Origin of the sequence: Streptomyces sp. NBC_00386 (genome assembly GCF_036063235.1) — a bacterium.
In the GTDB taxonomy this organism is placed as follows: Bacteria; Actinomycetota; Actinomycetes; order Streptomycetales; family Streptomycetaceae; genus Streptomyces.
Genome location: NZ_CP107950.1, coordinates 9,374,742 through 10,193,344, shown reverse-complemented (window position 1 = coordinate 10,193,344; position 818,603 = coordinate 9,374,742). Strand labels below are relative to the sequence as shown.

The 818,603-nt window shown below is 69.5% G+C and carries 619 protein-coding genes, 3 tRNA genes, 64 pseudogenes, 2 CRISPR repeat arrays and 3 riboswitches (1 of these 691 only partly in view); of the genes and pseudogenes, 344 read left to right on the top strand and 342 right to left on the bottom strand.

The window, feature by feature from the left end; genetic code table 11:
• Positions 1–522: 522 nt before the first annotated feature.
• The gene (locus tag OG780_RS44455; RefSeq protein ID WP_328443331.1) at positions 523–684 is read right to left on the bottom strand and encodes a hypothetical protein; all 162 of its coding nucleotides are present in this window, start codon (positions 682–684) and stop codon (positions 523–525) included.
• 187 nt (positions 685–871) lie between these two features.
• Here OG780_RS44455 and OG780_RS44450 point away from each other — a divergent pair, with 187 nt between their 5' ends.
• A complete protein-coding gene (locus tag OG780_RS44450; RefSeq protein ID WP_328443333.1) occupies positions 872–1,777 on the top strand; it encodes a hypothetical protein in 906 nt (301 codons plus the stop codon).
• Here the strand turns inward: OG780_RS44450 and OG780_RS44445 are convergent.
• The 6 genes from OG780_RS44445 to OG780_RS44420 all read right to left on the bottom strand — a co-directional run bounded on the left by OG780_RS44445 (position 1,735) and on the right by OG780_RS44420 (position 10,373).
• Positions 1,735–2,523 carry a hypothetical protein gene (locus OG780_RS44445; protein ID WP_328443335.1) on the bottom strand — a complete coding sequence of 263 codons (789 nt, stop codon included), beginning with the start codon at positions 2,521–2,523 and terminating at the stop codon, positions 1,735–1,737. The two genes, OG780_RS44450 and OG780_RS44445, sit on opposite strands and share 43 nt — an antisense overlap.
• A gap of 280 nt (positions 2,524–2,803) precedes the next feature.
• A complete protein-coding gene (locus OG780_RS44440; protein WP_328443337.1) occupies positions 2,804–4,792 on the bottom strand; it encodes a pentapeptide repeat-containing protein in 1,989 nt (662 codons plus the stop codon).
• 112 nt (positions 4,793–4,904) lie between these two features.
• On the bottom strand, positions 4,905–7,184 hold the full coding sequence (locus OG780_RS44435; RefSeq protein WP_328443339.1) for a protein kinase domain-containing protein: 2,280 nt from the start codon (positions 7,182–7,184) through the stop codon (positions 4,905–4,907).
• 166 nt (positions 7,185–7,350) lie between these two features.
• Positions 7,351–7,599 (bottom strand): hypothetical protein, encoded by a 249-nt coding sequence (locus OG780_RS44430; RefSeq protein WP_328443341.1) that lies wholly within the window; start codon positions 7,597–7,599, stop codon positions 7,351–7,353.
• Entirely contained in the window at positions 7,596–7,853 is a 258-nt protein-coding gene (locus tag OG780_RS44425) for a toxin-antitoxin system HicB family antitoxin (RefSeq protein WP_328443343.1), read from the bottom strand. Before OG780_RS44425 ends, OG780_RS44430 begins: the two co-directional genes overlap by 4 nt.
• A 63-nt stretch (positions 7,854–7,916) precedes the next feature.
• Positions 7,917–10,373, bottom strand: a complete 2,457-nt coding sequence (locus tag OG780_RS44420; RefSeq protein WP_328443345.1) for a DEAD/DEAH box helicase — start codon at positions 10,371–10,373, stop codon at positions 7,917–7,919.
• Between the two features lie 190 nt (positions 10,374–10,563).
• Here OG780_RS44420 and tap (OG780_RS44415) point away from each other — a divergent pair, with 190 nt between their 5' ends.
• The 9 genes and pseudogenes from tap (OG780_RS44415) to OG780_RS44370 all read left to right on the top strand — a co-directional run.
• Positions 10,564–12,795: a telomere-associated protein Tap gene (gene tap / locus OG780_RS44415; protein WP_328443347.1), complete on the top strand. Its 2,232-nt coding sequence runs from the start codon at positions 10,564–10,566 to the stop codon at positions 12,793–12,795.
• A gap of 11 nt (positions 12,796–12,806) precedes the next feature.
• Positions 12,807–13,364 (top strand): telomere-protecting terminal protein Tpg, encoded by a 558-nt coding sequence (tpg, locus tag OG780_RS44410; RefSeq protein WP_328443349.1) that lies wholly within the window; start codon positions 12,807–12,809, stop codon positions 13,362–13,364.
• Between the two features lie 145 nt (positions 13,365–13,509).
• Entirely contained in the window at positions 13,510–14,895 is a 1,386-nt protein-coding gene (locus OG780_RS44405) for a TniQ family protein (RefSeq protein WP_328443351.1), read from the top strand.
• 353 nt (positions 14,896–15,248) lie between these two features.
• A pseudogene (locus OG780_RS44400) lies at positions 15,249–16,089 on the top strand (TnsA-like heteromeric transposase endonuclease subunit).
• Between the two features lie 41 nt (positions 16,090–16,130).
• Positions 16,131–18,080: a transposase gene (locus OG780_RS44390; protein ID WP_328443353.1), complete on the top strand. Its 1,950-nt coding sequence runs from the start codon at positions 16,131–16,133 to the stop codon at positions 18,078–18,080.
• A 26-nt stretch (positions 18,081–18,106) separates the two neighbouring features.
• Positions 18,107–20,197 (top strand): transposase, encoded by a 2,091-nt coding sequence (locus OG780_RS44385; RefSeq protein WP_328443355.1) that lies wholly within the window; start codon positions 18,107–18,109, stop codon positions 20,195–20,197.
• Positions 20,194–21,225 (top strand): TniB family NTP-binding protein, encoded by a 1,032-nt coding sequence (locus OG780_RS44380; protein WP_328443357.1) that lies wholly within the window; start codon positions 20,194–20,196, stop codon positions 21,223–21,225. The genes OG780_RS44385 and OG780_RS44380 overlap by 4 nt, the downstream gene beginning before the upstream one ends.
• A complete protein-coding gene (locus OG780_RS44375) occupies positions 21,222–22,136 on the top strand; it encodes a TniQ family protein (RefSeq protein ID WP_328443359.1) in 915 nt (304 codons plus the stop codon). Before OG780_RS44380 ends, OG780_RS44375 begins: the two co-directional genes overlap by 4 nt.
• Positions 22,137–22,405: 269 nt before the next feature.
• A pseudogene (locus OG780_RS44370) lies at positions 22,406–22,660 on the top strand (tyrosine-type recombinase/integrase); the annotation flags it as partial.
• A gap of 155 nt (positions 22,661–22,815) precedes the next feature.
• Here the strand turns inward: OG780_RS44370 and OG780_RS44365 are convergent.
• The 6 genes from OG780_RS44365 to OG780_RS44340 form a co-directional block, all read right to left on the bottom strand.
• Complete coding sequence (locus OG780_RS44365) at positions 22,816–23,385, bottom strand: hypothetical protein (RefSeq protein WP_328443361.1); 570 nt, start codon at positions 23,383–23,385, stop codon at positions 22,816–22,818.
• A 2-nt stretch (positions 23,386–23,387) separates the two neighbouring features.
• On the bottom strand, positions 23,388–30,485 hold the full coding sequence (locus OG780_RS44360) for an RHS repeat-associated core domain-containing protein (RefSeq protein WP_328443363.1): 7,098 nt from the start codon (positions 30,483–30,485) through the stop codon (positions 23,388–23,390).
• 872 nt (positions 30,486–31,357) lie between these two features.
• Positions 31,358–31,915 (bottom strand): hypothetical protein, encoded by a 558-nt coding sequence (locus OG780_RS44355; protein ID WP_328443365.1) that lies wholly within the window; start codon positions 31,913–31,915, stop codon positions 31,358–31,360.
• Positions 31,916–32,123: 208 nt separating this feature from the next.
• A complete protein-coding gene (locus tag OG780_RS44350) occupies positions 32,124–33,686 on the bottom strand; it encodes an ISL3 family transposase (protein WP_328443367.1) in 1,563 nt (520 codons plus the stop codon).
• A 342-nt stretch (positions 33,687–34,028) separates the two neighbouring features.
• The gene (locus OG780_RS44345; protein ID WP_328443369.1) at positions 34,029–34,265 is read right to left on the bottom strand and encodes a hypothetical protein; all 237 of its coding nucleotides are present in this window, start codon (positions 34,263–34,265) and stop codon (positions 34,029–34,031) included.
• A gap of 990 nt (positions 34,266–35,255) precedes the next feature.
• Positions 35,256–35,450 (bottom strand): hypothetical protein, encoded by a 195-nt coding sequence (locus tag OG780_RS44340; RefSeq protein ID WP_328443371.1) that lies wholly within the window; start codon positions 35,448–35,450, stop codon positions 35,256–35,258.
• Between the two features lie 509 nt (positions 35,451–35,959).
• Here OG780_RS44340 and OG780_RS44335 point away from each other — a divergent pair.
• Positions 35,960–36,160 carry a hypothetical protein gene (locus OG780_RS44335; protein WP_328443373.1) on the top strand — a complete coding sequence of 67 codons (201 nt, stop codon included), beginning with the start codon at positions 35,960–35,962 and terminating at the stop codon, positions 36,158–36,160.
• Between the two features lie 14 nt (positions 36,161–36,174).
• On the opposite strand, the gene OG780_RS44330 is transcribed toward OG780_RS44335, so the two are convergent.
• Positions 36,175–36,513, bottom strand: a complete 339-nt coding sequence (locus OG780_RS44330) for a MerR family transcriptional regulator (RefSeq protein WP_328443375.1) — start codon at positions 36,511–36,513, stop codon at positions 36,175–36,177.
• A gap of 1,414 nt (positions 36,514–37,927) precedes the next feature.
• Here OG780_RS44330 and OG780_RS44325 point away from each other — a divergent pair.
• Positions 37,928–38,539, top strand: coding sequence for a response regulator transcription factor (locus OG780_RS44325; RefSeq protein ID WP_328443377.1), 612 nt, complete (start codon positions 37,928–37,930; stop codon positions 38,537–38,539).
• On the opposite strand, the gene OG780_RS44320 is transcribed toward OG780_RS44325, so the two are convergent.
• The 4 genes from OG780_RS44320 to lanKC form a co-directional block, all read right to left on the bottom strand.
• Positions 38,514–40,481, bottom strand: a complete 1,968-nt coding sequence (locus OG780_RS44320; RefSeq protein ID WP_328443379.1) for an ABC transporter ATP-binding protein — start codon at positions 40,479–40,481, stop codon at positions 38,514–38,516. The genes OG780_RS44325 and OG780_RS44320 overlap by 26 nt on opposite strands.
• 128 nt (positions 40,482–40,609) lie before the next feature.
• Positions 40,610–42,469: an ABC transporter ATP-binding protein gene (locus OG780_RS44315; protein ID WP_328443381.1), complete on the bottom strand. Its 1,860-nt coding sequence runs from the start codon at positions 42,467–42,469 to the stop codon at positions 40,610–40,612.
• A gap of 134 nt (positions 42,470–42,603) precedes the next feature.
• Positions 42,604–42,732 (bottom strand): mycelium formation morphogenetic lantipeptide SapB, encoded by a 129-nt coding sequence (ramS, locus tag OG780_RS44310; protein ID WP_058940762.1) that lies wholly within the window; start codon positions 42,730–42,732, stop codon positions 42,604–42,606.
• Between the two features lie 58 nt (positions 42,733–42,790).
• Entirely contained in the window at positions 42,791–45,376 is a 2,586-nt protein-coding gene (lanKC, locus tag OG780_RS44305; RefSeq protein ID WP_328443382.1) for a class III lanthionine synthetase LanKC, read from the bottom strand.
• 692 nt (positions 45,377–46,068) lie between these two features.
• On the opposite strand from lanKC, the gene OG780_RS44300 reads away from it, so the two are divergent.
• Positions 46,069–46,197 (top strand): TerD family protein, encoded by a 129-nt coding sequence (locus OG780_RS44300; protein ID WP_328443383.1) that lies wholly within the window; start codon positions 46,069–46,071, stop codon positions 46,195–46,197.
• A gap of 79 nt (positions 46,198–46,276) precedes the next feature.
• Here OG780_RS44300 and OG780_RS44295 read toward each other — a convergent pair whose 3' ends face one another.
• Genes OG780_RS44295 through OG780_RS44285 form a run of 3 tightly spaced genes read right to left on the bottom strand, consistent with a single transcriptional unit; the run spans position 46,277 to position 47,919 of the window.
• On the bottom strand, positions 46,277–47,128 hold the full coding sequence (locus tag OG780_RS44295; RefSeq protein WP_328443384.1) for a helix-turn-helix domain-containing protein: 852 nt from the start codon (positions 47,126–47,128) through the stop codon (positions 46,277–46,279).
• A gap of 25 nt (positions 47,129–47,153) precedes the next feature.
• A complete protein-coding gene (locus OG780_RS44290) occupies positions 47,154–47,687 on the bottom strand; it encodes a DUF6879 family protein (RefSeq protein ID WP_328443385.1) in 534 nt (177 codons plus the stop codon).
• Positions 47,662–47,919, bottom strand: coding sequence for a hypothetical protein (locus tag OG780_RS44285; protein ID WP_328443387.1), 258 nt, complete (start codon positions 47,917–47,919; stop codon positions 47,662–47,664). Before OG780_RS44285 ends, OG780_RS44290 begins: the two co-directional genes overlap by 26 nt.
• A gap of 225 nt (positions 47,920–48,144) precedes the next feature.
• On the opposite strand from OG780_RS44285, the gene OG780_RS44280 reads away from it, so the two are divergent.
• Positions 48,145–48,342 carry a hypothetical protein gene (locus tag OG780_RS44280; RefSeq protein ID WP_328443389.1) on the top strand — a complete coding sequence of 66 codons (198 nt, stop codon included), beginning with the start codon at positions 48,145–48,147 and terminating at the stop codon, positions 48,340–48,342.
• Between the two features lie 182 nt (positions 48,343–48,524).
• On the opposite strand, the pseudogene OG780_RS44275 reads toward OG780_RS44280, so the two are convergent.
• Positions 48,525–48,797 (bottom strand): annotated as a pseudogene (locus OG780_RS44275) (hypothetical protein); the annotation flags it as partial.
• Positions 48,798–48,953: 156 nt separating this feature from the next.
• On the opposite strand from OG780_RS44275, the gene OG780_RS44270 reads away from it, so the two are divergent.
• The 6 genes and pseudogenes from OG780_RS44270 to OG780_RS44245 all read left to right on the top strand — a co-directional run bounded on the left by OG780_RS44270 (position 48,954) and on the right by OG780_RS44245 (position 52,578).
• Positions 48,954–49,382: a hypothetical protein gene (locus tag OG780_RS44270; protein ID WP_328443391.1), complete on the top strand. Its 429-nt coding sequence runs from the start codon at positions 48,954–48,956 to the stop codon at positions 49,380–49,382.
• A gap of 8 nt (positions 49,383–49,390) precedes the next feature.
• Complete coding sequence (locus tag OG780_RS44265) at positions 49,391–49,792, top strand: ATP-binding protein (protein ID WP_328443393.1); 402 nt, start codon at positions 49,391–49,393, stop codon at positions 49,790–49,792.
• Entirely contained in the window at positions 49,789–50,232 is a 444-nt protein-coding gene (locus OG780_RS44260; RefSeq protein WP_328443395.1) for a hypothetical protein, read from the top strand. The genes OG780_RS44265 and OG780_RS44260 overlap by 4 nt, the downstream gene beginning before the upstream one ends.
• Before the next feature lie 53 nt (positions 50,233–50,285).
• Positions 50,286–51,407 carry an adenosylhomocysteinase gene (locus OG780_RS44255; RefSeq protein ID WP_328443397.1) on the top strand — a complete coding sequence of 374 codons (1,122 nt, stop codon included), beginning with the start codon at positions 50,286–50,288 and terminating at the stop codon, positions 51,405–51,407.
• Positions 51,408–51,412: 5 nt separating this feature from the next.
• The gene (locus OG780_RS44250) at positions 51,413–51,955 is read left to right on the top strand and encodes an NUDIX hydrolase (protein WP_328443399.1); all 543 of its coding nucleotides are present in this window, start codon (positions 51,413–51,415) and stop codon (positions 51,953–51,955) included.
• A 123-nt stretch (positions 51,956–52,078) separates the two neighbouring features.
• A pseudogene (locus tag OG780_RS44245) lies at positions 52,079–52,578 on the top strand (NUDIX domain-containing protein).
• Positions 52,579–52,927: 349 nt separating this feature from the next.
• On the opposite strand, the gene OG780_RS44240 reads toward OG780_RS44245, so the two are convergent.
• Positions 52,928–53,530, bottom strand: coding sequence for a hypothetical protein (locus OG780_RS44240; protein ID WP_328443402.1), 603 nt, complete (start codon positions 53,528–53,530; stop codon positions 52,928–52,930).
• Positions 53,531–54,434: 904 nt separating this feature from the next.
• Entirely contained in the window at positions 54,435–54,563 is a 129-nt protein-coding gene (locus OG780_RS44235; protein ID WP_328443403.1) for a hypothetical protein, read from the bottom strand.
• On the opposite strand from OG780_RS44235, the gene OG780_RS44230 reads away from it, so the two are divergent.
• Together OG780_RS44230 and OG780_RS44225 are read left to right on the top strand one after the other, a co-directional pair.
• Positions 54,549–56,069 (top strand): TerD family protein, encoded by a 1,521-nt coding sequence (locus OG780_RS44230; RefSeq protein WP_328443405.1) that lies wholly within the window; start codon positions 54,549–54,551, stop codon positions 56,067–56,069. The genes OG780_RS44235 and OG780_RS44230 overlap by 15 nt on opposite strands.
• A 168-nt stretch (positions 56,070–56,237) precedes the next feature.
• Positions 56,238–56,681: a hypothetical protein gene (locus tag OG780_RS44225; RefSeq protein WP_328458770.1), complete on the top strand. Its 444-nt coding sequence runs from the start codon at positions 56,238–56,240 to the stop codon at positions 56,679–56,681.
• 346 nt (positions 56,682–57,027) lie between these two features.
• On the opposite strand, the gene OG780_RS44220 is transcribed toward OG780_RS44225, so the two are convergent.
• From OG780_RS44220 to OG780_RS44200, 5 genes are all read right to left on the bottom strand, one after another.
• On the bottom strand, positions 57,028–57,624 hold the full coding sequence (locus OG780_RS44220; RefSeq protein WP_328443407.1) for a hypothetical protein: 597 nt from the start codon (positions 57,622–57,624) through the stop codon (positions 57,028–57,030).
• An 11-nt stretch (positions 57,625–57,635) separates the two neighbouring features.
• On the bottom strand, positions 57,636–58,874 hold the full coding sequence (locus OG780_RS44215; protein WP_328443409.1) for a helix-turn-helix domain-containing protein: 1,239 nt from the start codon (positions 58,872–58,874) through the stop codon (positions 57,636–57,638).
• A gap of 1,114 nt (positions 58,875–59,988) precedes the next feature.
• Positions 59,989–60,336, bottom strand: coding sequence for a helix-turn-helix domain-containing protein (locus OG780_RS44210; protein WP_328443411.1), 348 nt, complete (start codon positions 60,334–60,336; stop codon positions 59,989–59,991).
• Between the two features lie 193 nt (positions 60,337–60,529).
• A complete protein-coding gene (locus OG780_RS44205; protein WP_328443413.1) occupies positions 60,530–60,853 on the bottom strand; it encodes a PadR family transcriptional regulator in 324 nt (107 codons plus the stop codon).
• A 92-nt stretch (positions 60,854–60,945) separates the two neighbouring features.
• The gene (locus OG780_RS44200; protein WP_328443415.1) at positions 60,946–63,234 is read right to left on the bottom strand and encodes an ATP/GTP-binding protein; all 2,289 of its coding nucleotides are present in this window, start codon (positions 63,232–63,234) and stop codon (positions 60,946–60,948) included.
• A 587-nt stretch (positions 63,235–63,821) separates the two neighbouring features.
• Between OG780_RS44200 and OG780_RS44195 the strand changes: the two genes are divergently transcribed.
• Positions 63,822–64,046, top strand: a complete 225-nt coding sequence (locus OG780_RS44195) for a hypothetical protein (protein ID WP_328443416.1) — start codon at positions 63,822–63,824, stop codon at positions 64,044–64,046.
• Between the two features lie 16 nt (positions 64,047–64,062).
• Here the strand turns inward: OG780_RS44195 and OG780_RS44190 are convergent, their stop codons facing one another.
• From OG780_RS44190 to OG780_RS44180, 3 genes are all read right to left on the bottom strand, one after another.
• Positions 64,063–64,992, bottom strand: coding sequence for a zeta toxin family protein (locus OG780_RS44190; protein ID WP_328443418.1), 930 nt, complete (start codon positions 64,990–64,992; stop codon positions 64,063–64,065).
• Positions 64,989–65,648 carry a hypothetical protein gene (locus OG780_RS44185; protein WP_328443420.1) on the bottom strand — a complete coding sequence of 220 codons (660 nt, stop codon included), beginning with the start codon at positions 65,646–65,648 and terminating at the stop codon, positions 64,989–64,991. The genes OG780_RS44190 and OG780_RS44185 overlap by 4 nt, the downstream gene beginning before the upstream one ends.
• 1,957 nt (positions 65,649–67,605) lie before the next feature.
• Positions 67,606–68,703, bottom strand: a complete 1,098-nt coding sequence (locus tag OG780_RS44180; protein WP_328443422.1) for a DUF3800 domain-containing protein — start codon at positions 68,701–68,703, stop codon at positions 67,606–67,608.
• Positions 68,704–68,931: 228 nt separating this feature from the next.
• Here OG780_RS44180 and OG780_RS44175 point away from each other — a divergent pair, with 228 nt between their 5' ends.
• From OG780_RS44175 to OG780_RS44165, 3 genes are all read left to right on the top strand, one after another.
• On the top strand, positions 68,932–69,714 hold the full coding sequence (locus OG780_RS44175; protein ID WP_328443424.1) for an AAA domain-containing protein: 783 nt from the start codon (positions 68,932–68,934) through the stop codon (positions 69,712–69,714).
• Positions 69,715–69,896: 182 nt separating this feature from the next.
• Positions 69,897–71,240, top strand: a complete 1,344-nt coding sequence (locus tag OG780_RS44170; RefSeq protein WP_328443426.1) for an AAA family ATPase — start codon at positions 69,897–69,899, stop codon at positions 71,238–71,240.
• Positions 71,237–71,950, top strand: coding sequence for a hypothetical protein (locus tag OG780_RS44165; RefSeq protein WP_328443428.1), 714 nt, complete (start codon positions 71,237–71,239; stop codon positions 71,948–71,950). The genes OG780_RS44170 and OG780_RS44165 overlap by 4 nt, the downstream gene beginning before the upstream one ends.
• Positions 71,951–72,096: 146 nt before the next feature.
• Here OG780_RS44165 and OG780_RS44160 read toward each other — a convergent pair whose 3' ends face one another.
• From OG780_RS44160 to tap (OG780_RS44140), 5 genes are all read right to left on the bottom strand, one after another.
• The gene (locus tag OG780_RS44160; protein WP_328443430.1) at positions 72,097–72,306 is read right to left on the bottom strand and encodes a hypothetical protein; all 210 of its coding nucleotides are present in this window, start codon (positions 72,304–72,306) and stop codon (positions 72,097–72,099) included.
• Between the two features lie 309 nt (positions 72,307–72,615).
• Positions 72,616–73,356 carry a restriction endonuclease gene (locus OG780_RS44155; protein WP_328443431.1) on the bottom strand — a complete coding sequence of 247 codons (741 nt, stop codon included), beginning with the start codon at positions 73,354–73,356 and terminating at the stop codon, positions 72,616–72,618.
• A complete protein-coding gene (locus OG780_RS44150) occupies positions 73,353–73,703 on the bottom strand; it encodes a hypothetical protein (protein ID WP_328443433.1) in 351 nt (116 codons plus the stop codon). The genes OG780_RS44155 and OG780_RS44150 overlap by 4 nt, the downstream gene beginning before the upstream one ends.
• Before the next feature lie 479 nt (positions 73,704–74,182).
• On the bottom strand, positions 74,183–74,740 hold the full coding sequence (gene tpg, locus OG780_RS44145) for a telomere-protecting terminal protein Tpg (RefSeq protein ID WP_328443434.1): 558 nt from the start codon (positions 74,738–74,740) through the stop codon (positions 74,183–74,185).
• Positions 74,741–74,744: 4 nt separating this feature from the next.
• Positions 74,745–76,880, bottom strand: a complete 2,136-nt coding sequence (gene tap / locus OG780_RS44140; protein WP_328443435.1) for a telomere-associated protein Tap — start codon at positions 76,878–76,880, stop codon at positions 74,745–74,747.
• 472 nt (positions 76,881–77,352) lie between these two features.
• Between tap (OG780_RS44140) and OG780_RS44135 the strand changes: the two genes are divergently transcribed.
• Together OG780_RS44135 and OG780_RS44130 are read left to right on the top strand one after the other, a co-directional pair.
• Positions 77,353–78,291 carry a hypothetical protein gene (locus tag OG780_RS44135; protein ID WP_328443436.1) on the top strand — a complete coding sequence of 313 codons (939 nt, stop codon included), beginning with the start codon at positions 77,353–77,355 and terminating at the stop codon, positions 78,289–78,291.
• Between the two features lie 860 nt (positions 78,292–79,151).
• Positions 79,152–80,891, top strand: a complete 1,740-nt coding sequence (locus tag OG780_RS44130; RefSeq protein WP_328443438.1) for a hypothetical protein — start codon at positions 79,152–79,154, stop codon at positions 80,889–80,891.
• 291 nt (positions 80,892–81,182) lie between these two features.
• On the opposite strand, the pseudogene OG780_RS44125 reads toward OG780_RS44130, so the two are convergent.
• The 5 genes and pseudogenes from OG780_RS44125 to OG780_RS44105 all read right to left on the bottom strand — a co-directional run.
• Positions 81,183–81,551 (bottom strand): annotated as a pseudogene (locus OG780_RS44125) (TerD family protein); the annotation flags it as partial.
• Between the two features lie 71 nt (positions 81,552–81,622).
• Positions 81,623–82,897 carry a DUF2399 domain-containing protein gene (locus OG780_RS44120; RefSeq protein WP_328443440.1) on the bottom strand — a complete coding sequence of 425 codons (1,275 nt, stop codon included), beginning with the start codon at positions 82,895–82,897 and terminating at the stop codon, positions 81,623–81,625.
• On the bottom strand, positions 82,897–87,900 hold the full coding sequence (locus OG780_RS44115) for an SbcC/MukB-like Walker B domain-containing protein (protein WP_328443442.1): 5,004 nt from the start codon (positions 87,898–87,900) through the stop codon (positions 82,897–82,899). The genes OG780_RS44120 and OG780_RS44115 overlap by 1 nt, the downstream gene beginning before the upstream one ends.
• Positions 87,897–89,243: a DUF2398 family protein gene (locus tag OG780_RS44110; RefSeq protein ID WP_328443444.1), complete on the bottom strand. Its 1,347-nt coding sequence runs from the start codon at positions 89,241–89,243 to the stop codon at positions 87,897–87,899. Before OG780_RS44110 ends, OG780_RS44115 begins: the two co-directional genes overlap by 4 nt.
• Complete coding sequence (locus OG780_RS44105; RefSeq protein ID WP_328443446.1) at positions 89,240–90,802, bottom strand: DUF2397 family protein; 1,563 nt, start codon at positions 90,800–90,802, stop codon at positions 89,240–89,242. Before OG780_RS44105 ends, OG780_RS44110 begins: the two co-directional genes overlap by 4 nt.
• Before the next feature lie 837 nt (positions 90,803–91,639).
• On the opposite strand from OG780_RS44105, the gene OG780_RS44100 reads away from it, so the two are divergent.
• Complete coding sequence (locus OG780_RS44100) at positions 91,640–92,062, top strand: DUF6221 family protein (protein WP_328443447.1); 423 nt, start codon at positions 91,640–91,642, stop codon at positions 92,060–92,062.
• Between the two features lie 529 nt (positions 92,063–92,591).
• On the opposite strand, the gene OG780_RS44095 is transcribed toward OG780_RS44100, so the two are convergent.
• Positions 92,592–93,488, bottom strand: coding sequence for a hypothetical protein (locus OG780_RS44095; protein WP_328457802.1), 897 nt, complete (start codon positions 93,486–93,488; stop codon positions 92,592–92,594).
• 990 nt (positions 93,489–94,478) lie between these two features.
• On the opposite strand from OG780_RS44095, the gene OG780_RS44090 reads away from it, so the two are divergent.
• Genes OG780_RS44090 through OG780_RS44075 form a run of 4 tightly spaced genes read left to right on the top strand, consistent with a single transcriptional unit; the run spans position 94,479 to position 106,180 of the window.
• Positions 94,479–99,185 carry a DEAD/DEAH box helicase gene (locus OG780_RS44090; protein ID WP_328443451.1) on the top strand — a complete coding sequence of 1,569 codons (4,707 nt, stop codon included), beginning with the start codon at positions 94,479–94,481 and terminating at the stop codon, positions 99,183–99,185.
• 8 nt (positions 99,186–99,193) lie between these two features.
• Positions 99,194–101,092, top strand: coding sequence for an ATP-dependent helicase (locus OG780_RS44085; RefSeq protein ID WP_328443453.1), 1,899 nt, complete (start codon positions 99,194–99,196; stop codon positions 101,090–101,092).
• Positions 101,089–104,340 carry a DNA helicase gene (locus tag OG780_RS44080; protein ID WP_328443455.1) on the top strand — a complete coding sequence of 1,084 codons (3,252 nt, stop codon included), beginning with the start codon at positions 101,089–101,091 and terminating at the stop codon, positions 104,338–104,340. The genes OG780_RS44085 and OG780_RS44080 overlap by 4 nt, the downstream gene beginning before the upstream one ends.
• 1 nt (position 104,341) lies before the next feature.
• A complete protein-coding gene (locus OG780_RS44075) occupies positions 104,342–106,180 on the top strand; it encodes a DUF1998 domain-containing protein (RefSeq protein ID WP_328443457.1) in 1,839 nt (612 codons plus the stop codon).
• A gap of 346 nt (positions 106,181–106,526) precedes the next feature.
• Here OG780_RS44075 and OG780_RS44070 read toward each other — a convergent pair whose 3' ends face one another.
• The gene (locus OG780_RS44070; protein ID WP_328443459.1) at positions 106,527–108,998 is read right to left on the bottom strand and encodes a P-loop NTPase fold protein; all 2,472 of its coding nucleotides are present in this window, start codon (positions 108,996–108,998) and stop codon (positions 106,527–106,529) included.
• A 6-nt stretch (positions 108,999–109,004) separates the two neighbouring features.
• A complete protein-coding gene (locus tag OG780_RS44065; protein WP_328443461.1) occupies positions 109,005–109,361 on the bottom strand; it encodes a nucleotide pyrophosphohydrolase in 357 nt (118 codons plus the stop codon).
• Positions 109,362–109,487: 126 nt separating this feature from the next.
• Here OG780_RS44065 and OG780_RS44060 point away from each other — a divergent pair.
• Positions 109,488–109,763 (top strand): annotated as a pseudogene (locus tag OG780_RS44060) (tyrosine-type recombinase/integrase); the annotation flags it as partial.
• A gap of 161 nt (positions 109,764–109,924) precedes the next feature.
• On the opposite strand, the gene OG780_RS44055 reads toward OG780_RS44060, so the two are convergent.
• Positions 109,925–110,263 carry a hypothetical protein gene (locus OG780_RS44055; RefSeq protein WP_328443463.1) on the bottom strand — a complete coding sequence of 113 codons (339 nt, stop codon included), beginning with the start codon at positions 110,261–110,263 and terminating at the stop codon, positions 109,925–109,927.
• Complete coding sequence (locus OG780_RS44050; RefSeq protein ID WP_328443465.1) at positions 110,253–110,471, bottom strand: DUF7489 domain-containing protein; 219 nt, start codon at positions 110,469–110,471, stop codon at positions 110,253–110,255. The genes OG780_RS44055 and OG780_RS44050 overlap by 11 nt, the downstream gene beginning before the upstream one ends.
• Before the next feature lie 558 nt (positions 110,472–111,029).
• On the opposite strand from OG780_RS44050, the gene OG780_RS44045 reads away from it, so the two are divergent.
• Positions 111,030–111,281: a hypothetical protein gene (locus tag OG780_RS44045; RefSeq protein WP_328443467.1), complete on the top strand. Its 252-nt coding sequence runs from the start codon at positions 111,030–111,032 to the stop codon at positions 111,279–111,281.
• Positions 111,282–111,371: 90 nt separating this feature from the next.
• On the opposite strand, the gene OG780_RS44840 is transcribed toward OG780_RS44045, so the two are convergent.
• Together OG780_RS44840 and OG780_RS44035 are read right to left on the bottom strand one after the other, a co-directional pair.
• Positions 111,372–111,881 carry a hypothetical protein gene (locus OG780_RS44840; RefSeq protein ID WP_443062084.1) on the bottom strand — a complete coding sequence of 170 codons (510 nt, stop codon included), beginning with the start codon at positions 111,879–111,881 and terminating at the stop codon, positions 111,372–111,374.
• 131 nt (positions 111,882–112,012) lie between these two features.
• Positions 112,013–112,195: a peptidoglycan-binding domain-containing protein gene (locus tag OG780_RS44035; RefSeq protein WP_328443469.1), complete on the bottom strand. Its 183-nt coding sequence runs from the start codon at positions 112,193–112,195 to the stop codon at positions 112,013–112,015.
• 340 nt (positions 112,196–112,535) lie between these two features.
• On the opposite strand from OG780_RS44035, the gene OG780_RS44030 reads away from it, so the two are divergent.
• Positions 112,536–112,985 carry a spore-associated protein gene (locus OG780_RS44030; protein WP_328443471.1) on the top strand — a complete coding sequence of 150 codons (450 nt, stop codon included), beginning with the start codon at positions 112,536–112,538 and terminating at the stop codon, positions 112,983–112,985.
• Between the two features lie 317 nt (positions 112,986–113,302).
• Here the strand turns inward: OG780_RS44030 and OG780_RS44025 are convergent, their stop codons facing one another.
• The gene (locus OG780_RS44025; RefSeq protein WP_328443473.1) at positions 113,303–113,725 is read right to left on the bottom strand and encodes a hypothetical protein; all 423 of its coding nucleotides are present in this window, start codon (positions 113,723–113,725) and stop codon (positions 113,303–113,305) included.
• A 780-nt stretch (positions 113,726–114,505) separates the two neighbouring features.
• A complete protein-coding gene (locus tag OG780_RS44020) occupies positions 114,506–115,510 on the bottom strand; it encodes a hypothetical protein (RefSeq protein ID WP_328443475.1) in 1,005 nt (334 codons plus the stop codon).
• On the opposite strand from OG780_RS44020, the gene OG780_RS44015 reads away from it, so the two are divergent.
• The 4 genes from OG780_RS44015 to OG780_RS44000 all read left to right on the top strand — a co-directional run bounded on the left by OG780_RS44015 (position 115,497) and on the right by OG780_RS44000 (position 120,978).
• Complete coding sequence (locus tag OG780_RS44015) at positions 115,497–115,772, top strand: hypothetical protein (protein WP_328443477.1); 276 nt, start codon at positions 115,497–115,499, stop codon at positions 115,770–115,772. The genes OG780_RS44020 and OG780_RS44015 overlap by 14 nt on opposite strands.
• Positions 115,773–115,884: 112 nt before the next feature.
• Positions 115,885–117,645: a PqqD family peptide modification chaperone gene (locus OG780_RS44010; RefSeq protein WP_328443479.1), complete on the top strand. Its 1,761-nt coding sequence runs from the start codon at positions 115,885–115,887 to the stop codon at positions 117,643–117,645.
• The gene (locus OG780_RS44005; protein ID WP_328443482.1) at positions 117,642–119,204 is read left to right on the top strand and encodes a serine/threonine-protein kinase; all 1,563 of its coding nucleotides are present in this window, start codon (positions 117,642–117,644) and stop codon (positions 119,202–119,204) included. Before OG780_RS44010 ends, OG780_RS44005 begins: the two co-directional genes overlap by 4 nt.
• A gap of 34 nt (positions 119,205–119,238) precedes the next feature.
• Positions 119,239–120,978: a hypothetical protein gene (locus OG780_RS44000; protein WP_328443484.1), complete on the top strand. Its 1,740-nt coding sequence runs from the start codon at positions 119,239–119,241 to the stop codon at positions 120,976–120,978.
• 89 nt (positions 120,979–121,067) lie between these two features.
• On the opposite strand, the gene OG780_RS44835 is transcribed toward OG780_RS44000, so the two are convergent.
• Entirely contained in the window at positions 121,068–121,283 is a 216-nt protein-coding gene (locus OG780_RS44835; protein ID WP_443062085.1) for a DUF2071 domain-containing protein, read from the bottom strand.
• A gap of 136 nt (positions 121,284–121,419) precedes the next feature.
• On the bottom strand, positions 121,420–123,390 hold the full coding sequence (locus OG780_RS43990; protein ID WP_328443486.1) for an Ig-like domain repeat protein: 1,971 nt from the start codon (positions 123,388–123,390) through the stop codon (positions 121,420–121,422).
• Between the two features lie 273 nt (positions 123,391–123,663).
• Between OG780_RS43990 and OG780_RS43985 the strand changes: the two genes are divergently transcribed.
• Positions 123,664–124,065, top strand: a complete 402-nt coding sequence (locus OG780_RS43985) for a hypothetical protein (protein ID WP_328443488.1) — start codon at positions 123,664–123,666, stop codon at positions 124,063–124,065.
• A gap of 198 nt (positions 124,066–124,263) precedes the next feature.
• Here the strand turns inward: OG780_RS43985 and OG780_RS43980 are convergent, their stop codons facing one another.
• Positions 124,264–124,776: a DinB family protein gene (locus OG780_RS43980; RefSeq protein WP_443062287.1), complete on the bottom strand. Its 513-nt coding sequence runs from the start codon at positions 124,774–124,776 to the stop codon at positions 124,264–124,266.
• A 337-nt stretch (positions 124,777–125,113) separates the two neighbouring features.
• On the opposite strand from OG780_RS43980, the gene OG780_RS43975 reads away from it, so the two are divergent.
• Entirely contained in the window at positions 125,114–125,845 is a 732-nt protein-coding gene (locus OG780_RS43975; protein ID WP_328443492.1) for a DsbA family protein, read from the top strand.
• A 281-nt stretch (positions 125,846–126,126) separates the two neighbouring features.
• On the opposite strand, the gene OG780_RS43970 is transcribed toward OG780_RS43975, so the two are convergent.
• Both OG780_RS43970 and OG780_RS43965 read right to left on the bottom strand, forming a co-directional pair.
• A complete protein-coding gene (locus OG780_RS43970) occupies positions 126,127–127,191 on the bottom strand; it encodes a CU044_5270 family protein (RefSeq protein WP_328443494.1) in 1,065 nt (354 codons plus the stop codon).
• Positions 127,188–127,805 (bottom strand): RNA polymerase sigma factor, encoded by a 618-nt coding sequence (locus OG780_RS43965; protein ID WP_328443496.1) that lies wholly within the window; start codon positions 127,803–127,805, stop codon positions 127,188–127,190. The genes OG780_RS43970 and OG780_RS43965 overlap by 4 nt, the downstream gene beginning before the upstream one ends.
• A 420-nt stretch (positions 127,806–128,225) precedes the next feature.
• Here OG780_RS43965 and OG780_RS43960 point away from each other — a divergent pair, with 420 nt between their 5' ends.
• From OG780_RS43960 to OG780_RS43940, 5 genes are all read left to right on the top strand, one after another.
• The gene (locus OG780_RS43960) at positions 128,226–128,471 is read left to right on the top strand and encodes a helix-turn-helix domain-containing protein (RefSeq protein ID WP_328443498.1); all 246 of its coding nucleotides are present in this window, start codon (positions 128,226–128,228) and stop codon (positions 128,469–128,471) included.
• Between the two features lie 120 nt (positions 128,472–128,591).
• Positions 128,592–130,037: an NF041680 family putative transposase gene (locus tag OG780_RS43955; RefSeq protein ID WP_328443500.1), complete on the top strand. Its 1,446-nt coding sequence runs from the start codon at positions 128,592–128,594 to the stop codon at positions 130,035–130,037.
• Positions 130,038–130,124: 87 nt separating this feature from the next.
• On the top strand, positions 130,125–131,360 hold the full coding sequence (locus OG780_RS43950) for an RNA-guided endonuclease InsQ/TnpB family protein (protein WP_328457800.1): 1,236 nt from the start codon (positions 130,125–130,127) through the stop codon (positions 131,358–131,360).
• Positions 131,361–131,370: 10 nt separating this feature from the next.
• Positions 131,371–132,354, top strand: coding sequence for a hypothetical protein (locus OG780_RS43945; RefSeq protein WP_328457798.1), 984 nt, complete (start codon positions 131,371–131,373; stop codon positions 132,352–132,354).
• Between the two features lie 228 nt (positions 132,355–132,582).
• Entirely contained in the window at positions 132,583–133,068 is a 486-nt protein-coding gene (locus OG780_RS43940; RefSeq protein ID WP_328443506.1) for an ATP-binding protein, read from the top strand.
• A gap of 157 nt (positions 133,069–133,225) precedes the next feature.
• Here OG780_RS43940 and OG780_RS43935 read toward each other — a convergent pair whose 3' ends face one another.
• The 5 genes from OG780_RS43935 to OG780_RS43915 all read right to left on the bottom strand — a co-directional run bounded on the left by OG780_RS43935 (position 133,226) and on the right by OG780_RS43915 (position 138,938).
• Positions 133,226–135,250: a hypothetical protein gene (locus OG780_RS43935; protein WP_328443508.1), complete on the bottom strand. Its 2,025-nt coding sequence runs from the start codon at positions 135,248–135,250 to the stop codon at positions 133,226–133,228.
• Positions 135,250–135,507, bottom strand: a complete 258-nt coding sequence (locus tag OG780_RS43930; protein ID WP_328443510.1) for a hypothetical protein — start codon at positions 135,505–135,507, stop codon at positions 135,250–135,252. The genes OG780_RS43935 and OG780_RS43930 overlap by 1 nt, the downstream gene beginning before the upstream one ends.
• Positions 135,508–136,358: 851 nt before the next feature.
• Positions 136,359–136,865 (bottom strand): hypothetical protein, encoded by a 507-nt coding sequence (locus OG780_RS43925; RefSeq protein WP_328443512.1) that lies wholly within the window; start codon positions 136,863–136,865, stop codon positions 136,359–136,361.
• A gap of 134 nt (positions 136,866–136,999) precedes the next feature.
• Positions 137,000–137,914 (bottom strand): IS982 family transposase, encoded by a 915-nt coding sequence (locus tag OG780_RS43920; protein WP_328443514.1) that lies wholly within the window; start codon positions 137,912–137,914, stop codon positions 137,000–137,002.
• 85 nt (positions 137,915–137,999) lie between these two features.
• Positions 138,000–138,938: a helix-turn-helix domain-containing protein gene (locus OG780_RS43915; RefSeq protein WP_328443516.1), complete on the bottom strand. Its 939-nt coding sequence runs from the start codon at positions 138,936–138,938 to the stop codon at positions 138,000–138,002.
• 651 nt (positions 138,939–139,589) lie between these two features.
• Here OG780_RS43915 and OG780_RS43910 point away from each other — a divergent pair.
• The 8 genes and pseudogenes from OG780_RS43910 to OG780_RS43875 all read left to right on the top strand — a co-directional run bounded on the left by OG780_RS43910 (position 139,590) and on the right by OG780_RS43875 (position 145,699).
• Positions 139,590–140,489 (top strand): PIG-L deacetylase family protein, encoded by a 900-nt coding sequence (locus OG780_RS43910; RefSeq protein ID WP_328443518.1) that lies wholly within the window; start codon positions 139,590–139,592, stop codon positions 140,487–140,489.
• An 83-nt stretch (positions 140,490–140,572) separates the two neighbouring features.
• Positions 140,573–141,265 (top strand): DUF4232 domain-containing protein, encoded by a 693-nt coding sequence (locus OG780_RS43905; protein WP_328443520.1) that lies wholly within the window; start codon positions 140,573–140,575, stop codon positions 141,263–141,265.
• 175 nt (positions 141,266–141,440) lie between these two features.
• Positions 141,441–141,687, top strand: a pseudogene (locus OG780_RS43900) (transposase); the annotation flags it as partial.
• A gap of 455 nt (positions 141,688–142,142) precedes the next feature.
• Positions 142,143–142,607, top strand: a complete 465-nt coding sequence (locus OG780_RS43895; protein WP_328443522.1) for an SRPBCC domain-containing protein — start codon at positions 142,143–142,145, stop codon at positions 142,605–142,607.
• Positions 142,604–142,948, top strand: a complete 345-nt coding sequence (locus tag OG780_RS43890) for an ArsR/SmtB family transcription factor (protein WP_328443524.1) — start codon at positions 142,604–142,606, stop codon at positions 142,946–142,948. Before OG780_RS43895 ends, OG780_RS43890 begins: the two co-directional genes overlap by 4 nt.
• Positions 142,949–142,982: 34 nt before the next feature.
• The gene (locus OG780_RS43885; RefSeq protein ID WP_328443526.1) at positions 142,983–143,420 is read left to right on the top strand and encodes an SRPBCC family protein; all 438 of its coding nucleotides are present in this window, start codon (positions 142,983–142,985) and stop codon (positions 143,418–143,420) included.
• A gap of 411 nt (positions 143,421–143,831) precedes the next feature.
• Positions 143,832–145,478, top strand: a complete 1,647-nt coding sequence (gene abc-f / locus OG780_RS43880) for a ribosomal protection-like ABC-F family protein (RefSeq protein ID WP_328443528.1) — start codon at positions 143,832–143,834, stop codon at positions 145,476–145,478.
• Positions 145,479–145,576: 98 nt separating this feature from the next.
• Positions 145,577–145,699, top strand: coding sequence for a hypothetical protein (locus OG780_RS43875; protein WP_328443530.1), 123 nt, complete (start codon positions 145,577–145,579; stop codon positions 145,697–145,699).
• A gap of 380 nt (positions 145,700–146,079) precedes the next feature.
• Here the strand turns inward: OG780_RS43875 and OG780_RS43870 are convergent, their stop codons facing one another.
• Complete coding sequence (locus OG780_RS43870; protein ID WP_328443532.1) at positions 146,080–147,162, bottom strand: protein kinase family protein; 1,083 nt, start codon at positions 147,160–147,162, stop codon at positions 146,080–146,082.
• A 784-nt stretch (positions 147,163–147,946) separates the two neighbouring features.
• On the bottom strand, positions 147,947–148,474 hold the full coding sequence (locus OG780_RS43865) for an STM3941 family protein (RefSeq protein ID WP_328443534.1): 528 nt from the start codon (positions 148,472–148,474) through the stop codon (positions 147,947–147,949).
• 605 nt (positions 148,475–149,079) lie between these two features.
• Between OG780_RS43865 and OG780_RS43860 the strand changes: the two genes are divergently transcribed.
• Entirely contained in the window at positions 149,080–150,324 is a 1,245-nt protein-coding gene (locus OG780_RS43860; RefSeq protein WP_328443535.1) for an RNA-guided endonuclease InsQ/TnpB family protein, read from the top strand.
• Positions 150,325–150,469: 145 nt separating this feature from the next.
• Here OG780_RS43860 and OG780_RS43855 read toward each other — a convergent pair whose 3' ends face one another.
• From OG780_RS43855 to OG780_RS43845, 3 genes are all read right to left on the bottom strand, one after another.
• Positions 150,470–150,910 carry a DoxX family protein gene (locus tag OG780_RS43855; RefSeq protein ID WP_328443536.1) on the bottom strand — a complete coding sequence of 147 codons (441 nt, stop codon included), beginning with the start codon at positions 150,908–150,910 and terminating at the stop codon, positions 150,470–150,472.
• A 170-nt stretch (positions 150,911–151,080) separates the two neighbouring features.
• Positions 151,081–151,857, bottom strand: coding sequence for an endonuclease/exonuclease/phosphatase family protein (locus tag OG780_RS43850; RefSeq protein ID WP_328443537.1), 777 nt, complete (start codon positions 151,855–151,857; stop codon positions 151,081–151,083).
• 286 nt (positions 151,858–152,143) lie between these two features.
• Positions 152,144–153,091: a M28 family metallopeptidase gene (locus OG780_RS43845; RefSeq protein WP_328443538.1), complete on the bottom strand. Its 948-nt coding sequence runs from the start codon at positions 153,089–153,091 to the stop codon at positions 152,144–152,146.
• A gap of 479 nt (positions 153,092–153,570) precedes the next feature.
• Between OG780_RS43845 and OG780_RS43840 the strand changes: the two genes are divergently transcribed.
• On the top strand, positions 153,571–154,296 hold the full coding sequence (locus OG780_RS43840; RefSeq protein ID WP_328443539.1) for a dienelactone hydrolase family protein: 726 nt from the start codon (positions 153,571–153,573) through the stop codon (positions 154,294–154,296).
• Positions 154,297–154,309: 13 nt separating this feature from the next.
• Here OG780_RS43840 and OG780_RS43835 read toward each other — a convergent pair whose 3' ends face one another.
• Positions 154,310–155,557 carry an RNA-guided endonuclease InsQ/TnpB family protein gene (locus tag OG780_RS43835; protein ID WP_328443540.1) on the bottom strand — a complete coding sequence of 416 codons (1,248 nt, stop codon included), beginning with the start codon at positions 155,555–155,557 and terminating at the stop codon, positions 154,310–154,312.
• A 22-nt stretch (positions 155,558–155,579) separates the two neighbouring features.
• Between OG780_RS43835 and tnpA (OG780_RS43830) the strand changes: the two genes are divergently transcribed.
• Together tnpA (OG780_RS43830) and OG780_RS43825 are read left to right on the top strand one after the other, a co-directional pair.
• A complete protein-coding gene (gene tnpA / locus OG780_RS43830) occupies positions 155,580–156,008 on the top strand; it encodes an IS200/IS605 family transposase (protein ID WP_328457808.1) in 429 nt (142 codons plus the stop codon).
• A 160-nt stretch (positions 156,009–156,168) separates the two neighbouring features.
• Positions 156,169–157,293 carry an LLM class flavin-dependent oxidoreductase gene (locus tag OG780_RS43825; protein ID WP_328443541.1) on the top strand — a complete coding sequence of 375 codons (1,125 nt, stop codon included), beginning with the start codon at positions 156,169–156,171 and terminating at the stop codon, positions 157,291–157,293.
• A 261-nt stretch (positions 157,294–157,554) separates the two neighbouring features.
• Here OG780_RS43825 and OG780_RS43820 read toward each other — a convergent pair whose 3' ends face one another.
• On the bottom strand, positions 157,555–158,247 hold the full coding sequence (locus OG780_RS43820; protein WP_328443543.1) for a metal-dependent transcriptional regulator: 693 nt from the start codon (positions 158,245–158,247) through the stop codon (positions 157,555–157,557).
• 8 nt (positions 158,248–158,255) lie between these two features.
• The gene (locus OG780_RS43815; protein ID WP_328443545.1) at positions 158,256–158,789 is read right to left on the bottom strand and encodes a YbhB/YbcL family Raf kinase inhibitor-like protein; all 534 of its coding nucleotides are present in this window, start codon (positions 158,787–158,789) and stop codon (positions 158,256–158,258) included.
• A gap of 155 nt (positions 158,790–158,944) precedes the next feature.
• On the opposite strand from OG780_RS43815, the gene OG780_RS43810 reads away from it, so the two are divergent.
• Positions 158,945–159,643: a GntR family transcriptional regulator gene (locus OG780_RS43810; protein ID WP_328443547.1), complete on the top strand. Its 699-nt coding sequence runs from the start codon at positions 158,945–158,947 to the stop codon at positions 159,641–159,643.
• A 156-nt stretch (positions 159,644–159,799) separates the two neighbouring features.
• Here the strand turns inward: OG780_RS43810 and OG780_RS43805 are convergent, their stop codons facing one another.
• Positions 159,800–160,195: a MerR family transcriptional regulator gene (locus tag OG780_RS43805; protein WP_328443549.1), complete on the bottom strand. Its 396-nt coding sequence runs from the start codon at positions 160,193–160,195 to the stop codon at positions 159,800–159,802.
• A gap of 69 nt (positions 160,196–160,264) precedes the next feature.
• Here OG780_RS43805 and OG780_RS43800 point away from each other — a divergent pair, with 69 nt between their 5' ends.
• The 3 genes from OG780_RS43800 (at position 160,265) to OG780_RS43790 (ending at position 162,921) form a co-directional block, all read left to right on the top strand.
• Positions 160,265–161,479: an MFS transporter gene (locus OG780_RS43800; protein WP_328443551.1), complete on the top strand. Its 1,215-nt coding sequence runs from the start codon at positions 160,265–160,267 to the stop codon at positions 161,477–161,479.
• A gap of 267 nt (positions 161,480–161,746) precedes the next feature.
• Positions 161,747–162,208 (top strand): SRPBCC family protein, encoded by a 462-nt coding sequence (locus OG780_RS43795; protein WP_328443553.1) that lies wholly within the window; start codon positions 161,747–161,749, stop codon positions 162,206–162,208.
• A 125-nt stretch (positions 162,209–162,333) separates the two neighbouring features.
• Positions 162,334–162,921: a DUF4383 domain-containing protein gene (locus OG780_RS43790; protein WP_328443555.1), complete on the top strand. Its 588-nt coding sequence runs from the start codon at positions 162,334–162,336 to the stop codon at positions 162,919–162,921.
• A 39-nt stretch (positions 162,922–162,960) separates the two neighbouring features.
• On the opposite strand, the gene OG780_RS43785 is transcribed toward OG780_RS43790, so the two are convergent.
• Entirely contained in the window at positions 162,961–163,869 is a 909-nt protein-coding gene (locus OG780_RS43785) for a helix-turn-helix transcriptional regulator (RefSeq protein WP_328443557.1), read from the bottom strand.
• 440 nt (positions 163,870–164,309) lie between these two features.
• Here OG780_RS43785 and OG780_RS43780 point away from each other — a divergent pair, with 440 nt between their 5' ends.
• From OG780_RS43780 to OG780_RS43770, 3 genes are all read left to right on the top strand, one after another.
• Positions 164,310–165,338 carry an alcohol dehydrogenase catalytic domain-containing protein gene (locus OG780_RS43780; RefSeq protein ID WP_328443559.1) on the top strand — a complete coding sequence of 343 codons (1,029 nt, stop codon included), beginning with the start codon at positions 164,310–164,312 and terminating at the stop codon, positions 165,336–165,338.
• A gap of 39 nt (positions 165,339–165,377) precedes the next feature.
• Positions 165,378–166,229, top strand: a complete 852-nt coding sequence (locus OG780_RS43775; RefSeq protein ID WP_328443561.1) for an aldo/keto reductase — start codon at positions 165,378–165,380, stop codon at positions 166,227–166,229.
• A 317-nt stretch (positions 166,230–166,546) separates the two neighbouring features.
• Complete coding sequence (locus tag OG780_RS43770) at positions 166,547–167,779, top strand: M20 metallopeptidase family protein (RefSeq protein WP_328457810.1); 1,233 nt, start codon at positions 166,547–166,549, stop codon at positions 167,777–167,779.
• Positions 167,780–167,943: 164 nt separating this feature from the next.
• Here OG780_RS43770 and cimA read toward each other — a convergent pair whose 3' ends face one another.
• Both cimA and OG780_RS43760 read right to left on the bottom strand, forming a co-directional pair.
• Positions 167,944–169,575, bottom strand: a complete 1,632-nt coding sequence (gene cimA, locus OG780_RS43765) for a citramalate synthase (RefSeq protein ID WP_328443563.1) — start codon at positions 169,573–169,575, stop codon at positions 167,944–167,946.
• A 476-nt stretch (positions 169,576–170,051) separates the two neighbouring features.
• On the bottom strand, positions 170,052–171,629 hold the full coding sequence (locus OG780_RS43760) for an acyl-CoA carboxylase subunit beta (protein WP_328443565.1): 1,578 nt from the start codon (positions 171,627–171,629) through the stop codon (positions 170,052–170,054).
• Positions 171,630–172,168: 539 nt separating this feature from the next.
• Between OG780_RS43760 and OG780_RS43755 the strand changes: the two genes are divergently transcribed.
• From OG780_RS43755 to OG780_RS43745, 3 genes are all read left to right on the top strand, one after another.
• Positions 172,169–172,576: a hypothetical protein gene (locus OG780_RS43755; protein WP_328443567.1), complete on the top strand. Its 408-nt coding sequence runs from the start codon at positions 172,169–172,171 to the stop codon at positions 172,574–172,576.
• Between the two features lie 288 nt (positions 172,577–172,864).
• Positions 172,865–174,382: an FAD-dependent monooxygenase gene (locus OG780_RS43750; protein ID WP_328443569.1), complete on the top strand. Its 1,518-nt coding sequence runs from the start codon at positions 172,865–172,867 to the stop codon at positions 174,380–174,382.
• 144 nt (positions 174,383–174,526) lie between these two features.
• Positions 174,527–175,225 carry a thioesterase II family protein gene (locus OG780_RS43745; RefSeq protein WP_328443571.1) on the top strand — a complete coding sequence of 233 codons (699 nt, stop codon included), beginning with the start codon at positions 174,527–174,529 and terminating at the stop codon, positions 175,223–175,225.
• A gap of 80 nt (positions 175,226–175,305) precedes the next feature.
• Here the strand turns inward: OG780_RS43745 and OG780_RS43740 are convergent, their stop codons facing one another.
• From OG780_RS43740 to OG780_RS43680, 12 genes and pseudogenes are all read right to left on the bottom strand, one after another.
• Complete coding sequence (locus OG780_RS43740; RefSeq protein ID WP_328443574.1) at positions 175,306–176,163, bottom strand: bifunctional 5,10-methylenetetrahydrofolate dehydrogenase/5,10-methenyltetrahydrofolate cyclohydrolase; 858 nt, start codon at positions 176,161–176,163, stop codon at positions 175,306–175,308.
• Between the two features lie 21 nt (positions 176,164–176,184).
• Positions 176,185–176,271: riboswitch (ZMP/ZTP riboswitch) on the bottom strand.
• Positions 176,272–176,322: 51 nt separating this feature from the next.
• On the bottom strand, positions 176,323–177,207 hold the full coding sequence (locus tag OG780_RS43735; protein ID WP_328443576.1) for a 3-hydroxybutyryl-CoA dehydrogenase: 885 nt from the start codon (positions 177,205–177,207) through the stop codon (positions 176,323–176,325).
• On the bottom strand, positions 177,204–178,193 hold the full coding sequence (locus tag OG780_RS43730; protein ID WP_328443578.1) for a 3-oxoacyl-ACP synthase III family protein: 990 nt from the start codon (positions 178,191–178,193) through the stop codon (positions 177,204–177,206). The genes OG780_RS43735 and OG780_RS43730 overlap by 4 nt, the downstream gene beginning before the upstream one ends.
• Position 178,194: 1 nt before the next feature.
• Positions 178,195–179,553: a crotonyl-CoA carboxylase/reductase gene (ccrA, locus tag OG780_RS43725; protein ID WP_328443580.1), complete on the bottom strand. Its 1,359-nt coding sequence runs from the start codon at positions 179,551–179,553 to the stop codon at positions 178,195–178,197.
• A gap of 52 nt (positions 179,554–179,605) precedes the next feature.
• Entirely contained in the window at positions 179,606–182,818 is a 3,213-nt protein-coding gene (locus tag OG780_RS43720) for a non-ribosomal peptide synthetase (RefSeq protein WP_328457795.1), read from the bottom strand.
• A gap of 243 nt (positions 182,819–183,061) precedes the next feature.
• Positions 183,062–186,202 carry a type I polyketide synthase gene (locus tag OG780_RS43715; protein ID WP_328443584.1) on the bottom strand — a complete coding sequence of 1,047 codons (3,141 nt, stop codon included), beginning with the start codon at positions 186,200–186,202 and terminating at the stop codon, positions 183,062–183,064.
• 5 nt (positions 186,203–186,207) lie between these two features.
• On the bottom strand, positions 186,208–192,771 hold the full coding sequence (locus OG780_RS43710; protein WP_328457793.1) for a type I polyketide synthase: 6,564 nt from the start codon (positions 192,769–192,771) through the stop codon (positions 186,208–186,210).
• Positions 192,772–192,780: 9 nt separating this feature from the next.
• Positions 192,781–198,314: pseudogene (locus OG780_RS43700) on the bottom strand (type I polyketide synthase); the annotation flags it as partial.
• Between the two features lie 62 nt (positions 198,315–198,376).
• Positions 198,377–201,481 carry a type I polyketide synthase gene (locus OG780_RS43695; RefSeq protein WP_328443587.1) on the bottom strand — a complete coding sequence of 1,035 codons (3,105 nt, stop codon included), beginning with the start codon at positions 201,479–201,481 and terminating at the stop codon, positions 198,377–198,379.
• A gap of 82 nt (positions 201,482–201,563) precedes the next feature.
• Positions 201,564–202,298, bottom strand: a complete 735-nt coding sequence (locus tag OG780_RS43690; RefSeq protein ID WP_328443588.1) for a thioesterase II family protein — start codon at positions 202,296–202,298, stop codon at positions 201,564–201,566.
• On the bottom strand, positions 202,295–203,545 hold the full coding sequence (locus OG780_RS43685) for a cytochrome P450 (protein ID WP_328443589.1): 1,251 nt from the start codon (positions 203,543–203,545) through the stop codon (positions 202,295–202,297). Before OG780_RS43685 ends, OG780_RS43690 begins: the two co-directional genes overlap by 4 nt.
• Complete coding sequence (locus OG780_RS43680; protein ID WP_328443590.1) at positions 203,542–203,856, bottom strand: phosphopantetheine-binding protein; 315 nt, start codon at positions 203,854–203,856, stop codon at positions 203,542–203,544. Before OG780_RS43680 ends, OG780_RS43685 begins: the two co-directional genes overlap by 4 nt.
• A gap of 404 nt (positions 203,857–204,260) precedes the next feature.
• Between OG780_RS43680 and OG780_RS43675 the strand changes: the two genes are divergently transcribed.
• Positions 204,261–205,097 carry a putative nonproteinogenic amino acid hydroxylase gene (locus tag OG780_RS43675; protein ID WP_328443592.1) on the top strand — a complete coding sequence of 279 codons (837 nt, stop codon included), beginning with the start codon at positions 204,261–204,263 and terminating at the stop codon, positions 205,095–205,097.
• Between the two features lie 251 nt (positions 205,098–205,348).
• Here the strand turns inward: OG780_RS43675 and OG780_RS43670 are convergent, their stop codons facing one another.
• A complete protein-coding gene (locus OG780_RS43670) occupies positions 205,349–206,275 on the bottom strand; it encodes a phytanoyl-CoA dioxygenase family protein (protein WP_328443594.1) in 927 nt (308 codons plus the stop codon).
• A 586-nt stretch (positions 206,276–206,861) separates the two neighbouring features.
• Between OG780_RS43670 and OG780_RS43665 the strand changes: the two genes are divergently transcribed.
• Positions 206,862–208,247, top strand: a complete 1,386-nt coding sequence (locus OG780_RS43665; protein WP_328443596.1) for an aminotransferase-like domain-containing protein — start codon at positions 206,862–206,864, stop codon at positions 208,245–208,247.
• An 18-nt stretch (positions 208,248–208,265) separates the two neighbouring features.
• On the opposite strand, the gene coaD (OG780_RS43660) is transcribed toward OG780_RS43665, so the two are convergent.
• From coaD (OG780_RS43660) to OG780_RS43600, 13 genes are all read right to left on the bottom strand, one after another.
• Positions 208,266–208,712 carry a pantetheine-phosphate adenylyltransferase gene (gene coaD, locus OG780_RS43660; RefSeq protein WP_328443598.1) on the bottom strand — a complete coding sequence of 149 codons (447 nt, stop codon included), beginning with the start codon at positions 208,710–208,712 and terminating at the stop codon, positions 208,266–208,268.
• Between the two features lie 2 nt (positions 208,713–208,714).
• The gene (locus OG780_RS43655) at positions 208,715–209,296 is read right to left on the bottom strand and encodes a DUF6817 domain-containing protein (RefSeq protein WP_328443600.1); all 582 of its coding nucleotides are present in this window, start codon (positions 209,294–209,296) and stop codon (positions 208,715–208,717) included.
• Positions 209,297–209,468: 172 nt separating this feature from the next.
• A complete protein-coding gene (locus OG780_RS43650; protein WP_328443601.1) occupies positions 209,469–210,230 on the bottom strand; it encodes an ABC transporter permease in 762 nt (253 codons plus the stop codon).
• Positions 210,227–211,201 (bottom strand): ATP-binding cassette domain-containing protein, encoded by a 975-nt coding sequence (locus tag OG780_RS43645; RefSeq protein ID WP_328443603.1) that lies wholly within the window; start codon positions 211,199–211,201, stop codon positions 210,227–210,229. Before OG780_RS43645 ends, OG780_RS43650 begins: the two co-directional genes overlap by 4 nt.
• Before the next feature lie 198 nt (positions 211,202–211,399).
• Positions 211,400–212,119 (bottom strand): thioesterase II family protein, encoded by a 720-nt coding sequence (locus tag OG780_RS43640; RefSeq protein ID WP_328443605.1) that lies wholly within the window; start codon positions 212,117–212,119, stop codon positions 211,400–211,402.
• A 59-nt stretch (positions 212,120–212,178) separates the two neighbouring features.
• A complete protein-coding gene (locus OG780_RS43635) occupies positions 212,179–217,164 on the bottom strand; it encodes a non-ribosomal peptide synthetase (protein WP_328443607.1) in 4,986 nt (1,661 codons plus the stop codon).
• A gap of 5 nt (positions 217,165–217,169) precedes the next feature.
• A complete protein-coding gene (locus OG780_RS43630) occupies positions 217,170–224,936 on the bottom strand; it encodes a non-ribosomal peptide synthetase (RefSeq protein WP_328443609.1) in 7,767 nt (2,588 codons plus the stop codon).
• A gap of 10 nt (positions 224,937–224,946) precedes the next feature.
• Complete coding sequence (locus tag OG780_RS43625) at positions 224,947–232,713, bottom strand: non-ribosomal peptide synthetase (RefSeq protein ID WP_328443611.1); 7,767 nt, start codon at positions 232,711–232,713, stop codon at positions 224,947–224,949.
• 45 nt (positions 232,714–232,758) lie between these two features.
• Entirely contained in the window at positions 232,759–233,946 is a 1,188-nt protein-coding gene (locus tag OG780_RS43620) for an NAD(P)/FAD-dependent oxidoreductase (RefSeq protein WP_328443613.1), read from the bottom strand.
• A 77-nt stretch (positions 233,947–234,023) separates the two neighbouring features.
• Positions 234,024–234,251 (bottom strand): phosphopantetheine-binding protein, encoded by a 228-nt coding sequence (locus tag OG780_RS43615; protein ID WP_328443615.1) that lies wholly within the window; start codon positions 234,249–234,251, stop codon positions 234,024–234,026.
• Positions 234,251–235,819, bottom strand: coding sequence for an amino acid adenylation domain-containing protein (locus tag OG780_RS43610; RefSeq protein WP_328443617.1), 1,569 nt, complete (start codon positions 235,817–235,819; stop codon positions 234,251–234,253). Before OG780_RS43610 ends, OG780_RS43615 begins: the two co-directional genes overlap by 1 nt.
• 138 nt (positions 235,820–235,957) lie before the next feature.
• A complete protein-coding gene (locus OG780_RS43605; protein ID WP_328443619.1) occupies positions 235,958–236,659 on the bottom strand; it encodes an LmbU family transcriptional regulator in 702 nt (233 codons plus the stop codon).
• Positions 236,660–236,800: 141 nt separating this feature from the next.
• Entirely contained in the window at positions 236,801–237,016 is a 216-nt protein-coding gene (locus tag OG780_RS43600) for an MbtH family protein (RefSeq protein ID WP_328443621.1), read from the bottom strand.
• Positions 237,017–237,883: 867 nt separating this feature from the next.
• Between OG780_RS43600 and OG780_RS43595 the strand changes: the two genes are divergently transcribed.
• From OG780_RS43595 to argJ, 3 genes are read left to right on the top strand one after another with little or no spacing between them, the layout of a single operon-like run.
• Complete coding sequence (locus OG780_RS43595) at positions 237,884–239,059, top strand: serine hydrolase domain-containing protein (protein WP_328443623.1); 1,176 nt, start codon at positions 237,884–237,886, stop codon at positions 239,057–239,059.
• Positions 239,060–239,099: 40 nt separating this feature from the next.
• Positions 239,100–240,128 carry an N-acetyl-gamma-glutamyl-phosphate reductase gene (gene argC / locus OG780_RS43590; protein WP_328443625.1) on the top strand — a complete coding sequence of 343 codons (1,029 nt, stop codon included), beginning with the start codon at positions 239,100–239,102 and terminating at the stop codon, positions 240,126–240,128.
• 55 nt (positions 240,129–240,183) lie between these two features.
• On the top strand, positions 240,184–241,335 hold the full coding sequence (gene argJ / locus OG780_RS43585; RefSeq protein ID WP_328443627.1) for a bifunctional glutamate N-acetyltransferase/amino-acid acetyltransferase ArgJ: 1,152 nt from the start codon (positions 240,184–240,186) through the stop codon (positions 241,333–241,335).
• 13 nt (positions 241,336–241,348) lie between these two features.
• Here argJ and OG780_RS43580 read toward each other — a convergent pair whose 3' ends face one another.
• Positions 241,349–242,590, bottom strand: a complete 1,242-nt coding sequence (locus OG780_RS43580) for an RNA-guided endonuclease InsQ/TnpB family protein (protein WP_328443629.1) — start codon at positions 242,588–242,590, stop codon at positions 241,349–241,351.
• 275 nt (positions 242,591–242,865) lie between these two features.
• On the opposite strand from OG780_RS43580, the gene OG780_RS43575 reads away from it, so the two are divergent.
• The 5 genes from OG780_RS43575 to OG780_RS43555 all read left to right on the top strand — a co-directional run bounded on the left by OG780_RS43575 (position 242,866) and on the right by OG780_RS43555 (position 247,813).
• The gene (locus OG780_RS43575; RefSeq protein ID WP_443062289.1) at positions 242,866–244,083 is read left to right on the top strand and encodes an acetylornithine transaminase; all 1,218 of its coding nucleotides are present in this window, start codon (positions 242,866–242,868) and stop codon (positions 244,081–244,083) included.
• A 157-nt stretch (positions 244,084–244,240) separates the two neighbouring features.
• Entirely contained in the window at positions 244,241–244,927 is a 687-nt protein-coding gene (locus OG780_RS43570; RefSeq protein WP_328443633.1) for a hypothetical protein, read from the top strand.
• A 29-nt stretch (positions 244,928–244,956) separates the two neighbouring features.
• Positions 244,957–245,919, top strand: coding sequence for an ATP-binding cassette domain-containing protein (locus OG780_RS43565; protein WP_328443635.1), 963 nt, complete (start codon positions 244,957–244,959; stop codon positions 245,917–245,919).
• The gene (locus tag OG780_RS43560) at positions 245,916–246,692 is read left to right on the top strand and encodes an ABC transporter permease (protein WP_328443637.1); all 777 of its coding nucleotides are present in this window, start codon (positions 245,916–245,918) and stop codon (positions 246,690–246,692) included. The genes OG780_RS43565 and OG780_RS43560 overlap by 4 nt, the downstream gene beginning before the upstream one ends.
• A 341-nt stretch (positions 246,693–247,033) precedes the next feature.
• Positions 247,034–247,813 carry an LmbU family transcriptional regulator gene (locus OG780_RS43555; protein ID WP_328443639.1) on the top strand — a complete coding sequence of 260 codons (780 nt, stop codon included), beginning with the start codon at positions 247,034–247,036 and terminating at the stop codon, positions 247,811–247,813.
• Positions 247,814–247,841: 28 nt separating this feature from the next.
• On the opposite strand, the gene OG780_RS43550 is transcribed toward OG780_RS43555, so the two are convergent.
• A complete protein-coding gene (locus OG780_RS43550; RefSeq protein ID WP_328443641.1) occupies positions 247,842–248,486 on the bottom strand; it encodes an FMN-binding negative transcriptional regulator in 645 nt (214 codons plus the stop codon).
• A 450-nt stretch (positions 248,487–248,936) separates the two neighbouring features.
• On the opposite strand from OG780_RS43550, the gene OG780_RS43545 reads away from it, so the two are divergent.
• The 3 genes from OG780_RS43545 to OG780_RS43535 all read left to right on the top strand — a co-directional run bounded on the left by OG780_RS43545 (position 248,937) and on the right by OG780_RS43535 (position 252,205).
• Positions 248,937–250,289: a lysine N(6)-hydroxylase/L-ornithine N(5)-oxygenase family protein gene (locus OG780_RS43545; protein WP_328443643.1), complete on the top strand. Its 1,353-nt coding sequence runs from the start codon at positions 248,937–248,939 to the stop codon at positions 250,287–250,289.
• A gap of 276 nt (positions 250,290–250,565) precedes the next feature.
• Positions 250,566–251,474, top strand: coding sequence for an acetylglutamate kinase (gene argB / locus OG780_RS43540; RefSeq protein WP_328443645.1), 909 nt, complete (start codon positions 250,566–250,568; stop codon positions 251,472–251,474).
• Entirely contained in the window at positions 251,471–252,205 is a 735-nt protein-coding gene (locus OG780_RS43535) for a hypothetical protein (RefSeq protein WP_328443647.1), read from the top strand. The genes argB and OG780_RS43535 overlap by 4 nt, the downstream gene beginning before the upstream one ends.
• 54 nt (positions 252,206–252,259) lie before the next feature.
• Here the strand turns inward: OG780_RS43535 and OG780_RS43530 are convergent, their stop codons facing one another.
• The 5 genes from OG780_RS43530 to OG780_RS43510 all read right to left on the bottom strand — a co-directional run bounded on the left by OG780_RS43530 (position 252,260) and on the right by OG780_RS43510 (position 256,629).
• Entirely contained in the window at positions 252,260–253,213 is a 954-nt protein-coding gene (locus OG780_RS43530) for an AfsR/SARP family transcriptional regulator (protein ID WP_328443649.1), read from the bottom strand.
• Positions 253,210–253,965: a thioesterase II family protein gene (locus OG780_RS43525; protein WP_328443651.1), complete on the bottom strand. Its 756-nt coding sequence runs from the start codon at positions 253,963–253,965 to the stop codon at positions 253,210–253,212. Before OG780_RS43525 ends, OG780_RS43530 begins: the two co-directional genes overlap by 4 nt.
• A 303-nt stretch (positions 253,966–254,268) precedes the next feature.
• On the bottom strand, positions 254,269–254,736 hold the full coding sequence (locus OG780_RS43520) for a nuclear transport factor 2 family protein (protein WP_328443653.1): 468 nt from the start codon (positions 254,734–254,736) through the stop codon (positions 254,269–254,271).
• A gap of 156 nt (positions 254,737–254,892) precedes the next feature.
• Positions 254,893–255,039 carry a hypothetical protein gene (locus tag OG780_RS43515; protein ID WP_328443655.1) on the bottom strand — a complete coding sequence of 49 codons (147 nt, stop codon included), beginning with the start codon at positions 255,037–255,039 and terminating at the stop codon, positions 254,893–254,895.
• A 336-nt stretch (positions 255,040–255,375) separates the two neighbouring features.
• On the bottom strand, positions 255,376–256,629 hold the full coding sequence (locus OG780_RS43510; protein ID WP_328443657.1) for an aminotransferase class V-fold PLP-dependent enzyme: 1,254 nt from the start codon (positions 256,627–256,629) through the stop codon (positions 255,376–255,378).
• Positions 256,630–257,030: 401 nt separating this feature from the next.
• On the opposite strand from OG780_RS43510, the gene OG780_RS43505 reads away from it, so the two are divergent.
• Complete coding sequence (locus OG780_RS43505) at positions 257,031–257,411, top strand: hypothetical protein (protein ID WP_328443659.1); 381 nt, start codon at positions 257,031–257,033, stop codon at positions 257,409–257,411.
• A 301-nt stretch (positions 257,412–257,712) separates the two neighbouring features.
• Positions 257,713–262,437 carry an AMP-binding protein gene (locus OG780_RS43500; protein WP_328443661.1) on the top strand — a complete coding sequence of 1,575 codons (4,725 nt, stop codon included), beginning with the start codon at positions 257,713–257,715 and terminating at the stop codon, positions 262,435–262,437.
• A 22-nt stretch (positions 262,438–262,459) separates the two neighbouring features.
• On the opposite strand, the gene OG780_RS43495 is transcribed toward OG780_RS43500, so the two are convergent.
• The 17 genes from OG780_RS43495 to OG780_RS43415 form a co-directional block, all read right to left on the bottom strand.
• Positions 262,460–263,695, bottom strand: a complete 1,236-nt coding sequence (locus OG780_RS43495) for a helix-turn-helix domain-containing protein (protein ID WP_328443662.1) — start codon at positions 263,693–263,695, stop codon at positions 262,460–262,462.
• A gap of 499 nt (positions 263,696–264,194) precedes the next feature.
• Positions 264,195–266,285, bottom strand: coding sequence for a condensation domain-containing protein (locus OG780_RS43490; RefSeq protein ID WP_328443664.1), 2,091 nt, complete (start codon positions 266,283–266,285; stop codon positions 264,195–264,197).
• A 435-nt stretch (positions 266,286–266,720) separates the two neighbouring features.
• A complete protein-coding gene (locus OG780_RS43485) occupies positions 266,721–267,080 on the bottom strand; it encodes a hypothetical protein (protein ID WP_328443666.1) in 360 nt (119 codons plus the stop codon).
• 314 nt (positions 267,081–267,394) lie between these two features.
• Entirely contained in the window at positions 267,395–268,216 is an 822-nt protein-coding gene (locus tag OG780_RS43480) for an AfsR/SARP family transcriptional regulator (RefSeq protein WP_328443668.1), read from the bottom strand.
• Positions 268,217–268,548: 332 nt separating this feature from the next.
• Positions 268,549–269,421, bottom strand: a complete 873-nt coding sequence (locus tag OG780_RS43475) for a 4'-phosphopantetheinyl transferase family protein (RefSeq protein WP_328443669.1) — start codon at positions 269,419–269,421, stop codon at positions 268,549–268,551.
• Positions 269,422–269,542: 121 nt separating this feature from the next.
• Positions 269,543–270,286 (bottom strand): phosphopantetheine-binding protein, encoded by a 744-nt coding sequence (locus OG780_RS43470; RefSeq protein ID WP_328443670.1) that lies wholly within the window; start codon positions 270,284–270,286, stop codon positions 269,543–269,545.
• A 124-nt stretch (positions 270,287–270,410) separates the two neighbouring features.
• Positions 270,411–271,268, bottom strand: coding sequence for an AfsR/SARP family transcriptional regulator (locus tag OG780_RS43465; RefSeq protein ID WP_328457812.1), 858 nt, complete (start codon positions 271,266–271,268; stop codon positions 270,411–270,413).
• A gap of 312 nt (positions 271,269–271,580) precedes the next feature.
• Positions 271,581–271,769, bottom strand: a complete 189-nt coding sequence (locus OG780_RS43460; protein ID WP_328443672.1) for an acyl-CoA carboxylase epsilon subunit — start codon at positions 271,767–271,769, stop codon at positions 271,581–271,583.
• An 82-nt stretch (positions 271,770–271,851) separates the two neighbouring features.
• The gene (locus OG780_RS43455; protein ID WP_328457789.1) at positions 271,852–273,597 is read right to left on the bottom strand and encodes a condensation domain-containing protein; all 1,746 of its coding nucleotides are present in this window, start codon (positions 273,595–273,597) and stop codon (positions 271,852–271,854) included.
• Positions 273,594–273,917 carry a hypothetical protein gene (locus tag OG780_RS43450; RefSeq protein WP_328457787.1) on the bottom strand — a complete coding sequence of 108 codons (324 nt, stop codon included), beginning with the start codon at positions 273,915–273,917 and terminating at the stop codon, positions 273,594–273,596. Before OG780_RS43450 ends, OG780_RS43455 begins: the two co-directional genes overlap by 4 nt.
• A gap of 120 nt (positions 273,918–274,037) precedes the next feature.
• On the bottom strand, positions 274,038–274,883 hold the full coding sequence (locus tag OG780_RS43445; RefSeq protein WP_328443676.1) for a 4'-phosphopantetheinyl transferase family protein: 846 nt from the start codon (positions 274,881–274,883) through the stop codon (positions 274,038–274,040).
• Between the two features lie 71 nt (positions 274,884–274,954).
• Positions 274,955–276,442 carry a hypothetical protein gene (locus OG780_RS43440; protein WP_328443678.1) on the bottom strand — a complete coding sequence of 496 codons (1,488 nt, stop codon included), beginning with the start codon at positions 276,440–276,442 and terminating at the stop codon, positions 274,955–274,957.
• A 56-nt stretch (positions 276,443–276,498) separates the two neighbouring features.
• Positions 276,499–277,437: an SRPBCC family protein gene (locus OG780_RS43435; protein ID WP_328443680.1), complete on the bottom strand. Its 939-nt coding sequence runs from the start codon at positions 277,435–277,437 to the stop codon at positions 276,499–276,501.
• Between the two features lie 97 nt (positions 277,438–277,534).
• Positions 277,535–278,377 (bottom strand): AfsR/SARP family transcriptional regulator, encoded by an 843-nt coding sequence (locus OG780_RS43430; RefSeq protein WP_328443682.1) that lies wholly within the window; start codon positions 278,375–278,377, stop codon positions 277,535–277,537.
• 516 nt (positions 278,378–278,893) lie between these two features.
• On the bottom strand, positions 278,894–279,508 hold the full coding sequence (locus tag OG780_RS43425; RefSeq protein WP_328443684.1) for a ScbR family autoregulator-binding transcription factor: 615 nt from the start codon (positions 279,506–279,508) through the stop codon (positions 278,894–278,896).
• 245 nt (positions 279,509–279,753) lie between these two features.
• Positions 279,754–280,989: a cytochrome P450 family protein gene (locus OG780_RS43420; protein ID WP_328443686.1), complete on the bottom strand. Its 1,236-nt coding sequence runs from the start codon at positions 280,987–280,989 to the stop codon at positions 279,754–279,756.
• Positions 280,990–281,263: 274 nt separating this feature from the next.
• Positions 281,264–281,947, bottom strand: coding sequence for a ScbR family autoregulator-binding transcription factor (locus OG780_RS43415; RefSeq protein ID WP_328443688.1), 684 nt, complete (start codon positions 281,945–281,947; stop codon positions 281,264–281,266).
• Between the two features lie 373 nt (positions 281,948–282,320).
• Here OG780_RS43415 and OG780_RS43410 point away from each other — a divergent pair, with 373 nt between their 5' ends.
• A complete protein-coding gene (locus OG780_RS43410; RefSeq protein WP_328457785.1) occupies positions 282,321–284,273 on the top strand; it encodes an acyl-CoA dehydrogenase family protein in 1,953 nt (650 codons plus the stop codon).
• A gap of 137 nt (positions 284,274–284,410) precedes the next feature.
• The gene (locus OG780_RS43405; RefSeq protein WP_328443500.1) at positions 284,411–285,856 is read left to right on the top strand and encodes an NF041680 family putative transposase; all 1,446 of its coding nucleotides are present in this window, start codon (positions 284,411–284,413) and stop codon (positions 285,854–285,856) included.
• Between the two features lie 260 nt (positions 285,857–286,116).
• Here OG780_RS43405 and OG780_RS43400 read toward each other — a convergent pair.
• A pseudogene (locus OG780_RS43400) lies at positions 286,117–286,881 on the bottom strand (ATP-binding protein); the annotation flags it as partial.
• Between OG780_RS43400 and OG780_RS43395 the strand changes: the two are divergent.
• Positions 286,799–287,278, top strand: a pseudogene (locus OG780_RS43395) (primase-like DNA-binding domain-containing protein); the annotation flags it as partial. The pseudogenes OG780_RS43400 and OG780_RS43395 sit on opposite strands and share 83 nt — an antisense overlap.
• A complete protein-coding gene (locus OG780_RS43390; protein WP_328457783.1) occupies positions 287,275–287,676 on the top strand; it encodes a DUF6009 family protein in 402 nt (133 codons plus the stop codon). The pseudogene OG780_RS43395 and the gene OG780_RS43390, both read left to right, overlap by 4 nt.
• 113 nt (positions 287,677–287,789) lie before the next feature.
• On the opposite strand, the gene OG780_RS43385 is transcribed toward OG780_RS43390, so the two are convergent.
• Positions 287,790–297,818, bottom strand: coding sequence for a hypothetical protein (locus OG780_RS43385; protein ID WP_328457780.1), 10,029 nt, complete (start codon positions 297,816–297,818; stop codon positions 287,790–287,792).
• Between the two features lie 54 nt (positions 297,819–297,872).
• Complete coding sequence (locus tag OG780_RS43380) at positions 297,873–305,111, bottom strand: SpvB/TcaC N-terminal domain-containing protein (protein WP_328457778.1); 7,239 nt, start codon at positions 305,109–305,111, stop codon at positions 297,873–297,875.
• A 1,124-nt stretch (positions 305,112–306,235) separates the two neighbouring features.
• On the opposite strand from OG780_RS43380, the pseudogene OG780_RS43375 reads away from it, so the two are divergent.
• Positions 306,236–306,988 (top strand): annotated as a pseudogene (locus OG780_RS43375) (UvrD-helicase domain-containing protein); the annotation flags it as partial.
• Positions 306,989–307,489: 501 nt separating this feature from the next.
• Here OG780_RS43375 and OG780_RS43370 read toward each other — a convergent pair.
• From OG780_RS43370 to OG780_RS43360, 3 genes and pseudogenes are all read right to left on the bottom strand, one after another.
• Positions 307,490–308,312 (bottom strand): annotated as a pseudogene (locus OG780_RS43370) (IS5 family transposase); the annotation flags it as partial.
• A 238-nt stretch (positions 308,313–308,550) separates the two neighbouring features.
• Positions 308,551–309,996 carry an NF041680 family putative transposase gene (locus OG780_RS43365; protein WP_328443500.1) on the bottom strand — a complete coding sequence of 482 codons (1,446 nt, stop codon included), beginning with the start codon at positions 309,994–309,996 and terminating at the stop codon, positions 308,551–308,553.
• A 287-nt stretch (positions 309,997–310,283) separates the two neighbouring features.
• Positions 310,284–310,994, bottom strand: a complete 711-nt coding sequence (locus OG780_RS43360; protein ID WP_328457776.1) for a DUF4232 domain-containing protein — start codon at positions 310,992–310,994, stop codon at positions 310,284–310,286.
• 335 nt (positions 310,995–311,329) lie between these two features.
• Here OG780_RS43360 and OG780_RS43355 point away from each other — a divergent pair, with 335 nt between their 5' ends.
• The 4 genes and pseudogenes from OG780_RS43355 to OG780_RS43340 all read left to right on the top strand — a co-directional run bounded on the left by OG780_RS43355 (position 311,330) and on the right by OG780_RS43340 (position 314,572).
• Positions 311,330–311,539 (top strand): hypothetical protein, encoded by a 210-nt coding sequence (locus OG780_RS43355; protein ID WP_328457774.1) that lies wholly within the window; start codon positions 311,330–311,332, stop codon positions 311,537–311,539.
• Positions 311,540–311,574: 35 nt separating this feature from the next.
• Positions 311,575–311,861, top strand: a pseudogene (locus tag OG780_RS43350) (transposase); the annotation flags it as partial.
• A gap of 357 nt (positions 311,862–312,218) precedes the next feature.
• The gene (locus OG780_RS43345) at positions 312,219–313,289 is read left to right on the top strand and encodes an IS110 family transposase (protein WP_328457772.1); all 1,071 of its coding nucleotides are present in this window, start codon (positions 312,219–312,221) and stop codon (positions 313,287–313,289) included.
• Positions 313,290–313,474: 185 nt separating this feature from the next.
• Positions 313,475–314,572, top strand: coding sequence for an IS110 family transposase (locus OG780_RS43340; protein ID WP_328457770.1), 1,098 nt, complete (start codon positions 313,475–313,477; stop codon positions 314,570–314,572).
• 209 nt (positions 314,573–314,781) lie between these two features.
• Here OG780_RS43340 and OG780_RS43335 read toward each other — a convergent pair whose 3' ends face one another.
• The gene (locus tag OG780_RS43335; RefSeq protein WP_328448233.1) at positions 314,782–316,032 is read right to left on the bottom strand and encodes an IS701 family transposase; all 1,251 of its coding nucleotides are present in this window, start codon (positions 316,030–316,032) and stop codon (positions 314,782–314,784) included.
• 475 nt (positions 316,033–316,507) lie between these two features.
• Here OG780_RS43335 and OG780_RS43330 point away from each other — a divergent pair, with 475 nt between their 5' ends.
• The 3 genes and pseudogenes from OG780_RS43330 to OG780_RS43320 form a co-directional block, all read left to right on the top strand.
• Positions 316,508–317,587 (top strand): hypothetical protein, encoded by a 1,080-nt coding sequence (locus OG780_RS43330; protein ID WP_328457768.1) that lies wholly within the window; start codon positions 316,508–316,510, stop codon positions 317,585–317,587.
• Between the two features lie 583 nt (positions 317,588–318,170).
• A protein-coding gene (locus OG780_RS43325) for an IS5 family transposase (RefSeq protein ID WP_328456333.1) occupies positions 318,171–318,988 on the top strand; the annotation gives its coding sequence in 2 pieces (ribosomal slippage) (positions 318,171–318,519 and positions 318,519–318,988; 819 coding nt in all).
• Positions 318,989–318,998: 10 nt separating this feature from the next.
• A pseudogene (locus tag OG780_RS43320) lies at positions 318,999–319,208 on the top strand (threonine dehydratase); the annotation flags it as partial.
• 82 nt (positions 319,209–319,290) lie between these two features.
• Here the strand turns inward: OG780_RS43320 and OG780_RS43315 are convergent.
• The 4 genes and pseudogenes from OG780_RS43315 to OG780_RS43300 form a co-directional block, all read right to left on the bottom strand.
• Entirely contained in the window at positions 319,291–320,046 is a 756-nt protein-coding gene (locus OG780_RS43315; RefSeq protein WP_328457766.1) for an isocitrate lyase/PEP mutase family protein, read from the bottom strand.
• A 7-nt stretch (positions 320,047–320,053) separates the two neighbouring features.
• A complete protein-coding gene (locus OG780_RS43310) occupies positions 320,054–320,866 on the bottom strand; it encodes an SDR family NAD(P)-dependent oxidoreductase (protein WP_328457764.1) in 813 nt (270 codons plus the stop codon).
• A 132-nt stretch (positions 320,867–320,998) separates the two neighbouring features.
• Positions 320,999–321,328: pseudogene (locus OG780_RS43305) on the bottom strand (ArsR/SmtB family transcription factor); the annotation flags it as partial.
• Positions 321,325–321,759 (bottom strand): SRPBCC domain-containing protein, encoded by a 435-nt coding sequence (locus OG780_RS43300; protein ID WP_328457761.1) that lies wholly within the window; start codon positions 321,757–321,759, stop codon positions 321,325–321,327. The pseudogene OG780_RS43305 and the gene OG780_RS43300, both read right to left, overlap by 4 nt.
• Before the next feature lie 357 nt (positions 321,760–322,116).
• On the opposite strand from OG780_RS43300, the pseudogene OG780_RS43295 reads away from it, so the two are divergent.
• The 3 genes and pseudogenes from OG780_RS43295 to OG780_RS43285 form a co-directional block, all read left to right on the top strand.
• Positions 322,117–322,434, top strand: a pseudogene (locus tag OG780_RS43295) (SMI1/KNR4 family protein); the annotation flags it as partial.
• A gap of 205 nt (positions 322,435–322,639) precedes the next feature.
• Positions 322,640–322,984 (top strand): hypothetical protein, encoded by a 345-nt coding sequence (locus OG780_RS43290; protein ID WP_328458795.1) that lies wholly within the window; start codon positions 322,640–322,642, stop codon positions 322,982–322,984.
• 250 nt (positions 322,985–323,234) lie between these two features.
• Entirely contained in the window at positions 323,235–325,817 is a 2,583-nt protein-coding gene (locus OG780_RS43285) for a hypothetical protein (protein ID WP_328457759.1), read from the top strand.
• A 166-nt stretch (positions 325,818–325,983) separates the two neighbouring features.
• On the opposite strand, the gene OG780_RS43280 is transcribed toward OG780_RS43285, so the two are convergent.
• Together OG780_RS43280 and OG780_RS43275 are read right to left on the bottom strand one after the other, a co-directional pair.
• Positions 325,984–326,190: a DUF6417 family protein gene (locus OG780_RS43280; protein ID WP_328457757.1), complete on the bottom strand. Its 207-nt coding sequence runs from the start codon at positions 326,188–326,190 to the stop codon at positions 325,984–325,986.
• 246 nt (positions 326,191–326,436) lie between these two features.
• Entirely contained in the window at positions 326,437–327,870 is a 1,434-nt protein-coding gene (locus tag OG780_RS43275; RefSeq protein ID WP_328457755.1) for a tetratricopeptide repeat protein, read from the bottom strand.
• Positions 327,871–328,233: 363 nt separating this feature from the next.
• Here OG780_RS43275 and OG780_RS43270 point away from each other — a divergent pair, with 363 nt between their 5' ends.
• Positions 328,234–330,387 carry a hypothetical protein gene (locus OG780_RS43270; protein WP_328457753.1) on the top strand — a complete coding sequence of 718 codons (2,154 nt, stop codon included), beginning with the start codon at positions 328,234–328,236 and terminating at the stop codon, positions 330,385–330,387.
• A gap of 273 nt (positions 330,388–330,660) precedes the next feature.
• Complete coding sequence (locus OG780_RS43265) at positions 330,661–331,431, top strand: hypothetical protein (protein ID WP_328457751.1); 771 nt, start codon at positions 330,661–330,663, stop codon at positions 331,429–331,431.
• 20 nt (positions 331,432–331,451) lie between these two features.
• Here the strand turns inward: OG780_RS43265 and OG780_RS43260 are convergent.
• A pseudogene (locus tag OG780_RS43260) lies at positions 331,452–332,023 on the bottom strand (IS5 family transposase); the annotation flags it as partial.
• A 1,137-nt stretch (positions 332,024–333,160) separates the two neighbouring features.
• On the opposite strand from OG780_RS43260, the gene OG780_RS43255 reads away from it, so the two are divergent.
• The gene (locus OG780_RS43255; RefSeq protein WP_328457749.1) at positions 333,161–333,388 is read left to right on the top strand and encodes a hypothetical protein; all 228 of its coding nucleotides are present in this window, start codon (positions 333,161–333,163) and stop codon (positions 333,386–333,388) included.
• 188 nt (positions 333,389–333,576) lie between these two features.
• Complete coding sequence (locus tag OG780_RS43250; protein ID WP_328457747.1) at positions 333,577–333,807, top strand: hypothetical protein; 231 nt, start codon at positions 333,577–333,579, stop codon at positions 333,805–333,807.
• Between the two features lie 324 nt (positions 333,808–334,131).
• Here the strand turns inward: OG780_RS43250 and OG780_RS43245 are convergent.
• A tRNA-Trp gene (locus OG780_RS43245) sits at positions 334,132–334,206 on the bottom strand.
• 328 nt (positions 334,207–334,534) lie between these two features.
• Between OG780_RS43245 and OG780_RS43240 the strand changes: the two genes are divergently transcribed.
• The 3 genes from OG780_RS43240 (at position 334,535) to OG780_RS43230 (ending at position 336,796) form a co-directional block, all read left to right on the top strand.
• On the top strand, positions 334,535–335,749 hold the full coding sequence (locus OG780_RS43240) for an IS110 family transposase (protein ID WP_328457745.1): 1,215 nt from the start codon (positions 334,535–334,537) through the stop codon (positions 335,747–335,749).
• 24 nt (positions 335,750–335,773) lie between these two features.
• Positions 335,774–336,073: a hypothetical protein gene (locus OG780_RS43235; protein WP_328447268.1), complete on the top strand. Its 300-nt coding sequence runs from the start codon at positions 335,774–335,776 to the stop codon at positions 336,071–336,073.
• A 237-nt stretch (positions 336,074–336,310) separates the two neighbouring features.
• Positions 336,311–336,796, top strand: a complete 486-nt coding sequence (locus OG780_RS43230) for a DUF5959 family protein (protein ID WP_328457743.1) — start codon at positions 336,311–336,313, stop codon at positions 336,794–336,796.
• Positions 336,797–337,172: 376 nt separating this feature from the next.
• On the opposite strand, the gene OG780_RS43225 is transcribed toward OG780_RS43230, so the two are convergent.
• Positions 337,173–337,343 carry a hypothetical protein gene (locus OG780_RS43225; RefSeq protein ID WP_328457741.1) on the bottom strand — a complete coding sequence of 57 codons (171 nt, stop codon included), beginning with the start codon at positions 337,341–337,343 and terminating at the stop codon, positions 337,173–337,175.
• 626 nt (positions 337,344–337,969) lie between these two features.
• Between OG780_RS43225 and OG780_RS43220 the strand changes: the two genes are divergently transcribed.
• A complete protein-coding gene (locus tag OG780_RS43220; protein WP_328457739.1) occupies positions 337,970–339,589 on the top strand; it encodes an endo-1,4-beta-xylanase in 1,620 nt (539 codons plus the stop codon).
• Positions 339,590–340,074: 485 nt separating this feature from the next.
• On the opposite strand, the gene OG780_RS43215 is transcribed toward OG780_RS43220, so the two are convergent.
• A complete protein-coding gene (locus OG780_RS43215; protein ID WP_328457737.1) occupies positions 340,075–340,695 on the bottom strand; it encodes a TetR/AcrR family transcriptional regulator in 621 nt (206 codons plus the stop codon).
• 36 nt (positions 340,696–340,731) lie between these two features.
• On the opposite strand from OG780_RS43215, the gene OG780_RS43210 reads away from it, so the two are divergent.
• From OG780_RS43210 to OG780_RS43190, 5 genes and pseudogenes are all read left to right on the top strand, one after another.
• Positions 340,732–341,529: an alpha/beta fold hydrolase gene (locus tag OG780_RS43210; protein ID WP_328457735.1), complete on the top strand. Its 798-nt coding sequence runs from the start codon at positions 340,732–340,734 to the stop codon at positions 341,527–341,529.
• Positions 341,529–342,068 (top strand): annotated as a pseudogene (locus tag OG780_RS43205) (helix-turn-helix domain-containing protein); the annotation flags it as partial. The gene OG780_RS43210 and the pseudogene OG780_RS43205, both read left to right, overlap by 1 nt.
• A gap of 27 nt (positions 342,069–342,095) precedes the next feature.
• A pseudogene (locus tag OG780_RS43200) lies at positions 342,096–342,338 on the top strand (ISL3 family transposase); the annotation flags it as partial.
• Positions 342,339–342,381: 43 nt separating this feature from the next.
• Positions 342,382–342,828: a hypothetical protein gene (locus OG780_RS43195; RefSeq protein ID WP_328458793.1), complete on the top strand. Its 447-nt coding sequence runs from the start codon at positions 342,382–342,384 to the stop codon at positions 342,826–342,828.
• Positions 342,829–343,194 (top strand): transposase, encoded by a 366-nt coding sequence (locus OG780_RS43190; RefSeq protein WP_328458766.1) that lies wholly within the window; start codon positions 342,829–342,831, stop codon positions 343,192–343,194.
• A gap of 22 nt (positions 343,195–343,216) precedes the next feature.
• Here OG780_RS43190 and OG780_RS43185 read toward each other — a convergent pair whose 3' ends face one another.
• From OG780_RS43185 to OG780_RS43165, 5 genes are all read right to left on the bottom strand, one after another.
• Positions 343,217–343,708: an SUKH-3 domain-containing protein gene (locus OG780_RS43185; protein ID WP_328457733.1), complete on the bottom strand. Its 492-nt coding sequence runs from the start codon at positions 343,706–343,708 to the stop codon at positions 343,217–343,219.
• A gap of 146 nt (positions 343,709–343,854) precedes the next feature.
• Positions 343,855–344,847 carry a GNAT family N-acetyltransferase gene (locus OG780_RS43180; RefSeq protein WP_328457731.1) on the bottom strand — a complete coding sequence of 331 codons (993 nt, stop codon included), beginning with the start codon at positions 344,845–344,847 and terminating at the stop codon, positions 343,855–343,857.
• A 115-nt stretch (positions 344,848–344,962) separates the two neighbouring features.
• Entirely contained in the window at positions 344,963–345,310 is a 348-nt protein-coding gene (locus OG780_RS43175) for a YciI family protein (protein ID WP_143940799.1), read from the bottom strand.
• On the bottom strand, positions 345,307–346,233 hold the full coding sequence (locus OG780_RS43170; RefSeq protein ID WP_328457726.1) for a virginiamycin B lyase family protein: 927 nt from the start codon (positions 346,231–346,233) through the stop codon (positions 345,307–345,309). Before OG780_RS43170 ends, OG780_RS43175 begins: the two co-directional genes overlap by 4 nt.
• The gene (locus tag OG780_RS43165) at positions 346,230–346,907 is read right to left on the bottom strand and encodes a CatB-related O-acetyltransferase (RefSeq protein ID WP_328457724.1); all 678 of its coding nucleotides are present in this window, start codon (positions 346,905–346,907) and stop codon (positions 346,230–346,232) included. The genes OG780_RS43170 and OG780_RS43165 overlap by 4 nt, the downstream gene beginning before the upstream one ends.
• A gap of 293 nt (positions 346,908–347,200) precedes the next feature.
• Between OG780_RS43165 and OG780_RS43160 the strand changes: the two genes are divergently transcribed.
• Together OG780_RS43160 and OG780_RS43155 are read left to right on the top strand one after the other, a co-directional pair.
• Positions 347,201–348,094 carry a LysR family transcriptional regulator gene (locus OG780_RS43160; RefSeq protein WP_328457722.1) on the top strand — a complete coding sequence of 298 codons (894 nt, stop codon included), beginning with the start codon at positions 347,201–347,203 and terminating at the stop codon, positions 348,092–348,094.
• 150 nt (positions 348,095–348,244) lie between these two features.
• Positions 348,245–349,404: pseudogene (locus OG780_RS43155) on the top strand (IS3 family transposase).
• Positions 349,405–349,657: 253 nt separating this feature from the next.
• On the opposite strand, the gene OG780_RS43150 reads toward OG780_RS43155, so the two are convergent.
• On the bottom strand, positions 349,658–352,684 hold the full coding sequence (locus tag OG780_RS43150) for a tetratricopeptide repeat protein (protein WP_328457720.1): 3,027 nt from the start codon (positions 352,682–352,684) through the stop codon (positions 349,658–349,660).
• 122 nt (positions 352,685–352,806) lie between these two features.
• Here OG780_RS43150 and OG780_RS43145 point away from each other — a divergent pair, with 122 nt between their 5' ends.
• From OG780_RS43145 to tnpA (OG780_RS43130), 4 genes are all read left to right on the top strand, one after another.
• The gene (locus tag OG780_RS43145; protein ID WP_328457718.1) at positions 352,807–353,004 is read left to right on the top strand and encodes a hypothetical protein; all 198 of its coding nucleotides are present in this window, start codon (positions 352,807–352,809) and stop codon (positions 353,002–353,004) included.
• 314 nt (positions 353,005–353,318) lie between these two features.
• Positions 353,319–354,218, top strand: a complete 900-nt coding sequence (locus OG780_RS43140) for a PIG-L deacetylase family protein (RefSeq protein ID WP_328457716.1) — start codon at positions 353,319–353,321, stop codon at positions 354,216–354,218.
• Between the two features lie 61 nt (positions 354,219–354,279).
• Positions 354,280–354,450: a hypothetical protein gene (locus OG780_RS43135; protein WP_328457713.1), complete on the top strand. Its 171-nt coding sequence runs from the start codon at positions 354,280–354,282 to the stop codon at positions 354,448–354,450.
• 99 nt (positions 354,451–354,549) lie between these two features.
• On the top strand, positions 354,550–354,978 hold the full coding sequence (gene tnpA, locus OG780_RS43130; protein ID WP_328457711.1) for an IS200/IS605 family transposase: 429 nt from the start codon (positions 354,550–354,552) through the stop codon (positions 354,976–354,978).
• On the opposite strand, the gene OG780_RS43125 is transcribed toward tnpA (OG780_RS43130), so the two are convergent.
• Positions 354,948–355,337 carry a hypothetical protein gene (locus tag OG780_RS43125; RefSeq protein ID WP_328457709.1) on the bottom strand — a complete coding sequence of 130 codons (390 nt, stop codon included), beginning with the start codon at positions 355,335–355,337 and terminating at the stop codon, positions 354,948–354,950. The two genes, tnpA (OG780_RS43130) and OG780_RS43125, sit on opposite strands and share 31 nt — an antisense overlap.
• A 387-nt stretch (positions 355,338–355,724) precedes the next feature.
• On the opposite strand from OG780_RS43125, the gene OG780_RS43120 reads away from it, so the two are divergent.
• On the top strand, positions 355,725–357,038 hold the full coding sequence (locus OG780_RS43120) for a M28 family peptidase (protein WP_328457707.1): 1,314 nt from the start codon (positions 355,725–355,727) through the stop codon (positions 357,036–357,038).
• Between the two features lie 81 nt (positions 357,039–357,119).
• Here OG780_RS43120 and OG780_RS43115 read toward each other — a convergent pair whose 3' ends face one another.
• A complete protein-coding gene (locus OG780_RS43115) occupies positions 357,120–357,644 on the bottom strand; it encodes a hypothetical protein (RefSeq protein WP_328457705.1) in 525 nt (174 codons plus the stop codon).
• A 77-nt stretch (positions 357,645–357,721) separates the two neighbouring features.
• The gene (locus OG780_RS43110) at positions 357,722–358,147 is read right to left on the bottom strand and encodes a pyridoxamine 5'-phosphate oxidase family protein (protein ID WP_328457703.1); all 426 of its coding nucleotides are present in this window, start codon (positions 358,145–358,147) and stop codon (positions 357,722–357,724) included.
• A 256-nt stretch (positions 358,148–358,403) separates the two neighbouring features.
• Between OG780_RS43110 and OG780_RS43105 the strand changes: the two are divergent.
• Positions 358,404–358,904 (top strand): annotated as a pseudogene (locus OG780_RS43105) (hypothetical protein); the annotation flags it as partial.
• Between the two features lie 410 nt (positions 358,905–359,314).
• Here OG780_RS43105 and OG780_RS43100 read toward each other — a convergent pair.
• Positions 359,315–359,611 (bottom strand): hypothetical protein, encoded by a 297-nt coding sequence (locus OG780_RS43100; RefSeq protein ID WP_328458791.1) that lies wholly within the window; start codon positions 359,609–359,611, stop codon positions 359,315–359,317.
• Positions 359,612–360,157: 546 nt separating this feature from the next.
• Between OG780_RS43100 and OG780_RS43095 the strand changes: the two are divergent.
• The 3 pseudogenes from OG780_RS43095 to OG780_RS44830 all read left to right on the top strand — a co-directional run.
• Positions 360,158–360,735 (top strand): annotated as a pseudogene (locus OG780_RS43095) (DUF1062 domain-containing protein).
• Between the two features lie 216 nt (positions 360,736–360,951).
• Positions 360,952–361,260: pseudogene (locus tag OG780_RS43090) on the top strand (transposase); the annotation flags it as partial.
• Between the two features lie 62 nt (positions 361,261–361,322).
• Positions 361,323–362,380, top strand: a pseudogene (locus tag OG780_RS44830) (IS630 family transposase); the annotation flags it as partial.
• A 525-nt stretch (positions 362,381–362,905) separates the two neighbouring features.
• Here the strand turns inward: OG780_RS44830 and OG780_RS43070 are convergent.
• From OG780_RS43070 to OG780_RS43060, 3 genes are all read right to left on the bottom strand, one after another.
• Positions 362,906–363,271, bottom strand: a complete 366-nt coding sequence (locus OG780_RS43070) for a S24 family peptidase (protein ID WP_328457699.1) — start codon at positions 363,269–363,271, stop codon at positions 362,906–362,908.
• Positions 363,272–363,376: 105 nt separating this feature from the next.
• Positions 363,377–364,861 (bottom strand): hypothetical protein, encoded by a 1,485-nt coding sequence (locus OG780_RS43065; protein ID WP_328457697.1) that lies wholly within the window; start codon positions 364,859–364,861, stop codon positions 363,377–363,379.
• 604 nt (positions 364,862–365,465) lie between these two features.
• A tRNA-Met gene (locus OG780_RS43060) sits at positions 365,466–365,539 on the bottom strand.
• A 605-nt stretch (positions 365,540–366,144) separates the two neighbouring features.
• Here OG780_RS43060 and OG780_RS43055 point away from each other — a divergent pair.
• The 4 genes and pseudogenes from OG780_RS43055 to OG780_RS43040 all read left to right on the top strand — a co-directional run.
• Positions 366,145–366,390, top strand: coding sequence for a DUF3761 domain-containing protein (locus OG780_RS43055; RefSeq protein ID WP_328457694.1), 246 nt, complete (start codon positions 366,145–366,147; stop codon positions 366,388–366,390).
• Between the two features lie 274 nt (positions 366,391–366,664).
• Positions 366,665–366,855: pseudogene (locus tag OG780_RS44825) on the top strand (IS5/IS1182 family transposase); the annotation flags it as partial.
• Between the two features lie 165 nt (positions 366,856–367,020).
• Positions 367,021–367,224, top strand: coding sequence for a hypothetical protein (locus tag OG780_RS43045; RefSeq protein WP_328457690.1), 204 nt, complete (start codon positions 367,021–367,023; stop codon positions 367,222–367,224).
• Positions 367,225–367,251: 27 nt separating this feature from the next.
• A pseudogene (locus tag OG780_RS43040) lies at positions 367,252–367,488 on the top strand (helix-turn-helix domain-containing protein); the annotation flags it as partial.
• Between the two features lie 36 nt (positions 367,489–367,524).
• Here the strand turns inward: OG780_RS43040 and OG780_RS43035 are convergent.
• Complete coding sequence (locus tag OG780_RS43035) at positions 367,525–368,928, bottom strand: IS701 family transposase (protein ID WP_328457688.1); 1,404 nt, start codon at positions 368,926–368,928, stop codon at positions 367,525–367,527.
• Positions 368,929–369,090: 162 nt separating this feature from the next.
• On the opposite strand from OG780_RS43035, the gene OG780_RS44820 reads away from it, so the two are divergent.
• From OG780_RS44820 to OG780_RS43015, 3 genes and pseudogenes are all read left to right on the top strand, one after another.
• A protein-coding gene (locus OG780_RS44820; RefSeq protein ID WP_443062286.1) for an IS630 family transposase occupies positions 369,091–370,184 on the top strand; the annotation gives its coding sequence in 2 pieces (ribosomal slippage) (positions 369,091–369,547 and positions 369,547–370,184; 1,095 coding nt in all).
• A 467-nt stretch (positions 370,185–370,651) separates the two neighbouring features.
• Positions 370,652–371,878 (top strand): IS110 family transposase, encoded by a 1,227-nt coding sequence (locus OG780_RS43020; protein WP_328445778.1) that lies wholly within the window; start codon positions 370,652–370,654, stop codon positions 371,876–371,878.
• Positions 371,879–371,899: 21 nt separating this feature from the next.
• A pseudogene (locus OG780_RS43015) lies at positions 371,900–372,025 on the top strand (IS630 family transposase); the annotation flags it as partial.
• Positions 372,026–372,029: 4 nt separating this feature from the next.
• Here OG780_RS43015 and OG780_RS43010 read toward each other — a convergent pair.
• Both OG780_RS43010 and OG780_RS43005 read right to left on the bottom strand, forming a co-directional pair.
• Positions 372,030–372,497 (bottom strand): hypothetical protein, encoded by a 468-nt coding sequence (locus OG780_RS43010; protein ID WP_328457686.1) that lies wholly within the window; start codon positions 372,495–372,497, stop codon positions 372,030–372,032.
• Positions 372,498–372,998: 501 nt separating this feature from the next.
• A complete protein-coding gene (locus tag OG780_RS43005) occupies positions 372,999–373,988 on the bottom strand; it encodes an ankyrin repeat domain-containing protein (protein WP_328457684.1) in 990 nt (329 codons plus the stop codon).
• 250 nt (positions 373,989–374,238) lie between these two features.
• On the opposite strand from OG780_RS43005, the gene OG780_RS43000 reads away from it, so the two are divergent.
• Positions 374,239–374,640 (top strand): GNAT family N-acetyltransferase, encoded by a 402-nt coding sequence (locus OG780_RS43000; protein ID WP_328457682.1) that lies wholly within the window; start codon positions 374,239–374,241, stop codon positions 374,638–374,640.
• Between the two features lie 103 nt (positions 374,641–374,743).
• On the opposite strand, the gene OG780_RS42995 is transcribed toward OG780_RS43000, so the two are convergent.
• Positions 374,744–375,523: a hypothetical protein gene (locus OG780_RS42995; RefSeq protein ID WP_328457680.1), complete on the bottom strand. Its 780-nt coding sequence runs from the start codon at positions 375,521–375,523 to the stop codon at positions 374,744–374,746.
• 724 nt (positions 375,524–376,247) lie between these two features.
• Between OG780_RS42995 and OG780_RS42990 the strand changes: the two genes are divergently transcribed.
• Positions 376,248–376,748, top strand: a complete 501-nt coding sequence (locus tag OG780_RS42990) for a hypothetical protein (protein ID WP_328457678.1) — start codon at positions 376,248–376,250, stop codon at positions 376,746–376,748.
• A 1,063-nt stretch (positions 376,749–377,811) separates the two neighbouring features.
• Here the strand turns inward: OG780_RS42990 and OG780_RS42985 are convergent.
• On the bottom strand, positions 377,812–381,114 hold the full coding sequence (locus OG780_RS42985) for a CHAT domain-containing protein (RefSeq protein ID WP_328457676.1): 3,303 nt from the start codon (positions 381,112–381,114) through the stop codon (positions 377,812–377,814).
• Between the two features lie 1,086 nt (positions 381,115–382,200).
• On the opposite strand from OG780_RS42985, the gene OG780_RS42980 reads away from it, so the two are divergent.
• The 6 genes from OG780_RS42980 to OG780_RS42955 all read left to right on the top strand — a co-directional run bounded on the left by OG780_RS42980 (position 382,201) and on the right by OG780_RS42955 (position 390,793).
• Positions 382,201–384,339, top strand: coding sequence for a CHAT domain-containing protein (locus tag OG780_RS42980; RefSeq protein WP_328457674.1), 2,139 nt, complete (start codon positions 382,201–382,203; stop codon positions 384,337–384,339).
• 2 nt (positions 384,340–384,341) lie between these two features.
• Positions 384,342–384,698 (top strand): hypothetical protein, encoded by a 357-nt coding sequence (locus OG780_RS42975; RefSeq protein ID WP_328457672.1) that lies wholly within the window; start codon positions 384,342–384,344, stop codon positions 384,696–384,698.
• A gap of 143 nt (positions 384,699–384,841) precedes the next feature.
• Positions 384,842–385,655, top strand: a protein-coding gene (locus tag OG780_RS42970) for an IS5 family transposase (RefSeq protein WP_328457670.1) whose coding sequence is annotated in 2 segments (ribosomal slippage) — positions 384,842–385,191 and positions 385,190–385,655 — 816 coding nt in all. Because the reading frame shifts where the segments join, the coding sequence is not laid out codon by codon here.
• Positions 385,656–385,817: 162 nt separating this feature from the next.
• Positions 385,818–387,986 carry a methyltransferase, FxLD system gene (fxlM, locus tag OG780_RS42965; protein WP_328457668.1) on the top strand — a complete coding sequence of 723 codons (2,169 nt, stop codon included), beginning with the start codon at positions 385,818–385,820 and terminating at the stop codon, positions 387,984–387,986.
• Between the two features lie 60 nt (positions 387,987–388,046).
• On the top strand, positions 388,047–389,543 hold the full coding sequence (locus OG780_RS42960; RefSeq protein WP_328457666.1) for a methyltransferase domain-containing protein: 1,497 nt from the start codon (positions 388,047–388,049) through the stop codon (positions 389,541–389,543).
• A 26-nt stretch (positions 389,544–389,569) separates the two neighbouring features.
• Positions 389,570–390,793: a bifunctional class I SAM-dependent methyltransferase/NUDIX hydrolase gene (locus OG780_RS42955; protein ID WP_328457664.1), complete on the top strand. Its 1,224-nt coding sequence runs from the start codon at positions 389,570–389,572 to the stop codon at positions 390,791–390,793.
• On the opposite strand, the pseudogene OG780_RS42950 reads toward OG780_RS42955, so the two are convergent.
• Positions 390,674–391,180, bottom strand: a pseudogene (locus OG780_RS42950) (hypothetical protein); the annotation flags it as partial. The gene OG780_RS42955 and the pseudogene OG780_RS42950 sit on opposite strands and share 120 nt — an antisense overlap.
• A 298-nt stretch (positions 391,181–391,478) precedes the next feature.
• Between OG780_RS42950 and OG780_RS42945 the strand changes: the two are divergent.
• Positions 391,479–392,135 carry an acyl-CoA thioester hydrolase/BAAT C-terminal domain-containing protein gene (locus tag OG780_RS42945; protein ID WP_328457662.1) on the top strand — a complete coding sequence of 219 codons (657 nt, stop codon included), beginning with the start codon at positions 391,479–391,481 and terminating at the stop codon, positions 392,133–392,135.
• Between the two features lie 170 nt (positions 392,136–392,305).
• On the opposite strand, the gene OG780_RS42940 is transcribed toward OG780_RS42945, so the two are convergent.
• The gene (locus OG780_RS42940) at positions 392,306–392,701 is read right to left on the bottom strand and encodes a hypothetical protein (protein ID WP_328457660.1); all 396 of its coding nucleotides are present in this window, start codon (positions 392,699–392,701) and stop codon (positions 392,306–392,308) included.
• Between the two features lie 492 nt (positions 392,702–393,193).
• Here OG780_RS42940 and OG780_RS44815 point away from each other — a divergent pair.
• Positions 393,194–393,301 (top strand): annotated as a pseudogene (locus OG780_RS44815) (IS630 family transposase); the annotation flags it as partial.
• Positions 393,302–393,329: 28 nt separating this feature from the next.
• Here OG780_RS44815 and OG780_RS42935 read toward each other — a convergent pair.
• Entirely contained in the window at positions 393,330–394,295 is a 966-nt protein-coding gene (locus tag OG780_RS42935) for a protein NO VEIN domain-containing protein (RefSeq protein ID WP_328457658.1), read from the bottom strand.
• A gap of 319 nt (positions 394,296–394,614) precedes the next feature.
• Here OG780_RS42935 and OG780_RS42930 point away from each other — a divergent pair, with 319 nt between their 5' ends.
• On the top strand, positions 394,615–396,528 hold the full coding sequence (locus OG780_RS42930; protein ID WP_328457656.1) for a DNA/RNA helicase domain-containing protein: 1,914 nt from the start codon (positions 394,615–394,617) through the stop codon (positions 396,526–396,528).
• 50 nt (positions 396,529–396,578) lie between these two features.
• Here the strand turns inward: OG780_RS42930 and OG780_RS42925 are convergent, their stop codons facing one another.
• The 3 genes and pseudogenes from OG780_RS42925 to OG780_RS42915 form a co-directional block, all read right to left on the bottom strand.
• Positions 396,579–397,217 (bottom strand): hypothetical protein, encoded by a 639-nt coding sequence (locus OG780_RS42925; RefSeq protein WP_328457654.1) that lies wholly within the window; start codon positions 397,215–397,217, stop codon positions 396,579–396,581.
• A gap of 143 nt (positions 397,218–397,360) precedes the next feature.
• Positions 397,361–398,132: pseudogene (locus tag OG780_RS42920) on the bottom strand (transposase).
• A 107-nt stretch (positions 398,133–398,239) separates the two neighbouring features.
• Positions 398,240–398,680 (bottom strand): hydrolase, encoded by a 441-nt coding sequence (locus OG780_RS42915; protein ID WP_328457652.1) that lies wholly within the window; start codon positions 398,678–398,680, stop codon positions 398,240–398,242.
• A 966-nt stretch (positions 398,681–399,646) separates the two neighbouring features.
• Between OG780_RS42915 and OG780_RS42910 the strand changes: the two genes are divergently transcribed.
• From OG780_RS42910 to OG780_RS42860, 11 genes are all read left to right on the top strand, one after another.
• On the top strand, positions 399,647–399,910 hold the full coding sequence (locus OG780_RS42910; RefSeq protein WP_328457650.1) for a hypothetical protein: 264 nt from the start codon (positions 399,647–399,649) through the stop codon (positions 399,908–399,910).
• A 14-nt stretch (positions 399,911–399,924) separates the two neighbouring features.
• Positions 399,925–400,488, top strand: a complete 564-nt coding sequence (locus OG780_RS42905; protein WP_328457648.1) for a hypothetical protein — start codon at positions 399,925–399,927, stop codon at positions 400,486–400,488.
• A 5-nt stretch (positions 400,489–400,493) separates the two neighbouring features.
• The gene (locus OG780_RS42900) at positions 400,494–401,225 is read left to right on the top strand and encodes a hypothetical protein (protein ID WP_328457646.1); all 732 of its coding nucleotides are present in this window, start codon (positions 400,494–400,496) and stop codon (positions 401,223–401,225) included.
• Positions 401,218–402,204, top strand: coding sequence for a prenyltransferase/squalene oxidase repeat-containing protein (locus tag OG780_RS42895; protein WP_328457644.1), 987 nt, complete (start codon positions 401,218–401,220; stop codon positions 402,202–402,204). The genes OG780_RS42900 and OG780_RS42895 overlap by 8 nt, the downstream gene beginning before the upstream one ends.
• A 212-nt stretch (positions 402,205–402,416) precedes the next feature.
• Entirely contained in the window at positions 402,417–402,626 is a 210-nt protein-coding gene (locus tag OG780_RS42890; RefSeq protein WP_328457642.1) for a DUF1877 family protein, read from the top strand.
• A gap of 5 nt (positions 402,627–402,631) precedes the next feature.
• A complete protein-coding gene (locus tag OG780_RS42885; protein ID WP_328457640.1) occupies positions 402,632–402,904 on the top strand; it encodes a DUF1877 family protein in 273 nt (90 codons plus the stop codon).
• A gap of 272 nt (positions 402,905–403,176) precedes the next feature.
• Positions 403,177–403,437: a transposase family protein gene (locus OG780_RS42880; protein WP_328457638.1), complete on the top strand. Its 261-nt coding sequence runs from the start codon at positions 403,177–403,179 to the stop codon at positions 403,435–403,437.
• Positions 403,438–403,509: 72 nt separating this feature from the next.
• The gene (locus OG780_RS42875; protein ID WP_328457636.1) at positions 403,510–403,896 is read left to right on the top strand and encodes an ISAs1 family transposase; all 387 of its coding nucleotides are present in this window, start codon (positions 403,510–403,512) and stop codon (positions 403,894–403,896) included.
• Complete coding sequence (locus OG780_RS42870) at positions 403,893–404,273, top strand: hypothetical protein (protein WP_328457634.1); 381 nt, start codon at positions 403,893–403,895, stop codon at positions 404,271–404,273. Before OG780_RS42875 ends, OG780_RS42870 begins: the two co-directional genes overlap by 4 nt.
• Before the next feature lie 28 nt (positions 404,274–404,301).
• On the top strand, positions 404,302–405,195 hold the full coding sequence (ku, locus tag OG780_RS42865) for a non-homologous end joining protein Ku (protein ID WP_328458760.1): 894 nt from the start codon (positions 404,302–404,304) through the stop codon (positions 405,193–405,195).
• Between the two features lie 143 nt (positions 405,196–405,338).
• Positions 405,339–405,827 (top strand): hypothetical protein, encoded by a 489-nt coding sequence (locus tag OG780_RS42860; RefSeq protein ID WP_328457632.1) that lies wholly within the window; start codon positions 405,339–405,341, stop codon positions 405,825–405,827.
• Here the strand turns inward: OG780_RS42860 and OG780_RS42855 are convergent.
• The 8 genes from OG780_RS42855 to OG780_RS42820 all read right to left on the bottom strand — a co-directional run bounded on the left by OG780_RS42855 (position 405,820) and on the right by OG780_RS42820 (position 411,879).
• The gene (locus tag OG780_RS42855) at positions 405,820–407,049 is read right to left on the bottom strand and encodes an IS110 family transposase (protein WP_328457630.1); all 1,230 of its coding nucleotides are present in this window, start codon (positions 407,047–407,049) and stop codon (positions 405,820–405,822) included. The two genes, OG780_RS42860 and OG780_RS42855, sit on opposite strands and share 8 nt — an antisense overlap.
• Positions 407,050–407,309: 260 nt before the next feature.
• Positions 407,310–407,615: a DUF6087 family protein gene (locus tag OG780_RS42850; RefSeq protein ID WP_328457628.1), complete on the bottom strand. Its 306-nt coding sequence runs from the start codon at positions 407,613–407,615 to the stop codon at positions 407,310–407,312.
• An 82-nt stretch (positions 407,616–407,697) separates the two neighbouring features.
• Entirely contained in the window at positions 407,698–408,864 is a 1,167-nt protein-coding gene (tgmC, locus tag OG780_RS42845) for an ATP-grasp peptide maturase system methyltransferase (RefSeq protein WP_328457626.1), read from the bottom strand.
• Positions 408,861–409,823 (bottom strand): ATP-grasp ribosomal peptide maturase, encoded by a 963-nt coding sequence (gene tgmB, locus OG780_RS42840; protein WP_328457624.1) that lies wholly within the window; start codon positions 409,821–409,823, stop codon positions 408,861–408,863. Before tgmB ends, tgmC begins: the two co-directional genes overlap by 4 nt.
• 5 nt (positions 409,824–409,828) lie before the next feature.
• Positions 409,829–410,089 (bottom strand): putative ATP-grasp-modified RiPP, encoded by a 261-nt coding sequence (gene tgmA / locus OG780_RS42835; protein WP_328457622.1) that lies wholly within the window; start codon positions 410,087–410,089, stop codon positions 409,829–409,831.
• Between the two features lie 157 nt (positions 410,090–410,246).
• Positions 410,247–410,915, bottom strand: a complete 669-nt coding sequence (locus OG780_RS42830; RefSeq protein ID WP_328457620.1) for a hypothetical protein — start codon at positions 410,913–410,915, stop codon at positions 410,247–410,249.
• Between the two features lie 59 nt (positions 410,916–410,974).
• Positions 410,975–411,328 (bottom strand): DUF6415 family natural product biosynthesis protein, encoded by a 354-nt coding sequence (locus OG780_RS42825; protein ID WP_328457618.1) that lies wholly within the window; start codon positions 411,326–411,328, stop codon positions 410,975–410,977.
• 68 nt (positions 411,329–411,396) lie between these two features.
• Positions 411,397–411,879: an ATP-binding protein gene (locus OG780_RS42820; RefSeq protein WP_328458758.1), complete on the bottom strand. Its 483-nt coding sequence runs from the start codon at positions 411,877–411,879 to the stop codon at positions 411,397–411,399.
• Between the two features lie 208 nt (positions 411,880–412,087).
• Here OG780_RS42820 and OG780_RS42815 point away from each other — a divergent pair, with 208 nt between their 5' ends.
• The 23 genes and pseudogenes from OG780_RS42815 to OG780_RS42705 all read left to right on the top strand — a co-directional run bounded on the left by OG780_RS42815 (position 412,088) and on the right by OG780_RS42705 (position 447,306).
• On the top strand, positions 412,088–413,341 hold the full coding sequence (locus tag OG780_RS42815) for a helix-turn-helix transcriptional regulator (RefSeq protein ID WP_328457616.1): 1,254 nt from the start codon (positions 412,088–412,090) through the stop codon (positions 413,339–413,341).
• Positions 413,338–413,862, top strand: a complete 525-nt coding sequence (locus OG780_RS42810; RefSeq protein WP_328457614.1) for a GNAT family N-acetyltransferase — start codon at positions 413,338–413,340, stop codon at positions 413,860–413,862. The genes OG780_RS42815 and OG780_RS42810 overlap by 4 nt, the downstream gene beginning before the upstream one ends.
• Positions 413,863–414,086: 224 nt before the next feature.
• A pseudogene (locus OG780_RS42805) lies at positions 414,087–414,421 on the top strand (HD domain-containing protein); the annotation flags it as partial.
• Positions 414,422–414,574: 153 nt separating this feature from the next.
• Positions 414,575–418,081: a CRISPR direct-repeat array (repeat unit 29 nt; unit sequence GGGACCATCCCCGCGGGTGCGGGGAGCAG).
• Between the two features lie 455 nt (positions 418,082–418,536).
• Positions 418,537–421,446 carry a CRISPR-associated helicase Cas3' gene (cas3, locus tag OG780_RS42800; protein ID WP_328457612.1) on the top strand — a complete coding sequence of 970 codons (2,910 nt, stop codon included), beginning with the start codon at positions 418,537–418,539 and terminating at the stop codon, positions 421,444–421,446.
• A 652-nt stretch (positions 421,447–422,098) separates the two neighbouring features.
• The gene (gene casA / locus OG780_RS42795; protein ID WP_328457610.1) at positions 422,099–423,817 is read left to right on the top strand and encodes a type I-E CRISPR-associated protein Cse1/CasA; all 1,719 of its coding nucleotides are present in this window, start codon (positions 422,099–422,101) and stop codon (positions 423,815–423,817) included.
• Entirely contained in the window at positions 423,814–424,500 is a 687-nt protein-coding gene (gene casB / locus OG780_RS42790; RefSeq protein ID WP_328457608.1) for a type I-E CRISPR-associated protein Cse2/CasB, read from the top strand. The genes casA and casB overlap by 4 nt, the downstream gene beginning before the upstream one ends.
• Entirely contained in the window at positions 424,497–425,690 is a 1,194-nt protein-coding gene (gene cas7e, locus OG780_RS42785) for a type I-E CRISPR-associated protein Cas7/Cse4/CasC (RefSeq protein ID WP_328457606.1), read from the top strand. Before casB ends, cas7e begins: the two co-directional genes overlap by 4 nt.
• A complete protein-coding gene (cas5e, locus tag OG780_RS42780; protein WP_328457604.1) occupies positions 425,687–426,436 on the top strand; it encodes a type I-E CRISPR-associated protein Cas5/CasD in 750 nt (249 codons plus the stop codon). The genes cas7e and cas5e overlap by 4 nt, the downstream gene beginning before the upstream one ends.
• The gene (gene cas6e, locus OG780_RS42775; protein WP_328457602.1) at positions 426,436–427,227 is read left to right on the top strand and encodes a type I-E CRISPR-associated protein Cas6/Cse3/CasE; all 792 of its coding nucleotides are present in this window, start codon (positions 426,436–426,438) and stop codon (positions 427,225–427,227) included. Before cas5e ends, cas6e begins: the two co-directional genes overlap by 1 nt.
• Positions 427,224–428,189 carry a type I-E CRISPR-associated endonuclease Cas1e gene (gene cas1e, locus OG780_RS42770; RefSeq protein WP_328457600.1) on the top strand — a complete coding sequence of 322 codons (966 nt, stop codon included), beginning with the start codon at positions 427,224–427,226 and terminating at the stop codon, positions 428,187–428,189. The genes cas6e and cas1e overlap by 4 nt, the downstream gene beginning before the upstream one ends.
• Positions 428,186–428,551 carry a type I-E CRISPR-associated endoribonuclease Cas2e gene (gene cas2e, locus OG780_RS42765; RefSeq protein ID WP_328457598.1) on the top strand — a complete coding sequence of 122 codons (366 nt, stop codon included), beginning with the start codon at positions 428,186–428,188 and terminating at the stop codon, positions 428,549–428,551. The genes cas1e and cas2e overlap by 4 nt, the downstream gene beginning before the upstream one ends.
• 249 nt (positions 428,552–428,800) lie before the next feature.
• Positions 428,801–431,085: a CRISPR direct-repeat array (repeat unit 29 nt; unit sequence GGGACCATCCCCGCGGGTGCGGGGAGCAG).
• 637 nt (positions 431,086–431,722) lie between these two features.
• Positions 431,723–432,664 (top strand): conjugal transfer protein, encoded by a 942-nt coding sequence (locus OG780_RS42760; RefSeq protein WP_328457597.1) that lies wholly within the window; start codon positions 431,723–431,725, stop codon positions 432,662–432,664.
• Positions 432,661–433,002: a hypothetical protein gene (locus OG780_RS42755; protein WP_328457595.1), complete on the top strand. Its 342-nt coding sequence runs from the start codon at positions 432,661–432,663 to the stop codon at positions 433,000–433,002. Before OG780_RS42760 ends, OG780_RS42755 begins: the two co-directional genes overlap by 4 nt.
• Positions 432,999–433,571: a hypothetical protein gene (locus OG780_RS42750; RefSeq protein ID WP_328457593.1), complete on the top strand. Its 573-nt coding sequence runs from the start codon at positions 432,999–433,001 to the stop codon at positions 433,569–433,571. The genes OG780_RS42755 and OG780_RS42750 overlap by 4 nt, the downstream gene beginning before the upstream one ends.
• Complete coding sequence (locus OG780_RS42745; protein WP_328457591.1) at positions 433,568–436,246, top strand: ATP-binding protein; 2,679 nt, start codon at positions 433,568–433,570, stop codon at positions 436,244–436,246. Before OG780_RS42750 ends, OG780_RS42745 begins: the two co-directional genes overlap by 4 nt.
• A gap of 357 nt (positions 436,247–436,603) precedes the next feature.
• Positions 436,604–439,342, top strand: a complete 2,739-nt coding sequence (locus OG780_RS42740; RefSeq protein ID WP_328457589.1) for a hypothetical protein — start codon at positions 436,604–436,606, stop codon at positions 439,340–439,342.
• Positions 439,343–439,377: 35 nt separating this feature from the next.
• Positions 439,378–440,490, top strand: coding sequence for a C40 family peptidase (locus OG780_RS42735; protein WP_328457587.1), 1,113 nt, complete (start codon positions 439,378–439,380; stop codon positions 440,488–440,490).
• Positions 440,491–440,519: 29 nt separating this feature from the next.
• A complete protein-coding gene (locus tag OG780_RS42730) occupies positions 440,520–441,140 on the top strand; it encodes a hypothetical protein (protein WP_328457585.1) in 621 nt (206 codons plus the stop codon).
• Positions 441,116–443,719 (top strand): ATP/GTP-binding protein, encoded by a 2,604-nt coding sequence (locus OG780_RS42725; RefSeq protein WP_328457583.1) that lies wholly within the window; start codon positions 441,116–441,118, stop codon positions 443,717–443,719. The genes OG780_RS42730 and OG780_RS42725 overlap by 25 nt, the downstream gene beginning before the upstream one ends.
• Positions 443,716–444,627 (top strand): replication-relaxation family protein, encoded by a 912-nt coding sequence (locus OG780_RS42720; RefSeq protein WP_328457581.1) that lies wholly within the window; start codon positions 443,716–443,718, stop codon positions 444,625–444,627. The genes OG780_RS42725 and OG780_RS42720 overlap by 4 nt, the downstream gene beginning before the upstream one ends.
• A gap of 645 nt (positions 444,628–445,272) precedes the next feature.
• Positions 445,273–445,872 (top strand): hypothetical protein, encoded by a 600-nt coding sequence (locus OG780_RS42715; protein WP_328457579.1) that lies wholly within the window; start codon positions 445,273–445,275, stop codon positions 445,870–445,872.
• 44 nt (positions 445,873–445,916) lie between these two features.
• Positions 445,917–446,708 carry an ATP/GTP-binding protein gene (locus OG780_RS42710; RefSeq protein ID WP_328457577.1) on the top strand — a complete coding sequence of 264 codons (792 nt, stop codon included), beginning with the start codon at positions 445,917–445,919 and terminating at the stop codon, positions 446,706–446,708.
• Positions 446,709–446,730: 22 nt separating this feature from the next.
• On the top strand, positions 446,731–447,306 hold the full coding sequence (locus OG780_RS42705; protein WP_328457576.1) for an SAF domain-containing protein: 576 nt from the start codon (positions 446,731–446,733) through the stop codon (positions 447,304–447,306).
• Here the strand turns inward: OG780_RS42705 and OG780_RS42700 are convergent.
• Positions 447,277–448,518, bottom strand: a complete 1,242-nt coding sequence (locus OG780_RS42700; RefSeq protein ID WP_328444927.1) for an IS110 family transposase — start codon at positions 448,516–448,518, stop codon at positions 447,277–447,279. The genes OG780_RS42705 and OG780_RS42700 overlap by 30 nt on opposite strands.
• A 523-nt stretch (positions 448,519–449,041) precedes the next feature.
• Here OG780_RS42700 and OG780_RS42695 point away from each other — a divergent pair.
• The 11 genes and pseudogenes from OG780_RS42695 to OG780_RS42645 all read left to right on the top strand — a co-directional run.
• The gene (locus OG780_RS42695) at positions 449,042–449,863 is read left to right on the top strand and encodes a hypothetical protein (protein WP_328457574.1); all 822 of its coding nucleotides are present in this window, start codon (positions 449,042–449,044) and stop codon (positions 449,861–449,863) included.
• Entirely contained in the window at positions 449,853–451,328 is a 1,476-nt protein-coding gene (locus OG780_RS42690; RefSeq protein ID WP_328458756.1) for a CpaF family protein, read from the top strand. Before OG780_RS42695 ends, OG780_RS42690 begins: the two co-directional genes overlap by 11 nt.
• The gene (locus OG780_RS42685; RefSeq protein ID WP_328457572.1) at positions 451,325–452,278 is read left to right on the top strand and encodes a type II secretion system F family protein; all 954 of its coding nucleotides are present in this window, start codon (positions 451,325–451,327) and stop codon (positions 452,276–452,278) included. Before OG780_RS42690 ends, OG780_RS42685 begins: the two co-directional genes overlap by 4 nt.
• Complete coding sequence (locus OG780_RS42680; RefSeq protein ID WP_328457570.1) at positions 452,275–453,159, top strand: type II secretion system F family protein; 885 nt, start codon at positions 452,275–452,277, stop codon at positions 453,157–453,159. Before OG780_RS42685 ends, OG780_RS42680 begins: the two co-directional genes overlap by 4 nt.
• A gap of 42 nt (positions 453,160–453,201) precedes the next feature.
• Entirely contained in the window at positions 453,202–453,417 is a 216-nt protein-coding gene (locus OG780_RS42675) for a hypothetical protein (RefSeq protein ID WP_328457568.1), read from the top strand.
• The gene (locus tag OG780_RS42670) at positions 453,417–453,842 is read left to right on the top strand and encodes a TadE family protein (protein ID WP_443062285.1); all 426 of its coding nucleotides are present in this window, start codon (positions 453,417–453,419) and stop codon (positions 453,840–453,842) included. Before OG780_RS42675 ends, OG780_RS42670 begins: the two co-directional genes overlap by 1 nt.
• A 5-nt stretch (positions 453,843–453,847) precedes the next feature.
• Positions 453,848–454,297, top strand: a complete 450-nt coding sequence (locus OG780_RS42665; RefSeq protein ID WP_328457564.1) for a TadE family protein — start codon at positions 453,848–453,850, stop codon at positions 454,295–454,297.
• Positions 454,297–454,746 carry a pilus assembly protein TadG-related protein gene (locus tag OG780_RS42660; RefSeq protein ID WP_328457562.1) on the top strand — a complete coding sequence of 150 codons (450 nt, stop codon included), beginning with the start codon at positions 454,297–454,299 and terminating at the stop codon, positions 454,744–454,746. The genes OG780_RS42665 and OG780_RS42660 overlap by 1 nt, the downstream gene beginning before the upstream one ends.
• Positions 454,746–458,060 (top strand): hypothetical protein, encoded by a 3,315-nt coding sequence (locus tag OG780_RS42655; protein ID WP_328457560.1) that lies wholly within the window; start codon positions 454,746–454,748, stop codon positions 458,058–458,060. The genes OG780_RS42660 and OG780_RS42655 overlap by 1 nt, the downstream gene beginning before the upstream one ends.
• A 121-nt stretch (positions 458,061–458,181) precedes the next feature.
• A pseudogene (locus tag OG780_RS42650) lies at positions 458,182–459,033 on the top strand (DUF2637 domain-containing protein); the annotation flags it as partial.
• Between the two features lie 1,231 nt (positions 459,034–460,264).
• Positions 460,265–460,591, top strand: a pseudogene (locus OG780_RS42645) (integrase core domain-containing protein); the annotation flags it as partial.
• Between the two features lie 504 nt (positions 460,592–461,095).
• Here OG780_RS42645 and OG780_RS42640 read toward each other — a convergent pair.
• From OG780_RS42640 to OG780_RS42630, 3 genes are all read right to left on the bottom strand, one after another.
• Complete coding sequence (locus OG780_RS42640; RefSeq protein ID WP_328457558.1) at positions 461,096–461,281, bottom strand: hypothetical protein; 186 nt, start codon at positions 461,279–461,281, stop codon at positions 461,096–461,098.
• Between the two features lie 536 nt (positions 461,282–461,817).
• Positions 461,818–462,228: a hypothetical protein gene (locus OG780_RS42635; protein WP_328457557.1), complete on the bottom strand. Its 411-nt coding sequence runs from the start codon at positions 462,226–462,228 to the stop codon at positions 461,818–461,820.
• 417 nt (positions 462,229–462,645) lie between these two features.
• Positions 462,646–465,024 carry a UvrD-helicase domain-containing protein gene (locus OG780_RS42630; RefSeq protein WP_328458754.1) on the bottom strand — a complete coding sequence of 793 codons (2,379 nt, stop codon included), beginning with the start codon at positions 465,022–465,024 and terminating at the stop codon, positions 462,646–462,648.
• A gap of 115 nt (positions 465,025–465,139) precedes the next feature.
• Between OG780_RS42630 and OG780_RS42625 the strand changes: the two genes are divergently transcribed.
• The gene (locus tag OG780_RS42625) at positions 465,140–465,940 is read left to right on the top strand and encodes a DCL family protein (protein ID WP_328457555.1); all 801 of its coding nucleotides are present in this window, start codon (positions 465,140–465,142) and stop codon (positions 465,938–465,940) included.
• Between the two features lie 249 nt (positions 465,941–466,189).
• Positions 466,190–466,375 (top strand): hypothetical protein, encoded by a 186-nt coding sequence (locus tag OG780_RS42620; protein WP_328457553.1) that lies wholly within the window; start codon positions 466,190–466,192, stop codon positions 466,373–466,375.
• Between the two features lie 72 nt (positions 466,376–466,447).
• Here OG780_RS42620 and OG780_RS42615 read toward each other — a convergent pair whose 3' ends face one another.
• From OG780_RS42615 to OG780_RS42600, 4 genes are all read right to left on the bottom strand, one after another.
• Positions 466,448–466,573, bottom strand: coding sequence for a hypothetical protein (locus OG780_RS42615; protein ID WP_328457551.1), 126 nt, complete (start codon positions 466,571–466,573; stop codon positions 466,448–466,450).
• A gap of 976 nt (positions 466,574–467,549) precedes the next feature.
• The gene (locus tag OG780_RS42610; RefSeq protein ID WP_328457549.1) at positions 467,550–468,170 is read right to left on the bottom strand and encodes a hypothetical protein; all 621 of its coding nucleotides are present in this window, start codon (positions 468,168–468,170) and stop codon (positions 467,550–467,552) included.
• A gap of 121 nt (positions 468,171–468,291) precedes the next feature.
• Positions 468,292–468,603 (bottom strand): hypothetical protein, encoded by a 312-nt coding sequence (locus tag OG780_RS42605; protein WP_328457547.1) that lies wholly within the window; start codon positions 468,601–468,603, stop codon positions 468,292–468,294.
• On the bottom strand, positions 468,600–468,941 hold the full coding sequence (locus OG780_RS42600; protein WP_328457545.1) for a hypothetical protein: 342 nt from the start codon (positions 468,939–468,941) through the stop codon (positions 468,600–468,602). The genes OG780_RS42605 and OG780_RS42600 overlap by 4 nt, the downstream gene beginning before the upstream one ends.
• A gap of 398 nt (positions 468,942–469,339) precedes the next feature.
• On the opposite strand from OG780_RS42600, the gene OG780_RS42595 reads away from it, so the two are divergent.
• Both OG780_RS42595 and OG780_RS42590 read left to right on the top strand, forming a co-directional pair.
• Positions 469,340–471,205 (top strand): ATP-dependent nuclease, encoded by a 1,866-nt coding sequence (locus tag OG780_RS42595; protein WP_328457544.1) that lies wholly within the window; start codon positions 469,340–469,342, stop codon positions 471,203–471,205.
• 439 nt (positions 471,206–471,644) lie between these two features.
• Positions 471,645–473,639 carry a serine/threonine protein kinase gene (locus OG780_RS42590; RefSeq protein WP_443062284.1) on the top strand — a complete coding sequence of 665 codons (1,995 nt, stop codon included), beginning with the start codon at positions 471,645–471,647 and terminating at the stop codon, positions 473,637–473,639.
• Positions 473,640–473,860: 221 nt separating this feature from the next.
• Here OG780_RS42590 and OG780_RS42585 read toward each other — a convergent pair whose 3' ends face one another.
• From OG780_RS42585 to OG780_RS42565, 5 genes and pseudogenes are all read right to left on the bottom strand, one after another.
• Positions 473,861–475,084, bottom strand: a complete 1,224-nt coding sequence (locus OG780_RS42585) for an MFS transporter (RefSeq protein ID WP_328457540.1) — start codon at positions 475,082–475,084, stop codon at positions 473,861–473,863.
• 5 nt (positions 475,085–475,089) lie between these two features.
• Positions 475,090–475,722, bottom strand: a complete 633-nt coding sequence (locus OG780_RS42580; protein ID WP_443062283.1) for an ArsR/SmtB family transcription factor — start codon at positions 475,720–475,722, stop codon at positions 475,090–475,092.
• Between the two features lie 321 nt (positions 475,723–476,043).
• Positions 476,044–476,160: pseudogene (locus OG780_RS42575) on the bottom strand (HNH endonuclease); the annotation flags it as partial.
• 132 nt (positions 476,161–476,292) lie between these two features.
• Positions 476,293–477,156, bottom strand: coding sequence for a hypothetical protein (locus OG780_RS42570; protein ID WP_328457536.1), 864 nt, complete (start codon positions 477,154–477,156; stop codon positions 476,293–476,295).
• Between the two features lie 330 nt (positions 477,157–477,486).
• Positions 477,487–478,344, bottom strand: a complete 858-nt coding sequence (locus OG780_RS42565; protein WP_328457534.1) for a hypothetical protein — start codon at positions 478,342–478,344, stop codon at positions 477,487–477,489.
• Positions 478,345–478,792: 448 nt separating this feature from the next.
• On the opposite strand from OG780_RS42565, the gene OG780_RS42560 reads away from it, so the two are divergent.
• Positions 478,793–481,783, top strand: a complete 2,991-nt coding sequence (locus OG780_RS42560) for a CHAT domain-containing protein (protein ID WP_328457532.1) — start codon at positions 478,793–478,795, stop codon at positions 481,781–481,783.
• Between the two features lie 234 nt (positions 481,784–482,017).
• Here OG780_RS42560 and OG780_RS42555 read toward each other — a convergent pair whose 3' ends face one another.
• The 3 genes from OG780_RS42555 to OG780_RS42545 all read right to left on the bottom strand — a co-directional run bounded on the left by OG780_RS42555 (position 482,018) and on the right by OG780_RS42545 (position 482,979).
• On the bottom strand, positions 482,018–482,293 hold the full coding sequence (locus tag OG780_RS42555; RefSeq protein WP_328457530.1) for a hypothetical protein: 276 nt from the start codon (positions 482,291–482,293) through the stop codon (positions 482,018–482,020).
• An 84-nt stretch (positions 482,294–482,377) separates the two neighbouring features.
• Positions 482,378–482,578 (bottom strand): hypothetical protein, encoded by a 201-nt coding sequence (locus OG780_RS42550; RefSeq protein ID WP_328457528.1) that lies wholly within the window; start codon positions 482,576–482,578, stop codon positions 482,378–482,380.
• Between the two features lie 89 nt (positions 482,579–482,667).
• On the bottom strand, positions 482,668–482,979 hold the full coding sequence (locus OG780_RS42545; protein ID WP_328457526.1) for a cold-shock protein: 312 nt from the start codon (positions 482,977–482,979) through the stop codon (positions 482,668–482,670).
• 587 nt (positions 482,980–483,566) lie between these two features.
• Between OG780_RS42545 and OG780_RS42540 the strand changes: the two genes are divergently transcribed.
• The gene (locus OG780_RS42540; protein WP_328457521.1) at positions 483,567–484,358 is read left to right on the top strand and encodes a hypothetical protein; all 792 of its coding nucleotides are present in this window, start codon (positions 483,567–483,569) and stop codon (positions 484,356–484,358) included.
• 714 nt (positions 484,359–485,072) lie between these two features.
• On the opposite strand, the gene OG780_RS42535 is transcribed toward OG780_RS42540, so the two are convergent.
• Positions 485,073–485,279, bottom strand: coding sequence for a DUF6417 family protein (locus OG780_RS42535; protein ID WP_328457519.1), 207 nt, complete (start codon positions 485,277–485,279; stop codon positions 485,073–485,075).
• 155 nt (positions 485,280–485,434) lie between these two features.
• On the opposite strand from OG780_RS42535, the gene OG780_RS42530 reads away from it, so the two are divergent.
• A complete protein-coding gene (locus OG780_RS42530; protein WP_328457517.1) occupies positions 485,435–485,980 on the top strand; it encodes an SMI1/KNR4 family protein in 546 nt (181 codons plus the stop codon).
• 139 nt (positions 485,981–486,119) lie between these two features.
• On the opposite strand, the gene OG780_RS42525 is transcribed toward OG780_RS42530, so the two are convergent.
• The 3 genes from OG780_RS42525 to OG780_RS42515 form a co-directional block, all read right to left on the bottom strand.
• Positions 486,120–486,779, bottom strand: a complete 660-nt coding sequence (locus tag OG780_RS42525; protein WP_328457516.1) for an HNH endonuclease family protein — start codon at positions 486,777–486,779, stop codon at positions 486,120–486,122.
• A gap of 358 nt (positions 486,780–487,137) precedes the next feature.
• The gene (locus tag OG780_RS42520; protein WP_328458752.1) at positions 487,138–487,434 is read right to left on the bottom strand and encodes a hypothetical protein; all 297 of its coding nucleotides are present in this window, start codon (positions 487,432–487,434) and stop codon (positions 487,138–487,140) included.
• 443 nt (positions 487,435–487,877) lie between these two features.
• Positions 487,878–488,351, bottom strand: a complete 474-nt coding sequence (locus OG780_RS42515; RefSeq protein WP_328458750.1) for a lamin tail domain-containing protein — start codon at positions 488,349–488,351, stop codon at positions 487,878–487,880.
• A 735-nt stretch (positions 488,352–489,086) separates the two neighbouring features.
• Here OG780_RS42515 and OG780_RS42510 point away from each other — a divergent pair.
• From OG780_RS42510 to OG780_RS42495, 4 genes are all read left to right on the top strand, one after another.
• Positions 489,087–490,421: a hypothetical protein gene (locus tag OG780_RS42510; RefSeq protein ID WP_328457514.1), complete on the top strand. Its 1,335-nt coding sequence runs from the start codon at positions 489,087–489,089 to the stop codon at positions 490,419–490,421.
• A 426-nt stretch (positions 490,422–490,847) separates the two neighbouring features.
• Positions 490,848–492,647 carry a S8 family peptidase gene (locus OG780_RS42505; RefSeq protein ID WP_328457512.1) on the top strand — a complete coding sequence of 600 codons (1,800 nt, stop codon included), beginning with the start codon at positions 490,848–490,850 and terminating at the stop codon, positions 492,645–492,647.
• 745 nt (positions 492,648–493,392) lie between these two features.
• Positions 493,393–495,540: a DUF4139 domain-containing protein gene (locus tag OG780_RS42500; protein ID WP_328457510.1), complete on the top strand. Its 2,148-nt coding sequence runs from the start codon at positions 493,393–493,395 to the stop codon at positions 495,538–495,540.
• A gap of 8 nt (positions 495,541–495,548) precedes the next feature.
• Positions 495,549–497,108, top strand: a complete 1,560-nt coding sequence (locus OG780_RS42495; protein WP_328457508.1) for a mucoidy inhibitor MuiA family protein — start codon at positions 495,549–495,551, stop codon at positions 497,106–497,108.
• Between the two features lie 686 nt (positions 497,109–497,794).
• Here OG780_RS42495 and OG780_RS42490 read toward each other — a convergent pair.
• From OG780_RS42490 to OG780_RS42480, 3 genes are all read right to left on the bottom strand, one after another.
• On the bottom strand, positions 497,795–498,328 hold the full coding sequence (locus OG780_RS42490) for an ATP-binding protein (RefSeq protein WP_328457506.1): 534 nt from the start codon (positions 498,326–498,328) through the stop codon (positions 497,795–497,797).
• 267 nt (positions 498,329–498,595) lie between these two features.
• Complete coding sequence (locus OG780_RS42485; protein WP_328457504.1) at positions 498,596–499,285, bottom strand: hypothetical protein; 690 nt, start codon at positions 499,283–499,285, stop codon at positions 498,596–498,598.
• Positions 499,286–499,699: 414 nt separating this feature from the next.
• Positions 499,700–500,599: a LysR substrate-binding domain-containing protein gene (locus tag OG780_RS42480; protein ID WP_328457502.1), complete on the bottom strand. Its 900-nt coding sequence runs from the start codon at positions 500,597–500,599 to the stop codon at positions 499,700–499,702.
• 140 nt (positions 500,600–500,739) lie between these two features.
• Here OG780_RS42480 and OG780_RS42475 point away from each other — a divergent pair, with 140 nt between their 5' ends.
• From OG780_RS42475 to OG780_RS42465, 3 genes are read left to right on the top strand one after another with little or no spacing between them, the layout of a single operon-like run.
• Complete coding sequence (locus tag OG780_RS42475; RefSeq protein WP_328457500.1) at positions 500,740–501,750, top strand: aldo/keto reductase; 1,011 nt, start codon at positions 500,740–500,742, stop codon at positions 501,748–501,750.
• Between the two features lie 46 nt (positions 501,751–501,796).
• Positions 501,797–502,228: an SRPBCC family protein gene (locus tag OG780_RS42470; protein WP_328457498.1), complete on the top strand. Its 432-nt coding sequence runs from the start codon at positions 501,797–501,799 to the stop codon at positions 502,226–502,228.
• A gap of 19 nt (positions 502,229–502,247) precedes the next feature.
• On the top strand, positions 502,248–503,111 hold the full coding sequence (locus OG780_RS42465) for an IS5 family transposase (RefSeq protein ID WP_328458748.1): 864 nt from the start codon (positions 502,248–502,250) through the stop codon (positions 503,109–503,111).
• A 68-nt stretch (positions 503,112–503,179) separates the two neighbouring features.
• Here OG780_RS42465 and OG780_RS44810 read toward each other — a convergent pair whose 3' ends face one another.
• Complete coding sequence (locus OG780_RS44810; RefSeq protein ID WP_442814030.1) at positions 503,180–503,308, bottom strand: DNA-binding protein; 129 nt, start codon at positions 503,306–503,308, stop codon at positions 503,180–503,182.
• Between the two features lie 105 nt (positions 503,309–503,413).
• Here OG780_RS44810 and OG780_RS42455 point away from each other — a divergent pair, with 105 nt between their 5' ends.
• Entirely contained in the window at positions 503,414–503,605 is a 192-nt protein-coding gene (locus tag OG780_RS42455) for a hypothetical protein (protein ID WP_326791140.1), read from the top strand.
• Between the two features lie 43 nt (positions 503,606–503,648).
• On the opposite strand, the gene OG780_RS42450 is transcribed toward OG780_RS42455, so the two are convergent.
• A complete protein-coding gene (locus OG780_RS42450; protein WP_326786577.1) occupies positions 503,649–504,500 on the bottom strand; it encodes an ArsR/SmtB family transcription factor in 852 nt (283 codons plus the stop codon).
• A gap of 405 nt (positions 504,501–504,905) precedes the next feature.
• Here OG780_RS42450 and OG780_RS42445 point away from each other — a divergent pair, with 405 nt between their 5' ends.
• The 3 genes from OG780_RS42445 (at position 504,906) to OG780_RS42435 (ending at position 507,572) form a co-directional block, all read left to right on the top strand.
• Complete coding sequence (locus OG780_RS42445; protein ID WP_328457496.1) at positions 504,906–505,370, top strand: peptidoglycan-binding domain-containing protein; 465 nt, start codon at positions 504,906–504,908, stop codon at positions 505,368–505,370.
• A 91-nt stretch (positions 505,371–505,461) separates the two neighbouring features.
• A protein-coding gene (locus OG780_RS42440) for an IS5 family transposase (RefSeq protein ID WP_443062356.1) occupies positions 505,462–506,324 on the top strand; the annotation gives its coding sequence in 2 pieces (ribosomal slippage) (positions 505,462–505,822 and positions 505,822–506,324; 864 coding nt in all).
• Positions 506,325–507,233: 909 nt separating this feature from the next.
• Entirely contained in the window at positions 507,234–507,572 is a 339-nt protein-coding gene (locus OG780_RS42435; RefSeq protein WP_328457495.1) for a MerR family transcriptional regulator, read from the top strand.
• Between the two features lie 525 nt (positions 507,573–508,097).
• Here OG780_RS42435 and OG780_RS42430 read toward each other — a convergent pair.
• Positions 508,098–509,399: a diaminopimelate decarboxylase gene (locus OG780_RS42430; protein WP_328457494.1), complete on the bottom strand. Its 1,302-nt coding sequence runs from the start codon at positions 509,397–509,399 to the stop codon at positions 508,098–508,100.
• A 212-nt stretch (positions 509,400–509,611) separates the two neighbouring features.
• The gene (locus OG780_RS42425) at positions 509,612–511,255 is read right to left on the bottom strand and encodes a PucR family transcriptional regulator (RefSeq protein WP_328457493.1); all 1,644 of its coding nucleotides are present in this window, start codon (positions 511,253–511,255) and stop codon (positions 509,612–509,614) included.
• 102 nt (positions 511,256–511,357) lie between these two features.
• On the opposite strand from OG780_RS42425, the gene OG780_RS44805 reads away from it, so the two are divergent.
• Both OG780_RS44805 and OG780_RS42420 read left to right on the top strand, forming a co-directional pair.
• The gene (locus OG780_RS44805; protein ID WP_443062282.1) at positions 511,358–511,744 is read left to right on the top strand and encodes an IS3 family transposase; all 387 of its coding nucleotides are present in this window, start codon (positions 511,358–511,360) and stop codon (positions 511,742–511,744) included.
• 55 nt (positions 511,745–511,799) lie between these two features.
• Positions 511,800–511,925: a hypothetical protein gene (locus OG780_RS42420; RefSeq protein WP_328457492.1), complete on the top strand. Its 126-nt coding sequence runs from the start codon at positions 511,800–511,802 to the stop codon at positions 511,923–511,925.
• Between the two features lie 4 nt (positions 511,926–511,929).
• On the opposite strand, the gene OG780_RS42415 is transcribed toward OG780_RS42420, so the two are convergent.
• Positions 511,930–512,691, bottom strand: coding sequence for a maleylpyruvate isomerase family mycothiol-dependent enzyme (locus OG780_RS42415; RefSeq protein WP_328457491.1), 762 nt, complete (start codon positions 512,689–512,691; stop codon positions 511,930–511,932).
• Between the two features lie 159 nt (positions 512,692–512,850).
• On the opposite strand from OG780_RS42415, the gene OG780_RS42410 reads away from it, so the two are divergent.
• On the top strand, positions 512,851–513,423 hold the full coding sequence (locus tag OG780_RS42410; protein ID WP_328457490.1) for an IS5 family transposase: 573 nt from the start codon (positions 512,851–512,853) through the stop codon (positions 513,421–513,423).
• 262 nt (positions 513,424–513,685) lie between these two features.
• Positions 513,686–515,386, top strand: coding sequence for an alpha/beta fold hydrolase (locus tag OG780_RS42405; protein WP_328457489.1), 1,701 nt, complete (start codon positions 513,686–513,688; stop codon positions 515,384–515,386).
• A gap of 116 nt (positions 515,387–515,502) precedes the next feature.
• Here OG780_RS42405 and OG780_RS42400 read toward each other — a convergent pair whose 3' ends face one another.
• Entirely contained in the window at positions 515,503–515,790 is a 288-nt protein-coding gene (locus OG780_RS42400) for a TnsA-like heteromeric transposase endonuclease subunit (RefSeq protein ID WP_443062355.1), read from the bottom strand.
• Positions 515,791–516,341: 551 nt separating this feature from the next.
• On the opposite strand from OG780_RS42400, the gene OG780_RS42395 reads away from it, so the two are divergent.
• Entirely contained in the window at positions 516,342–516,770 is a 429-nt protein-coding gene (locus tag OG780_RS42395; RefSeq protein ID WP_328457488.1) for a hypothetical protein, read from the top strand.
• 41 nt (positions 516,771–516,811) lie between these two features.
• A complete protein-coding gene (locus OG780_RS42390) occupies positions 516,812–517,225 on the top strand; it encodes a hypothetical protein (protein WP_328457487.1) in 414 nt (137 codons plus the stop codon).
• 130 nt (positions 517,226–517,355) lie between these two features.
• On the opposite strand, the gene OG780_RS42385 is transcribed toward OG780_RS42390, so the two are convergent.
• The 4 genes and pseudogenes from OG780_RS42385 to OG780_RS42370 all read right to left on the bottom strand — a co-directional run bounded on the left by OG780_RS42385 (position 517,356) and on the right by OG780_RS42370 (position 519,125).
• Positions 517,356–517,748, bottom strand: a complete 393-nt coding sequence (locus tag OG780_RS42385; RefSeq protein WP_328457486.1) for a VOC family protein — start codon at positions 517,746–517,748, stop codon at positions 517,356–517,358.
• Positions 517,745–518,047 carry an ArsR/SmtB family transcription factor gene (locus OG780_RS42380; protein WP_328457485.1) on the bottom strand — a complete coding sequence of 101 codons (303 nt, stop codon included), beginning with the start codon at positions 518,045–518,047 and terminating at the stop codon, positions 517,745–517,747. The genes OG780_RS42385 and OG780_RS42380 overlap by 4 nt, the downstream gene beginning before the upstream one ends.
• Positions 518,048–518,210: 163 nt before the next feature.
• Positions 518,211–518,560, bottom strand: a pseudogene (locus OG780_RS42375) (IS5/IS1182 family transposase); the annotation flags it as partial.
• Between the two features lie 7 nt (positions 518,561–518,567).
• On the bottom strand, positions 518,568–519,125 hold the full coding sequence (locus tag OG780_RS42370) for a DUF3291 domain-containing protein (protein WP_328457483.1): 558 nt from the start codon (positions 519,123–519,125) through the stop codon (positions 518,568–518,570).
• A gap of 470 nt (positions 519,126–519,595) precedes the next feature.
• Here OG780_RS42370 and OG780_RS42365 point away from each other — a divergent pair, with 470 nt between their 5' ends.
• From OG780_RS42365 to OG780_RS42355, 3 genes and pseudogenes are all read left to right on the top strand, one after another.
• Entirely contained in the window at positions 519,596–519,844 is a 249-nt protein-coding gene (locus OG780_RS42365) for a hypothetical protein (RefSeq protein WP_328457481.1), read from the top strand.
• Positions 519,845–519,925: 81 nt separating this feature from the next.
• Positions 519,926–522,301, top strand: coding sequence for an ADP-ribosyltransferase domain-containing protein (locus tag OG780_RS42360; protein ID WP_328457479.1), 2,376 nt, complete (start codon positions 519,926–519,928; stop codon positions 522,299–522,301).
• Between the two features lie 248 nt (positions 522,302–522,549).
• Positions 522,550–522,993 (top strand): annotated as a pseudogene (locus OG780_RS42355) (IS5 family transposase); the annotation flags it as partial.
• A 182-nt stretch (positions 522,994–523,175) separates the two neighbouring features.
• On the opposite strand, the gene OG780_RS42350 reads toward OG780_RS42355, so the two are convergent.
• On the bottom strand, positions 523,176–523,817 hold the full coding sequence (locus OG780_RS42350) for a TetR/AcrR family transcriptional regulator (protein ID WP_328457475.1): 642 nt from the start codon (positions 523,815–523,817) through the stop codon (positions 523,176–523,178).
• Between the two features lie 84 nt (positions 523,818–523,901).
• On the opposite strand from OG780_RS42350, the gene OG780_RS42345 reads away from it, so the two are divergent.
• Positions 523,902–524,639, top strand: a complete 738-nt coding sequence (locus OG780_RS42345) for an SDR family NAD(P)-dependent oxidoreductase (RefSeq protein ID WP_328457473.1) — start codon at positions 523,902–523,904, stop codon at positions 524,637–524,639.
• Positions 524,640–524,683: 44 nt separating this feature from the next.
• A pseudogene (locus OG780_RS42340) lies at positions 524,684–524,905 on the top strand (mycothiol transferase); the annotation flags it as partial.
• A gap of 17 nt (positions 524,906–524,922) precedes the next feature.
• On the opposite strand, the gene OG780_RS42335 reads toward OG780_RS42340, so the two are convergent.
• Entirely contained in the window at positions 524,923–525,438 is a 516-nt protein-coding gene (locus tag OG780_RS42335; protein ID WP_328457470.1) for a YceI family protein, read from the bottom strand.
• 149 nt (positions 525,439–525,587) lie between these two features.
• Here OG780_RS42335 and OG780_RS42330 point away from each other — a divergent pair, with 149 nt between their 5' ends.
• Positions 525,588–526,103 (top strand): MarR family winged helix-turn-helix transcriptional regulator, encoded by a 516-nt coding sequence (locus OG780_RS42330; protein ID WP_328457468.1) that lies wholly within the window; start codon positions 525,588–525,590, stop codon positions 526,101–526,103.
• Positions 526,104–526,183: 80 nt separating this feature from the next.
• On the opposite strand, the pseudogene OG780_RS42325 reads toward OG780_RS42330, so the two are convergent.
• Positions 526,184–526,516, bottom strand: a pseudogene (locus OG780_RS42325) (helix-turn-helix domain-containing protein); the annotation flags it as partial.
• Between OG780_RS42325 and OG780_RS42320 the strand changes: the two are divergent.
• Both OG780_RS42320 and OG780_RS42315 read left to right on the top strand, forming a co-directional pair.
• Complete coding sequence (locus OG780_RS42320) at positions 526,449–526,934, top strand: Imm49 family immunity protein (protein ID WP_328457466.1); 486 nt, start codon at positions 526,449–526,451, stop codon at positions 526,932–526,934. The pseudogene OG780_RS42325 and the gene OG780_RS42320 sit on opposite strands and share 68 nt — an antisense overlap.
• Positions 526,935–527,285: 351 nt before the next feature.
• A complete protein-coding gene (locus OG780_RS42315; RefSeq protein ID WP_328457464.1) occupies positions 527,286–531,992 on the top strand; it encodes a HEAT repeat domain-containing protein in 4,707 nt (1,568 codons plus the stop codon).
• A gap of 415 nt (positions 531,993–532,407) precedes the next feature.
• On the opposite strand, the gene OG780_RS42310 is transcribed toward OG780_RS42315, so the two are convergent.
• A complete protein-coding gene (locus OG780_RS42310) occupies positions 532,408–533,124 on the bottom strand; it encodes a TetR/AcrR family transcriptional regulator (RefSeq protein ID WP_328457462.1) in 717 nt (238 codons plus the stop codon).
• 87 nt (positions 533,125–533,211) lie between these two features.
• On the opposite strand from OG780_RS42310, the gene OG780_RS42305 reads away from it, so the two are divergent.
• Positions 533,212–534,072: an SDR family oxidoreductase gene (locus tag OG780_RS42305; RefSeq protein WP_328457460.1), complete on the top strand. Its 861-nt coding sequence runs from the start codon at positions 533,212–533,214 to the stop codon at positions 534,070–534,072.
• Between the two features lie 240 nt (positions 534,073–534,312).
• Positions 534,313–535,487 (top strand): annotated as a pseudogene (locus OG780_RS42300) (IS3 family transposase).
• 33 nt (positions 535,488–535,520) lie between these two features.
• Here OG780_RS42300 and pqqE read toward each other — a convergent pair.
• From pqqE to OG780_RS42250, 10 genes are all read right to left on the bottom strand, one after another.
• Positions 535,521–536,636: a pyrroloquinoline quinone biosynthesis protein PqqE gene (pqqE, locus tag OG780_RS42295; protein WP_328457458.1), complete on the bottom strand. Its 1,116-nt coding sequence runs from the start codon at positions 536,634–536,636 to the stop codon at positions 535,521–535,523.
• On the bottom strand, positions 536,633–536,899 hold the full coding sequence (pqqD, locus tag OG780_RS42290; RefSeq protein ID WP_328457456.1) for a pyrroloquinoline quinone biosynthesis peptide chaperone PqqD: 267 nt from the start codon (positions 536,897–536,899) through the stop codon (positions 536,633–536,635). The genes pqqE and pqqD overlap by 4 nt, the downstream gene beginning before the upstream one ends.
• Positions 536,892–537,656 carry a pyrroloquinoline-quinone synthase PqqC gene (gene pqqC / locus OG780_RS42285; RefSeq protein WP_328457454.1) on the bottom strand — a complete coding sequence of 255 codons (765 nt, stop codon included), beginning with the start codon at positions 537,654–537,656 and terminating at the stop codon, positions 536,892–536,894. The genes pqqD and pqqC overlap by 8 nt, the downstream gene beginning before the upstream one ends.
• Entirely contained in the window at positions 537,653–538,552 is a 900-nt protein-coding gene (gene pqqB, locus OG780_RS42280; RefSeq protein ID WP_328457452.1) for a pyrroloquinoline quinone biosynthesis protein PqqB, read from the bottom strand. Before pqqB ends, pqqC begins: the two co-directional genes overlap by 4 nt.
• 12 nt (positions 538,553–538,564) lie before the next feature.
• The gene (pqqA, locus tag OG780_RS42275) at positions 538,565–538,696 is read right to left on the bottom strand and encodes a pyrroloquinoline quinone precursor peptide PqqA (RefSeq protein WP_328457450.1); all 132 of its coding nucleotides are present in this window, start codon (positions 538,694–538,696) and stop codon (positions 538,565–538,567) included.
• An 80-nt stretch (positions 538,697–538,776) separates the two neighbouring features.
• Positions 538,777–539,757, bottom strand: a complete 981-nt coding sequence (locus tag OG780_RS42270) for a ThuA domain-containing protein (protein ID WP_328457448.1) — start codon at positions 539,755–539,757, stop codon at positions 538,777–538,779.
• Positions 539,758–539,888: 131 nt separating this feature from the next.
• Positions 539,889–542,036 carry an outer membrane protein assembly factor BamB family protein gene (locus OG780_RS42265; RefSeq protein WP_328457446.1) on the bottom strand — a complete coding sequence of 716 codons (2,148 nt, stop codon included), beginning with the start codon at positions 542,034–542,036 and terminating at the stop codon, positions 539,889–539,891.
• Between the two features lie 194 nt (positions 542,037–542,230).
• Positions 542,231–543,052, bottom strand: coding sequence for a citryl-CoA lyase (locus OG780_RS42260; RefSeq protein ID WP_328457444.1), 822 nt, complete (start codon positions 543,050–543,052; stop codon positions 542,231–542,233).
• Positions 543,049–544,257: a CaiB/BaiF CoA transferase family protein gene (locus tag OG780_RS42255; RefSeq protein ID WP_328457440.1), complete on the bottom strand. Its 1,209-nt coding sequence runs from the start codon at positions 544,255–544,257 to the stop codon at positions 543,049–543,051. Before OG780_RS42255 ends, OG780_RS42260 begins: the two co-directional genes overlap by 4 nt.
• A gap of 49 nt (positions 544,258–544,306) precedes the next feature.
• Complete coding sequence (locus OG780_RS42250) at positions 544,307–545,074, bottom strand: IclR family transcriptional regulator (protein WP_328457438.1); 768 nt, start codon at positions 545,072–545,074, stop codon at positions 544,307–544,309.
• Between the two features lie 211 nt (positions 545,075–545,285).
• Here OG780_RS42250 and OG780_RS42245 point away from each other — a divergent pair, with 211 nt between their 5' ends.
• The 8 genes and pseudogenes from OG780_RS42245 to OG780_RS42210 all read left to right on the top strand — a co-directional run bounded on the left by OG780_RS42245 (position 545,286) and on the right by OG780_RS42210 (position 555,112).
• Complete coding sequence (locus OG780_RS42245; protein WP_328457436.1) at positions 545,286–546,788, top strand: aldehyde dehydrogenase family protein; 1,503 nt, start codon at positions 545,286–545,288, stop codon at positions 546,786–546,788.
• Positions 546,785–548,536, top strand: coding sequence for a thiamine pyrophosphate-binding protein (locus OG780_RS42240; protein ID WP_328457434.1), 1,752 nt, complete (start codon positions 546,785–546,787; stop codon positions 548,534–548,536). Before OG780_RS42245 ends, OG780_RS42240 begins: the two co-directional genes overlap by 4 nt.
• 108 nt (positions 548,537–548,644) lie before the next feature.
• Positions 548,645–549,805, top strand: a complete 1,161-nt coding sequence (locus OG780_RS42235; RefSeq protein WP_328457432.1) for an ABC transporter substrate-binding protein — start codon at positions 548,645–548,647, stop codon at positions 549,803–549,805.
• A 7-nt stretch (positions 549,806–549,812) separates the two neighbouring features.
• Positions 549,813–550,682: a branched-chain amino acid ABC transporter permease gene (locus tag OG780_RS42230; RefSeq protein WP_328457430.1), complete on the top strand. Its 870-nt coding sequence runs from the start codon at positions 549,813–549,815 to the stop codon at positions 550,680–550,682.
• The gene (locus OG780_RS42225) at positions 550,679–552,511 is read left to right on the top strand and encodes a branched-chain amino acid ABC transporter ATP-binding protein/permease (protein ID WP_328457428.1); all 1,833 of its coding nucleotides are present in this window, start codon (positions 550,679–550,681) and stop codon (positions 552,509–552,511) included. Before OG780_RS42230 ends, OG780_RS42225 begins: the two co-directional genes overlap by 4 nt.
• Positions 552,508–553,242, top strand: coding sequence for an ABC transporter ATP-binding protein (locus tag OG780_RS42220; RefSeq protein WP_328457426.1), 735 nt, complete (start codon positions 552,508–552,510; stop codon positions 553,240–553,242). The genes OG780_RS42225 and OG780_RS42220 overlap by 4 nt, the downstream gene beginning before the upstream one ends.
• 124 nt (positions 553,243–553,366) lie before the next feature.
• Positions 553,367–554,245, top strand: a pseudogene (locus tag OG780_RS42215) (NADH:flavin oxidoreductase); the annotation flags it as partial.
• A gap of 90 nt (positions 554,246–554,335) precedes the next feature.
• Positions 554,336–555,112 (top strand): FAD-dependent oxidoreductase, encoded by a 777-nt coding sequence (locus OG780_RS42210; protein WP_328458746.1) that lies wholly within the window; start codon positions 554,336–554,338, stop codon positions 555,110–555,112.
• A gap of 81 nt (positions 555,113–555,193) precedes the next feature.
• Here OG780_RS42210 and OG780_RS42205 read toward each other — a convergent pair whose 3' ends face one another.
• A complete protein-coding gene (locus OG780_RS42205; protein WP_328457424.1) occupies positions 555,194–555,877 on the bottom strand; it encodes a TetR/AcrR family transcriptional regulator in 684 nt (227 codons plus the stop codon).
• 138 nt (positions 555,878–556,015) lie between these two features.
• On the opposite strand from OG780_RS42205, the gene OG780_RS42200 reads away from it, so the two are divergent.
• The 4 genes and pseudogenes from OG780_RS42200 (at position 556,016) to OG780_RS42190 (ending at position 558,074) form a co-directional block, all read left to right on the top strand.
• Positions 556,016–556,876, top strand: a complete 861-nt coding sequence (locus OG780_RS42200; RefSeq protein ID WP_328457422.1) for a shikimate dehydrogenase — start codon at positions 556,016–556,018, stop codon at positions 556,874–556,876.
• Positions 556,877–557,147: 271 nt separating this feature from the next.
• Positions 557,148–557,531, top strand: a complete 384-nt coding sequence (locus OG780_RS42195) for a hypothetical protein (protein ID WP_328457420.1) — start codon at positions 557,148–557,150, stop codon at positions 557,529–557,531.
• Between the two features lie 64 nt (positions 557,532–557,595).
• Positions 557,596–557,673, top strand: a pseudogene (locus OG780_RS44800) (helix-turn-helix domain-containing protein); the annotation flags it as partial.
• A gap of 89 nt (positions 557,674–557,762) precedes the next feature.
• Positions 557,763–558,074 carry a hypothetical protein gene (locus OG780_RS42190; RefSeq protein ID WP_328457418.1) on the top strand — a complete coding sequence of 104 codons (312 nt, stop codon included), beginning with the start codon at positions 557,763–557,765 and terminating at the stop codon, positions 558,072–558,074.
• A 111-nt stretch (positions 558,075–558,185) separates the two neighbouring features.
• Here the strand turns inward: OG780_RS42190 and OG780_RS42185 are convergent, their stop codons facing one another.
• The 4 genes and pseudogenes from OG780_RS42185 to OG780_RS42170 form a co-directional block, all read right to left on the bottom strand.
• Positions 558,186–558,434 (bottom strand): ATP-dependent DNA ligase, encoded by a 249-nt coding sequence (locus OG780_RS42185; RefSeq protein WP_328457416.1) that lies wholly within the window; start codon positions 558,432–558,434, stop codon positions 558,186–558,188.
• A gap of 374 nt (positions 558,435–558,808) precedes the next feature.
• Positions 558,809–559,537, bottom strand: coding sequence for an SDR family oxidoreductase (locus tag OG780_RS42180; protein WP_328457414.1), 729 nt, complete (start codon positions 559,535–559,537; stop codon positions 558,809–558,811).
• Positions 559,538–559,870: 333 nt separating this feature from the next.
• Positions 559,871–560,146: pseudogene (locus OG780_RS42175) on the bottom strand (SOS response-associated peptidase family protein); the annotation flags it as partial.
• A gap of 464 nt (positions 560,147–560,610) precedes the next feature.
• Positions 560,611–561,516 (bottom strand): LysR family transcriptional regulator, encoded by a 906-nt coding sequence (locus OG780_RS42170; RefSeq protein ID WP_328457412.1) that lies wholly within the window; start codon positions 561,514–561,516, stop codon positions 560,611–560,613.
• Between the two features lie 137 nt (positions 561,517–561,653).
• Here OG780_RS42170 and OG780_RS42165 point away from each other — a divergent pair, with 137 nt between their 5' ends.
• The 3 genes from OG780_RS42165 to OG780_RS42155 all read left to right on the top strand — a co-directional run bounded on the left by OG780_RS42165 (position 561,654) and on the right by OG780_RS42155 (position 563,815).
• Positions 561,654–562,472, top strand: coding sequence for a 3'(2'),5'-bisphosphate nucleotidase CysQ (locus tag OG780_RS42165; protein WP_328457410.1), 819 nt, complete (start codon positions 561,654–561,656; stop codon positions 562,470–562,472).
• A gap of 41 nt (positions 562,473–562,513) precedes the next feature.
• Positions 562,514–563,110 carry an NADPH-dependent F420 reductase gene (locus OG780_RS42160; RefSeq protein WP_328457408.1) on the top strand — a complete coding sequence of 199 codons (597 nt, stop codon included), beginning with the start codon at positions 562,514–562,516 and terminating at the stop codon, positions 563,108–563,110.
• Between the two features lie 270 nt (positions 563,111–563,380).
• A complete protein-coding gene (locus OG780_RS42155; protein ID WP_328458744.1) occupies positions 563,381–563,815 on the top strand; it encodes a hypothetical protein in 435 nt (144 codons plus the stop codon).
• Here OG780_RS42155 and OG780_RS42150 read toward each other — a convergent pair.
• Both OG780_RS42150 and OG780_RS42145 read right to left on the bottom strand, forming a co-directional pair.
• Entirely contained in the window at positions 563,763–564,557 is a 795-nt protein-coding gene (locus OG780_RS42150; protein WP_328458743.1) for an IS5 family transposase, read from the bottom strand. The two genes, OG780_RS42155 and OG780_RS42150, sit on opposite strands and share 53 nt — an antisense overlap.
• A gap of 271 nt (positions 564,558–564,828) precedes the next feature.
• Positions 564,829–565,332 (bottom strand): GNAT family N-acetyltransferase, encoded by a 504-nt coding sequence (locus OG780_RS42145; protein WP_073492597.1) that lies wholly within the window; start codon positions 565,330–565,332, stop codon positions 564,829–564,831.
• Between the two features lie 743 nt (positions 565,333–566,075).
• Here OG780_RS42145 and OG780_RS42140 point away from each other — a divergent pair.
• Positions 566,076–566,834, top strand: coding sequence for a hypothetical protein (locus OG780_RS42140; RefSeq protein ID WP_328457406.1), 759 nt, complete (start codon positions 566,076–566,078; stop codon positions 566,832–566,834).
• A 138-nt stretch (positions 566,835–566,972) separates the two neighbouring features.
• On the opposite strand, the gene OG780_RS42135 is transcribed toward OG780_RS42140, so the two are convergent.
• The 4 genes from OG780_RS42135 to OG780_RS42120 form a co-directional block, all read right to left on the bottom strand.
• Complete coding sequence (locus tag OG780_RS42135) at positions 566,973–567,290, bottom strand: hypothetical protein (protein WP_328457404.1); 318 nt, start codon at positions 567,288–567,290, stop codon at positions 566,973–566,975.
• Positions 567,287–567,571: a hypothetical protein gene (locus OG780_RS42130; RefSeq protein ID WP_328457402.1), complete on the bottom strand. Its 285-nt coding sequence runs from the start codon at positions 567,569–567,571 to the stop codon at positions 567,287–567,289. The genes OG780_RS42135 and OG780_RS42130 overlap by 4 nt, the downstream gene beginning before the upstream one ends.
• A 231-nt stretch (positions 567,572–567,802) precedes the next feature.
• Positions 567,803–568,792, bottom strand: a complete 990-nt coding sequence (locus OG780_RS42125) for a CU044_5270 family protein (protein WP_328457400.1) — start codon at positions 568,790–568,792, stop codon at positions 567,803–567,805.
• On the bottom strand, positions 568,785–569,402 hold the full coding sequence (locus OG780_RS42120; RefSeq protein WP_328457398.1) for an RNA polymerase sigma factor: 618 nt from the start codon (positions 569,400–569,402) through the stop codon (positions 568,785–568,787). The genes OG780_RS42125 and OG780_RS42120 overlap by 8 nt, the downstream gene beginning before the upstream one ends.
• A 370-nt stretch (positions 569,403–569,772) precedes the next feature.
• Here OG780_RS42120 and OG780_RS42115 point away from each other — a divergent pair, with 370 nt between their 5' ends.
• Complete coding sequence (locus OG780_RS42115; protein ID WP_443062281.1) at positions 569,773–570,054, top strand: hypothetical protein; 282 nt, start codon at positions 569,773–569,775, stop codon at positions 570,052–570,054.
• 42 nt (positions 570,055–570,096) lie between these two features.
• Here OG780_RS42115 and OG780_RS42110 read toward each other — a convergent pair whose 3' ends face one another.
• Positions 570,097–570,930, bottom strand: coding sequence for an alpha/beta fold hydrolase (locus OG780_RS42110; RefSeq protein ID WP_328457396.1), 834 nt, complete (start codon positions 570,928–570,930; stop codon positions 570,097–570,099).
• Between the two features lie 171 nt (positions 570,931–571,101).
• Between OG780_RS42110 and OG780_RS42105 the strand changes: the two genes are divergently transcribed.
• Both OG780_RS42105 and OG780_RS42100 read left to right on the top strand, forming a co-directional pair.
• Positions 571,102–571,545, top strand: a complete 444-nt coding sequence (locus OG780_RS42105) for a MarR family winged helix-turn-helix transcriptional regulator (protein WP_328458742.1) — start codon at positions 571,102–571,104, stop codon at positions 571,543–571,545.
• Between the two features lie 123 nt (positions 571,546–571,668).
• Positions 571,669–572,232, top strand: coding sequence for a hypothetical protein (locus OG780_RS42100; protein WP_328457394.1), 564 nt, complete (start codon positions 571,669–571,671; stop codon positions 572,230–572,232).
• Positions 572,233–572,303: 71 nt separating this feature from the next.
• On the opposite strand, the gene OG780_RS42095 is transcribed toward OG780_RS42100, so the two are convergent.
• From OG780_RS42095 to OG780_RS42080, 4 genes are all read right to left on the bottom strand, one after another.
• Positions 572,304–573,893 (bottom strand): hypothetical protein, encoded by a 1,590-nt coding sequence (locus OG780_RS42095; RefSeq protein WP_328457392.1) that lies wholly within the window; start codon positions 573,891–573,893, stop codon positions 572,304–572,306.
• Between the two features lie 40 nt (positions 573,894–573,933).
• The gene (locus tag OG780_RS42090; protein WP_328457390.1) at positions 573,934–574,236 is read right to left on the bottom strand and encodes a protealysin inhibitor emfourin; all 303 of its coding nucleotides are present in this window, start codon (positions 574,234–574,236) and stop codon (positions 573,934–573,936) included.
• Positions 574,237–574,307: 71 nt separating this feature from the next.
• Positions 574,308–575,519: a M4 family metallopeptidase gene (locus OG780_RS42085; protein ID WP_328457389.1), complete on the bottom strand. Its 1,212-nt coding sequence runs from the start codon at positions 575,517–575,519 to the stop codon at positions 574,308–574,310.
• 753 nt (positions 575,520–576,272) lie between these two features.
• Positions 576,273–577,049 carry an HAD family hydrolase gene (locus OG780_RS42080; RefSeq protein ID WP_328457387.1) on the bottom strand — a complete coding sequence of 259 codons (777 nt, stop codon included), beginning with the start codon at positions 577,047–577,049 and terminating at the stop codon, positions 576,273–576,275.
• Positions 577,050–577,352: 303 nt separating this feature from the next.
• On the opposite strand from OG780_RS42080, the pseudogene OG780_RS42075 reads away from it, so the two are divergent.
• Positions 577,353–577,751, top strand: a pseudogene (locus OG780_RS42075) (GNAT family N-acetyltransferase); the annotation flags it as partial.
• A 2-nt stretch (positions 577,752–577,753) separates the two neighbouring features.
• Here the strand turns inward: OG780_RS42075 and OG780_RS42070 are convergent.
• Both OG780_RS42070 and OG780_RS42065 read right to left on the bottom strand, forming a co-directional pair.
• Positions 577,754–578,108: pseudogene (locus OG780_RS42070) on the bottom strand (ATP-binding protein); the annotation flags it as partial.
• A 176-nt stretch (positions 578,109–578,284) separates the two neighbouring features.
• The gene (locus OG780_RS42065; protein ID WP_328457385.1) at positions 578,285–579,166 is read right to left on the bottom strand and encodes an AraC family transcriptional regulator; all 882 of its coding nucleotides are present in this window, start codon (positions 579,164–579,166) and stop codon (positions 578,285–578,287) included.
• A 234-nt stretch (positions 579,167–579,400) separates the two neighbouring features.
• Between OG780_RS42065 and OG780_RS42060 the strand changes: the two genes are divergently transcribed.
• The 4 genes from OG780_RS42060 (at position 579,401) to OG780_RS42045 (ending at position 586,221) form a co-directional block, all read left to right on the top strand.
• A complete protein-coding gene (locus OG780_RS42060) occupies positions 579,401–580,516 on the top strand; it encodes a serine hydrolase domain-containing protein (protein WP_328457383.1) in 1,116 nt (371 codons plus the stop codon).
• Positions 580,517–581,105: 589 nt separating this feature from the next.
• Complete coding sequence (locus OG780_RS42055) at positions 581,106–581,717, top strand: hypothetical protein (RefSeq protein ID WP_328457381.1); 612 nt, start codon at positions 581,106–581,108, stop codon at positions 581,715–581,717.
• Complete coding sequence (locus tag OG780_RS42050; RefSeq protein WP_328457379.1) at positions 581,717–583,993, top strand: bifunctional serine/threonine-protein kinase/ABC transporter substrate-binding protein; 2,277 nt, start codon at positions 581,717–581,719, stop codon at positions 583,991–583,993. Before OG780_RS42055 ends, OG780_RS42050 begins: the two co-directional genes overlap by 1 nt.
• A complete protein-coding gene (locus OG780_RS42045) occupies positions 583,993–586,221 on the top strand; it encodes a bifunctional serine/threonine-protein kinase/ABC transporter substrate-binding protein (protein WP_328457377.1) in 2,229 nt (742 codons plus the stop codon). The genes OG780_RS42050 and OG780_RS42045 overlap by 1 nt, the downstream gene beginning before the upstream one ends.
• A 146-nt stretch (positions 586,222–586,367) precedes the next feature.
• Here the strand turns inward: OG780_RS42045 and OG780_RS42040 are convergent, their stop codons facing one another.
• Both OG780_RS42040 and OG780_RS42035 read right to left on the bottom strand, forming a co-directional pair.
• A complete protein-coding gene (locus OG780_RS42040) occupies positions 586,368–586,841 on the bottom strand; it encodes a nuclear transport factor 2 family protein (RefSeq protein WP_328458741.1) in 474 nt (157 codons plus the stop codon).
• A 64-nt stretch (positions 586,842–586,905) separates the two neighbouring features.
• The gene (locus tag OG780_RS42035; RefSeq protein WP_328457375.1) at positions 586,906–587,139 is read right to left on the bottom strand and encodes a hypothetical protein; all 234 of its coding nucleotides are present in this window, start codon (positions 587,137–587,139) and stop codon (positions 586,906–586,908) included.
• Between the two features lie 303 nt (positions 587,140–587,442).
• On the opposite strand from OG780_RS42035, the gene OG780_RS42030 reads away from it, so the two are divergent.
• The 3 genes from OG780_RS42030 (at position 587,443) to OG780_RS42020 (ending at position 590,224) form a co-directional block, all read left to right on the top strand.
• The gene (locus OG780_RS42030; RefSeq protein ID WP_328457373.1) at positions 587,443–588,102 is read left to right on the top strand and encodes an MSMEG_1061 family FMN-dependent PPOX-type flavoprotein; all 660 of its coding nucleotides are present in this window, start codon (positions 587,443–587,445) and stop codon (positions 588,100–588,102) included.
• A 203-nt stretch (positions 588,103–588,305) separates the two neighbouring features.
• On the top strand, positions 588,306–589,070 hold the full coding sequence (locus tag OG780_RS42025) for a hypothetical protein (protein ID WP_328457371.1): 765 nt from the start codon (positions 588,306–588,308) through the stop codon (positions 589,068–589,070).
• Positions 589,071–589,429: 359 nt separating this feature from the next.
• The gene (locus tag OG780_RS42020; protein ID WP_328457369.1) at positions 589,430–590,224 is read left to right on the top strand and encodes an ArsR/SmtB family transcription factor; all 795 of its coding nucleotides are present in this window, start codon (positions 589,430–589,432) and stop codon (positions 590,222–590,224) included.
• A 33-nt stretch (positions 590,225–590,257) separates the two neighbouring features.
• Here OG780_RS42020 and OG780_RS42015 read toward each other — a convergent pair whose 3' ends face one another.
• The 3 genes and pseudogenes from OG780_RS42015 to OG780_RS42005 form a co-directional block, all read right to left on the bottom strand.
• Positions 590,258–590,413, bottom strand: coding sequence for a hypothetical protein (locus OG780_RS42015; protein ID WP_328457367.1), 156 nt, complete (start codon positions 590,411–590,413; stop codon positions 590,258–590,260).
• Positions 590,410–590,877 (bottom strand): (2Fe-2S) ferredoxin domain-containing protein, encoded by a 468-nt coding sequence (locus tag OG780_RS42010; RefSeq protein ID WP_443062354.1) that lies wholly within the window; start codon positions 590,875–590,877, stop codon positions 590,410–590,412. Before OG780_RS42010 ends, OG780_RS42015 begins: the two co-directional genes overlap by 4 nt.
• Positions 590,878–590,930: 53 nt before the next feature.
• Positions 590,931–591,121: riboswitch (cobalamin riboswitch) on the bottom strand.
• Positions 591,105–591,308: pseudogene (locus tag OG780_RS42005) on the bottom strand (short-chain fatty acyl-CoA regulator family protein); the annotation flags it as partial. Its footprint overlaps the riboswitch before it by 17 nt.
• 706 nt (positions 591,309–592,014) lie before the next feature.
• On the opposite strand from OG780_RS42005, the gene OG780_RS42000 reads away from it, so the two are divergent.
• Positions 592,015–593,571 (top strand): hypothetical protein, encoded by a 1,557-nt coding sequence (locus tag OG780_RS42000; protein WP_328457363.1) that lies wholly within the window; start codon positions 592,015–592,017, stop codon positions 593,569–593,571.
• Here the strand turns inward: OG780_RS42000 and OG780_RS41995 are convergent.
• Positions 593,558–594,319, bottom strand: a complete 762-nt coding sequence (locus tag OG780_RS41995; RefSeq protein ID WP_328457361.1) for a DeoR/GlpR family DNA-binding transcription regulator — start codon at positions 594,317–594,319, stop codon at positions 593,558–593,560. The two genes, OG780_RS42000 and OG780_RS41995, sit on opposite strands and share 14 nt — an antisense overlap.
• Positions 594,320–594,409: 90 nt before the next feature.
• Here OG780_RS41995 and OG780_RS41990 point away from each other — a divergent pair, with 90 nt between their 5' ends.
• Positions 594,410–595,618 carry an MFS transporter gene (locus OG780_RS41990; protein ID WP_328457359.1) on the top strand — a complete coding sequence of 403 codons (1,209 nt, stop codon included), beginning with the start codon at positions 594,410–594,412 and terminating at the stop codon, positions 595,616–595,618.
• A 58-nt stretch (positions 595,619–595,676) separates the two neighbouring features.
• Here OG780_RS41990 and OG780_RS41985 read toward each other — a convergent pair whose 3' ends face one another.
• Together OG780_RS41985 and OG780_RS41980 are read right to left on the bottom strand one after the other, a co-directional pair.
• Positions 595,677–596,489: an MBL fold metallo-hydrolase gene (locus OG780_RS41985; protein ID WP_328457357.1), complete on the bottom strand. Its 813-nt coding sequence runs from the start codon at positions 596,487–596,489 to the stop codon at positions 595,677–595,679.
• Between the two features lie 61 nt (positions 596,490–596,550).
• A pseudogene (locus OG780_RS41980) lies at positions 596,551–596,816 on the bottom strand (transposase); the annotation flags it as partial.
• A gap of 148 nt (positions 596,817–596,964) precedes the next feature.
• On the opposite strand from OG780_RS41980, the gene OG780_RS41975 reads away from it, so the two are divergent.
• The gene (locus OG780_RS41975; RefSeq protein ID WP_328457355.1) at positions 596,965–597,513 is read left to right on the top strand and encodes a hypothetical protein; all 549 of its coding nucleotides are present in this window, start codon (positions 596,965–596,967) and stop codon (positions 597,511–597,513) included.
• Between the two features lie 35 nt (positions 597,514–597,548).
• On the opposite strand, the gene OG780_RS41970 is transcribed toward OG780_RS41975, so the two are convergent.
• On the bottom strand, positions 597,549–598,313 hold the full coding sequence (locus tag OG780_RS41970; protein WP_328457353.1) for a nucleotidyltransferase domain-containing protein: 765 nt from the start codon (positions 598,311–598,313) through the stop codon (positions 597,549–597,551).
• Between the two features lie 294 nt (positions 598,314–598,607).
• On the bottom strand, positions 598,608–601,043 hold the full coding sequence (locus OG780_RS41965) for a SpoIIE family protein phosphatase (RefSeq protein ID WP_328457351.1): 2,436 nt from the start codon (positions 601,041–601,043) through the stop codon (positions 598,608–598,610).
• A 672-nt stretch (positions 601,044–601,715) separates the two neighbouring features.
• Here OG780_RS41965 and OG780_RS41960 point away from each other — a divergent pair.
• Positions 601,716–602,351: a hypothetical protein gene (locus tag OG780_RS41960; protein ID WP_328457349.1), complete on the top strand. Its 636-nt coding sequence runs from the start codon at positions 601,716–601,718 to the stop codon at positions 602,349–602,351.
• Here OG780_RS41960 and OG780_RS41955 read toward each other — a convergent pair.
• A pseudogene (locus tag OG780_RS41955) lies at positions 602,257–602,916 on the bottom strand (DUF4291 family protein). The gene OG780_RS41960 and the pseudogene OG780_RS41955 sit on opposite strands and share 95 nt — an antisense overlap.
• Before the next feature lie 45 nt (positions 602,917–602,961).
• Here OG780_RS41955 and OG780_RS41950 point away from each other — a divergent pair.
• From OG780_RS41950 to OG780_RS41940, 3 genes are all read left to right on the top strand, one after another.
• Positions 602,962–604,356 (top strand): hypothetical protein, encoded by a 1,395-nt coding sequence (locus tag OG780_RS41950; RefSeq protein ID WP_328457347.1) that lies wholly within the window; start codon positions 602,962–602,964, stop codon positions 604,354–604,356.
• A gap of 305 nt (positions 604,357–604,661) precedes the next feature.
• Complete coding sequence (locus tag OG780_RS41945) at positions 604,662–605,285, top strand: hypothetical protein (RefSeq protein ID WP_328457345.1); 624 nt, start codon at positions 604,662–604,664, stop codon at positions 605,283–605,285.
• Positions 605,286–605,661: 376 nt separating this feature from the next.
• Complete coding sequence (locus tag OG780_RS41940) at positions 605,662–606,702, top strand: WD40 repeat domain-containing protein (protein ID WP_443062280.1); 1,041 nt, start codon at positions 605,662–605,664, stop codon at positions 606,700–606,702.
• A 510-nt stretch (positions 606,703–607,212) separates the two neighbouring features.
• Here OG780_RS41940 and OG780_RS41935 read toward each other — a convergent pair.
• The 4 genes from OG780_RS41935 to OG780_RS41920 form a co-directional block, all read right to left on the bottom strand.
• Positions 607,213–607,905, bottom strand: coding sequence for a response regulator transcription factor (locus OG780_RS41935; protein ID WP_328457341.1), 693 nt, complete (start codon positions 607,903–607,905; stop codon positions 607,213–607,215).
• Positions 607,906–607,909: 4 nt separating this feature from the next.
• Complete coding sequence (locus tag OG780_RS41930; protein ID WP_328457339.1) at positions 607,910–609,139, bottom strand: sensor histidine kinase; 1,230 nt, start codon at positions 609,137–609,139, stop codon at positions 607,910–607,912.
• A gap of 28 nt (positions 609,140–609,167) precedes the next feature.
• The gene (locus OG780_RS41925) at positions 609,168–610,046 is read right to left on the bottom strand and encodes a CPBP family intramembrane glutamic endopeptidase (protein ID WP_328457337.1); all 879 of its coding nucleotides are present in this window, start codon (positions 610,044–610,046) and stop codon (positions 609,168–609,170) included.
• Positions 610,047–610,476: 430 nt separating this feature from the next.
• The gene (locus OG780_RS41920) at positions 610,477–610,893 is read right to left on the bottom strand and encodes a hypothetical protein (protein WP_328457335.1); all 417 of its coding nucleotides are present in this window, start codon (positions 610,891–610,893) and stop codon (positions 610,477–610,479) included.
• Positions 610,894–611,210: 317 nt separating this feature from the next.
• Here OG780_RS41920 and OG780_RS41915 point away from each other — a divergent pair, with 317 nt between their 5' ends.
• From OG780_RS41915 to OG780_RS41900, 4 genes are all read left to right on the top strand, one after another.
• Entirely contained in the window at positions 611,211–611,768 is a 558-nt protein-coding gene (locus OG780_RS41915; protein WP_328457333.1) for a TetR/AcrR family transcriptional regulator, read from the top strand.
• Entirely contained in the window at positions 611,765–612,658 is an 894-nt protein-coding gene (locus OG780_RS41910) for an aldo/keto reductase (RefSeq protein WP_328457331.1), read from the top strand. Before OG780_RS41915 ends, OG780_RS41910 begins: the two co-directional genes overlap by 4 nt.
• Before the next feature lie 90 nt (positions 612,659–612,748).
• Entirely contained in the window at positions 612,749–613,768 is a 1,020-nt protein-coding gene (locus OG780_RS41905) for an NADPH:quinone reductase (protein ID WP_328457329.1), read from the top strand.
• A gap of 429 nt (positions 613,769–614,197) precedes the next feature.
• A complete protein-coding gene (locus OG780_RS41900) occupies positions 614,198–614,479 on the top strand; it encodes a hypothetical protein (protein WP_328458740.1) in 282 nt (93 codons plus the stop codon).
• 339 nt (positions 614,480–614,818) lie between these two features.
• On the opposite strand, the gene OG780_RS41895 is transcribed toward OG780_RS41900, so the two are convergent.
• Positions 614,819–615,319, bottom strand: coding sequence for an SRPBCC family protein (locus OG780_RS41895; protein ID WP_328457327.1), 501 nt, complete (start codon positions 615,317–615,319; stop codon positions 614,819–614,821).
• 143 nt (positions 615,320–615,462) lie between these two features.
• On the opposite strand from OG780_RS41895, the gene OG780_RS41890 reads away from it, so the two are divergent.
• From OG780_RS41890 to OG780_RS41880, 3 genes are all read left to right on the top strand, one after another.
• Complete coding sequence (locus OG780_RS41890; protein ID WP_328457325.1) at positions 615,463–616,362, top strand: helix-turn-helix domain-containing protein; 900 nt, start codon at positions 615,463–615,465, stop codon at positions 616,360–616,362.
• 181 nt (positions 616,363–616,543) lie between these two features.
• On the top strand, positions 616,544–617,509 hold the full coding sequence (locus OG780_RS41885) for an SMP-30/gluconolactonase/LRE family protein (RefSeq protein ID WP_328457323.1): 966 nt from the start codon (positions 616,544–616,546) through the stop codon (positions 617,507–617,509).
• Between the two features lie 39 nt (positions 617,510–617,548).
• On the top strand, positions 617,549–617,893 hold the full coding sequence (locus OG780_RS41880; RefSeq protein WP_328457321.1) for a hypothetical protein: 345 nt from the start codon (positions 617,549–617,551) through the stop codon (positions 617,891–617,893).
• A gap of 13 nt (positions 617,894–617,906) precedes the next feature.
• On the opposite strand, the pseudogene OG780_RS41875 reads toward OG780_RS41880, so the two are convergent.
• Both OG780_RS41875 and OG780_RS41870 read right to left on the bottom strand, forming a co-directional pair.
• Positions 617,907–618,804, bottom strand: a pseudogene (locus OG780_RS41875) (IS5 family transposase).
• A 280-nt stretch (positions 618,805–619,084) separates the two neighbouring features.
• Positions 619,085–619,378 (bottom strand): annotated as a pseudogene (locus OG780_RS41870) (hypothetical protein); the annotation flags it as partial.
• Positions 619,379–619,491: 113 nt separating this feature from the next.
• Here OG780_RS41870 and OG780_RS41865 point away from each other — a divergent pair.
• Positions 619,492–619,605: pseudogene (locus OG780_RS41865) on the top strand (peptide-methionine (S)-S-oxide reductase MsrA); the annotation flags it as partial.
• A gap of 107 nt (positions 619,606–619,712) precedes the next feature.
• Positions 619,713–620,201 (top strand): DUF3885 domain-containing protein, encoded by a 489-nt coding sequence (locus OG780_RS41860; RefSeq protein WP_328457319.1) that lies wholly within the window; start codon positions 619,713–619,715, stop codon positions 620,199–620,201.
• Positions 620,202–620,339: 138 nt separating this feature from the next.
• Here the strand turns inward: OG780_RS41860 and OG780_RS41855 are convergent, their stop codons facing one another.
• A complete protein-coding gene (locus tag OG780_RS41855) occupies positions 620,340–620,882 on the bottom strand; it encodes a hypothetical protein (RefSeq protein ID WP_328457317.1) in 543 nt (180 codons plus the stop codon).
• A gap of 275 nt (positions 620,883–621,157) precedes the next feature.
• Between OG780_RS41855 and OG780_RS41850 the strand changes: the two genes are divergently transcribed.
• On the top strand, positions 621,158–621,751 hold the full coding sequence (locus OG780_RS41850; RefSeq protein WP_328457315.1) for a DUF4291 domain-containing protein: 594 nt from the start codon (positions 621,158–621,160) through the stop codon (positions 621,749–621,751).
• A gap of 240 nt (positions 621,752–621,991) precedes the next feature.
• On the opposite strand, the gene OG780_RS41845 is transcribed toward OG780_RS41850, so the two are convergent.
• Complete coding sequence (locus OG780_RS41845; RefSeq protein WP_328457313.1) at positions 621,992–623,128, bottom strand: alkaline phosphatase family protein; 1,137 nt, start codon at positions 623,126–623,128, stop codon at positions 621,992–621,994.
• A gap of 15 nt (positions 623,129–623,143) precedes the next feature.
• Positions 623,144–623,572 carry a hypothetical protein gene (locus OG780_RS41840; RefSeq protein ID WP_328457311.1) on the bottom strand — a complete coding sequence of 143 codons (429 nt, stop codon included), beginning with the start codon at positions 623,570–623,572 and terminating at the stop codon, positions 623,144–623,146.
• Positions 623,573–624,088: 516 nt separating this feature from the next.
• Between OG780_RS41840 and OG780_RS41835 the strand changes: the two genes are divergently transcribed.
• From OG780_RS41835 to OG780_RS41825, 3 genes are all read left to right on the top strand, one after another.
• Positions 624,089–624,487 carry a nuclear transport factor 2 family protein gene (locus OG780_RS41835; RefSeq protein WP_328457309.1) on the top strand — a complete coding sequence of 133 codons (399 nt, stop codon included), beginning with the start codon at positions 624,089–624,091 and terminating at the stop codon, positions 624,485–624,487.
• Between the two features lie 499 nt (positions 624,488–624,986).
• Entirely contained in the window at positions 624,987–625,622 is a 636-nt protein-coding gene (locus OG780_RS41830) for a TetR/AcrR family transcriptional regulator (protein WP_328457307.1), read from the top strand.
• A gap of 174 nt (positions 625,623–625,796) precedes the next feature.
• A complete protein-coding gene (locus tag OG780_RS41825; RefSeq protein ID WP_328457305.1) occupies positions 625,797–626,114 on the top strand; it encodes a hypothetical protein in 318 nt (105 codons plus the stop codon).
• Between the two features lie 85 nt (positions 626,115–626,199).
• Here the strand turns inward: OG780_RS41825 and OG780_RS41820 are convergent, their stop codons facing one another.
• The 10 genes from OG780_RS41820 to OG780_RS41775 all read right to left on the bottom strand — a co-directional run bounded on the left by OG780_RS41820 (position 626,200) and on the right by OG780_RS41775 (position 637,527).
• Positions 626,200–627,396 carry an NAD(P)/FAD-dependent oxidoreductase gene (locus tag OG780_RS41820; RefSeq protein WP_328457303.1) on the bottom strand — a complete coding sequence of 399 codons (1,197 nt, stop codon included), beginning with the start codon at positions 627,394–627,396 and terminating at the stop codon, positions 626,200–626,202.
• A 112-nt stretch (positions 627,397–627,508) separates the two neighbouring features.
• The gene (sigJ, locus tag OG780_RS41815; protein ID WP_328457301.1) at positions 627,509–628,453 is read right to left on the bottom strand and encodes an RNA polymerase sigma factor SigJ; all 945 of its coding nucleotides are present in this window, start codon (positions 628,451–628,453) and stop codon (positions 627,509–627,511) included.
• A gap of 344 nt (positions 628,454–628,797) precedes the next feature.
• The gene (locus tag OG780_RS41810; RefSeq protein ID WP_328457299.1) at positions 628,798–629,391 is read right to left on the bottom strand and encodes a VOC family protein; all 594 of its coding nucleotides are present in this window, start codon (positions 629,389–629,391) and stop codon (positions 628,798–628,800) included.
• Positions 629,392–629,418: 27 nt separating this feature from the next.
• Positions 629,419–630,150 carry an HAD family hydrolase gene (locus OG780_RS41805; RefSeq protein WP_328457297.1) on the bottom strand — a complete coding sequence of 244 codons (732 nt, stop codon included), beginning with the start codon at positions 630,148–630,150 and terminating at the stop codon, positions 629,419–629,421.
• Positions 630,151–630,598: 448 nt separating this feature from the next.
• A complete protein-coding gene (locus OG780_RS41800; RefSeq protein WP_328457295.1) occupies positions 630,599–631,648 on the bottom strand; it encodes a hypothetical protein in 1,050 nt (349 codons plus the stop codon).
• Between the two features lie 268 nt (positions 631,649–631,916).
• A complete protein-coding gene (locus OG780_RS41795) occupies positions 631,917–633,074 on the bottom strand; it encodes a vWA domain-containing protein (protein ID WP_328457293.1) in 1,158 nt (385 codons plus the stop codon).
• A gap of 41 nt (positions 633,075–633,115) precedes the next feature.
• Positions 633,116–634,327 (bottom strand): AAA family ATPase, encoded by a 1,212-nt coding sequence (locus OG780_RS41790; protein WP_328457291.1) that lies wholly within the window; start codon positions 634,325–634,327, stop codon positions 633,116–633,118.
• Positions 634,324–636,213 (bottom strand): ankyrin repeat domain-containing protein, encoded by a 1,890-nt coding sequence (locus tag OG780_RS41785; protein WP_328457289.1) that lies wholly within the window; start codon positions 636,211–636,213, stop codon positions 634,324–634,326. Before OG780_RS41785 ends, OG780_RS41790 begins: the two co-directional genes overlap by 4 nt.
• Positions 636,210–637,343: a gala protein gene (locus OG780_RS41780; RefSeq protein WP_328457287.1), complete on the bottom strand. Its 1,134-nt coding sequence runs from the start codon at positions 637,341–637,343 to the stop codon at positions 636,210–636,212. The genes OG780_RS41785 and OG780_RS41780 overlap by 4 nt, the downstream gene beginning before the upstream one ends.
• Before the next feature lie 108 nt (positions 637,344–637,451).
• Positions 637,452–637,527 (bottom strand) — tRNA-Arg (locus OG780_RS41775).
• 275 nt (positions 637,528–637,802) lie between these two features.
• On the opposite strand from OG780_RS41775, the gene OG780_RS41770 reads away from it, so the two are divergent.
• The 4 genes from OG780_RS41770 to OG780_RS41755 all read left to right on the top strand — a co-directional run bounded on the left by OG780_RS41770 (position 637,803) and on the right by OG780_RS41755 (position 641,198).
• A complete protein-coding gene (locus OG780_RS41770; protein WP_328457285.1) occupies positions 637,803–638,195 on the top strand; it encodes a hypothetical protein in 393 nt (130 codons plus the stop codon).
• A gap of 346 nt (positions 638,196–638,541) precedes the next feature.
• A complete protein-coding gene (locus OG780_RS41765; RefSeq protein WP_328457283.1) occupies positions 638,542–639,699 on the top strand; it encodes an MFS transporter in 1,158 nt (385 codons plus the stop codon).
• An 86-nt stretch (positions 639,700–639,785) separates the two neighbouring features.
• Positions 639,786–640,622, top strand: a complete 837-nt coding sequence (locus OG780_RS41760; protein ID WP_328457281.1) for an LLM class flavin-dependent oxidoreductase — start codon at positions 639,786–639,788, stop codon at positions 640,620–640,622.
• Between the two features lie 27 nt (positions 640,623–640,649).
• Positions 640,650–641,198 (top strand): nucleoside deaminase, encoded by a 549-nt coding sequence (locus OG780_RS41755; protein ID WP_328457279.1) that lies wholly within the window; start codon positions 640,650–640,652, stop codon positions 641,196–641,198.
• Between the two features lie 72 nt (positions 641,199–641,270).
• On the opposite strand, the gene OG780_RS41750 is transcribed toward OG780_RS41755, so the two are convergent.
• The 7 genes and pseudogenes from OG780_RS41750 to OG780_RS41720 all read right to left on the bottom strand — a co-directional run bounded on the left by OG780_RS41750 (position 641,271) and on the right by OG780_RS41720 (position 652,729).
• The gene (locus OG780_RS41750; protein WP_067238279.1) at positions 641,271–641,723 is read right to left on the bottom strand and encodes a cupin domain-containing protein; all 453 of its coding nucleotides are present in this window, start codon (positions 641,721–641,723) and stop codon (positions 641,271–641,273) included.
• 62 nt (positions 641,724–641,785) lie between these two features.
• The gene (locus tag OG780_RS41745; protein WP_328457259.1) at positions 641,786–643,051 is read right to left on the bottom strand and encodes an MFS transporter; all 1,266 of its coding nucleotides are present in this window, start codon (positions 643,049–643,051) and stop codon (positions 641,786–641,788) included.
• Positions 643,052–643,059: 8 nt separating this feature from the next.
• Positions 643,060–645,663 carry an ATP-grasp domain-containing protein gene (locus tag OG780_RS41740; RefSeq protein WP_328457257.1) on the bottom strand — a complete coding sequence of 868 codons (2,604 nt, stop codon included), beginning with the start codon at positions 645,661–645,663 and terminating at the stop codon, positions 643,060–643,062.
• Complete coding sequence (locus tag OG780_RS41735) at positions 645,660–646,919, bottom strand: cysteine synthase (protein ID WP_328458739.1); 1,260 nt, start codon at positions 646,917–646,919, stop codon at positions 645,660–645,662. The genes OG780_RS41740 and OG780_RS41735 overlap by 4 nt, the downstream gene beginning before the upstream one ends.
• A gap of 27 nt (positions 646,920–646,946) precedes the next feature.
• A pseudogene (locus OG780_RS41730) lies at positions 646,947–647,543 on the bottom strand (ATP-grasp domain-containing protein); the annotation flags it as partial.
• Between the two features lie 489 nt (positions 647,544–648,032).
• Entirely contained in the window at positions 648,033–648,641 is a 609-nt protein-coding gene (epsC, locus tag OG780_RS41725; RefSeq protein ID WP_328457255.1) for a serine O-acetyltransferase EpsC, read from the bottom strand.
• A 62-nt stretch (positions 648,642–648,703) separates the two neighbouring features.
• Entirely contained in the window at positions 648,704–652,729 is a 4,026-nt protein-coding gene (locus OG780_RS41720; RefSeq protein ID WP_328457253.1) for an amino acid adenylation domain-containing protein, read from the bottom strand.
• 190 nt (positions 652,730–652,919) lie between these two features.
• On the opposite strand from OG780_RS41720, the gene OG780_RS41715 reads away from it, so the two are divergent.
• The 7 genes from OG780_RS41715 (at position 652,920) to OG780_RS41685 (ending at position 658,734) form a co-directional block, all read left to right on the top strand.
• Entirely contained in the window at positions 652,920–653,294 is a 375-nt protein-coding gene (locus tag OG780_RS41715) for a hypothetical protein (protein ID WP_328457251.1), read from the top strand.
• Positions 653,295–653,939: 645 nt separating this feature from the next.
• Positions 653,940–654,476, top strand: a complete 537-nt coding sequence (locus tag OG780_RS41710) for a winged helix-turn-helix domain-containing protein (protein ID WP_328457249.1) — start codon at positions 653,940–653,942, stop codon at positions 654,474–654,476.
• A gap of 76 nt (positions 654,477–654,552) precedes the next feature.
• The gene (locus OG780_RS41705) at positions 654,553–655,011 is read left to right on the top strand and encodes an RrF2 family transcriptional regulator (RefSeq protein WP_326790259.1); all 459 of its coding nucleotides are present in this window, start codon (positions 654,553–654,555) and stop codon (positions 655,009–655,011) included.
• A 140-nt stretch (positions 655,012–655,151) separates the two neighbouring features.
• Positions 655,152–655,253, top strand: coding sequence for a putative leader peptide (locus OG780_RS44795; RefSeq protein WP_389149401.1), 102 nt, complete (start codon positions 655,152–655,154; stop codon positions 655,251–655,253).
• 229 nt (positions 655,254–655,482) lie between these two features.
• Positions 655,483–656,589 (top strand): aliphatic sulfonate ABC transporter substrate-binding protein, encoded by a 1,107-nt coding sequence (locus OG780_RS41700; RefSeq protein WP_328457243.1) that lies wholly within the window; start codon positions 655,483–655,485, stop codon positions 656,587–656,589.
• 313 nt (positions 656,590–656,902) lie between these two features.
• The gene (locus OG780_RS41690; RefSeq protein WP_328457241.1) at positions 656,903–657,826 is read left to right on the top strand and encodes an LLM class F420-dependent oxidoreductase; all 924 of its coding nucleotides are present in this window, start codon (positions 656,903–656,905) and stop codon (positions 657,824–657,826) included.
• A gap of 83 nt (positions 657,827–657,909) precedes the next feature.
• The gene (locus OG780_RS41685) at positions 657,910–658,734 is read left to right on the top strand and encodes a DUF1684 domain-containing protein (RefSeq protein WP_328457239.1); all 825 of its coding nucleotides are present in this window, start codon (positions 657,910–657,912) and stop codon (positions 658,732–658,734) included.
• A 46-nt stretch (positions 658,735–658,780) separates the two neighbouring features.
• Here the strand turns inward: OG780_RS41685 and OG780_RS41680 are convergent, their stop codons facing one another.
• From OG780_RS41680 to OG780_RS41655, 6 genes are all read right to left on the bottom strand, one after another.
• Positions 658,781–659,560 carry an alpha/beta fold hydrolase gene (locus tag OG780_RS41680; RefSeq protein WP_328457237.1) on the bottom strand — a complete coding sequence of 260 codons (780 nt, stop codon included), beginning with the start codon at positions 659,558–659,560 and terminating at the stop codon, positions 658,781–658,783.
• Between the two features lie 64 nt (positions 659,561–659,624).
• Entirely contained in the window at positions 659,625–660,761 is a 1,137-nt protein-coding gene (locus tag OG780_RS41675; RefSeq protein ID WP_328457235.1) for an alpha/beta hydrolase, read from the bottom strand.
• Positions 660,758–663,478: a thioester reductase domain-containing protein gene (locus tag OG780_RS41670; RefSeq protein WP_328457233.1), complete on the bottom strand. Its 2,721-nt coding sequence runs from the start codon at positions 663,476–663,478 to the stop codon at positions 660,758–660,760. The genes OG780_RS41675 and OG780_RS41670 overlap by 4 nt, the downstream gene beginning before the upstream one ends.
• Before the next feature lie 64 nt (positions 663,479–663,542).
• Positions 663,543–677,750: an SDR family NAD(P)-dependent oxidoreductase gene (locus OG780_RS41665; protein WP_328457231.1), complete on the bottom strand. Its 14,208-nt coding sequence runs from the start codon at positions 677,748–677,750 to the stop codon at positions 663,543–663,545.
• Between the two features lie 349 nt (positions 677,751–678,099).
• Positions 678,100–679,866: a fatty acyl-AMP ligase gene (locus OG780_RS41660; RefSeq protein ID WP_328457229.1), complete on the bottom strand. Its 1,767-nt coding sequence runs from the start codon at positions 679,864–679,866 to the stop codon at positions 678,100–678,102.
• A 606-nt stretch (positions 679,867–680,472) separates the two neighbouring features.
• Complete coding sequence (locus OG780_RS41655) at positions 680,473–681,318, bottom strand: LAETG motif-containing sortase-dependent surface protein (RefSeq protein ID WP_328457227.1); 846 nt, start codon at positions 681,316–681,318, stop codon at positions 680,473–680,475.
• A gap of 651 nt (positions 681,319–681,969) precedes the next feature.
• On the opposite strand from OG780_RS41655, the gene OG780_RS41650 reads away from it, so the two are divergent.
• The 3 genes and pseudogenes from OG780_RS41650 to OG780_RS41640 all read left to right on the top strand — a co-directional run.
• The gene (locus OG780_RS41650) at positions 681,970–682,548 is read left to right on the top strand and encodes a hypothetical protein (protein ID WP_328457225.1); all 579 of its coding nucleotides are present in this window, start codon (positions 681,970–681,972) and stop codon (positions 682,546–682,548) included.
• A 679-nt stretch (positions 682,549–683,227) separates the two neighbouring features.
• A complete protein-coding gene (locus tag OG780_RS41645) occupies positions 683,228–684,730 on the top strand; it encodes an FG-GAP repeat protein (RefSeq protein WP_328457222.1) in 1,503 nt (500 codons plus the stop codon).
• 119 nt (positions 684,731–684,849) lie between these two features.
• Positions 684,850–684,981: pseudogene (locus OG780_RS41640) on the top strand (class I SAM-dependent methyltransferase); the annotation flags it as partial.
• 738 nt (positions 684,982–685,719) lie between these two features.
• On the opposite strand, the gene OG780_RS41635 reads toward OG780_RS41640, so the two are convergent.
• Positions 685,720–686,211 carry a VOC family protein gene (locus tag OG780_RS41635; protein ID WP_328458737.1) on the bottom strand — a complete coding sequence of 164 codons (492 nt, stop codon included), beginning with the start codon at positions 686,209–686,211 and terminating at the stop codon, positions 685,720–685,722.
• A 71-nt stretch (positions 686,212–686,282) separates the two neighbouring features.
• Positions 686,283–686,867 (bottom strand): dihydrofolate reductase family protein, encoded by a 585-nt coding sequence (locus tag OG780_RS41630; protein ID WP_328457220.1) that lies wholly within the window; start codon positions 686,865–686,867, stop codon positions 686,283–686,285.
• A gap of 113 nt (positions 686,868–686,980) precedes the next feature.
• Here OG780_RS41630 and OG780_RS41625 point away from each other — a divergent pair, with 113 nt between their 5' ends.
• Positions 686,981–687,610, top strand: a complete 630-nt coding sequence (locus tag OG780_RS41625; RefSeq protein WP_328458735.1) for a TetR/AcrR family transcriptional regulator — start codon at positions 686,981–686,983, stop codon at positions 687,608–687,610.
• Positions 687,611–687,719: 109 nt separating this feature from the next.
• Here OG780_RS41625 and OG780_RS41620 read toward each other — a convergent pair.
• The 4 genes and pseudogenes from OG780_RS41620 to OG780_RS41605 form a co-directional block, all read right to left on the bottom strand.
• Positions 687,720–688,001, bottom strand: a pseudogene (locus tag OG780_RS41620) (serine/threonine-protein kinase); the annotation flags it as partial.
• A 166-nt stretch (positions 688,002–688,167) separates the two neighbouring features.
• Positions 688,168–690,663: an FtsX-like permease family protein gene (locus OG780_RS41615; RefSeq protein WP_328457218.1), complete on the bottom strand. Its 2,496-nt coding sequence runs from the start codon at positions 690,661–690,663 to the stop codon at positions 688,168–688,170.
• Positions 690,660–691,475 (bottom strand): ABC transporter ATP-binding protein, encoded by an 816-nt coding sequence (locus tag OG780_RS41610; RefSeq protein WP_328457216.1) that lies wholly within the window; start codon positions 691,473–691,475, stop codon positions 690,660–690,662. Before OG780_RS41610 ends, OG780_RS41615 begins: the two co-directional genes overlap by 4 nt.
• A gap of 271 nt (positions 691,476–691,746) precedes the next feature.
• Complete coding sequence (locus tag OG780_RS41605) at positions 691,747–692,565, bottom strand: SAM-dependent methyltransferase (protein WP_328457214.1); 819 nt, start codon at positions 692,563–692,565, stop codon at positions 691,747–691,749.
• A 285-nt stretch (positions 692,566–692,850) separates the two neighbouring features.
• Between OG780_RS41605 and OG780_RS41600 the strand changes: the two genes are divergently transcribed.
• Positions 692,851–693,654, top strand: coding sequence for an aminoglycoside 3'-phosphotransferase (locus OG780_RS41600; protein ID WP_328457212.1), 804 nt, complete (start codon positions 692,851–692,853; stop codon positions 693,652–693,654).
• A 114-nt stretch (positions 693,655–693,768) separates the two neighbouring features.
• Here the strand turns inward: OG780_RS41600 and OG780_RS44790 are convergent, their stop codons facing one another.
• From OG780_RS44790 to OG780_RS41575, 6 genes are read right to left on the bottom strand one after another with little or no spacing between them, the layout of a single operon-like run.
• The gene (locus tag OG780_RS44790; RefSeq protein WP_443062279.1) at positions 693,769–693,876 is read right to left on the bottom strand and encodes a DAPG hydrolase family protein; all 108 of its coding nucleotides are present in this window, start codon (positions 693,874–693,876) and stop codon (positions 693,769–693,771) included.
• Positions 693,876–694,514, bottom strand: a complete 639-nt coding sequence (locus tag OG780_RS41595) for a DAPG hydrolase family protein (RefSeq protein ID WP_328457210.1) — start codon at positions 694,512–694,514, stop codon at positions 693,876–693,878. Before OG780_RS41595 ends, OG780_RS44790 begins: the two co-directional genes overlap by 1 nt.
• A 60-nt stretch (positions 694,515–694,574) precedes the next feature.
• Complete coding sequence (locus OG780_RS41590) at positions 694,575–696,551, bottom strand: acetoacetate--CoA ligase (protein WP_328457208.1); 1,977 nt, start codon at positions 696,549–696,551, stop codon at positions 694,575–694,577.
• Entirely contained in the window at positions 696,548–698,146 is a 1,599-nt protein-coding gene (gene mhpA / locus OG780_RS41585; RefSeq protein ID WP_328457206.1) for a bifunctional 3-(3-hydroxy-phenyl)propionate/3-hydroxycinnamic acid hydroxylase MhpA, read from the bottom strand. Before mhpA ends, OG780_RS41590 begins: the two co-directional genes overlap by 4 nt.
• 32 nt (positions 698,147–698,178) lie before the next feature.
• Complete coding sequence (locus tag OG780_RS41580; RefSeq protein WP_328457204.1) at positions 698,179–699,117, bottom strand: fumarylacetoacetate hydrolase family protein; 939 nt, start codon at positions 699,115–699,117, stop codon at positions 698,179–698,181.
• Between the two features lie 26 nt (positions 699,118–699,143).
• The gene (locus OG780_RS41575) at positions 699,144–700,289 is read right to left on the bottom strand and encodes a VOC family protein (RefSeq protein ID WP_328457202.1); all 1,146 of its coding nucleotides are present in this window, start codon (positions 700,287–700,289) and stop codon (positions 699,144–699,146) included.
• Between the two features lie 135 nt (positions 700,290–700,424).
• Between OG780_RS41575 and OG780_RS41570 the strand changes: the two genes are divergently transcribed.
• The 8 genes from OG780_RS41570 (at position 700,425) to OG780_RS41535 (ending at position 709,004) form a co-directional block, all read left to right on the top strand.
• Positions 700,425–701,072, top strand: a complete 648-nt coding sequence (locus OG780_RS41570; protein ID WP_328457200.1) for a TetR/AcrR family transcriptional regulator — start codon at positions 700,425–700,427, stop codon at positions 701,070–701,072.
• Between the two features lie 254 nt (positions 701,073–701,326).
• Positions 701,327–701,746 carry a hypothetical protein gene (locus tag OG780_RS41565; protein WP_328457198.1) on the top strand — a complete coding sequence of 140 codons (420 nt, stop codon included), beginning with the start codon at positions 701,327–701,329 and terminating at the stop codon, positions 701,744–701,746.
• Between the two features lie 143 nt (positions 701,747–701,889).
• On the top strand, positions 701,890–702,315 hold the full coding sequence (gene coaD / locus OG780_RS41560) for a pantetheine-phosphate adenylyltransferase (RefSeq protein ID WP_328457196.1): 426 nt from the start codon (positions 701,890–701,892) through the stop codon (positions 702,313–702,315).
• A gap of 192 nt (positions 702,316–702,507) precedes the next feature.
• Positions 702,508–705,282, top strand: coding sequence for a helix-turn-helix transcriptional regulator (locus tag OG780_RS41555; protein WP_328457194.1), 2,775 nt, complete (start codon positions 702,508–702,510; stop codon positions 705,280–705,282).
• A 211-nt stretch (positions 705,283–705,493) separates the two neighbouring features.
• Entirely contained in the window at positions 705,494–706,318 is an 825-nt protein-coding gene (locus OG780_RS41550; protein WP_328457192.1) for an alpha/beta fold hydrolase, read from the top strand.
• Between the two features lie 314 nt (positions 706,319–706,632).
• Positions 706,633–707,466, top strand: coding sequence for an alpha/beta fold hydrolase (locus tag OG780_RS41545; RefSeq protein WP_328457190.1), 834 nt, complete (start codon positions 706,633–706,635; stop codon positions 707,464–707,466).
• A gap of 29 nt (positions 707,467–707,495) precedes the next feature.
• Positions 707,496–708,299 carry an alpha/beta hydrolase gene (locus OG780_RS41540; RefSeq protein WP_328457188.1) on the top strand — a complete coding sequence of 268 codons (804 nt, stop codon included), beginning with the start codon at positions 707,496–707,498 and terminating at the stop codon, positions 708,297–708,299.
• Between the two features lie 216 nt (positions 708,300–708,515).
• On the top strand, positions 708,516–709,004 hold the full coding sequence (locus OG780_RS41535; protein WP_328457186.1) for an MBL fold metallo-hydrolase: 489 nt from the start codon (positions 708,516–708,518) through the stop codon (positions 709,002–709,004).
• Positions 709,005–709,157: 153 nt separating this feature from the next.
• On the opposite strand, the gene OG780_RS41530 is transcribed toward OG780_RS41535, so the two are convergent.
• Positions 709,158–709,403 (bottom strand): DUF2283 domain-containing protein, encoded by a 246-nt coding sequence (locus OG780_RS41530; protein WP_328457184.1) that lies wholly within the window; start codon positions 709,401–709,403, stop codon positions 709,158–709,160.
• Positions 709,404–709,471: 68 nt separating this feature from the next.
• A pseudogene (locus tag OG780_RS41525) lies at positions 709,472–709,864 on the bottom strand (transposase family protein); the annotation flags it as partial.
• A gap of 123 nt (positions 709,865–709,987) precedes the next feature.
• Between OG780_RS41525 and OG780_RS41520 the strand changes: the two are divergent.
• The 3 genes and pseudogenes from OG780_RS41520 to OG780_RS41510 all read left to right on the top strand — a co-directional run.
• Positions 709,988–710,436: pseudogene (locus OG780_RS41520) on the top strand (IS256 family transposase); the annotation flags it as partial.
• Complete coding sequence (locus tag OG780_RS41515; RefSeq protein ID WP_328457182.1) at positions 710,433–710,969, top strand: GNAT family N-acetyltransferase; 537 nt, start codon at positions 710,433–710,435, stop codon at positions 710,967–710,969. The pseudogene OG780_RS41520 and the gene OG780_RS41515, both read left to right, overlap by 4 nt.
• 78 nt (positions 710,970–711,047) lie before the next feature.
• A complete protein-coding gene (locus tag OG780_RS41510) occupies positions 711,048–711,488 on the top strand; it encodes a zinc ribbon domain-containing protein (protein ID WP_443062278.1) in 441 nt (146 codons plus the stop codon).
• On the opposite strand, the gene OG780_RS41505 is transcribed toward OG780_RS41510, so the two are convergent.
• Entirely contained in the window at positions 711,411–711,668 is a 258-nt protein-coding gene (locus OG780_RS41505) for a hypothetical protein (RefSeq protein WP_328457180.1), read from the bottom strand. The genes OG780_RS41510 and OG780_RS41505 overlap by 78 nt on opposite strands.
• A 23-nt stretch (positions 711,669–711,691) precedes the next feature.
• Here OG780_RS41505 and OG780_RS41500 point away from each other — a divergent pair, with 23 nt between their 5' ends.
• Positions 711,692–712,000, top strand: coding sequence for a hypothetical protein (locus OG780_RS41500; protein WP_328457178.1), 309 nt, complete (start codon positions 711,692–711,694; stop codon positions 711,998–712,000).
• A 183-nt stretch (positions 712,001–712,183) separates the two neighbouring features.
• Here OG780_RS41500 and OG780_RS41495 read toward each other — a convergent pair whose 3' ends face one another.
• Positions 712,184–712,792, bottom strand: coding sequence for a TetR/AcrR family transcriptional regulator (locus OG780_RS41495; RefSeq protein WP_328457176.1), 609 nt, complete (start codon positions 712,790–712,792; stop codon positions 712,184–712,186).
• A 57-nt stretch (positions 712,793–712,849) separates the two neighbouring features.
• Here OG780_RS41495 and OG780_RS41490 point away from each other — a divergent pair, with 57 nt between their 5' ends.
• Positions 712,850–713,749 carry an alpha/beta fold hydrolase gene (locus tag OG780_RS41490; protein WP_328457174.1) on the top strand — a complete coding sequence of 300 codons (900 nt, stop codon included), beginning with the start codon at positions 712,850–712,852 and terminating at the stop codon, positions 713,747–713,749.
• A 242-nt stretch (positions 713,750–713,991) separates the two neighbouring features.
• On the opposite strand, the gene OG780_RS41485 is transcribed toward OG780_RS41490, so the two are convergent.
• Positions 713,992–714,843, bottom strand: a complete 852-nt coding sequence (locus OG780_RS41485; RefSeq protein WP_328457172.1) for an IS5 family transposase — start codon at positions 714,841–714,843, stop codon at positions 713,992–713,994.
• A 77-nt stretch (positions 714,844–714,920) separates the two neighbouring features.
• Here OG780_RS41485 and OG780_RS41480 point away from each other — a divergent pair.
• A pseudogene (locus OG780_RS41480) lies at positions 714,921–715,013 on the top strand (IS21-like element helper ATPase IstB); the annotation flags it as partial.
• A 290-nt stretch (positions 715,014–715,303) separates the two neighbouring features.
• Here the strand turns inward: OG780_RS41480 and OG780_RS41475 are convergent.
• Both OG780_RS41475 and OG780_RS41470 read right to left on the bottom strand, forming a co-directional pair.
• Positions 715,304–716,164, bottom strand: a pseudogene (locus tag OG780_RS41475) (IS5 family transposase).
• Between the two features lie 88 nt (positions 716,165–716,252).
• Positions 716,253–719,087: an AfsR/SARP family transcriptional regulator gene (locus OG780_RS41470; RefSeq protein WP_328457170.1), complete on the bottom strand. Its 2,835-nt coding sequence runs from the start codon at positions 719,085–719,087 to the stop codon at positions 716,253–716,255.
• 70 nt (positions 719,088–719,157) lie between these two features.
• Between OG780_RS41470 and OG780_RS41465 the strand changes: the two genes are divergently transcribed.
• Positions 719,158–719,334, top strand: a complete 177-nt coding sequence (locus OG780_RS41465) for a hypothetical protein (protein WP_328457168.1) — start codon at positions 719,158–719,160, stop codon at positions 719,332–719,334.
• Positions 719,335–719,777: 443 nt separating this feature from the next.
• On the opposite strand, the gene OG780_RS41460 is transcribed toward OG780_RS41465, so the two are convergent.
• The 4 genes from OG780_RS41460 to OG780_RS41445 all read right to left on the bottom strand — a co-directional run bounded on the left by OG780_RS41460 (position 719,778) and on the right by OG780_RS41445 (position 722,063).
• Complete coding sequence (locus tag OG780_RS41460; protein ID WP_328457167.1) at positions 719,778–719,945, bottom strand: hypothetical protein; 168 nt, start codon at positions 719,943–719,945, stop codon at positions 719,778–719,780.
• 350 nt (positions 719,946–720,295) lie between these two features.
• Complete coding sequence (locus tag OG780_RS41455; protein WP_328457165.1) at positions 720,296–720,643, bottom strand: hypothetical protein; 348 nt, start codon at positions 720,641–720,643, stop codon at positions 720,296–720,298.
• Positions 720,644–721,038: 395 nt separating this feature from the next.
• Entirely contained in the window at positions 721,039–721,353 is a 315-nt protein-coding gene (locus OG780_RS41450; RefSeq protein WP_328457163.1) for a hypothetical protein, read from the bottom strand.
• A gap of 188 nt (positions 721,354–721,541) precedes the next feature.
• Positions 721,542–722,063 carry a hypothetical protein gene (locus OG780_RS41445; RefSeq protein ID WP_328457161.1) on the bottom strand — a complete coding sequence of 174 codons (522 nt, stop codon included), beginning with the start codon at positions 722,061–722,063 and terminating at the stop codon, positions 721,542–721,544.
• Positions 722,064–722,236: 173 nt separating this feature from the next.
• Here OG780_RS41445 and OG780_RS41440 point away from each other — a divergent pair, with 173 nt between their 5' ends.
• Both OG780_RS41440 and OG780_RS41435 read left to right on the top strand, forming a co-directional pair.
• Positions 722,237–722,560 carry an antibiotic biosynthesis monooxygenase gene (locus OG780_RS41440; protein WP_328457160.1) on the top strand — a complete coding sequence of 108 codons (324 nt, stop codon included), beginning with the start codon at positions 722,237–722,239 and terminating at the stop codon, positions 722,558–722,560.
• Positions 722,561–723,290: 730 nt separating this feature from the next.
• Positions 723,291–723,797 (top strand): RICIN domain-containing protein, encoded by a 507-nt coding sequence (locus tag OG780_RS41435; protein WP_328457158.1) that lies wholly within the window; start codon positions 723,291–723,293, stop codon positions 723,795–723,797.
• A 162-nt stretch (positions 723,798–723,959) separates the two neighbouring features.
• Here the strand turns inward: OG780_RS41435 and OG780_RS41430 are convergent.
• The 3 genes and pseudogenes from OG780_RS41430 to OG780_RS41420 form a co-directional block, all read right to left on the bottom strand.
• Positions 723,960–724,457 (bottom strand): annotated as a pseudogene (locus tag OG780_RS41430) (transposase); the annotation flags it as partial.
• 280 nt (positions 724,458–724,737) lie between these two features.
• Complete coding sequence (locus OG780_RS41425) at positions 724,738–724,863, bottom strand: hypothetical protein (RefSeq protein WP_328457156.1); 126 nt, start codon at positions 724,861–724,863, stop codon at positions 724,738–724,740.
• Positions 724,851–725,927, bottom strand: coding sequence for an ISAs1 family transposase (locus OG780_RS41420; protein ID WP_328457154.1), 1,077 nt, complete (start codon positions 725,925–725,927; stop codon positions 724,851–724,853). The genes OG780_RS41425 and OG780_RS41420 overlap by 13 nt, the downstream gene beginning before the upstream one ends.
• A gap of 666 nt (positions 725,928–726,593) precedes the next feature.
• On the opposite strand from OG780_RS41420, the gene fxsT reads away from it, so the two are divergent.
• The gene (gene fxsT, locus OG780_RS41415; RefSeq protein ID WP_328457152.1) at positions 726,594–729,011 is read left to right on the top strand and encodes an FxSxx-COOH system tetratricopeptide repeat protein; all 2,418 of its coding nucleotides are present in this window, start codon (positions 726,594–726,596) and stop codon (positions 729,009–729,011) included.
• A 65-nt stretch (positions 729,012–729,076) separates the two neighbouring features.
• Here the strand turns inward: fxsT and OG780_RS41410 are convergent, their stop codons facing one another.
• Entirely contained in the window at positions 729,077–729,430 is a 354-nt protein-coding gene (locus OG780_RS41410) for a hypothetical protein (RefSeq protein ID WP_328457150.1), read from the bottom strand.
• 400 nt (positions 729,431–729,830) lie between these two features.
• Here OG780_RS41410 and OG780_RS41405 point away from each other — a divergent pair, with 400 nt between their 5' ends.
• On the top strand, positions 729,831–730,181 hold the full coding sequence (locus OG780_RS41405; RefSeq protein ID WP_328457149.1) for a hypothetical protein: 351 nt from the start codon (positions 729,831–729,833) through the stop codon (positions 730,179–730,181).
• Between the two features lie 7 nt (positions 730,182–730,188).
• On the opposite strand, the gene OG780_RS41400 is transcribed toward OG780_RS41405, so the two are convergent.
• From OG780_RS41400 to OG780_RS41380, 5 genes and pseudogenes are all read right to left on the bottom strand, one after another.
• Positions 730,189–730,701 (bottom strand): ISAs1 family transposase, encoded by a 513-nt coding sequence (locus OG780_RS41400; RefSeq protein WP_328457147.1) that lies wholly within the window; start codon positions 730,699–730,701, stop codon positions 730,189–730,191.
• 95 nt (positions 730,702–730,796) lie between these two features.
• Positions 730,797–732,569: a reverse transcriptase/maturase family protein gene (locus tag OG780_RS41395; RefSeq protein ID WP_328457145.1), complete on the bottom strand. Its 1,773-nt coding sequence runs from the start codon at positions 732,567–732,569 to the stop codon at positions 730,797–730,799.
• A gap of 117 nt (positions 732,570–732,686) precedes the next feature.
• The gene (locus OG780_RS41390; RefSeq protein WP_328457143.1) at positions 732,687–733,751 is read right to left on the bottom strand and encodes an ISAs1 family transposase; all 1,065 of its coding nucleotides are present in this window, start codon (positions 733,749–733,751) and stop codon (positions 732,687–732,689) included.
• Positions 733,752–733,901: 150 nt separating this feature from the next.
• Positions 733,902–734,471, bottom strand: a pseudogene (locus OG780_RS41385) (transposase); the annotation flags it as partial.
• Positions 734,472–734,652: 181 nt separating this feature from the next.
• Positions 734,653–735,300: pseudogene (locus OG780_RS41380) on the bottom strand (LysR family substrate-binding domain-containing protein); the annotation flags it as partial.
• 71 nt (positions 735,301–735,371) lie between these two features.
• Here OG780_RS41380 and OG780_RS41375 point away from each other — a divergent pair.
• Positions 735,372–736,511 (top strand): annotated as a pseudogene (locus OG780_RS41375) (IS630 family transposase).
• On the opposite strand, the gene OG780_RS41370 reads toward OG780_RS41375, so the two are convergent.
• Positions 736,492–736,995 carry an AAA family ATPase gene (locus OG780_RS41370; protein WP_328457141.1) on the bottom strand — a complete coding sequence of 168 codons (504 nt, stop codon included), beginning with the start codon at positions 736,993–736,995 and terminating at the stop codon, positions 736,492–736,494. The pseudogene OG780_RS41375 and the gene OG780_RS41370 overlap by 20 nt on opposite strands.
• Before the next feature lie 646 nt (positions 736,996–737,641).
• The gene (locus tag OG780_RS41365; RefSeq protein ID WP_328457139.1) at positions 737,642–738,154 is read right to left on the bottom strand and encodes a PadR family transcriptional regulator; all 513 of its coding nucleotides are present in this window, start codon (positions 738,152–738,154) and stop codon (positions 737,642–737,644) included.
• 93 nt (positions 738,155–738,247) lie between these two features.
• On the opposite strand from OG780_RS41365, the gene OG780_RS41360 reads away from it, so the two are divergent.
• From OG780_RS41360 to OG780_RS41340, 5 genes are all read left to right on the top strand, one after another.
• Positions 738,248–738,799, top strand: a complete 552-nt coding sequence (locus OG780_RS41360) for a hypothetical protein (protein ID WP_328457137.1) — start codon at positions 738,248–738,250, stop codon at positions 738,797–738,799.
• Positions 738,800–739,610: 811 nt separating this feature from the next.
• Positions 739,611–741,125, top strand: a complete 1,515-nt coding sequence (locus tag OG780_RS41355) for an FG-GAP-like repeat-containing protein (protein WP_328457135.1) — start codon at positions 739,611–739,613, stop codon at positions 741,123–741,125.
• Positions 741,126–741,467: 342 nt separating this feature from the next.
• Positions 741,468–742,808 (top strand): serine hydrolase domain-containing protein, encoded by a 1,341-nt coding sequence (locus tag OG780_RS41350; protein WP_328457133.1) that lies wholly within the window; start codon positions 741,468–741,470, stop codon positions 742,806–742,808.
• 465 nt (positions 742,809–743,273) lie between these two features.
• Positions 743,274–743,633 carry a hypothetical protein gene (locus tag OG780_RS41345; protein ID WP_328457131.1) on the top strand — a complete coding sequence of 120 codons (360 nt, stop codon included), beginning with the start codon at positions 743,274–743,276 and terminating at the stop codon, positions 743,631–743,633.
• Positions 743,630–744,244 (top strand): hypothetical protein, encoded by a 615-nt coding sequence (locus OG780_RS41340; protein ID WP_328457129.1) that lies wholly within the window; start codon positions 743,630–743,632, stop codon positions 744,242–744,244. Before OG780_RS41345 ends, OG780_RS41340 begins: the two co-directional genes overlap by 4 nt.
• 560 nt (positions 744,245–744,804) lie before the next feature.
• On the opposite strand, the gene OG780_RS41335 is transcribed toward OG780_RS41340, so the two are convergent.
• A complete protein-coding gene (locus tag OG780_RS41335; RefSeq protein WP_328457127.1) occupies positions 744,805–745,122 on the bottom strand; it encodes a hypothetical protein in 318 nt (105 codons plus the stop codon).
• Between the two features lie 85 nt (positions 745,123–745,207).
• Positions 745,208–746,419: an IS110 family transposase gene (locus OG780_RS41330; RefSeq protein ID WP_328445394.1), complete on the bottom strand. Its 1,212-nt coding sequence runs from the start codon at positions 746,417–746,419 to the stop codon at positions 745,208–745,210.
• 281 nt (positions 746,420–746,700) lie between these two features.
• Here OG780_RS41330 and OG780_RS44785 point away from each other — a divergent pair.
• A protein-coding gene (locus OG780_RS44785) for an IS630 family transposase (protein ID WP_443062277.1) occupies positions 746,701–747,794 on the top strand; the annotation gives its coding sequence in 2 pieces (ribosomal slippage) (positions 746,701–747,157 and positions 747,157–747,794; 1,095 coding nt in all).
• Positions 747,795–747,955: 161 nt separating this feature from the next.
• A pseudogene (locus OG780_RS41315) lies at positions 747,956–748,816 on the top strand (IS5 family transposase).
• A 21-nt stretch (positions 748,817–748,837) separates the two neighbouring features.
• On the opposite strand, the pseudogene OG780_RS41310 reads toward OG780_RS41315, so the two are convergent.
• The 5 genes and pseudogenes from OG780_RS41310 to OG780_RS41290 form a co-directional block, all read right to left on the bottom strand.
• Positions 748,838–749,335: pseudogene (locus OG780_RS41310) on the bottom strand (carbohydrate binding domain-containing protein); the annotation flags it as partial.
• Between the two features lie 501 nt (positions 749,336–749,836).
• Entirely contained in the window at positions 749,837–750,664 is an 828-nt protein-coding gene (locus OG780_RS41305; RefSeq protein ID WP_328457123.1) for a class I SAM-dependent methyltransferase, read from the bottom strand.
• A gap of 100 nt (positions 750,665–750,764) precedes the next feature.
• On the bottom strand, positions 750,765–751,127 hold the full coding sequence (locus OG780_RS41300) for a DUF1330 domain-containing protein (protein WP_328457121.1): 363 nt from the start codon (positions 751,125–751,127) through the stop codon (positions 750,765–750,767).
• A gap of 173 nt (positions 751,128–751,300) precedes the next feature.
• Positions 751,301–751,972: a transcriptional repressor LexA gene (lexA, locus tag OG780_RS41295; protein ID WP_328457119.1), complete on the bottom strand. Its 672-nt coding sequence runs from the start codon at positions 751,970–751,972 to the stop codon at positions 751,301–751,303.
• Between the two features lie 223 nt (positions 751,973–752,195).
• Positions 752,196–752,384, bottom strand: coding sequence for a hypothetical protein (locus OG780_RS41290; protein ID WP_328457117.1), 189 nt, complete (start codon positions 752,382–752,384; stop codon positions 752,196–752,198).
• Between the two features lie 98 nt (positions 752,385–752,482).
• On the opposite strand from OG780_RS41290, the gene OG780_RS41285 reads away from it, so the two are divergent.
• Positions 752,483–753,544: a helix-turn-helix transcriptional regulator gene (locus tag OG780_RS41285; protein WP_328457115.1), complete on the top strand. Its 1,062-nt coding sequence runs from the start codon at positions 752,483–752,485 to the stop codon at positions 753,542–753,544.
• Positions 753,545–753,877: 333 nt separating this feature from the next.
• Here OG780_RS41285 and OG780_RS41280 read toward each other — a convergent pair whose 3' ends face one another.
• Positions 753,878–755,773 (bottom strand): AfsR/SARP family transcriptional regulator, encoded by a 1,896-nt coding sequence (locus tag OG780_RS41280; protein WP_328457113.1) that lies wholly within the window; start codon positions 755,771–755,773, stop codon positions 753,878–753,880.
• 409 nt (positions 755,774–756,182) lie between these two features.
• On the opposite strand from OG780_RS41280, the gene OG780_RS41275 reads away from it, so the two are divergent.
• From OG780_RS41275 to OG780_RS41255, 5 genes are all read left to right on the top strand, one after another.
• A complete protein-coding gene (locus OG780_RS41275) occupies positions 756,183–757,250 on the top strand; it encodes a radical SAM/SPASM domain-containing protein (RefSeq protein WP_328458731.1) in 1,068 nt (355 codons plus the stop codon).
• Positions 757,247–757,939 (top strand): iron-containing redox enzyme family protein, encoded by a 693-nt coding sequence (locus OG780_RS41270; protein ID WP_328457111.1) that lies wholly within the window; start codon positions 757,247–757,249, stop codon positions 757,937–757,939. The genes OG780_RS41275 and OG780_RS41270 overlap by 4 nt, the downstream gene beginning before the upstream one ends.
• Positions 757,932–758,141 carry an aroma-sacti cluster domain-containing protein gene (locus OG780_RS41265; protein ID WP_037623557.1) on the top strand — a complete coding sequence of 70 codons (210 nt, stop codon included), beginning with the start codon at positions 757,932–757,934 and terminating at the stop codon, positions 758,139–758,141. The genes OG780_RS41270 and OG780_RS41265 overlap by 8 nt, the downstream gene beginning before the upstream one ends.
• Before the next feature lie 101 nt (positions 758,142–758,242).
• Positions 758,243–761,317: an AAA family ATPase gene (locus tag OG780_RS41260; protein WP_328457108.1), complete on the top strand. Its 3,075-nt coding sequence runs from the start codon at positions 758,243–758,245 to the stop codon at positions 761,315–761,317.
• Positions 761,314–762,174 (top strand): S8 family peptidase, encoded by an 861-nt coding sequence (locus OG780_RS41255; RefSeq protein WP_328457106.1) that lies wholly within the window; start codon positions 761,314–761,316, stop codon positions 762,172–762,174. The genes OG780_RS41260 and OG780_RS41255 overlap by 4 nt, the downstream gene beginning before the upstream one ends.
• 30 nt (positions 762,175–762,204) lie before the next feature.
• On the opposite strand, the gene OG780_RS41250 is transcribed toward OG780_RS41255, so the two are convergent.
• Positions 762,205–763,401 carry an RNA-guided endonuclease InsQ/TnpB family protein gene (locus tag OG780_RS41250; RefSeq protein WP_328457104.1) on the bottom strand — a complete coding sequence of 399 codons (1,197 nt, stop codon included), beginning with the start codon at positions 763,399–763,401 and terminating at the stop codon, positions 762,205–762,207.
• A 158-nt stretch (positions 763,402–763,559) separates the two neighbouring features.
• Here OG780_RS41250 and OG780_RS41245 point away from each other — a divergent pair, with 158 nt between their 5' ends.
• Positions 763,560–764,171 carry a GAF domain-containing protein gene (locus OG780_RS41245; protein ID WP_328457102.1) on the top strand — a complete coding sequence of 204 codons (612 nt, stop codon included), beginning with the start codon at positions 763,560–763,562 and terminating at the stop codon, positions 764,169–764,171.
• 23 nt (positions 764,172–764,194) lie between these two features.
• Here OG780_RS41245 and OG780_RS41240 read toward each other — a convergent pair.
• The 7 genes and pseudogenes from OG780_RS41240 to OG780_RS41210 form a co-directional block, all read right to left on the bottom strand.
• A pseudogene (locus OG780_RS41240) lies at positions 764,195–764,368 on the bottom strand (IS5/IS1182 family transposase); the annotation flags it as partial.
• 165 nt (positions 764,369–764,533) lie between these two features.
• Positions 764,534–766,417, bottom strand: coding sequence for an SMI1/KNR4 family protein (locus OG780_RS41235; protein ID WP_328457100.1), 1,884 nt, complete (start codon positions 766,415–766,417; stop codon positions 764,534–764,536).
• A gap of 166 nt (positions 766,418–766,583) precedes the next feature.
• On the bottom strand, positions 766,584–767,705 hold the full coding sequence (locus OG780_RS41230; protein WP_328457098.1) for a glycosyltransferase: 1,122 nt from the start codon (positions 767,703–767,705) through the stop codon (positions 766,584–766,586).
• Between the two features lies 1 nt (position 767,706).
• The gene (locus OG780_RS41225; protein WP_328457096.1) at positions 767,707–769,836 is read right to left on the bottom strand and encodes a prolyl oligopeptidase family serine peptidase; all 2,130 of its coding nucleotides are present in this window, start codon (positions 769,834–769,836) and stop codon (positions 767,707–767,709) included.
• 52 nt (positions 769,837–769,888) lie between these two features.
• Positions 769,889–771,424, bottom strand: a complete 1,536-nt coding sequence (locus OG780_RS41220; RefSeq protein WP_328457094.1) for an MFS transporter — start codon at positions 771,422–771,424, stop codon at positions 769,889–769,891.
• Positions 771,421–772,620 (bottom strand): radical SAM protein, encoded by a 1,200-nt coding sequence (locus OG780_RS41215; protein ID WP_328457092.1) that lies wholly within the window; start codon positions 772,618–772,620, stop codon positions 771,421–771,423. The genes OG780_RS41220 and OG780_RS41215 overlap by 4 nt, the downstream gene beginning before the upstream one ends.
• A 104-nt stretch (positions 772,621–772,724) precedes the next feature.
• Positions 772,725–773,000, bottom strand: coding sequence for a hypothetical protein (locus OG780_RS41210; RefSeq protein ID WP_328457090.1), 276 nt, complete (start codon positions 772,998–773,000; stop codon positions 772,725–772,727).
• Positions 773,001–773,371: 371 nt separating this feature from the next.
• On the opposite strand from OG780_RS41210, the gene OG780_RS41205 reads away from it, so the two are divergent.
• Positions 773,372–774,628, top strand: a complete 1,257-nt coding sequence (locus OG780_RS41205; RefSeq protein WP_328457088.1) for a cytochrome P450 — start codon at positions 773,372–773,374, stop codon at positions 774,626–774,628.
• A gap of 22 nt (positions 774,629–774,650) precedes the next feature.
• Here OG780_RS41205 and OG780_RS41200 read toward each other — a convergent pair whose 3' ends face one another.
• Positions 774,651–775,925 (bottom strand): sulfite oxidase, encoded by a 1,275-nt coding sequence (locus OG780_RS41200; protein ID WP_328457086.1) that lies wholly within the window; start codon positions 775,923–775,925, stop codon positions 774,651–774,653.
• A 550-nt stretch (positions 775,926–776,475) separates the two neighbouring features.
• A riboswitch (SAM riboswitch) is annotated at positions 776,476–776,589 on the top strand.
• 410 nt (positions 776,590–776,999) lie between these two features.
• On the opposite strand from OG780_RS41200, the gene OG780_RS41195 reads away from it, so the two are divergent.
• Genes OG780_RS41195 through OG780_RS41175 form a run of 5 tightly spaced genes read left to right on the top strand, consistent with a single transcriptional unit; the run spans position 777,000 to position 783,241 of the window.
• Positions 777,000–778,619: an ABC transporter substrate-binding protein gene (locus tag OG780_RS41195; protein ID WP_328457084.1), complete on the top strand. Its 1,620-nt coding sequence runs from the start codon at positions 777,000–777,002 to the stop codon at positions 778,617–778,619.
• A 3-nt stretch (positions 778,620–778,622) separates the two neighbouring features.
• The gene (locus OG780_RS41190; protein ID WP_328457082.1) at positions 778,623–779,582 is read left to right on the top strand and encodes an ABC transporter permease; all 960 of its coding nucleotides are present in this window, start codon (positions 778,623–778,625) and stop codon (positions 779,580–779,582) included.
• Entirely contained in the window at positions 779,579–780,502 is a 924-nt protein-coding gene (locus OG780_RS41185; RefSeq protein WP_328457080.1) for an ABC transporter permease, read from the top strand. Before OG780_RS41190 ends, OG780_RS41185 begins: the two co-directional genes overlap by 4 nt.
• Entirely contained in the window at positions 780,484–782,178 is a 1,695-nt protein-coding gene (locus OG780_RS41180) for a dipeptide ABC transporter ATP-binding protein (protein WP_443062276.1), read from the top strand. Before OG780_RS41185 ends, OG780_RS41180 begins: the two co-directional genes overlap by 19 nt.
• Before the next feature lie 13 nt (positions 782,179–782,191).
• Positions 782,192–783,241: an LLM class flavin-dependent oxidoreductase gene (locus tag OG780_RS41175; protein WP_328457076.1), complete on the top strand. Its 1,050-nt coding sequence runs from the start codon at positions 782,192–782,194 to the stop codon at positions 783,239–783,241.
• 207 nt (positions 783,242–783,448) lie between these two features.
• Here the strand turns inward: OG780_RS41175 and OG780_RS41170 are convergent, their stop codons facing one another.
• Entirely contained in the window at positions 783,449–784,585 is a 1,137-nt protein-coding gene (locus OG780_RS41170) for an LLM class flavin-dependent oxidoreductase (protein ID WP_328457074.1), read from the bottom strand.
• A gap of 852 nt (positions 784,586–785,437) precedes the next feature.
• Between OG780_RS41170 and OG780_RS41165 the strand changes: the two genes are divergently transcribed.
• From OG780_RS41165 to OG780_RS41095, 15 genes are all read left to right on the top strand, one after another.
• A complete protein-coding gene (locus OG780_RS41165; protein WP_328457072.1) occupies positions 785,438–786,697 on the top strand; it encodes an acyl-CoA dehydrogenase family protein in 1,260 nt (419 codons plus the stop codon).
• 428 nt (positions 786,698–787,125) lie between these two features.
• Positions 787,126–787,914, top strand: coding sequence for a GntR family transcriptional regulator (locus tag OG780_RS41160; protein ID WP_328457070.1), 789 nt, complete (start codon positions 787,126–787,128; stop codon positions 787,912–787,914).
• A 40-nt stretch (positions 787,915–787,954) separates the two neighbouring features.
• Positions 787,955–788,182: a 4Fe-4S dicluster domain-containing protein gene (locus tag OG780_RS41155; protein ID WP_326790156.1), complete on the top strand. Its 228-nt coding sequence runs from the start codon at positions 787,955–787,957 to the stop codon at positions 788,180–788,182.
• Positions 788,183–788,198: 16 nt separating this feature from the next.
• Positions 788,199–789,542, top strand: coding sequence for an ABC transporter substrate-binding protein (locus tag OG780_RS41150; RefSeq protein WP_328457067.1), 1,344 nt, complete (start codon positions 788,199–788,201; stop codon positions 789,540–789,542).
• A gap of 8 nt (positions 789,543–789,550) precedes the next feature.
• The gene (locus OG780_RS41145; protein ID WP_328457065.1) at positions 789,551–790,456 is read left to right on the top strand and encodes an ABC transporter permease; all 906 of its coding nucleotides are present in this window, start codon (positions 789,551–789,553) and stop codon (positions 790,454–790,456) included.
• On the top strand, positions 790,440–791,207 hold the full coding sequence (locus OG780_RS41140) for an ABC transporter ATP-binding protein (protein WP_328457063.1): 768 nt from the start codon (positions 790,440–790,442) through the stop codon (positions 791,205–791,207). The genes OG780_RS41145 and OG780_RS41140 overlap by 17 nt, the downstream gene beginning before the upstream one ends.
• 11 nt (positions 791,208–791,218) lie before the next feature.
• Positions 791,219–794,020 carry a fumarate reductase/succinate dehydrogenase flavoprotein subunit gene (locus OG780_RS41135; protein WP_443062275.1) on the top strand — a complete coding sequence of 934 codons (2,802 nt, stop codon included), beginning with the start codon at positions 791,219–791,221 and terminating at the stop codon, positions 794,018–794,020.
• Between the two features lie 273 nt (positions 794,021–794,293).
• The gene (locus OG780_RS41130) at positions 794,294–795,277 is read left to right on the top strand and encodes an ABC transporter permease (protein ID WP_328457061.1); all 984 of its coding nucleotides are present in this window, start codon (positions 794,294–794,296) and stop codon (positions 795,275–795,277) included.
• A 1-nt stretch (position 795,278) separates the two neighbouring features.
• Positions 795,279–796,235 (top strand): ABC transporter permease, encoded by a 957-nt coding sequence (locus OG780_RS41125; RefSeq protein ID WP_328457059.1) that lies wholly within the window; start codon positions 795,279–795,281, stop codon positions 796,233–796,235.
• Positions 796,232–798,316 (top strand): ABC transporter ATP-binding protein, encoded by a 2,085-nt coding sequence (locus OG780_RS41120; RefSeq protein ID WP_328457057.1) that lies wholly within the window; start codon positions 796,232–796,234, stop codon positions 798,314–798,316. Before OG780_RS41125 ends, OG780_RS41120 begins: the two co-directional genes overlap by 4 nt.
• A 113-nt stretch (positions 798,317–798,429) precedes the next feature.
• Positions 798,430–800,112 carry an ABC transporter family substrate-binding protein gene (locus tag OG780_RS41115; protein WP_328457055.1) on the top strand — a complete coding sequence of 561 codons (1,683 nt, stop codon included), beginning with the start codon at positions 798,430–798,432 and terminating at the stop codon, positions 800,110–800,112.
• Positions 800,113–800,335: 223 nt separating this feature from the next.
• Complete coding sequence (locus OG780_RS41110) at positions 800,336–800,812, top strand: Asp23/Gls24 family envelope stress response protein (RefSeq protein WP_328457053.1); 477 nt, start codon at positions 800,336–800,338, stop codon at positions 800,810–800,812.
• A gap of 70 nt (positions 800,813–800,882) precedes the next feature.
• Complete coding sequence (locus OG780_RS41105) at positions 800,883–801,194, top strand: DUF3040 domain-containing protein (protein ID WP_328457052.1); 312 nt, start codon at positions 800,883–800,885, stop codon at positions 801,192–801,194.
• A 180-nt stretch (positions 801,195–801,374) separates the two neighbouring features.
• Positions 801,375–801,980, top strand: coding sequence for a PadR family transcriptional regulator (locus OG780_RS41100; protein ID WP_328457050.1), 606 nt, complete (start codon positions 801,375–801,377; stop codon positions 801,978–801,980).
• Positions 801,981–802,050: 70 nt separating this feature from the next.
• Positions 802,051–803,772 carry an acyl-CoA dehydrogenase family protein gene (locus tag OG780_RS41095; protein ID WP_328457048.1) on the top strand — a complete coding sequence of 574 codons (1,722 nt, stop codon included), beginning with the start codon at positions 802,051–802,053 and terminating at the stop codon, positions 803,770–803,772.
• Positions 803,773–803,818: 46 nt separating this feature from the next.
• On the opposite strand, the gene OG780_RS41090 is transcribed toward OG780_RS41095, so the two are convergent.
• From OG780_RS41090 to OG780_RS41080, 3 genes are all read right to left on the bottom strand, one after another.
• Positions 803,819–804,118, bottom strand: coding sequence for a DUF6000 family protein (locus tag OG780_RS41090; protein WP_328458727.1), 300 nt, complete (start codon positions 804,116–804,118; stop codon positions 803,819–803,821).
• Positions 804,119–804,254: 136 nt separating this feature from the next.
• On the bottom strand, positions 804,255–804,632 hold the full coding sequence (locus OG780_RS41085; RefSeq protein WP_328457046.1) for a fic family toxin-antitoxin system, toxin component: 378 nt from the start codon (positions 804,630–804,632) through the stop codon (positions 804,255–804,257).
• Positions 804,632–804,871 (bottom strand): hypothetical protein, encoded by a 240-nt coding sequence (locus OG780_RS41080; RefSeq protein ID WP_328457044.1) that lies wholly within the window; start codon positions 804,869–804,871, stop codon positions 804,632–804,634. The genes OG780_RS41085 and OG780_RS41080 overlap by 1 nt, the downstream gene beginning before the upstream one ends.
• Before the next feature lie 161 nt (positions 804,872–805,032).
• Between OG780_RS41080 and OG780_RS41075 the strand changes: the two genes are divergently transcribed.
• Positions 805,033–805,908: a hypothetical protein gene (locus tag OG780_RS41075; protein ID WP_328457042.1), complete on the top strand. Its 876-nt coding sequence runs from the start codon at positions 805,033–805,035 to the stop codon at positions 805,906–805,908.
• A gap of 69 nt (positions 805,909–805,977) precedes the next feature.
• Here OG780_RS41075 and OG780_RS41070 read toward each other — a convergent pair whose 3' ends face one another.
• Positions 805,978–810,252 (bottom strand): discoidin domain-containing protein, encoded by a 4,275-nt coding sequence (locus OG780_RS41070; RefSeq protein WP_328457040.1) that lies wholly within the window; start codon positions 810,250–810,252, stop codon positions 805,978–805,980.
• A gap of 451 nt (positions 810,253–810,703) precedes the next feature.
• Here OG780_RS41070 and OG780_RS41065 point away from each other — a divergent pair, with 451 nt between their 5' ends.
• Positions 810,704–811,330, top strand: coding sequence for an HD domain-containing protein (locus OG780_RS41065; RefSeq protein WP_328457038.1), 627 nt, complete (start codon positions 810,704–810,706; stop codon positions 811,328–811,330).
• A gap of 218 nt (positions 811,331–811,548) precedes the next feature.
• On the opposite strand, the gene OG780_RS41060 is transcribed toward OG780_RS41065, so the two are convergent.
• The 4 genes from OG780_RS41060 to OG780_RS41045 form a co-directional block, all read right to left on the bottom strand.
• On the bottom strand, positions 811,549–812,211 hold the full coding sequence (locus OG780_RS41060; protein ID WP_328457035.1) for a fasciclin domain-containing protein: 663 nt from the start codon (positions 812,209–812,211) through the stop codon (positions 811,549–811,551).
• Positions 812,212–812,337: 126 nt separating this feature from the next.
• On the bottom strand, positions 812,338–813,963 hold the full coding sequence (locus OG780_RS41055; RefSeq protein ID WP_328457033.1) for a sulfite oxidase: 1,626 nt from the start codon (positions 813,961–813,963) through the stop codon (positions 812,338–812,340).
• 145 nt (positions 813,964–814,108) lie between these two features.
• Positions 814,109–814,285, bottom strand: coding sequence for a hypothetical protein (locus OG780_RS41050; RefSeq protein ID WP_328457032.1), 177 nt, complete (start codon positions 814,283–814,285; stop codon positions 814,109–814,111).
• A 162-nt stretch (positions 814,286–814,447) separates the two neighbouring features.
• Entirely contained in the window at positions 814,448–815,473 is a 1,026-nt protein-coding gene (locus OG780_RS41045) for an alcohol dehydrogenase (RefSeq protein WP_328457030.1), read from the bottom strand.
• A gap of 213 nt (positions 815,474–815,686) precedes the next feature.
• Here OG780_RS41045 and OG780_RS41040 point away from each other — a divergent pair, with 213 nt between their 5' ends.
• The 4 genes from OG780_RS41040 to OG780_RS41025 all read left to right on the top strand — a co-directional run bounded on the left by OG780_RS41040 (position 815,687) and on the right by OG780_RS41025 (position 818,415).
• Entirely contained in the window at positions 815,687–816,235 is a 549-nt protein-coding gene (locus OG780_RS41040) for a hypothetical protein (protein ID WP_328457028.1), read from the top strand.
• A gap of 139 nt (positions 816,236–816,374) precedes the next feature.
• Positions 816,375–816,992, top strand: a complete 618-nt coding sequence (locus tag OG780_RS41035) for a VOC family protein (protein ID WP_328457026.1) — start codon at positions 816,375–816,377, stop codon at positions 816,990–816,992.
• A gap of 319 nt (positions 816,993–817,311) precedes the next feature.
• Positions 817,312–817,734 carry a hypothetical protein gene (locus tag OG780_RS41030; protein WP_328457024.1) on the top strand — a complete coding sequence of 141 codons (423 nt, stop codon included), beginning with the start codon at positions 817,312–817,314 and terminating at the stop codon, positions 817,732–817,734.
• A gap of 81 nt (positions 817,735–817,815) precedes the next feature.
• Positions 817,816–818,415, top strand: coding sequence for a GOLPH3/VPS74 family protein (locus OG780_RS41025; protein ID WP_328457022.1), 600 nt, complete (start codon positions 817,816–817,818; stop codon positions 818,413–818,415).
• 110 nt (positions 818,416–818,525) lie between these two features.
• Here the strand turns inward: OG780_RS41025 and OG780_RS41020 are convergent, their stop codons facing one another.
• On the bottom strand, positions 818,526–818,603 hold the 3' portion of the coding sequence (locus OG780_RS41020) for a GNAT family N-acetyltransferase (RefSeq protein WP_328457020.1). Its footprint extends 975 nt past the window's final position; only the last 78 of its 1,053 coding nucleotides appear in the window; the start codon falls outside the window, past its right edge — the gene reads right to left on this strand; its stop codon occupies positions 818,526–818,528.

Here is an 818,603-nt window from a genome sequence, read left to right as displayed (position 1 = left end):
AAGAACCTGCTTCGCAGGTTCTAGGGAATCCTCGCGCTGCGCGCGGGAGTTGAAGCGGAGCCCCGCGCTGCGCGCGGGTGACGGAGCGAACTCCTCGCGGTGCGAGGAGTTGGGCTCTGCGCTGCGCTTCGAGCCAGTGTTTCCTTCCGTCAGAAGTTTCGGTGAATCCGGAGGTTGGGCTGGTGCCCTTCCGGCTCTCCGCTTACGCTCCGAGCCGGCGGCTCCTCGTCGCTGCGCTCCTGGAGGAGCCTGGGGGTCCGTCCGCTGCGCTCCCGGACCCGGCCCGCGTTCCGCGGGCGGCTGGCTACGGAGGCACGGGGCGGGTGGTCGGTGAGCTGTTTCCTTTGCTGTAGAACTTTTGGTGAATCCGGGTTCGGGGTGGGTGCCCCTGAGTTGGAGTTGCGGGCGGTGCTCGGCGGTGTGTCTCGCTGAGGTGGGAGCGCGGAGGACTCAATGGGTGTGTAGCCGGGCTGTCCTGACATCACCTCAGCAGGCGTGTGTCAGGCGAGGTGTGGTGGAGTGTCAGTCGTGCTGCCACCAGGTGACTGCGAGGCCGGCCAGAAGGCCGCCGATGTGGCGGGCGGCTCCGGTGAGGAGTGCTGCGGAGACGAGGCGCCGCCAGGAGGCGGTGGCTGCGTGGTCCTGGTGCGCGGTGGTGGAGGGGGTGCGGTTCTTCTTCGGCATGACGGGTGTCCTTCGTTCGGGCAGGGCGCGGCCGCGCGCCCTTGCGGGGTGTGGGTAGTGCAGCGAGGCGGTCCGCCGGGGGTCGGCAGGGTTGTTGTGCTGCTGAACTGATCGTGGCAGCCGGGTGGTGGGCGCTGCATCCTCAACAGGGGTCTGGTTGGCGGGAGAACGATGTAATTTCCACCCCGTGTACACGTGGGAGAGCATCACCGGGCCCGGCAGCATCGAGGACCTCGTCGCGGACGCGCATGCGGCCGGTCATCCGGACATGACCGTGCGGCGGGTCCACGACTGGATCGCCAAGGGGTTGCTGGACCAGCCGCAGCTGCGTACCCGGCACCGCGGTTCGGACAAGGCCGAGCACAGCGTCAACCAGCGCCGGCTGCTGCTGCTCCTGCTCGACAAGCGGCAGCAGGTAGCGCACCTGAGTGCGCTGGCGCAGGTGCCGCTGGCGATGTGGCTGTGGTGGGACGGCTACGTCTCCACCCGGCAGGCGCAGCGGGCATGGGTGACCTGGGTGGGGCGCGGTAGGCGCAGCCAGGAGGTGGCGCGCGAGGGTGCTGTGGGTCTGCTGGAGCAGGTCGGGCATCCATTGGCCGGCGGGACCGCGCGGGCCCGGTTCGTGCGGACCATCACCGCACTGGGCAACGGCAAGGCCCTGACGGTGCGCGGGCGAGCCGAGCTGCTGGACGCCGTGCGGGATGTGATGGAGCCGGAGTCGGTGTTCGCCGCCAGCGGCCTCGTCCGCGCGCTCGGCCCCGTGCAGACACCGATGACCGTCGAGGCGGTCGTGAGCCACGTCGAGGCCCTCAGCGCCGCGCTGGGCCGCACCCTGGACCAGGCGGTGGACGGTGCGCTGCTGGAGCGGGCCCGCGCCATCCACCGTGTCTCCATGGCCGACTACCTCGCCCAGCGCGGTGACCTCGCCGCCGGTGCCGGAGAGCTGGCCGGCCTCTTTCGCGAGCCCACCCTCCAGGAGCAGTTCGACCAGACCGGGAAGCAGCTCCTGCTCGTCCTGGGGATGGAACTGCTCCGCCGCCCCCGCCCGGCTCAGCGCACCGTGGCGGCGTCTCGCGGGACGAACCGCGTGTAAGGGTGGGCGGGGTCAGGGCGAGGCTCGCCCGGCGGCAGCACGGGAGCCAGCGCCTCGAACACCCGCTCCATCACCTGGTCCGTGTACCCGTCCATCGTGGCCGATGCCTGGAGCAGCACACCCCCCGCCCGCAGCGGAAACACCCGGTGAAACGCGCCCGAGTCCTCCAGCACCGCGGCGCCGCCCAGCCGCGTCACAAGTTCCGCCGGGCAGACCGTCACCCAGGCGTAGCCGCGCAGGAACTGCCGGCCTTCGCGCAGGGACGTGCGCCGCCTGCGGCGCAGCACGGTATCGAGGTTGGTGAGTTCGTCGAAGTTGTCCCACTCGATGTGGCCGTAGAGGGGGCTGCTCCCATCCAGCGCGGCGTACAGGAAGTCCACCACCGCAGTGCAGGATGCGGCGTCATCTGGGGAATTGACCTTGGCCAAAGCCGATGCCCGCCAGATGGAACCGTCACTCAGGACGTGGTAGGAGCTCGCCCGTCCCAGGTCGTCCAGTTCCCCGCCCTCCGTGAGAAACACGAGTTGGGCTCCCCAAGGGAACGCGGCGAGCTCCTCCTCGAACTGCGGCCACGTCTTCCCGATACGGGGGAAGCGGCGCACCAAGTCGTCGATGTCCGGGACGATCTGCGCCTCGGAGACGACCCCTCCCCCGCTCCCGGCCTCCGCCTCCACCAGGCCGCTGTACAGCCCGGTGCGGACGGCACGAAACCACCGGACCAGCGATGCCCCACGACTGCCCGGCACAGCCGCATCGAACGAGGCTTCAACGCATACCTTCATCCCGCGCACCCTACTGGTGCCCGGCAACAGGAAATCCTGCGACGATCACCACATTCCGAAGCGATCACTGAACTCGCACTTCAGGAGCCTCTCTGGCTCCTCAACCTCTGCCGAAACCCCAGCTCAGGTCGACACATCACAACAACCAGAAATCCTGCAACGATCACTAGACCAACAGCTCAGCGCATCGATCACGCAGTGATCCTTAGCGGATTTGTCACAGGTCTGGCGGCGGCCGGGCCAGTCAGCGTTTGATGCGCCCGCGGACCGCGAGGACACCGAGGGCCAGAAGGGTGGGTTCGAGGAGACGGGAGATCATCTCGATGTAGGTGCCGGCCGTGGTGAGGTTCTGCCCGGAAGAGCGGAAGACCACCGAGTTGATGGCAACGCGGGTGGCCTTCTCCGCACGGGCCCAGGTCATGCGCTGCGGCCATCCGCCGTGTAGTGCCGGGTCGGGGGTGGAGGTGTTCAGGCTGATTCGGCTGCCGTTCAGGGTGCCGGTGGTGGCAGGGTCCGGATCGTGGGTGGGCAGGCCGATGCCTATCAGGAGCAGCACGGTAAGAGACATGGCGGCGAGCAGCCAGGTGAAGGCGCGGGAGGCGCGCAGGCCGTAGCCGGACAGCAGCCAGTATCCCCACAGCAGACGGCGTTCGCCCTTGGGGGTGCCGGTCCGGTCGTGGCGGCGCATCTCGCATTCGCCGTAGTAGAAGTCGGCGGCGCCGGGTTCGTTCTTGCCGTCCTCGAACGCTTTGCGCAGCTGCCGGTACAGCGCGGCGACGCTTTCCGGGGCCGGGCCCGGGGTGCGGGCGATGTCGGGGTGATGCGGTCCGGGACGCCTCCACCGGTGGGGGTCAGGGGCCTCGCTCACGGCAGGGCCGAGCTGGTCGGCAGAGCGAGCGCGCCAGTGGTGTTCCTCTGCGAGGACACGGCGGCGGGTGAAGTACACCGGCCAGATGTATCGGCGGTGCCAGCCTGTGGGGGCGGAGGCGAAGGTGGTGCGGCCTTCCAGGCGGATCTGGTCGAGGTGGAAGGCTCCGGAGAACAGGCAGTCGCTCAGGTCGGTGTCGGTGAGCACCAGGTGCGCGGCGTCCACGCCCTGCACCGAGACGATGCGCGCCCGTTCGGGGTTGCGCTGCTGCGGGCCGGGGCCGGTCAGCAGATCCTCCTCGACCGTGTCGACGCCGTGGGTGAAGCGGGCGGGGTGGGTGATGACCGCTGCGGGGGCGGTCAGGACCGCGTGGCTGAGGTCCACCGCGGCGTACCGCACCCGTATGGTGGCAGTCGACTCCCACCGCGTCCTTACACAGCGCACTTCACGCGCCGCGATCTCCAGCGTCACCGGTACCTCGAACACCGCACCGGACAACACCACCGCTCCCGCGCACACGAAGGGCCCCAGTTCGGAGGCCACCTCGAACCGGGCCCCGTCGAACCGGACGTCACTGGCGAACCGGGTCCCGTCGAACCGGGCATTGCCGGAGAACTGCGCCTCACCGAACCTTGCGTCGCCGGTGAACTGGGCCGCGTCAAATCCGGCGTCACGGGCGAACTGCGCCCCGCCGAACCCGGCCGTGCCAAAGAACTGTGCACCACCGAAGGCGGCGTAGCGGTCGAACTGCGCCCCACCGAACCCGGCGCCGTCGGCGAACTGGGCATCGAAAAATGAGACCGTACCGTTGAACTGCGCCTTTCTGAACACGACGGTGCCAGTGAACCGCGCGTTCGCGAATCCAGCGTCGCGGGCGAACCGCGCCCCAGTGAACCCGGCGATGTTGGAGAACTGGGCTTCACCGAACACGGCGTGGCCGGTGAACTGGGCTTCACCGAACCCGGTGTCGCCAGTGAAGTGCGCCCTATGGAACGAGGCGTCATCGGTGAACTGGGCCCTGTCGAAACTGGCATTGCCGGTGAACCGGGTCCCGTCGAACCGGGCGTTGCCGGTGAACCTCGCCTCGTTGAACAGGGCCTGGCCTATCTGAGGTGTTCCGGTGGCGGGATCGTGGAGCGCAGTGAGGAGCTGGCGCAGTGAGTCGTTGGTGAAGGCGGTGCCGCGGTGGTCGATGTCGGCGCCGGGTGCGAGGCCGGCCAGGTAGGCGGTGCGGGCGGTGTCCGTGAGGTGGGCCAGGCACGCGGTGTGGCCGGGCACGTGGATGCCGCGGCAGCCGATCGGGTCGGTGTCCGGGTCCGCGCCGTGCCGGCAGTGTGGCCAGGGGGGCGGTGCGGGTGTGCTCATGGTGCGGTGACTCCAAAGAGCGTGGTCGGGTTGCTGGCAGGCATGCCGAGGGGCGGGCCGGTTCAGCGGCCCCCGCGAGCGCAGCGCTGCAGGGAGCCAAGGGCGCGCGGCTTTACGGTGCGGTGCTCGAGCGGACGGATGCGCGGATGCGCGGATCGGCGGTGCGGTCGTCGGCCAGATTGCTGAAGTGCTGTGCGGATTCCGGGTGGTCGCGCAGGACGGAGGCCATGACGGCTGCGGCATCCCCCGTCAGGGACACCAGCCAGGGCCGGATCCTGTCCCGGGCGTCCCACTGGTCCCAGGCGCCGTCCCAGATGCACATCGTGAGAGCCGCCTCCTCCAGCAGATCCCAGTCGGATCGGTGGGCGGCGTGGGCGCAGACGCCCTGGAGCCAGGTCACGATCACCGCGGCCTCGGCGAACTGCACGATGTGGGTGTCGTCCCCGCCCACGTGCTCGGCCAAGGCGTGCAGGAGGGCTTGTGCCTGCGCCAGATCCCGTTGCAGGGCCGGTCCCGCGTGCACGGCGGCCAGGTCCGGGAGGACGCCGACGAGCAGTTCGTAGTCCTGGGGGTGGTCGCCGGCCAGGGCCAGCAGCGCGTCGGCTGCGGCCGGGTCGCCGGTGTTGGCGGCCTCGAGATGCAGGCGGGCTGCCTGGAGGGGGTCTTCGGGGTAGTCCACGTGCTCTCGGTCGATCAGGGCAAGCAGGTCGGCGACGCTCTGGGGCCGGCGTTGCGGGTCCGGGTGGGTGGTGGCACGGACGATGCTGCGCCAGGGGCCCGGAGGAGGCAGCAGCGGCAGGTTGGTCTTGGGCAGGTCGCCGGTGAGGGCCCAGGCGATGACTCTGCCGATGCTGTAGATGTCACTGGACGCGGTCGCCTCGTGGGGTGCCTGGAACAGCTCCGGGGCAGCGAAGCCCTCGGTGCCGATGTAGAGGCCGGTCCGGCCGGCCTTGGTGGTCTGGCCCCGCGGCCGGCGCACGATGCCCCAGTCGGCCAGGGTCCAGCAGCCGTCGAGGCAGAGGATGTTCGACGGCTTGATGTCGCGGTGCAGCCACCCCTCGGCGTGAGCGGGGGCGAGCACCGATGCCAGGGCGGTCACCAGGACGCGCAGCTGGCCGGGCTGCTGCAGCTGCTCCCGGCTCTCTTCGGCGGTCGCCTCGGCCCAGGGCATGACGAACCAGGTGTGCTCGGCGCCGAAATCCAGGACCGGCATCGCGTGGGCATGGCCGTTCAGGAACTGGCCGACCTCGATCTCGCGCCGCATCCGTGCCACCGGGCGTTCGGCCGGGTACTTCTGATGCAGCTTCTTCAGGGCGACGATCATGCCGGTGGGCTTGTGCGTCGCCCTGAAGACGTCCGCCTGACCGCCGGGGACGGGCTTGGGCGGGCAGTTGTAGTCCTTGCGCTCGCCGCGCGCGGCGCGGCGGACCATCTCGTAGGCGCTGTGGCCGGACGGTGCCGGCTGCGCGGCAGCCGTGTGGAGAGCGGGCGCAGGAGCCAGGGCTGCCGGGATCTGGCGGGCCTCGTAGACCGGGTAGCCGTTGACGGTGGAGGCCGGGACGAGGCGATAGCCGTCGGGGGCGAGCGCGCCGTTGATCAGAGCCAGCAGCTGCTCGGTCTCACTGGTGTCCGTCCGGACGGCGGGGTGGACCATCTCGGCCAGGAAGCGGAGCAGGACCTCGTCGGGGCCGCTGGCAAGACCGAAGCGGGAATCGCCGAAGACCCAGTCCTCGTCCCAGTCACCGGGGTTGTTGTAGCGGTGCTGGATGATGTCGCCCTCGACGGTCGCGAACCGCGGATCGAAGCTTTCCAGGCGGTCCAGGTCGTAGAGCCTGCGCAGGAAGGTGACCTCGTCGAGACTGCCCGACCAACCCGCCCCGCTGGTGCGCAGCGCGTCGAACAGATGTCGGCGGGTGACATCGGTGATGGCCGCCGACGGCCCTGCGGGTATGACAGTGCTCCGGAACCGGCCGGTGACGGTGCCAGGGGCTACGGACCGCAGCAGGGAGGTGCCCATCACGCTCTGGTCGCGGGCGCGGGAGAAGAGGTCCAGGTCGAAGGCGACGTCGTTCAGAGCCTGCAGCACGGTGCGCTGCACATCGGGGCCCAGTTCGGCAAGCCGTTCGTAGTAGGCGTCGTTCTGTCCGAGTGAGAAGGAGGCCCCGTCCAGGGTCTCGAAGGCGTCCGGCACGGATGTCTGGGCCGGTGCCGTCATGCCGAACTGTCCGATCTTGACCTGCCCGATGCTCCTGACCTCTCCGCGGTCATCGGCACAGAGCAGTTCGAAGGTGGTCTTGAAGTGGTAGTCGTCCCAGTTGTCCCGGACCAGGAACGCCTGCCCCGGGAGCGGGGAGACGGGCCGCGCGCGAACGGGCAGGACGGTGAACTGCACGGTTCCTCCGGAGTACGCCCCGGCCTGCGGGCCGGGCATGTCAGTGCAAAGGGGTCTTCCACCGCGCCTTGCGGCAGGCGGCCTGCTCCCGCCGCCCGGACCTGACGAGGGGAACGAGTTCCTGAGGTGCTTCGCGAGCCCTCGCTTGGCGCACCGGTGTACGAAGTCAGACCGTGATGGCGAAGACCCACAGGTGGGGGTTCGGGCCGGGGATGATCACGTAGTGGACGATGACGGTGCGGGTCGTGATGACGCGTACCGCCTCATCCATGTCGTGCTTGTCGGCCTGCGGCCAGGACCAGGGGTCGGCGCAGGCGCGGATCACCGCGTCGTGGAGCTCTTCCTTGGCCGGGCCGGGCAGGTTTTTGATGGTCTCGCCGATGTGCGCGGCGAACCGGGCGGGGATTGCCGTCACGCGCCGAAGACCTCGTCCATGGTCATGGAGCCGGTTTCGGGCCGGCCGCTGGCGATCCACTTCTGGTAGGCGACGCGGGCGTGCATGCGCGCGCGGGCTTCCCGCAGGTCGTCGGGGCCGTCCGCGGCGGCCTGGTCGGCTTCGAGGACGCCGGTGACGTAGTCGTTGAGGGACATTCCGGCGCGCTGCGCCGAGGCGCGCACCTTGTCGGCCAGCTCCTGGTCGACGCGAGTGTTGAGCTGTGCGATTCCCATGACAGCGATGTTAGCGATTTGCTAGCAGGCGGGGAAGGGGGTCTGTCGGGCGACAAGGGCTGTCTACGCCACGGCGGCCGGGACGGCGCCCTCGGTCGTCCAGTCGCCGTCGAAGAGCGTGGCGACCAGGCGGGCGTGAGCCTCGGGGAGCCGGCCGTCGCGGTGTTTGGTGCGGGCTTTGGCGAGCCAGGCGCCGAGCTTGACGGTGTCACCGTCGACGACGATCTCTTCCCGGGAGGCGGGGGCGCGGCCCTCGCGGTGGAGGAAGAGTTCCAGGAGCTGGACCGTCTGTTCAAAGGTGCGGCGGGTGCGGCGGGCGGGGGTGAGCGGGTTGGTGTCGGGGGTGAGGCCGAGGGCAGTCATCATCTGCTGCTGGCCGGGGGTGAGGGTGGGCCAGGTGGTGAGCTGACGGTTCAGCCAGGAGCCGATCTTCACCCCCGCCAGGACCGTGTCCGGGGTGAGGGTGGCCGGGTCGGCGCCGGTGGCGAGGTGGGTGCGCAGCAGGTGGTATTTGCGGTGCCAGTCCGCGCCGTGGGGCAGGCGCCAGTCGGGGGCGAGGGTGGTCAGATCCTGCGCGCGGGCCGCGTCGAGCCGGTCGTGGGCGGCGAGGTGGCGTTGTTCGGCGAGCCAGGCGCCGACGGGGGTGGTGGCGGGGGCGGCGAGGTGGCCGTGGGCGCGCAGGTGGTCGGCGGCCGCGGTGAGGCGGGCGCGCCAGGCGGCGTGGTGCTTGTCCCAGATCATGCCGAGCGCGTCGAGTTCGGCGGTCCAGTCGGCTTCGAGGCGGCCGGCTGTCCGGGCGTCGCGCATGGTGGTGATGAAGGTGCCGAGGGTGTAGCCGGTGGGGTCGGTGTAGTCGGCGGGGACGTCGAGGTGGCCCATCTCGGCGCGGTAGTTCTGGGCGGCCGCGAGGCCGAGGCGGCGGCTGCGGGAGACGGGCTGGTCGCGGGGGTCGAAGGAGACCAGGTCCATCGCCTGGGCGATGCGCTCGGGGTGGACGGTGAAGTCGAAACTCCAGCGGCGCGCGATGACCTGGCTGGTCTCGCGGGGCAGGCGGTTGGCCTTGTCCGGCAGGCGCTCCATGATGCGGTGGTCGTGGCCGGCCAGCGCGGTGGCGATCGCCCACACCGGCTCGTAGGCGGTGCCCAGGATGTTCTCGCTGTCGGCGCCGGGCGGGATGTAGACGGGGACGATCAGGGAAGCGGTCTTGCCGGAGACGTCCAGGCGCAGGGCGCGACCCAGAGCCTGGACGCAGCGGACGACGCTGCGGGTGGGGTCGGCGAAGACGATCGCGTCCACGCTGGGGATGTCGACGCCCTCGGCGATCAGGCGGGAGTTCGCCAGGATCGCACAGTCGGCGGTAGCGAAGCCGGTGAAGCTGTCGCCCCGCTCGGCGGGAGTGTTATCCCCGTGCGCGAAGAACATCTGCGGGGTGATGGCGGGGACGAGGCTCGGGTCGGTTCTGGCCAGCAGGCGCAGGGTGTGCGGGAGTTCGCGGGCGAAGCGGCGGGCGTCGGCGACCAGGTTGAAGTAGACCAGCACCTTCTTCAGACCGTGCTCGGTCATCGCGCGCAGGACGGACAGGTGCAGGGCGGTGGTGCGCAGCGCACCGTCATCCTCCTCGCCGGAATCGCGGCCGCCGGCAGAGTCCGGGGCCGTGCCCACGGTGCCCGGGGCGGGCATGTTCAGGCGGCGGCGCAGGTCGGCGTCGGTCAGCGTGGGCACCACGATGCGGTAGTCCGCGGCGCGCCCGTCCTCCACCGCCTGTGCGAGCGGATATTCGAAAATTTTCTTGCCGTAGACCTGCTCGTTTTCCATCGAGTTGGCGGACACGTCGACGTCGGGAGCGGGTGCGGGGGCGCGGCGGCGCGGGCGGGTGACGTCGGCGGACTCGGCCAGTTCCGGAGCGGCGAAGATCCGGGGGGTGGCGGTCATGTAGAGGCGGCGGTCCGCATGGATGCGCTTCGCGTCGTTGACGATGGCCCACTTCTTGTCCGCGCGCCCGGCGATGCGGTGGGCCTCGTCCATGACCGCGAGATCGAACGCCGGAACCGCGTACCGGGTCTTACGGGTCTTCTCGATCTTGTCCAGGGAGTCGTAGGTACAGATCACCGTCAGCGCCGGGATCTGGTCCTCCTCGTCGCCGACCACGGACATCAGCGCGGCCAGGGTGCGCGGGTCGGTCGCCGACATGACGTGCGCGGCCACCAGGTCGCTACGGCCCTCCACGTCCATCGAGGAGACGATCACCATGTGCTCGAGGTGACCGTCGCGCCGCCACGCCAGCGCCGTCTGCGCGGCCAGGTCCAGGGTGGGCACGACGAACAGGACGAGCCGCGCGTCGAGTTCGTCCGCCAGCCGGATCGACACCAGCGTCTTGCCTGTACCCGTCGCCGACACGTACAGGGCGCGCGTCCCGGGCCGCCGCAGATGACGCGCCAACCGCGAGAGGGCCTCGGCCTGGTCGGCGAACAGCCGCCGCTCCTTCGGCTGGTCTGGAGTGAACACAGCGGCCACGGTCATGCGAGCTTCCTCAATCCGAGAACGGGGCGGCAGCCACAGGGCTACCACGGTCGGGGAGGGCGGCGAGACCCCATTGAAGCCCCACCAACCGAGCACCCTACCAGCCCGCACATCATTCGTACGCGAAAAGTACGGTATCCGTACGCGCAATGTGCGATCCATGGGATAGGGTCGGTACTGGAGGTGTCCCATGTCCGAGCTCTTCGACGCGGTCGACGCGCTGATCGCGTCCCGGTCCCCGCTGCCGCCGCCGGCCGAACGCAGGCGACTGCGCCAAGCGCACGCCCTGACCCTGGACGAGGTGGCCGCGGCCCTCGACGTCCGGCGGGCGACGATCGGCGGCTGGGAGTCGGGCAAGGCCGAGCCGAGACCTCCGCAGAGGGAGGCGTACGCGCGCCTGCTCGCCCAACTCGCTCTCCTCTACCCGGCCATGGAGACCGCCGCAGCCCCGCAGCCCGAGGCTCCAGCACCGGAGGCATCGGGCGCGGCGGAACCGCGGCCCGCGAAGGCGGCGAGCACGCCCGCCCCCTCCCCCGCTCTCTCGCCCGTTCCGGCCTCCGAGGCCGGTGCCGCCGCTCGGGCGCCGCATCCGACGCCTGCTGCCGCGCCGCCCCGCCCGTCCTCGCGCCGTCCGGGCGCGCCGAAGGCCGCTGTCCGTACGGCCGATGCCGGGCCCGCGCACGGGCAGCACGGACACGGTCCGCTGCTCGTCCTGGACGCCGACGCGGACGGGCAGGTGACCGGCTACGGCGTCGGCGGTCTGCTCCTGGACGTGCCCGCCAAGTCCCTGCCCGCTCTGGTCGAGTGGGCGCTGAGCGAGGCACAGTTGGGGGCGGAGCGGCTGCACGGTTCGGGCAAGGACGCCGATCCGCTGCTGGTGCTGACCGGGGCGGCGTGTGAGCGCTACGGTCTGCCCGCCCAGCTGCCGGAGGAGGCCAGGCTCGCCGGGCGGCTCCCGGAGGGGCACAAGGTGCTGGGCCAGCTCGAGCGTGCCGAGTGGCAGCTCACGAAGCGGGGATTCGGGCCATGGGCGCGGATCTACCGCCCCGCGCAGGGAGGCCGGCGCAGTTGCGTGCAGCTGTGCATCCCCTCCTGGCACGCCCTGGACGACCGTGCCTGGGGACATGCCGCATGCCTTGCTCCGGCGGAGCTTGCCCGGGTGCTGGGCGTGTACGCGCAGCGGGTCGTCACCCCGGTGGGCACCACCGCGGTGACGGGGCTTCACCTGATGACGGCGCTCAACCCGCCGACCCGCGCGAGCGAGCCGGACCAGGACGGCAGGCGGCACCGCGAGCTGCGGCCCGGATCGCTGGGAACCGAAGCTTTGGATCCGGCGCCGTGCGAGGCGACCGACGGCCACCCCGTGCTCGCGGACCTGCCCCGCTTCCACGTGCGCGGGCCCGAGGAGAAGCTGATGGAGGAGGCGTACGACTGGGCGCGGGAGATGACGGACGCCGAGTGCATGCAGCGCCACCTGGTGGGCATCGATGTGAACCTGGCGTTCGGCGCGGCCGCCAACGGCGCGGTCGTCGGCCTGTCCACTCCCCCGGTGCACGTCGTGCGTCCGACGTTCGATGCGGCGGTGCCCGGCTCCTGGCTGGTCGACCTCTCCCACGTCGACCCGTCCCGGGTGAAGATCGGCAAGCAGTGGCGCGACCTCGACGGCGACCTGCTGCCCAGCGCGTTCACGCCCACCGGGGAACGACCCACCGGTCCGGCCTGGTACGCCACCCCGACGGTGGCCTACGCCGTCGAACTCGGTTATGAAGTCGCCCCTCTCGAGGGCTGGCTGCGCCACGACAGCGGCCGGTACCTGGACAGTTGGTACAAGCGGCTGCGCGACGCCTACGTCGCCACCATGGCCGATCTCGGCGTGGGCGAGAAACTGGGCCCGCGCGAGTTCCTCGATGCGATGGACGGCTACAAGCAGCGCGATGCGGAACTGGCAATCGTCCTGGACGCCGTCAAAATGACCATCAAGGGCGGCATCGGCAAGCTGCAGGAGAAGGCGCGCGGCCAAGGCTGGAAGCCGGGCCACGCCTGGCCCGCGCTGGCCCGCCCGACCTGGCGCCCCGACATCCGCGCCGCCGTCATCTCCCGCGCCCGGATCAACATGCACCGCAAGATGCTCAACCTCGCCGCGGCCACCGGCCGCTACCCCATCGCGGTCCTCTCCGACTGCGCCGTGTACGCCGCCGACGGACCCAGCCCGCTGGACGTACTGCCCTACGGAGCCGACGGCAAGACCGTGGCGGGCAGCTTCCGGCTCGGCGTGTCCCCGGGGATGGTCAAGCACGAGGGCACCCAGAGCGTGCTGTGGGGGGCGGAGAAGTACGAGGAGCTCGGCGGCGACGGCCACGTCGCCAACCTCGCCCGCTACATCAAGACCGGCCGGGCCGACGGCCCGGACACCGGGAAATAGAGGGGGACAGCGTGGTCACCGTCGCGGAAGAACTCGAGCGGGCTGTGCAGGGCGCGTTCACACGGCCGCTGCCCAAGTCCGCCGGGGCGCAGATGCGTTACCTGGTCCGACAGCACCAGCACAGCACCCGGCAGGTGGCCGAACTCCTCGGCATCAGCCAGCGCACCGTCGAGCGGTACGTGAACAACCAGATCAAAAAGCCGCGCCCGCAGCTCGCCGACCGGCTGCACCGCGAGACACTCGCCCGCTGGCAGCCGCAGATCAGGGCCCGGGCCAAGCAGGCCGCTGCCACCAGCGGCGGCATCATGATCGACGTCCAGGGCCGGTTCGGCTACACCGCCGCCGGCGGCAGCACCGACCAGTCCCGGGTCCGCCACCTCACCCTCCCCCTTCCGCCCCACCACGCCGCCCGCCTCCTCCAGGCCCAGCAGGACGGCGTCGACGAGGACGACCTGCGCCAGATCGCCGCCGAAGCCCTCGGCGAGGTCTACTTCCGCGACGGCGGCCGCCGCGCCCACGGCCTCGAAGTGAAACTCACCGACCTCGTCGACCTCCGGTTCGAGCTGTAGGCAAGGCAGTCCGGTGTAGACGGACGGAGACCGGGAGGAGACCAGGTGCCCTGCCCGACGTGCGGGTGAGTTCCTGGCGATCGGGCGTGCCGGCCTCGCCGGGCGTGCCACATTGCTCTGGTCGGGGAGCGGACGAGGGGTGTCGGTGAGGGCTGTGGAAGCAGGGGCGTTGCGGACCGTGCCGCTGGCTGGGGAGCTGACCTCGTCGCTGATCGCCCGGGCCGCGGCCCGCTACGGTCTGGCGGCCGCCGACGTGGTGCGGCTGTGGTCGTGCCGCAACTCCCCCGCACGGCACGAGGGCGGCGGTGTGCGGGCCGATGCCGAGCTGGTACTCAACGAGGCCGGGCGGCGTGTGCTCGCCGGGCTGTGCGGGGTTGAGCCGGCGGTGCTGGCGCGCGCGTTGCCGACGTTCACCATGGACGACCCCGGGACCGGCAGCGCTGTCCAGGCGCAGGCGCGGTGGCGGGCGGCGTCCGCGGTGGCGGGACCGGCCGCGTTCGGGTGCCGTTTGTGCACCGCGCGGCGCACCGGGCAGGCGGTGCGGGCGGTGCGGTTCGTGCCGCCCTGGCAGCGGGTCTGCATCCGGCACGGGCGCTGGCTGCTGGACGCGGACGCCGACCAGCCGCTGGAACACCTGGATGTGCGCGGCGTTGCGGAGGTGGCGGTCGCGCAGCGGCGGTGGGCGCGGGTGGCCAGACGTGGGTTGCGGGCCGGGGTGGAGCCGGAGCAGGTTTTCGCTCTGTCGCATGCGGTGGTGGCCCAGTGGTGGGAGCAGGCCCTGTCCTGGGATCGGGAGGAGATCTGGCCGCGCCGTCTGCACCGGCTGGCGGGCGGCGACGCGGCGGCGGAGCTGGCGTGGTGGCGGATCGTGGGCCGGGACGCGGCGATCTTCCCCGAAGCCGTGGCGGTTGCGGGGTTGCTGCTGGATCCGGCGTCGGCCGACCTGCTCTGGAAGTCGAGCGGGGGGACGCGGCCCCGGGCGCGGCGTGAGGACGATCCGTTCTGCCGGCGGCTGGGCGAGCGGGTGGGCCGGGCCTGGCTGGGGCCGCTGCTCGCGACCGATCACGGCAGTGCGCTGCACGACTGGACGGGCGCGGTCGTACGCGCCCGCCGTTGGAGCAGTGCGCCGGGACAGCGGGACGATCCGTGGCATGTGAGGAGGAAGCAGCAGCCCGCGACCCTGGCCGGGCAGCTGCGCGTCCTGGCGGCCGAGCAGCGCTCGGGCGGCTCCGGCACCCGGTGGGGGGCCACCGTGTCCGCCGAACACCGCTTCCACATCACCCAGTTGGTCAAGGAGGCCGGCGAGCAGCTGGTGGAGCTGCGCGGCGTGCACAGCGGCACCACCGCCGAGGTGGCCCGCACTCTGCTGGAGCACCTCGGTCGCAGCGCCGAGCTGGTCGAGGAGGCTCTGGCGCACACGGCCGTCGCGGCCGTCACCGCCGGGGTGACACTGGAGGAGGTCGCCGCGTGGGCCCGCCTGCCCGCCCACGAACTGGCGGAGATCGTGGCCGCGGGCGAGGACCACGGCTGACGTGCTCGGCACCCCGGGCGGCATCATGCGGCTCCTGGACGAGTACGACGTCGAGCTCGCGGGCCGCACGCCTCGACACGCTCGCGCGCGGTGCGGCGATGCCGTCTGGCGCCCTGATCCGGCTCGGTTCGGACGAGGACGACTCGGGATGGGTGCTGTCGTCTCTGGGATAGCGGCGATCCCACCTGCCCACACACCCCGCGGCCCGAGGACGGGAAAGTGCAGGGGTGTGCACTGACAGCGGCGCGTGCGGGTGTCATTCTGACCCCGCGCAAACCCCGATGGACCTGCGGTGCAGCGTAGTTGGGGTTACCGGCCGGTTCGCCTGCGCGGCGTGACCGGTAGGGCGTTATGTGGAGTATGTGATCACTGAAAGCAGTCAGGGCGGCCCGCAGGACGGCTTACCCGCCCGCGCGGACGGCGCCTGGCGGGTGCCGGAAGGCGCCGCGGTGGAGGCGGAGTTCGCCGGGGCGGACGGCCGGCTGGTGCAGCGCCGCTGGGTGGAGGCTGCGGTCGCGGAGCCCTTCGAGCGGCTGGCGCCGGTGGCGGCGTTCCCGGTGGTGCCGGGGCGGCGGTGGGCGCCGGGCTGGTGGTGGTCGGCCACCACCGGCCGGCATGTGACGCACGGTTCGCAGGCGATGTGTATGCAGCTGATGCTGCTGGACCGCGATCCGTGCGTGGTGGCGCTGGCGGCGCGGCCGGTGCGGCTGATCTGGCGGGACCCGGACAGCAGGCGGACGCTGAGCTGGGTGCCCCAGCTGTTCGCCCGCTACGGCGACAAAAGCGCCCTGCTCGCCGACTGCCCCGCCACCGCAGAACCGGCTGCGCGCCGGGCCGCGCGCGGCCGCCGTGCTTCAGGCGGCGTGTGCGGCGGTGGGGTTCACCTACCGGCGCCTGATGCCGCCGGATGCGGTGGTGGCGGCGAACGTGCGCTGGCTGGCCGGCTACCGCCATCCCCGCCACCGCGACGCCGGCGGGCTTGAGCAGGCGGTGCTTCAGGCGTTCACCACCGCGCGGCCGTTGATGGCCGGGGCCGCGGCGGCGGGCGAGACCCTCTCGGCGCTCCCGGTGCTCTACCACGCGCTGTGGCGCGGGCGGCTGGTGGCGGACCTGGAGCGGCCGCTGGGCGAGCACACCCTTGTGGCGCCCGGCCCGGCCGCAGGCGACGGGGAGCAGGAGCAGCACGGCAGGTGAGCAGGCACGAGGTAACCGCCCCCGGCGGGCGGTGTGTTGGAGTGGGCGCTCAGGTCACGTTCGAGGACCGCACGTGGCAGGTGACCGGCGTGGTCGACGGGCGGGTGTATCTGGCCGCCGAGGACGGGGCCACCGGGTGCGTGCTGGCCGCTCGCCTGGTGGCCGCCGACGGCTTCGAGGTCCTCGGCCAGGGCGCCCCGCAGATTCCGGCCGCCGCCGCGTGGGCGGATGTGCCGTTGCCTGCCCGGGAGCGGGCGATGGCCTGGCTGCGGCACATCCGGGAGGTCGAGACCGGGTTGCCCGGCGGCCCCGGCAGCGGCGGGGTGCCGAGGCCTGAGTACAACCCGCACGCCTTCACACTCGCCGAGCGGGAGCACGCCAAGGCGAAGGAGCTTGCGGGGCTGGGATGGACGAAGGTCAGCCGGCCCACGGTGCAGCGGATGCGGCTGGCCTACCAGCGCCAGGGGCTGCTGGGGCTGGTGGACAAGAGGTCCCTGCGCGCCTCCTCCCCCACCGGGCGTACGGACGAGCGGGTGGTGGCCGCCGTGCTGGAGGCGCTGCGCATACGTCGCGGCCGCAGGGCGACCACCGTCAAGCAGGTCATCGACCTGGCCGAACAGATCGTGGCGCAGACCCACGGGAAGGGCCGGGTGACGCTGCCGGCCAGGTCGTCGCTGTACCGGCTGGTGAGGATGCTGGCGGACCCGGCCGAGCCGGTGGGCAGCCCGGCGCGCACCGCCACCGGTCCGGACGGGGCAGGCGGCGGGCCGCCTGCGCTGCGGCCCGCCGAGCGGGTCCATGTCGCCACCGCCCGCCTGGGCATCGAGGCGGTGGGCGAGGACGGCCGTGTGGTGGCGGTGTCGGTCACCTGCGCGCTGGACGGGGCCACGGGCTGTGTGCTGGCCGCCGTGCTGCACCCGCAGCAGGCCGCGCCGGTCGAACTGTCCGTGCTGCTGGCCGAGATGGCAGTCCCCCGCACGGCGCGGCCCGGGTGGCGGGAGATGCTGCAGGCAGCCCACGAGGGGTTGCCCGAGCGGCTGATGCCCCTGGACGCGCGTCTTGAGGCGATCGTGGCGCGTCCGGCCGCCCTGCCCCAGACGCTGGTCTTCGACCCGGCGGCGGCCGCCGTCACGCCCTGGTTCCTGACCGTGTGCGAGAGCCTCGGCGTGAGCCTGGAAGCCGTCCCCGCACGGCGCTGCGGCCTGCACAGTGTCGCCGGGGACACGGTGAAGACGCTCGCCGCGGTGTTCACCCGGCACGCCGCCGACCTGGCCACCGCGCTGGGTGCTGTGCACCCGCCGGACAGCGCGGGACGGCAGGCGGAGGCGTTCTTCGGTCTGCCGCACCTGCACGATGTGCTGGACGAGTGGATCACCGCCCGCTGGCACACCCGCCCCCAACAGGCTCTGCGGCAACCGCTGCTGCCCAAGGCGGCCCTGAGTCCGCAGGAGATGTGGCGGGTGCTGCTGGGCGTCACCGGGTCGCTGCCGGTGCCGCTGAGCGGGCAGGACTTCGCCGAGTTGCTGCCGGTGCAGCACCATGCGGTCACCGAGTCCGGGATCCGCCTGGGCAGGCGCCGCTACGACCATCAGTGCCTGGATGAGCACCGCGGCCGGGCCCGGCCCACCACGGACGACGGCCGGTGGGAAGTGCACCACCACCCCTACGACGTACGGCACATCTACATCCGGCTGCCCGACGGGCGCCTGCACGAGATCCCCTGGACCGATCGCGCGTACGCGCTTCGCCCGTTCGACGACGCCGTTTGGCGCCGCACCGGGCAGATCCTCGCCGACCGCAATGGCCCGCCCGGGCAGCGGGCACCAGCGGGCGAGGGGCCGGGGCAAAAGGCCGGTGTGCCGGTGCCCGGCCAGGGCGTGGTGGACAAGCCGGCACCGGGCGGGGGCGCCGTGGCACCGGTCCCGGACGGGCCCGGGCCTGCGGGTGCCTTCGGAGTGTGGGACGCGTGGGCGGAGGCCGAGCAGTGGTGAGCGCACACGCCCGTCGGGGGCGCCGCGTGGCCGCTGCGAGCGGCCGGCAGGTGAAGCTGGGCGCGTATGTGACGTTCCAGGGCTGTACCTGGCAGGTGGCCGCGGTGGCCGGTGCGTCGGTGACGCTGGTCGGCGAGGACGGGCAGACGGCGTCGGTGCTGGCCTCGCTGCTGTTCGCCGACCCGGGTTTCACCGTGGTGGGCTCCCCCAGTGCGGGAGTGCGGCAGTGGGGGCTGTTGGAGTCGGTGCCCGCCCGGGAGCGGGAGCGGGCTCTGGCCTGGCAGCGGCACATCCGCGAGATCGAGACCGGGCTGCCCGACGGCCTGGGCAGTGCCGGGATGCCGCGGCCCGAGTACGACCCGCAGCGCACATCGATGGCCGAGCGGGAGCAGGCCAAGGCCGACGAACTCACCAGACTGGGCTGGCCGCGGGTCAGCCGGGCCACCGTGCGCCGCATGCGCGCCCGCTACCACGGCCAGGGGTTGTGGGGTCTGATCCCGCGCCGCAAACCCTCCAGTGCGACCGGGCAGGCCGATGAGCGGGTGGTGGCCGCGGTGCTGGAGGCACTGCGCCGCCAGCGCGGCCGCTCCAAGGGCACGCTGAAGGGGCTGCGGGAGCTGACCGGGCACATCCTGGCCGACACCCACGGGCCGGGCACGGTGGCACTGCCCGCGCCGTCGACGTTCAACCGGCTGGCGCGGGTACTGGCCGACCCGCTGGAGCATCCCGGACGGCCGGCCCGCACCGCAACGGCCGCGCCGGTGCGGCCCTTCACGCCGACGGTGGCGCTGCGGCCGGGCGAGCTGGTGCAGATCGACACCACCCGCCTCGATGTGATGGCCATCGGCGAGGACGGCCGTGCGGTGCGCCCGGAACTCACGATCGCTCTCGACGTGGCGACCAGGTCGGTGGTGGCGGCCGTGCTGCGCGAGGAGGGCACCAAGGCCGTGGACGCCGCCCTGCTGCTGGCGGAGATGGCCGTACCGCACCCGGTGCGGCCCGGCTGGGGCGAGCAGCTGCGCCTGGCGCACGCCGCCGTCCCCTACGACCGGCTCCTCGCCCTGGATGGACGGCTTCAGTCGGCGGCGGCGCGGCCGGTGGTGGTGCCGGAGACGATCGTCATCGACCGCGGGGCCATCTTCGTCTCCGCCGCGTTCCTGGCCGCCTGCGAGACCCTGGGGGTGAGCGTGCAGCCCGCGCCGCCGCGCTCCCCGGCCGCCAAGGGCGCGGTGGAAAGGACGTTCAAAAGCATCAACTCGTTGTTCGCGCAGCACGTTGCCGGCTACACCGGCCCCCACGTCCTGGCGCGCGGCGAGGCGGTGCAGGACGAAGCCCGGTTCACGGTGGCGCAGTTGCAGGAGCTGCTGGACGAATGGATCACCGCGTGCTGGCAGCACCGCCCGCACGACGGGCTGCGCCACCCCCTGCTGCCGAAGAAGGCGCTGGCCCCCAACGAGATGTGGGGCGCGCTGCTGGGCGCGTGCGGGTACGTGCCGTGGCCGCTGGGCGGCACCGACTACCTGGAACTGCTGCCGGTGCGCTTCCATCCCGTCACCGGCCGCGGCATCCGCATCAACCACCGCACCTACGACCACGCCGTGCTCAACGAGCACCGCGGACGGCCCTGCCCCGCCTCCCCCGGCGGCAGGTGGGAGATCCACCTCAACCCGCACGACGTACGGCAGATCTACATCCGGCTGCCCGACGGGCACCTGCACGAGATCCCGTGGATCCACCGCGACCACGTCCACGCCCCCATGGGCGAGACCGCCTGGCGCCACATCCGCGCCGCCCTCGGCCGGCGCACAGACCGCGAGAAGCACGAAGTGGCCCTCGCGGAGGCCGCCGACCAGGTCCTGCGCCGCGCCCGTCCCCTGCCCGGCCCCGGCGCACCCGCCGCAGCAACCGGCCGCCAGGTGCCGGCGGCAGGCGGGGCGGGCCCGCAGACAGCAGGTGACGACGCACAGACCGGGGGCAGGGAGGACGCCGAGGACAGTCTCGACGCCGTCGACGCCCGCACCCATGTCGATGACGACAGCCAAACCGGCGGCGATGAGCCCCCGGCGCCGGCCCGATTCGCGCTGTACGACGCCTTCGAGGAGGCCGAGCACTGGTGACCAGCCCCGACACCACGCCCCCCGTCGAGGAAACATCCGCGCAGGCAGTCACCACCTTCGATGCCTTCGCCCGCTTCGCCCACGCCGCCCCGCCCGCGCCGCCGCAGCCCGGCCAGACACCGCGCTCGCTGGAGGAACGCCTGGCCTACCACTCGCGGTTCGTCACCGTGCGCACCCCGGCCATCGAGACCCTGGCACGCCAGGTACGCACACTGATGATCCTCGGACGGCACCAGCACATCACCGCCCGGCCATCACTGATCGTCACCGGGCCGGCCACCACCGGCAAGACCACCGCGCTGCTGCAGGTCGGCCGGACCTGCCACCTCGCCCACACCCGCCGTGCCGCCCCGGGCGACGACAGTGTGCCGGTGGCCTATGTGCTGGTGCCGCCCGGCGCCACCGCCAAGACACTGGCCGGGGAGTTCGCCCGCTACCTCGGCATCCCCGTCACCACGCGCATGACCACCGCGCAGATCACCACAGCCGTCTGCCACACCTACACCGCGGCCGGGGTCAAGCTCGTGCTGATCGACGAGATCCACCGCCTCAACCCGCGCACCTCCACCGGCGCCGAGGCCGCCGACTGGCTCAAAGACCTCACCGAACGCGTCCCCGCCACGTTCGTCTACGCGGGCATCGACGTCACCGCCAGCGCAGTATTCTCCGGGGTGCGCGGGGCGCAACTGGCTGGGCGGGCCTCCCTGATCGACTGCGGGGCGCTGCCCGCGCGGGCCGGCGAGCGCGAACCGTTCCGCGAGCTGATCGCCGCTCTGGAAGCTGCCCTTGACCTGAGCGCGCACCGGCCGGGCAGCCTGCCCAGGCTGGCTCCCTACCTGCACGAGCGGACCGCCGGACGGATCGGCAGCCTGGCCCCCCTGATCCGCCAGGCCGCCATCGAAGCCATCCTGGCCGGCAGCGAGCACATCACCAGAACACTGCTGGACTCCATTGCGCTGGACCACCTCGCCGAGGAGCACTACCGGCCCCGCACCCCCGCCCGCCGCGCCCGGCCCACCGACCGGTGACCACCCCCACCGCGCCCCGCCCCGCCGTGCGAGCCGCAACCATGTGGCCCACCCCGCCCGGCGCACTGCGCGTGAGACCGCTGCCCCGCGAGGCCACCGCCTCCTACCTCACCCGCCTCGCAGCCGCCTACCACCTCAGTGCCGCCCAGCTCCTGGACGGCCTGCACATCACCACCACCGGCACCCCCGCCGCCCCGCCCGCCACCGAAATCCACCTCAGCAACGAAGCCGCCCGCCGCCTGTCCGGCTTCACCCGCATCCCGCCCGCACACCTCGCCCGCGCCCTGGCCCGCCGGCCCCCGCCCGCCGCCATCGGCACGGCCCGCGCCGCCACCGCCCGCTGGCAGCCCGCCCAGCCCGCGATGCAGCCGCTGCCTGCGTGCACCGCCTGCACCGCTCACCGCAGCCCGCACAAAGCCGTCCCCGCATGGATCCACCCGGCACCGGGCCTGCCCCGGGCTCTCATCTGCACCCGCCACCAGCAAGCCTCAAGCGACCCCAGACAGCGCACCCCCCTCAAGATCCGTGCTGTCCCCGAACTCACCCGTGCCCGACTCACCACCCGCCGCCCGCCCACGGCGGCCTCCCTGAGCTGGGCATCGACGATCACCACACGCTGGTACGACCACCACCAACACCTCCACCAGCGCTGGCACACCCGCCTGCACCGGCTCACCACCACCAACCCCCACCTCGCCCCAGGCCCGGCCTCACCCGCCCTGACCTGCCGGAACCTGATCATCTACCCCGAAACCCTCACCCTCGCCACAGCCCTCGACCGCCTGCCCCCACACCCCCTGACACCCACCCAGCAGACCGCCTTCCTCCACGACCTCGCCAGCCGCCTCCAACTGCCCCGCCTCGCACCCGCCGACCACGACCTGCTCCACCAACGCCTCACCGCCCGCTGAACGGCCCACACCCCTTGCCGCCCCGACCCTCACACAACCGGCCGGCACCGGTACCTACAGGCGCGCCAACCACACTGAGCAACAACCGCCGCCCCACCCAGCTCACTGCGCAACACCAAACAGCCAGCTCAGCCCACGAATCCCCCGGCGCCGGACACGCGACTCCACGTAAACCCCACCGGACGGAACAGACCCACCGCTCAGCACAACTGAACAACGCCAGGCCACAACCAAGATCAATAAGCAAACGCGTCAGCTACGCCACAAGCGCCGGACTCCGGACCATCCGCTTCCACGATCTCAGCCACTCCACCGCCACCCTGCTCCTGGAACAGGGCGTCGACCTCGTCGTCATCAAGGAACTCCTCGGCCACGCCCACATCGGCGTCTACGCTCACGTACGCCTCCGCCTCCAGCGCCAGGCCATCGACACCCTCGGCAACGCCCTCAACCCGACCGCCCCCCCCCCCCCCCCCCCCCCCCCCCCCCCCGACGACCCGCCCGCCGCTGCCGCCGTCCGCTGACGTTGCCGTCAAACGGCGACAGGGGCCCCACCGGAGATCACTCCGGTGGGGCCCCTGTCCATTCGCCTTCATTCCCTAGAAATTGCACCGACCAGGAATTGATAGAGGCGAACACGTGAAGCCTGGATGCATCGAATGAGGTACCACGATTCGATCTATCCGCACGAAGATGTGGCGCTCGCTGGAATCTTGTATGCAGCCGCAAGGGCCTTATCGAAGATCACGAGCAGAGCGTCAGGCATATACGTGAATCCCGCACCATCAGCCTCACCGAGTGCAATTACCACGTTCGACTCATTGGCGAATCTGAAGTTGTAGGCCCAAGGCATCTCTGGGCATCCGTCGTTAGGGATGTGCCAAGCAATACCGATGCCCGCGATCGATACACCCAAGAAACCCTCCCAATCGACGTGGTCGCTCACGTCGACGGGATCCCCGGGCAGGCTTGCGCTCGTATCTCCGGGATTCCTGAGTTCGATTGCCATCCCTTCGTTGACCCCATCCATCGCCCAGGACAGAACAAGCGCAGATCCGCTTTCCATGCCCAGCTCAACGGCCACATCGACTTCGTGAGCGCGATCTTCCCTGTGCCCTTCGGGCCATCCTTCCCCCCGCAACGCCACGTAGCGAACCGTTCTCACGGCCTCGCCCACGACAGCCTCCCGGAGTTCAGCAAGCCCCGCACCGCCATGAGCCAGGGCGGCCCACGGATTGATCACTGCCATGCCTAATACCGCCCGAAGTATTGGAACTGCCCATTTGCATCGAAGGTCGCGCCGATCCCGCGCCCACCAGCGGGGTCCGGCATGATGTACCGCGTCCCGCCAGCGAAGTTTCCAGAATTAACAGGAGACTTAGCGGTCTTCGGGTTGGTCAGAATATCGTCCAACAGATCCTGGCCAGCGGATTTTAGCTGCTTACCTGGAACCACGGGGAGATCCCCACGGTTCATATGCTTCTGATATTCGCGTCCCGCATGAGTCATATTCCCCTTAGCCGGACGCATCCCGCTCTGCGAAAGAGCATCCAAGTCGGGGCATCCACCAGAATTGTGAACGAGGACCGGTGTCTTGCCCGCCAGCACATAGTACGTGTGAAGGCCGTCGACCGTGAGGTTGTAGGTACGAGCTTGCCCGATGTAGCTGCGGTTACCGGTGATGATGACCGTGTCGCCGTCGTCGGTGAGCAGGGTCATCCCCGATTTGAGCTTGCCAGCCGGGGTCCATTTCCCTTCGGATGGGGACCAGAACGGGTGTCCGGACGTTGCCGTAAGTTTCTCAACGCCGTCGGCTGTGGCGATAGACAACTCGTTGAAGCTCTTGTCATCGTCGGTGACGATCAGTTGGGTCACCTTGCGGCGGCCCGTTTTACCCGACTCGGGGTCGGTCGCGACTACTTCATCGCCTACCTTGACATCCTCGATGTCCTTTGTTTTTCCGCCTGCCATGAGGACGTCTGTGCCAGCCAGGAAGCACTTGCAGTCCGAAAGGGCGAGCTTCCCCATCTTCGACAGCTTCGCCAGTCGTAGCACCTTCAGAACCGGGAGGTTCATCGTGATCTGGGCAGTGCAGCTCCAGGTCAGATCTTTGGCGCACTGTCCCGCCTGACTGAAGTCAAAGACGAAGAAATTGAAGAGTTCCTTACCCTGCTTGAATCTGCGGTTCTCTCCCTGCGGAAGGACCCCTAGGAATGTGGCCCCGCCTTCCAGCATGGTTTCTTTGAAAACCATTTGCGTCGAACCCGACGAGATAGTGATTGTGGTGACGGTCGACCCGTCATCACCTATGGGATCTCTTTTTTCCTCATACGCGTTCCAGGTGCCGTCGTCGTTCTGGGTGAAATTCTCCCTGGTGCCGTCCGAACAGAGGCCGGCGGTTCCGCATTGGCCGACTGGCTTGAGTCCGCTGGGGTCGGAGTAGTTGATGGGGTCGTTGTTGCTGTAGCTGTAAGCGGAAAGGTTTTGCGGGTCATACGGGACGCTGAGGGGGTCTGGGCTGAGGAAGCGTCCCAGGTTGGGGTCGTAGGCGCGGGCTCCGAGGAGGGACAGGCCGGTGCTGGTGTCTTCGGTTTTGCCCAGGAAGCCGTTGCTGGTGCCAGTGGGCAGGCTGCCGCTGCGTTCGTCGCCGAAGGGGGTGTAACGGCGGCGGGTTGCAGTGCCGCTGATGGCGTCGACCGTGAGTTGGGTGGAGGCCTGGTTGTCGGCCATCAGGTAGGTGACTTTGCCGTCGGCGCTCGTGTTGCCGGTGGTGGTGCGCATGGCGACGGTGGCTCCGTCGATGCTGTAGTACCGGGTGGCGCTGACCTGGGAGCCGTCGTTGCGCAGTTCCATGCCGCCGATGTAGGCGACGGTTTCTGTGGGGGTGGTGCGGACGGCGAGGTCACCGGTGGCGTCGTAGACGTAGCGGGTCAGGGTGCTGCCGCCGGTCGTGGGGGTTGCCTTGACGGTGGAGAGCTGGCCCAGCTTGGTCCAGGTGTAGTCGGTGGTGACGTTCGGTTCGATGCGCTTGAGCATCGTGCCGTCGTAGTCGTAGGTGAGGGTGTCGGTGCCGGTGGTGGTGCTGACGTCGTTGCTGGTGGTGATGTGGTTGATCTTGCGAATGCCGTGGGGCTGGTCGGCGTTGGCGGTGGTCCAGGTACCGGAGTCGTTGTATCCGGGGTAGAGGTAGTCGCGGGTGGTGTCCGTGCCGCTGTGGTCGGTGTCCTTGACGGACTGCAGGTTCCCAAGGCGGTCGTAGCTGTACGCGGTCTGGTACGGGGACGTTCCGGTGAAGTCCGAGTACGACGGCCATATGCAGCTGCCGGCGCGAGTGTAGGCGTCGGTGAGACGGGCCTGATCGTCATAGTTGAAGCACTGGGACTGGACGGGCTGTCCGTCGGCTTCTTCCTTCAGACTTGTGATCTTGCCGCTGCGGTCGTAGCCGTAGGTGTCCTTCTGTGATTCGGTGACGAGCTGGTTGGCAGTGGTGGTGGTGGAGATGCCCTGCAGCCAGCGGGTGCCGGTGGTGTCCTGGTAGCTGTACGAGCGCTTGGTGGTGACAGCGTCACCGGGGCCATCGATGGGGTTGGTCGGCTTGCCGTAGAAGCGGTCGAGCAGGCGGCTGTACGGGTCGTAGGCGGTGGCGCTGACGTAGGTCTGCTGGCTGGAGGTGAGGCTGTCGGGCTGTCCGTAGGAGTTGTAGCTGGTGGTGACGGTCTCCGCGTCCATCCCGCTGGCTGCGGGGCCCTCGGGGTATTTCACCGAGGTGACGTGGTCTGCGGCGTCGTAGGTGAGGGCGGTTGTGTAGTCGCCGGCGAGCCCGGTGACGTTGGCCGGGATGGTGACGGTCGTGCTGGTCGGGCGGCCGCGGCCGTCGAAGTTGTTGATCTTGGTGGTGTAGGTGTTGCCGCTTGTATCGCGGCTGACGGCCGAGGTGATCTGCCCCTTGCCGCCGGGGATGGTCGGCCCGTCCCAGCTCCACGCGGCCAGTTCATCGGCCCCGCTGGTCACAGACATCTTGCGGCCCAGGGTGTCGTAGTCGTAGGTGAGAACCGTCTTCGGGGTGCCGAGAGTGCCGCCGCTGTCGGCTGTCGGGTAGTTGCTGCTTGTTTTGGTGATCTGCCCGGCTTTGTTGTACTCGGCGGTGGATACGCCAGCGTCTGGGTCGTCGGTTTTGATGCGCTGGCCGGCCCAGTCGTAGGTGTAAATGGTGTTGTTGCCGAGCGGGTCGCTGATCTGCTTCAGCTGACCGGTGTCGGTGTAGGTGTACTGCGTGGTGAACGCGGAAGTTCCGTTGTGCTCGACGACCTTCGAGGTCTGCCCGTCCACGTTGGTGTAGGTGTCCGTGGGACCGCCGACCGAAGGGATGAAGGTGTTGTAGTCGCCGTAATAAGCGGCTGTGCTCGACCCGTACATCGATTCAACGGAGTCGGTGCCGTTGCCTACCATGATTCTGGAGGCGGTGGTGCGCCCGGCCCAGTCGATGGTGACGTCCGTATAGGACGGCAGGTCCTTCACCGCAGGGTTGGCGGGCCCACCGCCGACGCCGAAGCTCAGAACCCCGCCGTTGAGGAAGACCGCGGAGGTGCCGGTGACGTTGCCAGCTGTGTCGTAGCGGGTGACGGCCACCTGGCGGTGGCCGGTGTCGTGCTCGTCAGGCACCGGCGCTTGTGACTCCAGGGCGCGGCCCAGGCCATCGACGTAGGAGTACGTGGGCAGGTAGCTGCTCCCGGACTGAAGGGTCTGGGCGCTCACACCCGAATAGCCGTCAACGGAGTCCGGAACCCCGCTAATCGTGGAGGTCGGGATGCTGTAGCTGAACTTCAGCGACGGTGAACTGCCGGTCTCGGTGGGCTTCCACACCTCGAGGGTGCGTCCCGCGGCATCCAGCGTGTATGTGGTGATCTTCCCGTTGACATCCTCGGTTTTCGTCGGCACACCCCAGAAGCGGGAAAGGTAGACCTTGGTGGTCAGCGGAACGAGCGGGAAGGTCGGGCCGTCGGGGTCGGGTGTGGTGGTGATGATCCCGTTGACCGGCCAGTTGTCGTTCGGGCTGTAGGTGGTGGTGGTGCGGTTCTCCCTGCCGTCCTCGCTCCACACCACCCGGCCGCCGCTGTCGTAGCGGGCCTTCGTCTGCAGGAAGTCGGTCGATCCTGACGAGGCAAAGGTGTGGGTCTCGGTCGGGTTGCCGTCGACGGGGTTGTTGGCGGCGACGGAGGTGGCGCTGTCGTAGAAGGTTTCGGTGAAGCCGTCCTGGTTGGCGCCTGTGTTGCCGGCTGCGACTCGTCCATCGCACCCGGAGCCGGCGGTGTTGTAGTGCCTGGTCTCGTCGACGACGACCAGCCAGCGCTGGATGCTGGAGCCGTCGAAGAGATCGTCGTTGTAGGCGCGGCCGAAGGTGGTGCAGCGGTTGTCCGAGACGCCCTTTTCGCCCTGGTCGTCGACGCGAGAGGGCAGGCCGTACGTGTTGGCAGTGGCGACGTCGTCGAACTCGTTCTGGACGACGTGATCACGCCAGCCGGTGGAGATCTTGGTCGACGTGGTGGTTTCCGTCTCCCGGACGAAACGGGCGTCGGGCAACCCGACGTAGGTCGCGGTGGTGTGGACCCAGTACTTGTGGAACACCCGCTCGTGGGAGCTGCCAGTGTCGTCCCGCTGCGACGTCTCGATCGTGTTGCCCTGCAGCCAGGGCGAGTCGGTGTAGGAGGTGCCTTCACCGTCGGTGACGCTGACCGAGCGGGTTTTGGAGGAGTCGTCCTTGTCGGTGCGGTCGCCGTCCAGGCCGCGGTAGAGCCAGTGGAAGGTGGAGTGCTTGACGGTGCCGGTGCCAGTGGTGACTTCGACCTTCTGGTAGCCGCGCCAGTCCGACCAGGTCTCGTCGCTGTCCTTGGTGAGAGGGTCGTTGGTGAAGCGCCAGCCGGCCCCGCCCTGGTAGTCGTAGGTGGTCGTCATCTCCGGGTCGCCGTCCTGGTTGCTGGTCACCGTCGGGTCGACGGTGACCTTGGTGACCAGGAACTTCTTGAACCAGCCGGTGGTGGAATCAGTGGCGCCCTCGGGGGTCCACTTCTGCCAGTAGCAGTCCTGGGCGTTAGACGACTGCGTGGGATAGGCGTCGGAACTGCACGCGTTGGGCGAGCCGTAGGTGACGGTGGTGGTCGCGCCGAGGTCGCCGTGGATCGACTCGATACGGCGGAAGTTCAGCTCCTTGGTGCCGACCTGGTTGTCGAGGTCGATGCCGTTGAAGTTGATGACCGGCAGAACGATGTTCGTGCCGGTGCCGTACGCCTTGCGCTGTACGTAGTCCAGCCACAGCGTCTTGCCGATCGAGCCGCTCGGGTTGGGCAGGCCGTGCTTGGTCTGGTACTGCTGCACCACATCCCAGCCGTTGGCAGACGTGTTCAGGACAGAGGTCTTGATGTCCCACAGCATGTCCTTGGTGAAGAACGTGGGGAAGTACGTCTTGCCCGCGCAGTAGTAGTCCGTCGAGCTTCCATCGCACATCAGATCGATGGGCACGTCCGGATACGACGATGGATTTCCAGAGATCGACGGACAGGGCTTCGGCTCGCTGCGCAGCGGGTCCGCATCCGCCATCCGCTCCACGCAGCGGCCCACATGGGTCAGTTCGACCCGGCCGGTCGGCTTGGAGCCGGGGATCTGGGTCGCCCACCCGTACTGGATGTCGCGCAGGTAGCCGCCGGCGGTGTAGGAGCGGGCTTTGTCGGTCTGTTCGGCGATGGACCGGTAGTAGTTGGTTTCCTTGTCGTAGAAGTAGACGGCCTCGACCTCGTTGGCGTCTACGACACGGTCCAGGTTCCACCGCCAGGCCTGCGTGCACGGCACCGGGAACTTGTCACGGCAGGGCTCGCCGGTGTTGTTGCCCACCACCGGAACGGTGAAGACCGAGGCTGTCGCGCTGCCGGTGCGCTCGGAGCGGCCCCAGCCGAAGTAGTAGCGCTGACCGGTCTGGGGGGAGATCACCCAGTACTCGTCGTCCGCACCGTGCCCGCCGGTCAGGTGCTGCACCCGCCAGCCCGGGTCGTCTTGCACGTGGTAGGAGCCGGTGCCGGTGCCGTCCTGGATGAGCTTGGAAGAGACGCCGTTGAGGTTGATGACGTAGACGGCGCCGTCCGGCTCTGTCGCGGTGTTCGGCGAGTCCCAGCACAGGTCGCCGATGCCCGTGCCGTCCTGGCTGCAGTTGCGGTAGCGGCGCTCGATGAACCCGACGCTCAGGTCCCAGCCCATACCAACCCAGGAGGCCTGGTTGTTGGTGGCCGAGGTGCGGCCGTCCACCGACTGCGAGTTGTACGTCATCGCCAGCGACGGCGCCGACCCCATGACCGGCTTGGGCAGGTCCACCGGCAGGCTGTAGGCGAAGGCACCCGACCCAGTCGAAACATCCCAGGAGCCGGTCGGCGACAACGTCGAGGCCCGGTAGTCGCCCGCATCCGAAGACGAGCTGCTGGTGACCGCGTACACGCTGGCCGAACCGCTCCCCAGCTGCGAGGACAGGCCGCTGCTGTCGGGCTCTGCGACCACGGTCGCGGTCAGCGTGCCCTTGGCGGTGTCGTTGTCGACGGGGACGAATTCGCGGCTGGTGCAGCCGTCGGCGTCGGGGGTCTCCAACGCGCAGGCTGGCAGCTTCACCAGCCGCAGCCGGGAGGCGAAGTCGCCACCGTAGGCGTACTTGAAGCCGGAGTAGTCGATCCTGACCTGTACGTGCCCGGGCTCAGCCACTCCGTCGGAGCGGGTGACCTGGAGACCGAGTCCAACACCTCCGGCCGGCGCGATGTCCTCGCGGTCCAGTACCCGCACGTCGACCTGCTCGGGAGACACGGGGTCGTCGGCAGGCTCGGTCGAAGCAGAAACCGAAGGAGAGACTGAGTCCGATGCGGAGTCGGAGGGCTCGGGTTCGGAGGTCACGCTCGCTTCCGGCACGGGTGACGTGCTGGCCTCTTCGGGGCTGTCCGAGGGGACGGGGTCCGTGGACGGTGAGGCGTCATCGTCCGTGAGGCGTGCCGAGCCCAGCTGGGAGGCCGGCCCTTCCTCCTCGGGCACGGGTGCCACCTCGACGACGTCCGCGACCTCGGTCGCGTCCTGGCCCTGCGACGGCGAGGCGGACGGACTCGGTGTCACTGTGCCAGGATCGCCGGGGTCCGCCTGCGACAGATCCACTGTCGCCTCGGCCGCCGTCGGCCAGTCCGGCTTCGGCAGAGCCTTGCCGACCTCTTCCGCCTGCTGGTCTGGCACCGTGCCCAGCGACTGTGACGGCACGACTGGTATCGCATCCTCCGCAGCCGCCGCCTGGCCCGGCGACACCACCGACATCGTCGACAGCAAGCCAGCCATCACAGCGCCGGCTAGCCCAACCGATAGGAAACGCGAGCGCCTTACGGCCACCCGACCCCCCTCACACATGCCACCTGCAGCTCGTGCAAGGGCAGTCCAATGAATCCTCTGCCGCCCTCCGGACATGCCGAATACGCCCATCAGCACGGTGGGCTCGGCGTGGCCCGGAATTTGATCAGTGAACCGGGACAGTAGTTCTTGTGAATCAGGTGTGAAAAGAGGATTCGATCATGGGTTGCCCCAAGAGGCTGTGATCTTGTCCACAACCAGACAGCCTGCAAGTGCAGGCCCCTGACCTGCACTTCAGGCACAAGCACCAGTCCGCTTGTCGGTCGTGTGCGGCATGAGGTTCGTGCTCCGGATGCCTCCGGGCGGCAGCCGTGGAGGAATGCCTGCACGGACACCGAGAATCGCGTGTTGAGGGACCGGGCGTTCGTCGGTCTGGTCGCCGTGCTCTACCCGAGCCTCGTGCCGGCGCTCGGACTCGCTGTGGCCGCGTTCATGGCCCTGGCGTTCTTCCTGAAGCTGTGACTGCCATGGCGCGGCCCGGCTCAACACCGGGCCGCGCTGGCCGCTATAGCCGGACCTGGGACGGCGCACAGCAATACGTGTTCACCACTGACCTGTTCCGCTGCTCGCAGTGCCGGGTACGAGGTGGTGGCCCGGGACGCGGACGGCCCGAAGGTGCCGCCGACCGGCGGTTGTACATGACCGCCACACCCCGCGCCAGCCACGCACCCATCGGCGGCGCGCGATGCTTGCCCGGTCCGCCCGGTCAGGTGGCGCCGGAGCTACTGCGCTGGGCGGGGCCTGTGCCGCTCATGAGCGTACTCGTGGGGTTGCGTTGGGGTGGCGTTCGCGCTGGCACCGACTCATGGCGACGGCCACGGAGGTCTTGATGGCGTATGGCATTCCTTTTTGCCCCCCGGCTTGGACGGGGCGTCACAGATCCACAGGTCACGTGCCGCCATGTCACGATTCCAGTCGGCCACCGTGAACGTCCGGCTGGACACGGTGAGCACTTGGTCTTGGACGGTGCTCTCTGGGACCTCGACTCCGGCACGGAGCTGCTGGAGAACCTCGGAGCGGCTGCGATGCGCACCGGTCTTGCCGACCGCTGTGGCCGTCGTGAGGAACGCGTCGCGGCCTGTGGCCTCGTCGCTGTTGCCCGTCGCCGAGAACGCGACGTAGCTCAGCTTCACCCCCTCATACGCGCCCGGGTAGGTCTGCGCATCGATGCTGTGTTCTCGACGACTGTGTTGATGTCCGCGGCCAGCACGGGTGGCTTCGTAACTGAGAGCGGGGTTCTGGCACACATTCCGTGAGAGCGGTGGACGAGTCTCTTCTGATCGGCAGACTGGAGCGATGCGGATAGAGAGCGTCGCCAGGATCCAGGCAGTCAGGCTCGCCGTGACGGTCGGTGCAGTCATTGCCGCTCCAGTCCTGTTTGTGGCTGGGACTCTGTTGCGCCGCCGCATGTTGCGTCGCTACTACCGCGAGGACGGTTCGGGCCTTATGAGCAAAGAGGACGGTTGGGTGAGCCCGGGGTACTTCGTCGTCACCAACATGGTTGTTCGAGCCCTCTGCTGGCCGTCGGAGTACGTACTCCGACGGCTTCGTCCTGCCTGACCAGGGCAGTCATCGGGCGGCGGCGGTGAGAAGTACCCGTTTACGGAGGAGCGGGAGCTTGGCGCGGCCGAACATCTGGCGCTTGACCATCTTGATGTGGTTGACCCGGCCTTCGACGGGACCGGAGTTCCAGTGACTCGTCAGGCCCTGGACGACGGCGCCCCAGTCCTTCTCCAGGCCGGTGGCGAAAGAGTGGAGGCCCGGAAGCTCCTCGGCTCGCGCGCTGACGACCCATTCCTTCAGATGCTGGCCGGTGCGAGTGGTGAGGATGGCAGCGAAGCTGCGGACAAGGCGGTGGGCCGCCGCGAGCTCCGGGCAACGGGTAAGGACTTCGGTCAGCTGTTTTCCCTCACTCTCCGAGAGCCGGTCGGGGTGACGCATGATCCACCCAGTGACTTGTCGGAGTCCTGGTGGCGCGGGCCCGACGACGCGGATACGGCGTCGGCGTCGTGGCCGTAGATAGTCGCTGATGATCTGGTAGCTGCCGCGGTAGCCGAGGTCCTGGAGCTCGGAGTGGAGCTGGATCGCGTTGATGCCCCCTTCTGCCCAGCGTTTGTCCAGGTGGGACTTGTAGGGGTCGAGCTGGCTTGGCCGAGGTTGCTGTCGGCCGCCGAGTAACTCCTCAGGAGTTGCCGCGCGGGCGCATCGGCGGACCGTGTTTCCACCCATGTGTAACTCGCGAGCGATCTCTCGAATGCCATGGCCCTGGTGGAGGAGCGCGTGGACGATGGCGTGACGTTCACGGATACGGGCTTCGATCGGCGACATCTCCCTTGCCGACGGCGGTTCAATATCCGGCAGTTCACCCAGGCCGGAGCCGGGTGACCGCAGGCAGACGGTGTGCCGGCGCACGCATTGTTCCACCGCGGTGCCAAGGTTCTGCCACAGGTGAAAGCGGTCAACGACCTGGACTGCCTGTGGGGCCCCAACGCGGGCGCCCTCAGCGTAGGAGCCGGCACGATCCCGGCAGATCACCTCGATCCCAGGATGCTCACGCAGCCACGTGGCCAGCGTCCCCGCGTCCCGTCCTGGCAGCAGGGCGAGCGGTTTGCGGGTCTCGCAGTCGATGAGCACGGTCCCGTAGTGCTGCCCACGGCGGGTGGCAAAATTATCGACCCCGAGCACCTTGGGCGCTTCCCAGTAGGGATCAGGAAGGGCCATCAGCAGCCGCAGCAGCGTCGTCCGGCTGACCGCACTGTGCAGTGTTACGGCCAGCCGGGCGCCAGCGCGGCCTGCGAGCGCGACGGCCAGGGCCTCCAGAACCCGGCGCGAAGCAGGCGTCCGTCTCCCGTACCGGAAGGTCAGCCCCGCGACCTGCTCGACGAACGTACGACGCCCGCACAGGCCGTTGCCGCAGTACAAGCGCCGCACGGTCAACTCGATCAGCACCGGCTGGTCGCCGATCGGACTATCGGCCAGGCGACGCTCGTAGCAGCTGTGCACACGATTCGACGGAAGTTCACAGTCCGGGCACGGAGCAGCGCCATCGAGGGTTCTCACAACGATGTGCACCACACCGCACTCCGTGAACACCCGCTCCACCAGAACCGCTTTGAAGTGCGGAAACAGCACCGCTATGAGGTCATCACACCGCACCACGGTCTCAGATGACGGTACGTCACCGTGGCAGAACCCCGGTGATCGTCCTCACGGAATGTGTGCCAGAACCCAGGACTCACCGATAAAGCCAGTCCGGCCAGTGCGGCGGCCGTGGGCCGCTCTTCCGGGGATTTGGCCAGTGCGGACGTCACCAGGGTCAGGAGGTCGTCGGAGATCCCGGCGAGGTCGGGGCCGGCGGAGATCACTCGGGCGGCGACCGCGTCCGGTGCGCCGGTGCCGAACGGGAGGCCCCCAGGGGCGAACCGAAGGACGCTCGAGTACTAGGCGGGAGTTCGAGGCCCGGGTTCGTGTCGGTCATCGGGACGCAGGGGCCGACGAAGCGGGAGGCGCGGAAGGCTCACTTCCGTTCTCCGGCGCCGACGGACCGTTTCCTGCCCCGAACAGGAACGCCAGCAGCGTGACAACAACGAGCACGGTCCCGATTGCCGCGACCGGGTCGCCCTTCGTCTCCAGCCCAGGCTGGCTGTTCTTGGAATGGCGGTAGATGGCATAGCCGACGAGGCAGCCGACTACGAAGATCAGACCGTTCACCGGAGAGATGTACAGGTTCACCGAAGCCCTCAGAGGTTCCCGGGGCCTGCTACAGGCCCCACAACGATTGGGAAAGACCCCTCAGGGCGGTGCACGATGACACGACGGTCAAATCCGACATTCGCGTCTACCTAGCCACAAACTGAGGGGCTTTTTTTTAAGGGCCCCGGCCCTGCTGGAGAGGGAGTCAGCGTGCGGCCTGACGAACCTGCAGTGTGCCTGCGCTGAGCACACCCAGTGAACGGAGTATAGGGCGGGCACCTCCTGGAGGCGGTCGGTTCCCGGGAGTTGAACGCCTCCAGGGTCAGCTGCCTGACACCCCCGGACTGCCCTAATCAGCGGCATCGCAATGTACGTGACCTATCAGCACCCCGCCCTCGCGCAGCCGCTGAGTGTGGCCGCGGGCGTCGCAGCGGTGCTCCTGACGGCCGTCGGACTCATCGTCACTCGGCGCTGACCCCGGTCTGCTTCCTCCGGGGTGTGCGGCTACCGCCGAGACGAGTAGCACCAGAGCAGGCGCCTATTGCGGTTGGACATGGTTTCCCGGGCGGTCGCCTCGGCAAGGGGACGACCGCCCGGTCCTGCCGGAGCTGACCACAGCGGCAGAGCATCGCCTCACGTGGGGGTGAGAGGTGACGTGACACCCAGATCATCCTGCTGCCCTCTGCCCTCGAGGCGACGACTCGCCCGTCGCCGGCCGTGCTCGACGAAACTCACTCGTCCGCCTGCGGAAGGAGATGCTGTGCCGTGTCGCTCCCGGCAGGATGTCGTTAAGCCGATCGGTGCGCGGGATATCAGCGCTCTTGAGACTGCGCGCCGACCGAGGGCCCGAAGCCCAAGAGATCCGCTTCGGGCCCTCATCCCTGTGCGGTGCCCGCGTGGCGCCGGTTCTCCTGCTGTTGCAGGGTGAGGTTGCGGCGGCCCGGTGCCGACTCACCCTTCGCGGCCGGGCCGCCCCACGACTTTCCCGAACCACAGCCGTGCACCGCATCATGTCCAGGACCGGGGCGATCTCGGGTACTCGCCCGTGAGCGGGTGCAGGAGCAGCAAGCCGGCGAGGGTGTCGTCCAGCAGGCCTCGCAACGCAAGCCGGGCTTGAAGGCTGTTGTACGGCGACAGGCAGACCCTGAGGGGGGCGTGGGCTCCGCTGTCGTCACGGCTGTTCGATACGTCCTGCATCGTCATGCCATGAACAACGAGACGCGCCCGGAAGTCCGCGTGAGCCGAACGGGTACCGCGGGTGCGGCACACGAGCAGCCCGCCGTGGACCGCGCTTGCCGCTCCGACCCCGCCTCCCGTGCCCCACGTCCGGTCCTTCCTCGCGCCGGGCTCGTGGCCGGGGCGAGCGGGGAGGGCCGCCGCCCGACGCCCGACAGCCACCAGGCCGGGCCCGAGCTCTTTCCCGAACCCACCGTGCTTCTCGTGTCTGCGCCCCACCATCACCCACCACGGCCAAGGGCCTAGCCAGGAACGAAGGAGAGGGAAAAGGGTTGTCGGCACCGCGGGTCGGAGCTGTTCAAGGGGCCTGAATTGCACACAAACCCTGAACGTGCCGTCAGGGCTGGCGGTAGGGGACCTGGTAGAAAAACCGGTAGGGCGAGCGGTAGGGGGATTGGCCGTGCTGCCACACGCCGACCGCGGCGGCCGAAACCACACCCAGTGCGTGTCCGCAGGCGATGGAAATCGTTAAGCAGGTGTCGTCCCGGCCCTCCTTCCCCGGCCGGGACGCCCAGGACGCGGCGGAGATCACCCCGCTACGGGCGCGGGAAGTCGAACTCGCCACGCCGGTCGTCACGCACGCGTACTGGAACAGCCTCGCACGGGCCGACGTCCTCGCGGCCCGTAACGCGCTCAAGCACCACCACGAGCAGCAGAGGGCTGACGCCTCCAGCTAGCCGCAGACCGCTCCTTAAACAGCGGTCGTCGAGTCTGCCGTTTCGGTCTCGCGTCGGTATGCGGCGTTCAGCTGCTGGGCCTCTTCGAGCTGGTCCTCGAGGATGACGATGCGGCACGCGGCCTCGATCGGCATGCCCTGGTCGACAAGTTCGCGGGCGCGGGCTGCGATGCGCAGCTGGTAGCGGGAGTAGCGCCGATGGCCGCCCGCGGAGCGCAGCGGGGTGATCAGGCGGGCTTCGCCGATCGCGCGGAGGAAGCCCTGGGTGGTGCCGAGTATCTCGGCGGCCCGGCCCATCGTGTAGGCGGGGTAGTCGTCGTCGTCGAGCCGGCCGTAGGAGTCGTCTGCTGTCATTGCACCTCTCTCGTGGAACGCGTGGAGGGGCCCTGGCACCATGTGTGCCAGGGCCCCGAAGGAACTGCTACACCATCTGCCGGCCCTGATACTGCACCGGCCTACTGTTTCCGCACGAGCTCACGGGGGGTGAGAGCGTGTGCGGGGATCGCGGTTGCTCGACCGGAGACCACCTCACTATCGATGTCCTGCGGTACCCGGGCTCAGCCATTCCGCCCGGGCGATCCTGATGGCGCCTCGCTCCTCCGTTCTTTCCCTCTTGATCCAGCGCCTTCGAGGGGCGCTGTCTATTGCTGGTACTGCGCACTGCTCTGTACTACGGGTGATGCGAACTGCTTGGTGACCTGAGGAAGCGTCACTCTTCGGCAGCCAGCCCCGTCGCCCGTCCTGCGTCTGCTCTGGCTTAGAACCCCACTGCCGAACCTCCCGGTGCGCGCGCCCGCAGCCGACGCCTTCACCGAGGAACCACTCACATACCTTCACTGCTGGATACCGCTAACTGCACTAACGGGTACTGCAACTTCAACTGCGGTCCTGCTCACGGCGGCCCCTGATCACTGCGAGCCACCCGGTCCGATCGTCAGCCCCGTCGCCGACCTGCAACAACCCTGGCTTCGGAACTCCACCACCGCACCGTCCTGCACATTCCAACTACATGTACTGCTACCTGGCAGTTCGTGTCTGCCGGGCCCTGCTGATCTCGACTACAAGAGAAACCATAGCCAGACGATCACCCAATGTCTACTCCAGCCAACACAGATTTTCGTGCCCCCTGCGAGGAACAAGTCGGTCCCGAACAGGAACGGTGAAGGACCCGCCGGAAGGGTTGGCGGGCTAGGTCCAGAGCACAAGCACGACGCCCGCACCGGGCAGTAGGCGCAAGGCGTGGGGGACCCTGAAGGGACACGATGAGTGGCTCCAAGGCGGGAAGCCGGCCGAGGTCGTGTCCGTCAGCTCCGAAGATCACTCGATGATCTTTGAAGACGGACCCTAGCTGCCTCATCGGTCGAAGCTTCGTCCGACTGCCTCCGCCCGGCAGAGCACGCGAACCTCGGCCGAGTGCCGAAGCCCTCATCCTCCGTCGGTCGGCGTGGACGCCGAACCTGCATGGATCACGCCTTTCTTGGCCGCCTGCCCTGGCGGACAACACGACCGTCACGGTCCGCCCGCGGCCGACGGACGGTCGCTGCCGCGGACAGCGCCGCCCCGTCATGAGGGCGTATGCGTCCGGACGCGATCGACGGGCGACTGTCCGGCTGATATCCGGAAGGATCAGGGCGCGCGACACGGCATGGAAGTGAGCCACCGTCGAAAACCATTCGGGGTTCCGTCCCGGCCTCTCGGGAAGCCGGAGGGACGACAAGACGGATGCCTGGTGTGTGCATGCCGGGTGAAGGATCGAGAGGCGCCAACCATGACCACGGTGCTCGTACTGCACAGCGTCAGCCTGATGCGCTCCGCGCTGACGGCACTCCTTCAGACTGAACCCACGTTCGACGTGGATGCGGCGGGCTGGATATCCGCCCGTGAGAACGCAAGCGCGCTGCACCCCGATGTGTGCCTGGTCGACCTCGACTGTCCCGGCGCGACCTCCTTATTAGAGGGCGGCGCCGGGAACACGGCCGAGCGGGTGCCGGTGCCGCGCGCCGGGCTCGTCGTCTTGGCGTCGGCTGGACGACCCGGAGCGCTGCGCAGAGCGTTCGATGCCCAAGCACTGGGATTCGTGGACAAACACAGCTCCGCACAACGGTTGATCAAGGGCATCACGGAAGTGGCCGCGGGTCAGCGGTTCGTGGACGCGTCACTGGCTTGTGGGTTCCTCGAGGCTTCCCAAATGCCGCTGACCAGACGGGAACTGAGCGTGCTGGCGCGGGCCGCCGAAGGTGAGACGGTGGCGGAGATCGCCCGTCGACTCCATCTGACCAGCGGAACGGTACGGAACTACATGGCCGCGGCGACCCGCAAGGTCGGCGCCCGCAACCGCATCGACGCCATCCGCATCACGCAGGGCGCCGGCTGGGTCTGACGTCGCGGTCGCAGGCCGGGCCGACCGCTGTGACCGCACCCTTCGACGCCGTGGGGTCCTCATCACGAAGCCTGGGCAGGGGTGCCCTCACACCGCGGCCCTCCGACTCCTCCGTGCGCGCGGCGCTCCGATGCGCTTGTCGATCACGCTCCTGCCCAGCGGATTCGGAGTCGTGGTACCAACGGCCAACCAGGTCGCGGTAGAGCTCCGACTCGGCCAGAAGGGCGTCGTGCGGTGCACAAAGGGCTCGGTCGCCGTCCAGGACCAGGACTCGGTCGGCCCGCAGAGCGGAGCTGATCCGGTGGGCGACGAGCACGAGAGTGCCGGGGCGCGCGGCGAGGACACGCTCGGTCCGCTCCTCGGTCTCCGGGTCGAGGTGACAGGTGGCCTCGTCCAGCAACAACAGAGGGGCCGGGGACACATAGGCGCGCCCGAGGGCCAGTTGCTGGCACTCCCCCAACGAGAGGCGACGCGGGTCGACCCTCCCGTGCAGGCCGCCGAGCCGCCGCATCAGGTCTTCCAAACGGAGGAGGCGCGTGGCACGTTCGAGGTCGGCACGGGAGGCGTCGGGCCGAAAGTACGCGAGGTTCTCACCAACCGTCCCGCTGAAAACATACGCCCGCTGCGGCAGGAGTGCTCGGCGCAGCTGCGGATGCGCCGGTCCGTCGGGACCTGCCGCGGCTCCCGCCACCCGCACCGAACCGGCATCCGGCGTGAGCATCCCGGCGAGCAGAGATGTGAGGGTGGACTTGCCGATGCCGCTCGGCCCTACGACCACGAGGTGCTCGCCGTCCTCAAGGGTCAGGTCCAGCTCCCGCAGCACAGGGCGAGCTCCAGTGCCGTACGCGAAGGTCACGCCTCGAAGCTCGGCCGCGGGTATCCGTCCGGAGCGGCCTGACCTCGCGGGCCGCGCAGGTCGGGGGTCATCGGCAGGTATCCGTCCGGACGTATGCGCAGGAGATTCGACCAGAGGCTGGGCAGTCGGGATTGCCGGGGCAGGGTAGTCGGGTTGGCCGGTGAACCGCTCCAGCACGACCAGGAGGCGGGTGCCGGCCGTTCCGGCGGCGGTCATCAGGGCGTGCAGAGCGGGCAGGAGTGCCTGGACCAGGTAGGTCAGCGCTCCCAGCAGGGCGCCCGCGGTCAGTCCGCCCTTGAGGAGAAGGGGGGTCGCGGCGAGAAGTGCCACCAGGGGAAGTCGGCCGGCGACGCCGAGCGCGAACGATCGTACGGCCGCCCAGCGGGCCAGCCTCCGCGACAGCCGTGCCTCGACTGCGATCAGTCTGCCGACCTCGGCAGCGATCCGGGTTCTGGCTCCGCACGCCGCCACGTCGCGCAGGCCGGCGGCCACCTGCCCGGACAGCGCGGACAATGCCTCGTCGGCGTCCAAATAGGCACGCTGTGCCGCCGCCATGGAAGGAAAGGTGGACAGGAAGAGGATGAGTCCGACCAGCAGCGGCGGCAGGACGACGATCAGCAGCGCCGGGTCGAGCGAGGCCATGCCGAGCAGCGCGCCTGCCGTGGTGAAGACGAACGAGCGGGCGGTCAGGACCAGGCCGGCGAAGCTGTCGCGGGCGATCTCGGTCTGATGCGTGAGTCGGGACACGGCCGCGGTCGGGTCGGCTCGTGCCGGCTCGGCGAGCGCGGCGCGGAGCGCCTGGTCCACCGCCCGGCGCATCAGACCGTCGCGGAACGGTTCGACCAGGTCGGCCAGTCCTCTGAAGACCTGGCGGACGGCAAAGCCGCCGAGCAACGTGGCGCCGGCCGCGACGCAGAGCCAGAGCAGGCCGGTGCTGGTACGGCCGGCGAGGAAGCCGTCATCGAGCGAGCGGGCGACGCCGTAGCCGCCGAGGAATGTCTGGCCGCTCTCCAGGAGGGACCATCCGGACAGTGCGATCAGGACAGGTCGGTGTCGGCGCAGGAACCGTCGACCGTCTGGCAACACCCCTCTCAGGGAGCCACGTTCATCGTTCCTGATCCATCTCGGGTCATCCGGGGCTCGCCGTGTCGAAGGTCCGGCCTTGTGCCAGGGCGAGGAGCCGTCGGTGGCTGCAGCGAGGCGGGCGTCGTTCATCAGGCCTTCTCCCCCGCTGCCTGGTGTCCGGAGATGGCACCGGGCGGCGAACCGATGTCGGGGGCCGTTCGAGAGTTGCTTGGACGGTCGGGTCCGGCGTCCGTGGCGGTGAAGACGGCGCGGTAGTCCGGCATCCGCCACAGCACGTCGTGCGGGCCCACCCCGCGGATGCGGCCCTTCTCCAGCCAGAGGACCAGATCGGCGCCGGCCGCGGTCGACAGTCGATGGGCGACCAGCAGTCGGGTGCCGGCACGGACGTCATGGGCGAGCGCGCGCTCCACCTCCCGCTGGGTGACGGTGTCCAGGCCGGACATCGCGTCGTCCAGCACGAGCAGTCGTCCGGCGTGCGCGAACGCCCGGGCCAGCCCCAGGCGCTGGCGCTCACCTCCGGACAACGGTGCGTACGTGAGCGGGGTGTCGTATCCCTGCGGAAGACGCGTCACGAAGGTGTCCGCTCCAGCTGCACGGGCGGCGGCGCGTACGGCCGCGGGGGGCGGTGCGACGGCGCCGAACGCGATGGCGTCGGCGACCGTGGTTCCGAAGAGGGCGGGCTGTGCGAAGGCGTGAACCACCTCCGTGCGCAGGTCCTCTTCGGTGAGCCGGTCAAGCGGGACGCCGTCCAGACGCACGCAGCCCTCCTCGGGGTCGGTCAGTCGGCCCGCCACCGCGGCGAGGGCGGACTTGCCCGAACCGGAGCGGCCCACGACGGCCACCGTGGTCCCGCCGGGCACGGTGACGGTGACGTCGTGGAGGACGTGGGCGCCATCGCGCACGACACCGACACCGCGCAGCTCCAACGTCCCCGGTCCGCCTGCCGGCAGAGCCGACGGACCGTGCGCGACCGGGGACAGGAGTGCCGGTTCGACCGTGCGTCGAGCGGCCGCCCTTCCCTTCACGAGGGAACCGACCACCCCGGCCACTGCCCCGGCGCCCGCTGCCAGCGCCGCGTACCGGGAGGCGGCGACCAGGTCACCGACGCTCAGGTGTCCGGCGGCGAGCCGCAGGCCTCCCACACCGAGAACGAGACAGACGAGCAGCGGCATCAGCACTGCGCTGTGCGCGACGGCACGCCCGTAGACCCGCCACATGGCACGGCCTTCGGTGCCGAGGCGTGGCAGGTCCGCGAGCACGCGGCGTCGTTCCCGGCGTGCGGTGCCTGCGGCGACGACGGTCTGGGCTCCGCCCAGCACCTCGGCGAGCCGATCGGCGATCTCCGCCTGGACCCGCTGATACCGGCCGACCGCCACGGACGAGGAGCGGGCGAACGTCCGAAGGAGCAGCACCAGCAAAGGGACCCCCAGCAGAAAGGCCGCGGCGGTCCACACGTCGATGACGGCCAGCGCGACAAGGGCACCGAGAGGCGGGAGCAGAGCCGCCAACACTCCCGCCGAAGCGGCCGGAACGGTGCCCGCCTCGGTGGCGTTGGCGGTGAGCCGGGTGGCCAGATCCCCGGGCGCGAAGGAGGCGGTGGCGCGGTCCGGCTCCGCGCGCAGGAGCCGGTCGAGTGTCCGGGTACGCAGCCAGGCGGTGGAGCGGGCGTTGACGGTTCCGACGAGCAGGGCGTCCACGGAGTCGAGCAAGATCTCCGCAACGACGAGCGCGGCGCACGCGAGGGTCCATGGGGTGGCGCCCGGCGACTGGGAGAGGAGCAGGTCCAGAGCGTGCCCGAGGACCGCGGGTTCAGCCAGCGAGACGAGCACGGAGGTGACGGAGCAGAAGAGGATCGCGAGGCTGTGTCCGCTGCTGTGCCGGAGTGCCTGGCGCAGTACGCCGTCACTGACGGCACGGACTTCCGAGTCTTCCTCAGCGTCGCTCCCGGCGACGGACAAAGCGACCGGGAGGCCCGGGCCGGATGTCATGGCGGAGGTCTCCTCCCCGGGAACGGCTGAAATGCGTGGTGTGGAGGGCCGGCGTCGCACTCCGGTCGATGAGCTGTCTTCGTCGGGCTAACACCTCGGCGTGAGCGTCGTCGGGCCGGTGACCGGCCGGTGTGTCAGTTGCAGGTCGTGACGGACAAGCTGCTGTCGCCGCAGAGCAACAGGCTCGCGCGGCTGCCGGTGGCGACGTCGCCGGTGGCCTCTTCCTTCGGGGTCTCCATCGACTGCAGGTCGAGAAGCGTCATCGTCTTTCCTTTCAATCGGGAACTGTGAGCGGTTCGTACGTCCTGCGGGTGGTGCACTTCACGATCCCTGTACGGGACCGGCTTGTGGGTTCCGCCGGGGCGGCGAGAGGAAGGGCAGATGCACGTCTCCGCCGGAGGCGGCGCTGCCGAGGGCGAGGAGGCAACCGGCGGTGCCGGTGGCGAGGTCCATGGACAGCCGCATCATCTGCTCGCCGGGGAAGGCCAGATGGCCTTTGTAGGGGACGGCGTGCCGGGTCAGGGCGTCGATCTGTCGGCGGACGTCCCCCGGCGCGGTGCCGGGGCCGGGCGCGGTGGTCCGGCTGAGGTGCAGCACCATGCCGGCGGCGCCACGGAACAGTCCAGGTTGGGCGTAGAAGGTGGCCTGTGCGGCCTGTACGATCTCGCGACGCGCTCCTTCGAGGTCCTCGTCAGCCCGGTGGGCGAGGTAGTCGTCGAGCACCATGCCGATGCCGACGCTGCCGGCGCCCAGGTACGGCATGGTCCGCCAGCCCTCGTCGACCTGGAGCGTTCCAGAGGCGCTGCGGACACACCGGGCGAGGTCTTGCCGGAGTGCGTCGCCTGCCCGGTCGAGCAGCGTGGTATCACCGGTGCGTTCGTAGAGTCGGACGAAGAGCAGGGCCGGTCCGGACGCCCCGTACAGGAGCCCGGCGCGGGTGATGCCCGGAACGGCCTCGGCGACCAGTTCGGCGCAGCGCCAAGCCGCGTCGTGCAGGGCCGGTGTTCCGGTCGTGGTCGCGAGGGAGTCCAGGGCGAGTCCGGCGCCGGCGAGGCCCCCGTGGAGATCGGGGGCGATGCCCTCCCAGGGCCGAGCTTGCGCCGACTCGACGAGTTCCAGGGCCCGTTCGGGGTGGCCGAGGCGGTCCAGTGTCCAGGCGATGCCGGTCAGTCCGTCGTAGAAACCGATCGGTGTGCCGGACTCCGGTACCTTGGTGTGGCGCAGAAGCCACTCCTCCGCCTCGGTGTGGGGGTCCGAGCCGGTCTCGGCGAGGGCGTACAGGACACCGGCAGTGCCGTACCCGAAGGTCGCTCCGCCGCCGGTGGTGGCGAACTGGGCGATGTCGCCGGGGAAGAATCGGTCGTCGCGCTCGGGGGTGGCGGAGGCCAGTACGGCGCGGACCATCGAGTTGCGGCTGCGTGGCCAGTCGCCTGGCTCGACGGGCAGGTAGGGTCCGGCAGCGGGTCGCTTGGTGCCGCGGGTGATCTCCTCGACCGCCTCGTCCAGGAAGCTTCTGTCGACGGGGAACTGCTCGGCGGCGATGTCCGCCAGGTGTCGGGCTTTGGCCCTGTCGAGGGGAAGCAGACTGGTGAGCGGCAGGAACAGGGCGAGCTGCAGGCAGGCCAGGGCGTACCGGTCCACGTCGTGTCCTCGCCGGTCGGCGGGGGCGACGAAGCCGGGGTTGGCAACGGTCTGGCGTCGGCCCTCGTCGATGTGGGCTGCGGCCTCGAAGTCGATGAGTGTCACGGACTGTTCGTCCTCGGAGACCATGATGTTGAAGAGATGAAGGTCGTTGAAAACGACTCCGCGAGCGTGCACCGCGTGCACCGCGTCCTCGACCAGCCGGTGGATACGCAGGGCCCAGGCGGTGTATTCGGCGAGCGCCTCGGGGCCGGGGCCGGACTCGATGAGGGGGTGACGGCGCGCGAAGAAGGTGTTGAGCGGTTTGCCCTCCACGAACTCCATCGCCAGGAACTGGTGGTCTCCGACGGAGAACGTCCCCCGTACCTCCGGGGTGCAGCCGAGTCCGGAGAGCCGCTCCAGGGCTTCTTGTTCGCGGCGCAGTCGGGCAACTGCGTCGGCGCCGTCGGCGGCCAGTCCTGCGTGCGGCCGGGCCTCTTTCAGGACGACCTTCTCACCGGTGGCACGGTCGCGGCCGACGTAGACCCCGCCTCCGTTGGAGAAGTGCAGGGCGCTCTCGATGGCGTAGGGAAGTTCGCCGACGGTGAGCGCGGCCCGGGCTTCGATGTGCGGCACGAGGAAGGCCGGCGGCTCGATCCAGTCGGGTATCCGGAAGGCGGGCCCGCGCAGATCGGGGACGAGGCGTCCGTCGGGGCGCCGAACCGCGGGCCGTAGTTCCCCCTCCTCGTCGTAACAATGGCGGCGGGTGAAGCTGCCGTAGCGGAGGTGAACCGGTCCGGATCCCCAGCGTAGGTCGCTGAGAATGTAGGGCGCAGGCTCGCCGTCGAGGAGAACGGCGAGGTCTTCGGCGACGCGGTGGCACCGCCCGTCGTCGGACGGGTACACAGTGATGAATTTGCCGCTCGCAGCCCGATCCGCGTACTTGGCGTTGCGATGGTGCAGCAGATAGCGGCTGGGCACGAACTTGTAGGCGAGACGCTGCTCTTGGCAGTAGGTGGAGACCCGCGCGAGTACGGACTCGGCGTTGCCGAGGCACGCGGACACATGGATCTTCCATCCCTGCTCGGGGAGTTGGCAGTCTGCCGGCCGCAAGGCCAGCCAGTCGCCGACGCGGTGACGCTGCCAGCCCTCAGGGACCGGTGCGAGGGCCACGGCGTACTGCTCTCCCCTGCGGTCGGCTCCGCCGGTCGGACCGGTGTTCAACCGGTGCGGAGCGTCATAGAAGTGCGGGTCCGCGTCACAGAAGGCGGCGTAGCCCTTGATCACGTCCACTCCCTCGGTCCGCGGTACCGGCTCCGTGTCGGCCTGACAGGAAGAACGGTGTCATCCGGCGAAGGGGCGCCAATAGTCACACACGTCAGCAACTGACCGTGCGAAACGCATGGGTAACCCCGGCCTTGGGGAAGGGTTGCCTGCACTATCCAAGCCCAGGCCGAGGCCGCCCTGCTGGACGCGCTCACCGATCCGGCGCAACTTCGCGCCGCCACCGACAACGGCCTGTTGCACGGCTTCGCCGGGCTCGTCCACATCACCGCGCGCGCCGCCGCCCCGGCCTCCGCCGGACAGCTCCGCGCCCTTCTCACCGTGCTGGTCCGCCCGGCGTCGCCCCTGACGACGCCGCCGCCCGGCTCTTGGAGGACGCGGCGGGCGCCGGACTCCTCGACGGAGCCGCCGGAACCGCGCTGGGACTGCTCACCGGGACAGCGCGGAGCCACCCCGCACCGCCTGGGACGCCTGCCTGCTCACCGCCTGAACCCGACCCAAGGACTTCCTGATGCACCCCGACCACTGGCAGCAGCACAACATCACCTTCCGTGACCGGGACACCGGGCGGCATGCCGTCACCGAACGCCTCGCCCCCGTACTTCTGGCCGCCGAGGTTGTCTCGATGCCGATCTTCCGGGGGTTCAGGAAATCTGAAGACCTTCAGCCCACCCGCAGACCCGGAGATCCGCGCCATGGTCATCGCCGAGCTGTACCGGCACAACGTCAACGGCGAGCCCGTGTGGAAACTCCGCACCATCGGTCAGGGATGGGCAGAGGGACTCGACGGACTCGCCCGAGCCGACGGCGTAAACGTCGAATAGAGGACGTCTGAAAAGCCTGTCAGCGGGCACGTTGGCCCGTCTCTCCACGCGGAGGGGTAAACACATCGGCATGTCCGGGTCAGCGCAGAGCTTCGATGGCTTTCACGACCAGGGCGCGCGCTTCGGCCCCGTAAACGGCCATGCTGCGCAGCTCTTCGAACGCGGCCAGGTACAAGGCGATCTCACCGGGTTGCGTGATGTTGACCTGCGCGGACAGCAACTCGACGGAGACGAGAGTGTCGTCGTAGACGTGGAACAGCTCCTGCGGCCACAGGATCCGCTGCGGGGTGGCGTCGGGGATGATGCCGAGCGACACCGATGGGAGCGCACCAGCCGTGAGCAGGTAGCCGAGCTGGGCCGCCATCGTGTCCTGATCCCCGAGCTGGTAGCGCAGTACGCCCTCTTCGATGACGAGGACGAACCGGTGCCCTGGCTCGTGGATGACCTTTGACCGCTCGACGCGTGCGGCTGCGGCGCTCTCGGCGTCGTCTGGGATGTCGAGCAGGCGGGCGTTGCTGCTGAGCACGACGCGGCTGTAGCCCTCCGTCTGAAGGAGTCCCGGCACGAGGGTCGGCGAGTAGATCCTGAACAGTGCGGTGGAGCGGAACAGTTGCATGTAGCTGTCCTGGAGCTGCCGCAGGCCCATGCGGGTGCGCCGTCGCCATTCGGTGTACAGGGACTCTGCGTTGAGGGACGCGGCCACCAGGTCGTCGGCGCGTGTCTCGGCTCGGCAGGTCGCGCACCAGCGGCGGATGTCGGTCGGTGACGGCGGGGTCTTGGCATTCTCGATGCGCGACGTTTTGGCATGGTGCCAGCCGCACAGGCTGGCCAGCTCTGCGACCGTCAGGTCGGCGTCCTTGCGGATGGCGCGCAGCTGGGCGGCTACGCTTTCGCGCGCGGCCTGGGCCGAGGACGACGGTGAGAGGGGCATGAGCCGGCCTGTCTGTTGCTTGCTGTCAGTGGATCTCGTACTGGTCGTGCGGGGTGGCGCGTTCCCATACGGCATCGAAGGCGTCGGTGCACTGCTTGACGATGCCGGGCTCGGTGCGGAGTTCGAGCGGGGGATCAGCCCAGTCGCCGTCGCCGGTGAAGTGGTTGAACAGCACGCGGGCTCCGTCGAAGATCCACAGGTCGCAGCCTGGCAGCAGCAGGTCGACGGCCTGGCGGCGGGGCAGCCAGCGGACCTGTTCGCCCGCGTGCGCGTTGACGCCGGCGCCTGCGTGCTCGTACCGGATGTAGTCGGTGACCGGTTCGGAGACGACACGGGCGCGCCGGACGGTGACGCCGCGGGCGGTGGCTTGCTGGATCAGGTCAACCCACGGCGCCCAGTAGGCGGAGCCGGGGTCGGCGTCGCGCCGGCCTGTCTCCTTCCACTGCTGGTAGTCGTCCGCCTCGTCGCCGACACCGTAGGAGTCGCGCATCTCCAGGTGCACGGCGGAGTGTTGGGCGGCTTCGAGGAGATCGTTAAAGCGCAGCTCGTTCTGCGGCATCGCAGGCCTCCCTCAGCAGCGGGACGAGGTGGACGGGGATTCGGATGACGGTCTCATGGTCGGGGATGCCCTTGTCGTGTCCGGGCGCGGTGTTCTCCTGGCACAGGTCTCGGGTCTTGGCATCCGCGGTGTAGCTCTGGAGCACGACGTCGGCGGTCTCGGTGTCGACCCACGCGGTGGGCGACCCGCTCTGTCCCGTCTCCGGGTCGATGCCGATGAACAGTAAGGCCATTGCTTTCCTCCCCTGATGGTGCGTGCACTGATGTGCACCAACGTCACCCGTGCGAGCCGCTGGGTCAAGGCCGCAAACCAGCCTTATCCCCTGGCTGATCATTCAGGCGCACAACGGTGCACAAGCCTGGCAGCGGTACACATCACGTCTCTAGCGTCAGGAGGCACAACAACGCCCAGCGACCGCGCGAACGGTCCCGGGGACGGCCGACTGGTTGGAGTCGACATGCCGCAGCCTACGCACACCGCGAGCACCACCGACAGTCCGCAGCATCACCGCTGGTGCCATTGGCACAAAGGCCCGTCGGAGACCGCGATCCTGGTGGACGCGATCGAGCGCAACAGCGCCCCGCCCATCGCCCTGTACGCGTGCGCGCCCTGCCGGGAACAGCGTGGTCTGGTTCCGTTCACCGACCGGCCATGATCTGGACGCCGAAGCCGCCACCCGCGCGCGGATTGAACGCGGCTCAGTACTCGGGACACGCCTGCTGCTGGTGCAACACCCGGCTCACGCGCGGCGCCCGGTCAGCCGGTCGCGCCGCCGGGATGAGTGGCGCCCACGACCTGAGCATCGAGGTGTACGAGTGCGGGCCCGACTGCCCGGGACGCTCGGGGCCCGGAGGTGGTGACGCGGCGCCGGGCGATGGACGCGGCGCTGGTCATCTCGGACAGGAGCGTCTCGAAGCGCAGGTGGACGGCGGCGTCCGCGCGGCCGAGCGCGGTGTCGGGTCTGGGCTCGGTGTCGGCGAGCTTGGACTCCCACTTGGAGACGGTCGCGACCGCCAGGCCGAGGTCCTGGGCGAAGGCCCGCACGCTCAGTCGCAGGACAAACCGCAGGGCCTTGGCCTCCAGGCCGGTCCAGTGGTGCACGGTCGCCACGCGTCTCTCCCTTCCACCGGTCATCGAAGCACGGTCCGTGCAGTCGGCGGGACGGAAGTGGAACGGAAGTAGAACAGGCGGTGATTGGGCGGGAGTTGGGCAGCGGCCACGCTCAAGGGGTCATCACTTGTCGAGCCTTTTTGGACGGTCTTGAGCATGGAACCCCTCACGGAGCATCGCCCGGTCAGCGGCCCGGTTGTTTACGGATTCCTGCGGCTGGTGAAGGTGCCTACGGCCCGGCAGGCGGCACTGACCGTCTCGCTCGCCGAGTACTGCCGCAGCCACGAACTGCAGCTGTCCGGCGTCTTCACCGACCGTGACGTGAGTCCCGGACCCGACTCCGCGGCGTTCACCGGGCTGCTGAACGTGCTGGCCCTGCCGAACATCTATGGCGTGATCGCCCCGGCCATGTCGCATATAGGGCCGAAGGCCATAGCCGCTGAGCGCGGGCGCCGGATCGAGGCGGCCGGCTCCCGGCTGCTGCTGGTCCGCCGACCCCGCACCGCACACCCGCCCATCTCCCACAGCGGCCCCGTCCGCCGCCGCAGCCCGGGAACCACCCGCGTCCTGGACGCCGAATCATGAGGGCGACGATGACCGAAACGATCCAGCGGTTCTTCGACGCCCGGCTCGAATCCATCGGCCAGGCACGGAAGTTCACCACGGACGCCCTGGCCGCGTGGGGCTTTCAGGCCCGCGCCGAGGACATCCGGCTCTGTGTCTCCGAGCTCGCCACCAATGCCCTGGTCCACGGCACCGTCGCCGACCACGGCTTCCTGGTCAAGCTGGATGCCAATAAAGAAGTCGTACGCCTGGAAGTGCACGACAGCCGCCGCCGGCAACCCGAGGCCCGCCAGGCCGCCGACACGGACATCTCCGGACGCGGCCTGACGCTGGTGAGCGTGCTCGCCGACGGCTGGGGAGTTCAGGACCGCACCCCGTTCGGAAAGATCGTCTGGTCCTGCTTCAAGGTCACGGGAGGGACGGCGTCATGACCGTCATCCTCACCCCACCGGCGCCGGAACTGCGACTGCTGGCCTCGCTCGCGTCCTGGACCTGGCCGGGCACCGGCCCGAACGGCCGCGAGGTCGCGCACATCCTGATCACCCACGCCCAGGCCCTGACCGGCGACACCGTCGAGGCCCGCCTGAGGCGGCTGTCGGACAGCCTCGGTTCCCTGGCCGGCCCCCGGGAGGTCGTCCCGGAGCTCAACCGGTGTCTGCAGATCGTCGACGACCAGGTGCTGGTGCACTTCCCCGGCGCCTCCCGCAAGCGGCGGCTGCCCACCCAGAGGTCCTGGACCAAGCTGGTCGCCCGCAACCTGCTCGGCCTGGACCCGCTGCCGCAGACCGCCGACACCGCCCGCGTCGACGCCTACCTGAACGCCGCGCTCGCAGCCGAGCGACTGCTGTTCGGACGCGCCCGCACCCGCTGACCCCTGGGAACTTCCCGCACGGCCCCGGACGGAACGGATGAGAGGGAACTGCCATGGAAACCTTCGAACGCGCCCGGCTGGAAGCCTACTTCGCCCGGATCGCCACCCAGTTCACCCCGGATGAGCAGACCGCCTCGTTCCTGATCACGCACCTGCTGCCGGAGCGACCCGCGTTCGTCCAGGCCGTCGCCGCGATGACCCGTCTCACTGCGGTGCTGCCCAAGCCGAAGTCCATCCACCCGGACGCGAAGCGCGAGGTCGAGCAGACCGTCCCCGTCGACACCCTTACCCGCGACCTGTTCACCGAGGCCGACGACGCCCTGGACTACCTCGAATCCCGGGCCGCAGGCGAGACGATCTGTCTCCTTGACGTCGGCGGCTACTTCGCCCACACCCTCGCCGAGGTCCACAGCCGGTTCACCGGACGGATCGCCGGGGTGATCGAGGACACCGAGAACGGGCACCGCCGTTACGAAGACCTCGACAAACTGCCCTGCCCCGTCATCTCCGTCGCCCGGTCCCCGCTGAAAGACCCCGAGGACTTCCTCGTCGGCCAGTCCGTGGTCTTCTCCACCGAGGCTGTCATGCGCGGCCGCGGCGACATCCTCCACGGCCGCCCCGCCCTCGTGATCGGCTTCGGCAAGCTCGGCTCCTCCATCGCCCGCCTCCTGCAGGCCAAGGGAGTCCAGGTAACCGTCTTCGACCTCGACCCCGTCCGCCGCACCCAGGCCCTGTCCCAGGGCTTCACCGTCGCCCGTGACCGCGAGACCGCCCTGACCGGCGCCGGGCTGGTGCTCTGTGCGACCGGCGCGATATCCCTGCGCGGCGAGGACTTCTCCCACCTGCGCAACGGCGCCTACGTCGCCACCGTCACCTCCAGCGAGGACGAACTCGACCTCGCCGGACTCCCGGACGTCTACACCCGCACCGTCGTCGGCGACCACGTCACCCGCTACCGGACGACCGGCCACTACTTCTATCTGGTGAACGGCGGCAACGCCGTCAACTTCATCCACGGCGCCAGCGTTGGGCCGTTCATCTTCCTGGTCCAGGCCGAGATCCTCGCCGCGATCAGGATGCTCACCCGCGGCGACCTCGCCCCCGGCATCCATGAGGTCCCCGTACCCAACCGCGAAGCCATCGCGACAACCTGGCTCTCCTACTTCAACAGGTGATCACCATGCCCATCACGGCAGGCCACATCCGCACCACCATCGCCGCCTACCTCGACCAGTACCCCGAGGACAAGCGCGAACTCGGCGTCGTCCTCGGCCTGATCGACGACGGCGACGACCTCACCGGCCGCAAAACCCTGCCCGGCCACGTCACCGCCGGCGCGATCCTCGTCGGCCACGACGGCCGCGTCCTACACATTCTCCACAACGTGACCCAGAAGTGGCTCTTGCCTGGGGGACACCTGGAGCCCTCAGACAACACGCTCCTGCAGGCCGCCAGCCGCGAACTCGCCGAGGAGACCGGTATCCCACTCCACGTCGTCACCCCGCACGGCGAGACCCCGCTGCACATCGACATCCACCCCATCGACGCCAACCCTGCCAAGGGCGAACCGGCCCACCAGCACTTCGACTTCCGCTTCCTGTTCCGCACCATCGCCGACATCGGCGAACTGCAGACCGAAGAGGTCTCCGACGCTGCCTGGCGAACGGTCGGCGCTCTTCACGATGAGAAGTTGAGGCAGCGCGTCGCTCAAGCACTGAGCTGACGGCAAGACCGGCCGCCCCCAGCTCCTCCCTCCCGACGCGCGTGGGGCGGCCCCTCAGGCCATCCGGAGTAACCTTCGTCACCTGACACGGTGACCTCTGCCATGGAAAGCGACACGATGGACGTGGCTCAGCCGCAGACCGACGACCAGCCAAAGCCCTGCCGCCTGCCCTCGCATCCATGACTCTGCTGGTCACCGCCGTCATCGTCCACGACAAGGCCGCCAACCGGATCGTCCTCCTCCAGCGCAGCCAGAACGCCAAGTTCGCCCAGGGCATGTGGGACCTGCCGGTCGGCAAAAGCGAGCCCGGCGAGCCCATCACCGACACCGCCGTACGCGAGCTGTACGAGGAGACCGGCCTGACCGTGAAGCCGGAGTCACTCAAGGTCGCCCACATCATCCACGGCGCCTGGGGCGTGGAGGCCCCCAACGGCTTCCTCACCGTCGTCTTCACCGCCGACAAGTGGACCGGCGAACCCGAAAACCGCGAACCGCGCAAGCACGCCCAGGTCCGCTGGGTCGATGCCGACGCCATCCCCACGGAGTTCGTGGACACCACCGCCAGTGCCCTCCACCGATACCTGGCAGGTGGTCCGGAAGTCTCCCTCGACGGCTGGCGATAGGAACGCCGACACCCCCTCATGAACCGACTGTCGCCGACGGTCCATCGGAAAGTACACCGAGACTGCCAAGGCTCCGAAGCGTTCCCGAAGCCATCTGGATGCCAGCTGGCGGTCTGCTGATCATGGATCATGTCTGACTTGAACCGGCATGGCGAGGACACGACCTGGACGGCCCGCCGGGCAAGCTGCCGGAGCTCGGAGCGCGCCACCAGCACCCCCGAGGGCAGGGTCTCTCGTTAGGGGTGCCACCACGCCGCGACCGTGACGGTCCGAACCGCTCCGCGGCGGCACCGGGCGGGCGAAGCTCCTTCGCGCAACGGGGGCAGTCCTAGCGGAGTTCCGTGGTCGTTCACGCCGGTTCGCAGCCAGACAGTTTCCGGACTGCAGGTTCTCCCAGGTCCACCATGGGGACGCCCTTGAGGCGTGTCACCTTCATCTGTTTTTGGACCGACAGCCCCCCATCAACGCGCTGCCATCTGATGCCGGCCCGGTCGGTGAACGAGAGCTTCTCAACGAACAGGGCAGTGGCCGGCGTGGAGTTGTAGTCGGGCAACGGGTCGCCGTTCAGCGCATGGAACTTGGCTTCGTCGTAGACGAGTTCTGTGCAGGGGCCGAGGTCTCCGTCCATCGTGACAGCCCACATGACCGGGGAAGTAACCTTGTCCACCACCACGAGCCGCGTTTCGAATATCACCGAGTACACAGGGTCCCGAGACCGGTTCATGATGTGCAGGCGCCGTTTCCCATGGGCCTCACCTTGTTCCGTCCAAGATGACACAAGCCGTGCCTGTTCCTGAACTTCATGCTCCGCGTCGTCGCGTGACTGGCTGAGCTGGTCCTTCGCCGTCTCCTGACTCCAGTACGTAGCAACGGCCTGAGCCCACAGCCCTCCGATCGCCGCAACCGCCGCAAGCGCTGTGCCACCCACTGTGACCACGTGCGCCCACTTCACCCGACGTAGGCGATTCCCGAGTCTCCGCAACCGGGATGCTTCCGGAGCAGGATCGGGCTCAGGATCAGGCGCACAGGGCGCTGGAACTCGCGCCCGGATCCCGTGGATCGCGGCTCGCCGGCGTGCCAGGCGTATCCGCTCTCTCCGCTGCGCCTGATCGCTCACCGACCCCCCTCGTTCAACGCCGTACACGCTCGCACAACTCACCATGGCAGGTCGCACACTTACTGATCTTCTCTCCCGTAAAGTCGCCGCTCGGAAACGAATACCCTGGCGACGACTTCGGCCGTCCCGCGCCCCGAGATGCCTCGGTGAGGCCTTCGTTTGGGCCCTCTCGCTTGGCCACCCTGGACAGTCCGTCCCGCTCCTGCAATGGGTCGGCTGTCGGCGACCCTCCCCCTGCGGGTTCGTCAGCAGGTCAGGTGCCGAATGGTCGGGGAGATCCACTGAGCCCGCGCGAGGTCACGCCTGAGCAAGGGGTGGTCGGCTTTGACCCGCGCCATCGGCCGAGGCGAGGGCATTCGCGCTTCTCGTGGCAGGTCTGCGCAACGCGGCTTCGGCTGCTCGGGGAACGCCCGGAATGTCCTCCTGGACGACGGGCAGCAGCACCGGCAGGGGCCGCGATGAGAGGGATGGCCACTCGCTGCCCGGGCCGGTGCCACACTGTGTCCCCAAGCGAGAGGGGTGGGCCGTGGGATTCGGGTTTCGTGTTGGTGTTCCGGGCATGAGCGTGCGTGTCTCGACACGTGGGGTAAGGACCTCCGTCGGGCCGCGGGCGGCGAGGATCAGTGTGGGCAGCGGCGGTGCCCGGATGTCGACGGGACTCGGCCCCTTCTACGCCTCGAGTTCCCTCCGAGGCAGCCGGCGGACCACGACCAGCACCCGCCGGACCACGCAGTCCCGGTCAGTCGCCCCTTCCGCCGCGCAGCTGGAGCGCGCTCGCCGGCAGGCAGAGAGGGCGCAGCAGGAGGCTGATCGGGATGCGGCCATCGCGCAGTTGCGGGAGTTGAGGCGGCAGATGACCGGCGTCCATCTGCAGTCCTTTCCCCGCGCGCATCCGCCGGTGATCGGGGATGCTCCGCAGCTGGGTCTGCCCTGGGCGCTGGCCGAGGCGCAGGCGTTTCACTTGCAGGGTGTGGGGTGGTTGGCCCGTGCGGAGCGGGCCAGCGCCAAACAGCGGGCGGAGCTCGATGCTCCCGCGTATCTGGCGGCCGAGTCGGCACGCCTGAGCATGGTGCGTGAACAGTTGACAGGTGACGCCGGGCACTGGTGGCAGGCGCTGCTCGCCAACGACGAGGACACCGTTTGCGAAGCGGTGAATGCCGCGTTCTCGGACAACCCTGCGGCCGGTTGTGCGCTCGGAGTGGACGGTTCGGTCCTGTCCGTTCTGATGCGTCACCAGGACTTGGACTCGATGCCGACGCAGACCCCCGGGCTCACCTCGAGTGGTCGCCCGACTCTGAAGAATTTGACGAAACGCGACCGGCTTCTGTGGTGGTTGACCGCCCTGGGTTCCAACGTGGTCGCCACCCTCAAGGAGGGCTTCGCCACCGCACCTGGTATCACCGCCATCGACCTGGCCGTGTTGACCCGCCTGCCCGACACCCAGCGGCTCGGATTCGTCGCCTACGGCCGGTGGACCCGCGAGGCGATCGAGACCACCCCATGGCGCGAGCCCGAGGACGCGCTGCGTTTCCTGGACATCGGACAGGACGTCGCCTGCTCGGTCACCACCACCGCCTCCGGCAACCTCTCCAGCACGTTCAAGCCACTGGACACCGCCCGCGTCCCGGGCCTGCAAGAACTCCTGGACCACGCGCACGACGAACCGGAGTCCGGCGAGCCCTCCCTCGCCGGCCTCGACAGCACTCTGAGCGGCAACACCCCACCCGACGACCGGGCAGTGACCGCCGACCCGTACCGGATCAGGCCGTTTGCCGAATGGAAGCACAGCCACCTGGCCGAGCCGCCGCCCGCTCCCCCGCTGCCGCCCGCCGCGGTGTCTCCCCTCGTGGCCGGGCAGACGCTCGCTCTGCCCGAAGAAGCCTGGCAGGGGCTGAACATCACCTTCACCTTCGCCGGTGCGGACGCGGACCTCACCCTCTTCCTCACCGGCACCGACGGCAGGGTGGCCGGTGACGAGGACTTCGTCTTCTACAACCAGCCCTCCACCGCCGACGGCGCCGCACGACTCCTGGGCAAGCACGTGCAAGGCACGCACAGCGTCGAACGCGCCGTCGTCCATCTGTCCGCCCTGCCCGACCGGGTGCGGCGTGTCGCCGTCGCCATCAACATGGACGTCGACACCGGCCTGACCTGCGGATCACTCACCCACGCGGCCCTGTCCATGGAATGCGTGAACGGCACCGGATGGAGCTTCAGCCCACCTGCGGACCCGGACATCCGGGCCATGGTCATCGCCGAGCTGTACCGGCACAACATCAACGGCGAGCTCGTGTGGAAACTCCGCGCCATTGGCCAGGGCTGGGCAGAGGGACTCGACGGACTCGCCCGAGCCCACGGCGTCAACGTCGAATAGCGGCTGTGGCGGGCAAGCTACCGCGTGCGGTGCCCCGCCCGGCCCGTCTCGGATGCGCTCCTGGCAAGCTCAGCAGTCACGGCCGCTGGCAGGGGCGGCATCGCAGTGAATCCCGGTAGCAGTCCGCTCTACACGTCTTCGGCGCCAGATCCGGGGGAATGGTGTTCAGTGCTTGACGCGGTTGCGAACAGCCAGGACGGCAAGACCCAAAAGGACGGGCTCGGTCACCCGGGATCCCATCTCGATGTAGGTGCCGGCAGTTGTCAGATCCTGCTCGGCCGAGCAGAACACGACCGAGTTCAACGTGATGTTCAGCGCCTTCTCGAAACGGCCCCCGGTGAACAGGCATTCCGACAGATCGACGTCTGCCAGAACCAGGTGAGCGGCATCGACACCGCGCAACAAGGCTATGCGCACGGTGGCGTCCGTCGGGGTGCCAAAGGCGTCCTCCGCGACCTGGTTTCCGTTGACGAGTACGAACGCGGCGATCTCGAAGCGGGCGTGCCCGGTAACAAGATCTCGGAGTGCGGTGAGAAGCGCCTGGAGCAGGGTTCGGTGAAGGAAGTGCCGCGGTGGTCCACGTCGACGCCGGGGGCCAAGCCGCTGAAGTAGATGTCGCGGTCGGTGCTGGCCAAGTGGGCCAGACATACGGTGTGACCGGGAAGTTGAACGCCGCGGCAGCCAACCGAATCCTGTGGGGTCGCGCCGTTGCCACAGTGCGGCCAGGCCAGCAGAGACCGAGACGGTTCAGTCATCGGCAGGAACATACCCGAAAGACGACCGTGTACCTCCCGCCGGTTGCCTTTCTCCAGCAATACATCTGATCCACGGACGGCCGTGCCCTCTCTCCAGCGCGCCACCAGGTGCAGGACCCGATCACCGGCGGGTAGGCCAGCACGTGCGCCGGCTCCATCCGCCGTGGACCGGCGAAGCCTGCAGGGACGACGGGCGTTACGTCTCAGGGATGTCCGACGCGTCCCAGCCAGCCAGAGGTGAACTCTTCGGCGGTGTAGTCCTTGCCACGGTCGGAAGCCATGAGGGCATCTGCGAATGCGGCCGCGCGCTCGGGGAGGAGGGTACGAGCACGAACCATGCGGGACAAGAGCTTGTGGACGCTGAACGGATTGCAACCGTGGTGGCGGGATTCGACGCGGGCGTTGTAGTCCTCAGAGAGCAGGTACGGGGTTGTCTGCTGCAGCCTGTCCGCCATACACATGATCACCGACTCGGCCCAGTGCTCGAAGGGATGCTGCAAGGCGCGGCCGCTGCGTAGCACGTCCTGGATTTCCAGTACGCGCAAGGAGTCGACCTTGTCGCTGGTGTCCACAGGTGTGCCGAGCCAGTCGAGCTGGCCCAGTGCAGCACCCGCCAGGCTCTTGATGTTCGGTCGTCCTTCGTCGGCCAGACGTTCCAACTCGTCGCACACCACGTCCAAGAGCACGCGATGCTGAGTTTGGATTTCGTCCTGAACTGCCTTGCGCAGGCCGTCGTCCGCTGCCAGGGAGATCAGCGAGGAGGTGTCGACGAACCAGACGGCAGGCTTTTCCTTTCCCACCTCGGCCGCGCTCAGACGAGCACCTCTGATTCGGGCTGCATTACGTCCTCCCACAGCGCTTCATCATCTTCACGCTGCAGGAGCGTAGCAACCACGGCCAGACCGATGCGTTCGTTTCGGGCGGCTTCCACTGCGGCGCCCAGGAGCCGTTCAGGGGCGCGCACCGTTTTCAGTGCGCTGATCCCTGCGCCGGTGGGCGCTACCGAGACGTGGCGCTCCACGAGCTGTTGCACCGCCAGCTTTTTCAGTTGCCCGCTCTGGTCGGGGGTGATCAGGCCGATGTCGCGCAGTTGGATCAGGAGTGCCGAGAAGGACACACCGAACTGTTCCATGAGCGCCACCAGACTCCGTTCGGTGACGCGGCTGGCACTCAGCCATGCCAGGGTTTCGCGGATGCCGTCTTCCGGCATCAGCAGATGACCGGCGAACGCGTTGACCCGTCTCTCCGTCAGGTCGTCGGCGTACATGTCGTGTTCGCCTTCGTCGATGACGTCTCGGGGATCCTTCAACAAGTGATGCCCGAGCTCATGGGTCAGCGTGAAGCGCACGTGGCCTTGGGAGAAGTCGGTCGATGCGACGATGAGCGCCACGTCGTCGTCGTGCACGCACAGCCCGTCCGCCCTGTCGCCCAGTGGGGACAGGGCTACGTCAACTCCGAAATGCCGCTCGATCAAACCCGGTAGGTCGCCCAGTTCGTACGATCCCAGGCCCAGTTCGTTACGCGTGAATTCAGCCAGCCGCTTGCCCTGGCGTTGCGCCTCGGACCGGTTGCGGGGAGTCGACAGCTCATTGCGCGCGAAATCGAGCACACACCGCCCGGACCGGGTCACGACAGACGGCCACGTCTGCGCGCGCTGGGCCAGGATGTCCTCGACCTCCAGCAGTTCCAGCGCGCGGCGTTTGGCGTTGTTGTCCTCTCCCGGCCCGCCGTCGCCTGCCAGACGGTGGGCCATTGCCAGAGTCGGCCGGGAGGGCTGGCCGAGCAGAGAAGCGACCGTCACGCCCAGCGCGTGTGCGAACTTCGGCAGCTCACGAACGCTGACCCTGCGCCGCCCGTTCTCGATCTTCGAGATTTGATCCTTGCCCAGGCCCACGAGGCTTCCGAGTGCCTCTCCGGTCAATGCCCGACGCTGACGCGCCTGACCGACCCGCCGCCCGACATCGGCAGGGTCTGCAGCAGCATCTGCGGCTGCAGAATCGACGGGCAGCAGTGGTCCCAGGGCTTCGACACCGGTCAGTCGGTCTCCCATCGCGCCTCCTCTCGTGGGCAACTCGATTGAACTTCTTTGGACAGGATCTCAGCCCAGCACCCGTGATCGCAACTTTTTCTACAACATGGTTGCTAGATCTTTTGTGGATCGCGGCACGCCCGGAAAATCACGCAAATCTGCCTGTCGGACGAAAGCAGGCCCTCGCCCCGGGCGACTGGGCGGAGGGCCCGGAAACGGCAACCTCGACAACCTGCCCGACGACAAGGGTGAACCGTGTCAGACCCCGCCCACAGCGAGCTCTTCCCGACCTCACACTACGAGCGGCGGGGCCCCCGCCATCCTCCTTCCTACAGCCACTGCCCAGGCAGGCCGTGGCTGCCGCGGGCGCCATATGGTGCAGGCCCGATCACGGACGAGCAGGGATACGCCGGCAGGTGCGCCGGTTCCATCCGTCGCGAACCAGGCACCACACCTCTCCGCATCGCGGAGGCGGTAGGCCACCGATCCCTTGCTGCGCAATCCCCTCTCCAGCGCCGATTCCCGCCACGGTCAGTCCTCGCCAGGCGGATCATGCGCCGGATCTGTTGCTCCGGCACGGCCAGCTGCGCAGGCCGTGCCGGTTCCACACCGTGCACGTGACCGAGCAGGCTTGACTGCGCAGCTCCGCTCACGCCGCCGACCCACGGCCAGGACGGACTCGAGCAGAACGGATCCCGGCGCAATTGGGGAAACAGCCTCAGCGAACGACGACGCAGCTCTCCTGACGGTTGGAACACTGTGCAGCTTCTTTGTGCAGTGTTCCAACCGGAAGGGGCTGCACACTGCAGGGTCAAATCCTGTTCACGACGCAACGTCACCTGCGCACTGCGAAGCACGACTCCCCACAAACGCTGATCCGACCGGACGACGCCAGGTCCGAGGCCAGCCGGAACCTGTCTGCCGACAGTGGCGCCAGATCCGACACGACCACGGAATGCTCGGGCATCCCCCCGAGGGCGTGCCCATCGGCTTTACAGCATGGACACGGCCACCCGACCAACCGACCACTCAAACCCCGACCAGGCAAGGGGCTTGCCCCTTCGGGCCAGCTTTCCTCGTGGGCTGCGTCGGTGACTTGGTGCGCGGTTGCTGAGCCGGCCGTCGGGAGAAGCGGCTATACCTCAAACTCGGCTTTGAGTCGCAGGCGAGCGCCCAGCGCGCGTAGGTATCTGGCGAGTGTGCCGACCTCGGTCGCTTCGAGGGTTCCGGTTTCGATGGCAGACACGCGCGACTGGGAGACATTCATCCGCTTGGCGACGGCTTGCTGTGTGAGCCCGCGGCGTTTGCGTTCCATGCGCAGTGCTGCCATCAGGAGTTGCATGTCGTCGGACATGGCCTCGTCGGCGGCGGGGAGGTCTTCTCTGACGTCTTCCCAGTTTCGCCCGCTGATTCCGTTTTCGGATTCGCAGTACACGCTGACCACTCGCAGCGGCCGGTGCTGGCCCTTCGGCTCTGCAGTCATTTCAGATCCCCGGTTGCTGTGCGCCAAGCCGGGCCTGGGTGCAGGTGGCTGCTGAGCGGTCGGCGATGTGTGGCTTTGTGGACGAATGAGTGATGCCTGCCGGTGCTCGTCCACCACAGAGGGATGAGTGCAGCAGCCAAAAGCGTGAGGCAGATGAAGAGTTGGCCGATGGCAAGGGCGATGGGAACGTGGTTCATGTGCTGGCTCCTCCGTTGAGATCGGGCCGCAGCACGTACGAGAGGGCCCCTCGCCTGGAGACCATGCGGGTGATGGCCCGCGGGGCCTGCACAGCACCGTCGGAGCTGAGGCGGTAGTAGCGGCGACGCGGTCGTCCTTCGTAGCGGGGGTCGACGTCCTCCCAGCGGGATTCGACCCATCCTGCTTGTTCCAGGCGCGTGAGGATCGGGTGCACGGTCCCGGACTTCAGTTCCAGTTCTCTGGTGATCTGGAGTCCGTAGATCTCTTCCTCCGGTGTTTTCAGGAAGATCTCCAGGACCCGGCAGGTCGGGAGCGTCATCCTAAAAGGGCAGGGAGGTGGCCCCTCGGTCGTCGTCACCATGGCGTAACTCTACCAAGCCCTAGGTAGAGTTAGAAACCGATCTTCCCTAATCACTCCAGTCCAAGCCAAAGTTGACGCTGGGCGACCAGACCTCGCCAGCGTGCGTGCACGTCCGGTGCACCGCCGATCCACCGCGCACCGGACGCTTCTCCCGGAGCCGTCCGACGTCCCGCCATGAAGTGGGCGATGTCGACGTAGTAGGCGTATCCGCCGGTTGTGGTGAGTTCACGCAGTCGGGCGATCTCACTGTCCACACCCGCTTGATCTCGCAGGACGGCCCGGTGGAAGGACACAACGAGGCAGAGAGACGCCTGCATGGAGACGAAGCCTGCTCTGTTCAGGTCCTCTCGCAGCGCCTGGACGCGGCCTGCGATGTCTGCCGACGTGCCGGCGTCACGCAGCAGCGAGGCGAGTTCGACGTTGATACGCGAGGCGCGCAGGTCGAGCGGGCGCAGCAGGCAGCGGGCAAGTTCGATCTCGTCGTCGGCGATCTCGGGATCGGTGAAGGCGAGTGCAAAGCACCGCATGGACTGTGAGGTTGCCGCTTCGCCCAGGACGGCGTGTTCCTCGGCCTCGGTGCGGGCGTTCTTGTAGTTCTCCGCGGCGAACTCGGCTCGCCCGTGCGGCCACCACAGGTCTCCGAGAACTCGATGGTGCCGGCCGCGCCATCCCAGGCCGCGTGCGGTGTCGAGCGTCGTGGGGAAGTCGCCCGCCAGGCGTGACAGATGGGCCAGACCCCGTCTGGCGGGGAAGGCGAAGCGGCCTCCCCCGGCTACGACTTCGCTCATGCCCTGGCGCGAGAGGTCGCTCAGGCCCAGGTCCCGATGGGCTTTGGCGAGGTAGTAGACGGCCAGGTCGCGCAACTCGGGCGTCAGGAGGTCGGAGCGGATGACGGCGGTGAGTCGTTCGGCCGTGCGCTGTCGGTGCTCGTGCTGACGTCGGGCCAGTGTGCTGAGGGTTTCCGCGAGCGCTTCGGCCGCGGTGGTGGGCGGGGTCGCCGGTGCGCTGCTCGGGGGTGCGACCGGTTCCCAGACCGAGTCGGACACGTAGTCGAAGGCGGCCCGGGCGAGCCAGTCCAGTTCGAGACGGAAGTCTCGCGCGAGCGAGAGGCCTTGACGGAGGCAGGCGACCACGGTGGCCCGGTCTCGTCGGGGACTGGTGGCCAGGTGGTTGCCGACCGCGTCGAAGGCGCGTTGGCCTGCCTGCTGCCAGTCCTGGGATGACCAGCGGTCGTCACTGCTGTCGTCGGCGCTGCGGATGCTGGATCGGATGACTTGGTGCAGGTGGTAGGGCCAGGAGGCGGCCGGCTCGTACTGGATGAAGGGTCTGTCCAGCAGGCGCGTGAGAGGGGCTTGGTGCTGCTGGCCTGCTGCCTGCATGGCCAGAGGTATCGACCAGGCGTCCAGGAGGCTGACCGCGCGCAGTGCCTGGCGTTCGGGTGGGGTGAGGTCGCGCAGGGTGCGGGCGATGAGTGCGGGAAAGTCCTGCTCGAAGTCTGCGGGGCGCGGATCCCTGCCCTGGCGCCTCAGTTCCAGGTAGCGGCCGGCTGCCAGGTCGAGGTGGAGGGGCAGTCCGTGCGAGCGTGCTGCGATGGTGTGCCGGATCGCTTGGTCGATCAGTGGCTGTCCGTTGGAACGGAGGCGGTGGACGAGGTAGTCCTCGCAGTCCTGTGCGGAGAAGTCGCCCACGAGTATCTGCCGGGATCCGATGTGGGGATTGCCCAGTCGGGGCCATGCGCTCTGGCCTGTCCAGTCCAGTTGTCCTTGCAGACCGGCATCCGCCCATTGGAGTCGGTTGCGGCCGGTGATGACGAACAAGGCGTTGGGCATCAGCCATACGACGCGTTGGATCAGGCGCTCGAGGTCGCGGTGTGTGCGGTCGCCGACGTCTTCGAACGTGTCCAGCAGGACGACCAGGAGGGCCTTCTTCTTCCGGGGCATCCGGGCCAGGTCCCACGCCAGAAGATGGGGGGTGAAGGACAGCATTTCGGTGTCGGGTTCCGCCTCCAGCACATCGGCCAGGCGTGCGCAGTCGGCCAGGGCCCGTAGCGAACTGCGCCGTTCGCGCAGGGCGGTGACGACTGCGCCGGTGATCTGTCCTGCGACCCCACCCACGGTTCCGGGCAGGAGCAGTGCCTGTGCGATGTCGCCGAGTGCCGACTGTACTTGTTCGGGCAGGGCGGCCGAATTGCTGAAGCGGACGAAGGCGGATCCGGTCCGGCGTAAGTGTTCTTCGAGAGTCTGGCCGGGATGGTTGTGTTCCCAATAGCGGCTCAGGGCGAGGTCGAAGGCCGGCATGGGGCGACCGAGAGCGGCGACGGCGAGCCGTATGGACAGCACGATCTTTTCGAAGTCTGTTCCGACAGAGCGTGCGAGGTCGATGCGTACGGGAATGACGCGTGTCGAGGCGGGGAAAGGCTGCCATTGTGCGGGACGGCGGCTGTGGTCGGTCAGGGTTGCTTCGATTTTTCGGGAAAGGGTTGTTTTCCCGATGCCGCCCACACCGTGAAACATCAGTACGTTGCGCCGGGGACACTCGACGTTTTCCGGATCGAAACTCGCGGCAGATATCTCTTGGAGATGCTCTGCCAGAGCGTTCATAACGGCCTGCCATTGGTCCTGCCGGTTGGTGAAGGCCTCGGCAGCGGCCAGGCCTGCGTCGTTCGACCCGAACACCGTGCGAAGATCTCGAACCATTCGGCCTCCCCCTGGCCTTGGTGGATTACCACACACTGCGGCATACGCGGTGCCGGTAAACAGTTGTGACCCTATGCTCTCGTGTGCGGGGCCGTTGTTGTAGGCCGCGTGCACCAGCACGCGCTCGCGACGCAGCTCCGAAGGAGGTCCCGGTGCCCAATACCTCACACTCGCCAGACGCTCATCTCTCGATGCATGGTGCGGACTCACCGCCGCGCCATGCGGGGTACGTGCATGCGCTGGAGCGGGTGCAGATGGTGGCGTCCTGGTACACGGGCCGGATCGAGCAGGAACACGGTGCGCCTCTGCCGGACCAGGAACTCCTCGAGGAGCTCCTGGACGGGCTGCGCCGGTGTTTAGCCGATCAGCGGGTACTTCCGTCGGCGGACCCGGCCGAGGTGGCACGGATCGCTGCGGACTACGCGGCCTTGTACCGAGAACTGCGCAGTCGGTGACCTGGCGCCCCGGTGTTCAGATGCTCGGCTTCATGACCTGCGGCAACAGGGGGGCGGCCAGCCTGTCGATCTCCTCGACCTCGTCCCGGTGGGCGGGGAGCTGGTCCCACAGCCATTCCTGAGTCCGCATGAAACAGACGGCTTCCTCGAGCTCGTAGGGCCGGTTGCGCTGCTCGGCGAGCACCTGCGAGGCACTGAGCCCGTTCGGACGCCTGGAGCTCCACAGGGGCTTCCCCTGGCGGTCCACGAGCATGATCCTGTCGACCGACTCGGCGTCCTCGGCCTGCCGCAGGGTGTCCTCGCTCGCCCGGAAGCACGTGTGGTGACCACTGCGGGTGGTGAACCGTGCCGGCATGTCGGGCGTCCGGGTGGTGGCATAGCGATAGGCGACGCTCTGGAAGCTGTCGGCCGCACGGACGGCGAGGGTGATCAACTTGATCTGGTAGCCCTGGCGACTCAGCGCACCGGCGCTGCGGAGAAACTCCTCGGGCCTGTCGGGCGAGATCTCGATCACGACATGCGCACGGTGGTGGACCGCGAAGCGCATGATCTGCCGCATCCACACCTTGAGGTCCTTGCGCAGGCGGAAGCCGGCCGTCCGGGAGTTGTGCCACATCAGCGGCTCATGGAAGCGGTGGAACTGCTTGAGGTCGTCCGCACAGATCCGCACGGCCTCGTTCACCTCCTGCGCCTGCACGATCCGCTGGGTGATCGTGGTCTTGCCCGCGCCGGGCTGCCCCATGATGTAGAGGGCGACGGGACGTTCCTGGGAGACGGCGGTGCCCCCCAGGTACAGGGGAACGATCCGGTCGTCGAAGATCTGGCGCAGGCGCTGCAGGGAGAGCAGGGGCAGCGACCGGCAGTCGCAGGTTGTCCTGCAGGCCCACTGTGCGAAATCAGCGGCCACCACGTTCTTGGTCTCGTCATCTGACCTGCAGATGTTCACCAGTTGTCTCCGCTGATGCGGGCGCGGCGCCTGAGGATCAGGCTCAGCGCGATGCCGTTGAGGATCAGTGCGGCCGCGTAGCTCCACTGACGTCGGCGTGAGAGACCTTCGTCGGCGAGATCGAGCAGTTCGGCGGCGAACTCCTCCGCGTACCGCGCGCGCTCCTCGGAGGGGATCGGGGCGACGGCCAGGGACAGGAGCTTGTGGGCCAGGACCGAGGTGCGCTTCTCCGTGTTCTCAGGGGCCTGTCGGTCCGTCATGGTGACCTGGTAGTCGATGTGTTCGATCTTGTGGACCGACGCGCCCGTGGCGCTGAGCCGCTGCACCCAGGCGGTTCTGCTGGAGGTGGCGACCGCGCAGTCCATCCGCAGGATCCGCGGCTCCACGTCCGGCGGCGTCTGCTCCGTCTCGCCCGCGCCGACGTCGATCGTGTATTCGAAACGAAGAACCCGCGGCTCCAAGTCGGATGACCGCGGGTCCGCCTCGACGACGAGGCCGCTGGGGGGGCTCTCCAGCAGGAGCGCCTCCTCGCCGTACCGGGCGAGTGTTTCGATGGCCACGCGGGCCCAGTGCGCCGCCCGGGGGTCGGAAGTGTCGGCCTGCTCGAGCCAGACTTCAGCCTCGCGCTGGATCACGACACGCCAGGGATTGTTCACGATCGACACCGTACACCACACCTGGGTGGCGTTCAGAACGCAGGGGTTCTATATCGATTACCGTACGGACCGATCGTGAACTCTCAGTAGTTTCACCTGGTCTGACTTCCCCTCGGACGTCAACCGTGCCGGCCGTGCCCGGCCTCTGGGCCCCCACCCACCTGTCCGTCCCGCCAACTGCCCCTCCGGGCACCGGATCCCACCATGCGACCGCGCGTCGCCCCCGGGATCCGGGCGCGAGGAACCATCAGTTGACGGTGCGCCGGGCACGCCGGCCGGTCTCGACGAGCCTCTTGATCTGCACACCCCTGGTCCGTTCGCCGGTGAGGACGCAGCGCCGGCCCTGCCGTTCGCCCGTGTTCAAGGCCTCGGCCCGAAAGCGGTGTTGTGCTCCGCCGCGCTCGACCGGTCGCGCCTCAGGACCTGTTCAGAGCCGGTGCGGCCGGTGGAGCGGTACCGCCGCGCAGACTGCTGGCGTGCGGGGTTTGTCCTCCGGGAGGGGAATGTGCGGCGCATCGTCCAGGCAGTCGTCCCCCGCGACGTACGGCATGCCGGACAGAAAGGAGGGCCGGCCGGCGACGAGGCGAGCGTCATCGCGGGCTCCGCAGCCGCCGTACCGCCGCTCTCCATGGGCCCGGGCAGGTACCGCGGCGGGGCCAGAAGCAGTCGCGGTGGCCGGACATCTCCTCCTGCGGGGCCGCGCTCACCACAGACGGAACCGGTCGTCACGCCCGCCGCGTTCACAGTGCCGGGTGACCTCCTCGACGCTGCCGAGGAGGTCACCCGGCGCCGTCGACGACTCTCCCCACCGACCGTCCCGGCGGGCATCTTCGCCACCGGGTTCGGACCGTCGACGCCCGCGGGCAAGCCCTTCGTCCCGATGGTCACCGTCGCGCCGCCGGGGACGATCGGCTCCAGCCCGACGGTCCGTGCGGGGCGTCGATCTCCGCAATCAGGGAGCACGACATCTCTCCGGAATAGGGACAGGGGCTCGACGCCCACCAGTTCACCCGATCACCCGTCGAGGTACACCTCACCGAGGAGAGGAACACCCCTCGGCGCACGGCAAGCGGCGGGCTGGCCTTCCATCGGTCCCGAGAAAGTCCCGAGACCGAAACCCCCGCGATCTCGCCCGATGATGCGATTCCTGCGCTCACTTCACCCAGCCCGAACGCGTTCCCTCCAGAGCGGCAAATCATGATCGGAACCTTAAGGAGCTACTCTTCCCTTTCAGCGATGTGATCTCACATGGCGCCGATCCCTGGAATTCGCCAGGCCGTCCTCTCGTGTTCCGGACAACGGCCCGGCCTGGAACCGACGGATCAAAGCACATCACGGATTCCACCACGACCCTGTACGTCCTTTCCATCTGTTCCTTGGTCCATCGATCTCGATTCCTCAAATGGACCGGAAAAGCGCGGCTGAGGTGAACACTGGCATGCGGATCCACCTACAGCTGTTTGCACAGGACCTTGATCCAGCCTGCATGCGCTGAGCCCGAGCCGCGCAACTGCTTCATTGCACGCCAGGTCGTAGGAGTCGGGTTTGACCAGCGGTCGGGTACGCACTGCGACCATGAGGGCGCGCCGCCGACGCCGACGCGGCGGTCTCCCGGTACAGGTGCCACCTCGGGCGTACGAACGGGTTCACACGGGGTGTTTGACATCCACGAGGAGGACGGCGAGGTCCTCCGGGCCTCTCAAGGCCGATGAACTCAGGCACGTGCATAGGTTTCTTCGAACCGAAGTTCGCGAGCAGCTCGCGCGGCACGGCCGCCGTGCCTTCGTCCACGGTGAGATTGTTCAGCTGGCCAAATTCACCAGCGCCGGTGACGCGGTCACCCTGGACGACGAAGCGGTCCGTGCCAGCGATCACGTACAGGATGGGGCACCCGTCGTTGCCAACCGACAAGCTCGCCGTATTGGCGGTTCTCGGCCTGGAGCGGGTGATGTGACGATCACTTCCTGCTGGTGTCGCTGAGGAAGGGATCCGGATCGTCAGTGGGCAGGAGCGACGTCGGTTCGATCAGCGGCAGGATGATCGGACGCAGCATCGCGCCGGTCTCGTTGGGGTTGTCGGCGCTGTGCTTCGCCGTGGCTCCCGCAGCCCCGGCGAGCAGATCGGCAAGTTGGATCGATGCATGGTCGTGGGAGCTCCCGCGGGCCATGCGACGGATGCGAAGACGCCGATGCATGACAGAGGGAGTGGCCCCTGCTCCGATCTGTAGAATTTTCGCGGTCGTTTCGAGTCGGGAATCCGTCAGCTCTCGATGCTCGTCCGCCAGGACACTGATCGCTCCAAGTCGCTCGCTCCAAGCCCTGGTAAGGGTTGCTAGCGCTGTATCCAGCAGTTCTAGGTGCGGAGGATGCTGACGCCCAGCGCCGTCGTGGAGCGCGTCAGCGTGTGCGCGCGTGGCCCGAAGCAGTCCCAGGGCCTCAGTGACGTTGCGACGACTCGATGCCGTCCAGGCGTCTTCTACTTCGTCGTAAAACGTCTGGATGACTGCCTGCCGGTCACCAGGGTCCCTGCGACGTGCGAAGGCAACGAAGGCCCTCTCCAACCGCTCGTACCGGTCGTCCTTCAGCGCGCGCCGGCCATCGCAGGCGAGGGCTCGGGCCAACTTCCTGGCCCGCCCGTTCACGTGCAGGTCGACACCACGCTTGTACGCCTCTTCCTCGACCAAAAGATCGATGATCTTGCTCATGAGCCCGTACCGCTTGTCGACCACGTACACCGAACAGCGGCCGTGCAGCGCACCGCCGGGCTGCCATAGCCGGCTGAGCCTATCCAGTCGGTCTCCGCGCTGGAAGTGTCTGAACTTCAGGTCACGCACGGTCGGCTGAATGCAGGTCTTTCTACGCAGCTCACTCACGATGAGCTCGGCCTCCGCGTCGTCAACGGCGACTCCGGCGAGCATCAGGTAACGGCCGTCGCTCAACAGGTCCTCGCCGTCGTAGCCCGACTCGTCACAAGCAATCCACCGGCCGTCGGTCTCGTTGTCGCGCGTCGGCGTGGCCTGCGTGAGCCGCTGGTGCTCAGGTCCTGTCAGAGGCATGACCACATTGTCCCGAGTGCGAACCGGCCGCGCCTAGGAATTTCTCAGGCAAGTGCCGCCCGCCCACGACCCCGTCCACCACCGGACGTCAGCGCTCTGACGAACACAACCGTCGGCCGCACCCCGGCCGACCTCGCCGGCTGCCGGATCATCGTCGGCACCGCCGCCAAGTGGGCCACCGTACGCGACGGCACGTCCGGCTGGGCGATCCTGGACGAGTCCTACCAGATGCGTTCGGACATGCTGCTGCAGATCGTCGAACGCTTCGACCGAGGCCTGTTCGTCGGCGACCCGGGCCAGCTGGACCCGTTCACGATCGTCGGCACCGAGCGCTGGATCGGACTGCCGCACGACCCGACGCAAAACGGGGTCAGCGTGATGCTGGAGCACAACCAGGGGATCCCCGTGCACCGGCTGCCGGTGTCCTGGCGTCTGCCGTCATCGGCCGCACCGACCATCGCCCAGGCGTTCTACCGTTCACCCGCTTTCACCGCCGGAATCGGCGAAGGCGTGCGTTTCCGCACCGCCGGGTTCGGCAACACCTACCTGGACGAGACACTCGCAAAGGCGTTCACCACCGGCTGGGCCCTGCACGAACTGCCACGCCGCCACGTCCCGCGTACCGACACCGAGACCCTCCAGACCGCCGCCGACCTCGCCGGCCGGCTGCTGCACCGCGGAGCGGTCGCCACATGCGAGCGCCACCAGGGCGGCCGGCCCCTGGAACCCGGCGACATCGCCATCGGCGTCGCCCACCGCGACCAGGCCGACCTGGTACGGACGGCCCTCGCCCGGACGGGCAGACCCGGCGCGCCAGGTGTGGCGGTGGGCACCGCGAACCGGCTGCAGGGCCGCGAGTTCGAAGTCGTCATCGTCGTGCACCCGCTGTCCGGCCGCCGGGATGCCACCGCCTTCCATCTGGAGGCCGGGCGGCTGTGCGTGCTCGCTTCCCGTCACCGGCAGGCGTGCATCGTCGTCGCCCGCGAGGGCATCGCCGATTTCAGTAGTTGAGGCTGCCGTCTCAGCTCGAACAGACAGGCTGCGGGCAATCTGACCGAGACGACGCAGGTGGGCGCTCATGCCATTGCGGGGGATTGACTTGCGAGGGCCGTGAGACGCTAAGGCGCGGTGCCCGTAGCGATGTTTGCTCGTGTCGAGGGCAGTACGACGGTCGGAGAGAAGACGGGGCGCAGGTGTACGTCAAGAGGGTCCAGCTTAGAAATATCAAGGGTTTCAGCGGCAGGCGCGCGGTCGACCTGTCTCTGCCCGGGCGTAGCGGCTGGACGGTGCTTGCCGGACGCAACAGTTCCGGGAAGTCGACCGTGCTCCAGGCGATCGCACTGGCGTTGGGCGGGCCGGCTGTCGCGCGCGCGTTGGTGGCGGACTTCACCGGCTGGATCACCCACGGTGCCAGGAAAGGTGATGTGGAGGTCCGCGTCACCGGCCAGGCCGGGCTTGACGGCTTTGTGGGCCCGGGGAACACACCGCAGGATGAGATCTCCCTGGGGCTGCAGTGGACGCGCCCGTCCGAGCAGGACCATGTCCAGCGGCCGGTCATGGACGCGCTGGCCGGCAAGGGCAAGAGCGGCCCCCGCGGTCCGTGGACCGAGAACCCGATCGGCTGGTTCTGCGCAGGTTACGGCCCATTCCGGCGGCTGACCGGTGGATCCAGTGAGGCCCAACGCCTCATGGTGAACCAGGGGCCGAGTGGTCGCCTGGCCACTCTCTTCCATGAGGACGCGTCGCTGGCCGAGGGCGTGGCGTGGCTGGTCGATCTGCGACTGCGATCGTTCGAGGAGGATACGCAGCGTGGCGTAGCTGGCCCCTTGCTGAGCACGGTTCTGGCGCTGTTGCAGGATGGGCTGTTGCCTGACCGGTATCAGATCAAGAGAGTGACGGCGGACGGTCTGTGGGTGGTGGAGGACGGGCTCAAGGGGCCGGGGTTTCCGCTGAAGGAGATGAGCGACGGCTATCGGACGGTGGCTGCTCTGGTGCTGGACATCGTCCGGCAGATCCACGGCGTCTACGGGCGCCTGGATATCGCTCGGGCTGCCAGCGGTGGCGTGGCGGTCATGCAGCCGGGTGTGGTGCTGATCGACGAGGTGGACGCGCATCTGCACGTGACGTGGCAGCGCAAGATCGGCGGCTGGCTGCAGGAGCACTTCCCCAACATTCAGTTCATCGTCTCCAGTCATAGTCCCTACATCTGCCAGGCCGCGGATGAGGGCGGGCTGATCCGGCTTCCCGGAATCGATGAGCAGCAGGCCCCGGAGGTGGTGGCCGAGGATCTCTACCGGCGGGTCGTCTACGGCAGCGGGGACGATGCCGTGTTGTCGGAGCTCTTCGGACTGGAGACGCCCTACTCCGGTCGCGCCGAGCAGCATCGTCAGCGTCTTGTGGCACTTGAGCGCAAGGTGTATGCCGAGAGGGCCACTGCCGAAGAAGTTGCCGAGTATCAGGAGCTGGGCAACTTGCTGACGAGCTCTCTGGAGAGCAGGGTCGCCGAGGTGTCGGCCCGGCTGGAGCACGAACGGTGATCCCGCTTCAACGCGTCGCTCTCTCCTCGCACGGGCAAGGCTTGCTGACGCGGTGGACGAAGAAGGTCGAGGCCGCTGCAGGAACCGTTGAGGCCGCGCGCGAGCTCTGGGGTGATGCGACAGCTCCGAAGAAGCATGTGCGCGCGGCGCTGGAGACCGTGGCGCATGGCGCTGTCCGGTGTATGTACTGCGATGACAGCCGCGCCACGGACATCGATCACTTCCAGCCTCTGGCAAAGGCGCCGCTGCGGGTTTTCGTGTGGGTCAACCATCTTCTGGCCTGTTCCCACTGCAACAGCAATGTGAAGAGGGACCAGTACCCAGTGGATGCAGACGGTGTCTGCCTGCTGGTGGACCCCACGGCAGAGGATCCTGCCGCGCACCTGGTGCTGCTGCTAACCGCCGGCACCTACGATCCGTTGTCCGCCAAGGGGGAAGAGACGATCAAGGTATTCGGTCTCAACCGTCCTGACCTCGTCAAAGGACGGCTGGACGCCTTCGTTCGGGCACGATCCAACCTGCGTGACTGGCACAGGCTGCACCAGGATGCCGACCCTGAGGCCGACCAGGTGACGCAGGCCCTGCTGGACTCGCCTTTCATCGATGTCGTGCACGCCATGACCCGTCTCAAACCGGGCGTCGCAGCAATTGTCGTCGGGCAGCAGACCGTCGGAGCCCTTGATGCCTGGCGTGCTGTTCACGGTTTCTGAGTGGGCCTTCACCCGGAATCTTGGCCACGGGCTATGCGGCTGGGGCCAGGCTAGTTGATGTTGCGGCGGGTGCCTTCTCGTAGGCGATGGGACTGCGTTCTCCGAGTCGGGAGGGATGCCGCCGGGTGTTGTAGCAATGAAGAGTGTCAGCGGCCTGACTGAGTGATCCCTTCAGCGACCTGCCCGACCACGTCGACGACCCCGTGACCGAAGGCCGTCGGGGCGACCAGCACCCCGAACACCAGCACGATGAGCACCGTCAACTGCTCATCGGACCGCTTCCGCGCCTCCGTACGGCGCTGGAGCCGCACGACAATGACGATCGCCAGGAGCACCGCCACATTGATCGTCAGCACCGTAAGCCCCCTCCAATGAAATGCACCTCGTACAGATGTAGCGAGCACAGACGGCCCTGGACGCGGCAAATGCTGGTGGATGGCAACAAAACACGTACACATCGGCCAGATTCTCAGGCTTGCCGACACCGACTCCGAGTGCCTGCGAAACGTGCTGCAGGAAAGGAAGGCACCCCTCTACGGCCACGATCCCGCTCCCCCGAGATGACGAGTCAGCCACCGGACTATTGCGAGGTCGACAGAGCCCAGACCCGACTGACGATCATGGAACGTGTGCGCCTGCTGCCTCCTCGCTTTCCCGTGATCTCGTCAGGCGCGCTCGGGTCGGCCGGGCGCGCCTGTGTCCTGGGAGAGCGGTGAGGGCCTGCGGAGTGTGGGGAGCGCGGGCAGGAGTTCCCACAAGGGCCGGGATCCGGCGGCCCAGGAGCCGAGCAGGTGGCGGTCGACGAGGTGCAGTCGCTGCTGGCGGGCGAAGATGCGGCCGGGCTGGGTGATCCTGCCGTTGGTCACCATCACCACGACATCCCCCTTGTGGACCGGTCGGCCCGTTCCGTTGAGAACCTGCAGTTCCGGGGTGCCCACCGCGGCGCCGCGTTCACCGTGCCGGCGGTGCTTGCACTGGATCACCCAGCGGCGTCCCAGCGGATCGGTGGCCTTCACGTCCGCTCCGAGATCGCCCTGCCCTCCGACCTGGACGGCGTCGGTGCAGCCGTCCCGGTGCATCAGGTCGCGCACCGCGTACTCGAACTGTTGGTGGGAGAGCCCATCCAGCTGGGCCAGTCCGTAGCGCAGAGCGCGTGAGCGGGCCTGCTCCCACTGCATGCGCTGCCTCCGCTGCTGCCACCATCCGAAGCCGCCCAGGGCGGCGAGGACACCTGCGATGAGCAGGAACCACCAGTGTGCGAGCAGCCAGTTGACCACCATGACGACGAGAGCGGCCGCTGCGACGGCGGCCACGGCCGGCGCGGTGACGGATGTGTCGTGTCGGCTGCCCCGGCGGCTGGGGCGCCGACCGGTGGTCCGCCGCCTGGCGGGCGGACGCCGGGTCATCGCCCGCCTCCCAGGGCTGCGAGGTCGATCGGGTACGACACGCTGGGTGCGGGCGCCGCCTTGCGCGGTGCGGGGGTGTCGAACGTGATCGGATACGACACCGTCGGGTGCGGGACGGCCACCCGCGGGGCGTTGTGGGGGATGTCATCGAAGCGGATCGGGTAGGTCACCGACGGTGTGGGCGACACACTGCCGGGTCTCTCTGTGGCCGAGGTGTGTCCGAAGCCGAGTACGGCCGGGCCGAAGACTGCGAAGACGGTCATCTCCCGGCGGGCGCCGGGCGCCCAGCGGGAGTGTCCGCGTACCGGCGTTCCGTCGGAGCGCATGTACGGACGGACGAAAGGCATGGGTCCCCCAGGTGATCGTGGCTCGGCTGCGTCACGGTCATGCTGGCGGGAGGCACTGACAGTGGATCACCTGATGAGGTACAACTACCGTGTTTTGAGGGCTAGTTCAGGACATGAGGTATTCGCTCGTGCGTTCTTCGCCGTGTTCTTCCCGGGGCAGGAGAAGCAGGCGGTCCCAGCCGGTGAGCGGCTGCGGTCTGCCTCGGAAGGCTGATTCACCTGCGGCGCAGGCATGCGAGATGCGGCCGGGGCTCTGCCGTGGCGGTGCGGGTCGTCAGACCGGAGGCGCCCCCGCGGATCCAGCCGTTTCCGGGAGTTGCGGCCGCTGGGCAACGGATGGGGAGTGAGGGGCTGTTGTGAGGTGCTCGGGGCAAGGAGCGGTCAGGACCGAGCAGAACGTCATGCCTGGCGAACTCGTCCAGAGGGCTACGCCAGATGTCCCAGATCATGGCCGAGCGCCCGGCATTCTCGCGATCTGCTCAGAAATCCAGGTCGAGGTAGTCGATGTCGTTGATGGCCACGTCCGAAATTCCCGTGGCGCGGCTTCCGCCGTCCTGGAAGTAGATGTCTTTGAATCCTTCGGCGATGATCTGGCGCAGTTCCTGGTCGTCGGCGCCGGCGTCGCGGGCGTCGAACAGGCGTTGTGCGTAGGTCGCGGGGAGGTGGACGGTGAGGCGGCGGAAGCGGCCGTCGTCGGTGGTGCCGATGGGTGCGGTGTAGCCGAAGCGGGCTCGGGTCTCCACAGTGATGCCGCCTGCGGAGGCGGCCTGCGTGCGTCGGCGTTTGCGGATCCGCGGTTGCCAGCGGGATCGCACCGCGGCGTCGATCTTCGTGGTGATGTCCTTGGGCGGGTGTTTCCTGGCTCCACGCCGGTAGCGGTTCACCGAGTCGGCGGTGACGCCCAGTTCCGCTGCGACGGCCTTCGCGCTTCCCAGCTGTTTGAGCAGGTAGTTGATGCGGGCCGGGAGGGTCTTGGGCGGTTCGCGGGTGAACGCTTCCCGGTCGGCGCGTTCGATCGCCTCGTCGATCTCTCCCACGTTTCTACTCTCCGTCGTCCAGGACGGCGTCGCCGCCCTTGATGTGGCGGGCGGGGTTGAGGCCCTGTTCCATCAGGTCGACGGCCCAGGCCAGGTCCTGGACGCCTTCGAGTTTGGCCAGGCCGGGGGTGGGGCCGAGGCGGAAGCCGCCGGGCTGGGGCTTGCCGGAGGCACTGTAGGGCAGGAAGTCCAGCGGGCTGCGGCCGGGTGAGGGGTACACGACGCAGTCGGACAGCACCGCAAGCGGGTACACGCCCGTCATCTTGACCATGTTGTTCAGCTTGCGGTGCATGTTCACACGCGCCTTGGAGATGACCGCGGCGCGGATGTCGGGGCGCCAGGTCGGGCGCTCCAGCGCGGGCCATCGTTCGCCCTGCCGGTAGTGGCGGCCCTGCGGACGCTCGCGGAGCTTGCCGACGCCGCCCTTGACGGTTGCCTTGATCGCGGCGAGAACCGCGGCCAGAGCCGGGTCGGCGTCCTTGTGCCGCTCCATCGCCGCGAGGAATTCGGTGTCGGTGAGGTCTTTGGTGACGCCGAGGTCGGCGAGGGTGTCGACATAGGCGGTCTTGAGCCGGTCGTGCCACGGGTCCAGATAGGCGCCCGTCTCGCGGCGCAGATACGCCTCGATCGGAGCGACGTTGTGGCCGAGTTCCTGGGCGTAGGCGACGGTGTGTGTCTGGTACCAGGCCGGGCCCTGGGGGCGGCTCCCGGACGGGGTGAACGGCGAGGGCAGGCGCGGGTCCGTCTCGATGCGGCTGAGGTCGACCAGCCAGGAGCCGGGGATCTTCGGGTTGAACGTGGGGGTGTGGAAGTGGTCCGGGGCGGACAGGCCCACGGTGAGGCGGGCCGAGGCCGCGAGGAACGCGGTGTTCAGGTCCAGGCCCACCGCCCACGGCAGGGACGCTTCCTCGCCCGTGAGCAGGTCCACGTCGCGGACCCACTGGTAGGCCTCTTCGTCCAGGAAGCCGCCGCTCCAGCCGGAGTTCACGACCACGGGATGCTCGGCAGTGGCCTCCGGCGGCGCCGGATCCATCGGTTCGGTGCCCAGGGAACCCGGGTTGTGGCCGGACACCCAGTTCCCGGTCTCCTTGTCCTGCAGGGCCCGGGTGGGCGGACGCAGCGCGGTCATCAGCTCCAGTCCGCAGACGGCCGTGCTGCCGCGCGGGGTGATGACCCGCGTCGCGTAGATGCCCAGGACGCGGGCGATGTCGGCGGGCTCCATCTGTGCGACGCCCGGCCAGGAACGCTCGTCGAGGGCGTCCCAGGACAGGACGGCGAGCTGGACGCACTGGCGTCGGCCCGACTGTGCGGGACGGTAGATGCGCGCCCATGGGCCGAAGCCGCGCTGGGTGAGGTTCCATTTCGCCTTCGCCACCTGCTTGACCACCGGGTGGTCGGCGGGCAGGCGCAGGGAGCGGCGTTGCTCGTGGCCCTCGAGGTGCTCGGGGAGGCCGAGTTTCATCGCGGCGCTTGCGGTGAGGATGATCAGGGGATCGGCGTCCTTGCCGTTGCGGTGCAGTTTGGCTGCGCCGAGGCCGGATTCCTTGAGCGTCCATTCCACGAGTTCCGGGATGGTGGCGGCGGGGCAGTCGAGCACGGTGCCAGCTGCCGCGTAGGCGGAGCCGTCGCCGTCCAGGACGGCGAGGGGGCCGTGGGGAAAGCGCAGGTCGGCGTCGAGGGGTTGGGCAGCCCGGTTCCTGGCCGGCGGGTGCGGCGGGGCGGTGGGGCGGAGCGGCGGGTGTCCTTGGGGTGCCGGGGTGTCGGGGTGCTGTACCGGCGCGGTGGCGTCCGCTTCGTGGAGCGCGGGTGCGGGGGCCGTGAACGCCGGGGACGCCGTCCGCTGTTGGGACGAGGCAGGAAGCGGGGCTGGCACCGTCACGGGCGTGCCGTGTGCGGGGTATTTCGCGGCCCAGCCGTTCAGCAGGCGCTGATATGCCTCCAGGCGGGGCGACTTCGGTTCGCTCCGGCCGTTCTCCCAGTTCTTGACGGACTGAGTTGTGGTCTTCAGTGCGGTCGCCAGTCGGGCCTGGGTGATACCGGCGGCCTCACGCAGTCGGGCGCGCTCTGCGGGATGAGGGAGCTGCGGCTCCGCCTCCAGCAGTGCGTCGACCGACGCGAACAGCTCTTCCTCGGATGCCACAGGTCGCTACCTCCGCTCGGGACCTTACCAAGCCCCACTCCCCCATTTAACCCTTTTCTTTAACCCTTTCATGGAATATTCGAGGTGTCGCGCCAGGTCCTCCCACGACCGTTCGCCCGGCCTGGTCCCGGATCACCGAGCCTGGCGACAGCGCTGCAGGACGCGCCGGTTCCGCCCTCCCGGACGAACACGCGACCCACGCCGACTACGCCCCTGCACGGACCGGCCCCGCAGCCGCCGACACGGCGCGATCCACCCGGAGCGGACGCCCGGTCGGACGCAGCCCGGGCTCTCGGGGGTGATGACAGCGGATCGTTTCAGCACGTGGGAGCTGCATCGCATTGTCCCTCCTGCGGCCCCCTTGCGAACGAGGTTGTCCAGAGCTCGCCCTCACCGACAGCGACGCCCCCTAACTTCAGCACCCGGTGATCTCGGAGGTACGGAGGTTGTGATGGCTTGTGACCTGCGCAAGGTGGCCGATGCGCTGCCTGGAGCGGCTTCTCGGCACGGGCTGCAGCTGATCTCGGCATCGGTCGGCGGGGATGCCGGGCTGCGGGCCGTTCTCAGCCCGGACCGATACGACACCGAAGCCGTCGCACAGTTGGCTGCCGCCTGCGGGGCCCGCGTCCTGTACGGGGACCTCGACCACTTCGACGCCGATGAGTTCGACGTCCTTCCCGCCGACGACGAGGACGAGGACGAGCTGGCGCTGCTGATGGGTGATGGGGCAGACGGCGGCGTACCTGCTGCACTGCGCGAGAGGGCGGACAGGCTGCTGACCGCCGCGCGGCGTCGTGCGGGTGCGCTGGACGCCGTGCGGATCACCTTTGTCGTGGAGGGCGTGGTGCATGAGTGGGAGATGTCCGCGGCTTGGGCCGACGCCCTCGACGCCCAGCGCGAAGTGCTCATGGACGATCTGCAGGAGGCACGTTTCGAGCGTCCCGAGGCGGATGAGCCCGATCCCCTCGACGTCGAGCGCATCGCCGGCCTCCTCCAGAAGATGCCAGCCGTCATCTCGGCCGGCACCCACAGCCAGCGACGTGACGCTGCCACCGAGGCGTTCCCCGCCCCGAACGGCGACGACGACTGGTGCCACCACCGCCTGATCCAACAGGCCCTCGCCCTTGCCCAGCAGGCCATCGCACAGGACGCGGCCGACCTCTACCGCACCATCGAGAACACCCTCGACGACACCGCCACCCGTCTGATCGGCCAAGGCGTCCTGGACGACGTCCACGATGCTCCAGCACGCCGGATCGTCACCACGGACTTCCTCACCGAACTGACCGGTGGGCACCGGCCCAAACCGCGCACCGTGACCCTGCTGTTGGGCCAGCCCGCCGTCAAAGACTTCCTCGCCGCGCAGAAGGCAGCCGCCAAAGTCCAAGCCCAACAGGCCTTGCCACTCTGACGCATCCGACAGCAACGAGCAGGCTGGCCAAGCCACTGGCGGCTGCGGAAACGGCTCATTCGAATCGGAAGTCTGCCTCCGAGTCTGCGCCGGGCCCGGACGACGAGGCCCAGCATGCCTCGGTGCGGTACGCCGTTCCCCGCGCGATCGTGGCGCTGCATCACGACCTGCCGAGGCGGGCTCAAACAGAAATCTTCCGACCGCATCTCTTGAGGAGACCGCAGTGACGCGTTCCCGGAGCAACCGAAGACCTGCTCCTGTGGCTCCGGAGAACTCGCACGACCTGGCTCCCGTCGCCTCGAACCGCAGATTTCCCCGCCCCCGGCTGGGACCACGGCGGTTCCAACCAGCCCGCACCGGACGAGAACAGGATTCGACGGCGGGTCAGGGGACGAGGCCTGTCCGCAGATTCCAGATCACCCTGAGCACGTATCGCCCGCGTGTGGGAAACGATGCCCGACAAGGCACAGCAGCCCACAAGGCCCGCCGTCCATCGGGCCGAGTACGGCAGCGTCCTCGAGGTCATCGCCGACGTCGGCCGAGTGCCCATTCCCCGGCCGGGTTCACTGCGCGGGTGCGTGCGGAGTCGATGTCAGTGCCGTACGGCATCATGCCGGGCAAGCAGCCCGACAAGCCTTGATGGAGAACCATTCGTGACCGGCCAGGACCCCGCCGCTGTGCTTCCCTGCGACTTCCTCCTCACAGCGATGGCCGGCAGCGGCTCGGACGACCCCGTGGTGCAGTTGGCGGCGCGACAGGTTCGGACCGCTCAATCTCACCGTGAACGCTCGGCACTCGCTGAGGCCCTTTTGTCCGGGCCTCATGCACGGCAGGCGCCGCAGTGGCTTCTGGAGGCGGCCGTGGCGGATCTGGAGGCCGAGAAGGAGACGTACCACCTCGAGGACGGCATACCCCTTGTCGCGCTCGCGCTCGGACATCCGTCGTGTCCGGCATCGCTGCAGGAGACGACGCTGAAGCGGTGCACTCTCAAGCAGTTGGCTGTGCTCGGAAGCCCGCGAGCCAGTGAACAGCTCGCCGGTGCGATCGCCGAGGAGTTGCGTATTCGCGGGGCTGCGACCCCACCCATGACGCCCCAGCTGCTCGAGATACCGACACCCGCCCAGGTCGTGCTGCGGCGAGGCCCACTGCACGACCTGGTCTTCGCGGCCGCCCGCGACACCCTTCCTGCCGCACCGGACCCCGACGAGCTGGACGCAGACGGCGACACGAAGGAATGGCTGAGGCGATACAAAGGCGCACGCGCGGCATGGGAGAACATGTGGCGCCAGATCCTCGAACGGCATCCAGAGCGGCATCGGGAACTCGTCCGGTGGGCCGATGGCACCGACGCCAAATGGACGGTCCGCAACGAGTTGCTCGGCAGCCTGCCCTGGGCGGTTGAGCCGGGATTGCTGGCCGAGCTCGCCGCAGCAGATCTCGAGCGGTTCCCGCGCGAGATCCTGGTGGCCGAGGCCTGCCGTATGCGCCGCGCCGGATCGGACGAACAACAGGTCCTTGCTCACTTTGCCAAGGAGTTGTCCGCCCTGACGGACGAGGAGCAGATCGACCTCTCTGTCGCCCTGGGCCGGAGCAGCACCACACTGCTCAACCGGCGGTGTCACGCCCCGGTGACCTGGGTGCAACGCGCCGCTTCGGAAACCTGGCGTCACCTGCTCAACCCGACACAGGCCAAGGACGGCTACCAGCAGGCCCACTGGCGTGCTCCTGCAGCCGAACTCTCCAGCCTCGCGACCATGTTCGCCGAGACCGCCGCACGCGCCCTTCCCTTCTGGGAGCCCAAGCAACGCTACTCGACCATCAACCCGAGCGAGGTGGCCTGGGTGCGCGAGCTCGTGGTACACCTCCCGACGGTCACCGACGACGTGAAAGCCGGAATCCGCCCGATCGTCCATGACGCGCGCGGGCGGCTGCGCCATCACCATCCAGCCTTCCCACCGCGTCAGGATCACCGGCGTGAACTCGAGGAGATCCTCGACACGATCGAGCGGGTCCTCGCCGGTCCTCCGCCGTCCGTCGGTGGAGATCGCCGCAGTGCCGCTCTCGGCGCCCCGGACAAGGTGACCGTGCGCGAACTGGCAGGCGTCCCGGCACAAGCACTGAGCAACTACCTGGACCGGCACACCGGCAACGACTCCCTCGTGGAAAAGGCTCTCCTCGCCTGCGCCGCGAGCGGACACAGGTCCAAGGACGACTTCGAGAAGGTGCTGCGACGTCACGCATGTCCGGACACCGTGCTGCTCCCTCTCACCGAGAGCCTGCGCCAGAACCTCGGCGGCGCACCGACATGGCGCGAAGCCTGGACCCGCCTGGTCCTGGCCAGGACGGAAACCCAGCAGGCCCTCGTACGCGCTCTGCCGGCCTGGTCGGCGCTGCGCGCCCGGGGGGATCGCTACGGGAGCGCGCATCCGTCGGTGGTCGCCGCGGTACGCGAGGCCCTGGGTACCGACCAGGATGCGTGGAACCGGTTCGCGACCTGCCCGGCGACCAACTCCGGACCCGGTGCCTGGCTGCGCCTGGGTGACCTCCTGGACGCGGCTGTCACGAGAGCACCCTGGCCGAAGCCGCCGGGCAGCCGATAGGCCCGGGGCTTCTCCCGGTTCGTGCCTCCGGCGAACGCAGGGGCAGGGGCAAGTCGCGGGCGCCGCCCGGTCGCGGCGGCGCAGTGGAAGGGCGAGGGCCGCAACCGTGTCGAGGGCGCCGCGGACCGCGGCGCGGTCGGTGTGTCGGGAAGGGCGGACGCGCTGAATGCTCGCGAGTAGTGAGCAGGGCGTGGCGGGGATCGATGCCGAGGCCCGGTTGTCCCGCGGGATCTCGGCACGGTGGGCCCGATGTCGTGCAGGGCTCTGTTCGGCGGAGGGTGGGTGGGAGGGTCAGTCGACGATGTCGACGCCGAAGCCGCGGGCCAAGGCGGCCAGTTGGTGGTCGTATCCCTGGCCGACCGCGCGGACGCGCCATCCCGGGCCACGCCGGTAGATCTCGGCGAGCAGCAGCGTTCGTTCGGTGGTCGCGGCGTCCAGGGTGGCCTGGGCCACGGCTCGGGTGCCGGTTCCTCGGGCGACGGTGATCTCGATGGCCCCGGCGTGGGCGAACGTCGCGGGTCCGTCGATGGCGGCGGCGACGACGATTTTGCGGACGGCGTCGGGAAGAGGGGTCAGGTCCACTGTGACGGCTTGTTCGCTGGGGCCGTCGGTGGTCAGGCGCACGGTCGCGTCGGGGCGTTCGGGTGCCCCGTAGATGAGGGTCAATCCTGGTTCCTTTCGCGGGGAGTTCGATCCGCTGGCGCGAGGTGTGGTGTGCTCCTCGCCCTCGATCAACGGTCTGCGTCGTGCGCCGGAGCATGTGCCTTCGAGGTCGTGACGCTCGCGTCCTGCGTGGCGAGGAGGCGGTCGAGGACTGCGTCGTGTTCCTGGTAGACGATGCGGCCATCTGCTTGCAGGGCTTGGCCCAGCTCTGTGCTGCTGTGGGCAGGTGGAAGTGCGCCGATGGGGACGGCTGAGGGTGTGCTTCGCGTCGTGTGGACGATGGTGGCGTCCATGGCCACGAGTTCGGCGCCGTAGAGCTGGTGCACTGTGGCGGCGATCTGGAGGCCTGCGGTGTCGAGGTCGCCTGCGTAGCGCAGGGGGACCCCTTGGTCCACGGCGAGTTGGAGGAGGGCGTGGTCGACGGCGCGTAACTGGCCGCTGGTGCAGGCCAGGGGCAGGGTGCTGGCGCGGGCGAGGGCTTCTTCCAGGATCGAGGGGTTTTCCACCACCGTGAGGGGTGTGGGTGCCAGGCTCGGTGGCGAGAGGGTGAGGTCGAGGAGGGTCAGGGCCACGGGGGCGGTCGCTTCGCGAAGGCGCCGGTCGATGGGGCCGTCGCCGGTGGGGCGGACCTGGTGGAGCAGGACGGTGGCGGAGAGTCGGTCGGCGATGATGCCGGATTCGGCGAGCAGGGCGCGGATGTGGTCGGGGCGGGTGGGTTCGGGTCGTCCGGCGAGTTCGGCCACTGCGGAGACCAAGCGTTGTCCTGGCAAGGTGGCGAGGTCGAAGTAGTGCGGGTCGCCTGCGTGGTCGTGGGCGAGTTTGGCCAGGGTGCGGGGGCGTTGGTGGGGCAGTTCGCGGGTCAGGGCGTACAGGGCGTCGACGAGTCGGCGTATCTGTGGGGCGGCGTCGTTCTCGATTCCGGTGGCCTTGAGGCGGGCCAGCAGCAGGGGCAGGTGCGGAAGTCGGGTTGCGGCGTGGTCCCAAAGTTCCTGGCGCAGCAGGGCGGATTCGAGCCGGTCGTTCTTGCGGTTGACGACCTTGCGGCCGATGGCGCGTTCGACGAGGGGTTGTAGTTGTTCCGCCGTCAGGTGGAGGGCGGTAAGGAGGGGGTGTAGCGGCACCTTGTGGCCGTGGGGGGTGTGCGGGACCGAGGTGCGGCCGCGGCGGCGCTGGGCAGGGGTGTCGAGCCAGGATCGTAGGGCGGCCACTGCGCTCGGGGAGAGGGCGGGCACGGTGATGGTGGCGATGTCGGACGGGGTCTTGCCGGTGCTGAGGCGGTCGTGGACGGCCTGCCACAGCGGGGCGAGGTCGGGGTCGGTGGCGATGACGTCCAGATCGGCCATCAGGGTGTGTCCTGGGGCTGGGTGGTGGTCAGGTCGAGGCTGAGGGGCTGGGGTTCGCCGTGGCCCTGCCAGAGCCAGGGCACGGTGACGCGGTGGCGTCCGGTGGTGACGACCTGGTGGATCATGGCGCGCCGGGTCTCCTTCTTGATCAGGGGGGTCATGAAGGGTGCGGTGGCCAGGACGTCGAAGTTCCAGGAGCGCAGCAGGGCGAGGATCTGGCGGAGGTTGGGGTCGTCGAAGGCTGCGTCGATCTCGTCGATGGACAGCAGGCGGGGGCCTCGGTAGTGGTCGGCCGAGTACATCGACCAGGCGGCGGCGAGCAGCGGGAGCATGGTGGCCAGGCGTCGTTCGCCGGTGGAGAGGGCTTCCAGCGGGTTGGAGCGGGCGGTGACTTCGCGGAATTTCTCTTTGCCTGCGGCTTCGAAGGAGGCGTGGGTGACGGAGATCTTCCAGGTGTGCCAGGCGCGGTAGTCGAAGGTGTGGGCGACGCGGTCGGGCCACGGTTCGCCGGCCTTTTCGTTCATGCGTTGGCGCAGCACGTCATACATCTGCTCGAAGGTGTCGTCGGAGGGCGGCTGTTCGATGAGATGCACCATGCGCTGGGCGTCGGGGTCGTCGCGGACGCCCCATTGGACCTGGACTCCGACGTCGGCGACGCCGGTGCGGACGTCGTCGAGGGTGGTGCGGATCTTGGCGACGAGGTCCCAGGCTGCTTCCCGACGTAGTTGGATGTCGCGCTGCAGGCGGGTGAACAGGCTTGTTTTGAGGGTCTGTTTGACGTCGGCGCGCAGGTCGTCCTCGAGCTGGGCGGCGGTGGCGTTGAGGGCGTGGACGGTGGTGTGGACGTCTTCGCCTCGTACGGCGGCGGGGTCGGCGACGACTGCGCGCCGCCAAGCGGTGTCTTCGATGCTGACGAGGGTGACCTGCCGGTCGAAGCGGGCCAGGGCGGTGCTGGCGGTGCGGGCGCTGGTTTCCAGTGCGGTGAGGTGGCGGTCGCGCAGTCGGGTCAGGGCGGCGAGGCGGTCGGGGCCGCCGGCGGCGTCGGCGAGCAGGCGCCTGGCCCAGGTGAGTCCGGCGGTGAGATGGGCGGGGCGGCCGGCGGGGTCGGTGGGCACGTCGTCGGGCACGGTGGCCAGGTGTTCGTCGACCAGTCGGCCGAGCCTGCGCAGGTGGGCATCGCGTGTGTTCTCGGCGTCCTGGCGCAGCGGGGTGATGGCTTCCAGGGTGGCGCGGGCGGCGCTGGCTGCTTGGCCGGCGGTCTGCTGTCGGTTGTGCAGGACCTCGGCGTGTGCTTCGGCCTCCTGGAGTGCCTGGGCGGTGGTGTCCCGGTGTGCGCGGAGTTCTTGGTACTCGGCTCCGTACAGGGTGCGCATCTCGGCGACGGAGGCGGCTTCCTCGCGCGCGGACTGCAATGCTTTGTCGGCCTCTTGTCGGGCCAGGGTGCGACGTTGGTGGAGGGTGTGGGCCTGTTGCCTGTCGGTGTCGGCCCGTGTGAAGAGGTCGGTGACACGGCCCGCCGCGTGGTCCCATGCCTGGATGTGCCCGGTCAGCTGGTTGACGGCCGCCTGGTGCGTCTGCAGGCGTTGCGGCTCGGTGGGCAGAAGGCTGCCATCGGGCAGGGTTGCTGCCCGGTTGAGCGCGCGCAGTGCGTCGCTGACGGCTTTGCCGGCTTCCTGGTGGCGATGGGTGGCTTTGAGGGCGTCCGAGCGGGCCTGGGTCAGTTCCCCTTCGGCACCGTCCTCGTCGTGCTGGGCAGTGTTGACCGTGTGAATTGTCTGGTGGGGGAAGTCTGCTTGTTCGGCGTCGGCCTCTTTTTGGGCGGCGGCGGCCTGCGCTCGTATCTGTTCGCTGTGTCGGGCGGTGGCGGTCTGTCGCGTGGCGAGATCCTGTGCGTCCTTGGCTGCGGTGGCGGCCTGGTTCTCGGTCTCCTGGGCGTGCTGGTGTTCGCGTGCGGCGACCGCCACACGCGTGGTGCGTTCGGCCGCTGCAGTGTCCAGGACGGCCAGGGTGCGGTGAAGGGTGAGGCGGGCGTCGGCCAGGAGTTGTGCGGTGCGGCGCTCGGCGTCGTCGGCGGCCCGTCGCCGGCGGGCGAGGTCGGCGCGGGCGTCGAGGAGTCGGGTGGCGGGCGGGAAGCTGTCGCGCTCGACGTCCGCGTCGGCGATGTCCTGGCGGCGACGGGTCAGTTCGTCCTGTGCGTCGCTCTGGAGGTCGAGTGCTGCTGCCAGGTCTTGTTCGAGGCGAGCCACTTGTTGTCGGCGGACCCGTTCCCGGGTGGTGCGGCCGATGAAGGCCGCCTGGTAGCCGTCGGGGGCGCCGGCGGTGAGGACCCCGTGGGCCAGCTGTCCCGCGGCCAGGTCGCGGCCCGGGGTGTCTATGGCGATGGCGGCGAGGACGTCGCGGACCCGGTCGGCGTCGAGGGCGGGATCTGTTTCGACGACCAGCAGATCGGCCAGCGTGCGCCCCGGCGCAGGCGCGGCGGCGGTGAAGGTGAGGTCTCCACCGACGAGGCGTCCGTCGGAGGTGACCAGAGCGTCGAGGAGACCGGCCACGAGAAGGGCACCCTCGAGACGGTCCGCTTCACGGGTGGGCAGGCCGGGGATGAAGTCGACCAGGGCCCACAGGGGGACGCCGTCCTGGGGGCTGCGCGTGCGCCAGGCGGGTGCCGGAGGCGTCGGTGCGGCCTGACGGCTTTGTTCCAGGTCGCTCTCGACGGCGGCGACCTGCTCGGTCGCGGCCTCCACCTGTCGGCCGGCGGCATCCGCCCGGCGTTGCAGACGCACGGTGGCCCGGGTGTGCGCGCGGGCAGCGGTGAGTTCGAGGTCGGCGGGCTGCAGGGTTTCGAGCTGCGCGGCCGGCGTCGACGAGGCGGGCAGGGGAATGTCGGTGGCGGCCAGGTGCGTCAGTCGGCTGCGCCAGGAGTGGATCTCACCGACCCAGTCGGCCGCCTCTCGGGCAGCTGCGGATTCGGCGTCGTTTCGGGCACGGTCGAGCGCATCGAGCTCGGCCCGGGCATCGTTTTGGGTCTGTTGGTGAGCGTGGTGGGCGTCCGCGCGCCGGCGTTCGTCTGCTGCGCTCTCGTCGTCCGCCCGCTGCTGAGCGGTTTCGTGCGCGTCGGCGGCCTCGGCCGTGGCGTGCTGTGCGGCGGTGTGATCCGCGTGGGCCTCTTCGGCCCGACGGGCCTCGGACCGGGCCAGAGCGGCGTCGGTGGCCGCGGTCAGCTGATGCCCGGCCAGGTCGATCCGGGACCGGGTTGCGGCAGCTGCGCAGGCCAGCCAGTCGGTGAGCCTGCCGGTGTCCATACGGTCCGTCGCGTCTTCGCCGAGGGTGATCAGATCGGCCGCCACGGGGCCGATCTGGGGCGCGTCCTGCTGCCAGGCCTCGAGGCGAGCGGCCAGGTCTTCCTCGGTCTGGCGCCGGCGGGCGCTCGCCCCGCGCGCCGCTTCACGACGGATGTCTTCCTGGTCCTGCGCACTGCGCCGCTCGGCTGCCGCATCGCTCTCCGCGCTCTGCGTGTGCTGGTGCTTGACCAGGGCGCGGTCGACGGACTGGATCTGGCGGATGCGGTCGTCCGTCCAGGACAGGGGATGGCTGCACAGCCGCTGGGTGTCCAGGGCCGTCTCGGCGCCGGAGCGGGCCGCGGTCAGGACTGCGGAGGCGGCGAGGAGGTGCTCGAAGGCGGCTTCGGCTCCCAGGTCGGTGACGCCGGCGCGCAGGTCGCTTGCGAGCCCTGTGAGGTGCTGCTGCGCGGCCCGGGCGGCGTCGGAGCTGTGGTCGGCCTTCTGGAGGGCTTCGTCGGCGTCGGCGTCGGCCGTCTCGGCCCGGTCGGTGGCGGCCGCGGCCACGGTCGCAAGGTCGCGGGCGCGTTCCTCCTTGTGGGGCAATTCAGCACCGGCATGGTCGCGCAGCAGCAGCTCGTCCCCGTCCAGGCGGCCTTTGAGCTCGGAGATCTCGGTCCGGGTCTGCGCCTGCTGTCGTTCGGCGTCCCCATAGGTCTTCTCGGCGGCCTCGAGGTCGTCGGTGGCCTTCTTGGTGCGGCGGGCCTGGTTGTCGAAGTCGGTGTTGGCTGCGGTCAGGGCGGCGGCCTCGACCTGGGCGACGGTGCGCAGGTAGCGGTGGTAGTTGCGGTCGGTGTCCTCCAGGAGTTTGGCTTCCTGGCGGGTGCGCTGCAGTTTGCTCTCGAGTTCGGCGATTCGCTCCATCGCCTCGGCGATCAGGGTGAGGTTCTCGGTGTCGAGAGCGGGCAGGGCGTCGGTGAGGACCTGGCGCATGCGGGTGGGGGAAATGGCTTCGGCGGTGCGCAGACTGCGCAGGCTGCGCAGGACGGCGAGCAGTGCTTCGAACTGGACCTCGTTGAGCGGGGTGAACAGGCGGGTGCGGATGGCCTGTCGGTAGGAGCGCTCGTCCTGGAGGGTGAGCCGGGTGGGCAGGCCGCGCAGGGCCCTGGAGTCGGCGAACAGCTCGCCGTGGCAGTCGGCCAGCTGCCCGGCAAGAGCTTCCAGGCGTACGGGTTCGCGGTCCCTTTCCAGGGTGAGTTCGCTTCCCACCCGTCCGGGTGCGATGAAGAACGCCCGGTGCAGGTGCCCTCCGGTGGCCCTCAGCCACAGTCCGGTGGTCAGGAACTGGGTGTGTCCGGCGGCTGCGTCGCGCAGCCCGTACTCGAGCCACCAGATGCCGGTGCGGTCTTCCCGGTCGTTCCAGTCGGTGTGTCGGCTGGTGAGGGTTCCTGCGGCCTTCCCGGACACCGACAGGGCGGTCTGGGAGGTGTCGGCGTCCAGCAGGACAGTGACCAGCATGGAGGCGGTGAGGGACTTTCCGGATCCGTTGGGGCCGACCAGGGCGAGCCAGCCGTCGGAGAACCAGAGTTGCTCGTCGGCCCAGGCCCATGAGTTGACGATGCCGGCGCGGGTGGGCTGCCAGCGGTCGTCCGCTCCGGGCAGGCCCAGTGCCAGTTCGCTGGCGGCGGCCGGGCCCAGGTGCCGGGCGGGATGTTCCGTGATGCTCATCCTTCGTCTCCTTGCCGGTCGGCGGGCGCACGGTCTGCCTCTGCTGCGGGTTCGGCCAGGAGCTGTTGCTCGAACCGCGGAGGGGTGGCGGGCGATGCGTGGGGACGGATCGCGGCCGGGAGGCTCTGGTGGACGCGGACGCGCCACAGGTGCACGCCGGGGGTGGGTTGCCACCGGTCGGGGATCTCGGGGTCGGGGATGAGCAGGGCGACGCCGACCAGTTCGGCGGCCGCGGCGCGGGCCAGTGCGGGCATGCGGTCGTAGGAGGCGGCCCAGCGGGGCTGGTTGTCGCGCACACGGGTGAACAGATCGGTGACTTCGGTGAGCGTCAGTGCAGCGGTGGGATCGTCGCGGTCGGGGAGGGTGGCCAGCAGGGCCAGAGCTGCCTGGCGTTCCATGCGGCGGCCGTTGGGGAAGTCGATGCCGCTGGCCTGGCCGGTGGGATCGGTGGTCTGCCACCAGTCGCGGCGCACGGTGGTGGCAAGGCCCAGGGCGGCACTGACGTTGAGGGCGCGTTCGCGTCCGGTCAGGGTGTGCAGGTAGGTGGTGGTGTCGGTGTGGTCGTCGAGCGGGTCGGTGGCCGGGTCGTCGACCAGCCGGCGGATGACCTTCAGGCGCCGCTGTTCCAGCGTGGGTGGTGCGTCCGTTCCTTCGAGGGTGTGGTCCATGAGGGATTCGGCGGACAGCGCTGCGGCGTGCTGTTGGGGCGGCAGGTCGTTCAGTTCCAGCAGGGTGGGTGACAGGGAGGAGAACTTGGCGGCGAGGCGGTCGCGGGAGGCGGTGACGACGAGGTCGCCGTCGTCGTCTGCCAGGGCGCGGTCCAGATCGGCGTCGACGCTGACGGTGCCTTCGGCGACGAGGAGTTTGAGGGCATCGGCCAGGCTCTGCCGGTGCTCGCGGGCCTCCTTCTTGCTCACCTCCTGCGAGGCCACGACGGGAAAACGGGGCAGCCGCCCCTGCAAGGCCTCGGTGGCGCAGACCTGGGCGATGGCTTGCAGGAGTTCGCGCAGGCTCATGCGCGGGCGACGCCACAGCTGCTCGCACGCCAGACAGACCAGGATCATCACGGTGGCGGAGGCCAGCGGACGCCGCTCGCGGGACAGCAGCGGGCCGCGGTCGGCGGGAACGTCGCTGCGGCGCTTGTGGAGTCGGACAAGACCTGCAACCTCGTGGACCTCCAGGACCCAGTTCAGTTCGGTGCGGAAGAACTCCGCCAGTGCCTGGTGGCCCTTGAGCGCCGCCCGGTATTCCTCGGGATCGCTCTCCTCCCTCAGACGCCCGGTCGCGATGAGCCGGCGGGCGCTCTCGCGCAGGTCGGCCGGGAGCAGAAGCGCCTCGTTCATGCCACGCTCCAGGTCTGCGCGGTCCGGGCCGCGGGCACGGTGTGCACGGCGGTGCTCTGGCCCAGCGGGGTGACGGAGATCCTCAGGTCGGGTCCGGACAGCCGGCCTTCGGCGAGAGCGACCGTGACGGTGGTCTGCGGCCGCCCGGGCCGCACGGTCACCTGCAGGCCTGCGTCGTCGACCTCGGCCCGCCCGCAGCCGGCCTTGGGGTCGTACTGGCTCAGCGCGACCTCGACGGCATTGAGCAGGACGACGGCCGCATCCGAGGGCAGAGCGGCGAAGTGTCCGAGATCGACCTCGCCGTCGGTGGCCAGCAGCCCGGTCAGATGACGGCGGCGCCTTGCGGCGGATTGTGCCTCGGCCTGGGCGGCGGCCCGACTGACGGTGGTGTCGGGCACCTTGCGGGGTCGGCCCGTGGAAGGTCCGTGCCGTTCGTGTTCGCGCAAAGTCACCTCGACGTGATGGCGGCTGGTGCCCGCCCGGGCCGCCGTGCCGTGAGCGACGTCCTCCTCACCCGCGCGGATGACGGCGTGCCAGGCAGGCCAGTCCCCGAACGCCGCCGCGTACACCCGGCGCGCGGCCGTGTCGTCCGGCTGGCGGTGCAGGCTGTAGGCCAGCGCCCGGAAATCGACTCCCAGGTCGCTGCCGCGCCGGCGGGCCATGTAGCGGCGGTCGATGGCGACCAGCAGTGTGTGGACCGCGCCGCTGGCCGAGCTGATCAGCCGGTGCACGGTGCCGTCCGCCTTGAACCAGGCCTCCAGGTCGGCCAGCCGGCGGACCCGCTCGTCGATCCAGTGCTGCTGATCGGCGGCATCCACCAGCCCGGCGTGCTCGGACGCCGCCTCCACCGCACGGGAGAAGCCGGCCTCACGCAGCTCGGCCAGTGCAGTCTCCACCCGCGGCAGGCCCCGACCGTATTCGCGGGGAAACTGGCGCAGCGCCTCGACGACCCGGTCCCGGTTCTCGCCGAACACCTCGTTGTCGGTGACGTCGGACTGCACCATCCTCGCCAGCGCCGCGTAGAAGTCGGCGGTGACCCGCTGCAGTTCGTCGATGCGGGTGCGGACGTCCTCGAGATCACCGGGCAGCAGACCGTGATCACCGTCCAGGTGCTCGAGGATGTCGCGCAGCGTGCGCCCCACCCCGTCGAGCAGACGGCTGGGCAGCTGAAGTGCGCGCACCACATCGACCACCGCTGCACGCACCGCAGCAACGACCCCCCGCCCCCGGCGCGTCAGCGCCCACGCCTCCTGCCGCACGACCAGTCCCTGGAAGCTGCGCACCGGAGCCGCGTAGTCACGAAACGGCTCGGCAAAACCCCACTTGGCCAGTTGGTCCAGCGAGTTGCGCAACTCGGGCTCGGGCAGCGGGTCGTGGTAGCCGACGGTCTTGACCTGCGCGGCGATGTCGGACAGCGTCGACATCGGCCCACGGGTGGACAACTCCTCCAAAGCGGCCAGCAGCGCGAGATAGCGCTCGCGCACCAGGTCATCGGGCATCCCGAACACGTACCAGTCCCCCGGTACGACCTCCTGCCACCACATCCGCGGCCTCGACACGCCTACCCCCTCACGCCGACACCCGCCCGCGGGCGGGGTCTCCCCCAAGTGCGAACTCCGGCGCTCATTTCGTCGACTGGAGCTCGGACAACAATGCATTTGAAGTTATCCACTGCCACTGACAACGGCACCGGAACCTGACGCACGCAGAGCCTCTTGAAGACCCGTCGCCTGTCTGAATGCAATGCGTTCTTCCCGTCACGACCGGTGGGAGCCCCCAGAGACCCACAGGATGCGTTGACGCTTCAACACGACCGCAGCTTCAATGTGATGACCTGGGAATTTTCACGGATCGGCAGATCCGGCACCCCTAGTGAGGTCTCCGACCCAGGAAGGAACAGGTCCCTCGGACGCGGGTTCAGAACCCATGAAGGGCTTCTGAACAAGCCATTAATTTCAGCATCCACGAGAATGGGAACTTCAGTTCTAATTCTTCGATGCGCCTCGACCGCGCACGAAGACGAAGGAGATCGAGCAGAGCGTCGGCCGTGCCGGGCCTGTCCGGTAGGAAGCCTGCCCGCAGGGCGCCGGGCGGACGTCGTAACGCAGGGCAGTCCACTGAGCCGCTCGGCGTCTCCGCCCGTCACCGCGCCAGGAGCCCACGGTGACCCAACTGGCCGCCCCTCCACCCGCTCGGAGATCGCGGACGTGGACTGCTCGCGGACAGGACAGTCCCAGCCCGAGGCATTCGCGCGATGGAGGGGCATCTTGGCACATCCGTGACCGGCTGATCCCGAGATTCCACAGAGATCCCGTCACCGCCACGCAGGAGGGCGGACTCCTTCCATCCGTGGTGAATGATGGCCCCAAAGCGGTTGCCGACAAGGGGGAAAGGCGATGAGACCAGACGACTTCGCGGTCATGATGGAGTTCTTCCGGGCCCGTCTTCGCGACGATGAAAATACTGCTCACGCAGTGAAGCCCGGCAAGGACGAGGGCACGGCACGGTTGCAGGCCCGGGTCCTCGCCGACGTTGCCACGAAACGCCAGATCATGCACTGGGTTGAGGGGCATGACTGGAAGGCTTGGAAAGAAGAGGGCGGAAACCTCACCATCTGGCAGAGCGTGGCTGCGGACTTGGTCGCCAGCATCCCGCTGTATCTCCGCAGGCCGGTGATCTACAAACTCGTTGCGGCATACGCCGACCACCCCGACTTCCGGCCCGAGTGGCTGCCGCTCGAGGACAAGCGAGAGCATGACGAGAAATACGAGCCCGGCATGCACCAGAACAGCACCCGCAGGCGCCATCGCACCGGCTGACCCGCAGAGGTACAACGGCCCGTCACTGAGCGCTTCCACGTCGGCACCGATCGGGTGACGCCGGTGTGATGAGGCGAGGGCCGCAACGCACGAGGCTTCGTCCCGCTGAGGGAGGCGTTCGACGCCTCACCCCATCGGCACAGGAGCGTTCAGATCGAGCCCCCTCAGGCCTGCGCGCCCCACCGTCCCCGCCTTCCAGGGACTGAAAGGGATCAGAGTCGCCGGGCTTTCGGCCATCCGGCGTCGCTGTCCGGTCCATCGGATGATGCCCCTGCTCGGCTCCTCACCGATGGACGGCAGGCGTCCCACCTGGTCTCCGCGTGCCGTTCCTTGACTCGCGCCTGGTCGTGCGGGGCGGGGCGAAACCTGATGTCCGCCCCGCACTTGGGGCGGACATCAGTCGTGCTGGCGTTGCTGCCACAGCGGCATCATGCTCGCCCGCGTCTCCTGCGGTGCCGGCATGCGTTCGAAGGTCATCGGGTCCGTGCGGTGGACGCAGTCGACGCCGTAGCGGTGCAGCAGTTCCAGATCACGGTCGGCGGGGCGCTCCGGGAAGAGCGCCGACAGCCGTATCGCCGGTTGGGGTGTGGGGGGCGTAGTCCAACAGCTGTGCCAGGGCTTCCCGGACGAACCGGCGGCTGCTGGCGCGTTTGGCCTCCACGACCTCGCTGCCGTCCGGCAGGGCCAGATGCAGGTCGGTGATCCCGGCGGGGGTGCGCAGTCGCTGCGGCCGGTCGACGCCCAGAAAGCCGACGTACTCCTGTACCAGGAACGCCTCCGTGCGGTGGACGATCAGCTCGCGCTCCTCGAGGCGGTAGCGGGTGCTCGGGGTGCGCAGGACCTCGCCGTCGACGATGTCGGTGTGGGTGCGCAGGGCGCGGGCGACGGGTTCTTGACGGCTGTCGTCGTCGCGGGCCTCGGTCTGTGTCTCGATGCCCAGGCCGTCCAGGACGGTGGCGGCCTTCTCGGGGTCCAGGATGCGAAGGCCCATGAAGTTGTCGCCGGCGTTGAATCCGGGGAGTGCCCAGATCTCGGTGTAGGGGATCTCGACAGGGGTGAACGACAGAAGGCTGTAGACGTTGTGCCAGCTGCCGTTGTCCTCGTCGGCGCCCCACATGCTGTCCGCGAAGGCCGCGTTGCGAAAGAGCGCGCCGATCTCGCCGATGCCGCGCACATGGTTCAGGCCGGTGAACAGGACGACGTCTCCCGGGCTCAGGCGCTCCATCTTCCGGTCCTGACGGCCCGTCGCCCCCCAGAACCGGGCGGATCCACCGGGGTGGAACCCCTGCAGTTGCTCGCGCTGCGAGGGGGTCAGAAGAGGTGCGCGCACGGTGTGGGTGAAGTCGACGACGTGGTCGAGCGTGTCGCGCCAGTGCCGGCGGGCTGCAGGGTTGCCGTAGGACGGCTGGATGACAACGAGCGGCACGCGAACCTCCGGTACATGACGGCGTATCCGATCAAGGATGTCATCCGGCGTCGAGAGGCGCCCGCGTGGTCGTCGGGTCTTGCCGACACCTGTCCCCGGCCGATGGTTCCCGGATGGGGGTATTTGGCGTGTGGGTGTTGCCGACGGCGCCGTCGGGGACACCGAATCGCGACTCGGTCCGGGCCTCCTGGCCCGATTCGTCGTCCGGTCGGGGAGCGCGTGAGGGTGTCGGCCTCCGGATCTCGCGGTGCCTGCGGGTGCAGCGCCAGGCACCGGGGAGCGGTCGCCCGCAGTTCGGCAGGTGCGCAGCCGCTCACGTCGCGGGCTCCGTCCGACCCGCTCGAACACATTCGGCGCCGACCCCGGATGAATTGCAGCATGCCCGGTCGGATCTGTCGGCGATCGGAGAACTCTTCGGTCGGCTTCTTCCGGATCCCGTCAATCCACCTTCCTGGCACCGCAGTTCAAGGGATTCCAAGAATGCTCGGTGAACTTCGAATTTTGTGATCGCGGTTACGAAGTCCGTCTCGATATGCAAATTTGCGACCGGTCGGAGAGGTCCGCGTCGACGTGAGCGAGTGCATCCCGGTGAAGGCAAAAGTGTACGAACTTCGCGATATCCGCACATCGCCCGAGTTCTCCATCAACGGGAAATAGTACTCAACTGCGGGCCAATACTGACTGTCCGTCACAAGGCCGCCCATCAGGGTCGATTGAACCCCTTCCAAAGGTCCCGTCTGACGTCGATGACCGTTGTCAAGGGTCCTTGCTCGGATCGAATCGCATGGTTAGGGTGTGCTCCGATGGGAAACCAGCCACTTCACGGCCGGTTCCGTAAGCCCGGGGGGGCCGTCGCACACATAGAGCCGCGCTGCGCTTTTCTGTCGCCGTGTCAGCGATAGGGAACGCCTTTCGAGTCGAGCCTTCCGACGGGTTATCACGTCCGGCATCGAAGGCTGTCTTTCCCATGCGATCGGGGTATTTTCTTTCATGTCTGATTTCGAGCCCGAGGCGGACGGCGTCGTCAAGGTCGTCGAGGAACTGTCGCAACGGGTTCTCAACGTCTACCGGGCCGATCCCGGCCACGTCCTGGAGCACGCGAACAACGAGCGGCGCATCACCCAGGGCGGCTACGGCGAACGCCAGATCTACGAGCTCGTCCAGAACGGCGCGGACGAGAACATGGAGCGCCAGCCCGGCGTCGTGGGCACGATCCATGTCCTTCTCACCGCCACACACCTGTACTGCGCCAACACCGGCACACCGATGACCCCGGGCGGCGCCGACACGATCCTGCGCATGGCCGTGTCGCGGAAGCGGACCGGGAAGATCGGACGCTTCGGGGTCGGCGTCAAGTCGGTGCTGAGCGTGTCGGACACCCCTCGCTTCTACAGTGCGTCCGGCTCGTTCGGCTTCGACAAGGACTGGTCGGCCCGTGTCATCCGGGAGACGGTCCCCGACCTCTCCGGGCTGGATCCCACCCCGGTGCTGCGAATGGCGCAGCCGCTGGACCTGGATGCGGAGCGTCGGCGTGACGAGCGGCTCGACGAGCTGATGACGTGGGCGTCGACGACGGTGGTGCTTCCGCTGCACGAGGGGGCCGCGGACCGGTTGGGGCGGGACATCGTCAACTTCCCCGCGCATTTCATGCTTTTCTCGCCCCACGTGGACCGCCTGGTCCTGGAGGACGCTCGCGGCGGCCACGAGGTGTGCCGGGAGATCACACAGGAGACGCAGGGGGTGGAGCACCGTGTCGTGGAGCAGCGCGACGGTGCTCCACGCAGCAACGAGCGCTGGTTCGTCTTCAGCATCGACCACGAACCCAGTGCGAGCGCCGCACGGACGGCGGGAGAGCTGCACGATCGGCCTGTCGTCACCATCTCGTGGGCGGTCCCCGACAAGGGTGTCCCGCAGCGCGCGAAGCGCGGGACGTTCTGGGCCTACTTCCCGACCAACTACGACACGACTTTGACCGGCCTTCTCAACGCGCCGTGGAAGACCCCCGAGGATCGCCAGAATCTGACCAAGAGCGATTTCAACGAGGAGTTGGTGACCAGGGCCGCGCAGCTCGTGGTCGACTCGATCCCCGATCTGTACGAGGAGAAGGACCCGGGGGCCTTCTTGACCCTGCTCACGGCGCGTGGTCGTGAAGCCTCCCAGTGGGGCGACGAGATGCTCAGCCAAAAGGTGCTGCGGGCGGCCGCCCGTCGCCCCTCCCTGCCGGACCAGGACGGGATTCTGCGGCTCCCGGAAAAGCTGCGGCTGCATCCGGAGAATCTCGCGCCGGCATGGCTCGAACGATGGGCATCCCACCCGGGGCGTCCCAAGAACTGGTGCCATCACAGTGTGGAGGGGCGCGACCGACGATCGAGGGCCAGGGACATCCTCGACCAGGGCGGCGTCGTCGCGTCCCCGCTGCGCAACTGGCTGGAGGCACTGGTCTCGGATCGCAGTGTGGAAGGCGTCAGGTGCGCGCTGACGCTGGCGGCCTCCATCGTCAAGACCGGCAATGCGGCTCAGGCGACCGAGGCGCGAAGCGCGAAGATCCTGCTCACCGAGGGCGGCGTCTTTCGTTCCCCGTCCGAGGGCACGGTGTTTCGTCGGCACGACGACGTGCGGCTCGCCCACGAGACGACGCAGTACCTGCACGACGCCGTCGGGCAGGACCCCGAGACGGTCAACGCGTTGCGGATCCTGGGGGTGGAGGAGGCCAACGCGGCCGGACGTCTGCGGGCTGCCGTCACAGCGGGCTTCGACCGGTACCGGAACAACGACTGGGAGGACTTCTGGACGCTGACACGCGCCGTCGAGCGCGACGAGGTGGTCGAGGTCGTCAAGAAGCGCCACCCGGCACCGCAGGGGGTGCTCAAGGTGCGCACCGCCGCCGGCCAGTTCCGCTTCGTGCGCGACTGCATCCTGCCGGGACCCGTCGTGCCCGAGGACGGAATGCGCGATGCCGCGGTTCTGATCGACCCGGCCTTCCACGCGCCCGACACGGACGTGCTCGAGGCGCTCGGCGCGGTGGATCGTCCGGTACCCCGGATGAACCCTCGCTCGGATTCCTGGTTCGACGACTACAGCGCGGTCATGTACAACCAGTTCTGCGCTGCTCTTCCGCCCCACGGTTCCCGTCCTCGGCCGTCCTCCGTGAGCCTGATGGGTCAAGACCCCGCCGGTCCCCTGCACCTCCTGACGGAGCTGTCCGCGGAAGGCAAGGCCGCCTTCGTGCGCGAGCTGCCCGACCCCGGGCTCGTGCCCGATTGGCGATGCTCGCGAACCACCGGTCAGGGCGGCGAACTGCGCGTCGAGTCGCCTCTGATCTGGATGCTCCGCGAGCAGGGCATGCTGGCCACCTCGTTGGGCGTGAGGCGGCCGAATGCCGCGGTGAGTCCCGAGCTGGACGTGGACGCCACGCTTCTGCCCGTCGCCGAGGTCGCCGTCGCCCACGCACGTGCGCTGCGGCTGCCCTCCACGGTCCAGAACGTGCCCGCCGCCTTGTGGAGCGAACTGGCTCTGCGCGCGGATGCGGGCACCGACATCGGATTCGTCGGAAGCGCCTACGCGTTTCTCGCGGGTTCGGGCCCCTTGGACAACCTCGGGGACGAGACACGCCTGTTCCGGTGCAAGGTGGGCGAGGACTGGGCATCGAAGCCGCGCGAGAGCATCGCCGTCACCTTCGAGCAGGACCAGTTCGAGGTGCTGCTGCGTGAGCGTGTACCGGCGCTCCTCGTCCCCGGCGAGGCCGACGCCCAACTTCTCATCGACCGGTTCCGTTTCCGCAACCCGTCCGATCTTCTGGTGGAGGAGATCCACTGGGTGCCGCTCACCGAACCGGTGTCCCTGACGGACGCCTTTCCTCGGCTGCGTCAGGTGCTTCCTCGAGGAACGGCCTGGAAACTGGCGCACTGCTCCGAGCTGGTCAGGATCGTCCGTGGCCCCGAGGGCAGACGGGAGCACGCGCTGACCGAGACGCTCGACGGATACACGGTGCTGCTGTGCGGCGAGCGTGACGACGAGTCGACCCTGGGGGCCGTCGATCGCCTCCTGGGACTGCGGTTGGGAGCCGAGGGGTGTCGGGATCTCCTGCGCCAGCAGGCGCGGGACCGGGACGACAAGAAGTTGGTGATGGTCCGCCAGGAGACCGATCCGATCAGAAAGCTGTTGCTGGCCATCGGCGAGGACCGGCTGACGGCCGAGCTGCCGCCAGGACTGGCGTCGGCGGACGCGCAACTGCGCGGGATTCCGGTCGACGGTCTGCGAGCGGCCGAGCTGCTGATCGCCGCTCACGGGGATGACATCCTGCGTTTCCTGGCACCTGCGCTCGCCGACGTGGGCTTCGATGTGCCGCGGATCTGGAGGAGCGGTTCGGCGGCACAACGTTTCGTGCGCACCTACGGCTTCCCGCAGGCGTGGGCCGGCGACCCGCAGACCCCCAGCAGCCCCGAGCCGTACGAGACGGTCCCGGGCCCGCGCAAGCCGCTGAAGCTGCACCCGTACCAGGAAGCGCTCGTGCAGCGCATGTACGAGCACCTCGCCCAGGGCGAGGAGAAGCGGGCCATGCTGCAGATCCCCACCGGGTCGGGCAAGACCCGGATCGCCGCCGAGGCCGGTGTCCGCGCGCTGCGCGAGGGCCTGCTCGACGGCCCGATCCTGTGGATCTCCCAGAGCCAGGAGCTGGCCGAGCAGGCCATCGAGACCTGGGCCTACGTCTGGCAGACCGTGGGAACGGACCAGCCGCTGCGCATCACCCGTCTGTGGGGCGGCATCCCGGACGCCGTTCCCGTCGTCGACGGGCCGCAGGTGGTCGTCGCCATCGACGACACGGCCGTCAAGCGGCTCCCCAAGGAGGACTACGCCTGGCTGCGTGAGTGCGCCCTCGTCATCGTCGACGAGGCTCACTTCGCCGTGCCGAAGACCTACACACGGATCCTGGACGCCCTGGGCATCGACCAGTACCGGACCTCGCGCCACCTGATCGGTCTGACGGCCACCGCCTTTCGCGGGGACAACGACGACGAGACACGGACGCTGGTCTCCCGTTTCGGCCGCAAGCGCCTGGACTACGGGGTGTTCGACAACGACGACGCCTACGGACACCTGCAAGCCTTGAAGGTCCTGGCCAAGGTCGAGCACGAGGAACTCCTCGGCGGCTCCTACACGCTGACGGCCCAGCAGGTGGCCGAGACGCGCAGCACGAACGCGATGACGCTGCCGGCCGAGGTCGTCACCCGCCTCGCCCAGGACGTCGAACGCACCCGGCGCATCGTCGACAGGATCGGGGAACTGCCCCCCGACTGGCCGATCCTGGTCTTCGCCACCTCGGTGGAGCACGCCCAGGTTCTTGCCGCACTGCTGCAGGATCGCGGCATCACGGCGGCCTCGATCGACGGGGGGACGCCGCCGAGCATCAGGCGGCGCCGCATCGCCGCGTTCAAGGACAAGAGGATCAGGGTCCTGACCAACTACCGGGTGCTGACGCAGGGGTTCGACGCCCCTGCCGTGCGGGCCGTCGTGGTCGCCCGCCCCACGTTCAGCCCCAACACCTACATCCAGATGATCGGCCGGGGGCTGCGCGGCGAGCTCAACGGGGGCAAGGAGTCCTGCCGGATCCTCAACGTGGCCGACAACATCGAGAACTTCGGTCGTGGACTTGCCTACACCCGCATGGAGCACCTGTGGCGTAGGGCGGACCGGTGACCGGATCCATGACCGACAGGGTGGAACTCACCGACGCTCAGCGTCACGTCGTCCAGGAGCCTGCGCACTGCAAGGCGCTGGTCACCGCGGGCGCCGGAACCGGCAAGACCTTCACGCTGGTCAGGCGGATCGAGCACCTGGTCTCGGAAGGTCTCGCGGGTGGGGACCTCCTCGTGCTGACCTTCTCGCGCGCCGCCTCGGCCGAGGTCCGCGATCGCCTGCACCTGTTGGGCGGCAGGTCCCGGCACGTGCGCGTGTCGACGTTCGACGCCTGGGCTCTGAGTCTGCTGCGTGAGGCCGCGCACGACGAGAACTGGCACGCCCGCTCCTTCGACGACCGCATCCATGCAGCCATCGAACTCGTCGAGGACGAGAGCCGCGCACCGCAGTCGCTCGACACGGTCCGGCACGTCGTCGTCGACGAGGTCCAGGACCTGGTCGGTGATCGACGACGACTCGTGCAGGCCTTCCTGGAGGCCTACGAGTGCGGATTCACCGTGGTCGGCGACCCCGCCCAGGCCATCTACGGATTCCAGGTCAAGGATCCCGAGGAACGGGCGGGCGAGACGGGCAGGTTCTTCTCCTGGCTGCGCGGGCGGTTCGCGGGCGAACTCGTGGAATGCACTCTCGAGGAGAATTTCCGAGCCGCTTCCGACGAGGCCGCCTGTGCCCGCCCCTACGAGGCCGCGGTGCGTACCTGCTCCACGCGTGCGCAGGCCGACGCGGTGCACGAGCAGCTGCGCACGGAGTTGGCCTCGAGGCTGGACTTCGGCGACCTGCAGGTTCCCTACCTGCGCGCCTCGCTGTGCGAGGCAGAGGTCAGCACCGGCGTCCTGTGCGCCACCAACGGCGACGCGCTGCTGATCTCGCGATGGTTGGCGGATCTGGGCATCGATCACCGTGTCCGCAGAGGTGCAGAGGATCATGCCGTGCCCGGGTGGGTGGCCCAGGTCGTGTCCCACCTGCCCGATACCGTTTCGATCTCTCAGGACCGGTTCGTCGAAGCGTGGCAGTCTCTGGCGCACGCGCCCGATCCCGACCAGGGCCGCAGCGCGTGGCAGCTGCTCCTGCGGGCGGCGGGCGACCGCAACGGGCGGGTCGTGGAGCCGGGGCGGCTGCGTGAAGCCGTCGCCCGCGGGAATCTGCCGGACGCCCTGGTGGCACCGCGCGAGGGCGGGCTGGTCGTCTCCACGTTCCATCGGGCCAAGGGGCTGGAGTTCGATCGGGTGCTCGTCGTCGACCCGGGCCCGTTGGAGGACGAGCACGAGCGGGTGGACGCCGACCGCTGCGACGCCGCCCGGGCCCTCTACGTCGCGATGACCCGTGCCCGCCACGAGCTGTATCGCCTGCAGCCGCCCGAGGAGCACCTCGCCCGTCGTCGCGGTTTCCGGCTGGTACGCAAGGTCAAGGGCACGCAGCGATGGGGACGCTACGGCTACAAGCCGAGCCGGCGATTGGGGCTCTCGTTGCTGGGTGGGGACGTCCATCGTGGCCATCCCGCAGGACTCGAACAGCTCGCCTGCGACCCGCGGCGGATTCAGGAGTACCTGGCGGCCGAGGTCCTTCCTGGTGACGAGGTGGTCTGGACGCGGCTGGACGACGTGCCCGCTGCCCACGAGAACCGAACGGCGCCCGGTTACGCCCTTGTGCACGACGAGCAGATCGTCGCTGTCGCCTCCGAAGCCTTTCGCCGCGACCTCTACCGCTTCATGCAGCAATGGCCCGCGCATCGGCCGACGGCCTGGCCCGGCCGCATCACCGGAACGCGGATCGACCTCGTCGAGACCGTCGCCGGCGAGGACGCGGCGGCCGTCCGCGCCGGTCTGGGCCCCTGCGGGCTCTGGCTCGCGCCGCGGCCGATGGGAATCGGCCGGTTCCACTACGACCGCAAGGACGACGACGCATGACGGACGATCACACGCAGCACTACCGGCTGCGTGGTCAGTTGACCCAGCAACTGAAGTCGGACCTGCTGGGCCCCCACGGCGAGCACCAACAGGACGTCGAGATCCTCGACGACTGGCCCGTCACCACCTACTCCACGGGGGTTCTGTTTCCCCGTGTCGTGGACCCGGCGCAGCAGGAGCACCCCGAACCGGATCCGGACGCCGCGGTGCAGGACCTCGACGACGCCGACTCCACCGTGACGGTGGACGAGACCCCCGACGGGGGCATCGTGCTCGCAAGGGTCGCCCGCCCCTCGGCGACCGGTCTCACCTTCGCCGTCGACCCCGCGCGCAGCCCTCACGTCCTGGTGCACGCGTTCGCCGCCGTGTACGACCCGGTGGACGCCGCGGGCGAACCGGCCGTGCCCGAGCGAGCCGAACAGCGCAGCACCCGGCAGCCCGACGTGCGCTGGCGCCGCCGTCCCCTGCAGCTCACCGTCACGCCGGTGGATGTCTTGGACCCGCCCGGCAAGGCTGTGGAACTCGCCAAGGGCCTGTTCCTGCATCTGCGGGTCCGTCCCCCTCGCGGACCCCACGGCACGATCTCCGTGACCGCCACCTTGATGAACACCCACACCGTGGAGCAGCAGGAGATCAAGGACCCCTGGTGCTTCTTCCAGGTGGGGCTGCGGATCACGGTCCCGGACGGGGTCCCGGCTCTCGTCGAGCGGCCCGCGGTCCGCGATCTCGACGACGAGAGCCGGCTCTCGCTGCTCCTGCATCGTCATGCACCGACCTTCGCCGTCGGTCACGGCTGTGCCGCGGACTGGTCCTGGTCCCCCTCACCGGTCGATCGGCCCGAGCGGCACACCGCGCCCGCGGGAGTGGCCTGCGTGTGGACGGAGCACGTCCCCGTGAGCGAGGTCCTTCTGTCCGACTCGAACTCCTCCGTCCCCGTGGAACTGCTGGGGATGCAGCACCTCGCCGAGGCACCGAAGCACGAGTTGATCGGTTCTCTTCGCAGCTTCGTCGCCCTGTACGGGGAGTGGATCGAGGAGCGGAGCGCGGACGCGGACCTTCTGCGCGAGGGGATCTACGGCGATCCCGCCTACCTGCGCCTTGCGGAGGAGCAGCTGGAGCACTGCCGCACCGCACAGCGGCGCATGAGCGCGGGAGTCGACCTCCTGGAACGCGATACCGATGCGTTGGAGGCGTTTCGGCTGGCCAACCGTGTCATGGCGGTGCAGCGCGGCAGGGGCCAGTGGATCAAACGGGAGCGGGCCGGTGTGCCCTCGCCCGAAGGCGCGTGGAGGCCGTTCCAGCTCGGGTTCGTGCTGCTGTGCCTGAACGGCACCGTGGACGCGGCCCACCCCGACCGGGACGTCGCCGACCTGCTGTGGTTCCCCACCGGTGGTGGCAAGACGGAGGCCTACCTCGGGTTGATCGCCTTCACGGTCTTCCATCGCCGTCTGCGCCACGGCGCGGCCGGGGCAGGGGTGAGTGTGCTCATGCGCTACACCCTGCGTCTGCTGACCCTGCAGCAGTTCGAACGTGCGGCCCTGCTGATCTGCGCGATGGAGCGCGTGCGGGCCCAGCAACCCGAGCGGCTGGGGCAGGAGCAGATCTCCATCGGCATGTGGGTGGGCAAGGCCGCAACGCCCAACAGGCTCAAGAACGCCGACAAGGCGCTGAAGAAGCTGGCGGGAGGCGGGAAGCTCCAGGAGGAGAACCCCGTCCAGCTCAAGAACTGCCCCTGGTGCGGCACTCCTTTGCTGGTCCGCAACCATAGGGTCGACCTGGCCGCAAAGCGCATGGTCATCCAGTGCGACGATCGGGCATGCGACTTCTCCGCCGGGCTGCCGGTGCACGTCGTGGACACGGAGCTCTACCGGGTGCGGCCCACGCTCGTGATCGCCACTGCCGACAAGTTCGCCCGCATCGCCTGGCGCGAGGATGTCGCGGCCCTCTTCAACCGGGACGAGGACCGGCTCTGGCTGAAGACTCCCCCGCCCGAGCTCGTCATCCAGGACGAACTGCACCTGATCTCCGGCCCGCTGGGAACCCTTGCCGGTCTCTACGAGGCGGCCGTGGACATCGCGTGCGCCCAACCGAAGATCATCGCCTCCACCGCGACGATCCGCCGCGCCCAGGAACAAGGACAGGCCCTTTTCGGCAGAGGCGTGGCGCAGTTCCCGCCGTCCGGCCTGGACGCCCGCGATTCGTGGTTCGCCGTCCAGGCACCCGCGGCGAGCAGGCCCTCACGCCTCTACGTCGGCCTTCTCGCGCCCGGGCTCTCCCAGGCGACCCTCCTCATCCGCGCCTACGCATCCCTGCTCCACAACGCCCGGCACCTGCCGTGCCCGGACGAGGAGGTACGAGACGCCTACTGGACGCTGGTGGGGTACTTCAACAGCCTGCGCCTGCTCGGCGCCGCCGAGCTGCAGGTCAACGCCGACGTCAACGAACGGCTGCGGACGCTCGCCGCACGTGACGGGGTGGAGCCCCGGGAGGTCCTGCCGACCGAGATCACCAGCCGCGTTCCCTCCAGCGACCTTCCCACACTGCTCGGCGCCCTGGGGCGATCCCTGCGAACCGGGTCGGCGTTGGACGTGCCGCTGGCGACCAACATCATCTCCGTCGGTGTCGACTTCGACCGCCTGGGCCTGATGGCCGTGACGGGGCAGCCGCAGACCACGGCCGAGTACATCCAGGCCACCAGTCGTGTCGGTCGTGCCCACCCCGGTCTCGTCGTCACCCTGTTCAACGCGGCACGATCCAGGGACCTCTCCCACTACGAGAACTTCGTCAGCTACCACTCGGCCCTCTACCGGCAGGTCGAGTCGACCAGCGTGACGCCGTTCGCCGCCCGCGCCCGCGACAAGGCCCTGCATGCCGCCTTCCTCGGACTCGCCCGCCTCCTGCATCCGAAGATCCGGGACAACACGGACGCCAAAGATGTGAACGAATTCGCCTCCCAACTGGACTCGACCCGAGAGCAGTTGGTCAAGCGCATCCGCCGCGTCTCGCCTGCCGAGGCCGACCACGCGGATGCGGAGATCCGCGTCTTCGTCGACCAGTGGCGTCAACTCGTGGAGACCAACGAAAAGCTGGAGTACGAGGCCGCCTTCACGTTCAAGGCCAACCCCCGCCGCCGGCCGGACCTCGCCCTGCTGCGCACCCACGAGGACCACGACCTCACCAAGGCCCGTCCCACCCTGTGGAGCCTGCGCGACGTCGATGTCGAGTCCCACCTGTACCTGGAGAGCTGACATGCCTCGCAGAAGCACCCCCGGCACCACTCCCCCCGACGACGAGCGCAAGCGCCCCTCCGTGGGCTCTGTCCGGCGGGCCCAACAGATCACGACGTACGGCGTGGGTGGCCTGCTCGCCGTGGCCGACCAGTCCTACATCGTCAGCGGCCTGGACACCTGGGACGTCACGGGCGAACCCGACCTGCGAGACCAGCGCCTGGAACCGATGCTGCACGTCAACGGATTCAGAAGGCCGCCCGCGGCGCGCGTCGCCACCGGGCGTGGCGTGCGCGTGCGTCGTTTCCCCGACACCTACGCGTGCCCCCAATGCAAGGCGCTCAAGGCGTTCCGCGACCTGAGCGCGGCAGAGGGCGACAACCGTTGCGCGCACTGCGCGGCCCTGCTGACGCCGTCTCGCTTCATGGTGGCCTGCGAGGACGGGCATCTCGACGAGTTCCCCTACGAGGCCTGGGTCCACGCCGACCCGGAACACAAGGACGCCCACCCCCGTACGTGCTCGCAGGCCGCCAGTGAGCTGACGTTGGAGACCGACGGTCGCACCGCCAGTCTCCGCAGCATCGTCATCAGCTGCAGCTGCGGGGAGAAGGCCTCGATGGAGGGTGCCTTCGGCAAGGCGGCTCTGCGCCGCCTGGGCCTAATGTGCCAAGGCACCCGCCCGTGGCTGGGCCGCGGCGCCACGGAGCGCGGATGCAAGCGTCCCTTGCAGACCCTCCAACGCGGTTCCTCGGCAGCCTGGTTCGCCGACCTGCGCTCCGCCCTGTCGATCCCGCCGTGGCACACGGAACTGATGGAACTCGTCGAGGCGCACCGCAGACACCTCGTCGGCAAGAGCGACGAGCGCATCGCGGAGTTCGCACAGGACGAAGGCTGGCTGACACCCGGCGGCTACTCCGCCTCCCAGGTACTGCGCACCGTCCGCACCCTGGAGAACGCAGTCCATCCCGAGCCCACGGAGGACGACGAGGACGAGATCCGGTTCGCCGCCGGCGAGCCCCTCCGGCGGGAGGAGTACGAGCAGCTTTCCAAGGTCACCGAGGACACCCCCGAGAACAAGCACTTCGTGTGCGAGCCACCGAAGGACGCGCAGCGATCCGATGTCCCGGGCGTCGACCGGGTGATGTTGGTCAAACGTCTCCGCGAGGTTCGGGTCCTCACCGGCTTCACCCGCATCCGCCCTCCGCAAGGCTCGAAGGCCGATCGTGATCGCATCGGTCGCCTGAGCCGGAACACGGACCTCGGCTGGCTCCCGGCCGTCGACGTCGTCGGCGAGGGAGTCTTCCTCACCCTGAACCAGGAGCGACTCCGCCGGTGGGAGTCGGCGGTGCGCGGTATCGACTCCAACCGGACCGACCGCATGCGAGCCGCGCACGCGGACCTGCTCCGGGAACAGGAGTGGGAGAATCCGCGCTCGCCGCTGACGTCACGCTTCGTCCTCCTGCACACCCTGGCGCACGCACTGATCAACGAATGGAGCCTGGACTGCGGCTACCCCGCGGCGTCCCTGCGGGAACGGCTCTACGTCGACGACGACATGTGCGGGGTCCTCCTCTACACCGCGACCAGCGACTCCGCAGGAAGCCTGGGCGGCATCGTCGCGCGAGGAGAGGTCACGGAGCTGTCGAGGAGCCTGTCGTTCGCCGTGGAACGTGCCACCTGGTGCTCCTGCGACCCTCTGTGCATGGAGGCCGACGCCAACGGTGTCGGTGGACTCAACATGGCCGCCTGCCACGCATGCCTCCTGCTGCCCGAGACAAGCTGCGAAATGAACAACACATTCCTCGATCGTGCGCACCTCGTCGGAACACCTTCCAGAAACTTCCCCGGCTATTTCGCTTGAGCTGTCCCAACACGGTGTGCTCCCGGACGGACACTGCCTGCGGGGTACGCGATGTCCCATCGGTCATGGCGTCGGCGAACGCGACGTCGGACCGGTGGGACTGGCCAGGCTCGCCATGGCCCGACTCGATCTTCGCGGGCCTCACTCGAACGCCACGCTCCAGACGGATTCCGGTGCCCAGCAGAGCGCGGACGTGTCGATCGGATACGCATGGACCGAACGTGACCGGGCCGAACTTGTGGCCCCGGGGCCCTCGAGCACGTCTGCGAGCATGCTGCGCCTGGCCCAGCCACCGAGGACGACTGCAGGTCGCCGAGCGTCCCGGGGCTGGGGCGCGGCTGCCGGGTCAGCCGGTGAGGTTGCGCGTGTAGAAGGAGAAGCGAGCCAGTTTGGGGCACCACTGCTGGTACACGGCGGTATCCATGATCACGGGCCGGCTGGTGGTCATCTGCTCGATCAGGTCGGCCGCTTGGGCTCCTGCAGGAACATCGGCGGAAAGATCGCGCAACGCTTCGGTGATCTTGCTGGTGGAGGGTGCCTCCAGGATGTGCCGGAAGACGGTGGCGGCCTGGTCCGGGCTGCCCACGAGCAGGGCCAGCAGAATCTGCACAGCCTGGTGCTCTCCTGGGGTCGCTTCCGTTCCCACGAAGGCTGCCAGGTCCCCCGGATCGACCCCGATGCGTGCCAGCCGGTAGAGGTTGACCAGCTTCTTGGCCGCCCTGGGGGTGCGAGTCAGGCCACCCATCTGGGACAAGAACGCGATCTCCGCCTCCTTGAGCTGCAGTTGGACGGGGGTGGGGTCCGGGCCTGGCGTCAGATCGACGGTCGGCTCCGGTTCGGGTGCAGAGGCAGAGGCAGTCGACGGTGCCGGTCCTTCTGGCTCTTCCTCATCCGGCAGGCCCCCGGAGTCCGCGGGCTGCACCGAGCCTTCGGGGCCGGGAGCGTCGGGGGTGGTCAGCAGAGCGCGGATAAGGCGTGCGGCCTTCTCCTGGGTGGTCGGCGGGACCGCGAAGGGGATCTGGAAGATCTTGTCCAGGTAGTCGAGCGGGGTGGCGCTGTCCTGTGCGTCGGCCCAGCCGGGCGTGCTGTCGTGCGAGGCGAACAGATCCCGGTAGTGGTGCTCGAGGGATGTGAGAAGCCAGCGCGGGTCGACCGCCACGACCACGACGAACAGCGGCAGCGCGAGCATCAGGTGCACGGCGGCCAGCACTTCCACCACGCGTGCGGGCGGGCACCGGTCGAGGTCGTCGATGTAGAGGACGATGCGTTCCAGGGGCGGCGGCTGCCGGGAGTGGGCGCCGGCCCATTCGGCGCGGGCCTCGCGCAGTCGCTCGTCGAGCTGGACCAGGTCGTGGTGGACCGTGCCCAGCAGTCCCCGGTAGTGCTGGTAGGTCTCGGGAGCACTGCGTTCGGTGAGGAAGTCGGCCAGCCGGACGGCGGCATCCGCCTCGGCCAGCCGGGCACGCGCCGCGCTGACATTCTCGGCCAGGGCGCGCTGGTGCTTCTCCAGCAGGACGCGAAGTCTGCCGGTGAGGGACGTGTGCTGCGTGTGCGAGGCCCTCAGGGCCCGCAGCAGGGCCAGCACCGGGGTGGCAATACCGGCGACGGCGCCGAGGAGCAGGGGCAGCCAGCTGGACAGCCACAGCCCGACCGCGCAGGTTCCCGCGAGGACTGCCAACCAGACAGCCAGGACCAGCCAGCCGTACCGGAGGTCGCGCAGCACGAGCCGGCCGGCCGTGCACAGCAGCCGGGGCCCCTCCAGAGCGGAGCCCGCGAAGGACAAGAATCCGATCGGCCGGTCCTGAGCGGTGCGGGTGAGCCGGGTGTCGAGTTGCTGCTGGTCGTGCTCCAGCCGTGCCAGGTGTGCGGCTCGCCGCCGGCGTTCCTCGGCAGTCGCTTCGGCGGAGAGGGTCGGCGTCTGCGGTTCGGGGGTGGGTGCCAGGGCACGGAAGAGATGGTCGACCAGGCCCGACCACACCTGCTCGTCGCTGTAGTGCCAGGCATTGAAGTGGACTTGGCGGACGGTAGCGGTGAATGCACTGTGGGCGGGGTCCTCGGCGGCGAGCGTGGCGAGTTGATCGACTCGGCTGCTCATCTGACGAATGAAGCTCGACTTGCCGGCTCCCCATTCGCCCAGCAGCGCGACCGCCAGGGGCGGGGCGGTGACGGTGGCGGCCGCCAGTTGCGCGAGCATCTCCACGTCCGCCTCGTTGCTCAGGAGGTCCTCGCCGCTGGCGGTGTCGCTGTGCACGCCCGCCAACACCGGCGGCTGCACGACAAGGCCGTCCCCGACCAACGGCTGCGGGGCATAGGGCTCCAGGGAGAAGTGCCGCTCCAGCAGGTCAGCCTCGATGGAGTTGAAGGCCTGGAAGCGCATGATGTTGCGGTTCGCCTTCCAGCCCAGCAGGTCGCGCAGCTCCTCGACGGGAGTGTCGAAGTCGCGCAGGCCGGCCAGCGCGTACATGTACTCCCACGTGCCGCTGTCGGGATCGGTGCCCCAGAGCCGTTCGGCGAGTTGCGGGCTGCGCCAGGTCGCGGCGATGGTGGCGCCCAGGTACAGGCGCTTGTCGCCGCTGAAGAACACCCAGGCTCCGGGTTCCATCTTGCGGATCTCGGGAAGATTGGCGCCGTTCTTGCCCGGCATCACGCCCCACATCGCTGCGCTGCCGCCGGGAAAGAGTCGCCGCAGTTCCTGCAGAGTGGCGGGGTCCAGGAGGTCGGCGTGGTCGTCGAAGACGACCGGGCGCACGATGGTGTCCTGGTAGTGCCGCTCGACGGTGCGATCCGAACGCCGGGCGGGCTGCATGAAGATCCGCATGATCCGCTACTCCCCCAGCTTCGTGTACTTCTCGGCGCGCCCGTAGGCCAGTTCGACGGGGTAGCGGTGTCGGTTCAGCTCGATCTTCTCGGCCAGCGCCTCCTCGAGGTCGATGCCGGTCACGTCCGCCAGGCGCAGCAGGTAGGCGAAGACGTCGGCCAGCTCCTGGCGCAGAGCCTTGGCCTCGTCGGGCCGGCTGGTGAGGGCGTTGGACTGTTCGGGGGTGAGCCACTGGAAGAGTTCCAGGACTTCACCGGCCTCGCCGGAGAGGGCCATGGCGAGGTTCTTCGGGGTGTGGAACTGGTCCCAGTCGCGCTCGCGGGCGAACTGCGCCAGCGTGTCCTGGAGATCGCGGATCGTCATGCCCCATCCCTATCAGCCGCCTCGGACATGAGCCGGCCCAGGCCGTCGGGCGAACTGCCGTGCGGGTGCTGTCCGTTGGGGCTGCTTTGACATCCTCTCCGTCCTTTAGGGCGGAGAGGATGTCAAGTCTGCACACGACCTGACGGACACCTGATCGAACCCGCCACCCTCACCAAGCAGTTCAACGCACTGCTCCGCAACGCCCACCTACGACCGATCCGGTTCCACGACCTCCGCCACTCAACGGCAACCCTCCTCCTGGAACAAGGCGTTGAACTCGTCGTCATCAAGGAACTGTTGGGCCACGCCCACATCGGCGTCACCGCCACCGTGTATGCCCATGTCCGCCTCCGCCTCCGCCTTCAGTGCCAGGCCATCGACCTCCTCGGCCATGCCCTCGGTAACTTCTCGCGCCTGCGTCCGAGACCGAGGACGGCGACGACCCACCGCTCTGTACAGCGCCTGTCCGCTGACGTTGCCGTCAACTACTGCCGTCAGACACCACGGAGGCCCCGGCGGAATGCCATTACGCCGGGGCCTCTATCCGCTTCCAGACCTCTCGGTCAAGAAATGATGGACTCCGCCTGTGGGTCGAAGCAAACAAGACCGTGCTTACGCGCCAGAGCAGCAAGAGCTCGCGCCATCACCTGCTGCCTAGACCAAGAAATACTCGCCACAACGAAAGCGTCACTGAAATAGAGCGGACTCATCCAAGGAGAGCCATCCATGTTCTCCTCGGTCAGATCCGGGAAGACCTTTACGACGTCAGCCAAAAAATCGCTGACCGCCACATTCGGCGCTGCAGCCTCAGGGACCTCGTCGAGAATCGCCCGGTAAGTTCCAAGCGCACTCGTACCATCGACCGGATCCACTGAGTACCAGAACGCGAGATCAAAGCTCATCACTCGACTCCTTGACGATGCGATCGCCGACCTCGATCGACTTCCACAGCCGGCGGTCGATGCGTACCTTCATGGACTGGCCGTCCGTACGCCTCACCTCGATGAAGTGGTACATGTTCGCGCCGTCGAGCATGCCCCGCGACTTGTCCTCGACGATGCCTTCCAGGCGTCGTCCGGTCCTGGTTTGTGAGATGTGAACATGACGCAAGGCTACGAAGGTCGACAGGCGTGGTGCAGGGGCAAGAGGCACACATACCGCAGTACGGGTGTCGCACAAGGAGCCCTACAAATGTCCTGAGCAGCATAACGACGACAGGCTGCATGGGCAGTTCCGTACGGGCAGTTCCGTAGGACTCGGCCGAGGCCGTGATGATCACGTTGTCACCTCACGGCGGCCGGTTCCGGATCTCCGCCCGCTGGTAGCCTCTGCACGCGCTGACCAGCGCGGCCGTCCTGGAATCGATCCTGCGGCTCCGTTCTTCGAAAGAGTGACGTGATCAAGCGGGTGCACATGACCGCCGGAGTGGTTTTGGCGGCAGTCATAGCGTTGTCCGGATGCGGTGCCACGAAGTCGGGCACAGCGAAGTCCGCTCCGCAGCCCGGCACAACGGCAAGGTCCGGCAGCGTGACTGACGCACCCAGTGCCGACTCCGGGCCGAGTACCGGTGAGAGCGGCGGCACGCAGCGTTCGCGGCCGACCGGGAGTTCCACCCCCACAGCGTCCCCCTCCGTCGCTGCCCCCCGGCCTCTGAAGGACGGCGCCGTCGTGCTCACACACTGCGCGGACACGGACGACCCGGACGCGATCGTCGAGGTCAGGAATCCGAACGGGCGCGAGGGCCTCTTCGGCGTGAAAATCGGCTACAAGGACGCACACGGCTTCACCATGAGCGAGACCTACGACCAGGTGCTGGTGCCTGCGAAGGGCAAAGCGAAGCTCCGGGTGGCCGTTGTCAGTGCACCCGTGGACGAGATCGATCGCTGTGAGGTCAATCCCCGGGCCACTGCCGTACGGTGACAGCCCGCGGAGCCCACCTGGACCTTGTGCTTCTTGCGCTTCGACGGTCGTGGACGGTGATCGTCGCCGACACCGTCTCACTGACTGAGGTCACGGCCGGAGGTGACGCCAGGCACTGGCCGGCGCCCCGTACCGGTGCCGCTGGGCCGTCAGCTGTTCTGCAGGGGGCTGCAGCGGTCCTGGTCGGGGAGGCGCAGGAGCGCCGCACCGACCGGGGTCAGGGTGGGCAGGACGGTGTTCGCGTGCCGGTGGCTGGCGGTGAGTCCCGAGTCGCGCAGGACCGTGGTAGCCGATGTCGCCGTAGCCCTTGCCGACCGTGTCGTTGCGGTAGATCGCCTGGACCACCGCGGCCGGGTCGGGATCGCTGCTCCCGTCGTCGGTGTGGTGCACGGTGAGGGTCTGGACCGGGTAGTACTCGGGCGGCCAGATCTCCGTACCGTCCGCGTACCGGAGTGTCCCGTCCGCGCCCCACGCGGCTCGGGACAGCAGCGTGTACACGGCCACGGCCGAGGCCGCCGCTGAGGGCGGGTGGGGCACCACGCTCAACGCGGCGGCTCCGAGCGCGCCGAGGATCACGCGTCGGGGTACTGGGGACGGCATGGGGTCTGACCTCGGGGGCCTGCGGAATGCGGGTCCGTGTCCGTCATCGCGTGATCCTCCTGTGCGGTGTTCGCGGCCGGCCCGCCCCCGCCTCGGAAGACGGAGGCGGGCGGTGGAACGGGAGGTCGCTTCTACAGGGCGCAGGCGGGCTTGGGGGTGTAGAGGCGGGACCATGTGCTGGGGCCCACGATGCCGCCGGTGGTGCCGTTGCATGTCTGCACCCAGTAGACGCCCCGCAGGGTCGCCTGGCCGTAGTCCCCATCGACGTCGAGCCAGTCCGCGTACTTGCTGTAGAAGTCGATGAGGCACTGCACCTGCTTGACCGCACTGCTGTTGTCGCCGGGGTGGTCGTGATGAAAGTAAGCGTGCGTGTGAACACGGCCACCGTCCACGAGATTCGACTGCGCCGAAAACAGGCAGCTCAGGCATCGTGGGGCGGGTGTGAGGCACCCGTCGCCGGGCAGGGCAGGCGCGTTCGGCCCGGCAAGCGGGGGCGGGGGCGGTAAGTACGGTCCCGGAGCCGGTGGTTCGGTCGGAGGGACCGGGAACTTCGTTCGGCGGACCGGGAGTTTGCGGCCGATGCACAACCGTTCCGGCGTCCCGCGAGTCGCATAAGGCAGGAGCAAACATCTCCAAAGATCACAAGGGGGAAATATGCGATTCAACCGTTCCGTTCTGACGGCGGCCGCTTTCGCCACCCTGGCGCTGGGGGCCACGACCGCTCTGGCGGCGCCCGCCTCGGCCGCACCCAACACCACGCCGCAGAAGGTCTGCGGAAGCGCCTACAAGACCGTGAACTCCGCTCCCGTCGGCTCCCTGGGCACTGTCTACCTGACGTACAACGCGTCGAACGGCAAGAACTGCGTCGCGACCATCCGTCAGAACCCGGGCACCGCCGTGGACATGTCGACATGGATCTACGTCCCCGACACCGACGAGGGCGCCCAGGACTACGGGCGGTACACCTCGTACGCGGGGCCGGCCTATGTGTACGGCAAGGGCCACTGCGTCGACTGGGGCGGCCAGATCAACAACGTGTACGTCCAGGTGACCGGCTCCAACTGCGCCGCCTTCAAGGAGCACCGGGTCACCTTCACCCGCTGACCCGCCACTCCTCCCGGCCGCCACGCTCCAGCGCCGCCCTCTCCCCTGACCCGGGTACGGAGGGCCGGCGGTGATCGGGCAGGCACCCCGCAGCCCGGTCACCGCGCGGGAACGCACTCGGCCCGGCTCGCTCCGGCAGACTCACCGAGTCCTGCCGGGGCGAGCAGGTGTCCCAGCCCGTGCCACAGGAGCCAGGTCCTGTCTGCCGACCGGGGCTGTCCGATCGACGGCGGCCTCATCTGCCTGGGCGCCACCGGAACCAGCGGTCGAGCCCTCACGACCAGACGGAAACGGAAAGCGAGCGGCCCGATGCCTGGTCAGGCGGAGGCGAAAGCCTCCTCGGGGACGTCGTCGAGGACGAATCCGTTGTCGAGCCGGACGCGGACCGTGACGCGGAGCATCTGCCGCTGGTAGGCGGCCCACTGCTCTTCCAGGGCCCCCACCTGCTCCTCCAGCTGCTTTCTGCTCACCGGCGGCATCTGGTGGCCGAAGTCGTCGAGGAGCGACTTGAGACGCAGGTACTCACGGACCTCGTGGCTCTGCTGCCGGTGGTGCTCGTCCACACGCTCGACAGTGCCTTCGATGCCTGCTGCCAGGGCCAGCGAGGCGGCGAAGGCACCCGTCTCCTCCGGGGGCTCCCCGGCCGGGGTCACCGGCCCGGCCAGCCGGAGGTCCGCCGCCAGCCGCACCCGTTGGCCCACGTTCAGCGTCATCGGTCCTTCGTCTTCCTCGTCGGTCACCGGCGATCCGGCGGACGTGGCGTCGCCATGCGTACCGGAGAGGACAGGATCATCCCACCCTCACCCGGCGGGCGGCGGGATGCTGCGGTTCGGCTCTGCTCGTGAGGTGAAGTGCGTCGTGCGTCGTCGAGCGTGTTCGGCTTGTCCGAGCCGGACGAATCGGCCCGGATCTCCACCTTGCAGTTCTTGTACTTGACATCCTCCCCCTCTTAAAAGAGGGGGATTCCAACCCGGCTGGGTTGGGGTTCACGGACGCTCGACCGCTGTTCGGGCGGTGTCGCCCCTCCGGCACCGGCTGATCGCCGGGAGCGGGGAATCCCGCCCCGTCCTGCCGCAACGTGGAGGCAGGGAAGCAGGGCAGTTCAGGCGGCCTCACAGGTGGCTGTATTCGATCGGTGCTCGGTCCGAAGTGACCGCCTCTTTCCGGAGGCATATTCGGCGGGGTGCACTGCTCCCAGCCTTGCGCGGGCCATGCCATGCCCCTTATAACCGTCCGTACAGGCATCGGTGGGGATGGCCGGAAATAGCAGGTGCCTTCGGCCAGGGGGATCCTCGACTCCGCCGGGATCATCAGCAGCGTACGCAGACCCACGGAGACCCGAGGACATGACCGACAACGCCTTTCGCGATGCCATGACCCGCCTTGCCGTCGACCCGGCCTTCAGGGCCGAGCTCGACGGTGACACCGAGGAGGTGGCCCGAAGACTGGGCCTGACACCCGCGCAGGTCGGCGAACTCCGCGCCCTGCGCGTCGAGTCCGGCACCGCCGGAGGACCGGCCTCACTCGACCCGCGCCTGTCCAAGTCGTCCCTGTTCTTCGGGAGCGCGGCACACGCGTTGGCACACCACGACGTTCCGGATGTTCCCACCGACCATGTGTCGGGGGATCCTGCCTCCGTCGACCACACGCCCGACCTGTCCCTTTCCGTCGACGGCCACGAGGGCGCCGGCGGCTTCGACGTCTCTGCCACCGGCGCCCAGAGCCTGCTCGGCGGGGGGCTCGGCCAGGAGTCGCCGGTCGATGTGGGCGTCGGGTTCGGTGAGTTCGGTGACCGCGGAGGGTTCGAGAACGAGGCCGGGACGGACCTCGGCGGGCTCGGGGGGCATGTCGGTGGGGGTTCCGATGGCGGCATGGGTGACTTCGGCGGATTCGGTACTGGCGGTGCCGGTGGCGGGTTCGGTGACGGCGGTACCGGCGGATTCGGCGGCGGCGGGTTCGGGGGCGGTGGTGCCGACGGCGGATTCGGTGACGGCGGCTTCGGAGGCGGCGGTGCCGACGGCGGATTCGGTGACGGCGGCTTCGGAGGCGGCGGTGCCGACGGCGGATTCGGTGACGGCGGCTTCGGAGGCGGCGGTGCCGACGGCGGATTCGGTGACGGCGGCTTCGGAGGCGGCGGTGCCGACGGCGGATTCGGTGACGGCGGCTTCGGAGGCGGCGGCGGGTTCGGTGACTTCGGGGGTCACGGGGGTGGCTTCGGTGGTGAGGGTGGCAGCGACGCTGGCCACTTCGGGCACGGCGGCATCTACGACCGCGGAGACGGCGGAGACGGCGGCAGCGGCGGCGGAGACAGCGGCGAGGGCGGCGGCGGAGACAGCGGCGGCAGTGGCGGTGGCGACCAGGAGAACACCGGACGTCGGCCAGGCGGCGGCGAAGGCGGCGGCAGTGGCGGCGGCGAAGGCGGCGGCAGTGGCGGCGGCGAAGGCGGCGGCAGTGGCGGCGGCGAAGGCGGCGGCAGTGGCGGCGGCGAAGGCGGCGGCGGAACCGGTGACGGTGGCTCCGGTCACGGGGGTTCCGGTGGTGGCGGCGGGGGCGGCGAAGGCGGCGGCGAGGGCGGCAGCGGGGGTGGCGGTGGCGACCAGGAGAACACCGGTCGGCGGCCCGGTGGCGGTGGTGGAGAACCCGGTGGCGGTGACGGCAGTGGTGGCGGCAGTCAGGAGAACACCGGGCGCCGGCCCGGTGGCGGCGGGGAACCCGGCGGGGGCGGCGAAGGCGGCGGGGGCCGCGCGGGCATCCTCGGTGGTGCCGAGCGCGTACGCGGCGGTGTGAGCGCCCCCGGCCTCGACGGCATCTCCACCCGCCTCTCGCCCTCCGCGCCCGACACCGACGGCGGCTTCTCCGGCGGAACGTCGCTCAGCGGCTCCGCGGGCTGAGCCGGCGCATGCTCTGCCACGCCTGCCGCGTCCACGTGCGGCGCGACTTCCCGTACTGCCTGCACTGCGGCACCCTGCGCCGCGGCACGGCACCGACGTCGTACGCCGCGCCGCACCTGCGGGGTCTCGACGACCCCGCCCTGCTCGTCCCGCTCACCGGCCCGGTCACCACGCTGGGCCGGGGCGCGGACAGCGATGTCGTTCTGGCCGACGCCAGCGTGTCGCGCCGCCACGCCCGGATCGTCCGCGCTGAGTCGGGCTTCCGCATCGAGGACCTGGACTCGTTCAACGGCACGGCCGTCGCGGGCGTCGACCTGCACGGCGGTGCCGCCCACCTCGCCGACGGCACCGAGCTGTCCGTCGGCGACGTACGTCTGGTGTTCGAACAGCCCCGCGAGGCCCACATCGGCCAGCGCACCCAGGTCGTCGGCACCCAGTTCACCCAACTCCCCACCGCCGCGCAGGAGGAGGCGGCACCAGAGGCGAACGGCCCGCTCACCGCGCGCCCGCGCCGCCGCTCCGGCTGGGCGCTCAAGCAGCTGCCCGCCGACCGCGGCGAGGCCCGCTGGGTGCTGAACAACACCCGCACCGGCAGGTACTTGGAGCTGGACGAGCGCGAGGTCTTCCTCTGGAACGCCGTCGACGGCGAGAACACCGTACGGGACCTGCTGTTCGCCTACGCCGACCGCTACGGCGAACTCGCCCTCCCGCGCATCGAGGCGGCGCTCGCCGCGTTCGCGGACGCGGGACTGCTGCGCGGCCTGCCCGGCCGTCCCGAGGAAACGGAGCGGACGGGCTGGCGGCGCGCGGGACACGCCGTGTACCGGGCGCTGCTGAAGCTGGAGATCTCCGTCCCCGGCCTCGACCGGGCCGTCACCCGCCTCTACCAGGCCTTCGGCTGGCGGCTGTTCACCCGGACCGGCGTGACGCTGGTCTGGCTGTCGGTGGCCGGCGGGCCGGTCGCCTTCTTCGCCGCGCAGGGCCGACAGCATCTGCTGGACTTCGGCGGGGCGGGTGTGTGGGGCCCGGTGCTCCTGGCCGCCGGCTACGTGTCCGCCCTGGTCGTCCACGAGCTGACACACGCGCTGGCCGTGGCGTCGTACGGCCGCAAGGTCCGGCGCGGCGGGTTCCTGCTCATGATGGGCATGCCGTTCGCGTTCGTGGACACCAGCGACATGTGGTTCGGCACCCGCTGGTCGCGCGTGGTCGTCGCGCTGTCCGGGCCGCTGTCGACGGCGGCGCTGGCGGGCTGGTGTGCGGCCGGCGCGGCCTTCCTGCCCGCAGGAGCGGCCTCGGCCGTCCTGTTCCAACTCGCCTTCGGGCTCTACCTGAACACGCTCTACAACTTCAACCCCCTGATGCCGCTGGACGGTTACCAGGCCCTGACCGACGCGCTGCGGGTGCCGCGGCTGCGTGAGGAGGCGAGCGCGTACTTCCGCACGGGCCTGTGGCAGGACCTGCGCGCGGGCAGCCGGCCCGGCCCGCGGCAGGCGGGTATGGCCGCGTACGGCCTCGCGGTCGTCGTCGGCACGTACGGCTTCCTCGTCCTGGCCCTGCTGGCCTGGCGCTCCCGGATCGGCGGCCTGCTGGAGGGGTGGCTGTCCCCGGCGTGGACCACGGTCGTCGAGGTCGTCGTGGTCGCTTTGGTGGCCTTCCCGGTGTGGTCCGCGCCGGTGCGGTGGCTGGCCCGCCGGGTGCGGCGCCGGCGTGACGCACGGGGTGCGGCACCGGCCCCGGCGATGGGCGCGGCCATGGAGGGAACGGCGTGAGCGAGGACACCGGCGGACCCGGCCCGTGGGCCGTGTCCGGTTACGAAGAGGTGCGTACGCTCGGCGAGGGGGCCGGCGGGCGGGTCGTCCTGGCCCGGCACACCGCGACCGGGGTGCCGGTGGCGGTCAAGTACCTCGGTGAACGCCTGCGCGGCGACCGGGAGTTCCTCGCCCGCTTTCGCGCGGAGGCCCGGCTGCTGGGCGAGCTGCGGCACCCGTGCGTGGTGCGGCTGTACGAGTACGTCGAGGCGCGCGGCGGTGCCGCGATCGTGATGGAGGTGGTGGACGGCGTCAGCCTGCGCCAACTGCTGCGCCGGCACGGGGCGACCGGCCCCGAGGCCGCCCTGGTCCTGCTCAAGGGCTCGCTGCTGGGCCTCGGCGCGGCCCACGCTGCCGGGGTGGTCCACCGCGACTACAAGCCGGAGAACGTGCTGGTCCGCGCCGACGGCACGAGTGCGCTCGCCGACTTCGGGATCGCCGTACGCACGGGACGCGCGACCGAGGCCGTCGGCACGCCCGCCTACATGGCGCCCGAGCAGTGGCAGGGCGAACCGGCGGGACCGGCCGGCGATGTGTACGCCGCGGCGGCGGTGTTCCACGAGTGCCTGACCGGGCGCCGCCCGTTCACCGGCGACGACGTGGCCGCGCTGCGTCTGCAGCACCTGCGGGCCCCCGTCCCGCTGGAGGACGTACCCGCTCCCGTACGCGGTCTGCTGCGCCGGGGGCTGTCCAAGGAGCCGGCCCAGCGTCCGGGCATCGAGGCCTTTCTGGCCGATCTGGAGCGGTCCGCCGTCGAGGGGTACGGCGCCGGCTGGGAGGAGCGCGGGCGCCGCCGGCTCGCCGAACTCACCGCGCTGCTGGCCCTGTTGTTCCCGTTCACCGCGACGGCGAGCCTCGAAGCTCCGGCTCAGGCCCTGACGCTGCTCGGCCGGGTGAAGCGGAGCGGATGGAAGGCCGCCGTCGGGGCGGCCGCGCTGGCGTTCGTGGCGGGCGGGGTGACGTCCGTGGCGGCCCGTCCGCACGACACGTCGACGACGGTGGCCAGTTCGGTTCCCTCGGGCGTCAACTCGCCCACTCTGAAAGCCTCTTCACCGTCCGTGTCCGCGACCGGCGCCTCCCCCACGGCCGACACCACCCCGACCACCACCCCCTCGGGCAGCCCGGCGCTCTCCCCCGCCCCCACGGTGAGCGCCGCCCCGCCGGCGAAGTCCCCCACGCCGACGGCCGCGAGCCCGGCCGCTCCCGCACCTGGCACGGTCACGATCAGCATCGGCTCCTGGCAGCGGGGGCAGACCCCCGGCACGCTGGTCGCCGCCGTCACCGTCGACACGATGGGCACCGGGCCCGTGAGCGTCACGGCCGACTACTACGTGGACACGCCCGCCGATCCCTACGGCCATCAGACCCAGGAGCTGTCCGGCAGCACGCACTACCCCGTGACCTTCGTGGCCGACTTCGCCAACCACCCGTGCCGGGGCACCTGGACGGTCACGCTCACCAGCACTCCGGCGGCCGCGAACGGACCGCAGACGGCCACCCTGGACGCGCCGCCGTGCTGAGCGCCGTACCGGGCGAGAACGAGAACGGATCGAGATGACGACAGCCACCACCGTCGCCGGGCGGACCCTGTCGGGCTGGTCGCGCGACGCCCGCCACGGCACCTGGCACGCGCTGCTCCCGGTCGAGTCCGGTGGGCCGGTGCTCGGCGCGCTGCGTATCGACCGTGCCCTGCTCGCGCCGCAGGGCACGCGCGAGCGGCTCGCGGCGGCCGTACTCGCTGTGGGCAGGCTCCGGTTGCCCGGGGTGCTCGGCACGGTCGACCTCGTCGCGGAGTCCGGGGAGGTGTGGCTGATCACCGCCCGGCCACCGGCTCCCACCCTTGCGGACCTGCTGACCGGCGGGGCGGGCCCCGACGCGGGCAGCGCGGCCAGTGTCCTGAACGAGACCGCGCAGACTCTGCTCGCCCTGCATGCGGCCGGTCTCGTCCACGGGACGCTGGACGCGGACACCGTCGTCCTTGCCCCGGACGGCGTCGCCCTGCTCGCCGAGGCCGCGCTGGGCACCGTGCTGGGCGACACGCTGGGCGGCGTGGCGGATTCCGCGCGCCGTGCGGCGGACGTCGCGGCCTGGGCAGGTCTGGCCCGCACCCTCGGCGAGGCGTGGGTGGCTCCCGGCACCCCCGCGGCCGCTGTGTTCGCGCGCTGTTGCGCCGCCGCCGGTTCCGAGGGGCTTGCGGCGGCCCGGGCGGCACTGGTCGCCGGGCGCGCGGCGCTTCCGGAGGGTTTTCTGCGGCGTACGGAGCTGCGTGCGGCGGTGGCCGCGGCGGCTTCGGGGGGCACCGCGGCAGCGACGGCGGCGGATGGGACGGGGGTGGGCGTCCAGCGCGTGCGCCCCTGGGAGGGGGGAAGCGAAGTCCCCGGTTCCGACGTCGCCGGTTCCCGAGCCGCCGGTTCCGACGTTGTCGGCCTTGAAGCCGCGGGGTCCGAGGGCGCGGAGTCCAAGAGCGCAAGGTCCGGAGGTGCGGATGCCCGGGACGCAGGTGCCGGAAGCACGAGTGCCGAAGATATGGGCCCCGGGGCCCAGAGCATGGTCCTGGAAGGGGACAGGTCCAGGCACACCGTGCCGGACGAGCGGCTCACTCTGCCCGGCCGCACCCGCTCGGCCCCGCATCAGCCCCGCTCCACCGCCGCCTCTGACGACCAGGCCACCCTCCTCGGCAAACGCAACCGCACCCCCGCCGGAACCCCCACAGCGACACCCGCCGGGCCCCTGGCAGCAGCACCCGCCGAGGCAACGACGCCACCCCCGACCGGCGAAGGCGAAGACGACGGCGAGATCCTCCTGCGCTTCGGCCCCGGCATCCCCCTGGAGGACCAGGACGTCCTGCGCGCCCAGTGGCGTACCGCGCCCGTACCGCCTGACCGTCGCCCCCGCCGTCGCAGACGGCGGGCCTGGATCGCCACGACGGCCTTCCTGACCGCCGCGGCCGTCCTCCTGTGGCTGCTGCTGCGCCCCTCCCCCGCTCCGACGGTCACCGCCGTCGAAGTCCGGGCGCCCGTCGGGCGGTTGCACTGCGGACAGACCGCCGATCTGGTCGGCGTCGTGACCACAAACGGCCGTGGCGGCCCGGTGACCTACCACTGGCTGCGCAGCGACGGCCACGACTCCGGCGAGCTGGTCCGCACGGCCCGCCGGGGCGAGCGCAGAGTCACCGTGCACCTGCGCTGGACGGTCCGCGGCCCCGGCAGCTTCCGAGGAACGGCCCGCCTGCGGATCGTGCACCAGCCCGGGCCGGCCGAGGCGGAGGCGACGTTCAGCTACGCCTGCTCCTGACGGTCCGGAAGCCTCTCCCCCACCCCGAGGCGCCCGTGGTCCGGCCGGGGTCAGGGCTCCTTCGGTTCCGGAGAAGGCGTTGTGCACGCCTAGCGGGCCGAGAGGAAATACTCCGGCTCTGCCGGCTCCGGGACGGTCGGCCGACCTCTGACGACGATGCGGCTCCGCGGGACCAACCGGTACGGGAGCCGGAAGCCGAGGTGTCCCAGGAGCACCGGCACGAGCCGCGAGACGTCCATGGACCGGAAGACGACCCCGCGGCGGCCGTGCGTGTCGACCGAGCAGAGGCACACGTTGGTGATCATCCCACCGGACCCCGGCACCCGCGCCCGCCGGACTGCGGGCATGGACACCAGGGCACACCGGGGCACCGGGGTGCCCTGGGTCATGTGCGCCGGCATCTGGCCGGTTGCAGACGCTGCGGCTCGCGCCGCATTCCGCTCAGCTCGTGAAGGTGAAGTACTTCCACGCGCCGTACGTCGTCGAGTTCACGGTGTCGCCCGACGAGGAGTTGACGTACGAGGAGCGGACGCGCGTGCGCCAGCCCGTGTCGTGCGCGCCGGTCAGCTCCACCTTGGACACGCCCGCGGAGCTCAGCGTGAAGTACTTCGAACCGTTGTCGTACCAGGTGCCGTTGTAGTAGATCTGGAACTGGAGGCGCTGCTTGCGGCCCGGGTAGGCCGTCATCGTGTTGGTGAACAGCGGGTTCTTGGTCTTCTTGAAGTAGTAGTAGGTGTGGCCCCACGTGTATGACGTCTTGTAGTGGCCGCTCACCGACGTCGACACCTTGACCTGGGCACCGACCGTGCTGGTCACCGTCTTGGGCGCGTAGCGGGCGTCGCCCAGGAACTTCGCCGTGACCTTGGTGTCCCGCTTCAGGTCCAGCACGGCGGACAGGTTCCCGCTGGAGTTGACCGTGCCGGACTTCACCAGCGTGTTCGGCTTGTCCGAGCCGAACGGGTCGGCCCAGATCTCCACCTTGCGGTTCTTGTACGTGGTGCCGAGGTGCGCGGTGAACGTCGCGTCGGCGCCGTACGCGTAGACCTTGCCGTTGTTGTTCAGCGTCAGGGCCGTCGTGGCGCGCGAGACCTCGACGGTGTCGGAGGTGTGGCCGGAAGTGTGGCCGGTGTCGCCCGCGTACTTCAGCGTGTACGTGACCTTGCCGCCCGCGGGCGGGGTGTCCGCGAAGGAGTAGGTGCCGTCCGCCTTGACGGTCACCGGGGTCAGCGCCTTGCCGCTCGGCGACTCCAGGTCGGTGCGGGTCGCCGTCAGCTTGATGCCGGCGGGCAGCGCGACCTTGGAGGAGACCTTGCCCTTGACGGTGAGCTGCTTGGCGCGGGTCGCGGTGGCCGGGGCGTCCACGGTGATCGAGGTGGTCGGCGTGGTGGGCGCCTCCAGGACCCGCAGGGAGTACACCCCGGAGTCGTTGGAGGTCACCGCGAACAGCCGGGAGCCGTCCGGCGCCCAGGCCAGGCCCGCGGCGGCGAGTTCGTCGGCGCCGGTGACGCTGGGGTCGGTGTCCGGGAAGTCGTACTCCCGGACGGATGCGGTGCCGCCCGGCCGGTAAACGTACACGTCGGGCTCGTGCGCCCCGGAGATGCCTGCCGCGACCGCGCCGTCCGGGGCGATGGCGACCGCGTTGGGGTAGGCGTCGCTGGCGTAGGAGCCGTCCGCGGTGAGGTCGGACGTCCGGAACACCTGGTGGCGGTAGGGCGCGCCGCTGGCCACGACGACGTCCTGGCCGTCCGGGGTGACCTGGAGGTCCCCGAGGCTGCTGCCGGTGCCGCTGGTGTACGCGGTGCGGGTGAGCGTGCCCGAGGAGACGTCATAGGACGCCAGGCTCACCGGGCTCTGCCCGATCGCGCCCGCGATCAGGGTGCTGGAGCCGGGTGCGGCGTCCAGCATCGGGGCGAAGTACCAGAGGACGCCCTCCTGGGCGAGGGTGACCACGGGCTGCTCGCCGGAGAAGTCGACCGAGCCGATGTTGCCCTCGCCGGACGCGCCGTAGCCGAACCACAGTTTGCCGCCCGCCAGGGCGACGCTCAGCGGGCTGTCGCCCACCGTGTAGCGGGCGGTCTCGGTGCCGGTCGCGGTGTCGAACGCGACGATCGCGCCGGCGTCCCGCACGGCCGCATACAGCGTGCCGGAGTCGGCGGACAGTTCCAGGCCCACGACGCCCGGCAGGTTCGTCAGCTGACGGACCACCGTCCCCGCGTAGTCGGTGACGACGATCTTGCCGTTGCTCGGGTCGCTGACGAAGACCCGCTGGTGGACGCCGTCCACCACGATGTCGACGGGCTGCTTCACCGGCAGGCTCGCGGTGGTGTCCGCGGTCGCGGGCGTGGCGGTGAGGACCGCCGAACTGAAAAGGACCGCCAGTGTGGTGGCGGCCGTGAGGGTGCGCATACGCACGGCTGGTTCGAACTCCCCGGAACGAATGAGAATGCCGACGCGCCCGGAGATGTGCGGGAACTGTGGGGCGTGTGTGGCCAGTGAGCGAAGGGTAGATCATGGCACCGGCGAAGCCGGCAGGGCCCCGTCCGTCCGGTCCACGCATGCGCGATCAAGCCTTCTGCCTGCGGATTCGTCGAAGCGGGGGTTTGATCGTTGTTAGTCTCCGGCAGATCGTCGCATCGATATGTCGATGCGTCTTGAGCTGGGGGCAAGGTGCGGAAGAAGTACAGGGTGGGGCCGGCCGCCGCTGCGGTGATTCTCGTGGCGGTGCCCGGCGGGCTGGTGGTGAAGCACCAAGCCGCGGCCGCCGAGCGGAAGTCTCTCGAGCAGGCCGCCGAGGAGGTCTTCCAGCGGAGCGCGGATGCGCCCGATGCCTTCTGGCGGAAGTACGCCCCGCCCCGGGGCAAGGTCTGGAACCAGGCCGACGCCCGAGCCCAGGTGACCGAGGTGGAGAGGAAGGGCGCGCAATTCACGGTGGACGTCACTGAGACCACCACTCCGTATCTGTCCGACACGCATGGCGGTGGGCTGGAGGCGACTCCGCCTTATATGGGTGACCACCGGTTCGTCTTCGAGCGGGAGGGTGGCGACTGGCGTCTCGTCAAGGACCTGACGGAACAGCTGTCGAAGTAGCGGCACCTGCCTGCGTGTCCGTCTGGATGTTCGGCTGTTGCAGGCGGTCCGGGACCAAGCCGGTCCGCGGAGCGCGCTGGGCTTCGGCGGGGGTCTGGCGTCCATGGGTGAGGATGACGTAGTGCCAGGTGTCCCTCGGCCGCGGACCTGCCGGCCGCCGAGCGCTAAGGAACGCGCCCGCATCCGCTGGGCGGTCGGCTACTCGCCGGTGGCGCCGTCGATGCCCTCACGGAGGAGATCCGCATGGCCGACGTGGCGGGCGTACTCCTCGATCACGTGCTCAAGGACGAACCGCACATCGGTGTCTCCGAATTCAGGGTTCGGCACGATGCGCGCGATGTCGGCGGTCACCTTCGCGAATATCTGCCGCGACTCCTCGCACGCCTTGAGGTAGTCCTCGTAGACGTCCCTGGCCGGCGTAGCGTCCGACTCGTCGTACCACTCGCCGCCATCAGCGGTGACGTAGGTCCGATAGGGAAAGAAGCGCGGCGACGTGCCGGCCAACGTCCGCTGGAACCAGGCACGCTCAACCCCCTGCAGATGGCGCATGAGCCCCAGCAGGCTCAACGCCGACGACCGCACAGGACGCAGCCGCAGCTGTTCATCCGAGAGGCCCTCGCACTTCCACAGGAAGGTCGCCCGGTGGTAATCGAGATTCGAGGCGATCACCTCCAGCCACGAGCCCGATACTGCGCGCTCAGGCCGGACGATCTTCTGGACCACGATGTCGCTCACGCTGGAGCCTCCTCACCGGTCATCGAACTTGGCCGCCGCCCAAGAAGACCTCTCTTCGTGTCGCAACTTATCGCTCGATGCCGCCTCGGGAGTGGCCCTCCAGGCTGCGAGTCACCGGGTGGCCTGGACGCAACCCGGCGAAGCTGTGCGGTCGCAGCACCGGACGCGCACAAGCCGGCACCACGAACGCGGTCCTGCCCAGGGACCGCTCGGCGAGAGACACGCCTCAACGCGGTCCCCCGGACGAAATGAACTGTGCGCATGTCGCACAGATGATCTAAGGTCGCGCTGATCTTCGGGGAGGGGATGGCGCATGGTGCGTGGGGGGCGGTGGGCTGTGCTGTGCGCGGCCACAGTGCTGACACTGACAGGGTGCGGGCACCGATGGGCCGAAGACAAACCCGCGTTCGAGAGCGCGGAGAAGCTGCCGGAGAAGCTCGCAAAGGACGGCACCACCATCCTGGTGGGCGATCCGGACGCGAAGGTGACCGTGCACCTGTACGAGGATCCGCGCTGCCCGGTCTGTGAGGAGTTCGAAACCACCGGCGGTTCCCCGCAGCTGCGGGAAGCGACGCTCGACCGCCGGACAGTCACCGAGTACACCCTGGCCTCCTTCCTGGACGACCGGCTCGGCGGCAGCGGCTCGAAGAAGGCGGTCAACGCACTGCGGGCCGCACTGGAGGAGGGCAAATTCGCGGAGTACCACGAAGTGCTCTACGCCAACCAGCCCGAGGAGAGCGTCGACGGGTACACCGATGCCCGTCTACTGGAACTGGCCGGTCAGGTAGAGGGGTTGCGCGGCCCGGAGTTCAACGCGGCCGTCAAGAGCATGAAATACCGCTCCTTCGTCACCGCCTCCGAGAAGGCGTACGAGCGGGCCGGGGGTGCAAAGGATCCCGACGGGCCGGGGACGCCCACCGCCGTGATCAACGACAGGCGGATCCCGACGGAGTACAACGGCCTGCTCTTCGACGGCGATACCTTCGCCGAGTTGCTGCAGGAGATCCACGCCAGGCCCTGGGAGTGGGAACAGACCGCCTTGTAATCCACGTCACCGCCGAGGTGCGGCTGAGAGACGGCGTGCTCCCCACCGGCAAGAGGCCGCTCCGGGGCAACTGCCGGGCCGTGGAAGCGAGTCTGATCCCTCGCCTTCCCGACAGGCGTCCTCGCGGAATTGCGCCTGACCCCGTTTTCCCGAGCGAAGCCAGGCAAGACTGCACGAGCATCCCGGCAAACCGGCCGGCGGCCTGCTCGCCCCTCGCGAACCCCGGCAAGCCGGGGGCGAACTCGGGGGCCGGCAGGGCCCGCAAGTTCGCCCCCTGTTGATCAGCTGTCGGCCCCCGCGGACTCCTCGCCGTGCCGGTCGACGACGGCGCGCCGCAGCACGGCTGTGCTGCCCATCAGCGTGTCGGTCGTGATGCCCTTCTGCTGGTCGTGGGTGATGAAGCCGCGCGCGCCGAGGAACGCGAGACTGCGCTTGTCGAAGATCCATTCGTCACGCGTGGCGGAGGAGGCGTCCTCGCGTGTGATGGCGATCCCGTGCCGCCCGGCCACGTCGACGGCGTCCGGGATCTGCTCGACGCCCGGTATCCTCGCGGCCGCCTTGTACAGCGCGGCGGTGTTCCGCGGTGGCATGAGCGTCTGGCTCAGCAGGTCGCCGATCAGGGAGAAGACGGCCTGTTCCCTGGACTCTCCGTCGGACACGCGGACGTCGCGGCGCAGCCGGGTGAGCAGGGCGTCGGGGTCTGTCGGCAGCGAGGACAGCCAGGTGTAGGTGGGGTGGTCGATGCCTGCCGGGACAGCGTCGGTGGACTCGATGGGGATCGTCTCGTCGGGCATCACGGCGTCCTTGCCGGACTCGCGTATCCAGCCGGTGGTCTTGAGGGGCCGGGGGTCCTGCGAGGTCCATGTCTCCACCGTGTGCGGGGCGCCGAGTTCCACGGGCCCTTCGAACGTTCCCTTGTTCGACACGGTCAGGCTCCTGACGTACACGAACTGGTCGTCCCTGACCCGCGTGGCGTCACTGGCCATGGCGGCGACGGCGATCCGGTTCAGGGTGAGCGAGGCGCTCTGGGCGCGGGCGCTGCCGGTGGCTGCCCGGTCCGTCGGCGCGGGGACGGGGCCGCCTGTGCCGCTGAGGGTGAGGACCAGCGCTCCGGCCAGCACCGCCGAGGCGAGGGGCACCAGGATGGCCGGACGCGTCAGCCGGCGGCGCGGGGACGGGACCGCGGCGGGAACGGGAGCGGCGGCGGGAGTGTGGCCGAGGTCTTGGTCGATCTGCTGCATCAGGACGTCCTTGTAGTGGAGGTGCCGCTCCGGCGGGAGGTCCCATTCGGCTGGCGCGGACAGCAACTCCAGCGCGTCCTCGGTCCGTCGACCGTCGGCGTTCATCGGGTCTCCTCCTGCAGGAACAGGGCCGCGAACGCGGCCTCACTCTCCATCTCTCCACGGGGGCCGGGGGGTTCCGTCCTCGCGCTGTCCTGCCCGGAACTGAGCCGGGCGAGCCGGGCCCGGGCTCGCGAGAGCCTCGACCGTACGGTGCCGACGGGGACACCGAGCGTCTGCGCGGCCTGCCGGTAGTCGAGCCCGGCCGACACGCACAGCGCGAACACCTCACGCTCCTGGCGGCGCAGCCGGCCCAGCGCCTGGTGGACCAGCGCGAGCCGGCGGGCGTCGTCGATCCTCCCCGCCGTCTCCTCCGCGAAGTCCTCCACGGGACGCGGCTGCGGGCTGCGCGCGAGGAAGGCGAGCCGCCGGCGCAGGCTCCGGTTGGCGTTGCGCGCCTTGTGGGTGGCGATACCGAGCAGCCAGGGCCCCAGCGATTCGCCCTCCGGCTCGACCCGCTCCCGGCCGCGCCAGGCGGCAAGGAACGTCTCGGACATGACCTCCTCGGCCTGTGACCAGTTGCCGGTCAGCCGCAGGGCTTGGTTGTAGACCGCCCGCGCGTACTGGTCGTAGAGCTCGGCGAACGCCGCCCGGTCCCCCGCCCGTATGCGTGTGCGCATGGACTCCGCTGGTTCTTTTTGACTCACACTCGGTACTCTCCGTGGCTCGCCCGAAGTTCCTGTGGCGCGCGTCACGCCCCAGAGGTGACGGACGTTCGCGACGAACAGGGCCGTCGGCGTTCAGCTGTCTCTATCTGCCACCTCGTCTCCTTGCAGGGTGCCCCGGTCTTCGGGCCGGGGGTGAATGCGAGCCCCTGCGGAGCAGGGCATGGGCAGAGGAATCGCCGTCAGGGCGATTCGTCGTCGCTTTGACGGTGTCGAGGGCGATCTCGAGCGGGTGCAGGATCTCGGCGTCGAGGGGCGGCCGGTCGGCGACCGGTTGAGCTGAGCGGTGGGCCGGGTGTGGGGTTCTTCGGGAATGCGGAGCGTGAATGTGAGCATTCCGCTGTTATGGCGTTATTGCGCCGTTACAGTGACGGCGTGGCGAAGTTCCGTATGTACCCCACGTGCGCGCAGGAGCGGCAGATGTTGCTGCACTGTGCGCATGCCCGGTACGTGTGGAACCTGGCGGTCGAGCAGCATGCGCATTGGCGCAGGTGGCGTAGGTCGGCGCCCGGTTTTGCCGAGCAGTGCCGTCAGCTCACCGAGGCCCGGCGCGACAACGAGTGGCTCGGCAGTGGGAACGCGGACGTTCAGCAACAGGCGCTGAACTTGTTCTTTATCTAGCGGTGTCGAAATGCGCCTCGAACTAGGCTGTTCACCTGGGCATTTGCCAGACATGACAACAGCCTTCGCTTGATCCTGTGCTCCGTCACAGAGATACGGGATCAACCGAAGGCTGTTGTCATGAGTGTGCTGCATCGCCGTGTCCGGCGGGAAGCGTTCGTGGAAGCGTCATGCTTCCGGGCCGACTTCTACGAGTGTTTGACCGCGCGGGGCGATGAACTGTTCGAACTGACCGACGCGGTGCTGTGTGTCGATGGGCCGGTTGTCTCGCCGGTGGACCTGACGCTGGTGCCCGAGCATCGCCGTGGGCACGGAGCGATGTACGGAGCCCTCAACCGCGGCCGCATCGATGTTGAGCGGCTGCGAACTGTGCTGGCCGGGCTGCGGTTGCCCCGGTTCGAAGCGAGGCGTCTGGTGCTGGCGGTTGATGTGTCGCCCTGGCTGCGGTCGGATGCGCCATGCTCGGCGGACAGGCTGTTCTGTCACGTCTATGGGCGGGCGAAGTCGGCGTCACAGTTCATCCCGGGCTGGCCGTACTCCTTCGTCGCCGTCCTGGAACCCGGGGCCACGTCATGGACCGCGATCCTGGACGTGGTCCGGCTCGGCCCCGCCGATGATGCGACCGCAGTCACCGCCGCCCAGTTGAAAGCCGTGGTCGAGCGGCTCGTCGCGGCAGGCCAGTGGCAGACCGGAGACCCGGACATCACGATCGTCATGGACGCCGGCTACGACGTCACCCGTCTGGCCTGGGTGCTGCGGGACCTGCCCGTCGAGCTGGTCGGCCGGATCCGCAGTGACCGGGTGATGCGCCTGCCGAAACCGCCCCGTGTCTATGCCCCGAGGGGCGGGCGCCCGCCCAAGCACGGGCCCGAGTTCCGCTTCACCCAGCCCGAGACCTGGCCCGAACCGGCCGTCGTGACGGCCACCGACACCATCAACTACGGCAAGGCAGAGGCCCAGGCCTGGGATCGGGTCCACCCACGGCTGACTCACCGTTCGGCCTGGCTGGAGCACGACGGTGAACTCCCCGTCGTTGAGGGCACCTTGGTCCGCCTCAAGGTCGAGCACCTATCCAAGGACCGCCAGGCTCCGCCGGTGTGGTTGTGGTCCTCGAAGACCGGCGCCGTCCCGGAGGACGTGGACCTGTGGTGGCAGGTGTTCCTCAGGAGATTCGATCTGGAGCACACCTTCAGGTTCGGAAAGCAGACACTCGGATGGACCACCCCGAAGGTCCGTACTCCCCAAGCCGCGGACCGCTGGACCTGGCTCCTGGTCGTCGCCCACACCCAGCTCCGCCTCGCCCGACCTCTCGCCATCGAACTCCGCCGGCCCTGGGAAAAACCGGCCAAGCCCGAACACCTCACCCCAGCCCGGGTCCGCCGGGGGTTCAGGAACATCCGCGCACACCTGCACTGCCCCGCCCATGTTCCTCAACCAACCGGAACCGGACCCGGACGCCCTCCCGGCTCGAAGAACCGGCGGCCCGCCACCCGCTACGACGTCGGCAAAACCGCCAAACGTCCCGAGACTCTCAAGGCCATCGGCAAACCTGGAAGATCTTGGTAGATAAAGAACAAGCTGAAGGACTTCGCCCAGGCCAGGAACGCCCGCTTCACGTCCGGGTTCGGTGAGCCGACCTGGCGCAAGAAGTTCGTGCATGAGGGCTTTCGTGTCATCGGCACCGACCGCGTCCCGGAGCTGACCGAGGACGGTTCGCCGAAGCTGAACGCGAAGACCGGCAGGCAGGTCATGGCCCGTTCCGTGGTGGTGCACAGGCTCAACCGCCGGTGGGCTCGGGTCAAGGTGCCCGGCTGCGGCTGGGTCCGCTTCCGCCTCACCCGGACCGCACTGCCCGCCGCGAAGACGTTCCGCGTCACCTACCGCAACGGCCGGTGGCACATCGCCTTCGCGGTCATCCCCGCACCGGTCGCCGCGCCTGGCACGGGCGAGGTCATCGGTATCGACCGGGGCGTGAATATTACGGCCGCCCTCTCCGATGGGCGGAAGCTGAACTGCCCGCAGCTCACCGTGAAGGAACGAGCGCAGGTCCGTAAACACCAGCGGCGCGCCGCTCGCGCCCCGAAGGCAAGCGAGCACAAGAGTGCCGAGTACGCCAAGGTGGCCAGGCTCAAAGCGCGTGAGGCCGACCGGCGCAAGGACTGGTGCGAGAAGACCAGCACGATGCTGGCCCGTACCTATGGCCTGGTGCGGTTCGAGAAGCTGAACATCAAGAACATGACCCGCTCGGCCAGGGGAACCGCCGAGCAGCCCGGCAAGCAGGTCAGGCAGAAGGCCGGGCTGAACCGGGTCATCCTGGCCCAGGGCTGGGGCCTGCTCCGCCGGCGCACCGGGCACAAGGCCCCGGGCCGGGTCGAGGACGTCCCCGCCCCCTACACCAGTCTGCGCTGCAGTGCCTGCGGTTGGATCGACAAGAACTCGCGCAAGAGCCAAGCCGAGTTCGTCTGCTCCTCCTGCGGTTTCACCTGCAACGCCGACACCAACGCAGCAGTCAACGTCGCGGCAGGACAGGGCGGGATCCCCCGCCCCCGGCGCTCAGCCGGTGCCGGAGGGACGACACCGCCCGAACAGCGGTCGAGCGTCCGTGAACCTCAACCCAGCCGGGTTGGAATCCCCCTCTTTAAGAGGGGGAGGATGTCAACTTGCCCTGGATGCCGATCGGCGCGGTGCCCAGCGCCCGGGGTTTCGTCCGGCTTCGGCGTCGGAAGCAGCAAGGCGGGCGAGCCAAGTCGGCAAGGTGCGGAAACTGCGTGGCATCGCGTGAACGGCCTCGGCCATGATGTGCGGCGGTGTTGTTCACACAGAGGCGGTTGCCACGTTGACGCTGTTCCCGGCCACGCAGGCCATACTCGACCGATGCGCCAGCGATGACGCCCCGGGGGTGGCGTGGCAGTGGGAGTCCATGGCCGCCGAGGCCGTGCTCCGGCACGGCGGCTCAGCCGATGCGGAGGCGCTCCTGCCGCTGTTTTTGTCGGCGCCCGCCGCGCACAGTGCGCTGGTGCCGGTCTTTGCCCGTCACGGCGACCGGCGGCTGGCCGCGCGCCTGCTGGAGGCGACGGTCGTCGGGGGCCGGCTGCGTGAGAGTGTGCCGTCCGGCGTGCTTCACGCCGTGGGCCGTCTGGGGTACGCCTCGGCCACGTCCCTGCTGTGGGAGCACGTCGACGGCTCGTACGACGTGTCGAAGGACGCGTGCCTTGGCCTGCTGCATCTGCCGTGCGAGGAGCTGCGGGGCGTAATCGCCGAGTCGCTGGAGAAGTACGAAGGGGCCGCGCTGTTCCCCGAGTTCCTGCCCGTCCTCGCCCCGAAGACCGATGACCCGGCGTGGCTGGAGCGGCTCGTCACGTGGGGCGAGAACCACGCCTCGGTCGACTGCAACGGCGGTCTGATCCTGGGGATCTCCCTGCACGGCGGCCAGGCGCGCGCCGCTTTTGCTCGTCTGCTGTGGGACGCCCGCTGGGAGGCCTGCGGCTCCGGCACCGGATCGGCGCTGTGGACGTACGCGGGTACACGCGTGCTGGGCCTGGGCCTGCCGCAGTTGTATGCCGACCTGCGGGCACGGTTGCACGCCAGCGCGGACCCGGACGTCCAGTGGGAGGTCCTGCGGTCGTTCATCACGCTGCTGCAGCTTCGGTGCGCGGATGTCTGGACCGGTGTAGGGGCGGACGAGGCCCAGCCCGAGAGCTGCGACGCGCTGTACAGCGTGCTGTTCACCCCGACATCCGACGACGGTGACACGCTCACCGGGCTCGCCGACCGTGTCTTCGGCAGTGATGATCCTCTGTCGGACGAGGTCCGTCACCTGGAGACGGCTCTTCGTACCGCGGCGGCACACGAGTGGGCGTTGCGGGCGGCCGCCTCGCGCTGACGGGCACCGGAGGGTGCGGCGGTTCCTCTAAGTGCATGGCAGTTTTGACGTGATCGTCGAAGTGCACGGCGGTCCTCGCGGGAACCGATGTGCCCTGCACAGTGGCGGCCCGGGCTGCTTTCAGCCGCTCTGGCCCAACAGCGTCGTTTCTCGCGCCATCCAGGACGGCTACGGCTCCGGATCACTGACAGAGCCACAACACGCCCCTCCGGAGAGGAGGCACCGGCCATGCCCGTCACCACAGCGGCTCCGGCACCCCTAACTGATCCAACCCGCAGCCCCAGCCCCGTTGCCGACCATCAGCTGACCGTCGCCCTGCCCTACGGGCTACGCACCCCGCAGGTGGCGCGGCAGATCACCGCCCGATGGCTGGCCGCGTACGTGGCTCCGGCTTCGCGCATGTGCAATGTGGTGCTCATCGTCTCCGAACTGGTCACCAATGCCATCCGGCACACACGCGAGCCCTGCACCCTCAAGCTCACGTTGCACGGAAGCCGTCTGGACGTCGCCGTCGCCGACCACGGCGAGACGCTGCCGGAGACGTCCAGCACTCCGGGCGAGCACGGTGGATTCGGGCTCCCCCTCATCGAGGGCCTCGGAGGAAGGATCACGACAGTTCCCGCGCTCGGCGGCAAGACGGTGCACGCGACTCTGACCGTCACCCCGTTCAGCGGCCCGCATCGTGCACCGCCGACGACTGCCTCGGTTCGGTAACCCGTAGCTGTCCCGCCCCCCTTACGCGGGCCGGCAGGGGGCGGCTCACGAACTCGGCCCCGGCCGGCGGGTGCCGGGTTCCGTGGAGCAGTTGCCGGGGCACGACGGTGGGGGCAGACCTGGGTCGGTCTGCCCCCACCATGGGATCAAGTGCGATCTAGCTGTTGTTCTGGGTTGCCGTGGGCAGAGGGCGGCCGAGTTGGTGGACGGTGACGACGCTGCTGGTGTCGGTGCGGTTTCCGTTCTTGTCGATGCCGAAGTGACCGGTTGCGCCGGCTACGGCGTCGTTGCGCAGGGCGAAGAGTTCGTTCCCGACGGCGTAGCGGTTGGGCAGGCTGGTCGGGCTGTCGCCGTTTGCTGCGGCTCGGTGCAGGGCGGTCGCGGCGGTGAGGACGGCGTCGTGGGCGACGAGGGACCAGTAGGTGTCGGTGAGGTGGTCCGCATCGAATTGCTGTCCGTGGTGGCGTGCGGTGAAGTCGCGTGCGAAGGCCTCGTAGAGGTTGCGGGCGGGGTTGGCCGGGCCGCGGAGTTGCGCCGCGCTGCGGAAGGACGCGTACAGGACCGTGATCGGCGCGTCGCTGACGTGGAGAGATTTCGTCCTGGGGTCGAAGCCTGCCGTGTCGGATCCGGTGATGACGGTGATGGGCTGGGTGTGGCAGCTTCTGCCGGCCAGGGCGTCGAGGAAGTCGGGCAGGTACTTGACGCGGCCGGCGTAGTAGACGGTGTCGATCTTCTTGCCGGTGTGGCAGAGGTCCTCGCTGATGCTGGACATGCTGGTGCCGGGGCCGCCGCGGGGGTCGAAGTGGAAATCGGAAGCTTCGTCGAGGTGTTTCTCGAGACCTTCGATGCCGCGGAAGCCGTGGTTGAGGGATTCGGTGTAGAGGTCCTTGCTCCCGTTGGGCGTCAGGCCCGTCCTGACCAGGGCTGCGGTGCGCCGGATGGGGCCGAGTTCCTCGCTGATGGCGGTGAGCTGGTCCCAGTTGGGCAGGGCGACGCGGGCCAGTCCGTTGATCGCTCCCTTGCCGTCGACTTCGCCGGTGGAGTCGAAGCCGTCGGCGGTGATCAGGTCACCGACCATGGGCAGAGATGCCTTGCTCAGAGCCCGGGCGGCCAGTACCGATTCCTCTTGGCTGAGCCCCAGGCCGGCGACCGCCACCAGGCGGCTGTCCTTCTTCATGGCGATGAGCCGGCCGACCGTTTGGGCCCATTGTTTTTCGCTGCTGCCCATGTTGGCCACGGCCAGCCGGATCTTGGGGCGGCTGTTCTTGTCGTTCTGCTCCTCGATGGCGGTGTAGGCGCCCTCGAGTTCGGCGACGTACTGACCGAAGGTCAGGCTGTTCGCACTCTTTGAGGCCAGCGGTGCCAGGAACGCGACCGTCACGTAGTCGCCGCCCTTGATCACGTCGCGGTTCTCGGCCCCGATGGCGGTCATCACCGGCTTCAGGTCGTCTCCGAAGACCGCTGCGCCGTCACTGCCGTCGGTGATGCCCGTGCACTCCCCGTCGGTCCCGGTGACCAGGCTCGGGTTGAGGGTGCCGCAGTGCTTCTCCCTGAACTTCCGTTCTTGTTCCTGCACCTGCTTCTCGTGCCGGTGCCGTTCGTCGTCCACCGTCTTGTAATGCCATCCCCAGCCGGTGAGAGCAGCCACCACCGCGCAGACTGTCACGGCCGCGAGCAGCTTCAAGAGCCTGGCCGAAGGCCTCCAGCGCTCTTCAGGCTTCTTGGGCGGCGAGGGCTTTTCGCCATCGGGTGGCACCGCGTCTTTCAGCTCGTCCTTTGTCGCTGTCGCTCCTGCGTCCGTGGGCTTGACAGCTTGCGGCACCTGGGCTGGAGCCGGGTCGTCAGACAGGTCCGGCTCTACGGGCGTCGGCTTGTCCCGCAGCACCTCCCAGCGCCTGAGCCAGGGATTCTGTTCCGCCTCACTGCGCAGGCCACAACCGCACAGAAACTTGATCACGAAGTCCCTGGTGGGCAGTGCGTCCTTGGCCAGCGCCGTGTGGATCGTGGTCGTGGTCAGCTTCCTGCCGGAGCCGTCGTCACTGGCTTCCGCCACTTGCTTGTAGGTGAGGTTCTTCCTCTCGCGCAGCTTGTTCAGCGCCTCGCGGAACTCCTTCTGCGTCCCGACGTCCTCCAGACGAGGCCAGTTGTCGTTGCCGTCCTGCCCGTTCGGTGGCTGCGTCATCACGCCCCCCGGGCGGAGCCGGCGGTCTGGCTCTGCCCGCTCAGCCACAGACCGACCTGCGCGGCCGCCGCTCCAACCGCCATGACCAGCCCCAGGGCGTCACTGACGGAGTGCCCGCTGTACACGAGCACGACCACCACCACGAAGATCACCGAGAAAATGGTGATCCGGTGGCGGAACGTCAGCGACGCCTCGCACAGAACATGATCCGGTGACGTCACCTGCTGGCTCTGCCACCGCGTAATACCTACCGACATGGTCGTCCTCCCCTTCCCGGGCACGGCGGGGTCCCGCCGCAGCGATTCGCCACCCCATCCGGTTACCGGCCGTGACGGGGTGATCGCTCAACGAGTTTCACTGCTGTAATCCAGACAGGGCAACCCTCTGATCATGACCGGAAACTTCCGAAGCATTTGCCGACATCCAACGAGCCGCCACTTCCGTTTTCCGCTCGATTCAGAACCCCTTCACCAGTATTCGGACGGCCTCCCGCCAGCCCGGAAATCCATCACGCCGCTCCCCGAAGCCAGCCGCACCACAGCCGCCCGAAGCAGACTCAAGACCGCCCGATACGCCCGTGACCTGTACCTTCACCGTTCGGAACGATTCCGAACGCCGGAAGATCTTGCTGCGGGGGCCCGATGATGGTGAGCTGAACAAGCGGAACCCCCGCACTCGAAATCACCGCCCTTCCCTTCCCGGGCGCGGCAGTGCATCACGCGGGTGGAAGAGGGGACTCCAGTTACCGGCTCGAGTCCCCTCGCCGCACCGAATTCCGCAGAATGGGAACGGGTTATTCCGAGCTTCACCCCGACGGGAGAAAGGCATCCGGAATCGGCGGCCAATTTTCCGAATCGGCCGCCTTCAGGCGACTGTTGCCCGAACCGCGGCAAAATCCCGGATCACCGAGCACGTCTCCATAAGCCCAGCGTTCAAGTTGACGGCCGTCACGGATGTGGACGCCACCCAGGGCGACCCGCCCCCGACAGGGAGCGGGTCCGCTCGCGCAGCCGCTGTCCGGTCTCGGGCCCTCACACGTAGCCCGGCCGCCCGGCCGGCACCGGGTACACCAGCAGGTCCTCAACGGACTGCTGAACTTCCCGTGGCATCAGTAGAGCGGGTGGGACCTTTGACGCCCGTCAGGCAGGTCGAAGCTCAGCCCGTTCTCGTCCAGAGCGTTGAAGACGGTCACCCGGCTCGTCCCGAAGACGAAGCTGACGTCGATGTTTCCCTGAGCCAGATCCCTGCCTGTCCACTCGAGCAGTTCGACCCCTTCGAGGGACTGGCCCCGCAGAGCGCGCAGTCCGGGAAGAGGCTCGGCACGCCACCGCAGGTCGAAGCCGGGCCACCGAACCGGACGACCGGGGTCGATCGTGTTCCATGTGAGGGAGAGATCGTCGAACTTGTCATGATTGATCTCGACCTGCTCTCCCTCGAAGTCGAACAGGACCGGGCAGTCACAGAACCACTCGTCATCCTGAAGGTCCCAGACCATCCAGACTCTCGTCAGAGTCCGGCCGGCAAGACCGCGCAGGCGCTGCGCGTGCTCCCGCACAACGTCACTGCGATGGTTCAACCACATCGGCTGGTAGCCCACGAGGCCGAAATCGAACATTGGGTCATCCTGTCAGAGCTGCCTCACGCCGACTCGACGCAGGTCCGAACCGCAGCTGACCGACCACATCCCAAATACCCCTGCCAGGACCGTCCGATGGCCTAGATGAATGAGTCCAAGGGGTGTCGTTGCGGTCAGTGATCGTAGGCCGTGAGTGATCGCTTGATGGGCTGTCCAGTTTGGTCGTTGTGCCAGATCGCCGCTGTGAGTGCGAGGATCCGGCACAAGACCCGGGCTGACACCCCTGCAGGGCTCTTGCCGCCGTGTCGTTCCAGGTTGAGCTGCCCCTTGAAGGTCTGATTGATCGACTCGATGACCTGCCGCAGCGGTTTGAACAGGTGTGACCCGGCCGGCTCGGCTTCCCCCTTGCGGGCTGGCCGCAGCAACTTCAGGTGACGCTCGGCAAGGCCGTGCTCGAACTCGCGGCCGAAGTAGTTCTTGTCCCCGATGATCGTCTGCCCGGGGTGAACGGCGAGGACGTCTGGCGCGGTATCGAGCATGTCGCGCAGCGTTTCGCGCTCGTCCGCCTTGGCCCCGGTGAGTGCGAACAGGACCGGCAGTCCGCCGAGCGTGCACACCAGGTGCAGACGCAGCCCCCAGAAGTATCGCGAGTGTGATGCGCAGTAGCCGTACTGGGCCCAGCCTGCCAGGTCCGAGCGTTTGGCCGTCTCACGGGAGCAACCGCAGCCGACCGGTGTGGAGTCGACCAGCCACACATCGTCGCTCCACAGTGAGGTATCGCGGGCCACGATCCGGATCATGCTGGTGAGCAGTGAGAACGCGGCGCGCAGCCGCTTGTTGTAGCCGGACTGCTGCGGCACGTAGGGAAACAGATGGCCGAAGTCCCGCCCGACGCGGCGAAGCCAGCGCCGCTCAGAGGTGTATCCGAGCAGCGCCGACATGACCGCGAGCGTGATCAGCTCGGCGTCACTGAGCGTGGCCGTGATTCCGACGGCAGGCCGCCGCGGCGCCAGCCACGGTGAAGCCTTCAACTCGTCGTCAATCCGGGCATAGAGTGCCGTTGCGAGGGTATCCAGGCCGTTAGTCACACATCGACGTTGGACGCCCTCGTCTCATGTACGCAGGCGATCCTCTGGACTCATTCAGGGATCCGGGGCGTGCCCACTGCGGTGACTATGCATCACGGTTATTTCGCAGGGCCTGGGTGAGCCAGGGGTACACCGGGATCAGGCTCGGTACCACCTGCCAGCCGTTGACGATCCACACCAGCCGCCAGTATCGGTCTACCCGGGGATCGTGCGCCTCTTCGAACTGCTGGGCCATCCAGTCCCGGAATTCCGCGTCAGGGGTGCGCGCGAACACCTCGGCGAAGCGGTGCACGAGGTCGTCGATGATGGGTGCGCCCCTGTCGCCGAGCGGGTCGATGCTCGATTCCATGGCCTCGGCCACCTTCTGACGGGTGAACTCCATCAGTTCCTCGCCGGCATCGCATTCGATGTCGAGCGGGCGCCCGGCCGCCTGACGTACGGCCGTCCGGCGCATCCGGGCACGGAAATCCTCGTCGCCGACCAGCTCGGCGAGCTCCACCCACGCGGCGACCTGCTCGCCGGTCGGATCATCGGGGAGGTCGGGAGTGGCAGCGCGAACCATGGCCACCGCGGCCGGGTCGGCATCCACTGTGCCGAAGGTGCCATCCACGAAATCGTCGATCAAACGTCGGCGTTCCTCGCCGGACAACTGCGTGAGCCTGTGCATGAGCTTGGTCTCCTCGGGACTGGACCCGCGGCTGGCCACGACTCGCAGAACGCTCCGACGCAGTCGCAGCATCCGGATCTGGACGTCCAAGGCGTCGGCGTGCGCCGCGGCGACTTCCGCCACCGAGAGCTCACGGTCCAGTACCCGTTGAATCGTAGCCAGGTCCATGCCCAACTCGCGCAGTGTGCGCAGGAGTTCCAGACGAAGCATTGCGTCGAGGTCGTAGAGCCGGTAACCGGCGGGACTACGGGTGGTCGGCGCTACCACCCCCGAATCGGCGTAGAACCGGATGGTCCTCACAGACAAGCCGGTCCGCCGGGAAAGCTCCCCGATCGAGTAGAGGGTCGTAACGTCCATGTCCCCCACTCTGCTGTCTCCAGTCGCTGGAGACTCAAGGCCATCCCCCAGCCGGGCCCCGACCCAGACGTCCACCGAGTCGCTGAAGCATGCGTCGCGTCTCCGCTGAGCTCCAAAATGAAACGGGCACGCCTTGCACGTGCTGGGCGGGCGATGGCAGCGACATGCGACACCACTCGCCGGCGGCCTACGGCTACGAGCCCTTGGACTCATTCATCTAGGGGCACCCCCGGGTGCGCCCGCATTCCGTGCCGGCCGGCGCCCTGACACTCACCCGGCCGCATACGCCGGCGCCTCCTGGCTCAGCCGGGAACCGACCCGAAGGTTCCGCTGCTGCTGCCCGAGGCGCCCCGTGGAAGGCGTACCGTCGCGCACCGCCGACGTCCCCGGTCATCGCAACTCCTTCGGATGCGAGCCCCCGGCAGAAGTAGGGCCGACGGTGCTTCTGCCGGGAGAACCGCCTGGGCATGGAGCACCTCAGATGATCGACTGAAGACAGACGCGGGACGCCCTCCAGGCATACGCACTCCGGTCGACGCCCCCCTCGGCGGACGGTCGCCGGGGACGGAGCCGGTGCGGGAGCGGCGCCGACCACCCGCCTCTCGACAGAGCGTCGCACACATGCAGCAGACCGAACGGGGACCTCTCAACATGAACAGCAGCGATGGGCGCACCGCAGGGTTGTCCAGGCGGAGCGTCCTGACCGCCGGCGCGCTGACCGCGGCCGCTGTGGCGTACCAGGCGGGCCGTGCTCCCACGGCGTCGGCCGCCGCCAAGCCCGCCATCTTCTACGCCCCGCACCAGGACGACGACGCGATCGGCCTGGCCGGGTCGATCCTGGAACACAAGGCGGCGGGCCGGCCCGTCTACCTCGTCCTGGTGAGCGACGGCCGCAATCCCGATCTGGCCGTGCGCATGAACACCGACCCGTGCCCCCTGACCCAGTGGTCCAGCCCGCATCCGTGCGCCGCGGGCGGCCGGCACAACCTGTCCTGGCCGACCGACGGGACCACCAAGGTCGTCGCCGCCCGGACCGCCGAGTTCATGGCCTCCGCGAAGGCGCTGGGCGTGGACAAGGTCATCAACTTCAAGGTGGTGGACGACGGGTTCTCCAGCACCTCCGCCTACAACCGGCTGGTCGACCGGATCGAAGCGAAGGTCAGGGCGCTCGCCGCTCAGTATCCCGGAGCCTCGCACAAGTTCACCGCCGGCTGGCTCGAGCACACCGAGACGCACAAGGCGGGCAGCGACGTGGCCTACCGCCTGATGAACGACGGCACGATCTCCGACGTGCGCTTCAACCACGTCTACGCCTACGAACGTCCCCAGCAGGACCGTGCGGACGGCGCGGCCTACGTGCTGACCATCCCCGGCTCCCACATGACGATCAAGCGCAACGCGATGTACGCCTACAACACCTGGGACCCGGGCCGGAACCTGTACGCGCTGGGCTATCACAGCGTCCCGGAACTGCTGGAGGCCGCACACGCCGATCCGCGCGAGTTCGTCCACACCCTGCCCTCCGACTACCGGCCGGGCAAGGGCAACTGACCATCGAGAAGAACCGGCAGACCGACCGACACCGGCCGACGGCACCGAGCCGCGGCCCCGCACCACTCACGGGGGAACCTTTCATGAACGCCTCGCGTCACCGCTCCATGCTGCTCGCCGTCACGGGCACGGCTCTGGCCCTGTCCCTCACCGCCTGCCAGGACGGATCGGGCACCAAGTCGTCATCCGCGGCGACCCCTTCGGCCCCGGCGGCGTCGTCCCCGGCGGCCACCGGCACGTCCGACGCGACGGATGCGACCGGCTCGGCAGGATCGGCGGGATCGAAGGCATCGGCGGGCTCCACCGACACCTCCGCGGGTTCTTCCGGCACGACCGGCAAGCAGGCGGCCGCCTCCACGCCGGTGTGCACGGCAGCAGACGTACGCGTCACCGCCGCCAGGCAGGACGGTCCGCCCTACACCCATATCGTCCTGACCGCGAAGAACACCACCCGGCACTCCTGCCGGCTGACGGGCTTCCCGCACATCCAGTTCGTGGAGAGCCACAAGCAGGACGTTGCGGCCGTCGCCAAGAGCAAGCCGGCCGCACCGGTCGTGCTGACGGCCGGTGCCCCGGCCTACGCCCTGGTGAAGCTGTCGGACGGCGGGGTCGACGAGAACAACGAACCCGTGTCGGCGTTCGCCGTCATGCTGGAGGGCGACTCCACGGTCATCACCGTCGCCGCGCCCGGCAGCGAGGGCATCGCCGTCGACCCGGCGAAGGCCCTCACCGGCTACTGGACTCCCGAACTCCGCAACGGCGCGGACGACTTCTGAGCCTGCGCGGGTGTCACCGGTCCCGGCTCCTCAGGGTGATTTTGCTGGGCATCCTGACGTGGGCGTGGTGGTGTCGGTAGTTCGCGGTGCGGGAGACAAGCGGATAGGGGCGGGCTGACGCCTGCAGCGTGGCGGCGCCGGAAACCGGCGCCGCCATGCTGCAGCCGGGCGGATCGTGGACGTATCCCCGTGGTTGCGCAGTGATGCGGCCTGCCCTTTGGAGCGGCTGTTCTGCCACGTCCACGGCCGCTCCCGCAGCCCCTCCCCAGATCATCCCGGGCCGGCCCTATTCCCCTGGTCGCCGCCCTGTCCCCGGGCCCATCGTCGTGGACTGCAGTCCCGGACGCGGTCCGCCTGGGCCTCGAGGACGACGCCACCGCCGTCGCCGCCCCCAGTTACGCGCGGTGGCCGAGCCACTGGTGCACCCGGCCCCGGACGGCCCCCGGCTCCACTCCGAGCTGAGAGCCAACGTGGCTACTGCTTCAGCGCGTGCCGAAGCCGTGGCGCTCTCCTCGCTGTCTGATGGGTGAGCACCAGCCGCTCGCTCCGGTCGAGGAAGCAGGCAGCAGGCAGCAGGCAGCCGCCGATTTCCCACACAACGTCGGCAGCCAGCTCATCGGCGTACTGCGGACCGCTCCCCACCGGGTCGACATCGCTCGTCGAACCGCCCCCTCTGGCTTGGCCTTGGTGCTCAGAACCCGTCGCCCCCATCCGAAGGCGACGTTGTACGCCTGCTGGAACGCGTGCCGGCCCTGGCCCCGTCGGCGTAGGCCCGTACAAGTGCTGCGACGAACCAATGAGCAACCTTCGGTTGCGTAAGGCGCCGGCGTCGCCTATCGTGATGTGCAACCTAAGGTTGCGAAAGGTGGCTGCGGACATGGAGTACGGGAGCATCGAGCGCGAGCTGTACGTCGACGCCCCGCCCCAGGTGGTGTTCGACGTGCTCACCGAGCCCGAGCACATCCGGGACTGGTGGAGCGCGGAGACCGACTTCGAGGCGGTCCCCGGCAGGCCGGGCAGTCTCACATGGACGGACGAGGGCAGCGGCGTCCGCAAGTCCGTGCCGTTCACGGTCGTCGAGTCCGATCCGCCGCGCACACTGTCGTTCCGGTGGACCTACGAGGAAGGGGAGACCGCGGCCCCCGGCAACTCGCTGCTGGTGACCTTCGTACTCGTCCCGGCCGGCGAGGGGACCACACTCCGCTTCCGCGAGAGCGGGTACCGCGAACGCGGCTGGGAGGCCGCCGTGCTCGAGGCGCACTACAACGACCACCGGCAGGGCTGGGACTTCTATCTGCCCCGCCTGGCGGCGGCCGCCAAGCAGGCGGCGGGCGCGCGATGAACACCGGCGTCGACGACGGTCTGTGGTCGGCGATCGGCGACCCGACACGGCGCCGCATGATCGACCTGCTGCTGGCCGAGGGGCACGGCACCGCGACGACCCTCAGCGCCCGTCTGCCCGTCACCAGGCAGGCCGTGACCAAGCATCTGACCGTGCTCGACCGGGCCGGACTCGTCCGGTCCACGGCGGCCGGCCGGGAGCGGCGCTACCACGTCGACGAGGCACAACTGGCGCGCGCCGTGGCCCAGTTGCAGGCGGTGGGCGCGCTGTGGGACGCCCGGCTGCAGCGCGTCAAGAACATCGCCGAGGCGATCCAACGAGCCAAGAACGAGAAGAAGTAGCAAGCCGAGAACGCGAAGAAGTGAGGAGATCGAGATGGCGGACATCCTGCACCGGGTCGGCACCACGGCGGCCCGGGAGACGGTCTATCAGGCACTCACCACGGTCGAGGGTCTGGCCGCATGGTGGACGACCGACACCGAGGGCAGCGGCGACGACGTGCTGCAGTTCCGCTTCGGCGACGTCGGCGGCTTCGACATGAAGGTCCTCGAACTGCAGCCGGACACCCGGGTGCGGTGGGAGGTCGTCAGCGGTCCCGAGGAGTGGGTCGGCACCACGGTGACCTTCGACCTCAAACAGGAAGGCGAGTGGACGATCATCCTGTTCGCGCACGAAGGGTGGCGCGAGCAGGTGGAGTTCATGAACCACTGCACCACCAAGTGGGCACTGTTCCTGATGAGCCTGAAATCCCTGGTGGAGACGGGCACCGGTGCACCGCACCCGCACGACGTGCGGATCAGCAACTGGCACTGACCCCGTCCGCGGGCGGCTGCCACCCCGGCACGCTCGCGCGATCGCCGCGGCCATGGGCATGCTCTGGCAAACGCCCCGCCCAGCCCAGCGGGGCGGGGCGGGGCGTCAGGCCCTGGCGAGCCGGTCCATCAGCAGTCCACCACAACGTGCCGCACGGCAGAGGTCGACCGCCCGCCCCTGTCCTGGGCAACTCCCGGACAGGGGCTGCGACAGGAGCGTCGTCCAGGAGGCGGTCGAGCCGGCTCGGCCACCATGGGCCGGTGACTCACTGGCAGGCAATCTCCTTGAGGGGGGCACGGATCGTCCTGTACGGTACCCATATGCGCTTTTTCTACTTTCTCTGAGTCCGGGCACGGCTGACACCGCCGTTTCTGCTGCCCGCGGACCCTTCGCATTCCCAGGGAAAGTCTCATGCGCGAACGCGCCCATACCGCTGTGCCCGCCTCCGTGGCGCAGCTGTCCGTCAAGGACGTCACCAAGTCCTACGGCACCCGGACCGTCCTCGATCAGGTGTGCTTCACCGTCCGCCCGGGCGAGAAGGCCGCTGTCATCGGTGAGAACGGCTCCGGCAAGTCCACCCTGCTGCGGCTGCTGGCCGCGGCCGAGGTGCCGGACGCCGGGGAGATCACTGTCCGTTTCAGCGGCGACACCGGTCACCTCGCCCAGACCCTCGACCTGGACTTGGACCGCACGGTGCAGGACGTGGTCGATCTCGCGCTGGCCGAACTGCGCGCCATGGAGAGCCGGCTGCGCGAGGCGGAGGGGCGGCTCGGCCAGGCGTCGAAGGACGAACTCACCGCGTACGGCGAGCTGTTGATCGCATACGAGGAGCGCGGCGGATACGAGGCAAACGCCCGCGTGGATGCCGCCATGCACGGGCTCGGGCTCGCCGGCATCACCCGGGAGCGGGTGCTCGGCTCGCTCTCGGGCGGCGAGCAGTCGCGGCTCACGCTCTCCTGTGTGCTGGCGGCCTCCCCCGAGCTACTGCTCCTCGACGAGCCGACCAACCACCTCGACGCGGCGGCCGTGCGCTGGCTGGAGGAGCATCTGCGCGCGCACCGCGGCACCGTCGTCGCAGTCACCCACGACCACGGCTTCCTGGAGAACATCGCCACCACGATCCTCGAGGTCGACCGCGATGCCCGCACGGTGCGCCGGTACGGCGACGGCCTCTTCGGATACCGCGCCGCGAAGGCGGCCGCCCGGCGCCGTGCGGAGCAGGAGTACGCGCAATGGGCCGATGAGCTGGCCCGTACCGAGGAATTACTCGAAGCCTCGGGCAGGCGGCTGGCCGTCACCGGCAAGGATCCGAGGCAGGGCTTCGGCAAGCACCGTCGCTCGCACGAAGCGAAACTCGGCGGACAAGTGCGTTCTGTTCGGGAACGGCTGGCTCACCTGCAGCGCAACCCGGTGGCGGCGCCACCCCAGCCGCTGCGGTTCACGGCGGCCCTGCCGGCGGTGGGCGGCACACTTCGCGTCGGCCACCGGCTCGTCGAGCTCGACGAGATACGCGTCGGCGAGCGGCTCCGTCTGAAGGGGACGCTGACGATCACGCCCGGGCAGCGGCTGCTGGTCACGGGCGAGAACGGAGCGGGCAAAACGACGCTGCTGCGCGTCCTGGCGGGCGACCTGGAACCGGACGCGGGCACGGTGTGCCGTCCAGGACGGATCGGGTACCTGGCCCAGGAACTGCCCGCGCGCTCCACACGGCTCCCACTGCTCGCCGCCTTCGCGGCCGGGCAGCCCGGGCTGCCGCAGGAGTACGCCGAAAGGCTGCTGGCGCTGGGGCTGTTCCGCGAGCAGGACCTGGACGTCCCGGTGGCGGAGCTGTCCGCAGGCCAGCGGCGGCGGCTGCAGATCGCCCGGCTGGTGACGCGCCCCGTGGACCTTCTCGTGCTCGACGAGCCGACCAATCACGTCGCGCTCGACCTGGTCGAGGACATTCAGGCGGCGCTCACGGCGTATCCGGGAGCGGTGGTCGCCGTCTCGCACGACCGCGGCTTCCGCGAGCGCTTTTCGGGAGAGCGGCTGGAGCTGCGGGGCGGCCGCAGGTGCTGACCCGCACGCTGTGACCGCGGCGGGCACGGCACTCACCGGATCGCCACGTCGGTGTTCTCCTCTGCCCGGGCCGGTGGGAGTGCTTCCCGGGGGCCGGCGTGGTGCGGTGGCTGCCCGGCGGGCTGCACACGGCGGCGGTCATCGCCTCGGCGGCGTTCCTGCCGGCGTCGGTGCCGGCCACGGCCACCGGGCACCGGGCCGATGCCGCCCGGGCCCGCTGAGGCCGCCGGATCCTCCCGGGCACCGGGCGCCCGTTCCTGCCGGCCTTTCGGCAGGGACCGTGCGCCGCGCTCGTCCCGGACGTGCTGCTGCTCGGCCAAAGCCTCGGGCAGGCACTCCACGATCAGCAAGTGATCCATCAGCATGCGCAAGGCCGGTTCCGAATCCGTCCCGAACATTCCGGGACGGCGCAGGGCGAGATTCAACTGATCGGCGAGATACGCACGTATCTCGTCGGAGGCCGCAAACGATCGGGAAGCAGACACCCCGCAGTCTCCCGCACATGCCGCCGGATCGCGATCACGGGCCGGCGCCCGGCCGTTCTCCACCCGAGCCGAGTCCAGGCCGTCACCCGCTCCGCTCTCCGCTGAGCAACAGGCTCTCATTCCCCTGGCCTTGACGCGTCGGCCAGGGCCCGCCGGACTGCGGCCGCGGGGAAGGGAGTGTGCTTGCTCTGCGTGAGCAGTCGATGATGAAAGTCGTCCAGGACGATCGCGTGCGAGGCGTGACGGTCGATGATCGCGCCGATGTCGGCCGGGACGCCGTCGGGCCGATGGCCATCGACCCATTCGCGCAGGAAGGTCCCGTGTTCGGTGTCACCACGCACGTCGTCCGGCAGGTGGTGGCGAAGCAGGTGGTTCGGTGCGTAGGAGCGGTCGTACACGAGGTGATCGGCGAGGAAGGCCCGCTCCTCGGCCGAGAGTTCGAAGTCGCGGCTCACCGCGAGCCCGAAGTCCGCGAAGTACACCCGTCGGCCGTCCGTGAGCAGATTGGCGAAGTGCGTGTCGAAGTGGACCAGTCCGCGCGCGCTCATGAACTCCGTCCCCTGCAGCAGCGCGTTCTCGACCCACCGGTAGGGCGACTCGCCTGCCGGCTCGGACAGGGCCGCATCACGGTTCTTGCCGAGCCACTCGGCGAGCGTCTGTGGCACATGTTCCAGGAAGAGGACCAGGCTGAAGGAGGACCTTCCGATGGCTTCCAGCCGACGGCGCACGGCCGGCGAGCCCTCCCAACGCGCTACGGCTCCTTCAACGCCCCCGAGCTCGTCGACGAAGCCGGCCGGGGGACGGTCGGGCAGAACACGCCAGTGATGCAGCAGCGGGAAACCGGCGTACTCGTTCTTCAGTGCCCAGCCCGTCGTCATGAGGTGCGCGGCCAGCTCACGCCAGGCACCGAACCCCGCCGACCCCGCCCCGTACTGGTAGAAGAGAGGAAGCCCGAACACGTTGGCGGTCGACCTTGCGTTCTCCGGCTGCAGTTCGAGGTCCGTCAGCGGGACCCGCTTGACGAAGACGCGTATCCCCTCGACTTCCATCTCCGCCGACCTACCGCCGATGCCGGAGCCGAGACTTCGCGCGGCAGCCACCGCGTCCTCGAGCCGACGGTCGCTGAGCAGGGACAGCCGTGCTCCCACGGTCGCGTAAGCGGAAACTCGCGCGGCATGCGCCGGCCCGGTCACGTCCATCGGCGGCTCCTGCCTGACATCGGAACTGACTCTGTCGATCATGCCAGGGGTGAGTGACGCGACTCCGAAGTCGCCGCCACATGAATCCCTGACGAGCTCGGGGGTGTGGTCTCCTGCCAGCGACTGGGGGCTGCTGCCAGCACGGAGACGAGGGCGGTTGCCGGGCCCCGCGCGCTGATCGACCGATGCGTACCGCCGTTCCCGGGCATGCGCACGAGGCGGAACCGGTTGAGCATGCGAACGCGGCGGGCGGTCCGGTCGGAGCGGTGGGTGGCCGGTGGCCGGCAGGGCTGGATCGGCTGCCGACCTGGCGGCAACCGCCGTGGCCGTCGGTCCGGGTTCTGTCTCTTCGGCCGGCCCGGCTGTGGCTCTGGCATCGAAAAAGACCCTGTCCCGGACAACGCGGGACAGGGTCTTCACAGAGCGCCGGGCAGGCCTTGCACCTGCATTTCCCCGCAGGAAGCGGGGCGTCTTTCCTTGGACCACCAACGCATCACCGACCGGTGCGACTTCCGCCGTTCAGCTCAAGATCAATAATAGCAGTGCGACGCGCCGGGCTCCAGACCTGCGGAAACCTGCGGCAGAGTGCCACCGGGTCGGCTGGTGCGGTGGTGGTGCGGACCGTGGTCGCGGTCGCAGTCACGGTCGTGTGCGCGGGGCGGGTGGGATCGCGTCGTGGTTGCCGGCGACCTTCGCGGTGGTCTTGATGTGCGGGTTGCGGGCGGACCGGGTCCTGCCGCTGATGCCATCCGGTCCGCGGGCGGCGGTGTGCCGGCGGGTGCGCTCAGTGCTGTACCGCGAGTCCGGGGCGGTGACGCCGCATCGCGTCCAAGACCGCCTCGGGCGGCACCGGCAAGGTGTTGGTGGCCATGTTGGCGGGGCCGAAGCCGAGGCGTGCGTTCATGGACGCGGTGCTGCGGACGAGCTTGGGTGCTCGAGCCAGATAGGCGTCCGGATCGTGCAGCACCAACTCGATGAACCACTGCGAGGTGTTACGTACCCGCTGCTCGCGTATCCGCACGGCGGCTATCTCGTCCCAGCCGAACCGGCCCAGCCTCACGTGGTCCACTCCCGCGTCGTCCAGCACCAGCTCCGGTCGGCCGCGGAGCAGGCGCTGGATGATGACCACCGAGCAGAAACCGAAGAAGGGCACGGCCAGCGCCCCCGCCACGGTCATCTTCATGGTGCTGTGGGCGACCAGGAAACCAACGCCCAGAGCGACGAAGACCAGAGAGCCGGCCAGCATGGCCCACACACGTCTCTTGGCGAGCGGATAGACCGTCGGGGGCAGCGGAACGCCGTTTCTGATCACGGGCTCAGACGATAGGACCAGAGCCCTCGTCAGCGGAAGTCTTCTTGCGGGCCGTCTGGTGCCACCGACGTAGGGCTCGCCCGGGAGTTGGAGCCGAACCTCCCGCATGTCGACCCGGCAGCCCTGGTGACGCCCGCCGAACAGGCCGAGTTCGCGTGAGGGTCGGCGCCGTCGGCTTGCAGCAGCGTCCGGGGAACACGCCTGCCCCACCTTCGCGGCCCGTGGCACGCGACAGCATCAGCACGTCGGGACAACGCCGTTGCGGTGACATCGTCTGCCACCTCGTTTCCTTGCAGGGTGCCCCGGCCTTCAGGCCGGGGGTGAATGCGAGCCCCTGCGGAGCAGGGCAGGGGCAGAGGAATCGCCGTCAGGGCGATTCCTCGTCGCTTTGACGGTGTCGAGGGCGATCTCGAGCGGGTGCGGGATCTCGGCGTCGAGGGGCCGCCGGTCGGCGACCGGTTGAGCTGAGCGGTGAGCCGGGCGTGGAGTTCTTTAGGGATGCGAGGCGTGAATGTGAGCATTCCGCTGTTATCGCGTTATTACGCTATTACCGTGGCGGCATAGTGAAGTTCCGTATGTACCCCACGTGCGCGCAGGAGCGGCAGATGTTGCTGCACTGTGCGCATGCCCGGTACGTGTGGAACCTGGCGGTCGAACAGCATGCGCACTGGCGCAGGTGGCGCAGAGCCGCGCCCGGTTTTGCCGAGCAGTGCCGACAACTCACCGAGGCCCGGCGCGACAATGAGTGGCTGGCGGCCGGGAACGCGGACGTTCAGCAGCAGGCCCTGAAGGACTTCGCCCAGGCCAGGAACGCCCGCTTTACGTCCGGGTTCGGTGAGCCGACCTGGCGCAAGAAGTTCGTGCACGAGGGCTTCCGGGTCATCGGCACCGACCGCGTCCCGGAGTTCGAGGCGGACGGTTCACCGAAGCTGAACGCGAAGACCGGCAAGCAGGTCATGGCCCGCTCGGTCGTCGTACAGAAACTGAACCGCCGGTGGGCTCGGGTCAAGGTGCCCGGCTGCGGCTGGGTCCGCTTCCGCCTCACCCGGACCGCACTGCCCGCCGCGAAGACGTTCCGCGTCACCTTGCGCAACGGCCGGTGGCACATCGCCTTCGCGGTCATCCCCGCACCGGTCGAAGCGCCCGGCACGGGCGAGGTCATCGGTATCGACCGGGGCGTGAACATCACCGCCGCCCTCTCCGATGGGCGGAAGCTGAACTGTCCGCAGCTCACGGTGAAGGAACGTGCGCAGGTCCGTAAACACCAGCGGCGTGCCGCTCGCGCCCCGAAGGCAAGCGAGCACAAGAGTGCCGAGTACGCCAAGGCGGCCAGGCTCAAAGCGCGTGAAGCCGACCGGCGCAAGGACTGGTGCGAGAAGACCAGCACGATGCTGGCCCGCACCTATGGCCTGGTGCGGTTCGAGAAGCTGAACATCAAGAACATGACCCGCTCGGCCAGGGGAACCGCCGAGCAGCCCGGCAAGCAGGTCAGGCAGAAGGCCGGCCTGAACCGGGCGATCCTGGCCCAGGGCTGGGGCCTGCTCCGACAGCGCACCGGGCACAAGGCACCCGGCCGGGTCGAAGACGTCCCCGCCCCCTACACCAGTCTGCGCTGCAGTGCCTGCGGTTGGATCGACAAGAACTCGCGCAAGAGCCAAGCCGAGTTCGTCTGCTCCTCCTGCGGCTTCACCTGCAACGCCGACACCAACGCAGCAGTCAACGTCGCGGCAGGACAGGGCGGGATCCCCCGCCCCCGGCGCTCAGCCGGTGCCGGAGGGACGACACCGCCCGAACAGCGGTCGAGCGTCCGTGAACCCCAACCCAGCCGGGTTGGAATCCCCCTCTTTTAAGAGGGGGAGGATGTCAACCTGAGGACGAGCAGCCGCCCTTCGTCCAAGCTCATGCCCGCGAGCAGGGCGACCTTCTCGCGGCGAAGGCCGGTGCCCCCCGCGATCGGTGCGAGGGCCGCTTTCCGTCACCGGCCCGCCGGGCCGCTCAGACCGCGTCGAGGCCGGCTGTGTCCCGGACGGTTCCCTTGCGCTGGGCCAGAGCGGACAGGGACAGGGCGCCGGGTCCGAAGAAGACCAGGAGCAGGAACGCCCAGCAGAACAGCACGGGCGACAGGCCGCCGTTCTGCAGGGGGAAGAGGCCGTCCTTCTGGTGCTCGGTGAAGTAGGCGAAGGCCATGGCCCCCGAGCTGAGGAACGCGGCGCTGCGCGTCGCGGCTCCCAGGAGTACGAGAACACCGCAGAGCAGTTCGATGACCCCGGCGTACCAGAACGGCCAATCGCCCACGGGGCTGCTTTCCCGCCCCAGTATCCCGAAGAGCGTGGCAGCGCCCTCGCTGGCGAAGAGCAGGCCGAGGACGATACGGAACAGACCGAGGACGAGAGGCTGGTGGCTCGACAGCCGGTCGCTCAGGCGTGGGGCGCTCATGGGTGCGTACTCCTTGGATCGGTCGGGTGCGTACCCGGGTGGCATGAGGGGCCGGGCTTGTGCGAGAACCCGTCCCCTTTTTCCTCTACGTGTTTTCCTCTACGTGTTTTCTCTACGTGCGCGCGGGATCGTCGGTTCAGTGCGGCGTCCTGCCGTTTTCCGCCCCCATGTCACTTCGAGCGGATCAGCTGTGCCCGCACGCCGTAGTGGTCGGACAGGTAGGCCTGGCGGCCGTCGGCCAGTGTCGCCTTGTCCTGGAACACGAGGTCGGCGTCGCCGGTCAGTGTCTCCCCGGCCGCGGCGCGGACCAGTACGTGGTCCAGGGCCGGCGGCGACGGCCATCGAGGTGTGGGCCGATAGGTCGGACGCGTGTCGCCGGCGAGGATGTCGCGCAGCCCCGCTGCGGCGACGAAGTCGGCGAGTGGCGCCGCGTCGCGCGGGACGTTCAGGTCACCGACCACGGCGACGGGCAGGGACGGGCCGACGGTCGCGATCAGCTCGGTGAGCCGGGCCAGTTCGGCAGCCGCGATCCGCGTGTAGCGGTTCGCGGGGGACCAGTCGTCGTCGCGGTTGGCCGACAGGTGGGTGTTCACGACCACCAGTTCGCCGTCCGGGGTGGTGACGGACGCCAGCAGGGCGCCCTTGCGCATGAAGAATTCGCCGCGCACCGGGCCCGTCATCGGGTACGGCACGAACCGCCATCGGCTGATCGGCCACCGGGACAGCAGCACCAGGCCACCCTTGAGCAGGACCGTGCCCGAGCAGGCGACGTGCCGGTACGCGGGAGCGGCACGGCGGATCAGCCGGGCGTTGCGGCGGAACATGACCTCCTGCAGGCAGACGATGTCGTAGTCGGAACGGTCGAGTGCCGCGCCGAGGGCGCGCAGCCGGGCCGGGACATCGCCGGTGAAGAGGGTGTTCATGGTCAGCAGTCGCAGGGCCTTCACGAACTTGTCGCCTTCCGTCCGGTGGCCGCCTGTCGGGCTGTGCGGGGAGCCGCACCGCCGTGCGGGGAGCGGCTCATGCCCGTGCGGGGGGCCGCGGCGTTGATCGTACTGTCGCCCGTCACCCGTGCCCGCCGAAGTCCGGGGCCGTGGCTGGGCACTGCCGCGCGAGCCGGCAGAGCGCGGGCAGGGGCCGGCGGCCTCTGCCCGCGCTCGCGGGACAACGCTCGCAGGTCATCCGTGCGGGGGCCGTCGGCCCCCGCACGGATGACCTGCGGTCACAGCGGGTCTAGGCCGACAGCCCCCACACCGCGTACGCGAGCGCGTCCGCGTTCCGGTCCAGCGCCGTGTCGTTGATGTTCGACGACTTGTCGCACGAGGAGTGGTAGCAGGCGTCGAAGGCCTTGCCCGCGGTGCCGCCCCACTTGGCGGCCTGGGCGGAGGTCTTGATGTAGTCGGCGCCGCTGAACAGGCCGCCGACAGGGATGCCCGCGTTCTTGAAGGGCGCGTGGTCCGAGCGTCCGTCGCCCTCGGTCTCGATCTCCGTGGCGACGCCGATCCCGGTGAAGTACGTCTTGAAGGTCTTCTCGATGGTCGCGTCGTCGTCGTAGACGAAGTAGCCCGGGTTCGGCGAGCCGATCATGTCGAAGTTCAGGTAGCCGCTGATCTTCGAACGGTTCGCGGTGGTGAGGCTGTTGACGTAGTAGCGCGAACCCACCATGCCCAGTTCCTCCGCGCCCCACCAGGCGAACCGGAGGTGCTTGGTGGGCTGGTAGCCGGCCCGGGCCACGGCGAGTGCCGTCTCCAGCACGGCCGCCGAACCGGAGCCGTTGTCGTTGATGCCGGGGCCCGCGGTCACGCTGTCCAGGTGGGAGCCGGCCATGACGACCTTGCCGGTGTCGCCGCCGGGCCAGTCGGCGATCAGGTTGTAGCCGGTGCTGCCGCTGGAGGTGAACTGCTGGACGGTCGTGGTGAACCCAGCCGCGTCCAGCTTGGCCTTGACGTAGTCGAGGGAGGCCTTGTAGCCGGTGCGGCCGTGCGCGCGGTTGCCGCCGTTGGCGGTGGCGATGGACTGGAGCTGGGTGAGGTGGGCCTTGACGTTGGCCACGGGGAGGTCGGGCGCGGCGGCCGCTGCCGTGGGGGCGGGGGCCGCCCCGGCTATGGAACCGCCGGTGAGCAGCACGGCGGCCGAGACGACAGCGGTCGCCGAGGCACGCCCAGGAATGGAGAGCTTCATGTGGGGGGCTCCGAATTCCAGGAAATCCCGGCGGAGTTCTCACGAGGGGTGCGTGAGGTGTCCGGGGATTCCACGGTGAATGGGGTGCCTGGATGGTGAAGGTGGGACTGACTCACCGTCAAGAGTGGTATTCGGTCACGTGCGTTCGCATACCGGATACTCCCCCGGGTGCCGGTTCCGTCCGCCGCGAGTACGGGGCCGCCGCCCGGCGCCGGCAGCCGGCGGACCGGCCCTGGCCCCTTTGCCCGGACCCGCCGTGCTTGTCGTGTCCGCGCGGCGACGGCATCCGGCCACGGAGCCTCGACAAAATCCCGTTGGCGAACCACGGCGACCGTTGCTACTCTCCGGGAGGCCGTGCGAGAGAACGAGGAGGTGGTACCCGTGAACGCAGTATCGACATGGGTGCTCCCCTCCGGGGCCACGGTCGGGCGATAGGTCGTCCGGGAGCGCCGCTTTGAGCCCTCCCGAAAGGCACGACCGTGCACTTCATTTCCGAACAGCGCCTCGACGACGGCGTCCTCGAGCGCGAATTCACCCTCGGCGACATCCCCGGCACCCTGTGGACACCTGAGTCCGCCGTTCCGGCCCCGCTGGTCCTGATGGCCCACAACAACGGCCTGCCCAAGGCGGAACCCCGGCTGGTGGCCCGGGCCCGGTACACCGCGGCGCGCGGCTACGCGGTGGCCACCATCGACGCCGTCGGGTGCGGTGACCGTCCCCGTTCCGCCGCCGCCGAGCAGGCCCGTGCCGACCTCCGGCGGGCGATGCAGGCCGGCGAGCCGGTCGACGAGATCTTCGAGTCCTTCATCGGCCCGCTGGTCGAAAACGCGGTCCCGGAATGGCGGACCACTCTGGACGCCCTTCTTGAGCTGCCCGAGATCGGCGGCCCGGTCGGCTACTCCGGGGGGTGGACCGCCCTCGGGATCCGCCTCGCGGTGGCCGAGCCGCGCATCGCGGCCGCGGGCTTCTTCGCCGGGGGGTACGTGCCCCGCGCCCAGCGCGAGGAGGCCCGGCAGGTCACCATTCCGCTGCTGTTCCTGCTGCAGTGGGACGACCAGGGCAATCCCCGGCAGCGGGCCCTGGACCTGTTCGACGCCTTCGGCAGCAAGGAGAAGACGCTGCACGCCAATCTGGGCGGGCACACCGGCACCCCGTGGTTCGAGCTGGAGGACGGGTGCCGGTTCCTGGACCGGCACCTGAATTGACATCCTCCCGGTCCTAAAGGGCCAGGATTCCTACTGCGGTCGGCTGACCGTCTCGGCGGGTTGCTGCTTCATCGCGCGGTGCCGGGACGGATCCCGGGCTTACCTGCGCTCCACGGCCGTTTACGGTCTCCGCCTGTCCGGCGGCGACCTTGCGTCCTTCGGTCTTGATGTTGATCGCGGCGTTCACGTCGCGGTCGTGGACGGTCCCGCAGCCCTGGCACGTCCACTCGCGGACGTTCAGCGGCTTGGGGCCGTCCTTGAAGCCGCAGGCGGAGCAGAGCCGGGAGGACGGGAAGAACCGGTCCACGCGGGCGAAGACCCGCCCGTACCGTGCCGTCTTGTACTCCAGCATGCTCACGAACGCCGACCATCCGGCGTCGTGCACCGACTTGGCCAGGCGCGTGCGGGCGAGACCCTTCACCGCGAGGTCCTCGACGTACACCGCTTGGTTCTCGCGGACGATCGTCGTGGACAGCTTGTGGTGGAAGTCCCTGCGTGCGTTCGCCGCGTGCGCGTGAGCGCGGGCGATCTTGACGACGGCTTTCCTGCGGTTGTTCGAGCCCTTCGTTTTGCGGGCGAGGTTCTGCTGCGCCTTCCTCAGCTTGCGCTCGGCGCGGCGGAAGAACTTCGGCGCGCTCACCTTCCGGCCGTCGGAGAGGACCGCGAAGTGGGTGAGGCCGAGGTCGATGCCCACCTCGTCGGCGGTCGTCGGCATGCGGTCCAGGTCGGCGGCCGGGTCGGTCTCCACGACGAAGCTCGCGAAGTACCGGCCCGCCGCGTCCTTGGTCACGGTCACCGTGGACGGCGTGGAGGGCAGAGACCGGGACCATGTGACCGGGATGTCGCCGATCTTGGGCAGGCGCAGACGGCCACCTGGTGTGATCTTCCAGCCGGCGTTGGCGGTGAAGCGGATCGTCTGCCGGTTGTCGCGCCTGGACTTGAAGCGGGGTGCGCCCATGCGAGGGCGCTTGCCCTTGAGGCCGTCGAAGAAGTTCTTGTACGCGATATCCAGGTCCCGGAGGGACTGCTGGAGGACCACCGAGGACACCTCGCCGAGCCAGGCCCGGGGCTCGGTCTTCTTCGAGGCGGTGAGCCGCTTGGACAGTTCGGCCGAGGTCACGAACGGTAGTCCGGCCTTGCGGGCGTCCTCGCGGATTCGCAGGGCGTCGTTGTACACCACCCGCACACAGCCGAACGCCTGGGCCAGCGCGGTGCGCTGACCTGGCGTCGGGCTGATGCGGAAGTTGTACCGGAGCTGCATGACCGAACCCTACCGTTGGTCTATGTCACCGCGATGGGAACCTGATCCTGATATCCGCCGGGGTCGAACAGTCGTCTACAACCTGCACGCCCATTTGGTGTTCGTCACCAGATACCGGCGGAAGGTCATGGACGACGCAATGCTCCGCACCTGCGAGGAAGCCATGCGTAAAGTCTGCGAGGACTTCGGCGCGGAACTGAAGGAGTTCAACGGCGAAACCGACCACGTACACCTGCTCGTGCACTATCCGCCGAAGGTCGCTCTGTCCGGCCTGGTGAACTCCCTCAAGGGCGTCAGCTCCCGGCGGCTGCGCGCCGAGTACACGGGGCGGGTGAACCGCGCCGTCATGCACGGCCGTTTCTGGTCGCCCTCATACTTCGCCGGCTCATGCGGTGGAGCCCCGCTGCAAGTGGTCAAGGACTACATCGCGCAGCAGAAGCGACCGGACTGACCGACCCGCCGCCGTGAGGCGATTCACCCCCGGCCTGAAGGCTGGGGCACTCTGCAAGGAAACGAGGTGGAACATCCCACGATCGTCAGCCGCGGTGGTGCGGGTCAGCAGGTGTCGAGGGTTGACCTTCGCATCGGTGTGATGGTTGTGCAATCGAGTCATGGAGAGGGACTTGGACAGGGACTCGACGGGCCCCGGATCGTTTCGGCTCGGCCTGGCCCTGGAGGGCACGGGCTGGCACCCCGCCTCGTGGCTTCTCTCGTCGGTGACGGATGCCGAAGAGGTCTTCAGCGGCGGCTACTGGACGGACTGGGGGCGCGCGGCCGCGTCGGGCGGCATCGACTTCGTCACGCTCGAGGACGGCCTGAGCCTGCAGACCGACCGGTTCGGCACCGCCGACCAGGCCCGTGACCGGGTGCGCGGCAGACTCGATCCCGTCGTCACCGCGGCACTCCTGCTGGCGACGACGGACATCGGCGAGGTGGTGGTCTCGCGCAACGTGACGCACACCAACCCGTTCCACGTCGCCGCCCAGATGGCGTCCTTGGCGGCCATCGGGCCGGGCCGGGTGACGTGGCGGCCGCAGGTCTCCGCCGACGCGCGCGATGCCGCGGTGGTCGGGGGCTCGGCGACGCCCCGGCTGCGGCCCGAGGACGTGTACGTCCCGACCCGCATCGCGCGCCGGCTCCGGGATCTGTTTCGTGACGCCGAGGACTACGTGCGAACGGTGCGCGAGCTGTGGCGGACGTTTCCCGCCGAGAGCCTGGGCTCCGGGGACACGTTCCTGCACCGGGACATGGTCGCCCCGCTGCGGCTCACCGGGACGGAAAGGTACCCGGCGGCCGGCCCGCTGACCGTCCCGGCGCTGAGCACCCCGAAGGTCGCGGTGCTCGCCCACCATGCCCTGGAGCCGTACCGGCTCGCCGCCGCCGTCGCGGACCGGGTCTTCGTGACTCCCTCTCAGGAGCACCCTGTCTCCTCGCTCCTGACGGCGTTCCGGGAGATCGAGAGGCTGACGCCGGACGCCGGCGAAACCGAGGTGTACGCGGACGTGGCGGTGGTCCTGGGCGACACCGACGAGCACGCGAAGGCCAGGCTGGCCCGGCTGGACGAAGCCGCCGGTTTCGCCTGGGCACCGGACACGCACGTGTTCGTCGGAACCACGGACCACCTCGGCCGGGAACTCGCCCGCTGGCGCGAACAGTTCGGCCTGCGCGGGGTCCGGCTGCGCCCCGCGGTGCTCTCGGACGACGGCGACAGGATCGTCCGGGAGCTCGTCCGGTGAGGAACCTGCCTCAGTGGGTGCTTTCCAACCCGGTGCGTCGAGTGATCACGGGTCCTGCTTGTGAGTGCATTTGCTGTCCAGAACGCTCTCGCCCCCGACGAGGTCCCGGCAGTCCTGGGAGAACTGGCCAGCCGTCACGTGCGGAGCAGGCTCGTGCACGCGTTCCGCTGAATCAGGTGGACGGCCCTGGACCACGATCGTGGTCGAGGGCCGTCCGCTTGCGCGCAAGGGCCTTACGGCCTGGCCGGCGCCCGGCTGGGCTCAGCGCTTGGCCACGAAGACATGCGCGGCGGCCTGCGTGGGGAGTTCCGCAGTCTCCCCGTCGCTGCCGACCATCACGCCGCCGGGCGAGGACGTCACGCTCACGACCACGCCGGGCTGCACCCCGGCGTGCCGCAGGGTGTACATCAGCCGAGGGTTGGTCTGGATCAGCTCCCTGATGCACCGTACGGTCGCGCTCGTGCCGTTCGGACCGGGCTCAAGGTCGCTGAGGCTGACCATGCTCTCGCCGGGGAACGGATCCACGGTGCTCTTCCCGCCGAGTTCCTCCAGGCCCGGGATCGGGTTGCCGTAGGGCGACTTGGTCGGGTGCCGCAGCAGCTCAAAGACGCGGCGTTCGACGGCCTCGCTCATCACGTGCTCCCAGCGACAGGCTTCGGCGTGGGCCCGCTCCCACTCCAGCCCGATCATGTCGACGAGCAGGCACTCCGCGAGCCGGTGCTTGCGCATCACGCGCGTGGCGATCCGCCGGCCCTCCCCGGTCAGCTCCAGGTGCCGGTCGTCGGCGACGTGCAGCAGACCCTTGCGCTCCATGCGGGCGACGGTCTGGCTGACGGTGGGGCCGCTCTGGTCCAGGCGCTCGGCGATGCGGGCGCGCAGGGGGACCACACTTTCTTCCTCGAGCTCCAGGATCGTGCGGAGATACATCTGAGTGGTGTCGATGAGTGGGGACATGCTGTTCGTCAGGCGGGGGTTTCGGCAGTGGCGGTCAGGACCGCGCGGCCGAGGATGTGGCCGGCCATGGTGAAGCCGAGGACGGCGGGGGTGGTCTCGGCCGGGACGCCGATGGAGGCTACGTCGAGGGCGTGCACCACGGTGAAGTAGCGGTGCGGGCCGTGCCCGGCCGGCGGGGCGGCGCCGATGAAGCGGGCCGCACGGGCGTCGTTGGGCAGTTGGAAGGCGCCCTCGGGCAGGCCCGAGCCGGCGTCGTCGCCGGCGCCCTCGGGCAGCTCGGTGACGGTGGCGGGGACGTCGGCGACCGCCCAGTGCCAGAACCCTGACCCGGTGGGGGCGTCGGGGTCGTAGACGGTGACGGCGTAGCTCTTGGTGCCTTCCGGGGCGCCGCTCCAGGACAGTTGGGGGGAGACGTCCTTCCCGCCGGGGACGCCGGAGGAGTGCTGCTCGGGTGACCATGCGGCGCCGTCGGTGACGGTGGTGCTGGTGACGGTGAAGGAGGCCGCCTCGGGGAGGCGGGCGAAGGGGTCGTTGGCGCTCATCGCGTCGTTCCTTTCAGGCCGTGCCGTGGGTGGCGGTGATGCGGCCGGCGGGGCCCACGGCGTCGTGTAGAGGCACCGCCACCGCCTTTCACCGGCCGCTGGATCGACCATAACACTAATAATCGATTATTCACTGGATCATCTATGCTGGAGGCATGACTCAGACGGCCCACACCTCGACCTCACCGGGGAAGCAGATGCTCTCCGAGCAGGTCTACGCACACCTGCGGGACGCGATCATGCGCGGCGCCTACGCCCCCCGTGACGCCCTCAAACCGCAGGACCTCGCCAAGGAACAGGGCGTGAGCCTGGCCGTCGTGCGCGAGGCGCTCGTGCGACTGGTCGGCGAGGGCCTCGCCGACCGGCTGCCCAACCGCGGCTTCGCCGTCCCGGACTGCTCCGACCGCCGCTGGCAGGAGATCGCGGAGGCCCGCCGGACCATCGAACCGGTGGTGCTGCGCATGTCCATCGAGCGCGGCGACGTCGACTGGGAGTCCCGCGTACGAGCCGCCCACCACCGCCTGGCCCGCACCCCGGCGTACGAGCCGGAGGAGGGCGAGTACTACAGCGGCGCATGGTCCGAAGCCCACCGGGTCTTCCACCGCACCCTGCTGGAGGGCTGCGGCAACCCCGTCCTGCTGGAGACCTTCGACCGGACGTGGACCGCCAGCGAACTGGCTCGCCGCTGGTCGGCGCACCGCGTCCCCGACCGGGACCACGCCGGCGAGCACCGCCGGCTGGAGGAGGCGGCGCTGGCCCGCGACGCCGACACCGCGGCCGAGGTACTGACCCGGCACCTCACCCAGACCGCGGCTGGACTGACCGGCCGCACCCTCCGCGAACCCGCGAAGTGAGCCTGATGCGCCTCGCGATGACCGACGTCATAAGCAGACGCCTCGCCCGTGAATCCACCCCGAACCGGCGCGACACCTGACTTCGAACCAAACACCATCGCCAGGACAAAGCACTCTTTCAGGCACAGCACGGTTGATCAGGCGCCGCGCAGCTGATCAGGCGCTGCCCATCTGACCGGGTGCGGCCGGGGCGCGGTGGCGTTCCACCTCGGCCAGGTACTCGGTCATCGCGTTCCGGTTGCGGGTGAGCACCTCGATCCGGTCGGTGAGCTTGTCCCGCTCCGAGGTCAGCAGCGCCAGCATCTCCGGGGTCGCGTCCGGGAAGTGGATGGATCTGGGCTTGTCCAGGCACGGCAGGATCTGCTTGATGAGCCGGGTCGACAATCCTGCGGCCAGCAGCCCGCGTATCTGCTTCACCCGGTCCGCGTACCGCTCGTCGTAGTCACGGTATCCGTTGGTCGACCGGTCCGGCACGATCAGGCCCTGCTCCTCGTAATAGCGCAGCAGGCGCCGGGACACCCCCGTCACACGGGACAGTTCACCGATCCGCACACGCCGGAGACTAGCCGCCCGGGTCCGGGCTTGACCATCACATGAGTGTGAGGGTTTCACGATCGGTGCATGACGACCACAACAGTCTCCGCGACAAGACGTGATGTCCTGCCCTGGTCCGCGCTGCTGGCACTGGGCACCGCGGTGTTCATCACCAGCCTGACCGAGACCCTCCCGGCGGGCGTCCTCCCGCAGATGTCCTCCGCTCTCGGCGTCAGCTCCGGTGCGGCGGGCCAGAGCGTCACCGTGTACGCCACCGGTACCGCCCTCACCGCCATACCGCTGGCCGCCGCCACGGCGGGAATCCGGCGCAAGCCGTTGCTGCTGGGCGCCATGGCCGTCTTCCTGGTCGCGAACACGCTCACCGCCGCCGCGCCCGGCTACGCGGTCCTGCTCCTCTCACGGTTCCTCGCCGGCGTCGCCGCCGGACTCGCGTGGGCACTCCTCGCCGGATACGCGCGGCGCATCGCGCCTCCCGGCCAGGAAGGGCGGGCCATCGCGATCGCGATGACCGGGATCCCCCTGGCGCTGTCGCTGGGTGTTCCCGCCGGGACGCTGATCGGGCAGCAGATCGGATGGCGCGTGTCCTTCGCCGCCGTCTCGGTGCTCACTCTCGCCGTCCTCGGGTGGATCACGTTCAGCGTTCCCGCCATCAGCCAGGCGGCGACCACAGCCGACAGGCCGAAGCCGACCACCCGGCAGACGCTCCGGGTCCCCGGGGTCGGTGCCGTCATGGTCGTCGTCGTGACCTTCGTCCTCGGCCACACCGTCATCTACGCGTACATCGCGCCGTACCTGTGGCATGCCGGCCTCGGCACCGCGGCGGACGCGATCCTGCTGGCCTTCGGCATCGCCTGCCTGGCCGGCATCTGGTACACCGGCCGCCACATCGACCGTCGTCCTCGCGGGCTCGCGCTGACCGCCGCGACGCTGTTCACCCTCGCCACGGCCGCCTTCGCCGCCACCACGGCGCAGGCCGTCGTCTGGGTCGCGGCCGTCGTGTGGGGGCTGGGATGGGGCGCCGCGCCCACGCTCCTTCAGACCGCGGCCGGTCATGCCGGGATACGGCGCGGTCCGGCCGTCGCCGACACCGCGCAGGCCATCCTCGTGACCTTGTGGAACGCGGCCATGGCACTCGGCGGCGTCATCGGCGGCCTGCTCCTGCAGCGGGTCGGCGTCACCGCCGACGCCGTCGCCGCGGCAGGGCTCGGAGCCCTCAGCCTGACCGTGATCACACTCGCGCGAAAGCACGCCTTCGCGCCGGCGGAGCGGGACGCGCCGTGACACGCGAACGCGCCACTGCCGGTTGAGGGCGCCGCCGTGCCGACGGTCAGGTTCGCCCCCAGAGGTGCCTGCGGTGCGCTGACGATGCATGAAGCCGGACGCACCCCTTCGTCGAGCGGCGTATCGCTGTCCAACCGCCCCCGGAAAAGCCCGCCGCTGCGTCGCGCGACCCATCCGCTGCATCCGCTCCGCGTTCCCATCGGGAATCCGGGTGGGTCCCCCGCATTCCTGACGTCAGCCGCTGCGGCTCCGTGAAAGGCACGTTCCATGGTCGAAGTCGAACGCACGCTCACCCTGCACCACCCTCTGCCGGACGTGGTGGCCTACCTGGCCGACTTCTCACACGCGCAGGAATGGGACCCGGGCACGGTGAGCTGCCGTCCGGCCAGAGCCGGCGCCCCCGTCGCCAAGGGCGCCGAATGGCTCAACGTCTCGACGTTCCGCGGACGGCGCACCGAACTCCGCTACCGACTGGTTCGGCTCGAGGACCTGCGCCTGACCTTCGTCGGACGCAATCGCACCGCCACCTCCACGGACGACCTGACCTTCCGCGAGGAGAACGGCGCCACCCTTCTCACCTATCGGGCGCGTATCGACTTCCACGGCCTGGCCCGGCTGGCCTCTCCGTTCCTGCGCGGGGAGTTCGAGCGCCTGGGGGATGGGGTGGCCCGCCGGATGCCGCAAGCGGTGGGCAGTCACTTCGGCTCCGGCGGGGGCTCGACGGGCTGATCCCGTCACTGCGGGCAGGGGGTGCAACCGTCCGGCGTCTTTCGGTGGAACAAGGGGGTGAAACGTTGGAAAAGGGGCCGCTGTCGCGGGCTCCCTGCCCGTACCGGTATGCGAAGGGACGAGCGATGAAGCTCCAGGACGAACTGCCCGTCGACCATCAACTGGGCGCCGTGTACCGATGGGGCGCCGCCTTCTGCGGCGTGGTCCTGCTCGTCTTCGGCGTTCTCGGCTTCGCCGACGCGCTCAGTCCCTTCGACACCGCCGGGCAGAGCATCGCGGGCATGTCGACCAACGGCGCCCTCAGCCTGATCTCCGTGCTGGTCGGCCTGGCCCTGATCACCGGCGGCGTCATCGGCGGGAACGTCGCCTCCACGCTCAACATGACGGTGGGAACCCTGTTCCTGCTCAGCGGATTCGTCCACATCTTCATCCTCGACCGGCCCGCCAACCTCCTCGATTTCGGCATGACGAACGTCGTCTTCAGCTTCGTCATGGGGCTGGTGATCCTGACGTTCGGCATGTACGGGCGGGTGTCGAGCAAGCTGCCGCACGACAATCCGTACTGGCAGCGCCGTCACCCCCGCGAGGCCGCCGAGGAGTCTCTCGCCCGGCGCAGGCAGCCGGCTCCCGCGGGAACACTGCCGGCCGGTACCCGCCGGACCGCCGCCCTGCGGGGGCCGACCGGGTCTCCCGGCCCGCGAGACAGCCGCTGAGAGATGCCGCGGGGGCGCGGGTCGTGTGCGGGTGACGGCTTACGGTCGCCGGCCGGTGGTGTCCGGGGAGTGTGCGAGGCGATCCGCCGGCTGCGGCGCGGTCATGTCGAGCAGGAGCAGGGCGTCGTGGTCGGGGCTGCCGGGTTCGGCGGTGTAGACGCCGATGCGCTGGCCGGGGGTGCCTTCCACGTGCAGGGACTGGAAGGTGAGGGTGAGCGTGCCGACCTGGGGGTGCCGGAACGTCTTGTGGGCGGGTTTGCGTCCGGTCACCTCGTAGCGTTCCCACAGGCCGGCGAAGTCGGGGCTCTTGAGGAGGAGTTCGCCGACGAGGTTGGTCAGGTCGGGGGCGTCGGGGGCGGTGCCGGCGATCGCGCGCAGGCGGGCGACGCAGGCGGTGATCTGCCGGTCCCAGTCGGGAAAGAGGCCGCGGGCCACCGGGTGCAGGAACAGGTAGCGGGCGAGGTTGCGGTGCTTGGCGGGCCAGTCGTCCAGGCCCGGGTAGAGGGCGAGGCCGCCGGGGTTCCAGGCGAGCAGGTCCATGCTGCGGCTGATGACGTAGGCCGGGTTGGGGCGCAGGGATTCGAGCAGCAGCTTGAGGTGGGGGCGCACGGTGCGGCTGGGGGCGGGCGGGGGTTCGGGGGCGTAGCGGGCGGCCCGGGCGGCGAGCTCGCGCAGGTGCTGGTGTTCCTGGTCGTCCATGTGCAGGGCGCGGGCGAGGGAGTCGAGGACGGCGGGGCTGGGGCGGGTCTCCTTGCCGCGCTCAAGGCGTACGTAGTAGTCGATGCTGATGCCGGCGAGGGTGGCCAGTTCCTCGCGGCGCAGGCCGGGGGTGCGGCGGATGCCGGTGCCGACGGTGAGGCCGACGTGTGCGGGGCTGGTCTGGGTGCGGCGGGCGCGCAGGTAGCGGCCCAGCTCGGCGCCCTCGCTGTGCGCGCTCTCGGATGCCATGTCTCCAGTCTCACCCGCTCGGTACCCGCCGTACGGGCGGCAGGGGGGCCCTGTCGTTACCCCCGAAGAGCCCGCCCTGCCACACCGGCGTGATCGGGGCGAAGGTGAAGGGGCAGGACGCCGGCCCCTCGCGCCGGCCACCGCGGGGCAGGTCCTGCCGGGCCGGGTGAGCGTGGGGGTGCCGGGCGACGCCACGACGCGAAGAGGGCGAGATGGGCCACAGCAAGCTGCGTGACCCGGAGGTTCACCAAGCGCCTGGCCCGGCGTCGAGGAGAACACCTCCGCCGGCGCCATCACACCGACCGGCGAGCAGCCCGGCCGGATCGGCGGCCTGCCGCCCGCCGCCGGCGACACCCACCACACCGAGACCCGGGCGCGGATGTTCGGACGCTGACCGTCCGCGCCCCTGGGCACGACCCCCGTTTGGAGCAGCACCCCTCATGCGCGCAGCAGTGATGTACGGAGCCGGAGACGTCCGCGTCGAGGACCGGCCCGACCCGAAGATCGTGAACCCCAGCGACGCGGTGGTCCGCACGGTGGCCGCGTGCGTGTGCGGCAGCGACCTGTGGCCCTACCGGTCGATGCCCGCCACCGGCACCGGACGCCCCATGGGGCACGAGTTCCTCGGCGTCGTCGAGGAGACCGGCGCGGACGTCACCGGCCTGAAGGCGGGGGACCTGGTCGTCGCCCCGTTCACCTACAGCGACAACACCTGCGACTACTGCGCCAAGGGCCTGCACATCTCGTGCCGCAACGGCGGCCGGTACGGCTTCGACGGCGTCGACGGGGGCCAGGGCGAAGCCGTCCGCGTCCCGTACGCGGACGGCACCCTGGTGAGGCTGCCGGTGGCCGCCGACTCCGCGCTGCTGCCCTCTTTGCTGGCACTGTCGGACGTGATGACCACCGGCCACCACGGCGCGGTCACCGCCGGTGTCGGCCGCGGTGATGCGGTGCTGGTCGTCGGGGACGGCGCGGTCGGCCTGTGCGCGGTGATCGCCGCCAGGCGGCTCGGCGCCGAGCGGATCGTGCTCGCCGGCCGCCACACGGCGCGTACCGGCCTGGGCCGCGACTTCGGCGCCACCGACGTCGTCGCCGAGCGCGGCGAGGAGGGCATCGCCCGCATCCGTGAGCTGACCGGCGGCGTGGACAAGGTGATCGAGGCCGTCGGCACCCGTCAGGCCCTGGACACCGCGCTCGGTGCGGTCCTGGACGGCGGCACCATCAGCCGTCTCGGTGTGCCGCAGTACGAGCAGGGGCCGATCGGACCGGTGGAGTTCATGCGCAACATCACCCTGACCGGCGGTGCCAGCCCCGCCCGCGCCTACATCGGGCAGCTGCTGCCCGACGTCCTGGACGGCACGATCACCCCCGGCCGCGTCTTCGACCAGACCTTCAGCCTCGACCGGACGCCGGACGCCTACCGGGCCATGGCCGACCGCCGGGTGCTCAAGGCCCTCGTACGCCCCTGACCCCCACTCCCCTCCCCCGCACCGCGAAGGACACCACTCATGCAGGACGTGACCTTGAACAACGGCGTCACGATGCCGCTCCTGGGTTTCGGCGTCTACCAGATCCCCGCCGAGGACACCGAGCGCGCCGTCTTCGACGCCCTCGCGGCCGGCTACCGCCTGCTGGACACCGCCGCCGCCTACGGCAACGAGGAAGCCGTCGGCCGTGCCGTCAAGTCCAGTGGCATCGCCCGCCAGGACCTGTTCGTCACCACCAAGCTGTGGGTCCAGGACGCCCCGGCCGAGGACAACACCCGCCGCGCGTTCGAGACGTCGCTGAACAGGCTGGGCCTCGACCACCTCGACCTGTACCTGATGCACCAGCCCTTCGGCGACGTCTACGGCCAGTGGCGGGCCATGGAAGCCCTGAATCGCGAGGGCGGCGCCAAGGCGATCGGTGTCGCCAACTTCTACCCCGACCGGCTGCTCGACCTGATCGTCAACAACGAGATCGTGCCCGCGGTCAACCAGGTCGAGACCCACCCGTTCTTCCAGCGCGCCGACTACCAGGACCTGATGCGCGAGCACGGGGTGCAGATCCAGTCCTGGGGCGGTTTCGCCGAGGGCCGCAACGACCTGTTCACCAACCCGCTGCTGACCGGAATCGGCAAGGAGTACGGCAAGTCGGCCGCGCAGGTCGTGCTGCGCTGGCTGACCCAGCGCGGCGTCGCCGCCATCCCCAAGTCGGTGCGCGCCGAGCGCATGGCGGAGAACTTCGACGTCTTCGACTTCCGGCTCACCGACGAGCAGATGGCACGGATCGCCACGCTCGACACCGGCGCCTCGCTGTTCTTCGACCACCACGACCCGAAGATCGTCACCTGGCTCGCGGGGCGGCGCCTGGACTCCTGAACCGCTTTCGCTCCCGGGCGGGCGGGGCGGCGGGCTGTCGCCCCGCCGTCCGCCCGCTGCCGGATCACTCCGCGAAGGGCGCGGGGGCGCGGGGGCGCATCGTCCGAGGAGCATCGGCCTCATCGCGGCGATGTCCCTCGGTGTGGTTATCCCCACCGCCAAGGGGTGGCCCACCGGATGGGCAATGGCATCGGTGCGCGGCGATCGTGTGTCCCAGAAGACGACTTGAGTCAAAGGGGGCAGCAGTGGATCGTCCCGTAGAGCACGCTCTCGCGCGCCGCGCGTTATTGGCCGGCACAGCGGCAGCCGGTGCGGGAATGGTGTGGGGAGGCAGGGGGAAGGCCGTCGCGGGTGGATGGAGAGGGCCGGTGAAGCAGGCGGCGGTGGCCGCCGAGGCGGCGCGTCTGGACCGCGTGCTGATTCAGCTGCGGCGGGACTTCCATCGGCACCCTGAGGCACCGGGGCACGAACAGCGCACGGCCGCTGTGGTGGCCCGGGAGCTGCGGGCGGCGGGGCTGGACGTCGCCACCGGAGTGGGCGGCCACGGAGTCGTCGGGGTCCTGCGGGGCTCGCGTGCGGGCCGGACCGTTGCCTACCGGGCGGACATGGACGCGGTTCCGCCCCAGGACATCGTCGGAGGAGGTCCCGCGCCGGCCCATCTCTGCGGACACGACGTCCACACCACGGTGGGTATCGGCGTCGCGCGGGTCCTGGCGCGGCTGCGTCAGCAATTGAGCGGAACGGTGGTTTTCCTCTTCCAGCCTGCCGAGGAGACGCTGTCCGGAGCCCGCGCGCTGATCGACTCAGGTGTGCTGGAGCGCGAGGGCGTCGAGGAAATCCATGCGCTGCACTGCGGGCCGTTCCCGGTCGGCCGGTTCGCCGTGACTCCGGGCTATGGGATGCCGGGCCAGGACAAGGCGGAAGTGACCCTCTGCGGGCCGGACGCACTCGATGCCGCGCGGCGCCTGGCTGTCGATATCGGCGCGCTCGCAACCGTGGCTCTGCCACGGACCCCGGCGGACCTGGAGCGGATCATCGCTGCCGCCCAGATGCCCGACGGGCCGCTGGCCCGGTTCGTAGCCCTCCGGGCCTCGGCGCAGGAGGCCAAGGTGAGCGTGTCCTATCGCTGCTGGCCCCAGGAGCGATATGCGGAGGTGCGCGAAAGCATTCGGCGAGCGGCCATGCCCTATGCGGGGGCCGGGGTGCGCTTCCCCGCTGAGCCGTTCCCGGCCATGGTCTGCCCGGAACGCGACGCCCGCCTGCTCGCCCGCCACCTGCGCCGCACCGCCGGCCAGGACAAGGTCATCGAGCTCTGGGCCGCCTTCCCGCCCTTCAGCGGCGAGGACTTCGCCCTCTTCCTGGACCGGCTCCCCGGTACGTACACCTTCCTCGGTGTCCATACCCCTGGCACACCCATTACAGCGAGCTATCCGCACTACCCGGACTTCTTTCCGGACGAGCGCGCCATCGGCGTCGGCGTGCGGGCGATGGCGGGCTGGCTCGCAAAGCGCACCCACGAAGCGCGGGGCCTGCCAGGCGGACCCGGCTAGCGCGGGCCGGCTGCCCTGCCGGCATTGCCGTCACGCCTACGCCCGTCCCCCGGATTGCCGAGGGCTCAGCCGTCTGCAGGCGCCGGCTTCCTCGTCCGGCTGGGGGGCGACCGGGTGACGCTGGTGTCGCAGGCCGGGGTGGGCGAAAGGGGTGACACAGTTTCTCAGTCGACGGGTTCGACGCCCGCTCGCAGCAGGCCGTAGGTGTACGCGTCCTCCAGTGCCTGCCAGGACGCGGCGATGACGTTGTCCGCCACGCCGACCGTGGACCACTCCCCCGTGCCGTCGGACGTGGAGATCAGGACGCGGGTCGTGGACTCGGTGCCGTGTCTGGCCTCCAGGATGCGGCCTTTGTAGTCGACCACCCCGAGGCGGGCGAGCTGCGGGTAGATCTGTTCCAGGCCGACGCGCAGGGCGCGGTCCAGGGCGTTGACCGGGCCGTTGCCCTCGGCGGCGGCGACGATGCGCTCGCCCTTGGCCCACAGCTTGACCGTGACCTCGTTGACGTGGCTGCCGTCGGGGCGGTCCTCCAGGATGGCCCGCCAGGACTCGACCTGGAAGTAGCGCAGCGGTCTGCCCTCGACCTCCTCGCGCAGCAGGAGTTCGAAGCTCGCGTCGGCTGCTTCGTAGGTGTAGCCCTTGAGTTCGCGTTCCTTGACCCGCTCCACGACCCGGCCGACCAGTTCGCGGTCGCCGCCGAGGTCGACGCCGAGCTCCTTGCCCTTGAGCTCGATGGAGGCGCGGCCGGCCATGTCGGAGACCAGCATCCGCATGGTGTTGCCGACCTGCTCGGGGTCGATGTGCTGGTAGAGGTCGGGGTCGACCTTGATGGCGGAGGCGTGCAGGCCGGCCTTGTGGGCGAAGGCGGAGACCCCGACGTAGGGCTGGTGGGTGGAGGGGGTGAGGTTGACGACCTCGGCGATGGCGTGGGAGATGCGGGTGGTCTCGCGGAGCTTGCCCGCGGGCAGGACCTTCATGGCGTACTTGAGCTCCAGCGCGGCGACGACGGGGAAGAGGTTGGCGTTGCCGACCCGCTCGCCGTAGCCGTTGGCGGTGCACTGGACGTGGGTGGCGCCCGCGTCGACGGCGGCCAGCGTGTTGGCGACCGCGCAGCCGGTGTCGTCCTGGGCGTGGATGCCCAGCCGGGCGCCGGTGTCCGCCAGGACCGTCTGCACGATCGCCTGGACCTGGGCGGGGAGCATGCCGCCGTTGGTGTCGCACAGCACCACCACGTCGGCGCCGGCCTCGTGCGCGGCCCGGACGACGGACTTCGCGTAGGCGGGGTTCGCCCGGTAGCCGTCGAAGAAGTGCTCGCAGTCCACGAACACTCGCCGTCCCTGTGCGACCAGGTGGGAGACGGTGTCGCGGACCATCTCCAGGTTCTCCTCCAGCGTGGTGCGCAGCGCCAGCTCCACATGCCGGTCGTGCGCCTTGGCCACCAGCGTGATCACCGGGGCGCCGGAGGCCAGGAGTGCCTTGACCTGGAGGTCCTCGCTCGCCTTGGCGCCGGCCCTGCGGGTCGCCCCGAAGGCCACGAGCTGCGCGTGCCGCAGGTCGAGTTCGCTCTGCGCGCGGGCGAAGAACTCGGTGTCGCGGGGGTTGGCGCCGGGCCAGCCGCCCTCGATGAAGCCCACCCCGAAGTCGTCCAGGTGCCGCGCGATGGCCAGCTTGTCCGCCACGGTGAGGTTGATGCCCTCGCGCTGCGCGCCGTCGCGCAGCGTCGTGTCGAAGACGTGGAAGAGATCGTCGAGTCCACCGGTGGTGTTCCCGGTGCGTTCGCTCGCGCTGATACTCATGCCGACCATCTCCTGTTCGGGATCTCGGTCCACCGGGATGACCGGCTGCACCGTCCATCTATGGCCCCTCGCGCTCGCTTCCCGGTCGAGGATGGGCACAGAGGCGGGCCGGCAGGAGGGCGGTGCGCGTCGGGGTCAAGGCTTCTCTGCCGCTCTTCGAGCGTTTCTCGTTCACGGCCGTCCATCGTGGCCCCCGACACCCGTGGTGCCGCCCGCCCCTGAGGCGGCGGGCGGCAACCGTCCGGAGAGTCATGTCCCCTCGTGCCGTCGCCCCGGAGCCCGTCGTCGCGTCCCTCGTCGTGTCCGTCGTCGCGTCCGTCGCGGGCGGGAAAGCCGGGGCCTGCGTTGCGATCGCCGAGCTGGTGCGGCGCTGTTCCCGGCATCGGCTGCGGCTGCTGCGCCGTGGGCTTCGGCAGGGACTTCGGCAGGGGCCGCCTGACTGAAGGGTGACGAGGCGGGCCGGCCGGCCCGGTGTGTCATTGGGGCTGGTTGCCGTGTTTGCGGGAGGGCTGTGCCACGTACTTGGTGCGCAGCACGGCGAGTGCGTCGATGAGTCTGGCGCGGGTCTCCGCGGGGTCGATGACATCGTCAACCAGGCCGCGTTCGGCGGCGTAGTAGGGGTGCATGAGCTGTTCCCGGTACTCCTTGATGTGCTGTCCGCGGGCGGCCTCGGGGTCGTCCGCGGCAGCGATCTCGCGCCGGAAGACGATGTTGGCGGCGCCCTCCGCGCCCATCACCGCGATCTCGTTGCCGGGCCACGCCAGTGAGAGGTCCGAGCCGATGGAGCGGGAGTCCATGACGATGTAGGCGCCGCCGTAGGCCTTGCGCAGGATCACCTGGACGCGGGGGACGGTCGCGTTGCAGTAGGCGTAGAGGAGTTTCGCGCCGTGCCGGATGATGCCGCCGTGTTCCTGGCCGACGCCGGGCAGGAAGCCGGGCACGTCGACCAGCGTCACGAGCGGGATGTTGAAGGAGTCGCACATCTGCACGAAGCGGGCCGCTTTCTCGCTGCCCTTGATGTCGAGGACTCCGGCGAGGGCCGCGGGCTGGTTGGCGACGATGCCGGCGACTTGGCCGTCCAGCCGGGCCAGGGCGCACACGACGTTGGGTGCCCATGCCTCGTGCACCTCGAAGAAGTCGCCGTCGTCGACGAACTCCTCGATGACCTCGCGCATGTCGTAGGCGCGTTTCTCGTCGGAGGGCACCAGGTCGCGCAGGGCGGGGGTGAGCCGGTCGGGCCGGTCGGCGCCGGGCTCGGACGGTGGCTGTTCACGGTTGTTGGCGGGCAGGAAGGAGAGCAGGTAGCGGACGTCGGCGAGGCAGCTCTCCTCGTCGTCGTAGGCGAAGTGGGCGACTCCGGAGAGGGTGGTGTGGGCGTCGGCGCCGCCGAGTTCGTCGTGGCTGATCCGTTCGCCGGTGACGGTCTGTACGACGTCGGGTCCGGTGATGAACATCTGCGAGGTGCCGCGCACCATGAACACGAAGTCGGTCAGGGCCGGGGAGTAGGCCGCGCCGCCCGCGCAGGGGCCCATCATCACGCTGATCTGCGGGATGACACCGGAGTTGCGGACGTTGCGCTGGAAGATGCCGCCGTAGCCGGCGAGCGCGGTCACCCCTTCCTGGATGCGTGCTCCGGCGCCGTCGCACAGTCCCACGATCGGGGCGCCCGCGGTGGCGGCCATGTCCATGATCTTGTGGATCTTCTCGGCGTGGGCCTCGCCGAGGGAGCCTCCGAAGATGCGGAAGTCGTGGGCGTAGGCGAAGACGACCCGGCCGAAGACCCGGCCCCAGGCGGTGACGACGCCGTCGGTCCAGGGGCGCTTGTCCTCCAGGCCGAAGCCGCCGGCCCGGTGTCTGCGCAGTCCTTCGACTTCGGTGAACCGGCCGTCGTCGAAGAGGAGTTGGAGGCGCTCGCGGGCGGTGAGCTTGCCCTTGGCGTGCTGTGTCTCGGTGGCTTTGTCGCTGGGTCCTCGGCGCATGTCGGCGCGTACGGCCTCGAGTTCGGCGACCGTGCCGCGCCGCAGCCCGACCGGTGTGCCGTCCAGGGCGGTCATCGAATTCCTTCCGGCCGTCGTGATCAGCCATCCGTCTGATGGGCCGAACGCCAGCGTCCGTCAGATCACTTGAAGCCGGTTGGAGCGCCGGACGACGATCGCTACGGACACGCCGGGCGCTCCAGCGGCGCTCGAGGCCGTGTCGAGTGCGGCGTGCGACGCTCAAGGTCGTGAGCTCCGATGCGGACGGTCAAGAGCCTTCTTGGAGCACCGAAGGGCCCGCCGGTGTCCCCACCATCCCCCGAGGACGCCGGCGGGCTTCCTGCCCGTCCGCCGCCGGAAGAGGCCGGTGCGGCCGAAGCGGTCGGTGTGGCCGAAGCGCTCGGTTCCGGCGGTGGCGTCGTCGGGATTCGGTCGTCTTGGCGTCTGCGGTCATGCGCGGTCATGCCGTGTGAGCTGTGGCTTCATGAGCGCAGGTCATCTCATGGCGCATATCGGCGCCATTAATGGCTCACAGTGATGCCATACATGTGCCACAGTGGAGCCACGGAAACGGAGCGACGCCGGGCACGGCGTACGACACGAAGGAGCCCCCCACCATGTCCGTCACCCTCAGCGACCAGGACAAGCTGACCCTGCGCACCGCCGCCTACGGCGCCGTGACGCTGATGGCCGCGGCCGCCGGCGCCGACTCCCCGCACAAGGTGGCCACCCAGGGCAGCATCGCCCTGACCACCGGCACCGGTCTGGTCGGCCACGTGCTGGCGGAGAAGTCCCCGGTCGGGGACCTGAGCGGCAAGTCCGCGGCCGAGATCGCCGACCGCGTCCTGCCCGCCCTGACCGCCGCCGTGCAGCTGCTGAAGAAGCAGGCCCCCGAGGAGGCCGACAACTTCCGCAGCACCGTCCTCGTCGCCGTCGAAGCGTCCGCCCGCACCTCCAAGGGCGAGCCCGGCCCCACCCTCACCGCGACCGCCGGCAAGATCACCGCCGCTCTGGACGCCGCCTGACACACCGGCCCGGTACCGGTACGCCTTCGGCACCGCTCCCCCGCTTCACCCCTGGCTCCGCCGCTTCACCACCTGGCTCCGCCGGAGAACGCTCCGGCGGAGCCTGCCGTCTTCGCGCACCGTCTCGTGTCCCGCCGGCGGGACACGAGGGCCGGCCGGCGGGACGTGGCAAGCCCGCCCGCGAACAGCCGCCTGCCGGCGCCGGGTTGTCTTGAACCGCTGCGTCGCGTGCGTGAGCGTGGAGGTCATCCAATGCCGTGACAGGCGCAGCGGAAAGAGGGGGCACACGTGGGACACACCGGCACGGACACGGATGTGGTGATCGCGGGCGCCGGGCCCACGGGCCTGATGCTCGCCTGCGAACTGCGGCTGGCGGGCGCCGACGTGATCGTGGTCGAGCGGCTCGCGCAGCGCTCGGGCGAGTCACGGGCCGGCGGGATCCACTCCCGCACCCTGGAGATCCTCGACCAGCGCGGCGTCCTGGAACGCTTCCTGGCGGAGGGACAGCTGCAGCCGGTGGGCCACTTCTCCGGCCTCTACCTCGACTTCGACGAGTCGGAGTCGCGCCACCCCTACCCGCTGATGATCCTGCAGTCCGCCATCGAGCGGCTCCTGGAGGAGTGGGCCGTGCAGCTCGGTGTGCGGGTGCGCCGCGGATGCGAGGTGAGCGGGCTTCGCCAGGACGAGGGCGGTGTGAGCGTCGAGGTCGGCGGGGAGCGGGATGTGCCCGTGACGCTGCGCGCCCGCTACCTGGTGGGCTGCGACGGCGGGCGCAGCACGGTGCGCAGGCTGGCGGGCATCGGCTTCCCCGGCACCGAGGCGACGATGACGGCGCTGATCGGCGACGTCGAGCTGCCCGGTCTGGGCGAGGACTACGTCTGGGTGCGGCGCACCGCGGGCGGCGACTACTCGGCGATCGCGTTCGAGCCGGGCTGGCACCGGGTGATCACCTCGGAGTTCGACCGGGGCGCGGACCGCGACGAGGAGGTGACGTTCGAGCGGCTGCGGGAGTCCCTGGTCAGGGTGGCGGGCACCGACTTCGGCATGCGCAACCCCCGGTGGGTCTCCCGGTTCAACGACGCGGCGCGGCAGGCCGACCGGTACCGCACGGGGCGGGTGCTGCTCGCGGGCGACGCGGCGCACATCCACTTCCCGGCCGGCGGGCAGGGGCTGAACATGGGCGTGCAGGACGCGGTCAACCTCGGCTGGAAGCTCGCCGCGGTGGTGCGCGGCCGGGCGCCGGAGAGCCTGCTGGACACCTACCACGCCGAGCGGCACCCGGTCGGGGAGCGGGTGCTGCACAACACCCGGGCGCAGTCGGCGCTGGTGCGCCCCGGACCGCAGACGGACGCGTTGCGTGAGGTGTTCGGCTCCCTGATGGTCTTCGACGAGGTCAACCAGTACCTGCGTCATCTGCTGACGGCGCTGGACATCCGCTATCCCGTCGACGGCGACCACCCGCTGGTGGGGCGCCGGGTCCCGGACGCCGATCTGAAGGCGTCCGACGGCGCCACCCGGGTCCACGAGCTGCTGCACGCCGCCCGCCCGGTCCTGCTCGACCTGGCCGGCAGCCCCGGGGCGGCCGCGGCCGCCCGGGGCTGGGCCGACCGCGTGGACGTGGTCGAGGCGCGCAGCGAGGACGAGCACTGGATCGTCCCGGCCCTCGGCGAGATCCCCGCACCGGACGCGCTCCTTGTCCGCCCCGACGGCCATGTCGCCTGGGCGGTGGCGGCCGGCACCCCGCCCGATGCCGCCGCGCTGCGGGCCGCCCTCGAAGCCTGGTTCGGCCCGGCCCTTCAGGGCTGAGCGGCCCGTGCCCGAAACGAACGGCCGGCCGGTCCGCCCACCGGCGGGGCCCGGCCGTGACGACCCTACGAAGGGAACACACCGACAGTGAACAGCACGTGGTTGCGACGCTTCACCACGACTGCCTCAAAGGGACCGCGGCTCGTGTGCTTCCCGCACGCGGGGGGCTCCGCGACGGCGTTCAAGGACCTGGCGCGCACGCTGCACCCGGACGTCGACGTGGTGTCCGTGCAGTACCCGGGCCGCCAGGACCGCTACCGCGAGGAGCCGTTCACGGCTCTCGCGCCGCTCGCGGAGGCGGTGACGGAGGAGCTGGCCCGTGAACTGGTCTCGGACGGGCGGCCGTACGCCCTGTTCGGGCACAGCATGGGAGCGCTGGTGGCGTTCGAGACGGCCCGGCTGCTGGCCCGGCGTCAACTGCCCGCCCCGCAGCGGGTGTTCTTCTCCGGCCGGGGCGGTCCCGACCTGCGCGACAGTGCCTACGACCTCTACGACGACGCCGACATGCTGGCCGAGGTGCGCCGGCTGGGCGGCACCGACCAGTCGATGCTGGAGGACCCCGACATCCTGGAGCTGGTGCTGCCGGCGCTGCGGGCCGACTACCGCGTCCTGGGCACCTATCGCGGGCCCGTCGGCGGGCCGCTCACGGCCCCGGTGACCGCCCTGATCGGGGACAGCGACCCGATCGCGACGGTCGAGGACGCCCACACCTGGCGGGAGCACACCACCGGCGACTTCACGGTGGAGGTGTTCCCCGGCGGGCACTTCTACCTCTTCGACCAGCTCGGCCAGGTCGCCGCCGCCGTCACCGAGGGCCTTCTCACGCGGGCCGCCGCTTCCTGAAGGGGCGGCATCGCACGGGTGCCACGGCCAGGAGGCGGAGCGCGGGTCGATCCGCGCTTCGCCTCCTGGCCGTGGCGCGCTCAGCGGGTGAGCTGGTCGGATGCCGCGTCGACCGTCTGCGCCAGCAGGACGGCGATGGTCATGGGCCCGACCCCACCGGGAACCGGCGTGATCAGGCGGGCACGCGTGCGGGCCGTGTCGAAGTCGACGTCACCGACGTTGCCGGGGTTGTATCCGGCGTCGATCACGACGGCCCCCGGCTTGACGTCCTCGCCGCGGATGAGCCGGGGCCGTCCCACGGCCGCCACGACAACGTCCGCTTCCCGCACGGCCGCGGCCAGATCGGTCGTACGGGAGTGGCAGTAGGTGACGGTGGCGTCCCGGGCGAGCAGGAGCATTCCGACGGGCTTGCCGAGGATCGCGCTGCGGCCCACGACAACGGCATGCCGGCCCGCGAGCTCGACGTCGTACTCGTCCAGGAGCCGCATGATCCCGCCCGGGGTGCACGATGCGAAACCAGGCAGTCCGAAGCTCATCGCCCCGAACGAGCTCATCGTGACCCCGTCGACGTCCTTCTGCGGCGCGATGGCCTCGAACGCCGCCCGCTCGTCGATGTGCGGGCCCACAGGGTGCTGCAGCAGGATGCCGTGCACGCCGGTGTCCTGCGAGAGGGAGCGGAGGGTCTCCACCAGCTCGGCGGTCGTCGTGGTGGCCGGCAGAGCGACGAGCCGGGACTCGATACCCGCCTTCGCGCAGCGGGCCCGCTTCATGCGGACGTACGTCACCGAAGCCGGATCCTCACCCACCAGCACCGTTGCCAGGCAGGGCGTCACGCCCACGCGCCGCGCAAGCTCTGCCGCCCTGCCCGATGTCTCCTCGACGATGCGCCGGGCAAGGCCGGTGCCGTCCATGAGTCGGGCTGTCTGGGTCTGGGACATGGTCGCCTCCAGGCGTCGCTGACCACTCGCCCAGGCGCACGGCATCGACCGATTCGTCAGACCGCTCCCCGGTGGTGCTCCACCTCAGCGCCAGTCACGGCCCGCGCACCACTCTAGGGCCTGTCCGCCGGTCATGAACGGAAGATCGAAGAGGCCCGCTCAGGCATAAGTGTGAAAGCCCTGGCCGGACTTCTTGCCCAGCAGGCCGCCCTCGACCATGCGCAGCAGCAGCGGCGGCGGCGCGTACAGGGGCTCCTTGAACTCCTCGTACATGGCCTGGGCGATGGAGACGGTGGTGTCCAGGCCGATGAGGTCGGCCAGGCGCAGCGGGCCCATCGGATGCGCGCAGCCCTGGACCATGCCCTGGTCGACGACCTCGGCGCTCGCCAGTCCCGACTCGACCATGCGGATCGCGGACAGCAGGTAGGGGAACAGCAGGGCGTTGACGAGGAAGCCCGCCCGGTCCGGGGAGGCGATCGGTTTCTTGCCGAGGGTGTCGCGGACGAAGGCCAGGGCGCGTTCGCTGACCGTCTGGTGCGTCAGGACGGAGGGGACGAGCTCGACGAGGGGCAGTGCGGGCACCGGGTTGAAGAAGTGGATGCCCAGGACCTGGCCGGGGCGGCGGGTCGCGGCGGCGAGCCGGACGACGGGGAGGGAGGAGGTGTTGGTCGCCAGGATGGCGTCCGGGTCCTCGACGGTCTTGTCGAGGGTGGCGAACAGGTCCCGTTTGACCTGCTCGTCCTCCTTGACCGCCTCGATGACCAGCTGGCGGTCCGCGAGGTCGGCGAGGTCGCGGGTGAAGGACACCCGGCCCAGGGCCGCGTCGCGTTCCCGCGCGGTCAGTTTGCCCTTGGCCACGCCGCGCTCCAGTGATGCGGCCAGCCGCTGCGGCGCCGTCTGCAGGGATGCCTCGGAGAACACCGCGACTTTCACGTTCAGGCCGTTCTTGGCGCACAGTTCGGCGATGCCGGTGCCCATGATGCCGCTGCCGGCGACACCCACCCGCTCGATGGCGGTGGTGGCGCTGTGTGTGGACGTGGTCATGCGGGGGTCCCCCAGTTCAGAAGTGTCGCTCCGATCGACATGCCGCCGCCGAATCCGGCGAGCAGGACCAGGTCCCCCTGCTTGAGCGCGCCGGTGCGGCTCGCCTCGTCGAGGGCGACGGGGACGGAGGCGCTGCCGACGTTGCCGTACCGGATCAGCGTGCGGTGGGTCTGTGCGGCGCCCAGTCCGGTGCGCTCGACGACCTCGCCGAGCATCACGCCGTTGGCCTGGTGCGGTACGAAGTGGTCGACCGCGCCGATGTCGACGCCGGCCCTGCGGGTGAGGGCGAGGAGGGCGGGCGGGACGTGTTCGGCGACGAAGTCCCGTACCCCGCGGCCGTCCATCTTGAAGTAGTGGCCGCCCTCGGCGACGGTCGCTGCGGACGCCGGTCTGCGGCTGCCGCCGGCCTCGACGCGGATCAGATGGTGGGCGTCGCCGCGGCTGGACAGATCGGTGGCGATGATCCCGTACGGGTCGGGGACCGCGCCGACGACCGCGGCGCCGGCGCCGTCGGCGAACAGGATGGCCGTGCGGCGGTCGGTGAAGTCCAGGATCCGGGAGTAGACGTCCGCGCCGATCACCAGTACCCGGGCGGCCGGGTTCACGGTCACCAGGCTGTGGGCCAGCGCCAGGGCGTAGACGAAGCCGCTGCACACGACGTTGATGTCGAGGCAGGCCGCGCCGTAGGCGCCCAGGCCGTGCTGCACCAGGTAGGAGGTGGGCGGCTGCGGGAAGTCGCCGGTGGAGGTGGAGACGATGATGTGGTCGATCTGCTCCGGGCCCAGCCCGGCCTGCTCCAGCGCGCGTCCGGCGGCCTTGACCGCCAGGTCGGAGGTCGCCTCGTGTTCGGCGGCGTAGCGCCGGGACTTGATCTGCGTCTTGCGCTCGATCCACTCCGCGCTGACGCCGACGCGCTCGGCGACCTCTTCGTTGCCGACCTCGTGCTTGGGCAGGTAGGAGCCGGTGGAGAGTATGCCGATGCCCATGTCAGGACGCCTCTTGGGGATCGGGCGCGCCGGGGCGGCGCAGCGGGTTGAGGCGCTGGGTGCCGATCTTCTCGCGCAGTGCGGGGTCGGTGACGCCGAGCCCTTCCTCCGGGGCGAGGCACAGGACGCCGACCTTTCCGGTGTGCCGGTTGTTCTGGACCAGCCGGGCGGCCTCGCCGACGTCCGCCAGTGGGAAGACCTCGGACAGGACGGGTGAGAGGTGCCCGAGCTGGAAGAGCCGGTTGCACTCCGCCTGCTCCTGGAGGTTCGCGGCGTGACTGCCCACGATCTTCTTGAGGTTCATCCAGAGGTAGCGGTTGTCGAAGTGGTGGTCGTAGCCGGTGCTGGAGCCGCAGGTGACGACGGTTCCGCCCTTGCGCACGACGAACACCGAGATCCCGAACGTCGCCCTTCCGACGTGGTCGAACACGACGTGCGGGTCCTCGCCGACCTGCCGGCGGATCTCCCGTCCGAGGCGTTTGCCCAGCTCGATGGTCCGCTCGGGGGTGAGCGCGTCGTCGCCGCCCATGCCGATGTCGTTGCGGTTGATCACCACGTCGCAGCCCAGGCGGCGCAGCACCTCGGCTTTTTGTTCGGAGCCGACGACGCCGATGGCGATACCGCCGGCGTTCTTGACCATCTGCACCGCGAACGCGCCGAGACCGCCGGTGGCGCCCCAGACGAGGACGATGTCGCCCTGTTTGATCCGTGCGCCGTTGTCGCCGACCAGCATCCGGTAGGAGGTCGCCGCGGTCAGCAGGACGCCCGCCGACTCCTCCCAGGTCAGGTGTGCCGGCTTGGGCAGGAGCTGGCTGGCGCGGACCACCGAGTAGTGGGCGAGGCCGCCGAAGTTCGTCTCGTAGCCCCAGATCTTCTGCCCCGCCCCGAGCATGGCGTCGGCGTGTGTCGCCGGTTCCTGCTCGTCGACCTGGACGCAGCTGACGACGACGTGGTCGCCCGGCTTCCAGTGCCGTACCCCGGCCCCGACGCGTACGACGACGCCGGAGGCGTCCGAGCCGACCTGGTGGTAGGGCAGGTCGTGCCGGGCGGCCCAGCCGCCCTGGCGGGCGCCGCGCTTGAGGAACTCGAACGTGGGGACCGGCTCGAACGTCGCCGACCACACGGTGTTGTAGTTGATGGAGCTCGCCATGACGGCGACGACCACCTCGTCCGGCGCGATGTCCGGCATGGGGACCTGCCCGACGTGCAGCGACTTGCGGACGTCGTTGTCCGCCACGCCGTCGAACATGCCGAGGTCCGCGGCCAGGAGGTGCGCCGCCTCGTAGTGGGAGGGGAGTTCGTGTCGCCCGAGTTCGTCCGGGCCGGCCCCGGACAGCAGGGCCTGTGTCAAAGAATCCATGGCTTCCTTCGCCTTTGCCGTGCCGAACCGCTGCTGACCGGGCCGCGCGGTCTCAGAGGACCGCGCCCTCCTTCGTCCGCCTGCGCAGACTCGGCCTGCTGGACTGGCCGAGGTCCTTCCACATGTCCGACAGGCCGGTGATGGTGCGTGCCGCGAACAGGCGGCGGATGGACACCTCCTGCTTCAGCTCGGCCCGGATCAGGCCGACCAGCCGGATCGCGCGCAGCGAGTTGCCGCCGAGGTCGAAGAAGTCCTCGTCGATGCCGATCCGGTCCACTTCGAGGACCTCGGCGAACGCCTTGGCCAGGATCCGTTCGGTGTCGTTGCGCGGTGCGCGGTAGGTGTCGGGCTCGGTCTCGGGCTCGGGCAGTGCGGCCCGGTCGAGCCTGCCGCCCGCCGTCAGCGGCAGGCGTTCCAGCACGGTGAACAGTGCCGGGACGACGGACTCCGGGAGTCGTCCCGCGGCGAAGCGGCGCAGTTCGTCGCCCGCCGGGACGGCCGATCCGTTTGCCGGGACGACATAGGCCACCAGGCGCTGCTGCCCGGTGCTGTCCTGCTTGACGGCGACGACCGCGCGGGCGAGGGCGGGATGCTCGGCCAGCGCCTCCTCGACCTCGGCCGGCTCGACGCCGAGACCGCGTACGCCGGCCTGGGTGCCCGCGTCGGCCACGTGCTCGATCCGGCCGTCGGCGCCCCAGCGCACCCGGTCGCCGGTGCGGTACATGCGTGCGCCGGCCGGACCGAACGGGCAGGGCACGAAGCGTTCCGCGGTGCGTGCGGTCCGTCCGAGGTATCCGCGTGCCACACCGGACCCGGCCACGTACAGCTCGCCGGTGACGCCGGCGGGGACGGGCGCCAGGCCCGGGCCCAGGACGTAGAGGGCGGTGTTGTCGGCCGGGCGGCCGAGGGTGCCCGCGCGGTGCTGTGGTTCGTGGGCGGTCAGGCGGTCGGCCGCGGCGAACACGGTGGCTTCCGTGGGGCCGTGGCCGGTCACGACGGTCAGGTCGGGGCAGGCCTGGCGGACGCGGCGCAGTGCGGCCGCGGGGACGCGGTCGCCGCCGGTGAACACCTCGCGCAGCCCGGCCAGGGAGGCGGGGTCGTGGGCCGCGATCTGCGCGAACCGGTCGGCGGGCAGCCACACGGCGGGGATGCCGTGGGCCGTGGGCGCCTGGGTGAGTGCGTCGGTGCCGGGTTCCCCGGGGGGAGCGACGATCACGCGGCCGCCGTTCAGCAGGGGTGCCCACAGTTCGAGGGCGAGGGTGTCGGAGGTCGCCGGGGTGTGCCACAGCACGGCGGCGCGGGCGGTGTCGCGCCAGGTGCGGTCCAGGGCGAAGCGCGCCATGTTGCGGTGGGTGATGCCGACCGCGGCGGCGCCGGCCGTGGACGAGGCGGGTGTCACGGCCAGGAGGTTGTCCGGGTGCGGGAGCGGGGCGGCCGGTGCGGCCTCGGTGGTGGCGGTGCCGGTGAGGTCGGTGAGGACGAGCGCGGGGATCCGCAGGCCGGCGGAGAGTGCCTGGGCGGTCGCCGCGTCGGTGAGCAGGGCGTGTGCGGCGGCGTCGCCGGCCACGAGCTTGGCCTGTGCCGCGGGCGGTGCCGGGTCGAGGGGCAGGTAGGCTCCGCCGGCCTTGGCCACGCCGAGCAGGGCGACGGCCAGGTCCACCGACCTCTCCAGTGCCACCGCCACGACCGTGTCGGGGCCGACGCCGTGGCCGCGCAGGGCGTCGGCCAGGCGGCCGGAGCGCTCGTCGAGTTCCCGGTAGGAGAGGGTGAGGTCGCCGCTGATCAGCGCGACGGCGTCGGGGGCCGATGTCACCTGGCGGGCGAACAGCTGAGGAACGGTGAGTGCGGGAAGGGGTGCGTGCGTGTCGTTCGGTGCCGTCAGCACCCGCTCCCGCCCGGCGCCGGTGAGCGCGTCCAGCGCGCCGACGCTCTGTTCCCCGTCGGCCACCACGGCGCGGATGTGGGCGATCAGCTCTTCGCCGATGAAGCGCAGTTCGGCGCGGTGGTAGAGGCGTGCGGGGGCGTCGAGGCGGATGAACAGGTCGCTGTCGGCGCTGCCGTCGGTGTAGACGCCGATCGACAGTTCGTCGAAGGAGCCGGTGGTTCCGCCGAGGTAGCGCGCCAGGTGGTCGCCGAAGCGGAGCTGCTCGACGAACTCGACGACGTTCATGACGGCGCCGAAGCTGCCGCGGTCGCTCAGGGCGGTCCGGCTCGCGCGCTGGATGTCCGAGTAGTGGCAGGCGGTGTGGCCGGAGATCTCGTACGTCTCGTCGACGATCGCGTCGGCGAGGTCGGTGAAGGTCGCGTTCAGGGGGACCTTCACGCGTACGGGGACGACGTTCACCGCGAGGCCGGGTGTCCTGCTCGCGACGCCGGTCCGGTTGCCGACGGCGAGGGAGAGCAGGAACTCGGGGCGGTCGCAGCGGTGGCGGAAGAACACGGCTGCGGCGGTGGTCAGCATCGTGGACGTCCACACGCCCATGGATTTCGCCGCCTCGGTCCACGCGTCGGCCTCGGCGCGCGGGACGGTCAGGGTGCGGCTGACCATGCCGATGGGCTCGGTCAGTTCGCCCCAGCGGTCGGCGCTGCTCATCGGTTCGGCGAGCGCGGCGCGCGCGGGCTCGGACAGGGTGACGCGCGGGATCTGTGCGGGGGCGGGCGCGTCGGCGAGGTAGTCGCGCCAGAACCCGCTGTCCTCGGTGAACTCTTTCGAGGCGAGGTAGCCGGCCGCCTCGGCCGCGAACGACTCGGCGTCCCAGGGGTGCGGCGGAGCGGGGACCTGCTCGCCGCGTGACAGGGCCGTGTAGACCTCGGCGAGACGCTTGGAGAGCAGGCCGCCGGTGCCGAACCCGTCCGAGACGAGGTGGTGGTAGGCGATCACCACGAGCGAGCGGGCCGGTGCGAGGGTGATGACGCCCATCCGGAACAGCAGGTCCCGTGCGAGGTCGAACGGTTTGCGGATCAGGTCGGCCAGTGCGTCGCGCGCCGCCTGCTCGGGGTCGGCCTCGGCGGACAGGTCCAGGAGGAAGGGCCGCCAGTCCCCCAGTTCGCGCGGTGTCAGGCGCAGCCCGTCGCCGTCGTCGGCGAAGGTGACGCGCAGGACCTCGGCCTCGTCCAGCACGTGCAGGAACGCGGACTCCATGACGGCCGCGTCCAGTTCACCGTCCACGTCCCACATGGTCAGCGCATGGTTCAGCGTGTCGGCAGACATTTCCTCCGCCAGCCACAGTCCTTTATGCGCGGACGAAGCAGCGAATGCACGCACACGGATCAACCCCTTGGAGAACAGGTCCGGGAATCGGAGGAATTCGCAGATCACCCCACCTTCACGGAAGGTGAATCAGCCGGTCAAGACAACTTGGTACGGGGGCGGGACAAGCCGTTCACGGGCTTGCGGTGTCCCGCCGGCGGGACATTCCACCGGCGGGGCATTCCCCTGGCGGGACATTTTCCGCAGGGCGCGCCTGCGTCCCGGAGCGGGTGCAAGCGCGCCCCGAGCACGGTCGGTTCAGCCGGCCGACTTGGCCAGCGAGGACACGATGTGCCGGGCGATCAGCCGCGGGGAGGGGTGGCGCAGCACCACGTTCGGCCGCAGTTTCAGGCCGGTCGAGGCAGTCAGGCGTTTGCTCAGGTCCGCCGACAGCATCGAGTCGAAGCCGATCTTCGTGAACTCCCCGTCGGGATCGACCGATTCGCCGGAGGGATGCCCCAGCACGACGGCGACCCGCTCCAGGACATGGTCCAGGACGAGGGCCTGCGCGTCGTCGGGGACGAGCGCCACGATCCGCTCCGGCAGCGGAACCTGCCGGTCGTCGGCCACCTGCGGCGGCTCCTGCGGGGAGGCCTCTGCCACCACGGCCGAGGCGGGCGAGGAGCTCAGCCAGTACCGCTGCCGCTGGAAGGCGTAGGTCGGCAGATCGACCCTTCGGCGGGTGGCGAACAGGGCGGACCAGTCCACGCTCCCGCCCCGGACGTGGAGCGCGGCCAGCGAGGAGAGGACGGCCTCCACCTCGCCCCGGCCGCGCCGCGACGACGACAGCACCAGCGCGTCGTCCAGGTCCTCGGTCATCTCCTGCACGGGGACGGTCAGCACGGGGTGCGGGCTCATCTCGACGAACACCCGGAACCCGTCCGCGGCCAGCTGCCGTACGGACGATTCGAAGCGGACCTTCTCGCGCAGGTTGTTGTACCAATAGTCGGCGTCCAGCCGCGCGGTGTCGATGATTTCGCCGTACAGGGTCGAATAGAAAGGCAGTTCCGACGATTTCGGGCTCACGTCGGACAGCGCGCCGATCACCTCGTCCCGTACCCGGGTCACCTGGTGCGAATGCGAGGCGTAATCGACCTTGATGCGCTGGGCCTGGCAGCCGTCGGCCTTCATCTTCTCGATGAATTCGTCGAGCGCGTCCGGTTCCCCGGACACGACGACCGCGCGGGGTCCGTTGACCACGGCGACACTGATCCGCTCGCTCCACGGCGCCAGGTGCTGCTGCACCACCGCTTCGGACTCCGCGACGAACGCCATCCCGCCGTGTCCGATCAGCTCCACCAGGGCCTTGCTGCGCAGTGCCACGATCTTGGTGGCGTCCCGCAGGGACAGCGCGCCGCACACATGGGCGGCGGCGATCTCGCCCTGGCTGTGGCCCACCACCGCGGACGGCTGGACGCCCCAGGACCGCCACAGGGCGGCCATGGACACCATCACCGAGAACAGGGCCGGCTGCACCACGTCCACCCGGTCCAGGCCCGGCGCGCCCTGAACGCCTCGGATGACGTCGAGCAGCGACCAGTCGGTCCACTCGGCCAGTGCGGCCGCGCAGGCGTCCAGGCTCCGCGCGAAGACCGGGAAGGCGGCGTACAGCTCCCGTCCCATGCCGGCCCACTGGGAGCCCTGCCCGGGGAACATGAAGGCGACGCCGCCGAGGTCCCCGGCCGTGCCGCGGACCACCGCGGCGGACTCCGTGTCCTCGCTCAGCGCCGTCAGCGCGCCGAGGAGTTCGTCCTTGGTGCGGCCCAGCACCACCGCGCGGTGCTCGAACCGTGAGCGGCCCGATGCCAGCGACCAGCCGGCGCCGGCGAGGTCCAGGCCGGGGTCGGCGGCGGCGAAGTCGCGCAGCTTGGCCGCCTGCTGCCGCAGGGCCTTGGCGGTCTTGGCCGACACCGTCCACGGCACCAGGCCGCCGACGACACCCGCGTCCGCGCCTCGCCCGTCGTGCCGCTCCTGCTCCTGGTCCTGGTCCTGGGGCGGGGCCTGCTCCAGGACGATGTGCGCGTTGGTGCCGCTGACGCCGAACGAGGACACCCCGGCCCGGCGCGGACCGTCCGTCTTCGTCCACGCGCGTCCCTCGGTGAGGATCCGAACCGCGCCGGCGGACCAGTCCACGTGGTGCGAGGGTTCACTCACGTGCAGGGTCTTGGGCAGGTGGCCGTGGCGCAGGGCCATCACGGTCTTGATGACCCCGCCGACCCCGGCGGCGGCCTGGGCGTGCCCCAGGTTCGACTTCAGGGAGCCCAGCCACAGCGGCCTGTCCTGGTCGCGGCCCCGGCCGTAGGTGGCCAGCAGCGCGCCGGCCTCGATGGGGTCGCCGAGCACGGTTCCGGTGCCGTGGGCCTCGACGAGGTCCACCTCGGCGGGGGTGACGCCCGCGTTCGCCAGGGCCTTGCGCATCACCTTCTCCTGGGCGCGGCCGTTGGGGGCGGTCAGGCCGTTGCTGGCGCCGTCCTGGTTGACCGCGCTGCCGCGCACGACGGCCAGCACCGGGTGGTTGTTGCGCCGGGCGTCGGACAGCCGCTCCAGGAGCAGCACGCCCACGCCCTCGGCCCAGCCGGTCCCGTCGGCGCCGTCCGCGAAGGCCTTGCAGCGGCCGTCGGGCGAGAGGGCGGCCTGCCGGGAGAACTCCACGAACATCGCGGGCGTCGCCATCACCAGCGCCCCGCCGGCCAGCGCCAGGGAGCACTCCCCCGAGCGCAGGGACTGCACCGCCATGTGGAGGGCCACCAGCGAGGAGGAGCACGCCGTGTCCACCGACACCGCGGGCCCGGTCAGGCCGAGCTCGTAGGCGACGCGGCCGGAGGCGACGCTCAGGGCGCTGCCGTACAGCAGGTAGCCCTCCAGGTCCTTCTGGCCGCCCTCCAGGAAGCGCCATCCGTACTCGGAGGAGCTGACCCCGGAGAAGACGCCGACCTCGGAGCCGCGGATGTCGGCGGGGACGATGCCGGCCCGTTCGAAGGCCTCCCAGGAGGTCTCCAGCAGCAGGCGGTGGTGCGGGTCGACGGCCAGCGCCTCACGCGGGCTGGTGCCGAAGAAGTCGGCGTCCCAGCCGGCGACGTCGTCCAGGAACCCTCCCTGGTCGGTGTAGGCGTGGCCGGTGGCGTCGGGGTCCGGGTCGTACACGTCGCGCCACCCGCGGTCCTGCGGGAAGTCGCCGATGACGTCGCGGCCCTCGCGGACCACGTCCCACAGTTCCTCCGGTGTCGAGACGCCTCCCGGGTAGCGGCAGGCCATGGCCACCACGGCGATCGGCTCGCCGCGGCCGGCCTTGAGGGCGTCGTTCTCCTGCCGGAGGCGGTCGCGTTCCTCCAGGAGCGTGCGCAGTGCCCGCTGGACCCGGTCCGCGCCGTCCGCCGTGCGTTCCGCGGAGTCGGTCATGCCATTCACCTCTTGTCATCCAGGGCCAGGTCGACCAGTGCTTCGAGATCCAGGTCCGACAGTTCGTCCGTGCCGGTGCTCTCGTCCGCGGCCAGGGCGGCGCCGCCCGCGCCGGGGGTCTCGGCGCAGGCCAGGACCAGGTCGAGGACGCCCGCGCTGCGCAGGCTGTCGATGGAGACGGTCCGCAGCACTTCCCGGATCGCCGCGTCTTCGGTGGCCTCGGGGATGCCGGTGTCCGCCGGCGGGCGCAGCAGGTCGCTGATGTGGTCGCTCAGTTCGCGTGGTGTCGGGTAGCTGAAGACGATGGTGGACGGCAGTCGAAGACCGGTGGAGGCGTTCAGGCGGTTGCAGAGTTCGACGGCGATCAGGGAGTCGGAGCCGAGCCGGGTGAAGGCCTCGTCGACGTCGACGCTCGCGCCGGAGGTGTGTCCGAAGACGACGGCGACCTGTTCGCGGACCCATTCCAGGACCGTTGCCCGTGCCTGGTCGCCCGGCAGGCCGGCCAGCCGGGCGGGCAGGTGGGCCGGGCCGCTCTCCTGGCTGGTGCCGGTGCCGGTCCTGGTGCGGCGCGGGCGACCGTTCTCGACGAGGTCGCGCAGCAGCGGCGGTACCTCCTCGGCGTTCTTGCCGCGCAGTACGGGGAGGTCCAGGTGGGCCGGGACGAGGGCCGGCTTGCCGTCGGCGCGGGCCGTGTCGAACAGGGCCAGGGCCTCGGGGGTCGGCATGGCGGTGATGCCGGTGCGGCGCAGCCGGGCGAGGTCGGCGGCGTCGAGCTCGCCGGTCATGCCGCTGCTGTGCTCCCACCAGCCCCAGGCCAGTGAGGTGCCGGGCAGGCCGGAGGCCTTGCGCCGGGCCGCGAGGCCGTCCAGGAAGGCGTTGGCGGCGGCGTAGTTGGCCTGTCCCGCGTTGCCGAGCGTGCCCGCGAGGGCGGAGAACGCGATGAACGCCGACAGGGGGTGCTCGCGGGTCAGCTCGTCGAGGTTGATCGCGCCGCCGGCCTTGGCGCGCAGCACGTCATCGACGCTCTGTGCGGTCAGTGACTCGACGGTGCCGTCGGCGAGGGCTCCCGCCGCGTGCACGACCGCGGTCAGCGGGTAGCGGCCGGGCAGGCGCGTGAGCAGGTCCGCGACGGCGGTCCGGTCCGCGATGTCCAGGGCCGCGACCTGTACGGCCGCTCCGGCGCCTTCGAGGTCGGCGACCAGTTCGGCGACGCCGTCGGCGGCGGGGCCGCTGCGGCTGGCCAGGAGCAGGCTCCGTACGCCGTGTTCGGCGACGAGGTGGCGGGCCAGGAGCGAGCCCACTCCCCCGGTGCCGCCGGTGAGCAGCACGGTGCCGCCGCCGAGGCCGTCGCCCACTTCCAGGACCAGTTTGCCGATGTGGCGGCCCTGGCTCATCTCGCGGAACACCTGGCGTGCGTCGTGGATGTCGCGCAGGGAGAGCGGGGGCAGGTCTATGTGCCCGTCGGCGAACAGGTCCAGGACGGTCCGGAACATCTCCTGGATCGCCTCGGGGCCCGTCTCGTAGAGGTCGAAGGGCCGGTAGTCGACTCCGGGGTGGGCGGCCGTGATCTGCCGGGGGTCGCGGATGTCGGTCTTGCCCATCTCGACGAAGTGCCCGCCGTGCGGGAGCAGGGTCAGTGAGGCGTCGACGAAGGTGTGGGCGAGGGAGTTGAGGACGACGTCCACGCCGCGGCCGCCGGAGGTGCGGTGGAACTTCTCGGCGAAGTCCAGGTCGCGGGAGGATGCCAGGTGGCTCTCGTCCACTCCGAGGGCGCGCAGGGCGGGCCATTTGGCGGGGGCGGCGGTGGCGTAGATCTCGGCGCCTGCGTGGCGGGCCAGCTGGACGGCGGCCATGCCGACGCCGCCGGCCGCGGCGTGGATGAGGACGCGCTGTCCCTTCTGGAGGTTCGCCACGCGGAAGAGGCCGTGGTAGGCGGTGAGGAAGGTGCACGGCACGGATGCGGCCTGGGCGAAGCTCCAGCCGTCGGGGACGGGCGCGAGCATGCGGTGGTCGGCCACGGCGGTGCGGCCGAAGGCCCCGCCGAAGATGCCCGTCACGCGGTCGCCGGGCGTGAACTCGGTGACGTCGTCGGCGACTTCGAGGACGGTGCCGGCGCCCTCGCTGCCGAGTCCGGCGTCGATGGCGGTGCGGTCCACCAGGCCCAGGGCGATGGTGACGTCGCGGAAGTTGAGGCCGGCGGCCTTCACGGCGATGCGGACCTGGCCCTGTGCCAGGGGTGCTTCCGCCTCGGGGCAGGGGATCCAGGTCAGGTTCTCCAGCGTGCCCCTGGTCTCGATGCCCAGACGGTGGGCTCCGGCCGGCGCGGGTTCGATGCGGTGGCCGGCGGGCTCGGCCGCTGCCAGCCGCGGGATCAGCAAGGTCCCCTCGCGCAGGGCCAGTTGGTCCTCGTCCAGGGCGAGTACGTCGGGCAGGCGGGCCCAGGAGGTGTCCGCGTCGTCGATGTCCACCAGCCGGAATCTGCCGGGGTGTTCGGTGAGGGCGGAGCGGATCAGGCCCCATACGGACGCGCCGGGCAGGCTTTCGAGGCGCTCGCCGTTTTGGGTGTCCAGGGCCAGGCGGGTGAGGACCACCAGGGTGGAGGCGGCGAGGGCTTGTTCGCCGAGGAAGCGCTGGACCTGTTCCAGGACCCGCTTGTTCGCGTCGGCGACGGTGTCGAGCAGTCCGGGGCCGTGGGTGAGGACGTCGTCCAGGGCCAGGACGACGTGGCGGGGTGCCTCCCCGGCGAGGACCTCGTCCACCGACGCGTGGAAGGCGGGACGGCGCTCGCTCGTGCCGGTGAGCCGGGCGGCGAGAGCGCCGGGTGTGCCCAGGAGGGCCCATCGTTCTTGGTGGGTCTCGCGCCTGCTGTCCTTGAGCGGGCGCCACCGCAGTTCGTACAGCGGCCGTTCCTGTCCGCCGGGTGCGGAGCGGACCTGTCCGGCGTTGGCGGGGCGGAAGGCCAGTGCCGCGACGGAGGCGACCGGGCGGCCGTGCTCGTCGGCGATCGCCAGCGACACGGTGTCCTCGCCGGCCGGGGACAGGCGGACCCTGACGGTCGGTGTGCAGGGCCCGGTCAGGTCCACGCCTGACCAGGCGAAGGGCATGCGGCCCTGTTCGCCGGTGACCTCGATGACGCCGCCGGCGACGGACGCGTGCAGGACGGTGTCGAGCAGGGCCGGGTGCAGGGCGAAGGCGCCGCCGGCCGTGGGGTCGGCGGTGTCGGGGAGGGTGGCGAGGGCGTAGAGGTCCTCGCCGTGCCGCCAGACCTCCCGCAGGCCGCGGAACAGGGGGCCGTAGTCGAATCCCGCGTCCGTGAACCGGTCGTAGAGGTTGCTGATGTCGAGCTGCCTGGCCCCGGCCGGTGGCCATGCGGTGAGCTGCGCCGTGGCCGCGGGTGCGGTGCCCGGTGCCAGGTTCCCGCTCGCGTGGCGGGTCCAGCCGCCTTGGTCCGGGGTGTCCTGGCCGGGTTGCGCGTACACGTCCAGGGAGCGGCGTCCGCTGTCGTCGGCCGCGCCGAGGACGACGCGTATGCGCACGTCGCCGGAGTCGGGCAGGATCAGGGGGACGGCCAGGGTGAGTTCCTCGACGGTGCCGCATCCGACGTGGCCGCCGGCCGACAGTGCCAGGTCCAGGTAGGCCGTCGCGGGGACGACGACGGCGCCGAACACGGTGTGGTCGCCCAGCCAGCCGTGGGTGCGCTGGGACCACAGGTCGGTGAAGACCCTCTCGCCGGTGCCGGGGTGCTCCACCACGGCGCCGAGCAGGGGGTGTCCGGGGGCCAGGAGGCCAGCGGAGGTGACGTCGGTGGTCTGCGTTCCGGCGAGGAAGTCCAGCCAGTAGCGCTGCCGTTGGAAGGCGTAGGTCGGCAGGTCCACCCTGCGGCGCGGGCCGAACAGGGCGCCGAAGTCCACCGGGGCACCGGCGACGTGCAGGTGGGCCAGTGCGCCGAGCAGTGCCTGCGGGGCGGTGCGGTCGCGCCGCGACGCCGGTACGACCAGTACGTCGTGCACGCCCTCGCCGGCGAGGGCCTCCTTGGTGATGCTCGTGAGCGTCGCTCCCGGTCCCACCTCCACGAAGGCGCCCGCGCCGGCGGCGCGGGCGCACTGCACCGCGTCCCAGAAGCGCACGGGGTCGCGGACGTGGTCGACCCAGTAGCGGGCGGACGTCAGTTCCTGGAGCGTGGCCTCGCGGCCCAGCCGGGTGGAGACGATGGGGATCGTCATCTCGCCGGGGAGGAGTTCGCCGAGCGCCGCCGCGAACTCGTCGAGGACCGGGTCCATCAGCGGGGAGTGGAAGGCGTGGTCGACCGGGAGGAGTTTCGCCGAGACGCCGTCGGCGGCGAGCCGGTCGCGCAGGGCGTGGACCTGCTCGCGCAGGCCGGAGACGACCACGGACTCGGGGCCGTTGACCGCGGCGACGCCGACGCGGTCGTAGGCGTCCAGGAGGGTGTTCACGTGTGTGGGTGAGGCGCGGACGGCGAGCATGGCGCCGGGTTCGGTGACGGTCTGCATGGTGCGTCCGCGGGCGGCGACGAGCCGGGTCGCGGTGTCCAGGTCGAGGACGCCGGAGACATGGGCGGCGGCGATCTCGCCGACGGAGTGGCCGATGAGCCGGGCGGGCCGCGGGGCGTACCGGGCCAGGAGCCGGTAGAGGCTGACCTGGAGGGTGAACAGGGCGGGCTGGGCGATGTCCGTGCGTTCGCGGCCGGCGGGCTCGTCGGCCAGCAGTACGGGTTTGAGCTGGTAGGGCAGGTGAGCGTCGAAGCGCGCGCAGATCTCGTCGAGGCTCTGCGCGAAGGCGGGGTAGGTGTCGTACAGCTGCCTTGCGGTGCCTGCCCACGGGGAGCCCTGTCCGGGGAACAGGTAGACCGGGCTGCCGGGTTCGCCGGCCGTGCCGCGCACGAGGGCGGCCGAGTCCTTGCCCTGGCTCAGTGCGTCGAGCGCGCTCAGCAGTTCGTCCCGGTCGTGGCCGAGGACCACCGCGCGGTGCTCGAAGCGGGTGCGGCTCGACACCAGCGACCAGCCGGCGTCCAGGAGGTCCAGGTCCGCGTCGGCGGCGGCGAAGTCGCGCAGCCGCGCGGCCTGTTCGCGCAGGGCCTGCTCGGAGCGCGCCGACAGCACCCAGGGCACCGGGTCGCTCGTGCAGTGGGGCAGGGGGTCCTGGTCGTCCTCTTCCTCCTCGGGCGCCTGCTCCAGGATCACGTGCGCGTTGGTGCCGCTGGCCCCGAACGCGGAGACGCCCGCCCGCCGGGGCCGGCCGTCCGCCGTGGTCCACCGGCGGGCCTCGGTCAGCAGCTCCACGGCTCCGGCCGACCAGTCGATGTGTGTCGAGGGGCGGTCGACGTGCAGCGTCCGGGGCAGCAGCCCGTGCCGCATCGCCATGATCATCTTGATGATGCCGCCGACGCCGGCGGCGGCCTGGGTGTGCCCGATGTTCGACTTCAGCGACCCCAGCCACAGCGGGTCCTGGGCATCGCGGTCCTGGCCGTAGGTGGCGAGCAGGGCGCCCGCCTCGATGGGGTCGCCGAGCGTGGTGCCGGTGCCGTGCGCCTCGATCGCGTCGATGTCGCCGGCCTGGAGCCGGGCGTTGGCCAGCGCGGCCCGGATGACGCGCTGCTGCGCGGGACCGCTGGGCGCGGTCAGGCCGTTGGACGCACCGTCCTGGTTGATGGCCGAGCCGCGGATCACCGCCCAGATCCGGTGCCCGTTGCGGCGCGCGTCGCAGAGCCGCTCCAGGGCGAGCATGCCGACGCCCTCGGAGAAGCCGGTGCCGTCCGCCGCGTCCGCGAACGCCTTGCACCGGCCGTCCACCGACAGGCCCCGCTGCCTGGACATCTCCCGGAACACCTGAGGCATCCCGACGACGGTGACCCCGCCGGCCAGGGCCAGTGTGCACTCGCCCTGCCGCAGCGACTGCACCGCCTGGTGCACCGCGACCAGCGAGGACGAGCACGCGGTGTCCGTGGAGATGGCCGGGCCCTCCAGGCCCAGCGCGTACGACACCCGCCCGGACGCCACGCTCAGCAGGGAACCGAGCTGCGCGTAGCCCGAGATGGCTTCCGGGGTGGCGAAGTGGTTGCCGTAGCCGAAGTAGGCGAGTCCGGCGAACACTCCGGTGTCGCTGCCGCGCAGGGACTCGGGGTCGATGCCGGCCCGCTCCACGCACTCCCACGATGCTTCCAGCAGCAGGCGCTGCTGCGGGTCGGCGGACAGGGCCTCGCGCGGGTTGATCCCGAAGAAGTCGGCGTCGAAGTCACCGGCGTCGTGGAGGAATCCGCCCTTGCGGGTGTAGCAGGTGCCGGGGTGGTCCGGGTCCGGGTCGTAGAAGTTCTCCAGGTCCCAGTTGCGGTCGTCGGGGAAGTCGTCCACGACGTCCGCGCCCTGTCGCACCAGCTCCCACAGTTCCTCGGGGGACGCCACCCCGCCCGGGTAGCGGCAGGCGACGCCCACGATCGCGATGGGTTCGGCGGCGGCGTCCGTCAGCTCCTGAAGGCGCCTGCGCGTCTCGATCAGCTCGATCGACGTCCGTTTGAGGTAGTCGAGAACCTCGGCGTTGTTGTCGTTTGTCATCGCTTTCCCCTAGCCGAGCTCTTTGTCCAGCAGCGCGAGGAGTTCTCCCGCCGAGGCCGCACCGATCTGGTCGACGATGGCGAGCGGTGACCCGTCGTCGCCCGCCATCGAACGGACTCGGCCCTGCAGCTCGCCGAGCAGAGTGGAAATCGTGGCCCGGTCCTGCTCCGCGAGCGTGCGGAACGCGTCCTCGAGCCGGGCGCCCAGGTGCTCGATCTCCTGGGCCAGGTGATCGGCCGGGGACTGCTGCCCGGCGCCGGGGTCCGGGGTGATGCGTGTGCCCAGGAAGTGGGCGACGGCGGTGGGGGTCGGGTGGTCGAACACGAGGGTGGCGGGCAGCTTCAGGCCGGTCACCGCCGCCAGCTTGTTGCGCAGCTCCAGTGCCGTGAGCGAATCGATCCCCAGCGTCTTGAACGTCACCGCGGGAGCGACCCGCCCGGTGTCGGCGTGACCGAGGACGAGCGCGGTCTGCGTCCGTACGGCGTCCAGCAGGAGGGTCTGTGCCTCGTCTGCCGGCAGCGACCTCAGTTGCTGTTCGAGGGGCACGTCGGTGGTCTCCGGGCCCGCGGATCCGCCGGGTCCGGTGGAGGTCCGGGCGAGGGTGCGCAGCAGCGGGGAGGCCGTCTGCGCGCTGCCGCTCGCCTGCAGGTTCAGCAGTGCCGGCACGAGTACCGGTGCGTCGGCCGCCAGGGCTGCGTCGAAGAGCGCGAGTCCCTCCTGCGAGGACAGCGGGCGCACGCCGCGGCGCTGCAGGCGCCGGACGTCGGCTTCGCTGATGTCGGCGCTCATGTCGCTGCGTTCGGCCCAGAAGCCCCAGCACAGTGCGCCGGCGGCCAGTTCGCGGCTGCGGCGGGCCTCGGCGAGGCCGTCGAGGAAGGCGTTGGCCGCCGCGTAGTTGGCCTGTCCGGGTGTGCCGAGCACGCCGGCGATCGAGGAGAACAGCACGAACGCGGACAGGTCCAGGTGCTCGGTCAGTTCGTGCAGGTGCCAGGCGCCGCGCACCTTCGGCGCGAGGACCGCATCGAGGCGGTCCTCGGTCAGGGTCTGGACGACGCCGTCGTCCAGGACGCCGGCGCAGTGGATCACCGCCGTCAGCGGGTGCTCGGTGGGCACGGCGGCGATCAGTTCGGCGACGGCGTCGCGGCTGGTGACGTCGCAGGCCGCGATCTGGACGTGGGCGCCGGCCGCGGTCAGTTCCTCGCTCAGGGCCGCCGCCGCGGGGGCCGCCGGGCCGCGCCTGCTGGTCAGCACCAGCCGGCGCACGCCGTGCCGCTCGACCAGGTGCCGGGCCAGGATCGCGCCGAGGCCGCTGGTGCCGCCGGTGATCAGCACCGTACCGGAGCCGAGCGGAGCCGCTCGTGGTGCTGCGTCGCGGGGTGCGGGGGCCGCGTGGGCCAGGTGGGGGGTGCTCGCGTGGCCGGCCCGGATCTTGAGCTGGGCTTCGCCGGTGGCGGCGGCCGCCGCCACCAGGGCGAAGGACTCGGGCCGGCCGTCGGTGTCCACGAGCGTGAAGCGCTGCGGGTTCTCGGTCTGCGCGGTGCGTACGAAGCCCCAGACGGCGGCCGCCGCGGGATCGGGGTGGGCGACGTGGTCGTCGTGGAAGGCGTCTTGTGTCACGAGGACCAGGCGGGAGGCGGAGAACCGTTCGTCGGCGAGCCAGTCCTTGGTCCAGCGCAGTACCCGGTGCAGGCGCTGTTCGGCCAGGGCGGGGGTGTCTCCGCCGGCGGTGCCGTCATCGTCGAGGCGGGCGATGACGAGGGGGGGTATCTCCGCGCCGGACGCGGCGAGTTCGGCGGGGCCGGTGAAGGCGGGCCCGTCCGTTGCCTGCGTGCCGGGGGCGGCTCCCAGCACCGGGTACCGGTCCGCCGGCTGCCCGGGGGAACGGCGAGGGGGGCCCAGTCCACCTGGAACAGCGCGTCCTGGTGGTCGAAGCTCAGCGCGGTCAGCTCCTCGGCGTCCACCGGGCGCAGGCTCAGCGAGGCGACGGAGCCGAGCGGTGTCCCGCTGCCGTCCGCGAGGGTCACGGACAGCGTGTTCTCCCCCGCGGGGGAGAGCCGCACGCGCAGGGTGGCGGGCCGGCCGGCGTCGAGGCGCAGTCCGGTGCAGTGGAAGGGCAGTCGGCCCTCGGGCCGGGAGGTGTCGGTGAAGGGGTCCAGGCCGGCCGGGAGCAGCGCGGCGGTCAGCAGTGCCGGGTGGATGCGGAAGCGGCCCTGCTCCGCGCCGTCGGCCGCGGGCAGTTCGACCTCGGCGAACAGGGTGTCGCCCGTGCGCCACACCGCGCGGGTGCCGCGCAGCAGGGGGCCGAAGCCGAGGGCGGCCAGCCTGGTGTATGCGTCGTCGAAGGGGACGGCGGTCGCGCCCGGGGGCGGCCATGCGGTGAGGCTCTCCTGGGCGGGTGCGGTGCCGGATCCGAGGGTCCCGGTGGCGTTGCGGGTCCACGTGTTCTCGCCGTCGGCGCGTGAGTGCACGCCGATGGCGCCCTTGCCGTCGACGACGACGCGGATCTCGCGTTCGGCCGTGCGGGAGAGCACCAGCGGGGTGTGCAGGGTGAGTTCGTCGACGGTGTCGCGGCCCGTGCGGTGCGCCGCCCACACGGCCAGTTCCGCCAGTGCGGCCCAGGGCACCAGGACGGCGCCGTGGACGAGGTGGTCGGCGAGCCAGGGGTGGCGCTCCAGTGACAGGCGTCCGCTGCCCGCCACTGCCCCGCGGCCGGTGTCGTCGGGCAGGTCGATCACGGCGTCGAGCAGCGGGTGGTCGCAGGTGCTCGCGGCGGTGGTCTCGGCGGGGGTGTTCAGCCAGTAGCGCCGGCGCTGGAAGGCGTACGTGGGCAGTTCGGTCCCCGGGCCGTCCGCGCCGTCGAAGGCCGTCTCCCACGACACGGCGAGGCCAAGGACGAAGGCTTCGGCGGCCGACCGGTAGAGCCGGGCGAGGCCGCCCTCGTCGCGGCGCAGCGAGCCCACCACGAACCCGGTGGCGCCGGGGGTGGTGTCGAACATCTCCTGAATGGTCATCACGAGCAGCGGGTGCGGGCTGAGTTCGATGACGGCGCTGTTGCGTTCCCGCTCGACCAGGCGGCCCATGGCGGTGGCGAACTGCACCGGTCGGCGCAGGTTCTGGTACCAGTAGCCGGTGTCGAGCCGGAGGGGGTCGATGAGGTCGCCGGTGACGGTGGAGTAGATCGCCACCGGTGTGGTCCTGGGGGTGACGGTGCCCAGTTCCTGCTGGAGGCGGCCGTCGAAGCGGTCCATGAGCGGTGAGTGGCCGGGGACGCTGGACTTGATCAGCCGGGCGCGGACGCCGTCGGCCTGGCAGGCGGCGACCAGTTTCTCGACCGCCTCGCTCTCGCCGGAGACCGTCGTGGAGCTCGGTCCGTTCACGGCGGCGATGCCGATGCGGGACTCCTGGCCCGCGAGGAGTTCGTGCACGCGCTCCTGGGGCAGCAGGATGCCGGCCATGCTGCCCTGTCCGGTGACGGTGGCCAGGAGGCGGGAGCGCAGGGCGACGATCTTGGCGGCGTCCTGCAGGGTCAGGGCGCCGGCGACATGGGCGGCGGCGATCTCGCCCTGGGAGTGGCCGATGACCACGTCGGGGCTCACCCCCAGCGAGCGCCACACCTGCGCGAGCGCGACCATCACCGCGAAGAGCACCGGCTGGACGACGTCGATGTCCTCCAGGTCCGCCGAGTCCGGTCCGCCGCACACGGTGTCGATCAGTGACCAGGACACCCATGGCTCCAGCGCCTTGGCGCAGGCGCGCAGTTCGTCGGCGAAGACCGGGGAGGTCTCCATGAGTTCGCGGCCCATCGCGATCCACTGGGCGCCCTGGCCGGGGAAGACGAAGACCGTCTTGCCGACCGGCCTCGCCACCGCGGACACCGCGCCGCAGGCGGGCTCCTCCCCCGCGGCGACGGCGGCGAGGCGGGCGAGGAGTTCGTCCCGGCCGGCGCCGATGACGACCTGGCGGTGCTCGAACAGCGACCGGGTCGTCACCAGCGCCTGTCCCACGCCCGCGGCCGTCGCGCCGGCGTCCGCGGCGACGCTGTCGCGCAGCCGCGCCGCCTGCGCGCGCAGCGCCTGCTCCGACCGCGCCGACAGCACCCACGGCACCGCCTGCGGCGCGCCGGTGGCGGGCCGTGCGGCGTCATCTGCCGGAGTCGGGGGCAACTCGGCTTCGGTGGGGGCCTGTTCGAGGATCAGGTGGGCGTTGGTGCCGCTGATGCCGAAGGACGAGATGCCCGCGCGCCGGGGCCGGTCCTTTGCCGTGGTCCATTCCCGGGCCTCGGTCAGCAGCTCCACCGCGCCCTGCGACCAGTCGACGTGTGTCGAGGGGCGGTCCACGTGCAGCGTCCGGGGCAGCAGCCCGTGCCGCATCGCCATGATCATCTTGATGGTGCCGCCGATGCCGGCGGCCGCCTGGGTGTGTCCGATGTTCGACTTCAACGACCCCAGCCACAAAGGCTGTCGGGCGTCACGGTCCTGGCCGTAGGTGGCCAGCAGGGCTTCTGCCTCCATGGGGTCGCCGAGCCGGGTGCCGGTGCCGTGCGCCTCCACCGCGTCCACGTCGCCGGACGACAGCCCGGCATCGGCCAGGGCGGCCCGGATGACCCGCCGCTGGGCCAGTGTGTTCGGTGCGGTCAGGCCGTTGGACGCGCCGTCCTGGTTGATCGCCGAGCCGCGGATCACCGCCCAGATCCGGCGGCCGTTGCGGCGCGCGTCGCAGAGCCGCTCCAGGACCAGGACGCCCGCGCCCTCGGAGAAGCCGGTGCCGTCGGCCGCGTCGGCGAACGCCTTGCACCGGCCGTCCGCCGACAGGCCCCGCTGCCGGGCGAGTTCCACGAACATCCCCGGGGTCGGCAGCGTCGAGACCCCGCCGGCCAGCGCCAGCGTGCACTCCCCCGAGCGCAGGGACCGTACGGCCTGGTGGACGGCGACGAGCGAGGCGGAGCAGGCGGTGTCGGTCGACACCGCCGGGCCCTGGAGGCCCAGCACGTAGGCCACGCGGCCCGAGGCCACGCTGAGGTAGGTGCCGGTGATCTGGAAGCCCTCCACCTCGCCGGCCGCGCCGCCGCCGATCCTGGGGCCGTAGTCGACGCCGTAGAGGCCGGTGAACACGCCGGTCGCCGAGCCCCGCAGCGCCGCCGGGTCGATGCCCGCCCGCTCCAGGGCCTCCCACGAGGTCTCCAGCATCAGCCGCTGCTGGGGGTCCATCGCCAGCGCCTCGCGCGGGCTGATGCCGAAGAACTCCGCGTCGAAGTCCGCGAGTCGGGGCAGGAAGCCGCCGGTGCGGGTGTACGTCCTGCCGTGCGCCTGGGGGTCGGGGTCGTAGAGGGCCTCCAGGTCCCAGCCGCGGTCCTGGGGGAAGTCGCCCATGGCGTCCACTTCGCCGGAGACGACTCCCCACAGTTCCTCGGGGGAGGTCACCCCGCCCGGGAAGCGACACCCCACACCCACGACGGCGATGGGCTCGCGCGCGGACTCCTCCAGCTCGCGCACCCGCTCGCGCAGTTCCTGCGCGTCACCGACGGCACGTCGCAAGTAGGAGCGGAGTTTGTCGACTTCCTCCACCAGGGGCCTCCCTCAACGGTTGATTGGAAGAACGGGTGCGGCTACAGGTATCCGCGGTCGATCAGGGCGTAGAGATCGTCGTCACTGCGGCCGTCCGGGGCTTGTTCCTCCACCGGCCGGGCGGCCACCGGCTCCGCGGCCTCGGGGGCCGGCGGCTCCAGGAGGGAGAAGAGGTGGTCGGCGAGCGCTTGCGGGGTGGGGTGGCTGAACGCGGCGGTGGCCGGGAGCCGCACCGCGGCCGCCGCGTTGAGCCGGTTGCGCAGCTCCACCGCCATCGAGGAGTCGAAGCCCAGGGCCTTGAAGGTCTCTGCCGCCCGCGCCTCGAGATCGGCGGGCGTCAGCTCCACGCCCTTGGCGGCGAGGAGGTGGGCCGTCTGGGCGCACACGAGGGCGCGGGCAGCCGACGGCGAGTCCGGGCCCGCCGGGCGTGTGCCCCGGCTGTCCGCCGGTGCGGCGGGGGTGTCGGTGCCGTCGGAGGCGGTCAGCCAGTGGCGCCGGCGCTGGAAGGGGTAGGCCGGCAGGCCGATCCGGTGCGGCCTGCCGGGGGCGAACACCGCCGTCCAGTCCACCGGCACGCCGCGCACGTGCAGTTCGGCCAGCGACGCCAGGACCTTGGCCGCGCTCCCGTCGTGCCTGCTGAGAGTGCCCACCACCGGGGGCGGGGCGGCCAGTGCGTCGGCGGCCTCCTCCATCGCCACCTGGAGCACGGGGTGCGGGCTGATCTCCACGTACACGCCGCCGCGTTCGCGCATCAGGTTCTCGACGACCTCGCCGAAGCGCACGGTCGAGCGCAGGTTGTCGTACCAGTACGAGGCGTCGAGCCTGCGGGTGTCGAGGGGTGCGGCGGTGACGGTGGAGTGGAACTCCACCTCCGTCTCCTGCGGGGTGATCCCGGCGGCGGCCTCGAGGACCTGGTCGCGGATGCGTTCGACGTGGTGGGAGTGGGAGGCGTACTTGACCTTGATGGGGCGGACCCGGACGCCGTCCTCGGTGGCCTGCGCGGTGAACTCCTCAAGGGCCGGGAGGTCTCCGGCGATCACCACGGAGGCCGGTCCGTTGACGGCGGCCACCGACAGCCGCCCGGGCCATCGCCGCACCCGCTCCTCGACCCGGGCCAGGGGTGCGGCGACGGCGTGCAGGCCGCCCAGGCCGGCCAGCGCGGTCAGTGCCTGGCTGCGCAGGGCGACGACGCGCGCCGCGTCCTTCAGGGAGAGCGCGCCGGCCGCGCAGGCCGCGGCGATCTCTCCCTGCGAGTGCCCCACCACCACGTCGGGGGTCACTCCCAGGGAGCGCCACAGTGCGGCGAGGGAGACCATCATCGCGAAGAGTGCGGGCTGGACGACGGCGTCCCCGCGCTCCAGTGACGGTGCCGACTCCGTCTCGGTGACCAGGTCCAGCAGGGACCAGTCGAGCCACGGCTCCAGCGCCGCGGCGCAGGCGTCGATGGAGCGGGCGAACACCTCGGACTCGGCGTAGAGCTGCCGGCCCATGCCCAGCCACTGCGAGCCCTGGCCGGGGAAGACGAACACGACCGGGCCCGCGGGCAGGCCGGCGGTGCCGCGCACGGCCCGGGTCCCGGCGCTGCCGGCCGCCACCAGGTCGAGGCCGGCCAGGGCCTCGTCGCGGTCGTCGGCCAGGACGACGGCGCGGTGCTCGAAGAGCGACCGGGTCGCGATCAGGGAGTGCCCGATCCGGGCCGCCGGCAGCGACGCGTCGGCGCTCACGAGGTCGTGCAGCCGCGCGGCCTGCTGCCGCAGGGCCTGCTCCGAGCGGGCCGACAGCACCCAGGGCACCGTCTCGGTGACGATCGCCGCGGTCCCGTTCCCGCCGGCGGCGGGCTGTCCGGCCCGAGGGGCGGGGGCCTGTTCGAGGATGACGTGGGCGTTGGTGCCGCCCATGCCGATCGAGGACACCCCTGCCCGGCGCGGCCGGCCGGGTTCGCCCGGCCAGGGCCGCGCGGCGCGCAGCACCTCGAAGTCGTCGTGGAAGCCGGGGACGGCGGGGTTGGGGGTGGTGAAGTTCGGGGTGGGGACCAGGTGGGCGCGCTCCACGCACAGCGCGGCCTTCACGAAGCCGACGATGCCCGCGGCCGGCTCCAGGTGGCCGACGTTGGCCTTCACCGAGCCGACGGCGAGCCGGCGGCTGCGGCCGCTCGCGCGGAACACCTCCCGCAGGCCCGACAGTTCGGCCGGGTCGCCGAGCCGGGTACCGGTGCCGTGGGCCTCGACGTAGTCGACGTCCTCGAACGCGACGCCCGCGCGGCGCACGGCGGACAGCACGGCCGAGGCCTGCCCGGCGGGGCTGGGGTCCGGTATCCGGGAGGAGGCGCCGCCGCTGTTCACGCCCCAGCCGCGCACCACCGCGTGGATGGGGTCGCCGTCGGCGACGGCGAGGTCGAGCCGTTTCAGGACGACGAACGCGCCGCCCTCGCCGCGGGTGAAGCCGTTGGCCCGTGCGTCGAAGGGGAAGCAGCGGCCGTCGGGCGAGAGCGCGCCCAGGTTCGCCAGGCCTGCTCCGGCCTCGGGGTCGACGATCAGGTGCACGCCTCCGGCGATCGCCATGTCCACCGCGCCGCCGCCGATCCGCTCGCAGGTCAGCGCCAGCGACACCAGGGAGGAGGACTGGCCCGAGTCCGCGCACAGGCTCATGCCGCGGACGTCGAACAGGTGCGAGATCCGGTTGGCGATCAGCGCGCCGCTGGAGCCGAGCGCGGCGTAGCGGTCGTCCCTGTCGCTGCCGGACAGCTTGCGCAGCAGTTCGTAGCCGGAGGGCCCGGCGCCGACCACGACGTCGACCTCGCGGCCGGCCAGGGCCGCGGCCGGGAGGCGGGCGTCCTCGACGGCCTCCCAGGCGAGTTCGAGGCCCAGCCGCTGCACGGGGTCCATGGCTGCGGCTTCCCCGGGCGAGATGTCGAAGAAGGCGGCGTCGAAGCCGTCGACGGTCTCGAGGAACGAGCCCGAGTCCAAGGTGGCGGCGTCCGGGTGGGACCGGTAGGTGGACTGTGCGTCGGCGGCCCGCTGCGCGGGGAAGGTGCCGATGGTCGACCGTCCCTGGTGCAGCAGGTCCCAGAACTGGTCCACGCCGTGCACACCGGGGAAGCGGCACGACATCCCGATCACGGCAATATCGGTGGCTGCGCCACTCATGAGTGTTCCTTCCGGTTCCTTCGGTGTACGGCGGGCACGCGCGGCGCCGGGGCGCTCACGGCCACGAGCGGCTGCACGGCGCTCACAGCCAACGGGTCAGCAGCTTCGACAGCTCGTCCGGCGCGTTCATGAAGTCGTAGTGGCCGCCGCCGACCACCCGGAACTCGACGGAGTCGGCGTAGCGGCGCCAGCCCTGGAGATCGGCCAGGGTCATGTCCTGGTCGTCGCGCCAGTGCACGACGACGATGGGGCAGTCCACCGTGGTGGGCGTCTCGCGCCGGTATTTCTTGGCGGCGGCGTGGTCGCGCGCCAGGACCATGAGGCCCAGGTCGAGCATGTCGGGGCGCGGCTCGATGCCCCGGCCGCGGACGAACGCCTCGACCTCGTCGCGCAGTTCGGACTCGGTCATGGTGAGCATCCGGTCGCGTGAGGCGTCGTGCGGGGCCGGCTGGCCGGAGACGAACAGGCAGTCCGGTGTGGGCAGTTGGGCTTCGGCGAGCCTGAGCACGGTCTCGTAGGCGGGCAGTGCGCCCGCGCAGTGCGCGAAGAACGCGAACGGCCGGTCGAGCAGCGGTGTCAGGGGTTCGATCAGGCCGGCGGCGAGGTTCTCGTAGGTGCCGTAGTGGGGGTGGCCGAGCCGGTTCTCGCGGCCGGGGAACTGCACCGGGCAGACCTCGATGTCCTCGAGCGCGGCCGGCCAGGCGCTGAAGGCGGAGGCGCCCGATCCGGAGAAGGGGAAGCAGAAGAGCCGGGCCGGGTGGTCGGTGGGCGGCCGGACGAACCACGGCGACAGGGCGACGGCGGAGCCGGTTGTCATGGCGTCTTTCGTTTCTGCGCGACGACGGGGAGGTGGGTCATCCCGGCGATGAAGTACGACCGCAGGTGCTGCGGTTCGCCGGCGAGCTCGATCGGTCCGCACCGCTGCAGCAGCTCCTCGAAGAAGATCCGCAGGGTCAGCCGGGCCAGCGGTGCGCCGATGCAGAAGTGCGGTCCGAACCCGAACGCGACGTGGCGTTTGGCGTTGGGGCGGGTGATGTCGAAGGTGTGCGGGTCGGGGAACAGGGACGCGTCGCGGTTGGCCGAGCCGATCCACGCGACGACCGCCGCGCGGGCCGGGATCGTGCCGCCCGCGATGGGGATGTCGTCCACCGCGTAGCGCATGAAGTTGCAGGCGGCCGATGTCCAGCGCAGCCCTTCCTCGACCAGGTTCGGGATCAGCGTCGGGTCCGCCTGCGCCTTCTCGAACTGCTCGGGCCGCTCGATGAGGGCCTGCACGGTGCCCGAGACGGTGTGCGGTGTGGTGACGTTGGCGCCCAGCAGGATGCTGTAGCCGTCGAGGGCGATCTCCTCGTCGCTCAGCGGTGCGCCGCCCGCGCTGACGCTCATGAGGTGGGCGAGCAGGGTGTCGTCCTCGCCGCCGGCCGCGCGGCGCCGCTTGACCCACTCGGTGACGTAGTTGACCAGTTCGTGGTGGGAGATGGCCAGCGTGGCGGCCTCGTGGCCGACCATGAAGTGCGGGTCCGAGGGAGCGGTCACCATCGCGGTGAGCTGGACGAGTTCCTCCCAGTCCTTGGCGGGGATGCCGAGGAGCGGGCCGGTGACCATCGCGGGGAGGAGCAGCGCCGCTTCGGCGAGGTCGAAGGTGTCACCGTCGAGGGCCGGCTGGAGGAAGCGCCGGATCGTCCCGCGGATCGAGTCCTCCCAGGACTTCACCGCCCGGGCGGTGAGCTTGGAGCCGAGGGGCCGGCGGACCTCGGTGTGCCGGGGCGGGTCGGTGGAGGTCAGCAGCCTGCCCGCCGCGGGGTCGTCGATCCCGACGTGGGTGGGTGTGGTGCCGCGTTCGGAGGTGAACTCGCGGTGGTCGCCGAGCACGCGGCAGACGTCCTCGTGGCGGGTCACCGACCAGAACTCCCGCCCGTCGGGCAGGACTTGGTGGTGCAGCGGTGCCTTCGCCCGCATCACGTCCCAGACCGGGTGCGGATCGCCCGTTGTGTACAGGTCCAGGTCGAACAGGTCGAGGGTGTCGAGGTCGACGTCGCGTGCGGGACCGGGCGTCAGCCTCACGTCCTGGTCCTCCCCTGCTCGATCAGTTCGGCGACCCGGGTGGGGGTCTGTGCCAGGTAGAAGTCGCGCACGGACAGCTGGACGCCGTAGTCCCGCGCCACCTGCTCGATGATTTTGATTCCGGTGAGCGAATTCCCGCCGAGCACGAAGAAGTCGTCCTCGGGGCCGACTTCACGGTCGCCGAAGTGTGCCGCCCACAGTGCCGAGACTTCCCTCACGAGCGATTCCGGCACCCCGCTGGACGCGGCCTCGGTTTCTGGCGTCCCGTCCTGTCCGTCCCGCTGGTTGATCACCTTCGGCGAAGATTCCATTTCCAGCAATTTCCTTCCTCTGTCGAACGGGAATGCCCGTCCATGCCGCTGCCGGAAGGTCGACGCAGCGACCCGACAGACCCGAAAGTGATGGATCGCCTGTGCGACAGGCGTGCCCGAAGTCACCGCGCTGCCACGGTAGATGGCCGGAGAAACGCCAGGCAAGGGATGACAGTGCGGACAACCCGGCAGGCGTCTGGTGTCCTGCCGACAGGACGGAACAGTGCCGCTGCCGGACTGCCCGGAACATGGGACGGGCGCCGGCCGGACCGGCAGGACGGCTCAAGTCCCGTGCGCCACAGCGTCGTTGCCTTGTACAACTCGGAAGAATTATGGTGACGATCGGGCGGAACGCCCAGCGGTTTCCGGGCGCGTCAAACAATCATGTGCTGGAGGGGATTTCCTTGCTGAAATCGGAACGGCTCGCGGTACTGCCCATCGATGCGTACGACCTGGGCCCGGAATTGTCCATCGTGGACGAGCACGAGTACGGCGGCGAATACGACACCTTCACCTTCGGGTCATGGTCGTCCCATGTGCTGGCCAACGGCAGCGGCGCCGATTCCGACGTCGCTTTCCGCCCCCACGAAGGCAGCCTTTCCCTGACCGAGCTGGGAAAGAAGCTGCCGAACATCATGTCCCTGGTGGCCGGGCACTTCCCCCTGGACCGGCTGCAGTGGGTGCGTGTCTTCGCCCTGCGTGAGGGGATCATCGCCCCGCACGTGGACTTCCTGGAGTGGGCGAAGCCGGGCACGCGGGTGCAGATTCCGCTGCGCACCAGCGAGGAGGCGCTGCACTCCGAGAACGACATCGTCTACCACATCCGCCGTGGCGAGGTGTGGAAGATCCACTCGACCGACCCGCACTCCGCGCGCAGCACGTCCGGCACCGCCCGGCTCTCGCTCTGCCTCGACTTCGCGGACGCCGAGGAGCCCGTCGCGATCCGCGGCGCCGTCCCCGCGACCGAGCCGATCCGCGTCGTCGAGCGCCCCGAGCCGACCGAGGCCGAGATCGAGGAACTCATCGCCTCCGCCGCCGGCCTGACACTCGAGACCATGCGGCCAAGCTTCCGCCCGTTCGCCGAGCTGCACTTCGAGCGGCACGCGCACGCCACCGCGGCCTTCGACTGGTACGTGGAGGCCGCGCGGCGCACCGGCGACGAGGACATCGTCGCCAGGGCCCAGGCCTTCCGCACGTACTGCATCGAGAAGCGGGGCGACGGCGAGGCGTTCGACTGGTGAGAGCGCGCCGCGGCCGACGGCGGGCCGGGGGCCGGGGCAGCGCCCGGGACCCGGCCCGCCGTCGGCCGCGGCGGTCCGGCCCTCCCCCGGCGTGACGCACCCGTCGGGTCGGCCGCCGGCACACCGCAGGGGCCTGGGGGCATCGTCCCGTCGATGGGACGGCGCCCCGCAGGCCCCTGTTGCGTGCCGGCGGCCGGCCGACGGTCCGCCGCACGGGGGCGGCGCACCATCGGCCCGTGCGACCGGATGGATCACCCCTTCGTGGTGCCCGCGCGCAGCCGCTCGATCATGTGCCGGGTCGTCTCGATGGGGCTCTCCTCGGGCAGGTCCCGGGTACGCGCGGGCAGCGCCGCGTTGAGCTTGGCCACCTTGTCGTTCCAGTCCTCCTGGCCGGCGAAGGGGATCGTCTCGCCCTCCTGGTAGGTGGGGAACGGACGGTAGTTGTTCAGGCCGGCCGCGTCGGTTCCGCGCACCAGCAGCGGGTCGAGGTAGATCCCCTCGCTGTGGATGCGCGTGGTCGTCGCGATGTAGCCGATGTCCAGACCGCACCGCCGCTTGGCGGAGGTGTTCGCCTCCGAGTAGTGCAGCAGGTGGGGGTGGTGGACGGAGACGTCGCCCGGCTGGAGCTCGATGTCCACGACACCGCGCTTGTCGATCCACTCCTGGACGATGTCCTCGTCGGAGGCGGAGTACAGCATGTTGTCCGTGTCCGTGCGCGACGACGGCTTGTGCAGCGGCAGTTCGTGGCTGCCGGGGATCATCCGCAGGCAGCCGTTCTCCGTGCTGCTCTCGTCGACGGCCAGCCACACCGTCAGCGCCTCCATCGGGCTCAGCGTCCAGTACGCGCCGTCCTGGTGCCACAGCACGGGCTGCCCGTTGTAGGGGGGCTTGCAGATGTAGTGGGCGGTGAAGCACCCCAGGTCGGGGCCGAGGAAGAACTCCGCGATGTCGACCAGACGGGGGTCGGAGACCAGACGTGCCCAGAAGGCGTCGTTGCGGATCAGCGGGTGGTGGAAGTGCTCGGGGCGCAGATCCGGGTACTTCCGGGTGAGCCAGTCGACGTGGGCGGCCGCCTCCTCGAGGAGCTCCCGGGGAATGACATTGCGGATGATGGAGAAGCCCTGCTCGGCGTATTCCTTGGCTGCCTTCTCCAGTACGCCTTCGTCAAGTGTGGTCATGCGTCAACTCCTTCTCGGGTGTCAGGTACCGCTTGCCGCGCGGGAGAATGCGGAAAGCCGCCTCGGCGTACCGTCCGCGGGCTCCGTCGATTCGGCGCGGACCGTGTGCAGGTGGTCGAATGGGAGGGTCGACGCGGCATCGCCCTGATATGCGGCCGCTCATCGGCCGGGCGGACGGCCCGCGACCCGGTTCGCAGCCCGGCGATTTCACCGGGTGACGCCGGCCGGTCGCGGCGGCGGTCCCCGGGCCTTCTCGCGGTTCGCCCAGCAGTTCCCTACTCTCTCGGCCGCCCAAGAGGGTGTCAACGTCTCGAGGAACTCAGGGCTTTGCCGATAGCACACCCGCGTTTCCGGTATTGCGCGCCCGGCCGGTCCGGATCCCGATCCGCTCTGTCCCGCTGACGGGACAGGGTGCACGGAAATCGCTTTTCCGAAACGGCGGAACAGCGGGAGTCGACCGTTCCTCCAGTCATCGTCTTTCACGGTTCGAGGGAAGCCACATATGTTCTTGAGAACCCCGACGAGGCGGCATTCAACCGACACCAGCTCAGGGCTGGATTGTCCGGCGGACGAGGATGACGTGACTATGTCCAGACAAGCAGGGCCGATCCGGCTGAGTGTCACCGACCTGCACGCGTCGGTCGACGATCCCGCGCTCACTTCCATGACGCTGCTCAACGAGCTCGCCGGAAGGTATCCGGAAGCGGTGTCGTTCTCCGCGGGCCGCCCGTTCGAGGGCTTCTACGACGTCGACGACCTCTCCCGTCACCTCAGGACGTTCCAAAATCATCTGGAGGTCGACAAAGGCCTGTCCGCGGAGCAGGTGCGGCGCACGTTCTTCCAGTACGGGCGCACGAAAGGGCTCATCCACGAACTCATAGCGCGCCAGCTGGAGGTCGACGAGAACCTGAGGGTCGACCCGGAGAGCATCGTGGTGACCACCGGCTGCCAGGAGGCGATGGTGCTGCTGCTGCGCACGCTCGTCCGGGACACGCGCGACGTCGTCCTGGCGGCCACCCCCAACTACGTCGGGTTCATCGGCGCGGCCCGGGTGGCCGGCGCGCCGCTGCGTTCCGTACGGGAACACGAGGGGGGCATCGACCTGGAGGACCTGGAGCGGCAGATACGGGCGGCGCGGCGCGAGGGCCTGCGGCCGCGTGCCTGTTACGTCGTCCCCGACTTCGCCAACCCCAGTGGCGCGAGCATGTGTCTGGCGGACCGGATCGCCCTGCTGGAACTGGCGGGGCGGGAGGAGATCCTGGTCATCGAGGACAACCCCTACTCCCTCTTCCGCGCGGCCGGTTCCCCGCTGCCCACGCTCAAGGCCCTGGACGAGCGGCACCAGGTGGTCCACCTCGGGTCGTTCGCGAAGTCCGCCTTCGCCGGTGCCCGCGTCGGCTACGTCATCGCCGACCAGCCCGTGACGGCGACGGGTGCCTCGCACGAGGAGCCGGTGCTGCTCGCCGACCATCTCGCCAAGCTGAAGAGCATGGTCACCCTCAACACCTCGACCGTCGCGCAGGCGGTGATCGGCGGATACCTCCTGCAGAACGGCTGCAGTCTCAAGCGTGCCACCGCCCGCGAGGCCGAGGTCTACCGCCGCAACCTCGCGACCATGCTGGAGAGTCTGCACTCCGTCTTCGCCCCGGTGCCGGGCACCGGGCAGGACGTCTCGTGGAACACACCCGAGGGCGGCATGTTCGTCGTCCTCACGCTGCCGTTCCGGGCGGACGACGCCATGCTCGAGTACTCGGCCTCCCGGTTCGGCGTCCTGTGGACGCCCATGGACCACTTCTACGGCGGCACGTCCGGGTTCCACCAGGCCCGGCTCTCCTTCAGCGTGCTCACCCCCGAGCAGATCGCCCTGGGCGTCGAGCGGCTGGGCGAACTCGTCCGGGACCAGCGCGCCCGGCACGTGCCCGGCGCCCGGCACACACGGTCCGGCCGGCTGCTGGAGCCGCAGAGCGCCTGACCCCGGAAGCCGTGATGCTCAGACCGGGTCCTTGCGGCCCGTCGCGGTGACGAGGGTGGAGGAGATGTGGGCCAGGGCTGGGTCCGCAGCGATGAAGAACGTCTCGACTCCGGCCAGTTCGCGGTTCATGCGGGCCATCGGCATTTCGTGGTCCAGGTCGCGGACGCCGCGGACTCCGCGGACGACGACGTCGATTGCGGCCCGGCGGCAGTAGTCGACCAGCAGGCCGCCGGTATGGGAGTCGACCGTGACGCTGCTCAACTCCGCTGCTGCCGCGCGGAGCCGGTCCAGCCGTTCCTCGACGGGGAAACGGCCGGTCTTGTTCGCATTGGACATCACGCACACGACGACCTCGTCGAACAGGAGGGCAGCGCGCCGGAGTACGTCCTGGTGCCCTTGAGTGACCGGGTCGAAGGATCCTGGGAAGAGGGCTCGCACGATCGGAGAGAGCAGCGGCTGCGCCATGCTCAATTCCTGCGCATGTCCCCGGGGTTGCAGGTGCCGGGCGGTCGGCGGCCGGCTCCGTCCAGCACGTCGCGGCAGTGTGCCCAGGCCTGCTCGGACAGCAGCGGCCGCCATCGGGTGAAGAGTTCGAGCAGGTCCGCCCCGTGACGCATGCGGACATCGGGGCTGATCGCGGCGATGTCGAGCTCGTTGGCGGCGGTGAGTTCGGCGAAGTCCCGACGCGCGTCGGGACCCGGGTGCATCCGGGTGCCGGTGAACCGGTCCACGAACGCGCCCCGGACGTCGGTCAGTCCCCGGTAGGAGGAGGCGCGGTCGCAGGAGGCGTAGAAGTAGACGAGTGCTTCGGCCTCGGCGCCGATCGCCTCGACCAGTTCCGCCCGGTGCCCCAGATCCAGGAGCGCGACCGGGAAGCCGTCGGTGCCGTAGAACGCGTGACACAGCCCGGCCGACGCAAGCGCCGGGCGAGCACCCCACGAGGCGAGAAGGGCACCGACTCGCTCCAGGTGCGCCAGCAGTGTCCCGCCGGGGTGTTCGATCCTTTCCGCTCCGGCCGCGCGCAGGAGCGCCAGTGCTTGTGCGGTCATCTCAACCTCACCCGTCCATGGGCCGCCGTCTGAGTTGAAGCACCCACGATCGTAGGCGGGGCGGCAAGCCCCGCGGGTACGGAGGTGCGGCAGCGCGAAGCCGCCCCGGTGACGTGGGTGCGCCGGGGCGGCTCGGGGTGGGGGCCAGCCGGTGGGCGCCGGCCGGTGGGGGTCAGGCGCGCTTCTTGAACGTGGACAGCGCCCACACGTAGCCGAGGACGGCGAAGCCGACGCACCAGGCGACGGCGGCGATCGCGTCGCCGTTCGACACATGGCCGGCCAGCAGTCCGCGCAGCGTCTCGATGATCGGAGTGAAGGGCTGGTACTCGGCGAACTGCTTCACGCCGGCGCCCATCGTGTCCGCGGGCACGAACGCGCTGCTGAGGAACGGCAGCATGATCAGCGGCACGGTGGCCAGGCCGGCCGACTCGGTGGTCTTCGCGGCCAGGCCCATGGCGACGGTGAGCCAGCTGGCGCCGACGGCCAGGAGCACGAACAGGCCGAGCACGCCGAGCCAGTCCAGAGCGCTCGCCTCGGGGTCGAACCCCATGGCGAAGGCCACGCCGACGATGGCGGCGCAGGCCACCAGGCAGCGCACCGTGGTGACGACGACGTGTCCGGTGAGCATGGCTCCGCGGGAGACGTCCATGGTCTTGAACCGGTTGATGATGCCCTTGGTCATGTCGTCGTTCACGGCCGTCGCGGTGGCCCCGAGGCCGTAGCTGACGGCCATCACGAGCAGGCCCGGTGTCGCGTAGTCGATGTAGTGCTCGCCGACGCTGAAGGCGCCGCCGAACACCTTGACGAACATCAGCATGATGACGATCGGGAACAGGACCGCGTTGAACATCGTGGTGGGGTTGCGCAGGGTGTGCTTCACGTTGCGGCGCAACATGATGCTCGAGTCGGCGAACGCCGTCGCGACCGTGCTCATCGCGCGATCGCCTCCTTCTTCTGGCTCGTGTCCTCGGCGTTCTCGCTGTCCTGGCCGGTGTGCTCGGTCAGGGCGAGGAAGACGTCGTCGAGGTCCGGGGTGTGCACGGAGAATTCCTGTGCGTTGAGGGTGTGTTCGTCCAGGCGGTCCAGCAGGGCCCGCAGCGACCTCGACTGGCCGTCGCTGGGCACCCGCAGGATCAGCTCCTCCTCGTCCCGCGTGGAGTCGGCGAAGATCCCCGCGGCGGCGTCGAGCTGGAAGACGTCGGCGAACCGGAGCCGTACGTGGGTGCCGGGGATCTGGCGCTTGAGTTCGTCGGCCGTGCCCTGGGCGACCAGGCGGCCCTGGTTGAGGACCGCGATCCGGTCGGCGAGCTGGTCGGCCTCCTCGAGGTACTGGGTGGTGAGGAAGATGGTGGTGCCCTCGGCCACCAGCTCGCGGACGATCCCCCACAGGGTGCGCCGGCTGCGCGGGTCGAGACCCGTGGTCGGCTCGTCGAGGAAGATGATCTGCGGGCTGCCGACCAGGGTCATCGCCAGGTCCAGCTTGCGGCGCATACCGCCGGAGTAGGCCGACGCCAGCTTGTCCGCCGACTCCCCCAGGTCGAACCGCTCCAGCAGCCGGTCGACCACCTGGCCGCCGGAGCGCACGCGCTTGAGGTCCGCCATCAGTTGCAGGTTCTCGCGGCCCGACAGCAGGTCGTCCACTGCGGCGAACTGGCCGGTCACGCCGATGGCGGCGCGTACCTCCTTGGTCGCGGTCGCCACGTCGTGCCCGGCGACGTGCACCGTTCCGGCGTCGGCGGTGAGCAGCGTCGTGAGGACGTTCACCGTGGTCGTCTTGCCCGCTCCGTTGGGACCGAGCAGGGAGAAAACCGATCCCGCGGCGACTTCGAGGTCGATGCCGTCGAGCACGACCTTGTCGCCATATGCCTTGCGCAGCCCTGAAACTGCGATAGCGGAACTCTTCATGCCTCCACTGTCGGGCCGGGGGCCGACAAGGCCCTGTCACACCCCTTTCACGGCCCTGGAGTCCTCCTCGACGGCACGGGTTCCCGTCCCGGAAGCGGAATCCGGGCGGGCGCGGACGTGCGAAGGGCGCCCGCCGGAGCGGACGCCCTTCGTGCACACCGTGGCCGCAGGCCGGGCCGGGTCGATGCCGTCACCGCGTCAGCGGTCCCGGGCGCACTCCGCCTCGATCACGTCCAGGATCTCCCGGCCCTGGTCGACCAGGTACATGTGGTCGCCCGGGAACTCGGCGTAGCGGAACGCGGCCGTGGTGGCGTCGCGCCACTGGCGGCCCTCCTCGGCGGTGACCAGGCCGTCGTGGCCGCCGCGCAGCGAGGTGATCGGCACCGGCACGGGGGCGTCGGTGCTGGGGACGTAGGCCTCGTGCATCTCGCAGTCGGCCTGGAGGGTGGGCAGGATCAGCTCCCGCATCTCGGGGTGGTCCAGGGCCTCGTGCCGGAACCCGGCGAACTCCTCGATCCGGGCGAGGAACTCCTCGCCCTGGAGGCCTGCCGCGCGGCGCTCGCGCTGTGTCCAGGGCCCCGGCGAGCCACTGACGACCAGCCGTTCGACGTGCACGCCGCGGGCGCCGAGCAGGTGCACCAGCTCGTAGGCGAGGACCGCGCCCAGGCTGTGCCCGAACAGCACGGCCCGGCTGCCCTCGCCGAGGTCGGCGACGACGGCGTCGATCTCGTTCTTGGCCGCCTCGACGACGTTGCGGTACGGCTCGTCCAGGATTCGCCGCTCCCTGCCGGGCAGTTCGACCGAGGTCACCCGCCACCGGTCGGCGGCCAGGTCCTGCCACGGGTGGAAGAAGGAGGGGCCCGCTCCGGCGAACGGCACGCACAGCAGCGTGGTCCGCTCCCCCGGTCGTTCTGACATGCCGGGTCCTGTCACCCCGACCAACTCCTCTCGCTCGTCACCGGGTCGGTTCTTTCCGGTCACCGCTCGGCCAGCTTGCGGGCGATGACCCGCATGATCTGGCCCGCGGGCTTGGGCATGTGCAGGTCGTGGTGGGTGGCGTCCACGTCGTACTCCTCGATGGTTCCAAGGACGTGCGGCCGCCAGTCGGGGCCGTAGGAGGTCACTCCGTCGACCTTGTCCAGCCTGGCGTTGAAATAGAGCACGTCGCCGCGGTAGACCGGCGACTCGAAGACGCCCATCTTCTGCAGGTTGTTGGCGCCCACCTGCGACATGGTGTCGAGGAAGGCGTCCATGTTGACGGTGTTCATGAACTTGCCGAAGACTTCCTCGATATCGGCGCGGTAGAGCTCCTTGGTCCGGCCGGCGACCTCGCGGAAGCCGTTGTTCGTGGCGGAGTTGGCCGGCTGGGAGTCCAGGACGGCGATGAGGCCGACCTCGAGGCCGCGCCGGTCCATCGCCTCGGCGACGGCGTGCGCGATGGGACCGCCGAAGGACCAGCCGATCAGGTAGTAGGGGCCTTCCTGCTGGACGGCGAGGATCTGGTCCAGGTAGTCCTCGACCATCTCCTGCACCGAATCGGCCATCGGTTCCTTGCCGTTGGAGCCGCGGGACTGCAGGGAGTAGGCCGGCCGGTCGGGCACGTGGGGCGCGAAGGTGAAGAACGCCCAGCCCAGGCCGCCGCCGCCGTGGAAGAACCACACCGGCTCCTTGCCCGTGCCGGGGTCCCGGTTCAGCGGCAGCACGACGTTGAAGGAGTCGTCGTGGTCGCCGGGGATGCCGCCGATGAGCAGCAGCGCCGCGAGTTCGGCCACGGTCGGGTACTGGATGATCGTCCGCAGGGGCATGTCGACGCCGAACCGCTTGCGGATGCGGGCGCTGAGGCGGGTGGCGAGCAGGGAGTGCCCGCCGAGGGCGAAGAAGTCGTCGTCGATGCCGACCCGTTCCAGTTTGAGCAGTTCGCTGAAGAAGGAGCACAGGTCCTGCTCGTGGGAGTTGCGCGGCTCGCCCTTGCTCACGGTGGTGGTGTGCTCCGCGGGCAGCGCCCCCCGGTCGATCTTGCCGGCCGGGTTCAGCGGAAGCCGTGACAGCGGCACCATCGCGGCCGGGACCATGTAGTCCGGCAGCCGCGCGCCCAGGTAGGCGGGCAGTTCGGCCAGCAGCGGGCCGATCGCCTTGGCCAGCGCGGGTGCGTTGGCGCGGATGCCTCCGGCCACCGCGCTGGGCACGAACCCTCCGGTGACGGTCCGCGGCCGGGGCAGCAGCACCGCGTCGAAGCTGTGGACGGCCTCGCCCGACCAGGTGAGCACGGCGTCCAGGCCCTGCCGGCGCGCCCAGGCGGCCAGGTCCTCGGGGTCGAGCGGCCTGCCGGTGGGGGCGTCCTCGGCGACGACACCGGCGAAGGTGGCCGCGGCTGCCTCCTCCACCAGTCGCGCGTTGGGTATGCCGGTCACCCGCAGCGGGCCGCCCGCCCGCTCCACCTGTGCGGCCAGTCCGTCCAGGCCGGACACCTCGCCGCCCCACACCAGCGCGGGCACACCGGTCAGGTCGAGGGCGTCGGCCCTCTCCTTGTGCAGGACGGCCTCGTAGCGGTGGCGGGTCAGCGCGTTGTGCGCCTGCCCGGCCTTGAGCCGGATGTCGGCGCCGACGGCGTGCCGCGCCGCCCACTCGGCGAACCATTCGGGGGCGACGAGCAGTTCCCGCTCGGCGAGCAGTGCCTGTTCCACCGCCGCCCGGATCTCCTCGTGGGAGGCGTAGGGCTGTTGGGCGCGCTGCTCCGCCGTCGCCAGGATCCGCTGGGTGGCGGCGTTGCGGATGTCGCCGACGATGATCCGGCCGCCGGGTGCGAGCAGGCCGAGGGCCTGGGTGAGTACCTGGTCAAGGTATTCGGCGCTCGGGAAGTACTGGATGACGGAGTCGAGGACGACGGTGTCGAAGCTGCCCTGGGGCAGCTGGGAGAGGTCGTCGGCGGCCTGGACGCGGAGGTGGACGCGGTCGCCGTGGCCGGCCGCCTCGGCCTGGTGGCGGAGCCGGTCGATCGCGGCGGCACAGAGGTCGGTGCCCCAGTACGCGTCGACCTCGCCGGCGATCCTGGCGAGGAGCAGGCCGGAGCCGGCGCCGATCTCCAGGACCCGGCGTGGCGCGTAGCGCAGGATGTGGGCGGCCGCGGCGTCCTGCCACTGGCTCAGTTGTTCCGCGGGGATCGGCTCGCCGCCGTAGACGTTCTTCCAGGGCTGGAAGTCCTCGCCCCAGGCCTCGTCCGCGAAGTCGGCGTGGGCGTCGTCGTGGATCTGGCGCCATTCCTCGACCTGGGCGGTGGTGTCGGCGACGGCGGCGTCGGGGTCGGGTTCGATGTAGGCGACCAGGCGCTGGTCGCCCTTCTGGTCCTCGCGGACCACGACGGCGGCCTGTGCGACGAAGGGGTGTCCGCTCAGGACGTGGTCGATCTCGCCGAGTTCGATGCGGAAGCCGCGGACCTTGACCTGGGAGTCGGTGCGGCCCAGGTATTCGACCTGGCCGTCCTTGTTCCACTTCACCAGGTCCCCGGAGCGGTACATGCGTGCGCCGGCCGGTCCGAAGGGGCAGGCCACGAACCGCTCGGAGGTCAGGGCGCTCTGGCCGAGGTAGCCGCGGGCCAGGCAGGTCCCGGCGAGGTAGAGCTCGCCGGCGACGCCGGGGGCGACGGGGCGCAGGGCCGCGTCCAGGATGTAGACCTGGTTGTTCCAGATGGGGGTGCCGATCGGGACGCGGTCGGCGCCGGGGACGTGCTGCCAGCCGGTGATCTCGACGGTGGCCTCGGTGGGGCCGTAGAGGTTGTTGGCGGTGCAGCCGGGGAGCAGGTCGGTGAAGCGGTTGGCGAGGGCGGGCGGGAAGGCTTCGGCGGCGACCTCGATCCAGCGCAGGCTGGTGCAGTGGGCGGCGGCGGGTTCGGTGACGAACGCGGAGAGCAGGGAGGGCACGAAGAACGCGGCGGTCACCTGTTCGCGCTGGATCAGTTCGGCGAGGTAGGCGGGGTCGCGGCGGCCCTCGGCGCTGGCCACGACGACGGATGCGCCCATCTGCAGGTTGGAGAACATCTCCGGCACCGAGGCGTCGAAGCTGGCCGAGGTGCTCATCAGCATCCGGTCCTCGACCGTGACCCGGAAGTGTTCCAGGCCCCACTCGATCCGGTTCGTGATCGAACGGTGCGCCACGGGCACGCCCTTGGGGCCGCCGGTGGAGCCGGAGGTGAAGATGACGTAGGCGGCGTTGTCCGGCGACAGGTCCCGCACGGGGTCCGTCTCGGGATACCCCGACACGTCCGGCAGGGTGTCTTCGAGCAGCAGCAGTGGCTTGGCGCTCGCCAGGACGTGGCGTACGCGTTCGGCGGGCAGTTCGGTGTCCAGCGGCACGTAGGCGGCGCCGGCCTTGACCACCCCGTACACGGCGACGAGCAGGTCCACCGAGCGCGGGATCTTCACGGCGACGAGTTGTTCGGGGCCGGCGCCCTGTTCGATGAGCCAGTGCGCGAGCTGGTTGGCGCGCCGGTTGAACTCGGCGTAGGTCAGGCTCTCGTGCTCGCCGATCACCGCGACACGGTCGGGAGTGCGGGCGACCTGGGCCTCGAACGCGTCGGGCAGGGTGGTACCGGTCACCGGGTGGACGGTGTCGTTGACCTGCCGTACCAGGCGGTCGCGTTCGTCCTCGCCCAGCACCTCGATCGAGCTGAGCGGCGCCCCGGGCGCGGCGGCCACCTGCTCGAGGACCCGCACGAACCGGTCGGCGAGGGCCTCGGCGGTGTCGCGGTCGAAGAGCTGGGTGGCGTACATGAGGTCGCCGCGCAGTGCGCCGGTGGTGTCGTAGGCCAGGCTGAAGAACAGGTCGGCCAGGGAGGTGTTGGTGAGGTACTGCTCGAACTCGACCTTGAGTCCGGGCAGTTCGAAGTCGGCCTTCTCGAAGCTCTGCCAGGCGAACATCACCTGGAACAGGGGCTGGTAGGAGGTGGAGCGCTCGGGGTTGAGCAGTTCGACCAGGGTCTCGAAGGGGACGTCCTGGTGCTCGTAGGCGGCCAGCGCCTTGTCGCGCACCTGTGGGAGCAGGTCGGTGAAGGAGGGGTTGCCCGAGAGGTCGACGCGCAGCACCTGGGTGTTGACGAACAGGCCGACCAGATCGGCCAGGCCCTCGTCGGTGCGTCCGGCGATCGGGTTGCCGATGGTGACGTCCTCGCCGCCGCTGAGCTTGCCCAGCAGCACGCCGAGCGCGGCCTGGACGACCATCGACATGGTCATGCCGCGCTCGTCGGCGAGCTTCTGCAGTTTGGCCGCGGCCTGCGGCCGCACCACGAGCGGGAACGAGTCGCCCTTGGAGTCCCGGGTGGCGGGCCGCGGGCGGTCCAGCGGCAGGCTGAGCGGCTGGGGCACTCCGGCCAGTTCCTTGCGCCAGTGGTTGGCCTGGGCCGCGGCCAGTGAGCCGGGGTCGGCGACGTCGCCGAGGAGTTCGCGCTGCCACAGCGCGTAGTCCTTGTAGGTCACGGCCAGGGGCTCGTACCGGGGTGCCCGGCCGGCCAGGCGGGCGGTGTAGGCGGTGGTCAGGTCGCGGGCCAGGGGGCCGCCGGAGACGCCGTCGGAGGCGATGTGGTGGATGAGCAGGACCAGGACGTGTTCCTCGGGCGAGCAGCGGAACAGGCGCACCTGGAAGGGGATGTCGGCCATCAGGTCGAAGCGGTGCGCGATGAACGCGTCGACCGCGGCGTCCAGGCCGTCGGGTGCCACCTCGATGACCGGCACCTCCACCGGTGCCTGGGCCGCGGGCAGGATCCGCTGGTGGGGTTCGTCGTTGTCGTCCAGCACGTAGGTGGTGCGCAGCGTCTCGTGGCGGGCGACCACGTCCTGGATCGCCGCGACGAGGGCGGTCTCGTCCAGTGGCCCCTTCAGCCGGAAGGCCGGGGAGATGTTGTAGGTCTCCGCCCCGCCCTCCAGCTGGTGCGTGAGCCACATGCGGCGCTGTGCAAACGAAAGCGGAATCACGGGTTCTACTCCTCTGGGATCATCCTGCGCAGAGCGGGGCGAAGGGGTACGGCCGATTCCTCCGACCATGCGGCGAGCGCCGCGACCGTCGGCAGGTCGAAGATCTTCCGGATGGGTATCTCCATCCCGATCTCTGAGCGGGCCCGGGTGATCAGCCGGGTGGCGAGCAGGGAGTGCCCGCCGAGTTCGAAGAAGCCGTCGTCGACACCGACCTTCTCCAGTCCGAGCACCTCGGCGAACAGCCTGGCCAGCGCCTCCTCGCGCGGGGTGGTGGGCGCCCTGAAGGGGGTGTGGGAGGTGAGGTCGGGTGCGGGCAGGGCCTTGAGGTCGAGCTTGCCGTTGGGCGACAGGGGCAGCCTCTCCAGCGGCACGTAGGCGGCGGGCACCATGTACTCGGGCAGCCGGTCGGCCAGATGCTCCTGGATCTCGGCCGCGTCCGGCACGCTCGCGCCGTCCACGGGGACGAGGTAGGCGGCCAGGTAGGGGGTGGTGTCGCCGGGCTGCTGGGTCACGACGGCGACCTGGGCGATGCGCGGATGGGTGGTCAGGGCGGCCTCGACCTCGGCGGGTTCCACCCGGTAGCCGCGGATCTTGACCTGGGTGTCGATGCGGCCCAGGTGCTGCAGCTCGCCGCCCGGGGTGAAGCGGGCCAGGTCGCCGGTGCGGTACATCCGCGAGCCGGCGGGCCCGTAGGGGTCGGGGACGAAGCGGTCCGCGGTCAGGGCCGCCTGGCGGTGGTAGCCGCGGCCGGCGCCCGCCAGGTACAGCTCGCCCGGGGTGCCCGCGGGCAGCAGGCCAAGTCCGGGACTGAGGATGTAGGCCCGTACGCCGGGGAAGGGACGCCCGATGGGCACACCCTGCGTGTACGGCTCGTCGGGGTCCAGGAGGAAGCCGGTGGCGTAGAACGTCTCGCTGGGGCCGTAGCTGTTGATGACGCGGGCCTTGGGCCAGCGGGTGCGCACCCGCTCCGCCAGGACCGGGGTCAGCACCTCCCCGGAGATGTTCAGTGCCGTGGGGTCGATGCGGTCGGCGAGCTGGTCGACGAGCTCGGCGAAGGCGGAGGGCACCGAGCAGATGACGTCGACGTCCCAGCTGTCGCGTTCGGCCAGTTCCAGCACGTCGCGCACGATCTCGGCGGTGCCGCCCCGGGTGAGGGCGGCGAAGGTCTCGAAGGTGGCGACGTCGAAGCCGAAGGAGGCGGCGACCAGGATGCGCCGTCCGGCCTCGGCCCCGGCCTGCGCGACCATCGTGTCCACGGCGTTGACGACGGTGGACTGGGTGACGCCCACGCCCTTGGGCACGCCGGTGGAGCCGGAGGTGTAGATGACGTAGGCGAGGCTGTCCGGACCGGCCTTCGGCCGCGCCCCGGCCCGCGGGGCGTCCGCGGGCGGGGCCAAGAGGTCGATGTCGTCGAGGAGGAGGACGGGGATGTCGGTGGCGGGGACGAGGTCGCGGGTGCCGGTGTCGGTCAGGACCAGGTGGGGCCGGGCGGTGGGCAGGACGTGCGGGAGCCGGGCGGCGGCGTAGGCGGGGTCGACGGGCAGATACGCGCCGCCCGCCTTGAGCACGCCCAGCAGGGCCACGACCATGTTCACGGTGCGCGGCAGGACCACGCCGACCACGGTCTCCGGGCCCACTCCGTGCCGAGCCAGTTCGGCCGCGAGCGCCTCGGCGCGGGCGTCCAGCTGGGCGTACGTCAGCGACTCGCCCCGGGCGGCCACGGCGACCTTGTCCGGGATCCGGGCCGTCTGCGCCTCGACCAGTTCGGTGAGCGTGACGTGGCGGGCGCGGGCGGCTTCGTCGTCGAAGGGGGCCAGCATCCGCTCGCGTTCGCCCTCCTGGAGCGCGTCGATCTGCGCGATCCTCAGCGCGGGGTCGGCCGCCAGCTGCCGCAAGAAGCGCACCAGGCGGGCCGCGTACGTCTCCACCGTGTCCCGGTCGAAGACGCCCGGCGCGTACTGGATGACGAGCTGCAGATGCGGGTCGGCCGCCGCCGTCAGGCACAGCGCGTAGTGGTTGCCGGCGGACGGGCGCAGGCCGGTGAAGGTGATCCCGTCCGCGGCGTCGCTGGCGTCCTCCAGGCCCTCCCGGTCGACCGGGTAGGACTCGAAGACGACCAGCGTGTCGAACAGGGACCGTACTCCGGCGGACTTCTGGATCTCCGCGAGCCCGTGGTGGTGGTGCTCCGCCAGGCCGGCCTGGCGGCGCTGGAGGCGGTCCAGGACCTCGCCGACGGTGTCGCCGGGCGCGTGGGTCACCCGTACGGGAAGGGTGTTGATGAACATGCCGACCATCGACTCCACGTCCGTCACCGCGGGCGGGCGCCCGGAGACGGTCGCGCCGAACACCACGTCCTGGCGGCCGGTGAGCTGGCCCAGCAGCAGCGCCCAGGCGCCCTGCACCAGGGTGTTGACGGTGATGCCCAGCTCGGAGGAGCGGCGTACGAGTTCGTGTGCCTCCTCGACGGGCAGTGCGACCTCGACCTGGTCGCGGACGCCGTCGTCCGTGTCGGCGGAGTCGGGGGCGAGCAGGGCCGGCTCGCCGAGCCCGTCGAGTTCGCCCGCCCACGCCCGCGCCGCCTCTTCGGGGTCCTGGCGGGTGAGCCAGGACAGGAAGTCGCCGTAGTCGCGGGTGGCGGGCAGTGCGGAGGCGTCGCCGTCGGCGGCGTAGAGCAGCAGCAGGTCCTGCATCAGCAGCGGTGTGGACCAGCCGTCGTAGAGGGCGTGGTGGGCGGTCAGGACGAGTTCGGGCCGGTCGGGGTCGAGGACGGCCAGGGCCAGGCGCATCAGCGGCGGGGTGTCCGCGTCGAAGTAGGCCTTCTGGTCCTCGGTGAGGAACCGCTCGAACGTCTCGTCGCGTTGCGGCTGGTCGAGGGCGGTCAGGTCGAGGTGTCGCCAGGGCAGCGTCACCGACTCCGGGATCACCTGGACGAGGTCGCCGTCGGCCCGGTCGACGAACGCGGCGCGCAGGACGGGGTGGCGGTCCAGGAGTGCCTGCCCTGCGCGGTGCATCCGCTGCGGGTCGACCCTGCCGGACAGGTGGAACACCAGCTGGATGTGGTACGGGTCGAACGACGCCCCGGCGAGCTTGGCCTGGAAGAGGATCCCGGACTGGGCGGGGGTCGCCGGCCAGATCCTGGCGAGCCTGCCGAAGCGGGCCTCCCAGGCGTCGATCTCCGCCTGGCCCACCGTGACCAGGGGTGCGTCGCCGGGGGTGAGGCCGCCCGCGTCGGGGGTGGTGGCGTGGCGGGCCAGCGCGGTCAGCGCCTGGGTCCACAGTGCGGCCAGTTCGGTGACGTCCTCGCGGGACAGGACGCCGGTGGGGAAGCCGAAGTAGGCGGTCAGTTCGTCGCCGTCGCCGGTGTCGGTGGCCACCGCGTTGATCTCCAGCGCGGACAGGACCGGCATGTCCGCGTCCGGTGCGGCGATCAGGTCGCGGTGGGTGGTGTCGGGTGCCCAGCCCAGGCCCCGCAGTTCCTCGGGGATGTCCGCGCCGGAGGCCTTGCCGAGGTAGTTGAAGCCGATCTGCGGGCGGCGCAGGCGGGCCAGCGCGGGCGCGGTCTTCGCGTTGAGGTGGCGCAGCAGGCCGTATCCCATGCCGTGGTCGGGGACGGCCCGCAGCTGTTCCTTGACGGCCTTGACGGCCCGGCCGGCGGCGGGGCCGCCGGCGAACGCGTCGGCCAGGTCGATGCCGGTCACGTCCAGGGCGACCGGGTACATGGCGGTGAACCAGCCGACGGTGGCGGACAGGTCGGCGCCGGGTACGAGGTGGTCCTCGCGGCCGTGGCCCTCGAGCCGGACGAGGGCCGGGGTGGCGGGCACGCCGCGGGTGCGGCGCCAGCGGGCCAGGGCCAGGGCGAGGCCGGTGAGCAGGCCGTCGTCGACGCCGCCGCGGAAGAGGGCGGGCACGGTGTCGAGGAGGGTGGCGGTGACATCGGCCGGCAGCTGGACGCGGACGGTGTCGACGGTGGAGGTGACATCGCGTGCGGGGTCCAGCGGGCGGGCGCCCAGGACCGGTTCGTCACCGGCGAGGACGTCCTGCCACAGCGGCAGTTCGGCGATGCGCCCGGCGGTGGCGGCCTGCTCGGCGAGCGCGTGCGTCCAGCGCCGCAGTGAGGTGCCCGCGGGTGCCGGCAGGGGTTCGAGGCCGCCCTTGACCTGCTGCCAGGCGGCCACCAGGTCGGGCAGCAGGATCCGCCAGGACACCCCGTCGACGACCAGGTGGTGCAGCACGATCAGCAGCCGGTCGGCCCCGGTGGCGCAGGTGAACCGCACGAACTGGGCCATCACGCCGGCGTCCGGGTCCAGGCGGCCGGCGGCCGCGTCCAGTTCGGCCTGCACGGTGGCGGCGTCGTAGGGGACCTCGCGCACCAGCGTGGCGGCGTCCACGGTGCCCGCCTCGCGCATGCGCAGGCCCTTCTCGGCCCGGTCCAGGTGGGAGCGCAGCACGTCGTGCCGGTCCAGGAGGGCCTGCAGGGTCGCGGTGAGGCCGGCCTGGTCGATGTCCTCGGGCAGGGTCAGCAGCGCGGACATGCAGAACCGGCCGACGGGGCCGCCCAGGGCGAGGACGTGGGCCGCGGTCGGCGGCAGCGGGGCCCAGCCCACGCCGCCGCCCGGCAGCTCGGCCAGGGTCACGCGCTCCTCGTCGGCCCGGCCCTCGACCAGCTCGGCGAGCCGGGCGACGGTGCGGTGCTCGAAGATCTCCCGTGTGGTGACGACGACGCCGCGGGTCTTGGCGCGTGCCACGACCTGGATGGAGCGGATGCTGTCGCCGCCGCCGGTGAAGAAGTCGTCGTCGACGCCCACCTGCCCGGCGCCCAGGACGTCGGCGTAGACCTCGGCCAGCACCCGCTCGGCCTCGGTGCGCGGCGCGCGGTACTGGGTGCCGGTGAACTGCGGCTCGGGCAGGGCTGCCCGGTCCAGTTTGCCGTTGGCGGTCAGCGGCAGCCTCTCCAGGACCATCAGCTGGGCGGGCACCATGTAGTCGGGCAGCCGCTTGGCCGCGAACCGGCGCAGATCGGCCACCGAGACACCGGCGTTGATGTCCGCGTCGCCGCCTGTGGCACCGGCTCGGGCCACGTAGCCGACGAGCCGCTTGGTGCCGGAGGGGTCCTCGCACACGGTGACGACGGCCCGGGCGACGGCGGGGTGCTGGGCCAGGACGGTCTCGATCTCGGTGGGTTCGACGCGGATGCCGTTCACCTTGACCTGGTCGTCGGCGCGTCCGGCGTACCTGAGCCGGCCCTCGGCGTCCCACCGGGCCAGGTCGCCGGTGCGGTACATCCGCGTGCCGGGCGGGCCGAAGGGGCAGGCCACGAAGCGTTCCGCGGTGGCGGCACTGTTGTGGTGGTAGCCGCGGGCGACCGGGCCGGCGACGTACAGTTCGCCGATCACGCCCGGCGGGGCCGGGGCCAGTTCGGGTCCCAGGACGTGGGCGCGCATGTTGGCCAGTGGTGTGCCGACCGGTATCGCGCCGGTGTCGCTCCCCTGCCGCGGGACGGTGTGGGTGGAGGCGTAGAAGCTCTCGGTCTGGCCGTAGGCGTTGATGACGCGGGTGCCGGGCAGGATCCGGCGCACCGTGCGGACCATGTCCGCGGAGAGCGCCTCACCGGCGAAGATCACGGTTTCGACGTCGAGGCGCAGTCCGGGGCCGCCGTCGGTGGCGACCTGATCGAGCAGTGCGGCGAACACGGTCGGCACGGCGCTGATGGTGGTGCCCGACCAGGCGTCGCGTTCGGCGAGTTCGAGGACGTCGCGGACGATCTCGACGCTCGCGCCGCAGGTCAGCGCGGTGAAGATCTCGAACACGGAGACGTCGAAGTTCACCGAGGTCGCGGCGAGCATCCGTGAGCCGGCCTCGACGTGGGTGCGCCGGGCCAGGTCCCGTACGCCGTTGACCACGGCGGCGTGGGTGACGGCGACGCCCTTGGGGGTGCCGGTCGAGCCGGACGTGAACATCACGTAGGCGAGGTGGTCCGGGCCGGTGCCGGCGTCCGGTGCCTGGACGGCGGGCCCGTCCAGGCTCAGGTCGTCGAGGTGCAGGACGCGCCGTGCGGCGTTGGCGACGGTGGGCGCCGTCGCGTGGTCGCTGATCACCAGGGCCGGATCGGCGGTGGTGAGCAGCAGGTCGACGCGCGCGGCCGGGTAGTTCGGGTCGACGGGCAGGTAGGCGCCGCCGGCCTTGAGGACGGCGAGGAGGGCTACGGCCAGGTCCGCGGAGCGGGGCAGTGCCACGGCGACCAGGACGTCCGGCCCGACGCCGTGTTCGCGCAGCACGGCGGCCAGCCGGCCGGCGCGGGTCTCCAGTTCGCGGTAGGACAGTTGCGCCGGCCCGCAGACCACCGCGGTCGCGTCCGGTGTCCGTGCCGCCTGGGCGGCGACCAGGTCGGCCATCGTCGTGTCCGGCACGGGCGCCGTGGTGTCGTTCAGCCGGGTCAGCCGGTCCTGTTCGGCCGTGGTGAGGATCTCCACCCGGCCCAGGCGGGTGCCGGGGTCGGCGACGACCTGGCGCAGCACGCGGACGTAGCGGTCGACCAGACTCTGGGCGGTGGCGTGGTCGAACAGTTCCGTCGCGTACTCCAGGCGCCCGTAGGCGCGGCCCGAGGGGTCGGGGACGATGTTGAAGAACAGGTCGAACTTGGCGGTGTCGGTGCCCAGCGGGACGGGGGTGACCTTGAGGCCGGGCACCTCGAGGGGGGACCAGGCGAACTGCCAGGCCAGCATCACCTGGAACAGGGGCTGGTAGGCGGTGGTGCGCTCCGGGTCGAGGAGTTCCACCAGGTGCTCGAAGGGGACGTCCTGGTTGTCGTAGGCGCCCAGCGCCCGGTCGCGGACCTGGTCCAGCAGATCGCCGAACGACGGGTTGCGGGAGAGGTCGACGCGCAGCACCCAGGTGTTGGCGAAGAACCCGATCAGGTCTTCCAGCTGCTCGTCGGGGCGCCCTTCGATGGGGCTGCCGATGGTGAGGTCGTTGCCGGCGCCGAGGTGGTGCAGCAGCACCGCGAGCGCGGCCTGGGCGACCATCGGCGCGGTGGCGCCGTGCTCGGCGGCCAGGCGGCCGATCCCGGTGACCACGTCGGGTTCGAGTTCGAGGTCGACATGGCCGCCGCGGTGGCCGGCCGAGGTGGGCCGCGGGCGGTCCAGCGGCAGCTGCACCGGCTGCGGCACTGCGGACAGCTCGCGGCGCCAGTAGTCGAGTTGCTCGAAGGCGACGCTGTCGGGGTCGTCCTCGTCGCCCAGCATCTGCCGCTGCCACACGGTGTAGTCCTTGTACTGCACCGTGAGCGGCTGCCAGTCGGGGGCCTGGCCGCGCCCGCGGGCGGCGTAGGCGGCCAGCAGGTCGCGCAGGAACGGGGCCATCGACGCGCCGTCCGCGGCGACGTGGTGGAAGACGAACACCAGCACGTGCTCGTGCGCGGAGAGGCGGAAGACGCGGGTGCGCAGCGGCAGGTCCGTGTCCAGTTCGAAGCCTTCGCCCACGAAGCGGCGCATCGCCTCGTCCACCGCGTCCGCGGCCACGTCGACCACCCGGAAGGCGAGGTCGGCCTCCTGGGGGTCCAGGATGCGCTGCTCCGGGGTGCCGTCCGGCCTCTCGACGAGCAGGGTGCGCAGGCTCTCGTGCCGGGTGGCGACGTCGGTCACCGCCGCGGCCAGGGCCTTGGTGTCCAGCGGCCCGTCCAGGCGCAGCACGAACGGGATGTTGTACGTCGCGGACGGCCCCTGCAGACGGTGGAGGAACCACAGCCTGCGCTGGGCGAAGGACAACGGGATCATCGTGCTACTCCTAAACGTTCATCTGTCGCAGCTGGAGGCGGTTCGACTTGGCCGACTTCTCGATCCGGGCCGCCAGTTCGGCGACGGTGGGGCTGCGGAACACGGTCGTGACCTTCACGTCGACGCCGAGTTCGTTGCGGATGCGGCCGACCAGCCGGGTGGCCAGCAGCGAATGCCCGCCGTTGTCGAAGAAGTCGACGTCGACACCGACCTCGTCCGCTCCGAGGAGTTCGGCGAACAGCCGGCACAGGACTTCCTCGTTGTGGTTGCGCGGTCCTCGTCCGGTGGCGGTCTCGGCGCGGTCGGGTGCGGGCAGGGCGCCCCGGTCGAGTTTCCCGCTGGGTGTCTTGGGGAGTTCGGCGAGCGGCACGAGCGCGGTGGGGACCATGTACTCCGGCAGCCGTTCGCGGGCCAGGCCGGTCAGGGCGGCGAGGTCCAGGCCGGCCGGGTCCGTGGTGGCGGCCGGCACGAGGTAGGCGACCAGGCGCTGGTCGCCGGGGCGGTCCTCGCGCACCAGGGCCACCGCGCTGTCGACGTCGGGGTGCGCGGCGAGGGCCTGTTCGATCTCGCCGAGCTCGATGCGGAAGCCGCGGATCTTGACCTGGAAGTCGGAGCGGCCGATGTACTCCACCTGGCCGTCCCCGCTCCAGCGCACGACGTCCCCGGTGCGGTACATGCGGCTGCCGGGTGCTCCGAAGGGGCAGGCCACGAAGCGGTCCGCGGTCAGTCCCATCTGTCCGAGGTAGCCCCGGGCGAGCTGGTCGCCGGCGAGGTACAGCTCTCCGGTGACCCCGGCCGGGACCGGGCGCAGGGCCGCGTCCAGGACGTACACCTGGGTGTTCCACACCGGTGTGCCGATCGGCAGGCGGTCCGCGCCGGGCACGTACTGGTGGGCGGTGACCTCGACGGCCGCCTCGGTGGGCCCGTAGAGGTTGTTGGCGGTGCAGTTCGGCAGCAGCTGGGTGAACCGGTCGGCCAGCGCGGGCGGGAACGCCTCGCCGGCGACCTCGATCCAGCGCAGGCTGGTGCAGTCCTTGGCCGAGGGTTCGGCGACGAACGCCTCCAGCAGGGAGGGCACGAAGTCGGCGCCGGTGACCTGTTCGCGCCGTATCAGTTCCGCCAGGTAGGCGGGGTCGCGGCGGCCGTCGGGGCGGGCGATGACGACCGCGGCGCCGGCCTGAAGGGGCGCGAACAGTTCCGGCACCGACACGTCGAAGCTGGCCGTCGTGCTCAGCAGCACCCGGTCCTCGGGCGTGACGTCGAAGTGCGCGAGTCCCCACTGGAGCCGGTTCATGATCGCCCGGTGTGCCACCGGCACGCCCTTGGGGCCGCCGGTGGAGCCGGAGGTGAAGATGGCGTAGGCGGCGTTGTCCGGCGACAGGGTGCGCTCGGGGTCGCTCTGCGGGTGGCCGGAGACGTCCGGGAGGCTCTGGTCGAGCACCAGCAGCGGCCGGGCGCCGGCCAGGACGTGCCGCACCCGGTCCTCGGGCAGTTCGGTGTCGATGGGCACGTAGGCGGCGCCGGCCTTGACCACGGCGTAGATCGCCACCATCAGGTCCACCGAGCGGGGGATCTTCACCGCGACCAGTTTTTCGGGGCCCGCGCCCTGTTCGATGAGCCAGTGCGCGAGCTGGTTGGCGCGCTTGTTGAACTCGGTGTAGGTCAGCCGCTCGTGCTCGCCGATGACCGCGAGGCGGTCGGGGGTGCGGGCGGCCTGGGCCTCGAACGCGCCGGGCAGGGTGTCGGGGGTGAGCGGGTGCGCGGTGTCGTTGATCTGCCGCACCAGCCGGTCGCGTTCCTCCTCCCCCAGGACCTCCACGGCGGCGACCGGCACCGTGGGGTCCTGGAGGACCTGCTCCAGGACGCGGACGAGTCGGGCGGCGATGGCCTCGGCCGCCTGGTGGTCGTAGAGGTTCTTCTGGTAGTCGAGGGACAGGCGCAGGTAGGGGTCGGAGGAGTTGAGGGTGAGGGGGTAGTGGGAGCCCGCGAACGGGCGGATGGCGTCGATCGTGAAGCCCGCGGAGGTGTTCGCGTCGACGATGCCCTCGCGGTCCACCGGGTAGTTCTCGAACACCACGATCGTGTCGAACAGGGAGGGCAGGCCGGTGCCGCGCTGGATGTCGGCCAGGCCGTAGTAGTGGTGGTCGAGCAGGGTGATCTGCCGGTTCTGCAGGTCGGTGATGACCTCGCCGAGGCCGGCTTCGGGCCGGCACAGGGCCCTGGTCGGCAGGGAGTTGATGAACAGGCCGACCATCTCGTCGCTGCCGGTCAGGTCGGCGGGGCGGCCGTTGACGGCGGCGCCGAACACCACGTCGTGCTGTCCGGTCAGTTTCGAGATCAGCACCGCCCACGCGCCCTGCAGCAGCGTGTTGAGCGTGACGCCGAGCTGTGCGGCGCGCCGGGCCAGTTCGCGGCCCTTGTCGATGGACAGCGGCACCTCGACGCGTCCCAGGGAGGATGCCTGGCCCTGGGAGGTGAGGCCCGCGGCGACGTGGGTCGGCTCGTCGAATCCGTCGAGTTCGGCCTTCCACCGGGCGGCGGAGGCGTCCTTGTCCTGCCGGGTCAGCCAGGCCAGGTAGTCGCCGTAGGAGCGGACCGGGGCGAGGGCGGTGGTCCCGGCGTACAGCCTCACCAGGTCCGTGATCACCAGCGGTGAGGACCAGCCGTCGAACAGGGTGTGGTGGGCGGTGAGGACGACCTTGGCCCGCTGCGGCCCGCAGGTGAGCAGGGCCAGGCGCAGCAACGGCGGCCGGGTGGGGTCGAGTTGGTTCGCGCGGTCGGCGGCCAGCGCCGCGTCCAGTGCCGCGTTCTGCTCGGCCTCGCTGTATCCGGTCAGGTCCAGGTGCTGCCAGGGCAGGTCGACGTGCTCGGCCACGACCTGCACCGGCTCGCCGTCGGCGGTGGTCAGGAACGCGGAGCGCAGGTTGGGGTAGCGCTCGAGCAGTGCCTGTCCGGCGGCGCGCATGCGGTCGGGGTCGACGTGTCCGGACAGGTGCAGCACGAACTGCATGTGGTAGACATCGAAGGCGCCGTCGGCGAGCGCGGCCTGGAACTGGATACCGGACTGTCCCGGGGCCTGCGGCCACACCTGGGCCAGCCGGCCGTAGCGCTCCTCCCAGGTCTCGATGTCGCGCTGGCCGACGGTGACCAGCGGGGCGTCGGCGGGGGTGAGTCCGCCGATGTCGCCGGTGGCGGCGTAGGCGGCCATGCCGTGCAGCACCTTGACCCACAGTTCGGCCAGTTCGGCGGTCCGTTCGCGGGAGAGCACTCCGGTGGGGAACATGAAGGCGGCCTGCAGTCGGGTGCCCTCGGCGGTGTCCGTGGCGACGGAGTTGACCTCCAGGGCGGACAGGGCGGGCAGGTCCGGGTCGGGCTGCGCGATCAGTTCGGCGGACCAGGACGCCGGTCCCCACCCGTCGGTGCGCAGGTGTTCGGGCACGTCGGTGTCGGAGATCCGGCCGAGGTAGTTGAACCCGATCTGCGGGACCGGGAGGCCGGCGAGCTGTTCGGCGGTCTCGGGGTTGAGGTGGCGCAGCAGTCCGTAGCCCAGGCCCTTGCCGGGGACCTCGCGCAGCTGCTCCTTGACCCGTTTGATCGCCGTGGCGGCGGCGGGGCCGCCGGCCAGCACGTCGTCCAGGTCCACCGCCGTCACGTCGACGCGGGCGGGGTACATGGTGGTGAACCAGCCGACGGTGCGGGAGAGGTCGGCGCCGGGGACGGCGTCCTCCTCGCGGCCGTGTCCTTCGAGACGGACCAGTGTCGGGCCGTCCGTGGTGCGCCAGTGGTCGAGGGCCAGGGCGAGGGCGGCGAGCAGTACGTCGGTGCCGGTGCCCTTGAACGCGGCGGGCAGGGTGGTCAGGACGGCGTCGGTGACGTCGGCGGGCAGCTGGACCCGCACGGTCTCGACGGTGGACCACACGTCGAGTGCCGGGTCGAACGCCCGGGTGCCCAGTGGGGGGTTGGGGGATTCGAGGAGGTCGCGCCAGTACGGCAGTTCCGCTTCCCGCCGCTCGGAGAGGGCCTCGTCGGCCAGGGCGGCCGCCCAGCGGCGGGCGGAGGTGCCGACCGGGGGCAGTTCGGGTGCGGTGCCGGTGCGGACCTGCTGCCATGCCTCGGCGAAGTCCGACATGAGGATGCGCCAGGAGACGCCGTCCACCACCAGGTGGTGCAGGACCACCAGCAGCCTGCCCCGGCCCGATGCGGCGGCGAACCAGACGAAGTCGGCCATGGTTCCGGCCTGCGGGTCCAGGCGGCCGACCGCGTCGTGCAGTTCCGCCTTGGCCGCGGCCAGCGCGGACGGCTCCTCCCAGCGGCCCTGGCAGTCGACCCGGCGGATGAGGTCCGCGGCCCGCACGGTGCCCGCCGGGCGGGCGACGAGGGTGGGCTCGTCGCCGCGCACCAGGTGGGCGCGCAGCAGGTCGTGCCGGTTAAGGACGGCGTCCAGGGTCGCGGTGAGGCCGTCCGCGTCGATGCCCGCGGGCAGTTCGAGGACCATCGACATGGCGAACCGGTCCGTGCCGCCGCCGTGTTCGAACACGTGCCGGGCCACCGGCTGCAGCGGCATCGGGCCGATGCCGCCTTCCTCGTCCTCCTCCAGGACGGGTGTTTGTCCCTGGCGGGCGGAGGCGACCTCGGCGAGGCGGGCCGCGGTGCGGCACTCGAAGATCTCCCGGGTGGACAGCTCCAGGCCGCGGGCCCTGGCCCTGGCCACCACCTGGATGGAGCGGAGGCTGTCGCCTCCGACCGCGAAGAAGTCGTCGTCGGCGCCGACGCGTTCCACGCCCAGGACGTCCGCGTAGGCGGCGGTGATGATGGTCTCGGCCTCGGTGCGGGGCGCGCGGTAGGCCTCGCCGAGGAACTCCGGTTCGGGCAGGGCCGAGCGGTCCAGTTTTCCGGTCGCACCCAGCGGGAGGCGGCCCAGGGCCACGAAGGCGGCCGGGACCATGTAGTCGGGCAGCCGTGCGGCGACGAACTTGCGCAGCTCGGCGGAGGAGGCTCCGGCGAGGACGTCCACGTCGCCGATGCCGCCGGCGCCGTCGTCGCCGACGGCTCCCTCACCGGTGTGCACCACGTAGGCGACGAGCCGTTTGCCGCCCGCGGGCACCTCCCGGCTGATGACCACCGCCTCGCTGATCCCGGGGTGCTGGGTGATCGCCGCCTCGACCTCGGCGGTCTCGATGCGGAAGCCGCGCACCTTGACCTGGCCGTCGCCGCGGCCCACGCACTCCAGCTGTCCCTGGGCGTTCCAACGGGCGAGGTCGCCGGTGCGGTACATCCGTTCGCCGGCCCGGCCGTAGGGGTTGGCCACGTAGCGTTCGGCGGTCAGGGCGGCGCGGCCGTGGTAGCCGCGGCCCAGGCAGGTGCCGACGACGTACAGCTCGCCGATGACGCCCTGGGGCACCGGGGCGAGGCCCGGGCCGAGGACGTAGGCGCGCATGTTGCCCAGCGGGGTGCCGATGGGGGCGACGTCGCTGTCGGACCACTCCTTGGACGGTGCGAGGGAGAAGGTGGTGGCGTAGAAGCTCTCGCTCTGGCCGTAGGAGTTGATGATGCGGGCGTCGGGCAGGGCCTCGCGCAGCTGGCGCACCAGCCGGCCCGGGAGCACGTCGCCGGCGAGGACGACCGTGCGGATGTCGGGCGCTTTGCCGAGGTGGGGGACGAGTTCGCTCAGTACCGAGGGGACGCCGCTGACGATGTGCCCGTCCCAGCTGTCGCGCTCGGCCAGTGCCAGCGTGTTCGCGACGATCTCGGCCGTGCCGCCGGTGGTCAGGGTGGTCAGCAGCTCGAAGACGGAGACGTCGAAGTTGACGGAGGTGCCGGCCAGCATCCGCCACCCGGGCGGTGTGCCGAGGACGTCCACCAGTTCCCGTACGCCGTCGACGACGCCCCGGTGGGTGATGGCCGCGCCCTTGGGCTTGCCGGTGGAGCCGGAGGTGTACATCACGTACGCGAGGTTGTCCGGGCCGAGCGGCGCGCGGCGGGCCGTGTCGTCGGGGGCGCCCGTGGCGGGCTCCCAGTCGGCGTGCCGGTCGAGGCGGACGACGGTGTCGATGGTGTTGGCGGGGATCTCCTGCCAGGTCGCGGTGTCGGTGACCGCGAAGCGCGGGGCCGCCTCGGACAGCACGCTGTGGGCCCGTCCCTGGGCGTACTGCGGGTCCAGCGGCAGATAGCCCGCACCGGACTTGAGGATGCCGAGCAGGCCGATCACCAGGTCCTCGGTGCGCGGCAGCGCGAGGACCACCAGGTCCTCGGGGCCGGCGCCGCGCCGGATGAGTTCCCGGGCGAGCGCGTCGGCCCGTTCGTCCAGTTCCCGGTAGGTCAGCATCCGGCCGTCGCACGCGAGCGCGGGGGCGTCGGGGGTGCGGGCGGCCTGGTTCTCGAACAGCTGCGGGATCGTCGCCGCGGGCGCCGCCGCGAGGGTGTCGTCGGTGCGGGCGAGCAGGTGCTCGCGCTCGGTGGTGTCGAGGACGTCGACGGTGCCGATCACGCGCTCGGGGTCGGCCACGAGCCGGCCCAGCACGCGGACGAACCGCTGTGCGATGGCGTCGGCGGTGTCCTGGTCGAAGAGGCTGGTGGCGTACTCCAGCCGGCACCGGGCGCCGCCGGAGCTGTCCGGGAGGAGGTCGAAGAACAGGTCGAACTTGGCGGTGCCGGTCTCCAGCCGTTCGACCTGGACGCCGAGGCCGGGCAGCTCGAGCGGCGGCACGGGCGGCTGCCAGGAGAGCATGACCTGGAAGAAGGGGTTGTAGGCGGTGGAGCGGTCGGGGTTGAGGAGCTCCACCAGCCGCTCGAAGGGCATGTCCTGGTTGTCGTAGGCGGCCAGCGAGCGGTCGCGGACCTGCTCCAGCAGGGCGCGGAAGGTCGGGTTGGCGGAGAGGTCGACGCGCAGTACCCAGGTGTTGACGAAGAAGCCGACGAGGTCGCGCAGTTCCTCGTCGGTGCGGTCGGTGATCGGGGCGCCGATGGACAGGTCGTCGCCGCATCCCAGGTGATGCAGCAGGACCGCCAGCGCCGCGTGCATGACCATCGACACCGTGGTGTCCGCCCCGGTGGCCAGCTTCTCCACGGCGCCGAGCAGGTCGGGGTCGATGGTGAACGGGATCCGGTCGCCGTCGGGGCTCATCACCCGCGGGCGCGGGCGGTCCGTCGGCAGGGCCAGCGGCTGCGGGAGGTCGGCCAGCGCCTTGCCCCAGTAGGCCAGTTGGCGGGCGGAGAGGCTGTCCGGGTCGGACTCGTCGCCGAGCACGTCGCGCTGCCACAGCGTGTAGTCCGCGTACTGCACCGGAAGCGGCTCCCACTCGGGTGCCCTGCCCTCGGCGCGGAGCGCGTAGGCGGTGGTGAGATCGCGGAACAGCGGCCCGAAGGACTCCCCGTCCACGGCGATGTGGTGCGCGACGACGACCAGGGTGTGCTCGTCGGGTGCGCACCGCAGCAGCCGGGCGCGGATCGGGGTGTCGGCGGCCAGGTCGAAGGTGGCGGTGGCCGCCTCCTCGACGGCCGCCGCCCGGTCCTGCTCGGTGACGTCGAGGACCCTCAGGTCGAAGGGCTTCTCCCCCGACGCCAGCACCTGCTGGTGCGGGACGCCGTCGTCGCCCTCGACGATCACGGTGCGCAGGACCTCGTGCCGGTCGACGACGTCACCGAGCGCCGCCTGCAGCGCGCCGGCGTCCAGTTCACCGGTCAGCCGCAGGGCGAAGGCGCCGTTGTAGGTCGGCGAGGGGCCTTCGAACCGGTCCACGAACCACAGCCGGCGCTGCGCGAACGACAACGGGATCATTGTGTTTCTCCAAATCGGCAGAACCAGGAGGGAGCGGGCCGCGACTCAGCTCAGGTCGAGCAGGTCCAGAAGTTCGTCGTTGTAGAAGTCGTCGATGGAGCACGCCCCCGACAGGGTCGAGAAGTAGCGGTCGATGTGCTCCTGGTGGCCGACCAGTTGCTGCAGCATCTCCACGCGGCCCTCGGGCTTGAGCTCGGCCACGTTCAGGGCGCCCTGGTAGTGGCTGAGGGCCTCGCCGCTCAGGTCGTTCTCGTAGCGCTTGAGCGCGGTGCGCAGCGCGGCGTCGTCGTGCAGCTGCGTGCCGACGTGGTCGATGAGGGACTGGGCCTGGGCGAAGGCCTCGGTGATGCCGCGGGCGGTGATGGAGTCCTTGTGGTTGACCGCGTCGCCGACCAGCACCCAGCCGGGGCCGTAGGCCTTGCGGAAGTAGTTCTCCTGGTGGCCCGTGCCGTAGATCTGCTCCACCCGCCGGCCCGCCCGCATCCGCTCGTACAGTTCGGGCGCGGTCGTGCGGAAGGAGTCGAGGTAGAAGGGCTCCACTCCCTTGCGGACCTCGTTGTAGAGGTCCTGCGGGAAGTAGGTCATCAGCAGCGTGAGGTCGTCGTTGGTGGGGATGACGCCGATCCAGCGGCCGGGCCGCTCGTACAGCTCGAAGTGCGAGGGGACGTTCTCCCAGTAGCTGTAGTAGGTGCAGCTCACCCGCGGGTGCTCGATGACGTTGCGCGCGCCCGTCTTGCGGGCCACCAGGGAGCGCATGCCGTCCGCTCCGACGACCAGGCGTGCCCGCTCCGTGGTCTCGGTGCCTTCGGGTGTCGTGTAGCGCACGCCGGTGACCCGGTCGTCCTGCCACACCAGGTCCTTGACCGCGCAGCCCTCCCGGAAGTCCACGCCGGCCTCGACGGCCCCCTCGGCGAGCAGCGGGTCCAGGACGTAGCGCCGGGGGGCGTAGGTGTGGTCCAGGCCGTCGACCGGCAGGGAGAAGCCCTCGATGCGCACCCCGGGGCCCTGGTAGCTCTGGCGGGTGATGGGCCGGCAGCCCGCGTCGCGGAGCTTGCCGAGCAGTCCCCACCGGTTCAGCAGTCCCATGCCCTGCATGTGGATGTAGTGCGAGGACAGCGTGTCCTGCGGGAACCGTGCCTTCTCCAGCAGCAGGACCCGGTAGCCCTGCCGGGCGAAGAGCATGGCCGTCGGCGAACCCGCACAACGGGCACCGATGACAATCACGTCGTACATGGCGCGCCTCTCTGACCAGATAGTTTTTTGCACGCAACGCGGCCCGCGGGCCGGGAGATCCTCGTGGGGCCGGCCGGCTATCGATGCGGCGGCAGGGATTCGATGTAGGCGGAGATCGACGCCACCGTGGGGTGGAGGAACATCTGGTCCATGGGGACCTCGGCGCCCAGTTCCTCCAGGAAGGCGCCCTGGATCCTGACCATGATCACGGACTGGCCGCCGAGGGCGAAGAAGTCGTCGTCGGCCGCTATGTCCTCGCGCTTCAGTTCCCGGCGCCAGATGGCGTGCACGCTGTCGGCAGTCATCACTGTCCTCGGTTCTTGAGGGCGTCGACCAGCGCCGCGCGGTCGACTTTCCCGTGCGGGCTCAAAGGGATCGCCGCGATGTCGATGAACCTGGCCGGGACCATGTTCCGCGGCAGCGCCTGAAGGAGGCGGGCGCGCACGGCGTCCTCGGCGAGAGCGCCCGCCTCCGGTACCACGAACGCGGTCAGCTCGGCCTCGCCGGCGTCGGTGTGGGTGACCGCCACGGCGGCCTCCCGCACCTCGGCCAGCCTGCCGAGCGCGCGTTCGATGTCGGTGGGATCGATGCGCATGCCGCGCACCTTCACCTGTGCGTCCATCCGCCCGGCGACGACGAGGTCACCGGCCTCGCTCACCCGGCCGCGGTCGCCGGTGCGGTACAGCCTGACCGGCGCGCCGTCGACCTCGACCGTCGTGAACCTGGCGTTCTCGGGGCCGGCGGCGCCCAGGTAGCCGGCGCCGACACCGGCCCCGGCGATGCAGATCTCGCCCTCCTCCCCCGCTTCGACACCGCGCAGTCGCTCGTCGAGGAGGTGGATGTCGGTGTTGTACGCCGGCCGGCCGACCGGGGCGATGTCGTGCTCGCCCGTCCGGTACCCGGCGAGGTCGAACGACGTCGCCACGTCCGTGCACTCGGCCACGCCGTACTGGTGCAGCAGGGTGCAGGTGTTGCCCTCGCGCCGCATCCAGTCGGTGAGCCGCTCGGGCTTGAGCGCCTCCCCGCCGAACAGGACGTAGTCGAGACGGGTGAGGGCGTCGCCGCCGCGCGCGTTCTCCCAGTCGATCAGTACGTACAGGGTGCTGGAGGCGCAGTGCACCACGCGGATGTCGTGCTCGCGCAGGACGCGGTAGGCCAGCATGGCGTCGAAGTTGCGGCTGGCCAGCAGGTACTGGGTGGCGCCGCAGAACAGCGGTGTCATCAGCGCGCGTTGGGAGAGGTCGAAGCCGAACGCGCTGACGACGAGGTTGTCCGAGCCGCTGTGCAGGCCGTACTCGAGCTTCAGCCAGTTCATCAGGTTGAACCAGCCCTCGTGGCGCACCGCGGTCAGCTTCGGCGTACCGGTGGAGCCGGAGGTGAAGACGGCGTAGCAGATGTCGTCGCCCGTGACGGGGACGCCGGGAGAGGTCTCCGGCAGGTCCGCCAGGTGCTCGCCGAGTTCGTCGAGGTCGACGACGTCGACGGCCGCCGAGGCGACCATGGCGGCCGTCGCCGGGGAGGCCACGATCAGGGCGAGGCCGGGGACCTGGCCCAGCAGCAGCTGGAGCCTGGCGGCCGGGTAGGCCGGGTCGAACGGCACGTAGGCCGCGCCCGCCTTCAGTGTGCCGAGGATGGCGACGAGCAGGTCGATGGAGTAGTCGAGGCAGACGCCGACCTTCGCGCCCCGGCCGTGTCCGCGCGCAGTGAGGAAGTGCGCGAACCGGTTCGCCCTCGCGTCCAGTTCGGCGTACGTCACCTGCCGGCCGGCCCAGACGACGGCGACGGCGTCGGGGGTGGCCTGCGCGTGCGCCTCGAACTGCTGGTGGACGACGGGCGCCGGGGGAAGGGCGACCCGTTTTCCCTGAAGGATCATCAACTGACTCCGATATGAGGGGTGTCCAGAGGGGTGTCCGGTCGGACGAGCCGCCGGCCCGCCGCGCGGTAGGGGTGTGCCGGCGCCTTCGGGCGGTGCGGGGCGGCTTCGGGCGGTGCGTCGGTGCGCGCTGCTTGTTCAGGCGGTGCGCCGGTCGGTGGTGCGCCGGTCGGCGTCGTGCCGGTCGGTGGTGTCGAGCGTCTGGGTGACCCACCGGCCGACGGGCAGGCCGTGTGCGGCGGCCTGCCGGGAGTAGTGCTCCAGCTGGTCGGCGGACAGCTCGATGGTGAGCGTGGTGACCTGCCGGTGCTGCTCGGTGGCGGCCGGCTCGACGGGCCGGGGCACCTCCCGCTTCCCGGTGTCCGTGCCCGGGGAGTCGCCGGCCTCGTCGCTCTGCGCGGCCAGGCCGGCGCGGAGCGCCCTGCGCAGTTCGTTGCGCGACCACTTCTGCTGTTCGGCCCTGCGCAGCCAGTAGTCCTGCTCCGGCGGCGAGAGGCGGGTGACCTCGGCGTGGTGGGCGAAGCTGAGGCCGTCGTGCCTGCGGTGGTGCTCGAACCGCCGGGCCACCCACGCGTAGTTGCGCAGGGTCTGGTAGTCGAGCCCGGTGCGCTCGATCGCCTCCTTGTAGCGCCGCCACCCGTAGGTGGCCTCACCGTAGAGCAGCCAGTCGGCGAGCCACCACGCGGAGGAGTTCACGAGCTCGCGCAGGTTGGCGCCGATCCGCTCCCAGGACCGCTCCGGCAGGTTGGGGGGGAAGACCATCCCCGACTTCTGCACCGTGGCCTGCGACCCCACGAAGGACAGGACGTCGCCCTGCGCCGGCGCACGGCCGGCGTCCACGGGCCCCGGCCGGTGCCTGCCCGCGGTTCTCACAGCCCCCGTCACAACCTTCAACTCCCCACTCGAAGTGTCTTCCTGGGCGCGGACCGGTCCGGGGCGGACGGCAGCGTCGTGCCGGCCGGGTCGCGGGAGCGGCGGCGGTCAGTCCGCCGCCATGGCCTCCTGAAGGCTCTTGGGCCGCAGGTCGGTCCAGTTCTGCTCGACGTACTCCAGGCACTCGGCCTTGGCCGCCTCACCGAAGACCACACGCCAGCCCGCGGGCACCTCGGCGAACACCGGCCACAGGGAGTGCTGCTCCTCGTCGTTGACGACCACGTAGAAACGGCCGTCCGCGTCATCGAAGGGGTTCGTGCTCAACTGGGCACCGTCCTTGTCGGTCAGGGGGTGACTCGGGATGGGAAATCGCCTGGCCGGGTGCGCGGGGCACCGGGCGCGGGTCCGCCGGCCGGTGCCCGTCCGGTCGACGGGACACCCGCGCTGTCCGGTCGACAGGACAGCCGGCGCCGGTGGCGGCCCCGGCGATGCCTCAAAACCGTAGGGAGCACGCCGTCGGCGCTACAAGGGCGGCGGCCCCGTCGGCCCCCTGCCGTCCGCCCGCACCCGCGCCCCGCGGTGATCCTCTGTACCGGGCCGGTTTCGTGTGCCACGATGCCGCGCCCACGGAGCCGCCGGGCACCGGGTGATGCCGGTCCGCGGACCGGCCGGGCAGCCCGCAGCACCCCGCCCCGGACCCGGCCGGGCAGCCGACGACGCCCCGCCCGGACTCGACCGGGCCCCCGCGACGCCTTGATCCCGGACTCGGCCGGGCACCCGGCGACGCCCTGGCACCGGAGTCGGCCGGGCACCGGGCGACGGCGTGCCCGCGGACTCGCCCCGGGCCCGTTTGAGGCCGCGGATGGCACGGGACGCGGCCCCGGCGCCGGACGCGGGCCGGGCGCAGCCCTTCGCCCCTCCCCCGCGCCGCGCGGCGCGCGGCGACGGACGTACGACCCGGCCACACCCGGGGTGCGCCGAACTCCCTTGCGCGCACCGGTAGAACGATCAATTCCGGCCGTCGGCGGGGCAGGGCGGCGGGCGGTCGGAGGGCAGTGCACCTGCGCCTTCCCGGCCGTGGTGGCGCCGCACGAGTTGCCCGCGAGCCAGGTGACCTACGGTGCCGCCACGAACCGCACCTGTACGGATCCAGCCAATGTGCGGACGAGACGAAGAGACGGGGAAACGACGATGACGATGCGGAACAGGCCAAGAGCCGGCGTGGTCGGCCTGGCGGCGGTGGCCCTGACGGCCACCGTCCTCACGGGTCCCGCCCGGGCATCGGGTGACACGGCCGCGGGGGCGGCCGGCCACCAGAGCACGCAGGCGGCGATCGAGGCGGCCGTCGCGGCCGGTGTCCCCGGCGTGAGCGCCGAGGCGCGGGACGCCGCCGGTGTCTGGAAGACCGCGGCGGGCGTCGGCAACCGGGAGACGGGCGCGCCGCGCGGCAAGAACGACCGGTTCCGCACCGGCAGCATCACCAACACCTTCGTGGCGACGGTCCTGCTCCAGATGGAGGCGGAGAGGAAGATCGGCCTCGACGACCCGGTCGAGCGCTACCTGCCCGGCGTGGTGAGCGGCAACGGCAACGACGGCGCCCTGATCACCGTCCGGCAGCTGCTGAACCACACCAGCGGGCTGTTCGACTACCTCGCCGACGTGCCGTACTACCAGACGTACACCATGGGCGACAGCTTCCTGCAGCACCGCTACGACACCCTGACGGCCCAGCAGCGTCTGCAGGTGGCCTTCTCCCACGCGCCGCTGTTCCAGCCCGGCGCCCGGCACGCGTTCTCCCACACCAACGACGTCCTGGCGGCACTGATCGTCCAGAAGGTCGGCGGCAGGCCGTACGAGGACGAGGTGCGCCAGCGCATCATCGAGCCGCTGGGGCTGACGTCGACGTCCAACCCCGGCACCGGCAGCGACCTGCCCCGGCCCAGCGGCCGCGGCTACTCCAAGCTCTTCTACAGCACCCAGCCGGAGCGGATCGACGACGTCACCGAGCTGAACGGCTCCCAGAACTGGGGCGACGGCGACATCATCTCCAGCGCCCACGACCTGAACCTGTTCTACCGGGCCCTGCTGGGCAAAAAGCTGCTGCCGGCGCAGCAGCTGAAGGAGCTGAAGACGACCGTCGTCAACCCCGACCTGCCGATCACGTCCTACGGGCTGGGCATCGAGAAGCTCACGATGAGCTGCGGCGACATCTGGTACCACGACGGGGGTGTGGTGGGGTCGCTGACGCTGGCCGCCTTCACCGAGGACGGCCGTCATGAACTCACCTTCAACTACAACGGCGACTGGGACGCGTCGGCGATCCTGCCCATCCTGAACGCCGAGTTCTGCGAGCAGACGTCCGGCTGACGCCACGAGGCAACCCGACCGCGTCCCACCAGGAGAGCAGATGACAGTGCGAGCAGCCGTGGCCGGAGCGAGCGGGTACGCGGGGGGCGAACTCCTGCGTCTGCTCCTTTCCCACCCCGAGGTGCGGATCGGCGCCCTGACCGGGCACTCCAGCGCGGGGCAGCGGCTGGGCACCCTCCAGCCGCACCTGGCCGCGCTGGCCGGACGGGAGGTGGGGCCCACCACCGCCGAGGCCCTTCGGGGACACGACGTCGTCTTCCTCGCCCTGCCGCACGGCCAGTCCGCCGCCGTGGCACGGGAGTTGGACGAGAACACGCTCGTCGTCGACTGCGGGGCGGACTTCCGTCTCGCGGACGCGGCCGACTGGGAGAGGTTCTACGGCTCCCCGCACGCGGGCACCTGGCCCTACGGACTGCCCGAACTGCCGGGCGCCCGCGAGAAGTTGGCGGGTGCCCGGCGCATCGCGGTGCCGGGCTGCTATCCGACGGCGGTGTCCCTGGCGCTCTTTCCCGCCTACGCGGCCCGTATCGCCGGGCCGGAGGCGGTGGTCGTCGCGGCGTCGGGCACGTCGGGGGCCGGGAAGTCACCCCGGGCGGACCTGCTCGGCAGTGAGGTCATGGGGTCCATGCGGCCCTACGGCGTGGGCGGCGGCCACCGGCACACCCCGGAGATGGTGCAGAACCTCAGCGCCGTGGCGGGCCACCGAATCGCCGTCTCCTTCACCCCGACCCTGGCCCCCATGCCGCGCGGCATCCTGGCCACCTGCTCCGCCGCGGCCCGGCCCGGCACCGGCGTCCAGGACGTGCGGGCCGCGTACGAGAAGGCGCTGGCCGACGAGCCGTTCGTCCGGCTGCTGCCGCAGGGACAGTGGCCCAGTACCGGGGCCGTGTACGGGTCGAACGCCGTCCAGGTCCAGGTGGCCCTCGATCCGGCGGTCGGCCGGATCATCGCGGTCAGCGCCGTCGACAACCTCACCAAGGGCACCGCGGGCGGCGCCGTGCAGAGCATGAACATCGCCCTGGGTCTTCCCGAGGAGCTGGGGCTTTCCACGACCGGAGTCGCACCGTGATCCGGGGCGGCACGGACATCAGCCGCTGACGCGGCGCGCCGATTGAGGAGATGCAGTGAGCGTCACCGCAGCACGAGGCTTCAGGGCGGCGGGCACCGCCGCGGGAATCAAGAACAACGGCAGCCCGGATCTGGCGCTGGTGGTCAACGACGGGCCGTGCTGTGCCGCGGCCGGTGTCTTCACCTCCAACCGTGTGCAGGCGGCCCCCGTCCAGTGGTCCCGGCACATCCTGGCGGACGGCGGGATCCGCGCGGTCGTCCTCAACTCCGGCGGCGCCAACGCCTGTACCGGAGCGCAGGGCCTGAAGGACACGCAGGCCACCGCCGAGCGGGCCGCCGGCCTGCTCGGCCTGGACTCCGGTGAGGTGGCGGTGTGTTCCACCGGGCTCATCGGCGTGCCGCTGCCGATGGAGCGTCTCCTGCCCGGCGTCGAGAGCGCCGTCGCGCTGCTGTCCGCGGTCGGCGGCCAGGACGCGGCGCGCGCGATCATGACCACCGACACGGTGCACAAGACGGCCGCCGTCACCCGGGACGGGTGGACGGTGGGCGGCATGGCCAAGGGCGCGGGCATGCTCGCCCCCGGGCTCGCCACCATGCTGGCCGTGCTCACCACGGACGCCGACCTGGACGGTGCCTGCCTGGACAGGGCGCTGCGGGACGCCACCCGCGTCACCTTCGACCGGGTCGACTCCGACGGCTGCATGTCCACCAACGACACCGTGCTGCTGCTCGCCTCCGGTGCCGCCGGAATCGCTCCCGCGTACGGCGAGTTCGCGCAGGCCGTCCACGCGGTCTGCGCCGACCTGGCCCGGCAGCTGACCGGGGACGCGGAGGGCGCGAGCAAGGAGATCCGTATCGAGGTCACGGGCGCCGCGAGCGAGGACGACGCGGTCGAGGTGGGCCGCTCCATCGCCCGCAACAACCTCCTCAAGTGCGCGATCCACGGCGAGGACCCCAACTGGGGCCGGGTCCTGTCCGCCATCGGCACCACCTCCGCCGCCTTCGAACCCGACCGGCTCGGCGTCGCCATCAACGGCGTGCGGGTGTGCCGAAGCGGCGGCATCGGCGAGGACCGCGCGCTGGTGGACATGAGCGGCCGCGACGTCCACATCACCGTGGACCTCGCCGCCGGCACGGACCGCGCGGTCATCTGGACCAACGACCTCACCGCCGACTACGTCCACGAGAACAGCGAGTACGCCTCTTGACATCCTCCCCTTCCTAAAGGAGAGGGATTCCCGCCTGCCTGCCGGTGGTCACCGGCTGGGGCTTCGGGTGGGTTCCCCGTTCAACGGGCCGTGCCTGGCGCGGGTTTTCCGCACCAGGACTGACCGGCCCTCCAGGGGCGTTTAGCCTCTCCGCCTGTCCGGCGGCGAGGATCACACGCGACGCATTGAGGTCACGATCATGCTCAGTACCGCAGCCGCTGCACCGCCAGGTGCGTACGTACAGCGGCTTCTTCCCGTCCACGGCCCAGCACACCGAACACGTCTGGGACGACGGCAGCCAGCGGGAGACGACACCGACGTGACGGCCGGCTCGAGCGGCCTTGTCCTCCAGCACGCGGCGGAACGTGCCCCACGCGGCATCGTGGACGGACTTGGCCATGCGGGTGCGTGCGAGGCCAGAGACCGCCAGGTCTTCGAGGTAGACCGCTTGGTTATCGCGGACCAGCCTCGAAGCACTCTGATGGCACCAGTTTCTGCGCGCGTCGGCCACCCGGACGTGAGCACGGGCGACGCGGATGCGGGCCTTGGCCCGGTTCGCGGATCCCCTCACCTTGCGGCTCAAGGTCTGCTGCGCCTTCCTCAGCCTCCGCTCGGCGCGGCGCAGGAAGCGCGGATTGTCGATCACCTTGCCGTCGGAGAGAACGGCGTAGTGGGTCAGGCCGAGGTCGACGCCGACCTCGGCCGTGACGGGCACAAGCGGTTCGAACTCGACCTGAACGACGAAACTCGCGAAGTACCGGCCCGACGGATCCTTGATCACGGTCACCGACGCCGGAGCCGACGGCAGCGGACGCGACCAGCGCACCCGCACATCACCGATCTTCGCGAGGTTCAAACGGCCGTTGTCCCGCAACCGGAACCCGTTCTTCGAGAACCGGACCGACTGCCGTGCCTCCCGCTTCGACTTGAACCGGGGCAGGCCCACACGGCGACTCCGCTTCCCCGACACCGACGCGAAAAAGTTCGCATACGCCGTATCCAGGTCCCGCAGGGAGGACTGCAAAGCGTCCACGGACACCTCGGCCAGCCACGCCCGCTCGGGCGTCCGCTTCGCCTCCGTGATCACCCGCCGTGCCAGAACACCCGTCGCAATACGCGACTTGTCCACCGCATAGGCGGACTTCCTGGCGGCCAGCGCATCGTTGTAGACCACCCGGGCGCAGCCGAACGTACGGGCCAGCGCAGTGCGCTGACCCGGCGTCGGGTCGATCCGGAAGGAATACCTCAGATACACGTGGCCAACGTACTGGCCGCCACTGACAACGCCGTTGCGCCCAGAGGGCGAACCGGCTTTCCCTGCCCTGCTCCGCAGGAGCTTCGTTTCCTCCCCCGGCTGAAGCCAGGGGTATCCACGAAGGAGCCTCGATGAGCCTTTCCGAACGCGCGGGCACGGCGGTCGTGCCGGACGGCGGCACCGCCGCGGGCAACAGCACCGGCACCGGTTCGGGTGCGGGTGCGGAGAGCGGCGGGGCGGCCAACGCGGCGCTGACCGGCCGCTGGCAGGGCGTCATGATGGACAACTTCGGCACCCCCCGGCTGCCTCTCGTCGAGGGCCGGGGCTGCCGGGTCCGGGACGCGGAGGGCAACGAGTACCTCGACTTCTTCGGCGGCATCGCGGTCAACGCGCTCGGCCACGCCCATCCCGCGGTCGTAGGGGCCGTCTGCGCGCAGATCGCCTCCCTCGGGCACGTCTCGAACCTGTTCGTCGCCGAGCCGACCGTGCGCCTGGCCGAACGCCTGCTGGCCCTCGCCGGCCGCGAGGGCCGGGTGTACTTCTCCAACTCCGGCGCCGAGGCCACCGAGGCGGCCTTCAAGATCGGCAGGCTCACCGGCCGCACGCACATGGTGTCGACGACCGGCGGCTTCCACGGCCGCACCATGGGCGCCCTGGCGCTGACCGGTCAGAGTGCCAAACAGCGCCCCTTCCTGCCGCTGCCGGGCGAGGTCGCCCATGTGCCCTTCGGGGACGCCGTGGCCCTGCGTGCCGCCGTCACCGAGGACACCGCGCTGCTGGTGCTGGAGCCCGTGCAGGGGGAGAACGGCGTGGTCGTGCCGCCGCCCGGCTATCTGCGGGCGGCCCGCGAGATCACGGCGGCGACCGGGACCCTCCTGGTCCTGGACGAGGTGCAGACCGGCATCGGGCGCACGGGCCACTGGTTCGCGGCCCAGGCCGAAGGCGTCGAGGCGGACGTCGTCACCCTCGCCAAGGGCCTGGGCGGCGGTCTGCCCATCGGCGCGACGCTCGCCTTCGGCGCCGCCGCGCATCTGCTGACGCCCGGCACGCACGGCTCCACCTTCAGCGGCAACCCCGTGGTGTGCGCGGCCGCCCTCGCCGTCCTGGACACCATCGAGCGGGACGGCATCCTCGAGCGGGTGGTCCGGGCCGGGCGGCGGCTGCGGCGTGGCCTTCGGGACCTGGACCATCCGCTGGTGCGTGAAGTCCGCGGCGCCGGCCTGCTGGTGGGCGTCGTGCTGGAGGGGAACCTGGCGGCACGCGTGCAGCAGGCCGCCCAGGACAGGGGTCTGCTGGTGAACGCGGCGGTGCCGGACGTCATCCGGCTCGCCCCGCCGCTGATCGTGTCGGACCGCGAGGTGGACACCTTCCTCGAGGGGTTCGGGGCGGCGCTGTCCGAGGTCCGCGGCGACGTCCGTGCCGGGGTGCGCGGCGACGTCCGTGCCGGGGCCGATGCCACCGCGGAGCGTTCACTCTCACTCCATTGCAACTAACCAGGTTGGTGACGTTGCATTATATTCACATCCATTGCAACAATTAAACAGCGTTGAGCTGCAGTGATGGATACAGTGCGCAACAGACTTGTTGCCACATCATTGAATGCAACGTAGCGTTTTCTGCATCGGAAAACACGAGTCCAAGGAGCCCCCGATGCAGAAGACCGCGTACGCGACGCAGAAGTTCGACACCCCCGCCCCCATCCGCGCCGAGGTGGACATCCCCGCCGGACGCATCCGGTTCGTCGCCGCCGACCGGGCCGACACCGTGGTCGAGGTCCGGCCCGCCGACCCGGCCAAGAAGCGCGACGTGAAGGCGGTCGAGGAGATCAGGACCGTCTTCGGCGACGGTGTCCTGCGCATCGCGGCCACCGAGGCGCCCCACCCGTTCCTCGGGCACTCCGGGTCCGTCGAGGTGACCGTGCAGCTTCCGGCCGGCTCCCGGGTCGAGGCGAAGGCGGTCGCCGCCGAGTTCCGCGGCGTCGGACGCCTCGGCGACGTCGCCTTCGAGGGCGGCCACCGCTCGGTCCAGATCGACGAGGCCGCAAGCACCCACCTCACCGTCCACGAGGGCGAGGTCTCGGTCGGCCGCCTCGGCGGCCCCGCCGAGATCAGCGTCCACAAGGGCGGCATCCGGATCGGCGAGGCCGTGCGCGGCACGGTCACCCTCGCCGTCCAGCACGGCGACATCACGGTGGGCGCCGCCCCCGGCGTCTCCGCCTCCCTGGACGCCGAGACCGGCTACGGCCGCATCGACAACTCCCTGCGCAACACCGGCACGTGCGACCTGGACGTGTACGCCACCACCGTCTACGGCGACATCACCGCCCGCGGCCTGTGACCGCCCGCACCCCCGAAGGAGCACCCCTCATGAGCACTGTGGCCATCGCGGCGAACGGGCTGCGCAAGTCCTACGGCGACAAGACCGTTCTCGACGGCATCGATCTGACCGTCCCGCAAGGAACGGTCTTCTCCCTGCTCGGCCCGAACGGCGCCGGCAAGACCACCGCCGTCAAGATCCTCTCCACGCTGATCTCCCCCGACCCCGGCTCCGGCCCGATCCACGTCGGCGGCCACGACCTCGCCACCCAGGCACAGGCGGCACGTGCCGCGATCGGGGTCACCGGCCAGTTCTCCGCCGTCGACGGCCTGATCACCGGCGAGGAGAACATGCTCCTCATGGCGGACCTGCACCACCTGCCCAAGAGTGAGGGCCGGCGCGTCAGTGCCGAACTCCTGGAGCGCTTCGACCTCATCGAGGCCGCGAGGAAGCCCGCCTCCACCTACTCCGGCGGCATGAAGCGTCGCCTGGACATCGCCATGACCCTGGTCGGCAGCCCCCGCATCATCTTCCTCGACGAACCGACCACCGGCCTGGACCCCCGCTCCCGCCACACCATGTGGGGCATAATCCGCGAACTCGTCGCCGACGGCGTCACCGTCTTCCTCACCACCCAGTACCTGGAGGAGGCCGACCAGCTCGCCGACCGCATCGCCGTGCTGAACAACGGAAAGATCGCAGCCGAGGGCACCGCGGAGGAGCTCAAGCGGCTGATCCCGGGCGGACACGTCCGGCTGCGCTTCACCGACCCGGCCGCCTACCGGTCCGCCGCCGCCACGCTGGGAGACGTATCCCGTGACGACGAGGCACTGGCCCTGCACCTGCCCAGCGACGGCAGCCAGCGTGAACTGCGCGCCGTCCTCGACCGCCTGGACGCGGCCGGCGTCGAGGCCGACGAACTGACCGTGCACACCCCCGACCTCGACGACGTCTTCTTCGCCCTCACCGACAGCGGCAAGCTGCCCAACCAGCCCAAGGAGACCCTGCGATGAGTTCCTTCTCCCTCGCCGTGCGCGACTCGTCCACGATGCTGCGCCGCAACCTGCTGCACGCCCGCCGCTACCCCTCGCTCACCCTGAACCTGCTGCTCACCCCCGTGATGCTCCTGCTGCTGTTCGTCTACATCTTCGGCAACGCGATGAGCGGCGGCGCGGGCCGCTCCGCCTACATCGCCTACATCGTGCCCGGCATCCTGCTGATGACGATCGGCTCCACGGTGATCGGCACCGCGGTGTCCGTCTCCACCGACATGAGCGAGGGCATCATCGCCCGCTTCCGCACCATGGCCATCCACAGGGGCTCCATCCTCATCGGGCATGTGATCGGCAGCGTCCTGCAGTCGGTGATGAGCGTGGTCCTGGTCGCCGCCGTCGGCGTGGCCATCGGCTTCCGCTCCAGCGGCGCCGGCGTCCTGGAATGGCTGGCGGCGTTCGGCCTGATCGTCCTGTTCGCCCTGGCGCTCACCTGGATCGCGGTCGGCATGGGCCTGGTCAGCCCGACCGCGGAGGCCGCCAGCAACAACGCCATGCCGCTGATCCTGCTGCCGCTGCTGTCCAGCGCCTTCGTCCCGCTGCACTCCATGCCCGGCTGGTTCCAGCCGATCGCCCAGTACCAGCCCTTCACCCCCGCCATCGAGACGCTGCGCGGTCTCCTCCTGGGCACCGAGATCGGCAACAACGGGTGGATCGCCCTGGCCTGGTGCCTGGGCCTCGCGGTGCTCGGCTACTTCTGGTCGGCTTCGACGTTCGACAGGGACGCGAACTGACACCCCGCGCGGCGGGCGACGTCCGCACCCTCGTTCCGCCCAGGGCGGCGTACACCGGCACCGGGCCGGAGTACGCCGCCTCTTCCGTTCGGAAAACACCCGTCCACCGCCCCCCTTGCCGGTCTTCTTTCCGGTCTTCCGATCTTCCGGTCTTCCGGCGTTCGTGCGGCCGATCCGCGACCGCCGCATTTCCCGGCGAGATTGCCGCATTTCCCGGTGAGAAAGGCGGGCACTATTCGGCAAAAAAGGTTCGATGTGCAACCGTTCGAGTGCCGCTCCGGTGCCACCCCAGGCTGTCCTGCGACGCTTATCGACGGTTATATGCACCGTTCTCAGGAGGCATGATGGCGCATCAGGCCGGTCAGACCGCGGGGCCGCACGGCGGCACCGCGACCACCGCCTCGCAGGTGACGCCGCGGCAGGCACGCGCCACGGCGTCCGCGCCGCGCCGGGTGCCGGTGCTGACGACCAAGGTGGGCCTGCAGATGCCCGCCAAGATGGCCTACGACGAGTGGGAGCGGGCCGGCCGGCAGCTCGCCGACGTCGTCGACTCCTCCTCCTGGTGGCTGGGCGACTGGATGGTGTACGGCAAGGACCACTACACCGACCGCTACCAGCGCGGGATACGCGCCGCCAACCTGTCGTACCAGACTCTGCGCAACTACGCGTGGGTCTCACGGCGTTTCGACCTCGGCCGGCGCCGCCCCGCCCTGAGCTTCCAGCACCACGCCGAACTGGCCTCCATGCCGGTCACGGACCAGGAGCTCTGGCTCGACCGCGCCGAACAGCGGCAGTGGACCACCAAGCAGCTGCGCGGCGCCCTGCGCGCCGCACGCCAGGGCGATCAGCAGCCGGCCGCTCCCGCCCGGCCGGGCCGCCGCCTGGAGGTTCCCGGCAGCCGTCTGGAGTGGTGGCACCAGGCCGCCCAGCAGCTGGGCATCGACTTCGAGCAGTGGGTGATGACCACGCTGGACAGCGCGGCCGCGACCGCCCTGGAGGCGCCCGGCACACCGGCGGAGCGCCCCGAGGCCGCCGGGCTCAAGGGCGTGCAGGACAGGGGCGTGCAGGACGTGAAGGGGCTCGCCGAGCAGCGGAGCCGGCCGGTGGCCATCAGCGCCTGAAGTCTTCGGCGCCGGGGCCACCGGCGTCTCACGGCAGCCGGTTCATCAGCCCGGCGACCTCGCGCTTGTAGGTGCACCCGCTCTGCCCGAACGACGCCTGTACCCGCTCGCGCACCTCGCCCGGCTGCTCCTGGCTGAGCTTGAACATGCCCGAGGCCCCCGTGACCGTGAACCGGAAGGCCCCGACGGCGGGCACGATCTGGCGGAAGTAGCCGAGCGACTCGGTCATGTCCCAGCCGTCGCCGAAGGCCCCCTCGAAGGCGCGCACGGTGGACTGCACCACGCCCAGCGTCTCCTCGGTCGAGTCGATCCTCTCCACCACGCCCCGGACGTGCACCGCGGTGAAGTTCCACGTCGGGGCGGCCGGAGTCTTCTCGTACACCGTGGGTGACACGTACGCGTGCGGGCCGGTGAACGTCAGCAGCAGCACGTCGCCTGACCGCAGCGCCGCCCAGTGCGGGTTGGCCCGGTTCATGTGCCCGAGCAGGGTGGTCCCCGTCAGCTCGCCGCCGGCGTGGCCGGACGCGTCGGGGTCGAAGATGACCGGCAGGTGCGTGGCGAAGGGACCGTCCTCGGGACTGCCGTTCGTCACCGCGAGAGCCAGCGGGTTGTCACGGATCAGATCCGCCATCCAGGAATTATTCGGCTCGCGATAAAAGCTGGGCACGAACATTCGCATTCTCCTTTTCGGAAATCGGCCTGTGTCGAGGATTCCCAGGACCGTACGGCCGTCCCGCCGACAGGACAATGCTTCCACATGCCGAGGGCCTGGAGAAGGCCTAAAGGGGTCTTCCAGCGGTCTTCGATTCCTCTTCGAGAAACGCTCGGGAAACACGCCGCTTTCCCCTTTTCCCCGCCCGCCCCCGAGTACGCGGTCCGCCCCCGGCGCCTTCGTCCTCTCGGCACCGCGGGCCGGCGGACAGCCTCCGTGTGGCGGGCTCCCGGCAATGGTCTTCCCGCCGCCGTACGGCGAACTCACCTCTCTCACCAGCGACTCCGCCACCACTCCAGCGTCACGAGACCAGACCTCAGGATCGAGTTGCCAACATCATGGCAAGGTTTTGCCAGGCCGGAAGGCGTTGTGGGCCACCGGTTGACTTCCAGACGCATCGGGAGCATTCACATGGAGACAACGGGCAGGCAGAGCGAAGAGGTCTACGACGTGGTCGGTATCGGGTTCGGCCCGTCCAACCTGTCGCTCGCAATCGCTCTGGAAGAACACGGGGCCAGCACTCCCCAGCATCCGGTCACAGCCCACTTCTTCGAGCGGCAGCCCGCCTTCGGCTGGCACCGGAACATGCTGCTGCCGTCGACGACCATGCAGATCTCGTTCCTCAAGGACCTGGCGACGTACAGGAATCCGCTGTCGCGCTACAGCTTCGTCTCCTACCTGCACGCCTCGAACCGGCTGGTGCAGTTCGTGAACAACCAGGATTTCTTCCCCACCCGCCAGGAGTTCCACCAGTACCTGGAGTGGGCGGCCGCCGATCTGAGCGACCGGGTCACCTACGGCGCCGAGGTCACCTCGATCCGGTCCGTCCCCGAGGCCGGAGCACCGGCCTGCGACCTCCTGGAGATCGAGGTGCGCAGCGGCGACGGCACCACCCGGGTGGTCGCCGCACGCAACGTGGTCATCTCCACCGGCCTGGTGCCGCGCCTGCCGGACAACGTGACGTCCGACGAACGGGTGTGGCACAGCTCGGAGTTCCTCAGCCGGTTCGACGCGCAGGACCCGAGGGACCTCAAGAGCGTGGCGGTGGTCGGCGCCGGCCAGAGCGCGGCCGAGATCACCCGGTTCTTCCACGACGAACTGCCGCACGCCCAGGTCTCCGCGGTCGTACCCTCCTACGGCTACGCCATCGCCGACGACACGCCCTTCGCCAACCAGGTGTTCGACCCCGGCGCGGTCGACGACCACTACTTCGGCACCGAGCAGGCACGGGACGCCTTCTGGCGCTACCACCGCAACACCAACTACTCGGTGGTCGACTCCGACGTCATCCGGGACCTGTACCGGCGTTCCTACGACGAGCGGGTGCGCGACAGCCGGCGCCTGCACTTTCGCAACCTCACCCGGGTCACCGACGTCAAGCGCGCCGGGAGCGAGACACGGGTGAGCCTGCGCTCGCTGCTCGACGACCGGACGGAGGAACTCGCCGTCGACGCCCTGGTGTTCGCCACCGGCTACGACGGTCTGGACCCCGCCCGCCTGCTCGGCGACTTCGACCGGCACTTCCTGCGCGACACGGCGGGCCGGCACCAGGTGGAACGCGACTACCGCCTCGTCAGCGCGTCAGGGCTGACCAGCGGGGTCTACCTCCAGGGCGGCACCGAGCACACCCACGGCCTGTCCTCGGCCCTGCTGTCGAACATCGCGGTGCGCAGCGGCGAGATCGCCGATTCGATCGTGCTGCGGCGCACCGGGCAGGAGCTGAGCCGTACCGGCACCGCGCGGGCCGCGCGCTCGGCCGCCTGAAGCGGCAGGCCGAGCCACTGTCCCGTTGACAGGACGTGACCCCGCGGCAGGACACTCGAGAACCCGCGCGCGACGACCGCGGCGCCACCTCCTCGGGCCGGCCGGCGTTCACCGTCCCAAGAACCCGCAGCACAGCCAAGTCCTTTCATGCAGCTTTCCAGCGCATGTCCACCGGTCATGGGGTCCAGCCCGTGACCGGGGCCCCCACAGAAGGAGTCGTGACCCCATGAGCGCCAATTCCCCGGTCGGCGGGCTCGTTCGGCGGGCGAGGGTCTCATGACCGTCAGCGTGCACCAGGCCCAGGTCAAGGCCCGGTCCCTCGGCGACGCCCTGCCGTGGCTGGCCCGCCACCAGGGCCGCACGGTCGTCCTCAAACTGGGCGGACACGCCATGGTCGACGAGAACCTCACGGCGGCCTTCGCCCGCGACGTCGTCTTCCTGCGCTACGCCGGGCTGCGGCCCGTGGTGGTGCACGGAGGCGGCCCCCAGATCGACGCCGAGCTCGAACGGCGCGGCATGAAGCGCGAGTTCGCGGCGGGCCTGCGCGTCACCTCGCCGGCGGCGATGGACGTGGTGCGCATGGTCCTCGCCGGCCAGGTGCAGCGCGAGCTGGTCGGGCTGATCAACCGTCACGGCCCGCTCGCCGTCGGCATGACCGGCGAGGACGCCGACACCCTGACCGCGGTGCGGCACGTGCCGTGGATCGGCGGGGCGCCCGTCGACGTCGGCAGGGTCGGCGACATCACCGGCGTGGACACCACCACCCTGGACGGCCTGCTGGCCGGCGGCCGGATCCCGGTGGTCTCGCCGCTCGCCCGCAGCGCCGAGGACGGCCTGGTCTACAACGTCAACGCCGACACCGTGGCGGCGGCGCTGGCGACCGCGCTGCGGGCCGAGACACTGGTCATGCTGACGGACGTGGCGGGGCTGTGCGCGGGCTGGCCGCACAGTGCCGAGGTCATCCCGCGGCTGACGGCCGGCGAACTGGAGAAACTCCTGCCGGAGCTGAGCGAGGGCATGGTGCCCAAGATGGCCGGCTGCCTGAAGGCCGTACGGGGCGGGGTGGGCGCGGCCCGGGTGATCGACGGGCGGATCCCGCACTCGGTCCTGCTGGAGATGTTCACCGACGACGGGATCGGGACGGTGATCGTGCCGGACCCGGACGAGGAGGAGGTCCTGCCATGAACGAGCAGTGGCAACAGCGACAGCAACCGCACGCCGACGGGCCGGCCGGCACCCCTTGGCAGCCGGCGCACTCCGGGCGCGCCCCGCAACCGGCGGTCCTCGTCCACGAGTTGGTCACCGTGGCCAAGGCGGACGGGGACCAGGCCCGGCAGTGCGCGCGCCGGCTCGCCGCCTGCCTGCCGCCCGAGGCCAGGTCCGTCCTGCTGGACGCCCTGACCGAGGCGGAACCCTGGCACGACGACGATGACGTCGGCGGGTACGCAACCGGTGGCGAGCTCTCCTTCGACGGGCCCGAGTACACGGCGCCACCGGCCCGTTCCGCCCTGAGCCTCCTGCCGGCCTACCGGGCGCCCGGGCCGGACCGGCCGGCCGCCGACCCCGGGTCCGGGTCCGGGTCCGGCGACGGCGAGCCCGGTGACGGCGACCGCGAGCCTGGCGAGGGTGAGCCCGGTGACGGCGGGTTGTGGCCCGAGCCCCTCGACGAGCCGCCCGCCGCCGTCATCCGCCTGCGGTTCGCCGACGCGATCGCGCTGGAGCGTGCCGGCGCCTGCTTCGGCGGCGCGTGGAGCGACCCCGAGACACGCACCCTCCAGGTCCCCGCGGACGCCGGCGTCCAGACGCTGCGCTCCGTGCTCGCGGTCCTCGACGCGGCAGCGCTCACGCCCGAGTCGCTCACCGTGCACACCAGCGAACTCGACGACGTCTTCGCCGCGTTCACCGGACTGCTCTGACCCCCTGGGGGAATCGCTGCCGGCCCGGAGCACCGGGCGGCGCCGGCCGCGGTGTCAGCGGCCCGCGTCCTGTTCCTGGATTCTGCGCATCAAGTCCGCCTGTTCCCTGACCAGTTGGTCGATCCGGGCCTGGAGGCGCGCGGCCTCCGTGGCCAGGTCCGGATGGTGCGGACGCGAGGGGGTCAGGGTGGGGCAGTGGTTGAGGATCGCCTCCAGGCGGCACCGCAGCGCGGGGCCCGGTTCCACGCCGAGCGCGCCGACCAGACGGCGGCGCGCGCGTTCGTAGACGCCGAGGGCCTCCGACTGCCGGCCGCACCGGTACAGGGCGACCATCAGCAGGTCGTAGGGGCGCTCGCGCAGCGGGTGGGCGGTGGTGAGGCGTTCCAGGTCGCCGACGATCTCGGTGTGTCTGCCGCAGTTCAGGCTCGCCTCGTACAGGGCTTCCAGGGTGGTCAGGCGCTGCTCCTCCAGGCGGTCCGCCTCGGCCGTGCACAGGGGGCCGTGCGAGCTGTCCTGCAGGGCCGCGCCCTGCCACAGCGCGAGTGCCTGGCCGAGGAGTCGGGTCGCGTGCCGGGGGTCCTGGGGGGCGGCCGCCCGGCCCTGGCCGGACAGGCGGGTGAAGCGGGCCACGTCGGTCGAGGCCCTGCCCAGGCTCAGCAGGTATCCGGTGGGCAGGGTGCTGATCCACTCGTGGCCCGGGGCGGGCAGCAGCCGGCGCAGCCGGGCGACGTGGGTGTGCAGGGCGCTCGGCGCGTTGGCGGGGGGCCGGTCGCCCCACAGCTCCTCCACCAGGCGGTCCACGGAGAGCTGTTCGCCCGCGTGGACGACCAGCGTGGCGAGCAGGGCCCGCTGTTTGGGGCCGGAGGGCGTGATGCCCGTCCCGGTCTGCCGGTCGTACACGGCCACGGGGCCGAGCAGCCGGAACTCGGTCGCCTCGGTCGTCCTGGCCGTCGTCTTGGCCGTCTCGGTGCGGGCCGGGGCCGGTGCGGCGAGGCCGTGGAGGGTCATCGCGGCGTCGCGGAGGGGGCGCGGGTGGTCAGCAGGGCGCGGCGCACGTCGTCCTGGATCTGCCGGGCGACCTCGGGGAGGTGGTCCTGGAAGTAGAAGTGGCCGCCGTCGAACAGGTGTTGGCCAAGGAAGTGCTCGCTGGTCTCGGCCCAGCCGTCCAGGCGGTGCGGCGGCGCCACCTGGTCCCGGGTGCCGCCGAACACCGAGAGGGGCACCGGCAGCGGCGCGGTCAGGGGCGGGGTGCGCCAGGTCTCGCTCATGCGCAGGTCGGCGCGGATGGTCGGCTCGAACAGCTCCCACAGTTCGTCGTGGTCCATGACCTCGGAGGGTGTGCCGCCCATCGTCGCCAGCTCGTGACGCAGTTCGGCGTCGGTCAGCAGGTGCCGGCGCACCGGGTCGCCGTCGGGGTGCAGTGTGCCGCGTGCGGAGATGCCGAGCCACAGGGGCGGTGTGCGGCCCGTGTCCAGGAGGCGGCGGGTCAGTTCGTAGGCGACGAGTCCGCCCATGCTGTGTCCGAAGAAGGCGTAGTGGCCCGTCAGTCGGGTGTCCAGCTCGTGCAGGAAGTGGTCGAGCAGGGCGCCCGCGTCGCTCAGTGCGGGGCGCCGGTCGCGGGGGCCGCGGCCCGGTGCGTCGGGGATCTGCACGTCCCAGTGGGCGGGGAAGCCGGAGGACCAGCCGCGGTACGCCAGATGCGAACCGCCGGAGTGGTGGAACACGAACAGGCGCATCTTCGGTTCTTCCGCCTTGTGCATGGGGCACTCCCTTACGAGACGCTCCGGCGTCCGGTCCTGCGACCCGGGGGCCCGGACCAGGGAATGCCGACGATAGCGGCGTGTGGCCCGTGGCGGCCGCCGTCATGAGCGGACCTCGAACCGCTCTCGAGTCCTCCTGGACCGATCCCTTGCACGTCGACGCGCCCGTCCTTATCGAGGACGGCGGGCGGGCGCGGACGGGGAGGGGATGTACCTGCCCGACTCCAGGCGGCCTTCGGCCTCACGTCCCTTTGGCCGTAGGGAACTTCGAGCTCGGCTGCAGTGGTGTTCGCCGGCCCCGGTTCAGGCCAGGTCGTCGCGGGTCACCCGGCGGTGCGCGATGCGCCACTCGCCCCGGGAGCGGACCAGGACGTCCTGCATGACGCAGACGTACAGCACCTTGCCCTTGGGGCCGTCCTGGTTCGGCGTGACGTACACCAGGGCCGAGCAGCGGGTGTGCAGCGACCCGTCCGTCTGCGGCTGCACGTCGAGCATGCCGACCCAGTGGTCGAGGCGGCTGCCGGCCCGCCGCTGCCGGGCGGCGCCGGTGCGCACATAGCGGTCCAGCGCGGTGCGCGCCCGTACCGGCTCGGGCAGCGACAGCGGGTGCAAAAGGGCGTCCTCGGTGAAGGTCTCGGCCCAGCGCTGGGTGTCGTGCGCGTCCAGGAGCCGCATCTGGTGCGCGTAGAACCGCTGCGCCTGTGCGTACAGGGTGGCGAACTCCGGGCCGGGCAGGGCGTGTTCGGCGGTGCCCACAAGCTCGACGGTCATGGTCTCAAGCCTCCGCTCGTGTCCGCTGTTCGGGCCGCCGTCTGCGGTTGGGGTGTGGGCTCGGGGGCTGCTGCCGTTTGGGGGGCAGTGCCGGGAGGCTGCGGCGGGCGGCCGCCTGCCGTGCTGCTCAGGCCTCGTCGATCTGGCTGAGGACGGTCATGGGGCGTCGGCGGCCTCCTCGTCGGTGTTGAGGACCGCGGCCTTCCCCGGGTCGAGGACGCCCTCGCCCGCCGGGCGGGACGCGGCCGGCGAAGCGACGGCGTCGGTCTCGTCGAGGGACGGGAAAACGTCGCGCAGAGCCATCCGAAACCTCCTTCGGGGCCGCTGCCGTTCAGTGACCGCACCTGGAGGGAACACGACCGGACTCGGGATGCGCCTGGAGACTGCTCGCACCTTGCTCGAACATCGGGCCACGGCCGCCTGAACTACGACGAGGCCCGGGAGTCCTCCTGCCGGGCCTGGTGCGGCGGCTCGGCCGGCGGCCGCCCTGGATGTTCCCGCCGGCGGACGGCACGGCACGGCACGGCGAGGTCGCCCCGCACCGGGTGGTGCGTGTGCCCGAGGCCGGCGGCGGGTGCGGACGCCGAAGGGCGCTCGCGTCCGCCGCCGGCCGGCCCGGCCGGCCGGTGTGCGTGCCGCTCACGCGCCGGGCCGGAGCGGGCCGGTGTCCGGCGGCCGGCCCGTCACCAGGGTCAGGTGCCTGCGGCCTGCCGCCCGCGCGCGCGGGATCCCGGCCGCGGCCGGCCGGGACACCACCGTGTGCGGTGCCGGTGCGGGCGGCTGCGGGTGCCGGGCGGGCGCGGGGAGCGGGCGCGTCCCGGTCACGGCGTCCTTGAGGGCGTCGGCGAACACCTCGATGTCCTTCGCCGAGTTGTCGTGGTGGACGGATGCGCGTACGGCCGTGACGACACCCCGCTTCGGCAGGTACAGCGGGACCTCCTCGGCGACCGTCTTCCACACGACCACGCCGCGGTCCGCGAGCCGGCGGCGCACCAGTGCGGCCGGCACGTCCTCGTGCCGGAAGGTGACGATGCCGCTCTGGAGGCGTCCGGGGGCGATCAGTTCGGTGCCGGCCGTGTCCTCGACGGCGGCGCGCAGGCCGGGAGCGAGGTCGGTGCGCGCGGACACGGCCGCGTTCAGGACCAGGGCCTCGTTCAGCGCGGCGGCCGCGGCGCCGTGCGGCGGCAGAAGCGGCAGGCCGCCGTGCGGGGCCAGGGCCTCACGCAACCGCGGTGCCACGCCGGCGAATCCGGCCGCGTACGGGCCGCGCAGGAACCTCCAGCCGTCCCCGGTCAGCAGGTGGCAGCCGATGCGGGCGACGTCCACGGGCAGTTGCCCTGCCGCGTACGAGGCGTCGACGGCGTACAGGCACCGGTGCGGGGCGAGGATGCGCCCGATGTCCTCGACGGGATGGACGATGCCGCAGCCCGAGGGCACGTAGGGGACGCAGACCAGGGCGACGTCGTCGCCGATGTGCCGTGCCATCCACTCCAGGTCGAGGTCGCCGTCGGGACCCAGCGGTACGACCTCCAGCCGACAGCCGGTGCGCGCGCGCAGCGCGAAGACGGCGCTGAGGTTGGCGGCCGACTCGTAGGGAGTCGCCCAGACGCGGTCGCGCGGGCCCAGCGGCAGCCGGGACAGCACGGCGGCGAACGCGTCGGCGGCACCGGTGCACAGGAAGGTGTCCCCGGGCGGCGCGCCGAGCAGGGCGGCCAGGTGCTCGTGGATCTGCCGGTGCAGGACGTCCTCGAGACGTTCGTCCAGCTCGTAGGGCCCGTAGCGGTCCTCGAAACGCGTCCACTCGGTGAGGACCTCCCGTACGGCCGCGGGCATGCGTCCGGCACCGGCCGCATTGAGGTGGATCCTGCGGTCACCGTGGGATTTCTCGTTCACTTCAGGGGCCTCCCCCCACAGGTGAGGCAAATGATTGCCTACTTAATGGCAACACCTTGCCTTGAGTGTCGGAAGTTTGGCAACCTCGGGCAGCAGCGGCTCAGGTGCGGCTCTAGTGCGGGGTCGACGGCGGGGATCCCGGCCGCGTCCAGCCCGGTTCTCCAGGAATTGCCAAGCGTTGCCAGAGCATTTCCGGCTCTGCCAAGAATTCTCATTTCCGCAGCTCAAGGCGGCTTTTTCTAGGCAAATCCATGGCGCGGAACCGCCTCCTGAAGTGTTCCTGGCGTGCACCTTGAGTCCGAATCGACCCATTCCCGACCAATTTGCGAGCTTTGCTTGCCAATCTTCTTGGCAGAAGGTTGCCAAGCAACGAAAACGAAATTGACACCGAGGAGCCCGCCATGAACCGCATCGCCCGCATCGTCATCGCCGCCACCGCCCTGACCGCCTTCTCCGCCGCCGGCACCACCGCCGCGGACGCGATCGACTGGCCGACGACGGCGAAGACGGTCTCCGCGGTCCAGGCCGACGGCATCGACTGGCCGGTCGCCCCCGCCGCCCTCCAGACCGGCAACATCGACTGGCCCGTCGCCCCCGCCGCCCTCCAGACCGGCAACATCGACTGGCCCGTCGCCCCCGCCGCCCTCCAGACCGGCAACATCGACTGGCCCGTCGCCCCCGCCGCCCTCCAGACCGGCAACATCGACTGGCCCGTCGCCCCCGCCGCCCTCCAGACCGGCAACATCGACTGGCCCGTCGCCCCCGCCGTCGCCAGCGTCTGATCCGCGTCCGGGCATCCGTGCCCGCCCCGTGACGCCCCCGCAGGCAGCCATGCCGCGCGGGGGCTTCGGCGTTTTCGGGGCGACGTCGTCGCGTGCGGGACCCCCGGGTGATCACCGGGTACTCCCCCGGCTCCGGGCGCCTTGGCAACCTCGCACCCCCGGCCCTGGCGGCAACGCCCCTCGCCACCAGCGACTCCAGTGCCGCTCTACCACTTCAGGACGCCACCTCAGGTCGCACTTGCCAATATTCAGGCAACGTTTTGCCAAGCCGGAAGGCGCTGTCACAAGGGAGCGGGTACCGATGTCCATCTCCGACCTCATCGAGCAGCAGGTCCAGGAGCGTCCCGACGCGGTCGCGGTGCGCCGTCCCGGGCAGGACGACGGCCCCGGCGGCCGCCTCACCTACCGGGAGCTGGGCCGCGCGGCCAACCGTCTCGCCGCCCATCTGCGGGCCCGCGGCATCGGCCGCGGCGACCGGGTGGCGACCTCGCTGCGGCCGGGCCCGGAGACGGTGACGGCGTTCCTCGGGATCGTGCGGGCCGGAGCGGTCTGTGTCCCCCTCGACCCCGCCGACCGTGCGCAGCGGCGGCGGCTGATCGTGCGCGACAGTGCGGCTGTCGCGGTGCTGACCGAAAGCGCGGGCGCCGCGGAGTACGCGGGTCTGGACACGGTGGTCCTCGCGCTGGACGCCGAGGCGCCCGAGATCGCCCGGCGCTGCGACGCTCTGCCCGAGCAGAGAACCGGCCCGGACGACGCCCTGTGTGTCTGCTACCCCTCCGCCACCACCGGTGCCGTCGAGGGGGTCGTCGTACCGCAGCGCGCGGTGCTGGACCTCGTACGCTCCGCCGGCCCTGTGCGGCCGGGCCCTGACGGCGCGGGGCCGGCCTTCGACGCGGTCGCCTTCGCGGTGTGGACCGTCCTGACGTCGGGTGCCGGGCCGGACGGCCGGACGGACGGGGACGGCGGTGGGCGGGAGGCGGCCGGGCAGGTGCAGGACCGGGTCGAGCTGTGCGGCCGGAGCTTCGGGCTCGGTGAGGTCGAGTCGGTGCTGAGCGCGCACCCGGCGGTGTCCGCCGCCGCGGTGTCCCTGCACGAGGGCGCGGACGGCGGCAGGCGGCTGGTGGCGCATGTGGTGCCGGCCGTCGTGGTTCCGGCGGCCGCCGAGGAGGACGCGCAGACCGCCCGGTGGAAGGAGATCCACGAAGCGCTCCACGCCGGTGCCACGGCCCGTGGGCCGGGTGACGACTTCACCGGCTGGAACAGCAGTTACGACGCCCTGCCGATCCCGCCGGAGGAGCTGCGGGAGTGGCAGTACGCCACCCTCGACCGGATCCGGGAGCTGCCGCGCCGCAGGGTTTTGGAGATCGGTGTGGGCACCGGGCTGCTGCTGGCCGACCTGGCCCGCGACGAGGAGGTCCACGAGTACTGGGCCACCGACTTCTCCCCCGCCGCCGTCGCCGCGCTCACCGCGGGGGTGGAGGCGGACCCGTTGCTGAAGGACAAGGTGCGGCTGGACTGCCGCGGTGCCGAGGACACCGGCGGGCTGCCCGCCGGCCACTTCGACCTGATCGTCGTCAACTCGGTGATCCAGTACTTCCCGGGCCTGGCCCGTCTGCGTACCGTCGTCGAGCGGGTACTGGCGCTGCTCGCCCCGGGCGGCTCGCTCCTTCTCGGCGATGTGCGCAGCCTCGACCTCGCCCGCTGTCTGCAGACCGGGATCGCGCTGGCCCGGCCGGGCGCCGCCGAGGGCGACCGGGAGGCGCTGCGCCGTGCCATCGGCCGCCAGGTGGCCACGGAGAGCGAACTGCTCCTCTCCCCCGCCCTGTTCGGCGCGCTCGCCCGGGACCTGCCCGCCGTGCGCGCGGTCGACGTGCGCATCAAGCGGGGTGTGCACCACAACGAGCTGACCCGCTACCGCTACGACGTGGTGCTCTCCACCGCCGAGCCGGTCGCCGACCTGCGCGGTGCGCCCGTGGTGCGCTGGGGCGCGGATGTCGCCGGCGGGCTGGAGGCTGTGGACCGGGCGGCGGCGGCGCGTCCTGCCGTGCTGCGCCTGGCCGGGGTGCCCAACCGGCGGGTGCACGACGAGTACGCGGCGATGCGGTCCCTCTTCGATCCGCTGGAGAGCATCGATCTGGCGCCGCAGGACGCGCCCGCACCCGGCCCGGAGGCACTGTGCGAGAGGGCCGAGCGTCTGGGCTACCGGGCTCTGCCCACCTGGGGGGAGAGCCCCGAGCTCCTCGACATCGTCCTCCTCGATCCCGCGCGGGTGCCCGCGGGTGTGGTGACGGGCACCTGCGCGGCGCCCGGTGCCGGGGTGGAGGGCTGGGCCGGCACTCCGGCCGCCTTCGAGGACACCGTGGATCTGGAGGTGGTCCTGCGCGCCCATCTGCAGGAGCGGCTGCCGGAGCACATGGTGCCGTCCGCGCTGATGGTCCTGCAGGCCCTGCCGCTGGACGGGGCCGGTGCGGTGGACCGTGCGGCGCTGCCGGTGCCCGCCCCCGCGGCCGGCCGCGGGGGCACCCAGCCCGGCACGCCGGTCCAGGAGATCGTGCGTGATCTGTTCGCCGAGGTGGTGGGTCTGCCCCGGCACCGGGTGCAGGCCGAGTCCGACTTCTTCCGTATCGGCGGCCATTCCCTGGCGGCGGCCCGGCTGCTGTCCCGGGTCCGCGAGGTTCTGGGCGTCGACCCGGGCAGCCGGGCGCTGTACGAGGCGCCGACCCCGGCCGCGTTCGCCCTGCTTGTCGGCGACGCGCCGGCGGCGGTGACCGGGCCGGGCGACACGGCCGGCGACAGCCGCGCGTTCTCGCTGCGGCTGCGCGGTCCGCTGGACGGGCGTGCCCTGGAGGCGGCCCTGGAGGATCTGGGGCGGCGCCATGAGGCGCTGCGCAACTCCCGGCTGGGCTCGGCCGGTACCCGGCTGCGGGCGCTGGCCGCCGAGGACCATCTGCTGGAACTGGCCCTGCCCGCCGACTCGGTGGACCTGTGGTCGCATGTGCCGCTGGCCGCCGACCTGGCCCGGGCTTATGGGGCGCGGGCCGGCGGGGGCAGCCCGCACCGCCGTCCCGCCGGGCTGGACGCGGCGCCCCGCGCGGTCTTCGGCGACCGGCCGCCGGCCGTGCTGCCGGGCAGCGGGCCGCGGTCCGGGCCTGCCTCCTACGGCACCCTGGACAGGGGCCTGGACGCGGAACTGCACGCGCGGCTCACCCGGCTGGCCGCCGGGCAGGGCGCCACCTTGTTCATGGTGGTGCACGCCGCGCTGGTGGCGCTGCTCAGCCGGCTCGGCGCGCAGGACCCGGTCACCGTGGCCGCGCCCGTCCCGGCGCGGGACACGGCCGCGCTGCGCGAGGCGGTGGGCCCCTACGGGCGGGTGCTGGCGCTGACGGTCGACACCTGCGGGGATCCGGCCTTCACCGAGCTGCTGCGCCGGGTCCGCGAGCGGGACCTGGCCGCCTACCGGGACGGTGAGGCGGCGCTGGCGGCGCTGCCCGGCGGGGTCGCGCTGGCGGTGGTGCAGGAGTGCGTGGGCCGGTTCGAGGCGGGTGGGCTGTGTGTGCAGGCCGAGCAGTGCACGCCCGCGGTGCCGGCCGCGGACTGGGGGCTGACGCTGACGGAACGGCAGAGTCCTGCGGGCGAGGCGGCCGGTATCGCCGTCAGCGTCTCCTTTCGTCACGAGACGCTCGGCGAGAAGGCGGCGGCCGCCCTTGCCGACCAGCTCACCGCCGTCCTGTGTTCGGTCCTCGAGGCACCCGCCACGCGGCTGAGCCGGCTGCGGCTGCTGCCCGGAGCGGTGGCCGGGAGCGGGGTGTGGGCCGGTGCGCAGGTGCCGCTCGTGCGCCAGGACGTGGCGTCGCTGTTCGCGGCGCAGGTCGCGCGGGCTCCTGGGGCGCTCGCGCTGGAGGGCCTGGACTATGCCGAACTCGACGCCCGTTCCGACCTGTTGGCGCACGCCCTGATCGAGCACCGGGCCGGTCCCGGCAGCTGTGTGCTGACCGCGCTGTCCTCACCGGCGGGGTTCGCGGTGGCCGCGATGGCGGTGGTGAAGACCGGGGCCGCGCTGGTGCCGGTCGACCCGTCGCTGGACCTGGCCGAGTCGCTGCATCCGGTGGTGCTGCTGCTCGACGAGACCGCGGACCTGCTGCTGCCGGCCGTGCCCGGCGCGGCCCGGCTGGTGCGTGAGGACGTGGCCGGCCGGCAGGCGCCGGCCGGGCACTGGCCGGTGACGCAGGCCGACCGGACCCGGCCGTGGCGCGGCGGGGACCCGCTCCTGCTGCTGCCCGGTGAAGGCGGCACCGTCGCGGTGGGCGGTGAGGCCCTCACCGTCGCGGCGCGGGCCGACGCGGCCTGGCTGGTGCGCGGCTACCCGGACGGGGACGCGGCGATCGGGCTGCTGGGCGCTCTGGTGGGCGGGGCGCGGGTGCACGTCCCGGACGGTTCGCTGACCTGCGATGTGCCGCACGAGGTGCTGGGGTGGCTTGGCCGGCAGGGGGCGCGGGTGGTGCTGGGCGGCGCCGACGACGTGCTGAGCGCGCTGGTCTCGCTCGCCCGGACCGAGGGCGCGGAGCTGACCGTGAGCGGCGGCTGGGCCGAGGCCAGGCTGGTGGTCGAGCACACGCCGGGCGCCCCGGCCCGGCCCGCTCCCGGCCATCGCGCCTATCTCCTGGACGCGCGGCTGTGTCCGGTGGGCCCGGGCCGGACCGGATCCCTCTACATCGCGGGCGCGGGCGTGGCCCGCGGCTACACGGGGGCGGGCGCGGCGGGCGGTGAGCGGTTCTTGCCCGACCCGTTCGGCGGCCCGGAGGGCACCACCGCCCGGATGTGGCGTACCGGCCGGGCCGCCCGGCTGGACGAGTACGGCAATCTGCGGGTGCTGGACGGTGCGGCCCACGACGATCCGTTCGACGACGCGTCCGCCGCCTTCGTGGTGCTGGCCGACGCCACCGGCCACCGGGCCCTGTGGCCGGCGGCGGCCGCGGTGCCCCAGGGCTGGTACGAGGCGCGTGCGGAGGATCTGTACGAGCGGTGAGGGAGTCTTTCGGAGCGGGTGCTCAGGTCCCGGAGGGGGCCGGGCCGCTTTGTTCGGCGGGGCCCGCCAGGGATTCGGCGAGGATGCGCCAGATGTCCGCGGCCAGGTCGATGTTGGCGCCGGCCTGGGCCTGTTCGGCCAGGTCCCGCAGTCCCTGGATGCCGCTTGGGTCACCGGAGCGGATGCGCAGCTGGTTGCGCAGGATGTCCAGGCGTACCCGGTCGCGGTAGCTCATCCTCAGCTCCATCTCGGCGAGTTCGCCGAGCAGGGCGTGGACCTCGTCGTAGCGGGCGCGGAAGAAGGCGACGTCCGCCTTGAGCGCGAGCAGGTCCTGGCGCAGGCCGGGGGTGCCGACGAAGGCGAGTGCGGGTTCGGCGTCGGTGAGGCACCGCTCGGCGGCCTGGGCGTTCGGCGGCTGTTTTTGCAGGTACAGGCGGCTGGCCGTGAACCGCAGGCGCAGCCACAGAACGAGGTCGTCCTGGCTGCTGAACTTCTCCAGGGCCTCTTCCAGGTAGATCTGCGCGGCGGTGTGGTCGCCCTGGCGCAGGCGTACCACCGCGGCGGTCCACATGGACTCCGCCCACAGTGCGTCGCTGCGGCCCGCGACGAGTTCGACCAGTTCGTCGGCGTGGGCCCGCGCGTCGGGCATCCGGCCCGCTTCGGCCTCCACCGAGATCAGTGCCAGCAGCACCGCGGCGCGGTCCTCCGCGTCGAGGTCGTCCTCGCGGGCGAGGTGGTGGGCCGCGGTCGCGGCGTCGAGGGCGGCGGTGATCTCGCCCAGCGCGCGCAGGCAGCGGGCGAGGCGGGTCAGGCCGCGGACCCGCAGGGCGACCAGCCCGACCGCGTCGCCGAGGCGGACCAGTTCCTGCAGGTACTCCCGCTCTCCGGCGTGGTCGCCCTGGAGGCGCCGCTGCCCGGCGAGCTGCCACAGGGCCTGCCAGCGCAGCACCGGTGCCTCGTGTCCCTCGGCCGCCAGGGCTTCGCGCAGCGTTTCCATCGCCGTGCCGGAGCCGGTGGAGGAGACCAGCGACAGGGCGTGGGCCAGTGAGCCGCCGGCGGGTTCCTCGAAGTCGGCCGCGTCCAGGCCGAGCCGTTCGGCGAGGTGGGCGACGGCCCGTTCGGTGGGCTGGCGTGCGCCGGACTCCAGGCGGGAGAGGTATCCGGTGGACATGCCGTCACCGGCCAGGGCGGTCTGGGACAGCCCGCGGGCCTGTCGCAGTTTGCGGAGACGACGGCCGAACGCGGGCTGACGCAGCATGTGACCATTCCCTGGGACGGACGGGTGGGGGGTGGCCGGTGGGGCGGGGCGGGGCGTGCCACCCCGGTGCACCGGGGGCCGCAACGAGCCTAGGGGGCCGGGCAAGGGCGGGGCAATGTTTTGCCAGATGCCGTGCCTCGGAGTTCGTGCGAACCTCAGGGATTCGTCTGGCGTTCCTCGAGCGGTTCTTGAGCGGTTGCAGGCAATGTCTCAAGCGCCGGGGCCGGTACCTGCGCACCGGTCCGTCCTCGCTCACGGGAGCTGTCCTCGTCCGCGTCCACGGAGGGTCTGATGAAACACGCGGTTCCTGCCCGCCGCGCCGTCCGCATGGGCCCGGCCGGCCGGCCGGCGCCGATGCGTGACACGTCGTCCGACGACGACATCAACTGGCCCTAGAAGCGGTCTTCACCGTAGCGGTCTTCCCCCCCGTGGTGGTCTTTCCCTCGCGGTCTTTCCCCGTGGTGGTGCGGGCATGACGGGTGCAGGGGTGCGTGATGGCTCAGGGCCGGGCGGCTGACGCGCCGGCCCGCTGCAGGGCGCGTGCCAGGCTCCGGGGGCCGCCCGGGTGGTGGCCGGCGCCGCCGACCACGACCAGCGGTGTGCGCACTCCGGGTGCGGTGACCTGCCTGGCCAGTTCGCAGGCCAGAACGCCGGTGCCGGAGTACCCGCCGAGGACCAGCCGGCCCGCCGAGCGGGCGAGGCGGGTGAGGACGTCGGCCTGGGCGGCCTGCCGGCCGGCGGTGAGCCGCAGCGCGGTCAGGGCTTCGGGTCCCCGGTAGTGCCGTACCAGTTCGCGGTGCCCGGTGTGCGGGGCGCCCGGGACGTCGAGCAGGCACACGGTGGCCGCCGTGGGTGTTGACGCGCCGCGCAGCAGCACCAGGGGGGCGGTGTCCCAGGCGGCGGGGCCGTCCGGTACCGGGGGCGTGGCCGTCTTCGGCATCCAGGCCAGCACGTCGGCGACGGTGGTGGCCGCGCTCGCCGTGGCGGGCAGCAGACGCAGCAGGCGCACGGTGTGTGCCAGCAGGGTGCGGGCGGTGCCGGTGTCGATGAGGTCGCGGTCGTAGGCGCAGGTCAGGACGAGCGCGCGGTGGGTGTCGTGGCCGGCGCGCAGGCGCAGGGCGTATCCGGCGGGCGTTGCGGCTGCTTGCTGTTCCTCCAGGCGGATGCCGTGGGCGGCGAGTTCGTCGCCGTAGGCGGTTTCGGGGCGCGGGCCGCAGTCGAAGGCGAGCAGACCGCCGGCCCGCGTCGGCGCACCGGTGCCGGTGGCCGCTCTGCCGGCGGTGGCCCATTCGTAGGCGGACAGGTCCATCACCTGGTCGCGCAGGGTGCGCAGCAGCCGGGGCAGTCGCAGTGCCGGGTCGAGGGCGACGGTGAGGGGCAGCGCGTTCTCGAACGGGCCGGGGACGCCCTCGATGCCTTCCAGGAGCAGTCCGCGGCCGGGGAAGTCCAGGCCGAATTCGATGGTCGCGGGGGCGGGCGCGCTCTGGCGGGCGCGGTAGAGGAGCAGGGTCCACACGGCCTGGAGGACGCTGCTCTCCGCGACGCCCCAGCGTGCCGCCCAGTGGGCCAGGCGGGTGCTGCGGGCCGGGGACAGGGCGGCGCGCAGCACGCCGGTGCCGGTGCCAGTGCCGGTGCCGGTGCCGTTGTCCGTGGGCCGGGCGGGGCCGGGCGCAGGTGTGGGGGGCCGGTGGGCGGGGCCGCGCCAAAAATCGTGGGCGGGGCCGGGGTCCTGGGCGCCGAGCAGGCGGGCGCAGTCGCCGAGGTCGGGACGGCGCGGGCCGCCGGGCAGGGTCCCGCCGGCGAGGTAGGCGCGGCAGCACTCGCGCATCAGCAGCCGCACGCTCCAGCTGTCCAGCAGGGCACGGTGGTAGGTGACCAGGACGTCGGTGAAGGGTGCCGCCGCGTCGTGGGGGCCGCTGTCCAGCAGGGCCAGGCGTACCGCTGGTGGGCGTCGCAGGTCGAAGGCGCGGGCGCGTTCGCGGGCCGCCAGTGCCGTGCGCCGGATCACCGTGGTGCCCAGGTGGCGGACGATGTCGGTGATGGCGCGGTCGAAGACGACGGCGCGGGGCCGGGGGTCCCATACGAAGGCGGTGCGCAGCACGCTCTCCCGCTCGCCGACGGCGTGCCAGGCCGCTTCGAAGCGTGCGGTGTCCAGGGGGCCGTGCCAGCGCCAGAGGATCTGCTCGGCCTGGTGGCCGGGCCGGGCCAGGGCGTCGGCGAGCCGCTGCTGCTGCAGGGGGGTGAGCGGTTCGGTGCGCGGCAGCGTCCGGCAGGGCGGGCCCGCCGATCCGGCGGCCGGTCCGCCGTCGGGGCAGGGCTCGGGGGCGGCGGTGAGCAGGTCGGCGAGCAGGCCCACGGCGGCGGGCGCGGGGGCCGCCTCGGTGCCGGACAGTTCGACGGTGTGCAGGTCGGGCTGGTGCCGCAGCAGCCGGAATCCCCCGTGCCGGGCACCGGGGCGGATCTCCGCGACGCGGTGCAGGGCGCGGTGGAAAAAGGCGGTGTCCAGTGTCCCGTGCAGTTCCATGGTGTTGTGCTCACCTTGTTCGGGGTCGATCACCGCGCACACACCGGCGGGCCGGTCACCGTTCATCGCCTTCCCCTTTCCGGACACCCCCGTACGGAACGAGCAACTGCCCCCTGGGCTCGGGGGGGCGGCGTGCGGGCCCTGGCGGGCGGGCACGCGCCGGCAAGGCCGGAGCCCCGGTCTGTTCACGCTAGCTCCGGCGCGTGCGGGCCGTCCGTTTTCTCCAGCGGCCCCCGAACGGTCCTCGGTTCGGGCAGCACGCCGGGAGCAAGGACCGTTCGGGCAGGCGGGAGCCGGCCGGCGGCGCGCCCGGATGTCCTCGGCGGGCCGGATGCCCTGCTGTTCACCGGTGTCGGCCGTTTCGCCGACGGTGCCGCGGTCAACCCGCCCCGCAAGCCCCCGGCCCAGCCCCGGCCTGCCGCTTGCGGTGCCCGGGCAGCGGCCGGTGACGGCCCGAAGCCGCCCGCACGGCAGGCAGGCCGGTCCCTGTCCGGGACTGCGTCAGCTCGCCGGCGTGTTCGGCACGAGCAGGTCGTGGCACTGCTGGATCCGGCCCGCGGCATCGAAGCGGAGCTCCGCGGCCAGCGACCAGACCGCCCCTTCGGCACGGGCGGTGGCGCGCAGGGCGACGACGCCGTTGTCGGCGACGACGCTCTCGAGCGTGAGCCCCAGCCCGTCGGGCAGTGTGCGTCCGCCCGTTGCGGCGGCGCCCGCCCAGTGGCGGGTGAGACAGTTGACCTCGCCCCGGTTGCCCGCCGCGACCAGCGCGAGGACGAGTTCCCTGTTGCGCTCGCGCAAGCTGCGCGCGGCGAGGAGTTCATGCAGTGCCCCGCTGAGGGGCTCGGTCAGCGTCAGCGTCACGACGAGAGACCCTTCCTCGCGATCCGTCATGGGTACGGCCACAGGGCCGGCCCGTAGATCGTGGCCGTCCGTGCTGGAGCGGGGATGCAGGACGAGTGGACGATGCTCTCTGCCTGGGCACCTTCGCCGCACCGGGGGCCCTGCGGGCAACGCCGACCCGGCTGCAGGCGGCCGTCCGAGCCCTCTGAGTACCCGTACCAGAAATGCCGGACGGCCGGACCGGATGCCGGTCCGGCCGTCCGGCGACGGGCCGGTGGCCGTGCGGTGGGCCGGGGCGCAACGGCCGCCCGGCCGGGGCCGGGCGGCGTCGTTGCTCACGCCGCGAACAGGTCGAACGTCGAGCCGTGGCGCGGTCCCGCCAGCATGTCCAGCTGCGGGTCCACGGCCAGCATGGCCTGGTGCATGCGCTGCAGCTGCGGGGAGGGTTCCACACCCAGCTCGTCGATGAGCCGGATGCGCAGCCTGCGGTAGACCTCCAGCGCGGTGGCCTGCCGGCCCGAGCGGTACATCGCCACCATCACCTGGGAGTGCAGTCCCTCGTGGTGCGGGTGGCGGGCGGTCAGCTCGGTCAGCTCGGCGATCAGCTGCGCGTGGCGGCCGAGCCGCAGATCGGCGTCGATGCGCCGCTCGACGGTGACCAGCCGGCTCTCCTGCAGCCGCATCACCTCGATCTCCAGGACGGGACCGAGTTTCACGTCGACCAGGGGTGCGCCGGTCCACAGGTCCAGTGCCGCGCAGAACCGCGCTGCGGACACCTCGTCGTCGCCTTCCACGAACGCCGACTGTCCCTGCCGGATCAGTTCCTCGTAGGCGTGCACGTCGACACAGCTCTTGTCGATCTGGAGCAGGTATCCGCCGTGCCGTGTGGCCAAAACGTCCTTCGCGCCGGACGGTGCGCCCGGGCCCATGGCCGTGCCGAGCCGCCTGCGCAGTTGGAGTATGTATGTCTGAAGGGTCGTCAGTGCGCTCGCCGGAGGCTCGGTTCCCCAGAGTTCCTCCATGAGCGTGGGAACAGGCATGACCCGTCCCGGATAGAGCGCCAGCAGCGACAGGATCTGTCGCGGCTTGCCCGCCGTCGGAACGATGGATCCCCCGTTGACCTCGGCACTCAACGGACCCAGAACCTGAATCTCCATGGTGGCCTCCCCACCTCGTCGAGTTCCCTGTCCAGTTCCTTGTGTGGCCGGAAATCTCCGCCGCTAGGCACGCTAGCCGTGTCCGTGCCCCCCGAGCGTTTTCCTGTAGCGGTCCTCCAGCGGTGCTCCACGTCAGGTGGTGCGCCGCATGCGCGCGGTGCCCGAGACCACCCGTACGCATGCCGGGACCGGCTCCGGAACCGGGCTTTCGCCCCCTCCTGGAGGAGGGGGATCTCCACGGAGGGATCCGATGGATCCGGTGGACTGCGGGTTCATCGGATCCGATGGACTGCGGGTTCCCCGTCCGGCTTGCGGGGCGGCGGCGCGCCGGGTCAGGGCGGCGCGGCGGTCCCCCCGCGGACCTGGTCGTGCGGTGCGCCCACGGGCTGCGGCAGGGTGATGGTGTGCGGGGCGGCCCGGTCCCAGGGGAATCCCTGGTGCAGTTCCAGGTGCGGGGCGGGGCTTTCGTCCGCGGGCAGGGCCACCGCGGCCAGCACGCCGGGCACCGGTTCCAGTTCCACAAACCGCCACCGTCCGCTCGGGTCGTCGGCGGGCGGCTGGAAGGCGAGGACTCCCCGGTCGTCGTCCAGGGTGAAGGCGAACTCGTCGAAGGGCAGCCCGAGTCCCAGTCCGCGGGCCTTGGAGTAGGCCTCCTTCAGCGTCCACAGTCTGAGCACCCGGCGGTCGCGCCGGCGTCCCGGGGATACCTGGGACGCCCAGTGCTGCTCCTGGGGGGTGAAGGTGGTCAGGATGGTGTCCAGGGCGCCCGCCTCCCGGTCCAGGCACTCGACGTCGACGCCGACGCGCTGGGTGCGGACGATGCCGAGCAGGCTGTAGCCGCCCGCGTGGGAGAGGTTGAAGTCGAGATGGCCGCCGCCTCTGGGCAGGCCGCCGGGCAGCGGCTGCAGGAAGGGCCGCCCGCGGGAGGAGCGCCAGATGACCAGCTCGGCCTCGCCGAGGCCGACCTCCAGCGCCAGAGCCCGGCGGACCAGGGTGTGGGCGACGAGGTACTGCCGGCGGTCGCGTTCGAAGAGGAACCGGGCCGCGGTCTCGTTCTCGCGCTCGTCGAGCCAGTGCGGGGCCAGGACGGCGGCGATGGCGGGCGGGAGGGCGTCGTTGGGGCACAGCCACAGCTTCACCGGGGGCACCGTCTCGTGGTGCGGGGCGGGCCCGGTGGCGGGGGGCTCCGGTGCGGTGATGGTCATCGTGTCGTTTCAGTCCGTCTCGGTTCGCCGCCTGCTGCGGACGCAGCGAGGCGGCGGCGCGGGGGCCGCCGGGGCCGAAGCAGGCGCGGGCTGTCGGTGCTGCGCGGGTGGTGGCCCCCGTTCAGGCCGGACGGTCGGCCAGGAGTGCGGCGGCCTCGTCGACGCCGATCCGCTCGCCGCGCACCGCGTCCAGGAGCGCGAGCACCTCCTGCCGGGACAGCGCGGGCCGCGTCCGCGCCACAGGGGCCGGCGGCTGCCCGGGCGCGGCCGGTGCGCCGCCGGGGGTGTCGGGGGTGTCGGGGGTGTCGGGAGTGTCGGGGGCCGGTGTGCCCCGGGTGCGGGAGGCGATGTAGGCGGCCATCGCGGCGAGGCTGGGATGCTCGTGGACGGTGACGGGGCGTTCGCTCAGGCCGTAGGCGCGGTTGACGCCGGCGGCGAAGTCCGCCGCCAGGATGGAGTCGATGCCCAGCTCGGCGAAGGCGGCGCCGCCTTCGATCTCCCAGGGGTCGCAGTGCAGGATCTGTGCCAGCTGGTGGCGCAGTACCTGCAGCACCGCGGCCGCGGCGCCGGAGTCCTGGGCCGCGGGGGCCTCACCGGTGCCGCGGCGCAGGGCCGCCAGGTGGCGGGCCAGGAGGGCGGGGGTGGCGTACTCGTAGAGGTCCGCGCCGGCGATCCGGACGCCGAAGTGCCCCTCGATGGCCGAGACGAACTCGACGGTGAGCAGGGAGTCCAGGCCGAGGACGGAAAAGGGCTGTCCGGGGTCGACCCGGTCGGGGTCGGCGTGCACGACATGGGCCAGCACGGCGGTGAGCTCGGCGAGGATGTCTGCGTGGCCATCGGACGCTGCCGTCGGCTCGCTGGTCACAGGGTCGTCCCTTCGTGGATGCCCCGGCCTTCGGGCGGGGGTGGGGGTGCCTCCCGCGTGCGGGGGAGGACGAGGCTGTGGCGCAGCGGGGCAGGAAGGTCCGCGGCGCCGCCGGGGCGGCCGGCTACCGGCCGGCGATCTGGGCCCCGGCGTCCGGGTGGTGCACGGCCCGGGCCGGGACCGGGCCGCTCTCGGGCGCGTCCATCAGGATCGTGTGCTGGAGCCGGCGCAGCCGCGGGGAGGGTTCCAGGCCCAGGTCGCGGCCGAGGGTGGTGCGCAGGTGGGTGTAGGCGTTGAGCGCCTCGCCGCGCCGCCCCGAGCGGTGCAGCGCGATCATGAACTGGGCGTGCAGGTTCTCGTGGCTGCGGTAACGGCTGGTCAAAACCGTGAGCTCGGCGAGGACTTCGCGGTGCCGGCCCAGCCGCAGGTCCGCCTCGATGCGCTGGTCCATCGCGCACAGCCGGCTCTCGTCCAGGCGCCTGGCCTCCATGGCGAGCTGGGCCCCGGTCTGCACGTCCGCGAAGGCGGATCCCGACCACAGGTCCAGGGCGGCGGCAAGGGTGCGGGAGGCGCCCGCGAAGTCGCCGGCGTCCATGGCCCGGTAGCCCAGTCCGGCCAGGCGGTCGAACTCGCGGACGTCGCTGGTGCCGCCCGCGGCGGCCAGCAGGTAGCCGCCCGGCAGGGTGACCAGGACGTCCTTGGCGGTGCGGCGTTGCGGCCCGGCGGCGGGTTCCTGTGCGGCGCCGTGCTCCAGCGCCGCCCCGATCAGTTCGCGCAGCTGCAGCACGTAGGTCTGCAGGGTGGTGCGTGCGCTGCGCGGCGGCCGGCCCGACCACAGTTCCTCGATGAGCGAGGCGACCGGCACCACCCGGTCCGCGTGCACCGCCAGCAGCGCCAGCACCTGGCGGGGCTTGGGCGCCGTCGGGGCGACGGACACCCCGTTCTCCCTCACGTCCAGAGCACCTAATACGTCGATGTCCACGCCGTCTCCCCTGTCCACGTGCGCTGCTGACACTCCAACATTAAAAAACAGCACAGACGGTATGTCAATACGAGACCGATCGTCCTGTTTTTAACAACCTTCCAGCATCAGTGCAGCAACCCTCGAAGACGGCCGTTCACCGGGCAACTCCCCTGGAAAGACGGCCGTGTTACCGCCCCGTACACCCACCCGCAGACCGGCACACGCCGTCCGGGGCCGTGGTGCGGGCCGAGAGATCGGACCCGATCCCGGGCCTGCGCTCCCCTCAAACAGACCGGCCAGTCTTCTCGTTTCGTCTCTGCGGCGGTCACCTCACCGCCGGCCGCGCACCCCGCGGCGGTCCTCGCCGCGCAGCCACCAGCACGAGCCGCCGGCCGGCCGCACCGGTGTCCGCCGGCCGCGCAGGGCCAGCAGGACGACGGCCAGCGCGGCCAGTTCCTCCTCGGTCGCGGTGCCGCGCTCGACGCGCAGAGCCGGCTGTCCACGGTCCCGGTCGCCCATGGGGCCTCCTCCTCTGGCGCCACCCTGGGCCACGGTGCTCAAGAAACGCTCTCGGCCCGCTGGACGCCGCGGCCGCCGCCGGTCAGGCGCTGCGCGCCCGCACCGCCAGCAGGGCCCGGGACAGCGCCTGCGCGCTCTCGGCGGCGCCGCCGACCCCGGTCATGACCACGGCCGGCGCCTGCCGCGTCCAGCGCGCCGCACGGCGGGCGATCTCGTGGGCGGCCCGGCCGGCCGGGCCGGCGCCGCACACCGTCAGCCGCCCTGCGTCACCGATCAGTTCCCCCAGGACGGCGGACGGCACCTGCCCGCCGGTGACGGTGAGCGAGACGATGCGTTCGGGCCCCTCGTACCGGCGCAGGAGCAGGTCGTAGACACCGGGTGTGACGCCGGGGACGGTGACCAGGCACACGAGGTCCGCCCCGGGTTCCCCGGCCCGCAGCACCGCCGGCGCCGGCCCGGCGGCGCCGGCTCCCGGCACGGTCATGACGGGCACCGCGCAGGTGCCCAGCAGACGCAGGGCGTCACCGACGGTGAACCGCGCATCGGGGTGGTCGGGCAGGCTGCGCAGCAGCTGCAGGCACTGCGCGAGGACACCGGAGGCCTCGGTGTCGGTGAACCTGGCCCGGTCGTACAGGGCGCCCAGCACCAGGGCGTCCTCGGCGTCGTGGTGCGCGACGAGCGTGATGGGCAGGGTCGTGGCGCCCCCGGCGCTCCGCGGCGCGCCCACCTTGATGCCCTGCGCCGCGAGTTCGGACCGCAGGTTCGCCGGCAGTTCGGGGTGGCTGTCGAAGCGGACGGTCGTCTCGGTGAGGCGGGATCCCGGGGCGCGCCCGCTCCACTCGCGGACCTGGTCGGTGCAGACCCATGCGTAGGCGGTCAGGTCGAGCGCCGCGTCCCGCACCTGCAGCAGCAGGTCCGCCAGCGGGGCCGCCGGGTCCACGGTGACCGTCATCGGCAGCGGGTCGCCCAGCAGTCCGGGGATGCCTGAGGCGGCCCGCAGCGGCAGGTCCCGTCCCGGGACGTGCACGCCGAAGGCCACCGGCAGCGGCCCCCGGGTCCCGGCCGCCCGGTACAGCAGCAGGGCCCACACCACGTGCAGGGCGCTGCTCTCCCCCGCGCCCCGGCCGACGGCCCAGGAACGCAGCCGTGCGCTCTGCGGCGGCCCGAGCCGGCGCTGGATCCTGCCCGTCCCCCCGCCCCGGCAAGGCGGCCCGCCGGGACGGGCGGGGCTGACGGCGGCGCCGGCGGGCGGTGCGGCAGCCGCCCACAACTCCCGTGCCGCGGCCGGATCCTGGCGCCTCAGCCAGCGGGCGTGGTCGCGGATGTCGGGCCGGCGGTCCGCGCCGGGCAGCGTGCCGCCGGCGAGGTAGGAACGGTAGAACTGCCGCACCAGCAGACGCGCCCCGCGCTCGTCGAGCAGCGCCCGGTGGTAGGTCACCAGCAGGCGGGTGGGCACCTGTCCGGCGCCGCCCGCGTCCGGCGGCAAATCGAGCAGGGACACCCGCAGCAGGCCCGGCCGGTACGGCTCGAAGCCGCGGTCGCGGTCGCGGCGCAGCAGTTCGTCCCAGCCGGCGCCGGTGTGCGCATCGCGGACGGCCTCGACGACCTCGATCCCCGCGCTGTCGTGCAGCACCAGGCGCGGGGCGCCGGCCCAGTCGAAGGACGCGCGCAGCACCGCCTCCCGCTCGGTGAGGGACTGCCAGGCGGTGATGAACCGGGTGCGCTCCAGCGGCCCGGTCCAGTCCCAGTAGACCTGCTCCACGAAGTGGCCGGGGCCGCCCGGGGCGGCGAGCGCCGCCTCCAGCAGCGCCCGCCGATACCCGCTCACGGCGACCGTGCCCGCGGCCGGCGGTGCCAGCAGGTCGGCCAGCAGGTCGTCGGTGAGCGGCGCGCCGGCCGCGGCCGGGGAGCGGGGGTGAGCCGCAGGAGGTGGCGGTCCGGGCGCCCGGCCTTTGCCGTGCCGTCCTGCGGTGCGTCCAGTTCGACGTCGTAGGCCCGATGAGACCTCGCGACGCGGGCGGCGATGGCCTCGGCGTCCGTGCGGTCGGGTCCGCACAGTTCGAGGACGAGCGGTGCCCCGTCGTGGGCGCCCGGCGGTTCGTGCACGACGGCGAGAACGGCGCCGGGGCGGCGGTGATGACTGCTCATCCGGTCCCCGGGACACCGGACAGCTGTGCCGCAGCAGCCCTGCCGATCACCCCGACCTCCTTTTCGAATCGTTTCTGCACGGCCGGCCGGCCGGCCGCGGCCCCCATCGGGTGTGTCCGCTCACCGCGGTCCAAGGCCGCGGTGAGCGGGGAAGTCGAGGACCCGCCCGCCGTCCGGCGGCTGTGCCCCGGGCGGCCCGTTCGGCGTGTTTGTGGCGGGCGGGGTGCGCGGCCCCTGCGGCCGCGCCCGCGCGGCCCGGCGGGGGTGCGCCTCGCCCGGGCGGTGCGCCTCGCTCACCAGGTAGCGTTCCTCGACGAGATGGGTGGCAAAGGCCCATTCCCCGGCCGTGTCCCCGGCGAGCCGGGCGGTTCCGGTCGTATTCCACTCGAAACCGATGGCCGAGAACCGGCGCCGCATGCCGTGCCCGAGCGCCTTGGCGTACGCCTCCTTGAGGGTCCACAGGCGCAGGAAGGCCTGGGTGCGTTCCTCCTCGGGCAGGGCCGTGAGCAGCCGGGCCTCCTCGGCGGTGCACACGTGGTCGCGCAGGGCGTCGAAGGAGATCCGGCGTGTGGCGGGTTCGGCGTCCACGCCGACCGCTCCGGCGCGGCTGACGCCGACCACGATGAGCTCGTCGGTGTGCGCGAGGCTGACCTGGAGATCCGTGCCCAGGCCGCGCAGCACGGGGCGTCCGCCCGGCAGACAGGCGAGGTCGAGCCGTTCGGCGGGGACCTGGAGGGCCGCGGCGGCCGTGTGCTTGAGCACGGTGCGGGAGACGGCGAGGATCAGCCGTCCGGCCGGGGCCGGATGCCGGCGAAAGCGGGGCCAGTCGCGGCCGAGCAGGGTGCGCAGTGCGGGGTCGAGCAGGGCCGGTGTCAGCCACTGCCCCCAGGTGGCGTGCACCACCGCCCGGCCCGTGTCCTCGAATCGCTCCTGGACCTGCTCCCAGGGCCCGTCGGGGCCGGGCACGTAGCACGGCGCAGGGAACGGCGCGGGGAACGGCGGCGCCGGTGTGCGCCGGTGCGGCGCGCCGCCGGCGCTCACCACGCCGGCCTCGTCGCGTGCAGGTCGCAGTCCACGCCGTCGGCGGCGCGCCGGGCCAGTTCCTCCCACACGCCTGGGTGTGTGTCGGGCATGCCGGCGGGCAGCGGCAGCCCGAGCCGTACGGTGATCCGCCCGAGCGCCGACAGCGCCCAGCCGGCGTCGCCGAGGAAGGGGAGATCGGCCGCGGCGGCCGTCTCCCGCGCGGCTGTCGTCGCGGCGGCCAGCACCAGCAGGGCCCGGCGGTCCGCCAGGGCGCGCGCCGCCGGGTCGGCGCTGTCGTGCACGGCGGCCACCGCGCAGGCGGTGCGCAGCGCCCGCTGCTCGGCGGCCAGACGGCGGCCCAGGCGGGCGAGCGCGGCGGCGGCGGCGCCGGCGTCGTCGGCACCGGACGGCGGCGCGGCGGCCCGCGGGGCGCCGGTGCCGGGTGGCGCGGCGGTGCCGGTGTCGGGTGGCGCGGCGGTGCCGGTGTCGGGTGGCGCGGCGGTGCCGGTGTCGGGTGGCGCGGCGGTGCCGGTGTCGGGTGGCGCGGCGGTGCCGGTGTCGGGTGGCGCGGCGGTGCCGGTGTCGTCGGCACCGGGCGGTGGCGTGGTGGTGCGGGGGGCGCCGGTGCCGGGTGGCTCGGTGGTGCGGGGGGCGCGGAGCAGGGCCTCAAGCCGTGTGCCGTCGTCCTGTCCGGGGCTGCCGGCCGCGAACAGCCCGTGCACGATGCGGGCCTGGGCAGCACCGGTGTCCGCCCGGTGGGCCCCGGCGAACGCCCGGTCCCGCACCAGCCGGGCCAGGGTGCGCCGTTCGGGGGTGCGGCCGTCGAAACCGCACTCGTTCAGCACCAGTTCGAGATCGCCGAGCAGTTCGAGGGCGAGCTGCGGCACGAGATACGCCGTGACGGCGGCGAGCAGTTCTTGCTCCTCCTCGCCGTGCCGCGGGGCCGCGGGGGCGTCCCGGCCCGGGGCCGGGCAGGCGCGCAGGGCCGCGTCGGTCAGGCTCTCGCAGGCCAGCAGGTCGGCGAAGACGGTGGCCAGGACCGGACGCCACTGCCGGGCGGCGGCTTCGTGGCGGCTCAGGCCGTCCACGATGCGGGTCGCGCCGCCCAGGACGTTGCCCGCCGCCGCGAGCAGCGCGGCCGGGCCCAGCAGCGCGGCCGCCGGGTGCGGCACCGGGGTGTCGAGCAGCGGGCGGATGCTCCAGGCGTGGGCGAGGGCCAGGTCGCGGCGCAGGAGCGGGCGCAGGGCGCGGGCGAGCTGGTCGGCGCCCGGCACGTCGTCGGGGCCGGGCAGGCCCGGTGGCGGGGCGGGCAGGGCGCCGGGCGCCGCGGCCCGCACGGCGGAGCGGCCGTAGGGGTTGGCGGGGTCGCGGGGGTCGCCGAGCAGTGCCTCCAGGCGCGCCGCGTGCCGTGCCGCGCCGGGGGGCGCCGGGGCGGGGCCGGGGGGCGTTTGGGGCGGGGCCGGGGGGTGTCCGGCATGCCGGTGCGGCCGGATCGGGGCCATCGCCGATCTCCTCGTCGTCGTGGTGACCATCGCCGCGGCGCCGTCGCCGGGCGGGCTCATCGCAGCCGGCGCAGGGCGCTCTCGGCGTGCCACCGCGCCAGGGTCAGGGCTTCGGTGCTCGTGCGTCCCAGCCACTCGCGCACGTGCCGGCGGGCGTCGGCCGGGCGGGCGCCGGCGCCCGGGGCGGGCGTGGCCTCGCGGAGCATCACCTGGTGCGTGCAGGCGACCCGCACACCCGAGGCGTCGGGCTCCAGGGACCACTCGCCGTAGTGGGCGGCGACAGGATCGGGGGTCACGGTCTGCTTGTGGACGATCCGCCCGGCGGCCGGGAAACACAGCCGGACGGACTCCACCACGCCGGTGTCCCCGGTGCCGGGATCGCTGGTGTGCAGGACGGCCCTTTGCACCCCGGGGACGTCCTCGGTGACCTCGGCGCGCTCGACGTGGGGAACCAGGTCGGCCCAGTCCGCGATGCGGTAGAGGAAGTCGTAGACGATCTCCGGGGAGCCGGTGACGTGGAGGCTGTCCTCGAAGGAGAGCAGCAGTTCGTCGAGACGGTCCCAGCGTTCGGCCGCCTCGACGACGGCCGCCAGCTGCGCCCGCACCTGTGCCTCGAGCATGTCGGGCCCCTGTCCGGATGCGGCCGCAGCGTCCTGGCACAGGGTCACCAGGCAGCGGCCGCCGCCCTGGGGTGACACGTTCCAGCTGCCGTGCGTCGGCGCGCCGGGCAGCAGGGGGTCGGTCAGTTCGAAGTCGATGCGGCGCTCGCGCGGGTGCAGCACGCGGCGGGCCAGTACGCAGCGGACCTGGCCGTGGCGCAGGTGCCACAGCCGCAGGCTGTCCTGGGCGCCGTCGAAGTCGACGCGTTCGACGTGGACGTAGGAGGGCAGCAGGACGGGCCAGCGGGGGGCGTCGGCGAGCAGGCCGTAGACGACGCCCGCGGGGGCCGCGGCCGGCGCGGTGTGCCGGGCGGGGTGCTTTCGCTGCGACGGCATGCGCGGTCCCCTCCTCCAGGTGTGATCAACGCTGCACGGCCGGGGCTGAGCGGTGCTCGATTCCTGGTGGACAGCAGGGCCCGGGACACGGTGCGGGTCAGCCCACGCGGGCCACGGCGGGGCCGGCCGCCGGGCGGGGTGCGAGGGTGCCGGGGCCGGACATCAGGATGGAGCGCTGCAGCTTGGCCAGGGCGGGCGAGGGCTCCAGGCCCATGGCGCGCACCAGGGTGGCGCGCAGCCGCTGGTAGGCGTCGAGCGCCTCGCCGCGGCGCCCGGAGCGGTGCAGCGCGAGCATGTACTGGGCGTGCAGGCTCTCGTGCATGGGGTACTGGTTGATCAGCACGGTGAGTTCGGCGAGCAGTTCGCGGTGGCGCCCCAGGCGCAGGTCCGCCTCGACGCGCTGGTCCAGGGCGCACAGCCGGCTCTCCTCCAGCCGTCTGGCCTCGGTGCGCAGCTGGGGGCCGGTGCGGACGTCGGCCAGGGCGGGGCCGGTCCACAGCTCCAGGGCCTGGCGCAGCAGCCGGGCGGCCTGGGGATAGTCCTCGGCGTCCATGGCCCGGTACCCGCAGCCGGCCAGCCGCTCGAACTCCCGTACGTCGCTGACGCCGTCGCCGCTCTTGAGCAGGTAGCCGCCGGGGACGGTCAGCAGCACGTCCTTGGCCCGGCCGCGCCCGCCACCCCCGCCGCCCCCGCCGTGCCCGCCGCCCTCCAGGGCGGCGCGGATGAGCTCGCGCAGCTGCAGGATGTAGGTCTGCAGGGTGGCGCGGGCGCTGCGCGGGGGCCCGGCTCCCCACAGCTCCTCGGCCAGGACCCCCACCGGGACGACCTGCCCGGCCCGCAGCGCCAGCAGGGCGAGCACCTGGCGGGGCTTGGGTGCCGTGGGCGTGATGGACACGCTGTTGTGCCGTACGGCGAGTGCGCCCAGTACGTCGATGTCCACGCCGTCTCCCCGTTTCTGACGCAGTCGGCAGGGTTTCCCTGCACCCCGAGTAAAAAACAGCGCGCGCGGTATGTCAATGGGAACCGGAAACCCCGCCCGTTCTCCGGCGCGCCGCGGGAGCGGCCCGGGCCCGGGCCGCGGCACACTCCCGGCGGCGCGCACCTGGCGGCCGGGGCCCGGCGCCGGGACCGGGTGGCGCCCGGGATCGGGTGGCGCCCGGGATCGGGTGGCGCCGGCCGGACCGGGCGGGGCAGGGTGCGGACGGGCGGGCGGGGCAGGGTGCGTGCAGGCGGGGCAGGGTGCGTGCGGGCGCGCGGCGCAGGAGACAAGGCGACACGGCGACACGGCGACACGGCGACACGGCACGCAGGAGACAAGGCGACGCGGCGGGGGCACCTCCCGGCCGGGGGGACGCCGCGGACCGGCCACGGCGCCGCCGGGCATCTGGCCCCCCTGCCCGCGGAGCCGGGTACGTACGCCCTGCCCCGCGGCGCCGCACGGCCCGGACGCCAGGACCTAGACCTCCTGCGACACCCAGTCCAGAGCCCGCTCGGGGCAGGCCGCCAGCCCCGGCAGGATCAAGGACCAGAACTGCTCCACGGGCTCGGCCGGCAGCCAGCCCTCGCCCACCTCGCCGGCCACCTCCAGGCCCACGGTGGCCGCCACGATCGCGGTCGCCGCGCCGTCCGGCGAGACCCCGTCGGCGAGTTCGCCCGCGCTCTGCGCCTGCAGCACCAGTTCACGCACGCACCGGTGCCACAGGACCAGCAGGGTGGCGCCGCTCTTGCGGGAGGGGTCGCCGCTGAGCTTGAAGCCGGCCCTGACCACCGGGTCGTCGGCGACGGCCAGCAGCAGGCCGGACATCGTGCGCATGAGCAGCTGCAGCGAGGCGCCGGCCCCCTCGCGGCAGCGTTCGGCCAGTTTCTCCACCGAGTCCGCGGCCGCGGACTCCACCTCGGCGGCCAGGGCGTCCTTGCTGGCGAAGTGGAAGTGCAGGGCGCCCGCACTGACCCCCGCCCGTCTGCTGATCACGGGCAGGGAAGCGAGGGCGTAGCCGTCGGCGGCGAACACCTCGGCCGCGGCGTGGATCAGGGACTGGCGCGTCCGCGCCGCCCTCACCTGCTTGACCATTCCACCCTCCTCCGGGGCACGCGCGAAATCCGCTTCCGCTCCGCCCGCCCCCCACATCCGGAACCTCAACCCGCAGAACAATATCAAACCGCGCGCTTGGTACGTTTATTGTAGAGGACGTTGCCCCGGTCAGGACGAGACGAACCCCCGGCCCTGCGGCGGCGGGGGCCGGGAGACGGAAAACGGCGGGATCGCGTCCGCCCCCGGCCGGGGGCGGACGCGGTCCCGCCGCTCGCGCGCGCGTGTCAGTCCTGCGGCTCCAGGATCACCGGCAGGGCGCGGTAGGAGTTCATCAGGAAGCTGGGCATGGGCTCCAGCTCCTGCGGACGGCAGGCCAGCCGCATCCGGGGAAAGCGCCCAAAAAGCGCGGCGAAGGCGCCGGCGGCCTCCGCCTCCGCGAGCGGGACGCCCATGCAGCGGTGGGTGCCGTGCCCGAAGCCGAGCAGGTCGCGGTCGGTGCGCAGCACGTCGAAGCGGTCGGCGTCCGGGCCGTGGCGCTCGGGATCGCGGCCGCCGGCGGCGAAGTTGACCAGGATCGCGTCGCCCTTGCGGATGAGGACCCCGTCCAGGTCGATGTCCTCCACGGCGAACCGCATCGGCGAGTAGGCGCCGGGGGTGTGCACGCGCATCGTCTCGGCCGACACGTCCTGCCAGCCGGCCCTGCCCGCCCGCACGTGCCCGAGCTGGTCGGGGTGGCTCAGCAGCGCGCCCACGGCGTTGGTGATCAGCGCGGCGGTCGTGTCCTGCCCTCCGGCGATCATCAAGAAGAGCGTGCCGAGCAGCTCCGCCTCGCTCAGCCGGTCGTCCTGGTCCCGGGCCTCGATGAGCGAACTGGTCAGATCGTCCCCGGGCCGCTCCCGCTTGTCCTGCACCAGCTGCGACAGCAGCCCGAAGGACTGCAGGCGGGCCGCCTCCATCTCCCGGCCGGACAGGGTGGTGCTGAAGACCTTGTGCAGCGCCGCACACAGGGCGGCGGTCGGCCCGCCCTGCGGGACCCCGAACAGCTCGCAGATCACCCGCATGGGCAGGACCTCCGCGAAGGCGGTCCGCAGATCGACCTCACCACCGGCCGGCAAAGCGGCCAGGGCGGCCACGAGCTCGGCGGTGATCACGGCGACACGGGGGCGCAGGGCCTCGGTGCGCCGCGCGGTGAAGGCTCCCGCCACCAGCCGGCGCAGCCGCGTGTGGCTCTGCCCGTAGGCGAAGAGCATGTTCTCGTTGGCCACCCACGGATACAGCGGCCAGTCCTCGGTGATGCGGCCCTCGATGAAGGCGGGCCAGTGCCGGCGGGCGTCCTTGGAGACCCGCGCGTCGGTCAGCAGCCGCTCCACATGCCGCTGCCCCACCACCGCCCAGGCGATCACCCCCCCGGGCAGCTGGACCCGGACGGCGGGCCCCTTGGCCCGCAGCACCGCGGCCTCTCCCGGCAGATCCCGCCCGCTCACGTCCAGGACGTACGGGCATACAGCAGTCGTGCTCACGTCGTCTCTCCCTGGGTCGGTGTTGCACCAACGGCACGTGCCCAGGGGAGGGGTCCCCCGCCCTCCCCCTCCGGGGGCGCCCACGACCACGCCCCCGACGACTGTTCAGTTGTGTCCCCACCGGCACCCGGCCGGCCCGCCCCCGGCCGGCCCGCACCTCCGGCCGGCCCGCACCTCCGGCCGGCCCGCACCTCCGGCCGGCCCGGCCCGGTCCGCACCGGCGGCCGGCGTCAGCCCCCGGCCGGCCCGGTCCGGTCCGCACCGGCGGCCGGTGTCAGCCCGCGGCCGGGACCTGCCCGCCCGTCGCGCGCAGCCGCAGCGCCGCGCCGTGCACCCGCTCCCCCCGGTCCGCGGCCGTGTCGAGCTGCATGAGGACCGCCGGGACGGCGATGCTCGCCATCAGGTGCCGCTGCAGGTCCGAGACCCGCTCCGGCAGATCGGCATGATCGGACATGATCTTGGAGAGCACCTGCACCCCGGTGAACGCCCCCACGAACATCCGCGCGGCCTCGGGGACACGGACGTGCGGGAGCAGCTCCCCGTTCTCCTTCGCCCGGCCCAGGATGTCGATGTTGTGCTCGATCCACCCGCTCATCGGCACCTGCCGGTCAAGACCGTCGGACGGAGCCCCCTGATCGACCGTCAAACGGATGCTGCCCCGGACCATCGGATCCCCCACCGACAGCAGATACGCGAGCAGGAAGGCCTCGTCGATGCCCTGCTGGAGCATCAGCTCCTGCGGCGGCGGAGGCGGGATCGACTCCAGCTGGCCCGCCAGCACCGCCTGCGCCAGCCGGTCCTTGGAAGGGAAGTGGAAGTACAGCGCGCCCTTGGTGACACCGGCCCGCTGGAGGATCTCCGAGATCGTCGCCGCCTCGTAGCCCACCTCGGCGAAGACCCCGGCGGCGGCGACAAGGATGGCCCGCCTCGTCCTGATGGCCCGCTCCTGCAGCGCCACGGCCTTCACCTCCGCATCGGCTCCGGTCGGCCTCCAGTAAAAATAAACCGACAGGTTCGTATCGTGCCACCCCCCGTCCGCCCGATCAACCACACCCCTCACCCGCCCCGGAATGCCCCGTTTACCGGCATTCCCGGGACGGTCCGGCGGACGACCCGGACCTGAAGAAAACCTTGCATGCGGTATAGCGGCGCGCCCGCACGGATACAGAATCGGATATTCCGTTACGGATCCCCCGGACGGCGTTCGAAGATCCTCCGGAACGGCTCGCGCTTTACCGTCATTTGACTTGATAACAAAACCGGTAGGTCCGTATCTTCTGGGGAGTCCAGCACGTCCACATCCGGATCTGCGACCGACGGGGGATAGGGTCATGGCCCTTCTGACAACCCAGCCGAACGTGCAAGACGGCACAGCCGGCCCCACGGCGGAGGTGCCGCCGAAACCGGGAACGCGGGGCCGGCTGGACGCCGACCGCCTGCGCGAACTGCGCGCGATCGAGGAACTCACCCTCGAGGGGATCAAGAGCGCCGCCCCCGCCCCCGCCCTCTCCCCCGCGCAGGACCTCGCCCGGCTCCTGTTCGGCGAGGACCGCGCACGCGTCCACGACCGCTGGCGGACACTGATCCGCAACCAGACGTTCCGCCACCGCCCGGGCCGCACCCCCGCCGACCAGGCGGCCCTGGCCTACGACTGGCTGCGGCTGGTCAACGACACCCTCGAGGAACCCCGAGCCCTGGCCACCGACCCCCGCCTGCTGGCGAGCCTGCACGAATGGACGGCCATCGTGGACGGCGGCGGAAGCCTGTGCACGGTGGCCGGCATCCACTACAACCTCTTCCTCGGCAGCCTCCTGGACCACCAGGCGGCCCAAGAGCGCGACCTGTCCCCCTTCACCTCCATGCAGCGCATCGGCACCTTCCTGTGCACCGAGGTCGAACACGGCAACGACAGCGCCGCGATGGAGACCACCGCCCGCCACGACCCCGACAGCGGCGGATTCGTCCTGAACACCCCGCACCCCGGCGCCCAGAAGTTCATGCCCAACACCAGCCTCACCGGCGGCCCCAAGACCGCCGTGGTCGCCGCCCGCCTGCTGATCAACGGCCGCGACGAGGGCGTCTACCTGTTCCTGACCCCGCTCAGCGACGAAAACGGGCTACTGCCCGGAATCCGCGTACGCCGGCTGCCGATGCGCCCCACCGCCCCCGTCGACCACTGCCTGACCGCCTTCGACCACGTGCAACTGCCACGCGAGGCACTCCTGCAGTCCGACCACGGACAACTCACCGACGAAGGCACCCTCACCAGCACCCTCGGCAACCGCCGCAAACGCTTCCTGCGCTCCATCGGCCGCGTCACCACCGGCAAACTGTGCATGAGCGGCGCCGCCGTCGGCGCCTCCAGAGCCGCCCTGGCCATCGCCGTCCGCTACGGCGAACACCGCCGCATCCAAGGCCCCAAAGCCGGCGAACGCATCACCATCAACACCCACCGCACCCACCACGCCCCCCTGCTCACCTCACTGGCCACCGCCTACGCCATGACCTTCCTGCACCGCACCGCCCTCGACACCTGGACCACCCACACCCACGACACCCGCGAACAAGCCGAACGCCTCGCCGCCATCACCAAAGGATGGATCACCTGGCAGGCCCGCACCATCACCACCCAATGCCGCGAACGCTGCGGCGCCCAAGGCCTGTTCACCGCCAACCACCTCGCCCACCTCCCCGACTACATCGAAGGCACCATCACCGCCGAAGGCGACAACCTCGTCATCTGGGCCAAAGCCGCCGCCGAACTCCTCCTCAACCCCACCACCCCCCCACCCCCCACCCCCCACGGCCCCCAAGAACTCACCAACCCCCACTTCCTACGCACCCTGCTCGCCCACACCCAAACCATCTGGCACACACGAGCACACACCGCACTACGCAACCAACCCGCCACCAACCCCATCGGCCGCTGGAACAACGCCTCCACCCCCGCCCTCGAAATGGTCTCCGCCCACGCCACCCTCCAAGCCGCCGACGCCTTCCTGAACGCCACCCAACAAACAACCCACCCCCCAACCCACCACCTCATCACCACCCTCTGCCACCTCTTCCTCCTCCAACAACTCCGCCCCCACACCGGCGACCTCCTCGCCCACAACCACCTCACCCCCACCCACCTCCACCAACTCCCCACCCTCACCGAAAACCTCACCGAAAACCTCGCCCCCCACCTCACCACCCTCACCGACGCCTTCGACCTCCCCCCCGAATACCTCACCACCATCCCCATCACCAACCCCCACCACACCAACACCACCAACCACTAACCTTGTTCTTTATCTAGCGGTGTCGAAATGCGCCTCGAACTAGGCTGTTCACCTGGGCATTTGCCAGACATGACAACAGCCTTCGCTTGATCCTGTGCTCCGTCACAGAGATACGGGATCAACCGAAGGCTGTTGTCATGAGTGTGCTGCATCGCCGTGTCCGGCGGGAAGCGTTCGTGGAAGCGTCATGCTTCCGGGCCGACTTCTACGAGTGTTTGACCGCGCGGGGCGATGAACTGTTCGAACTGACCGACGCGGTGCTGTGTGTCGATGGGCCGGTTGTCTCGCCGGTGGACCTGACGCTGGTGCCCGAGCATCGCCGTGGGCACGGAGCGATGTACGGAGCCCTCAACCGCGGCCGCATCGATGTTGAGCGGCTGCGAACTGTGCTGGCCGGGCTGCGGTTGCCCCGGTTCGAAGCGAGGCGTCTGGTGCTGGCGGTTGATGTGTCGCCCTGGCTGCGGTCGGATGCGCCATGCTCGGCGGACAGGCTGTTCTGTCACGTCTATGGGCGGGCGAAGTCGGCGTCACAGTTCATCCCGGGCTGGCCGTACTCCTTCGTCGCCGTCCTGGAACCCGGGGCCACGTCATGGACCGCGATCCTGGACGTGGTCCGGCTCGGCCCCGCCGATGATGCGACCGCAGTCACCGCCGCCCAGTTGAAAGCCGTGGTCGAGCGGCTCGTCGCGGCAGGCCAGTGGCAGACCGGAGACCCGGACATCACGATCGTCATGGACGCCGGCTACGACGTCACCCGTCTGGCCTGGGTGCTGCGGGACCTGCCCGTCGAGCTGGTCGGCCGGATCCGCAGTGACCGGGTGATGCGCCTGCCGAAACCGCCCCGTGTCTATGCCCCGAGGGGCGGGCGCCCGCCCAAGCACGGGCCCGAGTTCCGCTTCACCCAGCCCGAGACCTGGCCCGAACCGGCCGTCGTGACGGCCACCGACACCATCAACTACGGCAAGGCAGAGGCCCAGGCCTGGGATCGGGTCCACCCACGGCTGACTCACCGTTCGGCCTGGCTGGAGCACGACGGTGAACTCCCCGTCGTTGAGGGCACCTTGGTCCGCCTCAAGGTCGAGCACCTATCCAAGGACCGCCAGGCTCCGCCGGTGTGGTTGTGGTCCTCGAAGACCGGCGCCGTCCCGGAGGACGTGGACCTGTGGTGGCAGGTGTTCCTCAGGAGATTCGATCTGGAGCACACCTTCAGGTTCGGAAAGCAGACACTCGGATGGACCACCCCGAAGGTCCGTACTCCCCAAGCCGCGGACCGCTGGACCTGGCTCCTGGTCGTCGCCCACACCCAGCTCCGCCTCGCCCGACCTCTCGCCATCGAACTCCGCCGGCCCTGGGAAAAACCGGCCAAGCCCGAACACCTCACCCCAGCCCGGGTCCGCCGGGGGTTCAGGAACATCCGCGCACACCTGCACTGCCCCGCCCATGTTCCTCAACCAACCGGAACCGGACCCGGACGCCCTCCCGGCTCGAAGAACCGGCGGCCCGCCACCCGCTACGACGTCGGCAAAACCGCCAAACGTCCCGAGACTCTCAAGGCCATCGGCAAACCTGGAAGATCTTGGTAGATAAAGAACAAGCTGAGAGCCTGTTTTTGATCCCGGGAGCGGCCGCGCTGTCTTGACGCTCGACGGTGAACTGTCGCCAGGGTTTCTGATCTTGACGCTCGACGGTGTGCTGCGGCTAGGGTCGCGATCATGACGATCAAGGGTGTGTTGTTCGATGCGTCCGGGACCCTGCTGCGGATCGAGTCAGCGCAGAGCTGGCTGCGCGGGGTGCTCGACGACCGTGGCATCGAGGCCTCTGACGAGGAGGTACGCCTGTACGTGGCCATTTCCTCCAGGACCTGCAGCACGCAGCTCATGGACGGCTGGTCGCTGTCGGCGGCCTTCTCGACGGCGTGGTGCAGGACCTCGCCGCCCGTGCTCATCGGGCCGATACCGAGCTGCAGGGTCAGGTAGGACAGGGCGTAGTGGCGGCCCTCGGGCCCGTCGAACATGCGCAGCGGGTCGATGGACACCTCGGCCTGAGCGGCGTCGATGATCTGGACGCGGCCCTTCGCGGCGGTGCGGGCGAAGCTGGCCCACTCGCGTACGGGGGTGCGGTCGATGCAGATCGCGCAGCCGCCGCGCGCCCACACTGCCTCTGCGATGAGCTTCTGCAGGACGCTCTTTCCAGCCCCCAGATCGCCGACGATGCCCAGGGAGGCGCTGGCGTCGTGCTTCGGCGCGTCCGCCACGTTGATCATGACGGGGCGGGTGGTGCCGCAGTCCAGGTCGATGCCGAGGAACATGCCGCCCGGGTCACCGACCTCACCGATGCTGAAGGCGCCGCCCAGCGCCCAGTCCTCGGAGACCTGGTGCTGCGTGAACTCCCGCAGGACACCTGGCCGGGCGGTGCCCGGCAGGCCGAGCAGGAAGAGTGCCTCCTGCAGGCCGGCCGGGCGCACGGCCCGGTAGTCGGCGCCGCCGAGCAGCGAGGCCAGGGCCCGGGCCCGCGCGTCACAGATCGGGGGTTTCGCGTTCTGGCGCCGCATGCGGCTGATCCCATTCGAGCGCGTCGTCCCTGACGACCGCAAGATCGACAACCTGGCCGACCTTCTCGTCATGGAGGAGGGCCCCGGCATCCTCGGCTGGCTCATCGACGGCGCCCGCCGCTACCTCGGCGGCGACCGCGACCTCACCGGCCCCGAACGCGTCCGGATCGCCACCACCGCCTACGCGGAGACTGAGGACCACACCGGCCGCTTCTACGAGGAGTGCTGCCGACTGGGCCCCGACCTGCGGGCCGAGCAGACAGCGCTCTACGCCGCCTACACCACCTGGTGCCAGAATGAAGGCGCACTGGTCATGTCCTCACGCGCGTTCGCCTCCCGCACCCGGGAACTGGTCGGGCTGGCCTCGCCGAAGGGGATGATCCTGTCCAACCAGCGCAAGTACTACCCGGGCATCGGACTGCTCACCGACGAGGAGAGGGAAGCCAGCGCATGAGTTCCCTGATCGATGCGGACGAGATCAGCCACGAAGCCGAGTTCGTATGGCTGGAAGACACAGATCAACTCGACTACGTGCGCCAGAGCCTGGACCGGCTGCCCACCCGCAAGGGCAAGCCCCCCTACCACCGCGACGGCCGCATGGTCGGCTACGCGATCCTCGGCCCCGACGCCAAGCCCTCCCGCGCATCCGGCACCTTCCGCCGCCGCGTCTTCTGGCTCCTGCCCCACGACCGCGACACCGACCCCGCCGGCCTGTACGCCAAGAGCGCCCCCGCCGAAGCCATCGACCCCCGCACCCTCGAACCCCGCGTCAAGGGCTACAAGACCGAACGCTCCGAAGGCGGGCCGCCCTCCCTCGCCATGCAGGAACTCGGCATACAGCTCCCGCTGTAACCGGCACTTCCGACTGCGGACCGCGATGACTCAGCTATTGACCAGCATCGTCGCGGTCGTCGGCATTCTGCTTGGCGGCTGCCTGGGCTACCAACGCGTGCAGGCCCGCTGTGTCAGCCTCGGGGCCACACGGGAAGTCGACCGGAATAGCTGACGACGAGGAGTACGTCCTCGATTCGCTCGGTTTTGAAGAGCTCGGTGACCGGCGTCGTGTTCGGAAGCCGGAGCTCCCACACCCCGAGCGGGTTCCTGCCGATGATCGGTGTCCACGCACCGGCGTTGCCCTGACGAGTGCTGGCGGTGCCGTCGGTGACGGAGACGGCACCGCCGACCGCCGCCGTGGCGGTGGCCTCCTGGAACGTGAGGTCCACCTTCCCGAAGTCTCTCGAGGTCGGATCGAGACCGCTGACGTGGAACAGCAAATGGTCGATGCGCAGCTCGTCGAGGTTGGGCTGGTAGTCCTCCCGGACCGTCCTCAGCCGGACGAGCATCTGCTGCTCCGTGGCGAGGAGTTCGGGGTTGTGCAGGTCATACCACGCGTCAGGGAAGTCGTTGCGCAGGCTGAAGCCGCGGTGGACCTGCACGCTCGGCGACAGGCCGCGGATCACCTGCTGCCGGTAATCGAAGCTGTCGAGGGAGGTGTAGTCGAAGGTCACCAGGACGTCCGCGACGGTCCGGTAGTCGAAGGCGTTCGCGGCCTTGGGCATGCTGAACTGCCATGTGCTGGCGACGCCGTTGCCCTCGAACGGGAGGAGCAGGTCGCCCGACTGCTGGGGCTCTAGCGCGAACAGACCGGTGGCTTCCATGGGAGAGGTGAGGGCGACCTCTTCGGGTTGGCGGCGGATGGTGACGGACTGGAAGGTCTCCGGGCCGGTCACCACACGCGAGATCCCGGTCGACATCAGCGTGGCGTGGATGCCCTGGGTGGGCGGGACGAGCGCGATCACGGACACCCGCACGCGCTTGATCAGGCGCAGATAGTGGCCCGGGAAGTCGCGGTCGAAGAGGTCCATCGGAGTCTCGAAGATCATGACTCCGGTCTCACGGAAGCGCTGGAACTCCATCGGAGCGAGCCGGGCGAGTGAGACGGTCGTACTCAGCTGGAGCGTGCGTTGACGCGTGAGGAAGGCGTGCTGGTCGAGCGCTTCGATGTCGGATAGCAGACGAGCCGTCCCGGTGAGACCCTTGCGGTCGCTGCCCGGGCCGGAGCCGGACGTGTCGCCGGAGCTGGGGGCGCCGCCCCCAGCCGTGTAGTCGGCACTGATCGTCACGGGGGCCGACTCCTGCCGCTCGAAGGCGAGTTCTGTCGCCGCAAGGTTCGCCGTGGCCGCGGCCTCCCGCAGGAACGTGCGGTAGACGCCCTCCAGAACGGAACTCATCCAGTCGTACAACTCGACGCTGGTGAACTTGTTGGCCAGGAAGTCGACGGTCGCCCGGGCGTGGTCGGCGGTTAGAGCGCTGAGGGCGCCCTCCTGATGAACGATGCCAACCTGCTCGTTCGCCACAGTGATCTGTCGGTCGCCGATCGCCATGTCCACCGCGGCGAGCCGTTGCTGCAGGTCCCATTCCTGGGCCCGGCGCTCGTAGCCGGCGAGCGCGGATTGGACGGATGAGAGCGTCGAGTACTGGCTGGCTCGGCTGCTGTATGAGTTCGCCACCGTTCCGAGGAGCTGGGCGATCGGGCCCGCCTGGGCGAAGACGGCGGAGGCCGCCGCTCCCAGCGCGCCCACCAGACCACCCGGCAGGCCGCCCGCGACGCTACCGGCGAGGAAACCCGAACCCGCCTCGGCGAGGATTGGGACACCTACGGCTACCCCCTGGATCGCCGCCGACCAGATGTAGAGATCCTGCGAGATCGAGGCGTAGCGGGCCGCGTTGAGCAGGTAGTCCACGGCCGACTGCTCGGTCTTGCTGATCGGCTCCGTCAGGAGGGCTGCGTAGTGGTCGCGCTGGACCCGAGCGCGGTCTTGTTGGAGTTCGGCGAGGCCCACGCCGGATTGCGCCTCGGTCAATCGCAGGGCCTGCAACTGCTGGTTGGCCGCGGCCGCCGCGAGGTCCTGCCGGGCCCGCATGAGGTCGTAGGCTTGCCGATCACGCTGTTCCAACGCGGCCAGCATCTGCGCCTCGAGTTGGCCGGCGAGTTGGGCGAGGTGCCGGGCCCGTTCGATCAGTACCGCGTACCGGTACGGCGTGGGCGGGACGGCCGGTCCCGTCGCCGTCATCAGCTGCCCGCCCGGACCGAGTGCGGGCCGGCCGCTGACCGCGTCGGTGGGACTGGAGTACAGCTCCATTTCGCGTTTGGCTCCCGCGATGTTGCGGCAGGTGTGCAGCTTCCAGAGGCTCAGATCGAGATGGGAGCGGAGTGAGGTGGCCGTCACCGCGGGCGGGAGACAGAAGAGGTACTGCGGCGGTGCCAGGACCGGCGCCGGCACCGACGCGGGCGAACCTGCCGTACCTGTCGGCACCGGGAAAATTGGGCCGCCCGGAGGCGTGCACATGACGAAGCCGACGGCCTGCGCGGCGAAGTCGAGTCTCGCCGAGGTGAGTAGGGAGACGTGCGCCCGTTCTGTCAGATCCGCGTTCGTCGCGAGCACACGGCGCAGCGTCAGCTGCGGTGGCGCCCTGTGTAGTTGCGCCACCGTGAACGCCTCGGCGTCGGCCACCCGCCGGTCCCAGGGCTTGTCGGCGGCTGCGAGGATGCCCGCGAGACTTTCGAAGATCAGCTTACCGTCCGGCCAGATGAAGATGCCGGCTCGGGTGAGGCGGTCGGTGATCTCCCCGACGGCGGCGAGGGTCTCGGGCGGGACGGCGGCTCCAGGCTGGACGAGGACGCTTCCGAGCGGATCATCACACTTCTGCGGGCTGGTGCCCAGCTCGGGAACGTTCAGGCAGTCGGTGGCCGCCGCGTAGAGGAGGCGGGCCTTCCCCAGGGATTCCGGCGTGTCGCGGGTGAACTCGGCATCCCCGTAATCGGAGAGGCAATGTGCGACGGCGGTGGCCGTGTAGCGCAGGTGCGCGCCACGGCGGGTGGCGGCGAGCCGGTGCGGGTCCAGTGGGTCGAGCAGCCAGTCGGCCGCTGCCTGCTGGATGGCCACCGCCGGCAGTGCGGCCGATGCATCGAGTCCCGGGTAGATGGTGCGCTCGCCCACCGGGGCGGTGTAGTCGTAGACGGTGCGGAAGAGGGCTAGCGCCTCGTCCCAGTGGCCGGCTTCCTGGAGTTTGAGCGCGAGGTAGAGCGGTACGAGGTAGTACGCCTCCGTGAGCGGTGTGAGCACTGAGGGCGGGACGCCGTCGTTGGCCTTGAAGATCTGGTCCAGTGCGCTCGCCCGGCTCGTGTACCAGCCGTCGGGGATGTGCAGGGGGATGTCCCGCGGGGTGGTCACCATGGGCAGGTCGACGAACTTCACCGAACCGGCCAGCGAGTACTCCTCCTCGGTGTAGCGGAATCCGTAGGTGACGCGTGGATGCAGCGCGGAGGTGTAGACGAACACCCGGGTTCCGGAGTCGACACCGCAGTGCCGGGCCATGGGGCCGAGGTCGGCGAGCGTGCTCGTCCGCACCGGGACGCCGGTCTTGTCACCGACCCTCCAGTAGACGCGGTCGCCGTCCTCTTCACCGAAGACGTAGATCACCGAGCCGGGCGAGGAGCCGCCCGTGGCGGGCAACGCGCCGAGGAAGGCGCCGTCGGCGCCGCCTAGTGCGACGCTCATGCCCCCGACTGGCCAGGCGCGTCGCAGGCCCTGACTGCGGAACACCAGCCACGTCACCCCCCGGCTGCGCACGGCGGCGTACACGCCGTGGACCTCGTCCTCCAGCACGGACGGGTTGTTGGACTGCACGTGGATTGGCTGGACCATGTGGGCGGTCCAGTCCTCCGCGGTGCTCACCCACGCTCCGCTCTTCGGGTCCACCTCCCGCAGGTAGGTCCGGAAGTTACCGACGCTACGCACCACCACCGCCGGGAGCGGGTTCGGTGTGTCGTTGACCACCGGCACCACCTGCAGGTCGGCGAGTGGACCGGGCAGGTCGGTGATCTCGGTCGGAGCCCCCGACCAGGACCGGTCCAGCCCCTCGGCCGAGTGCTCGAACGCGACGAGGTCGAACTCCGCAACGTCGAGGTGCGACATCATCAACCGCTGTTGTCCCCCGAGCTCCTGGATTCGGTAGAACAGGGCGATGGAGCGCGTCGCCGGGGCCGCGCCGTACGAGACCGCACCGAGGATCTCGCTGCTCCAGCTCGGTTGGCCGGGCGCCGACGTCTGGTCGGAGTCCGGTACCAGATGCCAGACCAGGTTGCTCTCTCCCGGTCGTTGTTCGGCGTCCGTGGCGGTCCAGTAGAGCCTTCCGCTTTCCGCCGCCGCGAACTGGTAGAACAGGCTGCGGTACTGCATGGAGAGCGGACCGCAGGCTTCGGACAGCTTCACCAGGGTCCGTAGCTGACAGGTCGCCTGGACCTTGAGCGTGCAGATGTCACCGAAGTAGTCGGCATACCGGCCGGCGAGGAGGCACGCGCGTTGGGGGGCCAGACCGGTGTCCCCTTGCGCCTGCTCCAGGAGCCTGCGGTAGGCGGGCGTCTTGCGGGCCACCAGCATCGGGTGCAGGTAGTCCTCGACGTTGTAGTAGACGAACTTCGCCGCCCTCCAGTCCGCGTACGTCCCGATCCAGCGCCACTCCTGGTCGAAGTCGGGCGCGTCGAGAGCGATCTCGCCTCCCGGGACCGGGCTCCACTCGCCCCAGCCGCTGTGGGTGGCGAACGACCTCCGCAACAGGCCGCGCCGACCGCTGACGGCGAAGACCTCCAGCTGACCGGGTGCCGGTGCCACGGCCGCCGGGTCACCGTCCAAACCCGGCGGGTTCGCTGCCCCAGCGTCGAGGTCCGTCCACGGTTGCCAGGTCCCGTCGAAGGTCCTGAGGTGAAGATCGCCTCCCTGGGTCTTGAACAGTTCCAGGTGGTCGGGAAGCGACGAGACGAGCACGGGTTCCCGGTCCGATTCCAGTGCTCCGTTGAGGAGCTGCTCGTGCCACGTGCCGTCGAACCACCGGTGAACTGGTACCCGGATGGCCGGCGTCGGCGCACCGACCACCACGTCGATCCGCCCAGCCGGCCCGCTCACGGCGCTGGGCGAGGTCGTGCCCTCCCCGTCGACGTCCGTCCACGCTGTCCAGGAGCCGTCCCCCGTCCGGATCTGGAGCACGCCGTCGCTGTTGCGCAACGCGAGGACCGCCGTGGTGTCGACTCCGGTCGCCAGCACCGCCGGTGTGCCCGCGATCGCTCCGTCGAGCTGCTCCCAGGCGGACCAGTGCCCGTCGTAGGAGCGTCGCCACACGCACAGGTCCTCGCCCCGCACGACGACGTCGAGTCGACCAGGTCCGCTGGTCGACACGGACACGCCGGTGTCCGGTGCCAGCGGAACCGGAGGGCCTTCCAGGTGGTGCCAGGGCTGCCAGCGTCCGTCAAATTCCCGTTGCCAGAGCTTGCCGTCCATCGACCGGGCGAACAGGTGCAGTCGGCGTCCGCCCCAGGCGGCCACCGCCAGTCGGGCCAGTCCCCACGGCACTTCCTGGTGCAGCTGCCCCGCGTTCGCGGACCAGAGCAGCGTCTGCAGGGTCTCGGCCGCCTGGGCAATGCGAGTCGTGACGGCACAGCCGTCGGTCCGCGTGTCGATGAAGTAGCGTTCGGCGAAACGGTCGGCGCGCTCTGCCGGGGCGAGCCTGTCCGGGTCAGCGACCGCCAGCAGGGAATCGCGCAGTCGCGGCAGTTGGGTCTCCTCCACGGAGTCCACCGCGCGGCCGAGCCCGGTAATCGTGCTCTGCTGCTGGTCGATGCGCCCGTCGAGGACGCCCTGCCAGTCCCGGCGCGCTGTCCGCCAGGTTGTGGCGAGCCCGGCGTCCTCGGGCGACGGCTCGGGCGCACCCGACGTCTGCTCGTCCGCGTGGCGGAAGAACTCGGGTCCGAGCAGCAGGCCGTGCGCCTCCTCCTCGTCCCGCCAGGCCGCGAACGAACGCCGCTTCCGGGCTTCGGCGAGGACGGCGTAGCACGCCAGCCACTCGGCGGAGGTGATTCGCTGGCCGTTGGAGGCGTAGAGGCCCAGTCGCCGGACGAGCTCGAAGCTCGACCGGTCGAGACCTAGTTGGTCGAGCCGTTCCTGGCCAGGGACGCCCTGGTCGGCGGGCGTGCCGAACTCCGCGATCACCGAGCGGTCGGCGTCCAGACCGTCCGGGCTCGTCACGATCCGCTCCCATCCGGTACGTGCGTCGGGCGCGGTCTCTCTGGTCGTCTGAAGCGCCGTGCGCCAGCCGTCGACGCACCCGCGTCGCTGGCCCCACAGGTGGAACGCCGTGTTTCCGGGATCGACCGTTCGGAGGTCGAGTGGTCCGATCACGTCGGGATCGAGCAGCGGGCGCCAACAGCGGGTCTGCAGCAGTTGCTGCCAGGTCTGCCGGGCCCCGGCGGGCGCCCGCCAGGGCGGCAGACTCGGCCGCAGGACTTGCCAGTCGACCAGGTGGTGATCCCCTTCCTCCGTCAGCCAGGCCGGGTAGAGGTGTTTGATCTTGTGGGCGCCGGCCAGGGCGTCGAGGGCAGCGGTCCGGTCAGCCTCGCTCGGCTGCGGGCCCCCGGCGGCCCCGATTTCCGCCCGGACAGCCATGATGAGGCGGAATTCCGCTTCGCTCAGGTGGAACGTGTCGGCGATCTGCTGCGCGGCCACCGCGGCCGCCGGTCCGCCGCTGTCCAGGTCCGTCAGCACGCCGACCGGGTCGGGCACTACCGGATCGCCGGGGTCGGGGCTCCCGAGTGCGAACCGCAGCACGCGGTCGAAGCCCTCCGCGGCCAGCAGGGAGGCGAGCTCGGCGCGCGCCTGCGCGAGCGCGGAGCGGCGCGTCTCCAGCACCGGCGCGCCGGGGTTGCCGAACAACTCCTGGAGGTCCGCAGGCCGCACCCGGTCTGGGTCGAGCAACGGCGCGTCGGACGGGGGCGGCCAGAGGCCGTCGACCGGTTCGCGCAGTGCCTTCCAGAACCGCTCGCCGTCCAGGCCTACGCCGGCGGCCCGTTCGTCGGCGCGCCACTGGGTGAACCGTCGGGCCTTCCGGGCCTGGACCAGGATCGACTCGGCCTCACGTCGCACAGCGACCCCGGCCGCGCCGGGTGCGTCGCCGTCCTGAGCTGTCCGGACGGCCGCCAGCCGCTGGACCGCCTCCGGGACGAGGCCGAGGCCCGCCGCCGTGTCCTCGGCCGCCCGTAGATCGGCGGCCGACGACGGGGCCGCGAGGCGAGCGGCCAGGGCATCGAACTCCGCCCGGGTGGTGCCGGTTTCAGCATCGACGGTCGCTCCTAGGCCTTGGGCGTCCGTGGCCGCGCGGAGCTCGGTCAGCCAGTCGTCCACCGTCGCACGCCGAGCGGTCCAGAGCGCGAAGGCCGGGTCTGTCGGCCGTGGATGGCGGAAGTCCTCCGGTCCGAGGAGGTCTGGGTCGATCACCGGCGGACGCTGCGACTGCCGGTAGAGGAACGCCACCGCGGCGAGGTAGGAGGGGTCGGCCGACAGCCCTAGGAGGACGTCACGATCCTCGGGCCGCATGGGCCCGGCGAAGGACAGCTCGCCAGCGCTGTATTCGATGCGCCCTGCCAGGGCCGCGGGGAAAACCGTGCCGGGCGGGAGGGTCGCCAGCGGTGCGGCGCTCCGACCGTCGCGGTAGGCGTCGGAGGGGTGGTCGGTTCCGGCCCAGATCTCGCGCAGTCGCCGCAGCCGCCACGCGGCGAGCGCCGGAAGGCCGCTGATGGTGAGGGTTCGATCATCCATGAGGTAGGCGAGCCGTACGGACCCCGCGAGCCCGCTGCCGTTGTCGGAGGTCAGCGTGAGTGACCCGTCCGCCGTGGGGGCGTCGCCGTGGCCGACGGCCTGCAGGTGTTCCCGGTCCCGGTAGAGAATCAGCTGAAAGGCATCGGGCGTTAGTTGGACCAGGTCACCGTGGACGAGGCCGTCGTCGTCCGTTGAGACTCCCCAGGTCGGGGTGGACAGCGACCAGCGGACGAGCTGGCCGGAGTCGTCCCGCAGGGTGGGCCCGTCGGAGAGCGGGTCCCGTCGGGTGTCCGCGAGCCCGAACAACCGCTCCAGGGAGGCCTCCGTGAGGGCGTCGGTCGAGGCGGGTGCCGCGTCCGGGTCGAGCAGCAGCCGGTCCAGTTCGTCGCCGGGACCGGTCACCGGGTCGGGCCGCGGCACGGTGAGGGCGATGCCGAGCCGATCGGCCAGCGCCCGACGGTACTCCGGGCTCTCGGCCCGGGCACGGCGCAGCTCGTCGTACGAGGTGCCGATCGCGGTCAGCAGCAGGCTGTAGACGGTGGAACAGTAGTCGCGCTCGGCCGCCGCCAACTCCGCCTCGCACACCGGATCGGACAGGGGACGGTCGCCGAGGACGCTGCGAAGCACCTCGGCACAGATCCGCGCCTGGCGGACGGTCTTGCCGACCGCCCCGCACTCGGCAGGCAGGTCGGCCAGCGGCTGGTGCAGCCGCTCGACCAGGAAGTCCAGCGTGGCCGGGGCGTTGTCCGTGGTCAGGACGCGCAGCGAGTAGTCCAGCAGGTCGGCGAGGTAGGCGGCCGGTCCGACTGCGGTACGGCATTCCGCGCAGCCGCAGCTGCTGGCGCCGGGAAGCGCAACGGGGTCCGCGAACGGAGTCCCGAGCTCTGCGGGGTAGCCGTTCGCGGCACCCGAGCCGATTCCGGACAGTACGCCATCCAGGAAGTGGGTCTGGGCCACCGCGGCGTCGTGCAGGACGGGCAGTAGCCGCTCGTCGAGGTTCGGGTAGGACGCCGCGATCCGGGCCGTGAAGTCCTGCTTTCGGGCACGGGCGATCTTCAGGACGGAGGTGAATCCGCCGTCCAGGACCGCAGTGGTGACCACTGGGTCCTGGGAGAGCCGGTCGAGGTCGGCTAGCGCGGCCAGGCGGCGGAGGTCCGCGTCCCCGGCGGACAGTCCCTCGATCCCGCCGGGCCCGCCCGCGTGGCGGATGTCGGCCATCGTTCCGATGCCGCGGGCGGCGAGCTGCGCCACCAGTTCCTGGGGAAGGCGCAGGTCGTCGTGGGCGAGACTCGCCGAGGGATCAGGCAGGTCGAAGCGGACCTCGAGCGGGTGGAGGCCCGGTCTGTCCGGAACCGCCACGGTGGCCGTGGGGTGGCTTCCGTCGGGAAGCGCGACAGCGATGTGGGCCGTGGGATCGTGGTGATCGCTCACCGCCCAGTAGCGGAAGGTGACCACGCCCGAGTCGTCCGTCAGCCCCTCCGTTGCAGGGTCCGTCAATTCAGCGGGACAGCCCGCCAGCGGCGTACGGGTGCGCGCGTCGACGAGCCGGAGGGTGAGTTCCGTCTCCGCCATCGCCCGCTGGTTCAGACGGGCAGCGATCGCCCGGGTCCGCTCGCCGAGCCATGAGGGCACCGTGCGTGCCCGAACCGCCTCGTCCAGCACCTGGGTTAGCTCGTCCTCCCCGCTGTCGGTGAGCGCCGCGAACACCTCCTTCAGCAGCTGTCGGCGCTCGGCCGCGTCATCGATGTCCGGGAAGACCGCGAAGGAGTTCGGCATGGAGAACCGTGCGAGGCCGTAGAAGGCTTCCGCCGGCAGGCCGGTCCGCCGGGCCAGTCCGGCCGCAGCACTGGCGAACGCGATGGTGGTCCGGTCCTCTCCGACGTCGTCGGCCAGGAATGTCCAGTCGTCGTAGGTGAGTTCGGCTACGGGTACGCCCGCGATCTCGGGGGTGATGGCGGCCATCACTCGCTCGTACTCGGACCACGCATCGTCCGTCGGCTCTGCGATGATCTCGACCCGGCACTCGGGCCCCACGTTGAACGTCGGCCGCGCCGGGTCCTGCTCGTGGTCGTCTACCAACAGCCGCAGTACCGTCCAACCCGGTGCTCCCCGCCCGAACAGCCGCACGACCAGATCCGGTCCGCCCTCGTCGACCGACCGGAATTGCTTGCCGCGGTACTCGATCGAAAACCCGCCCTGCTGGTCCGTCTCAGCCCGCCCCAACTCCTGTTCATCGAAAGGCCGCAGACTCGGCAGCTCGCGGTCCACGGCGACGACCGTGACACCCGCCAGCGGTTCGCCGTTCGCGTCACGCACCTGGCCCCGGAGGCCGAACGACTCTGGCATGGGGATATCCCTTCCTCAGGAGGAATGGCCGCAGTGACGTGCAGGGAAGCTCAATCAGCCACCGCTCGTAACCCATCTCATGAGAGCGTTCCACCACGCTGTAACCTCCCAGTGCTCGGGCGGACTGATTATCTCCTTGTTCGCCAGATCGGTCGGACTTCCACCGAATTTCACCGGATGAACCTCATGGATGTCCGTCCAGGTACTTTTGAAGAACTTCAAGAATTTCCTACGCAGAGCATTATTGGCAACTTTTTTGGCTTCCTTCGCCGCCTCATATTCTGCGTCGCCAAGCACACGGAACGGTCCTGTCGGACGCGGCCGCCCCGCTGGATATCCGCTCCAGTCAACGATACTAAACTCTCCTTCGGCCCCCTTAATCGCCTTCACCGCCTTGGCCGAAGACTTGGGTTTGAGTGCAGAGGCGTAGATGTCCTGTGCGGACGTGCCGTGGCTAGCATTTGATTCTTCGATCCGGCGGCGGGCGATTTGCATGAAATCACGAGCGGACGTGGGTTTCGAGACGACCTCGCGCGCAGGGCGAAGGTATTCCAACGCTTTGCCTCCAGCCCTGGCAACGCCTGCGCCAATTCCTTCAAGTGCTAGATTCTGTCCCAGATGCCGGCCGATGAGCTCCGCACCCTCATGCATCGGATCGACTGTCGTCCTGGGGAGTCCCAGCCATTCACCAGCAACTCCGTTCCACATACCCTTGACAGTGTGAATAACATCTTGGCCCTCGATTCGCCCCATGCCCTCGGCACGCTTCAGGGCCTGCGGCTCTGAAGCCTGCGGCTGGAAAACCTCTTCAACATTTCCGTATTCAGCGACACTGATCTCCTGAATCCCATCCTTCACCTCAGAGGAAATCTCGGACTGGGTGACGTTGAACCGATATCGGTCGGATCCTTCCGGCGGTCCAGTCTGCGTTCCATCGGAATCCATGACGCTGACGGGGTTTCCCTGCATGGCTTGATATAGATTCAGGCCGTCCACGGCCCCGGCCGGGTCGGGGGTGATCCAGCGGGTGATCCAGGGGGCGTAGTAGCGGTAGCCGAAATAGTAGAGGCCAGATTCGGTGTCCTGTTCCTTGGCGCTGTACCGGTAGCGCTTCTCCGGGTGGCTGCCGAAGGAGGTCTCGCCGTAGGGGGTGTATTCCTCGCGGCTGACTGGCGCGCCGGCATCGTCGAGGACGATATGGCTGCTGCTGAGATGGTCGCCGAGGTGGTATTGCACGGCGGGGGTGGTGTCGTGCGGAAAGGCGGGGCCGATGCGGACGGTGGCGATGCGGGTGCGTCCGTCGGCGACGTGGACGGTGTCGTGATGGACGCGTCCGCCCATGCCCGTCAGCCACCGCTGTTCGAACCAGCCGTCGATGTAGACCGTGACGGTCACCTGCGGGCCTTCCCGGACGATCTTCTTCACCCGTTGGCCGGCTGCGTCGTACAGGTAGCGGGCGACGACGGTGGGCTCGGCGGCGTCGACCTGGGTGCAGTACTCGGCGAGCCGGTCGGCGTGGTCCCAGTCGAAGTGGCGGCTGGTGCCTTCGCCGGTGAGGTTGCCGTTCTCGTCGAACTGGTGGTCGATCACTGTGCCGTTGCCCAGGGTCATTCCCTGGAGGCGGTTGCTGAGTGGTGCACGGGCGTAGGTACGGGTGGTGCCGGCGCCTGCGGCGAGGTGTTTCAGCTCTTCGAGGCCGCCGAGTTCGTCGTAGCGGTAGGTCTCGGTGTAGGCACGGGTCTGCGTCGGGTCGGTGCAGCGCGGTGCGCCGAGCCAGGGGGTGACCGGGGGCACGTCGCATTCGCGCCCGGTGGCCGTGCGCAGGCGGTAGAGCGGGTCGTAGCCGAAGTCCCGGTCGAGGGCGTCGCGGCCGAGGGGGGTGTTGCGGACGCCGCTGCCAGGCGCGCGGTCGCGGATGCGCAGGACGTTCCCGCTCAGGTCGTGGTCGTAGCCGAAGTCCTGCTCGACGGGGCCGGTGGGACGGTAGAGGTGGTCCCCGATCTGTTGGACGTGTTCGGTGCGCAGGCGGCGCAGGCGCAGCGTGTCCCGGTCGTAACTGCAGCGCGTCATGGTTCCGTTGCCGTAGATCGTCAGGATGCGCTGTCCTTGTGCGTCGTAGGCGATGTGCTCGACGAAGGTCTCGGTGAGCGATGTGCCCGCTGGGCCCGGTCGCGCGAGGGCGATGCTCTCCAATGCACCTGCTCGGTTGTAGCTCGGCACCATGGTCCGCTGGAGGCCCTCGGCGTCCCGGGGGAGGGTCAGCCGGTACGGGCGGCCAAGTGCGTCATAGCGGGCGACGGTCGTCTGCCCGTCGCTTTCCAGGGGGACGGTGGTCGGATCGGTCCAGTCCGGGCGGAACCGTTGTGGGGAGAGAAGGGCGGAGTCCTCCACGACTTGTCGGGTCTTCTCCTGGAGCGACCCGGTGAAGTCGTACCGCTCGCAGGTGAGGCGGCCGGCGCCGTCCCACTGTCGGTGGACGCGACCGAGGCGGTACGCGGCTCGGGCCGCCGTGCGGTCCGCGGTGGATTGGTCGGGGGTGCCACCGTCGCCGTACTCGGTGCGCTCCACCAGAGTGAGCGGCGCTCCGGTGCGTTCGCGTGCCCAGGTGCGGATCGGGCGGTTCAGGCCGTCGTAGCAGCGGAGCGTAAACCCACCACGGCCGTCGCGGTGTTCGACCGGAGACCCACCGGCGTCGTGGACGACCGCACGGTCGCCGGAATCGGCCGCGATGACCCTGAGTGGCCGGTTTGCCAGATCGTAGGTGTAGCGGAACGCTGGCCGCTGGAGGGTGTCGCTGACCTGGACGGGGTTGCCCCGGGAGTCGTAAATGGTGCGCGTGTGGTACTCAACCGGCGGGGGGAGGGGGTCGGTCGGCCCGGTGGGGGCCTCGCGGTGGCGCACGACCTCGTCCACTGGACGCCCGCGGGCGTCCGTGCAGATGCTGGACGGTGTGTCGTGGTGGTGCCGGTAGCCGGCGGTGGTCTCGGGGTGGGTGCGGCCGGCGTTGTCGTTGGCGTCGTAGAGGTAGGTCTCCCAGGGAGTGGGTTCGTAGCTGTCCGGGTGGGTCAGGTCGGGCTCGGCGATCGTGCCGGGCACACCGTGGACGGCCACGTGCTGCGCCCCGTCGGGTTGGACGGTTCGTACCACTCTGCCGAGCGGGTCGTAGAAGGTGGTGACGGAGCGGCCGAGTTCCGCCTCGCCGGGGCGGAGGTACTCCCAGCCGTCGGAGAGGAACGGCTCGTAGGACTCGACCACCCGGCCCTTGTTGTCGTAGGTCTGCCACCCGCTGACCACGACGTGCGGATCACCGGCCGGCGGTGGAAGGCCGGTGATGTCGGCGCGGGCGTCCTCGGCCTGGTCGGCCGGGAGCACGGCCGCGCCACCGCCGAACACCGCGTCGCCGAAGCGGATCTCCTCGCCCAGGGCGCGCGTCTGGAGCAGACGTCCGAACCCGTCGGAGTACTCGACCGTGGTGATGGTGGCGTCGCGTTCGTCCGCCGGAATGTCGGTATCGGTGTCGTGGTGCACACGGCGCTCGGAGCGGACGTGGATCGGTTGCCGTGCTTCGGGCGGGCTGTCGTCGTAGGCGGTGAGCTCGTACCGCAGGCGGACACCGGGCTGGAGTTGGTCGCCCTCGGCCGCTGTCCGGCCGCGGACGGAGGAGGTCGCCAGCAGGCCGAGCGGAGTGTAGGTGAACCTGTGCTCGGCACCGTTGGCATCGGTCACGGCGCTCGGCCGGAGGACGCGGTAATCGTACGCGGCGGACGTGGTCAGTCCAGCGGCGTCGGTCGCCCGCACGGGCAGCAGGGCGTAGCCGTCGTACTCGATCACGACCCGGTGGCCGTCGGGTGCGGAGACAGTCCAGAGCGGGTCTAGGGCCTCCAGCAGCAGGCCTCGGCCGTCGGTAATTGGGACGGTCTGGAAGTCGAAGCGGCAACGTGCGGTCTGGGCGAACCAGCCGCGCGGCTCGCGGTCGGGGTCGTCGCCTCCGGGCTGGAAGGCGTAGCCGGCCAGCGGCGCCAGACCGCTGCGGAACTCGGCGGGGTGGTCGTCCGTCCACGCTGGTGGCTCGTCGGGGACGAGGTAGGGCGGCACCTGGTCGCCGTATGCGTCGGCCAGCACCTGTTCGGTGAGCACCAGTTCCTCGGACCGGACCGCCGCGCCGCGCTCCACCTGACCGCGCGGCAGGCCCGCGAAGGCAGGGCCGTCAAAGTGGTGCACCGTCTGGCCGTTCAGGCGCAGCCCGGGCCGCGGGTCACCCGGGCGGGCGAGGGCGAGTTCGGTGACCGTCGCACCCTCGGTGCCGGTGAGCTCGAACGTCGTGGCGCTGGCGACCCGGTCATGCAGGTGGATGTCTGGCCGGGTTGGGGCGGCGTACTCGGTGCGGGTGCTGGTGGCGAGGTAGCGTTCGGTGGGCCGGTCTCCGATGGCTCGCCAGCCACGTGGGCAGGCGATCTCGGCCGTGAACCGGGATCGTCCGAAGGGGTCGAAGGCGCCCCCGTCGCGGTAGTCGAGGTACGTGAGCACGGTCATCGGGTCATCGCCGCGCTCCCACCGGGTGGTGCGTTCGGCCAGGCGGTGCGGAAAGAAGACGTTCGGCGTGTCGCCGTCGGTGCGAGCCAGGTCGTCGCGCAGGTCGCCCCGTCGCAGCCTTGTGACCAGTCCGGCGCTGCCCGCGTCGGGCGGGACCAGGCTCAGCCCGTAGACGTACTCGGTGACCGTGACGGGCCTGCTCTCCCACGCCGATCCGTCCAGGCTGTAGAGCTCCGTCCGCAGGACGCTGCCTCGGAGCGCCCGCAAGGCATCCCGTTTGGCGCGGCGGGCGGCTGGGTCCTGGGGGAACGAGGCGAGGAAGGCATCGACCTCGCCGTGGTCGAGCAACTGGCCGTCGCTCGGCCAATGTTCACCGGTGAGGTCGAGCGCGGACCAGTCGCCACGGGCGGGGCCGACGGCCCCGAGGTGGAACCAGGTCCGCTGCAGGGTGGGTGGGGAAAAGAACCGCGGCGGTACTGGGTCGGTGGCCCGGTCCGTGCCCGGTCCGGCGCGCACATGGTCCTCGAAGGTCTCCGTGTCGCGCTGCTCGACCAGGCCAAAGCCGTGGAACTCGCGCTCTGCCCCGTCCCAGTAGCCGTGCCGGTACCGGTATTCGGTAGTCCGTCTGGAGCGGGAGAACTCGTCCCTCACCTCGACGCGTTCGACCACCTGGACGGGGAACGGCAAAGGAGTCCGCCATCGAGTCGAGGGGGTGCGCCGGTCTTCGACCGCGAACCGGGTGGACGGCGCGTACCGCACCGCGGTCACCGCACCAAGGTGGTTGTCCATCACGTCGAGCAGGTAGGGTTTCGTGCCACCGGTGAGGTCGAGGAACCACAGGCCGACCCGACCGGCGCCGGCCGGGTCCGCGGTCCACAGGACGCCCGCCACACCGGTGCCGAGCAGGTCCACGAGCCGCACGCCGTCGGTGGTGGTGACCGGCGGCGTGCCCGGGATGACGACGGGATCCTCGCTCCAGCCGTTGCCGCTGTGGTTGACCCAGAGCAGTACCTGGCGGGCGTCCACGTAGACCAGGTCGGCGAGACCGTCGCCGTCCACGTCGCCCAGCAGTACCCGGCCGGGGTCGTAGCCGAAGGGAAGCCCCAGTCCGTGGCGCATGGTGACGGGGCGCCCCCAACTGCCCCGTCCGAGGTTGGGCCAGTAGCGGACGGCAGCACCCTGGACCAGGACGATGTCCTGCAGACCGTCGCCGGTCATGTCGGCGAGCTTCACCCGTGGGTCGGAGAACGGAAGATCCGGAAACCCCTCAAGAACCGAGCGTTCGATGTACCGGGTGTCGTACCAGCCCTTGACCGGGTGGTTGAAGAAGCACTCCAGACTGCCGGCGGCCCGCAAGGCGTCGGTGACACCGTCGCCGTCCAGGTCCGTCAGCCGGACCTGCCGGTCTTTCAGGTCGAAGCTCGGCGCCCGTTCGTAGCGGCGGAACGAAGCCCGGTCCCAACTTCCTTCCGCCCCAAGGGGGTAGTAGCCGGCCCGCCCGGCAGCGGTGACCATGAGGTCGGCGCGTCCGTCCCCGTCGGCGTCGACGAGTTGGACGCCGTGATCGCTCAGTGCCAGACCCGCGGGCGCGTCGCGCATCGGCCGGGGCAGGTCGAACCGCCCATCACCGAGATTCCGCCAGTAGCGCACGGTGCCGTTCATCTGCAGAAGGTCCGGCAGGCCGGTGCCGAAGAGGTCGACCAACTCGGTGTCCGGTCGAGCCGGCGACAGCGGCGGAAGGTCGGCACCCATGACCTGCTGGAACCGGCGTTCAGCGGGTATGAACCGTGTGTAGTCGAACTCCAGGGGCGGTAGCTCGTCCACGGGACTGCCGTCGTCGTAGCCGCTGACCTCCAGTCGGCTGAGCAGTGAGAAGCCGTTCGCGGAATCCGCCCGGTATCGGAACCGGTACTCGCGAACGGGAGCGAGCGTGTCCGCCTCGGTCTGCACCACCACGCGCCGGCATCGTCGTGAGGTCCGAATCTCGAAGCCCGCCCGGTAGTGCGAGTAGGCGTCCTGCCGGGGCTCGTACTCGAACCGGACATGGACCAGGAACCTCGGCGCGTCGGCAGGGCCATGGTCGACGTAGTCGACGTTGGTGAGCAACGGCTGGTCCCAAACGTGCGGCCCCTCGTCGCCGCTGTCCCGCTGGTCCCGGCGGTAACCGTACTCGATCATGTTCCCGAACGTGTCGCGGCTGCGGGTGATCGCCCACGCGTAGACAGGACATCCCTCGGCCTGGGGGTTCCGGGTGACGGCGGGGTCGAACCAGCCCAGCGGGGCAGGCTTCGGTCTAGGTGTGCCGTACCAGCTCGTCGAGCCGTCCTTGGCTGTGACCTCCCAGTAGTCCTCGGCACCGTCAGCGATGTGGTCGATCTGAGCGAAGAGCCCCTCGGTACGGGGTCGGTAGGTCACCCGCCCGGGGAGGGCACCGGACATCGGAACCAGGTCCTCGGCACCGGAGAGGACAAACACGTCGTCCGGCCCGTACCGGGGCACGCCCTTGCCCGTCCGACGGCTCACGCCGGGAACGGTGAGGCTCCACCCCAGGCCGAACGGGCCGTTGCCCTGGCCCGTGCTGTACACGAGGCCGAGCCGGGGCTGGAATCCGCAGCGCCCCGGAGGCAGGGCCAGCGGAACGGTGAAGTTTCCCGTTCCGGTGTGCAGGTCAGGGGTGAACTTCTCACCGATGCCGTGCAGGGCACCGCCCCCGGTAGGTGTGCTGATGATGGCGCTCGGCGCGCTTGCCGCGTCGCTCATGGCCGCCTGCCTGCGAGTTCTCGTCGGCCCCACGACGGTGGTTCCCGCCGCGAGCGGCTTACATTTCCACCTTGACGCGAACGACGTGCGGACGCATGTCGAGCGGAGCTCTGCCGCGGGTGCCCACTGCCGAGCCGAACGCGCTCGACCCACGGGTCGGGGGTGAGGACGGCGCCCTGGCGACCGTGATCCTCTCCGAAGGAGGCCCCCAAACGCCCGGCGCCGCGCCGCGGGGCCGGTACACCATGGGCCCACCGATGCGGGAACCTAGGACGGGCCGACGGCGGCCGTCGGGTGCGGTGTCCGCAGCGAAGTCGACGATCCGGGGGCCAGCCCCAGCCCCGCGTGGTGTCACGACCAGGCAGGGGACGCCGAGCGCGATCGGAACCCACCACTCGATGGCCGTCCCCTTCCGCCCGATCAGCCCGCAGCTGGAGGCGATACGCCCCAACTCGCGTTCCATACCCGCAGTCTGATCGATGCTTGCGCTCTCAACCCCCGCCGTGCCGCCCAGCCACCGGCAGCTACCTCGCGACATCGCCTGCCCCCGGCGGCCCCGTCTTGCGGATTTCCTGCTGGTCCACTACTGATCCGGTCGGTGAGGGCGACGAGCGCCGCCTCGTCCAAGTGGTGAGCCTCCTCTCCCATGCTGCGTGGCCGTCGGCTGATCCGCCGGGCGCTGGCCGACGGGCCCGACTATCCCTGGCAGACCACCGGTCAGTCCCCGGAGGCAAAGCAGTTTTCCTGGCGATGGAGAAGGAGATGGGCGTCGCGCTTCCCGAGTACGGCGGGGGGTGCGAGCGTCTCTCCTCGCTGCCGGGCTACCGGCCGCACCCGCCGGGGCGCTGCCCTCGGCCGATCCTCGAGCGGGGTATCTGAGCTATCGCTACTGGGCAGCGGTGAATTCTTCGGCGAATGCGGCGACTTCCTTCCCCTCTACGGGCCACAGGCCATCCTTGAGCCGCCGTCGTCGGGCTCTCTATGAGCGGATAGCGCCAAGAAGCCGAGCCGAGATTCGAGAACAAGCCGCCTGTGCGAATCTTCTCCCCGCCGTGTCAGTGCCGTCTGTCACGCTCCGGTCGAGGCCCTTATTCGGCCAGAGCACACAGCCCCACACCGGATGAATGGAGACGTGCGCGGTGCCCACGTTGATCCCAACCCCTGAACAGCGCGACGCTGTTACAGCCTTCACGACGGGGAAGAACCTCGTCCTCCAGGCCGGGGCTGGCACAGGCAAGACATCCACTCTCGAACTCCTTGCGGCCGCGGACACCCACCGCCGCGGTCTCTACGTCGCCTTCAACCGGGCCATCAAAGAAGCCGCAGCCCGCCGTTTTCCCCATCGCGTCAAGTGCAGCACCGGGCATGGCCTGGCCTACGCTGCCGTCGGGCACCGCTACCGGCACCGGTTCGGCGGTGCTCGCATCCCCGCGTGGAAGACAGCCGACCTTCTGGGCCTGAAGCAGAAGCTCACCGTCAACCAGCGGGTCTTCGAGCACACCAGCCTCGCCTACATCGCCAAGCAGACCGTCCTGCTGTTTTGCCAGTCCGCCGACAAAGAACTCGAGCCCAAGCACGTGCCCGTCCAGCGCGGCGCCGAGGACTTCGCCATCCACCGCGTCCTGGCCACCACGGTTCTGCCCTACGCCCAGCGCGTGTGGAACGATGTCAAGGACCCTCGCGGCGACAAACTCAAAGTTGAACACGACCACTACGTCAAGGTGTGGCAGCTCAACGATCACCACATCGCTTCCGACTACATCCTGCTCGACGAAGCCCAGGACACCAATCCAGCCATCGAATACGTCCTCAACCTCCAACGCGGCCACGCCCAACTCGTTCTCGTCGGTGACAGCGCGCAGCAGATCTACGGCTGGCGCGGAGCCCGCGACATCATGACGGGATTCGACGGTGCCCACCTGACCCTCACCCAGTCCTTCCGCTTCGGCCCCGCCCTGGCAGCCGAAGCCAACCGGTGGCTCGCTCTCACCCGCTCACCCCTACGCCTGAGTGGCCATCAGTCCACCACGACGCGTCCTGAGCCCGTCGAGCACCCTGACGCAGTACTGTGCCGCACCAACGGCGGAGCCATGGCCGAAGTTCTCCACCAGATCGACGCTGGACGACGTGTCGCCATGGCCGGCGGCGGAGGAGCGCTACGCAGCCTGGCGGCGGCCGCCCAGGACTTGAAGAACGGCCGGGGCACGCGCCACCACGAACTCTTCCTCTTCCGTACCTGGGGCGAGGTCCAGGACTACGCCGAAAACGACCCTGCCGGCGCGGACCTCCTGCCCTGGGTGGAGCTCGTCGACGACCTCGGCCCGGAAGCAGTCCTGGCCGCCGTCGACCAGCTGGGCTCCGAAGAGGCCTGTGACGTCACGCCAGGAGATGGCGTTCTCGCTGGTAAGGCGGCGGGCCATGAGGTCGGTCATGGCGATGTGGATCATGGCTTCGGAGCGGACGGACAGGGTCTCGTAGTCGCGGGCCAGTCGGCGGTGGAGCATGAGCCAGCCGTAGGTCCGCTCGACTGCCCAGCGTTTCGGGATCGGGGTGAATCCCCTGGTCCCGGACTTGCGTTGAGTGATTTCCATGTCAATGCCCAGCGTGGCCGCGTGCTCAACGAGGTGCTGACGATAACCGCCGTCGACCCACGCCTTGCGGATACCTGGGTGGTCGGCGGCCACCTGGTCCAGGAGCTGAGTGCCGGCCACGGAGTCCTGCACGCTGGCCGCCGTGACCAGCACCGCGAGCAGGAGGCCGATCGTGTCGATGACGATGCTCCGCTTCCGCCCGACGATCTTCTTCCCGGCGTCGGTCCCCTGACTGGAGGCCGGGACGCTGGTGGAAGTTTTGACGCTCTGCGCGTCGATCACGCAGGCCGAGGGTTCGGCGATCCGCCCTTTTTTCTGCCGCAGTAGTTGCCTGAGCAGGCCGTTGAGCTGAGCGAACACGCCGTCTGTCTCGCCCACTTGGCGAAGTAGCCGTAGACCGTGTTCCAGTGCGGGAAGTCGTGCGGAAGGTAACGCCACTGGACGCCGGTGCGGTCCACATACAAGATCGCGTTCATGATCTCGCGCAGTTCGTGTTCGGGCGGTCCAAGGCCCTGCCGCGACGCTCGAAGCGCCACGCGGACAGCACCGGCTCGATCAACTCCCAGCGGGCATCGGACAGATCACTCGGATACGGGCGTCGCGTCGGCATGCTTCCGGCGTATCGCCGCCTATCGAGTGCGCCCAGGCGCAAAGCAGCGGCGACAGAAGCACACGGCGACGAAGACCGGGCGTCTTGGGATGAGACAGGAACAAGCCACCTCTCACCCCGCCCAGCTCGCATGCCCCGCGCACACCTGCTACCTCTTCGGCACCGCAATCCCACATTGCAAGAATCGGCCCATATCAAGGCAGTACAGGTGAAAACGACCTCTCAGCTTGTTCTTTATCTACCAAGATCTTCCAGGTTTGCCGATGGCCTTGAGAGTCTCGGGACGTTTGGCGGTTTTGCCGACGTCGTAGCGGGTGGCGGGCCGCCGGTTCTTCGAGCCGGGAGGGCGTCCGGGTCCGGTTCCGGTTGGTTGAGGAACATGGGCGGGGCAGTGCAGGTGTGCGCGGATGTTCCTGAACCCCCGGCGGACCCGGGCTGGGGTGAGGTGTTCGGGCTTGGCCGGTTTTTCCCAGGGCCGGCGGAGTTCGATGGCGAGAGGTCGGGCGAGGCGGAGCTGGGTGTGGGCGACGACCAGGAGCCAGGTCCAGCGGTCCGCGGCTTGGGGAGTACGGACCTTCGGGGTGGTCCATCCGAGTGTCTGCTTTCCGAACCTGAAGGTGTGCTCCAGATCGAATCTCCTGAGGAACACCTGCCACCACAGGTCCACGTCCTCCGGGACGGCGCCGGTCTTCGAGGACCACAACCACACCGGCGGAGCCTGGCGGTCCTTGGATAGGTGCTCGACCTTGAGGCGGACCAAGGTGCCCTCAACGACGGGGAGTTCACCGTCGTGCTCCAGCCAGGCCGAACGGTGAGTCAGCCGTGGGTGGACCCGATCCCAGGCCTGGGCCTCTGCCTTGCCGTAGTTGATGGTGTCGGTGGCCGTCACGACGGCCGGTTCGGGCCAGGTCTCGGGCTGGGTGAAGCGGAACTCGGGCCCGTGCTTGGGCGGGCGCCCGCCCCTCGGGGCATAGACACGGGGCGGTTTCGGCAGGCGCATCACCCGGTCACTGCGGATCCGGCCGACCAGCTCGACGGGCAGGTCCCGCAGCACCCAGGCCAGACGGGTGACGTCGTAGCCGGCGTCCATGACGATCGTGATGTCCGGGTCTCCGGTCTGCCACTGGCCTGCCGCGACGAGCCGCTCGACCACGGCTTTCAACTGGGCGGCGGTGACTGCGGTCGCATCATCGGCGGGGCCGAGCCGGACCACGTCCAGGATCGCGGTCCATGACGTGGCCCCGGGTTCCAGGACGGCGACGAAGGAGTACGGCCAGCCCGGGATGAACTGTGACGCCGACTTCGCCCGCCCATAGACGTGACAGAACAGCCTGTCCGCCGAGCATGGCGCATCCGACCGCAGCCAGGGCGACACATCAACCGCCAGCACCAGACGCCTCGCTTCGAACCGGGGCAACCGCAGCCCGGCCAGCACAGTTCGCAGCCGCTCAACATCGATGCGGCCGCGGTTGAGGGCTCCGTACATCGCTCCGTGCCCACGGCGATGCTCGGGCACCAGCGTCAGGTCCACCGGCGAGACAACCGGCCCATCGACACACAGCACCGCGTCGGTCAGTTCGAACAGTTCATCGCCCCGCGCGGTCAAACACTCGTAGAAGTCGGCCCGGAAGCATGACGCTTCCACGAACGCTTCCCGCCGGACACGGCGATGCAGCACACTCATGACAACAGCCTTCGGTTGATCCCGTATCTCTGTGACGGAGCACAGGATCAAGCGAAGGCTGTTGTCATGTCTGGCAAATGCCCAGGTGAACAGCCTAGTTCGAGGCGCATTTCGACACCGCTAGATAAAGAACAAGCTGAGCGTTGCAATTGGCCGGTTGAGCGTGTGGGTCCGCAGGGCGGCCTCCGGTGATCTCGCCGAGTCACCGGTCCGCTGGCCGCCCGGGAGCCTTGCGAGTCGCCGGCCGTGGACGTGCGGGAAGGCGGTGACACGTCACCATCGGACCGTCAGAAGTCGTACGGCTTCTTGGCGTTCCAGTTCAGCACGTCGGCCTCGTTCCAGGTGAACTTCTGGTTCTGCCCCTTGCTGACTACGGAGTAGAAGGGCCCGGGGCGACCGTCCTCGCCGCGCAGCGCGAAGGCGAGTGACTGCGCCGTGTGGTTCTTGGAGCCGTACTCGAAGAGGTTCACCGCGCTGTATACCTTGCCTCCGGGCTGGAGCGTGATGTGCTTGTCGCCGCCCGGGGCGTCCTTCTTGGAGTGCGGCAACGCGACGTTGTCGGTGTTCCAGTCGAGTACCACGGCCGGGTAGGAGGTGACCCAGCAGGGCTTGGTGCCCTCGTTCACCGCAGTGAGCAGCAGGTGGTCGCCCTGCTGGCCGGCGAACCGGTGCACCGCGGTGACCAGCATCTCGTCTCCGCGGCACTGCTGGGCGCCGGCCGTTGTGCTCTTGCTCGCGATCTCCTGCGCCCCGCCCGCGGCGGTCGCCGAGGGCGCCCCTTCCTTGGTGTCACCACTGCTGTTGGCCTGCGCCGCGCCGCCCTTGGCGTCCCCGTCGGATACGGACCGGCTCTGGGCGGTCCCCGCACCGGGGTCGCGGCCCGCCGCCTTCGAGCCGCCGTCGGCGCCGCCACAGGCGGTCAGGCCCAGCGCCAGCGCGGCGGTGACGGTGGCCAGAGCGGCGGTACGGGCGGTACGGCGGGCACGGTACGTGGTCATGATGAAAGCTCCCCCATGATCTGTCAGGACACGGCACCTTCCCTTGCTTTCGCAGGGCGGCCGGCCGCATCGGCTGTTTCGCTACACCCCATGAGATGACGCCGGGACAAGCATTGTTCACCCGGTTCTGTCCGCATTCGGTAACAAGACAACTGGGCCCAGACATACCGGTGTTCACGCCGTGCCCGTCAGTGGTGCAGCGCCTTCGGCTGCTGCGGCACAGAGCAGAGCTACCAGGCGCCCCCGCCCATCCGCGAAACGGTTCACCAGCGGTCCACCGCGCACGTGACCCCCGCGACACCCAGACCGCTGCCGGGCGCGGCCACGTCTTCGGCGTGACCGAGGGGCCTGGATGCAGGACCGTCCTGGCGTTCATGCCCAACCAGCCCGAGGAAAGCGTCGGCACGCTGGCCCGGGTCCGTACCAGCGAAGGCCCGGACGGCGACGTCGACTTCGAGCGGAGCGCGGAACGACAGATGAGGCTGTGGGCCGAAGCCGGGGAGAACCTCCTGCGTGAGGATGATCCTTTGGAGTGGACACCCTGACAATGGATCTTGATGGTCCAGGGAGGGATGTCCAGGTGGGACGCCAGTCTCCGTATCCGGAGGAGTTCAGGAAGGACGCTGTTGCGCTCTACCGCGCCGCGGCAGGCCAGCGGACGTACGCGGCGGTGGCCGCGGATCTCGGCATCACCGCCGAGTCCCTGCGGACATGGGTCCGCAAGGATGAGGCCCAGGCCGCGCCCGCAGGCCGCGACGTCGGCATCAGCGAGGCGGAGGAGCTGGCCCGGCTGCGGGCCGAGAATGCCCGGCTGCTGAAGGCGGAGAAGGCGTGGCAGCTGGAACGCGAGATCCTGCGCCGGGCAGCCTCCTATGGGGCGCCCAATACAGCGCGTCCGCCTTCGCCGACGTCTGCCGCCGGCACGGTATCCGCCGCAGCATGGGCCGGGTCGGCTCGAGCTACGACTGTCAGTCTTTTCGCACCGGATCCCGCAAGGATTGGGTAGCCCCGGCTGAGGCGGTCTGACTCTTGCTTATGACTGACCCCGTGAGTGTCCTGGCGTTGATCTGTCGACCGCCCGGCCGGGCACGCAGCAAGCGCTGCCGCCGGACGGACGTGACCTGATAAGAGCCTGGAGCCGACTCGCCAAAGCGTCCCCGTGACAGTCCTGTCCGTCCGGCCGGCGACAGCGTGAACCCCACGCTACCGACCGGAAGGAACTCCGTGCAGACCAGCGAGCAACCCAGGTCCGGACACGTCGTGATCGGCGTCGACACGCACAAGCACGTGCACGTCGCAGCGGTGATGGACACCATCGGCGGAATCCTGGCCACCCTCACGATTCCCACCGACACCGGCGGTTTCCAGCAGCTGGCGGACTGGGCTGCCTCGTTCGGCACCATCCTGGCCTTCGGGATCGAGGGCACCGGCTCCTACGGCGCCACGTTGACCTCATTCCTGCGCAGGGCCGGTCACAAGGTGGTCGAGGCCGGGCGTCCGGACCGGCGGCTGCGGCGTATGAACGGAAAGTCCGACACCCTGGACGCCGAGAACGCCGCCCGCGCCATGCTGGCCGGGTTCGCGACGGCCACGCCGAAGACCGCCGACGGTGAGGCCGAGATGATTCGCCAGCTCAAGATCGCTCATGACCAGGCCGTCGAGCAGCGTGCCTCGGCAATGGTCACGATGAAGGCGATACTCGTTCACGCCCCCGATGCCCTGCGCCGGGAGACCGCCGGGAAGACCCAGATCAGTCTGGCGCGGCAGCTGGCGGTTCTGCGTCCTCGCCGTCTGGAGGAACCCGAAGACGCCCTTCGTCACACCCTGCGGACGCTCGCCAAGCGGTGGCAGTACCTGGACGCCGAGGCCAAGGAACTGACGAAGATGATCGGCGGCCTGGTCCAACGAGTCGCCCCGCAGCTGCTCGAGCCCTTCGGTATCGGCGTGGACACCGCCGCGGAGATCCTCGTCGTGACCGGCGACAACCCCGAGCGGATCAAGTCCGAAGCCGCTCTCGCCAAGCTGGCCGGCATCGCTCCGGTGCCCACCGGCTCGGGCATGACCAGCGGCAGGCATCGCATCAACCACGGCGGCCACCGCCAGTTGAACGCCGCGATCTACCGAACTGTCATCGTCCGAATGCGGTTCCACCAGCCCACGATCGACTACGTCGCCCGCCGCACCGCTGAGGGCAAGACGAAACGCGAGATCATCAGATGCCTCAAGCGCTACGTCATCCGCGAGGTCTACCACCTGCTTCGGCCGGCCCCACGAAGGGCCTCCGCGGCAAGTTGACAACTATAGGAGCGTCTGTCATGTCCTGAGTCTTGATCTGTCGGCCACTGTCCGAGACGGCACTCGCTGTCGTCGGACCGGCGGGTGTGTCCCGATAGGGGCCTCGCGACAGGCACCGTCACAGTCCCTGACCACCCTGCCGGCCCGGCAACAGCCACCAACTCCGGTTCGATGGCAGGAGACCGATGACCAGTACCAACACGACCCAGCCGATCCGTTTTCAGGACTGCCAGCGTGAGGTCGTCCTGGGTGTCGACACCCACAAGGACACCCACGTGGCAGCCGTGATCTCGACAACGGGCAAGCTGATCGGCTCCCGGAGCTTTCCTGCCACGGCCGATGGCTACCAGCAACTGCTGGACTGGGCCCGTTCATCAGGTCTGGTCAGCCGCGCCGGCGTCGAGTGCACCGGCTCCTACGGAGCCGCGCTGAGCCGATTTCTGCGCACCAACGAGCTGACCGTCATCGAGGTGAACCAGCCGGACAAGGCAACACGCCGCCGTCGCGGCAAGACCGACACCATTGATGCCGAAGCTGCAGCTCACGCCGTGCTGTCCGGCCGAGCCACTGCGACGGCCAAGCTCGCCGACGGTCCCGTTGAAGCTCTCCGGCTGTTCAAGATGGCCAAGGTTTCCGCGGTCAAAGCTCGTACCCAGGCTGTCAATCAGCTCAGGGCCGTACTCGTGACGGCCAGTCCAGAGCTGCGAGAGCCCCTCGACGGGCTGACCATTCCCAAACTGGTCCGAGCCTGCAAGTCACTGCACAGGTCTACGGCCGGCACCGCCACGGCTGCCGCGGTCTTCACCCTGCGGTTGCTCGCCCGTAGAGTCGAGGAACTCGACGATGAGATCGCCGCTCTCAAGCAGCAGATCACCGACATGATTCGGCAGCACGTCCCGCCGCTGCTTGACTGCTACGGCGTAGGCCCGGATACCGCCGCAGCACTGCTCATCGCCACAGGCGACAATCCCGAACGACTCCACAGCGAGGCTTCGTTCGCCTCGCTCTGCGGGGTGAGCCCGGTCGAAGCCTCCTCCGGCAAGACACAGCGCAGAAGGCTCAACCGAGGCGGTGACCGTCAGGCCAATTCGGCTCTCTACACGATCGTCCTTGCTCGACTCCGCTGGGAGACACGCAGCCGCAGCTACGTCGAGCGACGCGTCGCCGAAGGCAAAACCCGACGCGAAGCCATCCGATGCCTGAAACGCTATGTCGCCCGAGAGCTCTACACGACCATCATCCGAGCCCACGCTCGGCCCCGCGACCAGGCCCTCGCAGCTTGACATCCATAGGGGCATCAAGACCGCCACCTCCTACGAAGCAGCGGTCAGTCTCGCGTCATTCCTGCTATGGGCAAGATCCGTTTGAAGACGGATCCTAGTAGGGCTTGGTCAGGTTCGTATGGGTGTGGGTATGTCTTGGTGGCAGGTGGGGCAGGCGCCGGTCCAGGTGGCGAGGAGTGTCTGCAGTTCGCGGACGATCCGGTAGAGGCTCAGGACTGCACCACGTCTTTTGGGTCTCGTGCCAGTCGTTGCAGGGTGCAGAAGGCGTGGGCGGCGGAGACGAGGGTGACGTGATGATGCCAGCCGCCCCAGGTGCGGCCCTCGAAGTGGGCCAGCCCCAGGGCCTGTTTCATCTCGCGGTAGTCGTGTTCGATGCGCCAGCGGAGCTTGGCCAGCCGCACCAGCGTGGCCAGGGGCATCCCGGAGGGCAGGCTGGACAGCCAGAACTGCACCGGTTCGGGTTCGGTGGCGGGCCACTCGGCCAGCAGCCAGCGTTCGGGCAGCTCAGGACCGTCGTTGGCCTGCCGGACCCCGCGTCCGGCCGGGCGGATGCGCAGGGCCACGAACCGCGAGTACATACGCTTGAAGCCGCTGATCCCCTTGCCCGGCCGGGAGCCTTCCCGCCAGGACACCGGCCGTGTCGCCGCCCGCCCGGCCGCGATGACCAGGTCCTTCACGGTCTGCGCGGGCTCGGGATACTGCAGTTTCGGTGGCCGGCCGCTGCCCGCGTAGACAGGCTGGACGGGCCGGGCGGCGGCCGGATGAGCGGTGTGACGGGAGGAAATGCCCACCGCATAGGGCAGGTTGCGTTCCTCCAGGCCGTGACGGAACGCGGCGGCGTCACCGTAGCCGGCGTCCGCGACGACCAGGGGAATATCGATGCCCCAGGACCGCGTCTCGTCGATCATGTCCAGGGCCAGCTGCCACTTCTCCACATGCCCCACCTGGTCGGGGATGCCACAACGAGTGCGGCGGGCGACCTTGTCCGCATCCGCCTCCGGGGAGGCGGGATCCCAGGACGCGGGCAGGAACAGCCGCCAGTTCACCGCGGCCGAGGCATGTTCACGGGCCAGGTGCAGCGACACCCCGACCTGGCATTTGGTGACCTTGCCCGCGGTGCCGGTGTACTGCCGCGACACACACGCCGAGGCATCCCCGTCCTTCAAAAAGCCGGTGTCGTCGACGATCAGCGCTTCCGCCCCGATCTCCTCGTGCATCCTCCAGGCCAGCCGGGCCCGCACATGCGCCGGATCCCACGGACTGGAAGTGATGAAATGCGCCAGCGCCTGCCGGTTGCCGTCCTCACCCAGACGGGCCGCCATCGGCTCCACCGATTTACGCCGCCCCTCCAGCAGCAGTCCCCGTACATACGCCTGCCCCCACCGCCGCTGATCCGCGCGGAAGAACCCGTCGAACAACCCCGCCGCGAACGCCTCCAGGTCCTCCCGGACCTCAGCCATCTCCCCAGGTGTCACACCACGTCAACGACGCTCACACACCAGCAGACACTCCACTCACGGGTGAAGATGACCAAGCCCTACTAGTTCAAGGCGGCTCGCTCCACTCCCCGCGCGCGGCCCGACCCCCGGTCGGGCCTGCGCTCCTGCCTTCGTCCCGCTCCAACCCGGCCGCCGCCCGTACCGCACAGATAGCAATCTCGACCTGCAGCAGCAGCTCGCTTTCTTGCCCCAGCCCTTTACGTGCCAGTTCCCGTCGGCGTGCAGACCAGAGAAGGCCGAGGGAAAATGGCAGCAGAAGCAGCCTGGAAGCTGAATCAACAGCGACCTTGAGGTAGGCGCCATGGGGAGCCAAAGGAATCATAATCGATCACATCATAAAGTGTCACTTAAGAGGCGGATAGCCCTCTTCATGATATCCGAGGCGCGATGGCGTTATGCCACTTGGCCCACCGTGGAACAAGCGTACGATCAAGGCGTGAAAGAGGGCGATCGTCGGCTGTTTCGCAAATACTGCTACCTCGCAGCAAGGGAGAACCGAAAAGAAGGGGCGAGGGGGTTTGTTATCGCACCTTTCTTGATTCTACCCGGTATCGGATTGACGCTCACCCCATTCGCTCTAGCCGACATCACCTCTGCCGCGGCATGGGTTCAGGCAATAGTCATCACACCCAGCATTTGTATACTTTACCAATATCTACGCCTACTCATTTTCAGAAAAAGGCGATCTCCCCTTTTCGCACTTTCACTTACACTTGCGGCAACGGGTGCCATTATCGGCTTAACTCAGGGGAAATTTTACCCTCACGCTGCCCCGGAATGCGGGGTGGCGGAGGCCGTTTCCTTTGCTTGCATTTTCTGCCTAACGACAATAATCTCACTGTCGATGACATTCGCGGTGACCATGCGCACGATATCCGCGGTACTGGACTTCTCCCGACTCCACTACTATCCAGACGTCGTCCTCTTTGCTGAACTCCAGCTACTTACCCACATGTTGACGGGCCATAGTGACTCCCTGCGCTCCCTGGATGCTCGCCGGGAGATGATTGAGCGTCTCCATCGGGCTGCCGAATGCCTGGAGCACGGGATACCCAAAATCCTTGATATGAAAGATTCGCCCTATAGGGAGCGACTACAGCAACAGGTATCCCTTTCTGCTTGCAGACTGAGAAGCGCAGAGCTTTTGCTCGCACTCCCCGACGACTCAACCCGAGAGGCCCTGCTGCGTGAATTCGCCGGAGCTATAGTCCCGGTGATTCGAAGGCAGTACGGAGAAATTCCAATTGGACACGCGAGCGAGAGTGGAAAGAAATCCGTCAAGAACACCGCAGTTACCTATACAGGCAAAGCACTATCTGGACTAGTGCCGATTGGCATGCTCTGGGCCTTGCATCTATCCGACGTAAGCGTCAGCGGCACATTTTCCAACGCGCTATACATCTTGGCATTCGGATGGGCCGTGATCACTTTCGTTTCAATGCTGGATCCTCTTTACGCGGGGCGAGTGCAAGCACTCAAAGACGTAGTTGGTAGCATATCCAGTATCAAGAAGTAGGTTCAGGTCGAAATGTTTCTTATGCTCTCGCCGTAAAGCGGGATCCCCTAATGGGCCGTTGACAACAAAGCCCCGTTCGGACTCGAACACCATTCCGGCGCAATTCAGCCCAGCAACCACCGCCAAGAAGCCCGCGCTGAGGGCTCGACCGCCGTTGCCAAGCCCCGGTCGTCGGGGCTTGCTCGTCTCGACGGCAGCGTGGCTGAGGCTAGCGGGGGTGCAGCGGGGCATACGCGTGCGTGGTCGGTCAGCGCACCCGCCGTCGTGGCTCACTGTCTTCGGCTGAGGTTCAGGCGGCGCGCATCGAGAGTGCTGGCCGTCAGTCGCGCGGCAAAGCTGGGCCGTCTCTGGGCCGTCCAAGGGTGCTCAACAGCGGCCAATGACGACCAACAAACGACGGCCAGACGCACAAGCCCACCGCCCCTGAGCTGGGAAGAAGCAGGTCGTCAAGATCTCCGACAAGACCCAGGGCAAGAAGAAGTAGCTCGGTCGCATCGGGCTCGCGGTCGTGAGGCTTCGACCCTGGAACCGCAGCAGGTGGTTTAGACCGTGTCCTACGTGGGGTTCGGTCGTTGGGTCTGTCATGGGGCGGGGTACGTGGAGTTGGATTGTTCCGGACGGGCTGTGGGAGATCGCGGAGCCGCTGATCCCGCCGTCGAAGATGCGGCCGCAGGGTGGCGGGACGCAGGACACACCTGATGAGACGCTGTTCGCCGCGATCATCTACGTGCTGGTCAGCGGATGCGCCTGGCGGGCACTGCCGCCGTGTTTCGGGATATCGAAGTCGACGGCCCACCGCAGGTTCCTGATCTGGTCAAGAGCCGGTGTCTGGGGCCGACTGCACGAAGAGATCCTGCACCGCCTGAACGACGCCGGCCTGCTCGACCTGTCCCGCGCCGTCCTCGACTCCGCCCACGTCCGGGCTAAAAAAGGGGCGAACTCACAGGTCCGAGCCCCGTGGACCGGGGCAAGCCGGGTTCCAAGATGCACGTCCTGTCGGACGCAAACGGACTGCCCCTCCTCGTCGGCCTCTCGGCAGCGAACACCCACGACAGCCAAGCACTGAAGCCCATGATCACGGGTCACCAAACGAGACACGACCCCCACAACGGCCGCTACTTCAAGCCGCAACGCCTGCATGCCGACAAGGCCTACGACGTCCCTCACCTGCGAAAATGGTTGTGGGGCAGGCGTATTGGCGTCCGCATTGCACGCAAGGGAGTCGAGTCCAGCGAACGGCTCGGTCGCCGAAGGTGGGTGATCGAACGGACCATGTCCTGGCTGTCGGGCTACCGCAGACTCAGCCCCCGCTACGAACGCCATCCTCGCAACTACCTGGCCTTTCTCGGACTCGCCGCGGCCATCTGCTGCTACAAGCGACTCCTCAAGCTGACCACGTAGGACACGGTCTAAGGAGGCTTCGATCATCGCCGGCATGAGGTTGCTGTTCGACCACGCCGGCCTCGTGGTCGAACCCTCGGCGGCACTGGGCGTCGCGGCGATCCTCGAAGACCGTGACCGGTTCGCCGGTTGCCATGTAGTCACCATCGTCTGCGGAAGCAATGTCGACGTTGACACCTATCAACGCTGGGTCGGTGGGACGTCCGTCCACAGATCCTGACCATCGCTCCGAGGCACACGGCCGCCAACATCCGCAGGGGTGGTGACCTGCACCAGCCTGCGACGGTCGAGTGGTCCTACTTTCATGTCTCGAGGAGGGGCTGGAGGTCGGTGTGCAGGTGATCGAGTGCGCTGCGGTACAGCTGGGGCCCGACGGAGACCCGGGCCACGCCGATGGCACTGAGTTCCTCCAGCGACCCACGCTCGAGCGGAAAGCCGGCGTTCACCGGTGCGCCGACCTCTGCGACGATGGCCCGGAGGTCGTCCAGACCGGCTCCGGGAGGGAACACACAATCAGCGCCGGCCGACCAGTACGCCTCGGCCCTGCTGATCGCATCGGCACGCTTTCGGTTCTCGGCCAGAGGTGAGGTGGGGAAGAAGGAGTCGATCCGGGCGTTGATGACGAGCGGCACTCCGATACGGTCGGCGGCCGCGCGCATCCGGGCGATGTAGGCGGCGCGGACATCGACGTCGATCAGGCCTCCGTCGGCGTGATCACTGTCCTCGATGTTGCAGCCGGCGACTCCGATCCCCCGCAGCAGTTCGACCAGTTCCTCCGGCGCCATCCCGTAACCGGCCTCGGCGTCGACGGTGACCGGCACGTCGACGGAGGCCGCGATGCGTCGGGCGACGAACATCATCTCCTCCCTCGGAGCACCCTCACCGTCGTCGTAGCCCAGAGCGGCGGCGATCGCGTTGCTGGCGGTCGCGACCACCGGGAAGCCCGCCTTGACGACGGCGCGGGCGCTGCCCACGTCCCAGGTGTTCGGCAGCACCAGCGGAGCGCCCGGGATATGCAGGGACCTAAGCAGCCTGGCCTTGTCGGCTTGATCGGACATGACGGGCTCAGTCGACCAGCGCGCCGGCGGAGAGATTGGCGACGGTGCCGGTCATGGCTCCCGCTCGATCCGACGCCAGGAACGCGGCTGTCTCTGCGATTTCCGACAGCATAGGAAGCCTCTTCAGGAGCGTCCCTTGCACCATCCCCCCGCCTTCGAGCATCTCCTGGACCGACTGCCCGCCCGCTGCCGCCATCTGCTGGAAGAGGTCCTTGGTGTACGAACCCGCTGCCGGTGCATCGACGACAGCGTGTGGACGGATGCAGACCACCCGGATGTTGTCGGGTGCCAGCTCCGCGGCCAGAACCCGCGAGAAGGCCTCCTTGCCGGCCGCACTCACGCTGTGTCCCAGGATGCCGCCCACAGCCAGTTTGGAACCCGGCTCGGACAACGTCAGGATGACGCCAGGACGCTCGCGGCCCATGTGGCGCGCCACAGCCTTGCTTGTGATGAACAGCGTCTGCAGGAAGCCGTCGATGGGCCGCATGAACTCCTCGAGCGAGAGATCCGCCAGCGAAGTCCCCTGGTCGTGCATGACACTCACGGCGCTGAGTGCGACGTCGATGCTGCCGGCCGTCGCCGCGACGTTTTCGGCGTGCTTTTCGACGGCCTGTTGGTCGAAGACGTCGACTTGCGCGGTCTCGACCTTCCCGCCGGTGGCGGCGATGTCGCGCGCCACGGCGTCGAGCTTCTCCTGTGTCCGCCCGGCGATGAAGACCCTTGCACCTTCCCGGGCGAATACCCGTGCGATTGCGCCGCCGATCGCACCCCCGCCTCCGTAGATCACAGCGTTCTTGTCAGCAAGCAGCAATCCACTCATTGTGTCCTCCAAAGGTGATGGGTTCGTTCACAGGTGATGGGTTCATTGCGCGCGACGTAGCCAGGGCGCCGACCTTGATCGAAGGGGTGGGTCAGAGCTCTCTTCCGGGGCCGGACGGTCGTCTCGGTCGTGCTTCTGTCGCTGGATCTGTTCCGCGATGCGCTTGATGCGGTTCAATCGCGCATCCCACGCCCTGCCGACCTCATTCAGTTGGCGGACCGCACGGGCGAGCTGCGCCTCGTCGACTTCGTAGCGCCGCTCGCGGCCCATCGGTGTCGCGTGTACGAGGCCGGCGCGATCGAGGACGCCCAGGTGCTTGGTGACCGCTTGGCGCGTGATCGGGAGACGATCGCTCAGGCTGGTCGGCGTACCGACTCCTTCCGCGAGCAACAGGTCGAGCAGGCGGCGCCTGATCGGGTCGCCTATCGCCGACCAGAGTTCGTCGTCGACGGCGGCGGTCATTGCGCCACCACGGAAGGGGCGTAGCCCTGCAGTTTGGGCAGGAACATGTCCCAACCGCGCTCGTGGTCGTGGAAGGCTTCCTCGAGCGCGGCGGCTTCCCACCCCTTCTCTCGCCAGCCGCTCTCGGTGAGGCGCAGAATCGTGCCGTCACCGGAGGGCTCGAGCTCGATGGTGACCAGGAGGGAGTTGTCGGCAGCGGGCAGTTGCCCATCTTCGGCGACCCAGCGGAAGGCGAACTTGCGCGGCGGATCCACGTCGACGACGACGATCCGCTCCACCGCGGCGCGGTCGCCCCAGACCAGTTCGCCGACTGCGCCCGGCGCGGGATCGAACGACGCGTCGTCGGACCACCACATCTTGATGTGCTCGGGACGACTCACGACATCGAACACGATCTCCGGTGCGGCATCGATCTGGATCTCGCGTTCCAACTTTCCGAACTCCACCACGTACCCCCAATAAGCAACCATCGGTTGCGTATCACCCTAGCCCTCGCACTAGGGATACGCAACCTTGCGTTGCGCAAGGACCGCGAGGTCGGCGCAATAGAGCGCTGACCAGGCGACGGCGGAGTTCGATGTGCAGCGGCGCAGCGCGATGAGCCGCAAGGTCAGAACACGCCGTTCGCTCTCCCTCACCACTCTGCACGGACTGCCGTGAACGGATCCGGACGAACGCTCCACCGCCAGCCTGAAATCTCTTCGATCTCATCGCCGGGGGATGCCTATGCTCCCGCCATGGCCGATGCGAAGCCCAGCGCGGCGAACTGCGACCGGTTGGTCCGACTCGTGCCGCCGCCGGCCGCGCCCGTGGACGCCCATGGGGACTGGATCACCGTCGAGACCGTAATCGGTACCCGGCTGCCGAAAGACTACAAGCGACTTGTCGAAGCCTACGGCTGGGGCGAGTTCTGCGATTTCCTCTACCTCCGGACTCCGTTCGGAACCAACAAGCGCAACGGCATCCAGTGGCAGATTCCCCGCCCCACGGGATCTCCGGAAGGGGACCCTGAGCGCTACCCATATCCACTGCACCCCGCTCCGGGTGGGCTGCTGATCTGGGGCACCACCATGGACGCCGACCGACTGTGCTGGCTCACCGACGGGGTTCCGGAGCAGTGGCCTGTGGTGGTGTGGAGCAGCGAGGGCTGGTACGAGACCCATCGGATGGGCGCGGCCGAGTTTCTCGAGAGCTGGGCCGGCGGACGCGTGAGCTCTGGCTTGCTCGGAAGCATGGAGCCGAACCTGGCGCCGTGGTTCAACGCCTTCCGTACCCGCACCCACCCGGTGCCTGCGGCTGTCCGAAGGCCCCTTGTCCCACCCCGATCGGCTACGGATCCTGCGCGAGACGCTGGCTCCCACCACGGACCGGGGCTCGTGGCGCTCCGAGCACGACGAGGCGAGACAAGACCACTTCGCGATGGTCGATGCCGACTGGCTGCTGACCTACGACGCGTCCTGGCCTCACCAGATCCGAATCAACTTCCCACCCGAGGACAGCAAACAGGTTCGCCGGCGTCTCGTCGCCGCTGTTCGGCTCATGGGATGTGAGGTACTTCGGATAACGACGGCGGCCGGAACGACCCTGCCGTCCTGGGACGCGGCCACGGACGAGGACGAGGACGAGGACGAGGACGAGGACGAGGACGAGGAGTAACGGGCGAGCCGAGGACTTCGAACGCCGCTGGCGCGCCATCATGGCCCGTGCCGGCGAAATGTAGTCCGGCCAGGTTGGGTTCTGCTTCCCCCTAACGCGCCGCGACGAGTTGCTTTTACCTTCTGGACCAGGGGAAACGATCAGGAAAGCAGCAGGTCAGAGAGCCTTTCCTCTGGCCGTCGGGAACTTTCGCCCCTACGATGCGTGCAGGGGGCAGGGACTGGCGTACCAGGGAAAGGGCACACAGCAAGTGGCGGGGGCGGAACACTCGGTCGAAGCGTTGGTGGAAATCCTTCGCACCGATCGTCAGCAATTGCGGTCGGTGCTCGCCAAGTGCGCAGCCGGGCGGGCGACTTCGAGGGAAAGGCAGGCAATCGGCCATGCGAAGCTGCGTGCGGTCTGCCAGGGGGCGTTGGCGTACTTGCAGGCCAAGACGCAGGGGATGCTGCTGCTCCATGGTGTCGCGGTAGAGAGCAAGGTTGATGAACGCCGCCTTGCCGCCCGTCTGGACGCCTTTCGCAGGCTGAGCGTGGACATCCAGTCTCCGTACACCGTCGATGGGGTGCCCCGACCCCTGCAGCTGTCATTGGAGCAGCGCACGCTTGCGGAACTCGATGGCGCACTGGTCGAGAAGGAACTGGTCAGGGCTCGCCAGGAGCGGGGCTTTGGTGCGGAGGCGTTCGCCCCGGCAACGCAAGATCTGTGGGGGTGGGCCTCGGAGAACGGTTGGGTGAGGAACTCTCTGTCACCCCGAGCGAGCCGCCTGCGCACCATGCCCGAATCGGAGTTCATCGATGAGGTGATGAGGGACGCGGACACTCCGGGTCTCACGATGATGCACCCAGCTGTGGTGCAGCGCAGAGCGGCGGCATCGGGCAGAGCTGGCGAGGTACGCGCCGTTGCCGTCCAGGAGGCGTTCAGCAGGGTCCGCCGTCTGCGCCAGGCTGGAACCTCTGCGCCTGAGTTGTCTGTTGTCGCTGTGCGGCGTGCCGCCGAGGCCTTTGCCCGGGTGGAGGACCGCAGCGCCGAGGCAAGGGTTCGCCACCAGGAGTTCTTGTCGCAGTTCAACGCGTCCGGCACCATGCCGTCAGCTCGGTACCAGCAACTCTGGCATCTGTGTACATCCACTGCTTTTGCCCGGGCGGCGAGCTGCGAAGCCGATCTGTGGCTGCAGATCGGCGCGGCATCGGCAGCGCACCGTATGGCAGCCCGGCATACCGACAGCCCCGGCTCCTGTGGGCAAGAGTGTGTGCTGGCGGTCCTGGACATCCTCACCAGGCCCGTGACCAATCATCCGGCAACGGCAACGGCCCAGCCTGCGGCCGTGCTGCCGTCCCCGGTGCAGGCCCTTGCTGCTGTTACGTCGAAGATTCCTGCATCGCGGCCCCAGCCGCTGGAAGTGATCTCGCCCGAGGCCGAAGAGCGGCTGGTCGTGGTCGCCTGCCAGTATCGCCCGGACTGCGGCGCTGCAGGTGTGGCGTGGGTCAGTGACGGCGGCTTGATCAGCACTCGTATCGAGGCCAGAGCGCACATCGATGCCATGGTCTTGTCGATCGTCGAGGCGGCTACGGCGTTGGCCGGCGAGGGTCCTGTGTTCATCGCCAGTGCGGAGCCGGTGGCGGTCAGCGCCGTGCATCTGGCTCTCAGCACCGGACATCTGCCCACTGATCGTCCCTTCCGGAAGATCTCCGCCACTACACGTGAACGACTTGCCGCTCTTGTCGCGTCCGGACCAGGCATCCGAGTGGCGCACGCCTCTTCTCGGTGGAGGGAGGAGCGGAAGCAGGCTCGCAGCGCTGCACTCCGCGAGCTGCCACCGGTACAGCCGGCCAAGGGCGCCAAGGCCTCCGGAGCGGATCCCTTGGCACTTCTTGGCGCCGACGCCGACCTGGGGCGGCCCTTCGGACTGAGTCTTAAGGACCGTCAGATCACTTGGTCCCAGCCGGTGACCAGAGCGCACCTGACCGAGGGATGGGTACCGCTGCCCGGACACGACGGTGGCGTCCTTCGTGGGCTGACGTCTTTCCCGGACGCGATTCACCTGAGAGTCCGCTACGACGGCTTCGTGGGACGAAGCATCCCCGCGCGGCAGCAGGTCCGCCTGAAGACCCAGGCGGGTGACCGCCGGATCACCGGTATCTCCTGGCCGGCCCATCTCAAGCCCGGGACGCTCTTGTTTTGCACCTGGCGGCGAGGTGGCCGGGAACTGGATTTCGCTACAAGGGTCTTGCAACGTCAGATCAGCGCGGATGGCAATCTGCTCACCCACGAGTACGACCTGCGGGTACTCACCCGTGACGGCCTTGGCGCCGTGGGCATGGACGCACTGCCGCACAAGCACCTGGTGATCCGCACCTTGAGAGGGCTCGGCTACCTCGATGAATACGGCCGGGCGCTGCTGGCCGAGGAAGACCTGATCTGGAACGTTCTCGAAGAGGCCAAGGCGCAGCGGCACCCAGTGACTCGGCCGGAGGTGGGCCAGGCGATCCGGGAGCTCCTGGACAGCGGTCGGCTGACCACAGTCCAGGGCAGCCGCAGCCGCATCGGGCACCTGATGTATCCGGCGCGCTCAGGCGACCCGAAGGTGGCCCTGCTCTGCTGGACACCGACCGCGCCCAGACCGCAGCACAACGAAACCCCGGCAGCGCGGGGCAAGCTGCCGGTTCACCTGATGCACAAGCAAGATGTCAGGGGGCATCTGAGGAGAATCGACGGCGTCCCCTCCGACGACGCCGCCGACGCCTTCCGTAGCGACCGTGAACTCACCCGACTCGTCGGCAGTAAAAACCTGCCTCGAGGCATGACCTACGTCCGTCGCCATGACCGGGGATAGCAAGAGTCCGGCCCGCGCCCTTGGACCTACCAATGATCCAAAAATGGAACTCAGCTTAATTTTGCCGAAGGCTGCGGCAGCGTGACGAAGCCAGCGACCAAAGAGAGCGCCACAGTCGCCCCGGGCGCCCGGTGTGCAGAGTCCGTGTGCCGCGGCGGCGTGGTGGTCAGTTCTCGGACGGGATCCGTGCGGCGATCTCCCGTGCGAGCCGGTCTGCTTGCGGTGAGAGGGGATGCTCGTCCTGGGCGATCGTCAGCCGGAGGTGGAGCAGGTCGTGTGCTTCCTGCAGTGTCAGCAGGGCCAGTCTCTCGGTGGCGTCGTCCATCGGCGCAAAGTCGATCTCGTCGAGATCGAGGTGGTCGTAGTTGTCCACGCCGAGGCCAACTCCCCTACTGGTGTTCGCGTTACGGGCGGGGGGCTCTGCCTGTGCTCACCCGGGAGCGTCTGCGTTGAGGCAGGCAGAGCCCTTCCGGCAGCCCCTACTCAGTTCAGGTCACGCTCAGTTGGTGCAGGTGTTGATCACTGAGGACAGGGCGGTCTTCTCGGTGTCGGTGGTGGTGAGCTTCCAGCCTGAGCAACTCGCCCAGATGGGTGTCCGGTACTTGACTGGCGGGGTGTGTCATTCCGCGTGCGCGGTATTCGGGGCTGTCCATGGGTCGCCCCACCCGTCGCCGCTATCGGATGGAGCCGTCTCCTTCTGTTCCGTCCGGTCCGTCCAGAAGCGCCGTTCCTCTTTCCGTTGGGCGGCCACGTCGGGGATGACGGCGACAGCTTCGGCGAAGCGTGTCTGCCGGATCAGCAGTTCGGCCAGGTCGGTTGCCGCCTGCTTGCCGGGCAGCGGGCGCAGGCGGGCGATGGCCTGCTCGACGCGGCCGTCCTGAGCGAGCAGCCAGGCGATGGTCAGCTCGCGATCGTCGACCTCGTCGGCCGGTAGTGCCTCGATCTCCGCGATCGCTTCCCGGGCGCGCCCCGCCTCCCCCATCAGCCACCACCGGTTGGACCGGAGCCAGCACTCCTCGTTCTCCGCGAGGAACTCGGGGCTGCGTCTTTGCGTGAGTTCAAGAGCCTTGTCGTGCTGGCCCTGTTCGGCGAGCACGATCAAGGTCGACTGGAGAAGGTTTCCGTCGTAGAGGTCGTCGAACGTATGCTCCACCAACTCGATGGCGTCGTCGAAGCGACCTTGGCGGATGAGCAGTTCCATCAGCGTGTGCTCATACGAGCCCGGATGCTTGGCAGCGATGAGGTCGCGCAGGTATGCCTCCGCTTCGCCGGCTCGGCCCAGGTTCTCCAAGGTCTTTACGTACGGACTCGCGGCGGTGGACTTATGGGTGCCGGTGGCGAGATCGCGCAGTGCCTCGACCCGACCGTGTCGGGCCAGCAGCTCGGCATAGAACTCGACGTTGTTCTGCGGCCCGTACCGGCGTGCGGCCACGTCCGCGCCGAGCAGCGGGATCGCCTCGTCCACGCGGCCGGACCGCTCCAGGACCCGGGCCTGTGCGGGCAGGACCTCCCACAGGTCACCGACGCCGCACTGCCTCGGGTCACGCCGGAACTCCTCGGCGATCGGGGCGAGCACCTCCAGCACCCGCTCGTCGCATCCCTGCCCCTCGGTCATCTCCACCAGGCCGCGCAGCACTCGCCTGTCACGCAGGCACGGAACGAGCACGCCGATCGCGTCGTCCACCCGCCCGGCCCCGACCAACGCCTCGGCGTAGTCCCGCCACACGTCATCGCTCTCCTGCCCCCGCCCGCCGGGGTGCGCCAGCTCCAGCGCCTGTTCTACGCGGTTCCACCGCAGGAGGACATCGGCCCCTGCCCGCACCGCCGGCTGCCAGCCCGACGCCGCGAACGGCTCCACGACCATCCAGGCCCGCCCGAACTCCCCTGCCCTGCACAGCCCCCGCACCGCACCCACAGCGCAGAACCAGTCCTCGCGCTCACGTGCCGTCTCCACCAACACCTCGAGACCGCCGCGTTCCAGGATCTCGTCCACAATCCGCGGCAGGACACCGCCGAGGTTGTTCAACTGCCACTCAAGATCATCAACCTTCACGGGGGCACCCTATGCCTGTCTGAACGACGTCCTGGCCGTCGTGGGCAAGTACAACCCCACAGGTATCCCATCCGCTTCTCGCGGAAATCCCCCTCCACGTAGTACGGGGCTTAGACGAGCAGCTGGTCGAATTTCGGACCTGTTCGACCGCAGGCGGCTCAGGCATCTCCCGGAGCTGGGAGACGACGACGGCCGCAGCGGCTACTGGGGCCAGAGCGAAGGCAAGTGGAAGTGGTGACGAGTCAAGGGCTACCGGTCCCTGGAGGACGGCCGGCATACCGTCACCCGGCGGTTGGACGCTGCCGCATCTCGGTGTTGCTCTGTGCGGGCGGTTCCCTCGACAGGAGCGGCGTGGTGATGAGAATGGAAGACCACCTCACGCAGGGGGGCAGCGTGTCGGCATATCTCCGGCAGGATGGCGAGCGGTCTCGAGATTGGCTGAGGTACCTGACGGCGGTGGGGGCTGGTGGGGCCGCCGTGGCGCTGTCCGCGATGTGGGCGTCCGGTCCGTTGGCCACCGGTATCGGAGCAGCCGTCACGGCCGTCTATACCTTTGTCACCGACCGTGTGCGGCCGCAGCGTAGCGAGCCGCGCGAGGCGGCTCTCCTACGCACTTCGTCGGGCGGTATTCCCCGTCTCGATCAGGTGGACCGTCCTGAGCTGGCCGGTGTTCACCCCGCTGACGGGCACCCTGATCACCAGTTGGCGCCGCCCTATGTCGAGCGTGATGCCGAGCCTGAGCTGCGGCAGGCCGTGCTGGAGAGCGGTTTCGTCCTCATTGTGGGTGAGTCGACCGCGGGCAAGACCCGCCTCGCGTATGAGGTCGCGCGCTCGTGTTTCCCTCGTCATGCGTTTGTGCGCCCCCTGGCCAGGCCGGCGCTCGCGTATGCCGTCAAGGTCGCCAGGCGACGTCGCCGCGCAGTGCTGTGGCTGGATGATCTCGAGAATTATCTGGGTGCTGACGGGTTGACTGCGTCCACGGTGGCCGGACTGCTGGGGGGCCCGCTCGGGCGGGTCGTGGTCCTGGCGACGATGCGGTCGGAGGAGTTCCGCCGCTACGACGCCCGGGAAGAGAGCCGGCTGACGGGGTCGGACCGGGATGCTTGGCGGGTGCAGCGCGAGGTGCTCCACATGGCCGTGCAGGTCCGGTTGAAACGGCGCTGGTCTGCGGCAGAACAGGATCGTGCTGACGCGTACCGAGATCCACGGGTCCAACTGGCTCTGGGCAGTTGTGACAGGTTCGGGCTCGCGGAAGTCCTCGCGGCAGGGCCGGAGTTGTTGACGGCGTGGGAGAACGCCTGGGCTCCGGGAGCCAATCCCCGGGGCGCGGCGATCGTAGCAGCGGCAGTCGACTGTCGCAGGTCGGGGTTACGGCGACCGGCGAGCAGGCAGTGGCTCCAGGACTTTCATCTGCCCTATCTCGCCGAGCGTGGCGGGCCAGACCTGCAGCCCGAGCCCTTTTCTGAGGCGATGCAATGGGCATGCAAGGCCGCATACGCCACCAGCGGACTCCTGATCGGGAACTACAGCCAGGGCTACATCGCCTTCGACTACCTGCTGAATGCCCCGCGGCTGGCTCCGGTGCCGGATCATCTGTGGGGGGCGCTCTTATCGCGTGTAGGGGCGGCGGATGCGTATGACATGGGGCTTCTCGCCCATCAGGAAAATCAGCTGGCGCGGGCGACCGTGGCCCTGGAGCGGGCTCGGGCGGGAGGTGTGGCGGGGGCGGATTACCTGCTGGCGATAGCGGTCGGTGACCGTGGCCGGCCACGCGAGGCGGCCATGAGCCTGGAAGGCATCGTGCGGCGTAGGCGGACCCAACTGGGCCCGCGTCACCCTGACACGCTGGCTTGCTTTCACCAGTGGGCGTTCTTCACCGGGGAAGCCGGGGATGTACAGGCAGCCGCGCGTGCGTTCGAGAACCTGGTCGCTGCAACGACCGCGACGCTGGGCCCCGAGCACACGGACACGCTCGCCGCCCGGCACCAGCAGGCCTACTTCACCGGGGAAGCTGGGGATACGCAATCCGCCGTTCAGCAACTCACGGTTCTCCTGGAGGATCGGACACGACTGGAGGGCCCCGACAGTCCTCAAGTTCTCGCCGGTCGGCGCAGCCTTATCTGGTTCTCCGGTATGAATGGAGACCTCGCAGAGGCCGAGCAACAATTGCGGCAGCTCATGGAAGATGCCGTGCGAACGCTCGGGCCGGGTGACCCTCACCTGCTGGCCATACGCAGTACCCAGGCGGACTTCGCTGCTCGGGCGGGACGGTCCCGCGAGGCGACCGCAGTGTTCACGCAGTTGGTGGCCGAGCGCAGCAGGATTCTCGGGCACGACCACCCTCATGCCCTCCACACCCGCCTGCAACGAGTTCAAGGACTGATGAGCACTGGGCACAGCGAGCAGGCGGAGCAAGAACTGGCGCAGATCATTAACGACGCGCAGTGTGTACTGGAGTCGGGTCACCGCCATCTTGTCCTGGCGCACCGCATGCTCGACCAACTGCAGCGGTCCTGAGGTGCACGCCGTTGTTCGTGATTTCAGGGCGGCTGGGCAGTGCCGCCCTGAGGTTGCCAAGGACACGCCACGCTGTCGATGTTGCTCGTTGTCGACGCTCACGCAATTCGACTCTGTCGGGGATCTTGTGATGTCGCAGGGCCGAGCTGGGCAGTCTCCGTGTGTGCGGTTCAGGGATGTTGGGGCGGTTATTGCCGTATCTATCCGGTGTTGTTGTCGAGTCGATTGAGCGAACGGCCGGGGTCATCACGCTTCGTCGCCAAGGACGCGCTGTTGGACCTGCTCCGCTCGGTTCCGCAGCCGCCGGTCGGGGCGGTCAGATTTCCGGGGGTAGACGATTTCGCTCTGCGCAAGGGCGCCTCCTACGCCAACGCGTGCTCCTCGCCCATGACCGTGCGACATCGCGAGATCCCCGTCAGAGCCGAAATACGCGATCGTCCACACCGTCGTGTGGACGATCATGAGGCGGTGAACACGGACTATTGGGCGGTGCTCGCGGACTCGGACCGGGAGCAGTGGGGATTCGTTCCCCGCCGGACGGTTGGACCGCTGGACTTCGGGGTCGATCGACATGAAGCGGTCACGATCATGGCGGGGCATGGCTTTGTTGCCGAGGAGTGCGAGATCGAGCGCTGGAACCCGCAGCGTGCGCAGTGGCGAGTTGAGTTCCGCAGGGCTGAGTCGGACGAGCATCAGCCTGCCGTGAAGTGCTACTTCATCGAAGGCGTGGGCTTGACCTGCGTGTTCGTCGATGGGCTGCATGGTCCCCAGGTCACGTGTGAGGGGATCCGCCTGATCGGCCGTGTGGCGTGGGAGCTGGATGCGGAGTTGGAGGCGGGCGCTGTGGAGCGGGGCTTGAGTTGGTGGTACTGCCCTACGGGCTACGTCTGTTGGGCCGACTTCTCGTTCGAGCGGGGCGCGCAGGTCGCTGGCGATACGCTCTTGAGCTGGGCATCGTTCGGCAACCCCGGGGAGCTCGCGAACAGTTCCTGGGACATGGCTCCGGCAGAGGTCCGGCATCACGGGTGGTCCGCTTGGAACTGAGGCACAGCTGAGAGCTGACCTTATTGGATGAGTCGGCGATAGCAGACGAGGGCGCCGGCGATGCCGGCGAAGGCGAGGAAGTGCTCGGCCTTGTGCTCGTAGCGACGGTGAAGGCGACGGTAGCCGTTCAGCCAGGACATCGTCCGCTCGACCACCCAGCGGTGCCGGCCGAGACGGTCGGAGGCTTCGACACCGCGGCGAGCGATGCGCGGCACGATCTGTCGACGGCGTAGCCAGCCGCGCAGCTGGTCGAAGTCGTAGCCCTTGTCCGCGTGCAGCTTGGTCGGGCGTCGGCGCCGGGGGCCGAAACGGGAGCGGATCGGAGGGATGCCGCGCATCAGCGGGATCAGGGCCTGGCTGTCGTGCAGGTTGGCGCCGGAGATGCCCACCGAAATCGGAATCCCGTTGCGGTCGCAGACGATGTGAATTTTCGACCCGAGTTTGCCGCGATCAGTCGGGTTCGGTCCAGTCAAGGGCCCCCTTTGACCGCACGAACGCTGACTGAGTCGATCGCGCAGCGCGACCAGTCCAGCTCACCGAGCGCACCGAGCCGGTCCAGCACCACGCGGTGCAACTTGGCCCACACCCGCGCTGCGGATCAGTCCGTGATATGGGGACGGTCGGTTTGCTGGAGGAGCGGGAGCGAGGCGCCGGAGGCGCGTTGAGGTGCTGCGTCAGGAAACCGACCCGGTTCTTGCCGAGCTGCGCCACGCGGAGTTGCTCCGGGAGCCGTTCGTCGTGCTCGGTGTCTCAGCAACTCCGAACTGCACCAGAGGCCCTGTCCTCATGCACGGACACGAGCAGATTCATCCGATCCGGCAGTCGCTTTCGATCACACCGCACTCAAGACCGATAGAACAACGGCTTCTCAGCCTGGGAAGCTTGGGTCTTTTACGGGCCCCGCTATTCCCTGTGGTTCCCCCGCACCGACGACGCCGCTGTCTGTACGGCCCGGAACCTGTCGAGGGAGACTGTGGGCATGGGGGATGTACTCAGCAGTGGCTCGGACCGACCGCCCTGGAAACCACCGCGTCGGCTGATCGCTGCGGCCGCAGCCGTGGCCCTGTCCGCGGCGCTCGTGGTGGGCATCGTGGCCGTGAGCGGGCCCGACGAGCAGGCCCCGGCAGCACCCGTGAGCTCGTCGTCGGCGTCGCCGTCCGGCCGTGCCTTTCCTGATGGCCCGGACTCGACTGTCAGAGCGGGGCAGACCCCTGGCATGGTGATCACAGGGTTACCACTGTCTCAGGGTGCCACGCTGATCAGGCGTGATCGCAGAGCGGACGCAGGCCCGTTGACGGTGGTCGTGCGACGCTCAGACGGTTCTCTGGGACTGCACGGCGCGGTGGTCACGTTCCCCGTACCTGCGCCGACAGGGGGGCGCCCGGTCCTGGTCGGCAGCGTCTCGGGCAGGACCCTTGAGCGAGAGATCACCTGGCCAGTCGGTGGCTCATACGCACGAGTCCGAGGGGATTTGCCGCAGTCCGAGCTGATCGCTGTCGCCGCCGCTACTAGCGTCGCCTCGGGCCGCCCCGAGGTCGAATCACCGCCCGGACTTTCAGTGACGGCCACGGGCACCTCACGCCCGACCTACATATACGAGGCCCGATACAGCTCAGCCGAGACCGGGGAGGTAGACGAGCTCTCAGGCGGCCTGACCTTCACCGGCGTCGCCCGGTGCGGCGGCCTCGAAGACCAGTTGTACGCCGCCCGTGTTCAGACGGCAGGGACCGTGAATGGCAAGCCCGCGATCATCACGTCTGCGTTCGGCGGCAACGGCACGCTGGCCTGGGAGCCGATGCCCGGTGTCGTGGCGTACATCGGCTACAGCGGGGCCCAACTCGACAAAGGTGCCATCGCCGCCCTGCGCCGTCTGGCCGCGCGGACACGTCTGCTGAGTCCTGAGCAGTGGCAGGCCACCAGCCCTACAACGAGCGACCAGATCAACGACTTCGGCTGATTCGACTGAGATCTAAAGCCGTGGAGCCGACCCGCCTCACCCCAGCACAACGTGTTCTGACCTCATGCCCTGTGTGCCTGCCTCTTAACGGGCACGGGCGGCCGGCGGTGCCGAGCGGGGCGGAGACATGAGCGCGGGCGCCGCCGGCCGCCCGCGCCCGCCCGCCCGGAGGAGCGAAGCGACGACGGGTGCTTGACGTCCACCCCCGGATCGCGATGCAGATCCTCCGCCACTCGGAGATCGCGGTCACGATGGAGGTCTACACGCACGTGCCCTCGGCCGACACCCGCCGGGCGCTCCGCAAGCTCGGCAAGGCGCTGGGTGGCGGCAGCAAGCAGAAGAAGGAAAAGAAGGGGAAGCGCAAGCAGCAAGAGCGGGCGGAAGAGCCGTCGGCCGAGGACGGCCAGCACGAGTCATAGCGGTTGCTGTACTCCGCTGCTGTACGCACGACAGAGGCCCATTCGCGATCACGCGAATGGGCCTCTGACCTGTGTCGGGGTGGCGGGATTTGAACCCACGACCTCTTCGTCCCGAAGCAATGCAAGCGACTGCGTGACCTGCGGCCAAACCGGTCGTGACCTCGGCGGACTGTCCGCGAGCGTCTGTGACTGTGCGCCCTGGTACGGGTCCGTTGTAGCGCAGTTTGACACTCAGCCGATCCCCACGCCACGCATGATCCATACCTGTAACGGGGCCTTTTGGTGCCCTTGGGACATGCACATGGACGCCACAGCTGGGGCGGGCGAAGCCGACCGGATTCGAACCGGCGTCCTCGCGATTTTGGAGACCGCGCGCGACTACCTCTGCGCTACGACTTCGCCCGGCTGGGATCCTAGTCCCGCTGGCCATGCACGAGGCGTACGGGCGCTCTCCGTCAGGATCCCCCGTTATCTTCTTCGCGGTCCTGCAAGAGGACCGCTGGCCTCCGGGCCCGGCATGACTGTTCCCCCTGTCGAGCGGATGACCTGGGGGGTGGTGTCACCGGGCCCGAGGGGTGCCGTGGGAGACGCTGATGAGAGGTCCGACTACCGCCTGGCCGGGCGCAATGCCCGGCAACTCGCGGCGGCAGGTCTGCATAACGTGGATGCGCGCGTACGGCGCCATCGCCCTGACCAGCACCGCACGAGCCCTGTTCGGGAGGATAGGTTGTACGACATCGACGACGTGGGCGTCTTCCTCGGCCTGGACGTCGGCAAGAGTGCGCATCACGGGCACGGGCTCACCCCGGCCGGCAAGAAGGTCTTCGACAAGCAGCTGCCCAACAGCGAGCCGAAGTTGCGGGCCGTCTTCGACAAGCTGGCCGCGAAGTTTGGCACCGTGCTGGTCGTCGTGGACCAGCCCGCCTCGATCGGAGCCCTGCCGCTGACGGTCGCCCGGGACACCGGCTGCAAGGTCGCCTACCTGCCCGGGCTTGCCATGCGGCGGATCGCCGATCTCTACCCGGGCGAGGCGAAGACCGACGCGAAGGACGCCGCGGTGATCGCGGACGCAGCCCGCACCATGCCGCACACCCTGCGCTCGCTGGAGCTGACCGACGAGATCACCGCCGAGCTGACCGTTCTGGTCGGCTTCGACCAGGACCTTGCGGCCGAGGCCACCCGCACCTCCAACCGGATACGCGGCCTGCTCACCCAGTTCCACCCCAGCCTGGAGCGCGTCCTCGGGCCGCGCCTGGACCATCAGGCCGTGACCTGGCTGCTGGAACGCCACGGATCTCCGGCCTCCCTGCGCAAAGCCGGACGCCGCAGGCTGGTTGATCTGATCCGGCCCAAGGCCCCGCGCATGGCTCAGCGGCTGATCGACGACGTCTTCGACGCGCTCGACGAGCAGACCGTCGTGGTCCCGGGCACCGGCACCCTCGACGTCGTGATCCCGTCGCTGGCCCACTCGCTCGCGGCCGTTCACGAACAGCGCCGAGCTCTGGAAGCGCAGATCGGGCGCTTGCTGGAGGCTCACCCTCTTTCCACGGTCCTGACCTCGATCCCGGGGGTCGCGGTCAGGACCGCCGCCACCTTGCTGGTCACCGTCGGCGACGGCACCAGCTTCCCCACCGCCGCTCACCTGGCCTCCTACGCCGGCCTCGCCCCGACGACGAAGTCGTCGGGGACCTCGATACACGGCGAACACGCGCCCAGAGGCGGCAATCGGCAGCTCAAGCGCGCAATGTTCCTGTCCGCGTTCGCCGCACTGCACGATCCCGCCTCCCGCACCTACTACGACAAATGCCGAGCCCGCGGAAAGACCCACACCCAGGCCCTTCTCCGCCTTGCCCGTCAGCGGATCAACGTGCTCTTCGCGATGCTCCGCGACGGCACCTTCTACGAACCCAGAACCCCACGCCACATGGGACTCTCCAGTTAGCCGATGAGCCGAGCCGGAGTACCCATGACACTTGCAGAACTGATCAGCCAACTGACTGAGAAGGACGACGGTCTGACCGTATTCGCCAGCGAGCCCTGGACTGCGCAGAGCGACGCGATGGCTGTCGCCAACCGGGAAGGCACCGGCCAGCCAGATGCAGAGGGCCGCACCTACCTCTTGGAAACCGCCCTGATCCACGACGTCCTGGACACCTGGCGCGCACACCATGACGGGGCCATTCCTTCCCCGCAACAGGCATGCGAGGCAGTCGTCTACTACGCCGAGAACGACACATACCTATACCCGGACGAAGATCTGCCCTGATCAACCCGCCCCGGACTCGCACTCGTAGTCAGCCCGCCTTCACGTCGTCCAAGGCTGCGAAATTTCCGCACAGGACCCTCCCTACTTGACCAAAGACATAGAGGCACCCCCCGCTTTCCAAGGCTGGTGGCACCCCTGGGAGTGTGTTCTGCCGGTGTCTGTGGCCGGAGCTAGCCTTGTCGTGCGTTGGGCCGCTCCGAAGCCGCGGAGATGGACGGGCGCCAAGAGTGAGGGACGATGACCGGGCAAGGAGCCGTAGATCTGATTCGCCTCGCCGACGACGAGGGGAACAGCGTCGCCGTACAGGTGACAGGACGGGACATGCCGGGGGTGCTGACACGCCACGACACCCTGATTGCGAACGTCCTGGTAACGACCGGGTTCGTCAAGGGGCAACTGAAAGTTTGGCTCTCACCCAGGGACCTGGTCGCTTGGGAAACAGCTCTCGCCTCGCTGACGGCGGGGCAGGACATCAGCTGGATGGGAGGTCGCGCGCCCGAGATCAGAATCCGACTCGAAGGAGAGCGTGACTGCCCCGACGTCATCGTTGACGACATACCGGGTTCCATGACGACAGTGACAGTGCCCGTAGCTCTCGAAGAGGGCTGGATAGATGACCAGCGTCGCCGTTTGGGCGAGGTTCGCCGACGCTGGCCCCGCGAGGTGGTGGAACCCTCGTTCGGTGTCTACGAGTGGAGTCCGAACCGAAAGCGACATCCGTAGCCGGGTTACCCCGCCGCATCTCCAACTCGCGTACCGTGCGCCGTGCCGCAGCGCGATCGGGCACTCTCGGATACTTCATGTCGAGTGTCCCGGCGCCAGTTCGGAAGACGGAGTACGCGACCCCTGGCCGACCTGTCGAGACTCCGACCTGGGAGAGAGCACAGCCGGGGCCTGTCAGTCCCCGTGGCTCCCCGCTGTGCCCCCTCGGTACGGGCACGCAGAGGGCGCGGCCAGCTTCTGATCCGTAGCTCAGAGTAGATCAGTCATCTATAGCCATTACGGTCGCTGCATGGCCTCTGGTGGCCGCAAGCGGTCGTGTTTAGTTGCTGTGGTTGCGGTACTTCGCTGCGGTACTGCGGGTCAGGTCTGGAGCTGCCTATCGGATGTCGCGGTCCGCTCGCTGGTCAGCGATGGCTGCCGCGAGCGCGAAAAGCGCCTCGACCTGGGCAGCCTTGATGGTCAGCTCATAGGAGCGACTCAAGCTTTTGGCATTCAATCCTTCGAGCAGCTTGTGAGCCTTGTTCGCGTGCGTGTCGTACTCAGCCATGCGCTCCCCAAAGTCCGTGGCCCGTACCTAGCCGAGGGGCCTGTCAGCCTGTGGCCCGTACCGTAGCGGAACAGCCTGACCTGGCGCGGTTCACGCCGAGGCGTAGGTCATGTCCCCTGTGGTGGTGTAGAAGATCATTCGGTTGTGCTGGGTAGGCATGTGGTGTCGTCTGGATAGAGGCTGTCCATGCTCTCGATGTGCCGGTGGCGTGCTTCTCGTCCCACTCGTCCACGTGGAAGGCCGGAGTCAACGACTGTCCGCGTCCGGGAGGTCGAGGCGGTGACCGGTGATCTGTTCGCGTTCGCCGACGCGGTACGCCGCGAGAGCCTCCGCGACGTCCCTACCGAACCCGGAACGGTTCATCCACCCACCCTCACCTGAGACAATGGCGATCAGTCACAGCGAGGCGGCGCGATCGGTCGCACACCGTTCTTGCCGCGGCTGGGGAGGGATGGTGCTCGGCGACGGTGTGGCCGAGGGGGCGATGCCTTCGGAAAACAGACTGGAGATACGGAGCGCTGCTGTTCATGCGGTTACGGAAGAGTGCTGTCGCTGCGGTTGTGTGCGCCTTGCTTGCTGGTGTCTCGGGGGATTGCGCCGGCGCTTCCGCGCCCGCTCGGGGGCCTGTGGCGGACCTCCTGAACGGCCGGGACTGGGCCCACTTCGCTGGCGGGAAGCCCACCCACGCAGGGGTACGCGTCACACACCTCGACCGGCGCATCACACGCCAGGACGGCACCGGTGGGCAGCCGAACCCGCCGGTGAACCTGCGCGGTCCCCACATGGTGTTCCGCGGGGACGTCCGGATCGAAGCAAGCCTGCGGCGCACGGATGACACGGACGCCTACCTGCATCTGTACGGGGAGACGCCGGTCATCTACGACGAATGGCGCTACGAGCGGCGCGGCGTACGCATCGGCGTGGTCGGCGGGAGGCTCCGGATCGACCGCTGGGACGGGGACTCCGACAGACCTGCGGTGACCCGGACCCTCGGGGGCGGCCTAGGGCACGAAGTCCGCCTCGCCCTCGAAGTCCGCGGAAGCAGACTCGTGGTGGAGACCGACGGAAGGGTCGTGGGAACCGTTCCCGCGCGGGACGTCTTCGGCCGTGGCCGCATCTGGTTCGGCGCGGATGCGGGAGCCCGCGGGAAGGGCTGGACCCTCAGCGATCTCCACGCGCAGTCACTGGGCCGGGGCCGGATGTCCGTCGTGGACGCGCCTGGCCTGCGAGTGCCCCGGTCCACCGACGCGATGCGTGATCTGGCGGCGGGGCTCCCCCGCCCGATCCATATGGGAACCGCCTTGGCCACAGGCCCCTTGCTGACTGACAGCGCCTACCGCCGGACGGCGGGTGAGGAGTTCTCCATGCTCACACCGGAGAACGACTTCAAGCCGCAGTTCGTCCAGCCCCGACGCGGCGTGTTCGCGTTCGCGGAGGGCGACACCTTGGTGGACTTCGCCAAGGCCAACAAGATGAAGGTGCACGCCCACACCCTCGTCTGGTTCGAAGCCCTGCCCGCATGGATGCGCGCCGAGATGACGCACGAGCAACGCAGGCGCGTCATGGCGGAGCACATACGGGCGGTCGCGGGCCACTTCCGGGGGAAGGTGGCGGAATGGGACGTGGTGAACGAGCCCATGTCCGACGAGGATGAGGACTACTCCACCGGCAACCGGGGCGTGCGGCCACAACTGTGGTTCGAAGCGATGGGTGAGCAGTACATCGACATCGCCTTCCGGACGGCCCGCGAGGCTGACCCGCACGCGGTGCTGTACCTCAACGAGTACGGGGTGGAGGAGGACGGCCCACGCTGGGATGCCCTCTACGCGCTGCTGATCCGGCTGAAGAAGCGGGGCGTTCCGATCGATGGCGTCGGTTTCCAGGACCACGAATACGCCGTCGGCGACCGTACCGACCCCGAGGTCTTCCGACGCAAGGTCCGGGCTTTGGCCGGGCTCGGCCTGAAGGCCCGGGTCTCGGAGGCGGACGTCCTCGTCGACGAGGACGAGGAGGACGTCCAGGCCCGCCAGTTGGCAGGGAAACTCGCCGTCTGCAGCGAAGAACCCAACTGCACCTCGTTCTCGACCTGGGGCTTCACCGACAGGTACGGCTCCACGGCCGACCTCCGGCACTATCCCCCGAGTGCGGGAAACGCCCTTCCCTGGGACACGAGGTACGAGGCGAAACCTGCCTACTGGGCATTGCGTGACGTCCTGGACGACGCTCGCCGCTCAGGTACTGGGTAGGTACGGCGAACGCCCTTGAACGGCCAGTCGGAAAGCCACAGGTGAGATCAAGAACAGTCGCCTGGCCGCGACCGACCGGCACTGGGCGTTCGCCGCGCCGACCGCCTCACCCGCCGCGCGAGCGGCCCGGGTTCTCACCCTCCTGCACCACTTCCACCAGTCGGTCGAGCATGCTCTGCCATGGCGTTTTGCCCTGGTGTTCCGCTGTTTCAGCCCCCGTGGCGCCTGTGCGTGCAGCCGATCAGTACAGGCGCCGGTCGCATGCTGGTGGGCACGCACGATGGTGGAGTCCACCGAGCATCCGGCGCACACCGAAGGTGCGCTGGATCGCTGACCAGCCGAAACGCAGCTATCGCCCTCGGAAAGACAGCAGCTTCTGATGGTCACAGGTGCATGGTGTCGGTGTGACTGGGCGCTTCAACTGGCGGGCGAGCGCCTGTGTTGGCGGGGCTGAGCGACCCGCGTCTTGAGCTAGTTGTTGCGGGTCAGGACGTTGGTGACGTGAGTTGTTGGCAGATCAGATGGTGAGCAAGTTGCGCCGTCGCGAGCAGGTCCTCGCGAGATGTGTCGCCGTTGGATCGCACTGACAATCCGTGCCAGACGCATTGGACGAGCCCGGTCAGGACCGCTGCGTTGGTGCCGGCGGCTAGTTCCCCTTCTTGGATCGCTCGTTCGATGCGTGCGAGGAGGGCCTGCTCGTTCGAGCTGTGCAGTTCGGCGACGTAGGCGCTGGTGTCGAGCGTGCTCGTGCTGTCGCTCATCACGGCGCTGCTGATGAGACAGCCGGGGTGTGTGTCGCTTGGCTGGGTGAACTCGTGCACCGAGTCGGCGAGGATGCGTTTGATCACGGTCAGGATGTCGTTCTCGGCGACCGCCTGTTGATAGATCTCGCGGTACCGCTCGGCGTAGGTCCGAACCGCTTCCTCGAACAGTCCAGCCTTGCTGCCGAAGGCTGCGTAGAGGCTAGAGGTGGACAGACCGAGGGCCGCGGTCAGGGCGCGGGTCGAAGTGCCGGAGTAGCCGCGTCGCCAGAAGAGGCGAGCTGCATCAAGGACCACGCGGTCACGGTCAAAGGCTCGTGGTCGCCCACGGTTTCGTCCAGTCACGCTTGCATTATAGATCGTTTGCTCCATAATTAATTTATGGAGCAAACGATTCAGAAGAGGCTGCCGGTCGGCGGGAACAGCTGGGTGACGGTCGATGTGTACGGGGAGCCGGACGCTCCGGGCCTCGTCGTCGTCCCCGGCGTGATGAGCGACGCGCACACGTGGCGCCACGTTGCGGGCTCCATCGACGCCTGGCCCTCGGTGGTAGTCGTAAACCGCCGGGGCCGCGCCCCCTCGGGGGCGCTGACCAACTCGTACTCGCTGCGGACAGAGATCGAGGACCTCGGCGTGGTCCTTGACGAGTTCGACAGCGCGCGGACGCTCTTCGGCTGGAGCTACGGCGGCTTGATCACCTTGCTGGCCGCCAACGAACGCCCGATTCCCCAGGTGATCGCCTACGAGCCGGTGATGCGACCATTCGGACGTCATGCACTGCCGGACCTAAAGGCCGCAGAGGGGACGGCGGACTGGGATCGCTGCGTCGAGATCGTCAATCGGCAGATCTCCGGCTTCTCCGCAGCACATGTCGACGACCTTCGGGCCGATCCCCACAGTTGGGCGACACTGCGTCGATTGAGCGGACCGCTGTACGCCGAACTCAGCGCCCTCAACGCGGAGCCACCTCCGGATCTGATGGCGCAGCAGGCAGAGCAAGCAGACCTGATCATCGGCCAGCGCAATCGCGGAACGGCCCCCTACGGAACGTCGTTCGATCACGTGCGGCAGCACGTCGCGCACGCCGAAGTCCACGAACTCCCTGGCCAGGGCCACCTGGCCCACATTCAGGCGCCGGCAGAGCTGGGCCACCTGCTCAACAGCCTCGCCGCGATCTGATGGGCACCCACGCCAACGCACCGCTCTCCATCGAGGGCCGCAGGCGACTGGTCGAGCGATGCCAGTCACGTCCGATCGCCCACGTTGCTGCGGAGATGGGCATCTCCAGGGCATGCGCCTCCAAGTGGGTCAACCGGTACCGCCGTCATGGCGAGCTCGGCCTGCACGACCGATCCTCCACACCCCACCACCAACCCACCGCCACACCGGGTGAGGCAGTAGAGCAGATCGAGCAGATGCGCCGAAACCACAAGTGGTCCGCAGGGCGAATCGCCTTCGAACTCAGCCAAACCGTGCACGCCGTGAGCCGTCGCACCATCACCCGACACCTCGCCCATCTCGGTCTGAGCAGACGACGATTCATCGACCCCGACGGCCACACCACTCGGAAACCACGCACAATCACCGCTCGCCGGCCGGGACACCTGGTCCACATCGACGTGAAGAAGGTCGGACGGATACCTGACGACGGCGGATGGCGAGCCCACGGCCGAAACAGCGGCCACTCCCGGGCAGTCAGCCGGAACACCCTCCTGGGGCTGATCACCTCGCTGCCGGATCCACCTGTGGCCACGCCACGTGTGGTCGGCGTCGACGAATACGCCCAGCGCAAGGGCCGGATCTACGGAACCGTGCTCGTCGACGTCGAAACACGCCGCCCGGTGGACCTCCTGCCGGACCGGGAAGCGGACACGCTCGCGGCCTGGCTATCCGAACGGCCCGAAATCGAGATCATCTGCCGGGACCGTGCCCTCTTCTACGCCGAAGGCGCCACCCGCGGCGCCCCGCAAGCCCTCCAGGTCGCTGACAGATGGCATCTCTGGCACAACCTCGGCGAGGCCGCTGAGAAGTGTGTCTACCGGCACCGCGCCTGCCTGCGTCCTGCGCCTGAGCCACCAGAGGAGCCGCATCAGGCGCCGGAGTCGCCCGCGTCCTCGCCGTGGCCAACAGGCCACCGTCCACGCCCTGCTGGCCGCCGGCCACAGCAAGCGGTCCATCGCCCGGCAGCTCGGCATGGGCCTCAACACCGTTCTCCGCTTCTCCCGCGCCACCGAGCCGGAGCGGCTGTTCACCGGCCAGTGGCAATGTCGCCCCACCAAGCTCGACGCCTACAAGCCCTATCTCGACCAGCGATGGCAGGAAGGCTGCACCAACGACTGGAAACTGTGGGAGGAGATCAAGGCACAGGGTTACCCAGACGGCTACGGCAACGTTCGCGCCTACGTCAGCCGGAACCTACGCGGCAAGCCTCAGCCGGTCGGCCCCCGGCCGCCATCCACCCGTGCGGTCAGCCGCTGAATCCTCACCCACCCCGACGCTCTGGCCGAGAGCGACCGACTTCAGCTCAAGGCAGTACTGGCCGACTGCTCCGGCCTCGAAAGCCTTGCCAGCCATGTCCGTGCCTTCGCGGACATGCCCACGCAACTGCGAGGCGAACGGCTGTCGGAATGGATCACGTCCGCGACTGCCACCGATCTGCCCAGCCTTCAGCGATTCGCCCAGCACCTCGAACGCGACCTGGACGCTGTCACTGCCGGCCTCTCCCATCCCTGGAACTCAGGCGTTGTTGAAGGCCACGTGAACCGGATCAAGATGCTGAAGCGGCAGATGTTCGGCCGCGCGGGATTCGAGCTCCTCCGCAAACGCGTTTTGCTCGCCAAGTGAGCTGTCACCAGGCCTGATCCGGCTACCTGTGTCCCTCGTCGATCCTGCGGGGCCTCACGCCGAGGATCAGATTCTCAAGGGCGTGCGGCATTGCCCCGAAGCTAGCGACCCAGCCCGCGACCAGGTAGATCTCGCCGCGCTCATCGATACCGAGAAAGAATCGGCCGTGATCGAGCTCACCGAGCGGGAAGAGCTCTCTCCCCAAGGCGTCGCTCCACTCGGAGAACCGGTCATCCTCTCCCCACGCCAGCTCAGGGTCCAGTTCGAATGGCTCGCGGGCGCGGTTGATTCCCGGGCCACCGATGCTGACGGTCAGCCCCCCGAACTCCTGGAGAAACGTCTCCGCAGCATCGTGCATGCGGACGCCGACTCTTTCGAACATGGACCGCCAGCCAGCCGTGTCGACGCGCCTGCCAGCCGTCCACCCCGAAGCCTCCAGGACCTCAAGCACCTCCAGCGACCATTCGCTCATGACAGACCCAACTCCCGCCAACTTGAAATAGGAGGCGATCATCTCAGCAGCCTGGGCTGAGTGAGTACAGCGTGTGACCGCACCACAGGAAACGGACCAGAACCCAATCTCGTGAACAACGCCAACGGGTCGGGATCCGGTTCGTCGAGCCAGGGATCCGGGTCGGGTTGCGGAGGCACATGCCAAGGTCAACTGCGCGGGGCGAAGGCCGTTTGGGGAGAGATCCGGAGACGCAGCAGAGGGGGCCAGTCCCAGACCAGGTTGAGGGAGCGTTCGAAGTTGACGTATCCGGCACGGGCGAAGGCTTTTGCCATGGGGACGTTGCCGAGGTCCGTGGATGCCCTGATCCGGTCGACGCCCTCGGCGGCCAGGATGTGGGTGCCCTCGGCGAGGATCTCGTCGATGTAGCCGTTGCCGCGGTGTGCAGGCAGGACGCCGATGTACGCGATGATCGGGTGGTAGCTGTTGCGGGCCGGGATCACGAAGCCCACCGAGCCGCCGCCGTCGGGCAGTTCAGCGATGCGCCACCATTCGTGCGGGCTCTTGAGCCTGGCGAACTCTCCGTCGTAGTGCCGTTCCGCCGCCTCGCGCGAGGTCAGTCCGGATGCCAGATCCGCCTGGCCGTGGGCGTCGAGGGTGCCCTCCATGACCGGGGTCATCAGGGCGAGGAGGTCCTCGCGGTCGGCAACCGGGCGGAAGACGAGACGCCCCTTGGACTCCGGGAGCAGGGACGAGGGGGTCCATTGCAGCCGCAGCCGCTCGACCAGCAGCCGTGCGCCCGTGCTCTCCAGCAGGCGCGTGCGGGACTCGACCACCTCGCGGGCTGCGGGGTCCTCACGCCAGTCGGGCGGGACGAAACGACCGTACTCCGGCAGTTTGGCGCCCGCCGGGAAGACGGCCGCCGTCGCTGTCTTGAACAGTCGCCGGCCGATCTCGTCGTGGTCGGCTTTGGGCAGCGTGTCGTCGATGTCGAAGAAGTCGAACTGCAGCGGGATGTCACCGCCTGGAGTCGTCCACCAGGCGAGCCGGGCGAGGAGGCGGTCACCGTCCAGGGCCACCCAGGTCCACTCGGGGCGGCGGCATCCGTTTGCGAAGTCGTCGGTCAGTTCGTGGTCCAGGACGTAGGAGAGCCGGCAGAAGAGTTCGATCTCCTCGGGGCCGGTCAGAGGTCGGTAACTCACCGATGTCAGTGTCAAGCCAACTCCTGTGAAGGGGTACAGCGCTCGGGACCCGGCAGGACGTGCCGGTCAGGCGCGCCGGATGTCCGGACAGATGGCGGCGCGGGCCATCTGCCGATCAAGCCGATTCGAGGACCGGGCGGATTTCGAGCGCCTCCGGGGTGGGGAAGCCGCGGGCCAGCTCGATGGCCTCGGCGTGGTCGGCCACCTCCAGCACGAACCAGCCTCCGAGAGTCTCCTCCCCGCTGTGCACGGGCCCCTCGGTCACCGCTGCGGATCCGTCCGCCGTCTTGCGCACGGTGACAGGGCCCTGGTGCTCGGTGTCGAGGGCGTCGCCGCCCGCCAGCTTGCCCGCTGCCGCGAGCTCGCCGATCCACGTCTCGTACGCATTGCGGTAGGCATCGCGGTCGGCCTGGATCCGGGCGCGTGACGCGTGCGTCTCGAAGATCACGAGGGCGTATTTCATGAGGCATTCTCCTGTTCGGTGTTCCTGGTGGTGATGTTGGTGGTGGGTCCGATGCGGGCCAGCGCGCCTGTCTCCAGGGCCGTCCATAGGGCGCCGTCCGGGCCCACCGTGATGCCATGCGGTTCGGAGGCCGGGGTGGGCAGGTCATGGGCGGTGACTATGCCGTCGGAGGTGATCGAGCCGACGCGGTTGCCGCCCCACTCGGTGAACCATGCGGTGCCATCGGCGTCGGTGGTGACGGCGTGCGGCCGGGCCGAGCGGTCGGGCAGCGGGTACTCGGTGATCCGGCCGTCGGGCGCTCTGCGACCGATCTGGCCGGCCACGATCTCGGTGAACCAGACTCCGCCGTCCGGGCCTACGGCGACACCCACCGGCGCGGCCGCTGCGGTGGGCAGCTCGTGGACCGTGATACGGCCGTCCATGCCGATGCGGCCGATGGCATTGGCCTGGTTCATCGTGAACCACATTGCGTCCCTGTCCGCGGCGATCGCGGAGGGGAACGCGCCGGTGCACGGCAGCGGGTACTCCGTGACCGATCCGTCAGTGGTGATCCGGCCGATGCGGTCGGCGGCGGTCTCGGTGAACCACAGCGCGCCGTCCGGGCCCTCGGCGATACCGAAGGGACCGCACTGCGCGGTCGGCAGCGCGAACTCCGCCGTGTGGCCAGCCGTCGTGATCCTGCCGATCCGGTGCGCCCGGTACTGGGTGAACCACAGGGCGCCGTCCGGCCCATTGCTGATGACCGTCGGACCGCTGTCCGGGGCGAGCTGATGGCTGGTCGGCTTCTGTCCTGGGACGAGTCGGCCGATCTGGCCGCTGTGCACCATGGTGAACCACAGCGCGCCGTCCGGTCCGGTGGTGATCGCGTACGGGCCGCTGTCGCGACCGGACACCGCGTACTCTTCGACGGTCCGCGTCGTCACTGCTGCTCCAGACCTTCGGCGGCGGCGATGCGTTCGATGTCCTGCGGGGAACCGGTCATGATGGTGCACGCGTGCGCGGTCACCAGCTCGACGGGCCAGTCCCACCAGGCGGCGCGCACGAGCCGTTCGATGTCGCTGTCGTCGAAGCGCTGTCTGATCGTTTTGGCCGGGTTCCCGCCCACGATGGTGTACGGCGGCACGTCGGCGGTGACCATCGCGCCGGCCGCGATCACGGCACCGTCGCCGATCCGTACTCCCGGCATCACGGTGGCTCCGTATCCGAACCACACGTCGTTGCCGACCATCGTGTCCCCGCGGCTGGGCATGCCGGTGACGATGTCGAGGGTCTGCTCGGCCCACTCCCCACCAAACATGGTGAAGGGAAAGGTGGACACCCCCATCGAGGGGTGGTCGGCACCCGCCATCAGAAATCGAGTGCCCGTGGCGATCGCGCAGTACTTGCCGATGATCAGCCGTTCCGGACCGTAGGCGTAGAGCACATTGCGCTGCACGAAGTCGGCCGCGCCGTCGGGGTCGTCGTAGTAGGTGAAGTCACCTGCCACGACGTTGGTTCCGGCGACCAGTGGCTTGAGGAAGACGACCCGCTCGTGGGCAGGCAGCGGGTGGAGCGTGGCCGGGTCAGGTGTCCGGGCAGCGCTCGGGTCGGATGGCACGTGGGAATCGCTCCGTGGGGGTTCGTGCGCGGCGGCCGGGGCCCGGGGCGTGAGGCCCAAGGGTCGGTGAGGTACGCGACTTCCGCGCGGTCCGGGTTTTGCGGGCCGTCGGCTGGATCGAGCGAGCCGATCCAGCTGTCTCGTGCCGGTTCATGCTGTCACCTGTGGGGGGCGGCTGACCGGCTCGGCACCCAGCATGCCGAGCGAGCAGCCTGGGAACAACGGCCGATCTTGTTATGGTCGTTAACCCAGAGGTTCATGAATTCGGGAGCCATGAGGGAACCGGGGGCGGAATGGAACTGCGGGACATAGAGATCTTCCTGACGCTCGCGGAGGAGCTCCACTTCGGCCGCAGCGCCGAACGCCTGCATGTCTCCCCAGCCCGTGTCAGTCAGGCGATCAAGAAGCAGGAACGCGTCATCGGCGCTCAGCTCTTCGAGCGGACCAGCCGCCACGTGCGGATGACCCCTGTCGGAGAGGTGCTGCTCCAGCGGCTGAAGCCGGCATACGAGGGCATCCAGGAAGCCATAGCTGAGGTGACCGCCATCGCCCGCCATCCGTCCGGCACGCTGACGCTGGGGGTCATGGGTGCACAGATGCATGACATGCGCCCGGTCCTGACCCATTTCCGGGCCGGGCACCCGTCCGCCGAACTCCGGTTCAAAGAGGTGTTCTTCAGCGATCCGTTCGGAGCCTTGCGGGCCGGTGAGGTCGACGCGGTGACCACCTGGCTGCCCGTTCGTGAGCCGGACTTGACCGTCGGGGTGGTGCTGCGCGAGGAACCGCTCCACTTGATGGTGGCCACCGACCACCCGCTCGCCCGGCAGGAGTCGGTGAGCATGGAGGTGCTCGGTGACCACATCGTGCCGCGCCTGAACGGCCCTCTTCCCGCCTACTGGGAGAGCGCGGTCCTGCCGGCCCGCACACCGGCCGGACGCCCTGTCCGCCGCGGCCCGGCCGTCTCAACCTTCTACGAGATCCTTGCCTTCGTCGCGGCAGGTGACGTGGTGTGCACGGTCCCCGACGAGGGACGGCGCTACAACGCGCAGCCCGACGTCGCCTTCCTTCCCCTCCACGATGCCCCGCCTGTCCAGTGGGCCCTGATCTGGCGCACCGGCAGCGCGACCCCACTGGTACGCGCACTCGCCGAGGCGGCGACGGACTGCGGGGACGCAACGGAGCGATAGATACGGGATGTGGCGGCGTCGGTGCTGTCGTCCGTGACACCACCCGCCACCACCCACAAGCCAAGGCAAGCCACTTCAGATGACCTGCCCCAGGTCCTGGGTTCCAGTTCTGGTGGCTAACTGACAGTCCTTCACGGAAGGCTGGCAGTCATGCCTCGCCCTTATCTTCCGGAGTTCCGGGCACGTGCCATCGCGCTGGTCCGCGCCGGCAAGCAGGCCAAGCAGACCGCGGTCGAGCTCGGCATCCATCCCGTCACGTTGTCGAAGTGGTTGCGGCAGGACGACATCGACAACGGGCGGCGACCGGGAACGCCGTCGAGCGAGTCCGCTGAGCTGCGGGCCGCTCGCCGGCGGATCCGTGAGCTGGAAACCGAGCTGGGGATCGTCCGGCAGGCGGCGAAGTTCCTTGACGAGGACAAGCCCCGCCCAAAAGGCTCTACCCGGTGATCGACCGTCTCGTCGATGCCGGGGCACCGGTCGACCGGTGCTGCCGGATCCTTGGCGTCACCCGGCAGAACTACTACAAGCACAAGCGCACCCCGACCACACCGCGCCAGCTACGGCGGGACTGGCTGACCGGGCTGATCCGGGAGGTCCACGTCGCCTCCCATGGCACCTACGGCTACCGCCGTGTCCACGCCGAGCTCACCCTGGGCATGGGCATCCAGGTCTGCTCCAGGACCGTGTCGGTGCTGATGACGCAGGCCGGGATCCACGGCCTGCCCGGACCGGTGCGGATCAAGCGCCTCCGTGGCATCGTCACCGCCGAGGACCTGGTCAACCGCACGTTCCATCGGCTGCGTCCCGACGAGCTGTGGGTCACCGACATCACGCAGCACCGGACCAGGGAAGGATGGGTCTACTGCGCGGCGGTCCTGGACGCGTTCAGCCGCAGGATCGTGGGCTGGTCCATCGACTCCAGGCAGGACTCCACCCTCGTGGTCAACGCGTTGGACATGGCCATCCGCAACCGCCGCCCTGAGCCGGGCGGGATCGTTCACGCCGATCACGGAACCCAGTTCACCTCCTGGGTCTTCGGGGAGCGGATCCGCTCCGCCGGCCTTCTGCCGTCGTTCGGCACCGTCGGGGACGGCCTGGACAACGCGATGACGGAGTCTTTCTGGTCCTCGATGCAGATCGAGCTGCTCAACCGCCGGCGGTGGAAGACCCGGGTCGAACTGGCCAACGCGATCTTCGAGTTCATCGAGATCTTCTACAACCGCCAGCGACGACACTCAGCATTGGGTTATCGCACCCCCATCGAGTACGAACTACTCTCCGAGAACGACACCACCCCGGCTGCTGGTTAGTCACCGAACCTGGAGCCCAAATGGTGGGGCAGGTCAAGATGTCACCCGTTCGTACGGCAGACCCGGTGGGCAGCAGGGCACGATCGCTAACAGCGTCGGCTATACCACGAACTCCACTGGGAACGCTGAGCGGACTGCGGTGTTGGGGCGGAGCGGGAATTTCCGCCGAAGCCGATACCCCCGCTGATACAGCGCGACCGCTTCCGTCTTGAACTGCGGCGGATAATTCTTCATGACCACGAGGGCTCCCACATTATTTCCATGGAGGCGTAGGTGTGCCGTCTGGGTCTAGGCCATTAGGCCACCAAGTCACGAAGGCTCGCGTGAGATTAGTCGCCCACCGTGGGTTGTTCATACCACGGTCGGCGGCCTGCCGAACAAGGTTTTCGGCACGCTCCCGGTCTCTGGCCTTCTCTCGCATCTCAGCCAAACGGTACAAGACATCGGTATCCCCGCGGTCAGCGGCCTGCCGAGCCAAATCCTCAGCGCACTCCCGATCCCCAGCCCTCTCCCACATCATGGCCAAATATTTCAAGGCGCCAGTATTGCCACGGTCAGCGGCCTGCCGATAAAGATCCTCGGCACGCTCCCAGCCACCGGCCCTCTCCCGCATCTCAGCCAAACGAAACAAGACATCGGTATCCCCGCGGTCAGCGGCCTGCCGAGCCAAATCCTCAGCGCACTCCCGATCCCCAGCCCTCTCCCACATCATGGCCAAATATTTCAAGGCGCCAGTATTGCCACGGTCAGCGGCCTGCCGATAAAGATCCTCGGCACGCTCCCAGCCACCGGCCCTCTCCCGCATCTCAGCCAAACGAAACAAGACATCGGTATCCCCGCGGTCAGCGGCCTGCCGAGCCAAATCCTCAGCGCACTCCCGATCCCCAGCCCTCTCCCACATCATGGCCAAATATTTCAAGGCGCCAGTATTGCCACGGTCAGCGGCCTGCCGATAAAGTTCCTCGGCACGCTCCCAGCCACCGGCCCTCTCCCGCATCTCAGCCAAACGAAACAAGGCATAGGTATTGCCGTGGTCGGCTGCCTGCCGGGCCAAATCCTCAGCGCACTCCCAGTCCCCAGCCTCCTCCCGCATCACAGCCAAGCGCTCCAATGCCTCGTTATCTCCATGCTCGGCGGCCTGCCGGTAGAGATTCTCGGCGCTCTCCCGGTCCCCGGCCTCCTCCCGCATCACAGCCAAGCGATACAGGGCGTCGATACTCCCGTGGTCGGCAGCCTGCCGGGCCAGGTTCTCGGCACGCTCCCAGTCCCCAGCCTCCTCCCGCATCACGATCAAGCGATCCAACACCCTGCTGCTACCGTGCTCAGCGGCCTGCCAAGCTAGGTGCTCGGCGCTCTCCCGATCCCCAGCCCTCTCCCGCATCACGGTCAGACGCTCCAAGGCCTCACTATCGCCGTGGTCGGCAGCCTGCCGGGCCAGATCCTCGGCACCCTCCCAATCCCCAGCCTCCCCCCGCATCACAGCCAAGCGCTCCAAGGCGCCGATGCTGCCCTGGTCGGCAGCCTGCCGGGCCAGATCCTCGGCACCCTCCCAATCCCCAGCCTCCCCCCGCATCACAGCCAAGCGGTACAGAGCGCCCGGGCCACCGTGGTCGGCGGCCCGCCTGTAAAGGTCCTCGGCACGCTCCCAGCTACCGGCCCTCTCCCGCATCACGGCCAAGCGGTACAGAGCGCCCGGGCCACCGTGGCCGGCGGCCCGCCGGGCGAGGATCTCAGCACCCTCCCAATCCCCAGCCTCCTCCCGCATCACAGCCAAGCGCTCCAAGGCGCCGATGCTGCCCTGGTCGGCGGCACGGTGTCGGAGGTGATGGGCCCATTGCAGGCGGTGTCGCGTCTCAGCTGCCTCGGTGAGGTTGTTCAGGTCGTCGGAGTGGGTGAGGTGGGTGAGAGCGGCATGCCAGAAGGAAGCAGGCGGACACAGCCAACTGCGGACGGTGCGGCCATGTTGTTCGAGGTAGTCGGCGAGCCGGAACATTGGCCCCGCAGGCGCCTGAGGTGGGGTGTTGGCGGGTGGGGTGGGTGTGGGCGGCCGTCGTCGGAGCCGGGGTGTGGTGCTGCGCAAGGGGGCTTGTTTGCCGTGGACCGGTTTAGCGAGTTCGGCGTATGCCTGTTCAGCCCAGCCCTTAGTGAGCTGGTCGTAGTCGGTGTCGGTGAGGTAGTCGGCGGCGGCGGCGGTGAGGAAGGCCTGTGGCAGGTGGAGGCCGACACCGAGGCGGCGCGCGTCCATGGCCGCGTGCAGGATCGCTTTGGCCGCGGGGGTTGCGCGTTCGTAGCGGGTGAGGAGTTCCGGGGCGCCGGCCAGGTCCTGAGCCACCCGTCCGCTGACGTGGGCGCGGGTGAGGGCGTCGGCCAACAGCCGGTCACCGCCCTTGGCCAACGCCGTCGCCGAGGCCAGGGTGCGGGTGTCGAAGGTGTCAGGGACACTCACAGTGCGTCCGGCGAGAAGCTCCCTCGCTCGGCTGTGCGGATCCGGCTCACCAGGGGTGGGCAGGGCGATGTACTGCTTGGCGTAGTCGTCCCACAGCGTGCCCAGGGCGAGAACCGGCCCGCGCTGCGGACTGGTCAGCAGGTGGTGTACGGCCGCAGCGATCTCCTCCCCGGCCTCCCGGTCGCCGAGGTAGTGCTGGGCCTCGTTCAGCCATACGACCGTGCGCGGGCCGACCCGGTGCAGGTCCTCTAGGGCGGCCTGCGCCCGGGTGGGGTCGAAGGGATGCCACAGCCGCCACCCCTGCTCCGCCAGTGGCTGCACGGCCTCCCAGCACGCCCGGGTCTTGCCCGTCGAGGAGGAGCCGACCAGGACCAGCATCCGGCTGCGGCCGGCCGCCGCGTCCCGGACCGCCTCCGCCAGAACCCGGTCGTGCTCACGCAGCACATAACCTGGCAGCAGCCACTGCCCCGGCAAGCTGGTACCGTCCTGGGCGTTGCCGGCCGGATGGACCTCCAGCGCGTGCGGATCCCACTGGCCGATCGGCCGCCCCGGCCCACTCAATGTGACCGTGTCCGACTCTTCGGCCGCGGTCCGCCGCAACTCCAGCAGTTCTCCTGTCGGCAACTTCAGCACGCGGGCCAGCGCCGCCACCGTCTCCGCAGAGGGCACAGGCTTGTTGGGCGAGAGTGCCTCCGACACGGTGGTGCGCCCCAGCCTTGCTTGGGCGGCGAGCTGCGTTTGGTTCAGCCGGGCCCGAGCCAGCCCGTCGGCCAGCCTCCTGCGCAGCTCGACCAACGCCGAGTCCGGAGTGTGACCGGTCCGTTCGTCGTGCACGCGTGCCCCCGCGGATGGTGATGTGTTCGCCGGTGTTCATCTTCGTCTCGGCGAACCCCGGCGCATACCGATTCCGAGACCTTTGTCCACGTCAACGCCCCAACCCTTGACGGGAGTCTGCCGTGAACGTCGCGCTCGCCCTCCTCACCACCGCACTCGTACTCGTCGTCGCCGTGCTGACTGCCGCCAGCGCAGGCAAACTCGCCCGCCTGGACGGCGCCACCTACCCCACCGCCCTCACCCGCGCCGCCACAGCCTTCACCGCAGTCCTCACCCTCGCCACCGCGGTAGTAGGCGCCCTCGCCGCCCTCCTCACCTGACCCAGACCACCGGCGCCGGGCCCTGGCTCATCGCTGATGGAGTCAGCCCCCACCCCACCCCCACCGCTTGGCGGCGGCGATCAATGACGATGACAGGACGTCCAGGTGCGCCCGGAGACCGGAGGAACAGCACCTCCAGCCTGATGTGTCTTGGACAGGTATCCGCGACGCTGCTGCTGGCAGGGACGTGCGGGGAAAGTCCGACTTTGGGCCGCCCCCGCACGTCATTCTGGTGCCTCGCACCTGCTGCAACCGCTGATCGTGAAGCTGTGTCTCCATGGGAATGCTCGGCATACGCTGGCAGGCCAGAAGCGATGTCCGGCGAGGAGGGAAGGCTGTGTACCGGCCGACTGCCCCTGTGCCGCGCACCTGCCCGAGTCCGTATCGTCGATCCGCTCACGGCAAGGAACGAGGTTTCTGCTTTGGCTACGTCCGCTTCCACGACCGGGTCTGATCTGCCGTCGCTGCTCGGCGTTTTCGCCCACCCCGACGACGAAAGCCTGCTCGCCGGCGGCGTGCTCGCCCAGTATGCCGCCGCCGGTGCCCGCACGGCCGTCGTCACCGCGACCTGGGCCCAAGGCACCGCGAGGGCCGCCGAACTCGCCGCGGCGTTGACCGTTCTGGGCGCGGGCGAGCCGCGCCTGCTCGGATACCGCGACGCCCGTAACCCGTCCTCGGCGCCCGGCCAGCCCCGTTGGTGCGAGGCGAACCTGGACGACGCCGTCACTCAGATCGTGGCGCACATCCGGCAGTTCCGTCCCGATGTCGTCGTCACGCATGACGCGCTCGGCCAGCTCACCGGCCACCTGGATCACCGCCGGACCCACCAGGTGGTTCTGCTTGCCGTGGAGGTCGCCGGGATCGGCCGGCTTCACCATGGGGCGGGTGAGCCATGGCGGACCCGAGCTCTGTACGGGGCCACGCACCCGCACTCCGCAATCGGCGACCTCGGGCCGCTGCTGACAGGCGTCGGCAAGACACTACTCAGCGTGGAGGACGAGGACGTGGCCGCGACCGTGGACGTGACGCACTGGCTGGCGCAGAAGTGGACCGCGATCTGCTCACACACCAGCCAGCTCGAAGGCCAGCGCCCCCTGCCTGCACTGCTGGACCGCCTCGATGAGGCAACGCGCGACCGGATCCTGGCCACCGAATACTTCACCCGTATCGGCGCCGCCCCCGCTCCGGCAGTCTCGCACGTGCTGTCGCTCTGATCCCCGCGCCCGCTCCCCATCCGCGCTGCTGGAGTGAGCCCGCGCCGTCCACCGCGCCTCCATGGCTGACTACCTCGCCCAGCGCGGTGACCTCGCCGCCGGTGCCGGAGAGCTGGCCGGCCTCTTTCGCGAGCCCACCCTCCAGGAGCAGTTCGGCCAGGCCGGGAAGCAGCTGCTGCTCGTCGTAGGGATGGAGCTGCTGCGCCGCCATACCCGCCCGGCCGGACGGTAGAGGCCGCGTACCTTGTCTGGTCCTCCGGGGGCGACGACCGCCATCGGCTCAGCCGGTCGCATCCTCGGGCTCGGCGCCGGTTGCTCGCGGCATTGGCCTATGTCGCCACGATGGGAACCAAACCCGGATATCCGCAGGGGTCGAACAGTCGTCTACAACCTGCACGCGCATTTGGTGTTCGTCACCAAGTACCGGCACGGCGCCCTGGACGACGAGATGCTGACGCGCTGCGAAGAGATCATGCGCAAGGTGTGCGAGGACTTCGACGCCAAGCTGAAGGAGTTCAACGGCGAAACCGACCACGTCCACCTGCTCGTGCACCACCCGCCCAAGGCCGCACTCGCCAGCCTGGTCAACAGCCTCAAGGGCGTCTCCTCCCGCCGCCTGCGCGCGGAGTTCACCGGCCGGGTCAACCAGGCGATCATGCCCGGCCGGTTCTGGTCGCCCTCCTACTTCGCCGGCTCGTGCGGCGGCGCGCCACTCCAAGCAGTCAAGGACTACATCTCACCGCACAAGCGCCCGGACTGAGCGCGGGCAGCCGTGGGCGCGGGCAGACAGCGCTGACCCATGCCCACGGCCGAGGCCAGAGCAGCCCAGAGACGCGATTCACCCCCGGCCTGAAAGCCGGGGCACTCTCGCAAGATCAGAGTAGAGGCGATCGCGTCCAGCAGCTGGCGGTGGCAGTAGCCCTCGGGGTGTCCGCCCCGCCCTTGAAGCCAGGCCGGCACCGGCAGCAAAAGCCGGATCTCGGCCCACTCCGCGTCCGTCATGTCCGACGGATATCGGCGCACCCGATCGGGATGGTCGGCCGCATTGTCGTACAGGTGCGCGATGCAATCGCACGACACGGCGAACGAGTTGAAGCGGGCGGGCTCGGGCGCGTACAACAGCAGGGCCTCCGGGAACCGCTCGGAATGGGGTCACACCCCGAGCTACCAGGAGGCCCTGTCTTCATGCTCGTACAACGGGGAGATCACCCGACCAGGAACTCCGTTTGATCCGCACGTTCCAAGATCGGTTGAAATACGGCTTCTCATGGCGGAGAGGCCTGTCCGAAACGAGCTGCGACTGTCCGCACGGCGCCTACAGCTGTGTGCATCAACCCAGCTCACGACAGGCACTCTTGACGCAACGTCAACACTCATCGACTATTCACTTCGCATCGCCGCATCAGGCACAGGCTTTACACAGCTCCAACGTCCCGCGTTACCACGCAGCGGGACGTTTTACACGTTCCGCAACCCACCTTCAGTTCGGAATCACGGAGCCCCCACATGAGCCTCTCTGCACGTCAGCGTGTCCTCGCAGTGGCCGGTATCACCCTCGCCGGGCTGCTCGCCGGGGCCGTCCCGGCAGCCACTGCCCAAAGCGTCGCCGCCGCACCCGACATCCCAGTCGCCAACGTCAAGCAGCACCTCGCCGATCTCCAGTCGATCGCCAGCGCCAACGGCGGCAACGGCGGCAACCGCGCCCACGGCCGAGCCGGCTACAAGGCGTCCATCGACTTCGTCAAGGCGAAACTGGACGCCGCCGGATACACCACGAGAATCGAGCAGTTCACCTCCAGCGGTTCCACCGGCTACAACCTGATCGCCGACTGGCCCGGCGGCGACACCAACCAGGTCCTCATGGCCGGCTCGCACCTCGACTCGGTGACCTCCGGCCCCGGCATCAACGACAACGGCTCCGGCTCGGCGGCCATCCTGGAGACCGCGCTGGCCGTCGCACGTACCGGGTACCAGCCCACCAAACACCTCCGGTTCGCTTGGTGGGGCGCCGAAGAACTCGGACTCGTCGGCTCCAAGTACTACGTCAACAACTTGCCGTCCACTGAACGCGCGAAGATCAGCGGCTACCTGAACTTCGACATGATCGGCTCCCCCAATCCCGGCTACTTCGTCTACGACGACGACCCGACGATCGAGAAGAACTTCAAGGACTACTTCGCCGGAATCGGTGTCCCCACCGAGATCGAGACCGAGGGCGACGGCCGCTCCGACCACGCCTCCTTCAAGAACGTCGGCATACCCGTCGGCGGCCTGTTCACCGGCGCCAGCCGCACCAAGACCTCCGCGCAGGTGCAGAAGTGGGGCGGCACCGCCACCGCCTTCGACCGCTGCTACCACTCGTCCTGCGACACGACCACCAACATCAACGACACGGCTCTGGACCGCAATAGCGACGCCATCGCCCACGCGATCTGGAACCTCTCGTCCGGCACAACGACCCCGCCGACGGGCACCGTCTTCGAGAACACCTCCGATGTGTCCATCCCGGACAACGGCGCCGTGGTGACCTCGTCCGTCAACGTCACCGGAATCACGGGCAACGCACCCAGCGACCTCGCCGTCGGCGTGGACATCATCCACACCTGGCGCGGCGACCTGGTCGTCGACCTCATCGCCCCCGACGGCACGGTCTACAATCTCAAGCCCTACTCGTCCTCCGACTCTGCGGACAACGTCCAGACCACCTACACGGTCAATGCCTCAGCAGAGGTCGCCAACGGGTCCTGGAGCCTGCGCGTCCAGGACAGGGCCACGTACGACACCGGGTACATCAACAGCTTCAAGTTGACCTTCCCCTGACTGCCACCCGAGCACAACCACGCGCCCCGACCCGACATGGCACTCCTTCGGCCCTCAGCATGAGGGCTGCTCGTCGGCTTCTCAGTCCCCCGTAGACCCACGGAGGATCGTGGCCCGTCGGCCTACCCGGTGCAGGAAGGGGCGACGGGACACGCCGCGACCGGGGTGACGGAGTCGGCTCAGGACAGGCGGACTGTCACAGCGACGCCGTCGGTCTTTGAGCACGACCGTGCCAGGTCGCACCGCGACGACCTCCCCGCACAGTGTGGTCGTGCCCTGCCGGATCATCAATTGCGGAAGGTTCTTCGGCGGGGCGTACCAGGTAACGCCGACCGCGGTGACGAGCAGGGCCGTGCACAGGCAGGTCAGGATGATCCCCGCGCGCAGATGGCGGGCGCTGGCCAAAGCCTCGTCGTGGTCCTCGACCTCCAGCGGTCGCCCCCTCGCCTCCTCGGACTCGGACAGCCGACGGGCATAGGGGCGGCCGTGTGCCGCACGAAGCCGGCAGAACGCTCCGGCCGCGCCCACGCACAGGGCGGCCGCCAGCAGCAGGCCAGCAGCCGCGGACCGGCCGGGGGCGAGCTGTCCGACATCGACCTGCTTCACGCGGCGTCGCACGGGGTCGCGGCGGACGCCCCGCGCGCCCGGCCCGACTCCGCCTCGGACCGGACCGGGGCGACGGCTCAGACCGAACCGAGGTCGGACGAGAACCAGTGCTCGGGGCGCATGCGCACGACGACCTGCGTGCCGTGCTCCTTCCACGCGAAGTCGACGTACGCGTCGACCTTCTCGGCCGGCAGATAGCGCGCCGAGATCTCCCGCAACTTCTCGCGGGTGGCGGGAGTCGTGTCCAGGACCGGACCTTCCACGGACACGTACCGGATGGTGGGTTCGAGCCGGTCGATCATCAGGGAGAACCGCCCCGCCGCCTCGATCAGCCGGTTCTTGCGGGACTCCGACCCGGTCATGATCCACACGGTGCCGTCGGGTTCGTACTGGTACCAGATCGGCACGGTCAGCGGGGCGCGTCCCGCCCCGCCGTCCACCGCGAAGGCGGCGACGTGCGGTTCTGCCAGGAACTTCTGACGCTCTTCACGGGACAGGGCCATGCGGACTCCTCCGGGGTGCGGACGGGTGCGGGCGGTATCGCTGCCCTGATGTCAGCACGCTCTGTCCCCGCTCCTATTCCGGCTCTCCGGCGCGGCTCCGCCGGTCCCCTGGTGGGCGGAGCCCTCGGCCCGGGGTGGGGCCAGCTCCACCATGGATCCGGGTGCGGACCGTCTCGTGGCCGCGCGCGGGCGACGGCAGGGTGGAACCGGGTCGACCACCGCGGTCCAGGACCCGCCCGCCGGAAGGGAATTCACCATGACGCCGCAGCCCGAGCCGGGACCGGAGACGGTCGGCGCGGCCGTTCCCGGGCCGCTCGCCTCGTTCGTCCGGTTCGTGGTGTGCGGCGGAGGTGTCGGGGTCCTCTCCAGCGGTGCCGTTGCGCTGCTGGCCGCGCTGATGCCGTGGTCCGCGGCGAACGCCGTGGTCACCGTCGCGTCGACCGCCCTGTGCACGGAGCTGCACGCGCTCTTCACCTTCGGGACCGGGCGCCGGGCCGGGTGGCGGCGCCACTGGCAGTCCGCAGGATCGGCCACCGCCGCCTACGCGGTGACGTCGTTGGCGATGTTCGTCCTGCACCTGGTGCGGTCGTCGCCCGGGGCGGTCACGGAGCAGGCCGTCTATCTGGGCGCGGCCGGGCTCGCCGGGACCGGCCGCTTCCTGGTGCTGCGGCTGTTCGTCTTCGCGGCCGACCGGGACGGGACCGCGACGCGGGACGCGGACCGGGTCGTCTCGGCCCGCGGACCGGTCCGCGCACCCCTCTCCGGGAGGGTTCCCGCATGCCTTCCCGGGTCCGTCTCCGGGCTGTTCCCCGTGACGGCCCTCGACACATGCGGCACCACCGGGAGCCTTCCCGCCGAGGAACGCACCCCCCGCCCGGGCGGCGGCCCCCGCCTCGAGCGCCGCCGCCCGGCGTCCGGCCATCGGTCGGCGGGCGGCGCCCCGGCGGGCAGCCGGCCGGTGGCCGACAGGCCGGTCGGCGCCCGGGCGGCCCGTGGCCGGGCAATCCGTGGCCGCAGCCTGTGCGCGGTCAACGCCACGCTCTGGCGCCTGGGTCCGGCAGTGACGGTGTCCTGCGGTGACACTTTCCGCGACCCGAAGGAGCTCGAAGCCCAAGCGCGTCAGCGGGCCGAAGACGCCGTCGCGGAGCACAAGCGGAGGCCACTCCTCTACCCCACCCGCACTCGGCTCTCCCCAGCCTGGACCTGGCTGGCCAGTATTGCGGCCCAGCCACGGGCGAGTTCGGCGTCGTTGCCCTCGACGGGCTTGCGCAGCGCCACGACCGTCGCCACGAGCCCGGTCATGCCCAGGGGAAGACCGAGCAGGCCCGCGGTATCGGCCGGCTCGAGACCGCCGCGGATGAGCTGCCGCACCGCGTACACGATGCTCACCACGATCGCCAGGACGCACAAGGCGCCGATCATCTGCCAGTTGCGCCGCTGGCGTCGGCCCCCGAGTCCTGCCACCCCCGGATTATGGCCGCCGGCCTCCTGCCACAGAGCCGACTTTTCCTATTTGATCACTTCAAGTCCGAGGTGTGACGGGCCAGTTCGACGCGAAGCGGGCTGGGTGCGGGCAGGAAGCCGTTTTGCGGTCTTGATAGGTACTCCGAGGTGGCCGCGCGTGCGTGCCGGCAGCTTCGGCCTCCAGACGGGCCCTGCGGACGTCATCGAGGTTGATCCGCTGTGAGACCGGGTCGGCGCTGCCGCAGTTCTTCGCGGCCTGGAGGGCGAGTCGACCTTCGTGGTTCCTACGGCGGGCCAGAGCCAATAAGGCATGTCCGGTGGGTCGAGGGTGATGTGGGCCCCCGCCACGAGGGATCGCCAACCGCCCGAAAATCCGTGGAACCGCACCCTCGTGTGCCGTTACCGTTCTCCCGCCCACAATCACCCGGTCAAGGACGTGCCGTTGTACACCAAGTGAGACCCCCCGAGCGCTGATCCGTCGCGCGTCGCACATGTGCGCCGCGCTCCTTTTCGCTGCGGTCTTCTCACTGGAACCGGTGTATTTCTGTGTCCAAGAACTGGGTGGTCGTGCCCACCTGCCTGCCGATCGTTCTCCGCCGTTGCCACAGGTGCGCCTCCGGGCGCTTCCGGGCGAACAGCAAATTCCGCGTCAACGCGAACCACAAGTTCCTCCACGCCTGGCTCCTCGCACTGTGCACCGAGTGCGGGGACACCACCAAGCTCGCTGTCCTGGAGCGGATGAACGTGCGTTCCGTACGACCCGAGCTCCTGCACATGCTGCACGACAACGACCCCGGCCTGGCAGCCAAACTGCTCCAGGACCCGGTCGTACGGCGCCGCGACGTGAGCGGCCCGGGTCGAACCGAGCGGCCAGCCTGGCAATCGCCGTACGGTCCGCCGCCGCACCGGGGGCACCGCGGCCGGTGGGCGCCTGTGCCGGGGGTGGCTTGGTCTCGGTCCGCTTTCCGGCGCGGAAATCTGTGCGACCGGTGCGTCTGAGCGCCGAAGGTTTCGGCTCCACGCGAGCCTAGGCCGAGAGGCTGACCGCCGAGGGAAACCTCGTGTCGACAGCCCGCCTGAGCGGCAAGCTCTCGGGTGACTTCACCTTCATGCTCAAGCGCTGAGCCCTTCAGGCCCGGGGCCTGTCCGGCAGGATCCGATCCGCCGGACAGGCCCAACCGACACGCTGGAGTCAGGGCACCGATAGGTGTCCTGCAAACACGACACCTATCGTGCTCAGAGGTCGTTTCGTGAGTTTTTGGGGGTTCTGTCGTCGCCTGATGGTGTGGGTGCAAGCGGATCCTGCTGGTGGGCAGCCTGTGGTCTGCTGGGGTGGCGGAGTGAGTGAACGCACGCCGTACCCGAGCGACTTATCGGATGAGCAGTGGTCGTTGATCGAGCCGCTGATCACCGCGTGGAAGGACCGACACCGCTCGGTCAGCGGCCATCAGGGCGCCTACGAGATGCGGGAGATCGTGAACGCGATCCTCTACCAGGGCCGGACCGGCTGCCAGTGGACCTATCTCCCGCACGATCTTCCGCAGAAGAGTGCGACGTACTACTGCTTCGCCGCCTGGCGGGACGACGGGACCGACCAGGTCATCCATGAACTCCTGCGCTGCCAGGTCCGTGAACGCTCCCGGCGATTACTGACCTTTTCGGGTTGTCTTCGGGTGGTGACGTTGGGTGATCCCTGCGGTATGCCGGTGTCATGCGGTATGCGGATGGTGGGGGCCTGACTGCTGAGCGGCGGGCTGCGCGTGAGGGGATCCGGCTGGAGGCCGGGCAGAGGTTCGCCCAGGGTGACCGGACTTCGGACATCGCCAAGGACCTGCGGGTGAGCGAGCGTTCGGTGGAGCAATGGCGCCGCAACTGGCGTGAGGGCGGCGTGGAGGGTCTGAGGTCGAAGGGGCCCGCGAAGCTGCCGAAGCTGTCGGACGAGCGGTTCGCCCTGCTGGAAAAGGAGCTGGGCAAAGGGCCGGCCGTGCATGGCTGGGAAGATCAGCGGTGGACGTTGGAACGCGTCCAGACGCTGATCGGCCGCCAGTTCCAGGTCAGTTGCTCGATCGCGGGAGTGTGGAGGCTGCTGCACCGCCACGGCTGGTCCTGGCAGAGTCCGGCCCGTCGCGCGCTGGAACGCGACGAGCATGCAGTCGAGTTGTGGAAGAAGGACGTGTGGCCGCAGGTGGAAGCGCCGCGGCGGCGCTCGGGGCCTTCATCGTCTTCGAGGACGAAGCCGGGTTCGCGATGACGCCGCCGCACGCCCGCACCTGGGGCCTGCGCGGGCAGACTCCCGTGGTCCGGGTGCGGGGACGGTCCCGGCGGCGGATCTCGGTCGCCGCGCTGTGCTGCTACCGGCCCGGCGAGCGGTCCCGGTTGATCTACCGGCCCCGTTTCCACCCGCTCCTCAAAGGCGCACGCAAGAGTTTTGCCTGGCAGGACTACCGCGACCTCCTGGTCCGCGCGCACCTGCAGCTCGGCGCCCCGATCGTGGTCGTCTGGGACAATCTGAACACCCATCGTGCCGCCGGGATGAAGAAGTACGCAGCCGACCACGACTGGCTCACCATCATCCAACTCCCCTCCTACAGCCCGGACCTGAACCCCGTCGAAGGCATCTGGTCCCTACTGCGGCGCGGGTGGATGGCCAACACCGCCTTCACCGACCCCGACCACCTCACCCGGACCCTCCGCCGAGGACTCGCCCACATCCAGCGCCATCCCGAACTCATCGACGGCTGCCTCATCGAGACCGGCCTGACCCTTTCTTCAGACGCTCCGAAGCCAATCCGAAAAGGTCAGTACTTCCGCTCCCCCGCCGCGCGCGAAGCGGTCATCATCCGCAGCGGTGGTACGTGTGAGAACCCCACCTGCCTGGGCCATTCCACCGAACACACAGACGCCGGCGCACCCCTTCTTGAAGTCGACCACGTCAACGAACTTGGCAACGGCGGCGGCGACATCCCAGAAATCATGATCGCGCTCTGCCCGAACTGCCACGCCCTGAAAACGCGCGGAAGCAACCGCCGTCAACTTCGTGCCGCTCTGCTACCTGTCGCCCGACAGCGCCATCGAGCTTTCCTCGAAGGTGCCTTGTAAAGCCACTGCGTGTCGGCCTCGTTGGGATGAGGCGGCGTCGCTGAATACGTCACTGATTACGGCGCTGCCACTTGTGGAAGGTCTTCGCCGACTGCGACGTGTAACCGCCGGCCCTCGTCGTCATCGATCTCGCGAACGCGCACTCGTTCTGCCACCCGCATAGCTTGGCGGCCCGATGCCACCGGAACGTCAAGTTCAGGAGAACTCGTTGGAGTCGGCCGCGAGCGTCTTGCCCACGGCTCCTGACCGGGCGACGCCGTCGACTGCCACACAGATGCCAAAGACACGATCGTGGCTGGTCCAGCCGTTGACGCGACCACGGTTATTGCTGATCTGCACCCGCTTCCTGGCAAGGTCCACAGACGACACCAAGTGCAAGTAGACCGTCCCGGCGACACGCGCGAGGACGATGTCCCCGGCCTCCAGCTTCGATGGATCGACCGGAGCAACGACCACCTGCTGCCGACTGCGTATCAGCGGAACCATCGAGGAACCGCTGGGCCAGAACGCCACGGTGGCCCCGCCAGCAACCCTGCCTGCCACTGCATCTAATGCACCCATCCGATGATCGTGGCAGATTCCCCTGCATCACCCTACCGATTTACTTCTCCGTGCTCCACCAGCGAGGCGAACGTTGCCTAATGCGGCACTAGCAAAAGAATGGGGTCATAGTGGCCCGACGCCGTTAGCGAGTACCTCTTGATGCCGAGAGCAGCGGCAGGTCCGGGCCCGTTTCATTCGCAGCCCGAAGGCCGCGGGGCCAGGAAGCCGCACCGTTGTTCCCAGGTGCCTGATGCCCTCGGAGTTTAGTTCGCGCTCCAGGGCTGGCACTGCCGCTTTGGCTGTCCGCTCCGAGGGGAAACGGATGGTGTGCTTGCTCTCTACGGTGGCCGCTCCATCGAACAGGCGATCTGCCATCCTACGCAGGAGTTTGATGTATTCGAACTCGCAGATGTAGCGGAGTGTGCCGCCAACGCCCTGGGCGCCCTGCGACGTGGCGCGCCAAGGCCGAGCCCGCGGCTCGAGGCGCCGGTGATGGACTTCGACAGTGTCGATTACCACGCGCGCCAACAAGGCGGGCTGTTCCGCCGCTGCGCGGGAGTCGGAGCATTCGGCCAGGGCGACGTCGACGTCGCGCAGGATGTGGACCAGTGCGGACCGACTGGGGTGGCGCAAGGCGACGACGTCATGCGCGGCCACCTTACGCAGCATGATCAGCACCCGCTCCGCATAGAGTTGGTCCAGCGAACCCTCCCCGAAGCCGAAAGCTGGATCGGTAATCTGATCGAGGACGTGAAATTCGACGCGGTCCAAAATTGCCAGGTCACGAGCGTCGCTGGGAGCGACATCCTGAGCGGGGGCCAGGAAGTGGTCCAGTTGCGGGTCCAAGGGGGCAAGGCCCGGCTCGCGCAAGGCAGCTGCCCACTCGTGACGTTGCCACAACTGCGCCTCGAACAGTTCGATATCGGACAGCGCCATAAGCCAGGAGGCCGTGAAGTTGGCAGACGACTGCAGTCGCTCCTCCACTTGGCGGGTCAGGTCTTCTAGGGCGTTGACCTCATAGCAGCTCAACAGTTCACGTGTGGTGTCGAGCGTATGCCCGACGAACTTGTACTTCGTCCGCGCGATCTGAGCTTGTGATTCCGCGTCGAAACGGCCGTGCAGTCCGCTTGATCGTGACACCCACAGGAGGCATGCGGCAACGACAGGCAGCACGGTGTCAGCCGTGCTTGGGGTCGCGTCCAGGGCGTTGCGCCAAGCACCCGGGGCGGGACTGAGCGAACCGCGGCGAGCGGCCCGCATGACGTCGTTGGCAATTCTCTCAAAGAAGAGAATACAGGCCAAATCCGCACGTTCTCGGGCCTCTTCGAGGTCGAGGAGGCCGCGGAACAGATGGAGCGCCAGACGCTCCAGGCGTGAATCCTCCCAAGCCAGGAACAATGCTATGCCAGAAGCACCACTTCGGGCCGGTGGCAGCTGACTTGCCTGCGCGGGACGTTCATCCCGCTCAGTCCAGTACTGAAGAGCGCCCCTCACATCGATAAGAACCCGTGCGGGTGCGTCGTCCCAGCGGTTAGGCAGGGTACTGAGTTCCTCTATCAGGGGATGCAACTGCGCATAATCTGATGTGAAGGAGTAGTGAACGTCCATTGCCGCATTATGGAGGGCCGGGACAGAGTTGATCAACGCTGGGCCTGGTCATCGCAGTCATCATCCTCACCACGGACATCCACGACAGTGACGCGAACACACTGGCGGCACTAGCCACAAGGCGCGCTGGGCCGATCAGGGCTTCAAGAGCCAGGCCACCGAGCACAGCATCAGCCCGGCGCTGGCGTCGAGGAGCAAAAGTGTGGTCACATCGTGAAGATTCGCGCCCTGAGCCAAGGGGAAGGCGCGCGGGAGCCGTGGCGGAGGTTGTACACATCGCGCTGGATGGAGGCATCGTCGCCATGCGCAACACACCCGTGAAGCATCGGGCTCCGCTGGCCGAACTCCGCCCGTCGTGACGGCCCGGCCAGGACCGTCACGAGTCCGGCCCCCCGATAGAACCACCACCAGTTGCTGCGCGCCGCGCTTCACCGCGCTCGCGACCGAACCCGCCGCCAAGGACCGCGCCGCGCCGGCACGACGCTCGAACACCCGCCCGCTCAACCAGGCTGCAATGACCAGCCGACGGGCCTCGTGCCAGGCAGGCGATCGTCCGGGAAAGCGAGAAGGCCCGGATCGTAGAGATCCGGGCCCTTGCCAGCAGTAGCGGGGACAGGATTTGAACCTGCGACCTCTGGGTTATGAGCCCAGCGAGCTACCGAGCTGCTCCACCCCGCGTCGGTATTGCCCACCCTACGCCATCACAGCAAGCACCGAAGACCACCACACGACGCAAGATCCTTTAATCGGCGAAGCCGACGTTTCGCCCCGGGACAGCCCACCCGGGCCTGCTCACCCGGAGGCGATGCCCAGGTCCCAGCGTCGACGGACGGTACCCCCGCCCGACCGGCACAAGTCAGCGGCGCCCCACGTCGTAGGACGTTCAGGATGTCGCCCTTCGCGCGCTGCGTGTCCACGCTCCCCAAGACGGCCTCGACGAACATCCGCTGTGCGGTCTCCCCGCCCCATATGGTCCTCACGCCCTCGCCGCCCTCATGCGCAGAACGTCGGGAAGGTGTAGGCGCGAACCCGGCGGATGGTCGGTGTTCTTCTCATTCCGTACCTCACTGGCCCCTCCCCCATCCACGGCATGCACGGCGCCAACAGACCGAGCATGGGCGGGGTACCTCAGGCCGCGCTGCCGTACAGGCGTTCGCGCGGGTCGAACGTCGAGTGACGGGCCGGCCACGACTGTCACGATCCGGTGATCAGGAAACGGCATCGCACCCAGGGGGCGGGCCGGCGGTGCATGATCGCGTCTCCGAACCACTGAGGGGGATTTCATGCTAACCAAGTTCCGGGGCGCTGTGGCTGCAGCCGTCATGGCAGGTGCGCTGCTGACGCCCGTAGCCGTTGCCACCGATGCTGCGGCTGCGTCGTGCGCCCGGCACACGACGGGTGTGTGCAAGGCGAACTCCTCTCATCCCCGCGGGGCGACAGCCAAGTGCAAGGACGGCACCTACTCCTACAGCGCCCACTTCCGAGGCACCTGCTCCCACCACCGGGGCGTCAAGTACTGGTACCGGTAAACACACAGGCCAACGCCCTCGCCCGATCGGCTGCGGGCGGAAGCGACCGTCGGCTCTTTACCCGAAACCGCCGCAACAAAAAGTGAGCAACAGCAGCAATCAAGGCAGGCTCAGCCCGGCGCACCCCCGGCATGACGACGACGATCACGCCGGTGTGCCACCGGGCTGCGTCGTATCTCAGGCACCACTGGGGCGGGCGCCCGATGAGGAGTGAACGCGAGAGCCGGCGCTGATGATCGGATGGCTCGCAAATCCCGCCGCCCGCAACGCCCGGGCCCACAAAGGCATCGAGTCCAGCGAACGATTGGGCCGTCGCAGGTGGGTGATCGAGCGCACGATGTCGTGACTGTCCGGCTTCCGCAGACTCAGCCCCGCTACGAACACAATCCCCTCAACTACCTGGCCTTTCTCGGCCTTGCCGCCGCCCTCTGCTGCTACAAGCGCTTCCTCAAACTGACCATGTAGGACACGGTGTAAGGGCTCAAAACACGAGCTGGCGGGATGCTCTGGTCCGGCGTAACGGTCAGCGACTCGTGGACGTTGATCGAGCCGGTACTGCTGTCATGGCCCGAGCAGTCGCCAGAGCCACGACCGGTGGACGACCGACTGTGCCTGCAGGGCATTTTTTAGATGCTCTACAACGACGTCCCCTGGCAACTCCTGCTGCTGGGGTTGGGGTTCGGCTCCGCACAGAGCCGCTGGCATCGTCTGGGGCGGTGGCAGCAGGATGGCGTCTTCGACCGTCTGCGCCGCATCCTGCTCACCGAACTGAACGCGGCTAGTGCTGTGACCGGGAAGGTTCGCCGGGTTGCTCGTCGTGCCGGTTGGAAATGACTTCTCCAGCCAGCGTGGGGAGGCGGGATGGCACAACCGGTCCGGGTTCGCAGGCTGACCGAGCAGGAGGGGCAGAAACTCCAACACATCGTCCGGCGAGGCAGTAGCAGCTCGGTGCGGTTCCGGCGAGCGATGATGTTGCTGGCCTCGGCCGGCGGCAGTACGGTCCCGGTCATAGCCCGTCTGGTCCAGGCGGATGAGGACACCGTCCGCGACCTGATCCACAAGTTCAACGAGATCGGGCTTGCATGCCTACCTAATCCCTTGCTACCGGTAGTTCGTTAAATCCGGCGGTAGAGGTCAATGCCGTGTCCGGTGGTGACCGCGTCGATGAGGGCCTGGAGTTCGGAGGGTGGGTTCGTGTCGGTCCAGGCTTGCCACCATCGGGTCAGGGTGATGGCGGGGGTGAGCCAGGAACGGACGGATCGTAAGGCCCTGGGCCAGCAGGGCTGTTGGGGCTGGTGGGACGGGGCGGGTCCCCCTCTCTGATCCCTTGTCGGGGCAGGGGTCCGGCGCGGTGGCATCCAGGGGTCCGGGTGGGGCGAACCATTGGTCCCAGCAGAAGGAGAAAGCGCAGTTGACCAGGGTCTGGTGGCGGCGGATGGCGCGGTCGGAGCGGACCTGGAAGTCGGCCCAGCCCAGTTCGTCCTTGACCTGCTTATAGCTCTGCTCGATCCAGGGCCGCAGGCCGTAGAGGCGGACGATCTCGGCGAGGTCGGCCGGCGGGCCGGTGGCGGCGTGAGGTGCGTCGGGGTGGGGCAGGTTGGTGGCCAGATACCAGGTGGCCTTCTCCGGCAGCTGGGCCGGGTCGGTGGTGGCCACGACCAGCCGGCAGGGCGAGTCGGGGCCGTAGCCGCCCAGGCGGGCATCGGCGGCCCACCAGGTCTCGCTGTGCCCGTCGCGGAAGTGACGCTCAACGGGCGTCCAGTCGCCTGGACGCTTGGCGTCCTTCCAGGTCAGGGCGTGGGCGGCTTCGATGGGGGTGTGTGGCTGGTCGGCCGGGGCCCAGGTGCCGCGGTGCGGTTTGAGCGCGACCACGTAGGCCAGGCCTGCCTCGCGCAGTGCGAGATACCAGGTGTCACTGACGGAGTAGGCGCAGTCGGCGACCACCGCCCGGCAGCCGAAGCCCGCCTCCTTCCCGCGGACCGCGAGAGCAGCGGACAGTTGAGGTTTCGTGCGAAAGGCCGGGTCGGACCGGCCGCGGGCGAAGTGGTGGGCGGGAGTGTAAGGAGTCGCGTGCAGCGGGTAGTACACGCGGCCGTCGGTCCACACCGTGGTCACCGTGACGATGCCGTTGTCCGTCTTGCCCAACCGGCCCAGCCACTGCCGACCCACGTTGGCGGTGGCCGTGCCGTCCTTGCGGTCCCCGGAGTCGTCGATCACGATGACCCCGCCGTCGTGCGGAGCCGTCGCCGACTGCTCACGCAGCAGTTCAAGCCGCCGGTCGTTGACCTGCTCCACCTCCCAGGGAGACTCGGACAGGAAGAACTGCAGCCGCTGCACTCCCGGCGTGCCCGCGCCGGCCACCGGCTCAGCTCCTGCCAGGCAGGTGATCGTCTTGTTCCGCTCCCGCGGCGCCAGCAGCCCGGTCAGATACTCACGAAACCCCCGCCGCTGTGCCAGGCTGAAGAACAGGTCGTCGAACCGGGCCGCGTACTCCTCCAACGGCCCCGGCGCGGGCGGACACGGACGCCGAGCAGTCATCTTCAGCCCCCAGCAAGGCAGTTGACTCCTACCACCGGCCTACGACCAACCCGCCTCGCCGTCAACCCACGCCACCACCGGATTTAACGAACTACCGCTACTGACCTTTTCGGGTTGTCTTCGGGTGGTGACGTTGGGTGATCCCTGCGGTATGCCGGTGTCATGCGGTATGCGGATGGTGGGGGCCTGACTGCTGAGCGGCGGGCTGCGCGTGAGGGGATCCGGCTGGAGGCCGGGCAGAGGTTCGCCCAGGGTGACCGGACTTCGGACATCGCCAAGGACCTGCGGGTGAGCGAGCGTTCGGTGGAGCAATGGCGCCGCAACTGGCGTGAGGGCGGCGTGGCGGGTCTGAAGTCGAAGGGCCCCGCGAAACTGCCGAAGCTGTCGGACGAACGGTTCGCCCTGCTGGAGACGGAGCTGGGCAAAGGGCCGGCCGTGCATGGCTGGGAAGACCAGCGGTGGACCCTGGAACGCGTCCAGACGTTGATCGGCCGCCAGTTCCAGGTCAGTTGCTCGGTCGCGGGAGTGTGGAGGCTGCTGCACCGTCACGGCTGGTCGTGGCAGTGTCCGGCCCGTCGGGCGCTGGAACGCGACGAGCATGCGGTCGAGTTGTGGAAGAAGGACGTGTGGCCGCAGGTGGAAGCGCCGCGGCGGCGCTCGGGGCCTTCATCGTCTTCGAGGACGAAGCCGGGTTCGCGATGACGCCGCCACGCGCCCGCACCTGGGGCCTGCGCGGGCAGACTCCCGTGGTCCGGGTGCGGGGACGCTCCCGGCGACGGATCTCGGTCGCCGCGCTGTGCTGCTACCGGCCCGGCGAGCGGTCCCGGCTGGTCTACCGGCCCCGTTTCCACCCGCTCCTCAAAGGCGCACGCAAGAGTTTTGCCTGGCAGGACTACCGCGACCTCCTGGTCCGCGCGCACCTGCAGCTCGGCGCCCCGATCGTGGTCGTCTGGGACAATCTGAACACCCATCGTGCCGCCGGGATGAGGAAGTACGCGGCCGACCACGACTGGCTCACCGTCATCCAGCTGCCCTCCTACAGCCCGGACCTGAACCCCGTCGAAGGCATCTGGTCCCTGCTGCGGCGCGGGTGGATGGCCAACACCGCATTCACCGACCCCGACCACCTCACCCGAACCCTCCGCCGAGGACTCGCCCACATCCAGCGCCACCCCGAACTCATCGACGGCTGCCTCACCGAGACCGGACTGACCCTCACCTCAGACGCCCCGAAGCCAATCCGAAAAGGTCAGTAACGGCAGTGCTGTAGGAGGTCTCTTCCTTCAGTCTGTTCGAGCAGGATCGCGATGCCTTCGGCAACCCTGGCTCGAGAAGGCCTCTGTGTAGACCGGCGGGCGGTCCTGGTGTTGTGGTGGTGGCGGTCGCGTGGACGTCGGGCGGATGTCTCATGCCTGCCTGGCCTCTGATGCCTCAGCGCAGATCGATAACGCTCGGCGTCTTCGCGCCCGCCGCCACTGCCGACATCTCACTGATTGATCACTCGTTGGTGTTGGTGGTGCGAGCCCATTCCACGGTGACTTCTTGTGATGCCCGAGCCGCTTGAGCTCCTGCATAGACCGAGGCCCGCGGGGTGCGCTGGTGTCACGAACGGCTAGTGAGGTGGCGGACCAGCCTCTGTGCTGAGTCCTGGGATTAGGTCGCTGCGTGGCCCGCTTGCGCTCGTGACCAGCGCAAATGCCTACCTATCGGAAGGGGAGGACCCTTGATTTACTGTGGCATCGACTGGGCAGAACGGACTCACGACGTCGCCCTCGTCAACGAGACTGGCGAATTATTGGCCAAGCGGCACATCACCGACGACGCGGCCGGCTACCAGCTGCTGCTGGACCTGCTCGCCGAATACGGCGACACCGAGGAGAACCCGATCCCGGTGGCCATCGAGACGTCCCGGGGCCTGCTGGTGGCAGTGCTGCGGACGGGCAAGCGGAAAGTGTTCGCGATCAACCCGATGGCCGCCGCCCGCTACCGTGACCGGCACAGCGTCTCCCGCAAGAAGTCCGACCCCGGTGACGCTCTGGTCCTGGCGAACATCCTGCGCACCGACATACACGCCCACCGGCCGCTGCCCGACGACAGCGACCTGGGCCGCGCCATCGCAGTCCTCGCCCGAGCCCAGCAGGATGCGACCTGGAACCGGCAGCAGATCTCCAACCAGCTCCGCTCCCTGCTGCGCGAGTACTATCCGGCCGCCCTGGACGCCTTCGCCACCTGGACCAATGGTCTGTGCCGGCCCGAGGCACGCGAGGTCCTCAAGACCGCCCCGACGCCCACAAGGGCCGTCAAGCTAAGCCGCGCGCAGATCCAGGCTGCGCTCAAGCGGGCCGGCCGCAAACGCGGCATCGAGGCTGAGGCCGACCGCCTCCGCGAGATCTTCCGCGCCGACTGGGCCCACCAGCCGCTCCTGGTCGAGGACGCGCTCGGCAAGCAGATGCTCGCCCTCCTGGTCCAGCTGGAAGCCGCCTGCACCGCCGCCGACGACCTCGCCGCAGCGGTCGAAGAGGCGTTCCCCCGACACCCGGACGCCGAAGTGCTGCTGAGCTTCCCCGGGCTCGGCATTCAGTTGGCCGCCCGGATCCTGGCTGAGATCGGGGACGACCACACCCGCTTCGCCGACGCCCGAGGCTTGAAGGCATACGCCGGTGCCTCGCCCATCACCCGCGCGTCCGGCAAGAAGTCCAGCATCACCCGACGCTGGGTGAAGAACGACCGCCTCAACCACGCCGGCTACCTCTGGGCCTTCGCTTCCCTGCGGCCATCGGCCGGAGCCAACGCCCACTACCGGCGCCGTCGCGAGACCGGAGACTGGCACGCGGCCGCGCAGAGAAACCTCTTCAACCGCATGCTCGGCCAGCTCTACCACTGCCTCCAGGACCACGAGTTGTTCGATGAACAGACCGCCTTCCCCACGGAGCTGACCGCCGCGGCTTGACGGCATAGCAACGTGAGGTGTCTGCGCTGGCGCAACCAGAACGTCCGCCACTCCGACGTCCTCGCAGCCCAACGACGTGAACGAGCCCGCATCCGCAGCGAGAAGGGTGTCCGCTGGGGAGGGCGTCCCACCACGGTGACGGCCTGAACGACTACACCTGCTCCTGATACACCCTGATCTCAGTCGGCTTGAGTCTGTGGATCCTTGCCCAGGCTGCTCGCTCGGTCAGTCCTTGAGCCCACTCTTCGAGATCGTCTCCGGCATCGTGGAAGAACCACGAGTCGAAGCTTCCGAGAGCCTCCAAGGCGGGTGCGAGTCCGTATCTGAGCTCGCAGTGGACCTGCACGTAATGGTCGTGATCACCGTCGCTGTCGGAGATCTCGAACTGCCGCGTGAGGTCCAGCGTGAACGCCGGAGAACCATCGAACGCGTGGGTCCCGTACTGGAACAGAAGACCGTCAACGTCAGGTGTGTTCGGGACGTCGAACAGCCGTCGGCCGAATCGGAGGAAGCCAAGCCAGAGGTCTTCCGTGACCAGATCGTCAAGCGCTCGTTTCCCTGACCCCAGTTCGCCCTCAAGCAGTCCCACGGCCTCGTCCATCGACGGTTTCCGCGTCATGCCCGACCTCCTCGTCCACCGCAGCCGGGCTCAGCGTACCGACCCCGGTGAACCTTCCCGGTCAGAGCACTAGCGAACTCGACTGGTCGCGGGCTTGTGTGGACGGCTCACACATCCGCGCGAAAGGAAGGAGGTGCCGACACCGGTCTGTCGGCGGTCGACCGGCGCAAGACGGGCAGCAAGCACCACCTGATCTGCTACTGACCCGGTATCCCGCTCAAGGTCATCACGACCGCAGCCAATGTCAACGACGTCATCCGGACACTCGCCCTGGTCGACCGCATCCCGCCCGTCTCGGCCGTCCTCGTCAACGCCTCGAAGCCCTGCTTGGCAACGAGGGCTACGACTTCACACCCAACCGCGACGAACTCCGCAAGCACCAGTCCTCCAACACCTGGTCGAAGGACGAGGGAGGAACTCTCAACCCCGGCGATCAGCGCGTCCAACCCAGTTTCGTACCCGGCGCACGCCGCAACGATCGCGCTGGTCCGATCAAGTCGCTCAACGCGTACCATTCGCTGCTCGCTCCGCGAGCAAGGGCATCAAGCGCTCTCGCCACGTGTCGAGACTAATCATTCCGCTGGACATGCCTCCGTGGGCGTATTCCGCCCGGTACACGGAGGACTGCCGATCCCCGGCGAGGTCCAGGCCAACGAGCTCACTGAACGCTGCCTGCAGACGGCTGACCACTTCGTCGACCGATGTCGCGACGTCAGCATCAGACAGGTGAGCACGAAGGGCCCGCCAGAGGTAGGGGTCGCCACGCAGACCCCACCGTTCCGGCTCAGGATCGAAGAGGTCAGCCATCGTCACGGCGACCGGGGTGGGCACTGTCCACGGTTCGCCCGACGGCTCGTAGACGCAGTCGGTAGTGATGCGAAATACCGGCGACGAACCGTAGTCCATCTTGCCTTTGGCCTCGACGTTCAGTTCGCAACCGCGGAGCGCGATGACGAAGATGCCGCCGCTTATCCGGATCCAGTACGCGGGTGGGTCGAGTTCGGTGAGAACCTCAAGATCGGGCAGGCGCAGATCACGTGAGGCGCTCTTGTCGTACCTGGTGACCAGGGCGAACAGGTTTCGCTGCAAACCGGCGAGGACGTCGCCGGGAACGTGGTGCTTGACCTCGGGCTCCAAGACCCGCGCGAGGTAGTGGTGCCCGCGTCTAGCTGCAACATCGACAGGCCGCTCTCCGGCGCTGTTCCGCAAGGTGCGCCACGCCCCGTACTCGAGGAGGCGTTGCGCAATGTCGGTGGAAACTCCATGCCACGCGGCCTGGTGGAGCGGCGCGTACCGTCTCTTTCCACCCGGACGCACGGCGTTGACCCAACTGCGCTTGTCCCTGGGACTCAAGACGGCGAAGACGCGCTGCCAGTTACCGTCGCGGGTGGCATTGGCCAGTTCATCCCGCTGTGCCACTTCATCCGAAGGAAGAATGGCCCGGCCGATATGCCCGTCCCACTGCGCGATGCCTTCGAGGTCGTAGAACATGCGAATGAGTGTACGACCAGTGATCATCCTTATAGGGATTGCCGAGCAGCTCCGCGAGTGCCGCGATTGTTGCGGGTGCCGCGGTGCCAGGGCTTGATCACCTGCACCTTCGGTGAGAAGGCATGCCTCTCTGTTGCTCATACGGATGCGTACTGGAGAGCTCAGAGTGATGGCGTGCGAGCCCGACTGCCGTCCATGGGTGGCGGTAGCTCCGGCGGGTTATCTACGTACCTACAGTCCACCCCACCTGATGCCCGAGATCACCTACAGCCGGTACGACGGCGCGGACGCCGCCGACCAGCTCGACGAGTTCGCGCCCGCCTACGAGGAGATCTACGCCGAGCCCCCGTACCTGGAGAGTCCGCGCGACGTCGCCGAGTTCATCGAGCACTACGCCGTACAGGCCCGCCGCCCGGGGATGCGCCTCGTCCTGGCCCGCGAGGGCGACGAGGTGGTCGGCTTCACGTACGGCTACTACCTCGCCCCAGACACCCGCTGGTGGGCCAACCTCCAGGACGTGCAGCTCCCCGACGAGGTCACGCGCGAGGACGGAGTCGGCGCACGTTCGTCGTCATCGAGATGGCCGTCCGCAAGCCGTGGCGCCGTCGAGGGATCTCGGCGGTCCTCCACGGCCAACTCCTGGACGGGGTGACCGCCGAGCGGGTCACGCTGACCGTACGGCCCGAGCCGGAGGCCGCGGCCGCGGCCGCGCGCACCGCGTACCTCTCGTGGGGCTACGAACTGGTCGGCACATCTCATCCATGGGATGACGCGCCGCTGTACGACTGCCTGCTGCGCCCGCTCCCGTAACAAGCCGCGCGGCGCCGCGGCCCAACGCCGTCGGCATGCGGGCCGCCGTCCAGGACCATAACCTGACGGCCTCGGGCACACCGCGGAGGTCGTGCCCCGATCCGTCTGGCTTCCAGGAGCCGGTACTGGTCCACCAGGGTCTCGTCCACGCCGACCTGCGTGTGGATCTCGGCGGGCACGGTGCGGTGGATGCGACCGCGTTCGGAGCGAGGGCAGGCCGGGGTGCCGGCGAGCTTCTTGCCCGCGAGGGACAGCGCGGTCCAGATCAGCCCGTCAACGGCGGCCAGGAGCGCCGTGTTCTGCGCGGCGGACGCGGGCAGCGGGTCGGGGGTCTCCTGCGTCTCGTCAACCGGCAGGTCGGTGCCGGTGGGTTCCGCGCCGGTGTCCTGCTCCTCGTCCTGCTGCGCTTGCTCCTCCTGCTCGGCTTCCTTGTCGGCCTTCGAGTTGGTCTCGGTCTCGCTGGGCACGTCGTCGTCGAAGCCGGTCTCGCGGCGGAGGGCGCCGTCGGAGATGACACCGCGGTCGTACACCTGGAGGGCGGTCTCGGAGCGGTTGGCGCGCACCCGCAGCGGGCTGGAGTCGTACCAGATGAGGTATCGGTGCCAGTCCTCGACGCCCTCGGCCTGGAGGAACGGGCGCAGCCACTGCTGCGTGAGGGCGCGGCACATGGTCGCGAGCCGCAGTTCGATCGCGAGGCGGATCGCTTCGGCCGTGAGACCCCACAAGCCCCAATGGTTGATATCCCCCAGACCGATCGCGAATCGCTTGATGGCCTCTTCGCGGAGGCGGATCGCGAGTTCGTCGAAGTTCGACTCGAAGGTGATCAGCTTGAACTCGCTGATCGTGTCCGGGGAAACTTCCAGGACGACGGGGACAGTCGCGGCCGCGCGAACGGCCGCCTACGGGATCGCCCGGCACCGGTAGGTGCCCAAAGGCGACCTCCGCTGCCGACGACGTCCTCCAGAGCAAGGCTGGCCGTGTCGGCGAGCGTGGCCAGGGTCCAGGATGCAGCCGTCAAACAGCGGGCGCAGCACCGCCTCCGCCGCGGGCGTGAACTCGAACGTGGTACCGCGACCGAAATATCACCGGGCACCGGGACGGAAACGGTGACAAACGAAGAAGCAGATAGCGGTCCGGCTTTCGAGCCATGAGCCGTCGATCGGGATGCTGATGGCACCACTGGAGCCAGACCAGAGCCCACAGCAGGTCACGGCGTCGGTCAGGCAGAGCATGGGACCCACCAAGCAAGGAGATAACAGGGGCGGCAAGGGCCAGTTGATATAGTGCGTGTGGGCTCCCAAGGCCCGTGCCTGTACGGGCGTCTGGATTCCGACCATCCGATGGACGCTGGGCAGAAGAAGCTCCGCTTCAGTGGCAACAGCGCACTCATCATGTCGGTCTTTCACCTCCGGCACGGCGAGGTCGGCGACGTGTCTGAAAGAGATCGTCATGGCAAAGAGCAAGCAGCAGCGCATCGCCCGTATCCGGGCGCACATCGCCCAGGAGACCTACCAGCAGGCACTGGATGCTGTCATAGCAGGCGGCAAAGCTATTCCGGGGCTGAGCCCGGAATACTCCTCCGCGATCTCCCGTGACTACCCCAAGGGCGGATACACCGCCCTGTGGACGTGCCCAGAGTGTTGGTGCGAAGGCGTGCTCAATCTCCAGACCCTGCCAGCGCTTCACCGACTGCTGACTGCCGAACAGCGCGAGGACGTCACGGCCACCATCGCAGATGCCCTAGATCACGGCGACAAGGCAACCGCTCTCAGGATTGCGGAAGACGTGAGCAGGCAATCAGAGCTGAAGATGCCACCTATCGACGCGGCCTGGCTCTGCCTCGTCTGCATCACCGAGTACGGCAAGAACGACATCACCGCCTGCGAAAATTGCAGGCACCTCACCACCGACCCCGAACTGAGTATCTGTGGCTGGTGCTGGGACCGCTGAACCGTACAACCTCAACGGGGACTGACACGAAAAGGGACTGTCAGCCACCGGGATCTCCGCCAGGGCGCCCACTACATCGTGATCGTCAAGGGCAGCCAGAAGAAGCTGCGCCGACAGCTCAAGTCCCTTCCCTGGAAGGACATCCCGCTTCAGGGGCACACCCGGCGCATCGGCCACGGCTGCTCGGAGATCCACCGGCCGGTCTACGCCGTCACCAGCCTCATCGCCGAGCAGGCCACCTCGGCCCAGCTCACCGAACTCGTTCGCGGCCACTGGAAGATCGAAGCCCTGCACTGCACCATGTCCGCGGCACCACCTTCGCCGAGGACTCCTCCCATCTGCGGACCGGAAACGCTCCCCGCGCGATGGCCACCTGCGCAACCTCACCATGGGAGCCCTCCGTACGGCCGGAGTGAAGAACATCGCGGCTGGCCTCCGCCGCAACACCCGCGACCCCTGCCGACCCCTCGCACTCCTCGGCCTCGAATGATCATGAACCGGACATCATGTGACTACACCGAAGCCCTGGCCCGTGTACCTGCCGAACCATCAGACGACAATGGCTTCAAGCTCGGGGATATTGGGATGCAGTGGGTATATTTGTGTTGAGATTACCGGTTAGTCGAACCGGTTCCGGGAAGCTAGCTTTTTCCGCGCATTCCCTGCAGACGAGGACTACGAGTGCTTTATGGCCGCTAGCCGCATGCTCGGCAGCTATGTGGAGCGCCCGTTCGATCGGTGTTTTCAACGTCTGCAGGTTCGCTACGATGAAATAATCCTCGCCCTCAAATCCGAGAGCCGTGTCAGTGGAATTGCCACATGCGCAGCAACCGTCGATGACACTCATTATGCAACTCACCTTCCCGACCATCTGAGTGCTTCGTGCACCACAACAGATATGGACTTGCCGGTAGAGAGATCTTGTTGAACCGTTCTATGCCGTTTCGTGCAGATTGTGCCTCCAACCGTATTTGTTGTCTTGAGCTTGGCGTCCGAGTTACAGAGGGTCGGCCGCCCGTGGCTGCTGTCGTTTCGCCCAACGTGGTCGGCGGGCGTCGCAGGATCAGGGGCCAGCGTGGATGTAGGGAGCCCACCGCAGAGGGTCGCCTGGGGCGTTTGCGCGAAGCTCGCAGACCGCGGCGTGCACGGCAAAAGCGGCTTCTCCAGCATCCGGTTCCAGGGTGTCGGTGGCGTCCAGTTCGGCGTAGATCTTGTTAGCTACCCAGGCCGACGTCTTATCCAGCACCGGCCACATCGTGGCGACGACGTGCTGATAACCCGCAAGTTGGAACGCGGTGGCCAGGTGGACCGCCTCGTCCGGGATCGCTGCTCCGCCTCGGAAGGTGCTACAGGCGGACAGGAAGGCGAGTGCAGCGTCGTCGGCCTGGAGCCGTGAGATGTCGACGATGGTCAAGGGAGCGCCGTGGAGGAGCAGGTGGCTGTTCGAAGGGCTCGTCATATCGCTGTACGCATGGCAGGCGAAGTGCGCCCATGAGCAGTTCCGGAGTGCTGCAAGGACGCGATCGTGCGTCGCTTTTGCCGCTAGCAGGAACTCAGCTTTGGGGAATCGGTGGGTGATGATCTGTGCCTCCACTTCTGCTCCCGGGAGGTCGCTTTGCCCGGGGGTGTGAGGCATGGCCACGACGAGTTGACGGGTTGTGTGGTCACGTTGCTCCACGGACCAGGTGCGATCAGTTTCCAGTTCCTGGTCGTGATCTTCCTTCCGCCGGACTTTCTGCAAGGCGTCCACGGTTGATGTGTAGGAGGAGATCGCCCGGTCCAGCACCGTGGGCGGCGCGGTCTGCGTCAGGAGATCGTGGTGGCCGGCCGCGTGAAGGGGCAGGAAGTTGAGCAGCCCAGTCGGCGACCACCAGATCCGCGGCCAAGCCTGCGTAGGCTCGTGCGGCGCGGTCAGGCCAAGGTGCGTAAGTACCGGCTCGGCAAGTGCGTCCCACATCCAGCCAAGCGTGCTCTCCACGCGCTCTGTTGCGTCCTTGTGCTTCTGCCGGGCAGTCTCGACCGCAGTAAGAAACTTCTGCACTTGTTCGACTACCGCTTCGGGGGTGAGGTCGGGCAGCGGCACGACCTGCACCCCCTGGGGGGTGAGAATGATGGCGTCAGAGCGATACGCGCTGACGTTGACGGTGATGATCGAACCTTCCAGGGCGGCAGGGAGCAGTTCATCCAGGCCCGGGGCCAGCAAGAAGCGTTGCAGCTCAGGTTCTGGCCTGTTGCGAATCTTTTGGATCAGGAGGTCCCACTGACGAGCCAGCTCATAGCGCCGATCCGCTACGCCTTTCGGAACCGATCCGAGATCATCAGTTCTGATTGATGCAGTGTAGAGGTCGTCGTCCAGTGCTCCGCGAAGCTGGTCAAACTCTGCGGCCAGACCAGAGTCGCAATCGTGTAGTTCGGTGAGGTCACTGCGCGACTCCAGCGCCTGGGAAAGCAGAATTCCGCGCCCCTGCTCCAGCAGTTCCACGGCTTGGTCTACCTTGTCGCACTGCAGGGCAGCGGCCGCGGCATCGGAGGCAAGCCCCGGGAAACGGGTCAGTTGATGCTCTTGGTCGCTTCGCTGCAGATGGCGTGCGGCCACACGTGGCAACAAGCCGACGGCCATCGCCAGCCCTTCGGCCGCTTCTTCCCAGTGCCCGGCTGCAGCCTCGAGACGGCCCCAGTCACGAGCAGCGCCTAGGCGGATGCTGGGCGGCGCAGCGGTCACACCCGCCGCTTCTCGCAACACCGTTGCAGCTTCCTCGCCTGCGGCATGGCTCCCGGGGCCTGCTTGCCGCTGTTGGGCGTTCAACACGCTACCGAGGTTCACCAGGAGCTTCGCACGGTCAGGGTGTGGGGGTTTTGCGGGGGCCGCTTCCACCGCTTCCCGGGAAACTTGGACCGCTTCCTCCAAGGCGGACACGTCTCCCGTGCACTCATAGCGGGCTTGCAGCGCGAGCCCCAGACCGGACAAAACGATGCCTAGATTCGGGCTGTCTTCCGGACTTTCTTCCATAGCCTGCTTCAACACGGTGATCGCCTCGGTGAGGGGACCCAAGGCGCCAGTCTGTTCGTGCTGGGTTATCAGCGTGCCGCCCAGGTTGGCCAAGATGCCGGCTCGTCGAGAATCGCCAAGCGAAACTTCGGCGACCGCCTCCCGGCTCGCGCGTAGCGCTTCCTCAATCGTTGCCTCGTCCGGTATCCGCTCGTAGCGCACTCTCAAAGCATTGCTGAGGCCCGTCAGGAATCCCGGCTTGAGAGGGGCGCCGAGGGGTGTCACGGCGACGGCTTCGCGCAGGGCGTCGATGGCATCGTCAAGCGTGGTGAGGTCGCCTGTCGCGTCGTATCGAACGCGCAAGGTGATTCCGAGGGCGGCCAAGTTGGCCCCACGCCCTTTGTGCCCGAGTGGAGTCTCCTTGACGGCATCCCGGTAGAACCCCACTGCCTCCTCGAGCGTGGCGGGGTCCCCCGTGCGCTTGTACCAGAGCAGCAGGCCGCCGGCGAGACTGCCCAACGAGGACCACCGGAGGGGGTGACCGGGCGCAGTCTCGGCCAGTGCTTTTCGGCCCAGGTCGATGGCTTCCTTCAGCGCTTCTGGATCCTCCATTCGCTCGTGCCAGGCCTGCAGCGCGCTACCCAGGGCGAATCCAAAGCCGGAGCGCTCCTCAGGGGAGCTTTTCCTGACCGCTTCGCGCAGTGTGGAGATGGCTGCCTCAAGCGCCTTCACGTCGTCCGTGCGCTCGTGCCACACGTGGAGCGTTTGACCGTAGTGGGACAGGTAGCGGGCCAGTGTCGCATTGTCTGCTTCGGTTTCTTTGCCTGCCGCAACTGCCTCCCAGCCCACTCGTACGGCCTCCGCAAGCACGGTCAGATCCCCCGTGTTGGCGTGCAAGTCCACCAACGCGCTACACAGAGTTGACAGATACCCCGCCCGACGGGGATCAATGGTTGCTGTGTGCTGCACCGCGCACCGCAGCAGGCTTATAGCCTCCTCGATTGCATGTCGGTCTTGGGTATCGGCCTCATCCAGCAGGTCAACGGCACGGTTATGCCAGGCAGTCACCTCGTTGAGCCGCTCTTTGATCTGCCCGGGAACACCCTCTGGGACCGTCCGGTAGACCGGACTGAGAAGCTCAAAAGCCTGCTCCAGTTCCTCGGGGCCTTGGCCTTCCGGAAGGGCGAGGTACCGGTCCCAATGCAGGAGTCCGACCGCGCACAAGGCTTCCCAGTCGGACACCGGATCGGTACGGCTGTCCAACAAGGCGTCGGCCTCCGCCAGGGCCCCAGGTTCAAGGACGGCTTGCGGATCTCTCGTTGCGTGAAAATCTCTCAACCTTTCCATCACGGCAACTAGCAAACTCTCCCGCGTCATGCGCCCTTCACCCCATCACTTCTTACCTTGTCATCTGCAGCTTCAGAGCCACTGTGGCGGCAGTCGCGGATCCGGGGAGCGCTCGTTGCATCTATGCAAGTTCCGCGACCGAAAATGGGCTTCTCGCGAACTCGGTCAGAGCTTTTCTGAATTCTGAGCAGCCAAGGGGATGTTGCAACCTTGTTGTCGAGTCGCGGGCGCGGCATGACGGTGTAGAACGAGGACTCCACAGGAGGATTCCCCCAGCAAGGGGGCCTACCTAGTTCGCGCAGGGAGGACGCGTAGGGGAACAAGGCTGTTCGCGCACCCCGTTCGCATAGCACAGCGCCCTCGGATGGTTTCGTGGCGGCTGACTCCATCGACAGGTTCACCCACCGGGGTGTGTGAGTCACCGATCACAGTTGAGAGATGCGATGGGTTAGTACCAGTCGCTGGGCTGAACGAGGACCGTCGGGTTGGGTGTTCCTGCGGGTTCAGGAGGCGGAAATTTGCCAGACTTTTCTACGCAACTCGGGCAGGCAAGCAGGGGCAAATCTTCATACTCTTGATGGTTGAAAACCTCGCTTGGTTCACACTCAAGGAGGTTACCGATCATATATTTCGCTTCACCGGGCGGAACCCCTAGTGCCATCAGGACGCCGGTCAGCCACTTGCCACCGCCCCGAAGACAGAGAAGCGTGTCCGTAGGTTCCCTGCAGATGATGCATGTTGGCTGCATGACCACTCCAATGAACGTTTCTACCTGTTGCTCATCGGGCCTACTACCAGTGTGCGCCGCAGCCTTCAACTCTTCCAGTCAAGCCCACACCTGATCACATTTATTTGTTGACAGATCATCTAGTGCGGATTTGATCCAAAGGTAGATACACTTCCACTGGAGTGTTGTCTTGCAACTGCTGACTGCAGACGAGATGACCTTGTATGGCCGGTGTGATCATGGCGACGACGCATGCCTCCAACACGCCGTGCGAGCCGTTCGCGACGGACAAGACCTTCGCAAACCCTCAACTGTCGAGATACCCCCTCCCGGTGGACCTAGGTGCATGCGTGCGCCTGAACAGACCGCCACACGACAGGAGGCTCGTGATGGACCAGAACATTATCGATGTCGCCCGCATAATCAGGCGCCACCTACCTGAACTCGTCGGCGACGAAGCCGGCACATACGACAACGAACTCAAGGACCTGCTCGCGCAAGCCCGCGACGGCATGGACGTCAGCGACGAGATCATGGCCATTCTGACCCGCCCCAAAGTGAAGGAGTGGGCAAAACAGTCATTCGAGTACCACAGAACACTAACCTTCCCTGAGACCCCGGAACCAGTTACCGCCCCACGCCCGGACCAGACCGACCGGAGCACTCACCACCCACCGGCACCCCCGTCCGGTCCGGTCATTTCCGGTAAATACAGACGCCCCGTGTTGCATGGCGAGGGCATACAACCTCGTGAGGAAGCACGGTTTGTCAACGTATTTGTCTCCCGTCCGGGCGAGGAAGGAGCGGTACGCGAGCTGGCCGTTTCAACGGACTACGAGGTCTTGTTGAACATTGGCCTACGCCTTAATGCGAGCCTCCTGCGGGAGCAGGAGGCAGCTTGGCCTGAGGAGTTGGTGCCTGAGGGGGGCGTGTGGTTGCACGCGGCACTGTTGCTGGACGGAATGCAGGAATCCGTAACCGTCCCCCTCTTCCTACCGCCAACTGGAGAGAGCTTCTGTTGTGCCTGTGAGCCTGGCTCTGGACACGGCCGGGAGTGCGCAAGGCGAAGGTGGGTCCGCTTTGCGGTCAAGACTCCAGAGCAACCGGCCACCGTCCGGGGCGAACTAGTCATCTACTACGAGGCCGCCGCTGTCGTCGCAATCGAGTTGGAGTTGCCGGTCGCAGAGTCGGGAGCGGCGCCGAATGCTTCGGTCGTCGGGCGCCTGAGCACAACGTTCAACGACCTGGGCAAACTGACGCGCCGCACGGCGTCCCTACTGGTGTCGTCGACATCGCAGCGGGTGGTAGTCAACGGCGTAGGCTTCCTGGACAACCCGTTCGCAATCAGCGCTGGCGCCGCAGACACATCCGCTCTCAACGCCCGCGAGGCCCTCTTCAACAGCCACATTGAGGTGCGCGACGGCCACTTGCGCTCCCTCTACGACAGCACGTTCAGCAAGACGAATGCGGCCTACGAGAGGGATCTGCGTCGTTTGGCTCGCGAAGGCGCCGAATTGTATTCCGGACTGTTCAACTCACCAAGCGGTGACCACACTGCCGCATTCTCACTGCCGCCCCTCCTCCGCCATGAAGCACGCTTGCGTGATCGCCCGCCGGTACTGCAGATCGTCGACGATCGATTCGACGAACACGCCATGCTCTGGTCGATGGTGTACGACCTACCCGTCGGGAGCGATATTGATCGCTACCAGCCGTGCCCAGCAGTGCGCGCGTACGGCCCCGAAAGCACGGTCACCCACATTCCACCGGTCTGCCCCTGGGAGGACCAACACAAGGATCAAGGCGACGTGCTGTGTCCATACGGGTTTTGGGGTTTGTCGTGCATCGTGGAACAGCCCCCGACAGTTCACCGTGATCTAGAGACGACGGTCTTGAGGGACCCGAAGGAAGTCGCGGTCCTGGCCGCAGTCGGCGGGTCGCTGAACAAGCGCCTCACCACTGCCCACTTGGACCGGTTGCGCGCCGGTCCGCCCACCTGTGGCCTCTCCATCGCCACAGGTACGAAAGTGGCTGGTGCACTCGGGCCGGAAGCCATGGACATCGTCTACTTCTACTGTCACTGCGGTTACGACGTGCGCAGTGATACGGCCGCCGCTGACCGCTACCTCGACCTAGGAGAGGTCAGGATGCAGCCGTTGGACATCACCACGTGGGCGAGAGCAAAGTGGGATGACCCTCACTGGCCGCGGCGCCGCCCCTTGGTCATCCTCAATGGCTGTCACACCGCCGAAACCACCAGCGGAACACTGAACAGCTTCGTGCCCGCCTTCACGACATGGGCAGGCGCATCTGGCGTTCTAGGCACCGAGGTGACGCTCGAGCAGGGCGTGGCCGGTTGGACGGTGGAGGAACTGCTCACCCGACTGCTGAGCGGCGCCTCCATCGGAGAGGCCCTACACGGGACCCGCTGGGCCATGCTGCGTCGGGGAAACGTCATGGGCCTGGCGTACACCGCCTACTGTCTCGCCAATCTCACCCTGCGGCCGCCGAAGACCAGTCAGGAGTAGCTATGGGCAGCTCACAGACTGTCATGTCCGTCGGTGCCTGCTGCTTCGGCATCGCAATCGGCTACATCACCTATCGCACTCTGGTCCGCGCCGAAAGATCGGCTGTCTCCGACCTGGCTACGGTGGTTACCGCTGTCGGCGGCGGGGCTGTGACTGGCCTGTTTGACCCACAGCAGGGAGACACGTTCGGCTGGTACTCCATCGGACTGCTCGTAGGTCTGTCCGTGTTCTTCCTGCTCTTCTTTGCCATGAACGGGAAGGCAGCCACGGCCGTCTTCATGGGCGCCCCAGACGCCGGCCAGACGCAGAAAGACACAACTACGAAAACCACCGGGGCAGACGTACGTCCGCGCCGCTAACCAGAGATGCGGAACTCGCCGTTGCCGAGGCAGGTGTGGCGACGGTGAGCGTGAGGGTCAGTCCGTCGGGTCCGGGAGTCGGTACTCGTATTTGCGGGGCCTAACACCGTGTCCTACATGGTCAGTTGGTCGTTGGCGGGGTCATGGGGAGTGGACGGTGGGGATGGATCGTGCCGGACGGATTGTGGGAGATCGCGGAGCCGTTGCTGCCGTCGGCACGCGTGCGTCCGCAGGGCGGCGGGATGGCCGACATCGATGATGAGGCGGTGTTCGCGGCGATGATCTATGTCCTGGTCAGTGGCTGTGCCCGGCGGGCCTTGCCTCCGTGTTTTGGGGCGTCGAAGTCGACAGTGCACCGCCGGTTCCTGATCTGGTCGCGAGCCGGCGTCTGGGGACGGCTGCACCAGAAGGTGCTCGAGCTGCTCGTCGGCCAGGGGCTGGTCGACCTGTCCCGGGCGGTACTGGACTCCGCTCATGTCCGCGCTAAAAAGGGGCGAACTTGCAGGTCCGTCTCCCGTGGACCGGGGCAAGCCGGGTTCCAAGATGCACATCCTGTCCGACGCGAACGGACTGCCTCTACGCGTCGGCCTCTCTGCAGGGAACACTCACGACAGCCTCGGGCTGAAGCCGATGGTCGCCCATTTCCACGTAGGACACGAATCCCACAGCGAGCATTCCAAGCCCGAGCGACTCCACGCCGACAAGGCCTACGACATCCCTGACCTGCGGAAATGGCTACACAGCCAGCATATTGGTGTCCGCATCGCGCGCAAGGGAATCGACTCAAGCGAACGCCTGGGCCGCCGGCGGTGGGTCATCGAGCGCACGATCTCCTGGCTCACCGGATACCGCCGCCTGTCCCCCCGTTACGAGCGCCATCCCCACAACTACCTGGCCTTCCTTGGTCTCGCCGCCGCCATCTGCTGCTACAAACGCTTCCTCAAACTGACCATGTAGGACACGGTGTTAATGCGGGACACCTCGCCGAACACGGCACGCACGACGAACTCATCGCCCAACGCGGCCGGTACGCCGCCATGTTCGACGCGCAGGCCGCCCAGTACGCCCCACCACGGCCAGCATCTCGACCCCCGCCGCACCCAGCGTCCCGGACCCCGCATGACCCGCTCGACCGAAAGGCCCGCCGTGACGACACCCCCGACCACCGACCTCGACGAAGCCAGTGCCCTGCGCCACCAGCTCGCCGACCAGCTCGCCGAATCCGGCCACATCCGAACCCCCGCGGTCGACGAGGCCCTGCGCACCGTGCCCAGGCACGCGTTCGCCCCCGAAGTACCGGTCCAGAAGGCATACGCCAACGACATCGTCGCCACTCGCCACAGCGACGACGGCAGCACCATCAGCTCCATCTCCGCGCCCTGGCTGCAGGCCGACATGCTCGAAGCCGCCCGCATCCGGCCCGGCCACCGCGTCCTGGAGATCGGCTCCGGCGGCTACAACGCCGCCCTCGTCGCAGAACTCGTCGGCCCGGCTGGCACAGTCACCACCCTGGACATCGACCCGGTCGTCACCGACCGCGCCACCAGCTTCCTCACCCAGACCGGATACGACCGCGTCCAGGTGGTCACCGCGGACGCCGAGCACCTGCCCGTCGGCATCGTGCCGGACGGCGGCTTCGACGCCATCCTGGTCACCGTCGACACCTGGGACCTGCCCTGGATCGACGCTCTCACCGAGGGCGGACGCCTCGTCGCGCCGCTCCGTCTGCACGGATACCACTGGTCCATCGGCTTCACCAAGCGCGACGGGGTTCTGCACAGCGACGAGCCGCTCGTCGTCTGCGGCTTCGTCGCCATGCAGGGCGACGGTGCCTGGGACCCGAACCGGCGCACCGTCCCCGGCACCGGCATCCACCTGTCCTGGGAGGACGGCACCCCCATGCCGGTCGACCAGCTCGCCCCCGCCTTCACCCTCGAACCGAGCGTGGCGCACACCCACGTCACCGTCGGCGGCCAGGAACCCTTCGACGCCCTGGCCCTCTACCTGGCCGGCGCCCTGCCCGGCTTCTGCCGCCTGTCGATCGACCCCGACGGCGACAACGGGGTCCTGAACCCGCCGCCCCAACACTGGCCCGGCGCCGCGATCGTCCGCGGAACCTCCCTCGCGCGGCTGGCCACCGAGCGCCTCTCCGACGGAGACGACGGCAACGGCCTGTACGAGTTCGTGGTCCACGGCTACGGTCCCCACGGCCACCTGGCTGCAAAGGAAATGGTCGAACAGGTCCAGCACTGGCAGCGCAACCACCGCGCCGCCCTCTGCCCGCGCATCACCATCCACCCTGTGGACGACAGCAGCCCCGCGCCCGCGACCGGCGCTGCGCACGTGTTCGTCAAAAAGCACACACGCGTCGCGATCGACTGGCCGACGATTCCCGGCACCGCGGCCCTGCTCACCGACGACGACGGCCGCTACCTGCTCCACCTTCGCTCGGCGAACAAACCGATCTGGCGCCCCGGACACTGGGCCCTGCTCGGCGGCAACACCGAGAAGGGCGAGACCTGCGATGAAGCCATCACCCGGGAACTCGACGAGGAGATCGGTCGCGTCATCCCCGACCTGACCGGTTTCGTCACGCTCGACACCCGCAACGCGGACGGCACCTTCAACAACCGGGTGCGCGTCTACCACGGCACGCTGAACACCCCCGCGCACGAGATCGAACTCCGCGAGGGCATCCAGCTTCGCTGGACCCGCATCGAGGAAATCGACGAGATGGCCATGGACCCCGGCGCCGCCGCGGTCCTGCGCGCCCACCACCAAGCGGACCAGCCCAGTGAGCGCCAGGACGCGACGCTTCCTGTGGTGGAAGTCCGCGAGCCGCGCGACCACCGCAGCCGCAGCATCATCGGCGCCCACCTCGTCCTCATCCGCGACGGCGCCGTCCTGTTGGGTAGACGCCACCCGGACAGCGCCTTCGCCCCGTCGACCTGGCACCTGCCTGCCGGTCACCGCGAGGAAACGGAGTCCGCCCTCACCTGCATGGTCCGGGAAGCGGAGGAAGAGACTGGACTGCGCATCGCCGAGGGCGACTTGTCGCTCGTCCACGTCCTCGACCTGCTCGACCCCGGAAGCATGATCCCCCGGGTCCAATTCTTCTTCTCGCCTTCCCGCTGGGAGGGCGAGCCCGTCGTCCGCGAACCGGAGTGCTGCACCGAATGGCGTTTCTGGCCGCTGAACGCCCTGCCCGATCCCACCGTCGAGTACACGCGCGTCGCCTTGGAGGCCATCTCACGCGGCGCCCTGTACACCCCCATGGGCTGGACCTGACGGCCATCCATCCACCGCCCCCGTGAAGGCTGTCGTTTCAAGGAAGGACGTGCCGTGCGCATGTTCGCCACGCAGGAGGAATGGGACCGCAGTTACGCCGAAGGCCGCCGCTATCGCCGGCTCAGGGACTGCGAACGGTTACTGCTGGCCACCCACACGCCGTGCCCATCCGATGGCCGGGCCCTCGACATCGGGTGCGGAGTCGGCGAACTCGCAGCCCACCTCAGCACCCTTGGCTACAGCGTGGACGCTGTGGACTGGTCCAAAGCCGCTGTGGCAGAGGCCGCCGACCGACATGCCACCGCCGTCCGATGGCTCTGCCTCGACATCGAGAACGACAACGGGGCACCCCTGTCCGCCGATGGCTACGACCTCATCACCCTCCGGTTCGTCGTTCCGTTCCTCACATCCCGAGAACGCACCCTGCAGGCTCTTGGCCGAAGGCTGCGGCCCGGCGGCACCATCGTGATCATCACGCCGCGCGCCGACGGAACGCCGGCCGATCGGCGTCGCATCGCGCTCGACGAGAACGAACTCACCGAGGTGCAGACCGGCTGGGCAAGCACGATGCGCCACGACACCGAGGACATGGCCTTCGTGATCCTGCGCGAACCGTGCCACACCGAAGAAACCCCCCAAGAGTGTTCCCCCACCGTCGAAACACAGGGCACCCCGACCGGCGCCCGAAGTACCGGGCCAACTGCGCACGCAACACCGCACCGGCATCATTTCCGCCTGCTCGGGCGCTACTACAAGCAGGTGGAGTCGGGCCGCAAGACGATCGAGGTCCGCGTCGCCACTCGGGAGAAGGCGGCCGTCAAGGCCAGCGACACCATCGTCTTCCACGACCGGGACAGCGGCCGGGAACTCGACATCATCGTGAAACGGATCACCTCGTACGCCTCGTTCGAGGACCTGCTCAGTGGAAAGGACCCCGCCCGCATCGACCCGGACGGGCCGCCCGACGATCTGTTGGCCGGCCTCCGGGGGATCTACCCACCGGCCAAGGAGGCGCTCGGCGTCCTCGCGTTCGAGTTCGACCACCGTCCTGCCCGGCCCGGCCGCCCCATGCCGATGACCCCCGCGCAGTACGCGCAGACCGTTCCCCATCACACGGTGTACGGCTGCCTGTACGTCCGTGACGAGTACGACCGGCCGGTCCAGCTGCGTTCGGTGTACGGCGGCCGATTCTGGCAGTTTCCGGGCGGGAACACAGACGCCGGCGAGGATCCCCTGGAGACCGCGCGCCGTGAAACGGCCGAGGAGACCGGGCTCCAACTCGGCCAGGACCAGCCCCGTCTCCTGCTCACGCACTACCTCCACCCCGGGCCCTACCAGCCCATGGGCAAGATCGGCTTCATCTTCGACGGCGGCACCCTCACCACTGAACAACTACGGCAGATTCGCCTCGACCCGGCCGAGCACGACCTCTGGGCGATCCACGACCTCGACGAGTGGCAACGCCTGATGGGCAAGGCGGCGTTCACCCGCCTGGAGGCCGTCGTACGCGCCCGCGCCGGTAGCGGCCCGCAGTACCTCGTCACCGGACCCGCCTGACCTTGCCCTTCCCCCTTGGAGTTCTCATGTCCCTCGAACAGTCGCCCAACCCGGAGACCTGGACCGCCTACGGCCAGTTCCAGCTCGACCGGTCCTACATGCCGCCCGTACCTGACCAGCTGCGATGGGGCTTCTGGGACGGTGTCGGACCGGGCGACGACGTCCTCGGCCCGCTCACCGGACGCCGGATCCTGGACATCGGATCCGGAGCAGGCCACTACGCCGTCCACCTCGCCCGGACCCACGGTGCACTCGTCGACGCGGTCGAACTCTCACCCACCCAGCATCGACGCGCCACCGGACACTTCGGCGACGTGCCCGGCGTCCGGTTCCTGCACGCGGACGTGATCGAGCACCTTCAGCAGGCTCAGCCGTACGATGCCGCGTACGGCATCTGCACCCTCGCCGGAATCGACCCACACATCGCACTGCCCGCGCTGCGCGACGGGCTGCTCCCCGGCGCCCCGCTCGTCTTCTCCGCGCTGCACACCAACTGGCACGGCCATGGTCCCTCCGCCACCGTGGCCCCGCGCCAGGAGACAGTCGGTCTCAAGGGAATGGAGCCGCTTCCGCTGCAGACCTGGGTGCTGACCGCGCAGGTGTGGGAAGACCTTCTGACGGACTACGGATTCACCGTGGAGGCGATCACCCAGCTCCATGCGCCCGAGCCGGACAACCCCGTGATCTGCCAGCTCATCCAGGCCCGCCGCAGGACCGTCCTGCCCGCACAGATCACCAGCCGTCCCCGCAGTCGTCGCCCGCCCGTCCCGCACGCGGCGATCGGGGTGGGCGCCATCGTCTACGGCGAGCGCGGTCTGCTCCTGGGCCGCCACCATCGCGGCACTCTTGAGCTGCCCGGCGGATCCGTCGAGGCCGGTGAACCCTTTGAACAGACGGTCGTGCGCGAACTGGCCGAGGAGACCGGCCTGTCCGCACGTCCGGAGGACGTCACCCTCCTGGGCACCCTCGTCGATCACGTCGGCGACGTCGTACGCGTCACAGTGGGAGCCCTCGTCACCGCCTGGCAGGGCGAACCCGCCACCCAGCCCGACGAGAGCGTCGGCGACTGGGCCTGGTGGCCGCTCGATGACCTGCCCGACGGGCTGTTCGAGTGCAGCGCCCAGATCCTCGCCGCCTGGCTCCCCGACCTTCCCATCGACCACCCCCCGGCGCACTTCAGCCCCTACGCCCGCCGTACGACACCATCGTCCGACCTTGACGTGAATATCCGCCCCCACCAAGGCAGTTGACCATCTCGCCAGCACGAACGGCATCTCGGGCAGTGGCAGGAGTGCCTTGGCCTCCACCGCCTCGAAGACCGACAACGGCTTCGCGCAGGCCAGCGGCCGGCACTGCCGCTGGCCTGCGACATCCGTTGCCCAGAGCAGGGCCTCGGCCTGCATGTGTTCGAGCGAGGTGAACTGGCGCCCGCTCCAGAACGAGTCGCGGACATAGGGCATGGGCCACTCCACTCTGGGCTTGTCTTTCGGCTTCGACGCGCGGGCAGGATCTACCAATGTCCCGTAGTAGGAGATGAGTTCGGCGTACGACTTGTTGATCTGCGGGTCGTAGAGGTCCGGCTTGTCCACCCCGGTCTTCAAGTTGTCCGGGACCAGGCGCCGCGGGACGCCTCTATATGCGGGTCTCGAAGTCAAGCCTCCGGTTGTGTCTGAGAAGCTGCCCAGACGTTCTTTGACCGCGACGCGTCGAGCTGGGGGAACACGTGGACGTTGCTGAGCACGAGCTGAACCATCCCTGGGAAGGCCTTCTTGTCACGCCCGCTCACGGCAGTGACGTCGGCGTTCTGGTCCTGCCGGTTCCAGCGGACGCATCGAACGCGAGAGAGCACGCATCCTCGCCCAACAGGGCATCACTGCTCTGTCCATCCGATGGTTCGGCGGACCAGGACAGTCCCCGGGAATTTGCGAGATCTCCTTGGAGACCTTCACCACCGCGGTCGACTTTCTCACCACAAGCGGGGCCCGGCGCATCGGCATCCTCGGCGTCTCCAAGGGAGCTGAAGCAGCTCTGCTCACGTCCGTGCACGACCCGCGCGTGGACGTTGTCATCGCGGTCTCACCCACCTCGAGAGTCTGGTGCAATGTGGGCCCGGGCTTCGATGGGGAACAGCGCCCGTATCGCTCTTCGTGGACTTGGCAGGGGCAGCCACTGCCTTTTGTTCCAATGGATGATTCCTGGACCCCCGTCAACCCGGGAAGCGGTCCGGTCGCCATCCGCGGATGGTACGAACTCAGCGAGCAGAGCTTCGCTCACCTGCTCCCTCGGGCAGAGATCCCCGTCGACAGAGCCCGGGCCGATCTGGTGCTCGTTGCCGGCGGCGACGACGCGATGTGGCCCTCTCTCCGCTTCGCCGAACAACTGGCAGAACGCCGACGCTCAGCCGGGACCACTGCGCATCTGATCACCCGTCATGATGCCGGCCACCGACCACGCTTTCCCGGCGAGAGCCCGGCACCAGCCTCCCCGCACTTCCTGTACGGAGGCACACCCGGAGCTGACGCGCTCCTGGGGGAGGCTGCGTGGTCGCACATCCTCGACAGGCTCAGCAACACGGCTCCCTTCAGTTACTGATGTTCGTCAGGAGGCTTCTCCGTCGAGTCTGCTGAGGAGTCCGTCCAAGATCCGCTCGCGTGCGACTTGTCCTTTCGCTGTCGTAGAAGCCCCCGTGAGCGCTGCGCTCACGGGGGCTTCTACGATGCGCGGGTCAGCCGCTGACTCGAGTGCCCACACCCGCAGTCGAGCTACTCGTCATCGGTCTTCTCTGCCGTGGGAAAGCCCGACACCGACGCCAGGAACTGCGCTGACGTGAAGTAGGGATTGTTCGTGCCACCGAGCACCTCAAGGAGGATCGCTTCCCCGTCGCAGTCCATGACTCGATACTGGTCACCTGCCCGGAGCACGAGGCCCTTGCCGTCCTCGCCGTCGGACACGACGTCGAAGACCTGGCCCTTCGTCGAGCACGGGGCGTTCCGCTTCTTGGCCGCAGCCTTGGCGGCCCTGAATACGCCCTTCCCGCCAGCTTCAGCACCCCGGACGATGGCCCACCCGCTCACGGCAGTGACGACGAGCAGCGCCGCGGGGCCGCCCACCTTCTTCGCCAGCGTCGTCATCGTCTGGTATCCCCCCAGATTGCCCACCCATGCCTCCTCGTTGGCCGCGCCTCAGGGTCAATCCTATGGATCACAGGGCGCAGAGAACTCCATGATCTGGAAGCCGTGCCTGCCACGTGCCAGGGGCACCACCGAGCTGGCAGATCGTCACGAACCAGGCGTCACGCCACTACGCCGAAGCCTTGGGTGCGCAGCACCGGCACAACCAAAGCCTCGAGACCGCTTCCCATCCCACCCACACCAATTACTCACCCATCACCAACAGCCAAGGCAAAGGGTCAGCAGAGGGGATGTCAGCGCTCCGACCACGGAACGAAATGCTGGGTGACCTGCCCGAACGCTGACGCTCCCGGGATGGGGCGTGCAAGAGATGTTGCAAGAGAAGGCGCAGGAGTAGCCGCAAGAGATGGCGCAGCAGTTGTTGCGGCGACGGAGCACTGGCGATCGATCTGCCAAGTCCGCGGTTTCCTTGAGGAGCTGGCCCCCGCGTCAGGTTTCGTCGAGCTCGACCCGCTGTCTTCCCCTGTGCTCCGCATGCAAGGCTGAGGCTCGGGCCGGGTATCGATGGCGGGCATGACCTGCTACAAGCCTGGCGAGCGGTCCAGGATTCGACTCGCCGTCGCTGAGACAGGTGTGGCGATGGCAAGTGTGAGGGTCAGTCCGTCGGGTTCGGGAGTCTGTATTCGTATTTGCGGGGCCTGAGATCTTCTTCGGCTGGCTCCCAGTTGGTGTAGTGCGAGATGGTGCCCTCGCTGGGGGTGTAGGGGTCGGTCCGGGTGTCGACCTTGATGTCGCTGACGACGTACAGGTCGACGGTGTTGGCCTTGTCCCTGGCGTGCAGAACCTCGTTGATCGTCAGTTCAACGCTCGTCGCAGCCCCCGTGGTGCCCTTGACCTCCACGTGGCGTTCCTCCGCGCCTCGGATGCAGCGCAGGTCGTAGGGCTTGCCCAGCTTCTCCACCGTCCAGCCGTCCGCTGCATAGCAGGCGATGGCGATCTCTTCGGCGTACTCCTCAATGACCTTTCGCTTCTTGGGGTCGGAGATGTAGCCGGCGCCGCGGCGGCGGCGCTGGGGCTTCTTCTTGCCCTCGACCTGCTCGGCGGTGAAACCCGGTGACTTGTCCAGAGGGACGTCTTCGGGCTCGTTGGGGTCGAAGGGAATCTGGGCGAGTTCCAGGAGTTGCTGGGCGGGCATCTGGACGAGCTTGCCCATGCCGCGGTCGGTGCCTGAGCGGCGGATCGCGTCGCTGCCGGCTTCGGTGAGCGGGCCTTCGGGGCCCAGGGGGATGTTCTCGAGCTTGGCCAGCGGCTCGATACCAAAGCGCAGGGGGTACTTCAGTCGCTGTTCGGCTTCCTCGTCGGGCCAGTGCCAGGACTTGCCTTCGTAGAAGCCGCCGCGGACCTGGAAGAGGTAGAGCGTGGCGGTGTCCTGCAGCCAGTTTTCGAGCTGGACTCGCGGTGAGGCGCCGGTGGCCAGGAGCGCGAACTGGGGGTGGGCGTCGTGGTATTCGGGCTTGTTGTCCGGGAAGCCCCAGGACAGCGTCTCGATGCCGTGCTCGAGGTTGCGCTGGGACTCGGTGCTCTGTCCCACGTGGACCATGATGAACGTCGAACTCTTCATGCAGGGCATCATAAGCATGCCGTTATCGAGTCGTCGATAGACGATTCAGTTGGTAGTCTGCGCGGGTCAGGTTCCAGCAGAGGACGACAACTCACAGCCTAGAGACGGCCACTGACAATCCGACAGCTCGCCCGGTCGAGCACCACGACCAAAGGCCAGCCGGGCCGGACAGCGGTGCGCAACGGACTGTGGACTGTCGCAGGACCCCCGGGGGAAACACGTGTCCGACCAGGCCGCCGCAGCCACATCCGACGACCTCGCAGTCCCTTCCCCGCGACGCTCGCCAGGCGCAGCGGCAGCTGCCGTGAGGGCGGGGAGGGTGGCGTGTGCGGCAGCGGGCCGGGTCGGCGAGATCGCCGCCCGCATCGGCGATCCGTCGTTCCTGCAAGCATGCGCGACCCGGTACGTAGCGGCCGGATTCGGTGTCCCGGGTGAGTCCGAGAAGCGTAGCTGGCGCAACAGTTGGCCGCCGCTACTCCAGGCGTTGGTGCGGGCGGGGCTGTCGGATCTGCAGGTGTACCTGGAGTACGGGACGCCAGGCGGCAGCCGGCGGCTGGATGCTCTCCTGGTCGGTGCCGGCCCGGACGGCGGGCTGGGCCTGGTGGTGGTCGAACTGAAGCAATGGCAGATCTGCCGCGTCCTGGACGCGGAGCGCGTCATGCGCAGCGATCAAGTGGTGACGACCCATCCGGTGTTCCAGGTCGCCGCCTACCGGAGTTTCTTCACGCACTGGCGGCCTGCCGAAGCACCGGAACTGGAAGTGCGGGCAGTGGTAGTGCTGCACAACGCCACGGCAGACGAGGCGGCCGCGCTCCGTCCTGATGCTCCCCGGGTCGCCGATATACCGGTCCTGAGCGGCGCTGACCTGTCCGCCCCAGCACAAAACCTGGTCAGCCTGCTGCGCTGCGAGGGCCTGGGTGCGCCGGACGCCGTACAGGTGGCTGCTTTCGAAGGCATCCGGTGGGAGCCCTCCAGTCGGCTGCTCAACCATGTCGGATCAGAGTTGGAGGGCGCCAACACCTTCGCTCTGGTGGGCGACCAACAGGACGCGTTCGTAAGGATCCGCGCCGTGGCCGCCCGCCATCTGCCTGCCCGCGGCGAAGAACCGGTGCGCAAGGGAGACGGTGCGATCATCACCGTGAGCGGCGGCCCGGGCAGCGGCAAGACCGCCCTCGCCGTGCGACTGCTCGGCCGCCTCATGCGCGACCACCCCGCGACGCATCCCCGCTTCATCACACCCTCGGGGACCCTGCGCGCCCACCTCCAGGAGGCCGTGCGCGGCCATAGCGCAGCCCGCGAACTGTTCCCCGGCATTGGCGCCCTGCGCAGCACCGCACAGCAGGCAGGTGCCCTCGTCATCGACGAGGCGCAACGCATCAAACGCAATGGCGCCGATGGGCTGCCGCCGGATTTGACCGCGGTGGTGGAATACGTCCCACTTGCCGTCATCTTCCTCGACGAACGTCAGATCATCCGGCCCGACGAGGGCACCACGGTCGACGAGATCCGCACGGCCGCCCAGCGCCTCGGCCGAACGCACCACCACCTGGAACTCACCGGATCATTCCGCTGCGCCGGCTCAGCCACGTACACCGCATGGGTCGACGCACTCTTGTACGGCACGCCTGTCCCCTGGACGGGACATACCAGCTACGACCTCGACCTCGCCGACGACCCCTTCGTCCTCCAGCAACGGATCGATCGGGCTATCGCCGCCGGGCGCAGCGCGCGTACCACCGCCGGGTTCTGCTGGCCCTGGCCGCGCAACCGCCCCCGCACCCCCACGCTCCCCCTCCATATCCAGATCGACGTTCCTTCCCCCACCGGCCAGACACGCGTGTGGGAAGCCGCGTGGAACGCCCGCGAAACCCTCATCGACACCAACGGCAACCCGCTCGCTCCGCGGAGCCAACTGTGGGCCACCCACAGCGGAGGCCACCAGCAAATCGGCTGTATCTACACCGCTCAAGGCCTCGAATACCAGGACGCCGGCGTCATCATCGGCCCCGACCTCACCTGGGACCACGATCGCTGGAAAGCCCACCCCGACCAAAGTCACGACGAAGCCCTCCGCGACCTGCCCCCACAGCAGTATCTGCGCTACGCCCTCAACATCTACCGCGTCCTACTCACCCGCGGTACCCACACCACCCGTATCCACGCCACCGACCCCACCACCCAGCGCTTCCTCGACCACCTCATCACCCAAGCCCCCGCTCACTCAGTCACATAACGGCAGGCGGGTCGTCACGTGGGCCACGTACCGGTGCAGCGGCAGAACAGCTAGTGAGGGTCAGCGACGGTGACGCTGTATGCGAGCGTCCACGGCTGGTATCCCTCGCGTCGGCACCGCACCCACAGCCGGACCGGCGCACCGTCATACCGGTCGCGCCAATACGTCCTGTCGGTCCAGGAAGGAGGAAGAGAATACTCCAGCGCCCGCTTGATCCACTCGCCCAGCTCCAACGGAACGCCGGGGGACAGACGTCCGTCGCTCGTCGTGTTGTTAATTCCCGGACAGAAGCGGTAGGGCCCCCAGATGGTTTCGGCGATCTCCTGCTCCTCCATGCCAGCAAGACTCACGCCATGAACATAGCCGTCGTCGCGGATCTCGATCTCGACGGAGTCGAGATGCTCCAGCGCAGGCGGCCCCTCGAACGTCAGCAGCAAAGTCGCCCGACCGCTGGCCGGTCCGAAACGTGTGATCGTGACGTCGAACTGCGGCGTCATCTCGTGGTGCCAGCGCTCACGTTCGACCTCCGCCATCGAGTCGGCGGTCGCGTTCGCCCGCTCAGCGGCCCGATTGGACTGGTGGGCAGCCTCGTTCGCCGTACGCGAGATCATCAGTGCGATCACCGCCGTGACGACACCGCCGACCGCGGAGACCGCGCTGAGGGCATCGGCCCAGGACACACCTGCCATAGCCCGGCACAGTATCCGGCTGTTGGGGGCGCGCACTCGCATTCCGCAGCAGGCTCCTACGAGGTGTGGTCTATCTAAAGGCTGTCCCGCAATGATCAACTGACTGACACGGTCGGCATCGGGGACGCCCACCTTGGGCCGGGTTATCCGGCGAGCGCGAGGTTGTGCAGGCGGGCGATGCCAAGCATGGCGTGATGAACGCCGTCGCCCTTCAAGCGGCAGTCGCGGAGGATCTTCCAGCTCTTCACGCGGGCGAAGGTGTGCCCGACTCGGGCACGGACCTTGCGGTGTGAGCGGTTGTGCTCCTCTTTCCAGGCCAGGAGTTCGGCCTGGCCGCGTTCACGCCGGTGAGGGATCACCAGGCCGGTGCCGCGGTAGCCGCCGTCAGCGACCACCGTGGTGTTTCCGACGGCTGCCTTCGCTCCGGACAACTCCCATGCCTTGCAGTCGTTGCGGTTGCCGGGCAGGGCCGGCCAACTACGACGACCAGTCGCGTATCGGCGTCGATGACGACCTGGTGGTTGGTGGAGTACCGGTAGTTTTTCGACTGCTCGGCCACCGAGTGGTCACGTGTGGGGACCAAGGTGCCGTCCACGATGAGCACGGTGTCCTTGCGGAATCGTCGGCGCGGCCGCAGGGCGAGCAGTGTGGTGCGAGGCGGTTGATGATGCGGTCGGCCGCAGACTTCGAGATTCCGAACAGCGGCCCGAGCTGGCGCAGTGTCAAGTTCGTCCGCCAGTACGCCGCGACCAGCAGGACGCGGTCCTCCAGGGGTAGGCCCCGCGGCCGGCCTCGGCGGACCGTGTCCGCTCCCTCGCGGCGCAGGGCGGTCACCAGCTTGCCGAAGCAGCGCGGACTCAGCCCGGTGAACGGGCCTGTCCAGGACGGCTGTGATGCCGTGATCACACCAGTCACAACAAGATCATCTCAACCCGTGGCCAGCCGTTACGAAACATCCCGCAGCCCACCCCGCCTGTCGGGGCCAACAGGACGCCATGGCAGATCCCGCGGTCCTGCCGAGTTCAGCCGACGGCGTCCTGCGCCCTGTTGACCACACGCTTGATGCCGATCAAGACCCGGTAACGGCGCCGTTTCGCGAACTCTGTCATCTCCCAGACCACCGGGCGCCCTATCTCTGCACATAGATGCAGCACTCGTCCCTCGTTCACCCAGACTCCTACGTGGGCGCCATAAGCATCGTCGGTGGCGTTGAACAACACCAGGTCAAGCGGCTGCGCAACCGATACACGAACTGTGGCCTGCGTATCGGCCCACAGTTCACTCGAACGCAGACCAGGCGGAACCAGGCTGAAGTGCCGAAGCACCTCGCGGGCGAACAGCTGGCAGTTGGCACCTTCCTCCAGGCTGGGAAGGTCAGCGACCTCCGGCGCCCCCGGAAACCGGGAGCCCACGTACGGAACGGTCCAGAAAGCGGCAGGTAGTTGGTGCAGCAATGGATCCATGCCCCCATCGTCCCTGATGCCAGACCCGGACAGGGTGCTCCACCCATGCACACCGCCAGAGCGGTTGCGGGACACGGTGCAGGCCCGGGACTGTAAGACGTTCGGCTCTGTCTCACATGCGGTGGTAACGCAGTGTGATGATCGGGTCAGGCGTATCGTCCAGCCGAGGCGGCCGCGGCCGGATCTGCCACATCACGGCTGGTGAGAAGAGCAGTCAGGTGCAGACTCCGGCCGAAGTGAGCCTGTCGGCGGACCGCTCTTCGAGGGACGGCCGAGTACCGTCCAGCCTTCCACCGGCGCAGACCTCAGTGGCCCTGCCCTGCAGATATCACGCACCGCAACTGTGAACACGCCGCGTTACCACCACATGTGAGACAGAGCCCGAAAGGCGGTGTCGCGAACGTGGTGGACCTTGTTCTTGATGCCCCAGTGGCCGCGCACCCACGAGGCGAGATCCGCCGGGGGGCCTGGTGGGGGCGCAGGCTGGTGACGCCGTAGACGCGTTCGAGGGTGACCTTGCCGGTCGTGATAGTCCGGCGGCGGCGCACGATCTACACGGCCTGGATGGCGTGGGGGAAGTCGACGCGTCAGACCTGCACCAAAAGTGATCCAGAACCTCGTTTCGCCCGTTGCCGACACACCGCTCTTTCACCTGATCTTTCTCATTTACTTTGCGCTATCTTCGTGACCGACCGGGTCTTGGTCTGACACGCCGAGTATGAGGCTTGGCGGGAAAGATCGAGGATGACCGAAACTGAAGCCTGTGACCGATGAGATGGATCAGCAGGCCGAGCAGCTTCTGACCCACGCAGAGGAGAACGCGGCGCGTCCAGCGAGCAGCCCACGGAGCAGGTTGGTCCGAGTTGCGACCCGACGATCACTACGGCAAGCTCGCCAGTGAGCCCGCCAGCAAAGGGAAATTCGAAGCCTCACTTGCTCATTTGCTCAGACCTTAGGGAGTCGACGATGACGATGGACGCGGACAAACTTCGCGAACTGGCTTATTCGCTGAGCGAGGACCAGCGACGATTGTTGCGGGAGGGCTTTGCTAGTGGTGAGAACCTCGACGTGCCGTCGCTGGTCGCGACGCTGAACTCGACGGAGAACCAACGGGTTCTGCACCAGCTTGCGGCCGAATCGCCCAACGGTGGGACCGGTAGTGACGGTGGGACCGGTAGTGACGGTGGGACCGGTGGGCCACCCACCGAGGCGCCGCTGACCCGATGGTGATCAGGTCCGAGCCCGTGGCAGATCTGGCGCAATGGATCCGTGGACGCGCCGGCATTGTTTCCATCGATGCCGACTTCTTCACCAACCCGCCGGAGCAGCGCCTGCTACCGCCCATGCGAACGTGGCTCACAAACGAGGCGGCGGGTGCGCCCGTTGCCTTCCGAACCGAGCATGTCGACCTCGTCGACCTGGTGCCGCGCCCGGTCGAGTTTCTGATTAACTTCGACTTTCACATGGATTGCCGAGTCGAGTTTCTCCACGGAGATCCACCGAAGTGCCCGCCCTGCAGCGCATCCGTATTCGAGACCTTGCTCAGCGACGGGTTGATCGAGCGATACATCTGGGCGTTCCCGGCCGTCCGACGCACGGTGGCGGCACGGGTCTTCTCCTCCGCGGTCATCACCGGCCGGCAGCCGCTGCTGTCTCGGATTCATGGCATCGAGGGCCGTGACATGGCCGAGGCATTGACAGGCATTGAGGTCGAGAGCGTCTTCGTATGCCGCTCCCCGTCGTATGCGACCGTCACGACGGACGCGATCTACGATGACCTGCAATCGCTGACCCCTACAGCCTCATGAGTCTCGTGACGGCGTTCGTCGAGTGTGGCGAGAGGACCTACGGGATCAACTGGACAGCGATGCAACGATCAGTGTCCCAGCGACTCGCTCTCGCCCCGGGCGAGAGCGCGGTGCTCGATCCGTGGCAACACCCGACGTACTGGTGCGTGCCAATCCTGGTCGGCAGCTACCTCGGGTCCTCGACCGCTGCTGTGCACCGCGACACTGCGGACTTCCTGAGTGGGTGCGCCATTCGCCACCTGATGTTTAAGCGAGCACGCTCGATCGGTGCCCGCGTCGGTGAGAGCGGCGACAGCGAGGTCTTCCGCGCCATCGCGGCTGCCTATAAAGGCTGCCAAATCGGTGCGCCTGCGGCGTTCGAGGCACAGTTCAGCGCCAAGTGTCAGCCGTGGATGATCCTTCTGGGTATCGGCACCCGGTCGATCGCGGCCGAGGTCGGCGATCAGCATCCGGACTTCCAGGCCGCTATGACCGCGATCGTGCTGGTGTACTCGCTGCTGCAACTCGTCGACGATTGGCACGACCGGGACGACGATCACAACCGCGAGCATTGGAACATGTGGGCGGACGCAACGGCTGTTGAACCGCTGACTGTTGTTGAACCACTGTTGCGCGGCTCCCGGGCTGCAGCCGTGCGGCTTCGCCCACACCTGCTCCGGCGAGCCCTTGCCTCACAACTGCACGACACGGCAGAGGAACTCTCAGAGATCGTGACCCAAGTCGGGGCTCATGGCTAGCCGGCTCGACCGCGCGATCGCAGCAGGTGTTGAATACCTGGGCGGTTGCCTCGGCCAGCAGATAGTGTGGCGTGACTTTGCTGTCCCCGGCGTGACGGCCGGCTCGACCGAGTGCATCACCGCCTTCATCGCTGCGCAGCTTGGCCCGATTCCCGAGGGTCGGGCGTTGGCCGCGCGGGCGATAACGGCCGTTGTCACAAGGCCACGGACCAGCGGCGGCTGGGGCTATCGCGAGGACGTGCCGGCCGATTGCGACTCAACGGCCTGGGTGTTGCTGGCCGCGTCCGCCGCCGGTGTACGTCTGCATGAACGGCTCGTGGCACGGGCCGCAGCGTTTCTAATATCCCATCAGGACAGCAGTGGCGGGTTCGCCACCTACAATCAGACCGCGAGAACCTTGCTCACCCCGGCGGATCAGCTGGCCTGGTTCGAGCCCGAGGTCTCGGTGACCTCGTCTGCAGTGATGGCGCTGGTCGAGACCGGTATGGCCGACCCGGGCCGGCTGCGTGCCGCACGGGATTTCCTGACTCGACAGTGCGCGGGCGGGCTGTGGGACTCGTACTGGTGGACCGGGTTCGGCTACGCGACCCACCTCGCGTTGTCCGCGTTGTGCCGGGTCGACAGGACAACACCCGCAGAGCTCAATCGAGCTGAGCAAGCGTTGATATCGCGGCACCGGCCCAGCGGCGGCTGGGCCAACGACGACGGCGCAATCGACAACGCCTTCTCTACTGCGTTCGCGCTCCGGACCCTGCTGTTGACAGGAGCCGACCTGGCCGAACACGACGCCATAGTGCACTCGCTTGCCTGGCTCTCCGGGCTGCACGCCCCCGCCGACGCCGAGATGCTGGCACCCGGCGCTGCAGCGGGCGATGACTTGCTGTTGCGCGACAGCGGACCGGTTACAACTGCCGCCGTGGTCCGCGCATTGCACGAAGCACGCACTCGCCTGGCCTACGCTGTTCCTGTCGCGGGGTAGCAGCCAGGGCGACGTCGTTCAGCGAGTCTGCCCGTTTTGTGGTCATGTGAGGCCGAGGGCGCGAGGATACGGGCGTCGATAAAGACATCCGGCCTGGTCAAGCGGCATGAGTCCCTGGCTGTCGCTGAACGGTCCACGGCCCGACAGACGCGTGCGGCCGACCGTGATCAGCTGGACGTGATGAGTCTTGCCGCCCCTGTACGGTGTGCCGTATGAGCCTGGGAGTCCACTTCGCCATCGATGCGAAGACCGCCGATCGCCTGCTCGCGGCCGCCGACGACGATGAGGTTGCTGCGCTCGTCGAGGAGATTGAGGAAGAGGGCATCGGTGTCGGTCACTGTGACACCGACAAGACATGGGACGCCATCCATCGCAGCCTGACCGACGGTTACCTGGCTACGACAACGGCATCTACCCGCTGAACGCTGTGATCCTGGGTGGCGTACAGCTTCATGAAGGCGACGATTGCATCGTCAGCCTGCTCACTCCGGATCGGGTTCGCGATGTCGCCGATGCCGTGGCAGATGTCGGCCGCGAGGCACTGCAAGCAGGCTACGACTGCATCGACATCGAAGACTATGGGCCGAACTTCGGCCACGAGGACTTCGCCTACACCTGGGCGAACTTCACCGACCTGGTTGTCTTCTTCCGGCAGGGAGCGGACGCAGGAAGCCACGTGATCTTTACGGTCGGCCAGTAGAGGCTCCGGGGCCAGGGCGGTGTCGTTCAGTCGCTCTGCCGACTTGATGGCAGCTCATGTGCCTGAGCCGGTTGCGATGTTCCCGGATCGGGCCGGCATGGAGGCAGGCACGGCCTCCGGGTGATCATGAGATGTCGAGTCCCTGATCACCGCGACGGAAGACCGTGCCTGGCCGCTCATCATCGCCCATCCCTGCCGGTCTGGGCCGGCTCGCTGCTGCCCGGCTTTCCGCTCCCGAGGAACACTCCGGTCTGCTGGACTGTCTTGCCGCGGTGCCCGATCCGCGCCGGGCCAAGGGCCGTCGCCATCCCCTCACCTTCGTCCTCGCCCTGGCCGCCTGCGCAGTCCTGGCCGGCGCGAGATCTCTGACCGCGATCGCAGAGTGGGCCGCGGACGCACCGGCCACCGTGCTCACCGCACTCGGCGGACCGAGCCGTGAACCAAGCGGCCCGACCGCCCCGGCCGAGGCCACCGTGCGCCGGGTCCTGCAACGCATCGACGGCGACGCGCTCGACACAGCGATCGGCTCCTAGCTCGCCGCCCGGGACCCCGATCGCCCGCGATCCGGTCAGGATTCGCTCGAGCAGCCCCGCCGTTCCCTGGCGGTGGACGGCAAGACCGTGCGAGGCGCTCGCCGCTCCGACGGCACCCAGGTCCACCTGCTCGCCGCGATGACCGCCACCGGTCTGGTCACCGCCCAGCGAGAGGTGGAAGGCAAGACCAACGAAATCACCGTCTTCCGGCCCATGCTCGCCGGGTTCGACCTGACCGACACCGTGGTCACCTTCGACGCCCTGCACTCCCAGACCGCGCACGCGTGTTTCCTGGTCGAAGACAAGAATGCCCACTACATCGCCGTGATCAAAGCGAACCAGCCGCTGCTGCACCAGCGCCTCAAACGCCTGCCCTGGCGGGACGTGCCACTGCTGGGCAAGACCGCGCTACCGCGCACGGCCGGGATGAGATCCGCCGGGTCAAGACCGCCACCGTGACCGACCTGGGCTTCCCCCACGCCGCGCAGGCCGTGCAGATCGTGCGGCGCCGCCGCACCGTCGCCACTGGCAAGGTCACCCTCGAACGCGTCTACACTGTCACCGACCTCACGGCCGAACAGGCAGGCGCCGCCGAAATCGCGCACCGCGTGCGCCGGCACTGGGCCATCGAGAACCAGCTCCACCACGTGCGCGACACCGCCTGGACCGAGGACGCCTCCCGCGTACGCACCGGCACCGCACCTCGGGCCATGGCCAGCCTGCGCAACCTCGCCATCGGAGCCCTCCGCCTCACCGGACACACCGGCATCGCGTCTGCCCTCCGCCACCACGCGCGCAACGCCACCCGCCCCCTGGCCACCTTCGGCATCACGTGATCAAACCGGACAGACACACTGAACGACGCTGCCCTGGCCATGGGCCATCTGCGGGTCAGCAGATCAGCCGAGGGACTTCCTTGCCTGGGAGGACCACAGCATCCACTTCCACCAGGTCCACCTGGAGGACATGGGCCGCGTGCGGAGCCGCAAGATCTGCGAGATCGAAGACCGTGAAGTAGCCCAGTCCGAGATCGGCAAGGGATACCAGTGGGGCAAGGACACGATCATCCTGGTCCTCGACGAGGAGCTGCGGGAGATACCGCTGCCCACGGCGAAGGCCATCGAGATCGAGGCTTTCGTTCCCCTGGACTCCATCGACCCGATCCAGATCGGCGAGGGCTACTACCTGGAACCCGACGGCCAGGTGGCGGCCAAGCCCTACACACTCCTGAGACAGGCCCTGGAATGCTCATCGAAGGTGGCCGTCGCAAAGTACGCCTGGTCGGGGCGCGAGAGGCTGGGCCTGCTCCGGGTCCGCGACAACGTCATCGTCCTGCACGCGATGCGCTGGTCCGACGAGATCTGCGACCCCGCCCAGCTGAGACCGCAAGAGGTCGAGTTCACCGACGACGAGATCGCCCAGGCGGAGCAGCTCATCGACCGGCTGACCCGCGACAATCTGGAGGGCGAGGACTTCACCGACTGGTACACGCAAGCGGTGGAGCAGCTCATCGACGCCAAGCGGGAGAACCGCGAACCGCCCACGGCCGAGGAACCCGAGGCGCCGACACAAGTTGTCGACCTGATGGCCGCGCTCAAGGAGTCCGTGGCCAAGGCCCGAGAGTCCCGTGGTGAGGATGCCACCGTCCACGACCTGCCCAAGAAGAAGACCGCAGCCAAAAAGACAACAGCGAAGAAGCAGCCCGCCAAGAAAGCGGCCAAGAAGACGCCGTCACGGAAGCCGCGGCGCAGCGCCTGAACCTGCTCGCTGCCCAGCTGAGCGTGGCGGCGTCCAAAGGGAGGACAGGCGAGACCCCGTCCATCCGCCGGGGGGGGTGCCCCTATGAGTTTGGTCAAGGAAATCTGTCTGTGTTGCGAGGGTGTGGCGGGCAGGATGACGGGGTGGCTGATCTGCTGTGGGATGACGTCAAGAGCTTCTTCGACCCCGATCTGATGGGGTCGTTGCCAGACGTGCTTGTTCCCGAGACCTCGGTGGAGGACTGGCAGGCGGTCCTCGATCTCGTCGGGGTGAGCGGCTGGATGTGCCAGTACTCCGAAGGCGAGACGGTGCTTCCGGTGCCTCGCGCGGAGGCAGTGCTATCTCGTCCGGCTGACGCGGAGTGCGCGGAACTGCGGGTCTGGCCGACTGCCGATGTATTGGCGATCTTCCGTTTCTATTCGGTGGAGGAGATCGACTTCGATGTTGACCTGCGGGAACTCCAGGGCCAAGACCGACTCGACGTGCTCTGCGGCTTCCTCACCGTGATCGGGCGGCGGTTGGGCAAGCCGGTGGTGATGTATTGCGAGGGCGGCGCTCCCAGCCATCCGGTCCTCGGGTTCGATGTTGAGAGCGATCAGGTGGATATGTTGGCGAAACCTCTGGTCAGATGACCGCTGCGGCTGGCCGGGGTTCGTAGAAGGTTCCGTCGCGGAGCATCGCGAAGAGGACGTCGGCTCTGCGGCGGGCGAGGCAGAGTAGGGCCTGGGTGTGGTGCTTGCCCTGGGCGATCTTCTTGTCGTAGTAGGTCCGCGACTCAGGGTCGCCCAAAGCCGCGAATGCGGAGAGGAAGAAGGCCCGTTTGAGCTGCTTGTTTCCTCTCCGGGAGGGTTGTTCGCCGCGGATTGAGGACCCGGAATTGCGAGTCGCTGGGGCGAGTCCGGCGTAGGCGGCGAGGTGGCCGGCGGTGGGGAAGGTGCTGCCGTCGCCAACCTCGACCAGGATGCGGGCTCCGGTCCTGACGCCGATTCCCGGCATCGACCTCAGGACCTTGGAAAGAGGGTGGGCCTCCAGGAGTTCCTCGATCCGCCCCGCCAGTAGATTCCGCTGGTCGAGGACGGCGGTCAGCGATCGGGCCAGGCTTGGGACGATCAGTTCGGCCGCCTCGGTGCCGCGAACGGTGACGGTCTGCTCGTCCAGGGCAGCGAAGATGTCCTCGACCAGCCGCTCGGCCATCCGCGGGGCCTTCGGCCTCAGCAGCGTGACCAGGCGGCGCCGTCCGGCTTTGCGGATCTGGGCCGGTGATCCGAACCGTTCCAACAGGGCGAGGACTGCCGGGTGTTGCAACCGCGGCCCCAGGACTCGCTCCAGCGACGGATGGATTTGGGTCAGCAGACCGTGGAGCCGGTTGGCGACCCGGGTGGCCTCGCCGGCCAGGTCGTCGTCGAAGCCCACGATCATCTCCAGCTCGGCGATCGTCTCGTCCTCGCCGTCGATCGCCCGCAGTGTGTGAGGCATCGCGCGGGCGGCGTCCGCGATGATGAACGCGTCCCTCGCATCGGTCTTCGCCTCACCCGGGTAGAGGTCGGCGATCCGCCGCATCGTCAGACCGGGCAGATAGGCGACCGGGCAGCCCATGTCCCGGGCGACAGCCAGCGGCAGGGCCCCGATCGAGGCCGGCTGGTCGACCACGACCAGCACCGTTCCGTGCTTGGCCTGGAGTTTCGCGAACAGCTCGCGCAGCTTGGGCTCAGTGTTGGGCAGGCGCTTGTCGAACGCCTTCTTCCCGGCCGGTGTGACGGCGGTGGCGTGGTGTTCGCCCTTGCCGACGTCCAGGCCGAGGAAGACGTCGATGTCGCCGGTGTCGACCACGTGCAGGCCCCTCCAGTCACGCATTTCGTCCGGCCTGCCACGGCACCGAGCTGCCACACCCACGTTACGGAGAGCTCTTCCGGCTCGGGTGAAGCCGGTGCTCAAGCCCCTCATCAGCGGTCCGTCGATGCCTCCGGGCCCGGTGACACCACCCCCCGGATCATCAACAACAGGAGGGGGAAGTCATGCCGGACCCGAAGGCCAGAGGCCCCATTGCGGAGCCACGAAAAAGGTAACGGGGGGGGAGCGGATGAACGGGTCCGGTATAGGACAGTCCGGTCGACCTACCGCGGGGTCTGCGGCTTGCGATGCCTACCCTTTCCGCTGCCGAGAAGCTTGGGGGCCAACCTCTTGGGCGGCTCCAGATCTCCAGCAGCCTCCGGGTGCAGGAGGTACTTCGCCTCGTCCAAGCTCACCGCGAACCCGTAGGGCTCCCAGGAGTATCCATTCCACCGTTCGATGATGCGCGGCGCGTCAGGATTCACGTGCGCGCCCCTGGGGGCGTTGCCGGGAACGACGGGGACGGCACGGAGCCGGCCGATCTTCGCGTCGCGGCGCTCGGCCCAATCCGACAGCGGTTCGTCGTCCATCGTGGCGTTCCTTAACGGTGGTGGCTCTCCCGGAAGGGTATCGATCCCGGACTGCCCCGGGGCGGTGTCTGGCCTCCTGCGGTCAGGCGAGGCGGTGTTCCCAGCGCAGTTCCGGGTTGTCGCCGATCCAGTACGTGTGGGAGCTGCTGGTGATCTGGAGTTGTACAGCTGCGATGTCCGGGCTTCCTGCGTCCTGCCATGCGGTGAGGGCCTGTTCGATGGCGTCCCACAGGGCCACGGGTCCGCCCTGGCGGACTGTCCAGCCGTCACTGTCGGCTGTGAATTCAGCGAACGACTCCTTCTCCGGATCGAAGACGTACAGGAGTTGGGCGCCATTGCGTGTCGAAGCTCGGACGAGCTGTGCGCCGGGTGCTGCGAGTTGGGTGAGGAAGGCCGGCATCCATTCGTTCAGAATCGTCGGAGGCAGTTTGGTTGCCCGCTCGCTGTCCGCGTAGGCGGTGCGGGCGGACAGGTCGCCGGAGACCGGCACGATCGCTTGTGCGCGAGCCTGCATGAACGAGGCGTCCCCGATGATGCTGCCTCGGGCGTTGCCGTCCTCGTTCACGACGACCTTGGCGAGCCCGGTCCCGTAGCCCCATGAACCCACGGTGCTGAGGATGATGCCGCCTGGCTTGGTCTGTCGGACCCAGGAGTAGGGGATGCGGCGGACGGCGCACGTTGCGATCACCCGGTCGTAGGGCGCGTTTGGGGGATGGCCGAGCAGGCCGTCCCCGGTGACGGTCCATGTCGAGAAGCCGACTGCTTCCAGCGCTGTATCGGCGCGCTCTGCAACATCGGAGTCGACTTCCACCGTCGTCACGTTGTCCTCGCCGAGCCGGTGGCACAGCAGGGCCGCCGAGTAGCCGGTGCCCGTCCCGATCTCCAGAACTCGGTGTCCGTCCTCGATGTCCAGGCTTTCGATCATGCTGAGCACGGTGACCGGGGTGGTCGATGACGAGGTGGGCGAGCCGGTGACGGGCTCGCTCACCTCGTCGGCGGTGAGGTGGCCGTCGAGTTGCGTGGTCAGCGACTGGTCGCTGTAGGCGATCTTTGCCCACTCGGCCGGGTTGGTGCCGAGCGAGGTGACCGGGCGCCACCGCCCTTTGTCCTGCGGAAGGAACACGCCGGGGTGCAGGAACATCTCGCGCGGGATGGCTTCCACCGCGTGGCGCCATGCCGGCGTGACGAGCACACCTTGCTCAACCAGCCTTTCGGCGAGAGCCTGTCGCTCGGATTCCATGTCGGTCATGCGGTATCTCCTTGTGTCAGCAGATCGGCAAAGGCGGCGGACATTCCCAGTCCGGTCTTTTCCTCAAGCCATCCCCACTGGCCGTTCGGGTTCAGCTCCAGCCACCAGTGCTCCCCGGCCGCATCGACGGCGAGGTCAAAGCTCCCGGACACCAACGCGTAGTGCTCCAGGTAAGCGAGAAGGGCCCGGCTTATCTGGTCGGGCAGGTCGACCACGCTGTAGGCCAGCGCCGAGTAGTCCTTGCGCCAGTCCAGGAGGTCGGAGTCGATCCGGACCGCGAACAGCCGTCGGCCGACTACGAGAACCCGGACGTCGGCGACCTTGGGCACACGCGCCTGGAAGAGGTGCGGGGCTACTCGTACGCTCTCGTCGATCTCGTCGACGGTCACCGGCTCTGCCCATCCGGTGACCGGGGCTCCGTCCTGCTGGTACGGCGTCCAACGCAGCGTTTTGTAAATCACCTGATCGTGGGCGCTGATGAATTCGCGGGCGTCGCCGGGGTCGTTGGTGACGAGCGTAGGCGGGACAGCGAGACCAAGCCTCTGGGCGGCGGTGAGCTGAGCGGGCTTGTAGTCAGCCGCCGCGTTGCGGAGCGGGTGGTTGACCCAGAGCGGGCCATCGAGCGCGTACAAGATGCCGGCGAGTCCATAACGGACCTGCGCGGCAGCGAACCGGGCATCGTCATCACTCAGGTGCGTGAACTGGGGCCAGACGGGGCGACGCCAGTACACCGAACGCACCTGCGTGAGGTCGACGGTTCTCGACGGAGTGCGTACCTGCCCAGCCACGAAGGCCGGGCAGGTACCGAACCGAGCCGAGACCGTCAGACGGCCCTGGCATATATCGGCAGGGTCGAATCGCACTACCGGCACGTCGCGCCGGTTGAGTTCAGTGATCACCATGTCGGCGGTGACATCATCTGCCTCGGTGGCCACCAGTATCGGCCCCTTCTCGGTCATGGACATCAGTCTTGCTGGCTGTCCTGGTCGCTGCCCTGGTCGTTCGCCGAGTCCGAGTTCGTGGTTGTCGACGTCTCGGTGCCGGAACTGGTGCCGTGCTTGCCCATCTCGACCACCTGACCGGCCCGGTCGCGGAACACCCCGAGCTGGGTGGCCGGGTCGATGGCGACCGTGGCATGCGGGCGGTGAACGGTCGTGGGGTACGGCGCGAGTCGGCTCGCGCCCCACGGGCGGGTGGCGGCGGGCTGCGTAACGGAGGTGGTCACTAGCGCTCCTTCGAGTCGGTTTGGAACAATATGGATCTCGGAGATCACTCGGTGCGGGTCGTGTTCTGGGCCGTGGGCAACGGCCGAAGTCAGCTCCCCGCACCAAGCGCCTTACCTGCCGCCGGGTCAGGTCCGTCCTGGTCACCGGGCAGGGGTCTTATGCGGGCGCGCCCAACTCCTGCAGCAGCTCCTCCACATCCACAACGCGGAAGCTCGAGAGCCGGCGGATCATCTGCGAGGCGAGGAACGTGGCCAGGTCGAGGTTCCCGTACGGCACGGCAACGTCCGGGCGGGCAACGACGTGCAGACCTCCGCGGGCGAGACGGCCGTAGAGGACTCCGCTCACGCCGTACAGGGGGGCGCTCCGGGCGAGGAACACCATCGGCTGCTTCTCCATGTGCGGGCACAGGGCTGCGACGGTGCGCACGTGCCGGGCGCACACCGGAGGCTGATTCGTCAGGATCTGTGGCCGGGTGGGGTCCTCGTCCCTGGGCCCTGCGAGGAAGATGAAGCCGATCTTCGTTCGGGCGGGCTGTGTGCATACCTGGCACCGGAGGGTCTGCATGGTCATCATCTGCCGGTGCGGGTGCATGAACTTCCACAGTGGTTCCCCGGTCGGCATCCCATCCGCGTCCAGCGGATTCCAGCCGACCCGCGCATACAGCACACCACGGGGATCACGGTCCCGGGGATCTTCGTCGAGGTAGTGAAGGCGGCTTCGGCCCGGCACGGTACGCCTGACGACCAGGTTGTCGGGCGCCGCCTCCTCCCCTAACCGCTGGATGACGTAGGGGACTACGGCCGGTCCGGCTGCGGTGGAAGCCATGGAGCGATACGTCTTTCTCAACGGGGCGGGCGGGCTGTACGGAAGCAGCGGACCCAGCATCAGGCCACCTCCCGAAGGCACTTGATCGCACCGAGGCGTTCGTGGAGTTCGTTGACCGACCAGGCCATCCGGCGCAGATGCCCCACGGCCTGGAGGTAGTCGCCCGGCATCGCCTCGGTACGTAACCGGCGGGCGCGTTCAATCAGTTGTTCCGCTTCCCGGTCCCTCTGCCCGGCCTCCGCAGCGACGGCGATAGCGACGAGCTGCATCAGATGGCCGCGCAGCCGCAGTACGTGGTCGTCGAGGGCTTCCTCGGCGGGGACGACGTCATCGAGGACCGCGCCGACGTCGTCGAGGAGCGATTCACCGTCGAACGGCTGCCACCCGCGGACCTTGGTCAGTACTGTTTCCAAAGTCTCGAGGTCCAACGGCGGCGCCCAATCAGGCACGAGCATGGTCCAGCGCGGGATCGTGGGACCGTTCATAACTGGTCCCCGGACGGGATGACGAGACGGCACCAGGTGATCGCGCCTGCGTCGCTGGTCCCCCACCCTCCGCCATTCTCCTTCACCAAGGCGTCGACGAGAGCGAGGCCGCGCCCTGACTCGGCGTCGGCACCTGCCGCCTTCAGCACCGGGGGTGGTACGTCCGGGATACCGTCCGCGACAGAGAGGCACAGACCGCCATCCTGCACGGTCATGGTCAAGCTGATCGTGGTGGTTCCGCTGTGGAAGATCGCGTTTGTGAGCAGTTCGGAGACAATGAGGCTCACGGCGTCCTGGAGAGCGTCCAGCCCGCGGTACCGCAGGCGGGCCACAACGATGCGGCGTATGGCTCCTACCCACGCGCAGTCCTCGGGACTCGGCAGGGTTCCGTCGCGGCGGCACGCAATCTCGAAGCTCACACCCATGACGTCCCCGTCGCGGTAGCGGACCTCGCGAGGCGTTTGTACGGCTGTCGTCATCACGTCCTCGTCCTCTCGGCCCGCACATCGGGCTCACCGTCACCGGCCGCTCCAGATGTCGGCTCAGTGGTTCGCGTCCAGTCAACGAGGCCTGAGCGGAGGAGAACAGGAAGGGTTCCGGTTGCGTGGAGACCCCCAACCGGAAGACTTTGCGTTTGCATTACCTCGGGGCTGGATCGCATGGTGCCGGCGGGACTACCGTCGGCACATGGGAGCGAACCTCATCCTTCAAGGCCGGATGCAGGAACTCGGCCTCACGCAGGACGAACTTGCAGGTCAGCTGAACAAGGCACTGCTGGAGATCACTGGCCGTTCCGGTGAAATATCGTCACGCACCATCCGTAACCTGCTCAGCGGCAGGCACAGCCGCCCCATCGGTCGTACGTGTGCAGCGCTAGAGCGCGTATTCGGCTGCCGGGTAGAGGAATTAGGGTTCAGCGCACCACGCTCCATGCAAGACTCCCCGGAGGGCCCAGTGCGGCGCCGCAACTTCATCGCCTCAACCACCGGAACGGCCGCTGCAGCACTACCGGTCGTCAAGCAGCGCCGCTCTGTCGGTATGTCCGACGTGTCGCGTGTGGCAGCCAACATGAACCGGCTTGTCGAAGCGGACGACCATCAGGGCGGCCATGTTGGCCTGGCCGCCGCCGCTCTCCGAGGCCGTGCTGACGTACTGGCGCTGCAGCAGCGAAACGCGAGCGAGCGGGTGCGCCGATCCCTGTACGCCCTTGCCGCGGAATACACGACCATCGCCGCCTGGTCCTGCATCGACCTTCGCGACCTCGACCGCGCACAGAATTACTTGCACGAGTCGACCGCGTTCGCCGGTCTCTCGCAGGACCCGTCAACCGGCATGCGCGTGTGGGTCAACGTAGCTATGCTCGCCTACCAGCGGCGGAACTGGCCCGAGCAACTCGCTGCGGCTCAGGCCGCCGAAGCGTCTCCAGCTGCCCGCAGGGACCCGTTCTTCGGCTCTATGGCCGGCGTCCGCGTCGCTCTGGCGCATGCAACCCTCGGCGATACCAAAGCGGCCCAGCGCTCCCTTGGGGCAGCACAGGCCACCCTCCGCAAAGCCGGAGAGGTAGAGCATCCGCGATGGACCGCCTTCTACGGAGCAGCCGAGCTCGACCACCTCGCCGCGATCATCCTCAACCACAGCGGGCTGCACGCGAACGCTGAAGCCAAGGCACACCAGGCGCTCGTGAGAATCCCCGACACGTTTCGACGCAACCGTGCCCTGGCGACCTGCCAGCTCGCACTTGCGCAGCTGCGCCAAGGCGAGCCCGAACAGGCCACAAAGACGGCTGCCGACGTCTTCGCCCTCATGGAGGGCTCCCCGCTGCCTGGACGGATGCGCACGCTGATCGGAGACTTCCACCGGGACCTCTTCAGCATGGCGCCGTCCACAACGTACGCCCGGGACTGGGCTGACCGTATGCGAGATGAATGGAGTCGAGCGTGACCAGCGTGATCAACCTGCGGCAGTACCACCACGGAGAACTTCCGGCCGACTTCACGGAGATGCTGGTCGATGTCCACGCTGATGCTTACGCCAATGCCATGGACTTGGAGTTCAACCAGCGCTTCCCTTGGTTCGCCAACCACTGGTCAAACATGGAGGGCTTCACGTGCGTCGTCGGTTTCGACGGGGAGGAGCCGACCGGCTTCGCCTACGGTGCGCCGCTCCAGCCTGGCCGTGAGTGGTGGCGGTCCACCGGCTACCAGCCGAACAACGGCTACAGCGCAACCTTCGCCGTCTCGGAGGTCTTGGTGCGGCCAGGATGGCGCAGGCGAGGAATAGCTGAGCGCCTACACAAAGCCCTGCTTTTGGAGCGTCCGGAGGACCTCGCGGTGCTCCTGGTCGACGTTACCCACCCCAAAGTCCAGGACCTCTACGGTTCCTGGGGCTACACCAAAGTAGGTGAGCAACAGCCGTTCGCCGACTCCCCGCTGTACTCAGTCATGATCAAGGATCTGCACTGATCTACAACCCATAGCGCAGATTGGCCTGCTCCGCTCCGGTGCGACCTCCCGGGCGCTGCGCGAGAGAATATCGATCATGTTGGATAGCGGGGGGCTCTCGCCGCGCGGACGGCGGGCGCTGGAGAACATCCAGTACGCGATCCGCCTCGCCAAGGTGTGAGCGGAGCCCGACGGTGTCCGAGGACCTGCCCGCGGTGGCACGTTTCCTGTAAGAGGCAGGGACGTTGAAAACAGCGCCCGCACCGGATGGTGGATGGCCGAAGTCAAAGAGCCGGAGTCGATCGCTGATTACTCGTGCCACACCGTCATTATCGCGACGATCATCGCCAAACTGAAAGGCGCGGACCCAGCCGGGGCGGCATTCATCGCGATATAGCACGACTCGCAGGAAACCCGTACCGGGGACGTGAACTATCTGGGCAGGAAATATGCGCCACAGGCTGACCTACGCAACGCCACCGCCGACTAGGTCGCCCAGATGCCCGAAATTCTGGCTCAGCCAGTACGCAATCTGATCGACGAATACGAGGCCAAGGACACCCCGGAGGGGGTCTGCGCTTGCGTCCCCGCCTCGCCATCAACACTCCACAATGATCAAGGAATGCTGCGACAAGCGTTAGAATCCAAGCGCCGCTACCGGTCTACTTTTCAGCCGTCGCTGGCACGGGTGCGGGGAGCAGCCATTCAGCACCTCGAAGCCGAACAAGTACCAGAGACCATCCCCGCGGGTGCGGGGAGCAGTGCGGCGCTGGCCGCGCAGTCGAGGTCGAGTGGGGACCATCCCCGCGGGTGCGGGGAGCAGTGGGCGGAGCCCACCGGCCCGGGTGCCGACAAGGGACCATCCCCGCGGGTGCGGGGAGCAGCGGCCTTGGTAAAGGTCGAATGAGTTGGTCGGGGGACCATCCCCGCGGGTGCGGGGAGCAGGACTTCCTGCGACTGCCGAAGTAGCGCGGCCCGGGACCATCCCCGCGGGTGCGGGGAGCAGCTGCGCGATAACGCCGGGGTGAAGGTTGAGCAGGGACCATCCCCGCGGGTGCGGGGAGCAGACGAGTACAGCGCGACCCCGGCGGCCGTCGTCGGGACCATCCCCGCGGGTTCGGGGAGCAGCGTCGGTCGGCCTCATGGGCTACTCGACGACCGGGACCATCCCCGCGGGTGCGGGGAGCAGCGCATCTGCTCGCTGGCCAGGGACACGGACTCGGGACCATCCCCGCGGGTGCGGGGAGCAGCCTGCGACCGCCGCCTGAGTCTTGGGCCCGTAGGGACCATCCCCGCGGGTGCGGGGAGCAGGGCTGGATCATCCCCATCGACGGATCCGCGGAGGGACCATCCCCGCGGGTGCGGGGAGCAGCGCGCCAATCCCGTTGGCGTGGCCGGGACTTCGGGACCATCCCCGCGGGTGCGGGGAGCAGGAGAGCCCTTCGGTCGCCTTGACGATGACGAAGGGACCATCCCCGCGGGTGCGGGGAGCAGAAGCTCGTCCAGCGCGACGAGGGCCCCGCCCGGGGACCATCCCCGCGGGTGCGGGGAGCAGTGCCGCGCAGTCGCTCCAGCTCGACCGCCACGGGGACCATCCCCGCGGGTGCGGGGAGCAGACCCAGCCCGGGGGCTTCGCGCGGAGCCGCTGGGGACCATCCCCGCGGGTGCGGGGAGCAGTTCGCTAGTGCGCCGCTCGCTTGGTCCAGTTCGGGACCATCCCCGCGGGTGCGGGGAGCAGTGATTCCGCGGACTCTCGTCATTGACGAACTTCGGACCATCCCCGCGGGTGCGGGGAGCAGTGCCCACAATCGTGATCGGCGTTCCGCTCATCGGGACCATCCCCGCGGGTGCGGGGAGCAGGCGCGCTTGACGGCCTGCCCGACCTCGTACCGGGGACCATCCCCGCGGGTGCGGGGAGCAGCCGACCCCGACCGTGTAGCCGGGCGAGGTGTCGGGACCATCCCCGCGGGTGCGGGGAGCAGCTGCTGTGCGACCACGGCCGGGTCGACAGCGGGGGACCATCCCCGCGGGTGCGGGGAGCAGAACTGGTTGAAGGCGTCGGCCGCCAGCTGCGCGGGACCATCCCCGCGGGTGCGGGGAGCAGTGGATGTCCTACCGCCCCATCGACGCCGACCAGGGACCATCCCCGCGGGTGCGGGGAGCAGCTCTGTACGGTGCGCTCGCCATAGGGATCTTTGGGACCATCCCCGCGGGTGCGGGGAGCAGCTGTTCCTGCTGGCCTGCGAGGTCTGACTTCTGGGACCATCCCCGCGGGTGCGGGGAGCAGGAAAATCGACCGTCGCACACCGAATCCAAAGGGGGACCATCCCCGCGGGTGCGGGGAGCAGGTGCGGTCCCTGGATGCGTGGGTGAGTGCGGTGGGACCATCCCCGCGGGTGCGGGGAGCAGGTGCCGGCGCTGTTCGGGCGGCTGTCGGCTGAGGGACCATCCCCGCGGGTGCGGGGAGCAGCCGGGATATACGCCTGGCAAGGACGTCCACCAGGGACCATCCCCGCGGGTGCGGGGAGCAGCGTCCAAGTCATCGGACGGGGCGTCGCTTTGTGGGACCATCCCCGCGGGTGCGGGGAGCAGGCCAAGTGGCCGACGATGATGCGGACTTCGTCGGGACCATCCCCGCGGGTGCGGGGAGCAGCGGGAGAAATCCGCGATCGACAGCGTGAAGTTGGGACCATCCCCGCGGGTGCGGGGAGCAGGACGGCGGACTGATCGCGGACATCATCGGCATGGGACCATCCCCGCGGGTGCGGGGAGCAGAAACGGTCTGGTTGGCGACCGTCACGGCGCCGGGGACCATCCCCGCGGGTGCGGGGAGCAGGCGGCAGCCCGGTTGCGGTACGTCTTGCCGTCGGGACCATCCCCGCGGGTGCGGGGAGCAGGTTCGGAACCCTCGGTACATCGACCCGTCCAGGGGACCATCCCCGCGGGTGCGGGGAGCAGTCAGAGTGGAGGACCGGTCATGAACGGTGCCCGGGACCATCCCCGCGGGTGCGGGGAGCAGTTGTGGCGTAACGACGGCACGAGCTGGAATTTGGGACCATCCCCGCGGGTGCGGGGAGCAGTCCGGTTCAGCAATCCGACATGGTCACTCTGTGGGACCATCCCCGCGGGTGCGGGGAGCAGGCTGCGCGTTGCATGGCGCGTCGGGTGGCGCGGGGACCATCCCCGCGGGTGCGGGGAGCAGGCATAGGTCATCCCCCAGATGAGTCGCGCAGTGGGACCATCCCCGCGGGTGCGGGGAGCAGCGTCCAAGTCATCGGACGGGGCGTCGTTTTGTGGGGACCATCCCCGCGGGTGCGGGGAGCAGTTCCGTAACCGATTACGGTGCGCTTGAATCTTGGGACCATCCCCGCGGGTGCGGGGAGCAGAGTCCGTAGCCTTCGTCGCTGTTGGAGAAGGCGGGACCATCCCCGCGGGTGCGGGGAGCAGAGCTCGCGCTGGACGCGCAGATGATCAATATGGCGACCATCCCCGCGGGTGCGGGGAGCAGAGATTGCAATGCCCATGGCGGTACCGTTGGGGTTGACCATCCCCGCGGGTGCGGGGAGCAGAGAGCCAGGCGCCGCATTCGGAGCACTGGCCGGAGACCATCCCCGCGGGTGCGGGGAGCAGAGCCTGGCCGCCGCTCCTACTCGGTCGAGGTGACGACCATCCCCGCGGGTGCGGGGAGCAGAGTCGCGGACCTCGGTGGGCCCGCACACGCTGACGACCATCCCCGCGGGTGCGGGGAGCAGAGAGTCGTGTAGAGAGCGTCTTCGGCGCGGGCGAGACCATCCCCGCGGGTGCGGGGAGCAGAGACCTTGCCATGCAGGCAGATACAGCCGTTCCAGACCATCCCCGCGGGTGCGGGGAGCAGAGCCTGCACGGTCATGGTCAAGCTGATCGTGGTGGACCATCCCCGCGGGTGCGGGGAGCAGAGGGCTCACCGTTGGGTACGTCCGCGACCAACCGGACCATCCCCGCGGGTGCGGGGAGCAGAGACTCGCGCTCGCCGCGACCGCCACCGCGTGCGGACCATCCCCGCGGGTGCGGGGAGCAGAGAGACGAACCTTGTCGATGTTTCCGTAGATATGGACCATCCCCGCGGGTGCGGGGAGCAGAGGAGAACCATCAGCTCATGGAGCAGCGGGGCTGGACCATCCCCGCGGGTGCGGGGAGCAGAGGCGCCGTACTCGGTGATCGCCGTCCGGCGCTCGACCATCCCCGCGGGTGCGGGGAGCAGAGACTGCCTGACCTGCGACGCTACCGGCCCGACAGAGCGTTTCCATTGACTTTCTTTGATTCCGGCGAATTGGACATAACGCTCCGTGAATAGTGATGGACGACCCGTCTGACACGCCTGCCACTGAGTACAGAAGGCCATGCATCAGGCCATCCTGAGCTTCCCGGTGCACCCACGCTTGCACCGGGTGAGACTGCCACGCCAGGAGCATGAGACTCAACGGCAGCCATGCACAACTCACCAACGGGAGAGCGCCCGTGTAGGCAACACCAGTTCCCCTGACAGGGATGCCGCTGGCAATGCCAACCGGGCATCTTAAACCTCTGGACGGTCTTGAAGGACGATGTCCTGGCGTGTGGTGTCGGAGATGTCGTCTGTTTCTCGAATCCGGCGTGTGACGTTCGGTTTGCCTGTAGATATTGCCCGTGATTACGAGGGGAACGGGCGCGCGTGGGATGCTGCCGAAGCTTGGGGGGCCGGCTCGGTCGGTGTGGGCCAAGCATGATCGCGATGCCGAGGGTTGGCTTCCTTTGTGGCGGCACATGGAAGACAGTGCTGCCGTTGCGGGCCTGGTGTGGGATCGGTGGTTGCCTTCTGCAGTGCGGGCGTTGATCGCCGATGCATTGCCAGGAGGGGTCGCGGACGCGCGCGCTCTTGCGGTGTGGCTCGCTGGTGTGCATGACATCGGTAAGGCCACCCCTGCTTTCGCCTGCCAGGTCGATCAATTGGCTGACGTGATGCGTGACCAGCGCTTGGAGATGCGCTCGAGTAAGGCGATGGGGCCTGATCGGCGGCTGGCTCCACATGGTCTGGCCGGGCAGGTGCTGCTGGCGGAGTGGCTGGAGGAACGGCACAGGTGGACTGCCAGCCGGACCGGACAGTTCACCGTGGCGGTTGGTGGACACCATGGAGTGCCGCCCGAGCACGGGCAGGTCAAAGCCCTTTACGAGCATGAGGAGTTGCTACGGACTCCTGGACCGAGCAGCAGGCTTTGGCGCGATGTGCAGACCGAGTTGCTCGACGCGTGCGCTGATCGGTTCGGTGTGGGCGACAGGCTCGGAGGCTGGGCGGCGGTACGACTGCCTCAGCCCGCGCAGGTGTTGCTCACAGCGCTGGTCATCGTCTGTGACTGGATTGCCAGCAATCCTGATCTCTTCCCGTACTTTCCCGACGGGGCGTCTTGCAGCGACGAAGAGCGGCTTGCCGCCGCCTGGCAGGGGTTGGACCTGCCGGAACCCTGGCAGGCCGAGGAACCCGTCGCCCGTGCACAGGAATTGTTCACTGCCCGCTTCGGCCTGCCCGTGGATACGCAGGTGCGGCCCGTTCAAGCTGCGGCCCTGGAGCTCGCCCGGGACATGGAGCGTCCTGGGCTGATGATCATCGAGGCGCCGATGGGAGAGGGCAAGACCGAGGCGGCGCTGGCGGTGGCGGAGGTGTTCGCCGCGCGGTCGGGTGCTGGCGGGGTGTTCTTTGCGCTGCCCACCATGGCCACGGGAAACGCCATGTTTCCGCGTCTCCTGGACTGGCTGGGCCGGCTGCCCGGTGTGCGAGATTCGCGTCGTTCAGTGCATCTCGCCCATTCCAAGGCAGCCCTGAACGAAGATTTCGTCGACCTGATGGCCCGCGGGGGAAGGGTCGCGGCCGTCGATGTGGACGAGGTGGCAGCCGGCTCTTCCTGGGGGCAGGCGGACGAGCGGCACCGCGCGGTTGCCGAGCTGGTGGCACACTCGTGGCTGCGGGGCCGGAAGAAGGCGATGCTGGCCTCGTTCGTGGCGGGCACCATCGACCAACTGCTGTTCGCTGGGCTCAAGAGCCGGCACTTGGCGCTTCGTCATCTGGCCGTCGCCGGGAAGGTCGTCGTCATCGATGAGGCGCACGCCTACGACACGTATATGAACGTGTACCTGGACCGGGTTCTGTCGTGGCTGGGGGCGTACCGGGTGCCCGTGGTGGTCATGTCCGCGACGCTGCCGGCTGACCGACGCCGTGAGCTGGTCCAGGCATACGCGGGCGGTGGCCTGACGTCTGCTGTCGGGCAGGCGGATGACGCTGTGGAGGCGGGTGCCTATCCGCTGCTGACGGCGGTCGCCCCGGGCGGCAGTGCTGTGGTGCGCTGTCCGCAAGCATCGGGCCGGTCCACCGCGGTCGGGTTGGAGCCCTTGGCCGATGATCTGAACGTGCTCGCCGATCGTCTGCAGGGCGAGCTCTCTGGGGGCGGATGCGTTCTGGTGGTCCGCAACACGGTCAGACGGGTGCTGGAGACCGCGCGCGTGCTGCGGGACAGGTTCGGGGCGAGCGCCGTCACCGTCGCCCACTCGTGTTTCGTCGACATCGACCGTGCTCAGAAGGACCGTGACTTGATCCGGCGTTTCGGGCCGCCGGGCAAGGGCACCGACCGGCCTGAGGGCCGGCACATCGTGGTGGCTAGCCAGGTGGCGGAGCAGTCCCTGGACGTGGACTTCGATCTGCTGGTGAGTGATCTGTGCCCGGTGGACCTGCTCCTGCAGCGGATGGGCCGCTTGCACCGTCATCTGCGCGGGCAGGGGCAGAGTGAGCGCCCCGAGCGGCTGCAGTCTGCCCGATGCCTGCTCACGGGGGTGGAGTGGGCGCCGGACGTCCCCGTCCCGGTTCGGGGTTCGGTCGCCGTGTACGGGCGGTATGCACTGCTTCGGTCAGCTGCGGTGCTGCTGCCTCATCTCGAGGGTGGGGTTCAGCGTCCGGTGCAGCTGCCGTCGGACATCAGCGTGTTGGTGCAAGGCGCGTACGGGGCGGGGCCGGTTGGACCAGAGCACTGGACCGAGGTACTGGCAGAGGCCCGGGGCCGGTTCGACGAGCAGCGGGCGGACCAAGCAGAACGGGCAGCAATCTTCCGGCTCGGCGAGGTCGGGCGTCCGGGAAGGCCGCTGTTCGGCTGGGTGGCGGCGGGGGTGGGCGATGCCGACGACAGCCGGACGGGTCGTGCCCAGGTTCGCGACAGCCGCGACAGTCTGGAGGTCGTGGTCGTGCAACGGCGGGCTGACGGAACGCTCGCCACGCTGCCGTGGCTGGAGCCAGACCGTAAGGGAAGGCAGCGCGGGGGCCTAGAGCTGCCACAAGAGCAGACCCCGACGCCGTTCGCGGGCCGTACGGCGGCCAGTTGCGGGCTGCGCCTGCCTCTACAGTTCTCCGACGCCAAGACCATGGACCAGGCTATTGAGGAACTGGAACGGCTGTATCTGCCTGCATGGCAAGGTAAGAACAGCCCCTGGCTGTCCGACCAGCTGATTCTCAGCCTTGATGAGGACTATCAAACTCAACTGGCAGGGTTCATATTGCGCTACAGCCCCGCTGACGGCCTGGAGGTTGCCCGTGCAGAGGGGGCGTGAAGAGATGGGATGGGATGGAAAGCCCCGCGGAGGCGGGGAGCAGTGAAGGGACCAGCTTTGTACGCCCCTAACTCTGGGGCCATCCCCACAAGGGCGGGGAGCAGTGATCGCATGATACCCGTGGGCTCCGGCCGCGGGATTACGCCTTCTTCGAAAGCGGGCGGTTCGCCTCAGCCCACCGCACCAGAGGTTTGGCTGCTACGGCAGACACCACACTTGCCAGTGTTGCCGCGACGCCCCACCGGGCCGCCTCGTCTTCAGGACCCCCCCACGGCAGCCAACGACCCAGTAGCAGACCTAACCAAAAGATGCCGACGATGGCGATCGTGGCCAGAATCCAGCGGATCCACCCGTACAACTCCCCACTCCCCTTACTCTGTTGAACTAGCAGTGCTCGAACTCTAGGGGATCCGAGGCCTCATGTGGCACGCATTGGTTGAAGTCCCAGGTCAAGAGCTTCATGCGGCGTTCACAGAGGTGCCCGGGCACGGTGCGCGGACGCTGGGGCGCATGGCCACAGGGGAAGGCTTGATCATTCCCTCGGGCGCCTTGTCAGTGCCGTCTGCCAGGGTTCTCCCTGCGTGCTACAGCCCCCTCGACGGTCTGGAGGTGACCGGTGACTGCAACTGAATTGCCCGGGGCGAGCGAGAACGTGATCTCCTCGTTCGATCTGACCGACAAGCCATGGATCGGGGTACTGCGGCGCGACGGCTCGCAGGACAAGTTGTCGTTGCGGGAGGTGTTCGCCCAGGCGGGCAGTCTGCGCCGTCTCGTCGGGGACCTGCCCACTCAGGAGTTCGCCCTGATGCGACTGCTGTTGGCCATCGCGCATGATGTCTTCGACGGTCCGCGCGACATCGACCGCTGGGACGACCTGCGCAACGATCCCGACTGCTTGGCCCCCGTCTCTGCCTATCTGGACACGCACCGAGGGCGCTTCGACCTGCTGCATCAGCAGACCCCGTTCTTCCAGACGGCCGGGTTGCGGACGGCGAAGGACGAGGTGTTCCCCCTCAACCGGTTGGTCGCGGACGTACCCAACGGTGAGCCGTTCTTCACGGCACGGATGCCTGGTGTGGAACGTCTCTGCTTCGCCGAGGCTGCCCGCTGGGTCATCCATGCCCATGCCTACGACACGTCCGGCATTAAGACGGGCGTCGTCGGTGACGATCGAGTCAAGGGCGGCAAGGTGTATCCGCTGGGCACAGGATGGGCTGGCGGGCTGGGCGGCATCTTCATGGAAGGCGACACGCTGCGGGAGACTCTCCTGCTCAATCTCGTAGCGTCCGATACAGGCGAACTTGATATCGCCCCCGACGACCGGCCGGCGTGGCGGCGTGAACCGTGCGGGCCGGGCAGCACACCACGAAGCGCGACCGGCCCGCGTGACCTGTACACCTGGCAGTCACGGCGGCTGCGCCTGCACCACGACGGCCAGTTCGTCCACGGCGTCGTCCTCGGCTACGGCGACCCGCTCGCCTCTCGTAACACGCACCAGCGGGAACCGCTGGCTTCCTGGCGGCGCAGCAAGGCCCAGGAGAAGAAGCTGGGCCAGGTGCCGGTCTATCTTCCCCGCGAGCACGACCCAGCTCGTGCGGCTTGGCGCGGTCTTGAATCTCTCGTCGCCGACCGGACGGAGACGACGCAAGGCCAGGAAGCGGCCCCATACTTGCGGCCCGGGGTTCTCGAGTGGATCGCCCGTCTGGTGTCCGACGGGCAGTTGCAGCGCAACTACCTGGTGAGGGTCCGGGTGATCGGCGCGGTGTACGGGACACAGCAGTCCGTGATCGATGACATCGTCGATGACCATCTCGCCATGCCCGTCGTCCTGCTGCACCGCCAGGACCGCTCCTACGCCCGGCAGGCCATCGGTGCAGCCGAGGATGCCGACCGGGCGGTGCGGGCCCTGGGGGACCTCGCCGCCGACCTCGCCCGCGCCACCGGAAGTGAGCAGGAAGGCCCCCAGGCGACAGCCCGCCAGACCGGGTTCGACGCGCTGGAAGAGCCCTACCGGCGCTGGCTGGCATCCATGGCCGAAGCCGGTGACCCGTTCGCGCAGCGCCAGCAGTGGCAGCGCAGTGTGCGGCAGTTGGTCGCACAGCTTGGTGACCGTCTGGTCGAGGCTGCGGGTGACGCCGCCTGGCAGGGCAGAACCGTCACCGACAAGAAGGGCACGCTGTGGCTGAGCGCCGGCCTCGCGGACACGTGGTTCCGCGGACGCCTGGCCAGAGCGCTCGGAGACCCCGACGACAGCGGTTCGGGCGACGGCAACCCGCCCCCCTCTCACCAGTCTGCCGTCCTGCCGACCCCCCGGCACGGCACGAGCAGCTCGTCTACCAGCGGATCTTTCGAAACTGAGGTGCGCGTATGACCACCGCCCCGGCCCCGCCCACGGTGCGCTCCCGTGTCGCCGATCTCGCCGCCGCCCAGATCGTGCCCTGGCAGCAGGGTTACCTCAGCGACAGCTCCGCAGCCGTGGCCGCGCTCGCCCGCCTGCGCCGGGGAGCAGGCCGCAACGCCGCCGAGATGCCCGACCTGTGGGGCCTGGTCGACACCGGTCCCCTGCACCAGAGCACCTCGGACCTGCGGCCGCTGAGCGAAGCAGAACTCGCCCGCGCCGAAGACGCTCTCTACACGACTCTCACGCTGTGGGCCCTGCACCAGCAGTCCCGCGGCACCCCGATGCACCGCGCCCACTCCCGGGACCAGCCTCGCGGACTGGGGGCGGCCGTTCGGCGCCTCATGCCGGCCAACAGCATCGACGAACCCGTCCTCAAACGCCTGGTGCGTGCCGGAACCGCATCCGAACCCCTCGTTCTGGCCCAGCGGCTGCGCGAGATCGTAGTCCTTCTGCGCCGCTCGGACATCTCGCTCGACTACGGCCTGCTCGCCGGCCAGCTCTACGCCTGGCAGTGGCCCGGTGGCCCGGAGAGTGTCCGCCGCAGCTGGGGCCGCTCCTTCCACAGCGGGCGGCCCGCCCGCAACCCCGGTGAGAACCCCCCGACCGCCACCACGCACCCCGACCTCGACACGGACACCAAGGACGCCTCGTGAACCGCATCTTTTTGGACGTGCACGCCCTGCAGACCGTCCCGCCCAGCAATCTCAACCGGGACGACACCGGCGCGCCGAAGACGGCGATCTACGGAGGAGTGCAGCGCGCCCGCGTCTCCAGCCAGGCCTGGAAACGAGCCGTTCGCACCTACTTCGCCGACGAACACCTCCTGGACCCCAGCGAACTCGGCGTCCGCACGAAGAAGATCGTGGAACTCCTCGCCGACCGGATCCAGGAAAGCAGCCCCGCCCTCACACGCAAAGACGCGCTACACCTTGCCGACGAGACCATCAAAGCGACCGGGCTGAAGACCGAGATCCCCAAACGGAAAGCCGACCAGGCCAAGGAAGGAGCGGCCACGCCCGCGCCCGAAGCCAAGTACCTGGTCTTCCTCAGCGCCCGCCAGCTCGACGGCCTGGCCCGCCTCGCCCTCGACGGCGCCGCCGACATCACGGCGTTCCTGAAGGACAAGAAAAACAAGGACAACGCCCGTCAGATCGCGGACAGCCGGCACTCCGTGGACATCGCGCTCTTCGGCCGGATGGTCGCTGACGCCGCCGACATCAACGTCGACGCCGCGGTCCAGGTCGCCCACGCCATCGGCGTCCACCGCGTGGAGAACGAATCCGACTACTTCACAGCCGTCGATGACGAAAACAGCGACGCGGAGACCGGCGCCGGAATGATCGGCACCGTCGAATTCAACTCCGCCACCCTCTACCGCTACGCCGCCCTCGGCGTGCACCAGCTCGCCGCCAACCTGGGCCAGGGCCTGCGAGACGACGAACCCCGAACCGAGCCCGTACGACGGGCCGTTGAAGCCTTCGTGCACGGCTTCGTCGCCTCACTGCCCACCGGCAAGATCAACACGTTCGGGCACCACACCCTGCCCGACGCCGTCATCGTCAAGCTCCGCACCACACGGCCCGTCAGCTTCGTCACCGCCTTCGAAGACCCCATCCGCGGTGACCAAGGCGGCCACGTCCGCGAAGCATGCGACCGGCTCGCCGCCTACGCCCCGGACATCGAACGCACCTACGGAGACGAGGCATCCACCCAGACCTGGGTACTGCGCGTCGGCCCGAACACCCAAAAGATCGCAGACCTCGGCACCGAATCCGAGACTTTGCGTGACCTCGTCGCCGCCGTCGGCGAAGCCGTCGCAGGGCACCTGGATCAGCCCGCATGACCCGTACCGGCGTGCTGGTGCTGCGCCTGGCAGGCCCGCTGCAGTCCTGGGGGGCCTCCTCCCGATTCACCCGCCGCACCACCGAGTCCGCCCCCACCAAAAGCGGCGTCATCGGCCTCCTCGCCGCTGCAGCCGGCATCGACCGCGACGACGACGCAGGCCTCGCCCCCCTGACGGCGCTGCGCTTCGCGGTCCGCATCGACCAACCCGGCACTCGCATACGGGACTTCCACACCGCCCACCATCCGGTCACCGGCAAGTCGATGCCCCTCTCGGAACGCTTCTACCTCGCCGACGCCGTCTTCGTCGCCGCCGTCGAAGGCGACCTGGCCCTGCTCACCCGCCTGCACACCGCCCTGCGCTCCCCCGTCTATCTGCCTTTCCTCGGCCGCCGCTCCTGCCCGCCCTCAGGCCCCGTCGACCTCGCCCTCCACGCCGACGCCCGCCTCGAGGACATCGTGCGAGACGTCCCCTGGCAGGCGTCTGCCTGGTACCGCAGACGCCACCGCCAACCGCAGCAGCTGACCGTCCTGCGCGAAAAGACAGCAGACGACCCGGCACCCGCCGACACCCTTCGCGACCAGCCCCTCAGCTTCTCCCCCGCACACCGGCGCCACGCCCTGCGCACCATCGTCACCGAGCAGACGCCCCTCCCGCCCGGCCTGTCGGGCACCGACCAGCAGCACGACCCGTTCGAGGCTCTGACCGACGACCTCACCGATGTCCTGGATGGAGACGGCGCCTGATGTTCCTGACCCGCTTCCGCTTCAACACCGCGCGCCCCGGAGCCCGCCGCCTCCTGTCCTCACCGCAGGTCCTGCATGCCGCCGTCATGTCCTCCTTCCCTCAACTGCTGCCCACCGATACACCGACCCCTGACACGCCGCGCGTGCTGTGGCGCCTGGACCAGCCGGCCCGCGCCGAGCTCATGCTCTACGTCGTCAGCCCAGACCGGCCCGACATGACCCACCTGGTCGAACAGGCCGGCTGGCCCACCGCAGCCACCCCGGAAAACCCCGGATGGCAAACCAGGCCCTACAAGCCGTTCCTCGACCGCCTGACCACAGGCGGCGACTGGGCATTCCGGCTCACCGCAAATCCAGTCCACTCCATCCGCCGTAAGGACGGCGAGCCCACCAAGATCACCGCCCACGTCACGCCCGCACACCAAATGGGCTGGCTGCTCGACCCGCAACGCCAGGAACGCTGCGGCTTCCGCATCCTCGAAAAGCCCGCTAGCCAGCGGCTCCTGCCCGACGGCACCACACGCGCCGGGGCGCCCCACCACGGCGACCGCTATGCACTGGCCGTCAGTGACACACGGCCCCTGTCCTTCACCAAATCCCGGGCAGCCGACGGCAAGCGCAGCGGCAAACCTGTCACCGTCCTGACCGTCACCTTCAACGGACACCTTGAGGTCACCGACCCTGACGCTCTGCGCCGCTGCCTCACCCAGGGCATCGGCCGGGCCAGAGCGTATGGCTGCGGTCTGCTCACCCTCGCCCCCATCGCCGCGGACCCGCGGGCCGTTGCATGACGACGGTCTCCCAGCGCGCGGCGCTGACACCCCGGCAACTCACCCGCACCAGCGAGCGCCTCTCCTTCATCTACCTGGAACGCTGTACCGTGCACCGCGACGCCAACGCCATCACGGCACAGGACGCCGAAGGAACCACCCACATCCCGTCCGCCACCATCGGCACCCTCCTGCTCGGCCCCGGAACCCGCATCACCCACCAGGCCATGAGCGTGCTGGGCGAGACAGGAGCGGCCGTCTGCTGGGTCGGCGAGCGAGGAGTGCGCTACTACGCCTCCGGACGCGCTCTGAGCCGCTCCTCCGCACTGATGGAAGCCCAGGCCCGGCAGTGGGCCAACCCGCGCAACCGCCTCGCAGTGGCCCGCGCCATGTACCAACTGCGCTTCCCCGACGATGATCCCTCAGGCTTGACCCGACAACAGCTCCTCGGCGCCGAAGGACGTCGCGTCAAAGACTGCTACCGCGCCCAGGCAGTCCGAACCGGCGTCCCCTGGCAAGGCCGCCGCTACATTCCCGGGAACTTCGCAGCTGCCGACGCCGTCAACCAGGCCATCACCGCAGCAGCCCAGTGCATGTACGGCATCGCGCACGCCGTCGTCACCTCCCTGGGCTGCAGCCCAGCACTCGGCTTCGTCCACTCCGGCCACGAACTCTCCTTCGTCCTCGACATCGCCGACCTCTACAAGACAGAAATCGGCATCCCACTGGCATTCGACACAGCAGCAGAAGGAGAGGAAGACATCGGCTCCCGGACCCGCCGCGCACTGCGCGACCGCATCAACGAGACCTCCCTCCTCAACCGCTGCGTCGACGACATCAAATGCCTGCTCCTTTCAGGAACACCCGACTCCCCCACCGACATCGACCGAGACGTCGTCACCCTCCAGAGCGACGGCGGCCACGAAGTCGCTTCCGGCGTCAACTACGACGGCCCGGACGACTACGAGGACATCAGCTGGTGACCGTCATCGTTCTCACCAACTGCCCCGCCGGGCTACGCGGCTTCCTCACCCGCTGGCTACTGGAAATCTCCGCAGGCGTATTCGTAGGCAACCCCTCAGCCCGGATCCGCGACGTGCTCTGGGAGGAAGTCCAGCAATACGCAAGCCAGGGCCGCGCCCTTCTCGCCCACACCACCAACTCCGAACAGGGCTTCACTTTCCGTACCCACGATCACGCGTGGCACCCGACGGACTACGAAGGTGTCACCCTGATCCGCCGCCCCGACCCCGCCACGAGAGCAACCGCACCGGCTCCCGAAAGCGAACCGCCCTCCGGCTGGAGCAGAGCTGCGAAGCGTCGGCGCTTCGGCAGAGGCCGATAACCAGCGAGCAGTAACCGTGGATCACGGCCAGGTAGTGCACCGGGACCATGTACAGGGAGCAGACCTCGCGCGCCAAGTCCCCGACTGCCAGGGCAGGGGCGATCCCCTGCTCACTCGCGGGCGGCCTCGTGAGGGGGCTATCCCCGCGGGTGCAGGGAGCAGGCCGGGTTCCATGGGACGTCTGTCCGACCGAAGGGACCATCCCTGCGCCGAGCAGTTGTTGGTGCGGGTTGGTTGTTGGGGTGGCGTGGGGCCATCCCCGCAGGTGCGGGGAGCAGAGCTCTGTCAGATCTGGGGCTGCGGAGTCCACGGGACCATCCCCGCGGGTGCGGGGAGCAGCCGTGGCCGGTGTCGTCGTCGGCATCCACCAAGGGACCATCCCCGCGGGTGCGGGGAGCAGGGCCGTGGCGGAGTCGACGTCGCCTTGGGCGAGGGACCATCCCCGCGGGTGCGGGGAGCAGAGTCAGCGGCCCGCGCACCTCGTGCCGCGCCGGGGACCATCCCCGCGGGTGCGGGGAGCAGCGCCCTCACCCTCGGGGAGTCAGCTCTCGCCTGGACCATCCCCGCGGGTGCGGGGAGCAGCCCCACCCGCTCGGGGCCGGGTCGACGCCGTTGGGACCATCCCCGCGGGTGCGGGGAGCAGCCTCCCTGGTCGCCGGAAAACCCGCTGTTCTGGGAACCATCCCCGCGGGTGCGGGGAGCAGCCGCGCCCGGACGGCTTCGGATCCACGCCGTTGGGACCATCCCCGCGGGTGCGGGGAGCAGAGCACCGGGCGCGCCGGGCCGACGTTGCAGCCGGGACCATCCCCGCGGGTGCGGGGAGCAGTGGGGCTTGGAGCCGTAGAACGCGGCGCCCGTGGGACCATCCCCGCGGGTGCGGGGAGCAGAGCGGAGTGCCGTCCTTCCAGCCGGCGAACTTGGGACCATCCCCGCGGGTGCGGGGAGCAGGTGGCGGTAGAACGAGGCGCAGCCGTCGAGCTGGGACCATCCCCGCGGGTGCGGGGAGCAGCCTTCCATGCCGCGCAGTTGGTCGAGGGTGACGGGACCATCCCCGCGGGTGCGGGGAGCAGATGATCCCGCCGCGGGTCGTCCACGCGGAGCCGGGACCATCCCCGCGGGTGCGGGGAGCAGACGCCCAGGCGGATCGCGTGATCGCGTTCGACGGGACCATCCCCGCGGGTGCGGGGAGCAGGCCGGACCCCGTCGGCCCCAGAACCTCCACGTGGGACCATCCCCGCGGGTGCGGGGAGCAGATCCTCGGACTGTCCAAGCTGATCGTGAGGCCGGGACCATCCCCGCGGGTGCGGGGAGCAGACCTCCCCCGTCCCAGCCAGCGGGCCGGGCAGGGGACCATCCCCGCGGGTGCGGGGAGCAGCCGGACTGCGGGGCGGACTTCGGCTCATGCCCGGGACCATCCCCGCGGGTGCGGGGAGCAGAGCTCCACACCAACGTCCGCTACGTCCGCCCGGGGACCATCCCCGCGGGTGCGGGGAGCAGACCTCCCCCGTCCCAGCCAGCGGGCCGGGCAGGGGACCATCCCCGCGGGTGCGGGGAGCAGACGACGACGGAGGCCGGCCTGCTGGCCGGGCAGGGACCATCCCCGCGGGTGCGGGGAGCAGGGGCGTGTCCTTCTGCCGCGCCCGCGCGAGGCGGGACCATCCCCGCGGGTGCGGGGAGCAGGCGCCCTGGTCGTTGACGCTCTTGACGTACTTGGGACCATCCCCGCGGGTGCGGGGAGCAGTGATCGCTGAGGTCAGTGAGCTGCGGGGGGAGGGGACCATCCCCGCGGGTGCGGGAAGCAGATGACTTCGTCCCACGTGAGGGTCCAATTCAGGGGACCATCCCCGCGGGTGCGGGGAGCAGTTTGGCGCGTTCGGTGTCGGAGGAGCTGCCCGGGGACCATCCCCGCGGGTGCGGGGAGCAGGATCTTCGCCTCCTTCTCCGGGGCGATCCCGTGGGACCATCCCCGCGGGTGCGGGGAGCAGGTGCCCAGCCCTGCGGAGTCCGCACTCAAGTGGGGACCATCCCCGCGGGTGCGGGGAGCAGTCGGCAACAGCACCGACCTTCTTGCCGACCTCGGGACCATCCCCGCGGGTGCGGGGAGCAGAGTTCCGTCTGGAGGACTGGAACGACCGGCTGTGGACCATCCCCGCGGGTGCGGGGAGCAGAGCCCGGCGGGACCCAGAGCAGGGGATCGTCCGGGACCATCCCCGCGGGTGCGGGGAGCAGGTACCGGTGGCGTCCGTGACCGTGGATCCGGTGGGACCATCCCCGCGGGTGCGGGGAGCAGACGCCCCACACCGTGGGCGTGGCAGTCCCGAAGGGACCATCCCCGCGGGTGCGGGGAGCAGAAACGGCGGAACCGGTCCCCCCTGGCAACTTGGGGACCATCCCCGCGGGTGCGGGGAGCAGACCCCAGACGGAGCCGTCGAACGCGCAATACAGGGACCATCCCCGCGGGTGCGGGGAGCAGTTGTTCATGCCGTCGCCTCCCTAGACGATCTTGGGACCATCCCCGCGGGTGCGGGGAGCAGACTGCCTGACCTGCGACGCTACCGGCCCGGCAGAGTGTTTCCATTGACTTTCACCGATCTCGGCAAATCAGCCAAAACGCCCCCTTGTGCAGTCTCGTTTGCAGATCTACATCCATCACCAAGTCTATGAGGGGGTGCCCCTACTGCCGGTAACACTCCAGCAGCCGGCGCGCTGAACTGCCGTGGTAGGACTCGTGGTTGGGCCAACCACTGACATCCCCAAGTGCTCGGCAGCAATGCGGAATCCCGGGTTGTGTAGAGGCGAGCACCAGGTCCTGCGCAGTTGGTGTACCCAGGCCGCTACCCACGTTGAGAAGCCCTCGGTCTTCATCTGCGCATTCAACCCGGCGGTACGAAGCAGGACCGTCCCGGCTTCTTTCTGGAGGCGGCGCGCACCCGGCGTGCCGGGCAGCCCCTCCATCTGCGTCCCGGGGGCGAGCGTTTAGACCGTTCCTGGAGCCAGCGCTTCCTACCGGGTGCCCTTGGTCGGGTCTGTGGTCGGCCTGACCAGGAGGCCGACCATGGGTTTTGTGTCCCCATCGTGTCCGTGGTCGGGGCCGCTTGGTCGGGGGTTGGGTCGGGGTCTGCGGGTTTTCTCGAGGTCAGCAAGTACGTGATCTGACCTGGGGGTTTGACTATGTCTCCTGGCAAGCAGGCACTACGGCGCGGCAGTTCCCCTTCACGGGTCGCAGGCGTAGAGCTGGAGAAGATGAGGCGCCGCGTGCGTGTGTCACGCCTGGTCCTGTTCACTGCGATCACGGCCGGGCCCGTTGCCCTGGGTGTCGCAGTTATGTCCAGGCAGGCCACCGTTGCCGCTGCACCGTCGGATAAGACGGCCTCGGTCTCTGTGCGCACTGCAGCCACCGGGGCCGACCCTGCGGGCTATGCGCAGCTGTTCGTCGACGCCTGGCTGCGCAGCAGCGCCGACAACGCGAGCAGTGCGCAGGCGCGGCTTGCGCAGTCCCTCGCGCCTGGCGTCGACCTGCCGGACCGCATCGCCGGTGCGCAAGCGGAGCCGGCATCGGTGACTGCGGTGCGCAGTGTGCAGCGTGGTGTCGGTGCGTGGGCGGTGACGGTGGCTGCGCAGTACCCGGGTGGACAGTTGCGCTACTTCGTCGTCCCTGTGACCGCCGACGCGAGCGGCGACTCGTTCGCCGTGACCGGCGCCCTCGGTGTCGTGGCCGGTCCGGCGCGCGCGGTGGTGAGCCGGTCGCCGTATCGGGTGAGTGTGCCGTCCGAGGGTGATCTGGCCTCAGCCATCGGCGAGTTCTTGGGCGCATATCTGACCGGGGCTGGAGAGGTGGACCGCTATCTCGCGCCTGGGGTGCGGCTGTCGCCCATCTCCCCCGCTCCGTACACCGCGGTCACCGTTCAGAATGTGTCGGGCGCCGAGGAGGCTGCGGCCGACGAGGAGGTGCCGGCCGACGGTACGAAGGTGCGCGTTCTCGCTCAGGTGGAAGCCCGGGATGCCGCGGGTCGGTGGCCGCTGGCGTACGAGCTCACACTCCAGGCCCGCTCGGGCCGTTGGGACGTTGCCGCGCTTGAGTCCGGGACCGCCCAGGGTGGGGGTGCCCGGTGACCACGGTGCACACCCTGCTGCTCGCTGGCCAGCTCAACGACCTCGGCGACTCGTGGATCAACATGTTCAGGGAGTGGGCGACCAAGGGGTTGCAGGCTGGTCTGATCGTTCTCGTCGTCGTGATCATGATCCAGAGGTTCAGTCTCAAGGCCGGGATCGGCGCCTTGCTGTTGATGATCATCGCGCTCGGGCTGTACAACGCGCGCAACGACCTCGCGAACATGTTCGAGGACGAGGTGAAGAACCCGGCCAAGAGCGCACCCGCCGTCTCCGGCATCGTCCAGTCCGAACTCCCCTCATCCCACGGCCACATGCCGGGCATCGGAGGCTGGCTGTGACCGCGGCTGCGACACGGGTGAGCCGCTTCTACACTTCCGCCCGCCGTCATCCCTGGGTCTTGGGCAAGGTCGCCGACTGGAAGATCCCGCTCGGTCCCTACACCCCTGCGCAGATCACGGTCGCTGTCAGCGGTGGCTTCCTCCTGGCGAAGACCATCAGTTGGTGGTCGTGGATGGGGCCGGTCCCCATCATCGGGTGGGTGCTGACGATCTGGTTGGTACGCCGGCCGAAGATTGCCGGCCGGGCGCCGGTGCAGATTGCTGTGGGCTGGGTGCTGCTCGGCTGGCAGCCGCAGGGAGGGCGGATCGGCGGGCGGGCGGCCCGCGATCGCGCGCCGCGGCCGCTGCTCGGGGCATTCACCATCGAGGGTGCGCCTGTGCCGGACCTCGCTGTGACGGCCCCGGCGGCTCGGCGCAGTGTCCTTCGGGCACCGCTTCCCCAACCGACCGCTGGTCGCTCGTTCGCGCGCCACCGCAGGCAACCGGCCGCTCCCGCCGTACTGACAGGGCCGGTGTCGGGTGTGCAGCAGTTGGTCGCGCTCGCCCAGCAGGCAGGGGGTGTGCGGTGAGGGTTCCGATCCGTCATATCGCCGGGCACCTGGTGTGGTCGACGCAGGGCAGCGTGTGGGCCCTCTACCGCCTGCATCCGGGTCCGGACGCCCAGGGGCAGCGCGAGGAGGCCATCCAGGGCACCTATGTGCCCGCAGCTGTCCGGGACGAACAGCTGGCGAAGATCACTCACTTGGTGCGGTCACTGCCCGGGGCGCGGCTGTTCGGTCTGTGTGCCCAGGTCGACCCGGGGGAGATCGCCCTGCGGATGATCGAGGGCATCGAGCCAGCCGAGCAGGCGTCCCGTGCGGGCCAGCACCCGTGGGTGGAGAACGTCGAGGCCACCTTGGAGCTGCTGGACGGCCAGGAGATGCACCGCCGTACCCTGTGGCTGGCCGTGCCCCTGCAGACCCAGACCGCGGGTGTGCGGGTGCCGGCGTGGCTCGGCGCGGCGTGGGCCGAGATCGCGCCCCTGCTGGGCGTCCGGCCGGTGCCCGTGTCGCGGCGTGAGGTGAGCGCCTGCCGTGAGCAGGCGTCCCGGGTGGAGGCCGGGCTCGCCGGCGGTGTCGTCTTCCGTCCGGCCCGCCCGGCGGAGATCGTGTGGATGGTCCAGCACGCCCTGCACCGCGGTCTCGCGGAGCCTCTTCTTGCTGAGGCAGAGATCTCTGGCCTGTACGGCGGGCAGATCCGTGACGGTGTGCTGCGCTCCCCCAGCTACGTTGGCCTCGGCCAGGTCCGCCTGCAGGAAGGCGGCCTCGACCCCGCTCTGGACGACGTTCAGGAGCTCAAGAGCGCGGGTCGGATCACCAGGTTGGGCCGCAAAGCCTGGTGGCGGCTGAACACGAGCTCGCCGCTGGGGCGGCGCTGGCTGCAGGTCGAGTCCGACGCCGGAATCGGCTACCAGGCGCACCTGGTGCTGGCCGAGTGCCCGCCCACGGTGAGCCAGGATGCCGCGGATCTGTTCGCCCAGCTGGAGAGCCTGGACTTCCCCGTCGACTACACGGTGGACCTCACCCTCGTGCCTGCGGAGAAGGCACGCGCTCAGGTACGGCGCAAGAAGAACGAATTGATCGACCAGGCCGACCAGTACGACGCCCGGCCGACCGGCATGCCCGCCTCGCTCACCGAGGCCGCCCGCGATCTGGGCGAGCTGGACGCCCGTCTGTCGCGCACCAGCGTGGAGGTCGAGGTGCAGTCGGTGAGCGTGCTGACGGTGTGGGGGCCGACCGCTGCCGTCTGCGACGCCCGGGCCCGCGCCCTGGCCGCGCTGCTCGGCGGCACCGACTATCGTGCGGTGCGCCCGGCCGGTCTGCAGGAGTTCCTGTTCACCCTGGGCCTGCCCGGAAATGTGCGGCCGGGCATGGTGCGGGAGTTCACCCAGCACCAGGTCAGCGAGGACTGGGCGCTGAACGGCGCCTTCACCGTTTCGGAGGTCGGCGACCCGAACGGCATGTTCCTTGGCATCGACCTCGACAGCGGCACGACTCGCCCCGTGATGATCAACGTGGCAGACGCGCCCAAGGTCGATGCATCGGCTTCCATGGGCATCGTCGGGGATCTCGGTGCGGGCAAGAGCGTGCTGCAGAAGCTGATCGCGGAGGCAGTCTGGGCGCGTGGCGGCTGCGCCATCTGCATCGACCGCACTCCGGTCCGCGAGTGGGCCGCCTTCGCCCGCACCGCAGCCGCAGACCGCGTCCAGATCATCGACGCCGCCCAGGCCGAGGTGTCCATCGACCCGCTGCGCATGTTCGACGGGCCCGAAGCCCGTCACTACGCCTTGTCCTACCTCACTTTGCAGCTCGGCATCGGCCCGATGAGCACCAGCGGAGAGGTCCTCCACCACGCCGTCGCACAGGCCGCCGCTAGTAACAGCCCGTCGATGCACCGCGTCCTTGAGGTCCTCGAGGAGATGACCACAAACGAGGCGGGTCAGCGGAAGGACGCGGCCTCCACCCTCGCTGGCCTCATCCGCGTCGTCGCCACCAACTCCCTGGCGAGGATGGTGTTCGACCCGACGCTGGCGCCGGTACGGCTGGACGCCTCCAGCACCACCGACATGATCGTCATCACCACGACCGGGCTGACGCTTCCGCCCACGGCCGCGTTCGACAGGCCCGAGGTCCTGCGCCAGCAGCCGCTGGAAGCATTGATCGGCCGCGCGGTGCTCTACCTGATCGCGGCGATCGCCCGGCAAACCGCGTTCGAGGATCCGGAACGGTTCACCGCCGTGGTCTTGGACGAGTTGTACTGGCTGACCTCCTCGACCGAGGGCACAGCCTTGGTCCACGAGATCCTCCACGACGGCCGTAAACACGGCGCAGGGCTCCTGGCGGGCTCGCACGACGCCGTCGAGCTCGGACCCGACCGCGGATTGATGGCCTATCGGGCGCTTGCTCGCACCGCCGACCGTGACCGTGCCCGCCGTGGCCTGGAGTTCGTCGGGCTCGATCCGAACGACGGCGAACTGTTGCAGCTGGTGACTACCGGCTTGTCCCCCATCGGGCAACGGGGTCGCGAAGGCGAGTTCCTCATCGCGTGTCCGCGGCAGAACACCGGCCGCGTCAAGGTCGTCATCCCTCGCATCGAGCGGATCTCTTCCGCCATCACCACGACCCCAGGACGCCGCACCACCGCGCCCGTGTCCGTACCGGTTGCTGGCGCCGCACTGGGCGACCGTTCGAAGGACGTGCGATGACCTCTTTCGCACCCAGCCGCTCCCGGCGCCTGGCTGCAGCAGCGAGCGCTGTCACGGCGATTGCTGTCGCCGTCGGCGTGCTCGTGTTGGCGCTCGGGGTGAGTCTGCCGGAGGCCTGGTGGCCGCGCACGGACCAGGCATTCGCCACCAACGCCGCCCATACGCCGGCAGATGTTTGCGATCGAATAATCGGTCCGGCCAAGGCGTACTGCGAGCACGGCCGCCATTCCACCAGCGCCCGATCTGCCCAGGCCGATGGTGACGCCGCCGCGTGGAGGCTCCTGCCTGCTGCGGCGGCGGTTGGGGCGCTCGTGATCTGGCGACGCCGCACCCCTATGCGGCAGGGACGGGCTTGAGATGTTCCGTCTAGACCGCGGCATGCTGCGCTCGTCCGGCTTCGTTTTGTTGCTCACCGCTGTGTTCGTCGTGGTCAACAGCCAGGTCGTGTACGCGGCCGGCAGCACCAGCGAGAGCGGAGACCTGCTGTCCCCGTTGAACATCACCTCCTCCGAGGGGGTGCCGATCAACGGGTATGAGCTGAACGCTTCCGGTGGTTCCATCTTCGCGTTCAAGTCGCAGGCTCTGGTCTTCGCGTTATCTGGTCTGTTCACCCTGATCCGGCTGCTGGTCGGGCTGGCGGGGTGGGCGATCGAGCTGGCGTTTCGTTTCCCGCTGCTGAAGATCCTGATCCATCCGGCGCAGAAGGTCGCCGATACCTACGGCCATGTGGTCGTCGATGAGCTCGGGCTGAAGGGGCTGCTGCTGGCGTGGGCGTTTGTGTTCGCCGCCTTCATGATCGTGCGTGGCAAGGTGGGTCGCGGCCTGGGTGAAATCTTCCTGACCTTGTTGATCGCGGCGTTCGCGGCATCCGCGTTCGTGCGCCCCGACTACCTGCTTGCTCAGGACGGCCCGCTGGGTCAAGGCGAGCAGGTGGCTGCCGAGGTCGCCCGGCAAAGCGTCGCGTCCTACGACTGGGGCGGCAAGCTTGCCAGCCTGGGGCCGTGCGATGGCCTGGCTGGCAACGCTGAGCTCAAATGCCTGGAGCGTGAGGGCGAGGGCCCGGTCTCCGCTACCGAGGTGGCCCGTCCCATCCAGGATTCGATCACGAACGCGTTGATCGTCAAGCCGTACATGCTGCTCCAGTACGGGCGCATCCTCGACCCGGCCAAGACTGCTGACCGTAAGGCGTACGCCGTCCATCTGAAGTGGGTCACCGGCGGATACATGCCCAGCGCGGGACCGCCTTCGGACAAGGCGAAGGACGCCTGCAGCAAGGTCCACGGCCCGGCCAAGAAGTACTGCGAGCGCGGCGTCGACAAACGAATGGGTGAGGCAAGCGATGATCTGCCCGAGTTCACCCCGGGAGGTGAGCTTCTGAATGCGTCCAACGCGCTCGTCACCGACGAGGACCGGGCGTTTGCCGCGTTCCTCGCCGATATGAAGAAGGCTGGTCCGGTGGGCAAGTCGTGCGCCGCCTACGCCGACAAGCCCACCTGGTGGCGGGTGGGTGGCGCCGCCTTGCTGCTGATCGCCGCTTTGTTCATCTGCGGCATGCTGCTGTCGTCTGCCATTGTGCTGCTGGGCACCCAGGGCATCTGCGTGGCCGCCGCCGCGGCAGGCGCTATCACCTTCATCGCGGGCATGCTGCCCGGGCCGGCGCGCCAGAGCGTGTGGAAGTGGCTGTCGCTGTGGGGGATCGCGGTCCTCGCCCTGGTCGGCGTGTGCGCGTTTGTGCCGTTCTTTGGTATCGCCGTGGATGCCACCATCACCAACGGGCCCGACCTGGTGGTGGAGCGCATTCTGTTGATCGACGTGCTCGCCATTGCCGGTGCTGCTGGGCACCGCCGCCTGCTGACGGGTATCACGTCTTTTGGGCGGCGTATGGCGATGCGGATGCGCTACGCCAAGGTCGGCGGCACCCACCTGCCCGGCGACACCAGCGAACTCGGTGCAGCGCTCGCTATGAACTCTCCTGCCGCGCTGGGTGGTTGCGGCGGGGGTTTGCGGGCGTTTACCGGCGGTGGGGGCGGCCGGTTCGGGATGCTGGGCACTCGCCAGCGCCTGATGGGCGCCCTCACTTCCCTTACCGACGGGGCGGGCATGCCTGCCGACACGGGAGGGATGCTGGCCGATGCGAGTGCCGAGGCCCGGCGTGGGCTGGCGCCGCTCACTGCGGCGGCTGCTGTGGGCGGGCTGGGTGCGCGGCTCGGGGTGCAGGGCGGGTACTGGTTGTTGATCGGTCGGCGCCCTGACCGGGAGCAGTTGGCCAAGTGGCGCAAGCCCACCGCGGACGGCGACCCGGGCGTGGGCGGACCGTCGGATGGCGGGAACGGTGGTTCAGGCGGTTCGGGGCCGCGTCGGCCTGCAGGGTCGCCCGACCGGTATCGCAACAAGCAGGGGCAGGTCATCGACCGCACCACCGGCCAGATTCTGCACGACCAGAACAGCGACCGCACGCTGCTGTCGACGCGGGCTCACAACCGGCTGGTGCGCTTTCGCGGGTACCGCATCCTCAACCGGGGCGGTCGGGCCGCGTACGGGGCGACGGTTGGTCTGCCGGCCAACGTTCGTCGGGCGCGGTCGGGGGGATCGCGCTATTCCCAGGACGCCCGCCAGCAGGTGCAGGTGTGGGGGAACACCGTCCGTGAGGACGGTCTGGCCTGGGCAGAGTCGGGGCGTCATGTGGCGCGTGTCGTGCGGGAGAACAGTGACAGCGGGGGTCCTGGTCCCTTCGTCAGCCGCCGTCTGCCGGTTGCCGCCGCCCCAGCGGCTACCGCTCGCCCGCCCACTTCGGCGCCGCCTGCGCCCTCCAGTCGTTCTTCGGGCCGTCCCTCTTCTGCTCCGCCACCTCCGGCCGCGCGCACAGGCGGTTCGGCAACCACTGCCTCCCCGGCACCGCTCCCCCGCCGCAACAGGCCCACACCGGCGGGAGATCTCGGCCGGCCCCTTCTTCCCGGGGCCCCGGACGCGCGCAGTAGTGCACGCGATGAGGCGCGGGCCCGGATGCGGGAGTTGTTGCGGCGCACCGCGGCCGACGCCGATCGACTGCGCCAGGTGCGGGATCGGTGGCAGAACGAGAACGGTGAGGATGCGTGAGGCCGCCCAGGCGCCGCGTGAGGCGGTGGGGATGCATGGTGGCGCTGTTGATGTTCGCTGCCGTGTGCTGTGCCGCGCCGGTAGGGAACGCGATTGGCGCGTACGTCGCGCTGAAGACGGGTTTGCAGGACGACGGTGGGATTGCCGAGGGTGGCAGCGTCGCGGACATCCCTGCCCGGATGCTGATCGCCTACAAGAAGGCGGTCCGGCAGGTCGGGACGTACGTGCCGAGGTGCCGGGGCATGGTCTGGCCGGTCCTGGCCGGGATCGCCAAGGTCGAGTCCAATCATGCAGTTGGCAGGAGTGTCGCAAACGACGGCGACATCCGTCCGAAGATCTACGGGGTGCTCCTCAACGGCTCCGGCGCCGGAGGGAACACCACCGTTCTCCCAGACACCGATGGTGGCAAATGGGACGGCACGGCGAACGGGGAGCGCGCGGTTGGTGCGTTTCAGTTCCTGCCCTCCACCTGGGAGGTGATCGGCAAGGACGCCAATGGGGACAAGGTCGCTGACCCGCACAATGCTGATGACGCCGCTCTCGGCGCCGCGGTCTACCTGTGTGGAGGTGGCCGTGACCTGACCCGGCGGTCGCAGTTGAAGGTCGCGATCTTGCAGTACAACCACTCGGACGCGTACGTGGCGAACGTGCTGGGCTGGATCGACCAGTACACGCAGGCCGCCAAGGACCCCGCTCTGAAGAACGTCTCGGGACGAGTCCGCACCGTCATCGAGGCGGCGCTCTCCCAGCGGGGCGCCCCCTATTCGTGGGGCGGCGGCAACGCCCAGGGTCGGTCGACGGGGATCTGCTGCTCGCCCAGCGGAAAGAGCGGCGCCGGCATCAAGGGATTCGACTGCTCGGGGCTGACCTTGTACGCGTACGCCAAGGTCGGCATCGGCCTGCCTCGGACAGCAGCCGCGCAAGCCGGCGTCGGCCGGCGGATACCCGCTGGCCTCGGCACCGGCGCCCTCAAGCCGGGTGACCTCGTCTTCTATGCCTACGCCCCGGGACGTGATTCCACGATCTATCACGTCGGCATGTACACCGGCAGCGGCCAAATGATCAACGCCGCCCGTCCTGGGACCGTCGTACGGCTGGACTCCGTGAACGCCATGTCGGGCTATGCGGGGGGAGCGCGACTGCTGTGACCACTGCCCCGCGCTCTCCGTGTCTGCTGGTGCTGAGCACCGTCGTCCTCGCCGTCGTCGGCGTCGCGCTGCTGGGCGTACCCCACGGTCAGGAGCCGTTGCCGCCGGCCCCGGTGACGTCGTCTGCCGCGCGCGCAGCCACGCAGCGGTCGTCGGCTGTGGCTCCCCCCTCCAGCCAGCCGGCCATGCCCCAGACTCCGTCGACGGCATCCGTGACACCGGCTGTTCCGTCAGGCCTCCCCTCCGCGCTGGCGCCGCATGGCGAGGGCGCGGCGGGCGACCGGGCTATCCAGCGGTCGCTGGAGGCAGCCTGGCCTGCCGACCTTCCTGTTGCCGACGAACGGGAGTTACTCGTCTTCGGGCGGTTACTGCTGCGGGCGGACGCCACTGGCATCGGCCGTTCCCGGTGGCCGCGCGTTTTCGACGACCCGAACCAGGCGCTTGCGCCCGCGTTCGCTGCTGTCGGTTTTCGTGTCCAGGCGGTCATCGCCCGGCGCGACAACGCGGCCGGCCTGGCGGTGGTGCATCTGGTGTGGGCGGGCACCGACCGGGGCGGCACGTTCACCGACGGCCGCATCACCGACTTGCATTTCATCCGCACGATCTCGAAGAAGGGAGTTCCCACGTGGAATCCACAGCCGCGACACTGACCGGCGCAGCAGCCGGCCCTGTCGTCGGCCTGCTCACCGCATTGCTTGCCGCAGCCAGTTGGCTGGGCGCTCACTGGTACCTCCTTGCGGCGGCCGCAGCCATCACGGCGACGGTCGGGGAGGTGGTGGTGCGCTGGTATGCGGCGCGGGCATCGTCGCAGCGCATGGCGCTGGAACTGGTGGCCAGCAGGCACTTCGAGCCGAGCATGGAGGAGATCTTCCGCCATGGACTGCAGCTTGCGCGCGCATCGGCCGCGCTGCCGTGGTGGGCGCCCCGCCGGGCAAGAACAGTGCAGATCCGGTTGCGCGCGGACGGTACGGCCCCGCTGCGTTACCGCATCGAGGGCCCGGCCCGCAGTGAACGGCTGCTGTCCATCAGTCCGTTCGGGCCGGATGTCACGGTCACCCAGGCCGAGCCGATCGCCGACTCGCCGCGCAAGCACACGGTGCGTGCGGAGTTCGTGTTGCGGGGAAATCCGGTGGCGCCGCTGCGGGAGGTGCCGCTGGAGCCGGACCCGTTGCAGCCGCTCGTCGATGCGGTGTCCGACCTGAAGGCGGAGCTTGGTGACCTCGCCGAGATGCGGCTCGACATCCAGCAGGCTTCCCGGTGGACTTTGCGTCTACGGCGTCGTCAACTGCTCGCCGGAGCGCACCAGGCCGCCCGCAGCGAAGCGCAGCGATCCGCCCGCTGGCTGCGTCACGGTGCGGATTCGGTGCTCGCGCATCTTCAGGAGCAGCTCACCGAGAAGGCGACAGCGGGGGCTGGCTCGTCGCGGCGGTTGTTCGTTGCGCCGGCGCCGCGTCGGGTGGACGCGATCAAGGCCCTGGGCAAGCTTGCCGAAGACCAACTGGTCCGGGTGCAAATGCTGGTGGTGTGCCAGGCGGACCAGGAGGGTCGCGCTCAGGCGCAGCTCGCGCAGGTACGTGCCGCGCTGGATGTGTTCGGGGGCCGCTCGCGGTGGGCGATGCGCGGCCGGCAGGTGGGTCCGTGGCGGGTGGGCGGCGCCGACCACTGGCTGAACCGGTCCGGTTTCGAGCGCCGTTGGCGGCTGGGGCACTGTCAGCCGCCGCGCCCGAACTGGGTGCGGATGGAGGAGCTGACCGGTCTGCTCAAGCCCCCGACCATGCATTGCAGGCTGCCGCTACTCGCCGCGGATCTGCCCTCGTTCGCTTTCGGGGACCCACAGTTTCTGCTGCAGGGCACCTACCTCCCTCCATATGGGCGAGAGCGTCTGGTGGCCACCTACGCGGACGAGACGTTCTTCGAAGTGGGGGTCGGGAAAGCCGGAGGTGGAAAGACCGAGCGGGCCCTGGCACAGGCGATCGGCTGGGCCCACGCCGGCGGCGGGCTGATGTTCATCGACCCACACCGCGACTCCTGGCCTCGCGCCATGACATTCCTGGCCCACGAGTCGCTGATGGACCGCATCATGCTGGTCGACCTCAACGGGCTCGGTCCCTCCCCACGGGTGAGCTCATGGAATCCCATCAGCATGCAGCACGGCCGGGCGCCGCACGAAGTCGTCGAGGCGATCACCGACGCCTACGCCTCCGCGCTCGGCTGGGACGACGCGACCGCCCCGCGCGCGATCACCATCCTGACCGCCGCTTTGGCCGTCTTGGTCGCAGTCAATGCCGCCGCCTGCCGAGCCGGACGGCCACAGGATCAGGCCACGCTCTTTCACATAAGGCCGCTGCTCACCGATCCCTCGTTTCGGTCGGCCGCGCTCGCCGTCGCAGAAGACGGCATCGACGAGGAGACCCGCTCCTGGTGGCGGACCGTGTCCCCGACCCTGCCGCCCGATGCGTACGCAGTCGTCCTCAACCCCATGGTCCGTCTGGCCACCAACCCCGTCACCCGCGCGTTCCTGGGCCAGCCGGTCGGCGTCTATGACATCCGCACGGCGATGGACTCCCAAACGATTGTGTGGGTGTGCCCGGGTGGCAGCGGGCCCACCGACCGCCTGCTCACGGCGCTGCTGGCACGTGATCTGCTGCGGGCGGTGCGCTCGCGCCGCGACCTGCCCGAGGAGCAACGGGTGCCGTTTCGCCCGTACTTCGACGAGCTGATCACGCTGACCGGGTCGGCGCCGGAGACCATCGCCGCCATGTTCGAAGACTTCCGCAAATACCGCGTACACGTCCACGGCATGACCCAGTTGCTGGCCCGCCTGCCGGCGCCGGTGCGGCTCTCGCTGATGCAAAACGCGTCCACGTTGGCCACCACCGCCGGGTCAACGTCCGCGATCGTTCCGGTCACCGCCGAGTGGGGCAATGACCCCAGCCCTGAACGGGTCGCCACCATGGAGCGCTTCACGCACTACGTGTCCATGAACGTGCACGGCCGCCGCATCGGCCCGGTGAAAATCCGCGGCCCGCACCTCGACACCATTTTCGCCGCTCAAGCCCGCCCCCAGCAGGTCCCCGATCTGGAGCGCGCCGCCCTCACGAACGCCGACGTCCGCCCCCTGTCCGAACTGACCGAACACGCCACCGGCCAACTGGCGCGCGTCGCCGCATTCCTCGCCGAACACACCCCCGGTGCACGCCGAGTCCGTCTGTCGAAGGGATACGAATGACCACCGCCCACCCCCCACGCGACACCACAGCCACGGCCGGGTTCACACCCAGCCCCGTCGAACCCCTCGCCCACCAACTGCTGGCCACCCTCGCCCAGCACCGCCTGGCCACCACCCACCAACTGCACGTCCTGCTACGCCCCGACCGCACCCGCCAGTCGGTCTCCCAACAGCTCAACGCCCTGCGCCGCGAACGCATGGTCGACTTCGCTGTCCTGCCCCAGGCCTATCGCAGCCGCGTCTGGTACCTCACCCCGAAGGCCGCACGACTGACCCGGGACTGGCCCGCGCTACGCGGCCGCCCGCCGTATCCGATCACCTCCGGCTCCGCCGTGTCGCTCAAGACCCCGCACACGCTCACCGTGCTCCGCACCCACCTGGCATTCGTCGCCGATGCCCGCCGCCACGGTGACGAACACGGTCACCTCGACTGGACCCCCGAGGTCTCCCACGCGATCGGCGACGGAGAACGCGTCGTCGCCGACGCCGTCATGCACTACACCGTCACCAGCGGCGAACACCGCCGCAAACTGCGGGCCTTCATCGAGGTCGACCGCACCACCATGAGCAGCGAACGTCTCGCAGCGAAGCTGATCGAGTACGCGCGCCTGTGGTCCTACGAGCCCCCGACGACGGGCCGCCGAAGGGCTACCGGCCCGGGCTGGCTGCGCTGGTACCCGCTGTTCCCTCGCGTCCTGTTCGTCCTCACCGGCGCCACCCAGCCGACCCTGCGGAACCGGATCAGTGACCTACAGGCCATGGTCGCGCAACACCCCCTCGTGGGCACGCTGGCCGGGCAGGTACCGCTCGCCGCAGCAGTCCTGGATGACATCGAACTCCAGGGTCCCAGCGGCGATGTCTGGGTACCGCTGATCGGCGGCGGAGGTCAGTCATGGACCCAGCTGTGACTCGCCGCTCTGCCGCGAACGAGTATCGCAGCCTTGCAACTACCCACAACCCTCTTGCCATTTGCTTCCGCGAACCAGTAATTTACATCCGTACAGCGCGGCATGTGATCCCAACCGCCTTGCACACACTGAGCCTGGGGGATACCAGATGAAGCAGGCCGCCGACTCCATTCGCAACCATGAAGGTAGACATCTGGAGTGACAGGCCTACCGGGATGCGGCTCATCTCGCACATCGGGAGCGTCGGCACCGCCGAAGAGATCGAGGACTTCGAACCCGGGCGGCTCGAACCGACTCAGAGTCGGCCCGTCACGTTCAACGCCGACACGATCCCCGCGACGACCGCGCCCCCTTCCGCAAGAGCGCCACCAGGCCAGACCACCCGTTGCCTAAAGGAAGCTGGACGATCAAAGTTTCCGAGCAAAAACACACAACTACAAATCGACTTTCAGTTTCGGAAGTGACCGAATACGTCCCGAGTTACGCGTATGAACTCGCTAACTATGGTGGGTAGTTGACTGACATATGCGTAACCTTGCGATCACTCAGCATTACCGCGGCTGGACCAGGCCGCGATTCTGGGCTGCCGCATGTCGGAGGCTCAGGGGCAAAGATCAACCGCACCGCGTCGCACAGGGAGACAACGTGACAGCTACGCAACGATCTTCATCGGAGCCCAACATCGCCGCGTCCCGCGCCCGGAAACGCGCAACTACAGTGATTCTCACCGGTTGCCTACTAGCGCTGGCCGGATGTAGCGGCAGCGGCTCGGACCCGTCATCCAAGCCCAACTCCACCTCGAGGACTGCCTCGCCGTCCCCCAGTTCCCCTGTCGACGCCACAGACGCTGCCGTCCTCGCGGCGTACGCCAGTTCCTGGAACGCACACACCGAGGCTTACAGCAAGGCTTCTTCTGCAGGCACCACCCTGAAGGAGAACACCACCTTCGAAGCCTTGGCCGACATCGAGAACAACCTCTCGGCCATGCGCAAGGCCGGACAGGTGACCACCGGGAAGCCTGCGCTCCATCCCAGAGTCGCCCAAGTGACCGAGGCCAAGATCCCTACGGCCACGGTCACAGACTGCGTCGACACTACGAACTGGACTCTGATCGACAAGGTTTCGAAGAAGAAGGTCCCGCTGCCAACAACGCGGCTCATCAAATACGTCAGTACCGCAAAGCTTGAAAAGTGGGGGACGAAGTGGATGGTCACGAAGTTAACCGCTCAAGATCAGGCCTGTTAGCCCGTCATCTCGCTGCACTCACCGGCACTCTCATTCTGACTTCAGTGGGCATCGCCCACGCAAGTGATGATCCCCATGTTGGGACGGGCGACTGCCACATCACCGAGTTCTGCGTCAGCGTCGGCGTCAGTGACGAAACCGACGGCCGTGGCGGTCAAGCAGGGGGCTCACAAGGCGACGGCAACAACAAGATGCAGTGCAAGTACACCAAGGTCAAACCGAAACCTCCGGCCAACCACCCGGCATGGAAGGGCAAAGACCCGGAGAAGAACGACCTGTACCTGATGGAGTGCACGGACGGCGGACAGACCAACCCAGCCAGCTTCGTCGTCGTATCGACGGGTCAGAATCCTGTGCCGCAGCTGGACCCACAGGACCTGGCCCAGCGTGCGGTGGATGCCATGACGCTTCTCGGTCCTGACATCGCCAGCCCGCGCGCAGCTGGGGAGTACACGGTGGGCGTCCCGATGTGGATGTGGGTCAACCAGAGCGCCACGACGTACGGGCCGAACACCGCATCTGCTTCGGCGGGCGGGGTCACCGTCACCGCGACCGCGAAGGTTTCGAAGATCGTATGGTCGATGGGCGACGGCGCCTCCGTGAGCTGCAATGACCCCGGCACGCCGTACACGGCATCCTCAGGCATGGCCCAGTCCCCTACCTGCGGACACGTGTACTCCAAGACCTCGGCCGGTGGCCAGAGCGGCAAGTTCCCGGTGACCGCAACCTCGACGTGGACGATCAATTGGCAGGGCGGCGAACAAGCTGGCCAGCTCACCGAGGTCCGGCAAACCAACGTGCAGGTGGCGGTCGGCGAAGTCCAGGTCGTCAGGTAGGGCCACCGAAAGGAGTACGACGTTGAGCAAGACGAAGGAATCAACAGCGATGGCCGACCGTGGACTGCCACAGCAAATTGGAGCGGCTGTCCCCGTGAGCCCGCCCCGGGTGTCGGCGCGCCGGCGCCGTCCGGGTGTGATCGCTCTGTCGCTGGCGCTCATTGCGGCTGGCGGTGCTGGTGTGGCGGTCTTGCTGCTTCAGGTCGGGCACCGAACTGAGGTTGTCACGGTGGTTCGTGACGTGCAGGTCGGTCAGGTTCTCACCGAGCAGGATCTGGGCAAGGCGTCGATCGCCCTGGATCCGGCGGTGAAGGCGGTACGCGTCAGTGACCTGGATCAGGTGGTGGGCAAGCGGGCTGCCGTAGAGCTGCGGCCTGGCTCGCTGCTGGCCCCGTCGCAGGTGACCAAGGACAGCCTCGTCAAGGCAGGCGAGCAGTTGGTGCCGATCGGGCTCAAGCCGGAGCAGATTCCGGCGACGGTGCTGGTGCCGGGTCAGAGGGTCCAGCTGGTCCATGTGCCTGTGCAGGGCGCGATCGATGCGGACAAGACACCCCATGCAGCTATCGGGTCAAGCAGCAGCTGCTGGCGGTGTCCGTGAGATGACGGTGAAGGCGATCGTTTCGTCGAACTTCTGGCGGGTCGTCAAGCAGTGATGCAGTTGGCCGAGCATGCGGTTGAACAGGCGTCGGAGGGCTGCGTGGTAGCGATCACCGGTGTCTCTTCGGCGGTTGTAGTGGGCATGGGCCCCGGGTGAGGCGGTGAGGGCGGCGAACGCCCAGTGCCGTCCGGTCGCTGCCAGGCGGCTGTTCTTGATCCGCCGATGGCTGACGCGTCTGCTTTTGCCGGATTCACGGGTCACCGGAGCGCTTCCGGCATAAGCCTTGAGGTCCCGGCCCGTCGCGAACCTGGTGCGGTCGTCACCTATCTCAGCGAGCATCCGGGCGCCAGTGAGCACGGAAAGGCCGGGGAAACTTGTGATGATCTCCGCGTCGGGATGCTGAAGAAAGAGTTCCTCGGTGTCACGAGCGAGGTCCTCGCAGGCCCGGCATGCCGCGTCGAGCTGGGCGAGCAGTGCGAGTGTCTGACGCCCCATCGCCGTTTCCACCAGAGCCGGTTGGCGAAGCCGTGTCTCGCGGAGCACTCCGAGGAGTCGGTCGGTCTCGGTATCGATCCGACGCTGGCGGCCGGCCCTTGTGACGGCGGCTCTCAGTCGGCTGCGGGTGAGGCGGGCAGCCTCCGCCGGAGTCGGCGCAACCGCCAGGATCGCGCGGGCCTCTCGGGCAAGCAGACGCTCGCGTTTGTCCGCAAACGCCTCAAGGATCGCCGGGTAGTACTCACGGAGATGAGATCGGAGCCGATTGTGGGCTCGCGTGCGGTCCCAGACCGCGTCCTGCTGAGCTCGAGCCAGAACGGCAATCGCCCTGGCCAGATCGGAGTCGTTCGGCAGCGCCCGATGCTGCTCGGCGTCGGTCCGCAGGATGTTCGCCAGGACCAGGGCGTCGTGGTGGTCGGACTTTTTGCGGGAGACGACATGGCGGTCGCGATAGCGGGCCACAGCCATCGGATTGATGGCGTAGACCCGGCGGCCGGAAGCCCGCAGGCAGGCCACCAGGAGTCCGCGGGAGGTCTCGATCGCGATCGGGATCGGATCGTCCGGGCTGTCGCCGTGCTCGGCGAGCAACTGCAGCAGGTCCTGGAAGCCGGCCGTGTCGTCACTGATCCTGAGCTTGCCGAGCAGTCGGGCGTCGGAGTCGACCACCGCCACGTCGTGGTGGTCCTCCGCCCAGTCGATTCCGCAGGTCACGTGCAACGTGCGCTCCTCTCGAGCCTTCGCTGTCCCTCGGCTTCGAGCCGAGACGGGACCACCCGGCCACCTAATAGAAGCGCTCGCCGGCGCACCACCCCATCAGCCGTCCGTGGCCCCAGCTGAGCCCAGGGGCCTCGCTCTTGTGGAGAGCTCCACGGCTCCGGCTGATCGGGAGGTGGCCCTGGGAACGGCTCGAACCACGGCACGGTACGCCGACCGAATTCGAATCGGCAGAGGCTGGGTCTGCGTCCCTCTTGTCGAAGCGCTCCAGGCGCTGCATACAGACCAGACGTCGCACCCAGCCCCTGCCAGGACTGGCTCAACGGCCAACCCACAGCGCCTATTAGGCATCGGACAGCGCGCCGCGGACGCTTCCTGGGCGGGTCGTGAAGGCTTCCGACGCAGCGCCGGGTACGGGTGTTGTGGTCGTTGACGTTGCTACGTCGGCCGATGACGGGCCGACTGTGGCGGCGTGGGTGTCGGCGGGCACGCTGCGTCTGGTCCTGGCTGCTCCGGATGGCCCCTGATGGCGGTGATAGCACTGGCTGGGTGCAGCGGCGCGCCGGGTGTGACGACGAGTGCGCTCGCGTTACTGCTGGCCTGGCCGTTGGAGCCGGGTCGGCGGATGATTTTGGCTGAGTGTGATCCGGACGGCGGGGCTGTGCTGCACGGATTGTTGCAGGGGACGCTCGGTGACCGTTACGGGCTGCCCAATTTGTCGGTGGCGGCGCGTAGGGGCGAGTTCGGTGAGGCGTTTTGGCGCCAGCTGATCGATTTGAACGGTGAGGATGGTTCCCAGGGTTCGTCGCCCGATCGGTTGTTGCTGCCGGGTATTACTGATCCTGCGCAGGCGGCAAGTCTGAGCCCGGTGTGGAAGTCCCTGGCGAAGATGTTCCGCGGCATCGAGTCGGAGCACGGTCACGACGTTCTGCTGGATCTGGGTCGCCGGGGCGCGTTCGGTCCTTCCGGTGTCCTGGCCGAGCAGGCCGACACGGTTTTGGTGGTGGTGCGCAACACCTTGCGTTGCTTGCAGGCCGCGCAGGGCCGGGTGCGTCAACTGGAGGAGCAGGTCGGGGACGTCGGGCTGCTGGTCATCGACGAGGGTCCCTACCCGGCGGGCGAAGTTCAGCGGGTGTTGCAGGCTCCGGTGGTGGCCACGCTGCCCTATGCGCCGAAGGATGCTCGTGTGCTGTCGGACGGTGATGAGCAGCCGCGGCATTTCACGAGGTCGAAGTTGATGAGGGCGGCACGAACGACTGGCGCCCTGCTGGTGCAGCGGGCCGCTGTCCGGCGTGCGCGCCTTGATCCGCGCGCTGCGTTCGCTTCGGGGGTGCCTGGTGCGCGGTAGGCCTTTGCACGCTGACCCGACGGTGGCCCCGCCGTCTGGTCCTCGCCCGGCCAAGGCGGCATCGGCTGGTGCGGCCGCGAGTACGCGCGCACTGGGTAGCTCAACGCCGCAGGTCACGGTGGACTACCGGGTTGCGCGGCACATTGCTGCCCAAGTGGCCAAGCAGCGCGAGGAGTTACTGAAGAGCACGCCGGACATGGATCGGGCCGGCGAGGAGCAGCGTTGTCTGGATTGGATCAACGAGGCGGTTGCCTTGTGGTCGGATGCTCAGGCGATGACGCCGCTGCAGGACGAGGTGCTCCGCCGTGGCGTCTACGATCTGCTTTTTCGGGCGGGTCGGCTGCAGCCGTACTTGGACGATGAGCGGGTTGAGGACATCATCATCCAGGGTCCGAGCGAGGTGTGGTTGGACTACGGCGACGGTGAGCGCCGCATGGTCGGGCCGATCGCTGATTCCGAGGAAGAACTCCTGGATTTGCTACGGGAGTTGGCGAGGGGTTCTGGGCATAACGAGCGCACGATCTCGACCGCGAACCCGACGCTGGCGCTGTCTTTGCAGGATGGGTCTCGTCTTCAGGCGATTACGGGGCTGGGGCCGATGACGTATGCGGTGATCCGCCGGCACCGGGTCTCTCATGCCGACCTGGATCATCTGGTTCGTCTGGGCACGATCGATCCGGTGCTGCGTGAGTTCCTCGGGGCGTGCGTGCGGGCGGAGAAGAACATCATGATCGCGGGGAAGCAGAAGGCGGGGAAGACGACGCTGCTGCGGGCGATGCTGCGCGAGTTCGACCCGGAGTGCCGGTTTGCGACCATCCAGACTGAGGACGAACTGTTTGCTCACTCCAACGGCTACCACCGTCAGGTCGTCTCGCTGGTCGGGCGTGAGTCCAATGGTGAGAAGGACGTCACTGGCCGCAGTGCCGGCGAGGTCACTCTGTTGGACCTGATGCATCCGGCGCTGCGGATGTCGTTGGAGCGGATCGTGGTCGGTGAGGTTCGCGGACCCGAAGTCGTGGCGATGATGCAGGCGTTGACGAACGGATCTGGCGGCAACCTGTGCACCATCCACGCCCGGCGCCCCGATATCGTCTTCGATCGGATCGCCGAGTTGTACGCGCTCGCTCAGGGCAATTTGTCCGAGCAGCTTGCCTATCGGCAGACCGCGAACGGCCTGGACTTCGTCGTGTACGTCGATATGACGGACGAGACGCAGATCGGTGGCCGCCGTCATCGCTATGTTTCCCACGTTCTGGAGTTGACCGGGATCGGTGAGAATGGCCGTCCCGCCACCAACGAGATCTTCTCCCCCGGTAGCGAGTTCGGGGAGTTGCGGGCGGTGCCGCGGATGGATCCGGGCTGTGTCGATGACCTGCGCCGTGTCGGGTTTGACTCGGCCCTGTTGCAGCAGCTCTATGGGGCGTGGGCGGCTCCGTTGCCGTTGAAGGTGGTGGCTGGCCGATGATGCTGCTGTGGGCGCTGCTCAGCGGTATGACGCTGGTCGCCGGGCTGATCGGTGTTGTGGCGGGGGTGGTGGGAACGACCGGTCCACGCCGGGCTTCGCTGCTTGGGCGGTGGCAGGCTCGGCGCAACGGACTTCAGCAGAGCGAGGATGCCCGGCTGCGTCGGCGGGCCCTCACCGTTGCGGCGGTCGTGGTGTTCGTTGTGGTGTGGCTGGTTTCGGGGAACTTCGTGGGTGGTGCGCTGCTCGGTGCGGTTACGGTGGGTGTGCCCTGGTTGATCAGCCCGGCGCAGTTGGCGCAGGAGCGCATCGGTCAGTTGGAGGGTTTATCGGAGTGGACTCAGCGGCTGGCTGGTCTGCTGCGCCTGGGTATGGGCTTGGAGCAGGCGATGATCACCAGTCGTCAGGGGGCGCCGGAGGAGCTCGCTGGGCAGATCACCAATCTGTCCGACCGGTTGCGGTTGGGCTGGCGGCCTCAGGAAGCGCTGCGGGCTTTTGCTGAGGAACTCAACGACGTCACCGCCGACAAGGTAGTTGCCGCGCTCATTTTGTCCGTCAATGACCGAGGCCCGGGCCTGGCACAGGCTTTGGAGGACTTGGCGGGTACGGTTCGTGAGGAGGTCGCCAAGAAGCGCGCTATCGAGGCGGACCGGGCGAAACCGCGGACCACGGTGCGATGGATGGCGATCATCACCGCAGGTGTGGTGGTGGCCGGGTTCTTCGTGCCGTCCTACACCAGGCCCTACTCCACTCTGCTGGGACAGTTGGTGCTCGCGTTTTTGACGGCCGGGTTCGTCGGTGTCCTCGCCCTGATGCGGCAGTTGGGCACCTTTCGTCGCATCCCGCGCTTTCTGGTCATCGACCCGGCCAGCACCGTCCACCTGCCCGCCCCCGCCGCGGAGGCGGATCTGCTGCCCGAGCCTGGCCGGCTGTCCGAAGGAGTCACACCGTGAACCTGCTTCCTGTCGTGGCCTGCGGTGGCACGGTCGGTGCGGGCCTGGCGCTGCTGGTGCGCGAGCTGCTGCTTCCTCAGCCTGCTTTGGCGCCCGCTCTCGCGCGCAGCGCGCCTGCGACGTTGACGATGCCCGAGCCGGAGCTGGATCGTGACGAGGTGTGGGGCCGGTGGCTGCTGGCCCGCGTCGGGCGCGTGCCGGGTGTGCGGGTCCCCGCCGTCAGCCTGGCCTTGATCGGGCAGGGCCCGGGCCAGTTCATGCTCAAGAAGGTGGCGCTTGCCGCGCTCGGCCTGCTGTGTCCGGTGATCGCAACGATTCCGTGGATCATCGCTGGGGTGGGCCTGCCGTTCTATGTGCCTGCCGGCGTTGGACTCGTCGGCGCCGGGTTGTTGTTCATCACCCCAGACCTCGCGGTTCGGGACCAGGCGAAGCGGGCGCGGGAGGAGTTCGCGCACGCGCTGTCCGCTTACCTGGACTTGGTCGCGCTCAAGCGGGCTGCCGATGCTGGCCCTGCGGAGGCGCTGGAGAAGGCTGCTGAGGTCGGTCGCGGCTGGCCCTTCCTGTTCCTGCAAGGTGCGCTGCGCCGGGCTCGGTTGGAGAAGATCCCGCCGTATCAGGCGCTTTCGGAGTTGGCTGCCGAGTACGACCTGCCTGTCCTGGGTGACGTCGCCGACATTATGCGCGGCTCGGCCACCGACGGGGCCGCCGTCTACAAAGCATTGCGGGCTCGCACCGCTGCGCTCAACGCCGAACTGCTGGCCGATCAGGCCGCGGAGGCGAACGCCGCCAGCGAGAAGATGACCGCCCCCGGTGCCCTGCTCGCCGTGCTGGTGATGCTGCTGATGGCCTTCCCTGCGGTGATCCGCATGCTCACCGTCTGACACCACGCCCGTCTTGCTCACCACTTGAGAGAGGCAAAGACCATGAGGAACACCGCAGCCCGTACCTACCGGGCCGCGTATTGGCTGAGGACCCGTCTGCAGGACGGGCTGGCCGAGGCCAGGCGCCGCCCGGAGCGTGGGGACATCAGTACCACCACCGTCATCATCTGGGTGGCTGCTGTCACCGGGGCCGTGCTGATCGCTGGAAGCATCGCTGTCGTGATCGCCAAGTACAACGGCAAGCTCTCGGGCTTGTGATGCCGGCGCCGGAACGAGTGAAGGGCTGGTGGCGGGGGCGGCGCTGGAGCGAGGACCGTGGTGACACGTCCATTCAGATGGCGATCGTTTTCCCGTTCGTGCTGCTTGCCACCATCGCCGTCATCCAGGCGTCCATGTGGTACTACGCGCGGCAGATCGCTCTGACTGCTGCCCGTGAGGGGGCCAGTGCCGCCCGCGCCTATCAGGCTGGCCCGGGTGACGGAGCCGCCCGGGCCCGGGACGTTTTGGAGCGGACGGCGGGTGACAGCCTGCTCGGTTACAGCGTCGCTGCCGGCAGCGACGGGCAGCGGGTGCGGGTGCAGGTGTCGGGGACAGCGATGTCGATGATCCCGGGAGTTGCGGGATTGCAGGTGCGGCAGTCGGCGTCCGGGGCGGTCGAGCGCTGGACGGTGCCAGGGGGGTGAACAGGATGCGCGAAGCTTGGTGGCCTGGCAGGCGCCGCAGCGATGACGGCAGTGTCGCGATCGAGGCGGCGATCATCCTCCCGTCGCTGATCATGTTTTTGTGTCTGGCGATCGCCGGTGGGCGGATCGTCACCTCGGAGGCGAAGATCGATGCTGCAGCCGAGGACGCGGCACGGGAGGCGTCCATCCACCGCACCGCGTCCGCCGCCCAAAACGCTGCGCACGCCGCGGCCGCCGAATCGTTGACCGCCCAGGGCATCACCTGTGCCTCCAGCACCGTCCGCGTCGACACCGGCGGCCTGAGCGTGCCCGTGGGGCAAGTCGGGACGGTGACTGTGACGGTGACCTGCACCGTCACGCTGTCCGACCTGCTGCTGCCCGGAACACCAGGGGCGCGGACGCTCACGTCCACCGCGACGTCCGTGGTTGATCTGTACCGGCAGCGGGAGGTGTGATGATCTCCCCGTGGGCAAAAGGACGAGCGCGGACTGGTGACCGTGGGGGTGTCACGGTGTTCGTTGCCGTGTGCGTCCTTGCGCTGATCGGCATCATCGGTGTGGCCGTCGACGGTGGCGCGAAGATGGCTGCCACCGAACGCGCCGACTACGTCGCGGGCGAAGCAGCCCGGGCTGGTGGGCAGGCCATCGATCCCGCCCAGGCCATCACCGGCCAGGCGATCACCGTCGACCCGCAGGACGCGACTGCTGCCGCGCAGGCCTACCTGCGCTCCGCCAAAGCCACCGGCACTGTCAGCGTGTCCGGGGACGGCAAGCGGGTCACGGTCACCGTTCACGGCTCCAGCGACACGGCCTTCCTGTCGGCTGTCGGGATCGGCTCGCTGCCGGTGACCGGCCACGCCATCGCGACCCTCCTGCACGGCGTCACAGCACCCGAAGGAAACTGATGCGCACTGCTTCCATGGGCCGGCTGTTCAAGGCCGGTGTGAGTCTGCTCGTCCTGGCGGCCACGGTCGGTGGGCTGCCGCTGCTGCTGGCCTGGGCCACCCCGGTCATCTGGGCGTCCAGCCACGACGGCTTGGCGCACCTGCTGGACCGGCAGGACACCGGGGCCGTGTTCCTTCTTGTACTGGTCGCGGTCGGCTGGATCGGGTGGGCGCAGTTCACGTTCTGCGCGCTGCGGGAGTTGGTCGCGCAACTGCGCGGCCGCCGTTGGCATGCCCCGCGTGGGCTGGGGGCCTCGCAGCGCGCCGCTGCTCTTTTGGTCGGCAGCATCCTGGTCCTGCTGCCCGCCAGTTCTGCCCTCGCCTTTGATACTCAGGCGTCCCCGGCCACCACCGCGGCTCGTATCCCCGGCCAGGCATCCGAGAGCGCGCAGACCTCGGGTGCGGGCCAGGACTCGCATGGCTCTGCCGCAGAGGCGAGTGGGTCGTACACGGTGCGCGAGATGCGGCCTGCGGAAAGCCTGTGGAGCATCGCTGAGCGGGAGTTGGGCGACGGGGAACGGTGGCGGGAGATCGCCGACCTCAACGAGGGGCACGCCATGGCCGACGGGCACGTCTTTCGGTCCAACAGCTTCCTGCAGCCGGGCTGGAAGCTGGCCATGCCTGAACGTTCGAGGCTCCAGGGACTGCAGACGCAGACCGAAGGGCTCGCGTCGGTGGCCGCCGAGGAAGGCGAGCAGCACGTCGTCACAGTCCATTCCGGTGACTCCCTGTCGAAGATTGCCCAGGTGGAGGTCGGTGACGGCGGAGCGTGGCCCGCACTGTTCGAGGCCAGCAAGGGCCGCCGGCAGCCGAACGGACTGCCGGCCATCACCGACCCCGATCTGATCTACACGGGCCAGCACGTGATCGTGCCTGGCGCCCGCCCCGGCCCGGGCAGCCCGTCCGCAGATCGTCAGGGCAGCGACGGCGCTGACAGCAAGCCGCCTTCTGCGTCACCCACTCCGCCCGATCAGAAGCCTTCCGAGGGCACTGGCGAGCACGACGACAGGCCGGCCGCGACGCCGAGCCGGAGCCCCGCGCCCGAGTCGTCAGCCTCGAGCACACCGTCGGTCGGCGCATCCCCGCACGAGTCGACGGAGCCCGCCGCCCCCACTTCGCAGCCGGCCCTCCCTTCTCCCGAGGGCGCCGAGCCCGCCCCGGCCGGCGGCCTGCTGAATCTGCGCATCGTTTTGGGTGCCGGCGCGCTGTTGGCGGCCGCCGTGACTGCGGCCCTCGCGCTGCGCAGGACGCTGCAGCGCAGGCGCCGTAAGCCGGGCGAGACGATCGCCATCACAGCGGAGACCGCGCCCGCCGAGGCGCAGCTTGCGGCGGCCGCCGAACCATCCGACGCCGCTCGGTTGGACGTGGTGCTGCGCACGATGGTCCACGCCGCTGAGCGGGACGGTCGGAGTGTGCCTGTCCTGCGGGCTGCGCGTCTGGATGCCCGCACCGTTCATGTGCTGCCCGATGACCTCGCGTCCGCACCGCAGGTGCCGTTCGTGGCGGGTGCAGCCGGCTGGTGGCGGCTCGAGGCCGGCGCCGAGCTCTTGGACGAGGAGAAGGCCCGCACGATTGCGGCGCCGTGTCCGGCCTTGGTCACGGTGGGCAGCGCGGAGTCCGGTGATCTGGTCCTGGCTGATCTGGCCCGGCTGCCCGTCGTGTTGCTGGACGGTAATCCTGTGCATATCAGCGAGGTGTGCACGGCGCTGGCCCTGGAGTTGGGCATGAGCCCGTGGGCTCGGGAGGTCGAGATCGTGGCCGTGGGATTCGGTGAGGACCTCCCACACCTGCTGCCGAACTCTCGGATCGCGTACATGCGCCAGGCGGCGCACGCGCTGCGCGATCTGAACGAGCGACTGCTGGAGGTCTACCAGATGCCCGAGACTGCCGACCACCCGTACGTGGTGCTGTGCTCGACGGCGCTGGACGACGACACGGCCTGGCAGTTCGCCGACCTTCTCGGCAAGGCTCCGCAGATTCCGGTCACGCTGATCGCCCCGAACGGCACCACTGCCGGTCATTTCCCCGAGGCGGACATCCTCGCCGTCTCCGCGCAGACACCGCAGCGCTTCGACCCGCTCGGCCTCGACATCACTGTGCAGCGCCTGGAACACGCCGCCTACCAGCAGATCATCACGGCGCTCGCTGTCTCCGGGCAGCCGGCCCACGCAGCCGAGGGGGCTTGGCAGCACGTTCCTGGCGAACCCAGTGCCACAGGGTCGGCCAAGCCGAGCTCGCAAGAGGAACCGTCTGGTGTCAACGGCACGATTGCCCCACCGGCCTCAAATCGCGCAGGAGTTGCCGGCTCGGACACCGACGATGCTGTGTTCCCTGCCCTGTTGAAGGCCTCAACTGATCCCGCTGCGCTGTGGCTGCCGCACGCATCGCCTGCCACCACCAGCGGTGTCAAACCCTCGCAGACAGCCGACGAGGAGAGCGTCGACGAGACAGACACCAGCGCCGCAAAGCGAACACGGGCCCAGACCTTCTCTGACGAGAGCGCCGGCGACGTGCCCCTCTCGCAGGCCAGCGGCGGGCCCCAGATCCGTGTGCTGGGGCCAGTTGACGTCGACGGTCTCGGCCGTACCGGTCACGGACCACGCATCGCTCAACTCGCCGCACTCCTTTATTTTCGTCCCAACCGCACGGCCGATGTCCTGTGCACCGACATGGATCCGATCAGCCCCTGGTCGACTGCCACGCTCAACGCCCGCCTCCAGGGCCTGCGTCGAGCGTTGGGCAACGACCGGGACGGTCACCCGTACGTGCCGCGCCGCCGCAACGCAAATGACCACTACGCGCTCGCCGACGGTGTGCGCTGCGACTGGACCCGCTTCATTCAACTGGCTGAACGGGCACTGCCCCAGGGCCTGGTAGGGCTTGCGGACCTGGAGGAAGCTCTCACCCTCGTGCGCGGTCGTCCCTTTGGAACCAGGGCGCCGGCGTGGGCCGAGCCGCATCAGCAGGAGATGACCACCCGGATCATCGACGTCGCCCACGCTGTCGCCACCTACCGCACTCAAAAAGGCCTTCACCACGATCTTGGCGCCGCACGCAAAGCCATCGTGACCGGCCTTGACGTCGATGAGACAGCGGAACTGCTGTACCGCGACTGGCTGATCATCGAATGGACCGCGGGGAACCGGCCCGGTCTGCGCACCGTGATCACTCGCATCCAACAGGTCGCTCAGGCCCTCGACTGTGACCTCGAACTGGAAACCGAACAGCTCATCCAGGAGCTCCTCACCACCAGCCGCAAGGCCCCTACCTCATGATCGCCTCTCAGTGAATCGGCTACCACGGCAAAGCCAAGGCCTTGATGGCCCCGACGCTCACCCTGCCCATGGCACTGCCCAACACGCACAAACAACAGCCGTGCAGAAGGGCCAGCGCGTGATGCCAGAACACAGAACAACCGCTCAACTGGGTCGAGCGCACAAGATTCTCATCGGCGTGGTCGTCGCCGGTGCGCTCGTCATCGCCGGAATCGGCTTCGCCGGTTCGTACGCGGCGGTCCGTGAGCTGGCGCTCCAGAAGGGGTTCGGGAACTTCTCGTACGTCTTCCCGATCGGCATCGACGCGGGTATCGGCGTCCTGCTCGCCCTCGACCTGCTGCTGACCTGGATCCGCATCCCGTTCCCGATGCTGCGCCAGACGGCCTGGCTGCTGACGGTGGCGACGATCGCGTTCAACGGCGCGGCGGCCTGGCCGGACCCGCTGGGTGTCGGCATGCACGCCGTCATCCCGGTCCTGTTCGTGGTCTCGGTCGAGGCGGCCCGCCACGCGATCGGCCGCATAGCCGACATCACGGCCGACAAGCACATGGAGGGCGTCCGCCTCACCCGCTGGCTGCTCTCCCCCATCCCGACGTTCCTGCTGTGGCGCCGGATGAAACTGTGGGAGCTGCGCTCCTACGAGCAGGTCATCAAGCTGGAGCAGGACCGTCTGGTCTACCAGGCCCGCCTGCACTCCCGCTTCGGCCGCGCCTGGCGCCGCAAGGCCCCCGTCGAGTCGCTGATGCCGCTGCGCCTGGCCCGCTACGGCGTGCCCCTCGCGGAGACGGCCCCGGCGGGTCTCGCCGCGGCCGGCATCGAGCCCGCGCTGCTGCCTCCGGCGCCCGCGCCCGCACCGGTCCAGGCGTCCGTCCCGGCCGCCGCCCCGGCGGCTCCCGAGCATCTGGAGCTGGAGTCGAACGGAGGCGGCGAGCGGCAGCCGCAGGCCGGATACCTCCAGCAGGCCCCGGAGCCAGCCGAAGCGCAGACACGGACTCAGATGCAGGCGCAGCTGCCCCTGGCGCAGATACCGGCTCCGGCGTTTCAGGATGCTAGTGACCGTGGTCTGTTCGCGGACGCCTACCACTCGTGGATTGCCCAGTTCCTCGTGGCACCCACGCCAGGCCAGTTCGCCCTGTTCCTACGCGACCGGTTCGCTATCACAACAGCAGCAGGCACCCCACTGTCCGATGACCAACTGTCCCCCATTCTTGCCAGCCTGCAGCAGCGCTACGAGCCGACCACGACGAGCACTGCGGCTGAGGACGGGCGTGCCCGTGATGACGTGGACTGGGAGGAGTTCTTCTACCGGGCCTGGATCGACTTCGCGCATGAGTACGGCAGATACGCGGACGCGGCCGCCCTGGCCCGCTACGTCTTCGAGCGCGACGGCATCACCACCGCGGCCGGCGAACCCCTCGTTGCACAAGATCTTCACGCCTTCGTCCACACCTTTCAGCAGCGTGACTTCGGCGACGGCGGACCGCCCAACAGCCAGACAGTGACCGACCCTGGCGAAACGAACAACGCTTCGGATCTCACCCCCACGGTGCCTCCTGCCAGCACAGGAGCGCAGGCGGTCCAGGAGGTTCTCGGCCCGAAGGTGAACGCATCCATCGACGAGCAGCGACCATCTGTGAGCGAGGACAACACCCTCACCGTGGTCGACCGGTACTACCTCGCATGGAAGAACTACCAGGACATGCACGGCCAGGAGCCCACAGACAAACAGCTCTCCACAAGTCTCGCCAGCAACGGCATGACCAGCCGCAGCGGCAACCCGGTCAGCCCGTCCACGCTGCGCCGCTACTTCCTCTCCTTCCGCATCTACCACGTCTGGGCTGACCGCCGGACGGGTACGGACACTCCCTCTGCCGAGAGCGTGGCGCAGGACTGCGCAGATCGAGGAATCACCGCCCAATACAACAGACCCATCACCGCCGAGGACATAGCCAGGCAGGCCCACAACTTCGAACGCCGCTGGCACGCCATCACCAACAACGCCAGCGAAATGTAGTCCAGCCAGATAGACGGCCAGGCGGGCGTCACGGGCTCGCTCCCCCCTTCATCGAAGTGACCCGTGCCGCCCCGGAAGACCACCGCAGTGCGCCAGCCGAGGACGAAAACGGCACCTCCCCGAGCATGACAACGCAGGATGGAGAACCCGCGAAGGACTGACACTCACCCCCTACGGCGGGACACCACCGCGCGAGCCGAGGCGTCCCGCAGTCAGAACGTCCAGGCAGTTCCGGTCCCGGAAGTTCGTCCGGGCGCTCGGCCGGCACCGGATGGCCGGATCGATAGGGAGGGTCGGGGCGGCAGGGGACAACGCGGCTATGGAGTCGTTCTTCAGCCTGCTGCAGAAGAACGTCCTCGACCGACGGAAGTGGGCCACCCGCGAGGAACTGCGGATCGAGATCGTGACCTGGATCGAGCGGACCTACCACCGGCGCCGCAGACAAGCCTCACTCGGCCGGCTGCCCCCCGTCGAATACGAAACCGTCATGACCACACCGGCCCTCCAGGCCGCGTGACCGAGCCTGTCACCCAACGCTGCAGCAGACCCGAGGCCGGAGACTGGGACAGCGCCGAACAGCCCGCCCGACAAGCCACCGAAGCTGAAGACACTGACATCCTGGCCTTCCTCGCCTCGATGCGGAAGGAGGCTGGAGATCAGGAGAGCGCTGAGCGACTCCTGCGACAGGCCGCCGACGCCGGAAACGCCGAGCCGGGGACCTGGTGGGACATCAGCAGAGTGACTGAGAGGCTCTGGCCACACGGTCTCGATCCCGATGGGACACCATCCCGTCCTTGGTGATGAGCCTTGACCCTGTGGCTATATCGATGACTCGAAACTCATCGATGTTGATCCCGGACGGCAGCTCCTGGCAGGCCTGTGTACGGCGTCGAGGAATACGTGCTGGCGGGGGCGTTGCCGTCCTGGGGCAGGTCACTGCCAGTCATGCACGAGGCCATGGTGCTGTGGTCGATGACCATGCTGATGAGCAGCCGCCTGGCCGGACGCCGTCCGAGTGGCTTCAGCCGGCCGACGCCTCGAGCGCGGTGAACACTCCCGGCCGCACCTGCACCACCCATCCTCGTTCCACCAGGCGTTTCGCCTTCGACCGCAACCCCTCGACCTTCGCCGGGACCACCTCCAGTCCCAGGGCAGCCGCCAGTTGCTGGCACCGCATGCCCTCCCGGGCCGCTTCCGACCGCAGCACCGTGACGATCCGCTGATAGTCCGGTGGCCAGGGCCGACGCCGTCATGCCGTCGGCCCGGTGCGGCACCACGGCCCCCGCCACCGCACCTCGCGCCGGATCCGCGACCGCCGAGGGCGGCTCGGACAGCACTTCGGCCACCGTCGCACGGGCTTCCACCAGCCGCTGAAGTGCGTGTTCGACCCCGCCAAGCGCGACCTGGACCCGCTCGGCCTCCGCCCGCAGCCTCACAACCTCTTCCCGGATCTTCCTTTCCCGGGCCTCCAGCAGACCGAGCACCGACGGCACCAGCCACCTCCACGAACAACGCGAGCGGACGAATCGCCCCATCTCTCCCGCGTCAGACCAGAGTTCATGCCCACCGCACCCGAACCAATAGATCACGTTCGGAAAGCGGATGGCATCTCAGTTGATCTCCCCGAATGGGTGACCTGCGGAGAACGGATCTAGCGCCGGGCTGGGCCAGCACCCGTTCGACCTTTTAAGGCATCGAGCGCCGGGGCACCCGTCCACCAGTGGCACTACTACGCCCTCACACTCAGCAGTCGTAGCTCTTGAGCGTCTTCGAGGCACCGGTGGCCGACTTCAGATAGTCGTTCTCCGACTTCAGGCTCTCGTTCTCCGCCGTCGACTCCGCCAACTGCACGACCAGTCCGGCAGCCATGGACAGGAGCCCCTCATGCTTCGTCTGGAGCCCCTCGTGCTCTTCCTGAAGCCCCTCGTATTCTTCCTGAAGCCCCTTGTACTTCCAGGCGAGGACCCCAATGGTGGTGGCCGCCAGAACGCTGGCGCCGACCTTAACCATGACCCTGGCTTTGCCGAACTTACCTCCGGCTGACTCGGTATCGTCATTGCCGATGCAGACGTGGCCCGTCTGGTGCGAGTGCTGTTGAGCCTCGCCGAGATGGTCGCTCTGATACGGGCACGATCCGCATTGGTAACGGGTCATCAGTCGTTCCTCTCCCCCAGGGAGATGAGCTTGCCACAGGTCATGTGCCTCCGGCGACCAGTTGGTCATCCTCCGTACGCCCACCCGACGCTGAGGGAAGGACGCGCACCTACACGAGTGTGCGCGCCCGACGACATACGCCTGGCCCGCAAGATCCTCCGGAAGATCGAGGTGCAGCGACAGGACCCCCGACTGTCCCTGCGCAACTATCTTCAGACCGGCAGGGACCGCCACGCAGCCCACGTATCGCCCTCCCTCCCGGGCAGCGGCCGATCTGGTCGTGGACGGGACCGCGAGCGGGGCGGAGATGCTGGCGGCCGTCATGCAGCGCTGGTCGGGAGGGTCCAGGCGGCCGAGGCGGAGCTGGAGCGGATCGCGTGCCTGCCCCTGGAACTCGGGTCCGGCTCTCGTGGCCCGCTACGCAGGGTGGCTTGCCCGCATGTGTCCACGTAGTGCCGCGCGCAACGGCGGAAGCGGAATACGCGCACCGAGCATGGTGAGGAACTCCGGGACCGTCCAGCGGATCAGGGCGCCTTGGCGGGCGAGGTAGAAGCCGACCTCGCGGATGTCGTAGCGGTCGTCGTAGTCGAGGAGGAGGTACCCGGCGAGCTGCTGTACCTCGTCGCGTCCGACGCGGTGGGGCCGAGTGACGGCTTTGCAGTCGATGAGGAAGCCGTCGGTGATGAAGTCGGCGTCGGCCTTCACGTCGGCGCTTCCTGCGAAGGTCGGCCCGCATACGCGCTGCTGAGCAGGTAGGCCCCGCAGGGGGGCGAAGGGCTCGTCTGCGAGCTTCATCTGCTCGTCGATGTCTTCGAGGGCGTAGTTCGGCACGGCGCTGGTCACGCCCTTGACGGTGGTGTGCTCGTCTACCTGGGCGAGGAGGTTGCGCTTGCGGGGGAAGGAGCCGTTTCGGTAGACGGCTTCGAAGAAGCCGGTGACGAAGCAGAGCCTGGTCAGTTCGTCGTCGTCGAGTTGTCGGGAAGCGTCTGTCAGGTGGGCGTGGAGGCGGCCCAGAACACTGGTTCCGATCGTGTGGAGGTTGGCGCGCACTGCGGGGGCAGGTGCTCCGTCGATGGGCAGGTCGCTGCCGATCAGTTCGACGCCGGCGATCGCCGCAGGTCCTGGGTCGGAGCCGAGGCTCAGGCGCAGCCGGTAGTCGATGGTGTGGCCGAGGGCGGCGTAGTCGGGGCGGCGTTCGTTCATCGGCTGGACGGGGTGCGGTAGACCGCGGATGTGCTGGAGGTAGGAGGCGATGACGCGTTCGGGGTGGGGAAGGTGCCGGGCCAGGAATGTGGACATCGGGGAGCGTGGGTACTTCAGCTGTCCGGTCAGGGGCAGCCGGGCCAGTGCGATGCCTTCGGGGGTGGCGTCTGCTGTCGCGGCGGTGGCGTGGGTCTGGAGCCGTTTGATTCCGGTGATGTCGAGGTGGGTGCGGGCTCGGGTGACGGCGACGTAGATGAGGCGGGCGGCGGCTGGGTGCACGTTGCGCGGGGAGTCATCGTTGGGTGGGGTGAAGCCTGCTCCGATCCGTACGCGGTTCCACTCGCGGCCTTTGGCCTTGTGCACGGTGGACACGACGACGCGGGCCTGTGCTTCGTCGCTCATCCGTTGGACTGTGCGGATGATCTGCTGGGGGCCGTAGGTGTCCACGAGGTCCACGATGGCTTTGAGGTCGGCGGCTGCGGAGTCCTGTTCGGCGTACTCCTGCACCTCGCCCCAGGAGGAGAAGAGAGCGAGGTCGTGGTGGGAGGTGCGGCGGCCGGCCTGTAGGTCGATCGCCGCTTTCGCGATGTTCAGCAGAGGTTTTCCCCCGCCGACCAGGGCGACGGGCACGCCCTGGTCCAGGAAGCGCAGGACCTCGGCGAGGGCATCGGCGTTACCTCGGCACAAGACGGCGTCGGGGACCTCCACCTCGGTCAACTTGGACGGTTCAGCAGCGTGGCCGGTGAGCTGCATCGTCGAAGTGGCTGCGCGGAGCCAGTGGTTGGCCACCTCCGCGATGGCGGGCCCGAAGCGGAAGGACTGGGTGAGCTCCATCCGCATGCCGGGGAACCCGCTCATGATGTCCTTGGCGTGACGCCATTCGTAGATCTGCTGGGAGGGGTCGCCGACGCAGACGCGCTGGACGTCCTGTGCGAGGAAGATCTCCTCGAGGACCGGGTTCGTGTCCTGTGCCTCGTCCAGCAGGATGTAGTCGGCCCGCAGCCGGGGCCGGGTGAGCGCCCACATCTTGAGGTAGTGGTCGTGCTTGAACGGCAGCGTGCCGTTGTGTGAGCAGATGTCGTCCCATGCCCATCGGGCCCTGGGCAGCAGGAGTCGCGCAAGGTATTGCTGGCCGTGGTCGTCGAGGCCGTTGACGGTGCCCAGATGACGCGCTGCGACCTGTTCCTCGGTGGAGTAGCAGAAGTGCTTGACCATCTCCATCACCAGGTGAGCGAGCGTCGTCGCCTTGAGCCGGCGGCCGCCGACGGCGAGGTCGCGGTCGATGCCCAGGAGCTGCGCGGTGCGCCACAGCGGCATGTGCTGTGAGGCGTCCAAGCGGGCCTTGAAGCGGCTCCCGAGCGCGCGGTAGGCCAGCCCGTGGGAAGTGCTGCAGTGCACGTTGCTGCCGAAGCGGGCCTTGGCCTCCTGCGCGATGGGCCTGTTGAAGGCGATGTACATGCCGCGGCGGGGGGTTGCGGCGCCCATCATCACCAGCGTCGATGTCTTTCCCGTACCGGCACCTGCCACCAAGGCAAGATCATGGCCGGCAGTGAAGCTGTCTCGTGCTGCCGCCTGTTCCTCGGTCGCCTTCACTGCCACCTCGTCGTCCCTTTCCGCAAGCCTGTTCACTCTGTCTGCCAGTCGGCCTCGACCGGACCGGCTTTCGGCTGGTGAGCAGCATGGCAGCGTGCACTGACACCTTGTCAGCGTGCTGGGAACAGAGGTTTGGAGTTTCGAAGAGGTGACCGGAAAGTACGGTGTCTTCGGCCTCGCCATACGCATTCCCGGTTGCCTGCGTCGAACGGAGATACCCGTGCCCAGAGGCATCACCATCGGTGCTACCCGCTACCCCACCAAGGAAGCCGTCCGGAACATCTGCCGCAGCATCGTCCAGCGATACGGCGTAGGTGGTGACGTCACCGACCCCGACGACGATGCTTTCTGCCGCGACCTCCTCGAACGCCACCCCGAATACGACCTCAAGCGCGGGGCCGGCGTAGCCCACTTCCGCGTCATCGCCCACATTGACCACGGCCGCAGAAGTGTCGGGATTGGCCTCGTGCGGCTCGACGGCGAAGTGGCTGACTTCTCGTGGAACGCCTGTCTGACTCCGTTCAGCCACCGCACCCAGGTGCTTGCCGCCCTGCGCCACGCGGTTGCCGATCAGGTGACAGTCTCACGGAACGCGGCACTCAGCTCCGGACAGTCACTGGTCTGCTCCGTCACAGGAAGGCCGATCCCGTCCGCGTCCGAGCTGCACATCGACCACGCGGCCCCGACGTTCCTCGAGCTGGCGGAGGATTTCATCGCCGACAGCGGTGGCGTAGACGCCTTCCGGATACTGCCCGACTCCGGTGCCGGAGTCAGCTACATAGAGCTGGAGGACAAGGAGCTCGAGAGACGATGGCAGGATCGCCATCAGGAGCGTGCCGTGCTTCGACCGGTTCTGAAACGGGTCAACCTGTCCGATCTGCGGCGGGCGAAAGGGCCAGGCACCACAACGCCATAAACCTGTTGCGGCCGTCCCACAGGGCCGAGAACCCCAGGCGGGCCGGGTAGAGCAGTGATCCCCCTGCGTGCTCCAGAGTGCCCGGCGCCGCCAAGCACCACGGCTCCTGCATCAAACAGGGCACGGCGCGCAGTGTCACCGCGCGGCCACCGTCCCAGAACGGATCACGGGCGGAAGGGCATCGGCATGGCTGGGGTGATGCGGGTGATGCCCGTCGCGGGTGAGGCGACGTGATCGTTCCTGAACCGGGTGGCCGCCGCCTTCGGGCTGCAGGCTGCCGATCTGACCCCCTGGTGGCGCTGGGCGAATCCCGTCCCCCGCCACCACGAGGAACTCCCGGACCCGACGTACCAGCGGACCGCGCCCCGGACCGGGATGGAGATGAGCGCGGGTGGCGCCATCGCCGGAGTTGTCGCCCGCACCATCCGAAGGTGATCGGCTTAGAAAAATCGCGATCACCCGAGGAGCATCCTGCCGCCCGCAGCGTGGGCTTCGTACGGCCAGCAGTCAGCGGGGCGCCTTGAAGTGCAGGTAGCTCTTCTTCACCTCTTCGAAGTGGCTGCGAAGGTCCGACTCCGTCAGCTTGGACTCATACCGATCTCCGTCGCTCGTGTAGAACTTCTCCTCCCCCACTTCGTAGTAGGTGTCCTCGCCGGCGGGTACATCCCGGTACTCGGTGTAGTACAGGCACTTCCCCGCGGCATCGCCGTACCGGGAAGAGAGGATCTCTCCCTCTGATCCCAGCCGGTTGCAAGGACTCGCTTGTCCTCGCCCAGGAGCTTGCGCTTGCCAGCGCTCTCCTTGGGACGACATACGCCGTCGCCCTCGTCCGTAAAGTGCGCTGTGCCTGCCGCGACGTAGGTGCGGGCCACGAACGGCGATCTGTCGACCCACGGCTCCCACGTGAAGAGCACCGCCCCGGCGATAGCAAGGACCAGGCCCCCTGCAGCGATCAACGTGATGCGCCGCTTGCGCTGCACGATCACGTCGGCTCCGGAGGCCTTCACAAGGGATATAGGCGTGAGCTGTGGCATGGCCGAATCATGCACCCAATTGATCAACGAGCAGCCGACGTTCCCGCAATCCGTGCACCGGGACCAGACGCTATTGCCGCCAGGACACACAGGTCCGGGGCTTGCTGTGTCAGCGCTCGCGGGGCACGTGACGGTGCGAGTGAATGCCGAACTGGCAGGCGCGCAGGCCGGGGTGTCCGCAGATCGCCGCGCGCGGGACTGCTCCGTGAGTTCGGTCGCCGCCGCTCCTGCTCCCCGAACCCCCGTGCCCCGCACGCACGCACGCCGCGCGCAACTCCCCGCAGACCGCCCCCGCATCTCCGCTCGAGCGAACCCTGCCCCCTGCGCTCGGCAGCCCTGACCACCAGCCCAGCCCTTCGATAAGCAGCCCACTCGACATTTGCCCGGCCCTTCCTCGCGAACACTGGCTCCACGGAGATCAAACCGGCATGTGACTGCTCGAGCCGTCAGCCGGCCTATGACTTGAACCGCCATACGGCGTGCTCCAGCCCACCGGGTTCGTGCCCGAGAAGAGCGGCGGCCTCTTCGTAGGCGGCGCGCAGCTCTTCGTATCGCAGACTCGCGACACCGACATCTCAGCTGCCGACGGTGCGGCCCGTCTGCGCCCACCGGCCGTCCGGCGTGACTCCGAAGCTGAGTCGCCACGGCTTGTGTCCCTCGGCTTCGCAGTCGACCCACAGCCTGATCGTCGCGTCCTGGTACTGCTGCCGCCAGCGCTCCTCACCATCAGCGCCTTCGTACCAAGTCGGCTTTCCAGACGGGTCAAGAGCCAGCCTGGTGCGGTCGCCCGCCTCCAGTGGAAACGGTGGGACACTCCGCCCTAGTGGGTCGGCACCGTTGATCCCGGGCTGGAACCGGTAGGGGCCCCAGATGGTCCGTTCGATCTCGTCCGGTGTCGGACCGCCGGCAAGGCTGGGCACCTGGGAACGGTCGAAGTCGTCACGGATGGTGAGTCGTACGCTGAGCCGACCCAGCTGGGCCGGACCGTCAAAGCGGACGTAGAGCAGCAGTCCGTCCGACTGCTGCAGTTTCAAACGGAGTTGAGGAGTCAGCGCGTCGTGCCAGCGGTCCCGCTCGATCCGAGCAACGGAAGCCGCGGCATCGTTCGCCTCACGCGACGCCTTCCAAGCCCCGAAAGCAGCGAGTCCGCTGAACGCGGCCGAAAGAGCCGCGATGGAAGTGTCTGCAATGCCCATGCGGGACTGTAACCCAGGCAGAGCAGCAGCCATTACGTGCGGGGTGGGCCTCGGGTCCCAACCTGCCCCGCGCCAGTGCGACGTGAGGGCTCGGCGGAAGCTCACTCCCTATCGGCCCTCGTCAGTCAGGCTTCCGATCCTGTCCAACAGCTCGAAGAGGGACGTTCCCGCCTCCGACCTCCTTGAGGTCGGCGCGGCAAGTCAGGCGCCGGGCAGGGTGCGCAGGAGTTGGCGGAGGGCGCGGGCGCAGGGCCAGGCGGCGGGCGATGCCGGGTGCGGCGTAGGCGGTGACGACGAGGACGGCCACGGCGGCGAACGTGGTGACGGGGCCGATCAAGCAGGACGTCAGCAGCACGCTGCCGGTCAGGAGCAAAACGGCAAGGGTGAGCGCGAGTGCCGGGTCGTGGTGCGCAGGGTCGGCTTGTCTGTTCATGCCCGGCGCAGGCACCCGGACGGCACTTGACCTCCGGGTACGACCCGCCACAGGCTCCCGCCGCCGCACTCGCGATACTGCGACCAGGAGTTGCGGCCGACGGCGACGATGCACGACCGCACCCGCTCGCCCCGGCGCAGATACCGCACGATCGGCGAATGCGTCGTCGCGACCGGTCCCTCGTTCCAGGCCGGCCTGCGCACCGCCACCTTCTGAACGGCCTGCCAGGTCGCCCTGCACGGTACGGAAGCGGCAACGGTCGACGGAGCAGTGGACAGAACGGTCGCGAGGGCGGCGACGGCGGCCGCCGTGGTGAGCAGACGTCGGGTCAGGTGCATACGCGGTCAACCCCGCTCCCCACCCGCCCGGTCACGGCCCTCATCCCAAGATCACCCGCCAGGGGGCCGTGCAGCTTGCTGGCCCCGCCCCGCGCGGCCCCGCCGACGCGCGAACAGGGCAGCGGGTCGCCCGACCCCCGGTACGCCTCGCTGCTCCGCTCCTCCAAGGCCCGCAGCGGGTGAGTGGAGCCCGCCACGGGGTTAGGGGCGGGAGTCTGCGGGGGCTGGTTCGATCTTCGCTTCTGGGACCCAACGACGGCGCCCACAACGTTCGGATCTCGGCTCTCTCACGCCTCGTCAGGCGCTAGAGTTTCCCCACCTCGTCACAAAGTGGTGTGTTTCAACGGCGCGTTGGCGGCTGTCCATCGCCTGCCCGTGTCGTACTGCAAGGGAGCAATGTGCGACTTGTCGAACTCAGCGTCATCAACTTCCGCTCGCTGGTCGACGTCCAGGGCATCCCCATCCACAAGCAGACCATTCTGACGGGGCACAACGACTGTGGGAAGACGGCGACTCTGGACGCCATCGCCTTCCTGCTCGGCGAGCGCCCTCTCGCAGACAGTGACATCTCGCAGTTTGCTGAAGGTGAACCCGCACGCGCTGCTCTGCCCTCGGACGATGATGCGGCAAAGCCGATCGTGGTGACGGTGGAGGGCCGGTTCGACCTGTCCGACGCCGAGAAGAAGGTTCTGGGGCTCACCTCTTCTATCCAGGTGCGCCGCCGTCACGTGGAAGGCGAAGGCGTCTCACTCGAGTGGCTGGCGCAGGTGCCGCAGAACCCAGCGCTACGGAGCATCTCCTCCTTGAAAGTTCCCGAGCTCCGCGCCCTCGCCTCCGATGTTGGCGTCACGTTGCGCGACGGCCAGCCGAACGTCAAAGCGAGCTGGGCTGAGGTGCTTGAGGAGCATGCGGCCTCGGCCCCCACGGTCACCGACTGGGCGCCAACGCCTGAGCATGTCGTCGGCGCCCTGCCACAGCTCCTCTATTTCCGGGGCGACGCCGCGGAAACTCCCGAAACCGTGGTCCGCAGCATCCTGACGGCCAAGCTGCGCGAGTACACCCTGCGCGAGGAGACCCGGCAGAAGATCACCGATCTGGAGACCGATTTCTCTGGCCTGCTCAAGGACGACGCTGCCCGTCTGCAGAAATTAGTCGAGGAACGATGCGCTCTCGACGCTTTCTCGTTGGAGCCGACCGTGCAGTTCCGGCCGACCGTCAGCGGTGTTTCGATGACCGCTGCTACGCCGGGCCAGAAGGCCGTGTCGCTGGCTGCTGCCGGGGCCGGCAGGTCCCGCCGGATTTCGCTGGCACTGTGGGAGGCCAGCCAGCAGCTTCTGTCGGAAACAGCAGAGGACGGTGCCACAGGCGGTGTGATCATCGCTTATGACGAGCCCGATACACACCTCGACTACGAGCACCAGCGGCGCATCATGGACATGATCAAGGTGTCCGCGTCCGCCGCGCAGTCCACCGTGATCGTTGCCACCCATTCCCTGAACCTGATCGATGGTGTCGACATCCAGGACATCGTGCATCTCAACAGCAGAGACGGACGCGCCTACGTTCAGTCGCTCGGCGCGGATGACAGCGACGAGGACACTCGGCGCTTCATGTCGAACATGGCGGTCTCCCTGGGCTTTCGCAACAGCGTCCTCCTGCACGAACGGTGCTTCGTCGGCGTGGAAGGCCCCACCGAGTACGCGGCCCTGCCGGCACTGTTCAAACTGGCGTTCGGCTATCCGATCCAGTCTGCGGGCATCGCTCTGTGGGACTGTGGCGGCAACGACGGCGCCCTCAACTTCGCCAAGTTCCTCAAGAAGCACAAGCGCACTGTCGTGTTCCTGGTCGACGCCGACTCGGTCCGCGACAAAGACCGCGAGTTCAACCTCAATCGTCTGGAGAAGTACGGCTTCACCGAGAAGGACTGCCTGTTCCTCGGTGACCCGTACGAGCTGGAGGACGTCTTCAGCGACGATCAGTGGGCCGACACCATGAACGCCGAATGGCCACGCAAGGACGAGCAGCAGTGGACGCCCAAGGATGTCGCAGGCTTGCGCAGCACCGGCAAGTTCAGCAAGTCGCTGCACACCCTGCTGTACCGCCACTCCGAGCAGGCCCCCCGAAAGAAGGAGAGCATGGTCGTCGAGCTGGCACAGCGGCTGCGACAGCCCTCAGACGTTCCGCCGGCCCTGGTGAAGTCGTTCAATGATGCGATCAAGGTGGCCAGCGAGGCCGGACTGCGTCACTGGCCCAAGGACGAATGAGCCAGCCGCGCTGAGCGGCGGGCTTTCATCCTGCTCAGACGCTGCTCCCGGGTAGGCGCCTCCCATGAGTGCACCCCCACAGAAGCCACCCACCGACGGCCGTGTTTGCTCTTCTCCTCACCGCACCACCGGCAGCCCGACGGCGCGGGTGGATCTGTATGCCGAACACGCACGGACATGGCACGCACCTCAACACTCTCCACTCGGTCCGTCACTGGCGTACTCAAAGAATCCCACGGAGCACTGACAATCGGCAGAGCGAGAACAGAGCCCAGAAAACGGCGGCCGGATAGCATCCACCCTTGTCTTGCTCTCTGACAGATCGATCGGACAAGCCGTGAGCGTTGCCTCTTCGGACAGGCGAATTCAGCCTGCCCGCCCCGGGGATCCGTCCCGTGTCGGTCCCTACCGCGTTGTCGGCCGGCTTGGTGCTGGCGGCATGGGCACGGTGTACGCGGGACTCGACGGCAGCGGGGAGCGGGTCGCGGTCAAGGTGATCCATCCGCTGCATGCGGATGATCCGGAGTTTCGTGCCCGCTTCCGCCGCGAGGTCCGGCTCTCCACCCGGGTGCGAGGCCCGTTTCTGCTGCCGCTCCTGGCGGCCGACCCCGATGCGGACGCCCCCTGGCTGGCGACCGCCTACGCTGCGGGCCTGACCTTGACGGAACACCTGGCCGCCCACGGCCCCCTGACCGGCGCGACCCTGCATACGTTCGCCACCGGCACCGCGCAGGCTCTCGCAGCAATCCACGCGGCCGGTGTCGTCCACCGAGACGTCAAACCCCAAAACGTGCTGCTCACCGCAGCCGGCCCCCGCATATTGGACTTCGGCATCGCCCATGCCGCCGACGGCACGAGCGTCACCCGCACCGGGGTAGTGACGGGCACGCCCGGCTGGATCAGCCCCGAGCACTACCGCAGCGGCGTCACCGCAGCGGAGGGAGACATCTTCGGCTGGGGCGCGCTCGTGGCCTATGCGGCCACCGGGCGTCTTCCCTTCGGCGGCGGCGCCCCCGAAGCCGTGGCCTACCGGGTCATATCCGGCCAGCCGGACCTGGACGGCGTGCCCGAAGCGCTGAAGAAGATCCTGGAGCGGGCGCTGGCGAAGGAACCTGACAAGCGGCCGGACGCCGACGAGGCGGCTGATGCGTGCGCACGGCTGCTGGATGCCGAGTCCACCCAGATCCTTAACGCCGCCACGGCGACAGAGGCGGGCAACACCCCGGCACTGGCCGGCGCACCGGTGACGGCACAGTGGTCTGAGCCCATCCCCGAAGACCCTTCCTGGGCCCCGGCTGCTTTGGTCCGTGAGAGCTCCTCGCGGCGTCGGGTCGTTGTGGCCGTGGTGGTGGCAGCTGCCGTCGTGGGCGCGAGCGCGGGCGGCTCACTGGCTTTCCGTAACAGCGCAGATCATGCCAGCGGTCATTCCACGACCGCCGCTTCGACGCCGGCTGTGGGCGCTCATCCCTCCGGTGCCACAACCGGTCAGACCTCCACCCCCGTTGCCGACACGAACGTGACCGGCCAGGCGGTATCCGACCCCCGCTCCGTCCCAGTCCCGTCCGACCCGCTGGCCGGCGTGGCAGATCCCGCCTTCACCCGCTCGGACGACGAGACCCAGCCCGTCCCTGGCGAGTGGAACGCCAGCCGGAAGGCCGACGGCACGACGGAACAGGACGCCGCGATCGCCATCGGCCGTCAAGTGAAATCCATGCTCGGCACGAAAGGCATGTCTTTCATGACGCCGACGGTGACGTTCAACCGTCAGGCGCAAACCGTCATGGTGACTGGCGGCCCGATCTCTACGCTGACCGACGACTACAAGGAAGTCTTCCGCCGAGCGGGGGAAATGGCCGCCTGCACCGCTCTGGCCCAGCGGCTCAAGGACGCACCAACGAGCTGGCCCTACGGCCGGTTCTCCGTCTACTGGAAGGACTACGACGGCCAGGATGAGGCAAACGTCCTCGGCTTCGGTAAAGCCACCGACGGCTGCTACACGGACGAAGCAGGCCAGCGCCAGGGCTCGGCCGAAGGTATGACCACCGCCGAGATCCCCAGCAGCAACAAGGACGAGATACGCGTCGCCTCCGACACGCTGAAAGCGATCACAGCTGCCTGGAACACCCGCCTCACCCAGGGATACGGCCTGGAGCCTTTCGACCGCGACAATGCCATTACTCTCGGCTTCGACCCAGTCGAAAAGATGATGTACGTGTGGGCCCACGACGGCTCGGGCGCCCTTGGCGGCCGCGCCCAGCAATCCCACTTCCAGGACGTCGTCAGCAAGACCGCCTGCCCCAGACTGTTGGCCGAATACAACACGAACAAACAATGGAACTACACCCACTGGGTCATCGCCGCCTATCAAGGAAACAGCGCATGGCCCCAAATCTTCACCTCGGGCGACTGCCTGCCCACGGAAAGCCGTCACTGAGCGCTCGTGGAGGCCCAGACCTTCCTGGGCAGGGGCACACACGAGACCAGGACGGAGTGAACCGGCAGCGCAAAACGCTGATCGCTACGGCGAACAGTTCGATCATGCTGCTGCCGGACTCACACAAGGAGACACGTGGTAGCTCCGATCACGGCTTGGTCCTGAACACGGTGGTGTGTGGAAATCCTGCTACTTGAACGCCGCAGTCGACGGGGGATCGATTATGGGGTGCTGTCAGCGGTGGCCCTCGCCGGTTCGATGTCGACGCCGCGGCGCTGCTCGGGTCGGGTGAGCAGGTAGGCCGACGACAGGGCAGCCAGGCTCGCGATGACCAGGAGGAGGATCCGGTAGTCGATGACGGCGATCAGCGCGGCGCCTGTGGCGATCGCGATCGTCTGCGGAATGGAGAGTGCCACGTTGAGCGCTGCATCCGTCCTGCCCATCAGCTCTGGTGGTGTGCGTCGCTGAAAGAGGGTCATGATGCCGACGGTGATCCACGGCAGGCTTGAGCCGATGAGTGCGGTGCCTACGAGCACGGTCGGCGTCGAGGAGGCTGTCAGCAGGAGGAACCCGACCGTGGCGCTGGCCTGGCCCAGGGCGACGAGGAGGCCTTCGTTGAGGCGACGCATCAGCGGGGCCGCCGTGACGCCGGCTGCGATTGCGCCGACTCCTTGCGCTGAGATGAGGACCCCCAGGAAGGCGTCCGGGCGGTGCAGCCCCTGACTGACCACGGCGAAGGCGGCTGTCTCGGAAAGACCGAATACGATCATGATCAGTGCGCCGGTCATGGTGAGTTGTCGCAGGGCGGGGGTGTCGCGGATGTGGCGGGCGCCGGCAGCCGCTTCGGCCAACCAGTGCTGCTCGGACGGCGTTGGCGACTCGTCGCGTATGCGTAGGGCGAGCAGGGTTGCCACGGCGATGAGGAAGGTCGCCACGTCGCCGATGATCACCGGAGTCGCACCGAACGCGGTGAGCAGGCCGGCGCCGAGGAGGGGCGTGATCAGTCTCAACCCCCACTGCGCCGTCTGCATGACGCTGTTCGCGTCCCCGAGAAGCTCCTCGGGGACCATGGTCTGCAGCATGCCGGCCTGTGCCGGCCCCAGAACACTGGCGGACAAGCCGTAGCCGAACATCACGACGTAGATCAGCCACACCTGGCCCCGGTCCTGGACCAGCAGCAGGAGCAGGACCAGCGCTGCGGTGGCCAGGTTCGTGGCGATCAGCAGCGGTCGACAGCGCATCCGGTCGGCGAGTAAGCCTCCGGCCGGCCCGGCCAGGGTGCCGAGCGCGAGCATGAAGAAGGACAGGCCCGCGGCCGAGGCGCTCCCGGTGAGCATCTTGATCCAGATGCCCAGGGCCAGCCACAGGGCCGAGTCTCCGAAGGTCGACAGGATCTGCCCGGCCATGTAGAGCCGGGCGTTGCGGTTCGCCAGCAGCTTGCGCATCCTGGTCAGGCCTCCGGCTTGGTCGCGTCGAGCGGGTAGCTGAACAGGAGCAACTCGACCGGCAGGCTCTCGGCCGGTCGACGCGACGGGTCCTCCAAGCGGTCCCGGTAGCGGTCAAGGACCTGGCGCAGGTCGGCGTTCAGCTGTTGAGCTTCATCCGGCGTTACGTAGGCCAGGTTCTCGATGCCGCTGGTCACCTGCTGCCAGGTTTCTGAGAACTGGGAACGGCGGGCGTTGACCGTGCCGGCCCGGTCGAGCCACGTCTCCCACAGCAGGCGGGCCAGGGCCTCGGAGGCATGGGACATCTCCGCATCCCCTGAGGAATCGTCAAAGGAGAAGCCGATGTGCTTGAGCCGCCACGGCCTGCGCCGGCCGGGCGCGTCACCAGCCTCCTCGACAAAGCCGTACTTGGCCAGGGTCCGCAGGTGGAACGCGCAGTTCGTCGGCGTCTCCCCGATCATCTCGGCGGCTTCCGTCGCCGTGAGCGGTTCGCGCTGAGCAAGGGCTTCCAAGAGCGCGAGCCGAGTCGGATGCGCCACCGCCCGCATCGTCTTGGGGTCCGCAAGGGGACGGACCGGACGCGTGTCGGCCCCAGGGTGGACCGGGACTGAGGGTTGACGCGATTCTTCAGAAGACATGTTTCGAAACACTACGCTCGAAACACTACGCTCGACAAGACTGCTGGTCGTGAATCTTCGCTACCGCCAGGGGCTGCTCGAATGTTCCTCGACTCCCGAATACGTCGAGCATGCTGGCCTCCTGCTGATCGTTCGCGTACCGCCTCCCGCCGTGCAGTAGCCACCCGCTTCTGGCCCGGCCGCGCTTCGCGCCACCACTCTCCGCCGCCGTCCCGCCCGGCCCAAGACGAGACGGCGGACGAAGGACGGACGACATCACAGGCCCTGGGATGACGCCGGATGAAGGTTCTGGCAACTCGCCCAGCTGGGTGTCCGTTACTTGGAGCGCCAGGCTTCGGCGAGGGGAACCATGTGGTCGATGGTCGCCCGGGCGACGACAGTGGTGTCGTCGTAGGCGGAGTACCAGGAGCCGCTGGAGGACTGGCAGCTGCCCGGCTGGTCTTCGACTGCACATACAGACGCTGACGGCCGAGCCGGTGCGGGCACAGGGCGATGCACGACGCAGTCAACCACGGGGCGGAGCCACGCAGTCTGTGCAAACGGCTCTGACCGGGGGTGCGTCCGGCTGGATCAGGAGCTGATCGGCAGGTCCCTGCGGGCCTGTTCCAGGTCGGTTGCCCAGATCCACAGCCGGTGCTGGGGCGGGATCTGGTGATAGCCGTACAGGCCGGTCTCGGTCAGTGTCCGCAGGTCCACGCACACCCGCTGGTAGGCCTGGTTGATCGCGTCGGCCGGGTCGGCCAGTTCTGCCACACCGAGTTTGATGCAGGCCCGGTACTCGTATCCCAGCAGGAGGTCCTGCCCGAACTGCGCCCACACCCCGCGCTGCTGCGCCCAGGCGGTCCCGGCATCCTCCAGCAGCAGGTTCAGCTCCTTCGCGGACGGGATGGAGGGGTAGATGAGGAAGGTGGCGGCCCAGCCGAGCGCCACCATGTCCAGGTTGAACGTCCGCCGGCGGGGATCGTCGCGTGGCGGCAGCGGATCCGAGGTGCTGCCTGCGAACCAGGGCGCGGTGTAGGCGAGCAGGCGTCCGTGGTCCTCGAGGAGTTCACCGGTGGCGATCACGGCCATCTTGCGCTGGGAGCCGTCCGGGCGGGCCAGGCGGTCGGCGACCATCGTCGTGTGGGCCTCTGCTGCCGCCCGGCCCGCGGCCTGGTGGCGCTCCGCGGCGTCTGCGGTGATCCGGGAGACGAGGTAGTCGCGCAGGTCCTGCGGCAGTGCGTCGTAGGTGCCGTCCAGCAGTCGTGTCTTCGTGCGCTCGAGAGCGGCTTGGGCGGTGTCTGGGGCGCCGCCGTAGTGGGTCTCCGGGGTGTCGATGGACACCATGCGCACCGGCATGGCGATGTTGGGGGTGTCGCCGTCGGTGACGCTGAGGAACCGGTAGTCCTTGGGGGGTCTGCTGGGACCCACGAAGCCGAGATCGACCACAGCCATTCTCCCGAAGATCAGCCCGAGGGCACGGTGTTGGGGCATCGGGCAGGAGCGTCACGGCTGGCCAGATGCCTCGGCGCGGCCCGCTGCCGGTATTACCTCAGCGATTCCTGGCCCCGGCCCGCTCCAAACGTTGTGCGGGAGGACTCCACCCGCTGGTGCAGGGACCGCGTGCTCCGTCCCTGTCTGCCGCGCCGGGTCCATGTGCCGGCCGCGCCCGGGTCGGGGTGGTCGGCGGTGACACGAAAGACGGGGATCTGTGCCGCGATGCGTTCGAAGGCCTCCATCGGATCTTCCCGGCCCACCGGCAGGTGGGCCGGGGCTGTTGATACGTCAGGCTCCTTTACGGAAGCGTTCGCTGAGCTGTCTGCCAACGCCGGGGGACACCACGCCGGTCGGTGGCTGGGCACCGAGGGTCCGGGCCAGCTCGGCGGCGTAAAGGTCGACGGCCGACTCCGTGAGGTCCGCCAGATTGCTGACGGTCTCCCGGCCATGGCGCCAGCCGAGCAGAAGCAGGGCCGCGCCGGCCAGCGCCGCTGGCCACCACACGACGCCTAGACACAGGTAGAGCAGCGCCCACCCGCATTGGGTGGAGGCGCCGGTCATGGCCTCGCGGGCCGCGATCACGTCCCCGCGGCAGTTGTCGGGAAGGATCAGCCACAAGCGGGGCCAGGTAAAGGAGAAGTCGAGCCCGTACTGGCCCTGGATCCGCACGCCCACGCTTCGCAGCCGGTCACCGATCCATGTCGCCCGGGTCGGCTCGGTGAGGGCGATCGCATTGCGCAGCGCGACACGGCCGGCCCGCTCTGGCGCGGGGGCGCTCACGGCAGCGCGCTGCGCATGCTCCCACCGTTTGAGCCGCCACCGCACGAGTGGGCTGGTCAGCCAGGCTGGGCCAGTCATCACCCAGGCCTTTTCGACCGCCGAGCCGAGGCCACGCGCCAGCAGTCCGATCGCTGCCGCAGCTGCCGCCGCCGCGGCGGCCAGCAGGACGGCCGACACGGGACGGTGGTTGTAGCGGGCGGCGAGATCTTCAGCGGCGTGGCTCAGCCGCCGCTCGTCCAGGGCGTGGCGATGTCCGAGTTCGAATGCTGCCGCCGCGATCGCCGCGAAGAGCGCGCCTGGCAGGACCAGCAGGCTTACCCAGCGCTCGGCGAGCTTGGATCCCAGCGCGGATAGGAAGGCGTTCACCCGAACGTCAACGGCTCATCGAGCAAGGCGCACTCGGGCAACGGGCTGCCGGGACCACGCCGCTCGAGCCGACTGCAGCTTCTGCTGGGGCAGGTGTAGAAGCCAGGTGGCGGCGGGGCGGGGTCCTGACCGGGGACTGAGGTGTACCCACGCGGCCGCGTCGGAATGCCGAGACGGTCACGGACCACTTCCAGTACGAGCGCGGCTGGCCGCGTACCGGTGCGCAACTCCTGCCGTGCCCGCTCCAGTTCCATGGACCATCCCTGTTGCCGGGCCTCCTCGATCAGGTCCGGCAACTCATCGCAGAACCACGTCAGTTCACTGGCATCCTCTGTGGAGCTGTTCATCGGTTTCTCCCCCCGCTTATCGCAACGCGCCATAGTCTGGCACTGCTGGGGCGGGTAAGTCCCGACTTGTGCATCATTCACGGGACGGCTCAGGGGGCATCGTGAACGTCCAGGATCTCGCGTTCGCCATGGAGAAGCGGCTCGACGAGTACTACAGGAGCGGCAATCCGTCGGTGTTACGTGGGAAGCAGGTCGAGGAACAGGCCCACAGGCTCTTCTTCGCCTTCGACTGGTTCGCGTCTTTCGCCGGGATCGAGGCTGCCCGCGCATTCAATGTGGCCGTGCTGCTGGCGGAGTTTCACTACCGGCGCTGCTTGCACGAGGACTCGCAGGAGGACATGAGGCGAGCCATGTACCTCTATCCTGTGCTGCTTCAGACCGCCTCGCACCTTGTGCCCGATGTCTTGCTCAACCACTACCGCGACAACGGCTACTGGATCGCCGATACGCCCTCAGAGGACGAACTCCTGAGTCGTGCCGGTCAGGCTGGCAAACTCCTTAAGGAAGCCGAGGCAACTGGCGCTCGACAACCGCTTGACGACGCCGTCGAGTGGTGCCTCTTCGCGGCGCGCGCCAACCCGCGGCAGGACGCGGTGTTGGCGGAGGCACTTGTCACGCTCGGAGCCGTCTTCACCCGTAGGTACGAGTACACGGACAACGCGGAGGATCTTGAACGGGCCCTTCACGTGATCGCGAAAGCGGTGCCTGCGATCTCCGAGGACGATCCGGTCCGGCTGAAGGTGCAGCTGAACTTCGGACACGCATTGATCCGGAAGTTCCATCTGAACGGTGATCTCCAACTGCTCGACCAAGCGGTGAAGATGCTCCGTCAGGCGGCCTATGGGGCGCCCCCCGACTCCGCCGATCGTGCCGCCGCCCTGACCAATCTGAGTGCGGCGCTGACTGCATGGCACGGGCGCACGGCCCAGACCGACGCAGCGGTGGAGGCGATCGAGGTGCAGGCCGAGGCCGTGCGCAGCACCCCAGATGGGCATCCGGATCTGGCGAGCCGGATGGTGAATCTGGCAGCCGGAATCAGTGGCCAAGCTGGTCGAGACGTATTCGGAGACGACCAGTACGACGCAGCAATCGCCGTTCTACGCAAGGCCTTGCCCCTTGTCCCCGGCGCCCATCCCGGCAGGCCCCGATGCCAGAATCTCCTGGCCAGTGTGCTGCTGAGACGCTTCGCACAGAGCCAGGACTCCCGTGACTTGACCGACGCGGTCGAAGCAAGCAATTCAGCCCTCGAAGCTGGCACGGTCCCTGACTACCTGCGACCGACCCTTCTGACAGGTGCTGCCGAAGCGCTTAGCACTTACGCTAAGCACTTCGAGGACCCCGCTGCCCTCACCAAGGCAGTCAAGCTACTGCGTAAGGCTGACCGGCTGCTCCCGAGTAGTCATCCAGATCTCACGGGCGTCCTGACCACCCTGGGCATCGCACTGCGCGAACTGCCCGTCGGCACAGCGGACGGTGCCGGGCGCGCCCAGGCCATTGCAACACTGCTCAGAGCGGCTGCCGTTCCCACCGCCCCGGCCAGCGACCGCGCGTTGGCGGCCTCCCTTGCGGGGGACACCGCCGCCGACGGCCAAGACTTCATCGCGGCGGCCGACTCCTACGCCCTCGCCCTGGAGCAACTGGAGTTGGCCGTCTGGCACGGCCTGGAGCGTCCGGACCGAGAGAATCTGATCGCGAAGTTCCCAAGCCTGGTGACCAATGCGGCAGCCTGCGCAGTGCGCGCCGGACAGGCGAAACGCGCGGTGGAGTTACTTGAACAAGGCCGCGGAATCCTGCTCTCCCAGGCTTTGGAGACCCGCACCGACACTCGACTGCTGCGCACCCAGGCATCGCATCTCGCCGAACGGCTCGAGCAGGTCCTGGAGGAGTTGGAGCAGTTGTCCGACGGGCCGTCGGACTTCACCGTCTGGGAAACCAACGAGCGGCGGCACGCGCACAGCCGACGCGCGGACCTCGCGAAGCAACGAGACGAACTGCTCGCCGAGATCCGCGCACTGCCGAAGCAGAGCCGCTTCCTGCGGGCACCGTCCTTCACCACGCTCCAGGCCGCCGCCAGCAGCGGACCGGTCGCGCTGCTCATCGCCAGTGCCCACGGCTGCTCGGCTCTCCTGCTGAGCGACGCCAGCGTGCAGGTGGTGCCGCTCGCCGTGGAGGTCGCGGAACTCGCCGATCACGTGGTCGCCTTCCTGGACGCCCTCGGCAACCAACCATCGCCACGGAAGATGCGCGACACGCTGGTGAAAAGCCTGGCCTGGCTGTGGAAGACGGTCACCGAACCGGTGCTCAACGCGCTGGGCAACAGCAAACCGGTTGCCTCGGACGGCCAATGGTCGCGCATGTGGTGGTGCCCCACCGGCCTCTTCACACTCCTACCGATCCACGCCGCAGGGAACCAGGCGGACACAGCCCTGGACCGGGTGATCTCCTCCTACACCCCGACCCTACGCATGTTGCTTCACACCCGGACCCGCCCCGAACCACCGAACGGGCACGACACAGGCGGCCTTATCGTCTCCCTTCCGACAACGCCCGACCTGCCAGATCTGCCCGCCGCGGCCGTCGAAGCCCAAAACCTGCACCAACGCCACCCGGACGCCATGCTCCTCACTGGCCCCGCCGCGACCAGGTCAGCCATCACAGCGGCACTCACCGACTGCACCTGGGCCCACTTCGCCTGTCACGGTCGCCAGGACATCGGCCGACCTTCGCGCGGTGCACTCATGCTGCACGACGGCCCGCTGACGCTGTGGGACATCGCCAGCCTTCGACTGCCGCACGCCCAATTGGCATTCCTGTCCGCCTGCGAGACCTCGCGCGGCAGTGTCGTCTTGGCGGACGAAGCAATCAGTTTCGCAGCCGGGGTCCAACTCGCCGGCTTCCAACACGTCGTCGGCACGCTGTGGACCATCGACGACAACAAGGCACCGGACGTCGCCAATCGGGTGTACAACGAACTCTCGCGCCAGGACCCACACGATCCGGCAGCCGCCCTGCATAGCGCAGTCCGGGCAATGCGGACGCAACATCCCCTGGCGGTGTTCAACTGGGCGGGCTACGTCCATATCGGCCCATGACCGAACTGATCCGGGGTGCCGGGATCAATGCGCTCCGCTTCGGCGGCGTGCTAGGCCAGCCTCACCAGCACGGCCAGCTCGCATGAAGTGAGCAAAACACGTTCTATCGACCTCTACCGCCGGATTTAACGAACTACCAGTAAGAGCCTCGTACCGCGCTGCCCGAACGAATCACGACGAGACGGTCGGGCCGTCAGGTGTACTGACGGCCCGTGAGACCGAGGTCAGGACCTGTCAGGAGTCGTAGGTGACCGCAAGATCGCTGGCGTAGGAATCACTCTCGGGGCTGGTGCTGTCCTCCGCGGCCAGGGGCGGAGTGATCCCGTCGAACAAGGCGTAGTTGAAGCTGAAGCCGAGGTTGGCCGTGCCGGTCCTGCCGCCGACGTTGACGCGGAAGGTGCAGTGCCCGTACAGCGTGTAGTCCTTGTTGCGTCGGTTGTTGGGGACCGTCGAGTGCCAGAAGTAGTCGACGCCGACGTTGGTGTGCTTGTCGTGGTAGGGCAGCTGCATGTGACCGGCCGTGCATGTCATTCGGCCCGTGGCTATGGCCTGCACCGCCGGAGAGGTGCGGAACGACCAGCCCATGGGGGCGGGTCAGCCGACGGTCCCGGCCATGTTCACCTGGCCTGTGAAGGTGCCGTTGGCGTCGGTCTTCTTGTAGCTCGGGGTTGAGATCTTGAATGTGTGCCGGCCGTGCTGGGTGCCAGCGTGAGCGGAAGTGCTTCCCAGTGCAAGAACTGCGGCCAACGTGGCAAAGCCAAGCGCAGCCATCTTCTTCGTGGATGTGGAAGACATGCGAATCCTGTCTAGAGCGCACAGCAGGAGAGACCATGCCACTGCTGCGCGTGCTGATAGGAGAAATTCAGTCGGTAGCCGATACCGCGTCAGGAATCGAACGTGATGTCCAGGCCGGATGAATAGCCCGGCCCCTCGTCCCCGTTCGGCGAGCGCCGTGCCCCGGCTTCAGGCCAGACGGACACGGCACGCCATCGGTACTCGTCCTGTTCTGCCTGCTCAGCCGAGAAGGTGACGGACTGACCAACGGTCAGCTCACGATAGCCATCGAGTTGGATGGTCGAGAAATGTGCCCACACCTCGTCAGGGAGGGCATCGGAAGCGAGAACTCCCCAGCCCTCTTCGCTGTGCCACTCCAGCACGCGCCCGCTGAACACCTCTGCCGACGTGACGTCAGGCATTCCCCGTTCCCCCTTGCAGTATCGGCAATTCGCCGTTCCGGCGCGCACTGTGGTCAGCAGCGCTCGACCGAACAACAGTGACATTAAAAGACAGACCGGAACCACTCGATCTTGATCCGACGTGGCGGCAACCTCACCAGGCCTGCTTCGCCACCCTGCTCCATCGCGTCGGCTCCGCCGGATCCGCTTCCACGACTCACGGCACCGAGCACGACTCACTCGTCGTCTTCAGGGAGAGGCACCTTCCTGCTCCGCGTCACCACCACGGGCGGAGCCCCCTGACCGTCGAACTGACAGTGGCCGCCACTCCCGCGGCCTCTCCCACCGCCTCCTAGAACCGCCCCGCCACCGCGCGGCACCAGCTCGCCTCCAGGGCGCCCTCCCGGCTCACGCCCGCGAGGGCGCGGATGGCGAGCCCCAGCCCAGCGTTCGTCGACGAGAGGCCCGTGCTCGCTCTGGACGGCATACAGAGCCGCTGCCATCTCGAGGTGAGGTGCAGTCCGGACACGGAGTATCCGGGCCCCTGATCGAATCACCCTGGTCAAGCCGTACTCTGCGTCCTCACACACATGATCCGGGAGTGGGCAGTGACGAACGCCGTGCATCGAAGAGGCGCAGCCGGTGCTGTCGCCCTGGCTCTGGTTCTTGGGGCGACCGGGTGCGGGGCCAAGGGTTCCACCGCGGCGCACGCGCCAGCCGGCCATAACGGCGAGCAAGCAGCCAGTGCCGGGGCCTCGAAGGCGAAGGCAACGGCTCGTGTTCCGGTGCTGGTTCAGGACCGGCTGGAAGACGCGGTCCTCGATGATCGCGACCTTGCCGGGGTCAGCGTCAACACGATCGGGGTGGGCACGGAGGGTGTGGGCAATGGCGTCGTCCACGCCATCCCCGACCGCGCCACACATCCCTCGGCATGTGCACCGGTCAGCAGCGCTCTCTCCGGCAGCAGCCGGTTCACGCCGGTCGCCAGCGTGATGCGCATGGCGCAGAGCAAGAGCGGCCTGGCTACGTTCTACTTGGTGTCCTACCGGGAGGCAGACGCGGTGCGGGCCGTCGACGAACTCCGCACGGCCCTGCAGACCTGCAGGGCCTTCACCTCGTCGACGAGCAGCGCAGCTCATGAAAAGGTGCTGCCGACTGAGGGTCCGGCCGCGGGGGACGAGGCGGTGTCCTTCCGGCTCACCGAACTCGTGAAGACACCCGGACAGGATGACCCGATCCAGGCCCCCGAGAGCGTCGTCGTCATCCGCTCGGGCTCCACAGTCGCCATCTTCAACGCCATGGAAAGCCTTCCTCGCCTCAACACCTATCCGAAGGTGCCCGCAGACATCGTGACGGCTCAGTCGAAAGTACTGGCCACAGGGACACACGCTGCACGCTAGGCGTCGGCCGGATCTTCGTGGACCAAAGGCACTTTCGGCCGGGATCGTCTGCTGGGACCGACAGCAAGCAGCAGGGTCCTCTGCCACACCTGACTCCGAGTGGCACACTGCTTGCCTCACGCGCGGCAGCGGGTCATTGGAGTGGTAGCGGCGGATAGCCAGTGACGGCATCTGGCTTTGAGGGTTGGCCGGGCATGATGCGACAAGTGATCACGTCCTTGGTAGCTGCCGCCGTCCTTGCCGGCACGCTGATCACGGAGGCTGCGGCAGTTACTCAGATGCCCGCAGGGACGGCCAATTCATCGTGTGCAACCAAGTACAAGGTGACCGGTCGGGTGGTCGCGGTACGGCGTCCGGCCTGGAATGACGGGCCGGTGGCCAGGCCGGACAGCCCGGTTGACCACTATGTGCATCGCGGTGATGTCCTCGTGTCGTGCTTCGATGCACTCGCTCGGACGGAACGGGGTCCGGCGTATCGCAAATGCGGCCGCACCGGCTCGGTCTGGCGCGTGGTGCGGGGCGGGCAGATCCCGGCCACGTGCGTGCGCCGGATCTGAGCCTGCCCGCTCCCCCAAGCCGGTATCAGGCTTGGAGGACAGGCAACTCGACTTCCGCTCGCGTTCCCCTGCTTCGCCTGTGGCCGAACGGACGCCCAGCCTCGATGTCGGCCCGGGCGCCCTGTGCACAAAGCCCGGCGCCGCGGCCATGTGGCGGTCAGTTCTCTGACGGGATCCGTGCGGCGATCTCCCGCGCAAGCCGGTCCGCCTGCGGCGAGAGCGGATGTCCGTCCTGCGCAATCGTCAGCAGGAGCTGGAGCAGGTCGTGTGCTTCCTGCAGCGTCAGCAGGGCCAGCCTCTCGGCGCGGTCGCCCATCGGCGCAAAGTCGATCTCGTCGAGATCAAGGTGATCATAGTTGTCCATGCCGAGGCCAACTCCCCTGCCTGCATTCGCGTTACGGGCCGGCTCTTGTCGACACTCATGTAATTCCTCAGCGACAGGGTCAACTTCCCCGCCCAAACGTTCGAGCCTGGCGGCCCAGCAGCGGCCCTGTCAGTCCCTTCTGCAAGCATGCTGCCGTGACAACCACATCACCTGATCAGCGCCCTGCCGAGGACACCCTGGAGTTCCTGCGCTCCGCCATTGAAGCGGAGTGGCGCGAGCCTGCACTGGGACACGACGGCATCTCGGCGTGGGAGTCCGAGCACGGGGTCGTGCTTCCGGAGCCGTACCGGAGTCTGATCGCCGAGATCACCAACGGGTCGTCCCTCGGACCGCCGGAAGATGGCGGCCTCCTCCCTCTGGGTTGGTTCCCACCGGACTGGCCGTACGACAGGGACCGCAATCCCGCCGCCCCGTTCCCGCTCCAGGAGGCCTGGGCCTGGGAAGGCGAACCTCTCGCCGACGACCATCACGAGCGCGTCGCCGACGTCTACAACCACGGCTCCATCGTGCTCGGCACCGACGACGGCGCTTCCTACTGGGTTCTGGTTGTGACCGGTCCCCAGCGAGGCAAGGTCTGGTTGGTCACTGAAGTCGGCGCCTACCCGTATCCGATGCCGGAAGCCTTCGGCTTCCTGGAATGGGTGCAACGCTGGCACGCCAGCGACGGCTGGTGGGACTGACCGCTGCCCGCACAGAGCCCCACGCGCAACGAGGGCCTCCGGCTCGAACGTATGCGTGGGGACGTTGACGCTGCTGCTGGGGAATTACGTGACGTTCCACAGCTGGTGCTGGCCGCAGGGGCAGGGGCGGCGGGGCGTCTCAGGCCAGTGGCACGGCCAGTTCCTCGTCCGGGCACGCTGTCACAGTCTGCTGCAGCGCCTGCAGTTCCGCGGGGTCCACGCTGAGCTGCCAGCGCGTTTTGACGCTCACCCAGTCGGCCACGTAGTGGCACTGCGCGTCGGTGGCCGGAGGCATCCAGGTGCTGGGGTCCTGGTCGGCCTTCTGCCGGTTCGTCCTGGCCGTCACGGCCACCAGGGAGCGGGACCACCCCAGGTCATTGGCGTATGCCTGCCTGCGTTCAGACGTCCAGTCGTAGGCGCCGGAGTCCCAGCTTTCCGCGAGCGGCACCATGTGGTCGATGTCCAGGCCGGATGCCCCGTTCATGAGGGCGTCGTCGTAGTAGCTGAACCACTGGCCATCGCTGAGGGTGCAGTTGACGCCCTGTGTCGGCGCCTCGACCGCTTCGGCTTTCAGCACCTCCATGCGGGTGTTGCAGCCGTCTTTGTCGGCGTCGATCCAATGGCGGAACTTGCTGCGCTCGTAGCCGGTCCTGACCTCGCCCGCCACCGGGAGTTCAGCGATCAATTCGCGCACACTCCCCACCCGGGTCGGGTCATGCGCCTGTGCCGCGGCCACCGGCAGGCCACCGGCCAGCGCCACCGCGGCCAGCGTGCAGATCAGCGTCTTGTTGAGCGTCATGCGGCATGACTACCGAAGCAGAAACGGTCACCCCGCGACGGCGCCACCACCGGTCACCCGAATGCGGCAAACCACCAGCCCGTGCAGCGCAGCTCCGCCCCGGCCCTTGCAGCTCACCCTCTTGCGTGGTCCGGGCCGTCATCGCCCTCGCGCCGGTGCCGCCGCTGAGCGGGGCGCCCGACGAAACGGCACGGGCCTGCCCTCTGCGATCACCGCTGACCAGAGCTTCGCCTCGCGCATGGTCGGCCGACATCGCGGGATGGCCACCGAGAGCAGATGCAGCGAGCCGGTGCCGGTCAGCAGGCCGGCGGCGCGCTGACCAGTCGTGGTCGGGACGGCAGCCAGGGTGTGGCAACGGTCAGGGCGTGTCGCCGGAGTAGTAGAAACGGCACGTCACACCCGGGCCAGGCATGCGGGATTCGCCGGGGTGCAGGTCGTACAGGGCGCGGCCGCCGGGCCACCGCCCGAGTTCGGTGGGCAGGGCCACGCCGTCGTCGACTTCCTCGGTCCGCCATCCGTGGATGTCCAGCAACAAGCCGTCCAGCGGTCCGCCGATCAATGCGGCGTAGGTCCGGTGCAGGAGCGGGCCGGGGTGGGGATCCTCGTGGTCCGCGCCGTAGACACGCCGGTTCAGCAGCTGCTCATCACCGTTCATGCCCTCCAGCGTTGCAGCCGCCACCGACAACGCGGGCTCGCCCAGCACCTTGGGCCTATCTGCATGGTCGGTCACTGCGCCTTGCCTTGGCCGGATCAGGTGCGCCGGCGTCCGAACCAGCCGCCGGCCTTCTGCCGGCCTGCTCGGCCTCCTGCTCCTGGCGGTGACCTGCCTGGTCCTGGCGCTCACGTTCGCCGGCTTCAGCCTGCTGTTCGGCTGCGACGGCTTGGCCCTGGCAGTTCTCGCACAGATGCGGGTGCGACTCACGCGCCGTACTCCAGTCCCGTACGTCAACCGCGGCCCACCGGCCGTCACTGAACTTGTTCCCGCAGTCCCGGACAGGACAGTGGGCCGGGCCGCAGGTGATCGGCCCGGCCCACCCCGGCTTCACCACCGCTCGCCCGGCGAGGAGCAGTCCCGGGCGGGCGGTGGTTCAGGTCGGGTCAGTGGTGGAAGTGGCGGCGGCCCCAGGAGGCGTCGTCGATGAACCGGCCGTGGTCGTTGCGCAAGGTAGCGGTGTCGCGGTCGTTGTTCCACACGTAGGCGCGGCGGTCCTGGAACAGGTCGGTGCGACTGTCGCGGCCGAGTCCGGTGTGGACCCGGACGGTTGAGCGGCCGCCCAGGCGGTAGTGGTCGAAGGTGTAGGTGTGGCCGTCCGCGTCCGAGAGGGTCCAGCCGTCCAGGTTCACGCTGCGGCGGGTGTTGTTGGTGATCTCCACCCATTCCTGGTTCAGGGAGCGGTTGGAGCGGTCGTCGCGGCCCGGGGAGTCGTACTGCACGTTGCTGATCTCCACCGCCTGGCGGTGCGGGCGTGGGTCGGCGGCGGATGCCGGGACCGCGATCGCCGCGGTGATGGCAGCGGCACTCAGCGCGGCGGCGGTCAGACGGCGAGAGGTCGTGGATACGGTCACAGGAATCCCCCTGCATGGTGCGGGCACAACCTCAAAACACCCTGGTGGGGGTGAGGTTGTGCGGTGTGCGGGTGGCGGCCGGCCGGCCGCGCATTCACACCCTGCACTCTGGATCGCCTCGATGTGAACGTCATCCAAGGTGCGTTACCGATCAACCGCATCGCCGTGACACTTGGCTGCAACCGCCACCTATTTTGCGGTGCATGAAGTTGACGCGCGCCCGCTCTCAGCAGCCTTGCAGCAGTTGGCCATCAGGCACTGGCCGCCAGGTAGCGCCACCCCGCCGGACAGCCAGCCGTCACCCGAAAGTGAGTAACAGCCCCTGGGCCGCGCGCACCTTCTGGTTTTCGACACGGTTTCCAGGGCCCCGGACGATGAGTCGGCGCAGCGTGACCCGCCCGACGCGCGGCGTTGGACAACTTCCTGGCCAAGCGGGGACAGTGGGCCGAAAAGACCGAGTTCGTGATCACCGGCAAGTGGGACAAGTACGCATCGCTGGGCACGTGTACAAGGCAAATGGCCCCGCTGAGGCCGCGGGGAACGGGGTGCGAGTGGTCCTGAAGAGGCTTCCGGGCAAGAAGGGCCACGACGGCTTCATCGTGTTCGATTCGTATCCGTTGCCCAAGTAAAGGCGCCCAACGGGCACACGGCGTGAACGGCTTACAACCACCACGGGTGGGTCCGTCCCCGCAAAGGGACGGACCCACCCGCCGACGTCTTTCGAAGACAGGACACGGCACCATGGCGAGACAGCGTGAGCAGTACGGCATTCTCTACGAAGGCGACTTCGGCCTCAGCGCACTCGCCGAAAAGCTGTCCGAGACAACCGGATCCCCCGACGAGGCACAGGTGCTGCACCTCGCGTCCAAAGTCGCCGCTGCCACCGAGGGCGAGGGCGCGGTCGAGCTGGGCGTCGACGTGCACTGTCTCCTGGACTCCGCATTGCCGGACGACATCATCCGCACAGCGTGGCTCGCTGCCGCCCACGGTCGCTTCGATCCGACGGCGTGCGAGTCGGGCGTCCGAGGCTGGCTGGGCCGTCTCGCCGAGCGCTGGCCGCAGATCGAGCGCAGGCACGCACCCGGACACGGCGATGCCCGGCCGAAGATCAAGGAGGAGGAACTGCGTACGGCAGTCGTCGCGGAGATCCGCGCATCGGCAATGGCGATCGACGCAAGCGCTGCTGGCAGCGACCAGGCCGCACTGCCCTCCAGCGCAGTCGCCGAGTCGCTGGAGGCCGTCGCACGACAAGGCGACGGCGACCTCGGACTGCGGCTGTTCCTGCGCGTGTTGAAGGCCTACGACGTACCGGTCGGCAAGGAGCAGTACGACCGTCTCATGGCCTTGGACACCGTCCTCGGCTTTCCCGGGCCGCTGGTGTACGACGGCCTGAACGTGCTCTGGCCCCCCATCGATACGGCGCGCCGCGACGCCTCGGGCGACTTCGGGCTCTCCGCTCTCACGTCGTGGTTCGAAGGAGACTGGCAGGAGAGCACCGCACACGAACGTGTCCGGCAGGCCGCAGCCGCCGACGACAGTGCACAGACCCCGGGCTCGGCAGCGGCACTGCTGCTCACGGACGTACGCCGCCTGCGCGACTCCGCTCTGCGCACCGAGACGATCAAGGTGCTGTGGCTGTCCGCCACGGGCCGCGGCTACAACATCGACCACCTCGGTATCGACGCGCGGGACTGGCTCCGGATGATCGAAGGCATCTGTGAAGAGCGCCTGAGGGAGATCGCCCCCCAGTACCGCCATGCCGAACCGCTTGACCGGAGCAACCTGCGGAACGCCGTGCTACAAGCCGTCCGGGAGACTGCACCGCTCCTGAAAGGCGCGGTCATCAGCCCACACTGGGAACCGATTCCCGGCGCGAACGCGCTGGCCGCCGTCGAGGAGGTCGTCACCGACACGGATGCCGACCTCGGATTCAGGCTATTGCTGCGGTTGCTCGACGAGGTGTCCCCGTCTCTCACCCCGAAGCAGTACAGCCACTACCAAGCACTCGGCAGGCGGTTCGGCTACGGCGAGGACCACGTCACCGAAAAACTGGAACACCTCGTTCAACAAGGCTGACCACCGGGCGGCAAGGGCGGGCACGATCTCACGATTCGGGCCTGTTGAGACGCCGCCAGCAGATGAGGCTGCGGCGCGGTCCGCTCCACGAGTTGCAGCCGGACGGATGTAGCTGGCACGTCCCCGACGGCCACCAGGGCGCGGGCGGTGTCGGTCGCCGCGCGGGTCCGGCGCTCTGGTGCGGGCAGTACGGCCGGCGCCAGGTCGGCGGCGTACGCCAGGGCGCGGTCGACGTCGCCGAGCTCCCGGTGGATCCCGACCCCCCGATGCCCGGAGTACGTCTTTTTTCAGCCATTCCCCTATAACACCCCTGTACGGAAAGGTACTTCCGTACGGGAGCACGCGCCTGACATCTTGCATCCACCACTCGTTTCGTACGGCCCCGCCGGTGCCCTCAGCACGGCCGGGCCGTCTCCGGAGGACGCATTGATACCCCACATATCCATCCGGCCTAGACGCACGCTGGTCCTGGCGGCCACGCTCGGCGCCGCCCTCGCGTTCGGCGCCCCGGGCGCCCTCGCGGGCACGCTCCCCGTCGACCCCTCCCCCGCGCCGGCCGCCAAGGCCCACGCTCCGGCCGCCGTGCCGGCTTCCCAGAGTGCGACCTGGGTGGCCGGCACGCGTGCCTACCTCGTGATCACCGCCCCCGGTGACAGTTCGGCGGTCCGCTCCGCGATCGCGGCCAACGGCGGCACCGTCTTCTCGAACTTCGACGCCATCGGTGTGATCGTCGCCCACTCGGCGTCCAGCGGATTCGCCGCCACCATGCGCGGCGTCGCCGGCGTGCAGCAGGTCGGCGCCACGCGCACCTCGGACGTCCCGGCCGACGCCTACAACCCGGCGCTCCCGGCCAATCCGGCCCAGGCCTCGACCCCGGCCGGAGAACCGGTCCGGGCCGACATGAGCCAGATCAAGGCCGACCAGGCCTGGGCCGTGAACCCGGGCTCCGCCTCCGTCACGGTCGGCATCCTGGACACCGGTGTGGACGACCAACACCAGGACCTGGCGCCCAACTTCAACGCGGCCGACTCGGTCTCCTGCGCCTACGGCAAGCCCGACACCCGTGTCGGCGCCTGGCGGGACGTCGACACGCACGGCACCCACGTAGCGGGCACCATCGCCGCGGCCAAGAACGGCAAGGGCGTCGTCGGCGTGGCCCCCGGGGTGAAGATCTCCGCGGTCCGGGTCGCTGAGCCGGGCAACTCCTTCTTCTTCGCCGAGAACACCATCTGCGGCTTCGTCTGGGCCGGTGACCACGGCTTCAAGGTCACCAATAACAGCTACTACACGGACCCGTGGCAGTTCAACTGCCCGGACAACATCGACCAGGCCGCCATCATCGAGGGCGTCAAGCGCGCCCAGGAGTACGCCGAGGGCAAGGGCTCCCTCCAGATCGCCGCCGCGGGCAACGAGAACTACGACCTCGCCCACAAGACGACCGACTCCGCGAGCCCGAACGACTCGACGCCGGTCACCCGCACGATCACCAACGCCTGCCTCGACATCCCGACCGAGCTGCCGGGCGTGGTCACGGTCGCGGCCAACGGCACGGGTGTCACCAAGGCCTCGTTCTCCAACTACGGGCAGGGCGTCATCGACGTCGCGGCGCCGGGCAGCAACGTGTACTCCACCGTCCCCGGCGGCGGCTACGGCAGCAAGAGCGGCACCTCGATGGCCACCCCGCACGTGGTCGGCGTGGCGGCACTCATCGCCAGCGCCAACCCGGGCATCACCCCGGCGCAGATCCGCGCCAAGCTGGCCGCCCAGGCCAACGACATCGCCTGCCCCTCGGACAGCCGCTGCACGGGCACGACGGCCAACAACTCGTTCTTCGGCGAAGGACAGGTCGACGCCCTCAAGGCCGTCGGGACCACCCCGCCGCCCGGTAAGTACTTCGAGAACCTCGCGGACTTCGCCATCAACGACAACGCGACCGTGGAGAGCCCAATCGCCATAACCGGCGTGACCGGCAACGCCCCGGCCACCCTCAAGGTGGGTGTGGACATCAAGCACACCTACATCGGTGACCTGAAGGTCGACCTGGTGGCGCCGGACGGCACCGTCTACACGCTGCACAACCACGCCGGCGGCAGCGCCGACAACATCGCCCAGACCTACACCGTAAACGCCTCCTCGGAGGTCGCGAACGGCACCTGGAAGCTGCGCGTCAACGACAACGCCGCCTCCGACACAGGCAAGATCGACGCCTGGAACCTGACCTTCTAGCGCAGGGCCCGGCAACGCCCGCGTACAACACGCACTGCGCCGGCGACAGCTCCTTGCCCGCGGCCACGGACAAGGCGGGCTGCGGTGTTCGGCCAGGGCTGCGAACTGCTGGGTGGCAGAGGGCATATGGGCCTCGGCAGCGGTGAACGCCGCGGTCGGGGCCCATATGCCGGAGACGTCCAGGAAGGCCGCGAACAGCCTGGGGCCGACGTCCAGCTCACCGTGCGCCTCCCTGAGGAGCTGCAGGGCCGTGTCCGCGCTGCCTGTACGGGCAGCGGGGCCGCGGCTGCGCGCCGCGGCCCCGAGGAGTGCCCGCCGGCTCGACCTGCTGACACCCGCGCGGCGGCGCAGAGGGCGCGGCCGAGGGTCTGACCGGCGCCCCCGAAGGTCTCCGGCGAGATCGCTTACATCACTCCCCCGCTCGGGAATCCCCCCGCAGGGGAGGCATTTGATCTGCTGTGCCCGTCCCGGCATCGATCACGTCCTCGACATGTGAGGCGGCGCCGGTCACGAGCACACCCGTCCCGCCGCGGCAGGACGTCGGCACGGGCGCCAATGGCCTTCTGAGCCAACGGGGCTGACGCCTCATCAGCACTTCCAGCTGCGCCTGGTCCCAGCGGAGCGGCGAGTCATGGGCGCCCCCGGTGGGCGAAGTGCCGGGTTCTCCGGATCAACAATCCTCGGGAAGCACCGACCGCCTGGACGTAGGCTTCGCTCAGCACGGACACGGCGGGGGACGGAGCACATGGCGGCTGAGGCAGCACACAGGTGGGGTTCGGCCCTCGATTCGGTCGTGGTGTACGCGCAGGGCGCGATCTGCCGCCGCCTGGCGCGGGGCAGCGTGCCGCCTGGCGGGCGCGTGCGGGTGACGGGACTGCCGCGCTCGCTGGACCCGGGGTCCTTGCGGGCTCGCATCACGGGTGCCCCCGGGGTACGCGTCGTCGAGGCACGGGTGGAGATCGAGGCCGAGCCGCTCGGCGCCGCCGTGCCCGACGCGTTGCAACGCGAGGTCGAGCGGCTGCGGGAGGAGTACGCGGCGGCGCAGGAGCGACACGACCGGCAGCTGACGCTGATCGGGGAGGTCAGGTCGCTGCACCCGGTCCCGCCGGTCCGCAGGCGCGACGACCCGCACCGCCGCACCCCGGTCGACGCGTGGCTCGAGCTCGCCGCGTTCGTCGACGAGCGGCTGACCAGGCTGCACACCCGTCTCGCCGACCTGGAGAAGGAGCGGGCCGACGTCGAGCACGCGCTCCATGCCGCCGTCGACCGGTTCGCCCGCGCTTCCACCGACGCTGCGCCCGCGCACGTGGAGACCACGGTCTCGGCGGTGGTGACCTTCGACGGCACCGGTGACGCGGAAGTGGAGCTGGAGTACGCGGTGCCGGGCGCGGTCTGGGTACCGGCCTACCGTCTCACCCACCGTCAGAACGACAGCAGCGGCCGTCTGGTGCTCCGCGCCTCCATCGCCCAGCGCACCGGCGAGGACTGGACCGGCGTACGTATCGCCCTGGCCACCGCCGACCTGCGGCGCCGTACCGACCTGCCCAGGCTGCGCTCCCTGCGGATCGGGCGCCGTCAGCCCTCCCCGACGCCCTCCGGCTGGCGCGAGCCGCCGACGGGCCTGGCCGACCTCTTCGCCGGGTACGACGGGGCGAGCCCCCGGCTCGCCACGACCAGCGCTTCCTTCACTGTCGGGGGCGGCACCATAGCCGCGGCGGGCGGCTTCGCGTCCGCTCCCGTTCCACCGTCACCGTCATCGCTGCAGGGCTACGGCCAGTCGCTGACCGCGGCGTTGCCGACACCCCAGGGTTACGGAGCACCACCGTCCGCGCCCGCGCCCGGCAGCGCATACCCAGAGGTGTTCGACACCGGCCTGGGCGACTTCGCGCAGGCGGTCCCGTCCCGACCGGGCGGCAGGCCACGTGCCGACGGCCGCTCCCTCCCGCCCCCCGCAGCCATGCCACCTGCGGCCTCTGGCCGCCAGGCCGCGCCGCCGGCACCCGCGGCTCCTGCCTGGCTCACACCACCGCCGGAAGCCGCGGCGCCGGCGTCCGGTCCGCCGCAGCCGAGCGGCGCCGAACTCGACTACACCGCCCTCGTCCTGAGCGGCCCAGAGGAGCAGGACGAGCGCCGGGGCCGGCTGTTTGCCGACTCCGCCTTCGACCCGGTGGCGGCCGAGTACCGCCGCCGCGCCGAAGCGGTGGCGTCGCTGCCGCTGCCCGGGCACGCCGTGCGGCCCCGCGAGTCGGCCGGTTCCTTCGACCACCGCTTCGACGCCCTCGCCCGCGCGGACGTACCCTCGGACGGCACCTGGCACACCGTCAGCATCGGAGAGATCTCGGTCGGACTGCGCACCGAGTACCGCTGCGTGCCGTCCGTGGAGCAGACCGTGTATGCGACGCTGGAGCTCGACAACTCCACCGACCAGGCACTGCTGGCCGGACCGGTGGAGGTCACCGCCGGAGACGACTTCCTGCTGACCGCCGCACTGCCCACGCTCGCCCCTGGTGGTGTCTGCCGGGTGGGGCTCGGCCCTGCGGAGGGCATCCGGGTCACCCGTCGCACGAACCTGCACGAGTCGACCTCGGGGCTGCGCGGCACGACCACGGTGCTCGATCACCGTGTCCACGTGGAGCTGGCCAGCCGGCTCGCCGGACCCGTCACCGTCGAGGTCCTCGAGCGGGTCCCGGTCGCCTCCGACACGGACGTCCGGATCGAGGAACGGGCCGACTGGACCACGCCCCCGGACGACGCGGAGGGGGAACACCACGCCCCTGGGACACGCGTCTGGCGCGTGGACCTGCCCGCCGGCGCCACCACCGCCCTCGACGGCGGCTACGAGATCCGTATCCCGTCCGCCAAGGCCCTGGCCGGCGGCAACCGCAGGAGCTGACGCACCCCATGTCCACGGCACCGGAGCCGATCCCTCTCCCCGTCACCGCCGTCACCTGCCTGGAGGACCGCGCCCACGTCGAGCGCACCGCCGTGCTCGACCTCGAGGCCGGAGTCCAACGGCTGCGTCTGGGGCCCGTAAGCGCGCTGGCCGTCGACCGTACGCTGCACGCCGAGCTGACAGCCGAACACCCGGCCGACGTCCTCGACGTGCGGATCGTCCGTGGCTGGACGCCGCGCGGGCCCCGGCCCCGCGACGACGACTCCGCCCTGCGGCACCGGGTGCACGCTCTCGAGGAGGACCTGGTCGCCCTGGGGCGGCAGCACGACCGCCTCCAGGCCCGCCTCGACACACTCGGCCGTCTCGCCGCCGATCTACTCCGGGAGGTCGGCGAAGGCGCCGGCTACGGAGAGGCCGACGCGCGACGCTGGACCCGTGAACTGGACCGTGTGGACGATGAGCGCGGCTCCTACAGCGAGCAACTACGGGCCGTGGAAGCCCGCCTGGAATCCCTCGGCACCGAACTCGCCACAGCCCAGCGAGCCTTGACCCAGGCCGAGGAGGAGCCCGCAGAACTGACCGGCCACATCGAGCTGACCGTGGAAGCCACGGCCGCCGGGCCTGCCGAGCTGTGCCTGAGCCACCTCATCGCGTGTGCGTTGTGGCGGCCCGCCTACCGCGCCGTACTCGACGGGGAACGCCTCACGCTGGAGACCGAGGCGACCGTCTGGCAGCGCACTGGCGAAGACTGGTCGGACGTACGGTTGACGCTGTCGACAGCCCGCTCGGCGCTGGCCACCGATCCGCCCCGGCTGAGCGAGGACCGGCTCACGCTCCAGGACCGCACCTCGCTGGAGCGCAAGACCGTCGACGTCGAGCTGCGCGAGGAGGACATCGCAGAGCTCGGCCCGGCCCCCGTGCTCGGCCTGCCAGGAGTGGACGACGGCGGCGAGGTACGGGTGCTGCACTCCCCCGCACCGGTCACGGTGCCCTCGGACGGCCGCGCCCACCGCGTGCCGCTGTCCGCCTTCACCACGACCGCGAGCAGCGAGTACGCCTGCGCACCCGAACTGTCCCCGCTGGTGACCCAAGTGGTGCGGTTCGACAACCTGTCCGGCCACGCCCTGCTCGCCGGCCCCGTCGAGCTCGTCCTCGGCAACCAGTTCAGCGGCCGCGGCACTCTGGACTTCACCGCTCCCGGCGCCCCCGTCGAGCTCGCTTACGGCAGCCGCGACGACCACCGGGTCACCCGGCACATCGAAGAGACCCGTGACACCTCCGCGATCACTCAACGCACCGTGCTCACCCGCACCGTCCGCCTTCACCTGTCCCGCTTCTCCACCCCCGACGAACACGGCGAACGCGTGATCGTCCTCCGCGAACGGATCCCGGTCTCCGAGATCTCGGCGGTGCAGACACGCCTGCGCGAAGAGGACTGCTCCCCCGCCCCGGACACGCTCGACTCCGACGGCATCGCCCGCTGGAACCTCTCTGTCCCACCCGGCGGCCGGCGCACGGTCACCCTGGTCTACGAGCTGGCGGCCAACGCCAAGGTGACCGGGCTCTGAACCCTGACGGTGATTCCTCGATGGGCTCTGCCCGGAGTCAACGCCACTCTTCGGCAGCACAGAATGAATGCGCGCCACGAGCAAACCAGACGCACCGCGGTGCGCTCGCCACGAGCGATCCTGCCCAACAGCAGGCATCGCCTGTAAGTCTCCGGGCCCGGCGTCGGTCGAGCCGCCGGGCCTCATACCTTCCCCGGCTCGGCGGAGGGTCGCTTGACGGTGTTGTCCAGGTGAGCGATCACGGCCGGCACGTCATCACTTTCGGTGCTCCGGATCAGTTGCAGGGCCGGACGGACCAGACCGCCCGGCCGCGTCCTGGATCTCGAGCCGCTCGACAGTGACCTCGCGCTCCTCTTCGTTCTGACCGGCGAGCAGGACGGCATGCCCAGTCTCACCGCAGAGCATTTCGTCCAGGGCTGGGGCATCGGTGCAGCGCCACCTGTCGGCGACTACCAAATCTCGCCCGCTGACCACCTCGCGCGCCTCAGACCGCCCGCGCAGCAGCCGGTGCGCATCTGGCCAGGCCGTGAGGTCAGTTCGGCAAGCTGGTGAGCTCCCCCAGGCGGCGATCTTCGACCGTGCATCCGGCCGCCCCGAAAACGGATACCTGCCTGGTGGGCAACAATGGCGACGGTGCTGGCAGCCGACCGCCACTTGGAGGCCGCCGCTTGGAGGCCGCCATCAGGTCAGAACGAACCGGGCTCGATGATCTCTTCGCCCTCGCCGTGAGGGGGATCGAAGCGCGCGTAGAAGTCCTTCAGTGCCAACTCGGTGACCATCAACGCGTTACCGTCCTCACGCTGATTGCGCTCCCGCAGGCGACGCAGCAGTTCCTCGTGGGGGACAGGGAAGTACAACAGCCGCCGCTGGCCGCCCGCCTCTTCGACAAGCTTCCTCCACTCGTCCCGGGAGGAGCGCAGCCACAGGCCGTGGTCCAGGACCACGTCACGGCCGGCGGCGACCAGGTTGACCAGCCGCTCGCGGACTTCGGCGACCGCGGGGGCTTCCAGGGTGAAATAGTCTCGCTCCGGGTAGTCCACGCCGTACCGGCCGTGCCGAGCGTGCACGATCTCGTCCACCGACAGCCGCACCGCCCCGGTCGGCTCCAGCCGCCGCTTCGCGAACGTGGTCTTGCCCGAGCCGGTCAGCCCGGCCAGCAGCCACACCACCGATACGGTCTCGCGACCGTCCTGCGCCCCGCCGGGTTCCGCCACCCTCACGCGATCTTCCTCCGTCAACGGAAATGCCCTCCCTCCAGGCTGCCACCCCATACCCTTCGCGTGGCCGATCTGGCCGCGACTGCCCGCGATGACGACGCGCTGCTGCCGCTGCGACTGGCGTATGCGGCGGAGCATGGCGGACTGGCTGGCCCAACTGGGTCCGGTTCCTGCCGTCAGGTAAAGCCGCTGATGACGCCCAGCTTGACCGACGCCCCCAGAACCGAATGTTCTGGGGGCGCCTCCGGCTACTTTCTCCGGTTGCCGTACCTACTTGGCGAGGCGGAGCTGGTTGACGCACCGCAGATCCTGCCGGTACTTCACTGAGCCCTGCTGGTACCAGAACCGGCATTGCGAGGTGTCATCCGTCACCGGTCCGGTCACCTTGAACCGGACCATGTGATACCAGTCGGCCGGCTTGTGGGATTTCACGGTGAAGGTATCCGTCCGTTCCGGCAGGCCGGTGACGTCGTCACCCGGTGACTTCACCTCCAGCACGCCGATCCCGTACCCGTCGGTGTCCCTGGTGCTCACCACCTTGTAGCCGATCAGCTCCAGCCCCTTCGGCAGGCTGACGAACTGGGCTTTGGTGATGGTCACAGGTTCACCGCTGGCATTGGTCGCTCGGGGGAGGTTCAGCCAGTACTCCTTGCCGATCTGCAGCTGGTCGTACTCCAGGTCGGCCTGCTCGAGCAGGCCTGCGCCCAGCGCGTGGCCTTTCCATGCACCTGTGTCATCTGGTCGCTGAGGGACCAGCCAGGCCGTCAGAGCTGCTGCCATGACGACCAGCACCGCGGTTGCGGCAATCAGCAGGCCGCGCCTACTTCGACTAAATGTCGCCAGCCTTGCCACTGCTGATCTTTCCGTTCTTGCCCCAGACCCGGTGTTTGCGGGTTGGTTCCCGGCCTGGAGCTTCTGCTTGTGGTTGGTGTCGTAGCCGGTCTTCGAGCCGAGCGACATACGGAATGCACCCACCGCGCCGCCGAACTGGCCGGACTTACCGCCGAGAGCCTGTCACGCCTTCGACGTGGGCCGATCACTGCACCAGCTGCCTGATCAGCATCACCCCACACGCGATGACACCCAGCGACAGCAACCCCCATGCACTTCGGGCAGGAGCTACCCCCGCGGGCGCGGGGACGGCACATGGTCGAGGAGGACGACGTGGTCATGGCCGAGCTCGGTGGAACGGTGAAGCGCGAGAGCAGGAGAGGTGATGCGCATGTCGATGGCCGAGGTGTTCCGTATGCGCGACGGAGAGATCTGCGAACGCCGTGCATGGGTGATCGAGCTCAAGGAGAACGACTTCCGCTGAGGTCGTGGGCGGCGGCCTGCGGAGCCCTCCGCGTCCGTTCGCCGACCCGCGGCCTCCCCTCACCCGACGGCCCGGTCCGCGAGTACCGTTTCGCGGAAGGCGGCCACCACGGGGCGCAGATCGATCCGGTGCCAGGCTGCCCACAGCTGAACGGACCCCTCGTACCAGGGAAGTTCACGTACCGCGACGCCGTCGGACATGCCTCGCACCATGCTCCTCTGAATGAGCGCGAGGCCCAGGCCGGACGCGACCAGACCCAGCGCGGTGAGGGGGTCGGCCGCGTCGAGACGGATGTCCGGCGTGAAACCGGAGGCGACGCACGACGCGACGAACGTGTCACGCCACGCAGGATCCTGGGCGTCGCCCACCGCGATCCACGGCTGCCCATCGAGGACGCCGGGTGTCAACTCCTCCGCCAGGGCGAGGGGATGCCGCTCGGGCAGCGCGAGCAGCAGCGGGTCCCGCAGCAACGGCGCCGCGTCCAGGTCCGGGTCACCCTCGGGCGGCGGTGTGCGCACCAGCGCGATGTCAAGGCTCCGCTGGCGCAGCCCCTCGAACTGCTCGGCCGACTCCTGGTCGTACAGCGCGACGTGGATGCCGGGGCGCTGGTCACGCAGGGTGCGCAGGGCTGAGGGCAGGACGCCGGTGTGCATGGCATCGGCCACGTAGCCGATGCACAGGCCGCCCTCCTCCCCGCGGCCGAGCCGTCGGCCGAGGTTCTCCAGCCGGTCGGCGTGGCGCAGGAGGGCGTGCGCCTCGGTCAGAAAGACTCTGCCGTCGGAGGTCAGCCGGATGCGTTGCTGGCTGCGTTCGAAGAGCGTGAGGCCCAGGTTCTTCTCGAGCTGGGCGATCTGTCGGCTGAGGGGTGACTGGGAGATGTGCAGCCGCTCGGCGGCGCGACCGACGTGTTCGGCCTCCGCGACGGCGACGAAGTAGCGGAGTTGTCGCAGGTCAAGCATGTAGGACCTCGGAGGTCTCAAGTTTGTCCGAGCAAGTCTTGGACAGTCTCATGTAGGGATCCTAGCCTCGAAGACGCAAGGCCGACGGATCGCACATCCGGTGACGTATCCGTCCGAACCACCATCGCGAGGACCCCTTCATGAGCATCAAGTCCCTCCTGCCCGGCGCGCTCGGCTTCGGCACCGCACCGCTCGGCAACATGTTCCGCGCCATCCCCGACGAGGAGGCCGCGGCCACCGTCGAGGCGGCCTGGGACCAGGGCATCCGCTACTTCGACACCGCGCCCTTCTACGGCGCGGGACTCTCCGAGATCCGGCTCGGCGACGTACTGGCACAGCACCCGCGCGAGGAGTTCGTCCTCAGCACGAAGGTCGGCCGTGTCGTCCTCGACGAGATCGAGGACCCTGCCGCCCGCGACCTCGGCGAGAAGGGTGGCCTGTTCGAACACGGCCGCCCGAACAAGATGGTCAACGACTACACCGCCGATGCCACCCTGCGCTCCATCGAGGACAGTCTCGAGCGGCTGCGCACGGACCGCCTCGACATCGTGTGGGTGCACGACGTCGCACAGGACTTCTACGGAGACGAGTGGCTGGCTGCCTACGAGAGCGCCCGCACCGGCGCCTTCCGGGTCCTGCAGCGGCTGCGCGAGGAAGGGGTCATCAAGGCCTGGGGCCTCGGCGTCAACCGCGTGGAACCCCTGGAGCTCACCCTGGACCTGGACGAGCCGAAGCCCGACGCCTTCCTCCTCGCGGGCCGCTACACCCTTCTCGACCACGGCCGCGCCCTGCAGCGCCTGCTGCCGGCCGCCGCAGCCCAGGACGTGGACATCGTGGTCGGCGGCCCGTACAGCTCAGGCATCCTCGCCGGAGGTACGCACTTCGAGTACCAGAAGGCGCCCGCACACATCATCGACAAGGTGGAGCGGATCAAGGCACTCGCCGAGCGGCACGGAGTCGGCATCAAGTCCGCCGCGCTCCAGTTCTCCCTCGCCCATCCGGCGACGGCGGCCGCGATCCCCGGCGCCACCAAGCCCGGTCGCATCGCCGAGGACACCGCCGCTCTCGGCGAGAGGATCCCGGCCGAGTTCTGGACCGACCTGCGCGAGGAGCGACTGATAGCGCAGGACGCCCCCGTCCCCGCCGCCTGACTTTTCCCACCCCGCACACGTACACATACACATACAGGAGAAACCCGTGGCCACGACCACCGCGTCCATCGACATCACCGCATCGCCCGACCGCGTCTGGCAGCTCATCGGGGGCTTCGACTCGCTGCCCGACTGGCTCCCCTACATCCCCACCAGCGAACTCGGTGAAGGCGGACGCCTGCGCCGCCTGGAGAACGAGGAGGGCGAGGTGATCGTCGAACGGCTCGAAGCCTTCGACAACGAGGCCCGGACGTACAGCTACTCGATCCTCCGGGCCCCGTTCCCCGTCACCGGCTACCGCTCCACGCTCACAGTGCACGAGACGCCCCGCCAGGACACGGCCCGTGTGGAATGGTCCGGCGTCTTCACACCGGACGGCATCAGCGACCACGACGCCGTCACCCTGTTCCACGGCATCTACACGCAGGGCCTGGCCGCGCTGAACCAGACCCTCACCGCACCCCCGGCCTCGGTCTAGGCGGTTTCGTTTGGATCAGTTGGTCGTTGGTTCGGGTGTGCCGTTGAGTGATGCGCAGTGGGCGCGGATCGAGCCGTTGCTCCCGGACCGGACGCCGCAGCGGGGTGGTCGCTGGCGGGATCACCGAGAGGTGATCGACGCGATCGCGTTCAAGTTCCAGACCGGAACGCAGTGGGTCCACTTGCCGGACAGGTACGGCAACTGGCGGGGTGTCTACAACCGGTTGCGGATGTGGGCTGTGGATGGCACCTGGGAACGCGTGTTCACCGCGCTGATCGCCCAGGCCGATGCGGACGACGACCTGGCCTGGGCCGTGTCGGTGGACTCCACGATCGTGCGGGCTCACCAGCACGCTGCCAGGGCCCGCAAAAAAGGGGCCCCGGCCGGCAAACCCGCCGACCACGCCATCGGCAGGTCCCGCGGCGGGCTGCCCACCAAGATCCACCTCGCGGCCGATGCCCGCTGTCGGCCCCTGGCGTTCGTCCTCACCGCCGGACAGGCCGGTGATGCACCCGCCTTCACCGCCGTCATGGCCCGCCTGCGCGTTCCTCGGCGACGAGGCCGTCCGCGCACCAGACCGGACGTGGTCCTGGCGGACAGGGCCTACTCGTCCCGCGCGATCCGCGACCATCTGCGCAAGCGCGGCATCCGGACGGTGATTCCGGTCCCGGCGGACCAGCGCGGCCACCGCCTCCGACGGGGCAGTCGGGGCGGCAGACCGCCGGCCTTCGACCGCGAGATCTACAAGCAGCGCAACACCGTCGAACGGTGTATCAACCGCCTGAAGCAGTGGCGCGGGATCGCCACCCGCTACGAGAAGACCGCGACCATCTACCTGGCCGGACTCCACATCGCAGGCATCTTCCTATGGTCCGCCCGGTGATCCAGACGAAGGTCCCTAGCGCGGCCGCGCTCTCCTTGGGGGGCGGGGCCGCTTTTGTCCGGCCGGGGTCAGGCGTCGGGACGGCAGTCGTATGCGGCGAGCGTCGCTTTGTTCGTCGACGCGTCCTGGAAGACGAGCTCCCAAGCGCCGGTGTTGACGTCGAACTCCTTACCGAAACCGACCCACTTGCCCGTCATACGACGGCCCGTCAGCTCAACAAGCAGCTGGATCGCCCCATGGTACCGGGCGCCCCGGTGATGCCCCTCGGTCGCCGTCTGCTCGGTCCACGTCCCGGTGGCGACGTGACCGTCCAGCTCCAGGTCCCACGCGCCGAGGATGAGGACCCGCTCGTCGTAAAGCGCTGGGACTACGAGCCCAAGGGCTGGGAGCGCCTGCTGAAGGAGCACGGCTCCACGGACGTGCGGGCCTCGGTGCTCGATACGCCGCCCGGCAAGCGCGAGGTCGGCACGCTCATCGTCCAGGCCCGCGCGTAACCCTCTGAGCGGGGACCAGGCTCCGGCTGAAGCTTCGTCCCCGTCATCCGTCAGGCTGATCAGGGCGAGTTCGGATGTGCGGCCTTCGCGCTTGGGCCGCCTTCGCGCCGTCGCGGTCCCGACGAAGCAGGGCTGCGCCGAGCGGAGTGACGGTATGGAGGACCGCCGGGCCGATCTGTCGACTGGTTGTCAGTCCAGCCTCCTGGAGTACGGAGGCGTGCCGGCTCGCGGTGGAAGGCGAAACCCCCAGGGCGTGGGCGAGCTCTCCTGTGGTCAGACCGTCCGCGGCACACCTGAGGACACGTGCTCGTGTGACTCCAAGAAGTGCCCCGAGGGGCGCTCCCTCATCGAGGCGGGGGTCCTGCGGCACGGGCGCATGGTTCAACGGATACGAGAGAACGGGCGGCAGCTCGGCGTTCGCCAGTGCGACCGGGGTGCCCCACAGGAAGTACGTCGGAACGATCCGGAGCCCCCGTCCCCGTAGGTGAAGGTCGCGTTCCGTTCTGTAGTCCACTTCGAGTATCGGTTCGCGCCACCGAATGCGCGGCCCCAGGCTCGACAGCACCCCCTCGATCCCGCTGGTCAGCAGAGTACGTGCGAGAAGGCTCCGGTGCGCGATGAGGCCACTGTCCATGTGTTCCGTGAAGGGCGCGACCGCGACCGCGTGGTAGCGACGGATCAGGTCGGTGAGCCCCCGCCGCTCGACCGGCCGGCCCAGCCGCAGAGCCCAGGACGGCACGCCGCGCACACGGTCGAGGAGAGCTATCTCATGGAGCACGTCCTGCCGGGGCGGACGAAGGATGCCGTCAATTCCCGACTCAAGACCACCCTCCGACTCCGGGGGCGTCAGGAAGTCGGGCAGGTACGGCCCGAGCGGATACAGGGAGAGCAGCACCTCCCGTACGGGACGGGCGAGTCCGGCAGTACCCAGGTCGACACGGACCGTCCGGTGCCAAGCGGCGAACTGACTGCGGCCCGTGCGGGACTGAAGACGGTGAAGTGTTGCGAGCACCTCCCACATCGGGTCAGGCTGCGCGGCAACACGGATGCGAGCGAGATCGACCTCGGTGAAGTGAATACGGAGCACGCGACTCCCCTCGAAAGCCTCCTTGTTTGCACTCAGCCGCAAGAGTGTGTCCCCGCCGACGCGTGCGTGCCAAGGTTCCGCAAGGCCAACTGGCCCCAGTGACCCGAATCCGACGGTCCACCGTCACCTGAACCAGGAGGAACTCCCGTGAACTCGAAGTCATCCAGGCTTGCTGCCTGCACAATCGGTGCCCTGACCGCCACCGTCCTCGCGGTGAGTGCCACCCCGGCGTCCGCGAGCGGTAGCTACAGCGGCCTGGCCTATGTCTACGGCGGCGGAGTCTTCGCCGACGACTGGGACAACGAAGGCATTGTGGACACCACTCACAACAAGCAGTCCAACGCCACCTGCCTGTGGCAGAAGATCCTCTGGGCCGACGGCGAACTCGCCGCTTCCGGTATCGACGGCGACTTCGGGAGCAACACGGCCGCCGCGACAGCGCGGTGGCAGACCAAGTTCCAAGTACCCAGCGACGGCTCCGCCGGCGAGAAGACGTGGACCGCGGCGGGCAATTGGCTGCGCAACTCCGACTACCTGCCGAGCGGCAACACCGTGGCCTACTACATCGGCACCAGCTACACCATCAGTCTCTCGCGCGACAGCGACGGCTACTACCACTTCACCGACGGAGACGGCAGCGGGCGCATCGCAGGCTACAACTACCGCACCTGCAGCTAAGGGCCGCACGATCGCTGCGAGGCCCGGGCCTGCAGCACGTACCCACGTCACGTTGTCGCTCGTGACGTCTAGGCGGTTTCGTTTGGATCAGTTGGTCGTTGGTTCGGGTGTGCCGTTGAGTGATGCGCAGTGGGCGCGGATCGAGCCGTTGCTCCCGGACCGGACGCCCAGACGGGGTGGTCGCTGGCGTGATCATCGGGAGGTGATCGACGCGATCGCCTTCAAGTTCCAGACCGGCACCCAGTGGGTGCATCTGCCGGAGAAGTACGGCAACTGGCGCGGCGTCTACAACCGCCTGCGGATGTGGGCCGTCGACGGCACCTGGGAGCGCGTGTTCACCGCGCTGATGGCCCAGGCCGACACCGACGAAGACCTCAACTGGGTTGTCTCGGTGGACTCCACGATCGTGCGCGCTCACCAGCATGCGGCAGGGGCTCGCAAAAAGGGGCTCCGGCCGGCGAACCCGGCGACCACGCCATCGGGCGATCCCGCGGCGGACTGACCACGAAGATCCACCTTGCCGCCGACGACCGATGCCGGCCGCTGGGCTTCCATCTCACCGCCGGGCAGGCCGGGGATGCACCCGCCTTCACCGAAGTCATGGCCCGCTTGCGCATTCCACGACCCCGAGGACGACCCCGCACCAGGCCCGACGTGGTCTTGGCGGACAGGGCCTATTCGTCCCGCGCAATCCGCGACCACCTGCGCAAGCGCGGCATCCGAGCGGTGATCCCGGTCCCGGCGGACCAGCGTGGCCACCGGCTACGACGAGGCAGCCGGGGAGGCAGACCGCCGGCATTCGATCGAGAGACCTACAAACAGCGCAACACCGTCGAGCGATGCATCAATCGCCTGAAACAGCGGCGCGGGATCGCCACCCGCTACGAGAAGACCGCAACCGTCTACCTGGCCGGACTCCACGTGGCAGGCATCTTCCTCTGGTCCGCCCGCTGATCCAAACGAAACCGCCTAGGTCCGGAGAACCCGCAGATGCCCTGTTCGGCCACGAGCTCGGCTGGGGCACACGGCACCAGGGCCCGCCAACCCTTCCGGACGGCCCTTCATCGTCCCTGTTCGAGACCGACTTATTCCTCGCAGGGGACACGAAAATCTGTGTTGGCTGGAGTAGACATTGGGTGATCGCCTGGCTATGGTTTCTCTCGTAGTCGAGATCAGCAAGGCCCGGCAGACACGAACTGCCGGGCAGTAGTACCGGTAGTTGCAGTTGGCAGGACGGTGCGGTGGTGGAGTTCCGAAGCCAGGGTTGTCGCAGGTCGGCGACGGGGCTGACGATCGGACCGGGTGGCCCGCAGTGATCAGGGGCCGCCGTGAGCAGGACCGCAGTTGAAGTACTGGCAAGTGCAGTTCGCGGTATCCAGCAGCGAAGGTGTGTGAGTGCTACCTCGGTGAAGGCGTCGGCTGCGGGCGCGCGCACCGGGAGGTTCGGCAGTGGGGTTCCAAGCCAGAGCAGATGCAGGACGGGCGACGGGGCTGGCTGCCGAAGAGTGACGCTTCCTCAGGTCACCAAGCAGTTCGCATCCCCCGTAGTACAGAGCAGTGCGCAGTACCAGCAATAGACAGCGCCCCTCGAAGGCGCTGGATCAAGAGGGAAGAACGGAGGAGCGAGGCGCCATCAGGATCGCCCGGGCGGAATGGCTGAGCCCGGGTACCGCAGGACATCGATAGTGAGGTGGTCTCCGGTCGAGCAACCGCGATCCCCGCACACGCTCTCACCCCCCGTGAGCTCGTGCGGAAACAGTAGGCCGGTGCAGTATCAGGGCCGGCAGATGGTGTAGCAGTTCCTTCGGGGCCCTGGCACACATGGTGCCAGGGCCCCTCCACGCGTTCCACGAGAGAGGTGCAATGACAGCAGACGACTCGTTCGACCGGCTCGACGACGACGATTACCCCGCCTACACGATGGGCCGGGCCGCCGAGATACTCGGCACCACCCAGGGCTTCCTCCGCGCGATCGGCGAAGCCCGCCTGATCACCCCGCTGCGCTCCGCGGGCGGACACCGCCGCTACTCCCGCTACCAGCTGCGCATCGCAGCCCGCGCCCGCGAGCTCGTCGACCAGGGCATGCCGATCGAGGCCGCGTGCCGCATCGTCATCCTCGAGGACCAGCTCGACGAGGCCCAGCAACTGAACGCCGCCTACCGCCGCAAGACCGAAACGGCGGACCCGACGACCGCGGCTTAAGGAGCGGTCTGCGGCTAGTAGTCATTTCGGACCGGTGGCCCTCCGAGGTGCCGGTCCTGGCGTCCGAGGAGGCAGGTGACAGCATTGACGGCCACGCCACCTCCCGGGATCTCGCCGACCACGTGCCCGGCAGGGCCGCCGACCGGCCCGAAGCCCTCAGCGAGTGCGCAGCCACACCGCCAGCACACCCACTGCGGCTGTGCCGGCCCCGTAGCACGCGCCCCGCAGGAACTGGGTGGCTGCGATACGTCGCCGTCGCAGGACCCACCGCGCGACATCACATGTCGCACGGCCGCAGTGCACCCTCGTGACGGACAGCCTTCGTCCGATGACCTCCCATTGGCCCGAGGGCGTCGCTTTCCTCGCGGGGCAGCCTGTCCGGGCGCACCGTACTGTCATGGCGGTTGCACCTTCCTTCCTCGGCGTTGTGGTCTTCTTCGGGCAGCCGGGCGTGTTCGCTCGGGGCCCCGCCAGCCCAGCTGGCTGCGACCGGCGTTCTGGTGGAGTCACGCGGGCGGGCAGGTATCACCGGTCGGCAAGGGCCGGCATCAGGTGGCCGGCTTGCGCGGGACGGAGCAACTGGAAGGTGACCTGTCCGTCGGCATCGATGCGGGCTCCGTGCACGGCGGGTTCGGGCAGGCTGTTGTAGTGGAAGGGCGTGGAGAAGTAATAGGCGCCGGTGTCCGGGACGACGACGAGGTCGCCGGCGTCGAGGAGGGGCAGCGCACGGTTGCGTGCCAGCAGGTCACCAGCGAAGCAGCACGGGCCGGCGATGTCCTGCGGCACCGGCCGGCCGCGCTTGGCCCGGCCGGTGGGGTCGTGGGCCTCGATCCGCAGGGGCCATGCGTCGGGGGCGAACACCGTCCGCGTGGCAACCTGTGCGCCCGCGTGGGTGATGGCGATGGGACGCCCGCCGGCAGTCTTGGTGTACTCGACGTACGCGGCGGTGAACCCGTTCTTGGCCAGTACGGAGCGGCCGAACTCGGTGACGATCTCGTACTCGCCCGAGAACAGGGCAGGCGCGTGTTCGCGCAGGTGGTCGACGTAGGTGTCGAAGCCGGGCGTCGTCTCGTCGCTGTCGAAGTTGACCGGCAGTCCTCCCCCGATGTCGATACCGGTGACCTGCCGACGACCCAGGTGGGCGTTGATCTCCTCGGCGAAGTCCACGGCTTTCGCGATGCCCTGGGCGATCAGGTCCAGGGGGCAGCCCTGGGAGCCGATGTGCGTGTGCACCCAGGTGAGCCAGGGACGGTCCTGGTAAGTCCGCAGCAGCCGTTGCCGGTTGCCCTCGTCCTCCAGGGGGATGCCGAACTTCGAGGTCGTGGTGGCCGTGCTCATGGCGGTGATCGAGCCGGCGCCGATCTGAGGGTTGATGCGCACGCCGATCCGCGAGCGGGAACCGCGGGTCGCCAGGATCTCGTCCAGCCGTGAGAGTTCCTGGAAGCTGTCCGCGTTCACGGCGACCCCCAGGCTCAGTGCCCGGTCCAGTTCGGCCCGGGTCTTGGCCGGGGAGTCGAACACGATGTGTTCGGGTTCGAATCCCGCCTCCAGGGCCTGGGCAAGCTCGCCGGCGCTGGCGACCTCGCAGCCCATGCCGTTTCGGCGCAGTTCCTCGAGTACGGGAACCAGGCAGTTCGCCTTGGCCGCGAACGCGTGCAGGACCCGGGGGGAGTCGCGGAACGCTCGGTGCAGGGACGTGACGGTTTCACCGACGCCGTCGAGGTCGACAAACCCGGCCAGTACGGCCGTCTCGGGTTCCAGGAGCTTTTCCTGTACTGCTGCCCGCAGAATCCGCTCACGCCGGTCGGCCTTGTCGGAACCGTTCATGCTGCGTCCTCCCTGAGCCGGGCCTCGCCGCCCCGCGATTGCCGTGGGGCGGACCATCAGCCTCTCGTCGCAGCGGTGCCGGTGTCTTCGTCGCAAGTCCCGGTGTTCGGTCGCGCGGTTCTCACCGTGGAGCGAAACCGTGGGCCCGCCGAGCCTCCTTTGGACTCGGGCACGAAGAAGGCGCCCTCTCTTCGTGGCGGACGCTCGCGTGCTCATGCTTCCCGGCCGCCACCGCGCTCGAGAAGGCGCAGTTGCAGTTGGGCGAGGAGCCGGGCGTCAGGGTTGCGGAGGTCGAGTCCGGAGAGTTCGGTGAGCCTGCCGATCCGGTGGCGCAGGCTGTTCGCGTGCACGCCCAACGCCCGGGCGGTATCCGGCACATGACCGAAGTGGTCGAGGTACGCCCGCAGGGTCTGCACCATGGTCCCTCCGCCTTGCCCTGCGTCGAGGGCTACCAGGCGTGCCACTGGTGTCTCCGGTGCCGGGGCCGGCCCTGTCAGCGTGTCCAGCATCTGGTTCAGGGCGATCGTCTCGGCCACCTCGCTGGCGCAGGCGACGGTACGGTGCTCTCCCGGCGAGAGCAGGGCTCGCAGGGCCAGGTCCGCCGACCGGCGGGACGCGGGCAGGTCCGCCAGGGTTTCGACGACTGTGCCCAGACCTATTCTCGCTTCCGGTCCGGACGCGTCCGCCACTTGCGCAACCAGTGACTTCCCCAGACGCGCGAGTTGTTCGGCGGCCCGCCGTTGGTCCTGGTGCAGGGCGCCCACCAGGACCAGGGCGCCCTGGTCGACCGGTACCACCACCGGCGTGAGGTTGTTGGCACCGCAGCACACCGCCAGCAGGGCGTGCAGCCTTCCGGTTCCGTCTGCTTTGCAGGAGGCACCGGGGCGCACCGCCAGGGCGGCGCAGTGCCCGTGTGCCGGGATCCTGGTGAGTTCGGTCAGCACACCGGCCGGTCCCCACCCGTCAAGCAGCGCACGGGCCGCGTCCTCGACCAGTCGGGCGTGCGTGCGGTGCGACCGGTGGTGGAGCAGATGTGCGGCGGCCACCCGCGCTGCCGAGCGCAGCGTGTCGCAGGCGTGCGAGGGGAGGTCGCCGCCCGCGGCCGCCACCCAGATCGATCCGAGAATCTCTCCACCTGCCCGGACCGCCATCACCAGACGTTCGGGGTTCTCTCCGTGTGCCGGCCGGTGGATGACATCCCCCGAACCCCACAACGCCCGGAAGAAACCGGCTTCCCGCATGGCGGCAACGCGCCACTCCGGCACCCGGCGGCCGAGGATCGTCAGCCGCCGCAGCTCGTCCACGTCCTCCTTCGTGGACGAGTACGCCAGGACCCGGGACTCCACATCCTCGATCGTGACCGCGCCGCCGACCAGGAGTGCCACCGCGTCGGCCAGTCCGTTCAAGTCGCCCGGTGCCACCGCCGGATCGGCGGGGATCCCGGACAGGACCAGACCGGCCCGCAGCATCCCGACCAGCTCGGTCCAGCCGCACCACGCCGTCCGGAAGAGCACCGCCACACCGGCGTCCTCGGCCGCCGCCCGCAGCGCGTCCGCGGGCCGACCCGACCTTCCCTGTCCGAAGACCACCGCGGCCGCGGCCGAGCCGGCGGCGTCGAGAACGACGTCGACGGCCGCGGCCGACCCCGGGTCGATGCCCACCGCGAGCAGCATCTGCCCCCGTAACAGCCCGGGTTCCAGCGGGTCCAGCATCGTGACCCCCTCGACCACGGCCTCCAGACCACGCTGCGTCGTGCACGGTTCGAGCGCACCGGCCCCCATGACCGACAGCAGCCTTTCCAGCGTCGGTCCCGACACGGCGGCATCCCCCTGCTCGACGATTCTGTTCAGCACCATCTGGCCCCCATCACGTCGGCACGTCGCGTGACGGTGAGTGTAGGAGGAATCACGGGAATGACGCGAGACGTCCCGGAATGTGCTTGGTGGTGCCCCTGAGGCATGAGGATCTGGCGGCTGCTGAACCGCCCGGGTGTCGCGGTGGCCCGATGCACCGCCGAACGCCTCATGCGCGAGCTCGACATCACCGGCGCGGTCCGCGGCAAGCGGGTGATCACCATGGTCCCTGACGCGAGCGCGGAACGAGCCCCGGACCTCGTGGACGGCGACTGCGTCGCTGCGGCCCCGAACCGGTGCCGGGCCGCCGACTCAACCCACGTCACCACGTTCGCCGGCGTCGTCTACCTCGCCTTCGTCATGGACACCTTTCCCGTCGCATTGCGGGCTGGTCGGCAGCCGCCTTGCGGATCCGCTGGACAGCGTGCCGGCACTGGCTGGACAACGAGCCGAAGGTGGCGGAACACGACACGCAGAACAACTCGCGCTTAGAGCACCTAACAGAAAGCCTGGTCGTAGCCACATCCCCTTCCTGGCTGAGTCGCCAGTGCTGCGGGAGGCGCCCGGACCCGAGCGGTACGAGGCCGTACTGGCCGTACGCCGCGTGGACGCGGAGCTGTTCACGATGTTCACCGAGGCGGACGTCATCAAGGCCGTCCGCTGGCGGTATTGACTGGCTACTCCTCGGGCTCCCAGGCGATCAGATGCTCGAACACCTGCTGGTCGCCGTCGATCTTCAGGTCGCTCAGCGTGAGGCGGCCCCAGACGAAGAGGAGCAGCTGCTCGGCCGTGCCCCTGGCCGAAGCGGAGGCGGGCGCGGCGTCGTCCGTGAGGGGTGCGGGCCAGGCGCCGGTGCCGTCCAACGCGAGGAGCCAGGAGCGGCCCTCGGTGGCGTGGTAGTGGATGGTGGCGGCCTCGTGCGGCCAGGCCGCCGGGGTGGAGTTGCAGGTGTCGAGGAACTCGGCCACGCCGTCGATCGCGACGTCCGCCGGCATCGGCTGCACGGCGCCTGCGGCGAGCTGGGCGTCGTAGGTGTGCACCAACACCTCGTGCACCCGGCGCCGGGCAACGCCCCAGGCATTCGCCGGCGACACGCCGGCGCCCCACCACGTCCAGCACTCGCGCTCCGGGCCAGCCTCGCGCAGCGCACTCAGCAGCAGCTCGTTCGACTCGGCGTACCAGGCCAGCAGCGCCTCGAGCTCGCGCGGCGCCTTCGCGGCATCCTTGGCCGGCGGAGCCTCGGCCGGGCCCGCGGCGACGATCGCGGCCCACCAGCGCTGGCCCGTACCCAGGTGCTGCACCAGATCGAACAACGTCCACTCGGGGCAGGACGGCACCGGCGCGTCAAGGCTGGGCGCGGCGGCAACCGCACTCCGGAACGCGGCCGACCGCTCGTCGATCAGTTGCAGCAGGGCGGAAAACTCAAGACTGTCTGTCACGTCGCTTACCTATCACCCCAGCTCAGCCGACCGCACCCTATTTTCCAGACCGTCAGCTGCGGGAGTCAGAGCACCTAATAGAAGGCCTGGTCGTAGCCATATCCCCTTCCTGTCTGGCTTGTCGAACGAGTCATGGGGAAGGGGAACGATCCTCCGTGGATGGTGCCGGATGACCTGTGGGGGCGGATCGAGCCGTTGCCGCCGGTCAGGCAGCGGCGTCCGCGCCATCCCGGCCGGCTGCCACTGGACGACCGTGGTTGCCTGCAGGGCATCCTGTTCGTGCTGCACACCGGGATCCAGTGGGAGTGGCTGCCGCAGGAGCTCGGCTTCGGGTCCGGGATGACGTGCTGGCGCCGACTGCGGGACTGGCACGAGGCCGGGGTGTGGGATCGGCTGCACCAGGTACTGCTGACCGAGCTGCACCGTGCCGGGAAGCTGGACTGGTCCCGGGCGGTGATCGACGGCTCCCACCACCAGGCCCGTCGGGGCGGCCCAAAACCGGGCCGAGCCCGGTCGACCGTGCCCGGCCCGGCTCGAAGGCACCACGTCATCACCGACGCAGGCGGCACCCCGCTCGCCATCACCCTGACCGGCGGCGACCGCCACGACATCACCCAGCTGCTGCCCCTGCTCGACGCGATCCCTCGGATCCGCGGAGTGACCGGTCACCCTCGACACCAGCACACCAAAGCCGCATTCGGGGATGAAACAACAGGAGGAAACGTCCTCTAAGACGATGTCGGCCGTAGCTCCGCCATTTAGCCCCGGTTCGCTCGCGCGCCTTGCCGGACCGAGGTGTTGTTGACCGGACGCGTGCCGACGTCCAGCGCATGAGCGGCGTCGGACCCTCAACCGGGAAGGACAAGATATGCATATATCTGCACCGACAGCGGGCCGTCGGCATCATGCCGCGGCCCTCGCCGCGGTGATGATCTGCTCGACGGCATTTACCGGATCGGCTGGCGCTCCGGCCGGTGGCGCGCCGTCCCCTTCCGTGCCCGCCCCGCAGCTGGACTGGAAACCCTGCGTCCAGGGCAGTCCGTTCGACTGCGCGACCGCGAAGGTCCCGCTCGACTACGACGACCCAGGTGGCCGCACCATCGAACTCGCCGTCGTCAAACGGAAGGCCACCGGCCCCGGACAGCGCATCGGCACCTTGTTCTTCAACCCCGGCGGACCCGGCGGCCCTGGAACGGTCCAGATGCCACAGAACTACGAGTCCTTCCCGCGCGAGGTGCGGGAACGGTTCGACATCGTCAGCTGGGACCCCCGCGGCATCGGCAACAGCACCGCGGTGAACTGCTTCGCGAGTCCCAAGGAAGCAGCAGACTGGCATGCAAGCAAAGCGGCAGGCTTCCCGGTGGGAGAGAAGGAGCGGGCGGCCTTCACCGCCGCGTACAAGGAACTGGGCCGGCGCTGTGAGCAGCGTGCCCCCGAGCTCCTGCGCCATGTGTCGACCGCCGAGAACGCTCGCGACCTCGACCAGCTTCGCAAGGCGGTGGGTGACCAGCAACTCACCTACTACGGGATCTCTTACGGCACGTACCTGGGCGCCACCTACGCGAACCTCTTCCCCGGCAGGGTCCGCGCCATGATCTTCGACGCCAACTGGGACCCGCAGGCCTGGACGAACAGCGCCTCCGACGAGGCCCCCCAGACCACGTCGTTCCAGCGCTTGGGCTCCGGCCGCAGCGCCGCGGAAACCGTGAACCGGTTCCTCACGTTGTGCGGATCCGCGACGACCGCCCGCTGCGCGTTCTCCGCCGGCAGCCCGAAGGCGACCCAGGACAAGTACGACCAGCTGCTGCAGCGACTCCGAAAGGAGCCCGTGGGCCCGTGGACCTACGCCGGCACGGTGGCCGACGTGGTGAACAGCCTCTACGACGTCCAGCTCGGGGGGACGCAACTCGCCGGCAGGCTGCAGGACCTGTGGCAGGGCCGCGTCCCGGAGCCGTCCCCCCTCCCGCCCCCGCCACCGGTCCCCAACCCGAATCCGTACCTGGGCGAGGAACAGAGCACTGCGGTCTTCTGCGGCGACAGCCCCAACCCGCGGGACCCCGGTGTGTACCACACCCTGGCAGAGGCCGCCGCCGTCCGTGCGGGGGACACCGGACGCTACTGGATTTGGGCCTCCGCGGGCTGTGCCTCCTGGCCGGCGGTCGCCGAGGACCGCTACCGCGGGCCATGGAACAAGCCGACGGCGAACCCCATCCTGGTGGTCGGGAACACCTACGACCCCTCCACTCCCCTGTCGGCCGCGCAGGCTATGTCGAAGGAGCTGGCCAATGCCCGCCTGCTGACCCACGATGCAGTCGGGCACACGGCACTGCTCAACCCCAGCAGCTGCGTCAACGCTCATGCAAGCCGCTACCTCATCGACGGCGCCCTCCCGCCGACCGGAACAATGTGCCGCCAGGACGCGCCTCCCTTCGCCGCACCCAAGCCGCGCGGCAGTGTGGATACCGGTGGGGGCGGGTTGGCCGACGCCGCGCAGCAGGACAACACGCTGGCCGAGACCGGTTCGGGAACGACACCACCCCACGCCGCCAGCGCCCGAGGCACCCGGCTCGGCCGCCCGTCGGCCATGACCGACGAACAGGTACGTCACGCCCCCGACCTGCTCACCCGCCCGGCGAACACCGTCACCTCGATCGCGAAGCTCCTCGGAGTCTTCCGCAACACCATCTACAACTAGTGTCCGAACTGAAGGGCGGCCATCTCGCGCTCGCCGAGTCGACCAACACGGCAGAACTGCCCCGACCCTCCAGGTCGAAGGACTGATTACCGCCGTTTGCGCTGATGCCACGGCTCTTACCGGCACCCCATCACCGCTGAGCCATCCGTGTGGCGGACGAAGTGGTCCGGAGCGTGCCGACGCTCCCGTTCGCCGTCGTGCCAGTGCAGCCAAAACGGCTGCGAGGCGATTCCTGTCACCTTCGGATCGAAATCCATGAGCAGAAGTCGGTCCCGTTCCAGCCAAGATTCGAAGCCGACGTGCTGCCCAGTCATGGCCGCCCAGTACCAGCCCGCGAAGTGACGCTCACCCCGAAACCACCGGAAAGACCGCACCGGTGCCGAGTCCTCGAAGCGGGCCGTCACGCAGTCCAGCAGCGGACGACGTTGTCGCTCCCGTATGCCGTCCAAGTACGCCGGCTCGATGTACGACCCCGCAAGATTCGCCCCTGCCGGTACAGCCACCCAGCACCCCCGGTGCGATCCCCGCTCGGACTAGGTTCGCTGAGACGGAAGGCGAAACGACTGGGTTCGTCGAGTAAACGCCTCGATTGGATGAGAGCGGTCAATGCGCTACGGGACGCTGCGCGACTTCATCCCCCACTACGTAGGGACACCGAGGAAATTCGCCGCCCTACGGAAACACTGGCCGTAGCGGGTGGACTTCCCGGACTGGGAGGTGACGGCTCCCAGTGAACTTCCCTACGTCGGCGTCGTCGGTGTGGGCGGTTCCCGCAGGTTCCCGGATGGGGAACCTGCGGGACGACTCTCTGACTCCGGCCTCGGACACCCGCCGCAAACCCTGATCATCTGGCTGTCGGCCTCGAGGGCCCGTCCGGGCGACAGACTGCCCCGAACGGCGGCGCCACCGATGACGCAGCATTGCGATCATGAAATCGTCGTGAGCCACTCATTGCATGATCAGACATGCGATGCGTACGCTCTGCGCTGCCACCCTCGCGGCCGCTCCCCTCGCCCTGACCGCAACGCCTGCACAAGCCCTGACGTCATGTACGGTCAACGGCCGCCCCGTGTCCGGTACGACCGTCAGCGGTACCGCCGGCTCCGACCACATCAGCTGCGGCGCCCTCGCCTTGGGCGACAGCGTCAACGGCTTGGGCGGCAGCGACTACATCGTCATCAACGGCATCGTTGCCGGCACCGTCGATGGCGGCGCCGGTGGCGACTCCATCACGGCCAACGCCGGTACCACGGCGACCGGCAAGATCCTCGGCGGAGCCGACGGCGACTTCATCTCCGTCGGCCCGAACGCCGGCACCGTCGACGGCGGACTCGGGTCGGACTACTGCCGAGTCGCTTCTGGTAACCCCCCCATCAACTGCTGACCAGCAGGGGCTCGTCAAGCCAGCCAACTGCGCCGCTCGGAGTGGTCGGCAAGCGCGCCACAACACGCGGCGGCCACCCGGCCCGTGCCTGGTCCGCGATCTCCTGGGACGACCTTGACCCCGACGAGGACCCTCGCCTGCTGTTCGGACTCACGGAGTTGAGCTTCGGTACGCGCAACGGACTGCGGCCGATCGCCAGCACCGACCGAGGCGAGACACTGTTCCTCGTAGCTGCAGACGACACAGCCCCATGGATTCTGGTCGAAGACGGCGAAGGCGCCTGGACTCGATACGACACGAGCTTCGCCGAATGGCTCTACCGCTATCTCATAGGCGAAGACATGGCCGGCCCCAACACCTCAGCCTTCTACCCCGGCCCGGTACAGCTGTGCCGACTTCCGATGACCGCCGACGAACGGCCAGAACCCTGGAGCGGGCCGGACCGCGGCATGTAACCCCGCCTGCCACGACAGTCGCAAACACCCACCACGGTCCCCGGAGACCCAAACGAGATAGCCCCTCCCACACACACCCAGCAAGGGTCCTGGTCACCGTGGCGGCCGGGCCCCGCGCCAGGCGTACCGCTTACTGCGGCTGTGTCGCGATCTGGATCAGGTTGCCGCAGGTGTCGTCGAAGACGGCGGTGGTGACAGGGCCCATCGCCAGGGGCTCCTGGGTGAAGCGAACGCCGAGGGCGTGCAGCCGCTCGTACTCCGCCTCCACGTCGTCGACGGCGAACTGGGCGAGCGGGATGCCGTCCTTGACGAGCGCGTCGCGATAGGGCTTGACGGCCGGGTGGCCGGCGGGCTCCAGGAGGAGTTCGGTGCCGTCGGGCTCGTCGGGCCCGACGACGGTCAGCCACCGGGCCCCCTCGCCCAAGGGGACGTCGTGCTTCTTCACGAAGCCGAGGATCTCGGTGTAGAAGGCCTCGGCCTTGGCCTGGTCGTCGACGAAGACGCTGGTCAGATGGATCTTCATGGGGTGCTCTTCTCCGGTCCGGATGGGTCGGGTATGGGCCACCGCTCGGCTATCTGCCGCAGCGGGGCTGTGTTCAGGTCGTGGAACTTGTAACGGCCCTCCCGTCTGGTCTCGACGAGCCCGGCGGCCTCCAGCAGAGCGAGGTGCTGGGAGACCGCCTGACGCGAGATGCCGAGCTGGTGCTTCATGCTCAGCCGCGAGCAGATCTCGAACAGTGTCTGTCCGGACCTCTCCGTGAGCTCGTCGAGGATGATGCGGCGCGTGGGGTCGGCCAGGGCTTTGAAAAGGTCGTCGGCCACGACCACAGGATAGGCAAGTATTGACTTGCCTATCAAGCCGAGGGCCGCGGCCTGCAGGGTGGACCGTCTGTCAGCGGTTGACTCCGAGGTTCGTCAGTACGCGTAAGACCGTGTCCTATATGGCGAGGTGGACGAGCCGCTTGTAGCAGCACAGGGCCGCGGCGAGCGTCTGCGGCTTGAAGTACCGTCCGCGGTAGGGGTCGTGTTGCGTCTGGTGACCCTCGACCATGGGCTTCAGTCCTTCACGTCGTGGACGTTGCCGGCGCAGACGCCGACGATGAGGGACAGTCCGTTCGCGTCCGACAGGATGCGCATCCTGGAGCCCGGTTTTCCCCGGTCCACGGGGCTCGGACCTCTGTGTTCGCCCCCTCTTTTTCCAGCCCTGACCTGAGCGGTGTCGAGGACGACACGGGTGACATCCACGAGGCCGGCGTCGCCGAGCCGATGCAGAACGGCCTCGCACAGGCGGCCCCGTGCCCGGACCAACCACCGCCTCACCACGCAGGACAGGCTTTCCTTGTCAGCGAACCTGGTCGCTCTTCGGCCCGACGCCTTTGATCCTGGTCGGAGTTCCCTCCGGGGCGAACGAGTGGTGGAAGGTGAAGGCGTGCGGCGCGGAGCCGTGGTCGTGGAGGTGTTCCAGCCTGGAAACCCCGTCCTGCCAGGTGGGGATCACGCCGTCGGAGACCCACCAGAACACGTAATTCGGGTGTCCTGTCCTCTCGAACCAGTCGTAACGCCTGTTCAGCGCCTCACGGTGCAGACCGGTGTAGATGGCGTCGAAGGCGGGGCGCAGGTCGGTCCAGAGTGAGAGGGTCGCGGCCAGGGCGGTGGTTTCCACCGTATGACCCTTGCCGTACCAGGTCGGTACGGCGAACTCTCCCCATGCGCCCCAGTCCGCCTCGAAGAGCGCGCCCCGGTCACCGTCTGCCGTTTCAGCACGCGCGAGGTACCCGGGGTGCTGACTGATCTTCCGGTAGACGGCCTCACCAATGTCGTAGAACTCGCGCGTGAGAGGTGCGGGATCGGCGAGAGGTGACTTCAGGACGCCGAATGTGTACAGAGCAAGATGGGACATGCGTCTCTCCCTCGTTGGGGGTGCCTGGTGTCTGGTTGGGGGGCCTGGTGTGGACCCGGTTCGGTGGCTTACGCAGGCGAGGATTCGTGGGGCGTGACCAACTCATCCCGTCGCGGCCGGTTCAGCCGAAGGAACTCCTGTGCGGCCGTGGGCGATCGCCGAGGACCAGGTGAAGGTAACTGCCTCTGCGAGCCATGTCGAAGTTGCGTTTTCCCTGTCCAAGTGGCCTCTTGCACCGGTCATTGCGAGGGCTGGGGCGGTGACCGGCGGGGCAGGCTACGGGGTCAGTAATCCACTTCGGCTGATCGGTTCGCCCGCCATGCCCGTCCGCACCCCCTGTCCGATGGCCCCGGTGCCGCCGTCACCCCACCCTCACCCCCGGCAAGGCCAGGGCGATGCGCGTCAATCACACCTAAGGACGCGGCGGTGCCCTGGCCTACCTCGCCGCCTACGACGTCCACGCCGCGAACGTGTTCGGCCGCACCGAAGAACGCACCGGCATCGTCCCGTTCATGAACCTGGCCACCCAGGTCATGAACCAGGAACCCTACGCAAGCGCCAAGCACGTGTTCTGGATCGTCGACAACGGCTCCTCCATCGCGGTCAGAAGGCGGCCGACCTCACCGCGACGACCATTACAACGCCACGGCACAGCCGTTCCAGAGCGTGTGCGGCCACCGGTCGGTGCGGGTTCACCAGAGCATGACGGCAGGTCATAGACCCCTTGTCGGGGCTGCGTTGTCAGTGGTGGGCGATACGTTCGGCGCCTTGGAACCGCTGTTGCACGACAGGAGTGGACGATGACCGAGAGCAGTGTGCTGCCCACGCTCAGGGTGGTGCTGACAGACGTCAACGAGCGTGTGGTGGAGGCGTGGCGCGTCGCGTTCGCCGACACCCCTGGCATCGAGATCCACAAGGGCTCGATCCTCGACGAGGACGTCGACGCCTGGGTCACTCCCACCAACTCCCGGGGCCGAATGGACGGCGGGGTCGACGCCGTCATCAAGCGGTACTTGGGGTCTGGCATCCAGGTGCGCGTCCAGCGGGCGATCCGTGACCGGTTCGCCGGACCCATGCCGGTGGGCAGCGCGGTCTGCGTCCCGTCAGGCGCGACCGTTCCCCGGTACCTGATATCGACGCCGACGATGGTGCAGTCCTCGCAGAATGTGAGTGCCACGCTGAACGTGGCGCTGGCGTGTGCGGCTGCTTTCCAGGCCGTTCACCGGCAGAACCGGAAGAAGCCAGGCAGCATCCGGTCCGTGGCGCTGGTCGGGTTGGGGGCGCAGACCGGGCAGGTGCCGGCGCGGGTGTGCGCCAATCTGATGTGGACCGGCTACACGCTCTTCCACGACCACTGGTTCGAGGACGACGACGAGCTGCGCTCCACGATCATCTCCCAGCTGCACGGAATCGAGAACGCGCCCGTCGACCAGCGGGTGCGCATCGTGCCACCGGCAGCCGCCATGCCGGCGCCCGAAACTCCCGCTCCTTCCTCTCCTTCTGCCACGACGAGTGAAAGCGCCTACGCCATGACCGGATCGACGACCGGCGTCCCGGCTCCGGGTCAGCCGCAGCCCCAGCCCGGTGCGAACGACCCCCTCGCCCTGACCGAGCTCTTCAACGGCGGCGGGGAGTCCTGGCTCCCGCTGCTGAAGCCGGTCATCGAGGCGCAGCCGGACGCCGCACGGTTCATCGGAAAGGACCGCAGCCATGAGGTGGTCCCGGTCCGCGAGCTGACGTTCCAGGCGCTCAAGCCGAACCCGCCGCACAAGTGGAAGGTCGTGGTCTTCGGTCAGAACCCGTATCCACGGCCGGAGAGCGCCACCGGCATAGCCATGTTCGACAACACCTTCAGCGACTGGAAGGACAGCCAGTTCGGCCGGGTCGTCAGCATCCGGTGCCTCATCAAGGCGGCGGCGATGTGGAAGTACGGCATCGCCAAGAAAACCCCGATCGCCGACGTGCGGGCGCTGCTGAAGGAGCGGGACACAGTCCAGCCGCCGGAGTGGTTCCAGGCGATGCTGACACAGGGCGTGCTCCTGCTGAACGCGTCGCTGACCGCGAGCGGGGACGGAGCGATGGGGGCCGACCAGCACACGGCGTTCTGGCGGCCGGTCGCCGAGCGGATCGTCGAGGAGATCCTCAAGGCCAAGCAAGACGCGGCCGAGGAGGACCGCGGAGTCGTGTTCGCGTGGTGGGGAGCGCACGCTCGCAGCCTGAAGCGGGTTGTCCTGCGGCTCCAGCAGAAATACCCGGACGTCGAGGTCCGACACCTCGACCACGCCAACCCGGCGGCACAGGGCGACATCTTCTGCGAGGGCGACCATTTCGCCCAGGTCAACGACGCTCTGACCTCGTTGGGCGCCGACGGCATCGACTGGCTGCCGAGCAAGGGATGGAACGAGACGACGGTCGGCGCGGGCGGTGCGGACGGCGGTGTCGCGGCGCGCATGGGCGCTTTCATCGAGTCGACCATGAACCTGCACCAGCTGTACCTGGAACGCCTCACCAGCGTCAAGGACGAGGGCTTGGTCCTGCCCGCGATCACCGGTGTCTTCGACACCCCACTGATGGACTTCCAGGACGCCGTCGCTCCGGTCTCCGCGGCGATGTCCGGGCTCGCCGGACACATCCAGCGCTCCCGCGACTTCGGCAAACAGCGTGCAGACCAGGTGGCCGACTGCGGCCCGTCTGCCGACGCGATCGCCGCGCTCCACCTCTACACCTGTGAGTCAGCCTTCTACCGCGAGATCAACAGCGTTCTGCGCTCCCCCGACCGCACCAGGGTCATGCCCTACCTGGCGTACCTGCGGCTGCTGTTCTCGGCGGTCTCAAAGCTGCCGGCCTACACGCAACCGCTGTGGCGCGGGGTGTCACTGGACCTTCGGGCGCAGTACCCGGTGGGCCAGACAGTGACCTGGTGGGGTGTCTCCTCCTGTACCTCCGAGCTGAAGGTGGCCAGGGCGTTCTTGGGCAGTCGCGGCAAGCGGACCCTCTTCGAGGTGACGCCGGCCCGGGCCGTCGGGATCAAGCGCTTCTCCGCCTTCACCGGCGAGGAGGAATACATCCTTACGCCAGGTACCCAGCTCAAGGTGACGGAGGTGAAGAGCGAATCCCGCGGGCTGTGCACGGTCCGGCTGAGCGAGGTCACGGACGCCGCTCCCGTGGTGTCCTGACCCCCTGTTCACGAAAGCCACGGTCGTGGTTGCCGGACGCTCGCGCCCGGCAACCACGTGGCAGAGGTCCATAGCGACAAGGGCTGTCGGCCGGGGCGAGGCTTCGCAGTAGGCCTCGTGGTCCGCCGGGGCGGGCGTCCGCACAGCCACGGTTGAGCCGCAGGTCCGGATCGGTGAACGGCGGGAACCGCTAGGCCGTGTTTTGGAAGTGGGGTCGGTCCCTCGTCCCGAGTCGTAATGATCTCGGTGTGGGGCGAGGGGATCTTTCTGACGAGCGGTGGGCGGTGCTGGAGCCGTTGCTGCCGGTGACGGTGCTGGGCAGGCCATCGGTAGGTCGGCGCAAGCTGATTGACGGGATCCGGTGGCGGGTGCGGACTGGTGCTCCGTGGCGGGATCTGCCGCAGGAGTACGGGCCGTGGCAGACCGTCTACGGACTCTTCCGTCGCTGGCAGCGGGACGGCGTCTGGCCGGTGGTGCTGACCGGGCTCCAGGCTCGGGCGGACGCGGCCGGGCTCATCACGTGGGAAGTGAACGTCGACTCCACGATCTGCCGGGCCCATCAACACGCTGCAGGCGCCCGCCGCAACGGCCAGGACCAGAAGGAACCGCCGGGCGGAACCCGCACCGAGCCCGACGACCACGGCCTGGGCCGGTCCCGAGGAGGCTTCACCACGAAGGTCCACCTGGTCTGTCGGGTCCTGTCTCGCCGACACGGTCCCATGCGCACTTCCGTTCTGCACGTACTGCGGGGATCGGTACACGCGCAAACTGCTGCAGGTCGTTCATTTTGGCCAGAGATCGGGCATGTTGGGGTCAAGGACCTGCCGGCCATTAGGCACTGTCCGGCGGATCATGTGGCCGTGATGGCACCAAGTTAGTTCTCGCGGGCCGGACTGCGCCCGGTTGCGAGGTGTTTCTGCCCCTCGGGCATGGGCAGGACCGCCAGTGCGGTGTCTGCAATGTTCCGCAGCGTCTCCGGGTCCAGGCCGGCCTTGCCTACCGCCTCGATACCGCGGACCACCGTCAGCAGCAGTGCCGCCAACCGCTCCGGATCCGCAGCGCTATCGATGTCGCCGTGGCGCTGGGCGGCGCTGATCTCCGTTTGCAGCAGGGTCAGCAGCGCCGTCATGGTTTCGGCCGACCGTCCGGCGACCGTCGGATCATGCTGGGCCAGTTCCGCCGCACCCTTGGCCAACAGGCACCCGCGGCGCTCGGTGTCGGAGGCGGCGTTCTCCGCCATCAGGTGCACGTATCCCGAAAGCCGGGCCAAGGCCTCTGCGTCCGGGCCACCCGCCAGCCGTCCTTCGGCCACCTCGACGACTGCGGTGCACCAGTCGCCGAACACGCGGTGGAACAGCTTGCCCTTGTCGCCGAATGCGCCGTACAGGCTGCCCTTGCCCAGGCCGGTCACCTGGGCGATGTCGTCCATCCGGGTTCCTGCATAGCCGGTCGCCCAGAACTGTTCCCGGGCCCGCTCCAGGACTTGGCGTTCGTCGAATGCGCGTGGTCTCGGCATGGCCTCAGCCTATCCATTCTTGACTCGATCGTCCATTACTGCCTACGTTATGGACGATCCATTCCACAACTGAAGGGGTTCGACATGCCAGGCGTGCTGCAGGAGAAGGTGGCCGTGATCACCGGAGGGACCAGCGGGATCGGGCTGGCCATCGCCCACCGCTTCGTCCGGGAGGGCGCACGGGTCTTCGTGACCGGCAGGGACATCGACCGCCTCGAAGCGGCAGTCAAGGAGATGGGCCCTGCGGCCACCGGCGTACGATCCGACGTCTCGGTCCTGGCCGACCTGGACGCGCTCTACGCGCGAGTCCGCGAGGAGGCCGGACGCATCGACGTGCTGGTGGCCAACGCGGGAATCGTCACGGACGCCGCGCTCGGCGCCCACACCGAGGCGAACGTCGACCTGACGCTCGCCGTCAACGTCAAGGGCCCGCTATTCACCGTTCAGAAGGCGCTTCCGCTGCTGGCGGAGAACGCCTCCATCCTGGTCATCGGCTCGAGCAACAGCGTGCGGCCCAATGAGCACCTCGAGGTCTACAGCGCCTCGAAGGCGGCGTTGAGCAACCTCGTGCACAACTGGGCCCGGCAGTCGCGGGAGCGCCGATTCCGGGTCAACGTGCTCAGCCCGGGACCCACGCGGACCCCTGGCCTGCTGGGCGCCGCAGGGCCGGACATCGACCGGTTCGCCGAGGACGCCGTGCCACTGGGGCGGCTGGCTGACGCCGAGGAAATCGCCGAGGCCGCCCTCTTCCTGGCTTCGGACGCCTCGTCGTTCGTCACCGGCGCCGAACTCTTCGCCGACGGCGGCTACACCCGGGCCTGAACCACGGCCGGTGGTGCGCATCCGGTTCCCTCGAAGAGATGGGGCGCACTCCCGGCCGCGCGTGTGCGTGGTACGAGACCCAGTGCGCCCGAAACAACGGGATCCTGGCCGCTGCCTCTTCGGATGACGTCGGCCGCCACCCCGACTGCCGCTCCGGCAACGCCAACCTCCGCTGGACGCTCATCCATCTCGTCGAGGAGACCGGAGGGCACGCGGGGCACGCGGACATCGTGAGGGAACTGCTTGACAGGGCGAAGGGGTACTAATAGGGCCCGTCGGCTCTTCAGACCACCGCGCGAGCGAAGGTGAGCGTCGCGGTGACCGTGGTCAGGCCGCGGATCATACCCAGCTGATTCCAGACCATACCGAACTGCTCCCGGTCCACGGTGAACTCCATGGCGAGGCTGATCGCGTCGCCACTCGAGGCGGTGACGTGGGCGGTGACGGTCTGCGGGCTGCTGGCACCCCGGACGGTCAACTGACCGACGATCTCGGCGGTGCCGTCCTGGGGCACCGCTGCGCCGTTGACGGCGAAAGCGAGAGTCGGGTGGTTCTCGGTGTCGAAGAAGTCACTGCCCCGCAGGTGCTCGTCCCGCTTCGCGTTCCTCGTGTCCAGAGACGTCGCGTCCACGCTGACAACACCGTGGGCGGTCCCGTCGGGCTTGATCTCACCCTCTCCCGTGACATTGCCGAAGGCACCCTTCACCGTCACCAGGCCCCACATGGTCCGATGCGCGATGGCCACGGTGGACCGGGCGGGATCCAGCTGCCACAGGCCGGTTTCGATGACGACGGTCATGGAGGTTCTCCAGAAGAGTTGAGGACGGGAACGGGGAAGCCGCATCCGCGACCCGAGTGTCGGGACCGCAGTCCAGTAGTCCAAATTTGGATGACTCCACGCACGCTAGCGGGTTATCCAAAAATGGACAACCGTTAGACTGTGACACCATGGCCGACTCTTCCGCCCCCGCCGATCAGCCCGAGCGCGAGCCATCGGACGACACCGGGCTCCTGCCCGCCGAACTGCGCTCCTGGATGCGACTGTTGGCCGCGGCCGGCACGATCGAGCAGCAGCTCCGCTCACGGGTGAAGGACGCGACGGGGATCTCGCACGACGAGTTCCTGCTGCTGTGCCTGCTCGCCGATCAGCCCGGCTCCAGCCTGCGGATGACGCGGATCGCGGAACTGCTGGGCCGCCCCAAGACCCGGCTGACCTACCAGGTGGCCTGCCTGCAGCACGCGGGACTGATCACCAAGAACTCCGCATGCCGCGATCGGCGCGGCGTCGAGGTGGCACTCACCGACAAGGCCCGAACGCTGCTGAGCGAATCATCCCGCCCCCTCGCCGACGCTGTCGCCGAGGCCATCGCGCAAACGGCCTGCGCTCAGCGGTACACGCAGTTGCAGCACCTGCTGCCGACGAGCCAGGGCTCCGAGGAGCACACCACCAAGCAGAAGCAGTAGCAGTAGCCGCAGGGAACCGAACCTGGAGCTCGCCAGAACTCGGGACGGAGCCGAGCCTCCATCAGACCCGGAGCGGTTCACAGGATCACGTACGCCTTCGTCCGGACGGTCGTCATTACCTCGGCCAGGGTCTGCGCCTGGGCGGCCGGCACTTCGACGGCCTCGCGTATGTAGCGGTAGACGGTCGCTATGCCGATCTCGAACCCTGCGGCGAGTTGGGCGCATGTGTCGCCGCATCGCAGGTGGGTCAGGGCGAGCAGGGCCTGACGGCCGACGGGCAGACGCCGCCATCGCGTGCCGGTCTCCCGCCGGTGAGCGGTCAGTTGCCTCGTCAGGTGCCGCAGCGTGCGGCTGGACAGGTCGATCGACGACGGGTGGACAAGCGCGCGAAGCTCCTGGTTGACACGGGTGATCTTGGTCGAGAACCCGTCTACCAGGAGCTTCGTCGTTCCGTACACCCCATGCCCACCAACACCCCGATGTCACAGCCAGGTTGGAAAGGGCTCACTGACTGGGGACCAGCAGCTGTTGCGCGTTCTGCTCGCCGACGACCAGGCCGCGTTCGAGCGGGCCCTTGAGGAACGACTCGTGGCGCACCGCGAGAGCGGCGCCGACCCGGCTGCCCGGAGCCTGCTTCCGGTGGGGGTCGTCATGCTGGCCGCCCTCGCCTGCCTTGCGCACGGCCGGAAGTCAGGCATCCGGTCCGCCTATCCACCCGAAGCGCTGGTAAGTGCCCGCAGCAGTAAGAAGCCGACGGGCCACCGCCGCCGGAGGGGAAGGGCCGCCTCCGCCAGGCCGTCCTCGAAGTCGCCGTCACGCCGGTCCGAGTGACATCCGGTGCCGGTCCTCGGCCGGCACCGTGACGGGAACGGCAACACATGACGGCGGGGGCCCAGAGCACCATTTCGTCCTTGGCAACCCTCCGGCCGCAGCCGAAAGGACACCGCCCGTATGCAGCACATCCACGGCATCGGCCTTGAACTCGTCCGAACAGTCCTTCATCGCCATCGGTGATCTTCTCGCCTCCTCCAGATCAAGCAGATCCGGTATCAGCGTGTCCGCCACTCAGGGGAGGCGCAGGACGAGGCCGAGGCGGAAACGGGTGGGCTGTGGCTCATGAGGTGTGTGAGGCTGCTGAGACGATCACCAGCGTGATCGTGAGCACAGCAGGGGGAATTGAGAATGGCTGACGGTACGACGGGGACGACGGCGCGAATACTGGCGATGGCCACGTCGTGGGAACCGGAACACGGCGGGATCACCGCGTTCAACCGGCAACTGTGCCAAGCGCTCGCCGAGGCCGGGGCGCAGGTGTTCTGTGCGGTGCGTTGGATGACGAAGGAATCATGGGATGACGCGCAGGCGCTGGGGGTGACTCTGCTGGCGCTGCCTCGGGTTTCAGGTGCCGGCGACGACCCCGCGCTGGGCTACGTTCCCGTACTGCCGGGCGGCGTCGTGCCGGACATCGTGGTGGGGCACGGCCGGGTCACCGGGCCTCTGGCTCTCGCCCTGAAGCGAAGCGCCTATCAGACGGCTCGGCTGGTCCAGGTGGTGCACATGGCACCGTCCGATCAGGAATCCCTGCCGAGCGGGACCGATGAGTCGGCACGGGCGGAGGAACTCGCCCGGTTCGAGGTGGAGCTGGCCTCGCAGGCGGACCAGGTGCTCGCGGTCGGGCCGCACCTGACCGAATGGCTCCGCAAGGAACTGCCCCCGGAGGCGGCGAGCCGGGTGGTTCGGCTCGATCCCGGTTTCGACGACACCGATGCACCGGACATCCCGGCTGCGCCGCCCAGTTGGAGACGGCTGGACTCGCACAAGGTGCTGCTCTTGGGCCGTCTGAAGGACTGGCAGGTCAAGGGCGTGGACATCGCCGCGCGGGCGCTGACCCACGCGCTGGACCACCTGCCGCACCAGACGGAAGTCGATCTGGCTCTGTACGACGCACAAGACGAGGGCCAGAGCCTGCGCGTGCAGGTCATGGAGTGGGCGGGCCAGCCCGAGCGTTTGTCGGTGACGGTGAAGCACTGGCCCGTCGAAGGGGCGTGGTTGCGCCGGGAACGGAAGGACGCCGACCTGGTGCTGATGCCGTCGCGGGCCGAAGAATTCGGCCTGGTCGGACTGGAGGCCACCACGGCCGGGGTCCCCCTGCTCGTCTCCGACCGGAGTGGTCTGGGCATGCTGCTGCGCGAAGTGCTGCCGGTGCGGGACGCGGAACAGGTGGTCGTCCCGGTCACCGATCGCCGGGAGGAGGACGCAGCGACGTGGGGGCGCCGGATCGCCGCGGTGCTGGCCGACCGCGAGGCCGCGTTCAACCACGCCGCCCTGATGCGCAGGGTCTGCGCCGCCGAGCGGACCTGGGCCAGCGCCGCCCAAGTGGTCCTCACCGCAATACCCGCCGCGGCCCCGGCCGATGATCCTTCAGAGGGCGACGCAGTGCCCGGCGGCGCCGATCCGATGGCGGCCGTCACCGGGGCTCCGGCGGACGAGGGGCGTCTGGCGGAGGCCGTCGGCCGGTACGCGGAACAGGTGCGCCGGACCTGGGGACATCTTGACCTGGAGGAGCTCGTCCACCCGTCGGAGCAGGACGATCACGCTCCGGTCGGGTTGCGTGAGGTGTTCGTGGCACCGGCGGTCCGCGCGGAACCCGCACCGGCGGACCTGCCCGAGGAACTGGCCCGGCGCCTGGAGGAAACGGGCGATCTGCCTCCCGCCCCGGCGGACTCCTCGAGAGAGGCGTGGGCACGGAGGAGGCAGTACTTCGTCCACCACGATGCGCCCGCCCTGGACGCGTTGCGGGTACTCGCCCACCCCAAGGCGCGTCGGGCGGTGCTGCTGGGAGATCCGGGAGCGGGGAAGTCGACGCTGGCCAGGTATCTGACGCTGACACTGCTCGAGGGCGGCGCGGCGGACGGGCCGCTGGCGGCACTGGCGGGGCAGGTGCCCGTGGTGGTGGACCTGCACGCCTACGCCCGGGTGCGCGCAGACCGGGCGTGCGAGGAATTCGAGGAGTTCCTGGGACGGCTGCACGAGGACCGGTCGATGGCGCCGCCGTGGGCGGTGATGCGGGACCTGCTGGAATCCGGGCGGGCGACGGTGGTGTTCGACGGCCTCGACGCGCTGTCCGACCCGCGGGCGCGTGAGGACACCGTGCACCGGATCGCCGGGTTCGCCGACCGGTGGCCGCGCGCACACCTCGTCGTGACCTCCCGGCCGGTCGGCCACCGGCCCGACGCTCTGCGCAATGCGGGGTTCGCCCACCACCAGCTTCAGCACTTCGACGAGCTGCGGGTCGAAACGTTCGCCCGACGCTGGTACGCGGCCTCCTGCCCGACCGACCCCGCCGAAGGCGAACGCCTCACGGAACAACTGATCGCAGCGGTGCGCGCCCTGTCGCCGGTGCGGGAACTGACGGGCGTCCCGCTCCTGCTGACCCATCTGGCCGTCACCGGCCGCCACCAGGCCCTGCCGCAGGACCGACGCGCGGTGTACGAGCGGGCGGTCACCGTGATGGTCGCCCAGTGGGAGCGGGCCACCCGAAGCCTTCAAGCCTCCCTGCCCGACAGCGTGCGGGAGGTCCTGGCAGCCCTCGGGGCACGCGAACACACCGAGATCCTGCAACAGCTCGCCCGCGCCATGCGGGAAGGCGGCGCCGGGATCTCCGGCAACCACATCCACGTCCGTGAACTCGAGGACGTCGTCCGTGACCATCTCAGAGGGCGCCACGGCGTGGACCGTCAGGTCGCCGGTCTCGCCGCCCAGGCTCTGATCGGCCGGCTGCGCACCGGTACCTTCCTCCTGGCCCACCAGGGCGGCGGGGTGTTCGGGTTCGTCTGCCGTGGGTTCCTGGACCACCTGGCCGCCACCGCTCTCTTCGGCGCGTACACGGACCGGCAGGAATGGACGCCCGAGCAGTTCATGGACGAGGTCATCGTGCGCCGCGCGGTGGACCCGGACTGGCACGAGGTCCTGCCGCAGGTGATCGGCCGTCTCCAGGACACAGAGGCCGCCACCGCCGTGGACCGCGTCCTCGCCCTGGCCGCCACCGGTCCCCTGCCCGGCGGGCAGGCCGCGACCCTGGTGCTGCGGGCGCTGGCCGAGGCCGGAGCCACCGACACCCTCACCCCCCAGGGCATCGCCGCCGTCGACGCCGCCACCGGCGATCTGTTCCCCTCCACCTCCGACGAGGGCGTCAGGAAGTTGTGGGCCGTGGTGCGGCCGGCGCTGGCGTCCTTCGGTCCCTCGTGGCCCGGGCGCAGCCGCTACCTGCGCTGGTATCACCTGGTCGGCCAGTTCGCCGACGCCTTCTCCCAGCCCGCCCGCGTCGCCTGTGTCCTGCTCGGAGACGACCCCGGCCAGGTCCGCAGGCTCGCCGTGGCCGCACATCACCCGGACGACCGCGCCGTCTTCCTGGAGCACCTCGCACAGACGTGGCCCGACCACCCCGAAACCCTGGACACCGTCCGAGCCGCCACCACCGACCCCGACCCCGGCGCTCGCCGCGGCGCCATGGCGGCGCTGAAGGCGTACTGGCCCGACCACCCCGAAGCCCTGGACACCGTCCGGACCGTCCTCCAGGCCACCGTCATCGACCCCGACATGGACGAAGCTTTCCGGCCCTTGCTGGAAACGCACTGGCCCGACCCCGACGAGGTTTTGGCCACCATCCAGACCGACGCCGATGTCGTCGGCCCCTCCGCCGACATCGAAGGTTCGTTCCTGGGGCTGCTGGCAGCCCACTGGCCGGACCGCCCCGAAACCCTGGCCGTCATCCAGGCCGCCACCGCCCATCCTGATCTGTACATACGGAGCAGCGCCCTGGAGGAGCTGGCGAGGCACTGGCCCGACCGAGCAGAAACCCTCGTCACCATCCAGACCGCCGCCACCCACACCGACCAGTTCGTCCGCGGCACCGCCCTGCGGCTGCTGGTACTGCGCTGGCGCGACCGGCCCGAAACCCTGGCCGTCATCCAGGCCGCCACCACTCACCCCAGCGAGGAGGCCCGCAGCACCGCCCTGCACCTGCTGGGCACGGGCTGGCCCGACCGACCCGACACCCTGGCTGCCGCGGTCCGGGCCACCATCGATCCAGAGGTCTCCATCTGCCTCGGCGGCCTGTCGGCGCTGAAAGCGTGCTGGCCCGAAGGGCCCGAAGCCCTCGCCGCCGTCCAGACCGTCGCCACCACCCTCCCCACCCCGGACCTCAACCGCTTCGACGTATGGCTGTGGGGCTCCGCCCGCCGCAAAGCCCTGGAACTGCTGGGGCGGCACTGGCCCGACCACCCTGAAACTTTCGCCACCGTCCGGACCGCCACCACCACCGCCGACCCCGACGTCCGCTGCACCGCCCTGAAGACGCTGGCGACGTACTGGTCCGACCGGCCCGAAACCCTCGCCGCCGTCCAGACCGCCGCCACCGACTCCGAGGAACCCGTCCGCCGCACCGCCCTGTCGCTACTGGCAGAGCACTGGTCCGACCGGCCCGAAGCCCTCGCCGCCGTCCAGGCCGTCCCTACCGACCCAGGCCCCGACCTCCGTCACACCGCCCTGCAGTCAGGGGAGAGTCATCTGCCTCGTGACCCGCAGGTATACGGTCCGACAGCAGAGTCTGCCGTTCACGACCCCAGCCCGGACGTACGAACCCTCGGTCTCGGGCTCGGCACCCTTCACGTCGCCGACTGGCACGACGGATCCCGCCTCCACACCCACGCCCGCACAGAGACGGACCCGGAAGCACAGTGCCGGATCCTACGGATGATCGCGCTGGAATGGCCTGCTGACCCTCGCACCGCCGACCTGCTGCTGGACCTGATCACGACACCGGATGTCGACGACGATGTCAGGGACTGTGCTCAAGACCTGAGAGCGGTACTGGACGACCGCCTCTGAGGCTGCACCGCCGCCACGGCTACGGCACCGCCACCCCGGAGTTACTCGAACGGATGAACGCTGCGTCACCCTGGCGTGGATCCGATGCCGGGGTACCTCTCCTTGACGGCGTCCCTGCAGATCCGGACCTCGCGAACCCCCAGCCGGCTGAGGAAACCGGCGCCCGGAGACGACTGAGCCCCCGGCATTCGCCGGAGGTTCAGCCAAGCGCCCAACTCCTGGTCCGATGTCCTGCGGTCTTTCGTCGGGCCGGGGAAGCGAAGAAAAAACTCGGCGGCGTGGCGTCCCGCCTCATTCGCGACCTCCTTGAAAGACACGCCTCTTACGCCTCATGCGACCCGAGCAGTCGGCGCAGCGCGGCCGCGCGCCGATCGCCCCGGATCCGCTCCGCCACCTGGGGCGCGGTGAAGGCGGCTCAAGCTGGATCGGCTGCCAGGCGGGTGAGCCACTCGCGCAGAAGGTGCTGTTCGGCGTCGCTCAGGACATCGGCATCATCCGGGAGAGCGGCGCGCAGCGCGCGGGCCGCCGCAGCGGGGCCGGTCTCCGCGGCGGGGATCGTCGGTTCGGCGCTGGTGATGGCGGCGACCATGGCCTCGCGGAGGGCGGTCAGCAGCGCCGGATTGCGGCGTTCTGCCGAGGTGGAGTGCCAGGTGATGACCGCGCCTCGACCGGTGGCCTGGATGATCTGGGCGGCCAGCTCCTCGTCGACCCGCAGCCACCCCCCGGCCGCCAGTCGGCGCACCCGGCCGTGGAGGATCTCCAGGCCCGCGCGGTGTGCCATGTCCGCCCCCCGGCCGGTGGCCCTGTTCATTACCGCGAACAGCTCGGGGCGGGAGATCCCGAACTCCACCACCATGTCCCAGCCTCGGCGCAGGTCCTCCACCGCGTCCTGCGGGTCGGAGTCGAGCTGCGCGCGCTTGCTCTCCAGGAACTGCGCGTAGCCGTGCTCGGCGACAGCCTCGAGGAGCCCCTCCTTGTCTCCGAAGAGGCGGTAGATCGCCGGAGGCTGCGTTCCGGCCGTGGCGGCGACCGCGCGGGTGCTCACCGCGTCTGGGCCGCCGTTCTCCAGCAGCTCGACGGCTGCCTCGACGATGCGGCGACGAGGACTGTCGGTGGTGTCGTGCGTGGCCATGAATCGATGATATCGAAGACTTGGTTCCATTGATATTCCAGTGTTACCGTCGAAATGATTCCACTGGAAACAGCGTCGGGAGAACCCATGATCATCGTGACCGGAGCCACCGGAAAGCTCGGCCGCAGCACCGTCGAACGCCTCCTGGAGCGCGTCCACGCCGACCGCGTCGGCGTCAGCGTCCGCGACCCGCGCAAGGCCCAGGACCTCGCCGACCGCGGCGTCCGTGTCCGGCAGGGCAGCTTCGACGACCCCGCCTCGCTCGCGCATGCCTTCGAGGGGGCCGAGCAGTTGCTCCTCGTCTCCCTCGACCGCATCGGCGAGGAGTGCGTCACCGGCCATCGCACCGCCATCGACGCTGCCGTGAAGGCCGGCGTCAGCCGCATCCTCTACACCAGCCAGATGGGCGCCGCCCACGACTCCCGCTTCCAGGCATGCCGGGACCACGCCCAGACCGAGGACCTCCTGCGCGCCACCGGCCTGCCCTGGACCGCGCTGCGCAACGGCTTCTACGCGGCCAGCGCCTTGCAGTTCCTGGAGTCCGCCCGCCACACCGGCGACATCGCCCTCCCCGCCGACGGCCCCGTCGCCTGGACCGGCCACGACGACCTCGCCGAGGCCACCGCGGCGATCCTCACCGAGGAGGGCCGATTCGAGGGGCCCACCCCGCCGCTCACCGGCGCGGCGACGCTCGACTTCGGCACCATCGCCGAGATCGCGTCCCAGGCCACCGGACGGCCCTTCACCCGCACCGTCGTCTCCGACGACGCCTTCCGCGAGCAGGCACTGGCGCACGGTGCCCCGGCCCCGATCGCCGACCTGATGCTGAGCATCTTCGCAGCGGCGCGGAAAGGCGAGTTCACCGTCGTCGACTCGACGCTGGCCGAGCTGATCGGCCGAGAGCCCGCCACCTTCGGCGCCCTGCTGGAGCGCGCCTGGGCCGAATAGATCCTGTGGGGCGCGCAGGAGGCGTGGGCCTGTAAGGACGCGCCCGGCGAACTCGTCGTCATCATCCCGTGAAACACGCACCCCCTGACGCCCCAGACCAACGCGCGGGCGTCAGGGGTGGCTCCGTTGACTTGGAGCAGCAGCGTTTGGACACCCGATTGGGTTCTGGCTCAGGGGGTCCTGCACCTTGATCGTGGACACCTCGACACTGGATCTTGAATTCAGGGAGAGGAGTCCCGGGTGGGGGCCTACGAGTACTCGGCGGAGTTCCGGGCCGGCGCGGTGGCGCTGGCTCGTTCGTCGGGCCGGCCCGTCTCACGCATCGCCGCCGAGCTCGGCGTGAATCACGAGACCCTGCGACAGTGGATCAAGGCCGTGGAGAAGGCCGAGAGGCCCGAGGCGGTCGCGGAGTCCGCGAAGGACGCGGAGATCGTGGCTTTGCGCAAGCAGGTCCGCGAGCTGGAGATGGAACGCGAGATCCTGCGCCGGGCGGCCAAGTATTTTGCGGGCGAGACGAACTGGTGAGCCGCTTCGAGTTCGTTGCCGACCATCGCGACGCCTTCGGCGTGAAGCGGCTGTGCAGCGTGCTGAATCTGTCCCGGTCCGGGTTCTGCCGATGGCTGAAGACCGCGCCGGCGCGGGCAGCGAAGAAGGCCGCCGACGCAGCGCTCACCCGGCGGATACGCAAGGTCCACGCAGAATCCGGGAGGACGTACGGGGCCAAGCGGATCACCACCGAGCTCCGCGCCGGCGGTGTGATGGTGAACCGCAAGCGCGTCGAGTGGCTCATGCGCCAAGACGGTATCCAGGGGCGGAGGTTGAAGCGGCGGCACCGCATCACGATCCCGGACCCCGCCACCCAGGCGGTGCCCGATCTGCTGCGGCGGAACTTCCCGCGTCCGCCGCCGACCGGGCACGGGTCGGTGACATCACCCATCTACCCATCGCCGGCGGGAAATTCCTGTACCTGGCCACCGCCGTCGACGTGTTCTCCCGTCGCCTGCCGGGCTGGTCGATGGCCGATCACATGCGGGCCGAGCTCGTCACCGACGCGCTCATCGCGGCCGTCCGCACTCGCGGCGGACAGGCGGACGGAGTCATTTTCCACAGCGATCACGGGGCTCAGTACGGGTCGAAGGCGTTCGCCGACACCTGCCACCAGGCCGGGATTCTCCGATCCATAGGAGCGGTCGGTCGGTACCTCCGCGGACGACGCCGCCGCGGAGTCGTTCTTCGCCTCGCTCAAGCGGGAGATCCTTCCCAGCCGACGCGGCCGGCCGACAGAACGAGCCGCCCGGCTCGCGGTCTTCCGCCGGCTCGGCTTCTACAACCACCGGCGCAGGCACTCCACGATCGGCTGCCTCACGCCGGTCGCCTTCGAACAGAGATCAACTACGCCGGCCATCGCTGCATGACAACCGGTGTCCACGATCAAGGTGGAAGCCCCCTCACGGGACGTGCCGTACGACGCGCGCCTGGAACCGACTGGCTGCTGCAGGGCGTCGAGGTATGAGCGCGGGCGGAGTGCCGGGGCGCGTGAGATCGATCAGAGTCGCGTGGTCCGGCGACAGTGAACAGGCCGGGTCGGTACGGGACGCGTCTCCGGTGAGGGCGAATGCCTGGCAGCGGCACCCCCCGAAGTCCTCGGTCCGCCGTTCGCAGCTGCGGCAGGGGTCCGGCATCCAGTCGGTGCCTCGGTAGGCGTTGAAGGCGGGTGACTCCTCCCAGATCCAGCGCAGGGGCCGCTCGATGGCGTTGGGCGCATCGAGCCCTGGCAGTGTTGCCGCTGCCGGGCAAGGAAGAGTCGTCCCGTCCGGAGTGACAGTCAGCGAGACAGCGCCCCAGCCTCCCATGCAGGGCTTGGGCGTGCCGGAGAAGTAGTCGGGCACCACCCAGGTGATCTCGAGAGTGCCGTCGAGTCGTTCTTTCCAGGCCTCCACCTGCGCTCCGGCGGCGGCCAACTGCTCACGGCTCGGCATGAGCGCGGCCCGGTTGAGCAGGCCCCAGCCGTAGAACTGTGCGTTGGCCAGCTCGATCCGGTCTGCGTCCCAGGCCACGGCAAGTTCCATCAGTGCGTCCAGGGCGTCGAGATTGTGCCGGTGCAGAACGACGTTGATGCCCAGGGGCAGCTCGCGCTCCCTGACAAGCGCGGCAGCCTGCCGTTTGGCGGTGAAGGCAGGGTGGCCGGCGAGGTCGTCGGACCGGCGCGAGTCGGCGTGCTGGATGGACAGTTGGACACTGTGCAGCCCGGCATCCACCAGGGCATCGAGTCGTTCGGCCGTCAGTCCGACGCCGCTGGTGACCAGCTGGGTGTACAGGCCTGCGTCCGCTGCGGAGCGGGTGATCTGCTCGAGGTCCTTGCGCAGCAGGGGCTCGCCGCCGGAGAGGTGTGTGTGCAGGACGCCGAGTTCTGCTGCCTGGCGGAAGATGTCGGCCCACTGGCCGGCGGTGAGTTCCTGCGACCGGCGGGTCAGTTCCAGGGGGTTGGAGCAGTAGGCACAGTGCAGGGGGCAGGCGTGGGTGAGTTCGGAGAGCAGTGCCCAGGGCGGGGTGGGAGCCGTCATCGCAGGCCGCCTTCTGTATGGAGCTTGTGCAGGAATGAGATGACGTCGTCGCGGATCGTGTCCGGGACGGGATCCGGGGCGAGGGCGGCGATGATCTCGTCGACGGTGCGGGTGCCGTCCACGAGATCGAGGACGGCCCGGCCGGAGCCGTGCAGGACGATGACCCGTTCGGGCAGGAGCAGGACATCGGTGTTGCGCACCTGGTCGTGACGCAGGCGGGCGGCGGGTGGCAGGCGGGGATGCCAGGTGGATGTGTCAGGCATGGCGGTGGTCCTGATCAGCGACTCCTTGAACGCTGTCGAGCAGGCTCCACAGGACGTCGCACTTGAAGGACAGGGCGGCCAGGGCCTGGTGCTGCTGCTCGCACGTAGTGGCCCACGTGCGTACCCAGCCCAGGGCTTCGCTTCCGTCGCGTCGGCCCTGGGGAACACGGCCGCGGAAGTAGGACAGGCCGGCGGACTTGATCCAGGGGTAGTACAGGGGGAAGGTTTCCAGGCGCGTCAGCATGATCGATGGAGCGCAGAGTTCCGTCAGGGACGAGGCCACGGCTTCCAGCACACTGGCGTTGCGGCAGAAGTTGACGTAGCCGTCCACGGCCAGCCGGACGCCGGGCAGAAGGTGTTGATGGTCGAGCAGCTCATCGCGCCGGAGGCCGACGGCTTCGCCGAGCTGGAGCCATCTCTCGATGCCGCCGTCCTGATCGGTGTGCCCGTCGTGGTCCTGAATGCGTCGCAGCCAGGACCGGCGTTGCGCGGGAAGGTGGAGCTTGCTCAGGATGAGAGCGTCCTTGATGGGAATGTTGCACTGGTAGTAGAAACGGTTGGCGACCCAGGTGCGCAGCTCGGCCGGTGTCAGTTGGCCTTCGTGCATGCGCTGGTTGAAGGTGTGGCGGTCGTGGTAGCGGCTGACCGCCAGTTCTCGCAGGCGCCGTTCCAGCTCGTCCGCGGTCCAGGGTGCCGGACCGTCCTCGGTGGCGCGGTGGCGGGCGACGAGCGTGGTGTCGGGTGCGGTCGTGGTCATAGAGACACCACCATCCTGTCTGCGGCGACGCCCAGGCCCAGGCCGGCGAGCCGTTCGTGTGCGGGATCGTCCGGGTCCACCAGGGGATTGCTGTTGTTGAGGTGGGTGTAGAGGATCTGTCCGCCGCTTCCTTGGAGGCGGAGGGCGGTGCCGTGCGGGCCTTCGATGGGCAGGTGTCCCATGGCGGAGGCGGTGCGCCGCGAGAAGCCTGTGCGGCGGGGCTCGTCGTCGGTGAGGAAGGTTCCGTCGATCAGGACGCAGCCCGCGTCGGTGATTTCGTCGTCGAGTCGGTCGTTCCAGGTCGCGAGGGCCGGCGCGTACAGTGCGGTCTTCCCGGTGGCTCGGTCGCGGACTTTGAGAGCGATGCTCCAGGCCGGGTGCGCGGGTTCGTCGGCGGCGTAGCGGGGACGTTTGGCGGACAGCGGGATGGCGCTGACGTCAAGTCCGCCTATGTCTGTGGGGTGTTCGGCTCCGGTAAGGGGAAGGTCGTACCAGTTCAGCGTGGTGTAGGGGGCGAGGACCTCGTTGAGGGACAGACGCGTGGTCAGGGCTTTGCGGACGGGTTCGGTGCACCAGATGTCGATGCGGGAGGCTTCCCTGAGCCGCAGGAGGCCGAGGGTGTGGTCGAGTTCGGCATCGGTGAGAACGATGCGTACGACGGGTGTGCGTTCCTGTCCGGCGTCGGGCCTGAGGCTGGGGTGACTTTCGAGCTGCTCGGCGATGTCCGGTGTGGCATTGGCGAGGAACCAGGCCCCTGAGTCCGCCGGTTGAAAGGCCAGTCCGTCGTGGAGGCGTCGGCGTGAGGGGTGGCGGCGTGCCCCGGTGCAGCCGGGGCACGCGCAGTTCCACTGGGGTATGCCACCACCGGCTGCTGTGCCGAGGATGCGCAGCAGCACGGCGGCGTCTCCCTACTTCGTGCGCAGCGAGTAGGCGGTGACTTCCAGGGCGGTGTCGACCACCGTGAAGTCGGGGCTCTGCCAGTCCGCGGGGGTCTGGGCTGTCGGCTCGGCCTGGTGCTGGGTGCGGGTCTCGTCGTACATGATGATCTTGCCTTCCTGTCGGGAGGGGTGACGGCGCCGTGGTGGGCGCCGGGAGCCGGCCGGCCGGTTGCGGCCGGACGTCACTTGCAGAACGGCGTCTTGCCCATGGCGGATTCGATGCCGCCGAGGAGGAGCTTTGGGAACTCGGCGGCGCCTGCGAAGGAGCCGTCGGTGGAGAAGTCCTTGGCGTCGTGGCCGAGTGTGGTCAGCCAGGCGCGGCCGCCGTCGTAGTACTGGCACCAGGCGACGGGGTGGTTCTCGCCGTGCCCGGGATGGTTGTAGTTGCCGGTCACGCCCTTGGCGAGGGTGCTCTCGTCGACGTTGGCCAGGACACGCACCCGTGTCGGCGCGGGAACGAGGTTGTACCACTCGTCTGAGAAGTTCCACTTGGAGGGCAGCGACTTCGTGGAGACGTCCCTGCGGTCGACGGTTTCTACCGTGCCGGGCTGCGCGGGGCCGTGGTCGTAGAAGTTGGCGTTGCCGAGCAGGCCCTCGTACCAGGGCCAGTTGTACTCGGTGCCGAACGCGTTGTGGACGCCGACGAATCCGCCGGCGCCGCGGACGTACTGCCGCAGGGAGGTCTGAGCTGCGTCGTCGAGGGCGTCGCGGCTGGTGGAGTAGAAGATGACGGCGTTGTACTTGAACAGGTTCGCGGGTGAGGCGAGTTGGGAGACGTCCTCGGTGTAGTCGACCTGGAATCCGTTGTCCGCGCCCAGCTTGAGCACGGCCTTCTGGACGACGTTGGCATCGGTGAGGGGCGGATTCATGCCTGTGGCGAGCACCGGGCCGAGGTTGGCGTGGCGGGGGCCTGCTGTACGGGTGTAGAGCAGGACCTTGAAGCCCTTGGTGGTGTCGAAGTTGCCCCAGTCGTGGTAGCAGTGGGCGTCGACGCCGCGGCATACGCCGTAGTCGGGGTCGCCGAGTTCCTGGGCGCCCTGGCCTGTGCGGCCCTGCGCCATGCTGAGGGTGCCGGTGGCCACCAGGGCGACGGTGATGCCGACCGTCGTGGCGGCGCTGGTGAGTGCTGCGTGCAGCGGACGCATGCGGAGTCTGGTTCTCATGGGGCGTCCTTACATCGTTCGAAAGAGCGTGGTGGGGCGGCCTCGCGGAAGGGGTCAGGGCCAGGAGCCGACACTGGCGTGCAGGGCTGCCGCGAAGCGGCTACGAGAGCGCGGCGCAGGGGGCGGGCGGCTTACTGGACGACGATCTTGCCGGTGTTCTGCGGGGCGATCGGGTCGTTGTAGAAGTACTCGCCGGGGGTGTTGAAGGTGTACGAGTAGGACTGGCCCGGCATGAGGAGCCCGGTGTCGAACTCGGCCTCGAAGAAGGAGACCGCACCGTGCGCGGACTTGTTGTCCGCGGGGTTGACGAAGGTGACCGTGGTGTCCTTGGCGATGCTCAGGTGCTGCGGTGCCATGGCGTTCTGGGCCACAAGGTTCTCGGTGGCGCCGGGGGCGTTCTTCGCGTTGTCCCAGGTCCGGCCGAGCGTGATGGTGTTCTTGGCGGTGTCGCCTGTCACGGCGGCGGTCCGGATCTGGTTGCGCCTGGACGGCGGGGTGGGGGCTGCGGCCGGCTTCACGGTGCCGCCGAGTTTGAACGCCCACAGGTGATCGCCCCTGGGGATGTCCGGGTAAGGCAGTCCGTTTCCGCCGGCGAGCACGGCGATGTACTGCTCGCCGTCGATCTCGTAGGTCAGCGGGTTGGTGTTGACGCCGGCGCCGCACTGCCAGGTCCACAGTTCGCTGCCGTCGCGGTCGTCGAGGGCGGTGAGCACGCCGTCGGGACGGCCCTGGAAGAGCACGCCGCCGGCGGTGCTGAGGACGCCGTTGCCGTGGGCGAGGGACCACTCGCCCTCCTGCCGCCAGGCCACGGTGTTGGTGCGTGGATCGACGGCGGCGAGGCCGCCGGCGAAGTACTCGCCGAGGGGCCGTGCGGTGTTGACGCGGCCGCCGTGGGTGTTGGAGTAGGCGGAGTTGATGAGGCCGTAGCCGACGTAGACCAGGCCGGTGCGGTGGCTGAAGGACGGGGAGGACCAGTCGGCGCCGCCGCCCGCGCCGGGGAAGATGATCGTCGCGCGGTCCCAGTGGGCCTCGAAGAGGCCGCCGGTCGGGTAGAACGGCACCGGCCGGGTGGCCTTGTCGATACGCGGCTCAGTCTCGACGAAGGGCTCGCCCCCGGGGAACGGCTGGGTGGGGGCGGTCTTCTGGGCCGCGTGCTGCGGCACCGGACGCTCTTCCATGCCGTGGATCGGCTTGCCGGTGGCGCGGTCGAGCATGTAGTACATGCCCGTCTTGCTGCCGTAGACGACGATCTTGCGCTTCTTGCCCTTGACCAGGATGTCGGCGAGCACGGGGGACATGACGCCGTCGTAGTCCCAGATGTCGTGGTGCACGGACTGGAAGTGCCAGCGCCGCTGTCCGGTCTTGGCGTCCATGGCGACCAGGCAGTTGGCGAAGAGGTTGTCGCCGCCGCGGGTGGAGCCGTCCGTGCGGGGATAGGGGTTGCCGAACGTCCAGTAGACGATGCCCAGTTCGGGGTCGACGGCGGGGTGGATCCAGCAGACGGCGCCGCCGGTCTTCCAGGTGTCGCCCTCCCAGGTGTCGTTGCCGTACTCCCCAGGGCCCGGGGTGCCCCAGAAGACCCAGGCGATCTCACCGGTGCGGGCGTCGAGGGCGTAGGCGCGGCCGCGGGCGCCGGCGGTGCTGCCCTGGGTGCCGATGTAGACGAGCCCGTCCCAGTACACGGCGGCTCCGGCGAGACCGCCCTTGCTGCCGCCGCACTGGCCGGAGGCGGGGTCGCAGTCCGGGTTGCCCTGGTCCTCGACCATCAGCTCGCGGCTCCACACGACGGCGCCGGTCTTCTGGTTGAGGGCGTAGACCTTGTTGTCGCCGGAGATGGTGAACGCGAGGCCTTCGCCGAGGGCGAGGCCGCGCATGTTGGTGGTGTCGGTGCCGACGTTCGTCTTCCACTTCACCTGTCCGGTGCGGCCGTCGACGGCGAAGACGTTCTGCTGGGTGGTGGCCAGGTAGAGCACGCCGTCCTGGGCGATGACGGCGCACTGCTGGGCGGAAGAGGTGGAGCCGTTCTCCAGGTTGATGTGCCAGGCGCCGCCGAGCTTGCGGACGTTTCCGGCGGTGACCTTCCTGAGCGAGGAGTAGCTGTGGTTGCCGAGGTTGCCGCCGGCCTTGGGGTAGTTCGCGGCGGTGGCGGCGTGGGCCTGGTCGGGTACCGGCCGCGCCAGATTGTCGGCTGTGTCGGCCTGGGCGGGTGTGCCGTTGAGCAGGGCGACGGTGGTGGCTGTTCCGGCTGCGGTCGAGGTGAGAAAGCTGCGTCTGTCCATGGTCCCTCTTTCATGACGAGTCCTGAAATACCCGTCAGTGGCGGGGCTGCGGAGTCTCAAGTGGGGGGAGGAGAGCTGCGGGGCGGATCATGGTCCGCTGTACGGTTCGAATAGTCCGTACCGTGGTTGCCGATTGGCGGAAAGCTACGTTAGGGATGCGCCGGGGGTGTGGCAAGAGATGTGACGCGGATTGTTCACGCGTCTTTCGGCTGGGGCAGACGGGCCGGGAGGACGTTGCGCGGGATCGGGCCCTTGTTGCGGCGGCCCTGCCCGGTCTCCTCCCACGCGTGCGCCAGGATGCCCACCGAGCGGCTGAGGACGAACAGGCCGCGGGCGAGCGGGGCGGAGAAGCCCAGTTCGGCGTAGATGACGGCGGTGGCACCGTCGATGTTCATCGGAACGGGCCGGGCGCCGGCTCGGCGGCTTTTGAGGATGTCCTCGACGGCGAGGGCGGCGTTGAGGAAGCCGCCATTGACGACGTTGTCGGAGACCGCCTGCTGGACGAGCTGGATCAGCGGGTCGCGCCGCGGGTCGATGGGGTGGAAGCGGTGGCCGAAGCCCGGAAGGTAGCGCGAACGGCTCTGCCAGTCGGCCATGACCTCATGGGCCGCTTCCTGCCAGCTGCCGCCCAGGGTGTGGAGGTCGCGGATGTCGGTGAGCATCTCCACGCACTGCTGGCCGGCCCCGCCGTGGGCGTCACCCAGCATGTTCACACCGGTGGCAACAGCGTTGTTGAGGCCGACTCCGCAGGTGGCCGCCATTCGGGCGGCGGCGATGGAAGGGGCCTGGGGCCCGTGATCGACACCTGCGACCAATGCGGCCTCGAGCAGGGACGATTCGCGTGGGGCGGGTGTGGTTCCACGCAGCATCAGCCAGATGATGTCGACCAGGCTTGCCGTGCCGATGAGGTCCTGCACCGGGTGGTCGCGCAGTTCGATGCTGCCCGGCTCGATGTGGCTGACTGCGGTGGCCCACCACTGTGCGGCCTCACTGGCGTCGCTGTGCGCACTGGTCATGACGCGGCGGCCTCTCCGGCTGTCCGGGCGGCCGCACCGAGCCAGCGGCTCGCGATCTCCTCACGGCGGGCGTTGTGTTCGCCCAGCAGCGGCGGCGGAGAGGGCGGGTCGAAGGCTTCCCCGTCGACGAGAACGCCGTTGCCCACGACATGCAGTGGTCGTCCGGGACGTCCTGGATGGCCGAGACTGGTGATGAAGTTCCGATGCGCCAGTTGCGGCTGTTCCAGGGCCTGGGGCACGGTGAGCACCCGGGCGGCGGGCACGCCGGCGGCGTTCAGCTCGCGCTCCCATTCGGCGGCCGGTCGGCTCGACAGTGCCTCGTTCAGGGCGGTGTTGAGCTCGTCACGATGGATCTTGCGCTGTTCCCGTTCACCGAAACGGTCATCGGTGATCAGTTCTGGCGCGCCGGCCAGTCGGCACAGCGCCTCGAACTGGCGCTGCTGGTTCGCTGCGATGTTGAGCGGTCCGTCCAGGGCGTGGAAGGTGCCGGAGGGGGCCGCGGTGGGGTTCTGGTCGCTGAGCGGTTCGGGTGGGATCCCGCTGACCAGGTAGTTGGAGACAGCCCAGCCCATGGTGGACAGTGATGCCTCCAGCATGGAGACGTCGAGACGGCTGCCGTGCCCGGTGCGTTCACGGTGGAGCAGGGCAGCGCTGATGGCGAAGGCGGCCATCAGTCCACCAGTGGTGTCACAGACGGGGAAGCCCACGCGCTGGGGCGCGGTCTCGGGCGTGCCGGTGATGCTCATCATGCCGGTGAGGCCTTGGACGATCTGGTCGTAGGCCGGCGCGTCGCTCATCGGGCCGTCCTGTCCGAAGCCGGAGATGGAGCAGTAGACGAGACGCCCGTTGAGCTGGGCAAGGGGTTCCGCACCGTAGCCCATCCTGTCCAGGACACCGGCCCGGAAGTTCTCCAGCAGAACGTCCGCCCCGGACAGGAGCCGTTCGAAAAGGGCCCGGTCGGCGGTGTCCTTGAGATCGAGCTCCAGAGAGCTCTTGCCCGCGTTCTGGGCGAGGAAGGACGCCCCGACACCGTCCCGGTTGAGAGACGGATCGGGGCCCAGGTTCCGGGCCAGATCACCCTGGCCCGGACGCTCGATCTTGACCACCTCGGCGCCCATGAGCATGAGCTGGTAGCTGCAGTAGGGGCCTGCCAGCACGTTCGTGAGATCGAGAACGCGTATTCCATCGAGTGGGCGAACGTGCATATGACGTCTCCTTCCAGCGGCGCCTGCTGCGGCGCCGCTGCCGGCGTGGTTAGGTGCGCGGCCCCAGGGGGTGGTGGAAGCCCTGCGAGGCGATGCGTGCGGCTGTTTCGCGCAGGTCGTCCGCGAACACCTCGATGTCCTGCTCCGTGATGCGCGCGCTGGGGCCGCTCAGCGAAAGGGAGGCGACCGTGACACCCGACTGGGTGCGGATGGGCACGGCAACGGCCGTGAGGCCGATGTCGCGTTCGCCGTGGCTGGTGGCGTACCCGCGGCTTGCGGCCTCGTCGGCCCACAGCCGCAGTTGCTGCACATGGGGCACGCCGTGCGGGGAGGCAGCGGCGACCCGTTGCAGCAGCCCGTCGGTGGCCCCGATGAGCAACACCTTCGACGAAGCGCCGGCCCACAGCGGCAGTTCGTCGCCCACGCGCACCACATGCCGCAGAGGCTGAGGGCTTTCCTGCTGCGCGACGCAGACACGGTGGATGTCGCGGCGGATCATCAGATTCGCCGTCTCGCCGCGCCGGTCGACCAGTTCACGCAACAGCTTCTGCGTGTCCGGCGGCAACTCCCAGCTGGTGTGGGCCAGATGGGCCCAGCGCCACAGGCCGGGCCCGGCTGTGTAGCCGCCGGGCGTCGCCCACAACAGTCCGTACTGCTCCAGCGTCTGGACGAGGCGCACCACGGTTGTCTTGGGCAGGCCGGTCGCGTCGACCATGTCCTTGAGAGGAACGGTGGGCTGATCTTCGGTCAGCAGCGACAGGATGTCCAGAGCCCGGCGCACGCTGCGTACGCCGCCTTGTCCTTGCTCCGTGTCCATGCGCTCTCCTTCGTCAGTGGTCGGCCGCGCGGCCCGTTGCCGGGCGTGGCGCTCGAAAGGACAGCTTCCACCAGCCAAGGTCCATTCGAAAACCGCTGGTTTCAACTTCCTCATGCCGACCTATTGCCACGGCCTCTCGGCGCCCGTACGTTACACGCCAGTCCACAGAGCAGTCCACGGAAACCGTCAGATGGTTTTTTCTGGAGACGTGATGCTGCAAGATCTCCTCAAGGCCGCCGACCAGAACGACGTGGTCGAGGCCCTCCCCTACAGCGCCGGATCCTGGGGCGGCGAAGGCCCTCCCACGGATCGCACCGGCCCCTATCTGAGGCGCACCGTCAGCCGCGCCCCTGCCGCGACCGAGCGTGAGATCGGCACAGCGGTCGCGCAGGCCGGCGGTTACGCGCGGCAGATGGCCGACCTCGCGCCCGCCGCCCGGGCCGACATCCTGGAGGCCGCCTCACGCAACGCGCTCGTCCACCGCGACCGGCTCGCCCGCCTGCTCGCCCTTGAACTGGGCAAACCCGTCAAGGACAGCCGCACCGAGATCGAACGGGTGGCTTCCACGTTCGCGGTCTGCGCGGCCGAAGCCCGCCGCATCGACGGCGAGACCCTGCCCGTGGCCGGTTGGAACACCGGCATCGGCAACACCGCCTTCACCTACCGGGCGCCCGCCGGAGTGGCACTGGCCATCACGCCGTTCAACGCGCCGGCCAACCTCCTCGCCCACAAGCTCGGTGCCTCCTTCGCGGCGGGCAACACCACCTTGGTCAAGGCCCCGCCACAGGCGCCGGCCATCTCGGCCGCCGTCGTCGCCCTGCTCCTGGACAGCGGCATGCCCCACCAGGCGGTCCAGCTGCTGCACGGCGGCGGTGATGTCGGTGCCGCCCTGTGCGCCGCCGATCCGGTCAGCGTCATCAGCTTCACCGGCAGCGCCGACACGGGTGCCGCCGTGGCCCGCGCCGCGGGCCGAAAGCGGCTCGCCCTGGAGTTGGGCGGCAACGCCGCCACGATCGTGTGCGAGGATGCCGACGCCGCGGCGGCTGCCAAGATCAGTGCCCGCACCGGTTACAGCAACTCCGGTCAGAGCTGTATCTCCGTGCAGCGTGTCTACGTTCACCGGTCCCGCTACGCCGAGTTCCTCGACGCATTCACCGCGGCGGTCGATGCGCTGGTCGTCGGTGATCCACTCGACGATCGCACCGATGTCGGTTCCATGGTCGACGAGAACGCGGCCGAACGCGTGGTGGCCTGGTCGAACGAGGCACGTCAACTGGGCGCGAGCGTGATCCGCGGCGGCACCCGTGACGGCGCCACCGCCGCCCCGACCATCGTCGCCGACCCGCCCGTCCACGCCTCCGTGGTCGTGCACGAGGTGTTCGGCGCGCTGGTTGCCGTCCTGCCCTTCGACGACTTCGACACCGTTCTCGATCAGTGCAACGCCAGCCGTTACGGACTGCAGGCCGGCCTGTTCACCCACGACATCACCCGCATCCTCACCGCCTGGCGACGCCTGGAGGTGGGTGGACTGATCGTGAACGGGACCTCCAACTTCCGTCTCGACCATGTTCCGTTCGGCGGTGTGAAGGACTCCGGCTTCGGCCGCGAGGCCCCTCGGTGGCTCATCGAGGACTACACCGTCGTCAAGACCCTCGTGCTGCGCGGACTGTCCATCTGGGGCGACAGCCGTGAGCTGCCCAAGGAGAACTCGTGACCACTGTGACCGCCGCCGAAGCCCTCGTCGCTCAGCTCGAGTCCTACGGCGTGGAGTACGTCTTCGGCACCTGCGGGCACACCAACATCGCCCTGCTCGACGCACTCGGCCCGAGCCCGATCGAGTTCGTGATCGCCCGGCACGAACAGGCCGCGGCCCACGCGGCCGACGGCTACGCCCGGGCCACCGGCCGCCCCGGAGTACTGCTCACCCATGTGGGGCCGGGCATGATGAACGCCGTCACCGGCGTCGCCACGGCCGCCCTGGACTCCGTGCCGCTGGTCGTCATCACCGGCGACATCCCCTCCTACTACTACGGCCGGCACCCACACCAGGAGGTCAACCTCCATGCCGACGCCGACCAGACCGCGATCTACCGGCCCTTCTGCAAGCGCACCTGGGAGGTCCAGCGGGCCCAGGACATCCCGCGCGTCACCGAGCGGGCCTTCTTCACCGCCGCCGGCGGCCGACCCGGGGCTGTTCTGATCAATGTTCCGATGGACCTGTTCAACCGGCCGGTCGCGCCCTACGACTGCGGCCACCCGCTGCCCGGGCACCTCGGCCAGCCTGGCCTGGACGAGGCGACCGCCGACCGGATCGCCCAGGAACTGCTGCAGGCGCAGCGGCCTCTGATCTACTTCGGCGGCGGCCTGCGCGGCCCCCGTGCCCGCGCCGAACTGCTGGCCCTCGCCGAGCACCTCGACATCCCGCTCGCCCACTCCCTGATGGGCAAGGGCGTCATCTCCGACCGTCATCCCCTGCTGCTGGGTATGCCGGGCTTCTGGGGACTGGAGAGCACCCACGAACGCACCAAGGGCGCCGATGTCGTCCTGGCGCTGGCCACCCGCTTCGCAGAGACCGACTCCAGTTCCTGGGACGCGACGTACACCTGGAACTTCCCGCCGAGCCGGCTGCTGCAGATCGACATCGACCCCGCCGAGATCGGCCGCAACTACCCTGTGCACATCGGTGCCGTGGCGGATGTGGAACTCGCCCTGGAGAAGATCGGTGCAGCGGTCCGGGCCCGCCGGAGCACGCCCGTCTCCCGTCCGGGCCTGCGCGAGAGCATCGCTGCCGCGCGGACCGGCGTGTTCGACGCGGCACGCGAGGCCGGACGCAGCGACAACTTCCCGTTGCGGCCCCAGCGCATCCTGACCGACCTTCGCGAGGCCCTGCCGAACGACGCGATCCTGGTCACCGATGTCGGCTGGAACAAGAACGGCGTCGCACAGTGCTACGAACTGCCCGATGAAGGCCGCTTCATCACTCCGGGAGGCGCATCCACCATGGGCTTCGGGCCGGCCGCGGCCGTCGGCGTGCAGATCGCCCAGCCCGAGCGCGTCGTGGTCGCCCTCATCGGTGACGGCGGCATGAGCGCCCAGCTGCCCGCAGTGCCCATGGCGGTCGAGCAGGGCGCGCCCGTCATCTTCGTGGTCATGAACAACCGCGCCCACGGAACCATCGCCGACCTGCAGTCCTCGTCGTTCGGACGTTCCTACGGCTGCGAGTTCACCGACGCCGAGGGCCGGCCCTACAGCCCGGACTTCGCGCAGTACGGCGAGTCCTGCGGCGCCGCCGGCTACACCGTCACCTCACCTGGCGATCTGCGCAAGGCGCTCGACGACGCCATCGCCCGCCGCCGCCCGGCTGTCCTCGATGTCCCCATGGTCAACGAGCCGGTGCCCACCCCGGGTCACTGGAACATCAAGGACATCTACGCCGGCCGCTTCCCTGCCGACACCCTCTGATCCCCATCTGTGCAACGCCCGCCGGCCCCGGCATCACGGGTCGGCGGGGTTCGCGTCGCCTCCCCCACCCCTGCCTTCCAACCCACCGACACCGACGAGGTGACCATCATGTCCCGCATCTCTCAGCCTTCGGCCCCACGCACCCTGCTCGCCGCCGCCATCGCCGTGGCCGCGACCCTCACCGCCTGCAGCGCACCCGGCGACTCCGACAAGAGCGGCAGCTCCGACTCGGGCCCCATCAAGATCGCCGTCGTCGACGCCCGCAGCGGTCAGCTCTCCTCTCTGGGCGACTGGGAGTACAAGGGCGCCAAGCTCGCCGTCGACGAGTGGAACAAGAAGGGCGGCATCAACGGCCGCAAGATCGAGCTGAAGTCGTTCGACGACCAGGGAGACCCGACCACGGGCACCAACCTGGCCCGCAAGATCTCCAGCGAGCACTACATCGCGATGATCGGCACCGCCGAGAGCGCCGTCACCATCGCGATGGCGCCCGTCCTGAAGCAGGCGGGGATACCCAACATCACCTCCGGCCAGTCCGACGGACTCGTGGCCCTGAAGAGCGATTTCCTGTTCCTCAACGGTCCGACCAGCACCACCTACGACAGCACGCTGGCGAAGTACCTGATCCAGGACAAGGGCTACAAAAAGATCGCGATGATCACGAACAACGGCTCCTACGGCACCGGTGAGCACGACGCCTTCACCAAGGCCGCCAAGGACCTCGGCGTCACCCCGGTCACCGATCAGGTCGTCACCACCGACCAGAAGGAATTCAGCGCCGCCCTCACCAAGATCCGCGCGAAGAAGCCGCAGGTGGTGTTCATCGGCTCGGAAGAGGTCGAGGCCGGCCTCATCGTCAAGCAGGCCCGCGACCTGGGCATCACCGTGCCGTTCGCGGGCGCCGCCCCGCAGGGCACCCCGGTCTTCACACAGACCGCCGGTAAGGAGGCGGCGGAGGGCACCATCGTCAGCTCTCCCTACCTCGGCAACGACGTCAGCCCGGCGGCACAGAAGTTCGCCGCCGCCTACAAGGCCGCCTACGGCGAGGACGCCGAACTGCACGGAGCCAAGGCCTACGACGGCACCAGCATCCTGCTCACCGCGCTGAAGAACAGCAAGGTGGCGACCGGCAAGAAGCTCGCCGACGCGATCCGCGCGACCCGGTACGACGGCCTGCTCGGACAGTTCCAGTACGGCGCCGACGGCGTCGGCATCACCAGGACCAGCATCGGAGTCATCAAGTCCGGCGCGCTCGTCGCGCAGAACTGAGGACGACGTGCAAGACACCCTCCAAACACTCGTCAGCGGTCTGAGTCTCGGGGCTGTGTATGCCCTGGTCGCAATGGGCTTCTCCCTCGTCTACCGCACGATGGGGCTGGTCAACTTCGCGCACGCGGACATCGCCATGATCGGCGCGTACGCCGCGTCCACGTTCTACCTGACTTCGAAACTCCCCTTCGCCATGGCCATGGTGACCTCCATCGTGGTCACCGGGGCCATCGGCCTGGTCATCGAGCGGGTACTGCGCCCGCTGGAGAACAAGGACTTCGACCTGATGCTGATCGGCACGATCGGCTTCGGCATCGTGCTCCAGGCGGTCGCCGTCCTCATCTGGGGCACCACCGGCCGCGCCGTCCCCTCGCCCCTCCACTCCGCGCCCCTGGACATCTTCGGCATCCGGGTACGCACCTACGACCTGCTGGTCATGGCGGTCGCCGCGATTGCCGTCGTCGCCCTGGCCCTCTTCCTGTCACGCACCAAGCGCGGCGCGGCCATGCAGGCGGTCGCGATGGACCACGAGGCGGCCACCGCCGTAGGAATCGACGTGGGCCGCAGCAACGCCCTGGCCTTCGCCATCGGAGCCGGACTGGCCGCCCTCGCGGGCGGCCTGGTCGGCCCCATGCTCTACGTCGACGCATCCCTCGGCGGGGCGCTGGGCATCAAGGGCTTCGCCGCGGCGATGCTCGGCGGTTTCGGCTCGATCCAAGGGGCAGTGGTGGGCGGCATCGCAATCGGCGTCCTCGACTCCTACGCGGCCGGCCACTTCCAGGGCTACTCGGTCCTGGTCACCTTCCTGGTCTTCACCGTGGCGATCATGATCCGGCCCACGGGGATCTTCGGCGAGAGGACGGTCAGCCGCGCATGAAGAGCCGCATTGCCACGACAGTCGCGATCGTCGTCGCCGCCTGGGTACTCCCCTACGGTCTGGGGAGCTACACCATCCACGTCGTGAACATCGCCCTCATCTATGCCCTGCTGGCGATCGGCATGGGCCTGGCGATGGGCATCTCCGGCCAGATCAACCTCGCCCAGGTCGCGTTCTTCGGCGTCGGCGCCTACACGGTGGCCGTCCTCACCACCCACTACGGGTACGGCTTCTGGGCCGCGGCCCTGCTCGCCGTCCTGGCCACCCTCGCCGCCGGCCTGTTCGTCGGCATCCCGGCCCTGCGGATGCAGTCGCACTATCTGGGGATCGTGACCCTCGGTCTCGCCCTGGGGTTCATCAACTGGATCACCAACGCCCACATCTCCGGCGGCGCCGACGGCATCTCCGGTGTCCCCGGCCCCACGCTGCCCGGCATCGATCTCTCCAGCGAGTACCTCTACTACTACCTGGAAGCCATGGTCTTCGGCCTCGCGCTCGTCTTCGGCCTCTTCGTCGTCCGCACCTCGCTCGGCCGTCGTCTGCGCGCCATGCGCGACGACTCCCTGGCGGCCGGGGCAATGGGTGCGGAGATCCCGCTGCTGCGGATGACAGCCTTCCTCCTGGCCAGTTTCTACGGCGGCCTCGCCGGAGTCCTCTATTCGGGTCTCATCCGGTACGTCGCACCGGAGACGTTCTCCATCGGGAACATGTTCATCCTGCTGGCGATGGTCATCATCGGCGGCCGCCGATCCCTGGTGGGCTGTGTGGTCGGAGCCATCGGACTGACTCTGGTCCGGGAATGGCTGTCGGACTTCTCCACCTACGCCCAACTCGGCTACGGCATCGTCGTCGTCCTCATGGTCGTGTTCGCGCCGACCGGTCTCGCCGGCATCCCGGCGCGGCTGCGCGGCGTGTACGAGCGTCGGCGCGGCCGGGAGTCCGTCCGCGCCGAACTGCGGCCCTTCACGCCCTACTCCCCCATCGGGCGTTCTGACACCGCGGACGTGCTGCTGGCGGTGGAAGGCGTCACCAAGCAGTTCCGGGGACTGCGAGCGCTCGATGAAGTGTCCTTTGCCGTGAACGACGGCGAGATCCGAGGGATCGTCGGTCCTAACGGCTCCGGAAAGACGACCCTGTTCAACGTGATCAGCGGCTTCTACCGGGCGACCGCGGGCACGGTCCGCTTTGCCGGCAGCGACACCACCGCTGCGCGGCCCTACGTCCTGTCGCTGGCCGGCCTGTCCCGCACCTTCCAGAACCTGCGCCTGTTCGGGCAGCTGACCGTCCGCGAGAACATCCTCGTCGCGCTCGACCGCAGCCACACCCGGTCGATCTGGCAGTACGCCGTGTGGCAGCCGGGAGTGTGGGCGCACGAACGTCGGCTGCGGGTACAGGCGGCCGAGGTCCTCGAGCGCTTCGGTCTCGCGGACTTCGCGGACGCCGACCCCACGGCACTGCCGTACGGCATCCAGCGCCGTATAGAGATCGCCCGCGCCATGGCGGCCCGGCCCCGGCTGCTGCTGCTCGACGAACCGGCCGCCGGTCTCAACGGCGAGGAGGTGCAGCAGCTCATCCGCATCGTCCGCTCGATCAGGGACAGCGGCACCACCGTGATCCTCATCGAGCACAACATGGGACTGGTGATGTCGCTGTGCGAGAAGGTCACCGTCCTGTCCAGCGGGAACGTCATCGCGGAGGGCACTCCTCAGCAGGTCGTGACCGCACCGGAGGTCATCGAGGCCTATCTCGGCGAGTCCGACCTGACAGAGCTCGGCATGGACACTCCCGAGGCCGACCAGTCCGACCGTGCGAAGGAGGCGACCTCGTGAAGGTCATCGCAGGCACCACCGCAGAGTGCCTGAGTGTGCAGGAACTGAGCGTGCACTACGGCGGGGTCCAAGCCGTCAGCTCCATCGACTTCACCGTGGAGCCCGGCCAGTCCGTCGGCATCATCGGCGCCAACGGCGCCGGCAAGACCTCCACCCTCAAGGCGCTCATGGGCCTGGTCCCGCGCAGCAGCGGCAGCATCCGCCTCGGCGACAAGGACCTCACCCGGGTCAAGGCCCGCGACATGGTCCGCCACGGCATCGGCTACGTCCCCGAGGGCCGGCACGTCTTCCCCGGGCTGCCCGTCGAGAAGAATCTCCTCCTGGGCGCCTACTCCCGCGCCTGGGACAAGGACACCCACCAGCAACTCGAGGAGATCTACGCTCTCTTCCCCGTGTTGAAGGAGATGCGCGAGCGTCTGGCAGGGGCGCTGTCCGGCGGGCAGCAGCAGATGCTCGCCATCGGCCGTGCCCTGATGACCCGGCCGCGTCTGCTGGTGCTGGACGAACCGTCCATGGGCCTGTCGCCGAAGCTCGTCGGCAACATCCTCGACGTGCTGTTGCGGCTGCGTGAGGAAGGACTGAGCCTGCTCCTGGTGGAGCAGAACGCCAAGCTCACCTTCGGGGTGACCAGTCACTGCATCGTGATGGAGAACGGTCAGGTCGCCATGCGCGGCACCTCCGCACAGCTCAGCCACAACCCGCGGGTGCGGGAGGTGTACCTGGGACTGTGAATACCGCCACGACCGACATGCCGACCACCGATCCAGGGGTGGTGCTGGCGACTCCGCTGCAGGTGGGACCCCTGCAGCTGAGGAACCGGTTCGTCGCCGCGCCCATGGAACGCACTACTGCACGGAGGACGGTTCAGTCACCGAGCGGTACATCGCCTGCCTCGTTGCACGGGCTGCTGGCGGCGCCGCGCTCGTGCACACCGAAGCCGGGTACATCCGCGCCGACGGCAAGGGCAGACCCCGCCAACTCGCCCTGGACGACGACCGTCACGTGCCCGGGCTGAGGGCCCTGGCGGACGCCGTCCACCGTCACGGTGCCCTCATCGGCATGGAACTGAACCACGGAGGCCGCACCACCCAGCGGGCCGTCAGCGGACACCAGCCTGTCGCTCCGTCTCCCGTGCCGTGCCAGGTCACCGGCGGCGATCTCCCCCGGCAGCTCGACCCGACCGATCTCCACCGATTGGTCCGTGCCTACGGGGAGGCCCCGCGCCGCTGCCGGCAGGCGGGCATCGACGCCCTGACCGTCCATGGCGGGCACGGCTATCTCATCCACCAGTTCCTGTCCCCGGTGACCAACCACCGCGACGACGAGTTCGGCAACCCGACACTCTTCCTGCGCCTCGTGCTCGACGCGGTCCTGGACCAAGCGGGACCTGAGCAGGCAGTGGGGTTGCGCATCTCGGCGCACGAAGGGCATCCCGCCGGGCTGTCCGCCGATGCCACATTCGCTCTCATGGAGGAGGTACCGCTCGACCGCTTGGACTTTCTCGACATCTCCGCCGGCTCGTACGAGGCAGGCGAACGGATCGTTCAACCGGGCGAGTGGGAGCCAGGGGTCCTGTCCCCCTACGCTCGGCGCTACCGCCGGCACTTCGGGCTGCCGGTCGGGGTGGCAGGGCGCGTCAATTCCGCCCGGGCCGCGGCGCGCATCGTGGCATCGGGTCAGGCGGACTTCGTGTCCCTTGCCAGGACTCTGCACGCCGACCCCGCGTTCCCCGGGCGTGTCCTGTCCGGTGATGCCTACCGGCCCTGCATCGCCTGCAACCGGTGCATCGACGAGCTCCACGACAACCAGCCCATCGGGTGCAGTGTGAATGCCCGCGCCGGACGGGAAGAGGTGGCGAACACCCCGCACCGTGCGGCGCGGGCCCGAATCCTGGTGGCCGGCGGCGGCCCCGCCGGCATGGAGACGGCCCGTCTGCTGGCCGAGGACGGGCACACCGTCCGGCTGCTGGAGGTGGGATCGCGGCTGGGCGGGGCGTTCCGTCTGGCTGCGGGTCTGCGGCAGCACCCGGACTACCGGCTCCTCCTCGACTGGCTGGAGGGCGAACTCGACCGGCTGGGTGTCGTCGTACACACCGAACGGCCCGTCGACGAGGAAGTTTTGGCCAGCAGAGACGACGCGATCGTCGTGGCCACCGGCGCTGTCGGCCGGGACGCAACAGGTCTGCTGCCTGCGGGAGCCGGCCTGCGTGACACGTTCGACGTGCGGACATGGCTGGCGACCGGCAAACGGGCGGACCACTGCCTGATCTGGGGCGCCGACCGTGATGGGGTGGCCGTGGCGGATCACCTGGCGACGACCGGTACCACCGTGGTTCTCGTCGGCTCGCAGACCACCCTCGCGCCGGAGGTTGGACGCCGGACCAAGATCCTCACCGTTCCCCGGCTGGAGCACCATCCGAGCGTCCGGATCGTACTCGACGCCGAGGTGACGGAGCTGGAGGAACGGCGGGTGAGAATCCGCACGGCCGGTACCGAGAAGTGGATCGACGCGCCCGGTCCGCTGCTCGTGTCGCAGGGCGCGGTGCCCGACACCCGGTTTCTCGACGCGTGCCTGCGCCGCAGGCCCCGGCTGGGGGTATAGCCGGTGGGGGCGGCGGACGAAGCGGGCGCCTCCCTGAAGCAGTGCTTCGCCTCCGCCGAGCAGGCGGCCAGGACGCTTCGCTCACGCCTGTGAGACCACCGGCTGTACCCGCTGCGCGGCAGTGCCCGTCAGATAGTTGACGACCATGTCTCCGAGCATGGTGCGAAACCGGTCACGGTGCACCGGCGCCAGCAGGTCACAGTCGAACAGCGCTGCGAAGGTGTGGCGGTTGGCCACCGGGAAGACACAGAACGAGCTGATGAAGGCGTGCATGCCGATCGCATCGACGTCAGCGGTGATCTGCCCGTTCTCCCGTCCCCGGCGCAGGATCCGTTCGATGACCGCGAGCGCCGGGGTCCGCAGGTCCGTCAGATGCCGCGACCGGGCCAGGTGACGACCCCGGTGGACGTTCTCGATGCTCACCAGGCGGACGAAGTCGGGGTGGGCCTCGTGATGGTCGAAGGTCAGTTCAGCCAGCCGTCGCATCGCCTCCACCGGGTCCTGCTCATCGGCGTCCAACAGCAGCTCCTGTTGGCGGATTTCGCGGTACGCCCCCTCCAGGATGGCTGTGAACAGGCCTTCCTTGCTGCTGAAGTAGTAGTAGATCATCCTCTTGCTGGTACGGGTCCGAGCGGCGATCTCGTCCATGCGTGCGCCGGCGTACCCGGCTTCAGCGAACTCCGCTCTGGCTGCCGCGAGTATCTCGCGCCGTGTGCGGTCGGCGTCGTGCGAACGGTGCTCGTCCGAAGGGGCAGCCGTGCCCATGTGAACCCCCATCGCCCGCCCCCGGCCGGAGGCGCGACGTGCCCTGGGCGCGGTCGGGGCATCCGTGCCACTTCCCGCAACGCGCCGATCCTGATATGGATAACGAACTAGTTCGTACATTACTCGTATGGAGTCGAAATGAACCAGCACTCGTACCTGGTCGGGTTGATTGCACCGGGCGCCGAGTTCTCGGTCAGCTCCGAACTCCACCGCCGCGAAGCGGCGCGCCACAAACTGCGCTACCTGTGCCGGCACCTGGGCAGCCGACGCGATTTCGGCACCCTGCTGAACGATTGCAGAACCTTCGGGTTCTCGGGGCTCAGCGTGGCCACATCCACCGATCACCAGGTGTCTGCGGCCATGGACGGACTGTCCTGGTCCGCCGCCAGAACAGGCACGGTCACCACCGTCATCTACGAGACGGACGGACGGGCCACCGGCCACGACACCGGCATGGAAGCCTTCACCACCGCCTTCGAACAGAACATGCCGGACGCCGGCCTTTCCCGGGTCGTACAGGTCGGCGCAACGGGTGCTGGGGTGTCCGCCGCCCACGCGCTCGCCGAACGCGGCGTGGAACACCTGATCCTGGTCGACACCGACCCGGCTCGCGCCTCAGCCCTGGCCGAAGCCGTGAACCGACACGCGGAGAACCGACCCGCCAAGGCCCGTCCGGTCGAGACCCTCGACCATCACCTGAAGCAGGCCGACGGACTCGTCAACGCCCTCCCCCGCACGGACAGCTCCGACCAACTGACCCAGGCGCTCACCGAGTCGCTGCGCAGCGACCTGTGGATCTGCGACCTCGACTACCACCCTGCCGCAGCATCGCTCGCGCAGGCGGCACGAACTCTGGGGTGCCCGGTGCTGCAGGGCGGGAGCCTGCTCGTCCACGCGGCAGCGCGAAACTTCCAACTCGTCACGGGTCGACACGCGCACACCTCACACATGCTCGGGGACTTCGCCGACCTGACGGCCGAACCGGCCGCTCACAGCTGAAGCCGGACCTGCGATGCGCAGAAGCAGCACGTCGGTCACGCAGACGCGCGCTCGACCCGCGCACGGACCCGGCAGGGCCGCACGCCAGTCCCGGAGAGTCACACGGCATGCCGCCGGTCTTCGCGACGACCTGGGGCAGCGCACTACAGGAGGGGTCGCCCGTCCCTAGTGTTGCATCAGGCAACGTTCGCTTCATCGGACGTTGCATGATGGCCGGTATCCAGTCGTAGGAACGGAACTGAGGCTGTCAGTAGTCCCGTAGGGTGCTTGGGTGTTCAATCGGCTTGAGATCAGTGTGTTGCCACCAGGCCCCCGATGGGCTGCCCAGCTGTCTTTCCGGATCGATGGCGAGGAAGTGGTGGCGGCCTCGATCGGAGAGGGAGGCCGTGGCCCGTTTGCCGAGGAGGCATTGCCGGCCGATGGCCAGGGTCCCCTCTGGGCAACCGGCGAGGGACGACGTGTAGTGCTGGGTGAGCCCGAGTGCACGGGCGGATGCTGTGGCTACCTGTCCGTGTTCGTACAGCGTCACGGCGGGATCGTGGAGTGGTCCGACTGGCGGGTGCCCGCTGATGAGGCGCGCCCTCCGATTTTTCACTTCGACGCCGATCAATACGACGCCGAGCTGACCCGCGCGCTGACAATGTCTGCCTCGTGACAGTTCGCCGCGTGGACGCTTCCCCGCGCGGCGACCGGGTCAGAATGATCACGCGGCTGGACGTGTGCGGGTTCGTGAGATCGATGGTGACGAGGGCCGGCGGTTGTTGCGGATCACCCGCCGGGGCACTGGGTCGGCGGTGGGGCGCAGCTGTGGGGGTGTTCGCTAACCTGTTTCCGAACCTCAGCCGACGTGGTCCGCGTCCATGTAGCGTCGGCGCCAGGGGATGCGATGAGCTTCGACGAGAACGAACCGCAATCTGTTCGCGAGCAGCGCTTCGCGGCAGAACAGGCCGAACGCAGAGCGGCTCGCAAGGCCGTGCCGCTCGACCTGCGGGGAGCCCACGTCGGCGCGGTCATCGTGATCGTCGCCTTGGTCCTCCTCAGCTGGTTCGGCAAGCCGGCCGCTCTGGGCGTCGTCAGCGGAGTCTTTCTGCTCTGGTTCGCCTCAGCCCTCGCGTGGGCCTACGCCGACGGGGACCACGGTCGACACGCCCTCCAGCGGGCGTACAACGTCACCTTCGGATGGGGCGACGGGTTCTGAGCCCCAAGGCCAAAGCAGAGGGGGCGGTTTGACGAGCGATGCCGAGCCGGTGGGGAGCGGTCCGCAGTACGCCGATGAGCTGACGACCGACGTTGTGCGCCCACGGCGCCGTCAGCCGGGGGGCGTGAAGACGACGGACTCCAGTGCATGCCTGCGGCGTCGGTGGGGCCACCCTGTCGTGCCGGTTCCGGACAGGCGCAGGAGGTCGAATGCGACGAAGTGTGCCGACCACTCGTCCGCGGCCCGGGCCGCCCCGGCACTACGCTGCTGCAGCCTCTCGAAGGCGAGCCGTCCCGCCTCCCATACGATCAGTTCGCCGTCGAGCGAGGTCGCATCGGGCAGCTGCGCGGTGCCGTCCACGATTTCCGGGAAACGCCGGCGCCATCTGGGTGCCGCGGCGCAAGCGCAGCTCTACCCGGCCTGCGTCGACGGAGAGCAGAGCCCGGTACCCGTCCCATTTCGGTTCCGCGGCCCACCCCGGTCGCAGGTCCGGCCCGGGTGTGGGGGTGGTCAGTATGGGCTGGGCAACGTCCAGGTCACGCGGCATGTCTTCCACGTCCGCTGGCCGACGGGCCCGACAGCACCCGTATGCGCGGTGTCCGCCTTGGCCAGAGGCGGGGCGGACCGTGTCGCGTCAGGCGCCTATTGGGCGGGTGCTGGTGAAGCAGGAGCACCTGTCGGCTGCCTGGATCATCCGCGTTTGGCCGAACTGGAGGCTGGAGGGCGCGAGCGGTTCAGGAGAGCCAGTCGACGTAGCGGGTGGGGGCGAGGTGGGCGTCCTTGTCGGTGAGGACGTCACCCTTGACGACGGCAAACATGCCGGCGGTGGGGTCGGTGACAACGGTGCGGCTGTCGCCCTTGTGGGTGAGGGTGACCCGGCCCAGCTCGTCCAGGGGGAAGACCTCGGGCCCGGCGATGTTGCGGATGCCCCCCAACGGGGCGCCCGCGGCGACTTCAGCCACCGCGTCGGCCACGTCCTTGGAGGCGATCGGCTGGATCGGCGTGGCGGGCAGCCGGACGGTGTCGCCGTCGGTCGTCCAGGACAGGACAGCGTCCATGAACTCCATGAACTGCGTCGCGCGGACGATCGAGTAGGGAACCGGCCCGGCCGCGAGGATGTTCTCCTGGAGCACCTTGGCCCGGTAGTAGTCCAGCTCCGGCACCTGGTCCGCGCCGACGATCGAGAGAATGACGAAGTGACCGACGCCGCCCTTCTGAGCCGCGGCCAGAAGGTTGTCCATCGAGGTCTGGAAGAAGGCCGGGGAGGCTTCGTCGAAGGTCGGGGAGTTCGTCAGGTTGACGATGACGTCGGACCCCGCCACCGCCTCGCCCAGTCCGTGGCCGCTGATGACGTCGATTCCGGTGGACTGCGAGTGCGGCACCGCCTCGTGCCCGGCGGCGTTCAGGTTCTTGACGACCTGCGACCCGATCAGCCCGGTACCGCCGATGACCGCGAACTTCATGACATGCCTTTCGCTAGGAGATATGTCCAAAATATGGCACAACATCCTCTATATGGATTTTTGATGTCAGGTCAGGATTCGCACATCCGTCCAACGTGTTGCTCGACTGGCGAACTCCGCGGCACCTCCCGTCGGCCTGCCCGCGGGCTCGCAGCACGTCGAACTGACTGACCAGCCGGTCGTAGTGGGCGAAGGAGTAGTCGGACAGAGGGGAGAACGCGCAACTCGCCGCGGTCCTCGCGCACTCGGTGACGGCCTCGGCCACCGTGCGCTTGTCGTTGCCAGCCCGCCCGGGTCGCCGACGAAGCGTCCGTCCCTCGCCGGGGACAGACGTTAGGAGACGGCTTTGTCCAGGAGTTGGGGGCCGTTGTTACGGACGTTGTTGACGGCGGTGGAGACGGGGCGGGCGTCCAGGTGGCCGTCCGTCGGCCGGCCGAGTAGGGCCCGCAGTTCATCGGGATCCTGACGGTCGGGGTCCAGCCAAGCGCCGTAATGCTCGGGGGTGAGGGCGAACGGCATGCAGGGGTGGACGCGGCCGGCGGCGTCGGCGGCTTCGGCAGTGATGATGGTGCAGGTCATCAGCCAGGCGGCTGGATCGTCGTCGTCCTGGCCGCGGGGTGCGCGTTCGAGGACGGCCCACACGTCGCCGGTCGGGGCGACATTCCAGTTCGGCGCGAGCCTCTCCCGTGCGGGTACGACCGCACATGCCGCCACTCTTTCACCGCCGAAAGCCGCGCGCGCCTCGCGCCGACCCCGTGTCGCCCAAGATGGCGGCCTGTCGGGCTGCAGGCCTTGCGCTGGATCGTTTGTCGTCCGTTGAGTGCAGCCGCCGTGCCCCATCAGCATCACGCTTGAGCGCGGCACCAGAAGGCCGGTGCCGCGCCCCGTTCGCAGCGTTGGTATCCGGGCGGGAGCCTACGGTGTCCGCCTGGATCCATGAGGACATGATCCTGTGGCCATCGCGGGGCTGGAATTTCCGGTCTTGGGGTCGGTGGCCAGAACCTTGTCGCCGAGTTCGGCTCGTCGTTGATCTGATCGCTCACGAGGTCGGACGGCCGTGCTGACGGTGCCGGCTACGACGCTCCGGACACGGCCAGCGCGGTTCGCGCCAGCCCGCGCAGCCAGGTGTGGGCTGGGTCGGTGTCGTAGCGCTGATGCCACGACAGGTATACGGGTGCCAGCGGCAGTTCGAGCGGGAGGGGGAGGACGACCAGGCCGAGGTCGGCGACCGCTGACCGCGTGGTGGCTTCGGGGACGCTGATCAGGAGATCGGAGCCGCGCGCGAACTCCAGCGCGGCCGCTTCCGTGGGCGCGGTGGCCACTACGCGGCGGGTGAGGTCGAGCCGCGTGAGGGCGTCGTCGAGGGCGTTGCTGAGGTTTCCACGGCGCGAGACGGTGACGTGTTCAGCGGCGGCGTACTGCTTTGCCGTGAGGGTCCTGACGCGGGTGAGGGGGTGCCCTTGCCTCACGACGATGACGAGGCGGGTCTCGCCCACGTTCTCGGCACGGATGTCCGGTGCGCTCGGGCGGTTGGCGTTCGCCTCCAGGTCGACCTCGCCGCGCCGCAACTCGGGGGTGTCGACGCTCGATTCCGCGACGAAGCGCAAGCGCACGCCTGGCGCCTGTCCGCGAACGGCCGCGAGGAGTGAGGGGCCGCTCAAGGCGACCAGGGAATCGTGCCAGCGGAGGGTGAAAGTGCGCTCCAGCGTTGCCAGATCGAGTTCACGGCTCGGTGCCAGCACCCCCTGGACCTGGCGCAGCAGTTCGTGGACCTGTTCCCGGACGGCGATCGCATACGGCGTCGGGGTCATCGTGCGCCCCGTACGTACCAGGATCTGATCCCCGGTCGCGTGCCGGATTCGGCCCAGACTCCGGCTCATCGCGGGGGCGGTGACGTGCAGGCGTGCGGCCGCCCCGGTCACACTCCCCTCCTCCAGCAGCGCGTCGAGGGCAGTGAGCAGGTTCAAATCCAATTGCATACGAGTAATCCTAGCCGTGCTTGACATGCATTTGAAGTTAATGAAGGGGCTCTATACCTTCGAGGCAAGAGCGCAAGACGGAACGCACCGCCTGGCCCGACCAGCCTCAACACCCCTCCTCACACGGGAGTACCGCCATGTCCAAAACGCTTCAGACCACCGACGTCGCCGCCTCCGACGCCGACCTGCTCAGCCAGACCGCCATCGTCGTGCGAGCAGCCGGATCGGCGCTGCGCGAGCGCTTCGGCGAGGTGGTGCGCTACCAGACCCGCGAAGAGCTGATGCACGCCCTCGCCGCCAACGACGACACGGCGCTCGACATCCTGCGCCCCGGCCTCACGCGCCTGCGCCCGGACGCCGGCTGGGTGGAGGACGAGCTGGACGGCGGGGCGCTGCCGACCGGTGAATGGTGGGTCGTGGATCCGGCAGAAGGAAACGTCAACCACCTGCACGCCCTGCCGGAGTGGGCGGTGACTGCCACGCTCGTGCGCGAGAACCAGCCGGTGCTCACCGCGGTCCACCTGCCGCTGACCGGCGAGACCTACACCGCGCTCACCGGTGCGGGCGCCCACCTCGACGGCCGGCCGCTGCAGGTCTCCCGGACCGCGGACCTCGGCCTGAGCATCGCGGCCACCAGCCAGGCCCGGCCGGACGAGGACGAGAAGGTCGTGCGGCGCGTCGGCTCCTCGATCACCGCGATGCTCTTCGACGCGCTCGTCGTCCGCACCGCCGTACCCGCGACCCTGCACCTGATGAACGTGGCCGCCGGCCGGATCGACGCCTTCTGGCAGTACTCCGGCGCCCGCGCGGACCTGCTGCCCGGGGCGCTGCTCGTCACCGAAGCCGGCGGGCAGATCTCCGACGCCGAGGGCCGCCCCTGGACCCCGCAGAGCGAGAGCTTCCTGGCCGCCGCGCCCGGCGTCCACGCCGAGGCCGTCGCCACGCTCTCACGCTGACCACGCACCACAACCTGCACGCACGAAAGGACCAGATCACCATGACCACGATCGCAGTTCTCGGAAACGGCCGCGTCGGCGGCAACCTGACCGCAGCCCTTGCCCGGGCAGGACATGAGGTGACCGTGGCGGACCGCGCTCCGGGCGCCGCCGCCGACGCTGCCCGGACAGCCCAGATCGTCATCAATGCCACCCCGGGCGCCGGCTCGCTCGACCGGCTCGCCGCCCTGCGCGAGGAACTGCGCGGCAAGATCCTCGTCGACGTCTCCAACGCCACCGTCGACGGCCCCGACGGACTGCCCGCCGACCTGCTCTACCCCGGCTCCAGCCTCGCCGAGCAACTCCAGGAAGCGCTCCCCGAAACGCACGTCGTCAAGACACTCAACACCATGCTCTTCCCGGTGATGACCGCGCCGGCCACCCTCACCCAGGCGCCCGAGGCCTTCCTCTCCGGCGAGGACCCGCAGGCCAAGCAGACCGTCCGCGAACTGCTCATCGACCTCGGCTGGCGCAAGGAGTGGATCACCGACCTCGGCGGGATCCAGACCGCCCGCGCCACGGAGGCCGCGATACTGTTCGTACCGCACGTGATCCGGTCCAGCGGATTCACACCCTTCGCGATCTCGATCGCCCGCTGATCCGCACACAGTGCGCCGCCCCCTGCGGTCCGCAGACACCGGATCTCTGAACGCTGAGAAGCCGTCTCTCAACCGAACGTGATCCGTTGATTTTTGCTGGTCAGGCATGGTGTAGCTCGGAATGAGAGAGGCATCCGGCGTCTTGTTTCCGCTCCGTGAGCGAGGGGTGCGCGGTGGCGTCGGTGCTGGGAATGCTGGAGGAGCGAGCGGGAGACAGCGGCCCGTGTGCGGGTGGAAGGGCTACGGGAGGAAGTCGCCCGGTTGGCTGAGGTGTTGGAGGCCGCCGAGATCGAGCTGAACCGGCGGGTGATCGCGCGGGAAGAGCTGGTCGAGGCCCTAGCAGCCTCGGCTGCCGAGACCACCGCCGGGACCGAGGCCGAGGAGAAAACGGTGCTGTCGCTCGCGCCGGTGCCGGGCTCGACGGTGCCGCCCTGGCGGGAAGGGCTGCCGATGACGGTTCTGGCGCCGGACTATCAGTGCATTCTGGGCGTGCTGGAACAGCAGCGATCCACGGGTCACGGACCGCTTCGGGCCAAGGAGATCGCGGTGGAGCTGGGCCTTGACGCGACGCCGGCGAAGGTCGAGGGACTGCGGTCGAAAGCCCGGCGCCTGGCGGAGCGCGGGTGGCTCCTCCTGGAGGCGTCGGGGGCGTTCAGTGCCGGCCGGCGGACCGTGGCCGTCCCAGACGCCGGCTCATCCGCGTGACCATCGACCACCGGATCATCGCCTCGCTGGTGGCGGGCAGGGTCTCGTAGTCCCGGGCCAGACGGCGGGAGTTCATCAGCCACGCGAACGTGCGCTCGGCCACCCAGCGCCTGGGCAGCACCACGAACCCTGCCATGTCGTCGGTGCGCTTGACGATGTCCAAGGTCAGGGCGGGTTTGTCCCGGCGCCAGCCGACGAGGGAGCCGGTGTAGCCGCCGTCGGCCCACACGAGGGTGATGTCGCGGTGCAGACGGCGTAGCCGGATCAGCAGGCCCGCCGCGGCGTCCCGGTCGCCGATGTTCGCGGCGGTGACCGCGACGGCCAGGAGCAGGCCGAGGGTGTCGGTCACGATGTGCCGCTTGCGGCCCGGCACCTTCTTCCCGCCGTCGTAGCCGCGTGAGGCGGCCGGTACCGTCGCGGCGGCCCGCACCGACTGCGCGTCGATGATCCCCGCAGTGGGCTCGGCCTCGCGGCCCTCGCGCTCACGGAGCGTCCCGCGCAGCCGGTCGTGGAACTCGGCGATCAGCCCGTGCTCGCGCCAGCGGCGGAAGAAGGCGTAGACCCGGGCCCATGCAGGGAAGTCCGCGGGCATCGCCCGCCATGAGATCCCGCCCGCGACAAGGTAGCGGATCGCGTCCAACAGCTGCCGGTGGCAGTAGCCCTCGGGCCGTCCACCCCGCCCCTGGAACCAGGCTGGCACCGGCAGCAACGGCCGGACGGCCACCCACTTCGCGTCCGTCATGTCCGACGGATACCGGCACACCCGGTCCGGATGGTCGGCCGCGTTGCCGTACACGTGCGCGAGGCAATCGCACGACACGGCGTGCGAGTTGAAGTCAACGTGCTCGGGCACGTACAACAAAGACAACAGGGCCTCCGGGAACCACTCGGAATGGGATCGCACCCCCGAGCTACCAAGAAGCCCTGCTTTCACGCGCGGAAACCGCCGCAGTCACCCGATCGAGACTCCCGTTCGATCGACAGCCTTCGAGATCGGTACGTGCAACAACCACTTACGTGTCGGGATGCTCCGGCAGGGCGAGCCAGTCGGACCAGGAGATCTCGCGGCCGAGGAAGCGCGGCTGCTCGAACGGCCAGTCGGCGGCGATCCACTGCGGCACCAGCGCATCGAGGGCCTGCTCGACCTTGCTGCCCACCAGCTCGTCCACCACCCACCAGGAGATCTCGCCGTCCGCGCCGGCCCTCTCCGGTGGGTCGATGTAGACACAGCCGAGCAGAGCTGTCTCCGCCGCGTCGAACAGCGCGTAGTTGAAGGACTGGTGTGCGGCGATCTCCTTCTCGTGCCGCAACAGGTCGGCCTGGTCGGCCTCGTAGGTCATGGTGGCCGCGGGCCAGCCCCAGGCCGGACCGAAGATGGTCCACAGCCGCTCGCGCGAACCCATCACAGCCGGATAGTCGAGCGGGGTGTCCGCCTCCCGGATCGGCCGCAGGTGATGACCACCGCCCGGCAGCGGTACCAGGACGGGGTGGACGAAGTCATCGGGAAGCCAACTCATGGCGCCCGACCGTAGCAGCGCGCGGCCGTCCGCTCCCCTGGATTTTCCCCGCATACCGCCAGGCCCTGCTCTCATGCTGGGCAGGGCCCGCGATCACCCGATCGAGACTCCCGTTCGATCGACAGACTCCATGATCGGTATGGCAACGGCTTCTGAGGCCAGTTCACAGACTTGACGAGAACCACCTGCTCCGGTTGTCCGTACCAGGCAGGGCCGAGCCGAAAAGCCCTCTCACCGCTCGCCCCCGCAGTTCGAGCTGCTCTGAGCAAGCGCGTCTCATGCGCCGTCGAAGTCCTCCTCACGTTCCAGCCCTATCTGTGCCTCACCCCCGGCTCCTACACTTCGTCGTCGCGGCCGAGCCGTCAAGCGTGTCTGATGCTGTTCGTGCCACAACGGCCCTACCTCGGCCACGAGTTCAGCAATCACCATCGGCGACAACCCGGTGATCCGGTACTCCGCCACGATCAACTCACACACCTCAGCCCCCATCATGCTCAGCTCAGCGAGCTACCTGGGCGTCGAGCCACGGCAACCGTGCACGAGGTCGTAGGGGCGCTGGCCCGAACAGTCCGCGGGGATCGTGTGGCTGAGCGCTTCAATCGGTGAGCGAACGCGCGAGTTGGTGCCCCAGAGGGTTCGCGCTCTGCGCGCCGGGCGTGATTGAGCTCGACACACGCAGGGAATTGAGCTCAACGGGGCTCACCCCCTGGAGGGACGTAGCGCCGAGGGTCTGTGAGGTGTGCATGGCTGGTTCGCGGGCCGAGTCGGGGTCGGACGACTTGTTGGAGCGCTGGGATCAGCGGGGGCTGGCCATCGCTTGTCTTGTCGCCGTCTGCGGATCGGTGGCCGCTGCGCTCTTCGGACTGTCCGCCGCCTGGCAGATGCCGTTCCTGTTCACGGCGGTCTACGCAATCCTGCGCTCCCTCGTCCCCATCACCTCGTCGCGGCGGGAACTGACCGATCTCCGCACCGAAGTCGAACTGCTGCGGCGTGACTTCGACCAGGTGAACTCATCACGTATAGAGCACTATCCGGACGCGGGGGCCTTCTACAAGGCGGAGGTCGACTATCTCGTCAACCGCCGCCCCAGCCATATGGACGCCTGGTACATGCGGCTTGAAACTCCGGATGACTTCAGCGCATCGTCTGCAGCCTTCTCGGATTACTTCCAGGCGGTACTCGACTGGGCGCACAACGGCGGATCCGTGCGACGCCTGTTCTGCCTCGGATCGTCCAGAGGGTATGCCGGCTGGACGGCACGGCACCGAGAACAGACCCGCCACCTGCGCAGCTACAGCATTCGAGAGGTGACCTGGCCCATCAAGGCCGACCTCATGAGCATGGCCATCATGGATACGAGCGCGGTGTTCCTCGCATTCACCGTCGGTGACCGAGTCCAGGGCATGCGCATTGAAGACAGCGAGGCTGCAGCGTACTTCAAGTCGTACTTCGACCGGCACTGGGAGAACGCCAGAGAGGTGGTGTGTGTCCGCACACCTTGAGGCATATTCGGAATGTATACGCAGTTCACGCAGCGGGGGCTTGGCCGGTTCCCTGAGTGCTTCTCTTGCTGTCGGGCGTGGTCGGCTTCGGTCGGGGCAGCCGTGTGAGGTCGCCCCAACCGAATATCCAGGAGCGGGTCAGGAGTAGTCGCCGTGTCCGGCCCGGCGCAGGATGTCGCGTTCCCGGCCGGTCTGGGTGTCGAGTGAGTCCTCGTGGTCGATGACGATGGTGTCGCCGACCGGTCGGGCTCGTACCTGGGCTCCGTAGGCGTCGGTCGCCTTTACCAGGAGGGCGTCCTGGTGGGCGGCGGGCCAGCTTTGGATCAGGTAGGACTCCACGACGTCGTCCGTGGTGTCGTCCACAGCCGTGTCCCTGCCGAGCGCGTGGACGCGCAGCCGGTACTGTCCCGGGCCTTGGAAGGCCAGAGTGGGGAGATCGGCGGGGTCGTCCATCATGGGTGCGACCAGCACTTACCCGGAGGGGGAATGGCAGGGCATCTCAGCGATCTCTTCCCAGCCCGGAGCAGGATCGGTCGCTGGGAGTGCTGTTCGACCGTGACGCGGACGTTGCCGGTGTGGATCCCGGTCGCCACCTCGATGACGCCGCCGACAGCGGATGCGAGTCCGTTCTGGGTCGCGTCGAGGTCGTCGGCCACGGGCCCTTGCGGGTCCGCGATCTGGAATAGGTGGTACTCGGCGCGTACCAGGGCTGTTGCTGCGACTGGCTCATCGTTCACGGGTGTTGTCTTCCGGTCTCGTCCGATTGGGGTCTACCTGATCCGTCCCGGGATCCGGTTTCGCTCTCCGCCGCCCGGGGCCGGCTGCCCCGAGCCTCGGAGCGGCGTGGAGCTTGGGGAGGCAACCCGACAGTCCACGCCGGGAAAGTGCCCTCCGCCTGGAGTTCCGGGCCAGGAAGGCAACTTCACGCTTCCGCATCGGCAACGGCCGCGCCCGAACCAGACATGAGGCTATGGGCGCTGCTTCATCCGGTCGACGATGGCCCAGTCCACCACGTGTGACAGTTGGATGTACGTCTTGTCGCCGGACGCCGAAGTCCGTTCGTCGCGGAAGCCCAGGAATTCATAGGATTCCGGGTCGAAGATAAGGTACTTGCCCTTCGCGAACGGACTCTTGGGGTAGGAAATCCCCACCCCGGTGCGCCCGGCGGAGTCCTTCACTCCCGGAACCGCCTCGACACCGGGCACCAGGGCCAGCGCCTTGTACGCGGCGGGACGCAGCCCCTGGGGCAGCACCGGCCACTTCAGGAGCTCACCGAGCATGAAGTAGGCGTCGAACCATTCTTGTGCGGTGAAGTCGCTCATCGACCTGCTGGAATGCCCGCCGCCACCGGCGATGTCCGGAATGAGTTTCTCCGGGTCGGTGGGCAGCTTCTTCAGCTTGCTCCACTCCCGAGGCGGCCACACGCCCTCGCCCTTCTTCAAGGGCTCCTCCCAGATCACCCGGCCGAGTTCCATGGTCAAGGAGCGCTTGGAGCCGTCCACCGAGTCCCAGTTGACGTCCTCGTAGGTCTTGACCGCGCCGGTCTTGCGTTCCGTCTCCTTGATGATCCGCTTCGAGTAGATGAACTGGTCGTCGCGCGGCGTCACAGGCTTCTCGTCCTTGCCCGTCTGCGCCGCCGCCCCGTTCAGCACGGTCACGGCGCTGACGTTTTCCATACTCGGGGTCGCTGTGCCCGGTACGCGGTCGGCACGGCCGGGGCGGTCGCCTTCGCCGTCGCCGCCTTCTGTGATCAGTACCGCCGTTCCCGTGACCGTCACGGCGACCACCGCAGCTGCCGCGAGGCGGAGCGCGTGCCGTCGGCTGGGGGCCGGGTCGGGGTGCTGCTGCGCACGCGCGATCGTGTTGAGCAGTCGGTGGCGGGCCTTCGCCCGGACCGGGTCGATGAGCGGGACAGCGTCCGCGTCCCAGTCCCGCAGGAGTTCGAGTTCGTCAGTCATGGCCGGGTACCTCTCGCAGTGTCGTCGGATCGGATCCGCCCAACGCTTCGCGTAACTTGTTGCGGGCCCGGTGCAGCCGTGATCTGACCGTGCCGATGGGGACACCGAGGGCCTGGGCCACCTCCTCGTAGCCGAGACGGCCCCACGCCACCAGCAGCAGCACGTCCCGGTGCCGTGCGGGCAGTGCGGCCAGTGCCGCTGCCAGTTCGCGGCCTACGGCCTGTGCCCCCACCCGGGCCGCGGCACGGTCGGCCAGCGGCTCCTCGTGATCGGCCGGAGCCGGGATACGGGCCATGGCTTTGAAGCGGCGGCCCTCGGCCCGCCGGTGTCGGCCGGCCAGGTTGGTCGCTATACCGAACAGCCAGGGCCGGGCGCCGTCGCCCGTGGCCCGAGAGGGGTCGTAGCGGTGCCGCTGCTGGAAAGCGGTGGTGAAGGTCTCTGCCATGAGGTCGTCGGCCGGCTCGCCACCGAGCCTACGGGCCAGATAGCGGTGTACCTCATCCGCGTACCGGTCGAAAAGTGCGGCGAATGCTTCGGGCTCATCCCGGGACCGTGCAATCACCGAGGCATCGCTCTCCGCCCCCGTGCGGACGCCTGGCTCGACGGTCATCGGGGCTCCTCTCGTTCAAGGGAACGTGCTTCGAAGGCTTGGGCTTTCATCTCTCCTTCGCCGCTCGTCCCCGGCGAGTTCCCTCGGCCCCTCGTGTATCGAAAGCAGACCTCCTGCGCTGCCGCGTGGTCAGAGACCTGATCATTGCGTGCGCTTCTCTGATCTGCTTCATGCCCGGCGCTGCGCGCCGGAGGCGGCCGCGACGAGGCCACCTGCCCAACTCCTTCTCGGTCCCGAACTGCCCCGCTCGGCACCGGAGGTGAGCCCCGCTGCCCCGGTCGGGACAACAAGAGGTTCCCGGCCTGTCCATGAGTGCGGAGGCCCGCACCTCGATTGTTCGGAGTGCAGACCCGACGGTGGCGGCCGTCGCGTGGGGCTGGGATGGGGCGCCGCGCCCACGCTCCTTCAGGCCGCAGCCGGGCATGCCGGAACACGTCAGAGTCCAGCCATCGCCGACACCGCGCAAGCCACCCTCGTGACCCTGTGGAACGCGGCCATGGCACTCGGCGGCATCGTCGGCGGCCTCCTCCTGCAGCGTGTCGACGTCACCGCCGGCGCCACCGCCGCGGCAGGGCTCGGAGCCCTCAGCCTGGCCGTGATCACACTCACGCGGCACCATGCCTTCGCGCTGACCGACCGGGACACACCGTGACATGCGCGAACGCATCACCGTCCGTGGCTCCGGAGGACAGCCCTACCTCGGCTGGGCGGGAGTACCCACGGCACCGGCGTGTGCATCGATGTGCGCGTCCAGCGCGGCGAATGTCGCTTCGGGGCGCTCGATGTGCGGCAGATGGCCGGCCTCGGCGATCGGCTCGTAGCGCCCTCGGGCGAACGCCCCCGCGTAGGCCCGCCCGTACGCGGGCGTGACGATGCGGTCGCTCTCACCCCACACCACGAGGGCCGGGATCCGCACCCGTGCGAGCCGGTTCAGGAGCTTCGGGTCGTGCATGTACGGGTCGCCGGCCAGGAGGCGGAGAGTGGCCATGTTGGCCTGCTGGACCGCGATCCGCTCCTCGGTGAGGGTGGCCGGGTCCACCGCGAAACGGGCCGGATCGTGGAACGAGTACGCGGCGATCTCGTCCGGCCGGAGCCCGAAGATCTCGCGGACCGGCTCTCCCGGGACGGCCACGCCCGCGGCGTTGACCAGGACCAGGGAGCTGATCACAGCTCCGTCGTCGCGGAAGGCCATCTCGGCCGCGGTCCAGCCGCCGAGCGACGAGCCGACGACGAGGACGTCGCGGTGGCCCTCGTCCCTGAGCCAGTGCAGATAGGCGATCGCCAGGTCGTCGACGCCGGTGAACCAGCCGGGGCGCTCGGTCCCGTTCCAGCCCGGGTGGGTGGGAACGACGCATCGCATGCCGTGCCGGCCGGCCAGATGCGCGGCGACGCCCTGGACGGTGGCGGGCCCGCCACCGCCGTGCAGGACGAGCGCGAGGCGGCCGTCGGCGGGTCCGGCCTCGGTGAGGGTGAGGGGAAGGTCGGGGCGTGGGTGGACGGTACGGGTTCGCGTCTCGGTGTCGGTCATGCACCTCACGGTATCTACGCATACGTATATACGCAACCTTAGATTCTGGATTAGGATGCGACCATGACCGCGAACCGTGAGGAACCCAGGGTCCGAGGCACGGGCGACAAGGCCGGGGGCAGGACGTCTGCCGACACCGGCACCGCGTCCGACCTCGCCGCTCCGCCCGCCGTGGAACCGGGCTCGTCCGCCGTTCCCGTCGATCTCGAAGAACTGGGGCGCGCCGTGAAGGAAGCGCAGTACCGGCACCACCGCGCGCTCGACACTCACCTCTCGGCGGTCGGCACGACGCTGGCGCAGTGGGACGCGCTGCGGGCCATCGCCCGTACGCCCGGAGCATCCGCACACGAGCTGGCGGTCGCCACCTTCCAGGGCGACCAGTCCTTCGGCACACTGGCCTCCCGGCTCGCGGCCCAGCACCTCATCGAGCGCCGTCCCGGTCGCGGCCGGCGTATCGAGCACCATCTGACGGAGACCGGCGAGCACGTCTTGAGGGCGGGGCGCACCGTCACACGCGATGTCCTCACCGCATCCTTCGACCCGCTGGACGAAAGCGAACGGGCCACGCTGCTCGGGCTGTTGCGCCGTATCGGCGTTCCGAGTGAGGGTCTCTAGGATCAGCGACCAGAAAGCTCCCGCGGCTCACGAGAGCCGGCCTTCCGACCCGGGCCTCCGCCCTCGAACAGGGCTGGGAACCCGCCCTCGGGCAGCGGCCGGTATCCCTGTAGCGTCCGCTCCGTGATCGCTCTCGACGCACTCGTCCGGCTCTGCCCTCCGCCCGCCGATCCGCCACCCGTGGTGGACTGGGCGCAAGCCGAGGGCGCCCTGGGTGTGGGTCTGCCGGCCGACTACAAGCAGCTCGTCGAGACGTACGGCGACGGCATCTTCGACGAGACGATCTGGCTGCTCGTCCCCGACTCCGCCTACGACGACTGCGACCTGCACGCGCAGACGGCGGAGCGCGACGAAATCCTGGCAGACCTGTGGGAGTTCGAGGAGAAGCCCGCCGGTCTGCGGGAGGCGGGGGCGAAGGTCCTGCCGTGGGCATTCGAGGAGGGCACGGGAGCGTTCCTGTACTGGCTGGCACGGCCCGGTCAGCACCCCGACGAGTGGACCGTGCTCTACAACGAGGGGCGCGGTCCCCTGTGGGAGCAGCATGACATGGGGTGCCTCGCCTTCCTGCTGGCGGTGCTCAACGGGACTGCGGAAACGGAGTACTTCGGTTGCCTCCACGAAGTGCTGAAGCCGAGTGTGCACCGCTTCGCGACGGCCGACGCGATTCTGGGTACGGCCGGACAGTGAGCCGTCGGCCGCTCTCGACGGATCGGGAGACGCAGTGAGGAGGGCTGACGCTTGTGCCTCCGGGAGACCTGTCAGACGCGGAAGTACAGGGTGCGTTTCAGGAGGCCGAGTGTCGACTGCGCCCAGGCGAGGATGTTCAGGGTGGAGTCCAGGTTGGCGGGAGGCTGGTTGACGAGGGTGTCACGGCGGATGAGCCGATCGAAGTCGACCGTGACCGGGGCTGTCCGTACGCTTCCGTCGGAGTGGCGGAACTGCACACCGGCCGCGAGCATGACGTTGATCAATTCCTGGGCGAGGATCCCGTAGGCGATGGTGGTGGGGTGAACGCCGTCGAGGGAGAACAGGCCGCCGGCGGTACGTCCTGTGCCGTCGCTGGTGATGAAGCGGGAGTTCGGCTCCGGAGCAAGGGCCTTCAGTTGCGGCGGCAGTTGGTAGGGCCGCCACCATGGCGGTCGGGCCGTCATGTCTTCGATGTACCGGCGTGACGCGAGTCGGTCGAGCAGGCCGGCTGTGTCCATGAGGAGCCAGTCCGCCCCCGTCGTCCGCGCTGTTCTCACATGGTCGGTGATGGCCTCGTTGTAGAGGTCGATGGCCCGGTCGACGTCTTCCGCCTCCTGCCCCGTCAGGTGGGGGTGAAGGACGGGGCTGAAGGTGTCATCGTCGATCCAGGGCCGGGTGTAGTAGGGGAAGTACCTGGACCCTGACGCGCTCTTGCCGCCGATTCCACGGGCGAGCGGGGGGATGGTGACGTGCGGGACGGTGCACCAGATGACATGGCGAGCCGCGATCTGCCGTACTTGGGCGACGATTTGCCGCAGCTCGTCCTTGAAGTGGCTGGGATCCCAGACCGTGTACGCCTTCTTGCGCTCCAGGTCGTCGTATCCCTCACCGCTCCACTCCACTTTGAGCTGGGTCACTGTCTGCAAGGCGTTGTTGGCGCCGAGGAAGACGATCAGGGTCTCGATTCCGTGGCTCCCTCCGTCGGGCCGGTCCTCACCGAGGCGGCGGGCCGCCGACAGCAGCGTCATGGTTCCGCCTCGGTCCACGCTGCCGGAGGGCAGGACCCGCAGTGCCGCGCGGTCACCGTTGTTCTCCACGGTCTGCCGCAGCAGGTTGTCGGTGGGTGTCGCGATGGCGTCCTGGCAGATCTTGGCGCTCTTTTCGAGGACGTCGCGCAGGTCCCAGCCGTACACGGAGAGGTTGTGGTTGATGGCGTTGATCTGCGGGACGACGCTTCCCGGCCCGCGCTCCCAGTAGTCCTCGACCTCGTCCAGGAACCTGCGGGCGTGGAACAGGGCCAGCGGGACCTCCCACCAGTCCAGATCCTTGCCGAAGCGCTCCTGAAGCTCCCTCAGCAGCAGTTCGATGTTGAGGGGCAGTCCTCCGTACCCCGGGTACACGGGGAATCGGAAGTCGGTGCCGGATCCCAGTTCGTGAGCGATGATCGCCGGGTAGGACAGGTCGGTGTTGAAGACCGCTCCGCTCTGGAACCCGTGCGTGAGTGAGTCGCCGATCGTCACGAGCCGATGACGTGGCTCCTGTTCCTGCTCCGGGTGATCGAACGGAATGCCCAGCGTAGGGTCCGTGACCGGTTCGCGCGGTGGTTGTCCCCTGCCCGCCAGGACCTCGGCCGGGATGTGAGCGTGCGTATGGTCGGCCATGGTGTTCTCCTCGGCCCGATGAGGGGCGTTCCTGCGTGTGTCACTGCTCCGCGATGTGTTCTTCGAGCCAGCCGAGCAGGGCCGCGAATGCCGGGGACATGGCGGCTTCGGACTGGGTCAGAGCGGTCGAGCGGCCGCCGTCCTCCACCGTGATCGTGTAGCTCATCGCGTCCCTGGCCCGGCTCGGCCGTTCCTGCCCGGCCTCGGGGGCGGCCGCCGCCACCAGCCGGTCCAGCTCCCCCGCCGTGCTTTCGGGCAGGGCATCGGTGTCCAGCACCTTGGGCGGAAGGCCCAGACGGATCGCAGCCGCCTGGCCTCCCTGTGCTTCCCAGGTCACCCTCATCGGGCACACCCTTCAGGCCGACCGACCGGCACTCCTCGCCGTCGGGGGTCGGCCGCGTCAACAGCCGTCGGTCACTTGCCCTTCAGCGTGGTCACGTCCCTGGCCAGCCCCGTCACCTGGGCGGCCAGTGCGCCGATCTGGCGGCTCACGGTCGCCATTCCCTTGTCCCCGCCCGCGCCACCGTTCCGGTTGGCGGCGAGGCTTCGCGCCCGGGCGACGCCTGCCAGGATCCCGCTGATCTGGATGCCGACGTCCTGCCAGGCGGCCAGTACGGCCAATTGTTCGGTGCTGTCGTCGCCGAACAGTTCCGCGGCCTTCCGGTACGTGGTGTTCGCGAACTCCTGGAACTGGGTCTCGGTGTTGGAAGCCTTGAGTGATTCGAACCAGATGAGGCCGGGAGCCTCCCAGGCGAATCCTCCGATGCGCGACGCCGTCAGGAAGAACGCCTTGTTCGGGATGCCGGAGTTGACGTGCACCCCGCCGAGGTCGCCCTTCTCGGTGTCCGGCAGTCTGACGAAGTGCTCCATGTGGTCGGGTTGGGGGTCCCTGCCGAACAGGGCGTTGTCGTACGCGTGCCCCGGGGCCTTCATCGATCGCAGGGCGTCGGCGTCGATTCCCGGGGTGAAGATGTCGGGCCCGATCAGCCAGTCCGCCTCATCGACCGACTGCTTCAGCGACCATTGTTTGACCAGCGACCCGAAGACGTCCGACATGGATTCGTTCAGGGCCCCGGACTGGTTGTGGTACTTGAGTCCCGCGGTGAGCTCGGTGACTCCGTGTGTCAGCTCATGGCCGATCACGTCGACGGATCCGGTGAAGTCGGAGAACATCCTTCCGTCCCCGTCACCGAATACCATCTGCTGCCCGTCCCAGAAAGCGTTGTTGAACCTTTCGCCGAAGTGGGCGAACGCGTCCAGGCGCATCCCCTGGCCGTCGATCGAATTGCGGTTGAACACCGCCTTGTAGAAATCGCGTGTCGTTCCGAGTCCGCCGAATGCGCGGTTGACGGAATCATCCGGGGACTCCGGGCCGTCCTCCGACCGGGCGAGAACAGCAGAAGGGAGGAAGGTGCCGTTCTGGCAGTCGAAGACGGTCCGCCGGCCGTTGCCGGGGGTGGCAGCGGCGCCGGCGAAGGACGCCCGGATCCCTCGCTCGCCCCGCAACCGAGCGGTGGTCAGCATGGTGTTCAGCGCCATCTGGCGCACTTCGCTGTCGTCGCTGCTCAGGAGCTTCTCGAGCAGGTGCGGGGGGATGATGCAATGGAGGTGGGAGGTCCTGGTCATGGGACACCTCGCGTACATGAGGAGAGGCGGGGAAACCTCGCTCATCGGATGTTGTTGCGTGGTTGTTCTCCGCGTTCGGAACACTCACGCCGATCCCGACTGGAGCTCGCCCTCGTCGATCGTCTGCGCCGGAGGCGGCGCATCGACGGTGTCGATCGCCAGGCGGACGGTTTTACTGTGACCGGGCAATCGCGTCTGACGCGCCGGGCCCCACCTGCTCCGCACCTCTGTACGGCGAGGTGAATTCCGGGATGCCGGCTCAGCCGTGTAGCGAGCGGTCTCACTGTCTCTGCTTCGTGCGCATGACCGAAGAGGTGAGAACCGTGTCTACTTCGAGTATCCGCTCGGTGCCATCGACGCGCACCCCGGGCGAGGCTCTCTTTCCGAGGATGACGCGGACCCGGCCGACAGCTTTCCTCAGGCAACAACTTCCGTGCACGCTCGGTCACTTCGGACACGAGATCGATGGTCACGACCATGCCGTCGTTCTCCACGACCTCATGTGATTGCCGAGGAAACAATGTTGGTGACGAACCGTTCAAGGGTTTTCCCGGCCCGGCGGAAGCAACCTCGTGCCACAACTCCTCGCCACTGCGGGCGTACTGCTCGGCGACATCGGTGCCGGGTGTACAGGGGGTGTCCGCTGCCAGGACGCCCGGCACGCCGGACGCGCCCACGACCGGTCCTGAACCCGAAACCCGAACCCGAAACCCGAACCCGGTACCGAAGGTTTCCGTCACCGGCTCTCGGCGCTTACCGATCCCGCTCCGGCAGATCTTGCTCCCCCGCGCCTCGCCCCGCCGGACTCTCGGCGAATCCCCGAGCTGGAGCGAGCGGACGATCGTCGCGGATCAGCAGAGTTGCTGTATCTTCCACCGGTCCCCGCAAGTCCACTGTGAAACCGGCCTGTTCGAGTGCCATGGCTCCGTGCATGCTCGCCATGGCCGGCACGAGCCGGGCGGAGGCGATATTCACGGGCACGACCTCGGTCCGGTTGGTGACGGCCTCCAGATCGCTCAGCCCTTGCCCCTCGGACAGCTTGATCCGCGCCCAGAAAACGGGGCGGTTCTCCACTGCGGCGCGGGTGAACACGGGGTGAGCCGCGGTACGCAGCCCGGCTTCCCTCGCGAACCCACGTTCCTGAGGATCCTCCCCCACGAAGACGCACTCGCCGGCCGCCGAGGGAGGCGTGCCTTCGCCCGCCGTGCCGGCGACCGCCTCGTCGAAGATCTCCCGGTTGTCTTTGGAACCCCAGTGCACGAGCGCATCGTCCGTGAAACGGCCGGGGAATGCCTCCCGCAGAGCAGAGAAGGCACGCTCCGCGGCACCTTCACCGGGGCCGGGGTTGGAAATGACACCCTTGCGTACGTCGCGGAAGTCATCGAGCACGGCGAGGACACGCGGTCGGGGCAGTAGCCTCAGCGAACCGTCTGCCTCCATGCGGGCGTCCGCCAGGGTCGCTCCTATGTCGAAGAAGAGCACGGGCATCTCGATGCCTCCGCGAAGTGAATCCGTATCCGGAATCGGCACGCGCCCAAGTCGAACGGTCTTAGCGGTAGGGCCCGTTCGGGAAGGAACGGGGCCGGAGAAGCGGGTGTCGCCACTCCGGGGAACTCCGAGGGCCCGCGCCGTCCGCCCGCGGTCAGGCAGGCGCTCCGAGAAACGGACTCCCGGCTACTCCATCGTCCCCCCTAGGTTGCGCTTTCGCATCCTGGGATGTACGTGAATTCCTTTCGACTTCAGACAGTTGAAGTAGGTACGGAGTACGGGTGGCACGATCGGCCCACTGATCCGTCGGTAGCCAGTCGGCTCCCCGACGCGGTCGGCTTTCACGTCCTCTCCAGAGCAGACCTCCAGCGCATTGCCGCCATGGAGAGCACTGTCTGGGGCGAGGACTGGAGTTGGCTCGCCGACGACCTGGCCGCCCGGATCGAGAACGCCCCCGAAAACATCGTCGTCCTCGTCGCCGAGGCACGCACCGAAGTCGTCTGCGCCGCCTGGCTGGTGTTCAAGGACGGCGTCGACTTCGGCGGCCTCTGGGGCGGCTCGACGCTCGAGGAATGGCGCGGACAGGGCATCTACCGGGCCATGGTCGCCCACCGAGCCCGACTCGCTGCTGCCCGCGATATCCCCTACGTCCATGTCGACGCCTCAGCCCACAGTGCCCCGATACTCACCCGCCTCGGCCTGCACGCGGTCACCACGACGACACCGTATGTCTGGTCGCCCTGAGCTCAGCCGGTCTTCGCCGGCTCCTCAGCTCGTGCCCGGGTGCCGGCGAGACGGTAGGAGTCAGTACCGGTCTCGATGATGGTGCCGTTGAAGGACAGGCGGTCGACGACGGCCGCGCGCGACGGGGCCGGTGAAGGTCTTGGTCCAGCCGCCGAAGGACTCGTTGGATGCGATGGCGACGCTGTTCTTCTCCTCGCGTTCTGTCAGGACCTGGAAGAGGAGTTCGGCGCCGTGACGGTCGAGTTCCGTGTGGCCGAGTTCGTCGGTGCAGAGGAGATCTACGCGTCCGTAGCGGGCGATAGTCTTGTACAGCTGCCTCTCGTCCGCGGCCTCGACCAGCTCGTTGACCGGCTTCGTTTCACGCTGGGTCATCGCCACGCCGCTCTGCACCCAGGCCGCACCGGCGATCGAGGACGCACCAGCGGCAGTTGGGGCAAGGGCCACGGCCATCGGGGCTGGAGTCCGTCGAACGAACGGCTCACTTGGGCCGCTTCGGCCGGCTGAGTCAGAACTCCGTTTCCAGGTACCGATGTTCACGCCCCGGCGCTCCCACCGTCCCGCTCGACCGGGATCCACAGCTGCGAGCCGGTCTCTACACCGATCTCCACCGGTCGCGTCAGCAGAAGCTCCGGGCCTGGCCGGGCCGTGTACAGGTTCGAGGGGAACCACTGCGTGAACACGTCTCGCCACAGTTCCTGGAGTGCGCTCGGATAGGGCCCGTGGTTGTCGAAGACCGCCCAGGTGCCGGCCGGCACGTCGAGGGCGTCGAGCTCCTCGGCGACCACCTCGGGACCGGTCACCACGCCGACCCAGTAGTCCGCCTCTGCGCCCTCCTCCCGGCTGTCGGTCAGGTACACCACCGCCGACAGGACCCCCTCCGGCTCCCCGCCGGCCAGCCCTTTCATCCGGACGATCGCCTGCTTGTCCAGGCTCTCCACGTGCGCCGCGGCCGCCGCGTTGAGCCCCTCGTGCACGAGGGGGACCCGGGCCTTCCTGCCGACGACCCGAAACGACTCCTTCTCCACGATCCGGTACCGCATGGTCGTGCTCCCCTCGACGACGACGCGGAAGGACATGCGCGGCTGTGCCGTGAGCACCGCACCCGTGCGCCGGGCCTCGCCCGGACCGATGCCGTGCACCGACCGGAACGCCCGGGCGAACGCCTCGCCCGAGCCGTACCCGTACCGCACCGCGACATCGAGCAGCGTCAGCTCCCCGGCCAGCACCTCGGCGCCGGCGAGTGTCATCCGCCGACGCCGTAGGTAGACCGCGAGCGGCATCCCGGCGAGCGCGGAGAACAGCCGCCGGAAGTGGTACTCCGAGACCGCGGCGATCCGGGCGACCTCGGCCATGTCGACCTCTTGATCGAGGCAGGACTCCAGGTGGTCCAGCGCCTGATTCAGCCGCTCCAGCACGCGTATCCGCCCTTGCCTTGTGGGACAGCCACCGATACGGCCGGGCTCGGGGACGACCCGCCGGGCCGCCGGCAGACCGCGGGGCGGCGGCGGGAGCGGTCGGCCGACGGGCCCACCGCGCGACCCGTCAGGCCGCCTCACCGCAGTAGAGAAGATCTGATCGCACCCCGCCCGACAAAACCGGTGCGGGAATTGTTGGGCGGGAAGCCCTGGGATTATTTGAGGCTTACGCCCATGAACGATGTTAGGGGATTTTGCGATCCGGGGTTTGGCGCAGTCCGTGAGGCACTCGCGGCTTTGCTCGGCAAGGACGACGTGGGCGCCTCGGCAGCCGTCTTCATCGACGGCGAGCCGGTGGTCGACCTCTGGGGCGGGTACGCCGACGCGAACCGCTCCGTCGGCTGGGAACGCGACACCCTCACCGGCGTGAACTCGACGACCAAGAACATGGTCGCCCTGTGCGCGCTGATTCTCGCCGACCGGGGCGAGCTCGATCTGTCCGCGCCGGTCGCCGCCTACTGGCCCGAGTTCGCCGCGGCCGGCAAGGAGAACGTGCTGGTACGGCACGTGCTGTCGCACACCGCGGGGCTTCCGGACCTGTCCGGGCTGACGGCGGTCGAGGACCTCTACGACTGGGAGAGCGTGACGGCAGGACTGGCCGCGCAGGCACCCGAGTGGGAGCCGGGAACGGCCGCCGGCTATCACGCACTCACCTTCGGCTTCCTTGTGGGTGAGATCGTCCGCCGCATCACCGGCCGCGGTCTCGGCGAGTTCTTCGCCGAAGAGGTGGCCGAACCGCTGGGCGCGGATTTCCACGTCGGGCTCTCCTCCGACCATGACCACCGCGTCGCACCGCTCATCCCGCCACCGTCACTGACCGACGCGTACGCTGCCAGTGCGCCGCCGGGCCCAGACGGCACACGCCGGGAGAACACCGGAGCCGTTGTCCGGGTCAAGGACGCCAACTCCGTGCCCTGGCGCCGTGCGCAGATCCCCGCGGTGAACGGTTTCGGCAACGCTCGCTCTGTCGCCCTTGTCCAGTCGGTGCTGGCGAACCAGGGGTCGGCGGGCGGCGTGCGACTGCTGTCCCCTCAGGGATGCGAGCCGGCGTGGCAGGAGGTGTTCCGCGGCGACGACCGCGTGCTGGGGACGCCGATGTCCTGGACGGTCGGATTCGGCAAGTTCGGCGACACCTTCGGCTGGGGCGGCTGGGGTGGCTCGCTGGTCGTGAGCGATCCCGGTTCGCACATGACCATGGCCTATGTCATGAACCAGATGATCGACCGGGACCGGCAGGAGGACGACCGGGGCATGGAGATCGTGATGGCCGCCTACAGCGGCCTGCGCTGACAGGGCGACAGGCGGATTCCGGAATCACCACACGGGCTGCGCTCTCTCCGCCGCTCTCAGCCCCGCACCCGAGCGGAACAGCCGTCAATCACGCTGTGGGGCGGGCCCATCGGGGCTTCCCCTCTTCGGGTTCGAGGGCACGAGCGCTGCGGTTCTCCTGCACGGCCAAGATCCTCATACACGGACACCTGGCCGGGATTGGGCCGACGCACACTGACTCGGCCGTCCCCTGTTCGTGTAACCGCCCGCGCACTCCTCGTGCCCGCCGGTACGATCACGGCACGCGAGCGGGGGGCTCGTGAGCGAGGGGGCGGGGATGAGTAACGGCAACACCGTTGTGCGCAGGAGCACTTGGCCGTGGCGGTTAGCCGCTTCGGTCGCCACGGCGGCCGTGGTGCTCAGCGGCTGCGGTTCCGGGGACGACGGCAAGGCGGCCGGGCCGAGCTCTTCGGTACCTTCGAGATCCGGCGCAACAGCCACGTCCGGCTCTCCATCAGCCGTCACGTCCGGCTCCCCCTCGGGCGCCGCGTCCGCGTCCTCCTCGGGGGACGCGTCGTCGCTGACGCCGTTCCAGGCGGACCCCGCCAAGGTGCCCAGGACGAAGAACCAGGCCGAGGCGCTGGCAGCGGTCGTCGCGCTGACACCGCAGGCGTGGGGCGCCGATTTCCGGGAGCAGCGGCTGGCCGTGAGCACTCCGGGCACGGCCGCCGTGCTGGACGAGCAGTGCCGGTGGGAGCGGCGGGCGCTGCCTCAGGGCGTCCTGGCTTCCCTGTCCCGCTACAGCGAGATTCCCGCCGTCGGCGGCAAGGGCGAGCTCAAGGTGAGCGCGGCGGTCACCGTGCACACCACCGTGCGCGAGGCCGACGAGCACCTGGCCACCACGCTGGAGGAACCGTTGCGCTGCCGGCAGCAGCAGGTCCGTACCGACGAGCGGATCGCCGAACTCATCTCGACCGCCACTCCTTACGGTCAGGGCAGCAACACCTACTCCGACGACCAGGTCGTGGAAATGGGCAAATATCTCACCGGAAGCGGCGCGCAGACCTACTACTGGTACGTCACCCGGCTCGGCACAGTGACTCTCGCGGTGTCGGTGAAGGGCGCCAAGGGCTATTCGGACAACGAGTTGGGGACGTACGCGTCGCGCGCCAACGTCGCGATGCTCACCCGCGTGGAGTCCGAGCTCGGAGGAGACAGCTGATGGAGCCGCTGCGTTCGTCGGATCCCGCGCGTATCGCGGACCATCGCCTGCTCGGGCGGCTCGGCGCCGGAGGCATGGGCGTGGTGTACCTGGCACGCACTCCTGGGGGCGCGCTGGTGGCGCTGAAGGTGCTGCTCGCCGAGTACGCCGAAGAGCCGGGTTTCAAGGAGCGGTTCCGCCGCGAGGTCGAGGTCGCCCGGCGGGTCGACAGCCCCTGGGTGGTGCCGCTGGTGGACGCCGACCCGGACGCCGAGGCGCCGTGGCTGGCGACGGCGTTCGTGCCCGGACCGTCACTGGGCGAGGCCGTGGCCGCGTACGGGCCGCTGCCCGAGCGCGGTCTGCGGCTGCTCGGCGCCCGGCTGGCCGAGGCGCTGGGCGAGGTGCACCGGGCCGGGCTGGTCCACCGGGATCTGAAGCCGGGCAATGTGCTGACCGCCCATGACGGTCCACGACTCATCGACTTCGGCATCGCCCGCGCACCGGAGGACCGGACGCTCACGGCGACCGGGATGGTGGTCGGCACACCCGGTTATCTGTCTCCCGAGCAGGCCGAGGGGCGGGGCGGGGACGGCATCGGCCCGGCGAGCGACGTGTTCTCCCTCGGCTGTGTCCTGGCGTTCGCGGCGACCGGGCGGGCGCCGTTCGGCAGCGGAGCGGTCGACGCCCTGCTGTACCGGGCCGTTCACGACCCGGCGGACCTCGATGGGGTGCCGGCGTGGCTGCGCGAGGTGCTGGGCCGCTGTCTGGAGAAGGATCCTGCCCGGCGGCCGGATGCCGGTGAGCTGGTGCGGGAACTGGCGGCCGACGGCGCCGCCCAGGACGAAGCGACCTCCGAGGCCGCACCGCGGGACGAGAGTGCGGCCGAGGCCGCACCGCGGGACCAAGGCGCGTCCGGGTGGCTGCCCGAGCCGGTCGCCCGACTGATCGCCGAGCGCTCGGCCGCCGCGCTCGCGCTTCCCGACATCGAGCACACGCTGGCGCCCTCCGCCACACCGGCCGCTGGCGACCCGGCGGAGCCCGACACGCGTGACATGTCCGAGCCGACGGAGCCGCGGGACTCCCTCCCGGCCGGCCGGCGTCGTTTCCTGCTGCTCGCCGGCGGGGCCATGACGCTGGCGGCGGGCGGAGGCGGGGCCTGGTGGGCGGTCACCCGCGACAGCGGCCCGGGGGGCCAGAGCCCTGCCGCCGCGTCCTCGCGCCGGTCGGTGCACACCGTCGCGCTGCACGGCGACCTCAGCGGACCACAGCGGGAGACGGGCCGGGCCCAGGAGCGCGGACTGCGGCTCGCGGTCGCGGAGTTCAACGCGCGCGGCGACGCCCCGTTCACCGTGAAGGTCAAAGCCGTCGACGACCGGGGTGATCCGGCGGCCTCGGCCCGGCTCGCCAAGGAGCTCACCGACGATCCGGCGGTCCTCGCCGTGGTCGGCCCGACCACCGACGACACCGGGCAGGCGGCACTCGCGGCGTACGACGCCGGGCTGCTGCCGGTCGTCGGCGTGTCCCCCGGCACGACCGCCCTGTCCCTCCAGGGATTCCGCTCGTTCCTGCACGCACGGCTGCCCGACGCGGTACTGCCCATCTACGTGAGCAACTACCTGCGCGGCGCAGGGCGATCGCGCAAGGTCGGCATCGTCATCGACCGCCCGGCCGGCACCTACGGGACCAATCTGGGCAGTTCCCTCAGCAACGCGCTCGGCAGCATCCCGTACCCGTCCGTGCCGGAAGTGGTCAGCTCGATGCGCCACAACTTCGGCAGCGCCGTGGACGCGGTGCTCTCCGCCGGGGCCGACTCCGTGTTCTTCGCCGGTCTGCCCGACCGGGGAGCGCTGATCGCCGCGACGCTACGGGAACGCGACTTCCAGGGTGCTCGGGTGTCCGGCCCGGCATTGCTGGACGAGCGATTCCTGACGCAGGCCCAGGAAGGCGCCGAGGGCTGGGTGATGGTCGCTCCGGTCATCGACGCGACCCGCAAACCCGAGGCGCGGAAGTTCGCCGCCGCCTACCGCGAGCGCTTCAAGGAGGCGCCGCCCCGGTACGCGGCGGAGGCCTACGACGTGACCGGGATGCTGCTCAAGGCCCTGGCCGGGCTGCCGTCGAAGGGCCGCACCCGGCAGAACCTGCTCACGGCCGTACGGGACGGGAAGTACCAGGGCATCACCAAGAAGTTCGCCTTCGAGAAGAACGGCATGATCGTCATCGACGGCACCGGCGGCTTCCTCTGGCGGGTGGACCACGGTGCCTTCGTGTACGACGGCCCCGCGCCGCTGACCGTCTGATGGAGTCCCTGCGGGCCGCCGACCCGTCCCGGATCGGCCGCTATCGTCTGCTGCGGCGGCTGGGCGCCGGTGGCATGGGCGTGGTCTTCCTGGCCCGTGCGCCGGGCGGGGCGATCGCCGCGGTGAAGACTGTCCGGTCCTCGTACGCCGCCGAGAGCGGATTCCGGACCCGTTTCCGCCGTGAGGTCGAGGCCGCCCGGCAGGTCAGCAGCCGCTGGGTGGTCCCGCTGCTGGACGCGGACGCCGACGCGGAGACCCCGTGGCTGGCGACCTCGTACGTGCCGGGTCCCTCGCTCGCCGAGGCGGTGCACGCATTCGGGCCGCTGTCGCTCGCTTCCGTGCGGGTGCTGGGCCTGCGACTCGCCGAAGCGCTCGAGGCGGTGCACGGGGCCGGTCTCGTGCACCGCGACGTGAAGCCGGGGAACGTCCTGCTGGCCCCGGACGGACCACGGCTCATCGACTTCGGCATCGCCCGCGCGCCGGAAGCCACCGCGCTCACTTCCAGCGGCGTGATCATCGGCTCGCCCGGCTTCCTGTCACCCGAGCAGGCGCGGGCTCGGAGCGGCGAGATCGGCCCGCCCAGCGACGTGTTCTCGCTGGGGTGCGTACTGGCGTTCGCCGCGACCGGGGTGCGGCCGTTCGGTGACGGCGCGGCGGCGGGGGTGCTGCTGCGCACGATCTACCAGGAGCCCGATCCGGCGGCGCTCCCGGACGGTCTGACACCCCTGCTGAGTGCCTGCCTGCACAAGGATCCGGCCGACCGCCCGAGCCTCGCGCGGCTCCGTGCGGCGCTCGGGGAGAAGGCGGCGGCCGACTCCGCCGAGCCGTCCGACTGGCTGCCCGCGCCGGTCACCCGGCTGATCAACGACAGGTCCGCCGCCGTGCTCACCATCGGCGCGATCGAGCCGACCCAGGTGTCCGCGTCCACACCGTCCAGCACGGCGAGTGCGGCGTCACCGGAGGCCGCGACGCTGACGGCCGTCACCGCCACCCGCCCCACCCCGCGCGCGGTCGGCCGCCGCGGCTTCCTGCGCCTCGGCTCGACGGCGGGACTCCTCGCGGCGGGCGGTGGCGGGGCCTGGTGGTGGAGCACCCGGGCGAAGCCGGGAACGTCCACGTCGTCCGGGACCGGCCCTCGGCGCCCCGAACTGGTCGTGGCGTTCCACGGCGATCTGACCGGCGCCCGCAAGGAGAGTGGGAAGGCCCAGCTCGACGGTGCCCGGCTGGCCGTCGAACAGCTCAACGCGCGGAGCGACCGCCCTTTCCGGCTGAAGCTGCGGACGTACGACGACGGCGGCGACACCGGGCGGGCCGGCGAGCTGGCCGCCCGGCTGACGAAGGACGCCGAGGTGCTCGCCGTGCTGGGCCCCACCACCGACGCCTGTTTCCGCGCCACCGAGAGGACGTACACCGAGGCGGTGATGCCCGTCGTGTCCGTCTCGGTGGGCACCGACACACTGAGTTCGACGTTCGGCACGAACGTCTTCCACTGTCATGCGGCGCTGCACGTCACGTACGGGCTTCTCGCCGCCCCTTGCGTCCGCTACCTCAGCAACCATGTCGACTCCCGTCGCGTGCTCCTCGTGGACGACCGGGCGCAGGGCGACTTCGCCTGGACCGTGTGCGACCAGACCGAGCAGGCGCTGCGGCATAACGGCCGGGACGCCACGGTGACCCAAGTGGCCGTCGGGAAGATCGACTACGCGTCGCTCGCCGCCGAGGTGAGGTCGGCTCGCGCGGACGCGGTCGTCTTCACCGGCGACGCGGCCCGGGCCGCCGGACTCGCGTCCGCGCTGGCCGCCGACCGGTTCACCGGCGCCCGGTTGGCGACGGAACGCGCGCTCGACCCACGGTTCCTCACGTCGGCCGGCGCCGCCGCGAAGGGCTGGGTCTTCGTCACCTCCTTCGCCGACCCGACGGCCCGCGCCTCCGCCCGCGCGTTCACGGCGGCCTACCGCGCCCGCTTCGGCGCCGACCCCGGCTGGTACGCGGCGGAGGCCCACGACGCCGTGATGTTCCTGGCCCAGGCCTGCGACAAGAACGGCACCACGCTGACGGAACGGGGCGCGATCGCCCGCCGGATGCCCGAGATCACGTATGCCGGCATCACCCGCACGGTCAAGTACGAGTCGGGGTACGGCTACAACCACGACGGGATGTTCGAGTTCCAGGTCGTCGACGGCGCGTTCCGGTACCTGGGGCACTACCGGGACGCCGCGGTGTCGTGAAGGGCATGGGCAAGAGACCCGGTACGCACCGGGCGGCCGCCGCTGATGGCCTTGACCCCGTTCCGGGCCGCCTTCGGCGAACAACTCGTCCGGACCAGCAGTTCGGCAGACCGCTCGCGCTCCCCGGGCCCCATACCAGAGCGGGCTCAGTCCTCGGCTGCTGCTTCAAGCCGCTCGGTCGGCCCTGCAAAGGCCAGGTACAGGGAACGAGAGCTGAGGAGCCAATGGCCTTCGGTCTTGAGGAACGTGTCCTCGTAGTGGCCGACCTGCGTCGGGGCTCGCGGGGGTACGAAACCGCCGGTATGTCCGTCGACACGGTAGGTCGTGAAGTAGGTGGTCGCGGCGGCTGTTGACTCTGATGTGACGGTGACCAGGATGTTCGTGCATATCCGGCGCGAGAGCCGGTCCGCGGGCCGGCCGACGAAATACGACCGAAGTGCGTCACGGCCCTGGATCCGACGGTTTCCTTCCGCCCACTCCCAATACCCGACATCCGTGAAGAGATCGGCCACGTCGCCCGGGTCACCGAGGTCGAGCTTATGGACGAACTCGACGATGAGGCGTTCACAAGCCCGCTCGGCAAGCACACGGTCCGTGGGATCCAGCGCTTCAGTAACCATTGTCATGTCGTATCAGGATGATCAAGGACACCGCGACAGCTTTTTGACTCGCCTCAAACGGTCGTCAGCTCAGGCGCTGGGCCCGGCGGCGGCACACGCGGAGGAGCGCGCCCGCACCCGTGACCACCGCCGCGGCAGCCGCGCCCATGACCGGCAGCGTCGAGGAGCCGGTCTCTGCCAGGTTGCCGCCGTTCGTCGTCGTGCCGTCGCCGCCGGTCGACGACGACCCGCCGCCCGACCCGCCCGAGCCATTGGTCGAACTGCCCGTCGAGCGGGTCGTCGAACCGGTCGCCCCCACCCGTGACGTCCAGCATGATGTCGGCCTTGTCGGAGTCGGACGGCCGCGCCTCGGTGCTCAGCGCCACCGAGCCCTTGGCACCCGCCACCCGCTTGTCGATCTTCAGCTCGAAGGGGTAGGTCTCGTAGCTGCCCTCGTCATGCGGCCGCAGGCCGCAGGCCGCAGGCCGCAGGCCGCAGGCCGCAGGCCGCAGGCCGCAGGCCGCAGGCCGCAGGCCGCAGGCCGCAGGCCGCAGGCCGCAGACATACCGTCTTGCGGACGACCAAGATCCATCGCGGATCGGCGCCCATTAGGGTCGGGGGCATGACGCCATCCCTTGCCGGCAGTGCCTTCGACTCGCTCCTTCTCGACGCCGTGCCCGACCAGGAGGCACTGCGCCGGGCTTACGAACTCCCCAGCGACGCCGCCGTGCGTAAGCAGATGACCGAACTCACCGAACAGACCAAGCGGTTGATCGGATGCTCATCGCTGGTCCTGGTCGCCAGCACGGACGCCGAGGGCAACTGTGACGTTTCCCCGCGCGGCGGCCCCGCCGGGTTCGTCGCGGTCCTGGACACACGGACGGTGGCGATACCGGACGCGACCGGCAACAAGCGTCTGGACACCCTGCAGAATGTCGTCACCACGGGACGGGCCGGCCTGCTGTTCGTCATCCCGGGGCGCACCACGACGCTCAGGGTGAACGGCCGGGCCTGCGTCTCCACCCGCCCGGAGCTGCTGTCTCAGCTGACCGCCGTGGGCAAACCGCCGGCCAGTGCGCTGGTGCTGGGGATCGAGGAGGTCTACCCGCACTGCCCCAAGGCACTCCTGCGCAGCGGGGCCTGGAAGCCGGACCAGTGGCTGTCGGCTGACGCCCAGCCGACCTCGGCCGAGGTGACGCTGGCTCAACTGCGGATGCCGGAGCTGACGATCGCCGACATCGAGCAGACGGAGGCGGATTCGCTGAAGTACCGCTACGAGTAGCGGGCCACCGACAGCGATTACCGAACCACCAGCAGCACGCCGAATCCCCGGACCGGCATGCCCCTAGAGCTCCATCGCGGGGCCTTTTGCGAGGTCACGCGCGGCGTCGGCAGTCCGGCCGACGCCTTGGCGACGGGGTTCGCCCTGCCCGATGCCGTCTGAACCAGCGGACAGGTGAGTGATCCCCCTTCTACGCTGGCGGCATGACGGGATATCCAGGCTTCGGTGTGCTCCTGGCAAGGCTGCTGGATCACAGGAAGCTGGACATCGGCACCCTGGCACGGCAATCCGGAGTCCCCGAACCCGAGCTCCAAAGGGTCTTCGCCGGCATCGCGCCGAGCCCAGCCCTGCTCCGACAGCTCGGACCCGCACTCGGTCTCCATGCCGCAGACGTATTCGTGATCGCGGGGGCGACGGTTCCGGACGACCTTGCTCCCCTGGACGCAGAGGCCAGCAGGTGGGTTCCGCAGGTCGTGAGACGTGCCGTAGAGCTCCCATCGGAGAAGAAGAGCGAGTTGCGCCACCTCGTCCGGTCGTTGCCGCAGCGGAAGGTCGTGCAGTCACCGGCGTTCCCGCGGGTCGATGTCCCGCCCCCTGGGCCGCCCGGGGCCCTGCTCGTCCGGATGCTCAGATACCGGAACCTGCATTGGATGGGCATGGCCAGGGTCTTCCACTCCCTGACCGGCCGGTACTGGTCCGCGTCCACGTACGGAATGGTGGGCGCCGGCCGCAAGGAGCTGACCCCCGACCTCGTGGCCGATTTCGGGACCGTGCTGGGCATTCCCGCCGGCGCCCTGGGCGCCCTGACCGGCGGCCCGTCTTCCGAGGAGCCCCACACACAGGAGCCGGCGGCGGTCGGCGTGGCCGAGTTGATCTGGGATCTGCGGCGCCTGACCGCTGACCAGGTGCGACACACAGGCAAAGCGGCCGCATCCATGTGGTCACCTCGACCAGATCCCCAACGCTGACTATGTGTTGAGGACCAAGCCAGTGCCCGCCAGGCAGCCGTCGATCACCTCCGGCCGGTACCGCAGCATCCTCAGTCGCGCTTCACCGCGCTTCACCGCGCGGGTGATCGGGCCAGGTCGGCGGCGCCGAGACATCGATGTCGCGTTCCTCCAGGGACCAGATGTCCTGATGCCCTCCCGCGTGCTTCGTCCATACGTATCCAGGCGAACTCGCTCGGCCTCGGCACCGCCGAACGGTGGCCCCGCGACCCTCGTCCGGCTGCGGGGCCGGCCTTGACATGCAGCCTATTGGCTGCCTAAATTAAAGGCAGCTGGAAGGCTGCATATCGACAGGCGGTGGCCTGGGTACGGGGACGGGCATGGACGAGGTGTTCAAGGCACTGGCCGATCCGACGCGGCGCGCACTGCTCGACTCGCTCAACGCACACAACGGGCAGACCCTGCGCGAGTTGTGTACAGGACTCGACATGGCCCGGCAGTCCGTCAGCAAGCACCTCGCGGTACTGGAGGAGGCCGGGCTCGTCACCACCGTGCGGCGGGGCCGGGAGAAGCTGCACTACCTCAACGCAGCGCCCGTGCACGAGATCGCTCACCGGTGGATCAGCCGCTACGACCGGACCAGGGTCCAAGCCCTGGCGGACCTGAAACTCGCCCTGGAGGAGACCGCGATGGACGCGCCGACCTTCGTCTACACCACCTACATCCGCACCACCCCGCAAAAACTCTGGCAGGCGTTGACCGAGCCCGCCTTCACCCGCCGCTACTGGTCCACGGAGTTCGCCACGGACTGGTCCGTCGGCTCACCGATGACCTGGGACAACCACGGCGTGCAGATCAGCGACCCGAAGCAGGTCGTGCTGGAGGCCGAGCCCTACAGCCGGCTCTCCTACACCTGGCACGCCATCACCCCGGAGCTGGCCAAGCGCTTCGACTGGGACGAGGAGTTGCTCGCCAAGCTGTCCGGCGAGGCCCGCTCGAAGGTCACCTTCACGATCGAGGAGACCGCCGCGCAGGTCGTGAAGCTCACCGTCGTACACGACGGATTCGAGCCCGGATCGAGCCTGGCCGAGATGGTCAGCCAGGGCTGGCCGAACGTGGTGGCAAGCATGAAGTCGCTCCTGGAGACCGGCGAACCACTCCCGGACGATGCGTGACCGGATGCGTGGCCCGACGCGTGGCTTTCCCTGTCAGGGATCGACGACATCACGAGTTGTCACATCATGGTGCATCGCCGCAACAATTCGGATCGTCATCAGTTCACCGACCCGCGCAATGACACTGCCGCCCCAGCATCGACGACGAACCAGAGAACGGGCGTCAACCAGGCCGTCTTTCGCGCTCATCGCGCCCTCCGGGGCGGGGTGAAGACGTAGAGGTCGAGGATGTCGGGGCAGGGGGCGACGCCGGGGCCACCGGCTTTCACCCAGGCGGCGATGTCGTCCGTGGCATCGGGGTCGTTGACGAGGCCGAGCCAGACCGGGCGGGCGCCCGCGGCACGTGCGGCGGCGGAGGGCTGGACGACGATCACGTTGGCGTGTTCGCACACGCCGAGGCAGGCCGCGATGCGCACCGGTGCGCTCTCGGCCAGGCGTGCCGTCTGCTGGGCGTGATCCACTCCGGTGACTTTCGGGCTTCCGCAGCAGCAGTCCCGGCAGACGACGACGCGGCACGGCGCCCGGTAGCCCGCGGCGGCGGACTTCGTCGCGTCCTCGGTGTCGTTCTTCGGGCCGCCGCAGACGGTGACCGGCACGGCGGTGACCGGCGGGACGGGTTTGGCGTGACGGGCGGGGGTGGGGAGCACGGGCAGACCTCGGGGTCAGGGCTCGTACGCGGAGCCTGGACTGTGGATGTCCTCCGCGCCGGGGCGCGGAGGTGCCAGCAGGTCTTCGGACTCGGGTTCGTCCGGACGGGGCGCCTTCCCGGTCTCCCAGTGGCTCGCGTGCCCCGCCCGTTCCCCTCACCGCTGCGCGTCAGTTCCGGATTCGCACCGGATTCCCTGGCCTCGGATGAGGCTCAACTGGCCTGATGAGGCTATCAAGTCCGTCGTACCGTCAGTTCGTGCGATCGGTCACGGGGTACGGGGTACGGGACGAACGTGCTGGTGTTCTGGTCGATCCGCAGGGACCGGCCGAGGGGCGGTACGGCGCGCTGGGGGCGGTCGAGGCGTTCGCAGACCCGGCAACCCGGGCCGATGGCGGTGGCGGCGGCATTGGTGAGGTCGATGCCGTCGGAGTGGACACGAGCATTTCCCGTACACGATGCTGCCGCCTTTGCATCTGACAGTCTCTCCGGTGAGGTTGGAGGAAGCGCCGCTGTCACCACGCCGCCCAACGGGTGTTTGTGAAGCGTCAGTAGGATCACGTCGTGCCTTCCCCGACAGTCCGCCGCTACCGCTACCTGCTGTCCACCCTGCTGGTCGTGGCACTGGTCGCATTCGGCTACTACGCTCTGCAGCCTGTCCGAGAAGCTTGTGCGCTCAACTCCGGCCCCTACGGCTCCATCTTCACCCCAGACAACGTCCACGCATCAGGCGATGGTCATTGCGGTGAAGTGCACAGGCGCTTTCAGGCCTGGCTCGGGCGATAGGTGTACCGACCGTTCGACGTCGGCGACTTCAGGTTTCCGCTGGTCAGGAGCTGCCTGACAGTCGCTGAAGGGCCGGTTGGCGGGCCCCTGGTCAGTGGTGCCGTGGCTGTTGCCAGTGCCCGTTCACCCGATCCGAGGGGTACGACGGACCTCGTCGGCCGGACCGCGTCGTACATCCTGTCGGCCGCCCTCGCGGTCATCATGGTGCGGCGGTCTCCGCGGGAAGGGCGGGGTTCGCGTCATCCGATGAACTCGGACGAGGCACCACGGGGTCACCCCTGGGGCCAGAGTCTCTGGCAGCGCTCGTACTCTTCGTTCACTCACATCAATCAAACACAGCGAAGAGACGACAGAATCGATGATCGGCAGCTTTGTGGCCCTCGTGGTGGCCCCCTTGGCCATGGCCGGGCTGGCTCGATGGGCGGCGGCAAGGAGGCGCCACGGCCTGGCAGCGGGCCGGGCCGTTCACTTCCGCTGCCGACTCGACGGCCGCAAGGGCCGACTGCTGGCCGACCCGCGCCTCGACGGACCCGTCTTCCTCGACCGCTCCGGCAGTGCCACTGCCCTGCCGCGCGGCGGCGAGGCCCTGGACGCGACGGTCACCACCATGGGTCAGGCCGCCTTCGAGAAGGTCGGCCTGCGCTACCGGACGCCCGACGGCCAGGTGTTGCGGCTGGGCCTGGGCACACACGACGCGCGGACGATCGGCGCCTGGCTGAGCGAACAGGCCCACCCGACCCTCGCACCCGCCCGCCGGCCGCTGTTGCCGACCGCGCCGCTATGGGCGGTGCTGGCGCTCGTGGCGTCGCTGTTCGTGGGCTTGGCAGCAGCGGACTTCGCCCTGCTCGGGAAACACGCCTCCGCCGAGGTCGTCCGTCTGAACCGGGCCGAGGACGGCTGCATCGTCAGCTGGGACGACGGTTTGCAACATACGACTGTGGACTGCGACACGGCAGACGTCGACCCCGGCGATCACGTCCCGATCATCGCGCTGCCCTGGCCCTTCCTGGGTGAGGCCATCGATACACGGACCTCGTTGACAGTGGTCGCCGTCCTTGGTGGCGGCCCCGGTCTGCTCGGCCTTGGCGGTGCACTGGTCATCAGCCCGTTGGCCTGCGCCCGGCGCGTCCGTAGGGCGCGCCAAGCCCGACCCGTGATCAACCCAAAGGCGGCCGCGAGCGACAAGGAGGACGAGGAGAGCGAGGACACGTGGCCCGCTCTCGAGGACGACCTGAACTACGCGAGCCTCGCCGCCGCGGCCCGGCACGGCGATCGCCACGCTCCGGGTCCCCGGGTGACCTCGCCGCGCCGCGGCTTCGGCCGTACGTCCCTCTCGCCGCGCATCTGGGTGCTGAACAGCGTCCTCGGCAGCGGCGCCTGGTACTTCCTGCTGATCTCCTGCGCCGCCGTCCTCGACGACCCCTTCCACCTCGGGCACCGGCGCTTCCTCGTGTTCGGAACGGTCGCCATCGTCTCCCTCGCCCGGATCGGCTGGTTCATCGTGGATCGGTCCGCCCTCTGCGGCCCGGTACTGCGTGCCGCCCGTTCCGCGGCCGGGGACGAAACATGGCAGCCCATGCGCTACATCCGGCTGCGCCCGGATCCCGGAGAGCTGGTGCTGGTCCTGTTCCGCCCGGACGGCGGAGAGGTGGCGGCCCCGGTGTTCCTCCAGCGAATCTCACGATCCCGCGGCAGTGAGCGCCGCACCGTCGGGGGCCCCGCTCCGGTCGGCGACGCCCTGGTGCACGACACCGGCGTGGGCCCGCTGATCTGCGAGATCGAAGGTGTCCGCTACCTCCCGAGGGGCCGTGCCGTCGAGATCGCTGCCGACCCCGCACTCACTCGCGCCGAACTGCGCAACCTCGCCGAGAGCCACATCCGACCGGTCGGCCGACGCCAGATCAGGCGATTTTGACGGTGGTGCCCGCGCCTTCGAGGGCAGTCACCTCGTCGGGGGGCGCCGTGGTGTCCGTGACGAGGGTCTGCAGGAGTGCCGAGGGACTCACATGGGCGAAGGCGGTACGGCCGAGCTTGCCGCCGTCCGTGGCGACGATGGTGCGGCGGGCGGAGGCGATGCCGGCCTTTTTCACCGCGGCGTCGTCGAGATCGTAGGCGGTCAGGCCGTCTGCCGCGCTCAGTCCGCAACAGCCGATGACGGCGGTGTCGAAACGCAGGGCCGCGAGGGAGGCGAGGGTGAGGGGGCCGGTGAGGGCTCCCTCGGCGGCGCGCGGCTGTCCGCCGGGCACCACCAGTGTGGCCGGGCCGGGTGTCTCGCCGAGCAGGTGGATGGCCTGCAGGGACAAGGGCATCACAGTGACGGGCCGTTCGCGCAGGAGTCGGGCGACCTCCAGACAGGTGGTGCCGCTGTCCAGCAGGACGCTCTCACCGTCGGCGATGAGGGCGGAGACTTCGGCGGCAATACGGCGCTTGACGTCGATCGCCTCGTGCGCGCGCAACGCGAACGGAGGTTCCTCACCCCTGAGCAGCAGGCTGCGCGCCCCACCTCGGACGCGTTCGAGAACTCCCTGCGCGGCCAGGGTGTCGAGGTCACGCCGGATGGTCATCTCGGAGGCGTTGGTCAGCTCCGCGAGTTCCTGGACCGTGGCGCCGCCGGAGTCCCTCACAGCCTTCGCGATCAGCCCGTGCCGGTCTGCGTTGCTCATGACGGGATTGAACACCATCAGAAAACAAACATGCAAGATGTTCATTACCGCACTTTTCAAACACATCATATGTTCGTTACGGTACGCGGCATGGAACGTTCGCTTCGAGCCGCTCGTGCGGCGACCTATGTCTACTTCGTCCTGTGCGGCACCCTGATGGGCGCCTGGGTGGTGCAGATTCCCGCCGTCGAGGAGCGCGTGGGCATCAGCCACGCGACGCTGGGCGGACTGCTGGTGCTGCTCGGGCTCGGGGCCTTCGCCGGGATGCAGATGGCGGGGCCGCTGACCGATCGCTTCGGCGCGCGCATCGTGGTGCCCACCGGCGGCGTGCTGTGCGGCGCGGCCCTGGTGCTCCCCGGTCTTGCCCACGATCCGTGGACGCTGGCCGGAGCCCTGCTGGTCTTCGGGTTCTGCAACGGCTGCCTGGACGTGAGCATGAACGCGCACGCCGTGCACGTGGAGAAGGCGTACGGCCGGCCCGTCATGTCAGGTTTCCACGCCACCTTCTCTGTCGGCGGCGTCATCGCCTCGCTCGTCGGGGCGGGTGCCGCGACCGTCGGCCTGGAACCGGTCGCGAGCATGGCCGTCATGGGAGCCGTGGGCATCGTGATCGCCCTGGCGTCGGCGCGCGCCTTGCTGCCGCTCTCCCCCGCCGTTGCCGGCACCGGCTTCATGGAAGAGCCCGAGGTGGCACCGACCGTCACCCGGCGCGGAGCCGGGGGGCGCGTCTGGCTCCTCGCCGTCCTGGCGCTGATGGTCATGCTGTGCGAAGGCGCCGCCAACGACTGGAGCGCTCTGCACCTGAAGGACGTCCTCGGTGCGTCCGCCGGCGCGGCCGCCTTCGCGTACGGCACCTTCGCGGCGGCCATGACCATCGGCCGGCTCGTCGCCGACCGCCTCGTCGCCCGGTTCGGTTCCGTGGCGATCCTGCGCCACGGCGCGGCCATGGCCGCCGTCGGCATCACGCTCGTGGCTCTCGGCCCGTGGATGTGGGCCGCGTTCACCGGCTGGGCGCTGTTCGGCCTGGGCCTGTCCGGCACCGTCCCGCAACTGTTCAGCGCGGCCGGGCACACCGATCCCGCGGCCGCCGGTGCCAACGTCTCCCGCGTCGCCGGGCTCGGCTACGTCGGCATGCTCGCCGGTCCCGCCGTCATCGGCTGGCTGACCCACCTCGTCGCCCTTAACCACGCGTTCGTCCTGCTGACCCTGCTGTGTGTGACCACCGCTGCGGCCGCCGGGATCCTGCGCACCGGGTCCGACCGCACGCGCCACTACGAGACGGCACAGAGCGGCAACTGACCGCCGGCGCGGCACGCTCCCAGAGTCCGAGCCGCGCAAGGCCCTCTCATCGGTCGGGCTAGCCTCTTCGGGCGAGGTGCTGGAGTTGCCGTTCGTGCACGCCGGGCAGCCAGTCCCTGCCGTACGTGGCCGACGGGCCGACCCGCGGGTCGCCGGAGGCATGGGTGTCACGCAAGGCGTGCACGTACGCGCGATCCTGGTCGATCCGTACGCGTACCTCGTCACCGTGGCCGACGGACCCGTGCCCGGGGATGACGACATCGACGTCGTCCGCCACGTCCTCGAGCAGCCTCAGTGCGGCGAGGTAGTTCTCGATCGGGTCAGCGGTGCCGTTCAGGTCGAGCATCGGAATCAGTACGTCGGAGAGCATGTCGCCGGCGACGAGAACACCGTGTTCCTCGATCAGCAGCGCCGCATGGCCTGGGGCATGCGCGTCATGTTCGATGATCCGGACCAGTGGGCCGTCCCAAGGAATCTGCGCCGTCCCGGCGGGCAGACCGGCAATGAGGCCGAGCAGGTCCAGCGGTACCTGCTCGACAATGTCCGGCGGCATCAACGCGGTCACGCGGGCCTTGGCACCTTCGTCCGACAGGCGCTCTCGGACAGTGGCCGCGCAGCGTGCCGTGCCGTAACGAGGCGCCGAGCCGAGCATGGCGTGCCAGAGCAGGTGATCCCAATGAGGATGCGTGGAAAACCCCGCCACAACGGTCCGGCCCGAATCGGACAGGTCGTTGGCGAGGCAGACCATTTCGTGGCCCTGCACCCCGGCGTCGATGAGCAGCACGCCGGCATGGCCTTGCACGACGACGGCGTTGCTCTGCACGAACTCGCTCTCGTGGATCAGCACACCCTCGGTGACCTGCCTCAGCACGGGGGCTCCTTCCGCTCGCGGTCCGCATCCGCTCGTCGAGACCGTAGTACGTGCCGCGCGCACTTTCGTCGACCACGAGTACTGCCTGGCCGTCGTGCAGGTGCTCGACTACGTGACGCGTAGGTCGTCACGGACGGCATCGGCGTCCCACTTTGGCACGGCTCAGTAGGTGCTGCATGGCGTCGGGGGTCGCGGGGTCGCCTCCCCGCCCCATTCGGCAATGGTCCGGCAGTTCTTCCGCGGCAGATCCGCGAGCAGTCCCAGCATCAGGTGCCGTATTCGACGACGGGGTTCGACCCGGGCGGACCTGCCTGCGATGTGGTCCACCAGGCCCTCGAACGCTTCCTGCCAGTGGGCAGCGTCTACGCTGTGGCCTGCGGCCACGGCTTGATCGTTTGTCTTCGCACGCCGATGATCAACGGTGGCCGCGTCTAGGAGTGCCGGCGGGATGGAAAGGGTCGTCGAAGGAGACGCAGTGCTGGGATTGCTGGGCTTCTACGACGAACTGGACAACCGCTGCGGCCGGCCGAACGGATCGATACGCGATGCAGTCCAGCCTGTCGGTGAGCCGGATGAGACGGACCTGGTGGCCTACCTGGACGCCGGCCACGCCCTCATCGACGTCATGGAAGGCGGACGTGACGTCATCACCGGGAGCACCCACCGGCACTCCATGGGGTGCTCTTCCCTGGTGACCGACGGTTCCTGGCTGTGGCGCCTGGACTTCCCGCACTACGTGGAAACGCACCATGTCTCGCTGCCCGGCGCGTTCGTCGAACACGTCCGCAGCCTGAACTATCAGATGCCCACCATCATCGTCGCGCAGTTCGCTCCGCACTACGACGAGACCATGCCCCTGGTCGGCTGGGCCTCGGCTGTCCCCTGGCGATCGACCGCAACCACGCTCGTACCTGAACCACGAGAAGTGACCAGCAAGACCCGGTTCGACGCCGCGACGCTGGCCCAGGAACGAAACCGGCCGCACGGCAGCTGGGGCAGGCCACGCAAACCGCGGAGAACATAGCCGCCACCAGCCAAGAGCGATCGACAGCTGGAGTACTAGCCAGGTGGCGCGGAGGGGTGGGGCTCGGGGGCGGCGCGCCATGTTCGGGCGTAGCCCTCTCGGAGGGGGCCGCCTGCGAGGGTGAGGATCTCCGCGGCGGCGTCGGCGAATTCCTCCGGCTCGCCGTACTCGCAGAGACGGCGGTAGCCGTCGAGGAGCGCTCCGCCGCGCCCGGGGTCGGCCTCCAGCAGGCGGCGGGGCAACCACTTGCCACCGCCGGTCCAGGCCCGGCAGTGGTCGAAGAGGAGATCGGCGGCGGTGCTGAGGACGACGGCGGCCACGGCGAGTCGCTCGACGACGTCCGCGGTGTCGGCGAGATCGTCCAGCGCATCGGTGAGCACGTAGCGCCGGCTCTCGACGGTGGCGGGAGCCAGGGCGCCGGGGCCCTCACGAAGCGCGTCCTCAGCGTGCCGCTTGATGCGGGCGGCCGCTCCGTCCCGCTCGGAAAGGACCAGGCCGTCGGCGTACATGCGCTGCATGACGCCGCGGCGGGAGACTGTGTCGGCGGCGAAGAGCTCGTCGAGACCCGCCCGCGTGTGGATGAACAGCTCAACCAGCCGTCCCTCGAAGCGGACAGTCTCCCGGCGGGTCTCGCCGCCGTCCTCTATCAAGACCGCGATGTCCAGGTCGCTGGTGGTGGTGGCGCGGCCGGACACGGTGGAGCCTGCGAGCACCGCGCTCAGGGCGTCGGGGAACCACTCGGCGGCGAGGCGCCGCGCCTGGTCGACGGGGTGGGTCGGGTCATCGGCGTCACTGCTCATGATCGCCAGGCTGGCACGCCCACCATCGCCGGCGCGAGGGGTTTCCTGTCGGCCCGCGCCAGGCGCTGCCTACCGGATCGTGCCGGACCCACGACGCCCGGCACCGCGCCTCGCGGCGTTCCGTCAGTCGCCCACGCCCGACCCCTCCCCCACCACCACTGGCCGGTGCCCCTCTTCAGCCTCGCGATGCACGGCGCCGGACACCGCGGGCGCGGACTGATTCGATCACGGTCGGTTATTGCTTCGCGGGTCGCGGTGGGCCGTGGTCGTGGAAGTCGTCGAGGCCGCGGGTGGTCAGGAGGGCGGCATGGGCTGCTCCGTCCAGACTGTCTTGCCGTCGTGGGTGTAGCGGGTGCCCCACCGCTCCGTGAGCTGCGCGACCAGGAAGAGCCCGCGTCCGCCCTCGTCCGTGCTGAGGGCCCTTCGGAGGTGAGGGGACGTGTGGCTGGCGTCGGACACCTCACAGATCAGAGAGTGTGTACGGATGAGGCGCAGGGTGACGGGGCCGTCCGCGTACCGGTAGGCGTTGGTGACGAGCTCGCTGGCGACCAGCTCGGTGGTGAAGGCCATGTCCGACAGCCCCCATTCGGCCAGTTTCGCCGTGGTCAGCTCCCTGGCGCGGCCGGCAGCGGTCGCTTCCAGAGGCAGGTGCCAGGTGGCGAAGCTCTCCGGCGGCAGTACCCGGGTACGGGCCATGAGCAGCGCGACGTCGTCGGTGGGGCGGCGGTCCGTGGGCAGCAGCGCTTCGACCACGCCGTCACACGTGCGCTCCAGGCCGTCGGCACTGTGGGCGAGACATTCCTCCAGGTTCTCCAGCGCGGCATCGATGTCGCCGTCGCGCGCCTCCAGGAGGCCGTCGGTGTAGAGCGTGAGCAGGCTGCCCTCAGGGAGGTCCAGGTGGTACATCTCGAACGGCAGTCCGCCCAGGCCGAGCGGTGGACCCGCGGGCAGGTCGAGCACGGTCACCTGGCCGTCCGGCGTGGACACCAAGGGTGCCGGGTGGCCGGCACGTGCCAGGGAGCATTGCCGGGAGACCGGATCGTAGACCGCATAGACGCACGTGGCCCCGAGCACCTGTTCGATAGCCGACTGGTTGCCCTCGGCGTTCGTCTCCCCCTCGGCGGCCAGCAGACTGACCAGATCGTCCAGCCGGGCCACCACCTCGTCCGGTTCCAGGTCGAGGCTGGCCAGGGTGCGCACGGCGGCGCGCAGCCGCCCCATCGAGGCCGCGGCGTGGATTCCGTGGCCGACCACGTCTCCCACGACGAGGGCGACTCGGGCCCCTGACAACGGGATCACGTCGAACCAGTCACCACCGATGCCCGCTTCACCGCTCGCCGGCAGGTACCGGCAGGCCACCTCGACGGCCGGCAGGTCGGACACCGTGCCCGGCAGCAGACTGCGCTGCAGAGTCAGAGCGGCGCTCTGTTGTTGGGTGAAGCGGCGCGCGTTGTCGATACAGACGGCCGCACGCGAGGAAAACTCATGGGCCACCGCGGCATCGTCGTCCTCGAAAGGCTCCGAATGGCGCACTCGCCACAGACTCACTACGCCCAGTACCAGGCCGCGTGCCATCAGGGGCACCGCGATCAGGGAATGAACGCCGAGACCCAGGACGACCTCGATCCGCCGCCGGTCCATGGCGTACCACTCGGAGCGGAGGGACAGCACCCGTTCGAGAACCGGGCGGTGCTCGGCCAGGCACCGCGCCTGCGGAGACTCCGGAAGGAGCGGGACCACGTCGCCCTCCTGGAACGGGACCCGTGGTTCCGGGGGCGAAAGGGCCACGCGCAGTAGCACACCTGCCATGTCCAAGGGCAGTTCGTCACCAAGTGCCACCGGCTTCAGGAGGTCCACCGAGCAGTAGTCGGCCAAGCCGGAGACGGCCACCTCGGCCAGTTCCCGGGCCGTCTGCGTCACGTCCAGCGAGGTTCCGATCCGGGCGCTCGCCTCGTTCAGCAGAGTGAGCCTGCGGCGGGCTCGGTAGCGCTGGGTCACGTCCTCGATCGTCTCCGCCACGCCGAGAACCCGGCCCGAGGAGTCCTCCATCCGGAACGCGGAGACGGACACCATCCGTTCCCGCCCCGGAGCATGGCGTGTGCGCGCCGACTGCTCCGTGAAGATCAACGGCTCGCCGGTCTCCAGGACGTGGCGTACCCGCTCCTCGGCCGGACCCGCGTCCTCGTCGACCAGGAACTCACCGGAACTACGGCCCACCGGCGCCTCGGCTGTGATGCCGCTCGCCTTTTCGATCGCACGGTTGACCCGGATCACCTTCCTGTCCGGGCCGTGGATGGCCAGACCGATCGGGGACCGGTGGTACAGGCCGTCCAGCAGCGCACGGTCCCGCTGCCAGGCAACGACTTCCGCGGCAGGGGCACCGACCAGGAACCACTCTTGGTGATCTCCGTCGCGGGTGATCGCGCGGGCCCGGAAACCCATCTCCACACGCCGTCCGTCGTGGTGCCGGACGGGCAGGACTCCGAACCAGCCCCCTGTCCTCATGGCGTCCACGACGACGGACCGCGCGACAGGCAGGTCACGGGCGTCGACCAGGAGGTCCCGCCACGCCCGTCCGAGCACTTCCTTGGCGCGGTAGCCCAGCAGATCCTGCGCCCGTGCGCTCCAGCCGACCACTGTGCCGTGATCGTCGAGCACGGCCGAAGCGGCATGCCCCAGGGCGAACGGATCCTCCGGACTCTCGCTGAAATGCATCGAGGGCGTTCCCATAACCACCACCCTGTCTCCGTGACTCCGATGTTCCTCCTCCCGGTCTCCGTCCGCGACTCTCCCGTTCCTCTCTGCTCGGCGGTTCGACAGGAGTGACATGACGGCGCTCAGCGTGTGCGGGCAAACGCCTGCGGGGAAGGGAGTGGCCACGGCCCGGGACCACTTCGTCACGGAGGCGGGCGAAGGCGCTTCGGCGGGAGTCGCCACGGCGCGTGTTCACAGCCGGCCCCTTCCGCTTGCCCGAACCAGCCAGGACGACTCGGACGCGGCACCACCCCAACGACGACGGGGGCCAGGCAAGTCCGTGCTGCCGTGCCGCCGTGTGCCCCATGAGTCGCAGCCGGTCGTCGGGGAAACCGGTCGCGAGCACGGGTCCCGTCGAAGTCTGTGAACGCGGCTTGGTGATCCATGTCAAGGATCGCTCGCAGACCGTTTTCGAGCTGGGCCGGACTCGGACCGACCTGCTCTGGAAGCGGCGCTCGTGAAGAGGCCGTGGCCCTCGCACGAGACGATCATCACCAGGTCGTGGCCGCTGTCGGGATGCGACGCGAAGCCGATCCCTGGGAGTCCCCCCATTCGTGCCGCTCTCACCGTTTCACCGCGGTTCAGCCCATGTCTGGCATGAGCATGCAGATATGGAAGACTGTCTGATCGTGTGTGAGGAGGCGATCGGTGAGTAACCGGCATGTGCAAAAGATGCTGCGGCAGATGGCGAGCGGGGAGCCCGTTCAGGTCACCAGCGCCATGGCGTCCATGAAGAAACTCGCCCGACTCGCTTTCATCGCCCAGCAGTTCGGGTACGAGTACGCGGACGTAAGACAGGGCGGGCCACAGGGCAACGGGTTCGTGATGCTGATCGTGCCCGACCTCAGCCCGCAGGCCCGGGCGCGTGCCGAGCAGAACCGGGCGCAGTATCAGAACGCGAGCGACGGGGGCGCGCTGCCGGCGCTCGTGCCCGACGAGGTCGAGCTTCTCAAGGCGCGCATCGCGTTCGATCTTGCCGCCAGGTACACCGAGAAGCAGCTGACGGTCATCATGGGTGTCGGCTTCAGCACGTTGGCCGTGTGCCTCGGCCTTCAACTCGGTGCGGACACCACCGCCGTGGTCGTCGCCGGCATCGCCTGGGCAGCGCTGATGGCCTTCGTACCCGTCGGGATCGTCGTCAACCGGCGCTACAGAGCCAAGCACGTCGCCCGGCTGCAGGCCGCCGGGTTCACGCCGGTGACCGAGCAGAGCGGGCGGCTGCGGTACGTTCCCCGGGGCGGGCAGCTTCCCGGGCACGGCAATCCGTTCGCCGAAGGGGCGTAAGGTTTCCGCCCACCGCCGGGCCGCACGCGGGCGGACGGCGGTCCGGCGGCAGGAGCCGGTGCGGCCCTCGATGCCGATCGCGCGGAAGCCACTGGACGAGCGGGGTGACGTCGCGGCCGGCGAGCGTCCACTCGTCCGCGTAGCGTCGTACGGCCTCACCGGAGAGGCCGAGTTGCAGCGACCGGTACCGGCAAGGGCCGCAGGCGCAGGTCTCGTTCGGGGTCCCACTGGACGCGGGGCGGGGCGCGCTTGAGCTCACGCTGCCGGGCTCGGTCGGGGTGCACTCCACGCACGTAGCTCGGCAGGCACGCGTTGCGCAGCGCCCACTCGAAGCCTTCACGCGTGATCTCGACGGCAGAACGGTCTCCTGGCCCTCCTGCGTACTCCAGCCGCAGCGGTACATCACCCACAGGAACGACGGCTTGATCCATGTCAAGCCGCGTTCATAGTCCTTGTCGTCAGCCGGGGTGGGCGCGTAGACACCCCTGGCTGAAGCGCTGGGCAGCTCTGGATACGCGGCAGAGGACGATCGCCGACGTTGCCCCTGTACACGCGACATGCGCATAATCTGCGGGCCCGCGACGCCCGTCGGCGAACAGGGAGGGGCGAAATGTATGGAGACTGCGGTCATCGCGACACCATTGATGCGATCGCGCGAAATCCTGCGGCGCCGGTCGCGGTGTTGACCAGGCTGCTGTGCGGGGAGGCCAAGGCGGCGTGGGACGCGCTCGCCTGGCGCGCCCTGCCGGACGAGGTGGTCGACGCCATCGTCACGCATCCCGACCACAGGCTGCGGACAGTGTTCACCGGGAACGGTGCGGTGACGGCGGAGCAACGCGCTCGGCTCGTGGACGATCCCGATCCACGCGTCCGGCATTACCTGGCCATCGGACCCGAATGGTTCCGTAGCCCCGCGCAACCACTGCCCCTGGCCACTCAGCAGCGCCTGCTCGCCGATCCGGAACTGCCGGTCCGCCGAAGTGCGGCCTTCTCCCGCCACACAGCTCCAAGCCTGGTCGCAGGGCTTGCCGACCATCAGGACGCGGATCTTCGGCGGGCAGCCTGCCGCGAGTGGGCCTCGCTTTCCGAGGACACTCGAAGCCGTCTGCTCCACGACGCCGATGGCAGGGTCCGTCAGGCGGCAATGATGAAGGCCTGCCGCGATGACGCGGACTGCACGGACCTTCTTCTCGACGCGGAAATCGGCTGTTTGCCCAGGCAGGATGTGATCCGGCACGGCGTGATGAGGACGGCGACCGCCGAACAGCTCGCAGCCGGCACCGAAATGGAGGACCGCCGGGCGCTGGCGGCCAACCTGAACGTTCCCATCGACATCGTCAGGACGCTGGCGAACGACGACGCGCACAGCGTCCGGCTGGCGGTCTCGGTACGACCCGAGCTGGCGGAGGCTGAACGTACCGTCATCGACGTCACCATCAGCCCGTTGGATCGGTTCGATCCCGTCGAATGGGTTCGCCTCTGCACCGATCCCGACGTTCTTCGGCAATGCGCCAAGTCGGCCAATATCCTGCTGCGGCGCAGCGCCGCCCACAACCGGCACCTGCCTGCCGACGCCGTCGACTTGCTCTCGAAGGACGATGACTACCCGGTGCGACTCCTGCTGTGCGAGAACCAACCGACCGTCGACGGGGAGGTGGTGCTGCAGACGTATCTGGACTGCGCTGTCATCACGAAGGGCGATCTGCTGCACCACCCGAACTTCCCGCGCACGGGCAGCGGAGAACGCTTCGCCGACGACCCGGATCCAGAGAAACGATGGCTGGTGGGGCTCGACTCCGAAGCGCCCGCCGACGCTGTGGTCCGGTTGCTCGCCGACCCCGACGATCGGGTACGTGCCATGGCAGCCGCACACCCCGCGCTGCCGGTCGACCTCATCCTCCAAAGCTGCGGGAATCCAGAGACCTCCTCCCACGCCCTCAGCAACCCGAGCCTTCCCGCGGAAGTCATGCACCGATACCTGGACGACGCAGGCATCCCTCGCTGACCACAGAAGCACGCGCTGCAACGGGGCCTCTGGCTGCGGAATCCTGCTGTCCTCGGCCATGAAAAGGGTTGTGAACGCTGCTTGATGACTCAAGTCAAGCCTCGCTCACAGACCTTTCCCCGGATTCGTCCCGCCGAGAGCTCGGCCCGTTTGGTTTTCATTCCCGGCCATGCAGACAGACGGCGCACCTCGGGGCTACTTCCGAGAGCGCACCCCGCACGTCTGTGGCGAAACGGGCCGAGTCCGCTGCTGACTGACCGATAATGGCGTGCCTGTCCAGACTGCCGTTGCTAGGGTCCGGCGTTGTGAGTACGGACATTCATGGTGGCATCGAGTTTCGTCATCCCGGCGTCGACACCGACTGCTACGACGGCGAGCCATGGGTGACTGCCATGGATCTTTGGCCGCTGTACGACGAGACCGACTACGCGGCCTTCGCTTGTCTCTTCGGAGTGCGCAACTACGCGGGCTTTCAGCCTCTTGCTCCGGACCGAGGACTTCCCGATGACCTGTCGAGCGGGATGCGCTCGCAGTTGGGGCCTTTGGTCGCAACGGGCGATCTGGACGGCGCGAGCTGGGTCAACTGGGCGGAGCTTGCATCGATCGATCTCGCGACCGTGCCCGATCTCCGCACCGGCCGACTGACCTGGCACACGAAATCGCTGCCATCGGTGAGGTATCGACAGTTCGTGGCCGATCCGTGGCCGTCGGAAGTCTTGTCCGTGGTAGGCGTGCCACCCGCGGACGTGCACCGTGCGGCAGAACGCGTGGAATGGACCACCGGCGAGATGGTCTGCGTATACGAACGGCTGACCGTTGGCGCTGTCCTGGGTCCTGAAACGCACTGGCCACATGTCTTCGCCGTGATGAGGGCTCTTGCAGGCCGCTTCGGGGATGAAGGCGTTCGCCTGGTCGTGGCGTTCGACTGACGTTCCGGAGCATGGCTTTCACAGCGCGGGGACGATGTCGGTCCCGCTCACCAGCCGACCCGCACCCGGCACCCCTCGCCAACCACGCCGACAGCCCGGAAAGGGTCTGTGAACGCTGCTTGATGACTCAAGTCAAGCAGCGTTCACAGACCTTTGCCCTGATACCCATGTGATGCGAGGTGATGGGCATGGTTGCGTCCACAGGCCGGGGCGCGCGGACCCGTCGGCACCGTTGCACGGCCGGGCGGCGGAAGTCAGCGCTCCGCCTTCCGCGGGATGCCGGATCGCGCGAGACTGCACCATGGCATTCCTGGGACGGCCGTCGCCGCCTCCGCGGCGGGGACCGGCCGCTACCCTCAGCGGGCACGGCAGAGCGGTGAACGCGGTGGCGTTCAGCCCGGACGGACGGCTGCTGGCGTCCGGAAGCAGCGACAGGACCGTGGTCCTCTGGGACGTCACGGATGCATCCCACCCGACCCGGGCCGCCGGCCTCACCAGCCATCACCGAGCGGTGAACGCGGTAGCGTTCAGTCCGGACGGACGGCTGCTGGCCTCCGGAAGCACCGACTGGAGCGTGATCCTCTGGGACGTCACGGCCCTGGTGAACCCGGCCCGGTCGGCGGTCCTCGTCCATGAACGCCCCGGCTGGCTGTTTCGCGACGGCTGGCGGCAAGGCGGTGTCCACGCGGCGAGTTTCAGCCCGGACGGACGGTTCATCGCCTGCGCCAGCGACCGCGCCGTGATCGTCTGGGATGTCTCCGACCCGGCACGGCCGAGCCGGTGCGCCCGTGTCACCCATCATCGGCGTGCCTGGCGGTCAGGTCCCGTCATATCGGTGATGTTCAGTCCGGACGGACGGTTACTGGCCTCGGGTTCCGACGGCGACAAGAACACCGGGGTCCTGTGGGATGTCAGCGAGCCGACGCATCCGGTCCGAACCGCCGTCGTCCGACCGCAGGCCCGCGATTGGTTCAAGGCGTTGTCCGCGGGCGGGGCGCCGGCCGTCCATTCGGTGGGGTTCAGTCATGACGGGCGGCTACTGGCCACCGGCAGCGGGGATCTGGGCGTTGTCTCCGGCACCTACGGGTCGTGGCGACAAGGAGCCGTCACGGTGTGGGACGTCACCGACCCGACACATCCCGTGAGGACGGGCACAGGCACCCTCCCCCTGGCCAGTCTTGGGGACACGGGGCAGATGTATGCGGTGGCGTTCAGCCCGGACGGCCGGTTGCTGGCCTCCGGATGCGAGAACGCGACCGTGACCCTGTGGGATGTCACCGACCCCACGCGCCTGACCCCGACCGCCCATCTCACCGGCCACCCCAAGGCCGTGCGGGGTCTGGCGTTCAGCCCGGACGGACGGATGCTCGCCGGCTGCGGCGTCGACACAACGGTGAGGCTGTGGGAAACGAGCTGACGGTGCGCGCCGTTTCCCGTGCTTCGAGGGCCAGGGCAGGACTTCTGGCCCGGCCGGCACTCCGTCAAGGGTTCCTGGCCACGATCCACGCTCCGGCGGACACCCGAGGAAGTCGGCCGGGCAAAGTGTCACGTGCGTGCCCCCGGGGTCGGCGAACGCGGCTTGCCGACTCATGTCAACCCACGTCCGCAGACTTTGCGGCGACGGTCCAACCGTCCTGTGCCGATGCGGAGCGACTGATTCGCACAGCTCGAACGTGAACGGACAGCAGTAGCGTGCTTCCGCGGCGAAGAACGGGAGCAGAGTGAGGACATGGTGGCTCATGCGTGGAGACGTTCGGGTCGGTGAGCTTCGCGAGTACGAGGTCGACCAGCCGACGTTCTTGTGCCATTTCGTGCCCGGACCGGGCTGGGAGACCGTCAGGCCACTGTTCGAGGCATGGGCGGCCGGGCGCTGTCAGAGGGCACCTGAGGCATGTCCCGGGCCAGGCGCAGCAGGGTCGGCCCCCAGTCAGTCGGCCGCTGGGATCAGCCCGACCCGGTAGGCGAGGACGACCGCCTGGACCCGGTCGCGCAGGCCGAGTTTGGCCAGGATCCGCGAAACGTAGGTCTTGACCGTCTCGGGGGTGATGAACAGTGCCGTGGCGATCTCCGCGTTCGACAGCCCCTCGGCGATCTGCCGGAGCACGTCGAGCTCGCGGGGGGTCAGCGCGCGTACGAGGTCTTCCCTGGCCTGCCTGGAGGTGTCGGCCGGCCGCAGGTGTTCGGCGAAGTGACCTATGAGGTGGCGGGTGACGGCGGGCGCCAGCAGGGCCTCGCCCCGGGCGACCGTACGGATCCCGTTCACCAGCTCCGCGGGAGGCGCGTCCTTGAGGAGGAAGCCGCTGGCTCCGGCCCGCAGCGCGTCGTAGACATAGGCATCGACGTTGAACGTGGTGACGACCAGCACCTTCGGCGGGAACTCGGCATCGGGACCGGCCAGTTGCCGGGTCGCCTGGATGCCGTCGAGCAGGGGCATCCGGATGTCCATCACCACCACGTCGGGCCGCAGCCGCCGTACGGCTTCCACCGCCGCGTGCCCGTTCTCGGCCTCCCCGACGACCTCGATGTCGGGCTGCGCGGAGAAGATGGTGACGTAGCCGGTCCGCACCAGTTCCTGGTCGTCGCAGACGAGTACACGGATGGGTTGCGGCGCATCGCTCACGGGGTCACTCCTGAACGGGCTTGGACGGAATCGTTGCGCGGACCTCGAACCCGCCCTCGGGCCGGGGTCCGGCCTCCAGTTCACCATCGAGCATCGACACCCGTGCACGCAGCCCGGCCAGGCCTCGTCCGCCCGCTGGGCCAGGCTTCCGCGGGACCGGTACGGTCGCCGGGGAGGCAGTGGGTGCGTCGGTCGTCACCTTGATCTCGACGTGCTCCTCGCGGTGCCGGACCAGGACGCGTGCCATCTGCCCGGACGCGTGCTTCATCGCGTTGGTGAGCGCCTCCTGCACCACGCGGTACGCGGCCAGTTCCACGTCCACGGACTGCGCCCGCCGCTCGCCCCGCTCACTGAACTCGACCGGCTGACCCGACCTGCGGGCCTGTTCGACCAGGTCCACCACCCGTCCCAGGGTCGGGGCCCGGTCCCCACGCGCCGGGTCGGCGAACGCGGACTCACCGGTCGCCTCCAGCACACCGAGCAGGTACCGCAGCTCGGTCAGAGCCCGGCGGCCGGTGTCGCTGACGGCCGTCAGTCCCTCCCCGGCCCGTTCCGGCGCGGACGTGAGCAGGAACTGCGCCGCGTCGGACTGGACCACCATGGCCGTCACGTGGTGGGTGACCACGTCGTGCAGTTCGCGGGCGATCCGTGCCCGCTCGGCGGCCGTGGCCACCTCGGCGGCCAGCCGCCGCCGTTCCACCTCTTCCCCTCGCCGCATGCGCACGGCACTCCCCACCAGCCAGATCGCGGCCAGAGTCAGATAGAACGCGAGATAGTCCGGGATTTCCTGTGGTGAGCCGAGGTGGTGCAGGACGACGGCCAGTACGGCGTAGGCCGCGCTCGCCGCGACGGTCACAGCGCGGCGGAGGCCGACCTGATGGGACCCGGCGGAGTACAGGGCGAGATACAGTCCCACGCTCCCGAACGTCGTCGCGAAGCCCAGCGCCTGGTGCACGGCGAACGCGCCTGCGACGACGGCCAGACAGATCGCGGGCCACCGGCGACGGACTGCCAGCGGCAGGGTCTGGGCCAGGATCAGTCCGATGCCCAGCGCGTTCGCCGGCCGCTCGGGCAGATCGCCGATCTGCCCTCCGATGTTCGACAGGGTCGGCACGAAGGCCAGCAGGGTGAGCACCAGGGCAAGGACACCGTCCTTGACGGAGGCATCCCGCTCGCTCCACCAGTCACGTAATGCCCGGAACAGCGGGGGACTCCAGAGCGCCTGACGGGACATCACTTCCGTTTCCTCCAGTCGGTCTGTCTCAGTGCCGGGCCCGCCGCCGGGGCAGCAGTCGGCCGTTCCGGTGGGCGAGGACGGCCATCGGGACGGTGATCAGTACGCCGAGGACGATGGGCACGATCGACGTCTCCAGGCCGAAGCCGTCGCCGGTCAACAGAGTGGAACCATGGACGTCGACGGTGTACAGAGCCTCGGGGGTGTGCCCGGAGACCGGGACGCCGAGCAGTTGCTCGACAGTGTTCCAGGCGAAGTGCAGACCCACGACGAACCAGATGCTACGCCGCCACAGGAACGCGACACCGAGCATGACGCCCGCCTCGAGAGCGATCGCCACCACGCTCCGCCCACTGGCTCCCGGAGCCCCCAGGTGGGCGATGCCGAAGAACAGCCCGGTGATCGCGATGGCGGCCCGGCTGCCCCACAACTGCTCCAGAGCCTGCAGGGCGAGACCGCGGAACATCAGCTCCTCGGTGACCGCGGCGCCGATCTGCACCATGACCGCGGACCACACGACCGACACGAAGCCGTTGCCCGCCCAGGAGAACGAGTAGCCCCCGAAGGCCGTGATCAGGAGTGCGGACACGAGGATGAAGCCCAGACCGATCCCGCAGCCGAGCAATACCTCCCGGCCGGCCCCGCGCCGGGCGATCTCCGGCGTGGAGCGTCGTGCGACGAAGCGCATGACCGTCCAGTACACGGCCACCGCGGCAGCCGCTCCCAGCGCCGGCACCGGACCGGGGCCAGTCGCGGTCAGGCCCGAGACGAGACCGACACCGACCATGCCCGTCAGCATCCAGCCGAGCGGTGACCGAACGATCCGGCCGAAACGGCCGCCCCGGCCGTCGCCCTCTTCGTCCGGGCCGGAGCCTGTGTCGTGCGGTGCGGTGGATGTCGTGCCCATCGTGGCCTCCCCTTGTGGTGGTGGTCGCACCGGTGGCGACCTGACAACCACGCTAGGGACGCGCCGACGTCCGCGAGTCACCCCCACATGGACAATCCCTGTAGCTCGCAAGGGGGATGCGCCGCCCCTGCCCGCCCGTCCAGGGCGGGTATCGAGTCGTGATCGATTGCATCGACGCCGATACTCACCGATCCGAAGGCTCTGCCGCTGTCAGCACAAGTACTCGTTCCGCATTGTGCGGTACGACCACGGCTCGCGGGGAGAGCCTCCAGGGCCGGGTGTGCCGACCCTGGTCTCTCGACCACAACTGGGGCGTCGGTGGCGGCGGTTGTCATGGTGCCTCTTCGCTGTCGCCGACCGTGGGAGAGCAGACCGTGCGGGATGCAGATCCACGTCGTTGGTCATGCAGGCCATCATGCCGCGTCGACGCTCAGGTCGTGTCGCGCTTCGCGGCCGACGGAGAGGGTGGTTGCTCGTCGCGGCTCTCCGAGGTGAAGGCGTCGCGGCGAGCGAGGGTCACCGACAGAGGCAGACCCAGCCGCTCGGCCGCGCGTCGCCGGACACGCACCTGCGCTCGGGTCCGGGGCCGGAAGGAGGGGAGCCGCGAGCAGCCGCAGCCAGGGCGGTGATCGTAGGTCAGCCCCTCCGCGAGCACGGTCGCAACGACGGACCATGCCTTCGTGTCGCGTCGCCGGGGCGCGGCGAAGTCGTAGCCGGCGAAGACGAGCTGTTCACGGCAGCCAGGACAGATGCGCTTCCGGATCGGCCACGCGCTGCCCTTGAAGGCGAGCCGACACGCGACGCACACGTAGTGCCGAAAGGCGCCGTTGAACGCGTGGTAGCACATGGTTCGACAAGGTACGCATCGTCCGCGGGCGGGCCCAAGCGGATTCCTGGTGCCCGATCCGGCCAGTCAGCCGCCGGTCAGTCGCTGTAGCGCACGAGGGGTGTGGACGAGCGAACAGCGGGACAACCCTTGGTTGCCGCGTCGCGGCCGGTGACCTCCTGGGCGAAGCAGCCGCAGGACTTCGGAGAGGTCTCAGCGCTGGGCGCAGTCCACGGCCGGGCTTGTCCACCCGTGACCCATTCCAAGCTAAACAGAGCAGCGATTCTGTATGGTGGGTTCTGCAAGCAGAGCAGTGATTCCTTTTGCTGGAGGGTGCAGTGCCGCGGCTTACCGACGCACGCAAGGAACTTCGGCGCGCCCAGATCACCGAGGCCGCCGTACGCTGCTTCAGCCGCAACGGCCTGGAGCGGACCTCGATCGCCGACATCACGGCCGAGTCGGGCCTCTCGAACGGCTCGATCTACGCCCACTACCGCAGCAAGGCCGACCTGGTCCAGGCCTCCGCCCACGCGGTGCTCACCAAGCGCGCCGAAGCCCTCGGCGACTACGCCGCGAGCGACACCCCGCCAGACCCCGACGAACTGCTCGCCCGCCTGATAGCCGCGATCGACCCCGCCGAGGCCCGCGTCGGCGTGCAGACCTGGGGCGGGGCGACCACCAACCCGGCCATCCGCGGCATCGTCGTCGACACGATCGACCGGATGCGCGCCATGGTGCACGACTGCGTCACGGCCCACCTGGTCAAGGTCGAGCACCTCGACCCGGCCGAGGCCCAGGAGCAGGTCGTCCCGATCACCGACCGGGTGATGGCGCTCTACCTGGCCGAACTGCTGCACACCGCCTTGCGATCACCGACCGAGGAGACATCGTCATGACCACCTCGACCGCTCCGTTAGCCGCCCGCACCGTTTTCCGGATCGGCTACGGCGCCTTGCAGCTCGAGCGCCTGCACGACCGCCGCAGCGACGCCGTCGCGCTGCTGCGCCGCGCGGTCGAGCTGGGCGTCGACCACGTGGACACCGCCGAGTTCTACGGCTTCGGTTTCGCCAACGACGTGATCCGCGAGGCGCTGCGCCCCGAGGACGGCGTCCTGGTCGTCACGAAGGTCGGTGCCGATCCCGACCCGGGCGGGCCGCTGCCACTGCGTCTGGCGCAGCGGCCCGAACAACTGCGCGCCAGCGTCGAGGACAACCTGCGAAGCCTCGGCACCGACCAGCTCCCGGTGGTCAACCTGCGCCGTCTCGACTCCGGCCCCGGCCTGCGCCCTGACGGCGATCAAGTCGTCGACCTCGACGACCAGCTCGCGGTGATGACCGCCCTGCGCGACGAGGGGAAGATCGGCGCGATCGGCCTGAGCAGCGTCACCCTCGACGGCCTGCGCCGCGCCCTGCCCGCCGGCGTCGTCTGCGTCCAGAACGCCTACAGCCTCGTCTCCCGCGACGACGAGGACATGCTGCGGCTTTGCGCGGCCGAGGGCATCGCCTGGGTGCCGTTCTTCCCGCTGGGCGGGGCCTTCCCGAGCCTGCCCAAAGCGACCGACGAGCCGGCGGTGCACGCCGCGGCCGAGTCCCTGGGCGTCACACCCTCCCAGGTCGGCCTCGCCTGGCTGCTGCACCACGCCCCGAACGTGCTGCTCATCCCCGGCACCGCCAACGCGGCCCATCTGGAGGCCAACATCGCGGTCAGCGAGATCACCCTCGACGCCGCGACCCTCGCCACCCTCGACGCCATCGAGTCCCGCTCCAACGAAGTCCCCATCGGCTGACCGGAACCAACCGGGCCCGGCTCGCGGCCGCAGCCCGGGCGCCCGGCCACGGCGCACAGCCCATATCCGCCAAGGATCTAAGGACAGATCATGAAAGCCATCATCTACCGCGACAACGGCGGCCCCGAGGTTCTTCAGTTAGTCGACCGTGACCTGCCCGTACCTGGCCCCGGCGAGGTCCGTGTCCGGATCGCCGTGTCCGGAGTCAACCCGACCGACTGGCAAGCCCGCTCAGGCGTCGCCCATCCCAAGCTGTTCTCCGAGGTCACCCCGCACCTGGACGGTGCCGGTGTGATCGACGCCGTGGGCGAGGGGGTCGAGCAGAGCCGGACCGGCCAGCGGGTCTGGCTGTACATGGCCGCCGCCGGGCGGCCCACCGGCACCGCCGCCGAGTACACCGTCGTACCCGCCGAGCGGGCGGTGCCGCTGCCCGACGATGCCGGCTTCGGCCTCGGTGCCTCACTCGGCGTCCCCGCGCTGACCGCTCATCGCGCGCTCACCGTCGCCGAGGACGGACCCGGCCGTCTCCATCCCGGGGCGCTCGACGACCAGGTCGTGCTCGCCGCGGGCGGGGCCGGGGCGGTCGGGCACGCCGTGATCCAGCTCGCCCGCTGGGCCGGCGCCACCGTGATCAGCACGGTCAGCGGCCCGGAGAAGGCCCGGCTGGCCACCGCCGCCGGTGCCCACCACGTGATCAACTACCGCGAAGGCGACCCGGCCACCGAGATCCGCAAGATCGCCCCGAACGGCGTCGACATCATCGCCGAGGTGGCGCTCGGCGCGAACCTCGCACTGGACCTGGCCGTACTGCGGACGCGCGGCACGATCGCGACCTACGCCAACGACGGCGGCAAGCCGGTCGAACTGAACGTACTGCAGAACATGGTGCTCAACACACGTCTTCAGTTCCTGGTGCTCTACACGGCCGGCCCGGAGGCACGCGCCGTGGCCGTCGAGGACGTCGCCGCCGCGGTCCGCGACGGCGCCCTGCCTGTCGGCGAAGAACACGGCCTGCCACTGCTACGCCTCCCGCTCCACCGCACCGCCGACGCACACCGGGCAGTGGAAAGCGGCGCGGTCGGCAAAGTCCTGGTGGACATCACGTCCTGACACATGGCCAGCCGCCGTACCGACATCTGCGCGTAGCCGCAATCGGCACGCCGCAGCTCCCCCAGCCGCAGGCTCGCCGCGAAGATCCGACCCCGGACCGGCGCTGGCAGGTTCCGACCAAAACCCCGCCATCGCCTCCCGGACAGCCTGCCTGGCTCACGTCCCCAACATGCCAGAAGAACCCATGGATATCAGTGAGGCATGTCCGCTGAAGACCACGTACCCAACGTGCCTGGTGGTATCTGACGACCCTGGATAACGCGGGCGGCGCCCGGAACGTCGGGTGCAGCTTTGCGTATGCGGGGCAGGCACATCCGGCGCATCAGCTTGTCGAGCTCCTCGGGCAGCGCCGGGACCTGAGGAGACGTCACGGTCGGTTGCTCCTTCGCGGGTCGCTGTGGGCGCCGATAGGCTCGGCGGGTGATCAATATGGCGGTGCGTGGTGACAGTCGCAGAGTTGTGGCCGACGCCGAGGCCGGTGTGGAGTGGACGGCCGGCTTCACGGATCCGAACCCGACGGAGTTCCCGATGCTCTGGGCCCTGACGCCGTATGGGGATGCCGTCTTCAACCAGCGGCAGATGCCGCTGCTGCCGACGGAGCTCGACCGGCTTCCTGTCGACCTGGGCGGCGACTGGGCCGAGCAGGCCCGCGAGCCGTGCCAGGTCGTCGAGCGCGGGCTGCACCTGTATCCGTGGTTCATCGGCGACTGACCGCGGTCGGCGAACTGGTCCGCCGCGGCAGCGAGTTCGACGGCATGGACCATCATGGCGCGGATGCGGGACGCCCCAACGGGGCCGACCTCCGGGGCGTGGAAGGCCAGTTCTGGCCCCTGGCGAACCACCTGTTGAGGTCTGTGAACGCGCCTTGACGATCCGTCAAGGCGCGTTCACAGACCCTTTCGTGTGGCGGTGTCCAGGACTCCGTACGCCTCCATAGAGCCCCCACTCATCCAGGCCGGAGTAAATCAACACGGTGCGGCACGAGGGGGCAGACAGGTCTCGGCGCGTCTCTCGCGCCTGCCACCGTCGACGAAGCCACACCTGGGAACCTCACTCTTCGGCGATCCATTGGGCGAGGGAGATCAGGGTGGTTTCGACGCTGTTCGTCATGTAGTCGCGGAGTGCGTCGAGGTCGGCGCGGGTGGTGCCCAGTACGGGGTCGAGGCGGAGGAGTTGCCAGGACTGCTCGACGACGGTTCCGCGACCCTGGGGGTGGAAGGTCCAGTTCCACTGCACGATGCCGTCTTCGGCACCGCCGACCACGAAGGTGAAGGCCTCGCCGGGGTCGGCTCGTACGACCTGGGAGCGGGTGGTCCATTCCCTGCCGTCCTTCTGATTGCGGCCGCTGAACCAGGCGCCGGCCCGAGGCCCGGCGCCCTGGTCGAACGTGACGTCGGTCGCGTTGGGGCTCCAGCGGCCGATCGCGGACACGTCACTGACCAGGTCATAGACCCGGGCGGGTGCAGCATCCACCCATGCGCGTCTGGTGAAGGCGAAGGCTGATGCGGCCAGAACCTCGAAGAGGTCGTGTTCGTTGGTGGTTGCGCTCAAGGCGTCCTCCTGGGTACGTGCGGGGTGGTGCCGGGTTCGGCGACGCCCACGTCATCACCAGTCCTGCCGGGGAGCCAGACCGGCTGGTACCTATCCACAGCTGGGGCAGGCTGTGCGTTTCGAGTCGGCCCATACTCGGATCCATGACCGGAAAATCGCAGCTCGGGGACTTCCTGCAGGCGCGACGCTCCCAGCTGCGTCCCGAGGACATCGGGATGCCCACCTATGGGGAGCGTCGGCGTGTGCCGGGGCTTCGGCGCGAGGAGTTGGCGTTGCTGGCGGGTGTGAGCGCCTCCTACTACACACGGCTTGAGCAGGGGCAGTCACTGAGCGCGTCGCCCGAGGTGCTGGACGCGATCGCCGGGGCTCTGCGGCTGGACGAGTCCGAGCGGCGGTACCTGCACGACCTGGCCCGGGCGGACAGGCCTCGTACTCGGGGCCGGCGGCCTGCGCCGGAGCGTGTGACGGAGGCGACGGCTCAGTTGCTGGACGTGCTGGCGGACGTTCCCGCGATCGTGCTCGGCCGGCGCAGCGACGTGCTGGCGTGGAATCGCCTGGGCCACGCGCTGTTCGCCGGGCACCTGGACCCTGGCGTCCCGGACCTGTCGGCGCAGCGTCCCAACATGGCCAGACTGGTGTTCCTCGACTGTCATACCCGCGACCTGTACGCGGACTGGCCGAGCAAGGCCAGGGCGGTGGTGGGGAATCTGCGCCTGGTGGCGGCCCAGCATCCGCAGGACACGGCGTTGCACGCGCTGCTGGGTGAACTGAGCGCAAAGAGCGGTGAGTTCGCCTCGATGTGGGCCGACCATCGGGTCAAGGCGTGTGCCGTCGCCGCCTATGAGATGCGGCACCCGCTGGTCGGCCCGCTGACCGTCGTTCAGCAGACCCTGAGCCATGGGCCGGGCCCCAACATGGTGGTCGCCACCACGGAGGCGGGCTCGCCCTCACGGGCCGCGCTGGCCCTGCTCGCCCAGGTCATCACCCAGGACACCGTCCCGGCCGACCCGGCGCAGCCGGCGCCACGGGCAGACGTCGGCTGACCTCACGCAACGCCACCGGGCGCTCGACCGGCACTTGCGAGCACCCGTCCCACCCGGACACGGCTGACGACCAGCCGCCGGCATCAACCCCCGGGGCCGCAGGGCCCCGAGCGGAATCCACCTGTCTCCACGCGTGCGTCGGCGTGTTGCTGCCGCATGCCCGAAAACCAGTGAAGGAACCATGTTCAAGAAGATCTCCACGCCCGCCGTGTCGGCGGCCGTCCTTGTCGCGGCCGCTGCCGCAGCGCTCAGCCCGGCCGCGGCCTCGGCCGTCTCCGCCCCGCTGAGCAACGCGCGGATCGCCGTGCACTTCGACCTGGCCAAGGGCCAGACGCCGGAGAACGTCGCCCTGGCACCGGGCGGCGCCGCGTACGTCACCTTCGCCGAGGGCCGCCAGATCGCCGAGGTCTCCCCCAAGGGCGCCATCCGGATCCTGGCCACCCTGCCCAAGCCCGCCGACGGGGGTGTCCACACCCCGGTCCTGGGCTTCCCGCTGACCGTCGGCATCGTCCGTGCCCACGACGGAACCCTGTACTTCCTCTACGCCACCGGCACCCCCGACCTCACCGGCGTGTGGCGCCTGCGCCCCGGCGGCGAACCCCGGCGGATCGCCGCGCTGCCCGCCAACGGCCTGCCCAACGGCCTGGCGCTGGACCCGCGCACCCGCACCCTCTACGTCACCGACTCCGTGCTGGGCACCGTCTGGAGTCTGCCCACCACCGGCGGCACCCCCACCCCCTGGTCCACCGCCCCCGAACTGGCCTCCACCGGCTTCCTCGGCGCCAACGGCCTGAAGGTCCATCACGGCGCGGTCTGGGCCACCAACCTCGACAAGGGCACCATCCTGCGCATCCCCATCCGCCATGACGGGCGCGCCGGTTCGGTCCGGACCGAGGCCACCGGCCTGCCGGGGATCGACGACTTCGCCTTCACCGGCCACGGCGACCAGCTGCTGGCCGCGCTCAACGGTCCCGGTGAGGTCGCGCTCGTCCAGCCCGGCGGCAGCCACTCCGTCGTGCTGACCGCGGCCGACGGCCTGCAGAACCCCACGTCCATCGCCCTGCGCGGCGACACCGTCTACGTGCTGAGCGCCGCCTACGTCACCGCCAAGGACCCCGACCTGCTCCTCGCCCACCTGAACGACTAGGTTCTGTCCGGCGGATCACGACGTCGTAGGGTGCAGCGCATGCACAGCACCCTGACCGAGCACGCCAGGTGCCTTTACGGAGATGAATACCGTCCGACACCGGCGTGCGGCCAGGAGCACCGCGAGCACTACTTCGTCGAGGAGCTCACGTTCGCTGATGCGGACGCGATCCTCTCGATGCTGCGGGAGCTCTGCCCGAACCTGGTCGACGGCCAGCTCCCGGTGTGGATTCGCAACCTCGCCTATCGGCTCGTGCTCCTGCAAAGGCCAGCCGAGCCGGCTCTGCTTCGGGAAGCCGCGCAGAACCTGTGGCTGCATGGCCCGGACTGGGACGACATCGCGGCGGAACTCGGGCGGCGGGCCGAAGACCTGGAAGCCCTCTGACGGCACCGGCTCGTCAGGGCTTGAGCCACAGGCGGATCGAGGCCACGGTGACGGTTCCGGCGAAGACGTAGGCGCGTTTGTCGTATCGCGTGGCTATGGCCCTGGAGTGCTTGAGCTGGTTGATCGTGCGCTCGACCTCGTTGCGGCGCTTGTACATCTCCTTGTCGAACCCGGCCGGCCTGCCACCCATGCCGCCTCGACGCCGGCGGTTGGCTCTCTGGTCCTTCGGTTCGGGGATGGTGTGCTTGATCTGGCGTCTGCGCAGGTAGCGTCGGTTTCGGCGGAAGCTGTACGCCTTATCGCCGCTGAGGTGGTCGGGGCGAGTGCGCGGGCGCCCGCCGCTTGGCCGCTTGACCCGAATCCGTTCGAGGACCGGGATCAACTGCGGGCTGTCACCCCACTGGCCGGGCGTGATCAGCAGTGCCAGCGGTCGGCATCCGCCTTCGCCAGCGAGGTGGATTTTGCAGGTCAGGCCGCCCCGGGAGCGTCCGAGTCCTTCGTCGGGGCGGTGCTGCCGAGGCGTTGATCTTTTTTCGGGACTCGCGGCGTTCTCCACGGGGCTCCGGCCGCGTGCTGGTGAGCCGGCACGAGGTCGAGTCGACGCTGACCATGCTCCAGTCCACTCGGCCGTGGACATCGGCGTCAGCCTGGATCGCCTGGATCGCCTGGATCGCCTGGAGGATCCTGTCCCAAGTCCTGTCCGCGGACCAGCGCCGATGCCGCTCGTAGACGGTCTTCCAACTGCCGAAACGCTCAGGCAGGTCACGCCACGGCAGCCCGGTGCGGACCCGGAACAAGATCCCGTTGATCACCTGCCGGTGGTTGCACCACCGTCCGCCCCGGGCACCGGACTTCGGCAGATGCGGTTCAAGCCGTATCCACTCGTCATTCGTCAGATCACCCCGCCCCATGGTCAGAACAACGACCCGACCGCACGACGGTCACATGATCCGCCGGACAGAACCTGGCCGCCGACAGGTCCTCACCGGCGAGAACCAAGGTGATTCCACGTTCGGCAAGGAATCTCGAAGGTTGCGCAGCGCAGGAGTCACGGATCGCGATGCACACGGTCCTGAGAAAGGCATCCGCCCGCAGTAGGTGCCGAACTGAGCGGCAAAGACTGATCGTGCCGGCCGCCTACGACCAGATGATCGGCCTCGAACTCGACCAGCTGTCCGCCGACGGCTGAGCGGGGTCGCGGTCCCTTGCGATCTTCTCGCCGGTGACGGCGTCGAAGAGACCGTGCCCGTCGTGCGAGACGACCATCACCAGATCGTGGCCGGTATCGGGGTCCGTGGCGAAGCCGATACCGAGCAGCCCGCTGGCAGGGACGCCGTACTCGTACTCGAAGACGGGCCGCCAGGGTTCGGGCGCGGGCACCACAGGGGCCGCGAGAAGCCGGTTGCGCATCGCCCGCTGGTAGGCCGAGAGGTCCGGCTCATGCTCGGACTGCCCGACCAGAGGCGTCTTCTTCGTCCACTTCATCACCGGACCATGATCCACACCCCAGCAGGCCGGTCCCGAAGATGACCCCGGTCCACCACGCAGGCGTAACTTGCATCCACCGTCATCGGGGTGGGCGCCTGCCTTGCTCGGCGGGCGGTACGTTCTACCCGGCGGACGGCTACCACCAGCAGTATCTTGACCGCAACATCAACGGCCACGGCGGAACCGGCGTCTCCTGTCCGATCGATGTGGCTCCAACCAAGGGGGGAGTTTCGCCATCGACCCTGAGCTCATGGCGGCTTTGTGGAGGGAACGGCATCCGGCGGGCCCTCCCGTCGCTCACACGTTCCGCACCAGGTACGCGGATCACTGGGTGCGCTTCCACAGCCTCCCCGGCTCGAAGCGCTACCCGGAGTCCGAGGACGAGCACGCGATCGTGCTGGACCGGTACAACACGATCCTGGACGAGTTGTTCGCGGACACGGACGTATTCGTGGTGACCATGGACTGGTCGGACACACCGACCGGGCCCGAGGGCTACCCGACACCACGACAGACACTGCACCCCGACAGCATCCGCTGGTGGACCGAGTCGGACCAGGACGACCCCGACCCGGAGTTCCACACCCACACGCGGCTGTACGCCGATCGGCGCCGGTGGAACCGCGGCTGCATCGACGGGCTGTTGCGAGCCGTCGCGGACGAGGCGCTCGTCGAAGTCTTCATCGCCGACACGGAACTGCGACGCATCCACCACCCCTACGACGGCGGCGCAGACGTCATCCTTGCCACGCCTGCAGAACGTGACCGCGTACGTGACCGGCACACCGACTGGCTTTCCAGCCACCCAGCCGGCCTCTGAGAGCCGGGCCGGCTCCCTTTCCCCGGTCGGCCGCGCAGGGGTCTGTGAACGCTGTTTGATGACTCATGTCAAGCCGTGTTCACAGACCTCTTCAGCAGGTTCAAGGGGTCGACCGGACCGATGGAGCCGAGCCCCTCATCAGCCGACCTGGGCGTCTCCCAGTACGGTGCTGTCGAGGTGTGCGGCGAGTTTCTCCGCCCGTGAAAGATCACCCCAGTTGTCCACGTGGACGAAGACAGTGTGGTGGTCGGCCGGCTGAGACAAGTGGACATCGTCGCCGTTGAAGACGACTTCGACGCCGTCGTAATTGGCGGCGCCGGGCCGCTCGGCCTCGGCATCGTCCGGCCATCTGCCACCCCGACCGATCGAGGCCATTCCCTTTCCCTTCCCGACAGCTCGCACGAACTGCTCCTCCGCGGTGGTGATCGCCAGGTTGAACTCCGTGTAGTCATGTGTCACGGGGTCCCTCCGGGGGTGGACGTAGCAGAACTCGGCATCGGGAAGCACCGCCGCCATCCGTCGCGTGTCCTCGACAGTCAGCATGTCGGCCATCAGGATCACCTCGTCGTCGTGCTCCTCCAGCAGAGCTGTCAGGCGCAGTGCCTGCGTCCACGCTTCGACGGCATCGCTGGTGCGGAAGACGGGATACGCCCGCGAGTTACCCATGTGCCCCACTCTCACATGGGGTAAAGAATATGCCGCAATCGGGTTCGGCCGGGGCGTCCTATCGGCTTCGGCAGTGTGAGGGCCTGCGATGCTCGGCTCTCTGACGTCCGCCGCCTGCGATCACGCCGGTGCCTCGCGTGCGGCATTGCCGAGATGTTGCTCCATGCGCCGGCCGCCACTTGGTCCGCACGGATAACTGCCCGCCGCCTGCGGCTGGCGTGCGCCGTCAGATCGAGCAACGAGTCGAAAATCGGTGGTCACCTGAGCTGACCGGGCCCACGCTGTACGCCATGGAAGAATCGCAACGTCAGATCCGCGCGGCCCACACGGACTCCACGATCACCGTCTATCAGGCGTACCGCCCGGAGATCGGCGGCCCCGCCGCCCGCGACGGCCGTTTCCCCGCCGCGTGGAAGCCCGACCGCATGACATGGATTAAACCCAGTTTCATGTGGATGATGTACCGCTCCGGCTGGGGCATGAAGGAGGGGCAGGAGACCGTCCTCGCCGTCGAGATAACTCGCGACGGCTTCGACTGGGCCCTGCGCCATGCCTGCCTGTCGCACTACGTCCGCGGACTGCATCCCGATCGCAGCGCCTGGCAGCGCGACCTCAAGCGCGCGCCGACCCGCGTCCAGTGGGATCCCGAACGCGATCTGCACCTGCATCCCCTGCCGCACCGCTCGCTGCAACTGGGGCTCTCGGGTGAGGCGTCGTCGCGGTACGCGAACGAGTGGATCGTCTCCATCAGCGACGTGACCCCGCTCGCCCACGAGATCCACGCACTCGTCAGGGACCGCGCACTGGATTCGGCCGCCCAACTGCTGCCCCAAGAGCAGGAATACCCGGCTGGTACGGAACTCCTGGCCCACCTGTGTCCCTGACCGGCGATCCGGGCACAACCGCCGACACGACCCATGGGTCGCAGGGCGGTAAAGGTCTGTGAACGCTGTTTGATGACTCATGGCAAGGCGCGTTCACAGACCTTTAGCTTGTATCGGGATGGACTGAGCGTCCGCACAACACCTTCGCGAAAGTAGTCTCTTGCGACTGCCTCTCGCGTCCTTGCCGCGAGGATCGGCGCCACTCGGGTTCGTCCCTCGCGACGTCTTCCAATGAGCGAATCACTCTGAGGTTGTCGGTGGCGCCAGCCGGGGGAAGTGAATGGCAAGGAAGTCGCGGATGATCTGCAGGGCCTGCTCCGGGGGGACATCCGCGTTCGGGTCGTCGGGCAGACCGGCGATCCGGATGCCCTGCTGGTCGGCGAATCCGCGGATGCCTTCGAAGGCGGCTTTGCCGAGGGTGGACAGGCTCTTGCCGATGATCAGGGCGTCCTCGACGTACTGGGGCACCGGGCGTGGGTCAGCCACCGGCCAGGTGGCCGGGTCGCGGGGGGTGTCGAGGGTGAAGGCGTGGGTGAAGGTCCGGGCGGCGGCGTCGCGTGCGGTGAACGGCTCGCCCAGATCCCAGCGCTCGCGCAGAGTGGCGATGAGCGAGGTGTGGCGGTGCTCCTCGTTGAATACCTCGCCCTCGGCCACCCACGGGGAGACCACGATGGCCGGGACCCGGTAGCCAGATCGGTCGAACGTGAACCCGAGCTGGCCGGCCGGGGCGGACGGGTCGGGTGGCGGCACGGGGCCGGGCGGGACGTGGTCGTAGGTGCCGCCGGGTTCGTCCCAGCCGATCAGCAGGGCCGTGTTCCATACGTTGGACCCCTCCGCGCTCTGCATCGCCTTGTAGGCGTTGTAGATCCGGGCCAGGAACGCCTCGCCGCCCAGGATCGAGGACGGCGGGTCCACGCCGGGGATCACGACGCCTTGGCCCAGGGCGCGCGAGACCGCGGGGTGGTAGTCGCCGTGTCCGAGTACCAGGCACGGCTCGATGAAGGAGAAGTCGGGCAGGTCCCCGGTGGCGGCGTCGGCCTCGAACTGCGAGAACGGCACGAAGTGCGTCTCGAAGCGGTCCTTGAGCCGCGGGTAGTGGATCAGACCGGTCATGGAGAACCGGTCCGGCTCGGCGATGTACACCTTCCAGGTCCGGCCGTGCTGCTCAAGCCGGTTGAAGATCGTCTCGGCGTCGTTGTGCAGGACCCAGTTCTGGACCGGCGAGTTCACCACGAACCCCGACGCCGTTGCAGCGGTCCAGAACGACCGGTTGGTCAGGGTCTGCGAGGGCACTTCGCTGAACCAGTGGTCGAACACGCCGAAGGCGCGCGCCAGCCCGCTCAGCACGGGGATCTGTTCCGGGGTGAACCCGGTCATCACCTGCGCGTACTCCTAGTAGGTGGGCTGGCGGCCCAGCTCCGCGGTCAGGGTGCTGATGTAGTCGGTGACGAAGCCGTCCATCGTGGGCGTGCGGCCGGGCTCGGGGGCGTTGTAGGGGGCCGTGACCTCGTCGCGGATCTTGAAGCGGTTGTGCTCGTCGAGGATGTTGAAGAGCTGGGTGTTGGTGTGCGGGTACTCCTCGCCGGTGTCCGGGTTGGGGCTGTCCATGTCGGTGGCCACGGTGTACGGCACCACCTTGCGGTCGGCGCCGTGCTCGGCCCACTCCGGGATCGGGTTCGTGAGGTCCCTGCCGGCCACGCCCTCGAACGTCTTGCCGTCCTGCGGCCCGTACAGGCGGCCGAGTACATTGTCCAACGACCGGTTCTCGAACACGACCACCACCACGTGATCGAGCGCATGGTCCTTGCTCCGACTCACCATGGGGTGACCTCATTCATCTCGACAGGCCGGCTCTGCCACCGCACACGCGCTGCCAGAGGCACCCGAAGGCCGCCCGCGGGCCCCTGATCCCGGCGTGAAACTGCAGGACGTCTTGGACGCGTGGCATCCCGCACCGAACGGCGCGGAATTGCGCTCGGGACTCCGGGCGCGCAGGCAAGCCGTACTCAAGGGGCAAGGGGCCGCAAGGTTCCTTCCACCGTGCCGCCCCCGACTTCCAGCGTGCCTCCGTCCCGGCACAACCGCACGCGGGGCCCCTGCTCCTCGACGCAGGCTGACATGGCGGCGCCGCACTGTAAGCCCTCGCCGTCAGAAACGGGTATGAGTCTGCGAACGCGGCATGATGATCCATGTCATCCGATCCCTCTGCCACACCACCGGAAACGGCCCTCCCAGGCCACCATTCGATCCTGCCGGGCCCGACCCCGTGGTGCGACGGTTTCACAGTCGGCACAGAGGCAGGCGGTGTCCGGCCCGCTTTCGCGTTACCGTCGCGCCATGTCCAAGACCGATATAGACGCAGTGACCGCAGAGTTCTTCGGTGCCTTCGACAACCGGGACGGCAAGGCTGCCGACGTGGACCGGATCAGCCGACTGGTTCTCCCGGGCGGTGTGATCGTCAAGACCGGCCCGGAGTTCACCGTCTACACCGTGGACGAGTTCATCGAGCCCCGCCGGCAACTGCTGGCCGACGGCCGCCTGGTCGAGTTCTCCGAGTGGGAGACCTCCGAACGGACAGAGATCGCGGGCGACATCGCTTCGCGGTTCAGTAAGTACCGCAAGTCCGGGATCTTGGACGGCCGGCGGTTCGAGGGAGTGGGTGCGAAGACCATCCAGTTCGTCCGCACCTCACAGGGCTGGCGGATCGCGGCGGTCGCCTGGTATGACGAGCCCTGACCCCCGACACAGGTCTCGCAGCGACTCACCGGCATGGGTCGATGACGCCCCCTCGGGCCTTGTGCCGGACCCGGTGGCGCCGGTCGGTGCTGGTGGCCGGCGGGCCTCGGCGTCACCGGCTCGTGGCATGGCCTCCCCACCGTGCAGACCAACCAGGCACGCGTGCGTGATGAAGTAGCACCTTTTCACTTGACGACTCATCAGAACGTTTACACCGAGCCCCCTTTGTCGAACCGCGTGGAGGGTGACACGCTCGTCGCCAAGCGCGCTTCCGCCGACTCCCGGGCGGGACCGGCGGAAGCGCGTGGAAAAGGGCAGTTCGCGCCGTCCCTGTACGGACGCAACGTCAATGCCCTGAGGTGGTCGGAAGGAATACGGGCCGAAGCGACACCGAGCGACGGCGGCCAGGCGTCCCGAGTGACGCCGCAGTACGACGTCCCGTGCGTACCACCGTCACAGCGCCGCGTGCACCCCGTGCCGGTCATGGCACACTGCGGCCATGTCTGACGGCCACGCCTCCACGACTCCGCATTCCCGGCCGGATCCACCCCGTGTGGCCTGGCGCAGGCAGATGCGCGAGCGGGTCATCACCGAGGCAAAATCGCTGGCCGCCGAAGACGGCTGGGACCGTGTCCGGGTGGCTGACCTTGCCCTGCGGGCCGACGTATCACGCCCGTCGATCTACAAGGAATTCGGCGACCGGGCGGGGATCGGCCGTGCCCTGGTGGAGCACGAGACGGACGCGTTCCTCATCGGCCTCACCGCGATACTGGACGCCCATCGCGGTCGCCTTGCCCCGGCGCTGGAGGCGGCTGTGGCCCACGCCCTGGAACAGGCAGCGGTCAACCCGTTCATCGGCGCCGTACTGACCGCCACGCGCGGGGGCACCGATGCCCTGCTGCCCTTCCTGACCAGCAGACCCGAGCCCGTCTTCTCCAGCACCCGGCGACTGCTCTGCGCGTGGCTCGGCGAAACAGTCCCGCACACCGCGGAGGACCGTCGCAGCGCGGCCGCCGATCTGGCCGTACGCCTCACCCTCAGCCACATGCTGCTGCCCGCCCACGACCCGGGAGCGACCCCGCAACACATAGCGCGGACCGTGTGCGCGGTCCTTGGTGTACCGGAGCGGAACTGACCCGCGTGCGGGCATCCGTTGGGGGCAGACACGCGGAGGCCGGGACCACGTCACCGCCCGGTTCACGACAGCAGCCCACCACCTGACCGACAACACCACCTGCTCGACAGCACCGCAGAGCCGCCGTCGGGCCGGGAAGCCCCTGCGGCCTCCGGTCCGATCCACTCCACGCCATTGAGCTCAACCGGGCCTGGGAATACTTACCTTGACAGAGTCGAGGTCAGCGACTCCGAGGACCTGTATTGGGCACGTACCGCCCGACCGCCGTGGCTGACGGCGCAGGAGGCGGCGTCGAGGGGTGGCCTGCAGGCCAGGGAGATCAACATCGACGCCGGGTGGTACCAGGGCTGCGGCTTCCGCATCGTCGTCCTCGACCCTGACTGGGATCATGAGCACGCCTCCCACATCACATCCGACCTCGGTGAGTTCGTGACCACCCTTGAGGGGTGGATGCGGCTGATCACCGAGCGCGGGGAACTCCCCAAGGCGTGAGACAGCCGGGGGCGGGAGCGGAGCCCCCGCCGTCCGAGCCCCGGGTGTCCGGCCCGGGGCTTCGGTCGGTTCGGCCGGGGCGGGGTCAGGCGGTCGCCTCCGCGGGGGCCAGGTCCTGGGTCTCCTGCCGTACGACTCGCCGGCGCCGGGACGGCATGCCCACCGTCGGGTTGGCGACGCCCCAGGCCGCGCCCTTGCAGATCAGCTCCTTGTAGAGGGCGGCCACACGGCCCGTCAGGGCGCGGTCGACCGCTCGGTCGTCGGCGGTGACGAACTGGATCAGGCCCTCCCTGCGGCCGAGGGAGACGCACTGCTGGAAGTAGCGGATGGAGACCTGGGGGATCTTGGTGCCGGTGAGGCGGGCCGCGATGGCGTCGGCGGCCTGCCAGGCCATGGGGACGCCCGAGGCGCAGGACATGCGGAGGGGCTTGTCCTGGGGGCCGATGGCCATCGCGGCGTCGCCGACGGCGTAGACATCGGAGTGGGAGACCGAGCGCATCGTGCTGTCGACCACGATCTGGCCGCGGTCGGTGACCTCCAGGGTGGTGGCCCGGGCGATCGGGTGAACGGCGAAGCCGGTGGTCCAGACCGTGACTGCGGCGGGGACGGTCCGTCCGTCGGCGGTCGTCACGCCGTCCGCCGTCACGGCGGTGACCGCCGCGTGCTCGTGAACCTCGATGCCGAGCCGGTCGGTCACCTTCCGCAGGTGAGCGCGGCCCTTCTCCGAGAGCCAGTCGCCGAGGGCGCCGTGCGCGGCCAGGGAGACGTTGAGTTCCGGGCGGGCCTCGGCGATCTCGGTCGCGGCCTCCAGGCCGGTCAGGCCGCCGCCCACGACGGCCACGTGCATGCCGGCGTCCAGCGCGGCGAGGCGGTCGCGGAGGCGGCGGGCGCCGGGGCGGCTGGCCAGCTCGTCGGCGTGTACGGCGGTGCCGGGGACGTCTCCGTCGTTCCAGCCGCTCCCGAGGGCGTAGACCAGGGTGTCGTAGGCGAGCTCGGCCGGGCCGTCGGCGCCGGTGACGGAGACCGTCCTGCGGTCGGCGTCCACAGCGGTGACCTTCGCCAGCTCCAGCTCCACACCCGTGCCGGCGAACATCTCGCTGAACGGCCGCGGCTTGAGGTCCTGGCCCGTGGCGACCTGGTGCATCCGGACACGCTCGACGAAGTCGGGCTCCGGGTTGACGAGGGTGATGGTGACGTCCTCGCGGTGCAGCCTCTTGGCGAGGCGGCCGGCGGCGGTGGCTCCGGTGTAGCCGGCTCCGAGGACGACGATGCGGTGCTGCATGTCCGTGCTCCTGTCTGGGCGGGTCCGCCGTTGTCCGGCGTGGTGTCGCCCCTTGAACCGGGCAGCCCGGCGTTTCCTGACAGGATCGGAATGTGACCTGCGCCACATCACGTCAGAGCGTGTAGAGCGGTCCCTCCCCGTGGTCCGTGGCGGCCCACTGCCGGGTCGCGCGGACGAGTTTGTCGGGGTTGACCTGACTCCGGACGGCCACGATGCCGTCCGCGGTGACCTCCAGGCAGGTGATCCCGACGACCCTGCCGTCCACGACGGCGACGATCGCGGGCCCGCCGTTGGCGGTTGTGGCGTACATGTCGGGCGCGCCGCCGATGTACTTCCGCTTGGCGTCGCTGGGCTTGAAGAGACCGCGCAGGAAGGTGGCGACCGCGTGCGCGCCCTCGAACGCCTTCGCGCGTGCCGGGATCTTGCCGCCGCCGTCACCGACCGAGACGGCGTCCTGGGTGAGCAGGCGGATGAGGGGGTCGGTGCGGCCGCTGGTCGCCGCCGCCAGGAACTCCTCGACGATCCGCCGTGCGGCGTCCTCGTCGACCTCGGTGCGCGCCTTGCCCTCGGCGACGTGCTTCTTGGCCCGGTGGTAGATCTGCTGGCCGGCGGCCTCGGTGATGTCCAGGATCTCGGCGATCTCCCGGTGCGGGTAGTCGAAGGCCTCCCGCAGGACGTACACCGCCCGCTCCTTGGGCGACAGGCGCTCCAGCAGGACGAGGACGGCGTACGACACGGACTCGCGCTGCTCGGCGGTGGCGGCGGGGCCGAGCATCGTGTCCCCGGCGAGCAGCGGCTCGGGGAGCCACCGTCCCACGTACGTCTCGCGCCGCGCGCGGGCCGAAGTCAGCTGGTTGAGGCAGAGGTTGGTGAGGACCTTGGTCAGCCAGGCCTCGGGCACCTCGATCCGGCCGACGTCGGCCGCCTGCCAGCGCAGGAACGTATCCTGTACGGCGTCCTCCGCCTCGCCCGACGAGCCGAGCAGCCGGTAGGCGATGGCCTCCAGCCGGGGCCTGGCGGCCTCGAATCGGTCCACGTCACTCATGCTCAGGGCCATGCCCGCGATCTTAGGCGCCTCCGCGCCGGATCGACAGGGCGGCCCTCCGCCTGACAACGACGGAGGTCTACGGGCTCGTTGGCAGACCGAGCCGACGCCGGACGACCGGGGCGGGCCCTGCACCGCACCCGAGAACAAGCGCTCCGGCCTGACCGCCACCGCGGTCGGCGCAGTCGCTGATCGTGAGGACAACGGGGCCGCCTACCGCGATATCGGGCGTGTGCGCCGGCTTGAGCGCTCAGCATGACGGCTCTCGTTCCGCAGGGTGGTCGCGGCGTTCACCCGTGCGGGTAGGAAAGGTGCCCCTGCACGCGTGTCACGCAGTGGCAGGTAGCACGGGCCGGTCAGTTCGTGACGTGGAACTCGTTGCCGGCGGCGTCGAGGAACTCGCCTGGTTCCCTGTCGGATCGGGTGACCTCCAGGCGCAGCCTGTTCCTTCCCGCCTTCGGCGCCGCGGGCGGTCCCATCACCAGCGAGACCGTGCTGGAGGACCTCCGGCGCAGCCGGACACCCCAGTCGTGGTGCTCGACCGCGTGCCAGTCGGCCAGGGACTGCCAGAAGGCCGACTGCGCGAAGCGGTCTTCCTCGGCGACGTCGAGGCAGACCGCGACGAGGCCGGAGTCGGCGAGCACACCGGGGTGGCCAGGACGCAGCACGCAGAACTCGTTGCCCTCCGGATCGGCCAGCACGTCCCACGGGACGTCTCCCTGGCCGATGTCGACCCGCGTCGCACCGAGTGCGACCAGGCGTGCCACCTCGGCTTCCCAGTCGGGTCCCCCGGCCAGGTCGAGGTGGAGTCGGTTCTTGGGCGACGCCTTCGGGATCACGGTCGGCACGAAGCGCAGTCGCAGGCCGCCCGTCCGACCCTGCGTAGCGTCCAGCCAGAAGCGGTCCATGCGCGCGACATCCAGCGCGTCGATCACGATCCCCGTCAGCAACCTGTTTCCCCCAAGCCGTCGAGTCCCTCAGCTCCCCATTGTCTCCGCCGCTGTCGGCCGCCACGGGCTGGAGCGCGGCGAGGTGTCCGCACCCTCGGGCCGGTGAGGTGGGAGGCCCGACGCGAAGGCGAGGATGTCGGCGACCGCATCGCGCAGGCTGTCGAAGTGACGGTGCACGCCGTTCTCCGCGTCGGCGGTGTTGACGCCCCACACCGTCATCCCGGCACGCAGGCCGGACTGCACCCCGGAGGGGGCGTCCTCGATGACCAGGCATTCCTCCGGTCTGGCGCCGAGTCGCGCGGCGGCCTGCAGATACGGCACCGGCGACGGTTTCCCTTCCTCCACGGCGGCCGCGTCCACCAAGACCTCAGGCACCGGCAGACCCGTCCGCGCGAAGCGCCCACGTACCCGGTGCTCGTAGTTCGAGGTCACCAACGCCCAGGCCCCGGGCCTCAAAGCACTCAGCAACTCCACGGCGCCGTCGAAGGCCGCATAGGTGCCGGAGCGAACGTCCTCGTCCTCCAGTTCATGGAGCACGGCCAGGCACTCTCGGGGGTCCTTGTCCGACGCGACCCGCGCGAAGGTCTCCATGGGTCTCGTCCGCAGCGCCACTCGGTGAACCTCGTCGGGGTCGAGCCCATAACGCTCTGCCCATGTTCGCCAGACCAGGCGCTGGTTCTCCACGGCATCGATCAACGTGCCATCGACATCGAACAGGACATACCTCGCCGCACCGGGACGGCCGGGTTCACTGATCACGCGTCGATCATGTCATCAGGCGCTCGGCCGGATCACAGCGTGTTCTGGCCGGGCCGGCAAGGCCGTTCGCACATCGGGGTGACGGCTGCTGAGCCAGGGCAGTTGCGTGTCCACGACGGACGTGGGGCGCTCCGGCCCGTTCGGCAGGCCCGCGGGCCAGGCAGCACGGTCGCGGACGAAGGCGCCCAGCAGATAGGCGATATGGGGTTGATCGGCTGGGTACGCCTTCGCCAGGCGTTCCAGGGCATAGATGCCGCCCAGGCGAACGTCGCACGTCGGGCTGCCCAAGTGGCCTATGGCCTTGCTGAACCGGTCGGCGACCTGGCCCTCGCGGGCCAGTCCTGGGGCCCGTCTGGATCATCTGGTGGTTGGCCAAGGCTGCTGACTGGAGAGTCGACCGCGGTACCGATAGTGGCGTACGCGTCGGCGCGGAGGACTTCCGCATGACTCACGGCATCAGTTCGATGTGCGGATGGTCCGGGGATGCCGGGCAGACGTGGAGTTGGAGGTCGTAGTCGCCGATGATGTCGATCAAGGTGAAGTTGCCGTCCTGGGCGCCCAGGGGAGGCGGGGCCGGGTTCGTCCGTTCCTCCTCGGCGATCCAGGTCTCGCTGCCGCCGTCCCATTCCGAGGAGGCGATGGTGAGGAGCGGGACCTGCTCGGTGCCGCACTCGGGGCAGGGGCGGGGCACGGGGTCGGTGCGGGGCCAGCTGCTCCAGCCGCCGGTCTTCCAGCCGGGGGCGGTGGAGAGGTTGGTCAGGTAGAGCTCCTGCGGGTCGTCCGCGTAACTGCTGTACAGCGCACGGTCGATCGTCTCCCAGCGGCTCATGTCGTCCAGCTGGTCCCGAAGCTCCTTGTCCAGCTCCCTGGGGTGGGGGAATTCGGTGACCTGCTCCGGTGAGAACAGGCACGGCTCCGGGAGGTAGTACGCGGACTGGATGATCGGCGGCTCGGGCGGTGCGTCGAGGACGTCGGTGACGGTGGCGGAGGAGCGCCAGAAGAGCGCGGTCTTCGGGTGGGCGTGTTCCGCGTGGTCGAAGGGGCACCACAGGACCTGGAGGAGGTCCGCGTCGGGCGGGCGGGGGAAGGGGATGTCTCGGGCGTAGAGCTGGGCGACGGGGAAGAGGGGGATCGGGCCGTCGAACCACGGGCGGCCCGCGCTGATCCGCTCCAAGGTCTCCCGTTCCTCGGGGGTCCACTGGGGCGCCTGAGGGTCGAGGTGCAACCGTTCGGCCGATGCGGCGCAGACACGGCGGTGGAGCCGGATGTCGTCCGGTGAGTGGACCACTCTCGTCACGCGACTGTCGTGCGGCTCGTCGCAGTACGGCCACGGCTCGTCGGCGGGCCACAGGAGCGGGCCGCCGACGGAGCTATCGTGCACGGTCGGGGCCCCCGGCCGCGGGTGCAGCCGGGTCGCCGTGCGCGCCAGTGGGGCCAGTTGAGGAAAGAGCGCGGTGATGTCGAACGGCCGCGGTGGGGTCGTAAAGATGGCGTTCACAGCGGTGATGCTGCCAGCAGCGTCTGACAACGGGCGTACCGATCCATGTCAGCTGACACCCCACAGCTTCCCTGAGCCAGCAGGCGGACCAGAGAAGGATGAGCGCGCACGATTGTGGAGTCCGCCGAGACGACCGACCACGGCCCCCGGCGCGGTGGGGACCACCGACAGCTGCGACCTGGCCCCAAGGTCGAGGTCGCCCTCCCCTTGACCTGGGATCGACCGGTCAGCGACCTCAACCGGTAGGGCGTGCACCGGGCTCGTGGGGTCAGGTGGGAATCCGTACCGTCTCCACCCAGCTCGGGGGCTGCGGTGCCGTGGAGCCGATCAGGGCCGCTATGACCCGGCAGGGCGGATTCCCGTCGGGCCAGGGGGTGAAGCCGTCGGTGAGGACCACGACGATGTTCGGACGGTCCGGCGTCGCGAGCGCCGCCTCGATGCCGACGCGCATGTCCGTGCCGCCACCGCCGCCCAGGGTGATCTGCTCGGTGGCCGCCACCCGGGACACGGCCTGCACATCGGCGTCGCACGCCAGGACGGTCACGCGGTTGCCCCGTACACCCACCTCACGCAGCACACCCGTCACCTCCGCGAGGGCGGCGGCCAGTTCGGCGTCGCCCATCGAACCGGAGGTGTCGATGACCACGGCCACCCTCGGCAGCGGGCGGCGCAGACTCGGGAGGACGACGCCGCGCAGGGCCGGGGTGCGGCGCGAAGGGCGGCGATAGGTGTAGTCGACGGCTCCGCCCGCCCAGGCCGCGGCTTCCCGGACCGCGCCGGACAGCGCCTGCCGCCAGTCCACCGTGGGTTCCAGGATCTGCTCGGCCCAGCGTTGCCAGCCCCCGGGCAGGGTGCCGCGAGTGCGCTGGTGGGCGCGCATCGCGTCGGCGGTCTGCCGCCGCAGTGCCTGTGCCTCGATCTCCCCGATCCGTGCCGACCCGGCATCTCCCGGCAGCTCCCAGGGCCCGGGCCGGCCGTGGGCGCCCGATCCGCAGTCCGGCGTACGCACCTGCGGCGGCAGCCGGTCGACATACACCTCGAACAGCCGGCCCTCGGGAAGGCCGAACAGGCGGGGTTCCATGCGCCCCTCGGGCAGCCGGAGACCGTCGGCGAGCAGATCGTCGTTGATCTCGCAGTCCTGGGCGACGTTGACGCGGTGCCAGTCGCGCTGGGCGGCGGCGGGGAGCCGGTCCGCCCGGCCGTGGTGGTCGCGCAGCAGGTGCGCCACCTCGTGCACCCACACGCCCGCGAGCTCGGGCACCGCTGTCGCCTCGACGAAGGCAGGCGACACGTAGCAGCGCCAGTGCCGGTCCACGCCCATCGTGGGCACCTGCGTGCTCGGCACCACGGTCAGGGAGTACAACGCGGCCGCCAGATACGGCCGGTCGCTCGCCGCCCGGTAGCGGGCGGCGAGCAGTTTGGTCATGTCCAGGGCCCCGCTGGAGTCCTCCGTGGTACCCGCGCCCCTCACCGGCCGCCGCCGGGCAGCGCCCCCGACATCTGCAGCAGGTCCAGGAACCCGTCGATGCCGGGCGGTACGGGCCAGTCGAGCTGCCGCATCATCGCGAGGTCGGTGGCGGCCCGGGCGGCCACGTCCGGTACGCCCGCGTCCACGGCCTTCGCCAGCACGGTCCAGCCTGCCTCCCACCGGGGCCGGGTGAGGTCGCTCTGGATGGCGGCGACCACCGCGATGAGGAACGCCAGTTGCCGGTCGCCGCGTTCGGGCAGGGCGAAGGCGTCCGGGTCGGCGAGGACGCGGTCGGGGTCGGGCAGGTCGAGGTGTTCGAGGTAGGACAGCAGCTCGAGGCCCGCGCCGTCCCCGACGGCACCGGTCAGCGCGGCGGCCAGGGCCTCTCGGCCGGCGCTGGCCGCGTACGCGGTGGCGAGCAGCTTGAGCGCCATCTCCCAGGTCCGAGGGGACGGCCAGGACCGGCCGCGGCTCTCGGCGTCGCCGGGGATGTGGTGGACCAGGCCGGGCCTGGCCGTCAGGAAGCCGGAGATCGCGCCGCGGGCCCGGGCGACGGCGCCGGGCACCTTGGTGGCGCCGACGACGGGCACGGTCACCTCCGGCCAGGTGCCGGCCATGCCGCGGGCGACGGTCCGGGGGTCGTGGGTCCATTCGAGGTGGACGAACCGGTTGGCGAGGGGTGGGCTGAGATGCCAGCCGTCGGCCGCGCTGGAGGGCGGGTTGGCGGCGGCGACGATGCGTACCGCCTCCGGCAGGACCAGGCTGCCCACCCGTCGTTCGAGCACCACGCGCAGCAGGGCCGCCTGCACGGCGGGCGGCGCGGAGGAGAGTTCGTCGAAGAAGAGCAGACCCTGTCCGGCTCGCGCGAGGCGGACCGCCCAGTCCGGCGGGGCCATCGGGACGCCGGTCGTGGCCGGGTCGTCACCGACGATGGGCAGTCCGGCGAAGTCGGAGGGTTCGTGCACGCTGGCGATGACCGTCTCCAGCGGCAGGTCGAGCCCGGCGGCGAGCTGTTCCAGCGCCGCCGACTTGCCGATTCCGGGTTCTCCCCACAGCAGCACGGGCTGATTGGCCGTCACGGCGAGCGTGAGCGCCTCGAGTTGAGGGTTCGTGGCGGCTTCGGTGCGGTGCGTACGCAGCCTGCGGTTGAGATCGTCCGCGGCCGCCAGCGGGCCGGACGGCGCGGTGGGGGCGGTCACGTCGGTACTCAAAGGGGCAGCCTCTCCTCGTCGCCGGGCTCGTCGACGGACTCGTCACCGGGTTCGTCGGCAGGCTCGTCGCCGAACTCATCGGCGGGCTCGTCATAGGACTCGAAATCGTGGTCGGACTCGTCGGGCTCGTCGTCGTAGGCCTCCGCCTGCTCCTCCATCCATTCGTCCCACCACTCGGCGCCTATACCGGGGTGCTCCGCCTGGACGCGCTTCTGGAGGAAGGCCAGGTCGTGCCGCTTGTAGCGGCGGACGATCTGGGCCAGCGACAGATCGGACTCGTCGACCGCGTCGAGCCGTGCCCCGGCGGCGACGAGCGCCTCCACCAGCGCCTTCGAACCGAGGTCGTTGACCGCCACGTACAGCGGTGTGCGTTCCCGCTGGTCGCGGGCCTCAAGGTCGAGTCCCTCCGCCAGCAGCCGTGGCAGGAGCGGCTCGTGGTCGAGGAGGTTCAGCAGGTGCAGCAGGGTGCGACCTTTGGGGTCCCGTACGCGCGGGTCGACACCGGTGTCGAGAAGTTCCAGCACGCCGGGGGTGTCACCGTGCTGGACGCGCAGGAACAGTTCGTTGCGCTGGGCCCGCAGCGCCTTCGGCAGGCGGCCCTCGCCGGAGGTCCACGTCTGCTCCACGGCGAAGCATCCGGCGACGGCACCACCGAAGGCGCGCAGGGCACGCTCGCGCTGTTGTTCCGCGTCGCTGTGCGGCATGGCCATCAGGCCGCCGGAGCGGAAGGCCACCTCGTGCCATTCCCCGCGGCACCTGATCCGCACCGGTTCGGGGAGCGTCGGGCCCGGCGGGCCGGCCTGCGCTGCCGGGACGGGGAGGGCGGGGAACAGCGCCTCGCGGACGAGCGGATGAAGTTGCTCCGCCGCGATGCCACGGGCGCGCATGAGGTCGAGGTCGGGGAGCCTGCGCCACAGGGCCTCGGCGAGTATGGGACGGCCCTTGACCTCCTCCCGGTCGACGGCTCGCATCAGCAGTCCGCCGGACTCCGCGGGCTCCAGCAGGATGTGGGTCCGCCAGTGCGCGGCGATGACGAAGCGGTCGCCGACACCCTCGGCGATCTGCCGGCGGATCTCCGGCTCCAGGCGGGTGTGCTCGAGTGCGATCCCGCCCAGGAGCTCCTCGAGGGCGACCAACCGGCGCGAGTTCTGCGGGCGGGTCAGGTCCGCCTCGATGCCGGCGGCGGCGAGGGCGGCCTGTGTCTCGCCCTTCTGGTACAGCAGCGCGGCCCACTCGGCCCGCGCCGCCGGGTCCCCCGCGCCGGGATCGGCCGGGGGCAGTTCGTCCGTGCCGCGCGGGGTGGCGTCGGCGTGGAAGAACGGCGGCCGGTCCGTACCGCCGCCGCAGCGTTCGAGCAGTTCGGCGGTGTGCCGCGTGTCCCACAGGTGCCGCGCGGACCGCCAGTCCTCGGTGCCCGGCCCGAAGACTCCCGCGGCCGACTCGTTCTCGACCGTGCTGAACCGCAGGGCGATCCGCTGTGGTCCCTCGACCATCGCGGGCGTGGTGATGTGCAGGTACGGCGTGGTCAGGCGGTTCTCGTCGGCCGTCTTCGGGCGGTAGCGCGCCAGGACGACCGTCCGGTCCGTGGCGAGCGTGGTCCGCCCGCCGAGCAGGCGCGGCAGATGCCAGCGCAGCAGGTCGGGGGCGAAGTGACGGAGGTCGTCCTCCAGGGCCGTGGCGACGTCGTCGCCGCAGTGGTCGGCCACCTCGGACAGCTCGAAGGTGACGTCGACGTTGGCCGCCGCGCAGGCTCCGCGCCAGTCACCTGCCAGCCGGGACGCGGTCGCGCGTTCGATCATCCAGCGGGGCACGGCGTACCGGCGGATCCGGCGCCGGCTCGACGCCTCGTCCGCGGGGAAGCAGCGGAGTTCGCCACGAGAGCTCAACGGTAGACGCTCCCTATCGCGCGCAGGTCGGGGTGCGCCCCGCCGACGGGGCGCAGGCGCCGGGTGAAGGACCGCTTCACCTTGCGGGGCAGGCCGGGTCCCAGGCCGACGTACTCCAGGGGCGTGTTGTCGGGAACGGCCGCCAGCAAGGTCTTCGCGCCCCGTCCGGTCAGACCGGTGTGGCACAACTCGAGCCGGCGCAGCGGGCTGCCGGGCAGGGCGGCGGCCAGCGCGTGGGCGCCTTCGTCACCGGTGGTGTTGGCCGGGGCGCCGAGGCTGCGTTCCGACATCGGCCGGCCCAGGTCGAGCGCCTCGATGCCGCCGAGGGAGTCGGCGAGGGCCCGGGCACCGGTGGGGCCGATGCCGTTGCCGCCCAGACCGAGGCGTACGGGCCGCGCGGGATCGGCGGCCGCGGCGAGGATCGCGGCACCCTCGTCCCCGAGGTGGTTCGCGGGGAGGTACAGCTCGCGCACGCCCGCTTCACGGATCAGCGCCGCCAGGAGCGGGGCGGCGTCGGCGGTCAGCCCGTTGCCGCCGAGGAAGAGTCGTTCCACCGGGGTGGGCCGGTTGGTGAGGGTCTCGCACAGGGCTCGCAGACCGTCGGTGGTCAGACCGGTGTTGACCAGGTCGAGGGTGCGCAGCGTGGTGTTGTTGCGGAGCATCGCGGCGAGGGCCCGGGCGCCGTGGTCGCCCACCGGGTTGCGCTTGAGCCACAGGGCGTGGACGGTGGCGTCCGTCGTCAGCGCGTCGGTGAGCGCGGTGACGCCGTCGGGGCCGATGCGGTTGCAGCCGAGGTAGAGCGTGTGCAGGCCATGGCCGTCGGCGAGTGCGTCGGCGACCGTGCGGGCTCCCTCGTCGCCGATGGCGTTGGTGCCGAGCAGGATGTGCGCGGCGTGCGGGGAGGCCGCGGCCACGGGCATCAGCCGGGCGGCGCCGCCCGCTCCGAGTCCCTGCTTGCACAGGTCGACACGTCCGTCCGCGCGCACGGTGCCGAGCGGGAACGCCTCGTCGGCCTCGACCGGCAGGGCGGACCGCAGTCGGGCCAGCAACGGCTCCAGAGCGGCGGGTTCGCTGATCGGGATGTCGGGGTGCTCGATCGCGGGGCAGCGTACGGGTGTCGGCTGCGTCATCACCACTCCACCGGTCCATTGCCGGTGCCCGGCGCGCCGAGGGCGGCATCCATCGCCCTCCGCCCGCCAGGGTGAACCGACGCCAATCGACTTCTTCCACGACAAGGGTGGCAAGGCCGGCCGGATTCGAACCGACGTCCTCCAGCTCGATGCTTGGGCGCGACGACCTCTGCGCTACAGCCTTGCCGCGATGATCATAACCACAATCGCGTCCGCGTTCGGACCCAGTTGGGCACATCGGGGACCGGACGGCCCGGTCGGGGGGTTTGTTGGGCACTCCGGACGGCTTTACGGATCTTCGCTGCGCGCTTCTCCGCTCGGCGCGCTTCTCCGATCTGCGCCTTTCTCCGCTCGGCGCGAGAAGCCGGTCCCGGCCGTTCCGATGGCCGGGCCTACGATCCGGACGCGCTCTCCGGACTGGATACTGTCGGAACTGCCGTCGAGCCGGGGGAACATGACATGACCGTCGCCAGGATTCTGAGACCCGCCCTCGCCGCCGCTCTCCTGGCATCGGCCACCGCCTGCGGAGCGTCCTCCGGGCCGGACGCATCGTCGGGCCAGGCGGCCGGCCCGGCCGCCGTCAACACGCGCGGTTCGGCACTCCCCCAGCCCGTCAGCGCCGTCATGCCCGATGTCATCGGCGGCAATGCCGGGCGCGCGTTCGAGCAGATGGGCTCCGAACTCGACATGACGTTCAAGGACGCGAGCGGACGGGGTCGTTCGGTGGACGATCCGGCCGCGTGGAAGATCTGCGGCTCCCAGCCGGGCCCGAACCAGCAGATCACCGATTTCCCGGTGGTCTTCGAGGTGATGGAGGTTTCGGAGAGCTGTCAGGACGCGACGCCGAACTGACGGGTGCCCGAGGCCTCACGTGGTCGCCGGTCCGAGGGGCTGGGTTGACTCGGTCGTCGCCCAACATGCCGGCCGGCTCGATCGCACGGCCGTCCTGGCGGGACTCCGCGGTGGCCGAGGCGGGTACTTGCATCCGCACGGCCGTCTTGGCGGACTCCGCGGGTACCTTCGTCGATGTGCCCGAGAAGACCACGCACGCCTTCCGCGACCCCTACCCGGCCCGGACGCACACCCGGTTCACGCTCATGGCCGGATCGCGGTGATCACGCCCGCGGACCCGTCCACGGCCCCGGCCTCGTCGACCGACCGATCCGGGGCGCCGACCGCCGGGCGGAGGCGGGCATCGGTGGCCGGTACCCTGATCGCCGCGTTCGGCGGCTTCGCCAGCTTCAACGTGACGCTCTCCGCGATGCCCGCGTACGCCGTCCGGTCCGGCGCCGGACCGTCGGGGGCCGGAGTACTCACCGCCACCCTGATGGCGGCCACCCTGGCCGTCCAGCCGTTCACGCCGCGGCTCTTCGCCCGGCTCGGACGCCGGTACTCCCTCGCCCTCAGTGGTGTACTGCTCGCGCTGCCCTGCCTGTTGCTGCCCGCCGCCACGACGATGTCCACGCTGGCCGGCCTCGTGGCGGTACGCGGGCTGGGTTTCGGCGTCTTCGTCGTCGCCGGCGTCACCTTCACCGCCGAGTTGTTCCCGCCCGGCAGACGCGGGCGGGCCATCGGCTGGTACGGCGCGGTGGTCGGAGTCGCCGGAGTCCTGGGGGCTCCCCTGGGCATCGCCCTGGCCCGTCAGGAGGCGTACGGGCTCGCCTTCGCCCTGGCTGCGGGCACGGCCGCGCTGGTCGTGGCCGGCTCGTTCGGCCTTCCCCGTGGAACGGAGCCGGCCCACCGGGCAGGACCGAGGTCCGGCCGCTCATGGACCCTGCGTGGGACTTGGCGATCGCTGCGTCCCATGACAGGCCCCTTGTTCGTGGAGGTCGCCTCCACCACCGCCTACGGCGTCGTCTTCACGTTTCTGCCGCTCACCGCCTCGGCCGCTCCCGAGGCGCTCCTTGCCGCGCAGGCCTCCACCGTGCTCGCCCGGCTCGGCGCCGGGTGGCTCATCGACCGCCACGGTGGCCGCCGGGTGCTCGTACCCGCCGTCGTGGTCACCACTCTCGGCACCGCCGCGGGTGCGGCCTCTCACGAGACGGCACTGCTGCTGATCGGTACCGCCCTGTTCGGAGCGGGCTTCGGAGCCGTCCAGAGCGCCACCCTGGTGCTCGTCATGGAGGCGGCCGACGACAGCCCCGCCGGTCTAGGCGTCGCCGGGGTCGCCTGGAACGTCGCCTTCGACGGCGGCACGGGAGTCGGCTCGCTCGCGGGCGGCCCCCTGCTCTCCGCGGGCGGCCCGTCCCTCCTCTTCCCGGCGACGGCGGCCGTCCTGGCCGTATTCCTTCTCGTGGACTTCCTCACGGTACGCCCGCGGCATTCGAAGAATGGCGACCCGGCGCGCGAAGCCTGACACCCCGCATCTGGTCGTACATTCGGATCCTCGAAGGCCTTGGCGCCAACCACCCGTCCACGGCGCACAGTTGCTAGTGTTGGGCCATGCGGATAGGCGTGAATGTTCCCAACTTCGGGCCCGGCACGAACCCGGATGTCCTGGCCCGCTGGGCCAAAACCGTGGAAGGCCTCGGGTTCGACCTGTTGATGCTCTCCGACCATGTGGCGATCACCTCTGACGTCGCCAAACAATATCCCGCTCCATTTTATGAACCTGTCACAACTCTCGCCTGGCTGGCCGGAATTACGACCAGGATCAAACTGGGTACGACAGTCCTCATCGCCCCCTACCGACACCCCTTACTGGTCGCCCGCATGGCGGCCAACCTGCACCAACTCAGCGGCGGCCGGCTGATCCTCGGCGTCGGGGTCGGGTGGGCCCGGGAAGAGTTCGAGGCACTGGGCGTCCCCTTCGAGCGACGCGGCGCTCTCACCGACGAACACTTGCGGACCATACGGGCGGCATGGGAGAACGAAGCCGATTACGGCTGCGGACAGGTTCCGATCTGGGTCGGCGGAAACAGCGATGCCGCAATGCGCCGGGCCGTACGTTTCGCGTCTCCGTGGCATCCGCTGCGGTTCACGATGCCCTGGTTCAGGGAGGCCCTGAACCGACTGAACAGTATTTCAGCCGATCTCGGCGAACCGGTCCCCGAGTTGGTTCCACGCACATTCCTCCGGATCACGGAGAAACCGATCGACCACCCGGATCGCCGGGCGGGCGAAGGCACCATCGAGCAAATTCTCGAGGACATCGAGGAATTGCGTCGCGCGGGTGCCGAGACCGTGCTGCTCGATCCCTATCACGGCGATCCGAACGAGACCTTGCGGCCCGAAGTGGCGTGGCAGGCACTGGCCACCGTGGCCGCCCACCGGCCATAGCCGACACCTTCCAGAAACGGAGCAACAGTGGCCCTCAACGACCGCGACCTTCCCGAGAGCGGTACCCCCCGCGCCGGCACCGTCGGCGAAGCCGAACTGCCCTACCTGCGCCGCTGCGTCGAGCTGGCGGCCGAGGCGGTGGAGGCCGGTGACTGGCCGTTCGGATCCGTGCTCGTCGACGCGGACGGCAAGATCCTGGCCGAGGAGCGCAACCGTGAGTCCACCACCGGCGACCCGACCGCGCACCCGGAGTTCGAACTCGCCCGCTGGGCCGCGGCCCACCTGAGCCCCGAGGCACGAGCCACGGCGACCGTGTACACCTCGGGTGAGCACTGCCCGATGTGCGCGGCCGCGCACGGGTGGGTCGGGCTGGGACGGATCGTGTACGCGAGCTCGTCCCAGCAGGCTCGGGACTGGAAGGCGGAGTGGGGCGTGGCCATCACCTCGCCCTTGAGTCCGCTGTCCATCCAGGACGTCGTCCCCGGTCTCGAAGTGGCGGGTCCGGTCCCGGAGTTCGCCGAGCAGGTACGGGACTTGCAGTGGCGCTTCCGTAACAGGGACAGCGCGACCGGCTGACCGCCGCACGAACGCCGGGCCTGGCAGCGGAAATCCGCTGCCAGGCCCCGGTCGTTCCCACGTGTTCGTGGATCAGACCATGAACTGGTCGTACTTCGCCATGTGCTCCTGCAGTTCCTCCAGGCTGGGGTTGCGCCCGTTGGCCGTGAGGCGCCCCAGGCCGCGGAAGTAGTCCTCACGGTTGTAGATCGGGTAGAACATGATGAGCAGCGTGGCGTCCTCGTTGCCCCTGTTCGTGAACCCGTGCGGCTCGCCCTTGGGTACGTAGGCGAACGCCCCGGGCTCGCCCACCACCTTGCGGTCGCCGATGGTGAACTCGATCTCGCCCTTCACCACGTAGAACATCTCGGTGGACTGCTTGTGGATGTGCGGGCTGGCACCGCTCGCCTCCGGAGCCATGTGGTGCTCGAAGAAGCCGAACTCCCCGTCGGAGTCGGCCGTGGTGAGCTTGAGGTAGGTCCTCTTCGTGTCCCGGATGTTGACGAACTCGCCTTCGCCCGAGGGAACATACAGCGGAACGGACATTTCTCTCCTTGGATGGTGATCAACTGTGCTGAATCGACTACGGGTTCGGCGTGCGGGGGTGGTTACGTGGCCTCGGCCAGACTCGAGTCCGCCGGCGTTCTGCTGTCCGCCTGTGCCTGCGCCCACCGGCCGATGAGCGGCGCCGCCAGGCCGCAGACGGCGAACAGCGCGGCCAGCACTGCCCATCCCGTGGTGCCACTCGTCACGACCACGCTGACCAGGACCGGGGCCGCGATCTGCTGTACCGCCACGCCCAGCCAGAAGACCGAGAGGTAGACGCCTTCCTCTCCGGGCACCGCGAGCAGATAGGACCCGCCCCAGCCGCCGGCTGACTGGAACAACTCGCCGCCGGTCAGCGCGACCATGGCCAGCACCAGCACCCCGACGGCCAGGACGACCGGCAGCTTCGGCGCCGCGACGAGCAGCAGACAGCAGACAGCGAGGCAGATCCCGGCCCGCACCAGCGCCCGCGCCGCTCCGGCGATGGTGTCGGTGTCCCGGCTGGCTCGGACCTGCAGGGCGACCGCGAGCACGGTGTTGACCGCGACCAGCGGCGAGATCAGCGCGGAGGAGACAGCGGTGTGCCCGACGATCCACAGCGGGATCCCGATGCTGAGCAGGGTCATGTGCATGGTGAGCACCGCGTTGATCCCGGTGAACGACAGGAACGATCCGTCGCGCAGCACGCTGACCGAGAAGCGACGGCGCAGACTCTTCGCCGGCGCGCTGAGCACCGGCAGCCGGGAGGCCAGTGTCGCGAGTACGGCGAAGGAGGCGGCGTTCACCAGCAGGATCGCGGAGTACCCCGCCCGGCTGTCGATCAGGAGCCCGATACCGCCCAGCAGGGCGCCGACCGTGAAGCCGACGTTGCGCAGCGACCGCAGGACGGCGACCACCCTGACCCGGTCGTCGGTCGCCGTCGCCTGCCCGACCAGAGCCTGTTCCATCGGTGCCGCCGCCTTGTCGACCAGGCCGAGCAGACACACCACGGTCAGGAACTGCCACAGGTTCTGGACGAACGGGTAGACCACGAAGCAGGCGCAGCGCCACAGGCTCACCCCGACCAGCACCTTCTTCGGGCCGATCCGGTCGGCCAGGATGCCGATCGGTATCGCCGTGCCCAGGGCGATGGCGGCGGACAGCGTCAGGCCGAGACCCAGGCTGCCCTCCGACAGCCCGACCGACCTGGTGATGAACGGCACGGACACGGCCAGGAAGGCACCGGTACCCACCGCGTCGATCATCGCCATCACGGCCAGCCGGATGCCGACCGGGCCTCCGGGCATGGATCCGCGCCATCCGCGGACGCGCTGCCACAGAACAGACATGTGTTTCCTCAATCGGTTGCGATACGGATGGCGGTCTCCGCGTCCAGGACGCGATGCCGCGTGGTGTTCGCGTCCGGCCCGGTCGCGATGACGTGCCCGGCGCGGTCCCAGGAGGACGCCCACGGCCGGACTTCCTGGCCGGGTTCGGCGTCCACCTCCACGACCTGGACGCCGGGCAGCGCCCGGGCCGTGTCCACGCCCACGACCTCGGTCACGGTGCCGGGGCCGGCGGCCAGGAACCGGATCGCCGAGGTCCGCTGCGACGATCGGGGCAGCGTGACCGGACGGCCTGCCAGCAGGTCGATGAGGGTCAGCCTGATCCGTGTGTCGTAGGCCAGGTCGATCAGGTCGATGAGGTAGTCACCCGGGCACCTGCCGGCACATTCGACCAGCGTCGGTCCCGAGTCGGTCAGGATCCACTCGGCGTGCAGGATGCCGGTCCCGAACCCGATCGCGGTGACCAGCGCCCGCATGGCCGTGGCGAACGCGGTCTGTGTGTCCTGGTCGAGCGGCGCGGGCAGCAGATGGCCGAGTTCGACCGGGTACGGCCCCGGAATCACGGTCTTGGCCGTGATGTTCTGGAAGACGATCTCGCCCCGCTGGACCAGCGCCTCGACGCTGTACTCGGGACCCCGCAGTCGTTCCTCGGCGAGGAAGCGCCACGCCAGTTGCCGGTCGGGCACCTGCTCGTACTCGGCGGCGGACGAGGTCCGTTCCCAGGCCTGTGCCGCGGTGGTGGCGTCGACCGCGTCCAGGAGCTGTACGCCGACACTCGCCTGCCGGTTGGCCGGCTTGACCACCACCGGGCCGTCGCCGGCGAACTCGAGGATGTCGGCGGGCCCGTGCACCTCGCGCCAGCGCGGATTGCGGACTCCCCCGGCGCCGGACACCTCGCGCAGCCGAACCTTGTCCCGCAACGCCTGCGCGGCGGCCTCGGTCGCGCCCGGCAGCCCGAGCTTCTCGGCCAGCGCGGCCGCCGCCGGCACCGCGTACTCGAGCCCCGGGACGACCGCCGCCACCGTTCGCGCGGCCGTCAGCTCGGCGGCCAGGTCCAGGGCTTCGGTCGACTGCTGATAGCTCGCCGGCACGATCCGGTCCAGGCAGTCGAAACCGGCCGCGACGTCACCCAGTTCCCGCTTGCGGATGATGTCGGGTTCCTCGATCACCACGACCGACCTGCTGGGAACCTTCCCGTCGATCGCGCGCAGGTAGGCCGCGTTGTAGCCGACGAACACCACCTGCGCGTCTGTGGGGGCGGTGGTCATGGCGACCTCCTGGTTGTCGTTGGGGACCACTGCATGGCCACTGCCTTTCTGCGGGGTGGGGGGACTCGTGACCGACGGTGCCCGTACGGGCGTACCGGCCCGGCCGTCAGCCCGTACGGGCGTTTCGTCGATGACGACTTCGATCGCGGAGAGCACCTGCTCGCAGCGGGCCCTGGCCTCCTCGGGAGTGGGGCCGGAGACGATGACGTGCCCGTGCCTGCTCTTCGAGTCGCGGACCGCCGCCACGGTGTCGCCGGGGCGCAGCCTGATAATCAGCTCGTCGACGTGACCGAGCTCCGCGGCTGCCTCCAGGCCGCGGATCTCACCGACGCGGCCGGGCGGGAAGGTGAAGAACCGTACGATCGCCGTCGCCTGCGACGCGACCGGCTCGGCCGCCGTGCCCGCGAGGCCGGTGAAGATCGCCTGTTCGATGTCCAGTCCGGTGGCCAGCTCGACGAGCCGCGGTATCCGGTCACCGCCGAGCCGGGCCTGTGACTCGACGATGCGCGGGCCGTGCGGGGTCCAGATCACCTCGGTGTGCGCGGGGCCGAACCGGTACCCGCACGCCGTGAGGAACTCCGTGGTGAGATCCTCGATGGTGCGCCGACGGTCCTCGGGCAGGGGCGCCGGATGGACGTGTCCCACCTCCACGAACAGCGGCGGCGGACCCAGTACCTTCTCGGTGACGCCGACGACCAGGTGCCGGCCGTCCTTGCTCAGCGTCTCGACGCTGTATTCGGGACCCCGCAGGTATTCCTCGACCAGGAAGGGGCCCTCGTAGCCGTACTGGTCGACGAGCGCGCTCCATGCCGACCGGTCCTCGGCGTCCTGCCAGAGGAATACGCCTCGGCTGCCGGCGAGCGCTGTCGGTTTGACGACCGCCGGGTAGCCGATCCGCTCCACCGCCTCCGGTACTTCGTGCCGGGTCGGTGCCGCCTCGAAGGACACCGGGGACAGACCGCGCCGGGCCAGCAGGTCCCGCATCGCGTGCTTGTCGACGAGGTGGCGGATCGCCGCGGCCGGGTTGACCTCGGCGTGCAGGTCCTCGGCCACCTCGTAGGCGGTGACCATCGTTTCTTCTCTGCCGATGTGGTAGATCACCGTGGCGTGGTGTTCCCGGGCCACCTCGCGAAGGGTGCGGCGCAGCAGCTCCGTGTCCCGGAAGTCGACCGTCACGAACAGGTCCGCCAGCTCGCGCACGTCGTCGAGGTACTCGGGTGACTCGAGCCGTGGGTCCCAGATCGCGCCGACCCAGAAGCCCTCGGCCTGTGCCTTCCGCACGAACTGGCGGTACGGCATCACCATCAGCAGGCGCGGCCGGTCGTCGGCGGGCGTGGGCGCTGTCACCGGGCACCTCCGCCGGCGGCGGCCCCGACGGGTACCGGCTCGGTCTCGCGGCCGAGCAGGCTCAGGTACCGCTCACCGGTGTCGGGCAACAGCGTCACGATGCGCTTGCCCCGGTACTCCGGACGGCCGGCCACCACACCGGACGCGTGGACGACCGCACCGGCCGAGACACCGACCATGAGGCCCACGTCGAGCGCGAGCCGCCGGGTGGTGTCCAGCGCGTCCTGATCGGAGACCGCGATCACCTCGTCGATCAGGCGTCGGTCCGTGGTCGGCGCGATGAAGCCGCCGTTGAACCCCGGAATGGAGTGGGTACCGGGCTCGCCGCCGGACAGCAGAGGTGAACCCGCCGGTTCCACCGCCACGATCCGGACGGCGGGGTGCCGCTCGCGCAGGTAGCGCCCCACACCGCTGATCGTGCCGCCGGTGCCGACTCCGCAGACGAACACGTCGACCCACCCGTCGGTGTCGGACCAGATCTCCGGACCGGTCGACTCGTAGTGCGCACGGGTGTTGTCCGGATTGTCGTGCTGGCAGCAGAACCACGACCCGGGTGTCTGCCGGTGGAGTTCCGCGGCCTTGTCCACCGCGGCCTGGTAACCACCGGTGTGTGGTGTCCGCACCACTTCGGCGCCCAGCGTCCGCAGCATGGCCACGCGCTCCTGGGTGGCGTTGTCCGGCAGCACGATGACACAGCGGTAGCCGCGGGCCGCTGCCAGCGCGGCCAGCGAGATCCCGGTGTTGCCCGAGGTCGCCTCGATCACGGTGCCGTTGCCCGGGGTGAGCAGCCCTTGTTCCTCGGCGCCGCGCAGCATCCACAGTGCGGCCCGGTCCTTGCTGCTGGACCAGGGATTGAACAGTTCCAGTTTCGCCAGCACCTCGGCATCGCCGGGGACGCCGTCCGTGATGCGGTCCACCGGCAGCCGGAGCAGCGGTGTACGGCCGATCAGGTCGACCAGGGAGTGTGCGACAGGCCGCCGGGCGACCGGCTCCGTGCGGATGTCGATCTCCTTCACGGCGGCCTCGGCCGTCCGCGCCGCGAGCTGGGCGGTTTCGGCCACCACGAGGACATGACCGGCGCGATCGCCGTTGCGGCGCAACTCCCGCAGCACGGCGCCCGGTTCCGGCTTGACGACGACCTCCTCGACTCCGGGCAGCGCGGCGGCCCGTTCCTGCCCGCTGACCGACACCACGCGGCCGGGCGCCGCCGTGAGGTAGCGGATGGCGGCACCGGCGACCGGCCGCTCGGGCAGCACCCGGGCCGGGAGCGGCTGTCCGAGGTACTGCCGGGCCACCAGCTCCAGTGAGCGGATGCCGAGGGCACGGTCGACGAGATAGGTGATCTTGCCGCCGGCGGGCCTGGGGTTGATCTCGATGAGCTTGGGCCCGGACTCGGTCACTTTGATCTCGACATGGGCCATGCCCAGGTCGAACCCGACCGCCCGGAGCGCCTCCACGGCCAGGTCGCCGCAGGCACGGACCAACGGCTCGGGCAGGCTTGAGGGGAAGCTGTGGGCGAGCTCGACGAAGTAGCCCTGGCCGATCACCGACTTGTCGGTCACCCCGAACACCTCGTACCGGTCGCCGTCGGCCAGGACCTCCACACTGACCTCGGGGCCGCTGAGGTACTCCTCGACCATCAGCTCGTGGTGGCGGGCCTGGCCGCGCGTGTTCTCCCGCCGTGACCGGATCAGCGCGACGTGCTCGGCTGCCTGGGACGCGGTCTCGACGAGCCGGACGTCGGCGCTGCTGGTCTCGTCGGCGGGCTTGACCACACAGGGCAGGCCGATCTCCGCCGCTGCCGCCTCCGCCTCGGCCGGGGTCTGTACGGTGCGGAACGCCGGTATCGCGACGCCGAGTTCGGCGCAGCGCCGGCGCATCGACGCCTTGTTGCGCGCTGTCGCCACGCCGTCGACGCTCACCGTCGGGAGTCCGAGGTGGACCGCCACCTGGGCGGCCACGACCACGTCGTACTCGGCCAGGGTCAAGAACGCGTCGAAGGGGTGCTCGGCCCCGGCCGCGTGCACATGCGGCAGGAGTTCCTCGAAGATGTTCGTCTCACAGTGGACGATCTCGTCGACGTAGTTGTCGAAGTAGGCCGGGCCGCCCGGTACTTCCAGGTACCGGTCCAGGTCGCGGGTGAAGAAGGTGACGCGGCAGTCGAGTTCCTTGATGATCTGCAGGCCCTCGAAGCCGGAACCGGAGAGGTTGCTCTCCACGACACCGACGTGAATCATCTATGCCTCCGATGGCATCCCGACGCGTGGTCGGGTTTGAGCGGGACGACGGGCGGCGGGTGAGAAGCGGTGCACGGAGACCGCCCACGACGAGCGGCGGACAGCGACCGGTGAACCGGTCCGGGCGGACCCTCACCAGCACCCGGACGTGGCCAGCGAGCGCAGCAACTGGTCCGACTCCTCTCGGTCGGCGGCCGAGAGCCGTGGCACGATCTCTGCCGTGGGGGCCATCACCCGGGCGCCTGAAGGCACATCGCGCAGTACGAGCGAACCCGCGCCGATCAGCGCGTCGTCGCCGACGGTGACCGGGCCGAGCACGATCGCGTTGGTGCCGAGCACCACGCGGTCGCCGACGACCGGATGCCGCCGGGCGCCGGGCTCGCGTCGCCCGTCCCGCCACCAGCCGACCGCGCCCAGCGTGACCTGATGGAAGATCGTGACGTCGTCGCCGACCTCGGCCGTCTCCCCGATGACCACCGCGGCCCCGTGATCGATGAACACGCGCCGGCCGAGCCTCGCGCCCGGATGGATCTCGATGCCGCCGGTGACCGCGCGCGCCAGGTAGGCCAGGAGCCGGGCGAGTTGACGGTGCCTGCGGGCGTACAGGACGGAGGCCAGCCGGTGGGTCCACAGCGCCGGCAGCGCGGGATGCAGCAGCGCCTCCGCGCGCGTGTGGACCGACGGGTCCCGCGCGACGATCACGGAGAGGTCCTCTCTCGCTCTCATGATCACCCTGCGCATGCGGTCCTCCGTGAATTCATGTCCTGGTTCTCCGTCGGCACAGTCGAATTCGGTGGCAGGCTTCAGTAGTTCGGGGCCTTGACCAGATTTCCGGTGCCTTCGACGATCTCCGGTATGTACACCCGCTCGGTCCAGGCGTCCTGAGCCACCGGTTCGAGGGCGATAGACACCGCGCCCTCGTCGACCGAGAACGCGGTCCGGACCGCACTGGTGATCGCGTCGACGAGGGCCGATATCTGGTCGGCTGCGAGGTTGTTCGGGAAATGCTTGATGCTGACGTGGGGCACTCCGATGACCTTTCCGGTGAGTTGTGCGGCCTTGATGGCGGTGACGAGTTCGTCTATTCCGCTCGCGCGCAGCAATTCGTAGTGATCGGCCTTGAGTCGGCTGATCCTGGGGGGCGTGCTCGACAGCGTGTTACTGGTGTCGATGAAGGAGTCCTGGTCGCCGTCGGCGCGGAACACCGTGATCGGCGCGGTGATGCCGCGCCGGGCCAGTTCGTGCGGGGCGTACTCGAACAGAAAGGTCTGCCGCACCACGCCGACTATCCTGCGCACGAGCGCACGCTCCAGATGGGCGAACCTGCCGCAGACGAAGGCGATGAACGAGTCCTCGTCGTGGGTCGCGGCCAGACACGCGTCGACGGCCGACTGTTCGAGGTTCCCGGAGAAAACCGAGTAGAGAATCGCGACAAAGGTGCTGTCGGTGAAGCTGACCGCCGCCTCGGCGGACGGGCGGGTCCCTGCGCGTTTCCCGACCGGCGGCTTGCCCGGCGCGATCAGGATCACCTCGTCGACCTGCTCGCCGGCGCACTCCAGCTGGCGGGCCGCCTCGAACGCGGCTCGGGCCCCGAAGGAGTAGCCCCACAGCGTGTACGGGCCGACCGGTTGGACCTGCCGGACGAGTTCGACGTCCTTGGCGACCATCTCGTCGAACGACGGGTACGCGATCTCGCCCGCGTTGATGCCGTGGGCCTGGACACCGAGAAACGGCCGGTCCTGCTCCAGCCGGCCGGCCAGCAGCCGCAGGCTCATCGGGTATCCGCCCAGACCGGGCCAGCAGAACACCGGCCGGCCTCCCTCCGCGCTGTGCAGCCGCACCAGCCTCGACAGCGTGCTCGTGGGCTCACGGTCGACGCGTCGGGCCAGCTCCGCGATGGTCGGAGCGTCGAACAGCACCTGGAGCGGCAGGGCGCTGCCTAGTTCCCGGTTGATGCGGCCGACCAGGTTGACCGCGGTCAGCGAGTGGCCCCCGGCGGCGAAGAAGTTGTCCCGGATCGAGACCCGTTCCTGTCGCAGCACCTTCCGCCACAGCCCGGCGATGGCTTCCTCGGTGGGCGTGCGCGGGGGGACGACCGGTGCTTCGCTGTCTTCCACGGCGGCCTTGTCCAGGTCGCGCAGCGCCTGGTGGTCGATCTTGCCGTTCGGGGTGAGGGGGAAGGCGTCCAGGACGGTGACCCGGTTGGGCACCATGTACGGAGGCAGGGATTCGGCGAGATTGTCCTTCACGATCTCGGCCGGCCCCCGCATGTGGACCGAGTCCTCCTTCATGCCTTCGCTGAGCCGCTGCTCGGCACTGATGCGGCCGCCGACGGCGAAGTAGGAGGCCGTGTCCGGGCCGAGGCCGACGATGTCCGCGATGCGCCGGGCCGACGGCAGGGGGTTGCCGGTCTCCGAGCTGTAGCCGGAGGACATCAGCCCCAGATCGAGGCCGTTCGTCTGGAGGCGCTGCAGTTCCCGGCCGAGGTCGACGTAGCGCCGCCAGGGTTCGGACGCGTGGCCGATCAGGCTGATGCCGAAGCCCGCGCGCTCGTAGACCTCCTGGTTGATGGCGATGACGTCCTGCTTGCGGATCAGCTCGTCGGACACACGCACCAGCTCGCCGTCGGCGTAGCGGTACTGACCGCCGTCGAGATCCACGATCCGGCCGGGATGAGCCTGCACATACAGGTCGACCGGACTGTCCGTGGAGGGGCTGTCCGCCGTCTCCACCTCGTACGTGGCCAGGTGGTAGTCCTCTTCCGGGCAGCGCAGGACGTCCTTGACCTCCGGCGCTTCCGGGCGGGCGCTGATCCGCAGCCCGTACCCGGGCAGCACATGGTCGAACAGGCCGGCCATGTGACCGGCTTCGAACCTGAGGACTTCCTGGATGTTGTTCCGGTAGACGGGTTCGATCGCCGCCCGGCGCCCGACGAGGTGGACGCGCAGCCTCGGAGCACCGGCGGGAGCACGGCGGATCAGCAACAGCTGATGACCGACCGGGTGGTAGTAGTAATAGCCCGGTTCGAGGCCCGCGACGCCGGACAGTTCCAGGTACAACTGTGTGGCGTAGAGCGAGCCCGGCGAGGCGTACCCGTATTTGGGCAGCAGCCGTTCACCGCTGGGGAACTGCCCGAAATAGCGCAGCAGGGAACCGAGTTCGGGAAGCGTCAGGGTGTCCGGCGTCCGGGGCGCGTCCGGTCGGGCGGCCGGTCGGGCGAGCAGGCCCAGGACGTCGGACCGGGTTGTCGCGCCGCCTTCGAAGAACCGGTACGTCTTGCGGGCGAACACCGTGCGCCGCTGGCGGACCGTGGCCGTCCGTCCGGGCAGGTCGACGTACGGTGCTCCGCCCTCTTCACGGACTCCCGGATTCGAGAGCTGTGCCCTGAGTTGAAGCCTGCTGCCCTTGGACTGGTGGTGAGCGCCGTGGTTGCCCTGGTCCATCAGCGCGGCCCGCTGAGGATCGAGCTCGATGAAGGCGATGAGGTTGGTGCCGATTCTCGTGTCGTCCCGGACCAGGACGGCGGCGCGCTTGACCCAGTCGTGTCTTTCGATGGAGACCTTGACCTCGTCGAGCTCGACCCGAAAGCCGCGCAACTTGACCTGGGTGTCGGTACGGCCGAGGAACTGCGCGGTGCCGTCGTCGTTCCACCGGGCCAGATCGCCGGTCCGGTAGAGACGGGCGGATTCGGGACCGGTGGCGAACGGGTTGGTGACGAACCGCTCGGCGGTCAGCTCGGGGTTGTTCAGATACCCGCGGGCGAGTTGGGGTCCCGCGATGTGGAGTTCACCCGATTCCCCCCGCGCGACCGGTCGGCGGGCGGTGTCGAGGATGTGGAAACTCATGTCGCGCACCGGCAGGCCGATGGGGACGTGGTCCGGACCGTTCTGGACGGAGCCGCGGTCCACCACGTGGGCCGAAGCGTTGATGGTGCACTCGCTCGGGCCGTACAGGTTGACCAGTTCGCAGCCGGGTAACGCGTCGAGCAGCTCGATCGCCAGGCTCTTGGTGAGTGCTTCGCCGCCGCTGAAGACATGGGTGAGCGAGGTGCAGTCGGACAGCCGTCCGGTGTCGACAAGCGCCTGCAGCAGGGTCGGCACGCCCTGCAGAGTGGTCACCCCGTTCGCCGTGATCAGGTCGATGAGCCCGCCGGGGTCGGCGTAGACCCCCGGCTCGCTCATCACCACGCTGCTGCCGCAGGCCGGTGCGAGGATCTCCCACTGTGCGGCGTCGAAACTCAGCGGTGTCTTCTGCAGCACCGTTCTGCTTGCGTCCAGGCCCCGTTCGTCGGCGAGCCAGCGCATCTGATCGACGATGCTGTGGTGTTCGATGCCGATGCCCTTCGGCTTGCCCGTGCTTCCCGAGGTGTAGATGACGTAGGCGAGGCCGGCACCCTCCACAGTGCGATGAGCCGTTGGCGGGACGGCCCGGGGCTCGGGCTCGGTCGCCCGGTGGGCTCGTGTCCGGTCGAGGATGACGATCTTCGTCCCTGGCTGCGTCATCGCGAACAGGCGGGGCGCCAAGGACTCGTCCGTCAGGATGACCTTGGTCTGGGAGTCGGCCACCATGTAACGCACGCGCTCGTCCGGGTACTCGGGCGACAGCGGGAGGTATGCGGCGCCCGCGTGCAGGACACCCCAGACGCTTGCCATGAGGTCGACGGACGGCCCCATGAAGATGCCGACGGGATCGTCCGCCGCGGCTCCGAGCCGTCGCAGACGGTCCGCCACGTCCTCACTGCGCTCATGGAGCTGCCGAAACGTCAGCCGCTCCGTGCCGCAGGAGACGGCAGTCCGGTCGGGTTGGGCGTGCGTGGCCGCACGCAGCATGTCTGACAGGGAAATCTTCTCGGACCCCGTTGGTTTCGCCATCGTCCTTCGAACCTAGAATTCGACGTTTCCGGGCAGGTCGACGCGCGTAACATGCCCTGGGAAATCAGGCATGGAAAAAGCGCGATCGGTGATGGATCTGGTTTCGAGCACAAGCAGCCGGAACACTTGACTTCACGGGATCGCTCGCTTGATCAGCGTCGCGACCACATGGTGTGAGCCCGGCTCTCAGACCGTCTCGTACATCGCCCAGTGGGGTGCTGCGCTCGTTCAAGAAGTCGTGCGGACATGCCTTTCGCGCCTCCCCGACCAAGTCTCCGCGGCCGCATTTCAAGATTCCGGGGCCGGAACAGCACTGCCGCGGATCATGACGGTCTTCCACGGCACCCCGAGGGTGATCGCAGAAAAACCAGAGCATTTCCTGCGGGCAATCGGAAGGTACACGACCGAGATGGGCGACGTGAGATCAGGAATGGAGCATCTTGCCCCTTTTGAACAAGTCCTCGTCGCCGAGTTCCCGGTCGGCCACGCATGGCCGAAGTGTTGCGTGGCGCAAACAGAGTGACGTTGTTCCGGTTTTCGCCATCGGCATCAACGGGATGGAGGTCGATGGCTTCCGAATCGACCACTAGGCACCTGCCTCCCGCCGGTCGACGGCGAGCCGGTCCACAGCCATTCGACGACGCGGACGTTCACAGTCATGCGCGGCAGCGAATGCCCCGTGCAGCCAGTCGGGCGGTGCGGTCGGCCGCCGGAAGTCCGGGCCGTCGGGAACAGTTCACGGAGCTGCAATGGAGGGCGCCACCGGAACAGCCCGTACCGCCCCACCGCCGTCACCTGCGCCCCCGCCGAACGCGCCCTGCGACCCCCCGCACGACACGGCAGGGCGAGACAGCCGCCAGGGAGTCGCCCTCCCCTATTTCCTATTGATTTACTAGGAAAGCGTTGCGGCCCACCCGCCGAGTGCGCAGGATGGTCCGCACGCCCGCTACGCGGCAACGACTCGCCGGTCGTCGGTATGTCGACTTTGGTCATGTCGTCAACACCGCCTGCTGACGCGCGTGGAGTGCGCAGCGGTCTGCTGTCACGCGCAGGGCAGGCAGCTCACACGTCGCACGTGCCGCTCCTCTCCCTCTTCCGCCACCAGGCGATCAGGTGGACCCACGCCACTGCGCCCGGACGCCCGACACACTCCTGAAGGACGACCGCCATGACCACGGCACCTCCGGCCCAGACCACCCCGCAGGGTTCACCGCTCTCCGACGCGCGCCACCTCCGTCTTGTGGGCGACACCGCCCAGGGCCGCCCCGAGGCGCACGGTTCCGCACCCCTCGTCGGCTACCTCATCCTCGTCCCCGAGGGCACCGACCCCGCTCAGCTCTTCGCCGAGGGCGTGACGCGACCGGAGATCCGACGGGTCTCCTGCACGGACTCACCTCCCGTGCAGGACACGGGAGTCAGCGTCGTCCACATCGATCCGACACGGCATGCCGCGGAACTCGACGGGCGCGAACTCGATCTCACCCAGCTGGAGTTCGCGCTGCCGGCCCATCTCGTCCGGAACCCTCACCGAGTGCATTCGCGAGAGCGGTTAATAGCCGGTGTCTGGGGCTACGACCACATCGGCGACGGCCGCACCGTGGACGTCCACATCGCGCGGCTGCGCCGCAAGCTGGGCAGGGCCCACCGGCACCGGATCGTCACCGTACGAGGCGTGGGCTACAAGTACGTGCCCGGCCCGCGGTAACCCTCCAGGGCGCGGCACGAGCACCGTCGGCCGGGGCAGAGGGGAACGGACCGGAACAGTGCGGGATACTACGCACATGCGGATCTCAGCCAGGGCGGACTACGCGGTACGTGCCGCGCTGCAGCTCGCCGCGTCACGGGATGACGCGCCTCTGAAAGCCGAGGCCATCGCCGACGCACAGGACATCCCGCACAAGTTCCTCGAAAGCATCTTGAACGACATGCGCCGGGGCGGTCTCGTCCTCAGCCGGCGCGGCGGCAACGGCGGTTACCGACTGGCCAGGCCCGCCGAGGCCATCAGCATCGCCGACGTGATACGCGCGGTGGACGGACCACTGGTCTCGGTACGGGGGGTGCGTCCCCCGGAGCTCTCGTACACCGGCCCCGCCGAATCGCTGCTCCCCTTGTGGATCGCGCTGCGCTCCAACGTGCGCGAGATCCTTGAGGGCGTGTCACTCGCCGACGTCGCGTCCGCCCGACTACCCGCCGACGTATCCGCGTTGACCGACGCTCCGGGAGCCTGGACGAACCCCTGATGCGCCGGGTCGTCCCACAACTCGTCCCATAAAGCGAGACGGCAGCGTCCATCATCCGAACACCCCCTTGGGGTGGGGGCCGCCTTCTGCCACGATCCCTATCAGCCAGGTAGGAATACCGGGGATCGTGGGGGGTGGCCATGGGAATGCTCGACTGCACAGGGCGGACACTGCCGCTTCTGACCTCACGCCGTCACATCGACCTCGGCCGTACGTCCAGTGCCATCTGTCGGCCCGTCTGACGCCCCAGAACCTGCACCTTTCCGAGCCGCGACAGCTTCCCCGCCCGCCACGTCTGTGTCCGGCGGATCGGACACCCGTCCCCCGGCCGCGACCTCAGCGTTCCCTTTCCCTGCCTTCGGCGGCACGCGTGTCGCCGAAGGCAGGGAAAGGGCGTGCCGGTGCGCGCCGGCGCGTTGTCGCCGCGCGGTTTCACATTTTCCTCGCCCCATCTTCCGAGAGGACACCTCAGTGTCTGCCGCAAGACCGCTCTCCGCCCTGCGTGCCATCGCCGTCATAGCCGCGGTCCCCCTCCTGCTCACCGCCTGCGGCTACGGTTCCGACTCCACCGACGACGACAAGCAGACCGCGGTCGCGGCGGGCGCCAAGAAGCTCTCCGCCGACGAGGTGAAGATCGGCTACTTCCCCAACCTCACGCACGCCACGGCTCTGGTGGGCGTCCAGGAAGGCCTGTTCCAGAAGGAACTCGGCGGCACCACGATCAAGGCCTCGACCTTCAACGCCGGCCCCTCCGAGATCGAGGCGCTGAACGCCGGCTCCATCGACATCGGCTGGATCGGCCCCTCCCCGTCCATCAACGGCTACACCAAGTCCAAGGGCAAGAGCCTGCGGATCATCAGCGGTTCGGCCTCCGGCGGCGTGAAACTCGTCGTCAACCCGAAGAAGATCAAGTCCCTGAAGGACGTCAAGGGCAAGAAGATCGCGACACCGCAGTTCGGCAACACGCAGGACGTGGCGTTCCTCAACTGGGCCGCGGAGCAGGGCTGGAAGGTCGACGCACAGAGCGGCAAGGGTGATGTGTCGGTCGTCCGCACCGACAACAAGATCACCCCGGACGCCTACAAGTCCGGTTCCATCGACGGCGCCTGGGTGCCGGAGCCGACGGCCTCCAAGCTGGTCGCCGAGGGCGGCAAGGTGCTGCTCGACGAGTCGGACCTGTGGCCCGACAAGAAGTTCGTGATCACGAACATCATCGTGTCGCAGAAGTTCCTCAAGGAACACCCCGACGTCGTCGAGGCCGTGCTGCGCGGCTCCGTGAAGACCAACGCGTGGATCAACACCAACCCGGACAAGGCCAAGGCGGCCGCCAACGCGGCGCTGGAGAAGCTGTCGGGCAAGGCGCTGCCCGCCGAAGTCATCGATCCCGCGTGGAAGTCCATCGCCTTCCTCGACGACCCGCTGGCCTCCACTCTCAGCACCGAGGCGGAGCACGCGGTCAAGGCCGGCCTGCTGGACAAGCCCGATCTGAAGGGCATCTACGACCTCGCACCGCTGGACAAGGTCCTCAAGGCCGAGGGCAAGGACAAGGTCGACGACGCCGGTCTCGGCGCCGAGTAACGACAACCGGACCCGATGACCTCCCAGGAGGTGACGACCGTGGCCGCCACAACGGCCACGGCTGCCGAGGACGCGACGGCGGTGACCCAGGCCGCCCGTATCGAGCACGTCTCCACGTCCTTCTCCGCACCGGGCACACCCGGCGGACAGCAGCTCGTGCCGGACGACATCACCCCTGATGTCGCACCGGGCGAGTTCGTCACCTCCTGGGGGCCTCGGACTGACGGCAGGTCCGCCCCCGTACACATGACTGACAAGAAGCTGTCACACACGAACCGGAATGCGGGATCGGACGCGGGCGGTTCTGACTGGCATGACCGTAGGAGTAGCACTCAACGCATCCGACGCGGAGAACCAGGTCGACGCCTCTGTGAGTCTGGCTCGCGAAGCAGCGGCGGCCGGCCTGCGCTCGGCCTGGTTCGGACAGACCTTCGGCGCGGACTCGCCGCAGCTCGCGGCGATCGTCGGGCGGGAAGAGCCCCGGCTCCACGTGGGCACCTCCGCCATCCCCGTCTTCGGCCGGCATCCCCTGCTCGTCTCCAGCCAGGCCCAGACCGCCCAGGCGGCCACGCACGGCCGCTACCACCTCGGGCTCGCCCTGGGCACCAAGCTCCTGACCGAGAGCGGCTTCGGTCTTCCCTTCGAGCGGCCCATCGCCCGTCTGCGTGAATTCCTCACCGCCCTTCGGCAGTTGACCCGGACGGGCACGGCCGACTTCCACGGTGAGCTGCTGACCGCCGCCCCGCCGATCTCCGCGCGCGTACCCGGCGCCGAGAGCGGAGTGCCCCTGCTCGTCGCCGCGATGGGCCCGCAGGCCCTGCGGGCCAGCGGTGAACTGGCGGACGGGATCCTGCCCTATCTGGCGGGCCCGCGCGCTCTGGAGGAGCACATCGTGCCCGCTCTCACCGCCGCGGCAGCCGCCGCCGGCCGTCCCTCGCCCCGGATCGTGGCCCTGGTGCCCGGCGTGGTCACGGACGACGTCGAGGCCGTACGCGCGAAGGCCACCGAGCAACTGGCCTTCTACGAGCAGATCCCGTCCTACGCGCGGGTCGTCGAGCTCTCCGGCGGTCGGCGGGCCTCCGACGTGGCCGTGATCGGCGACGAGAGGACGGTCGCGGCCGAGGTACGACGCTACCGGGACGCCGGAGCCACGGAGGTGGTCTTCACTTCCACGGACATCGCCGGGGAAGCGGACCGGCGGCGCACCTGGGCACTCCTCGGCGAACTGGCCGGATGAGCGACCACCGGACACATGGACACACACCCCAGAAGATCCACACACCGCCGCGAGGCCGGACCTCGCGGGACGAAGGAGCACTCATGACCACTGAGCTCACGACGACGGACCTCCAGGCCTTCACCGAGGACTGGCTGGGCTGGTACCGCGCCCAGGAGGAACGGCTCGCCGATCCGCACGGATTCCTCGCGATCACCGGCCTGCACTGGCTCGACGACCGCCCGCAGCGCTTCCCGGACGCCCCCGGCTCGTGGTGGACCGACGCCGACGGGGTCGCCGTGGCCCTCGACGACGGCGAGGAACTGGTCGTGGAGGGAACGCCGGTGCACGGCGAGCACCGCTTCGGAGTGCTGCCCGAACGCGGCGGCGTCAACGCGGTCTGGGGAGACGCCGTGATCGAGGTGGCCAGGCGCGGCGGGAACGACATCGTGCGTCCCCGGCACCCGGACGCGCCGCTGCGCACCGCCTTCACCGGAACGCCCGCCTACGCACCGGACCCGCGCTGGGCCGTGACCGGCCGCTACGTCGCCTTCGACGAGCCCCGGCCCACCACCGTGGGCGCCGCGGTCGAGGGCCTGGAGCACGTGTACGTCGCTCCGGGCCGCGTCGAGTTCGAACTGGACGGCCGGTCCCTGTCCCTGACCGCGTTCCCCGGACACACCCCGGACGGGCTGACGGTGCTCTTCACCGACGCGACCTCAGGAGTCACGACCTACGCCGCGAACCGCTCCCTCAGCGTGGACGCGCCGGCCGCCGACGGAACCGTCGTGCTGGACTTCAACCGCGCGGCGAACCTGCCGTGCGCCTACACGGACCTGGCGACCTGCCCGCTGCCGCCGGCGGAGAACCGGCTGCCCGTGGCCGTCGAGGCCGGCCAGAAGATCCCCCGCGAGCGGGGAGGGTCCTGAGGCACGCCGGGCCGGGAATCATCCGGCCGCCGGGCCGGGACGGACGTCACGGCTGGTCGGTCACGAACCGGTCGAGCACGGCGGTGAGTTCCGCCGGCTTCTCCACGGGCAGTTCGTGGCCGGCGTCCACGATCCGCACCACGGCGTCCGGGTAGGCCTTCGCCATCCGGAGCATCTGTGAGACGGGCAGTTGGATGTCGTGGTAGCCGTGGACCAGGAGGGTGGGGGTGTGGATCTCACCGATCCGGTCGAGGACGTCGAAGGACCGCATGGCGCCGTAGCACGTCATGACCACCTCCTGAGGCGTGTCCGCCGAGGCCCGGACGTACTCGCGGATCTTCTCGCGCGGGTAGCCGGGGGCGAAGGCCCGTTGGATGTTGGCGGCCACGAACAGCTTGAACGGCACCAGGGTCGAGACCGCCATCAGCAGGCCCCTCCCCCGGCTGTACGTCATCCTGCTGATCGAGTTCACCAGCACCAGCCGCTCGACCCGCTCGGGATGGTCCAGCGTCAGGGTCTGCGCGATCATCCCGCCCATCGAGTGTCCGACGAGTACGAACCGGTCGAGTTCCAGGTGGTCGAGCACGGCGAGTACGTCACCGGCCAGTTCCGCCACGGTCCGGCGCCCCGACCCCCCGCTCTCCCCGTGCCCACGCAGGTCCAGTCGTACGACCCGGCGCTTCTGGGTGAAGTGGTCCAGCTGGTGGTCCCAGCGGTGCCGGTTGGCCGTCCAGCCGTGGATGAACACCAGCGGCACGCCGTCGCCGTCGCGGGGGCCCTCGTCGTCGTACGTCAGCGCGGCGCCGTCGACTTCGAGCTGCGGCATGGGGCCTCCTGGAGTGCGGTCCGGTGGTTACTGGTCGGTACGGTATCCGGCGGAGGGGGCGCCGTCACCGGCGTTCGCCGAGGAATTCGAGGATGTGTCCGAAGACATCGAGTGCGGCGCCCCGGCCCAGGAACGTGTCGAGGTGGCCGTAGCCGGGGAGCTCGGTGTACGACACGTCCAGCTCGGGCCGGCGGTGGGCCAGCACCTCGTGGCAGAGCTTCTGCGAGTCCAGCCACAGTCCGTTCTCGCTTCCCGCGAGCAGCAGCACCGGGGTGTCGATGCGGGCGGCCGCGTCGAGCGCGTTGGGCGGCAGGGCCCGGTAGCGGTGGTCGGTGTCGTGCCAGCGGACGACGCTGCGGGCCAGTTCGATCCGGCGCAGGTGCGGCAGGATCCACAGGGGCGCCGGCCCGAGGAGTTCGGCGAGCCGGTCGTGGGTGGTGTCGGACAGGTTCTCGTGCAGGAACAGCGAAGCTCCCGAACCCCAGGCCGAGTTGTGGAGGATCTGACAGGTCGGGTCCGGGCACACCGCCCCGCGGGAGGCCAGCGCGAACAGCGGTGTGTACCTCGACCGGAGACCGACCTTGCGGAAGTCGACCGGGATGTGGTCGATCCGGTTCTTCAGCAGTTCACCCGCCACCGTCATCCGCAGCGAGGTGCGTCCCGCGAGCTTCGGCGTCAGGAACACGCCCTGCGAGACGACGCCCGCGAGCCCGGGCACCAGCCCCGCCGTCATGCTCAGGGACAGGGCGAGGGAGCCGATGCAGTGCGCGACCACGAACAGCGGCCGGTCGCCGATGTGTTCGCGGATGCGCGCGACGGCGTCGGGGATGTCGTGGAGAGCGACATCGTCGTAGGTGTACCTCTGACCGGTCTCGTTGTAGGGAAGCCGGCAACTGCCCCGCCAGTCGAGCAGCCAGGGCTCGTAGCCGTCGTCGAGCAGGACGTCGACCAGGTTGCGGGTCTCGGGGAGCAGGAACATGTCCGCGGACGCGGTGTGGCCGTGCAGGAGCAGCACGGCGGGCCGGTCCCGCTCTCCGCCGCCGATGCGGGTCAGGCCCAGGCGTACGCCGTCCCCGGCGTGGAACGGGATCTCCTCGACGCGCGCCGGGTCGAGGCGGTGGCGCAGCGGCCGCAGGACCGTGCCCGTCCTGACCTTGCGGATCGTGGGCCTGGTACGGGAGTTGGTGGATCTCAGGATCATCGGTGGTGCTCCGAGGGGGTCGGGGTGCGGCGCAGGTCCAAGAGGTCCGCGGCGGCGCGGGTGAAGGGGCCGAGCAGGCCGCGGCCCATCTCCGCGCCGAACCAGGCGAGCCAGGTCAGCTTGGCGGCGCGCTTCTCCCGGCCGGTCAGACGGGGGTCGACCTTGATGCCGTCGATCTGGTCGCGTACATAGCTGTCGGCGGGCACGACGAGTTCGCCGGTGAGGCTCGCCGGTTCGCCCTCGCGGCCGATCTCGACGCTCAGCGCGCGGGTCTGCCGCCATACGTCACGGCGGGCTCGGGCGTACTTGTGGCCCTCCAGCCACCAGCGGCCCCCGTCGGCGTCGCACAACGTCAGCCGGTAGCGCAGGAGTTGGTGGCGCATCCCGTGGCGCTGCGGGATGCCCTCCTCGGGGCGGATCCAGACGTCGCCGTGTTCCACGAGGAGCGGTGCGGGATGGGCGGCGGCGCACACCAACTCACCGCTGACGTCCACCCGGCGCTCCTTCACCAGTTGGTGCATGCTCGCGATGGAGAGGGTGAGCGCCATCGAGCAGGGGGTGTCGCCGCCGGCACCGGTATCGGCCGGGCCCACGGAGCCCTCGGTCGTCTCGGAGAACCACAGGTACGGCTGGTCGTCCTTGTCCGGCAGCCGGGCCAGTCCGTCCTGGGCGAGCCGTTCGAACGTCCTCAGCTGGGCCCGGGCGTCGTAGCGCGTCGCGGGGCGCAGTCCCAGCGCCTCGACGAGCGCGGCGGTGCGTTCACCGCCGGCCGCCGGACCCTTCAGGGTCGCCTCGCACAGTTTGAGGGCGGTGGGGCTTTGCAAGACCCTTGTGAGGAAGCCGAGTTCGGGAACGGGTTCGGCCTCCAGTCGGGCCAGGACGCCGGTGCGCCACTCGTCCCAGTCCTGTACGCGCACATGCATCCCGCCGAACGCCATGTCCCGTACGACGTCGTCGAGGGTGTTGGGTACGCCGGTGAGGTTGTAGTCGAATCCCCAGGCGTCGGGTTCGCAGATGACGGCGGCCGCGACCCGGCTCACCCAGTCCACCGGGGCCGCGTTCAGGCAGTGGAAGGCGGGAACGGTGCGGAAGCGGCCGAAGGCCGCGATGAGGCCGCTGCTGAGGTCCTGCGGGTTGTGGGCGCCCGTCCGGGTGTGGCCGCCGATGCCTCCCGGACGCATCGCGGTGACGATCAGGCCGTGGTCGCGGGCCCGCCGCAGGGCGACCTCCGCGGCCCATTTCGTCTGGTCGTAACCGGCGACGAGGCGGTCGGCGTGGGCGAGTGGGTCGTCCTCGCCCATGGAGGCGATGCCGACCTCGTTGAAGACCGCGATCGAGGAGATGTGGTGCAGCGGCTTGGGCGGGCCGGTCGCCGCCAGTTCGGCCAGGGTCAGCGCGCCGATGACATTGCTCTGCCGCAGCGACTGGTAGCCGCGCAGGAAGTCCACGGCCGCCGCCACGCCCACGATGCTGTCCAGCTCGTGGGCGAGTTCGTTCCAGCCGCTGTCGGACAGTCCGAGGCGAGGACGCCTGATGTCGCCGGGGAGCACCGTCACCCGGCGGCGGATCTCCGAGGACCAGGGCAGCCGGTGGCTCTTCAGCGCCTCGCCGAGACGAGCGGTGGCCGCTTCCTCGTCGGCCGCGCGCACGAGGCAATAGACGTGCGCGTCACTGTGCCGGAGCAGATCGAGGAGCAGATGGCTGCCGAGGAAGCCGGTGGCGCCGGTGAGCAGGATCCGGCGGGGCGGCAGGGGCTCGGGCGAGCCGGTCCAGGGCAGGCGGTCGGCCAGGGAGAGGTCGGCCAGGATCTGGTCGAGGTCCTCGGGGCGGGCGGTGGCGTACGGGGTGCCGCCGCCGCTGGTCCGCGCCGTGATCGTCGCGCCGGACGGAACGCGGGGAGACGGGACGGACGGGGTGTCCGTAGCGGGAGCCGGGCTGGATCCCGGGGCGGAAGCGGGGCTGGTTCCCGGGACAGCGACAAGAACCGAGGGCGGTGCCGGGACCGGGAGGGGAAGGGTGTCCGGGGCCCGTGTGGTGCGGGCCGTACCGGTCACCGGGGCCGGGGTCCGTGCGGCCGACGGGGCTGCCGGCACACCCGGGGCCGAGAGGGCGGCCGTGGTACCCGCGGTCGCCAGCCAGCGCACGGCGAGGCTGCGCGGCCGGGCGTCGGCGAACACCTCGTCGAGGTCGATCTCCACGCCCAGCTCGTCCTCCAGCGCCGCGACGAGTTCCACGGCGCCGACCGAGGTACCCCCGGCGTCGAAGAAGTCCGTGTCGGGCGACAGATGCCCTCCGGGTACGAAGCGGCCGGCCGTCGCGGCGACGACAGCGGCCAGGCCGTGCGCGTCGGGGGCGGCGGGGGCGCCAGGGGCGGGCCGGGCGTCGACAACAGGATCCGTCACGGCACCGGTGTCGTCACCGGCCCCCGCACCGAACGGCGCGGTGGGCGCTTTCGCGTACGGATCCACGGCGGCCCCGGACCGCCCGGCAACCCCACCGGCGTCCGCGTCCTCGTCCCCTGGGGCACCGGACGCGGAGGTGTCCGCCCCGGTGCGCGCGCCCGGCTCCGTGCGGGTTCCTGTCGCCGTGGGTGCGGCGGCCTGTCCGATCCTGGCCAGCAGGGCCTCCACGCCCGGCCCGCCGTCACCCCGCTCGATCGCCTCACCGGTCGCCCGCTGTCCGGCGTACGCCGCCGCGTTCTCGTTCACTTCACTCATGAGAGCCCTTCCCCCTGTGCCTGTCCTTTTCCCGCTGTTTCCGCGGGCCGAGCCGACGGCCTGCTCACTGACGTCGCCAGGAGCGGAAGGTCCGCAGTTGTTCCGGGGTGACCACGGTCTCCAGGTGTTCGTCGTCCTGGTCGCCGCCACCGAGTCCCGCCAGCAGGCGCCGGGCCGGTACGTTGCGGTCGGTGCGCTCCGCCGTCAGCCGGACCTTCACGCAGCCCAGTCGGTCGGCTCGGTCCGCCAGCCACCGCAACAGCCGTTCCTCGACGCCCCGGCCGAGCGCGCGGCAGCTCAGCTGCCATGCGAGGACGTCGAGTTGATCGCCGTCCACGCGCAGTGCGAGCAGGCCGATCTGGCCGTAGTCGCCGAAGCGGTCCCGCGCCGCGGCCGTCCAGACCTCGCCCTGCTCCCGCCACCGCGCCAGATCGCCACCGTCGGCGGATCGGGGGCGGAGGGTGAACTGATTGGTGCGGCGGACGAGTTGTTCGGCCCGCTCGGCGTCGGCTCCGGACAGGGCCCGGATGTCGACCTCCAGCTCCAACTGGGCGAGGAACTCCTCGAATCCGGCCTGCTCGCGCACCGCGTCCCGCTGCCGCTCCTGCGCGTAGAACCCCGCCCGCAGCCCGTCCTCGGCCGTCGCCGGCGCCGGGACGAGCGGCCACAGACGTCCCAGGAAATCGTCCAGTTCGGCTGTCGGAGGGCAGGTCACCGACAGCACCTCCGGCAGCGCCGACCGCATCTTCTCGATCTCGACCGGGTTGTCGTCGAGGAAGAGGAAGCTGTCCAGACCCAGGTCGAGGGTGCGTGCCGCCTCCGTGAGCCGGCCCGGCTTGGGACCCCAGCCGGCGGACAGCACGCTGAAGTGCTCCGCCTTGAGCGTGCTGTCCGGACGGTCCAGGACGGCCCGTACGGTGTCCTCGTCGTTGTTGCTGACCAGCGCGAGCAGCGCGCCTGCGGCACGCCATCGCAGCAGTGTCCCTGCCAGCCGGGCGCGTGGTCCGCTCACGTCCACCGCCTCGGGGCCGAGCTCCCCGGCGATCCCGCCCCACAGGGTCTCGTCGCCGTCCACCGCGATCACCTTCGGCGCGGGGCGCAGGACCGCTCGTACCACCTGGGCCAGCCGCAGGGCCACCGCCGCCTGGAACCTCGGGGTGAAGGGGAGATGGGCCAGCCGCTCGGTCCGTTCGTCGAAGCGCTCCGTGACGGCGTGGTGGCGCGTCCACTCGTCCGGGCCGAGCACCGCGATGCCCGGCTCATCGGTCAGCTCGGCGACGAGGTCACTCTCCCATCGCCCGAGGCGTTCGTCCTTCCGGGCCGAGGGAAGGACGCCGACGATCAGTGGTCTGCGGGTCCGCTCGGACAGGGCCCGCAGCGCGGCCGGGTACGCGGCGCGCAGTTCGGTCAGCGCCTCGTCGGTGACCGGGCCGAACCGTTCCAGGTCCGCCGCCCGTAGGAGCACCACGCCCACCGCTGTCGTGGGACCGGTGAGGACGCCCGAGGGATCGCGCAACGCGGCGAGCACCTGGTGGTACGGGGCTTCCGCCACCGTGGGTCCCTCGTCCCGCGTTCGCTCCCCTTCCCGCGTTCCTTCCCGGGTGCCCTCCTCGATCGCCGCTTCGCACAGCAGCGGCAGATTGCCGAGCGCGAAGGTGGCGGCGAGCGCGAGCGAGCGGCGAGGGCGGGCAACGATGCCCCGCGTAAGCGGAGTTGATGTCACGACCGTGGCTGCCGTCGTACCCGTCGCAGCAGGAACTATCGCGACCGGCGTTGCCGCCGCGTCCGTCGCGGCGGTGGCCGTCGTACCCGTCGCACGGACCGCCGCTGTCGGGTCGTCGGCCGTCTCCGCGAGCAGTCGCAGGAACGTCTCCGCCAACTCGGTGGAGGTCGCCGCGTCCAGGATGTCGAGATTGTGATCCAGTCGCACGCGGCCGGCGTCCGGGGTCATGGTGACCATCAGATCGAGGTCCGAGTATCCGGTTCCGGCCGGGAGCACCTCCAGTCGGCCGAGGCGGGCCGCCGAGGAGCGTACGAAGTTGAAGTACACCTCCACCAGCGGGGCGTTCGCCCGGTGCAGTCCCTGCCCTGCCAGTGTCGACAGCACGTCCGAGAACATGGCGCCCTTGGCGAGGACCCGGTTCAGGCGCGTGTCCGTCCGGCGCAGTACGTCCTCGATCCGCTCCCCCGCCGCCGCTTGTGCCGGGAACGGCACCGGTACGCCGAAGAACCCCACCGCGTCGTACGCGTCGGCGTGGATGCGGGTGTCGACGGGCACGGCGAGCACGAAGCGCTCCCGCTCACGCATCCTGGCCAGCAGGACGGTCAGGGTGCCGAGGCAGAAGGCCGCCGGTGTGACGGCCAGCCTGCTCGCGGTCGCCGACACCCGCTCCATCAGCCCGTCGGGTATCGCCACGGTCACGCTCCCGGCCCGGTACGAACGCGCCGCCGGGCGCGGCCGGGCGAGCGTCAGGTCGAGACGCTCACTGCCGTGGAAGGCCTCGCGCCATTCGGCGCCGGTGCCGGAGTCGGCGCCGCCGGAGGCATCGCCGGTCCGCTGTGCCTCGATGAGCAGGTCGATGTCACGGTTGGTGACGGCGTCGCCGAGCGAGGTACCGGACAGTTCGGCGTCGATCTCCCCCGCGACGAGCAGCAGCGACTGGAGATCGCTCACGGCGTGGTGTGCTCCGAACACCAGCACCTGGCCACGAGCACCGGCGTCGAGCAGCTCGAACCGCCACAGGGGCGCCCTCTCCAGGTCGAACGGCGGCTCCAGCAGCCGGGACAACCGGTCGTCGGCGCCCGGTTCGGCATCGGCGGGCAGCTCCGTCCAGCGCAGGAGCGGCTCGGTCGACTCCCGCACCACACACAGCTGTCGGCCCCGTCCGCCGCTTCCGGCGATCGCCGTGCGCAGGGCCGCGTGCCGTCCGGCGAGCCGGGTGACGATGTCGGTGAGTGCCTCGCGGGTGGTCGGGGTCGTGAGCCGGACGGCCAGGCCGACGGAGTGCGCCGCGTCCGGCATGCCCGGCTGGGCGCTGCGCAGCAGCCGTACGACGTCGCGGGTCGCGGGCCGCAGCTCGCTCTCGGGCACCTCGGAGGTGACGTCGGGCTGTGGCTCCTCGCTCCGTGGTCCGATGGCGCGTTCGGGCAGCACCTCGCCCAGGGCCCGTGCGAGGCTCCGGATGTCGGACGCCGAGAAGACGGCGGCGGCCGGGAGTTCGGCGCCGAGCTCGCGGGTGAAGGCGTTGCGCAGCCGGACCAGCATGAGCGAGTCCAGGCCCAGTTCCTTGAGGACCGTCGTCGCGGACAGCTCCACGGCACCGCCGGAGACCTGGCTCACCTTGGCCCGTACGTACGCTTCGAGCCGTGCGGCCCGGTCCTGGTCCGTCGTCGCCGCGAACACCCGGGCGACGAGGTCGTCCGTGCCCGCGGGGTCGGCTGCGACGGTGATCAGGTCGGCGAGGATCGGGCGGGTGCGCGCCGCTTCCTGGTCGAGCTCCAGTGCCTCCGGGTCCAGTGCGAGGGGGGCGAGCTGGCGGCGGGAGGTGGCGAGCACGCGCTCGAACAGGTCGCCGCCCTCCGTCGGGGTGAACGCGACGAGACCCGAACGGCTGGTCTCGGCCGCCCTGGCACCGGAACCGGCGACCATGCCGACCTCCGTCCAGGCGCCCCAGTCCAGGCTCAGCGCCCGGCGGTCGGTGCGGGAGAGGTGGTGTGCCCAGGCGTCGAGGAACGCGTTCGCCGCCGCGTACGGGCTCTGACCGGGTGAGCCGAGGACACCTGCCGCGGAGGCGAAGAGGACGAACCTCTCGGCCTCCGGGGCCAGTTCGGTGAGCAGGGTGGTACCCAGGACCTTGGGGGCGAGCACGCGCAGGACGCGTTCGTCGGTCAGGTTCGCCACCGTGGCGTCGTCGAGGACACCTGCCGCGTGGACGACGGTGGCGATCGGTCCGGCCTCACGTCGTACGGCGTCCAGGGCGGCCGTGAGCGCGGCACGGTCGGCGACGTCCGCGCGGGCGAGGTGGACGGTGACACCGCGTGCTTCGATCCCCTTGATCCAGCTCTCGGCCACCGTGTCGGGCCCGCCCCGGCTCAGCAGGGCCAGTCGGCGGGCACCCCGGCGGACCAGCCGCTCGGCGGCCACCCGGCCGAGACCGCCCAGACCGCCCGTGATCAGGTGCACGCCGTCCGCGGTGATCCCGTCGTGCCCTCCGTCGTCCGGGCGGGTGCGGGCGAGGCGTGGCACGAGTCGGCCCGATTCCCGCAGCGCGACGAGCCGTTCGTCGTCCGCGTGCCGGAGCTGCGTCCACAGGCCGTCGTCGTCGTTCGTGGCCGGCAGGTCGATCAGCGTGGTGAGCAGTTCCGGGTACTCCTGGGCCACGGACAGTCCGAAGCCCCAGGCGAGAGCCTGCTGAGGGTGCGTCACCTGTGTGCTGTCGCCGGCTGCCTGGCTCCCCCGTACGACGACGAACAGGCGCGGCGAGCGGCCCCGGGGCCGGTCGGCGAGCGCGCGCACCAGGTGCAGGGTGCTCAAGCAGCAGCAGCGCGCGGCCTCTTCGGCGGTGGCGGCGTCCTCGACGGTCGGCGCGTCGAGGGCGGACAGCTGCACCACCCGCTCCGGCGGCCCGTCGGGGAAGGCCTCGTCGAGCAGGCGGGTCAACTGCTCTGGTTCGGACGGATCGAGGACGTAGCGGCCGGGGCTCTGGGCGCCGAACTCCGTTCCCCTGCGCACGATCACATGGGGCACGGCGGTCAGGGCCAGCCGTTCCGCGAGTGCGTCGGCCACCCCGGTCTCGTCGGCCAGGACGAGCCAGCCGCCGTCGACGGGCCGCTCCTGCGCGGGCGGGCGCGGCTGCCAGCGGGTCTCGAACAGCGCGCCGTCCAGCGGCGAGAGCGCGGCGAGCTGGAACTCCGTCGCTTCCAGGACCAGTTGGTCCTGCTCGTCCCAGAGCCGCAGATCCAGGAGTGCGGTGTCGCCGTCCACGGTGCGCAGTCGGCAGGTCGCCCACGCGGGAGCGGAGCGCAGGCCGGTGAAGCGCAGTTGTCCGACACCGGCGGGCACGAAGGCCCGGCCCTCGGGCGCGTCGGCGGGCAGGGCCGCCGTGTGGAAGGCGGCGTCGAGGACCGCGGGGTGCAGCAGGTGACCGGCGGCGGGCCGCCGGGTGAGTCGGCCGACCGCGGTGGTCGTCGTGCGGTGGCCCTGTTCCAGGAGCCGGAAGGAGGGGCCGTAGTCGATGCCCAGGGCCGTGAGCCCCGCGTAGACGGCGGGCAGGTCGGCCTCTTCCTCGCACCGTTCGCGCAGCGCGGCGAGCTCCTCGCCCGCGTCGGGCGCGGTGGGCGCGGGTTCGGCGGTGCCGTCGACGACCCGTCCGGTGACGTGCCGCTCCCAGGGCACGTGCCGTTCCCCGGTGGCCGCCGAGGCGATGGTGAAGTCCCTCGAACCGTCCTCCCCGACGGGATGCAGGACCAGTTGCAGCCGTACGGGCTTGTGCGCGTCGAGGGCCAGGGGCCGTACGAATCTCACGTCGGCCAGTCGTGTCTCGCCGCCGTCCCGCAGCGCGGACGCGGCCTCCAGCGCCAGGTCGAGGAAGGCGGCGCCGGGCATCCAGACCTCCCCGGTGACCCGGTGGTCGGTGAGGTAGGCGAAGCGGCTGTCGCGCAGGTCGATGTCGCTCTGGAAGATGTGCCGGCCGGGCGTGTCGCTGGCCTCGACATGGGTGCCGAGGAGCGGTGAACCCCCGGCCGTTCCGGTGGCCGGGGCAGGTGCGCGCCAGTGGCGTTCGCGGGCGAAGGCGTACGTGGGCAGGTCGATCCGGCGACCCTCCGGCAGCAGCACGGGCCAGTCGGGCGTGTGCCCGGCCTCGTACAACTCCCCGACCCGGCCCAGCAGAACGCCCCGTCCGTCCCTCCCACGGCTGAGCGAGCCGACCGCGACCGCGTCGATCCCCGCCTCGGCCGCCACCGCCTCGACGGACGCGGTGAGCGAGGGGTGCGGGCTCAGTTCGACGAAGTAGCGGTAGCCGTCGTCCAGCATCCGCCGGATCGTGTCCGCGAAGCGGACGGGGCGCCCGAGGTTCGCGTACCAGTGGTCGGCGTCCAGCCGGTCGCCGGGCACCGGTTCGGCCGACACCGTCGAGTACAGCGGGGTCGCCGTGCGCGTGCCCCTGATGCCGGAGAGCCGGTCCAGCAGATCCGCGCGGACCGGGTCCATCAGGGGGGTGTGGGAGGCGAACGGCGTCGACAGCCGCCGTACCGGGACGTCCCGCGCTTCGAGATGCGCGCGCAGTTCGGCCAGTGCTTCGGTGTCACCGGAGACGGCCGTGGAGTGCGGGCTGTTGACCGCCGCGACGAACAGCCGGCCGGGGTGGAGCGCGAGCAGCTTCTCGGTCTCCGTGCGCGGCAGTTCCAGGGCCAGCATGCCGCCCCGTCCGACCAGTGGGGCGACCGCCCCGGCGCGCCCGGTGACCACCGACACGGCGTCGTCCAGGGTGAGGGCGCCCGCGCTGTACGCGGCGGCGATCTCGCCCAGGCTGTGTCCGATCACGGCGTCCGGGCGGACCCCGAGCGCGCGCCAGGCGGCGGCCAGGGACGCGTTGACCGCGAACAGCACCGGTTGCAGGAACTCGGTGCGGTCGAACGGAGCGAACTCCTCCGGCGCCCGCAGCACGTCGAGCACCGACCAGCCGACCTGTCGGCGCACCGCCTCGTCGATACGGGCCAGTTCCTCGCGGAAGGCCTCCGACTCGGCCGCCAGCTCCAGACCCATGCCGGGCCACTGGCCGCCGTGCCCGGCGAAGACGAAGGCCACCTTGCCCGTCGGCTCCGCGCGAATCGGTGCCAGCGGCAGGTGTCCGGCCGCCAACGCGTCGAGCCGTGAACGCAGTTCGTCCCGGTCGCCGGCCACGATCGCCGCTCGCTGTTCGAAGTGGCTGCGGTGTCGCGCCAGGGTGTGGGCGACGTCGGACAGGGCGACGTCCTCGTCCAGGTGGCGGGCCAGACGTGCGGCCTGCCCCCGCACGGCGGCCTCACCGCGCCCCGACAGCGCGAACAGCCGTGCACCCGGGGCGATTTCGTTCCGCGTCGGCGTCTCGGCCCGCTCAGCCTCCTCCAGGATCAGGTGCGCGTTGGTTCCGCTGATCCCGAAGGCGCTCACACCGGCCCGCCGTACGCGTTCGCCCGACGACGGCCAGGCGACCGTCTCCCGCAGCAGGTGCAACCCGCTGTCGTCCCAGTCGACATGGCGACTGGGCGTGCTCGCGTGCAGGGTGCGCGGCAGAGACCGGTGCCGCAGGGACTGCACGACCTTGATCAGACCGAGCACGCCCGAAGCCGCCTGCGCGTGACCGATGTTGGACTTGAGCGAGCCGAGATGCAGGGGTCTGCCTTGGGGGCGCGAGGTGCCGAAGACCTCCGCGAGGGCGTTCGCCTCGATCGGGTCGCCGAGGGTGGTGCCGGTCCCGTGCGCCTCGACGTAGTCGATGTCGGCGGGTTCCAGTCCGGACAGCTCCAGGGCCCGCCGGATCACCTGTTCCTGGGCCGGACCGTTGGGCGCGGACAGGCCCTGGCTGCGGCCGTCCTGGTTGACGGCCGTACCGCGCAGCACGGCGAGCACCTCGTCGCCGTCGCGCCGCGCGTCGCCGAGCCGCTTCAGTACGACCATGCCCGCGCCCTCGGCCCAGATGGCACCGTCTGCGTCGTCGGAGAAGGAGCGGCAGCGGCCGGTCGGGGACAGTCCCCGCAGCCGGCTGAACTCGACGAAGGTTCCCGGTGTCACCATCAGCGTCACCCCGCCGGCGAGCGCCAGATCGCACTCGCCCGACCGCAGTGCCTGTGCCGCCAGGTGCAGCGCCACCAGGGACGACGAGCAGGCGGTGTCCACCGTCAGCGCCGGTCCGTTCAGCCCCAGCGTGTACGCGAGCCGGCCCGAGGCCACGCTCGGCGCTGACCCCGTGCCGACGTAGCCGTCCAGCTCGTCGAGCCGGGAACCCGCCAGGTAGTCGCTGCCGAACATGCCCACGTACACACCGGTGTTGCTGCCGGCCAGCTCGGCCGGCACGATCCCGGCGCGCTCCAGTGCCTCCCAGGCCGTCTCCAGCAGCACCCGCTGCTGCGGGTCCATGCTCTCGGCCTCCTTCGGAGTGATCCCGAAGAAGCCCGCGTCGAAGGACTCCAGGTCGTCGAGGAAGCCGCCTTCCTTGGCGTACGACGTGCCCAGGGCCTCCGGGTCGGGGTCGTGCAGCGACTCCACGTCCCAGCGGTCCGCCGGGAACGGGCCCACCGCGTCGCGTCCCTCGGCGACGAGACGCCAAAGTCCCTCGGGGTCGCTCACGCCGCCGGGCAGACGGCAGGCCATGGCCACCAGGGCCAGCGGCTCGTCCGCCGTCGCCGCCGGGGTGACGGGAGACCGGGGATCGAGCGTGCCGCGCCGCGTGGTCCGGCCGTCGGTGGCGAGCGCGGTGGTCAGCAGGTGGGCGGAGAGCCGGGCGGCGGTGGGGTGGTCGAACAGCAGGGTGGCGGGGAGCCGGGCGCCGATCCGGGTGCCGATGCGGTTGCGGAGCTCCACCGCCGTCACCGAGTCCATGCCGAGCTCGCGCAGCGGCTGATCGGGACGGACGGACTCCGCCGAGGGCAGGCCGAGCGCCCGGGAGGTCTCCTCACGGACGAGGGCCAGGACCCGTGCGGCGCGGTCGGCCTCCGGGAGTCGGGCCAGCCGGTCGGCCAGAGCGACACCGCCGTCCTGACCGGTGCGGGGTGCGGGCAGCAGCGAGCGCCACAGGGCCGCCGTACCGTCGTCCGCGGCAGCGGTGGCCGTGCGCAGGCGGGGCAGGTCCAAGGATGCGGCGATCAGGTGCGGTGCGCCTTGGCGCAGGGCGAGCTCGACGAGTTCGCGGCCCTGGTCGGGGGTCAGGGCGCGGTGGCCGAGCCGGGCCATCCGGTCCAGGTCGGCGTGTTCGGCGGCGAGACCCTCACCCGCCCAGGCGCCGAAGGAGACGGAGACCGCGGGCAGGCCCAGAGCCCGTCTGTGGTGGGCCAGTTGATCGAGGAAGACGTTGGCCGCGGCGTAGTTGCCCTGGCCCGGGTTGCCGAGCACACCGGCCGCGGAGGAGATCAGAAGGAACAGGTCGAGCGGCGTGTCGGCGGTGAGCCGGTGCAGCTGCGCGGCGCCGTCCACCTTGGGGCGCAGCACCCGCGCGAGGCGTTCGGGCGTCAGCTCGGCGACCACCCCGTCGTCCAGGATTCCGGCGCAGTGCACGACTCCGCGCAGCGGCAACGCGCCGCCGGCCCGGGCGAGTACGCCGGCCAGGGCCGCCGCGTCCGCGACGTCGCACTCCGCGATCTCGACCTCGGTTCCGAGCGCGGTCAGTTCGGCGGTCACCTCTGCGGCCCGTGGATCCGCGGATCCCTGACGTGAGGTCAGGAGCAGTCGGGGGACGCCGCGTTCGGCCAGGAGCCGGGCGATGTGCCGGCCGACGGCACCGAGCCCGCCGGTGATCAGCACCGTGCCGTCGGTGGGCACGAGGGTGCTGCGGCCGACGAGGTCGAGGGCTATTGGGGTGTCCGCCGCTTCGCCCCGCCGGAGCGCCTCGCGTGCGGCGGTGACGGGCGGGATCCGCAGGGGGGTGGCCGCGCGGGCACGGACCAGCCGTGGAGCGAGCAAGGAACCTTCGCGGAAGGCGAGTTCGGGCTCGCCGGTATGCGCGACGGCCGTCGGAAGGACGTCGGCGGGGTCGGCGCCGCCGAGGTCGAGCAGGGTCAGCCCGAGGTGCGGGTGTTCGGCCCGGGCGCTGCGGGCGAGTCCCCACAGCACCGACTGGGCCAGGCCGGGCACGGTGTCCTGGGCACCGGTCGCGACCGCGCCGCGGGTCACCCAGACGGTCCGGGCGGGCGGCCGGTCGTCCGTGAGCGCGATCAGGGCGCGCAGTTCGGCGAGCGCCGTCGCGGCCAACTCCTGTGCGGCAGCGGCCGGTTCGGCGTCGAAGGCCGGACGCGGCCAGAACCGTACGACGATGTCGGCACCGGTGTCGCGCACCTGGACGCCCGCCGCCGCCAGGCCCCGCAGGGCGGCCGCGACCTCCGGGTCGGAGCGGTCGCCGTGCAGGGCCCACACGGCCTGCGACACCGCCGCGGGCTGTTCGGTCACGGGCGGTTCGGACACGGCCGTCCACGCCACTTCGTACAGGTGCCGGTCGTTCTCCGAAGCGCCGTTCAGGTCCGCCGGGTCGGCGGCCCGCAGCCGTACGTCCTCCAGCCGGCCCGCCGGGAGGCCGTCGGCGTCCCACAGGGTCACGTCGAGGGCGAGGTCCGTCGCCGAGCCGCCCGTCCGCCGTACCAGCGCCGTGAGGTCGCTCGCGCCGCCGGGCGGCAGGACGCAGCGGCCCACCGCGACCGGGAGCAGCACCCGGCCGTCGGACGCGTCCAGTACCGCGGCCACGTGCAATGCAGCGTCCAGCAGTGCCGGGTGGACGGGGTAGGGATCGGCCGAGCCGCGGGCCACGGCCGGCAGCGACAGCCGGGCCAGCACTTCGCCGTCGGCGGTGGTCGTGACCGCCGACCGGACGCCTTGGAAGGAGGGACCGTAGCCGAGACCGAGAGCGGCCAGCCGTTCGTACGTCTGCGCGCCCCAGGCGGACTCGGCGGCCTCCGGCCACACCGGCGGCAGCGCCGCCGTCGCCGGGGCGGGGGCGGACGCCGACGCGGTGGCGTGCAGGGTCCAGCCCTCGGCTTCCGGGCCGCGCGGGCGGCTGTGCACGGTGACCTCGGGCGCGGATCCGGTGGTGACCACTTCGACCGACACCTCGACCGTGCCGGTCCCGGGCAGTACGAGGGGCGCGAGCAGGAGCAGATCGGTCACGTCGCCGGGGAGGTCCGGGCGGGCCACGGCGAGCGCGGCACGGCACAGCTCCATCATGGTCGTGCCCGACACCACGGTCCGCCCGAACACGGCGTGGTCGGCCAGCCAGTCGGCGGTGGCCGGGGACCATTCGTTGCGGAAGGTCCAGCGGGTCTCGTCCGCCGAGCGCAGCTGAACGCCCAGGAGAGGGTGCGCGGCGCGGTCGAAGAGGCCGGAGGCCACCGGCCCGGACTCGGCTTCGGGGTCGTTCCAGTACGACTGTGGGTCCCAGGCGTATGTGGGCAGTTCGGCCGTCTCCCCATCGGGAACGACGCGGCGCCAGTCGATCCGTCGTCCGTGGACGTGGAGTTCGGCGGCGGCCCGGTCCAGGCAGGCGGGTCCGTCCTCGTCGCGGCGCAGCGATCCGACGGCGACCAGGTCGTCGTGGCCGTGGTCCTCGGCGACCGTGCGCACGGCGGTGATGAGGGAGGGGTGGGGGCTGAGTTCGACGAAGTGGCGGTATCCGTCGGCCACCATGCGTTCCACGGCGGACGCGAAGCGTACGGGCTCACGCAGGTTCGTGTACCAGTAGTCGGCCTCCAGCTCCTGGGTGACCGGCTCGCCGGTGACGGTGGAGTACCAGGCGACGGTGGCCGGGGAGGTGGTGACGCCGTCGAGTTCATCGAGGATCGTCGCGCGCAGTGGCTCGACCCGGGCGCTGTGGGAGGCGTAGTCGACGTCGAGGCGGCGGACGAACACCTGCTCCCGGTCGAGGTCGGCGAGCAGGGCGTCGAGGGGCTCCACGTCACCGGCTATCACCGTCGAGCGGCCGCTGTTCACGGCGGCGACGGACACCCGGCCGCCGAGGCCGGCGAGGCGCGCCTCGACCTCGCTGTGCGGCAGGGCGACGACGGCCATGGTCCCGGTGCCGGACATCGCGGTCAGGGCCTGGCTGCGCAGGGCGACCACCGCCGCGGCGTCGTTGAGGCTCAGCGCCCCGGCGACGCAGGCCGCGGCGACCTCGCCCTGACTGTGTCCGACCACCGCGTCCGGCCGGACTCCACGGGCCCGCCACACCGCGGCCAGGGAGACCATCACGGCGAAGAGGACCGGCTGGACGACGTCGACCCGTTCCAGGGAGGGGGTGCCCTCGTCGCCGCGCAGGACGGCGGCCACCGACCAGACGGTGAACGGGCGCAGCGCGGCGTCGCAGCGGTCGAGTTCGTCGGCGAACACCGGTGAACGATCGAGGAGTTCGCGGGCCATGCCGGACCACTGGGCGCCCTGTCCGGGGAAGACGAATGCCAACTTGCCCGATGGGAGGGTCTGTTGCGGGCCCACGACCAGATCGGGGTCCGGCTCCCCCTCGGTGAGGCCGCGGAGGGCGGTGAGCAGTTCGTCGTGGTCGCCGGCCCTGATGACGGCGCGGTGCTCGAAGTGTGTGCGGTGGTGGGTCAGTGTTCCGGCCACGTCGGACAGTTCCGGTCGCGGTTGCCCGGCGAGTACGTCGAGCAGGCGGGCCGCCTGACCACGGAGGGCCGAAGGGGTGCGGGCGGACAGCGGGAAGAGCGTGGGTTGCCCGGTACGGGGGTGCCGGGCGGGCGTCGGAGGGGCGGTCGGCCTTGGCGTCGTGGCCTGTGTCGGGGTGGCGGCTGGCGTCGGTGTCGCGGCCTGCACCGGAGCGGCGGCGGGGGTCGGCGCCGTGGTGTCTGCCGACGTGGCAGCCGGTGTCGGTGTCACGCCCTGTGTCGAAGTGGCGGCCGAAGTCGGTGTCGCATCCTGCGTCGGTGTCGCCGTCGGTCGTGTCAGGTCCTGCGGTGACTCCTCCAGCACCACATGCGCGTTGGTGCCGCTGATCCCGAAGGCGCTCACCCCGGCCCGCCGCACCCGGTCGGCCCGGCGCGGCCACGGCTCGGCGCCGCTGTGCACACGCAGGCAGCGCTCCGCCCAGTCGACGTGCTCGGTCGGTGTCTCGGCGTGCAGGGACGCGGGGAGGCGTTCATGGCCGAGGGACAGGACCGTCTTGATGACGCCGCCGATGCCCGCCGCGGCCTGTGTGTGACCGATGTTGGACTTCAGGGAGCCGACGCCCAGCGGCCGGTCCGCCGGGCGGCCCGGTCCGAAGACCGACGCGAGTGCGCGGCCCTCGATGGGGTCACCGAGGGGCGTGCCGGTGCCGTGGGCCTCGACGTAGTCCAGGTCGTCGGGCAGGAGCCCGGCGTCGTCCAGGGCGGCGCGCAGCACCCGCTCCTGCGCCGGACCGTTCGGCGCGCTCAGGCCCTGGCTGCGGCCGTCCTGGTTGATCGCCGACCCCTTGACGACCGCGAGGACCCGGTCGCCGTCCCGGTGCGCGTCCGCGAGCCGCTTGAGAAGCACCAGACCGCAGCCCTCGGCCCACACCACCCCGTCCGCGTCGGTGGAGAACGGGCTGCACCGACCGGACGGCGACAGCCCGCGCAGCCTGCTGAACTCGACATGCCCGCGGGGTGTCACGAGGAGCGTCGCGCCACCGGCCAGCGCGAGGTCGCACTCTCCGCCGGCCAGTGCCCGCGCCGCCAGGTGCAGGGACACGAGGGAGGAGGAGCAGGCGGTGTCGACCGTGACGGCAGGGCCCTGGAGTCCGAGGGTGTAGGCGATGCGCCCGGACGCCACGCTGGACGCCGAGCCCGTGCCGACGTGCCCGTCGAGCCGGTCCAGCGGGGCCGAGGCGAGGTATCCGCTGTCGTACAGGCCGACATAGACGCCCGTCCGGGTGCCGTTCAGCGTCTCCGGGACGATCCCGGCGCGCTCGATCGCCTCCCAGCCGGTCTGGAGCAGCAGCCGTTGCTGCGGGTCCATGGCCGCGGCCTCGCGCGGCGAGATCCCGAAGAAGGCCGCGTCGAAACGGTCGATGCCGGTCAGGAAGCCGCCGCGCAGGGAGTACGCCTTGCCGGCGGCGTCCGGGTCGGGGTCGTAGAGCCCGTGGGTCTCCCAGCGGCCCGCGGGCACCTCGCCGACGGCATCCTCGCCCGCGGCCAGCAGCCGCCAGAGCGATTCCGGGTCGTCCGCGCCGCCGGGGAACCGGCAGGCCATGGAGATGATCGCGATGTCGTCGCCCCTGTGCACGGACGGGCCGGTCGGCGTCGAGGCCGGTGCCAGTGCCAGATCGGGCGTGCCCAGGGGCTGTTCGTCGAAGACGGCCGCGGCGATCCCCGCGATGGTGGGGTGGTCGAAGACCATGGACGGCTCGAGGGGCCGCCCGGTCCACTCGGACAGACCCGCGACAAGTGTCACCAACTGCACTGATCCCAGGCCGAATTCGGCGATCGGGCGCTCCGGCGCGACGGCCGACGGGGCAAGCCCGGCAACTTCCGCGACGGCGGACGTCAACCAGGCCCGCACCCCTTCGGAGGTCGTCGGGGACATCTCGGTGTACCGCTTCGGGGACTCGTTCGCAGGCATCTGGGCTGGTGTCCTCGTGAACTTGGGCGCAGGTGGATTCCGTACGACCGACGCGACGGGTGCGCACGGCGGCGTACGACTGCTGCCGCCGACACACAGTGCACGGCAGACGGCAGACGGCAGACGGCAGACGGCAGACGGCAGACGGCAGACGGCAGACGATGGAGGGTGGAGGGTGGATTCGGGTGAGGAGCGACGGATTCCGGCGGTTGTACGAGCGCTGCACGACCCCCATGGCGCCGGCGCTGACGCACGACCGTCGCAGCACCATCCGCGACCGCCGAACAGACGTGTCCGAAGCTGCCGTTGAGCCGCCGGCAGCGCGTGGGCGCACCGCCGGCGGGCGCCGTCAACTCGTCTCGGGCCCGCCGACCAGGGAGAGCGTGCCGTCGAGATACGCCGCCCGGGACGCACGGCGCTGGATCTTCCCGCTGGACGTCTTGGGGATGGTGCCGGGGTGGACGAGCACGACGTCGCGTACCGGCAGGCCATGTGCCTCGCTGATCGCGCCGCGGATCAGATCGATGATCTTCTCGGACTCGCCCACCGCCTCCGGTGCCGTCTCGGCCACGACGACGGGTTGCTCGCCCTCTCCCCCGACGTCCACCGAGAAGGCGGCGGTGCAGCCGGGCCGCAGCGCCCAGTGCGACATCTCGGCGGACAGTTCCAGGTCCTGCGGATAGTGGTTGCGCCCCTCGATGACCATCAGGTCCTTGAGACGACCGGTGACGAAGAGTTCGCCGTCCCGCAGGAATCCGAGGTCTCCGGTGCGCAGGAAGCGGCCCTCGCGCCCCGCGAGGACGGCCCGGAAGGTCTGCCGGGTGGCGAGCGCGTTGCGCCAGTAGCCCTTGGCGACACTCGCGCCGGACACCCAGATCTCGCCCACCTCGCCCTCGGGCAGTTCTTCCTGCCGTTCGGGGTCGGCGATCACCACGGTGATGCCGGGGCCGGGCCGGCCGGAACCCACCGACGCCGCGTCCACCGACCTGGTCTCCGACGCGATGGCGCGCGCCCCGGTCCCGTCAGTGGAAGTGGCGGTGGTGGTGTCCGCGGTGGTGGCCAGTGTGGGCGGGGCGTGCACCGAACCGCCCGTGACGATCAGCGTGGCCTCGGCCAGGCCGTAGCACGGGTACAGGGCCTCGCGGCGGAACCCGGCCGGGCCGAAGGTCTCGGTGAACCGGCGCAGGGTCGCGGCCCGCACGGGTTCGGCGCCGTTGAAGGCGACCTTCCACCGGCTCAGGTCGAGGGTGTCGAGAAGCTCCGGTGTGGCGTGCTTCAGGCACAGCTCGTAGGCGAAGTTGGGGCCGCCGCTGGTGTGCGGGCGATACCGGCTGATGGCGGTCAGCCAGCGTTCGGGCCGTTGCAGGAAGTGCAACGGGGAGAAGAGGGTGGCGGTCACGCCGAGGTAGGCCGCGTTCAGGACGGGGCCGATGAGGCCCATGTCGTGGTAGACGGGCAGCCAGCTGACGAAGAGTTCATGGTCGTACTCCTCGATCACGTCGGGAGTGTGGCCCATCCGCTCGGTGATGACCCGCTCGTTGTCCAGCAGATTGCCGTGGGTCACCATCACCCCGCGCGGGGCGGAGGTGGATCCGGAGGTGTACTGGAGGAAGGCCACGGAGTCGGCGGTGAGGTCTGGTTCACGCCAGGAACCGGCCGCCTCGTCGGGAATATCCTCAGTGGCGACGCAGGTGATCCCGGCCAGTTCGGGCAGGTGTTCCGCCATGGTGGCGAGGGCCGCGATCACCTCGCGGCCGCCCAGGATCACCTGGGCGTCCGCGTCGGCGATCAGGCGCTTCATCCGGAGCAGGGCGCGGTGGTTCTGCGATCGCCCGTGCGGCGGCAGGCCCGGCACGGCGACGACCCCGGCCGAAAGACAGCCGAGATAACCGCAGATGAACTCGATGCCGGGCGGATACAGCAGCATGACGCGGGAACCGGCAAGGCCGCGCTCCTGGAGCCAGGCGGCGATGGCCCGGGACCGCTCGGCGAGCCGCGCGTAGGAGATGTCCTGGATCTCTCCGTCGCAGTCACCCGTGACGAGGTACCGGTAGGCGGTCCGGTCGGGCTGCCGGGAAGCGTGCAGAGTTAATAGATCGACCAGGGAACGAGCCATAAGACGAGTCTCACCTGTTCGGATGAGTGAGCGGGAAGACTGGAGTTCGAAGGCCGCGTCATGAGGTACGCGCAGACACCGCGTCCGCCTGGCCCCCTTGCCAGAACGTCCGTCTCGGCCAATCCGCCCAGGCAGCGCCGACGACATGCGCGCCGGCCTCCCGGGGCCCCCTACGGATTGCTACCAACGAGTAACACGATAGCAAGCCTGATCGACTCGACAGATGTAACCCCGGGTACTAAATGCGGAATTGGTCGACCTGACGGTCAGTCACCACACATGAACCGAGCGAAGTGGCTGGTAAGCGGGGTGCACTGGGAAAACATGTGTGCCGCATCACGTGCTCCGAACAAGGTTCGAGCCACCCGGCCACCTCGTGACCCCACTGCGGCCGCTGCCGCTGCCGCTGCCGCTGCCGCTGCCGCTGCCGCGGCCGCGGCAGCGGCACAACGCAACACAGTGCTTCGCCCCGGCTCCCCACTCCCGGCCCCTGCCCCTGCCCCTGCCCATACAACTCCGCCCGCAGGTCGACGCGGGTGGGCGTCGATGTCCTGCGGGCGGAGCTGCGAACTATCTAGCGTTCGGGGGTGATCCCGGGTGTCTGCGTCAGGAGCGACGCGCGCGGCGGGACATGACGACCGCGCCGGCTCCGGCGACGATCACCAGGGCCGCACCACCGGCGATGGGGCCGAGCTGGCCGCTCGCACCGGTCTCGGCCAGCGGCGGCGTGCTGTCGCTGGGCGACGGCGACGGGGTGGCGGGCGGTGTCGACGTCAGCGGGGGCACGTCCGGCGTCGTGGAGGGCGTGCTGGACGGCTTGGGGCTGGCGGGCTCCGTCGTCTCGTCGGCCGGCGGCTCGCTCGCCGCGGGAGTCGTGGGCGTGGCGGGGGCGGACTGCGACGGGGAGGGCGAGTCCGGTGTCGCGGGGGTGCACGGCTTCTCGCCGCCGTTCCACGCGGCTATCAGGTGGTAAGGCGTGGCGATATTGTCGGGCTGATAGGGCAGGGGGCCGTGACCCTCCCCGGTCTTTCCGTCGTACGAGACGTCATCGCCGTACAGGTCGATCTGGCCGTAGCAGTCGGGCGCCCGCACCTCGAGCTTCTGCCAGGTCTGCTTCGCGTCGGCCGAGTCCGCGACGTCCTCGGCGGTGAGGTAGACGGTGGCCTTGTCGACCAGGGCCTGGTGACCGGAGACGAACCAGTTCGGCCCCTCGGTGGTGTATTCGGCGAGGGAGACGGGGTACTTGCAGCCGTCGCCGACGCTCTGGCCGGGGGCCAGTCGGACCTCCACCGTTCCCGGGACGGCGTCCCACTGGTGGAACCCGCCCTGGGAGGACCAGTCCGCGCCCACGGGCTTTCCGTCGGCGTCGACGATGCGGTACTGGACCGTGGCGGACTGACAGTCGCCTGACGTCGTGGCGCTTGCGGCCCCTGCCCCGACGAGGGGAACCACGGCACCGGCGAAAGCCGTTGCCGCGAGGGCGGTGAGGATTCGTGTTTGTTGCGAACGCGACAAGATGAGCCTCTGTGAAGGTCAAGGGTGTGGGAGGTGGCAGAGTGCGAGCGGGCGATACGGACGGGTGCCATGAAGACATGACCGACGAAGACGTGGACGCCTGTGTCACTCACGTCGCTCGCGTCACTTCGCTCTCTTCAGACACAGCGAAGCGAGCCACATTCTTGTCGCCTTTCACAACTCCCGTCAATTCTGCACGGGTTGAGCACAGCCACCCTCTCGACGGGCGGCTTCCCTGTCGGCGATCGACGGGGCACAGCCGACTCGGAGGGCGGCCAGGCCGCCATCTGCCGCACGATGGGAAGCGACTGCCAGGACATGGGCGGAGGACGGCCGGCTGCTCGCCCATGACGAACCAGCCGCACACACGCCTCGAAGCCAAGTGGCGCAGGCAGCCATGGGCGCGGCAGCAGGGCGGATCCCAGCCCATAGGCTGCCCGGCGGGAAGACCTCGAGCGCCCTGTCGGCGCCGCATTCTGGCCGACCCCGGACCTCGGCGGCGAACGGGTCACAGCTTGAACACATGGATCCGGGGCGGGCGATGCACACACGATGATGCCTCCCTCGGCTCGCACGACCAGGGGGACCATGCACACCCGAACCACCACCGTGACCGTCGCTCTACTGATCACCGCCGTCACGGCCTGCACCGGCGGCGGCACCCCCGCGGAGCCGACCACGAAGCCCGGCACGACAAGGGCCGCCGGGGAGAGCACCGACGCGAAGCCGGACCCGGACCCGAAGGCACCCCGCGCGCTCGGCACACCGTTGTCCTTCACGACCGACGGATCGACGATGGCGATGACCGCGCTCCGGTACGAACAGGGCACGTTCCACCTCCGGCGTTCCGCCGACGAGGAGTTCGGGACGACCGGGTTCACGTGGGCCGCCGTCGAGATCAGGGCGTGCCTCAAGAACGGCTTCGCCGTGGTCACCCGCAACTCGTGGGTACTCGCGTACGCGGACGGAGCGCGGATCAAGCCCAGCCGCGTGACGTACGACGACCTCCCGCGACCGGAGTATCCCCTTATGACGACCGTGAAGGCGGGCTCGTGTGTGCGCGGGAAGACGGTGTTCGCGGTGCCGGCGAAGGAGCGGCCCGTGCGAGTGCTCTACACCTCGACGACACCGGAGGCACCGGCGGAGTGGTCAGTGCCGAAGGCGTAGCCGACCCTCGCATGTGCACTCGCTGCCGCCCGTTGGAGTATCCCTGGACCGGAGCGAGCGACAACCATCGGAGCGCGCCTTGGTGCGTGTCCGGCAACGGGGCGCGTCGTAGCATCTGTTCGCCGGTACGCCACGAACACCCCCGCTTGGACGGCCACTCCCGCTCCAGTCTGCTCATCTCTACCGTTGTGGCGGGAGAGGAGCGGTGAATGGGCTCGCTGTTCGGGGAGTCGGAAGCCCGCCAGGCGGCTGCCCGGACGCGGGTGGAGGTGCCGGAAGGCGACCTCGCGGAGGTGTCGGCCCTTGTAGTTGTACGTGGCTACGGTCGCGCGGGTCCAGCCTACGGGCGAGTTCGGCGGCCCCTGCATCGGACGGCTGTCCCGCGCGCCGACTACAACCATGGACGAACTTCGGGTGTCTTCTGGGTGAGCGGAGGAGGGCGTCGCTCTCACCGCGCTGTCGGATCAGGGGGCCTTTGCGTGACTCCATGCCGCTTCGCTGCGGGCACGACGTCGTTCCGAGTCTCTGCGACCACCAGCACCCACAGCCTTCTGTTCGGCGGTGTCGTCGGTGAACGGCCGACTGCGTACCTGCACCGCCCCCAGGCCCCGTCCGACCCCTCCGCCTCGGCCGAGCAGGACGCCGCAGGCAGTCCAGGAACCCAAGGAGGTTGGCTCCTGTGCGTCACATCACCAGCGCGGCCCTGACAGCCGCGGCAGTGTTCGCCCTCGGTGGCGGCGCGATGATCGCGGCCCCCGCGGCACAGGCCGTGGCACCCTTCCCGTCCATCGGCTGGCAGCAGCACAACTGTGACTTCGACGGCAACGGGTTCGACGACGTGCTGATCGGCGCCCCGGGCGCCACGGTGAGCGGTGCCAAGGCCACGGGCTACGTCTCCGTGCAGTACAGCTCGTCGAGTGGTCTCAGCACCACCAAGAAGAGCGTCCTTCACCAGAACACCCCGGGCGTTCCGGGCGCCTCCGAGGCCGGCGACGGCTTCGGCAGCGCCGTGGCCTCCGGTGACCTGAACAACGACGGCTACGACGACGCGATCGTCGGCATCCCCGGCGAAGACCTGGCCGGACTGTCCGACGCGGGCGGTGCCGTCGTCTTCTGGGGCTCGCCGAGCGGGCTGCACGGGTCCGACAGCACCTGGCTGGAGGACACCGGCCAACCGCGGGCCGGCGCCAGGTTCGGTCTGGCCGTCGAAGCGGCCCGGTACTTCGCCCCGGACCCGGCAGACCCGGACGCCGGCCCGCGCGACAGCGTCGCCGTCCTGGAGAACGACACGCTGCTGTTCTTCACCTCCGCGACAATGGCGGCTGCCCGGCAGCTGAAGGCGGTGGACACGGGAGTCCGTGCCCGGGACATGAGCCCGCTGGAGACCGGCTTCGCCTTCCGGAGCCTCAGCCACGGCAACTACAACGAGGACTCCTGGGCCGACCTGGCGATCTCCGGTGTGACCACCGGCGACCGGCCTGGCATCGGGGCCACCCAGGTGCTCCACGGCGCACCGGACGTCAAGGCGCTGGGCGACGGCGGCGCGTTCGAAGGTGGTCCCGCGGTCGTCTCCAGCGACTTCAACCACGACGGCCAGGACGACCTGGCCATCGGCGACACGGGTGTCGGCTCACCCGTCGGTGGGTCCGTCTCCGTCTACCTGGGCAAGGGCGACCTCTCCGGCCTCGACCCGGCCCCGGCCCAGACGTGGACGCAGGACTCCCCCGGCGTCCCCGGCACGGCCGAGGCGGGCGACCGGTGGGGTGCCGAGCTGTCCTCCGGTGACACCGACGGCGACGGCCGCCCGGATCTCGCCATCGGGGCACCCGGGGAGGACGTGGGTTCCGTGTCCGACGCGGGTGCGGTCTGGACGCTGCGTGGCGCACCGGGCGGGCTGACGGCGACGGGGGTGCGGAGCTTCGACCAGAACTCCTCCGGTGTTCCCGGCGTGGCGGAGGCCTCGGACCGCTGGGGCGGCCAGGTGCGATTGGTCGACGCCAACCATGACGGCCGCTTCGGTCTGCTGGCGGCGGCACCGGGTGAGAACACGGACGACGGCTTCGTATGGGTGCTTCCCGCGTCGTCCTCGGGACTCACCGCCACGGGTTCGTGGACCTATGACGGGGCGCGCCTCGGAGCGACAGCGGCCAACGCACGGTTCGGCGCGGCGATCGACGAGTAGCGGAAATCCCAGGGAAGCCTGAGAGTTCACCGGATTCGCGTCAGAACTCACCCTTCCTGTTCCAACCTTACGGGCCGGTGCGAGGCGTGCACCGGCCCGTTGGTCCGTGCGTGTTCGACGCGTTCGACGCCGTGGTTGGCAACTTCGTCCTCAACCATGTCGGACGGCCTCGGGATGCCCTGACGGAGTTCCGAAGGGTGACCCGGCCGGGTGGGCGGACAGCCTTCACCGTCTGGGCGGTTCCCCCGGCCGCGGTGTACTGACTTTGCCGCACGCAACGCTGATGGCGCATGGCCAGGCTTGACGGGGCCGGCCCGCGTGAACGGGCCGCAGCCATGGGCCTGGACCGGTCAGGCTGCCCTGCCTCCACCTTTCGGACCCGACAGCCGGACCGTGCCGGCCACCGACGCGATGCGGCCCAGGACGAAGAACCATGCGCCTGAGTAGGTGCTTTGATCCCTGGCCGTGAGGTGTGTACGGCTGGATCATCTGGGTTGTGGGCGCTGACAAGACGGCCCGGCAGCACTGCCGGGAGTGCGGTGATCGGCTGTCACCGACGATGCGAAAGTGCAGGGCTGTGACGGGTTTCCCGGTTTCCTCCCAGCCGGACACCGGACCCGGCCGTCCCCGAGCTGCGCCGGGCAATGGGTGGTCCAGATCAGCCACCCATCCCCCGCCACCGCGGCCTCGGCGCTCGGGTTGTCCGGCGGGTGCCGCTCGAAGGCCGTGAGGCGTAGCCGCTCCCCTTTGTTCTGACCCGCAGCCAACGGTCGGCCGTACTCGCCGATGCCCCGTTCAAAGTTGCAAGAGGTGTCACGCCGTACGTGAAAGATCAACACGGTCACACCTCTTGCATTCACGAACTCACGAGCACGTGGCAGGGCAGAGGGGTCTCTGCGTGACACGTCCTGTAGCGCCGCAAGTTGTACGGGCCGTACGGCTCATGGGGTCCAGGCAAAGGGCCTGCGGTCGGCCTCCATCGCGACGGTCTAGGTGCCGAGTTCGGAGCTGCCCTGGCTGGGAGCGGCCAGACCGGTCATCCGGGCGTTCGGGGACTCGGTGACGTTCTTGGCGTCGGGGCTGATCACGTGCATGGCGGGCTCCTCGGTCTGCGCGGGTTCGTCGGGGGTGGCCCATTCGACGAGCTGGACGACGACTCCGTTCGGGTCGGTCAGCTGGAACAGTCGCTCGCCCCACGGCTCTTCGCGCAGCGGCATGGTGATCGGGGCGCCGGCCTCGCGCAGGCGGCGCTCCTCGGCGACGAGACCGATGACGGTGAGCGCGAAGATCAGGCCGCCGGCCTGCCGGTCCCGCTGTTCGGGCGGGAGCACCTCGGTGCCGCGGCGGAGCAGCACGATGTCGGCGGCGGCGTCGCCGCGGGTCAGGGACGCGAAGCCGTCGGCGGCCATGGCGACCTGGTAGCCGAGGTACGTACAGAAGAACTCGCGTGAGGCGTCCACGTCGGCGACGGTGAGGGACAGAGTGGTGGTGGTGACGTTCAGAGCAGCTCCTGGCTGGTTCGGGCGTGGCGGGGCGGGCGAAGGGTGCCGGTCTAGTCGGCGGTCTTCGTGTAGGTGAGGACGAGGGTGCCGCTCTCGAACACGCGGCTGTCGGTGAGCCGGAAGGCGCGCGGCGAGAAGCCGGCGCGGAACAGCGGGATGCCGGTGCCGGTCACGACCGGGTACTGCTTGACGATCAACTCGTCGATCTCGGGGAGCAGCCGGCCGGCCAGGTCGGCGCCGCCGCAGAGCCAGATGCCGAGCCCGTCCTGCTGCTTGAGCTTGCGGACCAGGGCGGCCGGGTCCTCGCCGGTGACCTCGACGGCCGGGTCCGGGCTGGTGGTGAGCGAGCGGGAGAACACGATCTGCCGCAGGTGGGGGTAGGGGCTGGTGAGGCCGACGGCCAGACCCGGGGCGTACGTGCCGCGACCCATGAGCACGGTGTCGAAACGGGTATTGGGTACGTCCGCGACGCCGAGGGCAGCGCGGCCCGGGCTCGGGAGACAGTCCGCGTACTCGCCGGCCAGGTGCGGGAGGTAGTCCTCGGTGAGGTAGGGGGTGAAGAAGTCGAAGTCACCGTCGGGGGCGGCGATGAAGCCGTCGATGGTGGCGCCGACGAAGTAGGTGAGCTTGCGCATCCAGTTCCGTTCACTCGGGCTAATTTTGCGACGGATGTAACTTTAGCCACAGGCTACCTGATAGGTCAAGTGTAATTTTGCGACGGATGTAAGATTGCTCCATGGCTACCGAGATGGGACTCCGTGAGTCCAAGAAGCAGGAGACCAGGCAGCTGATCTCCGACTGCGCGACCAGGCTCTTCATCGAGCAGGGCTTCGAGCAGACCACCATCGCCGAGATCGCCGCCGCGGCCCGGGTGGCCAAGAAGACGGTGACCAACTACTTCCCCCGCAAGGAAGACCTGGCCCTCGACCACCACGAGGCGTTCACCCAGGGCCTGGCCCGGGCCGTCGCCGAGCGCGGGCCCGACGAGGAGCCGCTCGCCGCCCTGGGCCGGACCTTCCGCGCCGCCCTGCTGGAACACAACCCCGTGGTCGGCTTCACCGGCCCCGCTTTCGCCCGCATGGTCGCCGACAGCCCCACCCTCACCGCCCGGCTGCGCGAACTGCACGACCAGCGGGAGGCGGAACTCGCCGCAGCACTGACCGCCGCCGCCCCGGACCCCACCCCGGCCATCGCACCCCGGGCCACCGCCGCCCTGATCGCCGCCGCGGACCGCCTGCTGTTCCGGCGCATCCAGGAACTCACCCTGGCCGGCCGCACCGACGACCAGATCGAGGCCACCCTGCTCCCGGAGGCCGACCACCTCCGCACCCTCCTTGGTGCCGCCCTGGGCAACCACCCCACCGCCACGGCCCGGTGACCTCGCCGCACGCCCGGGATCGCGCGACGGACCACGGCGTCGCACAGTCCGGCGACTGCGCGGAGCCGGTTCCGAACGGGCCGGTGCCGGTGACCGCGCAGGTCAGCACCGCGCCGAGCGCAAACACCGAGGCCACAGACCAGGGACCATGCGCGGCGACCGCCTGGTCCAGCACCATGCCCGGCACGTAGGCGGTCGCCGGCCACGGGGGTGACCCATCGGGATCGGCGTCCACCAGCGCGGCCGTGAAGAATCCGGTGACCTTCCGGGCGGCCGCCACCTCCCGGGCGAATCTGCGCCGGAACCCGGGATCATCGGCCAGTTCCGGCCGCACCACCTTGACCGCGACCAGCCGCCCGCTGGGCGAACGGCCCATGTACACGTGGCCCATCCCGCCGGCCCCCGGCAAGCCCGCGATGCGCTACCGGCCCACCTGCTGCGGATCGGTCGGTTCCAGCCCCTCCATCAGGCTCCCCCTGACTCCGCCGAATCACTGTGCAGGCGCCATTGGACACCACCGGATCACCGGTGCCCGCACAGGCCACCGTCCTCTGGTCTCAGGCCCGCCCCTCACGCAGTACGGCGCGAGCGGGGAGGCTGACGGCGAGCAGGCCGAGGCCTACGGCGGCCGCGGCGAACGCCCCGTACACCAGCGGGGGCACGTACGGGGACTCCCCCGTCAGGCCGCGCATCATCGGGACGAGCGTGGCCGCAGCGATGGCCGTGCCCATGACCACGCCAGCCACGGCCACCAGAAGACCCTCCCAGCGGAGCATCCGCATCACCTGGAGCCGGGTGGCGCCCACGAGGCGGAGCATGCCCAGTTCGCGGCGTCGGGCGAGGACGGTCATCACGAGCGTGTTGGCGGCGGCGACGGCCGCGAAGCCACCGAGGACACCGGCCATCGTATAGTTGGCCCAGGCGTTGAGCTCGCGCTCGACGCCCTGCCCGATGGCGTAGCCGGAAGCGTCGGTGACCTTTCCGAGTGGAGCCAGGGCTCGGGCGTCGCCGCCCCGTACCAGCAGCGTGCTGTCGAAGCCCGACGTGACGTGGGCGGCCAGAGTGGCCCGGTCCATGGTCACCGTCGCGAGACCGAGGCCGCGGCCGTACACGGCGACGACTTCGGGGCTGGCCCTGGTGCCGTCCGGGAGGTGGAGCGGCAGCCGGTCGCCGATCTCGACCTTCGCCGACGTGGCGAGCGTCCTGTCGATGGCGATCCGGCCTCTTTCGACCCGGTCCAGGCTGCCGCTGAGCACGTCGAGGTCCTGGACCTTCGCGAGCTGCGCGCCGGAGCCGGAGATGCCCTGGGTCGCCGCTCCCTGGAGCCATCGGTCGCCTCCGGAGCCCACCGGCACGAGTACCTGCGTGTCGAGCAGGCCCACGGCCCCGTCGACACCGGGCACCCGGGCGGCCCGGTCGACCGCGTCGGCGGGCAGTCCGGCCGGATCCGTGACCACGTGGTCCGCGGTGACGCCGGCGCGCACCTGCTGCGCGGCGACGTGGCTCTCGCTCGTGTGCATGAAGACGAGCGTCGAGGCGAAGGCCACGGCCAGCACGATCGGGGTGATCGCGGACGCCAGCCGACGGGCGTTCGTACGGGAGTTGGCGGCCGCGAGCGAGGCCGCGACGCTGCCCTCGCGCAGCGCCAGTGAGAACAGCGTGGCACACAGCCGCGCCACCAGAGGACCGAGGAGCGCGACGGCGAGCATGAAGAGCATGACGACGCCGAGAGCCGCGTTGGCGGCGTCGTCCCCCGCCGAACGGGCGGCGAGGCCGGTGAGGAACCCGCCCCCGGCGAGGGCGCCGACGCCCAGCCCGGTACGGATCACACCGGGCCGCAGCCGCTCCACCGACGCCTCGGTGAGCGCCTGTCCCGGCTTGATCTTCGCGGGCCTGCGGCCGGCGGCCCAGCCGGCCGCGAGCGCGGTCAGGAGTCCGACGCCGACGGCGACGACGAGCGGGATGAAGGACACGTGCAGGTTCACGGCCTGCGGGACGGCGCCGCGGTCCTTCAGCTGCCCGAACCACCAGTGCGCGAGGCCGACCCCGGGCAGGCAGCCGACCAGCCCCGCGGTGGGCGCGATGATCAGCGCCTCGGCGGCGACCGCGCGGCGGATCTGCCGCGGGGTGGCACCGATGGCGCGCAGCAGCGCGAATTCCCGGGCGCGCTGGGCGACGGACAGAGCGACCGTGCCGGCCGCCGTGAAGACGGCGACCACGGCGGCGATCCCGCCGAAGGAGCCGCCGAGGCCGGTGAGCGTCTCCTTCGCGTACCCGAGGCCGCGCTCCTCCACGGCGCCACGGTCCTCGCCGGTGTACACCTTGGCGCCGGAGCCGGCGAGCGCCTTTTCCACGTCGTCGGCAAGGGCGTGGGGGTCGACTCCGGTCCTCGCCAGTACGGCGATCGCGTCGGCCTTGCCCGGATGCCCGGCGAGGGCCGGGGCTTGCGCGTCGGCGAACCAGCCCGTGGCGGCCCTGGTCACATCGCCGGATCCGGCCTTCGCCAGCCCGGAGATCCGGAAGTCGGCACGCCCGGTGGCGGTTTCGAGCGAGACCGTGTCGCCGATGCTGGCCTTCGCGGTCCTCGCGGCCTGGGCGTCGAGCACGACCTCGCCGGTACGGGGCGCGGCCCCGGAGACGAGCGCCGCACCGGTGAAGGCGTGCGATCCCCAGCCGTGCCCGGTCAGCGTGCCGTCGCCCCGGCGCACCGGGAACGCGAAGTCCGGCACCGCCGCCCTCACTCCGGGCACGCGGGCCGCCTTGCGCGCCAGGACGCCGTCCAGGCGCGCCGTGTCCGGCAGCGGTGCCGGGGAGTCCGACCGGCTGTCGCCACTGCCCGTGACCAGGTGGGCGTACTGGTCGGCCGCCACGACGACCGGCGCCCTCGCGTAGCGCTCGGCCGGCACCGAGGCACGGGCGCCCGTCTCCAGGAGGATTCCGCAGGCGGAGACGATCAGCGCCGACATCATCAACGCGATGAACGTGCCCGCGAACGAGGCGGGTTTGAAGCGCACTGCCGCGCGGGCGAGGCCGTTGGGGGCGAAGCTCCTCACGCCGCGGCCCTCGCCATCGCGCCCGTCCGGGAGGTCAGGTCGGCCATCCGCGCCGCGATCCGCTCCGGCGAACCACAGTCGAGGCCGCCGGCGAAGACGCCATCCGCGAGGAACAGCACGCGGTCGGCCCAGGCGGCCGCGGCGGGGTCGTGGGTGACCATGACGACGGTGGCGCCGAGGGTGTCCACGGCGTGCCGGAGCAGGCTGAGGACCTCGGCGGCCGTGGTGGAGTCCAGGGCGCCGGTGGGCTCGTCGGCGAAGATCACGTCTGGGCGGGCGACCAGCGCGCGGGCGATGGCGACGCGCTGCTGCTGGCCGCCGGAGAGCTCGCCGGGTCGACGCCCGGCCTTGTCGGCGAGCCCGACCTGCGCCAGCACCTGGGCGGCGCGGCGGCGGTCCCGGCGCTGTCCGGCCAGACGCATCGGGAGCAGCACGTTCTCCTCGACGGTGAGGGACGGCAGCAGGTTGAAAGCCTGGAAGACGAAGCCGAGGCGGCTGCGGCGCAGTTCGGTGAGCTGGTTCTCACGCATACCGGTGATCTCCGTACCGCCGAGGCGCACGGACCCGGCCGACGGCCGGTCTAGGCCGGCGGCGCACTGAAGGAACGTGGACTTGCCGGAGCCGGACGGGCCCATGACGGCGGTGAAGGTACCGCGGGACAGGACGAGATCGATGCCGCCGAGGGCGTGCACGGCGCCCTTGCCGCGCCCGTACTGCCGCCGGACGCCGCATAGTTCGACAGCGAGACCGGGCGTGCCCTGAGGCTCCGGCTGGTCGTCCGTCTTCCGGCGCTTGTTCCCGCGCAGCCTCAATGTTCCGCCCTCTCACGATCTTCGCGCATCGATACCTCGAAGCTACGGATCGCGGTCACGGCGGACCATGGCGGCTGCTGGCGGATCGGGGGTGGGGTTAACCCGAGACCCGGTGACGACGCGGCTGCTGCCGGGCACCTCGACGTCGGACCGACAGGGCGCACCCCGTCCCGCCGGAACGGCCGACGGGCGGGACTGCGGGGGTCACGGCTTGCGGGCCGCTCGCCGCGGGGACGACGCCCCGCCGTAGAGGCCCGCTTCCTGGCTGCCGTCAGGCCTTGCGGGCCATCCCTGCGGCGATGAGGTGTTCCCAGACGGTGAGTTCCCTCTCCGCGCCGTCGCCCCACGGCTCGCCGACCGGTGCAGGGCGCCACAGGGAGGCGGGGACGACTCCCGGATCGAGGATCTGCAGACCGTCCAGCAGGGAGGCGATCTCCTCGTCGGTGCGCCAGCGGCCGCGGCCGAACGTCCGCTGGAGGACCTTCTCCGCCTCGGCCGTCTCCGGGTTGTTGCCGGAACGGAAGTGGCTGACGAAGAAGTAGCTTCCGGAGGGCACGCGGTCGCGCCAGTAGCGGACGATCGCGGCAGGGTCCTCCTCGTCGTTGACGTGGTGGAGGATGGCACTGAACACGACGGCGACCGGGCGTTCGAAGTCGATCATTTCCCGGGTCTCGGGGTGGTTGTAGACGGCCTCGGGGTCACGGACATCGGCCTCGATGACCCGGGTCCGGTCGTTCTCCTCCAGCAAGGCACGCCCATGGACGAGCACTTGAGGGTCTATGTCGACGTACACCACGCGGGACTCCGGGGTATGGCGTTGCGCGACCTGGTGCACGTTGTCGGCGGTCGGCAGACCACTGCCCAGGTCGATGAACTGGGTCACGTCGGTGGTCGTCGCTATCTCCGCGACCGCCCGGGTCAACGCCGAGCGGTTGGCGAAGGCGATCGCCACCGAGCCGGGCAGGTCGCGTTTGAACACGTCGCCGATCTCCCGGTCCACGGCGTAGTTGTCCTTGCCGCCCAGCAGATAGTCGTAAACACGCGCGATACTGGGCTTGGTTGCGTCGATCGAGGTGCCTTCGCTCGTCATGACGACCATCCTCCCCCGCGCGCGATCCCGCCGCCCAGCACTTCGGACGATCGAACCGGCCGCACGGTGTCCGCGCGGGGGCCGGCACCTTGTGGTTCCATGGCGCGCGGGTTTCCCTCGCGTGAGACACCCATGGGCTGGTCCGATGGACGGCTTTCGACCTGGCCTGTGCGAGGAACACGGACAAGGGGATCGCACGGGCCGCCCGGTGGTAGGCCGCCGAGGCCGAGGGCCCCGGGATCAAACCGTTGGCCTGCCACGAGCCGCTCCGGCGAGAATGGGCGGATGATCGCCGCCTCGCCCGGAGGACCCGTCGAGTCTCCACGGATTGTCACCGAGCTCGCGGCGGGTCAGCCGGCACGTGCCGTATGGGAGAACGAGCTCGGCGGTCTGACGTTCCAGATCGACTCCGGTGATACGCGACGGTTTGTTAAGTGGATGCCGGCCGGCGGTGGAATCGACCTTGCGGCCGAGGTGGCGCGTCTCCGGTGGGCGGTGGGGTTCACCGTGGTGCCGCGGGTACTCGGTGAGGGTGCCGACTCCACGGGTTCCTGGATCATCACCCAGGGCCTGCCCGGGCGGGCGGCGGTGGACGATCGCTGGAAGCGGGACCCCGGCACCGCGGTGCGCGCGATCGGATCCGGGCTGCGGGCGTTCCATGACGCGCTGCCCGTCGCGGACTGCCCGTTCGACTGGTCCGTCGAAAGGCGCCTGGACCGTGCTCGGTCACGAGCGGCGGCGGGCCGGACGGGTCCGGCGGACTGGCATCACGACCTTCAGGAGTTCGGCACGGTCGAGTGCGCCTTGGACGTTCTCGCGGACATGCCGCCCGTCGACCGGTTCGTGGTCTGCCACGGCGACGCCTGCGCTCCCAACACCCTGGTCGGCGAGGACGGCACGTGCAGCGGACACGTCGACCTGGGCGCACTCGGTGTCGCGGACCGCTGGGCCGACCTCGCGGTCGCCACCTGGAGTACGCAGTGGAACTACGGCCCGGGATGGGAGGAACCGCTGCTCGAAGCCTACGGGGTCGAGCCGGACCGGGAACGGATCATCTACTACCGGCTGTTGTGGGAACTCTCGGACTGAGCGGTGCGTCCGGACCGACCGATTGATGATCCGTCGTACTGGGCGGGGGTGGGATTCGGCGGTGAGTCCGCAGGTGATGAGGTCGACCACCGCGATCTCATACCCCCATGACACTCACGGTGTGCCGCGGAACTCGTCGTACAGCTGCGGCAGGAAGCCCGCGAGATGATTCATCTCCGATGCGCGGTGGTGCAGCATGTCGGTGCCCAATGTGCTCGGCATCAGGCGCGGCGCGAGGACGGGCAGCGCGGTACGGCCGATGCGGCGCCCCAGGGGGAGGCGAGCGCCCGCCCGTCGGCGGACGGCGACAACGAGCGGGCGGGGAGGTCGAGGATGCCGGTGTCGTTGAGGAAGAACCGGAACCGCATCTCGGCTCCGTCGTCGGTAGGGCGTACCTGGTGGATGAGCCAGCCGATCGCGACGGGGTGGGTGCTGAGGGTGACCCGGGCGCAGATGTGCGTGGTACCGGACGATGCGGGGATGCCCATCTTCTCCGGATCGAGGAACCGGATGGCCAGCTTCTGGAGACGGCCGCCGATGTACTCGTCGACGTAGGAAACGTTGCCGATGTAGCACTGCCGGTCGGTCAGGGTCCGGTCCGCGCTGCGGTCCTCCCCGAGCGCCGCGTACTGGTGGGCGTCGGGGAACCACAGTTCGTAGCGGGCGCTCTCCGTGCTGTGCCAGCCGAACCACCAGTCCCACATCTTTGCGGTGACGCCGGGCATGGGCGTCAGGACGCCGACCATGACCACGCCGCTGGACAGGCGGGTCCAGCCGCTCTCCAGGTGCTCGTAGTCGGGCCGGGTGATCCGGTCGGCCGGAAGAGCCGCACGGTCGGCGGTGCTCAGCTCGTACAGCATCGGGAGTCTCCTTGCGGGCTCGCGACGCGCGATCGGGACGGGATCAAGGGGCGCGCCGAGTCATGCCGATCGGTCTCTGCGTTCGGTGCCCAGGCGGGCGTAGTAGTCGATGAGGTCGGGCGCGTCCATCGTGGCCGGGTTGACGACTTCGTCGGCCGGGGCGCCCTGGAGGAGGCGTTTGACGGGGACTTCCAACTTCTTGCCGGTGCGGGTGTGCGGGATGCCCGGCACTTCGATGATCTCGTCGGGGACGTGGCGGGGTGAGACGCCGCTGCGGATCGCGTCCTTGATCTGCTCGCGCAGGTCGTCGTCCAGGACGGCTCCGGCCGTCAGGGTCACGAACAGCGGCATCCAGTAGCCGCCGTCGGGCTCTTCCGCGCCGATGACGAGGGCTTCGGTGATCTCGGGGAGGCGTTCGACGATGTCGTGGATGTCGGCGCTGCCCAGGCGGACGCCGTTGCGGTTGAGGGTGGAGTCGGATCGGCCGTGGACGATGACCGAGCCGTGCCGGGTGAGGGTGATCCAGTCGCCGTGGCGCCAGATGCCGGGGTAGGCGGTGAAGTAGGCGTCGTGGTAGCGGGTGCCGTCGGGGTCGTTCCAGAAGTACAGCGGCATGGACGGCATGGGGCGGGTGACGACGAGTTCGCCGACCTGGCCGGTGACGGGGAGCCCTGCGGTGTCGTAGGCGGCCAGCGCCACACCGAGGTTGGGTGCTGAGAGTTCTCCGGCCCAGATGGGGGTGTTGGGTGCGCTGCCGGCGAAGCCGGAGACGATGTCGGTGCCTCCGCTGGTGGAGGCGAGCAGGACGCCCTCGCCGACGTGGTCGCGGACCCAGGGGTACGCGGAGGCGGGAAGGGCGGAGCCGGTGCAGCCGACCACGCGGACGGACGACAGGTCGTGGACGGCGGGGTCGATGCCGAACTTGGCCATGCCCAGCAGGTATTGGGGGCTGGTGCCGAAGACGGTGACGCGGTGGCGGGAGGCCAGTTGCCACAGGATGTCGGGTTGTGCGAAGGGTGCTGGGCTGCCGTCGTAGGTACAGGTCGTGGCGCCGGTCAGGAGGGTGGAGGCGATCAGGTTCCACATCATCCAGTGGGTGGTGGTGTACCACAGGAGGCGGTCGGCGGGACCGAGGTCGGAGTGCAGGCCCAGGGTTTTGAGGTGCTCCAGCAGGACGCCGCCGTGGCCGTGCACGATGCCCTTGGGCAGGCCCGTGGTACCGGAGGAGAAGACGACCCACAGGGGGTGGTCGAACGGTACGGGGGTGCAGGTGAGTTCTTCCGAGCGGGTGGAGGCGTCCTCCCACGGGACGACGAGCGAGGGATGGTCGCGGGACGGCCAGGGCAGGCCGACGTGGTCCACGAGCAGGGTGGCCTTCAGTGTGGGCAGGGCGCCGGCCAGTTCGAGGGCCGCATCGCGCCGGTCGTGTGTGGTGCCGTTGAAGAGGTAGCCGTCGGCGGCGACCAGAACGGTCGGCTCCAGCTGGGCGAACCGGTCGGCGGCCGCCGTGGGGGCGTAGTCCTGTCCGCACACCGACCAGACGGCGCCCAGGCTCGCGGCGGCCAGGAACGCGACGATGGCGTGCGGGGTGTTGGGCAGGTAGCCGACGACGCGGTCGCCGGGGCGGACGCCCAGGTCGCGCAGGGTGGCGGCGACGGAGGCGACGTGCGCGCGCAGCTGCCTGCCGGTCAACTCGTAGGCGGCGCCGGTCTCGTCCAGGGCGATGACGGCGCTCTGGTCGTCGGGGAGATTGCGCAGGGCGTGGTGGGTGTAGTTGAGGGTGGCTCCGGTGAACCAGCGGGCGCGGGGCATGGTCTCTTCGACGAGCACCTGCTCGTAGGGGGTGTCGGCGTCGATGTCGAAGTACTCCCACACGGCACGCCAGAAGCCTTCGAGGTCGGTGACCGACCAGTGGTGCAGGGCGGCGTAGTCGGTGCCGTCCAGTCCTGCGTGGCGGGCGAAGTCGGCGATGCGGCTGTCGGCGACGTCCTTCGGGTCGGGTGTCGTGAAGGGGGCCGGGGCGGGGCTGGTGGTCATCGGGTGGCGCTCCTCAGCGGGTTCTTCGGGGCGGGCTGTGGGCGGGGGCGAGGACCGGGGCTGTGCGTGGTGTGCAGGAGGAATGCCCAGGCGGCGGTGTCGGTGAAGGCGCTTCTTCCGGTGGGGATGACGTCCAGGACGACGCGGTCGGGGCGCAGGAGGACAGCGTCCGCCCGGCCGGCGCGCAGCCAGGCGGCGAGGGTGCCGTCGTCGCCCAGTTCGGTCACGCGGATCGGGTGGGCGCCGAGGCTGTGGGCGAGGGCGCTCAGCGAGGGGGTCGGGGCGTTGGCGGTCAGGATGGTGAAGGAGTCGCCGAGCAGGTCGTCGAGGCGGGTTCTGCCGGTGCCGGTGCCGGTCCACGGCTGCGGGCAGTGAGTGCCCGCGAGGCCGCGCCGGCCGGGCCGCGTCCGGCGTCGTACGAGCGGCCCGGTGGTCAGGGCCGGGCTGAGATCCCGGCCGGCCGCTGCGGTCAGGCCGGGTATGCGGCAGGCTGCGGCCAGGAGTCTGCGGCGCAGCGTGGCGGCGCCGTCCTGGCCGCCGGTCATGGCCCAGCCCATGGCGACCGCGAGGCGGATCATGTGCCGGGCGTGCGGTCTGCGTTCGCTCTCGTAGGTGTCCAGCAGCCGTTCGTCGGCGCCTTGTTGGAGGACGCGGGCCAGTTTCCAGGTGAGGTTGTAGGCGTCGCGCAGGCCCGAGCACAGCCCCTGCCCGACGAACGGCGGGGTCAGGTGGGCGGCGTCGCCCAGGAGGAAGACGCGTCCGCGGTGCCATCGGTCGGCGACCAGCGCCCGGAAGGTGTACTGGCTCTCGCGGACGACCTCGAAGTCTCCTTCGTACGAGGGTGGCAGCCATGGGGCGAGGAGTTCACGGACCGTCCCGTGGCCGTCCTTCAGGCGGAACTCCCAGCGGTAGCGGTCCTCGCCGACGCGCATGAAGGTGGCCGGCCGGTCGGGGTCGCAGATCTGCTCGACCCCCTCCCAGCAGCGGACGTCGGCATCGGTGCGGATGTCGAGGACGGTCCAGCGCTCTTCGAAGCGCAGGTCCTCCCAGGCGGCGCCGATGGCGGTGCGGGTGACGCTGTTCGCACCGTCGCAGCCCAGGACGGCCTCCGCCCGCAGCTGGTGCTCGCCGTGCTCGTCGCGGTAGGTCACGTGGACGGGGCCCGCGCCGTCCGGGTGGATGCCGGTCACTTCCGCGCCGCTGCGCAGTTCGCACTCCGGGCGCAGGGTGAGGGCGTCGCGCAGCAGCCGCTCCAGCTCGGGCTGGTCGAACATGCTGGTCTGCGGGTAGCCGTGGTGGCCGAGCGCCGCTCGCGGGAACTCGGCCATCACCCGGTGCCGGGCGTCCAGCAGCCGCAGTCCGCGGGCCGGGCGGCTGATCGCGGTGAACTCCTCACCGACACCGGCGGCCTGGAGGATCCGGTGGATCTCGTCGTCGGCTGCGACGGCGCGTGGCAGCGGGTAGGGGGCGTGGTGGCGTTCCAGGACGACGGTGCGGACTCCGCGCCGGGCCAGGAGGAGGGCGGCGGTCACGCCCACCGGTCCGGCGCCGATGATCACCACGGGTATGTCGGCCGGGATGTGCTCGACGGTCATGTGCGGCTCGTTTCGGGTTCAGTTCACGTCGGTCACGTCGCGGCGGACACGGAATTGCGCTGCTCGCCGAGGTCGATGCGCCCGTCCGGGGTGGCGATGGTCGCGGTCACGACGTCGCCGGGGCGCAGGTAGTGCGGATTGCGGGCCTGGCTCTTGAAGAACGCCTTCCATTTCATGGCGGGCGGCAGGAGGGCGCCGATCTTCTCGATGGCCTTCGGCGGGGCTTTGAGCGCGGTGCCGCCGGGGGTGCCGGTCAGCAGGAGGTCTCCGGCGTCGAGGGCTTGGAACCGGGCGAGCAGTGTCAGCGCCTCGGCCGGCCGCACGATCATGTCGGTGAGGGTGCGGTCCTGGCGGAGGTCCCCGTTGACGCTCAACTTCAGTCGCAGGTCGAGGAGGTGGGCGAAGTCTTCCGCGTCCAGCAGGGCCAGGTGGGGGCCGGTGGGCGTGAAGGTCGGGTACGACTTGCTCTCGTAGAACTGCGTCTTGGTCAGCTGCACGTCCCGCGCGCTGACGTCGTTGGTGATGACGAGGCCGGCGACGTACGAGGGCAGGTCGCCCTCCTGGACGACGGTGCCGACGGGCAGCGGTGCGGCCATGACCAGGCCGAGTTCCACCTCGTAGTCGAGGAACCGCACGTGCCGGGGGCGGACGATGGCATCTCCGGGGCCGCTCACCGAGCCGGACGCCTTGCGGAAGAAGGTGGGCGGGATGTCGCCGGTGAAGCCGGAGTCGCGGGCGTGGCTGCGGTAGTTGACCATCTGGGCGACGACCCGGCAGGGGGTGGTGACCGGGGAGAGGGCGGCCAGGTCCGCGACGGGTGTACCCGAAGCGGTGCTCTCGGCGGCCTCACAGACGGCCTGGCGGTCGGCGATCAGGTCGGCGGTGGTGATGGCCTTGGTGTCGATGAGGACGGCGTGCTCGTCGCGCACCACCCACCAGCCGTCGGCGGTGCGCAGGATGTTGGTGCTCATGTCGGTGCCTTTGTGAGGGGGCGGGGTCAGGAATTGATGGCCTTCATCAGGCCGAGCAGACGGGCGGGGTCCATCTCGTTGTCGCCGCGCAGGGCTTGGATGACGTCGCGGATCCGTTGCGGGGAGGGGCTCGCGCCGAGGAAGTCGCGGGTGGCGGGCGGCCCCCACTGGGCCAGTCCGCTGGTCGACATCGGCGCCCAGCCCGGTTCGAGGTCGCGGGAGAACAGGTCGCCGTCGGCGAAGTGCTCCAGCATGAAGCGGTCGGGGTCGCGCCAGTAGTCGAACAGCTGACTGCCCTGGATGTGCCGGCCGATGCCCCAGCTGCGCTTGTAGCCGCGCTCGCCCAGGTATTCGCCGCCTGCCGCGATCGAGTCCAGGTCGGTGACCTGGTATGCGGAGTGGACGTAGCCGTTGGCGGGGCCGAGGTGCATGGCCAGGGTGTGGTGGTCAACGGCCAGACCGCCCTGGTCGCAGCGGATGAACGCCATCGTCGGACCGCGCCCGCGCTGCCCGTCCAGGAACAGGAAGTCCGACACGATCATGCCGAGGGTGTCGAGGTACCAGTCCAGGGCCCGCGCGAACACCCGTGTCTCCAGCACCACGTGTCCCAGGCGCTGGATCCGGGACGGCTCCCGCGGTGGGCGCTGGGTGGCGTTGGTGCGGCGCCGCTCGGTGCCGAAATTGAGGAGCTGCGGCTGCTGCCCCGGCAGTTCGGGGAGCGGTTCCGCGCAGTGCACGACCCGTACCGGAAAGCCGGAGGGGTCGAGCAGGTCGACCGCCGTGCCGCCGCCGGGCACGTCCGCGCCGCGCACGTCCCCACCGGTGGCGCGCGCAAGGCGGTCCAGGTCGCCCCGTTCGGCCGCGCGGAAGGCGGGGCCGATGAAGCGGGACGTGCGGCCGCGCCGGATCACCATGCAGGGCGATCCGGAGAAGGTGCCCCGCAGCCACAGTTCGTGCTCGGTGCGTGCGGCGGTCTGGAAGCCGAAGTCGCGGGCGAAGACTTCCGCCCGCTCCAGGTCCGGCTTCTCGAATTCCAGCCAGGCCAGGTCCGCCACCTTGATCACGGGGTTCCGGGAGCGTCCCGGATGCTCACCGCGCTGGGCACCCTGCTCACTGTGGAGGTCTTGATGGGCCGTCTTTGCATCAGCCCCGTTGAGGCGGGTTTCAGACATGGTGCCCTCCCAGCAACATCGCCGTAATGATGAAATCATCAACTGTGACGGTTCCGTCGTCAATACGTTCACGACAGGAAATGATGGGTTCATCAGGACTGCGACAGTCATCGCCTCGGCGGTTAGAATCTGCGCATGCCTACGTCAGCCCCGCCCGGCAACCGGTTCGATCGGCGCCGCGCCAAGACCCGCGGCGCTCTCGTCCACGCGGCCCGGCAGATCCTCGCCGAATCCGGGGACACCAGCGCCAGCATCCAGGTGATCGCCGAACGCGCCGACGTCGGCTTCGGCTCCTTCTACAACCACTTCCAGTCCAAGACGGAGCTGTTCGACGCGGCCGTGGTCGACGCCCTGGAGGAGTTCGGCAGGACCTTCGACGAGCGCCTGACCGGCATCGACGACCCGGCCGAGCTCGTCGCGGCCGGTTTCCGCCTCAGCGCCCGGCTGACCACGTCCCACCCTGAACTGATGCAGGTCCTGCGCCGCTGCGGCCTGTCCCACATCCACTCCGAGAACGGCCTGGCCGCCCGGGCGCTGCGGGACCTCCAGGCGGGCATCGCCTCCGGCCGCTTCACCGCCCTCGATCCGGCGGTCGCCCTCACGGCTCTGGGCGGAACCCTCCTGTCCCTGGTGGAGCTGCGGTTCGCGCGCCCCGACCTGGACGGGGACGAGGCGGCGGCGAACCTCGCCGAGATGGTCCTGCGCATGCTGGGCGTCCCGCCGGACGAAGCCCGCGAGGTCGCCCGACGCCCGCTTCCCGACCTCGCCTCCCCCGTCGCCTGAAGCGTGGCGCAGAAGCCCCTGACTTGCAGGTCAGGGTCCTGGCCCGGGCGTTCTGAACGCGCGGCCGGGCGAGGTTGCGCATGTGGGCGACGGCTTGCCTGGGGGTCGCCCGAGGCAGGGGCGGGAGGGTTTCGGTGCTTGGGCCGGACAGGCGGCTTGCGGGCGGATGTGCACGAAGTCGCCGCGGACGCGGGTGGGGGGTGAGCCTGTCCGGCGGGGTTGGCCTCCCCCACCTCGTCCCTGTTGGAGGTGGGATGGAACAGGTGGTTTTCGAATCCGTCAGGTACTCCGGTGTATGCCCGGACTGCGGTGCGGAGCTGGAGTGCCGGGGAGTCCAGGCACTGGTGGATGACCGGTTGCGATGGGACGTTGAGTCGACCTGTTTCACCTGCGGATTCGCGGTAGCCGTGTGCGATGGCGACCTGCCGGCCGAACGGCGGGATCAGATGCTCTCCGAGCATGGACTCGCGAGGCTGCAGGTGAGTGATCCACCGGCGAAGAGCGTCGCCATCATGCGCGTGCTGCGGGCTGAGCTCGGCATCGACCTGATGACCGCCAAGTCTGTGCTGCGCCGTGTGCTGGACGGTGACTACTCAGGAACGCTTCCCGAGATGGAACGACTGGCCCGCACGCTACGGGAGTCCGGCGTCGCTGCCGCAGCTACTCGCCCTTAGGAGCGTGACCCACGTGGCCGTGATCAACTGTGACGTTGCGGTTGTCCCGTCTCTGGACGTTCTCCCTGGCACGCTTGATCTTGGTGGTTCGGCTGCCCTGGCACTTCACTGCCGGGGGCGGCCGCTTGTTACTCTTTCCGATCATGCGAGCCCTCTTCCCAGGATCCTTCGACCCGATCACTCAAGGGCACCAGGACGTACTCCGGCGCGCTGCCCTCCTGTTCGACGAGGTCGTCGTGTGCGTGATGTTCAATGCGAACAAGACCGGCCGTTTCCCCATCGCGGAACGGCTGGACCGGCTCCGCGCGGCAGCAACTGACCTGAGCAACGTCACGGTCGACTCCCACACCGGCGGCCTGCTGGTCGACTACTGCCGCCAAGCGGGAATCGACGTCGTCATCCGCGGAGTCCGCAACGTTCACGACCTGGACTACGAAATGCCGATGGCTCGCATGAACCGCGAACTGGCCGGAGTCGAGACGTTCTTCATCGCCGCGGACCCCGCCCTGGCCCACGTCTCCTCCACCCTCGTCACTGCGATGAGTCAACAGGACCGTGTCCCCGAATGATGACTTGAGCCGGCTGAGTTCCCCGTCAGAACGCGCCGAGCCGGCGAACCGGAACGTGATCTCGGACTTCCGCCGGCAGCCCCCTTTCCTGGTCAGGTCCCTCCAGGATGGGCAGGACAGGCGGAGCGTGAGATCACGGCGGGCGCGAGGGAGCGTGCCGTCGTCGACTCGCCACCCGGGCATCCGAAGGGCGTGGCGTTGACACTCAAGGGGCGGGCCGGGGAACGCCGGGTCCTCGAAGGGTTCGTGGCAGGAATGCGTGACGGGCTCAGCAAGGTGACGGTGCTGCGCGGGGACGCCGGGATCGGCAAGACCGCGCTGCTGGAGTACGCGGCGGCGGAGGCCGCCGACCTGCGCGTGGTCTCGATGGCGGGGATCGAGTCCGAGAGCGCAGGGTTCCCCTTCGCCGCGCTGCACCGGATGCTCATCCCACTGGTGGACGGACGGGACGGCCTGGACGCGCTCAAGCACTCCGGCGCGCTGCCGCCCACCCAGCACGACGCGCTGCGCGTGGCCTGCGGACTGGCCGACGGCCCGCCGGCCGACCGGTTCCTCGTCGGGCTCGCGGTGCTGACCCTGCTCGCCGAAGCGGCCAGGAAACGCCCGGTGCTGTGCTGCGTCGACGACATGCAGTGGCTCGACGACGAGTCGCTGGGCGTCCTGTCCTTCGTGGGCCGACGGCTCCACGCCGAGGGCGTCGGTCTGCTGTTCGCGGCCCGTACCGGTTTCGAGGTGCCCGCGGGGCTGCCGGTCATCGAAGTAGGCGGCCTGGCGGACGAGTTCGCGCTGGAGTTGCTGCGTGAGACCGTCCCTGGACAGCTCGACGCCCGGGTCGCGGCCAGGATCGTCACCGCGACGTCCGGGAACCCCCTGGCGCTGGCCGACCTCGGACAGGAGCTCTCCGCCGAGCAGCTCTCCGGCGGGCTCGCCCTGCCCGAACCGCTGCCTCTCGGCGGCCGGTTGGAGGCCCACTACCTCCGGCAGGTGCGGGCGCTGCCGGAACCGGCCCGGACCTGGCTGCTGCTGGCCGCCGCCGAGCCGGGCGGCGATCTCGGATACGTCACCAGCGCGGCGCGGCGCCTCGGCGTCGACCCCGAGGCCTCCGGCCCCGCCGAGACCGAGCGGCTCGTGGTGCTGCGGACCACCGCGCGGTTCCGGCATCCCCTGGTGCGGTCCGCGGTCTACGGCGGCGCGGACGGCGGCGAACGCCGACGCGCCCACCGTGCCCTGGCCGAGGTCACCGACCGCCCGGCCGACTCCGACCGGCGCGCGTGGCACCTCGCCGCGGCGGCGCTCGGCCAGGACGAGGCCGTCGCCGCCGAGGTGGAGCGGGCGGCCGACCGGGCGGGCGCGCGCGGCGGCTACGCGGCCCGCGCCACCTTCCTGACCAGGGCCGCCGAACTCACCTCGCGGGCCGGGACACGCGCCGAGCGGCTGCTGGCAGCGGCCGAGGCCGCGCTGCGCGCCGGAGCGCCGGTGCAGGCGGAATCGCTCCTCGACACCCTCGACGTCTCACTGCTCGACGACGTCGGCCGGGGCAGGGCGCTGCTCGTCCGCGCGCACACCATCATCGCGCTCGGCGACGCCGGTTCGTTCGCCAAGGCGCCGGCGCTGTGCCTGAACGCGGCCCGTTCCCTGACCGGCGGAGCACCCGACCTCGCCCGTGAGGCGCTTCTCAGGGCCGTCGAGCGTGTCATCACCGCCGAACACCTCGCGGAGGGAACGACACCGGCCGAGATCGCCCGCGCCATCGAGGAACTGGTGCCGCGCGACGCGCCCGCCACCGGTGTCGACCTCGTGCTGCGCGCGTTCGCCGTCCTGGCCACCGACGGGTACGAGAGCGCCGTGCCCCATCTGCGGAGGGCCGCCACGATGCTGCTCGACCCGCGGACCGGCGACGAGGACGTGCTGCGGGGCCAACTGCCCGTCATCACCATGACCATGGTCCTGTGGGACGAGGAGGCGCACACCGCCGTCATCCGGCGCGGTGCCGACATCAGCCGACGGGCGGGCGCCCTGTGGCAGTTGGACTCCGCCCTGTACTGCGCCTCCATGTCCGAGACCAATCTCGGCGAACTGGCCGCCGCCGACGATCTGCTGACGGAGGGTCACCAGATACGTTCCGCGATCGGCGCCAACGACGAGGTGTGGGCCATCTACCGGCACCCGGAACTGCTCGCCTGGCACGGTGAGACCGACGATCTCGACACCGTCCTGCGCGGCTCGATGGAAGCCGGAACCCGGCTGGGCGCGGGCGCCGTCGCGTCCATCGCCCGCATCGGCACCGTCGTCCTGGCGCTGAGCCGCGGCGACTACGCGCCGGCACGCGCCACCGCCCACGAACTGATCGAGCACGACGTCCTCGGGGTGCACTCCCGGCTGCTGCCCCACCTCGTCGAGGCGGCGGTGCGCTGCGGCGACCGCGTGCTTGCCTCGGCCGCGCTGCGTACGCTCACCTCCCGCGCCAGGGCGGCGAACACACCATGGGCGCTGGGCGTACTGGCTCGTTCGGAAGCGCTGCTCGCTCCCGCCGACGAGGCCGAACCGCTCTATCGCGAGGCGATCACCCTACTCTCCGGCACCAGGGCCCGCTCCGATCGCGCCGTCGCCCATCTGCTGTACGGCGAATGGCTGCGCCGCCGCAAGCGCCGCAAGGACGCCCGTGAGCAATTGCGTACGGCCCTGGCGATGTTCGACGGCATGCGGGCCATGGGCTATGCGGCGCGCAGCGCCCAGGAGTTGGCCGCGACCGGGGAACACCCCCGTCGTGGATCCGCGGGACCGCAGCCCGCGCTGACCCCGCAGGAACTCACGATCGCCCGGCTCGCGAAGGACGGCGCGACCAACGCCGAGATCGCCGCCCAGCTCTTCATCAGCGCCGGCACGGTCGACTACCACCTGAGAAAGGTCTTCCGGAAGCTCGACGTCACCTCCCGACGCCGGCTCGGCCAGGCGCCGGGGCTCTGAGCCCGGAGCCGGGCCCAGGTACTCCCTTCGGATTCGCGGTGCAGGGGCCGGTCCGCCCGATCCAGGCGGCCGGGCGGACCGTTCGCAGGGCGGACACCCGGTGACGCGACCGGCGCGCGGCGGTCACGACTATGCGCCGCACGGGATTCGGGGCCGCCCTGTCCCGGCGGACGATCAACCGGTCGGAAATCGTCCGAAGACGGGAGCACCCATGCCGTACGTCACCGCGGCCGACGGAGCGCGGATCCACTACAAGGACTGGGGCCAGGGCAGGCCGGTCGTGCTCAGCCACGGCTGGCCGCTCAACGCCGACAGCTGGGAGGCGCAGCAACTGTTCCTCGCCGCGAACGGCTTCCGCGCCATCGCCCACGACCGGCGCGGTCACGGCCGTTCCGACCAGACCTGGAACGGCAACGAGATGAACACCTACGCCGACGACCTCGCCACCCTCATCGACACCCTCGATCTGCGCGACGCGACCCTCGTCGGCTTCTCCACCGGCGGCGGCGAGGTCGCCCGCTACGTCGGCCGGCACGGCACCGCACGCCTCGCCCAGCTCGTCCTGGTCTCCGCCGTACCGCCCTTCATGCTCAGGACCGACGACAACCCCGGCGGTGTGCCCCTCGAGGAGTTCGACGCGCTGCGCGCCGGCTCCCTCGCCGACCGCTCGCAGCTCTACCACGACCTCGCCGACGGACCGTTCTTCGGCAACAACCGGCCCGGTGCCGAGGTCTCGCAGGGCATCCGGGACGCGTTCTGGCGGCAGGGTCTGGCGGCGGGACACCGCAACGCCTACGAGTGTGTCGCGGCCTTCTCCGCCACCGACTTCCGGTCCGACCTGGACGCCTTCGACGTCCCCACGCTGGTCGTCCACGGCGACGACGACCAGGTCGTGCCGTTCGAGGTCGGCGGCAAGGCGTCGGCCGCCCGTATCAAGAACGCGACCCTCAAGGTCTATCCGGGCGCACCGCACGGCATCACGGACACGCACAAGGACCAACTGGGCTCTGATCTGCTGGAGTTCCTCAACTCCTGAGCGGGAGCGAGCGAGTCGGCCGCGCCAGGAGAGTGTGACGGCCGGGACGCGCCTTCGCGCGCTCGCCACAGGCGTCCGGTGCGACCGGGTGAACCGGTCTGCCCCGGCCCGGTGTTACGGGCCGTCGTGGGGGCGGACGCGGTCACCGCCCATCGCTGCCGGACGGCACCTCACCCTGCCCACACCCCGTCGAGCACCTCTTCGCCCCGCCCTCACTCCGTCGGGCCCTCTTCCCCCTTCCTGCATCTTGCCGGGCGATTCCTCGCCCGCTGTCCGGCGGGCCTCCCGCCCGCCCGAGTCGAAGGAGCCATACCGTGGCCTCCCCCGCCCACCCTCGCCGCCGTGTCCTCGGCGGCCTGCTCGCGACCGGCGCGTTCACGCTCAGCGGTGGCACCGCGACCGCCTCCGCGACGGCCCGTACCGGCGACGCGAGCACACCGACCGTCGTCCTCGTCCACGGCGTGTTCGCCGACGCGTCCGGGTGGAACGACACCATCGCCCGGCTCCAGAAGGCCGGCTTCCCGGTCATCGCCCCCGCCAACCCGCTGCGGGACCTCGCGGGCGACTCCGCGTACATCTCCAGCGTCGTCGACACCGTTCCGGGTCCGGTCATCCTCGTCGGGCACTCCTACGGCGGCGAGGTCATCACCAACGCGGGACGCGGGCACAGCAACGTCAAGGCGCTGGTCTACGTCGGTGCGTTCGCGCCCGACGAGGGCGAGAGCGCGCTGCAACTCGCCTCGATGTTCCCGGGCAGCATGCTGCCGGACGCGCTGCTGACCCGCCCGTTCCCTCTGCCGGACGGCACCCCCGGCGGCATCGACGGATACATCGACCCGGCCAAGTTCCACGACGTGTTCGCGCAGGATCTCCCGCACTCCGTGACACGGCTGATGGCGGCGACCCAACGCCCCGGCTCCGTGGGCGGGTTGGGCGCCGGAAGCGGTGTCCCGGCCTGGAGGAGCCTGCCGTCCTGGTACGTGATCCCGACCGCCGACCACGTCATCCCGCCCGCGGCGCAGCGCTTCATGGCCGAGCGGGCGGGCAGCACGACCGTCGAGGTCAAGGGTGCCTCGCACGTCGTGATGATGTCCCACCCGGAAGTCGTGGTCCGCCAGATCCTGGCCGCGCACCGCGCCACCCGCTGACACCTGTCACCGTCTCCCGAGGAGCTCCGATGAGCACTGCCCCCGACACCATCGTCCTGATCCACGGTTTCTGGGTCACACCCCGCAGTTGGGAACACTGGATCGACCGCTACGAGAAGCAGGGCTACCGCGTGATCGCTCCCGCGTACCCCGGGTTCGAGGTGGAGGTCGAGTCCCTGAACGCCGACCCGGCCCCGATCGAGAGGATCACCGCCCCGCAGATCATCGAGAGCCTGGCGAACGTGGTCCGCGGGCTCGACAGGCCGCCCGTCCTGATCGGTCACTCCGCCGGTGGTGCCTTCACCCAGGTCCTGCTCGACCACGGCTACGGCGCGGCGGGCGTCGCCATCAACTCCGCCCCCACCGAAGGCGTATCGGTGGTGCCCCTGACGCAGGTGAAGGCCACCTTCCCGGTGCTGAAGAACCCGGCGAACCACCACAAGGCCGTCGGCCTCACCCATGACGAGTGGCACTACGCCTTCGCCAACACGTTCGCGGAGGAGGAGTCCCGCGCGCTGTACGAGCGCTACGCGGTCCCCGCCTCGGGCCGCATCCTGTGGAACAGCGTGCTGGCCAACCTCCAGCCCGGCCACCAGGACATCTGGGTGAACTACCACAACGACGACCGCGCGCCGCTGCTCTTCCTCTCCGGCGAACTCGACCATCTGATGCCGCCCAAGGTCCAGCAGTCCAACGCCCGGCACTACAAGTCGGACACCGTCACCGAGGTGAAGGTGTATCCCGGCCAACCGCACCTCATGCCGGCCTCGCCCGGCTGGGAAGAGGTCGCGGACCACGCCCTGTCGTGGGCACTGGAGCACGCCATCCGCTAGACGCCCTGCACGGAACTGCCCGGGCCGGGACGGACGTACGCGATCCGTCCCGGCCCGGGGGGACCACCTGCGGCCGACACCGCAAACGGTGACACCGCGAACGGCTGGACGGTACAGGTGACACCACGAACGGCCGGACCACACAGGCGACACCGCGGACGACGAGACTCCGGACGACAGGACAGCGGACGACGACACGGTGAACGGGGACCCGGCATGAGCGAAGCACGCATCACCCACATCGGCGGTCCGACCACCCTGATCGAGGCCGGTGGCTGGCGGCTGCTCACCGACCCCACGTTCGACCCGCCCGGCCACCGCTACCGCTTCGGCTGGGGAACGTCCTCGCACAAGACGGCCGGCCCCGCGCTCACCCCCGCCGAACTCCCTCCGATCGACGCCGTTCTGCTCAGCCACGACCACCACGGCGACAACCTGGACCTCGCGGGACGGGCCCTGCTCGCCTCCGCGGACACCGTCCTCACCACGCCGTCCGGCGCCCGCAGCCTCGGCGGCAACGCGCGCGCCCTCGCTCCCTGGACGACCCACCGCCTGGAGGCTCCGGGCCGACCGGCCATCACGTCTTCGTCCACCCGCCGAGCGCGGAGAGTGGCGCGCGACTGGGCGGGAACTGGCCCACCGTCGTCAACGATAAGGACCGGAAGTGCCGGTTCGTGCGAGGGGTCGACGAGTACCGGAAGCTGAAGGCGACACGTCCTCTTTAGCTCCTCGCTGCTGATCGTGACCTGCCCGCTGAAGGGCCAAGGCTGTCCTGTCGCCGGCCTTCTTGGATATTGAGCCTTTTCCAACCTGCTGCAGAGCGCACCGCGGTCGCCGCGAGCGCGGTGCTCGACTGTTTCATGCACCTTCGGTATCCAGTCGCTCCGCGGACTGGAGCAGGTACTCGGGTAGCTTTGAACTGGCCGCCAACACCTCGATGCCGATGAGGCGGCCCTGCTCGTCGAAGTCGAGGTTGATCATGCCGTCGACGTCCACCGGATCGCAGGGATACATGTGGGCGGACTTCACGCGGGCCTGCGGTTCGGTGAGGTATACGTACGCTGCGTCCACGGTCTTGTCGTAGGTGACTCTGACGTCTGCCACGGTGAGCGGGCTCCCTTGCTGTCGTTGATGGCGGCGCTGTCCTTGCTCTGCCTCCGGCCGCAGCGACCTCAGGCTGCCGTGGCGAGGTGCAAGACCAGCACCGCCTTGACGATGTCGGTGATACGGGCGGTGCTGCAACGGAGTTTGCGCAGGAGCCGCCACCTCTTCAGGGTGGCATTGACCTGCTCTCCGACGGCTCGGATCCTGGCGCGGGAGGAGTCCACCGCCCGCTTGCCGACCGGGAGCGTGCTCCAGCGGCCCCGGTAAGGCACCCGGATCGGTCCCCTAGCTCCTTGATATCCCTTGTCTGCCCACGTCCGGATGCCGGCTTGGGTGAGCGCTTCGATGATGCCGTGGGTGCGTGCGGCCTTGATGTCGTGGACGGCACCCGGCAGGGCAGGTGAGACCCAGAGCAGGCGTCCGAACGCATCGGCGATGACCTGGACGTTCATGCCCCCCCGTGGGAGCAATGCTCAAGGCCTGTGGATCAACCTCGGGTTGGACGTGAAGGGCGTACTTTCCCGATTGGTCCTGTGATGGTCACCGAGTAGGCCCACGTTCGCAGCGCGGGTCGGGAAGGCGTGCCCGCGATCAGTGAGGTGCTGCCGCTGCTCCATGCACGGATTGTCCTCCGGTGACTTCGTGCCCGCGTTGGAGCAGTTCCTGGGCAGTTCAGCTGGTCTCTCGCCAGCCACCGTCACCCGCCTCACCACGCACTGGCAGGGCCGACCACAAGGCGTTCGGCGAGCGCGACCTGGCCGGATCCGACTACGTCTACGTCCGGGCCGACGGCATCCACCTGCGCACGACCAACCCGATCGAGTCGACGTTCGCCACGGTCCGGCTACGGACCAAGGTCACCCGCGGAGCCGGCAGCGCGGCCGCCGCCCTCGCCATGGTCTTCAATCTCGTCGAGTCCGCCCAGGCCCGCCGGCGGGCCGTGAACGCGCCCCACCTCGTCACCCTTGTCCGGGCCGGAGCAGGCTTCGACCATGGCATGCTGATTGAGCGTTCTGAAACGATCGCAGCATGACAAGACACCGCGACACCAGCGCAACACCTTACCGACGACTGAACGAGCCCCACCGCCTGGACCTGGCCGACCCAGCCACCCTGCGCCAGTTGTGGGAACTTCAGCGCGCCGCCTACGCCGTGGAGGCCGCACTCATCGGATTCGACGGCATCCCGCCACTGCACGAAACCCTCCAAGAGTTTCGAGGCTGCACCGAATCCTTCCTCGGTATCGCTGACGACACCGGCTTGGCCGGAGCCGTCTCCTGGACCCGACTGGACGACGGCACCTTGGATATCTGCCGACTCGTGGTCCATCCCCGCGCACACCGCCGCGGCATCGCTACCGCGTTGCTCGACCGTCTCGATGCCATTGAATCCGCAGACCTGACCCTGGTCTCCACCGGAACCGCCAACCACCCCGCGCTCGCCCTCTACCAGAGACGCGGATTCACCCCCACCGGCAAACGTCAGATTGCGCCCGGCGTCACAGTCACACTGCTGGAACGAAGGACCGATGCGCCACCCAACGGACTGTCCGTCCACAAGTCTTGACAGTTACTCAAGGTGTGAAGCCGGGGAGCCTGGGATCTACGCGGCGGACCGGGGCCCGTCGATCCCTGTCGATGACCCATGCCTGCACAGAGCCTGCCTTCGGGCCGGTGGGTGATCCGGCATCCTCTCTCAGCTCCCCTTCGCCGAGGGCGCGTTGACTCGATCCCTCGGGTGTGTTCATGGTGCGGTGTGAAGGACGGCCCCAAGCCCTTCCACGTCCGCACCTGGACGTGCGGAGCCTGCGGGACGGTCCTGGACCGGGACACCAACGCGGCACTCAGCGTCGCCAAGGCCGCCGGACCGGCGGTGACAGCCTGTGGAGCGCAGGTAAGACAGGCACCCGCGCCCGCACAACGCTGTGCGGCAGAACCCACCCGAAGCGACCCACACGGCTTGTGTGGGAACAGACGGGAATCCCGGGCTTCTGGGCTCGGGAGGATGTCAAGGCAGTTCTTCCTGGCCGGCGTTGTGGTCGCTGACCCAGTTCTTGTGGGCGTTCGATCCCTCGCGTCCGGGTGAGATCTTCAATACGGCTTGGCCGTCGATGTGTTCGAGGCTGGTGATCACGTAAGGGGATCCGGCCTGTACCGCTATCCGGATGCTGCCGTTGCCGTACTCCGTCACCCGTAGCGTTCGCCCGCCGGACAGGGGGATGTCCCGCTTGTCGACTTCTGCCGGCCTCTCGTCTGCTGCAGCCACCACCGTCTCCTCGCTTCTCCTGAATGGAAGGGCGTCACCTTACGCCGTCCCGCTACGGCCCGGCAGTCGTCGCGTACAAGTCGGTCAGATGTGTTCTCGCATGGGATGAACCTGACCTGCCGGCACCGGAGCAGCGGATCCGGGCTGTGGTCGACGCGATCACCGACGGCACCACAGCCCGCCTCGATCAGCTTCAGGGCCTGCCGGCCCAGGCCGTCCTGGCTGTCGAACGTGATCAGCAAGCTCCGATTGCCGATGCCTACCACGACGCCTTCGTCTCCCTGGCATGCAGCCTCATCTGCCGGCGACGCCTCAAGAAGGCCCACCCATGACCCTGTTACGAGCTCCAAGAGCCCGAAGACCGAGGCGGCTCAGGTCAGCCTCTTCCCCCGGTGGGACGATTTCGTCGCCAGGGTCGGCTCAGCCCCTATGAGGGCTGTGCCGAGTCACTTCCTGCCGAGCCGTCGGCTGTCCCAAGGTCTCTGCAGATCCATTGGCGACGGAGCCGTTCCCGCCTATCGCGGCCCCGACGGTTCGGCCGGCCGGTTCAGCGGAGCCTTGGCATTCTTTGCGGCGGCTGCCGCGACGGTTGCCAGGTCTTCGCCCGAGAAGCCGGCGCGGCTCAGCACTGCCAGAGATTTGTTCGTCGCCAGCGTGCACAACGCCAGCTCTGCCGCCTCCTGCTCACCGGCCCCCGCCGCCAGCAATGCCTGCTCCAGCATCGCCCGCAAACCGTCGATCATGGCGCGGACCATCGCCCGTCCCTCCGCGTCGAGGGCCGGGAACTGCGTTGCCGACACCGTGAGCAGGCAGCCATCCGGGACCGTCGGGTCGGCGATGCGGTTCAGGGCGACCTGCAGGAAGGCGGCCACAACGGCGCTCGGGCTCGGGTGGGGGCCGGACAGTGCCTGCTCGTACAGCGGGTGGTAGGTCTGCGCGTACCGTTGGAGGCTTTTGCGGAAGAGGGCGCTCTTGTCGCCGAAGGTGCCGTAGAGCGAGCCCCGGCCCAGGCCCGTGCCCTCGGCCAGGCGATCGATCGATGCCTCCGAATAACCCCAGCGCCAGAAGACGTGCATCGCACGTCGTAGCGCCTCGTCCACGTCGAATTGCTTGCGGCCTGCCATGGTCCGTCAGTCTACACATCTTGTACCGATCGTTCAAAGATGTGTATGGTCGCTGGCATGACAAGCTTGAGTTCGCTGCGACTGCCTGACGGATTCCTTGACGTCTTCACCAGCCGGTTCGTGGAGGTGAACGGACTGCGGCTGCACGCGGTCACCGGTGGGGACGGCCCGGCGCTGCTGCTGATCGGCGGGTGGCCCCAGACCTGGTACGCCTGGCGGGAGGTGATGCCCGCGCTCGCCCGACAGCACACCGTCGTCGCCGTCGACTCGCGCGGGGCAGGGCTCTCCGACAAGCCCGACGACGGGTACGACGCCGGCACGCTGGCCGCCGATCTGGTCGCGTTGATGGCCGCGCTCGGGCACGACCGGTTCGACGTGGTCGGCCACGACATCGGTACGTGGACCGGATACGCCCTCGCCGCCGATCACCCCGAGCGGGTGGGCCGGCTCGCCATCCTCGAAGCAGTGATCCCCGGTCTCACGCCGTCCCCGCCGTTCTTCGGCCCGGCCGCGGTCAACCTGAAGCTCTGGCAGTTCGGCTTCAACCGGCTCACCGACCTCAACGAGGAACTGGTCCGGGGACGGGAGCGGCTCTTCTTCGGCTGGCAGTTCGCCACCAAGGCCGCCACGCGGACCGCGATACCCGCGTACGCCGTCGACGTCTACGTCGACGCGATCACCGCGGATCCTCGCGCGCTGCGGGCGAGCTTCGCGTACTACCGGGCGCTGGACGAGACGATCGCGCAGAACGAGCAGCGCGGCAAGACCCGGCTGACGCTGCCGGTGCTCGCCCTCGGCGGCGCGCTGTGGAGCGGCGCGAATGTCGCCCAGACGATGCGGCAGGCGGCCGACGACGTCACGGGGGTCGTCCTCGACGACTGCGGCCACTACCCGGCCGAGGAGCAGCCGGCGCGGTTTGTCGAGATCCTGGAGGAATTCCTCGTGGCCAACCGGTAGCAGGCACGCCACACGGCTGAACTTCGCGAACGACAGGCGGAGCTTCGCAAACTCCGCTACGTCGTCGAGCAGGCCTTCGCCCTCCTCCACCAGCTCAAACGCCTCGGCATCCGAGGGGGAACGATGCCTCGAACTCCACGACGCCTTCGTCTCCCTGGCATGCAGCCTCATCTGCCGGCGACGCCTCAAGAAGGCCCACCCATGATCCTGTTACGAACTCTCAGAGAGCATCTGATCAACGTTTAGGCTGGATTGTCTGAATCACCTGTTTCGATTCGCCAGGTTGGTGCTGATTCTCCGGTGAGTTCACGGCTGGTTTTGTTAGCCATGGCCCAGTGGACCATGGTGCGGGATCGCTGAGGGAGGGCTTCGTAGTCCCGGACGAGGCGGCGGTTCTGCATCAGCCAGCCGAAGGTGCGCTCAATCACCCAGCGCTTCTTCTGGGGTTGGAACCCCTTGATCGGGGAGCGTTTCACGACCTCGACGTCGATGCCCCTGGACGCTCCGTGCTGGAAGACGCTGTTCTGGTATCCGCCGTCGGCCCAGACTTTCGTCACGCTGGGGTGTGACGCGGCGAGCTCGTCGAGGAGGCGTTTCCCGCCGGTTGAGTCGTGGACCGAGGCGGCAGTGACGATGACCGCGAGGACCAGGCCGAGCGTGTCTGTGGCGACATGACGCTTGCGCCCTTTGATCTTCTTGCCGGCGTCGATGCCCTGACTGGCCTCGGCGACATTTGCGGAGGTCTTCACGCTCTGCGCATCGATGACGGCAGCCGACGGGGCCGCGGGCCGGCCCTGTGCGCGACGGGCCTTGTCACGCAACAGGTCATGCACCTGCTGGGTGGTGCCGTCCGCCTCCCACTTCGCGTAGTAGTCGTAGACGGTCTTGTACGGAGGGAAGTCGTGCGGCAGGTACTCCCACGGGATGCCCGTCCGGTTGACATAGAGGATCGCGTTCACGATCTCCCGCAGATCATGCACCCGTGCCGCGGTTCCCGGCCCTGTCCGGCCTGCCCGCCAAGACACGAACACCGGCTCGATCAACGTCCAGCGGGCATCGGAGACGTCACTGCGATAGGGGCGTCGAGGACTCACAAGACACGCAACGACCCACCATCGCCCTGGTCACAGTGAATGCCCCCAAATCGCCTGCAAAATAGATCAGTTGCCCTCTCAGCACCAAGGCAGCCATGAAGGGCTACCGCGTCCACTACACCCTCGCGACGAAACTGGTCAGCGAGCTGGTCGAGGCCGCCTACGAGCAATGCCAGACATCGCTGCAGCACCGTCCAGGAAGCGGGGCCGAGGGGGGATGGGGCCGCTTCTCCGGCCAGACAGTACGGGCCTGCTGGTCGATGTCGTCGGTCTTCAGCATCCGCACCTCGGAGCTGGACGCGCCATGCAGTAGAGCGAGCATGCCCATCACCGCTTCCTCGATCAGCAGCGACCGGACCAACTCCCAAACGGCATCGGACAGTTCATGGCGACGTATCGCCCGACCATGATCCAAGACGCAGGATCACTTGATGACAAGCTCTAGGTTCTGTCTCTTTGGTCAGCGTCGGGTCCAGATGAGGATGCCTGCGAGGTGGAGTGCGGCTTGGTAGGCGGTGGCGAGTTTGTCGGTTCGTGTGGCCAGGCCTCGCCAGTGCTTGAGGCGGTTGATGCAGCGTTCGACGGTGTTTCGTTGCTTGTAGGTCTCGGTGTCGAAGGCGGGCGGCCGGCCGCCTGCGGCGGCCTCGCTGCAGGCGGTGGCCCACCTGGTCGGACGGTTGAGGGATGACCGCGCGGATTCCCCGACGCCGCAGGTGCGCCCGGATGGCACGGGAGGAGTAGGCCCGGTCCGCCGGCACGGCCGCGGGCCGTGTCCGGGGCCTGCCCGGGCCGCTTCTCGGCACACGGATGCGGGCCGTCACCGTCTCGAAGGCCGGTGCGTCGCCGGCCTGGCCCGCGGGGACGGCGAATGCCAGTGGCCGGGCCCGGCCGTCCGCGGCCAGGTGGACTTTGGTGCTCAGCCCGCCGCGTGAGCGTCCGAGTGCATGGTCGGCGGGCTCGACGCGACCGACGGCCCCCTTTTCAGTGCGCCGGCGGCGTGCTGGTGGGCCCGAACGACGGTGGAGTCCACAGATACGGTCCAGTCGATGTCGTCGTCGGAGTCCGCTGCGGCCAGAACAGCGGTGAGGATCCGCTCCCAGGTGCCGTCGACGGTCCACCTGATCAGGCGTTTGTGAGCGGTCTGGAACGAACCGAGCTCGTCGGGAAGGTCCCGCCAGGGCGAACTGGTTCGGTACTTCCACGCGATGGCCTCAAGGGTACGGCGGTGGTCGGCCCATCGCCGCCCACGAACCGGATCGGCCGGCATCAGCGGCTCGATCCGGTTCCACATCGCATCAGTGATCACTAATCGGACAGACACACCCGATCAACTGACCAACCCATCAAAGAGACACGTGCTAGCGGGCGGCGGAGACAGTCTCCCACTTGCTGCGGGCCTGCGGCGCCGATCACAGGACACTGTCCAGCAGGTCCATTCCCTTGCGGCAGTCGTTGACGACCTGTTGCAGGTCGTTCCGTTCGGCGATCAAGAGAGCTTCCTGCCAATGCACGCGTGCCTGTTGGTGGTCGCCGAACTGGAAGTGCGCGCGTCCAAGGGCCTCCAGTGCGTCGGCGGTCTGGTGGTCTTGGTTCGTCTTCCGGGACAGCTGCAGTCCTTCTGCGAGGAGTGCGAGCGCCTCCTCGCGCTCGTCGAGGGCTCGCAGCGCGTCACCGAGGGCGATGAGGCCGACCTGGACGAGGAATGGCCGCTGCTGGGTACGCCAGACCTCCACCACCCGGCGGAAGACGGCAGTCGCGCCACGGGTGTCACCCAGTTCGAGGAGGACCGCGCCGAGTATGTACTCGAAACGTGCCCTGGGCCGGTGGGAGCTTCCCACCAGACAGATGGCTCGCTCGATGGTGGTAAGAGCCTCTTCCGGGCGGCCGGCCTGTCGCAAGGTGTTGGACGTGTTGGCGAGCGTCGACGCCTGGCGCTCGGTTTCTCCTGTCTGCTCGTACAGTGCGACCGCCACCTCCAGATGCTTGAGACTGATCTCGTTGCGGTGCGCCGATCCGTGGGCCATGCCGAGCACGTTGTGCAGTTCGGCCTGGCCGCTCAGAGCGGACTCGCGTTGCGCGGCGGACAGCGCTACGGTGACGGGCTCTTCCCACTCCTTGGTCCACCAGTTCGCCTGAATCCATCCGAACAGGGCGCCAGCGGTGCGCCAGGCGAGTTCGGGCCGGGAACTGCGCGCGGCGAGCTGAACGGCGTCCGTTAGAGCGGGTAGTTCCCGGGAGATCCAGTCCAGTGCCTCTTGCCCGTTCGCGAGCTCTGGCAAGGCTGTGGAGGCGTTTACGGGCCTGGGGCGTCCGATGCCGCTCGCCTGGTCTGCGTGCTCGGTCGCCTCGGCGTGCCAGAGGAGAAGCCGCAGCAGCGCCGCGTCGGCCTCCTCAGAGGACTCCTCGTCGCGGGCGCGCTCGGCAGCGAACTCACCGAGCAGGTCATGGAACCGGAACACGCCAGGGGAGGGGTTCTGGAGCAGGTGAGCGCTCGCGAGCAGGTCGAGCAGATCAAGTGTGTGGTCGAGCGGCTGGTTCAACAGGGCGGATGCGGCCTGGAGGGAGAACGGATGCGAAGGCCACAGGCCCAGTTGGCGAAAGGCCCGGGCGGCATCACGCTGCCGCAGCCTGTCGGAGTTGGCCAGAGCTCGGTAACTCAGCATGAACACATCCCGAATGCCCAGGTGGTCCACACTGAGGGCATCCAGGCGCTGCCCCTTCCACGCGAGTCGGTCGGCGGTGCCTGCGACAGATCGCCCGCCGGGCTGAGCGAGACGAACACCCACGATGCGCAGGGCGAGCGGGAGTCCCGCACAGGCATCCAGCACCCGGTCGGTCGCCGACGGATCGGCCCGGACCAGTTCCGTGCCGCAGATGGACGCCAGCAGGCTTCGCTGTTCGGCCCGGCCGAGAGGGCCGAGGGTAATGCGTGAGGTCCCCGGCAGCCCGGCGAGAGTGTGCCTGCTGGTCACAACCACAGCACTGGGGCAGGTACCCGGCAGGAGCGGGAGAACCTGCTCCGTGTGTCCCGCGTTGTCGAGCACGACCAGGACGCGGCGCTCGGCCAGCGTCGCCCGGTAGAGGGCCGCACGGTCGTCGCTGTCCTCGGGGATCGACCGAGGCGACACCCCCAGGTCTGCCAGGAAGCGCGCCAGCAGGTCATGGGCGGCCCGTGGGCTGCCGGTTCCGAAGCCGCGGAGATCGGCGTACAACTGCCCACCAGGAAAATCTTCACGGCTCAGATGCGCCGCGTGCAAGGCGAGGGTCGTCTTGCCGACCCCGCCCATACCGGAGACGATCACGACGGCAGGGGGGGTCATCGACCGCTCGCGGAGCCCGTCCAGCAGCGTCGAGAGTTCGTCCGTCCGCCCGGTGAAATCGCCGATGTCGCGCGGTGTCTGGAACGGTGCTCCCGGCACTGGCTGGAACGACGCCTTGGTCAGCGATACAGCTGCTGACGGCTGCACCTTCTTGTCTGTCGCTTGAGCGGTGTTCACCGGAGGGGAGGAACCCGGGCCGGGCGACAAGAGGAGTTCCTGGAAACACTCCTGGGTGGCTGAGGAGGGATCAATGCCGAGCTCGTCGGCGAGCCGCTGCCGCAGGCCGTGGTAGACGGCGATGGCCTCGGCAGTCCGGTCCTCACGTTGCAGTACTGTCATGAGCTGTCGGTGGAACGGCTCCCGCAACGGATGCTCCGCTATGCGGCGACCGAGCTCTCCGATGGTGCCGTGATGACGTCCCAGCCGGATCCGTGCCTCAAAGCTCATCTCCAGCGCGTTGAGATGAAGCTCGACCAGGTGCGCAACGTGGGGGCCGTCGTGGAGCAGCGGGAACTCTGGCAGCGGCCGGCCACGCCACAGCCCAAGGGCCGCGGCGGTCTCGGCGTATACGGCATCCCAACGGCCGTCCGCGTGGGCATCTTGAGCCTGTACCAGCCGGGTGGCGAAGATCTCGGCGTCGAGCTCTCCTTCACGAAGGTCGAGCCGGTACCCGCCGTGTCCCTGCACGAGCCGCTCCCGATGCGGACCCAGCAATACCCTCAGCCGACTGAGGTGATTGTGCAGGGACGCGGTGGCCGTCCTGGGAGGGTTGTGCGCCCACAGCGCGTCGATCAACTGATCGGGTGTCAGGGCGACTTCACGACTAAGAAGCAGTGCTGCCATCAGCGCGCCGGCCTTGCTCGCCCGGAGCGTGCGCGGCCGTCCCTCCAGATGGAGTGTCAACTCGCCCAGTACACCAAACATCCTCGCCACTACCGCTCCTTAGTATCGGCCCTGCCCTGCCGGAACGGTTGATTCGCCGTGGATCCTGATCGTGTCCGCGGATCGCCGAAGGCAGGGTCTGCTGTCGCTGGTACGCATGCAGGTTGCTGGCTTCACCGGACAGGTCCGGCTCCAGGACCTCCTTGAGCGCGAACACAGCCTGCCGCTTTCGAGCGCGGCCACCAGCGCCGGTGTAGATCTCCTGAAGCTGCCGCTGCCCTCGGCGTGACTGATCCGACCGCCCAGGGAATTGGACACCTTGTCCGCCCAGCCGCCGCCGAAATCTTCACCTCGAACAGGCAGCAAACCAACCAGGTGCACCTGAGACGCCATCACCAGCCATAGGGAACATCCTTCTTGAGGAGGCCAAACGGCCTTCCCGGAACACTAGGCCATCAGAGTGACCTGCCGACCCGGTCAAGGACCGTGATATACGGCTCCCGATATCCCCGCCTTCACCTGAGAAAGGAGGGGTACGACTCGGACAGCTGGGGGCGTGTCGAGGAGGTTGCTCCCGTTGGTTATCGGACGCCATTTGCCGCTCACCTTGGAGAAGACGTCCTGGCGGTGAGAGAAGAGAACGAAGACCTCGGCGACTACCTCGCCGAGGTCTTCCCTATTCGAGATCATCCCCTAGCAAAACGGGAGGTTCCCTTGTTTCCCGAGGCGGTGTCAGCCGACGTCGCCCCACACCTTGCTGATGTAGCAGTTGCTCGCGTAGACGTTGCTGCTGTTGACACCCCAGGTGCCGTAGAGCTTGGCGCGGTAGGGGTACCGGTCGGAGTCGCAGTAGGCCGCAGCCTCATCGGCCCGTTTCCGCTGCAGTATGCCGAGCCCCATTGGCGGCCGGCGTCATCGTAGAGGTCGATGTAGGTCGAGCATCCCCATCTCGATGCGCTCGCCGGCGTTGGTACGGTAGGAAGCGCTGCCGCAGTGGCTGCGGCGACGCCGAGCAGGCTTATGGACTTGCGAAGTTGCACGGCTTCCCCGTCCTTCAGGACGCTTTCACGTCCCCTCTGCCAGGAGCGAGTGGATCCCCTCCTGTGAGGGATCTTGACTCTGTGACAGGTACGAAGCAAAAGGGGGTTCAGCGGCGCGGCGCAGGGAGTTGCTGCCCTGGTGTTGGCATCGCGTGCCGTCCTGATCCCGTCGACTCGAGCGCTGCGGGGTGCACCGTGTCGTCGTGCTCGCTAGGAGCACATCCGGCGGCGCAACAACGCGGTGCCCAGCGCGACGGCGGCCAGTGCGCCGCTCTGCATGCATGCTCCGCCAGTCGCGCTGCCTGCGTCGAATGCCGAGGCAGAGCCGCTGGTGGAGGCGCCCGTACCGAAAGTTGCCGAGGCCGATGAGGGCGAGGCACCGCCGGGGATCTTCAGGGCGCCGGGGGCGGAGTCCGGTTGGCCGTCGCGGTTGGGGAAGCCGGTGCGGCCTATGGCCTCGATGGATTCGGCCTTCGGGTGGGCGACCGCCTTCTCGATGCGTACGTAAAGGGTGAGCTCGCTGGCGTCGTCGGCCGGAAAGGGTCCGGGATCCGGCACTCGTACATGCGGGTGGCCGCCGCGGATCGCTCGGCGGCCTTGCGGGTCGCGACGCGTAGATCGGCCAAGCGGATCACGATCCCTTTACCGTCAACGCTGATCACCAGCAGCGTCCTCTTCCCGGCCGGGATGGGGATGCGCTGCGCATAGAAGGCGGTTACGTCCGCCGCACTCGCCCGGACGAGGTGTTCCACCTGGCGCTTGCCGACCGCCCGATGGCCGCAGCGGCGGTCGATCGCCTCCAGCGTACTGTTGTAGGAGCCGCAGGCGGCCGGCTTCCAGCACCTCCAGACGCCGAAGGCCCAGGCTGTGCCGCTCACGCGGCAGGGCGAGAGCGCCATCGGCCGGACAAGGGTTGGGTAGGTCGACAGAGCGCAGCGCGCATCGGGAGGCGGTCACCGTCCCGGCCCTCGTGGCCAGTTGACGCCGGTGGCCCTTCTCCAGGCGGTGCGGCTGTCGGCCAGAACGGCCCGCGCGTCGGCGTCCAGGGTGGACAGCCGGACCTCCTCCTTCTCGGCACGCAGATCGAAATGGTCCTGCGAAAGCAGACGGCCCAGCTGCCTGGCCCCTTCTTCGACGCTCTCCTCCACCCGCTCGTGCGGCAGGTGCAGTGTCTCGGGGCTGGAGAGATCGCAGACGAGGGGAGGGAAGAAAGAAACGGCTCGGTCAAAGGAGTCAGCCGCCGTGGCGGCCGCATACGCTCCAGTCATCGGGCTCTCGCTTGTCGGGCGTGGATCGGTTGGCACCTTCGACGCTAGGGACGAGAGCCCGACCCCACACCGGCGCGAGGCCGCAGGCCGTCCTTGCTCCGGGGCATCCGCCTTCACCGGAGCCGGGCCGCGCGTGGCAAAGAGCCCGGGTCCCGCCTCCGTCAGCCAGCCCCGCTCGACCAGCCGTTTCAGCTTCGACCGGAAATCCTCCACCTTGCTCTTGTCCGTCGACAACCCCAGCGCCGCGCAGATGTGATGCGCTCGCGTCGGATAGACCGTGTCTTCGAGGACTTCAAGGATGTCCTGGTAGGAACGAGGCAGCGCCCAACCGCCAGCTCCGGCACCAGCCGCACTCCGACCGGCGACCCCACCCTGAACCGGCTCTCCTCTTCCTTCGCCAGCTGCCTCGAAGCTTCCGCCGGCCCGGCGTCCCCCGCCCCGGTGTCCCCCGGCTCGATCTCGAGCCCTGTGACCGCCTCATCACCGGACAGGATCTCCGTCATCGTCTCCCGCGTGATCTCCAGCCGGGACAATACCTCCTCCTGCTCGGCAAGATGTCCGGTCAATACCTCGATGCGGTCACACGGTTCGGAAATCTCCTCCCGCGCGGCAGCCTCCCGCCGATCGAGCTCCTCCAGCCACGAGACCATCGCCGCTTCCAAGAGCGCGTCCTGGGACACGACGATCCGCCGTCCGACCACGAACGGCAACGGCGCACGGCATCACCAGCTCACTGCACAAGGGCTGCACCCCCAGCGCATCCTCCTCGCCCTCAGACGTCGACACCTCTGCCCACCCCGTGACCGGGGACGATACGGCCCGCCGGACCCGGACTGGCCCGAATCCCGGGCAGACCGGCGCGAGTGCGCACTACACTCCGCCCATGATCTGTCGTCTGTGGCGTGGCTGGACCACGAGGGAAAACGCCGACGCATACGAGCGCATCGTCCGGGGGCAGGTCATTCCCGGAATCGAAGCACGGCGCATCCCGGGGTTCCAGTCGATCGATCTGATCCGGCGCGAGCGGGAAGACGACGTCGAGTTCATGACCCTAATGTGGTTCGACACCCTGGCCTCTGTACAGGCGTTCATGGGCGAGGACTACGAGAGAGCACACGTGCCAGCGGCCGCCCAGGCCGTGCTCTCGGACTTCGATAAGCGGTCAGCCCACTTCGAGGTACTTGACCGCCGCCAGCAGCCCCACTGAGCAAACCTGCGACCGACGCCCATGCGGGTTGGTCCCTGCAGAAGAGTCACACCAAACGACGAACGCTGCACAACGCGAGCGGCATCGCCGTGACGACGGTGTGATCGCGTGACATGCCCGAGCAGCCGTCCACCGTCCGTGTTTATCGCAACAGATTCAGCCCCTGGTACGCCTCGTTCGTCGCGGCGCACCACCATTGAGGCGCTGCCCGCCACGGGGAGGGACACCGGTATCGACTGGGGTGTCCAAGAAACCGCCACCACCGCCTCGGACACTGGCCACCCGCTGCCCAGCACAGTGATGACGCCGAGGCCGTGGTCCGCCTGGTGGCCGAACCGCAGCAACGCTGCCGGAGTGAGCCGTTGGTGGGTTGTTGTTGGCCTGACGTACTTTCACGTTGAGAGCGGGCTGCAAGCCCGAGCTCGTGCGAGTCATGGGGCGGGCGCAGCGTCGACACCGCGGAACCTGTCAGAGGAATTCAAGCGGTCAGGGCGAAAGCCTGGAAAGGACGCTGGCGAACGCCGCGCCTAGAGAGCAACTGGCAGCTGAAATAAGGAGATTGAAGAAGAGTCAAGCCTTAGCGCCACACATCGTCAGACGCGCTGGATGACACCGTGCGTCGCGACGCGGCACGCCATGCTTCGCACATCACCCGCAGGGTGCACCCGACAAGCGTCCCGCGATCGACAATCTCCCAAGGGAACTTTTCATGCGCATACACATTTCCGCGATGGCCACGATCGCCGCAGCTGCCCTCGGCACAGTCGTGCTCTCTGTTCCAGCCCAGGCTGCCAATCGCTCCAACATCGAGATAGACCTCGCCGACGCAAAATGCCTCGACGTACCCAATTCCGACTTCAGCAGCGGCGTACCCGTGCAGGAGTGGACCTGTAACCACACCAGCGCTCAGAAGTGGAACGTTGTCTACGTGAGCAGCCAGTATTTCCAGGTGCAGGTGGCGGCCAAACCCAGTCTGTGCCTGAACAACTGGTCGAGCGGCGGAGCCAAGGGCGACGAGATCAAGCTCTACTCCTGTGCCAGTACCGATTCCTGGTTCAATCAGGTCGGCTCCGGTTGGAACAACTACTTCCAGTTTCAGCCCAAGAATGCCTCGGCCAACTGTGTAACGGCCTGGGGCGGCACCGCTCCAGGCAACAAGATGCGCCTCGACTCTTGCTCCAACGGCAGCTACAACACCTACTTCGACCTGTTCAACCTCGTCTTCTCGGAGACGTGACCGACCCACGCTCCTGTCGCGAGGCGGCCCTGCAAGCCCACCAGCTTGCGGGGCCGCCTCATTGCTGCGACGAGGGCTTCGCGCCGCCTCTTGGTCAGCTTGAGCGGGACTGTAAAACGTTCGGCCCTGTCTCACATTCGGTGGTGACGGAACGTGCTGCTGTCCGAGGAGGATGCGGTGGCGGAGAAGGGTGAAGCCTGCTTGTCCGTGCATCTGGCGCGCGATCCGCTTGGTTTTGGTGTTGACGCCCTCGGTCGGGCCGTTGCTGTAGGGAAGCGTGAGCGCGGCGATCACGGCGGCGCGGTCTCTGTCCAGACCTCGAATGAAGGTGTGCACTTGAGGCAGATCGGCTGCGCGGACCTGGACGATCCAGCGCGCGAGCCTGTCGGCGTTTTCTGCGCGAGGCGTCAGGAGTCCGGCGAAGTACCTGATGCCGAAGGACAGTTGGGTCATTTCGGGACAGGCGCCGGTGGGCCTGGCCGGGAGATTGTGATGCTCGGCCTTGAGGTTGTCGGGCCTGGTGAGGATTATCCGGGCGAGCCGGCGCGGGGAGATGTGGCTGCGGTCGGCGTCGGCGCGGCCTTGGTTGATGTACTTGTGCAGGAGGTTCAGGCAACCGGTGAACCCCAGGGCTTTGATCTCTTCGAAGAGGTGGCCGACCAGGGCTGATGCGTTCTCAGTCAGCGAGATGAGCTGATCGCCTGCGTATGTGCCGCCGTGGTCGGTTCGCCCGGTTCAGCAACGAGAGACGCGACCCCTGATGATCAAGGTTCTCGAAGCCTTTGATCACGAACAGGGGTCGCGTTCGCGTGCCATCCTCCCTGATCGGTGTCCTGCAGCGCCACTGCGCGGACACCGATTCCACCTGCCCGGAACCGGAACCGTCACAGCTCACCTGCCTGGCCAGGGTTGCGTCGTTCTCGTGGTTGCGCCGGTTTGATCACGTGATGCCGAGGGTGGTGAGCGGTGGGGTGGTGTCGCGGGCGTGGTGGCGGAGGCCGGCGGCGATGTTGGTGCGGCCGGTGAGCCGGAGTGCGCCGATGGCCAGGTTCCTCAGGGCGGCCATGGCCCGGGGGCGGTGCCGGTTCTGACGCGGGAGGCGTCTTCTGTGTAGGTGACGTCTCTGACGTGGTGGATCTTGTTTTCGATGCCCCAGTGGTGCCGGACTCGGCGGGCGATCTCGGCGGCGTTGGCCTGCTCCGCGGCGAGGCTGGTGATGACGTAGACGCGTTCGAGAGAGACCTTGCCGGTGGTCGTGTTCCGGCGGCGCCGCACGACCTGCAGGGCCTGGACCGCGTGCGGGAAGGGCAGGTTGGCCACGGTGGCGGTCTTGACGCGGCGGATCTCGTCGCGGCCGTGAGCGGTGGCGCGGGTCTTGTCCAGCAGCGGTATCTCCCGCCAGGGCAGTGCCTTCAGCAGGCGGTGCAGGGTGGGGTGGTTGCCCTTGATCAGCGCGATGTAGTGCGCGTTCTTGTCCTCGACGAGGAATCGGGCGTGGGCGGTCTGGCTGTGCAGGGCGTCAAAGGTGACCACGGTGCCGGCCAGGTCGAGCGGGGCGAGCAGAGGCCTGAAGACGGTGATTTCGTTCGTTTTCGCGTCGGCTTCGCGCTGGGCCAGGACCAGGCCGGAACCGCTCATCGCGGCCGGCAGGTGGACCCGGGTGCCGTCGGCGCGGACCGCACCTCGCACGGTCTTGCCGTCCACGGCCAGGACGGACCGGGTCACCTGGGGAGTCCGGGCACGGTCGCGGTCGGCAAGCCAGGCACCGATGGCCGCGTCCAGGGCGTCGCCGTCGGTGCGTTGCAGGACGCGCTGCACGGTGGCCTCCGCCGGAGCGGCGGGTCCGGTGTCCGGCTCGCGGACGGTGCCGCCGAGCCGGATCAGCAGGTCGGGCGGGGCGTTGGCGGCCCACTCCGCGATCGCGGTGAGCGAGCGGGCGCCGGCCAGGACCGCGCAGGCGGCCAGGGCCAGGACGAAGACCAGCGGGTGACGCCTGCCGCAGGCGCGGCGCGGGTCGGGCACGGCCGCCAGCCGGGCCAGCAGCCCGGGAGGGTCGGCAGGTAAGAGCGAGGTGGCGTCGGCGAGGTGGCCCAGACCGGCAGGGATGGGCGATGATGAGCGCGCAGGCACGGTCTTCCGTTGCGGTGATCAGGGATTCGACACCTCATGATCACCGCAACGGAAGACCGTGCCTGCCTCCGTTCCACCCTGGGGCGACCATCCGCACAGCATCCCGAACCGCTCAGTCGCCTATCAAACCGGGCAATCCGCGAGGGCGACGGAGCCCTGGCCCTGACCCTCCCTGCAGGAAATCCAGCGGTTTCTTTCCTGATGGCGGGACAGGGTCAGAGGTAGGAGACACCGGTCACGAGGAGCAGAGCAGCCGCGATTCCTCCGACGATCCACGACACGATTCCGCGACCCCTTTGCGACACCACTTCCGAATAGCTGGGATCTTTGGAGTCGTAGCTCACGTCCATGCACTGACCGGTACCGGCTGTCGGCGTTCGCGTGAAAGTGCCCAGCCCGGTACACGGCTACGTACCCAGCAAGTTCGACCGCCGGGCGCCGGGGCTACCTGATTGCTGGCTCCTTCGGGACGGGTGCGCTGGTCGTGAGAGAGGGGCGCCTCACCAGCTTGACTACCAGTCTTTCAACCTCCTGCGCAGGTGGTCTCGGTTTGGGCATGCTGATGACGGTGGACCGGGGGTGGCGACGATGCGGCGTAGGCAGGGTGCGTGGGCTGGGTCGGCCGTGACGGGGACGGCTGCAGTCGTGGCGGCGGGGCTGGGGCCGGTGACCAACTACGCCAGTGCCACCGTGCCAGGATGGGCGGCTCACGCATGGGTAATCTGGCCGCTGTTCGCCGTGCTGGTGACGGCCAGCATCGGGCTGGTGTTGTGGAGCCGACGGCTGGATGTTGCAGCAAGACCGCCAGCGCGGCTGGGACCGGTGGGCCGACCGGCCAGGGGCCAGCAGGATTCCTTGCGCTCCCCACATGTGGAGCGCGTGCGCGGACGTGAAACCGAGCTGGCCGAGCTGGCAGGCATGCTGCGGCGGCCACGAGGACGGTTCGCGGTGTTGTGCGCGGCTGGCGGGATGGGCAAAACAACGGTAGCCGCGCAGTTCGCCTCGCAGGCCAACGCGGCGGGCTGGCGAGTGTTTTGGGTGCGCTGGCGCGATTCCGCCGAGCTGGCGCAGCAGATGGTGCAGACGGCACTGGCTTGTGGGCTGCCCGAGGCAGAGTTGGAGTCCGCGCGGGCCGGACGGGCGAGTCTGCCCGATGTAGTGTGGCGGCAGCTGGGCCGGGCGCGGCGGTGGCTGCTGGTGTTGGACAACGCCGACGAGCCGCAAGAGATCGGCCCGGCAGGGGAGCCGTTAGCCGATTACCGCGGTTGGATCCGCCCACACGGCCGAGGCCTGCTGGTGATGACTAGCCGAGATAGCAGCCCGCAGACATGGGGGCCGCGTGCCCGGCTACTGCCCTTGAAGCCGCTGCCCGAACAGCCTGCAGGCCAGATCCTGGTCGACGTTGCTCCCGCAGCTGGCACAGCCGAGCAGGCTCGGGACCTGGCCATGCGGCTGGGCGGGCTTCCGCTGGCGCTGCACGCGGCCGGTACTTACCTGGCCGGGCCCACCAGCCGCTACCGCACCTTCACCACCTACCGCCAGGCCCTGGAGCATGAACTGCCCTTCCTGCTGGGAGCCGAACACCCGGACGCCTCTCATCCGCGAGTCGCCCGCACTGTGGTGCGGCACACCTGGGAGGTGTCCCTGGACCAGCTCGCCCGCGAAGGCAACGCTTTGGCCCGCCCCGTGTTGCGACTACTAGCCGCACTGGCCGAAGCTCCCATCCCGCTGTCCCTCATCACCCCGGACCTGCTGTCTGCCGTCACCGGAGACGACGTTACCGTCCCAGCGTTGGAGGCTGCATTTGCAGGTCTGCACCGGTATGGCCTGCTTGACCTTCCTTACTCTCCCGGCAACGCCGGGCAGGCATGGGGCATCAGCGGCCCGGCGCAGGTGGTGCTGCACCCTTTGATCCGAGAGATCAATGCTGTCGCTCTAGCGGCCGAGGCATCCCATCTCGCCACGTGGCACCGAGCCCTTGCCGAGCGGCTGACCGCGGCCGTGCACGAGGTAGACGAGCAGGGGCGCGCCGGTTGGCCTGCCGCCGTACTCCTCGCCCCTCACCTGCCAGTGCTGCTCGACCTCCCGGACCCACGCTCCGCCACACACCACCGCACCGCCCTCAGCACGCTCGCGCAAGTACTGGAAAGCGCCGGCGCCTTCAGCGCAGCCCGCCTGGTCCACGAACGCGTCCTCGACTTCGAGAGCCGCACCCTGGGCTCCGAGCACCCCGACACCTTGACCAGCCGCAACCACCTGGCCAACGCCTTGTTCGGAATGGGCGAGCCAGCTGAGGCGATACGGCTGCTCCGGCAGACCCTGGAGGACCGTAATCGTGTCCTAGGCCCCGCGCACCCTGACACCCTGATCAGCCGTCATGACCTCGCCTGTGCCCTAGACGGGACGGGGCAGCACGCAGAAGCGGTGTCTTTGCTGCGGCAGACCCTCGCCGACCGTGCCCGTGTGCTGGGAGTCATGCATCCGCACACCCTGGCCAGCCGTGACAGCCTCGGTCTCGCCCTGGACGGGATGGGCGAACACGCGGAGGCGGTCCGCCTGCACCGGCAGACCGTTGACGACCGCATCCGTGTGCTGGGCCCCGAACACCCCCTCACCTTGCTCAGCCGCCACAACCTCGCCAGCGCACTGGCCAGGCAGGGCGAGTATGCGGAAGCGGAACGACTGCTGCAGGAAGCTCTTGATGACCACGCCCGTGTGCTGGGAGTCATGCATCCGCACACCCTGGCCAGCCGTGACAGCCTCGGTCTCGCCCTGGACGGGATGGGCGAACACGCGGAGGCGGTCCGCCTGCACCGGCAGACCGTTGACGACCGCATCCGTGTGCTGGGCCTCAACCACCCCGATACCCTGACCAGCCGCCACAACCTCGCCAGCGCACTGGCCAGGATGGGCGAGCAAGAAGAGGCGATACGCCTGCTGCGACAGACCCTCGCTGACCGCGTCCGTGTGCTGGGCCCTGAGCACCCGCACACCGTGCGCACCCGCGACGACCTGGAGACAGCTTCGGCTGCCTGGCGTGCTGCACGACAGCGACAGACCTGGCTGCGCCCCTCGCGACGCTAGGATCCGCCCCCCACAAGCACCGCACGAAGGCACGGACGGGCCCAACGCGGCCACGCCCCGACGATTCAAATGCTGGGTACATAGCGGTGTACGCACCTGAGCACATTCGGGCGTACGCCGACACCGGCCGACGGAAACTGGTAGGGCGGACTGTCACAGTAGTACTGCAAGCCGTCGACTTCATATGCCAGGCGCAGGGTGACCAAACCCTTTCCGTCCCGAGCCTGCTGGACGCATTTTGCGCTGACAACAATTCCCCTGCGCCGGAGATTTCCATCGCGCCAGATGAAGAGAAGCGCCCCGGCCAGCACAGGGATAGGGATTCCGAAGATCAGCGCACCCGGCCTGTTGCCTTGCAGAACCTCAAGCAATTTCCCACCCTCCGGCTTCACCTGCGTCTCAGCGGTCGCGAACTCCATCTATTCACCCACCGCAAGGGCTCACAGGGGGATCCGGGAGTGACAGAGAAAGGCGACACATCGCCCCCTATTTCTTAGTCGAAGCCGCCAGTGAGATACCAAACAAAGAACTCGCCGGCTATCAGCAGGACTCCGGCGGCCGCCCAGATGATGCCGTTTCGGCGCATCCGAGGCGCATTCGACAAGTCGCCCTTTTGTCTATCTTGCCGAATTGCCATAAAGCAAACGAGAGCGACGATCAGGCAAAATCCTCCACCGATTGAGCCCAAAGCGACGCCCGCCATTCTGGCCAACACCTCGGAGCGACTCACCTCAGAAGCAGCCTCGTACATCGAACCCCCTCTTGATCACCCGAACTGGGAAACCAAACCCGCACGCAGCATACAAGGCGGTGCATTCCGTGACACAGCACACGACCGAAGACGTCTACGAGAAGTTGACGTCGTTGGAGAAATCAGTCGATATCATCCCCAAGGGGGATGGCTCGAAAGCCGTCACCTCCGCAGAGCTCGACAGGAAAATAGCCTCCCTGAAGAAGGCGATCGAGGAAGGCCCGAAGGGCAAGCCCACGGATCTAATAGGCGCCATCAGTGAGCTTCCCGCCCTGAAGGAAGTAATCGGGATTTTCAAGGCAAACGGCACCGCCGCGATCCTCATCCTGTCGATCGTCGGATTGAAGGCCGGGCTCGCCACCATCGGTGTTAAATTCCTGGACCTTCAAAAAGCATTTCAGGCATTCATCCAGGGGTGATGCGTTCTCAGGCTGTGAGCCGGAGCGTGGCGATCGCGTGCTGAGGTCGTGACCTGTAGTGATCGGCTGCAGCGGCGATGTTGGTCCAGCCTGCTTGGCGCATGAGTCCGATGGCGAGGTTGCGCAGGGTGGCCATGGCGCGGGGTGCGGTGCCGGTGCGTACTCGCGAGGCGTCCTCGCCGAACGTCACGTCTCTGACGTGGTGCAGGGCCTCAACTGACCAGTGATTCTGGATGAGTTCGGCGAGTTGCGCCGGGTCGGCCTGTTCGGGCGGGAGGCTGGTGACCGCGTAGACGGTCTTCGTCTCGACCTTGCCGGTCTTGCGGTGGGTGCGGCGGCGCTTGATCTCCATGGCCTGGACGGCGTGCGGGAAGAGCAGGCCGGGGCGGGCGGTGCAGACCTTCAGCCGGCGGACCTCGCGGCGGCCGTGTCCGGCCCCGGTGGTGCGGGCCTGCAGCGGGATCTGCTTCCAGGGCAGGCGCCGCAGCTGCTTGCGCAGCTTCTTCGTAGGGTCGGCCACGCGGCGAGGTACCAGCTGTGAGCTGGTCCTTTTCCGCGTGACCTCCCTCCGAACCGGACGTGCGAGCTTTCCCCGCATCCGGCTCTCCAGCGGTGCTACTGAGCGATCGGCTGCTGATGGATCTCGGCGTGGCAGCGGTCGCAGACGATCAGGGTCTTCCGTCGTCTGGTCCGCATGGCCTCGACCCATCGGGGTGCGGCCGTGGAGCTGTATCGGTTGAGGTCGGAGAGTCGCCTGACGTGGTGGACGGTGATCCCGTCGTGCGACTCGCACAGTTCACAGATGCCGGCGGTCAGCCGGGCGGTGAGCTGGCGTCCCTTTCTGGTCGGCCACGCTCCGTCGATGATCGGGCGGGCGTGTGTGCGCCGGCGCAGAGGGATGCCGCCGAACCTGGCGGTGAACACCGCGCCCGAGGGTGCGCGTTGGACCGCTTCGAAACACCGGCGTTTCCCGAACGGGGTCTCGACGGTGCTCTTGAGGCGGTTTCGCATGACCCAGGGTGGGCGGCGGTGCTTGGCAGCCAGGGTCGAGAACATCGACCGTTCCATGTACTGGCGGAGCTTGTTCAGCCAGTTGATGTTCCCTGCCATCTGGAAGTACTGGACGTAGCCGCGGTACTCCATCCCGAACGTGGCGACGATGTTGTGGTCGCTGGTGCGGATCAGGTCGTTGCGGATCAGAGGTTTGCCCTGTCCGCGCTGGTAGGCCCGGCATCTGGTGTTGACGGTCTCCGGCGGGATGCCGAGGGCGATGGATCCGTTGAGGACTCGTCGTCCCTTCGTCCGCCAGGTGTCGTTGTGCTTGGTCCAGATGTCGTAGCCGAGGAACCGCGCCTTGTGGGTGCGGGCGTGTGTGATCAAGGTCTTCTCGGCGGAAAGCCGGAGTTTTAACCCGTCGTGCAGGAACACGGCGAGCTTGTCCTTGATCTCCTCGGCTTCGGCCTTCGGACCGACGAACCCCAGCAGGTGATCGTCGGCGTATCGGACATACCTCAGCCGCCGGTAGCCGGGGTCGTTCACGTCGATGCTCGGAATCGACTGCTGGATCTTGCGCAGCGACCGCACCTTGGCGCGGTCGCCTTTGCGTCTCCAGTAGCCGATCGTCGCAGTGACGTTCGCGTGTTCCCGGTTTCTGCGGCGCGTGGCGCCCCGAGTGAAGGCCGGTGCCAGTTCCTCTTCCACGAACCTGTCGAGACGGTCGAGGTAGATGTTGGACAGGATCGGCGAGACCACTCCTCCTTGTGGCGCACCGGAGTAGGTAGCGTGCCAGATCCAGTCCTCCATATATCCCGCCCGCAACATGTCCGAGACCAGGGCCAGGAAGCGTCCGTCATGGATGCGTTCGGCCAGGATCGCGAGCATGACCTCGTGGTCGAGACTGCCGAAGCAGTCGGCGATATCGCCCTCGATGAACCAGGTGGTGCCCGTCCATGTCGAAGCGATCTCGTCGAGCGCGGTGTGGCAGCCCCGGCCGGGGCGGAAGCCGTGCGACCTGGACGAGAACTGCGGTTCGTAGTACGCCTCCAGCAGGAGACGCACCACCTCCCCGACCAGTTTGTCCGACCAGGTCGGCAGCCCCAGGGGCCGCAGACTTCCGTTCTTCTTCGGGATGTGCACCCTCCGGACCGGGGAGAACCGGTAACGCTCGGCCTTCAGCAGGCCGATGATCTCCCGGATTCTTCCCAGGCTCATCCCGTCGGGTGTCTCCCCGTCGACCCCGGGCGTCATCGCTCCGCCGTTGGCGTAGATGCGCCCGTAGGCCATCAGGAACAGCTGTTCGCTGAACAGCTGCCGATACAGCCGTTCCAGAGACAGACCGCGTCTGCCCCTGTCGATCAGGACACCGAGCACTGTGTCAGCGCTCTGCATTTCGCATACCTCCCCGGTGTCGCCGGTGTCCGTACCACCTGTGCCCCTTCGCCCTGCGAGCGGCTTTCCCGCTCTCCCCGGCCGGGCGTGACTCCGGCGACTACTACGGGCACTCCGTCACCGCCAGCCGTACTGGGACGGTGATCCCACGTTCGTCTCTGACACACGATCAGCGCGGCTGCAGGCGCCCCATTCATCTCCTTCAATGCCCTCGTTGGGCATCGCTCCCGCCGCGAAGGTTGACCAGGGCGAACCAATACGTCCCCGGTCACGACGGGCACCGGTTTCAGGTGCCGTTCCGGTCGCAGTAAATTGCTGCCGCTGGAGATTGGGGTTCAGGCAGTCAAGCTTTCGCCATACCGCGCGGGTCCCCCGGCGCACCGCCCCAGGCACCTGAGCCCGGTCGCCGGTTTCCTGGCATGCTCTGGTCCCCTTCACCTTTCGGATCCAGGTAAGCCATCGGACCCAGCAGACCTCCCTTCGAGTCTGTCCCGCCTTCGGCGGGGATGTGTCAAAGCGCCTCGTGGCGCACTGGTTGCCCTTGACCACCAGGAGGTAGTGGCCGCCGGCGGTGATGACGTGTTCTGCGTGGGTGCGCTGGGTGTGCATCGCGTCGGCGGTGACGACGACGCCGCGCAGGTCGATTCGGTCCAGCAGTGGGGCGAAGGCGGGTATTTCGTTGCTCTTCGCGGCGATCTGGCGCTGGGCGATCACGGTCTGGCAGGTGTGGAGCGCGGCGGCGAGCAGGTGGACGGCGGTGCCGTCGGTGCGGGAGCCGCGCACGGTCTTGCCGTCGACGGCAAGACCGACCAGGGTGTCGCCGGGTTCGTCGACCGGGTCGGCGGCGTACCGGGCGAGCCAGGCGCCCACGGTGTCGTCCAGGGCGTCGCCGTCCAGGCGGGCCAGGAGTCGTCCCAGGGTGGAGGCGTTGGGCGTGCTGGAGGTCAGTCCGAGTTGTTTGCGCAGGTCGGAGTCGGTTTCGGCGGCGAAGCGAGCGATGGCCGCCAGGGACGTGGCCCCGCCGAGGACGGCGACCATGCACAGCGCGAGCAGGGAACCCAGGCGGTAGCGGCGGCCCAGCATGTCCGCCAGGCAGGTGAGCTGTGACGGTTCCGGTTCCGGGCAGGTGGAATCGGTGTCCGCGCAGTGGCGCTGCAGGACACCGATCAGGGAGGATGGCACGCGAACGCGACCCCTGTTCGTGATCAAAGGCTTCGAGAACCTTGATCATCAGGGGTCGCGTCTCTCGTTGCTGAACCGGGCGAACCGACCACGGCGGCACATACGCAGGCGATCAGCTCATCTCGCTGACTGAGAACGCATCAGCCCTGGGTGGCCGACAGGGACGGCAGGGTCTTCGGTCCGCCGTTTGCGCAGGTGTTCGCGGTAGGGGTCGACGAGGCTGGCGCGGTACTTGGGGACGCGGAGCATCCGCTCGGGCCGGTCGGCTCGCGCATAGCGTTTGACGGTGTTCAGCGCCAACTGCAGGCGGCGGGCGCATTCCAGCAGGCCGACGCCCTTCTCGAGCAGGCTGTGGACCTGGTGCCAGCGCTCCAGGGTTGTCTGCGCGCGGGGACCGTCGTGCAAAGGCGCGTCCAGTACGGCGGCCCAGCAGGTGCTGTGCGCCTTCACTTCGCTCAGGGCTGCCTTGCACAGGTTGTGCCACAGGTGCCACCTGTCCGCGACCTGCACCGCGTCGGGCAGGGCGCGGCGGATGGCCTCGGCATAGGTCGTCGAGCCGTCACGGCAGACGACCTCGATGCCCGGATGCTTGCGCAGCCACGCCTCCAGCGTGCTGGCGGTGCGGTCGGACAGCACGTCGATCCGCTGATGGGTCTCGGCGTCGATCACCACGGTGGCATAGCGGTGGCGCCGGCGTAGAGCGAAGTCGTCGACTCCGATTCACCGCCAGCACCCCGGCCGCCAGCACCCCGGCCGTCGGCGCCATGCGCCCTCTGCGCGACCCGGACGCACTCGCGTTGGACGAGGACGACCACAGGAGCAGGCCGGACTAGATGATCTATTGCAAGGGGCTTGTTGGCGACGTGATCATCCTTGGGAGTTGATCAGCCAGTGCTGGTCTCTAAATGTTGTCCTGCTCGACAATGGCGGACGTGCGATGGCGCAGGCAAGCGCGGACGAAGTCGCCGATGACGGCGTCGTTGTCGCCTGCGGGTGCCCATGCGACTCCGACCTGGCTGGGACTGACGCCGGTGACGGGGCGGTAGGTCACCCCAGGACGCTGGTAGAAGCGGGCGGTGGCCTCGGGGGTGAGGCTGACGCCGTAGCCATTGGCTATCGCGGTCAGCCATTCATCCGGGTTGCTGGCGATGGCGCCGATCTTGACGGGACGGCCCTCGCGTTCTTCGGTGGCCAGCCAGTAGTCGCGCCACCAGCCTGACTCGGTCGGGGTTGCCACGAACGGCTCGTCCCAGAGCTGACGGAAAGGGATTTCGGCAAGCTCCGAAAGAGGGTACGTGGTGGGGATGCCGACCCAGCGTGGCTCGGTGATCAGCACCTCCACCCGGAGTGTGTCCTGGCCAGGGAACGGTAACCGCAGCAGTGCCGCGTCCACTTGCCCGTCGGCCAGTCCCGCGGTGGGGTCGGACCAGTCGGTCTGCCGCATTTCCACCCGCCAGCCGGGGCGGCGCTGGGCGAACGAGCCGATGATCTCCTGGGTGCTCTCGTTGGCTGCGCTGGCCACGAACTTCCGCTCTAGTGCTCTGACCGCATAGGTCCGCCGGGTTGGTGGTCCAAGCGGTTGGATGTCCGTTGACGTTCGTCCGACCGTTTGGGGGTGTGGTGGCTGAGCCGGTCCGTGTGCGCAGGTCGACCGACCAAGAGGGCCGGAAGCTGCAACAGATCGTGCGCCGTGGCAGCACCAGTTCGGTGCGGTTCCGGCGGGCGACGATGCTGCTGGCCTCGGCCGGCGGGAACCGGGTGCCGGTGATCGCGAAGCTGGTACAGGCCGACGAGGATACCGTCCGGCACGTGATCCACCGGTTCAACGAGATCGGCCTCGCCTGCTTGGACCCTCGGTGGGCGGGAGGCCTTCCCCGCCAACTGGGCCCTGACGGCGAGGACTTCGTCGTCCAGACGGCCACCACCAGCCCGACCAAGCTCGGCCAGCCCCTCACCCGCTGATCGGTCCGGAAACTCGCCGCCTGCCTGCGCCGCGTTCACGGACGAGTGATCCGCATCGGCCGCGAGGCATTACGGTGCCTGCTCGTTCGCCGCGGCATTACCTTCCAGCGCACCAAGACCTGGAAGGAGTCCCCGGACCCTGACCGCGACGCCAAGCTCGACCGCATCGAGCACGTCCTGGACCGCTTCCCCGACCGCGTGTTCGCTTTCGACGAGTTCGGGCCGCTCGGCATCCGGCCCACCGCCGGGTCGTGCTGGGCCCCTGCCGGCCACCCCGAGCGGCACCCCGCGACCTACCACCGCACTCACGGGATCCGCTACTTCCACGGCTGCTACTCCGTCGGCGACGACAAACTCTGGGGCGTCAGCCGCCGTAAGAAGGGCGCCATGAACACCCTGGCCGCGTTGAGATCGATCCGCGCGGCCCGTCCGGACGGCGCCCCGATCTACGTGATCCTGGACAATCTCTCCGCCCACAAGGGCGACACCATCCGTCGCTGGGCGAAGAAGAACCGGGTCGAGCTGTGCTTCACCCCGACCTACGCGTCATGGGCCAACCCGATCGAAGCCCACTTCGGACCGCTGCGGCAGTTCACCATCGCCAACTCCAACCACACCGTGCAGACCCGGGCGCTGCACGCGTACCTTCGCTGGCGCAACAGCAACGCCCGGCATCCTGACGTGCCGGCAGCCCAACGCCGCGAGCACGCCCGGATCCGCAGCGAGAAGGGCTTCCACTGGGGAGGGCGTCCCCTCCCCGCCGAACGGCTCCAGGTCTTCAGGTCGAGGACTGCGTGAAGACCCGCTCGCCCTCTCCACTCGGTTCCTCGAAGTTGGCCAGGTACCGGTTGAACAGCGTCTCATCCACGGTGACGGAGTTAGCACCTTCCTTGCCATTTCGGACCTCGAGGCGACGCTCCAGCGTCGTCCGGTCGGCCTTGAGGTGGACCAGTTCCCAGCGGCAGCCGTGACTTTCAATCAGCGCTTTGTAGTTGTCGCGGGCGGCGCGACTCCAGAAGCTGTAGTCCACCACCACATCGCGCCCTGCCAGCATCAGCTCGACCAACTCCTGCCGCTGCTCACGACGGACCTCTTCCTTGAGCTGGTCGAATGCCTCGGCCTCCAGCACCAAGCCAGCGTCGCGCTGCCCGAGTCGCTGCCAGACCACCTCGTCAATGGAGAGCCGAACGTAACCGCGTCGCACCAGCTCCATCGCGTAGGTGGTCTTGCCCGCTCCCGGAAGGCCACACATCAGCACCACCGTGCTCAATCGCTGCGTCACGGAGCCAGGTTAGACCCCGAAAACACGCCCTACTCCGTGGCGACCAAGGGCGCCCGCTGGAAGCGGACCCCACCACGCCTGACCGACCCGGCGAACCTATGCGGTCAGAGCACTAGCCGCCTGGCAATCGAACAGCGCCAGACTCTCGTACCTCCCAAAGCGGTCGACATCTGCTGTCCAATCTCGGAACAAAGCCAACCAGTTGCTCGTCGAAGTCCCGAGCCGCGTCAGTCAACTCACCCCTACCAGTCACAAGATCAATTATCGGGTGATCCCTGGCCGGAATCGGGCGCGAAGTTCGGCACGAAGAGGCTCAGTCGGAAGGTGGTCCGCTGCACCAGGCACCCACAGAGCATGTCCGCCCGCACCGCCGTCCAGTCGATTTGCGTGTCCAAGGCTCGGAGGCGGCGGATGTGAGCACGCCATTGCGACTCGTCCTGAGTCTCGAAGAGCACCTCCAGCGACCCGCATCAGGCGCGAAGCGAGCGGCCGCCCGCTGTGCCTCGTCCTGCTGCTGACGTTGCCTCTGACGTTTCCTCTTCCTCTGCCCTGGCACCGGTCCAGCATCGCTGAGCCCCACCATCGCAGCAAGGCCATTACCTGCTGCTCGAAGCCAGTACGACGTTGATCATTTGTCAGACACGCGCTAGCGGATCTGGTCGGCCGCCCACGCGGCCCACTCGCGGCGCATTGTGTTGAAGCGGAGGCCGTACTCCAGGGCGATTTTGCCGTTCACCGACAGCGGGTCATCGCCCCAGTCGATGGAGTCGGCCAGTCGACGCAAGGCCTCGTGCTCCTGCTCTGACAGCTCCATGAGTTCGGTGAGGTAGCTGCGCGCCTGGTCGGGCGTGATCACGTTGAGGAAGAAGACCCGCAGCAGGATGTCGCTGCGGGTGTGGCGTTGGGGCTTGATCTCCGTCAGCCAGTGGCGCAGTTCCGCCAGGCCCTCGTCGGTGAGGGTGTACTCCTTACGGCCACGCGGGCCCTGGGTCGAGACGCTGATCAGGCCGTTGTCGGCGAGCTTGGACAGCTCCGTGTACATCTGGCTCTGCGTGGCGGGCCAGGCGTTGGCCAAAGAGGTCTCGAAGCGCTTCAGCAGGTCGTAGCCGCTGGCGGGTCGCTCTGACAGGAGTCCGAGGAGGGCGTGTCGAAGGCTCATACCACCAGTTTACCTTCCACTCTTGACATGTCGAGGGTGGAACTTCTAGTTTCGACATGTCAAAACAGGAATGTCAGAAACCCGGGGGTCTTCATGTCGTACGTACGCGCCTTCCTTCCATGGATCGTCTTCGCAGTGGTCCCGTCCGCCCAGTGGCAGTGGGGGGCGCTCGCCGGTCTGCTGGTGGCGGTGGCGGTGATTGCCCAGCAGCGGCGGACGGGAGTCGGGTTCGACGCGCTGATCATGGAAACCGGCTCGGCCGTCTTCTTCGCGGTCCTGGCGGTCGTCGCCTTCGCAGACCCCCATTCGGTCGCACACGCCTACTCGGCGGCGCTCTCCTCGGCGACCCTGGCTCTCATCGCCGGGGCCTCACTGCTCGCGGGCAAGCCGTTCACGCTGGGCATCGCCAAGCGCACCACCCCACCCGAAGTCTGGAGCCTCAAGCCCTTCGTCCGGGTCAACGTGGTCATCACCACCGTATGGACCGCCGCCTTCGCCGTCACGGCCGGCGCCCTCGCGGCCCTCGCCCACGCCGGCCAGGGCCACTCCACGACGGCGACACTTGTCCAGGCCGCCGGATTCGTCGTCCCCGTGCTGTTCACCGTGCGCTACGTCGCCGCCGCCCAGGCCAAGGCCAGGGGCTAGCCAATACCGGACACTCGGTGCCGGACGCTCCTCGGGCAAGCGCGCCCCGGTCTGCAGTGCGGTCTGCGGCGCGATCGGACCGGATGGCGCTCTGCCGGAAGGCCCCAGTAAGTACGAGCCCCTCCGGAGGGCCGCCTGACGGAAAGACCCTGATCCACAGTTACCGCTCTTGAGCCAATCACCGCGCGGCCACCCGGGGGGATCGTCATGACCAGGACCACTCACTCGACCGCTACCGTCGCCTGCTCCCTGAACCTGCCCGCCCTCCCGGCCCACACCTCACCGGCCGGCTCAGGAAGACCGGCCGGGGCGGCGAGCCGAGGTCCACCACGGGGGTTCACGGGCGCACCACCCGCAGGCACACCGGTCGGCGTCGACATTCCCACCTGCCGGGCCGGTGGCAAGGGCGGCTGACTGCCACTCACCTTCGCGACGCGGGGCACGCGCTGGAACGTCCCCGCGTCACATCGCACCACATTGCATCGCACGGCATCGCCTCGTAGCGAAGCTGATCCCGGCCCCGGCCGCCAAGCCTCCTCCTCAGGCGCAAGGCCCGCCACCGGCCTCCGGCATGCCGTCGGGACGTACCCCGACTGAAGCCCTGAGAGCGGGAGTCGCGAGCCGAACCCCGACCCGACGTCACTCTGCGAAGGCAGGCGCCCGCGTCGCCGCCCTCTCCGACTCCCACGAACTGCGCCGCCAGATCGGCGCGCCCGTGCGACAGCGATCCCGCTCGCCCTCTTCACAGTTCAGCTCCCGGTTCTCCGGACCCGGAGAACCTCTGCGCTACAAACCTCACCAGGAGTATGTCATGAACATGATTAAACGTCTCTCCCTGTCCGTCGCAGTCGTCGGCGCGGTCACCGCCATGACGCTGGGGCAGGCCGTCGCCGACACCCCGGCGCCGTCCGCCGACGCGTCCAGTACGGCGAACTCGGGCTTACTGACCCACTTCACCCCGACCGTGCCCAACCCGACGACCGCCTCAGTGGCGCAGTTGGCCGCCGCACCCAGGCCGGTCGGCGCCTTCGCCGCTTTGACCGCGGATTCCTCGGCAGGGGGCAGCATCAGCAGAGCGGACGTCATTGCCCGGGCCCAGTCGTGGGTCGACGCAGGCGTGCCGTACAGCATGACCAGCTACCGCACCGACGCCAACGGCAAGTACCGCACCGACTGCTCCGGCTTCGTCTCCATGGCCTGGCACCTGGACTCCTCCAGCGGGAACAACTGGGGCGAGACCACCGGCACTCTGCTGAACTACACCTCCTCCATAGCCAAGGAGTCCCTCAAGCCGGGTGACGTCCTCCTCAACCCCGACTCGGGCGCCAGCGGCCATGTGGTCATCTTCAACGGATGGACCAGCTCCGATCACTCCACGTACGACGCGCTGGAGGAGTCCGGCAGCAGCGGCGCCGTCCACCACAGCATCCCCTACCCCTACTACAGCGGTCACGGCACCTTCAGCCCCCGCCGCTACGACAACATCCAGGACACCGACAATCGCGCGGACGTCACGGGTGACGGCAAGGCCGATCTGATGGTGTTGAGCACCGACGGGACGATCGGTCTCCGTCCGGGTTCGGGGACGAGCTTCGGTGCCAGCACCACGGTCAGCGCGGGCTGGCAGAACTTCCTGGGCGGCGCCGGTCAGGGCCGCCTGTACTACGCCGACATCAACGGCGACGGCAACAAGGATCTCCTGGTCCAGGGCACCGACGGCACCATCGGCGTCCGCTTCAACAACGGCTCCGGCACCAGTTTCGGCGCCAACCAGCCGCTCTCCTCCGGCTGGCAGAACTACCTCGGCCAGCCCGGCCAGGGTCGCCTGACTTTCCCCGATGTCAACGGTGACGGCAAGGCCGACCTGGTCATCCAGGGCACCGACGGAACCATCGCCACCCACCTCGGCTCCGGCACCAGTTTCGGCGCCAACCAGCCGCTCTCCTCCGGCTGGCAGAACTACCTCAGTCAGCCCGGCCAGGGTCGCCTGACTTTCCCCGATGTCAACGGTGACGGCAAGGCCGACCTGGTCATCCAGGGCACCGACGGAACCATCGCCACCCACCTCGGCTCCGGCACCAGTTTCGGCGCCAACCAGCCGCTCTCCTCCGGCTGGCAGAACTACCTCGGCCAGCCCGGCCAGGGTCGCCTGACTTTCCCCGATGTCAACGGTGACGGCAAGGCCGACCTGGTCATCCAGGGCACCGACGGAACCATCGCCACCCACCTCGGCTCCGGCACCAGTTTCGGCGCCAACCAGCCGCTCTCCTCCGGCTGGCAGAACTACCTCAGCCAGCCCGGCCAGGGCACCCTCTCCTTCGAGTAGCGCGGCGGAGTAGCTACCCGGACGGCAACGCGGCGGTGCCCCGATCACCCAGGGCGATCGGGGCACCGCCGCGTTCTGGGGCTCATGCCCTCACGCCCAGGTTCCGGTTCGGTCACCGCGGCGGTCAGGCATGTGCGTAACCGGGCGTCATGGGGGCGGGGCACGTGGGTGGGCTGGACGAACTCGGAGCTGTCCGGATCGGTGCGCTGTCCGGGAATCCCCGCGTCGGCGGGGAAGACGTGGTGCCGGGTGGCCAGGTAAGAGGGCCTGGCCACCCGGCCGTACGGAGAGGCTGCCGGCACTGGTGTAGTGGACGGGGTCTTCCCGGTCGAAGATCCACCAGTGCTGCGTTCCGGCGCCGTGCCGGGCCCGCACCATTGTCAGCTGCCGCTCCACGAGGGCGGGGGAGAGCAGCCGCCGGGGGCGTTCGATGACCGCGGTCTGGTCCCCGCGGCGCACGACCAGAGCCGGTGGCAGTTCCCAGCGCTGCCCGGCCTGGCCGGGGTCGTGCTGCAGCCACGCTGTGACACCGGGCAGGGCGGAGAGCCGGTCGCGCAGGTCCAGGCGCTGTGGGTGGAACGCGGAAAGGGGCACTGGATTGGCCGCCTCGACGTCGCACACTTTCATGTGAGAGCGGTTGACGTACCGCTCGACGGTGTTGCGTTGCAGGTCTCGCCGTCGAGGGCCGTGGTCTCTCCTAGCTGGGCCTATCGTTGCCACGTGGAGATACGTGACGGATTTTCCGGTGCCATCCTGGTTACTCGCGGCGGAGCAACTGTCGTGCAGGCTTCCGCCGGCGTGTCGGACGCCAAGGCGGGCGCGAGATGCACGACGGACACCCGGTTCCAGATCGCCTCGGTGAGTAAGCAGTTCACGGCCGCGTCGGCGATGCTCTTGGCTGAGGAAGGAGAGGTCAGTCTCCACGGTCCAATCAATCGTTGGCTGACCGACTGCCCCCAACGCTGGCAGCAGCTGACCCTGCATCAACTCTTGTCACACACATCGGGCCTGGGCCACTGGCGGGACCTCCCCGGTTTCGACATCGACCACCCCGGCGATGCCCGCACATTCCTCGAGCGATTCTCGAATGTGCCGCTTCGCAGCACACCTGGCAGTACATGGCACTACAGCTCACCGGGCTACCTCCTGGCGGCGCGGATCATCGAGCGAGTCAGTGGGCAGCGGTACGCCGACTTCGTTACCGAGCATGTTCTGCGGCCCCTCGCTATGACGTCGACATGCGTCGGGCAGGCTCCACTTGAGATGGCTGCCTGCGGCTACCGGGAGGATCGGCGGGTGGACGTTCCGGAGTTCGCCGCCATGCCGGGGACTGGTGACCTCTGGTCGACTGTTGGCGACCTGGCTCTTTACACTGCTGCCTTCAATGCCGGGCATCTGCTCACCGCTCGTTCGCGGGAGGCGATGGTGGCTCCGCATGCGTCCATGGGAGGCGCATGGGGCACCGGCGGGCCGGCGGTTGCCGACAGCTACGGGTACGGCTACTCGCTCGGCACTCTGGCCGGGCATGCTGTGCGTTTCCACATCGGTGACAACCCCGGATATCAGTCCTTCCTCGGCTGGCTGCCCGGTCTTGAGGTAACCGTCGTGATTCTTTGCAACAACGGGGAGACCAACCTCGACGCCCTCCTGCGACAGCTCATGCCAGCAATGCTCGACAGCTGATGTCGAGCATTGCAAAGCGTCGACACCCGCGTTAGGGGCGTGGTACAGCCATCACGGGACCGAGCGTTGCGGGTTCCCTGTTTGACGCAGTGCGGTGGGGTCGCGGACTGCCTGGAGACATCAGTGCGTACCCCGTCCGGATGAGAATGCCTCCGTGGCGTTGTCAGTGGAGAAGGCGTCCCTGTCCGTACGCGAGGAAAGACTCGCAACTTCCGGCGCCGCACTCGATAGGATCCGAGGCTGAAAACGGATCACTTCTGCATATACCAACTGGCTAATATAGAATTCTAGTTCGGCTCAAGGGTGCCTGTTGACCCTACTCGCATCGTGATGTGATCAACGCCATGAAGAAGATCACGGCGTCAGCGGCCACTGCCCTGACCACCGCGACTCTGTTGGCCTGCGCGGCGTCCTCCGCGCAGGGCCCGGCCAGGCCCGGTCGTACCGCACCCCTGGGATAAGCGGGTGCACTGCAACGCGACCGACCCTGACGGCCGTCACATCGTCACCCGATTCGGCACTTCCGACTTCGGCTGGTACCACTTCACCAACCGCCACAACATCCACAAGTGCTCTACGCTGGCCGCAGCCATTCATGGCAATGTAGACCGGGACAACCACCACGGCCGTCTGGAGTATGACGGCGTCGCCTTCGAAACTGGCGTCCCACGGCCACGGCAGGTCAAGTTCACCGTCATCGTCCAGTACACGCGAAAGACAACGGACGGGTTGTACGACGCCGGCAGGGGACAGAAGATCGGCGTCATCAACGCTTTCTGCCGCAACCAACCAAACAACAAGTGCCCCGCATGGATGCATCCGTGACAGACCCTGAAGACCGGGAGCAGCAGGCGGATACCACCCGTCGACTGCTGTATTACCTGAACGCTCCAGTCGCCGAGTACTGCCGCCTGCGCGGCGTCCTGCCCGCTCCCGGCGCCGTACGCATCGCCATCCGCGCCGGAGACGACGAGGACGGCCGGGACTTCCTTTACGAGATCCCCAACGACACAGTGACCCCGTACTACGTCCCCGGCCTGCTGCGTACGGTCCTGACCGGGCCTCAGATCTACAGCAGCAGTGATGTCGGCGAAGCCATGGGGATGACCCTCATCTGCCTCCGCCCGGAGGAGATCACCCCGGACCCGGAACCCGAACAGGGCCGGGTACTCACTGTCGTGCACGCCCTGTCGGGCCCGGGCGATGACGAGAACCCCTTCCTGATCGGCTTCCTGATGCACGGCGACGGCCTGCTGCGGCTCTACGTGCAGCGTCCCGACGGGCCCGGCATCATCGGCGCCGACATCCGCCTGACCGAGACGCCCCCCACCGCGCTGATCGCCTCTCTCCCCTCCCTCGTCGAGGAAGAGCAGTACCGACGGCCGGCCCCGGACGACCCGCACTGCGATCTCCTCGTCGACCTGACCAACTGGTAGCACCGCATCGCGGTCCTGCGCTGCAGCCCACACGTGTCCAGGAATGCCGCACCTGACACCCAACCATTTAGCATCCGGTCATCTCCGGCGGGCTGTGCGTCGGCTGAGGCATCGGTTCCGACGGCAACGACGACGGCTGGAACGACGACAAGGAATGTTCGGACGCCACTGACTGGGACTGCGAGATCATCTTCACCGATATCAAGCTCGCCGAGGACGCCCTGCCCGGCATCGTGAAGAAATGGTGAGCCGGCCGCTGCGGGCCGCCGTCGGCACGGTCCTGTGGACCCCGACCGGCTGCGCCGACGGCTCCAAGCCGTGCGAACTGTTCGACGTCGTCCCGCAGGTCGCCGTGACGTGGCAGGTCGACGCACTGCCCTACAGCGAGGACTCCGCCTATGGGCTGTGGGCGTGGCCGAGCACTGCGGAAGCGGTGCGCCGCGCCGCTACGGCGGCCAACCGCGGGTCCTGCGCCTGCCGGAGGGCTACGACGAACGACAGACGCAGATTCACCTCGAACTGTCCGGCGGACAGGACGCAAACCGGCCTGAGCTTGAGTTTTAACTTGCTGTAGGTTCCCCGCCCCAGCGGAACCAGGCACGGTCGTGGTCGATGTGGAGGAGGAACTCGGCAACGGGCCCCGAGGGTGACACCAGGGGCAGGGAACTTTCGATGCGATCGTAGGCGTCGTCGAACCGTTCGAACTCCTCAGCTTCGACACAGGCGTTGACCTCGTCGAACCAGGGTTTGAACTGGCTGAAGACAGGCTCTGGGAGGAAACGTCCACGCTGCCAGGGCATGCCGGCCTCGTCGACGGTGATCGTGCCGACGAGGGTGCTTCCGCTCAAGAGCCGCCACTCGTTGTGAAGATCGGTCATCCTGGCCTCATGGGTTGGTTCCTACGGCTTCCTACTGATTCCCAATGAGGTTGTCAAGCTGGGTTGGTGACTTGCTGTGAGTGTGTCAGCCCAGTGGGATGGGGCTCTGTGGTGCGGTGATTTCGAAGGTTCGGCCGTCGCGTATGAGTGCCCACAGGACGTTCAGGCGACGGCGTGCGAGCGCGATGATGGCCTGTTTGTGGTTCTTCCCCTCGGCCTTCTTGCGTTCGTAGAAGGCCTTCGAGGTGGGGCAGCATCGGGCAGCGACCATAGAGGACATGTAGAAGACCCGCAGCAGCCGCCGGCAGTAACGCCGTGGCCGCCGCATGTTGCCGCTGATCCGCCCCGAGTCCTTCGGGACGGGGGCCAGGCCTGCGACGCCGGCGAGCCGGTCGGAGGTGCCGTAGATGCTCATGTCGCCGCCGGTGTGGGCGATGAACTCGGCGCCGAGGACGGGGCCGATGCCGGGCATGCTCAGGATGACCCCGGCGTGTGGGTGGTCGCGAAACCGGCCCTCGATCAGGGCGTCGGTCTCAGCGATCTCCTCATCGAGGGCCATCACCTCCCTGGCCAGCTTGGCCACCACGGCGGCGGCCAGCTTCTCCCCGGGAACGGCAGTGTGCTGGGCTTCGGCGGCCTCGACCGCGGTGGCCGCGACGAGGGTGAAGTTGCGGACCTTGCGGTTTTTCAGCCAGACCGCGAGCCGGTTCCTGCCGATCCGGCGCAGAGCGCCGGGAGTCTGGTAGCCGGTCAGCAGCACCAGAGATCCCTTGGAAGTGCTGTAGTCGAAGGCCCGCTCCAAGGCCGGGAAGTACTCCAGCATCTGGGCCCGCAGCCGGTTGATCGCCCTCGTGCGGTCGGCGGCCAGGTCCAGGCGGCGCGACGTGAGGATGCGCAGGTCGACGGCGATGTCGTCACCACGGTGCATGCTCTGGAGGTCCCGGCGCATGCGGGCCTGGTCCGCGATGACGAAGGCGTCCTTCGCGTCCGTCTTCCCGTCGCCCCGGTAGGACCCGGAGGCGTGGTGGACGGTGCGGCCAGGGATGTAGAGGACTCTCTGCCCGTTGTCGGTGAGCAGGGCGATCATCAGCGCGGCCCCGCCGGCGTTGAGGTCGATCGCCCAGGTCACTGGCTCGCCCTCACTCAACGCGAGAACATCTGCGATCAGCTGGAGCAGTGCGTTCTCGTCGTTGGCGACCCGCCTCGAGAGCCTCCGCTTCCCGCTGGTGTCGATCACCGTGCAGTGATGCTCGGCTTTGCCCGCGTCCGTTCCGGCCCACAGTTCGGGCACGGCCACCTCCGAAGTCGTTCCTGTACTGGTCCCAACAGACGACCTCGCCAACGTGTCCTTACCAAGCGATCTTCGCGCGCATCCCAATCAGTGGCCGAGTCGTCGCGGGGCACCGGGCGGCCAATCAGTAGAAGCCACACGTGCGGCATGACCTTGACAGCCACACCCAGTGCCCCAGGGCCTTCCGATCCTACGAGTGAGCGGAATCGACCCAACAACAACGTAAGGACCTTTTCGGGTTGTCTTCGGGTGGTGACGTTGGGTGATCCCTGCGGTATGCCGGTGTCATGCGGTATGCGGATGGTGGGGGCCTGACTGCTGAGCGGCGGGCTGCGCGTGAGGGGATCCGGCTGGAGGCCGGGCAGAGGTTCGCCCAGGGTGACCGGACTTCGGACATCGCCAAGGACCTGCGGGTGAGCGAGCGTTCGGTGGAGCAATGGCGCCGCAACTGGCGTGAGGGCGGCGTGGCGGGTCTGAAGTCGAAGGGCCCCGCGAAACTGCCGAAGCTGTCGGACGAACGGTTCGCCCTGCTGGAGACGGAGCTGGGCAAAGGGCCGGCCGTGCATGGCTGGGAAGACCAGCGGTGGACCCTGGAACGCGTCCAAACGTTGATCGGCCGCCAGTTCCAGGTCAGTTGCTCGGTCGCGGGAGTGTGGCGGCTGCTGCACCGTCACGGCTGGTCGTGGCAGTGTCCGGCCCGTCGGGCGCTGGAACGCGACGAGCATGCGGTCGAGTTGTGGAAGAAGGACGTGTGGCCGCAGGTGGAAGCGCCGCGGCGGCGCTCGGGGCCTTCATCGTCTTCGAGGACGAAGCCGGGTTCGCGATGACGCCGCCACGCGCCCGCACCTGGGGCCTGCGCGGGCAGACTCCCGTGGTCCGGGTGCGGGGACGCTCCCGGCGACGGATCTCGGTCGCCGCACTGTGCTGCTACCGGCCCGGCGAGCGGTCCCGGCTGATCTACCGGCCCCGTTTCCACCCGCTCCTCAAAGGCGCACGCAAGAGTTTTGCCTGGCAGGACTACCGCGACCTCCTGGTCCGCGCGCACCTGCAGCTCGGCGCCCCGATCGTGGTCGTCTGGGACAATCTGAACACCCATCGTGCCGCCGGGATGAAGAAGTACGCAGCCGACCACGACTGGCTCACCATCATCCAACTCCCCTCCTACAGCCCGGACCTGAACCCCGTCGAAGGCATCTGGTCCCTACTGCGGCGCGGGTGGATGGCCAACACCGCCTTCACCGACCCCGACCACCTCACCCGAACCCTCCGCCGAGGACTCGCCCACATCCAGCGCCACCCCGAACTCATCGACGGCTGCCTCACCGAGACCGGACTGACCCTCACCTCAGACGCCCCGAAGCCAATCCGAAAAGGTCAGTAGTGCTCTGACCGCGTTGGTTCGCCGGGTTGGTGGTCGTGGCGGTTGGATGTGGGGTGACGTCCGATCCGACCGCTGGAGGCGCGGTGGCCGAGCCTGTCCGTGTGCGCAGACTGACCGACCAGGAGGGGCAGAAGCTGCAGCAGATCGTCAGTTGATCGGGTGTGTCTGTCCGATTGGTGATCACTGATGTGATGTGGAACCGGATCGAGCCGCTGATGCCGGCCGATCCGGTTCGTGGGCGGCGATGGGCCGACCACCGCCGTACCCTTGAGGCCATCGCGTGGAAGTACCGAACCAGTTCGCCCTGGCGGGACCTTCCCGACGAGCTCGGTTCGTTCCAGACCGCTCACAAACGCCTGATCAGGTGGACCGTCGACGGCACCTGGGAGCGGATCCTCACCGCTGTTCTGGCCGCAGCGGACTCCGACGACGACATCGACTGGACCGTATCTGTGGACTCCACCGTCGTTCGGGCCCACCAGCACGCCGCCGGCGCACTGAAAAGGGGGCCGTCGGTCGCGTCGAGCCCGCCGACCATGCACTCGGACGCTCACGCGGCGGGCTGAGCACCAAAGTCCACCTGGCCGCGGACGGCCGGGCCCGGCCACTGGCATTCGCCGTCCCCGCGGGCCAGGCCGGCGACGCACCGGCCTTCGAGACGGTGACGGCCCGCATCCGTGTGCCGAGAAGCGGCCCGGGCAGGCCCCGGACACGGCCCGCGGCCGTGCCGGCGGACCGGGCCTACTCCTCCCGTGCCATCCGGGCGCACCTGCGGCGTCGGGGAATCCGCGCGGTCATCCCTCAACCGTCCGACCAGGTGGGCCACCGCCTGCAGCGAGGCCGCCGCAGGCGGCCGGCCGCCCGCCTTCGACACCGAGACCTACAAGCAACGAAACACCGTCGAACGCTGCATCAACCGCCTCAAGCACTGGCGAGGCCTGGCCACACGAACCGACAAACTCGCCACCGCCTACCAAGCCGCACTCCACCTCGCAGGCATCCTCATCTGGACCCGACGCTGACCAAAGAGACAGAACCTAGGCGCCACCGCCGCCATTGGGCTCGTCCAGGGTGATGTCATCGGCGTAGTACGTGCCCTGTGCGTACCAGCCATGCACGTAGATCGTCGCGCTGGTCTGGGAGGCCTTCGTCCTGAAGGAGACGGTCAGTGGGCTGTATCCGGAGGGGGAAGTGGTCCAGGTGGAGGCACCGCCGTTCACGCCCAGGTAGACGTTGGAGCCGCGGACCCAGCCGCTGAGTGAGTAGGTGGTGTTCGGCCGTACAGCGATGGTCTGGTCGCACTGTGCGGTGTCGCTCGAACTCACCTTCCCCTGGAGGGCCTTGGAGCCCGCATGGACCGGGGAGGAGACGATCGAGCCCAGGTTGCCGGTGCACCTCCACGGCAAGAGGCTGCCCGACTCGAAGCCGGGGTCGGTCAGGACGTCGACGGCCCCGGTCGCGCCCGGGGTGACCGACGTCGAGGCCGCCGACGCGCTCGCCTCGGGTGCGGCCGGGGTGGCGTCGGTGCGACTGGGGATCAGGAGGGAGCAGCCGAAGCCGACGACGGCCGCCGCGACGACCGCGATCACCACGGCTGCCCGGCGCTGTCCGGGCCGGAGGCGCGGGCGGCCTATGGGATGCGGCGGGTGGGCGTCGCCGTCGGGTGCGGGGAGTTCCTCCGTCTTGCCGCCGGGGACAGACTGGAGTTCCTCTGTGTCACCGCCGGTCCGGGTGGGTGGGTCGGGTGCGGTCACGGTCTCGGGGCCGCGGTAGTCCTTGTCCTGGCGTATCTCGTCGAGCAGTTGGGCCAGCGCGTCGGTGCGGCGCGCGCGCAGCACGCGGATGGGCTCCAGCGCGGGGTCGTCGTCCGATGAGTCAGACGCGGGCGGTGTGGGCACGATGCTCTCCTTCCGTCCCGTGGTAGAGACCTGAGCTGTTCCTCGGGAACTGATACGCAACGCCCGCTCCGGAGGTTCAGCCGACGCCGACGCCTGGGGAGCCGCACGGTTGCCGCTGAATCGGCAGGTCCTTCACCACCGGACTCACTCGGCGCGCTGCCCGACACGGAGGACGCTCAGGTAGCGGCGTGCTGCTCGGTCGCCCATCCGCGTGTGGATGCGTTCGGCGATCGCGTCGAGCAGGGGCTCTCGGACGTCGCGGTCGAGCCTCCGGTACAGCGACGTCGAGCGAAGAAGATCGGCGAAGCCGTCGCCGTCGAACCACTGGACGGTCGGGTACCAGCGCACGATCGTCGGGCCGAACAATCCGCCGGGATCTTCGACCAGTCCCCACCCCTCGTCGGTGGTGCGCACGGCGTTCTCCAGCGGCGGATGCCCCCAGCCGGGGTTCCCGGGGCAGAACCGCTCGTGGAGATCCGCGGTCTCGGCGTACACCTCCGGCTCTCCCGGCCGGCGGACGACGACGTTGCCGAGCAGTGCCATCCAACCTCCGGGATTCAGCACGTCGTGCGCTCGTCGCCAGCCGATCGACGGGTCGACCCAGTGCCAGGATGACGCGGCCACGAGGACATCGAAGCGTCCACCGCCGTCGTCCCACTCCTCGAACGTCGACGTCTCGATCTCCACGTTGTCGAAGGCGGCGATCCGTCGGCGAGCGAGTGCGGCCATTTCCTCGCCCGGTTCGACAGCGGTCACGGAGCATCCGAGCGCCGCCAGCGAGCGCGTCGCCTGACCGGTGCCGCAGCCCACCTCCAGCACCGACGACCCCTCGTCCATGCCGGTGACCGTGACAAGGTCCGCGAACAGCTCGTCAGGGTATCCCGGCCGGACCCGGTCGTAGAGCTCCGGCACCTCGTTGAACACCCGACCGAGGTCTTGTCGATCCGGGCGCGTCTTCGGGTCGTCAGTCACGAGGGCCCAAGCTATGCGGCGCGTCCACGGGTACGCCAACTGGTTTGGCGGCAGCTCGGGGGGACGCGATGTCGGTGAGCTCGCCGAGGCGACCGCAGGATCACGTGGTCGACTGACCCGCTCGGCCGGCTTCCGTTCGCAACGTGCGCGCTCGCTCGGCCGGATCGTAGTTCGGACCGACGCCCTCGATCAGCACCAAGTCGCCCTCCACGTGGTCGGTACGCAAACTCAGGATGGCCCGGTAGGCGGGAGAGTCGTACCAAGCACGGGCTTCGGCCAGGCCGGGGAACTCGATCAGCACCATGCTGCCGGGCCACGTACCCTCGACGACCTCGACCGGCGGGCCGTGGATGACGAAGCGGCCGGCGAAGGGGTCGAGGGTCGCCTGGATGCGCTCCAGGTACTCGATGATGTCGGAGTGATTCCGGCGGCTGCGGAGATGAGCGAAGCCGTAAGCGGGCACCACGGGGCTCCTTTCGTTCCGGGGTTGTGAGCGATGACCGGAACGTAGCCGAGGGTGGTTGGTCAGTGCGATTACCTCGGAGGTAATCGCCGGGCGTCGCATCGATGACGCGCGCCGAGACCGGAGCCCGCCCAGGCGTTCCGCCTCTCACGGCGTGCGCCAAAACCCCTGCCCTAGAGCACGCGCAGGACGCCGACCACCTTGCCGAGAATGCGCGCGTCGTCACCGGGGATCGGGGCGAAGGACGCGTTGCGCGGCATCAGCCACACCTGTCCGTCCTGCCGGTGCAGGACCTTGACGGTGGCCTCGTCCTCCAGAAGAGCGGCGACGATGTCGCCGTGCTCGGCGCTGTCCTGCTTGCGGACGGTCACGATGTCGCCGTCGCAGATAGCCGCGTCGATCATGCTGTCGCCGGACACGGTCAAGGCGAACAGCTCCCCCTCCCCGACCACCTGACGGGGCAGGAAGTAGACGTCCTCGACCATCTCGTCGGCGAGCAGGGGCGCGCCGGCCGCGATCCGTCCGACGAGCGGCACCTCGGCCGGCTTCGAGCTCCGGGCTGCGAGATCGGGGGCCCAGGAAGGGCGCACACGGTAGGCGCGGGGACGGTGCGGGTCGCGGTAGAGCACACCCTTGTGTTCCAGTGCGCCCAGTTGGTGGGAGACCGAGCTGGTGCTGGAGAGCTCCACGGCCTGGCCGATCTCGCGCATCGACGGCGGGTAGCCCTGCCGCGCGACCGACTCGGTGATGTAGCGGACGATGGCCGCCTGGCGGGCCGTCAGCTCACCTTCGACGGCCTGTACGCCCGGGGGTCGTCCCCGGCGTACTGGCGTGCTGTTCTCCATCCCCCGGCCCCTCCGTACATGATCCTCGCGGAACCCGACCCTAACCCGCCATCCCGTGCATGGGGAACGCCGGGATCGGAAACGCGGGCTGCCGGGACGCGGAAGGGACTTCTCGACAGCCGGGCCGGCGCCCGGCGTCGAGCGCGGCGTCCAGGGCGGCGTCCGGCCCGGCGTGAGCGTGAGGCCGGCTGTCGACGGGCCTCGGCGCGGGGTCGCCGGCATGTCACCAGTGCGGCGTGGGGACGGTCGGCGAGTCGTCGTCGCCCTCGCGCACCGGACGCGGAGGCTGGTCGAGGATCTCGCGCGCCGTGGCGCCGGCGCCACCGCCCCGGCGCCGCCGGGCACGCACCCGGTGGCCGAGTACGGTGAAGCGCTCGAAGAGCAGGATGAATGCGCCTTTGGCCGGTTTCACAGTGATTCCTTCCGAGGGGGTCTGGGAAACTCCATCGCACATCTGAACAATGGGCACAGCAGCAGCTGCTGAGGTCTTGTGCCTGATGAGGGGGCTGGGTGGGCGGCATCGGTGAGGACGGCACGATTCCGGGCCTGCGTACGGCGGCGGGGTGGCCCTCGCACGAAGCGCAGTTGTCCGAGGACGCCGTCCGGGTGTTCCGGTGGGTGAGCGACCAGGGATCGTGCGACGCGGGGACGCTGGGCGCGACGCTGGGGCTGCCGGAGAGCCGGGCGGCCTCGGCGGTGGCGACGCTGACCGAACTCCTGCTGCTGCGCCGCCTGCCCGGGGACCCCGACCAGTTCGTGGCGATGGCGCCGGACGCGGCCCTCGCCGCGCTGGTCGCGCCGCGGGAGGCGGGGTTGCGCCGCCAGCTCGCCGAGATCGATCGGCTGCGGGCAGAGCTTTCCCTCCTGGCGCCGTTCTATGCGGAAGGCCGGCGGCAGTGGCAGGGGCGGGCTCCGCTGACGGAGATCACGGACCTGAAGACCGTCGTGGGAATGATCACCGAGGCGACCATGCGGTGCCGGAAGGAGGTCCGCACCTGCCACCCCGGCGGCGGCCGCTCCCCGGCGCTGCTGGAGCAGGCGTTCGTACAGGACCGCGACATGCTGCGCCGCGGCATACGGATGCGCACCCTGTACCAGCACACCGCCCGCTACCACCTGCCCACGCAGGAGTACGCACGGCGGATGACCGACGAGGGCGCCGAGATCAGGACGCTGAGCGAACTCTTCGGCCGCATGGTCGCCTTCGACGGGGAGACGGTGTTCATCCCGCACCAGGACGACCTGGACGCGGCCATCGTCATCCAGGAGCCGTCCACGGTCTCCTATCTCTGCGCGACCTTCGATCACGCCTGGTCCCTGGCCGAGCCCTATCAACCGGCCTGGACGGAGAGTTCGGCGCGGGACGAGGTGAAGCAGGCGATCGTCCGACTGCTGGCCGAGGGCATGAAGGACGAGATGGTGGCCCGGCGGCTCGGGATGTCGCTGCGCACCTGCCGCAAGCACATCGCCGAGATCATGGAGCAGTTGGGCGCGGCCAGCCGCTTCCAGGCCGGATATCTGGCCCGTGTGCAGTCCTCCGGTCCGGCCTCGGCCACGACGGGTGGAGCGTGAGAACCCTGCCAGGGTCGGCCTCGGGCCGCTGAGGGCCGGGCGACGCGTCGATACCGATACTGGTGCCGATATGGATACCGGTGCCTGTGCCTGTGCTGGCACCGGTGCCGATATCGATATCGATCCCGGTGCAGAGCCGGCCTCACTCGCCACGACACGTCGGCCGCCCCAGCACGGCCGTGGCCACCGTCGTCAGCCTCCTGATCCCGCTCCCAGGACATCGCGGACTCGGCCTGGGGTCTGTCGTCCGGATCAGGCGGCTCCGGGACGCGGCGCCCCGCCGGCCGGCCCGGACGGGCCCCGCGTCCCGCTGCGTGATCCGAACGACAGGCCCTAGCACCGCTCTCCCGCCGCGGCTGCCTGCTCGCGCGCGAACAGCAGGGTCAGCCAGGGCAGTTCGTAGCGCACCGCCTCCGGGGCCGTGGTCGTGTGCGCGGTCACCTCGGGCAGGGACGGCGGTGGCAGGACGCCGACGTCGATCAGTTCCTCCAGGGAGCGCTGCGCGTCCCGCCCGGCCCTGCCCAGGACGCGGGCGGCGGAGGGGAGGGTGAAGGAGACGTCCGGCAGTGCGGCCAGCGCGTGGAGGGAGTCACGGGCGGGAGCGGGCAGCCGGGCCCAGGCCCCGGCGAGACGGGCGCGGACCCCGAGGCCGCCGGACGCGAGTTCGTCCAGCGCCTCCAGAGGATGTTCGAGGCGGTCCGCGTACTGGCCGAGCGGCATGTGGCGCAGCACGGACAGACGGTTTCCGGCCGCTCGCAGAGCGAACGGGAGGAACCCCGTGGCCGCGACGACACGTTCTGCCGCCGCGCGCTCGGCGGCCAGCCGGGGCCGCCCGATGATTCCTCCGAGCAGGTCCTGTGCCTCCTCGGGGGACAGCGGCGGGAGTTCCACCCGGTGCGCGCACTCCAGGCAGGGCAGCCGGCCGCGGGAGGTGACCAGGGCCGCGGCGCCGCCCGACGGCGGCAGCAGCGGGCCGAGGGCGGTGGCGTCGGGTGCGTCGTCCAGGAGCAGCAGGATCCGGCGCCCGGACAGCCAGGAGCGCCAGACGGTGGCGGCCTCCTCCCGGTCGGCGGGCAGCCGCTCGGTGCAGCCGAGGGATCGGGCCAGCTCCGCCAGTACCGACGCCCATGGGCGCGTCGAGCCGTCCTCGGCGCACAGCCGGGTGGCGACCACGCCGTCGGGGTAGTGCGCGGCGAGGCGGTGCGCGACATGTACGGCGAAGGCCGACTTGCCGACGCCGACCGCGCCGGTGACGAGGACCGGGGGGCCGCCCTCGGTCTCCAACTGGGCCCGGACGGCCTCCAGTTCCCCTGTGCGCCCGGTGAAGTCGACGAGGTCCGGCGGGAGCAGCAGCCGTGATCCGGTGGGGCCGCGGCGCGGCCGGGACGGGGCCATGTCGTCCAGCAGGCAGCGGTAGGCACCGTGGAGCGCCGCACCGGGTTCCAGGCCCAGTTCCCGGGACAGCCGCTGACGGCAGTCGTCGTAGGCGGCCAGTGCCTCCGTTCTGCGGCCCACCTGGTGCAGCGCGGTGAGCTGGGCGGCGCGCAGCCGCTCCCGCAGCGGGTGGCGGCTCACCATCTCGTCCACGGTGTCCGCGACCGGGCCCGGGTCACCGATCTCCAGCTGCGCTTCGGCCCAGGCCTCGTAGACGGCCAGTCGCCGGGCGTGCTGCCGTTCGACGGCGGCGCGCAGCACGTCGGCCCGGGGGGCCAGGTCGCTGAAGGGGTCGTGTCGCCACAGGTCCAGCGCCTGGCGGTACGTACGGGCCGCGTGACTCGGCGCGCCCGCGCGCGCCTCGGTGTCGCCGCGCCGGGCGAGTTCGTCGAAGCGCAGGGTGTCGCATTCCTCCGCGGTGAGGTGCAGTACGTAGCCGCCGGGACCGTGGCTCAGCCGGCCCAGGTCGTCGGGGTCGAGCACGCGGCGCAGGACCGACACGTACGCCTGAAGGTTCTTGCGGGCCGTACGGGGCGGGTCGTCCGGCCAGAGGGCGTCGGTCAGTTCCTCCACCGACACCGGCGTGTTGGGGCGAGTGAGCAGGACCGCCAGGACGAGGCGCTGCTTCAGCGGTCCGAGCGCGAGCGGCAGACCGCCGCGGGAGGCGCGCAGCGGACCGAGGAGGGTCAGCCGTAAGGGGGCGGCGGCGGTTTCGCCGCCGATTTCACCGGCCGGCTCTCGCGGAATTCCGGGAGCCGATGCCATGCCGCGGCTTTCCGTGAGTGCTTCGGCCATCTCGCCCCCTCAGCCCCTTCCCCAGCCGGTGTCGTCGGAGGTCTGACAGAGGAAGGGAATTCTGTGCACGAAAGCCTCCGAGGATCGGCAGGGGATGAGGGAATCCGCGAGGAGCCGTGAACCCTTCGGGAATTCGGTGGAATTCCTTCGGCCTTCACAGGATGCGCACGGGCCGGTTCGGGGGCCATGGACTCGAGGATGGCTCAAGGTGCATGCAGCAACACACCCGCCGGGATAAAGAGCGAACAAGTGTACAAATCCGTGTGAAACAACCGGCCGTGCCACGGTCCGTCCCCACGGCCGGTCCGCCCCGCGCCGCGTACCGGCTCCGAACCGTCCGCCAACCACGACCGAACCGGTGCCCCGCACGCTGAGCCCGCACGTCCCGGTGGCCTACGGAGGTGACGCGATGCGGCTGGCCGAGATCATCGAGCTACGTCCGGTGCCGGCGGCCGGGCTCCTCGCCACCCTCACCAGGCGCTGCCCGCTGAGCTGTGCCCACTGCTCCACCTCGTCGGGGCCGCGCGGCGAGGACACCCCGGCCGAGGCACTGCGCCGCTTCGTCGGCGGCTTCGCCCCCGGCGACCGTCCGGAGGTCCTCATGCTCACGGGGGGCGAGCCGCTGCTGCGGCCCGCGCTCGTGGCGGACCTCGCGGCACTCGCGGCGGCGGCCGGAACGCGCACGTCGGTACTGAGCGGCATGTTCTTCGCCGCCGACGGCCGGGTGCCCGACCGCATCCTGCGCGCCCTGCGGCACGTCGCCCACTTCTCGGCGAGCATCGACGTGTTCCACGAACGTGAAGTACCGCGCGCCGCGGTCTTTCGCGCGATGCACCGCATCAGGGAAAGCGGAATCGACGTGAGTTTCCACGTGGCGGGAACCCCGGCGGACGACGACTATCTCGCGGACATCACCGCGTCCATTCGTACAGAATTCCACGACCAGGCGGCCGTCCTGGTCAATCACATCCGGCCGGTGGGCCGGGCGGCGGGCTGGGCGTCCGCGCGAACCGTCCCGTTGCGGGACACCGCGGACGAGAGTTCCTCCGAGACGCCCCCGGCACCGTGCGCGATGGCCGCCTGGCCGACCGTGGCCTTCGACGGCACCGTCGCGGCCTGCTGCAACCAGCGTGTGGTGGACGCCCGGCCCATCCCGGAACACCTGCGCCTGGGGCACATCGCGCAGGACGACTGGGCCGCGATACGGCGCCGCTGCCAGGCCTCTCCCGTGCTGCGCACCATCCGTACCGCCGGAGTCGGATCGTGCGCGGACTGCCGAAGCCTGGCCCGGCGGCCCGCGGCCCTGGACGCGGCCGAACGGTCCGGTTCGCGCCCCGCGGCCGGTGCGATGGACGCGCTCGGCGCCCGGCTCCAGCACGACGCGGGGGCCGCCTCACTGCTGCGACGGTACGGAAGCGACCGGTACGCACCGCTCGTGCTGCTCGGCGGTCCCGGGGACGAGGAGGTGTCCGGGTGAGCCCGTCGGCCGTCGCGAGCCTGCGACTCGAACTGTCCCTCGTGCGGCCCGTGCTGTGGGCCGCCACCGCGCGCATGTGGCGGGCCGACTCCGGGCTCCCCGGCCGCTACCACCGCTACCTGCGCGCCATGCACCAGGTGATCCGCGCCTCCGTTCCGCTCATGGAGCGGGCCGCCACCCGCTGCGAGGCACTGCCGCGGGACCCGGTGGCACGCCCCCTCGCGCGGTACCTGCGGGCGCACGCCGAGGAGGAACGCGGCCACGACGACTGGCTGCTCACCGACGCCGCGGCGACCGGGACGCCGCCGGACGAGCTGACCGGCACCGTGCCGCCGGCCCATGTGGCCGCCCTGGTGGGGGCCCAGTACTACTGGATCGAGCACAGTCATCCGGTGGCCCTGCTCGGCTACATCGCGGTACTGGAGGGCAACGCGCCCGCTCCCGGCCTGGCCGGCCGGCTGGCCCGCGAGACCGGGCTGCCGCCGGCCGCCTTCGAGACCGTACGCCTCCACGCGGACCTCGACGACGGACACAGCGCCGACCTGGACCGGCTGATCGAGCGGCTGCCGCTGGACGCCGCACAGCGTTGCCTGGTCGCCGTCAGCGCGCTGCACACGGTCGCCTCCCTCGCCGAGCTGTTCGACCGCATCACCGCGGCACCAACCGAATGGGAGAGCACCGATGACTGACCCCGCACCCGATCGCGACCGCCTCCGCGCGCTGGAGGACGCCGGGTTCCCTCTGCACAGCCTCTCCCCCGAGCAGCGAGAGGTGCTCCAGGACCTCAGCGCACAGGAGCTGACCCTGCTGCTGGGCCTGAAGGAGCGACTGGACGCGGCCGAGCCGGAGGTGCAGGCGCACAGCGAGATCGCCGGCGGAGCGCTGTTCTGATGACGGGCGCGATGACCGGTGGCACACGCGTGAAGTGCCCGCGGTGCCCCGAACCCCCTCCGGACGGCGCGGCGTTCTGCCCCCGGTGCGGAACCGCGTGCGTGGCCGCGGGCGACGCCGCCGCGGCCGAGGAGCGCCGGGTGGTGACGGTGCTCTTCTGCGACCTCGTCGGGTCCACGGCCCTGTCCGGGCGGCTCGACCCGGAGACCCTGCGCACGGTCACTCTCCGGTATTTCGCGCTGATGCGGGCGCGGATCGAGGAGCACGGCGGCACGGTGGAGAAGTTCATCGGCGACGCGGTGATGGCGGTGTTCGGGGCGCCCGTGCGCCACGAGGACGACGCCCACCGGGCGCTCGCCGCCGCGCGCGGCATGGTCACCGGCCTCGACGGGCTCAACGCCGAGCTGGAGCGCGAGCATGGCGTGCGGCTCGCCGTGCGCATCGGCGTGAACACCGGTGAGGTGGTCGTGAGCGTCGATCCCACCGCCCGGCAGGCCCTCGTCTCCGGCGAGGTCGTCAACATCGGGGCCCGGCTCGAACAGCACGCCAGCGCGGGGGACATCCTGATCGGCCCCGCCACACTCGACGCCGCCGGTCCCTCGGCGGTCACCGAATCCGCCGGATCGCTGTCCCTCAAGGGCGTCGGAGTCCCCGTCCCGGCCCACCGCCTGGTCGCACTCCACGAGGACGACCCGGAGCGGGTACGCCGGTTCGACACCCCCTTCATCGGACGAGAGCAGGAACTGGCCGAACTCCGCCTGCTGTCGCGCAAGCTGGAGACGGACCCGCGTTCGCACCTGGTGACCGTCTACGGCGAGGCGGGCCTCGGCAAGACGCGCCTGCTGCGCGAGTGGCTGCGGGACTGCCCGGCGTACGGCGAGGGCCGATGCCGGCCCTACGGCGAGTCCGGCTCCCTGTCGCCGCTCGCCGAAGCGGTACGCCAGGTGCTCGCCGCCGTCGGCGAGGACACGGCCCTTGCCGCGCTGCCGGCCCCGGAGCGGACGGAGGCGGAACAGGCGCTGCGCCTGCTGCGGACCGGCCTCCTCGCGGACGGCACGCCCAGTCCTTCGGCGGACGACACCCTCATGGCCCTGGCCTGCCTCCTGGACGCGCTGTCCCGTGAGCGGCCCGTGGTGCTGGTGCTGGACGACTGCCACTGGGCGTCCGGGCCTCTGCTCGACCTGGCGGACCGGCTGCTGGACGAACTCGACCACTCCCCCGTGGCCCTGGTGTGCGTCGCGCGTCCCGAGCTCCTGGAGACCCGTCCCGGCTGGGGCAGCGGGCGGATGCGGTCCGCGTCGCTGCTGCTCACACCACTCACCCGGGAGGAGGCGGCCGCACTCGCCGGGGAGCTGGTCGAGGTGGCGGCCCACCGGCAGGACGTGCTGGAAGGCGCGCTCGACCGCGCCGAGGGCAATCCGCTGTATCTGGAACATCTGACGGCGATGGCCGCCGAGTGCGACGACCTGCCGCTGACCGTGCACGCCCTGCTGGGCGCCCGCATCGACGCGCTGCCGCCCGAGGAGCGGACGCTGCTGCAGGTGGCCGCCGTCCTGGGAAGGGAGTTCCAGCGCGCCGACCTGACCGAACTGGCCACCGACGAGGAGTCCGGAGACCCGGCTCAGTCCCCCGGCGGTCTGCTGCGCGGCCTCGTGCGACGGCGGCTCATCGAGGCCGGTGGCCGCGCCCGGTCCACCAGCTCCGTACTCCGGTTCGGCAGCGCGCTGGTGCAGGAGACCGCGTACCGCGGGATGGCCAAGAAGGTACGTGCCCGGCGCCACGAGCACGCCGCCCGGGTCCTCGTCCGCCACGACGCGGGCGATGCCGCCGTCGGCTCCCATCTGGCCCGCGCCCACCGTCTGCTCACCGAACTGGGCATCCACGACGGCGACACCGACGCGTTGCGGACTCGCGCCGCCGCTCTGCTCACCCGGGCCGGTGCGGCCGCCCTGGCGCGCTCCGACCTGCCGTGGGCCGACGACCTGCTCACCCAGGCCCTGGACCTGGCCGCGCCCGGCGAACCCGTCGCCCGCGCGGCCGCCCGCCGGCTCGGCGAGACGAAGGCCGCCCGCGGTGAGCCCGAGCGCGGCCGGGAGCTCCTGGCGGACACGCTCGACGCGGCGGACCGGGCCGGGGATCCGCTGGACGCCGCCCATGCCCGGCTCGCGCTGACCGCGCTCGACCCCCGGCACGATTCCGCGGCCGAGGTGGCGGAGGCCGCCCTCCCGCTGTTCGACCGGGCGGGCGACGACCAGGGCATCGCCCGTGCCTGTGTCCGTATCGCCCAGGACCGTCAGCGGCGCGGACTGCACGCCGAGGCCGAGGAATTGCTCCACCGGGCCCTGGAGCACGCCGACCGTGCCGACGCCGAACCCGAACGGGCGCTGGCACTCGGCGCGGTCGGCATCTCCCTGTGGCGCGGCCCCACCCCGGTGGGGCGCGCCGTCGGGCGCTGCGAGGAACTGCTGTCGGCCCACGGCGCCGGCCGGCCGACCGTGCGCGCCACGCTGGGCTGCCCGCTCGCCGTACTCCTGGCCCTGCAGGGGCGGCACGAGGAAGCACACGAGCGGCTGGCCGAGGCGGCGCGCCTGGCCCGCGGCCTCGGCTACGCGGAGAGCGCGTTGTTCATCCCGCTGTTCGCCGCGGAGGTCGAGGCCTTGAGCGGTACACCGGCCCGCGGTCTGACCCTGCTGGAGGAGGCGGAACGCGCGGGCCGCGAACTCGGCGCCACGGGCGCCCTGCCCGGTATCACCCGGGAGCGGGCGCGGATCCTGCTGGACCGCGGAGAGCCGGCGCAGGCACTGGCTCTGCCGGACCCCGAACGGTCCACGCTGCCTCCGGCCGAGTCCGCCGACGCCTACGGACTGCGGGCCCGTGCCCTGGCGCTCGCCGGTGAGCCGGACCTGGCGCGTGTCTGCGCGGACCGGGCCGTCACCGCGGCGGGTGAGACGGACTCCCCGGTCGTACGGGGCACCGCGGCCCTCGACCTCGCTCACACGCTGCGCACACTCGGCCTGGCCGCGGACGCGGCGCGGGAAGCGCACACGGCACGGGGACACTTCGCCGCCAAGGGGCACCGGCCGGGCACGGACCGCGCGTCCGTGTTCGCCGACGAGACGACGGCCACGGTCCGGGGCGCGGAACGCCCGGCCGGACGGGAAGGCAGGACCGGATGACCACAGGAACGGCGGGAGGGCTCACCTGGAGCCTGCGTGACCGCTCCCCCGAGGACCTCACGATGCTCGCCGACACGGTGCCGGACCTGCCCGCCGATCCCTCGGCGTGGTCGGACGGCGCCGGGGTGCGGGTGTGCGTGGTCGACACCGGGGTGGAGTGCGGCCATCCCTCGGTCGGCACCGTCCAGGGTTCGTACGAGGTGGCGTCCGCCCCCGACGGAACCCTGCGCGTCGTCGACAGCGGCCCGCTGCCCGACGGCGCCGGCGACGGCTGCGGGCACGGAACGGCGTGCGCCGGCATCGTCCGGCGCGTGGCACCGGGCTGTGAGCTGTACAGCGTGCGGGTGCTGGGCGAGGGCTTCACCGGCACGGGCGAAGCCCTGCTCACCGGGTTGCGGTGGGCCGTCGACCAGGGTTTCGACGTGGTCAACCTCAGTCTGTCCACGACCCGTCCGAAGTTCCTCGAAACGTTGCGGGCCCTGGCCGACCAGGCGTTCTTCACCGGGACCACGCTCGTGGCGTCCGCCCACAACACACCGGTGGAGAGCTTCCCCTGGCGGTTCTCGTCCGTCATCTCGGTCGGTACGCACCGCGAGGACGACTCGGGGCTCTTCCTCTACAACCCCGCGCCACCCGTCGAGTTCTTCGCACCGGGCCAGAACGTGCAGGTGGCCTGGACGGGCGGCAAGACCATCCGCACCACGGGCAACAGCTTCGCCACCCCCTTCATCAGCGGGATGTGCGCACGCCTGCTCGGCACGCACCCGAAGCTGACACCGTTCCAGATCAAACACGCGCTCTACCTCTCCGCCGCGAACGTGCGCATCGGCGAACCAGGAACCCGAGGTGAATCTTGACTTCCTCCCCCTCCTGACGGAGGGGGATTCCTACGGCTCGCGCTGTAGGGCTTCCTGCTTCATCGCCGACCGCCCCGTCCGGGAGGATTCCCGTTGAGGTCTTACACCGGCTCCACAGGCTGTCACCGCCAGCCCGGCGGTCAACAGGTTCTTCGCCGCGTTCACGTCCCGGTCGTGAACCGTGCCGCAAAGGCACGTCCAGGTGCGGACGCTGAGAGAAATCTTTCCGACGAGGGCACCGCAGTGGGAACACAGCTGGGAGGAGGGGAAGAAGCGGTCGACCACGACCACTTCCCGTCCGTACCAGGCGGCTTTGTACTCGAGCATGCTTCGGAACTGCGACCACCCGGCATCCGAGACGGCGCGGGCCAGGGGCCGGTTCTTGAGCATATTACGGATGGCCAAGTCCTCGATCACGAGCGTTTGGTTCTCACGCACGAGTCGGGTGGTCAGCTGGTGCAGGTGGTCGCGGCGCCGGTCTGCTATCCGGGCGTGGATCCGGGCGACCTTGCGCCGGGCCTTGGCCCGGTTCGTGCCGTCACCCTTGGCCTTTTGCGCGAGACGGCGCTGGGCGAGCGCAAGCCGGGCATGGTCGCGGCGCTCGTGCCGAGGGTTGGCGATCTTCTCACCGGTGGACAGGGTCAGCAGATGGGCCAGACCCACGTCGATACCCACCGCCGCATTCGTGGCGGGCAACGGCTTCACCTCCGGGTCCTCCACCAGCAGGGACACGGACCAACGGCCGGCCGGGTCCTGCGACACCGTCACCGTCGACGGACGCGCACCCTCCGGCAGGAGACGCGACCACACGATGTCCAGCGGCTCCGCCATCTTTGCCAGCGTCAGCTTCCCGTCACGGAAACGGAATCCGCTGGTGGTGTACTCCGCGGACTTGCGGGACTTCTTGCGCGACTTGAACCGCGGGAACTTCGCCCGCTTGGCGAAGAAGTTCGTGAACGCCACCTGCAGGTGCCGCAAGCACTGCTGCAACGGCACCGACGAGACGTCATTGAGGTAGGCCAGTTCCTCGGTCTTCTTCCACGCCGTCAGCATCGCCGACGTGGCGTTGTAGTTCAGTCGCTCCTGACGCGTCCACGCCTCGGTGCGGGCCACCAATGCCATGTTGTAGACCTTGCGCACACACCCGAATGTGCGCGACAGCTCAGCCGCCTGCACATCGGTCGGGTAGAAGCGGTACTTGAACGACCGCTTCACATACGTGGGCATGCCCCGCAAACTAGCGCACCGGCTGGTGAGGACCTGCCGGTTCACGCGAGTGGAGTCCGGTCCGCCCCTGCCCCGAACCGGCACCTTTCACCCTGCTCCGCAGGAAGTTCGTTTCCTCCCCGGCCTGAACGCCGAGGTATCCACAAAGGAGTGCCCCGATGACCCAGTCCCCCGGCCTCGTCCCCGCCACAGGCGTGGACCCCGCGACAGGCGCCGGCAGCGCGGAGCACGATCTGCTGCAGTCCGTCGTCGACACCGCGCGGGCCATCTTCGGCGCCGCGGCCAGCTCCGTCCTGCTGCACGACCGGGAGACCGACGAACTGGTCTTCCAGGCCGTGGCCGGGGAGGGAGAGGACTCCCTCGTGGGTTCGAGGTTCCCCGCAGGGCGGGGCCTGGCGGGCTGGGTGCTCGTCTCGGGTGAGCCCATGATCGCGGACGACCTCCGGGAACAGAGCATGTTCGCCAAGGACGTCGCGAAGTCGACCGGGTACGTGCCGGACGCGCTGATGGCGGCGCCGCTCGCCCACCGCGACCGGGTGCTCGGCGTGCTCGAAGTGCTCGACCCCGCCGAGCAGTCCCGTTCCAGTCTCTCCGAACTCGACCTCCTGGCCCTCTTCGCCCGTCAGGCCGCGGCGGCGCTCGCGGTCATCACCGACCGGCGCCACGAGGAGACACCGTCGGCGGTACGGGCGCGGGGACTGGAGCTGGTCGCGGCGCTGCGGGACGTGCTGCTCGAAGGAGTGCCGCCGCAGGCGTCGCACGAGGGGTGAGGCCCGGGGCTGCCGCAGGTGTCGATGCCGGCAAAGGCGAGGAAGTGCTCGGCCTTGCGCTCGTAGCGGCGGTGCAGACGGCGGCAGCCGCTCAGCCAGGACAACGTGCGCTCGACCACCCGGCGGTGTCGGCCCAGGCGGCCGGCCGGTTCGATGCCACGGCGGGTGACGCGCGGCACGATCTGCCGACGCAGCCAGACGAGAACAGAGCTCTGAGCGTGGACGCCACGGTGCCGCAGCCGGTCCTCACGAAGGTGGCCCAAGAGGTCGGCGCGGCAAGCGCCCGCGCGATTGACCTGAGCTGACCACAGCCGGTCGTCCCGGGCGGGCCGCCTTCCGCGGGGGTGCGGGCCCGCACCCGCTCAGGGCCGGTGGCGCACGAAGCCGGCATAGACGAACCCTTCGCCCGTGCGTGGCGCCCGGGTCCAGGACCGGGTAGTGAAGGTGCGGAGCCTGCCTTGGGTCAGCGCGAAGCGGGGGAGCGAGAGCCCGAGCTCGGTGTACAGGGCCTCCAGCACACGCAGCTCGTTGTCCAGTTCGGTGTCCTGCGGGTGGAACAGCCGTGCGGGGTCCAGCGCCTCGGGTATTGCGCCGGAGCGCTGGATCTCCGTACCCCGCACGGTGAACGCGTAGAGCTCCTCGCTCTGTTCGGCCACCGACAGGTGGAACGCGGCCGGGTGGTCACCCGGCGACGAGCGCCTCGGCTCACGCCACACCACCACCGCGCGGCCGGACGAGGAGGCAGCCGGAGCGGGGGACAGGAACAGCTTGTTCAGGTGGCCGGGGTGGCCGTCGAAGGCGAAGACCCACCCTTCGGCGGTACGGCCGACGGCGACCACGGCCCGGTCCTCCCAGAGTTCCACGCCCTCCCGCTCGCGAGGCCGGGGTGCCCGCCAGGACGCCTCACGCTGATCCGTGGGCGTGCTCAGTCCGGTGCCCTCCTCCCCGATCAGGGCGGGAAGTCGGGCGGGATCGATCCCCTCCACCCAGACACAGCGGTACCCGTCGAGCGGCCGCCGGCTCGCCGCAGGCTCTGCCAACCAGGCGAGTCCCGGCGGGTCGAGGTCGGGCACCGGCTCGGGAGCGGGACCCCGCTCCCCGGCCCGCGGTGTCGCGAGGATTTCCCGCCCACGCTCCGGGGTGACCAGCGGACCCAGGACCGGATCGGCGAGCAGGCCGATCGGGGCGATCAGCAAGGGCCCGGGAGCCTCCCACAGCGGGAGCGCGTCCCGCAGCACCCGCCACGCGGCGTCGGTCGCCCCCCAGCGGGCTGATTCCCGAGCCTCGGCTACGGCCCGGCCCCATGGACCGGGAGGCGTGTAGTGATGGGTGCCGTCCCGCATCGTGCTCAGTACGGCCTCGACGGTCTTCCGGGCGGCCCCGCGGGCGGTCATCATCCCGAGCCAGTGGTCATCCCCGCCCAGCCGCCGTTCGCCGCGTGCCGGCGCCATGGCGTGCACGGGCAGAAGCTCGGGCAGGTAGCGCGGGTCGGCCACCAGGTTGCCGTAGTCCCGGGAGCTGTACGGAGCCAGCAGATGCCGGAGCTGGTTCAGGAGGACGGCGCTACGTGGCCGTCCGAAGGACAGCGCTTCCTCGAGCAGGGGCAGGGCCTCCTCGTACCGTCCGCGCAGGGCCAGCAGGCGGGCCTCCTCCACGTGGACATCCTGGGCGCGCGTGGTCGTGTTCACGAAGTCGGGCCGCTTCACCCGGTCCGAGTGGAAGCTGCGGTACATGGCCTCCATGTACGCGCGGAACGACGGGTAGCGGTCTGGCAGTTCACCGCCCCAGCCCTTGTAGAGGTAGAGCGCCCACTCACCGTCCTGGTCACCGTCGCCCGGGTCGAGCAGGGCGTACGACATGTCGGAGTCCGTCTCCAGCCGTAGCGCCCGTTGCCACATCCCGGCCAGCAGGATGTCCTCCTCGCGCGGGTCGTCGCCCAGGTTCTCCTCGTACAGCGAGGTCATGTCGAACGGATCCTGGAACCAGTCGATGTCCGCGGCGCCGCCGAGCTGATAGACCCCGGCCGTCTGGTCCACGTGCCACCCGTCGCTCACGGCCAGGAACTCCCGGTACGAGGGCGGCAGCCGCCGACCCAGCCGCTCCTCGGCCGCAGCGATCGCGGCCTCGTCCGCCCCTGGCCTGCCGGGGCGGGCGAGGGAATGCCCGCCGTCCTCGTCCGCGCGCGGAACCCACTCCTCCTGCCACCGTCCCAGGAACTCGTGCCAGTTGAAAGACTCATCGCTCATGGCCGGATGGTGTCATCCGGCACCGACAACGGTGTCGGCCCTGCCGTAGCCATGCGAGAACCCGGCCGCCAAGGCGCTGAGCTGCACAGCTGCACCACAGCGGTAACGATCTTGAGATCGATGTCAAAGCTCAAGCCAAAGGGCTTCCGGAACGGCCTCCGGGAATTCAGTGTGCCGCCGATTCCACGGCGTCGGCTGCGCGGGTTTCGCTCTTGCCGTCGGTGAGCAGGCCGCCGATCTCCTCGGCGCGCGCCCGCAGTCGGGGATCGCGCGCTGTCGCCTCGACCGCGGCCCGCAGTTCCGCGGCGGGAGCGCCCGGCTCCGGCAGCCTGCGGGCGACGCCGGCGCGCAGGCAGCCGGCGGCGAGGACCTGCTGCTCGGACCCGTTGGGGGCGACGAGCAGCGGCTTGCCGTGCAGGAGGGCGGCGAGTACGGGGGCGGAGGTCGCGTTCGTCAGTACGAGGTCGGCCCGGTCGACGAGCGGCCCCATCCAGGGGCGGCGGCCGACGATCAGGTCGGCGTCGGCGGCGGCCTCGGGCGCGCCCGACCGTCCCAGTTCCACGACGGCCCGGTAAGTGGCCGAGGTGAAGGCCGCGTTGAGCCGCGGCCAGAGGGACGCGCCACCGAAGGTCCGGCCGAGGTGGACGTAGGCCAGGGGTTTGGAATCCGGCAGCGGTTCGGTGGACGGCGGCTCCGGCTCCCACCAGCAGGGGCCGACATGCCGCACGGCCGGGGGCAGTTCGGCGCCGGCCGGTTCCAGAACGGGGTGGCCGCGCAGCAGGAAGGTGGTGCCGAGCAGCGGGGTGTCGGGGAAGCGGTCGTGCCGTGGGGCGAGGCCGGCCGCCTCTCGTACCGCCCGGTAGTGCTTCAGGGTCTCCGTCAGCCGCCACGCGCGGTCGTGCGCGTCCGCCGGCCCGGCACCGCCGGCGCGGTAGGGCCACAGGTGTGCCGTCAGTCCGAGCACCACGACCGGCAGTCCGGTGGCCTCGGCGGCCACGAGCGCGCCGTGGCAGAGCACGGAGGTGACCAGGACGTCGGGCCGCAACCGCCGCACCGCCCGCGTCACTTCGGTGTACTGCTTGGGGGCGCGGACCGTCCATTGGGCCACCGACAGGGCTGTGGCGTCGGTGACGGCGGACACCTCCAGGCCCGCCGCGGTCGTCGGCGGAGCGGCTCGCGGCCCGGCGAGGACGTGCACCGTATGGGCGCGGCGGCGCAGTTCGCGGCCGACCGCGAGGGCGGGGTACAGGTAGCCCGGTTCGTTGAGCGGGCACAGCAGCACGTTCATGTCAGCTGTCCCCCGGCAGTGGATGGCCCAGATGGTGGGCGAAGAAGGCCATGACGTCCGCGTAGAGGCAGGCACTGCGCGAGGTGGCACGCACGCCGTGTCCGACGCTGTGCTCGGTGCGCAGCACGACCGGCGCGTCACCGGTACCGGCCCGTTGCAGGGCGGCGCACATCTTGCGTGCGTGCGCGGGGTCGACGCGTGTGTCGCCGTCGAAGACGGCCAGCAGCACGGCCGGGTAGCGCGCGCCCCCGCGGACCTGGTGGTAGGGCGAGTACGACAGGAGACGGGCGAACTGAGCGGGGTCCGCGGCGCTTCCGTACTCGTCGCGCCAGCTCGCCCCCATCCCCGACAGTTCGTAGCGCACCATGTCGAGCAGGGGTGCCGCGCAGACGACGGCCGCGTAGGTCTCCGGACGGCGGGTGAGCGCGGCGGCGGCCAGCAGGCCGCCGTTGGAGCTGCCGAGGACGCCGAGCCGGCCGGGCGCGGCCCATCCGTCACGGAGCAGATGGTCCGCCGCGGCGTCGAAGTCGTCGAAGGTGTTGTGCTTGTGCTCGCGGCGCCCGGCCCGGTGCCACTCCTCTCCTTCTTCTCCCCCGCCTCGCACGCAGGCCACCGCGTACACCCCGCCCGCGCGCACCCAGGGCACGGCCTGTGGGGTGAAGCCGGGGGTCATCGAGGCGCCGAAGCCGCCGTAGCCGGTGAGGACGGCGGGGCGGGGTCTGTCGGGGCGGCCCGTGGGGGACATCACGAACATGCGCACCTCGGTGCCGTCGCGGGAGCGCAGGACCTCCTGGGTGACGTTCACGCCCTCGACGGGGGCCAGCGCCGGGGAGTGGCCGGACCAGGGGCTCAGGCGTCCGGCGGCGGCGTCGTAGTGCAGGACGACGGTGGGCGTGACGTGGTCGGTGTACGCGAACCAGATTTCGTGTCCAGGATTTTGACGTGTGGTCAGGAACGTGATCGTCCCTCGTCCGGGCAGGGGTACGGTCCCGGTCCTGGCGCCGGTCCGGGCATCGTGCAGGGTCAACTCGCCGACGGCGTGCCGGGTTCGTACGACCGCCAGCAGGGTCCGGTCCAGCGCCGGGCCGTCCAGGACCGCGAAGTCCTGGAGTACGGTGCCGGGTTGCTCGGGGACCAGGGTGCGCCACCGGCGCGGATCCGTCTCGTCGCGAGGTGCTGCGGCGATCCGGCCGCGCGGCGCGCCGGTGGTGGTCCTCAGCAGCAGCGGTCCCCCGCCCGGCCTGAGGCGGACCGCGGTGTGGCCGTCGGCGCCGTGCTGGAGGCGGCGCAGGCCGGGCCGGTGGGGACCGGTTCCGGTCAGGTCGGCGGTCCAGAGATCGGTGCGCGGGGAGGTGCCCTCACTGGCTCCGACGACCAGGAGCCGGCCGTCGGGGGCGGTGGCCACGGTGTAGTACTGGGTGTCCGACCGTCCGGCCCCGAAGATCTCCGCGTCCTGGTCGGCCGGTGTGCCGACCTGGTGCAGATACACACGGCGGCAGGGTCCCGCCGCGCCGGCCGTGTGCCCGGACGGGAGGCGGCGTACGTAGTAGAAGGCCCGGCCGCCCGGCAGCCATGCCACGGGGGAACGGCGGACCCGGTCCACGGGCCCGTCGAGCGTCTCGCCCGTCGCCGTGTCGAGCACACGCAGCACCGAGTGCTCCGTACCGCCCGAGGACAGCTGGACGGCGACGAGGTCGCCCTCCCAGGAGGGTTCGAAGGCGTCGAGGACCGTCCTACCGGACGGATCGGTGTCCAGCGGGTCGAGCAGGGTCCGCGTCCGGCCGGCCTCGCGCACGGCCAGCGCGGCGAGTTCGCGCCCCGGTTCCCTGCGCAGATGGAACTCCCGCCCGCCGCGCGCCACGGGCGGACGGGCGCCTCCTGCGGCGAGCAGGGCGGTCATCCGCGCGAGCAACACGTCCCGGGCCGGCCAGCGGGCCTCCTCCTCGGCGTAGAGCAGATCCTGGGCGGCGCACCACGCGGTGGTGGCGGGGTCCCGCGGATCCTCCAGCCAGCGGTAGGGGTCGGCCACCCGCACTCCGTGGATGATCTCCTCCGGTCCGCTGCGCGGGGCCGGCGGGTAGGTGTACGGGGCGGGCGCCGGCCTGGCGTCGCGGGGCGGGGACTGGGTCATCGCGGCGCTCCAGGGAGAACGGATCACGTCGGTCACGTGAGGGGGGACGGGCTCAGGCGTCACCGGTGCCCGGGCGTTGCGCGGGGGACGCCGCAGACGGGTCCTCGGGCGTGGAGCCGTCGGCCGGGGCCGGTTCGCCGTGCGCCTCGACCGCCGGCCGCTCGGCACGGCTCGTGCCCGCGAGGGCCGGAGTGTTCAGGAAGCCGGAAGAAGGGGCGGTGTCCACGGGCTCGGGCATGTCCGGGAGACCGGCGGGACGGGTGCTTCTCGCGTCGGCCGCGACGGCGTCGAGGTCGGACCTGATCGCGTGTGGGGCGTCGGAGTCGAGGCCGGTGTTCTTCGGCTCGTCCGCCACGGCGTCGAGGCCGGGCTTCGCGTCGTCCGTCACGGCGTCGAGGCTGGTCTCGCGCAGCAGGGGAACGGAGGACACCACGGTGACGACCGCCGCGGTTCCGGCGAGTGCCAGCCAGGTGTGGCTCGCCCCCAGGGAGTCCACGAAGGAGCCGGCCAGGAGCGGTCCGAGGGAGGCGAGACCGGCCATGACCAGTCCGGTCGCGGTGCTGACCCTGCCGAGCAGGTCCCGTGGTGCGAGCACCAGCATCGCGCGGCCCACGACGATGCCCGCGGGCGGGCTGAAGAAGACGACCACGACCAGCACGGGGCCGATCGTCCAGGGGTGCGTGGTCCCGGAGAACACGGCGAGGCCGATCGCCCACACGGCGCCGATGAGCAGGAACAGACGGGCGGCGGGGATCCTCTTCATCAGCCATGGCGCCGCGGCGGCGCCCAGCATCGCCCCGATGCCCGCGCAGGCCATCACCGCTCCGATCGCCGTCCCTCCGGCGCCGCTCTGCCGCAGGGAGACGACCATGGTCGTCTGCGCCGCCGCCGAGACGACGTTGATGCCCGCGGCGAACAACAGCGCGGCCAGAAGCGCGCGTTGGTGCGTCAGCCATCGCAGCCCGGCCGTGAGCCGGTCGTCGCGGTCGGTCGCGGCGACCTCTCGGGGAGGTTTGGTGGCGATCCGCAGCAGCAGCACGGCGGACACCCCGTAGGAGAAGGCGTCGGCGGCGAAGGGCAGGATCGGGTCCAGGGTGTACAGCCAGCCGCCGAGGAACGGGCCGATGAGCGAACTCGTCGCCATGGCGGCCTGGCTGCGGCTCAACGCGTCGGTGAGGTCCTTCTCCGGCACCACGTCGCGCACGGCGATCGTGGCCGCGGGTGCGAAGAGCGCGGTGGCCGCGCCCTCGACCACGGCGACGCCGAGGAGGTGTGTCTGCCCGAGGTCTCCCAGCGCCGACACAAGAGGAATGCTGGCGAGCGCCACGAGGCGTACCAGATCGGTCCCGACCATGATCATCCGCCGGTCGAACCGGTCGGCGAGATGGCCCGCCGGAAGGCGCAGCAGGGTCCGGGTCACCAGCGAGCAGGTCGCGACCGTACCGGCCTGTGCGGCGCTGCCGCCGATGGACAGGACGAGCAGCGGGAAGGCGAGCAACGACAGCTGCGATCCGAGGGTGGACAGCGTCGAACTGAGCCAGAAGCGGCGGAAGTCGGCGTTGGTGCGCAGGATGCCGGCGCTCTTCATCCCAGCCGCCCGACGGCGTGGAGGCTGTCCAGGACTCCGGCGTCGACCCGGTCCTGGAAGACGGCGCGGACGGCGGCTTCCTCGTCGTACTGGTAGTGGTCGTGGCAGCTGACCCAACGGCCCTTCGTCTGCTCGGCGTCGAGATAGCCGTCGGTGATGGTGCCGACCTCCATGCCGGGCTTGCCCGCGGTCTCCCAGCAACTGGCCAGAACCCCGTCGGCGTTGACGACCGCGCCGTAACGGCCGTCGGCGAAGGAGCAGGCCTGGCAGGGGACATGGGCTCGCGGACGGGCCACCGTGAAACCGAGTTCCAGCGCGCGGGCGTGCCAGCGGACGAAGTCGTCGACGAGGCCGTTCTCGTGCAGCAGGTTGTTCGCGTAGCCGACGCCGACGTCGCCGACGCGGGCGAAGTGGATGCCGCAGCGGGCCGGATCGAGGCGTGCGCCGAGCCGTTCGACCAGGTCGTCCACACCGTTGCGGTTCAGGTGGGAGACGTTGACGCGCAGCATCCAGCGCAGGGAGGTCTTCTCGATGGCGCGCGCGATGTTGGAGACGATGACGTCGAAGGTGCCGCCTCCGGAGCGGCGTACCCGGATGGCGTCGTGGTCGGCGCGGTCGCCGTCGAAGGTCACCTGTACGGAGCCGAGGCCCGCCGCGTTGAGTTCCTTGGCGATCAGCGGTGTGAGCAGGGTGCCGTTGGACGTCATCGACGCGGTGAGGGTGCCGAGTTCCCCGGCCCTGGTCAGCAGGTCCCGGCAGCCTCGCGGGTTGAGCAGCGGCTCGCCGCCGAAGAGCAGCAGCGACAGCTTGTCCATGCCGGCCGCGGCCATGCGCTCACGGGTGAAGTCCAGGACCTGTCCCACGGCTTCGGGGGTCAGCCGGGCGTGCCGGATGCGCGGCGGCCGGCTTCCGCCCTTGGGGTCCTGGGCGGTGTTCTGGAAGCAGTAGCCGCAGCCGAGGTTGCAGTCCGTGCTGGTCAGTACGGTCAGCGAGTACGAGTTGTAGGGCTTTACGTCGTACAGTCCCGCCTCGCGGAGATAGCGTTCGGCGGAGGGTCGCAGGGTGCCGTCCGGCTCCACCTGGCCGGGGCGCATCAGCGCGTATCCGCCGGCGCCCAGGAACCACCACCCCCTGCGGGCCTGGATCATACGGGCCCCGGCGGCGGGGACGGCGGCGACGGACTGCGTACCGGGCACGGCAACCTCCGGAGCGGGGGCGGGAGTTGGAGGGCTGGCGCGGCCCGGTCGCGGTGGCGTCAGGCGCCACCGCGACCGGGAGGACCGCGCCGGTGGTGAGCCGATCAGGCCTGGTGCTCCTGGTGGACGACGCACCAGGGGGTGTCCTCGTCCTCCTCGGAGTGGGCGATCACCTCGGGCTCGTCGACGGCGGACTCCTGGTGCACGCCGCACCAGGCGACGTTCGACGCGGCGTGCGCGACGACCTCGGGCTCGTCGACGGCGGACTCCTGGTGCACCCCGCACCAGGCGACGTTCGACGCGGCGTGCGCGACGACCTCGGGAGTATCCTCCGCGGGCGTCTCGGTGGTCTCCTCGTTGGGCTCGACGTTCTCGGCCATGATGGTCCTCCATACGACGGGCGTTCGGGACGACGGACGGCAGCGGTGCGCCGACCGGCAGGAAGCTAGGAGGAGGGGGTTCGACACCGGTTCACCGCCGGTTGGCCCGTGGTGAAACCCCTGGTGGGCTCGTGGGCTCAGCCCATGGCGGCCGGCCGGAACCGCGACGGAGACGGCTGTGGGGGCTGCTCCGGGGAGTTCGGACGGTTGCTTTTGCTACTGCGGCGGGGCGATGGCGTCTCGGGGGTGTCGCCGGCGAGACGGGCCGCGTCGGCCGCATACCGGAATCGCACCGGGCGCGAACCGGCGGGCAACCGGCCGTTCCTACGGTGGCCGCCGCACGCTCCGCGACCTCGAGAGGACGCCTCCGTATGGACACCGAGCCCGTCGTCACGGCCGCGCCGTCCGCCCAGCCCGCGGCGGCAGGACGGCAGCGGCTGCCGGAGCCGCTCGGGGCCGCGTTCCTGGCCCGTCCTGAGGAGACGCTGGCCGAGATCCGGGAGACGTGTCCCGTGGCCCGGATCAGGACGCCCGCCGGACGGCCCGCCTGGCTGGTGACCCGTGCCGAGGATGTGCGGGCCGGGTTCCTGGATCCCCGCCTGTCCTTGAGCGGCGGCCACGTTCCCGACCCTGGCGTGCGCCGACGCGCGCTGGACGTGACGCTGGTCAACTACGATCCGCCGGACCACACGCGGATCCGCCGCCTGGCGACTCCGGCCCTCACCCCGGCACGCATGGCCGCCCACCGGGAGCGCATCGAGCAAGCCGCCGGTGAACTGCTCGACGCGGCGGACGCGGCGCGGGGGCAGGGGCCGCTGGAGCTGATGGACGCGTTCGCGCGCCCGTTCGCCTTCCGGTCGCTGTGCGAGGTGTTCGAGGTGCGTGAGGAGGAGCGGGCCGCGCTGTACGAACCGGTGGCGCTCCTCGCGGACAAGGCGGGCTGCTCCGCCCGCGCCGTCGAGGAGAGCGTGGCCCGTATCGACGCGTTCGTCCGCCGCGAGATGGTCCGCCGCGCGGCCGCTCCGGGTGACGACGTCGTCTCGCGCGTCCTCGCGGCATGGCGCCAACAGGGCGGCGCGACCGAGGACGAGGTCGCCTCCCTCCTGGCGATGCTGCTGCTGGCCGGCTTCGACAGCACGGTGCAGGCGATCGGCATGAGCGTGGTGGCGCTGCTGGGCCACCGCGACGTACAGGACTCCCTGCGGGAGGAGCCGTCGCGGATTCCGCGCGCGGTGGACGAGTTGCTGCGCTGGGACACCCCGGGCCCTTTCAGCACCAAGAGGGTGGCGCTGGAGGACGTCCGGTTCGGGGACACGGTCATTCCGGCGGGCAGCGGAGTCCTGCTCTCCGTGGCGGCGGCCAACCACGACCCGCGCTGCCATGCCGACCCCGGCACACTGGACCCGGACCGCAGCACCGCCGGCCGTCATCTCACGTTCGGTCTGGGCCCGCACTACTGTCCCGGATCGGCACTGGCCCGCCTGGAGCTCACGGTGGCCCTGACCGTCGTCCTCGGCCGCTGGCAACGGCTGGAGCCGGCTGTGCCGCTGAACGAACTGGCCTGGGGCGGCGGCTATCTGCACCGCCGTCTGGCCGCACTGCCCGTGCTGCCCCACGGGTCGGTGTGAGGGGACGGCGGAGTGCCTGCTGTCACACCACGCTGACCGGATGCCGTACCACCGCGCCGAACAGGTACCCCTGTGCGTTCGGTACGGCGGTGTCCGGCTGGGTCCGGCCGGCTGTGTCCGTGGCGCGCGCCAGCAGGTGGGTGGCGCCGGGTGTGTCGGGCCGCCAGCCGAGGGACCACCGGGTCCAGGTGCCGGACTGGGGCCGGTCGTGCAGCCGGGCGGGCCGCCAGTTGGCACCGCCGTCCGTACTGACGTCGACCTTGGCGACGCCTCCCGCCCCCGACCATGACCGTCCGTGCAGGACGTGCCTGTTTCCGGCCGTGAACGTGGCCCCGCTCGCCAGCTCGAAGGCGCTCTTCGTGGCCTGCCGGGTCAGCGGAGCGCTCCCGCCCTCGGGGTAGGCGGGGCCGAACAGCCGGTAGAAGGTGGTGTTCCAGGGCGAGTAGAGCGGCTGTGCGGACACTTCGATGTCGCCGACCCACTTGATCGACGCGATCCCCACCCAGGAGGGCACCAACACCCGCACCGGATGACCGTGGTCGTACGGAAGCGGCTCGCCGTTCATCTCGTACGCGAGCAGTACGTCGTCCAGGGCCTTGGCCAGCGGCAGCGGACGTCGTACCCGCCCCAGACTCTCGCCGCCGCTGACGTACTCGGCGTCCAGACCGCGCGGCTGCACGTCCACGGCGCGGGGGGACAGCCCTGCCCTGCGCAGCACGTCACCCAGCCGCACCCCGCGCCAGCGTGCGACGCCGATCGCTCCCAGGGTCCACGCGGTGCCGGTGACCGTCTCCCCCTGTTGCGTCGTGTAGTAGGAGCGGCCGTTCCCTGCGCATTCGACGAACGCGGTCCGGGTGACGGCCGGCAGCGCGCGCAGATCGTCGTACCCGAACTCCACCGGACGGTCCTCGCCGTGGTTGCCGCGCAACCCGCTCCCCCACAGCCGCAGCCGCCAGTCGTCGGCATTCAGGACGGGTGTGGCGGTGTGATTGCGCACGAAGAACAGTTCGTTGGGGGTGTGGTGACCGGTTCCGCGCAGCGCCTCCCACCGGGTCTCGGCGTTGGTGCCGCGCTCGATGAACCACTCGGCGGGCAGCGGCTTGACGATCGGTCTGTCGGCGGCGTGGGCGGGCTGGGGGGTGCCGAGTGCGGTTCCGGCGGCGGCAGCGGTGAGCAGGGTGAGCAGCCGACGGCGGGTGACCCCTTCGGCTCTGGCCTCACCTGCGAGCCACTGGCGCAGCCTGCGGCGGTCGTACTCGGTTTCGTAGCGGCGACCTGCGGGGGTGAGCGAAGGCATGGCGGGTCCTCGTCATAACGGGGCGAGAGGAACGAGAGGGCTCGGCACAAGTCGGCACGGGTATGCGCGAGGTCGACCGGTATGGGCTCAACCGGCTTGTACGGAGCGGAAGTTCGCGGAAGCGCGTGATCAGCCGGTCGTCCGACACAGCGCGGCGGCGACGCGGACGAGGTCCACGGCGCGGCGGCGGGTCAGCGGCTCCGACATCGGCATGGCGGGATGAAAGCACACGGGGCGGAAGGCGTCAACGGAGCATTCGTGCCGGTGAACCGGGCGTCCAGGCAGGTCGGTTGGCGTGGCGGCCGCGACCCGTCGGCCCCGCACCTGACCGGCGGGCCGGCGCGATGGTGTCAATTCCTGAACGCCGACTCTCCCCGCCGTGACGGCGACCGGCCTGTGTCCCCCACGTGACGGCGACCGACGCCCGTGTCGCCCGACACGACCGCGGCCGGCCTCGTGTCCCTGACATGACGGCGGCCGGCCCGTGCTCCCCGGCGGAGTCCGGTGCCGCCATTGACGTACGTCAGAACCGCTCCGTACGATCACGAACGGCATCGAGTGTCAGCGTCAAGCCCTGGCTTGCTGACCGGCAACCCTCCCGCGCGGTGGGGTGCTCCAGGTGAAAGCCCGGCGGGATCAGCGACGATCCGCGCAAGCGCGTGGCCCCATGACCGGGGCCGGAGATGGGGGGAGGACCGTTATGCGACACAGTGGTGACCCTCGTGCCTCCTTCTCCGTCGCCATGGTGTTCTCCCGGCTGGCGCGCCGACGCCACATCGATCTGAAGCGCTCGACCAGCTGCTTCTGTCAGGCCTGACGGCCCTTTCCGCAGCGGAGCGCTGACGGGCTTGCCCGCCGAGGGCCCCGTCCGTGACCAGTGATCGGGGTATGCGTCCCCGTCCGGGTCCCGCCTCCTCCTGCTCCTGCTGATCCTTCGGATCCACCTTCCGCCCGGCCCCTGTCCGCAGGACATTTCCCCCGTCACGGCACCGCGCCGACCGGGCCCGCACGCCTGTGCGTGGCCGTGCCCCGCGCGGTGTCCCGTGCCTGGCGACACAATGAGGAGAACCCTCCGTGAGTGCACTTCCGGATTTCAGATCTCCCCGATGGGCGGCGCTCACCGCCCTTCTCACCACCAGTGTGCTGCTGACGGCCTGCGGGTCGGACACCGGCGGCTCCGGCGCCGGTGACGGCAAGCCGCGTTCCGGCGGAACCCTGACCTTCGCCGTGGGGTCGGACGCCGGCTGTGTGGATCCCCAGCAGGTCGGCAGCAACGACACGATCTACTCGGTGCGCCAGGTCGTGGACTCGCTGACGGACCAGGACCCCAGGACCGGCAAGATCGTGCCGTGGCTGGCGAAGAGCTGGGACATCAGTGCGGACGCGACCGCCTTCACCTTCCACCTGCGCTCGGGTGTCACCTTCAGCGACGGGTCCCCGCTGACCGCCCAGGTGGTCAAGGACAACTTCGACGCGGTGCCGCGTCTCGGTGTCCTGGGGACCCTTGCCGAGGGCTACCTGAGCGGCGCCAAGAGCACCACGGTGGTCGACCCGCTCACCGTCAAGGTCACCTTCCAGCAGCCCAACGCCCAGTTCCTGCAGGCGACTTCCACGCATTCCCTGGGGATCGAGTCGTCGGCGAGCGCGAAGAGGTCACCGCAGCAGAAGTGCAGTGACGGGGTGATCGGATCCGGACCCTTCGTGCTGAAGCGGTACGTGCAGAACCAGTCGATCACCCTGGCCAAGCGCCGCGGCTACGCCTGGGGTTCCTCACGGTGGAACAAGAAGGGCGAGGCGTACCTGGACGAGCTCGTGTTCAAGGTCGTGCCGGAAGCGGGCGTGCGCGCCGGCAGTCTCCGGTCCGGCCAGGTGGACGCGATCGGCAGTGTGGGCCGGGCCGACGAGGCGGCGCTCAAGGGCGGCCAGGTCACCCTCCAGAGGCGGGCCAACCCCGGCATCGTCTTCGGACTCGGCTTCAACAACGCGCGGCCCCTCCTGAAAGATGCCAGGGTCCGCCGGGCGATCCTGTCCGCCATCGACCGCAAGCAGATCGCCGACACCGTCTTCCCCACCGGCACCCGGGCGGCGACCAGCGTCCTCGCACACACCACGCCCGACTACACCAGCCTCGCCCCGGATCTGGCCTTCGACGCGGCCAAGGCGAAGTCCCTTCTGGACGAGGCCGGTTGGAAGGCGGGCGGCGACGGCACGCGCACCAAGGGCGGCAAGAAGCTGAGCCTGACCATCGACTGGGTTCCCAACGCGGCGACCAATCAGCCCGCGTTGGAGCTGATACAGCAGCAGCTGAAGGCTGTGGGAGTTCAGGTGACCCTCAAGCAGCTCCAGCTCACCCAGCTGACACCGACACAGCAGTCGGGCGAATTCGACGCGACATGGGGGAACATCACCCGCGCCGACCCCGACATCCTGCGCAGCTCCTTCTCCACGAAGCTGGCCAACTTCTACCGCGTTCCGGCGAGCGGCCTGGACAGGACCCTGTCCGCGCAGGCCGCGACCACCGACCCGGCGGGGCGCAGCGAACTGGTGGCCCAGGCACAGCAGTCGATCGTGCGCGACGCCTACAACGTGCCGGTGGTGGAGCTGCAGACCCAGCTCGGCCTGTCCACGAAGGTGCACAGCCTCGCCTTCGACGCCTCCAGCCGGATCCAGTTGCACGACACCTGGATCGGCTGACCCGTGCGCGGCTACGTGCTCAAACGGCTCGCGCAGGCGGTCGGGGTGCTGTGGGCGGCGTACACCGTGTCGTTCCTGGTGCTGGACTACCTGCCGGGCGACCCGGTCACCGCGATGGCCGGTGCCGGAATGGACTCGGGGCAGGTCGATCCCCGGCAGATCGCCGCCCTGCGGCACGAGTACGGCTTCGACAAGCCGGTGCTCACGCAGTACGCCGAGTATCTCGGCCGGGCGGTGCGCGGGGACTTCGGCGACTCGGTCGCCACCGGCCGCCCGGTCGCCTCGACACTGGCCGACGCGCTGCCCCAGACCCTCCAACTGACGGCTTCGGCGCTGCTGTTCGCGGTGGTCCTCGGCGGCGGGCTGGCGGTGACGGCCACGTACACCACACGCCGCTGGCTGCGGCAGCTGCTGCTGTCGCTGCCGCCGCTGGGAGTGTCCGTCCCGACGTTCTGGGTGGGGCTCCTGCTCGTCGAGGCGTTCTCCTTCCGGCTGCGCTGGTTCCCCGCGTTCGGCAACGACGGGCCGAAGGGGCTGGTGCTGCCGGCGCTGACCCTCGCGGTCCCGACCGGCGCCCTGATCGCGCAGGTGCTGGCCAAGAGTCTGCTCACCGCGCTCGACCAGCCGTATGTGGAGACCGCCCGCGCGAAGGGCGCGGGCCGCTGGCGGGTCCATCTGCGGCACGCGCTGCGCAACGCCTCCCTGCCGGCGCTGACGGTCGCCGGACTGCTGGTGGGGCAGCTGATCGCCGGTTCGGTCGTCGTCGAGACGGTGTTCTCCCGTGACGGCCTGGGCCGCGTGACCGCGGCGGCCGTCACGGCCCAGGACATCCCGGTGGTCCAGGGGGTGGTGGCGTTCGGCGCACTGATCTTCGTGACGACGAACCTCGTCGTCGACCTGGTCTATCCGCTGCTCGACCCCCGGATCGTGGTGGCCTCGGACAGAAGGGCGCGCATCGCATGAGCCAGAGTCTTGTCGACGACCCCGCCGAGACCGCGCTCGGTCTCGTTCGGCCGGTGGGACCACCGCAGGATCCCGCACCAGGGCGCCGCGTCCGCGTACGGCGGGTGCTGCGGTTCCTGCTGCGCCGCCCTGGTCTGCTGCTGTCGATCGGCGTCCTCGTGCTGGTGGTGCTGGCCTCGTTCCGGCCGCAGCTGTTCACTTCTCGCGATCCGCTGACAGGGGTACCGGCGCAGAACTTCCGCGGCCCGAGCGGCGCGCACTGGTTCGGCACGGACGAGCTGGGGCGCGATGTGTTCTCCCGGGTGGTGCACGGCGCACAGTTGTCCCTGAAGGCCACGCTGATCGCGGTGCTGGTGGCGTTCGTGGTGGGCGGCCTGCTCGGCGTGGTCGCCGGGTTCGTCGGCCGCTGGGTGGACGACGTGCTGATGCGCTTCGTCGACGTCCTGCTCGCCATCCCCGCGCTGTTCCTGTCGCTGGCCCTGGTGACCGCGCTGGGATACGGGACGGTGAAGGTGGCCGTCGCGGTCGGCATCGCCAGTGTCGCCTCCTTCGCCCGCGTCGCCCGCGCCGAGGTGCTCCGGGTGCGTCAGGCGGTGTTCGTCGAGGCGTCGCGCTCCTGCGGGGCCCGCTGGTACTCGGTGCTGGGCCGGCATGTGCTGCCCAACGCCGCGGGCCCGGTGATCGTCCTGGCCACGCTCGACTTCGGCGCCTCCATCCTGGCCGTGTCGGCGCTGAGCTTCCTCGGGTACGGCGCTCCCCCGCCGGCCCCGGAGTGGGGCACGTTGATCTCCGAAGGCCGCAACTACCTGGCCAACGCCTGGTGGCTGACCGCGCTGCCCGGACTGGCGATCGCCGCGACCGTACTGGCCACCAACCGCGTCGCGAGGGCCCTGGACGGCGAATGGTCCCGGCAGCGATGACCGACGAAGCCGAGAACGGTGAGGACATGACCACACCACTGCTGGAGATCCGCGGCCTGTCCGTCTCGTACCGCACCCGCGGCGGTGGCGGCGTGGCGGCCGTCCGGGGCGTGGACCTCGACGTGTGGCCGGGGCAGGTGACCGCGGTGGTCGGTGAGTCCGGCTCCGGCAAGAGCACGACCGCGCACGCGATCACCCGTCTCCTCCCGGACAACGGCGTCATCGACGCGGGCTCGGTGCGCTTCGGCCGGCACGACCTGGCCACGCTGTCGGAGGCGGAACTGCGCACCGTACGCGGGGCACGGATCGGGCTGGTCCCGCAGGACCCGACCGTGTCGCTCAACCCGGTCAAGCGGATCGGCGAACAGGTCGCGGAGGTGCTGCGCATCCACGGTCTGGCGAACCGCCGCTCGGCCGCCGTCGAGGCGCTCGCCGTTCTGGACCGGGCCGGACTGCCCGACGCCGCCGTCCGGGCCCGGCAGTACCCGCACGAACTCTCCGGGGGCATGCGGCAACGCGCCTTGATCGCCGTCGCGATCGCCGCGCGACCCGAACTGATCATCGCCGACGAGCCGACCAGCGCGCTCGACGTCACCGTGCAGCGGGTCATCCTCGATCATCTCCAGCGCCTGGCCGAGGAGTCGGGCACGGCGATCCTGCTGGTGACCCACGACCTCGGGGTCGCCGCCGAACGGGCGCAGCGGCTGGTGGTCATGGCGCGGGGCCGGGTGGTGGAGGCGGGAGCCACCCGTGACGTCCTCGCCGATCCCCAGGACGCGTACACCCGGCATCTGCTGGCGAGCGCCCCGAGCATGACCACGGCTCGCCGCCGCCCGTCCGCGGCCGTGGCCGCGGCGGACACGGTTCCTCTGGTGGAAGCGCGCAACCTGGTCAAGGAGTTCCGGCTGCCTCGCACCGCGGACGGACCCCGGACCCTGCGCGCGGTCGACGACGTCAGCTTCGCCGTCCATCACGGGCAGACCCTCGCCCTGGTGGGTGAGTCGGGCTCGGGCAAGTCCACCACCGCCCGGCTGGTGCTCCGGCTCGCCGACGCGACCGCCGGGCAGGTCCTGTTCGACGGCATCGACGTCACCACCGCCGGGGCTGCCCGTGCCAGGGTGCTGCGCCGCCGTGCCCAACTCGTCTACCAGAACCCGTACGCGTCCCTCGATCCGCGTTTCCCCATCGGTGAGGTGATCACCGAGCCGCTGCGTGCCTTCAAGGTCGGCGACCGTGCCTCGCGGCTCGCGCGGGCCCGCGAACTGCTCGACCGGGTGGCGCTTCCGGCGGCCGTACTGGAACGCCGGCCGGCGGAGCTGTCCGGCGGGCAGCGTCAGCGTGTGGCGATCGCCCGTGCGCTCGCCCTCTCCCCCGACCTGGTGGTGTGCGACGAGCCCGTGTCCGCGCTCGACGTCTCGGTGCAGGCCCAAGTGCTGGAGTTGCTGGCCGAGTTGCAGGCCGGCACGGGGGTGGCCTACCTCTTCATCTCCCACGACCTGGCCGTCGTACGCCAGATCGCGCACCAGGTCGCGGTCATGCGGGCCGGCCGCGTCGTGGAGGCGGGTCCTCCGGAGGAGCTCTTCACCCGTCCCCGCCACGCCTACACCCGCGAGCTGCTCGCGGCGATCCCCGGCGCCCGGGTCCCCTCCCCCGACGCCGAGACCATCACGAGCTGAGGACCGGCATCACATGACCATTCCCACCATCACGTCCCTCGCGTTTCTCACCCCGGGCAACTTCGCGGACGACGACCCGTACACCGGCCTGGAGGAGACGCTCCAGCTGTTCGAGTACGGCGAACGGTCGGGTTTCGACGGTGCCTGGATCAGGCAGCGGCACCTCGAACACGGCGTCTCATCGGCTGCTGTCTTCCTCGCCGCGGCGGGCCAGCGCACGCAGCGGATCGAGCTCGGCACGGCCGTCATACCGATCGGCTACGAGAGTCCTTTCCGCCTCGCCGAGGATCTGGCGCTGGCCGACGTACTGTCCCGGGGCCGGCTCCAGATCGGCTTCAGCACCGGCATGCCGCACGCCGAGCTGCTCGGAGACCTCGTGTACGACGGGGACTGGCGCGGTTTCGACCTCTCGTACGGCAGGATCGCCCGCGTCCTCGACAACCTGCGCGGCGACCATCTCGGCGGCCTCGACACGGTCATCCACTCGCCGGGCAACGTGCAGCGTCCCCGTCTGCAACCGCACGATCCCGGTCTGGCGCACCGCATCTGGTACGGCGGCGGGAGCCTGCGCTCGGTCCGCTGGGCAGCGGAGAACGGCCTGAACCTGCTGTCCGGCAACATCGTCTCCGGTGAGGGCACCGACGACTTCACCACGGCCCAGCTCAATCTGCTGGCCGAGTACCGACGAGCGCTGTCCCGGCAGGGTGTGGAGCGTCCGGCACGGGTGGCCCTGGGCCGGGTGATCGTGCCCTTCGACGGCGCCGACGCGGCCGGCCGGGCCCGGTACCGCGCCTACGCGGCCGGCCGTCACGCCCGCACCCTGACACCTCAGGGACCGAAGCGGACCCTGTTCGCCCCCGACGTGGTGGGCACGGCCGAACAGATCCTCGAGCAGCTGGCCGCCGACCCGGTCCTGGCGCAGGTCTCGGAGCTGCGCCTGGAGCTGCCGTACGAGTTCCACCGGGAGGAGTACGAACAGATCCTGCACGACACACGGCAGCTGATCGCACCCGAACTGGGCTGGCGTCCGGCCTCGTTGACGGTACCGGAGACGGTCCGCTGAGTCCGCTTCCCGGAGCCGGACGTGCGGTCGGACGCGGCCCGGCTCCGCCTCCGTACCCGAGCGCACCGGGCGGGGCACGTCGTCGCGACGATCGGCGAGGGTGATTCCGTCCTGCCGACGACTCTCGGCGGCGGCGTGAACAGCGCCCCTCCCACCCCTCGACCGCCAGGCGCCCGTCAGCAGGCGAGGGGCGTCGTGCGTGGGGCGTCAGCCATGTACCGCCGCGAGATTCCGCGTGCCACGCGTCGCTCGCTCGGCGTCGCGCTTGGCGACCTCCTCGCGGACGATCGGGATCACGTACCGGCCGAAGTCGATCGCGTCGTCGAGCAGGTCGTAGCCGCGGGCGGAGAGAATGTCGACGCCCAGGTCGTAGTAGTCGAGCAGCGCCCGGGCGACCGTCTCCGGGGTTCCGACCAGGGCGTTGGAGTTGCCCGCGCCTCCCGTCGCGGCGGCGGTCGGGGTCCACAGGGCGCGGTCGTACCGCTCCCCCGCCTCGGCGATGGCGATCAGCCGCTGTGACCCGGAGTTCTGTGGCTGGCCTTGGCCGTTGTGCCGTCTGGTGGGCAACTCGCCCTTCTCCTTGCGGGCCTTGATCGCGCCGACGGTGCGGTGGGCCTTCTCCCAGGCCAGTTCCTCGGTCGGGGCGATGATCGGGCGGAACGCCGCCTGGATGCGGGGCGCTTCGGTGCGGCCCGCGGCCTTCGCGGCGGCCTTCACGGACTCGATCTGCTCGGCGGTCTTCTCCAGGGGCTCGCCCCACAGGCAGAAGATGTCGGCCTCGGCGCCTCCAGCGGCGTACGCGGCGGGCGACGAACCACCGAACGACACGCCGGGACGGGGATGTTGGACCGGAAAGACGTCGCTCACGAAATCGTGGAACCGGTAGTGCTCGCCTTCGTGATCGAACGGCTCGTGGGTGGTCCAGATCTTCTTGACGATCCGGATGTACTCGCGGGTGCGGGCGTACCGTTCGTCCTTCGTCAGGGTGTCGCCCTCGCGGCCCTGTTCGTGGTCGTTGCCGCCGGTGATGAAGTGCACGGTGAGCCGGCCCTCGCTGATCTGGTCGAGGGTGGCGAAGGTCTTCGCGGCGAAGGTCGGGTACGAGACGTTGGGCCGGTGGGCGAGCAGGATCTGGAGGCGGTCCAGTCTGCTCGCGATGTAGGCGGCGGCCGGGGCGGGATCCGGCGATCCGGAACCGTAGGCGAACAACACCCGGTCCCAGCCGTTCTCCTCGTGGGCCCGCGCGAGCCGGAGCGTGTACTCCTTGTCGAAAGCGGCACCGGAGCGCGGGACGGTCTCGGAGCCGTCATGAGTGGCGGCGATACCAAGGAACTCCACTGGCATGGGAGATGGCCCTTCTCGAGTCCTGTGGGTCGTGCCGTGGAAAGCGGGGCGAGGCAGGACTGAACACCCCGTGGAGGCACGGAATTTGACGATGCATCGGAGAGCTGGGATCCGGGTCGCGTGATGACACCGGGACACGCGCCTCGGGTCATGCCGGATGACGGCGGCGCGTGACAGGCCTCGCGGGACCGTCCGGACATCCATGCAGCGTGTGCTCAGCGCACGCCTATGACGATGCCACGAAGAAGGAATCCGCCCACGACAGGATCACCAAGGGGGGACGGGCCGTTCATACGGCCCGCTGTCGCGTCAGGCGCGACACGCGGCGGACCACACCCGGCCGAAGTCGATGTGGTCCCGGGTGACCAGGCGATGCTCGGCGTTCATGCAACTCATTCAGCAGTGCGCCTGGCTTCCCGTCAACTACGGTCCGAATGCCGGACGACCGGACGTGGCCGGTACTCATCGGCTCGCCTCTCCGCCCGTGGGACCGCTCCTCCTGATTTCCTATTGATTTACTAGGAAATCATTGACCGCGCGTCCCGAGGATGCGCAGGATGATGTACATGCCCCCCACGCAGCAGCGACTGGTTCGCCGTCGGCACGTCGACTTCGGTCGCGTCGCCAGCGCCGTCTGTCGCAGCGCGTAGGGCGCGCGGCACCCACACGTTGAACGTGCCGCCGCTCCTTCTCCCGCCCGGGCGATCACGCGATGCCGCCCAAGCCGAACCCGGGCACGGCTCACCGGCGCCGCGTCGTCACCGTACGGCGCGTGGACCACCAAGTGCGTGCCCGACCGGCAAGAGATTCCCGACACGGCACCTTGCCACCGACTTTGAGGAAACCACCATCATGGACGTTGTCACCGCGCCGTCGGGACCCGCCACCGAATCCGACCGGACCGGACTCGAGCCGGCCGGACCTGACCCGGCCGGACCCGGCCACGCACACTGGCTGCGTGCGGCCCGCGAGACGGCGGAAGACCTGGCCACGGACGCGGTGGCCAGGGAGCAGGCGGGCAAAACCCCCTTCGACGAGGTCTCCCGACTGTGCGAGGCGGAACTGCTGACGCTGCTCGTACCGGCCGGCGCCGGAGGAGGCGGCGCGGACTGGGCGACGGCCTACGCCGTCGTCCGGGAGATCTCCGCCGCCGACGCCGCGATCGGTCAACTGCTCGGCTGTCACTACTTCCTGTCGTGGAGCGCGCTGTCCTTCGCCGCCTCCGCGCGCGCCACCGAGACCGCCCGGCGCTCCACGAAGAAGCCCTTCCTCTGGGGTGGCGGTCTCGCCCGCCAGGAACCGCCTCTGAGGCTGGCCAGGAGAGGCGGCGGCTACGTCCTGGACGGTCGGCAGAACTACGCCACAGGGGTCCAGGTCGCCGACCGCCTCGCCGTACGGGGCGAGCGGGTCGACACCGGCGAGCCCTTCGCCGTCGTCGTCGATCCCGCCCATCCCGGTGTGCGGATCGACGCCGACTCGGAAACCTTCGGCCAGCGGCTCGCGGCCGGCGGCAGCGTGGATTTCGACGCCGTACCGGTCGCCGCCGGCAACGTGCTCGGATCCCTGTCCGCGGACGAGGACGTCCTGTCACCCCTGACCGCCTTCACCTCGCCGGTCGGACGCCTCCTCTCCGTCCAGTTGCTGCTCGGTATCGCCGAGGGAGTGCTCACCGAAGTACGCGAATACAGCCGGGCGGGCCACTCGCTCTGGCATCCCGCCTGGCCGGTCGGCTCTCCCTCGGACCCGCGGATCCTGATCCTGCACGGAGAACTCACCGTTCTCACCCGCTCCGCCTCGGCACTCAACGAGCAGGCGGTGCAAGCCGTGCTGGGCGGACTGGCACGCGGCGAAGCCCTGAGCTACGACGAGTACGCGGAGATCTCCGTTCTCGTGACCATGGCCGAAGCCGCCGCGTCCAGGGCCGCACAGGAGTCCACCACCCGTGCCCTCGAGGTCGTCGGCGCCCGCTCCGCGTCCTCACGGCTGGGCTTCGACCGCTTCTGGCGCAATGCGCGAACCCTCACCCTGTACGAGCCCGTCGGCGCCCGACTCCGTGACGTCGGGGACTACTTCCTCAACGGCGCGCACCCTCCGTTCGTCCTGCCCCTCTGAACGAGAGAGCGTCGAAACCGACCCGAGCCGTACGGATAGTGCGCCCATGCGGATTCCAGCCAGGGCGAGATCCTCGAAGGCGTCACGTTCGCCGACGTCGCGGCAGCCCAACTGCCCGCTGATGTCGGCGCGTTGACGGACACCCGCGGAGCTGGGCAAACCCCTGACTCCGCGCGCCCGCAGCCTCTCTCCCCGGACAGGGAAGCCGGGACGGTGTCCCTGGACGGCCGGCGCTCTGATCCACCGTGCCGAAGCCGCCGGCGCCACGGCGGATCGCGCCCGGCGTCCCGTCCCCGAAGCGGCGGCAAGCGGCACATGTTCGTGTCAGCCGCCGGAAACCCCAGGTGAGCGGGGCATCCGGCCGGGCATCAGGTGGCGCAATATTTCAGCAACACGCATATTCCTAGGGGATCGATAGGGTTCGACCCGTGCCTCCCACCGACCGCGTCCGAGACCACGCCGGCCAGGGCGCGACCACCGTCGCCGCCCACCGCGCGCGGCGCAGGCTGCGCGCCGACCGGGCCCGGCAGCTGGCCGACCTCCTCCGCCACCAGCTCCTCACCGGCGGCTTCCCCACAGACACGTTGCCTCACGAGTCGATCCTCGCCGGCGACTACCGCGCCTCCCGCAACACCGTCCGCCAAGCCCTCGACCTGCTGCGCGCCGAAGGTCTCGTCGAACGCCAGCCGGGCGTCGGCACCGTGGTGGTCGCCCGGAAGTACCCGCACGGCCTCGACCGTCTGATGGGCCTGGCCGAAACCCTCCATGAACACGGCCGGGTCACCAACGAGGTCCGCACGGCGGGCCCCGCCCCGGCACCGGCCCCGGTCGCCGAACGCCTGCACGTCCCGCCCGGCACGGACGTCCTCTACATCGAACGCCTGCGTCGCCTGGGCGGCCTCCCGCTCTCTCTCGACCTCACCTACATCCCCCTCGACATCGGCACCGCCCTGCTCGGCGCCGACCTGGAGAACACCGACGTCTTCCGTCTCCTGGAGACGATCACCGGCCTGCCCCTGGGGCACGCCGAGATCACCCTGGAGGCGGTCACCGCGGACGCCCACTCCGCCGCCGTGCTCGAAGCCCCGCGCGGCACTGCCGTCCTCATGCTGGAACGGCTCACGCACCTCGCCGACGGCCGCCCGGTCGACCTGGAGTTCATCCGGTTCCGCGGCGACCGCATCACGATGAGCGGTCTCCTGCACCGGTCTCACTGACGCCACCACCTTCCTCCGTACGACCTCTCCGGAGACAGTCATGCCCTTGGTACCCCAGCGGGCCGACGTGCCCGTGACCATCGACCAGTCGAAGTGCATCGACGGCTGCACCCTCTGCGTGGACATGTGCCCGCTGGACTCCCTCGCCATCGACGACAGCAGCGGCAAGGCGTACATGCACGTCGACGAGTGCTGGTACTGCGGCCCGTGCGCGGCCCGCTGTCCCACCGGAGCCGTCACGGTCAACATGCCCTATCTGCTCCGGTGAAAGGCCTCGAACTCTCATGAAACGCAGTGCAGTTGTCGCGAGCTGCCTCTTGCTCCTCCCCCTGACGGCGTGCGGCGGCACCGCCACGGCGGGAAGTGACGGCTCCACCATCACCGTCACGGTCGGCTACCAGTCCAAAACCATCAACACCGTCACGGCAGGTACTCTCCTGCGCTCCCTCGGCTCTTTCGAGAAGGAGCTCGACGCCCTCCACGACGGCCACACCTACAAGGTCGACTGGCAGGACTACGCCACCGGTGCCCCGATCACCGCCCAGATGACCGCCGGGAAGATCGACATCGGCTCGATGGGCGACTTCCCGCTCCTGATCAACGCGGCCCGGGGCCAACAGCTCGGCCGTCCCACCCGTCTCGTCTCGGTCACCGGCTACAACCTGCGCGGTGGCCTCAACACCGTCGTCACCGCTCCCGGCTCCGAACTCGGCTCTCTCGCGGACCTGAAGGGCAAGAAGGTCTCTACGAGCATCGGCTCCGCCGCCGACGGCACTCTCATACGCGCTCTGCGACGCGTCGGCATCGACCCCGACAAGGACATCCAGAAGCTCAACCAGCAACCGGCGGTGGGAGCGTCCGCCCTCGCCGGGGGCAGCGCCGACGCGCTGTCCCAGTTCGTCGCCTGGCCGGGCCTGCTCGCCTACCAGGGCAAGGCCAAGGCCCTGTACGACGGCGCCCAGCTGAACCTGCCGACCTTTCACGGGGTCACCGCCCGCGAGGACTTCGCCCAGAAACGGCCCGACGTCCTGGAGGCCTTCCTCAAGGCCCAGACGGAGGCCACGGACTATCTCGACGCCCACCCCGTCTCCGCCGCCGAGAAGGTCGCCGAGGCCACCGGCCTGCCCGCCGAGGTCGTCTACCTCTACAACGGCGCCCACGGCATCTCCACCTTCGACCCGGCGATCAAACCGAAGCTCGTCTCCGCCCTCAAGCAGGACGTGTCGATCCTCAAATCGGCGAAGCTCACCGGCGACGTGGACGTCGACGCCTTCGTCGACGACCGGTACGTCAGGAAGGCCCTCGGCGCCGACTACGCCGAGCGCCTCAGCACAGGGCCCGCACCGGTCGCGAGCGAGGTGTGGCCCAGGGGCGCCCGGCAGGTACGCACCTTCAAGTCCCCGGCGGAACTGCTGCGTCATGTCGCCCGGCACGAGGCCACGATCCGCGCCGCCTACGTACCCGACGCCACCACCGGCACCCTGTGGTTCGCCGACAAGGCGGTCTGGGTGACGGACGGCGGCCGGCTGCTCCCCTTCGTCGCACCGGCGACCGCCGAGGTGTACGTCGCCGGGCACACCGGCGCCCGCGTCATCACCTACGCCGACGCGCTGCGGCGGGCGTCATGACCCGGGACGTGCGACAAGTGAGCCGGTTCGCCCCCCGGTATCCGCGGCGGGCGGGCCGGTTCGCCCTGCGACTCGGCTCCCTGGCGGCCGCCCTCGTCCTCTGGCAGTTGCTGACCGGCCTCGACGTCGACCTGTGGCTGCGCTTCTCGCAGTTCCCCACGGTCGCCGACGTGGCACGCGCCTTCACCGACCGTCTGACGGGCCCCGACTACTGGACGGACCTCACCGACAGCCTCACCCGCATCCTCACCGGCTTTGTGCTCGCCGCCGTCCTGGGCGTGGCCACGGGCGTGCTCGTGGCCCGCTCCCGCCTCGCAGAGGACCTGCTCGGCCCGCTGCTGGAGGTGATCCGGCCCATCCCGGCCATCGCCCTGGTCCCCGTGGCGATCCTCCTGCTGCCCTCCAACGAACAGGGCATCGTCTTCATCACCTTCACCGCCGCCTTCTTCCCGGTCCTGGTCTCCACCCGGCACGCCGTGCGCGCGCTGACTCCGGTGTGGGAAGAGGCTGTGCGCACCATGGGCGCCGGCCGCCTGCGCATCCTCGCCTCGGTCGTCCTGCCGGGCGCGCTGCCCGGCATCTTCGGCGGCCTGTCGGTGGGACTCGGCGTCTCATGGATCTGCGTCATCTCCGCCGAGATGATCTCCGGCCAGTACGGCGTCGGCTACCGCACCTGGCAGGACTACACGATCGTCAACTATCCAGGCGTGTTCGTCGGGATGGTGACGATCGGCGTCCTCGGCTGGGTCACCTCCACGGCCGTGGAGGTCCTGGGCCGTCACCTGACCCGCTGGTTGCCGCGTACCTCGTACGTGCCCGGCGTGCGGGTACCGCGGCAGGCGCGCGGTGCCACCGCCCCCGTACCGGCAGCGCCCAGCACCGAGAAGGACGTGCCCCATGACCAGCTCGTCTGAAGTCCGTTCACCATCGCGCTCCGGGGCGGCCCTCGCCCTGCGCGGCGCCACCATCGGCCGCCCGGACGCGCCCGTGCTGCACGAGGTGGACCTCGACGTGGCCCCCGGCGAGATCCTCACCGTCGTCGGCCCCTCCGGCTGCGGCAAGTCGACACTGCTGCGCACCCTCGCCGGGCTGCTGTCTCCGCTGGCCGGACAGGTGATCCAGGACGCGCACCCGCTGAGGGGTCCCTCCGCCCACCGCGCCCTGGTCTTCCAGGAGGACGCCCTGCTGCCCTGGCGTACCCTGCGCGCGAACGTCGAACTGCCCCTCGTCATACAGGGGTTGCCGCGAGCCGAACGCCGTGCTCAGGCCGAGTCCTGGCTCACCCGGGTCGGACTCGCCGAGCAGGCACGGCAGTTGCCGCACCGCGTGTCCGGCGGCCAGCGCCAGCGCGCGCAACTGGCCCGCGCCCTGGCTCCGGCACCGCGCGCCGTCCTCATGGACGAGCCGTTCGGCGCCCTCGACGCCCAGTCCCGCGCCGGTATGCAGGATCTGCTGGTGGAGGTGTTGCGGGGCACGGGTGCGACCGTCGTGTTCGTGACCCACGACGTCGACGAGGCGCTGTTCCTCGGCGACCGCGTCGCCCTGCTCGGCTCCGGCCGGCTCGCCGCGCTGCACGACGTGCCCCGCTCGCGCGACCGCGCCGCGCACGACGACCCTGCGCGCGTGGCACTGCGACGCGAAGTCCTCTCCTCGCTCGGTACCTGAAAGGCACTCCGGTGACCACCTCCGTGAACACCCTCCTGGAGATCCCCGCCCCCGGCGACGCCGAGGAGCTGAGCTGCGACGTCCTCGTCATCGGGGGCGGCACCGCCGGCACCATGGCGGCGCTGACGGCCGCCGAACACGGCGCTGACGTGCTCCTGCTGGAGAAGGCACACGTCCGGCATTCCGGCGCGCTCGCGATGGGCATGGACGGCGTCAACAACGCGGTCGTCCCGGGCCGCGCCGAGCCCGACGACTACGTCGCCGAGATCACCCGCGCCAACGACGGCATCGTCGACCAGTCCACCGTCCGTCAGACCGCCACCCGCGGCTTCGCCATGGTGCAGCGCCTGGAGTCGTACGGGGTGAAGTTCGAGAAGGACGAGCACGGCGAGTACGCGGTGCGCCAGGTGCACCGCTCCGGCTCCTACGTGCTGCCGATGCCGGAGGGCAAGGACGTCAAGAAGGTTCTGTACCGGCAGCTGCGACGGCGTGAGATGCGCGAGCGGATCCGCATCGAGAACCGGGTGATGCCGGTTCGCGTGCTGACGGCCGGAGGGCAGGCCGTGGGTGCGGCCGGGTTCAACACCCGTACAGGCCGGTTCGTCACCGTCCGCGCGGGCGCCGTGATCCTGGCGACCGGCGCCTGCGGCCGCCTCGGCCTGCCCGCCTCCGGTTACCTGTACGGCACGTACGAGAACCCGACCAACGCGGGTGACGGCTATTCCATGGCGTATCACGCGGGCGCCGAACTCACCGGTATCGAGTGCTTCCAGATCAACCCGCTGATCAAGGACTACAACGGGCCGGCCTGCGCCTACGTGGCCAATCCCTTCGGCGGCTACCAGGTCAACCGGCACGGAGAGCGATTCGTCGACTCCGACTACTGGTCCGGGCAGATGATGGCCGAGTTCGCCGCCGAGCTGGCCTCCGACCGCGGCCCGGTGTACCTGAAGCTGAGCCACCTCCCGGAGGAGTCGGTCGCGGCCCTGGAGACCATCCTGCACTCGACCGAGCGCCCGACGCGGGGCACGTTCCACTCCGGCCGCGGCCACGACTACCGGACGCACGACGTCGAGATGCACATCTCCGAGATCGGTCTGTGCGGCGGCCATTCGGCCTCAGGAGTACGGGTGGACGACCACGCCCGTACGACCGTCCCGCGTCTGTACGCCGCAGGCGACCTGGCCTGCGTACCGCACAACTACATGATCGGCGCGTTCGTGTTCGGCGACCTGGCGGGCGCGGACGCGGCCCGGTACACGGCGTACGAGGGCGAACTGCCGTCCGGCCAACTGCGCGAGGCCCACGACCTGATCTACCACCCCCTGCGCAACCCGGACGGCCCGCCGCAACTCCAGGTCGAGTACAAACTGCGCCGCTTCGTGAACGACTACGTGGCTCCGCCGAAGTCCGGCGCCCGGCTGTCCCTCGCCCTGGAGGCGTTCGAGCGGATGCGGGCCGACATCGCCGCCATGGGCGCCCGCACCCCGCACGAGCTGATGCGCTGCGCCGAGGTCACCTTCATCCGCGACTGCGCGGAGATGGCTGCGCGGGCGTCCCTGGCCCGTACGGAGTCCCGCTGGGGCCTCTACCACGACCGCCTCGACCACCCGCGGCGCGACGACGCGTCCTGGTTCCACCACCTGGACCTGTACAAGTCACCTTCCGGGGCTATGGAGTTCACGGCACGCCCCGTGGCCCCGTATCCGGTACCGGTCGACGGATTCAACCCGGTCGGCGGCCCCTCTCGCCACCTCGGTGAGGTCCACCCGCAGCAGGTGGCGACGGCCGGGACCCGGGAAGCGGCGCCGGTGGCGATGGGGCCCGAGCACACGCCGGTGGGCACAGCCCTCCCCCACGATGCCGCCACCGAGGCACCTGCCACGCCTCGCCTGCTCCAGCTCCTCTCGCTCGCGGAGGAAGAACCCGAACTGGCCTCCGTCGCGCCCTACTTGACCGACTCCGACCCCGTCGTCCGCAGGACCGCCGTCACCGTTCTGACGGAAACCGTGCCGCCGGGCACCGGACCGGCCCTCGCCGCCGCGCTCGTCGACGCCGACGCGGGCGTGCGCGAGGCCGCGGCGGGCTCGCTGCGCGAACTCGTCGAGACGCTGCCGGCCGAAGGAGCCCTGCGGGAGGGGCTCGCCTTCGCCCTCTCCGCGGACGACTCCGTCGTGCGCGCCGCGGCACTCGACGTCCTGCGCGCCCTTCGCCTCGGTAACGCCGAACTGTTCAGGGGGTCCCTGTCCGACTCCAGCATCGCCGTCCGCATCGAGGCCGTACGGGCGCTCGTGTCGGTCGACGCCACCGACGAGGTCGCCCGTGCGGCCGGGGACCCGTCCCGCGAGGTCCGCGTCACGATCGCCAGGGCGCTGGGCACCGGCGCCGCCGGACGGCTCGGCGACACGCCGCCGACGGGTTCCGGGCCGACCCGGGCGCGCGCGGTCCTGGCCGAGCTCGTCGCCGACCCGGACGCCCTGGTGCGAGCGGCCGCCTACGAGGCGCTGGCGGCCACCGGCTGCCCGGCACCCCTGGACGCCCTCGCCATGGCCGCCCTGTCCGACACCGCCTGGCAGGTCCGGGCCGGCTCCGCCAAGGCCCTGTCGGCCGCGGACCCCGCGACGGCCGTCCCCGCCCTGGCCAGGGCTCTCGCCGACCCGAACGCCGACGTACGCAAGGCGGCCGTACTCGCGCTGACCCTCCACCGTGCCACCGAGGACGCCCGCGCGGCCCTGGCCACGGCGACAACGGACTCGGACGCGGACGTACGGGCCTACGCGACGCGAGCGGTGTGGCTCGACGAGGTCCACTGAGCACAGCGGGAAGGGTGGGAGGGCGTCCACTCCGCACCGCGCCAAGATCATCCGAATTGGCCGGTATTCCGGATCGTCTGCTACGGCAACATGTCGGCCTCATGGCAGGACGGCCAACACCCTGGTGTGCGCCGCGAAGTACGGACCAAGCTGACGCTCGTTCGTTCCTTCGCGCCCTCTTCCCCCCAGAAAGTTCCCCCCACGCATGCCTTCGTCCTGCCCCTCTCGCGTGCCCGAGGCACACCCCTCTCCTGTGGTGAGGAGGTGCCGCACATGGTGCGCCATGTGACGCGCAAGGCGCTCGGCTGGCTCCTGATGATCGTGGTCGCGACCAACGCCACGTATTTTCTGGCCAGTTGGTTTCTGGACCCACGGTCGAACTTCAAGGAGCTGCGGCCCGTCCGCAGCGAAGCACAGATCGACCGGGCCCTCGCGCCGTACAACCTCGACCCGCGAGTACCGCTCGTACACCGGTGGTGGGACTGGTTCACCTCGGTGGCCCTCCACTTCGACTGGGGCAGGTCGCCCACCGGGGTCTCCGTCAACGAGGAGGTGGGCTACCGGTCCCTCGTCAGTGCGGAGTTGGTCGTCATCGCGACCGTCCTGTCCGTCGTGATCGGCGTCGCGCTCGGTGTGTACACGGCCTCACGGCAGTACGGCTGGGCCGACCGGGTCTCGCAGGCCGTGTCCATCGCGGTGTTCAACGTTCCGACATCCGTCGCCGCGCTCGCCGTGGTCTTCGTCGCGATCTGGCTGAACCAGCACGCCGGACTGCACTTCCTCTACGTCGCCGGAGAGAACTCACCCGCCGTCGAGGGACTGCTCCCGACCATCGGCGACCGCCTCCTGCACCTGATCCTGCCCACGCTGACACTGACACTGATGGGTTACGTGGGTTACCACCTGACGCAGCGTTCGCTGCTGCTGGACACGATCAACGCCGACTTCGTCCGCACGGCTCAGGCAACGGGGCTCACCCGCGCCCAGGCGGTCCGCAGACACGCCCTGAGGTCCGCGCTCATTCCGACGGCGGCCTCCGTGGCGTTCAGCGTCCCCGCCATCTTCACCGGTGCCGTCATCACCGAGACGGTCTTCGGCTGGAACGGCATGGGCCGCTACTTCATCCAGACCATCAGCAAGAACGACGTGCACGGAACCGTCGCGACGGCCGCCTTCGCCGCGGCCCTGACCGCGGTCGGCGCGATCCTGGCGGACATCGCCACGGTCTTCCTCGACCCTCGCGTGAGGGTGAGCTGACATGGCCACCGAAGCGACGGCCGATGCCGCCGACCGTGGCACGACGGCAACCGAACCCGTCCGGGACACGGTTCACTCCGCTCGCCGGACGACAAACCTCGGCCTCGGCCGGCTCTATCTGCGACGGTTCCTGCGCAACCGGCTCGCCGTCGCCGGTGTGGCGATCTTCGTGCTGCTGGTGCTGTTCGCGGCCGTCGGCGGTCTGTTCACGTCCTACGCCTTCACCGACGCCGACTTCACCGCGCTCACCCAACCTCCCAGCGCCGTGCACTGGTTCGGCACCAACCAGGGCGGCAACGACATCTACGCCAGTGCGGTGCACGGCCTCCAGCGTTCCCTGGTCATCGCCGTGAGCGTGTCCGTGCTGACCGTCGTCGTCGCGGCGGTGATCGGCTCCGGCGCCGCGTACGTCGGAGGCCGGGTCGAGCGGGTGACACTCGCCGTCATCCACTTCCTGCTGATCGTCCCCTCGTTCCTCATCCTGGCCCTGGTCTCCCACCGCCTGGCCGGCGACTGGCGCGTCCTCATCGTCGTACTGACCGTCTTCGGCTGGATGTCCACCGCACGGGTGATCTGGTCCGTCTCGACCTCGCTGCGCGAGCGGGACTACGTGACGGCGGCCGAGTTCATGGGCGTCAGCCCACTGCGCATCGTCCTGCGCCACATCATCCCCAACCTCGGCTCTTTGCTCATCGTCAACCTCACCCTCGGTGTCGTCGCGACCGTACTCAGCGAAACCGCCCTGTCGTTCCTCGGGTTCGGCGTCCAGACCCCGGACGTCTCCCTCGGCACGATGCTCGCGGACGGGGCGAGCAGCGTCACGAGCGCGCCCTGGCTCTTCGCCTTCCCCGCGGGTCTTGTCGTCCTGCTCACGGTGTCGATGACCTTCATCGGCGACGGGCTGCGCGACGCCCTCGACCCCACGTCGGTGACCGGCTCGGCAGGAGGCCGACGATGACCCTCGCGACCCCTCTGCTCGATGCGGTGCCTCCCGCCGGGACCGCGCCCGTGCTGTCCGTACACGATCTGCGGATCTCCTTCCCCTCCGAGGCCGGAACCGTCGAGGCGGTACGCGGAGTCAGCTTCGACCTGCTGCCCGGCCGTACCCTCTGCATCGTCGGCGAGTCCGGCTCGGGCAAGTCGGCCACGGCCATGGGAATCATGGGCCTGCTGCCGCCCTCCGCTTCGCTGCGCGGCGAGGTGCTGCTCGGCGGACAGAACCTGATCGGTCTCGATGACCGGGCGCTCTCCCGGGTACGGGGCAAGTCCATCGGCATGATCTTCCAGGACCCGCTGTCCGCGCTCACACCGATCTTCTCCGTGGGCAGACTGCTCTCCGATGCCCTGCGGGTCCACCAGAACCTGACCAAGCGGGCCGCCTGGGAGCAGGCCGTCGAACTGCTCGATCTCGTCGGCATCCCCGACGCGCGGAACCGGGCCACAGCCTTCCCGCACGAGTTCTCCGGCGGCATGCGCCAGCGCGTGGTCATCGCCCTGGCCATCGCCAACAGACCGTCCGTACTCGTGGCGGACGAGCCCACCACCGCGCTCGACGTCACCGTGCAGGCCCAGATCCTCGACGTGCTGCGACGGGCGCAGCAGGAGACCGGCGCCGGTCTCGTCCTCATCACGCACGACCTCGGGGTCGTGGCCGGGCACGCGGACGACGTCGCCGTCATGTACGCGGGGCGCTTCGTGGAACGGGCGGGCGTCGAGGAACTCTTCCGCCGGCCGACGATGCCGTACACCGCGCGGCTCCTCGCCGCGGTGCCGACCGTGGACGGCGGGGTCCGGCGGCCGCTCGTGCCGATCGGCGGAGAGCCACCCGCCCTGGTGGGCCTCCCGGACGGCTGCGCCTTCGCGAGCCGGTGCGCCGTCGCCCTCGACGCGTGCCACTCCGGCGAACCCGAATTGAGCCAGGTCGGCGGCCACGGGCAGGTGGCCTGTCTGCGTGCCACGGAGATCGCCGACGGATCTCTCGATCCGCGCGGCGATGTCGTGCCGGTCGCCGGGGAGGCGGCTTCCGGTCGGCCCGAGGCCGGCGAGACGGTGCTTCGGGTCGAGGAGCTCGTCAAGACGTTTCCGGTCACCAAGGGCGCACTCCTCAAGCGCCGGACCGGCACCCTGCGCGCCGTCAACGGAGTCAGCTTCGAACTGCGTGCCGGGGAGACCCTGGGCCTGGTGGGCGAGTCAGGCAGCGGAAAGACCACGACGCTGATGGAGATCCTCCGGCTCAGGCAGCCCGAGGGCGGCCGGATCGAGATCGCCGGCACCGAGGTGGGGACGGCCGGATCACGCTCACTGGTACGGGAGTTGAGGCAGGACGTCCAGATCGTCATGCAGGATCCGCTGGGGGCTCTGGATCCGCGCCTGCCCGTCTTCGAACTGCTCGCCGAGCCCCTGCGGGCGATCGGACGGGACCGCGCGTCGATCCGCTCCCGTGTGCGCGAACTGCTCGGGCTCGTCGGTCTGGACGATGCCGTGAGCGACCGGTTCCCGTCCGCCCTGTCCGGCGGTCAGCGCCAGCGGGTCGGCATCGCGCGCGCCCTGGCGACCGAGCCCAGGCTCCTGGCCCTCGACGAGCCGCTGTCCGCCCTGGACGTGTCGGTCCAGGCCGGGGTGATCAACCTGCTGGCACGGCTCAAGCGTGAACTCGGGCTCGCCTACCTCGTGGTCGCCCACGATCTGGCCGTGGTCCGTTACATCTCCGACCGCATCGCGGTGATGTACCTGGGGCACATCGTCGAGACCGGCGACACCGAGACGATCTTCACCGAGCCGAAGCACCCGTACACCCGGGCGCTGTTGTCGGCCGTCCCGAGGCCCGATCCGCTGCGGGAACGCACCCGCGAACGTGTCGTGCTGGAGGGCGAGCAGCCGAGCGCCGCGCGACTGCCCGCGGGCTGTGTCTTCGTCGACCGCTGCCCGCTGTACCGCCGTTCCGATGACGACGTCCGCCGCCGCTGTCGCCAGGAACGCCCTGTGCCGACCCCCGTGACCGGGCAGCCCGGCCATCTGTACGCCTGCCACGGCGTCTGAGCTTCTGCCCGGGCCGCGTCGAGGACCACCCGCACTCTCCCGAACCCGGGTGCCCGGCATCGACCTCCGGGTTCCCGTCCACCTCCACCACCGACCAGAAGGATCCACCCCCCATGCGCTCACGACTGGCCCTGCCCGTCGCCCTCATCGCCGCCGTTTCCGTCGCCGCCACCGCATGCCAGTCCTCTTCCGGGAAGGATTCCGCGGGCCCTGACGCGAAGGATGCCCCGTCCGCCGCGTCGGCCGCCGCCGACTACAACCCCACGCCGTACGACAGGATCAAGGACGGCGGCACCTACACCACGGTCGGGACCTTCGACGACCAGGGCAACCCGTTCAACGTCAATGCGACACTGACGGCCGCTCGCGTCTGGGCCTGGTACAACGCCGACGCGATCACCTACACGCCGACCGGCGAGGTTCAGTACAACCCGGACTACTACAGCGACGTGAAGGTGTCCGTCGAGGACGGCAACCAGAAGGTGACGCTGACGATCAATCCCCAGGCCGTCTTCAACGACGGCACGCCGATCGACTGGACCGCGATCAAGTCGACGTGGAAGGCCAACAACGGTTCCGACAAGGCGTACGCCGCCTCGTCCACGGACGGCTACGACCGGATCACCTCGGTGGAGAAGGGCACGAACGCCAAGCAGGCGGTCATCACCTTCAAGGGCGTCAACGCCTCCTGGTCGAGCCTGTTCACGACCTTCCTGCATCCCAAGGCCGCCACGGTCGGCAACTTCAACAAGGCGTACGTCAAGAAGGCTCACCCTGAGTGGGGCGCGGGTCCGTACACCGTCGGCAGGTGGGACACCCACTCGGGCAACATCACCTTCGTCCGCAATCCGAAGTGGTGGGGCAAGAAGGGCAGGCTCGACCAGCGCGTCTACGTGAACCTGGAATCGACCGCCGCGGTCAACGCCTTCAAGAACGGCCAGCTCGACTATGTCTCGGCCGTCGACGCCGAGAGCCTGAAGCAGGTCAAGGGGCTCAAGGGCACGGAGATCCGCAGCGGCGGAAGCCCCTTCGAGTACTCGCTGTACTTCAACACGAAGTCTCCCGTCCTCGCCGACAAGGACGTGCGCAAGGCCGTGGAGGAGAGCATCAACCGCTCGCAGATCGCGAAGATCCAGTTCCAGGGCCTCGACTACAAGGAACCGCTGCCCGGTTCGGCCGTGCTGTACAGCTTCCAGAAGGGCTACGAGGACAACGTCTCGGCCGTACTGAAGTACGCGCCCGACGAGGCCAAGAAGGCGCTCGACGCCGCCGGCTGGAAGCCCGGAGGCGACGGCGTCCGGGCCAAGAACGGCAAGAAGCTCGAAGTGGGCTACACCCTCCTCGGCGACGACCCGCTGGACAAGGCCACCGCCGGCGCCTTCGCCGCCATGCTGAAGCCGGTCGGCATCCGGCTGGTCATCAAGAAGGCCGACGAGGCGGAGTTCTCCACCATCCTCAGCGACCGCAAGTTCGATCTGTTCCTCTCGGGCAACCGCTCCATGGACCCGTTCGGCGCCCGCTACCTGTGCGACTTCTACTGCTCGGACCGCGCCTCCAACATCACGGGCGCGGGTTCGGCCGCACTCGACGAGGAGGTCCGCGCCACCACGACCATCGCCGACCTGGACCAGCAGGCCGGGGCCGCCAACAAGGTCGAGCGGAAGGCGCTCCAGCAGTACGCCTTCCTCCCGCTCTTCAGCGGCCCCTCGACGTACGCCGTGAAGAAGGGCCTCGCCAACGTCGGCGCGACCATCTTCTACAACCCGCTCCCCGAAACGGTCGGCTGGCAGAAGTGACATCGTCCCCGGCCGCGAGGCCGGGGATTCCCGTTCCGTCCAGCGGACGCTGATGTACGGGCCCACGCGACGCGAGCGGTGTAACGGTGCCCCGGGTCGGACGTTGCGGCATTCACCCCGGATCGCACGAATTGCGCCATTCGTGTGACGATGACTGAAGGACAAGGGCCGTCCCCCTTGAGCGTCACGCGAGGTGTCCGCACGGAAGACCGAGGAGGTCCTGATGACGGACCTGACCACCCGCTCCGCGACCACCAAGAACGAAACGGGCGAAGCCACGGGGATCCGGCGCTCCGGCACCGGTGATCCGGGCGGCAAGGGGCGGACCACCATCGCCGACGGCGTGGTGGCCAAGATCGCGGCGGCATCCGCACGCGATGTGCCCGGCATCCACGGCCTCGGCACAGGAATGACCCGGACCCTCGGGTCCGTCCGCGACCGGGTGCCCGCCGGGCGCCCCGGTCAGACCCGCGGCGCGAGCGTCGAGGTCGGCGAACGGCAGACCGCGGTGGATCTCGACGTCGTCGTCGAGTACGGGTACCCCATCACGGACGTGATCGCGGACATGCGCGTCGCCGTGGTCTCCGCCGTCGAGCGCATGACCGGGCTGGAGGTCGTCGAGGTGAACGTCGCCGTCGGCGACGTGCGTCTGCCGGACGAACCGGACGAGGAACCGCAGGACGGCCCTCGCGTGACGTGACCCGCCGTACCGGCGCCGGAGACTCGCATCCACCGGCCGCCGTGGAAGAACGCTCAGGAGATGCGTCGCCGTGGACGAAAGGGATCACGCGGACGGTGTCCGCCTCACAGCGCGCGAACGTGCCGCGCTGGCGGAGATCGAGGAGGGGCTGCGGCAGGACCACGCGCCGGCGCCGCACCGCCCGTCCGGCGGGCGCCGGCTGCCCGTCGCGGTCGCGCTGATGCTGATGTGCTCCGTGGTCCTCGCGGTGGTCGGCATCAGCACGTCGAACGCCGCGCTTCTCTGGTGCTTCGCGGTTCTGTGGCCGCTGACCGCGCTGCAGCTCGTCAGGTTGCTGGGCCGCTGGATCAGAAGCACGGGCCCTTTCACTCCGTGGTTCTGACCAGTTCGCGGCCTCCGGGGCCGGCAGAGGAACTTCCCGGCTTCCTCGCGTGGGCAGGCCGACAACATCGCCGTGATCGCGCGCGGGGCGCCTTGGTGTCTGCGGCAGCCCGGGTGAGCCGTGTCTCACAAGGGCGGCAGCGCTTGTCTATGCAACGAGTTGCATAGAAAGCTGTGCGGTATGGCGCTCGAACACGCGATCCTCGTCTCCCTGCTGGAAAAGCCGGGGTCCGGCTATGAGCTGGCCCGGCGGTTCGAGCGGTCCATCGGCTACTTCTGGACCGCGACGCACCAGCAGATCTACCGCGTGCTCAAGCGCATGGAGAGCGAGGGCGTGCTCGCCGTCCGGGACGTGCCGCAGCAGGGGCGGCCGGACAAGAAGGTGTACTCGGTCGCCGGCCCCGGGCGTGCCGTCCTCTCCGAGTGGCTGCACGAGCCGATCGAACCGGAGAGCATCCGTCACGATCTCGCGGTGAAGATCCGCGGCGCGGCCTTCGACGACCCGGCGGCGCTCGTCGACGAGGTCGAGCGGCACCACCGGATACACAGTGACCGGCTCGCGCGCTATCTCGCCGGGGAGCTGCGCGACTTCACCGGTCCTGACGCCCCCGCCCCTCTCGACGCCGGTCAGCAGCTCCAGCACGTCGTACTGCGCGGCGGCATCGCGTACGAGCGCATGACGATCGCCTGGCTCGACGACGTCCTCGCCACGCTCCGCACCCTCGACACGACGACCGATGTCACGGGAGGCGACCCGCAGGACGGCCCCGCGTGGCAGTCGGCCTGAACCACCCCAGCTTCCTCCGTCTCCCCGTCATGCAATCTCCAACCTCCCAACCCTCGGAAGGCGAACCTCTGTGACCACCACTCCGTTGCTGTTCAACCCGCGCACCTACGACCCGGCGCACTTCGACCCCGAGACGCGCCGGCTGCTGCGCGCCACCGTCGACTGGTTCGAGGAGCGCGGCAAGCGCCAGATCATCGAGGACTACCGCACCCGCGCCTGGCTCGGTGACTTCCTCGCCTTCGCCGCCAAGGAGCGCCTGTTCGCCACCTTCCTCACCCCGGCCTCCGCCGCCACGGACGAGGACCAGCGCTGGGACACCGCCCGGATCGCCGCCCTGAACGAGATTCTCGGGTTCTACGGTCTCGACTACTGGTACGCCTGGCAGGTGACCATCCTCGGTCTCGGCCCGGTCTGGCAGAGCGACAACGCCACGGCTCGCACGCGTGCCGCGGACCTCCTGTCCGAGGGCGAGGTCTTCGCCTTCGGCCTGTCCGAGAAGGCCCACGGCGCCGACATCTACTCCACCGACATGCTGCTGGAGCCCCAGGCCGACGGCGGTTTCCTGGCCGGCGGCTCCAAGTACTACATCGGCAACGGCAACGCCGCCGGCCTCGTCTCCGTGTTCGGCCGCCGCACCGACGTCGACGGCCCGGACGGATACGTCTTCTTCGCCGCCGACAGCCGCCACCCGGCGTACCACCTGGTGAAGAACGTCGTCGACTCCTCCAAGTTCGTCAGCGAGTTCCGTCTGGAGGACTACCCGGTCGCCCCCGAAGACGTCCTGCACACCGGCCGCGCCGCCTTCGACGCCGCCCTCAACACCGTCAACGTCGGCAAGTTCAACCTCTGTACCGCCTCGATCGGCATCTGCGAGCACGCGATGTACGAGGCCGTCACGCACGCGCACAACCGCATCCTCTACGGCCGTCCCGTCACCGCTTTCCCGCATGTCCGCCGGGAGCTGGCCGAGGCGTACGTCCGTCTCGTCGGCATGAAGCTGTTCAGCGACCGCGCCGTCGACTACTTCCGTTCGGCCGGTCCCGAGGACCGCCGTTACCTTCTCTTCAACCCGATGACGAAGATGAAGGTGACCACGGAGGGCGAGAAGGTCATCGACCTGATGTGGGACGTCATCGCCGCCAAGGGCTTCGAGAAGGACAACTACTTCTCGCAGGCCGCCATCGAGATCCGGGGCCTGCCCAAGCTCGAGGGCACGGTCCACGTCAACCTCGCGCTGATCCTCAAGTTCATGCGCAACCACCTGCTGGCCCCGATCGACGTGCCCGCCGTACCGACCCGCCTCGACGCGGCCGACGACGACTTCCTCTTCCGGCAGGGACCCGCTCGCGGCCTGGGTTCCGTACGCTTCCACGACTGGCGCCCCGCCTACGACTCGTACGCCGACGTCCCGAACGTCGCCCGCTTCCGCGAACAGGCCGACGCCCTGTGCGAGTTCGTCACCACCATGGCCCCCGACGAGAAGCAGGGCCGCGACCTCGACTTCCTCCTCTCCGTGGGGCAGTTGTTCGCGCTGGTGGTGCACGGACAGCTCATCCTGGAGCAGGCGCGTCTGACGGACCTGGACGAGTCGGTGCTCGACGAGCTGTTCTCCGTGCTGGTCCGTGACTTCTCCGGACACTGCGTCGAACTGCACGGCAAGGACTCCGCCACCGAGCAGCAGCAGGGCTGGGCACTCGGCGCGGTCCGGCGTCCCGTCGTGGACGAGGAGCGATCGGCACAGGTCTGGCAGCGCGTCGAGGCCCTGTCCGGGGCGTACGAGATGTCGCTGTAACGGCGCCGAGACGAGGTGGTCGTGTGCAACTAGCTGCTGTACAGGGCTAGTTGCACACGATCTGATGCCACGCGACCGATCTGGGCTCCCGGCTTCCGGGCTGCTCGGGGCGCGGGGCGGAATCTTCCCGGCCGAGGGTCCAGCCGTTGGCGAAGTCGCACCGGAGGTCGGTCCAGCGACGCAGTTCGGCGAGGGTGTCGTCGGGGTCGCCCCGAAGGTGGGCCAGTGCGTCGACCCACTGGCCCCAGAGGCCATCGGGTCGGGTGAAGCGATCCGCGTGGTGGGTGCCGAGGCGGGCGTCGAGACGGAGCAGGGCACCGAGGCCGGCGTGCTGGTCGTGGCGCAGGTCGGTGCGCGGTAGGTAGTGGTCGAGATACGCGGTGAGGATCTCGGCGGGCGCGGGGCCGGCGGTTCACCGGACGGTCCAGCGCCCACGTCGGGGACCTGTCCGGGCGAGCGAGACGGCGCCGGGTCCGTGGGCGTCAGGTGCTGGTGGGCCAGGTCCGCAGCAGGGCGGCGATCTTCCCGGCGGTGCAGGCGGGGTCGAGGAGCAGGTCCCTGAGGGCGATGGCATCCTCGCGTACGGGCTTGACGCCGATCCCGGCGGCTTCGAGGTACATGACGCCGCTGGCCGCGGCGACGGCGAGATTGGAACGCTCCAGCCAGCGGCACCGGCCCAGGGTGTGCACCAGGGCGGCGGCTTTGGCGTAGGGGCCTTCGTAGACGGGTTGCTCGAACAGCTCGGCACGGTGGCGCGCGACCGCCGAGGCGGGAACGCCGTAGTCGTCCGGCGCCGGATCGTCGGCTCCGGCGGCCTCGGCCACCTGAAGGATCCAGGGAACGTCGATGTGCAGATCCATCAGGCCGCGTGCGCTCCCCGAGCCGTCTGCTGGGCCTGTTCGACCTCATCGAAGACACTCTGGTGTTCGCTCAGGAAGCGGGCGGCCGCGTCCACCGCACGGGCACGCAGGCCGCTGGTGTCGTCCTGCACCAGTCGGGCGAGATAGTCCCCGATGCTCAGCCCCAGGTCGGCGGCTCGCTTCTTCGCGAGGTCCGCGACGTCCTCGTCCACACGCGCGCCCAGCTGTGTCTTCGCCATACCGACATGGTAACAGTCGTTACCAGATCGCGGAGGGAAAGGGGGAAACCGGCGGCTCCCGCACGTATCGTCCCCCTGCTGGACTGAACGTCCCGCACGCCTTGGGCGTCACAGGTCTGGTGTCGGAATCGACTCCGTTCGACCGTCTTCTTGGGGGCATCATGCGGTCTGTCAAAATGCTCGTCACCCTCGGTCTGGTCGCCGCCGCCGTCGGATGCGGCGACGACAGGGCACCCGCCGACAACCGTGTCCGCAACGTCGACACGGCCGAGCGTGCCCGCCGGGTCGCCACCGCCTGGGAGGGTTCCGAGGCGGCGCGTGTCTGGCGCCAGGGCTACTACCCGCTCGGCGACGCCGTCCAACTGCCCGACGGGGCCTTCCACGACGACGCCGACAAACGCGCCTACGCCACCCAGAATTTCCAACTGCGCGCCCCCCTTCCCGACACGGCGAAGAAGCAGGCGAAGGTCCGGTGGCGCGACGGCGATTCGCTGACCCTCCCCCTCGCCTCGGCACGGGAGGCCTACGACAAGCTCGCCCGCGGCAGTAACTCCGGCCCGGCCCTCACCGTGACCGCTGCCCGGCTCGGCCAGATGACGGTGCCGACCAGCCGGGGGACGGCGACGGTTCCGGCCTGGCTCTTCACCGTCAAGGGCTACGACACTCCGCTCAAGCGCGTCGCGGTCACCCCCTCGGAACTCCCCCGCTCACCGATCGGGGCCGTACCCGAGCAGACGAACCGACTGGGGCCGCTCGCCGGGCTGGACACCATCGCGCGGGACGGCAGGACGCTCACCCTGCGCGCCGAGCACGGAGGGTGCGACGACGGGCCGGCCGTCACTGTGCTCGAAGCCGAGGGCAGCGTGGTGTTCTCGGCCTCGATCCGAGGCACCGACGACGGGCCGTGCACATCCGAGTTGCGCGTCGAGAAGGTGACGGTGAAGCTGCGCCACCCGGTCGGTGACCGCATCCTCCTCGACGCGTTCACCGGCAGGCCCGTTCCTCCCCGCCAGCAGCCCGTCCGACCCGCGCAGTGACCGCTCGGGTGCAGCACGGGGCCTCCCTCACGTGAGGGAGGCCCCATACCGCTCGGTGTCGTCCGGCACCTACTCGATATTGATCCTGAAGGTACTGGTCGTGTTGCGGACGTCCTGGGCGTTGCCGCTCATCCGCAGGTTGCGGAAGGTGGCTTCGCCGACAGCCGGGCCCTGGCCGGGTTCCGGCAACTCGTTGGCCCAGATGCCGAATCCGGACTTGGCGTCGAAGGCGTCTCCGCTCTTCTTGGAGTTGGTGATGGAGATGTCGGTGAAGATGGTGTCCTTCACCGGGAACTGCGCCTGGCCGCCTACATAGTTGGTCTGGAACATGACGCCTCCGTAGGTGGAGTCGTCGATGTCGACGTCGTTGACCCGGATGCCCTGGAAGACCTTGGAGGCGGAGAACGCCCAGATGGCGGGGAAGACCTGCGAGCCCCAGAAGTGGCCGCCCGTCCTCTCCAGGGACACGTTCTCGATGGTCGTGGGCTCGGTCCCGAAGCCGTTCATCGGGTAGCCGAAGTCGAGCGAGGAGATCGTGACGCCGGAGTAGACGAGGGTGTCGGCGACGCGGAGGTTGCGGAAGGTGTTGTTGTAGCCGCCGTAGACGGCGATGCCGGCCGCTCTCCAGGTGAGCGTCGAGGTCAGGTTCTCGTAGAGGTTGTTCTTCTCGTCGGCGCCTCCGGCGTCGATCGCCGAGAAGAGGGCGAAGCTGTCGTCGCCCGTGGCGCGCGCGTCGTTGTTGACGACGTGGTTGTCCGTGGAGCCGTTGGTCATGTTGATGCCGTCGGCGAAGGTGTCACGGATGCGGGCGTTCTTGATGGTCATGCTGTCGGTGTTGGCGCCCCAGTAGAGGCACACCATGTGCTCGACCCAGATGTTGTCGATGGTGATGTCGGAGACGTTGGAGAAGTCGAACACCTTGCCCGGGCCGTCGATCCGGGACGTGTAGTTGCCGAGGTAGGTGAAGCCGGCGAACGTCGAACCCTTGGCACTCGCCTCGGCCCGGAAGCCGATGTCGGTGTTCTCCTGCGAGGCGGGGGCGTGGAAGCGGGTGAACCAGGGGCCGGCCCCGACGACCTTGACCGCCTTGCCGTAGACCTGGAACTTGCTGGACGTCTCGTAGTCACCGGCGGGCAGGTAGACCCCGGCCAGTTGGCCCGTGGTGTCCATGCGGACCTTGTCGAGGGCGTTCTGCACGTCCTGGTGGGTGAATCCGGTCGGGACGGCGTACGCGGCCGGGTCGGGGTTGGCGGCCGCCGTCGCCTGCTCGGTGTTGATGAAGTCGATGGCGTACGTGGAGGAGTTGGCCGCGTCCTTCTGGAGCCGGATCCTGGATCCGGCCGGGACGGTCCTGCCGAGTTGCAGGCTCGCCTCGTCGTAGATGTGCCGAGGGGCTCCGGAGCCGGGCGAGTTGCCGGGCGCGGTCTCACTGCCGTAGAGCCAGGCGTACTTCGAGGTGAGGTCGATCGCCTTGAGGAACTGGCCGTCCACGTACACGTCGAGCGTCGTCGTGGTGCCGTCCGGGATCGAGAAGCGGGTCACCAGGGTGTTGGTGGCCGCGCGGGTGGTCCATTCGACGTACTGGCCGGTCCCGTCGAGGGTCACCGCCTTGCGGCCGCTCGCCTCGCCGGCGACATCGCCGATGATCCGGTTCGGTCCGACGGTCTTGGCACCGCCGCCGAGGGCGCCGTCCTCCGCCTCGTACATGTCGTACGGCATGTCGGCACCGCGGCCCACGAACAGGGCCTGCGTGGTGGTGTTGTTGGTCCGCTTGACCGGAAGTTCGTTGGTGTCGTCGGCGATGACCGTCCTGACGGTGTACTTGCCGTTGCCCGCCGTCCACGAGCCGAGGGCGACCGGCACCGTCGTCTGGCCCACGGCGATGGCACCATCGTAGGAACCGCTGAGCGTCTTGACCGTGGCGCCCTTGGAGTCCTGGACCGTGAGGGTGACGCCGTGGGTGCCGGCGGCGGAGGCGACCGTGCCCTGGTTCTTGATGGCGACGGTGAACTTGACCTCGTCGCCCGCCGAGGCGCTGGAGGGACTCCAGGAGACCGGTGCGGCCAGGAGGTCGGAACTGGAGACGGGCTTGACGACCAGGGCGTCGGAGCGGGTGAAGGTGTTGTTCGCCTCGTTCTGCTCGATCACCTTGTTCGCCGGGTCCGCCTCGGCACCGACCGGGTAACTTCCCGCGTCCCGGGCCCCGATGCTCGCGGTGACCGTCTTCGTCTCACCGGCCGCGAGCGCCGGGACATCGGCCGTGGCGACCTTGGTGCCGCCGAGGGTGAAGTTGAGGTCGGTGGCCTTGGACGCCTTGGTCCCGCTGTTGGTGACGGTCGCCGTCAGGCTGATGGCGTCCGACTCGACCGGGGCCGCGGGCGCGTTGGTGATGCCGGTGACCTTGAGGTCGGGGTTGGCGGCCGGGGTGCCGATCACCTGGAACTCGGCGACCTGCCCGCCCGGGGCACCGGAGTTGGACGTGAACTTGAGCTGGACGTCGGCGGCGGTTCCGGAGACCGGGATGGTCACGGTGTTGCCGCCGGCCGGGTTGAACGTGTAGTCCTTCGCCGCGACGAGGCCGGTGAAGGCCGTCGCGTCCTGGTCACGGCCGAGCACCTGGATGTTCTGGGTCCGGGTCGACCAGGCGGCGTCCGGGTTGAGCTTGACGACGATCTGGCCGAGGTCGGCGTTGGCACCCAGCTTGGTGGTGAGGGTGGCCGGGTAGGCACCGCCCGCGCTCTCCCAATAGGTGCCGATCTGGCCGTCGTTGGCGTTGGCGGCGACATAGGTGAAGGTGGAGGAGGACGCCTCGATGGGCTTGCCCTCGGCGAGGTTGGATCCGGAGCCGGTCGAGCCGGTCCGGGTGACGCTGTTGCTCGCCGCCGACACGTTCCCGGCCGCGTCCTTCGCCTTCACGTAGTAGGTGACGGTGGCCGTCGCCGACGGGGTGTCGGTGTACGTCGTGACGTCGCCCGCCACGGACTTGGCCAGCTGGTCGTTGGCGTAGACGTCGTAGCCGGTGACCTTCACGTTGTCGCTCGACGCCTGCCAGGTGAGCTTCACATCGCTGCCGGACTGCGTGTAGGCGAGATTGCCGGGCGCCGTGGGAGCCTGGGTGTCGCCGCCCGATGCCGGGCGGGTGACGCTGTTGCTGTTGGAGGAGACGTTGCCCGCGGCGTCCTTGGCCCGCACGAAGTACGTGACGGCGCTGCCGGCCGGCTGTGTGTCGGTGTACGTCAGGACGTTCCCGGCCACGCTCGCCCGCAACTGGCCGTTGGCGTAGACGTCGTAGCCGGTGACGGCCGTGTCGTCGCTCGCCGCGCTCCAGGTCAGCTTGATCTGCCCGGTGGCCGGCTCGGTGTAGCCCAGGTTCGACGGCGCGGTCGGCGCCTGGGTGTCGCCCGTGGCCGGCCCGTAGACCTCCAGCTCGGACAACTGCCCTGCGGGCCAAGCGGTGTTGGCGGTGAAGAGCACCCGCACGTACCGCGTCGTGACGGTGTCGAGGGCGATGGTCGTCGACTGGTCGCCGGAGCTGTCGAAGGTGTACGCCTTCGAGGCCGTCAGGTCGGTGAAGTTCTGGTTGTCGGTGGAGCCCTGGACCTTCAGGGTCTGGCTGCGGCCGGGCCAGCTGCTCGGCAGCCGCAGGGTCACCTGGTTCACCTTGACCGACGAGCCGAGGTCGACCTGGAGCCATTGCGGGAAGGCGTTGTTGGTGGACTCCCAGTAGGTGTTCCGGTTGCCGTCACCGGCGTTGGCGGCGGGGTACACGTCGGCGTGCCCGCTCTCGCTGAAGGGCTTGCCCTGCGCGAGGTTGGGGGTCGAGGCCGCGGTCGTGAGGACCTGCATCTCGGCGAGCTGGGCCGTGGGGGCCACCGAGTTGCCGCTGAAGTCGGCCCGTACGTACCGGGCGAGGGTCGCGGGGAAGGAGACCTTCACCGTGTTGCCGTTTCCGGGGCTGAAGACGTACTGCGCCGACGACTTGAGCGTGGCGAAGCTCTTTCCGTCGGCGCTGCCCTGAAGCGCCAGCGTCTGCTTGCGGGTCTGCCAGTGCTCGGGCAGCCGCAGCACGACCTGGCGGACACGCTTGGTCCGCCCCAGGTCGGTCTGCACCCACTGGGCCGACTTCTTTGCGGCCTGCCAATAGGTGTCGGCGTCGCCGTCGGTGACCTTGACGGCCGTGTGTACGCCGCGGGCGCTGCCCGCCTTGGTGACGGCTTCCGCGGCGGCGTCGGGGCCGCCGGCCGCGTGGGCGCCGACGGCGGGCAGGCCCAGAACCATGACGAGGGAAGCCAGCGCGGCGGTCGCTGCGCGGCTTCTCCAGGATCTCGGCTTGTGTGGAGTCATGCGGGGTTCACTCCCTGCGGAGGTTCGCGCGCCGGAGGGGCGGCGGGGGTCGGCTCGTTCCTGGGCAGAGCGGTGGCGCGGTACGACGAACGGCAAGAGTCGGCTGCACGGCGCACGACATCCTCAACAGGAGATGCCCATGCGCAGCTTTTTGCATTGTTTCATCGCAATATTGCAGAGCACTGCGAACCCGTCTACCGCCAGGACGCCACAAGTTTCACCATCAACACCCGCGCATCAACGGCAAGAACCTACCGGGCACTCTCCGCGAACCAATGAATAGGGCAATGCATGAGGCTCGCCAGGCCAAGAGAAGCGGCAATGCAAACAAGCGCAATTAACGCAACTTCTTGCGTGATGGGGCAGCGGTACAAAAGCCCACCACGCCGCTGGGTGCCCAGAAGTCGCTGATGGGGCGGCCGGGGCAGGGCGGAGAGGCATACTCGGCGGCATGACTGTTCACAGCGCCCACGGAGGCCTGACCGTGCCCGTCGCCCCCGACACGGCCGCTTGCGCCGCCGCACTCGAAGTCGCCACCGCCTACTGCTCCCCCGCGCTGCTCAACCACTCGGCGCGGTCCTATGTGTGGGCCTCCGCGTACGCGGCGCAGCGTGGCATCGAGCACGACGCGGAGCTTCTGTACGTGTCCGCGCTGCTCCACGACATCGGTCTGGTGGCGGAGTTCGACAGTCACACGGTCGACTTCGACGTGGCCGGCGGGCATGTGGCCTGGGTGTTCGCGGCGGGGGCCGGGTGGCCGGCGGAGCGTCGACAGCGGCTGTCGGAGGTCATCGTCCGCCACATGTGGGACACGGTGGACGTGCGGGAGGACCCGGAAGGACATCTGCTGGAGCGGGCCACCGGCGTGGACATCTCGGGGCGGCATCTGGACGATTTCAGCGCCGAGTTCCAGGCGGACGTGCTGGCCCGGTACCCGCGCGCGGGACTCTCCGACGAGTTCCTGGCCTGCTTCCAGGACCAGGCCGCCCGCAAGCCGCGGAGCTCGCCGGCCGCGTCGGTCCGCGGTGGCCTCGCCGAACGCGTCCGGGCCAACCCGCTGGACCACCCGGCCGGTTGACCCGCAGGCCGCGGTCCGGCAGGTGCGACAGGGTTCGCGGGTCCGTCGGCCGGTGAGCTTGCCTCCGATGTGCCTGCCAGGCGTGCGTCGGGTCCTCCTCCCCTGACGAATGCACGTGACGCACGAACCTGACGCGCGAACCTGACGAATGAACCGCAGTCCGAGAGGGCTGGTCTGCAGGCCTTTGAGGAGCGCAGACCAGCCCAGAGGATCACCTCTCAGCTCTTGGGCATCAGGACGGTGTCGACGATGTACACGTTGGCGTTCGCGGTTTTCACGTTGCCGCAGACCACCTTGGCGGAGTCGTTGACCGTGTAGGACTCGCCCGAACCGGAAGTCGTGATCTTCGACTTCTCCAGGGTGGTGAAGGAGCCGTTCTCCAGGTCCTTGGGCGTCAGCTTCTGGCCGACGACGTGGTAGGTGAGGATCTTCGTGAGCTGGGCCTTGTCGTTGAGGACCTTGTCCAGGGTCGCCTTCGGGATCTTGGCGAAGGCGTCGTCGGTCGGCGCGAACACGGTGATGTTCTGCGCGTTGTTGAGGGTGTCGACCAGGCCCGCCTTCTGCACCGCCGCCACCAAAGTGGAGAGCGCCGGGTTGTTGGAGGCGGCGGTGGCGACCGGGGCCTTGGCCATGCCGTCGAAGGACCCGGCGCCGTTCTTCGGAACGGAGGAACAAGCCGGGCCGAACGGCTGGTCCATGCTGCCCGCGCTGCTGCCCGAGCCGGCCATGTCGTCACTGCCCGTTGTCGTCGAAGCCGCCGCCGTACTGGCGGAATCGGACTTGTCCGCGTCACCGTTGCCGTTGGAGCAGGCGGTCAGGGCCAGGGGCAGTACGGCCGCCGCGGCGAGAAGGCCGGTGGTACGGCGGATACGCGTGTTCATCATGTTCTCCTGTTGGAAATGCAGCACGATGCGGCTGCGTTCGGGTTGCGCGGAATGGTGGTTCGGAAGGACACCCGGCCCTGTCATGAGGCGGGCGCGTCTCCGCCGTGATCGGCCGGACACGGCCTAGTCGACGGTGACGACGACGGAGTGCCGTCCGCCGGCACCGTCGGGGATGGTGCGGGTGCGTCTGGCGGTCTGTACGGCGCCGGTGCGGTCGGTCGCGCGGACGGTGAGGGTGTGGCCGCCTCGGGTGGCCTGCCAAGGCATCGACCACTGGCGCCATGTGTCGCGGGTGTCCTCCGCGGCCAGGTGGGCCTTCTGCCAGGGGCCGTCGTCGACGCGGACCTCGACCTTGTCGATGCCCCGGTGCTGGGCCCAGGCGACGCCGGCGATCATCACTGTGCCGGCCTTGGGCCGGGCGAAGGGCTTGGGGGTGTCGATACGCGATGCGGTCTTGACCGGGGCCCTGCGGGCCCAGCCCCGCTTGACCCAGTACGGGTCGTAGGAATCGAAGGTGGTGAGCTCGATGTCCTCGATCCACTTGCAGGCCGAGACGAACCCGTAGAGGCCCGGGACGACCATCCGTGCCGGGAAACCGTGCTCGAAGGGCAGCGGTTCGCCGTTCATGCCGAGGGCGAGCATCGCGTCGCGGCCGTCCATGAGTTCCTCGACCGGGCTGCCGATCGTCATGCCGTCCACCGAACGCGCCACCAACTGGTCCCCCGGACCTCCCCGGGACGGGGGCCTCACCCCACACTCGGCCAGCAGGTCAGCCAGACGTACGCCGGTCCAGCGGGCGTTGCCCACATAAGGGCCGCCGACCTCGTTGGAGACACACGTCAAGGTGATGTCCCGCTCGATGAGCTCCCTGTGCAGCAGGTCGTCGAACGAGTACGTGGCCGGACGGCTCACCCCCTTGCCGTGGATACGCAGCCGCCAGCCGGTGGCGTCCACCTCGGGCACCACCAGCGCGGTGTCCACCCGGTAGAAGGCGCCGTTCGGGGTGAGGAAGGGGCTGACGCCGGGGACGCGCAGGCCAGCGCCTCTGGATACCGGTTGTGCCGGTGACCGAGGGGCCGGCAGCACGACCCTCTCACGTGAGGCGACCGCGTCCCGGCCGCGCGAGGTGTTCAGTGACCGGCCGACCACGCCCACCGCGGCCGAGGCCGCCGCGGCGGACGCCGCCGCCAGGACGAACCCCCGTCGGTCCCATCCCTCGCAAGCGGGCGAGCCGTCTCCCGCTTCCTCGGTCACGGACGCGGGCGGCGCCGGTGACCGTCTCACCGCGGTCAGGCGGCTCACCAGAACGTTCAGAAGCAGGGCCCCTGCCATGGCCCCCAGGACGGAGGGCAGCGCGTCGGTGACGCCGGCCGAGTCGGGCCGGCTGATGGCCGCCGTCGCGCCCACGACCCCGAAGAGAAGGACCCCGGCGGTTCCGACCCGCCGAAACCGCACCGCCAGCACGCCCAGCGCCAGAGCCGAGACAGTCAGCACGACGAGGATGCCGAGCTGCAGTACGAGCTTGTCGCTGGTGCCGAAGTGGCGGATCGCCCAGTCCTTCACCGGAGCGGGTGTCGCGTCGACGGACGCGCCGCCCACCGCGATGACCGGACTGGACTGCGGACGCACCGCCGCGGCGACCAGTTCGGCCACCGCCAGTGCGGCGAACGCGGCCAGTGCCCCGCTCAGCGCACCCAGCGCCGAACGCGTGCCTGGCCGTACTCGCTGATCCTTCTCTTCGTCCCTCACATGGGGAATCCGGTTCTGCCCACCGGACGGATTGGCCCACCCACCTGATCGGATGAAAAGAGATCTCCCACCAATCCACCCCGCTTGCGGCAACGGACCAGACAGTTGCGACGCCGCCGGTCATCACCGTCTTGCTCGCTGAGCGCTACTGGTCGATGACGCTTTCGGAGATCACGAACCTCGTTCCGCACTCCGGGCACGTCGCGTGGCCGAAGAGGCGTGTCACCCACTCGGTGACCTGGCTCTGACCGGCGTCACGCGCCATGGTGTGGATCCGGGCGCCGACGCCGGTCAGTTCCTCCGGGCCAACCCGCTGGGCCACCCGGTCGGTTGACCCACTGGGCCCTGACCGAGAGGCGCGGCCGCGACCCGTTTCCACCAGCCCGTCCCGGTGACACGGCGGGCTGTACCGGTGCCTTTGCAAGAGCCGCCGGTTCACAGACCGGTCAGGTCACATCATGACCGTCGCCCAGGCCTGCCGGAGTCAGCCAGGTGTGAGCACCATCCGGAAGCGGGCGGCTCCGGAGAGCATCTTCTGGAAAGCCTCATCGGCGTGGTCCAGCGGTACGGTCTCGGTCATCGGCCGGATGCCGTGCAGGACGCTGAAGGCCATGGTGTCTTCCACGTCCTGCGAAGTGCCGGACGGATGGCCGCGGACGACACGGCCGCTGAGAAGCAGTTGGGCGGGGGCGATGCTCATCGGTGAGGGATCCGCTCCGATGACCACCAGCTCGCCTCGCGGTGTCAGGCCTTCCACGGTCGCACTGATGGCCTGGGAGTTTCCGGCAGTGGCCAGCACGGTCCTCGCACCGCCGAGGGCCTGCAGCGCCTCCGCGACCGGGACGTCCGAGGTGCTGTCGATGTAGTGGTGGGCACCCAGTCGCTTGGCGAACTCCGCCTTTTCAGCACCGCGGGCGATCGCCACGGTCTCGAAGCCAAGGGCGAACGCGTACTGGACGCCGAGGTGACCCAGGCCGCCCAGGCCAAGGACGGCGACGAGGTCTCCGGGCTCAGCTGGGCTGCGTCGCAATCCGTTGAAAGTAGTCACGCCGGCACATGCCATGGGCCCCGCGTCGGTTGCCGCGAGATCGTCAGGAATCTCGGCGAGCGCGTCGGCGGGCGCGATCATCTTGTCGCCGAAGCCTCCGTCGTAGGCCCAGCCAGGGACTTTCAGGTTTTCGCAGACGATGAAGTCGCCTTGGCGGCAGCGTGTGCAGTGGCCGCAGCTACCGCCGAACCAGCCGACCGCCACTCGGTCGCCCACCTGCCACCCCCGCTCGTGCACCCCGTCGCCCAGTTCCTCGATACGCCCGGCGATCTCGTGTCCAGGCACCTCCGGGAACGAGACACCAGGTAGACGACCCTCGACGAAACTGGCGTCGCTGTGGCAGACACCGCACGCCTCCACGGCGATTCTGACGTGTCCGGGGCCGGGCTGCGGCACCTCTCGCTCGACGATCTCGAAGGTGCCGCCCGGGGCGGTTACCTGCGCGACTCGGTAGCTGTTCATTGGTCCCTCCGATGGACGCGTGCAAGGGCTTGGTTCCAGGGCAACAGGTACGGGGCGATTACGCGCGTCGAGTCCTGCCGCGGACGTTCTCCTCGTGCGCGCACGTCCTGGCCGCCGGATACTCGATGGGGGCTCGATGCCTCCCAACCGCAGTCCGGACGCTGAGGAACATCGGGCTTCCTTCCCGGCCCCCACCGATGAGGAGATTGCGTCATGCGCTCCCAAAGGAATCCGCTGACTCCTCTCGAGGCGGTGACGGCCGGCCTGCTGGCGGGGGCGGTGGGGACGGTGTGCCTGGATGCCGTCCATTACCTGAAGTACCGTCGCGCAGGCGGGACGGACAGCCCGCTCGCCTGGGAATTCGCACCGGTCGAGAGCTGGGAGAAGGCCCCTGATCCGGGGCAGATGGCGAAGCGGGTGATCGAGGGCTTCACTCAGCGCCGGCTTCCTGATGATTCCGCCTGGCTCACGAGCACCATCGCTCACTGGGGCTACGGTTCAGCGGCCGGCGCGGCCTACGGCATCCTGGCCGGATCACTGCCCAGGCCCTCCCCCGTGTACGGCGTGCCTTTCGGTGCCGCGGTGTTCGCCGGTGACTACGTCGCCTTGCCGATCGCAGGGCTCTACAAGCCGATCTGGCAGTACGACGCCAAGGTCCTGGCCTGGGATTTCGGTGCGCACGTCGCCTACGGCACCGGCACCGCAATCGCCTTCTGGCTGCTCAGCCGACTCGGTATCGGCGCCGGCGGCCGGAGACCGTGAGCCGCCTGCCGGCCACGGGCCGATGCCCATGCGCGCCACGGCTCCCTGCCGATGGGTGTGCGGTTGCTCCTGGGCCGCCGTCCAAGCATCGTGAGCCCACGATCACGCCCATCTTGTACGAGCGCAGGAGGTGTCAGTCATGGACATGAAACTCGAAGTCGTGGTGGTGCCGGTGTCCGACGTCGACCGGGCCAAGGGCTTTTACACGCGATTGGGCTGGAGGCTGGACGCGGACATCGCCCCGGACGAGAACTTCCGGGTGGTGCAGATGACGCCGCCTGGCTCGCCGGCGTCGGTCATCTTCGGCACCTCGGTCACGTCCCAGACGCCGGGCTCGGCTCAGGGCCTGCAACTGATCGTGGACGACATCAACGCCGCATACGATGAGCTGAAACGGCTCGGCGCCGAGCCGAGCGAGGTGTTCCACGACGCCGGCGGCGTCTTCCACCACGCCGGAACAGACGCCCGGCTGCCGGGGCCGGATCCGCAGCGCACGAGCTACGGCTCGTTCCTGTCCTTCAGCGATCCGGACGGCAACGGCTGGCTCCTGCAGGAGATCACCACCCGGCTCCCGGGACGCCTCGACCCCGTGACCACGACGTTCGCCTCCGCGGAGGACCTGGCGAGCGCGCTGCGCCGGGCCGCGGCCGCGCACGGGGAGCATGAGGCACGCATCGGTGCGGAGGACCCGAACTGGCCGGACTGGTACGCCGAGTACATGGTGCGCGAGCAGGCCGGGACCGAACTGCCGTCGTGACCGCATCGTCCTATTGAGAACTACCCAGGAAGTCCTGTGACAGCCGGCGTGGGGCTGGATCGGGCGCTGTCCGGTACCGATTCCGGTCCCGGACACGGTCACACACGTGCAGGCCAGGAACCTGCTGGTGCGCGGTGCTGGGCTCAGGTGCATTCTGAAAGGTGAGCGTTCCGGTCAGCGAGCCTGCCCAGCAGGCCCTTACGTGGCCTCAGCAGGGCCGGGTCTGCGAACCAGCGTCGGCGAAGCGAGCCAGGCACCCGCGAGGTGCGTACCGATGGCCGCCGACAGACAACGGTCATCTCGAACCAGGGAGCAGGTCATGCCATCCCTACACTTCCACGTGGATTCCTCGATGAGCCCGGGGGAGGTGATGGGCGTGCTGACGAACTTCAGCCCCTCCCGTGTCGAGGAGTGGCCCTCCATCGATGCCGAGCACTTCCAGGTCCACGAGCGGGGCGACACCTGGGCGGAGGTGACCGAGGGGAACGAGAAGTCGTGGGAACGTGCACGCTACGAATGGGACCCCGCGGCGAACAAGGTCACGGTCACCACGCGGGAATCGGTGCCCTTCGGCTCGGGGGGCTGGCAGTTCCAGATGACCCCCACGGATGAGGGCACCCGCGTCGACGTCAGACTGGAACGGCACCCCACCTCGTTCAAATCGAAGATGATGTCCTCGATCATTCCCTTCGCCGGTCCGGTGTTCCGCAAGTCCTTCAAGGAACCCCTGCACACCGCGTAGTCGCGTGGAGGCCGCCGACGACCGCCTCGTAGGCGAGGACGGACCTGCCGGAGCCGGCCCCTCCTCCGAAGGGAGCCGTTCATGACCACGGCGAAGGATCTGTTCATCATCGCCTTGGACCTGAAGCATCCCGTGGGGCAGGGTGACCTGTCCCTCGCACTCGCGGGAGCCGAGTTGATCGATCTCATCGGCGCAGGGGCGGTCGCCGTGGACGGCGACCAGATCGTGCCGGGTGGACCGCCGCCGCCGGGCGATCGATTCCTGGGCGAGGCTGCGGCAGGTCTCACCCGGCAGGCCCCCTACGAGCGGATCGCTGACTGGCTGTGGCGCCGGGGCCGAGACCTCTCGGCCGCATACCAGACCGACCTGGAGGAGAACGGTGAGCTGAAGCCGCAGCGGAGCAGCCGGTTGTCCTTCGGCTCGGAAAGCCTGGAACCGGTCGATACGCCCGCGCACCGCCGTGCAGCCGACCGCTGGAAAGAGAAGGAACCCGTCCTGACCGCCCTCGCCGCGGTCCTGGGCACCGACGACGAAGGATCCGACGACGAGACCGGCCTCGATGACGAGGCCGTGACGATTGTGGTGGCCGCCGTCCACGACGCGGTGATGGAACTGGAGGCCGTACGCCAGCGGCGAACCATCGAGAACGCGGCCTTCGCCAATCTCTGGCGCGGACCGTGAGTCGGGCCTGCTCTCAGGAGCGTGATCGGGTCCGATGGCATCGGTGAGCGGTCACACGGCCGCCGGGCGGTCCTACGCAAGCCCTTTGACACCGACGCTGTGGCCACCGGTCAGCCCCCGGACGGGGCGACGCAGGCGAACAGGCGTAGCGGTCTCATGCCGTGGCGGGTCTTCATGGGCGCGTTGCT

Coding starts and splice junctions, on each gene's coding strand:
- OG780_RS44455 (WP_328443331.1), bottom strand. CDS start 684: ATGCCGAAGAAGAACCGCACCCCCTCCACCACCGCGCACCAGGACCAC.
- OG780_RS44440 (WP_328443337.1), bottom strand. CDS start 4,792: ATGAGCACACCCGCACCGCCCCCCTGGCCACACTGCCGGCACGGCGCG.
- OG780_RS44425 (WP_328443343.1), bottom strand. CDS start 7,853: ATGGGAATCGCACAGCTCAACACTCGCGTCGACCAGGAGCTGGCCGAC.
- OG780_RS44420 (WP_328443345.1), bottom strand. CDS start 10,373: ATGACCGTGGCCGCTGTGTTCACTCCAGACCAGCCGAAGGAGCGGCGG.
- tap (WP_328443347.1), top strand. CDS start 10,564: ATGTCCGAGCTCTTCGACGCGGTCGACGCGCTGATCGCGTCCCGGTCC.
- OG780_RS44365 (WP_328443361.1), bottom strand. CDS start 23,385: ATGGCAGTGATCAATCCGTGGGCCGCCCTGGCTCATGGCGGTGCGGGG.
- OG780_RS44360 (WP_328443363.1), bottom strand. CDS start 30,485: ATGGCTGGCTTGCTGTCGACGATGTCGGTGGTGTCGCCGGGCCAGGCG.
- OG780_RS44355 (WP_328443365.1), bottom strand. CDS start 31,915: ATGACTGCACCGACCGTCACGGCGAGCCTGACTGCCTGGATCCTGGCG.
- OG780_RS44340 (WP_328443371.1), bottom strand. CDS start 35,450: ATGACGATGCAGGACGTATCGAACAGCCGTGACGACAGCGGAGCCCAC.
- OG780_RS44330 (WP_328443375.1), bottom strand. CDS start 36,513: ATGACAGCAGACGACTCCTACGGCCGGCTCGACGACGACGACTACCCC.
- OG780_RS44325 (WP_328443377.1), top strand. CDS start 37,928: ATGACCACGGTGCTCGTACTGCACAGCGTCAGCCTGATGCGCTCCGCG.
- OG780_RS44315 (WP_328443381.1), bottom strand. CDS start 42,469: ATGACATCCGGCCCGGGCCTCCCGGTCGCTTTGTCCGTCGCCGGGAGC.
- ramS (WP_058940762.1), bottom strand. CDS start 42,732: ATGACGCTTCTCGACCTGCAGTCGATGGAGACCCCGAAGGAAGAGGCC.
- OG780_RS44300 (WP_328443383.1), top strand. CDS start 46,069: ATGGTCATCGCCGAGCTGTACCGGCACAACGTCAACGGCGAGCCCGTG.
- OG780_RS44295 (WP_328443384.1), bottom strand. CDS start 47,128: ATGCCCCTCTCACCGTCGTCCTCGGCCCAGGCCGCGCGCGAAAGCGTA.
- OG780_RS44290 (WP_328443385.1), bottom strand. CDS start 47,687: ATGCCGCAGAACGAGCTGCGCTTTAACGATCTCCTCGAAGCCGCCCAA.
- OG780_RS44285 (WP_328443387.1), bottom strand. CDS start 47,919: ATGGCCTTACTGTTCATCGGCATCGACCCGGAGACGGGACAGAGCGGG.
- OG780_RS44280 (WP_328443389.1), top strand. CDS start 48,145: ATGCCGCAGCCTACGCACACCGCGAGCACCACCGACAGTCCGCAGCAT.
- OG780_RS44270 (WP_328443391.1), top strand. CDS start 48,954: ATGGAACCCCTCACGGAGCATCGCCCGGTCAGCGGCCCGGTTGTTTAC.
- OG780_RS44265 (WP_328443393.1), top strand. CDS start 49,391: ATGACCGAAACGATCCAGCGGTTCTTCGACGCCCGGCTCGAATCCATC.
- OG780_RS44260 (WP_328443395.1), top strand. CDS start 49,789: ATGACCGTCATCCTCACCCCACCGGCGCCGGAACTGCGACTGCTGGCC.
- OG780_RS44255 (WP_328443397.1), top strand. CDS start 50,286: ATGGAAACCTTCGAACGCGCCCGGCTGGAAGCCTACTTCGCCCGGATC.
- OG780_RS44250 (WP_328443399.1), top strand. CDS start 51,413: ATGCCCATCACGGCAGGCCACATCCGCACCACCATCGCCGCCTACCTC.
- OG780_RS44230 (WP_328443405.1), top strand. CDS start 54,549: ATGACCGGCGTCCATCTGCAGTCCTTTCCCCGCGCGCATCCGCCGGTG.
- OG780_RS44235 (WP_328443403.1), bottom strand. CDS start 54,563: ATGGACGCCGGTCATCTGCCGCCTCAACTCCCGCAACTGCGCGATGGC.
- OG780_RS44215 (WP_328443409.1), bottom strand. CDS start 58,874: ATGGGAGACCGACTGACCGGTGTCGAAGCCCTGGGACCACTGCTGCCC.
- OG780_RS44210 (WP_328443411.1), bottom strand. CDS start 60,336: ATGACTGCAGAGCCGAAGGGCCAGCACCGGCCGCTGCGAGTGGTCAGC.
- OG780_RS44205 (WP_328443413.1), bottom strand. CDS start 60,853: ATGACGCTCCCGACCTGCCGGGTCCTGGAGATCTTCCTGAAAACACCG.
- OG780_RS44180 (WP_328443422.1), bottom strand. CDS start 68,703: ATGCCTCTGACAGGACCTGAGCACCAGCGGCTCACGCAGGCCACGCCG.
- OG780_RS44175 (WP_328443424.1), top strand. CDS start 68,932: ATGCGTTCGGACATGCTGCTGCAGATCGTCGAACGCTTCGACCGAGGC.
- OG780_RS44155 (WP_328443431.1), bottom strand. CDS start 73,356: ATGACCCGGCGTCCGCCCGCCAGGCGGCGGACCACCGGTCGGCGCCCC.
- OG780_RS44150 (WP_328443433.1), bottom strand. CDS start 73,703: ATGCCTTTCGTCCGTCCGTACATGCGCTCCGACGGAACGCCGGTACGC.
- OG780_RS44120 (WP_328443440.1), bottom strand. CDS start 82,897: ATGGCCGATCTGGACGTCATCGCCACCGACCCCGACCTCGCCCCGCTG.
- OG780_RS44115 (WP_328443442.1), bottom strand. CDS start 87,900: ATGAGCATCACGGAACATCCCGCCCGGCACCTGGGCCCGGCCGCCGCC.
- OG780_RS44110 (WP_328443444.1), bottom strand. CDS start 89,243: ATGAACGAGGCGCTTCTGCTCCCGGCCGACCTGCGCGAGAGCGCCCGC.
- OG780_RS44100 (WP_328443447.1), top strand. CDS start 91,640: ATGAGACCAGACGACTTCGCGGTCATGATGGAGTTCTTCCGGGCCCGT.
- OG780_RS44090 (WP_328443451.1), top strand. CDS start 94,479: ATGTCTGATTTCGAGCCCGAGGCGGACGGCGTCGTCAAGGTCGTCGAG.
- OG780_RS44085 (WP_328443453.1), top strand. CDS start 99,194: ATGACCGACAGGGTGGAACTCACCGACGCTCAGCGTCACGTCGTCCAG.
- OG780_RS44080 (WP_328443455.1), top strand. CDS start 101,089: ATGACGGACGATCACACGCAGCACTACCGGCTGCGTGGTCAGTTGACC.
- OG780_RS44075 (WP_328443457.1), top strand. CDS start 104,342: ATGCCTCGCAGAAGCACCCCCGGCACCACTCCCCCCGACGACGAGCGC.
- OG780_RS44070 (WP_328443459.1), bottom strand. CDS start 108,998: ATGCGGATCTTCATGCAGCCCGCCCGGCGTTCGGATCGCACCGTCGAG.
- OG780_RS44065 (WP_328443461.1), bottom strand. CDS start 109,361: ATGACGATCCGCGATCTCCAGGACACGCTGGCGCAGTTCGCCCGCGAG.
- OG780_RS44055 (WP_328443463.1), bottom strand. CDS start 110,263: ATGAGCTTTGATCTCGCGTTCTGGTACTCAGTGGATCCGGTCGATGGT.
- OG780_RS44840 (WP_443062084.1), bottom strand. CDS start 111,881: ATGCCGTCCCCAGTACCCCGACGCGTGATCCTCGGCGCGCTCGGAGCC.
- OG780_RS44030 (WP_328443471.1), top strand. CDS start 112,536: ATGCGATTCAACCGTTCCGTTCTGACGGCGGCCGCTTTCGCCACCCTG.
- OG780_RS44010 (WP_328443479.1), top strand. CDS start 115,885: ATGCTCTGCCACGCCTGCCGCGTCCACGTGCGGCGCGACTTCCCGTAC.
- OG780_RS44000 (WP_328443484.1), top strand. CDS start 119,239: ATGACGACAGCCACCACCGTCGCCGGGCGGACCCTGTCGGGCTGGTCG.
- OG780_RS44835 (WP_443062085.1), bottom strand. CDS start 121,283: ATGATCACCAACGTGTGCCTCTGCTCGGTCGACACGCACGGCCGCCGC.
- OG780_RS43975 (WP_328443492.1), top strand. CDS start 125,114: ATGGTGCGTGGGGGGCGGTGGGCTGTGCTGTGCGCGGCCACAGTGCTG.
- OG780_RS43970 (WP_328443494.1), bottom strand. CDS start 127,191: ATGAACGCCGACGGTCGACGGACCGAGGACGCGCTGGAGTTGCTGTCC.
- OG780_RS43965 (WP_328443496.1), bottom strand. CDS start 127,805: ATGCGCACACGCATACGGGCGGGGGACCGGGCGGCGTTCGCCGAGCTC.
- OG780_RS43955 (WP_328443500.1), top strand. CDS start 128,592: ATGAGTGTGCTGCATCGCCGTGTCCGGCGGGAAGCGTTCGTGGAAGCG.
- OG780_RS43940 (WP_328443506.1), top strand. CDS start 132,583: ATGCCCGTCACCACAGCGGCTCCGGCACCCCTAACTGATCCAACCCGC.
- OG780_RS43935 (WP_328443508.1), bottom strand. CDS start 135,250: ATGACGCAGCCACCGAACGGGCAGGACGGCAACGACAACTGGCCTCGT.
- OG780_RS43930 (WP_328443510.1), bottom strand. CDS start 135,507: ATGTCGGTAGGTATTACGCGGTGGCAGAGCCAGCAGGTGACGTCACCG.
- OG780_RS43925 (WP_328443512.1), bottom strand. CDS start 136,865: ATGTTCGATTTCGGCCTCGTGGGCTACCAGCCGATGTGGTTGAACCAT.
- OG780_RS43915 (WP_328443516.1), bottom strand. CDS start 138,938: ATGGACGTTACGACCCTCTACTCGATCGGGGAGCTTTCCCGGCGGACC.
- OG780_RS43910 (WP_328443518.1), top strand. CDS start 139,590: ATGAACAGCAGCGATGGGCGCACCGCAGGGTTGTCCAGGCGGAGCGTC.
- OG780_RS43905 (WP_328443520.1), top strand. CDS start 140,573: ATGAACGCCTCGCGTCACCGCTCCATGCTGCTCGCCGTCACGGGCACG.
- OG780_RS43895 (WP_328443522.1), top strand. CDS start 142,143: ATGGAGTACGGGAGCATCGAGCGCGAGCTGTACGTCGACGCCCCGCCC.
- OG780_RS43890 (WP_328443524.1), top strand. CDS start 142,604: ATGAACACCGGCGTCGACGACGGTCTGTGGTCGGCGATCGGCGACCCG.
- OG780_RS43885 (WP_328443526.1), top strand. CDS start 142,983: ATGGCGGACATCCTGCACCGGGTCGGCACCACGGCGGCCCGGGAGACG.
- abc-f (WP_328443528.1), top strand. CDS start 143,832: ATGCGCGAACGCGCCCATACCGCTGTGCCCGCCTCCGTGGCGCAGCTG.
- OG780_RS43870 (WP_328443532.1), bottom strand. CDS start 147,162: ATGGACGTGACCGGGCCGGCGCATGCCGCGCGAGTTTCCGCTTACGCG.
- OG780_RS43860 (WP_328443535.1), top strand. CDS start 149,080: ATGTTGCTGCACTGTGCGCATGCCCGGTACGTGTGGAACCTGGCGGTC.
- OG780_RS43855 (WP_328443536.1), bottom strand. CDS start 150,910: ATGAGCGCCCCACGCCTGAGCGACCGGCTGTCGAGCCACCAGCCTCTC.
- OG780_RS43845 (WP_328443538.1), bottom strand. CDS start 153,091: ATGAAGCTCTCCATTCCTGGGCGTGCCTCGGCGACCGCTGTCGTCTCG.
- OG780_RS43835 (WP_328443540.1), bottom strand. CDS start 155,557: ATGCAGCTCCGGTACAACTTCCGCATCAGCCCGACGCCAGGTCAGCGC.
- tnpA (WP_328457808.1), top strand. CDS start 155,580: ATGTCACCGCGATGGGAACCTGATCCTGATATCCGCCGGGGTCGAACA.
- OG780_RS43825 (WP_328443541.1), top strand. CDS start 156,169: ATGGAGAGGGACTTGGACAGGGACTCGACGGGCCCCGGATCGTTTCGG.
- OG780_RS43820 (WP_328443543.1), bottom strand. CDS start 158,247: ATGTCCCCACTCATCGACACCACTCAGATGTATCTCCGCACGATCCTG.
- OG780_RS43815 (WP_328443545.1), bottom strand. CDS start 158,789: ATGAGCGCCAACGACCCCTTCGCCCGCCTCCCCGAGGCGGCCTCCTTC.
- OG780_RS43810 (WP_328443547.1), top strand. CDS start 158,945: ATGACTCAGACGGCCCACACCTCGACCTCACCGGGGAAGCAGATGCTC.
- OG780_RS43800 (WP_328443551.1), top strand. CDS start 160,265: ATGACGACCACAACAGTCTCCGCGACAAGACGTGATGTCCTGCCCTGG.
- OG780_RS43795 (WP_328443553.1), top strand. CDS start 161,747: ATGGTCGAAGTCGAACGCACGCTCACCCTGCACCACCCTCTGCCGGAC.
- OG780_RS43790 (WP_328443555.1), top strand. CDS start 162,334: ATGAAGCTCCAGGACGAACTGCCCGTCGACCATCAACTGGGCGCCGTG.
- OG780_RS43785 (WP_328443557.1), bottom strand. CDS start 163,869: ATGGCATCCGAGAGCGCGCACAGCGAGGGCGCCGAGCTGGGCCGCTAC.
- OG780_RS43780 (WP_328443559.1), top strand. CDS start 164,310: ATGCGCGCAGCAGTGATGTACGGAGCCGGAGACGTCCGCGTCGAGGAC.
- OG780_RS43775 (WP_328443561.1), top strand. CDS start 165,378: ATGCAGGACGTGACCTTGAACAACGGCGTCACGATGCCGCTCCTGGGT.
- OG780_RS43770 (WP_328457810.1), top strand. CDS start 166,547: ATGGTGTGGGGAGGCAGGGGGAAGGCCGTCGCGGGTGGATGGAGAGGG.
- cimA (WP_328443563.1), bottom strand. CDS start 169,575: ATGAGTATCAGCGCGAGCGAACGCACCGGGAACACCACCGGTGGACTC.
- OG780_RS43760 (WP_328443565.1), bottom strand. CDS start 171,629: ATGACCGCCCTGGACGGCACACCGGTCGGGCTGCGGCGCGGCACGGTC.
- OG780_RS43755 (WP_328443567.1), top strand. CDS start 172,169: ATGTCCGTCACCCTCAGCGACCAGGACAAGCTGACCCTGCGCACCGCC.
- OG780_RS43740 (WP_328443574.1), bottom strand. CDS start 176,163: ATGTCCCAGACCCAGACAGCCCGACTCATGGACGGCACCGGCCTTGCC.
- OG780_RS43735 (WP_328443576.1), bottom strand. CDS start 177,207: ATGACCACGTCCACACACAGCGCCACCACCGCCATCGAGCGGGTGGGT.
- OG780_RS43730 (WP_328443578.1), bottom strand. CDS start 178,193: ATGGGCATCGGCATACTCTCCACCGGCTCCTACCTGCCCAAGCACGAG.
- ccrA (WP_328443580.1), bottom strand. CDS start 179,553: ATGGATTCTTTGACACAGGCCCTGCTGTCCGGGGCCGGCCCGGACGAA.
- OG780_RS43715 (WP_328443584.1), bottom strand. CDS start 186,202: ATGACCGACTCCGCGGAACGCACGGCGGACGGCGCGGACCGGGTCCAG.
- OG780_RS43710 (WP_328457793.1), bottom strand. CDS start 192,771: ATGACAAACGACAACAACGCCGAGGTTCTCGACTACCTCAAACGGACG.
- OG780_RS43695 (WP_328443587.1), bottom strand. CDS start 201,481: ATGAGTGGCGCAGCCACCGATATTGCCGTGATCGGGATGTCGTGCCGC.
- OG780_RS43690 (WP_328443588.1), bottom strand. CDS start 202,298: ATGACAACCGGCTCCGCCGTCGCCCTGTCGCCGTGGTTCGTCCGGCCG.
- OG780_RS43680 (WP_328443590.1), bottom strand. CDS start 203,856: ATGGAATCTTCGCCGAAGGTGATCAACCAGCGGGACGGACAGGACGGG.
- OG780_RS43670 (WP_328443594.1), bottom strand. CDS start 206,275: ATGACCACACTTGACGAAGGCGTACTGGAGAAGGCAGCCAAGGAATAC.
- OG780_RS43665 (WP_328443596.1), top strand. CDS start 206,862: ATGTCCAGACAAGCAGGGCCGATCCGGCTGAGTGTCACCGACCTGCAC.
- coaD (WP_328443598.1), bottom strand. CDS start 208,712: ATGGCGCAGCCGCTGCTCTCTCCGATCGTGCGAGCCCTCTTCCCAGGA.
- OG780_RS43655 (WP_328443600.1), bottom strand. CDS start 209,296: ATGACCGCACAAGCACTGGCGCTCCTGCGCGCGGCCGGAGCGGAAAGG.
- OG780_RS43650 (WP_328443601.1), bottom strand. CDS start 210,230: ATGAGCACGGTCGCGACGGCGTTCGCCGACTCGAGCATCATGTTGCGC.
- OG780_RS43645 (WP_328443603.1), bottom strand. CDS start 211,201: ATGAAGAGTTCCGCTATCGCAGTTTCAGGGCTGCGCAAGGCATATGGC.
- OG780_RS43640 (WP_328443605.1), bottom strand. CDS start 212,119: ATGTCAGAACGACCGGGGGAGCGGACCACGCTGCTGTGCGTGCCGTTC.
- OG780_RS43630 (WP_328443609.1), bottom strand. CDS start 224,936: ATGATCCCGTTGTCCTTCGCCCAGCGCAGGCTGTGGTTCCTCCACCGT.
- OG780_RS43625 (WP_328443611.1), bottom strand. CDS start 232,713: ATGATCCCGTTGTCGTTCGCGCAGCGCCGGCTGTGGTTCGTGGACCGG.
- OG780_RS43620 (WP_328443613.1), bottom strand. CDS start 233,946: ATGTACGACGTGATTGTCATCGGTGCCCGTTGTGCGGGTTCGCCGACG.
- OG780_RS43615 (WP_328443615.1), bottom strand. CDS start 234,251: ATGACTGCCGACAGCGTGCACGCCATCTGGCGCCGGGAACTGAAGCGC.
- OG780_RS43610 (WP_328443617.1), bottom strand. CDS start 235,819: ATGATCCTTCAGGGAAAACGGGTCGCCCTTCCCCCGGCGCCCGTCGTC.
- OG780_RS43595 (WP_328443623.1), top strand. CDS start 237,884: ATGACGATGCGGAACAGGCCAAGAGCCGGCGTGGTCGGCCTGGCGGCG.
- argC (WP_328443625.1), top strand. CDS start 239,100: ATGACAGTGCGAGCAGCCGTGGCCGGAGCGAGCGGGTACGCGGGGGGC.
- OG780_RS43575 (WP_443062289.1), top strand. CDS start 242,866: ATGATGGACAACTTCGGCACCCCCCGGCTGCCTCTCGTCGAGGGCCGG.
- OG780_RS43570 (WP_328443633.1), top strand. CDS start 244,241: ATGCAGAAGACCGCGTACGCGACGCAGAAGTTCGACACCCCCGCCCCC.
- OG780_RS43565 (WP_328443635.1), top strand. CDS start 244,957: ATGAGCACTGTGGCCATCGCGGCGAACGGGCTGCGCAAGTCCTACGGC.
- OG780_RS43560 (WP_328443637.1), top strand. CDS start 245,916: ATGAGTTCCTTCTCCCTCGCCGTGCGCGACTCGTCCACGATGCTGCGC.
- OG780_RS43555 (WP_328443639.1), top strand. CDS start 247,034: ATGATGGCGCATCAGGCCGGTCAGACCGCGGGGCCGCACGGCGGCACC.
- OG780_RS43550 (WP_328443641.1), bottom strand. CDS start 248,486: ATGTTCGTGCCCAGCTTTTATCGCGAGCCGAATAATTCCTGGATGGCG.
- OG780_RS43545 (WP_328443643.1), top strand. CDS start 248,937: ATGGAGACAACGGGCAGGCAGAGCGAAGAGGTCTACGACGTGGTCGGT.
- argB (WP_328443645.1), top strand. CDS start 250,566: ATGACCGTCAGCGTGCACCAGGCCCAGGTCAAGGCCCGGTCCCTCGGC.
- OG780_RS43535 (WP_328443647.1), top strand. CDS start 251,471: ATGAACGAGCAGTGGCAACAGCGACAGCAACCGCACGCCGACGGGCCG.
- OG780_RS43530 (WP_328443649.1), bottom strand. CDS start 253,213: ATGACCCTCCACGGCCTCGCCGCACCGGCCCCGGCCCGCACCGAGACG.
- OG780_RS43525 (WP_328443651.1), bottom strand. CDS start 253,965: ATGCACAAGGCGGAAGAACCGAAGATGCGCCTGTTCGTGTTCCACCAC.
- OG780_RS43520 (WP_328443653.1), bottom strand. CDS start 254,736: ATGACCGTCGAGCTTGTGGGCACCGCCGAACACGCCCTGCCCGGCCCG.
- OG780_RS43515 (WP_328443655.1), bottom strand. CDS start 255,039: ATGGCTCTGCGCGACGTTTTCCCGTCCCTCGACGAGACCGACGCCGTC.
- OG780_RS43505 (WP_328443659.1), top strand. CDS start 257,031: ATGAACCGCATCGCCCGCATCGTCATCGCCGCCACCGCCCTGACCGCC.
- OG780_RS43500 (WP_328443661.1), top strand. CDS start 257,713: ATGTCCATCTCCGACCTCATCGAGCAGCAGGTCCAGGAGCGTCCCGAC.
- OG780_RS43495 (WP_328443662.1), bottom strand. CDS start 263,695: ATGCTGCGTCAGCCCGCGTTCGGCCGTCGTCTCCGCAAACTGCGACAG.
- OG780_RS43490 (WP_328443664.1), bottom strand. CDS start 266,285: ATGAACGGTGACCGGCCCGCCGGTGTGTGCGCGGTGATCGACCCCGAA.
- OG780_RS43480 (WP_328443668.1), bottom strand. CDS start 268,216: ATGGAGATTCAGGTTCTGGGTCCGTTGAGTGCCGAGGTCAACGGGGGA.
- OG780_RS43475 (WP_328443669.1), bottom strand. CDS start 269,421: ATGACCATCACCGCACCGGAGCCCCCCGCCACCGGGCCCGCCCCGCAC.
- OG780_RS43460 (WP_328443672.1), bottom strand. CDS start 271,769: ATGGGCGACCGGGACCGTGGACAGCCGGCTCTGCGCGTCGAGCGCGGC.
- OG780_RS43450 (WP_328457787.1), bottom strand. CDS start 273,917: ATGAGCAGTCATCACCGCCGCCCCGGCGCCGTTCTCGCCGTCGTGCAC.
- OG780_RS43440 (WP_328443678.1), bottom strand. CDS start 276,442: ATGGCCCCGATCCGGCCGCACCGGCATGCCGGACACCCCCCGGCCCCG.
- OG780_RS43435 (WP_328443680.1), bottom strand. CDS start 277,437: ATGCCGTCGCAGCGAAAGCACCCCGCCCGGCACACCGCGCCGGCCGCG.
- OG780_RS43425 (WP_328443684.1), bottom strand. CDS start 279,508: ATGGTCAAGCAGGTGAGGGCGGCGCGGACGCGCCAGTCCCTGATCCAC.
- OG780_RS43410 (WP_328457785.1), top strand. CDS start 282,321: ATGGCCCTTCTGACAACCCAGCCGAACGTGCAAGACGGCACAGCCGGC.
- OG780_RS43405 (WP_328443500.1), top strand. CDS start 284,411: ATGAGTGTGCTGCATCGCCGTGTCCGGCGGGAAGCGTTCGTGGAAGCG.
- OG780_RS43390 (WP_328457783.1), top strand. CDS start 287,275: ATGAGTTCCCTGATCGATGCGGACGAGATCAGCCACGAAGCCGAGTTC.
- OG780_RS43385 (WP_328457780.1), bottom strand. CDS start 297,818: ATGCCAGAGTCGTTCGGCCTCCGGGGCCAGGTGCGTGACGCGAACGGC.
- OG780_RS43380 (WP_328457778.1), bottom strand. CDS start 305,111: ATGAGCGACGCGGCAAGCGCGCCGAGCGCCATCATCAGCACACCTACC.
- OG780_RS43365 (WP_328443500.1), bottom strand. CDS start 309,996: ATGAGTGTGCTGCATCGCCGTGTCCGGCGGGAAGCGTTCGTGGAAGCG.
- OG780_RS43360 (WP_328457776.1), bottom strand. CDS start 310,994: ATGACCACGTACCGTGCCCGCCGTACCGCCCGTACCGCCGCTCTGGCC.
- OG780_RS43340 (WP_328457770.1), top strand. CDS start 313,475: ATGACCAGTACCAACACGACCCAGCCGATCCGTTTTCAGGACTGCCAG.
- OG780_RS43335 (WP_328448233.1), bottom strand. CDS start 316,032: ATGGCTGAGGTCCGGGAGGACCTGGAGGCGTTCGCGGCGGGGTTGTTC.
- OG780_RS43315 (WP_328457766.1), bottom strand. CDS start 320,046: ATGTCCGATCAAGCCGACAAGGCCAGGCTGCTTAGGTCCCTGCATATC.
- OG780_RS43310 (WP_328457764.1), bottom strand. CDS start 320,866: ATGAGTGGATTGCTGCTTGCTGACAAGAACGCTGTGATCTACGGAGGC.
- OG780_RS43270 (WP_328457753.1), top strand. CDS start 328,234: ATGGAAGACCACCTCACGCAGGGGGGCAGCGTGTCGGCATATCTCCGG.
- OG780_RS43235 (WP_328447268.1), top strand. CDS start 335,774: ATGACACTTGCAGAACTGATCAGCCAACTGACTGAGAAGGACGACGGT.
- OG780_RS43230 (WP_328457743.1), top strand. CDS start 336,311: ATGACCGGGCAAGGAGCCGTAGATCTGATTCGCCTCGCCGACGACGAG.
- OG780_RS43225 (WP_328457741.1), bottom strand. CDS start 337,343: ATGGCTGAGTACGACACGCACGCGAACAAGGCTCACAAGCTGCTCGAA.
- OG780_RS43210 (WP_328457735.1), top strand. CDS start 340,732: ATGGAGCAAACGATTCAGAAGAGGCTGCCGGTCGGCGGGAACAGCTGG.
- OG780_RS43185 (WP_328457733.1), bottom strand. CDS start 343,708: ATGATCGCCTCCTATTTCAAGTTGGCGGGAGTTGGGTCTGTCATGAGC.
- OG780_RS43175 (WP_143940799.1), bottom strand. CDS start 345,310: ATGAAATACGCCCTCGTGATCTTCGAGACGCACGCGTCACGCGCCCGG.
- OG780_RS43160 (WP_328457722.1), top strand. CDS start 347,201: ATGGAACTGCGGGACATAGAGATCTTCCTGACGCTCGCGGAGGAGCTC.
- OG780_RS43140 (WP_328457716.1), top strand. CDS start 353,319: ATGTCCGGCGAGGAGGGAAGGCTGTGTACCGGCCGACTGCCCCTGTGC.
- OG780_RS43135 (WP_328457713.1), top strand. CDS start 354,280: ATGGCTGACTACCTCGCCCAGCGCGGTGACCTCGCCGCCGGTGCCGGA.
- tnpA (WP_328457711.1), top strand. CDS start 354,550: ATGTCGCCACGATGGGAACCAAACCCGGATATCCGCAGGGGTCGAACA.
- OG780_RS43120 (WP_328457707.1), top strand. CDS start 355,725: ATGAGCCTCTCTGCACGTCAGCGTGTCCTCGCAGTGGCCGGTATCACC.
- OG780_RS43110 (WP_328457703.1), bottom strand. CDS start 358,147: ATGGCCCTGTCCCGTGAAGAGCGTCAGAAGTTCCTGGCAGAACCGCAC.
- OG780_RS43070 (WP_328457699.1), bottom strand. CDS start 363,271: ATGGGTGCATTAGATGCAGTGGCAGGCAGGGTTGCTGGCGGGGCCACC.
- OG780_RS43065 (WP_328457697.1), bottom strand. CDS start 364,861: ATGGACGTTCACTACTCCTTCACATCAGATTATGCGCAGTTGCATCCC.
- OG780_RS43055 (WP_328457694.1), top strand. CDS start 366,145: ATGCTAACCAAGTTCCGGGGCGCTGTGGCTGCAGCCGTCATGGCAGGT.
- OG780_RS43045 (WP_328457690.1), top strand. CDS start 367,021: ATGCTCTACAACGACGTCCCCTGGCAACTCCTGCTGCTGGGGTTGGGG.
- OG780_RS43035 (WP_328457688.1), bottom strand. CDS start 368,928: ATGACTGCTCGGCGTCCGTGTCCGCCCGCGCCGGGGCCGTTGGAGGAG.
- OG780_RS43010 (WP_328457686.1), bottom strand. CDS start 372,497: ATGACGCGGAAACCGTCGATGGACGAGGCCGTGGGACTGCTTGAGGGC.
- OG780_RS43005 (WP_328457684.1), bottom strand. CDS start 373,988: ATGTTCTACGACCTCGAAGGCATCGCGCAGTGGGACGGGCATATCGGC.
- OG780_RS43000 (WP_328457682.1), top strand. CDS start 374,239: ATGCCCGAGATCACCTACAGCCGGTACGACGGCGCGGACGCCGCCGAC.
- OG780_RS42990 (WP_328457678.1), top strand. CDS start 376,248: ATGGCAAAGAGCAAGCAGCAGCGCATCGCCCGTATCCGGGCGCACATC.
- OG780_RS42985 (WP_328457676.1), bottom strand. CDS start 381,114: ATGACGCGGGAGAGTTTGCTAGTTGCCGTGATGGAAAGGTTGAGAGAT.
- OG780_RS42980 (WP_328457674.1), top strand. CDS start 382,201: ATGGACCAGAACATTATCGATGTCGCCCGCATAATCAGGCGCCACCTA.
- OG780_RS42975 (WP_328457672.1), top strand. CDS start 384,342: ATGGGCAGCTCACAGACTGTCATGTCCGTCGGTGCCTGCTGCTTCGGC.
- fxlM (WP_328457668.1), top strand. CDS start 385,818: ATGACCCGCTCGACCGAAAGGCCCGCCGTGACGACACCCCCGACCACC.
- OG780_RS42960 (WP_328457666.1), top strand. CDS start 388,047: ATGTTCGCCACGCAGGAGGAATGGGACCGCAGTTACGCCGAAGGCCGC.
- OG780_RS42955 (WP_328457664.1), top strand. CDS start 389,570: ATGTCCCTCGAACAGTCGCCCAACCCGGAGACCTGGACCGCCTACGGC.
- OG780_RS42935 (WP_328457658.1), bottom strand. CDS start 394,295: ATGAAGAGTTCGACGTTCATCATGGTCCACGTGGGACAGAGCACCGAG.
- OG780_RS42925 (WP_328457654.1), bottom strand. CDS start 397,217: ATGGCAGGTGTGTCCTGGGCCGATGCCCTCAGCGCGGTCTCCGCGGTC.
- OG780_RS42915 (WP_328457652.1), bottom strand. CDS start 398,680: ATGGATCCATTGCTGCACCAACTACCTGCCGCTTTCTGGACCGTTCCG.
- OG780_RS42910 (WP_328457650.1), top strand. CDS start 399,647: ATGACGATGGACGCGGACAAACTTCGCGAACTGGCTTATTCGCTGAGC.
- OG780_RS42895 (WP_328457644.1), top strand. CDS start 401,218: ATGGCTAGCCGGCTCGACCGCGCGATCGCAGCAGGTGTTGAATACCTG.
- OG780_RS42890 (WP_328457642.1), top strand. CDS start 402,417: ATGAGCCTGGGAGTCCACTTCGCCATCGATGCGAAGACCGCCGATCGC.
- OG780_RS42855 (WP_328457630.1), bottom strand. CDS start 407,049: ATGCGTGACTGGAGGGGCCTGCACGTGGTCGACACCGGCGACATCGAC.
- OG780_RS42850 (WP_328457628.1), bottom strand. CDS start 407,615: ATGGACGACGAACCGCTGTCGGATTGGGCCGAGCGCCGCGACGCGAAG.
- tgmC (WP_328457626.1), bottom strand. CDS start 408,864: ATGACCGACATGGAATCCGAGCGACAGGCTCTCGCCGAAAGGCTGGTT.
- tgmB (WP_328457624.1), bottom strand. CDS start 409,823: ATGACCGAGAAGGGGCCGATACTGGTGGCCACCGAGGCAGATGATGTC.
- OG780_RS42830 (WP_328457620.1), bottom strand. CDS start 410,915: ATGGCTTCCACCGCAGCCGGACCGGCCGTAGTCCCCTACGTCATCCAG.
- OG780_RS42820 (WP_328458758.1), bottom strand. CDS start 411,879: ATGACGACAGCCGTACAAACGCCTCGCGAGGTCCGCTACCGCGACGGG.
- OG780_RS42815 (WP_328457616.1), top strand. CDS start 412,088: ATGGGAGCGAACCTCATCCTTCAAGGCCGGATGCAGGAACTCGGCCTC.
- cas3 (WP_328457612.1), top strand. CDS start 418,537: ATGCTGCCGAAGCTTGGGGGGCCGGCTCGGTCGGTGTGGGCCAAGCAT.
- casB (WP_328457608.1), top strand. CDS start 423,814: ATGACCACCGCCCCGGCCCCGCCCACGGTGCGCTCCCGTGTCGCCGAT.
- cas5e (WP_328457604.1), top strand. CDS start 425,687: ATGACCCGTACCGGCGTGCTGGTGCTGCGCCTGGCAGGCCCGCTGCAG.
- cas6e (WP_328457602.1), top strand. CDS start 426,436: ATGTTCCTGACCCGCTTCCGCTTCAACACCGCGCGCCCCGGAGCCCGC.
- cas1e (WP_328457600.1), top strand. CDS start 427,224: ATGACGACGGTCTCCCAGCGCGCGGCGCTGACACCCCGGCAACTCACC.
- OG780_RS42760 (WP_328457597.1), top strand. CDS start 431,723: ATGTCTCCTGGCAAGCAGGCACTACGGCGCGGCAGTTCCCCTTCACGG.
- OG780_RS42740 (WP_328457589.1), top strand. CDS start 436,604: ATGTTCCGTCTAGACCGCGGCATGCTGCGCTCGTCCGGCTTCGTTTTG.
- OG780_RS42735 (WP_328457587.1), top strand. CDS start 439,378: ATGGTGGCGCTGTTGATGTTCGCTGCCGTGTGCTGTGCCGCGCCGGTA.
- OG780_RS42720 (WP_328457581.1), top strand. CDS start 443,716: ATGACCACCGCCCACCCCCCACGCGACACCACAGCCACGGCCGGGTTC.
- OG780_RS42695 (WP_328457574.1), top strand. CDS start 449,042: ATGGCGGTGATAGCACTGGCTGGGTGCAGCGGCGCGCCGGGTGTGACG.
- OG780_RS42685 (WP_328457572.1), top strand. CDS start 451,325: ATGATGCTGCTGTGGGCGCTGCTCAGCGGTATGACGCTGGTCGCCGGG.
- OG780_RS42675 (WP_328457568.1), top strand. CDS start 453,202: ATGAGGAACACCGCAGCCCGTACCTACCGGGCCGCGTATTGGCTGAGG.
- OG780_RS42670 (WP_443062285.1), top strand. CDS start 453,417: ATGCCGGCGCCGGAACGAGTGAAGGGCTGGTGGCGGGGGCGGCGCTGG.
- OG780_RS42665 (WP_328457564.1), top strand. CDS start 453,848: ATGCGCGAAGCTTGGTGGCCTGGCAGGCGCCGCAGCGATGACGGCAGT.
- OG780_RS42660 (WP_328457562.1), top strand. CDS start 454,297: ATGATCTCCCCGTGGGCAAAAGGACGAGCGCGGACTGGTGACCGTGGG.
- OG780_RS42655 (WP_328457560.1), top strand. CDS start 454,746: ATGCGCACTGCTTCCATGGGCCGGCTGTTCAAGGCCGGTGTGAGTCTG.
- OG780_RS42635 (WP_328457557.1), bottom strand. CDS start 462,228: ATGACCCGTTACCAATGCGGATCGTGCCCGTATCAGAGCGACCATCTC.
- OG780_RS42610 (WP_328457549.1), bottom strand. CDS start 468,170: ATGGGCATTGCAGACACTTCCATCGCGGCTCTTTCGGCCGCGTTCAGC.
- OG780_RS42605 (WP_328457547.1), bottom strand. CDS start 468,603: ATGAACAGACAAGCCGACCCTGCGCACCACGACCCGGCACTCGCGCTC.
- OG780_RS42600 (WP_328457545.1), bottom strand. CDS start 468,941: ATGCACCTGACCCGACGTCTGCTCACCACGGCGGCCGCCGTCGCCGCC.
- OG780_RS42590 (WP_443062284.1), top strand. CDS start 471,645: ATGGGCACGGTGTACGCGGGACTCGACGGCAGCGGGGAGCGGGTCGCG.
- OG780_RS42585 (WP_328457540.1), bottom strand. CDS start 475,084: ATGCGCAAGCTGCTGGCGAACCGCAACGCCCGGCTCTACATGGCCGGG.
- OG780_RS42580 (WP_443062283.1), bottom strand. CDS start 475,722: ATGTCTTCTGAAGAATCGCGTCAACCCTCAGTCCCGGTCCACCCTGGG.
- OG780_RS42570 (WP_328457536.1), bottom strand. CDS start 477,156: ATGGCTGTGGTCGATCTCGGCTTCGTGGGTCCCAGCAGACCCCCCAAG.
- OG780_RS42555 (WP_328457530.1), bottom strand. CDS start 482,293: ATGCAGCTGCCCTACCACGACAAGCACACCAACGTCGGCGTCGACTAC.
- OG780_RS42550 (WP_328457528.1), bottom strand. CDS start 482,578: ATGTCTTCCACATCCACGAAGAAGATGGCTGCGCTTGGCTTTGCCACG.
- OG780_RS42545 (WP_328457526.1), bottom strand. CDS start 482,979: ATGCCTGACGTCACGTCGGCAGAGGTGTTCAGCGGGCGCGTGCTGGAG.
- OG780_RS42535 (WP_328457519.1), bottom strand. CDS start 485,279: ATGGACAACTATGATCACCTTGATCTCGACGAGATCGACTTTGCGCCG.
- OG780_RS42525 (WP_328457516.1), bottom strand. CDS start 486,779: ATGACGCTCAACAAGACGCTGATCTGCACGCTGGCCGCGGTGGCGCTG.
- OG780_RS42520 (WP_328458752.1), bottom strand. CDS start 487,434: ATGAACGGTGATGAGCAGCTGCTGAACCGGCGTGTCTACGGCGCGGAC.
- OG780_RS42510 (WP_328457514.1), top strand. CDS start 489,087: ATGGCGAGACAGCGTGAGCAGTACGGCATTCTCTACGAAGGCGACTTC.
- OG780_RS42500 (WP_328457510.1), top strand. CDS start 493,393: ATGGCGGCTGAGGCAGCACACAGGTGGGGTTCGGCCCTCGATTCGGTC.
- OG780_RS42495 (WP_328457508.1), top strand. CDS start 495,549: ATGTCCACGGCACCGGAGCCGATCCCTCTCCCCGTCACCGCCGTCACC.
- OG780_RS42485 (WP_328457504.1), bottom strand. CDS start 499,285: ATGTCGCTCGGCTCGAAGACCGGCTACGACACCAACCACAAGCAGAAG.
- OG780_RS42480 (WP_328457502.1), bottom strand. CDS start 500,599: ATGCTTGACCTGCGACAACTCCGCTACTTCGTCGCCGTCGCGGAGGCC.
- OG780_RS42475 (WP_328457500.1), top strand. CDS start 500,740: ATGAGCATCAAGTCCCTCCTGCCCGGCGCGCTCGGCTTCGGCACCGCA.
- OG780_RS44810 (WP_442814030.1), bottom strand. CDS start 503,308: ATGACGGGCAAGTGGGTCGGTTTCGGTAAGGAGTTCGACGTCAACACC.
- OG780_RS42435 (WP_328457495.1), top strand. CDS start 507,234: ATGACAGCAGACGACTCGTTCGACCGGCTCGACGACGACGATTACCCC.
- OG780_RS42430 (WP_328457494.1), bottom strand. CDS start 509,399: ATGAACGGTTCCGACAAGGCCGACCGGCGTGAGCGGATTCTGCGGGCA.
- OG780_RS42425 (WP_328457493.1), bottom strand. CDS start 511,255: ATGGTGCTGAACAGAATCGTCGAGCAGGGGGATGCCGCCGTGTCGGGA.
- OG780_RS44805 (WP_443062282.1), top strand. CDS start 511,358: ATGAGGATCTGGCGGCTGCTGAACCGCCCGGGTGTCGCGGTGGCCCGA.
- OG780_RS42410 (WP_328457490.1), top strand. CDS start 512,851: ATGGTGCCGGATGACCTGTGGGGGCGGATCGAGCCGTTGCCGCCGGTC.
- OG780_RS42395 (WP_328457488.1), top strand. CDS start 516,342: ATGATCAGACATGCGATGCGTACGCTCTGCGCTGCCACCCTCGCGGCC.
- OG780_RS42385 (WP_328457486.1), bottom strand. CDS start 517,748: ATGAAGATCCATCTGACCAGCGTCTTCGTCGACGACCAGGCCAAGGCC.
- OG780_RS42370 (WP_328457483.1), bottom strand. CDS start 519,125: ATGTCCCATCTTGCTCTGTACACATTCGGCGTCCTGAAGTCACCTCTC.
- OG780_RS42360 (WP_328457479.1), top strand. CDS start 519,926: ATGACCGAGAGCAGTGTGCTGCCCACGCTCAGGGTGGTGCTGACAGAC.
- OG780_RS42350 (WP_328457475.1), bottom strand. CDS start 523,817: ATGCCGAGACCACGCGCATTCGACGAACGCCAAGTCCTGGAGCGGGCC.
- OG780_RS42345 (WP_328457473.1), top strand. CDS start 523,902: ATGCCAGGCGTGCTGCAGGAGAAGGTGGCCGTGATCACCGGAGGGACC.
- OG780_RS42335 (WP_328457470.1), bottom strand. CDS start 525,438: ATGACCGTCGTCATCGAAACCGGCCTGTGGCAGCTGGATCCCGCCCGG.
- OG780_RS42330 (WP_328457468.1), top strand. CDS start 525,588: ATGGCCGACTCTTCCGCCCCCGCCGATCAGCCCGAGCGCGAGCCATCG.
- OG780_RS42315 (WP_328457464.1), top strand. CDS start 527,286: ATGGCTGACGGTACGACGGGGACGACGGCGCGAATACTGGCGATGGCC.
- OG780_RS42310 (WP_328457462.1), bottom strand. CDS start 533,124: ATGGCCACGCACGACACCACCGACAGTCCTCGTCGCCGCATCGTCGAG.
- OG780_RS42305 (WP_328457460.1), top strand. CDS start 533,212: ATGATCATCGTGACCGGAGCCACCGGAAAGCTCGGCCGCAGCACCGTC.
- pqqE (WP_328457458.1), bottom strand. CDS start 536,636: ATGACGGCTCCCACCCCGCCCTGGGCACTGCTCTCCGAACTCACCCAC.
- pqqD (WP_328457456.1), bottom strand. CDS start 536,899: ATGCCTGACACATCCACCTGGCATCCCCGCCTGCCACCCGCCGCCCGC.
- pqqC (WP_328457454.1), bottom strand. CDS start 537,656: ATGACCACGACCGCACCCGACACCACGCTCGTCGCCCGCCACCGCGCC.
- pqqA (WP_328457450.1), bottom strand. CDS start 538,696: ATGTACGACGAGACCCGCACCCAGCACCAGGCCGAGCCGACAGCCCAG.
- OG780_RS42270 (WP_328457448.1), bottom strand. CDS start 539,757: ATGAGAACCAGACTCCGCATGCGTCCGCTGCACGCAGCACTCACCAGC.
- OG780_RS42265 (WP_328457446.1), bottom strand. CDS start 542,036: ATGGACAGACGCAGCTTTCTCACCTCGACCGCAGCCGGAACAGCCACC.
- OG780_RS42260 (WP_328457444.1), bottom strand. CDS start 543,052: ATGACCAGTGCGCACAGCGACGCCAGTGAGGCCGCACAGTGGTGGGCC.
- OG780_RS42255 (WP_328457440.1), bottom strand. CDS start 544,257: ATGCACGTTCGCCCACTCGATGGAATACGCGTTCTCGATCTCACGAAC.
- OG780_RS42250 (WP_328457438.1), bottom strand. CDS start 545,074: ATGGACACGGAGCAAGGACAAGGCGGCGTACGCAGCGTGCGCCGGGCT.
- OG780_RS42245 (WP_328457436.1), top strand. CDS start 545,286: ATGCTGCAAGATCTCCTCAAGGCCGCCGACCAGAACGACGTGGTCGAG.
- OG780_RS42235 (WP_328457432.1), top strand. CDS start 548,645: ATGTCCCGCATCTCTCAGCCTTCGGCCCCACGCACCCTGCTCGCCGCC.
- OG780_RS42225 (WP_328457428.1), top strand. CDS start 550,679: ATGAAGAGCCGCATTGCCACGACAGTCGCGATCGTCGTCGCCGCCTGG.
- OG780_RS42205 (WP_328457424.1), bottom strand. CDS start 555,877: ATGGGCACGGCTGCCCCTTCGGACGAGCACCGTTCGCACGACGCCGAC.
- OG780_RS42200 (WP_328457422.1), top strand. CDS start 556,016: ATGAACCAGCACTCGTACCTGGTCGGGTTGATTGCACCGGGCGCCGAG.
- OG780_RS42190 (WP_328457418.1), top strand. CDS start 557,763: ATGAGCTTCGACGAGAACGAACCGCAATCTGTTCGCGAGCAGCGCTTC.
- OG780_RS42180 (WP_328457414.1), bottom strand. CDS start 559,537: ATGAAGTTCGCGGTCATCGGCGGTACCGGGCTGATCGGGTCGCAGGTC.
- OG780_RS42170 (WP_328457412.1), bottom strand. CDS start 561,516: ATGCAATTGGATTTGAACCTGCTCACTGCCCTCGACGCGCTGCTGGAG.
- OG780_RS42165 (WP_328457410.1), top strand. CDS start 561,654: ATGTCCAAAACGCTTCAGACCACCGACGTCGCCGCCTCCGACGCCGAC.
- OG780_RS42160 (WP_328457408.1), top strand. CDS start 562,514: ATGACCACGATCGCAGTTCTCGGAAACGGCCGCGTCGGCGGCAACCTG.
- OG780_RS42150 (WP_328458743.1), bottom strand. CDS start 564,557: ATGACGGACGCGAAGTGGGTGGCCGTCCGGCCGTTGCTGCCGGTGCCA.
- OG780_RS42145 (WP_073492597.1), bottom strand. CDS start 565,332: ATGAGTTGGCTTCCCGATGACTTCGTCCACCCCGTCCTGGTACCGCTG.
- OG780_RS42140 (WP_328457406.1), top strand. CDS start 566,076: ATGGCTGGTTCGCGGGCCGAGTCGGGGTCGGACGACTTGTTGGAGCGC.
- OG780_RS42135 (WP_328457404.1), bottom strand. CDS start 567,290: ATGATGGACGACCCCGCCGATCTCCCCACTCTGGCCTTCCAAGGCCCG.
- OG780_RS42125 (WP_328457400.1), bottom strand. CDS start 568,792: ATGACTGACGAACTCGAACTCCTGCGGGACTGGGACGCGGACGCTGTC.
- OG780_RS42120 (WP_328457398.1), bottom strand. CDS start 569,402: ATGACCGTCGAGCCAGGCGTCCGCACGGGGGCGGAGAGCGATGCCTCG.
- OG780_RS42110 (WP_328457396.1), bottom strand. CDS start 570,930: ATGACCGACACCGAGACGCGAACCCGTACCGTCCACCCACGCCCCGAC.
- OG780_RS42095 (WP_328457392.1), bottom strand. CDS start 573,893: ATGGCCGACCATACGCACGCTCACATCCCGGCCGAGGTCCTGGCGGGC.
- OG780_RS42090 (WP_328457390.1), bottom strand. CDS start 574,236: ATGAGGGTGACCTGGGAAGCACAGGGAGGCCAGGCGGCTGCGATCCGT.
- OG780_RS42085 (WP_328457389.1), bottom strand. CDS start 575,519: ATGACCAGGACCTCCCACCTCCATTGCATCATCCCCCCGCACCTGCTC.
- OG780_RS42060 (WP_328457383.1), top strand. CDS start 579,401: ATGAACGATGTTAGGGGATTTTGCGATCCGGGGTTTGGCGCAGTCCGT.
- OG780_RS42050 (WP_328457379.1), top strand. CDS start 581,717: ATGGAGCCGCTGCGTTCGTCGGATCCCGCGCGTATCGCGGACCATCGC.
- OG780_RS42045 (WP_328457377.1), top strand. CDS start 583,993: ATGGAGTCCCTGCGGGCCGCCGACCCGTCCCGGATCGGCCGCTATCGT.
- OG780_RS42040 (WP_328458741.1), bottom strand. CDS start 586,841: ATGGTTACTGAAGCGCTGGATCCCACGGACCGTGTGCTTGCCGAGCGG.
- OG780_RS42030 (WP_328457373.1), top strand. CDS start 587,443: ATGACGCCATCCCTTGCCGGCAGTGCCTTCGACTCGCTCCTTCTCGAC.
- OG780_RS42025 (WP_328457371.1), top strand. CDS start 588,306: ATGACGGGATATCCAGGCTTCGGTGTGCTCCTGGCAAGGCTGCTGGAT.
- OG780_RS42020 (WP_328457369.1), top strand. CDS start 589,430: ATGGACGAGGTGTTCAAGGCACTGGCCGATCCGACGCGGCGCGCACTG.
- OG780_RS42015 (WP_328457367.1), bottom strand. CDS start 590,413: ATGAGCGCGAAAGACGGCCTGGTTGACGCCCGTTCTCTGGTTCGTCGT.
- OG780_RS42000 (WP_328457363.1), top strand. CDS start 592,015: ATGATCGGCAGCTTTGTGGCCCTCGTGGTGGCCCCCTTGGCCATGGCC.
- OG780_RS41995 (WP_328457361.1), bottom strand. CDS start 594,319: ATGAGCAACGCAGACCGGCACGGGCTGATCGCGAAGGCTGTGAGGGAC.
- OG780_RS41990 (WP_328457359.1), top strand. CDS start 594,410: ATGGAACGTTCGCTTCGAGCCGCTCGTGCGGCGACCTATGTCTACTTC.
- OG780_RS41970 (WP_328457353.1), bottom strand. CDS start 598,313: ATGAGCAGTGACGCCGATGACCCGACCCACCCCGTCGACCAGGCGCGG.
- OG780_RS41965 (WP_328457351.1), bottom strand. CDS start 601,043: ATGGGAACGCCCTCGATGCATTTCAGCGAGAGTCCGGAGGATCCGTTC.
- OG780_RS41950 (WP_328457347.1), top strand. CDS start 602,962: ATGTATGGAGACTGCGGTCATCGCGACACCATTGATGCGATCGCGCGA.
- OG780_RS41930 (WP_328457339.1), bottom strand. CDS start 609,139: ATGTCCCGTCAGGCGCTCTGGAGTCCCCCGCTGTTCCGGGCATTACGT.
- OG780_RS41925 (WP_328457337.1), bottom strand. CDS start 610,046: ATGGGCACGACATCCACCGCACCGCACGACACAGGCTCCGGCCCGGAC.
- OG780_RS41920 (WP_328457335.1), bottom strand. CDS start 610,893: ATGTGCTACCACGCGTTCAACGGCGCCTTTCGGCACTACGTGTGCGTC.
- OG780_RS41910 (WP_328457331.1), top strand. CDS start 611,765: ATGACCACCTCGACCGCTCCGTTAGCCGCCCGCACCGTTTTCCGGATC.
- OG780_RS41905 (WP_328457329.1), top strand. CDS start 612,749: ATGAAAGCCATCATCTACCGCGACAACGGCGGCCCCGAGGTTCTTCAG.
- OG780_RS41900 (WP_328458740.1), top strand. CDS start 614,198: ATGGCGGTGCGTGGTGACAGTCGCAGAGTTGTGGCCGACGCCGAGGCC.
- OG780_RS41890 (WP_328457325.1), top strand. CDS start 615,463: ATGACCGGAAAATCGCAGCTCGGGGACTTCCTGCAGGCGCGACGCTCC.
- OG780_RS41885 (WP_328457323.1), top strand. CDS start 616,544: ATGTTCAAGAAGATCTCCACGCCCGCCGTGTCGGCGGCCGTCCTTGTC.
- OG780_RS41880 (WP_328457321.1), top strand. CDS start 617,549: ATGCACAGCACCCTGACCGAGCACGCCAGGTGCCTTTACGGAGATGAA.
- OG780_RS41850 (WP_328457315.1), top strand. CDS start 621,158: ATGGAAGAATCGCAACGTCAGATCCGCGCGGCCCACACGGACTCCACG.
- OG780_RS41845 (WP_328457313.1), bottom strand. CDS start 623,128: ATGACCGGGTTCACCCCGGAACAGATCCCCGTGCTGAGCGGGCTGGCG.
- OG780_RS41840 (WP_328457311.1), bottom strand. CDS start 623,572: ATGGTGAGTCGGAGCAAGGACCATGCGCTCGATCACGTGGTGGTGGTC.
- OG780_RS41835 (WP_328457309.1), top strand. CDS start 624,089: ATGTCCAAGACCGATATAGACGCAGTGACCGCAGAGTTCTTCGGTGCC.
- OG780_RS41830 (WP_328457307.1), top strand. CDS start 624,987: ATGTCTGACGGCCACGCCTCCACGACTCCGCATTCCCGGCCGGATCCA.
- OG780_RS41820 (WP_328457303.1), bottom strand. CDS start 627,396: ATGCAGCACCGCATCGTCGTCCTCGGAGCCGGCTACACCGGAGCCACC.
- sigJ (WP_328457301.1), bottom strand. CDS start 628,453: ATGGCCCTGAGCATGAGTGACGTGGACCGATTCGAGGCCGCCAGGCCC.
- OG780_RS41795 (WP_328457293.1), bottom strand. CDS start 633,074: ATGACCAAACTGCTCGCCGCCCGCTACCGGGCGGCGAGCGACCGGCCG.
- OG780_RS41780 (WP_328457287.1), bottom strand. CDS start 637,343: ATGACGCAGCCGACACCCGTACGCTGCCCCGCGATCGAGCACCCCGAC.
- OG780_RS41770 (WP_328457285.1), top strand. CDS start 637,803: ATGACCGTCGCCAGGATTCTGAGACCCGCCCTCGCCGCCGCTCTCCTG.
- OG780_RS41760 (WP_328457281.1), top strand. CDS start 639,786: ATGCGGATAGGCGTGAATGTTCCCAACTTCGGGCCCGGCACGAACCCG.
- OG780_RS41750 (WP_067238279.1), bottom strand. CDS start 641,723: ATGTCCGTTCCGCTGTATGTTCCCTCGGGCGAAGGCGAGTTCGTCAAC.
- OG780_RS41745 (WP_328457259.1), bottom strand. CDS start 643,051: ATGTCTGTTCTGTGGCAGCGCGTCCGCGGATGGCGCGGATCCATGCCC.
- epsC (WP_328457255.1), bottom strand. CDS start 648,641: ATGCGCAGGGTGATCATGAGAGCGAGAGAGGACCTCTCCGTGATCGTC.
- OG780_RS41720 (WP_328457253.1), bottom strand. CDS start 652,729: ATGCTGCGTGCGGCCACGCACGCCCAACCCGACCGGACTGCCGTCTCC.
- OG780_RS41710 (WP_328457249.1), top strand. CDS start 653,940: ATGACCACGGCACCTCCGGCCCAGACCACCCCGCAGGGTTCACCGCTC.
- OG780_RS41705 (WP_326790259.1), top strand. CDS start 654,553: ATGCGGATCTCAGCCAGGGCGGACTACGCGGTACGTGCCGCGCTGCAG.
- OG780_RS44795 (WP_389149401.1), top strand. CDS start 655,152: ATGGGAATGCTCGACTGCACAGGGCGGACACTGCCGCTTCTGACCTCA.
- OG780_RS41690 (WP_328457241.1), top strand. CDS start 656,903: ATGACCGTAGGAGTAGCACTCAACGCATCCGACGCGGAGAACCAGGTC.
- OG780_RS41685 (WP_328457239.1), top strand. CDS start 657,910: ATGACCACTGAGCTCACGACGACGGACCTCCAGGCCTTCACCGAGGAC.
- OG780_RS41680 (WP_328457237.1), bottom strand. CDS start 659,560: ATGCCGCAGCTCGAAGTCGACGGCGCCGCGCTGACGTACGACGACGAG.
- OG780_RS41675 (WP_328457235.1), bottom strand. CDS start 660,761: ATGATCCTGAGATCCACCAACTCCCGTACCAGGCCCACGATCCGCAAG.
- OG780_RS41670 (WP_328457233.1), bottom strand. CDS start 663,478: ATGAGTGAAGTGAACGAGAACGCGGCGGCGTACGCCGGACAGCGGGCG.
- OG780_RS41665 (WP_328457231.1), bottom strand. CDS start 677,750: ATGCCTGCGAACGAGTCCCCGAAGCGGTACACCGAGATGTCCCCGACG.
- OG780_RS41660 (WP_328457229.1), bottom strand. CDS start 679,866: ATGGCTCGTTCCCTGGTCGATCTATTAACTCTGCACGCTTCCCGGCAG.
- OG780_RS41650 (WP_328457225.1), top strand. CDS start 681,970: ATGCACACCCGAACCACCACCGTGACCGTCGCTCTACTGATCACCGCC.
- OG780_RS41630 (WP_328457220.1), bottom strand. CDS start 686,867: ATGCGCAAGCTCACCTACTTCGTCGGCGCCACCATCGACGGCTTCATC.
- OG780_RS41625 (WP_328458735.1), top strand. CDS start 686,981: ATGGGACTCCGTGAGTCCAAGAAGCAGGAGACCAGGCAGCTGATCTCC.
- OG780_RS41605 (WP_328457214.1), bottom strand. CDS start 692,565: ATGACGAGCGAAGGCACCTCGATCGACGCAACCAAGCCCAGTATCGCG.
- OG780_RS41600 (WP_328457212.1), top strand. CDS start 692,851: ATGATCGCCGCCTCGCCCGGAGGACCCGTCGAGTCTCCACGGATTGTC.
- OG780_RS44790 (WP_443062279.1), bottom strand. CDS start 693,876: ATGCCGAGCACATTGGGCACCGACATGCTGCACCACCGCGCATCGGAG.
- OG780_RS41595 (WP_328457210.1), bottom strand. CDS start 694,514: ATGCTGTACGAGCTGAGCACCGCCGACCGTGCGGCTCTTCCGGCCGAC.
- OG780_RS41590 (WP_328457208.1), bottom strand. CDS start 696,551: ATGACCACCAGCCCCGCCCCGGCCCCCTTCACGACACCCGACCCGAAG.
- mhpA (WP_328457206.1), bottom strand. CDS start 698,146: ATGACCGTCGAGCACATCCCGGCCGACATACCCGTGGTGATCATCGGC.
- OG780_RS41580 (WP_328457204.1), bottom strand. CDS start 699,117: ATGAGCACCAACATCCTGCGCACCGCCGACGGCTGGTGGGTGGTGCGC.
- OG780_RS41575 (WP_328457202.1), bottom strand. CDS start 700,289: ATGTCTGAAACCCGCCTCAACGGGGCTGATGCAAAGACGGCCCATCAA.
- OG780_RS41570 (WP_328457200.1), top strand. CDS start 700,425: ATGCCTACGTCAGCCCCGCCCGGCAACCGGTTCGATCGGCGCCGCGCC.
- OG780_RS41565 (WP_328457198.1), top strand. CDS start 701,327: ATGGAACAGGTGGTTTTCGAATCCGTCAGGTACTCCGGTGTATGCCCG.
- coaD (WP_328457196.1), top strand. CDS start 701,890: ATGCGAGCCCTCTTCCCAGGATCCTTCGACCCGATCACTCAAGGGCAC.
- OG780_RS41550 (WP_328457192.1), top strand. CDS start 705,494: ATGCCGTACGTCACCGCGGCCGACGGAGCGCGGATCCACTACAAGGAC.
- OG780_RS41540 (WP_328457188.1), top strand. CDS start 707,496: ATGAGCACTGCCCCCGACACCATCGTCCTGATCCACGGTTTCTGGGTC.
- OG780_RS41535 (WP_328457186.1), top strand. CDS start 708,516: ATGAGCGAAGCACGCATCACCCACATCGGCGGTCCGACCACCCTGATC.
- OG780_RS41515 (WP_328457182.1), top strand. CDS start 710,433: ATGACAAGACACCGCGACACCAGCGCAACACCTTACCGACGACTGAAC.
- OG780_RS41510 (WP_443062278.1), top strand. CDS start 711,048: ATGCCTGCACAGAGCCTGCCTTCGGGCCGGTGGGTGATCCGGCATCCT.
- OG780_RS41500 (WP_328457178.1), top strand. CDS start 711,692: ATGGAAGGGCGTCACCTTACGCCGTCCCGCTACGGCCCGGCAGTCGTC.
- OG780_RS41495 (WP_328457176.1), bottom strand. CDS start 712,792: ATGGCAGGCCGCAAGCAATTCGACGTGGACGAGGCGCTACGACGTGCG.
- OG780_RS41490 (WP_328457174.1), top strand. CDS start 712,850: ATGACAAGCTTGAGTTCGCTGCGACTGCCTGACGGATTCCTTGACGTC.
- OG780_RS41470 (WP_328457170.1), bottom strand. CDS start 719,087: ATGTTTGGTGTACTGGGCGAGTTGACACTCCATCTGGAGGGACGGCCG.
- OG780_RS41460 (WP_328457167.1), bottom strand. CDS start 719,945: ATGGGGCTCGGCATACTGCAGCGGAAACGGGCCGATGAGGCTGCGGCC.
- OG780_RS41450 (WP_328457163.1), bottom strand. CDS start 721,353: ATGACTGGAGCGTATGCGGCCGCCACGGCGGCTGACTCCTTTGACCGA.
- OG780_RS41440 (WP_328457160.1), top strand. CDS start 722,237: ATGATCTGTCGTCTGTGGCGTGGCTGGACCACGAGGGAAAACGCCGAC.
- OG780_RS41435 (WP_328457158.1), top strand. CDS start 723,291: ATGGCCACGATCGCCGCAGCTGCCCTCGGCACAGTCGTGCTCTCTGTT.
- OG780_RS41425 (WP_328457156.1), bottom strand. CDS start 724,863: ATGGCCGCCCTGAGGAACCTGGCCATCGGCGCACTCCGGCTCACCGGC.
- OG780_RS41410 (WP_328457150.1), bottom strand. CDS start 729,430: ATGGAGTTCGCGACCGCTGAGACGCAGGTGAAGCCGGAGGGTGGGAAA.
- OG780_RS41395 (WP_328457145.1), bottom strand. CDS start 732,569: ATGCAGAGCGCTGACACAGTGCTCGGTGTCCTGATCGACAGGGGCAGA.
- OG780_RS41365 (WP_328457139.1), bottom strand. CDS start 738,154: ATGAGCCTTCGACACGCCCTCCTCGGACTCCTGTCAGAGCGACCCGCC.
- OG780_RS41360 (WP_328457137.1), top strand. CDS start 738,248: ATGTCGTACGTACGCGCCTTCCTTCCATGGATCGTCTTCGCAGTGGTC.
- OG780_RS41355 (WP_328457135.1), top strand. CDS start 739,611: ATGAACATGATTAAACGTCTCTCCCTGTCCGTCGCAGTCGTCGGCGCG.
- OG780_RS41335 (WP_328457127.1), bottom strand. CDS start 745,122: ATGACCGATCTTCACAACGAGTGGCGGCTCTTGAGCGGAAGCACCCTC.
- lexA (WP_328457119.1), bottom strand. CDS start 751,972: ATGGAGAACAGCACGCCAGTACGCCGGGGACGACCCCCGGGCGTACAG.
- OG780_RS41280 (WP_328457113.1), bottom strand. CDS start 755,773: ATGGCCGAAGCACTCACGGAAAGCCGCGGCATGGCATCGGCTCCCGGA.
- OG780_RS41275 (WP_328458731.1), top strand. CDS start 756,183: ATGCGGCTGGCCGAGATCATCGAGCTACGTCCGGTGCCGGCGGCCGGG.
- OG780_RS41265 (WP_037623557.1), top strand. CDS start 757,932: ATGACTGACCCCGCACCCGATCGCGACCGCCTCCGCGCGCTGGAGGAC.
- OG780_RS41255 (WP_328457106.1), top strand. CDS start 761,314: ATGACCACAGGAACGGCGGGAGGGCTCACCTGGAGCCTGCGTGACCGC.
- OG780_RS41250 (WP_328457104.1), bottom strand. CDS start 763,401: ATGCCCACGTATGTGAAGCGGTCGTTCAAGTACCGCTTCTACCCGACC.
- OG780_RS41245 (WP_328457102.1), top strand. CDS start 763,560: ATGACCCAGTCCCCCGGCCTCGTCCCCGCCACAGGCGTGGACCCCGCG.
- OG780_RS41235 (WP_328457100.1), bottom strand. CDS start 766,417: ATGAGCGATGAGTCTTTCAACTGGCACGAGTTCCTGGGACGGTGGCAG.
- OG780_RS41230 (WP_328457098.1), bottom strand. CDS start 767,705: ATGAACGTGCTGCTGTGCCCGCTCAACGAACCGGGCTACCTGTACCCC.
- OG780_RS41225 (WP_328457096.1), bottom strand. CDS start 769,836: ATGACCCAGTCCCCGCCCCGCGACGCCAGGCCGGCGCCCGCCCCGTAC.
- OG780_RS41220 (WP_328457094.1), bottom strand. CDS start 771,424: ATGAAGAGCGCCGGCATCCTGCGCACCAACGCCGACTTCCGCCGCTTC.
- OG780_RS41210 (WP_328457090.1), bottom strand. CDS start 773,000: ATGGCCGAGAACGTCGAGCCCAACGAGGAGACCACCGAGACGCCCGCG.
- OG780_RS41205 (WP_328457088.1), top strand. CDS start 773,372: ATGGACACCGAGCCCGTCGTCACGGCCGCGCCGTCCGCCCAGCCCGCG.
- OG780_RS41200 (WP_328457086.1), bottom strand. CDS start 775,925: ATGCCTTCGCTCACCCCCGCAGGTCGCCGCTACGAAACCGAGTACGAC.
- OG780_RS41185 (WP_328457080.1), top strand. CDS start 779,579: ATGAGCCAGAGTCTTGTCGACGACCCCGCCGAGACCGCGCTCGGTCTC.
- OG780_RS41180 (WP_443062276.1), top strand. CDS start 780,484: ATGGTCCCGGCAGCGATGACCGACGAAGCCGAGAACGGTGAGGACATG.
- OG780_RS41175 (WP_328457076.1), top strand. CDS start 782,192: ATGACCATTCCCACCATCACGTCCCTCGCGTTTCTCACCCCGGGCAAC.
- OG780_RS41170 (WP_328457074.1), bottom strand. CDS start 784,585: ATGCCAGTGGAGTTCCTTGGTATCGCCGCCACTCATGACGGCTCCGAG.
- OG780_RS41165 (WP_328457072.1), top strand. CDS start 785,438: ATGGACGTTGTCACCGCGCCGTCGGGACCCGCCACCGAATCCGACCGG.
- OG780_RS41155 (WP_326790156.1), top strand. CDS start 787,955: ATGCCCTTGGTACCCCAGCGGGCCGACGTGCCCGTGACCATCGACCAG.
- OG780_RS41150 (WP_328457067.1), top strand. CDS start 788,199: ATGAAACGCAGTGCAGTTGTCGCGAGCTGCCTCTTGCTCCTCCCCCTG.
- OG780_RS41140 (WP_328457063.1), top strand. CDS start 790,440: ATGACCAGCTCGTCTGAAGTCCGTTCACCATCGCGCTCCGGGGCGGCC.
- OG780_RS41130 (WP_328457061.1), top strand. CDS start 794,294: ATGGTGCGCCATGTGACGCGCAAGGCGCTCGGCTGGCTCCTGATGATC.
- OG780_RS41125 (WP_328457059.1), top strand. CDS start 795,279: ATGGCCACCGAAGCGACGGCCGATGCCGCCGACCGTGGCACGACGGCA.
- OG780_RS41120 (WP_328457057.1), top strand. CDS start 796,232: ATGACCCTCGCGACCCCTCTGCTCGATGCGGTGCCTCCCGCCGGGACC.
- OG780_RS41115 (WP_328457055.1), top strand. CDS start 798,430: ATGCGCTCACGACTGGCCCTGCCCGTCGCCCTCATCGCCGCCGTTTCC.
- OG780_RS41110 (WP_328457053.1), top strand. CDS start 800,336: ATGACGGACCTGACCACCCGCTCCGCGACCACCAAGAACGAAACGGGC.
- OG780_RS41100 (WP_328457050.1), top strand. CDS start 801,375: ATGGCGCTCGAACACGCGATCCTCGTCTCCCTGCTGGAAAAGCCGGGG.
- OG780_RS41085 (WP_328457046.1), bottom strand. CDS start 804,632: ATGGATCTGCACATCGACGTTCCCTGGATCCTTCAGGTGGCCGAGGCC.
- OG780_RS41080 (WP_328457044.1), bottom strand. CDS start 804,871: ATGGCGAAGACACAGCTGGGCGCGCGTGTGGACGAGGACGTCGCGGAC.
- OG780_RS41075 (WP_328457042.1), top strand. CDS start 805,033: ATGCGGTCTGTCAAAATGCTCGTCACCCTCGGTCTGGTCGCCGCCGCC.
- OG780_RS41070 (WP_328457040.1), bottom strand. CDS start 810,252: ATGACTCCACACAAGCCGAGATCCTGGAGAAGCCGCGCAGCGACCGCC.
- OG780_RS41065 (WP_328457038.1), top strand. CDS start 810,704: ATGACTGTTCACAGCGCCCACGGAGGCCTGACCGTGCCCGTCGCCCCC.
- OG780_RS41060 (WP_328457035.1), bottom strand. CDS start 812,211: ATGAACACGCGTATCCGCCGTACCACCGGCCTTCTCGCCGCGGCGGCC.
- OG780_RS41045 (WP_328457030.1), bottom strand. CDS start 815,473: ATGAACAGCTACCGAGTCGCGCAGGTAACCGCCCCGGGCGGCACCTTC.
- OG780_RS41040 (WP_328457028.1), top strand. CDS start 815,687: ATGCGCTCCCAAAGGAATCCGCTGACTCCTCTCGAGGCGGTGACGGCC.
- OG780_RS41035 (WP_328457026.1), top strand. CDS start 816,375: ATGGACATGAAACTCGAAGTCGTGGTGGTGCCGGTGTCCGACGTCGAC.
- OG780_RS41030 (WP_328457024.1), top strand. CDS start 817,312: ATGCCATCCCTACACTTCCACGTGGATTCCTCGATGAGCCCGGGGGAG.
- OG780_RS41025 (WP_328457022.1), top strand. CDS start 817,816: ATGACCACGGCGAAGGATCTGTTCATCATCGCCTTGGACCTGAAGCAT.